This window comes from Pseudomonadales bacterium, assembly GCA_024234165.1.
GTDB lineage: Bacteria > Pseudomonadota > Gammaproteobacteria > Pseudomonadales > UBA5518 > UBA5518.
Window position 1 is genome coordinate 634,385 of the sequence record JACKOP010000001.1, and the last position, 708,235, is coordinate 1,342,619.

Below are 708,235 nucleotides of genomic sequence, written 5' to 3' on the forward strand. Positions count from 1 at the left end.
GATCCTGGCCAGCCGTGGGTCATCACCAGCGGCAATGCCTGCGGGTGCGGCGAGCGTACATGGATGAAATGGATGCCGAGGCCGTCGATCACGGTACGGAATTGCGGCAGTGCGTTCAGCCGCTGTTCGATGCGCCGCATGTCGTAGCGTCCGGCCCAGTAGTCACACACCTCGCGCAGGTAAGCGAGCGGGATGCCCTGGCTCCAGTCGGCGGTGGGCTCGCGATCCGGCCAGCGCGTCGCAGCCAGCCGCCTGCGCAGTTCTGCCACCTCGGCGTCGCTGACCGCCACCCGGAATGGAATGATCGTGTCATTCATGAGCGCCCCTCCTGTTCCATCGTGTCATCCAAAAGATCAATCGCACGTTGAGTGTGGATCCGGATCGGATCATTCTGCCAATGGCACGGTTCATTCTTGCATTGCCGGCGTGTCGGCTCAAAGCCGAATGGCCGCACACAGCGTCATACAAATTACGATACGACGCCATTTCCGAAAACCTGCCGACCCCGGCATAATCCCCCCCCTGTTTACGCGAGAGAACACACCGATGACGCAACGTTTCGATCCGGCCGGCCTGCCCTTCGACGATGACGACGCGACCATCATGGCCGCGCTCGAAGAGGCCAGCATCCCGTGCCTGATGCTGTCGATGATGCACATGAGTGGTGACTACGCGCTGCTCGACAGCGGATTGCGCCCACTGACGTGCACGCTGAACGACGTGCAGTGTGGCATGCCACCGGAGCAGCAGGCGGAAGTACGCCGACACGCGCTCGACGTGATTCGTGCCTACCGCGATCGCGGCTGCGCACTGCCACCGCCACCCGATCACGACACGCTGCAGCGGATGATGGGTTTCCTCGTCGCCGGCGAAGTGCCGGCCGAATACGTGCCGATGATGCTCGAGGAAACCGAACTGGACGGGCGCGACGCCCGCGAGGTCTCGTTCGCACACATTCCGTACGCTGCGCGCCGGTCGCTGCCGGTGCTGGTGATCGGCGCCGGCATGTCCGGAATCCTCGCAGGCATCCGCCTGCGCGAACAGGGCATCGCATTCATCATCGTGGAGAAGAACGCGGGCCCCGGCGGCACCTGGTATGAAAACACCTACCCGGGCTGTCGCGTCGACGTCGGCAGTCATTTCTACTGCTATTCGTTCGAGCCAAACCTCGAATGGAGCGAATTCTTCGCACAACACCGCGAACTGCGCAGCTACTTCGAACACTGCGTGCGCAAGTACAAACTCGAGTCGCACATACGCTTCAATACCGAGGTGATCGCAGCGCGCTACGACGAAGCGGATGGCATCTGGCGCGTTACGATGCGCTGCGGCGGCGAGGAGTTCACGCTCGACGCACGCGTGCTGATCAGCGGTGTGGGCCAGCTCAACCGTCCCAAGCTGCCCGACATCGATGGGATCGAGCGCTTCGCGGGACCGAAGTTCCACTCCGCCCGCTGGGATCACGGTGTCGATCTGGCAGGCAAGCGCGTGGCCGTGATCGGCACCGGGGCCAGTGCATTCCAGCTCGTTCCCGCGATCGCACCGCTTGCACGCGAGGTCACGGTGTTCCAGCGTTCGTCGCAGTGGATGTTCCCGAACCCCGACTACCACCGCGCAATCGGCGACGGTGCACGCTGGTGCTTCCGCCACCTGCCCTACTACGGGCGCTGGTACCGCTTCCTGCTGTTCTGGCCAGCGACCGACGGCAACTGGGAGAACACGTTCATCGATCCGGCGTGGCCGCACCAGGAACGCTCGGCAAGCGCCGCCAACGACTTCACGCGCGAGATGTTCAGCGAGTGGATCCACCAGCAGTGCGGCGACGATGAAGCACTGTTCCAACGCGCCGTGCCACGCTACCCGCCGCTTGCCAAGCGCACGCTGCAGGACAACGGCAGCTGGCTGCAGGCCCTGCGGCGCGACAACGTGACGCTGGTCGACGAGGCGGTGGCTGCGCTGGGAACCGATGTGGTGCGCACTGCAGACGGACGCGAATTCGGGGCCGACGTCGTGGTGTTCGCCACCGGCTTCCACGCCAACCGCTATCTTTGGCCCATGGAAATCAGCGGCCGTGGCGGCGTTCGCCTTGCCGAGCGCTGGGGCGACGATCCGGCGGCATACCTCGGCATTGCCGTACCCGAGTTCCCGAACCTGTTCCTGATGTACGGACCGGCGACCAACCTGGCCGCCAGCGGCAGCCTGATCTTCCACGGCGAGTGCCAGGTACGCTACATCATGGGTTGCATCCGTGCGCTGCTGGAGCGCGGTGCACGCACGATCGAAGTACGACAGGACGTGCACGATGCGTACAACCGCAGGCTGCAGGACACGCTGGCACGCTCCATCTGGTCGCATCCGGCAGTGGCACACAGCTGGTATCGCAACGCGCAGGGACGCGTCACGGTGCTCTCACCGTGGAAACTGCTCGACTACTGGAACTGGACCCGCGAGCCCCGACTCGACGACTACCACGTCGAATCGTAGCTCGCAGGCGTGCCGGGCGCTGTCAGACGAACCTGAACCATCGTGCCCGGCAATCTGCTGCGAAGGGTTGCACGGTGCATGGCGATGCCTTCGTGTCGCGCCGGGACGCGGCGCTCGTGCGTTGACATGGTCCGCGCGTGAGACAACGCCTCGTAACGTCGTACGACATCGTCCCTACAACGCCAGCAACCGGTCCAGCAGACCGGTATCCTTCAGGAACGCGTACAGCCACCACACGATGAACAGCAGTGCGAGCAGTTTCGGCCACGCACTGCGACGTGCGGCGAAACGATCGCTCGTGCTGCCCGCCCCCGATGGCAACGTTGCAACCCCGGTGAGACGCGCACCGAACGGCACGCTGATCAACGCGCGTGCGTTCACCGCCCAGCCGTTGGCGTCGAGCAGCGGTGCGATATTGCGCCGGCGCAGCTTCAGGAACGCCATGACCATCGACGGCGCCGAGATCAGCAACATCACGCCAAGCACCAGCAGCGGCACCTGCCAGTCCTTCACGTCGGCAACAGCCTTCATGAAATAGCCGAACGCCGTACCCAACGACCCGACCGCCACCCCGAGAGCAGCTACCGTGCCGACGTCGATCTTCTTCGCCGGCGCCGCACCCGGCCTGGCGGCAGCGGCTTCGGTCACCGTATCCTGCATGCGTGCACTCGCTGCCTCGTCGGCAGCCGCGGCGCGTTTTGCAACCTGCTCCTCGACGAAGCGTACCAGCTTCTTGTACGGCGCCCAGAACGCCTGGCGCACGCTGATCGGGTTGTCGACGATGCGCGTGATCGTGGCGTCCCAGTCGCGCCCCTTGCGGTCGTAGAAGATGCCGTTGCGACCGACCATCAGGTTGTCCGAGTCTCCGCCGGTGAACGCCGCGACGATCTGCATGCTTTCCCCGCTCGCGCTGCGCACGCAGTCGCAGTAGGCCAGGTAGGCTCCGGCCATGCCGGCCAGCGACGCATGCTTGCCCGCATCGTTGACCTGCAGGCACAGCGTGCAGCTGCGCTGGTCCAGATACAGCGTGCCGCACTGGAATATCGCCGGCTCCTGCTGCTCGTAGAAATCACGGAAGTTGACGAAATTGCGCGTGAGCCGGGCAAGATCACGCCTGAAGCCGATCAGCTTCACCAGATCGCCGAGTGCATTGAACGCCGGCTCGAGCGCGAGATCCTCGTCGATCAGGGCGCCCATTGCCTTGCCGAACCCATCACCTGCCAGATGCTCCAGACGCACTGCATCCAGATCGGCCAGCGCCGTGGCGGGTTTGCGTGCCTGCCAGTCTGCATAGGGTGCAAGACGTGCACAGAGAACGGCCCAATCGGTCTCATCGAGCGTATCGCGCTCTCCAAGCAGCGGCTTTGTCACCACCTCGCGCAGTTCGCCGAGTGCGCTCGCCCAGGCCGGGTTGACCGACCCGGCGAGCGGCAGACGTGCATGCGCCGTGATGCGCGCAAGCGGGAAGTTGCGGATCTCGTCGTTGCTGACACCGAGATCCTGCGCAGCGAGCGCAAGCCACGCGCTCTCTTCGCGATTCAGCGCGGCTTCGGCGCGCGCATCGAATGCCGCCAGGCGACAGCGCGCAAAGAAGTCATCGACTTTCGCCTTCACCGCCTGCAACGCCACGCTGGCTGCCGCCGTGCCCTCACCGGCAGGCAACAAGACGCCCGGGTCGACGCCACCCTCACGCTGCCACACCAGGCAGGCAGCAGCGGCGGCCTGTGCTGCGGTGACACCGTCACGGCTCAGCCCCGCTTTGCCGTCACGTCCTTCGACTGCAAAACCGTTGTCGACGAGCAACTGGATATCGGCCACCAGCGCGGCATCGTCGCTGCTGTGCGGGTGCACCACGCCGTCGCCATTCAGTCCGCGCGCGGTCAGCCGTTCGGCCGCGGCCGTGGCGGTCACCATATCGATCACGCCGGCATCGGGGCGCTCTGCATCGCGCAGCACAGTGCGTGCGGCGATGGCGATGGCAGCTCCCATCTCCGTTGTTTCGTCGATTGCAGCGAGCGGCAGCGCGTCATCATCCTGCAGCAGTTCATCCGGCGACGACAGGCAGGACAAGGCCCATTGCAGTGCCACCAGCAGTTCGGAGGCGCGCACACGTCCGTCGCCGTCGGTATCGATCAGCGCCAGCGTCGTCGGGTCGCATTCCAGACCGGCGACCGGACACGCCAGCGCCGCCCACAGCTTCTGGTCGAGTTCGGCGAGGTGCGCAAAATCCTCACCACGCTCCAGACTGACCTGATCGAAACCGCCCGCCTTGAAAAACCGCCACTGATGCACGTCCATGCTCCTTGATCCTGTTCTTAGGGTAGCGGTGCTCCTGCACCTGCCGAGCGATCATCCCGTGCGTGCGATGCGACGTCAACGGGGACGGTTGGCGCGCTGCTCGTCGAGGCGACGCAGGAAATCTTCCATGATCAGATGGTAGAGCTCGAATCCGAGATATTGGTCCTCGACATCGGACTCGATGCTGGGATTGTCGTTGACCTCGATCACCGCAATACGATCGCCCGACTGCTTGATATCGACCCCGTAGAGCCCATTGCCGATCGGCCGTATGGCGCGCAGCGCGGCCTCGATCACTGCACGCGGCACCTCGTGCGTCGGCATCGTCTGGTAGCGCCCGCTGTCCACATCACCGCCGGCCCCATAACGGTAGATCTGCCAATGGTCACGTACCATGAAATACTTGCAGGCGTAGATCGCACGGTTGTTCAGCACGCCGATGCGCCAGTCGTAATCGGTGTAGAGGTACTCCTGCGCGAGCAGCAACGCCGACTTGCGGAACAGGTCGCGCAACTGTTCCTGCAGTTCGCTCTCGTTCGCGACCTTGACCACGCCCCTGGAAAACGAACCGTCAGGGATCTTCAGCACCATCGGGAAACTCAGGCCTGCGAGTGCGGCCATCGTGCGTGGGTGGGACTGGCGCATCAGGATGCGCGTGTCCGGCGCCGGAATGCGCCGCATCCGCAACAGGTCGGCCAGATAGACCTTGTTGGCGCAGCGCAGGATCGAGGTCGGGTCATCGATCACGACCATGCCTTCGGACTCGGCCTTCTGCGCGAAGCGGTACGTGAAATGGTCGATCGCGGTGGTGGCGCGGATGAACAGCGCGTCGTATTCCTGCAGCCTCCCGTAATCGCTGCGCTTGATCAGTTCGGCCGCAATGCCGAGACCCTTCGCAGCCTTCAGGAAATGCTTGATCGCCTTGGCATCACTCGGTGGTTGTGGCTCCTGCGGGTCGACCAGGATCGCCATGTCGTAACGATAGCGCGTGCGCTCGCGCGGACGGCGCCACACCACGCGGCTGTAGCGCTCCAGCGCGTTCGCGAACACCGTCTGCTCGGCGTCGTCCAGCTCGCCCGGAGAAAGTGGCGTCAGTGCCGCTATCTCCCAGCGCGTGCGCTTGCGAAACTCGATCTCCAGAATCGGACACGCGACACGTTCGAACAGGTGGCGTGCCAGTGGTGCCAGAATCTCTTCCTGCACGGTACCGAAATAGCTGCGGACCGTGAACGACTCCGGGCTCTGCGGCGAATGCTCGGCGACCAGCTTGTCGACGCGCTCGCCAATGTCGTCGAATTCGAGAATGAACAGCTTGCGGTTGCGCAGGATGTTCAGCGTAGCCACTCCCGGCAGCACGCGGTGTCCGCGCGCCTCGGCGAGCAGCGAGCAATAGTATCCGCGCGACAGGTAGCGGTCGCTGCGACAGAGATTGATGACGCGCAACGGCTGCTTCAGCGTCTCCTCGCCCAGCGCGAGATAGTCCGCAAAGGAAATGACGTGCTCACTGGGGTAGAAAGGCCCCCAGTCGGAGAGATCATCGACGACTATCTTGAGCACGGAAGCATGCGGCTGAGAAAAATGTGCGCGCGATCGTAGCAGACACCGCGCCGCATGACAGCAGGCTCTGTTTGCGCATTTTTGCGTGTACCATCGGGCACGGCTAGACTGCGCGGGGCTATCCCGTGCTGGTGGAGTGAGAACTGCATGGAACGTGATGCGTCGCAAGCGACGGGCCTCATCCCGGCAGTAGCGACTGCGACGCCGACCGTGCGCGAGGCAACACTGGACGATCTGGACGCGCTGGTACGCCTGGAAGACGACTCCTTCGACAGCGACCGTCTCAGCCGACGCAGCTTTCGCCGCTTCCTGCAAAGCGACATCGACGACCTGCTGGTCGCTGCGGATGCATCGGGCCTGCTCGGCTACATCCTGCTGCTGAAACACCGTGGAACGCGACTCGCGCGGCTCTATTCGATCTGTGTCGATCGCAACGCACGCGGCCGGGGCATCGCCGAGGCGTTGATGGCTGCGGGCGAGGAAGCCGTACGTCGTGCCGGCTGCGCGCACCTGCGCCTCGAGGTGCGACGTGACAACCAGGCGGCGATCGCGCTGTACCGCAAGCTCGGCTACCGCCTGTTCGGCACCATTCCGAACTATTACGAGGACGACGAGGAAGCGCTGCGGTTCGAGAAGCGCATCCGCTACTACAGCGGCACGCGCTCCGACCTGTTCGTCCCGTACTACGGCCAGACCACGCCGTTCACCTGCGGACCGGCCTGCCTGCTGATGGCGATGCGGGCACTCGATGGCGCTGCGGCGATGGATCAGCGCGAGGAACTGCGCCTGTGGCGCGAAGCGACCACGATCTTCATGACCTCGGGCCACGGCGGTTGCGGGCCGCGCGGATTGGCGCTCGCGGCACGCCGGCGCGGTTTCGACGTGGCAATCCACCTGAACGACGACCGCGTGCCGTTCATCGACGGTCTGCGCGACGAGGCCAAGCGCCAGGTGCTGACCGTGGTGCACGAGGATTACCACGAGCAGGCACTCGCCACCGGCATTCCGATCGTGTATCAGCCGCTCGGCGTCGAGCAGATGCAGCAAAACCTTGCTCGTCACGTGGTACCGGTGGTTCTGATCAGCTCGTACCGCCTGACCCGCGAAAAGGCACCGCACTGGGTCGTGGTCGCGGCCATCGATCGCGACTTCGTATACATCCACGACCCCGACATCAAGCCCGAACGCGACGAGACCGACACCGACAAGACCTATGTACCGATCGACCGTGCAGCATTCAGCCGCATGGCGCGCTTCGGGCAATCGTCGACCCGCGCCACCCTGCTGATCGGTGCCAGACGGCGGCGCCGCGCGGAGCGCAGCGCATGAGCGCGGGCACGGGCGCAAAGATCAGGACATGAGTGCCGACTTCCTGCTGCAGGTGCTGATCCTGCTCGGTGCGATCGTACTCGTGGTACCGATACTGCAGAAGATCGGCGCCGGCTCGGTTGCTGGCTACCTCGTCGCGGGACTGCTGATCGGCCCGCCGCTGCTTGGCCTGGTGACCGAATTCGAGCTGATCGGCTCAATAGCCGAGTTCGGCGTCGTGTTCCTGCTGTTCTCGATCGGCATCGAACTGCGTCCGGCGCGGCTGTGGCTGATGCGCCGGCTGGTGTTCGGCCTCGGCACGGCACAGTTGCTGCTGTGCGGGGCAGTGCTCGCGGCTGCGCTCCATCTGGGCGGATTCACGCCCGCTGCCGCAACCATCTGCGGTCTCGCGCTGGCGCTGTCATCGACAGCCATCGTGGTGCAACTGCTTGCCGAGCGGCGCGAACTCGCCTCGCAGCGCGGGCGCGCATCCTTCGCGATACTGCTGATGCAGGACGTGGCCGTCGCACCGTTGATCACGCTGGTCTACCTGCTCGGCGCCAACGGTGCCGATGCCAGCGATGGCGCCCTGCACGCGATCCTGAAGGCGCTGGCTGCTCTTGCTGCCGTGCTGATCGTGGGTCGCTTCGCCTGGCGTCACCTGTTGCCTACGCTGGCGACGCTGCGCAACGCCGACATGCTGGTCGCCGCGGCGCTGCTGCTCGTGCTGGGCGCCGCCTGGCTGATGGAGAATGCCGGCACGTCGCTCGCGCTCGGCGCGTTCCTCGCCGGAGTGCTGCTCGCAGATTCCCCGTTCCGCCACCAGGTGGTCGCCGACATCCAGCCGTTTCGGGGCATCCTGCTCGGCCTCTTCTTCATGAGCGTGGGCATGTCGATCGACCGTGACGGCGTGCTTGCCAATGGACCCACCCTGCTCGCACTCGCGCTGGCTCTGATGGTGTTGAAGGCGCTGCTGATCGCGGTGTTGCTGCGTGCATTCGGACTGGGCACGCGTGATGCGATAAAAGGCGGCGCGCTGCTGGCGCAGGCCGGCGAATTCGCACTGATCCTGTTCGCACTGGCCGCCAGCCAGTCGCTGATCGATGCCGAAGACCGCCAGTTCCTCTACCAGTTGGCGGTGACCAGCATGCTGCTGACACCGCTGGTGGATCTGCTCGGTACGCGTCTGGCACGCAGCTTTCCTGCAGCGGTGCCTGTCAGCGGCAAGACCCCGCCCGAATCCGGGCAACTGCACCGGGGGCATGTGGTGATCTGTGGCTTCGGGCGCGTGGGACAGCAGGCTGCACGCGTGCTCGAGGCAAACGGCACACCGTGGATTGCGATCGACGTCTCCAGCACCACCATCGAACAGGCACGCAACGCACGGCTGCCGGTCTTCTACGGCGACAGCGGACGCAGCGAGATCCTGCGTGCGCTCGACGTCGAACAGGCAGCGCTGGTGCTGATCACGCTCGACGACCCGGCGGCCTCCGAGCGCACTCTGCTCGCACTGCGTCAGATCGTGCCACGAATACGTGTGATCGCACGCACGAGCGACGACACGCAGGCGCAGTTGCTGCGCGCGCACGGCGTGCTGCGCGCCGTGCCGGAGACCACCGAGTACAGCCTGCAACTTGCCCTGGCCGCGCTGGGCGAACTGGGTCTCGACGAACAGCGCTGCCACGAACTCGAATCGGCTTTCCGTCGCGACGAATACGCCCGTCTGCTCGGGCGCGAAGCTGCATGACCGCCGGGCCTGCCTGGCCCACCACCAAACTCCCCGCAATCAGTGTGCTGCAGCGGCGTGCGACTTCGTCATCGCTGCCCGTTCAGTGCTGGTGCCCGCCGCTACCGTGCGCATGACCGTGCGCGATCTCCTCGTCGCTGGCAGCACGCACACCCACCACGTCGATCTCGAAGTCCAGGGTGCGACCAGCGAATGGATGGTTGGTATCGACATCGACGTTGAACTTGCCGACCTTCAACACCGTCGCCCTGATTTCACCCTTCGCCGTCTGTACTGCGACGACCATGCCGGGCTGCAGCCGACGCGGCCCCCGGACATGCTTCAGAGACACGCGTGCAACGGCGTCCGGCCGTCGGTTGCCGTACGCCTCAGCCGGCGTGAGCGTGATCCGGACGTGATCAGCGACAGCGTGTCCGACCAGCGCGGCTTCGAGTGCCGGCAGGATGTTGGCATGCCCGTGCAGATACATGACCGGCTCGTCGTCACGCGAGCTCTCGAGCATGACTCCGTGCTCGTCGCGCAGCACGTAGTGGAAACTCACGACCGTATCGGCGGTGATCTGCATGAGCGTGTCTCGCTGCTCAGTCCCGTGCCCGATCCGGTGCGCCGGGAGAATCGTCGGCGAGCGGAATCACCGGCGCCGATATCTGCTCTGCATGCAGCGTGACCGTGACCCGCTCTGCACCGGGCGGATCGAAGGGGTACTCGTCCACACCCATGTAATGACGTGCGATCGAGTTGATGAAGCTGCGATCGGTATCGTCGTGCAACTCGGCGATTCCGCGCAGTTCGACGTAGCGGTTCGGGTTGTTGCGATGCGGAACGGAGATCGCACAACGGGGATCGTTGACCAGGTTGCGGTACTTCTGGCGCGACTTCACGGTGCTGAAGCGCAGATGCACGCCATCCCACATCAGGCTGACCGGGTTGACCGACAGTCGTCCATCGGGGCGTAGCGTCGCCAGGTGTCCGGTCGGACGATCCCGCAGGATGTCCTGGTGCGATTCCGGAACCGGCTTGCTCGGTGGAAATGCCATTTTTTTCGTTCTCCGACTATCCGCTTCTGCCGTGGACTGCGGCGGTCTTCCTCGATGGCCGCATGGCCCGCGACCGCCTACGGTCGCGGGCTGGGACGACGCTGCGGATCAGATCACGAGACCGATATTGGCCCCCTGACGTGTCGCTTCCGCCAGACGACGCGGCAGCCAGGCAGCGCCGGCAAGGTAGAGCTCGGCGATGCCACCGTCAGCCTTCAGCTCGTCGTAAAGCGTGTGCACCGGCACGGCACCATAGACCAGCACCACGCTGTCGAAGCCTTCGAAGCGGTACCTGTGGCCTCCCCACGACGACACCAGTTCGATTGCCCCTTGCTCGATCTTCTTCAGGATCAGGTTCGGGTGCACCTTGACGCCGCAGTCCTCCATGCGCTTCAGCACCATGCCGATCGAGTAGCGGGCGATATCGGTTCCCAGATGCACCGACTTGTGGAACACCTCGACCTGCTTGCCACGCGACGTGAGGTACTCTGCAACGCACGGCGTCTGGTAGTAGTCTTCCTGAGAAATCACTGCGACGCGGTTGCCGGTGCTCGCCTTGCCGAGCATCACGTCCCAACCTTGCACGACGTGCGGCAGTTCGAGTCCGTCCACATTGTCCGGCTGCCGCGGTACGGCACCGGTCGCAATCACGACCGCGTCGGGTGCCAGCGCCTTGATGGCTGCCAGATCAGCCCCGGTGTTCAGCCGCACGTCGACCTTCAGACGCTCGAGCGCGTTCTCCTCGAAGTACGCCTGGTCCTCGAAGGAGTCACGCCCGGGCGCCTTCGCGGCGATCAGCAACTGACCGCCGAGGCGCTTGCCCTGCTCGAGCAGCGTGACCTTGTGTCCGCGCATCGCCGCGACACGCGCCGCCTCGCAGCCCGCGATGCCGCCGCCGACGACCAGTACGTTCTTCGCCTTCTGCGCCGGCTTGAACTCGCTCTCCCAGCGCAGTTCGCTGCCGATCACCGGATTGATCGAGCACATCGGCGTGTACGGGAAGGTCTTCGGCTCCGAGGCCTCGTCGATGCAACGGGTGCACGCGATGCAGCGCCGGATCTCGCCGAGACGCCCCTCGCGCGCCTTGTTCGCGAACTCGGGATCCGCGATGCCGGCACGCACCATACCCACCAGATCGCAGTAGCCGCCACGCAGCAATTCCTCGGCGAGTACCGGGTCGTTGATCCGCCCGGTGAACAGCACCTTGATCTTCGGGTCGAGGTCCGCACGCGCCGCCTTGCCGAACTCGCGGAACTCGGCGTGCGGATGGTACGAGGACGGCACGTACGAAGGTGCGCCGTAGCAATGGCCGGTATCGATGTCGACGAAGTCGAGCAGACCCGTCTCCGCGATACAGTAGACCATCTCGCGCATTTCCATGTTGTCGTAGCCGCCGTCCCGGAACTCCGCGCCAGCGATGCGGATGCCGAGCGCCATCGAGTCGCCGACCCGGTCACGCACGCGCTGCAGCGCCTCGACGACGAAACGCACGCGCTCGGTGGGACCGCCACCCCACTGGTCGGTGCGCCGGTTCGTCACCGGAGACAGGAAGCTGTAACCGAGCGTCTCGTGCGCACAATGGATCTCGATGCCGTCGGCACCGGCGGCCTTGGCGACCTCCGCGGCTTCCGCGTAGGTGTTCAGGCAGAATTCGATCTCGGCCTCGCCCATCACGTGCGGCGTGTAGTCCTGCACGCCGAGCACCGGCACCGGCGACGGCGACCACACCGAGTTCAGGTGCGTGAGCTGCACGACGGCTACCGATCCGCACTTGTGCACTTCCTTGCAGAAACGCGCCATGCTCTCGGCGAATGCCGGACTCTGGTACGCCGACCCGTGCGGGGCACAACCGATCGACAGTCCGATCTCGTCGGGGGCCTGCGGCGGGAACGGTACGTGCAACAGCCAGGTCTCACTGCCGATCCAGCCGGTACCGCCCTTCGCCTTCGCCGTGTGGTGCGCGATGAAGTGCTCGTCGAGGATGCCCGGCGTCATCGACGAATTGATCGTGTTGGTGGTTTCGCAGATGCGGTTGGGCACGCGCATCGGCCCGACCTGCAGAGGGGTGAAAAGGTGTTCGAAATTGACTGTGTTGCTCATGTCGTTCCTTTCCTCGGTGAACGCCGCGACGGCATGGGCCATGCGGTGTGCCGGCAACGGCACACCGCATCTGCTCCACGCATGCCTTCAGGTGGCCGGGCCGGTCGACTTCAGCGCGAAGATGCCGAACGGGCGCGGGGTGGTGTGCTGGAAGTAGTACCAGGATGGAAACACCTGACGCAGCTTGGGCCACAGCGCTTCACGCTCGCTGCTGTCGGTGATTTCGCGCACACTTGCGTTCGTCTTCTCGCGGTCGAGCTGCACCTTGCATTCGGGGCGTACACGCAGGTTTTGTACCCAGGCGGGATCTTCGTCGTAACCTGCCAGCGAGCCGACGATGAACATCTCGTCGCCTTGCTTCAGGAACACCAGCGGCGTGATGTGCGGCTTGCCCGACTTGCGACCGAAGTGCGTGAGCAGCAGGGTTGGCACACCCCACGGCGGGATGCCCTTGGAGCGTCCGTCCGGATTCGCCAGATACGACTCGACGTCTGCCTTCGCGTCGCCACGGATACGGTCGAGCGAAGCGGTCTGTTCCCTCAACCGCACCCACTCTTCATCGGTCAGGAAGTCAGGCTTCGTCATCAAGTCTCGGTTATGCGTCGACATTCGCGGGTCTCCGGATGGGTGAATACAGGACACAGCCACCACGCCTTGGCTGCGCGTCGGGCAACGGGACGATTGCGGCCAAGCACGACAGGCTGCGCTGCGGACGCGCGAAAGCATGACGGCTTTGAAAACGGTTTGCAACGCACGCGTCTCTGGGCCCGGGCGGTACCATCCGGGACCATCGGCATGCATCGATGCGGTGCTACTCTCCAGCACACCGGCATCCGACAATTCCCCGAGGTACAGCGCCATGAGAACCGGACTGGTCTGGGACGAACGCTTTGCTCGGAAACCATGGTTTCCGCCGCCTTCACCACGCAAAAAGTGGCGGGCAGTTCAGCTTGTGCTCGGTTGTCAAGACCAGTTCCGACTCATCGGTTAACCTTGAGAAATTACGGCGTTGAACAGGAGTGAACACCATGAGGCACTGGCTGCTGATTCTCACCCTGCCACTGTGGCTCGCAGGTTGCGTGCTCGAAGGCTTCGAGTTGCCCCAGAACTACAGGCCGTCGCACCCGGGTGCGACCGCGCCGCTCGCCGACCGGGCGGTCTTCCACGCGAAACTCGACGACGCCAAGGGCGGGGAGATCTGGCTGCGATTCGTCAACACCGGCGCGGTCAGCTACGTCATGGAAACCTACGCGCGTCCGTCAAATGGCGACTCCCCCTTGTTGCTGCCGATGACGGTGCGTTTCGTGCCACTGGATGCGCGCCACTACGCGCTCTACTGGCGACTCCCCACGCCCGACGGGCAGGGTTACGCATTGGTCCGGCTCGACGCGGGCAAGCTGGTGACACTCACACCCCCCGCGAGCGAGGCAACGGTCGCGCTCGCCGAACGGCATGGCCTGACCGCAAGCCGGCGCCTGACAGGCGGTTACGCGCTCGCCGACGGGGAAAAGTCGACCGAGATCGACGCATCCGATGACGCCCGCGAAACACGCGTGCTCGCCTTCCTCAAGGCGCTCGCCGCGCGCAAGGATTTGCAGGCACGAAGCTGGAACAGCCGTCCCGACGTGCCGGAAACCCTGAGCAACGCGCTGCTCGCACGCCTCGGCCCGCACATCACTCGCATGGAGGGAGGCAAGCTCATCGTTTCCCAGTTGCGCGAACTCGCCGCCTACTTCCGTGCGCGTGGTGACAAGGGCGACCCGTGGGCGCACTACGCGCTGGCGCGTTTCGCTCTCAACGGCTGGGGCATGGAGATCGACCCGCCGCTCGCGCGCGTGGCCGCCGACGCTGCGATACGGGGCGGCGTGGTTGAGGCCAACCAGGTGCTGGCAGCGTTGCGCTACAACGGCATCGGCCAGCCCGCCACACCGGCGGCGGCGATCCCCTACGCGCGTCGCGCGGCAGACGTCGGCGTGCCCGCCGCGATGTACCTTCTCGGCGTCGCCTACCGCGATGGCCAGGGTGTGGCGACGGACAAAGCCGAAGCACGTCGCTGGCTTCGCGCCGCCGCCGACGCCGGACATGTCGATGCCCACGCGATGTGGGCCGACCTGATGCTCGACGACCAGACTGCCGCGAGCGACGCGCAGGCGATCGCGGCACTGAAAGCCGGCATGGAAGCGGATTCCGCCAACGCCTTCTACCTGCGCGGCTTCATGCATGAAAACGGGCGCGGCGGCCAACAGGATTTCGCTGCCGCCACCGCGATGTTCCTTGAGGCGACCAAGCGTCGCCACGACTATGCCACCTACCTCGCGGGCGAGCGGCTGCGGCGCGGGCAGGGTATCCCGCAGGACATCATCCGGGGCAGGAAACTGGTTGCCCGTGCAGCCGAGGCGGGCATCAAGGAAGCCGAAACGGCGCTGGAGCGGAGCGATACGGTTTTGCCCGGCAATACCTGCGTGAGGGCAATGTGTGGAAACAGTCAGGCAGATGCCCAACCGAACCCGAATCTGGATAAGCCCCCCTACGTGTTCGCGGGCCTGCGCTACGGCGCGTCTTATCAGGACGCGATTCGGCTGTTCGGCAAGCCGGAGCGGATCGAGAGCTCAGGCGCTTCGAGCAAGCTTTTCTGGTCAAGTGGCAAGTTCGAAGTCAGCTACCAGAAGGACACGGGGTTTATCAATAGCTTCACCATTGTCGGCCAGGAGGGCGTGGCTTTCGTACGATCACGTACGCCAAAGGAAGGCATGCTGAAGCTGCTCGACCTGCCCAAAGCCAAAGTCGCCGACGTCATGGGGAAGCCGACGAAGATCTGGTACCACGACACGCTCATGGATTGGCAAGACGAGATCGACCAGCACACGCAAGGCAGCATCTTCCTCGAATGCACGCGCGGGGCAGAACAGGCTTGTGACCAGATGACAGTGCATTGGAGCGGAAGAACGACGTGGGATCCGAACGACGGCGTCGATTCATGGGGTTTGCGGACGAGCCCAATATGCGGCACCGCCAATGCTTATCGGAACGCATACACAAGGCGCGGTTTCGTACTTTCCAGGGAAAAAGCACAAACCCCGATGTGGGAACTGGAACTGTTCGTGAATGCCGCAATCCCGGGCTGGGTGCTGGCCGGCAAATACCTTGACACGTCCGTGTGGACGGCAACGCCTTCGTCCTGGGAATTGTGCGAACTGGCACAGGGTGACGGGGATTACCGCACGCAAAAGTGGTACGGAGCCTATTTCGGCAAGCGACAAGGGGCAGAGAAGTGAACGCAGCAAATCGACAATGGCTGCGATACCGGGGTGCAGCGTGCGTCGGGAAATGGTGGATGAAGAGCGTTCCTCGCCTCGCCTTGCTGCTCGCCACGTCTGCATGCCATGCACAGTTTTCCCCCTGTCCCCGTGGTAACGGGTAAGGTTCACCCGCGGGCGCGGCACCAGAGCAGCAAGTCGCGCAATGAAGTCCAATGGCTCAAACACGATGTGCGTGGTCCCGTCCCGGTACGGCGTCTTGAGCAGGTACACGACCTTCCCCGTCGCACTCACCGTGAGCCGCTGCTCGGCCACCGCCGGGCGGGCGATGTAGCGGCACAGCCGCTCGCGCACTTCGCGCTGGTACGCCTCGCAGGTCACGCCGGCGTGGAGGGAAAAACCGTGGGCTTCGCCACCCGCTCGTTCCGCGTATCCTCGCCCGCCAGCGGCGTGATCGTGCGCAGCACCAGCGCCTGACGCCCCGCGCGCGGCCCGACCGCGATGCGGTAGGTCACCGAGCTGCCGAGCAACTGTGTCATTGCGCCCTCGTCGGCGAGCAGCGCGGCGGTCTCCGCCATGCGTCGGGCGCCGCGGCTGGGGCAGAACCCGCGGCGCTTGCAGCTAAAGGTCACCAGCCGCTCGAAGTGGCAGGACTCGCAGCGCACGCGCAGAAAACCATGCTCGAGCCGGCCGCACTTCAGGTAGGCCTCGAACTCCTGCTCGACGTACGCGGGTAACACCCTGCCCTGTTCGGCCAGGTGCGCGACAAGCGCCGGGTAGTGCTGCTCAACCAGGCGGTAGAGACCGGTTTCCTCGGGCCGGTGGCGCGCGTAGGCGGGTCCACCGACGGCTTCCCTGCCGTGGGCATGCATCGGCTGCGCGTCCTTGCGCAAGCGGGTGGTGGCTCAGTCTGAAGACTGCTCCTCGCTCGCGCAATAACGGGGTTGTAGGGGCGAGCCGCCGCTCGCCCGTACGATGGAGATGCGATCCGCCCGATTGTAGGGGCGAACCGCCGCTCGCCCGTACGATGGAGATGCGATCCGCCCGATTGTGGGGGCGACGGGTGCCGCACGACCAGTCAGTGAAGTGACACGTGATGCCCGCGACTGGCGAGACGTCTCAGATCGAAACACCTTGCGCCAGTACCAGCCCCTCGCGATCGGCGTACGCTTTGGTGGTCAGTCCCTCGGCCTCGATGCGCTGCAGATGTGCGCGCCACCAGTCCCGGTTGTTCGACACCATCGTCTTCGGCTCCAAAATAACGACGAGCAAATGGTGTGCACCTCGGGTATCAGTCAGCAATCATGGGGAAGTTGGATCGTTTACGTTGATTTGAATGATTTGGCCGTTTCTCGTGGGCATCCTTTTGAAGTACGGCGACCCAGGAGAGCAGTTTCGGGGCCGTGAACCACCCTCCAATTGTCACCCCCGCCTGCGACCGGCACCGAAGCCGCGTGTTGACAACAGCCATACACGTGACGATCATTTGCGTATCTGTTGTGTATGCGCGAATAGGAGACGCCAATGCGTGACGCCGCCATCAACCTGCGGGCGCTGCCCGAGCAGCGTGATCTGATCGATCACGCCGCCAGTCTGCTTGGCAAGAACCGCTCGGACTTCATGCTCGAAGCGGCTTGCGACCGCGCTCAGGCCGTGGTGCTGGATCAGGTGTTCTTCAGCCTGGACACCGACAAGTTCAAGCAGTTCACCGCCATGCTCGATGCACCTCCCAGCCCGAATCCTGGGCTTGAGCGCCTGATGGCTGTCAAGGCACCCTGGAGCACCAGCGCGGCATGAGCTTGCAGCTCAGCGCGCCAGCGCCGCTCACCGCTGCTCACCTTCTGGCCGAATTCGGGTGCGGGGAAGCGAGTCTCGACGAATGGCTGAAACGCCGCGCGTTGGCTAACCAGCAGAGCGGGGCCAGTCGCACCTTCGTCATCGCAGATCAGGATGCTCGCATCTATGGCTACTACGCCATGGCTGCGGGTGCTGTCTTGCACCAGGAGGCAACCAGCAACGTGCGACGCAACATGCCTGACCCCATTCCGGTGATGGTGTTGGCACGGCTGGCCGTCGATCAGCGCGCCCAAGGCATCAAGCTCGGGGCCGCATTGCTGCAAGATGCCGTCAACCGGGCTGTGGCGGTTTCACACAACGCTGGGGTCCGGGCTCTCCTCGTCCATGCCATCGACGAGCACGCCAAGCAGTTCTACGAGCACTACGGTTTTCAGGAATCGCCGCAGCACCCGATGACGCTGATGCTGCGACTGAACTCGATGAAGGCGTAAAGGAACGCAATGCCATCGCAATCACGCGCGTTCGCATATACCAAGGTGCAGGTGCATGTTCAGGTTGAGCGCGCTGCCGAAGCGCTGCACCAGCGTCACCGCACCGGTGGCGGCCTCCTCGCGCCTGAACCCGGCCTTGTGCGCGAGGTGTGTCGTCAGCAGACGGTAGATCACCTCCAGCGCCAGGGCGAGCGCATCGGGGCGCGAGGCGAACAGAAAGCGCAGTGCGAACGGGAAGCTGATCACCCATTGGCGAAGGGGCAGCGCCGGCAGCACCTCGTCGGCGAGCAGCGCGGCGGTCTCCGCCATGCGTCGGGCACCGCAGCTGGGGCAGAACCCGCGGCGCTTGCAGCTAAAGGCCACCAGCCGCTCGAAGTGGCAGGACTCGCAGCACACGCGCAGAAAACCCTGCTCGAACCGGCCGCACTTCAGGTAGGCCTCGAACTCCTGCTCGACGTACGCGGGTAACACCCTGCCCTGTTCAGCCAGGTGCGCGACAAGCGCCGGGTAGTGCTGCTCAACCAGGCGGTAGAGACCGGTTTCCTCGGGCCGGTGGCGCGCGTAGGCGGGTCCACCGACGGCTTCCCTGCCGTGGGCATGCATCGGCTGCGCGTCCTTGTGCAAGCGGGTGGTGGCTCAGTCTGAAGACTGCTCCTCGCCCGCGCAATAACGGGGTTGTAGGGGCGAGCCGCCGCTCGCCCGTACGATGGAGATGCGATCCGCCGGATTGTAGGAGCGACGGCTGCCCCACGACCAGTCAGTGAAGTGGACCGCTCACGTTCGGCAATGTGCTGATCAGATCGGATGCGTTCTGCACCCCGCGACGCTCGATGTCGGCCGCCCCGAGCGATGAGATCGAGATCGGTGACGCTCTGGGCGCGGTAGGCCTGCGCCAGCACCCCGGCCCGATCGACTTCCCGCTGTGACAACCCAAGTCCCTCCACACCTGTGCTCCCCAACCAAAAGGGGACACTTCTAACTGGTTCGGAGGGGGCATTACTAACTGGCGCCTACAAGTCAATCACGCGCCTCTATGCCAACGTGGTGGATTCTGGAGAGAATGATCAGGGCCGAACCAATACCAAATGGTACCGCTGGCCTTCGAGTGCTGTACTCTGGGGCCTGCGTGCGGGGTGTGCACCGGATCCGGGGAAATCGAGGGCAGGACAACCATGATGCAACACAGGACAGCGCAGCGATCCGTTTTCTTGCCGGCTTTCAGTGCCGTATTGGCCAGCCTGCTGTTCATCCACACCGGCGTGCTTGCCGGGGAGAATGCAGCTGCACGCAGTGCCGATACGCTCTATTACAACGGCACCGTGCTGACCATGGACGCCGCCACACCGCAGGCCAGCGCCATCGCCGTGCGCGAGGGTCGCATCCTCGCGGTCGGCGACACGGATGCGCTGCGTGCGGCGCACGCAGGTGCTGCGATGCGCGCAATCGACCTGGGCGGTCGCACCCTGCTGCCGGGATTCATCGACGGCCACAGCCATTTCGCCCAGGCAGTCACACTGATCGACTGGGCAAATCTGTCGGCACCACCCACCGGCCACGTCGACAGCATTGCGGCGCTGCTCGAGGCGCTGCGCGCGCATGCACGCGCGCACGACATCGCACCCGCTGACTGGGTCATCGGGTACGGCTACGACAACGAGGCGCTCGCCGAGGCACGCCACATCACGCGCGACGATCTCGACGCCGCATTTCCGACCAACCCCGTGCTCGTGATGCACGTGTCCGGTCATGGCATGGTGCTCAACTCGGCTGCACTGCAACGAGCCGGAATCGACGCCAACACGCCGACACCTGCAGGGGGCGTGATCGCGCGCCGCACCGGCACCAACGAGCCAAACGGCCTGCTGATGGAGACTGCGATGATACCGGCGTTCACGGTATTGCCGCGCCGCAGTGCAGAACAGCAGATGGAGGCTCTGGACCGTGCACAGCAACTCTACGCGAGCAACGGCTACACGACGGTCCAGGACGGCGCAACTTCGTCCGAGACACTCGCGCTGCTCGATACGGCAGCAGAGCGCGGCGCGTTATGGCTCGATGTGGTCACGTTGCCCGCCGTAATGCGTGCCGACGATCTGGACCAGGCACTCGCTGCACCGTTCGGTCGCTACCAGGGCAGACACAAGCGCGGCGGGATCAAGGTGATTTCCGACGGTTCCCCGCAGGGGCGCACCGCATGGTTCACTCACCCGATGCACGTACCCGGACCGGGCGGTGAAGCCGGGTGGTCCGGAGTCGCGTTCATCCCGGAAGCCGACTACGACGCGATCCTCGCGCGCGTGCTCGCAGCCGGCGTGCCGCTGTGGACGCACGCCAACGGTGACGCTGCGATCGACATGGTGATCCGCGCCCACGAACGCGCCGGCGTCAGGCAGGGCGACGATCGCCGTCACGTGGTCGTGCACTCGCAGTTCGTACGCCCTGATCAGCTCGACGCCTACCAGCGCCTCGGGCTGGCTGCCAGCTTCTTCAGCAACCATGCCTTCTACTGGGGAGACGTGCATCTGCGCAATCTGGGTCCGGAGCGTGCCGATCAGCTGAGCCCGATGCGCAGTGCGCACGCGCGCGGCATCCGCTACAGCAACCACAGTGATTACTCTGTCACCCCGCTCGATCCCGCCATGATGCTCTGGACTGCCGTGAATCGCCTCACGCGCAGCGGTGTCGTGCTCGGACCCGAAGAACGCGTCCCCGTGCAGCGCGCACTGGAAGCGCTGACGATCGACGCTGCCTGGATCTATCGCGAGGAGGCCGAGAAGGGAACCCTGTCGGTCGGCAAGCGTGCCGACTTCACGATCCTGGACCGGAACCCGTTGACGATCGACGCACAACGCCTGCGCGAACTGCGTGTCGTCGCGACCGTCAAGGACGGCCGCATGGTCTGGGGGACACTCGAGGCGGACGGCGCTACGGCGGCGGTGGACCACTAGCCGTTGCCGGCTCGTCCGGGGGCGGTACCGGATCGATGTCCGCCGGTGCCGGCTCGTCCGGGGACGGTACCGGACCGATGTCCGCCGGTGCCGGCTCGTCCGGGGGCGGTACCGGACCGATGTCCGCCGGTGCCGGCTCGTCCGGGGGCGGTACCGGATCGATGTCCGCCGTTGCCGGCGCAGCATCCGGCGGCAGAGCCGGGACTGCCTCGTGGGATGCTGACGGCTCGAGCGCAGACGGTACGGGAGCATCTGGCGATGCACCAGGAATCGGGTCTGGCTCCACGGCCGGCATGGGCTGCGCACCGGGCGGCAGCGAGGTCACAGCAGGAGCTGCTGCATCTGTTGCCGGTGGTGGCGCCGGTGCCACCGGCACAGCGGGGTCCTGTTCTTCCGTAGTCACCGACAACGGCGCCTCTTCCGCAGGCGCTGCCGTCACCGTCGCTCCCGCGTCGGTACTCGGGGCGTACGCGCGCATCTCGCCCAGCGTGTGCTCGACAGCAGCAAAGAAGCGTCGGTAGAAGTGCTTGTCGCCGATCGTCTCCTCGGCGACCTTGACCAGCGAATCGACGCTCTGTCCGATCGGCAGCGAGATGCTGCCAACGCCGGTCAGCCCCACGCTGGCAGGATTGCTGCTTTTCTTGAGGTCGTAGGTGCTCAGCACACCGGTTGCGTACAAGGTGCTGCCCACGGCGTCCGCAACACAGACCAGGTTCATTTCGATGAAGGTGTTCGCCTTGCCTTCGACCCGGTACGCCTTGTGCCCCTTGACCTGCTCCGCGTTCGCGAAGTCGATCAGATATCCCTGACCGAGCAGCGAGCGGCGCGCACTTTCGCAGGCGATCGCGAATCCCTCATCGACCTTGAGCCGGAACGGGCTGTCGGCCGAGAAGCTCTCACGCGTATAGACCTCCTGCGTGCTGCATCCGGCCAGCGACAGGACGACCGACAGGAGCAGATGGATTTTTGCAGCGTTCTTCATTGCCTTACCAATGTGCCCGCACTACAGAAGCGGGATCAGTCACCGGGCGCGAATCATACTACGAAGCACTTGCACCCCGGCGCACCGCTGCAGCGCAATGCCGGAGATTTGTGGAAAAGCCCCGGCGCACACTGCGCCAGGGCGCGGATGAACATCCGTTCAGGAATCGTCTGCCCGATTGGCCGCCGGCATGGCAGTTCGTATAGTGCGACGGATTCGGGGCGGAGGGTGCGACAGTGAGTGCGGCGAGAACGTTGACACTGGTACTTGCGGTACTGGTGGGCGCGTGCACGGAGCGCGATACGGAAGTCGCATCGCCTGCGGCTGTTGGTGCACGCGCCGTAACGACGCCACAGCAGGTTCCCGCCGAGCGCGCGGGCAGCACGCGCCTGCGCGCCCGCATCACGGCATCGGGGTCGATTGCAGCACGCCAGGTCACGGAACTCGCGGCCGAGGTATCCGGACCGCTGCTCGCGATATTCGTCGATGTGGGCAGCAGCGTGGACAAGGGTGCCGAGCTGTTTCGCGTCGACCCGGGCCCGTACCAGATGGCGCTGGCCGAAGCTCGTGCGGCACTGGCCCTGGCGCATGCCGAAGCGCAACAGGCCGCACAGGAGGAAGCGCGGCTGGGCTCGCTGTTCGAAAGCCGCTCGGTATCGAAGCAGCACTACGAACAGGCGCGCACACAGACCGCAGTTGCACGCGCACGCGTGACCCAGATGGAGGCGCGCACCGCACGGGCCGCGCGCGATCTGGAACGCACGCTGGTACGGGCGCCGTATGCCGGCAGCATCGTCGCGCGACTGGCCCACGAAGGGGCGATGGCCGGCAGCGCGCCCATCCTCGTGCTACAGGAAAGCGGTGCTCTCGAAGCCATCGTGAACGTCCCGGAAGTCACTCCCATACCGGTACGCGTCGGCGATCCGGTCGAGCTTTTCGTCGAGGCGCTGGACCGCCCGCTGGCAAGCCGCATCGAACGCGTCAGCGATCGCATCGATCCCGCGACGCGCACCTACGAGGTACGCTGCCCGGTCCCCGATGTCACGCGCACGGTGAAATCGGGCGCCTATGTGCGGGCTGAACTGTCGCCCACGCGCCCGCAGCCTCGCCCGGTGGTCGGCCTCGACGCGCTGCTGAGCCGCGACGGAGGGAGTTTCGTGCTGCGCATCGACGACGGCGTGGTGACTCCGGTGGCAGTACGCGTCGGCGTCATCGACGGACAGCAGGCAGAGATCCTCGACGGCATCGTCGCCGGCGACGTGGTCGTGAGCGGTGAATCCGTACGCCGGCTCGGTGCCGGCCAGCGCGTCGAACCGGTGTTCGACACGGCAGCGCTGCCCGCACGCGTGGCGGCCGGTGACTCCGGAGCATCCTCGCCATGACGCTCTCGGAGGTTTCGATCCGCCGGCCGGTATTCGCTGCGATGCTGGTGCTCGCACTGGTCGTGTTCGGCTACATATCGATGGGCCGGCTCGAGATGCAGATCGATCCCGACATGGACTACCCGATGATCACCGTGCTGACCGAGTTGCACGGTGCGTCCCCGGCCACGGTCGAACGCGAGGTCACCGACCTCCTCGAGGAGCGGATCAACTCGCTCGAGGGAATCCGCAGCCTGAACTCGATCTCCTCCCAGGGGCTGTCGCAGGTGTTCGTCGAGTTCGCTCTCGATTACGACCCCGACATCAAGGCACAGGAAGTGCGTGACCGGGTCGCGCTGGCGCGCGCCGACCTGCCGACCGACGTCGAGGATCCGCTGGTACAGAAGTTCGATATCAACGCCCAGGCCTTCATGAACATCGTGCTCGGCGGAGCGATATCGCTGCGCGAGCTGTCCGATCTCGCCAGGCACGAGGTCAAGGAACGCCTCGAACGCATCGACGGCGTGGGTGCCGTGACGATCGTCGGCGCCCGCGAACGCGAAATCCGCATCTGGCTCGACCCGCTGCGCCTCGGAGGCTACGGCCTGTCGATAGAGGACGTGGCTGGCACGTTGCGGCGCGAGAACGCCGAACTCGCCAGCGGGCGCATCGAGGGTGCGGACCGCGAATGGTCGCTGACCACGCAGGGCAAGGCGCGCAACGTGGCGGAGTTCGGCGAGCTGATCGTCGCCGAACGCGCCGGTCGCGTGGTCAGATTGCGCGACGTGGCTGTCGTCGAGGACGGCATGGCCGAGGCACGCACCATCGCGCGGCTGAACGGGCAACCCGGGGTTGCACTGGAAATCCAGCCGCAAAGCGGTGCCGACGTAGTGCGCTCGGCACGCCTGCTGCGACGCGAGATCGACACGATCCGCCAACGGCTTCCCGCAGGCGTGCAGATCGCGATTGCCCGCGATTACGCCGTGATGATCGAGGAGCAGGTGCGCGAGGTGTTCCGCGACATGCTCTTCGCTGCAGCGCTGGTCGTCGCGGTGGTGCTGTGCTTCCTGCGCAACGTGCGCTCCACCTTCATCGCAGCGCTGGCAATTCCGTCCAGCGTGATCGCATCCTTTTCGCTGTTCCTGTTGTTCGGACTGACGATCAACACGATGACGTTGATGGCCCTTGCGCTCGCGATCGGACTGGTGATCGACGATGCCATCGTCGTGCTCGAAAGCATCTACCGGCGCATCGAAGCCGGCGAGGCAGCAATTCCGGCGGCAATTCAGGGTACACGCGAGGTAGAGCTGGCCGTGATCGCGACTACCCTGGCCGTGTGCGGCGTGTTCGTGCCGATCGTGTTCATGCGGAGTTCGATGGGGCTCTATTTCTACGAGTTCGGCGTTGCAGTCACCGCTGCGGTCTGCGTTTCCACGCTGGTTGCGCTCACCCTCACCCCGATGCTCGCTAGCCGTCTGCTCGGGCCTCGCACAGCGCATGTGCAGCCGGCACTGCCATTTCGCCTGCTCGAACGCGCGCTCGACGCACTCGAGTACGGCTATCGCAGGCTGCTCACCGCCGCCGTCCGGCATCGGCTGATCACCCTGGGGATTGCAGCTGCCGCAGTACTCGGGGGCTGCGGTATCGCCAGCACGCTGCCGGTCAATCTGATGACGCGCGAAGACCTCAGCGAACTGGAGGTGAACGTGAAGCTCGCTGTCGGCACGCCGCTCAGCGTGACCGACAGTGTCACGCGGCGCATCGAGGAAGCGCTCGTGAACCATCCCTATGTACGCGACGTGTTCGCGGCCTCCGGCGATGAGCGCCAGCACAAGCCGAACCATGCCCGCATCCAGGTGCGCCTGATTCCGAAGGAACAGCGTGCAATACCGATTCGCGAGACCTTCGGCGAGGTGCGCGAGCTGTTGCTGGCGGCAATCCCGGAGGCCGAACAGATCAGTGTCGGTTTCCAGGAATACGGAGACACCGGCGACGACATCGCCGATCTCACCTACAGCGTGCTCGGTCCGGACCTGGACCAGCTCGAGCGCTTCTCGAGCGCGCTGGCGGCGCGCATGAAGGCGGATCCAGACTTCACCGACGTGCGCACCTCGCACGAAAGTGGCAGCCCGCAGATCACACTGGAAGTCGACCGTGGCCGCGCAGCAGACCTCGGCGTCTCGGCCGCTACGATCGGCGAGACGCTGCGCACCCTGTTCGCCGGCGACGAGGTCGGTTCCTACGAGGAAGGCGGCCACCGTCACGACGTGCGCGTCCAGGTCGCGCCGCAGTACCGCAATGATCCGGCGCAGATCCACCTGGTGCGAGTGCGTTCGGCACGCGGCGAACTGGTGCCGGTCACCAACGTCGCGCGCGTGGTGCAGGAACAGGGACCGGTGGAAATCCGCCGCAACGCACGTACGCGGGAAATCCGCGTCTACGCGAACATGGCGCCGGGCGCCAGCCTCGGCACTGGTGCCGCGAAGCTCCAGCGCTGGGCAAAGGAAATCGGCATCACGCCACCCTTCACTCTCGAACCAGGCGGCTATGCGCGCACCATGGAGGAAACGGGACGGGACATCGCGTTCGCGTTCACGCTGGCGTTGATCGCGATCTACATGATTCTGGCGTCACTGTTCGATTCACTGACGCACCCGCTGACGATCATGACCTCGGCACCGCTCGCGTTCATCGGCGGTTTCGTCGCCCTCGCACTCAGCGGGCTGTCGATGGACATGATGGCGGGAATCGGTCTGCTGGTGCTGATGGGGCTGGTGATGAAGAACGGCATCCTGCTCGTCGACTACACGACCCAGTTGCGCACCCAGGGTCGTTCGCTCGAACAGGCGGTGCTGGAAGCAGCACCGGTACGCATGCGCCCGGTGCTGATGACCTCGGCAGCACTGGTGATCGGCATGCTGCCAATGGTGCTGTCGGATGCGGTCGGAGCGGAATTCCGCGCACCGATGGGCATGATCACGATCGGAGGATTGATCACCTCGACGCTGCTGACGCTGGTCGTGGTGCCGGTGGTCTACATGGTGGTCGATGCCACGTCCATGCGCAGCCGCCGCGCGTGGTCGCACCTGCGCGGTGCACTGGCGTCGTTGCCAAGACGCAACCGGAACCCGCTGCACCCTCGGGTCAGCCAGGGAAATGAGCGCCGTTGATGCGTGTGGTGCCTGGATCGAGTCGATGCCGGCTGCGCACAACCGCCTGGCGGAGATCCGGCCACCGTCGATCTCGCTCACCGTTCGCTGCCCGCCGGGACACGCGGCACGGGTTGTTCGGCACCGGCGGCAAGGGGTTCGTGATCCGGCGAATAGTGTTCACGGTAGATCGAGACGAAGGCCAGCAGGCTGGCCATCAGGATCGGCCCGATGATCAGTCCGGTCACTCCGTAGACGTTCACGCCACCGATGATGCCGCAAAAGATCAGCAGGATCGGCATGCGCGCACGGGTACCGATCAGCAGCGGCTTCAGCACGTTATCGGCCAGGCTGACCACGAAAAAACCCCAGGCGAGCACGAACACGCCCCACGCCGGCTCACGCACCAGCACGAACACGCCGATCGGTGCCCACACGAGTCCGGCACCCACCACCGGGATCATCGCGCACAGCCCGGTCAGGACGCCGAAGAACACCGCCAGCGGTACGCCGGCGACCTGGTAGCCGATCACCGCCAGCACGCCCTGCATCACGGCGGTGAGCAGTGCGCCGCGGATCACCGCCGTCACGGTTTCGTAGATCCTGAACGCGATCGACTCCGCGTGCGTGGCCGGCATCGGCACGATCGAGAACAGCCAGCCGAGGAAACGCTGCCCGTCGCGGAAGCAGAAGAACATCAACACCAGGATGCCAAGCAGATTGAGGAATCCCAGCAGCACGTTGCGCGCGACGCCGGCGCCGAAATTCGCGATCTGCGCACTCGCCGCATGGATCCGCGCGAGCATCAGCTCGTCCAGGTCCCACGCGAGCCATTCGCCCCCGGAGTCGAGCAACGCCTGCAGCCGCGCCCAGTTGCGCTGCGCAAAATCAGGCACCAGGTCCGCGAACCACACGCCGTCGGCCGACTGCAGCGCGAGGAACCACGCACGCACGGTCGGATACAGTTCCGCCGACTGCTTCACGGCCACCCAGGTGATCGCGAGCGTGGGCGTCAGCACCAGCAGCAGCACGGCCAGCGTGCTGGACAGGGCAGCCAGGTTGGGCTGCGCCTCCAGATGCCCGGCGACGAAGCGGTGGATGGGAAAGCACACCAGCGTCAGCGAGGCGGCCCAGATGATCGCGTCGGAGAACAGCGACAGGACCAGCAGCAACTGGTAGAGCAGGAACGCAAACACGCCAAAGAAGAACCAGCGGAACAGGCGGCGGCGATCGGCGTCTGCCTCCGGCACGGGTGCCGCGGCCGGCGCCTCGATCTGTGGTGCGGCCAGCGCCAACGGCCCCGGCTCCGCTACGCCGGTCTGCGCTTGCGTTTTGTCGTGCCCGTTCATCCCGGCTTCCGCCCTGCAGGACCCGGCCGATTGTAGCGGCTCTGCGCCCGCCGGGGGCATCGCTTCACGACATCCCTTCGGAAGATCGCTTCGGGAGGACGCGACCGCTGCTGCCCGGATCGCCTATCATCGCAGCGTCGAATCGACCCGATGGAGTGAGCACATGCCCCGGAAACTAGCCATCATCCTGTCCGGTTGCGGCGTCTTCGACGGCTCGGAAATCCATGAGGCCACGCTGGTGATGTTGCGCCTCGACGAAGCCGGCATCGCCTATCAGTGCATGGCACCGAACGTCGAGCAGATGCACGTGATCAACCACCTGAACGGCGAACCGATGGCAGAAACGCGCAATGTGCTGATCGAGTCGGCGCGCCTGTGTCGCGGCGACATCGTGGATCTGGCCGAGGCCGATCCGGCCGACTATGCCGCGGTGATCCTGCCCGGTGGCTTTGGTGCTGCGAAGAACCTGTGCAACTTTGCAGTGGCCGGCACCGCGATGGAAGTCAACCAGGACGTTGCACGCTTCGTCACTGCGATGCACGCGAAACGCAAACCGATCGGACTGATCTGCATTGCTCCTGCAATGGCGCCGCGCCTGATCGGCAACGGCGTCGAATGCACGATAGGGCGCGATGACGACCCCGCAGCCGCCGCGATCCGGAACATGGGTGGCATGCACCGGACCTGTGCGGTCGATCGCTTCACGATCGACGAACGCAACAATCTGCTCAGCACGCCCGCGTACATGCTGGCAGGGCGGATCAGCGATGCAGCCGCCGGGATCACGCAACTGGTCACGGAAATCGTGCGCCGCATATAGACCGGCACCCGCGCGCAGCTCTGCGGACTCAGCACAGCCGCGCTTGCGGGTCCACCGCGCGCAGGTGCAGATCCATCTGCGGGTAGGCGATCTCGATACCCCGCTCGCGGAACACTTCGGCGATCCGCATGTACAGTTCGGTCTGCACCGGCGCGCCCAACGAGATATCCGCCACGTGTGCGAAGCAGCGCATCTCGAAAGAACTCGGCGCAAATTGCCGGAAAGTCACGTTCGGCGCCGGATCGCGCATCACCCGCGAATCCGATTGCAGGATTTCCAGCAATATCGCACACACCTGACGCGGGTCGCTGTCGCGGGAAACACCCACATCGATGGTGAGCCGGATGACCGGGCTGCTCAGCGTCCAGTTGATCAGGCGCTCGGTCACGAAGGTCTTGTTCGGCACGATGATTTCGCGATTGTCGGAATCCGTGATCGTCGTCGCACGCATGCGGATGCGCTGGATCGTTCCGCTGTACTCGCCGAGCGTGACCATGTCACCGATGCGCACCGGACGCTCGAACAGCACGATGAGGCCGGAGATGAAGTTCGCGAAGATTTCCTGCAGACCGAAACCGATTCCCACCGACAGACCAGCCGCCATCCATTGCAGCTTGGACCAGCCGAAACCCAGCATGTGCAGTGATACCAGCCCACCCACCAGTATCACCGCATAGCGGATCAGGGTCTGGATCGCATACAACACGCCTCTCTCGGTGATCAGGTTGTAGAACAGCACGCCCACCAGTGCCGGCAGCCCGGATGCGAACACGAAGGACAGGCCGAGCACCAGCAGTGCCGTACCCGCATCGAACAGCGACACGGTGGAGACCGCCTCGACACCATCCACCGTTTGCACGTAGTTCCACAGACCGACCGTATCGAGGATCGACAGGGCCGTGAAGAACTGCTGCCACACCAGCGCCAGCACCAGTGCGGCCACCGCGGCGACCAGCACCTGCAGCAACGCCATTGCCCCCGCACTCATCTTCTCCAGATCGATCTGGTCGAAGCTGTCGCCTGCACTCCTTGCCTGCGCTGCGCCATCACCCTCGTCGCCAGTCGACTGCAGCGCCTGCGCGCCAGCCAGCGAACGCTGAGCGGCGATGGTGAGTCCGAGCAGTCCGGCGTCCAGCATCATCTTGGCGAACACCAGCACCACACTGCTAAGAAACACGCGCAACTGCAGTTCGCGTGCAGTGAAGTGGTAGCCCTGGATATCGAGCACGAACACCAGCGGCAACGCAACGATGATCGCCAGCAGAAGCAGCGAACCGAGACGTGCCAACCACGGATGGCCACGCGAATAGAATACGGAATCGAACATGCCGCGCGCAGCACGCACGATCAGCACCAGGAAGATGAAATACGTCGCAGTGACCAGCAGACCACTGATGCGGTATGACTGGTCTGCAGGATCGACCGTCATCAGCCGCGTCGCCGCGGCGAAAAAAGCGAGCGGCAGCATCACCCACAGGCCAGCCTGCAGAAGACGGCGCACGCTCTGCACGCGGGCCGTCTTCCAGCGCAGATGCGCACGCGCAAAGCCCTCGTGCGCCATCGTGCCGAGCACGAGCAGATAAAGGTAGGCGAGACCCGCCGTCTGGTAACACGCTCCGGTCAGTGCCTGCGCGGCCGATCCGGGCACCTCGACACGTGCAAGCAGCCAGCCGGCACCGGCCAGCAGCAGCGGCACCGGCAACGCCAGCAGCAGATGGATCGCAATCGCCTCGAGCCCCATCCGGTACCGATAGTTGCGCCAGCCGATACGGCGCAGACTGAGCGTGGCCAGCCGGTTCAGCAGCGCGTTGTGATAGCGCCACACCACGAGTGCAACGATCAGCGCAAGACCTGCGCTCAACGGATGCTTGCGTATCTGCCCCTGCAGCGTGACTCCCAATGCACCCCAGTCCTGTGTCTGCAACAGGCCGAACGTTGCACGCGGCCACGCCAGCAGATCGACGAAACTCAGACCGGGGTGCGATTTCATCCAGATCAGGTTGCGATCGATCAACTTGCGGAACCCGGATGCGGCATCCGACTGCTGTCGATACGCCTGTTCCAGATCGACGATCTGGCCGGTCAAATGCACGTAGCTGCGATTCAAGGCGTCGAGCAAGCGGCTACGATCGCCGAGCAACCGATCCGCCTCGGCGAGCGTGGCGACCCGCTCGGCAGTCTCCGGCGACTGCTGTGCGTCGATGGCGCGATAGACGACTTCACGCGACTGTACCTCCGCTGCCAGCAGACGCGTGATCTGGAACTCGCGCAACCGTGTAGTCGAGAGCATTTCCGCGACGGCTTCGAGCTTGTCGCCCGACTGTCCGTAACTGCCCAGCTTGCGATACTGCGCCACCAGCACCGGCCCGAGCGCATCGCTGAGCGCTGCGATCTCGAGTTGCTGGCGCGTGCTTTCGTAGATGTTGGCGATATCGACGGCACGTGCACTTTCCGTGGCAACGTCGGCACCGATCGCCTCCGAGCGCGCGACCACCTCGACATACTCATCGGCGAGACGCGTGATCTCGTCGTGCAACGCCATCAGCTCCGCCAGAGGCGACGTTGCCTCGGCAAGGCCCTGCCGTACCTGCTCACGCAGCTTGTCCGCCTCGGCAATCCGCTTCAGGCTGTCCATGCCAAGCAGTTCATCGAGGAAGTGTTCTTCCTGCTCCCGCTGCGCCGTGACCAGTTTCAGTCGCAACTGTGCAGCCGTGAGACGGTCCGGTACCGTCTGGATCTCGGTCTCCAGCCGCGCGATCCGGCTCGCGCGCAGTTCGCGCCCTATCAGCCACTGCTCCTGGCGCGCTCGCGTCATCGAGGGATTTTCCCCCGCCACGATTGCCGGCTTCTTGTCCGGCACCGCGGCACTCGTGGTGAGCGCATTCAGCTCCTGGCGTGCCGCCTCGACACGTGACTGCAGGTTCTCCACCGTTGCCCGCACCGACGATTCCTCACCGCGCAGCTCGGTCAGACGTGCGCGCGTGGCACGCAGCATGCTCTCCAGCCGCTGCACCGCCACCCCCTTGGCAAGGCTGCTCGCCGAACGCACCTGGCGTTGCAGTTCGGTCAGCTCGCGTGTGAAGCGCTCGATCTTCTCGGGCACTTCCTGGTAGAGGCGCAGGTAGCGAGCGCTGCTGTCACGGTTTTCCGCAATCGCGGCCAGATCCTGCGCATTGCGCTGGTGGATCTCGAGCAGGCGGGCGTTCAGGGGGTCTTCGCTGCCAGCAGCGCCCAGGATGCTGATCTGACGCTGCACATCCTCCAGACTCGGCAGTGTCTGCGTCGCATCCGTGACTTCGGCAGCGACGGCGAGCGTACTGGCGACGCACAGCAACAGGACCCGGAGCACGCGCATACCGGCACACAGAGCGATCAGCAGATGCGACATTGCAGGACTCGTTGTTCAGGGCCGCGACCGGGCCGGAAGTCTAACCCACCGCATCGTGATCGGGCAGCAGCACGCACGCGTATACTGCCGCGGTACGAATGGAGGTCGGGATGAGGCGCAGGATCATCGTCGGGATAAGCGGCGCGAGCGGTGCCGTCTACGGAGTCCGCCTGCTGGAGCGCCTGCGGGGCCTGGACGTGGAGACCCACCTGATCGTCAGCGAGGGTGGCGAACGCACACTGGCCGTGGAGACCGGCATCGGCGTTGCAGAGTTGCGCACGCGCTGCGATATCTGGCACCGCAACGACAATCTGGCCGCATCGATCGCGAGCGGTTCCTTCCTCACGCACGGCATGATCATCGCCCCCTGCAGCATCCGCACGCTCTCCGGAATCGCCAACTGTTATGCCGAGAACCTGATGCTGCGCGCAGCGGACGTCACGCTGAAGGAGCGCCGTCGGCTGGTGCTCATGGTGCGCGAGGCACCACTGCACAAGGGGCATCTCGAACTGATGCTGCGTGCGAGCGACTACGGCGCCGTGATCCTGCCGCCGGCGCCGTCGTTCTACCACGGCGAACGCAGCATCGATGACCTCGTCGAGCAGATCGTCGCGCGCGGACTCGACGCACTGGGCATCGAACACGATTGTGCGCCACGCTGGGGGAATCCGCCGCAGCATCCTGCCTGAGCCGTACGGACGTACGCTGCGGTTTACCCATGATGGTGGATTGTACGCGGGGAAGATCCTCTGCTAGCCTTTGGTAAAGTATCTTGCCAATCAGACCTCAGCGCATGCAGCAACACGCCGAAATCCAGATCCCCAACCCGATCTTCGCAGTGCTCGAGCCTGCGCGCGCAACGCAGGAACTCATGACCATGCTGCCGGCACACCGCTGGCTTTGCCGCCAACCCAAAGGCGACGGTCACCCCGTGATCACACTGCCCGGCTACGGCGGCGGCAATGGCAGCATGGCGCTGATGCGGCGCTACATCACGCACTGGGGCTACGAAGCGCATCCGTGGCCACTCGGACGCAACATGGATCCGGCGACGACGCGTGACATAGACGGCGTGCTCGAGTTCATGCATCGGGTGGTGACCACGATGGGTGAGCAGTTGCACCAGATCCACAAGCGTACCGGTCGCCGGGCTTCACTGGTGGGATGGAGTCTGGGCGGGCTTTATGCCCGCCAGATCGCCGCGCGCTTCCCTGATCTGGTGCGCCAGGTGATCACGCTGGGCTCTCCTTTCGGCGACCCGCGTGCAACGATCCTGTGGCCGGTGATGCGGCGGCTGATCGACTCTCCCGAACCCGATGAACGTGATCTGCGCCGCTGGAACACCATGGCACGCGTGCCGATCGAAGTGCCGCTGTCGATCGTCTGGAGTCGCAGCGACGGCTTCGTGCACCCGAGCATCGCGTGCCCGCCGGAAGGGGCTTTCATGGAGAATATCCACGTCTTCAGCAGCCACATGGGCTTCGGGGCAAACCCGCTGGCCTACTACGTCCTGGCAGATCGGCTCCGCCAACCCGAAAACGGCTGGCGGCCCTTCGAGCGCTCCGGTTGGCGCCGCGTGCTGTTCGCCAACCGGTCCGCACATCGCTGACAAACCGTTTCGGAGGCAGTACCCATGCGCTACGCTCTTCAACGCATCGGCGCCATGCTCGCCATGGCGTCGCTGCTGCTCACGGTCGGCGCATGCAGCGTCGCCCCACGTGTGGTGACCGACTACAACCCCGACTACGATCTCAACCGGGCCCGCACCGTTGCGATCGTCGATTCCGACGCCGTGTCCAACTCGCCGGCGATCGCCAGCGACGATCTGCTGCAGAATCGTATCCGGCGCGCACTTACCGCTGCGCTCGAAGCCCGCGGCTACCAGATCGTGGAACCGGAACAGGCACAGTTGCTGGTCAGTTTCCTGGTGACAACCGAAAACCGCACCCGCATCCGCGACTACAACCTCGGCTGGTCCTACACGCATTGCTGGCGTTGTAGTCACGCGCTGACGTTTGGTGGTGACATCGACGTCGATCAGTACACCGAGGGCACCCTGTTCATCGACTTCATCGATCCCGCCAGCCGCCAGTTGCAATGGCGCGGTGCCGTTACACGCCGGCTGGTTCCGGGGCGCAGCGTCGCCGCGCGCGAGCGCATCGTCGACGAGACCGTCACCGCGATCATTGCCCGTTTTCCCCTGTAGGTCGGCATTCATGCGGACGGCCCCTGTCGGGTTGAAACCCGACCCACACCGGCTGGCATTGCACCTGTAGGTCGGCATTCATGCCGACGGGGGATTGCGCCGGTACATGTAGGTCGGCATTCATGCCGACGGCCCCTGTCGGGTTGAAACCCGACCCACGCAGGTCGGCATTCATGCCGACGATCAACTATGCGGGCAACGCCAGGGCAGCGAAAAAATCGCGCAGGCCTTCGTCGCGACCGGCTTCCCACGCTCGCAGCGCTGCGGTACCGATGATCGCGATATCGGCATGGTCGGCGATGAACTCGATATCCGCAGCCGTCGCAACTCCGAAGCCGAGCGCAAGCGGCAGCCTGGTCACACGCCGGCAACGCGCCAGCAACGCCACGACGCCCTCGTCCATCGCGGTACTGGATCCGGTGACTCCCTTGCGGGCGACCACGTAAACGAAACCGTGTGCCGCCGCTGCGAGCTGTGCCAGACGATCGTCGCTGCTGGTCGGAGTCATCAGGATTATCGGCGCCAGATCACGTGCCAGCGCCAGTGCATGCAGCTCGCCGGCTTCCTCGATCGGCAGGTCCGGCAGGATGAAGCCCACCGCACCGGCCCTGGCGAGCCGCTCGACGAAGACCGCGTGCCCCATGCGGAATGCCGTGTTGTAGTAACCCATCATCAGCAGCCGAAACGGGAAACTGGCACTCGCACGCGCCATGAAATCGAAGCACTGCTCAACCGTGGTGCCACGCGCCAGCGACGCCTGGTTCGCCTTCACGAACAGCGGACCGTCGGCCGACGGCTCGGAGAACGGAAACTGCAATTCGACCAGATCGACGCCGGCAGCGGCCATGATCTCGAGTTCGCGCCAGTTGTCCTCGAAACTCGGATAACCGCAGACCACGTGCGTCATCACCAGCGGCCGGCGCAGTGCACGCCGTTGGTCCAGATAATCACTCAACTGCATACTGTGCCGCCTTGGCGCCGATGAAGCGTTTCCAGTTGGAGTCACCGAGTGCATCGGCAACCGTGAAGATATCCTTGTCGCCACGCCCGGACTGGTTGATCAGGATCACCGCATCACGCCCGAGCGACGGTGCCTCCCGGACCGCTCGCACGAATGCGTGCGTGCTCTCGAGTGCAGGGATCAACCCTTCGCTGCGCATCACCAGCCGCAGGGTTTCGGCGACCTCGGCGTCGGTCGCCGCCTCGAAGCGTACGCGTCCCTGCTCCCACAGCCAGACCAGGATCGGATTGACCCCGATGTAATCGAGACCGGCCGCCACCGAGTGCGTCTCCAGCATGTTGCCCTGCTCGTCCTGCAGGAAATAGGTCTTGAAGCCCTGCGCAACCCCGACCGATGCATCATGGTAGGCAAGGCGCGCAGCATGCTGTCCCTTGCCGGCGCCGAAGCCGCCGGCCTCGCAGCCCACCAACTCGACATCCGCGTCATCGAGAAACCCCTGGAAGATCCCGATCGCGTTCGAACCACCGCCGACACAGGCGTAGACACGATCGGGCAGGCGACCGGCTGCGGCCAGGATCTGCTCGCGTGCCTCCAGCCCGATGATCGACTGGAACCAGCTCACCATCTCCGGAAACGGATGCGCACCGCAGGCCGTGCCGAGCACATAGTGCGTGTCGGCCATGTTCGTCGCCCAGTCGCGCATCGCCTCGTTGATCGCATCCTTCAGCGTACGCTGGCCGTCCTCGACCGACACCACTTCGGCACCGAGGTTCTCCATCCAGAACACGTTCGGACGCTGGCGTGCAACGTCGACGGCCCCCATGTAGATACGGCAGCGAAAGCCGAATCTCGCCGCCATCGTTGCCGTTGCGAAACCGTGCTGACCGGCACCGGTTTCGGCGATCACGCGTGTCTTGCCGAGGCGCCGGCAGAGCAGCCCCTGCCCCATCACGTTGTTGATCTTGTGTGATCCGGTGTGGTTGAGGTCCTCGCGCTTCACGTAGATCTGCGCGCCACCGAGCTGGCGGGACAGGTTCGCCAGGTGCGTGACCGGTGTGGGGCGACCGGAGTAGTCGCGCATGAGTTGGCGGTATTCCTGCCAGAACGCGGGGTCCTGCTTCACGCCACGAAACCCCGCGCGCAGCTCCTCGATCGTCGAATGCAGGATCTCCGGCAGGAAGGCTCCACCGTAGCGGCCGTAGTAACCTTCCCTGCCGGGTGCGAAATCGAACAGGTCCATGCGTCGCAACTCCGCGAAAAAGGCGTGAAGGATACGCAAAAGCAGACCATTGCGGAACCGCCGACACCGCTGACACCGCCGACACCGCTGACTGCAGGCGCCCTGCTGAGCGTGTCGCAAAAGGTTCTCGAACGTTGCATGGTCTGCGCGTGACGATGCCTTCGCATCGGTGGGACGCCGTAAATGCATCCCTGCAGGCTCGAGCGCCGCATCCCTGCGGCGCACGCCCCCCGATGCAAAGGCATCGTCCCGCGCTGCTCGTATCGACGATCGGAGTCTTTTGCGACACCCGCTGCAGACCCGTCTACAGCCACTGCTTGCGGCGGAAGAACCAGATCAGTGAGCCAGCGACAGTGAGCATGACCAGCCACACCAGCGGATAGCCCCAGTACCAGCGCAGCTCCGGCATCGACCAAGGCGATACGCTCTGATCGAAGTTCATGCCGTAGACACCGACGATGAACGTGAGCGGAATGAAGATCGTCGCGATGATCGTCAGTACGCGCATCACCTCGTTGGTGCGATTGCTGATGCTCGACAGATAGACTTCGAGCAAACTCGCCGACATTTCGCGGAAGCTTTCCAGCAGGTCGATGATCTGCACGCTGTGATCGTAGCAGTCACGCAGGAACGGCCGCGTCTGCTCCTCGATCAGGTCGATCTCGTCACGCTGCAGCCGGCTCACCAGCTCGCGCTGCGGCCACAGCATGCGTCGCAGCAGCAGCAGCTCGCGACGGATGTGATGCAGCCGTGCGATCGCGTCGCGCCCCGGCTGGTCGAGCAGTTCCTCTTCCAGTTCCTCGATATCGTCGCTGAATTGCTCAAGCACCGGGAAAGCGGCATCGATCACGAAATCGACGAGCGCATAGAGCAGATAGTCGATGCGCCGCGCCCTCAGCCGCGAGACCGACGGCGGCCGCATGCGCTTGCGCAACAGCTCGAATGGGTCTTTCGCCGTGGTCGAGAAGCAGATCAGGTAGTCGGTTCCGGCGAAGATGCTGATCTGCTCGCTGACCACGCCATCCGGCGTTTGCACCGGCATTGCCAGTACCACGAAGATCTGCTCGTCGTAGACGTCGACCTTGGGACGCTGGCCCGTATTCAGCACGTCTTCGAGCGCCAGCTCGTGCAGATCGAACAACTGCCCGAGGCTGCGCACGGTCGCGACGTCCGGGCGGCCGTTGATCTGCACCCAGGTGCGTGACCGGCGCTCGAGATACGGCTTGCAATCTTCGGCCCGCGCAAGCGTGGTCTCGATGTATTCGTCGGTTCCGTAATCCACCAGCCGGATTTCGATTTCACCTCGCTGACTGTCGTCGAGCGTACCGGGTGCGGTTCCCGGCGGGTGGTAGTTCTTGCCCAGATAACTCATCATTCGACTCCATGGCGCGCCTGCGCGAAGCTTAGCCGATGGCAGCCGACACGGTCGTCCCGGATCCGGCTGCGGGCGTGGTCCCGCAACCTTTCTTTATCGCTCACGACGACACCACACGAGGACGGCAGGCATGGTCCCGGCAAATTCGACGGCATCATCGCCACGCAGCGTAGGTGCGATGCAAGGACTCGAATGGTTCATCGATGGCTGGCGGCTGTTTTCCCGCACGCCCGGGCCGTGGATCGCGCAGGCATTGCTGCTGCTCGTCGTGATGGCGATCTGCAACGCGCTGCCGGTTCTCGGCAATCTGCTGTCACCCTTCGCGTACAGCGTCTTTGCCGCCGCCACGCTGCACGCTAGCCAGCGTGCGCGGCACGCGGCTTCGACGACGTTGCTCGACGACATGCTTGGCTTCGGCTCGCATCCCGCGCTGAAACCGGTGCTGGTCCTCGCGGCGATCTGCCTTGGTCTGACGCTTGGCGCTGCCATTGTGGCAGGACTGGTCATCGTCGGGCTGTCCGGAGTCGGCGCGCTCATGGCATCCGTGCACGACGACTCCTGGCTGCCCACCAGCGGACTGATAGCCGGAATGCTTCCCGGACTGCTGCTCCTGCTGCTGGCTACCCTGACGATCACCGCGATGTACTGGTTCGCTCTGCCCGACGTGGTGTTCGGCGGTACCGAGCCGTGGACAGCGATGCGCCGCAGTCTGCGCGCCTGCATCGGCAATGTCGTGCCGCTGCTGGTCTTTGGCGTGCTGGGAACGATCGCAGCCACGATCGCGATGATTCCGTTCGGCCTGGGGTTGCTGGTGCTGATGCCGGTGCTGTTCGCTGCCTGGCTGGTGAGTTACGAAGACATCTACGGAGCGGCTGCCCAGCCACCCGCACCGCCGGCGTAGGTCGGCATTCATGCCGACGGGCAGTCGGGTTGAAACCCGACCCACATGGGCCGGAGCCGGGGTCGTGCCCGTAGGTCGGCATTCGTGCCGACGGGCAGTCGGGTTGAAACCCGACCCACATGGGCCAGGGCCGGGACCGAGGTCGTGCCCGTAGGTCGGCATTCATGCCGACGGGGACGTGTCGGGTTGAAACCCGACCCACATGGGCCAGGACCGGGGTCGTGCCCGTAGGTCGGCATTCGTGCCGACGGGCATGTCGGGTTGAAACCCGACCCACATGAGCCAGGACCGGGGTCGTGTCCGTAGGTCGGCATTCATGCCGACGGGCGTCGGGTTGAAACCCGACCCACATGGGCGGGGCCGGGGCCGTGCCCGTAGGTCGGCATTCATGCCGACGGGCATATCGGGTTGAAACCCGACCCACATGAGCCAGGACCGGGGTCGTGCCCGTAGGTCGGCATTCGTGCCGACGGGACGTGTCGGGTTGAAACCCGACCCACATGGGCGGGGCGGGGCGGGGCCGGGGTCGTGCCCGTAGGTCGGCATTCATGCCGACGGGGACGTGTCGGGTTGAAACCCGACCCACATGAGCCAGGACCGGGGTCGTGCCCGTGGGTCGGCATTCGTGCCGACGGGCGTGTCGGGTTGAAACCCGACCCACATGGGCGAGGACCGGGGTCGTGCCCGTAGGTCGGCATTCGTGCCGACGGGCAGTCAGGTTGAAACCCGACCCACATGAGCGAGGACCGGGGTCGTGCCCGTAGGTCGGCATTCATGCCGACGGGCGTGTCGGGTTGAAACCCGACCTACATGGGCCGGGACCGGGGTCGTGCCCGTAGGTCGGCATTCATGCCGACGGGCGTGTCGGGTTGAAACCCGACCCACATGGGCCGGAGCCGGGGGTCGTGCCCGTGGGTCGGCATTCATGCCGACGGGCGTGTCGGGTTGAAACCCGACCTACATGGGCCAGGGCCGTGCCCGTAGGTCGGCATTCATGCCGACGGGGACGTGTCGGGTTGAAACCCGACCCACATGAGCCGGGGCCGGGGCCGTGTCCGTAGGTCGGCATTCATGCCGACGGGCAGTCAGGTTGAAACCCGACCCACATGAGCCAGGGCCGGGGTCGTGCCCGTAGGTCGGCATTCATGCCGACGGGGACGTGTCGGGTTGAAACCCGACCCACATGAGCCAGGACCGGGGTCGTGCCCGTAGGTCGGCATTCGTGCCGACGGGCAGTCAGGTTGAAACCCGACCCACATGGGCGGGGCGGGGCCGGGGTCGTGCCCGTAGGTCGGCATTCATGCCGACGGGGACGTGTCGGGTTGAAACCCGACCCACATGGGCCAGGACCGGGGTCGTGCCCGTAGGTCGGCATTCATGCCGACGGGCGTGTCGGGTTGAAACCCGACCCACATGGGCCAGGACCGAGGTCGTGCCCGTAGGTCGGCATTCATGCCGACGGGCGTGTCGGGTTGAAACCCGACCCACATGAACCAGGACCGGGGTCGTGCCCGTAGGTCGGCATTCATGCCGACGGGCGTGTCGGGTTGAAACCCGACCCACATGAACCAGGACCGGGGTCGTGCCCGTAGGTCGGCATTCATGCCGACGGGCGTGTCGGGTTGAAACCCGACCTACACCAAGGCCTGGTCGAGATCGGCCAGGATGTCTTCGATATGCTCGATGCCCACACAGAGACGGATCATGCCCGGTGTCACGCCTGCGCGCGCCTGCTCTTCTTCGCTCAGCTGGCGGTGCGTGGTCGACGCCGGGTGGCAGGCGAGCGACCTCACGTCACCGATGTTCACCAGGCGCTTGAACAGCTTCAGCGCATCGTAGAAGCGTATGGCATCGTCCAGCCCGCCCTTGACCTCGAAGGTCAGCAGGGAAGCCGGCAGGCCACCCGCGCAGTAGCGCTGCGCAAGCGCGTAATACGCATGCGACGGCAGTCCGGCGTAGCTGACGCCGGCGACACGCGGATGCGATTCGAGGAAGCGCGCCACCGCGAGTGCGTTGCTGCAGTGGCGCTCCATACGCAGTGCCAGCGTCTCGATCCCCTGCAGGATCAGGAACGCGTTCATCGGCGACAGCGCAGAGCCTGTGTTGCGCAACGGCACGGTCCGTGCGCGTGCGATGTAGGCCGCCGGCCCCATCGCCTCGGTGTAGACGACGCCGTGGTACGACGGCTCCGGCGAGGTCAGCATCGGGTACTTCGCCGCGTGCTCGGCCCACGGGAAGTTGCCGCCGTCGACGATGATGCCGCCGAGCGAGTTGCCATGCCCACCCATGTACTTGGTCAATGCATGCACCACGATGTGCGCGCCATGCTCGATCGGCTTCGTCAGCATCGGTGTGGCGACGGTGTTGTCGACGATCAACGGCACCCCGCGGGCATTTGCGACCTGCGCCAGGGCGGCGATATCGGCGACGTTGCCGGCCGGATTGCCAATGCTTTCGCAGAAGATCGCGCGCGTGTCGGCATCGATCATCGCCGCAATGTCCTGCGGCCGGTCGCTCGCAGCAAACTTCACGCGGATTCCCAGCCCCGGCAGCATGTGCGCAAACAGCGTGTACGTACCACCGTAGAGTTGCGGCGTGGTGACGATGTTCGCGCCCGCCGTCGCCAGCGTCAGGATCGCGTAGTTGATCGCAGCCATCCCGGCACTCACCGCAAGCGCGGCCACACCGCCCTCGAGATCGGCGACGCGCTTCTCCAGCACGTCGGTGGTCGGGTTCATGATGCGTGTGTAGATGTTGCCCGGTACCGCGAGGTTGAACAGGTCTGCACCGTGCTGCGCGCTGTCGAACTCGTAGGAGACCGTCTGGTAGATCGGGGGTACCACCGCATGCGTGGTCGGATCACCGGCGTAACCGGAATGGATCAGCTTGGTTTCGTCGCGCATCGGTATGGTCCTGCCTCGGCTCGTGCTCATCGGGGGAGCGTCCATCTTAAGGAGTGCGCATCGGCTCTGCCAAGCGCATCGGTAGGCACGCCGGGTGGGCTCGCTTACACTGCGCGGCGCATTGCCGAGCCGGAGAACCCATGCCCCGCAAGACCGCGTGCAAAGCCGGACCGGCTGAATCGAGACGCCGACGTGGACGCCCGCAAGGCAGCGGCGTGGGAGCCGCCACACGCGAACGCATCCTGCGCGCCGCGATCCATCGTTTTGCCGAGTCCGGCTACGCGCAGACGAGCAACCAGGACATAGCACGCGAGGCCGGAATCACCAGCGGTTCGCTGTATCACTACTTCGACTCCAAGGCAGCACTGTTCCACGCGGCGCTGCGCCACTGCACCGTCATGCTGCTCGACGCCTATCGCGGCGCCTGCGCTGACGCCGCCGCGCAGAGCGTCGTCGACCAGCTCTGCCTCGGCCTCGAACGCATCATCACTCTCGCACGCGAATGGCCGGGCATCGTGCGCTTCGGCGGCAACGCGGCGGCCGAGATCCGCCACAACCGCGAGCTCGACTGGCTGGACAGCGATCTGGCAGGAGCATTTCCGGATTTCTTTCGCGACCTGGTTCGCGAGGCGCTTCGGCGGGGCGAGATCGCAGCGAACGTCGACGAGGAAGATGCCGCCGGGTTGCTGCTCGCGCTCACGATGGGATTGTCGATCTCCCACGACAGCGACGGCGACGAAGAACCCTTCGCCGCACGCGTACGCACCTACGAACGGCTGTTGCGCGGGGAATTGTTCCACCGCACACCGGAACGGTTAATCTATTGACGAGTTGATTTTTTGCTGCTCCAATGCCTGGACAATGACGCCGTCACATCGAGGAGCCACCATGGAATTCGACCTGGACATCGGATTGAGCGACGAGATGCGCGCGATCCGGGAAACCTGTCGGCGCTTTGCAACCGAAGTCCTGCGCCCCACCGGAATCCAGCTCGACCGCCTTTGCGCCCAGGCCGTGATCGCACCCGAATCACCGTTGTGGAGCGTGCTGAAACAGTTCCGCACACTCGGTCTCGGTGGCGGCGCGATGATCGACGACGCATCGCTCTCGCCTGCCGAGCGCGCGCTGACGCACAGCATCGTCGTCGAGGAACTGTCTGCCGGCGACGTCGGTCTGTTCATTGCGTGTGCGCTGCAGAACATCGCTCCCTCGATCGCGCAGGCGGCTGGCCGCGAGGATCTGGTCGAGTTCTTCACTGCCCGCGACGAGATCTGCTGTCTGGCACTGACCGAGCCGGGCTGCGGCAGCGACATCGTCGCGTTCACCGAGCCGAGCTATCGCGACCCGCGCGTGAAGCCGGTACTGAAATGTCGCCGTGAAGGTGATGTCTACCTCCTGAACGGTCAGAAATCCTCCTGGGTATCGACCGGCAGCATCGCCGGCTCGGCCAGCGTGTATGCGACTTTCGAGAACTCCCCGGTCGGGCTTGCCGACGGTGCGGTATTCCTGATGCCTCTCGATCTGCCCGGGATCACCAGGGGCAAGCCAACCGAGAAGATCGGCCAGCGCACACTGAACCAGGGCGAGATCTTCTTCGACAACGTCGAGGTGCCGGCACGCTTCCTGATCGGCGAGGGCCCGGAAATCTACCCGCTCGTCTGGGAAATGACCCTGAAGGGAGCCAATATCGCGATGGGCCAGCAGTTCGTCGGCGTTGCGCGAGCCGCCTACGAGCTCGCACTCGACTACGCAAAGCAGTGGGTGCAGGGCGGCGGGCCGATCATCCAGCACCAGAACGTGAAGAACCGTCTGTTCTCGATGTTCCAGAAAGTCGAGACGGCACGCGCGCTGGCGCGCCGCGTGGCGATCGCCGACGCCGTGCATCCTGGAGGCGTGCCGTTCCAGTACGCTGCCACCAGCAAGGTCTACGTGACCCAGGCTGCATTCGACGTTGCGCACGACGCGATCCAGACGCTGGGGGGCAACGGCCTCACCCACGCGTATCTGGCCGAAAAGCTGTTCCGCGATGCCCGCTCCTCGCTGATCGAGGACGGCGAGAACAGCATGCTCGGCCTGATGGCAGCGGCACGGTTCTGATGCCGACGCGCATGCAACCGGAATCGCACACGGCAGGTATTCAACCCGTACAGGAGCACCGCACATGGAATTGAAGGAAATCATCGGCCGGCGCCGCTCGATACGCATCTTTGCCTCATGGCGTCCGGTGGAGCGCGCGAAGATCCAGAAGATGCTCGAGGCGGCACGACGCGCCTCCTGCGCCGGCAACGTGATGAACATTCGCGCGATCGTGATCTGGCGCGACCAGGCGTCGAAGGAGCTGCTCGACAGCATCAAGCTGCCGATCAGCTACCAGCAGATGCAGACCGCACCGGTATTCATCCTCTGGTACAACGAACCGATGGCCTACGAGGGCGAGCACTGGGTGAAGACCGTTTCCGAACTGGTCGAGACGCGTCGCATGGGCGTGCACATCGAGGAGACGATCAGCGAGGTGAAGCAGAAGCTCGCACCGGGCTTCCTGATGAACGATCCGCGCGTGACCGGCAACACACCCGGCGCGCTGATGGATTGCGGGCAGGCGATCGCGCAGGCGACGCTGGTTGCCTACGACGAGGGGCTCGGCAGCTGCCTGATGGGCGGACCGGTGCTCGGTCGCGTCGGACGCCGCCTGAAGATGCCGGAAACCGGCGTTGCGTTGGCCCTGCAGGCGGTCGGCTATCCGGCCGAATCGTGGGAGGCCGGTGGGCAGACCGTCAAACCGGCGCTCGAGGAACTGTTCCACGAGATGGAATACGGCACACCGTTCCGTTCCGACCCGGCAGTGGTCGCCGAGCTCGAACGCGAGGGGCTGCTGCAGGCACCGGCACCGCTGCCGTGGCGCGACGCAGAACTGCGTGCGCTGGCGAAGGCAACCGACCTCGAGACGAAGCTATGGCGCGACGATGCCTTCGAGGTACTCGCCGACGACCCGAAATCGAGCTGGTAAACGAATCACGGAGGACCGATCCATGCGTCTGAATGCAGTGGTCGCCGGTGTCGGCATGACACCGTTCGGCAAGCACCTCGACAAAAGCATCAAGTGGCTCGGCGGCCAGCCGGCCCTGGAAGCGATTCGTGACGCCGGCATCCACCCCGACGAAATCGAAGCCGCCTACGTCGGCAACTGCGCTGCCGGCATCGTGACGGGGCAGGAATCGATTCGCGGCCAGGTCGTGCTGAGTTCGATCGGCCTCGGGAAATTCCCGATCATCAATATCGAGAACGCCTGCGGCAGCGGCTCCACGGCGCTGAACCAGGCCGCGATGATGATTTCCGCCGGCTACTACGACGTGGTGCTGGTGGTCGGCTTCGAGAAGCTGTTCCACGAGAACAGGGCGATCACCTTCAGCGCCTTCGGCGGCGCGATCGACGTCGAGGCCCGCGACGCGTTCATGGCCACCAACACGGCCGGCCAGAGCGAGGGATCGGGCACGAAGCGTTCGATGTTCGCCGACTTCTACGGCGTGCTGGCGCGCGAGTACATGGCTTCGCATGGCACGGAGCTGCGCCATTTCGCGATGGTGTCGGCGAAGAACTCGGTGCACGGCAGCCTGAATCCGCGCGCGCAGTTCCAGAAGGCGGTCACGGTGGAAGAAGTGCTTGCCGAGCCGGTGATCGTCGATCCGCTGACGCGCCCGATGATCTGCCCGGTCGCCGACGGCGGCGCAGCAGTGGTGCTGGTGAGTGAGCGCAAGGCGCGCCGCATGGGTATCGAGCGACCGGTGCGCATCGTTTCCTCGGTGGTGCATTCGTACTTCGAACACCCCGACAACTCGCCGGAGAACGTGATGAGCATCTCGATCGCCGAGGCCTATCACGACGCCGGCGTCGGGCCACGGGATCTCAGCCTGGTCGAACTGCACGACTCGTCGGCAGTGACGGAGCTGCTGACCTACGAGCATCTGGGGCTGTGCGAAGCCGCCGAGGTCGCCGCATTCCTCGAGCGTGGCGAGAGCTCGCTCGGCGGGCGCATCCCGGTCAACACCTCGGGCGGGCTGCTGCGCAAGGGACATCCGGTTGGGGCCACCGGCGTGGCACAGATCGCCGAAGTCACCTGGCAGTTGCAGGGACGTGCCGGTGGGCGCCAGGTGCAGGGAGCCCGGGTCGGCCTGTGCCACAACGGCGGCGGTTCGCTCGGAAACGATACCGCCGTGATGAACATCACGATCGCGATGCGTTGACAACCGGAGGCAAGCCGTGCGCGAACGCAACGAACTGATCCTCGCCGACCTGATCGCGCTGCGCGCAGAACGGCAGCCCGATCTGGACGTGCTCACCTTCGAGCATCTCAGTCTCGACGGCGGAACCACTCCCGACGAGGTCCGCACCTACGCGGACCTGTTCGTCAACGGCAACCGTATCGCGGCGTGGTTGCGGGCACGCGGCATGCAGCCCGGCGACCGTTTCGCGATCGCGTTGCGCAACCACGCCGAGTTCGTCGATGCGATGGTCGCCGCCTCGATCACCGGCACGGTGTTCGTGCCGATCGACCCGCGCACGCGCGCCGACAAGCTGGCGTTCATGGTGAACAATTCGGGGAGCCGCGGCATCCTGTGCTCGCGGTACAACCTCGCTGAAATCTGTCGCGCCGAAGCCGATTGCCCTCGGCTCGAATGGCTGCTGATGCTCGACGAAGGCGAAGCCGGCGACGCGCCACGCTCGCGACTGCTCGTGCAGCGCGTGGCCGACGTGCTGGCCGCGCCGGCCGTGACCGTCGATCCATTCCCTTCCACACTGCAGCACCCGCTGCAGGTGATCTACACCTCGGGCACCACCGGCGACCCGAAGGGAATCGTCGCCAACAACCAGCGCTTCGGCGGTACCGGCATGGTCGGCGCGCTGTTCGGCTACCGCGCGGACGAGCGACCCTACACCGGGCTGTCGTTCACGCACAGCAACGCGCAGACGACGGCACTCTGCCCGGCGCTGTGGTCCGGCCTGCGTGCGGTGTTCAGCCGCAAGTTCACCAAATCCAGGCTGTGGGAAGTCTGTCGCCACTACGGCTGCACCACCTTCTCGCTCCTCGGCGGCATGGCGACCGCGATCTACGCCGAACCCGAACGCCCCGACGACGCGGACAACCCGGTACGCCTGATCATCAGCGGCGGCATGCCGGCGGCGATCTGGGAAGCTTTCGAAACGCGTTTCGGCGTGCAGATCCTGGAAATCTACGGTGCCAACGACGGCGGTGGTCTGGCACTGAAGCCACCCGGCGTCGGACCGATCGGGTCCTTCGGCAAACCGTTGCCCAACTGGGAGATGCGCATCCTCGACGACGATGGCAACGAATGCCCTCCCGGCGTATCGGGCGAGATCTGCTGCCGCCCGGCCCAGGGCAGTCAGGCATCGGTCGAAATCGAATACCTCGGCAATCCGGAAGCATCGAGGAAGAAGGTGCGCGACGGCTGGAACCGCAGCGGCGACGTAGGGCACCGCGACGCCGACGGATGGATGTACTTCGACTACCGCAAGGGCGGTGGCATCCGCCACAACGGTGACTTCATCACCCCGGGTTTCGTCGAGAAGGTGATTGCCGAGCACCCGTCGGTCGATGACGTCTACGTCTACGGCGTTCCGGCACGCTCCGGCTCACCGGGCGAAAAGGACGTGGTCGCCGCGATCGTCGCGCGCGATCGGGCGAGCTTCGACCCGCAGGCGGTGTTCGCGCACTGCCGCGCCGGGCTCGAACCGAACTTCGTGCCGGGCTATCTGCAACTGCTCGACGAGATCCCGAAGACCGCTTCCGAAAAGCCTCAGGAACGCTTCCTGATCGAGCTGTTCGGCTCCGACACGCAGAACGTTTTCACGGCGGATTGATCCTGCCGGCCGTGATCCGGCCTCGGGGAATCGATTCGACGGCATAACGCTCGATACGCACGCTCGCAGACCGGTGATCACACGGGAATCCGGCCTTCTGCTTCAGGCGTCCGAGGAACTTCTGCGACGTGCCGAGCGTCTCCCACACTGACGGCAGGAAGGGCGCACGGCGCATGCCACTGTATCCGGCAAATTCCGGCACCTGAGCCTTTGCTCGCCACGGAGACGATGTCCATGTTGCGTCTGTCCAACCTCGACGCCGGCCTGCTGCACGGCGAGACGCCGGAGATGCCGATGCACACGATGGGCATCCTGCTGCTCGAGAAGCCGGCGCGTGCGTTCCATGAGCGCTTCGAACGCACACTGCAGGCACGCCTGCACCTGATCCCGCCGTTGCGACGACGCCTGGTTGCAAGCCCCCTCGGGATCGGGGACCCGCACTGGATCGAAGATCCCGACTTCCGCCTGTCGAATCACGTGTTGCGCGCAGCACTCCCGGCACCCGGTGGCACGCGCGAGCTGGAAGCCTTCGCCGGCCTGCTCGCAGGCCGCCTGCTCGACCGTTCGCGGCCGCTGTGGGAGATCCACCTGGTCGAGGGACTGCACGACGGATCGATCGCCCTGATCGTCAAGGTGCATCACGCGGTGATGGACGGATCCCGGCTGGTCGCGGCGCTCGAGACGCTGCTCGACCCGTCGCCGCGCGTACGACGCATGCCGCCACCGCAACGAGCATGGACCCCGGAACCGGAGCCGTCGCTCGGGTGGAAGGCGCTCGATGCCTCGCGCGCACTCGTCAAACGGCCATACCGCCTCGTCGGCAGCGCGGCCGAGATTGCCGGCACGCTGTTGCGGCGCAGGCCGGCAGCAACCGCAGCAGAGCGCACGGATGCCGAGGCTCCCGCCCGTGCGCGGGCCTTCGATGCGCCACCCACTCCGTTCAACGGCCGGCTATCGACGCTGCGTGCGATCGGCATGGGCGATGTCGCGCTCGACAGCGTGAAGGCGATCGGCAAGCACTTCGGAACCAGCGTGAACGATGTGGTACTCGCGGCAAGCTGCGCGGCCCTGCGTGCCTGGCTGATTGCACACGACGCACTGCCCGCGACCCCGCTGCTCGCCACGGTGCCGGTGGCGCAGCGTGCTGCCGACGGCGACCCGGAGCGCGGCAACCGTATTTCGATGTTTCTGGTCGCCCTGCCGGTCCAGCAAGCCGATGCGCGCGAGCGTCTGCTGGCGATCCGCGAACAGACTGCCGTTGCCAGGAAACGTCACAGCAGCAACCAGGGCGATGTGTTCCGCCAGGCGGCGGACCAGCTGCTGAACCTGTTCCCGCCCTCGACGCTGTCGCGGATCATGACGATCTACTCGGGCAGTGAACTCGCCGATCGCATCACGCCACCGTGGAACCTGGTGATCTCGAACGTGCCGGGACCGCAGGCCCCACGTTACTGCGTCGGCACGCGCGTGCAGCGCATCCATCCCTTCGGCCCCCTGCAACTCGGTTCAGGTATCAACATCACGGTGATGAGCTCGGCGGGACGGTTGTGCATCGGCGCGCTGGCATGCCGGCGCATGATGCCGGACGTCGCGCTGGTGACGGACGGTTTTGCTGCGGAAATCGCCCACCTCGATCGCATCGCACATGCCGCGCGCCGTCGCCACGGCCAACCGCCCCGCAACACATGAGGAATCCACGCCTGCCCGCAACGAATGGACGAATCGCAATCCCACCAATATTTTGGCTATAAGAAAAATCCCTTATAGTGATCTGCCCGGACAGCCATCACGCCACACCGTCTCAGGAGCAACCTCATGAGTGTATTGCTCGACCTCACGCCCGACGAAGTCCTCTCCACCACCCGGGCAGTGCGCAAGCGTCTCGACCTGCAGCGCCCGGTACCGCGCGCGATCGTCGAGGAATGCATGGCGCTCGCGATGCAGGCGCCGAACGGCTCCAACATGAACACCTGGCGCTTCGTCGCGGTCGACGATCGCGCGACGATCGCACGCATGGCGGCGATCTACAACGCCGCGATGGACGACCAGATCCGCGCGCTCGGTGATGCGGTCGGCGAGAACTACGCCGGCGCCTCGATTCCCGGCTCGGAGAAAATCGGCGACTCGGTGCAATACCTGCGTGAACACCTGGCCGAGGTACCGGTACTCGTGATACCGGTGTTCGCGGGACGCACCGAGAACGCGAGCGTGTTCCTGCAGGCGAGCATGTGGGGTTCGATCGTGCAGTCGGCATGGAGCTTCATGCTCGCACTGCGTCCGCGCGGTCTCGGCAGTTGCTGGACCACGGTCCACCTGCACCGCGAGCGCGAAATGGCGGAGCTGCTCGGCATTCCTCACCACTACACCCACGCCGGGCTCTTTCCGGTCGCGTACACGCAGGGCACGGATTTCCGGCCTGCGTGGCGCAGACCGGTGAACGAGGTGCTGTTCTGGAACAACTTCGGCAACAGCGCCGAGAGCAGCGCCGATTGACCGGTTTCCCGGTGTGCGCGCACACTGCGTGCACACCGTTCACGAGCCACTGCTCGTTGCTTTTCGCTCTGCACCATAACTATCACAGGAGAGATCGGGCATGAACGACACTCATAGGGGAAACCTTGCGCTGCGCCTTGCGTGCGCCATCGCGTGTGCAACAGCAGGCACGCTTTCACAGGCCCAGGATGCTTCCGGCGGCCAGAGCACCCAACTGGAGGAAATCATCGTCACGGCGCAGAAACGCGAGCAGAACCTGCAGAAGGTGCCGGTCGCCGTGACCGCACTCAGCAGCGACACGCTGGAGAAGTTCCGCGTCACGGGCATCAACGACATCTCCGGCCTCGCACCGAACTTCCAGATCATCACGCAGGGCATCCAGTCGATTCCGATCGTCTCGATCCGCGGCATCGCATCCGGGGTTTCCGACAGCGCGGTCGATCCGAAGATCGGACTGTATCTCGACGGTGTCTATATCGGCCGCAGCGTCGGTGCGATCTTCGACATCGCCGACATCGAGCGCGTCGAGGTACTGCGTGGACCGCAGGGCACGCTGTTCGGCCGCAACGCCACCGGCGGCGCGATCAGCCTCGTCACGGCGGCACCGAGCGGCGAATTCCACCTGCGCCAGGACGTCTCGGCCGGCAACTTCGACGCCTGGCGCACCCGAACCACGCTCGATCTGCCGGCGTGGGGCAATCTGGCCCTGAAGTTCACGTACATGCACGACGAACAGGAAGGCACCATGCGCAACCTGATCGGCGGAGGTCACATCGATCTGCGCCAGCGCGACCCGCGTCTCGGCGTGCAGAAGTACGCCGACAAACTCGGTGGTCGTGAAGTGGACGCGTACATGGTGGCAGCACGCTGGCAGGCAAACGACACCTTCACGGTCGACTATCGCTACGATTACACCGACAGTGAAACGGTCGGTTTTCCAAACCAGCAGATCGGCATCATCGACGGCTCGGCGCTTGCAGGGATGATGGGATTGATCCACTCGCTGCAGCCCGCCTACGGCGGCATCACGAACATGTCACCCAAGCGGCTGGGGCGAATCGCCTCCGCCACCAGCGTGCAGCCGATGACGGTCGAGGGGCATAACCTCACGCTGAGCTGGGATCTCGCCGAGGGCATCAACCTGAAAAGCATCAGCGCGTACCGCAAGCTCGACCAGGATCCGAACATTTTCGATCTCGCGTCGACCGGCGGCTGGAAGTTCAGCGACGCACAACTGCAGGCGCTGCTGCTTGGCAACTTCAATGCGATATTCGACCCGGCCAATGCACCCGGGCCGAACGATTCCTTTTTCAGCCTGCTGACCGCACGTTCGATGGAACAGCGCCAGTTCAGTCAGGAACTGCAGTTCACGATGACGCGCGAACGTTACGATCTGGTTGCCGGGCTGTTCTACTTCGACGAGAAATCACCGGAACTCGACACCCTCGGCATCATGGAGCCGGTCACCAACGGCGTCGTGGTGCCGGCCTGGTACGACAGCATCTTCGGCAGCGGAACCACCGAACTCGAGGCACGCAACGAGTCACGCGCCGTCTATGCGCAGGCAACCTGGCACGCAACCGAAAGGCTCGATCTGACTGCAGGCATCCGTTATACGCAGGACGACCGGGAGACCAGGCTCGTACGCATCGCGGCTGCAACCGGCAGCACCCTCCAGCCCGGCACCTACAAGGACGATTTCAGCAAGACGAACTACACGCTGATCGCCGACTACTGGGTGAACCCGGATGTGATGGTCTACGCGAAGCTCGCCACCGGCTATGTCTCGGGCGGTATCATGAGCGGCATTCCGTACCAGCCGGAGGAACTCGAGAGCTGGGAGGCAGGCATCAAGTCACAATTTTTCGACAACCGCCTGCGTGTCAACGCGGCCGCCTTCTTCATGGATTACACCGACCTGCAGGTGCAGACCTTCGTCGATGGTTCGCAGCGCTTCGACAACGCCGGCGAAGCCGAGGTGAAGGGGCTGGAACTCGAAGTCGATGCCGTACCCATGGACGGACTCACGCTCGGCGGCAGCTTCGGCTGGACCGACTATGAATTCAAGAAGTACATACTGCCCCCGCCGGACGGCGACATTGCGCATGAAGCGCACCCTGCGTGGACGCCCAAGCGCAGCCTGCGCCTGTCGGCCCAATACGATTTTCCGGCGTTTGCCTGGGGTGGCAATGCCTTCATGCGCCTCGACGGACGCTATCGTTCACGCAGTGAAGTCGGCGTGAGGTTTACCCACGACCCGGACATCGACCGCGTGACCTACAGCAAGGCGCACTGGATCGTCGATGCACGCGCGGGCGTGGCGGAAATTCCGCTCGGCAAGACAGCGCTCAGCATCTCGGCGTGGGCGAAGAATCTGCTGAACGAGGACGATGTGATCGTCTTTGGCGCGACCGTGATCAACCAGATGGTGAGCTACGCACCCGAACGCACCTACGGCATCGATCTCACGATCCGGATGTGACAACGACACGCTGACGCCACACCACCCTCACCGCGACCCCTGGCCGCACGGGGGTGGTACCACAAACGACCACATGCGCTGGCAGAAAGCGGGCGGACTGTCTGGCGACAGCCCGTCGTCGATCGCGATCAATGCCGCAGCGCAGCACTTCCGCCGTCGGCAGCACGCCTGCCGACCACGCCGTTGTCCGCGTCGTCGGAGTTCGCTTCCATGGCCCGATGGTGGTGGCCACGTCGCGAGGTGCGCAGCCAGTGCGCTTCCTGGAGCTCGAAGGAGTGCAGGATCGTATCGAGCGTGCGCCCGATGCGCGTGGTGTTCGCGATCGCCGGCACCCGCGACCAGGCGGCGCGTTCACCCGCCTTGATCAGGTGTGCCATTTCCTCCTCGCTGAGAAGGCGCAGGATCATGTCCATGTTGGACAACCCATAGCCGGGGAAGATGTTGATATCGCCGATGAACTGCTGCTCGATCATGGCGTTCACCGTGTTCAGCGTGGTTCCGACGCGCGGGCTCACCTTGGTTCGGCGCTGGATCCAGTCGAGACCACCACGTACCACCGTCTTGGTCGCAGCGATCAACGCATCCGACGCGATCTGGCGCATGCCGGGACGCGGATTCGGTTCCTTGCCCAGACCCGGCATCACCTGGCTGACGATGAAATGATTGACGCCGTACATGCGTGCCAGACGCTTCGCCGGCAGGTCCTGCGAAAACGAACCGTCGATCCAGCGCCGCGAAGGCAGATAGGGCTTGATCTCGCCGTCCCTGTTGCGTGCTTCCAGACGCACCGACGGAAACACCCCGGGCAGCGCCGAGCTCGCCAGTACCCCCGAGAGCACCGTCACGTTCGGCGATGCAATGTGATTCAGCAACCGGGACGTCTGGCGCGGACTCGACGGCGATATCGTGATGTTGATGCTGCGTCCGGTCTTGCGGTAGGCCTCCAGGAAGGTCATGTCCGGGATCAGACGCTCCATCTCGCGGCGCACGATCTGGGTATCGATAGTGTTCTGCTTGCCGAAACCGAGCTTGATGTTCGAGCGGTTTTCAGTGAGCGCACGCGCGATCCAGTCGTCCTCGAACAAGGCGAGGAATTCCTCGTCGGTGCGCGTGCCGACGATCGCCGCGACGAAGGAACCCGCGCTGGCACCGGATATCACCGCCGGGCACAGATCCTGTTCGATCAGCGCCTTCAGGATGCCGAGGTGGAAGAATCCTAGCGTGCCCCCGCCGCTCAGCATCAGGGCCGAGCGCCCGTAGCAGTGGCTGGCGCGCTGGAAGAACTCGACGCGCTCTGCCCAGGGGATCGACTCCAGATCACGCGGTGCCAGGTACTCGAGCGCATTGCTGATCTCTGCGATGTAGTCCTCGATCAGCTTCTTGGTCCCGCACTTGGCGCGCTGGTAGAGCTGGGCCTTGCCCATCCCCTCCATGTTGCCGTGGATCCCTTCGTTCAGCACGAACAGCAGGCCTTCGTCGTCACGCTTGCGACGCAGACGACGCAACTGCTGCAGCCGCAGCCGGATGTTCTCGTGATCGTACAGGCGCGACGCGTCTTCGCGGCGCCAGTCGTCGGAACCGGTCAGCTTGTCGTGCCGCTCGGCCAGCTTGTACCACTCGGCGTAGCTGTTGGCGGCTGCCAGTTCCTGTTCCAGGGACTCGATGACGGGAGAATTGCGTGAGAAACGGCCAGCGTTGGACATCAACGACTCCAGCGGGTTACGGGGATGCCGCAAGGCGACATTAGTAAAGATAAAGGATAAACGCCCGGACGAAGCCTTGCCAACCCCAGTGTAAATCCTCCCGGTTGACTAGCCATTCTGCGAGCGGCGCTCGCCCAGCACCTCGTCGGTATGCTCGCCGAGCTGTGGGGCGATCCAGCGCGGCGACCATGGGGTACCGTGGAAATCCGTCGGGGACGCGACCATCGTCGTCGTGCCGTACGCATCCGGCACGTCGACCAGCGCTCCGCAGGCGCGCAACTGCGGGTCGGCCAGCACATCGTCGGCGCTGTGGATCGGGGCCCAGAAAAAGTCGGGATCGGCATCGAAGATCACGGCCCACTCGTCGAGCGTTCGCGTCGCGAACACGGCGTCGAGCAGCGCTATCAGTTCGCCCGCGTTCTGTGCGCGCGCCATCGGGGTTGCGAAGCGCGGATCATCCAGCCACTGCGGATGCCCCACCGCACGCGCCAGCGGGGGCCAGTGCCGTTCCCCTTCGAGCCCGACGATCCAGAAGCGCCGCCCGTCTGCCGCCATGTAGTTGTTGATCGCCGGATTACCCATCGTCTCGCGCATCCCGATCTGCGGATGCAGACCCCAGCCGAGCTTCATGTTCAGGTCGAAACCAACCGTGTAGACGCCCTGACGCAGCAGTGAGGTCGAAACCAGTTGCCCGCGACCGCTGCGTTCGCGCGCAAACAGCGCAGCCGCGATCGCGCCGGCGAAGGAACTGGCCACCGAGTGATCGCCCATGCCGCCACGCTGGAACGGCGGATTGGCTCCCGGAGGCGTCAGCAGGTGCGCGATTCCCGAACGCGCCCAGAACGCCGCGATGTCGTAGGCCGCCCGGTCGGCATCCGGGCCGTCGAGCCCGTAGCCCGTGATGATCCCGTACACCAGCCGCGGATGGCGTGCGAGCAACGTCTGGTGATCGAGCCCGAGGCGCGCCAGCGCACTGGGGCGGATATTGCTGAGAAACACGTCGGCAGAATCGATCAGCGCCAGCACCGCCTCGCGGTCGGCCGGCACACCCAGGTCCAGCACCACACTGCGCTTGCCGCGGTTGTCGAGTTCGAAGACCGGGTTGTTCGGCATGTCGGCGCCCAGCATGCGCTGGAAGCTGCGCGCCGGATCACCTTCGGGCGGCTCCACCTTGATCACGTCGGCACCCCAGTCCGCAAGAATTCCGCCCGCTGCGGGTCCGGCCACCCACACCCCGATCTCGATTACCCGTATCCCCTCCAGCGGTCCAGCCATCGTGCCTTCTCCAGACATTGACCTTCTAACCTTCTCGTATCGAACCGTGCCAGCTCCCGCGGATGGCGCGCGTTTCAGTGCGCCAGCGGATCCGGCCGCAACTGCACGCTGACCGCCTTGCCCGGCAGGCGCGTGTGTCCATCCCCGCCTTCACGGTGCCCGAGCGCGAACGAACCGTAATTCGCCCACAGCGCGCGCCCCTTCCAGCCGGCCTTCTCGTCGTCGATGCGCCCGTCGAGCCCGCGCGCGTAGAAGCCAAGCGGGTACGGCACCCGCAGCGTGACGAAGCGTTTCTCCTGCGGCAGGTAGGCGATCAGCGAATCGGAGTTCGTCCCGGGGACGATCGGCACGTTGTGACCCAGCCCCAGCACGTTGAACTCGTCGACCCAGACCAGGTAGTGCCAGTCGGTCGAGCCACTGCGATCCACGCCCTTGAACTGCGGACCCGGGATCTCGATGATCTCCCAGCCCTCCGGGCAATGCCTGCCGTCACCGGCGGCGTCGTGCACCGTGTGGCAACGGCTGCGATCGAAGCGTCCCAGGTGCCCGCTGCCGAAAGCAACCCAGGCGATGCCGTCGGAGCCAACGTCCACACCGCGCGGATTGAACACTTCGATGCGCTCGCGCTTGCTGTCCACCGGCGGCACGAACAGCTCGACGTGACAGGTCGCCGGCGCGTCGGTCCCGCGCTCCATGCGCACGATGCCTCCCGGAATCGCAAAGAACGGCGAACCGTAGCCGCCGCGGCCGTCCGTGTACCACGCGTACCACACGCTGTCGTCGCGCGGATTCACGCCCATGCCGTAGAGGAAGCCTTCGAAACGCTGGTCCTGCGTGGGCAGGCGCGCCTCGCCACGCGCGACCGACTCACCGATACGTCCATCGCCGCTGGTGTCGATCACCATTGGACACCAGCCGACGGACGCTGCCGAGTCGCCAGTGGCGTCGAACTTGCGCGTATCGACCCAGCCCATCACGCGCGAATCGCCGCTCAGGTACAGCGTCTGTCCGTCGTCGTAGCCGAACTGCAGGTGATGGGTGCCGAAGCAGGTATCGATCTCGCGCGTGGTGTCGGTCGCCGGATCGAATACCGATACCTGCGATGGACGGCCGATCGCGGCATCGAGCGGAAAGAAGCGTGCGAAGGGCTGCTGCGATCCTTCCTTGCACCAGTCCGGCTGGTCCTCGGGGTTGCGGTTGAAGGTCGTGCTCCAGATCCGCCCCTGCGCGTCCATCATCGGGTTGTGCGGCTGTGCCGAACCCGCCAGCGCGCCGAGCGAGAATTTCGTGGGCAGCACGCGCTCGCCGGTGGTGTGCGTGCGCGGATCGAGCCAGACGACCTTGCTGGCGTGCTGCGCCACGCCGTAGACGCGACCACCGGCATTCAGATGCGGATTGCGCTGGTCGGTCGTGATCTCGTCGTGCACGAACTGCGGCGTGCCGTCGGCCGCAACCGCCCAGTCCCATGTGGAAACGACCACGTTGCGCTCGACCCCCGCCGGACGCGGCGGCACCGTCGGCAGTTCACCGGCCGCGATACGGCTGGTCCAGTCTGCGTACATCGACGCGGCACGGCGTGCACCGAACATGCCCATGAACGCCGTCATGCTGTCGTCGCCGACGCTGAACACGCGCTGCAGCCACGCATCCGTCGCCTCGTCGTGACCGGCACGCGGCGGAACCAGCGTGCGCGTCACCGCCGTGCCGAACTGGTGACAGAACAGGCAGTTCTCCTTCATGTGGTAGATCCAGTCGGTGCGGCTCTGCATCAGCGGCTCGATGCCGTTGCCGTCGGAACCAGTGCCCGGAAACTCCGTGAGCGCGGGGGGCTGCACCAGCGCAAACCAGTAGTTCGCCGGATAGACCTGTGCCGCCGCCGCAGCCGAAGCGGCCGCCTGCACCCGCAGATCCAGCGCCTGCCCCGGACGCGCTGCAACGGGCTGCGAATCCGCAAGTCCGTAACCACGAACCCAGACCCTGTAATTTGCAGCCGGCAGATCGGGCAGCAGATAGCGTCCGGCGTCATCGGTGACGACCATCCGGCTGAATGCCACCGGCAGGTCGGTGGTTTCGGCGATCACCCACACCCCTGCCTCTGGCCCGGCACCACCGTGTACCGTCCCGCCGATATCGTCGGCATCGAAAGCCGGCGCAGCTTCCTGCGCGGACCCGGCATCGGAGTACGGCGCACCCACGACCAATGCACCGAGCATCAGGCACAGCGACCACATTCCTTTCATTGTTCTCATCACACTGACCCTCCACCTGTTTCCGCAAGCCGATGCCGCAACACGCCGATCACCCCCGGCATCACCGACACCAGCACGATCGCGATGATGACCAGACTGAAATTTTCCCTGACCACGCCAATGTTGCCGAAAAAATAGCCCGCCGTCACACAGGCTCCCACCCACAGCAGCCCACCGACGACGTTGTAGAGCAGGAACCTCGCATAACTCATCGCACCGATGCCGGCGACGAAGGGCGCGAAGGTGCGCACGATCGGAATGAAGCGCGCGATGATGATGGTCTTGCCGCCGTGCCTTGCATAGAACGCGTGCGTGCGGCGCAGATGCTCGGGGTTGAAGAAACGCGAACGCGGATAGTCGAACACCTTCGGCCCCAGGTAATGACCGATCGCGTAATTCACCGTATCCCCGAGGATCGCCGCCACCGCCAGCAGCCCGAGCAGCAGACGCACATCCAGGCTGCCCTGCGCAGCGAAGGCACCGGCCGCGAACAGCAGCGAATCGCCCGGCAGCACCGGCGTCACCACCAGTCCGGTTTCGCAGAACACGATCAGGAACAGCAGCGTGTACGTGTGCACCCCGTAGCGCGCGATGATCTCGGCCAGGTGGCGATCCAGGTGCAGGAAGAAATCGACGAACCAGTGCAGGAATTCCATGAACACCCCGTGATGAGCGTCGCGTCGGATGCAGGCGGCGACAGCGCATTCTAGCCGGATCGAGCGCACGCGATGCTACACTGCGCCGCCGCTCGAGCGACCCGACGGCAACACCACCGAATACAACAAGACCGTGACGGAACGCAGCAGATGCTGATGGGGATGACGCGCTACCAGTGGACGGTACTGTTCGCCGCGTGGCTGGGCTGGGGTTTCGATATCTTCGACGGCCTGCTGTTCAACTACGTGGCACCGAACTGCGTCCCCACCCTGCTCGGACTCGAGATCGGATCGGCTGCGGCACGCAGCGCCACCCTGTACTGGACCGGTGTGCTGACTTCGCTGCTGCTGCTCGGCTGGGCGGCCGGCGGCGTGCTGTTCGGTCATGTCTGCGACCGCATCGGGCGCAAGAAGACCCTGCTGATCACGATGCTGCTCTACGCGTTCGGTACGGCTGCCTGCGCGGCTGCCCCGAACATCTGGGTACTCGCGCTGTGCCGCGTGATCGCGGCACTCGGTATCGGAGGCGAATGGGCCGCCGGCGCGTCGATGGTCGCCGAGGTGGTGCCGGAGAGGCGTCGCGTCGAGGCCGGTGCACTGCTCTATACCGCAGCGCCGGCCGGCCTGTTCCTCGCCACGTTCATCAACTTCGGTGTCGCCGGCGTGTGGATGGCCGATCACCCCGCAATGTCGTGGCGCATCGTTTTCCTGTCCGGTCTGCTCCCGGCAGCAGCCGCGTTCATGGTGCGCCTGTTTCTCGAAGAGCCAGAACGCTGGCGGCAGGCGATGCGCGACGCTGCGCCAGTACGCCTGGCAGAGATCTTCGCACCGGGGTTGCGCCACATCACGTTCGCCGGTGTCTGCATGTCGGTGGTGGCGCTGATCGCATGGTGGAGTTGCAACGCGTTCATTCCGACCGTGGCCACGGGGTTGGCGCAGTCTGCAGCGGCCAGCGACGGATTCGATGCCAGCGCCACGCTCGCACTGGTCGAGGACTGGAAGTTCCGCGCCACGAGCTGGTTCAACTTCGGCGGGCTGCTCGGCACGCTGCTGACGATCCCGATCGCGAAGCTGCTCGGGCGACGCGCCCTGTACGGCATCTACTTTGCCGCCAGCGCGCTGGCGATCTTCGCCACCTTCGGCTTCGACTGGACACCGGGCGTGCGGCTCTACTGGTACTTCGCGATCGGCGCGTCGGTATTCGGCGTGTTCGGCAGCTTCACGTACTACCTGCCGGAGCTGTTCCCGACACGGCTGCGCGCCACGGGGGCCGGCTTCTGCTACAACATCGGGCGGGTGCTGGCTGCAGCCGGGCCGTTCGCGGTCGGCACGATCGCCGCGCGCGGCGCCGATACCGTGATGCACACACTGCTCTACGTCGGGCTGGTACCCGCGCTCGGTCTGCTGCTGTTGCCGTGGGTGGTCGAAACACGCGATCGCGTGCTCACCGACTAGACCGCAGCCCGGACTGCGCGCAGCTTCACTCGTCGAGCCGCTTCGGTCGATCCATGGTCGGCTCGGCACCGATCACGATCTCGCCGCGCCCGAGCTTCGAGTGCCGCAGACCATAGGCGAAATAGAGCAGCATTCCGCAGCCCAGATACACCAGAAAGAAGTTGCGCGTTTCGGCCTTGCCCATCAGCGACATCAGCAGCAGCACGCACATTGCCGCTCCGATCAGCGGCACGAACGGAAACCACGGACTGCGGAACGGTCGCGCGAGCTCCGGTTGCGCATGGCGCAGGTACAGCACGGTCAGGCATACCATCGCGAATGCGGACAGCGAACCGACGTTGGTCAGTGCGGCCAGCGAATCGAGCGACATGAAGCCCGCGAAGCACGCGGTGACCGAGCCCACGATCAGGGTATCGATCCACGGCGTGCGAAAGCGCGGATGCACGCGCGCAAACACCGCCGGCAACAGACCGTCGCGCGCCATCGTGTAGAAGATCCGCGTCTGGCCGTACAGCAACACCAGCATCACCGAGGAGATACCGGCGATCGCGCCGATCTTCACCACTACCGCAAACCACGGCAACCCGATCCGGTTCACGGCCATCGCGATCGGCGCCGGGTTGTCGAGCTCCGCGTACGGCACGATGCCGACCAGTACCGCCGAGGTCAGTATGTACAGCAGCGTGCAGATCAGCAGCGAACCGATGATTCCGATCGGCATGTCATGCGACGGGTTGCGCGCTTCCGCACCCGCTGTGGATACCGCCTCGAATCCCAGGTAGGCAAAGAAGATCGTGGCTGCCGCGGTGAGCAGCCCGCCCACGCCATAGCGCGAGTTGCTCTGCCCGGTCAGCACGTCGCGCAGCGCCCGCCCCGTATCGGCCAACCAGCCACGCTCGGCTCCCTCGGGCGGGGGTGGAATCTGCTCCGGTATCAAAGGCGACCAGTTCGCCGTATCGACGAAGAACGCGCCGACGCAGATGAACGCGATCACCACACTCAGCTTGATCACCACCACGATGTTGTTGGCGGTGGCAGACTCCTGTATGCCAAGCACCAGCAGCGCCGTGACGGCAACGATCGCGAGAATCGCCGGCACATTGACCACACCGTGCGCCACGATCTGCGAACCCTCGCGTACCGCGACGCCGGGCGCAGCGCTCAGCTCCGGTGGCACATGGATCCCGAAATCATGCAACAGGCTGACCGCGTAACTCGACCATCCGACCGCCACCGTGGCAGCCGCAAGACCGTATTCGAGAACCAGCAGCAGCCCCATGAACCACGCGACGAGCTCGCCCATCGACGCATACGAATACGAATACGCGGACCCCGATACCGGCAGCATCGACGCGAGTTCCGCGTAGCACAGTGCAACGAAGCCGCAGAGAATGCCGGTGATCACGAAGGAAATCATGATTCCGGGTCCGGCGAATTCCGCTGCAGCGCGCCCGGTCAGCACGAAGATGCCGGTACCGATGATGCAGCCGATTCCCAGCGACACCAGGTTCCACGCACCAAGGCTCTTCCTGAGTTCCTCGCGCGAGTGTTCGGCTTGCATCTGGGCGACCGATTTGCGCATGAACAGACGACCGATACCGGTCATGACCATCGGACGGGAACCGCCGGGCATTGCAAGACACTCCTTCTGGGACGCGACAAGTATAGGTTCCGTCGCAGGCATTTCGTGGTCTGCTCGGCGTTTACCTGATGGATTGGAGCCTTTGCGATTGAATACGACTCTGTACCGCAGGCGCTCTTTCCGCTGGATCGACAGCAAGCACCTGCCCGCGCATCGCATCGGGCGGCTATGGAAGTTCGAGGCGACCGCTGCTTGGTGACGGCGCTGTCCACCCTCTATAGTGGCGCAGCCAAGCCACCGTGCAGGAACCGTATCGAACATGCCGCCCCGCCCTTCGAGCCGTGAAAGCGCGCACTGGCATACGTTCCGCGGTGTGCGGGCACTGAAGTCCACCCATCCCGAAGTGCGCCGGCTGAAGCGGCGCGAAGAAAGCCCGAGCCTGCACGGCAACAAGGTCTGGCATTCGAGCTTTGCGCTGATCGACTACCTGCACCGGCATCCGCCAACGGTCGGCGCGCGCGTGATCGACGTGGGCTGCGGCTGGGGCCTGAACGGCATCTGGCTCGCCCGCCGTTACGGCGCCCGGGTACTCGCCGTCGATGCGGATCCGGCGGTCGAACCCTACCTGCGCCTGCAGGCACGGATCAACCGTGTCGAAGTGGCGTTCCTGGCGCGACGTTTCGAGCAGCTCGATGCCCGCCTGCTGGACGGGGTGGAGCTGCTGACGGGAACCGATATCTGCTTCTGGGACGAAATGGTCGAGCCGCTGTACCGCCTGCTGCGCCGGGCGGGCAAGGCCGGGGCAAGGCGCGCGATCATCGGCGACCCCGGACGCACGCCGTTCTGGACCCTCGCCGCACGCGCCGAGAAACGCCTCGGAGCCGAAGTGATACAGCACACCGGCGGTCGGCCCGGTTCCGCACCGAAGCAGTTGCTGGTGGTCGACTACGCGAAGCTGCGCGGCTGATCCACCGCGCGCACCGGGGCTGGCTTCAGTTGCCCGTGTCAGAGATACGCGGCCAGTCGACGACGACCGCACCACGCAGATCGCCGGCGACGAAGCCGGTGGCCTGGTCGGCTGGGTAGCGCTCCGCAAGCGCCTTGCGCACCGGCTCCGCGATCGCCTTGCCGTGACAGGTTTCACACGGCGGCTGGGTCACGATCGCCTTCATGTAGCGCGCCGACCCGTCCGTCCCGCGCTCGAAATGCTCGAGCCTGTCGGCGCTCTCGCCGGCTGCCAGCCGTTTTGCAAAACCCACCAGCACCCCACGTGCATCGTCATCGGGCGCATTGGCCGGATTGCGCACGCGCAACGCGGTGCGCCAGACACGCACGCCCGCTTCATTGCCGACCTGCTCGGCGATCACGGGTGCACGTGTCTGGCAGACCCCGATCGCGGCGACGGGTCCTGCGCTGGAAATCGCCTCCAGCAACTCGCTCTTGAGTGCGCCCTGCATATTGCGTGCGACCTCGCGCGAGACGAGCAGCCGCGAATCGGCGTCGTCGATCGCGTGGGCACCGCACGCGAACGCAAAGCTCGTCAGGATGGTCGTGATCGTGCGCATGGCTGGTCTCCGGCTGGATCGGCTCGACTGGCAACCCGTGTTCAGCGCATTGCCTGCAGATCGAGCCGGACTATATATTAGCCATGTCGAATATATCAAGCAGGCCATCATGACGACCGCCGGCACCGGAACCGCATCAGCGATCACCGCAACCACGACGCGCGAATTCGCCACGCATGCCGACAGCGCGAGCGCTCTGCTGAAGTGCATCGCAAACCCGAACCGGTTGATGATCCTGTGCACGCTCGCCGCGGGCGAACTGTCGGTCAGTGCGCTGAATGATCGCATTCCGCTGTCGCAATCGGCACTCTCGCAGCACCTGGCCATGCTGCGCCACGAAGGTCTGGTGGGTACGCGGCGCGAAGCACAGACGATCTACTACCACGCGCAACCCGGACCGGCACTCGACGTGATCCGGGTACTGCACCGCCACTTCTGCCCGTACACCCCCTGATCCACGATCACGGCAGCGCGTGCACCGCAAATGCCTGCCTGCAGGCTCGCACGCCTCTCTTCACGAAGCCGGTGGCAGCGAAACCTCCATCGTCGGCAGCGCATCGGGCATTCCGCCCAGACTGACCGCACAGCGCGAACTGGCATTGAACGTCGCCAGCGTTATCGCCATGTGACAGATCTGCTCGGGCGTGAAGTGCACACGCAGACGCTGCTGCAGCTCCGGCGCCAGCACGGCCGGATCGCGCAGATACGCGTCCGCAAAACCCAGCACGGTCTTCTCGACCTCGCCCAGCGTGCTCGCCGCAAAGCCATCGTCGATCAGCGCCACGGTATCCTCGCCGAGTCCGTCCGCCCGTGCGACGTCGTAACGCACCGCCTTGCAGAACACGCAGTTCACGGTGCGCGCATTGCGCAGTCGCAGCATTTCGATCAGCGCCGGACGCACCGCGTTGCGCCGCCATACCGAATCGTTCAGCCGGACCAGCGCGTCGATCAATCGTGTCGCCAGACCCAGGCTGCTGTCGCGGATCACGTGTCCCGTGGTGTGTGCCGGCGTTCCGACGCGTGGACCTGTCCCACTCATGGCGATTCCTCCGCAGTGACCTCTGAACCCAGCGCAGAGAACAGCATCGCGAGGCGTATCCGCGCATCGATGAAACCGAGCGACTCGACCAGACAGACCAGACCCGCCTCGCCATGGTGGTGCTTCACGGCATCGGCCAGCTCGTCGTCGATCGCCGCGGCGTCCTGTGCGTAAACTTCAGCGAATGCGAGCACGGCACGCTCGGATGCGTCGAACAGGGGGCTGTGCGCGTAGCTGCCGTCACGCACTGCTGCACAGCGTCGCGGATCGGTCTCGAAGCCCCGCATGCGGCTCGCCTCTGCCACGGCTCCGTGCAGGGTTGCGAGCCGCATGCGACACAGGTCGAGCGAACGCGGCGGCACGTGGTCCTGCTGCCAGATGCGCTCCCACAGCGCGTCGAAATCACGCGCGAGCCCACCGGCCCGGGTGAGCGCCACGGACAGGCTGTCACAGTCGTATTGCATTCGCGCCTCCCATGCCGGATTCCATCGCCGACGGCTGGCCACAAGCGATCGTCGCTACCTTCACACGCGCATGGAACAGCGTCAATATCCGCACCTGTCCGGAACGCAACGAACGTGCAGAGGTAGCGCATGCGCTGGCAACAGGGACGTCGATCGAGCAACGTCGAAGATCGCCGCGACGAGGCACAGCCGATGCAGATGGGTGCCGGCGCGGCACCCCTGCTGCTGCGTGTGCTGCCACTGCTGCTGCGCACGCGCGGCGGACGCCTGCTGCTCGGCATCGCCGCGCTCACGCTGGTCGGCGCACATCTGCTCGGTATCGATGTGTTGTCGCTGCTGCAGGGTGGCGCTCAATCCAGCGCGACATCCGCCCAGCGACGCGCCGTCTCGACCGAGGAGCAGGAGCGCACCGACTTCGTCGCGGCGGTGCTGGGCGATATCGAAGACACCTGGACCGCGCAGTTTTCCGCACTCGGACGCAGCTACCAGGAGCCGCATCTGGTGCTGTTTCGTGCCGGCGTGCGCTCGGCGTGCGGTTTTGCGCAATCCGCGATGGGACCGTTCTACTGCCCGGCAGACCACAAGATCTACCTCGACCTCGCGTTCTTCGACGAACTCGCACAACGCTTCGGCGCCCCCGGCGACTTTGCGCAGGCCTACGTGATCGCGCACGAAGCCGGGCACCACGTGCAAACGCTGCTCGGCGTCTCCGAAAAAGTGCAACGGGCGGGACAAGGCAAGCCAAAGGCAACCGTGAACGCGCTGTCGGTGCGCCAGGAGCTGCAGGCCGACTGCCTGGCAGGAGTCTGGGGATACCACGCGGACCGTGTACGCGGAATCCTCGACCCGGGTGACCTCGAGCAGGCGCTCACCGCTGCCAGCGCCATCGGTGACGACCGCCTGCAGCGCCAGGCCCAGGGACACGTCGTCCCCGACAGCTTCACGCACGGCAGCTCGGAGCAGCGCATGCACTGGTTCCGTCGCGGCTTCGAATCCGGTGATATTGCGAACTGCGACACCTTCGGCGAACGCGCTCCCTGAGTCGCCGGGCCCAACCGGCGCGATCCGCCTTGTGCTACCGGCACGCTCGGCTAGACTTGAGGCGTTTCGCGCACAAGAAGACGCGAAGGGAGTCGCATGAACTGGATCCTGCTGGGCGTACTGGGCACTGTCGCAATACTGTTGGCGGGACTTGTTCTCGTGCGCCGACGCACACCGAAACCCGTGCCAGCCCCGGTGCCAGTCCGCCAGCGCCGCGCCGTCGCCGTCGACACTGGCGCCGATATTGTGCCTGTGCCAGCCGAGGCACCAGCCACCGAAGTTGCCGAACAAGCGCCATTGCCGCCCGCCCTCGGCGTGTTCTGGCTGGCCGAGGAACACGAGATCCTGCCGGATCGTGCCGCACAGATCGGTGAACGCCTGCGCCAGATCGTGATGCCGCCGCGCGGGGTGCAGCGCTTCATGAGCGCAGACATCATGGCGAACGACGCCTCGCGCGAACTGGCAGAGCTCGTGATGAGCGAACCCCGGCTCGCTGCCAAGGTGCTGGGACGCGCCAACTCGCCGCTCTACGGCCTGCAGATGCCCATCACCAGCGTGCCGCACGCGATCACGTACCTTGGCATGAACGCGGTGCGCAGCATGGCTCTCAGCTTCCTGCTCGAGGAGTCGTTCACTGCAGACGATCCGCAACTGCGCCAGTACTACGACAGCATCTGGGATTCGGGGCTGTTTGCCTCGGAACTCTGTTCGCTGCTGGCAGGGAAGCTTGGCCTTGGCGATACCGGCGCGCTGTGCACGCAGACCGTACTTTCGTTCCTCGGTGATCTCGCTGCACCGGCGCTGCTCGGCGAGCGCGCCAGGGAAGTACGCAACCTCACGCTGCTGCAACGCCTGCATTTCGAGCAGGAAACAATCGGCGCCAGTGCGGTCCTGCTCGGCACGATCATGATGCGCGCATGGGGCCTCCCTGGCGCGATCATCGATGCGGTCGCGGCAACCGGACGCGTGCTCGTCTCGCCTGTCACGCAACTTGCTCCGGAACACGCGGTTCGTGCCGGCCTCTCGTACGCCTGCGCACGCATCGGCGAGGCGATCGCACAGCAGCGCATCGAGCACGCCGAGCAGATCGACCTGCTCGGCGACGAATCGCCCGAACTGCACCACCTGCAGGGCTACCTGCGCCTGCCGGCACTCGCACGGCTGCCGCAGCAGTTGCAGACGCCCGAGTTGCGTCTCGCGCTGATGCGCATGATCGGCGCGGCACGCAACGAAGCGACGACGGCAGCCTCGTCGTAGGACACCTCGCGCCGCTCAGCACGCCGCGGGGCGGCTCAGATCGTCGCGAAACGCTGCAACCAGTGCCGCGAGCCCCGAGCCAGATTCAAGGCGCGCAAGCGCCCGCTCGCACCACGGCAACAGATAACGCACGAGGAGCTCGCGCTGCAGCACCGGCTCCTGCGCCTCGACGGCACACGCGAATACCTCGCAAGCCACGCCGAGCTGATCTGGCGGCAGTTGCGCGGCTTCCCATTCGAGCTCCAGATGGTCCATCACGCGCAGCCAGTCCTCGCGCACCGCTGCGCCATCACGCCCGAGTGCCGCGTGCAGCAGCAGTGACACCGTCGGTGCCGGCCCATGAAATGCGCTCCAGTACTCGACGGCGATCTCGTCGAAACCACCGGGCAGACCGAGCGCACTCCACACTGTCGCGCGGGTCGCGGTGTCGGCCAATGGACTCCACAGCCGCGCCCAGGCGAGCATCGCGAGCGCCTGCGGATCCTCGGCGAAAGTCTGCATCATCATGTGGCTCCCGAGCGCATCAGGCCGGCCGTCCGAGCAGCGCGCGCTGCGCCGGACCCAGCGCACGGATCGTGACCCGGGTGTCCTGCACGAAGGTGCCAAGCTGCAGGTGATTGATCGAGAAGCGGAGCTGGCCGTCACCACCCGCCATGTGCAGCGGATTCTGGATTCCGGGAATGATCCACTTGAAGCTGCGGTGATCCGGGAACTGCTGCGGCTCCCACGCATGGAAGTAATACGCGACGCGCGGGCGCACCATCGTGCTCTGCTTGATGCGCATGTGGATGCGACCGCAATCGTTGTACAGCTCGGCAAATTCGCCGTCGGCGATACCAAGCTCGGCGCAGTCGCGCGGGTTCAGCAGCATGCACGGCTCGCCGCGCTGCAGGCGCAGCAGCATCGGGTTGTCGCGCCACTGCGAGTGGATCGACCAGCGCGCATGGCACGACACCATCTGGAACGGATGGTCGCCTCCCGCCTTCGGGCTCGGCTTGTGCACCGGCAGCGCCTCGCCCGCCGCGACGAACCACGGGTGGTCGATGTAGAACTGCAGCCGACCGGTATACGTCGGCCAGCGCGACTTGTGCTCGGTGAACAGCGTCAGCGTGCTCAATACGCCCTCTCCCTTCCAGTCGGGGTTGAAGGTCGCAGCCGGCAGCACGTTGTCACCGGTATTCGCAAACTTGCGAATGCCGTCGCGCTCGAGTTCCGCGAGTTGCACCCCACCGGCGCTCGGACTGCCGTCGAGCACGGCCTGGGTGACTTTCGGCGCATCCTTGGCACCGAACGCACCATGACTCGTGTAGCGCTGGTGCAGCGTCTTCCAGTCGACCCGACGCGAACCACAGGTGGTGAAGGCCGGCAGATCACGCTCGCGGCAGATCTCCTCGATTCGCCTGCTGAGCAGCCAGAAGATCTCCCACTCGTCCTTGCTCTCGCCCAGCGGGGGCACCGCCGCATCGCAGTAGTGCAGATACGGTGCGTAGGTGACGGTGTACTTGATCCCGACCTTCTCGTACCAGCCGGCTGCCGGCAGCACGTAATCGGAATGCATCGCGGTGAAGCACCACTTGACGTCGATACACACCGCAAGGTCGAGATTCGGCCAGAACTGCTCCAGCATGCGATCGCCACGATTGCTGCGCCGCAACAGGTTCGCGCCGCCGGTGAACATCACCTTCGGCCCGGCCTGGCGCGCACTCAGCGTCTCCCAGCCGCTGGCGCGTGCCTCGCGATGGTAGTCGGCAAGCGAACGCCCGTCGTAGCGCCGTGCCTCGGTCTCGAGTTCGTCGGCAACGCCCTGGTAGTCGTACATCAGCGAGGCGGTGGTGGTGCTGCAGACGAACTTCGACTCGTTCGCACGCGCCATCTCGAACGGGATCAGGTGTGGCGACTTGCGCTGCATCACCACATCGACTGCGATCCGGTACAGATCGCCCGGCTCGAGCACGCCGGCCATCATCGCCAGCTTGCCGCGCAGGCCGGAGTGCTCCATCTGCAGTTGCGAACCGAAACCCGCCAGATCGAAGAAGCCAGTTGCGTGGATGCCGGCGCCACGCTTGCCGATCGCGCCCTTCAGCGCGAGGCAGAGCAGCTTCGCGCGGTTCATCAGATCCGAATGCACGAAGCGGTTCGATCCCCAGCTCGACAGCACCAGCGGGCGCTCGGCGCGCGCAAAGCCGTCCGCGAAGCGCAGGATCATCTCCGGGTGCAATGTCGTCACTGCGGCGGTGCGCTCGAGCGTCCACGTCTCGAGCTGCTCGCGCAGCAGCGCCATCACCGGCGCCACGTGCACCTCGCTGCCGTCGTGCAGACGCACCGCGATGCTGCCTTCCAGCGCCGGATCGATACCGTCCAGACGCAGCCATCCGTTGTCGTGACCCTCGACTCCGGGCGCCAGCACGATCCGGCGCGTGCGCGTGTCGAGGAAGTACATCAGCCGCCGGTCACCGCCCACGACCACGTCCGCCTCGCGCAGGAACTCGCCGGTATCCATGCGTACCAGCAACGGCAGATCGGTCTGCTCCTTCACATAGCCCCAGTCGACCCTGCCGCTGTCGACGATGTGGCGCGCGGTGAACAGTGCAAGCGCGGCGTCGCTGCCGGTCTCGAGCGGCAACCACTGATCGGCATGCACCGCGGTGGCCGTGTAGTGCGGGTCGATCACCACCAGCTCGGCGCCCTTGTAACGCGCCTCGTAGAGGAAATGCGCATCCGGCATCTGCGTCACTGCCGGGTTCTGCATCCACACGACCAGATAATCGGACAGAAACCATTCGTCGGAGGACCCGCCGGCGTGCGCGAAGCCTGCCGTGAGCGCCAGTCCGAGGTTGAGGTCGCCGATCTCCGCCCACATGTCGGCAAAGGTGCCGCCCGCCTGCATCAGGAACTTGAAGCGCCCGAGCGTGCTCGCGCCCTGGTCGAAGTTGGGGCCGAGGTCCTGGATCATGCAGTCGGCGCCATGACGGCTCGCCGCATCGACGCAGCGTGTGGCGATCTCGTCGATCGCCTGCTCCCACGAGATCTTCTCCCACTGTCCCGAACCGCGCGCACCGACACGCTTCAGCGGCACGGTGAGCCGGCTCGGGCCATACATCAGCTCGCTGTAGCAGGCACCCTTCTGGCAGCCACGCGGATTGAAATCGGGAACACCGGGTTCGGACTGTGCATAGACCGCGCTCTGCTCCTCACGTACCACGACGCCGTTCTTGACGTAGATGTCCCAGGCACAGGCGCTGCGGCAATTGGCCCAGCCGTGCGAACCCTTGACGATACGGTCCCAGCTCCAGCGCTCGCGGTAGAGGTCTTCCCAGTTGCCGAGCGCACGCGCCGTGCGTCCGCCCTCGCGGCGGGCGGCATTCGCGCGCAGATGGAACAGCGGCAGCGAACCCGTCACCGCCACGCCAGCGGCAAGTGCCGACAACTGCAGGAAACGGCGACGACCGAAACCCGGTGCGGCAACGGGAGTGGACATCGATGGCCCTCCGGCAGGAAACGCGATGAAGTGGCAGCGATGGCAACTTAGCACGCGCACCAGCCGTACGGGCACCCGCAAGGCCGCCCGTCCGGTTACCATCCGGCAAGGATTGCATCGCGACCGATCTCAGAAACGCAGCCGGACTCCCACCTCGACGCTGCGCCCCGCTTCCGGCGCAATATCGCGCAGCAGCGAGGCTGCGTTGCGCGCCTCGCGATCGAGCAGGTTCTCGGCACGCAGGAACACGGCCCACCCGTCGTCGCCGGCGCCGAGCCGGCATTCCGCGTACGCCGCGAGCAGCAGATGACCGTCGACCGCAGGCCCGCCATCACCGGTATGCGGCTGGCGCAATACCCATGTCAGACGCACACCGGCGTCCAGACGCGAGTCTGCCCAGTCGAGTGTCGCCGCAATGCGCGCGGCAGGAATGCGCGGCACGTCTGCGCCACCGTCCAGCCTGCCACGCACGCGATCACCGGCGACACCGACGCGCAGCGCCTCGGAGAGCCGATAGCTCAACTCGACCTCGACACCGTGGAAACGCGCGGCGCCAGCGCTCCACTGTCGTACCGGCAGGCATGCGTCGACCTCATCCGCCGCACACCCGGGCTGCGTCAGTCCGCTGGCGCGATCGAATACGAGCCCGGTGTCACGCTGGTAGATGAAATCCGCGTAGCGGTTGCGGAACAGCTCGATCCCCACATCCAGGCGCTCACCGTGAAAGTGCCAGCCGAGATCCAGGTTCACCGAGCGCTCCTCGCCGAGTGCAGCGTCGCCGACCTCATGGCTTGCGGTCGCGACGTGCGCGCCATCGGAGAACAGCTCCTCGAAGGTGGGTGCACGCCCGGCGCTGCTCAGTCCCAACTTCAGCGTGTGGCGCAACTCCGGCGCCCACAGCGCCGACAGCGAAGCACTGCGGGTCGTGAACGATCGTCCCGCCATGTGGCGCGGCTCGTGTTGGTCGCGGCCCAGGCGCAGGCCGAACTCCCACACCACGTCGCCCAGGTGCAGATCCTCGACGACGAACACCCCCCAGGAACGTGAATCGACGTCGGGCACGAAGGCCTCTTCCCCCACGGCCACGAAGTCACTGTGACCGAACTGCACACCGGCTGAGCCGTGCAGGCGCTCGTTCAGGCGATGCACCGCTTCGAAGCGCCCATCGCGTGCACGCTTGCCGAAGCGTGTACCGACCACACCGCTCTCGATCTCGTCGTGAGCGTAATCGGACCACGCGAGATGGGCACGCACCAGTTCCACACCGGGCAGCGGATCCTCGAGTTCACCGTGCAGCTCGTAGCGCGTCTGTTCGAGGTCGATCCGTACGGCTTCCGTGCCCTGTTGGGATTGCGGCTCGTGCGCCGCGTCGTCGTGGTCGTCGTGCTCGTGGGCGTGCGCACCGAGCGGAATCCCGTAGTCTGACTCCAGGCGGTTCACCGCCAGGCCGAGGAAGCCGCGCCCGGACACCCACGACAGCCCGGCGGTGGCACCGCCTGCGTCGGCATCACTGTTGCCGATGCGCCCCCTGGCTCCACCGTCGCCGTCCGCGCCGTGTGGCACCCGCAGTTCTCCGCTGTCACGCCGGAACCCGTCGAAGTGCAGCGCCGCGCTGCCGGCACCGGCATCGAGCCGCCCGACGAGCACACGCGCCCCCACATTGGATGCACGACGGTACTCGAGCAGGCCCTCGGCAACGGCTGGTACGCGCGAGGGAACGCGCCGGTCGATCACGTTGACCACACCACCGATCGCGCCGCTGCCGTAGAGCAATGTCGCCGGGCCCCGCAGCACCTCGATGCGCTCGGCAAGCACCGCCTCGGTCGCATCGGCGTGATCTGCGCTGGTATTGGCCGCGTCACCCACCGGCAGACTGTTCTGCAGCACCAGCACGCGCGGTGCGCCCTGGCCCCTGATCACCGGGTGGCCAACGCCGGGACCGAACGAGGCATACGACACACCGAGCTGCTGTTTCAGCGTCTCACCGAGCGTGGCCGCGACGCTGCGCCGCAGCGCCTCGCCGGCAAGGACGTTGACCGGATGCGCGGTCTCCGCCTCGCCCCTGTGCATCGGTGCAGTGACGACGATCTCCTCCAGCCCGCCCGCCGTGGCGGCGGTACCAGCCACGGCAAACACGGTGCAGAGCGCGGCGACGGCGAGTGCCGCAGCGCGGGTGCACGACTCCAGCATGATCGAAACTCCATCGATGACGCCGGCATGGATCCTGCGGACGGATCCGTGATCAGCCGGCAAGCAGCAGTCGACACCGCTTCTCAGGCGGTGGATCGTGACGGCGGCAACCTGGGACGATTCGTGGGGGCGGCAGTATACGCAGGCACTGCAGCCACACCAAATGCCGTGCCTTTTTCGTGGACCACGGCACCGGTACGTGCCGACAATGGGCGCATGGAATGAGGCCTGCAGGAGGAACCTTGCAATGCGTGTGGTGGCCGGGCTGATCGTTGCGTTGCTGCTCGACTGCTGGCTGGCAGCCGCGACCGCCCTTGCCGGGCCGGTTGCCGACGATCGAGCGCAGCCACCACGCCCGCGCGTGGGCCTGGTGCTTGCCGGCGGCGGCGCGCGCGGCCTGGCGCACATCGGCGTGATCCGCTTTCTCGAGGAGCACGGCATCCAGGTGGACGCGATCGCCGGCACCAGCATGGGCGCGATCGTCGGCGCGATGTACGCCTCGGGACTCGACGCCACCGGGATGGAGGAAGTCGCGACCACGCTGGACTGGAAATACGCCTTCGACGACACCACTCCGCGCGACCAGTTGTCGCTGCGACGCAAGCAGGAGGATCTCGACTTCCTGGTACGCGGGAAGCTGCGCTACAAGGACGGGCGCCTGCGCCTGCCGATGGGCGCGATCGAGGGTCAGCACCTGAACATGGTGTTGCACGACATCATCGGGCACGTCGCCCGCGTGCGCGACTTCGACGCTCTGCCGATCCCGTTTCGTGCGGTCGCCACCGATATAGAAACCGGTGAAGCCGTGGTGATCGGGCGCGGCGATCTCGCCACGGCGATGCGTGCCAGCATGTCGATTCCCGGCATGTTCTCGCCGGTCGAGCTCGACGGACGACTGCTGGTCGACGGCGGCATCGCCAACAGCATCCCGGTCGATGTGGCACAGGCGATGGGTGTCGATCGGCTGATCGTGATCGATGTGGGCACCCCGCTCTACGAGCGCGCGCGTCTCGACAACGTGCTGACACTGATGGACCAGCTCACGACGATCATGACGCGCGGCAATTCGCAGCGCCAGCTCGCACGCCTCGGCAGCGACGACGTGCTGATCACTCCGCTGCTCGACCCTGCCGGCGTGACGACGATGAGCTTCGAGAAGGCCGCCGAGGCCATCGCTCTCGGCTACGAGGCCGCGGCGCGCATGCAGCCCGAGCTCGCGGCGCTGGCTGGCCCGCCGCGTGCGCCTGCCGTTGCCAAACGCCCGCGGCTGCAGCGCCCGCACATCGACGCGATTCGCATCGAATCGGACGCGTCGGTATCGCACGAGCTGTTGCGCAACATGGTCACGCAGCCGCTCGGAGCGAAGCTGAACCGCATACGCATCGAACGTGATATCGCCGAGATCTACGGTCTGGACGAATTCTCGCGCGTCGACTACGACGTCAGCTCCGAAGACGGGCAGCAGGTGCTGACCCTGCACGCCACGGCGCACCCCGCCGGCATCAGCTACCTGCGGCTCGGTCTGGGCTGGGACCAGGACAGCCGCGGCAGCAGCGACTTCGCACTGCGTGCAGGCTGGCGCCAGAAGGGAATAAACCGCCTTGGTGCCGAGTGGTTCACGCTGGCCCAGCTCGGCGGGCGGTCACGCTTCATGAGCGAATTCCACCAGCCTCTCGATACCCGTCGGCGACTGTTCGTCGATACACGCTACGAGTACCAGCAGCGCCAGATCAACGTCGTGGAGCACGGATCGGTACTGGCGCGCGTGGAAATCGACCAGCATCGCGTGGAGATCGCTCCCGGCCTCAACCTCGGCAACCTGGCAGCGTTACGCGTGGGCGCCTACGCGGGCACCGCCAACGCCACGACCGAGATCGGCCGCCGCATCGCGGGGACGCACGACGACGATGACGGAGGCTGGTTCGCGGAGCTGCACTACGATTCGCTGGACCGCACCTACTTCCCCACACACGGCCTGCGTTTCCTCAGCCGTTTCGACGACGGTCGCGAATCATGGGGAGCAAGCACCGGTTACGAAGCATGGAGCACACGCGCACAACTGGTGCGCTCCTTCGGGTCGCATGTGCTCGCCGTCAACCTGCGCTGGTCGGAGCTGGATTTCGATCTCGATCCGGCCTTCCCGGACCGCATCACGCTGCCGTCACAGGTGTTCACGCTGGGCGGCTTCCAGGCGCTGTCCGGCTATACGCGTGACTCGCTGGCCGGCAACTATGCGGGCCTCGGCAGCCTGGTCTATTACCGTCGCCTGAACCAGCAATCACTGCTGCCGACCGACCTGCCGGTATACGCAGGTGCCAGCATCGAGGCGGGCAACGTGTGGTTGCGACGCCGCGACGCCACGCTCGATGACCTGATCGTCGCCGGCAGCCTGTTCCTCGGCGTCGACTCCCCGCTCGGCCCGGTGTTCCTCGGTGCCGGTGTCGGCGAACGCGGCCAGCGCGCGCTGTACCTGCGGATCGGTCAGCAGTTCGAATGAGCCCGGCGGTTCAGCGCGCAGCAAGCAGCGCATTGATCTCCTGCACGTCGGCCTCGCCGAGCCGCCCCGCTGCCGCCTTCAGGCGCAACAAGGACAGCAGCGTCTCGTAGCGCGCCCGCGCCAGATCGCGCTGTGTCTCCGCGAGCTGCTGGCGTGCGTTCAACACGTCGATGTTCGCGCGCACGCCGAGCTCGAGCCCGCGCTGGTTCGCCGCCAGCGCCGTCTCGGCCGACTTCAGCGCCTCCTCCAGCGCCAGCACCTGCGCGAGCCCCGCACTTCCATTCAGGAACGCCTGGCGCGCGTGCAGCGCACTCGTGCGCCGCGCCCCGTCGAGTTCCGCCATCGCCTTGTCGAGCAGCTTCGCCGTCTCGCGCTGGCGCGCCACCGTGGCTCCTCCCGAATACAGCGGCAGCGAGAACTGCACGCCAACGCTGTGCTCGTCCAGATCGGTATTCAGCGTCGTGATCGTGCCCGAGTTCGTCTCGCCGTAGCTCGCGGTCAGGTCGATCTTCGGCAGATGGCCCGCACGCGCCTTCTTCGTCTCCATGCGCGCGATTCCGACCGCAGCCTGCCCCGCAACCACCGCCAGCCCGTCGGTGACCGCCGAATTCACCCACGCCTCGATATCGTTCGGCGCGGGCTCCTGCAGGTGCACCCCATCCGCCAGCGCTGCCAGCGTCCCCGGATAGCGGTTCGTGATCGCGCGCAGCGCCTCCCCCTTCGCCGCCAGGTCGTTGCGCGCCGCGATCTGCTGCGCCGACACGATGTCGAAGCGCGCCTTCGCATCACGCACGTCGGTGATCGACGCCGTACCGAGCTCGAAGCGCCGGTTCGCCGCAGCAAGCTGCTCGGAGATCGCCGCACGCTCGCTCTCGATCGAGACCAGTGCGTCCTGCGCGTACAGCACGTCGAAATACGCCTGCGCAAGCCGCACCACCAGATCCTGGCGCGCAATCTCGAGTTCGGCCCGCGCCTGCTCGACCAGCATCTTCGTCTGGTCGTACTCGATCTTGCTGTCCCAGCGCAGCAACGGTTGCGTAAGCCGCACCGCCCACGCGTTGCTGTTGTAACTCTGGCGGCCGTACGTTCTGCTGTCGGAGTTGTTCGACGCCGAGTTCGCGGTCAGCGCGATCGACGGCAGCAGCGCCGCAAAGCTCTGCGGCACCCGCTGCTCGACCGCCGCGAACTGGGCGCGCGCTGCGCCATATTCGGTGTCGTTCTCGAGCGCCTCCTGGTACGCCGACAGGATGTCGTCGGCCGCGCACGCCTGGGCGACGATGGCGGCAATCAGTGCAATCCGGATCCTGTTCTTCATGGTTCGATCCCTCTGGTGTCTGTCTCTTCCTGCCGACGGCGGTTGCACCCAACCGTATCCGTTCAGCTCCCTTTTCCATCTCCCGCCGCGATCGCAGGCGCCTTCGCCGCCGCCTCGCCGTCGACGAACGATACGCGGCACTTGACCCCCGCCGGTATGCCGTCGCGTGGATTCGGCAGCGTCAGGCGTACGCCGAATGTTCCACTCGCGGTATCGATCACCGCATCGACGACACTGACCTCTGCCTCGTAACGCCCCCCGATCGGATCTTCCGGCACCACCGTCGCGCGCTGCCCCACCCGCACCCGCCGGAACGCTTCCAGCGGCAGCAGCGCCTCCACGTGCAGCACGTCGACGTTCGCGATCTCGAGGATCGGCCGCTCCATGTCGCGATTGTCGGCAAGCTCACCCGGATTCAGCGTACGCCGCACCACGACGCCGTCGATCGGGGACAGCACGGTGCGCAGCCGCAACTCCTCCCCGGCCCGCCGGTACTCGAGTTCGGCAACGCGCTGGTTATCGCGCGTCTCGAGCAGTTCGGCCTCGGCGAGACGCTGCTCGGTGGCGGCCTCGTCGCGCTCCTGCGCCGACACGAATCGCTCCTCGTGCAACTGCTGGTTGCGTTGCGCCTTCACCTTGGCGTACTCGAGGCGACTCGCTGCGGAGCGGATCGTGCCCTGCATGGTGGCGCGAAAGCGAGCCAGCTCGGCACTCGATTTCTCGCGGCCGGCATCGAGCTCGACCAGCACCTGGCCGCTGCGCACGCGATCACCGCGATCGGCGTGGATCGCGGTGATCAACCCTTCGACTGCCGCACGCACCTCGACCGTGCGGCTCGGTTCCGTCACGCAATCGAACTCCTCCGACCCGGCGGCCAGCGCTCCTGCAGATGCCAATGCCAGCATGAGGACGCATCCGCTCAACCACTTCATTCGCCTGCTCCCGAGAATGCCAGCGAGCGGTCCTTGTGCTTCTCGCCCTGCAGCGTACGCTTGCGCACCCGCGCATTGCGTCGCTCGGCGCTGTCCTGTGCCACCCGGCGCAGCAGTCTTCCCGCCGCGCGCGGGAGTTCTCCGCTGCTCCCCGCCCAGCGCGCCAGTGCGCCGGCGAGTGCCGGCGCGTGCGCGCTGAAGATCTCGTCATCGAGCGCCACCAGCCCTTCGCAACTGCCGGGATCGCCCTGGCGACCGGCACGCCCGAACAACTGCCGGTCGATGCGCCGCGACTCGTGGAACTCGGTCAGTATCACGTGCAGCCCCCCGGCGGCCCGCACCTGCGGGTGCAGCTTGATGTCGGTGCCGCGGCCGGCCATGTTGGTCGCAACCGTCACACGACCGGGTTGGCCGGCAGCGGTGACGATCGCAGCTTCCTCTGCGTCGTGACGTGCGTTCAGCAGCGCACAGTCGATGCCTTCGACCGCGAGCAGCGCCGCCAGATGCTCCGATGCCTCGACCGAGCGCGTGCCGACCAGCACCGCACGTCCTTCGGCACGCCGTGCGCGCACGCTTTCGACCACGGCATGCCAGCGCACTGACGCCTGCAGGAACACACGATCCCCGCCATGGCGACGCTGCAGGCGCCGATTGGTCGGGATGCGAATCGTGCCGACCCCGTAGACCGCTCGCACTTCGGGCGCAATCTCGGCACCGGTACCGGTCATTCCGGCAAGCCAGAGGTAACGGCAAAAGAAACGCTGATAGGTCACGCGCGCGATCGTCTCGCGGCGGCGACTCGGCGCCAGGCCCTCCTTCGCCTCGATCAACTGATGCAGCCCGTGTTCCCAGGTGCGGTCCGGCATCGTGCGCCCGGTCGATTCGTCGACGATCTGCACGGCGTCTTCCGTCACGATGTACTGCACGTCACGCTGATACAGGTGCAGCGCGACCAGCGCCTGTTCGACCACCTGTTCGCGTGCACGGCGGAAACGCCAGCTCCCGCCGCGCCCGGCCACGGCGCGATCGACGGCCGCGCGTCCTGCACCGGTCAGGCGTGCGCTGCGCTCGGCAGCGTGGATGCGATAGGCATCGTCCGGCAGTTCGCGCGCCACCGCAAGCGCGAACGGGTAGTCCACAGCGTCCGCTTCCCCCTGCTGCTCGGCCGAGATGATCAGCGGCGTGCGCGCTTCGTCGACGAAGATGCTGTCGGCCTCGTCGACGATCGCATAACAGAGGCCGCGCAGCAGCAAGCGGTCGGCCGCAGCACGGCCGTCGAGGAAACGGCGCAACGCGAGCTGGCGCACGTTGTCGGCACTGCCTGCGGCGAGTCCGTCCTTCAGGTAGTCGAACACCAGGTCCTTGTTGACACAGTAGCTCACGTCGCGTGCGTACATCTCGCGTCGTACCGACGGGTCCTGATCCGGCTCGATCCAGCCCACCGACAGGCCGAAGAATGCAAACACCGGCGTCATTTCCTGCGCATCGCGACGCGCCAGGTACTCGTTGACCGTGATCACGTGCACCGGGACTCCGGCCAGCGCGACCGTGACCGCCGGCAGCACGCCGGTCAGGCTCTTGCCCTCCCCGGTTGCCATCTCGGCAACGTGGCCGCGCAGCAGCGCGTAACCGCCCATCAACTGCACCGGGAAATGGTGCATGCCGAGCAGCCGCCCGCTGACCTCGCGCACCAGCGCGAATGCCTCGACCACGGCGGCTTCGGCCATGCCCTCGCGCACCAGGCGTGCCGAGAGCTGCCGCGCGCGCGTACGCAGCGCCTCCTCGTCGAGTGCCCCGAGTTCCGTTGCGCACGCCAGCACTCGCGCTGCGAAACGGCGCAGTCGCCAGCGCAACAGCGCCGAGGCCCACAACGCCAGCCAGCCGGCCCAGTACGCCAGCACGCGATCGAGCACGTGGGGATGCCGGTCGGCACGCTCCGGGTAGAGACCGACCGCGTACTCCGCCACCGACCACTCACGCAGCAACTGGCGCATGCTCAGACCCCCAGCCTGCTCAGCAGCACCTGGCGCACACGGCGGTAGAGCTGCGTGGCGAGCGTCGCCGGTCGGTGTTCGAAGCGCACGTGGGCACGCGTACCGAAGCGCAGATCCTCGTGCGCGCTCGCAAGCTTCAGATCGAACTGAAATGTACGGGCCAGCGTCTTGAGCCCGGAAGGATCACGCGGATCGGTCGCGAACAGTCCACCGCCGTCGATCGTCATCGACTTCGCCGGCAGTTCCTGTGCGCCACCGGGAACCTCGCGCGTCACGCTTGCCTCGAAGCGCTCGTGCGGGCGATCGACCAGTCGTACGCGCACGCGCTGCGTATCCTGGCGCACCTGGTCGGCGTCTTCCTGGCGCACCACGACGCGCACCGAATCGAGTGCGCCTGCAACCACATAACCGAGCAGCGCGCCCTGGGCGAAATACCGACCCGGCACATCGCGCGCATCAGGCAGCACCCAGAACCCATCACGCCCGGCGCGGGCGACCAGATCGGCCACGCGCCGTTCGCTATGCGCGAGCGCCGCGCGTTCGGCCTCGAGCTCCTGGCGCGTGAGTTCGGACTGCAGCCGGTCATCGAAGCGCTGCTGTGCGTAACGCACGCCCAGTTGTTCCACCCGGGCTCGCCGCACTGCCAGTTCGGCTGCCAGATCCGCATCCTCGAGCGCGAGCAGCGTATCCCCGGTTGCGACCGCATCGCCGGGACCAGCCCGCAGGCGTGCAACGAAACCACCGCTGCCGGCACGCACTTCCGCATTCGGCGGCACCCACACCACACCCTCGGCGCTGGTCCAGTACGGCAGCGGCACGAACAGCGTGAACAGCACCACAACGGCGCATGAAGCCAGGGTCACGGCCAGGGCACGACGGCGATGACGATCGAGTTCGGCGTCGCGCAACACGAACGCGACTCCCTTCGCCGCCGGCCACAGCAGCATCATGCCTACCGTCCACAGCGCAAGGATCACGCCCACGAAGAAATACTTGCCGGCGACGAACAGCGCGATCCCGAACATCACGAACAGGCGATAGCACCATGCGACCGGCGCGTAGAGCAGCATCCATACGCGCTCGCCGCGCTGATATCCCGGTGACTGCGCCTGCTCGGCACCGAACACATGGCGCTTGACCAGGTACCCGAGATACCGGTTCGAACGCTGCGCGAGATTCGGAATCTCCAGAAAGTCCGCAAGCATGTAGTAGCCATCGAAGCGCAGCAGCGGGTTCGCGTTGAACACGATCGTCGACACGCCGCCGATCAGCATCACGTTGAAGGCAATGGCACGTATCGCACCGGGTTCGACCACGATCCACACGAACAGCGCCAGTGCGGCCAGGAACAGCTCGACCAGGATGCCTGCGGCCGCGACCCCGATGCGCGCCCACTTGTCGCGAAACGCGTTCGACGCACTCGCATCCACGTACGGCACCGGCGCGAACACCAGGAACATCAGGCCCATCTCGTGCACCTCGCCGTCGCCACGGCGAATCGCCCACGCATGCCCCATCTCGTGACAGAACTTCACGACCGGATAGCTCAGCCACAACCACACCAGGTTCTCCAGCGCGAGCACGCGATCGGCCACGTTGCTGCTCAGCTCACCCCAGTGCTGCGGCAGCTGCAGCAGCGCACTGCCGACCACCGCCAGCCACAGCAGCAGTCCGACCGGACCGAAGGCCCAGCGTACGTACCGCCAACTGCGGTCGATGAACCGTTGCGGGTCCCACAGCGGAAAGCGCAGCGCCATCGGGTTGCCGATGGCCTGCAGCCACTTCGCTCGCAGCTGGCGCCGGCGTCGCTCGATCGCCTCGCCGAGCTCGGGCAGCGCGTCGATCTGCAGCACGTCCGCCGCGTGCAACTGGTACAGGAGCTGGATCACCTCGTCCTGCGTCGGCGCGTGGTCACCGAGCGTGTCGGCCAGCGTGTTCCACAGTTCATCGACCGTGCGCGTGCCGTCCATGCCGTCGATCAGCGCGTAGGTTGCCGGCGTGAAGCGATGCGAACGCCCCGACGCCTGGTCGAGCAGCACGTACCAGGCCTTGCCGCGAAAGCGCTGGCGCGTGATGCTCACCTGCGCCAACAGCCGGGGCCGCAGTCCTGCGACCCGGTACCAGTCGTCGCTGAGGAAGCGCGTGCTCATGGCTCAGGGCAACCACTGCCAGAGCTTCAGGTCCAGCCAATCGAAGAAGCGGTGCGTCCAGATCCACAGCAGACGCCGCTTGCCGACCTCGATCTTGCCCACCCCCTCCATGCCGGGACGCAGCCCGGGGTGCGAATCGACCGTATCCGCTTCGACGCGGAACACGTTCTTGCCGTCCTCGGCGGTGGCGATGCCGATGTTGCGCACCGTGAACGGTATCTTCTGCTGCGACAGGCCGGCGAGCACCATCAGCCCGCTCTGACCGCCCTGCACCGCGCGGATATCGCTCTCCGGCACCTTCAGGACCACACGGAAGGCGTCCAGAGGCGCGACCTCGAACAGCACCTTGCCCTTCTCGATCGGGGTGCCGAGCATCTGGCTGAGGTCACCGCTGACCACCACACCGTCGAACGGAGCGACGATGTGTGCACGCGCGAGCTTGTCCTCGACGAGTTCGACCTGCGCGCGTGCCTCGGCCAGCTCGGCCGCGAGGATGCGTGCATTCGCCCGCTCGTGGCGCGCCAGTGCATCGCGGTACTTGCGGTTCGCCTGCTCGTATTGCGCCTGCCACTTGTCATGATCCAGACGCAGATCGCGCTCGTCGAGGCTGGCCAGCACGTCGCCAGTGGCAACGCGCTCGCCGGCGCGCACCTGCGCACCGGCAATGAAACCGTCGAACGGTGCAACGATCGCACGCTGCTGTTCACCCTCGATCAGCGCCTCTCCGGCAACCCGGTACTCCCCGGTCGCGAACCCCAGCCACAGCAACAGCACCAGCACCGCGCCAGTACCGACGCGAAAGCTCAGGCGACGCGGATCACGGCAGCCGCGCCAGAACGCACGCAGCGCCTCGCGAGCGCGCCCGGCAAGCCATCGATGCAGTTCGTGGCGCAGCAGCAGGTTCGGCACCACCAGCGCCGCAACCGCTTCGGCTGTCGCGACGAAGGCCGCGTCGAACGGGCGTGGCGCCAGGCAGCACAGCGCGCCCAGCACGCGTCCCCGCAGCGTCAGCACCACCGTGCAGGCTGCCCCGTCGCCAGCAAGGTCGCGGTGCGCCACCGCGACCACGCCCACCGTCCCCGGCAACGGCGGATGCACCACGGTGCGCATCTGGTCGCAGGCTTCCTCCATCGCGTTCTCGAGCGCCACCGCGAACGCAGACTTGCGATCGAACCACGCCGCGTGCGACAACGCGCGCAGACGAATTCGCCCCCAGCGCTCGATTCCCACGGCGACACGCTCGCAGCCGAGCCGCGCCACGACCTCGTTCGCGAGCTGCATCAGCGCGCGTTCGAACTGCGGCTCCTCTGCCACGTTGACCGCCATTTCCAGCGCGAGCCGTTGCCGGCTCTCCGTGGCGTGACGCGTTTCCAGTGCACGGCGCAACAGCAGCGATTCGATCCGGCCTGCGCCCCAGTGCAGGCGACGCCAGATCGGACGCAACTCGGCGTCGCTGCGTGCGCCGAGATCGAGCACCACCGCACCGAGCAACTCGCCCGCCTCCTCGAGCGGATACGCCGCATGCAGCCGACGCGCCGATTCTCCTGCGGCTTCGCTGACTGCCTGGCGAGCGGCGAGCGCCCGCTGCGCCACCGGACCCAGGTACGACACATCGGCCTGTGCATCGGGCCATACCGCTGCCGGAACGAAGGATCCGTTGTCGTCGCGCAGCAACAGCAGCGCCGTATCCGCACCCTCGATCTCGGCGCACAGCAGGCCGAGCCAGGCACGGCAGTACGTCGCCGCGTCCCCCGCTTCGGCCAGGCGCTGCCACAGCAGATCCACGCCGCCACGCGTGCCGCGTGCGGTCGTGAACTCCTGCGGCATCACCGTTCCCATCGTCCTGCCACCGCCTCAGCGCCCCGGTTTCACTCGAGCTTGCCGTAGTGGGTCTCGTACTCGCTGACCAGCTTGTTCAGCATCTGCGCCAGGCGCTTGGCCGCAAACGGGCTGAGGATGATGCGATGCTCGAGCGAGACCTCGAGTCCGCCCTGCCCACGATCCCAGTTCTGGTTGACCCCGAAGTTCAGCACCACTTCCTCGCGCGTGGTGTTCGCGTTGCACATGTTGCAGTAACTGCTCTTCAGGTTCGTGGTGTTCAGCTTGATCTGCTGTTGTTCACCCGCCGTGCTCGCGTGCGTCGTGATCGCGGGACTGCCGTTGTTGCTCATCTGACCGTTGCTCCTTGTCGTCGTTTCCCATCGTGTCGATCAATACATGTCGGCATGAATGCCGACCTACGCCCAATGCCAGGCCGTCCGCCCCGGACCGTGGGTCGGGTTTCAACCCGACATCCCCGTCGGCATGAATGCCGACCTGCGCCTCATGAGTCCAGCCGGATCGTCAGCGTGCGGTTCGGCTGCTGGCGCTCGGCTTCGCTGTCGAGCAGCAGCTCGCGCTGCCAGCGACGCATCGTCCGCTCGCCCGGGTCGCGCCGCGTCGCTGCACCAAAGGCCAGCGTACCCGCCAGCACGAAGCCTGCATACGACTCGCCGAACTCGATCCGCGGCACTTCCGTCGCCTGCGCCTCGGCCGGCTCCGATCCTGCGGACACCTGCCGCTCCGCTACCGCCGCCTGCCCGATTCCCGCGTGCGCCTGCGGCACCGACCCGGCTGGCAGCACCATCGGCGGCGTGACCGCGGAGGCGGACTGCGCACCACGCGCGGGCGCGTCGAAGCGCGTCCGGTAGTCGTCGCCACCCTGGCCGTCGCGGTTGCCGTCGAGCGCGCCGAAGAAGCCGTGGAAGGCGTCGGCACCGCTGCGCAGCAGCACCTCGTACGCGCCACCCGCGAGCTGCCCGCTCGCCACCACGAAACGGAAACCCCGGCCGTCGGCGTCGAGCGTGATCGTGCCTGCCACCGGCCGCCCGTCGGGACCGTTGATCACGATGTCCGGCGCCCCCGTGCTGCCACGGCCGGCGTCGTCGAGCACCATGTCCAGGCCCTCGGTGTCGATGCGCTGGTTGAAGCGCACCGCAAAACCGTCGAGCAGCGGCACGAAACGCTCGACCCACAGCAGCGCACGGGCTCCAGCCGGCGGTTGCGGCGGCTGCCCCGTCACCGGGCGCATCGAACCCGGTTCGCGACCGACCGTATCGACCCGCATCGGCTGTGCCAGCCCGCCCAGCGGCTCGAGCACGACGAAGCCTCCGCGCACCGTGAGCTCGCGCCGCGGCTCGCCCGCCTCACTCAGCGTGAACGCGTAGCGGTTCGGCTCTGCGGGCACCGGCACCACCAGAATCGCCTCCTCGACCACCGGCGGGCGCACCCGCAGCGTGAATCGCTGTGCCGTTTCCGCCCCGGTTGCATCACGCACCGCCACCGTGAACTGCGCCAGCGTGTTCGCCCGCGTCGGACGCCACGTCAGCTCGCCCGTCACGGCATCGAGCCCCGCCCCCGCAGGCCCTGCCAGCAGGTGGTAGCTCAGCGCATCGCCGTCCACGTCGCTGCCCTGCAACTGCAGCCGGAATACCTGCCCGACACTGATGTACGCGTCCTCGACCAGCGCCAGCCGCGGCGCGTCGTTCACCGCCTCCACCGTCACCGTCACCGTCGCCTCGGCGCTGGCACCGTCCGGGTCCACCACGCGGTACGTGAAACGGTCCGTGCCGTTGAAGTCCACCGCCGGCGTGTAACGGATCCGCCCATTCTCGATCACCGCGCTGCCGTGCTCCGCTGCCGTGCCCAGCGCCAGCGTCAGCTCATCGCCGTCGATGTCGTGATCGTTCGCGAGCACGTCGATCAGCACCGTACCGTCCTCGGCCACGCTGGCACGATCGTCCACCGCCACCGGCGCGTCGTTCACCGACCTCACCGTGATCACCACCCGCGCCGTCGCCTCGCCACCGCGCCCGTCACCGATCCGGTACACCAGCTCGTCACTGCCGTGGAAGTTCGCCGACGGCGTGTAGCGGATCCGACCGTCCTCGATCACCGCCGTACCGTGCTGCACCGGCGTGAACTCCAGGATCGTCAGCACATCGCCATCGATGTCGCTGTCGTTCGCCAGCACGTCGATCAGTACCGACGCGTCCTCGTCCACGCTCACTGCATCGTCGCCTGCCACCGGCGCCGTGTTCGGCACCACCTGCACCTCGACCGTCACGGTCGTGGTCGCCGTTGCTGCCAGCGGATCCACCACCACATACGTGAAGCTGTCCGTTCCGATGAAGCCGTCCGCAGGCGTGTAGCGCACGCGGCCGTCCTCGATCACCGCGACCCCGTTCGCCGGCTGCACCAGCGCATCGATCGCCAACGCCTCGCCTTCGGGGTCGACGTCGTTCGCCAGCACGTCGACCAGCACCGAAGAACCGGTGAAGACCGTCGCAGCGTCGGCATTCGCCACCGGCGGCAGGTTCACCACCACCGGCGGCAACACCATGACCCGGAAGTCCAGCGTGGTTTCACGTTCGCCGTCGCTCACCACCACGCGGAAGCCGTGGCTCGTGTCTGCACCGGCCGCGGTCCAGCGGATCAGGCCGCTCACAGCGTCGATCAGCGCACCATCCGGTGCCCCCTCCAGCCGGTAGCTCAGCGTGCTTCCTTCCGGATCGTTCGCCTGCACCTGCAGCCTCAGCTCCGTGCCCTCGACCAGCTCGAGATCGGCGATCGCCTGTACCACCGGCGCCCGGTTGCCTGCCACCACCGTCACCGTGACCGTGCCCTGCGCGCCTGCCCCCTCCGGATCGACCACCGTGTACCCGAAGCTGTCGCTGCCCGTGAAACCGTCGGCTGGCGTGTAGCGCACACGACCGTTCTCGATCACCACGACGCCGTTCGCCGGCTGCACCAGCGCATCGATCGCCAACGCCTCACCTTCGGGGTCGACGTCGTTCGCCAGCACGTCGACCAGCACCGACGTGCCCTGCTGCACGCTCGCGATATCCGCCACCGCCAGCGGCGCACGGTTCGCACCACCCGCAGGCAGCACGCTCACCGTGAAGCTGTCACTGCTCTGCGCCACACCATCGCTCACGGTCACCGTGAACAGCACGTCGGTACCCGGACCGCTCGCCGTCCAGGTGATGCGCCCGGTCTGCGCGTCGATCAGCGCACCCGCAGGTGCGGCGTCCAGCCGGTACTCGAGCGCGTCACCGTCGACATCGCTCGCGCTCACCGCGAGCTCCAGCACCACGCCCTCGACCACCTGGTAGTCGTCGATCGGCGCCAGCACCGGCGCGTCGTTGACCGGCTCCACCGTGACCGCCACGCTCGCCTCGGCCACGTTGCCGAAGGTGTCGATGATGCGGTAGCTGAAACCGTCGCTGCCGTGATAGCCCGCCTCCGGCGTGTAGCGCACACGCCCGTCTTCGATCCCGACCGTGCCGTGCACCGCCTCGCCCACATCGAGCACGGCGATGAAGTCCCCGTCGGCGTCGCTGTCGTTCGCCAGCACATCGATCAGCACCGAGGCGTCTTCCGCCACCGTTACCACATCCGCTTGCGCCACCGGCGCCACGTTCACCGTCTGCGGCCCGAGGAAACGCACGTCGTCGATGCGTATCGTCGTATCCAGCGCGCCGAAGCCGAGCAGGTCGAAGTACAGCGCCGCGTCGTGACCGGCGATAGCGTTGCCCAGATCCACCGTCACCAGCACCGGCTGCGACAGATCGATCATCGACAGCGCGTTGCCCTGCAGGTCGGTCACCCGCACCGTGCCGGCGCGATACACCGTACCGTCGGACTGCAGGTTGAAGAACGCATCCGAGTCAGCCAGCCCGATCGTGCCGACCAGCGGCTGCAGCGTCGAGGGATCGAGCAACGCCGCCTCGAAGGCATCCGGCGGAATACCCGTCGCCGACGACAGACTGCCGCCCGTGATCGTGAACTGCATCCGCGTGGCGTCTACCGGCAGCTTGAACGTCTGCGTGAGCCGCGCGTTGTGGTGCGCGTCCTCGCCGATCACGGCCTCGCCATCGCTCACCGTCACCGCCCCGTTGGTCTGCCAGCCGTACTCGTACAGTGCCGTATCGTCGATGCCGAAGCTGCCGTTGATCAGCAGACCGCCCAGCGCCCGTGTCAGGTCGACCGTGAGCGGCAGGCGCCGCACGCCGAGCTCCAGCTCGCCGATCATCACGCTGTTGGCCGCGACGTTGGTGTCCACATGCGAGAGGCCCAGCACGTGGCCGAACTCGTGCGTCAGCACCGTCAGCAGATCCACACGAGCGGCCGCGTCGCCCGTGGCCGCGCGCCGTGCCTCTGCTGAAACGTACTGCGTGAATTCCTCGCTGTAGACCGGCGTGGGATCGACGAACCAGCCGTTGCCGGCCGCATCGCGATCCAGCGTGAGGCGCGGCCCGTCAGCCTCGAGCGACACCAGCGCGAGCAGGGTGCCCGGCAGATCATCGATCGCAAAGCTCAACGCATCCAGCGCACCGATCTCGGCACCGGCCTCGACCCACAGCGACCTCACCTGCGTGACCAGCGACTGCACCTCGGCCAGCGTGAGCGCGCTCGCCCCGGTTCCCTGGCCCGCTGCGGCCAGCGGCACCGGGATGAACACCGTGCTTTCACCGATGCCGCCATCGCTGTCGGTCACACGCAACGTCACCGTGGTCGGCGTCGTGAACACGTGATTGACCAGTAACGAGCCGGATACGAGCTGGCCGCCGATGTCCCAGACATAGGTATGCGTATCGCTGCTGCCGGCGTCGGTGAACGAACCCTGCAAGGTGTGTGCACCGTCTGCGTTTGCCGGTGGCGTCACGATGATCGAAACCACCGGCGTCGCGTTGGCAACCGAGACTTTCTCCACCCCGGCGACGTCGACCATACCCGAGTAGGGGTCCAGAGGCTGACGAAACTGGCTGTAATAGGGCGTGACCCGGATTTTGTAATCAGTGCCCTGCGCCAACGGAGGGTTATTGGCGTAGTGATGCGTGAACGTGACCGTGCTGTCACCGTTGCTATCTGAAGCCGGAACCGGTTGTTTCGTCAGCGTGTAGCCATCACCGAAGTCGATATCGAGGTCGTACAAACCATTGGCCGGCACACCCTTGACCGTCACGGTCACGGTGACCGTGTCACCTTCCAGTCCCGCAGCCGGTGAAACGGCGCTCTCCCAGACGAAGAAAGACTGCGGCTTCTCATCGTCATCGTCATCCTCATTTTTCTTGTCTGGATCTACCGGGTTCTTCCGCTCCTCCACGGGCGGGATCTCTATCTTATCCGGCGGCGGCGGTGGTGGCGGCGGTGGTGGCGGCGGTGGTGGCGGCGGCGGGATATCGAGCACGCCAATCGTGTGCCACGCAGGAGCCGATGCGCCGGTATCGTCATCCGTGACGATCAGCCGGGCAACGTATTCGCCAGGATCCGTGGGGGTGAAGGTCATCTCCTTGGATGCTGCAGACGCAACGACAGTACCGTCGCTGGCTCTTGCCACCAGCCATTCATAAGTGAATGTATCCGCTTCCCCCGGATCTTCCTGATCTCCACTCATCTCCACCGGGAAGCCGACGACGGTCACACCCAGACCGACGATTCCGGCAACCGGAACAACGTTCTTCACGTTCAGCGAAACCGTCTCCGTCGCCTCGCCGGTATCGTCGTCGACGACACGCACCTTGACCTTGTATGTATCGGCCGGCGTCGCCGTCGGATCATCGTCCACATATCTGTGTTCGAATACGTGAGTGCCACGCTCGATTCTCGTTGGCGTTTCCTTCACCTCACCCTGTCCGTCACCCCAGTCGATATACACATCGAACGTGTCGCGATCTTCTGCAGACGCATCGTCGATCTCGATCTGCAACTGCGCGCTGTCGCCTTCCTCGATCTCCGGTGTCAGGAAACTCGCGCTGATCGTCGGATCGACATTGACGACGGTCAGCTCGACTTCGTCGCTGACATCATCCCGATCGTCGTCGATGATGCGGATCTTCACCTTGCCGATATCTTCCGGCGTGCCGGTCGGATTGTCGTCCTCGAGCTTGTGCGGCACGGTGATCACGCCCTTGCCTTGGGGATCGAGCGCCAGCGTGTGCGTTTCCCTGATCCCGTCGGGCCACTCGAGCTCCATGCGCAGCGTGTCCTTCACACCCACGTCGGAGTAGCGGACGGTGAGCTTCGCCTCTTCTCCCTCCTTGACGCGCGTGACGTCGAGGCTCGCCTCGTCGATCACCGGTGCCACGTTGTTCACCCGCAGAGACACGTCGCGTGTCACCCGACCACCGTCGTCATCCTCGAGTGTCAGGTGAACGATGTAGGTGTCGAACGGTGTGGCCGTAGGGTTGTCATCCGCGTATTGATGGCGCTTCACGAGTCTGCCACCGCCATTCTCGATGCTCGGCAGGGTGTCGTAGACATCGACGCTGCCGCCGTCGTTCCAGTCGATCGTGATCCGGAACGTGTCCCGCACGCCAACGTCACTGAAGTCGATCGTCAGTTCCGCTTCTTCGCCCTCATCGATCGTCTGGCGATCGAACTGCGCCGCCGTGATGCGCGGAGGAACGTTGTGGACCGTGGTCGACGCGCTGGCCGTATCGGCGCCCACCACGTTGTCTGCCTGCACCCGGATCGACTTCACATCGAAGGAAGTGCCAGTCGGATTATCGTCCGGGTATTGATGTGTGAGGATCAACGAACTGACGCCTGCCGCAGCCACGTACGACACCGCTCCCTGACCATCGCCCCACACCACCTTGAAATTGGTGTCTTTCTTTGGGTCGTCGGGAGTCCACTCGGCACGAAGCTGCACTGCGCCGTTCTCGTTGACATCGCTCGGCGTGACCGTGACCTCGAGACCCTTCGAGAAGCGTATATCGTCGAGGAAGTAGACCTGGCTGATCTCCTGCACCATGCTCGGATCGAAGAACTCGCTGTCCTGTGTGGCAGTCGGATTGTTCGGGTCGTACTGCGTCACGACGTTGGTCGAACCTTCCATCCCCACGTGCTGGAACTCGAGTATCGCCGTCTTGCCCTTGAATGCCTCGGGTACCCGAACGGCGTAGGTATTGCGACTGAAGAATGCGGGTTGCAGGTCGACCGTCATCCAGTCGCTGTCCTGCAGGCTGGGATCCAGCTCCGGCACGGCAACGAAGCGCACCTTGATCTTTGCCGGCGTGAACATCACCGGCGCCACGACGGAGAACGCCAGGTACGGCTGGTCGGTGGGCACGGCCACCCGGTTGTGCCGAACGGTATCGAGGTGAACGACCTGGGAGATGAGCCAGTCTGCGAATCCACCCACCGTATTTCCCAGCATCAGGCGCAGCAACCCGTCGAGCGCCGAACTCCCCCCCATCAACAGCGCGTAGTTCGAACTTGGACTGAACAGGTACTGGAACAATTTCTCCAGACCCTTGTCGATATACTCCTTGAAGTTGTTGGCGCCATCCGGATTCAGCTTCTTGGTCACCGCGTCGATCTTGAGTACATCCTTGATCGGCCCGAGAACCGCCTCATTCATTTCTGAATTTTTCTGGTCCAACCACTCCAGGGTGCCTTTGATCAGATCGTAGAGCGCCGAACTCCCGTCGAAAGCGATGCGATTCGGCGTACCCTCGCCCCAGTTCGTGTTGTACCAGGTCGTATAGCCTTCCGAACTGCTCGACGTTGGTTTTTCCGGTTCGCTCCCGGTGAAATCGGTCTTCAGCTTGCCCATCACCGCGCCAACGACCTTGTCGGAAATCGTCTTCCAGATCCACTTCGCGAGTCCCGCAGCCAGTTGTCCCGGGTTGGTCTCGAATACGAACAGGCCGGTGACGTCGATGTCGGTAGGCAGGCCGTCAGGCAGACCACCGTCGAAGAAGCTGGGGTCGAGCCCCAGGCTGAAACCTTTGCCGCCATGGAACGACCAGCCCGGAACCTCGTACGACAGCGGGAAACGGAACTTGTCTTCACTCGCGAACAGCGGGATCCGGTTGATCAGCGACTGGCGTATGCCGTTCTCGAAGTCACCGTTGAACACATTGGGCACCGCGTCACGGCCCTTGTTGACCTCGGTGTTGTCCTCGGTCAGCGCGACGCCATTCCTCCCTGAATTTGCCGGGCGCCCACTGCCACCACCCAGCGTGTAGTACCAGCCGGTTCCGATACCTTCCCAGATCGCCTTCGGGTTCGTCCACTGCTCCTGCGATACGAGGGGGTTGGTCCGAACCCCTGGCACCACCCAGTACCACGGCTTGGCGTTGAAATCGAACAGCGGCACACCCAGCGCGCGTGTGCTGATGCCTTCATCGACGATACGCCGGAATATCGGGTTGTTTTCGAAGGAAAGAAGGTTCGTCGCAACGGTGCCGGCGTACCACTGCCAGACCCGACTGTGCGCCCCGCCGACACCACCCAGTGATCCAAAGTCATCCTGGGTGAAACCGGCCAGCCCATCGAACCAGTATTCCAGATCCACGCTCTGCACATCACGACCGTTCGGCGTTGCCGTCGGCGTTCCTGCCACCAGCCTGACAAACGCGTTCTCGTCCACCACCGTTTGATAGTAGTTGTCCAGATAGCCGATATTGGTCCACCGCTTTACATCCGGGTCCTTGAAATCGTCGTAAGGAATGTCCAGCGTCACCCCGAGGATATCGACCACGGTCAACATCCTGCCGAGCCACAGCTTCGTTGCGGTCATCGGACCGATCGCTGCCGCCACCGGTGGTGCAAACACGGATGCGAGGGTTGTCAGCGGGATCGCAAGCGTCAATGCACTGTCGATCTTGTCGAGCAGGCTGCGCAGCGGGATCTTCAACGAATTCTGCTTGAAGTCGTGCGGATCCAGCGTGGTCATGTGGATATCCTTGACTTCCGGATTCCACACGCCAAGACGTTGCACAATCTCGCTGTTCACCACGGTGCCGCGACTGTGACCGAGCAGGTGCAACGGCGACGCGAACAGCTTGCCGCCGGTGTCACGGTTCAGCGCCACCAGTGACGCATACATGGCGTCTGCGGCGGCCTCCGAGAAACCGCTGTCGCTGATATCGGATTCCTTGCGCCAGTCCGCGACCAGCACCACGGCCTTGCCGTCCTGCAGGGCACTGGCGCCCGTCTTGCGCGGGTCGGCAGCATCGTGCCACTGCCCGGTGTTCTTGTTGTACAGCAACACCACGCCGCCACCCGACGCCTCGGCAATCAGGCGTCCCAGCGCAACGAATTGTTCCGGATTCTGGAACGCCGGATCACCGATCGACGCGTTCAGATCGAAGCCGTGCGTGATCAGCGTCACGCCGTTGTAGGGAGTCCCGAGATCGACGGCCTGAGCGACGAAGCTGGCGGACTCGGCATAATGCTGGGCACCCACCATCAGCTCCACGCCCCAGTAGTAGCGCTGCCCGGCCGTGAGCTGCTTCGGCGAGAACGGCAGATCGACGCTGGAGGCACCGGACATCCAGTCCGAGGTCCAGATCCGGTTCGGGTTGTGATCGTCCGGGATATAGGAGGGCTGCGAATCCACCGCCGGTGACAGCCAGCGCTCGACGAGCGGATCGTTGGGCCATAGCCCCTCGCCGGGAGGGAGTGCGCTCACGAACACCCGCGCCTTGAAGATATTGGTACCGAGCATCGCGGTATCGACATCCCAGCGGAACTTCAGCGCACCCGGCGCACTGGTGCCGTGCAGGTCGGTATCTCCCAGCGGCGCGCGCAGCGTCAACGGATCCAATGGCTGTGCCGACAGGCCGTTCACGATCCGCCCGACCGGGATCGCGTCCAGGTTGATCGGCTTCGACGGATCCACATCGAACTTGTCGTCGATCGGCACGCGCGTGAAGTCCCGACCATCCGGGTGGATCGCCCTGTCGGTCAGGTTCTTCGTGTCGAACACCAGCACGTCGCCCGCGGATCGATAGATCGCGTACAGCTTCGCGCCGTCGGAGGACAGCTCGAGATCGGTCGCGAACGACAGTGGAATCGGCGTCGTCGCAGCAACGATCCGGGCAGCATCCTGGAACGGATCCTTGACGATTCCGATCTTGGATCCGGTCTCGTGGGTGTCCATGTACTCGATCCAGAAGCTCGGATCGTTGGACCCCACGCTGAGCGGTATGCCCCAGTCGCTCACGTAGGCATACGAGAAATCCGGAGCAATCACCACGTCGTAGGGGTTGCGGACGTACAACTGATAATGCTGATTGACATTTTTCGAGAGCTGCAGGTCGATCTGGCGCACGTTCGCAGCAAACGAAGTCGGGTCGTCGTTGCTGATCTCGACCACGCTGAGGCCCTTGTAGCGTCCGGCTGCAGTACCCAGGCGCGAAACGAAAGCCATGCGCTTCGGATCGGACGTACCGGTGACTCCTACCGGATCGATACCACCGTCGAGTCGCAGGATCTCCTTGTGCCACAGGCGCGGATTGGTCATGGCATTACGCGCCGGGCGATCGTCTTCGTCGACGTTGACGACCAGCACCACACCCGGTTCGCGTCCGCCCTGCACCCAAGCCTTGGTGCCACCGAACATCTCGGTCGCCGGTGCCGTGATCCACAGGGTCTTCCCGTCCGCGTTCGTCGTGATCGCGTTGATCTTGTTGTTCGGCGTGGTGAGCGCGATCGTATCGACGATGCGATACAGGTCATTACCGGGGCGGATATCGATCACGTAGATCGCAGACCCCGCGGCCACATACAGATAGCGCCCGTTCGGGTCGAGCGTCATCGCGGTAGGCTCGGCGCCGTTCGGCAGCGCGATCAGATCAAGCGTATCGGTTTCCAGCGTTGCATCCGCCAGCCGCAGCCCCACGCCGTCCACGACCCAGACTCCGCCCGGCTGGTCATTGCCCGCCCGTACCGCGACGAAGGCGCGTGATCGATCGGGAGTGGCCGCGGTATCGACGACGTATTGCTTGAGGTCGATCTCCTTGATCACCTCATCGGGACCGCCCTCCTGTTTGGTCTTCAGGTCGAGGATCTTCAGCTTGTCATACTGGCCGACGAAACCGTAACCACCCTGGTTGTCGATCGCTATCCGTTGACTGCTCGACCAGTTCTGCACCGTCGTGGGATTGCCATCCGGGCCCGGGACCACCTGTGCCTGCGCACGTTCGACGTAAATCCCGGCAAGGCCGAGCACGACCTGCTTCGGCACCTCGAGCGTGATGGTGTCATCAGCGACTGATGTGAGTTGGGCACCACGGGCGTGGACGATATTGTCGCCCTGCTTGAACGTCACCCGCACATCGTCCGGATTCGCACCGAAATTGCGCCCACGCAGCGTCAATATGCCCGTTTTTGCGTCGAACTCGGTCGTTGGAAGAAGCACGGGTATTCCCGGCGGCGTGCTCGGGGAATCCGGGGGAGCGCTTACGCGAATCGTGCTCAGACCGGCGTCGACATCCAGGGGCACCTCGACCAATCTGCCGTTTGCATAGCGCGCATACAACTGGATTTTCTGGGCAGTCATCATGAACGGCATCATGACAATGGCGGTCGCGAGTCCACCGTAGACCATCAGACCGACCAGGCTCCCACTGGCCGTTGCCAGCACCAGCAACTGTGCTGCGGTATACCACGCCGTCAGGTCGAGCTTGACGATACGCAGCGGCTGGTTCGCCCGCGCCATCAGGATGTTGCCGTTGTTGCTCAACCCCGGCCAGGGCGGCGATGTCGTACGCACGTAGCCGTCGTCGCCGACGACGCCGGTGTCGATCGCTGCCCAGTACGACTTCATCTCGCCGGTGATGTCGGACTGGATCTCCTGGAAGAAGTACACGGTCTCGCCGACCTCGAACTCGGCACCCGCGGGCACCGCGATCTGCATCGTGCCTTCCAGGTTCGGGTCGTTGACCTCGACGTTGAACGCCGCCGCAAAGTCGACGATATCGGGTATCGGGGTCGTCAGATCCTCTTCCTGCAAGGTCGTGATCGTGACCGTGGTGCCGTCGGCAACCTGACCCGCACCGAGTGCGATCATCTGCCCGTCCGGCCCCAGCACCACGCCGCCGCTGGAGCCGACCTCACCACCCGACGATGCGACCACGACCACCGGCACCACCTGCTCGCCCGAGCGGTTGATCACCGTCACCGTGGTCTTGCCGAGGTTCTTCGCCACCAGACGCCCGTCGGCGTCCACCGTCGCCACGTGCTCGTCGCCGATCACGTAGTAGGTGCCGTCGGCGGCAGAATTCAGGTACATGCCGTCGCCCCACTGCACGACCATCTGCCGCTCGACGCCGGGCAGCAGCGCGATCGTGTCCGGGTAGGCGTCGATGCCGAAGTAGTAGGTGAACATCTCGAGCGCGGTCTGCGGACTGCCGACCGACACCGCGGTGGCCGCGCTGATTTCGCCCCGCGTTGCGCGCAGCACCGTGGTTCCGGTCTTCAGGCCCACCAGTTCGCCGCGCGTGTTCATTGCCGCCACTGCGGGATCGTAGGTGCTGAGGCTCACGTAGCCGAGCGGCAGGCTGACGTCCTGCTCGTCCTCGAAGTCGCCGGTGAGCTGTACCAGCCACTGGTCACCGGCACGGATCTTCGGTGCACGCAGGTCGAAGTCGACGCTCATCAGCCGTGCGTCGCTGATCGTCACCGTCAGCGTGACCGGCTCCGACTTGGTGAAACCGTCGTCGGCGTAGAGCGTCACCGTCGCATCGCCGACAAAGCCGGTGTCGGGCTTGAAGTAGAGCGTGCGCCCATCGCCCGCCATGCGTACCGTGCCGTGGCTTGCACCGACGATGCCCACGTAGAGCGAATCGCCTTCCGGATCGGAGATCAGGCTGCCCAGATTCCAGTCGATATCGAGGTCGACGTGGGTCTTGCGCGTCGCCGCCTCGATCCTGGGCGCAGCGTTCGCGCTGTAGCCGAGCGATGCGAACAGCAGTTGCGTGTCGCTCACCGTGAGCACGCCGTCGCCGTCGAAGTCCGCTCCGGGATCGTAACCACCGGTGCGCCGCAGGTCGGCCAGCAGGGCCGCATCCGCTGCATCGACCTTCGCGTCGCGGTTCACGTCGCCGGCGACGAAGAATTCCAGCGTGTAACTGCCGCTGCCGCTGCCGCCGATGCGCAGCAGATCGAGCGCAGCGCGGTCGACGCGATAGAGCGCAAACGCCCGGCCGTCCTCGACCCGGCTGGCGATTGCCTGATGCCCGAGCAGCTCGGGCAGCGCGGGATCGAGCGCCGTCGCGTCGGCAGCAGTCACGATCACGCCGAGCAGCACGGCGCTGCTGGCCGGCAGCACGACCTCGCTGTCACGCGTCGCCAGGCTGTACAGATGCTCCTCGCCAGCGGCGAGCGTTGCGCTGCGCGGCGCTGCCAGGTAGCCGAGTGCGGCCCCCAGGTCTGCCTTCACCGGATCGACGCTGACCGTATCGCCGTAGCCGATCGCAGCACCGCCACTCGGGCCCGTCGCGAGCGTCAAGCGGTGCGACGCGGGTTCCGCGTAGCCGTAGCGTTGCGAACTCGCGGCCTCGAGGTTGCGTACCGACGCGAGGTTGCCGTCGATGTCGTAGCCGTAGAGGAAGCTGCGCCCGTCCGGCGTCGTGACCTGGCGCAACGCGCCACTGCCATCGCGCATCCAGCGCAACGATTCGTTGTCCGGTCCGGTGATGCCCGAGTCGCTGACCGCAAGGCGCACCCCGTCGCTGAACACGATGCCGGTGATGCCACTCGCCGCCGCAATCTCGTAAACCGTGCCGTCGGGAGCGATCAGTTCGTACTGCGCGCTTTCGGCGCCAAAGGCCGCCGGGTTGTACGGCATGCCGGTCGCAAGATCGTAGAAACGGTCGGCACCGCGCTGCAGCTTCAGGGCTAGCGAGCGCAGTTGCCAGCCGTTGTCCGCATCGGCAACCCAGGCAGGCGTCCAGTACGCGAAGCCCGGTCCCTCGCTCTTCTGCGGCGCGAACGTGAATCCGAGCCGCTCGCCATCGGGCGCGGTCAGGAACACCCTGGAACCCGTACGCAGCGGGTTGAACACGCCGCCTGCTTCCGCATCCGTCGCCGATACGTCGGTCTCGAGCTGCACGTCGCGCAGCGCGAGCGACCAGCCGTAGCCGAAGCTGCCGGCCGTGGCGGTATCCAGCGAGTCGTAGCGACGCGCAAACTCGAGCGTGTGCCCGCCGATCGTGAACATGAAATCGGTGTCGCTACGCAGGTAGCGACCGCTCTTCGTCGCACTCGCGATCTCCACCAGCGCGCTCGTCTCGGCAAGCCGACCGGCCACATCGCTTGCGCTCAGGCGCAGCACGTAGAAGCCGGTCTGCAGGCGCTCGGGATCGAGGGATGCGAGCGCCCCGTCGACCGTGGCACGCCCTTCGGCGAGCAGCGTCCAGTCCTCGCTGCCCGCACGCGCGAGCTCGAGCCGCCAGGCATCGAGGTTGCGGTCGGCAACACGTCCCGTGATCGACATCGATGCGGCGATGCGGCTGCCGTTCAGCGCTGCATTCAGCGCCACCTCGGGCGCAGCGCGGTCGTCCACGTCACGCACGCGCAGCATGCGCTCCACCGTCGTCGTGAGCCCGTCGCGGTCGGTCACCACGGCCTTCAGCACGTAGGTACCGATCGCCGGGGCGCTGATCTGCGCGCGGTTCTGCGCATCGAGTGCGACCTCGACGCCGTCCATGTACAGGCTGCGCGCGACCACACCCGAGAACGCCTCGGCGAGCACGCTCACCGTGACGGCCTGCCCCGGCACCACCGGGAAGCCCGGCGTCAGGTTGATCAGCGCAGTCGGCAGCTCCGGCGTCAGCGTGGCACGCAGCGACAGCGGACGCACCGTCGTGGTCTTGCCGTCCGTCAGCGACACCATCACCAGGTAGTCACCCGCCTGGCCGGCGCCGGGCGTCCACACGAACTCACCGCTCACGGCATCGAGCGTCGCCCCTTCGGGCAGGCCGACGGCCGAGAAGCGCAGCGTTTCAGCCAGATCCGGGTCACTGCCCGTCAACGTGAAGCGCAGTTCCTTGCCGAGTGCGACCTGGCGGTTGTAGACCGTTTCGATCAGCGGCGCACGGTTCACGTCGGCGACGCGCACCACCACCTCGAGCTCGTCGCTCGCCCCCTCGATGTCGGTGGCGCGCAAGCGGAACACGTACTCGCCCGACTGCTCCTGGTCCGGCGTCCACTCGAAGCGGCCCTCGACCTCGTCGAAGAACACGCCGCGCGGGCGCGTACCCGGCTGCGCCACGCCGTTCTTCGTGTAGCCGAGCAGCGAGTAGACGATGGCGTCGGCATCGGGGTCGCGTGCACGCAGCCCGAACTGCAGCACCCGCAGTTCCTGGCCGCCGAGCGGTGCGATGCCGGCCAGCAGCGGTGCACGGTTGGTGTTCGTGACCTCGATCGCGATGTTCTCGCTCGCCACGCCCTGGCCGTCGCTCACCGTGATCACGATGCCGCCGTAGCTGCCCGCCTGGAAATAGTGCGGCGTGAACGTCAGCAGTCCGGTCGCGGCGTCGAGCGTCGCACCGGGCGGCAGCTTGCTCGCACTGTAGCTGAGCGCATCGCCGTCGCTGTCGAGTGCGTCGAGCTGCACCGACAGCGTCTCGCCCTCGGCCACCGTGCGGTTGCCCACCGGCAGCAGCAGCGGTGCGCTGTTTGCCGCCCGCGCGACGATGCGGATCGTCTGCGTAGCGCTGCCGACGGGGCCCTCGGCGTCGTTGCCGTCGTCCGTTACCGTGAACGTGACGTCGTACGTGCCGGCCTGCGCCGCGCTCGGTGTCCACTCGAACACCGCCTCGCCGTACTTCGCACCCGCCGTGAGCGTTGCGCCCGGCGGCAGTGCGTCGGCGCTGAACGCGAGCGTGTCCTCATCGAGATCGGTAGCCCGGATCGTGAAGCGCAGGAGTTCACCGAACAGCGCCACCTTGTCGCCGATCGGCGTCAGCACCGGCGCCTCGGACGGTGACTCGGCCGTGATCACGAAGGTGTGGCTCGCGCTCTGGCGCATGCGCACGCCACCGCCGTCGCCGTCGTCGGTCGCGGTCAGGGTGACCACGTAGTCGCCGCGGTCCTGCGCACCGGGCGCAATCCGCAGCACGCGTGAGCCGTCATCGAGCGTGCGGATCTCCGCGAAGCGCGGCAGCCCCTCGGTCGTGATCTCGAGCGGGTTGCCATCGGGATCCGCGATGTCGAGCGGGATCTCGAGCACGTCGCCGCGTGCCACGCTCTGATTGCCCCACGGCACGATCACCGGCGCGCGGTTGGCGTTGTAGACCGTGAGCGGCACGTCGATCGAGACCGTGTTCGGCACACTGGTACCGTTGCCGTCGTCGGTCGCGGTGAAGCGCACCGTGTACGTGCCGGTCTGCGTATAGCCCGGCGTCCACTCGAACATCCAGGTCACCGGGTCGAACGTCGCCCCCGGGGGCAGTCCCTCGACGCTGATCGTCACGCTGGGCTCTGCCACCGACAGTTCGGAGATATCGATCAGTTCGCCCGACGCCAGGCGATCACGCGGCACGTAGGCCGGGTTGTCCGGATCGAAGGCAAACGCACGGAAGCTGATGCCCTGGCCTTCGACGACGGTCCAGTCGTCGAAACTGTCGAACACCGGCACGCCGTTCACGTTTGTGACTTCGACGTGGAAGATCGTCTCGCTGCGCAGCATCCCGTCGGTTGCCCACAGCGCGATGTCGTAACTGCCGGCCTGTGTATACGCCGGCGTCCACTGCAGCAGGCCGGTGAGCGGGTTCAGCTGCGCACCTTGCGGCAGGTTCGGGCTCTCGAAGCGCACCTCGTCGCCGTTCGGATCGAAGGCCGAAAGACGCACCGAAATCGGGTCGCCCTCGCGCACGCTGCGCGCCGGCACACCGCTGATCAGCGGTGCCGCATTGGCCGGGCGCACCAGCAGGGACAGGGTCTTCACGGTGCTGGTGATGCCATCGCTCGCGACGATGCGAAGATCCGGGTACAGGCCCGCCTGGTCGTAGCCCGGCAGCCACGACAGCATCCGCGTGCGGCTGTCGAAGACTGCACCCGGCGGCAGATTGTCGACGTACAGCGTCACCACCTGTCCGTCGGCGTCGGTGGCGTCGAGCCCGATCTGGAACAGGGTTCCGGCCTGCAGTTCGAAACCGGGCGGAAGATCCAGGATCGTCGGGGCGGCATTGCCCCCGTCGACGGTGATCGTGAAGCGCTGCTCGGCAAAGCTGCCGCGGCTGTCGTAGACGCGCAGCACCACCGGCGCGAGCGCATCGCTCAGCGCGGTCGGATCCCAGCGCAGCACGCCGTCCTCGCCGAGCACCATCCCGTCGGGGCCGTCGAGCAGCACGTAGCTCAGCACCACCCCATCGGTATCCATGGCCTCGATCGCGTAGCTGTAGCTCTCGCCTGCCTTCGCCGTGGTCAGCGCTTCGGAGTCGATCTGCGGTGGCCGGTTCGCGTACGGTATCGCATACAGCCCGTAGCCCAGATCCGCGCGCTGTCCGGCCGTATCCGCCAGCGTGACGGTACGCACCACGGTCGATTCACCCGGGGCCAGCACGCCGTCGACCAGCCCCTGGCCGATGTCGAGCATCCACAGTCCGTCGTTCGATACGTCCGCACCGAGCGCCATCCCCTGGAAGTAGCGTCCCGGGTCGAGCACCAGCATCAGCGGCGTCTGCAGGTTGTAGTCGGTGATGTTGGTCACACGCACGTCGAACGACAGCGTGCCGGTGGCCCGATCCGAGCGGGTGGCGACGAAGTCGATGCGCACCAGGCTCGAGAAGTCCTGCACACCGATGAACTCGACCGTGTACGGCGCCCGCAAGGGCAGACCGCCTTCCGACTGCACCCGCGACGCGACCGTCAGCGCATAGAAGTCGGGCTGCAGCGTGTCGAAGCCGAGCGTGACGCTGCGTGTCGCAGCGTCCCACGCGATGCTGGTGATCGCGATCCGACCACCGTTGGTCCCGAGCAGCGTGTAGTTCTCCGGGTTCAGCACCGAACTCGCACGCGCAGAGCCGCCGGCATCCATGTCCTGGTCGAACACGACCTGGATGCTCGTGAGCGGCAGCGGCACGATCACGCCATCAGCGGGCAGGGTACGCACCACGGCCGGCGGCGTCAGCGGCATCAGCACGTCGACCTGCTGCGAGTTCGCGATCAGCACGCGGCCACGGCTGTCGATCGCCAGCGACTCGGCCAGCGGGCCACCGCTCGCCACCTCGACGCGGCGCAACGTCGCCAGATCCACCATCACCAGCGAGGAGCCGGCCGGATCACCGATCGGTGCGTGGCTGCTGACGAACATCAAGCCGGCGAGCGCCGTGCCCGCCTTGCCGAAGACGATCGAGTCGACCGCCGAATCCAGGTGGATCTGCGCCTTCGCGCGCCCCTTGGCGTCGAAGGTCACGATATCGCCGCGCCGTGGCCAGGTGGTCGCCCACAGCTCGCCGTCGGGGGCGAACGCCAGATCGTCCACCCGCGTGTTGCTGAAGTGGCTGAACGTGAGCTTCAGCGGGTCGAAGATCTCGATCCCGTCGCCCGAGGACACGTAGATTTTCCCACTGGACGGATCCACCGCCAGCGCCTGCGTCAGGCCCTCGCCGTAGCTCCCCAGCACCGCGAAGGTCTCGGGGTCGAGCTGCAGCAGTTGCCCGCCGCCGGTGGCAGCCCACAGCCTGCCGTCGAGGTCGTAGGCCAGGTCGTACACCGGCTGGTCGAAGACGACGAAGGGATTCAGCGCACGACCGCCGAACTCGGTGTAACGGTACAGCGCCCCGCGGTTCGCCCCACCGCTCACGATCACGCTGGTATCGGGCTGCACCAGGATCGCGAGTGGTCCGATGTCGGCGTGGCTCTGCGCGATGCCGGTGCCGAACACCTCGGCCGTGAACGGTGCCAGCACCTGCCCGAACTGCGAGGGGCGCGACGGCACTGCCGCCGGAATGCCCTGCTCGGCCTGCACGAACAGCGGGTTCGTCGACGGTGTCGCGCTCGGTGCAGGCGGCACACCGATGTCCTGCGTGGTGCCGCCCACGTCGACGAGCGCACCGAGGTTGAGCTGCGTACCGTCATCGGGCAGCTTCGCCACGCTGGCCGGACGTTCCTGGTTGCCGGCGTTGTCGGTGGATACCGCGACGAACTCGTAGCTGTGCCCTGCCTCGCCCTCGAACACGGCCTGCGAGTCCGTGCTCTGGCGCAGCCAGATCTCCCAGTCGCCGCCGTCCTTCGCGACGTAGATCGTGGTGTGCCTGACGCCCGAGCCGTCCGCCCCGTCGTCCGCACTCCAGCGCACACCGTAGTCCGCGCTGCCGATGCGCTCGAGCGCGAGCGTGGTCTGCGGTGCGTTCACGTCGAGGTACTGCACCAGTTCCGGCGTGTCGATCGGTGCCGCCGTGTTGAACAGCACGCGCGCGGACGCCCGGATCTCGCGGTTCGTCTCCAGCCCGAACGCCGAAGTCACGGTGTAGCCGACGCTCCCCAGCCCCTGCCCGTTGGCAACGTTCGGCGCCAGCAGTCCGACCGCGGGATTGCGCACCAGCTCGCCGGTCTGCGGGTCGATCGCCTGCAGCAGCCAGGTCGCGGTGCCGGTGGTGGCATCGATGCCGGCCGAGACGCGCAGCACGTAGCCGCGCGAGTTGCGCAGATCGAAGTCCCCCTGGAAGTTCGAGCGCCCGCCCGGCACCTTGATCGTGATGTCGCCGAGCTGCAGGTCACCGAGACGGAACGAACGCGGACTCAGACCCGGGTCGATCTGCGAGACGATGCGGATCTCGGACGGGTTCGTGGTCGCGTCGGCCGGGTTCTCGAAGCGGATCGTGTACGGCAGCGCACGCTCCGCCGGCAGAAACTGCCGTTCGCCATAGCCCTGCGGCCCGCTGATGCTCGCCTGGGTCGCATTCTGCGCCGCCAGGCTGAACAGCTTCTGCAACTGCAGCGGCGTCAGTTCGTCCGAGGCCGCGACCGAAGCGTACGCACTCTCCGGCACGTTCCCCCACGGGGTGAACACGTTGAATGCCGCAAAGTAGGTCTGCTGCGACAGCCCGAGGTCGTAGTCCTCGAACTCGGGCAACGCCGGGATCGGGATGCTGTACTCGCCGCATTCGTCGGAAGAACGATCGTCCCAGGCAGCAATCTCTGCCATCTTTCCGGGCGTATTGCCGTACCACTGGCGGACCTGCGAGAAGAAGGCCACCAGATCCGCCTGGGTTTCGATCTGCTGCCCGGCCGGGCCGATCAGTACCCCGCTGGCGAGCACCGCCAGCACGCTCACCACTTTCGGCTGGGTGCGGATCGGCGGCGCCTCGTCCTCGGGGCGCAGCAGCCCGCCGTCCTCGAGTGCCGCCAGGTACGCGCTGACCCAGGTGTCTTCATCGGCTGCCAGGTTCAGCAGCGCGGTCGAGGCACTGGCGTCCGCCAGCACCGCTTCACGCAGCGCACGCGCATCGGCCTCCTGACGCGCGACGAACTCCGCACGCGTCATCGGCGTCGCCGCCGCGTACACGTTGAACCGGAACGGTGCGAACAGCGGCACACACTTGTCCGGTATCTCCTCGTCGGGTTCCGCCTGCAGGTTCTGCAGCACGTCGATCACAGAGGAAATCCCGGCGGCCTCCTCCGCGCTCGCGCCCTCGAGCGCATCGAGCAGGCTCGCGATCGCGAGGCTGATCTGCGCTCGCAGCGCGGCCGGATCGCCCCGCGTGCCGGCCAGCGCCTGCAGGCCGGCGATGAAGGCCTCGCGACGCGCCGGTGACCAGAAATTGCGCGCATCCTCGAGCGCCAGCCGGATCGCGGCCAGGTCGCGGTCGATCAACGGCTGCAGACCGGGGTACGTCGTCACCGTGAAGCTCATGCCGACGTAGCCACCGGCGATCACGTCGAGTGCGTAGCCGGGCGCGAGCATGTAGCCGTCGCGGTTGATCTCGGAGTCGAGGCTGATCCACGGCACGTCCTCGCGCACGCCGTCCGGCGCACCGCCCACGTTGCTCGCGTACGTGAGGTACGGCAGGCCGTAGACCTTCGCGTTCTCGCCGATCTCGGGTGCGCCGAACTCGAAGTAGACGTACGGCGTGTCGACGTTGGTCAGGCTCTGCAGCGAGATTCCGTAGAGACCGGTCTGGCCAGCCGGAACCACGCGCGGGCCACCGAGGCCGATGGTGACGTCGATCGGCAGCGCCCGCTCGACCAGGAAGCGGTACGGCAGCGTCGCCTCGGCACCGTCGGGGTTGATCACGCTGACGTCGTAGAGACCCTTCTCGCGTCCACGCAGGTCGAAGGTCGCGATGATCCGCGTCGCGTCGATCACCTCGTAGCGCACCGGCTCGATTTCCTCGATCCCCGGGCGCACCAGCTTCAGCAGCGCCTCGTCGCTGAAGCGCGCACCGCGCACCTCCACCGTCACCCAGCGGCTGTCGCCGCCCTGGTCGACCTTGATGTCGGTGACCTGGAACGGCATCAGCTCGGCCTTCACCTCGACGTGCCCCTGCGCCGGTCCCGAGAACTCGCGTACCAGCACGTAGTAGGTGCCGGCCTCGGTGCGCGGAATCAGCGCCTGCTGGTTCGCCTGCAGCGGCGTCTCGAAGGCAGCATCGTAGTTCGAGCCGTCCGGCAACGCCCCGTAGCGCACGAACACCTCGTTCGCTGCGGATGTCTCGTCCGAGCCGACGCTGAAACGCAGTGTCTCGCCGGCGCCGACGTCCACCTTGTAGAGCCTCGCCTGCCCCGCGCTCAGCGTGGTATCGGTCGCGACCCCGAGGGTCAGCTCCGGCACCGCGATCTCGATCGGATCGGCCGAGGTCCGTGCGTTGTTGTCCTCGTCGGCCGCCTCGTAGACCTCGTCGAAGATGTCCGAGCGCACGATGATGCGGTACTGCCCGTCGAGCAGCGGCGGGATGAACACGTCCTTCAGCTCGGCGGTATAGCTCGCGCCGACCGCGAGTCCGTCGCCGTGCGTGACGCGTCCCAGCAGGCGGTCCGACAGGTCCCAGTTGCCGTCGGCGGACAGGTAGACCGAATCGCTCCAGCTCCCCTGCGCCGGGTTCTCGCCCTGGTTCAGCACCGTCCAGCCGAGCGTGATCGCACCATTCACGTCGCCACGAGCAGGCATCGAGATGCTCTCGACCACCAGGTCCGCCGGCGGCGGCAGCTCGATCAGCAGCGGCTGCGCCGAGGGACGGGCGTTGTTGTTCTCGCGTCCGGCCTCGAACACCCTGCCATTCGCAGACCCTGAATCGCCCGGGTCGGTGAGCACGAACACGTAATACGAGCCGTGGAACCCCGGCGGCAGGCGGATCGGGTCGACCTGCTGGTCGTAGCCCTCGCCTGCGGCAAGCCCGCCGATGTGCTGGATCTGCCCCAGGTAGCGGTCGGCGTTGACGTCGAGGAACTCGTCGGCCGAGAGGTAGATGCGGTCGGTCCAGCGACCCTGCAGCGTCGGCGTGTCGCCCTCGCCCCGGTTCTCGACCCGGTACGAGAACTCGAGCCACTGCCCGGCGAGCACCCGCTCGGGGATCGTCACACCCGTCACACGCAGGTCCGGTGCCGGGCGCAGGTCGACGTGCAGCGGCGCCGGCGTGATGTTGTTGCCCTCGCCGCGATACTCCTTCACCGAATCGCCGCCGACGCGTAACGGCGGCACCCTGGACAGATCGGAAACGCCGCCGCCGACCACCTGTCCGCTCACGTCGGAGTCGGTGTAGACCAGTACGAAGTAGTCACCATCGACGCCTTCGGGCAGCATGAAGTCCAGCGAACGGTCGTAGCTCGCGTCGGGATCGAGGTAGCCGTAGCGTCCAAACTCGCCGAGCAGCAGATCGCCGGAGTCGAGCGCCGCGTCCCTTGACAGGTACACGCGGTCGTTCCACGACCACTCGCGCGTCTGGCGCGTGCCCTGGTTGGTCACGGTGAAGCTCGCCGTCACGGAGGATCCGGAGTCGGCGGTCGCCGGCGTCAGCACCAGGTCCGAGATGACCAGGTCTGCTTCGCGATAGACGATCGTGGTGTCGGTCTGGCCTGCGTTGTTCGCCAGCCCCGGCGGCTCCCACACGTTGCCAGCGTAGTGCTCGCTCCGTGATCTTTCGTTGTCGCCGCGCTCATCTTCCGTATCGGGCAGACCCCTGTAGGGCTCCACATCGGTGAACACGTAGACGTAGAACGGCCCCTCGACGCCGGCCGGCAGCGTGACTTCGGCGCTCGCCGTGTAGCTTTCGCCGCTGCCGAGCGGTGTGGCGTTGTCGTGCACCACGGTAGCGAGGCGCTGCGACTTCGTGCGATCGAAGGTCGGGTACGCCGAGATCCACACGCTGTCGCGCCAGTAGCGCGTGCCGCTCCAGACCGTGCCTCCCTGGTTCTCGACCGTCCAGCTGATCTCGGCCTTCTCGCCCGAGAAGTTCGTCTGCGGCGCGATCACCTCGACCACGCGCAGATCCGCTGGCGCGGTCGCGATATCGGTGCTCGTGGTGCGGGCGTTGTTGTTCTCGTTGGTCTCGACCACGCTCGAGGGATGCGCCGCATCGGTCACCACGGTCACGTACTTGCCGGCCAGCGCAGGCGACAGATCGAAGGTCTGGCGCATCGTGTAGCGTTCGAGCGAGGCCAGCGTCTGCGGGCGCTCGAAGCTGCCGAGCGTCCACACTTTCGCACCCGGTGCGTTCATGTCCGGCAGGTCCGACACGTAGACGGTATCGATCCAGGAGCCGCCCGCCTCGCCCTCGGCGCGGTTCTCCACCGTCCACGACACCGTATACGGCGCGTGCGCCGAGCCGCTCGCGTCGGCCTGCACGTCGATCACCTGCAGGTCCGGCTTCAGCACCACCGGCCCGATGATGTCGATGCGCCGCGCCTTGTAGTTGTTGTTGTCGAGCTCGTTCGGGTCGTCCGGGTTGATCCAGTTCGCGAAGGTGTCCTCGAGCACCGCATCGTAGGCATCCGACCACGGCGTGATGTAGTAGACGCCCGACTCGATCTGGTACGGCACGCGCACCTTCACGATCCGCTCGTAGGACTCGCCGACCTCCAGGTAGCCCTCGTGGCTGAACGTGCCGAGCAGGATGGCGCCGTTGCCGCCCGGGTGCGGACGCGTCTTGTCGCGCGTCAACCAGACCGTGTCGCTCCACTTGTCGGTGCTGGTGGTGTTCGAGCCACGGTTCGTGACCGTGTAGCGCACCTCGATCTCGGAGCCGTAGACGGCCTGCGCCGGCGCCACCACGTCGCTGGTCACCAGATCCGACGGCGGGAACGGGTCGATGTAGATCGCCTGCGCCAGTGTGTTGTTGTCGTCCTGCGGGAACTCGTCGACGGCGTTGGCCCCGTCGGCGCGCACGATGATGAAACCGTTGCCGCGGAAACGGAGCGGGATCTGCATGGCCGTGGCGAGCGTGCGGTAACTCTCGTCGGTATCGAGCGCCGAACCGCTGGTGATGCTGCCGATCAGCAGGTCGCCCGAATCCAGCTTCGCGTCGAGCGACAGGTAGACGTTGTCTTTCCACTGCCCGCTCGCGGCAACCGCTCCGCGGTTCACGACGTCGAAGCTCACCTCGATCGTGGCGCCTGCGGCCGCCGTCGGCGGCACCGTGATCGATTCGATCTGCAGGTCGGGGCGCGGGTTGGCCGACAGCACCATCGTGCGGTCGTCGGCAAGGAAGTTGTTCGACGCCGCGTCCCCGTATTCGTACAGCCCGCGGTTGCTGTTGGTCGTGACCTCGACCTGCCACACGTCCGAGAGCATCGGCACCGTGAAGCGTTCGGTGCGGGTGTAGGACAGTCCGGCACCGAGGCCAGCGGTGTAGGTGAACGAGCCGAGCGTGATCGAGCGCATGCTCGGATCACCGACCTTGCGCAGCACCACGGTGTCGGTCCACGCGCCCTCGGTCGCGGCATCACCCTCGTTCGCGACCGTCCAGGTGATCTCGATCGGGCGCCCCTCGAAGCCCTCCTCCGGCGCCACGATGCCGGTGACCACCAGGTCCGCGCTCGGCGCGAGCTCGATGTGGGTCTGCCCTGCGAACGTCGTGTTGTCGTTGGTGTGGATGAACTCGAACGGCCCGCCGGTGGACACGAAGACGTAGTAATCCCCGGTGAACCCGTCCGGCAGGTCGAGCTGCACGCTGCGGTCGTAGCCGCTGCCTGCCGAGAGCGCGCCCAGGTGATCGAAGGACCAGGTGCGGACCACGCCGCTGCCGTCCGCATTCGTTGCCAGACTCACCCGGTCGGACCACGACAGGCTGTCGGTGCGTGCGATGCCGACGTTGTCCACTCGCCAGCTCACCGCGAGCTGGTCACCCGAGCGCGCGCTCGCGGCCGCCGACGCCGACGTGACCTGCAGGTTCGCGTAGCCGTAGGGCATCACGTCGAAGACGTTGGGTGCCTGGGCAGCGTTGTTCGCCTCGAGCCCGTTCTCGAACACGACGCCGTCGGCGTCGCTGCGCACGAACAGCGTGTAGCGACCGGTGAAACCGGCCGGCAGGATCAGACGTTCGCTGCGCGTGTAGCTCGCGCCGAGCGCAAGGAAGCCGTCGTGCTCGAAGCGCGCGAGCACGATGTCGTCGCCGTCGCCGGGAATGCCGTTGCGCGAGGCGACGATGGTATCGGTCCACGACCCGGTCAGACCCGGTCCGGTGCCCTCGTTGGTCACCGTCCAGCCGATCGTGACGTAGGCGGGATCGGCGATCGTCTGCGTCGGTGCGCTGACGTCGGAGACCACCAGATCCGCGTACGGCGTCAGTGCGACGGTGATTGCGGTCAGGTCCTCGTTGTTGTTCTCCGCACCGGTTTCGCGCACCGTGCTGGTGGCGTCGGTACGCACGATGATCTTCCAGTCGCCGCTCAGCTCGATCGGCAGCGTCACCTCGAGCGCGCCGTCGTAGCCTTCGCCCGCCGCGAGCGGTCCGGCGTGCGCCACCTCACCCAGCAGCCGGTCACCGCCGCCGATCACGCCGTCCTGCGACAGATAGACCCGATCGACCCAGGTACCGGGGGCCGGACGCGAACCGACGTTCTCGACCCGCCAACCGACGGTGATCGTGTCGGCCGAGCTCGCGGACTCCGGCACCGTCACCGCGGTGACGTCGAGGTCCGGGTGGCCGAGGAAGAACGCATCCGAGGCACCCGTGTTGTTCGCCTCGCTGCCGTGCTCGTAGACCTGCGTGGCCGCGTCGGTGACGACGACGACACGATAGTCGCCATCGGCCCAGTCGGGCAGCGCGACCAGCGCGCTCGCCTCGTAGCTCGCACCGGCGAGCACCTGGCGGCCCTGGGCGACGGTGGCGAGCAGGTACGCACCCTGGGTGGTGCCGTCGGTCGACAGATAGACCCGGTCGACCCAGTTGCCGCTCACCGCTGCTTCGCCCAGGTTCGCCACCGTCCACGTGAGCTCGATCTGCTCGCCGGTCGACGCCGCGTCAACGGGTACCTCGATCGACTGCACCGCCAGATCCGGCGACGGTGCGCCCGCAATCACGGTCGGCGTCAACGTGGCCGTGGTGTTGTTGTTCTCGAACGCCCCCTCGTAGACCTGCAAGCCCGCGTCGGCACGCACCAGCAAGTACATGCTGCCCGTGATCCCGTACGGCAGCGCAAGGTTCGCCGACGCCGTGTACGTCTCGTTCGGCAGGATCACCCCACTGTGCACGACCTGCCCGAGCAGCACGTCGCTCGCATCGAACACGGTGTCGCTCGACAGGTAGACGCTGTCGGTCCACTGCCCGACGTCGGTCACCGAGTCGCCGAGGTTGCGCACGCGCCACACCAGCGCCGCATTGGCGCCTTCCGACGCTGTCGCCGGACCCACCGCCACCTCGACCTGCAGGTCCGCGTACGGGGCATCGAGCGCGATCGTGCGCGCCGGCAACCAGGTGTTGTCGGCGCGCGTGTCGGGCTCGAGCACCTCGCCGAGCGCGTCGCTGATCACGCTGAGGTAGAACGTGCCCTGCAGCTTCAACGGTACCGTGACCGTGTGTGCGGCGTCGTAGCTCGCACCGGCCGCAAGCGCGCCACTGCGCGCCACCGTCGCGAGCACGATGTCGTCGGCGTTGCCGATCACGTTGTCGCGGCTCAGTACGATGCGATCCGACCACGCCGACTGCGCGGTAGCGACCGTGCCGTTGTTCTTCACCGTCCACGCGAGCTCGATGACATCACCACCGCGCGCCGCCGTCGGCGCCGTCAGCGCACTGACCGTCAAGTCCGGATAATCGACCGCCTCCGCCTGGCGCGTGATCAGCGCCTGGTTGTTGCCCTCGGCGTTGAAGCCATCGGCCACTTCGCGCACGTCGTTGCGCGTGTCGGTGCTGACCGTGATCTCGAGCTCACCCGCCCCGCGCAGTCCTGCCGGCAGCGTGAACACGAACTGGCGCGCACGCGCTTCACCCGCCGCCGGCACGCCCGCCCCGCCCACCGCAGGGTCGAACTGCAACTGGTTGTCGAGCAGCATCTCGCCGGTGCTCGCGTTGCGCACCTGGATGCGGTCGTACCAGCCGCCGATCGGCGCGGCGTTGCCGGCGTTGAGGTCATCCCAGCTCACGGTGACCGTGGCGCCCGCCTTCAGGTTCTGCGGCTGCACCTCGAGGTTCGCGACCCGCAGGTCGGGGGCGGATATCACGGTGAGCTGCGCCGTGTTGTTGCTCTCCCCGGTGCCCTCGGCGTTGCCTTCGGCGATCTTCTCGCCCGTGTCCGCGCTCAGCGTGAACTGGAAGCGGCCGATCGCGTTGGCACCGCTCGGCCACGCGAAGCTCACGCTGCGTTCGATATGGGCTCCTGCCGCCAGCTCCTCGTCCGCCGGAATCGCGGCGTCCGCGCTGGCGTTGTAGACCAGCGCACCGCTCACCAGGTTGCGCACCTGGATGCCGTCGCTCCACGGAACCCGGACCGGTGCGTTGCCCGCGTTGCTCACGCGCCAGCGCAGCGTGACACTGCTGCCGGGCGCCCAGCCCGCCGCCGGCTCGACGACCACGTTCGAGATCAGCAGATCGGGGTAGCGCGCCAGCTCCGAACCGAACTCGATGCGTGCGCTGTTGTTGTTCTCGGCCTGGCCGAAGGCACCCTGCTCGGCGACCGCGTTGGCCACGTCGGTGAGCACGTCGACCTGCATGCGCCCGGCGCCCGCGCTGCCCTCGGGCAGGCGGATCACGAGGCTGCGCGCCGCACTCGCGCCCGCCGCGAGCGCATCACCCGCGAAGGCAACCAGCACGTTCGCCACCAGTTCGCCGCCACGGTCGAGGTTGCGCACGATCACGCGCTCGTCCCACGGACCCGCCGCCGCCTCGTCGCCGCTGTTGGTGACCGACCAGCTGAGCGTGATCTCGCGGCCGGACTCGATCGTACCGTCCCCGGCCGCCGTCACCGCCAGATCCTGCACCACCAGGTCCGGTCCCGGGCGCGTGCCGAGCACCAGTTCGATCGGCGCCGACAGCGACACATCGCTCACGTTGAACGCGTAGCTCGCCTCGCCCGTCGTGTAATAGCGGCCTTCGACCAGCAGGGTATAGGTGCCGGTAAACGGCAGCTCGAGCACGTCGACATCATCGCCGGTCGAGTTCATCACGCCCGGACCGAACACCGGCCGGCCCCACGGGTCGAGCAGGCGCCAGTACACGTCGCCGCCGCTGCGCGCCGTCACGTCGAAGTAGAAGCGCTCGCCGGCCACGACGTCGAAACGGTACGCGTCGGTCTCGGTCGACGGCGTCAGCGTGGCGTTCACCGTGGTACCCGGCGTCAGCACGCCCGCACTGGCGAGATCGAGCAGGCGGAAGCTGTAGCTGCCGGTGATGTCGGCGGCGTACGTCGTGTCGACGGGTGCCTGCACCGTCAGCGTGTACTCGCCCGGTCCCAGGTCGAAGATCGACGTACCGTCGCTCGAATCGCTGGCACGGAACGGCCGGTTCGACGCCACGGCGCCTTGCGGTCCGCTCAGCGTCCAGCGCAGGTAGTAGTTGTCGTAGTTCGTGTTCGCGGCGAGGAAGTCGAAGTACACCCGCTTCGCGTCATCGAGCGTGAAGTGGTAGACATCGCGCTGCCCCGCTACCGTGATCGCCTCGCTCTGCGTCGCGCCGAGCGCGAGCGCGAGCGAGCGGTCGTTCACCGTGTTCACGCGCAGGCTGTACGTCTGCGCCGCCGTCTGGTAGTAGCGCGACTCGACGAGCAGCGTGTACTCGCCAGCGTAGGCGAGCGTCAGCGGACCCACGTCGTAAGACGTCGGGTTGTTGAAGTTCGAGGGACCGAACACCGGGCGCCCGAACGGATCGAGCAACCGCCAGTAGGCGTCGCCACCGCTGCGCGCCGTGATGTCGAAGAAGTACGCCTGGCCGGCTTCCGCCGTGAAACGGTACGCGTCGGTCTCGGCGGCCGGGTCGAAGCTGCTGCTCACCGTGGTATCGAGCGCGAGCGGTGTTGCCGCGGCCAGATCGAGCAGGCGGAAGCCGTAGCTGCCGGTGATGTCGGCGGCGTAGCTGGTGTCGGTCGGTGCGTGCACCGTCAGCGTGTATTCGCCCGGACCCAGATCGAGGATCGAGGTGCCGTCGCTCGAATCGCTGGCACGGAACGGTCGGTTCGACACCACCTCACCCAGCGGTCCGCTCAGCGTCCAGCGCAGGTAGTAATTGTCGTAGCTCGTGGTTGCCGAGAGGAAATCGAAATACATCCGCTTCGCTTCATCCAGCGTGAAGCGGTAGACGTCGTGCTGCCCGGGCACCGCGATCGCCTGGCTCTGCGTCTCGCCAGGCACGAGCGTGAACTCGTCGTCGCTGACCGTGTTCACGCGCAGACTGTACGTCTGTACCGCCGTCTGGTAGTAGCGCGACTCGACCAGCAGCGTGTACTCGCCGGCGTAGGCCAGCGTCAGCGGACCCACATCCTCGTAATACGCCGTGCTGTTGAACCCCGACGGGCCGAACACCACCTGCCCGAACGGGTCGATGAGCCGCCAGCGCGCATCGCCGCCGCTGCGCGCCGTGATGTCGAAGAAGACCTTCTGGCCTGCGTCTGCGGTGAAGCGGTACGCGTCGGTCTCGTTCGCCGGATCGAAGCTGCCGCTCACCGTGGTATCGAGCGCGAGCTCGGTGGTCTGTGCCAGATCGAGCAGGCGGAACGCGTAGCTGCCGGTAGCGCCCTGGACGCTGAGCACGTAGTCGCCCGCGGCGAGATCCAGCACACTCAGCCCTTCGGCCGAATCGCTGGCCGTGAAGGACTTGCCCCCCACCAATGTCCCGCGCGGGCCGCTCAGCGTCCAGCGCAATGCGGCGTTGTTCGTCAATGCATCGAAGTACGCCCGCGTCGACGCATCGAGCGTGAACGCGAAGCGGTCGACCTCGCTCGCCGTACCCAGCGTGCCGTTCGTGGTCTCCCCGAGGGTCAGCTCCGGGAACACCGGCGCGGTACCGGCGGTGAGCGCGAGCGTTACGTCGTCGAGATCGTTGTGCGCGCGCCAGCCGCCGTTGCGCGCACCGAAGGCCATCCGCCCCTCGTAGGGCAGCATGCCGGCGACGAAATAATCCTCGACGACCGCGACCTCGCTGCCCCCTTCCGGCGTCAGGTACACCGACACCGTGCTGCCGTCGGCGGTGGCCTCGATCACGATGCGCGCGTGGTTGAACTTGCCGTCGTCGAGCCGGAACCCGGGCATCAGCGTGTTCAGGTTGAACTCGGCCAGCTTGCTGCCGTTGAAGTGCAGCGAGACGTGGTTGTCGCTGACTTCGCCGTTGTTGACCGGGTCGAAGCCGACACCGAAGCTGCCGGCGAGGTTCGGCTCCTCGCCGAACTGCGGTGCGTTGCCACCCCGCCCCCACAGTGAAGTATCGAGCCACGCAAAGCTGATGCCGTCACCCTGGTTCGACACGCGCGTGATGCGCAGATCGAACCCCGCCTCGACCGTGGCCGGCACCACACCCGGATGCGTCGCCGTGAAGCCGATCGTGTTGATGCCGGTGACGCTGCCGGGCAACAGGCGCAGAAACGGATCCGGTGCGGGGTCGCCATCGGGCTGCCGGTAGTTCACCAGGCCGATCGCATCGAGATCGAAACCGTGATCACCACCCGGCGCACCACCCGAGAGCCCGGTGAGGCGCACGTAGCGCACCGCGGCGAGCCCCGACCCGGCCAGATCGTAGGAGCGAGCAAAACCCGCGTTGTTGTGTGCCTCGTCGCCGCCGCCCATCGGGGCGCGCGCGGCCGCCGTCGCCGTGACGTCGACGTAGTTGACGCCATCGAGGCTCACCTCGACGCGCAGGGCGTCGAACTCGGGCGCACCGCTGTCGGCTTCGTAGACGTTGAGGTCAGCGCCGCTGCCGTCGATCAGGCGATAGCCGCCGAGGTCGTAGACGAGCATGCCGTCCTTGCCAAGCCCGGCGGAAGCGTCGTCCGGCGCACCGGTGAACACCGTGTCCGCCACGCCGACGTCGTTGTACGACAGCGTGAGCGGAAAGTGGCCAGCCTGCAGCACCATCGGCGCCACGCCACTGCCGTAGCTCGCGCCCACGTAGGGAATGCCCGGTTCCCCGAAGTCCTGGCTGGTATGGTTGTCGGGGTTCGGCAGCACCGTGTCCGTGACACGAAAACTGAACTCGACCGGATTGCTCTCGTTGACCCTTCCCTCGACGAGCAGGATGTACGTGCCCGCATCGCGCAGCGTGGCGTGAACGTCATTCGTGTTCGACGGCCCGAACACCACGCCGCCCCACGGATCGAGCAGGCGCCAGTACGCGCTGTCGCGGTTCTCGGTGAGCAGGTCGAACAGCAGGCGGCTGCGCGCCGGGGCGTCGATGCGATAGGCGAGCGTCTCGCGCCCGCTCGCGAGTGTGGCGGAAACGGTATCGCCGAGGACGAGTTCCGCTGCCTGCCCCAGATCGAAGAGGCGAAAGCCGTAGTCGCCGACTGCGTCGTTGTCGGGATCGACGATCAGCGTGTAGTCACCGGCCGCCAGATCGAGTACCGGCGATGCGCCGAAATCGGCGGAGTCGCTGTCGCTGAACGCGCGTGAGGACACCACGGTGCCGCGCGGTCCGCTCAAGGACCACTTGAACGCACTGCTGTTCGTCAGCGAATCGAAACAGAGCCGGCTCGCGGCGTCGAGCGTGAAGGTATACAGATGCCGATCACCGGCGTGCGCGATCGCATCCGCGACGGTGGCACCCAGCGTCAGCGCCGTCTGCGTGTCGCTGACCGGCTGCACGTTGAACGTGTAGAGCGCGTCGCCATCGGGCTGCACGCGACCCTCGAGCAGCAGCGTGTACTCGCCGTCCCATGCCAGCGTGACCAGGCCGGCGTCGGCGTTGAACGCGGTCGGACCGAACACGTTGCGCCCGAACGGATCGACCAGCCGCCAGTAGGTATCGCCACCGCTGTCGTCGATGCGATCCAGGTAGACCCGCTGCCCGGCGCTCGCGCTGAAGCGGTAGGCCATCGTCTGCTTCACCGGACTGAGCCGTCCCGACACCGGCGTGCCGGGCGTGATCGTACCGGCTGCAGCCAGATCGAGCAGCCGGAACGCGAACGCGGGCGTACCATCGCCCGTATCACGCACGCTCAGCGTGTAATCACCCGCCGGCAGATCGAAGACACTCGTGCTGTTCCTGCCGTCCCACGAGTCGCTCTGGTCGAAGCGCTGCTCGGAGACGATCACGCCGCGCGGCCCCTCGAGCGTCCAGCGCAGCGAGCTGCTGTTGGTCAGCGCATCGAAGTAGAGCCGCCCCGGCTCGTCGAGCGTGAACGTGTGCTGCACCCGCTGCCCCGGCGTGGCGATGGCGCCGTACACCACGCCCTCGGTGCGCGCGCGCACCAGCGCCGGGTTGCCGTGGCCGCTGGCGTCGGCGAGCGTGTCGCCCACCGTCTCGTCGGCCTTCAGGTACGCGACCAGCCCGCTCTCGTCGCCCGCAAGCGCTGCGTCCTTCGCCGCCGCGATCGCTTCGTTGCTGCGCGCACCCTGCCATACCCGCAGATCGTCGATGCGCCCGATGAATCCGCTGTAATTCGTGGAAGGCTCCGGAGCATAACCGACCAGCAGCGGTACTTCCTGATCGAGAGCGGCCTGCGTGCGCAACGCACCGCTCAAGCGCTCCACGCCGTCGACCAGCAGCCGCATGCCACCGCCGGCACGGTCGAACACCACCGCGACGTGGTGCCACTCGCCGGCATTCAGCACGCCGGCCACACTCTGCACACTCTGCTGACCACTCGCGTCGGTACTGCCGATCCAGACCGAACCGTTGTTCTGCAGCCACACCGAGTAGCTGCGCGCAGCAGAGTTCCCGTTGCCCTTGTAGAACAGTGGCGTCCAGGTGTTCCCGAATCGCTCGATGTAGACGTTCGCCTCGAGCGTGAGCGCAGCACTGCCGATCTCGAGGTCCGCCTCATCGGCGATCTCGAGGTACTGCAGACCGTTCAGCCCGATCGCGCCACCGAGCTGCCCTTCGACCCAGCGCGGCTCCATGCCGCTCGCCACACCGGGCGCGATCGCCACCGTGCTGTCAGCAACCGGCAGCACGCGCAGACCGTAGTCGGTCACCGCGCCGAGCTGGTCGCGACGCCCTTCGACCAGCAGCGTGTAGGTGCCGGACCACGGCAGTGTGCGCAGCCCCACGTCGTCGCTGGGCAGGTAGTTCGGCCCCCACAGCGTGCGTCCCCACGGATCGAGCAGCCGCCAGTACGGCGCGCCGCCCGTGGCTGTAGTCACGTCGAAGAACAGACGATCGCCCGCGCTCGCGTCGAACCGGTAGGCGTCGGTCTCGTTGCCCGGGCGCAGTTGCCCGCTGAAGGTCTCGCCGAGTGTGAGCAAGGCGGCATCACCCAGATCGAGCAGACGGAATGCGTAGCTGCCACCGTTGCCCGGTGCTGCCGTCACACGCAGCTCGTAGTCACCCGGCGCCAGCGTCAGGATGCTCGTGCCGTCGCTCGCGTCGCTCTGCTGGAACGGCCTGTCACTGACCACACTGCCGCGCGGACCGCTGAGGTACCAGCGCATGTAATGGTTGTCGAGCAACGAATCGAAAGAGAACGTGCGTTCCTCGTCCAGCGTGAAGCGGTAGTAGTCGCTCTCGCCGGTGGCAACGCGCCCGGCAACCACGCCACTGGTGGCATCCCACAGCGTGCGCACCGTCGCATCGTGCGCGTGGCCACTCGCATCGCCCAGCGTGTGGCCCGAAGCCTCGTTTGCCGGCAGGTACAGCACCAGCCCGGTCTCGTCACCCTGCAGCGCAGCCGCGTAGTCGGCCGCGATCTGCCCGGCGCTGCGTGCCAGGTTCCATACGCGGACTTCGTCGATTGCGCCAACGAAACTCCCCCAGCCTTCACGCACACCGCCGAGGTACAGCGGATTGGTGTTCGCGGTCGATGGCGTGGTGCTCAGGGCGCCGCTCGCCGCTGCCACACCGTCCAGATAGAGCGTCATCACGCCCGTGTCACGATCCATCACCGCCGCGACGTGGTGCCACTGCCCGAGCTTGACCGAACCGTTCGCGGTGTTGATGCTCTGGTTCTGGTTGTTGCCCGAGGACAGGTGCAGATAGCCGGAGGAGTTCAGCCACAGCGTGAACGAGCGCTGATTCCCGTTGCCATTGCCCTTGTAGGCGAGCGCCTGCCAGGTGCCCGTGTACGCATCGACCCGGAACCAGGTCTCGAAGGTCAGCGTGCCGGTCATCGCAAGCGCGTCGTCGTGCGCGACCTCGGCCCAGCGGTACTGATCGAGCTGCAGCGCGCCGTCGATCCTGCCGGGAACGAAATGATCGTCGACGCCGTAGTTCTCGCCGGGCACGATGTCGGCCACGTCGTCGACGACGGGCTGTACGCGGAACGAATACGCCGCGCTGCCGCTGGTGTAGTAGCGACCCTCGACGAACAGCGTGTAGGTGCCGTCGCGCGTGAGCGTCACCGGCCCGACGTCGTAGCCGGCGGAGTTCATGTTCGCTGGACCGAACACCGTGCGCCCGCTCGGATCGACGAGCCGCCAGTACACGTCGCCGCCACTGCGCGCGAGGATGTCGAACAGCAGCCGATCGCCGCTCGTACCCTCGAAGCGGTACACATCGGTCTCATTCGCCGGATCCAGAACCTCGTTCAGCGTCTGCCCGAGCGTGATCGCCGTGGCGCTCGCCAGATCACGCAGCACGAAGGCATAGTCACCGGTGGCATCGCCGTTGCCGTCGACGGTGAGCGTGTAGTCTCCCGCCGGCAATGTGAACAGGCTGGTGCCGTCGTAGGAATCGCTGCCGGTAAAGGAACGTCCTGCCACTTCGGTGCCCGTCGGGCCGGTGAGCGACCAGTTCAGCGCGGAGTTGTTGGTCAGCGAATCGACGTAGAGCCGTGTTGGCGCGGTGAGTGTGAAGTGGTACAGATCGCGCTGGCCGGCGTGTGCGATGCCCCCATCCACACGCGTATCGAGCGCCAGCGTCGCCTCGTCGTCGCTCACCGGCTGCACATTGAACGTATAGCTCGCGGTGCCGGTGGTGTAGTAACGCCCCTCGATCAGCAGCGTGTAGCTGCCGCTCTTCGCCAGCGTCAGCACGTCCTGGTCCGAGCTGCCGTCAGTCCAGTTCATGTAGCGCGGCCCGAACACCGTGCGCCCGTCGGGGTCGACCAGGCGCCAGTACACATCGCCGCCGCTGCGCGCCTGTACGTCGAAGAAGAAGCGCTCGCCGGCCGTGGCGTCGAAACGCCAGGCCTGCGTCGCGTTGGCCGGGTCCAGCGTTCCCGACACCGCGGTACCCGGCGTCAGCTCGGTAGCGCTCGCGGTGCTGGTCAGCCGGAAACTGAAATCACCGGTCGCGTCCCCGCTGCCGTCGACGACGAGCGTGTAATCGCCGGCCGCAAGCCGCAACACGCTGTTGCCATCGACGGAATCGCCGGAGCGCAACGCACGCGCGGACACCACCGTGCCGCGCGGCCCGTTCAGCGTCCAGTTCAGCGTGCTGCTGTTGGTGCGCGAATCGAAATGGAGCGTCGTGAGCGCATCGAGCGTAAAGGTGTACGTAGTGCGCGCGCCAGCCACGGCGATCGTACCGCTGGTGACCTCACCGAGTTCGAGTGCGACCGGCGCCGCATCGACCAGCTCGTGTACGTCGAAGGTATACGCAAAGCTCCCGGTGTACTGCGTGACCCAGATGCGCCCTTCGACCAGCAGCGTGTAACGCCCGGCGAGCGGCACCACGAAACCGTCATCACCGCCGCTGGCATTGTTGCTGTTGAAACCGGCGGGACCGAGCACCTGGCGTCCGTAGGGGTCGAGCAGCCGCCACGAGACCCAGTTGCCGTAATCGGGGCTGAGGGCCGCCACGTCGAGGTAGAGCCGTTGTCCCGCACTCGCCTCGAAGGCGTACAGGTCGGTCTCGTTGGCCGGGTTCAGCGTCGCGCTGCTCGCCTCGCCGAGCGTGAGTTCGGTCGCGGCCGCGGTATCGAGCACGCGGAACGAATAGGCACCGGTCGTCGAGCCGTCGGCGCGCACGCGCAGCTGGTACGTTCCGGGCAGCACCAGCTGCACGGCGGGATTCGCCGAACCGTACTCCCACGATTCGCTGTAGTAGAAACTGCGGTCGGAGACTTCCACGCCACGCGGGCCGGTCAGGGTCCAGCGGAAACTCCCGTTGTTGTTCGGCGCGAGGCTGTCGACAAGAACCAGCGTCGGCTCGTCGACCGTGAACACGTAGTCGTCGGTCTCGCCAGCTGCGGCGATAGTCCCGCTGACGGTAGCCCCGAGCGTGAGCGCCGTTCCCTCCAGCGCCGGTGGCGGTGTATTGCCCTGCAAGCGCAGGTTGAAACCGTAGCTGATGGTGCCGGAGTCCCAGATCCTGCCCTCGAGCGCCAGGTAATAGGTACCGCTCAGCAGCAGCGTCAGCGGCGCACGGTCGTCGAAATACTCGGGGCCGAACAACTGCCGACCGGTGGCGTCGAACAGGCGCCAGCCGGGGCTACCGGCCGACAGCGACAGGCGGTCGAACACGACGGCATCGCCCGCGGTGGCGTCGAAGCGGTAGACCCGGGTCGCGTTGGCCGGATCGAGCGTTCCCGTGACGTCCGCGTCGAGCGTGATCGACTCGGCCTGCGCCAGTGCCATCAGCACGAACGCAAACGCCGGCGTGGCGTCACCGTTCGCACCGACCGTCAGCGTGTAGGTGCCCGGCGCCAGATCGAGCAGGGAATTGGCGCCGTATTCGGCAGAATCGGATACCGTGAAGGATCGCGACGACACCTCGGCGCCCCGTGGCCCGCTGAGCGACCAGGCGAGGCGGTTGTCGTAGGTGCGCGAATCGAACAGCAGCCTGCTCGCTTCGGTCAGCGTGAACGTGTAGTTGCGCTGCTGCCCCGCGTGCTCGATCGCACCACTGACCAGGGAGCCCACGCTCATCGACGCCGTCGCGTCCTCGATCTTCTGCACCTTGAAGCGAAACGCTGCCGGCGCCATCGATTCGCCTGGGAAACCCTCGATCGCGATCACGTACTCACCGTCGTACGCCGCCGTGAAGGGCGCATCGACGAAGCTGCGTGAGCCTGCCGACAACACGCTGTTGCCGAACGGATCGAAGAGCCGCACGGTAAAACCCGGGGAAGTGCCGTCGATCGCATCGAGGAAGAAACGCTCGCCGGCGCTGGCCGTGAAGCGGTAGAGCTGCGTTTCCACCGGCGCCAGCACCAGCGTGCCCTGGTTGCCGGCTGACGAGCGATCGGCCACCACCACACCATTGGCCTCGTCCAGGCGCCAGTAGCCGACCAGACCCGACTCGCCGCCGCCCAACAGGGTGGTGCGCTTGCCCGCGACCTCTTCTTCGCTGCGGACAACGTTCCACACCCGCACCTCGTCGATCAGCCCGACGAAGCCCTGCTCGATTCCTTCGCGGCTACCGATCCGCAACTCGTTGCGCCCACCGTCGACATCGCCGATGACACCCGCACCGTCGTAGCTGTGCACCAGCGCGCCGTTGGCGTAGGTACGCACGGCACCGTTGTCGTACACCACTGCGATATGCGTCCAGGCATCGAGCGGCGCGACAAAACCGGTATTGACGTAGGTCCAGCCGGGATCGGTATTGGCAAACGCCCAGCGGATCGTGCCGTCGGCAAAGCGTGCCAGCAGGTACTCGCCTTCCTTGCCGACGATGACGCCGCCGCCCCCGGTACCCGCTCCCGTCGGCCGGATCCACGCCTCGATGGTCAGCGCCGAACTCATGCGCAGCGACGCACTGTCGCTCACCCGTACCGCTGCACCGTTGCCCACGAAGCGCAACGCCCGGTTGGTCTCGGCTTCGGGATAATCGAGCGGTGCGCCCGTGCTTGCGTGCGCAAATGCCGTACCCGCATCGTCCAGTCTGCCGGCAACCTCGGTGCCTGGCGTGAATGCCGTCGCGCCCGCCAGGTCGAGCAGACGGAAAGCGAAGTCGCCCTGCGCATCGCCAACGCCGTCGACGGTCAGCGTGTAATGCCCTGCCACCAGGTGCAGCAGCGGATTGCCGTCGATGCCCCGGCCGTCCGACTGGCTGAAATCACGCGCCGCAACCTCGGTTCCCTGCGGTCCGCTCAGCGACCACGTGAACGAACCGCTGCGGTTCAATGCATCGAACAGCAGCGAGCCATCCCCAGCGAGCTCGAAATCGAACGACTGCCGCTGCCCCGGCATCGCAAGGCGCCCACGCACGGTCAGCCCGATCGTGATCGTCTCGGGTGTGGTCGGGTCTGCGATCCGGTGCAGCGTGAAACCGTAGTTCGTGGCATCGCTTCTGTACGCGCGCCCCTCGACCAGCAGCGTGTAGGTGCCGTCCATCGGCAACGGCGCCAGTTCCTGGTCCTGGCTGACCGAGTTCATCTGGGTCGACGAGAACACCAGACGGTCCAGCGGATCGAGCAGCCGCCAGTACACATCGCCACCGGAGCGACTCGTCACATCGAGGAAGAAACGGTCCCCGGCGCTGCCGACGAATCGATAGACCCGCGTCTGGTTCGCAGGATCCAGCGTCTGCGACTGCGCCACCCCATCGGCCAGCTCGCCGCCCTTGGACAGATCCAGCAGCCGGAAGCCGTACGCACCGGTTGCATCCTTGTCACCGTCGACGCTGAGCAGGTACTCGCCTGCCTCGAGGTTCAGCACCGGGTTCGTGTTGAAGTCGATCGAATCGGACTGGTTCAGCGCGCGGGACGAGACCACCGACCCACCCGGCCCGCTCAGCGACCAGTTGATGCGGCTGTCGTTGCTCAGCGAGTCGAATACCACCCGCGTGGGGTCTTCGAGCGTGAAGGCATAGCGGTCGGTCTCGCCGGGGACGTCGAGCGAGCCGTTGACGCTCGCGACCACGAACGCAGGCAACGGGTCACCGGAGAGCAGCACGCGCTGCTCCATCGCCTCGAACAGCAGGCGGTGGCGTACCGGCGGACGCTCGGGAGCCGTACTGGCGGATGGCTTGCGTCGAAAACGATCACTCAAAAAACGCGCCAGTAAGGCGCTGCGGTGGATGTTTCCCTTGCCTCCGGGAGTATTGAACCTGCCCATGGCACCATCCTCGTTCGAGTTGTGACTTCTACTGCTTATCGCACGGCGTACTCGCGGACAATTTGCCACATATTCACATGGAAAAACCAGTCGCCGTCACCCGATACCTGCAGCCATCTGGCGCTCAGACTCGCATGAGCCATGTTTTTAGCAAAGAGAATGCCAATGCAACCGGTGGCGGCGCCACGAACGTTGCATCCGCAGCCGCTGCCAGCGCGGCCTCGACGCCGCCGCGGTCGACCCAGATCGCGCCATCCAGTTCACCGATATCCAGCACGACGACGTCGCTCGTGACCTCGGCGATGCAACCGATCATCAGCGACGAGGGGAACGGCCACGGCTGGCTCAGCACGTAGCGCACGGCGTCGGCTTGCAGACCAACCTCCTCGAACAATTCGCGACGCACCGCCTCCTCCAGCGATTCGCCCGGTTCGACGAAACCGGCCAGCGCCGAGTAGAAGCGTGGCGGGAAAACCGGCTGACGCCCGAGCAGCACGCGGTCTCCGTACTCGGCGAGCATGATCACGACCGGATCCACACGCGGGAAATGCTCGGAGTGGCAATGCTTGCAGCGCCTGCCCCAGCCCGCCCGGAACAGCACGGTCGGCGCACCGCAATTGGCGCAGAACCGGTGCCGGTAGTGCCAGTCGACGACGCTGCGTGCGCCTGCGTACAGCGCGGCGTCGGCTGCAGGCAGTTGCGCCAGGCGCTGCATCACGCCCATCGAACGATCGACCGCCGCCGCCCTGTCGAGTTGCAGCTCGGCAAAGCACGGTACCCCGTCATCGAGACCAAGCAGCACGAGGTCGTTTTCCGATCCTGCGGCGGCAAGCGATGTCCAGCCAAGGCGCCCGTTCGGCTCGATCAGCGGTTCGAGCCCATCCAGTGCAAGCAGCCGCGCACGGGGATCCGCGCGGGCAGCGGCAAGGCCGCATTCGTCGTTGCGCAGGCGATCGGCGCGATCCAGCGTCGCGCCAGTGAAACCGGGAGTGATGGTCATACGCGATCCCCGTCAACGTCACTCAGGCAACCGGTTCGAAGACCACAACCGGAATATGCCGTACACCGTCACAGCGCGCCCGGTATTCGGCGAAGCCCGGATACATCGCCTCCAGGCGTGGCCAATACGCACGCTCCTCAAGCTCGTCGGCGATGCGCGCGCGCATCTCACGCACGCGGTTGCCTACCTGGATACGCACCCGCGGGTTGGCCTCGATGTTGCGAAACCACAGCGGGACAGTGCTCATGCCCCCCTTGGATGCAGCCATCACCACGCGCTCGCCGTCCTCGATGTACAGCAACGGCACCTTGCGCTCCCTGCCGGACGTGTTCCCGGTGGTCGTCAGCACCGCGACCTGCCCGCCAAGAAACGTGTTCCACAGCCGTCCGCCGCTGAGTTCGTAGACCCGCACCTGCAATGAACCGACCTGACGGATGAACCACGAGCCGAACCGTTCCTGACCGGCGCTGTACGGCTTGATCTCCTTCGACTGCCCCATGGGACTCTGCTCCAGGCACTGGTGATGGGCGACAATCTAGCTGCCCCCGGCTGCAAAAGCGATCAGCGCGCACCAGACCTGCCGAAGCCTCGCGGGGCTGCGTGCTACCATCCGGAACAATTTCATCGAACCGGCACACCCATGGCAGATTCCGCCGCTCCGGCCACCTCGAGCACCCGAATCTACCTGCGCCTGCTGCAGAACGTGCGGCCCTATGTCGGCACCTTCGCCGTCAGCATCCTGGGCTTCGTGATCTTCGCCTCATCGCAACCGATGCTGGCCTCCGTGATGAAGTATTTCGTCGACGGTCTTGGCGACCCTTCGGCGGCGCTCGACGTCGGCTGGAGCGTGCTCGACGGACTATCGCTGATGAAGGCGGTACCACTCGCGATCGTCCTCATCGCGTTGTGGCAGGGACTCGGCTCCTATCTGGGCAACTATTTCCTTGCCCGCGTTTCGCTGGGGTTGATCCATGACCTGCGCGTGAAACTGTTCGACAGCCTGCTGGCACTGCCCAACCGCTATTTCGACCAGCACAACTCCGGGCACCTGATTTCGCGCATCACGTACAACGTCACAATGGTCACCGGTGCCGCCACCGATGCGATCAAGGTCATCGTGCGCGAGGGGCTGACGGTGAGCTTCCTGCTGGTCTACCTGCTGTGGATGAACTGGAAGCTGACGCTGGTGATGGTCGCGGTACTGCCGATCATCGGCGTGCTGGTGACCCAGGCGAGCCGCAAGTTCCGCAAGCAGGCCACGCGCATCCAGGCGGCGATGGGCGATCTGACCCACGTCGCTTCGGAAACCATCCAGGCCTACCGGGTGGTGCGCAGCTTCGGCGGAGAAGACTACGAATCGCAGCGTTTCCTGCGCGCCAGTGCGGACAACACCGCAAAGCAGTTGCGCATGATCAAGACCAACGCCACGTTCACCCCCACGCTGCAGGTGGTGACCTACAGCGCCATGGCGGGCGTGCTGTTTCTGGTGCTCGCGCTGCGCGGCGACGCCAGTGCCGGCGATCTGGTGGCGTACATCACCGCCGCCGCCATGCTGCCGAAGCCGATCCGCCAGCTCTCGGAAGTGAGCTCCACCATCCAGCGCGGCGTTGCCGGCGCCGAAAGCATCTTCGAGCAGCTCGATGAAACACCGGAACCCGACCACGGCCGGGTGGAGCGCGCCCGGCTCGAGGGCCGCATCGAGATCGGTGGACTGGACTTCAACTACCCCGGCACCACGCAAACGGTGCTGCACGACATCAAGCTCGACATCGCACCCGGCCAGATGGTCGCACTGGTCGGACGATCGGGGAGCGGCAAATCCACGCTGGCAAGCCTGATCCCGCGTTTCTACGATTTCGAGCAGGGCCGGATCCTCCTTGATGGCGTGGATGTACGCGACTTCCGGCTGCGCAACCTTCGCCGGCACATCGCGCTCGTCACCCAGCAGGTGACGCTGTTCAACGACACGGTGGCGAACAACATCGCCTACGGTACGCTGGCCGGCGCATCGCGTGCCACCATCGAGGCGGCCGCCGAAGCCGCCTATGCGCGCGAATTCATCGACCGTCTGCCGCAGGGCTTCGACACCCCGATCGGTGAAGACGGCGTCACCCTGTCCGGCGGTCAGCGCCAGCGACTGGCCATCGCCCGTGCCCTGCTGAAGGACGCCCCGATCCTGATCCTCGACGAAGCCACTTCCGCCCTCGACACCGAGTCCGAACGCCACATCCAGGCCGCGCTCGACCACGCCACCTCCGGCCGCACCACGCTGGTGATCGCCCATCGCCTGTCGACCATCGAAAAGTCTGACCTGATCCTGGTGATGGACAAGGGCTGCATCGTCGAACGCGGCACCCACACCCAACTGCTCGCTGCCGGCGGACACTACGCGGCCCTGCACGCACGCCAGTTTCGCGATACCGACTGAAAGCGATGGCACCCGAACCGGCCAGACAATCGCGATCGATCAACGATAAGATTCTTTTCTATCGGCGGCGTCAGACGTTGACACTGATCGTCGTCACCCACGAGGAGGCCGGCAATGCTGACCGACATCCGTGTCGGCATGAATGCCGACCTACGTCCAACCGCAAACCGCAGGTCGGGTTTCAACCCGACATCCGTGTCGGTATGAATGCCGGCCTACGTTCAACCCGTCGGCATGAATGCCGACCTACGTCCGACCTGTCGGCATGAATGCCGGCCTACGTCCAACCCCAAACCGTCCAACCCCTCGGCATAGAGGACGACCATTTCACTGAATCACCGCGAAGCATTTTCCACACGAGGAGCATGCGACATGAAACGTCCCACCCTAGGGTTCGCAGCGCTTGCAGCATTGTTGATCAACCCGGCCTTCGCTGTCGGCACCGATCACGACCATCATCACGTCGGACAGAGCGTCACGCTGCAGCTGAATGCCGGAACGAAATGGCAAACCGACGCACCGCTGCGCAGATCGATGGCTGAAATACGCCCATCCGTTGCCGCAAACCTGCACGCCATTCATGAAGACCGGCTGCCTGCAGAAAGTTACCGCATGCTGGCGAGGACGATCGAGGAAGCCGTGGCCACGATCATTGCACAGTGCAAGCTGCCGCCCGCAGCCGATGCACAACTCCATCTCATCGTGGCGGAACTCATGGCGGGCGCCCAACTGATGTCCAGCACGGCAGATTCCGGCGAGGCACGCAGCGGCGCGATCCGGGTAGTCGAAGCCTTGAACAACTACGCGGCGTATTTCGACGATCCCGACTTCAGGTCTCTCGAGCATTGACGGGGAAGAGCATACTCACGCCACTCCACGCCCGTCGATGCAGGTGCCAACATCAACGCCGCTGCCGTGCGTGCTCTTGCTTCCACCTGCAAGGGCGAATGCACCAACCAGCCACAATCGAACACGCGGTACGCGCGCTTTTCCAGCTTCGTACCAACACCGCAAAATGCGATCGGTTACCTCAAGGACCTGGTGGCGTGTCGTGAGGCGCGCCACCTGGGTCACAATCCGGCCGGCGCCATGATGATCGTGACACTGCTACTGATGCTGATCTGTACGGGAGCTACCGGCTGGCTGCTCACCACCGATACGTTCTGGGGCAGTGAAGCGATGGACGTGCACGAAACCTTTGCCGACGGCACGCTCCTGCTGGTCGGCCTTCACGTTGCCGGCGTCGCATTCAGCAGCCTGCGGCATCGTGAAAACCTGGTACGTGCGATGTTCACCGGTCGCAAGCGCACAGGGGACTGAGAGCGCTTGCGACATCGATGCGATGCATTGATTGGTCGGAGCGGCGGGATTCGAACCCACGACCACCACCCCCCCAGAGTGGTGCGCTACCAGGCTGCGCTACGCTCCGATATCTGTTTGCCGGCTCCGGTCTGACCGGCTCGCGACAGGCCGCGCATGATACCCGAACCGGCCTGCGCTGTGCACGCCATCAGTACCACCCATCAGTACCATCATCACCAGCGGCAAGCCATACGCGACCGGATCAGTGGCGCAGCGCGCCCAGCACGTCCTCGAGTTCGGCGATCATCTGCCGGATCAACTGGCGGTAGTGCGAGTCCTCCTTGCCGGACTCGCCTTCCATGCGCTGGCGTGCACCGCCGATCGTGAAGCCTTGATCGTAGAGCAGACTGCGGATCTGGCGGATCAGGATCACGTCCTGGCGCTGGTAGTAACGGCGGTTGCCGCGCCGCTTGGCGGGTTTGAGCTGCGGGAACTCCTGCTCCCAATAGCGCAGCACGTGCGGCTTCACGGCACAGAGCTCGCTCACCTCGCCGATCGTGAAATACCGCTTGCCGGGAATCGGCGGCAGTTCGTTGTTGTTACTCGCTTCCAGCATACGCTTCCACCCTGACTTTCAATTTCTGTCCCGGCCGGAACGTCACCACACGACGCGCCGAAATCGGGATCTCCTCGCCGGTCTTCGGGTTGCGCCCCGGACGCTGGCGCTTGTCGCGCAGGTCGAAGTTCCCGAAGCCCGAGAGCTTCACCTGCTCGTTGGCTTCCAGCGCCTGGCGAATTTCCTCGAAGAACGCCTCGACGATCTCCTTGGCCTCGCGCTTGTTCAGCCCGAGATCCTCGAACAGCTTTTCAGCCAGGTCCGCCTTGGTCAGCGCTCTGCGCATCGCTTCACTACCTCAGAATGGCACCGCAGCGGGCGGCGAGCGCCGTGCGCATGCGGTCCATCGTGGTGTTGACTTCCTCATCGGTCAGCGTCCGTTCGCGGTGCTGAAGCACCACCCCAACCGCCACACTTTTCTTACCATTTTCAATATGTTGCCCGCGATACACGTCAAACAACCTGAGGTTGACGAGCAACTCTCCGGCGACTTCGCGCACCGTCTCCAGTATACGTGCAGCCGTCACCTCGTCGTCCAACACCAGCGCCATATCACGCCGAACCTCAGGAAATTTAGATAGTGCTTTGAAATTTGGCAAATTTTTCTTGCATGTTCGGGCATGATCGAACTCGAACACGAACACCGGCCCCTGCAGATCGAACGCTTTCAGCAACTCCGGATGCAGGGCGCCCAGCCAGCCCAGTTCCTTGCCGTCACGCTCGAGCCGTACCGACTGCCCCGGATGCAGCGCCGGATGCGTTGCTGCCTCGAACACGAACCGGTCCGCAGTCGAATCGATCCCGAGCAGCGCTTCGATGTCGCCCTTGATGTCGAAAAAATCGAGCGCCACGCCCGCGTCGGTCCAGTTCTCCGGTGCACGCTCGCCACAGGCAATGCCGGCGATTCCGAGCCTCTGCTCGAGACCTTCGGCACCGGGCAGGAAACGCAAGCCCGACTCGAACAGGCGCACACTGCGCTGCTGGCGATTCTGGTTGAACTGCACCGCCTTGATCAGCCCCGCCCACAGCGTGCTGCGCATCACTGCCATATCGGCCGAGATCGGATTGGCAACGGCGACCGGGGTGCAGTCGGGGTCGAGCAGCGATTGGGTGCGCGCATCGACGAAACTGTAGGTGATTGCCTCCTGGTAGCCGAGCGCTTCCAGGCGACGCCGCCATGCGCGCCGCGAGTGCTCGGCCTCGGGCCGTGCACGCAGCGGGACAGCCGCGTTCTGCACCCGTGCCGGAATGCGGTCATAGCCGTGTACCCGCGCGATCTCTTCGATGAGATCGACCTCGATGCGGATATCGAAGCGGTAACTGTTCGGGCGAACCAGCCAGTGCGCGCCGTCGCGCGTGGTGCTGAATCCGAGCCGACCAAGGATCGCCTCGACCTCCGAAGACGCGAGCGTGATGCCTAGCAGCGTGTCGAGTCGCTGCGGGCGAAGCCGGATCGGCTCGAGTGCAGGCAGATGCTCGCTCGACTCTGCCAGCACGATCGGGCCTGGTTCGCCACCGACGATGTCGAGCAACAGCCGCGTCGCCCGCTCGATTGCACGCACCTGCAGATCGAAATCGACGCCGCGCTCGAAACGGTGCGAGGCATCGGTGTGCATCCCGAGGGAACGCGCTCGCCCGGCAAGCGCAGCCGGCGCGAAGAAAGCCGATTCGAGGAAGATATCACTCGTTGCGGCACCCACTGCGGTGCGCTCGCCGCCCATGATCCCGGCCAGTGCGATCGCACCCTGCTCGTCGGCGATCACCAGCATGTCCGCACGCAGCTCCCGCTCGCTGCCGTCCAGCAGCACCAGCCGTTCGCCGGGTTGGGCCAGTCGCACGCTCACGTGCCCAGCCAGGGTATTGCGGTCGAAGGCGTGCAACGGCTGGCCAAGCTCCAGCAACACGTAGTTGGTCACATCGACTACCGCGTCGATACTGCGCACGCCGGAGCGGCGCAGTCGCTCCTGCAGCCACAGCGGCGAGGGCCTCGCGACATCCACGCCGTGGATCACCCGCCCGGCGTAGCGCGGACAGGCTGCCGGCGCTGCCAACGTGACGTCGACCGTGTCGGTGATCGTTGTCGGCACCGGCTGCAGATCCGGCGGTGTGATTGCCATCGCGTTCAGCGCCGCAACCTCGCGCGCGAGCCCGGCGATGCCCAGGCAATCGCCACGGTTCGGCGTCAGTCCGAGTTCGATCACCCGATCTGCCAGCCGTAGATAAGCGACGATATCGTCACCGAGCGGTGCATCGGGCGGCAGCTCCAGCAGTCCGTCGCCGCGACTCTCGATGCCGAGCTCAGCGGCGGCGCACAGCATGCCGCTGGACTCCACTCCCCGCAGCTTCGCACACCGGATCGTGAGCCCCGGCAACGCGGCCCCTTCGCGTGCGAACGGCACCCGCAGGCCCGGGCGCACATTGGACGCACCGCACACCACCTGGTACTCGGCCACGCCGTCGCTGACCCGGCACACGCTGAGTCGCTCTGCGTCGGGATGCGCCACCACATCCAGCACCTCGGCCACCACCACGCCCGTGAGCGCCGCACCCGCAGGCGTCACCGCATCCACCTCCAGCCCGGCCATGGTGAGCTGTGCCGCGAGCTGCTCGGTCGACAACGCCGGGTCGACCCACTCGCGCAACCACGTTTCACTGAACTTCATCACGACCACCCGTAACGATTCATGTCGACGAATTCACTTCAATAATCAATTGAATTTCATTGTTTTCATTAATGAAATTGCCTCAAGAATCTCAAGTCATTTTCATAAAACAACCGCAAGTCGTTGACGCCATAGCGCAGCATCGCCAGGCGTTCCACCCCCATTCCGAATGCATAGCCCGTGAAGCGTTCCGCGTCGATTCCGGACAGCTCGAGCACACGCGGATGCACCATGCCGCAACCCATGATCTCCAACCAGCCGGTACCCTTGCACACCCGACAGCCACCGCCGCCGCAGATCACGCACTGCATGTCCACCTCGGCTGACGGTTCGGTGAACGGGAAGTACGAAGGCCGGAAACGCACTGCAAGCTCCTGCTCGAAGAAGGCGCGCAGGAAGTCGATCACGATACCCTTGAGATCCGGCATCCCGGTACCCTCGGCGATCACCAGCCCTTCGACCTGGTGGAACATCGGCGAGTGCGTCAGGTCGGAATCGCAGCGATAGACGCGCCCAGGGCAGATCACACGAATCGGCGGCTGCGTGGACTGCATCACGCGAACCTGTACCGGTGAGGTGTGGGTGCGCAACACGGTCGTCGGATCGATGTAGAAGGTATCGTGCATCGCGCGCGCCGGATGTTCCGGCGGGATATTCAGTGCTTCGAAGTTGTGCCAGTCATCCTCGATCTCCGGGCCTTCGACGACCTCGAAACCGACCGCCACGAACAAGTCCTCCATGCGCTCGATCGTACGTGTGACCGGATGACAGCCACCTGCCGGGCGCCGCCTGCCCGGCAGCGTCACGTCGACGCGCTCGCTCCGCAGCCGCAGTTCGAGCTCGTCGCGCTCGAGTTGCGCACGCCGCGCACCCAGCCCCTGCTCGAGCCGCTCCTTCAGCGCGTTGATCTCGGCGCCGCGTGCACGCCGCGCCTCGGGCTCGAGTTGAGCAAGCTGCTTCAGATGCCGTGTCAGTTCGCCCTTCTTGCCGAGATGGCGCACGCGAAGTTCTTCGAGTTCGACCAGCGAAGCCGCCCCCGCGATTGCGGTGAGCGCGCCGCCAACGGCGCGTGTCAATTCATCCATAGCGCAATTCCTGTATCCGGATCCCTGAGCGTGCAGGCCATACGCAGCGCAAAAAAATAGGGAAAGAACTGCCGCCCTTTCCCTATCTTGTCCCAGCCATCATCGACGATGAGCGGTTGCACCACGCGTGTGGCACCCCCACCCGGGCTTACGCGAGAGCGACCCTCGCCTTCTCGACGATCGACGTGAACGCGGACTTGTCGTGCACGGCGAGGTCGGCCAGCACACGCCGGTCGAGTCCGATTCCGGCCTTGCGCAAACCGTCGATCAGGCGGCTGTACGTAAGACCGTTCGCACGCGAAGCAGCGTTGATGCGCGTGATCCACAGGGCGCGGAACTGGCGCTTGCGCTGGCGACGGTCACGGTAGGCGTACTGGCCTGCCTTGATCACCGCCTGCTTGGCAACACGGAACACGCGGCTGCGGGCACCGTAGTAACCCTTCGCGCGATCCAGGATCTTCTTGTGTCGGCGTCGTGCGACGACGCCACGCTTGATACGGGGCATGATCTATATCCTCCAAATACGCGTTGGTGACGTCATTTGTCGCGCAACATGCGCTCGACCTTGGGCTGGTCCGAAGGGCTGAACGCCTCGGTGCCACGCAACTGACGCTTGCGCTTGGTCGTCATCTTCGTGAGGATATGACTCTTGTTTGCGTGTTTGCGCTTGTAACCGTCGCCGGTTTTCTTGAAGCGCTTCGACGCCCCGCTATGTACCTTTACCTTGGGCATTCTTCCTGACTCCGCATTTCATGTGACTGCAACGCTGTGGAAGTGAGCGAACTCACTTCTTCTTCTTGGGAGCGAGAACCATGGTGAGCTGACGGCCTTCCATCTTCGCGTGCTGTTCCACCACCGCATGCGGCTCGAGATCGGATTCGATGCGCTTTATCAGCTCCATCCCGATCTCCTGGTGGGCCATCTCGCGACCCCGGAAGCGCAACGTCACCTTGGTCTTGTCTCCATGCTCCAGGAAACGTACCAGGTTGCGCAGTTTGACCTGGTAATCCCCCTCCTCCGTCCCTGGTCGGAATTTCACTTCCTTTACCTGGATGATCTTCTGCTTCTTCTTCGCCGCGCTCTTCTGCTTCTTGGCCTCGAAAATGTACTTTCCGAAGTCCATGACCTTGCAGACCACCGGTTCGGCGTCTGGTGCGATTTCCACCAGATCCAAGCCGGCCTGTTCCGCATTCCGCAGTGCTTCGTCGATAGAGACGATCCCCAGCTGCTTGCCTTCCTGATCGATCAGTCGCACCTGGCGGGCACGAATCTCCCCATTTACGGCAAGCCGTTTAGTATCGGATTTCAAGTGTTTATCAACCTTCCATGAAAAACCGGCCGCGACGGTCTATCTCCGCACCGAGGTGGGCAGCGAACTCGTCCAGAGTCATCGCACCCAGATCCTCGCCGCGTCGAGTCCGCACGGCCACCGTTGCTGATTCCGCTTCACGATCCCCGACTACCAGCAGGAGCGGAAGCTTGTCGAGCGTATGCTCGCGGATCTTAAAGCCTATCTTCTCATTCCTCAAGTCGCTTATCACCCTGAAGCCCTTGTTTTTCAAGGCTTCTTCGACTCCGATGGCGTATTCACGCTGCGCATCGGTAATATTCATCACCACAGCCTGTACCGGTGCGAGCCACGCCGGGAACGCTCCCTCGTGATGTTCGATCAGAATTCCGATGAAACGCTCGAAGGAACCGAGTACAGCGCGGTGCAGCATCACCGGCGTCTGTCGGCTGCCATCCTCGGCGACGTACTCGGCGTCGAGGCGCCCCGGCATCGAAAAATCCACCTGGATCGTGCCGCACTGCCACACGCGACCGATGCAATCGCGCAGCGAGAACTCGATCTTCGGGCCGTAGAACGCGCCCTCGCCCGGCAACAGTTCCCAGTCAAGCCCCTTCGCATTCAGCGCATCGGCGAGCGCCTGCTCGGCCTTGTCCCAGACCTCGTCGCTGCCGACGCGATTCTCCGGACGTGTCGACAGCCTGTAGATCACGTCCGCGAAGCCGAAGTCGGCGTAGACCTCGTGCAGCAGATCGATGAACTGTGCAACCTCGGACTGGACCTGCGCTTCGGTACAGAAGATATGCGCATCATCCTGCGTGAAGCCGCGCACACGCATCAGCCCGTGCAGCGAACCCGACGGCTCGTTGCGGTGGCACGATCCGAACTCGGCGAGTCGCAACGGCAGGTCGCGGTAACTCTTCAAACCCTGGTTGAACACCTGTACGTGGCAGGGGCAGTTCATCGGTTTCACAGCAAAATCACGGTCTTCGCTTTTCAGCGCGAACATGTTTTCCGCGAACTTGTCGGCGTGGCCCGAACGCTGCCACAGACTGAAATCGACGACCTGCGGCGTGCGGATTTCCTGGTAACCGCGCAGCGCGAGCTTCGCGCGCATGTACTGCTCCACCGCCTGGTACACCGCCCACCCGCGCGGATGCCAGAACACCATTCCCGGCGCTTCTTCCTGGGTGTGGAACAGGCGCAGTTTCTTGCCGATGCGCCGATGATCGCGTCGCTCGGCTTCCTCGATGCGATGCAGGTACGCGTCCAGTGCCTTGCGATCGGTCCACGCCGTGCCGTAGATACGCTGCAGCATCTCGTTGCGCGAATCGCCGCGCCAGTATGCACCTGCCAGCTTGGTCAGCCTGAAGGCCTTCAGCTTGCCCGTGCTCGGCACGTGCGGGCCCCGGCACAGGTCGACGAAGTCGCCCTGCCGGTACAGCGAAATGTCCTCGTTCGACGGAATCGACGCGATGATCTCGGCCTTGTAGTCCTCGCCGAGTCCGCGGAAGAACGCGACTGCCTCGTCTCGCGGCATCACGCTGCGCTCCACCGGTATGTCGGCGACCGCGAGTTCCTCCATGCGTTTCTCGATCGCAGCCAGGTCGTCCGGCGTGAACGCGCGTTCGAACGCAAAATCGTAGTAGAAGCCGTCGTCGATCACCGGCCCGATGGTGACCTGCGCCGAAGGAAAAAGCTGCTTGACGGCCTGCGCGAGCAGGTGGGCCGTGGAGTGGCGAATGACCTCGAGCGCGTCTTCGGATCGATCGGTGACGATGGCGAGCGACACATCGTCTTCGATCGTGTGCGACGTGTCGACGAGCCGGCCATCGACGCGCGCCGCCAACGCCGCCTTCGCCAGACCGGCACCGATGCTGGCCGCCACCTGCGCGACAGTCACCGCGGAATCGTAATGGCGCTGGCTGCCGTCGGGCAGCGTGACGGTGACGGACATGCGGACTTCCCCTGGCGGTGGTGACCCTGACGAGAGGCCTCTTGATCCACCGAAACGTATTGTGCTGGCGCAATCTGCATCCGGTCCGCTGCAGCGGACACTTCCGGGAGCCGGAAGTGGTAGGCCCGACTGGGGTCGAACCAGCGACCTCTACCATGTCAAGGTAGCGCTCTAACCAACTGAGCTACGGGCCTGCGAGCAGGCGCGCATTATACTGGCTCGGTTTCGTGCTGCAACCTCGATCGATCCCTGCCCGACACGCCCGAACAGGGTGCATCATGGCGTCACGAACAGGCGCTCCTTCAGCGCCAGCAGCCGGTCGCGCACACGGGCCGCTTCCTCGAACTCCAGATTCTTCGCGTGCCGGTACATCTGCTCCTCGAGACGCGCAATCTCGCGCTGCGCGTCGGCGGGCCGCATGTCTTCGGCGTGGCGGTAGTCGGGCCTCGGCTCTGCGGCATCACGCAAACGCCCACGCGTGCGCTGCGACGCGCCATAGGCACCCTCGAGGATATCGGCAACCTCCTTCTTCACGCCCACCGGCACGATGCCATGCTCGGCGTTGTGACTCGTCTGTCTTGCGCGCCGACGCTCGGTCTCGTCGAGCGCTCGGCGCATCGATCCGGTCACGGCATCGGCGTAGAGAATCGCGGTGCCGTTCAGGTTGCGCGCCGCTCGCCCGATGGTCTGGATCAGCGAGCGCTCCGAGCGCAGGAAGCCTTCCTTGTCGGCGTCGAGGATCGCGACCAACGCCACCTCGGGCATGTCGAGCCCCTCGCGCAACAGGTTGATACCCACCAGCACGTCGAACACGCCGAGGCGCAGATCACGGATGATCTCGACACGCTCCACGGTCTCGATGTCCGAGTGCAGGTAGCGCACCCGCACGCCGTGCTCATCGAGGTATTCGGTGAGATCCTCCGCCATGCGTTTGGTGAGCACCGTGACCAGCACGCGCTCGTCGCGCGCCGAGCGCTCGCGGATCTCCGACAGCAGGTCGTCCACCTGCGACAAGGCCGGCCGCACGATCACCTGCGGATCCACAAGCCCGGTGGGACGCACCACCTGCTCGACCACGCGTCCGGCATGCTCCATCTCGTAGGGACCGGGCGTGGCGGAAACGAAAATGAGCTGCGGCACACGCTGCTCCCACTCCTCGAAACGCAGCGGACGGTTGTCGAGCGCAGACGGCAGGCGAAAGCCGTATTCGACCAGCGTCTCCTTGCGTGAACGGTCGCCGCGGAACATGCCGCCGAGTTGCGGAATCGTCACGTGTGATTCGTCGACCACGACCAGTGCGTTCGCCGGGATATAGTCGAACAACGTCGGTGGAGGTTCGCCGGGGCCGCGCCCGGACAGATGCCGCGAATAGTTCTCGATGCCGGTGCAATAGCCGAGCTCGCGGACCATCTCCATGTCGTAGCGCGTACGCTGCTCCAGACGCTGCGCCTCGACGAGCTTGTCGGCCGCGCGCAGCTCGGTGAGGCGCTCGTCGAGCTCGGCCTCGATTTTCTCCACCGCACCGAGCAACGTCTCGCGCGGCGTCACGTAGTGCGACTTCGGATAGATCGTCACGCGCGGCACGTTGCGCTGCACCGCACCGGTCAGCGGATCGAATACCGAGATCTGTTCGATCTGCTCGTCGAACAACTCGATGCGCAGCGCTTCCTGCTCCGACTCGGCCGGAAACACGTCGATCACATCACCGCGCACGCGATACGTACCACGCTGGAAATCGACGTCGTTGCGCTGATACTGCAACTCGGCCAGACGCAGCAACAGCCCACGCCGGTCGACCGTGTCGCCGCGGTCGAGGTGCACGACCATCTTCAGGTACGACTGCGGATCGCCCAGGCCATAGATCGCAGACACGGTCGCGACGACGATCGTATCCTCGCGCTCGAGCAACGCCTTGGTTGCCGACAGCCGCATCTGCTCGATGTGCGCATTCACCGAAGCATCCTTCTCGATGAAGGTATCGGACGACGGTACGTAGGCCTCCGGCTGGTAGTAGTCGTAGTACGACACGAAGTACTCGACCGCATTGTCCGGAAAGAAGTCGCGGAACTCGCCGTAGAGCTGTGCCGCCAGCGTCTTGTTCGGCGCAAGCACGATGGTCGGGCGCTGGATGTGTTCGATCACGTGCGCGATCGTGAATGTCTTGCCCGAACCCGTGACACCAAGCAGCACCTGCGACAGGAGCCCGGCGTCGATTCCCTCGACGAGTTCATGGATCGCCTGCGGCTGGTCGCCAGCGGGTGCAAACGAAGAACGGACAGCGAAACGTTTCATCGACACGAACCTGAAGCCAGCACAGGAGAAAGCTCTGCCCGCAGCCCTGGAAATCGGCTCATTCTACGCGCCGCATGGGTGCGTGGACCGACGCGCTGCACGACAAGATGCACGGTCGAGTCACCCGTCCGTGTCGTCCGCGTTCGCATGTCCGCGTTCGTATTGACCTTGCCCTACCCGCTCATTACCATACGCGGCCTCTACGAGCACCGTTTCCTTCCGCCTTAGCTCAGCAGGTAGAGCAGCTGACTGTTAATCAGCGGGTCGTTGGTTCGAGCCCAACAGGCGGAGCCACTCTTGAAGTGGAATATCAAGGGGTCAGCGCAAGCTGGCCCCTTTGACGTTTCAGCCTGTGACTCTCGCCGCCGCAACCACTCCCTCACAGCACAGCTGCGACTGTGCCCTTGCGCCGATTGGTGCCTTGGGTTGAATAAATCCGGGGCAACGGCCAGCATGATTGCGTAGCCGAGCCATGAGGTGTCCGCTGCGTGCCTTGCGTTCCGGAGCAGTGATCGTTGCCCCAGTCGTTTTCGGGTCTGCCGTTGCGAACGCTGCACCAGTTTGACGATCTGATCATTCCTCGGCCAGTCCGGACAGAAGGTGAAGGAGCTGTTCGAACGCGCGCGCGGGCGCGCACCCTGCATCCTGTTCGTCGACGAGATCGAGGCGGTGGCGCCGGTTCGTGGCGGCTCGAATGCAGACCAGTTCACCAACGAGATCGTCAATCAGTTCCTGCAGGAGCTGGACGGCGTGCGCACCACCGACCGCCACGTGTTCCTGCTGGCGGCGACCAATATCCCCGATGCCATCGACCCCGCCGTTCTGTCGCGCTTCGGTGACAGGATCGAGATTCCCCGGCCCGACGAGCCACAGCGCACGCGCTTGTTCCGTCTCTTCCTTGGCAAGCAGCGTACCGATTTCGACGTGGACGAGGTCGCGGCCATGCTGGCCCGTCGCCACGATGGCCTGAGCGGGCGGGAGATCGGCAACATCGTCAAGAACGCCTCGCAACTGGCCGTGCGCCGGGCCATCCGCGCAGGCACTCCGGAGCAAGTCATGTTGACCCGGACCGATTTCGACCCGGCGCCGGCCGCAGGATCACCATCATGAACACGCCACCACCCGCCCAGGGCAAGACTCCACCGCCCGCCCAACAGGACCGTAAATCGACTCGTGATCCATCTCAGCTACCGCCGGCGCGCCAGCGCCAGCCGATGCAACCGTCGCAGTCAGCGGTGGACCCCGAGCAGGCAATCCGCGCCGAGATCGAGCCGGCGGTGGTCAGCGAGGGGCGAAACGGCGAAAAGAACCTGCGCATCGAGTGGATCGACGTCCGGATTTCGCCAAACTGGACCTCCTGCCGTTTCGACGTGCGCTCATTGCCCGGGCACCGGCTCGAAGCACAGATCGAACAACTGGCCTACCGGAAAAGCCTCGCCGGTGAAGGACAGTTCCAGACCGAGATCCTGCCTATAGCGCCACACGGCACGACGGGAAAGCTCATCGTCCACGATCTCGATACCGGAGAAACGCTGGAGCAGTGCTGGCGCTGGTACGAATGGGGCGGCGCTGGCTTCCTGGCCTGGCTGATCGGTGTGGTCAGGAAGCTTTTTGCCAAACCCGGAAGGTGAGTGCCATACGATGCGGGCCAGCATGCGGGCAAATACTCCCGCCACCTGCAAAGCAGACTACAGCAAGGCACATCGACCGTTCTTTTGACATTGCAAGCGACACATCACCAACACCGTTGTCTAGCGATCCCTGGGCAGAAAACTGCCGGCCCCGGCGGCCGCTGCAAGCAGGATGATGAGCAGCCACCACAGGTCCTGGTACCCACCGGTCATGTCATGAATCAGGCCGGCCATTGGCACGCCTACGGCGATGACAAGCGCCAGTACAGGGAGCGTTGCACCCATCGCCATGCTGAAGGCCCGCCGCCCAAAACCCAGTGAGACGAGCATTCCCCATCCGGGTGTCAACGCACCGAGGCTTGACCCCACCATCATGCTGGCAATGCATAGCACGGTGTACCCGGGCTGCAGGCTGATCAGAAAACAGGCCAAGCCCAGCAGCGCTGCAGGCAACCAGACAAGCAAGCGCTGCCCGACGTGATCAGCAAGGGTTCCAAACGCGATCTTGCCCAGGAAGGCGAACAAGGCGATCACCGACGCCAGGTAGGCAGCCTTGGCCGGGCTGTTGCCCGCGTCGATGGCGAAAGGAATGATGCTGGTAATGATGATGACTGCCACACCGATGCACAGACTGATCGCCAGGGAGATGACCCAGAAACGCAGTGACTTGAGCACTGCACCCAGCGTCCAGTCAGCATCAGGATTCAACGACTCCAGGTTCGTCTCACCGGACCTCGAAGCATGCCCATCCGGCTGCAAGCCACGTTGTTCAGGCTTGTCAACGATCGTCCACACAATCAGCGGCAGGGTAGCCAGGGCCAAGCCTGCCAGAATCAGGCAACTCGTCCGCCACCCATATTCGCCGATCCAGAACGCCACGAGCGGTGGCAAGGCAAAACCAAAGGCCGAAGTTCCGGCGGTCATCAAACCCAGTGCGCGACCACGGGCATTGCTGAACCAATTGGTCACCAGACTGGTGGTTCCCAAGGTGATCGTGCTTACGCTTATCGGCAGGAAGCCTGCGTACCCCACGGCAATATGCCAAAGCTGGGTTGCATGCGCGATGACGATGAAACCGCCTGCCATCGCTGCGACCGCAACAAGCAACATTCCACGAAGCGAATATCGCAGCATCAGGATGCCGATCACCGGCCCCATCAGAGCGCCAGCACCAGACAACATCGTTTGTGTATGCAGGAGCACTGCGGCTCGTGACGCGTTGAATTCGCTGGCCAGAGGCAGGGTGAAGACGCCGATCAGATACTGCGTCGTGCCGGTTGCGATGCCCTGGAGCACGAAGCCGACAGCCACCAGAATCCAGCCATAAAAGATCGGATCGGACGGAGCGACGACCGATGTCCCGTCATTGCCTCGTGTTCGCCTGGACATCGTCGATCACCATTGTCTGTGCCTTGACTTCAACCGCCGGCGAAATGCCGTCATGTACCGCCGCACGATGACCCGGATCCCGGCTACTCGCCTTGTTCGCTTTTTACTTTCTCGCGCAGCTTCGCGCGCAGTTCGAATTTTTTGACCTTGCCGGTGGCGTTACGCGGCAACTCGGGAACGATCTCGAGTCGCTCGGGCGTTTTCTGCCTGGCCAGCCCGGCCTGGTCGAAATGCCGGCGAACGTCGTCCATGGTCAGCGACTGCTCCGGATGCAGCTCGACGCAGACACAGACCTTCTCACCATACATCCGGTCGGGTACCGCAATGGCCGCCGCCGCGCGTACGGCCGGGTGCCGGGCCAGCGTTTCCTCGACTTCAACGGAAGAAATGTTTTCACCCCCACGGATGATGATGTCCTTCTTGCGGTCGACGATCGTCAGGAATCCCTCTGCATCGAGTCGTCCGATATCGCCGGACTTCAGCCATCCACCGGCGACAAAGCTGTCTCTATCGAGCTCGGCATCGAGATAACCCACAAACATCTCCGGTCCTCGACTGAGAATTTCTCCCTCGTGCCCGAGCGGCACGTCACGCCCCTCCTCATCGACGATGCGAACCTCGTTGCCTTCGTCAAGCCTGCCGTCGGTGTACGCGCGCTGTTGAAACGGCAGTTCCGGGTCATAGCTGGTGACCGTCGGGTGCTCGGTCGAGCCGTAGACACGCGCACCGGGGAAACCGTGACTGTCCGCCAGCTGCACGAGCTCAGGCGTCATGCCCTGGCCACCGAGCCCGAAGGTCCGAAGCGAAGAAATATCAAAGCCGTGCTTGCTGGCCATCTCGAGCAGCGAAAAGAGGAAAATCGGTGTACCACCGCTCGCCTTGATCCTGTGCCGCTGCACGAGTTCTGCGGCGAACTGTGCATCCCACTGATCAAGGAAAACTGCCGGAATGCCATAGATCGATGGGCGGAAGAGGTGCCCGAAACCCGTGTAATGCCCTGCCGGCAGACTGTTCAGGTATAGCCCACGGTTGCGATAGGTCGGGCGGCCCCACTCTCGCAGCAGGCTGTTGTGCGTATGCTGCACTCCTTTGGGAGCCGACGTGGTACCGGACGTGTACATCAGAAGACTCACGGCATCCGGATCGCTCTCGACGGGCTGGAATCCACTCGTACTCGCCGCCTCGAGACTCTCCCACGTCGGTGCACCTGCAGGCGCGTCGGCACCAACGATGACGATACCCTGCAGGTCCGGGAGCGTGCGCAATGCGGCATGACGCCGAAGATAATCGATCTTGCGCCACTTCGCAGGACTGAAATACAACTTCGCACGCGACTGGCGCAGGATGAACTCGACTTCGGTCTGACCGTAGATGCTGACGATCGGCAACACGATCGCGCCCAGCTGCATGAGCGCAAGATAGAGCACCGTCGTTTCGTACCAGGTCGGCAACTGCACGGCCACGACATCGCCACGGCCAACACCGAGTTTTTCAAGCGCCGAAGCGATGCGCAGACTGTGTTCGTAGAGTTCGCGATTCGTGGTGCGTCGAAGCTTCTTCTCTGCGTAATAGATCGACTCCACCTCGGGGTACTCGCGTACACCTTCAAGCAACCGCTGCGGAATCGAGCGATTGCCGTGATAACCCAGGGACTGCCACCGCTCGCGAAGCCTGCGCCGGTCCAGCTCGATTGCCGCCAGTTCCAGCATCGACCGCTACTCCTGCAATTCGCGGATCACACGGGCAAGCGCCGCGTCCTGTGTCACATCAGCCGGCAGTCGCAGGCAGATTCCGTGCGCCAATCCCTCGAAGCGTTCTCTCAGGGCCCTGGCAAGCTGATCATGGGGAGCCGTCACCATGAGCGTGTCGAGCATCTCCTCCGTGAGCTGTGCCGGCATCAGGTCTGCCCGTCCTTCGCGCCACAATTCGCGCAACCGCTCCCCGGTCGAACGCCATCCGTGGAGCTCGAGCGTCGGCCAGTATTGGGGCGTCGACAGGAGAGTGCCGAGCAGTTCCCGATTTTTTTTCCCTGTGCGCCGCAACCTCGGCAACCGTCTTGCCTGTCGCGCAGAACGGGGTCACGACCAGTTCAAACTGCTCGATCGATCGCCCTCCCTTCTCGGCACCCTCTGTCACGCGGGGCAGAACCACCTCGCTCACATAGCGCCTTGCGGCATTGGTCGGATGCGTCAGCAAACCGCGTGCGCACTCGCCTGCCACGAAGCTCATTCGCGGACCGATGGCACCGAGATGGATCGGTATGTCGGGATGTTCGATGGGCGCAGGGCGCGTCCACGCGTTCTGTCGGTTGAGGCGATAGTATTTTCCGTCGTAATGCAATGGCACATCCGTCTGCCATGAAGCGTAGATCGCCCGCAATGCGCCGATGTATTCGCGCATCCTCGGTGCCGGCGGCTCCCAGGGAACGCTGTACTTGCCGGTGAGCATCGACGGCACGAGTGCACTCAGACCGAGACGGAAACGACCGCCGGAGAGTGCCGCCAGGTTCCACGAGGCAACCGCCGTCACCATCGGGCTGCGTGCGAAAGCAACGAGCCCGCTGATGGCAACTTCCACGCGCCTCGTTGTCTGGATGGCGGCCTGCGCACCAAGAAATGCGTCGAATGCAACGTCGGCGAGCATGACAACGTCGCCACCCAGCATTTCAGCCCGCCGGGCCTCGACCCCGACGGCCGCAAGCGAAGACGTCATGTTGATTGACAGCCAGACGCGAAACATGGGCGACGACCTTGAATGAGCTGGGTTCGAGTCAATCCCGGAAATGAGGCGCCACAGGCAGGCCGTAGAGCATGGCGCTCGTCTCGCTCATCCTCCGGATGGTCTGGATCCGCGGCGCTTGCGCCATGTGTTCGGCAATCGCGCGGTTCCTTTCTCCGGGAATCCAGATTGGCTCCGCTCCAAGATGCTCGAGTGCTTCGCGCGCCACGTCATCCGGATCCATCGGCACGACTCCCGGCTTCTCTCCGGCAATGTCGTCAGCTACCGAACGCGCCCCCGTGAACTTGACATTGGAGCGAGCCATCGAGGGCGTCGCCGTAGCACCGGCCAACAGCCCGAGAACATCGACTCCAAACGTACCGAATTCCCACCACAAGCCTTCAGCCAGCACCCGCTCGAAAGCCTTGGTAGCCGCATACGCAGCCGTATGACCGACGCCTCCGAGAGCCGACATCGAAGACATCAGGATAATGCCGCCTCTGCGGCGCTCCCGCATCCGCGCGCCCAGCGAATGTATCAGTGTCAGCGGCCCGACACAGTTCAGCCGCACGAGAGTGAGCGCATCCTCGAGCGCGCGATCGAGCAGCAGCCCGGCGCCGTGAACAGCACCTGCGTTGTAGACCAGCATGCCCACTTCCCGCTCGGCGACGACCTTCTCGATACGCGGCCCAAGGTCCGGTGCCGTCAGATCTTCCGAATGAACGCTGACCTGCACGTCGAAGCGTTCACGGATTTCCTGTGCCGTCGCCTGCAGAGGCTCTGCCCGCCGCGCCACGAGAATCAGGTGCAGGCCACGGGCTGCAAGCTGCAGCGCAAAACTGCGGCCAATGCCTTCGGAGCCGCCTGCGATCAGCGCCCACCGACCATACCTTGCTGCAAACTCTGCTGCCTCTTGCACTGCTTCGTCTCCGTGGACCGTTGCAATCAGTATTCGAAGGTCACGTCTGCACCATAGGAACGCGGGTCGCCGAAAACCGCCGACGGCACAAGAATCATGACGTGCATCGTGTAGTAGTCTTCGTCCAGGAGATTTTTTCCCCATAACGAGAATCGCAACTTGCCCCGCTGCCCGACGGGTATATCCGTCAGACTCATGCGGGCATCAAGCAGTCCATAGCTGCCAATCACACACTTCGGACAGGAAGTGGAGCTGATCCGTTCCGATTGATGTGCGTAGGTAAGCATCACGCTCGGTGTCCCGACAACGGTATCGGCAAATGTATATTCAATACTCGTCGAGAGCTTCTGTTTCGGTGCTTCGACAAACCCATATTTGTAAGCGATATTATTTCCCAGGGAATCCTTGATGCTGTCGTACCCGGCGTCCAGCCAGGCATAGGCAAGCGACAGATTCAACTCGGGTACGGGGCGCATGGCGATATCGAGTTCCAGACCATCGACCGATGCCTTGCCCGCATTGAGCACATCCGTAATTGCCGTGTTGCTCGGATCAGGGTTGACCGACAATTGAAGATCATCGTACCTGGCAGTGAACAGCGCCGCATTGACGCGCAGCGTATTGTTCAGCCAATTGGATTTGACCCCAAGTTCGTAGCTGATTACGGATTCCGGACCAAAACCGGCCTTGAAGGTGGCGATGGAGCTCGACGAAAGATTGAACCCGCCCGTCTTGTAGCCGGTGGCAACCTTCGCATACAAATTGACATTGTCACTGGCATCGAACGCGATGACGGCGCTTGGACTGAAGTCCGTGTATCTGCGCTTCGCTTCACCGGCAGCGATCGGCAACGGTGTGCCATTGCTGATAAGTGATGGTGCATCCACCTTGATCGCTTCCCGCTTGTCGCGTGACCAGCGAGCGCCAACCGTCAGTTGTAATCGCTGATCCAGAAAATCAGGCGTATAGCTCATTTGTCCAAACGCTGCATAAGCCGTGTTGTTCGCCGAGAGGTCACGGTCAGTACGCCTGTTCGCCAGGGGCTGACGACCGAACTCGATGGCAGTTGCCTCCTCTTCAAACCAGTAGAAACCGGCAACATACTCCAGACGCGAATCGAGCATGGTTCCGATCGCTTGCAGCTCTTCCGAAAATTGATGTTGCGAAACATTCAGATCCCACGCGCTGATGGGCACGCCATACAAGCCTGTGTGATATGCCCGGTTGACGAAGCTGTCGAGATCCCGGTAGGCAGTGATGGATCGCAAGGAGAGCGTGTCGTTGACCTCGAACGAGGCCGTCAGGTTATGCCCCCAGCCCACGACGTCATTCGCGCGCAGGTTTCGCTCGGCCGGCGAACCAACCTTCGGTCGCGATGACCGCGACGAATAGAGTGGCACCCGTGCAACGAAATTCGGCGTGTCTTCCAGCTCGGAGCGATCGTACGTGTATCTTATGTTCAGGCGGTCAATCGGGTTCCAGAGTGCGGCAATGCGATACGCGCGACGATCCTGATCGCCAAAACGGCTCACCCCGGTCCCCAGGTTGCGGACAAAGCCGTTCTTGCCTGCCCGGAGATACGACAGATCCACGGCAAACGTCTCACCGACGGGAAGGTTGACGTACGTGCGTGAGCGGAAACCGTCGTAATTGCCAACCGAAAAGTCCTGTCGGAATCCGAGGTCATCGAGCTTCGGTGCAGCCGTGATGAAGTTGATCGCACCGCCTGTCGAGTTACGCCCATACAGCGCGCCCTGGGGGCCGCGCAGCACTTCGATCCGTTCCAGGTCGGCAACTTCCGTGGCCAGGCCCTGGAATCGGGCCACATACACGCCATCGAGATAAATGGCAACGCTCGGATCGTACGTGATCTGGTCGTTGACGATACCGAGACCACGAATGAAAGTGCGCAGCGTCGTACCGCTCTGGGGGTGAGGCGAGATGCTCAGCGACGGGACATCGGCAGCCAGGTCGGCCAGATTCGTGATGCCACGCGCCTCCAGTATCCTCTCCGAAAAGGCAACGATGGAAATGGGCGCGTCCTGGATCGATTCCTCGCGTTTCTGCGCAGTGACGATGATTTCTTCCAGACCCTGGCTTGAATTCTGCTCCTGTGCACCAGCCGCCGTCGACAGCAACCCTGCCATCACGATGCAGAACGCTCCATGTGTCCGATTCGAAAAATGTGCCGACATGATCGCCCCCTCGAATGATCGTGCTCATACAGCCAATCCACACCTGCCGAAGATACAGATGCAGCGAACGTGACGCTTCACCAAGATTGGTGAGATGGAAGATGGGAGCTGGCCGCTGCACTTCGTGTGCAGGACCGCGACGGAGCGGTTCAGCTTCGCCCGAGAATGGCGATACTGCTCAGCACACGACTCACCAGAACCGACTGCTGGCCCACGCCTACCTTCTCGAAGACAGCCTTCAATTGGCTGTATACCGTGTTGCGCGAGGTCGCATTCTGTGACGCAATCTCTGCAATCGACAGGCCGCTGGTCAGACCGAGCACTACGTCGGCCTCGGCACGGCTGAGCGCAAAGAGATCACGCAGCACGCCTGCATCGATCGGGCGAGACAGGGACGAATCACCGACAAACACGATCGCACGTCGCCCCAGGGTGGTTGGCGCCTCGTGCGCCAGCGTCGTGCATACGAAAAAGAGATGATTGCGGGCTGCGCTGCCTGTGGGTCGAAAGGCATGACTACCGCCATCCGCAAACGTATCCGCAACGGCCCTGATGAATGCTCGATCGTCACCACGGGCCTGCACGTGCAGCTGGCCCTTCCGTACGGACAGAATCTGATCGTGCACCCGAAGCAGATCCATTGCGAAATCGTTCGCATCATGAACGTGATGATCCGGGTCGATCAGAAAGATACCAATCCCAAGCGCACGGCAAATCTCGAAGAGAATGGATCGCCAGTGTGCAGACGATCTCCTGGCAGATACGTCCGCGCTGGCGCGCCGAAGATGTGGCAACAGGAGCAGGCACAGGTCCTTTTCCTTTCTGGAGTAAGGTTGTGCCGTCTGCGGACGCCCGAGACGCAAACTGCCGACCTGCCCGTCGTCCCGAATGAAATTCACGCCGATGATGTCGCCGAGACCGAACGGTTTCATTGCCCGATCCCGAAATTCGAAATGAGCTGCACGCCCCTCCTTCGCCAACTCGCGCACGCTCCTCACCATGCCCTGTGGCAACGCGGTAAACGGACTGACACGGAGAAAATCAGAGCGGTCGTGGCGACCATCCAGAGGGCGGCTGCTGTCGTTTTCCAGGTAATGCCGACGCTCGTTCCAGGCCTGGGAGTGCTCATCGGCAAACGCCATCCACGCATATACGGACCCGGTCGCGTCCTTGATACGTCGGAGAAAGGAATTCCACGGTGAGGCCCCGGAACTGCTCTCATAGACGCTGTTGATGATCGCATTGAACGCAACGAGATCACGCGTGGACATGCCCGCCCCCACTTCCCTGCGATGTTGGTTTTTCCGCATTAAAATCCGATATCGATTGGCTGTCCACAGATCAACGCATGGGATCGGCACTTCCAAAGCCCATTTATCGACCTTGGCGTGTCTGGATGAGACCTTCCACCGGCGCTCGGCGCTCCCCCCGAAAGATTACGAGACTTTCACCGGCTTCGACTTCATCGCCATGATCTAATCGAAGCGGATCCGCTTGCGGCTGCATCAGGAAGTTCCCGAACCGGGCAACCGCGGCAACCAGACAGCGACACGAGGTGCAACCATGATCGATCCGGGGCTTGCGGGGTGTACGGCGCTGGTAACCGGCGGCGGCACCGGGATCGGGCACGCAACGGCGTTGCGCCTGCTCGAACAGGGAACGATCGTGACGATCGCGGGCCGGCGCAGCGACGTGCTCGAGGAATCTGCCCGACGCCTGCGCGCCAGGGTTGCGGGCGCCGAGGTGCGCGTGCAGCAGTGCGACATCACCGTCGAGACCGACGTGGAGCGTGCCGTGCAGGTCGCGGCCGGTGCTGGCGGCAGACTCGATATCGCGGTCGCCAACGCAGGCACCGGTGTGCCGGGGCCGATCCTGTCACTGAGCGCCGATCACTGGCGCTACGCCTGCGACCTGAACATCATGGGCACCGCACTCACGATCAAGCACGCCGCGCTCGCCATGCAGCAGCACGGGGGCAGCATCGTCGCGATCTCCTCCGGCGCCGGCTTCAAGATCCCGAAGTTCATGGCGACCTACGGGGCCACCAAGGCGGGGCTCGAGATGCTGGTGCGCTGCGCGGCAATCGAGCTGGCACCGTTTGCGATCCGCGTGAACACGATCCGTCCCGGCTTCATACCCACCGAGGGCGCACTGCTCGGTTTCAGCGAGGACGAACAGAAAATCGCGATCGAACACACGCCGCTCGCGCGCAACGGTTTCCCCGAGGATATCGGCGACGCGGTGCTCCATCTCTGTTCAAGACAGGCCGCCTGGGTGACGGGCCAGACCGTATCGGTCGACGGCGGCCTCGATCTGCCGGAAGGCGAAAACTTCGAGGGCCTGTGCCGGCGCGTGTACGGCGACGAGCTGATGGATCGCGTCACCGGCGCCGATCCACGCAGCGAATGATGCAAGGAGGTCAGCGTGAACGCAGAACCACGATTCGATCCGGAGCGATTGATGGCGGCCGCCGAGCAGCGCACCGGACATTCGGACTGGGGTGATCCGGGCTTTCGCACCGGACTGGACCATCTGATCGACTCGCTGGAACGCGAGGCACGTCTGTCGGAACTGGGGCGCTACGCGACCGCGGAAGCGATGATCAGCCGGCTCGCGAACCGGCTCGACATCATCGCGTACCGCAAGCAACGCCCGGCGGTGGAGGCCCAGACGATCCGGCGCCCGCTGTTCGTGCTCGGGCTGCCACGCACCGGAACCACGATCCTGCACGAGGTGCTCGCGCAGGACCCGGACCATATTTCACCGCTGCACTGGCAAGTGATGAAGCCGGTGCCACCTCCGCATGCAGACAACATCGACAGCGATCCGCGCATCGCCGAGGTCGAGGCACAACTGGACGCGTTCGACCAGATCGCGCCGAACTTCAAGACGATCCACGAGATGGGCGCACGGCTGCCGACCGAATGCCTGTCGATACTCGCGATGTACTTCATCAGCGACGAATGGAGTGCAACCTACTACGTGCCGACGTACCGGCGCTGGTGCCTGGACCACGACATGCACGGTGCGTATCGCTGGCATCACCAGGTACTGCAGCACCTGCAGGTGGACTGCGCACGTCCACGCTGGGTACTGAAGTCGCCACTGCACCTGCCCTACCTGCAGGCGATCTTCGACGAGTATCCGGATGCATCGATCGTGTGGACGCACCGCGAGCCGATGACCGTGATGGCGTCGGTGTCCAGCCTGGCACAAACGCTGCGTGCAACCTTCAGCGAGGGCATCGATCCGAAACTCACGGCGCAAGGCGAAGTCGAGCATCTGTCACAGGCACTGCTGCGCGGCATGAGGTGGCGCGACGCACACCCCGAACGCAAGCACCAGTTCATCGACCTCGGATTCGCGGAGATCATGCGCGACCTGCTCGGGGCTGTCGAGAAGATCTACGCCCATTTCGGCTTCGAACTGACGGCGGGAGCACGCCGGCGAATGGAGAACTACATCCGCGATCGTCCACGCGACAAGCACGGTGTGCACAGCTACAGCGCGGCACAGTTCGGGCTCGGCGAGGCGCAGCACGGCGTGGTGTTCGCCCCGTATCGCGAGCGCTTCGCACACTTCCTCGCCGGTTCGGGAACCGGCTAGCGCGCACAACGACACAAGCCAGCGGAGGATCGAGCCATGCCCACCGACACGACGGCCAGCGCCGCAGCGCTCGCGGAGCTGCTCCACCTGGTTCGTGAACTGAACTCGCGCTTCCTCGGCGAGGAATTCGGCAACACACGACCCGACGACATCGTCGACGGCCGCGTGTACGTGCTGCATGCACTGCAGGCCGCGCTCGGCAGCCAGCTCGACGTGGATCCCGGCCGACCGGTGTTTCGCCGCCTTACCGGGCCGAACATGAAGGTGCTCGGTGACAACCCCGACGCGGTGTACTTCGGCGCCTACGTGCAACCGGGGCGCAGTTACCGCATCCGTGGCAATCTGGCCGGTGCCACGTTCACGTCGTTCAGCCAGGAACTCGGCACTGCCGACGGGGGCTATTCACGGCAGACGGTGAACGTGGTCAAGGACAGCGACCTGCATCCCGACCCGGACGGCAACTTCGAGTTCGTGCTGAGCGCGGAGCGCTGTCCGGGCAACTGGTTCCCGCTGCATCCGCAGGCAGGGCTGATCAATACGCGTCACTTCTTCGAACGCGAGCGACCCGCGGCGTCGGACCCCACCCTGCATGTCCCGCTCGCGATCGAGTGCCTGGACCCCGACCCCGCCCCACCGCCACGCCTGGATGACGCCGCGCTGGCAGCACGCATACGCTGCGCCATGCACTACGTGCGTGGCATGACCCTCGATGTACCGCCATTCCCGCATGGGCCGTACCCGCAACCCGGATGGGTCTCGACGGTCGCGAACCGTTTCAATCCACCGGCAGATCCGGCAGCAAGCACCGGCTGGGCCAACATGGATGCGATCTACGCGCTGGCGCCGTACGAACTCCAGCCCGACGAGGCACTGGTGATCGAAGGGCGCTTTCCAGCCTGCCGGTTCGCAAACGTGCTGCTCTATACGCGATTCCTGCAGACCTACGATTACATCAACCGCTGTGTCTCGCTGAACCGCCGGCAGATCCGGCTCAGGGCCGACGGCAGTTTCCGTGTCGTGGTCGCACACCGCGACCCGGGCGTGCCGAACTGGCTCGACACGGCGGGACGCACGCAGGGGCGGGTCTTCTGGCGCTTCCTGCTGCCGGAAGAACCATTACAGGCGCTGCAGACGCGCGTGATGCACGTCGCGCAGGTACGGCAACTGGGCGAATGAGAAAGCGGGGGGATCGGCGATGAACCTGAATTTCGATCGGGTGCTGCAGGTGGGCATGGTCGTGCGGGATCTCGACCAGGCGCTGGATTTCTATACGAACACGGTCGGCTGGGGTCCGTTCACGATTTTCGAGGACGATCAGGGCATCAAGTACGACCGCAAGGGCGGAACGCCGTACAGCGGCAGGATCCGGGTTGCGGTAACCGCGTGGGACAGCAAGCCGTGCCTAGAACTGATCCAGCCGCTGTCGGGCGACAACCTCTTCAGCCGGCATCTCGACAGGCACGGCGAAGGCCTGCACCACCTGTTCGCGGGCCTGGTGGACGATCTGGACGTGGTGCTGCCCGAACTCGAGAAACAGGGCATTCGCACGATCCTGTACGGCCCGGTACCCGAGTTCCAGGCGCGCGTCGCCTACGTGGTCGGCGAAAGGACGCGCAACATCATCCTCGAGATCAGCGACCGAAGGTGCTGATGCAGGGCGCTGACACCATGCAGCCGCCACGCGCTCCGAGCACCGCCTACGCCAACTACGTGCTCGCCCTGTTGTGCCTGGTCTTTGTGATGAACTTCATCGACCGGCAGATCCTGGCCATGCTGATCGAGCCGATCAAACAGGAATTCGGCGTTTCGGACTCGGGCCGCTGTCGGTCGGGCTGCTGAACGACTACGTGTTCGCCGCCGAGCACGGTGCGCTGGCGATCCGCTACTCGATGCTCGTGATCGGCGTGCTCGGCGGTGCGGCCAACCTGCTGTTCTGGCAGGCATCACGTACGCTGGCCGCGGACCTCGCCCGCCAGCACGACTGAGTTCGCGCGCGGCACCGCCGCCTGTTGGCTCCACCATCTACCGCCTTCAGATGCATCTCCGGATACGACGAATATGACGAAATCCAGTTGATAACGTCTCTCGTTTAGATTAGCGTTTGCATGCCCTGCACCTCCGTGGCCGCGTGGCGGATCGCCCGGACCCGACCATGTACAGGTTGCACGGATGCGAGTTCCCGTCGAGGCAATCAGAAAAGGTAGCCGATGAGCATTGCAAGCATCTCTCCGCAGTTTTTCGTTACGGCGGCGTTCTGGGTTCTGCTGGTCTTTTCCGTGCTGACCTGGACGGTCGTTCTGTTCAAGGCATTCCAGTTCACGCATGTCGGGCGCCGCGATCGCCTGTATGCCAGCCAGTTCTGGCAGGCACCCACCCTGTCGCAGGCCGCCTGCGACTGTGTGGAACGGACCCCGATGTGTGCAATCGCACGCGCGGGCTTTGTTGCGATGGCCACCCATGCCAGTGGCAGTCTGGGCAGCGGCGGCAAACGTGAACACCGGTTGGAGCGTCACCTGCGCACGCAACTGCACGACGAGCGCCGCTCACTGGAGGGCGGGCTGAGCATGCTCGCAAGCATCGGCAGCACAGCCCCGTTCGTCGGACTGTTCGGCACCGTGATCGGCATCATGCGGGCATTGCAGGACATCGGCAGCAGCGGCTCTGCCAGCCTGGATGTGGTGGCCGGACCCATCGGCGAGGCGCTGCTGGCAACCGGAGTCGGTATCGCGGTCGCCATTCCTGCGGTGCTCGCCTACAACTTCTTCCTGCGCCGCTCCCGGCTGATCGTGCAGCGCCTCGAGGACTTCGCAGGCGATTTCCTCGCGATTGCGGGTGACCAGTATCTGGAGGCCGTACCGGCCTCGATCACCGAGCACGGCAATGCCAGGGCGCCCCGCCGTGTGGCGGCCATGCCCGGTGCACGACTCGACGTGGCCGGCTGAGGACGGATCATGGGATTCCATCGCAGCGAAGCCGATACGGAACTCAGTGAAATCAATATCACGCCGCTGGTCGACGTGATGCTGGTGTTGCTGGTCGCCTTCATGGTCACTGCTCCGCTGATGACCAACGTGGTCAATGTCAACCTGCCGCAGACGGCAAGGACGAGTCCGCCCAAAGAGGACAAGGCACACACGCTCGAGGTCGACGCGACGGGGGTGTACCGCCTCGATGGCGAGGTCGTCACCGAGGATGCGCTTGAAGGCCGATTGTCCGTGCTGAAGCAGGCGATGGATTCGAAGGCGAGCGAAGCCGCCCTGCACCTGCAGGCCGACGCGGCGCTCAATTACGGCAAGGTGGTCAATGTCATGGCCATCGTCGAGCGCACGGGCATCCAGAAGCTGGCCGTGTTCACGCAGCCACACTGACGCACCCATTCGACGGAAGCCGACTTCCTGTGTCCAGCGGGAGGCGGCGCGGTTCCAGAGTGAAGAACGCACTATCGGAGACGGCACCGATGCCGGCCAGAAACTGGGGTATGGCCTTCGTGGCTGCAGCGCTGTCGCACGCTGCGCTGGCCATGTGGCTGCTGACAGGCGATGCGCTCGACACCAGCGCCGCGAAGGACGAAGGGCGCGCGGGAATCGAGATCGGATTCGCCGCCGCCCCGGGCCCGGTCGACGACATTCCCGACGAGACGGTGATCCCGCCCGAACCGCCTCCCCCACCGAAGCCCGTCAGGCCCGAGCCCAGGCCACCGGTACGCGTGGAAAAACCCATCGTCGCCAGGCCGGAACCGGTGGCGGAGAAGGTCGAAACCGTCGCGGCGCCCACACCCGAGCCCGCGGCCGAAGCAGCGGTCACGTCGGCCCCAGCGCGCACCACCGCGGCGACCACACCGGCCGTGGCCGCCACCACCTCCAGCAGTACGCCCGCGTCCGGCACATCGGTTTCCGCACACGCCGGCGAGCACAAGGGGGACGCCAGAAACTACCTGGCATCCCTGATGCGCTGGTTGAACCGGCACAAGGAATACCCGGCCGCACTGAAGAAGGAAAAGCAGCAAGGCACGGTGGTGCTGCAGTTCATGATCGACAAGTCGGGCAAGGTCATTTCCTCGGGCATCAGGAAAAGCTCCGGCAATGGCGCGCTGGATCAGGCCGCCCTCGAAATGCTCGCCAAGGCGGATCCCCTGCCTGCCATCCCGGATTCCATGCGCCGCGACCAGCTTTCGCTGGCGATACCCGTCGAATATTCATTGATCACGAAGTAAGCAACAGGAGTCCTGCATGTCCACCAAACCAACGACACTGCGTCCAGTGAGCCTGCGCAGCACCCGCGCACCCGCAACGGTACCGCCCGCTCATCTTCCCGACGTCAGTCGTGCCGCAAGACAAGCCTTCGTGCTGAGCGTCTCGGCACTGATGGCGGTCCCGGTCCTCGCGGCAGACGACGAGACGCTCGAGCTGGACACCTTGCAGATCGAGGAACGCGCGATCGACACCAATCCGTATGCGCAGCCGGGGGCGCCGTACAAGGCCCGGGTGTCCGGTGACGAGCGTCACGTCAAGCCACTGGCCGAAACGCCGCAGACGATCACCGTGCTGACCCAGACCGCAATCCAGGATTCCGGTCGTTCCGACCTGCGCGCGGTACTTGCGACACAGCCCGGCATCACGCTGGGGACCGGTGAAAACGGCAACGCATTCGGCGACCGCTACATCATCCGTGGCCACGAAGCGCGCAGCGACGTATTCGTCGACGGGCTGCGTGACCCCGGCATGACGATACGCGAAAGCTTCGCCGTGGAGCAGGTGGAAGTCACCAAGGGGCCGAGCTCGACGTTCGCGGGGCGCGGCAGCACCGGTGGCGCCGTCAACAGCATCACCAAGCAGGCCAGCAGCGAATACGACTTCACCAAGCTGCAGGGCGGGCTGGGCACCGACAGCTACCAGCGCTACACGGTCGATGCCAACAAGCGGATCAGTGACGACGTCGCCGTGCGCATCAACGCACTGTACGCAGACCAGGACATACCGGATCGTTCCCCGGCAGATCGCGAGCGGCAGGGAATCGCGCTGTCTGCCGCATTCCAGGTGAGCGACAAGCTCCGGGTCGTGGCCGATTACTACCGTCTCGAGGCCACCGACCGGCCCGACATGGGCACCTATATCGTTCCGAACGGTGGCAGACCGGTACGCAACATACCGGTCTACTCGCAGCACGGTGACTTTCTGGAATCCACCGTGGACACGGGAACACTGCGCGTGAAATACGACTTCTCGGAGGATTTCCGGATCCAGAATGCGATTCGCTACGGAGAAACGGACAACGGCTACGTCGTGACCGGGGCGCGTGGCGCCACCAGGGCTGCGGACGATCCGGTAGCTCCCGGAGCCGGCACCATCTCGCTCAGCACGCACCAGGGCTGGCAGGAAGTCGAGTATTTCGTCGATCAACTCAATGTCCATCTCGACAGGAACATCGCAGGCATGCGCCACCAGTTCCTGGTCAGCGCGGAATACTCCGACCTCAAGGTGCTCAACGGGAACTACAACATCAGCAACAACGGCCTCTCCAACTGCCGGCTGCCCGGTCGTGGGGCGGGGCCCTCCTCGGCAGGTTTCTGCATCCTGGACGGTGCCGGCAACCGCGTTGGAAACATCGGCAATCTGATCGGTCGGTCGGTGACGCGAGGAGCATTCGACTCCGACTACAACGTGAAGACCTGGTCGGCCTCGATCATGGACACCATCGACATCACCGAAGCGCTCAGCCTGTTCTTCGGTTTGCGCTACGACGACTTCGATTACAGGAACCTGGTGGTAGCCCGCAACAACACGGAGACCGTCTACAAGTACTCCGACGACCTGCTGAACAAGCACATCGGCATCGTCTACCAGATCGCGTCGGGCGGGAACGTCTACGCGACCTGGAGTACGTCCAGCGAAATCAACGGCGGCGAATCCGACGTCGGTGCGAGCTGCGGTTACGGCGGGCTTTGTGGCGAGCCGGACCAGGTGACCGAAAGCAAGCCGGAAGAGGCCGAGAACATCGAGATCGGCAGCAAGTGGAACCTGTTCGACGAGAAGCTGCTGGCCACCGTGGCGGTGTTCCAGATCACCAAGAACGATGTGATGGAGAGCGTGGGCGACAACTACAGCACGCTCGGCACGCTCAACACCGGCAAGAACCGCGTGAAGGGGATCGAGCTTTCGGTCTCCGGCAACCTGACACCCAGGCTCAGTGCGCAGATCGGCCTGTCGAAGATGGACTCCGAGGTCCTGAAATCGGTCGATCCGGGCAGGAAGGGGCTCGTGCTGAGCAATTTCGCCGAGGACAGTGCGTTCGTGCAGTTGCGCTACCAGGTGACGGACAAGCTCGCGATCGGTGGCACATCGACGTACTCCAGCGAGAAATACGCGGGCCAGCCCGATACCGGTGCCGACTTCAACGCAACCATCGGCAAATACAACTACCAGGTGCCGAGCGCGACGACGTACGACCTGTTCCTCGACTACGAGTTCAACGAGAAGTTCAGCGCTCGTCTGAACGCGCTGAACATCACCGACAAGGACTACTACCTCGCCGGGTATCGCAGCGGGGCGCTGACCTACAAGGGAGATGCGCGCAGCATCTTCCTGACCCTGTCCTACGAACTGTGACACGGGGCAGCGGATGTCATCCACGTCGACTCATGCAATTCCCGCCGGGCTGGTATCGGTAGAGGAATACGAGCGGCACGCGCAACGGTGTCTGCCACCGGCGGTGTTTGCACACATCGCCGGCGGCAGCGGCAACGAGCACACGCTGCGCCGCAACCGGGAAGCGTTCGAAACCCTCGCACTGCAACCACGGCTGCTGGTGGATTGCCGCCACGGCAACACGCGTTGCGAACTGTTCGGGCAGGCGTTCCGCCATCCGCTGCTGCTGGCACCGGTGGCATTGCAGGCACTCGTGCACCCCGACGGCGAACTGGCCAGCGCCCACGGCGCAGCAGCGATGGAAGCCGGCATGGTCTGCAGTACGCTGTCGTCGTTCACGCTGGAAGACATCGCGGCCAGACACCCGTTCGGGTTGTGGTTCCAGTTGTATTTCCAGCCGCGCCGGGAGCATACCCTGGACCTCGTGCGGCGCGCCGAAGCCGCCGGCTACCGCTCACTGGTGGTCACGCTCGACACCCCGGTGCAGGCGGCTTCACCGCGCGCCCAGCGCGCCGGCTTCAGCCTGCCGGCTGGCATCCACGCCGCCAACCTGCAGCGCTACCCGACGCCGGAGCAGGTCACGCTTGGCGCCGGACAGAGCGTCATCTTCCAGGGCATGATGAGCGAGGCACCCGGCTGGCAGGACCTGGAGTGGCTGCTCGACAGCACCGAACTGCCGGTGATCGTCAAGGGCGTGACGCATCCGGGCGATGCTGCACGCCTCGCGAAGCTGGGCGTGCAGGGGCAGGTGGTGTCGAACCATGGCGGTCGTGCACTGGATCATGCGCCTGCAAGCCTGGACTGCCTGCCGGCAATCCGCCGAGCGCTGGGCAACGACTACCCGCTGCTGCTCGACAGCGGAATCCGCAACGGTACCGACGCATTCAAGGCACTCGCCTGTGGTGCCGATGCGGTACTGATCGGACGCCCCTGCATTCATGCGTTGGCCGTGGCGGGCGCGCTCGGGGTGGCACACGCACTCAAGCTGCTGCGCGAAGAACTCGAACTGTGCATGGCGCTCACCGGCTGTCCCACCTTGCAGGACATCAGCCGTGACGCGCTGTTTTCCATCGGATGAAAAAGGATCCATCCCATGCTGACGGTGATAGAAAACGTATTCTCGAAAACCGAAGTCGCGGCCTTTCGCAAGGCACTCGATGGCGCCACCTGGGAGGACGGTCTGGCGACGGCCGGCACGCTGGCCTCACGCGTCAAGCAGAACGAACAACTGAACGAACACACACCCCTGGCACGCCAGCTCGGACAACAGGTGCTGCAGCGCCTAGGGAACCATCCGCTGTTCGTGTCTGCCGCGCTGCCGAACACCATCTACCCACCCAAGTTCAACCGCTATCGCGACGGCGGGCATTACGGCCTGCACGTCGACAGTGCGGTGATGGCGCTGCCGGGCACGCCGCAACTGATGCGAAGCGACCTCTCCGCGACGCTGTTCCTGTGCGAACCCGACGAATACGACGGTGGCGAGCTGATGGTGGAAGTGCGCTTCGGTGCCCAGGCAGCCAAGCTGTCCGCAGGGGATCTGGTGCTCTACCCTTCCAGCAGCCTGCACCAGGTCTTGCCGGTCACGCGCGGTGCGCGCGTCTGCTGCTTCCTGTGGCTGCAAAGCCTGGTCAGGGACGAGGAAGACCGCACCGTGCTGTTCGATCTCGACCAGAGCATCCAGTCGCTCACGCAGGCCGTGGGCCCGTCGCATCCGGAAGTGCTGCGCCTCTCGCAGGTGTACCATAACCTCCTGCGTCGCTGGGCCGAGTCCTGAGCGTCACCGTCACACGCAGGGAGTGAGTGGCCATGCGGAATCCGGCATCGAAAACGACAAGACACAGAGCCCACCTGGCGGCACTGCTGTGCGGATTGCTGGTATTCACGCTGGGTACGGAAACCGTTCGGGCCGAACCGACACCACGGCCGAATTTCCTGATCATCATGGCCGACGACATGGGCTTCTCCGATGTGGGCGCCTTCGGCGGCGAGATCAGCACCCCGAACCTCGACGGACTCGCCCGCGACGGGCTGCGCCTGACCGGCTTCCACACCGCGTCCACGTGCTCGCCGACACGAGCGATGCTGATGACCGGAACCGATCACCATCGCGCCGGCATCGCGAACATGGCGGAGATGCTTACCCCTTCGCAGCGCGGCAAGCCCGGCTACGACGGTCATCTCACCGACACGGTCGTGACCGTGGCCGAACTGTTGCGCGATGCCGGCTATCGCACCGTGATGAGCGGCAAGTGGCACCTCGGCAACCGCCGCCCCGAGGATGATCCTGCCAGGCGCGGCTTCGAGCGCGTGTTCGCATTGATCGAGGCGGGTCACAACCACTTCGGCAAGGAGAGCACTCCGCGATCGGAGTGGAGCGCGCACTACACCGAGAACGGCGTGAAGGTCGAACTGCCGAAGGATTTCTATTCCTCGGATTACTTCACCGACAGGCTGGTGAAATTCCTCGACGAAGACAGGACCCGGCCGTTCTTCGCGTACCTGCCGTTCAGCGCCCCGCACTGGCCGCTGCAAGCGCCCGCAGACGTGCGCGACAAGTACAAGGGCCGTTACGACGCCGGCTGGGAAGTGCTGCTGCAGGAACGCGTGGCACGCCAGCAGCAGCTCGGACTGTTGCCGCCGAATGCCGAGACCAGCGCGCCCGCGACACTGCGCGACTGGAACAGCCTCGACGCCGACGAGAAGCGCAGGCAGTCGCGCAAGATGGAAATCTACGCCGCGATGGTCGATCGCATGGACTGGAACATCGGCCGGGTGCTCGAGTCCCTGCGCCACAGCGGCCGGCTCGACGACACCGTCGTCGTATTCCTGTCCGACAACGGCGCCGCACCCGATACGCTGCAAGCCATGTTCGCGAACGTGAAAGGCTTCCAGCAACGTGGCGAAGGCGACTTCGCCGCCTGGGGCAGTGCCGACTCGACGCTGGCCTACGGCCCGCACTGGGCACAGGCCGCCACCGCGCCACGCCGGCTCTACAAGTCGGTAACCACCGAGGGCGGCATCACCAGCCCGACCATCATCCGCTACCCCGGCTTTGCGCGGCAGCACAACAGCATCGACGACCACTTCGCCACCGTGATGGACATCGTGCCGACCGTGCTCGAACTGGCCGGCGTCGAACACCCGGGCACGCACCATCACGACCGTACGGTCGAGCCGCTGCGCGGCAAATCGATGGTTGCGTACCTGCAGAAAAAGACCGACCGCGTGCACGAGGAAGACGAGGCCATCGGCTGGGAACTGTTCGGCCAACGCGCGCTGCGCCAGGGCGACTGGAAGGCGGACTACGTCAGCGAACCCAACGGTTCCGGTCGCTGGGCGCTGTACAACCTGAAGCAGGATCCGGGCGAGCGCCACGATCTCTCCACACAGCAACCCGAGCGACTGAAGCAACTGGTCGCGCTGTGGGAAGACTACGCGCGCGATATGGGCGTGATCCTGGACGAGCAGGTGGTTGGCCCCTACACGGGCCTGTAGGGATGCATTCACGGTGCCCCACCGGTGTGTGCGAAGGTGTCGTCACACGCAGATCGTGCGAGCGCTCGAGGGGTCTTGCGACAGCCGCTTCATCCGGCGGGTGCACGCGCGAACGCGCGTCGCAGCGCTGCGAGCGCGTTGCGCTGCGCGTCCTGGGTGAGTGCTGCAGCAACGGCCATGTCGGAACCGTGGAAGGCGCCCGGATAGACGTGCAGTTCGGTCGGCACACCCGCACGTATCAGGCGCTGCGCATAGTCCATGTTCTCATCGACGAACAGATCGAGCGTGCCCACCGAAATGAACGCGGGTGGCAGCCCGGCGAGATCCGTGGCCCTGGCTGGTGCTGCGTAGGGTGATACCCCGGACGCACCGGGCTCGTGCCCCAGCAGACAACTCCAGCCGATACGATTGGCGGTCGGTGTCCAGACGAACTCGCCGGCATACGGATGCGGATCGCTGCTGGTGCAGGTGCGATCGTCCAGCATGGGATAGATCAGCCGCTGAAACGCGAGCGGCACTTCGCCCCGATCGCGTGCCAGCAACGCCAGCGCTGCCGCAAGCCCGCCACCCGCGCTCTCGCCGCTCACGGCGATGCGCGCAGCATCCACGTTCAGTTCGCGTGCACTGGCGTGCAACCAGCGCAGCGCCGTGTAGCAGTCTTCCAGCGGCCCCGGATGCGGCGTTTCGGGAGCGAGCCGGTAATCCACGGCGACGACGACACAATCGAGTTCGACCGCCAGCACCCGGTTGGCGGCGTCCATCATGTGCATCGAACCGAACACATAACCGCCGCCGTGGATATGCAGCACCGCCGGCCGTGGACGATCCGCACGAGTTCGCGGGCGATACACCAGCGCGCCGATCCGGTGGCCTTCGGGTGCCGGTATGCTCACCTCCTCGAGGTCGACCGCAAGCTCGGGAGGCGGTGGCATCCCGCCCGCACGCTGCTGCATGTCGGTGCGCATCGCCGGGATGGATTCCCGCGAAAACTCCAGTGTCGGCAGCAGTTCGAGGGCAACGAGCAGTTCGGGGTCGATGAGGTGACGTGTGTCCATGCGGGTGCTCCGGATGTGGGTGCAGATGCGGCGTGGGTGCCAACGATACTTGAATCGGTATTGATGTGCGTGCTGATCGGCACCTGGACAACGTCGGCCGTGGTGTGCCGCTGTCCTTGCTTCGCCTGGCAATCCGCCTCACTCCTGCTGCTCGAAGCGCAGCAACTCGGCCAGACGCCTTGATTCAGCCATCTCATCGTGGGGCACCAGGAGGTATTTCCACGGTTTGCCACCAACGCTCCTGGCGTGATCCGAAGCGTACCGGCACCAGCGCACCGCCGCAGCAGCCTTGGCGACGACTTCGTCAGACTTCAGGTCGTCCCGCTTCTTGGTCTCGGCCAGGAGGATGAACGAATCCATCTCCACCACGAAGTCGGGAACGTATTCCGGTTGCTCGGTACCCAGCTTGTAAAAGATCTGGAACTGCCCCTTCGCGGGCTTGAACCACTTGCTGGCGTCGCGTTCGAGGATGACGGAGAAACGGCGCTCGGTGTCCGAGTCGAACTTCTGCAGCGGGTACAGGCACTTGCTGAACCCGCCGAACAACATCGTCTTGATACGGCCAACGTCGTCCACGGTTTCGCGGTAGTGGCGCGGCGCTTGTCCCGCCGTGGCCGTGTAGTTACAGGGCTTGAGTTCCGTGAAGCCGCGACTGACCTGCACTTCAAACTCGGTCGCCTCCTCGAAGAAATGCGCCATCATCTGTGCGTGGATTTCATTGGCGATGGTCTTTCGTTGCCCATCCAGCACGTTGAGTGCATCGGGTTCTGACAGGTAGCTCTGCAGGTGCTTCACCATCTGGCCCGCGAGGTCGTAGAGCAGGTCGGCGTGGGTGAAGTAGTCGATGTCGTCGAAGTCCACCAGCGCGTGGACGATGTAGTCCTCCGGGCGCTGCTCCTTCAGGCCGATCTCCGCCGCCAGCGTGAACTGCTCGTTGGTGCGCAGCATCTGACCAATGATCTCGCGCTCACCCGGTTGCAGGCGAAACTGGCTCACGTCCAATGAGAACGAGCGAAAGCCGGTCGTCACCTCACCCTGGGGCACCACGGCGATGCGCGGAATGTCGATGGTCTGCTGCACCACGATCTCAGCGGCCTTGGCCACCACGGAAGACAGATCGAGCGCTGGAGCAGATTCATCCACACCCGCCAGCAGGCTGCCCTGCAGTGGGCGCAAACGTTCCGCCACTTCAGCCTGAATAACCTGCTGCACTTCGGACGTGAGCAGTGCGCTGCTCGTTGGCACCAGATCACGCCTGACCTCGTACTTGGCAATGACCTCCATCACCATCCGCGCCGCCTGCTTCTCCGCCTCGGTGGTGAAGATCGGCGTTGGTGCTGGTTTTACCTCACCGCCATTGGCGGCCGCCGAGGCCGAATAAACTGCGGGCGCAGCGTCCATCAGACCAAGCAGCGTTGCTGCGCCCGATGCGACCTGCACGCTCACCTTCTTATCGTCGGCAGAAGGTGCATCCAAGATGACCTGGTTCAGCCGGATCGGCGAATCGCCACGGTTGGCCTCGTCGATGATTTCCTGAAACTTGTCGTGGGCAACGATGTTCAGGCGATCCACCGCCGCCACACCGGTGCGCTTGCCGTAGGGCAGGCGCAGGCCGCGCCCGATACTCTGCTCGATCAGCGTGCGGGCATTGGCGGCGCGCAGCGGGACGATGGTGTAGAGGTTGGTCACGTCCCAACCCTCCTTGAGCTTGTTGACGTGAATCACGATCTCGGTCGGCTCGTCCACGCTCTCCACGGCCAGCAGGCGCGTGATCATCTCTTCTTCTTCCGCACCTGTGCGGCTGGAATCCACCTGGATCACCTTGCCCGCGTAGCGCCCCTCGTAAAACGCTTCCGATTCCAGAAGCGCCAAAAGTTGCCCCGCGTGCGTGGTATCGCGTGCGATGACGAGCATGAACGGCTTTACCGGCTTGACCCCGTTCTCGCGGGCGTAGGTGAGCAACTCGACCTTGGTGGTCTCGTGCAGGCGCACGCCGTCTTCCAGCTTGGTCTTCTCGACTTCTTCCGGCGTGTGGTCACTGGCCTTGAAGTTGCGCTGGGTGACGACCGCCGGTTCCTTGACGAAGCCATCTTCCATCGCCCGCGCCAGCGGGTAGTCCATCACCACGTTCTTGAACGGCACCGGCCCCTTGCCGGATTCCACGAACGGCGTTGCCGTCAGCTCCAGACCGAACAGCGGCTTCAGCTCGTTGATCGACCGCACCCCGGCACTGGCCCGATAGCGGTGCGATTCGTCCATCAACAGCACCAGGTCGGGCAGGTTCGCCAGGTGGTTGAAGTAGCTGTCGCCCAGCACCTCGCGCATCCGTTTGATGCGCGGCTCCTTGCCGCCACGCACTTCGGAATTGATCTTGGAGATGTTGAAGATGTTGACGCGCACATCGTGGGCAAAGCCCATCGACTGATCGTCCACCGCCGCACCGGTCTGGTCGTAGTTGTCGCCCGTGATGATCAGCGGCGCTTGCTGCGCGAACTCGGCGATGCCCTTGAGCACGTACTTGGGCGTGTTGCGCGTGAAGTCCGTGATCAGCTTGTTGTAGATGGTCAGGTTGGGTGCGAGCACGAAGAAGTTGTTGATGCCGTGTGCCAGATGCAGGTAGGCGATGAACGCGCCCATCAGACGCGTCTTGCCCACGCCCGTGGCCAGCGCGAAGCACAGCGAGGGGAACTCGCGCTCGAAGTCTTCCAACGTCGGGAACTGCGCCTTCAATGTGGAAAGAATGGCGGCCACATCACGCTCATGGCCCAGCATTTCCGGCGCGGCATCCAGCGCCTGTTTCAATCTGGCCAGCGATTCAGCCTGCGGCGCGCGCAGCGACAAACGTCCGGTGATGTGGCTTTGTACGCGGGTGCTCATTGCTCATCCCCCTCATCTTGGCTGCCAGTTATTCGAGGATTTCGAATAACTGCCTGCTCATCCTTTGCATCGTGTTCAGGCAGGCCATCGATCGCCTCCAGCTCGCTTTCCAATTCCTCCACCGTCGGCAAACTGGTGACCAGCGTTTCAGGCAGAGCACGCACGAGTGCGTATTCGGCCACGCCAATCGGCTTGTCAATGCCGGATAGTGCATATTCCGCAACCGTCCGCTTCTTTGTCTTGCACAGCAGAAGGCCGATGGTGGGCTTGTCGTCGGGTGCTTTGACCTGCTTGTCCACGGCGGTCAGGTAAAAGTTCAATTGCCCGGCATGTTCGGGCTTGAAGGCCGTGGCCTTCAGCTCTACCACGACATAGCACTTCAGGCGCGTATGGTAGAAAAGCAAGTCGATGAAAAATTCATCGTCCTCGATCTCCAGCCGAAATTGGCGCCCCACGAAGGCAAAGCCGCTACCCAACTCCAGCAGGAACCTGGTGATGTGCCGCACCAAGGCGTTCTCGATCTCGCGCTCGTGGGCGTCGTCGCCCAGACCGAGAAAGTCGAACAGATACGGGTCTTTCAACGTCTCGTGCGCCAGTTCCGAGTGCTGTGCGGGCAGACGGACATCAAAGTTGGTGATGGCCTGTCCCTGGCGTTCCAGCAGGCGGTTGCGGATGTGGAGCTCCAGCGTCGTGCGCGACCAGCCTTCCGCGATCGCCTTGCGGGCATACCATTCGCGGTCGGCGGGTTGAGCCTTGGTCAGAAGGGTGACGAGGTGGAACCACGGCAATTGGTCAGCAGGCTGCTGACCAAATCGGATGTCGGGGCAGTGCTCGGCGAAATAGCGCATGTATTTCACGTTGCTGCTGGAGAATCCCTTCATCTCCGGGAAGGCTTCGCGCAGGTCACGCGCCAGCCGCTCAATGACCTTGCTGCCCCAGCCCTGTCGGGCCTGCCGTTCCAGAATGTCCCGGCCAATCTGCCAGTAGAGGCGAATCAGTTCCGCATTCGCCGCCAGCGCCGCACGCTGGCGGGCTGCCGTCACGCGGGTCTTGAGATCGGTCAGCCAGTCGGCATAGTCCGGCGGGAAAGTCGCAATTTTCTTGCTCATGCCTCGCCCTCCCCAACACCGAACAAATCTGCTATGGGCGCGGTTCTTTTGGCTCGGCCTTTTCCGATGGTTTGCGGGGCAGGCGCTTGCGGCTCCGACTTCGCCATCGGCAGATTCGCCACATTCAGGCTGTAGTCGTCGTGGCCCCATTCGCAGCGGGCCAGCACCATTTTCGGGATCTTCTTCAGCGTCAGGTTCGGCCAGCGCTCACCCGCCTGTGCGGCGCTCACACCGTGAAAGGCCGAGCAGCACACCAGGAGGCTTCGCTCGAAGCCCACTTCCTCGGACAGCGCCTGCAACTGCTCGGCGCTCAGGTTCTGCGTGGTGACGTAGATGAAGTCGCGCTCGCTGGAGTGGCCGTGCTGCCACCACTGCACCTCGGAGGGTGCGTAGTTGAAGCCTTCCAGCTTGGCGAGCGCCTCGGCCAGTTGAGCGGCGTTGTACTCCGGGTTGATGACCGGGTTGCCCCAGCAATCGTTGACGATCAGCGAAGGTGCGAGGCTGTAGTAGCGGAAACCGCCACCACCTTGCCAGCTCACCGCCTTTGAAATACCGCCCGGATCCTCGCCGTCGATCACTTTCTTGAGACGCGGAATGATGTGCGTGTGGCAGTGCTCGCCCAGTTCGACCATGATCCAGCGGCGGCCCATTTTTTGAGCAACTGCGCCAGTGGTGCCTGAGCCGGCGAAGGAGTCCAGCACGAGATCGCCCGGATCGGTGGCTAGGGCCAGGACTCGCTGAAGCAACTTCTCTGGCTTAGGTGTAGCAAATGGGTCGTCGGGATTGATCGCTTTGACCTCCTCCCGAGCCTCATGGTTGTTGCCAGCGTCGGTGTGCAACCAGATCGTAGGAGCAGGCGGAGCTGATAGCTTTAGGTCTCGCAAGAACGTCTTCCTGGAGGGTGATGCTGCGCCATCGCTCCCGAACCAGATTTCGTTGTTGCGATCCATCTCACGCAGAGCGTCGGCTGGGAACCGTGGCGACGCACCGCGTGGAGGCGTCCAAACGACGCCATTCTTGAACGTGAATGAAAACGCTTGCTCCTTCTCTGAGCCGGTACGTTTGGCATACAGCGGCGTGGACTTCCACGGGCCTTTTGGATGGCTATCTGGATTACGGTACCGGGCATCCATTGCGGCCGTTCTCTCAAGTCGATTCGGCCGCCACGACTCCTTGACCTTTGTATAGATCAACACGTGGTCGTGGGTGTCTGCTAACCATTTGGCATCGTTCGAAATCGTGTACTTCTTTTGCCAGACGACGTTCGAGACGAAGTTGATTCGTCCAAACACTTCATCGCACAACACCTTCAAATAATGCGCTTCGTTGTCATCAATCGTGATCCACAACGAGCCATCCTCGGACAGCAGGCGTCGGATGATCTCCAGTCGATCCCGCATCAGTCCCAGCCAAATCGAGTGTTCCAACCCATCATCGTAGTGCGTGAAAGCACTGCCGGTGTTGTACGGCGGGTCGATGAACACGCATTTCACCCGACCAGAAAACTCCTGCTCCAGCGCCTTCAGCGCCAGCAGGTTGTCCCCGAAGATCAGCCGGTTGTCGAAGATGTCGTTCTCCGTCACGCGCTGCCTGGCGTGGTACGACTTGGCCGGGTCTTCGAGCAGGATGCGCGGCTCCAGCCTGGGGCGCTTGTCCTTGCCGATCCATGTGAGCTCTAGTTTTCTCTTGTCACTCATTTCAAAACCTTCTGTGCCGTGCCGGGCAAACGCTGCAAGGCAGGGTTGCCAAGCAGGGATTGCATTTGCGTGATGGCAATGGCGTTGAGTTGTTGCAGGCGTTCGGCAGGTGCGATGCCTTGGTGGATCAGCACTGCATTCAGACTTTCCAGATTGGAGAGCACGACCAGTTGCTCCAGTGTGGCGCTGTCGCGCATGTTGCCGGTTTCATTTGGGTTGGCTTGCCGCCACTGGGCGGCGGTGTGACCAAACAAGGCGACATTGAGCAAGTCTGCCTCCGTGGCATAGACCACGCTGGTTTGCGCCTGGCTCAAACGGCTGGGAATGAGATTTGCCTTGATGGCGTCGGTATGGATTTTGTAGTTGACCTTGGCCAGTGTGCGCTGGAAGTTCCATTCCAGTGAGGTGGCGCGGGCTTCATCGTCCTTGAGGCGCTGGAATTCCTTGATCAGATAGAGCTTGAACTCGGGGCTGATCCACATTCCGAATTCGAAGGCAATGTCCTTGTGGGCATAGGTGCCGCCGTAGCGTCCAGCCTTGGCCTGTAGCCCAATGGCGCCCGTCTTCTCAACCCACTCTTTGACACTGAGCTTGTAGCTGTTCAGCCCTGCCTGGCTTCTAATTATGGCGAATTCGCCGGAATTAAACGCCGGGTTGAAGATGGATTCCCAAATGCCGAGAAACTCGACCGTGTTCCTGTTGCGCAACCAGTCCGAGATAAAAAAATCGCCATCTTTGGCTTTCAGCATGTCGGTCAGACAGATGTAGTCCTGACCCTGCCAGTCACTCACTGTTACCTGCGTGTCTTTCACGGTGATGATGCGGTTTTTCATTTCAACTCCCATTCGATGGCAAACAACACGCGCTCTTCCACCTGCTGCTGTAGCTGCGCTTCCAACTGGCCGATGAGGTCGTTGCGCTGCGCTTCGACTTCATCCTGCCGGATGAACAGTTCGCGGCGCAGCTTGCTGCGCTTGCCTTCCAGGTCGCGCTGGCGTTTCTGGTGCGCCAGCTTTTCTTCCAGCGTGGGCGAGGTCGCCGCCGTGCGACGCACCTCCTTGATCTCGCGGTCGATCTCCTTGATCTCCTGCTCGAGGCCCAGCTTCAGGTCGTCCGCCCAGGCATCCAGCTTCTGCACTTCCTGTTCGAAGTAGCCGAGGTTGCGTTGATTGATCGCCCGCAGCAGTTCGACCTTTCGGCTTGCCACGTCGGCGACCAAGGTGGCGTTGCCCGCGTCGTTGAACAGGCCCGCCGGCAGCAAAGTCGCAGGCAGGCGCAACAGCTTCTCCGGGTCTTCTTCGGCGAGCGTGGCGCCCTCGTGTGTGGTGGCAGCCACCAGCAGATGCTGCTCCTGGTTGCCCAGGGCAGAAACTTCGATCAGCTTCAGCGTGAGCCACCCGGCCTTGCCGCGATACGGCTCCAAGGTGCTGACCTTGGTGCCATGTCCGTCGTAGTCGAACACCAGTTTGGCGTCGTCCAGCGCGCGGGTCTTGGCCTGCTGCGTGAGCCACAGCGCCAGCGGATGATTGATGCGGTACAGGTGGGCATCGCCGGATCGGCGCGGCAGTTCGTAGCGGCCTAATGGAATGGAAGCGCTGTCGATGCCTGAGCGTCCACTGGCTTCGATGCCGTCCGGCGTGCGCAGCAGGTCGAAGCCGTCGTTATCGAAGCGGGCGCAGTCGCCCAGTTCGGCCCGGCTCAGATCCATCAGCATCCGTTCGAAGCGGCTGCGGGCGCTGCGGCTGTCCTCGGCGCGGACGCGGAGCTTGTCCTGCACTTCCTCGTCGAAGTGCTCCAGCAGAATCCGGCGCGTCTTGACCATCGCTTCGCTGATTTCGCCCGCGAGGTCGAGCTGGAGCTGCTCGAAGCTGGCCTTGATCTCGCTCGGGTTCCGGCAGTTCTGGTAGATATCGGCGATGCGGCGCTCGAAGTCCACGCCGGAGCCAATCGCGCCGAGCACTTCGTCGCTGGCCCCGAACACGCCTTCGAACAGCTGGAACTTCTGCGCCAGCAGTTCGTACACGCGGGCATCTGCCTCGTTGCTGCGATCCACGAAGTTGACCACCACCACGTCGTGCTTCTGCCCGTAGCGGTGGCAACGCCCGATGCGCTGTTCGATGCGCTGCGGATTCCACGGCAGGTCGTAGTTGATGACCAGTGAGCAGAACTGCAGGTTGATGCCTTCGGCGCCCGCTTCGGTGGCGATCATCACCGTGCCACGTTCCTTGAAGTGCTCGACCAGTGCCGCACGGGTGTCGGCGGTCCTGGAGCCGGTGATGCGGTCGGTGCCTGCGTGGCGTTTGAGCCAGTCCTTGTAGGTGGCTTGCGCGCGGGAGTCGCTGTTGCTGCCGTTGAACAGGACGATGCCGTCGCCGTAGGGCCCAGCATAGGAAGATTGAGCCAACAGGCTCAGGAGGTAATCCTGCGTGCGCCTGGATTCGGTGAAGATGATGGCCTTCCTGGCCGCGCCCAGGCGTTCCAGCTCCGCGAACGCCCTGTCGAGGGCGGTGAGCAGCGCCTTGCCCTTGGCGTTGTCGCGGATGCTGGTGGCAAGCCGCTTGAAGTGGCGCAGCTCGTCGATCTCGTTCGTGATGGCGGCGCGTTCCTCCTTGCTGGGCCCGGCCGCATCCGCTGCCGAGTCGTCCTCGCCATCGACGAACTCCTCGGCGGTTTCATCCAGCGACTCGTAATCTTCGTCCAGCTCGTCCGCCAGATCGACCACGGGCGATGCGTCGAGCACGGCTTGCAGGCGTTTGGACATCGTTTCCAGCGCGCCCGCAATCGCGTGTGTGCTGGACGCCAGCAACTTCCAGAGGACGAGCGAGATCAACTGCCGCTGACTCTGCGGCAGCGCCTGCAGGTTGGGGCGGCGCAGGTACTCGGCGACGAGGCGAGAGAGCTCCTGTTCCTCGTTCGTCGGGGTGAACTCCTGCACGATGGCCTTGCGCGCCGTGTAGGAGACGTAGGGCTGCACCTGCTTGCGCAGGGTACGTTTGCAGACGGCGGCCAGCCGTTCGCGCAATGCACCGAGGGCTTGATCGCGGCCATTGGAGGTGAACTGCGTGCGGAAGCTGTCGAGGTCGCCGAAGACGCGGTCGTCGATGATGCTGACGAGACCATAGAGCTCCACCAGCGAGTTCTGCAAGGGCGTGGCCGTAAGCAGCACCTTGGAATGGACGTGCGCCATTGCCTCCTTGAGCGTCCTGGCGATGACGTTGCTGGTCTTGTAGACGTTGCGCAGGCGATGCGCTTCATCGAGAACGACCAGGTCCCATTCGATCTCCTTGATGTCGTTGGCCTTGGCCTTGGCGAACTGGTAGGAGCAGATGATCGGGCCCGTTTGTCGGTGAGGGGGCATCAGGAACGGGTTCTGCCGCTCCTGCTTGCGGATCGCGTTGTAGCTCCTGGTTTCGAGGATCAGCCCCTGCAGGCTGAACTTGTCCTGCAGTTCCTGATGCCACTGCTTGCGCAGGTTGGCCGGGACGATGATCAGAATCCTGCGCCGTCGCTCCGCCCAGCGTTGCGAGATCACCAAGCCCGCCTCGATGGTCTTGCCGAGGCCCACTTCGTCGGCCAGGATGACGCCGCGCGAAAGCGGATTGCGACAGGCGAAAAGGGCGGCATCGACCTGATGCGGGTTGAGATCGACCTGTGCATCCACCAGTGTCGAGGCCAGCGATTCCACGGTGTCGCCTGCCGCGCGGCGGGTGAGCAGCCACGCGACGTACCGGCTTTGATGCGGCGTCAGCAGTGGTTGCGTCATTTCCGTCCCTTGGGCTTCGTCTCGTTCTCGTTGATGCGGGCGGCGATCCAGCGGTCCAGTTCGGAACGCCGGAAACGCCACGTTCCACCGAACTTGAACGCCGGAATCTCCCCGCCGGGCGCGCTCACACGGGGTGGATCAATGCGGCTTCCAGCGCGTCAGCAGCAGCGCGTTGCTGACGACGAAGAAACTGCTGAAGGCCATGGCGCCGCCGGCGATCACCGGACTCAGTGCACCGAAGGCCGCCAGCGGGATGCCCACCGCGTTGAACACGAAGGCCCAGAACAGGTTCTGGCGAATCTTCAGCGTGGTGCGGCGCGACAGCTCGATGGCATCCGCCACCAGCCCCGGATCGCCCCGCATCAGCGTCAGCCCCGCAGCGTGCATCGCCACATCGGTGCCGCCACCGTGCAGATCACTCATCGCGATGCCGACGTCGGCTGCGGCGAGCGCCGGTGCGTCGTTGATGCCGTCGCCCACCATCGCGACGTGTACGCCGCCCGCCTTGAGCTCCTCGACGATGCGTGCCTTGTCGGCCGGCAACACGTCGGCACGCACCTCGCCGATACCGAGCTGTGCCGCCACGGCAGCAGCGCTGCCGGCGTTGTCACCGGACACCAGCACGGTGCGCAAACCCATGCCGTGCAGGTGCCGAATGGCGGCCGAAGAACCGGCCTTCGGTGCATCACCGAAAACCAGCAGCCCGAGCAGACTCGGTGCCTGGAGCGCAGCAGCATCCACGGCAGCGGCTTCGACCAGCCACGACACCGTGCGCCCCACGCGCTGGAACCCGTCCGCGCGCGCTTCCAGTTCACCGAGTGCGACACCACGCTCGCTCATCCAGCGGGTGCTGCCCAGCTCGAGCACACGTCCGTCCACGCGCCCGACCACACCTCGCCCGGGCACGGCACGTATGTCTTCGGCGAGCGGGACCTGCAGGTTTGCGTCGGCCGCCGTCCGCACCACGGCCCGTCCCAGCGGATGCTCGCTGCCCGCCTGCAACGCCGCCGCTGCCTGCAGCACGTCGCTTCGGCCGCCCTGCGCCGCCAGGATTTCCAGCAACCGTGGCTTGCCCTCGGTGAGCGTACCGGTCTTGTCGAAGGCGACCACGCGCACCGTGCGGGCCAGCTCCAGCGCCTCCGCGTCCTTGATCAGGATGCCGTGGCGTGCCGCCACACCGGTGCCCGCCATGATCGCGGCCGGCGTGGCCAGCCCGAGTGCGCAGGGGCAGGCGATCACGAGCACCGACACGGCGTTCAACACCGCCCGCGTCCAGTCCTGCCCGATCAGCCCCCAGCCCAGCAGCGTGACCAGCGCCACCAGCACCACTGCCGGCACGAACACGGCGCTGACACGATCGACCAGACGCTGCACCGGCGGCTTGCGCGCCTGCGCCGATTCGACCAGTCGCGCGATACGCGCCAGCGTCGACTCCGCCCCCACCGCGGTCGTGCGTACGATCAGCAGCCCCTCGGCATTCAACGCACCGCCGGTAACACGCTCACCGACGCCGCGCGCCACCGGCAGGCTCTCACCGGTGATCAGTGATTCGTCGACATGACTGGCACCCTCGACCACGACGCCGTCCACCGGCAGCCGCTCACCCGGACGCACCAGCACCAGATCATCGACGCGCACCTCGTCGATCGGCACATCGCGGTCGATACCATCACGACGCACGCGCGCCGACAGCGGACGCAGACGCTGGAGCGCACGGATGGCGTCCGTCGCCTGGCGCTTGGCACGCGATTCCAGCCACTTGCCGAGCAGCACCAGCGCCACCACCGCTGCAGCAGCCTCGAAGTAGAGGTGCGGCATTTCACCCGCACGCGGTGACAACCAGCCTTCGTAGACGCTCAGGCCGAAGGCCGCACTGGTGCCCATCGCCACCAGCAGATCCATATTGCCGGTGCCGGCGCGCAGCGCCTTCCAGCCAGCACGGTAAAAACGCGCGCCGAGCCAGAACTGCACCGGCGTGGCGAGCGCAAGCTGCACCCACGCCGGTGGCATCCAGTGCACGCCGAAAGGCATCGCGAGCATCGGCAACACCAGCGGTGCGGACAACACGAGTGCAAGCACGACACGCGCGCGCTCATCGAGCGTGAATGCCGTACGCCTTCGTGCATCGGAGCCGCCCTGCACACTGGCTGCACCAAATGGGTCTGCAGCGATCCGGTCGTGCATGGCATAGCCGGCACGCGTGCCGGCGGCGATGAGTTCGGCACGCCGTGCCGGCACATCGTCGGCACGTGCAATGACGGTGACGCGTGCCGACTCGGACGCCAGGTTGACCTCGGCAGCCAGCACGCCGGGTACAGCCGCGAGCGCCTTTTCGACACGCGCCACGCACGAGGCACAGCTCATGCCGTCGACGCTGAAATCCAGCGTCGGTCGCGGCACCGCGTAACCTGCCTGCTCGACCGCCGCGACGACGGGCTCCAGTGCTGCGGTTGGCGTGCCCAGCGTCAACGTCACCGTTTCGCTGGCCAGGTTCACGGCCGCGTCGGCCACCCCGGGTGCGGCCTTCAGCGCCTTCTCGACGCGTGCCGCGCAGGACGCGCAGGACATGCCGTCCACCGGCAGTGTGTACGTAAACGCCGCAGTTTCCGGCGTTTCGTCCGGCGTACGCGACAGGGGAGCAGTGCGTGTGTTCATGCGGCGAGACTACACGAAACAAGCGGCTTGCGTCGCGCTGCCGAGGCTGTCGCAAAACGCCGTGAAGCGTGGGGCGATGTCTTTGCATCGGGGGGCGTGTGCCGCAGGGATGCGGCACTCGAGCCTGCAGGGATGCATTTACGGCGTCCCACCGGTGCGAAGGCATCGTCCCGCGCTGCCCGCATCGACGATCGGAGACTTTTGCGACAGCCTCGGCACACCCGCACACCGACGCAACCCGTACCGCAACCGGGTTGATCCACACGCTGGCCCCGCAGATAATTGCCGCGGCAGTAATTACGCAAGCAGCCAGTCATGCATGAGACACCGGCTTTCTACCGGGCCGACACCTACACGCTCGAAGGCAGCGTCGGCTTCCTGGTCAACCGGCTGGGACAACTGTTGAGCCGCGAGATCGATCGGCGCATGGTCGATCTCGGCCTGACCGATGCACAATGGAAGCCGATGCTGCTGCTGCAGCAGGGAAGCTGCACGACGGCGGCGGACATCGCGCGCGTAGCCAATCTGAATACGGGGGCAGTGACACGCCTGCTGGACCGCCTCGAGCACAAGGGACTGGTTCGCCGCACCCGCTCACGCGACGACCGTCGCGTCGTCCTCCTCGAGCTGAGCGCCGAGGGCAGGCGCGTCGCCGACCAGATACCCGGAATCATCAGCGAGATGGCCAATCACCTCCTGCAGGGGTTTTCGACCCAGGACTTCGCCCGCTTCAAGGACTACCTCGACCGCGCCACCACCAACCTGCGGGCTCTCGCCGAAGCGGAACTTCCATGAAGCCACTGCTGCGGCGTCTGTGCACCTGTCTGGCTCCGCTCGCGCTGTCGGCCTGCGCGAACCATGCGGGCATTGCACCGACACTGACGACGCTGGAGATCGGCGAGCTGCAGTCCACGACGCCCGCGGCACAGGCAGACGTCTGGCCGCGTGTCGACTGGTGGCGCGAATTCGCCGACGCGGCATTGGCCGGATTGATCGACCAGGCGTTGGCGGACAACCCCGACCTGCAGGCGACCCGGGCCAGACTGGCGCGCGCTGCCGCACTCGCGGAAATGGCTGCGGGCGAACGCTGGCCACGCCTCGACGCGACGGCTGAAGTCACGCGCATGCGGTTCACCGAGCGCGGCCAGGTTCCGCCGCCGTTTGGCGGCACCACGGCCACGGTCAACGAAGCGACACTCGACGGGCTGTGGGAACTGGATTTCTTCGGCAAGAACCGCGAGGCGCTGCAGGCCGCCCTCGGCTCGGCACAGGCAGCCGCCGCAGACCACCAGGCCGCGCGGATCCTGCTGGCCAGCGATGTGGCCCGCCGCTATGTCGACGTGGCGCGCCTGCTCGCCCAGCGCAGCCTGCTGCAGCGACACATCGGCCAGCAGCGCGAGCGGCACGAGCTGATCCAGCGCCGCCACGTCGCGGGCATCGATCCGCGCAGCGATCTCGACGGGATCGAGGCACTACTGGCACAGAGTCAGCGGGATCTGGCCGCCATCGATGGTGAGCTCGACATCACGCGCCACGCGCTGGCCGCCCTGCTCGGCAAGGCTCCCGAGGCGCTGGCGCAACTCGACGCACGACTGCCCGCGCTGACCACGCCTGCACCGGCGCAGCCACTGCGGGTCGAACTGCTCGGCCACCGCGCCGATGTGGCCGCCGCGCGCTGGCGCGTCGAGGCGGCCGAACATCAACGGGCGTCGGCACGAGCAGCGTTCTATCCGAACATCGATCTGCGCGCTTTCGTCGGCTACTCCTCGATCGGCACCCTCGACCATTGGTTCGAAGCCGCGAGCCGGCAGCCCGGCGTCGGCATCGCGTTCAACCTGCCGATCTTCGATGCCGGTCGGTTGCGCGCCCAATACCGCACGCGCAGCGCCGAGACCGACCTGGCCATTGCCGGCTACAACGCCACCCTGCTGAACGCCTTGCGCGACGTTGCCGATGAACTGAGCACGCTGCAGTCCATCCAGACGCAGTTGCAGCGCCAGCACGCGGTGCTGACCCATACGCAACGCACCCTCGCACTCAGCTCGCGGCGCCACGCTGCCGGCATCAGCGACCGGCTCGAGGTGCTTGCTGCCGAGGCGCAGGTCCACCCACAGCTACAGCAGTTCACCGAGTTGCAGGCACGCTGGTTCGACACACGCATACGCCTGATCCGCGCGCTTGGCGGGGGTTACACGCAAGACGCGAATCCGCCGCCGCACTCGCCGACTGCCGACGGGAGTTCCGATTGATGCACGCACTTACTGCCATCTTCTGTTGCCTGCGGAAAACCCATGAGTGACCCGACCTCCCCGCAAGCAAGCACCACCGGCACCCGCAACGGCAAGCCGCGCAAGGCGCGCCTGCTCGTCTTCGCCCTGCTCTGCGCGCTGGCCGGCGCCGGCTACACGCTGCACTGGCTGCTGGTTGCCCGTCACCTCGTTTCTACCGACAACGCCTACGTGCAGGGCCATGTGGTGCAGGTCACGCCGCTGGCCGCCGGCACCGTGATCGCCGTCGATGCAGAAGACACGGACACCGTGCAGGCCGGGCAGACGCTGGTGCGCCTCGACCCCGTCGACTCGCAACTGGCGCTGGACGAAGCCGAGGCGCAGCTCGCCCAGACCGTACGCGAGGTGCGTACGCTGTATGCGGAAAACCAGGCGCTGGGCGCCCTGGTGAAGGCACGCGAAGCCGATCTGAAGCGCAGCGAAACCGAGCGTGCACGACTGCAGGCAGACCTTGCACGGCGGAAGAACCTGGTCGAAGGCGGCGCGATCTCGGTCGAGGATCTGCAACATCGGCGCAGCGCCGTTGCCACGGCAGAATCGGCCCACGCAGCAGCACTCGCCGCACTCAGCGAAGCGCGCGGGCAACTGCTGAAGAACACGACCCAGACCGACGGCACGACGGTGGAGACACACCCGCGCGTGCTCGCTGCCGCTGCCCGCTACCGCGAAGCCTGGCTCGCCCACCAGCGCCGCGAGATCGTCGCGCCACTGGGCGGCACCGTCGCCAGACGCAGCGTCCAGCTCGGACAGCGCGTGAATGTCGGCGTCCCGATCATGGCTATCGTGTCGCTCGAGCAGCTCTGGGTCGATGCGAACTTCAAGGAATCGCAACTGCAGAGTCTGCGCATCGGGCAGCGCGTGACCCTGACCGCCGATGTCTATGGGCGTGGCACGGAATTTCACGGCCACATCGCCGGGCTGGGTGCGGGAACCGGCGCTGCCTTCTCGCTGCTGCCGGCGCAGAATGCCACCGGCAACTGGATCAAGATCGTCCAGCGCGTGCCGGTGCGCGTAGCGCTCGATGCAGGCGAACTGGCGGAGCACCCGTTGCGCGTCGGGCTGTCGATGACTGCCACCGTCGATGTGCGTGACCGTAGCGGGCCGGCCGTAGCGGGCAGTCCGCAGGGCAGCCAGCCGGCATCGGTGACCACGGTCTACGACGCCCTGGACACGGCCGCCGACGAGCGCGTCGACGCCATCGTTTCACGCAATCTGGGGCGTAACGTGCATTTGCGCCGTGCACGCTGAACGGCACGCCATGAACTCGCGCCTGCCGATGGATTTCCAGTAGAACCGACGCACCCGGACACACCCTGGCATGGCTGGCGCAGCACCCAACTTCAACCCGCCGCCGCTCACCGGCGGCAAGCTCGTGCTGGGGACGATCGCGCTGTCGCTCGCCACCTTCATGAACGTGCTCGACTCCTCGATCGCCAACGTCTCGATTCCGGCGATCGCCGGTGACTTCGGCGTCAGCCCGACCCAGGGCACCTGGGTCATCACCAGCTTTGCGGTATCGAACGCGATTTCGGTTCCGCTGACGGGTTGGCTCACGCAGCGCTTCGGCATGGTGCGCCTGTTCACTCTCAGCATCCTGCTGTTCGTGGTTGCCTCGCTGTTGTGTGGCCTGGCGCCGAACTTCGGCTTCCTGGTGGCCTTTCGTGCCCTGCAGGGACTGGTTGCAGGACCGATGATCCCGCTGTCGCAGTCGCTGCTGCTGCAAAGCTACCCCGCATCGAAATCCGGACTCGCACTCTCGTTCTGGTCGATGACCACCCTGGTCGCACCGGTAATGGGGCCGGTACTCGGCGGCGCGATCACCGACAACTACAGTTGGCCGTGGATCTTCTACATCAATGTTCCGGTCGGACTGGTTGCGATCGCCATCACCTGGCTGCTCTACCGCGATCGCGAGTCACCGACCCGCAAGCTGCCGATCGACGCCATCGGCCTCGTCAGCCTGGTGATCTGGGTCGGCGCACTGCAGATCATGCTCGACAACGGCAAGGAGCTCGACTGGTTCGCTTCCACCACCATCATCGTGCTGGCACTGGTCGCGGCCGTCACCTTCGTTTTCTTCCTGATCTGGGAAGTCGGCGAAGAGCACCCGATCGTGGACCTGCAGCTCTTCACCCGCCGCAACTTCTGGATCGGCACGACCACCATCTCGCTGGCCTACGGCATCTTTTTCGGCAACATCGTGCTGCTGCCGCTGTGGCTGCAGGAGTTCATGGGCTACACGGCGACGTGGGCGGGCCTGCTGATGGCACCGGTCGGGCTGCTCGCGATCGTGCTGACGCCCATCGTCGGCGCGAACCTGCATCGCGTCGATCTGCGCCTGCTGGCTACCGTGGCGCTCCTGAGCTTCGCACTGACGTTCTGGATGCGTTCGCACTTCAACACCCAGGCCGATCTGTACACCCTGGTGCTGCCATCGATCGTGCAGGGCATCCCGATGGCATTCTTCTTCGTGCCGCTGATGGCGCTGGTGCTCTCCGGCCTGCCTCCCGAGCGCATACCCTCTGCCACCGGCCTGTCCAATTTCGTGCGGATCACGGCGGGTGCCTTCGGCACGTCGATCTACACCACGCTGTGGGAGGATCGCGCAGCCCTGCACCACGCCCGGCTGACCGAGTCGATCCATGCGGCGCGCATCCCCGTCGACGATGCGCTCTCACTGTTTTCCTCGGCTGGTCTCAGCCGCGAACAGGGCCTCGAATCCATCAACCGGCTGATCGAACACCAGGCTTATATGCTGAGCGCCAACGATCTGTTTGCCGCCTCGGCACTGCTGTGCCTGCTGCTGACATCGATCGTCTGGTTCGCCCGGAAGACGTACGCTGGCGCGCCGGCAGACACCGGTGGCGCGCACTGAAATCGTCAGTCGCGCGAACCCCGGGCCTCGAATACGCCGATCAGCCCGCCACGTTCGTCTGAAAGCTCCAGTCTGCGGCCATCGATACGCCAGTGGCGGGCGTCCTGCAGCACGCGCGTGAGCAGCATTTCCTGCCGATCGAGCGGTGGCCAGCAAGCCATCATCGTCGAGGCGCCATCCTTGAACGCGATGCGCTCACCATCGACCTCCCAGCCACCCATCAGGCGGTTGCAGCCGGCGGTCGCCGCATAGCGCGGCGCATCCGCCCGCAGGATCAGATGCGGCTCTTCATGGTCGGTGACGACTGCCATACGTTCACCGGCGAGCTCGAGCACACGCCAGTGGGTCCCGGACAGCGGAACGTGTCCCTGACCTCCCAGCCCATCGTTCGTGGCCGGCAGCTCGGTGACCTGACGCGCGAGCAGACGCCAGCCATGCCGCTTCTCCCTGACCCAGACATGCAGATAGCGCGAGCGGCGTGTTCCCTGCGCATCCGGCGTGACGGGTGTTGCGACCATCACGCCATCCGTGACCACCACCGTACCGGCCGCACGTACCCGCTGATCCTCCACACGCACGTCCGCACGCCGGTTCTGTGCACTCGCCAGCCAGGCGCGCAGGAAGGCTCCGTCCACCCGGGTGGCCCGCGCCGTGTTGTAGGAAAAATCCGTTGCCAGCAACTCCTGCATGCCTTCACCCCCGGCGCGAATCGCCTGCGCAAAGCACACATCGAGGGTGGGGTGGAAGCGCTTCGCCGCTGCCAGACGGGGACAATCCGCGACCGTGCCCGCGACCGTTCCTGTGGCAGTCTGCGCGACGTGCTCTTCGCCGAGCACGAACAGCGGCAGCGCACCCAGCAGCATCATGAAACAGCGCAGCAAGCGAGCAAGCAGCATTGGCACCCCTCCTGTCGATTCGAGGGTTCTGGCACGCGCCTCGCGATGTCTTGCGACGCTCTCTGAAACCCTGCTCATTGCTGGCTGACCGCGTGCGACGGGGGAATCTGCTGCAGGGCCGGAAGCACGCGCCCGAGGCGCACGAACAGATCGCGCTGTCGGGCTTGCAGGTGCGCATACGGCGGGCCGAACACCACATTCACCGCATCGACCAGCCCACCCCAGCGTTCGACGAGCTTCTGCGGCAACTCGTCGAGCAGGCCGATGATCGCGAAGGTCTCGAGCATCCCGTCACTGACCAGCGCGGGCATCTCGTCCCAGCGCCCGGCGCGCGACAACTGCACCAGCCGCTCGCCGACATCGTCCCAGCCGTGATGGCGCATCACGGCGGAGTACGCAGCCGTGGCGGCGTAGAACGAGACGTGCTTGCGGATCAGCTCGACCGATGCCGCCAGCTCGCGCGCGTCGCTGCCGGTCGCGAAGAACGGATTGATCGCAAACTCGACGTCCGTCAGCGACCTGCCCGCACGCGCTGCACCTTCGGCGACCGCAGGGCGGATCACATCGCGCAGGTACGCCGGCGTGTTCAGCGGGTGCATGCGGATGCCGTCGCCGAGTTCGCCAGCAAGACGGCAGTTGTACGGATTGACCGCCGCGACGTGGATCGGCACCGGACCGATACCCTCGATCGTCCCCGGATTGAAGAACGGATTGCTCAGTGTGAACTGGTAGAACTCGCCACGGAAATCCGGCTTGGCACCGGTGCGAAAATGCTCGTGGATCGCCCTGACGCACAGGATGTATTCACGCAGACGGGGCCCGGGCGGCGATGGCCACGGCGTCGAGTAGCGGCGTTCGTTGTGCGCGCGCACCTGGGTGCCCAGACCGAGCACGAAGCGCCCGCGCGAAAAACGCTGCAGGTCCCACGCCAATTGCGCGGTGACGAAGGGGCTGCGCGGAAACGAGATCGCGATACCGGTGCCGATGCGCGCGTTCCGGGTATGCTCGGCCAGGATCATCTGCGTCAGATAGGGATCATGACCCGCCTCGGGCACCAGCAATGTGTCGTAACCGAGCGCGTCGAGTTCACGCGCGTGGGTGGCGAGTTCCTCGATGGTTCCGGGTGCCGTGATGGTTGCTTCGATCTTCATGGTTGGCTCTGATGCGGGTAGTCTGCGTTTCAGCGTGATTGTCGAGGGTACCTGCAGCGGAGTCCATCGTCCGCACGCCTGATTCGTATTGCCTCCTGCTTTGGCTTGGCATTACATTGCGCGCAACCGACGAGCCGCCTCATGCCGCCCCGCAAGACCGACACACCGAACCTGCGGATCGATCCCGCCCCATTGCGAAGAAGCCGCCATCGGCATGGTGCGCCAGTCTGGCCTATCCGAGGACCAAGAGCATGAATGAAAGCACCCTGCGCGTACTGATCGAGGCCGGTGCATTGCGGCGATTGAGGATCGTCGCCGACGGGGCACGCTTTCACGTCGAAGTGGACACGCCCGGCACTACCGTCGTCGTGCTCACTACCAAAGGTGCGATCAAGACCTGGAGTTCGCTCGATTCCCTGGCACGCTGGGTACGCAATCTCGGGATCGGTTCCGCCCGGCTCGAACTGGAACGCTGGCAGCCCGAGCAGCGCAGCCTGGGATTCTGATCGGTTGCGCACCCCAGGCCCAGCCCACTTCTTTACAATGGGGCCGGCAAAGTGGTTCCGCCGTGCATTCAACGAGACCGTCCATGCTGATCGAGCGCTACATCACGTCGGAGATCCTGCGCCCATTTGCCTCCGGGCTGGCAATGCTGGCCACCGTCTCGATCGCGTTCAGCGCCGCGGTACGTCTCTCGGAGGCAGCCACCGGCGAAATCGCCGCTCCGGTCGTGGCCAGGCTGATCTTCCTGAACACGCTGGTTTCATTGGAGGTGCTGATCCCGACAACCTTGTTCCTGGCCGTGCTGTTTGCGGTCGGACGGCTGCACCGCGACTCCGAAATGACTGCGCTGCAATCGGCAGGCGTCGGTGAGACCCGCGTGCTGTGGGCGGTCGCGAGGCTCGCTCTGGTGTGTGCCCTGCTGGCCGGCTGGATCTCGATCCAGGTGCGACCATGGGTCTTTGCACACAGCTACGAACTCGAACAGCAGAGCATCAGCCGTTTCGACATCTCGAACATCCGCGCCGGCAGCTTCACCGACATGGGAAGCGGCGGCTACGTGCTGTACACGCAGGAAGTCGACCCGCAAGCGGAAGAGTTGCGCAACGTGTTCGTGCAGGTCGATCACGGTACACGCACGCAGGTGATTGCCGCCGCCCGTGCACGCATCCATGACATGGACGCCGAGGGGTCGCGTTCGGTGGAGTTCTTCGACGGGTACACGTACCTGCTCGAGCGCGACGGTCCGCGCGATGTCGAAACGCGTTTCGGCAGTTTCCTGATCCGCTTTCCGCAGGAAGAACGTATCGAGCGCTTCCGTCGCAAGGCCGCGCCTACCGCCACCCTGGCGGGCTCCAGCGACCCGAAGGAGATTGCCGAGTACCAATGGCGCCTGACGAGTCCGCTGGCGACGCTGCTGCTCGGCCTGCTGGCGGTGCCCCTGAGCCGCGCCAACCCGCGCCAGTCGCGCAGCGGCGTGCTGGCAATGGCGCTCGGCGCCTACATGCTGCTGTTCGCGCTGGTCAGCGGCGTGCGCAATGCGCTCGAGAGCGGCGACATCCCGGCATTCCCCGGCATGCTGCTCGCGTACCTGCCACCGCTGCTGCTGCTGGTGGCACTGTTCGCGGTGCCACGGCTGCGACTCGCGAGGATTCGCCGGTGATCATCACACGCTTCATTGCCGGTCACCTGCTGCGCAGCTGGCTGATCGTGTTCACGGTGCTGGCGGCGCTGTTCGGCCTGCTGGCGCTGGTCGGCGAGCTCGACAATCTCGACCAGCGCTACCGTTTCGTGCACGCACTGCAGTATGTGCTGATGACCACGCCGCAGCGGGTCCTCGAACTCGCCCCGGTGATCACGGCTCTCGGCACCGTGCTCGCATTGGCGAACCTGAGCCGCTCGAGCGAGCTGGTCGTGCTGCGCAGCGCCGGCATCTCGCGACAACAACTGCTCGCCATGGCCGCATTGCCCACGCTGCTCGTCGTCACCGGCCTTTACGTCGCCGGCGAATGGCTGGTGGCACCGATGCTGCAGAAGGCCCAGGCCGAACGCACCGTGCGCCGCAGCGGCAACCTCGACCTGGTCGCCGGACGCGGGTTGTGGTCGCGCAGCGGCGGACGGTTTCTCAACGTACGCAAGCTGCGTGACGGTCACATCCCGGAAGGCATCGCACTGTACGAGTTTGCTCCCGATCACCGACTGACACGCGTGATCGTCGCTGCTTCGGCCGAGGTGCAGCAGAACCGCGAGTGGACGCTGCGCGATGTACGGCTGAAGGAGTGGAGCGATGCCGGCCGGATCGGCATGCGCTCACTGGAGCAACTCGACATGGGGCCGTTCTGGTCAGCCGAGGAACTGCCTGCGCTGGGTCGCTCGCTCACTGCCATGCCCCCGAGTGCTCTGCTCGCGTATGCGGATCACCTGCACGCGACCGGACAGGACGATGTACAGGTGCGCATGGCGTTCTGGCAGAAGGCGACCTTGCCGCTGTCGGCGGCTGCGATGGTACTGCTGTCGGTAGTGCTCGGCTGCGGCTTCGGCAGCGCACGCAGCGCGGGTTTCGGCTGGCGGGTGCTCGGCGCCGCAGTCGCCGGGGTCGGTTTCTATCTGTTGACACAGATCCTGCACACCGGCGGCCAACTGCTCGGCCTGCAGCAGAATGTCGTGGCCCTGGTACCGATCTGCATCGCGATCGGCCTCGCATTCGCCATTGCCACGATCACGCGCCGACCACACTGAGCAGTTTGTCGCAACGACGCACCATGACAGACCACGCAGGCATCACGTTCCGCTTTGCACATCTTTCCGACCTGCACCTGTCGGATCTTGCAGCGATACCCTGGCGCCGCCTCCTGAGCAAGCGCGCACAGGGTTACCTGTCCTGGCGGCACCGGCGCCGCCACGAACATCGACCGGAAGTGCTCGCGGCGTTGCGTGCCGACCTGCTCGCCCAGGTGCCCGACCACATCGTGATCACCGGTGACCTGACCAACATCGCGCTGCCCGAGGAATTCCTCAGCGCCAGGCGCTGGCTGCAATCGATCGGCACAGGTGATCGGGTCACCGTGATTCCCGGCAATCACGACCGTTACGTACACACCGCGTGGGAGGAGTCCTGCGGCCAGTGGAGCGAATTCATGCGCTCCGACGCACCGGCGCCGGCGCGCGCTGCCGACGACGTTTTCCCGCTGCTGCGTGTACGCGGCGGCGTCGCCTTCATCGGACTCGACAGTGCGATTCCGGCACCGCCGTTCATGGCGATCGGACGCCTGGGAGCCACCCAGCTCGCACGCCTCGAGACGATGCTGCACGAGCTGCGCGGCAGCGGTCTGCTGCGCGTGCTGCTGCTGCACCATCCACCCGTGCCGGGCGAGGAAAAATGGCGCAAGCGGCTGGTCGACGCACCCGAGCTGTGCGCACTGCTGCAGCGCACGCCGGTCGATCTGGTACTGCACGGCCACCGCCACCGCGCACTGCAGAGTGCGATCCGGGTGCCCGGCAGCGATATTCCGGTCTTCGGCATCGCGTCGGCGTCTGCAGCCGGTGTACTGTCGAGGCACCCGGCCGAATACAATGTCTGCAGCGTGAAACCGGTCGCAGGCGGGTGGCACGTGCGTATCGACGCACGCCGTCACGACACATCTTCCGCAACGTTCGTTCAGCGTGTGCTGGCGACATTCGACGTGCCACGTCACTCGTGACGGCACACGGCGCAACCCGATCTTCAGAGGAGCGATTCATGGGCAGGAAAAAGGTCATCGTCGCCGGGGCATCCGGCCTGGTCGGCAGCGCCGCGGTACGCCATTTCGGAGCGCTCCCGGACTGGGATGTGGTGGCGGTATCGAGACGTCCACCGCTGGATATGCCACCCGGCGTACAGCATGTTGCGGTCGACCTGACCGATCAAGGCCGTTGCGCACAGATCTTCGGCGCGATGAGCGACATCACGCACGTGGTCTACACCGCGGTTGCCGAAAAACTCGACAACATCTACGCGGGCTGGACCGATCCGCAGCAGATCGCCATAAACGCCGCGATGCTGCAGAACCTGTTCGAGCCGCTGGCCAGGGCTGCAACGGGCCTGCAGCACGTGGCGCTGGTGCATGGTGCCAAGGCCTACGGTTGTCACCTGCCACAGCTCGACGTGCCGATCCCGATGCGCGAGTGCCTGCCACGCGTACCGTATCCGAACTTCTACTACGAACAGGAAGACTACATCTGGGACCGTCAGCGCGGACAGGACTGGCACTGGACGGTGTGGCGTCCGGTCGGCATCGCCGGTGCCGCGATCGGCTCGCCGATGAATTCATCCCTGATGCCACCGCTGTACGCAGCACTGCGTCGCGAAGCCGGTCTCGACCTGCCGATTCCCGCCGGCGTGACCCTGGCAACCGAAATGACCGACGCGGACCTGATCGCCGAGGCGCTCGAGTGGGGAGCCGAATCACCGGCCGCACGCAACCAGATCTTCAATATCTCGAACGGCGACGTGGCGGCTCAACGCGAATGGTTTCCGGTCGTCGCCGAATGCTTCGGCATGCCGCTCGGTGCCCCCCGCCCCATAGACCCGGCCAGTGAGGTACGGGCCATGGCGGATCTGTGGCGCACGATGGTACGTCGCTACGGATTGCACGCACCCGAAGACGTGAATGCGCTGTTCAGCGGCTCGATGGAAATGAGCAACATCGGCATCACGGCGCCGGACGACAACCCCCTGCGCTGGGGACTGGTCAGCACCATCAAGCTGCGCCAGGCCGGCTTCCATGGCTGCGTCGACACACTCGAGACGGTGCGCAAATACGTACGCCGCTACCAGGAGTTGCGCATCCTGCCGACGTGATTCCGTCGCTTCCCGGGCTGGACGCAACCCGTGAGCCACAGCGTGCACGGCACCGTTGTCGACGGCAGTGTCAGTTTTTTTGACACTCTTGCCGTGCACACCCCGCACACTGCTTGAAAAACATCGGTTTGCTTGACGATTTCACACTACGGTACATATTTTGCCTTAAGCTAATAACACAAATGCAGGTGCGACAATCGTGATCGACTATCGCCGGACTGGTGAGACGAACCCATTCCATTTCCGTTCAGACCGCTTTTGCCAGGTCAACGGTGAATGGTTTTTCATGACCCGCGAAAAGACCCAGGAAGGACCTTACGCGAACCGCCTGGAAGCCGGTGTCGGCGCCGAACGCTATATCGAGCGCATGCGTGGGCAACACGCCTGAGCGAGCACCCCGCCTGGAATTTCACCAACCCCACTGCCAATGCGGCCCAAGGCCCGCATGAGTCCTGCCACCCCCGCTCCCCCGAGCGAACGCTACCGACAGCGCAAATCGCAGTTCGGACGCAGCCTGACCGTCTATGGGCGCAAGACCGTGCTCGAGGCGCTGCACTGCGCGGGGGTGCGCTGCGAGCGACTGCATCTGGCGCACAACAACCGTCCTGCGCCGATTCTCGATGACATCCTGGCGCTTGCCACCACGCAGGGGGCCGAGATCCGGCACCACAGCCGCGAGGAACTCGCCCGAATCTCGCGCCACTCGCGTGAGGATCAGGGTGTGGCTGCCGATCTGCACACCCCGGGCTACCGCCAGTTGGAGGACGTGCTGCCGTGGCCACCCGGACCGGGTGCAACGCTGCTCGCGATCGACGGCATCACCAACCCGCAGAACCTCGGGATGCTGATCCGTTCCGCCACGGCCGCCGGTTGCGATGGCATCGTGCTGCCACGTCAAGGCAACTGTGATATCTGCCCGCTGACGATCAAGGCCAGCGCCGGGACCGTGTTCCGCGCGCCACTGCTGCGCTGCGATTCACTGCCACCGGCACTCACTGCGCTTCGTGACTGCGGCTGGCTGGTCTGCACGCTCGACGCCGACGCACCGCACAGCCTGTTCGAGACGCTCGACACGCGCGGCCGCGTGTTCGTGCTCGGCGGCGAAACCGCCGGCGTCAGTGCGACAGTGCGCGCACTAGCCGACGAATCCTGCTCGATCCCGATGGCCAACGGCGTGGAATCACTGAATGTCGCGGTTACCGCCGCACTGGTGGCCTTTCGCGCCCGCCTGCGCTGCTGAGCGCATTCAGCGCCCCAGATACGCCATCGCGTCCTCGAGCCCCTTCAGCGTCATCGGGTACATGCGGTCCTCGATCAGACGCCGCGTGATGTCGATCGACTGGGTGAATTCCCAGTGCTCCTGCGGCGTCGGATTCAGCCACACGATCTTCGACCAGACCGTGGCGATGCGGTGCAACCACTGCTCTCCCGACTCTTCGTTCCAGTACTCGACACTGCCGCCAGGCTGCAGGATCTCGTAGGGTGACATCGCGGCATCACCGACGAAGATCACGCGATAGTCGTGCGGGTAGCGATGCAGGATATCCAGCGTGGGTACGATCTCGTTGCGTCTGCGCACGTTGTCGCGCCACACGAAATCGTAGATGAAATTATGGAAGTAGAAGTACTCCATGTGCTTGAACTCGCCGCGCGCTGCCGAGAACAACTGCTCGCAGGTGCGCACGTGCGGGTCCATCGAACCGCCGACGTCGAAGAACAGCAGCACCTTCGCCGCATTGTGACGCTCCGGCACCAGTTTCAGATCGAGCAAACCGGCGTTCCTGGCCGTCGAGCGGATCGTGTCCGGCATATCGAGCTCCTCGGCGGCGCCACTGCGCGCAAACTTGCGCAGGCGTCGCAGCGCGAGCTTGATGTTGCGCGTACCGAGCTCCACCGAATCGTCAAGATTGCGGAATTCACGCTTCTCCCACACCTTCACCGCACGCTGCTGGCCGCCCTCCGGTCCGACCCGGATGCCCTCCGGGTTATAACCGTGCGCGCCGAACGGTGACGTGCCGCCGGTACCGATCCATTTGTTGCCACCCTGGTGGCGCCCCTTCTGCTCGGCGAGTCGCTTGCGGAATTCCTCGATCAGCTTCTCGAGCCCGCCCAGCGACTCGATCTTCGCCTTCTCCTCGTCACTCAACGTCTTCAGGAATTCCTTGCGCAGCCATTCGTCGGGGATCAGCGCCTCGATCAGGTCATCGACCGTCTCGAGCTCACGGAAATACAGTCCGAACGCACGATCGAACTTGTCGAAGTGCTTTTCGTCCTTCACCAGCAGCGCGCGGCTCAGGTAGTAGAACTCGTCGGCATCCGCAAACACGACGTGGCTGGACAGCGCTCCGAGCAGGTCGAGGTACTCGCGGATCGAGACCGGAACACCGCCATTGCGCAGACCCGTGAAAAAGCCGGCCAGCATCATGATCCTCCCGCTGCAACGCCCGGCGGCGCAGGACTAGCGGCGACTCTCGCGCCGGTGCATGAACGCCAGGCGCTCGAGCAGATGCACGTCCTGCTCGTTCTTGACCAGCGCGCCGTAAAGCGGCGGTATCGCACGCGCGGGGTCGCGGTTCTTCAATACTTCCTCCGGCAGGTCGTCGGCGAGCAGCAACTTGAGCCAGTCGATCAGCTCCGAAGTGGACGGCTTCTTCTTCAGACCGGGCACGCTGCGCACGTCGAAGAAGATATCCAGCGCCTCGTTGACCAGGCGACGCTTGATGCCCGGATAGTGGACCTCGACGATGCGCGCCATCGTCTCGCGGTCCGGGAAGCTGATGAAATGGAAGAAACAACGACGCAGGAACGCATCCGGCAGCTCCTTCTCGTTGTTGCTCGTGATCACGACGATCGGACGCTGGCGCGCACGCACCGTCGCCCCGGTCTCGTAGACATGGAACTCCATGCGATCGAGCTCGAGCAGCAGGTCGTTCGGGAATTCGATGTCCGCCTTGTCGATCTCGTCGATCAGCAACACGGCCTGCTCGGGCGAGTCGAAGGCGTCCCACAACTTGCCGCGGCGGATGTAGTTCCCGATGTCGTGCACCCGCGGATCCCCGAGCTGCGAGTCGCGCAGGCGCGACACCGCGTCGTACTCGTACAGTCCCTGCTGCGCCTTCGTCGTCGACTTGATATGCCACTGCAGCAGCGGCTTGCCGAGCGCACCAGCGATCTCTTCGGCCAGCATGGTCTTGCCGGTTCCCGGCTCACCCTTGATCAGCAGCGGCCGCTGCAGCGTCACGGCAGCATTCACTGCGATCTGCAGGTCCGCGGTCGCAACGTAACGCTCGGTACCTTCGAAATTCATTGCTTCGGACTCCACTTCGATGGTTTGCCACCCACTCCGGCGGGCGCGTGCCAGCGCGAGTCTAAACCATACCGGCGGCATGCTGCGCGTGGACTTGCCCCGTCGGCGGTAGTAGCCTGAGCGGCGCGCCGGAGATGGCGTACCGCAGTAACAGGAGCACACGACACGATGAATATCCACCCCGACAACAGCCACTCGATCGGCAATACACCGCTGGTGCGGCTGAACCACATCGGCAACGGTCGCGTCTGCGCCAAACTGGAGAGCCGCAACCCGGCGTTTTCGGTGAAATGCCGCATCGGGGCCAGCATGGTGTGGGCTGCGGAGAAGGAAGGCCTGTTGAAGCCCGGAATCGAACTCGTGGAGGCGACCAGCGGCAATACCGGCATCGCACTCGCGTTCGTCGCCGCAGCGCGCGGCTATCGTCTGACGCTGACCATGCCGCACACGATGAGCCTGGAACGCCGCCAGGTCATGGCGGCGCTCGGAGCGAATCTCGTGCTGACCGATGGCGCAACAGGCATGAAGGGTGCGATCGCGAAGGCCGAGGAAATCGTCGCCAGCGATCCCGCGCGCCACCTGATGTTGCAGCAGTTCGACAACCCCGCGAATCCGGCGATCCACGCGAGCACGACCGGCCCCGAGATCTGGCGCGACACCGACGGCACGATCGACGTCCTGGTATCTGGCGTGGGGACCGGAGGCACGATCACCGGCGTGTCACGCTACATCAAGCACACGATGGGCAAGGCGATCACGGCGGTCGCGGTCGAGCCGATCGCATCGCCGGTGATCGGCAACACGCTGGCTGGTGTGACACCGACTCACGGGCCACACAAGATCCAGGGTATCGGCGCCGGATTCGTGCCACGCAACCTCGATCTTTCGCTGGTGGACCAGGTGGAGCAGATCGGTGACGAGGAAGCGCTCGAATATGCACACCGGCTGATGCGCGAGGAAGGCATCCTGGCCGGGATCTCGTCCGGTGCGGCGGCTGCCGCGGCTGCGCGCGTGGCAGCCCAGGCGCAGCATGCCGGCAAGACCATCGTCGTGATCCTTCCCGACTCCGGCGAACGCTACCTGCGCAGCGTGCTGTTCGAGGGACGTTTCGGCGACCGCGAACTCGTGCAGGCGATCACTTGAGTGCGGTGCGCCCGCCACGGCGGCGCGCAAACAGCCAGTACCACAGCAGCCGCAGCGTCCAGGCGGCCAACGCCGCGACCATCGCGCTGAGCAACAGACGTACCGCGAGCACGGCGCCTACGCCGCCGTCCGCGGCCGTCACGAGTTCGAAACCCGCCACGAACAGCGCAGGCGCATAACGGCCACGCTCGCTATCGACCAGCGTCGGGGTCAGCAGCACGACGAGTGCGATCGCTCGTAACGGATCGCGCAGCCAGGCCGGAAACCAGCGCGTCAACCACCACCATCCAGCCATCACCAGCAAGACGCTCGTCAGATAGCCGGCCCACACCACGACGTAGTCGGTGCCGTTCAGCATGGGAGCTCCTGCCGCGGCGCCTGCAAGCCCTCGGGCGGCGGCGGCAACTGCAGGTAGTAGCCGCTCTGTGCGATGGCACGCATCACCTCATCACCCGTAGTGCGCGCGAGTCGCCGCGCGGGCGTCAGCACCAATGTCATCGCACGCTCGATGCCTCCGAGTTCACGCAGCAAGGCCTCTGGCACCCGTCGCGTGTCTTCGGCGTGATCGACATAGATATAGGTATCGGAATTGCGTCGCGCGCGATACACGGCACAGATCAGTTTCACGTACCCGCCTCCCGTGCCAGCGCCAGCAGCTCCTCACCGATCACGGTGCGACGCCACCCGTCCAGCACGGCCGGAGCCCTCTGCCCCTCCATGCCGTCGACCCAGCGCAGCAACTCCTCGAAATCACGCCGGCGCGCCAGCATCTCGGGCGCCATGCCGAGTTCTTCTGCACGGGTCACGGTGTGCACACGCAGGCGCCTGGCCCGCCGGGTCTGGGTGACACTGAGCGGCGGCGGAACCGATGGTGGCAGCTCCCGCACCGGCAACCCCAACGCCCTGTCCACCAGTTCGAGCAAGGTGTCGGCATGACGCCGGCGAGTACCGTCGGGCAGTTCCGCGATGGCTCGCAGATCCTCCTCGCGCCGCGGCTGCAGCCGCGCGATTTCGAGCAGCACGGCGTCGGCCAGCAGCCAGTTGCGCGGCAGGTCGCGCTTGCGTGCCATGTCCTCGCGCCATGCGTGCAATGCACGCAGCAGCGCCAGCGCCCGCTGGTCCAGGCGCCACGCGCCGGCAACCGCCCGGTAATCCGCTCCGTCACGGTTGCGAAAGCGTTCCAGCGTCGCCACACACTCGGCCAGAGCCCATGCACCGTTCGCACCGCCAGCCAGTCGATCCGACAACACCCTCCAAAGTGCCGGCAGGAAAGCCACGTCCTCTGCAGCGTAATGAAGCTGTGCCGGCGACAGTGGCCGCCTGAGCCAATCCGTCCGTGTTTCGGACTTTTGGAGCTGCACGCCGAGCTCGCTCGCCAGTATCTTCTGGTAACCGACCGACAGCGGATGACCACAGAACGCTGCAACCACCTGCGTGTCGATCAGCGGCTCCGGCAAGGTGCCGAGCCGACGCTCGCAGACCTCGAGATCCTCGGAACAACTGTGCATGATCTTCACCACACCGGGTGCTGCCAGCAGCTTCGCCAGCGGTGTCAGATCCTCGAGCGCCAGCGGATCGAGCAGAAAGCACTCATGACCGTCGCAGACCTGGAACAGCGCCGCTTGCGGATGGAAGGTACGCACACGCATGAATTCCGTATCGAGTGCGATCACGGCGCATTCCAGCCACCCGCGCGCCACGCGCTCGAGCTCCGGATCCGACTCGATGTAACGCACCGGCATGCCGTCGAAGGTCTCGATCACGCGGGAACTCATAGCGGTTTGCGCCCCTGCAGTGCGTGCAGCAAGGTGCCGCCGTCCACGTATTCGAGCTCACCGCCCAGCGGTACCCCATGCGCGATGCGCGACACGGTCACGCCCGACCCGCGCAGGCGTTCGGTGATGAAATACGCGGTAGCCTCCCCTTCCACGGTCGGATTCGTCGCGAGAATGACTTCATGAATTCCTTCGTCGTGCACACGGCGCAGCAACTGCTCCAGTCCGAGTTCCTCGGGGCCGATGCCGTCGATCGGCGACAGCCGCCCCAGCAACACGAAATAGAGTCCGCTGTAACCACCTGCCTGTTCGATGGCCAGTACATCGGCTGGCGTTTCGACGACGCACAGCGTGGCGGCATCACGGCGCATGCTGCTGCAGATCGGACACCGTGCGGTTTCGCTCAGATTGCGGCAACGTTCACAGCGACCGACGCACGCGAGCGCTCGCATCAGAACCTGCGCCAGGTGTTCGCCACCGGCACGGTCGCGCTCGAGCAGATGCAGGGTCATGCGCTGGGCAGAGCGCGGCCCCACGCCGGGCAGGCACCGGAACGCCTCCATGAGCTGGTCGATCAGCGGACCGAATCGCATCGCCTCGTATTCCCGCAGCTCAGAACGGCAACTTGAAGCCGTCGGGAAGCGTCAGCCCGCCGGCCGCACCGGCCAGCCGTTCGCGTTGCAGGGCTTCGACGCGGCGCACCGCATCGTTCACCGCGGCCGCGACCAGATCTTCGATCACTTCGCGCTCCTCGGCGAGCAGTGAGGGTTCCAGGTGCATGCGACGCACATCGTAGCGTCCGGTCATCGTGACGCGAACCAGTCCGCCACCGGACTCGCCCTGCACTTCCTGGCGAGCGATGTCCTCCTGTGCGCTGCGCATCTGCTCCTGCAACTGCTGCGCCTGCGCCATCAGTTCCTGCAACCCTTTCATCGGTGTTCACCTCCATCTGCCGCGACCGTGTACGCGGTGATCGATTCACGATGCAAACGCGCGGAGAAGTGTTCGAGCAGCAGCCGCACATTGGCGTCTGTCTCGATGACTGCCTCCGCCTCGCGCTGACGCAGCGCGGCGAGCCGCGCCGCACGCTCTGCCGGTGTTTCCGCCTCGGTCTCCGCCACCCGCAGGCTGACCGTCACCGGCTCGCCGAAGCGTGCGCCGAGCGCTGCTGCGATACGCTGGTCGAGCTGCGGCTGGTGCAGGATTTCCTGTCCGTACTGCAACACCAGTCTCAGCGTGGACCCCTCGACCGCCTCAGGCACACAGTGCCCGGCCACGGAACGCGCCATACCAGACAGCCCGCTTTCCTCGAGCACCCGGTGCCAATTCGACGCGTCGACGTCGCACAGGCGCGCAAGCGGCGCAATGACCTCGGCCGGCTGATCCGCACCAGCGCCCGCACGATCGCTGCCGGCCGGCTGATCCGCGCCGGAGGCCACATCGGCCTCCGGTTCAGGCTTTTTTCCGGGGTCGACCGCCTCCCGCACGGCCGACTGCACGCGAGCGGCCGCATCCCCCGTGCCCGGCACTGGAATCGCACGCCCATCACCCGCACGCAGCGGCCGGAAGGCGAGCATGCGCAGCAACGCCATCTCGAAGCCACTGCGCGCATCGGGTGCCTGCGGCAGGTCGCGCCGGCCAGCCAGGCCAATCTGGTAATAGAGCTGCACGTCGGCAGCACTCGCACGTTGCGCCCAGTCGGCCATCTGTTCGCGCCCGGTGTGCAGCGTGGCAAGCGTTGCCGGCACCGTCTGCACCAGTGCAATGCGGTGCAGCAGCGCAAGCAGATCGGCCAGCGCACGCTCGAAATCCGTCCCGTGCGTCGCCATCGCCGCGATCGCATCGAGCACCGCTGCAGCATCCGCGCGCAGCAGTGCATCGACCAGTGTGCGCAGCATCTCGCGATCGACGTAGCCGAGCATTTCGGTCACGGCCACCGTCTCGATCCGTCCGGCGCAGTGCGCGATTGCCTGATCGGTGAGGCTCAACGCATCGCGCATGCTGCCTTCGGCCGCCGCTGCGATCTCCCGCAACGCCTCGTCCTCGAACGCGATGCCTTCCTCGTCCAGCACGTGCGCAAGATGCCCGGCGATCTGCTCCGGAGCGAGGTTCTTCAGATGGAACTGCAGACAGCGCGACAACACGGTCGCGGGCAACCGCTGCGGATCCGTGGTTGCCAGCAGGAATTTCACGTGCGGCGGCGGTTCCTCCAGCGTCTTCAGCAGCGCGTTGAAGGAATGTGTGGACAGCATGTGCACTTCGTCGATCAGGTAGACCTTGAAGCGTCCACGTGCCGGTGCGTACTGCACGTTCTCGAGCAGGTCGCGCGTATCCTCGACCTTGGTACGCGACGCGGCATCGACTTCGAGAAGGTCGACGAAGCGCCCTTCGGCAATCTCGCGACACGCCGCGCACTCGCCACACGGTGTGGCCGATACCCCCTGCTCGCAGTTCAGGCACTTGGCAATCAGTCGTGCCAGCGTGGTCTTGCCGACACCGCGCGTTCCGGTCAGCAGGTAGGCATGGTGCAGCCGCTGGCGCTCGAGCGCGTTGACCAGTGCGCGCAGCACATGCTCCTGTCCGACCATCTGGGCGAAGGTCTGCGGGCGCCAGCGTCGCGCGAGTACCTGATATGACATGCGAACTGAACGTTTCCGGATGGCGTGGGCGAACGGGATTATAACCACCCGTTCCGGGAAGGGTGGCAGCCCCGGCCAGCGACACCCCGGCACACGCGTCGACGAGTACCGTTGCTCCCTTCCGGGCCTGGCGGGGTTCCTCATCCAGCGTTGCGAGAGCACCGACCGGGGCTGCCATTGACACGTGTTGGCCGTCCGGGCGAGCGCGGCATTATCCGCAAACACTCCCACTCCAGCAAGGTCGATGGACGCGCCTTGGCAGCCGCCGGGCACCTTCCCGGCAGATCCGCCGAATCGGCCTTGACATTTGAATTTCCGCATGGGAAGAATGCCGCGCCCCGCGTTCCGGAGCCAGCAGCCACGGGCTGCGTCCATCTCCGTTGCTGCGGCAGTGAAGTCCGCTAACCGAGGTCCCGGATGCCACCGTTGCCACGTATCGAGATCGAGTCCGACAAGCGCATTCTCAAGGACGACTACTGCAACTACGACCTGATCGCCCGCTACTGGGACGACGAATACCGTGGACGCGCCTGGAAGAACAAGCAGCGCGTGGTGGACTGCGATGGGACCGACCTCGACGAGATCATGCAGAAGCTGCGCTCGATCGTCGATGACATCCAGGCAGAAAAGCGCCGTCAGCGCGGTCGCAGGAAGCCGTCATCACGCGAGATCGCGGACGCGATCCTGGCGATCGAATCCAAACTCTCGCGCGCTCAGAAAATGATGCTCGTGATTCACGGCAAGTCGCCGGGATACCGGATCAGCGTGCGCGCAATCGCCCGCGTCGGTGACTATGCCTCGCCCGAAGCGGCCTTCGAGGATTACGCCGAAATCGCGCGTCGCATCTGCGACGAGCTGGCGTATCTGCCGGGCCAGCGGCGCAAGGATCAGTATCCCGGCATCACGCTGCTGTTCAACGAGGAAATCGTGATTGGTTCGGTAACGCCCGAGACGACGCTCACGCTGCGCCCGGAAATCGTCAAGACGCTCGAACTGCTGGCGTGGTGATCAGGCTCGACAGCACGCGGGCGGCACCCAGCGCAGCCTGACTGCACCGTTCCCTGCAGGGACCACGAAACCCTCGCATACGCAGAGATCCGCGACCGCCGCCAGCTCGCCATCGACGAACAGCAATGGCAGCCGCGCCCGCAACCAGGGTGGCACACCGTATTCCTGTGCGAGCTGCCCCAGCGTCTTGCCGGGTCGCCCCGCGGGACGGCAACGCAGCGCCGAAGAACCGAAACCGATCCGGTAGTCGTGTCCCGCACGCACACCACCACCCGTACTCGCCCGATCGAGCGTCTGCAGTTCCACCCGCCCGCACCCGGGAATCGTCACCACGTCGCCCGGCTCCAGCACCACATCCGTCTGCGGCAACTCCTCATCGGCCGCCGTCGCGTAGATGCGTTCGCGGTAGCGCCGAATCGCCACGCCCCCGAGCACCAGCACGGGCTGGGCATCGGCACGCGCAGCGATCACCTCGACGCGCAGCGTCCGCAGCGCCCGGGTGTCCAGAGTCGCCGCCGTGTGCATCGTCACCCACGCCCGCAGCAACGCATCGCCACGCGCTGCCGTGAGCCGACGCCAGCGGTCGAGCCCCAGATACGGCTGCCCGAAGCGATCCGTGCCGCTGCAGGCCGACAGATCCTCACCCGTGCGTTCGGCACAGATGTCGGCCGCCTGGGCAAGGTTGTGCGCCGCTCGTGCGATGGCGGCGGCAGCACCCGGAAAGCGCTTCAACAGCAACGGCAGCACACGCAGGCGCAGAAAATTGCGGTCGTGAACATCGCTTGCGTTGCTGGGATCGTCGATCCACGTCAGGCTTTCGGCGAGCGCATGACGCTGCAACTCCTCGCGCGGCACATCGAGCAGCGGACGACACAGGCGCGCGTGGCCACAGCCGCGTTCACGCGGCATTGCAGCCAACCCCGCCACACCCGCACCGCGCAGCAGACGCAACAGCACGGTCTCGACCTGGTCGTCCCGGTGATGTGCAAGCAGCAGCAGATCGCCGGGCAGGCAGAACGCTTCGAATTCGCGATAGCGCGCAGCGCGCAGCGCCTCCTCGGAAACCGTTGCATCCGGGTTGCGTGGCAGATCCACATGTCGCAGGAAGAAAGGAACGCCGGATTCCGCGCACACACCGGCGCAGTGCCGGCTCCAGGCATCGGCGGCGGGCTGGACGCCGTGATCGACATGCAGGGCCACCACCGGCGGCACGCGTTGCTCGATCCTGCGCAGCCGTACGCAGAGATCGAGCAGCACGCTGGAATCGAGTCCGCCGCTGTACGCCACCACCCAGCGCCGCGCTGCCGGATGTTCGTTCAGCAACGACAGGAGCGTGGCGGGCTCCATCATGCCGCTGCGCGTTCAGCGGCTACCGTAGGACATCAGACGCCGGAATCGTGTCTCCAGGAGCTCATCGAGCGGAATCCCGCGCAGGCGCCCCACCTCGGCAACGAGATGCTCGCGCACGCGCTGGGCCATCGTGTCGACGTCGCGATGCGCGCCGCCGAGCGGCTCGGGGATCGTGGCGTCGACGATGCCAAGCTCCTGCAGCACGCCCGAGGTCAGGCCCATCGCCTCTGCCGCCTCCGGTGCCTTCTCCGAAGTCTTCCAGATGATGTTTGCACAGCCTTCTGGCGAGATCACGAAATAGGTCGAGTACTGCAGCATCACGAGATGATCGCCGACACCGATCCCGAGTGCACCGCCCGAGCTGCCCTCGCCGACCACGACGCAGACGATCGGCGTACGCAGTCGCGACATCACCGCCAGATTCTGCGCGATCGCCTCGCTGATGCCGCGCTCTTCCGAATCGATTCCCGGATACGCACCGGGAGTATCGATCAACGTGATCACCGGCAGGCCGAAACGTTCGGCGAGTTCCATCAGCCGCAGCGCCTTGCGATAGCCCTCCGGCTTCGGCATGCCGAAGTTGCGTCGAACCTTGTCGTTCACGCTGCGGCCCTTCTCCTGGCCGATCACCATCACCGGCATCTCGTCAAGGCGTGCCAGACCGGCAACGATCGCGTTGTCGTCGGCGAACTTGCGATCACCGTGCAATTCGTCGAAATCCGTGAACACACGCTCGATATAGTCGAGCGTATACGGACGGCGCGGATGACGTGCGACCTTCACGACCTGCCACGGCGTCAGGTCCGCGTAGATCTTCTCGGTGAGTCGGTCGCTCTTCAGGCGAAGCTTTTCGATTTCATCTCCGATATTGATCTGGTTGTCGTTGCCGACCAGGCGCAACTCCTCGATTTTTGCCTCTAGCTCGGCAATCGGCTGTTCGAAGTCCAGATAGTTCGGATTCATCGGGAGAGTCGGATCCCGCGGGGCATCAAAGGGAGGTCAAGCTTAACAAGGCAACCGCGAAAGTGCCATGCGTGAATCCGGCTCGTGTGTGCTCCCGGCCTGTTCACGCGTAGCGCACTTGCACCCGTCCTGCGCCGAAGCGTTCACGCAGACGTGCGAGCGTCTCGTCTTCCGGCACCACCCGCCACTGCGAGCCCAGACTGAGTTCCGCCCGGGCGGCCGGCGCGGTATACACGACCCGCACCGCACAGCCATCAGACGCTCGCCCGCCACCGAGCAGATGCTCCAGCACCTGGGGAAAACCGCCGACGAAATCCGCCGCGTCGAGCTGCAGTACCAGCTCGCGTGCAAAGCGCCGCCGCGCCCCGGCCAGCGTGTATGCGGCGCTCGCACGCAGGCGCAACTCGCCGGAGACGTCGTCGATGCCGACCACCCCTTCGACGACCAGGATGGTGTCCTTGATCACGTGTTCGCGACAACCGGCGTAGCACTCGCCAAACAGGGCGACATCGATGCGTGCCGTGCGATCGTCGAGCTGCACGAACGCGATGTCATCGCCGCGCCGACTCTTCTTCGTGTGCATGCCGACGACCAGGCCGGCGACACGCTGCGGCTCCTGGTCCGGACGAAGCTGCGCGATGCGGGTGCGCACAAACTGAGCCAGCTCCGCTTCGTGATCGTCTATCGGATGACCGGTGACATAGAGCCCGAGCGTCTCCTTCTCGCCTCGCAGCCGTTCGCGAGCACTCCACGCCCGCGCGCGACGAAAGCCGGCATAGACATCGACCTCACTGCCAGCACCAGGCGTCGATTCGGCAAACATGTCGAGCAGGCCGATATCGGCCGCATGTGCCTGCTGTTCGGCAGCCTTGATCGCATCGTTCATCGCCGCCATCAGGACCGGCCTCTCGCCCTCGAGCCCGTCCATCGCACCGGAGCGGATCAGCGCTTCGAGCACGCGCTTGTTTACCTTGCGGGCATCGATACGCCGGCAGAACTCGAACAGATCCCGGAACGCGCCACCGCCGCTTCGCGCGGCGACGATGCTTTCCACCGGAGCTTCGCCGATACCCTTGATCGCGCCGAGTCCATAGACGACCTCCCCGCGTGCCCCGACGGTGAATCGATATTCACTGGCGTTCACGTCGGGCAGCACCAGCGGCAGACGCATGCGCCTGCACTCCTCGACGAACACGACGATCTTGTTGGTGTTGTGCATCTCCGACGACAGCACCGCTGCCATGAACTCCGCCGGATAATGGTGCTTCAGCCACGCGGTCTGGTAGGAAACCAGCGCGTATGCCGCCGAGTGCGACTTGTTGAAACCATAGCCGCCGAATTTTTCCATCAGGTCGAAAATCGGGGCAGCCACATCGGCAGCAATGCCATTGCGCTCTGCACCGGCGAGGAAGATCGCACGCTGCTCTGCCATCGCGTCGGCGTCCTTCTTGCCCATCGCGCGGCGCAGCAGGTCGGCCCCACCCAGCGTGTAGCCGGCCAGCACCTGCGCGATCTGCATCACCTGCTCCTGATACAGGATCACGCCATAGGTGTTTCCCAGGATCGGTTCGAGCAAGGGGTGCGGGTAGCGCACGGCGGCCCGACCGTGCTTGCGATCGATGAAGTCACCGACCATCCCCGACTCCAGCGGCCCCGGGCGGTAGAGTGCCACCAGCGCCACGATGTCCTCGAAACAGCTCGGTTTCAGCCCCTTGATCAACTCCTTCATCCCGCGCGATTCGAGCTGGAAAATGGCCGTGGTCTCGGCACGTGCCAGCAGTGCGTAGACCCCAGGGTCATCGAGCGGCAGCCGTTCGATGTCGATTGCCTCCTGGCCGGATGCCGTGCGCTTGCGATTCACCATCGCCAGCGTCCAGTCGATGATCGTCAGCGTACGCAGGCCGAGGAAGTCGAACTTCACCAGTCCGACCTTCTCGACGTCACTCTTGTCGAACTGCGCCACCGGACCGCCGCCCGCATCGTCGGCATAGAGCGGCACGAAATCGGTGAGTCTGGTCGGCGCGATCACCACACCGCCAGCGTGCTTGCCGACGTTGCGCGTAAGCCCCTCGAGCTTGAACGCCATGTCCATGATCTCGGCCGCTTCCTCGTTCTGGGCCACGAAGTCGCGCAAGGACGATTCCTGCTCCATCGCCTTGCCGAGCGTCATCCCGACCTCGAACGGAATCATCTTCGACAGTCGGTCGGCGAGCCCGTAGGACTTGCCCTGCACACGCGCAACGTCACGCACCACCGCCTTGGCAGCCATCGTGCCGAAGGTGATGATCTGCGACACCGCGTCACGCCCGTAGCGCTGCGCAACGTACGCGATGACCCGGTCACGCCCTTCCATGCAGAAGTCGATATCGAAATCCGGCATCGACACCCGCTCGGGATTCAGGAAGCGTTCGAACAGCAGGTTGTAGGGGAGTGGATCGATGTCGGTGATCCCGAGTGCGTAGGCAACCAGCGAACCTGCCCCGGATCCTCGCCCCGGACCGACCGGCACACCGTTACCCTTCGCCCAGCGGATGAAGTCCATCACGATCAGGAAGTAGCCCGCAAAACCCATCGCACCGATCGTCTGCAGCTCGAAGTCGAGCCGCTCCCGATAACGCTGCTCGTGCGCAGGGCCGTCTTCGATGCGTTCCAGCCGCACCGTGAGCCCCTCGTGTGCCGTTCGGCTCAGGAAATCCGCGATTTCCATCCCTGCGGGCACCGGGTAGTCCGGCAGGTACACCTTGCCCAGGTCGAGTCGCAGGTTGCAGCGACGCGCGATCTCGACGCTGTTCGCCAGCGCTTCGGGGATATCCTCGAACAGCTCGGCCATCTCCTGCACGCTGCGCAGGTACTGGCAGGGACTGTAGTTGCGTGGCCGTCGCGGGTCATCGAGCGTGCGGCTCTCCTGGATGCACACCCGCGCCTCGTGTGCCTCGTAGTCGTCACGCTCGAGAAAACGCACGTCGTTGGTTGCCACCACCGGGCAGCCGTGGCGTGTCGCGAGATCGACCGCGAGATGCAGGTACTCCTCCTCGCGCGCACGCCCGGCACGACTCAGCTCGATGTAGAAGCGATCCGGAAAGGCATTCATCCACGACTGGAGCAGTTGCGCAGCCTGTTCCGTGCGGCCCCCGAGCAACGCCTGGCCGATATCGCCGTCGTGACCACCGGACAGCGCGATGAGCCCGCTGGCACATTCCGCTATCCACTCGCGCGGAAACAGCGGACGCTCGAGATGCTGCCCCTCGAGCCAGCCGCGGGAGACGAGTCGGATCAGATTGCGATAACCCTCCTGCGAACACACGAGCAACGTCAGGGCACACGCCTGGCCTTCGTGCTCCACGCGCACGTCGCAGCCGACGATGGGCTTCAACCCCGCCGACTGCATCGCCTTGTAGAACTTGATCAACGCGAACAGATTGTCCTGGTCGGTCAGAGCGACCGCCGGCATGCCAAGTGCGGCAGCGCGGGCGGCCAGTTCCTCGACCCGCACCATGCCGTCGACCAGCGAATACTCCGAATGCAACCGGAGATGGACAAATGTGCTGCTCATGGGTGCCTCAGCGGGATTCGCCCGCATATTGTGCCGCGGCCGCACGCACCGGCGCAAAGGACAGCCGGTGGATCGGACTCGGCCCGAAGCGCTGCAGCGCTGCAAGGTGGGCGGCAGTCGGATAGCCCTTGTGGGAGGCGAAACCGTAATCGGGATAGCATGCGTGGAGCCTGCGCATCTCCTCGTCGCGTGCGACCTTCGCCAGCACCGACGCGGCGCTGATCGCAGGCACCAGATCGTCACCGCCGACCAGCGCGGCGCTGTGCCATGGCCAGTCCGGCAGACGGTTGCCGTCGACCAGCACGACCTCCGGTGTCGCGCTCAATCCCTGCACCGCACGGTGCATCGCAAGCAGGCTGGCCTGCAGTATGTTCAGTGTATCGATCTCGGCCACGCTGGCACGCGCTACCGACCATGCCAGAGCGCTCGTGCAAACGGTCTCGGCCAACGCTTCGCGACGCGCCGCACCGAGTTTCTTCGAATCACGCAGACCGGTAATCGAGCGCTCCGGCGCCAGAATCACCGCAGCCGCGAACACGTCGCCGGCGAGCGGTCCGCGACCCGCCTCATCGACACCGGCCACGCGCACACCGCTGGCCAGCAGTCCCTCCCAGTCGATCACCGTGCGCTCCCGCGACGCGCCAGCCCGAGCACCGCCTCTGCCGCACGTTCGGCAGCGCCACAGCGCAGTTCGGCGTGCAATGCGTCGAAACGCGCAACCAGTGCAGCGCGCAGCGCATCGTCACGCAGCAGGCGCAACAATTCGCGCGCGAGAGCCTGCGGCTGCACTTCGTCCTGCAACAACTCCGGCACCAGCGCATCGCCAGCGAGAATATTGGGCAACGCGACCCAGCGCGTGTGCAACATGCGTGAAATCAGCGCGTGCGAGATACTGGCCATGCGGTACGCCGTGACCATGGGTCGCTTGAACAGCATCGCCTCCAGCGTTGCGGTGCCACAGGCAACCAGCACCACATCGGCCGCCTCCAGCGCGCTGTGCGAATTCCCTTCGAGCAAGTGGAACGCCGGCGCCGAGGGCCGATTCTTCAGCAGTTCGCCAAGCACCTTGCGTGCACGCTCGTCCACCGCCGGCAGCAGGAACTGCAGATCCGGCACCTCACGCAGACAGATGTCGCAGGCGGCCAGGAACGGCGGCGCGAGGCGCGCCAGTTCACCACCCCGTGACCCGGGCAGCACCGCGATCAGCGGACGCGCCGCATCGAGCCCAAGACGCACACGCGCCGCTGCGCGATCGGGAACCGGAGCGATACGATCGGCCAGCGGATGCCCGACGTAACACGCATCGACGCCGTTCTCCGCGTACAGCTTCTGCTCGAACGGGAACAGCGTCAGCATCAGATCGACACTGCGTCGGATCGTCGCGATGCGACCACTGCGCCACGCCCAGACCGACGGACTCACGTACTGGGCCACCGGGATCCCGCGTTCACGCAGACGCCGTTCGAGACCGAGATTGAAATCCGGCGCATCGATACCGACGAATGCCGCCGGCCGATCACGCAGGAAATCGTGTGCCAGCATGGCACGCAGACGCAGCAGCTCAGGCAGGCGCCGCAACGGTTCGACGAGCCCCATCACGGCGAGCCGTTCCGCAGGCGCAAGAATCCGCATCCCCTGCCGGTGCATGCGTTCGCCACCGACACCGCGAACATCCAGCACCGGGACACGCGCCCGCAGGGCTGCCAGCAGATCGGCGCCGAGCATGTCTCCCGAATGTTCGCCGGCGACCATGCCGAGTTGCAGTGAACTGCCGGGGGCCATCCCGTGTGCACCGCTCAGCGGGCGATTCCCCGCGTGGCGACCGCAATCGATTCGGCGAACACACGTACCGCCTCGTGCTCTGCGGCCAGATCACTGATCGTGCGTAACGCTTCGTCTACGGTAAGTTTCTGCCGATACACGGTGCGATAGGCAGTACGCAGCGCGGCAATCGCCTGCGCAGAGAAACCACGGCGTCGCAGCCCTTCGTGGTTGATGCCCTTCGCGCGTGCCGGGCTGCCGGAGACCAGCACGAATGCCGGCACGTCCTTGCCGATCGCACTGCCCATCGCGGCGAAACTGTGCGCGCCGATGTGCACCCGCTGGTGCACCAGTGCGTAGCCTCCCAGGATCGCCCAGTCACCGACGACGACATGTCCGGCAATCGCGGCATTGTTGACGAGGATCGCGTGATTGCCGATCACACTGTCGTGACCGACGTGCGCGTAGGCCATCAGCAGGTTGTCGTTGCCGATCGTGGTCATCGCACGGTCCTGGACCGTGCCACGATGGATCGTCACACCTTCGCGGATGATGTTGCGATCACCGATCTCCAGCCGGGTCGGTTCGCCCCGGTACTTCTGGTCCGCGCTGTCCTCGCCCACCGATGCGAACTGGAAGATGCGATTGTCGGCACCGATGCGCGTCGGCCCCTTGATGACCACGTGCGACGCAATGACCGTACCCGGTCCGATCTCGACGTCGGGACCGATCACACAGAACGGCCCGATACGCACATCGGATGCGATGCGCGCCTGCGGGTCGATATCGGACCGAGCGTCGATCACCGCTTGCGATCCGCGCAGAGAATCGTTGCTTCACAGGCCATCTGGCCATCGACGGTAGAGCGGCACGCAAACTTCCAGATACCGCGCTTCTCGGTCACGATCGAAGCCTCGAGTTGCAGCCTGTCGCCCGGAACCACCGGCCGCTTGAAGCGCAGATCGTCCGCTCCGACGAAATAGTAGATCGATCCGTCCGCAGGCTTCTTGTTCATCGTGCGGAAACCAAGAATGCCGGCAGCCTGGGCCATGGCCTCGATGATCAGCACCCCGGGCATCACCGGCAGATCCGGAAAGTGTCCCTGAAAAAAGCCTTCATTGCCGGTCACGTTCTTGTAGGCGACGATCGAATGCCCCGGTTCGAGCGCGATCACGCGGTCGACCAGCAAGAACGGGTAGCGATGCGGCAGGTATTCACGAATCTCGTTGATGTCCATCAGCATCCCGCCGGATCCTCCGTTTCCTGGTCGCCCGATGCACTGCGCGCGAGCAACCGCTCCACACGTCGCAGGCGACGGTTCATTTCGTCCAGCTCGCCGAAGCGAAGCGCCGAACGCTTCCAGCGCTGCAAGGTCTGCAGCACGGTGCCGGAAGTATAAACACCCGGCTCCTCGATCGAGCGCGTCACCAGACTCATCGGGGTTATCGTCACCCCGTCCGTCACTTCGATATGCCCGACCAGTCCGGCGCCCCCGCCGATCCGGCAACGCTTCCCGATCCGCACGCTGCCTGCGATTCCGGCACAGCCGGCAATCGCCGTATGAGCACCGACACGTGCGTTGTGCGCAATCTGCACCTGGTTGTCTATCTTGACGCCACTCTCGACCACGGTATCACCGAGCGTACCGCGGTCTATCGTCGTGCCGGCACCGATCTCGACGTCGTCACCGATCTCGACTCCACCCAGTTGCGCGATCTTTTCCCAGCCGGCCGATCCGGGTGCGAAACCGAACCCGTCCGCACCGAGCACTGCACCGGCGTGTACCGTGACACGGTCGCCCAGACGCACGCCATGGTACAGCACGACGTTCGCCCACAAGCGACAATCGCGACCGACCCGGCTGCCCGCACCGATCCGGCAGCCCGGACTCACGACGCTGCATTCGCCGATCTCGGCGCCTGCCTCGATCGAACAATGCGCGCCAATGCTCGCCGATGGGTGCACCCGTGCATCGGATGCAATCACCGCCGATGCATGTACACCGGGTTCTGGGCGTGTCAGCTCGAGGAACAGTTGCGACAGCGTCGCGAAGGCGCGATAGGGGTCATCGACCAGCAGACAGTCGGTCGGACAATCACTCGCGATCGCAGGGGTCAGTACGACCGCACCCGCGCGGGTGGCCGCGAGGTGACGGCGGTACGCCGATGAAGCGAGGAATGCGAGCTGATCCGGGCAAGCATGCTCGATGTCACCGACGCCACGGATCAGGCGTGCCGGGTCTCCCCGCAACCGTGCGCCGACGAGGGCAGCGAGTTCACCGAGCTGGTATTCCATCGGGGAGCCCCTGTGGCGTGACTTCCCGCGACAGCATCAGGTGCGCTTCGCCGCGACTTCGACTTCGTTCGCCAGACCGGCTCCGCGTGCGCTCACTTGCCGCCCTGGTTCAGCTTGTCGGTCACCTTTGCATCGAGTACGAACCCCGGCTCTGCGTACAACGCGGCCTGCGCGTTCAGCAGCAGGCCAATGCCTTCCGCCTTGATCAGGTCCATGACCACCGTGTTGGCACGCGGCCCGAGTTCACGCATCACCCGCTGGGCGACCGTGGCCTGTGCCTGCTGCAGCTTCTTCGCGACGAACTCGAAATCGGTTTCCACGTCCTTCAGCTTGCGCGCCTGCTCCGCCTCCTGCTCCGCGCTCATCACCTCGCGGTTCTTGTTGAACTGCTGCGCGAGATCCTCGTACTGCTTTTTGAGGCGATCGTATTCCTTCTTGTTGCTCTGGAAGTCCGGCGTCTGGCGCAGTGCTTCAAGCTGCTTCTGTGCCTCGTTGGTTTCGAAGATCGCCTTCTCGAGGTTCAACACCGCAACCTTGCCCTCTGCCAGAGCGAGACCGGGGACCAGGGTAATCAGACAGGCAATCGCTGCAACACGGCCAAGACGCATCACGTCGGAACTCCAAAGATTCAGGTAATCGGGGGCCAATTCGTCAAAAACCCTGACCGAGCGAGAACTGGAATATCTCGGTCCTGTCCCAGCGCTCTTCGTTGAGCGGCTTTGCGAGGCTGAAGGTTATCGGGCCGAAGCCTGTTATCCACGTCACCCCGAAACCCACCGAATAGCGCAGCTCGCCGAAATCAAGGTCGGAGCATATTACTTGCGTGACAGCGCAATTGGTATCAAAAACATTACCGAAATCGACGAATACGCCGGAGCGCACCGAACGCTGATCCTTGATGAACGGCAACGGGAACAGCACTTCCATGCCACCCTCGATCAGCACGTTACCACCGAAGGAGTTGTACCGGTCGTCGTAGCCGAGCGGGCTGTAGAGAACCTTTTCCCCTTCGGGGCCGCACTTTGTGTGCGCCGGGTTCGTGTCGCTATCGCGTGCGCAGGTCACATAGACGTAGTTGCGCTGGAAATCGACGATGTTCCCCTCGCTGTCGTACTCCGGGATGTTCAGGATCGTGTAGCGCAGCGCAGGCGTGCTCTGCGGGCCGAGCGTGTTGCTCTTGAAGCCGCGTACCGAACGGAAGCCTCCGGAGAAGAAATTCTCGTAGAACGGCAGCCCCTTCGTATCGCCCCAGCCGTCGCCGTAACCGATATCGGTGCGCAGGCGCAAGGTGAAATCCCGCCACACCGGAATGAACACCTGACCGCTGTACATCAACTTCCAGTAGGTGAGATCGCTTCCCGGACCGGCAACCTGTAACGATAGGTTCTGCGAATAGCCGCGCGTCGCGAGCTGGCCACGGTTCAGTGTCGACTGCGACCAACTGCCGGTCATCGTGTAGTTGTCGAAACGATCTCCATGTAGATCGAGGAAACCCTTCGGAATCCCTGCCTGGAACACATCACCGGGAACCGGCGAACGGATCACCGCGGGATCGAACCATCCGTTGCCCCCCACACCATCGTTGAGATCGCTCTGGCTGATGTAGCCGATCGTATCCTTGATCGGGCGCGGACTACCGGAAATTTCCTGCACCGCGCCAATGCCCGCACCGATATCGGTTCGGCTGATACCGAAACTCAACCCCAGTCGCTGCGTTTCGCTGATCGGGTAGCCGAAGCTCACCGTCGCACCGATGGTATCGGTGGTATAGCTCGCAATATTGATTTCCTCGAGATCGGTAGCGCGGTAGAACACCGAAAAACCACGACTGACGCCGTCCTCGGTGTAGTACGGGTTCACGTAGCTGAAGCTGTACAGATCCTGGTACTTGCTGGAGTTCAGCCCGATCCCCACCTGCTTGCCGGTACCGAGAAAGTTGTTCTGCTGCAGGTTCGCACCCAGGATCAGGCCGGCGTCCTGCGCGTAGCCGATGCTTGCACCGATGCTGCCGGAAGACTGCTCCTCGACCGTGTACTGCACGTCGATCATGTCGTCGGTACCCGGTACCGCGACATTTTCGGTCTTGACCTCCTTGAAGAAGCCGAGCCGCTCCAGGCGCACCCGCGACTGTTCGATCAGCGCCGAAGACGCCGGTGCCGACTCCATCTGGCGCATCTCGCGCCGCAACACCTCATCCACGCTCTTGGTGTTGCCGCGGAATTCGATGCGGCGCACGTAGGTGCGCTTGCCGGGGTCGACGAAGAACTTCATTGCCACCGTATGGTCCGTGTCGTCGATTTCGGGGATACCGTTGACCTTCGCAAAGGTATAGCCCTCGACCCCGAGCCGCTTCGTGATCATCTCCTCGGTGTTCGTCACCTGGACCTGCGAAAAGTCCTGTCCCTCCTGCATCAGCAACAGCCCACGCACCTCCTTTTCCGGAATCACGATGTCGCCGGACACGTCGACCTTGCTGACCTTGTACTTGTCGCCTTCGGTGATATTGACCGTGAGGTATACCGCGCTGCGATCCGGAGTGATCGCCACCTGCATGGAATCGATATTGAAGCGGATGTAGCCGCGATCGAGGTAGTACGAACTGAGTTTCTCCAGATCGCCGTTCAGCTTCTCGCGCGAGTACTTGTCGTTGCCACTCAGCCACGAAAACCAGCCGGTGGTCTTCAGTTCGAACAGATTCACGAGTTCGTCGTCTTCGAACACCGTGTTGCCGACGATGTTGATGTGCTTGATGCGTGCGACACTGCCCTCGCTGATATCGATGTTCACGGCCACCCGGTTGCGGGCCTGTTCCGCGACCTCGGTTTCGATACGTGCATCGTAGCGACCCTGGCTCACGTACTGGCGCTGCAACTCGACCCGCATCTGCTCGAGCGTGGCACGCTGGAACACCTGCCCCACTGCAAGCCCGGCCTCCTTGAGGCCTTTCAACAGATCCTCGGTCTTGATCGCCTTGTTGCCTTCAATGTTGATCTCGCTGATCGACGGGCGCTCGACCAGCGTGATCACCAGCACGTCACCGTCGCGCCCGATCTGCACGTCGTCGAAATTGCCCGAGCGGAACAGCGCGCGCGCGGTCTCCGCTATCGCCGCATCGTCGACACGGTCGTTCACCTTGATCGGAATGTCGTTGAACACACTGCCGGGAGAGATCCGCTGCAGGCCTTCGACCCGAATGTCGGAAATCACAAAGGATTCCGCGCAGACAGCGCCGGCCAATGCCAACCAGAGGAAGATGACCGTGAGATGACGCATCATTGGGAGTGCCCGAGAGTCCTTTGCCGGGATGAGTGCCCGGTTTGTGCGGAATATGGATCAGTTCGCAGCCAGCCGGTTCAGATCGTTGTACAGCGCCAGCAGCATCACACCTACCAGGATCACCAGACCCACCTGGTAACCCAGCATCTGCACCCGTTCCGATACCGGACTGCCCTTGACCATCTCGATCAGGTAATAGACCAGATGTCCACCGTCGAGCACGGGAATGGGGAACAGGTTCAGCACTCCGAGGCTGATGCTGAGCAGCGCGAGAAAGCCGATGTAGCTCTCCAGGCCCGCGCGCGCCGAATCGGTCGCCACTTTAGCAATCGTGATAGGTCCGCTCAAGTTTTTCGGGGAAATCATCCCCTCGAACATCTTCTTCACCGAATCGACGGTAAATGCCGTCAATGACCAGGTCTGTGCCAACGCCGGCCGCCATGCCGCCAACACCCCATAGCGTTCCGTGCGCAACATTTCTGCAGGCCATGGCTGCTCGGCCACGCTGACGCCCACCTGCCCGATCGTGGCACCATCGGGCCCCTTCACTGCGGCAGGCGTCACCTGCACGTGCAGGCGTTCGCCCCCGCGGTCGAGTTCCACCGCGAGTTCACGCCCTGCGCCGGCGCGCACCGTCGTGACCCAGGCATCCCAGGAGACTACCGGTTCGCCGTTTACCGCGACCACCAGATCTCCGGCACGCATCCCCGCACGCGCGGCAGGACTGTCAGCCAGCACGTTGCCGACGCGCGCTGCAAGCGCTGGCGTCCAGAACGAGAGTCCCAGCCCAGCGAGCAGATCAGGGTCGTCCTTGCCGGCCAGCCAGTCGCTGATCCTGGCCGTCGATTCGTAGACCAACGCAGACTGCTCCTGTCCGTAACGCACCGAGAAACGGATTTCCCCGCTTTCGCCGAGGCGCTTCAGCAAACGCATCACGACCGCCTGCCGCGTCGGTGTCGGCTCCCCGTCGACCGCGATGATCTCCTGTCCACGTTCGAGGCCTGCAGCGTCGGCGATCGAACCCGGAGTGACTCCGCCGATCACCGGTGCGAGTCCAGGCACACCGCTCACGTAGAGTGCATAGAACGCAACGATGGCGAGCAGAAAATTCGCCAGCGGACCAGCGGCAACGATCGCGAAACGTGCTCCTACCGGCTTGCGGTTGAAACTGCGGTGCAGCTCCGTCGCCGCTACCGCGCCCTCGCGCTCGTCGAGCATCTTGACGTAACCGCCAAGCGGTATCGCGGCAAGTACGTACTCGGTTCCATCACGCCCCGTACGCCGCCACAACGCACGGCCAAAACCGATCGAGAAGCGCAGCACTCGCACGCCTGCCCTTCGGGCGACGAAGAAATGCCCATATTCATGCACTGCCACCAGGATGCCCAGAGTCAGCACGGTGATCGCAACCGTCTGCAGCAACTCCACGTTCTTCAGCCCCCCCTCTCGACGCCGATCAGGCACGACGCGAACGCCCGTGCCTCTGCGTCGATCGCTTTGACCTCGTCGAGCGATGCCGGTTCGACACTGCCAAGCCGATCGAGCACACCACCGATCACGGCGGCGATACGCGTGAAACCGAGTCGCCCATCCAGAAACTCCTGCACGGCGATTTCGTTTGCAGCGTTCAGCACCACCGGAGCCGAGCCACCGGTACGCGCTGCCTGTAACGCCAGCCCGAGGCACGGGAAACGTTCGAAATCGGGAGGCTCGAACGCCAGTGCCGCGGCTCGCGCGAGGTCGAGCGATGCCGCACCCGACGGAATCCGCTCGGGCCATGCCAGACCACAGGCGATCGGAACGCGCATATCGGGATTGCCGAGTTGGGCCAGCACCGATCCGTCGACGAATTCGACCAGCGAGTGCACCACGCTCTGCGGGTGTATGAGCACCTCGATCCGCTCGGCCGGCATCCCGAACAGCCAGCAGGCCTCGATCAGTTCCAGGCCCTTGTTCATCATGGTCGCCGAATCGACCGAGATCTTGCGTCCCATCACCCAGTTCGGATGCGCGACCGCCTGCTCGGGAGTCACGCCCGCGAGTGCAGCCGGAGCCAGCGAACGAAACGGTCCCCCCGAGGCAGTCAGCAGCAGGCGTTGCACCAGCGGTGATCGCTCGCCAGCACGATAGCCGCCAGGAAGGCACTGGAAGATGGCATTGTGTTCGCTGTCGATCGGCAACAGCGTGGCGCCACCAGCAGCCACCGCATCCATGAAGAAGCGCCCGGCCATCACCAGCGCCTCCTTGTTCGCCAGCAGCACACGCTTGCCTGCACGTGCGGCGGCGATCGTCGGCATCAGACCGGCTGCGCCGACGATCGCCGCCATCACGACATCGACATCCGGGTGTGCGGCAACCGCCTCCAGACCAGCGGTGCCGTCGAGCACATCGACAGCAAGGTTTTCGGCGCGCACCGCTGCACGCAACCTGGCCGCAGCTCCCGGATCCGCGACCACCGCGTAACGTGGCAGGTGCACGCGGCACTGCGCCAGCAATTCCTGCCAGCGACGGCCGCAGCCGAGCGCGAACACGCGGTAACGCCCGGGATTGCGCGCGATCACGTCCAGCGTGCTGTCACCGATCGACCCGGTGGAGCCCAGCACCGTAACCCGCAGGCAGTCTCCGTTCACGGCACCAACCCGGTCCGCGCAAGCACGAACGCAAACACCGGCAATCCGGCACTCAGGCTGTCCAGCCGATCGAGCAAGCCGCCGTGTCCCGGCAGCAGCGAACCGCTGTCCTTCTGCCCGCCGTGGCGCTTGACCATGCTCTCGAGCAGGTCGCCGAACACCGCTGCAACCGCGGTGAGCACCGCCAGTACGCACCACAGAGCAAGCTGCGCTGCGGCCAAACCAAGCCCGATCCCGACCGCAAGCGCGAACAGCAGGCTGGCGCACAACCCGCCAGCGAACCCCGCCCACGTCTTGCCGGGGCTGACGCGCGGCATCAACTTCGGACCTCCGATCCGGCGCCCCGCGAAGAACGCACCCATATCGGCGAATGCAATCAGCGCGATCACGTAGATCAACAGGTATTCGCCCTGCGGCAACGCTCGCAGGAATACCAGCGCGAGCCAGGGTGGAACCAGCACGACGAGTCCGACCAGCAGCAGCGACCAGCGCGAACCCCAGACATCCGAACCGGCCGGATAGGCTTTTACTGCAAGCGCTGCAAGCGCCCAGAAGCCGAGCACCGGCCCGATCACTGCGACCAGTGCACGGCCATCCGCAGCCGCAACCGATCCCAGTGCTCGCACGCCGATCCCCATCGTCGCTGCGACCAGCACGACGCACACCGCGCGCGCTGCCAGGGACCTGAACCCGGCCAGCGCCGACCACTCCCACGCCCCTCCCAGGACCAGCAGGCCAAACAGCGTTGCCGTGATCAGCGGTGAGGTGAACAGCACCACGGCCAGCACCAGTGAGGCGAATACCAGACCCGTCACGATGCGCTGTTTCAACATGCCACCACCTGCGGCGCCTGCGGCCGGGCACCGAAGCGCCGCTCGCGCGCCGCGTAGTCACCCAGCGCCTGCCTGAACTCGCTCACGTCGAAATCCGGCCAGTAGCATTCCGTGAAATAGAGTTCCGTATAGGCAAGCTGCCAGAGCAGGAAATTGCTGATGCGGTGATCACCACCGGTCCGGATCAACAGGTCGGGCGGCGGCAGCTCACCCAGGCACAGCCGAGCCTGCACGTCCGCGGCATCGATGCGCTCCGGGTCCAGGCGCCCGACGGCCGCCTCACGCGCCAGGGTGCGGGCAGCCTGCACGATGTCCCACTGTCCGCCGTAATCCGCCGCGATGACCAGAGTGGACGCCGTATTGGCGACCGTCTGCTGTTCCGCCTCGGCCATCAGGCGCCCGATCCGCGGACCGAAGCGCTCGCGATCACCGATGATACGTATCCGGATGCCGCTTGCATCGAGTTCACGCACCTCGCGTCGCAGATAGCGCGCGAACAGCGCCATCAGTCCGCGCACCTCGTCAGGCGGACGCTGCCAGTTCTCGCTGCTGAATGCGAACAGCGTGAGCACGCTGATCCCATGCTCCCGGCACGCCCGCAGCAGCTTGCGTATCACCTCGACTCCCGCACGATGACCTGCCAGCGCAGGCAAGCCGCGAGCACGCGCCCAGCGACCGTTGCCATCCATGATGACGGCGACGTGTTGCGGTACGCGCTGCGCGGCTTCAGCCGGGGACTTCGTCACGGATTGCATGCGAGTGTCGTGCGCCACCCACTCAGATTTCCATCAGGTCCTTTTCCTTGGCCGCGAGGTGCTGGTCGATCTCGGTGACGAAACGATCGGTGAGCTTCTGCACCTCGTCGAGCGCACGCCGCTCCTCGTCTTCGGAAATCGCCTTTTCCTTCAGCAGATCCTTGAGATCCGAGTTGACGTCCTTGCGCACGTTGCGCACGGCAACCCGTGCCAGTTCGGCCTCCTGGCGCGCCTGCTTGATGTAACCCTTGCGGGTTTCCTCGGTCAGTGCCGGCATCGGCAACCGGATCACCTGTCCCGCCGTGGATGGATTGAGGCCGAGGTCGGATTTCATGATCGCCTTCTCGACATCCGGGACCATGCTCTTTTCCCACGGGGTCACCACCAGCATGCGCGCATCCTCGACGGTGATGTTGGCAACCTGGTTGAGCGGTACCTCGTTACCGTAATAGGACACCCGTACGGTGTCGAGCAAGCTCGGATGCGCGCGGCCGGTCCGGATCTTGTTGAACGCAGCGCCGAGCAGCTCGACGCTCTTGCGCATGCGTGTTTCGGCATCCTTTCTGAGATCGTTGATCACGCTGACTCCTCCACTCCTATTCGATCAGGGTGCCTTCATTTCCGCCCATCACGATGCTCAATAGCGCGTTCGGCTTGTCCATCGCGAACACGCGCACCGGCATCTGGTGATCCCGGCACAGGCAGATCGCGGTCAGGTCCATCACGCCGAGCTTGCGATCGAGCACCTCGTCGTAGCTCAGCCGGTCGAAGCGAACCGCAGCCGGGTCGGTCATCGGATCGCTGGTATAGACACCATCGACCTTGGTCGCCTTCAGCACCAGCTCGGCATTCACCTCGATCCCGCGCAGGCAGGCCGAGGAATCCGTGGTAAAGAACGGATTGCCGGTGCCTGCAGCGAAGATCACCACATCGCCTTGCGCGAGCTGGCGTATGGCCTTGCGACGATCGTAATGATCGACGATCCCGCTCATCGGGATCGCTGACATGATTGCCGAGGAAATATTCGAACGCTCGAGTGCGTCACGCATCGCCAGCGCGTTCATCACGGTGGCCAGCATCCCCATGTGGTCACCGGTAACCCGATCCATTCCCGCCGCGTGCAGCGAGGCTCCGCGGAACAGGTTGCCGCCTCCGATGACCAGTCCGACCTGGACCCCGATACCGACCAACTGGCCGATCTCGAGTGCCATGCGGTCGAGGATGCGCGGGTCGATGCCCAGGCTCTCGTTACCCATCAACGCCTCCCCGCTCAGCTTGAGCAGGATGCGTTTGTACTTCTTGTCCTTCGGCTTGTGCATCGCGCGACGCCTGACTTGCCAGCAAACGCGCGTCAGTCTACAGGCAACCGCACGCCACGTCTGCGCAGGATTCCCGCGCACGGAGAGCACCCATGCGCGGCCATTCGCTCAACCCTTCAACTGGGCAGCCACCTCGGCAGCGAAATCCTTTTCTTCCTTCTCGATACCCTCGCCAACCTCGAAGCGCACGAATCCGCCCAGTTCCGCACCGGCCTGCTTCAGCAGCTTGCCGACGGTGATTTCCGGATCCTTCACGAAGGGCTGCTCCGACAGGCTGATTTCAGCGAGGAACTTGCGCACCCGGCCTTCGATCATCTTCGCAACGATATCAGCCGGCTTGCCGCTGTCAGCCGCTTGCGCGACCAGGATCTCGCGCTCCTTCTCGATCACCGCCGCCGGCACCTCGGCCGGTGTCGCGTACTGCGGATTGATCGCCGCGACGTGCATGGCGACGTCGCGCGCGGTTTCTGCCGAACCGCCCTTCAGGGCGACCAGCACACCGATCTTGCCGTTGCTGTGCACATAGCTGCCGACCACGCCACCCGGCGCCGCCAGCGCGTGCAGACGACGAACCGTGATGTTTTCACCGATCTTCTGCACCAGCGCTTCACGCTCCGCCTCCAGCGCACCGGTCATCAGCGTGCCGACGTCGGTGCTGCGCTGAGCGAGCGCGGTGTCGGCGACCTTGGCGACAAAACCGAGAAAGTTGTCGTCACGGGCAACGAAGTCGGTCTCACTGTTCACCTCGAGCAGCATGCCGTAGTCCGACCCGGCGATGCGCGCACAGACCACGCCGTCGGCTGCGGTACGACCGGCCTTCTTCGCCGCCTTCATGCCGCTCGACTTGCGCAGTTCCTCGACCGCCCGTTCGATGTCGCCATCCGCTTCGACCAGCGCCTTCTTGCACTCCATCATGCCGAGGCCGGTCCGCTCACGCAGTTCCTTGACCATCGACGCCGTGATATCAGCCATTGCCGTGCTCTCCAACAAACGGTTTGTGCAAGCAGAAGCGGCGGCATGGAAGCCGCCGCCAGTGATTCGCTGCCGGCCAGCCGGCAGCGCACCCGGATCAGGCGTCCCGGGTCTCGGCGCCAACCTCGACGAACTCGTCGCGCGACCCGATACCGCCGCCGTCCTGGCGACCGGCAACGCAGGCATCGGCAATCGCCGATACATAAAGCCTGATCGCACGGATCGAGTCGTCGTTGCCCGGAATCAGATAGTCGATTCCTTCCGGATCGCTGTTCGTGTCACAGATGCCGATCACCGGAATGCCGAGCTTGCGCGCTTCGCTGATCGCAATATGTTCGTGGTCCACGTCGATGACGAACATCGCATCCGGCAGTCCGCCCATGTCCTTGATGCCACCGATGCTCTGCTCGAGCTTGGCCATCTGGCGCGAGCGCATCAGCGCTTCCTTCTTCGTCAGCCGTGCGAACGTACCGTCCTGGCTCTGCTGTTCGAGTTCACGCAGACGCTTGATCGAAGCGCGAATCGTCTTGTAATTGGTCAGCATGCCGCCGAGCCAGCGATGACTGACGTAGGGCATGCCGGCGCGCTGCGCCTCTTCCTCGATGATCTTGCTCGCCGAGCGCTTGGTGCCGACGAACAGCAGCCGGTTCTTGTTTCCGGCGAGCTGGCGCACGAAGCCAAGCGATTCGTTGAACGCGACGGCAGTATGCTCGAGGTTGATGATGTGAACCTTGTTGCGGGCACCGAAGATGTATTGCTTCATCTTCGGATTCCAGTAGCGGGTCTGGTGTCCGAAGTGAACACCGGCCTGCAGCATTTCCTTCATGGAAACGTGAGTCATGATTGCACCTTGCATTGTCAGGGTTGAGCCTCCACGCACCCCATGATCCGACCTGTGCAGCGATTCCCGCCGCGTCGGGCACCCCGGAGCATGTGCCGATGCGTGTGTGTCGTTCGGATCCACTCGTACGGCGCCCGACCGGATGGTCGGACCTGCCGCGGCAGCATCCCGCCCCATGCGTGGACCAGGTCCAGCGCGGGGCGGGCGGCTTTATACCACAGCACCACCGCGAACAGAAGTCGCGGCTGGTCCGGCTCCGACTATTGCCGGTATTGGGCCGATGCCGTGCGTGAGCCCTGGTTTACAATGGCAGCCATAGCCAGACGGTGAGTTGCCGTGCCACGCGCTCCGGAAGCCGAAACCATCATGAAGAGCCAGCCGAATCCGCCGCCGGGGTTCATCAAGAATCCGGCCGAAATCGAACGCATGCGCGTCGCCGGACGCCTTGCGGCAGACGTGATCGAAATGATCACGCCGCACGTACAGCCCGGCATCAGCACCGGGGAACTCGACCGTATCTGCCACGATTTCATCGTGAACGTGCAACAGGCGGTCCCGGCGCCTCTCAACTACCACGGCTTCCCGAAGTCGATCTGCACTTCGGTCAATCAGGTCGTATGCCACGGCATTCCCAGCGACAAGCGCATCCTCAAGCACGGCGACATCGTCAACATCGACATCACCGTAATGAAAGACGGTTATTACGGTGACACCAGCGTGATGTTCCTCGTGGGGCGCCACGAAGTCCATGCCGAACGGTTGGTACGAATCACGCAGGAATGCCTGTACCGCGCGATCGACGTGGTGCGCCCGGGTGCACATCTCGGCGACATCGGCCACGTGATCCAGCAGCACGCGGAGGCCAGCTACTACTCTGTGGTGCGCGAGTACTGTGGTCACGGCATCGGCAGCCAGTTCCACGAAGAGCCGCAGGTGCTGCATTACGGGCGACCCGGCACCGGCATGCAACTGCTGGAAGGCATGACGTTCACGATCGAACCGATGATCAACGCCGGCAAGCGCCACACGAAACTGTCACAGCGCGATGGCTGGACCGTGGAAACCCGTGACGGCCGGCTCTCGGCGCAGTGGGAGCACACGCTGCTGGTGACCATCAACGGCTGCGAGGTGCTTACCGCGCGCCGCGGGGAACCATGGCGCGAGGCGGACTGAACCGATGTCAGAACAGGCGCCACCGCAAGACGGAGAGCAGATTGCCGCACGTCTTGCCGATGGCACTGCATTGCTTGCGGCCGTACGCGACCAGCTCGCACTGATCGGAGCGGACCTGGATCGGCGCTTCCTCGCCGGAGAAGACATCCACACGCTGGTCACCGAGCGTGCGCTGCGTCTCGATGTGGTACTCGACTGTCTCTGGACCCACTACGGGCTCGCCGCGGAGCCGTGCATCGCGCTGCTCGCGGTCGGTGGCTACGGTCGCGGGGAACTGCATCCACATTCCGACATCGACCTGCTGGTACTGCTGACCGACGAGTCGGTCCGCGGTCTGCATGCGGATGCGCTCGAAGCGTTCATCACCTGCCTCTGGGACACGCGTCTGACGATCGGCCACAGCGTGCGCACGCTCGCCGAATGCCGTGAGGCAGCTGCAGCCGACATCACGATCGTGACTGCGCTGATGGAGGCACGCACGCTCTGCGGTGACGACGCACTGCGCGAGCGGCTCGCGATGCTCACCGGTCCCGGCCAGATCTGGCCAAGTGCCGACTTCTTCCGCGCCAAATGGGACGAACAGAAGGCCCGTCACCACAAGTTCAACGACACCGAATACAACCTGGAACCGAACATCAAGGGCTGTCCGGGCGGTTTGCGCGACGTGCAGACCGTCGGCTGGGTCGCCAAGCGCCACTTCCACGCCACCAGCACGCTCGAGCTCGTCGCTCGCGGTTTCCTCAGCGAAGCCGAGTACCGCACGCTGATGCGAGGGCAGGATTTTCTGTGGCGAATCCGCTACGGCCTGCACATGCTCGCCAAACGCGCCGAGGACCGCCTGCTGTTCGACTACCAGCTCGGTCTGGCGCGCATGTTCGGCTACGCCGACGACGAACGCGGGCTTGGTGTCGAGCACTTCATGAAAGACTGTTTTCGCTGGGTACTGCGCCTCGGCGTCCTCAACGAAATGCTGACCCAACTGTTCGATGAAGCGATCCTGCGCGCCTGCGAACCGGTTGACCCGTACGAACTCAACCAGCGGTTTCGCGTCTGCAACGGCTGTCTCGAGGTGGCCCACGACAACGTGTTCCGCAAGAGTCGCTGGGCGCTGATCGAGATGTTCACGTTGATGGCGCAGCACGAATTCATCGTCGGCGTACGTGCAACCACGATCCGTCTGGTGAACAAGTCGGGCCATCTGATCGACGACGAACTGCGTCGTGATGCACACGCAAACCGCTTGTTCCTGCAGTTGCTCGCCTCGCCGTGGCACGTCGCCACACAGCTTGACCGCATGAAACGCTACGGTGTGCTGGGGCGTTTCATCCCCGAATTCGGCGGTATCATCGGCCAGACCCAGCACGATCTGTTCCACGTGTATTCGGTCGATTCACACACGATCCGTGTGGTGCGCAACATGCGCATATTCCTGCAGCCGCAGGCACGCGAGGAATTCCCGATCGCAGCGCACGCGATCAAGCGCCTGCCGCGCCCGGAACTGTTGTACCTGGCTGGATTGTTCCACGACATCGCTAAGGGGCGCGGCGGTGACCACAGCGAACTCGGCGCAATCGATGCAGCCGCATTCTGCAACCGCCTGGAACTCAGTCCACGCGAAACCGGACTCGTCGTCTGGCTGGTGCGCAACCACCTGCAGATGTCGACCACCGCGCAGCGCAAGGACATCTCGGACCCGGAAGTCATCGAAACCTTCGCCCGCCTGGTTTCGGACCAGGCACACCTCGATCACCTGTACACGCTCACCGTGGCGGACATCACGGCAACGAATCCCACACTGTGGAACAGCTGGCGTGCCAGCCTGCTGCATTCCCTGTACGTACAAACCAAGCGCGCGTTGCGACGCGGGCTCGAGAATCCGATGGATCGCGGTGAACGCATCGCGGAAACACGTGCAGCAGCACTCAACCTGCTTCACAACCGCGGCGCCGATTCACAGCGTGTCGAGGCGCTGTGGGCGCACATGGGGCAGGATTATTTTCTGCGTGAGGACGCCGCCGACATCGCCTGGCACACCGAGGCAATCCTCGCACGCACCGACAGCGACACCCCGGTAGTGCTGACCAAGGCCGCCGGCAGCCGCTTCGATCCGGTGACCCAGATCTTCATCTATACGCGTGATCGCGATCATCTGTTCGCGGTGATAACCGCAACCATGGAACAGCTCGGACTGAATGTGCACGGCGCGCGTCTGTATTCCTCGGCCGATCACCACACGCTCGATACCTTCTTCGTACTCGAGCAGGATGGCAGACCGGTGCCTCCCGGCGGATCGCGTGCGGCGCAGATCCGCAGAGCGTTGACCGATCAGCTGACCGGCACGGAACACTATCTCGACGTCGTGCAACGCCACACACCGCGCGCACTGAAATACTTCACGGTGCCGACCGAAACACGCCTCACGACCGACCCTTCCGGCAGCCACTCGATCCTCGAGGTGATGACTCCTGATCGTGCCGGCCTGCTCGCGCGCATCGGAAGAGTGTTCTTCGTCTTCGGCATCAAGGTGCGCAACGCACGCATCACCACGCTCGGCGCTCGCGTCGAGGACGTTTTCTTCATCACCGATGCCACACACCATCCGATCGAGGATCCGGTACTGGCCAGCGACCTGCAGCAAGCGATCCGTGCTGCACTCGATCGCAACGAGGCTGCTCCGATGCCGCCACCTGCGAGACCGTGATTTCCGCCTCCCGCAAGGCCTTCTGCTCTCTCCGGCATGCGTCCGGGGTTCACAGCCCGAGGACATTGCGGGTATAAATGACGGCAGGAACATGTACGGGCCTACCGGGTGTCCGCTGCACACACGCCAGAGTCCATCATCCTGCGGGATTCCCTTGCCAGCACCGAGCGGCTGCTGTCGGAGGTGATCGCCCGTGCGGGCCAGCTGCACGCGCTCACGCTGTTGCCAGACCTGGAAAAATGCGCGCTCGCTGCGGCACGTGCCGCAGATTGCCTCACCGATGAGTGGACCGGCGGACGCAATGAGCTGCTGCACGAGCTGCGCAACCACATCGGGGCGATGAGTGGCTATCTGGAGCTGCTGCTGGAAGACCGCGAAGAGATCGACCGGCGCCTGCTCGACGACCTGGATGCACTGCGTGCACACGTCGGTGAACTGCTGACCGCAATGACACCGGAAGCGAACACCGCGTTGACCCGCAGCACGACATTGCCGCCGGGAGAACGCGGCACCCTGCTGGTGATCGACGACAACGAACTCAGCCGGGAACTGCTCGGCCGCTACCTGCGCCGTCAGGGTCACGCGGTGCTCACCGCCGCGTCGGGCGCCGAAGCGATGGCAGTTCTCGGCGGGAGAACCGTCGACCTGATCTTTCTCGATCTCGTGATGCCCGAGATGAGCGGACTGGAGTTGTTGACGCGGATCAAATCCGACGAACGGCTGCGTGCGGTGCCGGTCATCATCGTCTCCGGTATCGCCGATGACGAAGGCGTGATCCGCTGCATCGAAGCCGGCGCGGACGACTATCTGTCGAAACCCTTCAACCCCACCCTGCTGCAGGCACGCCTGAACGCCGGGCTCGAGCGCAAGCGCTGGCACGACCGGGAAGAAGCGTACCGGCGTGAACTCGAGCGCAACCAGCGCTTCATCCGCAACACCTTCGGACGTTATCTGTCCGACGAAATCGTCGATGCGCTGCTCGAGACCCCGCAGGGTCTCGACCTCGGTGGCGTGACCTGCAAGGTCACGATCCTGATGGCGGACATCCGCAACTTCACGCACATCTGTGAAAGTCACACGCCGCAGCAGGTCGTGAAACTGCTGAACAACTATCTCGGTGCAATGTCATCCGTGATCATGGAACACCGCGGTACCGTCGACGAATTCATCGGCGACGGCATCCTCGCAATCTTCGGCGCACCAATCGCGTACGAAGACGACGCACGACGGGCCGTACGCTGCGCCCTGGCGATGCAACAGGCGGTGCACGGCATCAACGCGCGCAACCGCTCGCTCGGACTGCCCCCGATTGCGATCGGAATCGGACTGAACACCGGACTCGTGGTGGCCGGCAACATCGGTTCGGAACGGCGCAGCAAGTACGGGGTGGTCGGCCACACGGTAAACCTCACTGCGCGCATCGAGTCACTCACCACTGCCGGCGAAATACTTGGTTCACAGAACACCGTCGACGAAGTCGGCCCGGGCCTGCATACCGGCCGCTGCGTTCGCACGCGCCCCAAGGGCATGGCAGCCGAGGTCACCATCCACGCGATTACCGGCCTGGCCAGCACGGATACCGGACAGGAACAGGCCAGGGGAGGAATACCTGCATGACGCGTATCCTGCTGGTCGAGGACAATGAAATGAACCGCGATATGCTGTCGCGCCGCCTTGCCCGCAAGGGGTTCGAGGTTCTGGCTGCGACCGATGGCGAGCAGGCCGTCGCGCTTGCGCTCGACGCACAGCCGGACGTGGTCCTGCTCGACATGAACCTGCCGCTCAAGGACGGCTGGACGGCAGCGCGCGAGATCCGCGCCGATGCACGTGGCAAGCAACTGCGCATCATTGCGTTGACCGCGCATGCCATGTCCGATGATCGCGCGCGTGCGCTGGCGGCAGGATGCGATGACTACGAGACCAAACCGCTCGACTTCGCGCGCCTGCTGGGCAAGATTGCGGCACTTGTCAGCGCACGCGTCGAGCCACCGTCATGACGCTGCTGCAACGGCTGACGATCGCGATCTTCGGCGTGCTGGTGCTGTTCGCGATCAACGTCGTGTCGTTCGCGATCGGCAACAACACGATTCGCGAGTCACTCGACGAAGTCACCGATGCAGTGCGAGGCCAGCTCTACGCGAGTACGCTGCACCAGTCGCTGGACAACCTGCACAAGCAGTTGCTGGTGCTGGTCACGCTGCGTGAATCTGCCGGACAGGGTATCTCGGCCACCGAGGCCGACCGCACCCGGCGCGAAATCGCCGAGCTGCGCGCTCTCGTACAGTACATGGAGCGCGCCACCAACGAAGACTCGCTGCCCATGCACGGCGTGCTGGTACGTGAAACGGGCCTGCTGTTCAGCGACTGGGAACACCTGTTGCTCGACCTGCGCAGGCCACTGCGTCGCAGTATTTCGATCGATGAACTGAAGGCAACCTACGCACGCACCGAACAGGCACTGGCTGCCTTCGAAGCGACGATGATCGGCGTCTCGCGCAACGAGAGCCAGCAGGTCGAGAAGACCGGCAAGATCATCGGCCGCATCACGATCATGGTGTTCCTTGTTTCGATATTCTTCACCAGCTTTCTGGGCTTCCGGCTGATCCGCCACACCAACGAATCCCTGTGGCGCCTGCGCAAGGGGATCATACGCATTGGCGGTGGCGACCTCGCCTACCGCATCACCGTGCCGGCAAACGACGAGTTCGGCCAACTTGCACAGGCATTCAATGAAATGTCGGAGAAGCTGCGCCGTGCGGTACAGGAGGTGCAGGAGGCAAAGGAGCAGGCCGACCGCGCGAATGCGGCCAAGAGCAGCTTTCTGGCCAACATGAGTCACGAACTGCGAACCCCGCTCAACGCGATCATCGGCTACAGCGAAATGATGGTCGAGATGGCCACCGAAGAAGAGGACCTGGCTGCCGCCGAACTCACCGGAGACATGCAGCGCATCCTGACCGCGGGGCGACACCTCCTGTCTCTGATCAACAACGTGCTCGACCTGGCCAAGATCGAAACCGGCAAGATGACGCTGTATCGCGAGTCCTTCGACGTCGTCGAAGTGCTGCTCGAACTGGCAGCCACGATGCAGACGCTGGCGACACACAACCGCAACAGCATCCTCATCGCGCCACCGGAAGCTGCAAGCCTGCACATCGTCAGCGACCAGACACGCTTTCGCCAGATCTTCGCCAACCTGCTCAGCAATGCCTGCAAGTTCACCGAAGACGGCACCGTCACGGTCGAGGTCAGCGGATTCGAGCGTTCCGGCAACGAGTGGCTGCGGATGCAGGTGCGTGACACCGGCATCGGCATGACGCGTGAACAACTTGATACGGTATTTGACGCCTTTGTGCAGGCGGATTCATCGACCACCAAGAAGTATGGCGGAACCGGCCTCGGACTCGCGCTGTGCCGCGAATTTTCGACACTGCTCGGTGGCACCATCGATGCGACGAGCAGCCCGGGACACGGCAGCGTGTTCACGGTCGAACTGCCCGTCGACGCAACCGCTCCCCCACAGGTGCCGATCACGACGGCAGAGAGCACTCGCCCGGCAAGCACGACGCACGACACCGGCGCGCAGACGGTGCTGGTCGTCGACGACGACGACGACGCACGCGAACTCAGTGCACGCGTGTTGCGCGCCGAAGGCTACCGTGTACTGGAGGCAGCGGGCGGCGACGAGGGCCTGCGGCTCGCCCGCGAGCACATCCCCGATCTGATCGTGCTTGATCTCGTCATGCCCGGCATGGATGGCTGGGAGGTGCTTTCGGTACTGAAGGACAACGAGGAAACACGCAACATTCCGGTCGTCCTGCAGTCGATGCTCGACGCACGCGATCAGGCACGCGAACGTGGTGCCGCCGCGTTCCTCGACAAGCCGGTCGACAAGCGCCGTCTCGCGGCAACACTGGAGCGGCTTGCACCGCGAGACCGCAGCGGGCACGTACTGCTGATCGAGAGTACATCGCCGGCGCGCAATGCACTGGTCGAAGGACTGGTCGACCAGGGCTGGTACGTGAGCAGCACCGAGCAGGCGGGAGAGGCGCTCGCCATTGCACGCCAGTCACCACCCGACCTGATCCTGCTGTCACTCGGCCTGCCCGGCGACGACGTCGTCGCACTCAGCGAGGAAATCGCGTACAACCCGGTCCTGCGCGAGATTCCTGTGTTCGTGCTCGCAGGTGCCGACGGAGAAACCGATGCGCGCGAGCGGCTCGCATCCGCGCTCGATCGTCTGGTCGTTCACGATTCCGCAGCGCTGGAGGCACTGCTGGAGCAGACCGGCCACCTCGCCGCCGACGCACCGCTGCTCAGTTCCCTCCCACGCTGAGCGCACGCAGTTTGCGGATCAGCGCATCGCGCGCTGCCAGGTCGGCACGCAGAGCCCGGTTTGAGTTGCGCAACGTCGCAAGTTCGCGTCCATGCACCAGCAGTGCGCGCAGCAATGCCACGTCGAGACCGAACTCATCGCGCAGCGAATTCTCCCGCACGTGCTGCTCGAACCCGGCCATCAAAGCCTCGGCGGCACGCGGATCGACAAGCGTGGAAGACGGCAATACACGCAACGTCAGCATCCCGAGCAGCGCGTGCGCCCGATCGCGCGCCGACGCTGCATTCACTGCCACACTTTCCCACTCATGCATCGCCGCAACGTGGTCGCCACGGTCGAACGCCTCCTGCGCCGCGCGCAGTCCCGCGGCTGGCAGCTCCGGTCGAGGTTCCGCTTGTGGCTCCGATTCCGGTTCCGCTCGCGTGGCCGTCTTCGCAGCCGTTGCCCCCGGTGCCACAGGCGTCGCGTCGGATGATGCCGCTTCCGTGGATGCCGCCGGCCCCACCGGCGCGCTCGCGCAGCCGCCGAGGACATTCAGTGCAACCAGCAGTGACAGCACACGCGCCCGATACGCTGCCACCGTCGCGCTGCGAACCATCATGGCTCAGCCCTGCGGCCGCAGATGCGGAAACAGCAACACGTCACGAATCGACGGCGAATCGGTAAGCAGCATCACCAGTCGATCGATCCCGATGCCCACGCCAGCCGTGGGCGGCATTCCGTACTCGAGTGCCGTGATGTAGTCGGCATCGTAGTGCATTGCCTCGTTGTCGCCCCCCTCCTTCATTGCGACCTGCGCACGGAAGCGTGCCGCCTGGTCCTCCGGGTCATTCAGCTCCGAGAAACCATTGGCGATTTCACGCCCGCCGATGAACAGTTCGAAGCGGTCGGTGATGAAAGGATCTTCATCGTTGCAGCGTGCGAGCGGCGACACCTCGGTGGGATACGCGGTGACGAAAGTCGGCTGACGCAGCCGTGATTCGACCGTTTTCTCGAAGACCTCGATCTGGATCTTGCCGAGCCCCCATGAGGCACTCACCTCGATGCCCAAATGCTCGGCTACGTGACGCGCGCGTTCACGCGAGGCGATATCGTCTCCGCTCAGCTTCGGATTGAAGCGCAGGATGGCGTCGAAAACCGTGATCCGTTCGAAAGGCTGGCCGAAATCGTACTGCTCACCCTGGTAGTCGACCAGCGTGCCGCCAGTGGCACGCACCGCAGCCTCCCGCAACATGCCTTCGGTCAGGCCCATCGCATCGCGGTAATCCACGTAGGCCCAGTACAGCTCCAGCATCGTGAACTCGGGATTGTGCCGCGTCGACAGCCCCTCGTTGCGAAAGTTGCGCGCGATCTCGAACACGCGCTCGAAGCCGCCGACGACGAGCCGCTTCAGGTACAGCTCGGGTGCGATGCGCAGGAACATCTCGAGATCGAGCGCGTGGTGGAACGTCACGAACGGACGTGCTGCTGCGCCACCCGGAATGAGCTGCATCGCCGGTGTTTCGACCTCGAGGAAATCACGGTCGGTGAGGTAGTCGCGCAGCGCATCCACCACGCGCGAGCGTGTCCGGAACACGCGCCGCGTGTCCTCGCTCATGATCAGGTCGACGTAGCGCTGGCGGTAGCGCTGCTCACGATCCGCCAGCCCGTGATACTTGTCGGGCAGTGGCCGCAACGACTTGGTCAGCAGCCGTGCGCTGTCCATGTTCACGTAGAGATCACCCTTGCCGGAACGCGCCAGCACGCCAGTCGCGCCAACGATATCGCCGATGTCCCACGTCTTTACCTCGGCCAGAGTATCGGTCGGCAGCGTGTCGCGGTTCACGTAGAGCTGGATCTGTCCGCTGGCGTCGGCAATGACCAGGAACGTGCCACGGATACGCATGATGCGACCGGCCACGGCGACCTGACGCCGCACACGTTCAAGCTCCTCGCGATCGTGCCCGGCATGCTCGCGCTGCAGCGCATCCGCGAAATGCTCGCGCCGGAAGTCGTTCGGAAATGCGTTGCGCCTGCCACGGATCGTATCGAGCTTGGCGCGCCGCTCCGCAATCAGACGATTCTCGTCCCTGGGCTGTGCGGCATCGGTGGTGATCATCGTGTGTACTCCGTGCGAATCACAGGCCAGCCTTCAGCGAGGCCTCGATGAAACGATCCAGGTCGCCGTCGAGCACGCCCTGCGTGTTGCTGGTCTCGACGCCGGTGCGCAGATCCTTGATCCGCGACTGGTCGAGCACATAGGAACGGATCTGGCTTCCCCAGCCGATATCGGATTTGCTGTCTTCCAGCGCCTGCAACGCCGCGCTGCGTTTCTGCAGCTCCATTTCATACAGCTTCGCACGCAACTGTTTCATGGCGAAGTCGCGGTTCGCATGCTGCGAGCGCTGCGACTGGCACTGCACGACAATGCCGCTGGGTTCGTGCGTGATGCGCACTGCCGAATCGGTACGGTTCACGTGCTGGCCGCCGGCGCCACTCGCGCGATAGGTATCGACACGCAGGTCTGCCGGATTGATTTCGATCACGATCGAGTCGTCGATCTCCGGCGATACGAAAACCGAAGCGAACGATGTGTGGCGGCGGTTGCCCGAATCGAAAGGAGATTTGCGCACCAGGCGATGCACCCCCGTCTCGGTACGCAGCCAACCGAAAGCGTATTCACCCTGGAAGTGAATCGTCGCGCTCTTGATGCCGGCCACTTCACCAGCGCTGCATTCCATCAGCTCCGTGGCAAAACCCTTGTCCTCACCCCAGCGCAGATACATCCGCAACAGCATTTCTGCCCAATCCTGCGCTTCCGTACCGCCCGAACCCGCCTGGATGTCAACGTATGCGTTGGCGGCGTCGTGTTCGCCGCTGAACATGCGGCGGAACTCCAGCTCTTCGATGCGTCGTGTCAACGACTGCGCATCGCTCTCGAGGGCCGCAAAGGTCTGCTCATCGTTTTCGGCAACCGTGAGCTCGAGCAGTTCAGCCGCATCGTTCAGACCGGCATCGATGGCCTCCAGCGTCTCGACCACGGCGACCAGCGAAGCACGCTCACGACCGAGTTCCTGGGCACGCTCGGGTTCGTCCCAGACGCTGGGTTCGCTCAGTTCGAGCTCTACTTCCTGCAGCCGATCCTTGCGCTGTGCGTAGTCAAAGATACCCCCTGAGGCTCCGCGCGCGCACGCCGAGATCCTTCAAGTGGTTTTGCAGCGCATTGATTTCCATGCCGACGGCTCCGGATGTTGCGGGGTATCAAAAAAGGCGGCGTAGTTTAACCGCCGCCTGCAGCCGGCTCCAGCCGTCTTCGCACCGAAGCGTGCGCGTTGCCGCCAAGCGCGCAGATCGCCGAACCGGCAACCACCGCCAGACACGAAACAACGGCAGTCGTGGTGAGAGAACTCGATGCGAACCACGCAGGCAGCAGTTGCGTACCGGCAACGGCACCGGCCAGCGTCACTACCGGCTGCAATGCCAGCACCGCCCCGACCCGCGATGCATCCCAGCATTTCAGCGCCTCGGCGAAAGAGCCATAACCGACCAGCGTATTCAGCGCCAGGAAACCCAGCAGTGCGAGTTCCCCACGCCCGAGTGTCGCCACGACTCCGGGACTGCTGGCCGGCAGCAGCAGCAAGGCACCGGCGAGGTAGATTCCCATCAGCACGGCCTGTGGAGCCAGATACTGCAGCAACCGCTTCTGCGCCAGCCCATAGGCCGCCCACGCAAGCGCCGCAACCACCATCAGTACGACGCCTACCCCGAACACCTCTGCACCGGTACCGGCAATGCGCAGACGGTCGAAGCAGAAGATCGTGATCCCAGCGAGCAACAGCGCGAACCCGCCCCACTGCAAGGCACCGAAACGCTCGCCGAACAGCCACAGGCTGCCGAGCATCAGCAGGACCGGCGCCACCTGCACCACGACCTGTGCCACCGGAGCCGTGATGTAATGCAGGCTCTGGACGTAGAAAAGCGAATTTCCGACCAGGCCCAACACGGCAATGCCGAACGGCCATGCCACCGTGCGCCAGTCGAAGCGCAACCGGTACAGTCGACCACTGGCAGCAAAGAACGCACCCAGAACCACACCGGCGACCGCGAAGCGAAACCAACTGATCGTCACTGCATCGATATGCGCAACCAGTGGTGTCATCGCAAGCGGTACGGCACCCCACAGCACGGCAGTCGTCAGGGCAAACAGAAAACCGAGCCCGGCGGTGTGTTTCATGAAAAAGGTCCGATCGGCGCGCTGGCGTGCACAGGCGTCTCAGCCCCGGAACGCATTCACAGTCGCGGTGACGGCATCGACTTCGGCAGTCGTCAGCGTCGGGCCTACCGGCAGTGACACCACCTCTCGATGCATCGCCTCGGTCACCGGCCATGATGGCGACCAATAGCCGCGATAGGCATTTTGACGATGCGGCGGAACCGGATAGTGGATCAGCGTCCCGATGCCTTGCCGCTCACAATGCTGCATGAAGGCTTCACGCTGTGCGCAGCGCACCACGAACAGATGCCAGACATGCTCGCCCCGATTCGGGGTATGCGGCAGACGGATCAGCCGGTTGTCGATCCCGTCCAGATAGCGCTGGGCAATCTGTCGGCGCAGACGGATATCTTCATCGAGCCAGCGCAACTTCACTTCCAGCAGCGCCGCCTGCATTTCGTCGAGCCGACTGTTAACACCCTGGATATCGTTGATGTACTTTTCATGCGAACCGTAGTTGCGCAAGGCACGCAACGTCTGCGCCAGTGCGGCGTCGTCGGTCGTCACCGCCCCGGCATCACCCAGTGCTCCGAGGTTCTTGCCAGGGAAAAACGAGAAACCGGCAGCGTCACCCCAACTCCCTGCCTTCCTTTCACTCGCAATGGCTCCGTGCGCCTGCGCGCAGTCTTCCAGCAGCAGCAGGCCGTGCCTGTCTGCGATACCACGAATGGCGTCCATCGCAGCCAGCTTGCCGTACAGATGCACGACCAGGATTGCCCTGGTCCGCGGCGTGATCGCGGCTTCGATCAACGCCGGATCGAGATTGAACGATTGCTCCTCGGGTTCGACCAGCACCGGCTGCAGTCTGTTCTCCGTAATGGCCAGGATCGATGCGATATAGGTATTGGCCGGCACGATCACTTCGTCGCCCTCGTGCAAGCGGCCGAGCTCCTTCCAGGCGCGCAACGAAAGCGTCAATGCGTCCAGCCCGTTGCCCACACCGATACAGAAACGCGTGCCGCAATAATCGGCAAACGCCCCCTCGAAGCGCGTCACCTCATCACCAAGGACATACCAGCCGGAATCGAGCACGCGTGTGAATGCCGCAATCAACTCGTCGCGATGGCGTGCATTGAGTGCCTGCAGGTCCAGAAACCTGATCATGCGGGTCTGTCCTCGGCATAGCCGACAATGCGGGCGGGGTTGCCGACGACGATGGCAAACGGCGGAACATTTCTGGTGACCACGGCACCGGCACCGACCATCGCGTGGCGCCCGATGCTGATCCCGGGCAGGATCGTCGCATTGCCACCGATCGAAGCACCCTCGTCGACGATCGTCAACGGGAACCGATCGGGATAGTGCTGCGAACGCGGGAACCTGTCGTTGGTGAACGTTGCGCCAGGGCCTATGAAGACGTGATCCGCCAGGCGCACACCGTCCCACAGGTAGACACCGGACTTGACCGTGACGTGGTCGCCGATCACCACATCGTTTTCGATGAAGCAATTCGCGCAGATATTGCAGTGCTTGCCGATCACGGCCCCCCCCAGCACTACGACGAATTGCCAGATACGCGTTCCCTCGCCGATCCGCGTGCTTTGAATGTCACTGGAAGGGTGCATCATGGTGCCTGTACCCACTGCAGGAACTCATCGTATCGACGAATGTAGTCGTCTTCGTGGTAGACCTCGCTCGCGAGGACCAGAAGGATGCAATCCCGGCTGAAGTTGTGCATCTCGCGCCAGGTGCCCGGCTTGATGTACAAGCCCTTTTCGTAAGCCTTCAGCGGTATCACCTCACGCCTGTCACCGTTATCCAGGTGGAATTCACACTCACCCTGCAGGCAATACGCCATCTGATGCAGCGTCTTGTGCGCGTGGAACCCTCGCGCCTGCTTGCTGAAGGACGTCAGGATATAGAAACGTCTCACTTCGAACGGCAGACCATTGCCCAGCTCACCGACATACAGATCCCCGCGCGGATCCGTGATTTTCTTCAGGTCGAACAACTCGTACCACATCGCAGATTCACCTTCCACGAATCTTCCCGAAATACAGGCGCCACAAGCCGCGCAACGTCCTGCCATTGCAGTCGGACCAGCGCATGTCATGCCAGATCCTGCGAGCGAGCAGCTTGTCGGCACCGGCAGCCCGCAGCAGCATGCCGTTCATGTACCTGCGGCGCACGCGAGCATAATGCGGATGCTCGCGATAATCGTCGTAGATCTTGCCAATGTTTTCATACAGGAAGGCGGTGTTGCGCATCGTGTTGTTGCTGTGAACGCGATAGCGAGCCACCACATCGGGTGTGTCGGCAAGCCGCCACCCCGCGTGCGCGATCCTGAGTTGCATGTACAGGTCTTCAACCGCGATATCGTCACGAAAGCCACCCACCTCATCGATGGCCTTGCGCCGATACAGCATCCCGGTTGCTGCCAGACGCCCGCTCCTGCCCAGAAAGATGTCATCGAAGGTCAGGAAGCGGGTCCTGGCGGGGCGTTCGTCCTGCTTGCGGTATTCATTGCCGTGCTCATCGATTCGCATCACCTGCCCGGAGACGATCCCTACATCCGGATGCGACTGCAGGAACTGCACCTGCTTCTGCAGTCGATCGGGATACATCACATCATCCGAGGCGAACGGCGCAACGAACTCACCACGCGCCATCGCCAAGGCATCGTTCAACGTACGCGACAAGCCCTGATTTGTCTGTGCACGGAAATAAAAGCCGTATCGCGCCGCCAATGGCGCGATGATGTCGGAGCTGCCGTCACGCGAACCATCGTCGAACACCAGCATCTCCATTGCGGGATACTGCTGCTCGCGCACGCTGGCCAGACACGCCTCGACGTAGGGTGCGTGGTTGTAGCAGGGGATGACTACGGATACGAGACCTGCCTCGATTTGCACGGCTGCCATGGCTACTGCGTGGCATCCTTGTAGATCTTGCCGTCCTTCATGATGACGACGAAGTTCTTTGCCGGATCGGCAATCAACCCGATGTCTTCGAGCGGATTGCCATCGACCAGCAACAGATCCGCGAGCGCGCCCTCGGCGACCACGCCAAGCTTGCCAGGGTACGGGCTGCGCGGACCCGACAACTGCAGCAGCTCTGCGTTGCTGCTGGTGGCGATCCGCAGCGCTTCGGCCGGCGTGAACCAGCGCGTCATCGTCGCCAGGATCGCGCCCGGCCGGTCTGTCAGCCGCGGATCGAGCAGGATGTCGGTACCCCAGGCCAGCTTGACCCTGTATTTCCTGGCCAGGTTGAACGCGTTGTCGGTGCCCGTGAACATCTGCAACTGTTTGGCACGCTGCGGTGAACCTTCAGGAAACGGGTTTGCAAACTCGTTGTCGAGAAACGCCTGCAGATTCAGCCATACGCCCTTTTCAGCGATGAGCCGCGCCGTCGGTTCGTCCATCAACTGACCATGCTCGATCGACTTGACACCGGCAGCGATGGCGGTGCGAATCGCACGTGGTGTGTAGGCATGCACGGTGACGTAGGTACCCCAGTTCTCCGCTGCTTCGACGGCAGCACGGATTTCCGCTTCGCTGAACTGGCTGACATCCAGCGGATCGTAGAGCGAGGCCACGCCACCGCCTGCTGCGAGCTTGATCTGACTGGCGCCGAGCATCAGTTGCTCGCGGGTCTTCTTGCGCACTTCATCAGGGCTGTCCGCGATCGCGCCCATGTTGAGCACCTCGCTGCGGCTCAGCGGAGCACCAGTGACTGCGGGCACCTCGTAGGGCATACGGAAATCACCGTGCCCACCGGTCTGCGAGATCATGGCACCGGATGGCCAGATTCGCGGGCCATCGACCAGGCCCTGATCGATCGCACGCTTGATACTGAAGGATGGCCCGGCCATGTCACGGATGCTGGTGAAACCGCGCAACAGCAACTCGCGCGCGGTGCGCGCGACGAGCAGATTGAGATAGCCGACGTCGGCACTCATCAGCACCGGCATCGTCATACCCGCCATCATCAGATGGTAGTGCGCGTCGATCAGCCCGGGCATCAGCGTGCGGCCATTACCCGCAATGCGCAACGCACCGGCTGCATCGCTCGCCGCAAACGGCTGCCTCGAAATGCTCTCGATCCTGTTGCCGCGCACAAGCACGTTCGACGGTTCCGACAACGCACTGCTCGTGCCGTCAAAGATCCGAACGTTCTCGAACACAACGGCAGCAGGTGGTGCCGCCTGCGCCCACGCCATGCCGACCGAAAGACAGACGGCAGCGCAAAGCATCTTCAGCAATCTTTCAGCTCCCACTCTCATGAATCCTGCTCCTGTGTTTTATGCACCAAATTCACTCATTATCCGTACGGCGCACCATGACCACCCTCTGTCAAATGCAAAAGTGGAAAGGGCTGCCCCTGCCCGTCGATTGGTGAGCGCCCCGATACCACAAAACCATTGGCCAAATAAAATGCCACAGCGCGGGGATTCTGCTCGTTCACGTCCACGTACAGCGAACCCTTCAGCTTTCGCGCGTGTTCGAGCATGAGTCTTCCCCCGCCTTGCCGAATGCTGGTTGGCACGATGAACAATGCCTCAAGCCTGTTGTTGTCCAACCCCATGAAACCAATGGGGGCCAACGACTCGTCGCACAACACCCATACTTCAAGGCTCGCTAGTGCCTGGTCGCGGACTACTGGTATAAGAGACTGAATGTCTTGCTCAGACAGGAAATCATGTGACGCGCGGACAGCTTGCTCCCATATGTCGAGAAGGGTCTGATGATCTTCCGCCCTGGCTTTGCGAACTTTCATGTGTGCAACGATCTCCGGTGTGCTGCCTAACGCCAAACCCGTCTTGACGCACTGTACGCGAAACATCTTAGAACACTGAAACTCCAAGGCAAGGCACCAAAGACGATCGATGATTACGTGCGGGCACTGCGCTGGGTAGCCGCACATCCCGATCGCTGCCCGGATCGACTGGACGCGGAAAACTTCAAGTGTGCAACCTGGGATGGGTCGCGGCTGCGCGCGGCCCATCCCCATTCATCAAGTGCCTACCTGCCCTTGACAGCAGGAGAGCGGTATTGTACAAATAAACGTACAACAGGAGCCCCCCCATGGACGCGATCACGTACAGCACAGCTAGAGCCAAGTTGGCCGACACCATGGATCGTGTCTGTCACGACCATGAGCCCATCATCATCACGCGAAACGGGGAACAGTCCGTTGTGATGATGTCGCTCGATGACTTCAAGGCGCTGGAAGAAACGTCTTATCTGCTGCGTAGCCCGAAGAACGCAAGGCAGCTGCTGGAAAGTATCGCAGCGCTTGAAGCGGGCAGGGGCAAAGTGCGGAGTCTGGCAGAGTGAATCTGCTCTTCTCTGAGCAGGCTTGGGAAGATTATTTGCATTGGCAAAAAACCGACAAGAAGTTGGTGCAGCGAATCAATGCCCTGGTGAAGGAAATTACGCGCACACCGCATGAGGGAACCGGCAAGCCAGAGCCACTGAAGCACGCGTTGTCTGGCTATTGGTCGCGGCGCATCAATGACGAGCATCGAATCGTCTATAAGATTGTGGATGGCGATTTGCTTATCGCACAGTTGCGATACCACTATTGACGGCGCCAAACGTTTGAGTTCACCCGACGTTCAACAGACGGCGAAACCGGGAAGCCCTTGCGTTGTTCCTCGTACCAGACCACCGTGTCACACCCACAACCGTCGTCTCGATCTGCACCCGCATCTGCACGTCATCGTGCCCGCGTCATTTCTCAGGCACAAGTTTTACCTGGAGCTTGCAGCCCACCGCGTGAGCGTACCTTTTGAGTGTGCTCAGAGAGGGAGCATGCTTACCCGCTGCCTCCAGTCGAGATCCCTATTCGTTCGGCGTCAATGGTCCACCGCTTCAGCGTGCAGCTTTAGGCCAAGCGCGTTGATGACCTTCAAAATGGTATCGAAGGTTGGAGCACGGCCCCCCGACAGAGCCTTGTACAGACTTTCACGCGAGAGTCCGGCATCCCGAGCAACTTGCGACATACCTTTAGCGCGAGCGATGTCTCCAAGCGCCTTTGCGATAAAGGTCGCATCACCGTCTGCTTCTTCCATGCAAGCTTCCAGGTAAGCCGCCATTTCCTCGGGCGTCCGAAGATGCTCAGCGACGTCATACTTGCTAGTCTTGGTCTTACCCATGAGATGACCTCACATCTAAAGATCTCGCGCCAAGCGTAACGCGGTTTTAATGTCAGTGGCCTGCGTGGATTTATCGCCGCCTGCCAGCCGTTCAATGCGAGCCTGCACACGAGCTCGAGCACGCATGTCTCGAAGTTCATCGAGCCAAATGGCAAACGTCTCGGGCTTGCGAATTTCCATGCCACAATGTAGCCAGACGGCTACAGTCTGTCAACGACCTTCCAGATGGGTCTTTGACGCCGAACGCCCGAGCTCAGCCGCCGGCAGCCAGCGGGATGGCGGTCGGCTGGAGCGAACTGTTAGGCTCGTGCACCCCGATACTCAACAGACGCTCTGCCTTCCAAAAGACCTACTACCGAGACATCTTCGTCGACGGCTGGCCAGTGAATTCCTTCGCCTTCACCGAGCATTTCAAACGTGGCAAGTTGCTCGGGCGAGGCACCAGCAAGGCGCGGAAACCAAGCCAATGGGACCGACAGAACTCGCCCATCGTTGAGTGAGACCACGAGTTCATCGCTTGTGCAGCGTACACCGACTGCATGGGGGGCGACCCTATACGTCAAAGAACTCATTCCAAGCCTCCACGAAAGTTTCTTGATGCTCTGAAACCAAGCCTACCAGCTTCTTCAGTTCATGGGCTGCAAAGCCACTGCTGCTTACCAAGGCCACAGGCTGCAACCAGAACTTTGCCAGCATGTGCTCTCGCTGCACATGGATATGACATGGCTCACTATTTTCGTTCGCGTAGAAGAAGAAACGGTAGCCACCGACCCGTAGCACTGTTGGCACGAACTGCCTCCGATCAAGTAGGGCCTAACGGTTAGGCCTCAGACCACCGTAAGCGGTCAAACGACGCCGTTATATCTTTCCGCAGGCGAGTATGGATTTCATGGGATCGTGGGCGAAGCGTGCCTTCCATTCTCGCGGCGTGAGCTCGACCGCCCGACTCGCCGGATGCACGCTGATGCGCTGCAGCACATCGACCAGGTAGGTGTAAGGATCCACGCCCTGTAGGCGGCAACTCACCAGCAGGCTCTGGATAACCGCTACCCGCTCGGCACCGACCTCGGTCCAACAGAAGAGCCAATTGCGCCGTCCCATTGGAACCGCCCGCAGGCTGCGCTCCAGGTGGTTGGTGTCGATCGGCACATCCGGATCCGACAAGAACACCCGCAGGCTCGTCACCCGCGCCTTCGCGTACTGGATCGCCTTGGCGAGCGGGTTACTCGGCAACAGATCCATGCGGTGGCACTGGTCGTCACACCAGTGCCAGAAGCGGTCGACGATCGGCTCGCTGTGCTGTGTTCGGTAAGCGAGCTTGTGTTCCCGGTCCAGGTTCTGTTCCCGGATGATCTGCTCGTGCCGGTACAGCGCGGCAATCATCGCCAGCGCCTCGGCCGCCGCCTGCGGTTCGGCATCCTGTGCCTGCTCGAAGCCTCGGCGGCAATGCGCCCAACAACTCGCGTGGGTAACGCCACCTTTGCGTGCCGCATAGGCGCTGTAGGCGGCGTAGCCGTCCGAGAGCAGCGTTCCCCGGAAGTCCGGCCCCAGGATTTTCTCGACATGGTGGTGCGCCCGGGTCGGCGCGTAGTGGAAGACGATCTCGTCGTCCTCGCCGTAGATCGGCCAGAGGTAGGCCTGGCGCATCTTGCCCTGCTTCTCGCGTCCCGCCTTGATCGGGGTCTCGTCCATCGCCACCACCGATCCGCTGAGGATGTGGGCGTGCTGGGCCGCTGCGATGGGGCGCAGCAGATCGATGGCCCGTCCGCTCCAGTTGCTGAGGCTGGTACGGCTCAGCTGGATGCCGCACTGGGCGATCCGCTGGTGCTGGCGATACAGCGGCAGGTGGTAGCAGAACTTGTCGACGAGCATTCCGGCCAGCAGGCTCACATCGGCCACGCAGCGCTCGAGCACGCTTGCCGGTGCCGGGGTGCTGACGATGCGCTGCTCTTCGACCAGCTTCCAGGTCTGGTAGTGGTACTCGATGATCCCGTAGCTGCCCGGGCGTTGCGCCAGGCGGTAGCTGACGCGCTCGGAGACCAGCTCGCGCCGATCCTCGGGTACGGCAGCAATCGCTGGATCGACGATGGTGACCACGTCGCGGGTGACATCCGGGCCAAAGCGCAATCCTGAGTCGTTCACCGCCGCATCGCGCACCTTGCGCTGGCGCGTGTAGGTGATCGACTGCTCGGGAGGCGGTGGGGATTTCTGCGGAGGTTCAAGCACACCGAGCGCATCGAGCAGGTTGCCCTGTACGGCGGGATCGATGACCAGTTGCTTTTCGCTCTTCTGCCCGAAGAGCTGGCGCTTGAACCAGTCGAGCTGCTGCTTCAGCGTTGCAATCTCGGCGCCGTACTGCTGCTTCAGCGTGCCGAGTTCCGTGCCAAACTTCTGCGTCATCGCGACCATCTGCACCGTAAGTTGCGCATTGGTTTGTTCGAGTTCGGCGATGCGCGAAGCGGTGTTCAAGGGCGGAAAATACTGCAGGAAAACCGTGCCGCCATTGTACCGGAATGCCCCTGCTCATGCCGCTGTTCGGTAGCGTTTTCGCTGCCTTTTTATCTCGACGTCGACGCCTTCGAGCAGCGCCAGAAACTCGGTGGCGCACAGCGCACGTTTCACGCGTCCATCGCGTGTCATCAGGCGGGCAAAGTGTCCGCGCTCGAGTCGCTTCGACCAGATCCAGTAGCCGCCCGTCTCGAAGCCGAGCACCTTGATCTGCGTGGCGCGGCGGTTGAGAAACGCGAACCATTGGCTGCTACTGCCCAGCGGGTCTTCTCCCAGGTGTTGCTTCACCCGCGCCGACAACCCATCGAACGAGCAGCGCATGTCGGTGGGCTCCAGACACAGCCAGATGCGCGATGCGCTGCTGACGCTCAGCATGGCGCGTCCCGGCGCAGCCGCAGCACCACGCCTGCGCCCAAATCAAGCTCTACTTCCCATGCGGGTGCGGCCGGTGACGCCTCGGTCTTGTCGACTATCGGTGCGGTCAATTCGACAAACAGCGCTTCAGGCCGAACACCAACAGCGTCAACAACCCGTGCTCCGCGTAGCTTGCGCCGCCACAGCTCGAAGGTGCTCTTCGCCAGGCCGTGGCGGGTGCAGAACGTCCGCTGCGAAACGCCGCTCGCCTCGAACTCGCTGATCAGCACGCGCCACTGTGCCGCGCTGTGGCGCGCATACTTGCGCACGGAATCTGAACCCGTCGATACCGAACCCATGGCGATACTCCTCCAACACCACTTCGTTGAAGCAGAGCATCGCGAAGGTTCAGACGGCATAACAGAACGGCGTGGTTTGGACGGTTACAGACCACCGACCGTGTTCGAAAGTAAGCGGTCAAACGACGCCGTTATATCTTTCCGTAGGCGAGTATGGATTTCATGGGATCGTGGGCGAAGCGTGCCTTCCACTCGCGTGGCGTGAGCTCGACCGCCCGACTCGCCGGATGTTCGCTGATGCGCTGCAGTACATCGACCAGGTAGGTGTAGGGGTCAACGCCCTGTAGGCGGCAACTCACCAGCAGGCTCTGGATAACCGCTACCCGCTCGGCACCGACCTCGGTCCAACAGAAGAGCCAATTGCGCCGTCCCATTGGAACCGCCCGCAGGCTGCGCTCCAGGTGATTGGTGTCGATCGGCACATCCGGATCCGACAAGAACACCCGCAGACTCGTCACACGCGCTTTGCGTACTGGATCGCCTTGGCGAGCGGGTTACTCGGCAACAGATCCATGCGGTGGCACTGGTCGTCACACCAGTGCCAGAAGCGGTCGACGATCGGCTCGCTGTGCTGTGTTCGGTAAGCGAGCTGGTGTTCCCGGTCCAGGTTCTGTTCCCGGATGATCTGCTCGTGCCGGTACAGCGCGGCGATCATCGCCAGCGCTTCGGCCGCCGCCTGGGGTTCGGCATCCTGTGCCTGCTCAAAGCCTCGGCGGCAATGCGCCCAGCAACTCGCGTGGGTGACGCCACCCTTGCGTGCCGCATAGGCGCTGTAGGCAGCGTAGCCGTCCGAGAGCAGCGTTCCCCGGAAGTCCGGACCCAGGATCTTCTCGACATGGTGGTGCGCCCGGGTCGGGGCGTAGTGGAAGACGATCTCGTCGTCCTCGCCGTAGATCGGCCAGAGGTAGGCCTGGCGCATCTTGCCCTGCTTCTCGCGTCCCGCCTTGATCGGGGTCTCGTCCATCGCCACCACCGATCCACTGAGGATGTGGGCGTGCTGGGCCGCTGCGATGGGGCGCAGCAGATCGATGGCCCGTCCGCTCCAGTTGCTGAGGCTGGTGCGGCTCAGCTGGATGCCGCACTGGGCGATCCGCTGGTGCTGGCGATACAGCGGCAGGTGGTAGCAGAACTTGTCGACGAGCATTCCGGCCAGCAGGCTCACATCGGCCACGCAGCGCTCGAGCACGCTTGCCGGTGCCGGGGTGCTGACGATGCGCTGCTCTTCGACCAGCTTCCAGGTCTGGTAGTGGTACTCGATGATCCCGTAGCTACCCGGGCGTTGCGCAGGCGGTAGCTGACGCGCTCGGAGACCAGCACGCGCCGCTCCTCGGGTACGCCAGCAATCGCCGGATCGACGATGGTGACCACGTCGCGGGTGACATCCGGACCAAAGCGCAGTCCCGAGTCGTTCACCGCCGCATCGCGCACCTTGCGCCGGCGCGTGTAGGTAATCGACTGCTCGGGAGGCGGTGGGGACTTCTGCGGAGGTTCAAGCACGCCGAGTGCATCGAGCAGGTTGCCCTGCACGGCAGGATCGATGCTCAGCTGCTTCTCGCTCTTCTGCCCGAAGAGCTGACGCTTGAACCAGTCGAGCTGCTGCTTCAGCGCTGCGATCTCGGCGCCGTACTGTTGCTTCAGTGTGCTGAGATCCGCGCCAAATTTCTGCGTCATCGCGGCCATCCGCACCGTGAGTTGCGCATTGGTGTGTTCGAGTTCGGCGATGCGCGAAGCGGTGTTCAAGGGCGGAAAATACTGCAGGAAAACCGTGCCGCCATTGTACCGGAATGCCCCTGTTCATGCCGCTGTTCGGTAGCGTTTTCGCTGCCTTTTTATCTCGACGTCGACGCCTTCGAGCAGCGCCAGAAACTCGGTGGCGCACAGCGCGCGTTTCACGCGTCCATCACGTGTCATCAGGCGTGCAAAGTGTCCGCGCTCGAGTCGTTTCGACCAGATCCAGTAGCCGCCCGCCTCGAAGCCGAGCACCTTGATCTGCGTGGCGCGACGGTTGAGAAACGCGAACCATTGGCTGCCACCCAGTGGGTCTTCTCCCAGGTGTTGCTTCACCCGCGCCGACAACCCATCGAACGAGCAGCGCATGTCGGTGGGCTCCAGACACAGCCAGATGCGCGATGCGCTGCTGACGCTCAGCATGGCGCGCCCCGGCGCAGCCGCAGCACCACGCCTGCGCCCAAATCAAGCTCTACTTCCCATGCGGGTGCGGCCGGTGACGCCTCGGTCTTGTCGACTATCGGTGCGGTCAATTCGACAAACAGCGCTTCGGGCCGAACGCCCGCCACATCAGCGTTTCGGGTTTCGCGTAGCTTGCGCCGCCACAGCTCGAAGGTGCTCTTCGCCAGGCCGTGGCGGGTGCAGAACGTCCGCTGCGAAACGCCGCTCGCCTCGAACTCGCTGATCAGCACGCGCCACTGTGCCGCGCTGTGGCGCGCATACTTGCGCACGGAATCTGAACCCGTCGATACCGAACCCATGGCGATACTCCTCCAACACCACTTCGTTGAAGCAGAGCATCGCGAAGGTTCAGACGGGATAACAGAACGGCTTCGTTTGGCCGGTTACGTTCGAAACGATAAACGAAGCGGTCCCGACTTCGCGTATCCGTCATCTCGCGCATCAGGTGCACTATCGGCTCCACATCCTCCGGGAACATACCGTCATTGGCGATGTGACACCAAAACGGAGTAAAAACTTTGATCTCTTTGGGGCCAGCGCTTGTATGAATTTTGATGGTCCTTCCAGTGAGGCGATGCTGGATCTCGGCCGGCACAGGTAAAAGCTCGGCGAAACCTGCGGACAGATCAAGGTAAATCTTGCCGACGCGCGCGTAAAGCACCGCGGTCCGCCTTTTGAATGGAGACTCCCAATACGGAACCAGGTACCCCTGGAAAGCCTGGTTGAACGAAGCCGCTTCGCGGCAGGAACAAGACACGAAGAACGAGACGCCAAAACCGGGAAACTTCTCCGGCACACCCAGGCCCGGGTGTGCATCACCGAAGGAGAAGCGACATGGATTCATCGGAGCAAACCCGTTTTGACGCACTGTACGCGAAGCATCTTAGAGCACTGAAGCTCCAGGGCGAGGCAGCGAAGACGATCGATGGTTACGCACGAGCGCTGCGCCGGGTAACCGCACACTTCGATCGCTGTCCGGATCGACTGGACGCGGAAGACTTCAAGTCCTACTTCGCCTCGCTGATCGACGAGCGCTCGTGGAGCCTGGTGAAGATCGAACGCTGCGGACTGCAGTTCTTCTACGAACACGTCCTGGAGCGGGAGTGGCCGTGGGTGGACATGCTCAAGCCGCCGGTGGTGCACGCGCTGCCCGATGTGCTCAGCGTCGATGAGGTCGCACAGATCATCCGGGCGAGTCGCGAGCGGCGCTACCGGACGTTCTGGCTGACGACCTACAGCCTGGGCCTGCGTCTGGGCGAAGCGCTGCGGTTGCGGATCGGTGATATCGACAGCGCCCGTGCCCAGGTCCATATCCGCAGCGGCAAGGGGCACAAGGACCGCTTCGTGGTGCTGCCGGCACTGACCCTGCAGTGCCTGCGCCGCTACTGGCGTGATCATCGCCACCATGAGCTGTTGTTTCCGGGGCGTGCCGGACCGCAGGGTGCCGCGCCCGTCACCTTCATGGATCGAGGCAGCACCCAGAAAGCGTTTGCCCGTGTCGTGGCCGACTGCGGCATCCGCAAGCGGGTGTCGATCCACAGTCTTCGCCATGCCTACGCCACCCACCTCATCGAAGTCGGCCTGAATCTGCGCGGTGTGCAGGAACTGCTCGGTCATGCCTGCCCGAAAACCACGGCGCGCTATGTCCACATGACGGACAAGTGCCGTGACGATCGCCGCCCACCGCTGTGTTGCATGCGCTGCCATACACCGATGATCGTCGTCGCCGTCACCAAACGCCGCCAATCCGACGGCTGAGACAATGTCTGCGGATCGCCACATGATCCGCTGGCCCGGAGAGCGTGGTGCGCTCGCTGGTAATCCACTCCCGAGGAGGATCTCGCACCACTGATGGATCCAGCCAGGTAAGACACGCTGCGCCCGTGGGTGCGGGCTGCGTTCGTCTGGTGAAAATCATTCCGTCTGATCGGGCCTTGACGCCCTCACACGTTTGAAAAGCTTTCCCCTATAAAAAACGCTCGTCACTCCGGGGCACGGGCTTGTTCAACCCGGGATCAGGTCGCGGCTGCGCGCGACCTATCCCTATTCGTTATGCGACTGAATCCAGCTGCCAGCCCGGGAAAACAAGAACAGCCGGATGGCAGTGCAGCGCAGTGGCCAACACCTTGGCACGCTCGACGCCCAGATTGACCCTACCAGTTTCGATGCTGGAAATGGTGGTTTGTGGGATACCGCAAAGCGCGGAGAGCTGGTTTTGGCTGAGCTCTTGCAGTTCGCGGATGATGCGAACGGACTCACCAGGCGTAACGTCGACGCGCTTCTTTGCAGGAATAGGTTTGCTCATATCAGCGACTCCGGTAGTCATGGGCTGTAACACGCACCACTTGAACGATCATGACCTCCGCCTCGACGGAATAAATAACACGCCATTGCTGGTTCAGGCGGGACGACCTGAAACCTTTCCAGTCACCGGAAAGCGCCTCGTCGCGGAAGCCTCGGATGGCACGTAGACCTTGCGGCCCAGAGAGCGCGGCAATGTCTTTCCACTTTTCGTAACGCTTCAGGATATCGAGCGGGACACGTCCCGACGAAAGCTCCTTGTCCGCCTGACTGTGCTCCAGAATCTTCCACATGCCACATTGTGGCTAGTACACATATAATCTGTCAACCACGCGAGATCCACACCTGCCGCATAACGAATGAAAGGGACTCCCCCGTCCCGAGTGTGCCGCGCCAAGGCGGGTTTCGGCAACCAGGTGCCATGATGGGAAGTGCAAACTCGCATCTTCACACTCGTTTGCGGAAGGGGAGGTTCCATGACCATCCCAACCCTCGTTATCGATCTGGCCAAGTCTGTGTTCGCTCTGCATGGTGTGGAGCTGCTTCCGGCGCAGCATGTGCGCCCGTATGTTCGACGCAACAAGACCGATCGCGCCGATGCCGCCGGCCTGCTGGAAGCAGCGCGCTGCGGGGATATTCGCCCGGTGCCAGTGAAGACACCCGAACAACAAGGCACGCAAGGCTTGCACCGCATCCGCGAGCACCACAAGGCCGAACGCACCGCCGCGATCAACACCGTGCGCGGCCTGTTGCGCGAGTTTGGCTGCGCCATTCCCGCCGGGGCCGACAAGGTGCGTCCGGCGGTGCTGGCGGCGCTGGAAGATGGCGACAATGATATTCCGATGGACCTGCGTCATGCCCTGGCCGGGCTGTTGGATCGGATCGTGTTCTGCCAGGACGCGATGGCCGCTATCGAGAAGCAACTTGCCGACATCGCCAAGCGCGATACCCGCAGCCAGCGGTGTCGGCCTGATCACCGCCACCGCGATGAGTGCCGGCATCGGCGACTTTGCCCGTTTCCCAGCGGTCGGCATTTTGCCAGTGCCCTGGGCTTGACTCCGCGTGAATATTCCAGCGGCGGCACTCGCAAACTCGGGCGGATCACCAAGCGTGGTGATGTGTACCTGCGCACGCTCTTGATTCACGGCGCACGCTCGGCACTGGCCGCTGCGCATACCGCCAAGAAACGCGGCAACCCGTTGGATCGCACCCACCGATGGGCGCTGGATCTGGCCGAACGCAAGGGCCACAACAAGGCCGTGGTGGCGCTGGCCAACAAGACCGCACGGCGCCTGTGGGCCGCTGAGCATCACGGCACGAGCTTTGATCCCGAACACGTCAGCGTGCGTAAACCTCACGCCGCCTGAATCCCTTCCACCTCAACCGTAATACCGCGTCACCGCAGCACCGCTACAAACTTTCTGCTGTTGCAACACGTCAACCTCATGCAAGCGTGTCGGTCCCCAGATTGGCCAAGCCGATAACAATGTTGATCCTCGTGATCGTTTGAACGTCTGGCCCCAATCTGCGGATTCCATGATGGCTCGGGAAACTATCCAACCACAAAGCCGAATACACGAATGCAACCGCTCCCGCCTTGCCGGGGTTGAAGCCAAAAGCGTCAGCAGGAGGAAAAAGTCAGAATCAAATGCCGTGAAGCTACAGCTTCACACTATTTTGCTGGAAAGGGTTGACAGGGGAGTCCATACACGATTGTTGAACGAAGCCGCTTCGCGGCAGGAACAAGACGAGAAGAACGAGACGTCAAAACCGGGAAACTTCTCCGGCACCCCCAGGCCCGGGTGTGCATCACCAAAGGAGAAGCGACATGGATTCATCGGAGCAAACCCGTTTTGACGCACTGTACGCGAAGCATCTTAGAGCACTGAAGCTCCAAGGCAAGGCAGCGAAGACGATCGATGGTTACGCACGAGTGCTGCGCCGGGTAGCCGCACACTTCGATCGCTGTCCGGATCGACTGGACGCGGAAGACTTCAAGTCGTACTTCGCCTCGCTGATCGACGAGCGATCGTGGAGCCTGGTGAAGATCGAACGCTGCGGACTGCAGTTCTTCTACGAACACGTCCTGGAGCAGGAGTGGCCGTGGTGGACATGATCAAGCCGCCAGTGGTGCACGCACTGCCCGATGTGCTCAGCGTCGACGAGGTTGCACAGATCATCCGGGCGAGTCGCGAGCGGCGCTACCGGACGTTCTGGCTGACGACCTACAGCCTGGGCCTGCGTCTGGGTGAAACCCTGCGATTGCGGATCGGTGATATCGACAGCGCCCGTGCCCGGTCCATGTCCGCAGCGGCAAGGGACACAAGGACCGCTTCGTGGTGCTGCCGGCACTCACCCTGCAGTGCCTGCGCCGCTACTGGCGTGATCATCGTCATCATGAGCTGTTGTTTCCGTGGCGTGCTGGACCGCAGGGTGCCGCGCCCGTCACCTTCATGGATCGAGGCAGCACCCAGAAAGCGTTTGCCCGTGTCGTGGCCGACTGCGGCATCCGCAAGCGGGTGTCGACCCACAGTCTTCGCCATGCCTACGCCACCCACCTCTTCGAAGTCGGCCTGAATCTGCGCGGTGTGCAGGGAACTGCTCGGTCATGCCTGCCCGAAAACCACGGCGTGCTATGTGCACATGACGGACAAGTGCCGTGATGATCGCCGCCGGCCTGCCAGAACCACTGCACCTCGCAGTGGCTCGATCGGCAACGCCGCAAGCTCCTGCCCGTGGACTACTTCATGGTGACCTTTACCTTGCCGGCACCCTTGCGTGCCATTGCGCAGGCGCACCCCGAAACCGTCTATGCCGCCTTGTTTCGCGCCGCCTCGCAGACCCTCAACGGTTTCGCGACGCGAAAGCTCAAGGCGGAACTCGGCCAATGCGCGGTACTGCACACCCACAACCGTCGTCTCGATCTGCACCCTCATTGTGCCCGGAGGCGCACTCGATGCGCGGCGCCAACAGTGGCGAAAACTCTCCGGGCGTTACCTCTTCAACGCCTTTGCTCTGGCCCGGTGGTGTTTCGCGCCCGTATGCTGCAGGCCCTGCAACTCGCCGGTGTGCCGATCCCCATCGGCCTGCCGCCAAAATGGGTGGTCGACTGTCGCCGTGTCGGTCGTGGCGAGCCGGCATTGCAGTACCTCTCGCGCTACCTCTACCGGGGTGTCATCCACGAGCGCGACCTCCTCGACTACGATCGCCTCGCCGGCACCGTCACCTTCCGCTACCGTGACGCCAAGACCCGCCAGCCCGCACTGCGCACCCTGCCCATCGCCGAGTTCCTGTGGCGCGTGCTCGCCCACGTCCTGCCGACCGGATTTCGTCGTGTGCGCGAGTACGGATTCCTGCACTGCCGGGCCAGGCGACGCCTCGTTCTCGTGCAACTCGTCTTGCATGTGCTGGTCCAGGCGGCAACGTTGCGACCACGCCCACCGCTGTGTTGCATGCGCTGCCATACACCAATGATCGTCGTCGCCATCACCAAGCGCCGCCAACCCGACGGCTGAGGCAGCGTCCGCGGATCGCCACACGATCCGCTGGCCCGGAGAGCATGGCGTGCTCGCCGGCGATCCACTCCCGAGGAGGACCTCGCGCCACTGATGGATCCAGCCAGGTAAGACACGCTGCGCTCGCGGGTGCGGGTCGCGTTCGTCTGGTGAAAATCATTCCGCCTGATCGGGCAACGACGCCCCCACACGTTTGAAAAGCTTTCCCCTATAAAAAGCGTTCGCCACCCCAGGGCACGGGCTTGTTCAACCCGGGATCAGGTCGCGGCTGCGCGCGACCTATCCCTATTCGTTAGGTGGCCAACGGTACCACGCTCGGAGTAAGCTTTGGCCGAACAAGCCTGATATGGGTGCCGGTATGGCGAGCGCGGCAATGCAGCAACTTAAGGCGCAGGTTCTGAAGCTGCCGGAAGAGGAGCGGGCGGAACTTGTACACGATGTGATTGCCAGCTTGGATGGGCCGGGGGAAGACAGAGTGGAAGAAGCCTGGGCAGAGGAGATCACGCGCCGAATCCACGAAATCAGGGCCGGAACCGTGCAGACCGTTGACGCTGCAGAGGTGATGGCACGAATTGCTGCCCGTGTCCGCGGCAGCAAGTGAGACCAGTACGATTCCACCCCGCCGCAGCGATTGAGGCTGAGGAAGCTGCGGCGTGGTACTCCACCGAGCGTCCGGGGCTCGGATCCCAGTTCGGGGCAGCGGTTGAGGAGGCCGTGACCGTGTTGATGCAGGACACGATTCCTGCCACGCGCTACCCGCATGTCCCGGATGACCTCAACGCACGCCGCATCCGGTTGAAACGATTCCCATACGATCTTGTCTTCGTACCGGACGGCGACGGCGACGGCGTCGAGGTTGTTGCTGTTGCTCATCACCGCAGACTTCCAGATTACTGGCTCGCGAGACTGGACACCTAACGTTTGCAGTAAGCGGCACGCAGCGGCAGGACGCGCTTGGCCCAGAATGAAGTGAGGGCCAAGCGTGGCCTGTTGCGGAGTGTCCGCTTGACCGCTGGGTTGAACGAAGCCGCTTCGCGGCAGGAACGAGACAAGAAGAACGAGACGCCAAAACCGGGAAACTTCTCCGGCACCCCCAGGCCCGGGTGTGCATCACCGAAGGAGAAGCGACGTGGATTCATCGGAGCAAACCCGTTTTGACGCACTGTACGCGAAGCATCTTAGAGCACTGAAGCTCCAGGGCAAGGCAGCGAAGACGATCGATGGTTACGCACGAGCGCTGCGCCGGGTAGCCGCACACTTCGATCGCTGTCCGGATCGACTGGCCGCGGAAGACTTCAAGTCCTACTTCGCCTCGCTGATCGACGAGCGCTCGTGAAGCCTGGTGAAGATCGAACGCTGCGGACTGCAGTTCTTCTACGAACACGTCCTGGAGCGGGAGTGGCCGTGGGTGGACATGATCAAGCCGCCAGTGGTGCACGCGCTGCCCGATGTGCTCAGCGTCGACGAGGTCGCACAGATCATCCGGGCGAGTCGCGAGCGGCGCTACCGGACGTTCTGGCTGACGACCTACAGCCTGGGCCTGCGTCTGGGTGAAACCCTGCGATTGCGGATCGGTGATATCGACAGCGCCCGTGCCCAGGTCCATGTCCGCAGCGGCAAGGGACACAAGGACCGCTTCGTGGTGCTGCCGGCACTCACCCTGCAGTGCCTGCGCCGCTACTGGCGTGATCATCGTCATCATGAGCTGTTGTTTCCAGGGCGTGCTGGACCGCAGGGTGCCGCGCCCGTCACCTTCATGGATCGAGGCAGCACCCAGAAAGCGTTTGCCCGTGTCGTGGCCGACTGCGGCATCCGCAAGCGGGTGTCGACCCACAGTCTTCGCCATGCCTACGCCACCCACCTCTTCGAAGTCGGCCTGAATCTGCGCGGTGTGCAGGAACTGCTCGGTCATGCCTGCCCGAAAACCACGGCGTGCTATGTGCACATGACGGACAAGTGCCGTGATGATCGCCGCCGGCCTGCCAGAACCACTGCACCTCGCAGTGGCTCGATCGGCAACGCCGCAAGCTCCTGCCCGTGGACTACTTCATGGTGACCTTTACCTTGCCGGCACCCTTGCGTGCCATTGCGCAGGCGCACCCCGAAACCGTCTATGCCGCCTTGTTTCGCGCCGCCTCGCAGACCATCAACGGTTTCGCGACGCGAAAGCTCAAGGCGGAACTCGGCCAATGCGCGGTACTGCACACCCACAACCGTCGTCTCGATCTGCACCCGCACGTGCACCTCATTGTGCCCGGAGGCGCACTCGATGCGCGGCGCCGACAGTGGCGGAAACTCTCCGGCCGTTACCTCTTCTACGCCTTTGCCCTGGCTCGGGTGTTCCGCGCTCGGATGCTGCAGGCCCTGCAACTCGCCGGTGTGCCGATCCCCGTCGGTCTGCCGTCGAAGTGGGTGGTCGACTGTCGCCGTGTCGGTCGTGGTGAGCCGGCATTGCAGTACCTCTCGCGCTACCTCTACCGGGGTGTCATCCACGAGCGCGACCTCCTCGACTACGATCGCCTCGCCGGCACCGTCACCTTCCGCTACCGTGACGCCAAGACCCGCCAGCCCGCACTGCGCACCCTGCCCATCGCCGAGTTCCTGTGGCGCGTGCTCGCCCACGTCCTGCCCACCGGATTTCGTCGTGTGCGCGAGTACGGATTCCTGCACTGTCGAGCCAGGCGACGCCTCGTTCTCGTGCAACTCGTCTTGCATGTGCTGATCCAGGCGGCAACGTTACGACCACGCCCACCGCTGTGTTGCATGCGCTGCCATACACCGATGATCGTCGTCGCCATCACCAAACGCCGCCAACCCGACGACTGAGACAACGTCCGCGGATCGCCACACGATCCGCTGGCCCGGAGAGCGTGGCGTGCTCGCCGGCGATCCACTCCCGAGGAGGATCTCGCACCACCTATGGATCCAGCCAAGTAAGACACGCTGCGCTCGCGGGTGCGGGTCGCGTTCGTCTGGTGAAAATCATTCCGCCTGATCGGGCAACGACGCCCTCGTGCGTCTGAAAAGCTTTCCCCTATAAAAAGCGTTCGCCACCCCAGGGGACGGGCTTGTTCAACCCGGGATCAGGTCGCGGCTGCGCGCGACCTATCCCTATTCGTTAGGTACGCGCCTTCCACTGCTCAGGATTACGCGCGGCGTGCATGACGGCAAGAACACTGATCTTGCGTTCAATGACGATATAGAAGACGCAGTACGGGAACCGATGAATGAGCGCGCGGCGCACACCCATATGCACTTCCTGATACTGGAACGGATTCTTTAGGACTCGCTCGACCGCTTCCTCGGCGCAAAGCATGAAGTCGTTGCCCAAGCCGGGACGACACTCTTGATAGAAGGTATAGGTGTCTGCCAGATCCGCTTCCGCCTCGGGGCGGACAAACAGTTCGTAGGCCACGTTAGGCCTTGATGATGCGGCGTTTCACGTTTTCCCAGGTGTCCCCGGGATTGGCGTCAGAGGCCATTGCGGCCAAGCGCTGCTCCAGAACGGCCTGCTGCTCCTTCGTTACAACGACGTCATTGGCGGCTTCATGCACGCTTTCCCAGAGTTCCTGGGCAAGAATGATGCGCTCGCTAGCGCTAAGCTTTTGAATATTCATGCGTTTTCAGCCTCCGACGGTGCCGGGTAAGTATACCCGCTTCCGGGGGGCTACTCGAAGCCCCGCTCGCGTACCTAACGTTTGAGCTCAGGCCGCGGCCCGTCAGGGCCGTCGCGCCTGCAGCGAATTGTTGAACGAAGCCGCTTCGCGGCAGGAACGAGACAAGAAGAACGAGACGCCAAAACCGGGAAACTTCTCCGGCACACCCAGGCCCGGGTGTGCATCACCAAAGGAGAAGCGACATGGATTCATCGGAGCAAACCCGTTTTGACGCACTGTACGCGAAGCATCTTAGAGCACTGAAGCTCCAAGGCAAGGCAGCGAAGACGATCGATGGTTACGCACGAGTGCTGCGCCGGGTAGCCGCACACTTCGATCGCTGTCCGGATCGACTGGACGCGGAAGACTTCAAGTCGTACTTCGCCTCGCTGATCGACGAGCGATCGTGGAGCCTGGTGAAGATCGAACGCTGCGGACTGCAGTTCTTCTACGAACACGTCCTGGAGCGGGAGTGGCCGTGGGTGGACATGATCAAGCCGCCAGTGGTGCACGCACTGCCCGATGTGCTCAGCGTCGACGAGGTTGCACAGATCATCCGGGCGAGTCGCGAGCGGCGCTACCGGACGTTCTGGCTGACGACCTACAGCCTGGGCCTGCGTCTGGGTGAAACCCTGCGATTGCGGATCGGTGATATCGACAGCGCCCGTGCCCAGGTCCATGTCCGCAGCGGCAAGGGACACAAGGACCGCTTCGTGGTGCTGCCGGCACTCACCCTGCAGTGCCTGCGCCGCTACTGGCGTGATCATCGTCATCATGAGCTGTTGTTTCCGTGGCGTGCTGGACCGCAGGGTGCCGCGCCCGTCACCTTCATGGATCGAGGCAGCACCCAGAAAGCGTTTGCCCGTGTCGTGGCCGACTGCGGCATCCGCAAGCGGGTGTCGACCCACAGTCTTCGCCATGCCTACGCCACCCACCTCTTCGAAGTCGGCCTGAATCTGCGCGGTGTGCAGGAACTGCTCGGTCATGCCTGCCCGAAAACCACGGCGTGCTATGTGCACATGACGGACAAGTGCCGTGATGATCGCCGCCGGCCTGCCAGAACCACTGCACCTCGCAGTGGCTCGATCGGCAACGCCGCAAGCTCCTGCCCGTGGACTACTTCATGGTGACCTTTACCTTGCCGGCACCCTTGCGTGCCATTGCGCAGGCGCACCCCGAAACCGTCTATGCCGCCTTGTTTCGCGCCGCCTCGCAGACCCTCAACGGTTTCGCGACGCGAAAGCTCAAGGCGGAACTCGGCCAATGCGCGGTACTGCACACCCACAACCGTCGTCTCGATCTGCACCCTCATTGTGCCCGGAGGCGCACTCGATGCGCGGCGCCAACAGTGGCGAAAACTCTCCGGGCGTTACCTCTTCAACGCCTTTGCTCTGGCCCGGGTGTTTCGCGCCCGTATGCTGCAGGCCCTGCAACTCGCCGGTGTGCCGATCCCCATCGGCCTGCCGCCAAAATGGGTGGTCGACTGTCGCCGTGTCGGTCGTGGCGAGCCGGCATTGCAGTACCTCTCGCGCTACCTCTACCGGGGTGTCATCCACGAGCGCGACCTCCTCGACTACGATCGCCTCGCCGGCACCGTCACCTTCCGCTACCGTGACGCCAAGACCCGCCAGCCCGCACTGCGCACCCTGCCCATCGCCGAGTTCCTGTGGCGCGTGCTCGCCCACGTCCTGCCGACCGGATTTCGTCGTGTGCGCGAGTACGGATTCCTGCACTGCCGGGCCAGGCGACGCCTCGTTCTCGTGCAACTCGTCTTGCATGTGCTGGTCCAGGCGGCAACGTTGCGACCACGCCCACCGCTGTGTTGTATGCGCTGCCATACACCAATGATCGTCGTCGCCATCACCAAGCGCCGCCAACCCGACGGCTGAGGCAGCGTCTGCGGATCGCCACACGATCCGCTGGCCCGGAGAGCATGGCGTGCTCGCCGGCGATCCACTCCCGAGGAGGACCTCGCGCCACTGATGGATCCAGCCAGGTAAGACACGCTGCGCTCGCGGGTGCGGGTCGCGTTCGTCTGGTGAAAATCATTCCGCCTGATCGGGCAACGACGCCCCCACACGTTTGAAAAGCTTTCCCCTATAAAAAGCGTTCGCCACCCCAGGGCACGGGCTTGTTCAACCCGGGATCAGGTCGCGGCTGCGCGCGACCTATCCCTATTCGTTAGGCGGCGCCCGGCGTGAGGCACGAGTGAACGTAGTTGTTGACGGCACTTGCGGCCAGCGGGGGAAAGATCACCAGTGGAAGAAGCCCCAGCGCCAGAATGACATTGAGTATCACCATTGCGGGGATACGGCCTCGCCCGCCTCCGAGAAGCCAAGGTCGATGCGGCGCGATGCCTTGTGTTGCCAAGTATTCCATGCTCGAACGTACTTCCGAGGCAAGGGAGCCCCAAGTCAGTGCGAGAGTCGACAGCGCAACCCAACAGAACACCCAGAACGGCTCCTCGGGTATCGGGAATGGACCGCGCCTCTGGACCACCTCCCAGATGAATGCCCAGACCAGCGTGATGAGCGCAATGCTGCCAAGAACCTTCAGAAGAAGTGCCAGGAGTCGAGTCCGGCGCGACTTGCGTTCAACAGCGTGTGTCGCCTCGGGAGCAGCTTTCTGCCTCGAGAGCGTGGCGGTTCGAAGGTCGGCATGGCGCTGTGACCATCTGGAAAACACAAACGCCCAATACAGGCCGCCCGTCAGCAGGCCAAGTATGGTGCCTAGGCCAACCTTGAGCGTGAGGGCCTCAGCGTCTTTCGGGTCGATCAAATTCCCAGACATCACTAAGGAACCTCTGCAAAACCTCTGTAAAAACCTGGCTTGCATCCGCCTGGTATGAGACAGTCGAGGCATGAAACAGATGAGCCTTGCCCCCATGAGCGGTTTTGAGTTGAAGACGCGGCGCACGCGAAAGCGTGTGTTCCTGAGTGAGATGCAGCAGGTCGTGCCGTGGGCGGATCTGGTGGCAATCATTGCGCCGTATGCACCCACACCCGGCCCGAAAGGCGGGCGCCCGCCATTTGCAGTGGAAACGATGCTGCGCATCCACTTCCTGCAGCAGTGGTTCGGGTTGTCGGATCCGGCCATGGAAGAGGCGCTCTACGACGTGCCGCTGTACCGCGAGTTTGCTGGTCTGGATGTGGGAGTTGACCGCCTGCCTGATGAGAGCACCATTTTGCGTTTTCGGCATCTGCTCGAAGCGCACGGCTTGGAGCACACGCCTCTTCGATCACATCAACACGCTTCTGGCGGAGCGCGGTTTGCTTCTCAAGGCGGGAACAGCTGTCGACGCCACGATCATCGCTGCCCCGTCCTCGACGAAAAACGATACGGGTACGCGCGACTCTGAGATGCACCAGACAAAGAAAGGAAACCAATGGTTCTTCGGCATGAAGGCGCACATTGGGGTGGATGCCGACTCGGGGCTGGTGCACACGGTGGTGACGACATCGGCCAACGCGCACGACGTCACGCAAGCACACGAACTGTTGCACGGTGAAGAAGAGGATGTCTTCGCTGATTCGGGCTACCGAGGCGTTGAAAAGCGCGAGGAGATCAAGGCGAATCGGCCACAGCCGAACTGGCACGTGGCGATGATGCCCGGCAAGCGCCGAGCGCTGGACAAGAATACCCCGCGCGGCAGTCTGGTCGATGCGTTGGAGCGGACCAAGGCGCGTATCCGGGCGAAGGTCGAGCATCCGTTTCGGGTGCTCAAGTGCCAGTTCGGATTCACCAAGGTGCGCTACAGAGGGTCTGGCCAAGAACACAGCCAACTTTGGCCACCCTCTTTGCGTTGGTCAATTTGTGGCTGGCGCGCAAACGAATTTTGCAGGCTTGCGGGGGATGAGTGTGCCCGCTGAGCATGACCACGGTAATCGATGGCGAGCTGATCACGCTTTCTGATGGTCTGCAGCCGTGATGTGATATTGCGAGGTGTCCGGCATTGGCGCTGCCGGTGTCGACCGCGTTTTGGGTGCGACGCAACCGCAGCGCCCGGCGGCTACGAGGCGCTGTGGCGACGGTCTGACGATGGCTCAGAAGACCGGGTCGGACGGCTCGTCGGGGATTGTGAGGGGCAGTTCGAGCTGGGTGCGCTCGGCGCGCTGGGCGGCGTACTCAGCGGCGGTGTGGCGATGGTGGCGACGGATCTGCACGAAGTAGCGCGACTCGAAGGCGCGGATCACCTCGTAGAGGAAGTCGAGGATGTGTGCCGCGCCCTCGTCGCTGAGCTGCTCGGGGAATTCGATGGGGTGGTGCCGGGACGATTTCATGGTTGCCGGCTCAAGCGCTGGTGAGCCGGGTGCGGCGCGTGCCGGCGGATTGCCCGGGGGCGTGAACACCGCGAGGTACAGCTTCTCGTCGAGCTGGACGAGCTCGCGCTGCGCGGCGGCGGCGAGCAGTTCCGCGGCCATGGTGGTGAGCGCACGGTAGTTACCCATGGCGTGGTCGCAGACGGTGTGCATCAGCTCGGGTGTCATCAGAGCGGGGGCGCCGGCGCTTGCGAGCAGGTGCTTCAGGCAGGCCAGCAGTTCCTCGCGGCTGGCGTACTCCAGCGAGAGGCGTGCGCGGATGCGCGAACCGAGCGGCAGGAGTTCGTCGCGGCGCAGCAACTCGTTCAGACGCTGGTCGCCGGCGAGCACGACGCTCAGCAGGCTGCGCGAGTCGAAGTGCGCCGAGGCGAGCAGGCGCAACTCCGAGAGCACGAGCGGGGCGACCTGTTGCGCCTCGTCGATCAGCAGCACGGGGCGAAGCCGCGTGCTCTCCAGATGGGCGATCCAGCGGGTGCGCAGCGCCTTGAAGCCCATCCAGCGGTTGTGCGGGCGCAGCTCCACGGCGAACAGATCACCGAGCTCGCGGTAGAAGTCGGCGAGGTTGGCGCTCGGGTGCGTGAGTGCGGCGACGGTCAGATCCGGCACGGGGGCGAGGCGCTCGGCGATCAGGCGCAGCGCCACGCTCTTGCCCGTACCGACGTCGCCGCTGATCAGCGCGAAGCCGCCTTCGCGCACGAGCGCGTGCTCGATACGCCAGGCGAAGTTCTCCACCGCCGGCGTGAGGCGCAGCGCCTCGGTGGGCAGTTCGGGCGAGAAGGGATTCCACTTCAGACCATAAAGGGCGAGCAGTTGCTTGTTCATCGCAGCGGATCCTCGGCAAGGGGTGCGTCGTTGGACAGGGGCACGTAGGCCGGAGGCAGCCCGGTGGCGGCATACTCGACCATGAGCGCGCGTAACAGCGGCGCCATGGGGCTGTGCGCCGGCGGGTCGGGCAGCACGGGCACCGTAGGCGTGCGCACTGCGTGCAGGCGTCTCGCGGCGCTGGCGTGAGCCGTCTTGTCCAGCGGGTAGAGCGCACAGATCGGCGTCCCGCTCAGCGGATCGATCAGCTCGACCGTGCGCAGGTCCCAGCGCGCGTAGCGCACCGTGAGCCGTGCGAGGTGGCGGTAGCGCGAGGGCACCTCGAAGCGTGTGCTCTCGAGCGAGAACGTGCCGTCGGAGCGCCGTTGGGTGCGCACGGCTTCGGTGCGAAACGCCCGGCGCAGCCGCTCGCTCGCCTGGGGCACTCGCGCCCGACATCGGTGCCGTCGCCGTAGCGTGCCAGCGGAGAACAGCCGAGTTCGCTGTGCGAACGGCGGTTGTACTCCATCTCGACCCAGGCCTGCGTGGCCTCGTTCAGCCGCTCGAGCGTGAGCTCTGCGCAGCCCTCGAGCATCGCCATCAGGCGCGACTCCACGCTCGCCCAGAACGTCTCCTGCTTGGCGTTCTGGTACGGCGAGTACGGCAGCGTGGTCTCGTGCACGATGCCGAGCGTGTGCAGCCCGGCCGTGACCTCGGCGGCCAGCATCGGTGCGCCGTTGTCGGTCATCAGCGCACGCGGCAACGCGCGCTTCTGCAGCGCTTGCGAGAGCCCGTGCACGAAGGTCTCGGCCGTCTCGGCCAGATACCACTGCAGGTGGCAGGCAAGACGCGAGTGGTCATCGATCACCCCGAGCAGCACGGGTTTTGCCACACGCCCGTGCGGCTGAGCACCGGGTGTGTGCCGTGGTGGAAGTCGGCGTGCCAGAGCGCGTTGGTGTGCGCGCTCTCGTAAGAGCGGACCTCGACCCGCGCGAGCCGTTCGCGTGCCTCGGCGCGAGCGGCGCTGTCGCGCACGGATCGCCGCGCCTGGCGAAACAACCCCTGCGCCGCAAAGTAGCGGCGCACGCTCGCGTACGAGGGCGCCGCCCCGAGTGCCGGATCCTCGCGCAGCCGTACGGCCAGGTTGTCGTAGTGCAGCTGCACCGTCCAGCTCGGGTGCGCGTGGTACTGGGCGTACAGCAGCGCACCGATCGCCGTCGACAGGCTGCGCTGGCGACCGGCATCCTTGCGCACCCCGCGGCGTAGTGCCGCCACCGGATCCGTGCGGGCGTTCTTCGCCGCGTAGTACCAGCGCTCGATCGTCGAGCGCCCGAACCGCACGGCCTCCCCCGTGACCGGGTGGCGCCAGTGTCGGGCCGCCAGCTGCACCAGCGTCTGCTGCAGCGCACCCGGCTCGGGCGGCGCCGCCAGCAGCGGACCGATGATCATGAAGCGCAGCCGTGCCCAGCGGTCTCGATCGCCCTCGACCGTCCTGCCCATGCGAAATCCCCGTGCGGTGAGTGTATGCGCAGCCTACGCAGCTCCTCCCGCCTCGCGGCACCCGCATCGTCTGCGGGTCATCCGCGCGCCCTCACCGAACGCGACAGCGGTGCGAGCAGCCGCAGCAGCCCCACCACCGAAGTTGCCGAGAAGGCCTCACCCCAGCGTTCCAGCAATCCGCGCGGCAACGCTTGCTCCTCCACTGGCGTGGCCAGTCGTGCCCGGATCGCCGCCCACGGCGCACTGGCTGCGAAATCTCTCCGCCACCACCGTCGCCAGCGCTCGAGCGTGCGCAAACCGACCCCGATACGCTCGCACAGTCGCTGCCGGTGCCGCTCACTCAGACCCTGTGCCAGCGCACACGCCAGCACCACCACGGCGCCCGCAAACACCCGGCGCCCCAGAAAACGCACCGACGACGGCGTCATGCGCCGTCGGCACCCGTCGCGGGCACAGCAGAAACTCAGGCGTCGCACCCGTCCGGCCCGAACAGCGCACGCGGCACGCCGCGCGGCTTGCGCGGGTAGTCGGCGCGATGCAGCGGCGCACCGCACGCCGGACAGCCGCCAGCGCTCTCCTGCTCCGCCAGGTCGTGATCGATCAGCTGCAAAAACCGCCAGAAGCTGGCATCGCGTAACAGGGCATGGCACATTGGGTGGTCTCGCATTCTTGGTCGAACACGAGACAACCCCCTCGGAGGGCTTCTTGCAAGCTCTTCGAGGGGGCCTTGCTTCCGCTCCTCACCAACCGTGACAAAAAACGGCCGGAAATCCCTCAGATAGTCTGGTCAAGCTCACGCAGCACGGGCAAGAGCCCCGAAACGGGCTGAAAGTAGCTAAAAAACGGGCGGATTTGATGAAAATCAGCTGCCACACTCATTATTTTGTCCAACCTACGCAATATCTCGTAATTCACCGGATGTTGTGCAGAGGTTCCCTAACCTCCGATGAGCGGACAGTTGCGCCGCCTAACGACGGCCATCAGCCGCGGGAACCGGCAAGCGAAGCGCCGCCGGTTCCTGTCGGCTGCATGGCCTGGTTATGCGAGGGGCCGATCAGACAGCAAACAGAACTCCGATGCATCCGTCCCCTCCGTTCTTCGCACGAGCCGGGCGGCCCCGGTTCAGCCGGACTGCTACGTGACCGACACGGCAAAACCGTTTGGCGCCTTCTCACGCGAGGCTAACCCGGTAGCATGCGAGACGCAATCGTGACGACGCGACTCGATCTTCTTTCGGGACCGAGCGTTGGGTGTCCGGCGTTGCAGGCCGACTCGCTGCCAACAGCGTTTGTTGGGCCACCGCAGGACTTTCCCCGAGGCCGCTCACCGATGAGCCCCCGAAGTTCACCGAGCGTTCCCCAAGGACGGGCTCCGCTTTTCCTCTCCAGCGAGTCCCCGTGGGGATATCCCGCGTGAACTCCCTTCGGGACCGAGCATTGGGTATCCGGCGTTCGCGTCCGTCTCGCTCCCAACGGGCCTTGTTGGCCCACCGCAGGAACTTTCCCCGACGCCGCTCACCAATGGAGCCTCCACAGTTCAACGAGCATTCTCTAAAGACGGGCTCCGCTTTTCCCCTCCAGCGAGCACCCGCTTGAACATGCGTGGCGAGCGGTGGTTCCGGCGACTCGGGCCGAGGCGCTCCAGGAACAGCATTCACGCCTCGACTCCTTCGAGCGTCGGGCTGACGCATAACGATTGAGCTCACCGGCGCATAGCGGCTGGCGCGCGGATTGCGAATGCAAGCCGCGTGACAGACGCGCAATGCGACCGGTGGAGCGATTGGTTAGGCTCAACTGCCACATCCACCGAAGGCGCACATTGAGATGAAGCCGATGGCCACTGACAGCACGTACATCCCCGCTGCGTAAACAGCCCCCAACAACCACCGAGTGATGCGAGCGGCCGGCACAGCCTTCATTATGGCCTTGAGTCCCGAAGCAATCAGAAATACGAGCGCGGCAATCCACACCACCAAGAGAACCTTGTCGTAATGCTCGAATCTCGCCAGCAACGCAGCCGTGATGTATGAGCTTAGTGAGAATGCGATTGGTACTCCGACGAGTCCCCAGAGCCAACGAGAAGCGGTTCGGTCGGCCATGAGCCTAACGATTCAGCTCAGCGACGGCCTCGGCGGCGGCGGTGGTGCGCACCGTGCGCTCACGAACTCCCGCGACGCTCGAACGCACGGCGGAGAGGCCGTTCGCTGCAGCGCTCTGGTTAGGCATCACGTCTTTGGGTATCTGACAATGTTTCCTCCGCCTTGCACGAAGAACGACTCGCCAGAAGGGTCGCCCCACTGCCAACTCTCGTAGCCACTTGAAAGTGGAATAATCTCCAATCGCAGCCCGCCATCGAAATCAACCAGGAGGTCTGCTGTGCCCTCGCGTAACTTGACGGCGCTGACGCTGGCAGAAGCAAGCAACGATGTCGCTGCTGCTGCCGCATCAATGTGTGCAGGTAATCCGAACTTCTGGCCGTGGTCATCACTGCTCAATCTAATCCGGCCATCTCGAATAATGCGCCACGGACAGTCAGCTGCAATCCACACCTTCGCCTCAAAGAGAAAACACCAACTATCCGGCTCACGAAACGTCACTTCGCCAACGACACGCCCGATCATCCAAGAAAGGTCAATGTCTTGGGGCGCAAAATTGAGGTGTCGGTTTGTTTCGGACATTCGCGCTCTGATGCCTAACGTTTGAGCTCAGGCCGCGGCCCGTCAGGGACGTCGTGCCTGCAGCGAACTGTTAGCAGCGCCTATCAGGCGCCGCCCACCCCCAACTGCACTTTGCCGCGCGCGAATACGAACCTGCAACTGCTGAGCTCAACTTTTCCAAACGGCACTCGGGTTGGAATGTACGCGCGCGGAACAACTGCCCCTAGGCACAGCCTGGCCGAAAGGCCCCAACTCTGACGGCTATCACGGCCGACGGAAATTGCGGTGATGGAAACACCAGCAGATCAACAACAGCATCCACTTTCTGGTGCACAACGCCACGACACCGCACGCACTCGAATCAATCATTTTTCGCCGTGAGCTCCGCGATGCTAACGCCGAAGTTAAGTCGTGCCGCGAAGCGGCATCGGCTTGAACGCATTGTTAGACATCATTGCCGAGCACCTTGGTGATCTCGCTTTTCATGAAGTGAATAAATTCTTCCAACTTATCTGCGCGCAAGACCGAGCGATCTTCCTCTTGCCCAAGATAAGCCTGTCTAGCTTCAAGCAAGACAGACTGATGCTGGGCAGGTAGATGTTCCATTGCCCAGTTGGCAGCGACATCCTTCGGCGCGATTTTACCAGTTGCTGCGCTGTACCAAATGCGGGACAACGTAAGCACTACATTTCGCTCATCGCCGGCCCAGTCGGGCTGCGAGTTCCATAGCTTCAAGGTTTCATTCAGCGCCTTGATTAGATCTTGTTCAGGAACTGGATCAAAGAGTTCCTCCGCCGCTGGACCTACCAAAGCCACGCTATGTTCTCTCGCTTTCGTTAGCAAGATAGCCAGATCGATGTCGATCGTGGCTGGCTCGAAGATACCCGCAAGAATGTCATTGCGCTGCCATTCTCCAAATTGCAGTTCGCGCTTGGCTGGATAACGCCACGGCATAATGTCTTCGTGCACGACAATGGTGACTTCTATAGCGCGGAGAATCTCACTCTCGCCTGGGAAAGCCGAAACCTCCAAAAGATCGTTGAACAAAGCTCGCCGCGTTGTGTCATCAAGCCTTGCGGTCACAGTAACCAGCAAATCAATATCACTGTATGGCTTCAGGCCGCCATCCACTGCGGAGCCGTACAAATGTACGGCAAGCAACGTCGGTTCCAGATGGTGCTCGATAACACTAAGCACCTTGGATAGTTGCGTCGAAATTTCGGCGGTCACTGAGTCCCTCATGATGTCTAACAGTGAGTGGACGGGAATCGTCCGTGTTGTAACACGGCACTCATCCACCTAGCACGCAGCGACATCGAGCACCATCCAAGCACTGATGAAGAGCCTCCAGAACCCAAAGCCATGAAAAACAACATCCTGCTCGTCTTTCCTTTCGATCAGGTTCGAAAGCTCGCCGTGTTTTTACGCAGCGACTTGCCGTATAGCACGCATGCAGCTGGATGGCCAGAATAGAACGCCATTTTCTTCTTGCTCCGGGCGACCACCGGGGTAGACTCACCCACACGTTCGACAGGGAGGTCGACCAATGGCAGCACAGCGATTGCTTGACCGGGTGCGTGAACGGATACGTACACGCCACCTGAGTTATCGTACCGAGCAGACCTACCTCGCCTGGATCCTGCGATTCATTCGCTTTCACGGGCTTCGCCATCCGAAAGACATGGGCGCGACCGAAGTCGAGGCCTTCCTGACACATCTCGCGGTCGATCGTAACGTAAGCGCCAGCACGCAGAACCAGGCCCTGAACGCGCTGCTGTTCCTTTATCGCGAGGTGCTCGGGCAGCCGTTCGGACAACTGGATTCTGTGACGCGCGCGCAGCGCCCCAAGCGCATCCCGGTCGTGCTGTCCGTCGGGGAAGTGGCTCGCGTACTCGCAAACCTTTCCGGGGTGCATTGGCTGATTTGCTGCCTGCAGTACGGATCCGGATTGCGGTTGATGGAAAGTGTTCGCCTGCGCGTGAAGGACCTGGACTTCGATCATCGCGCAATCCTCGTACGTGATGGCAAGGGCGCCAAGGATCGCGTTGTAACCCTGCCCGATGAACTGGTGGTGCCACTGCAACGCCACCTTACTGCACGCAAAGCCTTGTTCGATCGTGACACGTCGATGGACTTCGGCACGGTGTCGATTCCGTTTGCTCTCGAACGAAAATATCCGGCAGCGGCAGGCTCCTGGATGTGGCAGTACGTATTTCCCGCGACTCAGATTGGCACCGATCCACGCTCTGGACAAAGGCGAAGGCACCACATCGATGAGTCTGCCGTTCAGCGTGCGGTGCGCAACGCCGTGAGATCGGCTGACATACAAAAGCCGGCGAGTTGTCATACGCTGCGGCATTCGTTCGCCACGCACCTGCTCGAACGCGGTGCCGATATCCGCACCGTGCAGGAGCAACTGGGACACAGCGACGTTCGCACCACGCAGATCTACACGCACGTACTGCAGCGCGGCGGTCTCGCGGTGCGCAGTCCTCTTGGTGCAGCTCTATCGCCAAGCAACATCCGAGATGATTGACCAAAGTCCAACGCACCACATCACAAGATTTTGTGCTTCAACGCCACGCACCGCCCCATGCCCGCAAGCGCTCGATCCAGGACGGCGCAACGGGTGACAGTGCCGATGAGTCCATAAGCCGGTGCTTCCGTGTGGCTCCGTCTCGATCGACAAGCTCTATCTCGACACTTTTGCTGCCGGGTTCGAACCACCAACGCGTGGTGCGCTTCGAACCGACGACTTCACAACCAACCCGATTTCCCGACTCGAGCAGACGCACGCGGTGGCTTGGGGCCGCATTGCCCAGCGTCGGCAGCAGCACCACCAGAAACTGGTCATCGGCGTTTTCCCGCGCCGGGCTGACTTCGATGCGCCAGGCGCCTGGTTCACCGTTGTTGGGTCCGGTGCGGCGATTGTTCTTCAACAGCGTGCCGTGTTCGTCGTAGTTCACGCCGTCGACGAAAAAATCCAGCCCCCGCCCGCCAATCGCGTTGACGTTTGCGTCCTTCGGCAGCAGTACGCTTGCCGCAAGCGATCCGCCCGCACGTCCGGTTCGCTGCTGGGGCGCAACGCGAACGCGAAAGTCCCGCCCGCTCACGGTCGGCTGGTCGAGCGTATGCAGCAGCCAGCGTTTGCGAAACGACGCCTTGGTGGCGCGCACCTGGTCGAAGACGACGACCACATCATCGACGCGGTCGTAACCAAACGTGCGCCAGAGGCGCTCGACGCGCCGCGTGCGGTGCGAGAACATGCCCCGCCCCGACAGTTCGTTGGTATACGCTGGCGTGACGTCCGCCTGTGCAACGGCCAGTCCGTCCTCGTCCAGCACCTGTTCGATCCTGCCGGTGTGGTAGATGTCGCGCTTCGCGTTCCATTCGGCGAGGTCGAGCGGCGCTGGCTCCACACCCCAGCCGGAGCCGATGCGCCGCTGTCCACCGTCGTTGGCGATCGGACGCGGCTCTTGCCTGCCCGGTGCCGGGACCTTGTCTTCGGGGTCGGTCACGGTGACCACGTTGTGCGCGATCGCCTGGTAGGCGTAGTTCATGTGGTGGTCGGAACCGTACTGCGGTCCGTACAGCCCGCTGTCGATCGCGAGCGGCCCACCCTTGTAGATAGTGAACGCCCCCGCGTCGAGGTGCTGGTGCGACCAGAAGTTGTCGCCCGCCCTGAATGTCACGTAGCTCGCATCAGGTCCCCAGTCGCTGCGAGCGACGAGCAAACCGATACCATCGAAAAATTTTGTCAGCGGCAGTCGCGAACGGGCTGCGGGGTCGACCAGTCGTGGATTGCCAAGTGGCCCCCAGGGCCAACCGGTAGGGACTGCTCCCGGTGGAGGGTTCAGGGTGTAGGCAGCCGCATGGGAAAGCTCCAGCGCGAACGGTGCTGCGTCAGGCACGATGCGGTCGAAGAACGCACCGTCGCCCCAGCGCATGTGCGTGCCGTCGGGTCGCGTGCGGTAGACGAGAAAATCGAGGAAGCCGCGAATGCCGGGTTCGCTCGCGATCAGGTCTTCGCCGGTGGCGCTGCGCCACATCGCCGGCAACTGGTAGATCGCCTGGCCAATGCCGATGCCGACGTACTCGCCACCTTCGTGCCAGCCGCCGCTCTTGCCCATGATCTGCCGCCAGACGGGCAGCACGCGGTTCTTCCACAGGTCGTAGGTGAAGTTCATGATTGGCGCGGCGTGCGGATCGTCGCCGTAGAGCGCGATGCTGCACGCCATCAGCGCCTGCAGTGGCGAGTTGTAGAGGTAGACGTTGTACGGCGACAGGCGCTCCTTGCGAATCCTGTCGATGAGATAGTCGCAGGCCTCGATCGTCTTTTCTCTCAATTGCAGTCGTTGCGCTTCGCTCCACTGCCCGTACAGCCAGTCGTAGGCCAGCGCGAGCGGCTTGCCCTGCTCGTGACCGCGCCAGCTCGGCTGCAACGCCAGCAGTCGTTGCAACAACAGATCCAGATCGACGCTGCCCGGTTCGAGTGCGGCTTGGCGCATCACGGCATCGAAATTTCCGCTGCCACCATTGGCTTGCCGGCGCAGCTCTTGCAGATAGCGCGGATTGGCATTGCGCAGCGTGTGCAAATCCGCCTCTGTCGGATACGGTAACCGTGGGTGCGCATAACGGAAGTTCGCAAGAGGCGCCGCAGGCAACTGCTCAGGCAACGGCAATTCATGGAGCCGGCTTTCGTCGACGCGTACCTCCTTCGGGTACCGGCTCACCATCACACCGCCAATGGCCACGACAGCGATCGCCACCAGCACGATCGCGATGCTCCATACGCGATGCCTGCGATCCGTCTTTGCGCGAGAACGGCTACCGACGCCCGGACCCGCATCGGCATTGGCATCGACGTGGCCAGCCGGCACACGCCATACCGCCGCCCACGCTCCGAGCATCAGCAGCACGGTCGTGACATCACCAACCCGCCCCTGCACCTGCTGCTGGTGCCACTCGAAGGCGAAGGCCGTCAGCGCAACGAACAGGCCGCCACCCGTGGCCAGCAGCGCGCGGTGGCGCTCGTCCGACGCACGGCGTACCAGGTAGGCGAGCGCGGTGGCCGGCCACAGGCTTTCGAGGATCGACGCCATCCCGACCAATGGGTGTTCGAGATGCGCCGAGAATGGAATCCACGTGAAGCGATAGAACAATCCGCCCGGGTCGGCGCGCATCTGGTCCACCGCGAAGCCCGCAAGGATCACCAAGACCGCGATCCATGCGATGAACTGCCCACGGATCAAGCGCACGGCTGACGCCAGCAGGAGTCCGACAGATGCGCCTGCAAGCGCCTCGAGCGAGAGCTGTCGGCTGACGACCGGAATCTTGTAGAGGAGAACGGCCACAACAAAGGCTGCGAAAACTCGGGTGATTGGGCGGCCCGGAATCGCGAGCGTGCTGGCAAGCAGCCCCAGCCCGGCAACGTTGAGCACATAGACGCTGCACTGTGCCACGTCGAACGTCGCCGGGTGCAGCAGCGTGTTCCACAGCGGCGCCAGCCCGTGGCGCAGCTCGCCGACGTCGAGCGAAGGCACCAGCGGCGAAAGCTGCGAGAGCATCCAGAACCCGATCGCCAGCAGACCGACGTCCGCCAGCCTCCCCGATCTGAACCAGTGCCGCCTCCAGCGCAGGAGCACCGCCATCGGGCCGGAGTCGACGTGCCATGCTGCGCCCAGTACGGCACCGACCAGCGTTCCCGTGCTGTTCATCAACAGGTCCACGACGGAACTCACGCGCGCGGGAAGGAACTGCTGGACGAACTCCACGCTGAAACTGAGTGTTGCGCCGCACAGGGCCGCGAGCGCAACCGATGCAAACGGCGACATCCGTCGCGCCTGCAGTCGCACGAGCAGGAAGCCGAGCGGCATATAGGCGAGCACGTTCGTCAGCACATCGCCCGCGTTGAACTGACGCCCGGCGGATGGCGTGAGGAAGCCCAGCAGCCCACGTTCCGCACTGATCCAGCCGCTGAACGGGTACAGGGTCCCATAGACGACGACCGCGACGTACACCAGGGCGAGCGTCCCCCAGCGAACGTGCGCCCCCAACGGATGCGTGGATGAAGACGGCAACGCTGTTCGCTGCATTTCAGTACGTCATGGGGTTTTCATTGCACATTGCGATGTTTCCTGCCGTTGGCAGTTTGCCTGTTCGAAGGCCTGTAACGCACCATCTTCCAGGGAAAGCCGGCACGGTGCGTTGGACATCTGCCCGATACGCGACAAGAGCCGCGCCAATCACAAGGCCCCGGACATGGCTCCACGGCCACCACTGCGCGAACCGGAAGACATCGACTGGGCCACTTTCTCGACAGCCTGTCCGATCACGACCGCCCGATGCATCCTCAAACCTGGCGCGAATTCAAGCCATTGCCGCGGATGCGCCAACCATGTCGATGTCGATCTTCTGGTGCGGCATGTCAATGCCGTGACGACGCAATCGGGCCAGCAGCAGACTGTGCAGTGCGTCGGTCATCGGTAGGCGTTCGGACATTTCGCTGACGAAGACACGAACCTCGTAGATCAGCGCCGAATCGGTGATTTCCATCAGGAATACGCTCGGTGCAGGATCGCCGAGCACCCCGTCGCAATCCGTCATCGCTGCCTCGATCAACTGGCGCACGAGCTGTGTGTCGGCGTCCAACTGGACACGTATCTTCAATTTGACGCGAATGATGGTGTCGGTCAGCGACCAGTTGATCAATTGCTCGGTGATGAAGGCCTTGTTCGGCACGATGATCTCGCGTCGGTCCCAGTCGAGGATGGTGGTCGCGCGGGTCTTGATCTGGGTAACCGTGCCGGTCAGGTCGCGGATGGTGATGACGTCGTTGAGGCGGATCGGCTTCTCGAACAGGATGATGAGGCCCGAAACGAAGTTGGCAAAGATTTCCTGCAAGCCGAAACCCAGGCCAACCGTCAGCGCCGCGACCAGCCATTGCGCTCGAGCCCAGTCGATACCGACGAGATTCAGACTGGCCACGACACCGACCACGATGACCACGTACTTGGTGACGGTGGTGATGGCGAATCCCGTGCCGCGAGCCAGTCGCAGGTACTGCAACAGGCCCAGCTCCATCAGTCCCGGCAGATTGCGAACGACCACGGTCGTCAGGAACACAACGAAGGCGGCAAGCACCAGATCCTTCAATGAAATGACGTCGGTCGCGACGTTGTCGCCGCTGCCGCTGGTGATTTGCCAGACGTGAACGCTGTCCAGGAAGCCGAAGGCGGTGCGCGTTTCCGACCACAGCGGAATCAGGCTGAACATGAAACCAAGCATCAGTACGGTGCGCAGCAGACCCATCGACTGCGCGCTGATGGTATCGAGGTCCAGTTCGTTCAGCGTCGTCGCAACCTCTTCCGGGTTGGGCAGGGCCTCGGCTTGTTCCGCAGGATTCGATTCACGCTCCTGCTGCCTTTCACGCTGCTGCATGGTCTGTGCGCGCCGTGCCCGGGCCCGGTCGAATGCCAGCCGACGGCGCTGGATCAGCATCCAGCGACGCACCAGGAAATAGACCAGCAGGAATCCAAACCCGAGCAGCAGCGACGTTTCGAGCTGCCACAGCAAGGTCCCGGCGGTCGCCAGGTAACCCATCAGCGCACCCGCGATGGCCAGCCATGGCGCACCGATGAGCATGCCCCACAGCAGGTGGTTGGTCCACGAGAGTCCCGAGCCGTTCGAATCCGTGATGATCAGCGGCACCGATCGCCGGTACAGACGCCATGCGAAGCGGCTGAGAACGATGGCAATCCAGATGAAACTGACACGCCCGAGCGTCGCATGGACTGCCGGCTCGTACAGGTTTGCGCTGGCATCAAACAGGAACAGGGCCGGCAGCAGCAACAGCATCGCACTCCTGAATTCACACCACGCCGAGCGCACCTTCTCGACACCCAGATTGAAATGGTGCACCAGCAACCCGTCCTGGTGACTCAACCCGCCAACCAGCACCCATATGAAGAGCGGAACGCCCAACTGCTGCGCAGCCCGATTCAATGCCCCGACCAGAGTGCCGTCTGCCTCGACCTGGAGTGCATTGCCAAACAACCACACCAGCGCTGCCGGCAGCAGCGCAACCAGCACACCGAGCAGCAACGCCACAAAGCTGTAACGGCCCATGTCACGCGTGACCTTGCCGATCGCCGGTGCAACATGGGAGAGGTAGCGAACCAGGCCGTTGCGGGCAACGAACCCCAGCACAATCAACACCGTTGCAGCCAGTGCATGCAACGACAGGCGCGCCGTGCCGCTGCTTCGAATCGATCGTGCCAGTGGCTGCCACGTGGCAGGAGCAGCCAGCCAGCCGGCTGTTTCCCGCATCGACGTGACAAACGAACGGTCGACCGGGCGCACATCCGGCATCCAGAACAGCTTCTCGTTCGTCAGTTCGCGGATATCGGCCAAGTGCTTGTTATGCAGGGCATATGCACCTGCAAGGCTGACCTGTTCGCGAATGCTGGAGTCGATGGCACCAAGCAACTGTTCGAGCAGGCGCACGCGGGAGCGCAGCAACTTCTGCAACGACTCGCGCTGCGCTCGATCCAGCGCCTCGAACTCATCGTGCGTCAACACCCCTTGTGACGACTCGTTGCGCTGCAACGCGCCCAGCTCGCTCTGGAATTCATAGCGATCGACGCGCGCATGCACAGCGCCCGCTTCCAACGGTGCCAGAGCCAGCGGTGCCGGCAAGGCAAGCAGGCGTTGACGCATCGTTTCACCGAAGCTGCGATTGATCTGCAGCCACTGCAGTTGCTCGTTGAGATCGTTGCGCAGGCCCGCCAGCTCACCATTGCCCTGCTCGACGCGGCGCCGCTCCTGCTGCAGGCGTTCCATGTCCTGGCTGTAGCGTGCCAGCGTCGCGGCAAGTTCCTGGTTGCGACGACCCTGTGCCGCCAGCGCGGGTACATCTGCCATCGTGCCGCTCACGCGATCGCTGTCTGCGATGGTCGCCTCGGCGCTCGCACGCCGCAGTTCGATCTGACGAGCCTCCAGCGCTTCGATACGTCGCTTGTCGCCCTCCAGTTGGCGCTCGACCAGAGTCAGGCGCAGCCCCGCAATGCGCTGGCGCTGGCTCGCTGACAGCAGCCGCTGTTCGATCAACTGGATGTGTCGTTCCAGAGACTGCTGGCGCACACTGGCCAACAGCTCCTCGGCCCGATGAAGTTCGGTTGGCGTGGCGTTTTGCTGCAGCTTGTCCACTGCCTTGCGCGCCTGCTGCAATTGCGTTTGCAGGGTGCCAAGCAGGTTCTGGTCACCCGGTTCGTCGATCCTGCCGACTGCATCGACCAATTCATCGCGTTGTCGTTCGAGTTCGAGACGGTTGTTGCGTGCCTGCGCAAGGGCCTGGTCGATCCCCTCGGCATCCAGTCTGCCAACCGATGGCGACACATCCGGCACCGGTGCCGCCTTTTCCGCTTCCAGACCCTTGCGTGTCTGCGCGTATTCATCCATGAAGCGCCGCAGCTCCGCGAGTTGCTCCGCGTAGCGCTCGTCTTCACGTTTCAGTTGCAGCGCACTGCTCCAGATTTCACGCAGTTTCTTCTCCTCGGGCGTCGCATCGGCGCTGCCGTTGCGCAGCAACGATTCGAGGTCCAGCGCACGCGGCGCGGCGTTTGCCACCATCGCAGACAGGCACGCAAACACCGGCAGCAGCAGGCAAACCAGCAGGGTCGGGATTCTTGTCATGACGGACTTCATGGCCTATCGATGCCGAAGCGATGCGTATTCTGTCGCAAAACGCACGCCCGCAGGGCATCACGCTGCACGGGTTTCAATTGTCGTCAGCGTGAAGCATCCTTTGCCCGTATCGATTTGCTGCGCAGAACACTCGAACTGGAAGGGAACGACATGAAAGCCCTCATGACCGCTGCATTGATCGGCTGGATGCTTCTGATCACCGGCTGTGCCGGTTGGAACCCGGGAGGAAAAACGCACCAATCGGGGAGCATCGTCGATTACCTCTATCCCGAGGCCAAAGAGCCGCCGCAGATGCAGCCTGCCGTGACCTATTTGCGACCGCCCGTCCGTGTCGGGATCGCTTTCGTTCCCGGCACTGCCTGGGATTCCGGTTTGCCGGAGCCCGAAAAGGCCAAGCTGCTGGAGCGCGTCAAGGCGTCTTTCGCCCAATACGATTTCATTGGCAACATCGAGCTCATCCCGAGCCAGTACCTGCGCCCCAAGGGCGGCTTCGACAACCTGGAACAGGTGGCACGCATGTTCAACGTCGAAGTAATGGCGCTGCTTTCCTACGACCAGGTCCAGTTCGATGACAGCAACGCCCTGTCGGTTCTCTATTGGACGATCATCGGCGCCTACATCGTCCACGGCGACCAGTACGACATCCAGACCATGCTCGATGCATCCGTCTTCGATGTCAGCAGCCGCAAGCTGCTCTTCCGCGCGCCTGGCACCAGTCAGGTCAAGGGCAGTTCGTCGATGGCCGGGTTCAGTGAACGCGCCCGGATCGCACGCTTCGAAGGCTACTCGCAGGCCGCGACCGCGCTCGTTCCTCAGCTTCAGGCCGAACTCGAGGGGTTCAAGCAACGCATCAAATCCGACGCCGGTTACCGCGTCGAACACAAACCCGGCTATTCCGGCGGCGGTAGTTTTGGCTGGCCGGGCATCCTGCTCGCCCTGTCGCTGTCGTTGATCGCACGCGGTGTTCGGCGCAGGAGCTGATGCAATGCGCCTTGCATTGCTGCTCACGCTGGCATGCGGCGTTCTCGCCTGCACGCCCGATTCCGTGCAGGACTGGCTGTCGCTCGATCGCCATGCGCTGCTGGGCGGGGAAGCCTGGCGCCTGTGGACCGGACACCTCGTCCACTTCTCGACAAGCCACGCCATGAGCAATCTCGTGCTGCTGCTCGTAGTCACTGCCCTGGCGCAGCGCGAGTTCGGTTCGCGCGCGACCCTGACCGCCCTGCTCGTCGCTGCACCGCTGATCTCGCTCGGCCTGAACTGCCTGGTTCCGGATCTCACGGCATATCGTGGCAATTCCGCTCTGTCCGCCTTCCTGGGCGTTGCCGTCGGCATGCACCTCTGGCATCAGGTACCGCGTTTGCGGTTCGCTCTCGCGGCCGTGGGTACGGTAGCCATCGTTGCGATGTGCCTTGAAGCGAGCGGGTCGTTCGCGGGGTTCTCGAACCTTCCAGCAGGCGTCCACGTCGCCTGGCAGGCACACCTGATGGCAGGACTGGGTGCGGTCACGTGGGTGCTTTGCCGAATGCGAAGACAGACCGGCGATTCGTCACCGTGAATCGAACACGCACGACCTTGACTTGGACTCTCGCTGACCCTGCCCTGCAGGCGGGTAGCCGGGAGATCACGATCGACATGGAAGGTGTCAGGCACGAGCGGACAGCGCCTGGTGCGTCGCGAGCAGGTTCTGGCGGGCACCGTGCTCAGGACGCGTGAGGCACCACCTGCACTTCCTCGACCAGCAACTGCAGCGTGCGTTCTCCACGCCATGCGTTGACGTCGAGCCGATACGCAAGCCGCACGTGGCGCACGCCCGGGTTCGGCCACTGCGACAAGTCCACATTGAACGCGATCGCCTCGAGTTCGCAGGCCGGTTCGGTACACGGTTTCACACGCATCCTGAGGTGCCGGCCGCCGACGATGCGCTGCCCTGCAAGCAGGAATTCACCGTCGAAAAGCGGCTCGGGGAAGTGCTGACCCCACGGTCCGGCGTCGCGCAGTTGTTCGGCGCGCCCGAGCGTGAAGTCCTCCGCGGCGAGTTCACCGTCGCTCTCCAGAACATGCTCCAGATCCGTGAGGCACAGGCGGGCACGCACTTCGCGGTCGAAGGCGCTGGCGAACATGTCGAAACACCCGGCATCGATCGTGAGTCCCGCTGCAGTCGCATGCCCGCCGAAGCGATTCACGATCTGTGGCGCTGCGGCTGCCACGGCGGCGATGGTGTCACGGATATGCAGCCCGGGAATCGAACGCGCAGAACCCTTGAGCTCACCGGTATCGGCCGTTGCAAACGCGATCACCGGACGATGGTGGCGCTCGCGGATACGGGCAGCCACCAGTCCGACCACACCCTGGTGCCAGTCATCGCGGTGCAGGCACATTCCCCACGGTAGCTCCTGGCCGTGCGCTGCCACGTCCGCGATCAGACGCAACGCCTCCTGTTGCATCCCCTCCTCGATTTCGCGCCGGTCGCGATTCAGCGTATCGAGCTCGATCGCCATCGCCCGCGCGAGGGCTGGATCGTCCTCCAGCAGGCAACGTACCCCAAGCCCGATGTCGTCGAGCCGGCCGGCAGCATTGATGCGCGGTCCGATCACGAAACCGAGTTCGCTGCTGGTTGCGCGCGCCGGATCGCGCCCGGCCACCTCGAACAGTGCCAGGATGCCCGCACAGGCACGCCCCGCGCGTATGCGCAACAAGCCCTGGTGCACCAGCGCACGGTTGGTGCGATCGAGCGCGACCACGTCGGCCACCGTGCCAAGCGCGACCAGGTCGAGCAGTTCACCCAGATTCGGCTCGACGAGCCGACGGGCGTGAAACCAGCCGCGTGCACGCAGCTCGGCGCGCAACGCCACCATCACGTAGAAGATCACCCCCACACCCGCGAGCGATCGGCTCGGGAACTTCGAGGCATCGAGATTCGGATTCACGATCGCATACGCCGGCGGCAACACGTCGCCGGGGAGATGGTGATCGGTGACGATCACATCGATACCGTGCTGCGCAGCAGCCGCAACGCCCTCGTGAGCCGCAATGCCGTTGTCGACGGTGAGGATCAGCGAGGGATTGCGCTGTGCGGCGACTGCAACCAGCGCCGGGCTGAGTCCATAGCCGTGCTCGAATCGGTTCGGCACCAGGAACGTGCAGCCATCGGCACCCAGGGCATGCAGCGCGCGCAAGGCCAGCGCGCTGCTGGTTGCACCGTCGGCGTCATAGTCGCCGACCACGACGATGCGCTCGCCGGCTTCCAGCGCGTCTGCAAGCCGGCTTGCCGCAACGTCGATTCCGGGCATCGCATCCGGCGGTGCCAGCCGCGCCAGGCTGCGATCCAGCTCGGCAACGTCGGTGACTCCGCGTGCCGCGTAGATCCGCGCCAGCAGCGGATCAGCGACACCCGCAACCGCGATCGCAGGATCAACAAGCCGGCGCCGGATCGATCGCCTCATGCGAGACGGCTGCGAATGAATCCCTGCACCGTGTTCAGGTCGTGATCGAGCACCGTGCATCGCTCCTCGCGTTCGAAGAGATCTGCCATGTAGTGCGGCAGTGCCGGCTCGCACGGCACGCCCGCCCGGGCCACGGCCTCGGGAAATTTCGCCGGGTGTGCGGTTGCCAGCGTGATGATCGGTGTGGCGCGCGAACTGCGGCATTCGCGCGCCGCCTGCACGCCTATCGCCGAGTGTGGGTCGAGCAGGTATCCGGATTCCTCGAAGACGCGTGCGATCATCGCGCAGGTCATCGCATCATCGACCGCAAAGCTCGTGAACTCGGCGCGTGCTGCCTGCATGATTTCCGCTGGCAGATCGACATCACCGGCACGGAAATGCGCCATCAGTTCACGCAGCCGCTTCGCATCGCGCGCGTGAAAATCGAACAGTACGCGTTCGAAGTTGCTCGAGATCACGATATCCATGCTCGGGGAGAGCGTGTGTGCGAGCGGCGCCCGTGCATAGCGCCCGCTCGTCAGCAGCCGGTGCAGGATGTCGTTGGCATTCGTCGCGATGACGAGCTGCTCCACCGGCAGCCCCATCTGCCGCGCGAGATAGCCAGCGTAGATGTCGCCGAAGTTGCCGGTCGGCACCGCGAAGGACACCTTTCGACCGGGCGCGCCGAGCGCAAGTGCCGCGTGGAAGTAGTACACGATCTGGGCCATGATGCGCGCCCAGTTGATCGAATTCACCGCGACCAGGCGCCGGCCCGACGGCAGGAACGACTGGTCGGCGAAGCTCGCCTTGACCATTTCCTGGCAGTCGTCGAAGTTGCCGCGCACCGCGATGTTGTGGACGTTGCCCCCCGGCACGGTGGTCATCTGACGGCGCTGTACGTCCGAGACGCGCTGGTGCGGGTGCAGGATGAAGATGTCGGCACCGGCGCAGTTGCGACAGCCCTCGATCGCGGCGGATCCGGTATCGCCCGAGGTGGCGCCGAGCACGACCACGCGTTCGCCGCTGCGTGCGAGCGAACGATCCAGCAGTCGGCCGAGCAACTGCAGCGCAAAATCCTTGAACGCCAGCGTCGGCCCGTGAAACAGTTCGAGCACCCACTCGTTGTGCCCGAGCTGTACCAGCGGCGCCACCGCCGGGTGGCGGAAGCTGCGGTAGGTCTCGCGCGTCATCGCCAGCAACTCATCGGGCGCAAGGAAGCCGGTGACGAACGGTGCCATCACTTCAGCCGCGAGTTCGGCGTAGTCCAGCTGCGCCCAGGTGCGCATGCGTTCTGCGTCCATACGCGGTAGCGTCTCCGGAACGTAGAGCCCGCCGTCCGGCGCCAGACCGGTCAGCAGGACGTCTTCGAACGCAAGTGCCGGCGACTCGCCGCGCGTGCTGATGTACCTCAAGGCCGTCTCTCCGCTGTTGATTGTTCAGCCTTCCAGCTTTTCCATGCGGATCCGCGTCACACGCCCGCGTATGCTGTCGAGCGCCTCGACCGCAGTGATCGCCTCGCTCATATGGCTCTCGGTCGTGACGCTGCTCAGCAGGATCAGCGTTGCGGTTTCCTGTCCTTCGGGTGCTTCCTTCTGGATCAGCGCCTCGATGCTGATGCCCGCCTCACCGAGTATCTGCGCCACGCGCCACAGCACGCCGGGGCGATCCAGTGCTGCCACGCGCAGATAGTACGAAGTGCGTACTGCCGACATCGGCAGCACCGGTTCGCTCGACAGGCGATCAGGCTGGAACGCCAGGTGCGGCACGCGGTGTTCGGGGTCGGCAGTCAGCGTGCGTGCCACATCGATGATGTCCGCAACCACGGCCGACGCCGTCGGCTCCGACCCGGCACCGGGTCCGTAATAGAGCGTCGGGCCCACCGCATCGCCCTTCACGAGAATCGCGTTCATCACACCGTTCACGTTGGCGATCAGCCGATCGTGCGGGATCAGCGTCGGATGCACCCGCAACTCGATACCCTCGGCGGTACGCCGGCAGATTCCCAGATGCTTGATGCGATAACCGAGTTCCGCTGCGTAAACCAGGTCTTCTTCGTTGAGGGTGCCGATGCCTTCGGTGTAGACCTTGTCGAACTGCAACGGAATGCCGAATGCCAGCGAGGCGAGGATGACCAGCTTGTGCGCGGCATCGATGCCCTCGACGTCGAAGGTGGGATCTGCCTCGGCGTAGCCCAGCGCCTGCGCATCGGCGAGCGCCGCAGCGAAACTGCGTCCCTTCTCGCGCATCTCCGACAGGATGTAGTTGCCGGTGCCGTTGATGATCCCTGCCACCCACTCGATGCGGTTCGCGGCAAGCCCCTCACGGATCGCCTTGATGATCGGAATGCCGCCGCCGACTGCCGCCTCGAACGCGACCGTGACGCCACGCGCACCGGCTGCAGCGAAGATCTCGTTGCCGTGTTCGGCAATCAGCGCCTTGTTCGCCGTGACCACATGCTTGCCTGCAGCGATCGCCTGCATCACCAGTTCGCGCGCCGCGTCGCAACCGCCGATCAGTTCGACGACGATATCGACTTCCGGATCGCGCACCACGGCGAACACATCACGACTGGTGCGTACGCCAGCAGTCTCGCAACGCAGGTTGCCGCGGCGTACCCCGACATGCGTCACGCGCACGTCGCGGCCGACGCGCGCGGCAATGTCGGCCCCGTTGCGTTGCAGCACGGTGAAGGTTCCCGAGCCCACGGTACCGAAGCCGCAGATGCCAACCCGTATCGGACCCATGTGGTGCTCCTCGCTGCTCGATCCGTTCATGCTCAATTTATGCCGAGCATTTTCGCCAGTTCCTTCGCGGGCCGGTATCCCGGTATCAGCGTGCCGTCCTCGAGCACCAGTGCCGGTGTGCCGGTGACACCCACCTTTTCGCCGAGCAGCATCTGGTTGGCAACCGGATTGCCCGCACAGACGTTCTCGGGAATCGTGTCGCCGCGCTTGAGCGCCGTCAGCGCACCCTTGCGGTCAGCCGCGCACCATGCGCTCGCGATCTTGCGATACGACGGTGAGCCCAGGCCCGCACGCGGGTAGGCCAGATAGTGCACTGCAATGCCGAGCTCGTTGATTTCGGCAATCTCGCTGTGCAGCTTGCGACAGTAACCGCAGTCGACGTCGGTGAACACGGTGATCGTCGCACGCGGATTGGGTGGTGAGAAAACGATCATGTCGGCCGGATCGACGGCCGCGATCAACCGTGCCCGCTCCTGCTGGCGCCCGACCTCGTCGAGGTTCGCGAAGCCGTCCGCCCGGATCTCGAACAGATCGCCGGCGACGAAATGCGTTCCCGCACCGTTGACGTAGAGCAGGGGGCCACCACGCACCTGTACCTCGTACATGCCTGCGATCGCACTCGGCTTCGGCGCCTCGTACTGCAGATCGGGCCGCGCCTTCGACAGCGCGGCCAGGATCGCGTCAGCCGCGGGGTCCGGGCCGTCCGCGCCATTCGCGCGGGCAATCAGCAACAACGCCATGATCACGGCAGCGCCGATGCGTCGCCAGCAGCCATCAGCATGTCTCATCCGAACTTCCTCCTGTAGTAATGCGCTAGCCCCGCACCAGGACACGGCCACACCTCCGGCAGATCATCATCCGCGCGGATGGTGCGTCGCGTGCACCTGCTTCAACCGCTCGCGTGCCACGTGCGTGTAGATCTGCGTCGTCGACAGATCGCTGTGCCCGAGCAGCAGCTGCACCACGCGCAGATCGGCCCCGTGGTTCAGCAGATGCGTCGCAAACGCATGGCGCAGCGTATGCGGCGACAGCGGCTTCGTGATCCCGGCCGTGACGGCATGCTGTCTGATCCGGTGCCAGAAGGCCTGACGCGTCAGCGCACGCCCACCACGCCCCGGAAACAGCACCGCACTGTGCATCGCGTCGGGCAGTCCAGGACGCGCCTCGCGCAGATAACGACCTACCCACGTCAGCGCCTCCTCGCCTACCGGAACCAACCGCTCGCGCGAACCCTTGCCCATGATCCGCACCACACCTTGGGTCATGCCGAGCCCGGAGAGTTCCAGCGTGACCAGCTCACTGATGCGCAACCCGCATGCATACAGCAGTTCGAGCATCGCCCGGTCGCGCAACCCGATCGCCGTGGCGATATCCGGTGCTGCCAGCAGCCGTTCCACGTCGTCCTCGCTGAGCGTGCCCGGCAATGCACGCGGAGCCCGTGGTCCCGGCACGCGCAGCGTCGGATCGACGGCGATCGCACCCTCGCGCAAGAGGTAACGATAGAAGCCGCGCAGGCACGACAGCAGACGGGCGGCAGTTCGCGTCGAGCGGCCTTCACGCAAGCCAGCAGCGAGGTATTCCAGCAGCAGCGAACGGTCGACCGCCGCCAGTTCCGACCCACGTGCATGCAACCACCCGGCAAAAGCCTCGAGGTCACTGCGATAGGCCATCAGCGTGTTCGCGCTCGAGCCCTTCTCCATCCACAGCGCATCGAGGAAACGCTCGATCACGCTACGGTCCGCGTCTGCGATCATCGAGGATTTTCACCTCCGGGAGTGCGCCCGCATCGCGCACACACAAAAAAGGTGGCTCACGCCACCTTTTCCGCCGCCTGCCGTACGGATCAGTCGGCGCTCTGCTTGGCCAGCTTTTCCTTGATCCTGGCCGCCTTGCCGCTCAGTTCGCGCAGGTAATACAGCTTCGCCTGACGCACGTCACCACGACGCTTGACCTGGATGTTCGCGACCGCCGGGCTGTAGGTCTGGAACGTACGCTCCACGCCCACGCCGTGGGAGATCTTGCGCACCGTGAACGCCGAGTTCAGGCCCCGGTTGCGCTTGGCGATCACCACGCCCTCGTAGGCCTGCAGCCGCTCGCGCTCGCCTTCGACGACACGCACATCGACCACCACCGTATCGCCCGGTGCAAAATCCGGCACATTCTTGCCCATCTGCTCGGCTTCGAGCTGTCCAATGATCGTGTTCTGCATGACCTCATCCTCCCCTGTTTCGCTCGCGCAACGGGTGCGCTCGCCCCTGTAGCCGTCATTGCGCAGTGCCCAGGGCACCGCCCCCATCAATGCTCTTCGCGTGCTGCCGCCAGATCGGGACGGCGTGCCCGCGTGCGTTCGCAGGCTTGCACCAGCCGCCACGCGCGAATCCGTTCGTGGTCACCACTCAGCAGCACCGGCGGCACTGCGCGCCCCTCGAACACCTCTGGTCGCGTGTAGTGCGGACAGTCCAGCAAGCCTTCTGCAAACGAGTCCTGCACCGCCGACTCGTCGTGCCCCAGTGCACCCGGCAAAAGCCGGATCATCGCATCCAGCAGCACCATCGCAGGCAACTCGCCCCCGCTCAGCACGTAGTCGCCGAGCGATATTTCCTCGTCGATCTCGCTCTCGATCACGCGCTCGTCGACGCCTTCGTAGCGCCCCGCAAGCAGCACCAGTGGCCCGCCCTGCGCCAGCGCTTCCACCCGTTGCTGTCGCAGCGCAACCCCCTGCGGCGACAGGTAGATCACGCGCGCCGCTGCACCAAGTTCGCAACGTGCGGCACGAATCGCCGCACACAGCGGGGGGGCACTCATCACCATCCCCGGACCGCCCCCATAGGGCCGGTCATCGACCGAACGATGACGGTCGCTGGCGTAGTCGCGCGGGTTCCAGCATTTCAGCTCGACCAGCCCTTCGCGCACTGCCCTGCCCGAAATTCCAAAGCCGGTGAGCGCACCGAACATTTCCGGAAAGATCGTCACCACCGCAACGCGCAACACGTCTTGCGCTCAGAAATCCGGATCCCAGTCGACCAGCATCTCGCGACGCACACGGTCGACCTCGACGATCACCTCATCCGGCACCCACGGAATCAGACGCTCTCGCGTATCGATGCTGCCCGTGCAACCCTGCACTACCAGCACATCGTTGGCTCCGGTCCCGAACAGGTGATCGACCGTGCCGATCAGTGTCCGGCTGCCGTCGTCGCGCCGCGCGTACACCTGCATGCCCTCGAGTTCGGCCCAGTAATACTCATCTGGACCGGGGTCTGGCAACTCGGTCCGCACTACGGCAATCTCGGCCTGTGCAAAACGCTGCGCCGTCTCCGGATCGTCACAACCCGGCAGATGGACGATCAGCCCCTTGCCGTGGCGTCTGCCTGCGTCGATCCGGTGGCTTTCCCACCCGGCTGCCGTACCAATCCGCCAGATCGGGTAGTCGAGGATCGCGTCCATCGGCTCGGTGAACGACCAGACCTTCAGCCAACCCTTGATCCCATACACACCACCGATGCGACCCAGTATCACCAGATCGCGACCAGCCACATCCTCCACGCCGCTGCGTCAGGCAGCCTGTGCCGCGTGCGCGTTCTCATGCAACAGCTTCGCCACGCGCTCCGACAACTGTGCGCCCTGCTGTACCCAGTGCTGGATCCGCTCGCGATCCAGGCGCAGACGCTCTTCCTTCCCGCTCGCGATCGGGTTGAAAAAGCCGACGCGCTCGATGAAGCGGCCATCGCGGGCGCTGCGGCTGTCGGTCACCGTGACCTGATAGAACGGGCGCTTCTTGGCGCCAACACGCGAAAGTCTGATCGTCAACATGAAACGTTTCCTGACATTGATCCCCGGGTGTTCCGGTACCCGCGACACGAGTGGCCGGGCAACCTGCGAAGGGCGGCTATTCTAAGAGAAGGTTGCCGGATTTGAAACACTCGCTCGCAGACGTCTGCGACGATCGGGATTTTTACCGCCGAGGGAATCCGCCCCCTGGTGGCAGCATGCCGCCGAGCCCGCGCATCATGTTCTGCATCGCGCTGCGGTTGCCAAGCTTCTTCATCATTTTCTGCATCTGCTTGTGTTGCTTCAGCAACCGGTTCAGATCCTGGATCGAGGTTCCCGAACCCTGCGTGATGCGCCGCTTGCGCGAACCGTTCAGCATCTCCGGGTCGCGCCGCTCGGCTGGTGTCATCGAATTGATGATCGCCTCCATGCGTGTGAAGGTCTTTATGTCCACCTTCTCCTGCGCCATCTGTGCCAGTCCGCTCATGCCGGGCAACTTGTCCAGCATGCTCGCGATGCCGCCCATATCGCGCATCTGTTGCAGCTGGTCTCGGAAATCCGTGAGGTCGAAACCCTTGCCCTTGCGGATCTTCTTCGCGAGCTTTTCCGCCTTCTCGCGATCGAGCTTGCGCTCGGCCTCCTCGATCAGCGACAGGATGTCGCCCATGCCGAGAATCCGCGATGCAACCCGCTCGGGGTGGAACGGTTCGAGCGCGTCGGTCTTCTCGCCGACGCCAAGAAACTTGATCGGCTTGCCGGTCACCGCACGCACCGAGAGCGCAGCACCGCCGCGTGAATCGGCATCGGCCTTGGCGAGGATCACCCCGGTCAGCGGCACGGCTTCGTTGAACGCTCGCGCGGTCGCGGCGGCGTCCTGCCCGGTCATCGCATCGACGACGAACAGCGTTTCGGCCGGATTCAACACCGCATGCAGTTCGCGGATCTCCTGCATCATCGCTGCATCGATCGCCAACCGCCCTGCCGTGTCGACGATCAGCACGTCGGCGAACTGGATACGCGCCGTGCGCAACGCCTCACGCGCGATATCGACCGGACGCTCATCTTCATGACTGGGTATGAAACCGGCATCGACGCCGGCTGCCAGCGTCTCGAGCTGATGGATCGCGGCCGGGCGATAGACGTCGGCACTGACCATCAGCACCTTCTTGCCCTTCTCGCGCAACCAGCGCGCCAGCTTGGCGGCGCTGGTGGTCTTGCCACTACCCTGCAATCCCGCCATCAGGATCACGGCCGGTGGCTGCACCGACAGGTCCAGCCCCTCGTTGGCAGCGCCCATCGCCTGCTCGAGCTCGCGCTGCACGATGCGCAGGAAGGCTTGCCCCGGGCTCAGGCTCTTCAGCACTTCCTGGCCAAGGGCCCGCGTGCGCACCTGGTCGACGAAATCCTTCACGACCGGCAGCGCGACGTCCGCCTCGAGCAGGACCTGGCGCACCTCGCGCAGGGTTTCCTGGATGTTGTCCTCGGTCAGCGTGGACTTGCCGGCAACCTTGCGCAGGGTTTCCGAAAATCGCTCGGTGAGAGTCTCGAACATGGGACAGATCCGCCTGTGCCGCAACGACGGGCATCGAAAAGGACGCGCGAGTATAGCCGAGGCCGGCACGGGCAAGAAGCGCGTGCGTGACAGCGCGTGCGTGACAGCGCGTGCGTGACGACTGCGGCGAGCACAGCTAGACTGTGTGGCACACCGGGCCACCCCGGACCGATCACCCGATGGATGCGGATCCCGCCTGACCGGCATGACAGTGCTCGTATCCGGAATTGTCGCCTGCGCCTTCTACTTCGCGAGCATCGCCACGCATCTGCGCGCGTTGCACGAAGGTGCCACGACCCAGCAACGCTGGCTGCGCATCGCGATATGGCTGGCAGTTCCGGCACTGCTGGCGCATCTGCTGAGCTGGTCCACCGCTGTATTCCGGGCAGGCGGACTGGATCTGGGCCTGTTCAACGCTGCTTCGCTGTTCTTCTGGGTGATCGCACTGGTGGCATGGGCGGCGAGCTGGCGTGCACCGCTTGCCAACCTGCTGCCCGTCCTGTATCTGCTGGCAATCGTGTCGACGCTGTCCGCCCTGTTCCTGCACACCGGGTACGCGCCACGCACCGCCGTCGGCTGGGGCGTCGGATCGCATATTCTCTTTTCGCTGCTGTCGTACAGCATTCTTGGCATTGCGGCATTGCAGGCCGTGGCACTCGCCCTGTTGATCCATCGACTGAAGCACCGTCGCCTGCACGGCCTGGTGGCGGTAATGCCGCCACTGCAGACGATGGAGGACCTGCTGTTTCGCCTGATCTGGACCGGTGAGTTGCTGCTCACGCTGTCGATCGTGACCGGAGCGCTGTTCCTCGAGGACATATTCGCGCAGCATCTGGCACACAAGACCGTGCTGTCGATCGTTGCCTGGCTGCTGTTCGCAGTCCTGCTGCTGGGTCGATCCCGTCTCGGGTGGCGCGGCATCACGGCAGTGAAATGGACCGTGGCAGGCTTCGCCCTGCTGATCCTGGCCTACTTCGGCAGCAAGCTGGTGCTCGAACTGGTGCTGCACCGACCGGCGTGGTGATGTTCGCCGCGATTGTCTTGTCGCCTGCTTTTATTCACCATACGAGTCCCGCATACACGAGACCACCACGCTCTTGGACGACATCCCGCTGCAACTGCTGCTCAGCATCCTGATTGCCTGCCTGCTGATGTCGGCGTTCTTCTCCGGTTCCGAAACCGGCATGATGTCGCTCAATCGTTACCGGCTGCGGCATCTGCGCAAGACGCAGCGCAGTGCACGCATCGCGGCAAACCTGCTGGAACGTCCAGACCGGCTGATCGGCCTGATCCTGATCGGCAACAACCTCGTGAACATCCTCGCTTCGGTGATCGGCACCGTGATCGCGATCCGCCTGTGGGGTGACGCGGGAATCGCGATCGCCACCGCTGTGATCACGGTGGCAGTACTGATCGTCGGCGAGGTGACTCCCAAGACGCTCGCCGCGCTGCACCCGGAACGCTTCGCCTTTCCAGCAGCCTACGTGCTGAACGTGCTGAGGTATGCGCTGTATCCGGCCGTGTGGTCCATCAACGCGATCAGCAACGGCCTGCTGCGGGTGCTCGGCGTCGATCCCGAGCGGCGTCCGGACGAAGTGCTGGGTTCGGAGGAACTGCGCACGATCGTCGGTGAAGCGGGACTGATGATCCCGCCACGCCACAAGCACATGCTGCTGAACATCCTGGACCTGGAGAAAATCACCGTCGACGACATCATGGTGCCGCGCCAGGACATCTTCGGCATCGACATCACCGCGGACGATGCCATCATACTGGCGGCACTGCGCTCGAGCGAACACACGCGCGTGTTGCTGTACCGCGAAGACATCGGCAACGTGCTCGGGATACTGCACCTGCGCAAGGCGAGCAGCTTCATGCACGGCGAGCAGCTCGACCGTGAAGCGATGCAGCGGGCAGCCGGTGAACCCTACTACGTCCCCGAAAGCACCCCTCTCAACACGCAATTGCTGAACTTCCAGAAACTGAAGCGGCGCATCGGAATCGTGGTCGACGAATACGGCTCGGTGCGCGGTCTCGTGACGCTGGAGGACATCCTCGAGGAAATCGTCGGCGAGTTCACGTCGAATATCGCCAGCCAGTCACCCGATATCGTCGCGCAGCCCGACGGCAGTTGCGTGATCGACGGTGGCACTGCGATTCGCGAGATCAACCGTTCGCTGCACTGGGACCTGCCGGTCGACGGACCGAAGACCCTCAGCGGGCTGATCGTCGAACACCTGGAGACGATTCCGGAAGCCCACCTGGGATTACGTATCGGGCGTTATGACTTTGAAATCCTCGAACTGCAGGGCAAGGTGATCCACAAGGTTCTCGCACGCCGAACGTCACGCGCCTGAATTCCTCGCGACATCAGTCTCATCAACGATGCGCCGCAGGCGTACGCGAAACAGTTGCCCCTTGGCACGATAACGACGTGCGCTCTCTTCCAGACGCGCGCGCTCCTCGTCGCTCAGCGAGCGTCGCACACGCGCTGGCGAGCCAAGTACCAGCGAGCCATCCGGCACCCGCATCCCCTCGGTGACCAGTGCATTGGCACCAATCAGACAATTGCGCCCGATCACGGCCCCGTTCAGGACCACCGCATCGATCCCGACCAGGCTACCCTCGCCGATGCTGCAACCGTGCAGCATCGCCTTGTGTCCCACGGTCACCCGTTCGCCGATATGCAACGGGAAACCGGGATCGGCGTGCAGCACGGCGTTCTCCTGCACGTTGGATCCCATGCCGATCGTGATCTGCTCGGTGTCGGCACGAACCACGGCACCGAACCAGATGCTCGCCTCGGCTGCGACCGTCACGGCCCCCACCACCACTGCATCCGGAGCCAGGAAACAGCTCGCATCGATCTGCGGTGCCACACCATCGAGTTCGTAGATCATCGCCATCGCAGCACGTCCTCAACGTCGAAGTTCGACATGAAAATCGAAAGCCGCTTCCAGCAGATCGAGCAGCATCACCGCAGTCAGACCCCAGACCTGGCGCTCGCCCCACGGATACCACGGCACATCCATCTCACGCCCCTGGTGCAGCACACGATCGATGCGCAGGTTTTCCCGCAGCAGAAAATGCGCCAACGGGATGCGGTAGACCTCATCGAGTTCTGCCCGGTTCGGCTCCAGTTGCAGATCCGCAGGCACGACGGCGACGACCGGACAGACGCGTACACCGAAGCGCGACGTGCGTCCGCGCAGTGCACCGACGACCTCGACGCAGGCAGGATCGAGCGCGATCTCCTCATGACTTTCGCGCAACGCCGTATGGATCAGATCCCGATCTTCCCGATCGCGGCGCCCGCCAGGAAACGCCACCTCACCCGGGTGGGTGCTCATGTGCGCAGCGCGCAGGGTGAGGATCAGCTCCGGCGCGGGCTGCGCGGTCAGCGCCAGCAAGACTGCAGCATCGGCCTCCTCCAGTGCCGGCACGACGCTGCCGCCAACGCGCTCGCGCACACGCTGCAGCACGCTCATGCCACCGGCTCCAGGCGCAGCACGCCGAATGCAGGTTCTTCATACGGATGCGCGGCACGCAACGCAGCCAGCACACCATCCAGGCACTTACCGGAACACAGCATCTCGATGCGCAGTTCGCGCACGCGCTCGTCGCCGCCGACCGAGCCGATGAACGGCCTGGCGTCCGTTCCCGGCCGGAACTGGCCCGTTCCTTCGCACTGCCACGCACAACCACTGTAGGCACCGATACGTCCAGCGCCGGCGGCAAACATCGCTTCCTTCAGTGCTTCCGCGTGTTCCGGATCGACGTAGACGAAAATCTGGTACTCGAGTGAACTCATGAGCATGTCACGCAAGGTTGCCGGCATAACGTTGGACGAAGTCCGCACGGAAGCGTTCCCAGTTCCCCTCGGTGATCGCTGCACGGATGCCGCGCATCAGCTCCTGATAGAAGTACAGGTTGTGGATCGTGTTCAGCTGGCTGCCGAGCATCTCGTTGCAGCGATCGAGATGGTGCAGGTAGGCGCGACTGAAACGGGTGCAGGTGTAGCACGCGCAGGCCGGGTCTACCGGCTCCTCGCAGCGACGATTGACGGCATGGCGCAGCTTCAGTACGCCGCGCGAGGTGAACAGCCAGGCATTGCGTGCGTTGCGGGTCGGCAACACGCAGTCGAACATGTCCACTCCGCGTGCGACGGCATCGAGGATATCGAGCGGAGTGCCCACCCCCATCAGATAGCGTGGCCGTTCGACCGGCAACTGCGGCCCCAGATGATCCAGTACGGCCAGCATCTCCTGCCGCGGTTCGCCTACCGACAGCCCGCCGATCGCATAGCCGTCGAACCCGATGTCGAGCAGCCCTGCCAGCGAACGCGAACGCAGATCGGCGAACATGCCCCCCTGCACGATGCCGAACAGCGCTGCCGGATTGTCGGCGTGCGCCTGCCGGCTGCGGCGGGCCCAGCGCAGACTGAGCTCCATCGATGTGCGGGCCTGCTCCTCGCCGGCCGGGTAGGGAGTGCATTCATCGAACACCATGACCACATCGGAGCCTAGATCGCGCTGCACACGCATCGAGGTTTCGGGATCGAGGAACACCGCACTGCCGTCGACCGGCGAACGGAAACGCACCCCGTCTTCGCTGATCCGTCGCATGTCACCCAGGCTGAACACCTGGAATCCGCCCGAATCGGTAAGTATGGGACGGCTCCAACCCATGAATGCGTGCAGATCACCGAGTTCGCGAATGATTTCCGAACCCGGGCGCAGCATCAGGTGGAATGTGTTGCCGAGCACGATCTGGGCACCGATCTCATCCAGGTCGCGCGGCAGCATGCCTTTCACGGTACCGTAGGTGCCCACGGGCATGAAAGCAGGCGTATCGACCACGCCTCGCACGAAACTCAACCGGCCGCGCCGTGCGCTGCCGTCGTGCGCCAGCAGTTCGAAACCACCGAAACAGCCGCTCACCGCTGCAACTCCACTCGCGACTTCAGCAATGGTGCTTGCTCGCCCAGCACGAACATCGCGTCTCCATAACTGAAGAAGCGGTATTCGCGTGCCACAGCATCCCGGTACGTTGCCAGCACACGGGTGCTCCCGGCAAATGCGCACACCAGCATCAGCAACGTCGATTCGGGCAGGTGGAAATTGGTGATCAAGGCATCCACGGCGCGAAAACGGTATCCGGGATGGATGAAGATCGACGTCTCGCCCTCGTATGGACGGATGCCATCAGTACCGGCTACCGTCTCCAGCGCACGCAGTGACGTAGTGCCGACCGCTATCACACGCCGGCCCTGCGCGTGCGCGCTGTTCACCTGCTCGCACAACCGTGCACCGACATCGATGTACTCGGCGTGCATCCGGTGCTGTTCCACTTCCGTCACGCGCAGCGGCTGGAAGGTTCCGGCACCGACGTGCAAGGTCAGGAAGGCGGTCTCCACACCGAGTTCGCGCAATCGCGCCAGCAGCGCATGGTCGAAGTGCAGCCCTGCCGTCGGTGCTGCGACTGCACCATCGCGTGTCGCGTAGACCGTCTGGTAGCGCTCGCGATCCAGCGGTGCATCGGCACGATCGATGTACGGAGGCAACGGCATGTGCCCGATACGATCGATCAGCGCGAGTGGATCGCTGCCTGACGGAAAACCGAGCTCGAAGAACTCGCCCTCGCGCCCCAGCACGCTCACACGCACTGCCTCGCGCCCTTCGTCGTCGAGCAACACGATCTCCGCGCCCACTCGCGGCTTGCGATTTGCACGCAACTGCGCCAGCACGCGACGCCCCGCAAGCAGGCGCTCGATCAGTATCTCGACACCACCACCGGTATCGGGTTTGCAGCCAAACAGCCGCGCCGGGATCACCCGCGTGTCGTTGAACACCAGCAGATCGCCCTGGCGCAGCAGGGATCCGATCTCGGCGAAGCGCAAATGCTGCAACTGTGCGTCATGTGGATCGAGGTACAGCAGGCGACTGCCCGTCCGCTCAGCCGCAGGCTCACGCGCAATCAGCCGCTCGGGTAGCTCGTAGTGGAAATCAGCGACTTTCATTGCGGATCCGTACCGGAAAGGCGGCAAGGGTATCGACGCCCCGCGAGTATGGCAACGCAGTTGCCACCACACAGTTGCCGCCCTCCGATGCATTGCTATAATGCCGCGCGCTTCAAGGGCCAGAGTGTCGGAACTGGTAGACGAGACGGACTCAAAATCCGTTGCAGTAGCCCTGCGTGTGGGTTCGAGTCCCACCTCTGGTACCAAAGCGTGTTGTTTCACCCGCAGCCGCGGCGACAAATCGTCACCAGAACGAAGTCGTAAGCTGCATCAGCTGCACAAATTCGTGCAGATTTAACATTGACTTCGGGTAACGGTATGCAAGAATTCTCCTGCTATCGACCCGATCGCATCGCACATCCAAGGAGACTGAAATGCGTACCATGACGAAAAAGGCTGCACTGGTATCCGCAGCACTGGCCATTGCACTGCTGAGCGGCTGCTCCTGCAACGACCGCCTCGACGCACTCGAGACGCGTGTAGGCACCGTCGAGAAGACCGCCAACGATGCGCTGGCTGCTGCCAACCGTGCACAATCGACTGCTGACAGCGCTGCCGCTGCTGCTGCCAACGCCCAGAAGAGCGCCAACGACGCAGTCGAGGCCGTTAGCCGCATGGCTGAGAAGTGCTGCCGCAAGTGATCTGACAGCGGGAGTTCACGAACTCCCGTCCTGATCGTGCAGCAAGACCCGCATGAACCCGAGAGGGATCATGCGGGTTTTTGTTTTGGCTGCCTTTACGAGTGAGTCCGATACGCCCTGTACAGACGACAGGGTCAAACGGTCTGCATCTTTCTTGACTTGATACTGCTGTGCTGGAAGAGAGCCAGCCGCCAGCCGGCAGTACGAAACCGCTGCAGGCAGATCGATCGCGTTGTTATTCAGTCGCTGCTGCCGCTGCTGCGATACTGGTCGTGTTCGCAGTCGCGGAGACGCGCACTGGCATGCCGGACTGGTCTACGGCAGCAGCCTTGGCATCCATCCAGTCGATCTGGACCGGAGCATGTGCAATACGATTGGCCAGATGAATCGCGTCGGCCACGTCAGCCTCGGGAACGTGGTATCCACGCTGCTCTTCGAGCGCCTCGTGAACTTCCACGTACATCTCGCCGCCCTTCCAGCCAACCTTCACCGGCACATTGACGATGCGTACCGGCGCATTGCTCGCAACGCGTCGTGCAAACTGCTCCACATCCGGGTTGTACATGCGGATGCAACCGGCGCTGACGCGCATGCCGATACCCAGATCCTTGTTCGTGCCGTGGATGTAGTAGCTCGGCGCACTCAGACGGATTGCCCACTTGCCCATCGGATTGTCCGGCCCCGGCGGCACCACCGCTGGCAAATGACGTCCGTTGGCTGCCCAGTCGGCCCGGATCGAGGCCGTGGGAACCCAGGTCGGATCCTTGATGACGTTCAGCACCTTCGCCGCAACGAGCGGAGTCTCCCAACCCTCGCGACCAATGCCGATCGGATAGGTATCGACGGTGCGACCATCGGGCTGGTAGTGGTACATGCGGAATTCCGCCAGATTGATCACGATACCCTTGCGCTCACCGGGAGGCAGGATGAACTGCAACGGCAGGACCAGCTCGCGCCCCTCGCCGGGGACCCACGGATTCACGCCGGGGTTGGCAGCCACGATCTGGCGAAAACCAAGCCCGTAGGCTTCGGCGTAGGTATTGATCGTGTCCTTGTGGTCAGCCACACGGACGGTCATGACTTCACCGACGATATCCTCACCGGGGGGCGGCATGTCGAACGTCAGTGCATCGACTTGCAGCGAACAGGACATCGCGAGCAACAGCAATAACTTGCGCATCGTTACAGTAACTACCAGATTCCAGACACAAGGGTCATTTTAGCAACGCCTCCCCCAATGGCGCGACCGTACGCGGCCGAAGAGCGGCAAAGTTACGCCAGGCGACTGCTGCTCAGGGCAGAGTCACGGTCACCGAGCCGGTCACGTGGTACCCAAGGCGATTCTTGCCCGCCACCTCGATCTCGGCCATCTGCTCTCCGGCATCGACACTCACGACCTTGCCGCTGAAGACCATGACATCACCCGGGTAATTCGGCGCGCCGAGACGGATCTTCACCGAGCGCAGCATGGCTTCGGGACCGGCCCAATCGGTCACGTAGCGCCCCACCAGTCCGTTCGTGGTCAGGATGTTCATGAAAATATGCGGCGATCCCAGCGCCTGGGCTCCATCCTTGTCGTGATGCACGTCCTGGAAGTCACGCGTTGCGATGGCGCCGGCGACGATCAGCCGTGCGCTTACATCGATGCTCAGCGGCGCCAGTTCATCACCGACCTTCACGTCCGCGAAGCGGCGGGTACCCGAACCTGGCGTGCTCACAGCCCGATCTCGATCGTTTGCTGCGACAGGCTGCTGCCGAAGCGGGCCAGGATCCGGTTGCCACCGCCGAGCATCAACTCGATCTGCTTTGCCCACAGGTAATAGCGGTGTATCGGATAATCCACATCCGCACCGATACCACCGTGCAGGTGCTGGGCAGTGTGCCCGACCCGATGCCCCGCCTCGCAGGCCCACCACGCAACCGACGCCACGGCCGACTCTGCCGGCAGTTGCTCGGAGATCCGCCATGCCGCCTGCCACGCCGTCGAACGCAGCGCCTCGATATCGATGTACGCGTCGGCAGCGCGGTGCGCTACCGCCTGGAAGCCGGCCAGCGGCTTGCCGAATTGCTTGCGTGTCACCGTGTGCTCGGCCGTACGGCGCAACGCATCGGCCAGCACCCCGAGCTGCACGAAACCAAGTGCCGTCGCCGCACGCAGGCCCGACCATTCGGCAATGCCTGCACCATCACCAGGCTTGCCGAGCAGGTCTGAAGCCTGCAGCCGTACACCCGCGAATTCCAGCGCATCGATCGGTTCATGGTTGGTTCCACGGCGACGCTCACGATCCAGCCCAGCCGCATTTCCCGGCACCAGGAACACCGGCGTGTCACCATTGTCTGCTCGCGCAGGCACCACGAACGCGGTCGCCTCGAGCGCGTACGGAACGCGATCGAGAGCGCCCTCGAGCAGCCAGGCGTCACCATCGCGCTGCGCCCGTGGCAACCGCTCACCGTGCCCACCGGCATCCGGGTAACACAGCGCGCCACTCAGCAGCGTGCTGCCATCCGCCACACCCGGCAACCAGCGTGCACGCTGAGCGTCGCTGCCGAATTCGGCAACCGGCAGCGCACCGAGCACGGCCGTAGCCAGCAACGGCAGCGCCGCTACCTGCCGTCCCTGTTCCTCGAACACCGCGCACAGTTCGGTGAAACCGAAGCCACTGCCGCCGAACTCCTCGCCCAATGCGACGCCAAGCAACCCTGCCTCGGCGAGCAGTTTCCAGAGCTCGGTGTTGAACGCAATCTCGTCACGATCGAAGCGCTTCAGCATCCCATCGCTGCTGTTGTCGGCAAAGATCTGTGCCGCAAGCTCCTGAATCTGTCGTGAATCTTCCGAACGCGTGAAATCCATCTCAACCCCCCTTGCCAGCTTCCGGCGCACGATCCGGCGCACGGTACAGAAACACCCTGAAACGCATATCGGCGACCTTCTCGCCGTCCTGGTCGTAGAACTCCGCCAGTTCGGTCACGAAGTGCCCGGTTCCCAGCGCCGTGGTCTTGCACGGCGAAATCGATTCGATGCTCGACATGTGGTGAATCCTGTCGCCCGGGCGCAGATAGCGACGGTAGGTCTGCTCACAGTTCACGGCGACGACTGCCGGATACCCGCGTGCGCGCAGACATTCGACGACCTCGAACGGATCCCGCGTATCCGAACCGGGAGCCCGTTCGCTGGTGTTGCCGCGCATCGTCCAGACCTGCAGCATCGTCGGTGGAGCGACGATGCTTGCGTGAACGGATTGCGCCGCGAATGCAGGATCCGTGTACACCGGATTGCGGTCACCGAGCGCCTCGCACAAATGGCGGATCATCGGTGCATTGACGTCGTCCCAACCGTTGTACGGACCCCGTCGCTTGCCAATGAAAGCCTGCAGTTCCTCATCCACATCATCGTCGCTCACGCCAATGTTTCCTCCCCGTTCGGGTCGTCCTGTCCATGATTCGCCGCACTCACACCGGCCGTCAGCCGGCGTATCTCCTCGACCACCAGCGTGTGGTGCAGACGTTCGCGCGGCGGGTTCTCGAGGAACAGCGCGCGGTAGAACATGACCGAGATCCACTCGGTCATCTCCTCTTCGTCCAGTTCCAGCACACGCAGTTGCGGTACGCGCGCGATGTAATACTCGGCAAGCAGACGCTCGCCGGTCCCGGCGAGCAGCGTGGTCAGCAACAGTGCCTGCGCCGAGTCGAGTCCGGCCTGCGGAAACAGCCGCGGCAAGGCATTCACGAACCACTCCAGCCGACGCTGCAGACTGGCACGCCACAACTCGCCGAACTCGGGCTGCTCGTCGCCCATCTGCACCATGCAACGCATGATACCGGGATTGCGTGCGTAACTCTGCACGACCAGCCGGTTGTGCGCGTACATGCGCGCGTACCAATCCCCCCTGGCAACACCGCGCTCGATGTCGTCCAGCGCCTCGAAGCGTTGCATGAAATCCTGCAGCACCTCGATCGTCAGCGTTCTCATGTCAGGGAAGTAATGGTAGAACAGCCCTGCCGCGACGCCTGCCTCTCCCGTTACATCAGCCACCCGCATCTGGCGGTAGCCGGTGCGCTCGAGCACGCGTGTCGCTGCCTCCTTGAGACGCAGTCTTGCCGCTTCACCACGTGCGCTGCGCCGCGGCCTGTGCGTCGTGGTGTTCGTGATTTCGACAGCAGGCGGCTTGCGCGACATCTGCCCACCCATCCACACTGCCCTGACCAGAGGTTCTGGACATTCTTATTGATATTGAATCCAGATTCAATATCATGTCGTTCGTCAATCGACCGGAGCACCCGACGCCATGCATATCGACTACACGGACGCTCAGAAGCAGCTGCGCCGCGAGTTGCGCGCCTACTTCAGCCAGCTGATGACGCCGGAACTGCGCGAAGCGACACGCGGCAACGAGGGCGGGGATGCGTACAAGCAGGTGATCCGCCAGCTCGGCAAGGACGGCTGGCTCGCGCTCGGCTGGCCAAAGGAATACGGTGGGCAGGGCCGCAAGAGTTCGGAACAACTGGTGTTCTTCGAAGAGGCGCAACTGGCCGAGGTGCCGCTGCCCTTCGTCACGATCAACACGGTTGCACCGGCGCTGATCGCAAACGGCTCCGCGGAGCACAAGGCGTTCTTTCTGCCGAAGATCGCAGCCGGCGAGCTGCATTTTTCGATCGGCTACACCGAACCCGGCGCGGGAACCGACCTCGCGTCGCTGAAGACGTCTGCCGTGCGCGACGGAGATGACTACATCATCAACGGCAGCAAGATATGGACCAGCAGCGCCGAGGCTGCCGACTACATCTGGCTCGCAGCACGCACCGATCCACAGGCACAACCGCCGCACAAGGGCATCACGATCTTCATGGTCGATGCGCACCAGCCCGGCTTCACGTTCACGCCGCTGTATACGGTGGGCAGCGTGCGCAGCAACGCCAGCTATTACGACAATGTGCGTTGCCCGGCATCGATGATCGCGGGGCAACTGAACGGCGGCTGGAAGCTGATCACTTCGCAGCTCAACCACGAGCGCGTCGGCCTCGCAGCCATCGGCATCCAGGGCTGGGGCTTGCTGCAGCGCACGCTGAAATGGGCGCAGGATACCGACGCCGGCGGCGGCAGGCGTATCGCCGAACTGCCGTGGGTGCAATCGACTCTCGCCGAGGTCTATACGCGGCTCGAGGCGATGCGGCTGATGAACTGGCGCATGGCGTGGCAACTCGATACCGGCGAGCCGGACCCTGCCTTTGCCTCGGCGATCAAGGCCTACAGCACCGAATGCCTGATCACCGTGGACAAGCTGATGCTGAACGTGACCGGCATGCCGGGCGGCTTGCGTCGAGGATCTCCGGGCGGCGCTCTCGCTGGAGACATCGAGGAAAACTACCGCAAGTGCCAGATCAACACCTTCGGGGGCGGCGTGGCCGAGGTCATGCGCGACCTCATTGCACAGTTCGGCCTCGGCATGTCGGCCTACAGCCGACGCTGAGCCCCCGCCCGCCACCCGTCTGCGATCGGGGGCGGGCCGTCTGCGATCCGGGACAGGTGGCCCGCGCGACCACGCACGGTTTTCAGAACCGGGTCTTCAACGCCGCGAGGCGCGCATAGAACTCCGGCAGCTCCGCCTTGTCGCGGATGTACGGATGGTGCTCGAACTCGATCACGGTCGCACCGGCATCCAGCAGTTCCGGGATATCGGCAACCGAACGTTCGAAGTCGCCGCGATAATCGGCATCGTAATGAACCGGCGCGTGCGCGCGCACCTGCAACGTCGCCGGATCACGTCCGGCGGCAACGAAGGCCTCACGAATGCGCTGCACTCCATCACGCACGTACTCGGCGTGGGTCGAAATCGGCACCCAGCCTGCACCGAGTTCGGCGACACGCCGCGCCTGGCGCTCGGTCGGTTTGACGCCATACCAGAGCGGAATCGAGCGATCGCGCGGAAACGGCGTACTGTAGACGCGCTCGAAATTCACCGTCTTCGAGCGAAAGCTGGCCGGAGCCTCACGCCACAACACCTGCATCGCGCGCACCTGGTCGTCGAGCAGCGTCCACGCCTGATCGAAGTCGAGCCCTTGCGCCTCGAACTCTTCGCGCTGCCAGCCGGTACCGATGCCGATCTGCAGGCGTCCGGGCGCCAGCGTATCCAGTGTCGCCAGCATCTTCGCGAGCAGCGCCGCCGGCCTGAGGGGGGCGACCAGGATACCGGTTGCAAGTTCGATGCGGGTCGTCACTGCGGCTATCGCCGAGAGCAGCGTCAGCGGTTCGAACCACGGCTCCGAGGGCGGCAGAGGAAAGGCACCGTAGGGATAGCGATCGGTATGTTCACCCATCACCACGTGATCGGTGAACACCACCTGGTCGACGCCCGCCGCGTCGGCCAGACGTGCCGCTTCGATATAGCCACGCGAATCACCACCGAAGTAGTTGTGTACGCCGAACATGCCGAGCGCCAAGCCGAATTGCGCCATTTCAGTATTCTCCTGTGTCTGATGTCCTGTCCGAACGACTACGTGCCCGCAGCGCTCAGGTACCGGGGCGCTGCCCGCCGCAGAGCACGTCGGTCACCATCTCGGTATCCATGTACTCGTGCAAGCTCACCAACTGCCCGGCACGGAAACGGAACAGAAAGTGGTAGAGATTGTTGTAGAGCCTGCCGCTGACATGCATTCCACGCGACTCGGCTTCGACTGCGACGCGCTCGCCCTCGGCCGTCATCGTGTGAATGATGAACTCGATGCCAGCAGGAAAGGCCTCGAAGATGCGCCCCGAAGCTGCGCGGATCTGCTCCTTCGGAAACGTCCCTGAAATCAACGTTCGACCGCTGGTCCAGACCGCGCCATCGTCGGCGTAAGCATCCACCAGCGCAGCGACATCGCCAGCATTCAGCGCAGCGAAAAAGCGTCGTACCAGCTCCTTGTTCGCTTCTTCCACCACCCGCATCTGCACCACCCGCCCCGCACCAACAGGCGGCGACTATAGCGCTTCGGACCCGGGCTGACCACCGCGTTGCCCTGCACTCGCGGCCACTGGCACGCGGCGCTAGAATGCGGCTTGAGGCGCTGAGCAGGCGAAGCCTATGTATCGCAGCAAACGTGGCATTTCGGACACCGGCAGGTCGCAAGCCATGTGGATGGTCGGCAGCATGCTCGCGTGCCTGTTGGCCATCACGGCTCCCGCAGTCGCCAGCGACGCGGCTGGCACTGCACAGGAGCGGGAGGAGAAGCAGGAACTGCAGCAGGAGCAGGAACCACGGGAGAAGGCGGCTCCGATCCAGCGTTATTTGGAGAGCGTGAGTGAACTCGAGGCAGAAGGCGGCGCCTGGGCACCCGCGCTGCAGCAGGAACTGTTCGGACTCGGGCTGGCGTATCAGCGCGATGGACGTCACGCCGAGGCAGTGACCACGTTGAGTCGTGCCGAACACCTCACGCGGATCAACGAAGGCCTCTACAGCAGTTCCGACCTGCCGATCCTCGAGCGACTGATCGAAAGCCATGCAGCCCTCGGTGACTGGGAAAAGGTACAGAACCGCTACCGCCAGGTATTCCTGATCCATCAGCGCAACTACGGCGAGAACGACGAACGACTGCTGCCGGTGCTCTACCGGCTTTCAGCGTGGCATATGCGTGCCTACCTCGACGCAATCGGCGGCGAGCCAGCACAGCACCTGTTGACCGCGCGAAACTTCTACGATTCGGCAATCACCATCATCGAGACGAATTCCGGCATCCAGGACCGACGCATTGCCGATACGCTGCGCCGGCGCGCGCTGATCGACTACTACGTGGCAAGCAGCATGCCGGTGATACACGAGAGTTTTGGCTTCGGCGCCGAACCAGCCGACGAGGCGGCCATCCAGGCGCGGATCGCGAACAGCTTTGCCGCGGGTCGTGATGCGCTGCGCCGCGTCGTGGATCTGCGTGATGCCGATGTGCAGAGCAATGAACTGGAACGCAGCGAGGCACTCGCCGAACTCGCCGACTGGCACCAGCTGTTCGCGCGCCGCCAGAGTGCCCTGCGCCTGTATCAGCAAGCGTGGGCACAAGGTGAACGCTCCGGCAGCGAAGCCGCGCAGGTGCGCGATACGGTTTTCGGCAGACCACTCCCGCTGCCACAGCTGCCGGCAGATTTCGACAGCGTGCCCGGTTCACGTGCCGACACGGCATGGATCAAGATTCGCTTCGTCGTGAACGAAAACGGCCGGGCAACTGATGTGCAGGTCGTCGAATCATCGCCGCCCGCAACTGACCGCAATATTTCGCGGCTGCGCAAGCGCGTGCTCTCTACCGCGTTCCGTCCGCGCTTCGAAAGTGGTCAACCGGTAGCGACCGCGAACGTTGATTACCTGTATTCGTATACACCATGAAAGGACGCGAAATGAACGGCATGCATGCACGCGTGGTGGTGATGCTGTGCCTGCTCGCACTCGCCGGATGCAAGACCACCAGCACCTCCCCGCCGTCGCTGCCACAGCCTCCTGCTGCGGGCGCTCCATCGTCATCAGCGTCCACATCCCAGGGTGCATCGAGCCGCAGCAGTTCGTCGTCTGGAAATGCCGGCGCAACGCAGCAGGGCGCGCCGAGCGCCAGCACATCGGAATCGGACGCCGCGCAGGCGTCGAAGACATCCGGTGCGCAGCCCGGCACGCCGTCCGACGCGCCGTCCGACGCGCAATCTGGCGCGACCGGCTCCGACGCATCGGCAACCGAATCGGGCAAGCAGCCCGAAATTACCCTGGAGGATTCCGAACAACCGCCCGCCGGTGACACCCGCAGCGAACAGGACGTGCTCGACGCTGCACTCGAAGCGATGCGTGAACACGGTTCGCCGACACCCGCAGCGTCCACGCAACCAGACGACGGCGCCAGCGGCCAGACCGCGGCGAGCGGACAGCAAGGTACGGCAGATGCCCGCAGTACCCAAACGGAGGCCGCGCGACAGCAGGCAGGCGGTGGCAGCGGTGGCGGTACCCAGAGCACCGCGACACAGGAGACAAACGGCGGCGGCAGCAGCAACAGCAACAGCAACAGCAACAGCAACAGCAACAGCAACAATAGTGACGCGCAAACGGCTGGCGCACAGCAGTCCGGTGGCGCTCAGCAGTCGGGTAGTGGTGGCAGCGCCGGCGGTGATGGTGCAAGCGCAACCGAGCTCGCCCGGCTGGACCGTGAATTCGGGGCCTCACTGGAGCGCTTCGACGGTGCGCTGGCCGGCGAGCGTGCACGCGCAGTCGAGCGCGCGGAGCAAGCCGGCGGCGGCGCCAACAGGGCGGACACCAACGGCACGGGTCGTGGTACGGGTCGCGATACTGGCGGCGAAGACTCCGCCGGCTACGGTTCGACACAAACGACCGGGGAAGCGGCAGCGGAAGCAGCAGCGGGCGAGGATGGCGGCGATGGCGCCGTGAGTTCGGGCGGTGCCATCGGCCGCGGCGGCTCCGGTGCGGGTCCACAGGCCACAGCGCCCATACCACCCGACATACCCGACGGCAACGCCGATGATGTGGTCGCACGCCAGATACGCGAAGCGGCGATGAAGGAGAAGGATCCCGAATTGCGCGAAAAACTGTGGGACGAATACCGCAAGTACACAGGCCTGCCAAGGAGGAAGGATCGATGAGGCGGCTCGAGGTGCTGATCCGTTTCACGCTGCTCGCGTGCGTGCTGCTGCTCGGTGCCTGCGCCAGCAATTCGGTGCGGACGACGACCGTGACACCGGTGAACACCGGTGACCCCGCACGCCCGGAAGCGGAATTGCTGGACGTTGCCGTGCGCCCCTTCGACTCCGGAGCAGCGCAACTCGGCGAAGACGAACTGCTGACCGCGCCCGAGATCCGCGAGGCCGAGGCACGCTACATGCCGACCGTGCTCGCCACCACGCTGCAGGGCAGCGGCCACTGGGGAACCGTGCGTGTGATTCCGGAACAGACTGCGGTCACCGACGTGATCGTGCAGGGCCGGATCATCGAGTCGACCGGACTCGAACTCGTGCTCGAGATCACGGCGAGCGATGTCAGTGGCAGCAAGTGGTACACGCGCCGCTACGAAGGCACCGCGAGCCGCTACAGCTACGACAGCGCGCGCAGCGGAGCGGCCGCAGACCCGTTCCAGGACGTCTACAACCGCATCGCGAACGACCTGGCTGCCTGGCGTGCGAAGATGGACCCCCGACACGTGCGCGAGTTGCGTACGATCGCCGAACTGAAGTTCGCCGCCGCATTCTCACCGCAGGCCTTCGACGGTTACCTCGCAACCGACCGCAAGGGCATCGTGAAAATCGCTCGCCTGCCGGCTGAAAGCGATCCGATGCTCGAGCGCGTGCGCCGTATCCGTGAACGCGACGCGCTGTTCGTCGATACGCTGCAGGATCAGTACGACACGTTCGCCCGCCAGATGGCGCAACCGTACCAGGACTGGCGCCGCGAGACCCATGGCGAAGCGCTCGCGTACCAGGAACTGCGCCGCCAGGCCACGCTGCGTACGGTGGCGGGAATCGCCGCGATCGTCGGCGGCATCGCAGCCCAGGGCAGCGACAACAGCCGTACGCGGGCTGCAGGCACCGTGGGCATTCTCGGCGGTGCGGTGATGGTGAAGAGCGGAATGGACAAGCGTGCAGAATCAAAAATGCACGCGGAGACCCTGAAGGAACTGGGCGCATCGCTTGGGGCCGAGGTCCAGCCACACACGATCGAGTTCGACGAACGACGCATCACGTTGAGCGGGACCGTCGAGCAGCAGTACCGCGAGTGGCGCGACGTGCTGCGGGAGATCTACACCGCCGAGACCGGTACTCCGTGACACCCTCGCGCAATGGCCACAGCCGGAAGTACCCGTGATGAGCAGTGACGAATTCGAGCGCATCAAGCCTGCGAAGATCGACATGGCGATCACTCCGGCGACCGGCGCAGTCACTGCCTCGCGCGCTTCGCTGCCAATACCGGCACTGGTGATAGGCACGCTGCTGCTGCTCGCCGCTGCAGTGTTTTTCCTGCTCCCCGACTACATCACGCGCCAGCGTGGCCCGACGGTGGCGGCAACGACACCGGCCAGCTCCGCGGCGCCGCAATCCGATACAGGCGCTGCGACGGCGCAACCGTCGGAAACCCCATACGCCGCAGCCACCACCGAGCGCCAGCGTGCCGCGGCAAAGGAGGCGCTGGATGCCGTGCTGACGCTCCAGCACGAACTGCAGCAGCGCGGAGCAGAAAACTGGGCAGCAACCGAACTCGCACAGGCGACGGCACTGGCCACCGCAGGCGACCTCGCCTACCGCGAAGGCGATCATGCAACGGCGCAGGCAAGGTACGCCGAGGCGGCGTCGCTGCTGCGTGCCACGCTCGCCGGCATCGAGGAACGCCTGCAGGACCGGCTCGCGCGTGCTGCAGCAGCGCTCGCTGCCGGGAACTCTGCCGAAGCAGGCACGCTGTTCGGCGAAGCACTGGCGATCGACCCGGGCAACACCACGGCGCAGCACGGACTGCAGCGTGCCGGCACGCTCGATCGCGTGCTGGAACTCGCGTCACGTGCTGGCGCAGCCGAAGCCGCAGGTGACGACGCGCTGGCACAACGGAGCTACGAGGAAGCGCTGGCGCTCGACAGCGAGCACGCGCCAGCACGCAAGGGGCTCGACGAGCTGCGTGCGCGTGCCGGCGAACGCAGTTACCGGCTACGCCTCTCGGCGGGTTTCGCCGCACTCGCACGAGGAGACCCCGGAGCGGCAGCAGGCGAGTTCCGCGCCGCGCTGGCACTGCGCAAGGACAGCCCCGAGGCGCGTGACGGCCTGCAGCAGGCGGAGTTCCAGCTCACGCAACGACGTATTTCCGCGCGGCTCGCCAGTGCGCGGCAGGCCATTGCCGCCGAGCGCTGGACCGATGCCCGACGCGAATTCGACGCCGCGCTGGCAATCGACGCCACGCTTGACCCGGCGCTCGAAGGCAGCCAGCAGGCCGCGCGACGGATCGCACTCGATGAAGCGCTCGTCGAACTCGAGCGCAACCCCGAACGTCTGCTCGACCCCGGCACACGCGCGCGCACCGAGGAGCTGATCACACGCACAGCAGCGATCAGTGATCCCGGTCGACGCCTGCAGGCACAGCTCGCAACGGCACGCCGCCTGCTGGGTGCCTACAGCACGCCGGTTGCACTGCACCTGCGCTCGGATGGGCAGACCGAGGTCAGCGTGCTGCGCATCGGCAGCTACGGCACGATGACGGACAAGGCCCTCGAGCTGCTGCCGGGGGACTATGTCGCCGTGGGACGGCGCACCGGCTATCGCGACGTACGCATCGCGTTTCGTATTCGCCCCGGACAGGCACCGGGCGAAGTGCTGGTGCAGTGCGTGGAGAAAGTGTGAACGCGAACAACCGCAACACCCGTGCGCATGACGGCGAATCGATCGCACCGGTCAGTTACACGCCACCATCACCGCAACGGGCAACGCGCACTCGCCTGCGCACCGACTGGATTGCGCTCGGCGTGTCGTTGCTCGTACTTGTCGCACTCGCCTGGTTCGTACTCGCAGCCAAGATACTCGAAGTCCGTGTCGAGCCGGCCGATGCCCGGATCAGCGTTTCCGGCGGCCTCGCCGTTCCCTTCGGCGCGCGCATCCTGCTGCGCCCCGGAAATTACACGCTTGAAGCCAGTGCACCGGGATACGTCGGAGCCCGACGTGAGCTAGCGGTCGATACCAGCGCCGGCCAGCGGATCGACATCGAGCTGGCGCGTCTGCCAGGCCGTCTGGCGGTACACACCGCGCCGGTCACGGCGCGCGTCCTGGTCGACGGGGTTGCGACCGGCGACAGCAACGGCGAGCCGATCCCGGTCGAAGCCGGCGAGCATCGGCTGCGCATCGAGGCCGAACGCTATCTGGCGCAGGAACAGACGCTGTCGATTACCGGCAAGGACGAACTGCAAACGCTGGAAGCAACGCTTGCACCCGGCTGGGGCACCTACGGCATCGACTCGCAGCCGGCAGGAGCACGTATCCTGGTCGATGACGCAGACTCCGGCACCACGCCGGCGCAGCTTGAACTGCTGGCCGGTGCACACCACCTGCGTCTCAGCCTCGACGGTCACCGCGATGGGGTATTGATGATCGATGCAGTCGCTGGCGAGCAACGCACGCTGGAACCGCTGCTGCTCGAGCGTGCCGACGCGCGCCTGCGCATCACGACGCGCCCGGATGGCGCGAGCCTCACGCTCGACGGTGTCTTCCAGGGGCGCACCCCTCTGGAGCTCGCGATCGATTCTTCGCGTGCGCACGAGCTGATCGCGTTCAAGGCCGGCTACGAGCGCGTGGTACGGACGCTGACTGCCGGCTCGGGTTCGCAGGACATCACGCTCACCCTCCCTGCCCTGAGCGGCGAAGTACAACTGGCGATCGAGCCAGCGGATGCCGAAGTGCTGCTCGACGCGCGTGCACTCGCGCGCGAGACGCGCGCGCTGACGCTGCCCGGAGTGGAACACACGCTGCGCGTGCAGCGCAGCGGCTACCAGTCACGCGAGTTGCGCTTCACGCCACGACCAGGTTTTGCACAGCGGATCGAGGTGAAGCTGGTGCCGGTCGCAGCGGCAACGAAGCCTGCTGCGGCGCCGCGCAGCGAACGCATCACGACGTCCGAAGGACAACAACTGGTGCTGCTGCACCCGCAGTCGTTCACGATGGGATCCTCGCGGCGCGAGCCCGGGCGTCGCGCCAACGAAGCACTGCGCGAGATACGGCTGCAGCGTCCGTTCTTTCTCGGCGTGAAGGAAGTCGGAAACGCCGAATTCCGCCACTTCCGTTCCGCGCATGCCGCGGGTGATTTCAAGGGTCATGCGCTCGGCGACGGCGACCTGCCGGCAGTCAACGTGAGCTGGGAAGACGCAGCACTCTACTGCAACTGGCTGAGCGAGAAGGAGAAGCTCCCGCCCTTCTACCGCGTGCAGAACGGCCACGTCAGTGGTTTCGACCCAGCCAGCCGCGGCTATCGCCTGCCAAGCGAGGCCGAGTGGGCGTGGACGGCCAGTGTGATCGGCGACGGTTCGGTGCGCCGTTTCGGGTGGGGACAGGAACTGCCACCGCCCGCACGCGCCGGCAACTTCGCGGACCGCAGCGGCGCGACCGTGCTCGGCGAGACCATCGCAGGCTACGACGACGGTTTCCCCGTCGCGGCCCCGCGCGGCAGCTTCGCACCCGATCGCCACGGCATTTTCGACCTCGACGGCAACGCGGCCGAGTGGGTGCACGATGTCTACGAACCGTTGCCGACAGCGACTGCCAGCGATCCGCTCGGCCCTCAAACCGGCGAGCTGCACGTGATCCGCGGCGCCAGTTGGCGCCACGGTGATCTCACTTCACTGCGTCTGGCGTTTCGCGACTACGGCAAGGACCCACGCCCGGACCTTGGTTTCCGCATCGCAAGGTACGCCGAATGAAACACCCGCTCGCGTTCACGGTCACACTGCTGCTTGCTGCGGCGGCGCTTGCACAGGAGCCGCCGAGCGCGGCCGAAGCTGCGCCAGCGCACCAGCCATCGACTGCAGTGGAAACGGCCCCGGCGCCCGATGCTGCAAGTACGGGGGCAGCGCGCGAGCCGCAACGCCGGCCGGCACGCAACCCCGAGGATGAACGCTTCATCCCCAGCGAAAACATCGAGGAAGATCTTTCCGTATCCTTCCCTTCGGACATCTGAACAGCGACGACCACCACGCCATGAAACGTCTCTTCGCCTCCGAATTCCTGTTCCAGCTGTTCGCACTGCTGGTGGCCCTGATCATCGTGCACACCTTTTACGTCACATTCGTGATTCCGGGTGCAGACGCCGTGCTGGCGGCGGAGCAGGCGCGGCTTGCAGCCGGTGATACCAGCGCACACGCGCCGTCGGTGTGGATCATCATGAAGGACTACGAGCAGGAGATCTGCGTCGTTCTGATGCTGTGGTCGATCGCGATCATGGGCTACAAGGGCGCGGCTCTACATCACGAGAAACTGCTGCTGCAGAAACCACTGGTGCAGGTTCCGGGCGGAACAAGCATCCTACCGGAGGACGCACGCGAGTACCTGCGACCCATCCAGGCGCTGCCACCCGAGGACGGACGCACACTGCTGCCACGCGCGCTGATCGCCGGACTGCAGCGATTCGCCGCCACACGCAGCATCCAGGACGCGGCAAGTTCGATCCGCGAGGTCTGCGAAACCGAAGGCGAGCGGCTGGAGTCCGAACTTTCGATGGTGCGCTACATTGCCTGGGCAATTCCCTCGTTCGGTTTCATCGGCACGGTGCGCGGCATCGGCATGGCACTGACGCAGGCACATCGCGCGGTCGAAGGCGACATCACCGGGGTCACTGCCGCACTTGGCGTCGCCTTCAACTCGACCTTCGTCGCGCTGGTGATCAGCATCCTGCTGATGTTCCTGATGCACCAGTTGCAGTTGCAGCAGGAGCGGCTCGTGCTCGATGCGCAAGCCTACTGCGACCAGCGCCTGCTCGGGCATCTGAAGGTCACGCGGGAGGTCTGAGCATGCATACCTGGGTGCTGGAACTCAACGACAGCGCACTGCTGCTCGGTGACGGCAGGTCACCCGCCCTGCGCAGTCCCGGCTATGCAACCGTCACGCGCCACGAGGTGATCACGGGCGACGCGGCCCAGGCACGCGCACGCGGCGAACCGCGCCACACGCTGAACCAGTTCTGGCTGCGCCTCGGGACCGAGGCGCTGCACGATGCGCGCAGCCACGCACGCCACCATGCCGATCTCGCGTGGGCACAACTGCAGCAACTGGCTGCCTCGGCCGGCAACCCGCAGCGCATGATCCTCGCGGTACCGGGCAGCTTCAGCCGCGAGCAGCTTGGCGTGCTGCTCGGCATCGCGCAGCGCACCTCGTTTCGTGCCGTCGGCCTCACCGACAGCGCCCTGAGCGCAGCCAGTACCGTTGCGCTCGGCGGCGAGGCGCTGCACCTCGACCTGCAACTGCACCAGTGCGTGCTGACACGCATCAGCCAGGACGGCGACATGCTCACGCGCGAGAACGTGCGTTCACTGCCGGGCTGCGGGCTGGTGCAGTTGTACGAGCTGTGGGCACAACTGCTGACGCGACTCTTCATCCGCCACAGCCGCTTCGACCCGATGCACGCGGCAGCGAGCGAGCAGCAGCTCTACGACCACATTCCGCCGTGGATCGGCGCGCTGCATGACGGCGACGACGTGTCCGTCGAACTGCGCAGCGCCGGTACGAGCTATCACGCGAAACTGCGCGCACGCGAGGTGCTCGATGCCGCGCAGCCTGTCTACACCCAGATCGAGGAGGCGGTACGCAGTGAACTTGCCGGTGCGAACCTGCTCGCCAGCGCCCGCTTCGCAGCGCTGCCACGCATCGAGGGCGCATTGCCGGCGTTCACCCGGCTCGACCCGGAAGCCGCGATCCGCGGCTGCCTGCGGCACGAAGCGCTGATCTGCAGCGACGACGAAGCGCTGCGCTTCGTGACCCGGCTTCCCGCACACGGGAAGACCTCCGGATCAGCCGATCCAGGGGGCGAACACAGCGACGCCGTGCACGAAGCACCGGACGACGCTCCGTCCGTGGCGACGCCTGCGGTACCGAGCCACCTGGTGATCGGCGAGCGCGCCCTGCGACTCGAGCCCGGCAGCCTCTATCTGCACCGTGACCGCAACGGCTGGACGCTGTCGCGGCGCATGCCGCACACCTTTGCCGGCACCTTGCGCTGGGAAGGCTCTGAATGGGTGCTCGCGCCAGTTTCCGGCGCTACGCTGCGCCTCGACGGCCGACCGGTACGCTCACCGTCGCCGATCCGTGCCGGGCAGCACCTGCAGCCCGACAGCGGAGACGAGGTGCTGCAGTTGGTGGCGGAATCGACGATCGGCAGCGATGGCGCGTAAGCGACGCGAATTCTCCATCTTCAGCCTGTCGTTCCTCGACATCATGTCGTGCGGCTTCGGTGCGACGATCCTGGTTTTCCTGGTGATCGATCATTCGGGCGAACAGCGCCGGCAGGAAGCCAACCGCGAACTGGTGGCAGAGGCCGAGTTCCTCGATCGTGAGGTGCGCGAAGGCCAGGCAAAGCTCGTCGAACTGCGCAACACGATCGCGATGGTCGACGAATCCACGACCGAGGCACGCGGGCGCTCGCGCGAACTGCAGCAACAGATTCGCCAGCAACGCGAGGAAATCGCCAGGGACCACGATGACACGAGTGCACGCAGCGAACACCTGAACCAGCTCAAGGCCGATCTGCGCGAACTCGAGCAACGCAACGAAGCACTGCGCGCCGAAGTCGAGCAGCAGAGCGGCTCCGACGTTCGCCGCTTCACGGGCGACGGCGACCGCCAGTACCTCACCGGCCTGAAGCTGGGCGGCCAGCGGATCGTGGTGCTGCTCGACCGCTCGGCCAGCATGCTCGATCACTCGCTGGTGAACATCATCCGGCTGCGCAACATGCCGGAGCCGGTGCAACGGCGAGCCGGGAAATGGCGACGCGCGGTGGCCACCGTCAACTGGATAAGTGCACGCTTTCCGCCCACCGCCGAGTACCAGATCCTGCTGTTCGGCACCGAGGCAAAGCCTGCGCTGCCCGAAACCGCCGGCAAGTGGCTGGCGGTGGGTGACCGCGAACAGCTCGGGCGTGCCGTGGATGCGCTGGAGAAGATCACGCCTGCCGGTGGCACCAGCCTGCTCGCCGCGTTCCAGGCCGTAGCTGCAATGAAGCCCGCACCCGACAACATCTATCTGATCACCGACGGGCTGCCGACCCAGGGCAGCGGTGCAGCGCCGGCGAAGGTGAACGGCCGTGACCGCATGAAATACTTCAACCAGGCGTTGGCAGCATTGCCGCGCGGCATACCGGTCAACGTGATCCTGGCCCCCATGGAAGGCGACCCGATGGCGGCATCGGCTTTCTGGCAGCTCGCCATTGCAACCCGCGGCGCATTCCTCTCTCCGGCACAGGACTGGCCATGAAGAAGCGGCGGCGCAGCAGCGAAGAATTCAGCCTGTCGTTTCTCGACGTGATCTGCTGTGGTTTCGGCGCGATCATCCTGCTGCTGATGATCACGCGCATCAGTGAACCGCGGGTGCTGGAACGCGATACACGCGACATGCACGGGCGTATCACCGCGCTGCAGCAGCAACTGCACGAGTTGCGCGGCGAGTCGGTGGTGCTCGAGCGCGAGCTGAACGCACGCCGCGAACAGCTCTCGGAAGTACTGGAGGCCGTGGCGCGCCTGCAGGGAGACCTGTCCACGGTGCGCGGCCAAACCAGGACCCAGAACACCGCAGACACCGTCGAAAGCCGGCTGGTCGGCCAACTCGAAAGCGCCAGGCAGCGCCTGACCGACGAGATGAAGCGCCTGCTCGGCGCCCGGGGCAAGCACCGCGACGACACGATCGGCGGCATCCCGATCGACAGCGAATACGTGATCTTCGTGATCGACACCTCGGGAAGCATGTACAACTACGCCTGGGCTCGCGCGCAACGCGAGATGATCCATATCCTGGACATCTACCCGAAGGTGAAGGGCATCCAGGTGCTGAGCGACGAAGGCGAATACATGTTCTCGAGCTACCGCGGCCAGTGGATTCCGGATACACCGTCACGCCGGCGCGCGATCATCAGCCGCTTCGCGAACTGGACCCCCTACAGCAACAGCAGCCCGGTCGAAGGCATAGTCGCCGCGATTCGTGCTTTCCACGAGCCGGGACGACGCATCAGCATCTACGTGCTGGGCGACGAGTTCACCGGCAACTCGATCGCACGCGTGATCGACGAAGTCGACCGCATCAATGCCAGCTCGGGGGGCGAACGGCTGGTGCGCATCCACGGCATCGGCTTTCCGACCGTGTTCAAGGCGGCACCGGCAAACCAGCAGGTCACCGGAATCCGCTTCGCCTCACTGATGCGTGAACTCGCCTGGCGCAACGGCGGCAGCTTCGTGGGACTGGAGGACATCAGGTGAGCACACTATTCAAGCATCTACAGGCGATCCGCCGCCTCCCGCAATTCCGGATAGCCATGCTTCTGCTGGCTGCCTTCACCCTGAACGCCTGCGGCCCGCACGTGGTGAACATGCAGGCGCTCGACGAATTTCCCGCGGCACTCGTCGACCCGCTGCCCATTGCGACCGCCGTCCATTTCACGCCCGAATTCACCACCTTCACGCACAAGGAAAAGCGCCCCGGTCCTTCCGGACAGGAATGGACGATCAACCTGGGGCATCCACAGATCCAGGCGTTTCGCAGCGTGCTTCACAGCGCGTTCCGCGCACTGCACGAACTGCCGCAGCCAACCGGCGCACCGGCAGGAGCCCAGGCGATCATCGTGCCACGCGTCGCCGAGTTCCAGTTCGCACTGCCAGCCGACACGCGTGCCAAGGTCTTCGAGATCTGGATCAAGTACGATCTGGAAATCCGCGATGCGGCAGGAGAACCCCTGGGACACTGGAACTTCACCGCCTACGGCAAGACACCCACCGCGGTGCTGACCTCGGACGAGGATGCGATCCGCGCCGCCACCGTGGTCGCGCTGCGCGATGCCGGCGCTTCCCTGCTGATCGGTTTGCAGCGTGATCCACAGATCCGCATGTGGCTGGGGCTGACGCAGGGATAATGCGCACTACCTGAACCTGTCTACGATCTTCGGACCCGGGTGTACGGGCACTTACGTTGCGATCGGGAAGTCTACCCCGGGGGTCGCCCGGAGCACGAAGAAATTGACGCCAGGTTCTGGCCATCCGGTTGCGTGCGTGCTATACGGCAGGTCGCCATGTGAAAACATGGTGAACTTTCGAGTCTGATCGAAAGAATAGACGGACAGGATGTTGTCTTTTATGGCTTTGGATTTCGGAGAGATTTCATCAGTGCTTGGATGGCGTTTGAAGTCGCTGCGTGCTGGATGGATGAGTGCCGTGTTACAACACCGACGATTCCCGTCCACTCACTGTTAGCCACTCAATGCCACGCACTCAGCACTCATTGCGATGACCAGACGCAAGAAGGAAGCAGGCGCGCAGTTCGTCAAGTTCTTCGGGCCGCTGCTTGACGCTCTTCGCAAGCTCGGCGGCTCCGGCTCGCCGGAGGAAGTGGTCGAGCAGATCGCGACTGACCTCGCGCTGTCAGACGAAGTCCAAAACGACCTCCTACCCTCTGGCGAACCACGCTTTCGCAACCAAGTTCACTGGGCGCGCTTCTACCTTGTCCGCGAAGGGCTGCTCGACTCATCGAAGCGTGGAGTGTGGAGCCTTACTGAACGCGGGCGCTCCTCCTCCCTCACGTATGAACAGGCGCATCAGATATTCCTGCGCTGGGTGAAGATCTTCCAAGAGCAGCGACGCGCCAAAGCTGAGGTCGCCGAGCCTATCGCTGAGCAAGTCGCTGAGGGCACTGGCGCTCCTTCCAAGGACTACCGGGCTGAAACCATCGAACTCTTACTGGGGTTGCCACCCGCAGGCTTCGAGCGGCTTTCGCAACGCCTGCTGCGCGAGGCGGGGTTCACGCAGGTCGTCGTAACCGGTACGAGCGGCGACGGTGGCATCGACGGTCACGGCACTCTGCAAATCAACCCACTGGTTTCGTTCAAGGTGTTGTTTCAATGCAAGCGGTACGCGAAGTCCGTCTCGCCGTCCCACGTTCGTGACTTTCGCGGTGCCATGGCGGGGCGCGCCGACAAAGGCATCATCATCACTACCGGTTCGTTTACTGCTGAAGCGAGGCGCGAGGCTTCGCGAGACGGGGTGCCGCCAATCGAACTTATCGATGGTGAAAAGCTGATCGACATGCTCGAGAAGCTGGAACTCGGTCTTCGGCCGGTGACTACGTATGAGATCAATCACTCCTTCTTCGGTGAGTTTCGTGGCTAACAAGTCGCTTCAACGGACAGCCCAAAGGCCGCTTCGCGCCCATTGGGCTGCCGCTGAGCTCCAACGTTAGGCGGCATGAGTAATCTGCAAGTCACAAGGGTTGAATTGCTGAGCAATGGGCAGGTTGCAGTTACGCCTGCCGTCGCAAATCCAGGCTATCAGTATCTTTATCGTGCGGCCGCGGGCGTGGAGTGGGTGAATGCAGAGGCAAGGTTTCTGTCCCCTAGTCGCTACATGCTTGGTGCTCCGTTCCCGCTCACCACTGAGCAGCGTTTCAAGAATCTTGCAGGTGCGATGCTTTCAGAGCTTGGGGTGCACCTCGTCGTTTCAGGGCGCACCGAATGGGTTTCGGTTCCGGAGCAAGTACGCAACGCAATTGAGGCGGAGTACGGTGTGTAGCATAGGAGCAACGCGGTTCCGATCCGTAAGGCAAGAAATGCCGTCCAACAGTTCAGTCAACCGGACGCCAAAACCGCTACGCGGTTTCGTCGCCGGTTACTTCAAGCGTTATCTGGCACAGGGGAGGCTGTCGTATGTCGTGGGTTTTTGTTTTGGCCATCGTTGTTGTCGTGGCTGCGGCGTTCCTTGCAGTCGCAGGCAAAAAAGCCGGCACCGGTTCCAAGGTTGGCTTTCCGTACATTCCCGCAAAAGCATTGTTCTCGCCTGCTGAGCGTTCGTTCCTCGGCGTACTGGATCAGGCCGTAGGTCCAGAGCATCGCGTTTTTGGCAAGGTTCGGGTCGCCGATCTCGCTTCGGTCAAGCCCGGCTTGGGCAACGCGGCTCGGCAAGGCGCGCTCAATCGTGTTGCTGCAAAGCACTTCGACTTCGTTGTGTGTCGCGCTTCGGATCTGTCAGTCATTTGCGCAGTGGAGCTCAACGACAGCTCGCACTCATCCAAGCGGGCGCAAACACGAGACGAGTTGCTCACCAAGGTCTGCGAGTCAATTGGTCTGCCGCTGTTCCAGGTTCCTGCAAAGCACGCATACTCCGTGCAAGAGCTGCAAGCACAGTTTGCTTCGGTCATCGGGGTGGCGCCAGTTGTTGCGGCGGTTGCCACATAACGAATAGGGATAGGTCGCGCGCAGCCGCGACCTGATCCCGGGTTGAACAAGCCCGTGCCCCGGAGCGGCGAACGCTTTTTATAGGGGAAAGCTTTTCAGACGCGTGAGGGTGTCGTTGCCCGATCAGGCGGAATGATTTTCACCAGACGAACGCGGCCCGCACCCGCGAGCGCAGCACGTCTTGCCTGGCTGGATCCATCGGTGGCGCGAGGTCCTCCTCGGGAGTGGATTGCCGGCGAGCACGCCACGCTCTCCGGGCCAGCGGATCATGTGGCGATCCGCGAACGTTGCCTCAGCCGTCGGGTCTGCGGCGTTTGGTGACGGCGACGACGATCATCGGGGTATGGCAGCGCATGCAACACAGCGGTGGGCGTGGTCGCAACGTTGCCGCCTGGACCAGCACATGCAAGACGAGTTGCACGAGAACGAGGCGTCGCCTGGCCCGGCAGTGCAGGAATCCGTACTCGCGCACACGACGAAATCCGGTCGGCAGGACGTGGGCGAGCACGCGCCACAGGAACTCGGCGATGGGCAGGGTGCGCAGTGCGGGCTGGCGGGTCTTGGCGTCACGGTAGCGGAAGGTGACGGTGCCGGCGAGGCGATCGTAGTCGAGGAGGTCGCGCTCGTGGATGACACCCCGGTAGAGGTAGCGCGAGAGGTACTGCAATGCCGGCTCGCCACGACCGACACGGCGACAGTCGACCACCCATTTCGGCGGCAGGCCGACAGGGATCGGCACGCCGGCGAGCTGCAGGGCCTGCAGCATCCGAGCACGGAACACCCGGGCCAGGGCAAAGGCGTTGAAGAGGTAACGTCCGGAGAGTTTTCGCCACTGCCGGCGCCGCGCATCGAGTGCGCCTCCGGGCACGATGACGTGCAGGTGCGGGTGCAGATCGAGACGACGGTTGTGGGTGTGCAGTACCGCGCATTGGCCGAGTTCCGCTTTGAGCTTTCGTGTCGCGAAACCGTTGAGGGTCTGCGAGGCGGCGCGAAACAAGGCGGCATAGACGGTTTCGGGGTACGCCTGCGCGGCGGCACGCAAGGGTGCCGGCAAGGTAAAGGTCACCATGAAGTGGTCCACGGACAAACGCTTTCTGGGTGCTGCCTCGATCCATGAAGGTGACGGGCGCGGCACCCTGCGGTCCGGCACGCCCCGGAAACAACAGCTCATGGTGGCGATGATCACGCCAGTAGCGGCGCAGGCACTGCAGGGTGAGTGCAGGCAGTACCACGAAGCGGTCCTTGCGTCCCTTGCCGCCGCGGATATGGACCTGGGCACGGGCGCTGTCGATATCGCCGATCCGCAATCGCAGGGTTTCGCCCAGACGCAGGCCCAGGCTATAGGTCGTCAGCAAGAACGTCCGGTAGCGCCGCTCGCGACTCGCCCGGATGATCCGTGCGACCTCATCGACGCTGACCACATCGGGCAGCGCGTGCACCACCGGCGGCTTGAGCATGTCCACCCACGGCCACTCCCGCTCCAGGACGTGTTCGTAGAAGAACTGCAGTCCGCAGCGCTCGATCTTCACCAGGCTCCACGATCGCTCGTCGATCAGCGAGGCGAAGTAGGACTTGAAGTCTTCCGCGTCCAGTCGATCCGGACAGCGATCGAAGTGTGCGGCTACCCGGCGCAGCGCTCGTGCGTAACCATCGATCGTCTTCGGTGCCTTGCCCTGGAGCTTCAGTGCTCAAAGATGCTTCGCGTACAGTGCGTCAAAACGGGTTTGCTCCGATGAATCCATGTCGCTTCTCCTTCGGTGATGCACACCCGAGTCTGGGTGTGCCGGAGAAGTTTCCCGGTTTTGGCGTCTCGTTCTTCTCGTCTTGTTCCTGCCGCGAAGCGGCTTCGTTCAACTATTCACTCAAGCCGACGCCGCTTCGCGGCGCGGCTTACCTCAAGTGTTGGGAGACTCCATGTTGAACCCTGTGCTGAAGGTGGCTGAGTGAAGAAAAGCTTTGGGAGCATTCACTACTGCGCCTTTTTCTTTGACAGGGTGCTATCGAAGTCTGCGCGTTCATCGAGCGATGGAGTTGCTGCTTTTCATATTGCATCGCATCTTCTGAAAGAACTCGACGCGCTCCAAGAGAAGAACCCGCTGGTGACGCTGTCCTTTGCAACAGATTCCCTTCGCGTGTATTTCCGTGGGCAATTGCAGTTTCACATTCAAGCCAGAAAGTGCCGGACAATTATTTGGATTCCATACGCCTATAGTCGAGCACTTGCCAAAGAGATTCAAAAGCGGCCTCGGCTTTTTCCAGACGAGATGGCAACCATCTCCTGGGTGCTCAGTGAGCAGGGAGTGGACTGGTTGTTGAACTATTTGCGGTCACATTGGAAGCCATCCAACAACGACGGATCGCCGGAGCCAATCACGCACTCAAGGCATATACCCGGCGATGTAAGACAGGCTGTTCTTTCTGAGTTTCTTGCGTCGGGTCGTTGGTGTCCTGGCGTGGCCGGGATGGCCAAGCGCCACAAAGTTAGCGAAGCCATGCGCATCGAGTTTGATCACATTTTGCCGCACTCGGCTGGCGGGTCCAATGGCTATCGGAATGTTCAAATCCTATGCTCCGACTGCAACCAGTTAAAGAGAGCAACAGCGGCATGAATCCCCGTCCCCCAACCCATCGGTCCACCGGACGCTGCGCGATAAAGCCGCGCAGCGCCGGTGACCTCAAACGTTAGGCGGCACAAGAACCACCGTGGACGTACTCCTTCCGCTCCTGCTGGTCGGTGCCATCGCCTACATCGTTTGGCGAATACTTCCGCGCGCGAGCAGGAAGCCAGCACCCCGCACGGCCGCGAACCGCAGCCGCGCGGTCGCGCCAGCTGCGGGTCAGGAGCATCACTGGGAGGGCCGTGGAGACTTTGAGTTCGAAGTTGTGGGTGAGTCACACTACCAGGCGACGCTTGCAGCCCTGGCTGGCCCGCATAGAGCTGAGAGCGCAGAGAAGCCGTGTCGGGCAGTCCTGGTTCTCGAAGACACAAACGCCCACGATCCGAAGGCCGTGTGCGTACAGATCGAAGGCAAGAAGGTTGGCTATCTCGCTCGCAAAGATGCGAGGAGCTACAGGCGCCGCCTAGGAGCCTGCGCGGCAGAAGCCCAACGCTGCTCTGATAGGCGACAATAATGGCATGACGACGATGGGCGACGACTGCGACATGACGACTTCCTACCTTCCGTATCACCCTGATCAAGGGCATTTGCTGCCGGTGTCGGCGGCGGACTGGCTGCCCGAAGGGCATCTGGCGTACTTCATTGCCGACACCGTGGCCTCGCTGGACCTGTCGGCGTTCCACGCCCGTTACGCCAAGGGCGGGCCACGCAATCAGCCGTTTCACCCGGAGATGATGGTGAAGGTGCTGCTGTATGGCTATGCGACGGGGGTGTTCTCCTCGCGCAAGCTGGCGCGTCGGCTGTATGACGACGTGGCGTTCCGTGTGTTGGCGGCGGGCAACTTCCCGGCGCACCGGACCCTGAGCGATTTCCGTGCGCTGCATCTGGAGGAACTGTCGGCCTTGTTCGTGCAGGTGGTGAAGCTGGCGCGCGAGTGCGGGCTGGTGAAGCTGGGCACGATTGCGGTAGATGGGACGAAGGTGAAGGCCAACGCCTCGCGCCACAAGGCGATGAGCTATGGGCGGATGCTCAAGGCCGAAGTGGAGTTGAAGGAAGAGATTGCGGCGCTGCTGGAGCGCGCCCGCGCCACGGACGCGGCAGAGGCGAGCGAACCCGATCACGATCTGCCGGCCGAGATCGCGCGGCGCGAAGCGCGGCTGGCGGCGATCCAGGCCGGCAAGGCGCGTCTGGAAGCGCAGCAGCGCGAGGCCGATACCGCACGCGGGCGCTATGAAGGCGACGAGCGCAAGCCGCATGATTCCGACGGCAAGCCGAGAAAAGGCAAACCGTTCAAACGCGACTTCGGCGTGCCCGAGGACAGCGACCAGACCAGCTTCACCGATCCGCAGAGCCGGATCATGAAGCAGTCCAACGGCGGCTTCGACCACAGCTACAACGCGCAGACGGCGGTGGATGCCGAGCGTCAGATCATCGTGGCGGCAGAGCTTACCGACTGCGCCGCCGACAGTGGCCAGTTGCCGGGGATGGTGGACGCGGTACAGCGCACGACGGGGGCCTTGCCGAAGCAGGTTCTGGCCGACACCGGCTATCGCAGTGAAGCGGCGCTGGCCGCGCTGGCACACACGCCCTGCGAGGTCATCGTGGCACTGGGGCGAGAAGGGCGCGAACAAGCGCAGGTGGATGCACAAAAATACCCGCACACCGCGGACATGGCGCAAACGCTAGCCAGTGAAGCCGGCAAGGCGGCGTACCGCCGCCGCAAGGCCATCGTGGAAGCACCCAACGGCTGGATCAAATCGGTGTTGGGATTCCGGCAATTCAGTTTTCGTGGCGTGGAGAAGGTACGGGCCGAATGGAAACTGGTGTGTCTGGCGATGAACTTGAGGCGGATGGCAGCGTGGGCATGAGGGGCAAGAGAGAGAAAACTCGCCCTCAGGCCACTGCCACGCTTGGGCATGTGTCATCAGGTACGTGCCGCACAGGTCATTTCCTCCACATCGCCGCGTCCACTGCTTCAAAAAGTGCGCTTGGAATTTCTCGTCAATGTGATTTCCCTTCTGCCGCGCAGGCTCCTAGGGCAGAAGCGTCTCTCCGGCGTGAATGCAACCTGTGATGCGCTCGTCGTGGGAGGAGGAACCCGTCGGAATGGCGAGAAACTGTTCTATGGTGTCAAGCTGGACATCAAGCCGTTCGATTGAGACCACGCAACGCCGCGCTTGGCGAGTGCCGCATAACGAATAGGGATAGGTCGCGCGCAGCCGCGACCTGATCCCGGGTTGAACAAGCCCGTGCCCCGGAGTGGCGAACGCTTTTTATAGGGGAAAGCTTTTCAGACGCACGAGGGCGTCGTTGCCTGATCAGGCGGAATGATTTTCACCAAGCGAACGCGGCCCGCACCCGCGAGCGCAGCACGTCTTGCCTGGCTGGATCCATCGGTGGCGCGAGGTCCTCCTCGGGAGTGGATTGCCGGCGAGCACACCACGCTCTCCGGGGCCAGCGGATCGTATGGCGATCCGCGGACGTTGCCTCAGCCGTCGGGTTGGCGGCGGGTGGTCGCACCAGCACGGTCGCCCGGAGCAAGATGAAATTGACGCCAGGTTCTGGCCATCCGGTTGCGTACGTGTTATACGGCAGGTTGCCATGTAAAAACATGGTGAACTTTCGAGTCTGATCGAAAGAATAGACGGACAGGATGTCGGTTTTTATGGCTTTGGATTTCGGAGAGATTTCATCAGTGCTTGGATGGCGTTTGAAGTCGCTGCGTGCTGGATGGATGAGTGCCGTATTACAATATCGACGATTCCCGTCCACTCACTGTTGGAACCCTTCCGTGCCTTGGCGCGCTACTTTTGGAGATTAAATGTGAACCATACGAAAAAGCTTTCTTTGGCAGCCGTAGTGCTGGCTTTCTCCGTGTCGGGTTGTGAAACGACCAACTCTATCCCCTACAAAGCATCAACTGCCAACGTAATATCCATCCAGCAGAGCTTGCAAGCCCAGGGTAAAAAGGTAAGTATTGGTTCGGTGACACTTGCCCCTGGTGTCGAAGAAAGCCCTCTATGCAGACTTAATGGACCTGTAAAAGTAGCCCCAGGTAAATCTCTCCCGCAATATATCAAGGATGCATTTCAGGAGGAGCTGTTCATGGCTCAGGTTTACCAAACCAACGCACCCGCTGCGATTGATGGCCGCCTGGAAGCTTTGAGTTTCAGTTCGGTCTCGCCTGCCAGTTGGGACATAACCATGAGTGTCAAATCGAATATATCCCCTGGTTACACCGTCTCCATCAAATACCCATTCGAGACAAGCTGGTCTGCATATTCTGCCTGTAAGAATGTTGCTGACGCCTTTGGCCCTGCGGTTCAAGAATTGCTAAAGCAGGTTGTAACCCACCCTCAATTTGCAGCATTGGCGGAGTAACTCTGGTTCGACAATCGCTTCGAGAGGGGCGCTCTGCCGGCAGGCCGGCTCCGCGCCCCCGAGCTCGAAAACGCGATCGACTTTTACGTGAGGAGTGCAGGGCCAGTAATAGTGGAGCGCTTTCTGGAAGAGTTCCATTTCTGGCAGTCAGGCACCATCGGCGCAGGCCGGGCTACGGCTCCCGAACTCAGGATCCGCCACGCTGCGTAGCCACCCTGCCCGATCTTTCCCGCTTCGGAATACGGGGAAACGCCGCAGTGATCCGCGCCAGCAGACGCAGCAGTGCTCCCATGTTGTTCGCCACCACCGGTATTCCGCTCACCAGCAGCGCGACCGAAATCTGCCTTTCGGGGTCGGCCCAGGTCAGGTTGTTCGACAGGCCGATATGGCCGAAGGCAAGCGAGGAATTTGCCCCGAACAGCCCGAACGGTGCACCGCCCAGCATGAAGCCAGGACTGTAGCGCATCGGCAGGCCGATCGTGGCATCGCGTGCGGTCGGTCCGGCCGGGGTCGTCGCGCGTGCGACCGTGTCGGGATGAAGGATCTGCCGTCCGTTCCAGCGTCCTTCGTCGAGCAGCATCTGGTAGAACGCCGTCATTTCCTCGGCGGTGGCCACCATGTTGGCCGAGGGAATCACGGCGCGGTAAAAGGCGGGATCGTCGAGCAGGTCGATCACGTCCTGGAAGCGTGCTCCGATCAGGCGGCGCGCGAAATCATCGACCAGTCGCAAACCCTGGATGCCGGTCAGCGACTGCTCGGCGATTCGCGAACGCACCGCAGCGCTGGCGCCGTAATCCAGCACACCCAGGCCCATCGGTTCCTTGAACCAGGCGCGCCAGGCCTTGCGCGTATCCATGCCGGTCACGCGGCGTACGATTTCTTCGAGCAGCACGCCCGAGGTGACCGCGTGATAGGCGGGGCGTCGCCCGTTCGGATCCTGTGGTTGCGCATCGCAGAGCAACTGCAGGCATTGCGCATGATCGAGGATCATGCGCGGATCCTCGACGCCCGCAATGCCTGGAATGCCGGCGCGATGCGCCAGCAGGTGATGGATCGTGATCCGGTCCTTGCCCTTGCGGGCGAACTCGGGCAGGTAGTACGCGATCGGATGCTGCAGGTCGATCTCGCCCTGTTCCTCCATGCGATGGATCAGCGTCGCGGTCAGCGCCTTCGACGCCGAGAAGATGCAGCTTGGAGTCCTCGCTGTCGCGAAGCGTTTCGGAGCACCCTCTTCGGCGTGCGGTGCGTTACCGCTCGCGTGTCCGATCGCGCGACTGAACAGCGTGCGTCCGCTGCAGCGCAGGCTGACCATGATCGCCGGGTAGTAACCGGTACGGTACAACGCGCATACCGCATCCCAGACGGCCTGCACCGCGCGTGGAGCAATGCCCGCATCGCGCGGATCGCACTCGGCGGAGCGATCGATCTGCGTCACCTCGTCGAGATCGTGCGGTACCGCAACGCGGTGCATGAGCTTGCCCAGCGGGTGGCGCGGGATGATACGTGCAAGTGCTGGTGCTAGCGCCATCGGCTCTCCGCCTCCGTGCAATCGTGGTTTCCGGCGCCCTCCTGGTTCACCAGACGTCGACGCCCTTGCGTCGATCACGGCCGGAGCGACGGTCTTCGGTGAAGCGCACATCGGTGCGACGGTCCGCCTGCGATCGCCGCGCGACCCGCCGCCGTCCCACGACACGATGCAGATGACACTCGCAAGCGTTGCGGTCGCAGCCCACCACCGGAACCACGATCACGCGTTCGATCGGGAACGTCTGCCCGCGCAGGCGCTGTACCGCCTCGCAACCATCCTTCTGCGGCATGACCAGGCAACCCCGAAAACCGTCACCGTTGGCGGTCTCGGGCTTTGGACGCACAACAGCGCGCGGCGCTGCGCTGGTCGTGCTGCCCGACACCACCGGCTGCACGGTCCGCGGCTTCCGGCGCAGGCGCAGCCCGACAAACACCGCAGCCACCACCAGAACCAGAGCAATCACCCAGACCATGCGCATGTCCCCTGTTCATGTTGCCGTCAGTGCGGGGGCTCGTCCCACCGAAAAGTATAGGGACCAAGGGATGCCGCGCAAGCCGCAGCGCTCAGGCGTCAACGCGACGCAACCCCACCGCCTCGCGCAATTGCCTCATCAGTGACCGACTGTAGCTGCGGGCACGCTCGGCGCCTTCCTGCAGCAGCTTCTCGATCAGCGCCGGCTGTGCCATCAGCTCTTCGTAGCGCGCCCGCGGCTCGCACAACTGTTCGTTCACCAGTTCGAACAGGCGCCGCTTCGCCTCGCCCCAGGCGATGCCGGCAGCAAACTCACGACGCATTTCCTCGCGCTGCTCCGCGCTTGCAAAGGCCTGCCACACCTGGAATACCGTCGACTCGTCAGGGTTCTTCGGTTCGCCGGGCTCCTGCAGGTTGGTCTTGATGCGGTTGATGTGCTTCTGCAACTGCTTCTCCGGCAGGAACAGCGGAATCGTGTTGCCGTAGCTCTTGCTCATCTTGCGCCCGTCGAGCCCGGCGAGCACGGCCACATCGTCGTCGACCACTGCGCTCGGGAGTACCAGATGTTCGCCGTAGTGATGGTTGAAACGCTGCGCGATATCACGCGCCATTTCGACGTGCTGGATCTGGTCGCGCCCGACGGGCACCCGATCGGCACTGAACATCAGAATGTCGGCAGCCATCAGCACCGGATAGCCGTAGAGCCCCATCGTGATGCCGAAATCGTCGTCCTGCCCCGCCTCCTGATTCGACTGCACCGCAGCCTTGTATGCGTGGGCACGATTCATCAGACCCTTCGCAGTCATGCAGCTCAGCAGCCACGTCAGCTCGGGAATCTCGGGGATGTCCGACTGCCGGTAGAACACCACACGCGAGCTATCCAGCCCGCAGGCGAGCCAGGTCGCAGCGATCTCCCGTGTCGAACGTCGCAGCAGCTCCGGGTCCTGGTTCTTGATCAGCGAATGCAGATCGGCCAGAAAGTAGAAGCACAGCACGTCGGGCTGCCTGCTGGCATCGATCGCCGGCCGTATCGCACCCACGTAATTGCCGAGATGCGGCGTGCCGGTGGTGGTGATTCCAGTCAGAACTCGTTGCTGTCTCATGCGTATCCATCCTGCGCAAGGCCGCCAATGATACGTGCCACGACGGGCCGTCGCCATCCGCGTCGGGCAGCTCGATTGACCCGCTCGGCAACGCTTGCCCATACTCGCGCCTGCATCGTTCCAGCCCGGCAGGAGACCCATCGATGAGCGCATTCAACACCATCGAATTCACGCGTGAAGCCGCCATCGCACGCATCACGCTGAATCGCCCCGACAGCGCAAACGGCATCAGTCTCGAGATGGCCAGCGAACTGCTGCAGGCCTCGCTCGATTGCCGGCACGACGATTCGGTGCGCGCCGTCGTACTTGGCGCGAACGGACGCATGTTCTGCGCTGGCGGCGACATCAACGGCTTCGCGAGCAACGCCACGCGGCTGCAAAGCCACCTGAAGGAGCTGACCCTGCTGCTGCATGCGGCAATCTCCAACCTCGCACGCATGCGCGCACCACTGATCGTTGCCGTGAACGGTGCGGCAGCCGGCGCCGGATTCAGCCTCGCACTGTGCGGCGACCTGGTGCTTGCAGCACGTTCGGCCAGGTTCACGCTCGCCTATACCGCGATCGGGCTGGTACCGGACGGTGGCGCGACGTACTTCCTGCCGCGTGTGGTTGGCCTGCGTCGCGCGCAGGAGCTGATCCTGAGCAACCGACGACTGGCAGCCGAAGAGGCGCTCGAATGGGGCATCGTCACCCAGGTGGTCGAGGACACCGAACTGCCGGAAGCTGCCACGGCACTGGCCACCCGGATCGCCAGCGGACCCACTCGGGCCTTTGGCGCAGTCAAGCGGATGCTGGCTGCGTCGTACCACAGCACGCTCGAAACACAAATGGATCTCGAGGGCAGTGAAATCGCCGCGGCCTCGGTCACCGCCGACGGACGCGAGGGCGTGAGCGCCTTCCTCGCCAAGCGCGCCGCAGTTTTTACTGGCGGTTGAATGGCATGACGACGCGACGCGGGTTGTGACGCGTCGCTCGCCACCGGGTTACACGGTCGGCTCGTCGCAGAAGCGGCGCAACACGCGCGTCAGTGCGTGCAGATCGTGCGCCCCGGCGAACTCGCGCGCCGAGTGCATCGCCAGCATCGGCACGCCGACATCGACCGCGCGCACGCCGACGTTTGCCGCAGTCAACGGACCGATGGTGCTGCCGCAAGCCATGTCGCTGCGGACCACGAAACTCTGCACTGCCACGCCTTCCTGCGCGCACAGCCAGCGAAAGACTGCCGCCGTTTCGCTGCTGGTGGCGTAGCGCTGCGAGGCGTTCACCTTGATCACCGGCCCCGCATTCAGCAGCGGGCCGTGATTGCCGTCGTGCTTGTCGGCGAAATTCGGGTGCACGCCATGGGCATTGTCCGCCGACACCAGCAGCGAGCGTGCGAGCGCGCGCTCCCGATCCTCGCGTTGCGGGTATAGCCGCGCCAGCATGGCAGGCAGCATCGGCCCCTGGGCGCCGGCCATCGACACGCTGCCGACTTCCTCGTGGTCGTTGCACACCGCGATCGCGTCGAACTCACCACTGCACGCTGCGAGTGCGCGCACCGCTGCAAAGCAGCTCAGCAGGTTGTCGAGCCGTGCACCGCAGAGGAACTCCTCGTGCAAACCGACCAGTCGTGGCGGTTGCGTATCGTAGAACGACAGGTCGCAATCGAGCACCCGTACAGCACCACACTGCGGATGCTCCTCATGCAGGCGATCAAGCAGCAGCGCCTCGTAGTCGCGCACCTCGGACGCCGCCAGCGCGAGAACCGGCGGCAGATGCGTCTGCGGGTTGATCGCACGGCCCTTGTTCACCTCCCGGTCGAGGTGGATCGCGAGACTCGGAACCACCGCCAGTGGCGCTCGGAAATCGATCAGCGCATGGCGCACACCGGCCGCCGTCGCATAGCTGACACGTCCGGCAAGGGACAGGTCACGGTCGAACCAGGTATTGAGCAGTGCGCCACCGTAGACCTCGACGCCAAACTGCAGGAAGCCGCTTCGGCGCAGCTCCGGGCACGGTTTGGGCTTCAGGCAGGGGCTGTCGGTGTGGGCGCCGATCAGGCGGATTCCTGCTTCCACTGCCGGTACCCGCCCCTTCGCGAAGGCGATCAGCGAGGAACCGTTGCGGCGCAGGAAATAGCGCCCGTCTGCACGACAATTCCAGTGCGCAGTCTCCAGCAACTCCTCGAAACCCTGCGCAACGAGAATTGCCGCCAGGTTCTGCACCGCATGGAACGGGGTTGGTGAAGCCGCGAGGAAAGCCAGCAGCTCGCGCGTGAAATGCCGCTCCGCAGTATCGTTCACCCTTGCGTCTCCTCATCACGTTCGAGGCGTGCCAGCAGGCTCGAGGTGTCCCAGCGCCCCCCGCCCATCGCCTGTACCTCCGCGTAGAGCTGGTCCACCAGCGCCGTCGCCGGCAGGTGTGCACCGTTGCGGCGTGCCTCGTCCAGCACGATCGCGAGATCCTTGCGCATCCAGTCGACCGCGAAGCCGTGGGCGTATTCGCCAGCCAGCATCGTGCGGTGACGATTGTCCATCTGCCACGACTGTGCCGCACCCTTGCCGATCGCGTCGATGACTGCCTGCGGTTCCAGACCGGCACGGCGTGCGAAGTGCAATCCTTCGGCCAGTCCGGCCACGACGCCGGCAACGCAGATCTGGTTGACCATCTTCGCGAGCTGCCCGGCACCGGCCGGTCCCAGCAGACGCGCGCTACGCGCGTAGCAGTCCAGAAACGGTCGGATGCGTGCGAAATCCTCCACGCTGCCACCGGCCATCACGGTCAGGATGCCTTGCTCGGCACCGGCCTGCCCGCCCGATACCGGCGCGTCGATGAATCCACCACCACGCGCCGCGACCCGGGTGGCGAGTTCGCGTGCGAGTGCTGCCGAAGCCGTCGTGTGATCGACCAGCAGCGCACCCTTTCCGAACGTCGCCAGCACACCCTCCGTGCCGAGTACCACCTCGCGCACGCTGTGATCGTCACCCAGGCAACAGAACACCATCTCGGCACCGTGGGCTGCCTGGGCCGGCGAGTTGGCGCGCTCCCCACCAAATTCCGCCACCCAGCGCTCGGCACGCGCAGGCGTGCGATTGAACACACGCAACGCGTGGCCCGCACGAGCAAGATGAGCTGCCATCGGATAGCCCATCACGCCAAGACCGATGAAAGCGAGCCTTGCCACGAATCCTCTCAGACGATCACATCGATGCCCGCGAGTTCGACAGCCGCCGCATCCATGGCCGTACTGCGTGCAACCGCCAGGTAGGCTGCGACCGCGTTGCGACCCGGACCGGGCCGAAGCCCCGACTCGTCGAGGCGCTGCACGCGCTCTGCTCCGCCGGTGCGCCGTGCCGTTGTGCGCTCATCGGCGTCGGGCACCGCTTCGACACGCGTCCCGTCACGGCGCCCCGCGGCGGCTGCGCTCGATTCGCTTGCACGCACGGCACCCCCGCCAGGCGGCAGCAAGTGCGTGGAAGCTCCGATCAAGCCCGCTGTGATCCGCATGTCCAGTCAGCCGTAATCCGTGCCCATGCCTCCATGTCGCGCGAGTATAGCAACCGCACATCACACGCATAAACAGCGCTGATCAGCTCGCTCCGCCCTGCTCCGCACGCTTCTTCCATAACGAAGCGCTGCGCACATAGACCGGTTCGGCGTGCAATGCATCAACCCAACTGCTGCACTCGGTGCGTGCTGCCAGACGCACGATCTGGCGCGCCGCCGGAGCAGCAGCGACGATCCGCGTGGCTCCCGGCATCTCGAGTTGCGGATATATGCTCCACCCGTTGCCGGCCAGGACCGTCGTCTGTGCACTGCCATGGTCGGCTGCGCGAAATTCATCCGCACGCGCAAGCCCGTCGTCGTGCAGCACCTGCAGTGCTTCCGGTGTCCACGCGTAGCGGCCCCAGTAGATCTCGCCCATGTGTGCATCGACCGCCACCAGCACCTCACCGCCAGTACGCCCCGTGCGCTCGCCCGCATCGGCCGCGAGTGCCTGCAGCGACGAGACCGGGACCACGCGCAGGCCGGCACCAAAGGCCAGCCCCTGCGTGATGCTCGCCGCGATACGCAATCCGGTGAACGAACCCGGGCCTCGACCGAATGCGATTGCGTCGAGCCCCTGCAGTCGCAGGTTCGCCCGCGCGAGCAACTCCGCGACCATCGGCAGGATGATTGCGTGATGCTCGCGCGGACGATCCTCGACGAGTTCCTCGATCGATTCACCGTCGCCGAGCGCCACCGAGCAGCGAGACGAAGAGGTTTCGATTCCGAGCAGCAGTGCCATCGCGGTGTGCTCCGGATACCAGACAGGGCGAACGAAGACGAATGGTCCACAAAAAACGGTGAAGCCCGCACCCCGCTGGCGCGGGAGGCGGGCTTCACGACAGATCGGAAAACGACGGTTCAGGAAGCCGCAGGAGCGCTCGCCGGCGCCGCCTTCTTCGGCGCTGCCTTCTTCGGTGCCGCCTTCTTCGGCGCCGCCTTCTTCGGTGCTGCCTTCTTCGGTGCTGCCTTCTTTGTCGCAGCCTTCTTCAGTGCAGCGAGCTTTTCCTTGACCTTCTTCTGCGCATCGCTGATCCGCTTGGTGGTCGTCTTCTTGCGGTCCTTCATCCACTTTTTCTCGAACTTGTCGATGGCTGCACGCAGATCCGTCTTGGCACGCTTCTCGAGCGCTGCAGCAAGTGCCTTGATGTCTTTCTCCGCGTCCTTCTCGAGCTGCATGATGCGCTCGCCGAGTGACTGACGCTGCTTCTTCTTCCCTCCGGCCTTGGCGGCCGCCTTCTTCGCGGGGGCTTTCTTCGCCGTTGCTTTTGCCATTATCGAACTCCTTGTTTTCAGTAGAACGAGACGAACATCCAACACAGCAACACTACAGAACGCATTCGCAAAATAGCACCTCGATCCGAGGTGTTCAATAAAACACCACATGTATGTGCAAAAGCAGATCACTCACTGCCGTGGCACACGCGCAAATTGCTGCATCCGCTTGCGATCACGATGTCGTGCAGCATCGCGATATGGTCCTCGCGATCGTTCAGACACGCGATGAAGCGGTACTCGGTTCCGCCGGCACCGAGGAACACCGCACGGTTCTGCATGCCCATCTCCTCCAGGGTCTCCAGACAGTCGGCAGCAAATGCCGGACACATCACATCGATCGAGCGCACTCCATCGACAGCCAGTTTGCGCAGCGTCTCGTTCGTATACGGCATCAGCCAGCGTGCGCGCCCGAATCGCGACTGATACGCCAGTGTCCATTCACGCTCGTGCAAGCCCAGACTGGTTGCGAGCAGGCGTGCGGTCCGTTCGCACTGTCGTGCATACGGATCCCCCTTCGCGATGTTCGCCTCGGGGATGCCGTGGAAAGACAGCAACAAGTGGTCGGCACGCCCGTGCTGCTGCCAGTGTTCCTGCACACTCGCAGCGAGTGCAGCGATGTATCCGGGGTGGTCGTGATAGTCACGCACCAGGTGCAGCTCCGGCCACGCGCGCACGCTCAGCAGATGGCGCGCGACCTGATCGAACGCTGCAGCAGTGGTGGTGGCAGAGTACTGCGGATAGAGCGGCAGAACGACGATGCGATCGATTCCACGGCGCTGGCAATCGGCGACGGTCGCGGCGATCGATGGCCCGTGGTAGCTCATCGCGAGCCGCACCCACGGGGCCGCATCACCGCAACTCGCACGCAGCCGTTGCTGCAACCGCCAACGCTGGCGCAGCGCAATCACCCGCAACGGCGAACCATCACCCCAGATCGATGCATAGGCGTGTGCCACCCGCCGTGCGCGCAGCGGAATCACGATCCCGCGCAGGATCGGCTGCCACAGCAGAGACGGCAGTTCGACGACGCGCCGGTCAGACAGGAATTCCGCCAGGAAGGCCGCCACTGCTGCCGGAGTCGGCGCATGGGGTGAACCCAGATTGACGAGGATTACCGCGGCGGGTGGATTCCAGTCCGGAGCTTCCTCGGTCGCCACACGCGCATCCGTGTCCATGGCCCCAAGGGCGCCGGCATCGATTCAGACGAGCGCCTGCAGTACGCGCGAGCGGATCTCGTCGACCGTGCCAACACCATCGATGCCGTGATAACGGGTACCGTTCGCCTGCTCGCCGCGGTAGTAGCCGATCAGCCGCGTCGTCTGCTCGTGATAGATGCCGAGCCGATGACGCACGGTTTCCTCGCGATCGTCTTCGCGGTGTACCAGCGTATCGCCGGTCACGTCGTCGCGATTGGCAACCCGCGGCGGGTTGAACTCGACGTGGTAGACGCGCCCGGATGCGGGGTGAACACGCCGGCCCACGAGGCGCTGCACGATGACCTCGTCGGGAACGGCAATCTCGATCACGTGATCGATATGCACACCTGCGTGCTTCATCGCCTCGGCCTGCGGAATGGTGCGCGGGAATCCGTCGAACAGGAAACCGTTTGCGCAATCGGCACGTGCGATGCGCTCCCTGACCAGGGCGATGATGATGTCGTCTGGCACGAGCCGTCCCGCCGCCATGATCTCGCGCGCCTGCTCCCCGAGCTCGCTCCCCTCCTTTACCGCTGCACGCAGCATGTCACCCGTCGATATCTGGGGAATGCCGAAACGCTCCATGATGAACTGCGCCTGGGTACCCTTGCCAGCGCCGGGAGCGCCCAGAAGAATCACGCGCATCGCTTGTCTCCTGCAGGATCGCCACTCGGACGGTGCGATCCCGGTTTGATGATCTGAACAAAGGCGCTGAACATTACACACCCACGGCAGCGATAACAAGCCGCCAGCGGGCGTGCGCAAGTGAACACACGTCAGCGGTTGCCGGCCCGCTCGTGCTGCTTCACTGCCTCCCAGATGCCGTCGAGGAACTGCGAATCACAGGCTTCCCATGCAAGTCCACGCCGCTGCACTTCTTGTTCGAGCACGCGAAAGCGTCGCTCGAACTTCGTGTTTGCGTGGCGCAGGGAAGCTTCCGCGTCGACGCCGAGATGGCGCGCCAGATTGACGCAACTGAACAACAGGTCGCCAAGCTCATCCGTGATCGCATCCGGATCACGATCACGGCGAGCGATCTCGAGCTCTCCGAGCTCCTCGCGCAGCTTGTCGATCACACCGGTCACATCGGCCCAATCGAAACCCACCGCCGCCGCGCGCCGCTGCAGCTTTGCTGCGCGCGGCAACGCCGGCAGAGCCAGCGGCACGTCATCGAGCACGCCGTGCAGTGCACGCTGGTGCCGCTCTTCCTGCTTGCCACGCTCCCACAGCGCACGCACTGCGCCCTCGTCCGTACGGGCACCCGGATCACGCCAGCCATCGAGAGTGCCGTCCGGGAATACGTGCGGATGCCGCCGCAGCAGCTTGGCGACGATTGCGTGCACGACGTCGCCGAAACCGAAGGCACCCCGCTCGGCAGCGACCTGCGCATGGAAGACTGCCTGGAACAGGTAGTCACCCAGCTCATCGCACATTGCCCCGTCATCGCCCCGCACGACGGCATCGGCAAACTCGTACACCTCCTCCAGCGTGTGCTCGAGCAACGATGCATGATCCTGGCGCAGATCCCACGGGCACCCGCACTGCGGATCGCGCAGCCGGCGCATCAGTTCGCAGAGATCCTCGATACCGTAGCGCCTCATCCAACCTCCGCTCTCATTCGACGTGACGGCGTGCAGCAAGCACGCCGCGTACCCGTGCGATCTTCCCGAGGATGTGCCCCAGAGCCTCCAGCGAGGCGACCTCGATCGTGAGCTGCACCGTCGCCAGGCGGCGTCTGCGATCGACCGTGACCCCGAGATCGAGCACGTTCACACGCTCGTTGCCGAGCAGCGTGACCAGCTCCTGCAACAGCGCCGGACGATCGTGCGCGACTACGCGCACATGCACCTCATGCAACCGCACCGCGCTGGCACGCCAGCGCACCTCGATGGCACGTCCGGGGCTGTGTTGCGCCAGCCGTTGCAGCTTGGCACAGTCCGCCCGGTGCACGCTGACGCCACGCCCCGCCGTCACGTAGCCGGCAATCGCATCGCCCGGCAGCGGCGCACAACAGCGCGCGAGCGTGGTCATCACATTGTCCACGCCCGCAACCTCGATCTCACTGCGCGCATGCCCGCCCGCACGCGCACCGCGTGTCGCCCCCGGTTTTGCCAACGGCACGACGGCCGGCTCCTCCGGGGCCAGACGGGCAATGATCTCGCCGACGCCGGTCTCTCCGCTGCCAAGTGCAGCGAACAGGTCGTGGGAGTCCGCGAAGCCCATGGAGCGCGCCAACGCAGGCAGCGCCGGTGCTGGCAATGCGATGCGCCGCAGCTCCCGCTCGAGCAGCGAGCGCCCGGCGACGATCAGTTGCTCACGGTCCTGCTCCCTGAACCAGTGCCGAATCCGGCTGCGCGCACGCGCCGTGTGCACGAACACGTTGCCGGGGCGAAGCCAGTCGCGATTCGGCGCAGCCTGCTTGGCGCGCAGGATCTCGACACGCTCCCCCGTGCTGAGCACATGATCCAGGCCGACGATGCGCCCGTCGACGCGCGCACCCCGGCAGCGATGCCCGAGTTCGCTGTGGACCTGGTACGCGAAATCGACCGGTGTCGCTCCCGCCGGCAGATCGACCACATGGCCGCTGGGTGTCAGCACGTAGACGCGATCGGCCACCACCTCGCAGCGCAGGTGTTCGGCTATCGTCTCCGTCGCGTCGAGCTCCCCTCCCCATTCGATCACCTGCCGCAACCACGCGATCTTGTCGTCGTAGCCGCTGGCTTGCATGCCCTGCTCGCCACCCTTGTAGGTCCAGTGGGCGCAGATGCCGAGTTCGGCCTCCTCGTGCATGCCACGCGTGCGGATCTGCACCTCGAGCACCTTGCCGCCGTCACCGATCACCGCTGTATGCAGCGAACGGTAGCCATTCGGCTTCGGGTTCGCGATGTAATCGTCGAACTCGCCCGGCAGATTGCGCCACAGTCCATGCACCACCCCGAGCGTGGAGTAGCATTCGGCGACCGTCTCGACCAGCACGCGCAGCGCACGCGCATCGTAGACCTCGGTGATTCCGATCCCCTTGCGCTGCATCTTGCGCCAGATGCTGTAAAGGTGCTTCGAGCGACCCGACAGATCGGCGTGCAGACCCGCAGCAGCCAGCGCTGCGTCGAGACGCTCGATCGCAGCCACGATGAAACGATCGCGATCGACACGCCGCTCGGCCAGCAGATTCGCAATGCGCCGGTAATCGTCTGGCTGCAACTGGCGAAACGCCAGATCCTCGAGCTCCCACTTGATCTGCCCGACTCCGAGCCGGTGCGCAAGCGGCGCCCAGATCTCCATCGCGGCACGCGCGGTCTGCAGTGCATGTTCACTGCGATCGGCAGCGTCGAGGATCCGCAACGCCTGCACACGCTCGGCAAGGCGGATCAGCGCCACACGGGGATCATCGATCATCGACACCAGCATGCGGCGCAGCATCTCGCCCTGGCGGCGCCGGTTCGCGAAACTGCTCGCACCCGGCATTCCCGGACCGGCGCCAAGCACGTCCATGCGCTGCACGCCGTCGAGCAGCACCGGGACTGCATCACCGAACGCCCTGCGCAACGCCGCACCATCGATGCTGTCCGTGGCCGGTAGCTGGCTCAGCACGCCGGCGACCAGCGCGTCGACGTCCAGACCGAGCGACACCAGTGTCTCGACGATGTCGAGCGCAGCGACGATCCGCCGACGCCGATTCTCGGTCGCTTCGCCCACGCACGCACGCAACAGGCAGTCGAACGCAGCGGCAATCCGCTCGCTGCCGCCGATCCCCTCTGCCTGAGGCACGCGCGCGAGCAGCGCCGCGCCGTCGGCAGGCAACGAGCCGGGCAGATCGTGCGCTTGGCGGATCGCGACCATGGCCGCCTCAGTGCGCGTCGAACACGCCGGTGGACAGGTAACGGTCGCCGCGGTCACACACGATCGTGGCGATCACGGCCCCGCGCGTGCGCGCCGCGACGCGCAACGCCCCGGCGACAGCGCCACCGGACGACACGCCGCAGAGGATTCCCTCACGCGCTGCCAATTCGCGCATCGTCGTCTCGGCCTCCTGCTGCGAAACATCGATCAGTTCGTCCACACGCTCGGGCTCGTAGATCTGCGGGCGATAGGCTTGCGACCAGCGACGGATCCCGGGAATACACGCTCCTTCGGCCGGCTGCAGACCGATCACGCGGATCGACGAATCACGCTCCTTCAGGAAGCGCGACACGCCCATGATCGTTCCGGTGGTACCCATCGAGGCGACGAAATGCGTGATGCGCTGCCCGCTCTGGCGCCAGATTTCCGGCCCCGTGCCTCGGTAGTGAGCCAGCGGATTGTCGGGGTTCGCGAACTGGTCGAGCACGTGTCCACGTCCCTGCGACTGCAGGCGCAGGGCGAGGTCGCGCGCCGCCTCCATGCCGCCCGCGCGCGGCACGTCGATCAGCTCGGCACCGAAGGCACGCATCACCTGCCGGCGCTCCTCGCTCATGTGCTCCGGCATGATCAGAAGCAGCCGGTAACCGCGAATCGCCGCGGCCATCGCAAGCGCGATTCCGGTGTTGCCGCTGGTCGCCTCGATCAGGGTGTCACCGGGGCGGATTTCACCACGCTCCTCGGCACCGCGGATCATCGCCAGCGCCGGACGGTCCTTCACCGACCCGGCCGGGTTGTTGCCCTCCAGCTTCAGCAGGATCGTGTTGCCGCTGCCTGCCTGCATGCGCTGCAGGCGCACCAGTGGAGTCACGCCTGCCGTAGCCTCGATCGTGACGAACCCGGTCGCATCTGCCGCACCTGATGTCGCTGCAGGAGGATTGCGCTCTGGATCGTTCATGCTTCGGTTCATCTCCTGTCACCTCGCGCATGATACGTCGGTACAGCCCGCAACGGCTCACCCGGTCCGGTCATCGGACGGACGTGCCGAGAAATAGCGGCGACTCAGCAACGGGCGCGGTCCGAGCAGCTCTGCGAACGCCACACGCAGCAGACGCTTCGCGTGGCGGCGCGTCATCGGGTCAGAAAAATCCTCGCGTGCGATCGCCGCAAGCACATGCCCCGGATAGGCAGTGGCCTCTGCACCCCGATCTGCAAGACGAAAGCCACTGCCGGGATCGAACAGATAGCTTGCTGCAGGCTCGAGCACCCCACCGCCATCCACATCGTGGTCGAGCGCGAGCCCGTAACCCAGCTCGCGCAGCAGCAGCAGCTCGAAGCGACGCAGCAACGGTTCGAGCGCATGCTCACCCGCGAGTTGCAGCAGCAGCGCAGCATAGGCATCGAACAGCGCCGGATGCGGGTCCTGTGGCGCCAGCAGACGCAACAGCAGTTCGTTGACGTAGAGCGCACTGTAGAGACGCTCGCCCGCGAGTACACCGGCATTTCCAGCACTCTCGGTCGATCCAAGTGTCTTCAGCTCGGTGCGTCCGGACCACGCGACGAGCAGCGGTTGCAGTGGCTGGCAGCCCGCTGCCGCACCGCGCCGCGGGCTGCGCATCCCGCGCGCAACGGCAGCGATACGCCCGTGATCACGCGTCAACAACTCGAGCAGGAAGCTGCTCTCGCGATACGCGCGCCGGTGCAGAACGAAGGCAGGCTGATGATCGATGCGCGTTTCCGTCATGCTGGCATCTCGCAACCGACACCGATCAGTCCCCGTCGTCATAACCGAGGCTGGCGAGTGCGCGCTCGTCGTCGGCCCAGCCGCTGCGTACCTTGACCCACAGCCGCAGCATCACCTTCGTGCCCAGCAGGCGCTCGATGTCGGCCCGCGCCTCCGCTCCGACCCGCTTCAGGCGCGCACCACCCTGCCCGATCACGATCGCCTTCTGCCCCGGCTTGTCGACCAGGATCAACGCCGAAATATGCACCACCGCACGCTCGGTACGGAATTCCTCGATCTGCACCGCGCTGGCATACGGCAGCTCCTCGCCGAGCTGGCGGATCAGCTTCTCGCGCACGATCTCTGCCACCATGAAACGCTCGCTGCGATCGGTCAGCTGATCTTGCGGGAACAGGTGCGTGGTTTCAGGAAGCCGTGCGGTGATCTCACGCTCGAGCGCCTCGAGATTGTTGCCGCGCAGTGCCGAAACCGGCACGATCGCAGCAAAATCGTGCTTCTGCCGCAGCGTCTCGATGTGCGGCAGCAACGCTTCCCTGGACTCGAGACGATCCGTCTTGTTGATGACCAGCAGCACCGGCTTGCGCGTACGACGCACCGCCTCGAGCGCCTCTTCGTCTGCTGCATTCCATGCCAGGCGGTCCACCACCAGCAGCACCACATCCACATCGCTCATCGCCTTCAGCGCGGCGCGGTTCATCACCCGGTTGAGTGCCTTGCCCTCGCCGCGATGCAGGCCCGGGGTATCGACGTAGACGATCTGCACCTCGTCGCGCGTACTGACGCCGAGAATGCGGTGGCGCGTGGTCTGCGGCTTGCGCGAGGTGATGCTGATCTTCTGGCCGAGCAGATGATTCAGCAGCGTCGACTTGCCCACGTTCGGTCGACCGACGATCGCCACCATGCCACAGCGTGACCCAGCCATCAGTGTCGCCCTCCACTGCTCTGCAATCGCTGCAACGCGGCAGCGGCAGCCTGTTGTTCGGCGATGCGCCGGGTACGCCCCTCGCCTGGCGCTGCCGGCTCCAGCCCGTGCACGTGGCAGCGTACGCGAAACGCGCCGCCCGTCGCAGGCGGCGGCTCCAGCAGTTCGTAGCGCGGCAACGGCAGGCGGCGCGCCTGGAGGAACTCCTGCAACTCGGTCTTGGCATCCTTCAGCGATATACCCGGCTCGAGGCGTTCGAGGCGTGTCGCGTACCAGCCACGGGCCACGGCAAGCGCAGCATCGACTCCTGCATCGAGCAGAATGGCACCGAGCAGTGCCTCGACCGCATCGGCCAGATTCGAATCGCGGTCACGTCCACCGCTCGCCGCCTCGCCGGCACCAAGTCGCAGCACCGCGCCGATTTCCAGCTCGCGACCGATTTCCGCCAGCGTCTCGCCACGCACCAGACTGGCGCGCAGGCGGTGCAACTGACCCTCGCGCAAGCGGGGAAAACGCTGGAAGAGTTCCGCTGCAATCGCGAGATCGAGCAAGGCGTCGCCGAGAAACTCCATGCGTTCGTTGTTATCAGGGCCTGCGCTCGCGTGCGTGAGCGCGGTCAGCAGCAACTCGCGCCGTGCAAAAACGTGCCCGCTGCGGTTCTCGAGGCGACCGATGTCGCGATCGTTCTCAGGGGGCACCGGGGATCGGGATCTCAACGCGATTGTTGCCGAACACCACCACCGCATCGACGTTGGCCATCACGTGAGTGCGCGCCTCGTAATTGGCATCGATGAGCACGTGCGTCTTGGTCCGTTCGACCTTCATGCAGGGTTTCGCCTTGTCACGGCACACCGCCTGGATCACTTCGATCTGGTTCACGTCGAACTTGCGTTCGATCGCAGCCCGGATCTCCTGAATCGACTTCGACGCCAGCTCCGGTTCGTTCTGCAGTGACTTGACCGTAGCCTGCACCGAGTAGTTGGTGACGTACAGCGGCCCGACACTGAAGCCGACCGTGAGCAGGAACCCGGCCACCAGCACGATCACCATCCACTGCCAGATCGTGTATCCGGCCTGACGCAGCCTTGTCGAACCGTTCACAGCCGTGCTCCTCCACCGTTCGCGCACACGCGCTGCAGAAGTGTAGTCGCAGTCATTGGATCGCGCCCATGCGCGAGAAGCTCGGCAGGCTCAGCAGCCCTTCCCAATGCATCCAGATCGCGAACGCGTTGCCGACGATGTTGCGCTCCGGAACCTCGCCCCAAACGCGACTGTCACTGCTGTTGTCGCGATTGTCACCCATCATGAAATAGTGACCGGGAGACACCGTGGTCTCGAAATTGTCAGGAATGTGTCGGCGCAGGTCCTTGCGTACCACGTGCGTCACGGAGGCAAGGTTCTCCTCGAGAATCTGGTAGGTAGGCGCCAGCGGTGGCAGTTGCGCGATCAGCGTCTGCGGCATTTCCTCGCCGTTCACATAGAGCACCTTGTCGCGATAGACGATGTGGTCTCCCGGCAAACCGATCACCCGCTTGATGAAGTAGCGATGGTCGTTCGGCGGAAAGAAGACCATGACGTCGCCACGCTGTGGCTCCCCGATGTCGATGACCTTGGTGTTCAACACCGGCAGCCGGATGCCGTACGCGTACTTGTTGACCAGGATGTAGTCACCGACCAGCAGGGTTGGCACCATCGACGACGAGGGGATCTGGAACGGCTCGACCAGAAAACTGCGCAGCACCAGCACGATCAGCAGCACCGGCAGGAACGAACGCGCGTACTCGACCGTTGCCGGCACCCGCAGCTCGCTGCCAGCCTGCGCTGCGTAAGCGATCGCATCCGGACTGCCTTGCTGGTTCCACGCCGGAAGGCGCGCCTGCAGATCCGCCTCGCGGCGCTTGCGGCGCGGACGCCACAACAGCGCGTCCAACACACGAATCACCAGTGCGAGCCCGGTCAGGGTGACCAGAATCAGTGGAAAATCGATGTCCATCTCTTCACCCGTCAGCCGTCGACCTTGAGCACCGCGAGGAACGCTGCCTGCGGAATTTCGACCCGTCCCACCTGTTTCATGCGCTTCTTGCCCGCCTTCTGCTTCTCGAGCAGCTTCTTCTTGCGCGTCACGTCGCCACCATAGCACTTCGCCGTGACGTTCTTGCGCAGTGCCTTGACCGTCTGGCGCGCGATGATATGACCGCCGATCGCGGCCTGGATCGCGACGTCGAACATCTGCCTGGGTATGAGGTCGCGCATCTTCTCGACCAGCGCGCGCCCGCGGCTCTGCGCCTGGTCGCGATGCACGATGATCGCCAGCGCATCCACACGTTCACCGTTGATCAGCACGTCGAGCCGCACCAGGTTCGCGGCCTGGAAGCGCACGAAACTGTAATCGAGCGAGCCGTAGCCGCGTGTCAGCGACTTCAGGCGATCGAAGAAATCGAGCACGACCTCAGACAGCGGCAACTCCCAGGTCAGCGACACCTGGCGGCCGAGGAACTGCATGTCCTTCTGCACGCCACGCTTCTCGATACACAGGTTGATCGCCGCGCCGACGTAGTCCTGCGGGACCAGGATGCTCGCACGCACGATCGGTTCACGCATTTCGGCGACTGCGCCCGACTCCGGCAGCCGCGACGGATTGTCCACCATCACCGTCTCGCCACGCGTGGTCTCGACCTCGTACATCACGGTCGGCGCTGTGGTGATCAGGTCGAGGTCGTACTCGCGCTCGAGCCGTTCCTGGATGATTTCCATGTGCAGCGTGCCGAGGAAGCCGCAGCGGAAACCGAAACCGAGCGCATCGGATGTCTCCGGCTCGTAGAACAGCGAAGCGTCGTTCAGCGTCAGCTTGGCGAGTGCGTCACGAAACGATTCGTAGTCTTCCGAGTTGACCGTGAACAGGCCCGCGTAGACCTGCGGCTTCACCTTCTGGAACCCGGGAAGTGCAGCCGCCGAATCGGCATGCCTGAAGTGCGTGATCGTGTCGCCGACGGGTGCGCCGTGAATGTCCTTGATCCCGGCGACGACGAAGCCGACCTCGCCCGCATGCAGTTCGTCACGCTGGATGCGCTTCGGAGTGAAGACTCCGAGCTGGTCGACCTCGTGTGCGCGGGCGATCGACTTGGTGACGATGCGGTCGCGTACGCGCAGGCGCCCGTTGACCACCCGCACCAGCGACACCACGCCAAGGTAGCTGTCGAACCACGAATCGATGATCAGCGCCTGCAGCGGCGCCTCGGGATCGCCCTGCGGAGGCGGAATGACGCGCACCAGTTCCTCGAGCAGATCGGGAATGCCGAGACCGCTCTTTGCGCTGACTCGACAGGCATGCGAGGCATCGATGCCGATGATGTCCTCGATCTCCTGGGCGACCCGTTCGGGTTCCGCCTGCGGCAGATCCATCTTGTTCAGGACCGGCAGCACCTCGAGGCCCTGCTCGATCGCGGTATAGCAGTTCGCAACCGACTGCGCCTCCACGCCCTGCCCGGCGTCCACGACCAGCAGCGCACCCTCGCAGGCCGCCAGCGAACGCGAGACCTCGTACGAGAAGTCGACGTGCCCCGGCGTATCGATGAAGTTCAACTGATATACGTGACCATCGCGTGCGCGATACGACAGAGTGACGCTTTGAGCCTTGATCGTGATGCCGCGCTCGCGCTCGATGTCCATCGAGTCGAGCACCTGCTCCTGCATCTCGCGGCCACTGAGGCCGCCGCAGACCTGGATGAAACGATCGGCGAGCGTCGACTTGCCATGGTCGATGTGCGCGATGATGGAAAAATTGCGAATCAGGTTGAGGGCTGTCACCCGCGCTGTACCACGTGCCTTTGAAAACTTCGGGGTCGACCGGACGGCCGCCTACTGTACGTCAGGGCGGCGCCGACGACCCCTCGCAAAAGCGCGGAATACTACACGATTGGTGATCGAAGCTCGACCTGCCGTTCACGTTTCCTGGTCACTGGTCCTCGATACGGATCGCCACGAAACCGGCCTGGCCGTTGCGCAGCAGGCGCACCGGCACGTGCGTACCGGCCGGCAGACCCGCAACGATGTCACGAAACGCCGCTGCGTCACGCACGACCAGCCGCCCGATCTGCGTGATCACGTCTCCCGGCAACAGGCCGGCACGCTCGCCCGGCTTGCCGGTGACCACCTCGCGTACCACCACACCGCCGGCAACACGCAGGCTCGACTTCTGCCGGGCGTCAAGATCCTCCACGACCAGCCCGAGGCGCCCACCATTGGTCGAGACCTTCGCCGCCTGCATTCCATTGTCATCGTCGGGCAGTTCGCCGACCTTGATGCGCAGATCCACTGGCTTGCCTTCACGGATCACCCGCATCTGCGTCTGTGTGCCCGGCTTGACCAGCCCGACGACATGCGGCAGATCCGCGGATTCGCTGATCGGTTTGTCATCGAAGGAGATCACGATGTCGCCGACGTGCACACCTGCCTTCTCGGCCGGCCCACCGGGTTCGAGCTGCGAGATCAGCGCTCCTGCGGGCTTGTCGAGTCCGAAGCTTTCTGCCAGCGCACGGTCGACGTCCTGGATACCAACGCCGAGCCACCCGCGCACCACATGACCCGAGCTCTTCAACTGCTCGGCAACGTTGATTGCGACCGAAATCGGAATCGCGAACGACAGCCCGATCGAACCGCCGCTGCGCGTATAGATCTGCGAATTGATGCCCACCACCTCGCCCGCGAGGTTGAACAGCGGCCCTCCCGAGTTGCCCGGGTTGATTGCCACGTCAGTCTGGATGAACGGCACGTAGTTCGCGTTGTCCTCGCTCGGCAGACTGCGCCCACGCGCACTGACGATACCCGCCGCAACCGAATAGTCGAGACCGAACGGAGAGCCGATCGCCACCACCCACTCTCCGACTTTCAACTCGTCTGCATTGCCGAAGCTGACGACGGGCAGATCCTTCGCGTCGATCTTCAACAGCGCGATGTCGGAGCGGCGATCGCTGCCGATGACCTTGGCGTCGAACTCGCGTCGGTCGAGCAGGCGCACCTGCACCGAATCCGCCCCGTCGACGACGTGGTGGTTGGTCAGGATGTAGCCATCCTGCGAGATGATGAAACCCGACCCCATCGACTGGCGTTCACGCTGTGGCTGACCGCGGTTCTGGAACAGGTGACGGAATATCTCCGGCATCTGCTCAAGCATGCGCGGATCGATTTCGGGCGGCAGACCGGCTATCCCGGATGCCTTCTGTATGCTGAGGATCTTGACCACGGCACCCGAATTGCGCTCGACGATGCCCGTGAAATCAGGCAGCGCTGCCGCACGCGCCAGATCACTCAGCACGAGCGAGAACAGAAACACGAACGGTACGAACATCCAGCTGCGTTTCATGGGGTCTCCAGAAAGGAACGTAACACCATCCATATCAACTACCTGCATGTGACGATGACAGGATCCTGAGCACGCTCGGCTCGCCGAGCAACCGCCGTGCCGGACCGTCCAGCAGGCGCAAGACGCCCAGCGCCAGCAGCAATCCACCTGCGGCGCCGGCGATCGCGGTGCCATCTCCTGCACCCGGACCACCGCCGAGCACTGCACCAAGCACGAGCCCGGCCAGCAGTGGCAGGTACGCCAGCAGGGACGCGCCCGCCACACCACGCGCCGGCATACCGATTTCGACCACGTCGCTGACCACCGGTGTCAGCTCCGCCGGCACACGCACGCGCAATGGCATCCGTCGATCTCCGAACAGCCGGCTCATGGTTCCGCCACCGCAACCCTTGCCGCTCGCACAGGCGCTGCAACTGGCAGCACCGGGCGCCTCGACCCAGCACGCGTCGCCCGCCACACGCACGACCCGAGCACATTCGATCAACATCAGTCTTCGTCCGGGAAATTGACCGCGTTCGCAATCAGTTGGGCGGTTCCGACCGGGATTTCGCCAACCACCGTGACCAGGTGCCCGTGCCCGCGTGGAACGACGAAGGACACCGTTGCGCCACGCGAGGCAACGCCGGCTCCGGCCTGGAGTGCGGATGCGCGTTCGACGAAAATCGAGAACACCGCAAGTCCGTCGGTATAGGTGCGGATCTCGACCGGATCTACACCCTCTGCGGGCCGACGCGCGCCGCCACCGCTCTGCACGAATCCCTGCGGCAGCCACGATACCGTCCATCCGAACACGGGCACGGCGTCGGCCACAGGCTCCGGGTGCGTCTCCTCGTCACCGTCCGCCCCGAACTCGCTTGCCGGCATTGCGTTGCCGATCTCCAGCTCCACGAACTGGAAGCGCTCCAGCACCCGTCCCGCGCCATCCGTGGTCTCCGACTTCAGCAGCAGCGAACTGGCGTCGTCGAGCACCATGACCATGCCGTAGCGGTAAGGGTCACGCGGTGCGATGTGAAGCCTGAGTCCTGTCCGGTTCGCCACCCGTTCGCTGCCGTCGAACTCGATCGCGTAGTACGCGCCGATGCCCCCGGCATGCGGTGTGACTGCGGTTTCACGTGCCAGCCGGCGCGCCGGATCGAGTCGCAGCAGGCGGTCTCCGGCATGCTCGCAATCGGAGGCATGCCTGCCGCGGCGAAATTCGCGTGCATTGCCGTCGAGATGCACGATGCGCTCGCGCTCGATCCCGCCCGCGACCGCATGTACGATGCGGTGCGAGCTCAGCGTCTGGCCCTGCTCGTAGGTGAACACGCCGTGGTAGTCGAGGGTGCGGAATGCGCGTGACATCGCATCGAGTCGTGCGCCAGGGTCGTCGGCAGCAGCAACCGTCAATGTCGTCGCCAGCAAGACAAACAGCGCGAAAACCTGGTGCAAGCGCAGCGATCCGGACGTGAACCGCGCCTCAGCGTGACTCGTCACTGACGACCCGCGCGTAAGGCAGCATGCCTTGATTGGCATTGAATGCAGCGTTACGCACATGCTCACCCATGTACAAGCGCAGCCTGTCCTCGGCCAAGCGGTCCGCGCTGACGGCTGTTGCCGCACCCGGCGCGACGCGTACTGCGGGACCGAATCCGACCGGAACGGCAGCCGATGGCAATGTATTCATCACGGCCACAGGGGGTCCCAGCGGGGCCAGCGGTTGTGCATCCGCTGCGGCCAGAGCCGGCGCCTCGACTGCCTGCCCGTCACTCGACGGAGCCAGTGCACGCAGGCCGAACACGGCGATCAGACACACGGATGCTGCCACCGCCGCTCCGCCGAGCGGAATGCGCCAGCGCGCCGGTGCTGGTGCGACACCAAGCGGCGCCTCCGCTTCCAGAGCAGCCAATATCGATCGACTCACCTGCGACGGACAGAGCGCTGCCGTCTCGCCACGCAATACCGAACGCACCGCGAAATGACGCGCCAGCAGCGCCCCGACCGCCGCATCCTCACAGCCGTCCAGTACCCGACGCAACTCGAATTCACTGGCTTCGCCGTCGACGACGGCAGACACCATCTCGCGCAGCGGCTCGTTCATCTGGCTCAAGATCCACCCTCCAGCCCGCAAGTGCACCCCTTCGGATTCCTCGCCCACCGATTAGTTCCCGGTGATCAGCGGAAGAATTTCATGATCGATCGCCTCGCGTGCACGAAAGATCCGTGAACGCACGGTCCCCACCGGGCATTGCATGGCATCGGCGATCTCCTCGTAGCTCAACCCGTCGAATTCGCGCAGGCTGAGCGCTGTGCGCAGATCCTCGGGCAGTGCCGCAATCGCACGCTCGATCACCGCACGCAATTGCTCCGTCATCAATATGTTCTCTGGACCGGCCAGATCGCGCAGCGCCGAGGCGCTCGCGAAGTGCTCCGCATCCTCGGCGTCGATGTCGACCCCGCGTGGACGGCGTGCCCGTGAAACGAGGTGATTCTTCGCGGTATTGATCGCAATCCGGTACAGCCAGGTATAGAACGCGCTCTCGCCACGAAAGCCGGGCAACGCACGGTACGCCTTGATGAACGCCTCCTGCACCACATCCTGCACTTCGTCCGGATCCCGCACGAAGCGCGTCACCAGCGAGTAGATGCGATGCTGGTACTTCAGCACCAGCACGTCGAAGGCGCGTCGATCGCCCTTCTGTACGCGCTCCACCAACTGATGATCTGTCTCCTCTGCGGAAGACATTGCAGGACCCCACTCGTTCGTTGCGCATTTCCATTGGCTGCCCCAGAGGATCTCTGGCTGCGCGATTTCCGCGCTCCCGGGCGTGCACCGCGCATGCGACGCGCCCCGTGGCTTCGGCGCGCTACTATACGAGCTGATGCCTGCACAGACAAAGCAGGCTCCCGTCGAAAAGCCGTGTCTGTGTTATATTTCCGCCCGCTTTTCATTCCGGACCGGCCGCATGCCCAGGCGCCATACCCATGACGTGCTCGTGATCGGCAGCGGTGCGGCCGGACTCAGCGTTGCACTGCAGGTTGCGGACCGTGTGCGTGTTGCAGTGATCTGCAAGGGTGCCCTCGACGAGGGTTCGACCTCATCGGCCCAGGGCGGTATCGCTGCGGTACTCGACGACACCGACAGCATCGATTCGCACGTCGCCGACACACTGCGCGCCGGAGCTGGCCTGTGCCGTGAGGACGTGGTGCGTTTCACGGTCGAACACAGCCGCGAGAGCATCCAGTGGCTGATCGATCTCGGCGTGAGCTTTACTCGCCTGGTGAACCCACAAGGCCATGGCGAGTTTCATCTCACGATGGAAGGTGGGCACAGCCACCGGCGCATCATCCACGCAGCCGATGCGACGGGGCGTGCGGTCGCCGACACGCTGATCGAGAATGCCGTTCACCATCCGGGTATCGAGATCTTCGAACACCATATCGCGGTCAATCTGGTAGTCACCGGGGGACGCTGCCGCGGTGCCTATGTACTGGACAGGCAGCGCGCGTCCGTCGATCTGTTCAGCGCGCGCTGCGTGGTACTGGCCACCGGCGGCGCCAGCAAGGCGTACCTCTACACCACGAACCCGGACACGGCTACCGGCGATGGCATCGCGATGGCATGGCGCGCCGGCTGTCGAGTCGGCAACCTGGAATTCAATCAGTTCCACCCGACCTGCCTGTACCACCCGAACAGCAAGTCCTTCCTGGTATCGGAGGCCGTGCGCGGCGAAGGCGGCGTGCTGCTGCTGCCCGACGGCGAGCGCTTCATGCCACGCTTCCATCCGCAGGCCGAACTCGCACCGCGTGACATCGTCGCGCGTGCAATCGACCATGAAATGAAGCGGCTCGGCATCGATTGCGTGTATATCGACATCAGCCACAAGGGCGAGGATTTCGTCCGCAGCCACTTCCCGACCATCCACAGCCGTTGCCTGGAGCTCGGATTGGACATGGCGCACGAGCCACTGCCGGTGGTCCCCGCTGCCCACTACACCTGCGGCGGCGTCGTGATCGATCTCGACGGCTGCACGGACGTGCCCGGCCTCTATGCCGTCGGGGAAACCGCGTTCACCGGCCTGCACGGGGCGAACCGCATGGCCAGCAACTCACTGCTCGAATGTTTCGTGTTCGCGCGCGCTGCCGCCCGTCACATCCTCGCTGGGGATCTGGCGAGCAAGGTCGTCGACGATACGCCGGACTGGGATGCCTCGCAGGTGCGCAATTCCGACGAAGACGTGGTGATCTCGCACAACTGGGACGAATTGCGCCGCTTCATGTGGGATTACGTCGGCATCGTGCGCACCACGAAACGTCTGCAACGCGCGCTGAACCGCGCTCACCTGCTGAAGCAGGAAATTGCCGAGTATTATCGCAACTACCACGTATCCTCCGACCTCGTGGAGTTGCGCAACCTCGCACTGGTGGCGGAGCTGATCATCCGCAGCGCGCTGACACGCCATGAAAGCCGCGGGCTGCACTACACCCTCGACTACCCCGATCCTGCACCTGAGGCAGAAGACACGATCCTTACCCCGGGGTGAGGCGTGGTCATACCGAAACGCAGCAATACCCGCAGGCGGCGCCAGTCCGTCTCCCCGAGCGCGTCCCGGGTCAGAACGTACACCTGACGGCGCCGCGGGGCACGCAGCAGCAACAGCACGATCGGACCGAGCACGGTACTGCCGCCGTCGAGTGCAACCGGATGGTGCACACCGGCGCATTCCAGCCGCCATCCGTCACGCGCATGGACCAACCACGTGCGGTAGCGGTTCGTGTGCACATGCGTCCACACGTGCCTCGCCAGGCCGCACAGCAGAACGAGGTCTACCGCCCAGACGACCGCCGCAGGCAGCGTGCTTGCCGCCACTGCGCTCATCGCCAGCAGATGCAGCGCACAGAGAACGCCAGTGACGCGCCTAGACGACACCAGCCGGATGCGGATCTCGCGGCCGTCCATTGCCGAGGACTCTCCTGATCAGGGCGGGAAAACGCGGATCTTCCGGTGCGACACCATGCACCAGCCAGGCAAACAGGTCTGCATCCTCGCACCCGAGCAGCTCACGGTACAGCGCCTGGGTCTGCGCATCGAGCGTCGGGTACACGGTCTCGGCGAACGGCATCAACACCAGGTCGAGCTCGAGCATTCCGCGCCGGCTGTGCCAATAGACCCGGCGATTCTCGGCATCCTGTTCCATCGGGTGTCCACGGTCCGTTGTCCGGCGCGAGTGTGCGCTATTATGCGCTGCGTGTCAGCCAGGCGTGCGATTCCTCTCCATGAACGCTGATCTGCAACGTGCCAGCACCGCATCGCTGGTGATGCTCGACGACTACGCTTTTCTCGCAATCGACGGTGAACGCGCGCTGTCGATGCTGCAGGGCCAGCTCACCTGCGACGTGAACCAGACTGCACCGGACCATGTGATCGAAGGCGCCTACTGCACGCCCAAGGGCAGGGTGAGCGGCAGCTTCCTGCTCTGGGCTCGCGAGCCGGGACGGGTGCTGCTGCGCATGCGGGCAGACATTGCGGAACAGACGGCCACGGCGCTGGCCCGTTACGCTGCGTTATCGCGCGTCACGGTGAAACGCGCAGCGCTCGCCTGCACTGGCCTGCTCGGCACAGGACTGACCGAGGCAGCGGGAGGCGTTCTGGACCGGTGGCCGACACGGCAACGACAGATCGTCATCGCTGGAGAGCACCGTGTGCTGCAGTGCGACGAAGCGGGTCAGCGCTACGAGATCTGGTCACCGGCAGAATCACTCGCGCGGCTGCGCAGCGCACTCGCCACCCGCTGTCGCGAGGCACCCCTGTCGCACTGGCGACTCGCACTGGTGCGCGAGCGCAGGGTAGAGATCGTGGCCGCGATCGCCGGCGAATACCTGCCACAAATGCTCGACTACGACCGCAGCGGTGCCGTGAGCTTCAGCAAGGGCTGCTACAGCGGGCAGGAGATCGTGGCACGCGCGCGTTACAAGGGCTCTGTCAAACGTCGCCTGTATCACCTCGCGGGAGTGTCCCCGAACCTTCCGTCTCCGGGTGACGTGCTGTATCAGGACGACGATATGACGCGCGCCGTCGGCAACGTCGTGGAAAGTGCCACAAGCGACGACACACGCGTCGAAATGCTCGCCGTACTGTCCGAGGAAGCGCAGCCGTCAGCAGCGGCAAGACTGCGTGGCGCCGATGGCAGCATCTTCCGGGTACTCGCCGACGCCTGTGCTATCCTCGAATGAATTCAATGCCCGACGGGGGTACGCACGGTGGAGCGGCTTGTCGCGGAGGTTCGCGAGCGGGTCATCGATGCGATTCGCAGCAATCGCATCGTGCTGCCGACGCTTCCGGAAGCGGCATTGAAGGTGCGCGATGCCGCCGAAGATCCGCGCACGGACGCAGCCGGCATCGCCCGCGTGATCGCCGGCGACGCTGCACTGTCGGCACGCGTCGTGCGGGTCGCGAACAGCCCGCTGCTGCGCGCGTCCACGCCGATCCTGGACTTGCGGATGGCGATCAGCCGGCTCGGCATGCAGTACACATGCAGTCTGGCGATCGGGTTGGCGATGGAGCAGATGTTCCAGGCCACCTCGAACCTGATCGACGAACGCCTGCGCAGCATCTGGGCGCACAGCACCGAGGTTGCCGGCATCAGTGCGGTGCTGGCACGCAGCTATACCCGCCTGAAGCCCGACCAGGCGACGCTCGCAGGCCTGGTGCACCAGATCGGTGCCCTGCCGGTGCTGCGCTTCGCCGAAGAATACCGCCAGCTGCTGAAAGACCCGCAACTGCTCGAGCAGTCGATCACGGAACTGCACGGCGAACTCGGACAGCTGATCCTCGATACCTGGAGCTTCGCGCCGGAGCTGTCGTGCGTACCAGCGGACTATCTGAAATTCGACCGCAGTCCACCGAGTGTCGATTATGCCGACGTGGTCATGGTCGCCAACCTGCAGAGCCTGATCGGCTCCGGGCACCCGCTGACGCAGATGGACTGGCATCAGATCGGGGCCTTTGCACGCCTCGGGCTCGAGCCGGAATTCAACGCGATGGAGGTCGAGGATCTCAGCGAGGCCCTCGAAGCGAGCATCGCCTCGCTGCAGTAACTCGTCGGGTTGAAACCCGACCTACGGGGAGATACGCCAATCGATCGGCGACTTGCCGTGTTCGACGAGATAGCTGTTTGCCGCCGAGAAGTGCCCGTTACCGATGAACCCACGGTAGGCGGACAGCGGCGAGGGATGCGGTGAGGACAGCGCCAGGTGGCGCGTACGATCGATGATACGGCCCTTGCGCTCGGCGTAGCTGCCCCAGAGCATGAACACGAGATTCTGGCGGCGCTCGCTCAACACCTCCACCACACGATCGGTGAACCTTTCCCAGCCGCGCCCCTGGTGGGAGCCCGCGCGCCCATGCTCCACGGTAAGCACGCTGTTCAGCAGCAGCACGCCCTGGCGTGCCCAGTGCTCGAGACAACCGTGTGCCGGTGACTCGATACCCAGGTCACGGCGCAATTCCGCAAAGATGTTCTGCAGCGACGGCGGTACCGCAACACCGCGCGGCACCGAGAAGCACAAGCCATGCGCCTGCCCGGGCCCGTGGTACGGATCCTGCCCCAGTACGACCACCTCCACCGTATCGAACGGTGCGTACCGGAACGCGGCGAACCAATTTTCCGTGGCCGGGTAGATCGTCTTGCCTGCACGCTTCTCATCGACCAGGAACGCACGCAGCGCATGCATGTACGGCTGCTCGAATTCGGCGCCAAGCTCCACGAGCCACGACGCCTCGAGGTCGTTTCGTGCCTTGCCGCTCATCGCTCCGCTACCCGTGCCACCGCTGCCGAATCGGTCGGGCTCAGTTGCGCACCGGAACCGCCATCCGTGCACGGGCCGCGCCACGCGGCACCGGCGTATTGACATACTCCGCGAGCGGGGCTGCGTGGTGTGCCGCGTGCTGTCGCTCCTGCGCGGCCGGCTCGTAGAGCGTGGTGCGCTGCCACGGCTCGCGCCCCGCTGCGCGGATCAGCGCCTCGAGCTCCGCCGGCGGGAATTCCTGCCCGTGCGCTGCGCCTGCGGCACGCGTGATCGACTCGTTCATCAGCGTGCCGCCGACGTCATTCGCTCCGGCGTGCAGGCAGGCACGCACGCCTTCGGGACCCATTTTCACCCACGAGGCCTGGATGTTCGGCACATGCGGGAACAGCACGATGCGAGCGACGGCGTGCATCAGCACTGCCTCGCGGAACGTGGGTCCACGACGCGCACGCCCGCGCAGATACATCGGCGCTTCGCCGGCAACGAAGGGCAGCGGCACGAACTCGGTGAAACCGCCGTGGCGACGCTGCAGGTCGCGAACCAGCAACAGATGATGCGCCTGGTGCTGCAGCTTCTCTATATGGCCATACATGATCGTCGCCGTGCTGCGCACACCGAGGCCATGCGCGATCTCCATCACCTCGACCCACTCGGCGCTGCGGATCTTGTCCGGGCAGAGCACGGCGCGTACTTCATCGTGCAGGATCTCGGCTGCGGTCCCCGGCAGCGTCGCCAGTCCAGCCTCGCGCAGCCTGGTGATGAAGTCGGCCAGCGGCGTGCCAAGCGTCTTCGCTCCCTGCCAGATCTCGAGCGGCGAGAACGCGTGGATATGCATCCCCGGTGCCACCTGCTTCACGATCCGGCAGATATCCAGGTATTTCTGTCCGGTGTAGGCAGGATGAATGCCGCCCTGCAGGCAGACCTCGGTGGCACCACGCTCCCACGCTTCGCCGACGCGACGTGCCAGTTCTTGCTCATCCAGATCGTAGGGAGCACCGCGCAACTCCTCGTGCGCCTTGCCCTTGGAGAAAGCACAGAACTGGCATTTGAAGTAACAGACGTTCGTGTAGTTGATGTTGCGGTTCACCACATAGCTGACGCGATCACCGTGCAGACTGCGATTCAAGCGATCGGCGTATGCACACACGCGCGAGAAATCGGCACCACGCACACCCAGCAGCAGCACCACGTCGTCCAGAGCCAGATCCTCGCCACGCTCGGCGCACGCAAGCACTGCCTCGATACGACTGCTGCTGCGGCCAGCCACCAGCGTACCGGCAAGCAGTGCGCTCTCGATCGCGGGCAACTCCGACGATGAGCCGGTCAGCCACCCATCGACGCGCGGATAGCCTTCGGTATCGGTGTTTGCACGCAGTGGCGGCTGCAGCGCCGGATCCACCCAGCGCTCGCAGTCACGCACGAACGCCGGGTAGATCGTCAGTCGCTCCTGCAGGAACTTGCCGCTCTGCGCCGTTTCCGCTGCAAGCTGGTCGAGATGCGGCCAGGGTGCTTCGGGATTCACGAAATCCGGCGTAAGCGGAGACACCCCGCCCCAGTCGTTGATCCCGGCATCGATCAGCCGCGACAGCACGCCGGGGCTGAGGTTCGGCGGCGCCTGCACGCTCATGTGCGGACCCAGCACCAGCCGCGCGACTGCGATGCTCCACAACAGCTCGTCGAGATCCGGCTCCGGCGCCGTTGCCATGCGCGTGCCGAGCTTGGCACGGAAATTCTGCACGATGACTTCCTGCAGATTGCCGTATTCGCGATGGATCGCCCGCAACGCCAGCAGCGACTCGACCCGCTCGACACGCGTCTCGCCGATACCGATCAGGATCCCCGACGTAAACGGCACTCGCGCTTCACCAGCGAGGCGCATCGTCTGCAGGCGCACCCCGGGCGCCTTGTCGGGCGAACCGTAATGCGGCATGCCCTTGCCACAGAGCCGCTGCGACGACGACTCCAGCATGATCCCCATCGACGGCGCGAACGGGCGCAGCATCGCGATCTCTTCCGCGCTCATGTTGCCGGCATTGATATGCGGCAACAGCCCCGTCTGGTCACGCACTGCAGCGGCAACGTGAGCCAGGTATTCGAGCGTACTGGCAAAGCCCATTGCAGCGAGCTCGTCACGCGCCACCCGATAACGCCGTTCCGGCTTCTCGCCGAGTGTGAACAGTGCCTCCTTGCATCCCAGGCGCGCTGCGGCACGCGCGCTGTCGAGCACCTGTTCGAGACTCATGTACGGCGCCTCGATCTTCTTCGGTGTCTGCGCAAAGGTGCAGTAATGGCAGACATCCCGGCACAGTTGCGTCAGCGGAATGAAGACCTTGCGCGAGTACGTGATCAGATTGCCGTGCGCCGCATCGCGCATCGCAGCGGCAACGCGCATCAGCGCACCGGTATCGGTGATACCGGCCAGCGCGAGCGCCTGTTCATCCGAAAGACCGGCACTGGAACGCGCCGCATCGGCAAGTGCGTCCAGGGGATTCCTGCTCAACATCTGCACGGGAATTGACCTCGGTTGCGTGGGCTAGGCGGGATGCAATCGCAACAGCAGTCGCGTCGTATGCTCCCCGCAGCCATTCTGGGGACTTTGGGAAAGCTCCACAAGCGCGGCCAGCTCCGCCGGCTGGTCGATGTCGCGTCGGAGTCCGTCGGCGTCGAATTCCGCACAGGCAACTCCCGCCGTCGCCGCCGCCGCACGGTGTTGCCGCCGGCTGTCGATGCCGAAACGGTAGGCAACCACCCCGGGCGGCGTGCTCAGCAGGCAGTTGGTGCCTGTACCCATGCGATCGCTGACGAGCGTGATCCGTGCTGAACCATCGTCGTGCCACCGCTCCCGGTGGGCAGCAATCAATGCACGCAACTCGGCAGCCGTCGCGCACGGCAGATCGGCGTGCAGCACGAGCAGATCCGTTGCACCCCGTTGCAGCACATGGCGCGTCGCCTCGGCAAGCGCCGCATTCAACGGATCCTGCACTGCCGGACCCGGGCGGAACAGATCGACACCGAGCTCGCGTGCCAGTGCCGCGACGTCGGGATCGTCCGACACCAGCACGATACGGTTCGCGGCCAGCGGAACGCCAAGCAGCGCTGCCAGCACGTCACGCGCCATCGCAGCGACCAGCTGGCGTCGCGCACGCGGATCCAGCGCTCCCGCCAGGCGCTCCTTGGCACGGTCGAGGTTTTTCAGCGGCACCAGCACCCACAAGGTTTCGGCGATCATTCCGCCCGCTCTGCCATGAACTGCAGCACCTCGCGCGCAAGGCGCTCACGATCGCCGGCATCGCGCATCACCGTATCGGTGACCAGTACGCGCATGCCGAGCGCCATGATCGCATCCACCTGCGCCGCGTCCTCGTGATCGATCACGAATGCCTGCACCAGCCCGCGATAATGTTCTGCGACCCCGCAGGCCGATACCGGCATGCCGAGTTCCGCCATCATCTTTGCTGCCGGGCCCTTGATCGCCCTGCCCCCGATGATCGGCGAAACGGCGACTACCGGCAGCGACTGGAGCAGCGCGCGCATGCCGGCAACCGCGAGTACCGGATCGACGCTCAGGTACGGGTTCGAGGGACACACGACGACCAGCGAGTCCCCCCCTGCAAGCCAGTCGTGCAGCGTCGGAACCGGTTGTGCGCATTCGGCATGCTGGTAGCGCAGTGCGCGCACGCGGGGTTCGCAGCGTTCGCGCACGAAATACTCCTGGAAGGCGAAAGTACCTCGATCGGTATCGACGAGCGTGCGCACCGCCGTGTCGCTCATCGGCGCGATCGTGTGCCGCACTCCCAGCGATCGCGCCAGTTCGGCAGTGGCCTCGCTCAGCGTATGCCCGGCACGCAACAGCGCCGTGCGCCGCAGATGTGTCGCCAGATCGCGGTCACCGAGGCGAAACCAGTCCGGACCACCGAGTCCGGTGAGAGCCTCCAGGCAGTGCCAGGTCTCGCCGGCGAGCCCCCAGCCGCGCTCCGGGTCGGCGCGACCGGCCAGCGTGTACATCAACGTATCGAGGTCCGGACAGACGGCCAGGCCGAGGTGTTCGAAGTCGTCACCGGTATTCGCGACGACCAGCAGCTCCTGCGGCGCGAGTACGGTGGCGAGTCCGCTGGCGAGCTTGGCACCACCCACGCCCCCGGAGATTGCGACGACGCGCCCTGCAGCGTTCACTGTCGGAACAGGTCGCGCTCGCGTGCCCGCAGCAGCGCCTGCATGCCTTCGTCCGAAGGCTCGAGCGCCGCCCCGCGCACCAGCACTGCCGGGATTGCCTCGTCGGCCTGCCCCATCACGAACGATGCCGCCGCGGCGAGTTCATCGGCCACTGCAATCTCGGTGATCTCGAGCTTGCGACCGAACAGATCCGGTGCTCCGATACGGTTCACGACCGGGCGAAAGCCGGCGCAACCGATCGCAAAACCGGTGATGCCGTTACGCCATGGCCGTCCCGCAGAGTCGTTGATGATCACCGAGATCGTTGCACCCGTCTCCCGGGCCGCGCGCTCGCCCACGCCTCGCGCACTGGCATCCGGATCCAGCGGCAGCAGCAGCACCTTGTCCGGATCCGCGACATTGGAGCGATCCACGCCGGCGTTGGCGTGCACATAACCGAGCCGGTGTTCGACGATCAATGCGCCGGGACGCTGGCGCAGCACCTCGCGCGACTCGGACAGGATCACCTCGACCAGGCGCGGATCCTTGTCGGCTGGACCAGCGAGCTCAAGCGCGCGCGCCGACGGCACCACGTCGCGCAGATCGACGTAGCGGTTCTCTGCCTTGGAGATGATCTTCTGCGCGATCACCAGCAGATCACCATCACGCAGTCCACCGGCGCAACGGTGCGCTGCGTCGATCAGCAGCGCGGCGACATCGTCACCAGGCTCCACCAGCGGCAGCCCGGTGAGCGGGATCAGTTGCAGTGTTTCACTCACCGCCGCCTTCGATCCCGGTGATGCGGATTCCCGCGTGGCACTTGAACGTACGGTTGATGTTGATGATGACCGAAGTCAGCGCCTCCGCTGCGGTGGAGTTCGCGATCGGCCCGGCATGAAAACCGCGCATGCCGCATGCCTCGACGAGCCCGATGACCTCCTGGCGCGCTTCCTTGTCGTTGCCACAGACCAGCACGTCGCACTCGAGGCCGTGCCCCTCCTGCAGATGATGCGCGGCCACGTTCTGGAATGCCGATACCACCTTCACCGATTCGCCGAGCAACTGCTGCGCCGCGGTGCCTGCCGAACCCTCGGGCGGCATCTGTACGGTACCGACCTTCGGCGGCACCAGCGGAACCGTCACGTCGACGAGGATCTTGCCGGCGAGCGCCGATCGCACGTGCTCGAGCGTCGACTTCTGGTGTGCAAACGGCACCGTCAGCACCACGATGTCGGCTGCGCGTGCGGCATCGAGGTTTTCCATCGCGGCAACATCGACGTGCGTAGCGCCCCATTCGGCCATGACCTGGCGCAGTTCTTCGAGTGCGGCCTGTGCCTTTTCCAGCGTGCGCGAGCCGATGATCACCGCGTGTCCGGCCTGCGTCCAGCGTCGTACCAGACCGGTGCCCAGTGCGCCGGTACCTCCCAGAATCGCGATCTTCTTCGAAACGTTCGCCTCGTTCATGCATCCTCCGTGGTACCGTTGCGGGATGTTACCCGGACCGCGCATGGCGCAGCGCCCCGGCTATAATGGCGCGCCATTCTAGACGCAAGCAGCGTCGCAAGTGAAATGCCGGAATTCGGAGGAACCCATGCAGGACGGGCTGGACATGCACGGCAAGGTAGTGATCGTGACCGGGGGTGCCAAAGGCGTGGGTGCGGGCATCACGCGCTGCTTCCTCGCAGCAGGCGCACGGGTTGCAGTGATCGGTCGCACACCACCCGAGCAACCGCTTGCATGCGCGGGCAACGAGGCCAGCTTCTGGCAGGCCGATGTACGCGACTACGACCAGATCGTGACCTGCGTCGACGCCATTGCCGCACAGCACGGCCGCATCGATACGCTGATCAACAACGCGGGCGGCGCACCGAATGCCGATGCCGCCACTGCTTCACCGCGCTTCTCGGAGTCGATCATCCGGCTCAACCTGCTCGCCCCGCTGAACTTCAGCCAGGTCGTGAACCGCGTGATGCAGCAACAGGATGAGGGCGGCACGATCATCAACATCGCCAGCGTCAGCGCGATCCGCCCCTCGCCCGGAACGGCTGCCTACGGGGCAGCAAAGGCGGGACTGGTGAACCTCACCAATTCGCTGGCCGTCGAGTGGGCACCGAAAGTGCGCGTCGTCGCGGTGATCGCGGGACTCGTGCAGACCGAGCAGGCGCACCTGCACTACGGTGACGACGAGGGAATCGCTGCAGTCGGCCGTACCATCCCGCTCGGGCGCATGGCAATCCCTGCCGATATCGGCAATACATGCCTTTTCCTCGCATCACCGCTCGCGGGCTACATCTCGGGCGCTGCCATCACGGTGCACGGCGGCGGCGAGGCACCGGCTTTCCTCGCGGCATCGACCGCCCCCTGACGGCGGTGCGCACGTAGCTCGCCCCGCCGAGGGTTGCCACGGCCGTGCGGCATTCAACGCGTGCGCGGTGTGCCGGAACGAGACCTGCCAGGACTCGCCGACCGTTTTGCAGCCTTCTTGCCCACGACCGCCTTGCTCGCGACAGCGGAACGCGCCTTGCGTGAAGCCGCCTGTTTTTTTCCGGCTGGACCCGAATCGGCCCTTCCCGGTGCTGCAGGCGCGCCCGCTCCGGACGCTGCCGGATCGGTACTGTCTGGCGCACGTGGCGCACGCTTGTCTGCCTGATCCGCAGCCTTCTTCGCCACGCGCTTGCCGCCGGTCAGCCCGGAAACCGCACGCGCCAGAGAATTCACCTGCCTGGTCAGCGCATCGATTCGTCCCGGGACCGGGTCGTCGCCGAAACCGAGACGCTGACGCACCCGACCGATCATGTCTTCCACCGAACGGCTGTTGCTGTCTGCTGCATCGCCGATCCGCTCGCGCACGCCGGAGATCCGTTCGCGTGCCTCGCTGATCCGCCCCTTGATCGCATCGCGGCCCTGCCCCTCGATCTCCTGACCTTTATCGACCAGATCGTGGAAGAACCTGGACGCATCCTGGCTCGCCTTGTCGAGTTGATCGTGCGCACCCTCGAGGCTCTTGCCGTAGGCACCGAGTCCGGCAAGCCAGATCTTGCGCGCGGTCGTCTCGCCACTCTCCTGCTGCTTCTGCTTGCGTGGTTTCGCCATCGACGCATCCTCCGCGTGCCACTGGAATATGCCACAGCATACTAGTAATGTTGCGCCCGATGAAAACACGCGACCGTATAATCCAGGTCAGTCTCGAGCTGTTCAATCGCGAAGGTGAACCGAACGTCACCAGCGTCGACATCGCCAACGAACTCGATATCAGTCCGGGCAACCTCTACTACCACTTCAAGGGCAAGGAAGAGCTGGTCGGCGAGCTGTTCGCACGCTTCTACGAGCAGTTCAACGTGATCCTGCGCGCACCGGTACAGGATCCGCTGCGTCTCGAGGACAACTGGTTCTACCTCGTCGTGGTGTTCGAGCACATCCACGCCTACCGCTTCCTGTACCGCAACGTCTCGCTGCTGCTGCAACGCTACGAGCATATCCGCCGTCCGTTCCGCCGCCTGTTGCACATGAAGCAGGATGCAGCCCGTGCAATCTGCGTGCAGCTGCGCGCTGCCGGCCTCATGGAAATCGACGACGACCAGATCACGCTGCTCGCGCGCAGCATCGCGCTCACGATCACCTACTGGCTGAACTTCGACAACCTGATGGGAGACCGCAGCAGCGACGATGAAACCGTCATCGACGATGGCGTGCTGCAGGTGCTGTCGCTGGTCGCGCCACATATCAATGCGTTGCAGCGCGAATTCATGGAAACCGCCCGCACGATCCACTCGCGCAGCACGACGGCCACGACGCCACGACGACGCTGAACGACGCTCAGGCGCCGGCGAGACGGACCAGCAGCTCCTCGAACGTCAATGCAGCACCGCCAGCTGCAGCAAGCGTTTCCGGCTCGCTGGACGGCTGCGGAAACTCGGCGGCCGCGAGCTGTGCAGCCAGCACTTCGATATCCGCCTCCGAGACATCGCTGCGCGCTGCACTGCGCGCACGCACACGCCGCTCCAGCTCTGCACGCGGCGCATCGCAGAACAGGATGTGGAACGGTACGCCGAGTTCGCGTGCGAGGCGACGGAAGCCATCACGATGCGCGCGCTGGATGAAGGTCGCATCGACGATCACCGGCAAGCCACTGCCAATGATGTCGCGCGCAAGTTCCTCCAGCCGCGCGAAAGTCCGCCGGCTTGCCTCTGCGGTGTAGATCCCATCACCGCCGACCATCGCGCGACTGTCGTCCTGTGGCGCAATGCCGAACAGACGCTTGCGCTCCACATCCGAGCGCAGGCGGATCGCACGCGCGCCGCCGGCCAGCTTCTCCGCCAACGTCGATTTGCCCGAACCCGAGACACCGCAGGTGATCGCGAGGAACGGCCGGCGTGGCAGGGTGTAGCGCTCTGCCAGCGCCAGATAGCGCCGGCACTCGCGATGCGCGGGTGATCCTTCGGCCAGTGGCGGTCGGCCGGTTCCCAGCGCGGCAACCTTCGCGCGCACCATCGCACGATAGGTACAGAGGAAGTCCAGCAAACCGAGTCCGGCGTAGTCGCCGCAGTGTTCGAGCCAGGCATTCAGTGCGACGAATCCACCCTCGCCGCAACCACGACTTTCGCAATCCATGACCAGGAAGGCGAGCTCGTTCATCACATCGATCCAGCTCAGTGCCGGGTTGAACTCGATCGCATCGAAAGCGACCGCACGCCCGTCGAGCAGCACGATGTTGCCGAGATGCAGATCACCGTGACACTCGCGCACCAACCCGTTCTCATAGCGCTGCCACAGCGTCCGTTCGCAGGTCTGGCAGGCCGCCCACGCCTGCTCCTCGAGACGGTTCAACAAGGCGAGGTCCGCTCCGTCGCGCAGATAGGGACGGGTCTGGCGAAAGTTCTGGTTCACCGCGTCACGCAACTGCAGCGGAGTTCCGCGCCCGTCCTCGTGCTCGGGCCCTGCCAGCGGAAGCACCGCGTGCACTGCAGCAATGTCTACACCGAGCTGGCGCCAGAGCGCCACATCGACCAGGCCGCGCGCTGCGGCATCGCTGAGCAGCGCATCGTCGGGAAAGCGGCGCATGCGCACGGCGTAGTCGAGCACTCGCCCCGAACCGTCGATTTCCGCACCCGCGGCACCCGCAGTCACGGCAACCACGTCCAGATAGATCTGCGGCGCGTAACGGCGGTTGACGCGCAGTTCCTCCTCGCAGAAATGCTTGCGCAACGCCAGCGTCGAATAGTCCAGAAAACCCAGATCGACCGGCTTCTTGATCTTGTACGCAGTCTCGCCGGCAAGCAGTACCCATGAGATATGCGTCTCGATCAGGCGCGCCGCTTGCGCACAACCCGGCAACGCTGCGGGACGCAGCAGCGACTCAACCACCGACATCATCGCTCGCTCCTCACCTGCAATCGGGACCGTGTGGCGCCCCTGGATGCCGGGTACGCTCCGCCCCAGGGCAGACCCGCAAGCGCCGAGGTGGACGCAGCGTTGACGACATTGCCGCCACTGACCAGAGCCACCTGCCCTTCGAAACGCTTCATGCAGGCCTCCGTCGTTCCCACGCGATGCGCAGCCATCTTATGCGCCCGGTGATCGATCCGGAAGGCAGAACAGCCGTTTCACCGCGCCACGGCTGACCGCTATTGTTAATGCAGGGCGATCCTTATTGTCATTGTCATGCGACGGGCAGGCCTTAAGCTTGCGCGATTCCGAATCGAGGAGGTCTGGCCAGGGCAGTCTTATGGAAGATCTCGAAAAATTCCGTACCGACGTTCGCGACTGGATGGAAGCCAATTGCCCCCCGTCGCAACGCACACCTGCCTCGCACGCGGCGCAGTACTGGGGCGGGCGCAGGGCGAAGTTCGTCTCCGAAGACGCGCAGCTGTGGTTCGAGCGCATGCTGTCCAAGGGGTGGACCGTTCCGGAATGGCCGCGTGAATACGGCGGCGCCGGACTGACCGGCCAGCATGCCCGCATCCTGCGCAAGGAAATGGTGCGTCTCGGTTGCCGCGCCCCCCTGTTCGGCCTGGGCATCTGGATGCTTGGACCGGCGCTGTTCGAGTTCGGCAACGAGGAACAGAAACGCATCCACCTGCCCGCCATCGCCGAAGGCCGGATACGCTGGTGTCAGGGCTACAGTGAACCGAACGCCGGTTCCGATCTCGCCAGCCTGCAGACGCGCGCCGAAGACCACGGCGATCACTTCATCGTCAACGGCTCGAAGATCTGGACTTCCCACGCCGACCATTCGGACTGGATCTTCTGCCTGGTACGCACCGACCCCAACGCGCGCAACAAGCAGTCGGGCATCAGCTTCCTGCTGATCGACATGGCAACACCCGGAGTCTCGGTCACGCCGATCAAGCTGATCAACGGCGATTCGGAGTTCTGCCAGACCTTCTTCGACAACGTGCGCGTGCCCAGGGAGAACCTGGTCGGCAAGCTGAACGAGGGCTGGTCCGTCGCCAAGGCACTGCTGCGCCACGAACGCAAGCTGATGTCTGACATGGGTGATACGGTGACGATCGCCGCGCATACGCCGATCGAGTGCGCACGCCAGTACCTGCCGAGCAGTGACGGTCGTATCGACGATCCGCTGCTGCGCGATGCGCTCGCACGTCACGAGATGCAGGTGCACGCGATCGGGCTGACGCAGTTGCGCATTCTCGAGGAAACCCGCGCCGGAGTCGGCAACGGATTGACGCCACTGATCATGAAGTACTGCGGCACCGAGGAGGAAAAGCGCAAGTACGAACTGATGATGGCGATGATGGGCAACCAGGGCATCGGCTGGATGGGAGACGACTTCACGGCGGCCGAACTCGCCACGACACGCCAGTGCCTGTTCAACAAGGCGCTCAGCATCGCCGGGGGCACTTCCGAGATACAACTCAACATCATCGCCAAGCGCGCCCTTGGACTTCCTGGTGTGACCTGAACACCAAACGCTGTACGGGAACCGAACGATGCCCATGGTATTGAATGAAGAGCAGCGACACCTGCGCGACACCGCGCGCGAGTTCCTGCAGGAAAAGGCTCCCGTTGCGGCGTTGCGCGAACTGCGCGACGACGACGATTCGCTCGGTTACTCGCAGGCGCTGTGGGCTGAAATGGCTGCGATGGGCTGGTCCGGAATCATCATCCCGGAGGAATTCGGGGGACTCGAGTTCGGCTTTGCCGGGCTCGGTGTGGTATTGCAGGAAACCGGTCGCACGCTCACCGCCTCGCCTCTGTTCGCAACGTGCGTGCTTGGTGCTTCGGCAATCCTGCTCGCTGGCGATCAACACCAGAAGGAAGCGGTGCTGCCTGGAATCGCGGCCGGCGACATCTGCCTGGCGCTTGCGCTCGAGGAATCACACCGCCATGAGCCACTCGGTGTACGGTTGCGAGCGGAGCGCAGCGGCAACGGCTACCGCCTGAACGGAGCCAAGCAGTTCGTGCTCGACGGACACAGCGCCGACCGGCTCGTGGTCGTTGCCCGCAGCAGCGGCGAACCCGGATCCGCCGAGGGGATCAGCCTGTTGCTGGTCGACGCCCATGCGCCGGGGATATCACGTCGGCGCACCCCCATGATGGACAGCCGCAACGCGGCACGTATCGAATTTCATGACGTCGATGTACCGGCAACGGCATTGCTGGGCGGCGAGGGCGAAGCGTGGCCGGTACTGGAGCAGGTGCTGGACCGCGGGCGTGCCGCGATCGCTGCCGAGATGCTCGGTAGTGCCCACGAGTGCTTCGAGCGCACCGTCGGCTATCTGAAACAACGCCAACAGTTCGGCGCGCTGATCGGAACCTTCCAGGCCCTGCAGCACCGTGCAGCGCAGATGTTCATCGACCTGGAACTGCTGCAGAGCGTGGTCCGCGACGCCTGTGACAAAGTCGATTCTGCTTCTCCACTGCTGGCGATGGTGGCCAGCCTGGCGAAGGCGCGCGCGAACGACGCGTGCGAACTGGTCAGCAACGAGGCCGTGCAGATGCACGGCGGAATCGGCATCACGGATCAGCTCGATATCGGACTGTTCCTGAAACGGGCGCGCGTGACGATGCAGATTCTCGGCGACACGCGCTTCCACCGTTCGCGCTACGCCACGCTGCGCGGCTTCTGAGCCGCACGCGGCAGCCACGGCAACAGCAGCAGCACAAAGCCGGTCAACGCCACCGCCATCATCCCGGCGATCCGCCACGGCCAGGGGCCCAGCGCGTCGAGCAGCGTCGGCTGTTCGAGGGTCTGCGGGCCTACGTAGCCGTAATTGAAACCGGTCACGAGGTCGAACGGCAGGATGAACACCAGGTACAGAACGGCCAGACCGTAGGCCTGCAGGCACTCGCGCCAGCCCGGACGGAAGCGTTCCACCACCAGCGCGTAGCAGGCGGCGCCGGTGAGATTCGCGTGCGGCACCCAGAACATCCAGAACTCGGCCTGCGCCGGACCTTCGGCGAGATCGGGCGTGAGGATTGCCTGCACACTGAAGCCCACTCCCCAGAAATACAGCACACCGAGCAGCAATCGTGTGCGGCGCCACAACGCCAGCGGCGCGAGGATCCCGGCCAGATCACAGGCCTGCAGCGGCAGGTTGCTGGCGGCGACGAAATAGCCCGGCGCGAGTTGCACGCCGTTGGCAACCGCCCACGCAACGGCAAGCGACACGCACAGTCCGCTGCGCCAGTGCGACTCCAGCACGCTGCCGGCGACCATACGTCCGACACCGGCCAGCAGCGCCCACAACACGCCGAAACCGCACACTGTCAGCAGGTGCAGCGTCGAGAAGTTCTGGAACTGCAACGCCCAGGGGGGCATGGCGAGCGAGCCCGGCGCTCAGTCCGCCAGAAGGTCGAAGTCGGCTTTGCCGATACCGCAATCGGGACACTCGAAATCGTCCGGAACGTCCTCCCAGCGCGTACCCGGCGCGATGTCGTGGTCCGGCAAGCCGAGCGCCTCATCGTAGATGAAGCCGCAGATCACGCACTCCCATTTCCTGTAACCGCTCATCCCCTGCTCCGTCGTCGCAGAATCCATCAATCATTCAATGCACACGCCGCGCAACACGGCGCGAACGCAACCGCGCCAGACACGCGCCGAAGGTACGGCTCACTGCCGTGGTGTTCCTGATCATCTCCAGGACCGGCCACACAACCCGCTCGGCGATCTTCATGAAGGCCGCTTCCTCTGCATGCGTCTGGCTGCGCAACAGCCCGTAGACATGCGCCATCCGCCGCGGCGGCACCAGCGTGATATCGCCGCGATAATCCTGGGTCATCACCGAGCGCAGCTTGTCGATCGCGAACCTGAGCTCGTCCGATGGAATCCCCTTCTGCACCAGTTGCAGCGAGTAGTTCGTGGTCTCCTGGAACAGCCGTGTCGCGTAATGGCGCGTGATCGCACCGACATCGCTACCCGAGTGCACACGCCTCGATGCGAACGGCAGCGCCAGCGGATTGACCAGGCTGACGATCGAATGATTGACGCCATAGAGACGGGTCAGCCGGCGGATCGGCAGATCGTCGCCGATCGAGCCGTCGAGGAATCTGCGGTTCTTCAGGTACGGGACGACCTCGCCGTTGATCGTCTTCGCGAACAGTTCCGCCGGCGGCATCAGGAACGGCGCCGCGCACGAGGCGCGCACTGCACTGTTCAACACCACGTGCGGCGAAGTACGGTAGTTCAGCAACCGCCCCTCTTCCATCGGGTCACAAGGATGCACCGTGATGTTGATCGCACGCCCGCTGTGCCGGAACGCTTCCAGGAAACTCATCGCGCCGATACGCTCGCGCAGCACCCGGTCGAAATGCTCCACATCGAGCAGGCACGCCCGGTTGCGGGCGGTGTTGCGTCTGATCAGACCGACCAGTGGCCGGCGGTGCGCCATGATTTCGCGCAACTCCTCGTCGGTGTGCGTACCGAGCACGGCAGCAACCACCGAACCGGCACTGGAACCGGAGATCACATGTGGCAACAGACCGTGCTCCCACAGCGACTTCACGACGCCCATATGGTAAATGCCAAGCGCCGCACCGCCACTGAGCATCAGCGCCGTCTGACCAAAGGTCTGGCAGGTCTGCTCGAAGAATTCGATCTTCTCGGCGAGCGATACATCTCCCGACTCCTCGTCGCAGACCCAATCGAGCGTTGCGCAGACTTCGGCCAGGTAATGCTCGATCAGGCGCTTGGTGCCGAAGCGCGTGAAGCGGTACAGCGCCGGATTCGAGATATGCCCGAGATTGCCGTGCAGCCCTTGCTCCAGCGCGAACATCACACGATGCAGATCGCCGCCTTCGCGCACGCCGACGATTTGCGCGAGCCGGCGTCGGATCAGCTTGTGATCGTAGTACGGTGAGGCGTCGCTGATCTTCCACTCCTCGAGCCCGGCCTCCTGGTCGTACGCAATGGCAGCTTCGCGCCACTCGTCATAGTCGTTGGCGTGTTGCATGACCCTTTCCAGAGCATGCAGACGCCGGTTGCGCCGCGCGAGGCGGGCGAAATCGGGCAGCGCGTCCGCGACCACGCGCATCACGGGGCGAATGCCCGAACTGCCGGTTGTCGGTGTCTCGAACACCCGCACCGACGCTTCATCCATCTGCTTCTGCAACCCGGCTTGCTCCCGGATGGATCACGGTTTCATTATGGCACTTCCTGCCGATTGGCAAGCACGCGCCGAGCGCGCACAATCGCCGCAAAATAACATCACCGGAGGATCTCGCATGAGTCATATCCACATCGAGCGCGAGCACGACCTGGACCGCAAGACACTGCGCAAGCGCGCGGAAAAGCTGGCGCAGCACCTGCAGCAGAGCTTCGGCGGGGATTACTCGTGGGAAGGCGATACCGTGCACTACAACTACTCCGGCGGCATCGATGCACGCCTCACACTGGAAAAGGAAGAAGTCCTGGTCGACGTGAAACTCGGCATGCTGATGCGGATGCTGAAGGGTCGTATCGAGAACGAGATCGAGGGCTATCTGGATCGCCACCTCAGCTGAGCGCAGCCGGCGTACCCGGGACGCTCAAGCAAGAACGAACTCGCGGTTGCTCACCTGCACGGTACGCCCGCAGCACTCCTCGCTCTCCAACCGCTGCATCTGGGCCGGAACGCGAGTGGTTGCGAGCGTGCGGGTGTTATCCGGCAGATCGAGCACCGCCACACCGCACGCGCGCTGCCCCTCCCGGTAGACCACCGTATAGCCGCCGATGCGTGCGACTCCATCGGGTGGTGCGACCACACGCTTCGGCACGGTAACGCCGGCGACTTCGTCACTGACATCGACGGACGCAAAGCCCGCCGGTCCCGGATCGCGCGACCAGACACCGAAGCCCTGCTTGGTCAGATAGCCAGACACCGAACTCACCAGCCCGTTCGTGCCGCGCCCCTCGCGCAGCAGCTCCGCCATGCGCGCAGTCGCCTGCAGCACGTAGTTGTTCAACGGCCCACCCGCAAACGGCATGCCTCCGGTCACGGTCCAGTCCTGCTCACGCGAAATGCCGAGTTCGGCAGCGTAGAGTTCCAACGCGATCGGGAAGCAGGAATAAAGCTCGACCAGATCCAGCTCGTGCACATCGAGCCCGGAGACTTCGAGCGCACGCTGCCCGGCGATACGGGCCCCGGGCAGGCGATGCAACTGCGGACGCGCCGACAGCGCGAGCATATGGTTCGACTCACTGCTCGCACGCGGGAATATCCAGCGTTCCCGTGCAATGCCGAGAGCACTCGCTCGCTGCGCCGAGCAGAACAACAGCGCCGCGGCCTGGTCGACGTTCCACGAGCTGTTGTGCAGCTTCGTGTACGGGAATGCGAGCATGGGGTTGCGCGCCGATGCGTCGCGAATCTGCTGTGCCGGCAGGTGTTCGCGCTTCCACGCATGCGGATTGCCTGCGGCGATCTCGCTGAAACGGCTGTAGAGCGCGGCAATGCGATCGCGATGCGCATCGGGGGTCAGGCCCTGAGCGGCACGAAACGCGCTTTCCACGACCGCGTAATACCCGACCGGCATCATGCCGAGCCCCGACTCGGTCTCGACCGGCAGCAGCAGCTCTGCAGCCGGCTCCAGCACCTCGTCGGGCGTATCCTGGTTCACGGTCTCGGCTGCGTCGACGCCGGCAATCTGCGCCTGCAACGCCCGGAAACGTGCCTCGCCTCCGACCACGATGCCGCTGTCGATCTCGCCGGCGGCTATGCGCCGGCAGACATCGCCGATCAGGGACTGCTGCAGGATGCCGACCTTCGCACACACCGTGGTCGCAGCCCGGGCACCGACGGCGCGCGCGACCATGCGCGCCGCATCCCCATAGCGCCACATGCCCTGCGGCACACAGATGCGTTCGGCGGTAGCCGCGAGTCCCGGACTGCCGCAATCGGCAGCGGCTGCACGCACCGCTGCAATCATCAACTGCACGGGCTCCTGCGCCATCGCCGGATCCCGCTCCTGCTGCTGGACGGTGCCCAAACCGACGAGCACCGGCGTGCGCGGATCGATCGAATGCATCGCAGAAATCCTCCCTTTGCCCGAAGTCGTCTTCAGCGGTTGCGCTTCTGCGCCGCCAACAGCAGCTCGCCAAGCGTCCCGGTACGCGGCGGCGGTTCGCTCTTGCCGCGTGAGCCAGCGTCGCGGCCGCGTTCCGGCCTCGAACCGGGCGTTGCGCTGCGTGCAGGGCGCGCCTCTTCAGCAGCCCCCGGCAGCTCGTCGTCGAGGCGCATGGTGAGTCCGATGCGCTTGCGCGCCGGATCCACCTCGAGCACCTTGACCTTCACGATATCACCGGCCTTGACCACCTCGCGCGGATCGCGCACGAAACGCCGGCTCAGCGCCGAAACGTGCACCAGCCCGTCCTGGTGCACACCGATATCGATGAATGCACCGAAGTTTGCCACGTTGGTCACCACGCCCTCGAGCACCATGCCAGGGCGCAGATCGGCCAGCGTCTCGATTCCATCGGCGAACGCGGCCGTGCGGAATGCCGGCCGTGGATCGCGACCCGGCTTCTCCAGCTCGCGCAGGATATCGCGCAGCGTCATCTCGCCGCTCTCCGCGCCGACGAAGCGCCGCAAGTCGATCGCACGCACGCGCTCGGCGTTACCGACCAGTTCGATCACCGAACATCCCTGCGTGCCCGCGATGCGTTCGACCACCGCATACGACTCCGGATGCACCGCCGAGGCGTCGAGCGGATTGTCGCCACCCGTGATGCGCAGAAAGCCGGCACACTGCTCGAAGGTGCGCGCCCCCAGACGCGACACGGCACGCAACGCTTCGCGGCTGCGAAACGGACCGTTGCGGTCCCGGTGATCGACGATCGCCTGTGCCAGCGACCCACCGAGCCCCGAGACACGCCCGAGCAGTGCAGCCGAGGCGCTGTTCAGCTCCACACCGACGCTGTTCACACAATCCTCGACCACCGCATCGAGCCCCTTTGCAAGCCGATGCTGGTTCACGTCGTGCTGGTACTGTCCCACCCCGATCGACTTCGGCTCGATCTTGACCAGCTCGGCAAGCGGGTCCTGCAGCCTCCGTGCGATCGAGACCGCACCACGAATGCTGACGTCGATATCCGGAAATTCGCGACTTGCCAGTTCGGACGCCGAATACACCGACGCACCGGCCTCACTCACCACCACGCGCGTGAGGCCAAGTTCGGGGTGCATGCGGCACAACTCGCCGACCAGCTTCTCGGTTTCGCGCGATGCAGTGCCGTTGCCGATCGCCACCAGCTCGCTGCCGTGGCGTGCGGCAATGCGCTGCAGCACGGCCAGCGATTCCGCCCAGCGGTTCTGCGGCGCATGCGGGTAGATCGTCGTGTGCTCGAGCAGTTTGCCGGTACCGTCGAGCGCGACCACCTTGACACCGGTGCGCAAGCCCGGATCGAGCCCGATGCAGGCACGATGGCCGGCAGGGGCCGCCAGCAGCAGATCGCGCAGATTGGCGGCGAACACACGGATGGCCTCGGCTTCGGCCGCCTCGCGCAGCTCCGCGAGCAGATCACCGACCACGTGCAGCGACAGGCGCACACGCCACGTCCAGCGCGCCACCTCGAGCAGCCAGGCATCGGCCTTGCGACCGCGATCAGCGATGCCGGTATGTGCAGCCACCAAGCCTTCGCAGGGATGCGACGCCGCCTCGTCGATGCCGGGCAGTTCCACCGCAAGCTGCAGGATGCCTTCATTGCGACCGCGGAACATCGCCAGCGCACGATGCGAAGGCACCTTCGCCAGTCGTTCGTCGTGCACGAAATAGTCACCGAATTTCGCGCCCTCGGCCTGTTTGCCTTCAACCACCCGCGAACGCAGTTCACCGTCGCTGCGCAACAGCTCGCGCACACGCCCGACCAGCGCCGCGTCTTCGGCAAAACGCTCCATCAGGATCTGGCGGGCTCCGTCGAGCACTGCCTTCACGTCGCCGAACCCGGCTTCCGCATTCACGAACGACTGTGCCTCGAGCCGTGGATCACGTTCGGGCTCGGCGAGCAGCAGATCGGCAAGCGGTTCGATGCCCGCCTCGCGGGCGATCTGCGCCTTGCTGCGCCGCTTCGGCTTGTACGGCAGGTACAGGTCCTCGAGGCGCGCCTTGGCGTCTGCCTCGCAAATGACTTTCTCGAGCTCCGGAGTCAGCTTGCCCTGCTCTGCGATGCTCTTCAGGATCGCCTCACGCCGCTCCTCGAGTTCACGCAGATAGCCGAGGCGCTGCTCGAGCGCGCGCAACTGCACATCGTCGAGCCCGCCAGTGGCCTCCTTGCGATAGCGCGCCACGAAGGGCACCGTGGCACCGCCGTCGAGCAAGGCCACGGCCGCTGCAACCTGTTCGATACGGACGCCGAGTTCGTCCGCGATTCGCTGTTCGATGCTGTTCATTGCCCGTCCCCGGTTCGAGAAGGGCACGGATTATGCGCAGCCGGTCGATACGCGGCGAGACTTGTGCACAACCGCCGATTCTGCTTGCGGCTTGCCGGCTATTCACCCACGCGCACGATCGCCGGCATCGCGTAGCTGCCGTCGATCAGTGGTGCCATCGGACCATAGAAACGCGCTGCAAGCTGGAATCCTCCGCTGGCTGCAATAGGCAGCCAGTTACGCGCCTGCTCGGGGTCGGCCGGACGCTCGGCCTGCAGGTAGAACACCAGCTTGCCGCTTTCCTGGTGGTAGGTGCCCGCCTGCTGCAGATAGCTGGTCAGACTGTAGCGATCGATCGGATTGTCGATGAAGTAGCCATGCTCGTCGTAGACCGGCAGTTCCCAGAACTCGGTGACCGGCGGCAGCGCCGCCAGATCGAAGCTCAATATGTAGCGGTGGCGGCCGTCCAGCGGACGTCCTTCGCTGTCACGAAACACGTAGGCAATGCTGTGCGACTGATAAGGCACCGGCGTTCCCCACGCAACGTCGTCGGCGCCTGCCTTGGCAACATAGTCAAGATCGTCGTGAAACAGGCTCGACTGCAGTTTCCAGCCGTTCATGTCGATCAGCGACTTCTCCATCGCGCTGCGTGCGCTGCGGCGTGCGACCGTGAAGCCCGCTTCGATCGCGGTCCTTTGCTCTTCGCTGAGACCCGCCGGATCGAAGATGAACCCCTTGCGCAAACCGAGTGGTTCGAGCTCGGCAAGCGTCGCCCGCTCGGTGACCGAATCGCTGCGCAGGGTAAGCGCCGGGTCGTTGAGCGCGAGGCTCAGCAGTTGCAGCAGGTCGACACCGCGCATCGACTTGCCGTAGTCGACGAGCTGGCGCATGCGCTCGAAATTCCGGTAGTCGCCCTTGACGATCGGCTGCTCCTCGAGCGGCGGCACGCGCCCGCCATTGCGCAGCCACAACGCGAGCGGCGCGACGCGCACGTTGTCGATCACCGCCCCGGCCGCCTGCATGTCCTGCTCGTCACGCGTGGTCACGGCCACGCGTGTGGCAAGCGAGAAGGAGTCCGACGAGGCGCGCACGATCTCGGTGGAGCGGAAACCTGCCGGCAACGTGCCGTGCCAGTGCGGCCCAACGATCAGATAGCGTTGCGCCGCATTGCCGGTGAACTGCGATCCCACCATGAAAAACCAGTTCGCGTACTGGTCCGCTGCCTGCACGCTCCAGTAGCGGCCGTCGTCGACGGCACCGGCTTCGACGACGATCGGATCCTGCGAGACGTCGAAGGCGCCACCCGAATAAAGCGTCGAGGCATTCACCGTGGTCGCGATGCGTACACTCGCATCAAACAACCGCTTGTTCGGTTTCACGCGATTCAGTCCGCTGAATGCCGGGTACTCCTCGAACTGCGTGTAGAGATAACGCAGCTCGTAGAAGCCCGCGATGTTCAGGCCCCAGTAGAAGGCCTGAGCGGTGAGTTCGGCGATGCGTTCGCTCGAAAGGTCCCGATCCAGCGGTGAAGCCGCAGGCGCCGCGCGCAACGGCGTCACGAACACACACAGCAGGCACAGTACGGCAGGCAGGGAGGCGTGCGGGCGCATCGGAAGTCTCCATCGTTCTGGTCGGGTACAGGATACACGCTGATGTGCGGAATCGGAGCAACGTGCTCATGTCTGCGAGTCGCTGCGTGATTCTCGACTATTGGACCGAGCCGGCAGCGATCCTGCAATGCGAGCAGAAAACGCAGACGCAGGCCGTCGCCGCCGTCATGGAACTGGAACGACTTGCTGCGCTGCAACACGACTGGGACTGGAAACGTGCCGCCATCACGACGCGCAAAAACGACGACGGATCTCCCGGGTTCGACAACCTCATCCACTGCGGACAATGGGAGGTCGTGGTTCCCTCGCTGATCTACGACTGAGCGTCTGCCCACCCATCGGTCCGATCGCTCAAACCGACATCGCACCAGGGCTCACGCGCGTATCAAAGCGCCCGCGTATGGTTCACATCCCAACGTTCGATGTCGCCGCCGAACTCGTTCAGGAAACGCAGTACGTGCGCCGTGCTGCCGTGGCGATCCAGTGCTTCGCGATCCTGCCAGTGCTCGAAGCACAGAAACAGCGAAGGATCTTCGCAGTCGCAGTAGAACTCGTAGCTGATGCAGCCCGGTTCAGCCAACGTCGGCGCCACCAGTGCCCGCATGGCCTCACCGATGGCACCCGCCCTTGCAGGGTTGACCTTGATGCGAACGAAAGCGGTATGCATGGCAACGGTCTCGTTGGTTGTCACACGCGAGAACCGGCACGCTGCGACACCGCAGCGGGGAGCCGGGAATCCAGCCACCTGAGACGTCAATTCCCGCAAGCAAAGAAGAAGAAAATGGCGCACCCGGAGAGATTCGAACTCCCGACCACCTGGTTCGTAGCCAGGTACTCTATCCAGCTGAGCTACGGGTGCGAAGGCCGCGTACTATATTGAGGCCATCCGGCTTCGTCAACCGTCGAACATGCGTCGAACATGCAGCTCGTTTCCGTAGCCCACTCCGGTGATTAATGCCGTGATCGCGGCCATGCACACCGCTCCGTGACTGTTACACTGCGGCACGCCGGCTCACAGTCTGCCGGCGCCCTCCGTAAGCAATGACATTCTCTTCGGCCCGAGACTGACGCCCGCCAGGGCAGTGCGCCGTCGACCCCAGCAAGGACCATCCATGAGTTTTTCCGCTCTGGGTCTCAGTGACCCGATCGTGCGTGCGGTTGCCGAACACGGCTACACCGAACCGACACCGATCCAGAAATCCGCGATTCCCGCCGTGCTCGACGGTCGGGACCTGCTCGCCGGCGCACAGACCGGCACCGGCAAGACCGCCGGCTTCGTGCTGCCACTGCTGCAGCGCCTGCACGCGCAGATCGCACAGTCCGGCGCCAATACACGCCGACGCCCCAGCGTACTGATCCTGACGCCGACGCGTGAACTCGCCGCACAGGTCGAGGAATCGGTGCGCATCTACGGCAAGCACACCTCAGTGCAGTCGACCGTGATCTTCGGTGGTGTCGGCATGCAACCGCAGGTCGAGCGACTGGCACGCTCGCTCGACATCCTGGTCGCGACACCGGGACGCCTGCTCGACCACGTTCAGCAGCGCACGCTCGACCTCTCGACCGTGAGCACGCTGGTACTCGACGAAGCCGATCGCATGCTCGACATGGGCTTCATCCATGACGTCAAGCGTGTGCTCGCGCTGCTGCCGAGAAAGCGTCAGAACCTGCTGTTTTCGGCCACCTTCTCCGACGACATACGGCGGCTTGCCGATTCGCTGCTGAACCAGCCACTCGAAATCGAGGTCGCACGCCGCAACGCTCTGGCAGAACTCGTGGACCAGCGGGTCTACGTGGTGCGCAAGGAAGCGAAGCGTCATCTGCTGGCACGGCTGATCAGGCATCACGACTGGCAACAGGTGCTGGTATTCACGCGCACCAAGCACGGTGCGAATCGGCTTGCAGAACAACTGAGCAAGGGCGGCATCAGCGCACTGGCGATCCACGGCAACAAGAGCCAGTCCGCACGCACGCGGGCGCTTGCCGAATTCAAGGATGGCAGCACACGGGTGCTGGTGGCCACCGACATCGCGGCGCGCGGCATCGACATCAAGGAGCTGCCGCATGTGGTGAATTTCGATCTGCCGAACGTGCCCGAGGACTACGTACACCGTATCGGTCGCACCGGTCGTGCCAGCATGTCCGGCGAAGCGATCTCGCTGGTCGCCGACGAGGATCTGCCACTGCTGGCAGGAATCGAGCGTCTGATCCGGCGCAAACTGCCGCGAGCGACGCTATCGACGGAGGATTCGGCGGAACTGGAAGCAACCGTACGCAGCGCCGGTCCCGATATCGACACACGGCCACCGCTGCCGCCGCGCAGACAGTCGCATCGCGGCACATCACACGGAAATGCGGCGCGTCGTACTGCTACTGCTGCGGGCTCGCGGGAACAAGGAAAGGCGCGCGCGGGCAGAAGCCGCTGAGGGCTTTGCCGCGCGCACCGCGAAGGACTCAGAAGTCCAGTTGCAGTTGCACCCAGATCTTGCGGGTGTCGACCGAAAAGCCGTCTTCCTTGTAGTCGGCGTATTTCAGCATGCCGGTCAGGTACTGGCCGAACTTGCGGGTCAGCGACACATCGAGTTCGTCGCCGTAGGATTTACCGCCGTCCTCGGCCTGGAAGTCGTGCCATACCACAGCGGCGGTGATGCCGGCGAACACGACCGAAGCCCCGGCGTAGCTGTCCTCGATACCGGCATTGGGCGTCGCGAGGAACATGTCGGCCCAGCCCTGGAACTTGTGCAAAGTCGCCAGCGGCGTGCGGAACGCACGCCCAGCCTGCGCCCTGTCGCCTTCGAGCACTTCCTGACCAAGCGTCAACGTGACTGCGCGCGGCAGTGCAAGCCCACCCTCCCACGTGTAGTAGTCAGCGCGGTAACCGACCGGATTGTCCGCATAGTCCTCCTGACGTGCGTACTCGAGCGTATACAGCAGGTTGACCGTCTGACCCAGCGCCTGCTTGCCGCTGAAACGCAGGCCATAGGTTTCGTTCGACTGCGCCTGCGCCAGCTTCTCTTCGATATCCATCAGGTACGCGTAGGCGCTGAGTGCGCCGATCTTCCAGCCGGTATAGCTGAGATTCAGCAGATGGATGTCGGAATCCCAGTCGCCGAGCCACGCTGCCGTGGTTCCGTCGCGAGGTCCGAATACACGGTTGACGTTGGCGATGTAGGCGTAGGTGATCGTCGTGTCCGGCAACGACTTGTTGATGAACGAACCGCCGTCGAAGGTCTGCTCGTTCTGGCGCCAGCCGACACCACCGACGAAGCGTTCGTTATCCAGCAGGATGCGCTGGCGCCCGAGCTTCAGCGTCGAGTTGCCGAAACCTGAATACGCGATCCAGGCCTGGTTGATCTCGGTTCCCTTGGGGTCACCGACGACCGAGTAATTGTTCTTCCTGTTATGGGTCGAGTTGTAGGCGTCGTCACCAATCGTGCTTATGTTCTCGACTTCGGCCTGGGCCTGCCAGCCCTCCCAGAGCTTCGTGGTGTACGTCAGACGTGATTTCAGTGTCGACGCGTGCGCGGTCCTGAGTGCGTTGTCCTGGTCCACATCTTCGTAGCGATAGCGGAAATGCAGTTTCACTTCACCGCCACGGATTGCATCGACCAGCGTGCCGCTGGCCTCCTGCGCAAAAACCGGTGCTGCAGCACCGCCAACCACGGCCGCACAGGCCATCGCAAGCAGGCTCTTGTGTGCTTGATTCATGGGGTTACCCCTGTATTGACATGAAACTCCCCGTCCGCATTGTTCGCGACACGGACGGGGGAGTGATGAAAGCGGGCCGTCCCTGGCCTCGTCGACAGGAATCCCGTGAGGATCAGTAGATATCCTTGCGGGTGTTGTACATGTTGAACTTGCCGGTCGGGGTGATCAGGCGCGGGTCCTTGATCACGGTCTTCAGCGTACGCGTCTTGTCGTCGACCACGACGATCGCCGACTTCTGCTCCTTGCCGTTCCAGACCGAGAACCACACCTCGTCGCCCGCCATGTTGTACTCGGGCTGCACGACGCGCTTCGGACCCTCACCAAGATCAGCCCATTCGGCGATCGGCAGGCTCACGAAGCCGGCGTCGAGGTTGGTGGTGTCGTACACGGCAATCGACTGACTGAGCTTCGCATCGGGGTTCAGCGTGGTGTCGACCCACAGGTTCTTCGACTTCGGGTGCGTCTTCACGAACAGCGAACCGCCACCGGGACCCTTCAGCTCGCGCACTACCTTCCACGCATGCTGGGCATGCTTGGCCGGGTCGGTACCGATCACGGAGACGTTTTCGTTGCCGAGTGCGCTGGTGACCCATACTGGCCCGAACTTCGGATCGACGAAGTTTGCACCGCGCCCCGGGTGCGGAATCTTCGTCACGGGGATCAATGCCGCGGTCTTGCGCTCCTTGGAATCGATGACCGCGATCTTGTCCGAATTGTTCGCCGCCGTCATGAAATAACGGTGTGTGGAGTCCCAGCCACCGTCATGCAGGAAGCGTGCAGCTTCCAGCGAGGTCACGCTGAGTGCATCGAGATTGCTGTAGTTGACCAGCAGCACATAGCCGGTCTCCTTCACGTTCACGATGAACTCCGGGTGCTCGTGCGAGGCAACGATTGCCGCCACGCGCGGCTCCGGGTGGTATTCCTGCGTGTCGACGGTCATGCCGCGGGTGGAGACGATCTTCTTCGGCTCCAGCGTCGCGCCGTCCATGATCACGTACTGGGGCGGCCAGTAGGCACCGGCAATTGCCAGCTTGTCCTCGTAGCCCTTGTACTTCGAGGTCTCGACCGAACGCGCCTCGAGGCCGATCTTGATCTCGGCGACCACCTGCGGCGGATCCATGAACAGGTCGATCATGTCGATCTTCGCGTCACGACCGATCGTGAACACGTAGCGGCCCGAGTTCGACGCGCGCGAGATGTGCACCGCGTAGCCGGTCGGGATGATGTTGATGATCTGCTTGGTGTCGCCATCGATCAGCGCGATCTCACCGCTGTCACGCAGCGTGACGGCGAAGATGTTCTCGATGTTGTACTTGTTCATCTTCTTGGTGGGACGCTTGTCCGCGGGCACCAGGACCTTCCAGCTGTCCTTCATTTCCTTCATGCCCCACTCGGGCGGGCTCGGCGGCTCGTGCTGCAGGAAACGCGCCATCGCGTCGATCTGCTCCGCACTCAACTGCCCCGAGGTACCCCAGTTCGGCATGCCTGCCGGAGTCCCCATGTTGATCAGCACCTTCAGGTATTCGGTGCCACGCTGCTGCGTGATGTCCGGCGTCAGCGGCTTGCCGGTTGCGCCCTTGCGCAGCACCCCGTGACAGCCGGCGCAGCGCTCGAAGTAGATCTTTGTCGACTCGGCAAACTGGGCCTCACTGAGGTCTGGAGCCCCGGGGCTCGTGACCATCTTCAAAGGCTGGTCCATGGTAGGTGCACCCATGTAGCGCAACGACGTACCCGTTGTGCCAGGGTGACCGGTCTGGTCGGCAGCAGCCGCTGCCCCGCTCATCGCGATCGCGGCGATACCGCACGCCACGCTGATCAATTTGCTCCTGAACGTCTTCATTGATAGCTCCTGCATTCGAGTTTCATTTCCAGTACTGCAAATACCACAAAAACCTCTTTATCCTTATTCAACCTCTGCGTCATAATATAACGAAAGCGGGCTGATGCGATGCTTGAGATGCATCAAAGTTCAGTCTCGTGGCGCGCGGGATTGCCCTGTGCAGTTTTCGCGAAAATCCGAGCAATTCGATCGGGAATGTGCTGATCCATATCAAGAATTGCCCGGGATCCATTGCCTAAGATACAGTTGCGACGCTTTGTCGCAGAGGCCGTGTCTCGTGCCTCACGACCGGATCTCATCATCATCGACACAAGGGGTAGCCAGACCATGAAAGACGACGAGCTCGACCCGAAGGACCAGCCCTTCATGCAGAAAATTCTCGACAACCCGTTCCTGCTGCTGTTCATCGGCCTTGCCGTGCCGACGCTGACCTACATCGTGTGGGGAGTGATGGAACTGGTGTCACTGCCGATCGCCAACCCCTGAGCATCGCATGACCGGTCGTTTCATATAGAAGAACGGGACGCGTGACCGAACATCACGCCACGGAATACTCACCTGGAGAAACAGCCAATGAGCAGCATTTCACCCCCCAGCAACAAGCTCTGGTGGAAGGAGCCGATCGAGAAGTCCGAACTGATCTGGATCGCAGTCGTCATCGTCTGGGGCATCATCCTCACGCTGGCGATGCCGTTCTGGCACGTGTACGGCAAACAGAACCTCTCGAGCGAGGCCTACCACACCACGCCAGAGGTTTACATGAAGAAGGTGCAGACCGGTGTCGACCAGCACACGGTGCGCACCGAGAACGGCAAGCCGGTCGTGAAGCCGCCGGTAGGCAGCGATGTGTACATGCTCGGCCGTCTGTGGGAGTGGTGGCCTGCGCTGGAACTGCAGGTGGGCCAGAGCTACCGGCTGCACCTCGCGTCGATGGACTGGCAGCACGGCTTCTCGCTGCAGCCGGCGAACCTGAACATACAGGTACTGCCGGGTTACGACATGGTGATGACCGTGACGCCGAACAAGGTGGGCGAGTATTCCATCGTCTGCAACGAATACTGCGGCATCGGGCATCACATGATGCTCGGCAAGATCCACGTGGTGGAGTGAGGGAGCAATGAACGCCAACACAGACTTTCGCATCTGCCCGGATTCGGGCTTCAAGATCCACCGCCCCGCCGAAGCCCTGATCAAGGCCAACGCGGTTCTCGCCGTGGTATTCCTGCTCGTCGGCGGGGTACTGGGCCTGCTGGTCGGCCTGACCCGCTGGCCCGAAGTGCACCTGTTGCCGGCCGACACCTTCTACAAGGTGCTCACCGGTCACGGCATCAACGTCCTGATCTACTGGATGATCTTCTTCGAGGTTGCAGTACTGCACTTCGCGTCTGCGATCCTGCTGGGCAGCCGTATCGCCACACCGAAGCTCGGCTGGGCATCGACCGGGCTGATGGTCGTCGGCGCCATACTGAACAACTACGCGGTCCTGGTGAAGGGCAACTCGAGCGTCATGATGACCTCGTACGTTCCGCTGCCAGCCGATACGCTGTTCTACGTCGGCCTGATCCTGTTCGCGGTCGGCGCGCTGATCCACTGCTTCATCTTCCTGGGCACGCTGGTGATCGCACGCTCCGAGCGCACCTACCAGGGTTCGCTGCCGCTGGTGAGCTTCGGGGCGCTGACGGCGTGCATCATCGCGATCTTCACGATCGCCTCGGGCGCGGTGATCCTGATCCCGACCCTGCTGTGGAACCTCGGCCTGATCTCGCACGTCGATCCGGGCGTCTACCGCCTCATCTGGTGGGCCTTCGGTCACTCCTCGCAGCAGATCAACGTCGCCACCCACGTGTCGATCTGGTATCTGACGGCAGCCGTGCTGTTCGGTGCCAAGCCGTTGTCGGAGAAGGTCAGCCGCTTCGCGTTCTTCCTCTATATCACTGTGCTGCAGGTCGCCAGTGCCCACCACCTGCTGGTGGACCCGGGCCTCAGCGCCGAGTGGAAGATCTTCAACACCAGCTACGCGATGTACCTGGCGGTAATGGCCAGTATGGTGCATGGCATGACGGTACCCGGCTCGATCGAGGCGGCCCAGCGTGCACACGGACTGAACTCCGGCTTCTTCGAGTGGCTGCGCAAGGCACCCTGGGGCAACCCGGTGTTCTCGGCGATGTTCATGTCGCTGGTCGGTTTCGGCGTGCTCGGCGGCATCACCGGTGTCGTGATGGGTACCGAACAGATCAACCTCGTGATCCACAACACCATGTACGTGCCTGGTCACTTCCACGGCACCGTGGTCGTTGGCAGCACGCTGGCGTTCATGGGTATCACCTACTGGCTGGTGCCGATCCTGTTCCGTCGTGACCTGATCCTGAAGGGCGTCGCACGCTGGCAGCCTTACGTCTACATGGCAGGCATGACCGGTGTGGCGCTGTTCCTGATGGGTGCCGGCACGCTGGGCGTACCACGCCGCCACTGGGACATCCTGTTCTCGAGCGCCGGTGCCGGCAACGGCTACGAGTTCTCGGCTGCAGCGCTGACCCTGATGAGCCTGAACGGTCTGTCTGCGGTCCTCGCCGCCCTGGGTGGTGCGATGTACATCATCGTGGTCGTCGGTTCGATCCTGTTCGGCCGCAAGCTCGGCGAGAACGAGAAACTGGGCCGCCAGATGGTCTGTGCTCCCCCGCCGGCAGAGAAGTACCATACGATCGGCATCGGTACCATAACGATCCCGGGCACAATGGTGCTGGTTACGGTGTTCTTTGTGGCATTCGCGCTGTACTATTTCATCAACTGGAAGTTCCTGGCCGAGACTTGGGGACTGAGCTGATACGTCGTTCCCGTCCGGGGTGCCAGCGCGGCCCCCGGACGGATTTTCCTTTGTTTGTCCAATGACTCCGTACAGCGAGCCGTCCGGCATGACCCATCGCGAGATCATCGACCTTTTCAAACTGCGCATCGGTGTTCTGATGGCGCTGACCGCCGTTGCGGGTTATGTGATCACTCCCGGCATTCGCCTGTCGTCTCCCGAATTGCTGCTCCTCGCACTGGTCGTGCTGGGAGCCTCGGCCGCCGCGGGCGCCTTCAATCAGTTCGCCGAGCATGACCTCGACGCGAAGATGAAGCGCACCGCGAAGCGTGCATTCGTTACCGGCGCCGCGACCCCCGACCGCCGCTGGCTCGGGTTGATCGCCGCCCTGCTGCTCGTCTCGGTCACGCTGGCTGGCTGGGCGTTCAACGTTGCCGTGGCCTTCCACGTATTCATGGGAGCGTTCTTCTACGGCGTGATCTACACCCTGTGGCTGAAACGCCGCACGCCGCTGAACATCGTGATCGGCGGCGCCGCCGGCAGTTTCGCCGTGCTCGCCGGTGCTGCTGCCGCAGATCCCGGGCTCAGCCCCGATTCGGCACTGCTCGCGATGGTGCTGTTCCTGTGGACCCCACCGCACTTCTGGGCGCTGGCCATCGCGCTGCACAAGGACTACGCCAACGCCGGCGTGCCGATGCTGCCCGTGGTCAAGGGCGATGCTGCCGCCGCACGCGTGATCCTGCTCAACACCGTGTTGCTGTGTGCCGTATCGCTGCTGCCGTTCCTGTTCAGCATGGGCTGGATCTATCTGTGCGGTGCGCTCGCGGGTGGCGCCTACTTCATCTACCGCAGCGCGCAGCTCGTGGCATCTCCTACACGCGAAGCCGCACTGAAGTGCTTCGTCGCCTCACTGTTCCAGCTCTCAGCGGTGCTGCTCGCCGCGATGGTGGACGTATTCGCCAGGTAACGGGATTTGAAATCTGTAGTATCGGTACTGTTTTCGGCATTCCTGACCCTCGGATGCTGGCACGCGAACGCCCAGGTACACGGCAACGGACCCACCCCGCCAGCAGCCCATGACAGCGGCCACGGCGCATCGCACGCAGCACCGGAGCCTGGAGTGGCGCCCTTCGATCGCGACCAGGCGCTGGCAACCAGCCAGGCTGCGATCGGACGCACGGTCGGTGATCACACCTTCCGCGATATCGACGGCAACCAGCGGCGGCTTGCGGACTATCGCGGCAAGCCGCTGGTGATCAGCCTGATCTACACGAGCTGCTATCACATCTGCCCGACCACCACGCGCCATCTCGCCGATGTGATCGAGCGCGCCCAGTCGGTTCTCGGCGAAGACAGTTTTGCCGTCGTAACGGTCGGTTTCGACGCCGCTCACGACACCCCCGCGGCGATGCAGCGGTTTGCCAGGGCGCAGAAGGCAGCGGCGGTGCACTGGGATTTCCTGTCCACCGATGCAGGCACGATCGACACATTCGCTCGCGAACTCGGATTCCAGTTCCGCCCGGCTGGCGGCGGCTTCGACCACCTGCTGCAGACCACGGTGCTGGACGCCGACGGCGTGATACGCCGCCAGGTCTACGGCATGGAATTCGACACCCCGCTGTTGATCGAACCGATCAAGCGGCTGCTGTTCGGCGAAAAGATCACCGACGGCTTTTTCGAACGGATGACGAACAAGTTCCGGCTGTTCTGCACCGTGTACGATCCGGCATCCGACACGTACCGCTTCAACTACGCGTTTCTCGCGGGTATCGGACTGGGCGTCGTGATGGGGATTTTCTTTGTGTTCCTGTTCATCCGGGAGTGGCGCTACAGCACACGCGCCCGGTCGGACACGAACTGAGGCGATGGGAGCAGCAAGTACGTGATCCGCAAGCTACAGGCAGGGCTCGACGGGGTGTTCAAGCGCATCGAAGCCGCGTTCAACGACGCCTTCGGCAGCCAGTCGAACCCGTGGTATCAACTCGGGGCGCTGTCGTTCTACCTGTTCTGGATCATCTGCATCAGCGGCCTTTATCTGTACGTATTCTTCAATACCAGCATCACCGGGGCCTACGACTCGGTACAGCGGCTGACTGTCGAGCAATGGTACCTGGGCGGCGTGATGCGCAGCCTCCATCGTTACGCATCGGACGCAATGGTCGTCACGGTGACGCTGCACCTCGTGCGCGAATTCGCGAAGGGGCGCTTCCGCGGCGCCCAGGCCTTCTCATGGATCAGCGGGGTACCGCTGCTGTGGTTGCTGTTCATGTCCGGAATCGGCGGCTACTGGCTGGTGTGGGACCAGTTCGCGCAGTACGTCGCACAGATCTCCACCGAATGGATGGAACGCCTGCCGGTGATCAGCGATTCGCTGGCACGCACCTTCCTGTCCAACGCCACACTGAGCGACCGGCTGTTCTCGCTGCTGGTGTTCATGCACATCGCGATCCCGCTGTTCCTGCTGGTCGCCATGTTCATCCACGTGAACCGCCTGAAGCTGGCACGCACACAGCCGAATCGCGGTCTGGCGACCGGCGTGGTCGTGATGATGATCGTACTGTCGCTGCTGAAGCCTGCCGTCAGCATGGCACCGGCCGACATGTCGATCGCACCGGCCAGCGTGCCGCTCGACTGGTTCTACATGAACTTCTACCCACTGCTCGACCGCACCGACCCGCTGTACGTGTGGGTGCTGCTGGCCGGCATCACCGGTGTGCTGGTCGCCCTGCCGTGGCTCTCGCCGTCGAAACAGACCGCTGCTGCGGCTGCTGCGGTCAATCCCGACAACTGCAACGGATGCACGTGGTGTTTCCAGGATTGCCCGTACGAGGCGATCACGATGGTGGAACACTCGTACCGGAAAGGCATGCGCCAGGCGCAGGTCGACCCCGACCGCTGCACCGCGTGCGGCATCTGTACCGGCTCCTGCCCGTCGGCCACTCCCTTTCGCAACGTCGAGGAACTGGTTTCGGGCATCGAGATTCCGGGCTATCCGGTAGACCGCATGCTCGAAGACGCGCTGGCGAAGGTGGCGACGCTCAGCGGCAGCGCCCGCGTGATGGTCTTCGGCTGCGACCACGCACTGCCGATCGAGCGCATCGAGCGTGAAGGCGTGGTCGCGCTGAGCCTGCCGTGCGTAGGCATGCTGCCGCCATCGTTCGTGGACTATGTGGCGCGCCAGGACAACGTCGACGGCGTGATGGTCAGCGGCTGCTGCACCGGCGACTGCTTCTACCGCAAGGGAAACACGTGGACCGAGGAACGCTTCGCCAGCCAGCGCATGCCGCATCTGCGCACGTCGGCCGGACACGACAAGGTCAAGGTGTCCTGGGCCGGCATCTTCGAAGGCGAGCGGCTCGAAACCGAGATCACTGCATTCCGCGCTGGCCTGCAACACAGCAAGGCGGCCCCGGCGGATGCGTCGGCAACCGAAACGGAGACCGTCTGACATGAAGTCCCCGCAAGCCATGCGCCGGATCGGACAGGCTGCCGCCTACGGTGCGTTCGCGCTGTTCATCGGCTATTTCTCCAACTCTCCTGCCTACCAGCACCTGCCTCCCGATCAGGCCGTGCTGAAGCTGAGTCTGCGTCATTCCGGCCAGGTGCTCGGTGAATGCAAGCAATTGTCACCCGAAGAACTCGCCCAACTGCCACCAACGCGGCGTGCCCCGGTGAGTTGCCCGCGTGAACGCTCACCGCTCGAGCTCGAGCTCGTGGTGAACGGGAAGATGCGATTCAGCGAACGCATCGAGCCGCGCGGCTTGCACCACGACGGCATGGCTTCGACCTACCATCGGATCAACGTGCCGGCCGGTCCCGTCTCGCTGACCGTGCGCATGAAGGATCACCTGGATCAGAAGGAATTTCCGTACGTCGCCGAGCGCCAGGTCGATCTGCGCCCCGGGCAGGTGCTGTTGATCGACTTCGATTCGCAGGGAAAGCGTTTCTCGTTTCTCTGAGGTGCGATCCGGCTCGGGCCCGTGGCTTCACTGCGGGCCGATATTCTGCAGCAACGTGAAGCTCGCCAGCGCAAGCACCAGGATGATGACGAAATAGACGATGTTGCGGTACGGCAACGGCGCACCATGCATGCGCTCCAGCGTCCTGAGCGCCCAATCGGCGGCGAAGTACAAGGCAACTCCGACGATGGTAAACAGTACGATTTCCAATTCAGACTCCTCCGCGCACAGTTTGCTCGCTCGATCGCAACGCGCGCTCAAGGGTAATCGATGATGCCTGCGGCAGGAAGGCACCCGCGCGGGCTGCGCGCACACGTTCTGGTGATCCTGCTGGGCGCGCTGGCGATCGCGCTCCTCAGCGCCGGCATCCGCCACGTGGAGTCACGCCTGGGTTGTGATCGCAACGGCTGCTACGCAGACATTGCACAGGCACAGGCACAGGCACAGGCACAGGCACAGGGCAACGGTACTGTGGCACTCGACACCGCCCAGGCATCCACGCCGAGGACGTGGGCAAAACGCGCCCATCGGGCGCTTGCCAGCACGCTGGTGGTGCTGGTGCTGGCGCTGGTCTACCGTACGCACGCCAGTGGCCGGGAATGGCCAGCGGTACGGGTCATCCCGCTGCTGATGCTCGCTCTGCTGCTCGCGCTGGCGATCATCGGACCGATGAGCCATCTGAAGACGCGTCCGATCATCGCGACCCTCAACCTGGCCGGTGGCACCACGCTGGTTGCGCTGTCCTGGCAGCTGCTGCTCGTGGTCGGCGCCGCCAGCCGCTGCAGTGTCGCTGCAAGCCTGCGCCGCGTGCTGCGCTTCGCGCTGCTGCTGCTCGTGCTGCAGATCGTTTCGGGCGCCTGGGTCAGTGCGAATTTCGCCGGCCTTGCGTGCAGCGGAATCCCTGGCTGCAACGCGCTGCCACAGGCTGCGGATGCAAGGTCATGGGCTGCGCTGGCACCACTCAGGGAACTGCAACCCGATGCGCTCGGCAGGGTGCGGATCGATGCGGCTGCCTACGTGATCCACGCGCTGCACCGGATCGGGGCACTGCTTGCCGCACTGGCACTCGCCATCGTCTGTCTGCGCGCAGCGCGCACGCGTGTTCCCGCAAGGCTCTGGACGCCGATCGCGCTGCTGCTGGCGCTGCAGTGCGTCCTCGGCTTCGCCACGATCACGAGCGCGCTCGCCATACCGGTGACGCTGGCACACGGTTTCGTCGCGACGCTGCTGCTGCTGGCAGCGATGCGCCTCGATCACGCCGCACGGCCGCCAGCCTCGGAATCTGCCCGATGAATCGTGCAACCGTCTTCCTCGCGGCCGTCATGACGTTGATCGGGACGTTCTACGCGACTCGCTACTTCGACGAACTGGTCACGCGCGCAGACACCCTGCCGGTCATCGAGACGCTGGGAGGCGATTTCGCGCTGCCTGCAACCAGCGGCGGCACGGTTTCGCTACAGCAGTTCCGTGGTCGTGTCGTGCTGCTGAATTTCGGCTTCACCAGTTGCCCGGACGTCTGTCCCACCGTGCTCGCACGGATGCGTCGCCTGCTGCTCGGCCTCGGAGAGGCTGCCAGCGATGTGCAGCCACTGTTCGTGACCATCGATCCGGCGCGCGATACGCTCGACGTGCTGAAGCCGTATCTCGGGCATTTCCATCCTGCATTCATCGGCCTCAGCGGCAGCGAGCAACAGATTCGCGCTGCTGCCGACCTGTTCAAGGTCTACTACGCGCGCGATGACGTCGCCGGCGCCGGCTATGGCTTCACGCACAGCGACCGGATCTACCTGATCGATCGCCAGGGGCGCGTGCGCGCGACTTTCGCCAATTCCACCACCGACGACGAGATGCTCGCCACCGTACGCCTGCTGCTCGCTGAATGAAAACGGAGACGGTTTCTGCATGAACGAATCCAGCCGCTCGCCAGCTCCCGTTCCAGCCGTTGCAGCCTGGATCTGGCTTGGCGTCTACGCACTGATCGCAGCCGGTGTGCTCGCCGTACTGCTCGGACTGTCACGCACCCCGGTGCTGCACGGTTTCATTCCCGGTACCCAATGGTTCCGCGTCGCACTGGTCGCGCACGTCGATCTGTCGGTGCTGGTGTGGTTCGTGGCGGGGGGCGGAACGCTGTGGACGCTCTATCTGGGCCAGAGACACCGTCTTGCGACGATCGTCGCGCTGCTGCTCGCAGTTGCCGGCGCCGTGCTGATCAGCACTGCACCATTCGTGGGTGCCGAGCAGGCACTGATGGCGAATTACGTTCCGGTGCTGCAGCACCCCTGGTTCTACGCCGGGCTGCTCGGAATCGGCGCAGCACTCGCGGTGCAGGCATCGAGCTATCTGCTGGCGTTCGTTCGCGGCCCGCGCAACGACGATGCCACGATCCGCTTCGCGCTCGCACTTGCCGCCGCGAGCGCGCTGCTCGCGCTGCTCGGCGTCGCCGTGAGCTGGCTGCGCATGCCCGCGGACGCCCGCGACGTGCGTTACTTCGAGCTGCTGTTCTGGGGCGGCGGACACGTGCTGCAGTTCATGCACACGATCCTGATGCTGGTCGTCGCGTGGCTGCTGTTGCGCGCGACCGGAAGCGGGCTGCGCGGCAGCGAGACGATGCAGCGCAGCCTGTTTGCGCTGACTGCACTGCCGCTGCTCGGTGTGCCCTTGCTGCTCGCGCTGGCTCCGGCCTCGCCTGCCTATGTGATCGGTTACAGCGAACTGATGCGCTGGGGCGGCATCGGCTGCATCCCGCTGCTGTTGCTGGTGGTGGCGAGCATGCCACGCACGTCGACTGCAGACATCACGACCCGGACGCTGCGCTCGGTGCTGTGGTGGTCGCTGCTGCTGTTCGCCGCCGGCGGGATTCTCGGCTTTCTGATCCGCGGCTCGAACACGGTGATACCGGCGCATTACCACGGCTCCATCGTCGGCGTCACGCTCGCGTACATGGGCGTGTTCTACCTGCTGCTGCCGCGCCTGGGCTACCCGCTGGCGCTGCCGCGCACGGCGCGCTGGCAGCCACTGGTCTACGGCGTCGGGCAGGTGATGCACATCGCCGGCCTGGCCTGGACCGGCGGTCACGGTGCGCAGCGCAAGACGGTGGGCACCGCCGAGGGGCTGAGCCGTGCCCAGGAAATCATCGGCATGGGGCTGATGGGCACGGGCAGCCTGGTCGCGGTGATCGGCGGCACGATGTTCCTCGTGGTTGTCCTGGTGAGCGTGCACCGGGCACGGCGTGCGCGCGGCTGAAGCGGCTGTCGCCAAGGCATCCAGTCGTCGATGCAAGCAGCGTTTTGCGGCAGCCTCTGACCTTGCTGCTACTCGAGCTGCTGCAGAGCAATCTCGTTTGCGCGTGTTTCACGCTTCTCGCGCCGCTTGCGCTTCTCGACCAGCGGCGGGCAGCGGTGGTCGTCGTGGTAGATCACCTGGCACTCCAGGCAGTAGTGACACTCGTTCTCGATGATCTCGCCGGTGGGCCGAATCGCACCGACCTCGCACTGGGCCGCGCAGACCTGACAAGGGTTGCCACACTCGCGACGCCGGCGCAGCCAGTCGAAGATGCGAAACCGCGTGAAGAAACTGAGTGCGGCACCGAGCGGGCACAGGTACTTGCAGTAGAACTTGCTGTTGAACGCCGCGACCACCAGCAATCCCGCCGCATAGAGCACGAACGGCCAACCGCGCACGAAATGCAGCGCAAACACGGTCTTGAACGGTTCGACCTCGGCAACCGTGGCCGCGCGTGACATCGAATCGAGCGACAGTCCGAACAGCGCGATCAGGATCAGGTACTTGATCGCCCACAACCGCTCGTGGACCATCGCGGGAAACTCGAACTGGGGCCACTTGAAGCGCTGGGCAACGGTATGGATCAGCTCCTGTGTCGCGCCGAACGGGCACAGCCAGCCGCAGTAGACTCCCCTGCCCCACAGCACGATCGTCACCGCGACGAAGGCCCACAGGATGAACGTCACCGGTTCCAGCAGCAGCGTCTCCCACGAGAAGCCTGCCGCAAGCACGTGGTTGAACGCGAGCATGTTGACGATCGACAACTGCCCCATGCTGTAGAAACCGACGAAACCCACCGTGAACAGCAGATAAGCGATGCGCACGCGCCGGAACAGCACGGGCCGCAGCACCAGCCAGTCCTGGAACACCAGCACCGTGACCAGGAACAGCAGTGCCGTCAGCAGCACGGCGATGCGAATCCAGCGCGCCTTCCACAGTTGCAGCCACTCGGGCTCGCCGGCGGACGCCGCCTGGGCGATCGCGTACGCCGCCGCCTCGGTGCTGCGGCTGACAGCCGATCGCGTGGCGCCAGCCTGTTCCTGCGCTGGTGCAGCGTGCTCCGCTCGCGGCAGACCGAGCGCAGCAGCCACGACCTGCGCCGAGCGCATCAGGCTCTGATTCAGCACCATCGCGGTGATCGTCGCACCGCTGATCGCATCCAGCCCGCGATAGCCGCCACCGTCGTCGGCGCCCACACGCACCTGCGTCTTTGCCGCCAGGCCGACGTACTGGGAGAGAAAATGCTGCAGATCGGCATCCTTGACGCCGATCACCAGGATCGGCTCCTCATGGGCGATGATTTTTGCGCCTGCAATGGTCGCGTCCGGGCGCAGCCCGACCAGTACCGAGATCGGCTTGCCCGAGTACGCTGGCATCGGGAAAATCTCATCGCTCAGAAACACCCAGCCCTGCAGGGTATCGCCGGCATAGACCGCACGCGCACGCACCACGTCCAGCGTGTCACCAAGCCGTTCGGCCGGTGGGAAGACGTCGCGAACGGCATCCAGCTCGAGCGCCTCGAGACGCCAGGCCGGTGGTGCCGCCACCGCGCAGGAGCACAGCATCGTCACCGCCAGAATCACGCCCAGCGAACGGCTCAACACGCGACCCAACGCGCTCATCATCACTGGCACCTCCCGCCGTGGACGCCTGTCATACCCATTGCACTGCCGTGGCCGATTCCGGAACCCGCGCATGATAAATCCATCGGGCATTCTCCCAGCAGTGGCCTATGTCAAATTTCCATCCATCGGTTCCAGGCATTGTGGGCGCGCGGCCGCAAGGGACTGTTTCGGGTCATTGTCCGGGCTCCGAAAGCTGGATCACCTCGGCCGGACAAGGGATCATGTGCGGCGGAAATCGATACCCCCGGAAGCAGCGTCTTGCCCCACTCCCTGCTCATCGCCTTCTGCGCCGTCGTCTGCTTCACCCTCTCGCCGGGGTTCAGCGCGCCGGTGCGTGCGGCAGGAAGTGGCGATGACGCCGTCAACGAGCGTCCGCCCGTGACGTCCGTGCAGCGTGAACGCCACTGGCACGTCGATTGCGAGCGCCTGCGGCAGGAACTGCTGCAGATATCCTCGTCACACGCTGTATCGGAGGCCTATATGACGCGCTGGCGCGAGTCGCTCGCCTTGTGTGCCGCGATCCACAACACCCCGGGGACGCCCGCCGCCGGTTCCTGCCCGGACTACGCCGGGGCGCGACGCGTGATCGCCGCTACGCGCGGCGACGCCGGACCTGACCTGATATCACAGCTGAGGAGACCTCTCGCATGCGAACCCTGAGAAACACGCTCGCCATCGCGATCGGCGCCTGTTCGGCCACCGCCCCCGCCTGGGCAGCGTCGGAGACCGGCGCGAAGGCGATGTTCGAGGAAGTGGTGGTCACCGCGCGCCGCGCGCCGCGCATCGTCATGGAAGCGAGCGAGACCGTCAGCGTGATCGACCGCGAACAGTTGCGCCGCAACACCGCCTACGAGCTGGCCGACGCGATGCGCGGCCTGCCCGGGCTGCAGGTCACGGACGGCGGCCAGCCAGGACTGAAGCGCGTGCGCATCCGCGGCGAGGAGTCACGGCGCACCGCGATCCTGCTCGACGGACAGGAGATCACCGATCACTGGGAGTACGGCACCCCGCTCAGCCTGAATCCGCTGCTGGTCGAGCGCATCGAGGTGGTGCGCGGCTCGGGATCGGTGCTGTACGGACCGCGCGCGCTGAGCGGTGTGGTGAACTTCATCACGCGCAAGGGCGGCACCGAACCACTGCAGTTCGAGGCGAGTTCGGGCTGGAATTCCGCCACCAACGGGCGCGAGCGCTTCGCCAGCGTGTTTGGCGATCTCCACGGCCTCGGATACCGGGTAGCCGTCTCCGATGGCGACCACGGCAAACGCGACACTCCCGACGGCGAGATCGAAAACACCGCCTTCGACAACAACAGCGTCTACGCCTGGATCGGACGCGACTTCGGCGCGCACCGCCTCGAACTGCTGTACGACCGCTACGAATCGGCCACCGATGTGTTCGTCGAGGAAGAACAGCGCACGGCGTTCCCGCTCACCGATTTCCGCGTCGACGTGCCGCAGCGCGACCGCGAAAAGATCGGCCTGAGCTACCAGTGGCGTGACGTGGCTGGTTTCCTTCCGCTGATCAAGGTGCAGGCGAACCGCGCGCGCAACGATCGGCAGTTCAACACGTTCAGCAGCACCTTCCTTCCCGTGCCGCGGCCCGTCGCGACGGATCGCAGCGTCTACAGCGACGCCGAACTGGAAATGGACGACGTGGTGACGCAGTTCGACTGGATCCCGGCGCGCGACCACTACATCGTGAGCGGCATCCAGTACAGCGAGGAACGCGTCACGCAGGACCGCCACGTGGACATCGTCACCAACGGCGTCACCGGACGCCCCGAGGACATCCGTGACCAGGCGGCGATCAAAACGCTCGCACTGTTCGTGCAGGACGAGTGGCACGTCGCCGAGCACACCACGCTGACGATTGGCGCACGCCAGTACCGCGTCGAGGGCCGGCTCGAGGCGAGCAATCGCGCCGGGCTCTCGCCGGGCAGCAACAACGATACCCACACGATCGCGAATCTCGGTCTGAGCCACGAGCTCAGCGACGATCTGGTCCTGCGCGCCAACGTCTCGCAGGGCTACGTCTACCCCTCGCTGCTGCAGTTTGCGATCGGCGCCTACGCGGCGTCGCGCTACGTGAACCCGAATCCGGATCTGAAGCCGGAAACCGCCCTGTCGTGGGAAGCCGGGGTGCGCGTACGCACGCTCGGCTGGGTGTTCGACGCCGGCGTGTTCCGCAGCGAATCCGAGGACTACATCGACCACGTGTTCTGCACACCCGCCGACGGCTGCATCACGAGCCGCGACAAGCGTTACGTGAACATCGGTGAATCCGAGGCGCAGGGCATCGAACTGTACGCCAGCCGCGCCGAAGGCACGCAACACTGGCGGCCCTACGCCAGCCTCACCTGGATGGAGCGCGAGAACCGCTACCAGACATTCACGACGAAGGACACCGGCGTGCCCGAACTGAGCGGTTCGCTCGGCGTGGTCTGGGAGCCCGCGTTCGCTGCCGCGCTGGACGGCTGGCTCGACCTCGCGTTGCGCGGCGAGACGCACTCGAAGCGCGAGGAGCCGTCCAGCACCGGCACGCCGATGCTGCAGAGCGACGACGCGTGGCTCACCCTGAACCTCAGCGGTGGTCTGCAGTTCGGCGCACGCAAGCAGTTCGGCCTGGTCATGGAACTGGAAAACCTCGCGGACAAGCGCTATTCGACGTCGGCCGAGAACCTGCTTGCGCCAGGGCGCAGCGTCTCGGCACGCGTGACGGTGGCCCTCTGAGGCAGAGCGAAGCGCGGCGCCGAGGAATCGGAGGACTGACATGAGTGCATTGTTCGACCGCGGCTTCCGCCCCTTCTTCACCGGCGCCGTGCTGTTCGCGCTGCTGTCGATGGGACTCTGGGCCGCGATCCGGGGCGACTGGTATCAGCCCGAGTTCAGCGGCATCAACGCCAGTCAATGGCATGCGCACGAGATGATCTACGGCTACTCGCTGGCCGTGATCACGGGCTTCCTGCTGACCGCGATCCGCAACTGGACCGGCGCCCAGACCCTGCATCACACGCCGCTCGCACTCGCGTTCGCGCTGTGGGCGATCGCCCGTCTCGCGCTCACGGCGGGCACCCGCTTCATCGCAGTAGCGGCAGTCGCCGACCTGCTGTTCGCACTGGTGCTGATCCTTGCCTGTGGCGTGCCGGTGGTGCGCGCCCGCCAATGGCGCCAGATGGCGATCCTCTCCAAGCTGGTGCTGCTCGGCACCGGCAACGCCCTGTTCTATGCCGGTGCCTTCGGTGCGTTCGAGCCGGGTCTGCGCTGGAGCATCTACGGCGGCTTCTACGTGGTGCTGGCGCTGATCCTGACCATGATGCGGCGCATGATCCCCGGCTTCACCGAGAACGCGATCCAGCCGCGCGTGAAACTGCGCAACGCGCTGTGGCTCGACATGTCGAGCCTGGTGTTGTTGCTCGTGTTCTGGATCACCGAGGTGTTCCTGCGCTGGCACGCCGTGGCGGCAATCGCGAGCGCACTGATGTTCCTGATCAACGCGACCCGGGTGGTGTTCTGGCACACACCGGGCATCTGGAGCCGCCCGCTGCTGTGGAGCATGCACGTGTCGTTCGCGCTGATCGCGCTCGGCTTCCTGCTGCACGCACTCAGCGCGGTCACCTCGCTGAGTCCTTCGCTGGCGCTGCACACCTTCGCGCTCGGCGGGATCGCGCTGATCACGCTGTCGATGATGACGCGCGTCTCGCTGGGCCATACCGGTCGCAGTGTGCACGCGCCACCGCGCATCACCGGCGCGATGTTCGGACTGCTGCTGTTCGCGGGGGCACTGCGCGTGGCGGGCCCGGCGCTCTACCCGCCAGCGTACGCGAGCTGGATCCTGTGTGCGCAGTTGGCCTGGATCGCTGCGTTTGCGGTATTCGCGGGCGGCTGGCTGCCGATGCTGTCCCGCCCGCGCGTCGACGGCCAGCCCGGCTGACGACGAAGGCCACGTCAGGGAGACCCGGCTCATGGATATACGATCGACGTCGCGGTTCATCGATTCGCTGTGGATGGACTCGATCGTACCCTCACTCGGCGAGTACATCCGCATTCCGAACCTGTCGCCACAGTTCGACCCGAACTGGGAACGCAACGGGCACATGCGCGAGGCGATCAACCTGGTCGCCGACTGGTGCCGCGCCCACGCACCACGCGACATGAAGCTGCAGATCGTGCAACTGCCGGGCCGCACCCCGCTGCTGTTCATCGAGATTCCGGGGCAAGGTGCGGAAACCGTGCTGATGTACGGGCATCTCGACAAGCAACCGGCGTCGGATCGCTGGTCGAACGGACTCGATCCGTGGATCCCGGTACTGCGCAACGAGCGACTGTACGGGCGTGGCGCGGCCGACGACGGTTACGCAACCTACGCCTCGCTGGCCGCGATCCTCGCGCTGCAGCACGCCGGCCTGCCACACGCGCGCTGCGTGCTGCTGATCGAGACGGGTGAGGAATCGGGCAGCCCCGACCTGCCTGCCTATATCGAGCACCTGCGTGAACGCATCGGCACACCGTCGCTGGTCGTCTGCCTCGACTCCGGCGGGGGCAATTACGAACAGTTGTGGCTCACGGTATCGCTGCGCGGCATGATCGGCGCGCGCCTGCGCGTCGACGTGCTGCACGAAGGAGTGCACAGCGGGGCTGCGTCCGGCATCGTGCCGTCGAGTTTTCGCGTCCTGCGCCAACTGCTGGCGCGTATCGAGGACGCCGGCAGCGGACACATGCTGCTGCCGGAACTGCACGTGGCAGTGCCCGCCGATCGCCTGCAACAGGCACGCGAGGCTGCCGCAACCCTCGGTGATTCGGCATGGAACGAGCTGCCGTTCCTCGACGGCGTGCTCCCGATGGGCGAGAACGACCTCGAGCGCATACTGAACCGGACCTGGCGCCCCGCGCTGTCGGTGACCGGAGCCGACGGCCTGCCGGCACTCGATGCCGCGGGCAACGTGCTCAGGCCGCATACCGCACTGATGCTGAGCATCCGCCTGCCGCCAACCGCAGATGCAGGCACGGCGCTGGAGGCGGTGCGGCACGCGCTGACGCGCGACCCGCCGCAAGGCGCCAGCGTGCACTTCGAGGGGAGTGCGACAGCGGGCTGGAACGCACCGCCGCTTGCGCCCTGGCTCGCCGAGTCGCTGGCGCAAGCCTCGCAGCAGCACTTCGGCAAACCGTGTGTGGGCTTCGGCGAAGGCGGCAGCATTCCACTGATGGGGCTGCTCGAGGCAGCGTTTCCCTCAGCCCGGTTCGTGATCACCGGAGTGCTCGGCCCGCAGTCGAACGCACACGGACCCAACGAATTCCTGCACGTACCGTACGCCCGCCGACTGAGTGCCTGCGTCGCACGCGTGCTGCACGATCACTGCGTCAACCGCTGACGGTGTAGCCACCGTCGACTGCCAGCGTCTGGCCGGTGATCCAGCCCGCCGCCGCGCTGGTGAGAAACAGCACCGCTCCTGCGATGTCCTGTGGCACGCCGAGCCGCCCGGCGGGAGTGCGCGCGAGCGTAGGCTCCGCCCAAGCCGGGTTCGCGAACGTGCTCGCCGTCATGCGGCTTTCGGTAAGGCCCGCCGCGACCGCATTCACGCGGATGCCGTGCTTGCCCCATTCGACCGCGAGCGCGCGCGTGAGCCCGAGCAGGCCCGTTTTCGCGGCACCGTAACCGGGCACGATGCCGATGCCGAAAAAGGAACTCATCGAACCGATGCCGATGATCGAGGCGCCTCCGGCGAGCGAGCTGCCCGCCAGCACCTCGCGACAGCCGTGTGCCATCCGGTAGCCACCGATGAGGTGCATGTTCACGGCGCGCGCAAACACTTCCGGTTCGTACTCGTCGAGTCCGAGGCTCGGCATGGCCAGCCCGGCGTTGTTGACCAGGATATCGAGCCGGTCCTGCACCGCCGCCACACGCGCGATCTGCTCCGCGTTCTCGATGTCGAGTTGCAGGTAGCGATAGCCCGACAGATCGTCGTCGTACTCGGCTGCCGACGCCCGCGTGCCGGTGACCGTCACCCGCGCCCCCGCATCGCGATACGCCGCGGCGATGGCCGCACCGATGCCACTGGTGCCACCCGTGACCAGTACGCATGTGCCGTCGTAATCGAAACGCACCCGATTGGAAGCACTGCCGCTCATCGCACTCACTCCTTTTTCCGAAGATCCGACCGTCACGAACGTGCGGCCTTGCTGGCGTACTCATCCCGGCGGGCGGGCTGCATACAACAGGCGCGTAAAATAACACGCATCATCGAGCCGATGCGGCGTGCTACCTTCTGCATTCACCTGCACCGGCCGCCACGACAGAGGAGCAGCCAGGACATGAGCGTCAGCCTGAGAATCGATTTCGTCTCCGACATCGCCTGCCCGTGGTGCGCGGTCGGGCTGGCTTCGCTGCAGCAGGCACTGTCACACTGCCGCGACCAGTTGAGCGCCGAGCTGCATTTCCAGCCCTTCGAGCTCAATCCGGGCATGCCACCCGAAGGCGAGGATGTGGGCGAACACCTGGCGCGCAAATACGGCTCCACGCCCGAACGGCAGGCGGAAATGCGCGCCATGATCGCCGAGCGTGGTGCGGCGGTCGGGTTCCGGTTCAACCCGGACGGACGCAGCCGGATCGTCAACACTTTCAACGCCCACCGGCTGCTGTACTGGGCCGGAACCGAGGACGACAAGCGACAACTGGCGCTCAAGCAGGCGTTGCTCGAAGCCTGCCACGGTCGTGACCAGCGGGTCGATCACGACGCCGTGTTGCTGGCAGCGGTGGAGCAGGCAGGACTCGACGCGAACCGTGCGCGGCAGATCCTGGCAAGCGACGAGTTCGCGAACGAAGTGCGTGCCGCCGAGCGCCAGTGGCAGGAAGCCGGCATTCATGCCGTGCCCGCGGTGGTGATCGAACGCAGGCATGTGATCAGCGGCGCGCAGACGCCCGACGTGTTCGAGCAGGCGCTGCGCCGGCTCGCGCGTGGTGACGCTACAGCCGGATGATCAGCTTGCCGATGATGTCACGGCTTTCCATGAGTTCGTGCGCCCTGACGATCTCCTCCAGAGGCAGCATCTGGCAGATCAGCGGCTTGAAGTAGCCGTTGTTGAGGTGCTGCACGGCTTCGCTCAGGTCCTGGATCGTTCCAAGCCGCGAACCGAACACGCGGATCTGCTTCACGAAGGCGTAGGTGATGTCCATCTTCACCTCGTCGCCGCTGGTGGCACCGGCGGTGACGATCGAGCCGCCCGATGCACACATCTCGACCGAACGTTGCCAGCTCGCACTGCCGATGTGTTCGAACACGATGCTCGCACCACGACCCGAAGTGAAATCCATGATCGCGTCGACCATGCCCGGCTTGTAGTGGTCGACGATCAGGTCGGGCCTGTAGCGGGCGAGTATCTCGCGCTTTTCCTCACTGCCGGCGCTGGTGATCACCGTTGCGCCAACCCGTTTCGCGATCTCGATGGCAGCGCTGCCAAGCCCGCTCGTACCGGCCCACACGAAGATCGTGTCGGAGGGCTTGATGCCGACCTTGCCGACCAGCATCTGCCACGCCGTGATGTAGCTGTTCGGGAACGCGGCTGCGTGATCGATCGGCACGCTGTCGGCAAGCCGGGCGACGTTCGCGCCTCCGACGACCGCATACTCCGCATAACTCCCGTTGTAGACGCTGAAGCGCGGGCAATACTGAAACGCACCGTTGCGACAGTAGTCGCAGTTGCGGCACGGCAGGTACGGATTGGCGATGACACGATCCCCGACCTTGAACGCCCCCTCCGTATCCGGCCCCACTTCCTCGACGACCCCGCACACGTCGACCCCGAGCAGGCTCGGCAGATCGACGTGGTAGGCCGGATGCGGGTGTCCCTTGCGGATCCACACATCGCGATGGTTGATCGAAGTCGACTGCATGCGTACCAGCAGCTCTCCGGGGCCGGGCTTCGGGACCGGGACCTGCTCGACCCGCAACACCTGCGGGCCACCGTGTGCTCGTATCAATGCAGCTCTCATGGGTTGTCTCCCGTTTCGCAGCGCTGACGGCTACCGAAGATGCACCGTGGCCTCGATCTCGATCAGCAGACCGGGTACGGCAAGGCCGGTGACACCGACGATCGTCTGTGCCGGATGTTCGCTCGAGCCCTGGATCTCCTCGATCGCCGCGGTCATCACCTCGTACCGGGAAGGGTGCAGCGTGTAGATCGTGCGCCGGATCACGTCGCCCCATCCGACACCGATCGCATCGAGCGCGACCTGGAGATTGCGCATCGCCGCCTTCGTCTGTTCACCGAGATCGTCGCCACCGATGACGCTGAAATCCGGTGCAAGCGCAACCTGTCCTGCAATGCACGCGATTCGTCCACCTGCGGGCGCAATGGCGATATGGCTGAATCCGGGCGACGGGTGCAGCTTCGAAGGGGTGATCAACTCGCGCGATACGTTCATGACGATTCCTCCTGGGCACGATTGCAGCAACACGTTGAAAACCCGGCGAACCGGCAGAAACACGAGATCCCGCCGGGCCTGGAAAAACTCATGCAGAGAGTCGTGCGCAATTCACGGGAAATCAATAGTTGCCCGGTGAAGCTCGCGCCGCACTCGCTTCCGTGGCACGAGCGCGCCACATTGCGACGTGGTGCTAGATGGAGTCTGCAATGTCCACGACGACGATACGCCGCGGGCATCGCCGCGTCGGGAGAAACCATCCCGTGGCAAGAGACGCGTGGCTGTCTCGAGGCACGGATTGGTGGCAATCCGAGGGCAGCGCGAGGCCGGCTACGATGTTGCATTGCTGTTCATGGAAGCAAATCATTTCACGCAAAAAACGCATCCCCTGCTGCAGGTTTGGCGTCAGGCCACGACCCGTAGGTACGCAGGAGTTCGGCAGGCAACGAAAGTTTTTCCCATTCGGTCAGAAACTCGGCGCAGGGCTTCCCGCGCCCGAGGCGCATGTGGCGCTCCTCTGCCCGCAACCGTTCCGTGCCCGCCTCGTCCACGATCAGCGTCCGCTCGTCATAAGCGACACAGAACACCTTGCGCGCCGTCCAGTGGGAGTACACGCCGGTACGCAGATCCTGCATGATCGCCTCGGGATCACGTTCGAGCACGTCGCCCCAACCACCACCGCCGGGTCCACAGGACGGAAAGCCGTCTCCCTCCGTCATCGGCTTGAACGGAAGAATATTGGCCATTTCGAAACTTGCGGCGCCATGCCCGGGTTCGATCATCTGCTGGATCCGTGTCGGGAGCTCGATGCCCGGATCGGCAAACGGAAGGACTCCTTCATTGCGAACCCGTATGGCCGGGGTGCAATTTGCCGCGTAGCCGCCAAAAATGCCGGTATTGATCGGAAAACTGTGCGGGAGCGAGATGATCTGGCCGTAAAGGCTTGCCGAATCGTGCACATACACGCCGGAAGCTCCTCCTGCGCCGCCCCGATATTTCCCTGCCCCCGCCTGGTCGTGCGCCAGGCGCCGGAAGGCGTATATGAAGGGATGCTGGATTTCATCGTGTTCGATATCGAGGCTGTCGGCCGTGATCCCGACCAGCACGCCCATCGAATCGATGCCGTCACCGACGGAACAGGCCCCACCGGCCGCCGAGTTGTACATGTTGTTGGCAAAACCGGTCGTCATGCGCTGGTACTGGTCTAGCCCGGCATAGGCATAGAGAGTACCGATCCACCCGATGGGCAAGGCCATGTATTCGTGTCTGGTCAGATATCCGGCGCGAATGATGCATTGCATGAACGCCTGCGCCGCTGCAGCCAGCAGATTCGCACTGAGCATCACGGCTGCATCGGGAAACGGATTGAGCACCGTGCCCGCGGGCGGTGCGATGATTTCGATGGCGTTCAGCAGCCCCGAACTGCAGGGCACTCCAGGCACTACGTAAGCCGGCAGTTGCGCATTGATCGCCGCACGCACCAGATGGGTCGGGCAATTGCCTGCAGCCGGCACCTGCGGTGAACACCCGTTCAGGTCGACCGTGATGGTATCGCCGTGCACATGCACGGTGATCATGATCCGGAGCAAACCATCCTCGTTATTTCCGGGAGCATCGAGAAACAGGACCTGCCGGTAGACGCCATCCAGCAGTTCGCCAAAGACCCGCCGCACGGCCTTATCCGTTGCGTCGATCATGCGGCGCATCACTCCCGCGATGCGGTCGGCGCCTGCCTCGCCAAACAGTGCCAGCAGTCGCTCTTCACCCCGCACACAGGCTGCACAGCGGACCCGGAGATCACTCTCGAACATCCGGTGATTGCGCACCATGTTGCAGAACATGGCCACCATATCGCTTTTCAGTTCGTGGTTTTCCGCGATTTTCAGCGGCGGCGATTTCAGGCCTTCGTCGTAGCGGCTCCGAATGTGCTCCTGCCCGCCTGGATCGGTTTCACCGATTTCCTGGTTATGCCCTATGGTCACGACCCAGCACACCAACTGGCCTTCATGAAATACCGGCATCAGTATTTGCAGATCCGGTGTGTGGAGGCCGCCCAGTTGCGGTTCATTGGCAAAGAAGATGTCGCCAGGGCGCACGCCTACGCTCGGATCATCCAGATAATATTTCCTGATGAACTTGATCGATATCTGACCGGTAATGGAGTGCACGTAGGTACCCGGAGCAGCAATCGCCAGATCACCCTGTGCGGTATAGATGCCGAAGGAGCAGTCGCCCGATTGAATCGGCTCCGAGATCGCAGTCGTGGTCATTATGGTTTTCGCCTCCTGTGCAATCAGCTCGAGGCGAGCCGAATAGACGGCGAAATCACCCGCATCGAGATTCTCCAGCCCCCGCAATTCACGCTCATCCGCCGGTTCGGCGGCGAATCGCCGCATGATCTCCGGATACAGTTTCATGAATGGAATCTCCTCACGGCTTCACCGATCTGGCCGTTGGCATGCCGTTGCATCTGCTGCTCCTCCTTGCGCGGATCGTCATGCCGACGTCGTTCCAGCGTTGAGCCAGGCGGCTCTGTCGAGCATGCACCCCCGCTCCCGCCGATGCCAGTGCCCGACACGGAACCCGCGTCGTTCGATGACCGCGGTGGCGTGACGTGCCGGCCATTGGGTGTCGCTCTCGTTCATGGATAATGGGCACCATAAGACCCCATCCCAACGGGAAACCGCCATGCCCACCACGCCATCCCGACTTCGTTCGTCGAAATCATGCCGGTTCGGCACTATGCTGCTGGGCGTGATCCTGAACACCTGTCTGCTCCTCCACAGCGGGCAAGCCAGCAGCGAAAGTCATCGTGACAGCAACCTCAGCCCTGAGCGGCGGGCAGAACTGCTGGTAGCAGCGATGACGCTGGCGCAAAAAATGGCACAACTGACCGGCGCCATACCCGAAGTCCTGCCCGACTTGCCGGAGTGCCTTGGTGCGCGCCACATCACGGGAATCCTGGAGCTTGGCATCCCGACGTTGCGCGTCACCAACGGCCCCGTCGGCCTGGGGCAGAACGACTGCGTTGCGGCAACGGGACGCACCTCGCGGATCATGACGCTGCCCAGCGGGGAACAGGTCGATTTTTCCGCTTACACCGACGCCTCGTCCGCCAGGGCGACGGCGTTGCCGTCGGCGCTGGGTGCTGCAGCCAGCTTCGATCCGGCCGTCGCGCATGCCTACGGCGATCTGATCGGTACCGAAATGAACGACCTCGGGCTGCACGTGTTCGAAGCGCCCGGCGTCAACATCGCCCGTCTGCCCGTCCTGGGGCGCAACTTCGAGTATTTCGGTGAAGATCCTTACCTGAGCGGCACGATGGGAACAGCCGAGACCAAGGGCGTACAGGCCAAGGGACTGATCGCCATGGTCAAGCACTACGTCGGCAACGAACAGGAGGTCAACCGCCAGACCATCCAGACCATGATCGACCGCCAGGTACTGCATGAAATCTACCTGCTGCCTTTCGAAATGGCGGTGAAGGAAGGCGGCGTTGCAGCTGTCATGTGCGCGTACAACTACGTCAACGGCACGCATTCATGCGAGAACAAGGAGCTGTTGACGGATGTGCTGCGTACGCAGTGGGGCTTCGACGGTTACGTGCAATCGGACTTCTTCGCGGTCAAGAGCACCGTCGTACCGCTGCTCGCCGGCCTCGACAACCTGATGCCAACGCCGGCGCAATGGGCACCGGAGAAGCTCGAACGCGCGCTCGCAAACGGCGAAATCAGCGAATCCGACATCGACCGGGCGCTGAAGCGGCGCTACGTGCAGATGTTCCGGGCCGGAATTTTTGACCGCCCGTTGACGCGCCGTGCGATCGATCATGCCGCCGGCGGCGCCAGGGCGCGCGCCATCGGCACGCAGTCGGCCGTGCTGTTGCAGAACAACGGAGCCCTGCCACTGCCGGCCACCGTCCACAATCTGGTCGTGATCGGCAAGGCGTCACAGATCTACGCACAACAGGCGGTAGCAGGCGGTTCGCGGGTCGGGAAGGCCATGGGTTCCGGTGGTGGAAGTTCCGATGTGGTCCCTGCCTACACCGTGGCACCCGTGGCCGGCATCGCGAAGGCCCTCGAGGAACTCGGCAATGTCACGGCCACCGTCAGGCTGATCCTGGTCGACGACGACAATGCAACCGCCACCATCGACGGGCGTTCGGGCACTTTCGCCAATGTCATGGCCGAGGCATCCGGCGCGGATGCCGTGATCGTGATGGCCGGCACGGTTTCCGAAGAAGGCGCGGATCGTGCTTCGTTTACCGCGAGCAACGGTCTGACACTCGCAGCGAGTGCGGCAGCAGGCAGCAGCCTCGACTGGTACGTGGATCTGCCCAACACGATCGCCACCGTCGAGGCGAGAGGCAACACGCCGCGCAACAGCAACACGGTAGCCATGATCCGCTCCATCCTTGCGACCACCTCGACCACCCGCAGGACGATGGCAGCCAAGACGGTGCTGGTGCTGAAGGACAACGCCGGCGTGGCAATCGATCCCGCGCTCGTCGGCAGTGCTGGCCCCGCCATCCTGGAAGTCTGGTTTCCGGGACAGGAAGACGGAAACATCGTTGCGGACCTGCTGTTCGGCCGCGCCAGTCCTTCCGGCAAGCTGCCCGTGACCTTCCCGTTCGTGGGCAAGGGTTTTCTGGACAACCTGTCCGCGACCCAGTATCCGGGCGTGATCGTCGATGGCCAACAGACCGTCGAGTACACCGAGAAGCTCGACGTCGGTTACCGCTGGTACGACGCGGCGCAACGCAGCGGTGCCTGCCCGACAGCACCGGACGGCTCGAATGCCTGCGTGGCGTTCGCCTTCGGTCACGGACTTTGCTACACCACTTTCACCCGGTCTCGACCACACCTGACTGCGGACAACGACAGGATCACGGTATCGGTCGACGTCAGGAACACCGGCAGCGTGCCCGGCGCCGAGGTGGTCCAGGTCTACGTCGGTCTGCCCGCATCGGCCGATGCCGTTGGCGCCGCGCAACCGCCGAAACGCCTGGCAGGATTCAGCAAGGTCAACATCGCTGCCGGCGAGACCAGCACCGTCACGATCACGATCGATCCGGCAGCCCACCATCATCCGCTGGATGTGTACGACAAGCAGCTCTCACAGTTCGTCACGCCACACGGGGAGTTCGTCGTCTGGGTCGGAAACTCTTCCTCACCAGCTGACCTGGTGAAGGCCGGAAGCTTCAGGCGCTGATACGAGCAGGGCTTTTCCCAACCGGTCCTGGCGGGAGGTTGGATACCTTTCAGCCGCCACGTGGGGCCATGTCGGTTGAAACCCGACCTGCGTCAGGCGCCCGAGACCTGGCATGGATCCGTCCGTAGGTCGCCATTCATGGCGACAGGAATGCCGCTGCCGTTTCTGACGGGCTGAAGCCCGAGCCACAACACGTCGGCTTGCAACCCGACCTACGGGCGAGGTGATGTGGGCGCCAGGCCACATGAACGAACAGAGAAAGTGCAGGAAGGTTGGCGGAGAGAGAGTCCGCCATATATGGCACAGCACGACACACCGCGATACACGATTGACCCGCAGCAAAGCGCCTGTTTTACAGCATATTATTGCCCTGTACCGTCCCACCCTGTAGCATCTTGTGCAGCCCGTTATCGCGCCTATGTGGCGGGAAATTTGGCGGGAAAGTGGCGGGAGATCGGGAGCTTCGACATGGCGCGCAAGATTGGAAAAGACATGGTGCTTGGCAAACAAATTCGCACGGCTGCTGCGGGTGCGCATGTTCGCGTCGACAAGGGGCTATATCTGCACGTGCAAAGCCCGGACGCGCAATCGTGGCTGTTTCGGTACATGCTTCACGACCGCCGCCGTGAAATGGGGCTTGGATCGTATCCCGCCGTCACGCTGGCACTCGCCACGGCCGCCGCAGACGCCGCCAGAGCCTCGATTGCCATGGGCGTCGACCCGTTGGACCAACGAGCGGCGCAACAAGCCGTCGCGGCCGCTGCGCGTGCTCAGGCAGCCGCCCGCGCCGTCACTTTCGGCGCCTGCGCCGCCGATTACATCGCCACGCACCGGCTCGGCTGGAAGAACACCAAGCACGCCAGCCAGTGGGAAAACACGCTGCGCGACTACGCGATGCCCGTAGTAGGACACCTGCCAGTTGCAGACGTGGGAACCGGGCACCTGCTCGAAATTCTCGGGCCTATCTGGACCACGAAGCACGAAACGGCAAGCCGCGTACGCAACCGCATTGAATTGATTCTGGACGCTGCCAAGGCAAAGGGGCTGCGCGAAGGGGAGAACCCGGCCAGGCTGCGCGGGCACCTGGACAAGCTGTTGCCCAAGCGCCCGAAGGCTGACCGCACTGTGCGCCATCACCCGGCGCTGTCCTGGCGCGAGCTGCCCGCGTTCTGGGCTGACCTGTCCGCAGTGGCTGGCGTCGGAGCTGAAGCCCTGCGGTTTACGATTCTGACGGCCGCGCGCACGGGCGAGACCATCGGCGCAACTTGGGACGAGATCGACATCGAGGCGCGTACCTGGACGATTCCAGCCGTACGCATGAAGGCCGGCGCCGATCACCGCGTGCCGCTCAGTCCTGAAGCCGTGGAGATCCTGCAACGCCAACGCGACGCCCAAAGCGAGCGCACCACCTCAACGCCCTACGTGTTCGCGGGCAAGCAGCACAAGCCAATCAGCAATATGGCGATGGCAAAGGTGCTCGAACGCATGGGGCGCGACACCATCACCGTGCACGGCTTCCGTTCCACCTTCCGTGACTGGATCGCCGAAGCCACCAGCCACCCGAGAGAGCTTGCCGAAAAGGCATTAGCGCACAAGCTTGCAAGCGCAGTGGAAGCCGCCTATCAGCGCGCTGACGTGGTTGAGAAGCGGCGCGAAGTAATGTCCGAATGGTCGCGGTACGCAACCGGGCCATCGAGGGGGGCGAATGTGGTGCCGATGCGGCTTGGTGGTGCCTCAACGGCTTTACGGAACGCGTGGTAGCATCCGAATCTGCCGCGCCTACCCCGACGGGGGGAAAACGGGTAACCCTGCCCCGCCGGCGCGGCAATCCTTCCAGCAGGGACAGCACCGCAGGGGGCGTGCCGCATATGGCAAAGCCGAGGCGTTCGGCCATCGTTTCCAAGTTTCTCGAAGAGATCGAGCGTGATGGAACTGCGAGCCAGTCAACGCAACTTCGCCTGGCTGAGTACTTGAACAAAAGACGCAACGAACCGGGCAGACCGTACGAATGGAAACGCCCCGAGCATTTGCGCGCGTGGTATCACATCGCAACAAAGCATTTGGGCATGAAGCCGATGGTTGCTCAAGCGCTGGGCGCTGAAAAGTTCAAGTGTGATGAATCGACGATCCGCAGAGCTGACATGTACCCGGCCCGCTTTTTGACGATAACTGAACTGCCGGATGGGCGATGGCATGCCGAATCAGCCCCTGGAATGAATGCGCGGGACACGAAAACAAAAAAAATCCTTGCGTGGTTCGACTTGCGCGAAGAGTACCCGCACCTTCCAATTTTCAATTGGACATTCGACGCGGACGACTTCCAGTGAAGTGATGAGAGACTAAAAGTTGTGAATTAATATTATCGCCTAACGCGCGGAAGTTCTTCCTGCGCATGCTGGCAGCACCTCACAACAAAGGTGCTGCCAATGACCCAGCAAACCGCATTCTTCACCTTCACGCCCACCGTCGCCGAACGCGATGAGGCGGGCCTGCCGCGCAGATTCGAGGGCGTCGCCTACTCGGGGGGCGTCATTCCTCAATACGGGGCGCACGGCGACGTAGCCGTTGATCTGGCCTCACTGCAACTGCCGAACGCGCCTATCTTCGCCCTGGTCGATCACGACCCGGGCAAGCGTGCCGGAAAGCTCGGCGCGCGTCTCGCGGGCAACCAGGTGCTGGTGTCCGGTGAGTTCTTCACCGCGTCGGATGCCGGCAAGGAAGTCGCCGCGCTGTTTGCCGAGGGCGCGCCGTGGCAGCTATCAATCGGCATTCAGGCCGCCGTCGAGTCGGGCGAGCGTCGAAGTGTGACGCTGAACGGGCGCGCTCTTTCCGTCGACACCATTTTTCGCAACGCGAAGCTGCGCGAAGTGTCTTTCGTGCCTGTAGGGGCTGATCCAGAAACCAGCGTACACGCATTCCGTGCGGCCCGTGCTCAGGCACGCAACCCCTTTGCATCCATGCCCACTGATTCCCTGCTGGAACTCACCGGCTTTGTCGTGGCAAACGGTTACAGCGTGGACCGTGAACGGCTGATCGCGATGGCGCGAGCACAGGATTTTTCAACCCGCAACGGTGTGTCGTTCGACCTGGCGTTGCAGATATTCACGCAAGAGGACAATCAACCATGAAACCAATCGAAGCACACCGCATCGTTCGCGAACTGCAAGCCCGATACAACGAACAGGCGAGCAAACTTGCGACCGAGGGCGAGAGAGAACCTGCACCCGTGCCGCAAGCGCCCGACGATGCCGAGAACCGCGAGATGCTTGTTGAGGCGGCACAGGCCGACGCCGCCGAAGGGGGCGATGCCAACGAAAAGCGTGTAGTTGCCAAGATTGCCGCCAAATACAAGCACTATCAGGCAGCAGTCGACGCATGGACGAAGCGCGAAAACGAGAAAGCCGCACGCTTGCAACCGTTACGCGCACGGCTCGACGTGCTCGAGGAGGCATGCCGTGTCGCGGAGGCAAACGCTGCGGAGGCCGAACGCGAAGAGGCTGAATCGCGACTCTTGGACCTGCAACCAAAGTACGGGCAAATTGTCGGCGCTGCGCTCGACCTGTGGGCGCATATGCAAGCGCTTTCAGAGATTGCCGGCCGATCACTTGGCAGCGTCATTCCGCCGTTATTTCAGGCAACCGGATTGCCTGAAGGTGACGATCTGGAACTGCCGGAAGGTTTTTACTTCGATCAATACTCGCGTGAAATCAAGTTCAATTCGATGAGCGGCGCTATACGCGCGCGCGAAGCCGCCATCGTTGCCGAATGGCGCGCAGTGTGAACAGTCAATGCCGGGGTGCTGCTGTGAATACAAGACCTGCGCGAGCGGGGAATAGCAGCATGGGCAAAGCTCGCTCAGTTGGGCAGCCCGGCGCCACTTCATCACCCCGCCGCGCCCTTGCGCTGTTTCGTAGCCGCTTTCGCTTCGAGCGGCGCTGCACTCAACCGAATGCCGAGTGCGCGCACAACCCGAATGATCGTGGCGAATTCGGGATTGCCGCCCGCCGACAACGCCCGGTAGAGCCCTTCGCGGCTCAGGCCCGAGTCGCGGGCGAGCTGCGTCATGCCGCGCGCCCTGGCTATGTCGTTGAGAGCGGCGCGAATCAGGCTGCCGTCGCCCGGGTCATCGTCCATGCACGCCTCAAGGTAGAGCACTGCGGCTTCGTCGGTTTGCAGATAATCAACGGGGTCCCAGCGGGTAAATTTCTCGGCCATATCTCAACCCTCCCATTCCTGCGCGATCTTCCGGGCTCGCTTGATATCGGCCGCCTGGGTTCGCTTGTCACCACCGGCCAACAACACGACAACCAACGGCCCGCGCCGCATGAAATACACGCGATAGCCGGGCCCGTAGTCGATCCGCAACTCGCTGAGCCCGTCGCCAACGGGGCGCACGTCGCCTGCATTGCCTTCGGACAGACGACGCACCCGCGCACTGATCCGCGCCACGGCCCGTTGATCTGTGAGTGCCGCGACCCAGCGCCGGAATGTGTCGCTTTGGATGATATCGAGCATACGAGCACTGTAACCCATAGATTACGCGCACACAATGCGTACCCTGTTGCACGCACGCGCAACGTGTGCCATGCTGGCCCTGCCAGTCATGGACTGGTGGGGAGTGAAGGCCCCTTGTACAGCGGAAGCCGCGCCCGACAGAATGCGGCTTTTTCATGCCCGGCGCTTATGCCGGGAGGGCGGCGGCGATACAAGACCCGCAAGGGGAAACCCGCCCGCCGTCTGTGCACGGCCTTCAACCTCCCGGCACCATTCGCGGGGTTGTGTGAAGGCGACTCCGCGAGTGTTTCAACACTACTCGCACAGGAGTTGCCCATATGACCACCCATCAAGACCGTACACCGTCCACGCCAGCCGTGGACCGCATCACTTACGACATCAGCCGCCACCTTCCCGAGATCGAACAACGGGGCTGCACGATTGCCACGGCCTACGGCGAAATCGTCGTCGAGGCATGGGAGGCAAGACACATTGCCCGCGCGGTAGAGCGCATCCTGTCGTGCCGGTTGCGGATCGCGCTACGCAGCGCACGCGACGAAGCACTTGCAGCCGGCGAAAACGTCGTCGGGGGTGCGGTATGAGCACCAAGCACGCCGACAAAATCACCGATCTGCACCCGATTGATTCGTTGCCCTTCGTGACCCCGCGCAAGGGTAGGCGTTCTCGATCGCACTGGCCGGCAGACTTCGATCAATCCGATTACTGCGAAGGCTTCCACGAAGGCCAGTTATGGGCGCTGGCACTGGCGCGCCATCACGCGCAGCACAACCCGGAAGGCCCCTGGAATCTGTTGTCGTCAATCATTCAAGAAGCTACCGGCGTCGAAAAAATCCCGCGCCAGTTGGCCGGCATGCTGTGGGAGCTTGGCGCGATGGCTGGCGCCTGCGCAAAGCACCTGGACCTTGCCGCTTACGAATCGTCCTTGCGCGAGCGGCACGCAATCGATCAAGCGCAAGTTGCTGACGCGCTACGCCAAGAGAAGGCGCGCAGGGATGCGCAGTTAGCACGCGCACGTGAAGCGAAGGCAGCGAAACGCCGCACAGGCACCGCGACCAGATCCACGAAGAGGGCGACCGCATGACCACCACGACCACGAAGAAACGCACTACCGCAGAGACTCCCCCGGCAACGGGGGCTGCCATAGTCCGGTATGCCGACCTGCATGCGATCGTCGGATTGTCACGCGCACAAATTTCCCGCCTGGTCCGCGCAGGGAAGTTCCCGCTGCCTGTCCCGCTGGGACCGAATTCGGTGGGCTTCTTGCGCTCGGAGATCGACGCCTGGCTTGCCGAGCGCGCAAGTCCCGAGTACCGGGAACACGAACTCAACCGACGACTGGAGGCGCTCGAACTGCGCCGCAAGGCGCCTCAAGGGAAGCGCAAGGAAGCGCGAGAGCCAACGGCATGAACACTGATAGGAGCACTGGCATGAATACTGGCATGAACACTGGCATGAACACTGATAGGAGCACTGACATGAACACCATGCCTTCCGCGTGTTCAGCGTGCGCGGTACCACTCAATCAGTCGTCAATCTATGAGGCGGTGATGGTTGATGGCTATGGATGGTTCGTGCTTTGCAATGACTGTTCTCCTGAGTACATCGGCCAAGCGCCAGCCGATGAACCACGAGCAACCCACCACCAGGCATGAACATCGACGACACCACGGCTGCGGCGCAGCGTCACCGGCTGTTACAGGCGCTCAAGCGTGGCCCTGTGACCACGCTTGAGGCGCGCGAGAGCCTGAACGTTTACCACCCAGCCGCCCGCGTGCTGGAGCTGCGCGACGCCGGAAACCGGATTGTCACCGCATGGGTGACCGCACCCGATGCGTGGGGGCGCCCGCACCGTGTCGCCCGGTACGTGCTCGCTCGACTGGCGCGTACTGGCCGGAGTGTGTCGCCATGACTTGCGCGTGCGCATCGTGCGCCGCATCACTCGATCCGCCCGTCTGCGAGGCGTTCACGTTTGGTGGTTGGTGGTTCCCGCTTTGCGATGACTGCGCCCTGGAGTTCATCAGTCAGGTGCGGGCTGACAAACCGCTGAACCCCGGCATGGACCGGCGCATCACCGCATGGCTTGAAACCAATATTCCAGCCGCTGCGACCGCGACCCGGGCTTCACGTCCGCAGATGGTGCACTGATGGCAGTCAATCAAAGTATGGCGGAGGCGTCATCCGCCGGAAATTCGCGTAACGCATTGATCGAAAGGAGTTTCAGCCTATGCGCTGTCACTTTCCCGCCACATTTCCCGCCAATGAGTACGGGAGGGAGGCCGCACACATGAACACCACGGCCGAAATCACCGCCGCGTTTCGCGACGCCATGCACGGCGCAGGGATCACACCGCCAAACAGGATCGAGGCGGACGGCACGCTACACCGCTTCCACGTCGAAGGCGACCGCAGAGGCAGCCTTAACGGCTACTATCTGCTGCACCTCGACGGGCGACCCGCTGGCGGCTTTGGCTATTGGAAAAGCGGCACCCGCGCCACCTGGACGGCTGACGGCGAGCGACTGAGCGACGCGGAGCGCGAGCGCACGGCTCGGCTGATCGAGGCTGCCCGTGCGAAGGCGCAGGCCGAGCGACGAGCCGAGCACGAGGCCCGCGCGCTCGAGGCGCGGCGCGAATGGTCGCGCACCGTGGCACCCGATCCTGCGCACCCGTACCTGCTCACCAAGGGCGTACGGCCGCACAACCTGCGGCTGCTGGGGGCGTGTCTGATCGTGCCGCTGTACGACGCCTATGGGCTGCTGTGGAACGTGCAACGCATCCTGCCGGACGGCACCAAGCGGTTTCGTCCTGGTCGCGCTGGTGGGCTGTTCTCGCCCATTGGCGACCTGGTAGATCCGGTGCGGCTGCTGATCTGCGAGGGATGGGCGACCGGCGCCACGCTGCATGAGGAAACCGGGCACCCGGTCCTGTGCGCAATGAACGCCGGCAACCTGCTGCCTGTTGCGCGCGCTGCTCGCACCGCATGGCCGCGCGCAGAGCTGGTGATCTGCGCCGACAACGACCGCCACACGGCGGGCAATCCGGGCATCACCAAGGCGAGAGAGGCCGCAAAGGCCACCGGCGCAAGGCTGATCGTGCCGGAATTCCCGGACGACGCGCCCGGCACCGACTTCAACGACCTTGCGGCGCTGCGACGCAGGGAGCGTGCGGCATGATCGCGGATGCTGCTGCAAGCCCTGCACCTGTGCCTGTGCCTGTGCCTGTGCCGTTGATTGATTTTGATGCAATCGACGCAAGCACCGCCAGCGTTGGCGATGGCGTCGACGCTGTGCGATTCCCTGACGAGGATGAACGCCCATGCTGGCGCGTCTATGACGACTGGGAAAAGCTCGAGAGTGGGCGCAAGGTGCGGCCGGGGGTATGGCGCCACGCAATGAGCGAGGCGAAGAAAAACGAGCCTTCTGTTCCCGTCGATACCTGGATCTGCGGGCCGCTGTACATCGAGGCGCAGACCTTCGACGCCAGCGAGAATAACTTCGGCCGCCTGCTGCGATTCAAGACCACGGCGGGCCACTGGCGACAGTGGGCAATGCCTATGGAACTGCTGCGAAGCGACGGCGCGGATCTGCGTGGCGAACTGCTGGCGATGGGGCTGGATCTGGACCTGCAAAAACGGTACGAACTCACACGCTACTTGCAGCATCGGACGCCATCATCGAAGCGCGTGCGCTGTGCGTTACAAGTGGGTTGGTGTGGTGCCTCATTCGTGCTGCCGGATACCGCGATCGGACCGGACGCGGCGAACGTGATATTTCAATCTGGCGAGCGAAGCCACGAAGAGCACACCCAATCCGGCACGCTCGACGGCTGGCGAACTGCAATTGCCGCGCGTGCCGTCGGCAATCCGCTATTCGTGGTCGCGCTGGCTGCTGCGTTTGCCGGCCCGCTGGTGAAGCGCACCCTTTCCGAAGGGGGCGGGCTGCACTTTTTTGGTAACTCTTCCACCGGCAAAAGCACGATGCTCGATGCGGCTTGCTCCGTCTGGGGCGGGCCAAGCTATCGCAGGAGCTGGCGCGCTACAGCAAACGGGCTGGAAGGCGCGGCCGTGCTGTTCAATGATTGCCTGCTCGCCCTGGACGAAATCAGCGAGTGCGAACCGCGCGAAGTGGGCGCCATCGTCTACATGCTGGGCAACGGGCGCGGAAAGCAACGCGCCAGCCGATCCGGCGCTGCACGATCCGTCATGCGCTGGCAATCGTTCATCGTTTCCACGGGCGAAAAATCCGTGGCAACCACAATGGAAGCAGGCGGACAGCGAGCGAAGGCCGGGCAGTCTGTGCGGATGCTCGACCTTCAGGCCATCAGGCGCTTCGGCTGTTTCGACGACCTGCACGGCTTCCAGACTGGCGCAACACTGGCCGATGCAATCAAGCGTGCGGCAGCGACGCACTACGGCAGAGCGGGCCGGGCGTTCCTGGACCGACTGACGCACGACACCCGCGACATGGCGGATCTGCTCAAAGAGTTCAAAACATTGCCCGACTTCGACCCAATGGACGCCGAGGGGCAGGACAAGCGCGCGGCTGGCCGGCTTGCGCTGCTGGCGCTGGCCGGCGAGCTGGCAACCGAGTACGGCATCACCGGATGGCCCGAGGGCGCAGCGGTAGACGCAGCCGCAGAAGTGTTCACCGTGTGGCGCGCCATGCGTGGCAAGGGCAACGACGAACGCCGGCAGATATTCGCCCGCCTGGCTGACTTCCTCGAGCGACACGGCGACTCACGATTCACCAGCGTGGATGACATCCGCGAGGATCGGATCATCGTCCGCGACCGCGCCGGCTGGTGGAGCGACGAGAACGAAGGACGCATCTACCTGTTCAACGCGGCCGGGCTGCGTGAAGCACTCAAAGGGTTCGACTTCAAGCAGGCGCTGGACACGCTCGAAGAGGCAGGGGTCTTGCCGCCAAAGCAGGTAAACGGCGAGCGCGCGCGACCCGTGCGGATTGGCGGGCGGGTAGTGAAGCTATACCACGTCAACGGCGATCGACTGGCGGAGGCTGTGCCGTGAGCGTCGAAAGCCTGCTATCGAGGCTTCGGGCTGGCACGCCAGCTACAGGGGGCGACTCAGGCACCGCACCTGTAACGCCTGTAACGTCAACGAAAAGCCAGACGTTACAGCGCGACGCCTACGGGGAAGCAGACTGCACATCTGTAACGTTTGTAACGTTACAAAATATAAGTCGCGTAATAAAAAACCAGCGCCCCGAAAGAATAAACCTGCAATCTGCGCTTCATCATCGCACTCATTCGATTGGTGGCGTTACAGACGTTACAGACGTGCAGCCCTACGGGGAGGCGGGCTGTAGCCGTAACGCCGAAAAAACAACAGGCGTTACAGGGGTTACAACAAGCACCCGCAACACGAATGAGGCCGCAATTTCCCGCTGCTGGCTGGTGGCCGTGGCTGCGCACCTGGACACCACGCCGGCCGCGCTGCTCGCCGCTGGCGTGATCCTGCTGGAAGAGGTGATGGACTACATCGACCACGACCCGCAGGCGATGGCGGATGCGCTGCGCCTGGCGCACCCCGGCCGCTGGCCCAAGTACGAACCCGACGACCGCCGCCATTGCCGGACCTGCCAGCACCTGAGCGGCAGCCGCTGCCGGGCGACCCGCCTGCTGATCATGGACGACCTGCCCCGGCGCTGTAGCGACTACCGGCCCCTGCCGGACGATCCCGATCAGCGCAACGGCCGCGAGCGCTGGCCATCACTGGAAGCCGATTGAGGGCTGACCGATGCTCAAAGAATCAAGAAACGAGCTGCGCCGCATCCTTGGCGAAGAGGCTTTTGCTGCATTTTGCGATCGCTGGGGGGGGCGCGATTACGACATCCCGAGGGTGAAGGCTGGTGATAAATGGCGGGCGCTTGTGTCTGTTGTGGGTGCGGCGGGTGCTGCGCGGCTGCTCGCTTGGGGGGGTGGTGGGCGCGTGTACGTGCCATATCGTCATGCCTGCATGCTCGATCGACGCCGGGCCGTACTGCGCGAACTGGCTGCCGCTGGCTTGAGCCCTGCAAGTATTGCCAAGTGTTACCGCTTCGAAAGCCGACTGACAGCGCGACAGGTAACCACGCTGCTGAATGAAGCCGAAGGGTGAGAGCATGACCACGAAAGCCAAGAAGCCGCGATGCCTGACAGCGAAGGAAGAGACGTTCGCACAGCACGTCGTCGACGGATTGACCCGAAGCGACGCATGGCGCGTTGCCTACCCCGCGTCTGCGGCAAAAGCGAAAACAGTATGGGAAGAGGCTTCACGCCTGCTGGCAAAGCCACACGTCGCAGCGCGAGTGGAACAGTTGCGCGCAGAGCTGGGCGAACGGCATATGTGGACGCGCGTGCAGGCGATCCGCACGTTGCTGCAAGTGATCGACGAACCAGAGAGCCAGACGGCCGTGCTTCGTGCTGTGCGAGAGCTGAACGAAATGCACGGCTTCCACGCACCGCAGAAAATATCACCCGTCGATGCCGACGGCCGACCCGTGCCGCTGCTGCACGTGAGCGTAGTTTATGACGCCTGAATCGGTTCGCGTTTCCCTGCCCACCTGGTGCCGCGAGTTTGCACGCCCGGCCCGGTTCAAGGCCGCCTACGGGGGCAGGGGATCAGGGAAAAGCTGGGCCGTTGCAAGAATGATTCTGGTGAAGGCCGTTTCATCGCCGATCCGCGTGCTATGCGCTCGCGAATTGCAGGTGAGCATCCGTGATTCCGTGCACCGCCTGCTGTGCGACCAGATCGCATTGCTTGGCTTCGGCGATCACTTCGAAACGGGCGAGGGCTTCATTCGCTCGAAGGCCGGCGCTGAATTCGTGTTCAAGGGGTTGCGCCACAACGCATCGGAGATCAAAAGCACCGAGGGGCTTTCGCTGGCGTGGATCGAGGAAGCGCAGACGGTATCAGCCGCAAGCTGGGAGCTGCTGACGCCAACGGTTCGCGCCCCTGGTTCCGAGATCTGGGCGACGTTCAACCCGGTGCACGCCAGTGATCCGACCTATCAGCGGTTCATCGTCACGCCATCACCCGACACCATCGCTTGCCGTGTCAACTGGCGCGACAATCCGCACTTTCCCGCCGAGCTGGAAGGTGAACGTCAATGGATGGCAAGGACCGACCCGGAAGCCTATGCCCACATCTGGGAAGGCGAGTGCAGAACTGCCAGCACGGCGCAAGTTCTGCGCGGCAAGGTAGCAATCGACGCCTTCGAACCCGGCACGGACTGGCACGGCCCCTACTACGGCGCAGACTGGGGCTTCGCTGTGGACCCGTCCACGCTGCTTCGTGTGTGGATTCACGACGCCAAACTGTACGTGGAGCATGAAGCGTATGGGGTTGGCGTGGAACTGGACCACCTGCCCGCACTGTTCGAGCGCGTGCCGGGATCACGAGATCACACCATCCGCGCTGACTCGGCACGGCCGGAGACCATCAGCCACATGGTGCGGCAGAATTTCCGCGTGGTGGCCGCTCAGAAAGGCCCCGGCAGCGTGGAGCACGGCATATCGCACCTGCGCAGTTTCGGGCAGATCGTGATTCACCCGCGCTGCCTGCACACGATCGAAGAATCGCGGCTATGGTCCTACAAGGTGGACCGACTGAGCGGCGACGTGCTGCCCGACCTGGTAGACGCGCACAATCACTGCTGGGATGCGATCCGCTACGCGCTCGAACCCGTTGCCCGTGGGGTTGGTGCCGCCGTCATGGTGGCCAGCGCAGGACGCAGAAACGGCATGCCGTCCGAATTCCTGAATGGCGTTATGTCCGGCCGGCGTGGCTGGTGAAATAGAAAATTGTGGGGAGGCCCGGGCGGGTCACTTCGACAAACCGCTGTATCCGGTACTGTTTGGCGGGAAATCTGGCGGGAACCCGAGCGTTCCAGAACAAAAACCCTGTATTTTCATCGGATTGCATGGATATTTGGCGGAGAGAGAGGGATTCGAACCCTCGATAGGGGATTAGCCTATACGCCCTTAGCAGGGGCGCGCCTTCAGCCACTCGGCCATCTCTCCGGAAGACTGGTGCAGCCACCGTGGCGACTGCGGGATTCGCGTTCAGCGCCCGTGCGAGTCGTCGTCCTCGTGCTGGATGCGTTGATAGATTTCCTCGCGATGTACGGTCACGTCCTTCGGCGCGTTGACACCGAGTCGTACCTGGTTGCCCTTGACGCCCAGCACCGTGATCGCGACGTTGTCGCCGATCATCAGCGTCTCGCCAACCCGGCGCGTCAAAATGAGCATCTCACCTCCTCGGTTTGCCGCACTCCCTGCGGTCGATTTCTTCTCGGCCTGCCTGGAAGAACCCCCTGTGGGGATCTGCGAAAGCGCGGAGTATAGAGGAATCCTGAACTCTTCACACCACATCTGCCAACGCATCGCGCACCCATCCGGCAACGTGCTCCAGCGCGGCGGGCAACGCCGCCGCGTCCGTGCCGCCACCCTGCGCCATGTCGGCCCGGCCACCACCCTTGCCGCCGACCAGCGGTGCGATTGCAGCCATCAGCTCACCGGCGCGCAACCGCTCTTCGAGCCCGCCTCCGATACCGGCCACCAGCGAAACCCTGTCCCCATCGACCGCCGCCAGCACGACCACGGCACGCCCGAGCCGGTCCTTCAACTGATCGAGCGTGGTGCGCAGGCTCTTCGCATCGGCTCCCTCGAGACGCGTGGCGAGCACCTTCACGCCGGCGACGTCGATCGCACTCGCTGCCAGATCCTTGCCGCTGCCGCTGGCGAGCTGTACCCGCAGCTTCGCGATGTCCTTCTCGAACTGCCGGTTGGTAGCCACCAGTTGCTCGACTTTCTCGACCACGTTGTCGGAGCCGGCCTTGACCAGTTGCGCGATGCGCTCCTCGCGCTCCTCGAGCCGGTCGAACAGCTCGAGTGCGCCGGCCCCGGTGACCGCCTCCACGCGTCGCACCCCGGCGGCGATCCCGGTTTCGGCCGTGATACGCATCAGGCCGATGTCGCCGGTGCGACGCACGTGCGTACCACCGCAGAGTTCCACCGAAAACCCCTCGCCCATCGTCAGCACGCGCACCTCGGCGCCGTACTTCTCGCCAAACAACGCCATCGCACCCCTGGCACGTGCCCCATCCATATCGGTCAGATCGACCTGCACCGGCGAATTGGCGCGAATCTGCTCGTTGACCAGTCGTTCGACCGCACGCAACTGCTCGCGCGTCAGCGCCTCGAAATGCGCGAAATCGAAACGCAGCCGCTGCGAGTCGACCAGCGAGCCCTTCTGCATCACGTGCGTCCCGAGCACCTGGCGCAGTGCTGCGTGCAGCAGGTGGGTAGCCGAATGGTTGCGCGCGGTGGCAGCGCGCACTGCGGGTTCGACGCGTGCCTCGACCGTGCTTCCCGTGCGCAGCGACCCCTGTACCACCACGCCGTGATGCAGCCACAATGCACCGGACTTTGTGGTATCGCGCACGTCGAAACGCACACCGGGCGCTTCGAGTACGCCGGCATCACCGACCTGCCCGCCCGACTCGGCATAGAACGGAGTCGTGTCGAGCACGACCACGCCTTCGCAACCTTCGTCGAGGCACTCGACGCGCTGGCCGCTGCCCAGCAGCGACAGCACTTGCGCGGATCCGGCGAGTGCCGAGTAGCCGGTGAACAGCGTCGGATCGTCGACGCCCGCATCACCGAGATACCCGACGCCGAACTGGCTCGCACCGCGGGCACGTTCGCGCTGCGCCTGCATCGCGCGCTCGAACCCTGCCTCGTCGACGCACAGACCACGCTCACGTGCGATATCGGCGGTAAGGTCGAGCGGAAAACCGTAGGTGTCGTAGAGCTTGAACACCGTCTCGCCATCGAGCGTATCGCCGGCGAGTGCGGCGATGTCCTGCTCGAGAATGCGCATGCCGGTATCCAGCGTGCGCGCGAACTGTTCTTCCTCCAGCAGCAGCACCCGTTCGATCCGCTCCCTCTTTTCATGCAGCTCCGGGTACGCAGCGCCCATCACGTCGGCCAGCGGCGCGACCAGCCGATGGAAGAACGCCTCGCGCGCACCCAGCTTGTGGCCGTGGCGGCACGCCCGGCGCAGGATGCGACGCAGCACATAACCGCGACCCTCGTTCGACGGCAGCACGCCGTCGGCGACCAGGAACGCACACGAGCGGATGTGGTCGGCGATCACGCGCAGTGACGGGCTGGCGGCGTCGCTCGTGCCGGTGACGCGCTCTGCGGCGTCGAGCAGGTGGCGGAACAGGTCGATGTCGTAGTTCGAATGCACGTGCTGCATCACCGCAGCGATGCGCTCGAGTCCCATGCCGGTATCCACCGACGGTTTCGGCAGCGGCGTCAGTCGCCCGTCGGGCGCGCGCTCGAACTGCATGAACACCAGGTTCCAGATCTCGATGTAGCGGTCGCCGTCCTCATCGGGACTGCCGGGCGGCCCGCCGGCCACATCGGAGCCGTGGTCGTAGAAGATCTCGCTGCACGGTCCGCACGGCCCGGTGTCGCCCATGGCCCAGAAGTTCGAGTTTTCCCCGAGACGCACGCAACGCCCGGCCGGCACGCCGATCTCCTCGAGCCAGATCCTCTCGGCCTCCAGGTCGTCGTGGAACACCGTGACCCACAGCCGCTCGGCTGGCAGCCCCAGCACCGTGGTCAGGAACTCCCATGCATAGCGGATCGCATCGTGCTTGAAGTAGTCGCCGAAGCTGAAATTGCCCAGCATCTCGAAGAAGGTGTGGTGGCGTGCCGTGTAGCCGACGTTTTCCAGGTCGTTGTGCTTGCCGCCGGCACGTACGCAGCGCTGCGAGCTGGCCGCGCGCACGTAGGGCCGTTGCTCGCGCCCGAGGAAGCAGTCCTTGAACTGCACCATGCCGGCGTTCGTGAACAACAGCGTGGGATCATCGGCCGGCACCAGCGAGCTGCTGGGAACACGCGTATGGCCCCTGCTTTCGAAATAAGCCAGGAAGGCTTCCCTGATCTCGGCACCTTTCATCGACCTGTTCCCGTTCGAGACGAAACGTCGCGACCGGGACGGCCACGAACGCTGCAAGCGCGGGATTATACGGAGGCGGCCGGCACGCGTCGCGCGTGAAGATTTCCGCGGCGCACGCGACTCAGCCGCGCTCGCGCTCCTCGAGCGTGAGCTGGCGCGCCTCGCTCTCCAGCATCACCGGGATGCCGTCGCGCACCGGATAGGCAAGGCCGCTGGCGCGACACACCAGTTCCTGTCTCTCGCGATCGTACTCGAGCGGCGCCTTGCTCACCGGGCAGACGAGGATCTCCAGCAGCTTCGGATCGAGCATCAGTTCATGTCTCCTTGGGCTTTGGGTGCAGGCGTTGCAGCGGGCATCGCTCCGGCCAGCAGTTGCGGGTCGACCTTCGCGTCGCGCCAGTTCATGCGCCAGTCCAGATGCGGTCCGTTCGCACGGCCACTGGAGCCTACGCGTGCGACCACATCACCTGGCTCGACCCGCTGGCCGACCTTGACCAGCACGGCCGAGAGGTGCAGGAAGCTCGACGACAGCCGCAGACCGTGATCGATGATCACGGTGCCGCCCGAAAAGAACAGGTCCGGTTCGGCCAGAGTCACCACCCCGGGCGCCGGAGCGCGCACCAGTGCGCCGGTCGGCGCAGCGATGTCGACGCCGTAGTGCGGGCGCGACGGCTCGCCGTTGTAGACGCGCTGGCTGCCATAGACGCCGCTGATGCGTCCGGTGATCGGCCACACGAAACCCTTCGCGAAGTCGGTGCGGTCGTCGTCGAGTGCACGTGCCGCGTTCACCAGCGCCTGTTCGCGACGAATGCGTTCGAGCTCTGCTGCGGACGGGCTCATGATGTTCTGTGCAATCCCGTTGACGCGCTGGATCTGGTATTCGCGCCGGGCGATCGTCAGCTCGTGCTGCTCATCGCCCACCTGCAGGCGTTGCGTGGCCGGCGCATCGCGATCGAAGCCAATCACGAAGGTGCCGTCGGCGGCCACGCGCACCCGGCGTTCGTCCAGCCTGACGGTTGTCCCCGGTGGCACGTGCCCGATCACCACCCCGCCCTGTATCAGCGGGCCTTCGAGCTCCAGCGCAGCCGCAGGCAGGGCGAGCGCGGACAGCAACAGGGGCAACAGCAAGGCGAGCAAGGGGATGCGCATCGGGAGCGGTGTTCTGGCCATTGCCATGCAAAACAAGATAATGCGCAGTCTACCAGATGGCGCCGCGCTGGCGGCGCGCGAACCGGAGGCACGTCCGCATGAACCCTGCCCGCACCGCCGGCTCCGCCCGGCCGCGCTACATCACCCCGGAGGGCGAGCAGCGCCTGCGCGAGGAAATCACGCATCTCTGGAAGGTCGAGCGTCCGCAGGTGACGGCCGTCGTCCAGGAAGCCGCCAAGAACGGCGACCGCTCCGAAAACGGCGACTACATCTACGGCAAGCGGCGTTTGCGCGAGATCGACCGCCGCGTGCGCTACCTGAGCAAGCGACTCGAGCGGGTACGCGTGGTGCGCGAGGCGCCAGCGGAGCGCGGACGCGTCTACTTCGGCGCTTGGGTCACCATCGAGGACGAGGACGGTGTCGCGAGCCGCTACCGGATCGTCGGCCCGGACGAGTTCGATGTGGCCAACGGACTGATCAGCATGGATTCACCGCTGGCACGGGCGCTGCTCGGCAAGCAGCTCGACGACGAGGTCCGCGTACACACTCCGGGCGGCGAACGCGAGTACGTCGTGGTCGCGATCGACTACGCCGACCCACAGCGGCGCTGAACACGCGGCCCGGCCTTTGCACCCGTTCGGCTGTACCCGGACGCTGTGGTTAAATAGCGCGCTTTGCACGCACCCCACCATCGCCAGCCCGCGAGTGACGCCATGACCGATTCCACGCTGCTGCCTCCGCTTCAGGATCTGGAAGACCACGCCGAATTCGTGCACCGGCATATCGGCCCCTCGGAACAGGACATCGCGCACATGCTGGCCGCGGTGGGAGCAGATTCGCTGGACGAGCTGACCCGGCAGACCGTGCCGGCAGCGATTCTCAGCCGCGAGGCACTGGCGCTGCCCGGACCGCAGCCGGAACACATGGCGCTGCAACGACTGGCCGCAATGGCAGCGAAGAACCGCGTGCTGCGCTCCCTGATCGGTTGCGGCTACCACGACACGATCACCCCGCCGGTGATCCTGCGCAACGTGCTCGAGAACCCGGGCTGGTACACCGCCTACACACCTTACCAGCCAGAGATTTCGCAGGGGCGCCTCGAGGCGCTGCTCTGCTTCCAGCAGATGATCATCGACCTCAGCGGGCTCGAACTCGCCAACGCCTCGCTGCTCGACGAAGCAACCGCCGCCGCCGAGGCGATGACGCTGTGCAAGCGCGTGGTACGCAAGAATCGCTCCAACACCTTTTTCGTCGCACACGACTGCCATCCGCAGACGATCGCCGTGGTGCGCACCCGCGCCGAACCGCTCGATATCGAGGTGGTGGTCGGTGACCCCGAGCGCGATCTGGCCGGGCTCGAGATCTTCGGCGTGCTGCTGCAGTACCCGGGCACCGACGGCCGGGTGCGTGATCCCGGCGAGCTGATCGCACGGGTGCACGAGAAGAACGCGCTGGTCGTGGTCGCGGCCGACCTGATGAGCCTGCTGGTCCTGAAGAGCCCGGGGGCGCTGGGTGCGGATGTCGCGATCGGCAACACGCAGCGCTTCGGCGTGCCGATGGGTTTCGGCGGCCCGCACGCAGCGTATTTCGCCACTCGCGACGAATACAAGCGCTCGATACCGGGGCGCATCATCGGCGTGTCGGTCGACGCGCATGGCAACCGCGCGCTGCGCATGGCGATGCAGACGCGCGAGCAACATATCCGGCGCGAGAAGGCGACCAGCAACATCTGCACCTCGCAGGCGCTGCTCGCGTTGATGGCAGCCTTCTACGCGATCTACCACGGCCCGGAGCGGCTGCGCCGCATCGCGATGCGCATCCACCGGCTCACCGCGATCCTCGCACGCGGCCTCGAGACCGGGGGCCTTGCGCCGGTACACGCGCATTTCTTCGATACGCTGTTGCTCGCCTGTGGTGCGCGCCGCGACGAATTCATGCAGCGTGCCGTGCAACAGGGAATCAACCTGCGCGCGCTCGAATCCGACCGGATCGGCATCAGCCTGGATGAACGCAGCACCCGCGAGGAAGTCTGCCTGCTGTGGCGCGTGTTCCTCGGCGACGCGGCGCCCGCGTTCGACGCCATCGAGCAGCAGTGTGCTGCGCTCGCCATTCCCGCCGGCGTGCAGCGTGAGGTCGACTATCTCGCGCATCCGGTGTTCAACAGCCACCACAGCGAGACCGAGATGCTGCGCTATCTGCGCCGCCTCGAGGAGCGCGACATCGCGCTGAACCGGGCGATGATCCCGCTCGGTTCCTGCACCATGAAGCTGAACGCGACCACCGAGATGATCCCGATCACGTGGCCGGCGTTCGCGAACCTGCACCCCTTCGTGCCGGCCGACCAGGCCACGGGCTATGCGCAGATGCTGCAGGAGCTCGGCGATGCGCTGCTCGCGTGCACCGGCTACGACGCGTATTCGTTCCAGCCGAACTCCGGCGCCCAGGGCGAGTACGCCGGCCTGCTCGCGATCCGCCACTACCATCGCAGCCGCGGCCAGGCCGAACGCGACGTCTGCCTGATCCCGAGTTCGGCGCACGGCACCAATCCCGCCAGCGCCGCACTGGCCGGCATGCGCGTGGTGATCGTCGACTGCGACGAATACGGCAACGTCGATCTGGCCGACCTGGGCCTGAAGGCCGAGCGCCACCGCGACGAACTCGCGGCGCTGATGGTCACCTACCCTTCGACCCACGGAGTATTCGAGCAGGGCATCGTCGAGATCTGCCGGCTGGTGCACGACAACGGCGGGCAGGTCTACCTCGACGGCGCGAACATGAACGCGCTGGTCGGCATCGCACAGCCGGGGCGTTTTGGCGCCGACGTCTCGCACCTGAACCTGCACAAGACGTTCTGCATCCCGCACGGTGGCGGAGGTCCTGGCGTCGGCCCGATCGCCGTGCGCGCGCACCTCGCGCCGTTTCTGCCCGGGCACGTATGCACCCGCATCGAAGGCGTGCACAACGACTCGATGTCCGTATCGGCTGCTGCATTCGGCAGCGCCAGCATCCTGCCGATCGCGTGGACCTACATTGCGCTGATGGGTGCCAGCGGACTGCACAAGGCGACCCAGGTGGCGATCCTCAGTGCGAACTACGTCGCGACGCGCCTGGCACCGTACTACGCGGTGCTCTACACCGGCGCCAACAACCGGGTCGGGCACGAGTGCATCATCGATATCCGCCCGCTGAAGGAGCGCAGCGGCATCAGCGAGGAAGACGTCGCCAAGCGGCTGGTCGACTACGGCTTCCACGCACCGACGATGTCGTTCCCGGTACCCGGCACCCTGATGATCGAGCCGACCGAAAGCGAACCGCTCTGCGAGCTGGAACGGTTCTGCACTGCGATGATCGGCATTCACGGCGAGGTGGAAGCGGTGGCGCAGGGCCGCTCCGATCCGCTCGACAACGTGCTGAAGAATGCCCCGCACACGCTGCGCGATGTCTGCGAAGGAACGTGGCAGCACGCGTACTCACGCGCGGAAGCCGCGTTCCCGGTACCTGGACTGTACGAACAGAAATACTGGGCGCCGGTGAACCGCGTCGACAACGTCTATGGAGATCGCCACCTGTTCTGCGCCTGCCCGCTGCCGGAAGAATACGCCTCCTGACAGCAGCTCGCGCACCGCAAACGGCTGCGCTCAGGTGCCTTTCTTCGCAATCTCGCGCCGGATGTGACCGATCGCGCGCATCGGGTCCAGGCCCTTGGGGCATACCCAGGTGCAGTTGCCGATGCTGCGGCAACGATACAGGCGGTACGCGTCTTCCAGGTCCGTGAGGCGCTCCTCGGTGGCCTCATCACGCGAATCGACGATGAAGCGGTACGCCTGCAACAAGCCTGCCGGACCCACATAACGATCCGGGTTCCACCACCACGACGGGCACTGCGAGGAACAGCACCCGCACAGGATGCACTCGTAGAGGCCATCGAGCTTCTCGCGGTCCTCTATGGACTGCAGCCTTTCCTGCGGGGGCGGTGGGGCGTTGTTGATCAGCCAGGGCTTGATGCTTTCGTACTGCTTGAAGAACAGGGTCTGGTCGACGATCAGGTCACGGATCACCGGCATGCCCGGCAGCGGGCGCAGCACCAGCACGGACTGGCCACGCATCGCGTCCCCCACCTGGGTGACGCAGGCGAGAGCGTTCTTGCCGTTGATGTTCATGCCGTCAGACCCGCACACTCCCTCGCGACACGAACGGCGAAATGCGATCGTCTCGTCCTGTTCGTACAGGTGGTGCAATACATCGAGCACCATGCGGGCACGGAACTCATCGGGCACGCCGAGCTTCTGCATCCAGGGCTCTGCGTCCTGTTCCGGGTTGTAGCGATAGACACTGACGTCGATCATGATCTGCTCCTTCGAGGAGAGCAGCGGCTGCGCGGCCGCCGGGGCGAGCGCAGGTTAGCGCCGGCAGGCGCCGGTGTCGACCACCACCGCTGCGAGTATCATCGCCCATGATATTCCAGGCACGCGCAACGGCGCGACCCGCAGCCGGCACGCCGGCACACTGCCAGCGGAGGTTCCAGATGACGACTTCAACGCCAGCAGCACACACCACCTCCGCGCAACCGACCCGGACCGAGGCCGACTCGCTGGGCCTGATCGAGGTACCCGCCGACCGGCTGTGGGGCGCGCAGACCCAGCGTTCCCTGCTCAATTTTGCGATCCCGAACGAACGCATGCCGACCGAAATCGTGCATGCACTCGTGCGCATCAAGTGCGCCTGCGCGCACGTGAACCGGGAACTCGGGCTGCTGTCCGCAGGGATCGCACAGGCGATCGTTGCGGCCGGCGAGGAAGTCCTGACAGGAAGGCACGCCGGAGAATTTCCGCTGTCGCTGTGGCAGACCGGCTCCGGCACACAAAGCAACATGAACGTCAACGAAGTGCTGGCGAACCGCGCGTCCGAACTGCTGGGGGGCGAAAGAGGCCGGCAACGACTGGTACATCCCAACGATCACGTGAACCTCGGACAGTCCTCGAACGACGTGTTTCCCTCCGCAATGCACCTCGCCGCAGCAGAGGCGATCACACAGCATCTGCTGCCGCCCCTGCGCGCGCTGCACGCCACCTTCGCGGCCAAATCGGCTGCATTTGCCGATATCGTGAAGATCGGCCGTACCCACCTGCAGGACGCCACACCGCTCACGCTGGGGCAGGAGTTCTCGGGGCATGCGGCGCAGCTCGAATACGCCGGGGCCCACATCGAGGAGACGTTGCCGTCGCTGTTCCCGCTCGCGATCGGCGGCACTGCGGTCGGCACCGGCATCAACACCCACGCGGAATTCGGCACGCGCGTGGCACGCGAACTCGCCGCACGCAGAGGGCTGGCGTTCACCAGCGCCGACAACAAGTTCGCAGCGCTGGCGGCACACGACGGCATCGTCGCGATGCACGGGTGCCTGAAGACGCTCGCCACCGCGCTGATGAAGATCGCCAACGACGTCCGCTGGCTTGCCTCGGGTCCGCGCTCCGGGCTGGGGGAAATCCGCATCCCCGAAAACGAACCCGGCAGTTCGATCATGCCCGGCAAGGTGAATCCCACCCAGTGCGAAGCGCTGACGATGATCTGCTGCCAGGTGCTCGGCAACGACGTCACGGTCGGTGTCGGTGGCGCCTCGGGGAACTTCGAGCTGAACGTATTCAAGCCGCTGCTGGCGCACAACTTCCTGCAGAGCGTGCGCCTGCTGGGTGCCGGCATGGCCTCGTTCGATGTGCACTGCGCCCGGGGCATCGAACCCGATCGCAAGCGCATCGCCGAGCTGCTCGAACGCTCCCTGATGCTGGTGACCGCGCTAGCGCCGCACATCGGTTACGACCGCGCTGCCGAGATCGCGAAGAAGGCGCACCACGAAGACACGACGCTGCGCGCTGCCGCACTCGCGTTGAACTACGTCAGCGCCGAGGACTTCGAGCGCTGGGTACAGCCTGCCGGGATGACCCATCCGACCCGCGAGATGTGAACCGCCGTGAATCCCGCTGCCCCGATCGACGCACCCATCGCGGGATTCTGCGATCCGGCCTTCGCCGCCGCACACGCTGCGTTCCGCGAAAACTTCCGCGCACGCAACGAACTCGGCGCCGCCGTCTGCGTGTTCGTCGACGGCCGCATGGTCGTGGATCTGTGGGGCGGGCATCAGGACGGCGAACACACCCAGCCGTGGCAGCGCGACACGCTGGTGAACGTCTACTCGGTCGGCAAGGGCATCGCGTCGATGTTCGTGCTCTCGCTGGTCGAACAGGGACTGCTCGCGCTCGATCGACCGCTGTGCGAGATCTGGCCCGGGATCGCGCAGGCCGGCAAGCAGCACATCACGCTGCGCATGCTGCTCGCGCACCGTGGCGGGCTGCCCGGAGTGCGCCACCCGCTGCCGCCGGAAGCGCTCTGGGACTGGTCCACGATCACGAACGCGCTGGCTGGGCAGGAGCCGTTCTGGGACCCTGGCAGCACACACGGCTACCACGTCAACACGCACGGTTTCCTGATCGGCGAACCGGTGTGCCGCCGCCTCGGCGTGCCGTTCGGCAGTGCCTTGCGCGAGCGCCTCACGGGTCCGCTCGGAGCCGACTACCACACGGGACTGCCGGTGTCCGAACACGCGCGCGTGGCGCCGATCGCACCGGGGGCGGCCGGGCCGATCAGCGACGCACGGGCCGGCGTGCGCGAACACCTCTCGAGCGGTGACGAGGCAACCGACGCGATGCTCGCCAGCGTGTACTTCAATCCGCTCGGCATCTCGGGCTTCGGCGTCGTGAACCTGCCGCAGTGGCGCTCGGCCACGATCCCGTCCACCAACGCACACGCAACCGCCCGTGCCGTCGCGCTGCTCTACGACACGTTCATGCGCCGCGACGCCGCCGACGGTGGCATCGTCGGCCCGGGCTTGCGCGCCGAGGCATCCAGCATCCAGTCTGACGGCACGGACCGGGTGCTGGGCAAGCACTCGCGCTTCGGACTCGGCTTCCAGTTGTCACGCCCGGGGCGACGCATCGGCGGCAGCGATCACGGCTACGGGCACTTTGGTTACGGCGGCAGCCTCGGCTTCGCCGACCCCGCGAGCGGCGTGGCGTTCGCCTACCTCACGAACCGCCCCGGCAAGCGCTTCGAGAACGATCGCGCCGATGCGGTCATCGCCAGCGTGTACGCGGCGCTCGGCGCCACGCCCTGAGCCGCCGGTATCGGGAAGTCGTGCCTCAGACCCGAGGCGCGCTACAATGGCCTGCCCCGCGTGATCCGCCGTCACCGCACGCGCCACGCGCACCAGATCCAGACCGAACACGAGAATCGCCATGCCCGGACTGCTGCCTGACATCGACCCCGATGGATTGCTCGAATACTCGGTCGTCTACACCGACCGCTCGCTGAACCACATGTCGTGCGCCTTCCAGCAGGTGATGACCGACATCGCGCGCGATCTCAGGCACGCCTACAACGCCCACGCGGTGGCGATAGTCCCCGGCGGCGGCACCTTTGCGATGGAAGCCGTCGCGCGCCAGTTCGCAGCCGACCGGCACGCGCTGATCGTGCGCAACGGCTTCTTCAGTTACCGCTGGACCCAGATTCTCGACGCCGGATCGATCGCGGCAACGTCGACCGTGCTGAGCGCACGCGCGCTGCACGCCGGCAGCCAGGCGCCGTTTGCACCGGCGCCGCTCGAGCAGATCGTGGCGACGATCCGCAGCGAGCGCCCCGGCATCGTGTTCGCGCCGCACGTGGAAACCGCCTCGGGGATGATCCTGCCGCAGGAGTGGATTGCCGCAATCGCCGAAGCCACCCACGCCGTCGGCAGCCTGTTCGTGCTCGACTGCATCGCTTCCGGCGCAATCTGGGTCGATATGCGCGCCAGCGGCGTCGATGTGCTGATCAGTGCGCCGCAGAAGGGCTGGAGTGCGACCCCCTGCGCCGGGCTGGTGATGCTGGGTGAGGAAGCGCGGCGGCGGATCGACGAGACCACCAGCAGCAGCTTCGCCGCCGACCTGAAGCGCTGGCTTGGCATCATGGAAAGCTACGAGAAAGGTGGTCACGCGTACCACGCGACGATGCCGACCGATGGGCTGCGCATGCTGCGCGCGGCCATCACCGAAACCGTCGATTTCGGGCTCGACGCCGCGCAGGCCGCGCAACAACGACTCGGCGATCGCGTACGGACGCTGCTCGCCGCACGCGGATTCCCGAGCGTGGCCGCCGAGGGATTCGGTGCCCCCGGCGTGGTCGTCTGCTACACCAGCGATCCCGAGATCCACAACGGCAGCCGCTTCCGCCAGGCCGGGCTGCAGACGGCCGCCGGTGTGCCGCTGCAATGCGGGGAGCCTGCGGATTTCCGCTCGTTTCGCATCGGACTGTTCGGCCTCGACAAGCTGAAGGACGTGGAACGCACCGTCGCGACGCTGGAACGCGCGCTCGACACGCTGTAGAAGCAGATCGCATCAGGCGCCGAGCTGGCGGTCCTGCACGCGCGCCAGCAGCAACTGCCCCGCGATCGCGCCGCAGACCGCGAGGAACATGTCCCACTGCGTATCCCATACATCGCCCTGGGTGCCGAGGAACTCCATCGAGGCGCCCTCGGCAATCAGCGCCACCCACCACTCGATGAACTCGTAGCTGACAGTGATGAACGCGCAGACACACACCACGAGGAAGAACAGCCACTTGCCACGCACCAGCGGCGAGCGCCGCAGCAGCACTTCGCGCGCGATCATCGCAGGAGTCAGGCCCTGCGCCATATGGCCGATCCGGTCGTAGTGGTTGCGCCCCAGATCGAACAGATCCTGCACCCAGAAGCCGAGCGGAACACGCGCGTACGTGTAGTGCCCGCCGATCATCAGGATCGTCGCCTGCGCGAAGATCAGCCAGTAGACGAGCCGCGTCAGCGGAAACGCGGCACGCGTCGCAGCCAGGATCGCGATCGCGGCCAGCACCGGAAACACTTCCAGGAACCAGGTGAACTGGTCGAACGGCTTGTAGCCGGTAACCGCCAGCAGCACGATCGTCATGCCGAGCAACAGCCCGAGCTCCTTCTGTCCTGCAGTCGTCATGGGGTGATTTCCACACCGGTTGGTGCGCTGCACTATAGCAAAGTATCCTGACCGCCCTGCGCCGACCCGGAACCCCAGACCATGTCCCGTCCGCTGCGCCTGATCTCGCTCGTGGTCGTCGTGCTGCTGCTGGCCGCGGCCGCGCTGCTGTTCAGCAACCTGCGCAAGCTCGAAGTCACCGACTGGCGTCTGCTGTTCCATGCCGCAACCGGCCGCGGCGGTCCGGTTGCGGAAGACGCGACGGTGCAGCACCGGCTGCGCGTGCCCGCAGGCTGGAGCATCACCCTCTACGCAGACGCGCTGCCGATGGCCCGCTTCCTGCGAGCGACGTCCGGGGGCGACCTGCTGCTGTCACAACCACGCGCGGGCCGGATCCTGTTGCTCGCGCGCGACGCGGACGGTGACGGACACCCCGACGCGCGCCGCACGCTGCTCGACGGACTCGATCGACCGCACGGGGTCGACATCGCGGGAGACTGGCTGTACGTGGCCGAAGGCAGTGCGATCGGCCGGGTCGGCTTCGACTCCGCGACGGGCCGCCTGACCGGGGAGTACCATCACATCCTCACGGGGCTGCCGTCCGGCGGCAACCACTGGTCACGCACCGTGCGCATGGGGCCGGATGGCTGGCTGTACGTCACGCTCGGGTCGAGCTGCAACGCCTGTGAAGAGGAACACGCCTGGCGCGCCTCGATGCTGCGCCTGCGCCCGGATGGATCCGACGTGCAGCATCACGCATCGGGGCTGCGCAACAGCGTCGGCTTCGACTGGGCACCCTGGAGCGGGGAGCTCTACGCGACCGACAACGGCCGCGACCTGCTCGGCGACGACTTCCCGCCGTGTGAGCTCAACCGCATCGTCGCCGGCGGTTTCTACGGCTGGCCGTACGTGAACGGCGATGGTGTACCCGATCCGCAGTTCGGCACGGCAAACCCGGCGAAAAACGCACTCGCCATCGCACCGGTACACGGCTTTCGCGCGCACACGGCACCGCTCGGCATCGTGTTCGTACGCAACCCCGACCACGTCGCGCGCCTGGGGCACGCCGCGCTGGTCGCGCTGCACGGTTCGTGGAACCGTTCGACTCCCGATGGTTACGCGGTCGTGCTGCTGCAATGGCAGCCGGACGGCACGATCCGCGAGAGCAATTTCCTCACCGGCTTCGAGTCCGGTGGCGACATCATCGGACGACCGGTCGATATCGCCGAGGCGCCGGACGGCACGCTCTATGTAAGCGACGATTACGCGGGTGCGATATATCGCATCACCCGCCAGCCCGCGGGCAACACCACCCCGCTGTCCGTCGCACCACACCCACAGCAGTACGGTGCCGATCCGCTCGACGGCATCGACGCTGCCGACATCGTGGCTGCGCAAGCATCCGGCGCAGCGCTCTGGCAGCGCTTTGCGTGCGCCGACTGCCACGTGCCCGGCCAAGCGATCGGCAACAAGCTCGATACGCTGCACCAGCGCTACGACGTGGCCGCGCTGGCCGACTACTTCCTGTTCCCCACCGCACCGATGCCGGCCTTTCCGCTCGACACCGCCGAACGCCGCGCCCTTGCGATCTGGCTGCTGGCGCGTACGCAGCCGGCTGAAGCACCCGCTGGCGGACTCCACCCGGAACCCTAGCGAGACTGCAAAGCGGCTGTCGCGAAAACCACCGATCGTCGATGCACGCAGCGCGTGGCGATGCCTTCATCTCGGTGGGACGCCGTAAATGCATCCATGCAGGCTCGAGCGCCGCATCCCTGCGGCGCACGCCCCCCGAGGTGAAGGCATCGCCACGCGCAGACGGTGTCATCACCGGGTACGGCGATACGCCGGCGTCTCAGATGTGCTTGCGTATCTGTTCCGCGATCCGCTCGAGCACCGTGATGCGCGCATAGCGCTTGTCGTTGGCAGGAATCAGGAACCACGGCGCGTACTCGGTCGACGTGCGCTCGACCATATCGCTGACCGCGTGTTCGTAGAGCGGCCATTTGGCGCGGTTGCGCCAATCGTCCGGTGTGATCTTGTGGCGCTTGTACGGCGTTCTTTCGCGGGCACGAAAGCGGCGCAACTGCTCGGCCCCGGTGACCGACAGCCAGAACTTCACGACGACCGCACCCCCGGCAACCAGTTCCTGCTCGAATTCGTTGATCTCGTGATACGCGCGCATCCAGTCCTCGCGAGTGCAGAAACCCTCGACGCGTTCGACCAGCACACGTCCGTACCACGAACGATCGAAGATCACCGCCTTGCCGTCGGCGGGCACGTGTCGCCAGAAGCGCCACAGGTACGGCTGCGCAAGTTCCTCGTCGCTGGGTGCCGCGATCGGCACCACCCGGTAGTAGCGTGCGTCGAGCGCGCCGGTGACACGCCGGATCGCACCACCCTTGCCCGCAGCGTCCATGCCCTCGAAAACGATCACCAGCGAACGCCCGTGCATGCGCTTGTCGCGAGTCAACAGGTTGAGTCGCCCCTGCGCCGCCGCGAGTTCGTGCTCGTAGTCCTTCGCCATGAGTCGGCGCGAATAGTCCAGCGTATCCAGCAGTTCGCGTGCGTCGAGCGCCGGCTGTGGTGGCGGTGCCGGCGGTGCGATGGCCGGACGCGGGCCATCGAGCCGGGCGAGCAGCGCCTCGAGCAACAGCCTGCCGGTGGCGAGTGCCCGGTAGCGGGGATCCGAACCATCGATCACGTGCCAGGGCGCCTCGCCGGTGCTCGTCTCGCGGAGTGCTTCGCCCGCGATCCTGACGTAACGGCCGTAATGGCGCTGCCGCCTGCGGTCATCCGGCGTGACGCGCCAGGCCGTGAGCGGATCATCGGCGAGTTGCTGCAGGCGTTCGTCCTGGGTGGTCTTCGACAGGTGGAACCACAGCTTCAGCACCAGCGCGCCTTCGGCGACCAGCATCCGCTCGAAATGGCGGATCTGCTCCAGCCGGCGCTCGAACCCCTCGCGTCCGAACGTATGACGCACGCGCTCCTCGATCGGCTGCGTATACCAGGAGCCGAAGAACAGACCGATCCGCCCGCGCGGCGGCAGCACCTGCCAGAACCGCCACATCGGCGGGCGCCCGCCGTCGTCACTGCCGAAGTCGAACGCTTCGGCACGCAGGTGGCGAGGATCCAGCCACTCGCTGAGCAGGTTCATCGTTTCGCTGCGCCCTGCCCCGTCGACCCCGTGCAGCAGGATCAGCAGCGGGAACTCTGCACGTTCGAGCAGACGGTACTGTGCGGCAAGCAGGTCGTCGCGCAATCCGGACACTTCGCGCCGATAGCGTTCCTTGCCGATGCGGTGACCGATCGTCGCGGATTCGAACATCGGCTCCCGCTCCTCGTGTGACGTTCCGGCAAGGTGGCCTGAATGCGGATTCCGATTTAATCACGCGACACGCGGCGTACACCATCGCGCTGCGACCGGGTCCTCGCGGGGGATTTTCACTCGCCGCGATCACCCCTATGCTTGGCATCGATCCGTGGCTCGGGCGCACCCGGCCAGCCAGGCCACGACCACGAACGACACACCGGACCCCCCCATGGCTGACGCTGCATTCCGCCACCTGCGCCGCTTCGCGGCGTGCCTGGCGCTGCTCGCGTGTGCGCCAGGCCTTGCCGGCACCGCCGCATGGAAACCCGATGCGCTGGTTCCCGGCTCGCCGTTCCGTGGCCTGCACGGACTGGCGTTCGGACCCGACGGCATGATCTACGCCGGCAGCGTGATCGGACAGGCGATCCACCGCGTCGATCCGGCGACCGGTGCCAGCAGCGTCGTGGTAGCGCCACCGCACGGCGAGGCGGACGACGTCGAATTCGGGCCCGACGGCACGATGTACTGGACCGGCTTCACCCAGGGCACGCTGAACTCGCGCACCCCGGACGGCTCGTTGCACGTGATTGCACGCGGGCTGCCCGGGCTGAATTCGCTGGCGCTCGATGCGCGTGGCAGGCTGTTCGGTTCGCAGGTCTTCATGGACGACGCGCTGTGGGAATTCGACACCACGGGCAAGCGCGAACCCCGGCTGGTACGGCGCGATCTCGGCGGCCTCAACGGTTTTGACTTCGGCGCCGACGGACGCCTGTGCGGCCCGCTGTGGTTTCGCGGCCAGATCGTGTGCATCGATGTGGACAGCGGCCAGACCGACGTGGTGGCGCAAGGGCTGAAGCAGCCAGCGGCGGCGAACTTCGATTCGCAGGGCCGGCTGTTCGCGATCGACAACGAGACCGGAGAAATCTTCCGCATCGACATCGCAGCCAAACGCCGCGAACTTGTCGCGACCGCACCCTCCAACCTCGACAACCTCGCGTTTGCGCCCGATGACCGCCTGTTCGTGACCAATATGGCGGACAACGCAATCTACGAGGTGAACCTCGCCGACGGCAGCGTGCGCACCGTGGTGGCGAGTGCGCTCACCCTGCCCGGTGGCATCGCGGTGGATGGACGCACGCTGTATGTTGCCGACACCTTCAGCATCGCGGCGGTGGAACTGCCCACAGGCCACGTCAGGGACGTGAGCCGCACGCTGAACGATTCGGCCTACCCGCAGCTCGCCGCCACCTCACCCGGGCGCCTGGCGACCGCCAGCACGCAAACCGGCCTCCTGCAACTGCGCGACACCGCAACCGGTGCGGTCATCGGCCGCTGGTCCGGACTGGCGCAGCCACTCGCGCTCGCCATGCCGGATGCGGGGCACATCGCCGTCGCGGAAGCCGCCACCGGTGGCCGCCTCCTGCTCCTCGATGCACACGACAGCGTGGCGCGCCAGGTCATCGCCAGCGGATTCGACGTACCCGGCGGCCTGGTGGTGACCGCCGACGGTTACGTACTCACCGGGCAAAGTGCCGGAGAAGTGATCATGCTCGGGCACGCCGGCACGCGGCGCACGCTCGCGCGCGGACTGGCACGACCGCAAGGCATCGCCGCCCTGTCCGATGGCTCGCTGGTGCTGGTGGAGGTCGGTGCACGGCGGCTGCTGCGACTCGATCCGCACAGCGGTGAGATCACCGTCGTCGCGCACGATCTGCCGCTGGGAATTCCGGGCCGTGACGGGCAGGCACCCGAAGCGGCACCGATCGGGGTGGCGGTCGACGCCGAGGACACGATCTACCTCGGCATCGATCGTGACGGCAGTATCCTGCGCCTGCGCCGGCACTGAGGGAACAATGCAGATAATCAACACCCCCGGGATGACGTCGCTGGATCATCCATGCGTATAATTCGCGCCCCGGCCTGCAGATACCCCGTGTGGTCGCCGGAGTAACAACGAACGAACGAAAGCCAGGAGACAGCGCATGCTGATAGGCGTTGCACGAGAGCAACTGGACGGCGAGAACCGCACCGCACTGATACCGGCGAACGTGCAAAAGCTGGTGCGTGCAGGTGCCGAGGTGCTGATCGAAGCAGGATCGGGACTCGGCGCGGGATACGCCGACGCCGAGTACGAAGCCGCAGGAGCGCGCATCAGCGCCGACCGGCGCGACGTGCTCTCGCGCGCCGACCTCGTGCTGCGGCTGCACAAGCCATCGATCGACGAGGTGGCGATGCTGAAGCGCGGTGCGATCCACGTCAGCTACCTCGACCCGTTCAACGAAGCCGCACTGATCGACGCCTTCGCAACCGCAGGCGTCAGCTCGATCAGCATGGAGATGATCCCGCGCACGACGCGCTCGCAGAAGATGGACGCGCTGAGTTCGCAGGCGAACCTTGCCGGCTACGTGATGGTGCTGATGGCCACCACGCGGTTGCCGCGCATCCTGCCGATGATGATGACGCCGGCCGGAACCCTGAAGCCGGCCCATGTGTTCGTGATTGGCGCCGGAGTTGCCGGGCTGCAGGCGATCGCGACCGCGCGCCGGCTGGGTGCCAAGGTGGTGGCCTTCGATACGCGTGCAGTGGTTGCCGAGCAGGTACACTCGCTCGGCGCCAAGTTCCTCGAGATCGACCTCGGCGAGACCGGACAGACCAAGGACGGCTACGCAGTGCAGCTCACGCCGGAGCAACTGGAGAAGCAGAAGCAGGGGCAGGCGAAACAGATCGCCGAGTCGGACGTCGTGATCACGACCGCGCAGGTGTTCGGCCGCAAGCCACCGATACTGGTCACGCGCGACATGATGGCAGGGATGCGCCCCGGCAGCGTGATCGTCGACATGGCCGCCGAAACCGGCGGCAACGTCGAGGGCTCGGTCGCCGGCCAGACGGTCGTGGTGAACGGCGTCACGATCGTCGGCGACGGCAACTGGGCCAACCAGGTGGCACGCGACGCCAGCCAGATGTACTCATCGAACCTGTATAACCTGATCGAAGAGTTCTGGAACAAGGACGAGAAGCGGATGGTGCTGAACTTCGACGACGACATCATCCAGGGCTGCGTGATCACGCACGACGGTGCGATCGTGAACCAGACCATCAAGAATCTGAAGCGCTGAGGGCCGCCACGTGGAACCCGTATACCTGATATTCATCCTGATGCTTTCGATATTTCTCGGCTTCGAGCTGATCAACAAGGTGCCTTCGACACTGCACACACCGCTGATGTCGGGCTCCAACGCCATTTCCGGCATCACGCTGGTCGGAGCGCTGATTTCCTCGACCCTGCTGCCCGAGCACCGGCAGGTCACTGCAGTGCTTGCGACGGTGGCGGTGTTCCTGGCGACGATCAACGTCGTCGGTGGCTATGTCGTGACCGACCGCATGCTGGCCATGTTCAAGAAGAAGCCCGGAGGCAAGTGAAGCCATGGTCACCATTCTGCTGATCAACCTCGCGTACGTAGTCGCCGCGATACTGTTCATTTTCGGCCTCAAGATGCTGAGTTCGCCGGCCACGGCGCGCAAGGGCAACCTCGTCTCGGCCGTCGGCATGCTGATAGCCGTCGTCGCCACGCTTTTCGACGCCCACGTGATCACCTGGCAGGAAGTCACGATCGGTGTCATCGCCGGCACGCTGGTCGGCACCATCTGGGCGCGCCGCGTGCAGATGACCGGAATGCCCGAACTGGTGGCGCTGTTCAACGGCTTCGGCGGACTCGCGAGCCTGCTGGTCGGCTGGGCCGCGCTGTACGCGCCGACCACGACCTTCATCCTGATCACGATCGCACTGGCGATCCTGATCGGTGGCGTCACGTTCACCGGCAGCGTGATGGCGTGGGCCAAGTTGAGCGAGGCGATCAGCGGCCGGCCGTTCCTGTTCGGCGGCCAGCGTGTGTTCAACGCCGCACTGCTCGCGGCGATCGTCGTCAGCTCGGTGATGTTCTGCATGCATCCGGAGAACCTCGTCTGGCTGGGCGCCGTGGTCGCGCTGTCGTTCCTGCTCGGCGTGATGGCCGTGCTGCCGATCGGCGGCGCCGACATGCCGGTCGTGATCTCGCTGATGAACAGCTACTCGGGGCTGGCTGCGTGCGCCGCGGGCTTTGCGGTCAACAACATGATCCTGATCGTCGCCGGAGCGCTGGTGGGTGCCAGCGGGATCATCCTGACCCAGATCATGTGCAAGGCGATGAACCGTTCGCTGGCGAACGTATTGTTCAGCGGTTTCGGCGCAGTCAGCGGGGCAGCCGAGAAGGTCGAGGGGGAGGTCAAGGCGATCTCGCACGAAGACGCGTACTACGTCCTCGAGGCGGCATCCAGCGTGGTGGTCGTTCCCGGCTACGGCATGGCGGTCGCCCAGGCGCAGCATACGGTCAAGGAACTGCAGGAACTGCTCGAGTCGAACGGCACCGAGATCGTCTACGCCATTCACCCGGTAGCCGGGCGCATGCCGGGGCACATGAACGTGCTGCTCGCCGAAGCCGACGTGTCGTACGACCTGCTGCTCGAGATGGACGAGATCAACCCGCGCCTGGAGAACTTCGACGTCGCGATCGTGATCGGGGCCAACGACGTGGTGAACCCCGCCGCACGGGAATCGAAGACCAGCCCGATCTACGGCATGCCGATCATCAACGTCGACAAGGCACGCACGGTATTCGTGCTCAAGCGTTCGATGGCATCCGGTTTCGCCGGTATCGACAATCCGCTGTTCTTCAAGGAGAACACACGGATGCTGTTCGGTGACGCCAAGGAGTCGATCAGCCAGCTCATCCGCCAGTTCAAGTAGCCTCTGCGGTCACCGGCTGCGCAGCACGCCCGGCCGGTGACCGCCCCTCTCCTTATCCTGGACAGGGAACACCCGGCAAGGGCCGGGTCCACGGATTACCAGACATATCCCGATCAAGCACAGCGGGTGATCGACTAGAATCCATGACGCAAAGGGAGTGCGGGTCCTGGGGACGATGGGTATCGAGTATCACTTCAAGGCGAGTGCAGACCGCGTCTTCGACCTGCTGACCAATGCGGACTTCCTGGTGCAGCGTTCGCTGGCACTCGGTGAGCTGCGGGCTGACTGCACGATCGAGGACGACGACGAACACATCGTGATCACGCTGACCCGCGAAGCCGAGCGTAGCGTGCCCGCGTTTCTCTCACCGCTGTTCCAGAGCCGCCAGACACTGGAGATCGTCGAGCGCTGGACGGTGCGCGGGACGACCCGGCTCGGCCATTCGGTGCTGGTGTTGCGCGGGCAGTCGGTCAGCGTCGAATCCGAACTGAAACTGCGCCCGGAGCCGTTGGGGAGCTGCACCTACACCGTGAATCACACCGTACACGCGCCCATTCCATTGATCGGACGACGCGTCGAAAGCTACTTCCTCGGCCAGACCGAAGCCACGGCGCGTGCCGAGCTCGATCATCTGGCGGGGAGGCTCCGCTGAGCAGCGACTCAGCCGACGACGACCTCGCTTCGCAACAGGGTCTCCGAACGCAGCGACTTCGACACCAGGCAGTTTCGCTCGGCCTTTTCGAGCAGCCGCGTGCCCAGCCCGGCATCGCCACCAGCCGGAATCCGCAGCTTCACCTGCAACTCGATATGCGTGAACCACAATCCCTCATCCGTGCGGTCCAGCACCCCGACCGCCTCGCAGTCGATTTCGCTCCAGTCGAACCGCGATGCATTGGCCACGGCGCGAAAACTGAGCACGTAGCAGTCCGCCACGGCTGCCACGAACAGCGTTTCCGGAGACCAGTTGCCTTCCGGTCCGCCAAACTCGGGCGGCGCCGTGCTCTGGATATCCTCCAGGTCCGGGCTGCGTACGGTTACGGAACTTCCGGGCGTAGCGAGCGCATCGACCGCGTAGCGGTGCGGGAAAGGGTGCATCGAGGATCCTCCCGGACGATTCAGTCTTCGAGCGCCTTGACGCCTTTTTCGTAGCGCGTATAGACGTACACGGGGATATCGAGCCCGCCGAGATGCTCATCGACCAGCTTGCGCACATCGTCCCATTCCAGGCGGCCCACACCGGTCGCCAGTCGCGGCAGCGCAAGACTGGTGAACTTCTCTTCGAGCACGAGCTTGTGCAGTGCCCGCAGCGCGTGATTGACGTTCGGAAGCGTCGCCTGCCCCGGCTTTGCCCCTTGACCGTAGGCTGCATCCTGCGTCATCAGGTTCACGATGCGCTGTCCGTCCACCGTCGGCCACGCCCACAGTTCACCCGCCTTCGGATGCATGGTCTGGCAGTAATGCCGGAAATCCTTGTACAGCGCCGGCCAGTGCTCACGCAGCGCGAGGGCTAGCCCCTGGGCGAAGTTGTCGTTGGGGGAAACTCCGTGCGCGATTGCCTGCGCTCCGCTGAGCAGGATGTCCCCGTGTACTTCCTTGATCATGATGCCTCCGAAACCCATGAAGATCCGGCGCCAGCCGGCCGGGCGCGATGATAAACGAGAAGCCCGCGGTTCAGACAGTCGGCAGGACAGTCGGCAGGACGTCGCTCGGCTGAACACCGCTGGCGAAAAGGTCGAGCTGCTCGGGTTCGCCCTCCTCGCGCAGGTCGACGAAACGCACGCCGACACCGAGCAGCCGCACCGCGAGCTCGCTGCGCTGCAACGCGCCCGCCAGCAATGCATCGACCTGCTGCGGCTCGGGCGTGCGTGCAGCACACTCCACGGTGGTCACACGGAAATCGGCAAACTTCAGCTTCACGAATACCTTGGTAACGATGTAATCGTCGCTGACGCGCCGCAACCGCGAGCGCAATGCCAGCAGCAGCTCCGCCATCTGGCGCGCGCAGGCCGCATGGCCGTGCAGATCGTCGGTAAAGGTGCGCTCCACGCTGAGCGACTTGCGACGCTGGTTCGGCATCACCGGGCGCTCGTCGATGCCACGACTGAGTTCGTACATGCGCTGACCGAAGCGTCCGAACTGGCGCGTCAGCTCGAACAGCGGCAATTCCCTGAGGTCAGCGCAGCGCTCGACCCCCATCGCCTGCAGGCGATCCGCCGTTGCCTTGCCCACGCCCCAGATCCGCCGTACCGGCAGCGCTGCCACGAAGGCATCGACCTGTGCCGGCAGCACCACGAACTCGCCATCGGGCTTGTTCCAGTCGCTGGCAATCTTGGCGAGGAACTTGTTCGGCGCCACTCCGGCCGACACCGTGATGCCCGTTTCCGCGCGCACCCGGCGGCGGATTTCACGTGCGATCAGCGTGGCGCTGCCGTGACAGGCTTCCGCTGCGCTGACGTCGAGGAAGGCTTCGTCGAGCGACAGCGGTTCGACCAGGTCGGTGTAGTCATGGAAGATGCGCCGGATCTGTTGCGAGACTTCGCGGTACCTGGGGAAATCCGGCGGGATGATGATCAACCCGGGGCAAAGGCGCCGCGCCTGCGCCGAAGGCATCGCCGAATGCACGCCATAGCTGCGCGCCGGGTAATTGCAGGTGGTGATCACGCCACGCCGCTCGGGGCTGCCGCCGACCGCGACCGCAAGCCCCGCCAGCGCAGGGTCGTCGCGGATCTCGACCGCCGCAAAGAAGCAGTCGCAATCGCAGTGGATGATCTTGCGCTGTGGTGAAGCGTCGGACATCGGGTGGCAACGATGGATGCCGGAACCGCGGCATTATCGCAGCATGCATCCCGGCGCGCTCGCACACCACGCGTGGCTGCTTTATGATCGTGGCCCTGACCCACCGGGAATCATCCGCCATCACGGAGGCTGCCATGAGCGAATCTGCACCCACGCCGACCCTGACCCGCACCGCGATGGGCATCGTGCCCGGACGCCCACTCAACGTGAGCCGGGGCGGCATCGAGGAACTGCGACGCGACATCCAGACGCTGATGGACATCGAAGCCATCAAGCAACTCAAGCACTCGTACTTCCGCTGCATCGATACCGCGAATTTCGACGAACTGGCGGAGAAGTTCCACGACGATGTGTATGTGCACTTCGTCGGCGGCACCTACGAGTGGAAGCTCGACGGCAAGGCAGCCTACCTCGCCGCCGTGACGACATCCTTCCATCGCCAGTCGATCGGCCATCACAACGGCCACCATCCCGAGATCCAGATCCTCAGCGATACCGAGGCCACCGGCATCTGGTACCTCGCCGACAACATGTGGCAGCTCGACTCCAAATATTTCACGACCGGCACCGCGATCTACTGGGACCGCTACCTCAAGGTCGACGGTCGCTGGCTGATCCGCGAGACACGCTACCGCAGGGTTTACGAGCTGAACTCGATACTGCCCGAGCGGCCCCAGCCCGCGGTGCACTACCTGGGCCAACACGGTTCCCCGGTGTAGCGCCGATTCGATGAAGATCGCTTCACAGCCTTTCTGGCTGGTCGGCTTCCGCCCGTTCTTCACCCTCGCCTGCCTCGCGGGCATGTTCATGCCGGTGGCGTGGGCGATGGTGTACGCGGGCAGCCTGCCAGCGCCCGACACGCGCTTCACGCCCGTGCAGTGGCACGCCCACGAGATGTTCTTCGGCTTCGGCTGGGCCGTGCTCGGCGGCTTTCTGCTCACCGCGACCAAGAACTGGGTCAGCATACGCGGCTACCACGGCCCGGCGCTGATGCTGCTTGCAGCGGCGTGGATACTCGAGCGCATCGCGATGAGCTGCGGCGGCAGCTGGCCACCACTGTTGTTCGTGCTTGCCATCAACGCGTTTCTGGGCAGCATCGTCGTGATGCTGCTGTGGACGCTGATCCGCCACCGCAAGACCGACGACTACCGTGACAACGGTTTCTTCCTGGTCGCACTGCCTGCCTTCATCGTCGCCAAGCAACTCATGCTCGATGGCTCGCATTTCCACGCGGGCTACATGATGACGCTGGCGCTGTTTCGGGTTGCCTTCCTGGTGATGCTCGAACGCACGCTGACCCAGTTCATGCGCAACACCTTCAAGGTCGAGATACTGCGCAACGCGTGGCTGGACCGCGCGATCAAGCTGCTCGGACTGGTGCTGGTGCTGGAGCCGTTCCTGCCGCCGCTGCCGGGCGCATCGCTGTCGCTCCTGCTCGCCGGACTGCTGCTCTGGCGCTTCCTGTACTGGAAGCCGCTGCTTGCATTCCCGCGCATCGAGCTGGGAGTCATGTACATCGGCTACCTGGCGATTGCTGCGCAACTGGTGGTGGAGGCGATCGACCGCACCACCGGCCTTGCCTGGACGGGAGCGCTCTCGGTGCATCTGTTCAGCTTCGGTGTGATGGGAATGATCATCCCGGGGATGCTGATCCGCATCTCCAAGGGACATACGGGACACAAGGTCACATTCGATACGCTCGACCGTGCGGTCCTGTGGCTCATGCTGGGCGCGTTTGCGCTGCGCATCGCCGTCCCGCAACTGGCGCCCACCTCCTACCGGTTGTGGATCGAACTGGCGGCGGCGTGCTGGTTCGCCTGTTTCGCCACCATTGCGTGGCGCTACGTACCGTACCTGCTGCGCGCGCGCATCGACGGCAAGGAACACTGAGCGTTGCCGACAACGGAAAAAACCTACGTACTGGTACACGGCGCCTTTCACGGCGGCTGGTGCTGGCGTGATGTCGCGCGCGGGCTGCGCAAGCGCGGCCACCAGGTGTTCACGCCGACCCTGACCGGACTCGGCGAACGCGCGCACCTGCGCCATATCGACCCCGATCTCGACACCCATATCGCCGACGTGGTGCAGACACTGTTCTGCGAGGAACTCGAGAACGTCGTGCTGGTGGGCCACAGCTACGCAGGCGCCGTGATCAGCGGCGTGGCCGACTGCATGGCGCAGGCGCTGCGCCACCTCGTGTTCCTCGACGCACTGGTGCTGCCGCCCGACCGGCACGTGCTCTACGCTGCCTCCGACCAGGCACTCGCCTACTACCACGCGCTGAGCAAGGAAGCCGGCGGCAGCGGATTCATCCCGGCACCTCCCGCCGAATTCTTTGGCATCGAGGAACCCGAACACATCGTCTGGGTGGAACAGCATCTGTGCCCGCATCCGCTGGCGAGCTTCATGTCGCCACTACGACTCGCCAATCCGCCAGGCAACGGTCTCCCGGTGACCTATATCCGCTGCACTTCCCCCAGGTTCACCGAAATCGACAACTCCCATGCGCGTGCACTCGGGATGCCTGGCTGGAATCACCGCGAACTCGCGGCCGGGCACGACCCGATGGTGTCGGTGCCCGAGGAGCTCACTGCGATGCTGGCTGCCATGGATTGATTCGAGCAGTCGCGATGGCGAGGACCGCCACCACCCGTCATGGCGTTGTTGCTGAACTGCTCGGAGCCCCTACCGGTTCAGGTAGTTGAGCGCCAGCCCCGGCGTTTCCCACTCGCCGGCGATCAGACGCCCGGTCATCGAGCAGGTGATATACGCCGTGCGCAGATCGGCACCACCAAAGCAGATATTGGTCGTCATCAGGTCATCGGTGGCAACGTGCCTGCGGTTCTTCCCATCCGGCGACACGATCGTGATGCCGCCCCGGATGATCGTTGCCACGCAGACATTTCCCGCTGCATCCACCGCCAGCGAGTCGAAGAACTGGTACTCGGCGAACCCGGCCAGCATCGCATCGGAATCCATGATCGGCTCGAGCTCGCCGGGTGCGCGCACCGGCACGGCCATCAGGCGTGAGGTCGAGCTCTCGGCGTAGTACAGCAGCTTGCCGTCCGGCGACAGCCCGACGCCGTTCGGCATCGTGCACGGAAAACGCACCTCGCGGATCAGCGAGCCGTCGGCCTTCGCATAATAGATGGCGCCGCGGTCCGTTTCGCGGGCACGCGTCTTGCCGAAATCGCTGAAATAGAAACCACCGTGCGCGTCGAACACGATATCGTTCGGTCCTTTCAGCGGCACGCTGCCGCAATGCGTGTACAGCACTTCGACCTTGCCGGTGGCCAGGTCCACTGCCTCGATGCGCCCACCCGAATAATCGGCCGCCTGCTCGCCCGGCACGAAGACTCCACCGTAGTCATGCCATTCGAAGCCGCCGTTGTTGCACACGTAGCAGCGTCCGTCGGGTCCGATCGCAGCACCGTTCGGGCCGCCGCCCAGATCGGCGACCACCTCGACGCGCCCGTGCGCAGTTACCCGGCTCAGGGTGCCACGGCGTATCTCGACCAGCAGCACGCTGCCGTCCGGCATCGCGATCGGTCCTTCCGGAAACTGCAAACCGCCGGCGATCTCCCTGAACTGCGTCATGGCCATACCCTCGCGCTGATGATGGATCGAGTATATGCGCTGCCTGCCGCGCCCAAAACAGTACTGCGGACCCCATGCAGAGAGCGTTGCAACACGTCACACGGCGCGTGGTGACGCCTGTGCACCGGTGGGACACCGTAAATGCATCCCTGCAGGCTCAAGTGCCGCACCCCTGCGGCACACGCCCCCCCCGATCAACAGCGACCAAGGCCCAGCTTCAACTGATCCACCGTCGCCGCTCCGTCGACTGCGATCACCTGCCCTGATACGAAGCGCGCCGCCGGCGAGCAGAAGAACAGCACCGCGTGGGCCACATCCCGCGCCGTGCCTTGAAGTCCGAGCGGATTGGCGTACCTCGTTGCATCAGGGGTGACGGCGGCGCTGAAGCGCTGCAGGCCCTCGGTGTTGCCGATGCTGCCCGGCGCGACCGCGTTGACGCGAATCCCGTACGGCCCCCACTCGACCGCACAGCTTCGCGTCAGTGAATCGACCCCGGCCTTGGCTGCCGCGACATGCGCCTGCAGCGCCACGCCCTTGAGTTCGAACGGCGCCGAGATGTTCACGACCTGTCCGCCGTGCTCGCGCTGCCAGGCGTCGAACACCGCACGCGAGACGTTGTAGGTGCCGAGCAGATCGATCGCAACCACGGTCCGGAAGCCGTTCGGCGAGATCTGCGTCATCGGCGCCGGGAAGTTGCCGGCTGCGTTGTTGACCAGAATGTCGATACGACCGCAGGTGTTCAGCACACTGGCAACCGCGCGCTCGACTGCCTCCGGTTCGCGCACATCGGCGACCTCGTAGTGCGCCGTGATCCCGTCTGCGCGCAGTTCCTCGACCGCGCGGCGCAGATTCTCTTCCTTGCGGCTCAGCAGCACGACTCTGGCGCCGTGCTCGCCGAGCACACGGCAGATCTCGAGCCCGATGCCGGTCGCCCCGCCAGTGACCAGCGCCACCTGCCCGGCGAGCAGTCCATCCCGAAATCCCGAATCGTTGCGCATCTTCATCACCACCTCCACCGAACAGGATGAGTGCACCATCAGCGCTGCGCGAGGCCGCGGAACACCGTCTTCATGCGCGCGACCTTGTTCAGGTAAGCACGCGCATCGTGCGCTCCGCAACGTTGCCCCGGCGCAAGCTGCAGGCCCCGACGCGCAAAGGCGTTGCCGGCTCCCGCTCCGCACAGATGCACCAGCGTCGCGAGTTCCTGGCGTTTTTCGAGCCCGACCCCGCGCAGGCGGTACCGTGCGAGCAGGCCGTGGACGGTGCGGTCGAGGTACGCAGACGTGAGTTCGATCGAATGGCTCGGCAGCACACGGAAATACAGGCTGTTGAACCAGCAGGAGTCCGGATCGTTCCATGCGCCGTCCTCGACGACCCGGTTGTCGCGAATGCAGTAGCGGCGCGCTTCCTCGAAGGTACCGTCGGTAAACTGGAACATCCCGACCGCACTCGAAGCCGGTCGGTAGATATCGAAGGGATCCGTGCTCGGTGACCAGCGCCAGTACGTGCGCGCCACCGGATTGCCGGATGCCTCGACCTGCGCCAGCGCCGCCAGAAAGTCCGGCGTGATGGTAGCGGTAGAGTGGCGACGGAACAGATCGCCGTAGACCGACCACGTCCGCGCCGGAGTCTTGTACAGCCCGTCTTCGAACGGAAACAGCAGCTCGGTCGGTTTGCGCACGACGTGATAGGCCGTGTTCACGACGAACCAGGTCGCAAGCAGCAGCACCAGTATGCCGCCCGCCTGGACCGTCAACGGCAGCGCCGCCAGCAGCCGCCACCCGCGCCACCGGTGCTGGACGCTCGCGGTGCTTGCCGGAGTCTGCTTGCGGCCGACGGCCTTGCGACGCGGCGTGCCCTGCCGTGCACCGCCGCTGCGTGCAGCCGCCCGGTGACTTCCTGCAGCCGGCTTGCGCGTCGACGCGGCCTGCGCGGACGTCGCACGTGGTTTTGAGGCGACGGCATCGCGCTTCACGGCCGCTGTGCGCGCAGCCGCGGGACGTGTGCCGGCACGGCGCACTGTGGCAGGGGATCGGCTCATCGGAATTCGGTACTGCTGCTGACCCGACAAGGGTAGCTGATGGCCCCGGCACCGCTAGTGACTTAGTCCGGTGCGGGGTCTACCCTCAGGCGTGCAATCACGATCACGGAGACCGCCGATGCCCGCCCCTGTCCTGCCCGAGCTGAGCTGCTATCTCCTGCCCGGCCACACGACGACCCCGGCCGATGCGATCGGTGAAGCGCGCCTGGCCGAGGAGCTCGGCCTCGGCAAGGTCTGGCTGTCCGAGCGCTTCGACGTGAAGGACGCCGGCGTGATCTGCGCCGCCGCCCTGGCCGTGACCTCGCGCATCCACGTTGCCACCGCAGCGACCAACATCCACACCCGTCACCCACTGGTGCTGGCATCGATGTGCGCGTCGCTGCATTACCTGTCGTCGGGTCGCTTCGAACTGGGACTGGCACGCGGGGTTGCGATCCGCAACCAGTTGATGGGCCTCCCGCCCGTCACGAACGCTCGTCTCGCGGAGGGAGTGGCGCTGCTGCGCAAGCTGTGGCGTGGCGAAGCGGTGCTCGGACACGACGGCGAGATGGGCAAGCTGCCGTACGCGCACATGGGAAACTGGATGCATGCGCAGATCCCGGTGCATTTCGTCGGCTTCGGTCCGGCGAGCCTGCGCTTTGCCGGTGCGCACTTCGACGGCGTGCACCTGCACACATTCCTCAGCCACGCTGGCCTGCGCAGGGCACGTGCGCTGGTGCGCGAAGGTGCAGAGGCGGCCGGACGCGACCCTGACAGCGTGAAAATCTGGTCGGTGCTGGCCACTGCCGTCGATCCCACCCCCGAAGACCGCCTGCGCAAGCTGGTTGCACGCATGGGCACCTACCTGCAGGCGCCTGGCTATATCGAACCGCTGCTGGCGCTGAACGGCTGGGATCATGGCGTCCTCGAACGCTTTCGCGCCAGTGACGCCGTGAAGTCGATCGGCGGCGGCATCGACAGCGTGGCCACGCTCGAACAGCTCGAGCGCGTCGCGGAACTGATCCCCGACGAATGGCTCCCCGCCGCGGTTGGCACGCCGGCTGACTGCGCCAGCGCCTGGAAGGCCGAACTCGCAGCCGGTGCCGACGGCATCGTGATCCACGGTTCGACGCCGCAGGAATTCGCACCCGCACTCGCTGCCTACCGCAACGCCTGAACCGACGAGAGCGTATGGCGCCAGACGGCAATCCCGACACCCGGCCTGCGCACGCTCCGCGCGCTGCGTTCACGCACCGTGCGCTGCGCCTCGCAGGCCCCTACTGGACCTCGCCCGGTGGCTGGCGCGTGCAGGGTGCGACGGCGTCCCTGCTGCTGCTCACGCTGGCGCAGGTGGCGCTGTCGGTGTGGACGAACTACTGGAATCGCGCGCTGTTCGATGCGCTCGAGGCACACTCGATCGCCGGCGTGCTGCAGCAGGTCGCGGTGTTCGCGCTGATCTTCGCGCTGACGCTCGCGGTCACCGCGGCGCACCTGCTGGTCAAGCGCTGGCTGCAGCTCGACTGGCGGCGCTGGCTCACGGAACGCGTGAGCGGTCGCTGGATGGAGCAGGGGCGCCACTACCGCCTGTCGTTCACTCCCGGCGAGCACGACAACCCGGACGGCCGGATCGCCGACGACATCCACATCTTCACCGAGACGACGATCGGACTGGCGCACACGCTGGTGTTTTCGTTGCTGATGCTCGGTTCGTTCATCGACATCCTGTGGTCCCTGTCGGGTTCGCTGCACATTCCGGGTACGGCGCTGCACGTCCCCGGCTATCTGGTGTGGCTGGCGTTCGTGTACGCCGGAACCGGTACGCTGCTCGGCTGGAGCTTCGGGCGCCCGCTGGTGCGCTCGACCAACGCGCTGCAGACCGCCGAAGCAGACTTCCGTTTCGGGCTTGCACGTGTGCGCGAGCACTCCGAGGCGATCGCGCTGCTGCGCGGTGAAACCGTCGAACACGCAAACGCCACGCAGCGCTTCGCCGACATCGCGCAGACCTGGTACCGACAGTCACTGGCGTACGTGGGCATCGTGTCGTTCTCGACCGGTTACGGTGCGCTGCTGCCGGTATTTCCGATCCTGGTCGCCGCACCGCAGTACATCACCGGCGCCATCTCGCTCGGCGTGCTGATGCAGGCGGCGCAGGCGTTCCAGCGTCTCACCTCGGCGCTGTCGTGGCCGGTCGACAACCTCGGCGACATGGCGCGCACACGCGCCTCGATCGATCGCGTGCTGTCGCTGTTCGAAGACATGGAACGGCTCGATGCAGAGGCACTCGTCCCGGACGGCAACCGCATCACGATCGAACGCACGCCCAGGGCGCGACTTGCAATCGAAGGCCTGTGCATCGCCGAAGCCGACGGCCGCATTCTCCTCGAGCGCCTCGATCTGGAGATCCGCCGCGGCGAACGCGTCCTCATCGCCGGGGATCCGATCGTCACCGGCGCGCTGTTCAAGGTTCTTGGTGAACTGTGGTCCTGGGGCAACGGCCGCGTGCTGCTGCCCCAGGTGGAGACGATGCTGTGCGTACCGCAGCGGCCGTTCCTGCCCGAGGGCACCCTGCGCCAGGCACTGTGCTATCCGCAAACGGTCGACGGCTACAGCGACGCGACGATACTGCGCGCGCTCGAGTGCTCCGGAAGCGGCTGGCTCGCACCGCGTCTCGACGACAGCGACAACTGGGAACAGGCGCTGCCGCTGCGCGCACAGCAGCGGCTCGGATTCGCACGCGTTCTGCTACGCCGCCCGGCGTGGATCCTGCTCGAGGAAGCCACCGACGCCTTCGACCCACGCGGCGAGCGCCTGATCCTCGAGATGCTGCGTCACGAACTGCCGAACAGCACGCTGCTGACGATCAGCTTCCACAGCGGACTGGAAGCCCTGCACGACCGCAGGATCGTGCTGAACCGGCTGGCCGAGACACGTTTTCTGTTCAACGGCAGGCGCAACGGCAACGGCGGCTCTCACTGAAAACGCGGCGGCAGCCAGCCGCGCTCCACGCAGTCGCGAAAGCTCCACGCCGGCGTGGTCTCGGTGCGGTAGCTCCAGAAGAACCAGCCACGATAGTGCTCGAAGGCAAGCAACTGTGCGGCCGCATAACCGCGGTATGCCGTGTTCTCCTGGAAGCGGTCCATGCGTTCCAGCGCGTGGTTGTACGGTCCGGGCGCCCACAGCGAGACGACCTTCAGATCGAGCCCGAGGCTCCACTCCCCTGCGATCGCCGGCACACCGAGTTCGTGCTGGATCGCGAGCGCCTCGTCCTTCCACTGCACGCCGGCCTTGTGCAGGTGGCCGTGAATGTCCATGTCGATATCGGCACGGTCGAAACACTGGTAACGGTGCACGTCGAACCATACGTTCTCGAACCCGGTCTCACGGAACAGATCGAGGAATTCGCGGTGCGTGCGGAAACCATCGTGAAACACCACGGCCGCTTCGGCCGGCGCGCAGTGCGCCCGGATCGCGTGGTATGCCCGCCGGTAGTAATCCTCGAGCAGTGCGGTCGGCACGTCCCAGCGTGGTTCGTTCAGCACCTCGATCGCATGCAGGCAGCGCCGCCCGCGGTAACGCGCCGCCAGCCGCGCCAGCACGTCGACCGAATGCGCCAGGTACTCCTCGCGCGTGTGCCATTCACAGACGTCCTTGATGCCGCCGTTGTCGAAACCGTTCTGGCAGCCGGGGGCCGCGTGCAGGTCGAGCATCACGCGCAGCCCGAACTCCTCGGCCCAATCGAGCGCACGGTCGAGCACCTCGATTCCGCCTTCGACGAAGGGATGCGGATTTGCTCCGTACGCGGCGTGCCACGGATACGGTGGCCCGAAGATCCAGTGCCCGAGCGGAATGCGCACGGCGTCGATGCCACACTCGGCCAGCCACGCGAAATCATCGCGCGTGATGAAACTGTCCCAGTGCGCGCGCAGCAACCTGGGCGCGGCAGCGCCAAGCTCCACACACCACGAGGTTTCGTCGGTGGCTTCCAGGCCCGCAAACAGGCTCGGCTTCATCCACTTCTCGAGCACCAGCCAGCCACCCAGATTGACACCGCGCAGACGTCGTCCGCTGATCGCATTGGCCATCACGCTCCCTCCTCTGCCGTACGTCGCAAGTCTATAGATGCTGTCGCAAAAGTCTCCGATCGTCGATGCGAGCAGCGCGGGACGATGCCTTTGCACCGGTGGGACGCCGTAAATGCATCCCTGCAGGCTCGGGTGCCGCATCCCTGCGGCACACGCCCCCCGATGCAAAGGCATCGTCCCGCGCTTCACGGCGTTTTGCGACACCCTCTATACTGCCGCGCCCGAGTCGTATCCGCCCGGACCCGTAGCAATGAGTGATCGAGCACCACCATGGACGAACCGCTGGCGTCGTCGCGGGCTGCTTGTGCTCGCGACGGCGAGCTGGCTCGCGCTGCTCTACGCGCTGCGCTTCGGCTGGGTCGAGATCAGCGCCGAAGCGGACCCCTGCCTGCGCGATCCACAGTCCGCGGCGTGCGGCCTGCGTGCCGGATTCGGCCTGCTGGTGCATCTGCAGATATTCGGCACTGCGGCAATCGTGTTCGCACTCGCCGCCCATCTGCGCCTGGGGCGCTGGCGCTACCCGTGTGCACTGGTTGCACTGTGGCTCGCGCTGCTGGCACTGGTCCTCTACAACGTATCCTGGGGCGCTCCGGCTGCGGTCATTGCGTTGCTGGCGCTTGCTGACCAGGGAGCACTCGGGGAGTGATCGGTGCACCACGCACCGACGGTACTCCACCACGCAGCAGGCCAGCTGCCATCAGCGTCGTGAGCGCGAGCCAGGCAAGCGCCTGCGTGTTGCGCCACGTCTCCTGCCACAACACAAACGGAGCGCAGGCGAGCAACAGCACAGCCAGCGCACGGCAACGCTCGCGCCATACGCCATCGCGCGGTGCGCACAGCCACACCGCCACTGCCGGCGCCACGAACACCGCCAGCGGGAAATGCCGGTAGCGCGCGTCGAAACACAGCCCGAGCATTTCGATTCCCGCCGCTGCCGCTGCAAGACCGATCACCGCGTCGTGCCAGGCAACGCGTGCATGACCCTGCAGGCGCCGGCACGCGACCCAGGTTGCGGTCAACGCCAGCGCGGCAAGCGCAAGAAACCAGGCGCTTTCCGTCGGAGTACGGCTGAACAAACGCATCTGCTGCAGGTGCAGCACGGAGCCGTTGGCTGCAATCAGTGCGAGCAGCGGCGCAGACCACGGGCGGGCGCTGCCGGTGCCGAGCACGAGTCCCAGCCACAACACGGCCGCAATGCCTGCACACACGCGCCACTGCGGCAGATCCGACACCAGGCCACGCAGCACGTGCTTGTCACGCCGCGCGGTATCGAACAGCCCCCAGTAACCGCCGACTGCACCTTCCTGCACGCGCTTCCACGGCTGGTCGAAAGCTTCGATCAGGTTGTAGTGCCAGCCATGCGATTCGGCGTGCTGCACGAAACCACGCACGAAACGCGCCTCGTTCACGCGTCCCGGAACGGCTCCTTCGCGCTGGCGCCCCTGCGAAGGCCACCCGGTCTCGCCGATCAGGACTTCCTTGCCGGCGAACGCCCGTGCCGTCCTTTCGTGCGCCCGGCTCACTGCCTCGATCGCTGCGTCGATGCCGCTGGGATCGTTCTCCCAGTACGGCAGCAGGTGGATCGTCACGAAGTCGACGCCCGTCGCAAGCGACGGGTTCTGCAACCAGAACTCCCAGACGTCACCGTAGCTGACAGGCTGCTGCACGGCAGCGCGCACGCGCGCCAGCATCGCCAGCAACTGCGCGGCGGTACGCTCGCGCCTCAGCAACACCTCGTTGCCGACCAGCACCGCACGCACCACGTCCGGATGGCGGTTCGCCAGCGCGATCACGCCGCTCAACTCGCGCTCCGTCTCGGCATCGTCACGCCCTACCCACGCGCCCGCGATCACCGTCATGCCGTGGGCACGCGCCACTTCAGGCACCAGTTCCAGACCACGCACCGAATAGATGCGCACGCACCCGACCTGTGCGGAAAGCAACGTCAGATCGCGGTCGAGCCGATCGCGATCGGCATGGAAGCTGGCGGGGTTCTCGGCGCCGATGAACGGCGTATAGGAAACACACTGCAGGCGTTGGCCCGGCGCAAGCTCCCCGGGCACGAACTGTTCGTGCCCGAGCAGCCACCAGAACACCGCACCGAGCGCGAGGCCGACCAGCAGCGCAATGCAGCGCCGCATCTCAGGACACCGGTGGCGCCAGCGTCAGCGGGCGTTCGCGCGGCGGCAACACCGCGAGGAAGGACATCACGACGGCAGCGAGATAGCTCAGCGACTGCAGGATCAGCATCGCGACCCAGGCGTAGGCATCCGTGGTATCCATCACGTGCACGAGCAACAGGCCCGCCAGCGCACCCCAGAGCAGAACCAGGATGTAGAGCTCCTCGCGTGCTTCGTCCAGAGCCTGCAGCAGACCGCCGTGACCGCGCAGTTTCGGCGTGCGGAAGAACGGAATCGTGTTCGTCACCAGGCCATACACCACTGCCTTGCCGATCGTATGCGACAGCGCGAGTCCGGCCACCGCTGCACCGACGGAAGTGCCCAGCGACACGTGCAGGTGGCGCAGGTACACGTAGAGGATCTTCGCCACCTTGCCGAAGAACAGCAGCAACGGCGGCAACGCGAAGATGATGTCGGGCGGCAACGCCTGGCGCGGCACCAACAGCATGGCAGCCGTCCATACCAGCGCACCCGTGGTGAAGAACAGGTTGAGCCCATCGGCGCACCACGGCAGCCAGCCGGCGATGAAGTGGTAGCGCTGACCACGCGACAGCTCCGTGTCACGTCCCAGAAACAGCATGCCGGCATGATGCTTCATGATCTGCATCGCCCCGTAGGCCCAACGGAAACGCTGCTTCTTGTAGTCGACGAAACGGTCCGGCATCAGGCCACGGCCGTGCGATTCGAGCACGTAGGCCGCCGAGTGGCCGGCTGCGAACACGCGCAGGCCGAGTTCCGCGTCTTCCGTGATCGTCCACTCGCCCCAGCGCAACTCGTCGAGCACGCTGCGACGGATCATCGTCATCGTGCCGTGCTGGATGATCGCATCACGATCGTTGCGGGTGACCATGCCGATATGGAAGAAGCCCTTGTACTCCGCGTAGCAGAGCCTCTTGAACAGCGATTCGTCGCCGTCCAGGTAATCCTGCGGCGCCTGCACGATCGCGATCTGCGGGTTTGCGAAATGTGGCGTCAGGTACTCCAGCCAGGTCGGCTCGACCAGATAGTCGGCGTCGATCACCGCGATGATCTCCGCATCGGCAGCAGTGCGATCGAGCGCGTAGTTCAGCGCACCGGCCTTGAACCCGGCGAGCGGTCGCACGTGGAAGAAGCGGAACCGCGACCCGAGGCGCTGACAATGTTCCTCGACCGGGCGCCACACCGCCTCGTCGGCCGTGTTGTTGTCGATCACCAGCACTTCGTAGTTCGAGTACTCGAGCCGCGCCAGCGCATCGAGCGTGCGCACCATCATCTCGGGCGGCTCGTTGTAGCACGGCACGTGAACCGAAACCTTCGGCTGCCGCACGCCGGCATCATGCACCGAGCGGAACGAGCGACGGCGCGCCGCCCACACGGTCTCGGCGAGTTCGTGCGCCTCGGTGAACAGCACCGTGAACACGCCGATCGCCGACAGCACGAGCAACGCACCAAGGCTGTACTCGAGCCAGCCCAGATACTGGCGTGAATAGTCGTAGGCCACGAACACGAGGAATGAAGCCACCGCGAAAGCGATCAGCGCGAGGAATGCACGCCCGCGCTGCTTCAGGCCGGAGCCATCGATCAGCAGCAGACCGAACGCCAGCACCGCCATCACGATCGAAACCGCGGCCAGGGTGCGCCATTCCGGAATCGCGACCACCGGGCCGCTGAACGGAAACTTCTGATTGCGATCGACGTCGTAGACGCCCCAGTAGGCGCCGACGTCGCCTTCGTCACCGGTCTTCCATGGCTGATCAAAGGCCTCGATCACGAAGTAGTCATAGCCGGCGCTGTTCAGCTTGTTCAGCAGCGTGCGCAGGTAGATCGCCTGCTCCGCGTACGAGGCTTCGGCCTGTCCCTGGGCACGCCCATGCGAGGGCCAACCGACCTCGGCGAGCACCAATCGTTTCTTCGGGAAGCGTTTGCGCATGTCCTTGGCGCGCGTCAACGTGGCGGCGACCGCCTCGGCGGGCGGCACCTTTTCCCAGTACACCAGCACGTGGGCCGCGATCACGCGCACATGGCTGGCGAGTTCCGGGTACTTCAACCAGATATGCCACGGCTCTGCCGTCGTCACGGTAGCCTTGACACCTTCACGCACCCGTTCGACATAGGCGATCAACTGCTCCGGCGTGACGTCGCCACGATACACCGCCTCGTTGCCGACGATCACCAGGTCGATATTGCGTTCGCGATTGGCGATCTCGATCGCCCGGTTCACCTCGTACTCGTTTGCCTCGAGGTCACGGCTGATCCAGACCCCGAGTGTGATGTTCATGCCGTATTCCTGCGCGATCGCGGGAATCTCGCCCAGCGAATCGCGCACCGAATAGGTACGCAGGCGGTTGGTCTGCCCGGACAGCAGTTCCACGTCGGCGCGGATCTGCTCGGGCTCCGGATAGATTCCCCGGGTCGGATCCTGTCCGTACCGGAACGGCGAGAACGAGTACCCCGACACATGCTCCGGCCAGTCCGGCACCGGAACCGGGCGGTTGAAATACGCCCATCCCCCGGCAAATGCCGCAGCGATGCAAAGCAGGACGGCGAAGTTGGCAATCAGGTTGCGCCGCAGCATGTCAGGCACCCGCTATGGTGGTTCTTCAGTCGACGAATGCTGCGTACAGTGCGCGCACCGCACGCGGATAATCTTCCGGCGCCACGCCGACGATGATGTTGAGCTCCGATGATCCCTGATTGATCAGACGAACGTTCACCTTCGCTTCAGACAGTGCGGTGAAAACCCTGGCCGCGATGCCCACCGTGTGCGCCATGCCTTCACCGACGATCGCGATCAGCGCGATCTGTGCCACGAAATCGATATCGTCGGGTTCGAGCGTGCGGCGGATCTCGTCGATGATCTGCTCGACACGCCCGTCGAGCTGTGCAGCTTCCATGACCACGCTGACGGTGTCGATGCTCGACGGGCAGTGCTCGAACGCGATGCCGTTGCGCTCCAGCACCCCGAGCAGGCGATAGACGAAACCGACCTCGCGATTCATCAGGTGCTTGCCGATCGTGATCATCGCGAAGCTGCTCTTCCCGGCCACACCCGCGATCTGCGTGCTCTTTTCGACTTCCGGCGAGAGGCGTGCGACGATCCGCGTACCGGGATGGGCAGGATCGTTGGTATTGCGGATATTGACCGGGATCGCAACCTCGCGCACCGGCGCCATCGCCTCGTCGTGCAGTACGGACGCGCCCATATAGGACAGTTCGCGGATCTCGGCGTAGGTGACTTCAGCCATCGGTCGCGGGTTGTCGACGATGCGCGGATCGGCCATCAACATGCCGGAGACGTCGGTCCAGTTCTCGTAGAGCTCGGCGCCGGCCGCGCGTGCGGCGATCGCACCGCTGACGTCCGAGCCACCGCGCGAGAAGGTCCGCACGTTCCCTTCGACGTCGCGACCGTAGAAACCGGGCACGACGTAGCGTCGCGCGGGATCGGCCAGGCGCGCACCGAGCAGAGCGTAGGTTTCAGGCAGCGCCGTGCCCTGCGGTCCGATCACGATACAGTCGGCCGGTTCGACGAATTCTGCGCCCAGCCAGGCCGCAAGCAAGCGGGCACAGAAATGTTCGCCGCGCGACGCCGCGTAGTCGGCACTGACACCGCGCTCGAACTGCTCGCGCAATGCCTCGACCTCGGCACCGATGCCGATCGCGAGACCAAGCTCGCGCTCGATCTCCTCGTAACGTTCGACGATCTGGCGGAACGGTGCCGAAAAATCCGCCTTGATACTGGCCGCATGATGGCACAGGTACAGCAGGTCGGTGATCTTGGCGTCCTTCGCGTTGCGTTTGCCGGGCGCCGACGGCACGACGATGCGCCGACGCGGGTCAGCGTCGACGATCGCGCGCACCTTGCTGAACTGCGCGGCGCTCGCCAGGCTGGACCCACCGAACTTGCAGACGATCCGCGAACTGGACCCCTGTGGCATAACCTTACCTGCCTCCCCGACCCGGACTCATCCGACTGCGTATTGCACTGCTGCGCGATGGCTGCGCAGCATAGCATCCGGCCACGTTCGCCGACGGCACCGCGCCACCGGCAGCCAACGTGAATCCGCCACAAACGGCATCTTCGACGGCGGTGGATTTCAATCTATTAATTCAATCGTCCCAATCCTTATATTCAATTTGATTGAAATCATTCCGTCGCTTAGAGTGCCTCCCGTCGCCACCTGCGACAAAGTCAACCAACGGGAGGAATAGAGCCGTGCAATCACTCATCAATACCGAAGTCAAACCGTTCAGCGCAACCGCGTTCCATAACGGTGCGTTCGTACCCGTCACCGACGCCAACCTGCGCGGCAAGTGGTCGGTGGTGTTCTTCTATCCGGCAGACTTCACGTTCGTCTGCCCCACCGAACTCGGTGATCTCGCCGACCACTACCCGGAATTCCAGCGCATCGGCGTCGAAATCTATTCCGTATCGACCGATACGCACTTCACGCACAAGGCCTGGCACGATACCTCGGACACGATCCGCAAGATCCGCTATCCGATGATCGGCGACCCGACCGGCACGATCACCCGCAACTTCGGCGTGATGATCGAGGCCGCCGGTCTGGCCGAACGCGGCACCTTCGTGATCGACCCGAACGGTCATATCCAGATCATCGAGATCAACGCCGGTGGCATCGGTCGCGACGCAACGGAACTGCTGCGCAAGGTCAAGGCAGCGCAATACGTTGCCGCACATCCGGGCGAAGTCTGCCCCGCGAAATGGAAGGAAGGCGACGCCACGCTGGCCCCGTCGCTCGACCTCGTCGGCAAGATCTGAGATCCGGAGGGCAGTCACGATGATCGACGACAACATCCGCCGCCAGTTGCAGGGCTACATGGAGCGACTCGTCGCTCCCGTGGAACTGGTCGCATCTCTCGACGACAGCCCGCACTCGCGCGAGCTCGAACGGTTGCTCGAGCAGGTGGCAGCGACGTCGTCGTCGATCCGCGTGCTGCGCGACGGTAATGACGCACGACGCCCGTCGTTCGCCATCCGCAAGGCCGGCGACGCGGCGCGCATGCGCTTCGCCGGGCTTCCGCTCGGACACGAATTCAGCTCGCTGGTGCTTGCGCTGCTGCAGACGAGCGGTCATCCGCCGAAGATCGATGCAGACACGCTCGAGCAGGTACGCGCACTGCGCGGCGAGTTCCATTTCGAAACCTATGTGTCGCTGTCGTGTCAGACCTGCCCCGACGTGGTGCAGGCGCTGAACGCGATGGCCGCAGTGAACCCGCACATCACGCACACGATGATCGACGGTGCGCTGTTCCAGGACGAGGTTGCCGCCCATGAAATCATGGCGGTGCCCGCGGTGTTCCTGAACGGAAAGCCATTCACGCAAGGGCGCAGCGGCGTTGCCGAAATTCTGGCAAAGCTGGACTCCGGTGCAGCCGAACGCGAGGCAGCACGCATCGCTGCCAAGGAACACTTCGACATGTTGATCGTCGGTGGCGGACCCGCTGGCGCCGCCGCTGCGATCTACGCGGCACGCAAGGGCATTCGCACCGGCGTGATCGCCGAGCGATTCGGCGGGCAGGTGCTCGACACGGCGTCGATCGAGAACTTCATCTCCGTTCCGCACACCGAAGGACCGCAGTTCGCACGCGCGCTCGAGGAGCATGTGCGCCGCTACGAGGCGGACATCATGAACAACCAGCGCGCCGAGGCACTGCTTCCCGGCAGCAACGGGGCGCTGCACCAGATCCGTCTCGCCAGTGGTGTGACGGTCAAGGCACGTTCGGTCGTGCTCGCCACCGGCGCCCGCTGGCGCGAGATGAACGTGCCGGGCGAACGCGAATACCGCGGTCGCGGTGTCGCGTACTGCCCGCACTGCGACGGACCGCTGTTCAAGGGCAAGCGTGTCGCAGTGATCGGCGGCGGCAATTCGGGCGTCGAAGCCGCGATCGACCTCGCAGGTGTCGCGACGCACGTCACGCTGATCGAGTTCCTCGACGAGCTGCGCGCGGACGCCGTGCTGCAGCAACGTCTGCGCAGCCTGCCGAACACCACCGTGATCCTCGGCGCCCAGACCACCGAAGTGAGCGGTGATGGCACCCGCGTCGACGGTATCAGCTACCGCGAGCGTGCCAGCGGCGTCGACCACCATATCGATCTGGAAGGCGTGTTCGTGCAGATCGGGCTGCAACCAAACACCGACTGGCTGCGCGACACGCTCGATCTGGAGCGCAACGGTGAGATCCGGATCGACGCGCGCGGGCAGACGTCGGTAGCGGGCATATTTGCCGCCGGCGACGCAACCACGGTGCCATTCAAGCAGATCGTGATCGCCGTGGGAGAAGGCGCAAAGGCCAGTCTGTCTGCCTTCGATTACCTGATCCGCAATCCGCTGACCGTAGCGGCGGTGGCCTGAACGCATTCACGCCATCGTCGGGTTGAAACCCGACCTACGTGTACACCCGTCGGGTTGAAACCCGACCTACGCATACCTGTCGGGTTGAAACCCGACCTACGTATACCGTCGGGTTGAAACCCGACCTACGTAGGTCGGCATTCATGCCGACGGATCCCCGCTCTCGACCATCCGGATGACGCGCGTGGCGCCTTCACATCCCGGACAGAATGACCGGGATATTCGGTTGTCCGTTGTTCGCGATCAGCCCGCCGTCGACGACGACGGCGGAACCCGTCATGTAGCTCGCCTCGTCCGAGGCCAGAAACAGCGCAACCCGGGCGAGTTCTTCCGGCTGCCCGGGCCTGCCCATCGGGATCGCATCGCACCACGCCTTTGCCAGCGGGTCGATGCCCAGGATGTCGTGCGTCAGCGTGGTCAGGACCAGGCCCGGGCACAATGCATTGCAGCGGATGTTTTCGTGTGCATGATCGAGCGCCAGCGTGCGCGTGTAGTTGATCACCCCGGCCTTGGCCGCGTTGTACGCTGCAAAGCCGTAGTCGGCGCCGATGCCCGAAATCGACGCCGTGTTCACGATGGCGCCGCCGCCGGCACGGCGCAGCGCCGGAATCGCCGCCTTGCAGCCGTAGAACACACCGTTCAGGTCGACGTCGATCACATGCCGCCACTGCTCGATCCCGAGCGTGACCGAATCACCCATGCTGCCGATGCCGGCGTTGTTGCACAGCACATCGAGACGGCCGAATGCACCCTCGGCCTGCGCCACCAGCGTCTCGAGATCGGCCGGAGAGGTCACGTCGGTACGCTGGAACAGCGCGACACGTCGCTCTGCTGCCGCATTCAGTTCGGTCGCCAGCGCCTGTCCCTCGTCTTCCTTCAGATCACCGATCACGACCCGTGCACCTTCCTGCACGAACAACCGCGCCATCGCCGCGCCGATTCCCGCGGCGCCACCCGTGATCACCGCCACCTTGCCGCTCAGTCTGCCTGCGTCGCTCACCTTGTGGTCTCCTCGCCTGTTCCCGGCCCATCGACATCAGGTGCGCCCGCAACCTGCTTCCGGCGCAGTGTAGCGCCGGTGGCGACACGCGCGGGTTACGCACGATCCACCTTCGACGACGCGTCGGGCGTATCATGACGTGTCACAGGAGGATCTGGCGATGAGCGATCCACGGCAACCGATGGACACGACGCCGTCGGTCACAAACCCTTCCCCCGCCACGCCGATTGCCGATGTGGAGACGGAGGAGGCCGCACCGGAACCGGATGATTGCGCCTCCCCACCCTGCGCGCTGCACGAGGTCGATCCGGATTACCGCGGCTTCTGAGCCCCATGTAACGGGTGCAGCCCGGCGCAGTGCACCCTTCACTCACCTTGCGCCCATGCCTCGCCCCGGGGCAGGAGCGCCCGTGACCGTGTGAATTTTGCTGACGCAAATCGGTACAATTCCGCGGGATTGCGGGAGCCATATCGCCGCGCTCAAGTAGACTTACCAACGAGATACCTGAAGAAGAGCGGGACAACCGCCGCGTGCATATTGAACCGACTACAACCCAGGAGACTTCATGAAGACTACCCGACAGCCCAACTTGCAGAAGACCGGTATTGCCGCATTGATCGGTGCAGCACTCGCCGCATCGGTCCCGGGCCTGGCCTTGGCCCAGGACAAGACAGCGATCGAGGAAGTGATCGTCACGGCACAGAAGCGCGAGGAACGACTGCAGGACGTGCCGATCGCGATCAGCGCCATCACGAAGGCGCAGATCGAGGAGCGCGGGATCGACGACATTCTCGACCTGAAGGCGCTGGCGCCGAACCTGATGATCAGCAAGTACCCGAACAGCAACGTGGTCTCGCAGGTGGCGATCCGCGGTGGCGTGACCGTGAACGCCGCGATGTACTGGGAGCCGAGCACCGGGATGTATCTCGACGGCGTATACCTCGGCAAGTCCGTGGGATCGGTGTTCGACGTCGTCGACCTGGAGCGTATCGAGGTGCTGCGCGGGCCGCAGGGCACGCTTTACGGTCGCAACACCATGGCCGGCGCGGTCAACCTGATCACGAAGAAGCCGAGCGGCGAGTTCGGTGGTTCGGTGAAGCTGGAACTCGGCAACTACGGGTACCACACCGAACGCGTATCGATCGATCTGCCGAAGATGGGCATCGTGCGCGCTTCGTTTGCGGTGCGCTCGGAAAAGCGCGATGGCCTGGTGAAGCTGTCGCACTCGAGCCCCGGCAGCGAACTCGACAGCCGCGACAAGCTCGGCGCGCGCCTCGCACTCGGGTTCGACATCGCCGACAACTTCACGGCGGAATACAGCTACGACTACACCGATGTAGACCAGACGCCGCCGCATAGTCAGCTCTACTACGTCGGCCCGAGCGCCGTCCCCGCTCTGTCCCAGGCAGCGCAGTTTGCAGCAACCAAACGCCGTGGAAAGGTCGCCACGAACTGGCCCGGCTACGAAACGCTCGAACTCAAGGGGCATGCGCTGACGCTGACCTGGCAGATCGACGAGCACAACACGCTGAAATCGATCAGCGCCTACCGCGACCTGAAGAACGATGACTCGGTCGATCTCGACGGCACGCGGTTGACGATCGCAACGGCGAACCGCTACTCCGACTACGACCAGAAATCGCAGGAGCTGCAACTGGTCGGTGATGTAGCAAACCTGAACTACGTGGTCGGCCTGTACTACTACAAGGACGACGGCTTCACCATCAACCCGCACGTGTTCTTCTTCGGCACCGACAGCTCCCAATACGGTTTCGGCGCCGAGGCCAAGGCCGCCTACACGCAACTCGACTGGCACGCCACCGAGCAGCTCACGCTGAGCGCAGGCCTGCGCCACACGAAAGAGGACAAGGACGGCTGGCGCTACAAGGAGGCGTCCATCCCCAGCCAACGCATTCCGTTCGGGAAGGCCAGCAAGTCCTTCTCCGACACCACGCCGATGCTGAGCGCCGCCTACGCATTCAGCGACGACCTGAACGTCTACCTGAAGTACTCCGAAGGCTTCAAGAGCGGCGGCTTCCAGGGCGAGGCGGCCAGCCTGGACGAGGCGCTGAATCACCCCTACAAGCCGGAACAGCAGAAGACCTGGGAACTCGGTGCCAAGTCGACCCTGCTCGACGGCACGCTGCAGTTGAACGCCGCGCTCTTCCAGAACACCATTGAAGACATGCACGTCACGCAGTTCTCCGGACTGCCCGGCATCTCGTACGTGCGCAACGCAGGCGAAGCGACGACCAAGGGCTTCGAGCTCGAGGCCACCTGGGTGCCGATCGAACAGTTGCGCCTGCAGTTCAGCTACGGCTACCTCGACGCCGAGTGGGACAAGTTCATGGAAGCACCGCGAGCCGGGCTGCCGATCAGCAACGTCGCCTCGAACCGCTCGTTCCCGCACGCCCCGGAGAACACGTTGAACCTCTCGGCCGATGCGCTGCTCGGCACGACCGAGTGGGGTGAAATCCGTGCGTTCATCGACTACAGCTACACGGAGGCCTTCTACGGCTACGCGTACCAGAAGCAGCAGATCGACCCGGCTCGAACCATTGCGAAGTACTCGCGCATCGACAACTACGGCCTGCTGAATGCACGCGTGTCGCTGTCGGAACTCACTCTGGGCGATGGTACGGGTGAGTTTTCGCTGTGGGTTCGCAACGCAACCGACGAGCGCCAGCCGACGAACTACATCGACTTCGGGCCTGGCTTCTTTGCGGGGTATCGCCTTGCGTACTACCAGGAACCACGCACCTTCGGAGCAGCGTTCAGCTTCAACTGGTAAACACCGGCCCACGGGCTTCGTGTTGCTCTGACCGGAGCCTGCAGCGGAATGCCATATTCCGTTGCAGGCTCCGGTTTTTCATTGCCTCCGGGAATCAATCTGCCGAGGTGCGCTCCTGCACCTGAGCGGCCGATTACACTGCATCCATGGACCTGCTGCTGGAAAACACCCGTTGCCGCGTACGCGTGGCGGCTGCGCACGGCGGGCGCATCGCGTCGTTGAATGTTCTGGGCGAGGAACTGCTGGTCGGCGCCAACGCCGACCCGCTGGCGTGGGGCAGCTATCCGCTGGCACCCTGGGCCGGACGATTGCGCGACGGCCGTTTCCATTTCGACGGGCGCGAGTACCGCATCGTGCAGGCCGGCGTCTCGCACCCGATGCACGGCACCGTGCTGTCGCGCGCGTGGGAGCGCATCGCAACGGACACGCTGCGCTGCGAGTTCGGACCGGACTGGCCTCTCGGCGGTTTTGCACTGCAGCGCTTCACGCTCGACGACGATTCGCTGAGCGCTCGTCTCGAACTGCACGCCGAGCACGCGAGCTATCCAGCCAGCGCGGGGTTTCACCCCTGGTTTCGCCGCCGGCTCACGCGCGGCGGGCTGCTGCGCCTGCACTGCGACGCAGCGATGCGTGCGGTGCTCGACGGCGACGGGCTGCCGACCGGTACGCTATTGCCGGCAACCAGGCGCGATGGTGACGAATGCCTCACCGCGCTGCGCCAGGATCCCTGCCTGCACTGGCCGGGGGCGCTGCGGCTCGCGATCGGCTCCAGCCATCCCTGGTGGGTGGTCTACGAAAAGCCCCAACATGCACTCTGCGTGGAACCGTGGACCGCACCGCCCGATGCGCTGAACTCACAGCCAGCCATCGTGCACCCCGGTGCACCGCTGGTACTGGAAATGCGGCTGTGCTGGCGCTCAGACGACGCTGACGAGCGCGCCTGAGCCGGCTTGCAGCACCTGCCCGATCCGTGCTGCCTGCAGAAAGCCCGCCTCGTTCAACAACACCTCGATTTCTCTGGCTGCATCGGCAGCACAACTGATCAACAGACCGCCGCTGGTCTGCGGATCACACAGCAACGCACGTCGCGTATCGCTGCAACCGGCATGCAGTGCCACCTCGGCGCCGTAGCTCTGCCAGTTGCGCGCGGATGCCCCGGTCACGAAGCCGCGCTCCGCCAGTTCGGGCACTCCGGCAATGAACGGCAGCGCCGCGTCTTCGATGCGGACGCGACAACCCGAACCGCGCGCCATCTCGAGCGCGTGCCCCAGCAAGCCGAAACCGGTGACGTCGGTCATTGCGTGCACCGCATCGAGACGCGCCAGAGCCGCCCCGATACGGTTCAGTTGCGTGGTGCAGGCGATCAGCGCGGCGTAGCCATCCGCGTCGAGCGCTCCCTTCTTCAGCGCGGCCGACAACACGCCGGTACCGAGCGGCTTTGCCAGCAGCAGTACATCGCCCGGGCGTGCGGTGTCGTTGCGCAGCAGGCGGGCAGGATGCACGACTCCGATCCCCACCAGCCCGTAGATCGGTTCCGGCGAGTCGATCGAGTGTCCACCGGCAACCGGAATTCCCGCATCGCGGCATACCGCTTCTCCACCGCGCAGGATCGCCCGGATCACCGCCGGTGGCAGCTTGTCGACCGGCATGCCGACGATCGCCAGCGCAAACAGCGGCGTGCCTCCCATCGCGTAGATGTCCGACAAGGCATTGGTCGCTGCGATGCGTCCGAAATCGAACGGATCATCGACGATCGGCATGAAGAAATCGGTGGTCGCAACGATCGCCTGCTCGTCGTTCAGGCGCCATACGGCCGCATCGTCGCTGCTCTCGTTGCCGACCAGCAGATCCGCCGGCACCAGCGAATTCAGCGCCGATTCACCGAGAATCTCGCGAAGCAGCGCCGGTGCAATCTTGCAGCCACAACCCCCGCCGTGCGCGTAACGGGTGAGTGCGACCGGTTCGTGTTCGCCAGCCACGGGGTTTTCCTCAGCTCGCGGGGTGATGGACCACGATCCGCTCGACGAGGACTCTCGATTCACGGAACTCGCTGAGCTTGTGGCCCGTCCATGCCTTGAAGGCACGCCGGAAGTTCGACACGCTGCCGTAGCCGAGGATGAAACCGATCTCCTTCGGCGTCAGGCCGGTATGCTGCAGGTACTGCACCGCAAGCTCGCAACGCGTGTCGTCAAGTATCTGCTGGTACGTGAGCCCTTCTGCCGCAAGCCGGCGCCGCAACGTGCGCGAACCGAGGTTGAAGCGTGCTGCCATATCATCGAGCGACGGAAAACAGCCCGGATTCTTGACCAGATAGTCACGGATGCGGCGCGACAGCAGATCGGTATCCTCTTTCTGCGAGACCAGCAACTGGCACTGTCGCTCGCAGAGCTTGAACACCTCGACGTTTGCCAGGCTGATCGGATCCTGCAGCCGTGCGGCGTCGAAATACACCACGTTCTGCGGCTGATCGAAGTGCATCGGACACGCGAAGCGGCGCCGGTAGGCCGACAGATCCGGCGGCTCCGGATACGCCAGCCGCAGTTCGAGCACCGGAAATTCGCGGTTGGTCAGGCTCGACGACAGCTCCATCGTGCGACTGACGAACTCCTCCACGGCGAAGCGAAACAGATCGCCCAGCATGTACGCATCGCGCATCTCGAACAGCCAGCGCCCATCACGTACCTGGCCGAGCGCACTGACGATCAGCTCGTTCAGCGAACCGTACCTGTCGAACACTTCACTCGACTGCGCCAGATTTGCAGCGCTCAGCGCCGCGTAGCCGAGGATGCCGAGGTTGCTGATCTTGAACTCCTCACCCAGCGCGATGCCGAGGTACGGATCGTCGGTGAGTTCGAGCATGTTGCGGATCACCCGCCGGAACTGGCCAGTGAGAATGCGCCGGTTGCTTTCCTGCAACTGCGTGGCGTCGAGGCCCGTGCCGTACAGCACCTCGTCGGCGCTGAATCCGCGAGCGGCCATTCGGCTCAGGTAGAATCTGAGGCGATTCGGGGTCTGCAAATGTCCAGGCATCGGTTCGATAAGGACACGCCACGGCGTAAAGACGGGGTGAACCTTAGCGCGTCAGCCTTTCGTTTGTCCAGATAAGAATCAATACTGGACCACCATCGGGTCCAGGCTGCGCCACAGATACCAGGTCGCCACCGTTCGCCAGGGCGCATGACGTGTGCCGTGCTCGCGCAGCATCTGCGCGCTCGGACGCTCGCCGCCCCGATAGAACATCCCTACCGCACGCTGCAGGCCGATGTCATCGACCGGCCAGACGTCGGGGCGACGCAGTCCGAAGATCAGGAACATTTCCGCAGTCCAGCGTCCGATCCCGCGCACCGCGATCAGCTCTGCGATCACGGCCTCGTCGTCCATGCTCTGCCAGCCCAGCGGATCGATGCGCCCGTCGTCGAAATGGCACGCGAGATCACGCAGATACTCGACCTTGCGTTGCGACAGCCCGCAGCCGTCGAGGTCGCCCGCGTCGAGCCTGGCGACCACATCAGGGCTGACGCTGGCACAGCGCGCGGCAAAACGCTCCCAGATGCTGTCGGCGGCCTTCACCGAAATCTGCTGTCCGACGATCGCGCGCGCCAACGTCTGGAACGGATCACCACGATCCGCCAGTACAGCATCCGGATAGCGTGCGATGAGACTCGCCAGAACCGGATCCTGCGCCGACAAATCGGCGCAGGCCCGCTTCCAGTAATGCGGTTGCCGTGTATTCACGCCGCGTGCTGCCGCGCCACCACGCCATCCCGCGGGTGCTTCAGTTCTGCACTTGCCAGTTGCCGTCGGCCGTACGGCAAGCCGTACCGTAGACCTTCTCGTTCTGCCCGCCGATCACCGCATCGACCGTGTATTCGCGACACGGCATGGAATCGCTGGCGTAGGTTCGCGTTGGAACTACCGTGTACCGGGTATTGCTGTCGGGGTTGCGCCATGTCGATGGCACGCCCGTGCGTACGGTTTCGAGCGTCTCGGCCGTATGGCGCCGGTCGACCTCGTCCATCGTGATTCCGACCCGGCTGCCAACGTGCGAACCCAGCAGCGTCCCGGCGATGATTGCGGCAGTGCGACCATGCCCCCCGCCAACTCGCGAACCCAGCGCACCACCCAGCAGTCCTCCGACCACCATGCCGGCAGCCTCGTTCTGACCCTGGTAGGGGGTGCAGCCAGCGAGCGCGAGCACGGCAGCGCCCAGCAAGGTAACGATATTGCGTACGATCATGCGATAGTCTCCCTGGATTCCGAACTGTCAAATGCCCATCCGCAGGCACGCCCTTATCAACGCGCAACCGGTATCACGGTTGACACCGCGCGCACGCAGGCCTGCGGCTCAGCCGAGCGCCTGGCGCAGATCCGCGATCAGGTCGGCCGGATCTTCCAGCCCCACCGACAGGCGCAACATGGCATCGCTGATGCCGCGCCGCGCCCGTTCCTCGGCACTCAGACCATGGTGCGTAGTCGTACACGGCTGCGTGACCAGACTTTCGACACCACCCAGGCTGGGCGCCAGCGCGAACACGCGCAGGCGGTCCGCAACCCGCGACGCTGTGGTGCCGTCACCCGCCACCTCGATCGTCAGCATGCCGCCGAAGCCGTACATCTGCCGCTTCGCGAGCTCGTGACCCGCACAGCCCGGCAATCCCGGGTAGAGCACGCGGGCCACCCGCGGATGACTTGCCATCGCCTCGGCGATCGCCTGCGCAGAAGCGTTCTGCTGGCGTACCCGAACGACCAGCGTGCGCAGGCTGCGCATCAGCAGGTCCGCGGTTCCCGGCGCCGGCATCGAACCGAGGTTCTTGCGCCAGTCCCACACCGGCAGCAGCAACTCGCTCGAGCCCATCAGCGCACCCGCCGTGAGATCGCTGTGACCGCCGAGGTATTTGGTCGCACTGTGCACGACGAAGTCGGCTCCGAGTTCGAGCGGACGCTGGTTGACCGGCGACGCAAAGGTGTTGTCGACCGCGAGGCGGGCGCCGTGCGCGTGCGCACGTGCCGCGATTTCACCGATATCGAACAGCTCGAGCACCGGGTTGGTCGGCGTCTCGAGGAATACCATTCGTGCGCCACCCGCCAGCAGGGCATCGAGCCGCCCGATCTCGCTGCCGAGAATCAGGTGCGTACTGATCCCCAGCAACGGCAGTTGCCGCGACAGCAGCTCCATGGTTCCACCGTAGGCATCTCCCACACACACGATGCCCTCGCGCCCGTGGGCAAGAAACAGTGCTGCTTCCGCCGCCATGCCGGAACTGAACGCCCACGCCGCCTCGGCACCTTCGAGGCCGGCCAGCGTCTGTTCGAGCGCCTGGATGCTCGGGTTCATCCCGTAGCGCGTATACAGGCTGCCTGGCTTGCGACCATCGATCACATCGAGCAGATCTGCCGTGCTCGGGAAAGCGAAGGTCGTGGTGTTATAGACCGGCAGCAGCGCGCTGCCGTGGGCGTCGTCGAACGCATGCCCATGCACACAACGGGTGGACAGACCGGCATGGGGGGGTATCGACATCGCAACCTCCTCGGCGCTTCCAACACCGGCGTTGCAGGATGCAACGGCCGTCTTTCACGGGGCCAGCATTCTGGACCCGGCACGCGAGCCTGTGCAAACGCCGGCGACAACCCATCCTGTGGCACAGTTCGCAGCAACATGGATCGTATGAACATTTTCACAGCAATCAGCAGCCCGTTGCGAACACAATGCGCGCGCCGGCAAGGATGCCGCGAGGAGACAATCTCACCGCAACAAGGGGAATACGGGAAATGCACAAGCAACTCGAACGATACGGCGCCCTGGCGCTGTCACTGGCGATTTCGCAACTGCTCGCCTCGCCTGCCGTGCTGGCGCAGGAGCGTCACGGCGGCGGAATCGAGGAAATGGTGGTTACCGCGCAGAAGCGCGAGCAAAGCCTGCAGGACGTGCCGATTGCGATCAGCGCATTCGGTGCCGACCAGATCGAGTCGCGTGGGCTCACCAATATCGAAAGCCTGCACGGACTCGCACCGAACATCCAGGTCAGCAAGGCACCCGGAAGCGCCACCGCCTCGCAGATCGCGATCCGCGGCAGCGCGCAGCAGAACCCGGCTCTTTACTGGGACCAGCCCGTAGGCATCTACGTCGATGGGGTATATATCGGCAAATCACTGGGATCGGTCTTCGACGTGGTCGACGTCGAGCGCATCGAAGTGCTGCGTGGACCTCAAGGCACGCTGTACGGCCGCAACACGCTCGCGGGCGCCCTGTCCTTCGTCACGCGCAAACCGAGCGGCGAGTTCGGCGGCTCGGCGACGATCAGCCTCGGCAACTACGGTGCACACACCACGAAGGTTGCGATGGACCTGCCGCGCGTGGGTATCGCCAGCGTATCGTTCGGCCTGCAGTCGGCGCAGCGCGACGGCTGGGTGAAGGTAGTCAACGGACCTACGCGCGAAGCCGCGTCGAAGGACGACTTTGCCGGTCGTCTGGCAGTGAACCTGGCGTTTACCGACAACTTCGAGGCCGACTACCGTTTCGATACCACCGATATCGACCAGAAGCCGCCGCTGAACCAGCTCTATCGCAGCGATCTCGGCATTCCGGGCATGACGCCGACGAAACACCGGCTGAAAAGAGCAGCGCTGGACCTGGACACCTACGAAAAATCGGATGTCGACGGCCACTCGCTGACGCTGACCTGGGACATCAACGATCGCCATACGCTGAAGTCGATCAGCGCCTACCGCAAGATGAACTGGGATGACGCGATCGACCTCGACGGCAGCATCGTTGCGGTCGCCCACACGGCGCGTGATGCAGAGTACGACCAGAAATCGCAGGAGCTGCAACTCGTCGGCAGCGGCGATCGCTTCAACTACGTCGCCGGCCTCTACTACTTCAAGGACGATGGGTCGGTACTGAACCCGCAGACCTTCTTCTTCGGCACCTTCAACTTCGATTCGCGCTACGCGTTCACTGCCAAATCGGTGGCGGTATACGGTCAGTTCGAATACGAACTCACCGACGCGCTCACGCTTACGCTGGGACTGCGCCGCACCGAAGAAGACAAGACGGGCACTCGCGTGCTCGGCGTGAACTTCGCGCAAGGCTCGCCCTTCATCCCGTTGATCCCGGAGGGAACCAGGGGTTCCGACAGCTTCGCTGCGACCACGCCCCTGATCAGCCTCGGCTACGATCTGAACGACGACCACAGCGTCTATGGGAAGTATTCCGAGGGCTTCAAGAGCGGTGGCTACAACGGCGAATTCAGCGGAGAGCTCGACTTCACGCCCGAAGGCATGGCTTCGCGCATCCATGAGGTGACGACGCCGTACAAGCCCGAGAAGCTGAAATCGTACGAGATCGGTTACAAGGGGATGTTCCTCGACGGGCGTGCGCAACTGAACGTGGCTGCGTTCTTCAACAAGAATGAAGACATGCAACTGTCGATCTTTACCGCGCAAGGCGCGTCGGGCTCCGTGGTGCGCAACGCCGGCGAAGCAGAAACCAAGGGCCTGGAGATCGAGGGCGTATTCGTTCCCTTCGACGGCTTGCGCCTGCAGGCGAGCTACGGCTACCTGGACTCCGAATACAAGAAGTTCATGGACGGTGGTATCGACCAGGCCAACAACCGCGCGATGATCCATGCGCCGAAGGACTCGTTCAACCTCCTCGTCGATGCACGGCTTGCCGAGACCGACCATGGATCATTGCGTGCCATCGCGGACTTCACGTACCAGTCCTCATGGTATTCGTACGCGTACCAGCTCGCGGCGAGTGGCCCTGCGTACGACCCGTCGAAACCGATCGCCCGCAACTCCAAGGTGGGCTCGGTGGGGCTGCTGAACCTGCGCCTCGCGCTGACGGAAATGCCGCTCGGTTCGGGTCATGGCGAAGCGGCACTGTGGGTACGCAACGCGACCGACGAGAAGCACGTGTCGAACTTCATCGACTTCGGCCCGGGCTTCGGCAACTTGACCACCTCGTACTGGGACGACCCCCGCATGTACGGCGCGAGCTTCACCTACCGCTGGTGAGTCAGCACGCCACGGTCGGCTCCTGCCCGGCCGTGGCGTTCTTCAGAGAGTGTCGCAACACATGACGAGGCGTTGTCACACGCCGCTCAGGTCAATGCTCGAAGGGCTTTCGCGACCGCCTCTCCAGTCGCAACCAAAGGCAGCCAGCACAGCCGTGCAGGGCGTGGGATATACTCTGCCGCCACGCCGAGCACGGAACACCGCGCGATGAAACCCACCGCCGAACGCGCCCTCGATGCTGCCGAGGAACTGTTCGCCGAACGCGGCTACCACGCGACCACGCTGGGCGATGTCGCCGATCGCATCGGCATCCGCGCACCCAGCCTGTACAACCATTTCCGCAACAAGGAAGCGCTGTATCGTGCCGTACTGAACCGGCTGATCGAGCGCTTCAATGCACCACTCGCAGAACTGCGCGAAGGCACCCTGACGCGTGAACGCATCCGTGACTGGCAGGCCCGCGTGGTACGCATGCATATCCGCAACCCGCACCTGGCGCGCATCATCCAGCACGAAGCACTGAGCGGCGGGCCAGGCAGCGCGACGATTGCCAAGCAGTTGATCGAACCGATGATCGGCGGAACCGTCGCTGCACTGGAAGCCCTCGCCAGCGTGGACGACGAGGTGCGCCACCTGCTGTTATGGACCGTGATCGCCTTCAACAACATCGTGATGTCGTACGTCACGATGGCACCGATCTATCGTGGCGTGCTCGACATCGAACCACTCGGCGAGCAGGCGACGGAACGCCAGGTCGAGATCGTGCTCCGCATCACCGATGCGTTCTGGCTGAGCGACCTCGGTGGCCGCCGTCGCAGGCGTACCACGAAGCCGTGAATCCGCTGCCCCGATGCAGCGATTCCCCAAAGCGGGGAAACGACAGCCCACACGTGCACGCCGTATGTCCAGACTCTGGACCGAGAGCAATCCGTGCGAGGCATCGAGTCATGAACGGCAACACCCACGACGTCATCGTGATCGGCGCCGGCTTCGGCGGTTCCGCCTGCGCGGCGCTGCTCGCACAACGCGGCTTCAGGGTGCTGCTCGCCGAGAAGAACAACGTCTCCGGCGGCAAGGCGATGACGCTGCACAAGAACGGCTTCACGTATCAGGCATGGCCCGTGATGGGAGCACCCGTGGTCGACAACTGGTGCCAGAAGCTGGTCGACACGCTGGGAGTGCAGGATCGCGTCACCCTCGTCGAATCGCGTTCCGGAAGCTATTACCGGACACCGCAGGGCGAGTACCGGGCGATGCCTGCGATGCCGGATAGTGGTGTCGATCCATTCGTGCTGTTCGACTGGCTCGGCATTCCGGCCGCCGAACACGAACGGGCGCTCGGCTTTTTCATGACGCTGACGATGATGCCAGCGCACGAGATCACGACCCACGAGGGTCGCGACTTCGACAGCTTCCTGCGCGCTGCAAGGCTGCCCCGCTCGCTGTACGCATTCATCGTCAGCCTGTGCCTGGACGGCATGTACATGGTGCCGGTCGATCGCCTCGACGCTGCCGAAGCAATCCAGGGACTGCAGGACATCTACCTGCGTCGTGGCGGACTGTTCTGCAAGGGCGGCTACGGACGCCTGTCCGACGCCTGCCTCGACGTGGTACGCGCAAACGGCGGCGAGGTGCTGTTGCACACGCGGGTCGAGCGCGTGCTGATCGAAGATGGTCGTGCCCGTGGAATCCGCGTTGCCTCGAGTGGTGCCGGTTCGCCGGACTGCTATCGGGCGCCGGTGGTGATCAGCAACGCGGGAATCCAGCCAACAGTGCTGAAACTCGCCGGCGAAGCGAGTTTCCCGCACGACTACGTGACACGCGTGAAGGCGCTGGTCCCCTCGTACGCGCTGCTCGGTTACCGCTATTTCCTGCGCCAGCCAGTGACCGAGCGTGGCTTTGGCAACGTATTCTCGGATACCAGCCCGTGGAGCAGGGAGCGCCTCGGCGCAGCCGACGCCGGGCACGGCTCACGCGAAGGCATTCTCTATTTCGAGGCGCAGAACAACTACGACCCTGACGCGGCGCCAACCGGCAAGCAGGTGATACTGACCGGCTCGTTCTGCCCGCCAGACCCGGCAATGAGTCGCGAATCGGCAATCGCCTGGGCCGATGCCGGCGAAGAGATCTTCTTCGGGCTGTTCCCGCAGGCACGCGAACTCGTCGAAGACAAGGATCTGTACACCACGCGCAGCGTGTCCAACGCAACCCGCGACCCGACGGTCCCCGGCAGCGGCGGCGAAACGATAGGACTTGCGCAGATCGTGGGCCAATGCGGAAGCGACAAACCGTCGATCGAAACGCCGGTAAGCGGACTGTTCCTGGTCGGTTGCGACGCCGGCGGGCGCGGTATCGGCACGCAGCAGGCGATCATGTCGGGATTTGCCGTGGCCGATGCAGTGAGCCAGCGCCTGCGCATCCGTGCCTGAGAGAGAGAGGATGCCGCAAAACGTTCGGCGCGTACGAATCCGTCCTGCGCCTGCGCCTGTCCTTGCCGCCCTCACGAAAACGAACCACACTTCAGGGCGAAACCCTCATCCCGACAACAAGGAAAACGAACATGGCCAGGCAACAAACCATACGGGCGTCTCGCAGCAAGGCACTCGCGACCGGTATCAGCGCATTTGCAGCCGCGATCGCGTGCATCCCGCTGGCCCACGCACAGGATGCCGCACCGGGAGGCGTCGCAGCGATTCTCGACGAGATCATCGTCACGGCGCGCAAGCGCGAAGAGGCCTCGCAGGACGTGCCGATGGCGATTTCGGCACTCGGCGCCAGCCAGCTCGATGCATTGAAGATCCGTGACCTCACGAATCTGTCGGTACGCCTGCCGAACGTCGCGCTCGACGACGTCGGCACCGCACGCGGTACCGCGAACTTCTCGATCCGCGGCCTCGGCATCAACAGCTCGATTCCCGGCATCGACCCGACCGTTGGCGTGGTGATCGACGGTGTCTACGTCGGTCTCAACAACGGCCTGGTGTTCGATACCTTCGACCTGCAGAGCGTGGAAGTGCTGCGTGGACCGCAGGGCACGCTGTTCGGCCGCAACGTGACCGGCGGCGCCGTACTGCTCAACACGAAGAAGCCCGCAGACAGCTTCGAGTTCAGCGCACGTGCCGCGATCGACCAGGGCCCGGATGGTGGTCCCAGCAAGTACCTGATGGGCAGCGTCGGCGGCCCCGTCAGCGACGGGCTGGCCGCACGGCTGACCGTTTACTACAACGACGACGACGGCTTCATCGAGAACCGTTTCGACGGCAAGGATCTCGGCCAGTTCGAGCAGAAGATGGTGCGACCGGTGGTGGTGATCCGCCCGAACGACAAGGTCGAGCTGGTGTTGCGCTACGAATACAGCAAGGGCGACGGCGACGGCGTGATCGGGCAGAGCCACACCAACGGCTCGGGAGTTCCGGGCTACTGGGCCAACTTCAACCGCCACAGCTTCAACGTCTCGATCGACGAGCCCGGCTTCATCACCTACGAGACCAACGCGTTCACCGCCCAGCTCGACTGGGATGTGGCATTCGGCGACGGCACCGTGACCAACATCTTCGGCTGGCGCGATTACGAGTCCGACGGCCTTGCCGACATCGACTCGCAGCCGCGCTGGCTGTTCCATGCACCGTCCTGGCTGAGATACGAGCAGAAGAGCAACGAACTGCGCTATCACGGGCGTTTCCACGACCAGCTCGAGGTGACCACCGGCCTGTACCTGTTCAGCAGCCAGATCGACTACCACGAACGCCGTGAAATGCTCGGCATTGCAACCGGAGGCGTCCGTCCGGCGGCAATATTCGACGGTGGAGGGCTGCTCGACACCGACTCATGGGCAGTGTTCGCGTCAGTCGACTGGGACATCGACGAGAGGTGGACACTGAACGCCGGCGTGCGCTATTCGGAAGAAGACAAGAGCACGAAGATCGCCTCGCTGAGCCGGAACATGAACCGGCCGTGCAACGTCGTCAAGAGTGGCAACTGCCCGTTCGACTTCGTCGACAAGGACAGCTGGAACAGCGTGTCGCCGAAACTCGGCTTCACCTACCACCTGTCCGATCGGGCGATGTTCTACGGACAGTGGAGCCAGGGAACGCGCTCGGGCGGCTACAACATGCGCAACACCTCGTTCAACCCGCGTGACGTACCGGGCCCCTTCGATCAGGAAACGGTGGACAGCATCGAATTCGGCTACAAGGCGACCTTCGAACGCGGCAGGCTGAATGCGGCGGTCTTCTACAACACGATCGACGACATGCAGCGCGAGATCAACCTGCCCGGTCCGATCGGCGTGATCCAGCTCGTCCGCAACACTGCCGAAGCAACGATCAAGGGGATCGAGATCGACGCAACACTCTCGCTGACGGACAACCTGGTCGCGCTGGCATCGGTCGGCATCACCGACGCCGGTTACGACAAGGTCCTCTACGATCTGAACGGCGACAGCGTGATCAACGGTACCGACAAGGCGCTCGACCTGCCGCGTGCCGCCCCGGTGACGTACACGCTCGGCCTCAACCACGACCTGCAACTCGGTGGCTGGGGCACGATGTCCTCGCGCGTCAGCTACGCATACCGTGACGAATCGGCGTATACCGACAACAACCTCGGCATCCTGGACGAGCAGAAACAGATCGACGCCGGAATCGACTTCCAGAGCGCCGGTGGCCACTGGGTCTTCTCGATCTACGGGCGCAACCTGCTGAACAAGGTCCTGCACGGCAACGACACCCAGTTGCCGACGTATATCTCGCAGACTCCGCTGATTCCGCTGGGTGGCACCTTCGCACCGCTGTCGAAGGGTCGCCGTATCGGCATCGAGGTGACGTACAACCTGTAGAGCGCAGAAACCAGGTAGCGCAGGAGAGTGTCGCAAACCACCACGAGGCGCGTGGCGACGCCTTCGCATCGGGGGGGGGGGGGGGCGTGTGCCGCGGGGATGCGGCACTCGTGCCTGCAGGGATGCATCCACGGCGTCCCGGCACTGCGAAGGCAGTGTCACGCACCGGACATGTCAATGCTCGACCGGCTTCTGCGACAGCCTCTGAAGCGCCGCGCTACACGAGCCGGATCGGCACACTCCCGGTCACCTGCTCGTCGCTGACGCCACCCGACCCGTGCGGGTGCTGCGGATGGCCGATCGCACGCCAGCCCGCGCCACCACGATTGCCGCCGTAGGCAGGGTCGGCCAGGAAGCCGAGCAGCGTGTGCCAGCGCAACTGCGCAAAGAACTCCGGTTGCGCAGGCGCTGCTGCCGGCCACGGCGTGAGCTTCCCTTCCTCCAGCGCGGCGAGCAGTTCGTCCTGGCGTACCGGATCGAACTCGTTGAACTGCTGCTGGGCGCTTGCCGCTACCACTGCTGCCAGCGCCGCCAGCCCGGCGCGGTAACCGGGCGCCAACGCCTGCTCCTCGTGCGCGAGCAGCTTGTCGATGAAGTTCACGCAACCCGCATCGGTGGTCGATACACCATGCACTGGTGGCAGGATGCGCGCGCACACCGCATCGAGCAGGCGCCACTCGCTGCCATCCAGCACGACGGGTTCCACGGACTGTCGCGCTGCCGCGACCGCGAGCGGGTAGTCGAACAGCGCTGCGCCAAACGCCACGCCTGCGAAACGGAGGAATTCACGTCGTTCCATGCGCTTCAACCCAGATTCAGTCGTCGCGCTTCGGCGACGAAATGTGCAGCGACACGATACGCGTTGGCGACGATCGTGAGCGTCGGGTTGTAGCCACCCGAACTCGGGAAGAAGCTGCCGTCGACCACCCACAGATTCGGCACCTCATGGGAACGGCACCAGCGGTCGATCACCGAGACGCGCGGGTCGCCGCCCATGCGACAGGTGCCCATGATATGACCCGACGCCGTACCTGCGCCGATGTAATCCGTCGTGAAGGTCTTCAGCGCACCGCCCGCGTCGGCGATCTCGCGCATCCGTTCCTCCATGAAACGCACGAGTGCCAGATCGTTCGGATGCCGTGCCTGCGTGATACGCGGCAATGCCACACCGTCGGCATCGCGATGCACCGGATCGAGATCGACGCGGTTGCTCGCCTGCGCCAGGTCCTCACCGATCGCGATCATGCCGCAGTAATGCGGGTAACGCTCCAGATAGCGGCTCAGGCCTTCACCCCACCTGCGCTGTCCCTGCAGGTAGTCGGCGAATTTTGCCGCATGCACGATCGGCAGCGGATTGATCGCCTCGCAGATCGCCGCACCACCGACGAAACCGCGTGCTGCATCCGACGGGTGATGGTCATCTACCGCCACGTTTCCGGGTGGCCCGAACTGCGCGAGCGAAGGCTCGCGCATATCGAAGTTCAGGTACGCGAACACGTGGCACATCAGGTTGCGGCCTACCTGGTCGCTGCCGTTGGCAAGTCCCTGCGGAAAACGCGCCGAACGCGAGGCGAGCAACAGGGCCGCACTGCCGATCGAACCGGCCGCAACGATCACGTGACGGGCACGCACCTCGCGCGTGGCGCCCTCGGCAGTGCGATAGACCACGGCGCGGGCACGTGATTCGGCATCGACGGTGATTTCCAGCGCTCGCGCGCCGGTGATGATCTGCACCTTGCCGGTGGCGCGCGCCAGCGGGATGTGGATCGCGAGCGGCGACGCCTTCGCGTTGACCGGGCAGCCGAAGCCCGCGCACTGACCACCGTTCATGCACTTCGCACGCCCGTCGTAGGCGCGACTGTTGATCGCGAGCGGCGACGGAAACGGGTGCAGCCCGAGCTTGTGCGCACCGCTTTCGATCAGACGCGACGAAGGCCGGTAGACGTGCGGCGGATTCGGATACCCGGCACTGCGCGTTGTTTCGAAAGGATTCGAACCGGCTCGGCCCGACACGCCGAGCGCCTGCTCGGCCAGGGTGTAAAACGGTTCCAGCTCGGCGTAGTCGATCGGCCAGTCGGCGAGGTTCGCTCCCGGCACGCCACCGTCGCGCGAGAGCACACGCATCTCGTCGGCACGAAAGCGCCAGCTCCAGGCACCCCAGTGCACCATGCTGCCGCCGAGCGTCTGCGCCAACATGCTGTAGTGACCCGGCTTCGCTTCCTGGTCCGCGTGTTCGCGCAGCGTCTCACGGTAGCCGGGAGCGAAGAAGTCCTGGCGCACCATGTTCGCGAGTTCGTCCTGGTGGAGGAAATCGACCGTGTTGCGCTCGGGACCGCGCTCGAGCAGCACCACCTCGATCCCCGCGCGTGCCAGTTCGGCCGCCATCACGCCACCGCCGGCGCCGGAACCGACGATACAGACGTCGACGATCGTGCCCACCTTCATGCCTCGCGCAGCGCCACCAGTTCAGCCGCATCCAGCCGCACTGCGGCGGCAGCGATACTCTCCTGCAACTGCCGCACGCTGCTCGCGCCGATGATCGGGACCGTGGTGAGGGGCTGGCTGCACAGGTACGCAAGCACGATGGCATTGATCGGGACGCTGTGGCGCTCGGCCAGTTCGCGCACTGCCACCAGCTTGCGCCGGTTGGTGTCGGTGCAATACAGCGCCTTCACGTCCTCGCTGATCGCATCCTCGCGTCCCTCGGCCAGCTTGCTGAACACGCCGCGACTCTGCCCCGAATACGGAATCATCGGCATGCCGGCTGCGTGCAGCGCGCGGTACCCATCCTCGTAATAGCCACCCGGTGCGAAACGCATCATCGCGGCACGGTCTGGTTCAGCCAGACCCCACATCGGCTGGCAGGCGACGAAGCCCGGATGGCCCAGGCCGGCTGCGTAGCGCTGGGCCTCCTGGATGCGGGCCACGCTCCAGTTGGAGCAGCCGAAGTGGCGGATGCGTCCTGCCTGTTGCGCGGCGATCAGCGCATCGACGATCACACCGACCGGCCGCGACGGATCGTCGCGGTGCAGCCAGTACAGGTCGATGCAATCGACGCCGAGCGTCTCCAGGCTGCCGGCAAGATCGCTCTTCAGCAGCTCGGGCGTCACCCGCAACGCGAAATCGCCCTTGCGGTAGTCGAACTCGCACCCCTTGGTCGCCAGCACGTAACTCGCACGTGGTCGGCCGGCGAGCAGCGAGCGCAGGCTGCGCTCGCTTGCTGCCTGCGCGATCCCCGGCACCCAGTCACCGTAGGAATGCGCGGTGTCGATGAAGTTGCCGCCGGAGGCGAAGAACGTCTCGAGGATGGCGGCTGCCTGCGCGGGCTCGAGTGCGCTGCCAAACATATTGGTGCCCAGGCACAGACGGCTGACCGCGAGTTCCGTACCCGGCAGGGTGATCTTCTCCAGCATGGCGTTTGCTCCCGTGTGATCCGGCATCACTTCGCACGCTGCAGCGCGATGAACTCGTCGAGCACCTGGTACAGGTACTGGCAGTCCTCGACCGTCATCGTCGGGTGGCAGGGCAGCATCAGGCCGTGGCGCATCACCCGCTCGGCGTTCGGGCAGCCCTGCGGGTCGACCCGGTAAGCGACGTCCTTCATCATCGGCTGCAGCGCCGCGTGGCCGGAGAATATCACCCGCGTGAAGACCCCCGCCTCTTCCAGATGGATCTGCAGCGCACGGCGGCTCCAGCCGAGCTCCGGGCGCAGCATCACCGGGTAGCAGATCCAGGTCGTGAACACGTCCGGATGCACACGCGCCTTGATGAACACATCGGCATTGCGCTCCAGGTACTGCGCATGCAGCTCGAAGCGTTCCTGGCGCAGTTGTGTGAACCGATCGAGCTTGTTGAGCTGTTCGTGCCCGAAAGCCGCACCCGCCTCGTTCGGAATGAAGCCGTACGCGATCTCTTCGAAGATGAACATGCCGTCGTATTCGATATCGCCGATGTTCTCCAGGAAACGTCCGTCGCTGTCGCCCTGGCGCGTGCCGTGCAGGAATTTCTCGGAAGACCGGCCCCAGGCGCGAAGCATCAGGCCACGATCCCACAGCCGTTCATCGTCGACCGCCACCAGGCCACCATTGCCGAGGCAGGTGATGATGTGGAAGATCGAGAAGCTGGTGACGCTGATGTGCGCCCGCTTGCCTGCAGGCTTGCCACGGAAGGTACCACCCAGGGTGTCGCAACTGTCCTCGATCAGGATCAGCCCATGTTTGTCGGCGATCGCGCGCAGCCGATCCCAGTCGGGCATGCCACCGACCAGGTTCGGAACCAGCATGGCGCGGGTCTTCGGGGTGATATTGCGCTCGATGCTGTCGATGTCGATCTGGTAGGTGTCGGGCTCGACGTCGACCAGCACCGGCACCAGTCCGGTCAGCACGATGCTCGAGATGTCCGTACCAAAGGTCAGCGTCGGCGTGATGACCTCCGAACCCTTGGGCAGATCTGCCAGGCGCAGCGCCAGCATCAGCGCGCTGCTGCCCGAGTTCACCATGATCCCGTACTCGTGGCCCAGCAACTGCGCACAGCGCTTCTCGAAGCTCTGTACCTGCGGCCCCACGACCATGCTGGTCTGCATCACGTTGACGACGGCATCGATCTCCTTCTGATCGAGCATGGCACCGCCGTAGCGAATTTCCCGTCTTGCGATCGTCATGGTGTGCTTCCTCTCTGTATGGTTGCACCGGGGCGACCCTGTGCCGCCCCTGCTGCGCCCATTATGCAGCATGGCAGCAAGCACCCCGAGGTCTGAAATACAGCAACAGGGGGACAAAGGCGCTCACGACTTGCCGGGAGGGGCACAGCGGCGGCACCATGCAGTTCACGATGAGCACCGCACCGACACGCAGACCACCGCACACCGTTCCGGCCGATTTCGCCCTCGCGCTGCTGCACGACGCAGCGGCGATCGGCGAGGATCCGGACCGCATCCTCGCACGGCTGCGGTTTCCGTTCCGTCTCGACGATCTATGCGAAGGACGTGTCGTCACGCTGCCCGACACGCAGTTCGTGCAGCTTTACCGCGAGTGCATCACCCTGCTCGCCAACCGCGCCAACCGCGAAAGCAATCTGCCTCCGATGAGCAAGGACGAGGTGGACATGCTGTGCTACTGCGTGATCGGCTGCGAAAGCCTCGAAGAGGTGATCCTGCGCGCCGCGCGCTTCTGCACCATGCTCGACGGACGCGCGGGCAGGCTGATCCTGGACCAGGACCACGAGAACGCGATTTTCCGCATGCAGACCGTGCGACGACCCGACAGCGTCGGCGGACTGCTCGCCGACCTGTCCGGGCTGTCGTTCTATCACCGTCTGTTCAGTTGGTTGATCGGTGAGACGATTTCGATTCCCGGTTTCGGCGTCGTCTACGCAGATCGCGGCAACGACGCCCTGTTGCTGCGCCTGTTCCACCATCCGATCGTGTATGCGCAGGTCGACAACCACTTCGGCTTCCCGTTGCACTACCTCGGCAAACCCGTGGTGCGCAGCTACCAGCGACTGGTCGAACTGCTCGCGGTATTCCCGTTCGACGTGATGCAAGGGGCCGACGTGCAGCACTGCTTTTCGGAGGCGGTCGAACAACTGATCCTGACCCGGCTCGCGCACGGCGAACCGATCCCGACCACGGTGCAGTTCGCGCACGTGTTCAACATCAGCAGCGCGACGTTCCGTCGCCGGCTCGCCGAGGAAGGCGTGACGCTCGGCGACATCAAGGAACGCTGCCGGCGCCAGCTTGCGATCGAACTGCTGAGCGCGGACTCGCGGCTGAAGATCGGCGACGTCGCGCTGCGCCTGGGGTTCAGCGATGCGCGCGCCTTCCGGCGGGCATTTCGCGGGTGGACGGGAATGCCGCCGGAAACGTATCGCGCACACAGCGATGGGCAGGCTAGCGCAACCCCAGGTATTCCTGCGCGTCGAAATCATCCACCGCGATGACGCTCATGCGCGCATCGCGTGCCTCGTTCAACTGATCGTATTCGGCACGCGTGATCAGCCCGACCGCGAGCGCGGCATCGTCGAGTTCGTGCGAGGGTGCGCGATCGATACGCCCCGCGCGCACCAGATCACGCAGACGTGTTTCGATCGGCAACGCAGCGACCGTCAGATCGAGCGCGGCTTCGAGGGCGCCAAGGCCCGGCTCGTCTGGCGGCGGCACGTAGACGTCGGTGCTGAGATCGCGGCGCACCTGCCGGTCCTCGAGCAGCGCACGCGCAACGCGAGCGCCCAGAGCGTCACGCGGCGGGCGCATCTGCAGGCCGAACGGAAACACCAGGCATTTCACCGCGACGGCCACCACTCGGTTCGGCAGGTTTTCCAGCACCCCGGCGAGTGCTTCCTGGATCTGCCACAGCGCATGGCGCACGCTCCAGCGCACCAGATCCAGATGCGCTGCCGGCGCTCCGTCGTCGTGGTGACGCTTCAGCGTCGCACTCGCCAGATACAGCCAGGCCAGTGCATCGGCCAGCCGACCGCTGATCTTCTCGCGCCGCTTCAGCGAACCACCGAGCGTGGCCATCGCCACGTCGGACACCAGCGCAAAGGCGGCTGCGAAGCGCGACAGGTACTGGTACAGACGCCGCGTACCGGCGTCACCCGGCACGGGCACCAGCAGGCTGCGCGTCAGGCCAAGGAGCAGGCAGCGCACCGCGAGCGTCGCCACGTGGCCGAGGTGCCCGAACAGCGCGCGGTCGAACGCCCACACGTCGTGCGCAGCGATGGCGTGCATTTCCTGCTGCACCCACGGATGACAGCGGATCGCTCCCTGCCCGTAGATGATCATCGAGCGCGTCAGGATGTTCGCTCCTTCGACGGTGATGCCGATCGGTATCGCCTGCCAGATCGCCGCGAAGTTGTTGTGCGGCCCGCGCTGGATCGCCGAACCGGCACGGATGTCCATCGCATCCGCGACCACCTGACGCATGCCCTCGGTAAGGTATGCCTTCACGATCGAGGAAATCACCGACGGCTTCTCGCCCAGATCGAGCGCCCCGCAGGTCAGGTGGCGTGCAGAGTCCATCAGGTAGGTCAGTCCACCGATGCGTGCCAACGGCTCCTCGATGCCTTCGAAACGACCGATCGGCGTATCGAACTGTTCACGCACCGTCGCATACGCACCGATCACGTGCGTGCTGAGCTGTGCCGCGGCGATGGCGAGCGCCGGCAGCGAGATCGAGCGCCCGGCTGCCAGTGACTCCATCAGCATGCGCCAGCCCTGACCGGCGCGCGGCACTCCGCCGATGATCGTATCCAGCGGCACGAACACGTCTTCGCCGACGATCGGCCCGTTGTGAAACGGAATCCCCATCGGATCGTGCCTGCGCCCGATGTGCACGCCGGGCGTGTCACGCGGGATCAACGCACAGGTGATGCCCAGATCCTCGGCCCCGCCCAGCAGTCCGTCGGGGTCTCGCAGACGGAACGCCAGCCCGATCAGCGTCGCGACCGGTGCCAGCGTGATGTAACGCTTCTTCCAGTTCAGCCGCATGCCCAGCACCTCGCGCCCCTGGTACATGCCGCGCGTCACGATACCGACCGACTGGGTTGCCGCGGCGTCGGAGCCTGCCTCCGGCCCGGTCAGCGCGAAGCAGGGAATCTCCTGACCCTGCGCGAGCCGTGGCAGATAATGCGACTTCTGCTCCTCGGTACCGTAATGCAGCAGCAGTTCGCCGGGTCCCAGCGAGTTCGGCACCATCACCGTGACCGCAGCGGTGATCGAGCGTGACGAGAGCCGCGTGACCACACGCGAATTCGCGAGCGCCGAGAACCCCAGCCCGCCGTAGGCTTCGGGGATGATCATGCCGAAGAAGCGCTGTTCCTTCAGATAGTCCCAGACTGCGGGCGGCAGCTCACGGCGCTGCGTGATCTCCCAGTCGTCGAGCATGCCGCACAGCGTCGCGACCGGCCCGTCCAGAAAGGCCTGTTCACGCTCGCTCAGGCCCGGCAGACGGTATCCGAGCAGTCGTTTCCAGCGCGGCATGCCGCCGAAGAGTTCGCCATCCCACCACACGGTGCCGGCTTCGAGCGCAATGCGTTCGGTCTCGCCGAGCCGCGGCAGGATGGACGCCATGAACCGCATCGCGCGCGCGCTGATCAGGCGGCGCCGCAGCGCCGGCAGCGCCAGCACGGCCAGCGGCACGAGTGCGGCGAGCAGCGCCAGCAGGAACGCCGTCAGGCTGGTGATGCCCGACCCGTACCAGCTCGTGAACAGCAGTGCGCAGCCGATCACGTAGCCGGGCAGCCGCCGTCCAGCAAAGACACCAGCCAGGAACACGAGGAACGAGAGTGCGAGCACGATCATGCAACCTCCGTTTGCCGGCGCGGCCAGGTGAACTGCCGCGAACGCGTCGTGACAAGAGCGACCCGTCCAGTCTAGGCGAGACAGCCGCCGAATGTTTTCTGCATAATCCCCTGCAACCGGAGGACCGTACATGAACGCACTCGTCGACCAGCGCATCCTCGTCACCGGCGTCGCCGGCCAGATCGCCTTCCCGCTGGCGAGTGCGCTCGCCCGCAACAACGAGGTATGGGGACTGGCGCGCTTCAGCGAACCCGCAAGCCGCTCACGCGTGGAAGGCGCCGGCATTCGTGCCATCGCCGTCGATCTGGCGGCGCCGGACTGGAATGAACTGCCACAGCGCTTCGACTACGTGCTGCACCTGGCGGCGGTGATTCCACCGGGACACGACTACGACGCGACGATACGCATCAATGCCGAAGGTACCGGGCACCTGATGCGCCGCTTCCGCGATGCGCAGGCGTGTCTCGTGATGTCGACCTGCGGCGTCTACCTGCCATCGGCCGACCCGTTGCATCCCATCGTCGAAGGTGACCCGCTTGGCGGCAGCCACCAGCCGTACTCGCCCACCTACTGCGTCTCGAAGATCGCACAGGAAGCGGTGGCACGGTTCGCCGCCAGTGCCTACGGACTGCCGACGACGATTGCGCGCATGAACGCCGCCTACGGCGACAACGGCGGACTGCCGGCGATCCTGCTCGAGATGATCCTGGCAGGGCAGCCGGTACCGGTATTCGCGGGTCGTCCTCCGCTGATGTCGCCGATCCACGACGACGACATCCTGGCGCACCTGCCCGGCCTGCTCGCCGCCGCAGCGGTACCGGCAACGATCACGAACTGGGGTGGCGACGAGACCGTCGACATGCGCGAGATGGTGCAGTACCTCGGCGAACTCGCAGGACGTGAAGCCAGGATGATCGAATCACCCGACGGTATCCAGCAGATCCTGCTCGACCCGACACGGCGCCGCAGCCTGACCGGCCCCTGCAGCGTTCAATGGCGCGACGGGCTGCGTCGCATGGTGCAGGCACGCCACCCGTAGGTCGGCATTCATGCCGACGGATGTGCGTGGGTCGGCATTCATGCCGACGATCGACGCCGGCTCCCGTCGGGCTGAAGCCCGACCCACGTCCGTCGGGTTGAAACCCGACCCACGTCGAACGTAGGTCGGCATTCATGCCGACGGATGTTCGTAGGTCGGCATTCATGCCGACGATTGACGCCGGCACCTGTCGGGTTGAAACCCGACCCACATCGTCGGGTTGAAACCCGACCCACATTGTCAGGCTGAAACCCGGGCTGCACCCGGCGCGCTGCGCGCGACTCCGACCGTGACCGCGATCGCAAACACCTGCAGCAGCGCCACACCACCGAACACCGCGGCGAAGCGCGAGGCCCCCATCAACAGGCCGAACGCCAGCGGTGACAGCGCCACCCCCACGTCGACGCCCGCATAGACGAATCCGTAGACCCGCCCGTAGGACCGCTGGCCGCAGCGTTCGAGCGTGGTGCGGCGCACCAGCAGATCACGCGCGGGTCCTGGCACACCGCACGCAATGCCCATCGCGACCAGGAGCGGCACCACACCCCACGCCGGCACCACACCCGATGCCAGCACCAGCGCAACCGCGGCGGCAACCGCCAGCGCAACGCCGATCAGGAGTTCCTGCGCCACGCCGCGGGCAACCAGCATGCCACCCGCGATGATGCCCGCGCCGCCACCGATCAGGAACGCGGTCAGCGCCGCCGCTGCAGCAGGAACGCTCAGTTCGTACATCGCATGCAACAGGGGCGTGCCGAAATGCTGCAGCGCAGCGAAAGCCGCCGTCACCAGCACAAAGAACAGGAAGCAAAGCCAGATCACGCCGACGCGCAGAAACCCCAGCGGCGCAGTGCCTTCACGTACCGCGGTGGCATCGGAGACAGCAGCGTGCGTGGAAAGCTCACGCGCGCGCCACAGCACCAGCCACGCGAGAGCAGCCAGCGCACCGGCGCCGAGCGCCGCCCAACGCCAGCCCGCAAGCGTCGCCAGCGAGGCCAGCATGAGCGGCGCTGCTGCCCAACCCAGATTGCCTGCAAGCCCATGCACGGAAAACGCCTGCCCGAGCCGTGCCACCGACACACGCTGGTTGAGGATGCTGAAGTCCGCGGGATGGAACACGCTGTTGCCGCTCCCGGCCAGCGCCGCTGCAGCGAACAGCATCAGGTGCCGGTCGGCGAGCGCGAGCACCACGGAGGCGAGCACGAAACACCCGATACCGCCCAGCAGCACACGGTGCGGACCGACGCGATCGACGAGGAAGCCGGCCAGCACCTGCCCGATGCCGGAGCACACGGAAAACACCGCCATCAGCACACCGGCCTGCGCGAAACCCAGATCGAACTCCGGCATCAACCACGGAAACAGCGGCGGCAGCAGCAGATGAAAGAAGTGCGAAACGCCGTGCGCAAAGCCGACCAGTGCGATCAGACGGGTATCGGCAGACAGGCCTCGGAGACTTCCAGCAGCCTCACCCTGCATCGCGAGACGTCCGCTCCAGTGCTTGCGCACAGGCAGACGGGATCTCCTGCTCGGACCCGACCGAGAAGCCGAGATCACGCAACAATCCGTCCTGCAGGCCGTAGATCCAGCCGTGAACGCACAGCGGCTGGCCACGATTCCAGGCGTCGTGCACGACCGTGGTCTCGCAGACGTGGCGGGCCTGCTGGATCACGTTCAGCTCGCACAGCCGGTCCCAGCGCGCGCGTTCGTCGCCCAGACCCTCGAGCAGCGCCGCGTGACGATCACGCACATCGACGATATGGCGCAGCCAGTTGTCGGTAAGACCCAGGCGCCTTCCGGTCAGCGCAGCGTATACGCCGCCGCAGCCGTAGTGACCGACGACGATGATGTGCTCCACCTTCAGCACGTCGACCGCGAACTGGATCACCGACAGGCAGTTCAGGTCGGTGTGAATCACCGAGTTCCCGACGTTGCGGTGCACGAACACCTCGCCAGGCAGCAGACCGGTGATCTGGTTGGCCGGCACCCGGCTGTCCGCGCAACCGATCCACAGGTACCCGGGCGATTGCACCGATGCCAGGCGATTGAAATAGTCGGGATCGGTTTCCCGCATCCGCTCCGCCCAGGCGCGGTTCTGCGCAAACAGTGCCGCAATGTCTGCCATGTTCAGCCACCGATCCGTGCGAGCGCGTCGTCGGCGCTCTGTTCGTAGCGCTCGCGCTCCTTCGCGGCCGCCTGCTCCAGCGCGCGATCGATCGCCGGGTCGAGCAGCGCAAGAATGCGTGCCGCCAGCATCGCAGCGTTCTTCGCACCATCGATCGCGACCGTGGCCACCGGCACACCCGGCGGCATCTGCACCGTGGACAGCAGACTGTCGAGCCCCTGCAGCGGACCATTGCCGAGCGGCAGCCCGATCACCGGCAAGCGGGTATGCCCGGCAATGACCCCGGCCAGATGCGCTGCAACGCCGGCGGCGCCGATCAGCACCTTCACTCCGTTCTCGTGCGCGTGACGGATGTACGCCAGCACCTTGTCTGGCGTGCGGTGCGCCGAGGCGACCACGATCTCGCTGGCGATCCCGAGTTCGGTGAGCGTGTCGCGCACCTTCACGACCGTCGGCAGATCGTTCGGACTGCCGGTCAGGATGCCTACCAGTGGCCTCGCACCGTTCATGCGGTTTTCTCCGTTGCTTGCTCAGGATTGCGCATATGCGCCACGTCAGACTCAGTCGTCGCCGATGTCACTGCCGGTAAGTCGCTGCAGCGCCTCGCGATACTTCGCAGCCGTCCGCTCGGCAACATCGGCCGGCAGTTGCGGCGCCGGCGGCGTCTTGTTCCAGCCACTGGCTTCCAGCCAGTCGCGCACGTACTGCTTGTCGAAGCTCGGCGGATTGCTGCCCGGCTGCCAGGTATCGGCCGGCCAGAAGCGCGAGGAATCCGGCGTGAGCGCCTCGTCGATCAGCACCAGACGACCCGCTTCGTCAGTGCCGAACTCGAACTTGGTGTCGGCAATGATGATGCCCTTTTCGCGCGCGTACGCGGCGGCCTCCTCGTACAGCGCGATACTGACACGCTGCACCTGTTCTGCAAGTTGCCGGCCAAGCAGTTCTGCGGCCTGTTCGAAGCTGATGTTTTCGTCATGGGCACCGGCCTCCGCCTTGGTCGACGGCGTGAACAGGGTGCGCGGCAAACGATCCGCTTCGCGCAGCCCGACCGGCAGTGCGATTCCGCAGACGGTGCCACCCGCCCGGTACTCCTTCCAGCCCGATCCGACCAGATAGCCGCGCACGATCGCCTCGATCGGCAGCGTACGGTAGCGCCTCACGACCACCGCACGCCCGGCAACCTGACGACGTTCGGCCGGATCGCTGAGCACATCGTCCGGCGTCAGATCGCACAGATGGTTCGCGACCACACCACCCAGCCGGGCAAACCAGAAATTCGACAGTGCGGTCAGCACCTTGCCCTTGCCCGGGATCGGGGTAGGCAGCACCACGTCGAAGGCAGACAGCCGATCGGTGGTCACGATCAGCAGGTGCTCGGGGCCTGCTGCGTAGATATCCCGTACCTTGCCGCGGGCCAGCAACGGCAGGCTGTGCAGCTCCGACTGAAACAGTGCTTGGGTCATGGAAACTCCGATTCCGGGATCCGTTCGCACCCACCTGTGCGCTCGCGATCCATGTAAAGTAACGGCCGCATGATATCAGCAGCCTTCCTTCATGGACCACGAGCCGACGTGAGTTTAGGCAAGGACCTTGTCACCTCGACCCGAAATGAAATGAAATGAACCCGATGGCCATCGCAGCCTGGCCCGACCCGGATACCACCACCCTGACCAAGGAAACACCATGAACAAAGCAGCACCTCTTGCCGGCCTGCGCGTCATCGAAAGCTCGATTCTCGGACCGGCGGCAATCACTACCGCCTTCGTCGATCTCGGCGCGGACGTGATCAAGGTCGAAACACCCGCCGGCGACTACATCCGCGAAATGACCTGGCCGATCGTCGAGGGCGTGTCGCTGATGCACCTGCACCTCAATCGCGGCAAGAAGAGCGTCACGCTGGATCTCCGCCAGGAAGAGGCGCGGCAGGTCTACCGCGACCTGGTGAAGGACGCCGACGTGGTGATCGAGGCATCCAAGCCCGGCGCACTGGCACGCTTCGGTCTCGGCTACGAAGAGCTGAAGAAGGTGAACCCGCAGATCGTGTTCATCACCGTTTCCGGCTACGGCATGAGCGGCCCGTACAAGGACATGCCTTCGCACGGCATCGCCTACGACACCTGGTCGGGCGCCGTGACCCCTGCCTACGACGAACAGGGTTTCTGCTACATCCCGGAGCACGTCAGCATCGGCATCAATGCGGCCCCGCTGTTCGGCGGGCTGGCGGTTCTGGCGAGTGTGCTGCGGGCACGCGAAACCGGCGAAGGCTGCTTCATGGAACTGGCACAGAGCGACGCCGCCGCCGCCTTCGACTGGTACCGCATCGAGAGCTACATGGCGTATCGCCGCCCCGAGGACGTGGTCACCGGCAACAAGGCCGACGGCTGGAAGCGCCGTCCGGTAGCCACCCGCGGCATGAAGGAAGGCGTGCGCTACCAGATGTACGAATCGAAGGACGGTCACGTGCTGTTCATGGCTTCGGAGCAGGCGTTCTGGAAGAACTTCTGCGAAGGCGTCGGGCGCACGGATCTGTTCGAGAAATGGCCCGGGTCGAAGTATGCCGATCACGCCCGTGGCAATCGCGAACTGCAGGCGGTGCTGCGCGACATCTTCAGGACGAAGACCAGCGCGGAGTGGATCGAGTTCGGCATTCGCGTCAATACGCCGATCGCACCGGTCAACACACCGGAAAACATCGTCGACGATCCGCAGTTCCAGGCGCGTTTCGAGGCCCTGCCGCACCAGCAGCACGGTGCTGACATGCTGGGATTCCCGGTCAACTTCCTCGGCGAAACCCTGCCGAAGCCGGCATGCGCGCCGACCGCCGGCCAGCACAACGAGCAGGTGCTGCGCGAGGTGCTGGGCTACGACGAGGCACGAATCGCAGCGCTGCGTGCTGCAAAGACGCTGGGGTAACACACATGAACGACTCGCAATCAGGAACTCCTGCCACCACGCCACGGGTCGCTCTGGTAAGCGGTGCCGGCACCGGCATCGGGCGTGCGATCGCGTTGCGCCTGGCACACGACGGCTTCACGGTGGTTGCCGGCTACGCGCGCTCGGCCGACGGCGCCGAAGCCACCGTACGCGCCGTCAGCGACATGGGTGGCAGCGCGTGGGCCCAGCGCGTCGACATCAGCGAGGAAGCCGATGTGATCGCCTTCTTCGCGGCAGCGCGCGAACGCCACGGCCGCATCGACGTGGTGATCAACAACGCGGGAATAGGCCACATGACGGCGTTTCGCGACATCCCGATGAGCCATTACGACTTCACGTTCGGCGTGAATGCGCGCGGCACCTTCATGATGTGCCGCGAAGCCGCCCGCACGATCGAGGACGGTGGACGGATCGTGAACATCTCCACCGGCTCCACCGTCGACAACACGGCGGGCATGGCGCTCTATGTCGGCAGCAAGATGGCGATCGAAGGTTTCACGAAGGTGCTGGCGCGCGAACTCGCCCCGCGCGGCATCACCGTGAACGTCGTCTCGCCGGGCATGACCGATACACCGATGCTGCTCGGCGGTGACGCCGAGGCGCTGCGTCGCTACGGTGCCGAGATCGCGGCCATGGGCCGGCTCGGGCAACCCGAGGATGTCGCCGACGCGGTGGGCGCGCTGGTATCCGCAGACGGGCGCTGGATCACCGGGCAGGTGATCCATGTCGACGGCGGCACGATCATCGTCTGATCGGTTTCCCTGACCGTTCCGGTCGACCGGGTCGGCTCATGACGCACCTCGCACGGCGGCTGTGCGTCATGAGTCAATTCCTGCCGCACCCCGGGTAATTAACAAAACGTTAACTTCGTGTCAGAGTGTTCGCGAGCGTCGTTTCCAATCATCAGAAAATCGCCTCAGCAAGTCGTAGCGCCATGCGCCGGGTGACACTCCCATGAAACCGATCCGTAGCATCCTGGTAGCCAACCGTTCCGAGATCGCCATTCGCGTGCTGCGCGCCGCCAGCGAAATGGGCATCCGCACGGTCGCCATCTACTCACGCGAAGACCGCTTCGCGCTGCATCGCTTCAAGGCAGACGAGTCCTACCTCGTCGGCGCCGAGAAGACCCCGATCGCTGCCTATCTCGACATCGGAGACATCATCCGTATCGCGAAGGAAGCGCACGTCGATGCAATCCACCCCGGCTACGGCTTTCTGTCGGAGAATCCGGACTTTGCCGAGGCCTGCGTGCAGGCGGGCATCACGTTCATCGGCCCGACTCCGACGGTGATGCGCCTGCTCGGCAACAAGGTATCGGCACGTGCACTCGCCGAACAGGCCGGCGTTCCGGTGGTACCGGCGACCGGCGCGCTGCCGCACGACCCCGACGCAGCACAGAAACTGGCTGCCGCCGTGGGATATCCGCTGATGCTGAAGGCGAGCTGGGGCGGTGGCGGGCGCGGCATGCGCGTGGTGGAAACCGCGAGCGACCTCGCACCGGCAATGGAAGTCGCGCGGCGCGAGGCCGCGAGCGCGTTCGGCAACGACGAACTGTATCTGGAGAAGCTCGTGCGTCGTGCACGCCACGTGGAGGTACAGGTCATCGGCGACCTGCACGGCCAACTGGTGCACCTGTTCGAGCGTGACTGCTCGGTACAGCGGCGCAACCAGAAGGTGGTCGAACGTGCGCCCGCGCCCTACCTTACGGACGAGAGCCGCGCTGCGCTGTGTGAGGCCGCGCTGCAGATCGCACGCGCCGCCGGCTACAGCCATGCCGGAACGGTCGAGTTCCTGATGGACGCGGACACCGACCGCTTCTACTTCATCGAAGTGAACCCGCGCATCCAGGTCGAACACACCGTCACCGAGATGGTCACCGGCGTGGACATCGTGAAGGCGCAGATCCGCATCTCCGAAGGCGCACGGATCGGCGAGGAAGACTCCTACGTTCCGGCGCAGCAGGACATCCAGCTCAGCGGCAACGCGCTGCAGTGTCGCGTCACCACAGAGGATCCCGAGAACAGCTTCACGCCGGACTACGGACGCATCAGCGCATACCGCAGCCCGGCCGGCTTCGGCATCCGGCTCGACGGCGGCACTGCCTACGCCGGCGCGGTGATCACGCCGTGGTACGACTCGCTGCTGGTCAAGGTCACCGCGTGGGGACACAGCGCGGACGAAGCGGCCCGGCGCATGGACCGGGCGCTGCGCGAGTTCCGCGTGCGGGGACTGTCGTCGAACCTGCTGTTTCTGGAGAACGTCGTCGCACACCCGGCGTTCCGCTCGGGCGAGTGCACGACGCGCTTCATCGACGAAACCCCGGAACTGTTCCGTTTCCGCAAACGGCGTGATCGTGCCTCGCGCGTGCTGAGGTTCCTCGGCGACGTGATCGTGAACGGAAATCCGGAACTCGAGGGACGCACGCTGCCAGCGTTGCCGCTGCCGCGACCGATACGGCCACCGTCCGCGAGCTGCGACCTGGCGCTGGACCCGCCTGCCGGGAGCCGCACGCGACTGCAACAGCTCGGGCCGGAGAAATTCGCCGCGTGGATGCGCGAGCAGACACCCGTGCTGCTCACCGACACGACGATGCGCGACGCGCACCAGTCGCTGTTCGCGACCCGGCTGCGCAGCCACGACATGCTCGAGATCGCTCCGTACTACGCACGCATGCTGCCCGGATTGCTTTCCCTCGAATGCTGGGGCGGGGCAACCTTCGACGTCGCGCTGCGGTTTCTGAAGGAAGATCCCTGGGAGCGTCTGCAACGGCTGCGTGCCGCGATCCCGAACGTGCTGTTCCAGATGCTGCTGCGCGGCTCCAATGCGGTCGGCTACACCAACTACGCCGACAACGTGGTGCGCCACTTCATCCAGAACGCGGCCCGCGAAGGCATCGATCTGTTCCGCGTGTTCGATTCGCTGAACCAGATCGACAGCATGCGCATCGCGATGGATGCGGTGATCGAATCCGGAGCGCTGTGCGAAGCGGCGATCTGCTACACCGCTGACATTTTCGACAAGAACCGCCCCAAATACGATCTGCGCTATTACCTCGACCTGGCGCGCAAACTCGAGAAGGCGGGCGCACACATACTCGCGATCAAGGACATGGCCGGCGTGTGCAGGCCCCGCGCAGCGCGCGAACTGGTACGCGCACTGAAGCAGGAGGTCGGCCTGCCGATCCATTTTCACACCCACGACACCAGCGGCATTGCAGCCGCCTCGGTGCTGGCGGCGATCGAGGCCGGCTGCGATGCCGTCGACGGAGCCCTCGACGCGATGAGCGGACTGACCTCGCAACCGAACCTCAGCGCCATCGCCGCCGCTCTGGCGGGCAGCGAGCGCGACCCCGGCATCGATTTCGATGCCATGCAGAGGGTGTCGCATTACTGGGAAGGCGTGCGACGCCAGTACGCACCGTTCGAATCCGACCTGCGCTCGGGCACCGCCGACGTCTACCGTCACGAAATGCCCGGAGGGCAGTACACGAACCTCAGGGAACAGGCACGTGCGATGGGAATCGACCACCGCTGGAGCGAGGTGGCGCAGGCCTATGCCGATGTGAACCGGTTGTTCGGCGATATCGTCAAGGTTACGCCGACGTCGAAAGTGGTCGGCGACCTTGCCCTGCTGATGGTCGCCAACGGACTCACGCCGGAGGATGTGGAGAATCCGGCGCGTGCAATCGACTTCCCGGAGTCGGTGATCTCGCTGATGAAGGGCGAACTCGGCTTCCCGCCGGACGGCTTCCCGCCGGATCTGCAGAAGAAGGTGCTGAACGGTGCGCAACCCCTCGCAGGCCGAGCCGGTGATTACCTGCCTGCGGTCGATTTCGAGGTCGCACGCGCGCAGGCCGAGACGGCCACCGGCCACCGGGTCGGAGACACCGATCTCGCCTCGTACCTGATGTACCCGAAGGTCTTTGCCACCTACGCCGCACATCGCAGCCGCTTCGGTGACGTCTCACTGCTGCCGACCCACGCGTTCTTCTACGGCCTCGCGACCGGCGAGGAAATCAGCGTGGACATCGAACGCGGCAAGAGCCTGGTGATCTCGCAGCAAGGCGTGGCGGGTCCTGACGAAGACGGCATGGTACGGGTATTCTTCGAGTTGAACGGCCAGCCACGCATGATCCGGGTAGCGAAATCGGGGATGACGAAGGCGAGAACGAGGCCCCAGGCCGAGGAAGGCAATGGCTGCCATCTCGGTGCGCCGATGCCGGGCACCATCGTCACCGTCGCGGTCCACGCAGGCCAGGTGGTCAGCAAGGGTGATCCGCTGGTGTCGATCGAGGCAATGAAGATGGAAACCATGTTGCGCGCCGATCGCGATGGCACGGTCGAGGCAGTCCACGTCCGCCACGGCGAGAGCGTGGATGCGAAAGACCTGCTGCTGGAGTTTGGGCAATAAGTAATAAGATGTGCTGACACGGGCGCTGGAGGGATGATCCATGCACAGAGTGGCGGGGCAGGACGCGTACTTTCTTTATCAGGAAACGCCGTCGGCGCTGATGCACACGCTGAAGATCTCGGTGTGCAGGCCGCCGGACAAGCCGCACACCGAGACGGACTTCGTCGAACTCGCTCACCGTGCGATGGCCGGCCTGCCCCTGTTCCAGTATCGCGTGGTGCCGGTACCGTTCGGGCTTCACCACCCCGTCGTCGTGAACGACGGCGGCTTCGATTACGACATGCACGTGCGTCGCATCGCAGTGCCGGCACCGGGCGGACGTGAACAGCTCGACCAGGTGATCGGAGAAATCGCCGCCGGTGCGCTCGACCGTTCACGTCCGCTGTGGGAACTCTGGATAGTCGAGGGCATTGAAGGCGGGCGCATCGCGTACGTGAACAAGATGCACCACCTGCTCGCCGACGGCATGGCGTCGGCAAACTACATCTCGCGCACCTTCTACCGCGATCCGGCCGAGTACGGCAAGCGCGAGGTGCCCGTGATCCCGCGCGAGCCGGAACCCTCGTCGCTGCGCCTGGTCGTCGATGCCTTGAAGGATCTGCTGCGTGATTTTGCACGCCTGCCCGCGCTGATGCGCGAAAGCGCTCGACGCCGCAAGCTGATCGAGGAACGCAACCGCCGCTCGAGCCTCGTGCCGGCACAACCCTATACGCCCGAGATTCCGAAGCTGCACTTCAACCGCGCACTGTCGAGCCTGCGCAACTTTGCGACCGCGCAGTACACGCTCGACGATTTCCGCCACATCCGGGAACACCTGGGCGGCACCGTGAACGACGTGATCCTCGGGATACTGGCCGGGGCACTGCGCCACTATCTGATCGCACACAACGACCTGCCGGCACGGCCTCTGGTATGCGCCATACCGGTCAGCGCCGACCGTGAGGTGGCCGCCACGCGCACCTTCGGCAACAACCTCGCGTACTTCCACGTCCGTCTGCACACCGAAATCGAGGACCGCGTGCAACGCTATACGCAGACCCGCGTCGAGGCCGAGGCAGCCAAGGAGGTGCTCGAACTGCTGGGACGCGAAACCGCCTACGAGTGGATGCAATACCTGCCACCCATGCTCTTTTCCTCGCGCCATCGCCGCGAATACCGCGTGAAGGCAGCCGACCGCCCCGACTTCCCTCTCTCCGGCAACCTGATCGTCTCGAACGTACCGGGTCCACGCGAACGCCGCTACACCGCGGGCGGGGACGAACTCGAGGCACTGTACTCGGCGGGTCCGCTCACCGAGGGCACGGGCCTGAACATCACGGTATGGAGCTACTGCGGCCAGATGAACCTCTCGGCGATCGCGTGCAAGAAGGCCATTCCCGACCTGCGTCGCCTCGTGAACGAAATCAACACGGAGTTCGAGGCACTGCGCGCACTTGCCACCACCGCAGCAACAGGAGAGCAACCGACATGAGCAGTTTCCGTGAACTCGATCAGGCGCTTACCGCTCCCGGCCAGTACTTCGCGATCGAAGAGCGCGACGTCGGGCAGCGGCATCTGCGCGTCTGGAAGAACGCGCCGCGGACGCTGCGCGACGTATTCCTCGCCGGACAGCAGTTTGGCGAGCGCGTCTACATCGGCTACCAGGGCGAAGCCCTGAGCTACGCCGAACACGCACGCCAGGTCGGCGCACTGGCACGCGCACTGGTCAGCACGTTCGGCATCCGCCAGGGCGACCGCGTCGCGCTGGCGATGCGCAACTACCCCGAATGGCCGGTCGCGTTCTGGGCCGTGTCGACGATCGGCGCCGTGATCGTGCCGGTGAACGCCTGGCTCACCGAGCGCGAACTGCGCCACGTGATCGGTGACTGTGGAGCGCGGCTGCTGATCGCGGACCGCCAGCGCGCGGAATCGGTCGCACCGTGGATGCGCGAAACCGCACTCGAGGCGATCGTCGTCGCGCGCGGCGACGGCCGGCTCGCGGGCGTGCACGACCTTGCCGAGCTGGTACGACCCGGGGTGGACGCGACGCTACCCGCTGCCGAGATCGGTCCCGACGACGACGCGACGATCTTCTATACCTCCGGCACCACGGGCCTGCCCAAGGGAGCCGTCGGCACGCAACGCAACATCTGCAGCTCCGTATTCGCCGGCGGCTACATGGTGCTGCGCACGCTGATTCGCCGCGGCGGCAAGCCCGAGGACATGGCGCTGATGGCGCAGCACCCGCAGACCGGTCTGTTGACGGTGCCCTTTTTCCACGTCACCGGATGCGTGGGTGGTCTGATCAACATGTATTCCGGCGGTGGGCGGCTGCTGCTGATGCACAAGTGGGATCCGCTCGTCGCACTCGAACTGATCGAACGCGAACGCGTGAACTTCTTCGTCGGCGTGCCGACCCTCGCCTGGCAGTTGCTGGAGCATCCGGAGGCGAGCAAGCACGACCTGACCTCGCTGAACTCGATCGCCTTCGGCGGTGCAGCGGCTGCACCCGAGCTGTATCGGCGCCTGCGCGACTCGCTGCCAAACGCTGCCCCGAGCACCGGCTACGGCATCACCGAAACCTCGGCCACGGTCGCGGCCTTCGGCGGTCCCGACTACGGCCGTCACCCGGACGCAGCCGGCGCGCCGCTGCCGGTATGCGAATTCCGTTTCGTCGACGCCGACGGCCACGACGTCGCACCTGGCGCACTCGGCGAGATCTGGGTGCGTGGCCCGGGCGTGGTGCGCGGCTACTGGAACAACCCGGAAGCGACGGCGAACGCCTTCCACGACGGCTGGTTCCGCACCGGCGATATCGGACGCATGGACGAGGAAGGCCTCGTCTACATCGTCGATCGACTGAAGGACATGATCATCCGCGGTGGCGAGAACATCTACTGCGCCGAAGTCGAGGCAGCGCTGCTCGAATGTCCGGGCGTGCGCTCGGCAGCGGTCATCGGTGTACCGCATGTGCAGCTCGGGGAGGAAGTGGGCGCGGTGCTGCAGGTCGAGACCGCTGGTGCCGAACAGGAGGCGACGATACGCGCGACGATGGCGGGGAAGCTCGCCGCGTTCAAGCAACCGACGCGCTACTGGCTGCGCACCGGGGAACTGCCGGTCGGCGCCACCGGCAAGATCCTCAAGCGGGAAATCCGCCAAGAGGTGCTGGGCGACTCCTGAATCAACGCAGTATTTCGCGTTCCTGCTGGCGGCGCAGTCGCTCCAGCCCCTGCCGGTAAGCTTCGGCGTCGCCGTGCTCGAAGAACAGCGGGTAACGATCATGCGCAGCGACGATGCGCCTGGCGTGCTTGATCGGACACCAGTATTGCTCCGTCCGGGCCGCGACCTCACGCGCATAGGCGGCGATACCGTTCGCATACGAGCAATAGAAGCAGTTGAACCGTTCGATGGCGTTCAGGCAGGGCAGATCGGCGCGGTCGAAGAAGAGGTAGTCGGAACGCTTCACCTTCGGAATCCGCCAGACCGGAAAACAGACCGCCTGACACAACGTGACGAACAGATCCAGCACGATGAATGGCAGCCAGCCCAGATAGATCATCGGCGCCGTCAGCAACACCAGCGGGCGCGCCGAGACCACGAAGCGGATCGCTCCGGTCGATCGCTCTCATTCACGCGTTCGACGGGAACGCGAGCCTTGCATGCTCGCGCAGCCCACCGCCCGGCCAGCGCTGGGTAATCGTCTTGCGACGCGTATAGAAGCGCACGGCGTCGGGCCCGTACGCACCCAGATCGCCGAACAGCGAGCGCTTCCAGCCTCCGAAGCTGTGGATCGCGACCGGCACCGGCAGCGCGACGTTGACGCCGACCATTCCCGCCTGGACGCTGTCGGCGAAATGGCGTGCCGCCTCGCCGTCACGCGTGAAGATACAGGCACCGTTGCCGAACTCGTGGCGATCGATCAGTTCCACCGCCTCTTGCGGTGACTGCACGCGCACCACACACAGCACCGGACCGAAGATTTCCTCGCGATGGACGCGCATTTCCTCCGTCACGTGATCGAACAGGCAGGCACCGAGAAAGAACCCGTTCTCGTGGCCAGGCACGACCAGGCCGCGCCCGTCGACGACCAGCTCAGCACCTTCGGCAACGCCCTGCGCGACCAGCGCGCACACCCTGTCGTGGTGCGCCCGCGTGATCAGCGGCCCCATCTCGACGCCGGGCTGCGTTCCAGGGCCGATCTTCAGCCGCGCAATCCGCTCCGCCAGCAGCACCACCAGCCGGTCGGCCACCGCATCGCCAACCGCCACCACCACCGAGATCGCCATGCAGCGTTCGCCGCAGGAACCGTAGGCTGCGCCGATCAGCGCGTTCACGGCGTTGTCGAGGTCGGCGTCGGGCATCACGAGGGCGTGGTTCTTCGCGCCACCCAGCGCCTGCACACGCTTGCCGTGTCGCGTTGCGCTGGTGTAGACGTATTCCGCCACCGGCGTCGAGCCAACGAAGCTGAGCGCCTGCACACGCGGATCGACGAGCAGCGCATCGACCGCCTCGCGGTCACCGTTCACGACGTTGAACACGCCGTCGGGCAACCCTGCCTCGCACAGGAGCCGCGCCAGCGCCAGCGTCGCACCCGGATCGCGCTCTGATGGCTTCAGCACGAAGGTGTTGCCGCAGACGATCGCGAGCGGAAACATCCACATCGGTACCATCGCGGGGAAATTGAACGGCGTGATGCCGGCAACGACTCCGAGCGGCTGGAACTCCGACCAGCAGTCGATCATCGGCCCGACGTTCTTCGCGAATTCGCCCTTCAGCAGTTCCGGTGCGGCGCAAGCGTACTCGACCACCTCGACGCCGCGCTGCAACTCGCCGAGCGCATCGTCGATCGTCTTGCCGTGCTCGGCGCTGATCAGTGCGGCGACATGCATCGCATCGCGTTCGAGCAGTTCGCGCAAGCGAAACATGATCCGCGCACGCTTCAGGGGCGGGGTGGCGCGCCACGCCGGGAACGCGGCCTGTGCGGCAGCGACGGCCCGTTCCACGGTTGCGGCCGAGGCGAGCGAGACGTGCCCGCGCAGTTGCCCGGTGGCCGGATCGTGAACCGCCTGGGTGCGCACATCATCTGTGACCGCTGCACCATCGATGAAATGTCCGAACGTCTCCATCGCGTGCTGCCTCCCGGTACTGCTCATGCGACCGTCTCGATCACATCGCCCAATGTCTCGAACAGTTGCAGCAGGTCCTCGCGTTCGCTGACGAACGGCGGCGCGAACTGCAGCGTATCGCCGCCCCAGCGCACGTAGAAACCGCGCTCCCACATCGCCAGCGCGATGTCGTACGGCCGGCGCAACGGTTCCCCCGCCCTCGCTTCGATCTGTACGGCGCCGGCCAGGCCGATATTGCGGATGTCGACGACGTGCCTGGTGCCACGCAACGCGTGCAGGGCGTCCTCGAAGGGTGCCGCCAGCGCACGCACCTTGCCGACCATGTCCTCGCGCACGAACACGTCCAGCGCAGCGATCGCAGCCGCGCAGGCGACCGGATGCGCCGAATACGTGTAGCCATGCGGAAACTCGATCGCGTAATCGGGGCCACCGGCTTCCATGAAGCTGCGATAGATCTCGCTGCTCGCGATCACGGCACCCATCGGTTGTGCGCCGTTCGTCAGGCACTTCGCCACGTTCATGATGTCGGGCGTGACGCCGAAGGCCTGCGCACCGAACACATCACCGCTGCGGCCGAAGCCACTGATCACCTCGTCGAAGATCAGCAGGATCTGGTGACGCGTGCAGATCTCGCGCAGCCGCTGCAGATAACCCACGGGCGGCACGATCACGCCGGCCGAACCGGCAAACGGCTCGACGATCACCGCAGCGATATTCGACGCATCGTGCAGCGCGACCAGCTCCTCAAGCTGGTCGGCCAGTCCGGCGCCGGCTGCGGGCATGCCGCGCGAAAAGGCGTTTTCGGCGAGCAGCGTGTGCGGCAGGTGGTCGGCATCGACACCCGGCCCGAACAGCTTGCGGTTGGCACCGATGCCACCGACTCCGATGCCGCCGAAATTCACGCCGTGATAGGCGCGCGCACGACCGATGAACCCGGTCTTGGTCGGCACGCCCTTCAGACGCCAGTACGCACGCGCCATCTTCAGCGAGGTATCGGCCGCCTCCGAACCCGAACCAGTGAAGAACACATGATCGAGTCCGGCCGGCGTCAGCTCGCAGAGCGTGTTCGCCAGGCGAAACGACAGCGGATGCCCGAACTGGAACGCCGGCGAGTAATCGAGTTCGCGTACCTGGCGTGCCACCGCAGCGGCGATCTCGGAACGTCCGTGCCCCAGCCCGCAGCACCACAACCCGGACAGGCTGTCGAAGACGCGTCTCCCATCGGCCGTCGTGAAATGACAGCCTTCAGCCGCAACGATCAGACGCGGGTTGCGCTTGAAATCACGGTTGCCGGTGAACGGCATCCAGTGTGCATCGAACTCGCCGCGTGCAGATGGCGGGACGATTGGAGGTGCGTGTGGCGCCACGGTCATGACGGGATACCTCGGGAGCGACGACGGCGAAGTGTAGGAACACCGCATGATTTCATAAATACGGCATCCTGACCCGACTCCGACGGCAAGGGGTTTGCCCGCCATGCCGAACAGCGCCACGGATGCAGTGCCTGCCTGTTGCCGATACACTTGCCTGACCACACAGGGAGCAAGGAGACGGAGACGGGCGATGCACGACGGCGGGCTACTGGCGGTGAGCAGGATCCGCTTCTGGCTGGCACAGATGAGCCAGCGCGGGATCGCACCCGAAGACGTGCTCGCCGGCACCGGGCTCGACGTCGCCCAGGTGCGCGGCGTGTTTCGCGGCACTCCGGAGCAATACCGTACCGTGATCGCGAACATGCTGCATCTGACCGGCGATCCACGGCTCGGGATCCGCCTTGGCGCCAACTTCGGGATCAGCGACTTCGGGCTGCTCGGCTATACCTCGCTCAGCAGCGCGAGCGTGCGCCAGTCGCGCGAGGTGATCCTGCGCTACCAGAATCTCGACGACAACGTGTTGCAGGCACGCTCATCGGCCGCCGATACGCACTGGCGGGTGGAGCTGGACGAACGTTTCGGGCTCGGCGAGCTGCTGCCATTTGCAGTCGAGGAATGGGTCAGCCGCATCATGTCGCTGGCACAGGCGTTGACCGGGCGTGCGTTTGCGGTGCTGCGCATGCAGCTCGCGTACCCGTGCCCTGCAGTCCTCGACGACTACCGGCGCCACTTCGCGTGTCCGCTGAGCTTCGATGCGCCAGCCACCGTGATCGACTTTGACCCACGCCGCCTCGACGACCCGATCACACTGGCCAACGACGCCGTGTTCACGCTGTGCGAACGTCATTGCCGACTGGCGGCCACGCGCATCGCGCCTGACCATTCGCTCTCGGCACGGATTCGCAGCGCGCTGCTCGCAGGCAACGGCGAATTTGCCGGTCTGGACGAGATGGCCGCACGATTCGGCATTGCCGGTCGCACGCTGGCGCGGGATCTGATGCGCGAAGGCACCAGCTATCAGCGCATCATCGACGACGCGCGTCGCACGCTCGCCTGCGAACACCTGCAACTCGGCCGTTTGACGCCAAAGCAGATCGGCTTTCTGCTCGGCTACCGCGACGTCGGCAATTTCCGTCGCGCCTTCCGTCGCTGGACGGGGCACACCGTTGCGGAGTTTCGCGCTCGTCACGGCGGATAAGGCCGACGCTGCTCCGCCCGCCGACAGACTGCAGAAGCGTGCGAGTGCCGTGCCCACCCCATCCCGGGACAAGCCGCGACGATGCTGGTATAAACCGCCATGACGCAATGGAGGGAGCGGTTTCGATGCGTGTTCTGAGGACGTACCTGTGGGTCGTGGCCGTGGCGATACTGGGTGGCTGCGGAGTCAACCCGGTAACCGGCAAGCAGGAAATCCAGTTCATTTCCGAAGTGCAGGAAGTGGAGATCGGCCAGAAGCACTACGCACCCACACGCCAGAGCGAAGGCGGCGACCTGGTCGTGATGCCGGAACTCACAGCCTATGTGAACGAGGTGGGACAGAAACTTGCAGCAGTGGCCGACCGCCGCCTGCCATACGAGTTCGTCGTGCTCGACAACTCGGTACCGAACGCCTGGGCATTGCCAGGCGGCAAGATCGCGATCAACCGCGGCCTGCTGACCCAACTGGACAACGAGGCCGAGCTCGCCGCCGTGCTCGGGCACGAGATCGTGCACGCAGCCGCCCGTCATGGCGCCAAGGCACAGGAGCGCGGCACGCTGATGCAGGTCGGACTCGCCGCCGCCCAGATCGGCGCTGCCATCGGTGGCATCGACGGCAATGCGGCAGGGCTTGCGATCCAGGGGGCCGGCATCGGTGCGCAACTGATCCAGCAGAAGTACGGTCGCGACCAGGAGCTCGAGAGCGACCATTACGGCATGAAATACATGAAGGCTGCCGGTTACGATCCGTGGGGAGCGGTCACGCTGCAGGAGACCTTCCTGCGCCTGTCCACCGAACAGGGTCGCAACCAGAACTGGCTGGAAGGACTGTTCGCTTCGCACCCGCCATCAGCCGAGCGCGTGGCCCAGAATCGACAGCTCACCGAACAGATCGGACGTGGTGGCGAAGTCGGCGCCAGACGCTATGCCGAGCGCACGAAGAGCCTGCGCGCAGCCAAACCTGCCTACGACGCCTACGACAAGGCGATCGAGGCAGCCCGCAAGAAGGACTATGCGGGTGCGCGCACCCTGGCAGGCAAGGCCGCCTCACTGCTGCCCGCCGAAGGCCGCTTCCAGGAACTGCTGGGCGAACTGGCACTCGCCGAGAAAAAGCCACGCACCGCGATCCCCCACTTCGACCGTGCAACGGCCCTGAACCCTGGCTACTTCGGTTCCTGGCTCGGCGCCGGCGTGGCCCAGCTGCAGGCGGGTGACAGGAATCTGGCCGAAAAATACCTGATGCGCAGCAGCGAACTGCTGCCGACGGCGCCGGCCGCGTATTACCTCGGCAACATCGCCCGCGAACGTGGTGACGACGGCAAGGCCCTGTCGTACTACCGTGCGGCAGCGCAGTCGCAAAGCGCCGCCGGGCAGGCTGCGGCCACCGAACTCGTGCGTCTCGACCTGCCGCGCAACCCCGGCAACTACCTCACGGCGAGCGCACGCTTCGACAACGCTGGTCGCGTGTTTGCATTACTGCAGAATCGCGCACCGGTAGCGTTGCGCGATGTGCAGATCACCCCGGTACTGATCGACCGCAACGGGCGCATCGTGCAGCAGGGTTCCGCAGTATCAGTACGCGAGAAGCTCGCGCCGGGAGCACAGGTGACGGTCGCGACCGGAATCACCGGTCTGACAGCGGATCAGGCTCCGGCACTGCGATTCCGTATCGACGGAGCACGGCTGGCAGATTGAAGAGGGTGTCTCCTACACTCCCTGCTGCGGACGACGTGCCGCTTCGTCCAGCGCCGCCACGTAAGGGCGCAGGCAGGACCATAGCACCAGTGCGCCTGCAGGGCAGGCCACCGCCGTGACCCACGCCAGCGAATAGCGCACTGCAGCGTCGTCCTGGAACACGAAATCGGTCAGCGCTGCGATCGACGAGGCACCGACGCTCATGCCGATGATGTTGCCGAAGAAGATCTGCAGCGCCGTCACCTGCGCCCGCATCTGGTTCGGCGTGACGATCTGCATCGCGGCGCTGGAACTGCCGTAATAGCTGCACTTCAGGAAGATCGTGGGAGCGAGTGCCGCCAGCGCCAGCGGTGCGGTCGGCATCAGCGGGCCGAGTACGCCGGGCAGCGTCATCACGATCGCCGCCAGCATGATGAAGCGTATGTGCGCATCACGATGACCACGCCGCTCCAGCCATTCGGCCATCCGCGCACCGCTGTACGTCCCGGCAGTACCGAACACGAGATAGGTCAGTCCGAACCAGGTGCCCGCCTCGGCAATCGTCATGCCGTAGGTGCGGATCAGCACGGTCGGATACCACGCCATCAGCCCGTAGCTGAACACTCCGAGCAGCGCGGTCGCCAGCGGAAACGACAGGTACAGGCGCCAGCGATCGGTAAGGTAGCGCCACAACTGCGCCAGACTGAGCTGGCGCACCTCGCCATCGGCGTCCATCAGCCCACCGCGGCGCTCGGGCTCGCGGATACCGCGCATCATCAGCGCCACCACCAGCCCTGGCAGGCCGACGACGAAAAACGTGATCTGCCACGGCCGCACCGTACCGATCAGCGGCAGCAGCACCGGTTCGGCTTCGCTGACCAGATGCACCACAGCCCCACCGATCAGGTACGCAGCACCGCCACCGACACTGATTCCGAGCGCAAAGATCGCCATCGCACGCCCCAGCCGCTCCGGCGGGAAATAGTCGCTCAACAGCGAATACGCCGGCGGTGACAGCGCCGCCTCGCCAACGCCGACACCGACCCGCATCAGGAACAACCCCATGTAGCCACGCACGACGCCACAGCCGACGGTCATTGCACTCCACAGCGCAATCCCGGTCGCGATGATCGAACGCCGATCGTAGCGATCGGCCAGACGAGCGATCGGCAACGCCATCACCGAGTAGAACAGCGCGAACGCCCAGCCCTGCAGCAGGCTCATCTCGAAGTCCGAGATCTGCAGGTCGCGCCGTATCGGTCCGACCATCAGGCTCAGGATCTGACGGTCGATGAAGGAAAAGATGTACGCGAGCAACAGCACGAACAGCACGTAGCCCGGATACCACGGCCGCTCGTGCAGCGACAGGCGTGCACGGACTCCGACGGAGTCCGCGCTGCCTTTCGCGACCGGAACGGGTTCCTGCCCCACGAGGATCGGCGCTACAGGTCCAGGGTGACTTCCAGCCCGTAGGTGCGCGGCCAACCCAGCGTCCCGGCACGGTACGAGGTGAAGTCGATGATGTTGTCGATATATTCCTCGTCAGTGAGGTTCATCCCCCACAACGCCAGTTCGAGTCGACCACCACTGCCGACCTCGATATCACGCAGCGACAGTCTGCCGTCGAACACTCCGCGCGAACTCATCGCGGAGTTCGGCGCAGTGCCGTTCGACTTGATCGCGATCGCGTGTGCCGATTCCGAGTAGTTGTAGTTCAGGTGCAGCGCCAGCTCGCCGAAGCCGATCGAAGGGAACGTGTAATCGAGCGCAAGGTTTGCGGTACTGCGTGGCGCGTTGTTGATTTTCGCGCGCTTCGATACATCACCGATCACAGGTCCCATATCGAACTTGTCGAACTCGTAGTCGAGGAACGCAAGGTTGAGGTTCGCACGCAGGTTCTCACTCAACGCGGCTTCGGCTTCGAGCTCCAGCCCCCACAGCGATGCCTCACCGGCGTTGAGCACCACGGACAGCGGAACCGGCGTAGTGATGTACGAGGTGAGCTGCATGTCGGTGTAGTCGCTGTAGAACGTCGCGACGTTCAACTGCACCCGCTGGTCGAACCAGCGTGACTTCATGCCGAGCTCGTAGCTCTTGAGTTCCTCCGAGTCGTAGGGAACCCGTGCCGCAGCCGGAGTGGCCGCGTGACCGTCGTAACCGCCACTGCGAAAGCCTTCGGCGTAGCGCGCGTAGACGCTGACTTCGTCGGTGAGCTGGTACGAAGGCGAGAACATCAGCGAGGTATTGCTGAAGTCGAGCTCGGGCACCTGCAGGTTGGGACCGGGATCCTCGACCGCGAACCTGCCGGTGCCACCGGTGTAGCTCCTCAGGTAACGCGGCATGTTCTTCGTTTCCTTCGTGTGGCGAGCACCGAAGCTGAGCGTCAGCGCTTCGTTCCACGACGGCTTGTAGTCGATTTGCCCGAATACCGCCTTGTTCTTGTTGTCCATGTAGGCATTCGTGACGCGCAGCAGCGCCTTGTTGCTGAGCTGCTGCATGCGCAGGCTGTCTGCATCCTCGTCGAAGTAGTACAGACCGAGCACGTACTCGAGCTGGTCGGTATTGCCGACCAACTGGAACTCCTGCGACCACTGCTTGCTGGTATGCAGACGCAGTGACTCGTAGAAGCTGGTATTGCTGCCGTCCAGATCCTGTCCGTCGTACGAATCGAGCTTGCGGTAACCGGTGATCGAGCGCAGCGTCAGGTGCTCGTTGATGTCCCAGTTGACCTGCAGTGCATGCGCGTCGGCGTCGGTGTCGAAGAACGGGATTTCGTTCGCGCTGCCCTTCGATGGCTGACCGTGGGGAATGTATTTGTCGAACCCGGCCGGACGCCCGCCGCCAGCGACCACGTCGATCACCTGCAACAGACGCTGGTGTTCGTCGGCGCGGAACTTCGAGTAATCGTAGGTGACCAGCAGTCCGTCGCGGATCTGCCAGTCGAGCGCCAGATGCGCCCCCTTGCGATCGACGGTACCGAACTGGTCGAAGTGTGCGATCGGCAGCGATACCGCAGTGAAGTTCTGCTGTATGTTGTCGGTGAAGCCGTCACGCTTGCGGGCATAGATGCTGGCACGCGCGCGCAGTTCTCCGAGTCCCTCGTTGGCGCTGCCGAGCGTGGGCAGATCGACGTTCACGTTCCCGTAGCGCAGCGTCTCGTTGCCCACGCCGATCTTGACCCGTGTGGCGAACTCGCCCGTCGGACGCTTGCTGATGAAATTCACGGCGCCACCGATCGTGTTGCGCCCGTACAGCGTGCCCTGCGGGCCACGCAGTACCTCCACGCGTTCCACATCACCGAGATCGAACAGCGAACCAACAGCGCGTCCGGTATAGACACCGTCGACGTAGATTCCGACCGCGTTCTCGAAGCCCGGGTTGCCGCCGTCGTTGTTGCTGATCCCGCGGATCGCGATCGTGATCACCCCGGTGGTTCCCTGCTTGATGTGCAGGTTCGGAACCAGCTTCGCGAAGCTGTCGGTATCGGTGATGTTCTGCAGCTCCAGCGCGTGCGCGTCGAGGGCCGTGATCGCGATCGGCACCTCCTGCAGGTTCTGCTCGCGCTTCTGCGCGGTGACGATGATCTCTTCCAGAGCTCCCTGCGCAGCCACACCCGCAGCAGTGCTGATTCCAAGTGCTGCGCTGCCTGCCAATGCAAGCGATCGGATGATCTCCGAACGTTTCATGCAATCCCCCCAACGTTTCAAATGATCGTTATTCGCACCCCGCATTCTGCCCTGTTCGTCAGGCGGATTGAATATCAGGCTGCGGCGCTAGTATAGGGTGTGCCGTGCATTTGCGACACGGTGCGGCACCTGCACGGTGCGCTACCTGCTTCATACACCCCGGCAAAATGCTGTCGCATAAGCCCACCCACCCCGATCGTCGATGCAGGCAGCGCGTGACGATGCCTTCACACCGGTGGGACGCCGTAAATGCATCCCTGCGGCGCACGCCCCCCGGTGCGAAGGCATCGCCACACGCTTCGCAGCGTTTTGCGACAACCCCGGCAAGACCCGCGCAGGACGCCCTGGCATGACCAGATCTGCCGGCCTCAGGCCGCTCCTGTCATTGCAGTTCGCGACCACCATGCGGGAAGATACCCGCACGATTCAGGAAGCGGCCACACGCCGCAGCGAGGCTGGCGATGGGTTTGCAGGGACGAGCGGCGATTGCCGGTTACGTCGAGCTGAAGCCGGAAAGGAAACCCCAGGGTGAGCCACTCTCCGGTCTCCAGCAGTGGGCGATGCTCGCACAGCTCGCGCTGCGCGATGCGGGCATCGCCAAGAGCGAGGTCGACGGGCTCGTCACCTCGGCGATTCCCGAGACCGGCATGTTCGCACCGGCGACACTCGCCGAATATCTCGGCATCGAGGTGGGTTTCGCCGAACACGTCGACCTCGGCGGCGCCAGCGCTGCGGGCGCCGTGTGGCGCGCTGCGGCGGCGATCGAGCTCGGCATAGCCGAGGTCGTGGTTTGCGCGTTTCCCGCCGGCCCGCTGCCGATACCACCGGAACCCAGGCCACACCCCTTCCCTTTCGGCGCCTCGAGCAACGAATACGGCTCACCACAGGCCGAGTTCGACATCCCCTACGGCAATCTGGCACAGAATTGCGGCTACGCGCAGATCGCCAACCTCTACGCAGCACGCTACGGCTATGACGCACGTGCGCTGGCCAAGATCGCCGTCGACCAGCGCACCAGCGCCTGCGCCAACCCCGACGCGCTGTTCCATGGCAAGCCGCTCAGCATCGACGACGTGCTGAGCAGCCCGATGATCGCGGACCCCATACACTTGCTGGAAATCGTCATGCCGGTCGCAGGCGGCGCGGCCGTGGTCGTGACCAGCGCGGAACGTGCCGCACGCGCGAAGAACCGCCCGGTCCATGTACGCGGCTTTGGTGAGCGTCTCGCGTTCAAGACACCGACCTATGCGCGTGACCTGCTGCACACCCCGGTTGCCACGGCGGCAGCACAGGCCTTCGCGATGGCCGGACGTGCTCCGGCCGAGATGGACATGGTCTCGATCTACGACTGCTACACGATCACGGTGCTGATGACGCTCGAAGACGCCGGCTTCTGCCCCCGGGGGCAGGGAGCGCGCTTTGTCCTCGAGCACGACCTGAGTTACCGGGGCGACTTTCCGTGCAACCCGCACGGTGGTCAGCTGTCGTTCGGCCAGACCGGAATGGCCGGTGGCATGCACCACGTGATCGACGCCACACGCCAGATCATGCAGCGAGCCGGAACCAACCAGGTGCGCGACTGCAATCGTGCCTTCGTTACCGGCAACGGCGGCATCATGAGCGAACAAGTGGTCCTGATCCTGGAGGGCGCAGCATGAAAAAACCCCTTCCGGTCCCCACTCCCGATACTCGCCCGTTCTGGAACGGACTGAACGAAGGCCGGGTGATGCTGCGCCATTGCCGCGAGTGCGATACGCTGTTCCATTATCCGCGCACGGTATGTCCGGACTGCCTGTCATCGGATCTCGACTGGCGGCAGGCGCGCGGCAGCGCAACGCTGTACACATACACGATTTCACGCCGGCCCACGCATCCGCTGTTCGCCGACGAGGTGCCGCAATACCTCGCGGTGGTGGAACTCGACGAGGGGCCGCGGCTGACCAGCACACTGCTCAACGTGGCCGAGGCGAACATCCGCATCGGCATGCCACTCGAGCCCGTATTCGAACACCACGAAAAGGAACGGATCACGCTGCTGCGCTTCCAGCCGGCGCAGGCAGAACTGCGCGGGGGATCCGCCCCCGCCCCCGAGCCGGCCCCGGCGCAATCATTGCTCACCGATGAGTCACTGGCGTGGATCGGCAAGAGTGGACAACCCGTCACCGGCTACCCGGTGACGGCGGAGGAAATCCGCCGTTTCTGTTTCGCAACCGACGACCTGAATCCGCGCTGGCTGGATCCGGCAGCGACTCCCGACGGCATCACGGCGCCGCCTGCGTTCCTGTCGATCCCGTTCGACACCGAGGTTCCGCTCGATGAGCTCGACGAGGACGGCGTGCCACTCGAGCAACGCGGTCTCGTTTTCCCGCCGCTCAAGGCCAGGCGCAAGCTGTTCGGTGGCTACCAGGTCGAATACTTCCAGCCGATACGCCCAGGCGATGTGCTGACACGCCAGCGGCGAATACTCGACATCCACGAGCGCCAGGGGGCGAGCGGCAGCTCGGTGTTCGTCCTGATCGAGGCGACCTATACCAACCAGCGCGGCGAGAAGGTAGCCGTCGAGACCAACACGATCGTCAACCGTTGAACGCCCGAGGCGGAGAAGAGCACGCATGAGCAACCACACCCAGCGCCACTTCGAGGACGTAGAGGAAGGCATGGAACTCGCGCCGGTCACCCGCACGGTGACCACGACACAGATGTTTCTCTACAGCGCGGTGAGTCGCAACGCGCACCGCATTCACTACGACGAGAAGTTTGCCCAGTCCGAGGGGCTGCCGAAGGTGCTGGTGCAGGGCCCGCTGCAAGGAGCGCAACTGTCTGCATACATTACGGACTGGATGGGAACGGCGGGTTTCCTGAAAAAATTCTCTTACTCGAACCGTGGTATGGCGCTGCCGGGGCAAGCGCTGACGCTGCGCGGCAAGGTACGCCGCAAATACCTGATCGACGAGCAAGGTGCGGTCGACCTCGACGTGTGGGAGGAGAATGTCGAGGGGCAGAAGCTGGCGCCGGCACAGGCAACGGTGCTGCTGCCTTCGCGTAATGCCACCTGAGTCCGCGCAGATGCAAACGGTCGGCGACATCTTCCGCGCGCGACGCACAGATGCCCTCCCCGCACTTCACTTCGAGGAGCAGCGCTGGAGCGGCGCCGAACTGTTCGACGAGTGCTCCACGCGCGCAGCGTACCTGCTGGCACGGCATCCGGGAGGAGCCTTTCACGTCGGCGTATTGCTCGACAACACTCCCGAGCATGTGTTCTGGATCGGCGCCTGCGCGCTCGCGGGTGCGATGCTGGTCGAGCTGAACTCGACGCGTCGCGGTACCGATCTCGCGCGCGACGTCCGCCATACCGATTGCGCCTTCCTGGTAACCGAACGGCGCTATCGCGAACAGGTGGACGCCGACATCGCCGAGAGCCTCGGCGACCGTCTGCTCACGGTCGACGGCGGGGGCTTCGCCGCCACGCTGCGCCCGTTCCGTGATGTACCTCTGCAACCCGCCACGGTGGCCCCGGGCGCAGTCTTCTGCCTGATCTTCACGTCCGGAACCAGCGGCGCGCCGAAGGCGGTGATCTACTCGCATGCGCGCGTACTGCGCAACAGCGCGATGCTGGTCGAGCGCCAGCACATGTCAACGGACGATGTGAGCTATGTGCCGATGCCGCTGTTCCACTCATCGGCCATGTTGATGGGCCTGCTGCCGCCGCTGATTTCGGGCGGTGCCGCCGCCTTGCGCCGTCATTTTTCGGCATCGGGCTTCCTGCCGGACGTGCGCAGATACGGCGTGACGATGTTCTGTTATGTAGGCAAACCGCTCGCCTACATCCTGGCCACGGCGCAGCAGCCCGACGATGCCGACAACCGGCTGCGGGCCGCCTTCGGCAGCGAGGCATCCGAGACCGACATTGCTGCTTTCTCGCGACGCTTCGGCTGCCGGGTGACCGACAGCTACGGCTCCTCGGAAGGCTGCATCACCGTGCTGCGCACGCCGGAAACGCCACGCGGCTCCATGGGCATCGGCGTCAGCCCGTCGATCGTGGTGCTGAATCCCGACACCGGCGCGGAATGTCCGCGCGCACGCTTCGACAACGAAGGCGTGCTGATGAACGGCAACGAGGCCATCGGCGAACTGGTGAACCTCGACGGACGCGAGCTGTTCGAGGGCTACTGGAACAACCCGGAGGCAGACGGCAAGCGACTGCGCGGGCGCGCGTACTGGAGCGGCGACCTCGCCTACCGCGACGAAGCCGGCTTCTTCTACTTTGCAGGGCGTGACAGCGAATGGCTGCGCGTCGATGGCGAGAACCTCGCCGCAATCCAGATCGAGCAGGTGCTGGCACGCCATCCGCTGGTCAGCGTCGCCGCCGTATACGGCGTCCCGGACCCACTGGTCGGCGATCGCGTGATGGCCACGCTGCAACTGCTGCCCGATGCCTGCTTCGATCCCGTCGAGTTCGAGCGCTTTCTCGAATCACAGACCGACTTCAGCAGCAAGTGGAAGCCCTCGTTCCTGCGCATTGCGCCGACGCTGCCGCTCACCGCGACCAACAAGGTGCTGAAGCGTGAACTCAGGCACGAAGCATGGGAGTGTGCCGACCCGGTGTGGTACTGCGCTGCACGCGCGCACGGCTATCGGCTCCTCGACGAACCGGCACGGGCAGCGCTTGCTCCGGTGCTGGCTGCGCGTGAACGCCCTGCACCGCATCGGAGCTGACACGATGGACTTCCGCTACACCCCCGAGCAGGAACGTTTCCGGACCGAAATCCGCGCCTTCCTCCGCGAGAACGTCAGCGACGAATTGCGCCGGGAAATCGCTGTCTCGGGGCACTCGCCGGGGCCGCTCGGCAAGGCGTTCCTGCGCCTGCTCGGCGAGCGAGGCTGGCTGGGCATCGGCTGGCCGCGCGAATACGGCGGCCAGGGGCGCTCGATGATCGAGCAGACGATCTTCTACCACGAGCTCGACCTGCAGGACATCCACTACGGCAACCTCACCATCACCTCGCTGGCGATGGCGCTGATGAAGCTCGCCTCCGAAGAGCAGAAGCAGCAGTACCTGTCGCGCATCCTGAAAGGGGAACTCGAGATCTGCCTCGGCTACACCGAACCCGGGGCCGGCTCGGACCTGGCCGGAATCACGACGCGCGCGGTTCGCGTCGGTGACGAATACGTGATCAACGGCCAGAAGGTGTTCACCACCGGCGCACACTACGCCTCGCATATCTGGCTGCTCGCGCGCAGCGAAGCCGATGCTCCGCGCCACAAGGGGCTGTCGGTGTTCATTTTCCCGCTCGCCACCGCCGGCATCACGGTGCACCCGATCTACACGATGGAGGGTATACGCACCAACGAGGTGTTCCTCGACGACGTCCACGTGCCGGCGAGTGCGATGATCGGTACGGCAGGCTCGGGTTTCCATACGGCGGCGATAGCGCTCGACTTCGAGCGCGTGTTCATGGGCAAGTACACGAAGCTGCGGCGCAATCTGGACGCCCTGATGCACGAATGCAGGCAATCGCTCGACGGATCTGCGCCGCCCTTCGATGATCCGGTGGTCCGCGACCGCCTGGTCGGGCTGCATCTGGACGTGGAGCGCCTGCGTCTGCTGTGCCTGAAGTCGGCCTGGATGATCGACCAGGGCCAGGTGCCAAACGCAGAAGCCTCGGCGCAGAAGGTGTTCGCCTCCGACCTCGAGCAACGTCTCGCCGACGAGGGGATCCGCATCCTCGGGCCACGCGGGCAGCTCGAATACGGTTCCGCGCACGTGCCGGCGCACGGACACCTCGCACAGTCCTGGCTGCTGTCGCCGATGCTGCGCTTCGGCGGTGGCGCCAACGAAATCCAGCGCGACATCATCGCCCAACGCGGTCTCGGGCTGCCACGCGCCTGAATACACCGGAAGCAGCCATGGAACTCGAACCCACCCCGGAACAGCGCCAGATCCAGGACGCGGCGCGACGATTCCTGCAGTCCGAATGCCCACCGTCGCTGGTGCGCACACTACGCGAACAGCGCATGTCGTTGCCGCGCCGGATCTGGACACAGATCGCGGGACTCGGCTGGACCGGACTGCCGTTCGCGGAACAGCACGGCGGATCGGCCGCAGACTGGACGACGATGGCAATCGTGATGGAGGAGCTCGGACGCGCCTGCGATCCGACACCGTTCAGCGACTGCGTGCTCGGTTGCGGCTGGCTGATCCAGGATCTGGGAGACGCAGCACAGCACCAGCGCTGGCTGGTCCCGCTGATCGGCGGCGAGTTGCAGGCCGCGCTGGCCGCGCTCGAGGCTGGCGGCGACTGGAGCGCCGCCCGATGCACCACCACGCTGACACGAACGTCCTCCGGCTGGCGGCTCGACGGGCGCAAGCTCTTCGTCGAGAACGCGCCCGATCGCGACCTGCTGCTGGTGGCGGCCCGTGACAGCGCATCGGGGAAGTTGCGCCTCGCGGTGGTATCGCCACGCACTGCCGGCGTCGAATGCACGGCCCTGCGCTCGCTGGCGCACCCCGACCTCCACGAGGTGCGCTTCACGGCAGTCGGCGTGGCGCAGGCAGACCTGCTCGGTGGCGATGACATCGGTGCCGCACTCGATGCGGCGCTGCTGCGCACGGCGGTATTCCAGTCTGCCGCCGCGGTCGGTGGCGCACGCCGGGTGCTGGAACTGGCAACGCAGCACGTACGGCAACGGGTGCAGTTCGGACGCCCGATCGGCAGCTTCCAGGCGGTGCAGCACCTGCTCGCCAACGTATGGATCGACGTCGAAGCCGCCTGGCTGGCGGCCTACGAGGGCATCACCGAACTGGAGCGATCGCCACGCGCGATCGACAGGGCCTGTGCGGCCAAATGCATCAGCAACGAGGCATTCACCCGTGCCTGCTTCACCGCACACCAGGTGCTCGGCGGCATGGGTTTCATGTGGGAAACCGACCTGCACCTGTGGACGCGCAAGGCCAAGGAAATCGAGCTCGCGTGTGGCGGCCTGCCCTATCACCGCGCGCTGCTGGCCGCTGCGCTTGGGTGACACGCCCTGTCACGACCGCGATCGACTGCGTTGGATGCGAGGCGCCGACACCCCGACTGGATACGCACCATCTACCCCGTCAAGCGCTCATGAGTCCTGCGAGTGCGCCCGTGCCGGGCACACAAAAAAAAGGCCCGGCAGGGTAGCCGGGCCAAACGTTAGGAGACAACACTAACCAAACGACAAATGGCGATGACAGCAAGGGGATGAACCATCAATCTCCATTCGCGATATTGAGACTCGAGCACTGCATCCAAGTTCCACGATTTTCAAAAATTTTCTCTGTGCTTTGGAAAATTTTTGAGACCCCAATAAAAACAATGCGTTAAACAAAGACCGTCAGACGGAGAGAAACTCCCCGCCATTCACATCGATACAGGCGCCCGTCACCACCCGACAGTAGTCCGATGCCAACATCATCGCGACGCGCGCGCAGTCGGCATCCTCCGGAACATCGCCGAGCGGGATGTTGCGCGCAATTTCCTTGCGCATCGCCTCGACCGTAGTGCCGTGCTCGGCCGCTGCCGCACGCATATAACCTTCGACCGGTGGCCCCCACATCCAGCCCATCAGTGCCGAATTGACACGGATTCCGTAACCGCCGAGCTCCTTTGCCAGATACGCAGTGGCGACCCGCAGCGCTCCCTTCGATGCGGCGTAACCGCCCTGCGTGGGCATCGGCACCCGTGTCACCATGCTGTTGATCATGACGATCGCGCCGCCACCCTGACGCTTCATGTGCGGGACGACTTCCTGCGTGAGTTTCATCGTGCCGAAGAAATTCACGTCCATCGTCGCACGCCAGTCCTCCAGATCAGCCGACTCGATGGGCTCGAAGGTCCCGCCGACGTACGCACTGTTCAGCAGCACATCGACACGTCCGAAACGCTCCACCGTACGCCCGACCAGCGCATGACACTGGGCGCGATCGCCGATATCCGTCGGCACCTTCAGCACTTCGGTCCCCAGACCAAGCGCCACGATCTCCCGCTCCGCCTCGTCGAGCTTCGACGCAGTGCGTGCGCAGATTGCAAGTTTCGCCCCTTCCTGCGCCGCACACAGAGCCAATTCGACGCCCAGGCCCGGCCCGATGCCGGACACGATCACCACCTTGTTCGCCAACAGCATGGTATTTGCTCCTTCGTTATCAGAATCACGGGCTGCCCCTCAGCGGGACAGCCCGTTGTCGAGCCGATCCTACTTCCTGGCCTCGCTCTGGTAGTAACCCATCAGGATCTTCGCGATTTCCGGACGTGCGAATTCGATCGGCAAGTCCTGCCCGGCCGCCAGCATTTCGCGCACCTTGGTACCCGACGGTTGCACGAAGTCTTCCGGTGTGTGATCGGGGGCGTCACGCATCATCACCACACGGTGCAGTTTCTTCGAGTACGCGGTATGGTCGGCACGGAAGATCTGGATCGTGAGCGCACCTGCCGGCACTTCCTCGTCGAATATCGTCTGTGCGTCGAAGGCACCGTAGTAGCTGCCCACGCCTGCATGGTCACGCCCCACGATGAAGTGCGTACAGCCCGAGTTCTGCCGGAACACGGCGTGCAGAACCGCCTCGCGCGGGCCTGCATAGAGCATGTCGAAACCGTAGCCCGTGATCATCACGGTGTTCGGCGGGAAATACAGTTCGACCATCTTGCGGATCGCCGCATCGCGAACGTACGCAGGAATATCGCCGGCCTTCAGCTTGCCGAGCAGCATGTGAATCAGGATGCCGTCGGCACCAACCGCCTCCTTCGCCATCTTGCACAGCTCTTCGTGTGCACGATGCATCGGATTGCGGGTCTGGAACGCCACTACCTTCTGCCAGCCGCGCTCGGCGATCTCGTTGCGGATTTCGACTGCGGTACGGAACGTATCCGGGAAATCCTGCTGGAAGTAGCTGAAGTTCAGCACCTCGATCGGTCCGCTGATGGCAAATCGCCCGAGGCCGGTGAACGTCGCCACACCCGGATGCTTCGGATCCAGCGTACGGAAGATCTTCTCTGCCATGCCCGAGATTTCGGCCTCGCTGATCTCTTCGATCGCCTCGACCGTCTGCACCGCCAGCACCGGATTGCCGGGGACGTTCGGGTCGCGCAGTGCGATACGCGAAGCACCACGGATCGCTGCGACATCGCTGGTGAGGTTGAGTATCGGCACTGGCCAGAACAGCCCACTGGCCGTGCGCAGCGTCGACGCCACACCGAGCGCGTCGGCCTTGTTCATGTAGCCCTTCAGCGGGTTGAAATAGCCCGCGCCGAGCATCACGGCGTTGGCCGCCGCTGCCGAATTCAGCAGCAACGAAGGCAGCTTCTCCGCTTCCTGCGTCAGCGCCTCGTGACGCTCGGTGTCGTAGACGAAGCGCGGATCGAGCGTGTCGGAACCATGAGGTTTGATCATTGTGGCTTTACTCCGTGTCAGGCCGAAAGGATGCCGCGTTTTTCGAGATCGTGCAGCAGCATGTCGACTTCCTGCTGCAGTGTCATGCGGTCGGTATGCAGGTGGATCTCCGGCGCATCGGGTGCCTCATAGGGGTCGTCGATGCCTGTGAAGTTCTTGATCTCACCGGCGCGCGCCTTCTTGTACAGCCCCTTGGGATCACGCTTTTCGGCTTCCGAAAGCGCGCAGTCCACGAAGACCTCGATGAACGACATGCCCGATGCTTCATGCAGCTTGCGCACCACATCACGATCCGATCGATACGGGCTGATGAAACTGGTGAGGACGATTACCCCGCAATCGACGAACAGTTTCGCAACTTCTCCGATCCTGCGGATGTTCTCCTTGCGGTCATCGGCACTGAAACCCAGGTTCTTGTTGATGCCCAGGCGAACGTTGTCCCCGTCCAGACGGTAGGAAAGCCTGCCTCGCTTGTGGAGTGCGTCTTCGAGCGCCACCGCCACCGTGCTCTTGCCGCTACCCGACAGGCCGGTGAACCACAGCGTCGCCCCCTGCTGTCCCAGCAACTGGTGGCGATGCTCTCGCTGGATCTCCCCTTCGTGCCAATGCACGTTGGTCGCTTTCTGCTCCGTCATCTTTCTTGCTCCCTGTGGCCTGTCGATGAATGCGCCCGGCAGGACTGGATGCCCCCGGGTCGCGGAATCATGCCCCCGACGCGCTCGCGCGACGCAGCGGCAAGATATAACGTTCGCGGTATTCGCGGAAATCCGCCGCGAGCGCGTCTTCCGTGAATCCGTATTCCTCGAGAGTGTACTGATGCGTCGGGCGTGCCTCGCGGCGATTCATCTCGCGCCAGCGCTCCATTTCGGTGCGCGCCTGGTCGGTGAGGTCGATGCCTACGAAGTCGTACAGCCGGCGAATCTCGTCGAGCGGACTGCGCACCGTATCCTCGTACCACATGTCGAGGAAGCGTGCCTCATGCCCTGCATCCCGGAACTGCAGCGTGGTGCGCATCCCTGCCGCCCACTTGCGACACCAGTGCGCGCCTACTTCCTCCTTGCCGACCGCATCCGAAAACGGGCGATTCAGTGCGTGGATCATGCTTGCATACGACGGCATCAACTGCAGCGGGTCACGATGCGTCTGCAGCACCTGCACGTCCGGGAAGGTCGTGAACAGCGCCGCTGGAAAATGCAGGTGGTGCGGAGTCTTCAGGATCCAGCGTTCGGCCTGCTGACCAAAGCGTTTCTTCTGCCATTGCAGGAACTGCAGCAGGCGCTTCAGGTAGGTGTAGCCGGGCAACTGGTCCTGCTGTTCGAGCCACACTCCGAATTCGGGCATATGCGCATGAGACTCGGGCACGGTCGAGAAAAAGGACTGCTCGAGCAGCATGATCTCCTCATCCGGTCCGCGTGCGTCCATCGGATGGATCGATGCGAGTTCCGGTGATACCTCGAGCAAGGCATTCACCTCGGCCTCGGCGATCGCGATCCGCGGATCGGTGCCCGCAGCGAAATCGGTACCCGGCAGCGGTACCGGGAAGCGGACCTCGTACCACAACGGCGAATACATGCGGTGATCGGCCGAGATCGTACGGTGCATCATCGTGGTGCCGGTCCGCGGCAGACCCACGATGACCAGTGGCGTGTGGATCTCCTCCTCGAGGATTTCCGGGTAACGACGGAACCAGTCCTCCGCACGCAGGCGCGTGATCAGGATGTTGCGGATGCGCTCACCGAAATACGCGTAGCCGGCGACGTTGAGTCGCGCCTCGGTGTTCAGCGCGGCGACGAGGCGTTCGAGCGGCTCACGGAAGCTCGCGTCACCGAAGTCCGACAGGCCCGTTTCACACCGGGCTGCGTCGAGCAGGTTCGCAGCATTCAGGCCGTGTCCGCTCATTTCGGCAGGTTCTTCAATTCCGCAAACTTCACGACGCGGCTGGTCGGGTGCACGATCTCCCTGGAAGCGATCCAGCGAAAGCACAGCGTCCCGTTGCGATGGCCTGCCGTATCCAGCCAGTTGTCGAGCCCCGGATCACGATGCGCCAGGATGATGCGCACACTCCCGTCCGGTCGGTGCCTGGCCGTGTGCTTGTTCACATGGATACAGTGGTAGCGATAGTCGAGAGACTCCATCCAATAATTGTCCGCCTGCAGGTTCCAGGCACGACACTCGGGAATACGCTCGACTTCGATCACCAGCGCCTCGTCCTCGGCCAGCTCGAAGTAACCGTGATAGTAGAAGATGTTCTGGTCACCACCGACGGCATGACACAGTTTCTGGTCGGCCGGCGGCAGCTCATTCGGTCGCGGCAGATACGATTGACTCCAGTCCGCAAACAGCCGTGCGGTGTTGTTCACGAACGATGCAGCGGTACGCAACCCCGTTTCCAGTTGCTCCGCCGTCAAAGGCTCCGGCGTCGCACCGCGATCCAGACGTTCGATGGTGAGCTCTGCAGGCGTTTCGGCCTTGCGGTCCATGAAGGTCTGGCGTACCAGCAAGGCGATGGTCTCCGGCTCCATCGGCAGCCAGTTGCCGGCGTGTTTCCTGGAACTGACGATGATCTCGAAGCTCCCGTCGGGTTCCAGTTGCAACTGCTCGCCGTCGAGAAATCCGGTTTCGGTCTGCCTGGAGTTCTCGGCATAGCTGCCCTTGCTGGTCAGAAAGCTCAGGTAGTAGACCGTGCCACGCCGGCCACGGATACGGTATTCATGACGTCCGTCGAGCACTGCCTTCTGGTACAGGTTGTCCGGGTTGTCGGCACCGATCTTGATCGTCTCGTGGGACGGCACATAAAGAACCGGAAATGCCGGGTCATTGAACTCGAGGTACCACTCGAGCCCCGCGCGAGCAAGCCGGCTCAGGTAGCGGTAACCCTCGGCGCGGGTGAATGGGTCCGAAGGCGCTTCCGGGCGTTGAATCTGCTCTCCGGCTTGTTTCAGCGCATCACAGAATTCGGCCCACGCTTCGCCGCTGCTGACCCTGCGTTCGGAGTCGTTCATGCTGTTTTCCTCCCGCTACTGCAGTGTTCAGCCAGCACCGAGTTGCTGCAACTGTTGTTCAAGCTTCCTGTAATCCCAGTACGCACGCAACGATATCACCTTGCCGGCATCGTTCACCGTATAGACCGCAACGCAGCGCGTTCTCGCGGTCGTCCCGTCCGGCAGGCGGGTGATCAGCGTCTGTACGTTGGCGCAGGAATCTCCGGACGGAAAGGATTCGTGGATCTCGTAACCGGCGATGCCGTTCGGCATCACCGCATCCCAGAACGCCTCGATCGCACGCTTGCCGCGGTGCCCCAGGCCGGTCGGATCGAGCGGCGACACGCCGACGGGATCCTGGATCACGGCGTCGTCGGCAAACAGATCGAGCCAATCCTGCTTGCGGCCCGATGAAACGCAAGTCAGCGAGTCGAGCCCTGCCTGTTGCGCACGGTAACGGTTCGGCATCGCGTATTTTCCTTATAGTCAGATGGACGGGAAGCGTGTGGCTGAACTTAGCACGCCAGCGAACACGTCGGCATCATGCAAAGGGATGAAATCCCGGCGCTGCCTCATGATCCGGTCAAGACAAGTCAGCGCGGCCAGTATACGCAGCCACCCTGGTCGTGGGTACTTCATGCGGCAGCAGCGTGACCTGCTCGCCATGATCCAGATGGATCGTAAAAATCATTTACGGCCAAGGCAACCACCGTCTATCATCGACGGCGGATGACCGGCGCAGCGCCCATGCTGCAATCCGAAGCGTCGCCGCTCATCCAGCCGACAATTCGAATCACAACAGAGGTGACAACCCCATGCCGACCAGACGCGCCATTTCCCCCTTCCATGCCTCGGCACTTGCCGTCGCCATCGCCGCAACTGCCGGCACCGCGACTCCGGCAGCGGCCCAGGACTCACAGCGTGCAGCAGGACTCGAGGAGATCGTCGTCACCGCCCAGCGCCGCGAGGAGTCGCTGCAGGATACACCGATCGCAATCACTGCATTCACGGCGGACAAGCTGTCCAACCTGGGCGTTTTCGGCGTCTCGAAGATCGGCGATTTCGCACCGAACGTGGTGATCCAGAAGCAGCCATCGTCGAACGCGAACATGGGAATCGCGATTCGCGGCATGGGTATCGGCGAGACGCAGTTGCTGACGGACCCGAAGGTCGGCATGTACGTCGACGGCATCCTCATCAGCAAGTCGGTGGGTGGCGTATTCGATATCGCCGACATGGAACGCATCGAGGTGCTGCGCGGTCCGCAGGGCACGCTGTTCGGACGCAACACCACCGGGGGTGCGGTCAGCGTGACCACCCAGAAGCCGAGCGGCGAGCTGCGCGGCAAGGCAACGGCGTCGATCGGCAACTTCGGTTACCTGCGCTACGGCGGCAGCCTGGACCTGCCGGCAGTCGGCAATCTGGCAGCCAAGATCTCGTACAACCACAGCGAAACCGACGGCTGGGCAGACAACCACTACACGGGTGTGGCACAACAGCCGCAAATGCCGAACGAAAAGGTGGAAAAGGATCTTGCCTCGGAAGACAACGACGCGTATCGCCTCGCGCTGCGCTGGACGCCACGCGAGGACCTGACTTTCGATTACTCGTTCGACAGGACCGACAATTCGGGCGTGGCGACCCCGTTCCAGATCCTGAAAGTGAAGGACTATGTGAACACGGGTTTCGGCCATGAGGCCCGCGACTACCGGATGCTCACGGGTCCAGGTGGGCTGTTCGACCAGATGGCGCAGAACGTGTATCCGCGCAACAAGCGCCAGGAACACTTCATGTCCGACGAGGAAACCGAGGAATTCCTGAAGGTCAAGGCACATTCGTTCATCGCGGCGTGGGACGTGAATCCGAACCTGACGCTGAAGTACCTGTTCGGATCACGCCGGTCCAGCCAGGGCAACGGCAGCAACCTGGACGGCGGCGTGTACTTCGCGCGCGACCTGTTCTACGGCGTGTACGCAGGCAACAACGAGCCGATCCAGATTCCGGGCTTCCACTCCCGCGTCGTGAAAAATTCGGTCGAAATGGACTCGCACGAACTCCAGATCATCGGCAGCGCCTTTGACGACCGCCTGCACTACACCGGCGGCATCTTCACGTACAAGGAGGACGTGGCCGAAGTCAACCCGCAGACGTACTCGTTGCCGATTGCGTTCGTCGCCCCGCAAGGCGCAGCCACACCCATACTGGGCCCGCTCTACGACGCAGCCGGTTTCTGTCCGGCGATGTATGGTGGGTACCTGTGCGTAGGCTCGCAGCGGTTGCCAATCCCCGGTGCCAGTGACCCGGGCGTCCCCGGTGTGGTCGACTTTGCATACGGGCAGAGCGCCAGGTCGCTTGCGGTCTACGGGCAGACAACCTACGCGCTGACCGAGGCGCTGGACCTCACGCTCGGCATCCGCTACACGGAAGACGACAAGAAAGCGTGGGTGTACAACCAGAACATGCTGCGGGAACTGCCCACGCTCACCCCCGGCAATCCGGTTCGCGCCAAAGGGGACTGGGACAACGTCAGCTACCTGGCGAACCTCAACTACGCATTCACCGACGATATCCGCGCTTACCTGACCTATACCACCGGTTACAACGGCGGTGGCTTCGGCGCACGCGCCGCGAACGTTACCGACTTCCGGACACCCTATGACGAAGAAGAGGTCAAGGCGATCGAACTCGGCCTGAAGTCGGAGCTGCTGGACAACCGCCTGCGCCTGAACGTGGCACTGTTCCGCAACGAATACACCGACGCCCAGGTAGCCGTGTTCAAGGCTGGCGAAGGCGGGGCATCCTCGGCCATCGTCAATGCGGGTGCGGAGACGATCCAGGGCATCGAGTTCGACATCGTGGCGGTGCCGGTCGATGGCCTGACGATCGACTTCACCTACGGTTATCTGGACGCCAAGTTCGACGAATACATGTCGTACAACGCGAGCACCGGCCGGCTCGAGAACATCGCACGCAACACCACGGTACCGCAGGCTCCGAAGAACACCGCATCGCTCGGCGTGCAGTACGATTTCGAGCCGTTCAGCTTCGGTGCGCTGTCTGCACGGGTCGACATCGCCTACAAGGACAGCTTTGTATACCATCCGTACGAGAACGAATGGAACGCGCCGGACAGCCGCACGCTGGTCAATGCGCGTCTCAGCCTGAACGACATCCGGCTCGGCTGCTGCAACGACAGCAACAAGCTGCGGGTGTCGCTGTGGGGCAAGAACCTGACCGACGAGGAATACATCAACTGGGGTATCGACTTCGGCGCACTGGGCTGGTCGGGCGCGACCTACGGCGAACCTCGCACCTATGGTCTGGACGTGGTCTACACCTACGACTGATCAGGCAGGGGCGACCCACTGGTCGCCCTCTCAACCAGATGCGACTGACCATGTAGGGGCGACCGGCGGTCGCCCTTTTTATAGGCGGTCGCCCTTTTTAATAGGCTGTCGCCCTTTTTATATTTGGTTCTGCCCCGCACACGGAGGCTCCCGATGATGCTGGAAACACTGCTTGCCGAACGCGAGATCTACCGCGCGCTGGTGCGCTTTGCACGCGCAATGGACTACCGCGACTGGGGCGCGCTCGATGCGATCGTCGCACTCGATGCGAGTGCCGATCTCGGCATGGGAACGATCCACGGCCGCGCGGGAATCATCACGTTCATGCGCTCGTTCCTGGACGACTGCGGCCCGACCCAGCACCTGCTCGGCAACGTGATGATCGACGTACAGGACGATATCGCACAGACTTCGTGCTACGTCAGCGATATGCACAAGGGCAGTGGCGAGAAATCTGCACTGACCTTCTCCACGCTCGGCGAGTACCACGACAGCTGGGAGCGCGTGGGTGGCGTATGGCGGATGACCCAGCGCATCAAGCGCAACCGTGCGCAGATCGGTGACATCAGCGTGCTCGGTGCAGGGCCGACTTCACGCTGACGCCACGATGCTCCATGGCCGCAACAACCATCACATCGGGGAAACTGCAATGAAATTCCTGAAATACGGCCTGGGCATATCTGCTCTGCTCGTCATTGCATTGATAGTTGCATGGAAGCAGGCCGAACCCGCGCCACTGCCCGAGCACAGCGAAAGCGCCGCCCTGCTGGCTCCCGGCGCGTGGCAGACGCAAATGCGCGAATTCGACCTCGTCGATACGACGCGCCCGACCGACGCCAACGGCGATTTCGCCGGTGCTCCCGAACGACGCCTGCACACCCGCGTGTGGTTTCCGGTCAGCGACGCCGGCGGTACGCTACCGGCACAGGCGATGCCGCTGATCGTCTACAGCCATGGCTTCATGGGCAACAGCAGCGAACCGACCTATCTTGCGGAATACCTCGCCAGCCACGGCTACGTAATCGCGGCTGCGGATTTCCCGCTCACGAACACCGATGCTCCAGGAGGAGCCAACGTCTTCGACGTGATGAACCAGCCCGGAGACGTCAGTTTCCTGATCGATACCCTGCTGGCATGGAACAAGGATCCCGGGAGCTCGTTTCATCAGCGCATCGACCCGCAGCGCATCGCGATCGCCGGTCTCTCCCTGGGCGGAATGACGACCACACTCGCGGCCTACCATCCACGCGTACGCGACCCGCGCGTGAAGGCCGCCGTCTCGATCGCCGGCCCTTTCGAGCTGTTCGGACGCGCGTTCTTCGCCAATTCCGAGCTGCCATTCATGATGCTCGCGGGTGATGTCGATGCCATGGTTCCGTACCAGGACAACGCGCTGCCAGTGCTGGAACGCGTGAACAACGCCTGGCTGATCACCGTTGCCGGGGGTTCGCACATCGGCTTCGCAGAGCAGGCGTCGACGCTGCGCTGGCTGGACAACGGAGACAGCGTCGGCTGCTTTTTCATCCGTGACCGCACGCCGCAGAGCAGCGACGACACCAGTTACTTCGACCGTATCGGCAGCGAGCAGGAAGGCATCCTGCGTGGCATGAAGAATCGCCTGTGCGAGCGCAACCCGTTGCCGCCTGCAATTTCACCGCTGCTTCAACACCGCATCACGATGCTCGCGGTACGCGCGTTTTTCGAATCGGAACTGAACCCGGATGCAGCGATGCGCGAACGCTTCCGTCGCTATCTCGCCGAGCAGCTCGCGCCGGAGTTGGGGGGCGTGCGTATCGCCCGCTCCGATCCGCACCCGTAGCCCATGCGCCTGATCGCACTGCTCGGCCTTGGCGCAGGCGCGCTGCCACACCAGGCCAACGCTGCAGCCGGAAGCAGCATCGACCACCAGATCGCGGACGGCTTTGCGCCGTTTGCCGATGCGGTGGCCCGCTTCGTATTTGCGGCGATCGATTTCGGCGGATTCACCGTGCCGTGGATCCTGTTCTGGCTGATCGTCGCCGGCATTTTCTGCACGTTCTACTTCCGCTTCATCAATCTGCGCGGCATGGCGCAGGGCATGCGGATCATCCGTGGAGACTACGACCGGCCGGAGCATCACGGAGACACCAGCCACTTCCAGGCTCTTGCCACCGCGCTTTCGGGAACCGTAGGGCTCGGCAACATCGCCGGCGTCGCCGTTGCCGTCACGATCGGTGGGCCGGGAGCCGCCTTCTGGATGATCGTCGCCGCGCTGCTCGGCATGGCGACCAAGTTCTGCGAATGCACGCTGGCAGTGAAGTTTCGTCATTACCGTCCCGACGGTTCGGTCTCGGGTGGACCGATGTATTACCTCACGCACGGAATTGCAGCCGAATACCCGCACCTGGCACCACTGGGGCGCGTGCTCGGCGTGCTGTTTGCCGTGCTCTGTCTGTTCGGAACGATCGGTTGCGGCAACTTCTTCCAGGTCAATCAGGCGTACCACCAACTGCTGCTGATCACGGGCGCTGAGCACAGCCTGCTTGCAGGCCGTGCCTGGCTGTTCGGTGCGGTCATCGCGATCGCAACCGGACTGGTCGTGCTCGGAGGCATCCAGCGCATAGCACGCGTGACCGACAGGCTGGTCCCGCTGATGACGATCCTCTACCTCGCAGCCGGCCTGGTCGTGCTTGGCAGCAACGCCCGCGCGATTCCGGATGCCTTCGGCTTGATCTTCAGCGGAGCATTCACTGCGGCAGGCGTGCAGGGCGGCGTACTTGGCGCCATCCTGCAGGGCTTTCGGCGTGCCGCGTTCTCGAACGAAGCCGGAATCGGTTCGGCACCGATTGCGCATGCCAGCGTGAAGACCGACGAACCGCTGACCGAAGGACTCGTGGCGCTGTGGGAGCCGTTCATCGACACGGTGATCATCTGCACGATGACGGCGCTCGTGATCACGGTTGCCGGAGTCGGGAATCCGCTGCCACAGGCACAGGGCGTTGCCCTCACCTCGGCCGCGTTCGCGACCGTGATGCCGTGGTTCCCTTACGTGCTGGCCGTGGTCGTGCTGTTGTTCGCCTATTCGACGATGATCGCCTACTGCTACTACGGCACCAAGGCGGCGAATTACCTGTTCGGGGAAACCGTCACGGTCGACGTGTCATACAAGCTTTTCTATCTGGCGGTGACGATCTTCGGCGTCACGATGGACTTCTCCGAGCTGGTCGATTTCGCCGACGCGATCTACTTCCTGATGGCGGTACCGAACATCGTTGGCCTGTACCTGCTCGCGCCGGTCGTCAAGCGCGAGATGGACTCTTACTTCCTCCGCCTTGCGCGGGGAGAAATCCGACCGACACGCGAAGCGCCGGAGTACCTGCCGGGATCACCCTGAGCGAAGCGTGTGGCGATGCCTTCGCATCGGGGGGGCGTGTGCCGCAGGGATGCGGCACGCGAGCCTGCAGGGATGCATTTACGGCGTCCCACCGATGCGAAGGCATCACCACGCGCAGATCACGTCAATGCGCGAGAGACTTTTGCGACATCCTCTTCAGCCAGCCACCAGCGCCGCATAGACGTTCTGCACGTCATCGTCGGCATCCAGTGCCTCGAGGAAGGCCTCTACCTCGACACGCGCTGCAGCTGCATCCAGCGTCACCGGATTGTTCGGCTTGTAGCCCAGCACTGCCGATTGCACCACGAATCCGTACGCGGGCAACGCACGGCTCACCGCATCCAGATCGGTCGGTTCGGTCAGGAACAGCCACAGGCCGTCTTCCACGGGTTCGAGGTCCTGCGCGCCAGCCTCGATGGCCGCCAGTTCGGGATCCGCATCCGGACGTTCCGGCCGCGCCTCGATCATGCCGAGATACCTGAAATCCCAGGAAACCGAACCGGAATTGCCAAGCAGGCCCTTGCGAAACAGCATGCGGATGCTCATCGCGGCACGATTCTTGTTGTCGGTGAGGCACTCGACGATCACCGGGACCTGATGCGGCGCAAAACCCTCATACGTCACCAACTCGTAATGGACCGCCTCGTCGAGCAGGCCGGCACCCTTCTTGATAGCACGCTCCAGCGTCTCACGCGGCATCGAGGCTCGCCTTGCCTGTTCAACCGCCTTGCGCAGCCGCGAATTGGTATCGGGATCAGCCCCCCCGCGTGCCGCGACCATGATTTCCTTGGCCAGCTTGGTGAAGATTCGACCCTTGGCCGCAGCAGCATCCGCACGCGGCTTGGCTTTCCACTGAGCTCCCATATGATCACTTCCAGCAAGGAAACGTGCGGATTATAGAGCCTGCGCTGCAACCACGCATGAGACTGGAACGCACAGCAGCTTCGCCAGAAAATCGGACGGTGGAGGCATGCGGTATACTCGCGCCACTTCATCCGGACAAGGAGTCCCGTTCATGCACCGACGCGCGAGCCATTTCCGCACCACCCTCACACTGCTGGCGCTTGCAGCGACACCAAGCCTCAATGCAGACACCGTGCACCTGCAGGGTGGAGATCGTATCACTGGTACGATCGTGTCCAAGATCGGCGATGTGTTGACCCTCAAGACGACTTACGCGGGCGACGTGAAGATCACCTGGTCACAGGTCGAGTCGGTGGAAACCGACACACCCGCGCGCTTCATCCTCAAGGATCGCACCGCGATGGACGCCCAGGCCACGCGTGCGGCCGGAACGGCCGTAGTGCTGAAGGCCGGAGAGCTGATCACCACCGCTCCGGTGGCACTGGCCGACATCGAATACATCAATCCGCCGCCCGAGGTGAGCGGCGAAGGTGTCAGCGTCGGCGGGCACGCGAACCTCGGCCTGACCGCCAACCGCGGCAATACCGACAATGATCAGTTGTTCTACGACGTCGAAGCGGTGATCCGCAGCGTCAAGAACCGCTTCACGATCGGCGCTACCGGAACCAACAAGCAGGAAGATGGCAGGGACACGGCACGCGGCAACCGCGCCCACTTCAAATACGACCACTTCATCGATGACAAGTGGTACGCCTACGCGAATACGGACGTCGAGCAGGACGATTTCAAGGACCTCAACCTGCGCACGACGATCGGTACCGGAGCGGGCTATCAGTTCTGGGAAACACCGGAGCGCAATCTGGCGCTGGAAGGCGGCGTCACCTACGTGAACGAAGACTACGACATCGCCGAGGATGATGATTTCATGGCCGGCCGCTGGGCGCTGCGTTACACGCAGTTACTGTTCGGCAGCACGACCCAGTTCTTCCACATGCACGAAGGCATCGTCAGCGTCGATGATCCGGATGACACCCTGATTCGCATGCAGACCGGGCTGCGTTTTCCACTGGTCGAAAACCTGAACGCAACGATCCAGTACAACATCGACTGGCAGAACAACCCGCCGCCGGGCTTCAAGCGGACCGACAGCGGCTACATCGTCAGCGTCGGCTATCTCTGGTAGCGATGCAGCAGCCAAAGATCCAGGAGCAGCAAGAAATATGGCGCGCATGGCGTACATGACGCAGGAGACTGCCCCACCCGGGCTCAGCGGCCTGTTCGAGGAGACAGCGCGCCCAGACTGAAACGATCGATCGCTTCGACCGTACGCCGGGGACCAGACAACTGATGGAGTTGGTGCTTGCCGCAAATGCCTACATCGGACTCACGACGATCATGAATGCGTGTGCGATCGATCCCGAGCCGGGCATGTCACAGGAAACGGTCCTGCGTCTCGCAGGCGGCACACTGGGCGCTTCGGCGTGGGGAGGTGTGCGCAACGAACCGAGCTTCGCCGCCGTTACCAGCCAGCGAGTCACAGTCTGCGCCAGCGCGGGGGACGTCCTTCCTGGAAGGCATGCATCGACTCCTCCATGCAGCCGGTGAAGTAGCCCAACACCTGGGTGCGGTTTTCAAGCTCCATGGCGTGTCGAAGACTCGGCGCGTCCACATTCGCCCAGAGTCCCTTCTTCGTCATCCAGACCCCGTATTCGCTGTTTTCACGAATCGCCCGTGCCGTCTCCAGCGCACTTTCGAGCAACATCTCGGGAGCCACCACACGTGAAACCAGCCCCATACGCATCGCTTCATCGGCGCCGAACACACGCCCGGTCAGCATCAACTCTGCGGCTGCCGAAGCACCGACGAGGCGTGGCAAAAACCAGCTCGTGCCCACATCGCATGCCGAAAGCCCGGTCTTGATGAATACGGCACCGAAGCGAGCCTTCTCGCTCGCGATACGCACATCGCTTGCAAGCGCGATCGCAAGACCGCCGCCAACTGCAGCGCCGTTCACCGCGGCAATCACCGGCTTGTCGCACTCGTGAATCGCCAGCATCAGTTCCGCCAGATATTCCTGATACTTGTAGACAAAACCGAGCTGCGTCATTCCTTCGGTACCGGGGATTGCACCTGAGCCCGAGGCCGCCTTCAGATCGGCGCCGGCACAAAAGCCCTTGCCCTCTCCGGTGATCACCACCACACGTACCTGCCGGTCGCGGTTCAGTCCGCGCATGATCCCGCTCAGATCACCGATCAATTCCTCGTTCAGCGCATTCAACCGATCCGGACGGTTCATGCGCAGTTCGAGGATGCCTTCCTCGACCATGTTCTGCTGGATCATCGGCATGAGCGTCCACTCCATTCAGTGCGCAACAGGAATCCTGTGACCAATCCCGGACAAGGCAGCGCAGGCCCTCGTTCCGCAGCCAAACACCGCTCGCGCCAAGGAGACAACCGTAAACAGCGATGAGGCGTCCGTTTCCGGACGCCTCATGAGGGAAGGATGAAAACAGGCTCGGGATCAGCAGCAAGGACGACCGGCTACACCGCAGCGATCGCCGTCACCGTGCCCGCCACGCCAGCCTGGCGCAATGACTAGCCCTGATGTTTCTTCAATTCGTCTGCAAGCACCGCCTGGGCCTGCTCATCCAGAACCTGGGTAACGCCGTTCGAGAGCGCGGTGAGGCCGAAGTTGATGAACAACAGCGGAATCGCAATACCCAGGCCGAGTACCGTCGCGATCATTGCCTGGCCGATACCTTGCGCCATCAGCTTCGGATCGCTGGATCCGGTTGCCGTGATCGCATGGAACGTGATGATCATCCCCACCACCGTTCCCACCAGACCGAGCAGCGGGCCTGCGGCGATACACAGGCGAACGAACGCCTGGAATCGCAGCAGCCGAGGCATTTCGCGCAACACTGCTTCCGACATCACCAGTTCGGCCACTTCGGGATTTGCCGCCTTGCCTTCACCCTGGAACGCAAGCAGCACGCGACCGAGCGGATTGTTTGGCGTCGGCTTGGCGAGATTGCGCAACTGCGCCACAACCGACATCCGCGTGATCACCAGGTACACATACTGGAACAGGGCCAGCAACGCTCCCAGCACACCCACGAATATGATCAGGTAACCGATCACTTCACCGTTCTGGATACGCTGGATCAGGTCGGGTCGCTCGGACACCAGCTCGAGCAGTGGACCACGTGCCGGATCGACAACCGCCTTCACGTACCCGCCCGTTGCCTTCTCGAGTCTGGCCGCGATCGCCGCCCGGGCTCCGCCGAGCTGCGGACTCAGTTCCTTCAAATACCCACGCATCGGGTCGTAGGCGAGGTATTTCCCGCCGGACACCGCAATATAGGGACCGACACGAACGATCTCTTCCTCGGTGGGCTGCTCGGCGTCCGGCTTCAGCACCGGCCCCTTGAAGCGAACGACCTTGCCACTCTCGGTCATTTCGCGCTGCAGTTCGTACCACATGCGACTCAGATCATCGAACGATGGCAGCGTCTTTGCCGCTGCGATCCGCCGCATCAAATCCTCGCGGCTTTCCTCGCCTTCCGACGTGGCGAACTGCAGCGACTGGAGCGACTGATGCAGCACCGATGCCGAATCGCCCGCTACCTGCCGCGTGACACCGAACAATTCTCCCAGGTTGCCCTGGTACTGGTGCAGCAACGCCTGCATGTCCTGGATACGCTGGTCGTTGGCGTTCCATTCGGTGTCCAGTGCCTTGCTGCGTGCATCAGCACGCGCCCGGCGCTGAACCGCCTGCTCGGCTGCAGCCAGTTGCTTCTGCAGCTCCGCATTCTGCTGTACCTCGCGATCACGCCAGAGCTTCGCCTCGCGATCGCGCATCTGCTGCGCCTGGCGCTGGAGATCGGCCATCGATACGGCGGCAAACGATTCCTGTGCCGGCAGCAACATGCAGACGACGGCCAGCACGATGAGAAAACCACGAGTATTCCTCACGAGCCTACCTCCTTCGCTGCAGGTATCGGAATCTCGATCACGTCGGGTGCGAGTTCCTTGCGCGCCATTCGCAACGCCTTGGAAATCACGGACTGGTAGTCGTTGTCCACCACCCATTCGCCTCGCTCGGCATCCCAGTACCCCGCCTCGGTACCGTCGGCCGTCAGATACAGCAAGGCCACCCGTCCAACCCGCACGAAGTCGGCCTCGCGCCCATCGGGCAGGGTCGACTTGTAATCGGCCATATTGCGACCGTAGTCGATCTCGATCTGGTAAGCCTCGATGAGGCGACGGAAGCGTTCGCCCTGAGACGCCGTTTCACTGTTCATCAGCTCGCGGATGCGTTCGACTCGAGCCTTGCGGTCGGAAACCGTATCCAGGAAAGGCAGATCCTTCGCAACGAACTGCTCGAGCTTCTCGAACATACGCTGCAACAACGCCGGCATGTCCGCAGCGGTCTGATCCAGCGTCGCGATCTGCGCCTCCAGTTCCTGCAGCTCCTCGCCCTGCACTCCGATCTGGCGCTCGACCAGGCCGTTGTACGCAGCAATGCCTTCGGCATCACCAAGCAACTGCGCGTACCGGGTCGCAGCGGTCTCATCCGCCAGCACCCCACTGCCACCAGCGCACAGACTGAACGCGAGCACCAGAGGTGCCAGCTGACACAGTCTCCCCGAAAACCGTCCGTCACGCCTTGATATTGGCATCACTTCCTCGTCTCAGCCGGCCTGCACCGCAATCAGCTGCAGATACCCGTCAGCCATCTTGCGATGTTTGTCAAAATTGCGTGCGCGCGTGAAAGCATCCTTTGCACCCGCATAGTTCTTCTGGTTGTACTGCGCGATTCCCAGCAGTACCTGCGCGTTGCCCGGGTCCTTCAGCCCCCCCTTGCGCAACCCGTTCTGCAGAGCCGTCACCGCGCCGGCCCACTCGTTGCGCTGCACCTGCACCTCGCCGAGTCGCACGAACAGATCGCCGTTACTCGACATTTCTGCTGCCCTGTTCAGCGGATCTATCGACTTTGCGAAGTCGCGTGCCGCAATCCAGCAATTGGCCTGCTTCTCGTACAGTTTGAAATCCGCCTTCACGAGCTTCTTCTGAACCGCCTCTTCCAGCGTCAGCCCACACCTGTACGGTGCATCGTTGAACAACTGCAGATCCGCGAGGCGCCGGATATCGGTGTCCTCGGTCAGGATGCCACCGTTGTATGCGAGCTGTGCGACCGCCAGCGACTTCTTGTAGTCCTCCATCTGCCCGTAGACCGACGACAACTGTTGCCAGTAGGTCTTCTTGTCCGGAGCCATGCTGATGAGCTTCTTCAGCAACGGCACGGCATTCGCGTACTGATCCTGTTGCAGGTAAAGGGCCAGCACCAGCTGAACCCACCCTTCCTGCGGCTTGTCCGTCAGATCGACCGCCTTTTGTGCCGGTACGATGGCCCGCTTGAAATCCTCCATTTGGTAGTACGCAACCGCAAGCAGGTAATACGCAGCGCCGTTGGGATCCTTGGCGGTACGGAACCAGCCCTCGAGCGCCGCGGCACCTTCCTTCCATTTCTCCTGTGCCAGGAACATCTGCGCAATCTGGTAGCGCGTATCCTGTACCTCTTTCTCGTTCAGACCACCCGCGTCGATCGCCGCCTGCAAGTGCTTCTGCGCCCCGGCGTAGTTATCACGCGAACTCTCTATCGTCGCCATGATCTGCTCGGTACGGCTGCGCTCGTACGGACTGAGCTGATCGAGCTTCAACTTGGCTACTGCTGCCGTGGCACCGGCGTAGTTCTCCTTGTTCAGCGCCTCGATGGCCTCGGTCAGGATCTTGCCGGTGGCTGCATCGATTCCGCCTGGAGGCGGCGCTTCGTCATCCTTCTTCTTCTGTGCCGCGACGTTGCCGGCCAGGAGGAAAGCCACCAGCAGAGAGGCGACTACACGCAGCGGGAATCCACTCTTCCGCATGGCCTAGTTCTCCAGAGTGAAGCGGATGATGGTTTGGACGCCGACGCGCTCCACCGCTACACCACCCTCGACCTTCGGGTTGTAGCGCCAGCGCAGGATCGACTTGATCGCCGCGTCTTCAAAGATCTTGCTGGACGACTTGACCACGACCGCGTCCTTCACCGACCCCGTACCCGTGATCGTGAACTGCACCTGGACCCAACCCTCCAGGCCACGGCTCAGTGCGCGCGGCGGATAATCCGGAGGCACGCGCACCAGGGGGATCGTGTCGCGGTCGGACCCCGCACTCAGCGACATCTTCGACATCGCCGATCCCGCATCGACTCGCGGCGCGAGCATCGCAACGTTGCTGTCCACGTTGCCACTGGTGGCAAAGGACATCTTCGGCGCCTCGGGAGTGGGCGGTGGGCGCTCGCGCTCGACCTTCTGCTCGCGCTTGCTGGCAACTTCGGTGTCCTTGCGCATGCGCGTGAACTCGATACGAGTTGCCTCCCGCACGCCCTCACCCTCATAGGGTCGACTGATCAGATGCCAGAGCACCCAGAACATCGATAAAGCCAGCAGGCTGCCGAGCAGCAGCGCGATTGGTAACCTGATGATCAAGACGACTTCTCCTCGCGCGTTCCCGAATCAGCCGCCGTGCGCTTGCGTATCGGCAGCAATTGCCATGTCCTTGATACCACCCAGACGAACCTCGTCCATCACCTTTGCGACAACACCGGCACGCGCCGCCCTGTCGGGGATGATGACCACACTGTCGTCCGGACGTTCGACGTGCAGACGCTCCATGATTCCGCGTACTTCACGAAGATCGATCTGCCGGCGATCGATCCAGATATCACCGTTTTCCCGTACCGCAATCATCAGGTTTCCGGACGGCCTTTCCTCGGCCGTGGAAGCGATCGGCCTGAATACGGTCACCCCGGGTTCCTTCACGAAGGACGTGATGATGATGAAGAAGATCAACAGGTTGATCGTGAAGTCCAGCATCGGCGCCAGGTCGATGCCGTGATCCTCACTCGCCGCCGTGTGTTTCTTGAGCGCCATGACGCCTGCCTCCAAACCCTTCTAGTTGTTGGTCGAGAAGGTGATGTTGTAGATGCCGCCCAGGTGAACTTCGTCCACTACCGCGACGACAACATCCATCGGTGCCATCTCGTTTGCCAATATCAGCACACCGGCATCGGCATTCACGGCGCTCATGCGTTCCACGTTCGCACGCACGGCACGCACGTCGATCGAGCGGTTGTCCACCCAGACCTCACCGTTCTCGAGCACCTGGATCTGGATGCTCTTCGAATCGTTCTCGGTCGACTGCTCGAAGCTGGTCGGTCGATTCACCACGACGGCAGTTGCCTTCACGAACACTGCGGTCACGATGAAGAAGATCAGCAGGTTGATGACAAAGTCCAGCATGGGAGCGAGGTCGATCCCTGTCGAGGACTCATGATCGGCGTGTACGCGACGCTTGAGACGCATGATTACAATGGCAACCTGTCAGCTAGAAGTTCAGTTTCGTGTTCGGCACGAGTGCGGAAGTAATGGACCGGGTACAGCCCCGATACACTCACTGCCAATCCCGTCATCGTGCAGATCATCGCCTCGGATACCCCGCTCGCCATGGCGCGTGCATCGGCATTGCCGCGCAGTGCCATCGAGTCGAACACCTCGAGCATGCCGGTCACCGTGCCGATCAGCCCGAGCAGCGGCGCCATCGGCACCAGGACCTGCAACACGGGGAATCCTGCCTTCATCGCCGCATTGACTCGTGAAATCAATGCCTGACGAATCTGCCGGGCGCACCACGTGTCGTGGTCCTTGCGTGCTGCCCACTCCTGCTGGATACCGGCGGCAAGGCGCGGCAACTGGGTACGGAAAAACCACCAGCGCTCGAACACCAACGCCCACAGCAGCACACCCGAGGCGAAGATCAACGCGACGAACGGTCCGCCATCTTCCACCAGATGGACGATGGCGCGTACCAGCGGAATGGAGTCAAGCACGGCGCTGCCTCTCGATGTTCTCGGCCAGCATGCCGGCCGACTGTTCTTCGATCACCTGGTTCATACCCGACGACAACGATGTCAGCAGGGCATTTGCAAACAGCAGGGGAATCGCGATGCCCAGACCCAGAACCGTCGCAATCATCGCCGCGCCAATACCGTGCGCCATCAGCTTGGGATCACCCGAACCGGATTCGGTGATCGCCTGGAACGTCATGATCATGCCCAGCACGGTACCGATCAGGCCAAGCAGCGGGCCCGCGGCCACCGACAGGCGCAGCAGCGACTGGAAGCGTTCGAGCTTCGGAATCTCGCGTGAAACCGCCTCGGCAATCCGCAGTTCCGCAACATCGGCACTCTGTTCGATCTTGTTCGAATCACTGGAGAAGGCGAGCAGTACCCGGCCGAGCGGATTGTCCTTGACCGGTCGGTCGAGATGCTTCAACTGCGCGCTGACCCGCATGCGCACAAGGAGCAGATAGACGAGCTGATAGAAGAAGCAGATCAGACCGACCGCCCCGACCAGCAGAATCACGTAGTTCACCTGTTCGCCGTGCTCGATGCGCTGCACCCAGGTCGGACGTTCCACATAGAGCGCCATCAGCACGCCGCGAGTCGAGTCGACGACCGCCTGGACGTATCCGCTGCTGGTCGACTCGAGCTTCTTCACGAAGCCGAGAATATGCGCCGGTGGCTGGCGCGGGAAGACACTCAGCGATTGCAGGCCGGGCAGGTACTGCAATACCTTGCCCTCCGAGCTGGCGACGAAGGGGCCAATCCGGATCACTTCCTGCTCGTGCTTTTCACCACCCGGTGCGATCACCGCTGCACGATACTTCGCCACCTGGCCACTGGCGACCATTTCACGCTGCAGCTCGAACCAGAGACGCTCGATATCCGCAGTTACCGGCACATTTTTGGATGCACCGAATTCGCGCAACACCGTCGAGCGATCCTTCTCGCCGCTGGCCGGCGGGAACTGCGTCGAGATCAGCGACTGTTCGAGTGTCACCGCGTTGTCGCCCGCGGCCTGATGCGCCAATCCGAAGATCTCGGCAAGCCCCAGACCGCTTGCCTTTTCGCGCAACTGCTTGTCGAGCTCGTTGGTCTTGATCTCGTTTTCGGAAAACTGCGACGACAACTGCTTGGACCGGGCGTCCAGGGTGTCGCGCCGGGCCTGTGCCTCCTGCAGCATTTTCTGCTGTTCGGCTTCGCCGGCCGCGTTGAACTTCGTCTTCGCCTGTTCGAAGGCCTGGCGCTCGGCACCGCGGCCACTCTGCACTTCCTTCAACAGCGCGTCGAGCGAGTCGGCGGCATGAGTGACCGCACCGAACTGCAGCAGCGAGGCTGCCACTGCGTACTTGAGCATGTTGCGCAAATTGATCACTGCACTACCTCCTGCGGCGCGGGAACTGGAATGGTCAACAGATCGGGCGCCCCGTCCTTCTTGGCAACCCGACGGGCCTCGGCGACCGCAGCGGCGTAGCTGTTATCCACCACCCACTGTTTCGAAGCTGCATCCCAGTAACCGGTCTCGGCCCCGTCGAGCGACTGGTACATCAGCGAGATTCGCCCGAGCCGCACGAAGGACACGGTCCGCTCGACACCATCCTTGGTAAGGACACCGTCATAGCTGTCGAGCGTGCGCCCATTCTCCAGCTCGATCTGGTACGCCTCCATGATGCGGCGGTACTTCTCAGAGATCGTCACGTCGGCACGCGTCATCATCTCCTGCAGCGACTTCACGCGTTGCGTACGCTCCTCGAGCAGGAACGGCACGTCCAGTGCGATGAAACGCTCCAGTGCATCGACCATGCGCTGCATCAGCGGCTGCACTTCGCGGTTGGTTGTCTCGATGTCGAGCAACTGCTTCTCGATGGAAGCCATCTCGTCACGCTGCGCAGTGACCTGCTTCTCGAGCTGTGCGTTGTACTTCTCGAGACTGTCGGCGTCGGCCTGCGCGGCTGCATAACGGCTCGAGGCATCCTGCAGGCGATCGCGGATCTCGTTGATGCGTTTCTGTGAGGTCGCTGCAGCCTTGTCGGCCTCGCCCTGTGCGGCAACTGCCGAATCGAGCGTCTGCGCACCGGCAGGCGCTGCAACCAGCGCGACGGCACCGGCACTGACCAGAAGGGCGAGTGCCCTCGTGATCCTGGATTTGGAAGGAGTCATGACGGGTAGCGCCTCCTGATCAGAGAGTTCGACTCAGCGGGAACGAATGACATCGGCATATAACCTTCGAGCAGTCTGTTATTGCTTGTTGCGGCGTACCGATTCTCCGGGGGACGGACCAATCAGTTACGCTCTTTCGTCGCACTCTAATTGAGCTTTTTTAATGTTGCAAGCGGTCGACGGCATCGCAGCGATCTTTTCTTCACGACGTGCACAGCGCTGGCCGCAGTGTTACAAAAATCATCACCCGACTGCGTCACGCCTACTGGCGAAGCGGCGCGCGATCCCTATAATTGCGCCCCAACGCTGACGCACCGGCCGCACGACCCAACCATTGCGATGTCTGCCGGAACGAAACGAGGGGACAACCATGAGTCCTGATCTGGATGCTCTGGCCCAGTACTGGTCGGTCGCCGTATTCGTTGTCGTCATCCTTCTCGTCTGCGCACTGATGCTGGGCGTCTCCGCGATCGTCGGCGGACGCACCTCGGGGCGCGCGAAGACCGAACCCTTCGAATCCGGAATCGTGTCGGTCGGCAGCGCCCGCCTGCGGCTGCCGGCGAAGTTCTACCTGGTCGCCATGTTCTTCGTGATCTTCGACGTCGAGGCACTGTTCCTGTATGCGTGGGCGGTGGCGCTGCGCGAGAGCGGCTGGATCGGTTTCGTCGAGGCGGCGATCTTCATCATGGTGCTGCTGGCCGGGCTCGTATACCTGTGGCGAATCGGCGCTCTGCGCTGGCACGTACCGCCACGGCGTCGGCAGCAAGGACGTTGAGGTACACATGGATTACCGCCTGACGCCGATCGCCACCGACGCAACTCCCGAACGCCTCGCGCGCGAAGCGACGGAAGCCACCGAGCGCGAAGTACACCGCAGCGTGTTTCTCGGCCGCCTCGAGGAAGTGCTGCACAAGGCGGTCGGCTGGGGTCGCAAGAACTCCCTGTGGCCGTACAACTTCGGCCTCTCATGCTGCTACGTCGAGATGGCGACTGCATTCACGGCGCCACACGACATCGCCCGCTTCGGCGCCGAGGTCATACGCGCCTCACCGCGGCAGGCCGACTTCATCGTGATCGCGGGCACACCGTTCCTGAAGATGGCGCCGGTGATCCAGCGCCTCTACGAGCAGATGCTCGAACCGCGCTGGGTGATCTCGATGGGCGCCTGCGCGAACTCCGGCGGCATGTACGACATCTATTCGGTGGTCCAGGGCGTCGACAAATTCCTGCCGGTGGACGTCTACATCCCGGGCTGCCCACCGCGTCCCGAAGCATTCCTGCAAGGACTCATGCTGCTGCAGGACTCTATCGCGAGTGAGCGCCGTCCGCTGTCGTGGATGGTCGGCGACCAGGGAGTTCACCGCGTCGAGGTGCCGTCGCAGCGCGAGCAGCGGCGGGAAGCCCGAATGGCGACCACCACGCTGCGCACTCCGGACGAGGTCTGATCATGAGGTGCGTCGATCCGAACCCGATACGGCAGGCGTCAGCATGACAAACCAGCCCGGCCCCCATTCCGACGGCACACAACCCGGCAGCGAACATGCCGTTGTCGTCGAGCTGCGTCAGCGCTTCGGTGCTGCCAGAATCACGTACCAGCCGACCGTCGACCACCTGCCGACGGTGTGGGTGAGCCGCGAAGACCTGCCGCGGGTGCTGCGCTTCCTGCGTCAGTTGCCGCAACCCTACGCGATGCTCTACGACCTCCATGGGGTCGACGAACGACTGCGGGCGCACCGCGAAGGCCTGCCGGCTGCAGACTTCAGCGTCTTCTATCATTTGTTGTCCCCTGAACGTAACAGCGACGTGCGCGTCAAGGTCGCTCTCGCGGCAGATGATCTGCGCCTGCCCACCGCGACCGGCGTCTGGCCCAATGCAAACTGGTACGAACGCGAGGTGTGGGATCTCTACGGCATCGTCTTCGACGGCCACCCGCACCTGCAGCGCATCATGATGCCGCGGACCTGGAAGGGGCATCCGCTGCGCAAGGACCATCCTGCACGCGCCACCGAATTCGACCCGTACACACTGGATGCTGCAAAGCAGGATCTGGAGCAGGAGGCACTGCGTTTCGTTCCTGAAGAATGGGGCATGAGCCGCAGCACTGCACACGCGGACTACATGTTCCTGAACCTGGGCCCGAACCATCCGTCGGCGCACGGCGCGTTCCGCATCGTGCTGCAACTCAACGGGGAAGAGATCGCCGACTGCGTGCCAGACATCGGCTACCATCACCGCGGCGCCGAGAAGATGGCCGAGCGGCAGTCATGGCACAGCTACATCCCGTACACCGATCGCATCGATTATCTCGGCGGGGTGATGAACAACCTCCCGTACGTGATGGCGGTCGAGCAGCTCGCCGGCATCCGCGTTCCCGAGCGCGTCGAGACGATTCGCGTGATGCTGTGCGAATTCTTCCGCATCACCAGCCACCTGCTGTTCCTCGGCACCTATATCCAGGACGTCGGCGGCATGTCGCCGATCTTCTTCATCTTCACGGATCGCATGAAAGCCTACGACGTGATCGAGGCGATCACCGGAGCCCGCATGCACCCGGCATGGTTCCGCATCGGCGGCCTCACGCACGATCTGCCCCTCGGCTGGGACCGGCTGGTGCGCGAGTTCTGCGACTGGATGCCGGGGCGGCTCGACGAATACGAGAAGGCCGCGCTGAAGAACGGCATCCTGCGCTCGCGCACGATCGGCGTGGCGCAATACGACAGCCGCGACGCGCTGGCCTGGGGTGTGACCGGTGCGAGTCTGCGCGCCACCGGTTTCAACTACGATCTGCGCAAGGCGCGCCCCTACTCGGGTTACCAGAACTTCGACTTCGAGGTGCCACTGGCGCACAACGGCGACTGCTACGACCGTGCAACCGTACGCCTGGAGGAAATGCGCCAGAGCGTGCGCATCATCCGCCAGTGCCTCGACAACATGCCGGCCGGACCGTACAAGGCCGACCACCCGCTGACCACCCCCCCACCCAGGGAACGGACGCTGCAGCACATCGAGACACTGATCAACCACTTCGTCGGCGTTTCCTGGGGACCCGTGATTCCGGCCGGCGAGTGCTGCTGCATGATCGAGGCAACGAAGGGGATCAACAGTTACTACCTGACATCCGACGCAGGCACCATGAGCTACCGCACCCGCATCCGCACACCCAGTTTCCCCCACCTGCAGCAGATACCGTCAGTGATTCGCGGCAGTCTGGTCGCGGATCTGATCGCGTATCTTGCCAGCATCGATTTCGTGATGGCCGATGTCGACCGTTGACAGCATGACTCCGCTGGCCACCGATACCGGCTTCCTGTCGGAGGGCGAACTCGCGGCGATCCGCCACGAGATGACGCACTACGAGAACCCGCGTGCCGCGTGCATCGAGGCGTTGAAGGCCGTGCAGACCGCACGCGGTTGGGTGCCCGATGCGGCGATCCCTGCGATCGCAGCGGTGCTTGGCATCACCGCAGCCGACGTCGAAGGCGTGGCGACCTTCTACAACATGATCTTCCGCCGTCCGGTCGGTCGCCACGTGATCAAGGTCTGCGACAGCATCGCGTGCTTTCTGACCGGTTACGAGGAACTGGTCGCTGCACTGCGCAGCGCAACCGGGCTCGACTGGGGCGAAACCAGCGCCGATGGGCGCTTTACGCTGCTGCCGGTATGCTGTCTCGGGAACTGCGACAAGGGGCCGTCGTTGATGATCGATGACGACACCTGGGGCCCCCTGACGGCGGCCGATGTGCCTGCCCTGCTGGAGCGCTACCGGTGAACGCACGTACACGCGAGACGCATCCGCTGACGTGGCGGCTCGATCACGAGCAGCCGATGACCGCAATCGCGGCCTACGAGGCACTCGATGGCTACGCTGCGGTACGCAAGGCGCTCCCGGGCATCGAGCCGACGGCACTGACACAGCTGGTCAAGGATTCGAACCTGCGCGGGCGCGGCGGCGCCGGGTTCCCGACCGGCGTCAAGTGGAGCCTGGTGCCAATGGATGCCGACGCAGGCACCAAGTACCTGCTGTGCAATGCCGACGAAATGGAGCCCGGCACCTTCAAGGACCGCCTCCTGCTGGAGCAGTTGCCGCACCAGCTCATCGAATCGATGATCCTCGCCGCATGGGCGATCCAGGCCACACGCGGCTACATCTTCCTGCGCGGTGAATACGTGCTGGCAGCCGAACGCCTGCAGCGTGCGCTTGCCGAGGCGCGCGAGCGGGGCTACCTGGGGCAGAACATCCTCGGCACCGGCTGGAACTTCGACCTGTTCGTGCACTCCGGCGCCGGTCGCTACATCTGCGGTGAAGAGACCGCGCTGATCAACTCGCTCGAGGGCCGGCGCGCCAACCCGCGCGCAAAGCCGCCGTTCCCGCAGATCGCCGGTGCGTGGGGACGGCCGACGATCGTCAACAACGTCGAAACCCTGTGCAACCTGCCCGAAATCGTGCTGCAGGGCGCGCAGTGGTACGCGGGCCTGTCACGCGGCCTGAGCAGCGACAGCGGCACCAAGCTGTACGGCGCTTGCGGGCGCGTACGCCGCCCCGGCCTGTGGGAACTGCCGATCGGTACCAGCGCGCGCGAGATCCTCGAGGAACACGCCGGCGGGATGCAACCCGGGCTGGAACTCAAGGCATGGCTGCCCGGCGGTGCCTCCACCGACTTCCTGCTGCCCGAGCACCTCGACCTTGCGATGGACTACGACACGATCGCCAAGGCGCGCAGCCGCTTCGGGACCGGACTGATCATGGTCGTCGATCGCAGCCAGCCGATCGTGGCAGTGGTGCGCAACCTCGAGGAATTCTTCGCACGCGAGTCGTGCGGCTGGTGCACGCCATGCCGCGACGGATTGCCGTGGTCGGTCAAGCTGCTGCGTGCCATCGAGCGCGGCGAGGGACGCCCCGGCGATATCGAGATACTGGAAGGCATGACCAGGCACCTGGGCCCGGGGCGCACACACTGCGCGCTCGCTCCCGGTGCCGTCGAACCGCTGCAGAGCGCACTGCGCTTTTTCCGCTCCGAGTTCGAAAGCGGCATCCATGCGCCTGCAGCAAGCAAGGGAACCGTGTGATGGCGACGATCCACGTCGACGGCAAGAGCTACGAGGTCGAGGGCAGCGACAACCTGCTGCACGCGTGTCTGTCGCTGGGGCTGAACATACCGTACTTCTGCTGGCACCCGGCGCTCGGTTCGGTCGGCGCGTGCCGCCAGTGCGCCGTCAAGATGTACCGCGACGCGGACGATCGGCAGGGTCGCATCGTGATGTCGTGCATGACGCCATCCACGGACAACAGCTGGATCTCGATCGACGACGAGGAGGCCCGCGAATTCCGCAAGAGCGTCATCGAGTTCCTGATGGTCAACCACCCGCACGACTGCCCGGTGTGCGAGGAAGGCGGACATTGTCACCTGCAGGACATGACGGTGATGAGCGGTCACAGCGAACGCCGCTTCCGTTTCGACAAGCGCACCCACCACAACCAGGACCTCGGCCCGTTCATCAACCACGAGATGAACCGCTGCATCGCCTGCTACCGTTGCGTGCGCTACTACAACGACTATGCCGACGGCAGCGATTTCGGCGTCTTTGCCGCACACGACAGCGTCTACTTCGGGCGTGTCGGCGACGGTCTGCTCGAAAACGAGTTTTCGGGGAACCTCACCGAAGTCTGCCCTACCGGCGTGTTCACCGATCGCACACATTCCGATCGTTACAGCCGCAAGTGGGACATGCAGTTCGGCCCCAGCGTGTGCCAGCAGTGCGCGGTGGGCTGCAATACCAGCGCAGGCGAACGCTACGGCGAGTTGCGCCGCATCGAAAACCGCTTCAACGGCGCGGTGAATCATTATTTCCTGTGCGATCGCGGGCGCTTCGGCTACGGCTACGTGAATCGTCCCGACCGCCCGCGCCAGATGTTCGCGCGCGCCGGTTCCGAGTTCGAGGCGGCGAGCGTCGCCGGTGGACTCGAGCGCGTCGCAACCGTGATGCGCGATGCTCGCCTGGTCGGCATCGGTTCGCCACGCGCGAGCCTGGAAAGCAACTTTGCCCTGCAGCAACTGGTCGGTGCCGCAAACTTCTCGATCGGAACCGATGCCGCCGAGGCCGCACTGTTCACACAGACTCTGGCGTTACTGCGTCACGGCGCGGCACGCACCCCGTCGCTGCGCGAGATCGAGTCCTGCGACGCCATCCTGGTGCTCGGCGAAGACCCTACCATGACCGCGCCGCGCGTGGCACTCGCGCTGCGCCAGGCCGTACGCGGCAAGGCCGCAGAACTGGCCGCACAGCGCCGGATCCACGCCTGGCAGGCCGAAGCGCTCGCCGTGATCGGGCAGGGCGAACGCCACCCCCTGTTCATTGCCGCAGTGGACGCCACGCGACTCGACGACGCGGCACAGCGCACGCTGCGCGTCGACCCCGAACGCATTGCACAGCTTGGTCTGGCGATTGCGCATGCGCTCGACCCTGCGGCACCGGCAATCGCGGTGGACCAGGAACTCGGCACCTTCGCCGCCGAAGCGGCCAACGCGCTGGCAGGCGCCAGGCGTCCGCTGATCGTCTCCGGTACCGGCCTGCGCAGTGCCGCACTGCTCGATGCGTGCGCGAACATCACACGCGCACTCGCCACCCGCGGCCAGCAACCAGCGTTGACGCTGGCGCTGCCGGAAGCCAACAGCATGGGAGTGACCCTGCTCGGAGGCGGTGATGTCGAGCAGATGCTGGCAGCCGTCGATGCCAATACCGTACTGTTCGTGCTCGAGAACGATCTCTACCGGCGCGCCGACGCGGCGCTGGTCGACGCGGCGCTGGCGCGTGCTCGCTGCATCGTGGTGATCGACCACCAACTCACCCGGACTGCACAGCAGGCACACCTGCTGCTGCCGAGTGCGAGCTTTGCCGAAGGCGACGGCACACTGGTCAGCAGCGAGGGTCGCGCCCAGCGCTACTTCCAGGTCTATGATCCAGCGTACTTCAATATCGCAACACAGATCCGCGAAAGCTGGCGCTGGCTGGCTGCGCTGCAGGCAAGCGGCGAGCAAGGTGCAGCACCATGGCAGACGCTGGACGAGATAGTCGCCGCATGCGCACGCAAACATCCGGCACTGGCCGGGATCATTGCCGCGGCACCCGATGCAGCGACCCGCGTGCATGGAAGACGCATCGCACGCCAACCACCACGGTACTCGGGGCGTACTGCGATGCGCGCAGATATCTCGGTGCACGAGCCGCGTACGCCACAGGATCCGGACAGCGCACTCGCATTCTCGATGGAAGGCCACGCCGGGCCAGAGGAACCAGGTTCGCTGATACCGTTCGCCTGGAGTCCCGGCTGGAACTCACCGCAAGCCTGGAACAAGTTCCAGGATGAAGTCGGTGGCCACTTGCGTGCCGGCGACGCCGGTGTGCGTCTGATCGAGACCGATGCCAGCGCCGGGTATGCGACGGCGCACCTGCCGGCAACGCAAGGCTGGCAGGTCGCACCGCTCTATCATCTGTTCGGCAGCGAGGAATTGTCGGCGCGCGCTGCGGTCACGCAGACGCTGGTCCCTGCCCCGTACGTCGCACTGCATCCGGACGACGCAAGGCGGTCCGGGCTGCTCGCTGGCCAGAGCGTGCGTGTCACGGTCGGCGACCACGTTTTCAGCGCGGCACTGGAGCTGCGCAGCACGCTTGCCATCGGCGTGATCGGCGTGCCGGCCGGACTTCCCGATACGGGCCCCGTGCTCGCCGGTACCGGTGCACGGCTCGAACCGGGAGACAAGCCATGAGCTTCATCGCACCGGAAACCATCGCGATCCTGTGGGCTGTGTTCAAGGCGATCGTGATCCTGCTCGTGGCCGTGATCTTTGCCGCCTACCTCAGCTTCATCGAACGGCGCGTGCTTGCCCTGTGGCAGGACCGCTACGGCCCCAACCGGGTTGGCTGGCAGGGCATCTTCCAGTTGCCTGCCGACGTGCTGAAGATGTTGTTCAAGGAAGACTGGATCCCGCCGTTCGCGGATCGCCTGACCTTCCTGCTGGCGCCGGTGCTGGCGATGAGCGTGCTGCTGATCTCGTTCATGATCGTGCCGGTGGCACCCGGCTGGCAGGTCGCGGATTTCGATATCGGCATCCTGTTCTTTCTCGCCATGGCGGGAATCGCCGTCTACGCGGTGCTGTTCGCCGGCTGGTCCAGCGACAGCAAATACTCGCTGCTCGGCGCGATGCGCGCGGCGGCGCAGACGCTGAGCTACGAGGTGTTCATGGGGCTGTCGGTGATGGGCGTGGTCGCCGTGGCCGGCTCGTTCAACATGCGCGAGATCGTCGAGGCGCAGCGCGGACTGTGGTTCATCGTGCCGCAGTTTCTCGGCTTCATCACCTTCGCGCTGGCCGGAGTCGCAGTCACGCACCGTGCGCCCTTCGACCTGCCGGAAGCGGAGCAGGAGCTCGCCGCCGGCTACCACACCGAGTACGCCGGCATGAAATGGGCGATGTTCTTCGTCGGCGAATACGTCGGCATCGTCGTCGTCTCGGCGTTGCTGACCACGCTGTTCCTCGGCGGCTGGCTGGGACCGGGACCCGCGTGGCTGGCACCAGCATGGTTCATCGTGAAGACGCTGTTCTTCGTGATGCTGTTCATCCTGTTGCGCGCCGCGCTGCCGCGCCCGCGCTACGACCATCTGATGATGGCAGGCTGGATCGTATGCCTGCCGGTGACGCTGCTGAACCTGCTGCTCACCGGCGCCGTGCTGCTGGCGAGAGGATGAGACGATGAGATGGTTGCGCACAATGCTCGTCGGGATCGGTACCAACCTGCGCAGCATGTGGATGATCTTCTGGCGCCTGACACGCAAGCGGGCGACGATCCAGTACCCCGAGCAGCCGGTGTACCTGCCGCCTCGCTATCGGGGACGCATCGTGCTGACGCGCGATCCCGACGGTGACGAGCGCTGCGTGGCCTGCAATCTGTGTGCGGTCGCCTGTCCGGTGAGCTGCATCTCGCTGCAGAAGGCCGAACGCGACGACGGTCGCTGGTATCCGGAATTCTTCCGCATCAACTTCTCGCGCTGCATCTTCTGCGGCATGTGCGAGGAGGCGTGCCCGACCAGTGCGATCCAGCTCACCCCGGATTTCGAGCTTGCCGAATACCACCGCCAGGACCTGGTCTACGAGAAGCAGGATCTGCTGATCGCCGGTACGGGCAAGAATCATGACTACAACTTCTATCGCGTCGCGGGCATGGCGATCGCGGGCAAGCCGAAGGGCGCCGCACAGCACGAGGCGGAGCCGATCGACGTGCGTACGTTGCTGCCGTAGGGAGAGCCGAACCGATGCAAGAGGCCTTCTATATCTGTGCACTGGTCGCGCTGCTGGCGACTCTGGGCGTGGTCACGAACGCAAGACCGGTACATGCGCTGCTGTACCTGGTGGTATCGCTGCTCGCAGTGGCCGGAGTCTTTTTTGCACTGGGGGCGCCGTTCGCCGGTGCACTCGAAGTGATCGTCTACGCCGGCGCGATCATGGTGCTGTTCGTGTTCGTCGTGATGATGCTGAACCTCGGCAACGAGACGATTGCGCAGGAGCGTGCCTGGCTGAAGCCGCGCGCATGGGCTGGTCCGACACTGCTTGCAGCCCTGTTGCTCGGCGCACTGCTGCGCGCGATCGCCGGAGCGACGGGTGGCGCAGGTGCCACGGAGGTAGGCCCCAAGGCAGTCGGCATAGCGCTGTTCGGGCCCTATGTGCTCGCGGTCGAACTGGCGTCGCTGCTGCTGCTCGGTGCCCTGGTGGCGGCGTATCACCTGGGGCGTGACGACCACCGCTGAACGCGACCCGTACGGCGGGAGAAGGAGACGCATGATGATCGACAACGCATCGGTACCGCTGGAGCACGCGCTGTTGCTCGCGGCAGCGCTGTTCTGCATCGGCTTCGCCGGCCTGATGGTGCGGCGCAACTTCCTGTTCATGCTGATGTGCCTCGAGGTGATGACCAACGCGGTGGCACTCGCATTCGTCGCTGCCGGCAGTCGCTGGGCACAGGCGGACGGACAGATCATGTTCATCCTGGTGCTGGCGCTTGCGGCGTCCGAGGCATCGATCGGCCTGGCGCTGGTGCTGCAACTGTACCGGCGCTTCAATTCCCTGGACGTCGACGCTGCCAGCGAGATGCGCGGATGAGCCTGCTCAGCATCACTTTCATCGCTCCCCTGGCCGGTTACCTGCTGCTCGCGTTCTCGCGTAACAGGCTCGGCGAGAACGCCACGGCAGCGATCGGCGCCGGAACGGTCGGTATCTCGGCGCTCGCGACCGCCCTGCTCGCGCTCGACTTCGGACAACCACGCGTGGAGACGCTGTGGACCTGGATGGTGGTGGACGACTTCAGTGCCAGCATCCGGCTGCATCTGGACGGGCTGTCACTGACGATGCTCGGCGTGGTCACCGGCGTGAGCTTCCTGATCCACGTCTTCGCGTCGTGGTACATGCGCGGCGAGGAGGGTTACTCGCGCTTCTTCGCGTACATGAACCTGTTCGTCGCCAGCATGGTGCTGCTGGTGCTCGCGGACAACCTGCTGCTGCTGTATCTCGGCTGGGAAGGCGTAGGACTGTGCTCGTACCTGCTGATCGGCTTCTACTACGGTGCCGTGGCGAACAACGATGCGGCGATGAAGGCCTTCCTGGTCACCCGCATCGGCGATGTGTTCCTCGCGATCGGACTCTTCATCCTGGTCACCACGTTCGGCACGCTCGACATCAGCGAACTGCTGGCCCGCGCTCCGCAGCGTTTCGCCAGCGGCGATGCGCTACCGACGCTGGTTGCACTGCTGCTGCTCGGAGGTGCCGTCGGCAAGTCGGCGCAGCTCCCGCTGCAGACCTGGCTCCCCGACGCGATGGCCGGTCCCACGCCGGTCTCTGCACTGATCCACGCCGCCACGATGGTCACCGCCGGCGTGTACCTGATCGCGCGCATGCACGGGCTGTTCACGCTCGCACCCGATGCGCTCGCACTGGTCGGCAATGTGGGTGCGATCACGCTGCTGATCGCCAGCGTGTGTGCACTGGCGCAGACCGATATCAAGCGCGTACTCGCCTATTCGACCATGGCGCAGATCGGCTACATGTTTCTCGCACTCGGCGCCGGAGCCTGGAGCGCGGCGATCTTTCACCTGATGACACACGCCTTCTTCAAGGCCCTGCTGTTCCTCACCGCCGGAGCGGTGATCGTCGCCTGCCACCATGAGCAGGACATCCGCAAGATGGGTGGACTGCGCCGGCAGTTGCCATTCGAGTACGCGTGCTTCCTGGTCGGCGGGTTGGCGCTGTGCGCACTGCCGTTCGTGACGGCAGGGTTCTACTCCAAGGACGCAATCCTGTGGTCGGCCTACGCCGCCGGCAACATGCATCTGGTCACCGCGGGCATGGTGGGTGCACTGCTCACTTCGGTCTACACATTCCGCCTGATCTTCACCGTGTTCCACGGGCAGGAGCAGCTCCACGTGCATCAGCGCCCGGGACTGGCCCGTGTCGTGCCACTCGCGATCCTGCTCGTGCTTTCGACCGCCCTCGGCGGACTGATCAGGCTGCCTCTCGCCGACGTGCTGCCGCTCTCGCCCGGCGAGGACGGCGGCTCTGGCAAGCACTTCGTCGAAGCACTGTCGGCCGGGACCGGGATCGTCGGCATCGCGCTCGCGGCATGGCTGTTCCTCGGCCGACGTGAACTCGTGAACCGGATCGCGGCAACTGCCCCGGGACGCTTCATCGCCCACTGGTGGCTGAACGCCTTCGGCTTCGACGCGCTGTACGACCGGCTGATCGTGCGCCCGTTCCGCTTCCTCGCGCGCGAGGAACGTCGCGACGGGCTCGACATGACGGTCGGCCTGTTGCCGCTCGCCGTGCGCGTGGCGAATCGCGCCACTGTAACGCCGCAAACTGGCAGGCTGCGCTGGTATATCGCCTCGATCGCGCTCGGCGCGCTGGCGATGCTGGCCGTAGTCATGATCAACCTGCACTAGGGGAAGCGCCGGTCATGCTGCTCGCCTGGCTGATCCTGATTCCGATTCTCGCCGGACTGCTGTGCTGGCAGACCGACGGCTACGGCAACACGCCACGCTGGATCGCGCTGATCGCGATGACAGTGGTCACCGCACTGGCTGTCAATCTGTGGCTCACCGGCGACTACCACCTCGGCGCGAACGTGCTCGACGCACCCCAGTGGCAGATGCAGTTCCGCATGGAGTGGATCCCGACGCTCGGCATCGACATCCACCTGGGCGTCGACGGAATGTCGCTTGCGCTGATCGTGCTGACCGGTTTCCTCGGCGTGCTGTCGGTACTGTGTTCGTGGAGCGAGATCCGCCGCAACACCGGTTTCTTCCACCTGAACCTGCTGTGGATCCTCGGCGGTGTGATCGGTGTATTCCTGGCGCTCGACCTGTTCCTGTTCTTCCTGTTCTGGGAAATGATGCTGGTACCGATGTACTTCCTGATCGCGCTGTGGGGACATCGCGCGGCGAGCAGCAAATCGCGTATCTCGGCTGCAACGAAGTTCTTCATCTATACGCAGGCGTCGGGGCTGCTGATGCTGCTGTCGATACTGGGACTCGCATTCGCGCACTTCGACACCACCGGTGTGCTCAGCTTCAACTACGAAGTCCTGCGTGGAACGCAACTCGCCCCCACCGTCGAATATCTGCTGATGCTCGGCTTCTTCGTCGCATTCGCGGTCAAGCTGCCGATCGTGCCCCTGCACGGCTGGCTGCCCGATGCACACTCACAGGCTCCCACCGCGGGTTCGGTCGACCTTGCCGGACTGCTGCTGAAGACGGCCGCCTACGGCATGCTGCGCTTCGCGCTGCCGTTCTTTCCGCACGCCTCAGCCGAATTTGCACCGATCGCAACCTGGCTTGGCATCACTGGCATCATCTACGGCGCGGTGCTCGCGTTTGCACAGACCGATATCAAACGCCTGGTCGCCTACACCTCGATCTCGCACATGGGCTTCGTACTGATCGGTATCTACGCCGGCAGTGCGATGGCAATCAAGGGCGCGGTGGTGCAGATGATCGCGCACGGCCTGTCCGCATCGGCACTGTTCATCCTGTGCGGTCAACTCTACGAGCGACTGCATACGCGCGACATGCGCCAGATGGGCGGACTGTGGTCGCGGATGCCGTTCCTGCCACCGATGCTGATGTTCTTCGCGATGGCCTCGCTCGGGCTGCCCGGCACCGGCAATTTCGTCGGTGAATTCCTGATCCTTGCCGGCAGCTACGCAACGGTTCCGGTGGCGGTCGTGGTTGCAGCGGCCGGACTCGTGCTCGCCGCGGCGTACTCACTGGCGATGGTGCATCGCAGCATGTTCGGTCCGGCACGCTCCGCGGCGGCGATTCGCGCCCCCGGCGCCCGTGAAACGGCCATGCTGCTGACGCTGGCTGCCGCGATCGTCTGGCTGGGGCTGAACCCGCAGCCCGTGCTCGATCTGTCCGAACGTTCCGTCGCCCTGGTGCGCGAGTACTACGCGCCACATTTGAAAGTCACAGGAGCCGCCGTGCCATGACGATCGGATCCACCGAACTCCTCGCGCTCGCGCCGCTGCTGGTGACGGTGACGACCGCGGTCGCGGTGATGCTGTCGATCGCGTGGCGTCGCAACCACTTCCTGAGTGCGACGCTGACTGTGGTCGGGTTGAACGTTGCCCTGCTGGTCACGCTTCTCACCCGCTACTCGCTGCCGCTCGAGATGCCGATCACGGCCCTGATGCAACACGATGGGCTGTCGCTGTTCGGCACTGCAACCGTGCTGATATCGACACTCGGCTGTGCAACGCTGGCGCATGCCTACCTCGAGGGTCTGCAGGACAACCGCGACGAGCTCTACCTGATGCTGCTGATCGCCACCTGCGGGGCAATCGTGCTCGTCGGTGCGAACCACATGGCGACGTTCCTGATCGGCCTCGAGCTGATCTCGCTGCCGCTGTACGGCCTGATCGGCTACATCTATCGCGACCGCCGCTCACTGGAGGCTGCGATCAAGTACCTCGTGCTGTCCGCAGCCGCTTCGACCCTGCTGCTGTTCGGCATGGCGTTGATCTATGCGCAGACGGGCACGCTCGCATTCACTGCGCTCGCCCAATCCGTCCATGCAGGCGAGCCGCTGCTGGTTACCGGGCTTGCACTGATGCTGGCGGGCATTGCGTTCAAACTCTCGCTGGCGCCGTTCCACCTGTGGACCCCCGACGTCTATCACGGCGCTCCGGCGCCGATCGGTGCCTTCCTCGCCACCGTGGCGAAGATAGCAGTGATACTGGTACTGCTGCGCTGGTGGCAACGGCTGGGGCTGGGGCAGATGGCGTTGCCAACGGCACTGCTCGGCGGACTGGCGGTGCTGTCGATCCTCGCCGGCAACCTGCTGGCTCTGTTCCAGGGCAACGTGAAGCGGCTGCTGGGTTATTCGTCGATCGCGCATTTCGGCTATGCACTGATCGCGATCGTCGCCGGCAGCACGATCGGCGACGACGCCTTGCGCGTCTACCTGCTGACCTATATGGCAGCCGCACTCGGGGCCTTCGGTGCGCTCACCCTGCTCTCATCACCGTACCGCGGTGACGATGCACAGGGGCTGGCGGACCTGCGTGGCCTGTTCTGGCAGCGTCCCTACCTGGCGGCGGTCATGACCGTAGCGATGCTCTCGCTCGCCGGCATTCCGCTGACCGCGGGCTTTGTCGCGAAGTTCTACGTCGCCGCGGCCGGTGTCGCCGGAAATCTGTGGGGCCTGGTGGCTGCACTGGTCACCGGCAGCGCGATAGGCATCTATTTCTACCTGCGCGTGGTGGTGACGATGTTCCTCGCCGTGCCAGGCCGGCGTCGCCTCGACGCCGAACGCAACTGGAGTGAACGCTCCGGCGGCATCATGACGGTGCTGCTGTCGCTGTTCACGCTGGCGGTGGGAATCTACCCGCAGCCGCTGCTCGATCTGCTGCCCTGAAAAGAGGCCACTGCAAAAGTCTCTCACGCATTGACATGACCGGCGCGTGACGACACCTTCGCACCAGTGGGACGCCGTAAATGCATCCCTGCAGGCTCGGGTGCCGCATCCCTGCGGCACACGCCCCCCGATGCGAAGGTGTCGCCACACGCCTCGCGATGTTTTGCGACCGCCGCTGAGCTGAAAAGCCTGGCTACCGCAGCGAAACCGCAGCGGATCAGAACCGTCCGGTGATGTAGCCTTCTAGCTGTTCGATCGTGCTCTGCTGGCGCGAGATCATGTGCATGACCACGTCGCCGATGGTCACGATACCGGCCAGCCCACCCACATCGAGCACCGGCAGGTGGCGGATACGCCGCTCGGTCATCAGTCGCATGCACTCCTCGATCGAATGACCGGGAGTCACCGTGATCAACGGTGACGACATCAGGTCGCGAACCAGCGTGACGTCGGCCTTGCGACCGCGGATGATGCCCTTGCGGGCATAGTCGCGCTCGGAAAAGATACCAACCGGCGCTCCCCCTTCAACGACGACCAGTGCACCGATCTGGTACGTCGACAGCAGGGTGACCGCAGCGTAGACCGTCATCGACGCCTCGATCGTCTTCACGCCACGCGCCTTCTTCTCGAGGATGTGGTTCACGGTCGCCATGGCAAACCCCTCGCACGGTAACAGTCTGCGCAGCATCATCGCTGAACCGGCGTGCGAATGACAAGATATGTCGTCTGGATATGTCGTCTGGCACGTATCGTCCGGCATGTCTCCCGGGCTGCTCAGCTCTGATAGACCGATCGGTCTGCGTGCCAGCGTGTCCACAGATGCGTATTCGGCATCTCGAAGGCTGACGCTTGCCGGTCCGTCACGATCTGTACCAGCGCTGGCCTGCCCGTGTCGAACGCACGCTGCACGGCGGGTGCGATCTGGTCCGGTGAATCGCAGAATTCGCCATGTGCCCCCATCGTCCTCGCCCACTCGTCAAGGCGGATGAACTCATGGTCCACCTCGAAGGTGCGTCCAACGACATGCAGGTAATAGGGCACCTCGAGCGCCCAGCCACCGTCGTAGGCGACCACGATGACGATCGGCAAGCCGTAGCGCACGGCAGTTTCGAGTTCCATGGCGTAGAAACCAAACGAACCATCACCCGTGATCAGGCACACCCTGCGTCCGTCCTTGCGTGTCGCGAGCGCTGCGGCCATGGCGTAGGGCAGACCCGTACCGAGCATCCCCTGCTTCATCGCCATCAGATTCTCGCTGAGCGGATGACACAGCAGCTCCTTCTGCCAGACGCTGATCGCACCACCATCGCGCACCATCACGACATCCTTCGGCAAGCACTTCTGCACCTCGAGCACGGCACGTGCCGGGTGGATCGGCTTGCCATCACGCGCCAGTGATTCGCCCAGTTGCCGGCAGTACTGCGTGCGTTGCGCCTGCAGGCCCCCTACCCTATCGGCGCCAGCGAGCTTGCCATCACGCTCGATTGCCGCAGCCAGGCGCGGCAGTGCGAAACGCAGATCGCCCAGCAGCGCCAGATCGATCGGGCGGTTGCGTCCGATCACCAGCGGATCGCGTTCGAGCTGGATCCACTTCTGCGTGCCCGGAACGCCGAAATAGTCCGGGAAGCCCTGCTGGCCGGTGAAATAGGGGTTACCGCCGAAGCCGAGTTTCTCGCTGATGGATGCGCCGACGACGAAAATCACGTCTGCCTCGCGCGCGATGTCCTGGCCCGGACCGACCCCGAGATCGAAGAGCTGCGGATGCGTATCGGGCAACACCCCGCGACCGCCGACCGTCAGCATCACCGGGCAGCCGCAGGCTTCGACCAGGCTGGCAAAGTCACGCTGCGAGCGCGCCAGCCGGATCCCGGAACCGCCGATGACGAGTGGCCGGCGTGCGCCGCGCAGCATGGACACGGCCTTCCCGATATCGGCATCGGTCACGGTATCGACAAGGCTCGCGGGCCGGTAGTGTTCGGGGGCGAGGAGCGGTCCGAACGCTGCGTCTTCGAGCAGCAGGTCGAAAGGCAGACCGATATAGACCGGCCCGGGTGTGCCGCTGCGCAGGTGGCGAAAGGCTTCGTGGAAGATCGCATCGACATCCAGCGCATCTTCGACGATTGCCGCATATTTCGTGACCTGGCGTGCGACGTCGAGATTCGGCGGCACCTGGAACTTGTTTCGACGCGGCGAGTTGCGCGCCCGCAGCGTGCGCTCGGAGCCAAGGTAAAGCACGGGCAGGTTTTCCTCCCGCGAGTGCGCCATTGCCGTGTAGAGATTCATGGTGCCGGGACCGACCGAACCGCCGCAGACGCCGATCTGTCCGGTCATCTGTGCGTAGGCCTCGGCCATATAACCCGCCACGGCCTCATGGTGCGGTGCGATCAGCGGCACGCCGCGGCGATCGAGCGCGTCGTGCAACTTGCCGAAGGTCACTTCGGGCAGCGAGAAGAAACGGTCGACGCCCTCAGCCACCAGCAGATCGGCAATACGCTCACCCAGCGACATCGTGTTCATTGCAGCTCCTCGTTCACCATGACCATGACCTTGATTGCCTTGCCACCTGCCTGCACCTCGAAGGCCTCGTGCACCTCGTCGAGTGCAAAGCGATGCGAAATCAACTTGCGTCGATCGAGCTTTCCCGACGCCATCAGCTCGAGCGCCTGGTCCAGTTCCTGCGGGAGATAACCCATGGAACCGTGGATCGTCGGCTCCTTGTCGATGAGGTGCGCCAGATCGAGCAGCACCCGGTCCTCGAAGGTACCGAAGCAGACGATGCGACCATCGCGAGGTCGCAGCAGTTCGAGCGCAGTCTGCAGCGGCGGCGGCCCCGAAATGCCCTTGATATAGCCGGCGCAGTCGATCACGACCGCCACGTTGGGCGGACACATCTGCGGGAATGGCCATTCGAGCGTTCCACAGATCCTGCCTGCCGCCGCGACGACATCCTCCCTGCTGGCGTCGATTGCATCGGTTGCACCCAGCTCGAGCGCCATCGCCAGCCGTGGCGCCGAGACGTCGACCGCGACGATCCGGCCGTGTTCAGGCACCTTCGCCCGCAGCGCCTGGATGACGCCAAGTCCGATGATCCCTGCACCGAAGACCACCACGTTCTCGCCGGGCTGCGCAGCAGCCTTGCGCACCATTTGCAGCCCATCGGCCAGCGGCTCGGTCGTTGCTGCCTCATCGAGTGATACGGTGTCCGGAACCCTTGCAAGCTGGAACGGCGAAGCCGGCACTGACACGTACTCGGCCATGCCACCACCGGCCGTAACGCCGACCACCCGCTCGCCGACGCGAAACTCCGTGACGTCTGCACCCAGCTCGGCGATCACACCGCTGTACTCATGACCGATGATGCGTTTGCCATCGGCGTCGATGCGCAAGGTGCCGTAGTACAGCGCCTCGGTCACCGCCGACTGTTCACGATAGATGTGCAGATCACTGCCGCAGATGCCGCAAGCAGCCACCCGCACCAGCACCTCGCCCGGTGCCGGCTTCGGGCGCACGACGTCGGCATGCATCTCGATACGGCCTGCGCCGTGGAATACGGCTGCCTTCATGTTCATCCCCATCGGTGATGACTCCCTTCTACCAGCGTGCGGTGAAATCGATGCCATAGGTACGTCCCGGCAGGTAGCTTCCGGCGCGGTTGATTGCCGTTGGCGAGAAGACCAGCACATCATCTTCATCAAGCAGGTTGTGCGCCCACAGCGAGGTATCCAGTCGGAAACCGCCCGCGGGCACCTGCTTCAGTCCCAGGCGCAGATCCACCAGCGTGTGCGCCTTCTCGAAGGCGACCCGGTCGACTTCACGCACCCCGGATTGCAGGATGCCCAGGGCTGCCTTCGACTGACCGACGAGATCGAGTCTCAGGTAAGCATTCGATCCCGACGCGAGGGGGGCAAAGTCGTACTGGCCGTACAGTCGCGCGTCGTACTTCGGCGTGTACTGCTGCTGCGCGATATCGGCGATATCCACGCCGGCGGTAACGAACTTCTTGTACTCGACCTTCTGGTATCCGAAGCTGCCGCCGACACTGAGCCCATCGAACGGCACGGCATCCACCTCGATCTCGAGCCCATGGATCTTTGCCCTGCCCGCATTGTCGAAACGCAGCACGCCATTCTGGAAGCTCTGGATCTGCAGGTCCTTGTAGTCCATGTAGAACGCGGCCGCATTCAAGCGCAATCGATTCTCGAACAACTGTGACTTCAGCCCGACCTCATAGTTGATGAGCTTCTCCGGGCCGTACGGGATTGCATCGAGTTGCCCGCCGGACACGTAGCCGCTGGCAATCCGCGCGTAAGCCATCGTGGCTTCGCTCAGGTGATAGGCAAGGTTGAATGCGTAGCTCGTGTTGCTGAAATCCTTCTTGTAGACGCCTGGCTGCAGCAGCCCGCCAGCACCGGCCGCTCCCGCCTGGATGAGATCCGTCTCGCGCTTGTCACGGGTATGGCGGGCGCCCAGCGTGACATCGAAACGTTCGTTCACGTGCCAGGTGCCCTGCGAATAGACCGCCAGCGAACGGTTGTCGGCAATCGACTCGTTCACACCGCTGCCGAAGACGCCATCGAGAGGCGTGGGAATCACCACACCGTTGGCCACCGGCTGGAAAATGCCGAGCGCGCTGATGGCCGGAGAGTGCTCATCGAAGTAGAACGCACCGGCCACCAGATCGAATGCGTCACGCGTAAGGGTCAGTTGCAGCTCCTGGGTGAATTGCCGCTGCGATGTCTCGCGCGCCGTGAGCAAGGTGAAAAAGCTGTCGTTCGGCCCCACGGGCATGGTTGGAATCGCTGCGATGCTTGCCGGATCACCACTCAGCAACGCCCCGAGCTGCTGCACGGTGAAACGCAATCCGCCGCTGGCAGCCAGGTCCTGGATGGTCGGATCCTGCTCCATCTCCCGGTACGCCGTGATGCTCTTCAGGTTCAGGCCGGGAGCCGCGTCCCAACTGACGGTCAGGTTGTGCCCCTGGATCGTGAGCGACTCGACGCTGCTCGCATTGGCCACCCGATCGAGGCGCTTCAGACTCTGGTTCGTCTGCCCGCCGAAATAGGGCTGGAAGGCGAAGATGCCCTGAACGAGTGCTGCGGTATCCCCCACGACCCCGAGGATCTGCATGGGATTGGACGTCGTTTCGCTGTCGGTGTAATCGAAGCGGTAGTCGAAGACCAGCGAATCGGCGGCGTCGAAACGCGCGGCGAACTGGTAGGCATCGACATCCTTCGATCCAAGCCGCTTGGCATAACGCAGTTGGCCCAGGCGCGGATCACGTGCCCGCAGGTCGATCCGGTTGCCGGCAATCAGGTTCCTGGCCGTGCCGTCGTCTTCGTCGTGCAGATAGGAGAATTTCATTGCCAGGGAGCCAAGAGCCGGGAAGTCGATCACGGTGCGCGCGCGCCGTGCAGCGTTGTTTCCAAGCGAAATGTCCTGCCTGAATCCGAACTCTCCGGCTGGTGCCGCAGTGACCAAGCTGATGGCCCCGCCGGTGGCGTTGCGCCCGAAGAGCGTACCCTGCGGACCGCGCAACACCTCCACCCGCTCGATGTCGGCGAGATCGAAAATCGCCCCGACGCTTCGTCCGATATAGACCCCGTCCAGGTAGAGACCAACCTTCGGATCGACCGTGTTCTGCGAGGTACCCGAGGTGATCCCGCGCAAGGAAATGGTCGGGGTGGACTGCAGGCCCTGGTGGCCAATGTGCAGGTTGGGAGACAACCCCGAGAGGTCGTGCATGCCCGTGACACGAAAGTTGGCCAAAGTCTCTGCCGACAGGGCCGTCACCGCGAGTGGTACCACCTGCAGGTTTTCTTCGCGACGCTGTGCGGTGACCACGATCTCCTCGAGCGTCGAAACCGCTCCTGTCGTGCCCTTCGCCTCACCGGCCTCCTGGGCTGCGGCCATCGTCGTCGCACCCAGGGCAGTCATCATCACGAAGATCGGTACGTGTTTCATATGGTGTTTCATATCGTGTCTCCTTCGAATCATCGGAAATTTCCTACCGCGCCAGCGTCTGACCGCTCTCACCACTCGTATCGAGCAGGCCCGTCAACCGGATCTGCGCGATGCTCGGGGCCTTCTTCGCCTCGAGCGTGATCCACGCGATATGGTCCATCCTGCCCGGACCTTCCTGGTGCGAAATCGCACCGGCCGTGCCCATGGTGATGTAGTCGCGACCGGCACGCTTCTGGTAGCGGTAGTAGTGGTTGTGGCCTGCAATCACCGTGTATGGACGCTCTGCAAGCAGCGTCTCGATCTCGCTGAAACCACTGTCCGGTGTGTCCCAGGCAGGCTTGTGCATCAGCACGAAGGTCCAGCGCACATTCGCGTTGGCATCGATGACACGACGGAAGTAGTCCATCTGCTCCTGGCTGAAACGGGCGCTGTTCAGCAGCGAACCACCGAAGGCTGCGCCGCTTTCACGCTCTGCGTTGACACGCGCAAGCCCCTCGTGGAGCCTGTGTTCAGTGCCCTCCGGGTCGGTGACCATACCGGCAGCCATCTGCCTGAACCCCTTCACCATCTCCTCGGGCATCGGCGCGGGCGGGTCCTCCGTATCCATGCACAGGAACAACACGTCCTTGTAGATGAAGTGGTACCAGGGCGTGCCTCGGCGCTGCTTCCAGATATCGAGTGCCAGATCGTTACCGAGGTCGTGGTTGCCTGGAACGAAAAAGAAGGGCTGATCCAGCGTCGCGATGGCCTGCTCGATGTGATGCCACTCGCCCTCGAGGGTGCCGCGCTCCCCGGCATACCCCTCGACGAGATCGCCGACGTTGATGACGAATTCGGGTTGCATCCACCCGACCTGGCGCATCGCCTGTTCGAAGACACCCGGACGCGCCAGTCCGGTGCGATCACCGATGACCGCGAAGTGCAGTGCACTCGGGTCGGGTCGCGGCACGGCGGTCCACGGCGTGAGCGGACCGCTGCGATCGGCACGAAAGCCCGTGACGGCGACGGAACTGCAGGAAGTCATGCACTGGACGACGACTGCCATCCAGACGCAATGAAACAGCTTCAGGCTTTTTCCCCGGTACAAGAACCTGCTCCTCCTCTTTCGAGACGTGTGGCAGTCGGCCGGAAGGGGCTTGCAGGCGGCCCCCTTGAATTCGCCAGCCGTGCATCCGAGCTGGATGTACGGTTTTAATATATGGCATATAATAACGCCTGTCTACCACCTTCTGCCCGAGGACACGCCCATGCACACCGCATTCATACGCATCAAGGTTCGTACAGACAGCGCCGAAAGCGTTGCCGCGGCGATGCGCGCGCTGGTCGCCCCCACGCTGGCCGAGCAGGGCTGCCACGTGTATTCCTTCTACCGGGACCTGGACGATCCGTCCCTGTTCCTGTGCTTCGAACAGTGGGCCAGTCGCGCGGATCTCGACACCCACGGCAGCACCGCCCACGTGCAGGCATTTCTGCGTGCGTTCGGGCCCGTCATCGAACGATGGGAGTCGAACCATGCAACCACGCTGACCAACGAATATGATTCGTGCAATGAACCGTAAACGCATTGCAAGCCAGGCACCGGGCGACGCGGCACCAAGTCCACGGACCACGCGGCGCGCAGGCCGGCCACAGGCCACTTCACGCGAAGACATCATTGCCTGTGCAATCGGGATCCTGCGCAAGGAGCCGGGTGCCGGCGTATCGATCAACCGTATCGCGCGCACACTCGGGCTCACCCCGATGGCGCTCTATACCTATTTCTCCAGCCACGACGAACTGCTGCAGGCGGTTTCGGCTCAGCTTCTGGACAGCGTGGCAATCGAGGTACCTGCGACGGCGGGTTGGCGAACGAAGATCGCCTGCTGGGCACACGGTATGCGAGCGTCGTTCCTGCGCTATCCGTACCTGATGCACGTCCTGCGCTGGGAAGGACACATCTCGCCATCCTGGCTGCGACAGATGCTGCTGGTCTTCGAGGCGCTGGAGGAGGCCGGGCTGCAGGGACACGAGCAGGCACGAACTGCCCTATGGGTTTTCACCTCGATCATGGGCATCATCCAGGCGGAGATCGCCGACATCGGCGCTGGAATGAAGTTCAGCGACGCCGACTTCGCACAGCTCGAACCAGACCACCGCCGCTGGATCCGCAATTTCCATGACTACGCGAGCAGAGTGAATTACCCGGATGAGCTTTTCGAGCACCACCTTGCGCACCTGATCGACAACATCGCACAGGACGCGACGTCAGGCAGCACGAGCAAGGCACGCTAATTCTCCGCATCGATCCGTTTCACGAACGCATCGGATCCCTTGCCATCGCGGCGCTTCCGGGCGAAAGCGCTCGCTCCGGACATGCCACCGCAACGCTCGCTCAGCGCAGCAGTATCAGTTGCGGGCGTGCATCCGCCGCTGCCCACAGCAGCGCATTCTGCGCGAAGCGCCCGGCGAGTTCCGTGGCTTCGGCAAGACCCAAGGCAGGAACCAGTACGCTCGCCTCGCCGGGCCAGGCAGCATCGGGATCACGACCGAAGCCATCGATCCACGCGTAGCCACGCCGCTCGATAGTTCGCTGCAGTCGCCTCGTGGCGCGCGCATTGCGCTCCGCTCCAACCAGTTCTCCGCGCGGGTTGCACGCGCTCAGATACGCTGCGCAGGCCGAACCGCAACGCGCGTACAGTGCAGCCAACGCCCGGCTGCGTTCACCGACGCGCAGCACGAAGGGGCGTCGCGCATGCACCTCGTACCGGCACTGCAGATAGGCGACGAGCGTGTCGCGATCGAGCGTGCTCACTGGCTTCCCGTATCGGTTGCGTGCAGCCATGATAGACGGGTCCACAGCAACTGCGGCAAGCCGCCGGGACGCGTGCAACGACGCCTTCGTATCGGGCGGTGTGCGCCGCAGGGAGGAACGACCATATGCACAATGACCTCTGCCGGCGACTCGGAATCGAACTGCCGATCTTTGCCTTCACGCATTGCCGCGACGTGGTTGCAGCGGTATCGCGCGCCGGTGGCATCGGCGTTCTTGGCGCTGCGGGCTTCACGCCTGAGCAGCTTCGCCAGGAGCTCGACTGGATCGTGCAACGACTCGACGGCAAGCCGTTCGGCATCGACGTGATCATGCCGAAGAAGTTCGAGTCCGGTGCGGTGCCCGACCTGCAATCGATGATTCCCGCCAGCCATCGACAATGGCTCGAAAGCGTGCTGGCGCGCTACGGCATCGCACCGCTGCCGGGGGACGGCAGCAGCGGCAGCACCGTGCACGGCGGCATCAGCGGCGAGCAGATCGGCTGGACGCACGAGATCTGCCGTGCCCTGCTGGAGGTGGCGTTCGCGTACCCGGGACTGAAGGTGCTGGTCAATGCACTCGGCACGCCGCCAGCGGACATCCTGGCCGAATGCCGGGAGCGCGGCATCCTGGTTGGTGCACTGGCGGGCAAGGTGGAGCATGCGCTCGCGCATCGTGACGGTGGCGTGGACTTCGTGATCGCCCAGGGTCATGAAGCAGGCGGTCACACCGGCGAAATCACGACGATGGTGCTGGTGCCGCAGGTGGTCGACGCCGTGGCACCGTTGCCGGTGCTCGCCGCCGGCGGCATCGCCAATGGCCGCCAGATCGCTGCCGCGATGGCACTCGGCGCCGTCGGCGTGTGGTGCGGCTCGGTCTGGCTCACGACGCCCGAATCCGAGGTGGGGCCGCTGCCAAAGCGCAAGTTGCTTGCCGCCGGCAGCGATCAGACGGTGCGTTCGCGGGTGATTTCCGGCAAGCCGGCGCGCATGCTGCGCTCGGCGTGGACCGATGCGTGGGAAGCTCCGGACTGCCCGGGCTTCCTGCCGCTCCCATTACAGGGCATCCTGACGCAGGAAGCGCATCTGCGCATCGCACGCTCGAACAACGAGGAGCTGGCCTTCTACCCGTGCGGCCAGACCATCGGGCTGTGCAACGACGAGCGCGACTGCCGCAGCGTGATCGCGGACATGGTGAGCGAGTACGTCGACACCGTGGAGCGACTGGGACGCACCCTGGACACCGGTGATCTGGACTCTGCAGGAGAACGACGATGAGCGACATTCTGTACGAGAGACGTGGCGCCGTGGCGTGGATCACGATCAACCGCCCGCAGGCACGCAACACCCTCAGCCCGGCGGCATTCGTCGGCCTCGCCGACGCGTGGCAGGAAGTGCGCAGCGACACGGCCGTGCGCGTCGCGGTACTGACCGGTGCCGGCGAGCGCGACTTCTGCTGCGGTGGCGATCTGGGCGGCCTGATCCCGCTGTGGAGCGGTGCCCGCACGCCGCAGGACGCCACCGAGGAACGCCTGCTGGCCGACCCGGCGATCGGCGACAAGATGCTGCTGAAGGGCGAACCGCTGTACAAGCCGGTGGTCGCGGCGGTGAACGGTTACGCACTCGGTGGCGGCTGCGAACTGCTGCAGGCGACCGACGTGCGCATAGCCGCCAGCAACGCACGGTTCGGACTCCCCGAACCGAAGGTGGGAGTCGTTCCCGGCGGCGGATCGATGGTGCGCCTGGCACGCCAGTTGCCGTACGCGCACGCGATGCACCTGCTGCTGACCGGCGACCCGATCGACGCCACCACCGCCCTGGCGTGGGGGCTGATCAGCGAAGTGGTGGCACCGCACGAGTTGCTGACACGCGCCGACGCGCTCGCCACCCGCATCGCGGCCAACGCACCGCTCGCACTCGCCGCGATCAAGCGCACCGTGCTCGAGAGCCATACCGAGACATGGAACGAAGCCTTTACACGCGAAGCCGAGGAAGCGGCGCGCATCATGATGACGCGTGATGCGCGCGAGGGTCCGCGCGCGTTCAAGGAAAGGCGTCAACCACAGTTCACCGGAGAGTAACCGGCATGGCGGAATCGGTATTCGAGCTCGCGTGCGCACGTGCACCCGAAGGGATGGAGATTGCTGCCGTGGCGGCAGCAGACCCGCGGCGCATAGCGTTGTGGTCGGAACACGGCGAGATGACATTTGCCGAGCTGAACGCCGCCGCCAACCGCCTGGTACAACGCCTGCGCATGGCCGGACTCGAACGCGGTGACGCCGTCGCACTGGTTTGCGGCAACCGTAACGAGTTCGCCGTGGTACGTTTCGCGACCCATCGCGCCGGCCTGCGTCTCACCCCGGTGAACTGGCACCTGACACCCGAGGACATCCGCTACATCGTCGAGAACTGCGAGGCGAAGGCGCTGTTTCTCGACACCCGTGTGGCCGATGCAGCCGCCGGCTGCGCACGGATTGCGGCGCTGGCGCTGCGCGTGAGCATCGGCGGCGAACTGCCGGGCTACACGGAATGGCACGACGCGCTGGCCGGCATGGACGAACGCGACATTGCCGACCCGGCGCTCGGCAACACCATGCTGTATACCTCGGGCACCACCGGCCGCCCCAAGGGGGTTTACCGCGCGCTGCCCGATCCACGACACGCGGCGCATCTGCAGCAACTGCTGACCGCGGTATTCCAGTTCGACCCCGTGAGCGGCGACGATCGCGCACTGGCAACCGGGCCGCTGTATCACACCGGGCCGTTCGCGCTGTGCTTCACGACACCGCTCACGGCCGGCATCGGCGTCGTCCTGATGGATCACTGGGATCCGGAGAGGATGCTGGCGCTGATCGAGCAGCACCGGATCACGCACACCTTCTGCGTACCCACGATGTTCAGCCGCCTGCTGCAACTGCCTGCAACGACGCGTCAGCACCACGACCTGTCCAGCCTGCGTTTCGTGATCCACGGCGCCGCACCGTGCTCGATCGACACCAAGCAGCGCATGATGGACTGGTGGGGACCGATCCTGTGGGAAATGTTCGCTGGCACCGAAGGCCAGGGAACGATCGTCAGCCCGCAGGAATGGCTCGCCAGGCCGGGCACCGTGGGGCGGCCTGCACAGGGACAGTTGCGCATCCTCGACGACGCCGGCAACGAGGTACCACGCGGGCAGACCGGCACGATCTACCTGGTCAACCCCGGCGGCAGTGCGTTCGAGTACTTCAAGGATCCGCAGAAAACCGCCTCGGCACTGCGCGAGGGCTACTTCACGGCGGGCGACATCGGCTATCTGGACGCGGACGGCTACCTGTTCCTGAACGGGCGCAGTGCAGAGCTCATCATCTCGGGCGGTGTGAACATCTACCCGCAGGAGATCGACGACGTGCTGGCGCAGCACCGCGCCGTGGCCGATGTCGCCTGCGTCGGCGTACCGGACGAGGATCTGGGCGAGGAGGTCAGGGCTGTGGTGGAGCTGCGTGCCGGCTTTGCGGGTGACGACGCCATGCGCCAGTCGTTGCTGGATTTCTGCGCCGAGCGTCTCGCGAAGCAGAAATGGCCGCGCAGCATCGATTTCATCGTCACGCTGCCGCGTTCCCCTGCCGGCAAGGTACTGCGCAGCGCACTGCGCCAGGAGTACTGGGCAGGACGATCACGGCAGATCTGAGCCGGCGGCAGGCAACGATGCCGAACCTTCCGGTCCTCGTGATCAACTGCGGCAGTTCCTCGCTGAAATACAGCGTCTACGACATGCGCGACGAGCGCCAACTGCGTGGCGGCCGGATCGAGCGCATCGGTGAAGCCGGTGACGAGGGCGGCCCTCCCGATCACCGCAGCGCGCTCGCCGCAGTGCTGGCCAGTCTCGACGCGCGCGAAGCGATCGTCGCAGCCGGACACCGCGTGGTGCACGGCGGCACGCACTTCCGCTCATCGGTGCGCATGGACGATGCCGCCCTCGCCACGCTCGCGCAGCTCGATCACCTGGCACCGCTGCACAATCCGGCGAACCGTCTCGGCATCGCGCTCGCGACGGAGCTGCTGCCGGGACGCCCGCAGATCGCCGTGTTCGATACCGCATTCCACCATGACCTGCCTGCGGTGGCGCGCGAGTACGCGGTGCCCGCGGCGTGGCGTCAGCACGGCGTGCGCCGTTACGGCTTCCATGGCACTTCGCATCGTCACGTCAGCCGTGAAGCGGCGCGTCTGCTCGGTGCCCCCGCCGAAGGGCTCGGCCTGATCACGCTGCACCTCGGCAACGGCTCCAGCGTCGCGGCCGTCAGGGGTGGCGTCTCGGTCGACACCTCGATGGGCATGACGCCACTGGAAGGACTCGTGATGGGCACCCGCGCCGGTGATCTGGATGCCGGGATACTGCTGCACCTGTTGCGCACGGGCATCGATCCGCACGAACTCGAACGCGCACTGAGCCACGACTGCGGGCTGCGTGGCCTGTGCGGCACCAACGACATGCGTGCAGTGCACGCGCTGGCCACTGCCGGCAATGCCGACGCCGAACTCGCCGTGGCGATCTACTGTTACCGCGTGCGCAAGTACATCGGCGCCTATATGGCGGTGCTCGGGCGCGTCGACGCGCTGGTATTCACGGCCGGTATCGGCGCAAACGACGCCGGCATCCGCGCGCGCGTGCTTGCGGGGCTGGAGTGTTTCGGCATCGAACTCGACGCGATGCGCAACGCCGCCTGTAGCGGCAGCTCCGGCGGGACGATCCACGCGCCGTCCTCGCGGGTCGCGCTGCTCGTGATCCCGGACAACGAGGAACTCGAGATCGCCCGCGAAGTGATGGCAGTGATCAATACCTGAACGACTGCAGAAGCCGAGGAGAACCGGACCATGACCCAGACCATCCAGCAGGCCAGCGAGGCACCAGACGCAACGACACTCGCACGGATCGACGCATTCTGGCGCGCCTGCAACTACCTGGCGGCCGGCATGATCTATCTGCGCGACAACCCGCTGCTCGAGCAACCGCTGCAGGCGCAGCACATCAAGCAGCGCCTGCTCGGACACTGGGGTGCAAGCCCCGCACTGAGCTTCACGTGGGCGCACCTGAACCGGTTGATCCTCGCACACGACCTGGACGCGATCTTCCTGGCCGGACCAGGCCACGGCGCTCCGGGCGTACTGGCGCCGGTCTGGCTCGAGGGTACCTACGGCGAGGTCTACCCGGATCGCGGCGAGGGCCGCGACGGGATGCGCGAATTCTTCCGCAACTTTTCGTTCCCGGGCGGCGTCGGCAGCCACTGCACACCCGAGACACCCGGCTCGATCCACGAGGGCGGCGAACTCGGCTACTCGCTGTCGCACGCCTTCGGTGCCGCCTTCGACAATCCCGATCTGCTGGTGACCGTGGTCATCGGCGACGGCGAGGCCGAAACCGGGCCACTGGCTACTGCCTGGCACGGCAACAAGTTCCTGAACCCGGTGCGCGACGGCGCGGTACTGCCGGTGCTGAGCCTGAACGGCTACAAGATCAACAACCCCACGGTGCTCGCGCGCATCGACGACGACGAGCTCGACGCGCTGCTGCGCGGCCACGGCTGGACGCCCCACGTGGTCGCGGGCGACGAGCCGCAAGCGATGCACCGCGCGATGGCGAATGCTCTCGACGCCTGCCTGCGGGAAATCCGCCTCGCGCAGCAGCAGGCGCGTGGCGGTGGCGACGTGCGGCGTTCGCGCTGGCCGATGATCGTGCTGCGCACGCCCAAGGGCTGGACTGGCCCCACCCACGTGGGCGGCAAGCGCATCGAGGGCAGCTGGCGCGCGCACCAGGTGCCGCTCGCGGCGGTACGCGACGATCCGGAGCAACTGCGTCTGCTCGAACAGTGGCTGCGCTCGTACCGGCCACAGGAACTGTTCGATGCCGAGGGTGTTCCGCTGCCGCCGTTACGTGCGCTGGTGCCGCACGGCGCGCGGCGCATGAGCGCGAATCCGCACGCCAACGGCGGCCTGCTGCGCCGCCCGTTGCGACTGCCGGATATCGGTGCGTACGCGGTACCCGTATCCGCCCCGGGGCACGACAGTGCGGGCAACACGCGTCCGCTGGGTGCATTGCTGCGCGATACGCTGCGCGCAAATCCCCGTGACTTTCGCGTGTTCGGTCCCGACGAGACAACCTCGAACAAGCTCGATGCAGTCTACGAGGCAAGCGGCAAGACCTGGCTCGCGGCAATGCTGCCCGAGGACGCCGACGGCGGCGAGCTCGCCCGCGACGGCCGGGTGATGGAATACCTGAGCGAGCACACGCTGGAGGGCTGGCTGGAAGGCTACCTGCTGAGCGGTCGCCACGGCTTCCTGTCGACCTACGAAGCGTTCGCGCACGTGATCGATTCGATGTTCAACCAGCACGCCAAGTGGCTCGCGACGGCGCAACGCATCGCGTGGCGCGCTCCGGTGTCTTCGCTGAACCTGCTGATCACCTCGACGGTATGGCGCCAGGACCATAACGGTTTCACTCACCAGGATCCCGGCTTCCTCGATGTGGTGGTGACCAAGAGCCCCGAGGTCACGCGCATCTACCTGCCGCCGGATGCGAATTCGCTGCTCGTGATCAGCGAACACTGCCTGCGCACCACCGATCGCATCAACGTGATCGTGTGCGACAAGCAGGTGCACCTGCAGTACCTCGACATCGAGTCTGCACGCCGCCACTGCGCGCAGGGCATCGGAATCTGGGAGTGGGCCAGCAGCGACCATGACAGCGAACCGGATGTGGTGATGGTCGGCTGCGGCGACACGGCAACGCGCGAGGCACTGGCAGCGGTCGCGCTGCTGCGCGAACTGGTCACCGACCTGCGCATACGCTTCGTCAACGTGGTGGACCTCTACACGCTGACTCCGGAAACCGAACACCCGCACGGACTGTCCACCCGCGATTTCGACAGCATCTTCACTGTCGACAAGCCGATCATCTTCAACTTCCACGGTTACCCGTGGCTGATCCACCGCCTCGCGTACCGGCGCACGAACCACGACAACCTGCACGTACGCGGCTACAAGGAACGCGGCAGCATCAACACGCCGCTGGAGCTCGCGATCGAGAACGAGGTGGACCGCTTCAGCCTCGCGATCGACGTGATCGACCGCGTGCCACGCCTGCAGGCGCGTGGAGCGCACGCCAAGCAACAGTTGCGCAACCGCCGTTACGACTGCCTGCAGTATGCGCACGAGCACGGCATCGATCCGCCCGCGATCCGCGACTGGACCTGGCCGGGCAACGAACGATGAAGAATCCGTGTGCGTGAGACCGGTCACGCCAGCGCCCGCGCGCGGTTGCCAGCGCAGCCAGATGGGCTAACCTTGAGGCATCGGCACAACGACAGTCACCCCGGCACGATGAACCTTCCCGGCAGTGCTCGCCCGGCCCTTTCGCCCCTCCACCGTGCACTGGTGGTGGTGATGGGCTGCCTGCTGGCGTTTGCCGTGCAGGCGACCGAAGGCACCGGCAAGCGCAACAGCTTCGGCAACGTGAACGACGATGCACCGCGCTATCGCGTCTTCACGTATCGCCAGTCGAACGGCGTCGTGGCGTTCACCGACCAGGTTCCGGCACGGCAGCACTCGTTCAGTGTGATGGAGTTTTCCTGCTACGCCTGCGATCCACACTCCCGCGTCGACTGGTACGCCACACGACTGTTCACCACCGAGTACACCACCCAGATCGCCGCCGCAGCCCGACGCTACGACGTGGATCCGGCGCTGATACGCGCGCTGATCCACGCCGAGTCGGGCTTCAACCCGAACGCGCGCTCGCGCAAGGGTGCGATGGGCCTGATGCAACTGATGCCGGGAACCGCCAGCGACATGGGGGTCAGCAACGCCTTCGTGGTGCAGCAGAACATCGAGGGTGGTGTGAAATACCTGGCGATGCTGCTCGAGCAGTACCGGGGAGACGTGACGCTGGCGACGGCTGCGTACAACGCGGGTCCCGGCGCTGTGGCGAAATACGGTGGCGTACCGCCGTTTGCCGAAACCGTGACCTATGTCCAGCGCGTGAAACTGCTGCACGAACGCTACCGCACCCGCGCCTGACGATATCCGGACGCATTCAGCGCCGGTGGCAGTCCGTTCGCAAACGGACGCCCCGTACGGGGCGTCCGCGTTCCTGAGTGGCAGGTCTCAGCCGTAGTTGGCTTCGGCGAAGCTCCAGTTCACCAGATGCGCCAGGAAGGTTTCGACGAACTTCGGGCGCAGGTTACGGTAGTCGATGTAGTAGGCGTGTTCCCACACGTCGACGCACAGCAGTGCCTTGTCGCCGGTGGTCAGCGGGGTTCCGGCGGCGCCCGTGTTGACGATGTCCACGCTGCCGTCCGACTTCCTGACCAGCCAGGTCCAGCCCGAACCGAAATTGCCGACCGCACTCGTCTGGAACGCCTTCCTGAATTCGTCCAGGCTGCCCCACTTGCGGTTGATCGCATCGGCGAGAGCACCCTTCGGCGCGCCACCACCGGCCGGTTTCATGCAGCTCCAGAAGAAGGTGTGGTTCCAGACCTGGGCGGCGTTGTTGTAGACACCCCCGGCAGGCGCGGTCTTCACGATCTCTTCCAGCGAGCGGTTCTCGAACTCGGTGCCCTTGATCAGGTTGTTCAGGTTCGTGACGTAGGCCTGATGGTGCTTCGCGTAGTGGTAGTCGAAGGTTTCGGCCGACATATGCGGTGCAAGTGCATCACGTGCGTACGGCAACGCGGGCAACTGGTGTTCCATGGCTATGTTCTCCTTGCAGGGGTGAATCGGGACGGCTGCAGCGCCGTGGACCCGGGGCTGTCGGCATGAATGCCGACCTGCGTCCAACGGTGAATCGGACGGGTTCGGCATCGTGGACCCGGGGAGTCTAGGCGCATCGGCGGTGCGGGGCAATCGTTGACGCATTTGCTTGGGTATCAGAGGGTGTCGCAAAACGTTTCGAGGCGCGTGGCAACACCTTCGCATCGGGCAACGCAGCCGCGACCAACATCCCTTGCCACGCGCATGGGCACCGCATTCCTCAGGAAACCTCTCCGCCGTCGGCAGGTTCGCGCTCGAGATTCTGCAACAGCGTCGATTCCACCGTGTCGCCCGGCCGCCACGGATGCCCGAGCCGGCTCTCGATGTACTCGCGGATCAGGCGTCTCACCACCTGCGACGGCGTCTGGTCCTCACGTGCGCAGAGATGCTCGAAAACGGCTTTCTTGCCCGGGTCGATCAATACCGTGAGTCGTGCAGTGCGGTTTTCCATACTCATGATCCAAGCATCAAATTCACATTGACGACAAACACGATGCAAATCAGATTAACATGATTCAAGACGCGGGCAGCATCTTGCAGCTCGTGTCGGGCGGAGGTTGTCGCATGACGAGAGGAACCGTCAATCCATCTCGCAGCGCGGACGATCGGCATGGCTGAGCCGGTGTCGGTCCTGGGTGCCAGCCTGGCCGTGGTGGTCGGGTGGCTCGTGATCGGAGCGAGCGGATTGCTGCGTCCGCACGATACCGCACTGGTCGCACGCTTGCTGTTCCCGCTCGGGGCGGCTGCAAGTCTGGTGCTCGCGGTCGCGGGGTTCGCCGGGCTGTCCGCGCCGGCAAGCACGACGATCCTGCCGCTCGGGTTGCCGGAGCTGCCGGTGCACCTGCGCATCGACCCGCTGGCAGCGTTTTTCCTGTTCCTGCTCGGCAGCGCCTCCACCGGCATCAGTGTGTTCGGGGCTGGCTATTTCCGTGTCAGCGAAGGCACACCCCCGGGACTGCTGTGCCTGCAGTACCACGTCTTCCTCGCAAGCATGGCGATGGTGCTGCTCGCCGACGACGCCTACACGTTCATGGTGAGCTGGGAATCGATGGCACTCGCCTCCTATTTCCTCGTCACGACCCAGCACCGCATCGCCACGATCCGCGACGCCGGGTTCCTCTATCTGCTGCTCGCGCACGTCGGCGCGATCGCGATCCTGCTCTGCTTCGGCGTGCTGCAGGGCGGGAGCTGGCAGTTCAGCTTCGACGCCATGCGCACGGCGGATCTGGCCCCATCGCGCGCGACGCTCGCCTTCGCACTCGCGCTGATCGGTTTCGGCGCCAAGGCCGGACTGGTGCCGCTGCACGTCTGGCTGCCGGAAGCGCACCCCGCCGCACCGTCGCCGGTATCGGCACTGATGAGCGGCGTGATGCTGAAGACCGCCGTGTATGGCCTGCTGCGGGTCAGCTTCGATCTGCTGCCCGCACCGATCTGGCACTGGGGCGCCGTGCTGCTCGCACTGGGACTTTTCAGTGGGCTGTTCGGTGCGGTCTTTGCTGCGGTGCAGACCGACATGAAGCGCCTGCTCGCATACTCCTCGATCGAAAACCTGGGCGTCGTATTCACCGGCTGCGGGCTTGCGCTGCTGTTCCAGGCCGAGCAGATGCCGACAGCAGCCGCGCTCGCGCTGGCTGCGACGCTGTATCACTGCCTGAACCATGCGATGTTCAAGAGCCTGCTGTTCCTCGCCACCGGATCGGTACTGCACGCGACCGGCGAGCGCAACCTCGGACGCCTCGGTGGCCTGATCCGGCGCATGCCGTGGGTCGCGTGGCTGGCGCTGATCGGCACGCTGGCGATCGCCGGCCTGCCGCCACTGAACGGCTTCGTGTCCGAGTGGCTGATGCTGCAGGCGCTGCTGCTGACACCCGAGGTGCCGCGCCCGTTCATGAACATGCTGATCCCGCTCGGTGCGTCGGTGCTGGCACTGACTGCCGCGCTCGCAGCCTACGTGATGGTCAAGTTCTACGGCGTGGTGTTCCTCGGGCAGATGCGTGAACCTGCGTTGGCGCGCGCACACGACTGCGGCCGCCTGGAGCGGCTCGGACTGCTGTGGCTGGCAGCAGCCTGCATCCTGCTCGGGCTGCTGCCCGCGCTGGTGATCGGCGTGCTCGATGGCATCAGCACGGCGCTGCTCGGTGCCTCGCTGGCACGCCCGGACTCCGCGGGCTGGTGGGTGCTGGTACCGCTGTCGGCCGAGCGCGCCTCGTACAGCCCGCTGGTGTTCCTGCTCGGCATCGCACTGCTGCTCGGCATCGGCGTGATCGTCGCCACCCGCATCTACAGACGCACGGAACGCCGTGCCCCGGCGTGGGACTGCGGCTTTGCCCGGCAGGACGCACGCATGCAGGACAGCGCCGAAGGCTTCGGCCAGCCGATCCGCCACATCTTCGGGCCGTTCTTCCGCATGCGCCGCGAACTGCCGTCTCCGCTCGACGCATCGCCGGTGTACCGGGTAAGGGTAGAAGACCGCTTCTGGTCCCTGCTCTACCTGCCACTTGCGCGCAGCGTCAGCTACGCAGGGAGCCTCGTCGGACGACTTCAACAGGGCCGCATCGCGGTCTACCTGCTGTACAGCTTCCTCACCTTGCTCGTGCTGCTGGTGATCGTGCTGTGAACGCCACGGCACTCGTCACGCAATGGTTCGCCGTGGTCGTCGCGATCGCCGCGGCACCGCTGTTCCTCGGCTGGGTGAACATCTGTCGTGCCTGGCTGCAGAACCGCTCGGCCCCACCGCTGACACAGCCCTACCGCATGATCCGCAAGCTGCTGCACAAGGAAGCGGTTCTCGCGCACGACGCGTCGCAACTGTTCCGCTTCACGCCGTACCTGGTGTTCGGCGCGATGGCAACGGCGGCCGCGATCATTCCGGCGCTGGCGCTGGACCTGCCGTTCGCACACGCGGCGGACGCGATCGCGCTGGTCGGGCTGTTCGCGACCGCACGGGTATTCTCGGCGCTCGCCGCGATGGATACCGGTACGGCGTTCGGCACGCTGGGTGCCCGTCGCGAAATGATGCTCGGCTTCCTCGCCGAACCCGCGCTGCTGATGGTGTTCTTCACCGCGTCACTGATCGCCGGATCGACCGAGCTCACGGTGATCGCCGATGCACACCAGAGCCATGCGCTCGTGGTACACCCGAGCCTCGCGTTCGCTGCAATTGCCTTTCTGATGGTGCTGCTGGCCGAAAACGCACGCATTCCGGTCGACAACCCGAGCACGCACCTCGAACTGACGATGATCCATGAAGCCATGGTGCTGGAGTACTCGGCGCGCCACCTGGCGCTGATCGAGTGGGCAGCTGCCCTGAAGCTGTTCAACTACGCATGCATCGGCTTCGCGCTGTTCATTCCGTGGGGCATCGCGAGCGACATCGGCTCACCCGCGATGCTCGTGAGCGCGGCGACGGTGCTCGCCACCAAGCTGCTGCTCGCCGGCGCCGCCCTCGCTCTGATCGAGACGCTGAACGCCAAGATCCGCATCTTCCGCGCACCCGAATTCCTCGCCCTGGCGTTCATGCTGGCCGTGCTCGGCCTGCTGGTCAGGCTGCTGGTACAGGGGTGACGACGATGCCGACGCTTTCGCTGTCCGGTCAGTACATTCACCTGTTCGCATCGGTGGTGCTGCTGCTTTCGTTCGCGATGCTCGCGCAACGACGCATCCGCACGCTGATCCATCTGTTCGCGCTGCAGGGTTTCGCCCTGGTCTGCTCGACCACCGTCGTCGCCTGGTCCAGCGCGCAGCCGCATCTGTACTACTCCGCTGCGCTGACCCTGGTGCTGAAGGTGATCGTGCTGCCACTGATCCTCTACCGGCTGATCGAACGCCTGCAGCTGCGCTGGGACACCGAAACCGTGCTGCATATTCCCGCCACGCTGTTGCTCGGACTCGTGCTGGTCGTGTTCGCGTTCGGGCTTGCACAGCCGGTGTCACGGCTTGGCGACCAGGTCACGCAGAGCACGCTCGGCATCGCGATCGCGGTCGTGATGCTCGCGTTCCTGATGATGATCACGCGGCGCAAGGCGGTCACCCAGGTGATCGGCTTCCTGGCGATGGAAAATGGCCTGTTCTTCGCCGCCACCAGCACGACCGACGGCATGCCGATGGTCGTCGAACTCGGCATCGCACTCGACGTGCTGGTCGGCATGCTGATACTCGGCGTCTTCTTCTTCCAGATCCGCGAGCAGTTCGACAGCCTCGACCTGCACCATCTGGAAAAGCTGAAGGAGGAGTGATCCGCGATGGAGATTGTGATCCTGCTTGCCTTGCCGCTGGGCGGTGCGCTGCTGCTGGCGTTCACCGGCGCTCGCCGGCATGCAGCGGAAATCAACGTGGTGCTCAGCCTCGCAACGCTGATCGCGGCCCTGCTGCTGACGGTACGCGTGATCGGCAATGGCGTGCAGATCTGTTGCAGCGAGCAGTTTTTCGTCGATCCGTTCAATGTGTTCCTGGTCACCCTGACCGCCTTCGTGAACTTCACCACCGCATTGTTCTCGCGTCGCTACATGCGCGTCGAACAGCATCGCGGACGCCTCGGCCCGGGGCGCATGCGTCTGTACCACGGCCTGTACCAGCTCTTCATGTTCACGATGCTGCTCGCGCTGCTGACCAACAACATGGGCCTGCTGTGGGTTGCAATGGAAGCCGCGACGCTCTCCACCGTGCTGCTGGTGTCGCTCTATCGCAACGCCGCAAGCCTCGAGGCCGCATGGAAGTACTTCATCCTGTGCGGCGTCGGCATCGCACAGGCACTGTTCGGCACCGTACTGCTCTATTTCGCTGCGGAACGCGTACTCGGGCACACCGGCACCGCCGCGCTGCTGTGGACGCAACTCGACGCCGTGAAAGGGCAACTGGAGCCCACCGTGCTCGCCATCGCCTTCGTGTTCCTGCTGGTCGGCTACGGCACGAAGGTCGGCCTGGTCCCACTGCACAACTGGCTTCCCGACGCTCATGCCGAAGGTCCCACCCCGGTCTCGGCCGTACTGTCGGGGCTGTTGCTGAACGTGGCGCTGTATGCGGTGATCCGCTGCAAGGTACTGGTGGAGGGTTCGATCCGCTCGACGCTGCCGGGCCGCATGCTGATGTTCTTCGGTATCGTCTCGGTACTGGTCGCTGCATTCATGCTGTGGCGACAGAAGGACATCAAGCGCCTGTTCGCGTACTCGTCGATCGAGCACATGGGAATCATCACGTTTGCGTTCGGCATGGGCGGTGCGGTCGCGAACTTCGCCGCACTGCTGCACATGACGGTCCATTCACTGACCAAGAGCGCGATCTTCTTCACGGTCGGGCATGCCGTACAGAAGACCGGCTCGCAACAGATGGCCGACATCCGCGGGCTGCTGGGACTGTCACCGGCGCTCGGCTGGGGGCTGATGCTTGCCACGCTCGCGATCCTCGGTATGCCGCCGTTCGGCGTGTTTGCCAGTGAATTCCTGATCCTGACCACAGCGATGCGCGAGCAGCCATGGGCCACGCCGCTGCTGCTGCTCGCACTCGGCGTAGCGTTCGCCGCGATATTCGGGCGCACGCAGCAAATGGTTCTCGGCGCGCACACGGGCAGACGCCTGCCGGTACCGCCCTCGCTGCTGCCGGTATTCGTGCACCTCGCGCTGGTGCTGATGCTCGGGTTGTGGATACCGCCGTTCCTGGCCGAGTGGTACCGCCTCGCGGCACGCATGATCGGATGACTGCGATGAAGGATTCCGTACCATTCGAATGCCACCGTGTCTCGCGCGCGCAGTGGTCGCAGCGCATCGCCGCATTGTATGTGAGCGGTGCACGCCTGCTCACGCTGTGGGCCACCGACCAGCGCGACCACGGCGGTGGCGATCTGCTGCGAAGCGCGTTCCTGCAGCCCGAAGGTATCGTGATCCTCGAACTGGAATTGCCGGACGGGGCAGCACCCTACCCGCGCATCGACGAGCTGTTCCCGGCGGCTGCGCGCCTGCAGCGCGCAGTGCACGATCTGTCGGGCCCCGTTCCCGACGGCGGCGACTGCCGGCCCTGGCTGCGCCACGGCGCGTGGTCCGATGGCGAGTCACCGCTGCGGCGCGACTTTTGCGGTGGCACGCCGGATCGGGCGCCATACCCGTTCGTGCGCGTACGCGGCGAAGGCGTGCACGAGATCGCGGTCGGTCCGGTACACGCGGGGACCATCGAACCCGGTCATTTCCGCTTTTCGCTGGTCGGCGAAAAGGTGTTGCGCCTCGAGCAGCGACTCGGCTATGCACACAAGGGCATCGAGCGCCGTTTCACGGAGCTCGATGCGGTCGATGCACGCCGCCTCGCCGCCCGCATCGCAGGCGATTCCACGACCGCATTCGCCTGGGCCTTCTGCATGGCAGAGGAAAGCATACGCGGGCTCTACGCTCCGCCACGTGCGCTCTTCCTGCGTGCCCTGCTGCTCGAGCGCGAGCGGATCGCAAATCATCTGGGAGACCTGGGCGCACTTGGCAACGATGCCGGCTTCGGCGTCGGACTCGCGCAGTTCATGCGCCTGAAAGAGGATCTGCTGCGCGCAAACGCCGGGGTTTTCGGCGCGCGCTACCCGATGGAGGCGCTGATCACCGGCGGCGTTGCCGTCGACATCACCCCGGCCGACGTCACGTTACTGCAGCAACAGGGGCACGTACTCACCGACGAGACACGTCGCCTGCGCGCGATCTACGACGAACATGCCGGCATGCAGGATCGCTTCATGGGCAGCGGCACCGTCAGCGAGGCGCTCGCGCGCCGGCTCGGCATGAGCGGTCCTGCAGCGCGCGCGAGCGGCATCGCGCGGGACCTGCGCACCGATCTGCCGCTGCCACCCTACGATTCGCTGGCGGTGCACTGCGCAAGCGCCGATAGCGGCGACGTCGCGGCTCGCGTGAAGGTGCGCTTCGACGAACTTGCCGAGTCGCTGCGCCTTTGCGACGAACTGCTCGACCGGCTGCCGTCCGGCGCCGTGTGCACCACGCCCGCAGCAGCCATGCCCGCCGGCTTCGGCGTCGGCCTCATCGAGGGTTGGCGCGGCCCGGTCTTCATCGCACTGGAAACTGCAGCCGACGGATCGATCCGGCGCTGCCATCCGCACGACCCGTCGTGGCACAACTGGCCAGCACTCGAGCATGCGATCGTCGGCGACATCGTTGCCGACTTTCCGCTGATCAACAAGTCGTTCAACCTGTGCTACAGCGGCGTGGACCTGTGAGGGGCCTATGCTCGACATCCTGAAACAGATCGCGCGTATCGGCATCATCACCGAAAGACGCGCTCAGGCAACACCGCCATCCGGGGAATCGGGAGAATCCGCCAACGCCGCACGACGCGCGCTCGGGCCCGCCCTGTGCATGCGTCATGTCGACAGCGGATCGTGCAACGGCTGCGAGCTCGAGATCCACGCACTCGGCAACGCCTATTACAACATCGAGGCGAACGGGATGAAGTTCGTCGCGAGTCCGCGTCATGCCGACCTGCTGCTGCTCACCGGGCCGGTGTCGCACCATATGCACGAGGCCCTGACACGCACCCACGACGCGATGCCGTCACCCAAGCTGGTGCTTGCGGTCGGAGATTGTGCGATCGACGGCGGCGTCTTCGGTGCCGGCTACGCGAGCCATGGCGGCGCCAGCGGCGTGATCGCCACCGATGCAACGGTGCCTGGCTGCCCACCGCCGCCCGAGGCGATCATCGACGGCATTCGCCGCGCGCTGCGCTGAACGCTCAGGCACGCATCGGCTGCAGCTTCACCAGCAGCAACATCGCGAGCAGCGACAGTCCGGCCGCCAGCGCGAAGACAGCCGCGGGCGATACCAGCCACAACAGGCCGGCCAGCAGCGACGCGGGCACGTACACCAGTCCCGTGGCGAACTCGTAGACGCCGATCGCCGTCGCACGACGCTGCGGCTCGAGATCGGCGATAAAGGCCTTGCCTTGCGATTCATCGATGGCGAAAAAGACGCCGTAGAGCGCGAACAGCGCAACGATGGCAGCGTGGGTATCCGCAAACACCATCCCGAGGTTGACCAGCCCGTACAGCGCGTAGCCCGCGAGCACGATGCGCGTGCGCCCGACCCGATCGCCCAACCGTCCCACCAGAGGCGCAGCGACCACGCAGGTCGCGTTGAACAACGCGTACAGCAGCACCACCTGCGCGAGATCGAAACCGACCTCATGTGCGCGCAGCAACAGGAAGCCGAGACTGAAGTAGGCCAGCGAAAACACCGCTGCTGGGACCAGGAAGCGCCTGAAGTCGCTGCTCAGCGCTCGCCAGCTCGCGCCGATCGGCTCGCGCTCGAATCGCTCGCCGGGCTGATCCGGAATGCGCGCGAGTACGACCAGACTCAGCAACGCCGGAACGAACGCCACCCAGAACAACGCCCGATAGCCTGCAGCGTTCTCGCCCAGCCACGCCAGCAGCGCATACGCCAGCAACGGTCCGAGCACCGCACCGGCCTTGTCCAGCGCCTTGTGCACGCCGAAGGCATAGCCACGCGTTTCCTTCGCTGCGACCGTCGCCAGCCAGGCATCGCGTGGCGGCCCGCGGAAGCCTTTGCCGAGACGCTCGATGACACGAAAGACCGCGAGCGACGTGATCGCAGTCGAAACCAGCAGCACGGCCTTCGCCAGCGTCGAGAATCCGTAGCCCGCGATCACGAAGGCCTTGCGCCGTCCGTTGCGATCCGACAGCCAGCCCGCCAGGTAGTTGAGCGCGGAAGACGAGAAATCCGCGAGACCTTCGACCAGCCCGAGCAGCGCACTGGAAGCACCGGCCACGCTGGTGAAGAAGACCGCGAACACGGCGAAGATCATCTCCGAACTGAGATCGGTGAGGAAACTCACCAGGCCGAGCTTCAGCACATCCGGATGGAGCCCATGCCAGAGGCGTGCTGCGGTGGGCTCCGTCGTGTCGTTCACGAGGGTGTGAAGACCTGGTCCGGCGTGTGGCTCCCGACTCGACTTCATTCCAGATAGAGCGCCTGCAACCGCTCCCGCTTCTCCGCATCGAGGCCAAGCGCTTGTTCGAGGTAATGGTCGAGAGAGCCGTACCGAGCTTCGATTGCCTCGAACGCGTTCTCCAGAAGACCCTCGTTCACGCCGAGCAGAGCGCGCAGGCGATCACCATCGACCTTGAAGCGGGATGCCAGCCGCGCCTTCCACACGGTTCCTTCGATCGAATCGTGAAGGTAGTAGTTGCTGGCGAGGTAGTCCTGCAGCACGGTCTCGCGCGGGACACCGAGGGCATACAGGAACAGCGCAGCACCCACGCCGGTACGGTCCTTGCCGGCAGTGCAGTGAAAGACGCCCGGAATCCGCCTCGTATCGAGCAGGTCCTCGAACCAGGCCCTATAGATGTCGCTCTTGTCCAGCACGAGGTTCGCGTAGGAGCCCGCAAGCTGCAAACCTTCGATATCACCTGCGTAGATACGCTTGCGCAGCGCTTCCACGTCCACGCCCGGGTCACCGATCGGCAATGCAACCCGTTCGATTCCGGAATCCGGCGGGAGCCGATCCGGTGCAGGTCCGACTTCGGCGGGGGTGCGGAAGTCGTAAACGGTATGCAGCTTCAGCGTTGCCAGCCGCTCCAGATCGGCATCCGTCAGGTGCGCCAGGCTGCCGGAGCGGTACAGCATACCGGTCCTGAGCCGACGACCGTCGCGGGTCAGATAGCCGCCAAGATCGCGAAAATTCGGTGCCCCTGCAAATGCCACCTGCTGCTCGCTGAGCGGAGGGGGTTCGGGCTTGCGAGCACAGGCACCTGCCAGCACGGTGGCAAACAGGAGCATGGCCACACCGATGTACTGCACTGTGTTGTTCGCAGCAGCGTTGCACGCCAGCGGTTTCGTGACGGATCTGCTCATGCCGACTTTCCGATCAGTACTGCACCGACTCTGGCATCGACACTCCGTTGCGCCAGGCCGACGGTGTCATGCCCGTCCAGCGCTTGAACGAGCGACGGAATGCGTTGCTGTCCTGAAAGCCGATGCGTAGTGCAATATCATCGACGCTCAATCGGGCATCACCCAGGAAGCGCTTCGCCAGGCGCAGTTGGCAGCCCTGACGCAGGCCCGAGAAACCCGCCCCCCCTCCCTGCTCCTGCAGGCGCCGGCGCAGCGTCGTTGCAGACGTGTTCAGCACCACGGCCAGTTGCCGCAGACTCGGCACCCGACCGGTGGACTGGCAATGCCGTTCGATGATTTCACTGACGGTGTCAGGCAGCGACAACTGCGTAGCGAGACTCGGCATCTCCCTGCCGATGCAGCTCAGGAAAACTCGCGCATCGTCCAGATCGCGCACGACCGCACGCTGCAGCATCTGCGGGGCAAACCATATCTCGGCACACCCGGCAGTGGTGTAGGTGACCGGAACCTCGTCCGCCCACAGCACGGCTGCCGCGTCATTGCATGGCTCGCCCGGCAGCGCGATCCGCAGCAGCCGCACGTGCGAACCGCTCAACCACGACATCAGGTAAAGCAGCTGATTGACGGAACGCAAGAAGCTCAGCCTTGTGGTGTCATCCGCGCCTGCCACCAGGTGGTTCGCACGCAGGATCACGACGGCCGAGGCACTCTCGAGGCGGTAATCGCTGCCGGTCCGCTCACGGTGGCTGCCCATGAAACCGACAAAGCGTTCCAGTGCCTGGAACAGGCTGTTCGCACCGATCACGTAATGAACGAGTATCTCGCGATCCGTGGCACCAAACGCCCGCACCCCACGGGCGCTCGCAAGCGCCATGCGCAGCTCGCGGCCGAGTCGATCATGCACCAGGCAGAGCTGGTCCGGATCGGTTGCGGCATCGAGCTCGCCCTCTGCGAGACCGAACCCGGAGAGCACGCGCTCGGTATCGACACCTGCCTTCCTCGCATGGGCGAGCAACGTGCGTACCTGGGCTACGGACACCCTGAACACAAGCATGTCCGCACCATCACCGGCGGCGGCGTTCAGAATTCGTACGTGACATCGAGACCATAGGTTCGCGGCTCACCGTACAACTGGGTGATCGGCCCCAGCGTCGCGAAGTTGATGACCATCGTGTTGTAATCCTGGTTGAAGATGTTCTTCCCCCACAACGCGACCATCATCGTACCCTGCCCGATTGCGATCCGGTCGAGGCTCAGGCGTGCATTCACCAGCGTGCGCTCATCCAGGACGGTGGCGTCGTAGGCCACTACGGACGCGGTATGAGTGGCGTTGTTGGTGAATGTGCCGGTGGTGAGCGCGCTGGTGTAGCTCTTGTCCTGCCAGTAGGCAGCCAGATGGCCCTTGAGATCACCGAAGTCCAGGTGCGCGAAGGTATAGTCCACCGTCAGGCTGAACTGATTGCCGGCCGAATTCGGACGCTTCGCCAGCCTGTCTGCATCGATGCACGCGGTGCTGCCGCAGGTCGGGGCAAAGCGATCGAAATCGCCATGGATGTAGCCGTAGTTGATGCCAAGCAGCAGATCCTCTACGGGCACCACCACCAGCTCCAGCTCGCCACCCCACCGTTTGGCCAGTCCTCCGTTCATGATGCTCGTCGACGTGCGGCCCGTATCCGGGTCGACGTTGATCTTCGCCAGTTGCTGGTCATCGTAGGTGTAGCGGAACAGCGCCACGTTCAGGCGCAGGCGTTGGTCCCACCAGTCAGACTTGGCACCGATCTCGTACTGCTCGATGGTTTCCTCGTCGAAGGAATTGCCGAACACATCACCGTTGAAGCCGCCGCTGCGGTAGCCCGTCGAATATTTTGCGAATACGTTGATGTCATCGGTGAGCTGATAGGCGGCGTTGATCATGCCGGAGTTGTTGCTGAAACTCCTGCTGCCACGCGTACCGTAGACGGCCGTCGGCACCGGCACGCCATCGAAGACCGGCACACTGGGCGGCGGAGCCAGGGGGTTGCCGGCGTCGGCGAACAGGTAGGTGACCTTCTTTTCTTCGACGGTGCGGCGCGCACCCAGCGTAAGGGCCAGGCGATCCTCGAACGTGGCCGGACGCCAGGTGAGCTGTGCAAAGGCAGCTTTCGCACTGGTCTCGTTATCGAAATTCCGTGCTCCGATGCCACCGACCGGAGCGGCATAGGCCGCCAACCCGCGGGTCTTGCCTTCGTCCTTGAACCAGTACAAACCGAGCACGTAGTCGATCTGACCGGCACTGCCGATCATCTGAAGCTCTTCGGACCACTGGGTGTAGTCGACGTTGGCCATTCCTACCGCGTAGCCGACACCGAAGCGATCTGCAGCGTTCCACACCGTCGCCGTGCGCGCACGCATTGCGGATCCAAACAACGGATTGGCCTGCCCCGCATAAAGTTGATAGAGCGCGCCCAACGTGCTGTCGTTCACGAAGCCCACCCCGGTAGCAGGGTCGATGCTGTTGTCGAAACCGTCGAGATCGGTCAGCACTTTCTGCTCTACCGTGCGATAACCACTGATCGATTTCAACGTGACATCGCCGAACACAGCGACATCCTCGAGATCCCATTTCGCAATCAGACTGTGACCGTCCCCCTTGCTTGTCGCGTAGCCGTCGACATCGCTGGCACCGTGGCCGGGACGTGCTTCGCTGCCCAGGCCGGCGAGAGCAGAACGAGCCTGTTGCACCGAGCCGTACCACCGCCCGAAGGTAGGATCGGCGGCTGCAGCCGCAGCCAGCGGGCCAGCACTGCTGTTCAACGCAGCATTCGCAGCACTCAGATATCCGTCCAGCGCCGTGACACGGGAGACGCCCGCCAGGTTCACGGGTGTCACACCCACCGGATATTGAAGCGACTGATATTCGTCGATCTTGCTGGTGTCGTAGCTGTAATCGACCGCGATGTTTTCGCGCAACTGCCACAGCAGCGCGAGCCGCCCGGCACGCCGGTCGAGGTTGTCGAAGTCATCGCGCGCGCGGTTACGGTTCTCGTACAGGGCGTCGCGCTTGCGCAACTGCGCACCGATGCTGGCAGAAAGCGTTCCGGCGCCTTCGTTTTCCACACCCAGCGCCGGAAGATCCAGGTAGACGCGCGCACTGCGCAAATTGTGATTGCCCACACTGGCGGTCAGCTTGCCGCCAAACTCCCCGGAGGGACGCTTGCTGATGAAGTTGACCGCGCCGCCCGTGGAGTTACGGCCGTACAGGGTACCTTGCGGGCCACGCAGTACCTCGATGCGTTCGATCTCGGCCACATCCAGTGCGGACCCGAGCGTCTTGCCGAGGTAAACACCATCGATATACATCGCGTTGGCAGGGTCGAACGAGATATTGGTGCTGCCGCTGCTGACGCCACGCAACGAAACCGAAACGCTGCCACGCTTGTCCGGGGAATCGAAGCCGTTCATGTTCGGAACGATCGAAACGATATCCCCCATGCCGTTGATGCCACGCTGGGCAATGGCATCGGCGCTGAATGCCGTGATCGAAATCGGCACCTTCTGCAGGTTCTCCTCGCGCCGCTGCGCGGTGACGACGATCTCCTCGAGGCCTTCGGCTGCAGCCACATCGTTGGCGCACATCACGCCAAGGACGGCAACGGCAAGCAAGGAACGGGCAAACCGGTGACGGCTCATGGAGCTCTCCTGATTATTGTGCGCGGGGACCCAGTCTATAAGGCTGCGGGCATTCCGAGCCAGACTATTCGAAGACATTGAAATTCCGGCTTGCCGTTTCGTGCACGCACCCTTGCCGAAACCGCCAATCGCCGCCAACCCTGACCATGACAAGAATGACGCACCCGGCAGCGCGTACGCGGTGGACCGTCTAGACTCTGCACGCAAGGCGCAGCACGAACAGGGGTAGAGATCATGGGAATCGCGGCCATCGCCGTACTGGCCATCGTGGTGCTGGCTGCCGTCTATGCGGTCATGCTCTACAACGGGCTGGTGCAGCTCAAACACAACGTGACGCGCGCCTGGGCCAACATCGACGTGCTGCTGCGCCAGCGTCACGACGAGTTGCCGAAACTGGTCGAAACCTGCAAACAGTACATGCAGTACGAGCAGGAAACGCTGACGAAGGTGATGGAGGCACGCTCACGCGTACAGGCGGCGCAGGCCTCCGGTGACATGCGCTCGCTCGGACAGGCCGAAGGCGGGTTGCGCAGCACGGTCGGCAGGCTGTTCGCGCTCGCCGAGGCGTACCCCGAGCTGAAGGCAAACCAGACCTTCCAGCAACTGCAGACGCGCATCTCGGCACTCGAGGACGCCATTGCGGATCGCCGCGAGTTCTACAACGAGTCGGTGAACCTGAACAATATCCGCATCGAACAGTTCCCCGACGTGCTGATCGCCCGCCGTTTCGGCTTCAAGGCAGCAGAACTGCTGGAATTCACCGCGCCGGAGACTGCGGACGTCGATATCGGCTCACTGTTCCGCTCCTGATCCGTGCCCGTACGCCGGACCCGCCAGATCGCGGCTGCCCGTCTGCACGGCCCGGCGTGGCTGGGCGGCTCCGCACAACTGTTCGTCTTCGTCGGCGCCGCTCAGGCCGACCGCCCTGCCGTGTGGCCATGGGCGCTGCTGCTGATCGCTGCGATCAGCGCAGTCGCCTGGGCGGCCAACTATCGCCGCTACCGCCAGATGCGCGATCTGCCGACCTCGCGCATCGCATCGGCTGCGCAGGGCTACGTCGAGCTGTTCGGGCGCAGCGAGGCGCTGCCCGAGTCGGGGACCACCAGCCGTTTTCGCCAGACGCCGTGTTGCTGGCACGCGTGGCGGGTACGCAAGCGCGACCGCCGTAACCGGTGGGTCACGATCGACCACGGGCGCAGTGAACTGCCGTTCCGGATCGTCGACGACAGCGGTGCCTGCATCGTGCTGCCCGCAGGCGCCGAAGTCCTTGCGGGCAACGGCCAGACCTGGCACGAGGGCGATCGCGAAGTGACCGAATGGCTGTTGCTCCCCGGTGCGATGCTGTATGCGATCGGAGCCTTCGGCACCGCGCGCCCGGATGCAATCGAGGCGGACGAGGAGCGCGCCGAAATCGCCGCACTGCTGGCCGAATGGAAGCGCGATGCCACGCGGTTGCGGACGCGTTTCGACCAGGACGGCAACGGCGAGGTCGACCTGCGCGAGTGGGAGGAAGCCCGGCTCGCGGCGCAGCGCGAGGTACGCGAACGCCGTGGCCGAGCGAATGCCGGCGCCGCATCGGTGCACACCCTGGCGCGTCCGCGCGACGGGCGCCTGTTCCTGCTCGCAAACGCCCTGCCGGAACGCATCGCAGCACGCTTTCGCTACTGGAGCTGGGCGCACCTCGCGTTCTGCATCACGGCTCTGGTCGCGGCACTGTGGCTGCTCTGACGCGGTACTGTGGCGTCCTGCCTCGGCGGCTCCCGTCACCTCAGGCGTCGGCTCGCAACCTTACCCACAGTTCCGGTGTTCCACGCAGCACTGCGCCACTGAAACGTACCGGCCGCCCCGGCGTCAGGTGGATCTGCGGAAAGCGCCGGAATGCACGCTCGATCGCCGCTTCCAGTTCGGCGCGTGCCAGATGCGAACCCAGGCAGAAATGTTCGCCGTGGCCGAAGGCCAGGTTCTTTTCACGACGCATCGGGTCGAACCGGCGCGGATCCTCGAACATCGCAGGATCGCTGTTCGCCGCCGTCACACCGTACAGGATCCAGTCCCCGGCCCCGATCTGCACGCCACCGAGTTCGGCATCCTTCGCGCAGCGGCGCGGCAACAGCGCCGTAGGCGGCTGCCAGCGCAGCGCCTCCTGCACGATCGCCGCACGCTCCGCTTCGCCCTTCTGCGCAAGCTCCCGCATCGCGGGGTCACGGAGAATCGCGTAGAACATGCTGCCGCCGACCTTGAAGGTGGTATCCGAGCCGGCGGGAAACAGCAGCCGCAGGAAGGCATGGATTTCCTCGTCGCCGAGACGTTGCCCCTCGAATTCCGCACTCGCCAGCAGCGAGATCACATCGCTGCCGGGCTGCGCACGGCGCGCATCGATGATCGGCTGCACGTAATCCTCGAATTCCTGGCGGGCCCGCAAGGCTCCTGCAGGGTCCCATGGGTAGTCGATCAGCTTCAGCGCCCATTCGAGCAGCCTGGCTTCGTCGTCCACCGGGATGCCGAGCATGCGCGTGATCACGGTAAACGGGTACGGTCGCGTAAACGCCTGCACCAGATCGACTTCATCGTGGTCGGCAATCCGTTCGAGCAGTTCGTCCGCTACCGGCACGATCAGCGAGCCGACGAGTTCACGCACGGCCTTCGGAAAGAAAGGTCGCGACACCAGCGCCCGGTTCACGCGATGGCGCTCACCCGACATCGTCTGCAGCGTCTTGCCCATCGCCGGCTCCGAATGCAACGTGTAGGCCGCCTCCGCCGGGAAATGTTCCTCGTCGGAAAAGGCCTGCTTCAACTCCGCGTAGCGCGTGATCAGCCACACCGTCTCGCCGAAGTAGCGCACCGGCACCACGGCCCCGGCCGAACGCAAGCCGTCCAGCACCTCGTGCAGCTCGGGCAGTTCATCGCGTGCGAAATCGATTTCGGGTACGAGCGGCGTCAGGCTGATCATCGGTCTTCTCCCTGCGGTACCGGGGGTGGAGCGCGCCAACTGCCGTTGCGGATTTCCTCTCGCGGCTGATAGGCGCGAAACGTGAGGATGAACGGGCCTTGCGGCACGGGCAACCAGTTCGCTTCGCGCTCGGTACCCGGGGAGTCGTGCTGGATATCGATCGTGAAGCCGCCATCGGCATCGCGCAGCAGCGAGGGAACCATCGGCGTGTTGATCGCGTAGCGCCCGAGCGCATTGGCGTACGGCTGGCGCTGCGGGGTATAGACCGTGATCGACCAGAAGGCATCCACCGGGGGCAGTTCGTCCGGCTTGAAATGAATGCGGTAGCGCTTGTGCCCGTCGAAAGGCTTGCCGTTCGCATCGGCCGGGTAACCGACACCAAGGAATTCCTCGGCCGCGTTGCCAAGCATGCCGAGCATCGCACCGGCTGCACGCGCAACGTAGTCGTTGCCCAGATATTCCCGCGAACCGAAGATTTCGGCCGAGGAGCGTACCTGCGCGCCGTAGCGCTCGATCTCGGCCACCCCGTCCTGCATGCCGGCGATCACCGCCGCCTGCATGGTGGCATCCAGGCGAAACGGCTCACCGGCAACGACGCCGATTGCGGCGATGTCACGGCGCAGACCCACCTCTTCCGGCAGCACCGGCATGAACTGCAGCATCCAGTTCAGGATGCTGAAAAAGGCGGGGTCTGTCGGTGTCTTGCGCACGTCCATCGCCGCGACTGGTGCCGGCATCCTGCGCGGTAGCGGCGCGCCGGGTCTCGCGAGATACACCGACAGCGGGCGCACGATGATCTGGTCCTGCAGACGATGCACGTTCGGCAGATCATCCGGGCTCAGCAACTGGGTACGGAAGAATCCCAGCGCGAGGTCGGTAGGCGACCGGAACACCTGGCGGATGCCCGGTGGCACGTCGCCCTTCCATGCCTCGCGGGCGATCAGGAAATCACCGCCGCCACGTCCGTTGGTGCGTGGCGTGACGTAGCCGACGATCCACGTGTACAGGTCGGTGATCTGCAGCGACAGGTAGCGGTTCGGCTCGAACGCTGGAACCGTGACCACCACCGGTTCCGCGCGCAGGTCGAGCCACGCGAAGGAGTACGGCGTGTCCAGGTTCGGCGCCACCACCACCTTGTCGTCAGGTGTACCCAGCGTGCGCACGTGCCCGACCTGGTTGAGCGGTGCGCGGTACTCCCCCGACGAGGGGTCGAGCGCGTGGCTGCGCAAAATGGCGTACAGGTCGACCATCGGGTAGCCCCAGACGTAGGCACGATGGGCAAGCTCGCGCACGCGCTCCGGGGACGGCGCATCGGCACGCAACGATGCCATCGGCAACGTCAGACAAAGCAGGCCGGCGATCAGGGTACTGGCAAAGCGAGTGCGCATCCGGTTTTCTCCTGGTATCTGCTGCATGCAGCGTGCCTGCAGAGTGTAACGGGTACGTAATCCGGTCCGTTCCGGTTTTGCTCTAGACTGCCCGGCCATACCGAGCCCGGGAACAATGAGGATAGCGCGATGACCGACTTCAGGAACAAGTACGGCCCCTGGGCACTGGTTGCCGGTGGCGCACAGGGAATCGGCGCAGCGTACGCGCACTACGCGGCGGCGCGCGGACTCGACGTGGCAGTGATCGACATCCACCAGGGCGCACTGGATGCGATCAGGGTCGATCTGGAAACGCGTTACGGCGTCGAGTGCCTGGCGCTCAGGATCGATCTCGGTGCGAGCGACATGCTCGAACAGATCACCGCCGGCGTCGGTGAGCGCGCGATCGGACTGCTGGTCTACAACGCCGCCATTGCCGACGTCGGGCCGTTCTTCAAGCCGGGTACCGGACTCGACTTCGAGAGAAAACGCATCGCGATCAACGTCAGCGGACCGCTGGTGCTGACCTGGCACTTTGGCCGATCGATGCTCGCGCGCAGGCGGGGCGGCATCGTGCTGATGTCATCCGGCTCGGGACTGAAGGGTGCGCCCTACTACGCGGCATACGCTGCAACCAAGGCCTACACGATCAATCTCGGGCAGTCGCTGTGGCACGAATTCAAACCGTACGGCGTCGACGTACTGGCAGTTGCCGGTGGCATGACGCTCTCCACCGCGGCGGCCGGCTACCAGCATCTCGACACATCGACGTTCCAGACGTCCGAGCAACTCGTCAACGAGGCAATGGAGGTGCTCGGCAAGCAACCGCTGATGATCTCGGGCGAAGTGCATCGAGCTGCCCGCAAGCAACTTGATCAGTTGCCCGACGAACAGGTCATTGCGTTCATGGCGCAACACGCCATCGACAATTTCCTCGGCGGCAAACCGCCCGAGCAGGCGATCTGAGGCGGCGCCTAGTCCCCGCTCCTGCGCGCCACGCCCCATTCCACGAACCCCGCGATACGCGGGGTTCTTTCCATGTACTTGTGGTCGACCTGCTCGATCACAAAACCATGGCGCGCCACCGCCGGCGCCACTTCGCGTGAGATATGGCAGTTGCCGAACAGCTTTCGCCACGTCGGTTCGATGCGCTGCTGCCAGCGATAGACGCCGGGATCCGGTGCACGCCCATGCTCGAGGAACAGCAATCGTCCGTCCGGTTTCAGGATGCGCCGCATTTCGACCAGCACCCGCGACTGGTCGTTCACCGAGCACATCGTGAACGTACACACCACGGTGTCGAAGCTCCGGTCCTCGAACGGGATCGCTTCGCCGACGCCCTGGCGTATGTCTGCTTCCCAGCCCTTGGCACGTGCCGCCGCACGCGCGTGCTCGAGCAACTTGCCTGAAGGATCCAGGCCTGCAAAACCCGTCACCTTGGCACGGTCGTAGAAGCGCTGGTTGAGCCCGCCGCCGGCGCCCATCTCGAATACCCTTCCTGCGGCGAGCGGCACCACGTTGGCGCGCAGCGCCATGATGTGCTCGTTCGCACAACCGCAGCGGATGATGTGCGGCAGCACCTGCTCGTCGTACCAGTCCTTGAATCCCATTTGCACGCTCCCGACGTCACCTGCCCATCATGGCTGCGAACGACGAGGCACTCAACCGCCGGATACGCCGCGCACGGAGGCAACCAGTGCCGCCTGCCGGTCGGGATTTCGGCGAGGGAGCCGAACGGGCTGCCTATGACTTTCACCTGGCCTCCGCATGCCCAGACGAAACACTGCCGCAGCACGGGACCGGGTCACGGTTCGAATCGAACCCGTCACGGCGTGTACGGACAGTCAGCCTGGCGCAGAACGCGGGGCTGCTTTCTGACCATTGCGTAAGCTCGCGGTGGTGACAATCCGTGTCAGCGAATGGAATGGAATGGAATTGCGGGTGCGGCACGAAACCGCACCCGCTCCACCCCTCAATTGCTCATCGTCAGTTGGACTGCAACGCCCTGTGGCTGGAAGTCACGGGCAACGGACTGCCCGATGGCCTCTTGCACACTGTGGCGGATCTTGCGCGCCGTGACCTTCTGCATGCGCAGTTCCGCTTCCGCCAGCTTGTCCGCGACGGCGGCTGCCGGCGCATCCATGTACGCTGAAGCGGTGCTCGTCCGGGCTGCGGACGGGTCTGCAAGAGCCGCCTGGGCAGCAACGACCAGGACCAGCATGGCACCGAACCTTTTCATGACGGATTCCTCCTCTGCAGTGACTCGGCAGCAGGGAGCGGAGGTAACACCGCTCCTGAACGACTGCTACCAAAGTGATACGAAGCGTAACACCATCAGAAGGATTCGCCAGCACTTACAGCCAGAAATAATGCCTAACAAATGTTAAGGTAAGTACATATATACGCATCATGTTGATTTATATGTATTTAAATTTGTCAATGGTCATGGCTGAAAATGGGCGCTGAATGGCGATATCGTTACGATTCGTAAATTTATCGTGGCTTACAGCTCACTGACGCCGATCGGCGAGCCACCCGACACCCGAAGCGCACGCTCGAAACCACCGCAATACTTGTCGCGAGTTCTAGTTGGCCATCCGGTACAACTAGACTGTGCCCGGCAGTCCGCCTCATACCAACGGAGAACACTACGGATGAACCAGACAACCTACCAACGCAAGGCGCTGTTTGCCGGCATCGTGGGCGCCAGCGCCCTGCTGTTCGGCACGACGGTCAGCGCACAGCAGGACATCACCAAACTCGGCATCGAGGAAATGATCGTCACTGCGCAGAAGCGCGAGGAAAACATCCAGGCCATCCCGATTTCGATCTCCTCGCTGAGTGCGGTGGACATCGAACGCCGCGGTGTGAACAACGCCCAGGATCTGGTCGGCACGATTCCGAACATGGGCGGCTTCCAGCCCCCGGGTGGCAAGGGGAACATATCGATCTCGCTGCGCGGCGTGAGCAGCGGCTCGCCGAGCAACCTCTCGATCGACACCAACGTCGCGACCTATGTCGACGGCGTGCTGCTCGGCAAGATGATCGGCACCTCGCTCGACGTTGCCGAGCTCGAGCGCGTCGAAGTGCTGCGTGGCCCGCAAGGCACGCTGTACGGCCGCAACTCGACCGGTGGGGCGGTGAACTTCATCACCCGCAAGCCGAGCGGCGAATTCGGCGGCAAGATCACCACCACGGTCGGCAACTACGACCTGTGGTCGATCAAGGCGGCGCTCGACACGCCGACGCTCGGCACCGCAGGCGAAGGCGCCGGCACGCTGAAGGCATCGCTCGCCGCACAGACCCGCAAGCGCGACGGCCTGCAGGACAGCCTGACGCCGGCGATCCAGAAGGACTTCGACGATATCGATCGCCAGGCCTATCGCATCGCGTTGCGCTGGGAGCCCACCGACGCGATCACCGTCGACTACGCATGGGATCGCAGCAAGCTCGACGAGCGCGCCGCCGTCGTACAGACGGTCGGGCTTACCCCGCTCGCCCTGTCGGTCTCGGGCACCGGAGCCGTGACGCCGATCGACCGCATGACGGCACTGAACGGCTATATCGCCGCCGGTGACGCCGCAGTGAACTACGGCGCTGGTCCGCTTGCGGCTGCTGCCGGCGACCCGACCTTCACACGCTGGCTGAACTCCGCAAAGGCACTGAGAACTGCTTTCACGACCCAGATCGGCGAGGCCGGTGATCGGCCAGACGAGGGAACCGCCGATTCGTACTCGGGCACCACGAACGAAGTCGAGGGCCACGCGCTGACGGCGGCCTGGCAGTTCGACGAACTGGGCGTGCTCGGCAATGTGGAGTTCAAGTCGATCACCGCATGGCGCAACACCAAGGCGCGCAACCTCGGGGATCTGGACGGCATCGACAACACGATCGCGCCTGGCGGCGCCGGGGCACTGAACGACAGCGCACTCGGCGCGATGTACCGGCTCTACGCAAGCCAGGCAAGCTTTCCTGCAGCGCAACTCCCGTTCCCGCGTGCGTCGATGGCCAAGCTGTGGGGTTTGATCGACCAGTACGGCGGCGCTTTCTTCGTGCAGGACGCGAAGTTCAAGTACGACCAGTTCTCGCAGGAACTGCAGATGGTCGGCTCGACCGAGCGTCTGCACTATGCCGTCGGCCTGTACTACTTCGAGGACGAGGGCAAGTTCGACAACTACCGGCTCGCAGCGGTACCCGTGGCACCGATCGGAAACACCGCGTACAGCAACGACACCAAGGCGAAAGCCTTCTACTCCCAGTTCACCTATACACCGCCGATTCTCGAGGACCGGCTCGCGATCACGTTCGGCTACCGCTTCACGGGAGAAACCAAGGGCATCAAGTACCGCTACTCCGACGACGGCACGTCGCGTGGCACCGGCCTGTTCGTCCCGACCGCATCCTGTTCCGGACTGAGCCAGGCGTATCTTTGCGTCAACCAGGGCTACACCGGCAACCTGTCTCCTACCCCGACCTACGGCAACAAGTTCAAGAGCGACTTCACGAACAACAGCGCCGGCCTCACGCTGGCCTACCAGGCAACCGACAACACCAACGTGTTCGTGCGCTGGTCGACGGGTTATCGCAGCGGCGGCTTCAACGGCGAGATCTACAACAACCCGATCAAGGAAGAGACCATCGAGCAGTGGGAATTCGGCGTGAAGTCGGACGTCGTGCCGGGAACGTTGCGAGTCAACGCGTCGATCTTCCAGTACACGTACGATGACATGCAGGTCAGCCAGATCGCAGTCAGCCCCGAGGGGCTGGTGACCTCGTTCATCGGCAACGCCGGCAAGTCCGACCGCTGGGGTACCGAGCTCGAGGCACAGTGGTCGCCGACCGACACCCTGCTGGTGACCGCAAGCTGGGCGCACCTCGACGGAGACTTCGAGAAATTCCCGCCGTTGTGCGGCAGTCGCACCTACGCCGCTGTCTGCATCAACACCGACCACCTGGCACGCCGTGCGCAGGGCGCGGACGACCAGATCTCGCTGGTCACGGACTGGGCGTTCGCGCACACCGAGTGGGCCGACTTCATGGCACACATCGAGGTCTTCTGGCAGGACCGGACCGCAACCTCGGCGTTGTGGACCAATCACTACAACGTCGGCGGTTCGAATTACCCGTACGTATACGACGATATCTGGCTGAAAAAGCGCGCGATCGTGAACGCCCGTATCGGAATGGAGAACGTGGAGTTCGCCAACGGCACCAGCTTGCGCGCCGCATTGTGGGCCCGCAACCTGACCGACAAGAAGTACAACACCTTCGGCATCAACTTCGGCGGGCTGGGCCCGATAACCGATCAGTACGGCGAACCGCGCACCTACGGCCTCGACGTGGTCTGGGAGTTCTGATTCCGGCAACGGCTGCCGGAGTGCGTATCAGAGGGCCCTGCGGGGCCCTCTTCATTTTCCGGGTCACGATGCGAGAACGTGCATCAGGGCGGGACGCACCTTGCAGCGCCCGGCTTGCAGATCGGCACGCACCACAAGCGCGAGCGATACGCTGATCGCCCAGGCCAACCACAGCGACCAGAGTGTGTGCGACAGGAAGTGCGCCCCCTGCAGCATGCGCGCCGCACCCAGTACGACTCCGCCAAGCACCGCTGCCAGCAGAGCGAAACGGGTCGCGCGAATGCCGGCCGGCCGCAGCGCCACCGCCCAGACGATCCACAGGAATCCCGCCGACGCGTGTCCTGCGGGAAAGCACTGCCCGGGGGCCATGCCTGGCGGCACCGCATCGAACAGGCGCAGATACGGTGCGTAGCCGCCGAAATCGGCGACATCCCACGGACAGTATCGGTGCGTCAGATGCTTCAGGGTCGCGGTTGCCGCCGGAATGATCAGCATGCCGAGCGCCGCCAGCAGGGCATTGCGCGACGGCAACCACGCAAGGCGACCCTTCCAGCCCTGCCAGCACACGAACAGGCTTGCCGCCACCAGCACATGGACCGCGCTCTTCGCACCCCGGTGCAGAACGACTTCCAGGAACCACGAATGCTTCAACGGAAAGCGTGCCGACGCAGGATCGTAGAACAGCCACTCGAGCTGCCGATCGAGATCCGAGACCTCGAACACCCACAGCAACAAGAGCGCACAGACTGCCAGCAGTGCGTACTGCGACACGACCCACCGAGGTACCGGATTCGACACGGTCACAATCAGCCGGGCCTGCGCTGCGCTTGCCTGCGCACCCTCAACGCCGGCAGGCCGTGCCGAGATCCATCGCGTCTTCACGTACCGAAGTCCTCACGTCGAGCAGGCCGAGCACGGTATGGAACAGGTTGTCGTGCGACGCAGACTGCGCCGCACGTTCACGCAGGCAGCCCAGATCGAGTCGGTTGCGTGCTGCAAAGCCCGCAGAGAACCACATCACCATTGGCACCTGTGTCTGCTCCTGCGGCGCGATCGCGTAGGGCACGCCGTGCAGGTAGAGGCCATTCTCCCCAAGCGACTCTCCGTGGTCCGAGACGTAGAGCATTGCCGTATCGTAGTCGTGCTCGAATTCCTTCAGCAGGTCGATGGTGCGGCCCAGTACGTGATCGGTATACAGCAGCGCATTGTCGTAGCTGTTCGTGACCTGTTCACGACTGCAATGCGACAGATCTTCGTCGTCGCAGGTCGGCACGAAGCGACGAAACGCCTGCGGGTAGCGTCGATAGTAGGCTGGCCCATGATTGCCGAGCTGGTGCAGCACCAGCACCAGGTTGCCGCTGCTGTCACGCAGCAACGGGCGGCTGCTTTCGACCAGCGCCTCGTCGAGGCAACGACCGTCCGCGCACAGATCCGACAGCGTTGCCGGATCCGGCTGCATCGTCTCCACACCGGTGCACACACCCTTGCAGCCGGACTGGTTGTCGTTCCACACCACACGCAAGCCGGCATGCTGCAGCGTGTTCAGCAACGACTCGCTGCCACGAATGTCTTCCTCGTCGTAGTGGCGTCGCCCCTGCACCGAAAACATGCACGGCAGCGACACTTCGGTACTCGTGCCACAACTGCCGACCTGACTGAAGTTGATCACATCGCGACGGGCCAGTTCCGGCGTGGTGTCGCGCGCCGACGGCGACTGCGCCTCCGGACGGTTCAAACCCCAGTTCGCTGCACGCGCGGTCTCGCCGACAACGATCACGAACAGTACGGGCTTCGTCGCTGACCAGCTCGGACCCAGCCGGGCGTCCGTGCCCACCGGGCGACGTGGCAGCTCCGCCGCACGGGCGTCGCCGGCCAGCACACGGCTCGACGACCACAGTGGTGCAGCCGGCGTGATCAGGTAGCGGATCTCCTTGTGATTGCGCATCTGTCCGGAAAAATCCTTGAACACACTGCCGAGTGCCACCACGGCAACGAGCACCGCAAGCAACATGCTCGCAACGCGCACCAGCACGGCCCTGGACGGCGCACGGCGGCGCAGCCTCACACGCGACAGCACGAACAACGGCGGCAACGCAAACACAACGACGTGCCGGAACAGGCCGGACGTGAGCAACTCGCGTGCCTCGCCCGCATCCGTCCGCAGCACGTTGCGCAGCATGTCGGGGTCGAAAAACACGCCGAACTGCCCGCTGAAATAGCTCGTGCTGACCGCAACCAGCACCAGCGCACCGAGCAGTGGCAGCCACGTCCAGCGATTCAGCAGCGGGGCAAGCAGCAGGAAATGCAGCGCCGTCAGTGCGGTGCCGACCGCGAACACGTAGACCAGAACACCACTTTCACTGCCACGCGCGGCGAGCAGCGCATGCCAGAACGGCACATTGCACGCCAGCGTGAAATAGAGACTCGCCGCGAGCAGCAGGGATTCGACCGAGACCTCGGGGCGCCGGCGCAGCATCCCGCGCCGGGCTGCCGGGGGGCGCTCGGCAACTGCGTCGAAACGAACAAACGACGCAGCACCGGCGAGTACATTCGGGACCAACGACAGTCTTGGTTCGGGCATGATCACGCAGTACGGGTGAGCCTGCGGGCACCGTATGCAGGTGCCTGTAGGCAATGCGTAACGCCGGCGTGAAGAAAGCGTGAACCGCGGCCGTTTTCCCGATACCCTGTCTGCGAGCTGCCACAGGCAACGGGAGAAACACGCATGCCGAAGCAACACATCAATCCCGACACGCTGATGAAACTGCCGAGCTATTCGCAGGTGGTCGTGACCTCGGGCGGACGCACCGTGTACATCGCCGGCCAGGGTGCTTTCGACGCCGGGATGCAACTGGTAGGCGCAAACGACTACTACGCACAGACGGTCAAGGCACTGCAGAACCTTGCCGCAGCGCTGGAGGCAGCCGGTGCACGCGTCACGGACGTGGTCAGCAGCACGATGTACGTGAAGGACCTGGGTCCGGAAGCGCTGGAGCAGTTCGGGCGCGCCCTGAACGACGCACTCGGTGGCACGCCCTTTCCGCCGAACGCCTCGACGCTGGTCGGCGTGCAATCGCTGGCTTATCCGCAGATGCTGGTCGAGATATCGGCAGTCGCGGTGGTGGATTGACCGGGACGTGCGGGACACCGCCTGTGCGACGACGGATCAACCACGACAACGCACGCTGCGCGCCGTAACGATGGCAACTCCCGTCACTGCGCGGGAGTGATCACGATGTTGCGATATTCCGCCGGACCGTGGTCGCCCTGCAGGAAGACCGGCCCCGGAGCCCCCTCATTGCTGTCGAGTGCACCGCCGGTGATCCCGGGGATGATCTGATCGACGATGATCGCCCTGCCGTTGAGCACGACCGTGATGCGACGCCCGATCAGCGTTATGTCGTACGACTGCCACTCGCCTGGACCGAGCGAGGCAAGCTCGTTGGGGACGAGATGCCCGTAGACAGCTCCGAGCCCATCGATTTTCGGCTCGTCGCCCGGCGTATCCTCGATCTGCACTTCATGGCGACCGCGCAGAAAGATCCCGCTGTTGCCGCCCGGGTGATAGCGGAATTCGACGTGGAGCTTGAAGTCGGTGAACAGGCCTTCCGTAATGAGACCGGCACCCGCTGCGTCGTTGCGCAGCACCCCGCTGGCGGCTTCCCAATGATTTGCACCCTGCCCGACCGTCTTCCAACCGGAAAGATCCTTGCCGTTGAACAGCGCGACCGCAGCCCCCCATGTCGGAGGTGTCGTACGCAGCAGGCGCGGAGCACGCTCGCCCTTGAAGGTCTGCCGCCATCCGCTGGCGGTGGCGATGGCTCCCGAAATCGAATCACCCTGCAGCCGCCCCGTCACGGTGGTTTCACCCTCTGCATCATCCCACTGCGGCGGGATGCTGAACGTGAAGCTCCCGGCCGCCTCGTCGTATTCGATCTCGGCGACCGGGCGCGTGCTTCCGACCATGTTCACGAAAGCGCCCACCAGGGTGCTGCGCCCCGAGCGCCGCACCTCGAGCCAGGCAGCGGTGTTGTGATGATAGCCGGGCTCATCCACGACGATATCCCATCGTCCCACCAACGAAGACCGTAACGGCTGTACCGGGGCGTCCGCTGCCGTAACCGAAGGGAGCGTCACGCTCGCCACGGCGAGGCAGGCGGCGACAAAGAACATGGCGATGGCGGACATGAAAGAGAAGATCCGGGAGTGGCGACGCCGTCGAATCATAGCGCCGAATCGCCGCGGGAGCATGCTCGCTCCGGGGATGACTGCCGATTGTGTTACCCTGCCGACCGGCAGTGACGAGCGTCGGCTGTGCAATGGTCCGGGGAGCATCAAGATGGCGACGAAACGTCGACACTGGCTGCAATGGGTGTTGCTCACGTTACTCGTATTGCTCGGTCTGGCTGCGATGGCGGCGCTGCTGTTCCTGCGCGGGATCGGTTTTCTGCGCGCTCCGGTCTATGAAACCGATCGTCCACGTTTGCCCCTCGAGCACCACCCTTCGGTACTCGTGTTCTCCAAGACCAACGCTTTCATCCACAAGGACGCGATCCCTGCCGCGAAGGAGTTGCTTGCGCTCATGGGCGAGGAACAAGGCTGGGGTGTATTCCAGACCGACGGTGGCGGTGTCTTCAACAGGGACGATCTTGCCCGATTCGACGTCGTGGTCTGGAACAACGTCACCGGCGATGTGCTGACTCCGGCGCAACGCGAGGCTTTTGCAAGCTGGCTACAGTCAGGTGGCGGCTTCGTGGGCTTGCACGCGGCGGGAGACAGCAGCCACAAACACTGGCCGTGGTATCACGACACCGTGATTCGCGCACAGTTCATCGGGCATCCGACCAATCCACAGTTTCAGCAGGCGACAGTACGAATCGAGCAGCCTGCGGATCCGATCGTCGGCACACTCGGCCCTGCATGGCAGCGCACCGACGAGTGGTATTCCTTTGCGCAAAGTCCGCGGGCACCGGATCTCCGGGTTCTTGCGACACTGGACGAGGCGAGCTACGTGCCACGCGGACTTTTCGGCGCATCACTCGCGATGGGGGCGGATCATCCAGTCATCTGGAAACATTGCGCCGGAGCTGGACGCGTGTTCTATTCTGCGCTCGGTCACACCGCCGACAGCTATGCAGAGCCTGCATATCGTGAAATCCTTGTGCGTGCGATCCGGTGGGCCGGGAGGATGAATACGGCAGACAGGCAACCAGCAGATCCGCTGCCCTGTGAAACGTCCTGAATATCGGGAGAGCACCATGACCTACATGAACCGACGAGACCTGCTCCAGCTTGCGTGTGCGGCGATGGGTGGCAGCCTGTTCAGTTCAGCCTCATTCCGTGTACTGGCGGGTGATGCACCCACTCGCACCGCTTCGCACCCGCTCTTCGATAGCCCGACGCGCTCCCTGGTTGCCGAACTCACGGACATGATCATCCCGGCTACCGATACTCCCGGCGCAATCGTGGCGGGCGTGCCCGACTTCGTCGAAATGATGGTTGCCGACTGGTACACAGGCACTGAGCGGCGGATTTTCCTCGATGGCATCGCTGCGCTCGATGCCTACTGTCGTCAGACTTTTGCTGCTCCCTTCTTGCAATGCTCCGGGGAACAACGCACCTCCGCGTTGCAGCACGCAGAACAGCAGGCACTTGCTTACAAAAGCCCGCTACCTGGCGGGGTTTTCGGCGCGATGAGCAAGCTGGTCGACGAGCAGACACCGTTCTTCACGAAGCTCAAGGAATTGACCGTACTCGGCTATTACAGCTCCGAGGTCGGTGCGACGCAGGAACTTGCGTATAACCCCATGCCGATGCGCTACGACGGCGACTATGACTACGCGCAAACTGGCCGTCAGTGGAGGTTCTGAATCCATGAAGTACGACTTCGATGCAATCGTAGTGGGTTCCGGTGTAACCGGAGGCTGGGCGGCGAAGGAACTGACTGCACGAGGTTTACGCACGCTGGTGCTGGAGCGTGGTCGCCCGCTGCAACATGGAAGCGGCTACATCACGGAACACGTACCTCCCTGGGAAGTTCCGTTCGGTGGCAAGCCCGTTCGTGATCTCTATGAACGCGAGTATCCGGTACAGAGTCGGAGTTACGCGTTCGACGAAACCACCCGGCATTTCTGGCTGAAGGACACCGAACAGCCCTACGTTCACGCCAACGATGCACCGTTCAACTGGTTCCGTGCGGGAGTCGTGGGCGGCAAGTCACTGCTGTGGTCCCGACAGGTCTACCGCTGGAGCGACCTCGACTTCGAGGCCAACGCTCGCGACGGGCACGGTGTGGACTGGCCCATCCGCTACCGGGACCTCGCACCCTGGTACGAACATGTGGAACGTTTCATCGGCGTGAGTGGCCAGGCACTCGGCCTGGCGCATCTCCCGGACAGCGTGTTTCAGCCTCCGATGGAGATGAATGTGGTCGAGAAGGCCATAAGGCAGCGAATCGAAACCACATTTCCCGGTCGGCACATGACGATCGGACGCACGGCGAATCTTACCGAACACCTGGGCGATCGCGCGGCCTGTCACTATTGCGGCATATGCCGGCGTGGCTGTTCGACCGGTGCCTACTTCAGCAGCCTGAGTTCGACCCTGCCGGCTGCCCGCAAGACCGGCTTGCTGGAACTGCGCGCAAACAGCGTGGTCGAGGCGCTCGACTATGATCCGCAGACAAAACGTGTCACCGGTGTCAAAACCATAGACTCGACCACGCGAGAGCGACAGCGGTTCACCTCGAAACTGGTGTTCGTATGCGCCTCCACGATCGGAAGTCTGCAGATACTCCTCAATTCGCGCTCGGACAGTTTCCCCGACGGTATCGCAAACCGCAGCGGCATGCTGGGTCGCTATGTGATGGATCACCAGGACGGGGGAATTGCCTTCGGCACGACATCCCAATTCAACGGCAAGTATTACTATGGGGACCGCCCCAACGGGATTTATATCCCCCGCTTCCGTAACCTCGACCCGAACCAGCCCGACAGGGATTTCTTGCGTGGCTATGGATATCAGGGTATGGCCTTCCCGCTCGAGGGACGTTTCGTTGCCAGCCGCATTCCCGGTTTCGGTGCCACATTCAAGCAGGCACTACGCGCTGCACCGACGTGGGGTTTTCTGATCGGAGCCTTCACCGAGTGCCTGCCTTACCCCGACAACCAGGTGTCGCTGGACTCCGACCGTCTGGACCCCTACGGAATTCCGCAAGTACGCTTCAACGTCCGCTTCCGGGACAATGAAGCAAAGCTCAGCGCAGATTCGGTTACCGAGGCAAGAGCCATGCTTGAAGCCGCCGGCCTGCAGAACGTGCTTGCGATCACTCAGCCTGCGGTACCTGGCAACGCCATCCACGAAATGGGCGGTGCCTGCATGGGGCACGACCCAGCGACCTCCGTGCTGAACGGTTGGAACCAGGCACACGACGTGCCGAATCTGTACGTCACGGACGGGGCCAGCATGAGCTCCTGCGGTGTCGTGAACCCCTCATTGACATTCATGGCGTTGACGGCACGCGCGGTGAACCATGCCGTCGACGGTCTCCAGCGCGATGCTGGCGCCAGGAGCGAGACGTGATCCAGGGTCTGACAAGGCGTGGTGTTCTGATGGCTGGTCTGGGAGCTGCATTGATGCCTCTGCCTGGATGGGTCAACCGCGCACGCGCATCGGTCGGTAACGATCTCGTCATCGGTGTCCAGCTTTATATGTTGCGAGAACTTCTCGCACAGGATTTCAACGGCACCCTGGCCGCCGTTGCACGGACAGGCATTCACCACGTCGAGTTCGCCGGTTTCCATGATCGTCGCGCAACCGATCTTGCCGGAACATTGAAGGCGAACGACCTGATTGCCGTCAGTGCACATGCCGTTCGCGCGGAAATGACCGATGACGAGCTGGGTGCAACGATTGATTTCTGTGCGGAACTGGGTGTTCGTTACATCTGTGCTGCAGCACCATTGATGCGCCATCTGCAGTGGCCGGTCGTATCGATGGCCCAGGCAATCGAGGCTGCGCGCAAGGTGACACTGGACGATATTCGCGAGAGCGCAGACCGGTTCAATCGTATCGGCGAACAGGTTCAGGCCGCAGGCATGCAGTTTGCCTACCACACGCACGGCATGGATTTTCGCCGCTATGGCGATACGCTCGGATTCGACGAGATGATGCAACGCACCGATCCGGGACGGGTTGTCTTCGAAATCGACATCGGCAACGCGATTTCTGCAGGGGCTGATCCGATGCCGTATCTTCAGCGCTTTCCTGACCGCTTCAAGCTCGTCCACGTCAAGGACTGGCCAAAAGGAACGACGTGGGACGACAACACGATGCCACGCTCGGCCCCATTGGGTGAGGGCATCATCGATTGGATGAAAACGCTACGTGCCTGCACGGCAGCGGGCATCGACACCTGTTTCATCGAACAGGAGAGCATTCCTGCCCCGGATGTGATCGCAGCCCTCCGGCAGGATCATGAATTCCTGCGTGCACTTTGATGCCTACTTCGCTCCCCCGGTTGCGGTGAGCTGCGCGCCGTCGAGATGACGGTCGAAGAAATCGACCATCACCCTGAACGCTTCTTCCGATTCCGGCAGATCGACGTCGGCAAAAAAGAAATGCTGCAGCCCGTCCCACACATGCAGGTCGGCATCGACGCCGGCCTTCACCAGTTGCCGGTGGGTATGAAGTGCAGAACTCATCGCCATGTCCCGCGTAGCCGTCACGAGCAGCGTGGGCGGAAACTTCGCAAGCACCGCAGGATGATCGACCGGTGATACCAGCGGGTCGTGTACATCCGCCGCTTCAAAGTAGGCGAGGCGTGTCAAGGCATCCGCCGCACCCGGCGGAGGTACCGGGCGACCATTGAGCGCAGCCGCCGTGTAGCCCGAATCGCCGTCACCGAGATGCCCTGCCGAAGCGCAGGATATTTCGACCGCACCCGGCGTCGGCAATCCTTCCTTCTGGAACCAGGCCAGAGCCTGCGCTGCCAGCAACCCCCCGGCTGAACAGCCGAAGATCCCGATGTGTCCAGGACTGTAGGTTTTCAGCAGCTCACGGTAGACGATCGCCACGTCTTCGCTGGCCGCCGGAAATCGATGCTCCGGACCCTGGCGGTAATCGACTGCCACGACCCGGTATCCTCCCAGCCCCGCTACCGGAATCGACTCGAGTTGGCCGTTGCTGCGGGCGCCCATGGTGAAACCGCCCCCGTGCAGGTTGATCAGGACGCGGTCTTGCCTTTGCGCCGTAACGCCGGTGGCAGGCGTGATCACCTCCGTGTACACCCCGTTGATGGTGCGCGGTTCGATGGCAACTGCAAAGCGCTGCCTCGCCTTCGCGATCAGCGGCGCCAGATAGTGTTCGTCGAGGATGCGCCGCTGCTCGGCAATCGGCAGCCCTTGCATGCGTGCCACCGGTGAGGCGTAAAAGGCCGGTGAATGCTCATGAAGATAGGCGTTGCGGGCTGCCTCGCTCGCGAAGACCGAAAAAGGTGCAGCAAACGCAGGGATCTGTACCGTTGCATCAGCGGTGACGACCGGAAGTGCGGGTCTCGTTGCACCCGCAGCAGACTGCGGTGCTGCAACAGACGGCGGCGCCTGCGTGGATTCGCTGGATCCATCCCCCGCCACGACCACACCTCCTGTCGAGATCATCATCACCGTCAATGCCAGCAACGGTCTTCTGAGCAAGTTCGTCATATCCTTCTTCCGATACCTGGACGCAGAATCATGCGGCGCCGTTTCCAACACTCGGTGCACATGTCCGTCTGTCTGGAACGGCCATCTTCAATGAGCATATGCCACCGACAGCGCCCACGTGCGCGGCATGTTGTAAGCACCCGTCAGGAAGGGGCCAACCTTGTACGTACTGGTCAGCACCCGTTCATCGTCCAGGTTGCGTCCCTCGAGCGCCACTCGCCATTTTTCGCTCGGCGAATTCCACGCGGCCGACGCGTTCCAGATCTCATGCGACTTCTGTACCTGGACCTGACTGAGCGGGTCGCGCAGGTCGATCGGCGAGTTTGTGAACGATTCGTCGCGATGCGCAACATCGACACCGAGCGTGATGCGGCCCATGTCACCAACGGTGAACCCGTACTGGACACGAGCCTGGGCGGTCCATTCGGGTGAAAAACCGATGGCTGTATAACGGCCGATATCGATTGGATTGCCTGCTGCATCCCGTGTCGGATAGGAGTTGACCTTGGTATCGAGGTAGCCCACGTTCAAGGCCAGCAAGAGGTCGCTCAACGGCGCCCAGGTCATCTCGATCTCGCCGCCCTGGGTCTTCATCTTCCCCACGTTGCTGTTGACGGCCGAGAGGGTATTGTTCACCAGCGCAATGACTGAAAGCTGCTTGTCCGTGTAGTCGTTGTAGAACAACTCGGCGTTCACGCGGAAGTTTCCGCCCAGGGTCGTCTTGAGCCCGAGGGTATAGGACTCCACGGTCTCGGGCGCGTATTTGGCGGCAATGCCCGCACCAGTCGAGTTATAGCCACCCGTCTTGAAGCCCGTGGAGTACCCTGCGTAGATCAGAAGATCATCGCCTGCAAACCAACTGAGCTTGGCGCTCGGCGTGAATTCGGACCACGTGCCTCCGCCGCGCAAGGTATTGATCGTGGACTGCTGGAAGAAGCGGGAATTGGCGACCCAACCGCCAAACATCGGGCTGGCTTCGGCTGCAACCTCTTGCCCCGGCGCCACCGCCACAATGGCGCTTGCAGGGAACCCTTGCAGACGCGCAAGCGCATACCACCCGTTGTCGACACGATCCATCTGGTCGATTTCTTTCTTGTCGGTGGTGTAACGTCCACCAAGCGAGAGTTGCCATTTCTCCACGAAATTCCAGTCGACCGATGCGTAAACCGACTCGGACTTCAGGGTTTCCTCATTCTCGAAGACTGTCCGGTAGTACATCTGCACCGCCCGCAGTCGCGGATACTGGGGATTGTCGGTCAAGCTTTCCTGCGTCGCATCGAGAAAATAGGCACCAAGCACCGCATTTACGTCGTCGCCGCTGTAATTGAGCTGCAGTTCCTGGCTGTAGTCGTCGGCGTTGCGCGGCACGATGGTCGTAATGAACTGCTGCGAACTGCCGTCGAAATCGAATACCTGCACGTTGTCGACCGAGCGCACCGCAGTCACCGACTTGAGCCGCCACCGATCAAGAATGTCCCACTCGACCGTGAGCGCGAACGTCTTGGTCTCGATCTCGTACTTGTCAAACGCAGCACCAAGCTCCGTATTGACCACGTCGATGCCGGATGGAATGGATATGTCGTTCGGCGTGCTGACGAGTCCGATGCCCGGCCCGAGGAACCGGTTTGCTCCGCTGATCACAAAGTCGATTCCAGTGAGCTGGGCAGCATTTACAGCCACCCGCTTGGGTATGCGCGGCTGGGAACTGTCCTTGCTGTAGTCAGCCGTCAGGTAGGCGCTGAGGTTGTCGCTGAACCTCGCCAGCAGACCGGCACGATACCCGCGGAAATCACCATCCCAGAATCTTCTGCCATCGAAGGCGTTGCGCTGGATACCGTCCTGTCGTTTGACGATGACACCGACGGTGCCGTACAGGCGGTCAGCAACCAGGGGGCCGGAGGCACTCCCCCTGATTTGCCCGAGGTCAAACTCGCCGATCTTCACCTGTGCGTCCGCCTGGAACTCATCGCCAGGACGGCGTGTGACGTACTTGATTGCACCGCCTATCGTGTTGCGTCCGTACAGATGCCCTTGGGGGCCCTTCAGTACCTCGATGCGCTCGATGTCGTAGGTCTCGATGAGCGCTCCGGTGGTGCGGTTGAGATATATGTCGTCGATGTAGATACCAATGCCCTGGTCGAAGCCAGGGTCGTTGCCGATGCCACGCACAAACACCGAAACAGATCCGGCGACCAGACCACCGGTGTCGCTGATCGTGATGTTCGGCGTCATGCGTTCGAGGTCCGTGATGTTGGCGATCTGGGCCGCCTCGAGCTGCTCCGCATTGAAAGCGGTAACAGCCATCGGGACGTGCTGCAGACTTTCATCGCGCTTGCGCGCGGTGACGACGATCTCGTCCAGCATTGCGCCTTCGGCTGCCAGCGTCGGCAATGCTGCAGGCAACAGCGTCGCCGACGCAAAGATTGCACCAGTACGGAGTACACGTTTCATGGGATGTTCCTGACGTGGAGGTCGTATCGCAAAGCCACGCATGGCCGCAGCGCTCCGACCCGGTTGTTCTTATTCAGCCCGCACCGCAATGGGGTGGCACGAGCCCGCGCAACGTAGCGCAGTGCGGTCGTTCGTGTCCACAGCTTTCTTGCACGGTTTTCCTGCCGAACCGGCCTGTACGGCACGACGCCTCGGCCACCCGGGCCCTCAGGGCGAGGCATTGCGACGATCCGGCGGCTGACTGGCAAGCTGGACCAGCGCTTCCAGCACACGCGCCTTGCGTGCCTCGTCAGGAAGAATCAGGTAATGGTCGCGACCTTGTGGATTCGGCGTGAATTCGGTGAATCCGTCGCTCGCGACGGCCACATCACCGGGCGGTGAGAGATCGAAATAGCCGCGCTCCGGATGGACGGCGTAGAGAACGCTCGTCAGATCCCAGGTGGGCCGATTGTGCGGCGGAGGCAGATAAAGGTAATACGCCTCGGCCAGCGGATGATGTGCCACGTACTTGTAGTCACGCTCGATGCTTGTGCCGGGGTAGCGTGCCGCCATACCGATTTCGAAGCCGCTGAACACCATGCCGGTCGGCCATCGCGCCACCAACCCTGCACAGCTCGGTATGTCCTTTACGACGTTGTACTCGAGATAACGGGCATTGCCTTCGACCGGAGCAAAGGCTCCGGCCATCAACGACAGAAACCGGACCTTCGCCTTCACCAGTTCAGTGCCTGTCAACGGTGAAATATCGTCCCCCGGCGTGTCGAGCAATCGCGCCAGGTTCGTCGAGAAGCCGACCTGAACGATGACCACGGACTGATCCGGCTGCGCTGCCAACACCTGGCGAAGGAGCCGTGTTGCGAGCGGGAACCCTGCCTGATCGTGAGGATAGCGGAGCCGATCCTGGTCACGAATGTCGACCATCGGGAGGTACTTGCAGTTCTCCCTGGGCCCACCGGCACCCACTGTCCCGACGGGAATGCTGCCACGACCGTAGAACGTGTTGACGAGATCAACAAAAGGCGCCGCCCTGGCGTCATCGACGCTGACGGTGACGGCCAGCAACCTGGCATCACCGCGCGACTGCATTGCGTGGATCATGCCGAGTGCAAGCACATCGTCCACGTCACCACACATATCGGTATCGAAGACGAGCCCCACCGGATCGTCTGCTCGTACCGGCAACCCCGACACGAGCAGGAACAGAATCCACACGAGCGATACTGAACCGAACACCGCACCCTTTCGGGTCCAGGACGGGATCCAGGCAACGCCCCGGGAGCGCAGCCTAATCAACAGGCTTTGCCGTGGGTTTCCGCGTGGCATCCCAGTCCTTGCGTGATACGAGAGCAAGTTCCCGGAAATTCCCACGCGTCTCCCAGGTCCCTGTGAAGCCCTTCGGGATCACGAGCGAATCACCCGTTTTGAACTCATGGGCCTGGCCATCGGCATCGGTCAGGATCAACCCACCATCCAGGATGTGCACGTACTCGTCGTAGGGCATCCCCGGTGCACGCAGTGCCAATGTGAGCGGCTGTTCTTCGAACACGACGGCAACGAAGGAATCGCTATCGAACAGTACGGCGCTCCTTGGTTGCGAAACACCGCTCAGCACGGTATGCGGAGGCGCCGAAGGTTTGGGTGTCAGGGCGACATCCTGGAGCGTGGCGGCATCCAGCCTGAGCGGGACAATCTTTGCCGTCGTGGTGGATCCTGATGAATCGGCGACTGCCGGCGGAACCACCACTGACAACACGACGACGGCCATGATGAAAGTCGGGGACCAGAATTTCATCGCATGACTCCTGATGTTCTCTGTTTCTTCGTCCAGTGTGGCATATGCCAAAAACTCTCGTCAAAGCGACAACAGCTGCGCAGCACCGACGCGCTGAAATGGGCGCTGGTCTGGCACGCCGGCTCCCGCTGCCTTGCCGAGAATCATCTCTGCCGCCTTCTCGGCGATCGCGATGATCGTCGCGTTGGGGTCACCGGTGGTGATGCGCGGCATCACGGAGCCATCGACCACCCGCAGCCCCGCCACGCCGTGCACTTCGAGCCGGTCGCTCACGACGGCGAGCGGATCATGCCCCATGCGGCAGGTACCGACGGCTTCGTAATTGACCTCCACCGTGCGGCGCAGGAACGCGTCGATCTGCTCATCGGTTTCGATGCCCGCACCCGGCACGACCTCTTCGCCGTGATAGCGGCGATAGGCCGCACCGCCGAAGATGCCGCGTGAGATGCGGATGCCACGGCGCAGCGCCTCGATATCGCGTGGGTGGCTGAAGTAGTTGGTGTCGATCAGCGGCGGCGCCAGCGGGTCGGCCGACTGCAGGCCGAGCCGGCCACGACTCTCGGGGCGGGTGAGGATGATGAGGTTGCTCACCCCGTGTCCGCCCTTGATGCCCGGATCCTGCACCAGCAGCGCCGGCATGAAATAGAACTTCAGGTCGAGTTGCTGATGACCAGGGGTTCCCGAACGCAGATAGGCGACGGCATCGATCGCGTTGCCGCCCAGCGGCCCCTTGCGGGCAAACAGATAGGCGATGCCTGCCTGCAGCATCGCCAGCGGATTGCGGAAATACCGGTAGTACGTGATCGGCTGCGGGCAGCGCAGGGCGACGGACGTACCGATATGGTCGTGCAGATTCAGGCCCACGCCTTTCAGGTCGTGCAGCGGCGTGATCCCGACCGCCTGCAGATGCTCCGCGTCACCGATGCCGGAAAGCATCAGCAACTGGGCCGACTGGAAGGTCCCGGCGCTGCTGATGATCTCCCGCCCCGCGTTGGCCCAGTGCGTTTGCTGCCCGACGCGATACTCGACACCCACCGCCCGCTTGCCGTCGAACAGGATGCGGGTTGCGTGTGCCCCGGTCACCACCTCGAGATTCGAACGCCGTTCTGCCGGTCGCAGATACGCGACCGCCGTGCTGATGCGCCGCCCCCTGTAGATGGTGTGTTCACCCGGGCCGAAGCCTTCGGAGCGGGCGCCATTGTGATCGTCGTTGTAGGGGTAGCCCGCATCGTGCGCCGCAGCGATCCAGGCGTGGGTCGCCGGGTTGCTCAGCCCGGTCCGGGTGACACGCAACGGACCATCGCCGCCGTGGAAGGCGTCGGCACCGTGGAGATTCCCCTCGGCCCGGCGATAGTAAGGAAGCATCTCGGCGCAGGACCAGCCGCGGTTGCCGTCCGCAGCCCATCCATCGAGGATTTCGGGTGCGCCACGGCTGTAGCACATGCCGTTGATCGAACTGCTGCCACCGAGCACCTTGCCGCGCACATCGGCGAGGACGCGGTTGTCGAGATGCCTTTGTGGAGCGGTCTGGTAGTGCCATGCATGCTTGCCGCCGTAAAGCAGTGCGAGGAATCCACCCGGAACATGGATCAGCGGACTCTTGTCCTTGCCGCCCGCCTCGAGCAGCAGCACGCGATGGCGGGAATCGGCGGAAAGACGGTTTGCCAGCACGCACCCGGCCGAGCCGGCACCGATGATGATGAAGTCGTACGGATTTGCGTCCGGCATACTGACCTGGCCCCTGTGGCGCGTTCTTCGGACGCAGGACGCACGGAATTGCACGCCCGCATCAAAAACCCTTAATGCAATGCATGTTGCAGTAACAGGAAGAATGGTGTCAACTGTGGATCCGGCCCTGGCACACGGCAGACAAAGGCCGAAACCAATTCCCATGCCGGCAACGACGAAGAAGGAGCGACGAGATGGTGAGCGAAGAACAGGCCGCGGCCTACGGTTTCTCGCAGGCCGTGCGGGCGGGCGAGTTGCTGTTCTGTGCCGGACAGGTCGGCGAAGAAGCCGACGGCACGGTACCGAGCGACCCCGCACGGCAGTTCCGGCTGGCATTCGAGGCACTCGGGCAAGTACTGGCACGGCACGGGCTGGAAGCCGCCGATATCGTCGATCTGACGAGCTTCCACGTCGGCTATCCGGCGCATATGGACGAGTTCGCAGCCGAGAAGGCCCGATTTCTGGGCGATGCACGCCCGGCGTGGACTGCGATCGGCGTTGCCGCCCTCGGCTACCCGCAAACCCTGGTCGAGGTCAAGGCGATTGCCCGCATCGGTGGCTGACGCCTCGAAGCCGACACGGCCGCGCAGGCGCCCGGGCGGACGCACCGAACGCAACCGCCAGCAGGTGGCGGCAGCCGTCCTGCAACTGATCGGTGACGGACGGCTCGAGTTCGAGCTGCAGGAGGTGGCGGCGCTCGCCGGCGTGCATCGCAGCACGCTGTTCCGGCGCTGGCCTGATCGCAGCGCGCTGATCGCCGAAGCGTTGGCAGAGCACGTCTCGCACCTGAACATCCCGTTCAGCGGCAACTGGCAGGAAGACCTGCACCGCATTGCGTTCGGCCTGCGCGATTTTCTGAACGACCCGATCGAAACCGCGATGAACCGCATGCTCGTGAGCAGCAACAACGAGGTTTTCCGCGAACAGATGTTCCGCCACTGGGCGCCGATCATCGCCGCACTGCACGCGCCGCTGGCCGATGCGCAGCGCGCGGGCGAGATTCCCGCCGACGCCGACCCGGTTGCGCTCATCTCGATGCTGATTTCCCCGATCATTCTCAGCACGGTGTTCATGCGCTCACCCCCTGACGACGCCTTCATCGAACTGCTGGTCAAGCAGACGGTCCTCGCCTGCACGGGGCAGCGCCTGGCCTGACAACGCTGTCGGCTTTGCGCAGAATGAGGCCTCAAACGCACTCGAGCAGGATGGCCCATGCGAAACGCTGCGACCGCGACCCGTTTCGACGCCGCCTGCTCCCTGTTCAGGCGATTGCAGGCTGACCAAAGCGGCGACCCGTCCAATCAGTACCTGCTGCACGTCCCTCACCGCAACACCGCCTGGGTGGGCGCCTTTCCCCGACGCGTGATCAGCTACGACCACAACGGCTTCGATATCGTGACTGCGGAGGGACGCAGGCGCGAAGCCCCGGTGCCCAGGCCGTTTCGCCGCCTGCGCGAGCTGCTCGACCCCGCGCTCCCCTGCTTTTTCATCATCAGTCTCGATCTGCAGCGCCCTTCCTGCGACCCCGGATTGCCGTTGCTGCGCTGCATCCAGCCCGGGATGGAAGCGGAATTCTCCGGCGAGGCGAATGGGCTGAAAACCCAGGTCGTCGCCACGGATCCGCAATGGGACGAGATTATCGATAACCTTCCCGAACGCGAGCTTCCTCGCCAGCGTTCATCCTATCGACAGTCACCCGCTGCGCCGTGGGAAAGCGAAACCGACGGACGGCTGCTGGAGCGCCTGCAGGAAGCCGTGCGGGTCCTGCAGTCGAGACCGGCCGCAAAAATGATCATCTCGAGGTCCTGCCGCAAGTCGATCCAGCCCGGCAGCGACCCGTTCGGGCTGTTCGAGATCTATGCCGGCTCGGAACCGGGAGCGGCAGCGTCGCATTTCCTGGCGCTCGACGAACAAACCTTTTCATTGGGCTGCAGCCCGGAAAACGTTTTCGAGCTGCAACACGGAAGACTCGTCTTCGACGTGATCGCATCGACGCGGGGGCGGTCCAGCGACCCGGAAAAGGACCGCCGCTGGCTGCTCGAACTGCAGCACGATGAAAAAGAGAAAGCCGAGCATCTGATGGCCTTCGAGCGTTACCTCCAGCGGCTCGAGGGGCTGTGTCAGCCCGGAACGGCTTGCGTCGAACAGTCGATGGGGATTCGCACGCTGAAGCGGGTGAGACACCTGTATTCACGCGTCAGCGGGGAACTTCGCCCGGAACTCGATTTCGTCGACCTCCTGGAGGACAGCTTTCCGCCACTTGCCTCGTACCCCCCCGAGCTGATTCCGCTCGCAGACTCCGGACTGGAACCAACCCTTTTCCATGGCGGCATGGTCGGTCGCATCGCACCGGGATGGCAGGATATATCCTGCTTTCTGAACCTGCGCTCGGCTCTGCTGCAGCACGGCACACTCCATACCCAGGGAGGGGTAGGCGTGATCGGCGCGTCCAACCCGGAACAGGAGCTGCTCGAGGTCAGGAACAAGCTGCGCAGCCTGATGGAAGCGGTCGAATCGTGGCAGAGCGAGGGGCCACCCGACGCCGAGCCGTGGCCGGGCTGATTCGGCCAACGCCAGAACGACGCCAACTATTCCCGCCGTTTGCTGTCCGATTCTGGGAAATCCTCTACAGAACGCCACACGCGCCTTGACCCGCCAGAATGGCACACCGAGACTGGGGACGTGCAATCAGACTGCACGTTCCGAGTGAGTCCGGTTGTATCACTCAAACCTACAGGGGGTATCCATGAGCAAGAACACACTCGCACTTCTGGTAGCCGCTGCGCTGACGGTTCCAGCGGTTGCTTCGGCCAACGATTTCAGCGGCTTCGGCGTCTCCGCCGACCTGCTGCTCAAGTCCACCGGCGCAGAGGTCAAGACCAAGTACGTCGAAAGCTACGGCTCCAGTACGTACACTGACTCGATGAAAGAGGATGAAGGCGGTAAGCAGAATGTCCTCGCCGGCCTCAACGTCTGGTACGGCTTCGACATCACCTCGTGTGTGGTGCTGCAGGTAGGCGCAACCGCCGATCTTGGCAAGCACGACGTCGCCAAATTCAGGGACAGCGATGGCTACAGCGCCAAGGTAGAAGAAAAGAATCATTATTCGTTCTACGTGGCACCGGGCTATCTGGTGACGCCGAAGACACTCGTGTACGGCAAACTGGCGTACCACAACACGAAGCTCAAGATGGACGGAAACGACTTCGGCTATTACGAGAGTGATGATGTCAACGGGTCGAAGCGCTTCAACGGCTGGGGTCTGGGCGGCGGAATCAGCACGATGCTGACCGACAACCTGTTCGTGTACGCCGAAGCCCAGCACGTCTGGTACGAGAGCAAGAAGATCTTTTCGTACAGCGATTCTGGTGGCGGCGGAGGGGGGAGCACTCCGACGTGGTCGGAGCATGAGCAGGTCAAGGCCCAGCCCAACAGCACGATCGGTGTGATCGGTATCGGCTACAACTTCTGAGTCGACGCGAGCCAGGCTCTGAAAACCCCCGGTGAAGACCGGGGGTTTTCTTTTTCTGCCTTCAGCTCTTGCCGGCGCGCTGCAGCAGATAGCGACGCATGGCTTCCCGTACGCGCTGCTGCGCATGCGCCGGAGGTGCCACATGCTCCGGTGCGGCGTGCAGCAGGTTCATCGTCGCGTTCGCCTCGTAAAGCACCACCCGACCGCCGGGCGTCACGTCGAAGTCGATACCGAAGATCTCCAGCGGTATGCGTTCGCGGATGGCACGCAACGTCGATGACACCGACGCCCCCAGCTCCTGATCGGGATCGCGACAGATCCGGTCTTCCGCCGCCAGCAGTTCCGGGTGCGCTTCACAGAACGCGACGCGCGGAGCGGACTTGCGCCCGTGCACGTTCCAGCTGGTGTCGTAGTCCACGCGCGCCACGATGATCTCGTCGCCGACGATCACCGCCCGGATCTTGCGGTAGAACGCCGAAGGGCCACGGCTGTCGACGAATTCGGTGACGAAAAACTCCTTCTGCACTTCGGTCTGCAGGATCTTCACGAGCATGTCCCGGTCATCGATGCGGGTCATGCCATACCCCTGCTGGAACAGGATGCTGCGCGTGATCAGCGGATAGCCGAATTGCGCCTCGATTGCAGCGACCAGCGCTTCGACGTTTCTGGCCTCCTTGCTGAAACGCTGCGTCCCCGGCACGACGAGACCCGGCAGGCCGGCGATCAGCGCGACAATGCCGTCGCGCGTGGTGAGCACCGCCCGGTCGGGGTGATTGATGACCGGCACCGCAAGAGCGTCGGCGAAACAGCGCGCGGCCGCCAGTGTGCCGTGCATCAGCAGCGCCTCGCCATTGGCGACGTTGTTGATGACCAGGTCCGGCCGGGGCAGTCTTTCCAGGGCGGCAAGGTTGGCCTCGTATTCGGCGAATACCGACGAAAAATGAATTTCATCGCCCAGCACGGCAGTGATCTGGCTGGCGTAGTTCGCACTGAAGTGCAGTTGATGGTCCGAGCTGATTTCCTCGAGCTGGATCTGGTTCAGGACCAGGACCTCCGCCCTTTGGCCCGGCTTGCGTGGTGCCGAATGGACCGGACGCAGCATCGCCGCACGGCGCTCGAGTTCGGCCACCTTCTGCTCGTCGCCTTCGACTGCTGCGCAGCGCTGCAGATCACGCAGCAAGCGCAGGTTCGTGCGCGGCTGCATCGCGACATCGGCCGCCTCGAGGAACTTGCGGGCAGCGGACGTATCCCCCATCAGGATGCCGATTTCGCCCAGCGCGTGCAGCACGCCAGCGTCCGTGGGCAGGCACGCGACCACACTCTTCAACAGGACGTCCGCCTTGGCGAACTCGCCCAGATCGACCATGACCGTGGCGAGTGACATCAGCATCTCGCGCTCGTCGGCAGCCGGAACACGCACGAGCGGCCAGGTCGGAACCGGCTGGCGCAGCAGTCTGATCGCATCGCTGCGGCTGCCTTGCGCCACCAGCAGTCGCAGGCAGCCAAGCAGGTTGCGCAGACCGGTCCACGGCGGGGACTTCAGGGCCAGTGTGCGCTTCCACAGCTTCAGCGCAGCTCTTGCATCGCCCTTGCGCTGCAGCGTTTCGGCCAGCAGGCCGACGACCTCGACGTCGTCGGGTTCGCTCGCAAGGATCTTCCTGCAGATTCGCTCTGCATCGTCCAGCAGGCCTGCGTTGTACAGGACGCGGGCGTTTACCAGTTGTTCACGCGGATCTGCAGGCTTTTTCACGGTCGATGAGATCGGATGCAACGGTTCGGTCCAGATCGATTCTGCCATGGTACCCGGAGCGAACCACGTGTGCTGCGTGTCCGGGTGTGCGCAGGCGCATTTACTGCTGTGTGCCGGCCGTATCGTCGAGCAGGCTGCGCGTGGCGCGTTCGACGAACGCAGCCAGCGTGCTCGCCATCTGCTCTTTCATGGCTTCGTCGTCCAGCTTCTCCACGCGGGCATCACGGCCGACGCTGTAACGATACAGATCGGGCACAGCGCCCGGGCGCTTCACCACGATGCGATCCCCGCGCAGGAAGCCAACGATCTCATCGTTGCCCGACGGCTTGATCAGCGCAAAGCCCGGATCGGTTACCGACAGCACATCGCGACCCCAGCACTGATGCGTGAACGACTCACCGATCAGCCCCATGACGGTCGGAGCCACGTCGTTCTGGGCGGCAACACGATCGATCGTGGCACCGAACGTCTCGCGTACCTGCGGGCCGATCAGCAGCAGCGGCACGTGAAACCGCAGCAGGTCGATGTCCGTGAGCTGCTTGCTGACACCGAAACCGTGATCTCCCAACACCACGAACAGCGTGTTGGCATACCACGGCTCCTTCTCGATGCGCCGGAAGAACTGCCCCAGCGCCCAGTCGGTGTAGCGCATCGCCGTGAGGTGCTCGTCCAACTGGCCCTGTCCGGAGACCGGCTGCACCGGCAGCGGATCCGGCAGTGCATACGGTGTGTGGTTCGACAGCGTCTGCAGCACCGCAAAGAACGGTTTGTCCTTCGGCAACTTCTGCAGCTCGTCGGCTGCGCGTTCGAACATGTCCTGGTCCGACACGCCCCAGGTCGGGTTCACGAACACGGGATCGACGAAATCGTCGCGACCGATGAAGCGTGTCATGCCCTGATTGCGGAAGAAACCCTCCTGGTTGTCCCACGAAAAGGAACCGTTGTAGAGATAGATGTCCTGGTAACCCTCCCGGTGCAGCAACAGCGGCAAGCCCGAAAAATGGTGCAATCCTTCCTGCTGCTGCATCAGGTACTCGTATCCCGGCAGATTCGGAAAACACGCCAGAGTGGCGAACATGCCCTGGTGCGTGTGCGTGCCGTTCGAGAAAAACCGCGTGAACAGCAATCCCTGGCGCGCCAGCCGGTCGAATTCCGGCGTGATCCCCAGATCGTTGCCGAGCGCTCCGGTGAACACACCGGAAAAACTCTCGATCAGGATGACGACCACATTCGGTTTGCCTGCCCCGTTGCGCGCCGGATGGGTGTTGCTCGCGTGCGTACGCAGCAGTGGCAACGTGCCGTCGCCGGCCCACGTATCCTGCGGCGTCAGCAGCAGCTCGCGCGTGATCGCGGTCGCCTTCTCCAGCGGCATCGCCTTCAGCCAGAAGCTCTTGTCGGTCTTGCGGTTTCCCGACGCTGCCGCCTTGTACAGCGTGAAGATGCCGTTCAGACCGAGATGGTTCGCAAACAGGTTCCGGCTGTGGAAAGCATCGCCCCAGCGCAACGGCGGCCCGGAACGCAGGGTGCCACGCGCTCCCAGCACCAGGGCGAGCATGACGGCGACGCAGACGAGCACGCGCAGCACGGGAGGCGCCTGCCGCGGCTTCGCCATGCGCTGCACCAGCACGCAGCTGAGATGGTCCAGCAGCCAGTAGAAGCGGTACATCAGCCACGACAGCAGCAGCCACAGCAGCAGGTAACGAAACAGTGGGTAGCCGTTCCACAACATGCTCAGGACAGTCTTCGGATCCTGGCGGATGTATTCGAAGACCAGACTGTTCAGTCGCTGGTGGAATTCGCGATAGAAATCCAGCTCGGTGATGCAGAAGAAGATCGCCAGCGAGGAAGCGCCCGCCAGCCAGACGACCAGGTATTTGCGCAGGGCCGCAGACGAGGGCCAGAGAAAACCCGCCAGCAACGGCAGGCAGAGAATGCTCGTGACCATCAGGTCGAAGCGCAGACCAATGCCGAAACTGCTCAGCACCTCGGCCCGGGACAAGCTGCTGGCAAGCTCCACGTTGTGCCAGTACAGGGCCGTGCGTGCGAGCGAGAACAGCAGCATCAGCGCCAACATCGCAAGCAGCATGAAGCAGGCATGGCCCACGAGGGTGTGGCGGTCGCTGCGCGCCCGATCCAGGGACGTGGTCATGCCGGATACTCCACGCAGCGCCATGAATGCCGCAGCACCCCGCACCACGAGAACGTTTTTTTCAGTGAAACGGACAATGCAGGTGCTGCCGTCGGGAGTGGAAATCGAGGCACGGCATCCCAGCAAAGCAAACGTGAAGCTTTCGTCAATACACCGTGAAAATTTCGTGAATTCCATGGATTCTGCCGTCGAACAGCGCAGTCCCTGCAGACTGGCTTCCCTGACGCACCCGGCGCCATGCTCACCGCACCGCTTGACGCATAGATGCCACGGCCGTATACCTATTCGCGTCCTTGCTCTGAACAGCGACCAACAGACGCCGGCAGCCTGCCCGCGCGGGCAGCAGTTCCGGTTCCCAGTTCCAGGGATGCCGACATGACACACCACAAATACCTGATCATCGGTGGCGGCATGGCAGCGGATGCTGCCACGGCGGGCATACGCGAAGTGGATCATGAGGGTTCGATCGGACTCGTCGGTGCGGAATCGGACCCGCCGTACAACCGCCCTGCACTGTCCAAGGCGCTGTGGAAGGATCAGCCTCTGGAGACGATCTGGCGCGACACGGCAGCCCGGGGAGTCCGGCTGCACCTCGGCCATGCGGCGACCGCCATCGACCCGCGAACCAGAACCGTGACCGATACGGCGGGAAATCGCTACCGCTACGAAAAGCTGCTGCTTGCGACAGGTGGCACACCGCGGCACCTGGGCTTCGGCGGCGATGACGTCATCTACTACCAGACGACGCAGGATTACCGCAGGCTGCGCGAACTGAGTGCGAACAAGCGGGATTTCGCGATCATCGGTGGCGGCTTCATCGGATCGGAAGTCGCCGCGGCACTGGCGATGCACGACCGACAGGTGACGATGCTGTTTCCCGACGAAGGCATCAGCTGGCGGCTGTTTCCACCGGGTCTGTCCCGCTTCCTGAACGACTACTATCGCAAGCAGGGCGTGCGGGTGCTGAATGGCTACACGGTGCATGGCATGCGCAAGGAGGCCGGGCGTTTCGTGCTGGAGCCATCTTCGCAGGCGACCCATGCAGCCACGGCGGTGGTGGCGGACGCCATCGTGGCCGGAATCGGGGTAGCACCGAATGTCGAACTCGCGGAACAGGCCGGGCTGGAACTGAAGAACGGCATCGTGGTCGACGCGTACCTGCGCACCAGCAACCCCGACATCTATGCAGCAGGAGACGTGGCCTTCTTCCACGAATCGACGCTCGATGAAAGCCGGCGCGTGGAGCATGAAGACAACGCCAACACCATGGGTCGTGCCGCGGGGCGCAACATGGCCGGGGCCAGCGAACGCTACGATCACCTCCCCTTCTTCTATTCGGATCTGTTCGACCTCGGTTACGAGGCAGTCGGGCTGACGAACTCGCGGCTGCAGATGGTCGAGGACTGGCGCGAGCCCTACCGCGAGGGTGTGGTCTACTACCTCGACAAGGGACGGGTGCGCGGCGTACTGCTGTGGAACGTGTGGGACCAGGTGCCGAACGCACGCCGGCTGATCGCCGAAGCGGGTCCCTTCCGCCCCGAGGATCTGAAGGGTCGCCTGCCCGCCTGAAGAAGCGGTCGCAAAGGCACCCGATCGTCGATGCAAGCAGCGTGCGACGATGCCTTCGCACCGGTGGGACGCCGTAAATGCATCCCTGCAGGCTCGAGCGCGCATCCCTGCGGCGCACGCTCCCCGATGCGAAGGCATCGCCACACGCTTCGCAACGCGTTGCGACTGCCTCTGAAGGCAAGGAAGCCGGACTTGAGTGAGCTGAGCTTCACGCTGGCGGCGCCTGCGCCATTCCGGCTCGACCTCACGGCATTGGCACTGTGCCGGCGGCCACACAACCGCATCGACCGCTGGGACGGACATGCGTACCGACGCATCCTGCTGCTCGGCAGCCGCAGCACGCCGATCGCGGCGGGTGTGTGGCAGGATCGAAACGGCGGCACCGGCGCCGCCGCACTCCAGGTCACGCTTGCCGGGAACGACGTCGGAACCGGCGCCGTTGCGCAAGCGCAGGGCCTGCTGAGGCGCCTGCTGGGCCTCGACGTCGACCTCGATGACTTCTACCGGATGGCCGCAGCCGATCCCGAACTGGCACCACTGGCGCAGCGCTGGCGCGGGCTCAGGCCGCCACGCTTCCCGAGTGTGTTTGAAACGCTCGCCAACGCCATCGCGTGCCAGCAGATCACGCTGACCGTGGGCATCACGCTGCTGAACCGCCTGATCGAAGCGTACGGGCGAGCGTATCCGGAGCCGGGTGCTGCCGACGGCTCTGCCTCGGTTTCCAACGCCTTCCCGACCCCGCAGGCGCTCGCCGGTGTTTCACCGGAATCGCTGCGTTCGCTCGGCTTCAGTCGCCAGAAGGCGCACTGTCTGATCGAACTCGCCACTGCCGTCGCCGACGGAAGCCTCGATTTCAGCGAACTCGAAGCGCTCGACAATGCCGGTGCGGTCCGCTTCCTGCGCCGGCTGCACGGAGTGGGCCGGTGGTCGGCCGAGTACGTGCTGCTGCGCGCGCTCGGGCGTCTCGATGTGTTTCCCGGTGACGACGTGGGGGCACGCAACACCCTGCAGCGCTGGCTGGGTCGTGCGGAAAAGCTCGACTATGAGGGGGTGCGGCAGGCGACCGCACGCTGGCAACCCTACAGCGGCATGGTCTACTTCCACCTGCTGCTCGATTCACTCGAACAGCGCGGGATGATTCCATCGGAACGGCACGCCTGAAAAGGCCGTCGCAAAAGCCCGCGCTCGTCGACACAAACGGCGTGCGGCGATACCTTCGCACGGCTCAGGCCTTTTCCGGACCCTTCCCGACGTCGTGCGTAATGGAATCGGCATGTTCACGGTGGTAGACGTAGCTCTCGCGCGTGGCTCTGACGATGCTCAGGCCCGCCGCCACGGCCCTGTCGAACAGCTCCGCGTCGCACGCAAACGCGATCTCCCTGAACCCGCCGAGCGCATGCATCGCATCGCGACGAATGAAGAAGGTCCCACCAATCACGCATTCCGACAGATGGATCTGCCGGCTCGTGTCGTTGCGATCCGGCACGTAAGGGTCGCCCACGATCCTCACGCCACCGTGCAGAAACTCGATGCCCGGATCCTGCTCCAGAATGCGCCGCCTGCTGTGCAGATGGTCGGGTTCGTATTCGTCGTCGGAATCCAGGAAGGTGATGAACTCCCCGCGGCACCGGGCGATCCCTTCGTTCTTGGCCCGCGCCTCACCCCCATGTGCACTCCGGATGCAGCGAATGGCAGGCGCCGTGTGCAACTGATCGTGGATCGACGCCACGGTACCGTCCGTGCTCCCGTCGTCGACGACCCAGGCTTCCCAGTCCGTTTCGGTCTGCGCGATCAGCGAAGCCAGCGCACGCCTCAGCAGCGGTGCCCGGTTATACGCGGCGATGACGATCGAAAACCTGGGTTTCATGGTTCCTGCGGTGTGGGTGGCTGCAGCCCGACGACGACGGTTCGTGCCCGCACGCGCGAGAACACACCCGCCGGCACCTGCACCGGGATCGACTTCACCTGCTTCAGCGTGCGCGAATCGAAGACCGCAAGCTGGCCGCCGACGCTGCCATGGCTGCGATCACCCCGGTACCTCGCGCTCACGTAGAAGAAGTCACCGCGCGCGGTGTACTCGGGAAAGTGCGAGTGCCCCAGCGTACCGGCGACTTCCAGCGTATCCGTCACCTCGAGCGTGTTCCTGTCGATGAACTGCAGCTTGCTTGCGTTCGGGCCGGTGCCCACGATATCGACGATGATGTACGGCGCTGCCGGATGTGCAGCCGGTGATTCGGTCGGGCCGATGACCGGAATCCGCTTCACGACGTCGAAGCTTTCCATATCGAACACGGTCACTTCGTGCAAAGGGCAGTCGACCTCACCGATATTGGTTCCGATACCGAGCAGACGGCCGTTCGAGCGCACCACTGCGCCCGACCCCAGATGCGGTTTGCAGCCTGCGGGAATCTTGCGCACGATGCGGGCCTCGGCAAGATCGATGACCGTATCGGTATGGTCATCGTACGAGGACACGACGAGATAACGCCCATCGGGCGAGAGGAATCCGTCGTGCAGGTGCCGCCCCACGTTGCTGATCTTGCGGATCGGCATCGCGGGATCGTCGAGGTCGATGATCCACACCTGACCCGCCTGCTCGAGCGCAATCACGAACCAGTTGCCGAACGGGGTGGCGCTGATCATGCCCGCATCGGCCTCGACCTGGTTGCCGTCAGGATCGACTCCTGTCAGTTCGAGCAGGTGCAACGGCTCCAGCGTGGCGGCATCCATGATGACCATCGTGTGCGGCACATACGAGCCGGCGGCAACGAAGCGCCCGTCGCGCGAGACCGCGAGCGAGGTGCCGTTCAGCCCGGCGCGTACCTTGCGCACGATCTGCATCGAATACAGATCCACCTTGTGCACCCAGCCGAGGTCGTCGCGCACATACGCCCAGCGCGGATCGAGTGGATGGAAATCCATCAGGTGCGGCGCGTAGCCGGTGGGAACCTCACCGACCTTGCGATGCCTGCGACCGTCGAAGAAAAGCACTTTCGCCTCGTCGCCAGCCGCCTGCAGGCCGCGCGACATCACCGCCATCAGATCGTCGATGTCGTCGATGCGGTATTGCGGCGCAGTCGGCAGCCGGGACTCGTCCGGGACGAGCACCTGCAGCGAACCGCGAACGTCGTCGATGCCCCAGGACAGCGCGCGCTTCGGCTGCGTCGTCACCAGCTCGGCCAGCGTGTCGCGCTCCCTTGCCGACAGCGTGCCGGGCCAGGACGGGTGCTGCGGCATCAGCGTGGGCGGGATACCGGCAAGGATCTTGCCGGTCACCTGCCCGCGGTCGAGCTTCGTCTCGTCACGATTCAGTGCCGGACCGATATATCCGCCGCGATCCGCCCCGTGGCACACCGCGCAATGCTCCATGAACAGTTTCTCGGCCTTTTCCGGATCCAGCGCCGCAGACGCTGCCGACACTCCCGCCAGGACCATGAACATCGCAATGAAATACAGCCTCATGGCGGAATTCCTCGACGGCAGATCGACACCGTCAACAATCCTGATCCCGGACCCGGCCACTGCAATGCGTAGCAACCGCTTGCAGGCGACCATCGCACCATCGGACGGAGCAATCAACCCTTCCGTCAGCAGCCGCAAGCCGCAGTGGTCCGCGGACTTGCGCCCCGGTATGATCGCGGCTTGCGAGTGCACCCGTGAACCCAGATGACACATCATCCCCGGCGCCACACCCTCGGCGATCTGCTGCGTCGCAGCGCAGCGCGCAACCCGCAGCGCAGCGCGATCATCTGCGGCGAAGTGAACTGGAGTTACGCGGAGTTCGACCGCATCGTCAACCGGTTCGCACACGGCCTGGCCGGCATCGGCGTGCGCAGTGGTGATCGTGTTGCGATCCTCTCGCGCAACTCGCACGCCTTCGCCGCACTGCGCTTTGCGCTGGCACGCCTTGGCGCGGTGCTGGTACCGATCAACTTCATGCTGAAAGCGGACGAGATCGCATACGTCCTGCGTCACGCCGGCGCACGCGTGCTGTGCCTGGGGCCGGACATGCTCGAGCCCGGGCGCACAGCGGCAGCCATGGATACTGCGGTTACACGCCTGGTGTGGCTACCTGGCGAAGATCCGGCGCAAGCACCCGCGGACATCATCGGCTTCGACGGACTGCTCGCCGACGACGACACGCCACCCGCAGTCGAGCTCGACGCATCGATGCCGCTGCAGATCATCTATACCAGCGGCACCGAGTCGCAGCCCAAGGGCGCGCTGCTGACGCACGAGGCAGTGATGTGGGAGTACGTGAGCTGCGTCGTCGAAGGCGAGATCGCCTCCGGTGACCTGCTGCTGCACGCACTGCCGCTGTACCACTGCGCGCAGCTCGACGTTTTTCTCGGACCGGCCGTGTACGTCGGTGCGACCAACGTGATCACCGGCAGGCCGGTGGCAGACAACATCCTCGCGCTGCTGGCGAGACACCGCGTGAACTCGTTCTTCGCGCCGCCATCGATCTGGATCTCGCTGCTGCGTTCCCCGCAATTCGATGCCGCCGATCTGTCCGCGCTCGCCAAGGGCTACTACGGTGCAGCGATCATGCCGGTCGAGATACTGCGGGAGCTTGCGCGGCGCCTGCCGGCCATGCGGCTGTGGAACTTCTACGGCCAGACCGAGATCGCGCCACTGGCGACCGTACTCAAGCCGCAGGATCAACTGCGCAAGGCGGGCTCTGCAGGCCGCGCGGTACTGAATGTCGAGACGCGCGTCGTCGACGCAGCGATGCGCGACGTACAGCCTGGCGAGATCGGCGAGATCGTGCATCGCTCGCCGCAGTTGTGCAGCGGGTATTTTCGTGACGAGGAACGCACGGCGGCCGCTTTTGCCGGCGACTGGTTCCACAGCGGCGACCTGGCGACGATCGACGACGAGGGTTTCATCACGGTCGTCGACCGCAAGAAGGACATGATCAACACCGGCGGCGAGAACGTCGCCAGCCGCGAAGTCGAGGAGGCGATCTACCGCCACCCGGGTGTCGCGGAAGTCGCGGTGATCGGCCTGCCGCACCCGTACTGGATCGAGGGTGTCACCGCAGTGATCGTCGTGAAGGCAGGCCAGACGCTCACGGAGAGCGAGGTGATCGCGCATTGCCGCGTGCACATGGCGCAGTTCAAGGTGCCAAAGGCGGTCGTGTTCGTCGATGCGCTGCCGAAGAACCCCAGCGGCAAGCTGCTCAAGCGCGAGCTGCGCACGCGCTTCAGTGATCTGCTCGCAGAACGCGGCTGAGCGCGAGCTTCATATTTCGACCATCGAGCCATCCGACAGGAGATGAATGCATGACAGCCGCAACAGACGCCCGCATCCGCATCGGCATCGTGGGCCACGGCAACCTCGGGCGTGGTGTCGAAACCGCCGTGACGCGCAACCCCGACCTGTGCGTGAGCGGCATCTACACGCGGCGCGACCCGTCGACATTGATACCGCAGGTTGCCGGCACGCCGGTACACCATATGCGTGACTTGCCTGCCCACGTGGGCCAGGTCGATGTACTGGTGTTGTGCGGAGGCTCCAGGGACGATCTGCCTGCGCAGTCGCCGGAGCTGGCGGCCCGCTTCAACATCGTGGACAGCTTCGATACGCACGCACGCATTCCCGAGCACTTCGCCGCCGTCGATGGTGCAGCGCGCGCAGGCAATACCACCGCGCTGATCTCCGCCGGCTGGGATCCGGGCCTGTTCTCGATCAACCGTGTGATGGGCGAGGCGATGCTGCCCGATGGGGCCACCTACACCTTCTGGGGCAAGGGCCTGAGCCAGGGACACTCCGACGCGCTGCGGCGCGTGCCGGGCGTTGCAGCCGCCGTGCAATACACGATCCCGGCCGAGGCGGCGATCGAACAGGTGCGCAGCGGCAAGCGCCCCCGGCTCACCACACGGGAGAAACACACGCGCGACTGTCATGTAGTGCTCGAGGCCGGCGCCGATGCCGATGCCGTGCGCCGCGCCATCGTCACCATGCCGCACTACTTCGACGAGTACGACACCACCGTCACGTTCATCAGCGCCGAAGAGCTGGCGCGCAACCACAGCGCGATGCCGCACGGCGGCTTCGTCATTCGCAGCGGCAACACCTCGCCGGCCTTGCGGCAGGTGATCGAATACCGCCTGCAACTGGACAGCAACCCCGAATTCACCGCCAGCGTGCTGGTTGCCTACGCACGCGCCACGTATCGCCTGCACCGGATGGGCCAGTACGGCGCCCTGACGGTACTGGACGTGGCGCCCGCACTGCTGTCACCGCTCGACGCCGATGCGCTGCGCCGAGACTACCTGTAATACGAGGCTCCCGGCATGCAAGCACTGGTCATTGGCGGCACCGGCCCAACCGGTCCATTCATCGTCAACGGGCTCCTCGCACGCGGCTGGCGGGTCGAGATCCTGCATACCGGCCGCCACGAGGTGGACGAGATCCCTCCCGAGGTAGGCCACATCCATGTGAGCCCTCACGACCCTGCCGCATTGAGTGCGGCGATCGGTGATCGACGCTGGGACCTGTGCATCGCAACCTATGGCCGCCTGCGTGCGATCGCCGAGATCTTTGCGGGACGTGTCGGGCGTTTCATCTCGGTCGGCGGCGGACCCGCCTATCTGGGCTACATGAATCCTTTCCTGCACAGCCCGGAGGGGTTGCCCGCGCCGCTGCGCGAAGACGCTGCGCTGGTCAGCGAGCCGGCCCAGGACGAGAAAGGCTGGCGCATCGTGCGTACCGAGGAAGCGGTGTTCCGCCACCATCCCGACGCCACGCACTTCCGCTACCCCTACGTGTACGGACCGTACCAGGGGGCGCCACGCGAATGGATCGTGGTTCGCCGGGTGCTGGAACGGCGGCGACATATCATCCTGCCCGACGGCGGACTGAGCCTGGACGCCTACGGATACGCGGAGAACATGGCGCATGCCCTGCTGCTGGCGGTCGACCAGCCCGGGAATGCCTGCGGCGAGATATTCAATGCGGCCGACACGCATGCGCTGAGCCTGCGCGAAGTCGTCTTCCACGTGGCGCGCGCGCTGGACTGGGAATTCGAGATCATCGACCTGCCGGCACAGTTGGCCCTACCGGCGCGCCCGCTGATGGCACGGCCCACCACCACGCACCGCCTCTATGACCTCACGAAGCTGCGCACACGGCTCGGCTACGACGATGTGGTGGCTCCCGCCGAAGCGGTGGCGCGCACAGCGCGCTGGCTGGCCGTCAATCCACCGCCTGCAGTCAACGGCATCTCGATCGAAGCGGTGCTGCAGGATCCCTTCGACTACGCGGCCGAAGACCGGTTGATCGAGCGCTGGCAACAAGCGCTCGCAACGCTCGCGATGCCGACGTGGGACACGCCACCCGGTTACGGCATGGCCTACAGCGGCCCCGGAGGGCGGGCACGCAGTCAGGCGACCTTCGAGGAGTGATCACGAAGCGTGTGCACAATCGGCAACCGTGCTGCGGTCGAGGTCGGCCAGGAACGCTTCCTGCGCTGACGCCAGCCGTGACCTGAGCCGACAGCTCGGCGTCAGCGGGCAGTTGCCGCCGTCGGCACGAAAGCATTCCGCAAGCGCGTAGCGCTGCTCGAGGAAACGCACCACTTCACCCAGCCTGATGTCCTGCGCCGGCCGGGCCAGACGGATGCCACCACCAGCCCCGCGCTGGGTGGTGACGAAGCCTCCGCGGGCGAGATCCTGTACCACCTTGGTGAGGTGGTTGTACGGAATCTGTGCCTCCTCGGCGATACGCAGCGTGGTGAGCAGTTCCCCGGAACTGCCTGCCAGCCGCATCAGAACCTGTAATCCGTAGTCGGTAAAAGCTGCGAGGCGCATGACATCGACCCAATTGGTATTTACAACGCAAATTAATCGGTCTAAATTGGCCTCATAAATACCTGTTTCCAGTCCGCCCGTCCAGCCGGGTCGGCAAGCCACGCGAAGCGGAGGGCAAGATGGCGGCGCAACACATCATCCGGATCGGCCTCGCGGTCCTCGGCAGCGGCGCGAGCCTGGCGCTGTCCTGGCCCTACTGGCGCAATTTCGAGTACTGGGCCGAGTCACACACGGCGTGGCAGGTGTATTTCGTGCTGGGCTTCGTGCTCGCCGTCTACGTCTTCTACGCGTTTCTCGGCCGGCTCACGACGCTGTTCGAGCACGATGCGCTCGAGCAGGCACGGCGCGCGCAGTCAGCCGAATCGTCGCATGCCGGCGGGGAGGACACACCATGAGTTGCGCACCGGGCAAACCCTGCGAGGAAAGGCAGAACCGGCGCCGCGCACTGTTCGTGCTCGGCCTGATGGGGCTCATCTTCCTCGCGCTGTCGGCAGCCTCGTTCGTCGACACGCGCGGGCAGACGCTGCCGTCCGCAATCAGCTACTCCGGTCACGCGGCGGTCGACGGCAAGCGGGTATTCCAGGCGTACAACTGCATGGGATGTCATACCATCGTCGGCAACGGCGCGTATTTCGGCCCGGACCTCACCCAACTCTACGGCAAGGTCGGCCCTGCCTGGCTGGAAGCGTTCCTGCCTTCGGCCGGAGCGTGGCCGACCAGCGGCGCCGTCGCCATGCAACTGCGCAACGAAGCGATCGCCACCGAAGCCGGCGTCGACTCGATCGACGCCTACCTGCAGAAGTATCCGGCCGCCGCCGAGCGCATCGCGCGTCGCAGCGCGCACGCATCGTTGATGCCGAACCTGCCGCTGTCGCACGACGAAATCGGCAAGCTGATCGCCTTCCTCAAGTACACCTCGGCGATCAATACCGAAGGCTGGCCACCGAAACCGCGCGTCGACGGCCTGGATTTCCCGTACGCGAAACCGATGCCCGCCAGCCTGCAGACCGCAAGCACTGCGACCCAGCCGGCAAGCGCTGCACACGGCCAGGGCACGGCCGGCGCGACAGTATCCGAGGCCGCGCACGGCGAGCAGGTAGCACGTGATACCGGCTGTCTTGCCTGCCACTCGAGCGGCAGCCAGCGGCTCGTCGGCCCCGGCTGGGCCGATCTCTACGGCTCCGGGGTTGCGCTCGCCGACGGCAGCACGGTGCGCGCGGACGAGGCCTACCTGAAGGAGTCGATCGTCGATCCGGACGCCCGGGTGGTGGCCGGCTTTGCACCGCACCTGATGCCTTCGTACGCCGGGATGCTCGATGAAGCCCAGATCGCCGCCGTCGTCGCGTATATCCGCAGCCTTGCAGGGGAACAGCCATGATCCGCATCGAATACCAGACCCAGCGCCTCAGCCTGCGCTTCTTCATGCTGATGGCGGTGCTGTTCTTCTTCCAGGTCGGCTTCGGCCTGCTGCTCGCCGCCCAGCACATCGACCCCACGCTGCTCGCGGGCACGCTGAACTTCAACGTGACACGGGCCGAGCACCTCAACCTCGGCATCCTGTGGATACTGTCGGGCTTCATCGGCACGATCCTGTTCGTCGGGCCGCTGCTGTCCGGGCGCGAACTGGCCGCCCCCGGGCTGATCAAGCTCCTGTTCTACGTGCTGATCGCGCTCGTCGTCTGGAACGTCGTGACGCAGGCACTCGCGCAGCAGGGCATCGCAGGCTGGTGGGCGGGACAGCCCTGGCTGCAGGAGGGGCTGGAATACCTCGAAGGCGGTCGCATCGTCGACGTCGTGATCCTGATCGGCTTCGCGATCGTGTGCTACGTCGTGCTGCGCACATTCCCGGCCGTGAAGGACTGGAACGAGATCCACTGGGGACTCGGCATCGGCGTGGTGGCGCTGACGCTGGTGTGGATCTTCGGCATGTTCTTCGTCGAACGCATCGACCTGCAGGAATACTTCCGCTGGTACGTGGTGCACTATTGGGTCGAGGGGGTGTGGGAAGTCATCCATATCTCGCTGATCGGCTTCCTGCTCGTGCTGATGTTCGGCGCGGATCTGAAATCCGTGGGCTATGCGGTGTTCTGGGGCATTTCACTGGTGTGGCTGTCGGGGCTGATCGGCAACGCCCACCATTATTTCTGGATCGGCACGCCCGAGTTCTGGCAGTTCTGGGGCTCGCTGTTCAGCGCGCTCGAACCGCTGCCGCTGATCTTCTGCTTCTGGCACGTCTATCTCGACGCCCACCAGGACAACAAGCCGGTCACGAACATGCCGGCGTTTGCGTTCCTGCTCGGCTCGGTGGTCCTCGAGCAGGTCGGTGCCGGCATCCTCGGCTTCACGATGACGTTCGCGCTCACGAACGCGTGGTCGCACGGGACCTGGGTAACGCTCAGCCATGCTCACCTCGCGCTGTTCGGCACCTTCGGCATGCTCGGTCTTGCCGCAGCGTATTACGCCGTGCCGCTGATGCGCGGGATCGACGCCTTCGACCAGCGCCTCGGCAAGCTCGGCTTCTGGCTGGTGTTCACCGGCATACTGGGACTCGGTTTCGTCTTCGCGATCGGCGGCACGGTACAGGTGTTCGTCTACCGCACGCTCGGCCTCGACTGGTTCGGTGGCGACGTCGGACCCGCGATGCTGACCATGAAGCTGCTGGTACCGCTGTTCGGCCTGGTATTCGCGGTCGGCGTCTGCGCGGTCGTGTTCGATCTGCTGACGATGGGAATACGCACGCAGCACGCAATCGATACACCTGACCGTGCGCTCGCACCGCTCGGCTGGGCCCGCCGTCTGCAGGGCTGGGAAGCCGGCGTGTGGCTGCTTTTCATGTGGATCTTCGGTGCGATCATCACGCTCGGCCTGCTCAGCTTCAACCTGCGCACCGTGCAGGAAGGCAACGCCATGCTGCCGTACATCATGGGAGGAGTCGGCTATTCAGGACTGCTGCTCACGACGCTGTTCTTCGTTGCACGCTTCCTGCGTTCGCTCGATGCGCGCACGCACGAGAGCACCGGACCGTCATCCGTGCTCACGCCAGCGCTGCAGTCGTAGAGCGTGGTCCGTCAGCGCAGCTCGGCGTCGGGTCAGCCAGATGCCGGGCAGCAGCGCCTGGCCGACGTGAAGGCCCCTCGCATCGAGCAATACGCATCTGCCGGGATCGGACTGCTGTCCAGCCCCTCGGGACTGCTGTCCAATGCAGCACACAGCCCGGCGACCGGCCGGTTCCAGCAAGCCTCGGTTGCCGGGGTCCGCTCCGCGCCGCGGCGGTTGCTCATACCGCAGATCGGGCTGCTGCCAGAGCCTCCAGCTCCTCGAGTGCCAGTGGAATGCGATCAGCGAGCGCCCAGATGTCGGGAACGCGATCCCTTGAAACCTGCATCGCGATGACCATCGAATCCATGTGGCTCCAGCCCGTCAGATTCAGGCCGTACGGGTAGATGATTGGCCCTACCGATATGAACTGCTCGATCGGAGCACCTGCCAGGTACAGCCGGTTCTTCGGACCCGGGACGTTCGACACCGTCATGCTGTAGGTTGGCCTGCGCTTCAGCACGGCGCCCAGCAGCGGCAAGCCGCGCCCCCAGAACCAGAACAGCGGCCAGTAGTCCATCCAGTCGCCGAACAGCCACAGATCACGCTCGGCGTGGATGGCCCGCGCCACACTGGTGTTGGCCGCCAGGCATTTGATGCGCTCGACCGGGTCCGCCACATCGGTGGCGATGGAAACGAACCACGTGCTCACCTGGTTTCCCCAGTCCACATCGACCCCGGGCGGGCGGATCGCCACCGGAACGACGGCGGTAAGCGACTCGGCAGGCAATTCGCCGTGCAGTTCCAGATACGAGCGGATGGCGCCACTGCATATCGCAAGGAACACGTCGTTGATGCTGACGCCGAACGCACTCCTGATCCGTCTGATCGCACCCATGTCGCAAGTAACGTACGCGAACCGGCGCTCGGTACGGATCCGCTCGTTGAATCGCGTGGCCGGCGCAGCAAACGCTTCCGCGAAGCCGGGCCTGCCTTCCCGGTTGCGCCGGCGGATCATGCCGATCGTACGCAGCGAGCGCAGCAGCACGTTCGGAAAGCGCATGATCGTCGCCGCATTGTGCGCGGCGAGCATGCCGAGCCACTTCAACGTTCCCGGCCTTTGCTCGTCGACCAGGGTGCCGCGGGCCGCAGGCAACGGTTCGCTCGGATCGGAGCTGAAGATGGCTTCCATCAGCCGTACCGATGCCAGTCCGTCGGCGACGGCGTGATGGATCTTCAGTACCAGCGCAATCCGGCCCCCCGCGAGGCCATCGACGTACCACAACTGCCACGCGGGACGCGCGCGATCGAGACCGACCGAAACGATGTCGTCGATCACCGCGCACAGCTCGTGATCACCGCCGGGTGGCGCCACGGTCGCGCGTCGCAGGTGATAGTCGAGATCGATCCCGGAGCGTTCGATCCACCAGGGCCGCCCCATGCCCAACGGCGGGAACAACAGTTGCCAGCGCAGCGGCTCGACCCGCTCCAGCAGCGCCGGAATGGCCGCACGTATCGCGTCGAAGCCCAGCGGCTGCTGCGCGGCAGCCGGGTCGAGCACGACCGCCTTGATCGTGTGCTGCGGCTGGTCGGGGTTCTCCTGCTTGAGGAACATGTTGTCCACGCTGTTGAGACGTCGCATCCGCTGACCCCGTCCGCAGTCGATTATTGTGTTCGCCTACATTCGTTCCGTTTGCAACAGCATGCAAGAAAAAGATGCACCGCAACGTCCCCGGTGCCGGATGCGGCACGTGGTGCCATCGCAGCGCGAATCACTGCACCCCGTCCCAGAACCGCTGCACCGCCTCGAGCGGCGCCGACTGCAGTTCGCAGTGCGGCGCCAGCCGCATCGTCTCGCGACGCGACAGCTCATAAGGCCTCCACTCGGGCAAACCGTCATGATTCGGGTCACCGGTGCGCGCAAAGGCGGCCCACGCAGCAAGCATGCGACGCGACAGGTCCACGGCCTGCGCCCCACCACCCGAAAACGCACGGCCGAACTCGCCATCGACGGTGCCGAACACGAACGGCGTCTCGAGCCCGTGGCACGCGCCCATTTCGCCACCGAACATCGGCGAGTGAAAGCCGAAACGGTACATGAACGTCGTACCCTGATGCCCCAACTGCGCCTCGGCCAGGCGCAGCACCGGAATCCGGAACGTGCGGTCCGACTCGATGGCCGCGTAGATCCTCGCCGGCGACAGTCCGGCACCCAGCACTGCCCGGTACAGTGCAACCGCTTCGCTGCCACGCCCGGGCAGACGCTGCTCGCAGACCTTGGCCAGCGTGGCCTCGTCGATCTCCTGCTTGTCGGCTTCAACGAGAAACAGGAAGTAGTTCCACTCGTCTTCGTTCGTTCCGATCAGAAGCTCGACGCCGCGCGCCGCTCCTGCCGCGATCGCATCGAAGGGGGCGTCGGGCAGCAGTTCCTCGTCGCCGACCGGAATCAGCGTCATCGCTCCTTGCGGCAGCCGCCGCCTGCGCGGGCCACGCAGGATCGTCTCGCGCAGGCAGGCACGCTGTGCCTTCACGATCGCTGCGGCAGGCACGCTCCAGAGCTTGTCTGGCCGGTTCGGGTCGACGCCGAGCCGATGCAGCAGGACCTCTGCGATGCGCGACCCTTCGTCGCAGCTGGTCGCATGGTGCGCCGCACCGCTTTGCAGGATCGCGCGGCGAAACAGCCCTCGTGCCTGCGGCACTGCCAGCAGGCTGCCGATGCACATGGCGCCGGCAGATCCGCCAAACACGGTGACATTGTCCGGGTCACCGCCGAAGGCATCGATGTTGCGCTGTACCCAGGCAAGCGCTGCGAGCTGATCCAGCAATCCCGGGTTGGACGCGAGCTCGTGCGCCGGGCCCAGCAGATCGCGCAGGAACGAGAAGCCGATGGCGCCGAGCCGGTAGTTGAGCGTTACCACGACCACGTCGCCGTGCGCAGCGAGCGTCGCGCCGTCGTAGACGCCCTGCGCACCGGAGCCGACCGTGAAGCTGCCGCCGTGGATCCACACCATGACCGCACGGCGCCTGCGATCACAGGCCGGCGTCCAGACGTTCAGCGTGAGGCAATCCTCGTCGGGACTGGAAATGTCCAGCAGCGGCCCATGATCCTGCGGTGCCGGTGCACGGAAGCGTCGGGCATCGCGCGTGCCCGCCCATGTCCGCATCGGTGCCGGTGCGCGCAAGCGCAGCGCACCGACCGGCGGGGCCGCGTACGGCACACCCCGGAAAACGCTGACGCCGTGCGCGCCGAACTCGCCTTCGAGGCGCCCTTCGCGTGTGGTAACTACGGGATTCATCGAGTCCTTGTCAGCCCATGCGCCCTGCGTCCCGGAGGCAAGCCGGATTGCCCGGGCCTGCGGTTGCGTGCAGTCGGCACATTCGTCGCGTTACTTTACCAGAACCTAAAGGGGGTATCGCAAAACGCCGCAAACTGCGTGGCGACGCCTTCGCATCGGGGGGGGCGTGTGCCGCAGGGATACGGCACATCGGCTACCATTCGCCATCCGCGCGCCGGGTGGCGACGAGTGCTGCAACCAGCCAGACGTCGAGAGCGCAAGCACAGCAGAGGAAACGGTGTCGATGGAGATCGGTGGATCGGTACAGCCTGGCTTCGAGCGCGTACGCGAGGCCTTTGCGCAGAATTTCAGCGAGCACGGCGACGTCGGCGCCGCCTGCTGCATTTACCGCGATGGCCATCCGGTAGTCGATATCTGGGGAGGTCTCGCCGACCCGTCGACCGGACGCCGGTGGCAGCGAGACACCCTGCAACTGGTGTTCTCCGCCGCCAAGGGACCGACCGCGGTCTGCATCCACCGCCTGGCGGAGGAAGGCCGGCTCGACATCGATGCGCCGATCGCACGTTACTGGCCTGAATTCGCCGCCGCGGGCAAGCAGCACATCACGACGCGCATGGTGCTGACGCATCGCGCGGGTCTGGCAGCGGTGGCCGGCGATCTCACGCTCGAGCAGGTGCTCGCCTGGGATCCGGTGGTCGCTGCAATCGCCGCACAGCCGCCCGAGTGGGAGCCCGACACCGCGCACGGCTACCACGCACGCAGCTTCGGCTGGATTCTCGGCGAGATCATCCGCCGAATCAGCGGCGACAGCCCGGGGCGTCATCTGGCGCGCACCATCTGCGGCCCGCTCGGACTGGACTACTGGGTCGGGCTGCCGACAGCGGAAATCGGACGCTGCGCGCGGCTGCTTCCTCCCGACGCTGCGCATTCGGCAGCGGCCCTGCTCGGCGCCAGCAGCCTGACGGCACGCGTGATGAGCGGCCCGTCCGGGCTGTTCGGCTACAACGAGATGTGGAACCGCCCCGACGTGCTGATGGCAGAAATGCCCTCGTCGAACGGTGTCGGGTCGGCACGGGCGCTTGCGAAGCTCTATGCGGCGTGCTGTGACGAGGTCGACGGCATCCGCCTGCTGCAGCCCGCAACGCTGGAAGCGGCATCACGGGTCGCCTCGCGTGGCCCCGATCTGGTCGTGCTGGTCGAGACCTGTTTCGGTCTCGGGTTCAGCCTGCCACCGATGCTCGGAGCTGGCGTCGGACCACGCGCCTTCGGTCACCCCGGAGCGGGTGGTTCGCTTGCCTTTGCCGATCCGGAACCGAACGTCGCGTTCGCGTATGTGACCAATCGCATGCGCTTCGACCCGGCAGGCGATCCGCGAGTGACAGGACTGGTGCGCGCACTCTACGATTGCACACGCTGACCGCCGTACTGGGGAGCGGTTGAAACAGCTCGGATCGAAGCGCCCAGGGATCCTGGCCCGGCTACGGAGAGGGAGGGATTGCGATGGACAAGGCTTTCGCACGCCGCATGCTGACGCGACTCGAACCCTGGTTCGAGACCATCAGAAGCTTCAGGGACCGTAGCGACGCGCACGCGCTTTTCGACCCGAACACTGCAGCCGGGCGCATCCGCTTCGACAACCTGCAGATATTTCTGAGGCAGCTCCTGCCGTGGCGGCCCACGGTGCTGCTGATCGGCGAGGCTCCCGGCTATCGGGGCGCGTGGCGTACCGGGGTCAACTTCTGCTCGGAGAAGATCATGATGGGTCCGAAGGATCGCTTCGGGCTGTTCGGCGGCAGCGAAGCCGGCTACCGTCGCATCGAGGAGAACGCAAGGCTCTGGGGTGAGGCGAGCGCCACCGTGGCCCAGCGCGCCTTCCAGGAACTGCCGGCACCGGTACTCGTCTGGCCGGCATTGCCACTGCATCCGCACAAGCCCGGCGACGACGAGTCGAACCGCACGCCCACGACGGGCGAACTGCGTCGCGATGCGGTGCCACAACTCGGGCGGTTGATCGAGATCTACAAGCCGCAACACATCGCCGCGATCGGCAACATCGGTCAGAGCGCACTCGCCGAGCTCGGCATCGACGCCGTGAAGATCCGCCACCCCGCCCACGGTGGTGGCCCGGCGTTTCGCGCCGGGCTGCTGGCACTGATGGAGAGTGCTGCGCAGCGCTAGAAACTACACCCCCGAACGCGCCGCTTCCGCGAGGAATTCGTAAGTCCGCATCATGACGTGGGGGTCACCGTCCACGGCAAATGGCAACGCGTTCAGATCGGTGACGCCGGCAGCCGCCAGCGCCTCGAACTGGCTGCGCACTTCTGCAGCCGAACCGATGATCGCGATGTCGGCAGGCTCGGCCGCGCCTTCGATGTCCAGCACGGCCCGGTAGGACGGCAACTGCCCATACGCAGCGAAGGTCTCCGCAGCCGACGCGCGTGCGGCGCGTGTGGCGCGCGCGTCCCGCGTCACGGCTACCGGAAAACCGGCCACGATCCGTGGTGCGCCACGGCCTGCCTTCGCTGCTGCCGCGCGGATCGCCGGCACCGCAGTGCCCGCCAGGTACTTCGGCCCACCCATCCACGTCGCCGTACCGTCTGTCAGCTCCCCCGCCAGCTGCAGCATCCGCGGCCCGAGCGCGGCGACGAGCACCTTCGGCCGCGGCATACCCGACATCCGCAACTGCAACGCCACCTTGAACTCCTCGCCGCGGAAACTCACCTCACGCTTTTCCAGCAACGGTATCAGCACCGAAAGATATTCGCGCATGTGGTGCGCAGGCCTCGCGTAATCCAGCCCCAGCATGTTCTCGATGACGATCCGGTGGCTGAGACCGATGCCGAGCGTGAAACGCCCGCTGCTCGCAGCACTCGCGGTCAGCGCCTGCTGCGCCAGTGCACTCGGATGCCGCGGCCAGGTCGGCACGACAAAGGTTCCGAGTTCGATCCTGCGCGTCTCGCGCCCGGCGAGCGCCAGCAGCGTGATCGCGTCGGGGCCGAAGATATGGCTCATCCACGCCGAATCGAAACCATCGGCTTCCGCCTTGCGCACCCGACCGATGATCTCGTCGAGTGCGCCCTCGGCGCCCATGACCGCACTCAGCCCTATCCCGATACGCATCTCGATACCTCCATGCAGAGCCCACCCGGGTTCGATCCCCGCAGCCGCTCCGGCTCAGGGATTGTCCAGGCTGAATACCTGTGTTTCATCATCATAGGCAAAAACCTCCGCGTAGCGGCCAAGTTCGATGATCGTACGCAGGGTCTGCTCGGCAGCACCCGGTGACATGTGATCCTCGAGCTCATCCGCAAAACGGCTCCACGGTGCCCGGTTGGCGGGTCGCTCGTCCAGCACCCGGCGTATATGCGCCGCCAGCGCAACGTAGGCAAGCAGCTGCCGCGCAAAAAGCTGCTTGCGCTGGTCGGTATCCAGGTCTGCGAAACGTCTGCCTTCGTGCGCGAGCCGGATGTCACCGCCTGCCACTTCGGCAAAACGCAGCATCTGCAGTGTTTCGGCCACCGGGAACAGCTCGTCGATTTCCATCTGCAGCGATGTGGCGATGACCGGCAGGTCCGCCTTGCCGCCATAGGGCGGTGCAGCCACGGTTTCGAGCAGGCCCGCGAGGAGGTTGGTCGAAACCGGCGCCAGGATCGTGCCGATACCGGTGCCGGGAAAACGCTCGGCCCTGCGACCGGTGGGCGCAGAAGTCGCCCGGGACGTCATCTCCACATAGATCTGCTCGACCAGATCACGGAATGCAGGGTCGAGGCGGGCACGCGGGTGCGGCAGAGCGACGCGGATTTCCTGGAGCACCCGTCCGGGATTGCTGCCGAACACGATGATCCGGTCGCACATCAGCACGGCCTCCTCGATGTTGTGCGTGACCAGGACCACCCCCTTGATCGGCAACTGCCCCTCGGACCACAGGTCCAGGAAATCGGTGCGCAGCGTCTCGGCAGTGAGCACGTCGAGTGCGGAGAACGGTTCGTCCATCAGCAGAATGTCCGGATGCACCACCAGCGCGCGCGCAAAACCGACGCGCTGGCGCATGCCGCCCGACAATTCCCGCGGGTACGCGGATTCGAACCCATCGAGGCCGATCAGGTCGATCGCTGCCACCGCACGGCGGCGTATCTCTTCGCCGGGCAGACCAAGCGCCTCCAGACCCAGTTGCACGTTTTCCAGCACCGTCAGCCAAGGGAACAGCGCGAAACTCTGGAACACCACCGAGATACCGGCCACCGGTCCGTTCACCGCGTGTCCGCGATAGTGAACCGTACCCGCCGAGGGTTCGGACAGCCCCGCGATCAGGCGCAGCAGCGTGGACTTCCCTGACCCCGAACGCCCGAGAAATCCCACGATCTCGCCTTCGCGCAAACCGAAGTCGATGCCGTCCAGAACCAGCAGCTCGCCGCCATCGGGCTTGCGAAACGACTTGCGAATGCCGCGGATGTCCAGCAGCGCAGCGGTTTCCACGGTGGCCTCCCTCCTCTTCAGCCCAGCCGGAACTTGCGTTCCGCCAGCGTGTACAGCGGTCGCCAGAAACCGCGGTTGATGACGACGACGAAGGCGCTCATGACCGCGATTCCGAGCACGATCCGATGAAAGTCACCCGCCTCGGTTGCTTCGGTGACGTAGGCTCCCAGCCCGTGCGCCCGCAGCGTGACATCGCCCCAGCGTGCGACCTCGGCGACGATGCTGGCGTTCCACGACCCACCCGAGGCGGTGATGGCGCCGGTCATGTAGAACGGGAATACGGCGGGCAACGCCACCCGCCGCCACCACAGCCAGCCCCGGACACGCAGATTGGTGGCGATGTCACGCAACTCGCCGGGAATCGTCGAGGCACCGGCGATCACGTTGAACAGGATGTACCACTGGGTACCGAGGATCATCAGCGGGCTCAGCCAGATGTCCGGGTCGAGCCGCAGCGCGACGATGGCGGAGACCGCCAGTGGAAACAGCAGGTTGGCCGGAAAGGCCGCCATGAACTGCGCAATCGGCTGAGCGATGCGCGCAGCCCCCGGACGCAGGCCGAGCCAGACGCCGACCGGCACCCAGACGACGCTGGCAAGCGCGATCAGCACGAACACGCGCAGCATCGTCGCGAAGCCGAGTGCGAAGGCGCGCGACACCTCGGCCAGGGTCACGCCCGCCATCACGAAGGCAGCGGTCTTCCACAGCGCAAGCAGGCAGACCGCAGCGATCAGCCCCGACCACAGGCGTTCACTGCGCATCGACACGATCTTTCGCTCTTGCCGGTGGACTACCGCTGCATCGGCTGGTTGTGGCGGGGTCTTGCGGTAGCTGCGTCGCCAGACCGTGGCGAACCCGCGCGTGGCCAGCTTCACCAGCCTCGAGCGCTGCAACACCGTCAACACCCAGGAACGCGGGGGCAGAACCGCAGACTCCTGTTCGAAGCGGAAGCGGTCGGCCCAGGCCACCAGCGGCCTGAAGAAAAGCTGGTCGTAGACCAGGATCGTAACGAGCATCGCCAGAATGGCCCACGCGATGGCCGCCAGATCACGTTCGGCGATGGCCAGCGTGATATAGGACCCGATACCGGGCAGTGTCACCACGGTGTCGCCGACGCTGATCGCCTCCGAAGCAACGACGAAGAACCAGCCACCCGACATCGACATCATCATGTTCCAGACCAGTGACGGCGTGGCGAACGGCACCTCGAGCTTCCAGAAACGCATCCAGGGGCCGAGACCGAAGGCACGCGACACCTCGGCCAGCTCCTCGGGCACGGTGCGCAGCGACTGGTAGAAGCTGAACGCCATATTCCATGCCTGGCTGGTGAAGATCGCAAAGATCGCGGCCAGCTCGGCACCCAGCATCAGCCCCGGCGCAAGCGACATGAAGAACACGACGGTGACCGAAATGAAGCCGAGGATCGGCACCGACTGCAGGATATCGAGCAGCGGGATCAGCACCTGTTCGGCACGCCGGCTCTTCGCGGCCCAGGTCGCATAGGTGAACGTGAACAGCAGCGACAGCAGCATCGCCGCCATCATTCGCAACGAGGTACGCAGCGCATACTCCGGCAGCACCGAAGGCTGCAGGCTGATCGTCGTGCTGTCCGGCTCAGGCAGTGGCTGCATGAAGCTGCGGCTTGCCTCGGCGAGCACGACCAGCAGACCCAGCACCAGCAGGACGGCGACGAGGTCCCGCAGGTTCGGCTGCAAGTGGCGCGCCACCACGCGGGCTGCTCGCAACACCCCCTTCACTCTCACCTCCGCTTCCAGCCGCGGCCCCATCGATTCGAACGCGTGCCTATCTGCTCGTCGCGTGCTTCACGGCATGATGCCGGTTCCAGCCAAATCCGATCAGAAGTCCGAGAATCATCAGCACCTGCGCCAGCACGGTCTGCACGGTGGGGTAAAACCCGACGGCAGCAACGCGTGGCAGGAACGCAAGCGGCTCCATATCGATGATCCCGGCCTCCTGCAGGGCCGCAACTCCCTTGCCGGCCAGAACGACTGCCAGGATGGCCATCAGCCACGAACTGTAGGCAAAGAACTTGCTGATCGGCAGCCGCTGGCTGAACCGCAGCAGGACCCAGGTGATCAATGCCAGCGCAAGGCAGGCACCGAGCGCCCCCAGCAGCATCGCGGTGGCGTTGCCCTGCGTCCAGAGCGCTGCAAAGAACAGGATCGTCTCGAAGACTTCGCGATAGACGACGATGAACGCGAGCAGAAACAGCAGCCATGCGGAACGACCCGAAAGCACCTTCGACATCTTGCCGTGGATGTAGCGCTGCCACTGGTCGGCCTGAGCCTTGCCGTGCATCCAGACGCCGACCGAGAGCAGCACCAGCGCGGCGAAGACCGACCCGAAGCCTTCGGTCAGTTCACGCCCTGCCCCGCTGATCTCGATCGCCCATGTCGCCACGGCCCACGTCACCACGCCCGCCAGCAGCGCGCCCACCCATCCGGCGTGCACGTACGGCATCAGCTCGCGACGTTCGGCCCGGTGCAGGAACGCGATCATCGCGACGACGATCAGAAGCGCCTCCAGTCCCTCGCGCAACAGGATCGTCGCTGCACCGACAAAGGCCGCGAAGGCGTTGCTCGTGCCCGCTGCGAGCGTCGCCTCGACATCGTCGAAGAGCTCGCTCAGCACCTCTGCACGCTGCGCAACCCGTGCATCGCTCTCGCCACGCTGGATCGCGGCGCGGTACTCGCCCATCGCCGCTTCGACCCGGACCAGAAGCTGCGGCCGCTGCACCGTGAGCATCGGCTCGAGCGGTTCGAAGCCGTCCAGGTAGGCAGCGAGCGCGAGCTTGCCGGCTCGCTGGCGATTGCCGGAGCGATATGCGTCGAGACTGCCGGCGAGGTGCTCGCGTGCCAGTGCGAGCAGGCCGGACCCGTGCGCAAGCACGGCCTCGGGATGGTGGCGCAGATAGGCCGTCACGGCGTCGGCCGGTTGTGGCCCGAGCGTCTCGCCGAGTGCTGCCGCGGTCACGCCCGCAAGTGCCTCGAGGCCTGGGACCCGTTGCTGCAGCGCAGCATCGCCGTCCCAGATCCGCTTGCCTTCAGCCACCAACGCCGGCGGAAACGCGAGCCGGGCGACGAAGAACGCCAGCGCCCAGCGCTCATCCGTCGACAGCTTCGCGTAGCCTTGCATCGGGGTGTCGTCGAGACCCTGCGTGATGACCTGGTAGAGCGCAAAGATGCTGCGCTGGCGCGCGCGCTGCGGGTCGGTGAATGCAGTCGGCACTATCGGCAGGCTCGCCGCTGCCGCCCCGTCACCGTTGCCGCTTTCACCATGACACCTCGCGCAGTGCTCGGCGTACAGGCTGGCTCCACGCACGGGATCGGGCACCGCACCCGGCGCGAGCGGCACGGGATACGCATCCAGCAGCGCGGCCGCAAGTTCGCGCGCGATCCCGGCGACCTGCCGCACATCGGCTCTGGCAGCGATCGCCTGCCCGAGCCGTGCGGCTCCATCGCGCAGCGCCTGCTGTTGCGGACTGGCCGGAAGTCCCGCGATCAGCGACGCCGCCGTTGCGGCAAACTCGAGCTGCTCGGCGTACTCGGTCGGGTTGGAGACAATGCCGTTGGCAACGGCTCCGTCGTAGTCGACGGCGATGTAGTCGAGCAGCCGCCACGCCGTCTGGACGTCACTGCGATCGAGCTCTGCCGCAACGGCGAGACTCGCCAGCAGCAGCCCCGCCAGCACGAGCGCGACGATCCGGATGGTGTTCGAAATCAGGATCAAGGGCACCTCGGCAGACAGCACCAGTCATCGCGTTGCATTGTCGCATGAACGTAACCTCGGCCAGCGCGCACATGCACTACTGCCGTGAAGCACCTTCGCTGCCAGAACCGGGCCGGCACATCGAAGAACGACGTGAACACCAGCCCACGGAATTGCTATCTCTTGGACATATTGCGCACCTGGACTCATGCACACGACAAATTCGACCTAGACTCCTGGGGACTTGCCGTTTTCATGCCGGACACCCGGGAGAGGTTCCATGCGATTGACCGTATTGCTTTCGCTGCTGGCTGGCCTGTTTGCTGCGACGGCACCTGCGCACGCCGACATGCTCGACGAGGTCATCGGGTTCTACAACCCCGATCTGCGCCCCGCGCGACCGGTCATCGAATGCGTCCTCTCCGGTACACCGCTGCAGACCTGTGCGCTCGATGCCGGCAAGGCCGCACTCGTCGACGAATACGGAGGCACACTCGATGACGTGATCACGCTTGCCAAAGCCGTGCAGCAATCCGACTACAAGACAGTCATCGCCAAGGGCGGCGTGATCATTGCCTGCTCGTGGATGAGCTTTCCGGGCAAAGAGTTCCTTTGTTCCGACATCGGTGGTGCACTGGTGGCGGCGGGTGCGGAAGGCGTGGCGGCGACGGCATCCGTGGTACTGGATGTACATGACCAGGCGGCGAAGATCGTCGCCGATTTCGGTGAAGAGATCGTCTGTCTGATCACGGGCTGCAGCGGGAGCGGCAGCGGCAGCAGGGTGACGGTCGACGCCGAGAGAGCGTGGCAGGACTGCTTCGTGCCGCGCCTGCAGGAAGGCGTGATCGCCCGTGGCGGCGGTGATTCCTATGTCGCGCTGATCAGTGCGTCGGTACGCGACGGCCTGTTTCCAGCCAACAGCCTCATGGGAGCCTGCGTGAACCCCCTCCTCGAGGTCGTGGGTTCGCATCCCCCTGGAACGACCCTGCCATCCGCCTTCGGCACCAGCCAGACCGGCTCTTTCGGCAAGCCCACGAATGCCTCCGTCCCAACGCCGAAAGACGTGGCACAAATGACCGCAGTCGCGGATCAGATAACGGTGCTTTACCAGCCCATGCTGACGCGCTATCGCGAGCTGACCGAAACGGCGGCGGCAGCGGGCCTGGCACCGGTTGCGGTGGCATACCATGCACTGCAGAACCAGTGGCGAGCCCGCGCGGAGACGGATGCGGCAGACTGGTTCACCGCGACCGTGCCACTCAGCCTGGCGATTGCCGGCAAGCGCAAGGCCTGCAGGGACGCGCTGGACGCAGAGGAGGCGACTGTCATCGGGCGCTGGGCAGCCGCAGGCCAGCCGTTTGGTTCGCAGTCGCAGCTCGATGGGCGCACGGAACGCGACTGGCAGCTTGCAGACAATCCGCAGACCTGGTGCAAGTCGACCTATGTGGGTGATTTCCAGCGATCCATCGCGCAGCGTCGGACGCTCTATCAGGAGGCCGTGGCAGGGTGCACCGTGCCGGATGCCGCCAATCCGCGCCATCTCGTATGCGCGCAGTCCTCGACGGCCGGCGCGAAGTGTCTGCAGGCCTTTGCGGGCGGAACGGAATATCAATGCGAGATGAGCCGGGCGAAGCTCCAGATGACCGGGGAGCGCTCCATCACCCGGGACCCACCCGACGTGTCCACGCCAGCGACGACCATCTCGCGCCAGCCTCTACACACGCTGACGCCTCGACCCGGAATCCCGTCGGCGGATCGCTGACGCCGCTGCCGCCTTGTCCGTGCCTCGCGACTCGGCCTAGGCGGAACCCGTCCCTGCAGGCCGATGCGGCTGCACGCTGACCGGCACCGCGCTCATCCGGGGTATGCCGCTCTGCGGATCGTAGTCCCGATCCACCGGGATCAGTCTTCCGATATTGCTGCCGGCGCTGCGTGCCAGCTCCGCCTCGTCGGCCGTTCCGGGAAGGTCGCCGAACGCATGCGTCATCGAGACCAGCCCGCGTCGCAACCCGGCGTCGGCCTCGGCCACGCCGATGATCGCCCCGTAGCCCGAGCGGATCTCGAGCAGTGCGCCGGGAAGCACCCCGAGTCCGGCGAGGTCATCCGGGTGCATGAAGGCCGGGTTGTAGCGGAATTTGCGTACCAGCCGCTCGTGACTGCGACCGAAGGAGTTGTACACATCCGCGAGCCGTCGCGGCACGAGCCGGTACGCGAACTCCGGCACGGACTCGGCCGCCTCGCCCGCCACCTCCGCAAGCTGCGCGAGCATTTCGGGATCGGCGAGTTCGAGTCGCGCCGTACAGGCCGGATCCTTCGCCTGCACGGTAGCCGGTTCATCGTCGAAGACATGGCCGTGAGGATGCGCCTGCACGTCTTCGAGCGGCACGCGTGAACCGCGCGTGAGCATCTCCAGCAGGTGTGCAGTCGTCGGATGTGTGCGCATGTCGAGTGCCACCGGTGCCGTCGCACTGCCCGCAGCGATCCATGGAAATGCCGATTCCAGCGACAGCGCAAGACCCATGCGCTGCGCAAGCCCGTAGAAAAGCTCCCAGTCCTCGATCACATCCGCGCCAGCAGGCGGCTCCAGCAGTTGCGCGGCGTACTGCGCGTACGGCGACTCGTAGCCCATGCCATAGGCGTAGGCCGAGAGCGTCTCGATCGCCAGGGTATGCCCCGGCTGCTCGAGCGACAGGCGCGGCGCGATCACGTAGTGCGCGAGTTTCGCGGTTGCCGACATCTCGGGGTCGATGGTCACCAGCAGCTCGAGCTTCTCCATGGCGGCAATTGTCTTCTGCTGGTCCGGCCATGCGGCGACCGGGTTGCCGCCGACGCAGATCAGCGCACGCACCTGTCCGTCGCCCTCGAGCAGGATCTCGTCGGCCAGTGCTGCGGTCGGCAGCCCGGCTGCGGTGGCCGTGAGGCCGCGTACGCGCAACCGCTCACCGAAGCCCCAGCCCGGCGTCGGCGCGACTGCCTGCGCTCGCGGGTTGAATGCCGGCACCAGCACACCGGGATTCGGCACCTGCTCGCCAGCGCGCAGCCAGCGACCACAGACGGTGTTCAGGCAGAGCAGCAGGTATTCGCTGAGCGTGCCGCGCGGCGCCATATTCGGCCCGGTGCCCGCGACCGCGAAGCCGCGCGGCCCGCCGGCGAAGATCCGCGCGGCACGCACCAGCAGTTCGGGCGCAACGTCGGCACGCTGCTGCACCACGTCCGGCGTGAACGGCTCGACGGCTCGCGCAAGCAACGCGAGGCCGTGCGCATTGTCGTCGACGAACTGCCGATCCAGCAGGTTTTCATGCAGGATCACGCGCAGCATGCCGGCGATGACGGCCGGGTCTTCGCCGGGGCGACACTGCAGATGCACGCTGGCAAGCCGCGCCGTTTCCGTATTGCGTGGATCGATGACGATCAGCTTCATCCCGCGTCGCACGGCCTGGTGCAACTGGCCGGAACCGTTGTTCGGCGGGGCGCCGATCGAACGCGACACCGGCGGGTTCGCACCAACGATCATCCAGGTGTCGGCACCTTCGAAGGTGTGCGGCCCTGCCGCCCAACGCCCGTGCAAGGCCATCGCGATCCCCTTGCCCGGCTTGTCGATCGTGGCCGGCACGAATCGCATCGGGGAGCCGATCGCGTTCATCCAGGCCATCGCCATCGGCGTGGCAACCGGATACATGAAGGCATAGGTGCCGGCATAGACCGCGATCGACCGTGGCCCATGGCGTTGCAGCAGCTCTCCGAGCTTCGCGGCAATCTCGTCGAGCGCCTGCTCGTGCGCGACAGCAGCGTGAGCACCGTTCGCCGCGCGCTGCATCGTGTGCAGCAGCCGGCCCGGGTGGTCGTGCATCTCGCCCACCGTGCGTCCCTTTGGGCACAGGTAACCTCGATAGAGCGGATTGTCGCGGTCGCCGCTGACGCCGACGACACGGCCGTCTTCCACCTCGACCAGGATGCCGCAATGCGCAGCGCAGACACGACATATCGTTGGATGGACTTCCCGCATTCACGACCTCCAGACGCTCAGGACCATGGGATGCATATATCACAGCGACCCTGCCGTCGCACACCCAACGGCGGCCGCAATGCGCGATCAGGATTCGACAAACGCACGCCGCAACGCACGGAACTGGCCGATGATCAGGATCGTCCAGGCCGCGAGCCCGAGGCCGAACATCAGGTGCGGCAGACGCCCAAGGAAATCGAGGCCGAGCGCGTGGATCATGCGCTGCGTGCTGGCCGCGTACATGCCGAGCGGAAATACGGCACCCCAGTACATGGGGTCGTACGTGAACGGGAAGCGCCGTACGACGTGGCGCCAGACTGCGAGCACCACCAGCATCGGCACCCACCACGTACCGGTGGCCCAGTAGAACACCGTGAATCCCTTGATGAACGGCAGCATCGAATGCAGAAACGGGGCATGCGGCGTGTTGATGATCAGCAGCGAACCGGCCAGCGTCGAGATCGCCATCGCACCCATGTTGATCCAGTACGGCGGCGACAGATCGGCGGGGGAAAACGTGAAGAACGTGTAGCGGTAGAAGATCAGCGACATCATCCAGATGTACAGCATGCCGCCCCACAGCCACATCGACAGCGCGAAAAAGTTGAGTTCGAGGCGCAGGGGCTGCGCGATCTCGGCTGCGATCAGCGCCGCGAGCACCGCCATCGACTGGGTGGCGACCACCGCCAGCAGCCAGCCCCCGTTGATGCCGCGATCGAGGCTCGGCTTGTGCTCCTTGACCGTGAGCACGGTGAAGATCGTATAGGTAAAACCGATCCAGCCCAGCAGCCCGGCAGCACCGAGCACGATCGCCAGCCGCAGGCTGCCGCCGAGCAGCAGGCTCTGGCTGCCCAGGATCGAGCAGGCAGCGACGAAGGTGAAGAAGCCGGGCGCCTGGGCGTGATCGAACAGATCGGCGAGCACCCGGCGCGGATGCCACCAGGCCCGCAGCAGCGCAAGTGCGCCGATGATCACGAACAGCACCCAGTTCAGCGCGAACAGCGCACCGGGGAGGAAAGGAATATCGAGCAAGTGGGCAGCCAGCGAGATGATGCCGGTCGCCATCACCATGCTGAAGTAGCCCGGCGACATCGTCTCGATCGAGCCGCGGACATGATCCGGCCAACGCCCCATACGCAGTCTCCGGTGGAAGCCAACCGGGAATCCGGCATCCTGTGCGTCGCGACGCCTGCGGATTGCAGTCGTCGAGTCGCGTTCATTCTGCGAGAATGCCGCTCCCGCACGAGGCAAGTAAAGCACGCATGGAGTGGCTGACCGACCCGTCGATCTGGATGGGTCTGACGACCCTGGTGATTCTCGAGATCATCCTGGGTATCGACAACCTGGTATTCATCGCGATCCTGGCAGACAAGCTGCCTGCCGAAGAGCGCGACAAGGCACGTCTGATCGGCCTCGCGCTCGCGCTGCTGATGCGCCTCGGCATGCTGGCTGCGCTGTCATGGATCATGCGCCTGACGGCGCCACTGTTCACCGTGAACGGGTTGCCGTTCTCCGGGCGCGACCTGATCCTGCTCGCCGGCGGTCTGTTCCTGCTGTTCAAGGCCACAACCGAACTGCACGAACGCCTGGAAGGCCGCGGCCACGGCGGCAACGGACAACGGCTCAGCGCCGGCTTCGGCGTGGTCGTCACCCAGATCGTCATTCTCGATGCGGTGTTTTCGCTGGATTCGATCATCACTGCGGTCGGCATCGCCGATCACCTGGCGGTGATGATGGCAGCCGTCGTCATCGCGATGATCGTGATGATGCTGGCGAGCAAGCCGCTCACCCGCTTCGTCAACCGCCACGCCACCGTGGTGATCCTGTGCCTGGGCTTCCTGCTGATGATCGGTTTCAGCCTGGTGGCCGAAGGCTTCGGCTTCAGGATCCCCAAAGGCTACCTGTATGCGGCCATCGCGTTCTCGATCATGATCGAGGGCTTCAACCAGTGGTCGGCATTCAACCGCGAACGCCACCAGCGCCGGCTGCCGTTCCGCCAGCGCACCGCCGATGCGGTGATGCGCCTGCTCGGCACCCGTCCTGCCACCGAACCGGCTGCATCCGATGGCCCGATGCAGGTGGCGGCCGAGCCATCGCCGCAACCGGGACTGGCTGCAGCCGAACACGACATGATCCGCAGCGTGCTCACGCTGGCCGAACGTTCGGTGGCCAGCGTGATGACCGCACGGCCCGACATCCAGTGGATCGACAGCTCACGCGGCATGGAGCACATCCGCGAGCGCCTGACCCGATCGCCCCACACCCGCATGCTCGTGTGCGCCGGGGATCTCGACAACCTGCAGGGGGTGGTGCAGAGCCGCGATCTGCTGGTCGGTATTCTCGGTGGCCAGCCACTGGCATTGACCGAGTATCTGCGCGAGCCGGTGGTACTGCCCGAGTCGACCACGGCACTGCAGGCACTCGAGCACATTCGCGAACACCCCATGCCGCTCGCGGTGGTGGTGGACGAATACGGCAGCGTGGAGGGCCTGATCACGGCCAACGACCTGCTCGCCACGATTGCCGGTGATCTCGCCGACACCCGCGACGCCGAGCACGGCGCAGAGCGACACGCCGACGGCGGCTGGATCGTCGACGCCTCGCTGTCGCTGGAAGACCTGCAGCGTGCGACCGGCATCGTGCTCGCACGCGACCCTGCCTACGTCACGGTCTCCGGCCTGTTCCTGCACCGACTCGAACGCCTGCCCGCCGTCGGCGACCGCATCCGGGAAGGTGACTGGCAACTCGAGGTGCTGGAGCTCGAGCGCCGCCGTGTCAGCAAGGCCCTCCTGTCACCGCTGGAGCCGGCTGCCACACGTTGAGACACCACGCCAGCGTATCGCCGCCATTCCGCCACGTTTCAAGGCGATCACACGGGAGCTCATGACCGCGCCTGTCACGACGGTGTGCCCACCGGACCAGGCACGGAACCCCGCCCCGATCGCTGCACGGATCGCTGCATGGCCGCGACACGGCGCGCCGAGCGGCTCCGGGCTGCAGGCGGGCTTTACGGCAGACAGCGCGACGGGTAATCGCTGCTCACGCCTCGTCCCCGGCCGCGTTTGCCACCGACAGCACTTCGGCCAGCACCGAGATCGCGAGGGTGCGTGCATCGCGCGCCGATCGCAGCAGCCCGATCGGCCCGCGTATGCGCCGGATCGCCGCAGCGTCGATGCCGAGCGCCTCGAGCTCCAGGTTGCGGGCAGCGCGCGCCGCCTGACTGCCCTGGGCGCCGATATAGAACGCACGGCTGGCGAGCGCGCTGGAGAGGATCGGCGGCTCCCAGTCGTGATCGTGGAAGAAGAGGATGATCGCCGTGCGCGCGTCCACGTCCAGGTCGGCAGGAAAGTGCTTCGCCGTCAGGTGCCGCACCGGGCAGCCGATCGCCGCAGCGTGATCGAGTGTCTCGGTATCGGGAGAAAGCAGCAGGTTCGGATAACCCGCCGACTGCACCAGCGCAGCGAAGATGCCGGCTTCCGGCCCCTTGCCGAGAACGATGAAGCGTATCTCCGGGATGAAACGCACCCTGAAGGCTGCCCCATCCCAACCGGTCTCGCCTTCATCGTGCAGCGACAGCGCGCCGTCGTCACGCACGATGCGCAAGGTGCAGGCGATGCGCCGTGCTCGCCGCGCCGCAAGCTGACCGAGCACGCCCCGATCCGGACGTGGCAGCAGCAGGATATCGAGCCCGCCGCCACAGGGAAGCCTGATGTCCACGAACGGCGAACCGCGACCGTAGCGAACCGCGGCCGGCCGCCCGGTCGCGAGCGTCTGCAGCGCATGCAGCGCGATGTCGTTCTCGATGCATCCCGATGACAGCGTGCCCACGCGCTGCCCGTCGGCGAAGACGGCCATCGTCGCACCCATCGGACGATACGATGGCCCCTCGACACCGGTGATGACGGCAAGCACGGCCTCGTCGTCGCGCGCCATGACCGCATCGACGGGATCGACGTTGAGGCCGAAGATGGTCTGGGTGGTATTCATCGCAAAATGGCCCTCGATCATTGACTTTATCTGCCGGATCCTAACAGCGTCAATCGGACCCTTGTGCCGCCTCGCCCAAATGGACTGCCGCAAGACGATCCGTTTCCAGCCACGCTAGAATGCCTCCCTCACCCACGCGGGGATACGCCGGAGGATCACTCGAGATGATGCGCCCGTTTCACTGCCTGCTGCTCTTTGTCTTGCTGGTTCCCGGATTCTTCACGAGCGCTGCCGTCGCCGAGCGCGCGTCTGCGAAGCAGGACACGTACAGCGACGATGAAGTCGCCGTCGAAGCTTCGCGATTCTTCTCGAGCGGCGCCAGGGAACTTTCCGATGTGCTGGCCAAGGTGCTCAAGGAGCGCGGCAGGCCGATGGCATTCATCCGCGGCGAGGAGGCGGGTGGCGCGATCGGCATCGGCGTGCGCTACGGACGCGGCCAGCTCGTGTACAAGAACGGCACGAAGCGCACCGTCTACTGGCAAGGCCCTTCGATCGGCTTCGACCTGGGCGCCAACGCGGTCAAGGTCTTCACGCTGGTCTACGACCTCCCGAACAGCAGCGCACTGTTCCAGCGTTTTCCCGGCGTCGAAGGGAGCCTGTATTTCGTCGGCGGCTTCGGCGTGAACTACGTACAGGCCGAAGGCATCACGCTTGCGCCGGTTCGCTTTGGCGTCGGCTGGCGTCAGGGGATCGGCGTCGGTTACATGCATTTCAGCCCGAAAAAGCGCCTGAATCCGTTCTGATCGAACTTCAACGGTACATCAGGAGCCATCCCGCGCATCGTGTCCGCCGGCTCAGCGCCCGGCATCGAACCGCGGCGCGAGCAGATGATGGAGCGCGAAAGCGACGATGTAGGCGAACGCGCAGTACTGCAACAGCTCCGTATACGCCATCGCCTCGTTGCCGCGCTCTTTCCAGACATCCAGCATGCGTCCGCAAAAGATCGGGAACAGCATCCCGCCGATCGCACCGGCACAACTGCCCAGCCCGATCACCGAAGCAACCGCCTGCTGCGGGAACATATCGGAAACCGTGGTGAACAGGTTTGCTGACCAGGCCTGGTGCGCGGAGCCGGCCAGCGCAATCAACAGCACGGCGGGCCAGACGTCCACGCGAGTCGCAAACAGCACCGGCAGCACGCACAACGCGAACAGCAGCAGCCCCGACTTGCGTGCCCGGGTCACCGACCAGCCACGCGTCGTCAGGTAACCGGTGATCCAGCCACCGGCGATGCTCAACACCGTGACGATCGCGTAGATCGCCACCAGCTTGTCCCAGCTCTTGCGGATCGCGAGGCCGTGGGTCTTCAGGAAGAAATCGGGCAGCCAGATCAGGAAGAACCACCAGACCGGATCGGTGAGGAACTTCGCAACCAGGAATGCCCAGGTCCGGCGCATGCCGAGCAGCGCGAACCACGACTGCGCAGGCTGCGGGTGCGCACCGGCGGTATCGTCGGCGATGTACGCGCGCTCCGCGGCCCCCAGTCGGCGCGAGCGCGCAGGATCGTCGTACAGCGGCAACCAGGCGAACAGCCAGACGATCCCCGCAGCACCTGCCAGCACGAACGCTGCCTGCCAACCCCACGTCAGTGCGATCAGGGGCACCACGGCAGGCGCCAGGATCGCACCGACGTTCGAGCCGGCATTGAACAGGCTGGTGGCAAAGGCGCGCTCACGCACCGGGAACCATTGCGTCACCGCCTTGATCGCCGAGGGGAAATTGCCCCCCTCACCGAGCCCGAGCCCGACCCGCGCCGCCAGAAAGCCGCCGAAGCTGCCAGCAAAGGCGTGTGCGACCGCCATCACACTCCAGACCCCGATCGACAACGCATAGCCGATACGGGTGCCGTGGCGGTCGACGAACCAGCCGAAGAACAGCAGACTCAGCGCATAGGCTCCCTGGAAGGCCGAATTGACCAGGCCAAACTCGGTGGCACTCCAGCCGATCTCGGCATCGAGCATCTCCTTGACCAGCGACAGGATCTGGCGGTCGACATAGTTGATCGTGGTGGCGAAGAACAGCAGCGCGCAGATCAGCCAGCGGAAGCGGCCGATCTCTGGTGCAGGGGTACGCTGCGACACGCCGTTCACCGCTGCGACGCTGCGCGCGCGGTCCACAGTTCGCGCAGCGTGTGCGCCGCGAGCTTCGGCCGGCGGTCACGCGTGAACACGCCCTTGTGGTTGAGTCCACCGGCACGCATGATGCCCTGCGCGGTACGGAAGTCGGCAAACGCCCACGGGTGCGTGCCGATCACCCACGGGTAACGCGCCACCGTCTGCATGTAGACCTTCATCATGTCTGCCTGGTATTCCTCGCTCCACATCTCCGCCGGCTGCGCATGCACGCCCGGCAAGGTGTCCGCGCCAAACTCGGTCAGCACGATCGGCTTGTGGTGCCGCGCGTGCAGTCGCTCGAGCTCCTTTGCCAATGCCGTCGCAGCCACGTCTTCGAGCTGGCCGAGACCGTCGTAATACCAGCCGAAATAGACGTTCGTGAACACGAGATCGGCGAGATCGATCCATTCGTCGGGACCACGGCCGACGCTGACCAGACTGACGGGCCGGGTGGGGTCGGCCGCACGCGCCTGCTCGAACAGCGGACGAAAGAAATCCGTGCCCGCGTCCACTGCCTGCTTGCGTGCGGCCGAATCGCGGATGAACGCCAGTGTGACTCCCGGTTCATTCGCCAGCGACCAGACGATCACGCTCGGGTGATTCTTGTCGCGTGCCTGCAGCTCGGTGATCACGTTGGCGAGTTGCTCGCGACGCGCCGCAACGATCTCGGGCTTGTCCATGAAGCCAAGGCTGACCGCCGGCGTCTCGTCGATGACCAGCAGCCCGTATTCGTCCGCAAGCTGCATCGCCTCGTCGGAGTAGGGATAGTGCGAGGTGCGAAAGCTGTTGGCGCCGATCCACTTCAACAGCTCGAAATCGCGCACGATCACCGGAATGTCTAGGCCACGTCCGTGGATCGGGAAATCCTCGTGCTTGCCGAAACCGGTAAGAAACACCGGTTTGCCGTTCAGCAGCAGTTGATCGCCGCGCACTTCCACGGTCCGCACACCGATCTTCATCCGGTACTCGTCGATGACCTCGTCACCGAGCGTGACACCGAGCCGGTAAAGATGCGGATCGTCGGTGCTCCAGGCACGTACGTGTGGAATGCGCATCCGCACGCTGCCGCGTCCGTTCTGCAGCGTCGTCGCTGCGACGATGGGCTGCGCGGAATCGATACGCACCTGTGCCGGTCCGCTCCAGCCACCGCTGGCGAGAATATCGACGTCGACCACGCCCTCATCACGCTCGAAGCCGGTACGCACGGTCAGGTCGGTGATATGCGTGCGCGGCGTCGAGAACAGCAGCACCGGCCGATGCAGCCCGGAGTACGGGAAGAAGTCGTAGGTCACTCCAGGAAAGCCCCCGAAGCCGGCGAATCCGCCCGACGAGTCTGCCGGCGGCGCGCCCGCAGGAACGCGTTCCTGCAGCAACTTGTTCTCGACCATCACGACCAGCCGATTGGGTCCGTCGGCGCGCAGGGATGCAGTGATGTCGAACTCGAACGGCAGATGCCCGCCTACATGCTCTCCGAGCAGTACGCCGTTCAGCCACACTTTCGCTCTATAGCTTGCAGCGCCGAAACGTATCCCGACGCGACGCTCGTGCCACGCCGGATCGACGTCGAACTCGGTCTGATACCACGCAGTACCGAAATAATTGCGTGCGTCGTCGAACAGCTCGTTCCAGCTTGCCGGCACCGCCACCGGCCGCCCGCCATCGAAGCCCTTGCTCCAGCCCGCTGCCTCGCCCGCGTCTTCGCGGTCGAGACGGAACTCCCAGATCCCGGAAATATCGCGCGTCTGGCGCGTGCTGCTGGTGTGCGGGTACAGCGGTGCGGTTGCGACGGCAGATGTCGCGGCAAATGCTGCCGACCCGGGCAGCGATCCTGCCACGAGGCCGAGTGCACAGGCGACACCGCACAGAAAACGACGTGCGGCCGAGCGCTTGGCAACTGCGTGCGAACCGTGAACGAACGCTGCCGGTGCGCTGCACACGGCCATGTGCTCGGCACGAGGGTGGCTCCAGAACATGTGGCTACTCCTGTCTTGTTATGCAGTCAACGGAAAGTCTGACGCCGGCACGCAGCACCCTGTTCATGATCCGCGTTCCGCTTCGCTGCGCGCTGCAAGCAGCCTGCGCACCGCAGTGCCTACGCCCTGGCGGCGCAGCACGTCGAGGTGCCCGACCAGCGTTGCCCGAAACGCGCTGTGGCGCGGCAGTTCGTCGCCGAATATCTCGGACAGCGACAACAGCGCATCGACGATTGCAGTTGCTTCGCCTGCACCAGCGAGAGCGGTATCGAGGCGCGCCGCGAGCGGGTCATCCAGCGAAGCGGGTCGGGAACGCGCGGTGTCGACGAACTGCATCCACGCCGCGACTGCGAGTGCGATCGCCTCGATGCCTTCGCCACGCGCGAGACGCTGCTCGGCCGCCGGCAACAGGCGTTGCGGCAGTTTCTGCGATCCATCCATCGCGATCTGCAGCAGTCGGTGCTGCAAGGTCGAATTGGCAAACCGCTCGAGCAGCGCGCTGCAGTAAGCGGCGTGGTCGAAACCCGGGATCGGTGGCAGCGTCGGCTGCAGTTCGTCTCTCATCAGAGACACGACCAGCGCCCGCAGATCCGGATCAGCAATCGCCTCGTGCACGAAGGCATATCCGGCCAGCGTGCCAAGGTACGCGAGTGTGGAGTGACTGCCGTTCAACAGCCGCAGCTTTGCGAGTTCCCACGGTCGTACGTCGTCGACCAGCGTCGCCCCCGCGTGCTCGAGCGCCGGACGCCCGGCAGCGAAACGCTCCTCGATCACCCACTGCGTGAACGGTTCGGTGCGCACGAAACCTTCATCACGCAGACCGAGCACCTGCTCGCTCAGATCCAGGTCCGCAGCAGTGGTCGCCGGCACGATGCGATCGACCATCGACGACGGAAACGTCACCGTCTTTGCGATCCAGTCGGCGAGACCCTCGTCCTGCTGACGCGCCAACGCATCGAGCACTGCGGCCGTGACCGCACCGTTGTGGGCCAGGTTGTCGCAACTGAGCACGCTCAGCGCCCCTGCCCCGTTCGCGCGGCGCTGGCGCAGGCCCGCAAGCAACAGCCCCGGTGCCGAGCGCGGCGTGTCCGGGTGCGCGAGGTCGTGCACGATATCGGAATGAGCACAATCCAGCCTGCCGCCTGCGTCACGGCAATAGCCTTTTTCCGTGATGGTCAGCGTAACCAGCCGGGTGCGCGCAGCGGCGATCGCCGCGATCACGGCGGCAGGGTCTTGCGGTGCGACCAGCACGCGCTCGATGGAGCCAATGATGCGCCGGTACGCACGGTGACCATCGGCCTCGAGCAGCGAGTACAGACCATCCTGCGGCTCGAGCTGGGCACGCACGGTCGCTGCGCGGCAGGACACACCGACGATGCGCCAGTCTCCTCCGGCACGCTCGATCGCCTCGTCGACGTACACCGCCTGATGCGCACGATGGAAGTTGCCGATGCCGAGGTGCACGATGCCAGCCCCGTGTTGCTCGCGGCGATAGCCGAAGCGGCGAACGGATGCAGGCAGACGCGCCAGCATATCGGGGTGCAGGCGTGCGCTCACAGGCGGTACGCCTTGCGCACCAGCGTGCCGGCGAGTTCCACGGCCAGTTCTGCCGCCTCGGTCTCGTCGAACTGGTGCTCGGCAACCAGCTCTGCCAGATAGCCGCAGTCGATGCGACGCGCGACATCGTGACGGGCCGGAATCGAGCAGAACGCACGCGTGTCGTCGTTGAAGCCGACGGTATTGTAGAAGCCGGCAGTCTCGGTGCACTGGCGACGCATGCGACGCATGCCCTCGGGACTGTCGTGGAACCACCAGGCCGGACCAAGCCGCAGGCTCGGGTAATGTCCGGCCAGCGGTGCGAGTTCGCGTGCGTAGTTGCTTTCATCGAGCGTGAAGAGGATCAGCGTGAGATCCCGTTCGTTGCCGTAGCGGTCGAGCAGCGGCTTCAGCGCATGGACGTAATCGCAGGGCTGCGGAAGATCGGCGCCACGATCGCGTCCGAACCGCCCGAACAGCCACGGGTTGTGGTTACGGAACGACCCCGGATGCAGCTGCATCACCATGCCATCCTCGAGGCTCATGCCCGCCATGACGGTCAGCATATGGGCGCGGAACAGATCTGCCTCCTCGGGCGTGCAGTCCACTGCGGTGACGCGCCGGTACAGCGCTCGCGCCGCCGCCGGATCGAGGTCTGCGGTGCGCGCGCTCGGATGCCCGTGATCGGTTGAAGTCGCGCCCATGGCGCGGAAGGCCGCGCGCCGGCGCCGCAACGCCTCGAGGTAGCCGTCGTAACCGCCGGTATCGCAATCGGTGAGCCGACCGAGCTCGACGAGGTTCGTCCGAAAGTCTTCGTGCTCGGGGTCCAGAACCGGATCCGGTCGAAACGCGGTGATCACACGACCGCCCCAGCCCGAGGCGCGGATCGCCGCGTGTGCAGCGAGTTCGTCGAGCGGTGACTCGGTGGTTGCCAGCACCTCGATGCCGAAACGCTCGAACAGGGCGCGCGGCCGGAACCCGGCACGCGCCAGACACGCGTCGATGGTGTCGTAGTAAAGGTCTGCGGTCGTTGCGTCGAGACGGACCTCGAGGCCGAAGACCTCGGCGAAGACCCAGTCGAGCCACAAACGCGACGGTGTTCCCCTGAACAGATGGTAGTGCGCGCCGAAGGTGCGCCACGCCGTGCGCGCATCGCAGGCAACAGTGTCGCCGTCACGCACTGCCACACCAAGCTGTTCGAGCGCGACACCCTGGCTGTAGAGCATCCGCAGCAAATAGTGGTCGGGGGCCAGCAGCAGCGCCGTCGGGTTCGGGAACGGGGCGTCGGTTGCGAACCAGGCCGGATCACAATGACCGTGCGGGCTGATGATCGGCAATCCGGCGACGTGGGCATAAAGGCGCCGTGCGATCGCACGCGCCGTCGGGTCGGCCGGAAACAGGCGGTCCGGATGCAACGCCAGCGCTCGAGCCATCACTGCATCCCCGCCGAGAAGCGCCGGCGCCGTGCCTGCACCTGAGCCTGCGCATCGGCGAGCGCCTCCTGCTCGCTCGCGTCGAGCAGATAACTCAGCACGCGGCTCATATGCGCACGCATTGCCTCACGTGCAGCAACGGAATCGCGAGCACGCAACGCATTGACGATCGCAGCGTGTTCGGCCACGACCGGCAGGTTGCCCTGCAACCTGCTGCTGCGAAACAAGGCCACACACTGGGGGCTCGAGTCACGCAGCTTCCACAGCGATTCCACCACCGATTGCAACGCGTTGTTGCGGGTTGCGCGCGCGATCGCGAGATGCAGGCGCCGGTCCGCGTCCTCGCCATCGCCACGCCGGTTGCCTTCTTCGATGGCACGCACCAGAGCATCCATCTCCTCGAGCTCGGCATCGGTGACCAGAGCGGCAGCCAGCGCCGCAACCTCGCTCTCGATCAGCATGCGCGCCTCGGTCAGCTCGAATGGCCCCACATCCAGGCTGACGGCCACATCGCCGACCGTAGGCACCGCACGTACGTAAACACCGGAACCGACCATCACCTCGACCAGACCCTGCGCCTCGAGCGCGGTGAGCGCCTCACGCACCGTAGTACGACTCACCCTGTGCTGTGCTGCCAGTTCGCGCTCTGCCGGGAGACGCTCCCCGACCTCATAGATACCAGCGGCGATCTGCCCCGCCAGCTTGTCTGCCAGCTGACGGAACAGTCGGGTATTGCGTGCGGATACTGGTCGCATCGAAGCAATTTCGGTCATCCTGGGTTCCCGGGTTAAAGGTCCGTCCATTCCGGCACGTCCACTTCAAGTGATCATAAACATGAAGGGCCGTATACGGCAATTGAATCTTTCTTGATTGGACCACAAGTGATGGGATCAACATCGTACGGTCTCTCACGAGAGATCCAGACATCTCGGTACAGCTAACAAAAAGAAAGCCATTAGATCCATCAAGTTATTTTAACCACCTGAATTTAACTTATATTTTTCCTGCTACTGCAATCTGAAACGACCTGGCAAGGAAACCCCATCGGTTTCATGCTGAATTCACTGAGCAAGTCTACACGGCACAAAATGCCAAGAATTCACATTTATGGTCCGACCAATTTGGTCTTCATGAAATTCTCTGCTGTGCGCTATTGTCTTCTCGCAACATTTTGCCCCTGCCAAAACAACGACACAGCGAGGATCTCATGGCAAACGCAACCCGCCCCTCGGCCACCTTCCCGACCATCGACAATGCACTCCGCGCACCGACCTTCCGTCGCTCCCGGCTCCGCCATGCGCTCGGCCTCGTCGCCGCCGCAGCGCTGGCCGGCGAATCCGGCCTGGCATTCACCGCAGAGCTGGAAGAAGTCATCGTCACCGCGCAGAAGCGCGAAGAGAACACGATGGACGTTCCTGCCGCCGTATCGGTGCTGTCGGCGAGTGCGCTGGAACGGCTCGGCGTGGCGAATTTCAACGACGTGGCGCGCATCTCCCCGTCGATCACGATCGAACAAGGCGCCAACAGCAACAACAACACCATCCGCATGCGCGGAGTCGGCACCTACTCGTACAGCATCGGCATCGAGCCCAGCGTCTCGGTGGTGATCGACGACGTCGCGGTGGTGCGCCAGGCACAGGCCTTCGCCAACCTGAGCGACATCGAACGGATCGAGGTTCTGCGCGGCCCGCAAGGAACCCTGTTCGGCAAGAACGCCTCCGCAGGCGTGGTAAACATCGTCACGAAGGCTCCCGGCGATACGCTCGGGGGCTCGGTTGAGGTCTCGGCCACCGACCGCGATGAAAAAAAGGTCAACGCATCACTGACGGGACCGCTGGGCGAATCGGTCGGGTTCCGGCTCAACGCCTTCTATCTCGATCGCGGCGGCTACATCGACAATATCGCGGGCGGACCGGACCTCAACAGCGAAGAGTCGCGCGGCTTTCGCGGCAAGCTGGTGTGGAACGCCACCGATGCGCTCGACATCACGCTGATCGCCGATTACCTGAAGCAGGAGATCGACGGCCCTGCCGGCACGCACATCCGCATCAACCCGACCGCCACCCTGTTCGGCCTGCCGCAGTATCCGCTGTCGACCGTATTTGCGCGCATCCATCCCGGCGAAGGCAACACCAAGGTCATGCTCGATGACTCCCCGTTCAACGATTCCGAGACCCGCAGCGGCATCCTGAAGCTGAACTACCAGATCGGCGAACACACCCTGACATCGATCACCAGCCACCAGAAGTGGGAGTACGATTTCCAGGAAGATCTGGACGGGACGAACATCGACGTCATGACGGTGTTCACCGGTGGCAGGGTGCACGGCGGACTGATCCATGGTGGACCTTTCAAGTCGACGCAGTTCACCGAGGAACTGCGTCTGACGTCGCCGTCGTCCACCACGTTCGAGTACCTGCTGGGCCTGTTCTACGCGGATTCCAGGACCGACCGTACCTTCGTGCGCGGCCCGGTCATCTACCGCGCCGACTGGAACGCGTCGGCCGGATCGGAGAGTCTGGCCGCATTCGCACAAGCCACCTATCACCTGACCGACACCACCCGGCTCAGCGGCGGCATGCGCTTCAATCGCGAAAAGATCGACGTGCGCTTCCGCGACAAGCTCGCCGCTGGCGGCACAGGCGCCACCTATCGCGGCGACGAGACCCAGGACGCGGTGACCGGCAAGCTCGCACTGCAGCACGACCTGAGCGACGAAGTCATGGTCTTCGGCTCGGCGTCGACTGGATACAAGGGCCAGGGGTACGACATCACGAGCGGCTTCAACCAGGCATCGGCAGATCATCCGGTCGGCGAGGAAACCTCGACCTCCTGGGAACTCGGCGTGAAGGGCATGTTCTTCGAACGGCGCCTGCGCGTGGAAACGGTGGCGTTCCTTTCCGATTACGACGACTTCCAGGCTCAGAGCGCCGTGACCGAAGGTTTTCTCACCACGCTGAAACTGAACAACGTCGGCAAACTGCGCACAAAGGGCATCGAGACGGACCTGTCGCTGCAGGCGACGGATTCGTTGCGGATCGACGCCAACATCGCCTATGTCGATGCGGAGATCAGGAAGTTCCCTCACGCGACCTGCTACCCGGGCCAGACTGCGGCACTGGGATGCAACGTCAGGGTCGGCACCCTCACCGTGCAGGATCTTGCCGGCAAGAAGCTTGCAAACTCCCCGGACTGGAAGTTCAGTATCGGCGCCACCTACGAACACGAGGTACCGGGCATGCCGTTCGACATGTTCGCGCACGTCGACTACCAGTGGCAGGACGATGTCGTGTTCGACCTGTTCCAGGATCCACTCACCGAACAGGATGCCTACGGTGTCGCAAACCTGAACTTCGGCATCGTCGAACGCGACAACGAGCGCTACCGTGTCACTGCGTTCGTGAACAACCTGGGCGACGAGAACTACGCATCGATGCTGATCAACGGAGGCAACAGCACGGTCACCAAGCAGTGGACGTACAATGCGCAGCGCTACGCGGGTCTGCGCGTCAAGTTCACATTCTGAGCACATGACGGTGCGGGCAGCGCCGCGTGATCGCAACTACGGCAACGAGTTCGAGGGCTGTCGACATGAAAATCGTATCTGCACGGGTCATCGTCACCTGCCCCGGACGCAATTTCGTCACGCTGAAAATCGAGACCGATCAGGGCGTTTACGGCATCGGCGACGCGACGCTGAACGGGCGCGAACTCGCGGTCGCTTCCTATCTCGAGGACCACGTGGTTCCGTGCCTGATCGGCCGTGACCCGCGCCGTATCGAAGACATCTGGCAGTACCTCTATCGTGGCGCCTACTGGCGCCGCGGGCCAGTCACGATGCGTGCAATCGCAGCCGTCGACGTCGCGCTGTGGGACATCAAGGCCAAGATGGCGAACATGCCGCTCTATGATCTGCTCGGCGGCAAGAGCCGCGAGCGTGTGCTGGTCTACGGGCACGCGAACGGTGCCGACCTCGACGCGACCGTCGATGCCGTCGGCGAGTACATCGAACTCGGCTACAGGGCGATCCGTGCCCAGTCCGGCGTGCCCGGTATCGCCATGGCGTACGGAGTCGGTCGCGGCAAGCTGCATTACGAGCCAGCCGACGCCGCGCTGCCGACCGAGACCGTATGGGACACACGCAAGTACCTCAACTTCGTGCCGTCACTGTTCGAGAAGCTGCGCGAAGCCTACGGCTTCGAATACGAGCTGCTGCACGACGGGCACCATCGCCTGAGCCCGAACGAAGCCGCGCAACTCGGCAAGGCGCTCGAGCCCTGCAAGCTGTTCTGGCTGGAAGACGTGACTCCGGCCGAAAACCAGGAAGCCTTCCGCCACATCCGCCGCCACACGACCACACCGCTGGCGGTCGGCGAGGTCTTCAACACGATCTGGGACTGCAGGGAACTGATCCAGGAGCAGTTGATCGACTACATCCGTTGCACCGTGGTCGGTGCTGGCGGCATCACGCATTTGCGCCGCATCGCGGACCTCGCCGCGCTGTACCAGATCCGCACCGGCAGCCACGGTGCCACCGATCTGTCACCGGTGACGATGGGTGCGGCATTGCACTTCGATACCTGGGTGCCGAACTTCGGTATCCAGGAATACATGCGCCACACCGGGGAAACCGACGCGGTGTTTCCGCACGCGTACCGCTTCGAAGCCGGATACCTGTACGCCGGCGACGCGGTGGGTCATGGCGTCGACATCGACGAGAAGCTCGCCGCGCGCTTCCCGTACCAGCCAGCCTATCTCCCGGTTGCGCGCCTGGAGGATGGCACCATGTGGAACTGGTGAGATGACGGGTACCGCTCCTGCAGTGATCGCCGTCGGCGAGTGCATGCTGGAGCTTGCCCCTGCCGCCGACGGTTGGCGACTGGGGCACGCGGGCGATACGTTCAACACGGCGCTCCACCTCGCGCGCGAGGGCATTCCCGTCGGCTACCTGAGTGCGCTCGGGACCGATCCGTTCAGTGCCGGGATGCGCGCCGCATGGCGAGCCGAGGGCATCGACGATTCGCTGGTACTGAGCGATGCGGCCCGGCTGCCGGGGCTCTATGCAATCCGTACCGACGAGCACGGAGAGCGCACCTTCTATTACTGGCGCGACCGCTCGGCGGTTCGCAACCTGTTCCGGCTCGACGGCATCGAGGAAGCGCTCGCACGCGCCGCACAGGCGGAACTCCTCTACCTGTCGGGAATCACGCTATCGATCTTCGAGGCCGAAGATCGCACCCGTCTGCTCGCCCTGGCGGCCGCGGTGCGGCGCAACGGCGGCATGGTCGCGTTCGACCCCAACTACCGCCCTGCCGGCTGGCCCGACGCGGCGACGGCTCGCGATTCGATGCGTGAATTCTCGACCGAAATCGATATCGTGCTGGCAACGTTCGAGGACGAGCGCACGCTGTGGAGCGATGTGGACGCTGGCGCATCCGCAGCGCGCTGGCACACGTGGGGCGTGCGTGAAGTCGTCATCAAACTCGGGGCAACGGGCGCCATGGCGAGCGTCGGTGGCATCAGCGTGCATGAGAGCGCCGAGCGTGTTGCGCACGTCGTCGATACCACGGGCGCCGGCGATTCGTTCAACGCAGCCTACCTGGCCTTGCGCCGCGGCGGAGCCGATATCGCGACCGCAGCGCGCGCCGGCAACCGCCTCGCCGCACAGGTGATCCAGGTCAGCGGCGCGATCCTGCCGCGCCCGGCGCAAACACCCCTCCCAACCCGCACCACGCCGTGATCGCTGCCGCATCCGGCTCGAGCGAGGTGGCTTGCGGCGCATAGGCTGCAAAGGTATCGCGGTGCTTGCGCGCGACCGTGGTAAGAATCGGCTTTCCCGTCATCAGCGCCGCCTCGAATGCCGGGTAGAGGCCTTTCTGCTGCGCTTCGAGCTTGCCGAACTTGCTCAGCACCACGACGTCACTGTCGGCGATGCGGTCGATGATCGCTGCGCAGGCGCTGCTGACGCCGCTGCCGTCCAGATGGCACGACGTGCCCGCAGGCGGTTCGTCGAGATAGATCTGGAAACGCACACCGGTGGCAATGTCGCAGAGAATGCCTGCGCTGCAACTGCGATCGGCGAGCCCATGCGCCTCGGTCGTGAGCCCGGCCACCTTCAACCCCGCCCGCCGCCATTCCGCCGCGAGACTGGCGAGCAGCTTCTGGGCGATGTCGTTGTCTGCCGCCGTGACGACGGCGATCCGTCCTGCATTGGTGGCCATGGCCTGCACTCCATCCCGATTCGCGTCAGGATGATCCGGTTTTTCCGATGCTTCAATGTGTGATTCGGTGCTCGAACGCAAGCCCGACCCACTGAAGTAGAATGCCACGGCAAACCGGGTCGACGGGGAATGGGGGCAATGAGCGAAACCATCGTCACCGAAGTCGATCCACTCACTGAAGCGATCGCAGCGCACCGTGAATGCCGTGGCCCGCTGCTGCCACTGCTGCACGCGGTGCAGGCACGCTGTGGCCATATCGGCGATGACGCGGTCGCACGCATCGCCGAGGCGCTGAATCTCTCGCGGGCCGAGGTGCACGGCGTGGTCTCGTTCTACGGTCACTTCCGCCGTTCGCCGGGCGGCCGGCACCGCGTCGGCATCTGCCGTGCCGAAGCGTGTCAGGCGGTCGGCTCGCGTGCACTCGCAGCCGAGGCACGCCAGCAGCTCGGTATCGATTTCGGTGCCACCAGCGCCGATGGCGCGTTCAGCCTGCAGGGCATGTACTGCCTCGGCAACTGCGCGGCAGGGCCGTCGGTACTGATCGACGATGAGCTGTACGGACGCGTCGATGCAGCACGGCTCGCCGAGTTGCTGGCCGAGTGGCGGGCACGCGAATGAACCGGCCGACCCTATCCGTATACATCTCCGGCGACGCCAGCGCGCGTGCGCTGGGTGCAGACCAGGTCGCCCTCGAGATCGCCGCCCGCGCCAGCGCAACCGGCCGTGCGATCACGATCGTGCGTACCGGATCACGCGGCATGGTCTGCGCCGAGCCGCTCGTCGAGGTCGAGACGGCTGGCAGCCGCATCGCCTACGCCCCGGTGAATACCGGCGATCTCGATGGTCTGTTTGCCGCCGGATTCCTCGACGGTCGCGAGCACGCGCTGCGGCTCGGGCGCCTCGATGCCCTGCCGTGGTTCGCGCACCAGGAGCGACTGAGCTTCGCGCGTTGCGGCCTGATCGATCCACTCGACTACGTGGTGTGGTGCGCCAGCGGCGGCCTTGCCGGCGTGGAACGCGCGCTCGAACTGCCGGCGCAGCGGATCGTGCAGGAGATCGGCGAATCGGGCCTGCGCGGACGCGGTGGCGCCGCCTTTCCCACCGGGCGCAAATGGCAGACCGTGCTCGAACGGGAAGCGCCCGAGAAGTTCATCGTCTGCAACGCGGACGAGGGTGATTCGGGCACCTTTTCCGACCGCATGCTGATGGAAGGCGACCCGTACACGCTGCTCGCCGGCATGCTGATCGCGGGGCTCGCGGTCGGTGCAACGCAGGGCTACATCTATTTGCGCATCGAATACCCGCACGCTCGCCGGGTGCTCGAGGCCGCGATCCGGATCGCACGCGAGCGTGGGCTGCTCGGCGAACGCGTGCTCGGCAGCTCGCGGCGTTTCGACATCGAACTTCGCCTCGGCGCCGGTGCGTACATCTGCGGCGAGGAGACGGCGCTGCTCGAAAGCATCGAAGGCCGGCGCGCCGAGGTGCGTTACCGCCCACCACTGCCCGCAGTCAAGGGACTGTGGGGACAGCCAACGGTAGTCAACAACGTCATCACGCTGGCCACGGTGCCGCTCATCCTCGAGTGTGGCGCGGCGTTTTATCGCGACTTCGGCGCCGGTGACTCGCGCGGCACACTGCCGCTGCAGCTCGGCGGCAACGTGAAGCGTGGCGGACTGGTCGAAAAGGCTTTCGGCCTCAGCGTGCGCGAACTCGTCGAGGACTTCGGCGAAGGCACGCTGAGCGGCCGCCCGGTGCGGGCGGTACAGGTCGGCGGCCCACTCGGTGCCTACCTCACCGCAGCGCAGCTCGACACGCCGCTCACCTACGAAGGACTCGCGAGCGTTGGCGCGATGCTCGGCCACGGCGGTGTCGTGGTGTTCGACGACAGCACCGACATGCTCGAGATGGCCCGCTTCGCGATGGAGTTCTGCGCGCACGAGTCCTGCGGCAAGTGCACACCGTGTCGCATCGGTTCCACACGCGCCGAAGAGCTGCTCGCACGCCTGTGTGCGGGCCACGCGACGCGCGCCGAAGTCGACCAGCTCGACCGCCTCTGCACCACGATGATCGACGGCTCGCTGTGCGGCCTGGGTGGCATGGCGCCCTACCCGGTACGCAGCATCCTGCGCGGCTTTCCCGAAGCGCTCACACGCCGGCTGGCCTGAAGGAGGACGACGGCATGCATTCGATCAGACACCGCGACCTGGGGACACCCGCCCCGCAAACACCCGGCCCGCTGATCGGTCTCGAGATCGACGGCCACAGCGTGAGTGTGCCGCAAGGCAGCTCGGTACTGCGTGCAGCCGCACTGGCCGGCGTCGACGTGCCGAAGCTCTGCGCCACCGACACGCTGCAGGCCTGCGGCTCGTGCCGGCTGTGCCTGGTCGAGATCGAAGGTCAGAAGGGACTGCCAGCCTCCTGCACCACGCTCGTCGCACCCGGCATGAAGGTGAAGACGACATCGCCACGCCTCGAGGAGATCCGCAAAGGCGTGCTGGAACTCTACGTCTCCGAGCAAGCCGCCGACTGGGCCAGCAATCCAGCGCACCAGGGCACCCGGCTGCTGCAGATGGCAACCCGGCACGGGGTGCTTTCCTCCCCCTACGCGAGCGCGGCGCCGCCGGCCCTGCAGGCGATCGCACGCGATGACTCGAACCCGTACTTCCGCTTCGACAGCAGCCTCTGCATCGTCTGTTCGCGCTGTGTGAGCGCCTGCAACGATATCCAGGGCACTTTCGCACTCACCGTCGCAGGACGCGGCCTCGCCTCGCGCATCGTCGCAAGTCAGGACGAATCCTTCCTCGCCTCCGAATGCGTTTCCTGCGGCCAATGCGTCGAAAGCTGCCCGACCGGCGCGCTCAGCGAGAAATCCCGCCTTGCGATCGGCCTGCCCGAGCACGTGGTGACGACCACCTGCGCGTACTGCGGCGTCGGCTGCAGCTTCGATGTCGAACTGCGCGGCACCGATGTGGTGCGCATGGCACCGAACCGCGCGGGCGGCGCGAACCATGGCCACGCCTGCGTGAAGGGGCGCTTCGCGTACGGTTATGCCACGCACCCCGAGCGCATCACACGCCCCATGATCCGCGCGAGCATCGACGAACCGTGGCAGAAAGTGAGCTGGGAAGAAGCCATTGCATACGCAGCGGCCGAATTCCGCCGCATCCAGGCCCGCTACGGGCGCACCAGCATCGGCGCCATCGCTTCCTCGCGCTGCACGAACGAGGAAACCTACCTGGTGCAGAAGCTGGTGCGCGCCGCGTTCGGCAACAACAACGTCGACAACTGCGCCCGCGTCTGCCACGCACCGACCGGCTTCGGCCTGAAGAGCACCCTCGGCGAATCGGCCGGCACCCAGGCCTTCGATTCGCTGCGTGATGCCGACGTGATCCTCCTGATCGGTGCGAACCCGACCGAAGCACACCCGGTCTTCGCCTCGATGCTGAAGCGCCGCGTACGCGAAGGAGCCGGCCTCGTCGTGATCGACCCGCGCGCGATCCCGATGGTGCGCTCCGCGCGCGTCGAGGCGCGGCACCACCTGCAACTGCGCCCCGGCACCAACGTCGCGATGCTGAACGCGCTCGCGCACGTGGTCATCACCGAGGGGCTCGAACGCCCGGACTACATCGATGCGCGCTGCGAGCGCGAAGCCTACCGCGCGTGGCGCGAGTTCATTGCCTCGGAGCAGCAATCGCCCGAGGCGATGGAAGCCGTCACCGGGGTGCCTGCGCACAGCGTGCGTGCTGCCGCGCGCCTGTATGCCCAGGGGCCGAACAGTGCGATCTACTACGGCCTCGGCGTAAGCGAACACAGCCAGGGGTCCACCGCCGTGATGGCGATCGCCAACCTCGCCATGGCCTGCGGGCACATCGGGCGCGAGGGCGTTGGCGTGAATCCACTGCGCGGGCAGAACAACGTGCAGGGCTCCTGCGACATGGGCTGCTTTCCGCACGAGCTGCCGGGCTACCGGCACATCAGCGATGCCGCACTGCGTGCGGACTTTGCCGCGGAGTGGAACGTCGAACTGCACGCGGAGCCGGGCCTGCGCATCCCGAACATGTTCGAGGCCGCGCTCGACGGCAGCTTCAGGGGGCTGTACCTGCAGGGCGAGGACCTCGCGCAGTCCGACCCGAACAGCCAGCACGTCGGCGCTGCGCTGCAGGCGATGGAGTGCATCGTCGTGCAGGATCTGTTCATCGGCGAGACGGCACGCTACGCGCACGTGTTCCTGCCCGGTTCCACCTTTCTCGAAAAGGACGGCACGTTCACGAACGCGGAACGCCGCATCAGCCGCGTGCGCAAGGCGCTCGAACCGCCTGCAGGCCTTGCCGACTGGGAGATCACGGCTCGCCTCGCCAACGCACTCGGCTACCCGATGCACTACCGGCACCCGTCAGAAATCATGGATGAGATCGCGCGCCTCACGCCCACCTTCAGCGGTGTGACTTACACGAAGCTCGAACGCCTCGGCAGTATCCAGTGGCCCTGCGACGAGGCGCAGCCCGCGGGCACACCGACCATGCACGTGGGCGAGTTCGTGCGCGGCAAGGGTCGCTTCTTCATCACGAGGTACGTGCCGAGCAGCGAACGTTCCAGCTCACGCCTGCCGCTGCTGCTCACTACCGGGCGTACGCTTGCACAGTACAACGTCGGTGCGCAGACACGGCGCACCGACAACGTGGCCTGGTACGCCGAGGACCGGCTCGAGATCCATCCGCACGATGCGGAAGTCCGCGGCATCGTCGACGGGGATCCGGTCGGCGTGACGAGCCGCGCCGGGGAAACGGTGCTGCGTGCCAGCGTGACCGAGCGCGTGCAACCGGGCGTGGTGTACACCACCTTCCATTTTCCCGAATCCGGTGCGAACGTGCTCACGACCGACAACTCCGACTGGGCAACCAACTGCCCCGAATACAAGGTGACCGCAGTCCAGGTCGTGAAGGTCGACAGTCCCTCGGCGTGGCAGCAACGTCGCGCGCGTTTCACGCACGAGCAGGATGCACTGCTCGCTGGCGCACGCACGGACGCCGGAGCGATCCGTGCATAGACTGTCACGGAGAGAAGCAGACGGACAGCCATGCGAAGCGACTACCTGGTGAAGATGGCGAACGAGATCGCGGCGTTCCATGACGGCAGCGCGAGCGACCCTGCCGCTGCCGTTGTCGATCACATCAGGCGCTTCTGGGAACCGCGGATGGTCAGCGCCTTCGTGGCCCATCTGCGAGCAGGCGGCACCGGACTCGCGCCAACCGCACGAGCGGCAGCACGGATGCTCGGAACTCAAGCCGCCACGGGTGGGTGAACGCACGGCAGGACACGACGGGAATCGGGTTTCCACAAGGAGCGAGTGGCCAATGTTGCACGACCAGGACAGAGCAGGCGTCAGGGATTCGACACGGATCCGCTTGACGCGCTGGAGCGCCGAATTTGCCGACCGCGAGCTGGAGGCCTCGTATCGCGAGTCGACGTTCCCGGCGGAACGCGCCGCACTGCGTGCAGCCGCCGTCGTCGTCTTCGTTGTCGACGTGCTGGTGCTGCTGTTCGGCAAGTTGATTCAACATCACCCCACGTCGACGCTGGAACTCATCGGACAGGCCTTGGCACTGACGATCATCCTCACGCTCTACCTGCTGCTCGGTCGCAAGCGGCGACTCGACTCCTGGCGCGCCTGGACCGCAATCTCGGGCCTGACCCTGATCGTGGCGATCGCGACGATGATCGCCTGCGGCTACGGCATGAACTACCGTGGCAGCCTGCTGATCCCGTCGGGCGTGCTCGCGATCTACCTGGTGGTCCGCCTGAATCTGGTCACGCTCGCCGGGTTTACTGCCTCCTACTCGGTGCTGACATTTTGCGCCTGGCTTTCGACGCTGGAGGCCTCAGACTTCAACAACGTCATGTTCATGCTGATACTCGTGGTGCTCGCGAACCTGTTCGGCTACGTCGAGTCGCGCCGTCTGCAGCGCGAACGCAGGATCGTGTTTGCCCAGCGGCAGACGCTCACCCGGCTCGCCTCGCTCGATGATCTGACGCGCCTGGCGAACCGCCGCAGCTTCTACGAAACCGCAGACGAACAACTGCAGCGGCTGCACGATGCGCAACTCGAGGCGGCGGTCATGCTGGTCGACCTGGACCGCTTCAAGGAAATCAACGACACGCTTGGCCACCACACCGGCGATGCGCTGCTGCAGGAGGTGGCCGCGCGCATGCGAACCTCGCTGCCGGAAGCGCTGGCGCTGGCCCGCCTCGGTGGTGACGAGTACGCGGCCCTGCTGCTTGGGCAGCGCGGCGATGACTGGGCGATCACGGCAGCGCAACGCTTCCTGTCGAGCCTGGACCAGTCCGTCGAACTCGACGGACTGGACCTGCATATCAACGCCAGCGTCGGCGTGGCGGTTCGCCGTCACGGCGAAGACCGGCAGACCCTGCTGCGCCAGGCAGATATCGCCATGTATCGTGCCAAGGGTCGCGGCGGCGGAATCGAGGTCTACTGCCCGGCGCACGCCATACACACACGCGAGCACGTCGAACTGGCGAGCGAACTGGGCACCGCGCTGCACAATGACGAAATCAGACTCCATTACCAGCCGAAGGTCGACATCCTCACCGACACGACTCACGGCGTCGAGGCACTGATCCGCTGGCAACACCCCGTGCACGGCCTGCTGCTGCCCGAACGGTTCGTGCCTATCGCCGAACGCCACGGCCTGATGCGGAAACTGACGCTGCGCGTGCTCATGCTGGCGCTGCAGCAGGCCCAGCAATGGCAGCGGGCAGGCAGGGAACTGCGCATCGCCGTGAACCTGGCGCCGGAAAGCCTGCTGGATGCGCGCTTCCCCGACGAAGTATTGGAGATGCTGGGGAGCACCGGTGTTTCCGCCCGCATGCTGCAACTGGAAATCACCGAGAACACGCTGCTGATCGACCCCGAGCGGATCCTGCAGGCGATCACCCGCCTCGGCGAGGCCGGCCTGAAGTTCGCGCTCGACGACTACGGCACCGGCTATTCCTCGCTCGCCTACTTGAGCATCCTGCCGATCGACGAACTGAAGATCGACCGTTCCTTCGTATCGAATCTCGTCAGTGATGAAAACAATGTGGTGATCGTCCGATCGACGATCCAGATGGCACGGGAGCTCGGCTTTCACGTCGTCGCCGAAGGCGTCGAGGATCATGCGACGCGACAACAACTGTTCCGCTTCGGCTGCGACACGGCACAGGGCAACTATCTGTCACCGCCGCTTCCCGCTGCCGAGCTCGAAGAGTGGATCGATATCCGCAGCAACCCGCCCACGGCGGCGCGCTCCCTGAGGCTGTGAGCGATGAAGGAGAATTCGGTCATGGCGACAGCACCCGCCGTCGACGGCGTAGTCCTGGTGCACGGCGGCACCTGCGCCGCCGACATCTGGGATGAAGTGATGCCGCTGCTCGATTTCCCCGCCGTTGCCGTCGATCTGCCCGGGCGTGGCAGCAACCCTGCCGATCTGGCCACGGTCACGCTCGCCGACTGCGTTGCCGCCGTGATCGACGCAGCAGACCGTGCCGGCTTCAGGCGGATGGCGCTCGTCGGCCATTCCCTCGGCGGGGTCACCATCACCGAGACAGCGATGTGTCATCCCGATCGCGTGCTGTCGGTGATCTATCTGGCGGCGCTGGTGCCCACTGCGCACACCACCGCAGCTCGCCTCACCACCGGATCCGACATGCCGGACGGCAGGCTGAGCAGGATGCCGGAGGAAATCAGCAAGACCCTGTTTGCCAACGACCTCGACGAGGCGCAATGGGCGTCGGTACGCGCGCGCCTGGTCGATGACACCTCGGCACTGCTGAACGCCCGGGTGCGCGGCCTGCCGTTGCACGCACACCGCGTCTACATCGATTGCACAGAGGACGTTCCGGTACCACCGTCACTGGTCGAGGCGATGCTGCCTGCGCTCGGCGCCGGCGTCACGAGGCGAACGCTCGAGGCGGGGCATATGGTGATGAACTCGCAACCGGTGCTGCTGGCCAGGACCCTGGCCGAACTGATTTGCATCGGCTGATTGCCAGACGCTACGCCCACGACACCACCGCGCCCAAAGGCAACTCGTTCAGCTCCATGCGTGCTTCGCGCCATGCCGGATAGTGCTCGTTCAGCAGCGCCACGAAGCGCTCGCTGTGGGTTGACTCGATCAGGTGCACCATCTCGTGCACAACCACGTACTCCAGCAGATCCCTGGGCTTTTTCACGAGTTCGGTGTTCAGCCGGATGTGGCGTGCTCTGTGGTTGCAGCTCCCCCACCTGGTCTTCATGCGCTGAAGGAAGTACGCGGCAACCTTGACCTCGAGGCGCGGCTCCCACTTGCGGATGAGTGGGGGCACAACCTCATGCAGCAAGCGCTTGTGCCAGTCATGCATCACCGCCTCCCGCTTCGCCTGATCGCTGCCGGGTCGAACGCTGAGCGTGACGCGTCGGTGATCCATCGTCACGGACGGCTTCTGCTCGCGCTCGATCACGCATAACAAATGGCGCTTGCCCCAGACGTAGTGGCTCTCGCGCGTGACGAACCGGCGCGGTGTCTCGCGCGCCTGCGCGCGCAGCCGCGCCTGCTGATCCCGGATCCAGCCTAGTTTGGAGACCGCGTAGGCGCGGGCCACCTCCAGGCGCGTGCCGACCGGGGCGACCAGCGTGACCCGCCCCTTCGGCGGATGCACCGAGAGATGGACATGCTTGATGTCCTTGCGCGTGACGGCGATGGCAATTCCGCCGAGCCGGATCGTCTCGCTCATCCGTAACCTGGCTGGTGCTTGACGAGATCGAAGACGGCCAGCGTCGCCTCGCGGTTGCGATCGAGGAGCGGGAACAGTGCGTTCAACACCTGTGCTTCGCGCGCCTGATCGCCCTTCCAGTCCGCCGGTGCCTGCTCGCGCATCGTGCGATCGATATCGAGCGCTAGCTTCAACCGCTTGTCGTCCGCTGTGGGGTCTGGCTCGGCAACGGCGTTCGGCGCGGCGGTCGCCAGAATCCGCGGCAAGTTGTTGTAGATCACCGTGGCTTCATGCCTGCCGTGCAACGCCGCTGGAATGCCGGCTTCCGGGTGCTTGGCTGCCAATCGCCTGACCAGCGCTTCGGCCTTCTGCAGGAATTCCTCGTAGGCCGCGGTATCCGCGCGGCTCTGCTGGATGAGATCGTCCAGCAAGAGCGACATCTGTTCGTAGAAGCGCGGATCGGTGAGCTGTTCGCGGATGATGGTCTTGCGAACGTTGTTGATGATGCCTTCGGCGATCGCGTTGCGTGAGAGCTTGCCCTTCTCGTTCAGCTTGCGGGCAATGGCGTCGTGGATGCCGGTCTCGATGATGAGCTCCGTCAACGAGAGGTCCCCGAGCTGGCCCAGTCCCGCTGCGGCATCGGCCTGGATGTAGGTGTTGATGAGATGGCGCATGTCCGCCTCGTAAGGTTTGATGTCCAGCTCTTCACCCGAGTGCTTCTTGATGGCGGCGCGGATGTCGGTGTGGAATTCCACTTCCTTACGCAACGCATTCACCTCGGCGTCGGTGTAGCCCGCATCGGTGAGGTTCTGCGCCAACCCGGACCAGGCGCGCGCAAACACCGCGACGGCCTTGTAGTACGCCACCCGCAACGGCTCGGTTTCGTTCAGCGCATCGGCGTTGGCGGCGTTGCCGCAGAAGTAATGCAGGTACTGCTCTACCTCGCGCGGCGGCCGTACCGGCTCGCACAGATAGCGCAGCGCCTCGCGCGCCTCGTCGAGCTTCTTCCTGCCTTCGACGAGCCAGTCCTTCACGTAGACGTTATTGCCTTCCTCGCCTCCCTCGTCGATATCGAGTTCATCCGAGCTGTAGACCGCGATGGCTTCCTGCACGTCACCGAACAGCTCCTTGAAATCCACGATGTGCCCGTAGTCCTTGTCGGCGCCATCGAGGCGGTTGGTGCGGCAGATGGCCTGGAACAGGTTGTGGTCGTGCAGCTCGTTGTCCAGATAGATATAGGTGCAGCTCGGCGCATCGAAGCCGGTAAGTAGCTTGCTGACCACGATCAGCAGCTTCAGGTTGGCCGGCTCTTCGATGAAGCGGCGCTTGATATCGTCCTCGTACTGTTTGGTTGTCTGCGCGGCCTGCAACACGTGCTGCGTGTAGGTGTCGAACTTGTAGCGCTCATCGCTGTTGGCCGGCTCGCGCGAGATGGCGTTGTGGTTCGGCTCGTAGGACGTGACGATCCCGCAGTACGCGCCGAAGGGTGTGTTCAGGAACAGGCGGTAGTAGTGGCAGGCGTCGTAGATCGAGGCCACCACCAGAATCGCCGTGCCGCGGTCGTTGTTGAGCCGCAGCTTGAGGGCGAAGTCCTCGATGATGCTGGCGATGATCCGCTGCTTGCGCTCGCCCGCGCTCATCAGCTCTTCCATCGTCGCCCAGCGCTTGCGCAGGACGGCTTTCTGGAAGTCGTTCAGGTTGCGCGTCTTGTGCTCGAACCAGTTGTCGATGGCGGCCTGCGACGTCAGCTGCTGTGGCACGTCGCGCGCTTCGTATTTGAGATCGAGGATGACGCCGTCGGCCACGCCCTCGTGGAACTTGTAGGTGTGGATGTAGGTACCGAAGACATCGCGCGTCATCGGCTTGTCACGGCGCAAGAGCGGCGTGCCGGTGAAACCGACGAAGATGGCGCTCTCCAGCCAGCGCTTCATCTGCCGGTTCATGTCGCCGCCCTGGGTGCGATGGCACTCATCGACGAAGACATAGAAGCGTCCCTGCACGGGCGGCGGCGGGCCGTTGAGATCAGTCGGATCAAACTTGTGGACGAGCGCGCACAGGAGACGCGGCGTCGCGGCGGTGAGCTTCTCGACGAGTTCGCGCCGCGAGGTGATGCGCGGCGAGGGCGAATTCTCGCCGATGAGGCCTGCGCTCTTCATCACTCCCTCGATCTGCTTGTCCAGTTCGTCGCGATCGGTGACGACGAGGATGCGGGCATCCGGGTCGTGCTCCAGCAGCCACTTTGCGATCAGCACCATCAGGATGCTCTTGCCGCTGCCCTGGGTGTGCCAGATGACGCCGCCTTCGTGCTTCGCGATGCGCTCCTGCGCGGCCTTCGCGCCGAAGAACTGGTGCGGGCGCGGCACCTTCTTCAGCCCCGCGTCGAAGAGGATGAAGTGGCGGATGAGATCCAGCAGGCGCGCCTTGTTGCAAAGCTGCACCAGCGGCCGGTCGAGCAGCGCCCCGGGCGCCGGCAGTGCGCCCGCTGCGGGCGGGTTCTCGTTCTTCCATTCAACGAAGAACTGCTCCGGCGTACCGGTCGTGCCATAGCGCAAGCCTTGAGAATCGCTGCCGGCCAGCAGGAGTTGCACAGTGCTGAAGAAACCCTTGTTGAAGATCTCTTCCTGATTGGTGATGAGCTGGCGCATGCCGTCGGCGACTTCCACCGAGCTGCGCTTGAGCTCGATCACCACCACGGCAATGCCATTGAGGTAGAGCACGATGTCGGGCCGCCGCTGGTAACCGCCTTTGATCGTTACCTCCTCGGCGAGCGCGAAGTCGTTGCGCTCCGGGTGCTCCCAGTCGATCAGGTGCACCGTCTCGTGCGCGGCTCCCGCTGCCACCTGTACCGGCACGCCGTAGCGCAGCAGCTGGTAGGTGCGCAGGTTTGCCTGATAGAGCGTGATGCCGGTGGCGTCGGCAGCCGTCTCCAGCTTCTGCAGCGCAGCGGCGATGTGCGCGGGCGAGTAGCCGCGCGTCATCAGGTTCTCGCGCAGCAGCGTCGTCTCGATGGGACGGTTCCCGTCGCGTGTGTTCCAGTTGCCGAGGTAGTGGTAGCCGAGACCTCCGTCGGGTGAGGAGCGCGTGAACAGCGCGACGACGCGGTTCTGGGTGCGGCGTTCCGAGCGGGCGTCCATTTGCCGGTTATCCCTCCGCCCGATTGCCTGTTACGCGAGCGTCCAATTGCCGGTTTGGCGAACGGCTGATTGCCGGGTGGACTCTCACCTTAGCTTCCTCGCAGCACGCGTGACGGCGAGGCGTTCGCTCCCGGCTGCCGTGATCCGGTAGGTCTGCAAACGACTAGTCGGTTTGTCCGGAATCGTCATTTCGATCAAGCCCTGGCGCAGCGCCGGATGCAGATAGTTCGCTCGAAATGTCGGACGGTGCTTCAAACCAAGACGTAGCTGGATTACCGAGGGTGCGAGGGCTTCGGTGGCCAGCAACGCCAGCACCTGATCGACTGGGTCGGTGACTGGGTCGGTGACTGGGTCGGTGACTTCCCCGGCATCCGCCTCGCGCATGGCCTCGCGTGGCACGGGAAAGCGCTCAACGCGCAGGCTGCCCTCGTAGCCCACCGCCGCCTTGAGGTACTTGGTGAATAGCAGTTCCTGCGTCTGACGTGACTGCGTGAAGAGATCGCCGACGATCTCGTCGTGGTAGACCAGATCGCTTTCGGTGCGGAAGAAGCCGAGCTTGACGAAGGCGCCGGTGATGAAACGCAGAGGGTCCGGGTGGAACAGCAGTACTGCTGCGCGCTTGAGGTAGCGGCCTTCGCTGAGCTTGAGCTTGTCGAGCAGCCGGGCATCGGTTTCAGCAAGCGCCGCTGCATCCAGCCGGCCGCTGCGCGCGGCGAGATCGCGAAAGACCTTGATCGCCGCCGATGAGAGGTCGGCAGGTGCAACCCCAGGCAGCGGCGAACCATCCCAGGTGCGCCCGTAGCAACGCAGCAGGAAGCGGTCCAGCACCGCACCCTTCAGTTCCTGAAGCGTGCTGCCGCTGCGCTGGTAGTAGTGGCCGCGATAGCTGATCGGGTTGGGATAGGCCGGCGTGATGATCTCGATCGTGTCCCGGCCGCGCACGCGGCGCAGGTTCACTTCGGCCACCACGCCGAGCAGGTCGCGAATCTTGTTCGGCAACTCGACCAGCAGCCTTTCCGCATCCGCCACACCGACCGCCTTGCCCTCGTCGTTACGCCCGATGACCAGCACACCGCCTTCGGCATTGGCGAAGCCCGAGACCCAGCGCAGCCAGTCGTCGCGCCAGGATTCCTTCCATTCGGTGTGCTGGCTCTCGCTCATGAGGTGCTGCCCAGCGGTGCCGGAATGAAGCCTTCAGCAGACAGTGCCTGGATGATGCCGCGCATCAGGACGTTGTTGCTGAAGCCGATGGTGTACTGCCGCGCTCCCGGGCTGATCGGCTGCAGCATTTTCCGTTCCACCAGTTTCCGGATCTGATAGGTACGCTGGGCCGAAGACAGGCCGCGCATGGCCGGCGCCAGATCGACCGCCTTCGTCACGCCCTTGCGGGCGGCAATCCGCAACACGGCCTCCTCCAGATCCGTGATGAGCTGGCGCTCCTTCGCATGAGCAAGAGCGGGCGCGAGGATCCGCTCGTTCAGCCAGGCGAAATCCGTCAGCCGATCGACCTTGCGCAGTTCTTCCAGGATGCCCTGCAGCACATAGATGCACCATTCTTCGAGCGCCTCTGGCGTGCCGGTGTCGGCGTTCGCCAGCATGGCGTAATACCGGTCGCGGTCATTGCAGAACACAGCCGTTGGATTCAACACGCGCCCGCCGGCCTGCACGTTGAAGCCGTACTTGATCAACAAGGCATAGGTCAGCAGCCGGACCACGCGACCGTTGCCGTTGCTGAAGGGGTGGATCCAGCCGAAGCGATGGTGTGCCAGCGCGACCTTGATGAGATCGTACTTCGGGCGGTGCCCGTGGTTGATGAAAGCCGTGAGCTCGGCCATGTACTGCGGCACCTGGATGAACTCGGGGGGCAGGTGCCCGGACCCGGCGATCCTCACCGGCGTCTTGCGGTAAGCGCCCGGCGTGGCATCCCCCTCGCGCTCCAGTTGCCGCACAGTGAGGGCGTGCAATTCACGAATGAAGTGTTCGGTGAGTGCGTCGCCGGAGTGCAGGGTCTGATCGATGTGCGCCATCGCGGCTTCGATGTTTCCGATCTCCCGCAACGGGTCGGCAACGGCGGACGACGTGCCTTCCAGCTTGCTTTCGACGTAGTCGGCGAGGGTCGTGTGGTTGCCCTCGACGCGGGCCGAACCCAGGCTTTCCAGCATGTGGAAGATGCTCTTCAGCTGGAAGAAGACCGGCCCCGGCGTCGTGCCTTGCAGTTGCAAGCGGCGGAGGTGCTCGAGTTCGGTCAGAACGTCCACCAGCGGCGAGTCGAACGCCGGATTGAGCAGCGCCAGATCGTGGTGACGGAATGCGGGCATGGTGGCGATTATCTGCAACAAAGTCAGTAGTTATCTTGAATTTAATACGATTTCAATAGCCAATTCAATTGGTTAATGATTAGGCGTGGTGCAATTATCTTCAAATGATCGCCAGGGTATCTTGGCCGCCCGATGAAAGTCCGACGCAGCTCGGGCAGGCGATCAGCCGCCGCCTCAGACCAGCCGCGTCCTCCCGGTGAGCAGCTCCTGCATCATCGCCTGCTTGAGGTCGCGGGTCTTGTCGCGGCGGGCTTCGAGGGCGGCGAGTTCGGCGTCCATATCGGAGAGGACGGTGGCGATGGCAGTTTGCTCGACAACTGAGGGTAGTCGCATCTCGACGCTCGCGATATGCGCTCTGTTCGTGGCATAGACCTTCGTCCCTGCAGCCAAGCGCCGAAGATGCGTTGCAAACGAAGGGCAGTATTGAAGAAAGCCTTTGAAGCCATCGGCAATTACGGTCTTGTCGAATCTCGCCGCAATCGTGTGCAGTCCGGAGACGACCTCGGTGTCGTGAACGCCGCGTAGTTCGACCGACTTGCAGACTCCGGCGATGTCCTCCGATGCGTCAGCGAAAATAACATCGCCATCACGCAACCGGTCGAGCTGTGCAGCCTTTGCTTCCGGCAGGCTTGGAAGTGCCCGCGGCGAAAGGAACGAGTCCGTGCTTGCGTGAATGTCGCCGTAGTGGAGGTATCTCACCCGCCCCTCTGGCAGAAGTTCAGCTCGGGAGTTCACACCATTTCGGAGGAACGTCACGTGGTCCCCCAACCGTTTCATCTCCCACTCCCCACTGAACCCGGGCAGGCGGGTCTGGCCGGTGAGGAGTTGCTGCATGGCGGCTTGCTTGAAGTCGCGCTTCTTGGCGATGAGCCGGTCCAGCCCGCCCAGCAGCGCATCCACATCGTTCAATGCTGTCGCGATGGCGCGTTGTTCGGGGAGGGAAGGAAAGGGATAGAGAAAATCGATAGCGTCACTGATGTTGAACTGCTTCTGTGCGGTTCCGTATTGAACGTGCGCTACTTGCCGCCTACCGTGTTTCGAATTCATCGCGTGACACAGCCACTGCGAATCGAACGACGGGCCCTGCCGAACAATCATCATCGAAGCGCAATTGCAGCCATCTAGCTCGGGCGGTACAACTGCTGCCACGCCCGGTTCGCCTACACGGACCATGACCAAGTCGCCGGCCGCTAGTTGTGATGCAGTCAGTAGTTCATTGCTCGCAATAGTGATGCGATTGGAAGCCGCCCACTCAATATGGTTTTCAGAAATGTTCGATCCGACCAAGATCGGTACGCCCAACTTCAGCACTTCAGATTGCAAAACGGCCATTTCGGCAGGGTGGCAGGCACTACAAATCAATCAGTTATGGGTGGATCTCCTCATTTTCCCAGGAGATCATGTAGTCACACGTGTTTTTGTTTCACCCATTGATTAATGGATACGATACGTATAACGTAGTTGCATGTTCACGCGCATCTCACGATCTGGCGGCCGAGCCTACCTGCAACTGGTCGAGTCCTACCGCAACGAGGAAGGCCAGCCACGTCAGCGTGTCATCGCCAATTTCGGGCGACTCGACAAACTCTCTTCCAAAGACCTCGACCCACTGATCGATGGGCTGCAACGCGCTCTCGGACGATTCACCTCCACGCCTCGGGTGGCCTTCGACACAGCCAGCCCAACTTCAGCACTTCAGATTGCAAAACGGCCATTTCGGCAGGGTGGCAGGCACTACAAGTCAATCAGTTATGGGTGGATTTCCTCATTTTCCCAGGAGATCATGTAGTCACACGTGTTTTTGTTTCACCCATTGATTAATGGATACGATACGTATAACGTAGTTGCATGTTCACGCGCATCTCACGATCTGGCGGCCGAGCCTACCTGCAACTGGTCGAGTCCTACCGCAACGAGGAAGGCCAGCCACGTCAGCGTGTCATCGCCAATTTCGGGCGACTCGACAAACTCTCTTCCAAAGACCTTGATCCGCTGATCGATGGGCTGCAACGCGCTCTCGGACGATCCACCTCCACGCCTCGGGTGGCCTTCGAAACAGCCAGGGCCTTTGGCGATCTGTTTGCCCTGCATGGCCTGTGGCAGGAACTGGGATTGGATCGCGCATTGCGTCGTGCGCTACGTTCCACGCGTCGCCGGTTCGACGCGCCCGCGCTGGTGCGCGCGATGGTCTTCAACCGCCTGTGCGAGCCCACCTCGAAGCTCGGCGTCCTGCGCTGGCTGGAGACGGTCAGCCTGCCCGATGCGCCGGAGACGGTCACGCACGACCAGCTGCTGCGGGCGATGGATGCGTTGATGGAGCATATCGATGCGGTCGAGGCCGTCGTTGCGGAGCAGCTGCGCCCGCTGCTCGATCAATCGCTGTCGGTGGTGTTCTACGACCTCACCACGGTGCGCATCCAGGGGGACGGCACGGTGGCAGACGATGTGCGTGCCTTCGGGCTCAACAAGGACACCGGGGGCATTGCCCGCCAGTTCGTGCTCGGTGTGATCCAGACCGCCGAGGGGCTGCCGATCGCGCATGAAGTCCATGCGGGCAATGTCGGCGAAGTGTCCACGTTGCTGCCCGCCATCGAGAAGGCCATTGCGCGCTATCGGATCGAGCGGGTGGTGCTGGTGGCGGATCGTGGCCTGCTGAGCCTCGACAACCGGACGCGGTAGAGGCGCTACGTACCGCGACTGGCGGGCGGTGGAGTACATTCTCGCCGTGCCGGCACGGCGTTACGCGGACTTTGGCGAGTTGGCGACCAACATGCCACTCGATGCGGGTGTCGGCGAGTCCACGTGGCAGGGGCGGCGCCTGGTCGTCGCGCACGACTCCGGTCGCGCGGCGGAGCAAAGCGCCCGGCGCCGCGCCCTGATCGCGTCCATCGAGGCCGAAGGCGAGCGCATGGCGAGGCGCCTCGACGAGGCGGACGCAGGCCAGCCGCTGCGCGGGCGCAAGTCCACCGACCGCAGGGCGTATCTGCGTTTCTGCGAGGCAGTCAGCGAAGCAGGGCTCAGCCGTATCCTCAAGGCAGACCTGGCGGCGGAGCGCTTCAGTTTCCACCGCGACGAGGCCGCGCTGGCCAACGCCGAGCGCCTCGATGGCAAGCTGCTGCTGGTCACCAACACCGCACTCGCCGCCGATGAGGTCATCGCCCGCTACAAGGCACTGGCCGACATCGAACGTGGCTTTCGGGTACTCAAGAGCGACATCGAAATCGCTCCCGTACATCACCGCCTGCCTGAGCGTATCCGCGCCCATGCGCTGATCTGCTTCCTCGCCCTGGTGATTCATCGGATCATGCGGCAAAAGCTCAAGGCGGCGGGACATCCGCTTTCACCTCGCAGGTCCCTCGCCCTGCTGCGCCAGATCCAGCAACATCGCATCCAGATCGATGGCAAATCCGTCACAGGTATCGGGCGCCTGCAACCCCAGCAGATCGAACTGTTCGAAGCACTCAAGCTCCCACTGCCCGTCGCCGACAACGCCGTGTAGTGGCATTTTTGCCCCATTCGTATCAATACAATCAACAGCTTACAAATCCAACTGCGGAACTTGGGGGTACGGTGCCTGCCTTGTCGAAGTACGTCGAAGGGTTAATAACAAGGCCGACGCACTGTTGCGGCGAGATCTGACTGAGCGACTTCACTTCCCACTCTTGTGGAATGACTCCCACCTCCATCTGCTTGTACCCCGGCCTCACTCCCACGACGCCCCCATCTTCGCAAGGTGCCCGTCCACCTTCGCCGCCAGCGCCGCAACCTCGTCCACAAGCTGCGGCAGCGGCGTCGCATAGCGCTCGGCCAGTTCGCCGATGCGCCCGGTCAGCGTCTGCGTCACGCGATCGAGTTCGCGCTGTACGGCGGCTTGCATCTCCCTCACGGCTGGGCCTCGCGCAGACTCAGTTCCAGCTCGCGGCGCAGAGTCTCGCGGTCGGGAAGGTAGAGCTGGTATTTCTGCACGAAGAGCTGGCTGTTCATGCCGTAGGTGGCGTATTCCACCAGCAGTTCATCCTTGTGGCGGCTCAGGATGATGCCGATGGGCGGATGGTCACCTTCGGCATTTTCTTCGTTGGCGAAGTAGCCAAGATAGAGGTTCATCTGGCCGATGTCATCGTGCTGCACGTCGCCCAGCTTCAGGTCGATGAGCACAAAGCAGCGCAGGATGCGGTGGTAGAACACCAGATCGACCTTGTAATGGCGGTTGTTGATCGTCACCCGGTATTGCCGGCCGACAAAAGTGAAGCCTTTGCCGAGTTCCAGCAGGAATGGCTGAAGGTGGTCGCAAAGCAGGGTTTCGAGCCGGGTTTCCGATATATGATATGGCTCGGGAATCTTCAGAAACTCGAACACGTAGGGTTCACGCAAGAGGTCGACAGGCTGCTCGACGATCTGCCCCTCTGCCGCCAGTTGCAGGATGCCGGCCTTGTCCTTGCTGGCGGCCAGGCGCAGGAATAACGACGACGCCTTCTGGCGCTTGAGTTCGGGCACCGACCAGCGTTCGGCAATGGCCTGTTTTTCGTAGAAGCTGCGCTCCAGTTCATCGTCGAGCTTGAGCAGCTCGACATAATGCGACCAGCTCAATTGGTGAGAAGGCTTCTGACTTATTGGATACCTCTGGTAGAGCAAACGCATGTACACCAGATTGCTGCGGCTGAAGCCCTTGCCGTGGCGCAGACCGAGATCGATGGCCAATTTGTTGATCAGCGCCTTGCCATACTCGGCGCGGAGGTTGCCGGCCTGTTCGTATTCGACGATATGTTGCCCGACCTGCCAGTAGGTCTCGATCAATTGGGTGTTGACCGCCTGCACCGCCCGAACCCGCCCCTGGGTATAGGCATCCGAAATCTGTTCCAGCAGCTGCTGGTAGCCGTCGGTGCGGGTCAGTTCCATGTGGCCCCCATGCGTTTCAGGTGCTCTTCAACACGGGCGGCGAGCGTCGCTACTTCTTCGGTGAGCTGCGGCAGCGGCGTCGCATAGCGTTCGGCCAGTTCGCGAATGCGGGAGGTCAGGGTCTGCGAGACGCGCTCAAGTTCCCCCTGCACGGCGACCGAGAGTTGCGCCATCCACTTGTCGTCCACCACCAGCGTTTTGATCTCCGCTTCGCTGAGCGTGGGGTACTTCCCGCAGGCGAGATCGTCGAGCGCGGCCTCCCGTTCCTTCACTGAGCGCTTGAGCGTGGTCTCGCTCTCGGACAGCTCCAGCCAGCGCTTGAGCACGATCGCCTCGTCCTTCGCGTCCGGATCCTTCGCCATGAGGCCCTTGATCTCCTTGAGCCGGACGCTGACTTCGGGTTTGGCGATCTTGTCGAGCGCACCGAGGAAACCTTCCTCGCCGCCGTGTTCCTCCTCCAGCTCGGCGAGGCTCACGGTGGTGGACTCGAGTTCTGCCTGCGCGGTATCCACGGCCGCCTGCTCCTTGGCGAAGTAGCGCGCGACGATGTATGGCCTGGGGATCAGCTCGCAGCTCCAGCCCCTGTCCTTGGTCTTGCCCTTCTTGTCGGTCACGAGAATCCGGGATGTTTTTGCCACCCAGCCGTCGGCCGCGATGAGATACGCGTCGTCCTGCATGACTGAAGCCCAGTAGTCCATTAGGTGCTGATAGACGTCGTAGGCGTCGAGCAGCGGCGCCTCGCTGAAGGCGGCGAGCAGGTCTTCGGCGATGCGCTCGATCAGTGCCTTGGGGTGACCGTCCTTGCCGAAGGCCCTGAGCTGCTTCGTTGCGGACGCGCGCCAGCTTTCGAACCGCTGGCTCACCGCGCGGTTGTACGCCGCGAATTCAGGATGATCGAAGATCGTCGGGCGCACCTCGGACACCGGCAGCCGCAGCCTGGTGTAGCCGGGCCGCCCTGCCGATTCGAACAACACCGTGCGCAGCTTCGGCAGCACCTGCCAGTACGCAGCGAGCGCATCGATGTCCCGCTCCGGAATGCCGCCGCGCAGATGCCCGTCGATGTCCTGCAGATCCTCGGGCTCGGTGGTGTCGATGTAGCGCGGCAGGTTGAGGTTGAAGTCGTTCTTCGGGTCTGCGATTTCATCGAAGCGCACCATGCGGGCAAAGCGCGGCACGTCCGCCTGCCGGGTGAAGGTGTCCACGATGCGGTGGATGTCCTGCTCGCGCAGCCGGTTCTTGGGCCCGTCCTTGATGAAGCCCTTGCTGGCGTCGATCAGGAACACGCCCTTGCGCGCGGCGGCGTTCTCCTTGTCGAGCACGACGATGCACGCGGGAATGCCGGTGCCGTAGAAGAGGTTGGCCGGCAGGCCGATGATTCCCTTGAGGATGCCCGAGCGCACGAGCTGCTGGCGGATCACGCTTTCTGCGTTGCCGCGAAAGAGCACGCCGTGCGGCAGGATGCAGGCTGCTTTGCCGCTGCTCTTCATCGACCGGATGATGTGCAGCAGGTAGGCATAGTCGCCCTGCTTGGCCGGCGGTGCGCCCCAGGCGAAGCGCTGGAAGGGGTCGTTCGCGACGTTGAGACCGGTGCTCCAGGTCTTGTCGGAGAAGGGCGGATTGGCGACGACGTAGTCGTAGGTGCGAAGGTTCTCGCCATCCTTGAACTTGGGCGCGGCCAGCGTGTTGCCCGAGAGGATGTTGGCGGTGGGGAAGTCGTGCAGGATCATGTTCATGCGAGCAAGGCCCGCCGTGGTCACGTCCTTTTCCTGCCCTTCGAGCGTGATCTGCCTGCCCGCCTGCGCGGCGACCTTGAGCAGCAGCGAACCGGAGCCGCAGGTCGGGTCATAGGCAGTGGTCGCGGCCTTGGTGTTCGCGGGCGAGATGCCGATCACCTGCGCGATCACGCGGCTGACTTCGGACGGCGTGTAGAACTGGCCCTTGCTCTTGCCACTCTCGGTGGCGAAGTGGCGCATCAGGTACTCGTAGGCGTCGCCGAGTATGTCGTCGTGCTCGGCGCGGTTCTGCGAGAAGTCGAGTTCGGGTTTCTGGAAGATGCCGACGAGGTTGCTCAGCCGCTCGACCATCTCCTTGCCGTCGCCGAGCTTGTTCGGATCGTTGAAGTCTGGAAAGTCGCTGCGGGCGAGCCGCGCGTTCGCGTCGATCAGCGGCTGGATGATCTGCGTGTTGATCCGGTCGCCGATATCGCTCTTGCCCTTGAGCGCGACCATGTCCCTGAAGCTCGCGCCCTTCGGGATCGTGACCGGCGGGGCGAAGTCGCTGCTCGCGCCATACTTGTCGCTGATGTACTTGATGAACAGCATGAACAGGACGTAGTCCTTGTACTGGCTGGCGTCCATGCCGCCGCGCAGCTCATCGCAGGAAGCCCAGAGGGAGGAGTAGATGTCGGATTTCTTGATGGCCATGAGTGAGTTGATCCGCTGTGGTAAGCCGCGCGCGCCGGAGCCGATCCGGCGAACACGTTCAGGTCTTCGGAAGCTGCCCCGTCATCGCCGGGCGCACCCGATCGCGCGTCCTTTCGATCATGGCGACGTCGAGGCCGAGCGCGCGGCTGCACTCGATCGCGAGCTCCAGATCCTTCTCGCCAATGCCGGCCTGGCTGGCGAGGAAGGCGGCGCGCTGCGGGTTGGCTGCGGCAGTTGCCGCGTGCATTCCGTCCATGAGTGCCGCAACGGTCGGCGTCAGGTTGCCGTTCGCGGTCAGCAGGCGCTTGAAGCGCTCATAAGGCACGCCCTGGCTTGCGGCGAGCGCATTGGCCTGCGCCGCAACGACGATATGCGTCCACGTCACCAGGTTGTTCGCGATCTTGGTGGCCATGCCGGCACCGGACGGCCCCATGTGCTCGACGTCGGTGGAAAACGATTCGACCACCGCGCGTGCCCGCTCGACGTCGCGTGATTCCCCGCCCAGCATCGTGAACACGAACGGTGCGTCGTCGCTGCGCCGGGTGCGCGAGACCGGCGCGTCGACGAGCGCGACGCCCTGCGCTGCCAGCGCGGCGCCGATGCGCTGCACGGTGTCGATACGAATCGTGCTGTGGACCAGCAGCAGCGCGCCCGGTGCGAGCGTGCCGGCGAGTCCGTTCCTGCCAGACACCACGTCTTCGACCTGCCGGTCGTCCCGGACGCACACGCAGACGACCTCGGCGCCCCGTGCTGCGTCGGCCGGCGAACCGGCAACCGCAGCGATGTCCCGGAATGCTTCGCCCGCCGGCGCATGGCTGTCGTAGACGCCGAGTTCGTGCCCGGCGCGGGCGATCAGGCGCGCGAGCGGTGCGCCCATGCTCCCGAGTCCGATGAATGCAATCTTCATTGCGTGCTTCCCTGTCTGCGTGGGTTGATCCGCTTGCACAAGGCTACTTGCCCGCCGCGGCGGCGATCGCTTCCTCGGTCACGCGCAGCAGGCCGCTGCCACGCGGGTAACCGACGTACTGCACCAGGTGGATGAGCATCTCGCGTATCTGTTCCACCGTGAACTCGCCGTTCGCGAGCGCTGCGCGCACCTGCACGCCCCAGGTGGCCTTCTCGCCCAGCGCGGCGATCACGCCCATCGTGAGCAGGCGTCTGTCGCGCAGCGAAAGCTGTTCGCGGGTCCATACCTCGCCGAACAGTTGCTCGAGCATCGTGTCGGCGAAGGCACCGCTGCCTTCCGGCGGCACCGGCACCACGTCTCCATAGACCTTGCGCATCATCGCTGCTCCGGCTTCGCGCCGCTTCGGATCGCTCATCGCTCTGCTCCTTGCCGCTCGGGCGGCATCAACGGGGTGTGGGGGTTGGCAGCAGCTCGAACAGCGCCATGCCGCCTTCGCCGGCAGGAATCGACAGCGCATCGGCAATGCTCTTCGCCGCGCGCTGTGTGGCCACCACGTCCAGCGTCAGGTGCAGGCCCCAGCGCTGCCACAGTGCCACCGCAGCCGCCCGGCGCTCGTCGGAAAGATCGGCACCGAATTCGGAGACCGTTGCACCGAGCCGCGCCACCAGCGTGCGGATGCCGAAGTCGTGGGTCTCCATCGCGAGCGAACGCGCAAGTGCTTCCAGCCCGGCCTTGCTCGCCGTGTAGGCTGCCATTTCAGGTTTGGGGCGCACGGCGACGTCGGAGCCGATGAACACCAGGTCACCCGCACGGCGCTCGATCATTTTCGGCAGTGCGCGCCTTGCCATCCAGAGGTGAGCGAGCAGGTTGACGGTGACGTCGGCGGCAAGGTCCGCGTCGGAACAATCGACGAGCGCTCCGAGCGTGGCACGGCCGGCGTTGCTGACCAGCGCGTCGACCTGGCCGAACGCCTGCTCCGCACCACGCCAGAAGGCGTCGATCGAGCGCGTATCCGTCACGTCGAGCGCGAGTGCGACCGCCTGGCCTCCTGCCTCGCGAACGGCTGCTGCCACCTCCTCGAGACGCTCCACACGGCGGGCGCCAAGCGCCAGTCGCCAGCCCCGTGCGCCGAGTTCGACCGCAAGCGCGGCACCTATTCCCGACGAAGCCCCGGTGATTGCTGCGCTACGCATCGGATCATCCACCCCCGGTCTGGCCGGGCAGCGCGATCACCTTGGTCTCCATATGTTCCTCGAAACCCAGCCGGCCGTTTTCGCGGCCCAGCCCGCTCTGCTTGTAGCCACCGAAAGGCGTATCGACGTGGAACCACTGCCCGCCGTTGACGGCAACCGTGCCGGTGCGGATGCGTCGCGCCACGCCGAGCGCACGCGACTCGTCTGCCGAGAACACCGCGCCGGACAGTCCGTAGATCGAGTCGTTCGCGATGCGTATCGCGTGCTCGTCGTCGTCATACGCGATCACGCAGCAGACGGGGCCGAAGATTTCCTCCTGCGCGATCGTCGCGCGCGGGTCGACGTCGGCGAACAGCGTCGGCTCGACGAAGAATCCGCGTCGCGGCGGACGCCCGCCACCGACGATCACCCTGGCGCCCTCCGCACGACCGCGTTCGATGCAGGCCAGCACGCGCTCCTGCTGGCGGCGCGAAATCTGCGGCCCTTGCAGGTTCGCAGGGTCTTCGGGATCACCGTAACGCCAGGCGGCGAAGGCCGCCCGCATGATCTCGATGGCTTCTGCGCAGCGTGCCCGCGGCACCAGCCAGCGCGTGGTGATCGCACACCCCTGGCCACCGTGCAGGCAGGTCGAGGCCGCAGCCGGCAGCACCTGCTCGAGATTCGCATCGTCGAGCACGATCGCAGCACTCTTGCCACCGAGCTCCAGAAAGACCTTCTTCAGGGTATCCGCTGCGCACGCCATCACGCGACGCCCCGTGGCCGTGGAGCCGGTGAAGTTCACCATGTCGACGCGCGCATCGCGCACCAGTGCTTCGCCGACCAGAGGATCCGACGACGTGACGATATTCAGCACGCCGGGCGGCAGTTCGGTGTGCTCGCGCACGATGCGCCCGAGGTGTGTTGCCGACCAGGGCGTATCGGGCGCGGGCTTCAGCACGACCGTGCACCCGGCCGCGAACGCATGCGCAATCTTCGTGAGGTTCAGCAGCAGCGGCACGTTCCACGGCGTGATCGCGCCGACGACACCGATCGGTTCATGTCGCAGCAGCCGGCGCACCGGCTGCCCCAGCGGGGCGATATCGTCCATCGCACGCTCGTACTCGTGGCGCTCGGCCATGTCGGCCCAGTACGCGAGCATGTCGATCGGATTGTCGACCTGCATGAAACCGCTCAGCGAAACCGGCGACCCGGCCTCGCGCACCACGATCGCGCGCAGTTGCTCCTTCCCGGCAAGCAGCCCTGCGTGAAGCTGGCGCAGGCAGCGTGCGCGCAGCGCATGATCGCGCGCCCAGTCCGTCCCGTCGAAGGCGCGTCGTGCCGCGGCAACGGCCGCATCCATATCGGCAGCACTGCCGTCGGCAGCACTGCCCAGCACTTCTTCGGTGGCAGGATTCAGGTTGTCGAAGCGCGCACCGTGCGCTGCCTCCCTGAGCTCACCGTCGATGAAGAGGCGGGTTTCCGCAGCAAGTTCGGGCAGCGGCATGGGAACTCCGTTCAGGGGCGAAAGATGTGTCCGCCGTCCACGCCGAGCACGTGACCGGTGATCCAGCTCGCCGCGTCCGACAGCAGGAACAGGCAGGCCTGCGCCATGTCCTGCGGTGTGCCGAGCCGCGCCAGCGGCAACTGCGCGACCATCTGCGCGCGGTACGCTTGCGGCACCTGCTTCGCGAGCGCCTCGGTGTCGGTCGGTCCCGGCGCGATCGCATTCACGCGGATGCGCTGCGGTCCGAGTTCGCGCGCAAGGCACTGCGTGAGACCGTTGATCGCCAGCTTCGACAGACCGTAGTAGCCTACCCCCATCCACGCTGCCGTCGACGACTGGTTCACGATGGCGCCACCACCACGCGTGCGCATCGCCGGCACGCAGGCGCGCGTACACAGCAACGCGCCATTCAGGTTCACGTTCATGAACGACTGGTAGTAGCTCCAGTCCACGTCGAGCAGCGACTCCTGCTTCATGTCGCCGAACAGCGCCGCGTTGTTCACCAGGAAGTCGATGCCGCCAAAGACTTCGCACACTCGCGGCGGGAGTGCACGCGTGGATTCCTCACTGCCGACGTCGGTGTACACGAAAACGGCATCGCCTCCCGTGGCGCGGATCGCTTCGGCCGCGGCTTCGCCCTTGCTGCGATCGACCTCCGCGATCACCACCTTCGCGCCGGCTGCGGCGAGTGCCTGCGCGTACGCCAGACCGATGCCACCGCCCGCGCCCGTGACGATCGCGACCTTGTCGCGGATACCGGGAAAGCTCATGCGACTTGCTCCTGATCCTTGCTCAATTGGTTCGGTTGCGGAAAACATAGAACAGGTTCGGCTCGGAAACGATGTAGATGGCACCGTCGGGCCCCAGGGCGATCCCTTCTGCCTGGGGTACTGTTCGTTTCAGGCCGTGCAGCCCGCACCACAACGGCATCACACCAAGCAGTTCGCCGCCGCGCGAATACTCCGCCATGATCGCAGACTCTTCACTGAGGATCAGCAGGTTCCCGCTCGGACCGTGGGTGGTCACCGACGCAAGATCCCGCCCGAACAGGCCCAGCCAGGATCGCGGACTCCATTCGATGACTTCGATCGCGGACGACGGTACACCTGCCGGCTGCAGCCCATGCACCATCAGCACGCGGCGCGGCCGCTTTTCATTCACGACCAGAAGTTCACCACTCGCTTCGTCCCACGACACCCCCTCGAAACCCAGGTTGTCACGGTGCTCGAAATCGGACGGGAGCCGTGCGAAAGCCACGATCTCCGCTGTCTGCACGCCCGACCGGATCCGCAGCCAGTGAAGCTCGTTGTCGGATTCGTCCGAGACCAGGAACAGCTCACCTGCAATGTGAGTGATGCCCTCGGGATCGCCCAGTTCCGGCAATGGAATGTGGCGCAGCAACTGCCCTTCGGTCGACAGTTCGGCAACTGCCGATGGGCGATTGATCGCGGCGAACAGCGTTCCGGTGGCGGCGTTGTACGTCAGGCCAGAGACATTCCGTTGCAGACCGTCGATCGATCGTGCCTCGATCGTGACGCGATACGACGAGAGGCCGATACCTGGTGCGGCGGACGGCTTGTCGCCCCCAGGTCCGGACGCCAGACCCATTGCGCGGCACACCCAACCCGAATGCCACAGCAACACCACCAGGCTCGGCAGCACGACGAAGAACAGCCACTTCCTCGATCCAGTGCCGACTCTCAGCATGCGGCAGAGTCAGCGCTGCCACGGACCGTATGAAATCGCCGTGCCATCACGGCCTCATACGCGGGGACTCGCAAGCAGTGCTGCAGTACCGCCGTCGACCGGCACCGTGACGCCATTGATGTAATCGGAATAGTCGCTCACCAGGAACGCCGCCGCGCGGGCAATGTCCTCGGCCCTGCCGAGCCGGCCCGATGGAATCTGCGCGAAGTAGTCCGCGTCGCCGCCTGGAAGCGTGTCGAGCCACTGCCGAAGCCCGATGGTGTCCATCGAACCGGGCGAGATGACGTTGGCGCGAATCCCGTACTGACCGAACTCGACCGCAATGCTGCGGGTCATCGAGATCATGCCGGCCTTTGCTGCACCGTAGGCAGCAAGCCCCGGCACTGCACCCAGCCCGGCTCCCGACGTGGTCGACAGGATCACGCCCGAGCGCTGCTTCACCATGACCGGCAGTGCGGCGTGGATGCCGTAGTACATCGAGAACAGGTTGAGTGCGACTGTGTTGCGGAAATCAGCGCCCGACACATCCAGCGTCGGCTTCGGCTGCGCACCGCCGGCGTTGTTGAACAGGATATCCAGCCTTCCGTAGGTGGCGATCGCAGCCTCGATCAACGCGTCGACCTGCTTCTCGTCGGTCACATCGGTGCGCAGCGCGATGGCCTTGCCGCCGGCGGCGTGAATCGCACGCACCGTTGCCTCCACCGCGGTGAGATCGATATCGCTGGCAACCACCTTCGCACCGAGGCGCGCGAACTCCAGCGCGCTGGCTCGCCCGATGCCGTTGCCCGCAGCAGTGATCACGCTCACCTTGTCGTTCAGGTCGATCGTCATGTCGGCTCTCCTTCGTCCTGGTATCAGGCTGACTGGGGCTTGCGCGCCAGCAAGGTCGCGAACTGCAGCCGCGCACCGTTATGCATGGTGCCGACGTCTTCGTTGTATTCGAGCCGTTCCCAGCCCGCATAGGCTGCACCCAACTCTCCCGGGCCGAGGGTGAACGGAAAGCTCATCGGGCAAGGGTACGCGTCGGTATCCATCGCAGCGACGACCAGGTTGTAGCCCCCCGGGCGTGTGCAGTGCTGCATGTCGGCGATCACGGCATCGACGCGTGCGGGATCAAGAAACATCAGCGTGACGGTACAGGCGATGAAGTCGTAGACCTCGCCCAGGTTCGCCTGGTTGAGGTCATGGCGACGGGCGTCGATAGTGGTGATTCCTTCCTGCCCGATGATCGACTGCAGCATGCCGATGGCGTTCGGATTGATGTCGACGGCGGTCACATCGAAGCCAAGCCGACTCAGATACAGGGCATTGCGCCCGCCACCGCAACCCATGTCGAGCACCTTGCCGGGTTCGACGACCCGGCACGCCCGCACCACTTCGCTGTGCGGCGGGTTCAGCCCGTAGCGGGCGTTCAGATCCTGCGATTCCGGTGTCACTGCGCTCATGTCCGTCCTTTCTGTCAGGTGCAGGAAGCTCACGCGCCGAGGACGCGGTTCTTGCCCGTTCGCTTCGCGAGATACATCGCCTGGTCAGCACGCTTGATCGCACTTTCGGCGCCTTCACCTTGCTCGAACTGGGCAACGCCCGCGCTGAACGTGATCAGGATCTGCTCGCTGCCGGCGAGGAAGTAGCGTCGCGTGAGCGCACGCTGCAGGCGCTTCATCGCCTCGATGCCGTTTGCCAGCACGGTGTCCGGCATCAGGATCACGAACTCCTCGCCACCGTAGCGTGCCAGCGTGTCCTGGCCACGCATGCACTCCTTGGTCACGCTCACGAGATGTCGCAGCGCCGCATCACCGGCCTCGTGCCCCTTGCCATCGTTCAGCTTCTTGAAGTTGTCGATGTCCAGCAGTGCAACGCACAGCGGCGCCTCCTTGCGATGCACGACGGCAAGCTCACGCTGCATGGCCTCGTCCAGACCCTTGCGATTGAGCACGCCCGTAAGCGTGTCGTGGCGCGCCTGATCCGCTGCCGCGTTCAACTCCGCGTGCAGCTTCACGACTTCGGCCTCGGAAGTCTGTACCTTCTCGCGCATCTCGCGCAGCTCGTCACGCGTGGATTCCATCTCGGATGCAATCGACCGCGTCGCCGCGATCACGTTCTGCAGCACGGGTGCAATCTCGTCGATGCTTCTTGCCTGCTCGAGCAGACGTGCGCTGTGCTCGATGCCGTCACGGTACGAACTGGTGGAATCCGTCATCTGCGCCAGGCGCTCGACGAAGGTCGCGAGCATATGGCGCATCTGGTCCTGCGCCTCCAGCGTGCGCTCCTTGGCGTCGATCTGCTTGCGCATGACGTCGGTCAGGCGGCGCTCCAGGTCATCCAGCCGTCGCAGCGTCAGCGGCGGTGCGGCCGCCGCAGCGAGCGCATCGAGCTGACGCTTCAGCCAGTCGTCGTCCATGCTGATCTCACCGACATTCTGGATGACCAGATGCAGCAGCTTCAGCAGGACCGCACGAATTTCGGCCTGGTCCTCGGCAGCGAACGCGAGCCGGTGACAGAACTCTGCCAACGGCAACTTGAGCTGTGCGAGCTCCATACCGGGGTCACGCAAATGCCTGATCACATCGTCGGCGAGCTGGGAAAAGCGCGAGTCATCGTCTCCCAGCGCCGGCAGGCTGCTCTCCACCAGCCGAGCGACCTGCTCGCGCAGCTCCGCCGTCGGGTTCGCGCGATGGTTCGGCGTATCGACCCGGAGCTCCTCGCGTATCGCGTAGCCCGCGAGAACCCGCTGCAACTCCTCCCAGCTACTGCGCTCGACCGCGCGCGCAAAGGCATCGCGCTGCTGTTTCTGGAACGGCGTACGGGCCGGCAAGCCTTGTGCGATCGCGTGCAGTGCTTGCGTCGGGAATGCGCTGACTTCCGGCACCCCCGCGATCTCGTTGTATATCCTCTGATAGTTGGCCGGAGTCGGCGCAAGCTTGAGCGAGGCGAGCCGCATCAGCGCCTCGCGTGCGGTTTCGGCGGGAGTCTTCGCTGGCATAATCTTGTTGTTCGTTGCAATCCGTGCGATCGAAGGCCCAATCACGACGGCAGTCAGCAGATCACCTGCACAGGCGCCGCAACGTTCCGCACACCAGGACAGCGGAAGTTGCGGCGCCGACCTGCTGCGCCGCGATCGATCAGGCTGGGCGTTTCACCCTCTTGGTCGGCTCGATCCCGAGCAGCTTCGCCATGTTCAGGCCGAAGATCTTCGCGCGGTCTTCTTCCGTGATGTAGGACCAGCCCCAGCCGCGATGACCTTCCTCGTCGATCTGGAAGGTATGGAAGGGGTCCACGCATTCCTTCATGCCGGATCCATTCGTGTCGCTGCCCCAGACCACCTTGTCGACCGTCGCGTACAGCATGGCTTCACCGATCAGTTCCTGGAACATCTTCGGCCGCCAGCCCATCGCGTGGTTCAGGAAGCTCACGCTGATGTACAGGTTCGGGAACGTGGCTGCCAGCAGGTTCAGCTCGCGATGGTGCGGCCAGCCGAAGTGGAACGCGACGATGCGCAGATCATAAAAGTCATAGCAGACGTCCTCGAGCTGCGACGGATGGCAGAACTTGCTGCGACCGCCATACACGTAACCCGTTCCGGTGTGCACCTGCATCACCAGTCCGAGTTCCTGTGCCTTCTCGTAGAAGGGCCACAGCCGCTTGTCGTTGATGTAGGTGTCTTCCGGCGAATAGAACTTGAAGACCTTGATGCCGTATTCCTTCGTCAGGAACTCCATCTCGCGGATGGCATTCTCGACGCCACGCTGGATGATCGGACCGAAGTTCGGGCACATGATGAAGCGGTCGGGGTACTTCTGCACTCCCTCCAGCATCCACGCGTTGGTCGAGATCGGCGTCGTGCCGCCGCTGCAGAACAGGAACGCTTCCGGAATGACGCAGGCCATGTCGGTACCCGAGGCGTCCATGTTCGAGATCATCTTCTCGAAGGGCCCCATGCCGTCGTTTTCCATCGACGGGAATTCCTGGACCAGGGGCCGGATGGTGCCCTGCAGCGACTGCATGAAACGCTGCGTCCCCTGGTACGGCGCGAGCTGGTGCCACATGGCGGCGTCGATCGGGTGCGTCTCGGTATCGATGATGAAATAGTCTTTCTTCGTCATGCGTCCTACTCCTGGGGTTGAACGACCTCGCACATCGGCCCGCACAGCCGATCAAGCCAGGTCAGGGGTGTCGCGCGCCGCCACACGGACCGCAGCGGGCGCCTCGTTCACGGCGGACATTACCATAACCGGCGCCGTGTGGCCTGCAAACGTGAGCACACCGCGGGCTCAGCGCTCCACGCTCGTGTTGGGCCCTGCCGAACCCATGGCCAGGGTCTGGGCATAGGTCGGCGTATGGGCGAGCAGACCGCCGTCGACCGGCAGCACGTGTGCGTTGATGAACGCCGCGGCGTCGGACACCAGGAACACCACCGCGTGGGCAATGTCGTCCGGGGTTCCGGCGCGCGGACTCAGGATGTTCTGCTCGTCGATACGAACCTGCTCCGGGGGAAACACCGCCGCCAGGCGGTCGTGCATGATCAGCCCGGGGGCGATGGCGTTGCAGCGTATGCCCTGCGCCCCGTAGAGCGTCGCCACCGAACGGGTCAGCGAAATCACGGCTGCCTTCGCGGCGCTGTAGGCCGGGATGCCCAGTTGCCCCGACAGGGCAGCGCCGGAAGAAATGTTGACGATGGCACCGCCGCCCTGCGCGAGCATCACCGGAATCGCGTGCTTGCAGCACAGCATCGGCGCACGCGCGTTCAGCGCCATCGTGGCGTCCCAGGTATCGACATCCATCGACACGATGTCCCGATCCCGGTGCAGGCTGTTGCCGCAGTTGTTCACCAGCGCGTCCACTGTTCCGAAGGCAGCCGCTGCAGCCTGCACCAGCGCGCGCACATCGTCTTCCCGCGTGATGTCGGCGCGGACCGCGATCGCTTCACCGCCAGCCCCACGCACCTGATCGAGAGTCTGCTCCAGGTTGCCCGCGTGGATGTCGCTGACCACCACGCGGGCACCCGCCGCGGCCAGAACCAGCGCCGTCGGGCGGCCGATGCCGCCGCCGGCACCGGTGAGGATGACCGACTTGCCTTCCAGCGGCTTCATTGCCCCTGCTCCGGACCTGCGTGCCGGGTCTGGTCCCGGCCGCGGTCGAACACGCCTTCCCGACGCGCGGCGATGTCGGCAACCGAGATCTGCCGTGCCGACTCGATGCCTGCCAGCTTCTCTGCCTTCAGTGCAGCGGGCACGTGCATGCCGTAGCCGTCGTCGATCAGCTTCTTGTAGCCCTTCAGCACATGCGGCACACAACTGGCCATCTGGCGTGCGAGCTCCATGCAGGTCGGCAGCAGTTCCTCGGGCTGCACCACGCGGTTGACCAGCCCCCACTCGCAGGCCTGCGCCGCGGTAACGGTGTTGCCGGTAAAGCTGATTTCCTTTGCGCGATTGATGCCGATCAGGCGCGGCAGGCGCACCGACAGCCCCCATCCGGGCAGGATGCCGACCCGGGCGTGCGTATCGGCGAACTTCGCGCTGGTCGAGGCAATGATGAAGTCGCAGGCGAGCGCGAGTTCGAAACCCGCGGTGATGGCATGGCCGTTCACGGCGGCAATCACCGGCCCGTCGAATTCCGCGATGGCCTCGGCCATGTCCTGGCCCTCGACGCTCTTGTCGAAGCCCGAGGCGTCGGCACCGCCGCTGCTCAGCTCCTTCAGGTCCATGCCGGCACAGAACGCACGGCCGGCTCCGGTAACGATCGCAACCAGGATCTGCGGATCGGCCTTCAGCTCACGGAACGCCTTGCCCAGCGCCACACGCAGTTCGGCGGAAAAGGCGTTCATCGCGTCGGGCCGATTGAGGGTCACCGTGGCGACGGGCCCATCCTTCTGCACCAGCAATACGGGTTCGGACATCGGAGGCTCCTGCGGCTGCTTGACTGTGTCCGGGCAGTATCGCAGAGCGGGCGTTACGCTGTCGCCGCCTTCAGATCAGGTAGGCCGTAGGGGCGAGCCGCCGCTCGCCCGTACAAATCGCCGCTCGCTCGTACGGGCGAGCGGCCGCTCGCCCCTACAGCCGATCGATCGGGGGTGCCGCGTACGGGCGAGCGGCCGCTCGCCCCTACAGACAAATGGCCGCTCGCTCGTACGGGCGAGCGGCCGCTCGCCCCTACGCCCCTGCGATTGCAACCGGATCGTCATTCATGCCGTCCTCGAGCGACGTGCACCTCACAGAAGCGGCGAATCGCAGCCCACGCTGCCTGTGCCTCCTCGACCCCGCTGTTCACCAGGCCGTGCCAGCCGTGAATCATGCCGGGCCAGCTCTCCAGCGTCACCGCCACACCGGCACGGGCTGCGGCCAGCGCGACCTTCAGCACACCCTCGCGCACGGTGTCGAACTGCGCCATCTGCAGGTACAGCGGCGGCAACCCGTGCAGCGCAGCGTACGCAGGCGACACCCGCGGGTCGTCCAGCGCCAGGCGGCCCGCAAGGTAATCACGCGCACGGTTGCGCACCCACTCCGGCGTCAGGAAGGGATCACGCTCATCGAAGGTCGGGCCGGCCACCGACAGGTCGAACCAACCCGTCAGCGACACGAACGCCGCAGGCATCGGCAATCCCGCATCGCGCGCACGCAGCAGCATCGAAAGCCCCAGGCTGCCGCCACACGACTCCCCCAGCACCACGATCCGCCCCGGCGCCACCCCACTCTCCAGCAGCCCGCGATAGGCCGCAAGACAATCGTCATGGGCCGCCGGCCACGGATGCTCGGGGGCAAGCCGGTAGTCGGGTATCACGACCTGGCACCCGATACGCCTCGCGATCATTTCACCGTAGAAGTGGTAGTGATCCAGCGGGCAGGAAACGAAGGCACCACCATGGCAGTGAAACGCCACCGCAGCACCGGCCTGGCCAGGCAACCGGTACTGACCACAACCGACGCCACCGAACTCACGCCGCTCGATGACGAGTTCCGCACCGACCGGCTGGCTGTGGAACGGCGCCATCATGGCGCGGACCCGACGGTAATCCGCCGCCGGGTCGGCAAAATCTGCCGGCACCGCGTCGATGATCTGCTGCAGTCGTGCACTGCGTGTCACGGTGAGACTCCTTCGGGCGAGCGTCGATTTATGCGGGCGAGCGGCGCCGTACGGGCGAGCGGCCGCTCGCCCCCTACAGACGATCGATCGGGTGCTCCCGTACGGGCGAGCGGCCGCTCGCCCCTACGGCCCGACGGATCGCATCCCCATCGTACGGGCGAGCGGCCGCTCGCCCCTACGGCCCGACGGATCGCATCCCCATCGTACGGGCGAGCGGCGGCTCGCCCCTACGGCCCTGCTCATCGCACACCCAGCGAGAGCGCACTTTCCACCTGATCCTGACCGGACTTGCCGGCAGGCTCGACCTGGCCGATCTCCACGCGTGGCGCATCGACGCCGGCATCGGTGATCAGCGACTGCGCCATGGCTGCCGCACGCTGCTCGGCCAATGCCTGCAAGTCGGCATCTGCCAGCGGATGGATTTCCACCAGATGTTTGAACAATGCCTCATAGAAAGCAAACCCCGGGCTTGCCTGCCCGACCATTGCCAGCAGCGGGTTCACCCTTTTGACCGTCTCCCCCGTTTCCCGCTGGTACTCGGCCTGGAACTCATCCACCGCCTGGTCGCCGGCACGCGCCTTCAACAGCTTCTCCAGTGCACGCTGGGTACGGGCATCGTCGAAGGCGACCGGCCCCGGGTCTTCGTCGGCTGCAAGCTTCACCTCCAGTTCGGCCGCCAACTCCCGCCGCACGCCGACGTCGCGCATCGCCAGGCCGTCGGCCCGTGGATCGTAGCGACCGCCGACGATGACTTTCATCTGCGGGCGCTCGGCCAGCGCCTTGCCGACGCCGACGAGCTTCTCCTGCTGCGGCGGCGCCAGTGCGAAGCTGCCCGGATCGAAGGCAATCACGCTTGCCTGCTCTGCGCTGCCACCCAGCAGATTGGCCAGTGCAGCAAACGGTGCCGTGATGATCCTGGTGAGCATGCGCACGAGCGCCTGGCCGATGACGCCGCCCAGGGAAAACTGCGGGTTGTCCATTTCGCCCGTGACCGGCACGGCGATGTCGATCCGTCCCTGCGAATCGGTCAACAGCGCCACGGCCAGGTCGAGCGGCAGATCCAGCGCATCCGCTGACTCGATCTGTTCGCCCAGGGTGAATTGCTCCAGCAGGATCTTGTTGTCCCCTTCGAGCCTGCCGTCCTCGATCTTGTATTGGAGGTCCAGCGAGAGCTTGCCGCTGGCGATCCTGCGCCCGGCAAAGGTACCGCTGTAAGGCGAGAGCGGCGGCATATCGACATTGCTGAACCGGGTGCGGATGTCGGTGAAGCGCTTCGGTGCGAAGAGCGCGAGCGTGCCGTTGATCCTCGCGCTGCCGTAGTCTTCGACACGCCCCTCGAAATCCAGCCTGGCGCGACCCGCCGGGTCGGAACTGATGCCTGTCACCACACCCTTGAAATCATGGATCTTCGCCGCAAACGGCAGCACCAGGCTCTGATCGGAATAGTCCACGATACCCTTCTCGACGCGTACGCGCGTTATGGATACCGGGAAGGGTCGTTGCTCTGCGGGCCGTTGCGCGGCAGGTCGTTGCGCTGCGGCGGCCGTGGGCTTCGGCTTGTCGGCATGAACGTCGCCCGGCTCGAAGGCCTTGCCCAGATTGACACTGCGATCCTTGAAGATCTCCACCCTCGCGTCCGGCGCCGTGAGATGCAGCTCCCTGATCACCAGCTTGCCGGGTTCGGACGTGTAATCGATGCCGTCGGCCGTCAGCGTCTTCCAGGCAACCAGGCGATCACCGTCGATCGCCTCGTCGATACGCAGACCGTCGATCCGCGCGGTGCCGGCTGCACGCAGCAGCGGGGCGCTTGCACCCGGCGCATAATTCAAGTCGATCCGTGCCGACGCGCTACCCGCCTTCAGATCGAGCCGCGCCCGCTGCGCGAGCAGCGGTTGCAGCGGCACCAGTGCCAGCTGGTCGAGCTCGAGCCGTGCCCTGGCAGCCGAGCCGTCGGCAACAAAGCTGCCAGCCGCCGTCAGGGTGCCGCCCTGCGCAACGCGCAGCCTTGCCTCGAAGCTCGCCGCCGCCTGCGCCGCGTTACTGACGCCCTTCACGGTGGCGCTGATGCCTTGCAGATCGTAGGCAAGCGATGGCTGCAGGCTCTGGTCGCTGACACCCACACCGTAGTCATCGAGCTGCAGGGTATCGAGTCTGAAATGCCAATCGGCTCCAGCGGCGTCCTTCGCCGGAGCCTTGGGTGATCCAGCCCGCACCGCACCAGGTGCGAGCGCTGCCAGCAGCTTGATCTTGCCGTCGGCATCACGGTCGATACGCGTGAGGCCTGCGTGCAGGCGGATCCGGTCGATGGCAACTTCCTGCTTGCCGGTATCCACGCTGCCATTTTCGAGCCCGAACTCACCGAGCACGGCCAGGGGTTCGGTTGCGCCGATCGGCACGAGCTTCAGCTCGTGCAACTGCAATCCGATCGAGTCGACCACCACGGTCGTGTCGTCCGCGATGCTGATGTCAGCGCCCAACGTGGCGCCGAGGCTGCCGACCTCCAGTTGCACCGGGACCGATCGGCTGCGATCACTGAGGCTGAGCGCGATACCGTCCAACTGCGCGGCACCGACCTGCAGATGCCAGGGCACGCCTGGCGACGATCCTCCTGATCGAGGCGACTCGACCACCGGCTTGTCATCGGTCACGAGCAACCGCAGCCAGTTCACGGCACCATCTTCCGCCAGCGCCGCACTCACGCGCCCGTTGCGGGCAACGATCCGGGGCAGTTCCGCCTTGTGCCCACCCAGATCGAAGCGGCCATCGCGGATCTCGACCGTTTGCAGCGCCAGCAACGGAACCGCTGCCTGGGGTTCACGAACATCGAGCCCGGCGATCTGAATCTGTATCCGTTCCAGCTCCAGTTGGGGTCCACTGTCGCCGAGGATGAAGCGGTAGCCGGTCTGAAATTCCACCGTGCCTTCGGGTTCGGCGAGACGCACGCGCTCACGCAGGAACGCCCACGGCGCGGCCAGACGAAACCCCTTGATCCCGAGCTCGCCATGAGCCGCCAACGGCTGCAGCGTGACATCCCCCTGCACACGCACGCTGCCGCCCTGCGGCAAATCGGCACGCAGCACGTAGGCGCCGTTGTGCTCGGGCAGCGTTGCCACGTTCTCCAGTTCGAGCGCAACGGGCTGCAGCACGTATTCCGCTGGCTCGGCACCAGCCCGGTCACGGTAGGTGATGACGCCGTCACTCAGCGCGATGCGCTGCAACAACAGCCGGGTCGCGGCGGCGGGCTTCGGTTCCGGCGCCGCCGGCTCTCCGACCACGCTCGCCACGAGGAGGGCCAGATTGTTGCGGCCTTCCGGATCACGGTCGATCAGCAGGTCCAGGCCATCGAGCTGGATGTCCGCGCACGTCCAGGCCCACCGAAACAGGCTGGAGAGCTCGAAATCGATCAGCAAGTGACGAAAACCTGCCAGCGGCTGGCCATCCGCCTCCTGCAGGCGAAACTCATCGGCCTCGAGCCTGAACAGGAACGGGTTGAAGCGTACTGCGCCGATGCTGGCTTCGCGCTGCAAGCTGTCGTGGGCAAACCGGGGTATGGCGCGCTCCACCAGATAAGGCAGCAACAGAAAACCCAGCAGCGCGTACCCCACCACGGCAGCCGCAGCCATCTGCACGGCCCTGCGGCGCAGTCCACGCAGCAGCAGATCGCGAAGAGCGCCCACGCTGTTCACGTTCACGCAGCGGGAGCCGACTGGGTTCCCCGGATCAGCCGACCCGGCAGTGCACCCGTGTGGCATCCATCGCGAAACGTGACCACACCGCTTTTGATGATGGCGCGATAACCATCGGCGTGCTGCACCACGCGGCGCCCGGCAGCCGGAAGGTCGTACACCACCTCGGGAGCGTGCAGGCGCAGTGCGTCGAAGTCGATCACGTTGACGTCCGCCAGCATGCCAGGCTTCAGCGTGCCGCGATCCTCCAGACCGGCCGCCTGCGCGGTTCGCTCGGTCATCTGGTGCACGGCCCATTCCAGCGCAAACCGCTCTCCACGGGTGCGGTCACGCACGTAGTGCTGCAGCACATAGGTGGGCATGCTGGCATCGCAGAGCACACCGCAGTGTGCACCACCGTCGGCAAGGCTGAGCACGGTGCTTTCATCCCTGAGCATTTCCACCTGGGTGCCGAGGTCACCCGCGCCGTAACCAAACACCGGGTAATAGAGCATGCCGCGCCCTTCGTTGGCCAGCAGCGCGTCATAGGCGATCTGCGCCGGGGATACGCCAGCACGCCGCGCGATGGCACCCACGCTGCTCGAGGGATGCGGCTCGTAGTCGGGCGGATCACCCAGCACGAAGAAGTTGTCGAAATCGCTGCCGAGGGCATCCACCAGGTCGTGGCCTGTCAGCACCGGCCTTTCCGCCAGCAGCCGCGCGCGGTACCCGGGATCGCGCAGCCTTGCCACACGTTCGGCGCCGGTCAGCGCCAGCACTTCGCCCGCGCTCGGGCAGAGCATGAAGGGATTGGCCGAGCCCTCCCAGCCCATCAGGATGCTGACCGGGCGAGCCGCCACGTGGGGTACCAATCGTGCGCCTTCGGCATTGGCCTGCTTCACATAGGCCAGTTGTTCGCGAATGCGCGGTGCGTCGGCGTCGCGGCGATAGAACAGCACGAAGTTGACGGGGCGACCGGTTGAGAGCGACAGGCGCTTCATCCAGTCCATTTCACGCCGCCAGTCGTGGAAGTCCGACACGACCTGGTACAGACCGCGTCCGTGTTCGCCGAGCACGGCGCCGATGCGCAGCAACTCGGCTTCGTCGGCGTAGGTACCCGGCATCACGTCACCATCGCGCGTGCGGTGCAGCTCGGTGCGGGAGGTGCTGAAGCCGAGCGCCCCGGCTGCCAGCCCTTCGCGCACGATCTCGACCATGCGCTGGATGTCTTCCTCCGTCGCCGCTTCGTTGTGCACACCACGCTCACCCATGACGTAGCAGCGCACGGCGCAGTGCGGCACCTGGGCCGCGACGTCGATGACGCGCTCGCAGCGATCCAGGGCGTCCAGGTACTCGGGGAAGCTTTCCCACTCCCAGCTGATGCCCTCGTGCAGCGCGGAACCCGGAATGTCCTCGACGTCTTCCATCACGCGGATCATGCGGTCGCGCTCCTCGTCGGTGGGTTTGCAGGGGGCAAAGCCAACCCCGCAGTTGCCCATCACCACGGTAGTGGTGCCGTGAACGGACGAGGGTTCGAGGATCGGATCCCACGTCGCCTGCCCGTCGAAATGCGTGTGCACATCGACCCAGCCCGGCGTCACCAGCAGTCCGCTGGCGTCGATTTCCTCGCGTCCCCGGCCACCGACCTGCCCTACCTGGACGATCCTGCCGCCCGTGACGGCCACGTCACCGCTGAAGCGGTTGCGTCCTGTGCCGTCCACGATGATGCCGTTGCGAATCACCAGATCGAACATGGCCTTGCCCTCGTTGACGGTTTCGTGGATCGCCTCTACTTCTTCGCGTGCGGGCTGACGTAGTCGCCGACCGTGGTGCGGAACGCGACGTTCAAGCGGTTCCAGCCGTTGATCGCGATCACCGCAAGCGTCAGGTCGACGAGTGCCTTCTCGTCGAAGTGCTTGCGCGCCTCGGCATAGATATCGTCGGGAACGTCGTGCGTCGCGGCGATTCCGGTGACGGCTTCGGTCCACGCCAGCGCGGCACGCTCACGTTCGCTGTAGCAGGGCGCATCGCGCCACGCGGGCAACAGGTACAGACGCTGTTCGGTCTCGCCCTGCGCGCGCGCATCCTTGCTGTGCATGTCCAGACACCACGCACAGCCGTTGATCTGCGATGCACGCGACTTGACGAGCTCGAGCAGGGATTCCTCGATGCCTGACTTGTGAACCTGCAGCTCGAAGTGAAGCATCGTTTTGAACGCATCCGGCGACGCGGTCCTGTAGTCCAGACGTTGTTGCATGGTTCCACTCCTGCGGTGGTGAAGAGATGTACGGGCGAGCGGCCCAGATGTACGGGCGAGCGGCCCAGATGTACGGGCGAGCGGCCGCTCGCCCCTACGTCCGGCGGATCGCATTCCCATCGTAGGGGCGACTCGCGGTCGCCCCACAATCCGGCGGATCGCATTCCCATCGTAGGGGCGACTCGCGGTCGCCCCACAATCCGGCGGATCGCATTCCCATCGTACGGGCGAGCGGCGGTCGCCCCACAATCCGGCGGATCGCATTCCCATCGTAGGGGCGAGCGGCGGTCGCCCCACAATCCGACGGATCGCATTCCCATCGTAGGGGCGAGCGGCGGTCGCCCCACAATCCGACGGATCGCATTCCCATCGTAGGGGCGAGCGGCCGCTCGCCCCTACGGTCGATCCGTCGCCGCGGCCGGCTGGTAGAAGTCGGCTTTCCACATCTGTTCCTCGAGCTTCAGATGAGCGATTCGCCATCCCTCGGGCGTGCGCACGGCCTGCACGGTGTAGATGCCCCCGGCGGCCATCGGACGGTTGTGCATGTAGTACTTCATCGTCGCCACATCGCCGTGCAGCTCGACGAGGTGATTCTCCACGAAGTGCCAGGGCAGGGCCTGCCATCCCTTCCGATGGCCGAGGCTCTTCGTCAACCACGCGTAGATCTTCTCGAAGCCCTCGAGTCGCTCGCGAAGATCGAGGGGCTTCTCGCCAACGCCGACGTATTCGGCCACCGCATCCGGCGTGAACGTTCGTGCGAGCAGCGCCCGATCAAGCGTGTCGATGCCCCAGGCATAGCGGCTGCTCAGCTCGATCACCTCCAGCCGATCGAGCGCAAGCGCGCCTGCGTCCCGTACTGCCGGCTCCGCCCGGGCGATCACGGCTCCGAGCATCAACAGGATCGCGGTCAGAATGAGTTTCGAGCGCTTCATCGTCAGCTCCTCCGGATACGATTCCGATTCATCGATGTAGTCTGCTGCGCACCGTGTGGCTTCACTCCCGCAGCGCCTCGGCGCGCTCCGCGGGGCTCACCCGGACGATATCCGCAGGGACATTCTTGCCGAGTCCCGACGGCCGGAGCAATCCCGCGCAACACCCGCGACGGTGAGGTCACTGGACAGTGCCAGCAGCGCCACACCCAAGCACCCCACCGTACCGAAGTGGCTGACCAAGCATCCGGCGCTTCACCCTGCGCTTCACACCCACCTCGGCGTCGTGGCGGAAGAGGGTCGAGCGATGCTTCCGCGACATCACAACACCAACCCCACACGGGAGCGGCACACCGCTGCCGTGCGCCGGCGGAAAAGTCACAGCGATTGACTCTCCGGCGGCCCTTCCCTACCGTTGCCCGCAGACACGCTCCGAGGAGATCCACGATGCCGCCGTCCGCAGTTCGACACCGGCTGAGAACCTGGGTCCTGGCGCTGTCGCTCGCCACCGGCGCTGCCTCGGTGGTGCCTACGGCCGAGGCGATGCCGGAGTTCGCCCGTCGCTACAGCATGAGTTGCGCAGCCTGTCATTCGGCGTTTCCGCGCCTGAACCGCTTCGGCAAGGAGTTCGCGGCCAACAACATGCGGCTGCCGAACTGGAAGGACACCACCGTGAAAACCGGCGATCCGTCCCTCGCGCTGCCCGCCTACCCGCCGTTCGCGGTGCGTGCGCAGGCGTACACGCAGGCCCGCAACGGCCGCTCGATCGATCCGCTGACCGGCCGCACCGAATCCGCCAGTACCGATTTCCAGTCGCCGTATCTGGTCAAGCTGCTTTCCAGCGCGCCACTGAGCGACAACATCACCTACTACTTCTACGCGATCATGGCCGAGAAGGGTGTCAACGGCGAGACACTGGTCGAGGACGCGTGGTTTCGCCACGCGAACGTGTTCGGCACCGGCATCGGCATGCAACTGGGGCAGTTCCAGTTGTCGGACCTGATGTTCCCGCGCGAGGTGCGGCTGCCATTCCAGGACTTCATGCCCTACCGCATGGCGGGCGTGACCTATGATCGCGGTGTGCTGTTCGACCGCGACCTCGGCCCGTTCGAGCTCGCGCTCGGCCTGAGCAACGGCAACGGCATCACCGACAACCTGAACATCAACAGCCCGGGCTATCGTCGTCCGGACAAGATGTTCGACAACGATGGATCGAAGACCGTGTTCGGCCGCATCGGCACCGACATCGGGCCGGTGACGGCAGGACTGTTCGGCCTCGATGGCGAGCAACGCAGCATCGCAGCCGGCAACGCCGGCCTCACGCGCGGTGCGCACGACTCCGACAAGCGAGTGCTCGGCCTCGACCTGTCGGGCGACATCGATGGCAGGATCTACTGGTACGCGCAGTACCTGTGGAACTCCTGGAACGGGTTCCTCGATGCAGACCCGTCGAGGGACATGCGCTGGCACGGCGGCTTCGCCGGTGTGGACTACATCCACAGCGAACGCTGGGCGTTCTCCGCGCTGTACAACCATGCCGACGCCAACGACTTCGACCGCACGGACACGATCTACGAAGGCATCGACATGAACAGTCTGAGCCTGACCGCATCGTACTATTTCATGCGCAACGTGAAGGGTGTGATCGAGCTGAACTACGATTTTCTCGATGCACGTCGCAAGTCGGGGCGTTACTGGACCGGCCACCTGGACCAGGAGCATTACATCCTGTTCGGACTGGACACGGCGTTCTGACATGCGGTGCCCACGGTGCGTTCTGCTGGCTGCACTCGCCACACTGGCGGCGTCCGGCAACACGGCCGAGGAGGACACCGCGAGCGGTCGCCTGCGGATCGAATCCGACCCGCCCGGCGCGGAGGTGATCCTGATCGGAGGCCGTGCCGGGCACACGCCGGTGACGGTCAGCGAGCGCGCGGTCTACCCGAACGACTACCGCGACGACCAAGCCGCACTGTACGGACTGGTCACGCTGCGCCGCGAAGGCTGCGCGACGGCTGTGCAGCGCGTGACGCTGGAACACCTCGCGCGCGGAATGCATGTCACGCTCGACTGCGACCCGCTCGTCACCGGTTCGCGACCCGCGGGCGATGCAACGGGTGCGCCCGCGCCGGCAGCCGCTGCCATGCCCGAAACGGTGCCCGTGCGGCGCTTACGCCAGTTGCAGGTACTGCAGGAACTGCTCGACGAGGGGCTGATCAGCGCCGAAGAGGAGCTGCGCATCCGCCGCCGCCTGCTGGCGCCATAGGTCGGGTTTCAACCCGACGGGTCAGGCGCGTGCCCGGTCGGCGTGTCGGCATGAATGCCGACCTACGTGGGTCGGGTTTCAACCCGACGGGTCCGGCGCGTGCCTGGTCGGCATGTCGGCATGAATGCCGACCTGCGTGGGTCGGGTTCAACCCGACGGGTCCAGCGCGTGCCCGGTCGCCCCCATCGTACGGGCGAGCGGCCGCTCGCCCCTACGGCCCGGCGCATCGCATCCCCATCGTACGGGCGAGCGGCCGCTCGCCCCTACGGCCCGGCGCATCGCATCCCCATCGTACGGGCGCGCCGGTGTACCATGCCGGGCATGTCGACCCCACAGATCTCCTTCATCGTCCCGGCGCACGACGAGGCCGTCGCGCTGCCGGCGACGCTCGCCGCCATCCGCGCCGCCGGCGATGCGGCCGGCACGCCCTGGGAGGTGCTGGTCGTCGACGACGCGTCCACCGACGGCACCGCGCGCGTCGCCGCCGATGCCGGTGCGCGCGTGGTGCCGGTGGCACTGCGCAACATCGGCGCCGTGCGCAACGCCGGCGCGCGGGAAAGCCGCGGCGAGCTGCTGGTCTTCGTCGACGCAGACACCCGCATCACGCCCTCGCTCATCGCCGCCGCGCGCGAGGCGATCGCCGGCGGCGCCATCGGCGGCGGCGCGCGCTTCGCCTACGACGGAAAACTGCCGCTCTACGTGCGCCTGCTGCTGCCGTATGTCGAGCGTCGCTTCGAACGCAAGAAAGTGATGCTCGGCGTGTTCCTGTTCGTCACCCGCGACGCGTTCCTCGCCGTCGGCGGTTTCGACGAGCGCTATTTCGTCGCCGAGGAAGTGCATCTCGGCGTCGCGCTGCGCAAGAAGGGCAAGCTCGTGCGGCTGGACGAACGCGTGCTCACCAGCGGCCGCAAGTACCGCGACCATCCCTGGTGGCGTGTCATCGCGGTGATGTTGCGCATCCGCCAGAGCGTGCCCGCAGGCCGCGCCTTCGTACAGGACCGCGCCAACCTCGGCTACTGGTACGACGCACGACGTCGCGAGTGAGACCGCCACCATGAGTTACAAACGCATCGCCACCGTCACCTGCCTCACCTTCTACGCGCTGCTTGGCGTCGCGCTGCTGCAGGTCGACTACGCCGCCATACCACCGATCGCGCTTGCGGTCAGCATTCCGCTGGCGCTTTTCCTCGCCGACTTCCTCTCCGGCCTGGTGCACGTCTTCCTCGACTACTACCCGATCAACGGGAAGGCCGGCTTCGACCGCATGTACGTCTACTCCGGCAAACGCAACAGCGACGAATTCAAGGCGTTGCGCCGCGCGGTTTACGCACACCCGGACGCGCGGCTGATCGACCACCTCGCCTACAGCTTCAAGATCCACCACGATCGGCCACGGGCGATGAACCGCAAGATCTACCCGGTGCATGTCTTCGAAACGGTGATTCCTGCGAGCGTCGTCGTGCTGCTGTCGTTCGCCGCGCCGCCGGCGATCGCGTTCACCCTCGCCGTCGCCGGCTTCCTGGTCGCCAACGTGCAGTTCATCCACGCCTGCGTGCATGACACTCCGCGCTCTCGCGTCTGGAAGCCCGTCATCCACCGCCTGCAGCGCTGGCACGTGATGTACTCCGCGCGCACGCACGGCATCCACCACCGCGAAGGCGTGTCGAATTTCTGCCTCGTCACCGGCTGGGCGAACCCGCTGCTCAACCCGCTGTTCCGGCTGATGCTGCGCGTGGGCATCGCGGATCGCTACCACTGGGCGCCACCCGGCGCGCCGCTGCCGCAACCGGGCACGCTGGACGACTGAACGTCGCCGTTCGCGCGACGTTCGCCCTTCACCCGCACATGCCACCCGCACATGCACCAGGATCTGCTCGATCGGCGCCGGCTCCTCGATGCTGGCCATGACTCGCACGGCCTTGCCTCAGCGTACGCACGTCTCCACGTCGATGTACGCACGTCTCCACGTCGATGTTGATCGAACACACGCTGCTGCCGTTGCGCCCGCGTCATCGACGCCCGCGATGCCGGAAGCGCGCGATCGCCGGGAAGCGCTGCACGCCCTGAAGTGACGATCCTGTCATCCACGGCGTCGAACCGTGACATCCGCCCTGTGCCTGTTATCTAATCGCCCCCGAGTGCATCCTCCGCAGCGCTGCTGCGTCGTGCGGAGGCCGCGCATGGCAACAACAACAGGGAGAACCCCGGCCGTGCTGAGCGCCCTCGACGAGACCCTGCGCCACCAGATCGCCACCACCTTCGATCACGCCGGCACCAGCGATCACCGCTTCTTCGACCGCTACTGGTTCGGCGTCTACGACCCGCGCGGACGCATGGCGCTGGTGTGCGGGATGGGGCAATACCTGAACATGAACGTGCTCGACGGCTTCTGCGCGATCCAGGTGCCGGGGCGCGACGGTGGCGTCGAACAGCACAATTTCCGCCTCTCCCGTGCGTTGCGCCCGCAACTCGACGAGACGCGGGTCGGGCCGCTCGCGGTGGTGATCGAGCAGCCCTTCGAGCGAATTCGCCTGCAGTGTGCCGCGGGTGAGCTGCCGGTCGCCTTCGACCTCGAGTGGCGCGCCTTCCTGCCGCCGAGCGAAGAGAAGCACCATTTCAACCGCGTGAACGGGCGCGCGTTCCAGGACTACCACCGCTACACGCAGGCCGGGCGCGCCAGCGGCAGCGTGCGCCTCGGCGACCAGGAGTTCGAGATCGAGGACTGGTGGGCGGGGCGCGATCACTCGTGGGGCGTTCGCTCGCAGGTCGGGGGTCACGAGCCAGTGAACGGACCCGGCGCCGAGGCGCTGCTGTCGGCGGCGGGTTACGTGTTCTACTGGCTCACGTTCAATACCGGCGAGTGCGGCGGCTACGTGCAGCTGCAGTTCCTCGGCAACGGCACGCGGATCTTCACCGACGGTGAGATCGTCTGGCCGGCAACGGGGCGTCGTTTCGTGGTGGCGGACGCCGAGGTCGAGGTCGAGATGCACCCCGGCACGCGGATCTACCGGCGGCTGCGCACGCGGCTGCGCGGCTACGACGGCTCGCAGGTCGAACTGCTCGCCGAGCCGGTGCTCGGCTACTGGTCGATGGACGGCACCGGCTACGACTGGGGCTGGAACGACGACAGGGGACTCGGTTACTACCGCGGCGAGTACGTAGTCGAGCAGGACGTCTACGACATCACGCATCCCGAGCGCGTGCGGCGGCCAAACGGCGAGGTGCGTACGCCCGGACATCGCGAGGCACCGTGCGCCATCACCGTCGATGGGCGGCTGGACCCGCGCAGTGCCGGGCACCAGGTGTTCGTCGCCAGTGGTCCGGTGCCCTGGCTGGACCTGGGCAAGTAACGCGCCAGCGACGCATCGCGGGGGAATCGACGATGGGCAGCACAACGGGTGCCGATGGCGCGTCAGTGGATCTGGCGCGATCGCTGGCGGCGTGGTTCGCGCAGCGCCATCCGCACGCACGCGACGTGACCGTGCCCGACATCGGCGCGCCGCGTGCCTCCGGTTACTCGAACGAAACGGTGTTCTTCCGTGCCTGCTGGCGCGAGGCGGGCGAGTCGCACGAGGCGCGCTACGTGGCACGCATCGAGCCGCGGAGGTCGCCGGTCTACCCGCAGCAGACGGCGACGACGATGGCCTCGGTCGAGCTGCAACATCGTGTGATGCAGGCGGTGGCGCACGCCGGTGGCGTACCGGTGCCGCCGCTCGCCGGTTACGAGCCGGGGACCGATCTGCTCGGCGCGCCGTTCTACGTGATGGGATTCGTCGACGGCGACGTGCCGAAGGACAACCCCGTCTACACCAGCGAGGGCTTCTACGTGGACGCCGCGCCGGCGGAGCGTTACCGCGCGATCGACGACGGACTCGCTGTGCTGGCGCACCTGCATGCGATCGATCCCCGGGCCGCTGGCCTCGACTGGCTGACCGGCGGACGGGATCCGGGACTGGATCGCCAGTTCGGGATCTTCCGTCGCTACGCGGACGAACTGCTCGCCGGGCGTTCGCATCCGGTGCTGGCGCATGCGCTGGCATGGCTGGAGCGCGAATCGGTGGCCGAGGGCCCGGCGGTGCTGCTGTGGGGGGACGCGCGTCCCGGCAACATGATCTTCCGCGATTTCCGCTGCGTGGCCGCCAACGACTGGGAAGGCGCCGCGCTGGGCCCGTCCGAGCTCGATCTGGGGTGGTGGCTGATGTTCGACCGCTTCGCGCACGAGGACAGTGCCCTGCCGCGGCTGGAAGGCGAGCCGTCGCGCGAGGAACAGATCGCGCGCTACGAACTGCACGCCGGGCGCCGCGTACACGATGTGTTCTGGCACGAGGTGTTCGCGGCGGCGCGCTTCACGATCGTGATGATCCGCACCTGCCAGCGCATGAGTGATTCCGGCGCCGTGCCGGTATCGGCGAACATGCCGGTCAACAACCCGGCGACGCAACTGCTGGCCGATATGCTGGAGATCCCCTACTCGTGGCTGGCCGAGGCGGGTCTGGGGTCCTGAGCTGGGTCTGTTTCTCCTCGTGCCACAGTCCGGAGCAACCGTCGATGACAAGCACGCACAAGACCTTCTGCCGTATCTGCCAGGCCTTGTGTGGCCTGGAACTCGAGATCGAGGACGGACGCGTGCTGGCGGCACGCGGAGACTTCGACCACCCGATGAGCCGAGGCTACACCTGCGAGAAAGGTCGCCAGATCGGTGCGCATCTGGCGAATCCGCAACGCCTGCGCGCGAGCCTCACGCGGGGCACCGACGGCACCCTGGCGCCGATGGCGAGCGAGGCGGCGCTCGCTGGCGCCGGGGAGCGCCTGCGCGCGATCCTCGAGCGCCACGGGCCGCGCGCGATCGCAACCTACGCCGGCACCGCCGCGTTCATGAACGCCACGGCCATCGGCGTCACGCGCGCGTTCCACGAGGCGATCGGCTCGCCGATGCGCTTCACCACGATCACACTCGACCAACCCGGCAAGATCATCGCGATCATGCGCCACGGGCAATGGGGCGGTGGCGGGCACTCGTTCGAGTCGGCAAACGTGGTGATGCTGATCGGCACCAACCCGCTGGTCTCGGCATTCCATGTGCACGGCGGTCCGCCGGGTTTCTGTCCGGGCGACCTGCGCCGCGCACAGCGCGAGCGCGGACTGCGCGTGATCGTGGTCGATCCGCGACGCACCGAGACCGCCGAACTGGCGGATCTCTACTTGCCGATCCGCCCCGGCGAGGACGCCACGCTGCTCGCCGGCATGATCCGGCTGATCCTCGCCGAGGGCCGGCACGACGCCGCGTTCTGCGCGCAGCACACCGCAGGACTCGAGGAGCTGCGTACGGCGGTCGAGGGTTTCACGCCCGATCACGTGGCGCGGCGCACCGGCCTGGACGCCGACGCGATCGCGCAGGCCGCGCGGCTGTTCGCGCAGGGGCCGCGCGGCGTCGTGACCGCGGGTACCGGACCGAATATGTCGGTGCGGCCCACGCTGACCGAGCACCTGATCCTCTGCCTGGACACGCTGTGCGGGCGCTGGAACCGCGAGGGTGAACGCGTGAACGCACCCAGCGTGCTGATGCCGGCGTTCCCGCGTCCGGCGCAGGCGTTCGCGCCCCCGATGTTGCCGCCGGAGATGAATCCCGCAGCGAACACGGAGCGTACCCGGCTGCGGAACCTGCGTCAGATCAACCTCGAGATGCCGACCAGTGCGCTCGCCGACGAGATCCTCGAACCAGGCGAAGGCCAGGTGCGCGCGCTGATCGTCACCGGTGGCAACCCGCTGGCCGCGTGCGCCGATCCGGTGCGCCTGGCGCGCGCGCTGGAGTCGCTCGAGCTGCTGGTGTGCGTGGACATCGCACTCACGCCGACCTGCCGGCGTGCGCACTATGTACTCGCGGCGAAGCACATGCTGCAGCGCGCCGACGTTACGGCGTACCAGGACATGCTCTACGAGCGGCCGTTCGCGCAGTACACCGACGCATTGATCGCCTCCGACGGTGATCTGCTCGAAGACTGGTACGTGTTCGCGGCACTCGCCGAGCGACTCGGTCACCGACTCCGGCTGCCCGGCGGCGAACTCGACCTCGCGCGCCACCCGACGACGCGCGACGTGCTCGCATTGCTGTACGCGCACGCGAAGGTACCGATCGACGTGATCGCGGGCTACGAGGGCGGACACGTCTTCGACGAGCTCGACGTGCAGGTGTGCGCACCGATCCCTGGCCTCGAGGGACGACTGTGCATGGCGCCGGACGGCGTGGGCGACGAGCTGCGCACGCTGTGCGCCGAGCCGGTTCCGGAGCCGGGGCACCACGGGCGCGATGGCCGCTTCACGCATCTGCTCGTCTCGCGTCGCATGAAGCACGTCAACAATTCGATCTGCCACGACTTGCCGCGCAGCACGGGACGCCACAATCCTGCGTTCCTCAGCCCGACGGACCTGGCGGCGCTCGGTGCGGCCGAGGGTGAGGTGGTGGAGATCGAGTCCAACCATGCACGCGTGCGGGCCGTGGTCGCGGTCGACGCCGGGCTGTCGGACGGTGTGGTCTCGATGGCGCATGCCTTCGGCGGCGATCCGGCCGCGCCCGACGACCCGCGCAGGCACGGCACGCCGGTCAACGCACTCGTGCCTACCGATCGCGACTACGATCCATGGGTGGGCATGCCGCGCCAGAGCGCGATTCCGGTGCGGCTACACCGACTGCAGTGAACGCGTGCCCCCCAACCAGAAGGGGACACTTCCAACTGGTTCGGAGGGGACATTACGAACTGGCGCCTACACCCTCCGTCTGGAGCCAGGCCAGCGGATCAGCGGCTGTAGTACGATGTGCCGATCGCTCGGGTTGCTCGCCGCGGCAGACACCATGCAGAACACCATCCGCATCGACGACCTCGCCACGCCCCGCTTCAGCCCCGAGGCGCAGGCGATCATCGACGCCGTCGCCGCGACCTCGGTCGTGCTCGACAGCGAGGCGGTGCTCGCTGCGGCCCGCGCGCAAACCGGACTCGACGACTTCGGCAGCGACGACTTCCGCGCCCGCCTCGACCTGATCGTGGACTGCATGCGCGAGGACGGTGCCCTCAGCGCCTTCGGGCGCGTGACGAACTTCGGCATGCTGCTGCGCTTCGCGGTCAACCGGCTGCGCATCGAGGACATCCTGCGCCGCCACCCCGAGATCCACGAACTGCGGATCGAACGCCCGCTGATCGTCGCGGGTCTCGCGCGCAGCGGCACCACGCACCTGCTGAACCTGCTCGCCTGCGACACCCGGCTGCGTTCGCTGCCGTACTGGGAAGCCGTGGAGCCGGTGCCGATACCAGGCGAGCCGCCCGGCCCGGACGGCACCGATCCACGCCTGCTGCGCTGCCGCCAGACGTTGCAGGTGCAGGACCTGCTGATGCCGAAGTTCCGGCTGATGTTCAACCTGCAGGCCGAGCGTACGCACGAGGAGATCGACCTGCTGGCGCTCGACTTCTCGACCATGCTCATCGAGAACCTGGGCATCTTCCCGCGCTGGCGCGATCACTACCTCGCGCACGACCAGACACCGCACTACGCGTACCTGAAGAAGGTACTGAAGGTGCTGCAGTGGCTGCGACCGGGCGAGCGCTGGCTGCTGAAGACGCCGCAGCACCTCGAGCAGTTCGGCCCGCTGATGCGGGTGTTCCCGGACGCGACCGTGGTACTGACACACCGCGATCCGGTGGCAACGATCGCCTCGATGGCCACCATGTCCGCCTACAGTGCGCGCATGAGCCGTGACCCGGTGCGCCCGGAGGTCGTCGGCCGTTACTGGGCCGACCGCATCGAGCGCATGCTGCGGGCCTGCGTGCGCGACCGTGCTCTGCTGCCCGCCGCGCAGTCGATCGATGTGCGCTTCCACGAATTCAACGACGACGACATCGGGCACGTGCAGCGGATCTACGCTCTGGTCGGACACAAGCTGCCTGCGGCGACGCAAGCCGCGATGCAGCGCTTCACCGCGGACAACGCGCGCGGGCGGGAAGGCAGGCTGGTCTACGAGCTGGCGGATTTCGGCCTGGACGTGCAGCACCTGCGCGAGCGGACGCGCTTCTACAGCGATCGCTTCGGAACCCGGACCGAACTCTGACGGACACCATTCATTCGACAGCGGAGAACCCCATGGCCATCCAGACCGAATCGCGCGCAGCACTGCGCGAACTCATCGAACTGCTCGAGGACATCGACGCGCGCTGGGCCGGGCCGGACTGGAACCTGCACTCGGCCGAGGACGTCGTCGACGCCCACCGGGCGCTGCTGCACATGCTCGAAGGCGGCCTGGTGGGGATGTTCGAGAGCGATCCCGCGCATCCGGAGTTCCGTCGCATCGTGACGCCGTCGCGCAAGTTCACCGGCGACAATTCCGATGCCATCTACTTCGACGCCCCGGTGAGCGCGGACCACACCTACACGGTGCATGGCAACATGGACGGCGCGGTCTACGTCTCGATCACGATCGAGAAGGGCACCGCCGACGGCAGTCTCGGCACCCAGACCGCCGGCATCATCAACGACACCCAGTTCGACGTCACGCCGGACGGCTCGTTCGAGATCCGTCTCGGCGGCACCCCGGCGGAGCGCAACTGGCTCGCGCTGCCCGAGGGCTCCTCGCGGATCACGACGCGCCACTACTACGAGGAGGAGCGCAGCGCATCAGCCGACCCCGCGCGTCATCCGTACCTGAACATCCGCTGCGCCAGCGTCGCCACGCCGCCGCCACCACCCGACGATGCCAGCGTCGCCGCCGGCATCCGCCGTGCGGCGCAGTTCGTGCGTTCGCGCACGCTCGGGCTGCCGCCCATGGCGCAGCAAACGCCGCCCGCGTTCCTGTCGCTGGCGCCGAACCAGTTCCCGGCGCCGGTGCCGCCCGGGCAGATGGGACTGGCAGCGTTCGACGCCGCCTACTCGATGGCGCCGTGGTACCTCGGCCCCGACCAGGCGCTGGTCGTGCGCGGGCGCTGGGGCAAGTGCCGTTTCGCGAACGTGTGCCTGTGGAACCGCTTCCAGCAGATGCTGGACTACGCCAACCGGAGCGTGTCGCTGAACCGCCGCCAGACCGTACTGGAACCCGACGGCTCGTTCCGCATCGTGATCGCGCACCGCGATCCCGGCGTGCCCAACTGGCTCGACACCGAAGGGCGCGCGCTGGGACTGGTGTTCTGGCGCTACTTCCTGCCGGAGGGTGAACTCGAGACGCCGCGCGCCGAGGTGGTGCCGTTCGCTTCGATCGCCGGCAACGCCAGGTAAACGAAACGGTACGCCAGATCGAAGTCCCTGTCTTCGGGGCAGTAGTGCAGGCCGTTGCGGCGAACCGGCTGCGGTTCGCCCGTCAGGGGTGAGGGATGTCAGGAATTTTTACATGTTTGCGCTGCCGGCTTCGTCTGATGGCTTCGCCATTCCTGTAAATGACTGTTCTTGAGCCACTATTTCATGTCTTGCCGGGATTGGCACGAATCTGGCCTCGCTTGCCGCAGCCCGGGGAGTTCCCGTAATCAAATCAATTGGGAGACAAACATGAACACGACGACATCGAGGATGTACAAGGCCAGTCTGCTGGCACTTGCGCTGAGCGCAGGCAGCGCCTCCGCTGCGCAGATCTACTGGACGGACTGGACCGGAAGCGACCTGGATCCCAGCGTGGGCTTCGAGGGCACGGGCACGATCACGACGTCGAGTTCGACGGTGACCGTGACCTACACGAACCCGCAGGGGGTCGGTTTCTACCAGCCGAGCGGTGGCCCGTACTACTACAGCGGCGGCACCGACGGCCCCAGCGGCACTTCGCCATTCACGAGCACTGCGGTGGACAACCGCCCGGGCACGACCGACATCATCGCCCTGCGGTACGCAGGCACGCAGACCCTGAGCTTCTCGCAGGCGATCGCGAATCCGGTGTTCGCCTACGTCAGCCTCAACGGCAACGGCTACGGTTTCGATCAGGACTTCGACATCCTCAGCTTCGGCCACAGCACTGACGGCAATGCCTGCGGCTACTGGGGCTGCGGCACCTCGTACAAGAATGTGGTGACAGTCAACGGCGAGACGGAATACCAGTTGCTGGGCACCGGCGAGCCGCACGGCACGCTGCAGTTCCGGGGGACGTTCGACACCGTGAACTGGCGCAGTCTCAGCAACGAGTTCTGGAACGGCTTCACGGTGGGCGTGCAGGGGACGGCGGTCGAATACTGCACCGCGAATCCGACGGCGCCCGAATGCAACCCGAACAGCGTGCCTGAGCCCGCTTCACTCGCGCTGCTCGGCCTGGGGCTCGCGGGACTGGCGGGAATTCGTCGCCGCAAGGCCTGAGAGGGCGGTCTCGACATCGGTCGGCAAGAAACGGGAGCTCCAGCTCCCGTTTTTTCTGCTGCTCCCACGCGTGCACACCGCACCGGACCGGGACGCTTTCGAAAGTCGACCGCGTAGCCATCGCGGTCAGGACGCGTCGCAATGACCGATCGATCCTCGACGAGGACCGTGGTTCACTCGCGGGCTGCCGCAACCGGACGCGGGGCGAAGCGTGGCATCAGCGAGAGATCCGGCACGGGTACGACCGGCGGCATCAGCTGGGCACGACACACAGCGGCAGCTGCGACAGCCGGCGGATGAAGATGCTCGGCACGTAGGTCGCCTGCTGTATGGGGTCGAGCGTGATGTGTCGCGTGCGCGCAAGCAGCTCCTCGAGGGCGACACGCAGTTCGAGCCGCGCGAGCGGCGCGCCGATGCAGAAATGGATGCCGTAACCAAAACCGAGGTGGCGCTCGGGCTGCGGGCGATCGAGTCGGAGCTGGTCAGGCTCGCTGTGCGCCGCCGCGTCGCGGTTCGCCGCCGCCCAGCCGAGCAGCAGGCGATCACCGGCCTCGAGCCGCGTGCCATGCAGCGTGGTGGCCGAGCGAACCACGCGGTAATGGAACTTGAACGGGGTCTCGAGCCGCACCGCCTCCTCGACGAAGCGCGGGATCAACGCGGGTTCCTCGCGTAGCCGCTGCTGCAGCTCCGCGTCGGCCGCCAACAGGCGCATGGCGGAGCCGAGCAGGCTCGCCGTCGACTCCCCGGCTGCACCGAAGAGGACCACGAGGATACCGACCGCCTGCTCGTGCGTGATGAGGCCCTTGTCGACGCCGTCCGCGAGCGTTGCGCTCAGCGAATCACCGCGCGCAGCCGCCTCGCACGCGCGCACGGCATCCAGATGCGCCGACAGATAGCTGGCCAGCGCCTCGGTCTCGGCGAGCAGGTCGTGCAGCTGGGCTGCATCGAGACGGCCCGCCAGCAGGTCGCCGCCCATCATCGCCCAGCGCGTCACCGCCTCCAGCGCGTCGTCGCCAAGTGCGAGCAGCCGGATGACGACATAAGCGGGCAGCGGTGCGGCGAGCGCCGCGCACAGGTCGCCACCGCCGTCGCGCACGAAGGCGTTCACGCGCTCGCGCGCGAACTCGCGCAGCGGCTCCTCGAGCCGCGCGATGCGCCCGGCCTTGAGCGGCGGCAGCATCAGGCGCCGGTGCACCGCGTGCTCCGGTTCGTCCGCCGTGGCGATCACGTGACTGGAGGGGCCAATGACGGAGAGGTCGACGACCCGCGCCTTGCCGTCCTCGTCGCACACCAGCATGCCGCTGAGATTCGCCGAGAACTCCTCATGCCGGCGCACCGCCTCCTCTACCGCGGCGTGCGTGCCGACGAAGAAGGCGCGTGTGTCACCGATCGCGCAGACCGGGGCCAGCGCGCGCATGCGCGCGTACAGCGGGTACGGGTTCTGGATCGCGTCGGAGGTGAAAAACTCGCTGCCGTCGATGGCGGTCATGGGTGCTCCGTTCGGCCGCTGTAGGCGTGGGGGGTCGAGGACAGGAAGAATAAGGCCTCTCTCTGTCCGGAGCCAAGCCATCACGGTCTGCTGCTCCCAGGCGTGCGGGTGGCGCCCAACCCACGAATTGCCAGCATCCGCGCTGGGTCCTGCCCCGAACCTACGGACATTCGCCGGTAGATCCGGTGACCGCCATCGGGCGCCCCACGGCAGATGCGGTGTCGGATTAATTTACAACGCCCGTCCCTCATATCCGTCGACCTGAGCGCAACCCATTGAAATTCAAGCGACACCTACCTTGTGGCCCACGGTTTGCCCGGGATCGATCGCAGCACCCGATTCCGAACAACATAACGAGGAGAAATTTCATGAACACACGCATTCTGCTTTCCGCACTCGCGGGGCTGGTGCTATCCGGGCACGCGGTAGCCGTCACGCTGTACGCGAACGACTTCGACGGCGGCGTGGACGTCGACGGCGGCGTCGGCGTGGCCGGCTTCACCAACGGCGGACTCGACAGCGCCACGGTGGGCTCCTGGAACGCCGACGGCTGGTCGGGTTCGGTGTTCCGCAACACCAGCACCGGCGATCCGGCATTGCTGTCGGAGCTGACGCTGAGCAACCTCGCGCCGCACAGTGCGGTGGAAATCGACTTCCTGCTCGGCCTGCTCGAGAGCTGGGACAGCAGCGACGGCGGCTGCTGTGCGCCGGACTGGCTGGACATCTACATCGACAGCTCGCTGGCGGCGTCGCTGACCACGAATAACGCACTCGGCACGGTCGAGGATTACGACGGCGGCACCGAGTTGTACGAAGGCGTGCAGATCAACGGCGGAAGCTACTACTACTCCGACGCGTTGATCGACATGAGCACTGCGGGTTTCCTGAGCTTTGCGCACACCGGCAGCACGCTGACGCTGGGCCTGCAGGCGCGCGGTGGCGGCTGGCAAGGCGGCGACGACGAGAGCTGGGGCATCGACAGCCTGCAGATCAGTTACGACGGTCAGCGCAGCGAAGTTCCGCTACCGGGAACGCTGCCGCTGCTCGGCATCGGTCTGGCCGGACTCGGCCTGGCACGTCGCCGCCCGTAGGCCCGAGCCGTGCCCGGACACGGTTTGTTCGTGTAGATCCGGGGCGCCGCTACGCCCGCCCGCTACGCCCTCTTCTTGACGGCGTGGCGGTTGGCTGGGACTCGCGCGATCGACTCGGGAGACCCAGGGATGCAGACATCGGTGCGGCTGAGACTGTGGCGCGTGATCGCGCGCCGTCATCCTTCGGCATTCCTCCTCGCCACGCAGTTGCTGAGCCTGGTGCTCTACCCACTGATGGACCAGAGCCTGGCTGGCCGACGGCTGTTCGGAGGATTCACGCTGGTGGTGGTGCCGCTCGCCCTCTGGGTGGTGACACGCAGCCCGCTCCTCAACTGGATCGGCTGGCTGCTCGCCGTTCCGGCGATGTTGTTGACCGCTGCCAGTGTGGTCTTCGAGCACCAGGTACTCCTGCCCATATCAGCGCTGCTGGAGGCGGCGCTCTATCTCTACGCCGCCGGCGGTCTGATCGCCTACATGCTGCGCGATCACGTGGTGACCCGCGACGAGCTGTTCGCGGCGGCAGCCACATTCACGCTGCTCGCCTGGGGTTTCGCTTACGCCTACATGGTCTGCCAGCTCTGGTATCCGGGCAGCTTCACCGGTGTCGAGCCGGAGCGGGCGCGCACCTGGATGGAGCTGCTTTTCTACAGCTTCACGAATCTCTCTGCCACCGGGCTCGGCGACGTGCTACCCGTGACGCCCGAGGCGCGTGTCCTCACCATGCTCGAGCAGTTTGCCGGCGTGGGCTACATCGCCACCGTCGTCTCGCGCCTGATCGGCCTCACTGTCATGCGTCGCTCGTGAGGGCTGTCCACCGCCATCCACCTCACTGACTGGTCGTGGGGCACCCGTCGCCCCTGCAACCCCGCAGATCGCATCTCCATCACACGGGCGAGCAGCGGCTCGCCCCTACAACCCCGCGGATCGCATCCCCATCGTACGGCGAGCGGCTGAGCTTGACCAGACTATCTGAGGGATTTCCGGCCGTTTTTTGTCACGGTTGGT

The 708,235-nt window shown here is 64.6% G+C and carries 572 protein-coding genes, 6 tRNA genes, 1 other RNA gene and 15 pseudogenes (1 of these 594 only partly in view); 268 read left to right on the forward strand and 326 right to left on the reverse strand.

The window, feature by feature from the left end:
* Nucleotides 1–317 carry the 5' end (the start) of an epoxide hydrolase gene (locus H7A12_02760; GenBank protein ID MCP5319742.1) on the reverse strand. It extends 835 nt beyond the left edge of the window, so only the first 317 of its 1,152 coding nucleotides appear in the window; the start codon lies at nt 315–317; its stop codon lies off the left edge, out of view.
* A 229-nt stretch (nt 318–546) separates the two neighbouring features.
* On the opposite strand from H7A12_02760, the gene H7A12_02765 reads away from it, so the two are divergent.
* On the forward strand, nt 547–2,484 hold the full coding sequence (locus tag H7A12_02765) for an NAD(P)/FAD-dependent oxidoreductase (GenBank protein MCP5319743.1): 1,938 nt from the start codon (nt 547–549) through the stop codon (nt 2,482–2,484).
* A gap of 174 nt (nt 2,485–2,658) precedes the next feature.
* Here the strand turns inward: H7A12_02765 and H7A12_02770 are convergent, their stop codons facing one another.
* Together H7A12_02770 and H7A12_02775 are read right to left on the reverse strand one after the other, a co-directional pair.
* A complete protein-coding gene (locus H7A12_02770; GenBank protein MCP5319744.1) occupies nt 2,659–4,782 on the reverse strand; it encodes a hypothetical protein in 2,124 nt (707 codons plus the stop codon).
* A 75-nt stretch (nt 4,783–4,857) separates the two neighbouring features.
* Nucleotides 4,858–6,381: a RimK family protein gene (locus H7A12_02775; protein ID MCP5319745.1), complete on the reverse strand. Its 1,524-nt coding sequence runs from the start codon at nt 6,379–6,381 to the stop codon at nt 4,858–4,860.
* 105 nt (nt 6,382–6,486) lie between these two features.
* Here H7A12_02775 and H7A12_02780 point away from each other — a divergent pair, with 105 nt between their 5' ends.
* Both H7A12_02780 and H7A12_02785 read left to right on the forward strand, forming a co-directional pair.
* The gene (locus H7A12_02780) at nt 6,487–7,668 is read left to right on the forward strand and encodes a GNAT family N-acetyltransferase/peptidase C39 family protein (protein ID MCP5319746.1); all 1,182 of its coding nucleotides are present in this window, start codon (nt 6,487–6,489) and stop codon (nt 7,666–7,668) included.
* 28 nt (nt 7,669–7,696) lie between these two features.
* Nucleotides 7,697–9,394, forward strand: a complete 1,698-nt coding sequence (locus H7A12_02785; GenBank protein ID MCP5319747.1) for a cation:proton antiporter — start codon at nt 7,697–7,699, stop codon at nt 9,392–9,394.
* An 82-nt stretch (nt 9,395–9,476) separates the two neighbouring features.
* Here the strand turns inward: H7A12_02785 and H7A12_02790 are convergent, their stop codons facing one another.
* The 4 genes from H7A12_02790 to H7A12_02805 form a co-directional block, all read right to left on the reverse strand.
* Complete coding sequence (locus tag H7A12_02790) at nt 9,477–9,959, reverse strand: peptidylprolyl isomerase (GenBank protein ID MCP5319748.1); 483 nt, start codon at nt 9,957–9,959, stop codon at nt 9,477–9,479.
* Nucleotides 9,960–9,975: 16 nt separating this feature from the next.
* Nucleotides 9,976–10,431: a PPOX class F420-dependent oxidoreductase gene (locus H7A12_02795; GenBank protein MCP5319749.1), complete on the reverse strand. Its 456-nt coding sequence runs from the start codon at nt 10,429–10,431 to the stop codon at nt 9,976–9,978.
* A gap of 108 nt (nt 10,432–10,539) precedes the next feature.
* Nucleotides 10,540–12,531 (reverse strand): FAD-dependent oxidoreductase, encoded by a 1,992-nt coding sequence (locus H7A12_02800; protein ID MCP5319750.1) that lies wholly within the window; start codon nt 12,529–12,531, stop codon nt 10,540–10,542.
* A gap of 87 nt (nt 12,532–12,618) precedes the next feature.
* Complete coding sequence (locus H7A12_02805) at nt 12,619–13,116, reverse strand: nitroreductase family deazaflavin-dependent oxidoreductase (GenBank protein ID MCP5319751.1); 498 nt, start codon at nt 13,114–13,116, stop codon at nt 12,619–12,621.
* A 443-nt stretch (nt 13,117–13,559) separates the two neighbouring features.
* Here H7A12_02805 and H7A12_02810 point away from each other — a divergent pair, with 443 nt between their 5' ends.
* On the forward strand, nt 13,560–15,806 hold the full coding sequence (locus tag H7A12_02810; GenBank protein MCP5319752.1) for a sel1 repeat family protein: 2,247 nt from the start codon (nt 13,560–13,562) through the stop codon (nt 15,804–15,806).
* A gap of 129 nt (nt 15,807–15,935) precedes the next feature.
* On the opposite strand, the pseudogene H7A12_02815 reads toward H7A12_02810, so the two are convergent.
* Nucleotides 15,936–16,528 (reverse strand): annotated as a pseudogene (locus tag H7A12_02815) (transposase).
* 784 nt (nt 16,529–17,312) lie between these two features.
* On the opposite strand from H7A12_02815, the gene H7A12_02820 reads away from it, so the two are divergent.
* On the forward strand, nt 17,313–17,585 hold the full coding sequence (locus H7A12_02820) for a DUF1778 domain-containing protein (GenBank protein MCP5319753.1): 273 nt from the start codon (nt 17,313–17,315) through the stop codon (nt 17,583–17,585).
* Nucleotides 17,582–18,076: a GNAT family N-acetyltransferase gene (locus H7A12_02825; GenBank protein MCP5319754.1), complete on the forward strand. Its 495-nt coding sequence runs from the start codon at nt 17,582–17,584 to the stop codon at nt 18,074–18,076. Before H7A12_02820 ends, H7A12_02825 begins: the two co-directional genes overlap by 4 nt.
* A gap of 42 nt (nt 18,077–18,118) precedes the next feature.
* Here the strand turns inward: H7A12_02825 and H7A12_02830 are convergent.
* Nucleotides 18,119–18,640: pseudogene (locus H7A12_02830) on the reverse strand (transposase zinc-binding domain-containing protein).
* 611 nt (nt 18,641–19,251) lie between these two features.
* Here H7A12_02830 and H7A12_02835 point away from each other — a divergent pair.
* A complete protein-coding gene (locus H7A12_02835; GenBank protein ID MCP5319755.1) occupies nt 19,252–21,024 on the forward strand; it encodes an amidohydrolase in 1,773 nt (590 codons plus the stop codon).
* On the opposite strand, the gene H7A12_02840 is transcribed toward H7A12_02835, so the two are convergent.
* A complete protein-coding gene (locus H7A12_02840) occupies nt 21,002–22,006 on the reverse strand; it encodes a DUF2242 domain-containing protein (protein MCP5319756.1) in 1,005 nt (334 codons plus the stop codon). The two genes, H7A12_02835 and H7A12_02840, sit on opposite strands and share 23 nt — an antisense overlap.
* Nucleotides 22,007–22,242: 236 nt before the next feature.
* Between H7A12_02840 and H7A12_02845 the strand changes: the two genes are divergently transcribed.
* A complete protein-coding gene (locus H7A12_02845; GenBank protein ID MCP5319757.1) occupies nt 22,243–23,388 on the forward strand; it encodes an efflux RND transporter periplasmic adaptor subunit in 1,146 nt (381 codons plus the stop codon).
* Nucleotides 23,385–26,537 (forward strand): efflux RND transporter permease subunit, encoded by a 3,153-nt coding sequence (locus H7A12_02850; GenBank protein ID MCP5319758.1) that lies wholly within the window; start codon nt 23,385–23,387, stop codon nt 26,535–26,537. The genes H7A12_02845 and H7A12_02850 overlap by 4 nt, the downstream gene beginning before the upstream one ends.
* Nucleotides 26,538–26,614: 77 nt before the next feature.
* Here the strand turns inward: H7A12_02850 and H7A12_02855 are convergent, their stop codons facing one another.
* A complete protein-coding gene (locus H7A12_02855) occupies nt 26,615–27,865 on the reverse strand; it encodes an AI-2E family transporter (GenBank protein MCP5319759.1) in 1,251 nt (416 codons plus the stop codon).
* Between the two features lie 163 nt (nt 27,866–28,028).
* Here H7A12_02855 and elbB point away from each other — a divergent pair, with 163 nt between their 5' ends.
* On the forward strand, nt 28,029–28,685 hold the full coding sequence (gene elbB / locus H7A12_02860; protein MCP5319760.1) for an isoprenoid biosynthesis glyoxalase ElbB: 657 nt from the start codon (nt 28,029–28,031) through the stop codon (nt 28,683–28,685).
* A 28-nt stretch (nt 28,686–28,713) separates the two neighbouring features.
* On the opposite strand, the gene H7A12_02865 is transcribed toward elbB, so the two are convergent.
* Nucleotides 28,714–32,073 carry a mechanosensitive ion channel gene (locus H7A12_02865; GenBank protein MCP5319761.1) on the reverse strand — a complete coding sequence of 1,120 codons (3,360 nt, stop codon included), beginning with the start codon at nt 32,071–32,073 and terminating at the stop codon, nt 28,714–28,716.
* 110 nt (nt 32,074–32,183) lie between these two features.
* Here H7A12_02865 and H7A12_02870 point away from each other — a divergent pair, with 110 nt between their 5' ends.
* The 3 genes from H7A12_02870 (at nt 32,184) to H7A12_02880 (ending at nt 34,279) form a co-directional block, all read left to right on the forward strand.
* The gene (locus tag H7A12_02870) at nt 32,184–32,762 is read left to right on the forward strand and encodes a UbiX family flavin prenyltransferase (GenBank protein MCP5319762.1); all 579 of its coding nucleotides are present in this window, start codon (nt 32,184–32,186) and stop codon (nt 32,760–32,762) included.
* Nucleotides 32,763–32,845: 83 nt separating this feature from the next.
* The gene (locus H7A12_02875) at nt 32,846–33,682 is read left to right on the forward strand and encodes an alpha/beta fold hydrolase (protein MCP5319763.1); all 837 of its coding nucleotides are present in this window, start codon (nt 32,846–32,848) and stop codon (nt 33,680–33,682) included.
* Nucleotides 33,683–33,706: 24 nt separating this feature from the next.
* On the forward strand, nt 33,707–34,279 hold the full coding sequence (locus H7A12_02880; GenBank protein ID MCP5319764.1) for a DUF4136 domain-containing protein: 573 nt from the start codon (nt 33,707–33,709) through the stop codon (nt 34,277–34,279).
* 187 nt (nt 34,280–34,466) lie between these two features.
* On the opposite strand, the gene H7A12_02885 is transcribed toward H7A12_02880, so the two are convergent.
* The 3 genes from H7A12_02885 to corA all read right to left on the reverse strand — a co-directional run bounded on the left by H7A12_02885 (nt 34,467) and on the right by corA (nt 37,852).
* Nucleotides 34,467–35,240 (reverse strand): tryptophan synthase subunit alpha, encoded by a 774-nt coding sequence (locus H7A12_02885; GenBank protein MCP5319765.1) that lies wholly within the window; start codon nt 35,238–35,240, stop codon nt 34,467–34,469.
* Nucleotides 35,227–36,480 (reverse strand): tryptophan synthase subunit beta, encoded by a 1,254-nt coding sequence (gene trpB, locus H7A12_02890; GenBank protein ID MCP5319766.1) that lies wholly within the window; start codon nt 36,478–36,480, stop codon nt 35,227–35,229. Before trpB ends, H7A12_02885 begins: the two co-directional genes overlap by 14 nt.
* Nucleotides 36,481–36,784: 304 nt before the next feature.
* Nucleotides 36,785–37,852, reverse strand: coding sequence for a magnesium/cobalt transporter CorA (gene corA / locus H7A12_02895; GenBank protein MCP5319767.1), 1,068 nt, complete (start codon nt 37,850–37,852; stop codon nt 36,785–36,787).
* Between the two features lie 181 nt (nt 37,853–38,033).
* On the opposite strand from corA, the gene H7A12_02900 reads away from it, so the two are divergent.
* A complete protein-coding gene (locus H7A12_02900) occupies nt 38,034–38,756 on the forward strand; it encodes a hypothetical protein (GenBank protein MCP5319768.1) in 723 nt (240 codons plus the stop codon).
* 1,634 nt (nt 38,757–40,390) lie between these two features.
* On the opposite strand, the gene H7A12_02905 is transcribed toward H7A12_02900, so the two are convergent.
* Nucleotides 40,391–41,659: an O-acetylhomoserine aminocarboxypropyltransferase/cysteine synthase gene (locus H7A12_02905; protein ID MCP5319769.1), complete on the reverse strand. Its 1,269-nt coding sequence runs from the start codon at nt 41,657–41,659 to the stop codon at nt 40,391–40,393.
* A 140-nt stretch (nt 41,660–41,799) separates the two neighbouring features.
* Between H7A12_02905 and H7A12_02910 the strand changes: the two genes are divergently transcribed.
* The 5 genes from H7A12_02910 to H7A12_02930 all read left to right on the forward strand — a co-directional run bounded on the left by H7A12_02910 (nt 41,800) and on the right by H7A12_02930 (nt 47,536).
* Nucleotides 41,800–42,486 (forward strand): TetR/AcrR family transcriptional regulator, encoded by a 687-nt coding sequence (locus H7A12_02910; GenBank protein ID MCP5319770.1) that lies wholly within the window; start codon nt 41,800–41,802, stop codon nt 42,484–42,486.
* A gap of 61 nt (nt 42,487–42,547) precedes the next feature.
* The gene (locus tag H7A12_02915) at nt 42,548–43,756 is read left to right on the forward strand and encodes an acyl-CoA/acyl-ACP dehydrogenase (protein ID MCP5319771.1); all 1,209 of its coding nucleotides are present in this window, start codon (nt 42,548–42,550) and stop codon (nt 43,754–43,756) included.
* A gap of 64 nt (nt 43,757–43,820) precedes the next feature.
* A complete protein-coding gene (locus H7A12_02920; protein MCP5319772.1) occupies nt 43,821–44,666 on the forward strand; it encodes a nitroreductase family protein in 846 nt (281 codons plus the stop codon).
* 22 nt (nt 44,667–44,688) lie between these two features.
* Nucleotides 44,689–45,900, forward strand: a complete 1,212-nt coding sequence (locus H7A12_02925) for a thiolase family protein (protein MCP5319773.1) — start codon at nt 44,689–44,691, stop codon at nt 45,898–45,900.
* 16 nt (nt 45,901–45,916) lie between these two features.
* Complete coding sequence (locus H7A12_02930) at nt 45,917–47,536, forward strand: AMP-binding protein (protein MCP5319774.1); 1,620 nt, start codon at nt 45,917–45,919, stop codon at nt 47,534–47,536.
* On the opposite strand, the gene H7A12_02935 is transcribed toward H7A12_02930, so the two are convergent.
* A complete protein-coding gene (locus H7A12_02935; GenBank protein ID MCP5319775.1) occupies nt 47,523–47,711 on the reverse strand; it encodes a hypothetical protein in 189 nt (62 codons plus the stop codon). The genes H7A12_02930 and H7A12_02935 overlap by 14 nt on opposite strands.
* A 59-nt stretch (nt 47,712–47,770) precedes the next feature.
* On the opposite strand from H7A12_02935, the gene H7A12_02940 reads away from it, so the two are divergent.
* The 3 genes from H7A12_02940 (at nt 47,771) to H7A12_02950 (ending at nt 52,511) form a co-directional block, all read left to right on the forward strand.
* On the forward strand, nt 47,771–49,225 hold the full coding sequence (locus H7A12_02940) for a wax ester/triacylglycerol synthase family O-acyltransferase (protein ID MCP5319776.1): 1,455 nt from the start codon (nt 47,771–47,773) through the stop codon (nt 49,223–49,225).
* Nucleotides 49,226–49,351: 126 nt separating this feature from the next.
* Nucleotides 49,352–50,029, forward strand: coding sequence for a nitroreductase family protein (locus H7A12_02945; protein ID MCP5319777.1), 678 nt, complete (start codon nt 49,352–49,354; stop codon nt 50,027–50,029).
* A gap of 100 nt (nt 50,030–50,129) precedes the next feature.
* On the forward strand, nt 50,130–52,511 hold the full coding sequence (locus H7A12_02950; GenBank protein MCP5319778.1) for a TonB-dependent receptor: 2,382 nt from the start codon (nt 50,130–50,132) through the stop codon (nt 52,509–52,511).
* 128 nt (nt 52,512–52,639) lie between these two features.
* Here the strand turns inward: H7A12_02950 and H7A12_02955 are convergent, their stop codons facing one another.
* The 4 genes from H7A12_02955 to H7A12_02970 form a co-directional block, all read right to left on the reverse strand.
* On the reverse strand, nt 52,640–54,214 hold the full coding sequence (locus H7A12_02955; GenBank protein MCP5319779.1) for a DUF3336 domain-containing protein: 1,575 nt from the start codon (nt 54,212–54,214) through the stop codon (nt 52,640–52,642).
* A gap of 108 nt (nt 54,215–54,322) precedes the next feature.
* On the reverse strand, nt 54,323–55,489 hold the full coding sequence (locus H7A12_02960; protein MCP5319780.1) for a CoA transferase: 1,167 nt from the start codon (nt 55,487–55,489) through the stop codon (nt 54,323–54,325).
* Nucleotides 55,490–55,563: 74 nt separating this feature from the next.
* Nucleotides 55,564–57,738, reverse strand: coding sequence for a carboxypeptidase regulatory-like domain-containing protein (locus tag H7A12_02965; protein ID MCP5319781.1), 2,175 nt, complete (start codon nt 57,736–57,738; stop codon nt 55,564–55,566).
* Nucleotides 57,738–58,394, reverse strand: a complete 657-nt coding sequence (locus H7A12_02970) for a DedA family protein (protein ID MCP5319782.1) — start codon at nt 58,392–58,394, stop codon at nt 57,738–57,740. The genes H7A12_02965 and H7A12_02970 overlap by 1 nt, the downstream gene beginning before the upstream one ends.
* A 153-nt stretch (nt 58,395–58,547) precedes the next feature.
* Between H7A12_02970 and H7A12_02975 the strand changes: the two genes are divergently transcribed.
* Nucleotides 58,548–59,849 carry an MFS transporter gene (locus H7A12_02975; protein ID MCP5319783.1) on the forward strand — a complete coding sequence of 434 codons (1,302 nt, stop codon included), beginning with the start codon at nt 58,548–58,550 and terminating at the stop codon, nt 59,847–59,849.
* 25 nt (nt 59,850–59,874) lie between these two features.
* Here the strand turns inward: H7A12_02975 and H7A12_02980 are convergent, their stop codons facing one another.
* Entirely contained in the window at nt 59,875–61,455 is a 1,581-nt protein-coding gene (locus H7A12_02980) for an amino acid permease (protein ID MCP5319784.1), read from the reverse strand.
* Between the two features lie 358 nt (nt 61,456–61,813).
* On the opposite strand from H7A12_02980, the gene H7A12_02985 reads away from it, so the two are divergent.
* Nucleotides 61,814–62,398: a methyltransferase domain-containing protein gene (locus H7A12_02985; protein ID MCP5319785.1), complete on the forward strand. Its 585-nt coding sequence runs from the start codon at nt 61,814–61,816 to the stop codon at nt 62,396–62,398.
* Between the two features lie 25 nt (nt 62,399–62,423).
* Here the strand turns inward: H7A12_02985 and H7A12_02990 are convergent, their stop codons facing one another.
* Nucleotides 62,424–62,996 (reverse strand): DUF3365 domain-containing protein, encoded by a 573-nt coding sequence (locus tag H7A12_02990; GenBank protein MCP5319786.1) that lies wholly within the window; start codon nt 62,994–62,996, stop codon nt 62,424–62,426.
* 109 nt (nt 62,997–63,105) lie between these two features.
* On the opposite strand from H7A12_02990, the gene H7A12_02995 reads away from it, so the two are divergent.
* Nucleotides 63,106–63,450, forward strand: a complete 345-nt coding sequence (locus tag H7A12_02995) for a helix-turn-helix transcriptional regulator (protein MCP5319787.1) — start codon at nt 63,106–63,108, stop codon at nt 63,448–63,450.
* Nucleotides 63,451–63,510: 60 nt separating this feature from the next.
* Here the strand turns inward: H7A12_02995 and H7A12_03000 are convergent, their stop codons facing one another.
* Both H7A12_03000 and H7A12_03005 read right to left on the reverse strand, forming a co-directional pair.
* The gene (locus H7A12_03000; GenBank protein ID MCP5319788.1) at nt 63,511–64,035 is read right to left on the reverse strand and encodes a carboxymuconolactone decarboxylase family protein; all 525 of its coding nucleotides are present in this window, start codon (nt 64,033–64,035) and stop codon (nt 63,511–63,513) included.
* The gene (locus H7A12_03005; protein ID MCP5319789.1) at nt 64,032–64,499 is read right to left on the reverse strand and encodes a hypothetical protein; all 468 of its coding nucleotides are present in this window, start codon (nt 64,497–64,499) and stop codon (nt 64,032–64,034) included. Before H7A12_03005 ends, H7A12_03000 begins: the two co-directional genes overlap by 4 nt.
* A gap of 129 nt (nt 64,500–64,628) precedes the next feature.
* On the opposite strand from H7A12_03005, the gene H7A12_03010 reads away from it, so the two are divergent.
* Both H7A12_03010 and H7A12_03015 read left to right on the forward strand, forming a co-directional pair.
* The gene (locus tag H7A12_03010) at nt 64,629–65,540 is read left to right on the forward strand and encodes a zinc metallopeptidase (GenBank protein MCP5319790.1); all 912 of its coding nucleotides are present in this window, start codon (nt 64,629–64,631) and stop codon (nt 65,538–65,540) included.
* A 96-nt stretch (nt 65,541–65,636) separates the two neighbouring features.
* Nucleotides 65,637–66,797, forward strand: coding sequence for an HDOD domain-containing protein (locus H7A12_03015; protein ID MCP5319791.1), 1,161 nt, complete (start codon nt 65,637–65,639; stop codon nt 66,795–66,797).
* Between the two features lie 15 nt (nt 66,798–66,812).
* Here H7A12_03015 and H7A12_03020 read toward each other — a convergent pair whose 3' ends face one another.
* The 3 genes from H7A12_03020 to H7A12_03030 all read right to left on the reverse strand — a co-directional run bounded on the left by H7A12_03020 (nt 66,813) and on the right by H7A12_03030 (nt 72,465).
* Entirely contained in the window at nt 66,813–67,301 is a 489-nt protein-coding gene (locus tag H7A12_03020) for a hypothetical protein (GenBank protein MCP5319792.1), read from the reverse strand.
* Between the two features lie 19 nt (nt 67,302–67,320).
* Nucleotides 67,321–70,275, reverse strand: a complete 2,955-nt coding sequence (locus H7A12_03025; protein ID MCP5319793.1) for a molybdopterin-dependent oxidoreductase — start codon at nt 70,273–70,275, stop codon at nt 67,321–67,323.
* 129 nt (nt 70,276–70,404) lie between these two features.
* Complete coding sequence (locus H7A12_03030; GenBank protein ID MCP5319794.1) at nt 70,405–72,465, reverse strand: TonB-dependent receptor; 2,061 nt, start codon at nt 72,463–72,465, stop codon at nt 70,405–70,407.
* A 247-nt stretch (nt 72,466–72,712) separates the two neighbouring features.
* Between H7A12_03030 and H7A12_03035 the strand changes: the two genes are divergently transcribed.
* A complete protein-coding gene (locus tag H7A12_03035; protein ID MCP5319795.1) occupies nt 72,713–74,962 on the forward strand; it encodes a patatin-like phospholipase family protein in 2,250 nt (749 codons plus the stop codon).
* 10 nt (nt 74,963–74,972) lie between these two features.
* Here H7A12_03035 and H7A12_03040 read toward each other — a convergent pair whose 3' ends face one another.
* The 9 genes from H7A12_03040 to H7A12_03080 form a co-directional block, all read right to left on the reverse strand.
* Nucleotides 74,973–76,277 (reverse strand): TolC family outer membrane protein, encoded by a 1,305-nt coding sequence (locus H7A12_03040; protein MCP5319796.1) that lies wholly within the window; start codon nt 76,275–76,277, stop codon nt 74,973–74,975.
* A gap of 62 nt (nt 76,278–76,339) precedes the next feature.
* Nucleotides 76,340–77,182, reverse strand: coding sequence for an efflux RND transporter periplasmic adaptor subunit (locus H7A12_03045; GenBank protein ID MCP5319797.1), 843 nt, complete (start codon nt 77,180–77,182; stop codon nt 76,340–76,342).
* 23 nt (nt 77,183–77,205) lie between these two features.
* Nucleotides 77,206–79,203: a hypothetical protein gene (locus tag H7A12_03050; protein MCP5319798.1), complete on the reverse strand. Its 1,998-nt coding sequence runs from the start codon at nt 79,201–79,203 to the stop codon at nt 77,206–77,208.
* 2 nt (nt 79,204–79,205) lie between these two features.
* Nucleotides 79,206–81,353: a hypothetical protein gene (locus tag H7A12_03055; GenBank protein ID MCP5319799.1), complete on the reverse strand. Its 2,148-nt coding sequence runs from the start codon at nt 81,351–81,353 to the stop codon at nt 79,206–79,208.
* A 3-nt stretch (nt 81,354–81,356) separates the two neighbouring features.
* Entirely contained in the window at nt 81,357–83,192 is a 1,836-nt protein-coding gene (locus H7A12_03060; GenBank protein ID MCP5319800.1) for an HlyD family efflux transporter periplasmic adaptor subunit, read from the reverse strand.
* A gap of 29 nt (nt 83,193–83,221) precedes the next feature.
* Complete coding sequence (locus H7A12_03065) at nt 83,222–83,524, reverse strand: DUF3467 domain-containing protein (protein ID MCP5319801.1); 303 nt, start codon at nt 83,522–83,524, stop codon at nt 83,222–83,224.
* A gap of 152 nt (nt 83,525–83,676) precedes the next feature.
* Nucleotides 83,677–122,595 carry a tandem-95 repeat protein gene (locus H7A12_03070; GenBank protein MCP5319802.1) on the reverse strand — a complete coding sequence of 12,973 codons (38,919 nt, stop codon included), beginning with the start codon at nt 122,593–122,595 and terminating at the stop codon, nt 83,677–83,679.
* A gap of 124 nt (nt 122,596–122,719) precedes the next feature.
* The gene (gene nudC, locus H7A12_03075; GenBank protein MCP5319803.1) at nt 122,720–123,595 is read right to left on the reverse strand and encodes an NAD(+) diphosphatase; all 876 of its coding nucleotides are present in this window, start codon (nt 123,593–123,595) and stop codon (nt 122,720–122,722) included.
* A gap of 22 nt (nt 123,596–123,617) precedes the next feature.
* The gene (locus H7A12_03080) at nt 123,618–124,094 is read right to left on the reverse strand and encodes a nitroreductase family deazaflavin-dependent oxidoreductase (protein MCP5319804.1); all 477 of its coding nucleotides are present in this window, start codon (nt 124,092–124,094) and stop codon (nt 123,618–123,620) included.
* A 141-nt stretch (nt 124,095–124,235) separates the two neighbouring features.
* On the opposite strand from H7A12_03080, the gene msbA reads away from it, so the two are divergent.
* From msbA to H7A12_03095, 3 genes are all read left to right on the forward strand, one after another.
* Nucleotides 124,236–126,023 carry a lipid A export permease/ATP-binding protein MsbA gene (msbA, locus tag H7A12_03085; protein ID MCP5319805.1) on the forward strand — a complete coding sequence of 596 codons (1,788 nt, stop codon included), beginning with the start codon at nt 124,236–124,238 and terminating at the stop codon, nt 126,021–126,023.
* Between the two features lie 372 nt (nt 126,024–126,395).
* On the forward strand, nt 126,396–126,872 hold the full coding sequence (locus H7A12_03090; protein MCP5319806.1) for a hypothetical protein: 477 nt from the start codon (nt 126,396–126,398) through the stop codon (nt 126,870–126,872).
* Nucleotides 126,873–126,938: 66 nt separating this feature from the next.
* Nucleotides 126,939–127,343 (forward strand): cytochrome b/b6 domain-containing protein, encoded by a 405-nt coding sequence (locus H7A12_03095; protein MCP5319807.1) that lies wholly within the window; start codon nt 126,939–126,941, stop codon nt 127,341–127,343.
* Nucleotides 127,344–127,375: 32 nt separating this feature from the next.
* Here H7A12_03095 and H7A12_03100 read toward each other — a convergent pair.
* From H7A12_03100 to uvrB, 12 genes are all read right to left on the reverse strand, one after another.
* Nucleotides 127,376–127,452 (reverse strand) — tRNA-Pro (locus H7A12_03100).
* 135 nt (nt 127,453–127,587) lie between these two features.
* A complete protein-coding gene (locus H7A12_03105; GenBank protein MCP5319808.1) occupies nt 127,588–127,941 on the reverse strand; it encodes a MerR family transcriptional regulator in 354 nt (117 codons plus the stop codon).
* A complete protein-coding gene (gene ihfA / locus H7A12_03110; GenBank protein ID MCP5319809.1) occupies nt 127,925–128,227 on the reverse strand; it encodes an integration host factor subunit alpha in 303 nt (100 codons plus the stop codon). Before ihfA ends, H7A12_03105 begins: the two co-directional genes overlap by 17 nt.
* A 7-nt stretch (nt 128,228–128,234) precedes the next feature.
* The gene (gene pheT / locus H7A12_03115; protein ID MCP5319810.1) at nt 128,235–130,604 is read right to left on the reverse strand and encodes a phenylalanine--tRNA ligase subunit beta; all 2,370 of its coding nucleotides are present in this window, start codon (nt 130,602–130,604) and stop codon (nt 128,235–128,237) included.
* 68 nt (nt 130,605–130,672) lie between these two features.
* Nucleotides 130,673–131,689, reverse strand: a complete 1,017-nt coding sequence (pheS, locus tag H7A12_03120; protein MCP5319811.1) for a phenylalanine--tRNA ligase subunit alpha — start codon at nt 131,687–131,689, stop codon at nt 130,673–130,675.
* A complete protein-coding gene (locus H7A12_03125) occupies nt 131,677–131,814 on the reverse strand; it encodes a hypothetical protein (protein MCP5319812.1) in 138 nt (45 codons plus the stop codon). Before H7A12_03125 ends, pheS begins: the two co-directional genes overlap by 13 nt.
* A gap of 23 nt (nt 131,815–131,837) precedes the next feature.
* Entirely contained in the window at nt 131,838–132,194 is a 357-nt protein-coding gene (rplT, locus tag H7A12_03130; protein MCP5319813.1) for a 50S ribosomal protein L20, read from the reverse strand.
* A 32-nt stretch (nt 132,195–132,226) separates the two neighbouring features.
* Entirely contained in the window at nt 132,227–132,421 is a 195-nt protein-coding gene (gene rpmI, locus H7A12_03135; protein ID MCP5319814.1) for a 50S ribosomal protein L35, read from the reverse strand.
* 52 nt (nt 132,422–132,473) lie between these two features.
* Entirely contained in the window at nt 132,474–132,998 is a 525-nt protein-coding gene (gene infC, locus H7A12_03140) for a translation initiation factor IF-3 (GenBank protein ID MCP5319815.1), read from the reverse strand.
* Between the two features lie 7 nt (nt 132,999–133,005).
* Entirely contained in the window at nt 133,006–134,934 is a 1,929-nt protein-coding gene (gene thrS / locus H7A12_03145) for a threonine--tRNA ligase (GenBank protein MCP5319816.1), read from the reverse strand.
* Between the two features lie 117 nt (nt 134,935–135,051).
* A tRNA-Val gene (locus H7A12_03150) sits at nt 135,052–135,128 on the reverse strand.
* Nucleotides 135,129–135,210: 82 nt separating this feature from the next.
* A complete protein-coding gene (uvrB, locus tag H7A12_03155) occupies nt 135,211–137,226 on the reverse strand; it encodes an excinuclease ABC subunit UvrB (GenBank protein ID MCP5319817.1) in 2,016 nt (671 codons plus the stop codon).
* A 218-nt stretch (nt 137,227–137,444) separates the two neighbouring features.
* On the opposite strand from uvrB, the gene H7A12_03160 reads away from it, so the two are divergent.
* From H7A12_03160 to H7A12_03170, 3 genes are all read left to right on the forward strand, one after another.
* A tRNA-Asn gene (locus H7A12_03160) sits at nt 137,445–137,520 on the forward strand.
* A gap of 306 nt (nt 137,521–137,826) precedes the next feature.
* Nucleotides 137,827–138,336 carry an ATP-binding protein gene (locus tag H7A12_03165; protein ID MCP5319818.1) on the forward strand — a complete coding sequence of 170 codons (510 nt, stop codon included), beginning with the start codon at nt 137,827–137,829 and terminating at the stop codon, nt 138,334–138,336.
* Nucleotides 138,333–138,857 (forward strand): hypothetical protein, encoded by a 525-nt coding sequence (locus tag H7A12_03170; protein ID MCP5319819.1) that lies wholly within the window; start codon nt 138,333–138,335, stop codon nt 138,855–138,857. Before H7A12_03165 ends, H7A12_03170 begins: the two co-directional genes overlap by 4 nt.
* 120 nt (nt 138,858–138,977) lie before the next feature.
* Here the strand turns inward: H7A12_03170 and H7A12_03175 are convergent, their stop codons facing one another.
* From H7A12_03175 to H7A12_03200, 6 genes are all read right to left on the reverse strand, one after another.
* Nucleotides 138,978–140,246: an MFS transporter gene (locus tag H7A12_03175; GenBank protein MCP5319820.1), complete on the reverse strand. Its 1,269-nt coding sequence runs from the start codon at nt 140,244–140,246 to the stop codon at nt 138,978–138,980.
* A gap of 83 nt (nt 140,247–140,329) precedes the next feature.
* Nucleotides 140,330–141,955, reverse strand: coding sequence for an AMP-binding protein (locus tag H7A12_03180; GenBank protein MCP5319821.1), 1,626 nt, complete (start codon nt 141,953–141,955; stop codon nt 140,330–140,332).
* Nucleotides 141,956–142,085: 130 nt separating this feature from the next.
* Nucleotides 142,086–142,985: an LLM class flavin-dependent oxidoreductase gene (locus H7A12_03185; GenBank protein ID MCP5319822.1), complete on the reverse strand. Its 900-nt coding sequence runs from the start codon at nt 142,983–142,985 to the stop codon at nt 142,086–142,088.
* A 31-nt stretch (nt 142,986–143,016) separates the two neighbouring features.
* Nucleotides 143,017–143,883, reverse strand: a complete 867-nt coding sequence (locus H7A12_03190; protein MCP5319823.1) for an SDR family NAD(P)-dependent oxidoreductase — start codon at nt 143,881–143,883, stop codon at nt 143,017–143,019.
* Between the two features lie 26 nt (nt 143,884–143,909).
* Complete coding sequence (locus H7A12_03195; GenBank protein ID MCP5319824.1) at nt 143,910–146,030, reverse strand: TonB-dependent receptor; 2,121 nt, start codon at nt 146,028–146,030, stop codon at nt 143,910–143,912.
* A gap of 197 nt (nt 146,031–146,227) precedes the next feature.
* A complete protein-coding gene (locus H7A12_03200) occupies nt 146,228–147,445 on the reverse strand; it encodes a helix-turn-helix transcriptional regulator (GenBank protein MCP5319825.1) in 1,218 nt (405 codons plus the stop codon).
* 196 nt (nt 147,446–147,641) lie between these two features.
* Here H7A12_03200 and H7A12_03205 point away from each other — a divergent pair, with 196 nt between their 5' ends.
* The 13 genes from H7A12_03205 (at nt 147,642) to H7A12_03265 (ending at nt 159,826) form a co-directional block, all read left to right on the forward strand.
* Nucleotides 147,642–148,487: an SDR family oxidoreductase gene (locus tag H7A12_03205; GenBank protein MCP5319826.1), complete on the forward strand. Its 846-nt coding sequence runs from the start codon at nt 147,642–147,644 to the stop codon at nt 148,485–148,487.
* A gap of 15 nt (nt 148,488–148,502) precedes the next feature.
* Nucleotides 148,503–149,684: a sulfotransferase gene (locus tag H7A12_03210; protein ID MCP5319827.1), complete on the forward strand. Its 1,182-nt coding sequence runs from the start codon at nt 148,503–148,505 to the stop codon at nt 149,682–149,684.
* A gap of 36 nt (nt 149,685–149,720) precedes the next feature.
* Nucleotides 149,721–150,860: a DUF1214 domain-containing protein gene (locus H7A12_03215; protein ID MCP5319828.1), complete on the forward strand. Its 1,140-nt coding sequence runs from the start codon at nt 149,721–149,723 to the stop codon at nt 150,858–150,860.
* Nucleotides 150,861–150,879: 19 nt separating this feature from the next.
* Nucleotides 150,880–151,335, forward strand: a complete 456-nt coding sequence (locus tag H7A12_03220; protein MCP5319829.1) for a VOC family protein — start codon at nt 150,880–150,882, stop codon at nt 151,333–151,335.
* Nucleotides 151,335–151,523 carry a hypothetical protein gene (locus tag H7A12_03225; protein MCP5319830.1) on the forward strand — a complete coding sequence of 63 codons (189 nt, stop codon included), beginning with the start codon at nt 151,335–151,337 and terminating at the stop codon, nt 151,521–151,523. Before H7A12_03220 ends, H7A12_03225 begins: the two co-directional genes overlap by 1 nt.
* 8 nt (nt 151,524–151,531) lie before the next feature.
* Nucleotides 151,532–151,669: a hypothetical protein gene (locus H7A12_03230; protein MCP5319831.1), complete on the forward strand. Its 138-nt coding sequence runs from the start codon at nt 151,532–151,534 to the stop codon at nt 151,667–151,669.
* 222 nt (nt 151,670–151,891) lie between these two features.
* Nucleotides 151,892–152,626 carry a MotA/TolQ/ExbB proton channel family protein gene (locus H7A12_03235; GenBank protein ID MCP5319832.1) on the forward strand — a complete coding sequence of 245 codons (735 nt, stop codon included), beginning with the start codon at nt 151,892–151,894 and terminating at the stop codon, nt 152,624–152,626.
* Between the two features lie 9 nt (nt 152,627–152,635).
* Nucleotides 152,636–153,052 carry a biopolymer transporter ExbD gene (locus H7A12_03240; protein MCP5319833.1) on the forward strand — a complete coding sequence of 139 codons (417 nt, stop codon included), beginning with the start codon at nt 152,636–152,638 and terminating at the stop codon, nt 153,050–153,052.
* An 89-nt stretch (nt 153,053–153,141) separates the two neighbouring features.
* Nucleotides 153,142–153,897: an energy transducer TonB gene (locus tag H7A12_03245; protein MCP5319834.1), complete on the forward strand. Its 756-nt coding sequence runs from the start codon at nt 153,142–153,144 to the stop codon at nt 153,895–153,897.
* Nucleotides 153,898–153,913: 16 nt separating this feature from the next.
* The gene (locus tag H7A12_03250) at nt 153,914–156,289 is read left to right on the forward strand and encodes a TonB-dependent receptor (GenBank protein MCP5319835.1); all 2,376 of its coding nucleotides are present in this window, start codon (nt 153,914–153,916) and stop codon (nt 156,287–156,289) included.
* A 13-nt stretch (nt 156,290–156,302) separates the two neighbouring features.
* The gene (locus tag H7A12_03255) at nt 156,303–157,406 is read left to right on the forward strand and encodes an alpha-hydroxy-acid oxidizing protein (protein MCP5319836.1); all 1,104 of its coding nucleotides are present in this window, start codon (nt 156,303–156,305) and stop codon (nt 157,404–157,406) included.
* Nucleotides 157,407–157,421: 15 nt separating this feature from the next.
* On the forward strand, nt 157,422–158,105 hold the full coding sequence (locus tag H7A12_03260; protein ID MCP5319837.1) for a Fe2+-dependent dioxygenase: 684 nt from the start codon (nt 157,422–157,424) through the stop codon (nt 158,103–158,105).
* A 32-nt stretch (nt 158,106–158,137) separates the two neighbouring features.
* On the forward strand, nt 158,138–159,826 hold the full coding sequence (locus H7A12_03265) for an arylsulfatase (protein ID MCP5319838.1): 1,689 nt from the start codon (nt 158,138–158,140) through the stop codon (nt 159,824–159,826).
* Nucleotides 159,827–159,915: 89 nt separating this feature from the next.
* Here H7A12_03265 and H7A12_03270 read toward each other — a convergent pair whose 3' ends face one another.
* The 8 genes from H7A12_03270 to H7A12_03305 form a co-directional block, all read right to left on the reverse strand.
* Nucleotides 159,916–160,881 carry an alpha/beta hydrolase gene (locus tag H7A12_03270; GenBank protein ID MCP5319839.1) on the reverse strand — a complete coding sequence of 322 codons (966 nt, stop codon included), beginning with the start codon at nt 160,879–160,881 and terminating at the stop codon, nt 159,916–159,918.
* A gap of 138 nt (nt 160,882–161,019) precedes the next feature.
* Complete coding sequence (locus tag H7A12_03275) at nt 161,020–163,758, reverse strand: DEAD/DEAH box helicase family protein (protein MCP5319840.1); 2,739 nt, start codon at nt 163,756–163,758, stop codon at nt 161,020–161,022.
* Nucleotides 163,755–164,867 carry a DUF1016 domain-containing protein gene (locus H7A12_03280; protein ID MCP5319841.1) on the reverse strand — a complete coding sequence of 371 codons (1,113 nt, stop codon included), beginning with the start codon at nt 164,865–164,867 and terminating at the stop codon, nt 163,755–163,757. Before H7A12_03280 ends, H7A12_03275 begins: the two co-directional genes overlap by 4 nt.
* Nucleotides 164,864–166,564, reverse strand: coding sequence for a site-specific DNA-methyltransferase (locus H7A12_03285; GenBank protein ID MCP5319842.1), 1,701 nt, complete (start codon nt 166,562–166,564; stop codon nt 164,864–164,866). Before H7A12_03285 ends, H7A12_03280 begins: the two co-directional genes overlap by 4 nt.
* The gene (locus H7A12_03290; protein MCP5319843.1) at nt 166,561–167,397 is read right to left on the reverse strand and encodes a KilA-N domain-containing protein; all 837 of its coding nucleotides are present in this window, start codon (nt 167,395–167,397) and stop codon (nt 166,561–166,563) included. Before H7A12_03290 ends, H7A12_03285 begins: the two co-directional genes overlap by 4 nt.
* Nucleotides 167,394–170,327 (reverse strand): DEAD/DEAH box helicase family protein, encoded by a 2,934-nt coding sequence (locus tag H7A12_03295; protein ID MCP5319844.1) that lies wholly within the window; start codon nt 170,325–170,327, stop codon nt 167,394–167,396. The genes H7A12_03290 and H7A12_03295 overlap by 4 nt, the downstream gene beginning before the upstream one ends.
* The gene (locus H7A12_03300) at nt 170,324–170,470 is read right to left on the reverse strand and encodes a helix-turn-helix domain-containing protein (protein MCP5319845.1); all 147 of its coding nucleotides are present in this window, start codon (nt 170,468–170,470) and stop codon (nt 170,324–170,326) included. Before H7A12_03300 ends, H7A12_03295 begins: the two co-directional genes overlap by 4 nt.
* Nucleotides 170,466–172,982 carry a copper-translocating P-type ATPase gene (locus H7A12_03305; GenBank protein ID MCP5319846.1) on the reverse strand — a complete coding sequence of 839 codons (2,517 nt, stop codon included), beginning with the start codon at nt 172,980–172,982 and terminating at the stop codon, nt 170,466–170,468. The genes H7A12_03300 and H7A12_03305 overlap by 5 nt, the downstream gene beginning before the upstream one ends.
* Nucleotides 172,983–173,297: 315 nt before the next feature.
* Here H7A12_03305 and H7A12_03310 point away from each other — a divergent pair, with 315 nt between their 5' ends.
* From H7A12_03310 to H7A12_03325, 4 genes are all read left to right on the forward strand, one after another.
* Nucleotides 173,298–173,777 (forward strand): MarR family transcriptional regulator, encoded by a 480-nt coding sequence (locus tag H7A12_03310; protein MCP5319847.1) that lies wholly within the window; start codon nt 173,298–173,300, stop codon nt 173,775–173,777.
* Nucleotides 173,774–175,231: an efflux transporter outer membrane subunit gene (locus tag H7A12_03315; protein MCP5319848.1), complete on the forward strand. Its 1,458-nt coding sequence runs from the start codon at nt 173,774–173,776 to the stop codon at nt 175,229–175,231. Before H7A12_03310 ends, H7A12_03315 begins: the two co-directional genes overlap by 4 nt.
* A 42-nt stretch (nt 175,232–175,273) precedes the next feature.
* Nucleotides 175,274–176,518, forward strand: a complete 1,245-nt coding sequence (locus tag H7A12_03320; protein ID MCP5319849.1) for an efflux RND transporter periplasmic adaptor subunit — start codon at nt 175,274–175,276, stop codon at nt 176,516–176,518.
* A 70-nt stretch (nt 176,519–176,588) separates the two neighbouring features.
* Nucleotides 176,589–178,145 carry a DHA2 family efflux MFS transporter permease subunit gene (locus H7A12_03325; GenBank protein ID MCP5319850.1) on the forward strand — a complete coding sequence of 519 codons (1,557 nt, stop codon included), beginning with the start codon at nt 176,589–176,591 and terminating at the stop codon, nt 178,143–178,145.
* Nucleotides 178,146–178,150: 5 nt separating this feature from the next.
* Here H7A12_03325 and H7A12_03330 read toward each other — a convergent pair whose 3' ends face one another.
* Together H7A12_03330 and H7A12_03335 are read right to left on the reverse strand one after the other, a co-directional pair.
* On the reverse strand, nt 178,151–179,041 hold the full coding sequence (locus H7A12_03330; protein ID MCP5319851.1) for an META domain-containing protein: 891 nt from the start codon (nt 179,039–179,041) through the stop codon (nt 178,151–178,153).
* 74 nt (nt 179,042–179,115) lie between these two features.
* Nucleotides 179,116–180,192 carry a TIGR03617 family F420-dependent LLM class oxidoreductase gene (locus tag H7A12_03335; protein MCP5319852.1) on the reverse strand — a complete coding sequence of 359 codons (1,077 nt, stop codon included), beginning with the start codon at nt 180,190–180,192 and terminating at the stop codon, nt 179,116–179,118.
* A gap of 251 nt (nt 180,193–180,443) precedes the next feature.
* Between H7A12_03335 and H7A12_03340 the strand changes: the two genes are divergently transcribed.
* From H7A12_03340 to H7A12_03370, 7 genes are all read left to right on the forward strand, one after another.
* On the forward strand, nt 180,444–180,698 hold the full coding sequence (locus H7A12_03340; protein ID MCP5319853.1) for a hypothetical protein: 255 nt from the start codon (nt 180,444–180,446) through the stop codon (nt 180,696–180,698).
* An 83-nt stretch (nt 180,699–180,781) separates the two neighbouring features.
* Nucleotides 180,782–181,855, forward strand: a complete 1,074-nt coding sequence (gene lptF, locus H7A12_03345; protein ID MCP5319854.1) for an LPS export ABC transporter permease LptF — start codon at nt 180,782–180,784, stop codon at nt 181,853–181,855.
* Complete coding sequence (gene lptG / locus H7A12_03350; protein ID MCP5319855.1) at nt 181,852–182,931, forward strand: LPS export ABC transporter permease LptG; 1,080 nt, start codon at nt 181,852–181,854, stop codon at nt 182,929–182,931. Before lptF ends, lptG begins: the two co-directional genes overlap by 4 nt.
* A gap of 23 nt (nt 182,932–182,954) precedes the next feature.
* A complete protein-coding gene (locus H7A12_03355; GenBank protein MCP5319856.1) occupies nt 182,955–183,893 on the forward strand; it encodes a metallophosphoesterase in 939 nt (312 codons plus the stop codon).
* 38 nt (nt 183,894–183,931) lie between these two features.
* Nucleotides 183,932–185,032, forward strand: a complete 1,101-nt coding sequence (locus H7A12_03360; GenBank protein MCP5319857.1) for an NAD-dependent epimerase/dehydratase family protein — start codon at nt 183,932–183,934, stop codon at nt 185,030–185,032.
* Between the two features lie 202 nt (nt 185,033–185,234).
* Complete coding sequence (locus tag H7A12_03365) at nt 185,235–185,420, forward strand: hypothetical protein (protein MCP5319858.1); 186 nt, start codon at nt 185,235–185,237, stop codon at nt 185,418–185,420.
* A 57-nt stretch (nt 185,421–185,477) separates the two neighbouring features.
* Nucleotides 185,478–186,272 carry an RNA methyltransferase gene (locus H7A12_03370; protein MCP5319859.1) on the forward strand — a complete coding sequence of 265 codons (795 nt, stop codon included), beginning with the start codon at nt 185,478–185,480 and terminating at the stop codon, nt 186,270–186,272.
* 6 nt (nt 186,273–186,278) lie between these two features.
* Here H7A12_03370 and H7A12_03375 read toward each other — a convergent pair whose 3' ends face one another.
* Together H7A12_03375 and H7A12_03380 are read right to left on the reverse strand one after the other, a co-directional pair.
* The gene (locus tag H7A12_03375) at nt 186,279–187,454 is read right to left on the reverse strand and encodes a VWA domain-containing protein (protein ID MCP5319860.1); all 1,176 of its coding nucleotides are present in this window, start codon (nt 187,452–187,454) and stop codon (nt 186,279–186,281) included.
* Nucleotides 187,455–187,490: 36 nt separating this feature from the next.
* Nucleotides 187,491–188,339 carry a MoxR family ATPase gene (locus tag H7A12_03380; protein ID MCP5319861.1) on the reverse strand — a complete coding sequence of 283 codons (849 nt, stop codon included), beginning with the start codon at nt 188,337–188,339 and terminating at the stop codon, nt 187,491–187,493.
* 168 nt (nt 188,340–188,507) lie between these two features.
* Between H7A12_03380 and cysK the strand changes: the two genes are divergently transcribed.
* Nucleotides 188,508–189,482, forward strand: coding sequence for a cysteine synthase A (cysK, locus tag H7A12_03385; protein ID MCP5319862.1), 975 nt, complete (start codon nt 188,508–188,510; stop codon nt 189,480–189,482).
* Here cysK and H7A12_03390 read toward each other — a convergent pair.
* The 7 genes from H7A12_03390 to ffs all read right to left on the reverse strand — a co-directional run bounded on the left by H7A12_03390 (nt 189,475) and on the right by ffs (nt 194,063).
* On the reverse strand, nt 189,475–189,840 hold the full coding sequence (locus tag H7A12_03390; protein ID MCP5319863.1) for a hypothetical protein: 366 nt from the start codon (nt 189,838–189,840) through the stop codon (nt 189,475–189,477). The genes cysK and H7A12_03390 overlap by 8 nt on opposite strands.
* Nucleotides 189,834–190,109, reverse strand: coding sequence for a YcgL domain-containing protein (locus H7A12_03395; protein ID MCP5319864.1), 276 nt, complete (start codon nt 190,107–190,109; stop codon nt 189,834–189,836). The genes H7A12_03390 and H7A12_03395 overlap by 7 nt, the downstream gene beginning before the upstream one ends.
* Nucleotides 190,106–191,257, reverse strand: a complete 1,152-nt coding sequence (rnd, locus tag H7A12_03400; protein ID MCP5319865.1) for a ribonuclease D — start codon at nt 191,255–191,257, stop codon at nt 190,106–190,108. The genes H7A12_03395 and rnd overlap by 4 nt, the downstream gene beginning before the upstream one ends.
* A complete protein-coding gene (recR, locus tag H7A12_03405; GenBank protein MCP5319866.1) occupies nt 191,254–191,850 on the reverse strand; it encodes a recombination protein RecR in 597 nt (198 codons plus the stop codon). The genes rnd and recR overlap by 4 nt, the downstream gene beginning before the upstream one ends.
* A 19-nt stretch (nt 191,851–191,869) precedes the next feature.
* A complete protein-coding gene (locus tag H7A12_03410) occupies nt 191,870–192,190 on the reverse strand; it encodes a YbaB/EbfC family nucleoid-associated protein (GenBank protein ID MCP5319867.1) in 321 nt (106 codons plus the stop codon).
* Nucleotides 192,187–193,896 (reverse strand): DNA polymerase III subunit gamma/tau, encoded by a 1,710-nt coding sequence (gene dnaX, locus H7A12_03415; protein ID MCP5319868.1) that lies wholly within the window; start codon nt 193,894–193,896, stop codon nt 192,187–192,189. The genes H7A12_03410 and dnaX overlap by 4 nt, the downstream gene beginning before the upstream one ends.
* Nucleotides 193,897–193,966: 70 nt before the next feature.
* Nucleotides 193,967–194,063, reverse strand: an RNA gene (gene ffs / locus H7A12_03420) — signal recognition particle sRNA small type.
* Between the two features lie 250 nt (nt 194,064–194,313).
* Here ffs and H7A12_03425 point away from each other — a divergent pair.
* A complete protein-coding gene (locus H7A12_03425; GenBank protein MCP5319869.1) occupies nt 194,314–194,904 on the forward strand; it encodes a hypothetical protein in 591 nt (196 codons plus the stop codon).
* On the opposite strand, the gene tilS is transcribed toward H7A12_03425, so the two are convergent.
* The 18 genes from tilS to rpsB form a co-directional block, all read right to left on the reverse strand.
* Nucleotides 194,905–196,251 carry a tRNA lysidine(34) synthetase TilS gene (gene tilS / locus H7A12_03430; GenBank protein MCP5319870.1) on the reverse strand — a complete coding sequence of 449 codons (1,347 nt, stop codon included), beginning with the start codon at nt 196,249–196,251 and terminating at the stop codon, nt 194,905–194,907. It lies immediately after the preceding gene.
* Between the two features lie 15 nt (nt 196,252–196,266).
* Complete coding sequence (locus tag H7A12_03435) at nt 196,267–197,217, reverse strand: acetyl-CoA carboxylase carboxyltransferase subunit alpha (GenBank protein MCP5319871.1); 951 nt, start codon at nt 197,215–197,217, stop codon at nt 196,267–196,269.
* A gap of 103 nt (nt 197,218–197,320) precedes the next feature.
* A complete protein-coding gene (gene dnaE, locus H7A12_03440) occupies nt 197,321–200,770 on the reverse strand; it encodes a DNA polymerase III subunit alpha (protein ID MCP5319872.1) in 3,450 nt (1,149 codons plus the stop codon).
* Between the two features lie 7 nt (nt 200,771–200,777).
* Nucleotides 200,778–201,359 (reverse strand): ribonuclease HII, encoded by a 582-nt coding sequence (gene rnhB / locus H7A12_03445; protein ID MCP5319873.1) that lies wholly within the window; start codon nt 201,357–201,359, stop codon nt 200,778–200,780.
* 29 nt (nt 201,360–201,388) lie between these two features.
* Nucleotides 201,389–202,552: a lipid-A-disaccharide synthase gene (lpxB, locus tag H7A12_03450; GenBank protein MCP5319874.1), complete on the reverse strand. Its 1,164-nt coding sequence runs from the start codon at nt 202,550–202,552 to the stop codon at nt 201,389–201,391.
* 14 nt (nt 202,553–202,566) lie between these two features.
* On the reverse strand, nt 202,567–203,337 hold the full coding sequence (gene lpxA, locus H7A12_03455; GenBank protein ID MCP5319875.1) for an acyl-ACP--UDP-N-acetylglucosamine O-acyltransferase: 771 nt from the start codon (nt 203,335–203,337) through the stop codon (nt 202,567–202,569).
* A complete protein-coding gene (gene fabZ, locus H7A12_03460; GenBank protein MCP5319876.1) occupies nt 203,334–203,774 on the reverse strand; it encodes a 3-hydroxyacyl-ACP dehydratase FabZ in 441 nt (146 codons plus the stop codon). Before fabZ ends, lpxA begins: the two co-directional genes overlap by 4 nt.
* Entirely contained in the window at nt 203,768–204,826 is a 1,059-nt protein-coding gene (gene lpxD, locus H7A12_03465) for a UDP-3-O-(3-hydroxymyristoyl)glucosamine N-acyltransferase (GenBank protein ID MCP5319877.1), read from the reverse strand. The genes fabZ and lpxD overlap by 7 nt, the downstream gene beginning before the upstream one ends.
* Nucleotides 204,827–204,918: 92 nt before the next feature.
* Nucleotides 204,919–205,437 (reverse strand): OmpH family outer membrane protein, encoded by a 519-nt coding sequence (locus H7A12_03470; GenBank protein ID MCP5319878.1) that lies wholly within the window; start codon nt 205,435–205,437, stop codon nt 204,919–204,921.
* Between the two features lie 40 nt (nt 205,438–205,477).
* Nucleotides 205,478–208,102 (reverse strand): outer membrane protein assembly factor BamA, encoded by a 2,625-nt coding sequence (gene bamA, locus H7A12_03475; GenBank protein MCP5319879.1) that lies wholly within the window; start codon nt 208,100–208,102, stop codon nt 205,478–205,480.
* Between the two features lie 57 nt (nt 208,103–208,159).
* Nucleotides 208,160–209,530 (reverse strand): RIP metalloprotease RseP, encoded by a 1,371-nt coding sequence (rseP, locus tag H7A12_03480; GenBank protein ID MCP5319880.1) that lies wholly within the window; start codon nt 209,528–209,530, stop codon nt 208,160–208,162.
* Nucleotides 209,531–209,535: 5 nt separating this feature from the next.
* Nucleotides 209,536–210,732, reverse strand: coding sequence for a 1-deoxy-D-xylulose-5-phosphate reductoisomerase (locus H7A12_03485; protein ID MCP5319881.1), 1,197 nt, complete (start codon nt 210,730–210,732; stop codon nt 209,536–209,538).
* On the reverse strand, nt 210,729–211,565 hold the full coding sequence (locus H7A12_03490) for a phosphatidate cytidylyltransferase (GenBank protein MCP5319882.1): 837 nt from the start codon (nt 211,563–211,565) through the stop codon (nt 210,729–210,731). The genes H7A12_03485 and H7A12_03490 overlap by 4 nt, the downstream gene beginning before the upstream one ends.
* Nucleotides 211,559–212,320 (reverse strand): di-trans,poly-cis-decaprenylcistransferase, encoded by a 762-nt coding sequence (gene uppS / locus H7A12_03495; GenBank protein ID MCP5319883.1) that lies wholly within the window; start codon nt 212,318–212,320, stop codon nt 211,559–211,561. The genes H7A12_03490 and uppS overlap by 7 nt, the downstream gene beginning before the upstream one ends.
* A 22-nt stretch (nt 212,321–212,342) precedes the next feature.
* Complete coding sequence (gene frr / locus H7A12_03500; protein ID MCP5319884.1) at nt 212,343–212,900, reverse strand: ribosome recycling factor; 558 nt, start codon at nt 212,898–212,900, stop codon at nt 212,343–212,345.
* Nucleotides 212,901–212,916: 16 nt separating this feature from the next.
* Nucleotides 212,917–213,639: a UMP kinase gene (gene pyrH / locus H7A12_03505; protein ID MCP5319885.1), complete on the reverse strand. Its 723-nt coding sequence runs from the start codon at nt 213,637–213,639 to the stop codon at nt 212,917–212,919.
* Between the two features lie 108 nt (nt 213,640–213,747).
* Nucleotides 213,748–214,611 (reverse strand): elongation factor Ts, encoded by an 864-nt coding sequence (locus tag H7A12_03510; protein ID MCP5319886.1) that lies wholly within the window; start codon nt 214,609–214,611, stop codon nt 213,748–213,750.
* Between the two features lie 97 nt (nt 214,612–214,708).
* The gene (gene rpsB / locus H7A12_03515; protein ID MCP5319887.1) at nt 214,709–215,452 is read right to left on the reverse strand and encodes a 30S ribosomal protein S2; all 744 of its coding nucleotides are present in this window, start codon (nt 215,450–215,452) and stop codon (nt 214,709–214,711) included.
* Between the two features lie 366 nt (nt 215,453–215,818).
* On the opposite strand from rpsB, the gene map reads away from it, so the two are divergent.
* The 5 genes from map to H7A12_03540 all read left to right on the forward strand — a co-directional run bounded on the left by map (nt 215,819) and on the right by H7A12_03540 (nt 223,662).
* On the forward strand, nt 215,819–216,625 hold the full coding sequence (map, locus tag H7A12_03520) for a type I methionyl aminopeptidase (GenBank protein ID MCP5319888.1): 807 nt from the start codon (nt 215,819–215,821) through the stop codon (nt 216,623–216,625).
* A gap of 4 nt (nt 216,626–216,629) precedes the next feature.
* Complete coding sequence (gene glnD / locus H7A12_03525; protein ID MCP5319889.1) at nt 216,630–219,326, forward strand: [protein-PII] uridylyltransferase; 2,697 nt, start codon at nt 216,630–216,632, stop codon at nt 219,324–219,326.
* A gap of 108 nt (nt 219,327–219,434) precedes the next feature.
* A complete protein-coding gene (locus H7A12_03530; protein ID MCP5319890.1) occupies nt 219,435–220,943 on the forward strand; it encodes a response regulator in 1,509 nt (502 codons plus the stop codon).
* Nucleotides 220,940–221,323 (forward strand): response regulator, encoded by a 384-nt coding sequence (locus tag H7A12_03535; protein ID MCP5319891.1) that lies wholly within the window; start codon nt 220,940–220,942, stop codon nt 221,321–221,323. Before H7A12_03530 ends, H7A12_03535 begins: the two co-directional genes overlap by 4 nt.
* Complete coding sequence (locus tag H7A12_03540) at nt 221,320–223,662, forward strand: response regulator (protein ID MCP5319892.1); 2,343 nt, start codon at nt 221,320–221,322, stop codon at nt 223,660–223,662. Before H7A12_03535 ends, H7A12_03540 begins: the two co-directional genes overlap by 4 nt.
* On the opposite strand, the gene H7A12_03545 is transcribed toward H7A12_03540, so the two are convergent.
* From H7A12_03545 to H7A12_03590, 10 genes are all read right to left on the reverse strand, one after another.
* Nucleotides 223,643–224,263, reverse strand: coding sequence for a hypothetical protein (locus tag H7A12_03545; protein MCP5319893.1), 621 nt, complete (start codon nt 224,261–224,263; stop codon nt 223,643–223,645). The genes H7A12_03540 and H7A12_03545 overlap by 20 nt on opposite strands.
* Before the next feature lie 3 nt (nt 224,264–224,266).
* Entirely contained in the window at nt 224,267–225,760 is a 1,494-nt protein-coding gene (gene lysS, locus H7A12_03550; GenBank protein ID MCP5319894.1) for a lysine--tRNA ligase, read from the reverse strand.
* Between the two features lie 19 nt (nt 225,761–225,779).
* Nucleotides 225,780–226,875 (reverse strand): peptide chain release factor 2 gene (prfB, locus tag H7A12_03555; GenBank protein ID MCP5319895.1). Its coding sequence is split into 2 segments (ribosomal slippage): nt 225,780–226,802 and nt 226,804–226,875, totalling 1,095 coding nucleotides; the frame shifts between segments, so codons are not numbered across the junction.
* Between the two features lie 46 nt (nt 226,876–226,921).
* The gene (locus H7A12_03560; GenBank protein ID MCP5319896.1) at nt 226,922–227,875 is read right to left on the reverse strand and encodes a DMT family transporter; all 954 of its coding nucleotides are present in this window, start codon (nt 227,873–227,875) and stop codon (nt 226,922–226,924) included.
* 39 nt (nt 227,876–227,914) lie between these two features.
* A complete protein-coding gene (locus tag H7A12_03565) occupies nt 227,915–229,018 on the reverse strand; it encodes a DegT/DnrJ/EryC1/StrS family aminotransferase (GenBank protein MCP5319897.1) in 1,104 nt (367 codons plus the stop codon).
* Complete coding sequence (locus H7A12_03570; protein MCP5319898.1) at nt 229,015–229,482, reverse strand: N-acetyltransferase; 468 nt, start codon at nt 229,480–229,482, stop codon at nt 229,015–229,017. The genes H7A12_03565 and H7A12_03570 overlap by 4 nt, the downstream gene beginning before the upstream one ends.
* Entirely contained in the window at nt 229,479–229,877 is a 399-nt protein-coding gene (locus tag H7A12_03575; GenBank protein MCP5319899.1) for an FdtA/QdtA family cupin domain-containing protein, read from the reverse strand. Before H7A12_03575 ends, H7A12_03570 begins: the two co-directional genes overlap by 4 nt.
* 7 nt (nt 229,878–229,884) lie before the next feature.
* On the reverse strand, nt 229,885–230,775 hold the full coding sequence (locus H7A12_03580; protein ID MCP5319900.1) for a glycosyltransferase: 891 nt from the start codon (nt 230,773–230,775) through the stop codon (nt 229,885–229,887).
* A gap of 2 nt (nt 230,776–230,777) precedes the next feature.
* Nucleotides 230,778–232,136: an amidohydrolase family protein gene (locus H7A12_03585; protein MCP5319901.1), complete on the reverse strand. Its 1,359-nt coding sequence runs from the start codon at nt 232,134–232,136 to the stop codon at nt 230,778–230,780.
* Between the two features lie 38 nt (nt 232,137–232,174).
* Nucleotides 232,175–232,630, reverse strand: a complete 456-nt coding sequence (locus tag H7A12_03590; GenBank protein ID MCP5319902.1) for an acetyltransferase — start codon at nt 232,628–232,630, stop codon at nt 232,175–232,177.
* 308 nt (nt 232,631–232,938) lie between these two features.
* Here H7A12_03590 and H7A12_03595 point away from each other — a divergent pair, with 308 nt between their 5' ends.
* Complete coding sequence (locus tag H7A12_03595) at nt 232,939–233,190, forward strand: type II toxin-antitoxin system prevent-host-death family antitoxin (protein ID MCP5319903.1); 252 nt, start codon at nt 232,939–232,941, stop codon at nt 233,188–233,190.
* Nucleotides 233,187–233,441, forward strand: coding sequence for a Txe/YoeB family addiction module toxin (locus H7A12_03600; protein ID MCP5319904.1), 255 nt, complete (start codon nt 233,187–233,189; stop codon nt 233,439–233,441). Before H7A12_03595 ends, H7A12_03600 begins: the two co-directional genes overlap by 4 nt.
* Nucleotides 233,442–233,711: 270 nt before the next feature.
* Here the strand turns inward: H7A12_03600 and H7A12_03605 are convergent, their stop codons facing one another.
* The 9 genes and pseudogenes from H7A12_03605 to H7A12_03645 form a co-directional block, all read right to left on the reverse strand.
* A complete protein-coding gene (locus H7A12_03605) occupies nt 233,712–234,011 on the reverse strand; it encodes a putative addiction module antidote protein (GenBank protein MCP5319905.1) in 300 nt (99 codons plus the stop codon).
* Between the two features lie 299 nt (nt 234,012–234,310).
* Entirely contained in the window at nt 234,311–234,583 is a 273-nt protein-coding gene (locus H7A12_03610) for a DUF2442 domain-containing protein (protein ID MCP5319906.1), read from the reverse strand.
* On the reverse strand, nt 234,564–234,800 hold the full coding sequence (locus tag H7A12_03615; protein MCP5319907.1) for a DUF4160 domain-containing protein: 237 nt from the start codon (nt 234,798–234,800) through the stop codon (nt 234,564–234,566). The genes H7A12_03610 and H7A12_03615 overlap by 20 nt, the downstream gene beginning before the upstream one ends.
* A gap of 69 nt (nt 234,801–234,869) precedes the next feature.
* On the reverse strand, nt 234,870–236,345 hold the full coding sequence (locus H7A12_03620; GenBank protein ID MCP5319908.1) for an IS66 family transposase: 1,476 nt from the start codon (nt 236,343–236,345) through the stop codon (nt 234,870–234,872).
* Nucleotides 236,346–236,534: 189 nt separating this feature from the next.
* Nucleotides 236,535–236,894, reverse strand: a complete 360-nt coding sequence (gene tnpB, locus H7A12_03625; protein ID MCP5319909.1) for an IS66 family insertion sequence element accessory protein TnpB — start codon at nt 236,892–236,894, stop codon at nt 236,535–236,537.
* Complete coding sequence (locus H7A12_03630; protein MCP5319910.1) at nt 236,888–237,232, reverse strand: IS66 family insertion sequence element accessory protein TnpB; 345 nt, start codon at nt 237,230–237,232, stop codon at nt 236,888–236,890. Before H7A12_03630 ends, tnpB (H7A12_03625) begins: the two co-directional genes overlap by 7 nt.
* A 131-nt stretch (nt 237,233–237,363) precedes the next feature.
* A pseudogene (locus H7A12_03635) lies at nt 237,364–238,972 on the reverse strand (IS66 family transposase).
* 54 nt (nt 238,973–239,026) lie between these two features.
* Nucleotides 239,027–239,383, reverse strand: coding sequence for an IS66 family insertion sequence element accessory protein TnpB (tnpB, locus tag H7A12_03640; protein ID MCP5319911.1), 357 nt, complete (start codon nt 239,381–239,383; stop codon nt 239,027–239,029).
* Nucleotides 239,377–239,721, reverse strand: a complete 345-nt coding sequence (locus tag H7A12_03645) for an IS66 family insertion sequence element accessory protein TnpB (protein MCP5319912.1) — start codon at nt 239,719–239,721, stop codon at nt 239,377–239,379. Before H7A12_03645 ends, tnpB (H7A12_03640) begins: the two co-directional genes overlap by 7 nt.
* 535 nt (nt 239,722–240,256) lie before the next feature.
* On the opposite strand from H7A12_03645, the gene H7A12_03650 reads away from it, so the two are divergent.
* Entirely contained in the window at nt 240,257–241,180 is a 924-nt protein-coding gene (locus H7A12_03650) for a site-specific integrase (protein MCP5319913.1), read from the forward strand.
* Between the two features lie 292 nt (nt 241,181–241,472).
* Here H7A12_03650 and H7A12_03655 read toward each other — a convergent pair whose 3' ends face one another.
* Nucleotides 241,473–241,727, reverse strand: a complete 255-nt coding sequence (locus H7A12_03655) for a helix-turn-helix transcriptional regulator (protein MCP5319914.1) — start codon at nt 241,725–241,727, stop codon at nt 241,473–241,475.
* Between the two features lies 1 nt (nt 241,728).
* Entirely contained in the window at nt 241,729–242,016 is a 288-nt protein-coding gene (locus H7A12_03660; protein MCP5319915.1) for a type II toxin-antitoxin system mRNA interferase toxin, RelE/StbE family, read from the reverse strand.
* A 183-nt stretch (nt 242,017–242,199) separates the two neighbouring features.
* Between H7A12_03660 and H7A12_03665 the strand changes: the two are divergent.
* The 8 genes and pseudogenes from H7A12_03665 to H7A12_03700 all read left to right on the forward strand — a co-directional run bounded on the left by H7A12_03665 (nt 242,200) and on the right by H7A12_03700 (nt 248,064).
* Nucleotides 242,200–243,090, forward strand: a pseudogene (locus tag H7A12_03665) (IS110 family transposase).
* Between the two features lie 461 nt (nt 243,091–243,551).
* A pseudogene (locus H7A12_03670) lies at nt 243,552–244,386 on the forward strand (site-specific integrase).
* 9 nt (nt 244,387–244,395) lie between these two features.
* Nucleotides 244,396–244,488, forward strand: a pseudogene (locus H7A12_03675) (transposase zinc-binding domain-containing protein).
* A 276-nt stretch (nt 244,489–244,764) separates the two neighbouring features.
* Nucleotides 244,765–245,238 (forward strand): transposase, encoded by a 474-nt coding sequence (locus H7A12_03680; GenBank protein ID MCP5319916.1) that lies wholly within the window; start codon nt 244,765–244,767, stop codon nt 245,236–245,238.
* 373 nt (nt 245,239–245,611) lie between these two features.
* A complete protein-coding gene (locus H7A12_03685; GenBank protein MCP5319917.1) occupies nt 245,612–245,839 on the forward strand; it encodes an addiction module protein in 228 nt (75 codons plus the stop codon).
* Nucleotides 245,836–246,156, forward strand: coding sequence for a type II toxin-antitoxin system RelE/ParE family toxin (locus tag H7A12_03690; GenBank protein MCP5319918.1), 321 nt, complete (start codon nt 245,836–245,838; stop codon nt 246,154–246,156). The genes H7A12_03685 and H7A12_03690 overlap by 4 nt, the downstream gene beginning before the upstream one ends.
* Before the next feature lie 211 nt (nt 246,157–246,367).
* Nucleotides 246,368–247,294, forward strand: a pseudogene (locus H7A12_03695) (site-specific integrase).
* Nucleotides 247,288–248,064: a transposase gene (locus tag H7A12_03700; GenBank protein MCP5319919.1), complete on the forward strand. Its 777-nt coding sequence runs from the start codon at nt 247,288–247,290 to the stop codon at nt 248,062–248,064. Before H7A12_03695 ends, H7A12_03700 begins: the two are co-directional and overlap by 7 nt.
* A gap of 292 nt (nt 248,065–248,356) precedes the next feature.
* On the opposite strand, the gene H7A12_03705 is transcribed toward H7A12_03700, so the two are convergent.
* Both H7A12_03705 and H7A12_03710 read right to left on the reverse strand, forming a co-directional pair.
* Entirely contained in the window at nt 248,357–248,653 is a 297-nt protein-coding gene (locus H7A12_03705) for a type II toxin-antitoxin system RelE/ParE family toxin (GenBank protein MCP5319920.1), read from the reverse strand.
* A gap of 1 nt (nt 248,654) precedes the next feature.
* Nucleotides 248,655–248,855 (reverse strand): addiction module protein, encoded by a 201-nt coding sequence (locus H7A12_03710; GenBank protein MCP5319921.1) that lies wholly within the window; start codon nt 248,853–248,855, stop codon nt 248,655–248,657.
* A gap of 242 nt (nt 248,856–249,097) precedes the next feature.
* On the opposite strand from H7A12_03710, the gene H7A12_03715 reads away from it, so the two are divergent.
* Both H7A12_03715 and H7A12_03720 read left to right on the forward strand, forming a co-directional pair.
* The gene (locus H7A12_03715) at nt 249,098–250,024 is read left to right on the forward strand and encodes a site-specific integrase (protein MCP5319922.1); all 927 of its coding nucleotides are present in this window, start codon (nt 249,098–249,100) and stop codon (nt 250,022–250,024) included.
* A gap of 183 nt (nt 250,025–250,207) precedes the next feature.
* Nucleotides 250,208–250,783 carry a transposase gene (locus tag H7A12_03720; GenBank protein ID MCP5319923.1) on the forward strand — a complete coding sequence of 192 codons (576 nt, stop codon included), beginning with the start codon at nt 250,208–250,210 and terminating at the stop codon, nt 250,781–250,783.
* 292 nt (nt 250,784–251,075) lie between these two features.
* Here H7A12_03720 and H7A12_03725 read toward each other — a convergent pair whose 3' ends face one another.
* Entirely contained in the window at nt 251,076–251,684 is a 609-nt protein-coding gene (locus H7A12_03725) for a hypothetical protein (GenBank protein MCP5319924.1), read from the reverse strand.
* 70 nt (nt 251,685–251,754) lie between these two features.
* Between H7A12_03725 and H7A12_03730 the strand changes: the two are divergent.
* A pseudogene (locus H7A12_03730) lies at nt 251,755–252,750 on the forward strand (IS5 family transposase).
* A gap of 187 nt (nt 252,751–252,937) precedes the next feature.
* On the opposite strand, the gene H7A12_03735 reads toward H7A12_03730, so the two are convergent.
* The 5 genes and pseudogenes from H7A12_03735 to H7A12_03755 form a co-directional block, all read right to left on the reverse strand.
* A complete protein-coding gene (locus H7A12_03735; GenBank protein ID MCP5319925.1) occupies nt 252,938–254,035 on the reverse strand; it encodes an AAA family ATPase in 1,098 nt (365 codons plus the stop codon).
* Nucleotides 254,032–255,514: pseudogene (locus H7A12_03740) on the reverse strand (transposase). Before H7A12_03740 ends, H7A12_03735 begins: the two are co-directional and overlap by 4 nt.
* Before the next feature lie 77 nt (nt 255,515–255,591).
* Nucleotides 255,592–256,166, reverse strand: a pseudogene (locus H7A12_03745) (hypothetical protein).
* Between the two features lie 1,572 nt (nt 256,167–257,738).
* On the reverse strand, nt 257,739–258,191 hold the full coding sequence (locus H7A12_03750) for a hypothetical protein (GenBank protein MCP5319926.1): 453 nt from the start codon (nt 258,189–258,191) through the stop codon (nt 257,739–257,741).
* A gap of 423 nt (nt 258,192–258,614) precedes the next feature.
* Entirely contained in the window at nt 258,615–259,412 is a 798-nt protein-coding gene (locus H7A12_03755; GenBank protein MCP5319927.1) for an ANT(3'')-Ia family aminoglycoside nucleotidyltransferase AadA13, read from the reverse strand.
* 304 nt (nt 259,413–259,716) lie between these two features.
* Between H7A12_03755 and H7A12_03760 the strand changes: the two genes are divergently transcribed.
* Entirely contained in the window at nt 259,717–260,706 is a 990-nt protein-coding gene (locus tag H7A12_03760; protein ID MCP5319928.1) for an integron integrase, read from the forward strand.
* A 37-nt stretch (nt 260,707–260,743) separates the two neighbouring features.
* Here H7A12_03760 and vanZ read toward each other — a convergent pair whose 3' ends face one another.
* Together vanZ and H7A12_03770 are read right to left on the reverse strand one after the other, a co-directional pair.
* Nucleotides 260,744–264,190, reverse strand: coding sequence for a VanZ family protein (gene vanZ / locus H7A12_03765; protein MCP5319929.1), 3,447 nt, complete (start codon nt 264,188–264,190; stop codon nt 260,744–260,746).
* Between the two features lie 349 nt (nt 264,191–264,539).
* Nucleotides 264,540–267,863 carry a mechanosensitive ion channel gene (locus tag H7A12_03770; protein ID MCP5319930.1) on the reverse strand — a complete coding sequence of 1,108 codons (3,324 nt, stop codon included), beginning with the start codon at nt 267,861–267,863 and terminating at the stop codon, nt 264,540–264,542.
* Nucleotides 267,864–268,025: 162 nt separating this feature from the next.
* Between H7A12_03770 and rhlP the strand changes: the two genes are divergently transcribed.
* Nucleotides 268,026–268,856, forward strand: a complete 831-nt coding sequence (rhlP, locus tag H7A12_03775) for a rhombotarget lipoprotein (protein ID MCP5319931.1) — start codon at nt 268,026–268,028, stop codon at nt 268,854–268,856.
* A gap of 4 nt (nt 268,857–268,860) precedes the next feature.
* Nucleotides 268,861–269,433: a rhomboid family intramembrane serine protease gene (locus tag H7A12_03780; GenBank protein MCP5319932.1), complete on the forward strand. Its 573-nt coding sequence runs from the start codon at nt 268,861–268,863 to the stop codon at nt 269,431–269,433.
* 145 nt (nt 269,434–269,578) lie between these two features.
* On the opposite strand, the gene recJ is transcribed toward H7A12_03780, so the two are convergent.
* The 10 genes from recJ to ffh all read right to left on the reverse strand — a co-directional run bounded on the left by recJ (nt 269,579) and on the right by ffh (nt 279,367).
* Nucleotides 269,579–271,321, reverse strand: coding sequence for a single-stranded-DNA-specific exonuclease RecJ (gene recJ, locus H7A12_03785; protein MCP5319933.1), 1,743 nt, complete (start codon nt 271,319–271,321; stop codon nt 269,579–269,581).
* On the reverse strand, nt 271,318–272,712 hold the full coding sequence (locus tag H7A12_03790) for a threonine synthase (protein MCP5319934.1): 1,395 nt from the start codon (nt 272,710–272,712) through the stop codon (nt 271,318–271,320). The genes recJ and H7A12_03790 overlap by 4 nt, the downstream gene beginning before the upstream one ends.
* A gap of 24 nt (nt 272,713–272,736) precedes the next feature.
* On the reverse strand, nt 272,737–274,044 hold the full coding sequence (locus H7A12_03795) for a homoserine dehydrogenase (GenBank protein MCP5319935.1): 1,308 nt from the start codon (nt 274,042–274,044) through the stop codon (nt 272,737–272,739).
* 32 nt (nt 274,045–274,076) lie between these two features.
* Entirely contained in the window at nt 274,077–274,784 is a 708-nt protein-coding gene (locus tag H7A12_03800) for a thioredoxin fold domain-containing protein (protein MCP5319936.1), read from the reverse strand.
* Between the two features lie 114 nt (nt 274,785–274,898).
* Nucleotides 274,899–275,798 (reverse strand): site-specific tyrosine recombinase XerD, encoded by a 900-nt coding sequence (gene xerD / locus H7A12_03805; GenBank protein MCP5319937.1) that lies wholly within the window; start codon nt 275,796–275,798, stop codon nt 274,899–274,901.
* Between the two features lie 89 nt (nt 275,799–275,887).
* The gene (gene rplS, locus H7A12_03810; GenBank protein MCP5319938.1) at nt 275,888–276,253 is read right to left on the reverse strand and encodes a 50S ribosomal protein L19; all 366 of its coding nucleotides are present in this window, start codon (nt 276,251–276,253) and stop codon (nt 275,888–275,890) included.
* An 86-nt stretch (nt 276,254–276,339) separates the two neighbouring features.
* Nucleotides 276,340–277,032, reverse strand: coding sequence for a tRNA (guanosine(37)-N1)-methyltransferase TrmD (gene trmD / locus H7A12_03815; GenBank protein MCP5319939.1), 693 nt, complete (start codon nt 277,030–277,032; stop codon nt 276,340–276,342).
* A 12-nt stretch (nt 277,033–277,044) separates the two neighbouring features.
* The gene (rimM, locus tag H7A12_03820) at nt 277,045–277,590 is read right to left on the reverse strand and encodes a ribosome maturation factor RimM (GenBank protein ID MCP5319940.1); all 546 of its coding nucleotides are present in this window, start codon (nt 277,588–277,590) and stop codon (nt 277,045–277,047) included.
* A gap of 9 nt (nt 277,591–277,599) precedes the next feature.
* The gene (gene rpsP / locus H7A12_03825; GenBank protein MCP5319941.1) at nt 277,600–277,857 is read right to left on the reverse strand and encodes a 30S ribosomal protein S16; all 258 of its coding nucleotides are present in this window, start codon (nt 277,855–277,857) and stop codon (nt 277,600–277,602) included.
* A gap of 142 nt (nt 277,858–277,999) precedes the next feature.
* Nucleotides 278,000–279,367, reverse strand: a complete 1,368-nt coding sequence (ffh, locus tag H7A12_03830) for a signal recognition particle protein (protein ID MCP5319942.1) — start codon at nt 279,365–279,367, stop codon at nt 278,000–278,002.
* Nucleotides 279,368–279,572: 205 nt separating this feature from the next.
* Here ffh and ccsA point away from each other — a divergent pair, with 205 nt between their 5' ends.
* Both ccsA and H7A12_03840 read left to right on the forward strand, forming a co-directional pair.
* The gene (ccsA, locus tag H7A12_03835; GenBank protein MCP5319943.1) at nt 279,573–280,391 is read left to right on the forward strand and encodes a cytochrome c biogenesis protein CcsA; all 819 of its coding nucleotides are present in this window, start codon (nt 279,573–279,575) and stop codon (nt 280,389–280,391) included.
* Between the two features lie 73 nt (nt 280,392–280,464).
* Entirely contained in the window at nt 280,465–281,724 is a 1,260-nt protein-coding gene (locus tag H7A12_03840) for an HlyC/CorC family transporter (GenBank protein MCP5319944.1), read from the forward strand.
* On the opposite strand, the gene H7A12_03845 is transcribed toward H7A12_03840, so the two are convergent.
* Genes H7A12_03845 through queA form a run of 5 tightly spaced genes read right to left on the reverse strand, consistent with a single transcriptional unit; the run spans nt 281,713 to nt 285,386 of the window.
* Nucleotides 281,713–282,267, reverse strand: a complete 555-nt coding sequence (locus H7A12_03845) for a gamma carbonic anhydrase family protein (GenBank protein MCP5319945.1) — start codon at nt 282,265–282,267, stop codon at nt 281,713–281,715. The genes H7A12_03840 and H7A12_03845 overlap by 12 nt on opposite strands.
* Before the next feature lie 18 nt (nt 282,268–282,285).
* Complete coding sequence (locus H7A12_03850; GenBank protein ID MCP5319946.1) at nt 282,286–282,855, reverse strand: CoA pyrophosphatase; 570 nt, start codon at nt 282,853–282,855, stop codon at nt 282,286–282,288.
* Nucleotides 282,852–283,178, reverse strand: coding sequence for an NGG1p interacting factor NIF3 (locus H7A12_03855; GenBank protein ID MCP5319947.1), 327 nt, complete (start codon nt 283,176–283,178; stop codon nt 282,852–282,854). The genes H7A12_03850 and H7A12_03855 overlap by 4 nt, the downstream gene beginning before the upstream one ends.
* A 7-nt stretch (nt 283,179–283,185) precedes the next feature.
* Nucleotides 283,186–284,307 carry a tRNA guanosine(34) transglycosylase Tgt gene (tgt, locus tag H7A12_03860; protein MCP5319948.1) on the reverse strand — a complete coding sequence of 374 codons (1,122 nt, stop codon included), beginning with the start codon at nt 284,305–284,307 and terminating at the stop codon, nt 283,186–283,188.
* A complete protein-coding gene (queA, locus tag H7A12_03865; GenBank protein MCP5319949.1) occupies nt 284,304–285,386 on the reverse strand; it encodes a tRNA preQ1(34) S-adenosylmethionine ribosyltransferase-isomerase QueA in 1,083 nt (360 codons plus the stop codon). Before queA ends, tgt begins: the two co-directional genes overlap by 4 nt.
* Before the next feature lie 118 nt (nt 285,387–285,504).
* On the opposite strand from queA, the gene H7A12_03870 reads away from it, so the two are divergent.
* Together H7A12_03870 and H7A12_03875 are read left to right on the forward strand one after the other, a co-directional pair.
* Nucleotides 285,505–285,592, forward strand: a tRNA-Leu gene (locus tag H7A12_03870).
* 168 nt (nt 285,593–285,760) lie between these two features.
* Nucleotides 285,761–286,027, forward strand: a complete 267-nt coding sequence (locus tag H7A12_03875; GenBank protein MCP5319950.1) for a hypothetical protein — start codon at nt 285,761–285,763, stop codon at nt 286,025–286,027.
* A 235-nt stretch (nt 286,028–286,262) separates the two neighbouring features.
* Here H7A12_03875 and H7A12_03880 read toward each other — a convergent pair whose 3' ends face one another.
* From H7A12_03880 to H7A12_03900, 5 genes are all read right to left on the reverse strand, one after another.
* Entirely contained in the window at nt 286,263–287,207 is a 945-nt protein-coding gene (locus H7A12_03880) for a L,D-transpeptidase family protein (GenBank protein ID MCP5319951.1), read from the reverse strand.
* A 112-nt stretch (nt 287,208–287,319) separates the two neighbouring features.
* Nucleotides 287,320–287,706, reverse strand: a complete 387-nt coding sequence (locus H7A12_03885; protein ID MCP5319952.1) for a MaoC family dehydratase — start codon at nt 287,704–287,706, stop codon at nt 287,320–287,322.
* Nucleotides 287,707–287,741: 35 nt separating this feature from the next.
* The gene (locus H7A12_03890; GenBank protein ID MCP5319953.1) at nt 287,742–288,878 is read right to left on the reverse strand and encodes an acyl-CoA/acyl-ACP dehydrogenase; all 1,137 of its coding nucleotides are present in this window, start codon (nt 288,876–288,878) and stop codon (nt 287,742–287,744) included.
* Nucleotide 288,879: 1 nt separating this feature from the next.
* Complete coding sequence (locus tag H7A12_03895) at nt 288,880–289,428, reverse strand: MaoC family dehydratase N-terminal domain-containing protein (protein ID MCP5319954.1); 549 nt, start codon at nt 289,426–289,428, stop codon at nt 288,880–288,882.
* Nucleotides 289,425–290,204, reverse strand: a complete 780-nt coding sequence (locus H7A12_03900) for a TetR/AcrR family transcriptional regulator (protein ID MCP5319955.1) — start codon at nt 290,202–290,204, stop codon at nt 289,425–289,427. The genes H7A12_03895 and H7A12_03900 overlap by 4 nt, the downstream gene beginning before the upstream one ends.
* Nucleotides 290,205–290,313: 109 nt before the next feature.
* On the opposite strand from H7A12_03900, the gene H7A12_03905 reads away from it, so the two are divergent.
* Nucleotides 290,314–291,495 carry an acyl-CoA dehydrogenase family protein gene (locus H7A12_03905; GenBank protein ID MCP5319956.1) on the forward strand — a complete coding sequence of 394 codons (1,182 nt, stop codon included), beginning with the start codon at nt 290,314–290,316 and terminating at the stop codon, nt 291,493–291,495.
* A gap of 82 nt (nt 291,496–291,577) precedes the next feature.
* On the opposite strand, the gene H7A12_03910 is transcribed toward H7A12_03905, so the two are convergent.
* Together H7A12_03910 and H7A12_03915 are read right to left on the reverse strand one after the other, a co-directional pair.
* Nucleotides 291,578–292,480, reverse strand: coding sequence for a TIGR03619 family F420-dependent LLM class oxidoreductase (locus H7A12_03910; GenBank protein MCP5319957.1), 903 nt, complete (start codon nt 292,478–292,480; stop codon nt 291,578–291,580).
* A gap of 55 nt (nt 292,481–292,535) precedes the next feature.
* A complete protein-coding gene (locus H7A12_03915) occupies nt 292,536–292,952 on the reverse strand; it encodes a nuclear transport factor 2 family protein (GenBank protein ID MCP5319958.1) in 417 nt (138 codons plus the stop codon).
* 136 nt (nt 292,953–293,088) lie between these two features.
* Here H7A12_03915 and H7A12_03920 point away from each other — a divergent pair, with 136 nt between their 5' ends.
* The 14 genes from H7A12_03920 (at nt 293,089) to H7A12_03985 (ending at nt 307,920) form a co-directional block, all read left to right on the forward strand.
* Nucleotides 293,089–294,375 carry a hypothetical protein gene (locus H7A12_03920; protein ID MCP5319959.1) on the forward strand — a complete coding sequence of 429 codons (1,287 nt, stop codon included), beginning with the start codon at nt 293,089–293,091 and terminating at the stop codon, nt 294,373–294,375.
* Nucleotides 294,372–295,628 carry a hypothetical protein gene (locus tag H7A12_03925; GenBank protein ID MCP5319960.1) on the forward strand — a complete coding sequence of 419 codons (1,257 nt, stop codon included), beginning with the start codon at nt 294,372–294,374 and terminating at the stop codon, nt 295,626–295,628. Before H7A12_03920 ends, H7A12_03925 begins: the two co-directional genes overlap by 4 nt.
* The gene (locus H7A12_03930; protein MCP5319961.1) at nt 295,625–296,806 is read left to right on the forward strand and encodes a hypothetical protein; all 1,182 of its coding nucleotides are present in this window, start codon (nt 295,625–295,627) and stop codon (nt 296,804–296,806) included. Before H7A12_03925 ends, H7A12_03930 begins: the two co-directional genes overlap by 4 nt.
* Nucleotides 296,807–296,843: 37 nt before the next feature.
* Entirely contained in the window at nt 296,844–298,361 is a 1,518-nt protein-coding gene (locus H7A12_03935) for a hypothetical protein (protein MCP5319962.1), read from the forward strand.
* Nucleotides 298,358–300,424, forward strand: coding sequence for a PEGA domain-containing protein (locus H7A12_03940; GenBank protein MCP5319963.1), 2,067 nt, complete (start codon nt 298,358–298,360; stop codon nt 300,422–300,424). The genes H7A12_03935 and H7A12_03940 overlap by 4 nt, the downstream gene beginning before the upstream one ends.
* A complete protein-coding gene (locus tag H7A12_03945; protein ID MCP5319964.1) occupies nt 300,421–300,681 on the forward strand; it encodes a hypothetical protein in 261 nt (86 codons plus the stop codon). Before H7A12_03940 ends, H7A12_03945 begins: the two co-directional genes overlap by 4 nt.
* Nucleotides 300,682–300,701: 20 nt before the next feature.
* Nucleotides 300,702–301,508, forward strand: a complete 807-nt coding sequence (locus tag H7A12_03950; GenBank protein ID MCP5319965.1) for a MotA/TolQ/ExbB proton channel family protein — start codon at nt 300,702–300,704, stop codon at nt 301,506–301,508.
* A gap of 2 nt (nt 301,509–301,510) precedes the next feature.
* Nucleotides 301,511–302,887: a hypothetical protein gene (locus H7A12_03955; GenBank protein MCP5319966.1), complete on the forward strand. Its 1,377-nt coding sequence runs from the start codon at nt 301,511–301,513 to the stop codon at nt 302,885–302,887.
* A complete protein-coding gene (locus tag H7A12_03960) occupies nt 302,877–303,965 on the forward strand; it encodes a VWA domain-containing protein (GenBank protein ID MCP5319967.1) in 1,089 nt (362 codons plus the stop codon). The genes H7A12_03955 and H7A12_03960 overlap by 11 nt, the downstream gene beginning before the upstream one ends.
* Entirely contained in the window at nt 303,962–304,960 is a 999-nt protein-coding gene (locus tag H7A12_03965) for a VWA domain-containing protein (protein ID MCP5319968.1), read from the forward strand. Before H7A12_03960 ends, H7A12_03965 begins: the two co-directional genes overlap by 4 nt.
* A complete protein-coding gene (locus tag H7A12_03970; protein ID MCP5319969.1) occupies nt 304,957–305,610 on the forward strand; it encodes a hypothetical protein in 654 nt (217 codons plus the stop codon). Before H7A12_03965 ends, H7A12_03970 begins: the two co-directional genes overlap by 4 nt.
* Nucleotides 305,611–305,980: 370 nt before the next feature.
* The gene (locus H7A12_03975) at nt 305,981–306,859 is read left to right on the forward strand and encodes a restriction endonuclease (protein ID MCP5319970.1); all 879 of its coding nucleotides are present in this window, start codon (nt 305,981–305,983) and stop codon (nt 306,857–306,859) included.
* A 75-nt stretch (nt 306,860–306,934) separates the two neighbouring features.
* Entirely contained in the window at nt 306,935–307,258 is a 324-nt protein-coding gene (locus tag H7A12_03980) for a hypothetical protein (protein ID MCP5319971.1), read from the forward strand.
* Nucleotides 307,259–307,392: 134 nt separating this feature from the next.
* Nucleotides 307,393–307,920 carry a DUF2726 domain-containing protein gene (locus tag H7A12_03985; GenBank protein MCP5319972.1) on the forward strand — a complete coding sequence of 176 codons (528 nt, stop codon included), beginning with the start codon at nt 307,393–307,395 and terminating at the stop codon, nt 307,918–307,920.
* A gap of 292 nt (nt 307,921–308,212) precedes the next feature.
* Here H7A12_03985 and H7A12_03990 read toward each other — a convergent pair whose 3' ends face one another.
* The 3 genes and pseudogenes from H7A12_03990 to H7A12_04000 form a co-directional block, all read right to left on the reverse strand.
* The gene (locus H7A12_03990; protein MCP5319973.1) at nt 308,213–308,989 is read right to left on the reverse strand and encodes a transposase; all 777 of its coding nucleotides are present in this window, start codon (nt 308,987–308,989) and stop codon (nt 308,213–308,215) included.
* A gap of 76 nt (nt 308,990–309,065) precedes the next feature.
* Nucleotides 309,066–309,377: pseudogene (locus tag H7A12_03995) on the reverse strand (tyrosine-type recombinase/integrase).
* A 9-nt stretch (nt 309,378–309,386) separates the two neighbouring features.
* A pseudogene (locus H7A12_04000) lies at nt 309,387–309,605 on the reverse strand (phage integrase N-terminal SAM-like domain-containing protein).
* Between the two features lie 579 nt (nt 309,606–310,184).
* Between H7A12_04000 and H7A12_04005 the strand changes: the two are divergent.
* From H7A12_04005 to H7A12_04020, 4 genes are all read left to right on the forward strand, one after another.
* The gene (locus H7A12_04005) at nt 310,185–310,529 is read left to right on the forward strand and encodes an HNH endonuclease (GenBank protein ID MCP5319974.1); all 345 of its coding nucleotides are present in this window, start codon (nt 310,185–310,187) and stop codon (nt 310,527–310,529) included.
* Between the two features lie 554 nt (nt 310,530–311,083).
* Nucleotides 311,084–312,406, forward strand: a complete 1,323-nt coding sequence (locus tag H7A12_04010; protein ID MCP5319975.1) for an IS1182 family transposase — start codon at nt 311,084–311,086, stop codon at nt 312,404–312,406.
* A 120-nt stretch (nt 312,407–312,526) separates the two neighbouring features.
* The gene (locus H7A12_04015) at nt 312,527–312,697 is read left to right on the forward strand and encodes a hypothetical protein (GenBank protein MCP5319976.1); all 171 of its coding nucleotides are present in this window, start codon (nt 312,527–312,529) and stop codon (nt 312,695–312,697) included.
* Nucleotides 312,698–313,361: 664 nt separating this feature from the next.
* The gene (locus H7A12_04020) at nt 313,362–313,919 is read left to right on the forward strand and encodes a hypothetical protein (protein MCP5319977.1); all 558 of its coding nucleotides are present in this window, start codon (nt 313,362–313,364) and stop codon (nt 313,917–313,919) included.
* Nucleotides 313,920–314,106: 187 nt separating this feature from the next.
* Here the strand turns inward: H7A12_04020 and H7A12_04025 are convergent, their stop codons facing one another.
* The 3 genes from H7A12_04025 to H7A12_04035 form a co-directional block, all read right to left on the reverse strand.
* Complete coding sequence (locus tag H7A12_04025; protein ID MCP5319978.1) at nt 314,107–315,447, reverse strand: beta-lactamase family protein; 1,341 nt, start codon at nt 315,445–315,447, stop codon at nt 314,107–314,109.
* A 46-nt stretch (nt 315,448–315,493) separates the two neighbouring features.
* Nucleotides 315,494–315,919: a hypothetical protein gene (locus H7A12_04030; GenBank protein MCP5319979.1), complete on the reverse strand. Its 426-nt coding sequence runs from the start codon at nt 315,917–315,919 to the stop codon at nt 315,494–315,496.
* Between the two features lie 91 nt (nt 315,920–316,010).
* On the reverse strand, nt 316,011–317,021 hold the full coding sequence (locus H7A12_04035; GenBank protein MCP5319980.1) for a tryptophan--tRNA ligase: 1,011 nt from the start codon (nt 317,019–317,021) through the stop codon (nt 316,011–316,013).
* A 143-nt stretch (nt 317,022–317,164) separates the two neighbouring features.
* Between H7A12_04035 and H7A12_04040 the strand changes: the two genes are divergently transcribed.
* Nucleotides 317,165–317,956, forward strand: a complete 792-nt coding sequence (locus H7A12_04040; GenBank protein MCP5319981.1) for an enoyl-CoA hydratase/isomerase family protein — start codon at nt 317,165–317,167, stop codon at nt 317,954–317,956.
* 48 nt (nt 317,957–318,004) lie between these two features.
* Here the strand turns inward: H7A12_04040 and H7A12_04045 are convergent, their stop codons facing one another.
* The 21 genes from H7A12_04045 to rpoE form a co-directional block, all read right to left on the reverse strand.
* On the reverse strand, nt 318,005–319,303 hold the full coding sequence (locus H7A12_04045) for a M18 family aminopeptidase (protein MCP5319982.1): 1,299 nt from the start codon (nt 319,301–319,303) through the stop codon (nt 318,005–318,007).
* Entirely contained in the window at nt 319,300–320,184 is an 885-nt protein-coding gene (locus tag H7A12_04050) for an NAD(P)-dependent oxidoreductase (GenBank protein ID MCP5319983.1), read from the reverse strand. Before H7A12_04050 ends, H7A12_04045 begins: the two co-directional genes overlap by 4 nt.
* Before the next feature lie 8 nt (nt 320,185–320,192).
* A complete protein-coding gene (locus H7A12_04055) occupies nt 320,193–320,489 on the reverse strand; it encodes a hypothetical protein (protein MCP5319984.1) in 297 nt (98 codons plus the stop codon).
* Nucleotides 320,490–320,589: 100 nt separating this feature from the next.
* Nucleotides 320,590–321,288: a tRNA (adenosine(37)-N6)-threonylcarbamoyltransferase complex dimerization subunit type 1 TsaB gene (gene tsaB, locus H7A12_04060; protein ID MCP5319985.1), complete on the reverse strand. Its 699-nt coding sequence runs from the start codon at nt 321,286–321,288 to the stop codon at nt 320,590–320,592.
* Nucleotides 321,289–321,407: 119 nt separating this feature from the next.
* Complete coding sequence (locus tag H7A12_04065; GenBank protein ID MCP5319986.1) at nt 321,408–321,821, reverse strand: histone; 414 nt, start codon at nt 321,819–321,821, stop codon at nt 321,408–321,410.
* 128 nt (nt 321,822–321,949) lie between these two features.
* Nucleotides 321,950–322,999: a ferrochelatase gene (locus H7A12_04070; GenBank protein ID MCP5319987.1), complete on the reverse strand. Its 1,050-nt coding sequence runs from the start codon at nt 322,997–322,999 to the stop codon at nt 321,950–321,952.
* A gap of 24 nt (nt 323,000–323,023) precedes the next feature.
* Nucleotides 323,024–323,665, reverse strand: coding sequence for an adenylate kinase (adk, locus tag H7A12_04075; GenBank protein MCP5319988.1), 642 nt, complete (start codon nt 323,663–323,665; stop codon nt 323,024–323,026).
* A gap of 131 nt (nt 323,666–323,796) precedes the next feature.
* Nucleotides 323,797–324,621 (reverse strand): nucleoside triphosphate pyrophosphohydrolase, encoded by an 825-nt coding sequence (gene mazG, locus H7A12_04080; protein ID MCP5319989.1) that lies wholly within the window; start codon nt 324,619–324,621, stop codon nt 323,797–323,799.
* Nucleotides 324,622–324,634: 13 nt separating this feature from the next.
* On the reverse strand, nt 324,635–326,860 hold the full coding sequence (locus H7A12_04085) for a bifunctional (p)ppGpp synthetase/guanosine-3',5'-bis(diphosphate) 3'-pyrophosphohydrolase (GenBank protein ID MCP5319990.1): 2,226 nt from the start codon (nt 326,858–326,860) through the stop codon (nt 324,635–324,637).
* Nucleotides 326,861–326,867: 7 nt separating this feature from the next.
* Nucleotides 326,868–327,815 carry a cysteine synthase CysM gene (gene cysM / locus H7A12_04090; protein MCP5319991.1) on the reverse strand — a complete coding sequence of 316 codons (948 nt, stop codon included), beginning with the start codon at nt 327,813–327,815 and terminating at the stop codon, nt 326,868–326,870.
* 57 nt (nt 327,816–327,872) lie between these two features.
* Nucleotides 327,873–328,601, reverse strand: a complete 729-nt coding sequence (gene recO / locus H7A12_04095) for a DNA repair protein RecO (protein ID MCP5319992.1) — start codon at nt 328,599–328,601, stop codon at nt 327,873–327,875.
* Nucleotides 328,602–328,626: 25 nt separating this feature from the next.
* Nucleotides 328,627–329,523: a GTPase Era gene (gene era, locus H7A12_04100; protein MCP5319993.1), complete on the reverse strand. Its 897-nt coding sequence runs from the start codon at nt 329,521–329,523 to the stop codon at nt 328,627–328,629.
* Nucleotides 329,523–330,269, reverse strand: coding sequence for a ribonuclease III (gene rnc, locus H7A12_04105; GenBank protein ID MCP5319994.1), 747 nt, complete (start codon nt 330,267–330,269; stop codon nt 329,523–329,525). The genes era and rnc overlap by 1 nt, the downstream gene beginning before the upstream one ends.
* Nucleotides 330,211–330,624 (reverse strand): DUF4845 domain-containing protein, encoded by a 414-nt coding sequence (locus tag H7A12_04110; protein MCP5319995.1) that lies wholly within the window; start codon nt 330,622–330,624, stop codon nt 330,211–330,213. The genes rnc and H7A12_04110 overlap by 59 nt, the downstream gene beginning before the upstream one ends.
* A 52-nt stretch (nt 330,625–330,676) precedes the next feature.
* Nucleotides 330,677–331,516 carry a signal peptidase I gene (gene lepB, locus H7A12_04115; GenBank protein ID MCP5319996.1) on the reverse strand — a complete coding sequence of 280 codons (840 nt, stop codon included), beginning with the start codon at nt 331,514–331,516 and terminating at the stop codon, nt 330,677–330,679.
* A gap of 11 nt (nt 331,517–331,527) precedes the next feature.
* Nucleotides 331,528–333,330 (reverse strand): elongation factor 4, encoded by a 1,803-nt coding sequence (gene lepA, locus H7A12_04120; protein MCP5319997.1) that lies wholly within the window; start codon nt 333,328–333,330, stop codon nt 331,528–331,530.
* Nucleotides 333,331–333,478: 148 nt separating this feature from the next.
* A complete protein-coding gene (locus H7A12_04125; protein ID MCP5319998.1) occupies nt 333,479–334,885 on the reverse strand; it encodes a DegQ family serine endoprotease in 1,407 nt (468 codons plus the stop codon).
* A 34-nt stretch (nt 334,886–334,919) separates the two neighbouring features.
* The gene (locus tag H7A12_04130) at nt 334,920–335,372 is read right to left on the reverse strand and encodes a SoxR reducing system RseC family protein (protein ID MCP5319999.1); all 453 of its coding nucleotides are present in this window, start codon (nt 335,370–335,372) and stop codon (nt 334,920–334,922) included.
* Nucleotides 335,372–336,313 carry a MucB/RseB C-terminal domain-containing protein gene (locus H7A12_04135; protein MCP5320000.1) on the reverse strand — a complete coding sequence of 314 codons (942 nt, stop codon included), beginning with the start codon at nt 336,311–336,313 and terminating at the stop codon, nt 335,372–335,374. Before H7A12_04135 ends, H7A12_04130 begins: the two co-directional genes overlap by 1 nt.
* A gap of 28 nt (nt 336,314–336,341) precedes the next feature.
* Nucleotides 336,342–336,971 (reverse strand): hypothetical protein, encoded by a 630-nt coding sequence (locus tag H7A12_04140; protein ID MCP5320001.1) that lies wholly within the window; start codon nt 336,969–336,971, stop codon nt 336,342–336,344.
* A gap of 51 nt (nt 336,972–337,022) precedes the next feature.
* A complete protein-coding gene (rpoE, locus tag H7A12_04145; GenBank protein ID MCP5320002.1) occupies nt 337,023–337,607 on the reverse strand; it encodes an RNA polymerase sigma factor RpoE in 585 nt (194 codons plus the stop codon).
* 220 nt (nt 337,608–337,827) lie between these two features.
* Between rpoE and nadB the strand changes: the two genes are divergently transcribed.
* Nucleotides 337,828–339,405 (forward strand): L-aspartate oxidase, encoded by a 1,578-nt coding sequence (gene nadB / locus H7A12_04150; protein ID MCP5320003.1) that lies wholly within the window; start codon nt 337,828–337,830, stop codon nt 339,403–339,405.
* Here the strand turns inward: nadB and H7A12_04155 are convergent.
* Together H7A12_04155 and H7A12_04160 are read right to left on the reverse strand one after the other, a co-directional pair.
* Nucleotides 339,354–339,821, reverse strand: a complete 468-nt coding sequence (locus tag H7A12_04155) for a hypothetical protein (GenBank protein MCP5320004.1) — start codon at nt 339,819–339,821, stop codon at nt 339,354–339,356. The genes nadB and H7A12_04155 overlap by 52 nt on opposite strands.
* On the reverse strand, nt 339,781–340,059 hold the full coding sequence (locus H7A12_04160) for a succinate dehydrogenase assembly factor 2 (protein ID MCP5320005.1): 279 nt from the start codon (nt 340,057–340,059) through the stop codon (nt 339,781–339,783). The genes H7A12_04155 and H7A12_04160 overlap by 41 nt, the downstream gene beginning before the upstream one ends.
* Before the next feature lie 79 nt (nt 340,060–340,138).
* Between H7A12_04160 and H7A12_04165 the strand changes: the two genes are divergently transcribed.
* Together H7A12_04165 and H7A12_04170 are read left to right on the forward strand one after the other, a co-directional pair.
* A complete protein-coding gene (locus tag H7A12_04165; GenBank protein ID MCP5320006.1) occupies nt 340,139–341,095 on the forward strand; it encodes a folate-binding protein YgfZ in 957 nt (318 codons plus the stop codon).
* Between the two features lie 27 nt (nt 341,096–341,122).
* Nucleotides 341,123–341,959: an HDOD domain-containing protein gene (locus tag H7A12_04170; protein MCP5320007.1), complete on the forward strand. Its 837-nt coding sequence runs from the start codon at nt 341,123–341,125 to the stop codon at nt 341,957–341,959.
* Nucleotides 341,960–341,980: 21 nt separating this feature from the next.
* On the opposite strand, the gene ung is transcribed toward H7A12_04170, so the two are convergent.
* Genes ung through npdG form a run of 6 tightly spaced genes read right to left on the reverse strand, consistent with a single transcriptional unit; the run spans nt 341,981 to nt 348,286 of the window.
* The gene (gene ung / locus H7A12_04175) at nt 341,981–342,670 is read right to left on the reverse strand and encodes a uracil-DNA glycosylase (GenBank protein MCP5320008.1); all 690 of its coding nucleotides are present in this window, start codon (nt 342,668–342,670) and stop codon (nt 341,981–341,983) included.
* Between the two features lie 40 nt (nt 342,671–342,710).
* Nucleotides 342,711–345,173, reverse strand: coding sequence for a 5-amino-6-(D-ribitylamino)uracil--L-tyrosine 4-hydroxyphenyl transferase CofH (cofH, locus tag H7A12_04180; GenBank protein MCP5320009.1), 2,463 nt, complete (start codon nt 345,171–345,173; stop codon nt 342,711–342,713).
* Nucleotides 345,174–345,203: 30 nt separating this feature from the next.
* Nucleotides 345,204–345,899, reverse strand: coding sequence for a 2-phospho-L-lactate guanylyltransferase (gene cofC, locus H7A12_04185; protein MCP5320010.1), 696 nt, complete (start codon nt 345,897–345,899; stop codon nt 345,204–345,206).
* Nucleotides 345,896–346,843 carry a 2-phospho-L-lactate transferase gene (locus tag H7A12_04190; protein MCP5320011.1) on the reverse strand — a complete coding sequence of 316 codons (948 nt, stop codon included), beginning with the start codon at nt 346,841–346,843 and terminating at the stop codon, nt 345,896–345,898. Before H7A12_04190 ends, cofC begins: the two co-directional genes overlap by 4 nt.
* Nucleotides 346,840–347,601, reverse strand: a complete 762-nt coding sequence (gene cofE / locus H7A12_04195; protein ID MCP5320012.1) for a coenzyme F420-0:L-glutamate ligase — start codon at nt 347,599–347,601, stop codon at nt 346,840–346,842. Before cofE ends, H7A12_04190 begins: the two co-directional genes overlap by 4 nt.
* Nucleotides 347,594–348,286, reverse strand: coding sequence for an NADPH-dependent F420 reductase (gene npdG, locus H7A12_04200; GenBank protein ID MCP5320013.1), 693 nt, complete (start codon nt 348,284–348,286; stop codon nt 347,594–347,596). The genes cofE and npdG overlap by 8 nt, the downstream gene beginning before the upstream one ends.
* 127 nt (nt 348,287–348,413) lie before the next feature.
* Here npdG and H7A12_04205 point away from each other — a divergent pair, with 127 nt between their 5' ends.
* Nucleotides 348,414–349,187 carry an SDR family oxidoreductase gene (locus H7A12_04205; protein MCP5320014.1) on the forward strand — a complete coding sequence of 258 codons (774 nt, stop codon included), beginning with the start codon at nt 348,414–348,416 and terminating at the stop codon, nt 349,185–349,187.
* A 53-nt stretch (nt 349,188–349,240) separates the two neighbouring features.
* Here H7A12_04205 and H7A12_04210 read toward each other — a convergent pair whose 3' ends face one another.
* Complete coding sequence (locus H7A12_04210) at nt 349,241–349,915, reverse strand: phasin family protein (GenBank protein ID MCP5320015.1); 675 nt, start codon at nt 349,913–349,915, stop codon at nt 349,241–349,243.
* A 59-nt stretch (nt 349,916–349,974) separates the two neighbouring features.
* On the opposite strand from H7A12_04210, the gene H7A12_04215 reads away from it, so the two are divergent.
* A complete protein-coding gene (locus tag H7A12_04215; protein ID MCP5320016.1) occupies nt 349,975–350,631 on the forward strand; it encodes a TetR/AcrR family transcriptional regulator in 657 nt (218 codons plus the stop codon).
* 7 nt (nt 350,632–350,638) lie between these two features.
* Here H7A12_04215 and H7A12_04220 read toward each other — a convergent pair whose 3' ends face one another.
* Nucleotides 350,639–352,195, reverse strand: a complete 1,557-nt coding sequence (locus tag H7A12_04220; GenBank protein MCP5320017.1) for an AAA family ATPase — start codon at nt 352,193–352,195, stop codon at nt 350,639–350,641.
* A complete protein-coding gene (locus H7A12_04225; GenBank protein ID MCP5320018.1) occupies nt 352,192–352,347 on the reverse strand; it encodes a hypothetical protein in 156 nt (51 codons plus the stop codon). The genes H7A12_04220 and H7A12_04225 overlap by 4 nt, the downstream gene beginning before the upstream one ends.
* 200 nt (nt 352,348–352,547) lie before the next feature.
* On the opposite strand from H7A12_04225, the gene H7A12_04230 reads away from it, so the two are divergent.
* Both H7A12_04230 and H7A12_04235 read left to right on the forward strand, forming a co-directional pair.
* Nucleotides 352,548–353,744, forward strand: a complete 1,197-nt coding sequence (locus tag H7A12_04230) for an acyl-CoA dehydrogenase family protein (protein MCP5320019.1) — start codon at nt 352,548–352,550, stop codon at nt 353,742–353,744.
* A gap of 28 nt (nt 353,745–353,772) precedes the next feature.
* Nucleotides 353,773–354,912 (forward strand): acyl-CoA/acyl-ACP dehydrogenase, encoded by a 1,140-nt coding sequence (locus tag H7A12_04235; GenBank protein ID MCP5320020.1) that lies wholly within the window; start codon nt 353,773–353,775, stop codon nt 354,910–354,912.
* Here the strand turns inward: H7A12_04235 and H7A12_04240 are convergent.
* Genes H7A12_04240 through H7A12_04250 form a run of 3 tightly spaced genes read right to left on the reverse strand, consistent with a single transcriptional unit; the run spans nt 354,888 to nt 357,315 of the window.
* A complete protein-coding gene (locus H7A12_04240) occupies nt 354,888–355,604 on the reverse strand; it encodes a TIGR02206 family membrane protein (protein MCP5320021.1) in 717 nt (238 codons plus the stop codon). The genes H7A12_04235 and H7A12_04240 overlap by 25 nt on opposite strands.
* A gap of 18 nt (nt 355,605–355,622) precedes the next feature.
* A complete protein-coding gene (locus H7A12_04245) occupies nt 355,623–355,796 on the reverse strand; it encodes a rubredoxin (GenBank protein ID MCP5320022.1) in 174 nt (57 codons plus the stop codon).
* Between the two features lie 34 nt (nt 355,797–355,830).
* The gene (locus tag H7A12_04250) at nt 355,831–357,315 is read right to left on the reverse strand and encodes a DUF3336 domain-containing protein (protein ID MCP5320023.1); all 1,485 of its coding nucleotides are present in this window, start codon (nt 357,313–357,315) and stop codon (nt 355,831–355,833) included.
* 190 nt (nt 357,316–357,505) lie between these two features.
* On the opposite strand from H7A12_04250, the gene H7A12_04255 reads away from it, so the two are divergent.
* Nucleotides 357,506–357,784: a polyhydroxyalkanoic acid system family protein gene (locus H7A12_04255; protein MCP5320024.1), complete on the forward strand. Its 279-nt coding sequence runs from the start codon at nt 357,506–357,508 to the stop codon at nt 357,782–357,784.
* 24 nt (nt 357,785–357,808) lie between these two features.
* Here H7A12_04255 and H7A12_04260 read toward each other — a convergent pair whose 3' ends face one another.
* The 3 genes from H7A12_04260 to H7A12_04270 form a co-directional block, all read right to left on the reverse strand.
* A complete protein-coding gene (locus H7A12_04260) occupies nt 357,809–359,284 on the reverse strand; it encodes an acetyl-CoA acetyltransferase (GenBank protein MCP5320025.1) in 1,476 nt (491 codons plus the stop codon).
* A gap of 32 nt (nt 359,285–359,316) precedes the next feature.
* Complete coding sequence (locus tag H7A12_04265; protein MCP5320026.1) at nt 359,317–361,644, reverse strand: RNA-binding transcriptional accessory protein; 2,328 nt, start codon at nt 361,642–361,644, stop codon at nt 359,317–359,319.
* Nucleotides 361,645–361,742: 98 nt separating this feature from the next.
* Nucleotides 361,743–363,233 (reverse strand): DUF1254 domain-containing protein, encoded by a 1,491-nt coding sequence (locus H7A12_04270; protein ID MCP5320027.1) that lies wholly within the window; start codon nt 363,231–363,233, stop codon nt 361,743–361,745.
* A gap of 68 nt (nt 363,234–363,301) precedes the next feature.
* Here H7A12_04270 and H7A12_04275 point away from each other — a divergent pair, with 68 nt between their 5' ends.
* Entirely contained in the window at nt 363,302–363,556 is a 255-nt protein-coding gene (locus tag H7A12_04275; GenBank protein MCP5320028.1) for a hypothetical protein, read from the forward strand.
* Nucleotides 363,557–363,618: 62 nt separating this feature from the next.
* Here the strand turns inward: H7A12_04275 and H7A12_04280 are convergent, their stop codons facing one another.
* Nucleotides 363,619–363,900, reverse strand: a complete 282-nt coding sequence (locus H7A12_04280) for an antibiotic biosynthesis monooxygenase (protein MCP5320029.1) — start codon at nt 363,898–363,900, stop codon at nt 363,619–363,621.
* A gap of 115 nt (nt 363,901–364,015) precedes the next feature.
* A tRNA-Arg gene (locus H7A12_04285) sits at nt 364,016–364,092 on the reverse strand.
* A gap of 253 nt (nt 364,093–364,345) precedes the next feature.
* On the opposite strand from H7A12_04285, the gene H7A12_04290 reads away from it, so the two are divergent.
* Nucleotides 364,346–365,659 (forward strand): DEAD/DEAH box helicase, encoded by a 1,314-nt coding sequence (locus H7A12_04290; GenBank protein MCP5320030.1) that lies wholly within the window; start codon nt 364,346–364,348, stop codon nt 365,657–365,659.
* Between the two features lie 28 nt (nt 365,660–365,687).
* Here the strand turns inward: H7A12_04290 and H7A12_04295 are convergent, their stop codons facing one another.
* Both H7A12_04295 and H7A12_04300 read right to left on the reverse strand, forming a co-directional pair.
* On the reverse strand, nt 365,688–366,941 hold the full coding sequence (locus H7A12_04295; GenBank protein ID MCP5320031.1) for an alginate export family protein: 1,254 nt from the start codon (nt 366,939–366,941) through the stop codon (nt 365,688–365,690).
* Between the two features lie 112 nt (nt 366,942–367,053).
* Entirely contained in the window at nt 367,054–368,781 is a 1,728-nt protein-coding gene (locus H7A12_04300) for a c-type cytochrome (GenBank protein ID MCP5320032.1), read from the reverse strand.
* Nucleotides 368,782–369,108: 327 nt separating this feature from the next.
* Here H7A12_04300 and H7A12_04305 point away from each other — a divergent pair, with 327 nt between their 5' ends.
* The 7 genes from H7A12_04305 to H7A12_04335 all read left to right on the forward strand — a co-directional run bounded on the left by H7A12_04305 (nt 369,109) and on the right by H7A12_04335 (nt 375,543).
* On the forward strand, nt 369,109–369,267 hold the full coding sequence (locus H7A12_04305; GenBank protein MCP5320033.1) for a hypothetical protein: 159 nt from the start codon (nt 369,109–369,111) through the stop codon (nt 369,265–369,267).
* An 87-nt stretch (nt 369,268–369,354) separates the two neighbouring features.
* Nucleotides 369,355–369,891 carry a cytochrome c oxidase subunit II gene (locus H7A12_04310; protein ID MCP5320034.1) on the forward strand — a complete coding sequence of 179 codons (537 nt, stop codon included), beginning with the start codon at nt 369,355–369,357 and terminating at the stop codon, nt 369,889–369,891.
* Between the two features lie 7 nt (nt 369,892–369,898).
* A complete protein-coding gene (locus H7A12_04315) occupies nt 369,899–371,605 on the forward strand; it encodes a cbb3-type cytochrome c oxidase subunit I (protein ID MCP5320035.1) in 1,707 nt (568 codons plus the stop codon).
* Nucleotides 371,606–371,693: 88 nt separating this feature from the next.
* Nucleotides 371,694–372,551: a protoheme IX farnesyltransferase gene (cyoE, locus tag H7A12_04320; protein MCP5320036.1), complete on the forward strand. Its 858-nt coding sequence runs from the start codon at nt 371,694–371,696 to the stop codon at nt 372,549–372,551.
* Between the two features lie 6 nt (nt 372,552–372,557).
* Nucleotides 372,558–373,445 (forward strand): SCO family protein, encoded by an 888-nt coding sequence (locus tag H7A12_04325; protein ID MCP5320037.1) that lies wholly within the window; start codon nt 372,558–372,560, stop codon nt 373,443–373,445.
* Nucleotides 373,446–373,466: 21 nt separating this feature from the next.
* The gene (locus H7A12_04330; GenBank protein MCP5320038.1) at nt 373,467–375,032 is read left to right on the forward strand and encodes a cytochrome b N-terminal domain-containing protein; all 1,566 of its coding nucleotides are present in this window, start codon (nt 373,467–373,469) and stop codon (nt 375,030–375,032) included.
* 1 nt (nt 375,033) lies between these two features.
* On the forward strand, nt 375,034–375,543 hold the full coding sequence (locus H7A12_04335) for a hypothetical protein (protein MCP5320039.1): 510 nt from the start codon (nt 375,034–375,036) through the stop codon (nt 375,541–375,543).
* Between the two features lie 27 nt (nt 375,544–375,570).
* Here H7A12_04335 and H7A12_04340 read toward each other — a convergent pair whose 3' ends face one another.
* A complete protein-coding gene (locus H7A12_04340; protein ID MCP5320040.1) occupies nt 375,571–375,753 on the reverse strand; it encodes a hypothetical protein in 183 nt (60 codons plus the stop codon).
* A 63-nt stretch (nt 375,754–375,816) separates the two neighbouring features.
* On the opposite strand from H7A12_04340, the gene H7A12_04345 reads away from it, so the two are divergent.
* From H7A12_04345 to H7A12_04355, 3 genes are read left to right on the forward strand one after another with little or no spacing between them, the layout of a single operon-like run.
* A complete protein-coding gene (locus H7A12_04345) occupies nt 375,817–376,836 on the forward strand; it encodes a COX15/CtaA family protein (protein MCP5320041.1) in 1,020 nt (339 codons plus the stop codon).
* Nucleotides 376,833–377,426, forward strand: coding sequence for an SCO family protein (locus H7A12_04350; GenBank protein MCP5320042.1), 594 nt, complete (start codon nt 376,833–376,835; stop codon nt 377,424–377,426). The genes H7A12_04345 and H7A12_04350 overlap by 4 nt, the downstream gene beginning before the upstream one ends.
* Before the next feature lie 19 nt (nt 377,427–377,445).
* Entirely contained in the window at nt 377,446–378,786 is a 1,341-nt protein-coding gene (locus H7A12_04355; GenBank protein MCP5320043.1) for a cbb3-type cytochrome c oxidase subunit I, read from the forward strand.
* Between the two features lie 68 nt (nt 378,787–378,854).
* Here the strand turns inward: H7A12_04355 and H7A12_04360 are convergent, their stop codons facing one another.
* Nucleotides 378,855–380,447: a 4Fe-4S binding protein gene (locus H7A12_04360; GenBank protein MCP5320044.1), complete on the reverse strand. Its 1,593-nt coding sequence runs from the start codon at nt 380,445–380,447 to the stop codon at nt 378,855–378,857.
* Nucleotides 380,448–380,708: 261 nt separating this feature from the next.
* Here H7A12_04360 and H7A12_04365 point away from each other — a divergent pair, with 261 nt between their 5' ends.
* The 4 genes from H7A12_04365 to H7A12_04380 are packed head-to-tail and all read left to right on the forward strand — an operon-like array spanning nt 380,709 to nt 385,818.
* A complete protein-coding gene (locus H7A12_04365) occupies nt 380,709–381,110 on the forward strand; it encodes a hypothetical protein (protein ID MCP5320045.1) in 402 nt (133 codons plus the stop codon).
* Nucleotides 381,098–383,179, forward strand: coding sequence for a TonB-dependent receptor (locus tag H7A12_04370; protein MCP5320046.1), 2,082 nt, complete (start codon nt 381,098–381,100; stop codon nt 383,177–383,179). The genes H7A12_04365 and H7A12_04370 overlap by 13 nt, the downstream gene beginning before the upstream one ends.
* A 40-nt stretch (nt 383,180–383,219) precedes the next feature.
* Nucleotides 383,220–384,380 carry an NnrS family protein gene (locus H7A12_04375; GenBank protein ID MCP5320047.1) on the forward strand — a complete coding sequence of 387 codons (1,161 nt, stop codon included), beginning with the start codon at nt 383,220–383,222 and terminating at the stop codon, nt 384,378–384,380.
* Nucleotides 384,381–384,411: 31 nt separating this feature from the next.
* Nucleotides 384,412–385,818: a M20/M25/M40 family metallo-hydrolase gene (locus H7A12_04380; protein ID MCP5320048.1), complete on the forward strand. Its 1,407-nt coding sequence runs from the start codon at nt 384,412–384,414 to the stop codon at nt 385,816–385,818.
* Here the strand turns inward: H7A12_04380 and H7A12_04385 are convergent.
* Nucleotides 385,808–386,575 carry an SDR family oxidoreductase gene (locus tag H7A12_04385; GenBank protein MCP5320049.1) on the reverse strand — a complete coding sequence of 256 codons (768 nt, stop codon included), beginning with the start codon at nt 386,573–386,575 and terminating at the stop codon, nt 385,808–385,810. The two genes, H7A12_04380 and H7A12_04385, sit on opposite strands and share 11 nt — an antisense overlap.
* Nucleotides 386,576–386,758: 183 nt before the next feature.
* Between H7A12_04385 and H7A12_04390 the strand changes: the two genes are divergently transcribed.
* On the forward strand, nt 386,759–387,424 hold the full coding sequence (locus H7A12_04390) for a DsbA family oxidoreductase (protein ID MCP5320050.1): 666 nt from the start codon (nt 386,759–386,761) through the stop codon (nt 387,422–387,424).
* On the opposite strand, the gene H7A12_04395 is transcribed toward H7A12_04390, so the two are convergent.
* The 3 genes from H7A12_04395 to H7A12_04405 form a co-directional block, all read right to left on the reverse strand.
* Entirely contained in the window at nt 387,411–388,436 is a 1,026-nt protein-coding gene (locus H7A12_04395; protein MCP5320051.1) for a zinc-binding dehydrogenase, read from the reverse strand. The genes H7A12_04390 and H7A12_04395 overlap by 14 nt on opposite strands.
* A 30-nt stretch (nt 388,437–388,466) precedes the next feature.
* On the reverse strand, nt 388,467–388,868 hold the full coding sequence (locus H7A12_04400; protein MCP5320052.1) for a RidA family protein: 402 nt from the start codon (nt 388,866–388,868) through the stop codon (nt 388,467–388,469).
* A gap of 368 nt (nt 388,869–389,236) precedes the next feature.
* Nucleotides 389,237–391,285 (reverse strand): hydantoinase B/oxoprolinase family protein, encoded by a 2,049-nt coding sequence (locus H7A12_04405; GenBank protein MCP5320053.1) that lies wholly within the window; start codon nt 391,283–391,285, stop codon nt 389,237–389,239.
* A 445-nt stretch (nt 391,286–391,730) separates the two neighbouring features.
* Here H7A12_04405 and H7A12_04410 point away from each other — a divergent pair, with 445 nt between their 5' ends.
* The 5 genes from H7A12_04410 to H7A12_04430 all read left to right on the forward strand — a co-directional run bounded on the left by H7A12_04410 (nt 391,731) and on the right by H7A12_04430 (nt 397,860).
* Nucleotides 391,731–394,079: a glycoside hydrolase family 3 C-terminal domain-containing protein gene (locus H7A12_04410; protein MCP5320054.1), complete on the forward strand. Its 2,349-nt coding sequence runs from the start codon at nt 391,731–391,733 to the stop codon at nt 394,077–394,079.
* 492 nt (nt 394,080–394,571) lie between these two features.
* Nucleotides 394,572–395,840: a tyrosine-type recombinase/integrase gene (locus tag H7A12_04415; protein MCP5320055.1), complete on the forward strand. Its 1,269-nt coding sequence runs from the start codon at nt 394,572–394,574 to the stop codon at nt 395,838–395,840.
* 107 nt (nt 395,841–395,947) lie between these two features.
* Nucleotides 395,948–396,406 carry a hypothetical protein gene (locus H7A12_04420; protein ID MCP5320056.1) on the forward strand — a complete coding sequence of 153 codons (459 nt, stop codon included), beginning with the start codon at nt 395,948–395,950 and terminating at the stop codon, nt 396,404–396,406.
* 99 nt (nt 396,407–396,505) lie between these two features.
* Complete coding sequence (locus H7A12_04425; protein ID MCP5320057.1) at nt 396,506–397,207, forward strand: hypothetical protein; 702 nt, start codon at nt 396,506–396,508, stop codon at nt 397,205–397,207.
* Entirely contained in the window at nt 397,204–397,860 is a 657-nt protein-coding gene (locus tag H7A12_04430; GenBank protein ID MCP5320058.1) for a hypothetical protein, read from the forward strand. The genes H7A12_04425 and H7A12_04430 overlap by 4 nt, the downstream gene beginning before the upstream one ends.
* 101 nt (nt 397,861–397,961) lie before the next feature.
* Here the strand turns inward: H7A12_04430 and H7A12_04435 are convergent, their stop codons facing one another.
* Together H7A12_04435 and H7A12_04440 are read right to left on the reverse strand one after the other, a co-directional pair.
* Complete coding sequence (locus tag H7A12_04435; GenBank protein ID MCP5320059.1) at nt 397,962–398,294, reverse strand: putative addiction module antidote protein; 333 nt, start codon at nt 398,292–398,294, stop codon at nt 397,962–397,964.
* A 3-nt stretch (nt 398,295–398,297) separates the two neighbouring features.
* Complete coding sequence (locus tag H7A12_04440) at nt 398,298–398,594, reverse strand: type II toxin-antitoxin system RelE/ParE family toxin (protein MCP5320060.1); 297 nt, start codon at nt 398,592–398,594, stop codon at nt 398,298–398,300.
* A gap of 317 nt (nt 398,595–398,911) precedes the next feature.
* Between H7A12_04440 and H7A12_04445 the strand changes: the two genes are divergently transcribed.
* From H7A12_04445 to H7A12_04490, 10 genes are all read left to right on the forward strand, one after another.
* The gene (locus tag H7A12_04445; GenBank protein MCP5320061.1) at nt 398,912–399,175 is read left to right on the forward strand and encodes a hypothetical protein; all 264 of its coding nucleotides are present in this window, start codon (nt 398,912–398,914) and stop codon (nt 399,173–399,175) included.
* The gene (locus H7A12_04450) at nt 399,172–399,675 is read left to right on the forward strand and encodes a hypothetical protein (GenBank protein ID MCP5320062.1); all 504 of its coding nucleotides are present in this window, start codon (nt 399,172–399,174) and stop codon (nt 399,673–399,675) included. Before H7A12_04445 ends, H7A12_04450 begins: the two co-directional genes overlap by 4 nt.
* Nucleotides 399,672–400,001, forward strand: a complete 330-nt coding sequence (locus tag H7A12_04455) for an AlpA family phage regulatory protein (protein ID MCP5320063.1) — start codon at nt 399,672–399,674, stop codon at nt 399,999–400,001. Before H7A12_04450 ends, H7A12_04455 begins: the two co-directional genes overlap by 4 nt.
* 241 nt (nt 400,002–400,242) lie before the next feature.
* On the forward strand, nt 400,243–400,503 hold the full coding sequence (locus H7A12_04460) for a helix-turn-helix domain-containing protein (GenBank protein ID MCP5320064.1): 261 nt from the start codon (nt 400,243–400,245) through the stop codon (nt 400,501–400,503).
* A 375-nt stretch (nt 400,504–400,878) separates the two neighbouring features.
* On the forward strand, nt 400,879–401,766 hold the full coding sequence (locus H7A12_04465; GenBank protein MCP5320065.1) for a toprim domain-containing protein: 888 nt from the start codon (nt 400,879–400,881) through the stop codon (nt 401,764–401,766).
* Nucleotides 401,763–403,619, forward strand: a complete 1,857-nt coding sequence (locus H7A12_04470; GenBank protein ID MCP5320066.1) for a DUF927 domain-containing protein — start codon at nt 401,763–401,765, stop codon at nt 403,617–403,619. Before H7A12_04465 ends, H7A12_04470 begins: the two co-directional genes overlap by 4 nt.
* Nucleotides 403,620–404,011: 392 nt before the next feature.
* On the forward strand, nt 404,012–404,338 hold the full coding sequence (locus tag H7A12_04475; GenBank protein ID MCP5320067.1) for a hypothetical protein: 327 nt from the start codon (nt 404,012–404,014) through the stop codon (nt 404,336–404,338).
* 10 nt (nt 404,339–404,348) lie between these two features.
* On the forward strand, nt 404,349–404,708 hold the full coding sequence (locus H7A12_04480) for a hypothetical protein (GenBank protein ID MCP5320068.1): 360 nt from the start codon (nt 404,349–404,351) through the stop codon (nt 404,706–404,708).
* Nucleotides 404,709–404,712: 4 nt separating this feature from the next.
* Nucleotides 404,713–405,129 carry a hypothetical protein gene (locus H7A12_04485; GenBank protein MCP5320069.1) on the forward strand — a complete coding sequence of 139 codons (417 nt, stop codon included), beginning with the start codon at nt 404,713–404,715 and terminating at the stop codon, nt 405,127–405,129.
* A complete protein-coding gene (locus H7A12_04490) occupies nt 405,119–406,384 on the forward strand; it encodes a PBSX family phage terminase large subunit (protein ID MCP5320070.1) in 1,266 nt (421 codons plus the stop codon). Before H7A12_04485 ends, H7A12_04490 begins: the two co-directional genes overlap by 11 nt.
* A gap of 137 nt (nt 406,385–406,521) precedes the next feature.
* On the opposite strand, the gene H7A12_04495 is transcribed toward H7A12_04490, so the two are convergent.
* From H7A12_04495 to H7A12_04515, 5 genes are all read right to left on the reverse strand, one after another.
* Nucleotides 406,522–406,612 (reverse strand) — tRNA-Ser (locus H7A12_04495).
* Between the two features lie 42 nt (nt 406,613–406,654).
* Nucleotides 406,655–406,840 (reverse strand): carbon storage regulator CsrA, encoded by a 186-nt coding sequence (gene csrA, locus H7A12_04500; protein MCP5320071.1) that lies wholly within the window; start codon nt 406,838–406,840, stop codon nt 406,655–406,657.
* 112 nt (nt 406,841–406,952) lie between these two features.
* Entirely contained in the window at nt 406,953–409,562 is a 2,610-nt protein-coding gene (gene alaS / locus H7A12_04505; GenBank protein MCP5320072.1) for an alanine--tRNA ligase, read from the reverse strand.
* A 121-nt stretch (nt 409,563–409,683) separates the two neighbouring features.
* Nucleotides 409,684–409,872 carry a Trm112 family protein gene (locus H7A12_04510; GenBank protein MCP5320073.1) on the reverse strand — a complete coding sequence of 63 codons (189 nt, stop codon included), beginning with the start codon at nt 409,870–409,872 and terminating at the stop codon, nt 409,684–409,686.
* Nucleotides 409,872–410,711 (reverse strand): M23 family metallopeptidase, encoded by an 840-nt coding sequence (locus H7A12_04515; protein MCP5320074.1) that lies wholly within the window; start codon nt 410,709–410,711, stop codon nt 409,872–409,874. The genes H7A12_04510 and H7A12_04515 overlap by 1 nt, the downstream gene beginning before the upstream one ends.
* A gap of 98 nt (nt 410,712–410,809) precedes the next feature.
* On the opposite strand from H7A12_04515, the gene greB reads away from it, so the two are divergent.
* Both greB and gcvP read left to right on the forward strand, forming a co-directional pair.
* Nucleotides 410,810–411,322, forward strand: coding sequence for a transcription elongation factor GreB (gene greB, locus H7A12_04520; protein MCP5320075.1), 513 nt, complete (start codon nt 410,810–410,812; stop codon nt 411,320–411,322).
* 63 nt (nt 411,323–411,385) lie between these two features.
* Entirely contained in the window at nt 411,386–414,319 is a 2,934-nt protein-coding gene (gene gcvP, locus H7A12_04525) for an aminomethyl-transferring glycine dehydrogenase (GenBank protein MCP5320076.1), read from the forward strand.
* A 30-nt stretch (nt 414,320–414,349) separates the two neighbouring features.
* Here gcvP and H7A12_04530 read toward each other — a convergent pair whose 3' ends face one another.
* Nucleotides 414,350–415,060, reverse strand: a complete 711-nt coding sequence (locus H7A12_04530) for a succinate dehydrogenase iron-sulfur subunit (protein MCP5320077.1) — start codon at nt 415,058–415,060, stop codon at nt 414,350–414,352.
* Nucleotides 415,061–415,236: 176 nt separating this feature from the next.
* Here H7A12_04530 and fumC point away from each other — a divergent pair, with 176 nt between their 5' ends.
* The 3 genes from fumC to H7A12_04545 all read left to right on the forward strand — a co-directional run bounded on the left by fumC (nt 415,237) and on the right by H7A12_04545 (nt 419,125).
* Complete coding sequence (gene fumC, locus H7A12_04535; protein MCP5320078.1) at nt 415,237–416,673, forward strand: class II fumarate hydratase; 1,437 nt, start codon at nt 415,237–415,239, stop codon at nt 416,671–416,673.
* 6 nt (nt 416,674–416,679) lie between these two features.
* Nucleotides 416,680–417,879, forward strand: coding sequence for a beta-lactamase family protein (locus H7A12_04540; protein ID MCP5320079.1), 1,200 nt, complete (start codon nt 416,680–416,682; stop codon nt 417,877–417,879).
* Between the two features lie 121 nt (nt 417,880–418,000).
* Entirely contained in the window at nt 418,001–419,125 is a 1,125-nt protein-coding gene (locus H7A12_04545) for an alanine--glyoxylate aminotransferase family protein (protein MCP5320080.1), read from the forward strand.
* A gap of 12 nt (nt 419,126–419,137) precedes the next feature.
* Here H7A12_04545 and H7A12_04550 read toward each other — a convergent pair whose 3' ends face one another.
* Nucleotides 419,138–419,746 (reverse strand): DUF2238 domain-containing protein, encoded by a 609-nt coding sequence (locus H7A12_04550; GenBank protein MCP5320081.1) that lies wholly within the window; start codon nt 419,744–419,746, stop codon nt 419,138–419,140.
* A 93-nt stretch (nt 419,747–419,839) separates the two neighbouring features.
* Between H7A12_04550 and H7A12_04555 the strand changes: the two genes are divergently transcribed.
* Nucleotides 419,840–421,378 carry a PQQ-dependent sugar dehydrogenase gene (locus H7A12_04555; protein ID MCP5320082.1) on the forward strand — a complete coding sequence of 513 codons (1,539 nt, stop codon included), beginning with the start codon at nt 419,840–419,842 and terminating at the stop codon, nt 421,376–421,378.
* A gap of 199 nt (nt 421,379–421,577) precedes the next feature.
* On the opposite strand, the gene pap is transcribed toward H7A12_04555, so the two are convergent.
* Nucleotides 421,578–423,050, reverse strand: coding sequence for a polyphosphate:AMP phosphotransferase (pap, locus tag H7A12_04560; protein MCP5320083.1), 1,473 nt, complete (start codon nt 423,048–423,050; stop codon nt 421,578–421,580).
* 214 nt (nt 423,051–423,264) lie between these two features.
* Between pap and H7A12_04565 the strand changes: the two genes are divergently transcribed.
* From H7A12_04565 to H7A12_04585, 5 genes are all read left to right on the forward strand, one after another.
* A complete protein-coding gene (locus tag H7A12_04565; protein ID MCP5320084.1) occupies nt 423,265–424,881 on the forward strand; it encodes a PQQ-binding-like beta-propeller repeat protein in 1,617 nt (538 codons plus the stop codon).
* Nucleotides 424,882–425,017: 136 nt separating this feature from the next.
* Complete coding sequence (locus H7A12_04570; GenBank protein ID MCP5320085.1) at nt 425,018–426,151, forward strand: Re/Si-specific NAD(P)(+) transhydrogenase subunit alpha; 1,134 nt, start codon at nt 425,018–425,020, stop codon at nt 426,149–426,151.
* A gap of 10 nt (nt 426,152–426,161) precedes the next feature.
* Nucleotides 426,162–426,455 carry an NAD(P) transhydrogenase subunit alpha gene (locus H7A12_04575; GenBank protein ID MCP5320086.1) on the forward strand — a complete coding sequence of 98 codons (294 nt, stop codon included), beginning with the start codon at nt 426,162–426,164 and terminating at the stop codon, nt 426,453–426,455.
* Between the two features lie 4 nt (nt 426,456–426,459).
* Nucleotides 426,460–427,818 (forward strand): NAD(P)(+) transhydrogenase (Re/Si-specific) subunit beta, encoded by a 1,359-nt coding sequence (locus H7A12_04580; GenBank protein ID MCP5320087.1) that lies wholly within the window; start codon nt 426,460–426,462, stop codon nt 427,816–427,818.
* A gap of 175 nt (nt 427,819–427,993) precedes the next feature.
* Nucleotides 427,994–428,470, forward strand: coding sequence for a DUF2505 family protein (locus tag H7A12_04585; protein ID MCP5320088.1), 477 nt, complete (start codon nt 427,994–427,996; stop codon nt 428,468–428,470).
* An 8-nt stretch (nt 428,471–428,478) separates the two neighbouring features.
* Here H7A12_04585 and H7A12_04590 read toward each other — a convergent pair whose 3' ends face one another.
* The 3 genes from H7A12_04590 to dinB form a co-directional block, all read right to left on the reverse strand.
* Nucleotides 428,479–428,913: an OsmC family protein gene (locus H7A12_04590; protein ID MCP5320089.1), complete on the reverse strand. Its 435-nt coding sequence runs from the start codon at nt 428,911–428,913 to the stop codon at nt 428,479–428,481.
* Between the two features lie 20 nt (nt 428,914–428,933).
* On the reverse strand, nt 428,934–429,419 hold the full coding sequence (locus tag H7A12_04595; protein ID MCP5320090.1) for an Appr-1-p processing protein: 486 nt from the start codon (nt 429,417–429,419) through the stop codon (nt 428,934–428,936).
* A gap of 70 nt (nt 429,420–429,489) precedes the next feature.
* Nucleotides 429,490–430,614 (reverse strand): DNA polymerase IV, encoded by a 1,125-nt coding sequence (dinB, locus tag H7A12_04600; GenBank protein ID MCP5320091.1) that lies wholly within the window; start codon nt 430,612–430,614, stop codon nt 429,490–429,492.
* A gap of 134 nt (nt 430,615–430,748) precedes the next feature.
* On the opposite strand from dinB, the gene H7A12_04605 reads away from it, so the two are divergent.
* From H7A12_04605 to H7A12_04615, 3 genes are read left to right on the forward strand one after another with little or no spacing between them, the layout of a single operon-like run.
* Nucleotides 430,749–431,333 (forward strand): nuclear transport factor 2 family protein, encoded by a 585-nt coding sequence (locus H7A12_04605; GenBank protein MCP5320092.1) that lies wholly within the window; start codon nt 430,749–430,751, stop codon nt 431,331–431,333.
* A gap of 10 nt (nt 431,334–431,343) precedes the next feature.
* Nucleotides 431,344–432,504, forward strand: coding sequence for an NnrS family protein (locus H7A12_04610; protein MCP5320093.1), 1,161 nt, complete (start codon nt 431,344–431,346; stop codon nt 432,502–432,504).
* A 3-nt stretch (nt 432,505–432,507) separates the two neighbouring features.
* Nucleotides 432,508–433,230 (forward strand): alpha/beta hydrolase, encoded by a 723-nt coding sequence (locus H7A12_04615; protein ID MCP5320094.1) that lies wholly within the window; start codon nt 432,508–432,510, stop codon nt 433,228–433,230.
* A 69-nt stretch (nt 433,231–433,299) separates the two neighbouring features.
* On the opposite strand, the gene H7A12_04620 is transcribed toward H7A12_04615, so the two are convergent.
* The 3 genes from H7A12_04620 to H7A12_04630 form a co-directional block, all read right to left on the reverse strand.
* Complete coding sequence (locus H7A12_04620) at nt 433,300–434,211, reverse strand: SMP-30/gluconolactonase/LRE family protein (GenBank protein MCP5320095.1); 912 nt, start codon at nt 434,209–434,211, stop codon at nt 433,300–433,302.
* Nucleotides 434,212–434,405: 194 nt separating this feature from the next.
* Entirely contained in the window at nt 434,406–435,215 is an 810-nt protein-coding gene (locus H7A12_04625; protein MCP5320096.1) for an SDR family oxidoreductase, read from the reverse strand.
* Nucleotides 435,216–435,247: 32 nt separating this feature from the next.
* On the reverse strand, nt 435,248–436,252 hold the full coding sequence (locus H7A12_04630; GenBank protein MCP5320097.1) for a transglycosylase SLT domain-containing protein: 1,005 nt from the start codon (nt 436,250–436,252) through the stop codon (nt 435,248–435,250).
* 118 nt (nt 436,253–436,370) lie between these two features.
* Here H7A12_04630 and H7A12_04635 point away from each other — a divergent pair, with 118 nt between their 5' ends.
* Nucleotides 436,371–437,408 carry a TIGR03857 family LLM class F420-dependent oxidoreductase gene (locus H7A12_04635; protein MCP5320098.1) on the forward strand — a complete coding sequence of 346 codons (1,038 nt, stop codon included), beginning with the start codon at nt 436,371–436,373 and terminating at the stop codon, nt 437,406–437,408.
* A gap of 14 nt (nt 437,409–437,422) precedes the next feature.
* The gene (locus H7A12_04640; GenBank protein MCP5320099.1) at nt 437,423–439,207 is read left to right on the forward strand and encodes an ABC transporter ATP-binding protein/permease; all 1,785 of its coding nucleotides are present in this window, start codon (nt 437,423–437,425) and stop codon (nt 439,205–439,207) included.
* Here the strand turns inward: H7A12_04640 and H7A12_04645 are convergent.
* Entirely contained in the window at nt 439,201–440,313 is a 1,113-nt protein-coding gene (locus tag H7A12_04645; GenBank protein MCP5320100.1) for a glycoside hydrolase family 5 protein, read from the reverse strand. The two genes, H7A12_04640 and H7A12_04645, sit on opposite strands and share 7 nt — an antisense overlap.
* Before the next feature lie 250 nt (nt 440,314–440,563).
* Between H7A12_04645 and H7A12_04650 the strand changes: the two genes are divergently transcribed.
* The gene (locus tag H7A12_04650) at nt 440,564–440,959 is read left to right on the forward strand and encodes a hypothetical protein (GenBank protein MCP5320101.1); all 396 of its coding nucleotides are present in this window, start codon (nt 440,564–440,566) and stop codon (nt 440,957–440,959) included.
* On the opposite strand, the gene H7A12_04655 is transcribed toward H7A12_04650, so the two are convergent.
* From H7A12_04655 to H7A12_04665, 3 genes are read right to left on the reverse strand one after another with little or no spacing between them, the layout of a single operon-like run.
* On the reverse strand, nt 440,913–442,454 hold the full coding sequence (locus H7A12_04655; GenBank protein MCP5320102.1) for a beta (1-6) glucans synthase: 1,542 nt from the start codon (nt 442,452–442,454) through the stop codon (nt 440,913–440,915). The genes H7A12_04650 and H7A12_04655 overlap by 47 nt on opposite strands.
* A gap of 1 nt (nt 442,455) precedes the next feature.
* On the reverse strand, nt 442,456–445,047 hold the full coding sequence (locus H7A12_04660) for a glycosyltransferase (GenBank protein MCP5320103.1): 2,592 nt from the start codon (nt 445,045–445,047) through the stop codon (nt 442,456–442,458).
* Between the two features lie 25 nt (nt 445,048–445,072).
* Nucleotides 445,073–446,407 carry an aspartate kinase gene (locus tag H7A12_04665; GenBank protein MCP5320104.1) on the reverse strand — a complete coding sequence of 445 codons (1,335 nt, stop codon included), beginning with the start codon at nt 446,405–446,407 and terminating at the stop codon, nt 445,073–445,075.
* Nucleotides 446,408–446,685: 278 nt separating this feature from the next.
* Here H7A12_04665 and ahpC point away from each other — a divergent pair, with 278 nt between their 5' ends.
* Entirely contained in the window at nt 446,686–447,252 is a 567-nt protein-coding gene (gene ahpC / locus H7A12_04670) for an alkyl hydroperoxide reductase subunit C (protein MCP5320105.1), read from the forward strand.
* A gap of 19 nt (nt 447,253–447,271) precedes the next feature.
* The gene (ahpF, locus tag H7A12_04675) at nt 447,272–448,846 is read left to right on the forward strand and encodes an alkyl hydroperoxide reductase subunit F (protein ID MCP5320106.1); all 1,575 of its coding nucleotides are present in this window, start codon (nt 447,272–447,274) and stop codon (nt 448,844–448,846) included.
* Between the two features lie 193 nt (nt 448,847–449,039).
* Here ahpF and H7A12_04680 read toward each other — a convergent pair whose 3' ends face one another.
* Nucleotides 449,040–449,846 carry an SDR family oxidoreductase gene (locus H7A12_04680; GenBank protein MCP5320107.1) on the reverse strand — a complete coding sequence of 269 codons (807 nt, stop codon included), beginning with the start codon at nt 449,844–449,846 and terminating at the stop codon, nt 449,040–449,042.
* Nucleotides 449,847–450,006: 160 nt separating this feature from the next.
* On the opposite strand from H7A12_04680, the gene H7A12_04685 reads away from it, so the two are divergent.
* The 3 genes from H7A12_04685 to H7A12_04695 all read left to right on the forward strand — a co-directional run bounded on the left by H7A12_04685 (nt 450,007) and on the right by H7A12_04695 (nt 453,582).
* A complete protein-coding gene (locus H7A12_04685) occupies nt 450,007–450,174 on the forward strand; it encodes a hypothetical protein (GenBank protein MCP5320108.1) in 168 nt (55 codons plus the stop codon).
* Nucleotides 450,175–450,412: 238 nt separating this feature from the next.
* Complete coding sequence (locus H7A12_04690; protein MCP5320109.1) at nt 450,413–452,638, forward strand: TonB-dependent receptor; 2,226 nt, start codon at nt 450,413–450,415, stop codon at nt 452,636–452,638.
* 146 nt (nt 452,639–452,784) lie between these two features.
* Complete coding sequence (locus tag H7A12_04695) at nt 452,785–453,582, forward strand: aldose 1-epimerase (protein ID MCP5320110.1); 798 nt, start codon at nt 452,785–452,787, stop codon at nt 453,580–453,582.
* Here H7A12_04695 and selD read toward each other — a convergent pair.
* The 5 genes from selD to H7A12_04720 form a co-directional block, all read right to left on the reverse strand.
* A complete protein-coding gene (selD, locus tag H7A12_04700; GenBank protein ID MCP5320111.1) occupies nt 453,556–454,680 on the reverse strand; it encodes a selenide, water dikinase SelD in 1,125 nt (374 codons plus the stop codon). The two genes, H7A12_04695 and selD, sit on opposite strands and share 27 nt — an antisense overlap.
* Nucleotides 454,628–455,617: an AraC family transcriptional regulator gene (locus H7A12_04705; GenBank protein ID MCP5320112.1), complete on the reverse strand. Its 990-nt coding sequence runs from the start codon at nt 455,615–455,617 to the stop codon at nt 454,628–454,630. Before H7A12_04705 ends, selD begins: the two co-directional genes overlap by 53 nt.
* 129 nt (nt 455,618–455,746) lie before the next feature.
* Nucleotides 455,747–456,373, reverse strand: a complete 627-nt coding sequence (locus H7A12_04710; GenBank protein MCP5320113.1) for a DNA-3-methyladenine glycosylase 2 family protein — start codon at nt 456,371–456,373, stop codon at nt 455,747–455,749.
* 40 nt (nt 456,374–456,413) lie between these two features.
* Complete coding sequence (locus H7A12_04715; GenBank protein MCP5320114.1) at nt 456,414–456,872, reverse strand: hypothetical protein; 459 nt, start codon at nt 456,870–456,872, stop codon at nt 456,414–456,416.
* 111 nt (nt 456,873–456,983) lie between these two features.
* Nucleotides 456,984–458,156, reverse strand: a complete 1,173-nt coding sequence (locus tag H7A12_04720) for a PLP-dependent transferase (protein MCP5320115.1) — start codon at nt 458,154–458,156, stop codon at nt 456,984–456,986.
* Between the two features lie 251 nt (nt 458,157–458,407).
* Between H7A12_04720 and H7A12_04725 the strand changes: the two genes are divergently transcribed.
* The 4 genes from H7A12_04725 to H7A12_04740 all read left to right on the forward strand — a co-directional run bounded on the left by H7A12_04725 (nt 458,408) and on the right by H7A12_04740 (nt 465,494).
* Nucleotides 458,408–460,657 (forward strand): TonB-dependent receptor, encoded by a 2,250-nt coding sequence (locus tag H7A12_04725; GenBank protein MCP5320116.1) that lies wholly within the window; start codon nt 458,408–458,410, stop codon nt 460,655–460,657.
* 207 nt (nt 460,658–460,864) lie between these two features.
* A complete protein-coding gene (locus tag H7A12_04730; protein MCP5320117.1) occupies nt 460,865–461,494 on the forward strand; it encodes a TetR/AcrR family transcriptional regulator in 630 nt (209 codons plus the stop codon).
* A gap of 110 nt (nt 461,495–461,604) precedes the next feature.
* A complete protein-coding gene (locus H7A12_04735; GenBank protein MCP5320118.1) occupies nt 461,605–463,086 on the forward strand; it encodes an NAD(P)/FAD-dependent oxidoreductase in 1,482 nt (493 codons plus the stop codon).
* A gap of 131 nt (nt 463,087–463,217) precedes the next feature.
* Complete coding sequence (locus tag H7A12_04740) at nt 463,218–465,494, forward strand: TonB-dependent receptor (GenBank protein MCP5320119.1); 2,277 nt, start codon at nt 463,218–463,220, stop codon at nt 465,492–465,494.
* A 217-nt stretch (nt 465,495–465,711) separates the two neighbouring features.
* Here the strand turns inward: H7A12_04740 and H7A12_04745 are convergent, their stop codons facing one another.
* The 4 genes from H7A12_04745 to H7A12_04760 are packed head-to-tail and all read right to left on the reverse strand — an operon-like array spanning nt 465,712 to nt 470,154.
* On the reverse strand, nt 465,712–466,293 hold the full coding sequence (locus H7A12_04745) for a gluconate 2-dehydrogenase subunit 3 family protein (protein MCP5320120.1): 582 nt from the start codon (nt 466,291–466,293) through the stop codon (nt 465,712–465,714).
* Nucleotides 466,294–466,298: 5 nt separating this feature from the next.
* Complete coding sequence (locus H7A12_04750; GenBank protein MCP5320121.1) at nt 466,299–467,933, reverse strand: GMC family oxidoreductase; 1,635 nt, start codon at nt 467,931–467,933, stop codon at nt 466,299–466,301.
* Nucleotides 467,934–467,935: 2 nt separating this feature from the next.
* Nucleotides 467,936–468,907: an aldo/keto reductase gene (locus H7A12_04755; protein ID MCP5320122.1), complete on the reverse strand. Its 972-nt coding sequence runs from the start codon at nt 468,905–468,907 to the stop codon at nt 467,936–467,938.
* Between the two features lie 26 nt (nt 468,908–468,933).
* Nucleotides 468,934–470,154, reverse strand: coding sequence for a DegT/DnrJ/EryC1/StrS family aminotransferase (locus H7A12_04760; protein ID MCP5320123.1), 1,221 nt, complete (start codon nt 470,152–470,154; stop codon nt 468,934–468,936).
* Between the two features lie 170 nt (nt 470,155–470,324).
* Here H7A12_04760 and H7A12_04765 point away from each other — a divergent pair, with 170 nt between their 5' ends.
* The gene (locus H7A12_04765) at nt 470,325–471,431 is read left to right on the forward strand and encodes a helix-turn-helix domain-containing protein (protein ID MCP5320124.1); all 1,107 of its coding nucleotides are present in this window, start codon (nt 470,325–470,327) and stop codon (nt 471,429–471,431) included.
* Here the strand turns inward: H7A12_04765 and H7A12_04770 are convergent.
* On the reverse strand, nt 471,382–473,793 hold the full coding sequence (locus H7A12_04770) for an acyl-CoA dehydrogenase (protein ID MCP5320125.1): 2,412 nt from the start codon (nt 473,791–473,793) through the stop codon (nt 471,382–471,384). The genes H7A12_04765 and H7A12_04770 overlap by 50 nt on opposite strands.
* Nucleotides 473,794–473,923: 130 nt before the next feature.
* Between H7A12_04770 and H7A12_04775 the strand changes: the two genes are divergently transcribed.
* Nucleotides 473,924–474,832: an NAD(P)-dependent oxidoreductase gene (locus H7A12_04775; protein MCP5320126.1), complete on the forward strand. Its 909-nt coding sequence runs from the start codon at nt 473,924–473,926 to the stop codon at nt 474,830–474,832.
* A 240-nt stretch (nt 474,833–475,072) separates the two neighbouring features.
* On the opposite strand, the gene H7A12_04780 is transcribed toward H7A12_04775, so the two are convergent.
* From H7A12_04780 to H7A12_04795, 4 genes are read right to left on the reverse strand one after another with little or no spacing between them, the layout of a single operon-like run.
* Nucleotides 475,073–476,311: an MFS transporter gene (locus H7A12_04780; GenBank protein ID MCP5320127.1), complete on the reverse strand. Its 1,239-nt coding sequence runs from the start codon at nt 476,309–476,311 to the stop codon at nt 475,073–475,075.
* Nucleotides 476,301–476,957: a carbonate dehydratase gene (gene can / locus H7A12_04785; protein ID MCP5320128.1), complete on the reverse strand. Its 657-nt coding sequence runs from the start codon at nt 476,955–476,957 to the stop codon at nt 476,301–476,303. Before can ends, H7A12_04780 begins: the two co-directional genes overlap by 11 nt.
* A gap of 2 nt (nt 476,958–476,959) precedes the next feature.
* Complete coding sequence (purE, locus tag H7A12_04790) at nt 476,960–477,466, reverse strand: 5-(carboxyamino)imidazole ribonucleotide mutase (protein ID MCP5320129.1); 507 nt, start codon at nt 477,464–477,466, stop codon at nt 476,960–476,962.
* Between the two features lie 51 nt (nt 477,467–477,517).
* Complete coding sequence (locus H7A12_04795) at nt 477,518–478,420, reverse strand: phosphoribosylaminoimidazolesuccinocarboxamide synthase (GenBank protein ID MCP5320130.1); 903 nt, start codon at nt 478,418–478,420, stop codon at nt 477,518–477,520.
* A 220-nt stretch (nt 478,421–478,640) separates the two neighbouring features.
* Between H7A12_04795 and H7A12_04800 the strand changes: the two genes are divergently transcribed.
* From H7A12_04800 to H7A12_04820, 5 genes are all read left to right on the forward strand, one after another.
* On the forward strand, nt 478,641–479,870 hold the full coding sequence (locus H7A12_04800) for a CoA transferase (protein MCP5320131.1): 1,230 nt from the start codon (nt 478,641–478,643) through the stop codon (nt 479,868–479,870).
* 5 nt (nt 479,871–479,875) lie between these two features.
* Entirely contained in the window at nt 479,876–480,643 is a 768-nt protein-coding gene (locus H7A12_04805) for an SDR family oxidoreductase (protein MCP5320132.1), read from the forward strand.
* A gap of 202 nt (nt 480,644–480,845) precedes the next feature.
* On the forward strand, nt 480,846–484,301 hold the full coding sequence (locus H7A12_04810) for a pyruvate carboxylase (GenBank protein MCP5320133.1): 3,456 nt from the start codon (nt 480,846–480,848) through the stop codon (nt 484,299–484,301).
* Nucleotides 484,302–484,341: 40 nt separating this feature from the next.
* Entirely contained in the window at nt 484,342–485,772 is a 1,431-nt protein-coding gene (locus H7A12_04815; protein ID MCP5320134.1) for a wax ester/triacylglycerol synthase family O-acyltransferase, read from the forward strand.
* Nucleotides 485,769–487,460 (forward strand): acyl--CoA ligase, encoded by a 1,692-nt coding sequence (locus H7A12_04820; GenBank protein ID MCP5320135.1) that lies wholly within the window; start codon nt 485,769–485,771, stop codon nt 487,458–487,460. The genes H7A12_04815 and H7A12_04820 overlap by 4 nt, the downstream gene beginning before the upstream one ends.
* Nucleotide 487,461: 1 nt before the next feature.
* Here the strand turns inward: H7A12_04820 and H7A12_04825 are convergent.
* From H7A12_04825 to H7A12_04835, 3 genes and pseudogenes are all read right to left on the reverse strand, one after another.
* A pseudogene (locus H7A12_04825) lies at nt 487,462–487,896 on the reverse strand (hypothetical protein).
* Nucleotides 487,897–487,909: 13 nt separating this feature from the next.
* On the reverse strand, nt 487,910–489,406 hold the full coding sequence (locus H7A12_04830) for a CoA-acylating methylmalonate-semialdehyde dehydrogenase (GenBank protein MCP5320136.1): 1,497 nt from the start codon (nt 489,404–489,406) through the stop codon (nt 487,910–487,912).
* Between the two features lie 23 nt (nt 489,407–489,429).
* The gene (locus H7A12_04835) at nt 489,430–490,779 is read right to left on the reverse strand and encodes an aspartate aminotransferase family protein (protein ID MCP5320137.1); all 1,350 of its coding nucleotides are present in this window, start codon (nt 490,777–490,779) and stop codon (nt 489,430–489,432) included.
* Nucleotides 490,780–490,969: 190 nt separating this feature from the next.
* Here H7A12_04835 and H7A12_04840 point away from each other — a divergent pair, with 190 nt between their 5' ends.
* Together H7A12_04840 and H7A12_04845 are read left to right on the forward strand one after the other, a co-directional pair.
* A complete protein-coding gene (locus tag H7A12_04840; protein MCP5320138.1) occupies nt 490,970–491,977 on the forward strand; it encodes an AraC family transcriptional regulator in 1,008 nt (335 codons plus the stop codon).
* Between the two features lie 125 nt (nt 491,978–492,102).
* Complete coding sequence (locus H7A12_04845) at nt 492,103–493,671, forward strand: M48 family metalloprotease (GenBank protein ID MCP5320139.1); 1,569 nt, start codon at nt 492,103–492,105, stop codon at nt 493,669–493,671.
* Between the two features lie 12 nt (nt 493,672–493,683).
* Here the strand turns inward: H7A12_04845 and H7A12_04850 are convergent, their stop codons facing one another.
* Together H7A12_04850 and H7A12_04855 are read right to left on the reverse strand one after the other, a co-directional pair.
* The gene (locus H7A12_04850; protein ID MCP5320140.1) at nt 493,684–495,081 is read right to left on the reverse strand and encodes an MFS transporter; all 1,398 of its coding nucleotides are present in this window, start codon (nt 495,079–495,081) and stop codon (nt 493,684–493,686) included.
* 11 nt (nt 495,082–495,092) lie between these two features.
* Nucleotides 495,093–497,336 carry a TonB-dependent receptor gene (locus H7A12_04855; protein MCP5320141.1) on the reverse strand — a complete coding sequence of 748 codons (2,244 nt, stop codon included), beginning with the start codon at nt 497,334–497,336 and terminating at the stop codon, nt 495,093–495,095.
* A gap of 461 nt (nt 497,337–497,797) precedes the next feature.
* Between H7A12_04855 and H7A12_04860 the strand changes: the two genes are divergently transcribed.
* From H7A12_04860 to H7A12_04885, 6 genes are read left to right on the forward strand one after another with little or no spacing between them, the layout of a single operon-like run.
* Nucleotides 497,798–498,994: a thiolase family protein gene (locus tag H7A12_04860; protein ID MCP5320142.1), complete on the forward strand. Its 1,197-nt coding sequence runs from the start codon at nt 497,798–497,800 to the stop codon at nt 498,992–498,994.
* The gene (locus tag H7A12_04865) at nt 498,991–499,923 is read left to right on the forward strand and encodes a MaoC family dehydratase N-terminal domain-containing protein (protein ID MCP5320143.1); all 933 of its coding nucleotides are present in this window, start codon (nt 498,991–498,993) and stop codon (nt 499,921–499,923) included. The genes H7A12_04860 and H7A12_04865 overlap by 4 nt, the downstream gene beginning before the upstream one ends.
* A 25-nt stretch (nt 499,924–499,948) precedes the next feature.
* Nucleotides 499,949–500,392 carry an acyl dehydratase gene (locus tag H7A12_04870; GenBank protein ID MCP5320144.1) on the forward strand — a complete coding sequence of 148 codons (444 nt, stop codon included), beginning with the start codon at nt 499,949–499,951 and terminating at the stop codon, nt 500,390–500,392.
* Between the two features lie 10 nt (nt 500,393–500,402).
* Nucleotides 500,403–502,052 (forward strand): AMP-binding protein, encoded by a 1,650-nt coding sequence (locus H7A12_04875; GenBank protein MCP5320145.1) that lies wholly within the window; start codon nt 500,403–500,405, stop codon nt 502,050–502,052.
* Nucleotides 502,024–503,226, forward strand: coding sequence for an acyl-CoA dehydrogenase family protein (locus H7A12_04880; GenBank protein ID MCP5320146.1), 1,203 nt, complete (start codon nt 502,024–502,026; stop codon nt 503,224–503,226). Before H7A12_04875 ends, H7A12_04880 begins: the two co-directional genes overlap by 29 nt.
* A gap of 17 nt (nt 503,227–503,243) precedes the next feature.
* Nucleotides 503,244–504,359: an acyl-CoA/acyl-ACP dehydrogenase gene (locus H7A12_04885; protein ID MCP5320147.1), complete on the forward strand. Its 1,116-nt coding sequence runs from the start codon at nt 503,244–503,246 to the stop codon at nt 504,357–504,359.
* Between the two features lie 339 nt (nt 504,360–504,698).
* Here H7A12_04885 and H7A12_04890 read toward each other — a convergent pair whose 3' ends face one another.
* The 6 genes from H7A12_04890 to H7A12_04915 form a co-directional block, all read right to left on the reverse strand.
* Nucleotides 504,699–505,487 carry an SDR family oxidoreductase gene (locus tag H7A12_04890; GenBank protein MCP5320148.1) on the reverse strand — a complete coding sequence of 263 codons (789 nt, stop codon included), beginning with the start codon at nt 505,485–505,487 and terminating at the stop codon, nt 504,699–504,701.
* 69 nt (nt 505,488–505,556) lie between these two features.
* A complete protein-coding gene (sat, locus tag H7A12_04895) occupies nt 505,557–506,750 on the reverse strand; it encodes a sulfate adenylyltransferase (protein ID MCP5320149.1) in 1,194 nt (397 codons plus the stop codon).
* Between the two features lie 17 nt (nt 506,751–506,767).
* Nucleotides 506,768–507,385, reverse strand: coding sequence for an adenylyl-sulfate kinase (cysC, locus tag H7A12_04900; protein ID MCP5320150.1), 618 nt, complete (start codon nt 507,383–507,385; stop codon nt 506,768–506,770).
* Between the two features lie 67 nt (nt 507,386–507,452).
* On the reverse strand, nt 507,453–508,649 hold the full coding sequence (locus H7A12_04905; protein ID MCP5320151.1) for a sulfotransferase: 1,197 nt from the start codon (nt 508,647–508,649) through the stop codon (nt 507,453–507,455).
* Nucleotides 508,646–509,752 carry a DUF1214 domain-containing protein gene (locus H7A12_04910; protein ID MCP5320152.1) on the reverse strand — a complete coding sequence of 369 codons (1,107 nt, stop codon included), beginning with the start codon at nt 509,750–509,752 and terminating at the stop codon, nt 508,646–508,648. The genes H7A12_04905 and H7A12_04910 overlap by 4 nt, the downstream gene beginning before the upstream one ends.
* A gap of 27 nt (nt 509,753–509,779) precedes the next feature.
* Nucleotides 509,780–510,199: a nuclear transport factor 2 family protein gene (locus H7A12_04915; GenBank protein MCP5320153.1), complete on the reverse strand. Its 420-nt coding sequence runs from the start codon at nt 510,197–510,199 to the stop codon at nt 509,780–509,782.
* A 347-nt stretch (nt 510,200–510,546) separates the two neighbouring features.
* On the opposite strand from H7A12_04915, the gene H7A12_04920 reads away from it, so the two are divergent.
* From H7A12_04920 to H7A12_04935, 4 genes are all read left to right on the forward strand, one after another.
* On the forward strand, nt 510,547–513,078 hold the full coding sequence (locus H7A12_04920) for a TonB-dependent receptor (GenBank protein MCP5320154.1): 2,532 nt from the start codon (nt 510,547–510,549) through the stop codon (nt 513,076–513,078).
* Between the two features lie 153 nt (nt 513,079–513,231).
* Nucleotides 513,232–513,678 carry a nuclear transport factor 2 family protein gene (locus tag H7A12_04925; protein ID MCP5320155.1) on the forward strand — a complete coding sequence of 149 codons (447 nt, stop codon included), beginning with the start codon at nt 513,232–513,234 and terminating at the stop codon, nt 513,676–513,678.
* 49 nt (nt 513,679–513,727) lie between these two features.
* On the forward strand, nt 513,728–514,897 hold the full coding sequence (locus H7A12_04930) for a hypothetical protein (protein ID MCP5320156.1): 1,170 nt from the start codon (nt 513,728–513,730) through the stop codon (nt 514,895–514,897).
* A gap of 3 nt (nt 514,898–514,900) precedes the next feature.
* Complete coding sequence (locus H7A12_04935; GenBank protein ID MCP5320157.1) at nt 514,901–516,451, forward strand: alanine:cation symporter family protein; 1,551 nt, start codon at nt 514,901–514,903, stop codon at nt 516,449–516,451.
* A 156-nt stretch (nt 516,452–516,607) separates the two neighbouring features.
* Here the strand turns inward: H7A12_04935 and H7A12_04940 are convergent, their stop codons facing one another.
* Nucleotides 516,608–517,315, reverse strand: coding sequence for a YebC/PmpR family DNA-binding transcriptional regulator (locus H7A12_04940; GenBank protein MCP5320158.1), 708 nt, complete (start codon nt 517,313–517,315; stop codon nt 516,608–516,610).
* A 151-nt stretch (nt 517,316–517,466) separates the two neighbouring features.
* On the opposite strand from H7A12_04940, the gene H7A12_04945 reads away from it, so the two are divergent.
* Complete coding sequence (locus H7A12_04945; GenBank protein ID MCP5320159.1) at nt 517,467–518,498, forward strand: DUF481 domain-containing protein; 1,032 nt, start codon at nt 517,467–517,469, stop codon at nt 518,496–518,498.
* 351 nt (nt 518,499–518,849) lie between these two features.
* Here the strand turns inward: H7A12_04945 and H7A12_04950 are convergent, their stop codons facing one another.
* The 10 genes from H7A12_04950 to H7A12_04995 all read right to left on the reverse strand — a co-directional run bounded on the left by H7A12_04950 (nt 518,850) and on the right by H7A12_04995 (nt 527,420).
* A complete protein-coding gene (locus H7A12_04950) occupies nt 518,850–519,662 on the reverse strand; it encodes an enoyl-CoA hydratase/isomerase family protein (protein MCP5320160.1) in 813 nt (270 codons plus the stop codon).
* Nucleotides 519,663–519,910: 248 nt separating this feature from the next.
* Nucleotides 519,911–521,290: a MotA/TolQ/ExbB proton channel family protein gene (locus H7A12_04955; protein ID MCP5320161.1), complete on the reverse strand. Its 1,380-nt coding sequence runs from the start codon at nt 521,288–521,290 to the stop codon at nt 519,911–519,913.
* Nucleotides 521,287–521,997, reverse strand: a complete 711-nt coding sequence (locus H7A12_04960; GenBank protein ID MCP5320162.1) for a DUF3450 domain-containing protein — start codon at nt 521,995–521,997, stop codon at nt 521,287–521,289. Before H7A12_04960 ends, H7A12_04955 begins: the two co-directional genes overlap by 4 nt.
* 12 nt (nt 521,998–522,009) lie before the next feature.
* Nucleotides 522,010–523,245, reverse strand: coding sequence for a hypothetical protein (locus H7A12_04965; GenBank protein MCP5320163.1), 1,236 nt, complete (start codon nt 523,243–523,245; stop codon nt 522,010–522,012).
* Nucleotides 523,246–523,248: 3 nt separating this feature from the next.
* Entirely contained in the window at nt 523,249–523,848 is a 600-nt protein-coding gene (locus tag H7A12_04970) for an energy transducer TonB (protein MCP5320164.1), read from the reverse strand.
* A gap of 27 nt (nt 523,849–523,875) precedes the next feature.
* Nucleotides 523,876–524,292, reverse strand: a complete 417-nt coding sequence (locus H7A12_04975) for a biopolymer transporter ExbD (GenBank protein ID MCP5320165.1) — start codon at nt 524,290–524,292, stop codon at nt 523,876–523,878.
* Nucleotides 524,293–524,313: 21 nt separating this feature from the next.
* Entirely contained in the window at nt 524,314–524,661 is a 348-nt protein-coding gene (locus tag H7A12_04980; protein MCP5320166.1) for a biopolymer transporter ExbD, read from the reverse strand.
* A 65-nt stretch (nt 524,662–524,726) separates the two neighbouring features.
* Nucleotides 524,727–525,248, reverse strand: coding sequence for a MotA/TolQ/ExbB proton channel family protein (locus tag H7A12_04985; protein ID MCP5320167.1), 522 nt, complete (start codon nt 525,246–525,248; stop codon nt 524,727–524,729).
* Nucleotides 525,241–526,635, reverse strand: a complete 1,395-nt coding sequence (locus H7A12_04990) for a MotA/TolQ/ExbB proton channel family protein (protein ID MCP5320168.1) — start codon at nt 526,633–526,635, stop codon at nt 525,241–525,243. Before H7A12_04990 ends, H7A12_04985 begins: the two co-directional genes overlap by 8 nt.
* A complete protein-coding gene (locus tag H7A12_04995) occupies nt 526,632–527,420 on the reverse strand; it encodes a DUF3450 domain-containing protein (GenBank protein MCP5320169.1) in 789 nt (262 codons plus the stop codon). The genes H7A12_04990 and H7A12_04995 overlap by 4 nt, the downstream gene beginning before the upstream one ends.
* Before the next feature lie 370 nt (nt 527,421–527,790).
* Here H7A12_04995 and H7A12_05000 point away from each other — a divergent pair, with 370 nt between their 5' ends.
* The 13 genes from H7A12_05000 to nuoN are packed head-to-tail and all read left to right on the forward strand — an operon-like array spanning nt 527,791 to nt 542,374.
* Nucleotides 527,791–528,195 (forward strand): NADH-quinone oxidoreductase subunit A, encoded by a 405-nt coding sequence (locus H7A12_05000; GenBank protein MCP5320170.1) that lies wholly within the window; start codon nt 527,791–527,793, stop codon nt 528,193–528,195.
* A gap of 7 nt (nt 528,196–528,202) precedes the next feature.
* Complete coding sequence (locus H7A12_05005; protein ID MCP5320171.1) at nt 528,203–528,865, forward strand: NADH-quinone oxidoreductase subunit B; 663 nt, start codon at nt 528,203–528,205, stop codon at nt 528,863–528,865.
* Between the two features lie 43 nt (nt 528,866–528,908).
* Nucleotides 528,909–530,693: an NADH-quinone oxidoreductase subunit C/D gene (gene nuoC / locus H7A12_05010; protein ID MCP5320172.1), complete on the forward strand. Its 1,785-nt coding sequence runs from the start codon at nt 528,909–528,911 to the stop codon at nt 530,691–530,693.
* Between the two features lie 4 nt (nt 530,694–530,697).
* Nucleotides 530,698–531,189, forward strand: coding sequence for an NADH-quinone oxidoreductase subunit NuoE (nuoE, locus tag H7A12_05015; protein MCP5320173.1), 492 nt, complete (start codon nt 530,698–530,700; stop codon nt 531,187–531,189).
* 56 nt (nt 531,190–531,245) lie between these two features.
* A complete protein-coding gene (gene nuoF, locus H7A12_05020; protein MCP5320174.1) occupies nt 531,246–532,487 on the forward strand; it encodes an NADH-quinone oxidoreductase subunit NuoF in 1,242 nt (413 codons plus the stop codon).
* The gene (gene nuoG, locus H7A12_05025; protein MCP5320175.1) at nt 532,487–535,186 is read left to right on the forward strand and encodes an NADH-quinone oxidoreductase subunit NuoG; all 2,700 of its coding nucleotides are present in this window, start codon (nt 532,487–532,489) and stop codon (nt 535,184–535,186) included. The genes nuoF and nuoG overlap by 1 nt, the downstream gene beginning before the upstream one ends.
* Nucleotides 535,183–536,163, forward strand: a complete 981-nt coding sequence (gene nuoH / locus H7A12_05030) for an NADH-quinone oxidoreductase subunit NuoH (protein ID MCP5320176.1) — start codon at nt 535,183–535,185, stop codon at nt 536,161–536,163. The genes nuoG and nuoH overlap by 4 nt, the downstream gene beginning before the upstream one ends.
* 4 nt (nt 536,164–536,167) lie before the next feature.
* Nucleotides 536,168–536,713 carry an NADH-quinone oxidoreductase subunit NuoI gene (gene nuoI, locus H7A12_05035; GenBank protein ID MCP5320177.1) on the forward strand — a complete coding sequence of 182 codons (546 nt, stop codon included), beginning with the start codon at nt 536,168–536,170 and terminating at the stop codon, nt 536,711–536,713.
* A 14-nt stretch (nt 536,714–536,727) separates the two neighbouring features.
* Complete coding sequence (gene nuoJ, locus H7A12_05040) at nt 536,728–537,219, forward strand: NADH-quinone oxidoreductase subunit J (GenBank protein ID MCP5320178.1); 492 nt, start codon at nt 536,728–536,730, stop codon at nt 537,217–537,219.
* A 31-nt stretch (nt 537,220–537,250) separates the two neighbouring features.
* A complete protein-coding gene (gene nuoK / locus H7A12_05045; protein MCP5320179.1) occupies nt 537,251–537,571 on the forward strand; it encodes an NADH-quinone oxidoreductase subunit NuoK in 321 nt (106 codons plus the stop codon).
* A complete protein-coding gene (gene nuoL, locus H7A12_05050) occupies nt 537,568–539,403 on the forward strand; it encodes an NADH-quinone oxidoreductase subunit L (GenBank protein MCP5320180.1) in 1,836 nt (611 codons plus the stop codon). Before nuoK ends, nuoL begins: the two co-directional genes overlap by 4 nt.
* Nucleotides 539,404–539,417: 14 nt before the next feature.
* Nucleotides 539,418–540,947, forward strand: a complete 1,530-nt coding sequence (nuoM, locus tag H7A12_05055; protein ID MCP5320181.1) for an NADH-quinone oxidoreductase subunit M — start codon at nt 539,418–539,420, stop codon at nt 540,945–540,947.
* Complete coding sequence (gene nuoN, locus H7A12_05060; protein MCP5320182.1) at nt 540,944–542,374, forward strand: NADH-quinone oxidoreductase subunit NuoN; 1,431 nt, start codon at nt 540,944–540,946, stop codon at nt 542,372–542,374. The genes nuoM and nuoN overlap by 4 nt, the downstream gene beginning before the upstream one ends.
* 217 nt (nt 542,375–542,591) lie before the next feature.
* Here the strand turns inward: nuoN and H7A12_05065 are convergent, their stop codons facing one another.
* The 5 genes from H7A12_05065 to H7A12_05085 all read right to left on the reverse strand — a co-directional run bounded on the left by H7A12_05065 (nt 542,592) and on the right by H7A12_05085 (nt 549,359).
* On the reverse strand, nt 542,592–543,026 hold the full coding sequence (locus H7A12_05065) for a CBS domain-containing protein (protein MCP5320183.1): 435 nt from the start codon (nt 543,024–543,026) through the stop codon (nt 542,592–542,594).
* Between the two features lie 122 nt (nt 543,027–543,148).
* Nucleotides 543,149–544,891, reverse strand: a complete 1,743-nt coding sequence (locus tag H7A12_05070; protein MCP5320184.1) for a thiamine pyrophosphate-binding protein — start codon at nt 544,889–544,891, stop codon at nt 543,149–543,151.
* Complete coding sequence (locus H7A12_05075; protein ID MCP5320185.1) at nt 544,888–545,937, reverse strand: zinc-binding dehydrogenase; 1,050 nt, start codon at nt 545,935–545,937, stop codon at nt 544,888–544,890. Before H7A12_05075 ends, H7A12_05070 begins: the two co-directional genes overlap by 4 nt.
* Before the next feature lie 28 nt (nt 545,938–545,965).
* A complete protein-coding gene (locus tag H7A12_05080) occupies nt 545,966–548,335 on the reverse strand; it encodes a TonB-dependent receptor (GenBank protein MCP5320186.1) in 2,370 nt (789 codons plus the stop codon).
* Nucleotides 548,336–548,378: 43 nt separating this feature from the next.
* A complete protein-coding gene (locus H7A12_05085; GenBank protein ID MCP5320187.1) occupies nt 548,379–549,359 on the reverse strand; it encodes a metallophosphoesterase in 981 nt (326 codons plus the stop codon).
* Between the two features lie 223 nt (nt 549,360–549,582).
* On the opposite strand from H7A12_05085, the gene H7A12_05090 reads away from it, so the two are divergent.
* On the forward strand, nt 549,583–549,894 hold the full coding sequence (locus H7A12_05090; GenBank protein ID MCP5320188.1) for an antibiotic biosynthesis monooxygenase: 312 nt from the start codon (nt 549,583–549,585) through the stop codon (nt 549,892–549,894).
* Nucleotides 549,884–550,606 (forward strand): TetR/AcrR family transcriptional regulator, encoded by a 723-nt coding sequence (locus tag H7A12_05095; protein ID MCP5320189.1) that lies wholly within the window; start codon nt 549,884–549,886, stop codon nt 550,604–550,606. The genes H7A12_05090 and H7A12_05095 overlap by 11 nt, the downstream gene beginning before the upstream one ends.
* A 100-nt stretch (nt 550,607–550,706) precedes the next feature.
* Here H7A12_05095 and H7A12_05100 read toward each other — a convergent pair whose 3' ends face one another.
* The gene (locus H7A12_05100; GenBank protein MCP5320190.1) at nt 550,707–551,156 is read right to left on the reverse strand and encodes a DUF3293 domain-containing protein; all 450 of its coding nucleotides are present in this window, start codon (nt 551,154–551,156) and stop codon (nt 550,707–550,709) included.
* Between the two features lie 95 nt (nt 551,157–551,251).
* On the opposite strand from H7A12_05100, the gene H7A12_05105 reads away from it, so the two are divergent.
* The 6 genes from H7A12_05105 to H7A12_05130 all read left to right on the forward strand — a co-directional run bounded on the left by H7A12_05105 (nt 551,252) and on the right by H7A12_05130 (nt 559,174).
* On the forward strand, nt 551,252–552,400 hold the full coding sequence (locus H7A12_05105; GenBank protein MCP5320191.1) for a nitronate monooxygenase: 1,149 nt from the start codon (nt 551,252–551,254) through the stop codon (nt 552,398–552,400).
* Nucleotides 552,397–553,203 carry an enoyl-CoA hydratase/isomerase family protein gene (locus tag H7A12_05110; protein MCP5320192.1) on the forward strand — a complete coding sequence of 269 codons (807 nt, stop codon included), beginning with the start codon at nt 552,397–552,399 and terminating at the stop codon, nt 553,201–553,203. The genes H7A12_05105 and H7A12_05110 overlap by 4 nt, the downstream gene beginning before the upstream one ends.
* Nucleotides 553,204–553,208: 5 nt before the next feature.
* Nucleotides 553,209–554,792, forward strand: coding sequence for an AMP-binding protein (locus H7A12_05115; protein ID MCP5320193.1), 1,584 nt, complete (start codon nt 553,209–553,211; stop codon nt 554,790–554,792).
* A 17-nt stretch (nt 554,793–554,809) separates the two neighbouring features.
* A complete protein-coding gene (locus H7A12_05120) occupies nt 554,810–555,946 on the forward strand; it encodes an acetate kinase (GenBank protein ID MCP5320194.1) in 1,137 nt (378 codons plus the stop codon).
* Nucleotides 555,947–555,976: 30 nt separating this feature from the next.
* The gene (locus H7A12_05125) at nt 555,977–558,370 is read left to right on the forward strand and encodes a phosphoketolase family protein (GenBank protein MCP5320195.1); all 2,394 of its coding nucleotides are present in this window, start codon (nt 555,977–555,979) and stop codon (nt 558,368–558,370) included.
* 171 nt (nt 558,371–558,541) lie between these two features.
* The gene (locus tag H7A12_05130) at nt 558,542–559,174 is read left to right on the forward strand and encodes a lytic transglycosylase domain-containing protein (GenBank protein ID MCP5320196.1); all 633 of its coding nucleotides are present in this window, start codon (nt 558,542–558,544) and stop codon (nt 559,172–559,174) included.
* An 87-nt stretch (nt 559,175–559,261) separates the two neighbouring features.
* Here H7A12_05130 and H7A12_05135 read toward each other — a convergent pair whose 3' ends face one another.
* Both H7A12_05135 and H7A12_05140 read right to left on the reverse strand, forming a co-directional pair.
* Nucleotides 559,262–559,846, reverse strand: coding sequence for a superoxide dismutase [Fe] (locus tag H7A12_05135; protein ID MCP5320197.1), 585 nt, complete (start codon nt 559,844–559,846; stop codon nt 559,262–559,264).
* 280 nt (nt 559,847–560,126) lie between these two features.
* Nucleotides 560,127–560,357, reverse strand: a complete 231-nt coding sequence (locus tag H7A12_05140; protein MCP5320198.1) for a CopG family transcriptional regulator — start codon at nt 560,355–560,357, stop codon at nt 560,127–560,129.
* Nucleotides 560,358–560,516: 159 nt separating this feature from the next.
* On the opposite strand from H7A12_05140, the gene hyfB reads away from it, so the two are divergent.
* Genes hyfB through H7A12_05170 form a run of 6 tightly spaced genes read left to right on the forward strand, consistent with a single transcriptional unit; the run spans nt 560,517 to nt 567,612 of the window.
* Nucleotides 560,517–562,523 (forward strand): hydrogenase 4 subunit B, encoded by a 2,007-nt coding sequence (gene hyfB / locus H7A12_05145; protein MCP5320199.1) that lies wholly within the window; start codon nt 560,517–560,519, stop codon nt 562,521–562,523.
* The gene (locus H7A12_05150; protein ID MCP5320200.1) at nt 562,520–563,470 is read left to right on the forward strand and encodes an NADH-quinone oxidoreductase subunit H; all 951 of its coding nucleotides are present in this window, start codon (nt 562,520–562,522) and stop codon (nt 563,468–563,470) included. Before hyfB ends, H7A12_05150 begins: the two co-directional genes overlap by 4 nt.
* Nucleotides 563,471–563,475: 5 nt before the next feature.
* On the forward strand, nt 563,476–564,141 hold the full coding sequence (locus H7A12_05155; GenBank protein MCP5320201.1) for a formate hydrogenlyase: 666 nt from the start codon (nt 563,476–563,478) through the stop codon (nt 564,139–564,141).
* A 6-nt stretch (nt 564,142–564,147) separates the two neighbouring features.
* On the forward strand, nt 564,148–565,599 hold the full coding sequence (locus H7A12_05160; GenBank protein ID MCP5320202.1) for a hydrogenase 4 subunit F: 1,452 nt from the start codon (nt 564,148–564,150) through the stop codon (nt 565,597–565,599).
* Nucleotides 565,596–567,104: an NADH-quinone oxidoreductase subunit C gene (locus tag H7A12_05165; GenBank protein ID MCP5320203.1), complete on the forward strand. Its 1,509-nt coding sequence runs from the start codon at nt 565,596–565,598 to the stop codon at nt 567,102–567,104. The genes H7A12_05160 and H7A12_05165 overlap by 4 nt, the downstream gene beginning before the upstream one ends.
* Before the next feature lie 7 nt (nt 567,105–567,111).
* Nucleotides 567,112–567,612: a formate hydrogenlyase gene (locus H7A12_05170; protein ID MCP5320204.1), complete on the forward strand. Its 501-nt coding sequence runs from the start codon at nt 567,112–567,114 to the stop codon at nt 567,610–567,612.
* A 4-nt stretch (nt 567,613–567,616) separates the two neighbouring features.
* On the opposite strand, the gene H7A12_05175 is transcribed toward H7A12_05170, so the two are convergent.
* Genes H7A12_05175 through H7A12_05190 form a run of 4 tightly spaced genes read right to left on the reverse strand, consistent with a single transcriptional unit; the run spans nt 567,617 to nt 573,423 of the window.
* Nucleotides 567,617–568,858, reverse strand: coding sequence for an MFS transporter (locus tag H7A12_05175; protein ID MCP5320205.1), 1,242 nt, complete (start codon nt 568,856–568,858; stop codon nt 567,617–567,619).
* Nucleotides 568,855–569,754 carry a tyrosine-protein phosphatase gene (locus H7A12_05180; GenBank protein MCP5320206.1) on the reverse strand — a complete coding sequence of 300 codons (900 nt, stop codon included), beginning with the start codon at nt 569,752–569,754 and terminating at the stop codon, nt 568,855–568,857. The genes H7A12_05175 and H7A12_05180 overlap by 4 nt, the downstream gene beginning before the upstream one ends.
* A gap of 13 nt (nt 569,755–569,767) precedes the next feature.
* A complete protein-coding gene (locus tag H7A12_05185; GenBank protein ID MCP5320207.1) occupies nt 569,768–570,808 on the reverse strand; it encodes a helix-turn-helix transcriptional regulator in 1,041 nt (346 codons plus the stop codon).
* 26 nt (nt 570,809–570,834) lie between these two features.
* The gene (locus H7A12_05190) at nt 570,835–573,423 is read right to left on the reverse strand and encodes a TonB-dependent receptor (protein ID MCP5320208.1); all 2,589 of its coding nucleotides are present in this window, start codon (nt 573,421–573,423) and stop codon (nt 570,835–570,837) included.
* 234 nt (nt 573,424–573,657) lie between these two features.
* Here H7A12_05190 and H7A12_05195 point away from each other — a divergent pair, with 234 nt between their 5' ends.
* Together H7A12_05195 and H7A12_05200 are read left to right on the forward strand one after the other, a co-directional pair.
* Nucleotides 573,658–574,233, forward strand: a complete 576-nt coding sequence (locus tag H7A12_05195) for a LemA family protein (protein MCP5320209.1) — start codon at nt 573,658–573,660, stop codon at nt 574,231–574,233.
* Between the two features lie 3 nt (nt 574,234–574,236).
* Nucleotides 574,237–575,151: a hypothetical protein gene (locus H7A12_05200; GenBank protein MCP5320210.1), complete on the forward strand. Its 915-nt coding sequence runs from the start codon at nt 574,237–574,239 to the stop codon at nt 575,149–575,151.
* A gap of 40 nt (nt 575,152–575,191) precedes the next feature.
* Here H7A12_05200 and H7A12_05205 read toward each other — a convergent pair whose 3' ends face one another.
* Entirely contained in the window at nt 575,192–576,373 is a 1,182-nt protein-coding gene (locus tag H7A12_05205; GenBank protein MCP5320211.1) for a cytochrome P450, read from the reverse strand.
* Nucleotides 576,370–577,761, reverse strand: coding sequence for a DUF1254 domain-containing protein (locus H7A12_05210; GenBank protein MCP5320212.1), 1,392 nt, complete (start codon nt 577,759–577,761; stop codon nt 576,370–576,372). The genes H7A12_05205 and H7A12_05210 overlap by 4 nt, the downstream gene beginning before the upstream one ends.
* A 129-nt stretch (nt 577,762–577,890) precedes the next feature.
* Here H7A12_05210 and H7A12_05215 point away from each other — a divergent pair, with 129 nt between their 5' ends.
* Nucleotides 577,891–578,706, forward strand: a complete 816-nt coding sequence (locus H7A12_05215; GenBank protein MCP5320213.1) for an SDR family NAD(P)-dependent oxidoreductase — start codon at nt 577,891–577,893, stop codon at nt 578,704–578,706.
* Nucleotides 578,707–578,714: 8 nt separating this feature from the next.
* Here the strand turns inward: H7A12_05215 and H7A12_05220 are convergent, their stop codons facing one another.
* Together H7A12_05220 and H7A12_05225 are read right to left on the reverse strand one after the other, a co-directional pair.
* Nucleotides 578,715–579,350 (reverse strand): class I SAM-dependent methyltransferase, encoded by a 636-nt coding sequence (locus tag H7A12_05220; GenBank protein MCP5320214.1) that lies wholly within the window; start codon nt 579,348–579,350, stop codon nt 578,715–578,717.
* Between the two features lie 362 nt (nt 579,351–579,712).
* Nucleotides 579,713–579,979, reverse strand: a complete 267-nt coding sequence (locus H7A12_05225) for a hypothetical protein (GenBank protein ID MCP5320215.1) — start codon at nt 579,977–579,979, stop codon at nt 579,713–579,715.
* 415 nt (nt 579,980–580,394) lie between these two features.
* Here H7A12_05225 and H7A12_05230 point away from each other — a divergent pair, with 415 nt between their 5' ends.
* Complete coding sequence (locus tag H7A12_05230) at nt 580,395–583,097, forward strand: TonB-dependent receptor (protein ID MCP5320216.1); 2,703 nt, start codon at nt 580,395–580,397, stop codon at nt 583,095–583,097.
* 63 nt (nt 583,098–583,160) lie between these two features.
* Here H7A12_05230 and H7A12_05235 read toward each other — a convergent pair whose 3' ends face one another.
* Complete coding sequence (locus H7A12_05235) at nt 583,161–583,907, reverse strand: phosphatase PAP2 family protein (protein MCP5320217.1); 747 nt, start codon at nt 583,905–583,907, stop codon at nt 583,161–583,163.
* A gap of 31 nt (nt 583,908–583,938) precedes the next feature.
* A complete protein-coding gene (locus tag H7A12_05240) occupies nt 583,939–585,678 on the reverse strand; it encodes a phosphoethanolamine transferase (protein ID MCP5320218.1) in 1,740 nt (579 codons plus the stop codon).
* A gap of 144 nt (nt 585,679–585,822) precedes the next feature.
* Between H7A12_05240 and H7A12_05245 the strand changes: the two genes are divergently transcribed.
* The gene (locus H7A12_05245; GenBank protein MCP5320219.1) at nt 585,823–586,227 is read left to right on the forward strand and encodes a RidA family protein; all 405 of its coding nucleotides are present in this window, start codon (nt 585,823–585,825) and stop codon (nt 586,225–586,227) included.
* Between the two features lie 83 nt (nt 586,228–586,310).
* Here H7A12_05245 and H7A12_05250 read toward each other — a convergent pair whose 3' ends face one another.
* The gene (locus tag H7A12_05250) at nt 586,311–587,285 is read right to left on the reverse strand and encodes a DUF1080 domain-containing protein (GenBank protein MCP5320220.1); all 975 of its coding nucleotides are present in this window, start codon (nt 587,283–587,285) and stop codon (nt 586,311–586,313) included.
* Between the two features lie 151 nt (nt 587,286–587,436).
* Between H7A12_05250 and H7A12_05255 the strand changes: the two genes are divergently transcribed.
* The 4 genes from H7A12_05255 to H7A12_05270 are packed head-to-tail and all read left to right on the forward strand — an operon-like array spanning nt 587,437 to nt 591,595.
* A complete protein-coding gene (locus tag H7A12_05255; protein MCP5320221.1) occupies nt 587,437–588,339 on the forward strand; it encodes a ThuA domain-containing protein in 903 nt (300 codons plus the stop codon).
* Nucleotides 588,326–588,967, forward strand: a complete 642-nt coding sequence (locus H7A12_05260; GenBank protein ID MCP5320222.1) for a gluconate 2-dehydrogenase subunit 3 family protein — start codon at nt 588,326–588,328, stop codon at nt 588,965–588,967. The genes H7A12_05255 and H7A12_05260 overlap by 14 nt, the downstream gene beginning before the upstream one ends.
* Nucleotides 588,968–588,971: 4 nt before the next feature.
* Nucleotides 588,972–590,678 carry a GMC family oxidoreductase gene (locus H7A12_05265; GenBank protein ID MCP5320223.1) on the forward strand — a complete coding sequence of 569 codons (1,707 nt, stop codon included), beginning with the start codon at nt 588,972–588,974 and terminating at the stop codon, nt 590,676–590,678.
* A complete protein-coding gene (locus H7A12_05270) occupies nt 590,675–591,595 on the forward strand; it encodes a sugar phosphate isomerase/epimerase (protein ID MCP5320224.1) in 921 nt (306 codons plus the stop codon). The genes H7A12_05265 and H7A12_05270 overlap by 4 nt, the downstream gene beginning before the upstream one ends.
* Nucleotides 591,596–591,598: 3 nt before the next feature.
* Here H7A12_05270 and H7A12_05275 read toward each other — a convergent pair whose 3' ends face one another.
* The 5 genes from H7A12_05275 to H7A12_05295 all read right to left on the reverse strand — a co-directional run bounded on the left by H7A12_05275 (nt 591,599) and on the right by H7A12_05295 (nt 598,769).
* Nucleotides 591,599–592,798: an alpha/beta hydrolase fold domain-containing protein gene (locus tag H7A12_05275; GenBank protein ID MCP5320225.1), complete on the reverse strand. Its 1,200-nt coding sequence runs from the start codon at nt 592,796–592,798 to the stop codon at nt 591,599–591,601.
* Between the two features lie 87 nt (nt 592,799–592,885).
* Complete coding sequence (locus tag H7A12_05280; protein ID MCP5320226.1) at nt 592,886–595,291, reverse strand: TonB-dependent receptor; 2,406 nt, start codon at nt 595,289–595,291, stop codon at nt 592,886–592,888.
* 165 nt (nt 595,292–595,456) lie between these two features.
* Nucleotides 595,457–596,572: a nucleoside hydrolase gene (locus tag H7A12_05285; GenBank protein MCP5320227.1), complete on the reverse strand. Its 1,116-nt coding sequence runs from the start codon at nt 596,570–596,572 to the stop codon at nt 595,457–595,459.
* Nucleotides 596,535–596,750 carry a DUF861 domain-containing protein gene (locus tag H7A12_05290; GenBank protein MCP5320228.1) on the reverse strand — a complete coding sequence of 72 codons (216 nt, stop codon included), beginning with the start codon at nt 596,748–596,750 and terminating at the stop codon, nt 596,535–596,537. Before H7A12_05290 ends, H7A12_05285 begins: the two co-directional genes overlap by 38 nt.
* A 351-nt stretch (nt 596,751–597,101) precedes the next feature.
* Entirely contained in the window at nt 597,102–598,769 is a 1,668-nt protein-coding gene (locus H7A12_05295; protein ID MCP5320229.1) for a GMC family oxidoreductase N-terminal domain-containing protein, read from the reverse strand.
* 194 nt (nt 598,770–598,963) lie between these two features.
* Between H7A12_05295 and H7A12_05300 the strand changes: the two genes are divergently transcribed.
* The 4 genes from H7A12_05300 to H7A12_05315 all read left to right on the forward strand — a co-directional run bounded on the left by H7A12_05300 (nt 598,964) and on the right by H7A12_05315 (nt 602,241).
* Nucleotides 598,964–599,332, forward strand: coding sequence for a RidA family protein (locus H7A12_05300; protein MCP5320230.1), 369 nt, complete (start codon nt 598,964–598,966; stop codon nt 599,330–599,332).
* Nucleotides 599,325–599,924 carry a TetR/AcrR family transcriptional regulator C-terminal ligand-binding domain-containing protein gene (locus H7A12_05305; protein ID MCP5320231.1) on the forward strand — a complete coding sequence of 200 codons (600 nt, stop codon included), beginning with the start codon at nt 599,325–599,327 and terminating at the stop codon, nt 599,922–599,924. Before H7A12_05300 ends, H7A12_05305 begins: the two co-directional genes overlap by 8 nt.
* Before the next feature lie 57 nt (nt 599,925–599,981).
* Nucleotides 599,982–601,331, forward strand: coding sequence for a chorismate-binding protein (locus H7A12_05310; GenBank protein ID MCP5320232.1), 1,350 nt, complete (start codon nt 599,982–599,984; stop codon nt 601,329–601,331).
* A gap of 184 nt (nt 601,332–601,515) precedes the next feature.
* Nucleotides 601,516–602,241 (forward strand): outer membrane beta-barrel protein, encoded by a 726-nt coding sequence (locus H7A12_05315; protein MCP5320233.1) that lies wholly within the window; start codon nt 601,516–601,518, stop codon nt 602,239–602,241.
* A 61-nt stretch (nt 602,242–602,302) separates the two neighbouring features.
* Here the strand turns inward: H7A12_05315 and H7A12_05320 are convergent, their stop codons facing one another.
* Nucleotides 602,303–603,991, reverse strand: a complete 1,689-nt coding sequence (locus H7A12_05320) for a hypothetical protein (protein ID MCP5320234.1) — start codon at nt 603,989–603,991, stop codon at nt 602,303–602,305.
* A gap of 100 nt (nt 603,992–604,091) precedes the next feature.
* A complete protein-coding gene (locus H7A12_05325; GenBank protein ID MCP5320235.1) occupies nt 604,092–606,140 on the reverse strand; it encodes a sulfatase-like hydrolase/transferase in 2,049 nt (682 codons plus the stop codon).
* A gap of 375 nt (nt 606,141–606,515) precedes the next feature.
* On the opposite strand from H7A12_05325, the gene H7A12_05330 reads away from it, so the two are divergent.
* Both H7A12_05330 and H7A12_05335 read left to right on the forward strand, forming a co-directional pair.
* Nucleotides 606,516–607,709, forward strand: a complete 1,194-nt coding sequence (locus H7A12_05330; GenBank protein ID MCP5320236.1) for an FAD-dependent oxidoreductase — start codon at nt 606,516–606,518, stop codon at nt 607,707–607,709.
* A gap of 126 nt (nt 607,710–607,835) precedes the next feature.
* Nucleotides 607,836–608,870 carry a DNA-3-methyladenine glycosylase 2 family protein gene (locus tag H7A12_05335; protein MCP5320237.1) on the forward strand — a complete coding sequence of 345 codons (1,035 nt, stop codon included), beginning with the start codon at nt 607,836–607,838 and terminating at the stop codon, nt 608,868–608,870.
* A 64-nt stretch (nt 608,871–608,934) separates the two neighbouring features.
* On the opposite strand, the gene H7A12_05340 is transcribed toward H7A12_05335, so the two are convergent.
* Complete coding sequence (locus H7A12_05340; GenBank protein MCP5320238.1) at nt 608,935–609,576, reverse strand: glycosyltransferase family 2 protein; 642 nt, start codon at nt 609,574–609,576, stop codon at nt 608,935–608,937.
* Nucleotides 609,573–611,144, reverse strand: coding sequence for a c-type cytochrome (locus H7A12_05345; GenBank protein ID MCP5320239.1), 1,572 nt, complete (start codon nt 611,142–611,144; stop codon nt 609,573–609,575). Before H7A12_05345 ends, H7A12_05340 begins: the two co-directional genes overlap by 4 nt.
* 231 nt (nt 611,145–611,375) lie before the next feature.
* On the opposite strand from H7A12_05345, the gene H7A12_05350 reads away from it, so the two are divergent.
* The 3 genes from H7A12_05350 to H7A12_05360 are packed head-to-tail and all read left to right on the forward strand — an operon-like array spanning nt 611,376 to nt 615,118.
* A complete protein-coding gene (locus H7A12_05350) occupies nt 611,376–612,944 on the forward strand; it encodes an acyl-CoA synthetase (GenBank protein MCP5320240.1) in 1,569 nt (522 codons plus the stop codon).
* A gap of 50 nt (nt 612,945–612,994) precedes the next feature.
* Complete coding sequence (locus H7A12_05355) at nt 612,995–613,993, forward strand: diaminopimelate dehydrogenase (GenBank protein MCP5320241.1); 999 nt, start codon at nt 612,995–612,997, stop codon at nt 613,991–613,993.
* Nucleotides 613,994–614,008: 15 nt separating this feature from the next.
* Entirely contained in the window at nt 614,009–615,118 is a 1,110-nt protein-coding gene (locus H7A12_05360; protein ID MCP5320242.1) for an NAD-dependent dehydratase, read from the forward strand.
* On the opposite strand, the gene H7A12_05365 is transcribed toward H7A12_05360, so the two are convergent.
* Nucleotides 615,119–615,523 carry an Rrf2 family transcriptional regulator gene (locus H7A12_05365; GenBank protein MCP5320243.1) on the reverse strand — a complete coding sequence of 135 codons (405 nt, stop codon included), beginning with the start codon at nt 615,521–615,523 and terminating at the stop codon, nt 615,119–615,121.
* A gap of 119 nt (nt 615,524–615,642) precedes the next feature.
* Between H7A12_05365 and H7A12_05370 the strand changes: the two genes are divergently transcribed.
* The 3 genes from H7A12_05370 to H7A12_05380 are packed head-to-tail and all read left to right on the forward strand — an operon-like array spanning nt 615,643 to nt 618,580.
* Nucleotides 615,643–615,918, forward strand: a complete 276-nt coding sequence (locus H7A12_05370) for a hypothetical protein (GenBank protein MCP5320244.1) — start codon at nt 615,643–615,645, stop codon at nt 615,916–615,918.
* On the forward strand, nt 615,915–616,901 hold the full coding sequence (locus tag H7A12_05375) for a c-type cytochrome (protein MCP5320245.1): 987 nt from the start codon (nt 615,915–615,917) through the stop codon (nt 616,899–616,901). Before H7A12_05370 ends, H7A12_05375 begins: the two co-directional genes overlap by 4 nt.
* Nucleotides 616,901–618,580 carry a cbb3-type cytochrome c oxidase subunit I gene (locus H7A12_05380; GenBank protein ID MCP5320246.1) on the forward strand — a complete coding sequence of 560 codons (1,680 nt, stop codon included), beginning with the start codon at nt 616,901–616,903 and terminating at the stop codon, nt 618,578–618,580. The genes H7A12_05375 and H7A12_05380 overlap by 1 nt, the downstream gene beginning before the upstream one ends.
* 220 nt (nt 618,581–618,800) lie before the next feature.
* On the opposite strand, the gene H7A12_05385 is transcribed toward H7A12_05380, so the two are convergent.
* Together H7A12_05385 and H7A12_05390 are read right to left on the reverse strand one after the other, a co-directional pair.
* Nucleotides 618,801–620,201, reverse strand: coding sequence for a wax ester/triacylglycerol synthase family O-acyltransferase (locus H7A12_05385; protein ID MCP5320247.1), 1,401 nt, complete (start codon nt 620,199–620,201; stop codon nt 618,801–618,803).
* 130 nt (nt 620,202–620,331) lie between these two features.
* Nucleotides 620,332–621,855, reverse strand: coding sequence for a carboxylesterase/lipase family protein (locus tag H7A12_05390; protein MCP5320248.1), 1,524 nt, complete (start codon nt 621,853–621,855; stop codon nt 620,332–620,334).
* A gap of 283 nt (nt 621,856–622,138) precedes the next feature.
* Between H7A12_05390 and H7A12_05395 the strand changes: the two genes are divergently transcribed.
* Nucleotides 622,139–623,272 carry a beta-lactamase family protein gene (locus H7A12_05395; GenBank protein ID MCP5320249.1) on the forward strand — a complete coding sequence of 378 codons (1,134 nt, stop codon included), beginning with the start codon at nt 622,139–622,141 and terminating at the stop codon, nt 623,270–623,272.
* A gap of 83 nt (nt 623,273–623,355) precedes the next feature.
* A complete protein-coding gene (locus tag H7A12_05400) occupies nt 623,356–624,033 on the forward strand; it encodes a uracil-DNA glycosylase (protein MCP5320250.1) in 678 nt (225 codons plus the stop codon).
* A 3-nt stretch (nt 624,034–624,036) separates the two neighbouring features.
* Here the strand turns inward: H7A12_05400 and H7A12_05405 are convergent, their stop codons facing one another.
* The 4 genes from H7A12_05405 to H7A12_05420 are packed head-to-tail and all read right to left on the reverse strand — an operon-like array spanning nt 624,037 to nt 630,060.
* The gene (locus tag H7A12_05405; GenBank protein MCP5320251.1) at nt 624,037–624,975 is read right to left on the reverse strand and encodes a TIGR03564 family F420-dependent LLM class oxidoreductase; all 939 of its coding nucleotides are present in this window, start codon (nt 624,973–624,975) and stop codon (nt 624,037–624,039) included.
* 54 nt (nt 624,976–625,029) lie between these two features.
* A complete protein-coding gene (locus H7A12_05410; protein ID MCP5320252.1) occupies nt 625,030–626,331 on the reverse strand; it encodes a nitrate/sulfonate/bicarbonate ABC transporter ATP-binding protein in 1,302 nt (433 codons plus the stop codon).
* A 17-nt stretch (nt 626,332–626,348) separates the two neighbouring features.
* Complete coding sequence (locus H7A12_05415) at nt 626,349–628,118, reverse strand: ABC transporter permease subunit (protein MCP5320253.1); 1,770 nt, start codon at nt 628,116–628,118, stop codon at nt 626,349–626,351.
* A 16-nt stretch (nt 628,119–628,134) separates the two neighbouring features.
* A complete protein-coding gene (locus tag H7A12_05420) occupies nt 628,135–630,060 on the reverse strand; it encodes an FTR1 family protein (protein MCP5320254.1) in 1,926 nt (641 codons plus the stop codon).
* A 280-nt stretch (nt 630,061–630,340) separates the two neighbouring features.
* Between H7A12_05420 and H7A12_05425 the strand changes: the two genes are divergently transcribed.
* The gene (locus tag H7A12_05425; protein MCP5320255.1) at nt 630,341–631,822 is read left to right on the forward strand and encodes a hypothetical protein; all 1,482 of its coding nucleotides are present in this window, start codon (nt 630,341–630,343) and stop codon (nt 631,820–631,822) included.
* Nucleotides 631,823–631,858: 36 nt separating this feature from the next.
* On the opposite strand, the gene H7A12_05430 is transcribed toward H7A12_05425, so the two are convergent.
* Together H7A12_05430 and H7A12_05435 are read right to left on the reverse strand one after the other, a co-directional pair.
* On the reverse strand, nt 631,859–634,066 hold the full coding sequence (locus tag H7A12_05430; protein ID MCP5320256.1) for a molybdopterin-dependent oxidoreductase: 2,208 nt from the start codon (nt 634,064–634,066) through the stop codon (nt 631,859–631,861).
* A gap of 87 nt (nt 634,067–634,153) precedes the next feature.
* Nucleotides 634,154–635,158 (reverse strand): tellurite resistance/C4-dicarboxylate transporter family protein, encoded by a 1,005-nt coding sequence (locus H7A12_05435; protein ID MCP5320257.1) that lies wholly within the window; start codon nt 635,156–635,158, stop codon nt 634,154–634,156.
* Between the two features lie 170 nt (nt 635,159–635,328).
* Between H7A12_05435 and H7A12_05440 the strand changes: the two genes are divergently transcribed.
* Entirely contained in the window at nt 635,329–636,888 is a 1,560-nt protein-coding gene (locus H7A12_05440) for a TerC family protein (GenBank protein MCP5320258.1), read from the forward strand.
* A 217-nt stretch (nt 636,889–637,105) separates the two neighbouring features.
* Here the strand turns inward: H7A12_05440 and H7A12_05445 are convergent, their stop codons facing one another.
* Nucleotides 637,106–638,074: an XdhC family protein gene (locus H7A12_05445; GenBank protein MCP5320259.1), complete on the reverse strand. Its 969-nt coding sequence runs from the start codon at nt 638,072–638,074 to the stop codon at nt 637,106–637,108.
* A 143-nt stretch (nt 638,075–638,217) separates the two neighbouring features.
* Here H7A12_05445 and H7A12_05450 point away from each other — a divergent pair, with 143 nt between their 5' ends.
* Complete coding sequence (locus tag H7A12_05450) at nt 638,218–638,796, forward strand: DUF1134 domain-containing protein (protein MCP5320260.1); 579 nt, start codon at nt 638,218–638,220, stop codon at nt 638,794–638,796.
* Nucleotides 638,797–638,847: 51 nt separating this feature from the next.
* Here the strand turns inward: H7A12_05450 and H7A12_05455 are convergent, their stop codons facing one another.
* The 5 genes from H7A12_05455 to H7A12_05475 form a co-directional block, all read right to left on the reverse strand.
* The gene (locus H7A12_05455) at nt 638,848–640,143 is read right to left on the reverse strand and encodes an MFS transporter (GenBank protein MCP5320261.1); all 1,296 of its coding nucleotides are present in this window, start codon (nt 640,141–640,143) and stop codon (nt 638,848–638,850) included.
* Nucleotides 640,140–642,110 (reverse strand): beta-glucuronidase, encoded by a 1,971-nt coding sequence (uidA, locus tag H7A12_05460; protein ID MCP5320262.1) that lies wholly within the window; start codon nt 642,108–642,110, stop codon nt 640,140–640,142. Before uidA ends, H7A12_05455 begins: the two co-directional genes overlap by 4 nt.
* Nucleotides 642,111–642,203: 93 nt before the next feature.
* The gene (locus H7A12_05465; protein MCP5320263.1) at nt 642,204–643,697 is read right to left on the reverse strand and encodes a mannitol dehydrogenase family protein; all 1,494 of its coding nucleotides are present in this window, start codon (nt 643,695–643,697) and stop codon (nt 642,204–642,206) included.
* The gene (gene uxaC / locus H7A12_05470; protein MCP5320264.1) at nt 643,694–645,109 is read right to left on the reverse strand and encodes a glucuronate isomerase; all 1,416 of its coding nucleotides are present in this window, start codon (nt 645,107–645,109) and stop codon (nt 643,694–643,696) included. The genes H7A12_05465 and uxaC overlap by 4 nt, the downstream gene beginning before the upstream one ends.
* Nucleotides 645,109–645,864, reverse strand: coding sequence for a FadR family transcriptional regulator (locus tag H7A12_05475; protein ID MCP5320265.1), 756 nt, complete (start codon nt 645,862–645,864; stop codon nt 645,109–645,111). Before H7A12_05475 ends, uxaC begins: the two co-directional genes overlap by 1 nt.
* A 452-nt stretch (nt 645,865–646,316) precedes the next feature.
* Between H7A12_05475 and H7A12_05480 the strand changes: the two genes are divergently transcribed.
* From H7A12_05480 to H7A12_05490, 3 genes are all read left to right on the forward strand, one after another.
* Complete coding sequence (locus tag H7A12_05480; protein ID MCP5320266.1) at nt 646,317–648,635, forward strand: TonB-dependent receptor; 2,319 nt, start codon at nt 646,317–646,319, stop codon at nt 648,633–648,635.
* Between the two features lie 65 nt (nt 648,636–648,700).
* Entirely contained in the window at nt 648,701–649,909 is a 1,209-nt protein-coding gene (locus tag H7A12_05485) for a D-galactonate dehydratase family protein (protein ID MCP5320267.1), read from the forward strand.
* A 1-nt stretch (nt 649,910) separates the two neighbouring features.
* Nucleotides 649,911–650,849, forward strand: coding sequence for a sugar kinase (locus H7A12_05490; protein ID MCP5320268.1), 939 nt, complete (start codon nt 649,911–649,913; stop codon nt 650,847–650,849).
* Here H7A12_05490 and H7A12_05495 read toward each other — a convergent pair.
* Nucleotides 650,788–651,330 carry a DUF2478 domain-containing protein gene (locus H7A12_05495; protein MCP5320269.1) on the reverse strand — a complete coding sequence of 181 codons (543 nt, stop codon included), beginning with the start codon at nt 651,328–651,330 and terminating at the stop codon, nt 650,788–650,790. The genes H7A12_05490 and H7A12_05495 overlap by 62 nt on opposite strands.
* Nucleotides 651,331–651,468: 138 nt before the next feature.
* Between H7A12_05495 and H7A12_05500 the strand changes: the two genes are divergently transcribed.
* The 6 genes from H7A12_05500 to H7A12_05525 are packed head-to-tail and all read left to right on the forward strand — an operon-like array spanning nt 651,469 to nt 659,372.
* Nucleotides 651,469–651,948, forward strand: a complete 480-nt coding sequence (locus H7A12_05500; GenBank protein ID MCP5320270.1) for a formate dehydrogenase subunit gamma — start codon at nt 651,469–651,471, stop codon at nt 651,946–651,948.
* Nucleotides 651,945–653,495, forward strand: coding sequence for a formate dehydrogenase (locus tag H7A12_05505; GenBank protein MCP5320271.1), 1,551 nt, complete (start codon nt 651,945–651,947; stop codon nt 653,493–653,495). Before H7A12_05500 ends, H7A12_05505 begins: the two co-directional genes overlap by 4 nt.
* Nucleotides 653,496–653,509: 14 nt before the next feature.
* Nucleotides 653,510–656,377, forward strand: coding sequence for a formate dehydrogenase subunit alpha (gene fdhF / locus H7A12_05510; GenBank protein MCP5320272.1), 2,868 nt, complete (start codon nt 653,510–653,512; stop codon nt 656,375–656,377).
* Between the two features lie 30 nt (nt 656,378–656,407).
* Nucleotides 656,408–656,632: a formate dehydrogenase subunit delta gene (locus H7A12_05515; protein ID MCP5320273.1), complete on the forward strand. Its 225-nt coding sequence runs from the start codon at nt 656,408–656,410 to the stop codon at nt 656,630–656,632.
* A 52-nt stretch (nt 656,633–656,684) separates the two neighbouring features.
* Entirely contained in the window at nt 656,685–658,649 is a 1,965-nt protein-coding gene (locus H7A12_05520) for a bifunctional diguanylate cyclase/phosphodiesterase (protein MCP5320274.1), read from the forward strand.
* A gap of 21 nt (nt 658,650–658,670) precedes the next feature.
* On the forward strand, nt 658,671–659,372 hold the full coding sequence (locus tag H7A12_05525) for an alpha/beta hydrolase (protein MCP5320275.1): 702 nt from the start codon (nt 658,671–658,673) through the stop codon (nt 659,370–659,372).
* 10 nt (nt 659,373–659,382) lie between these two features.
* On the opposite strand, the gene H7A12_05530 is transcribed toward H7A12_05525, so the two are convergent.
* From H7A12_05530 to H7A12_05550, 5 genes and pseudogenes are all read right to left on the reverse strand, one after another.
* The gene (locus tag H7A12_05530) at nt 659,383–660,099 is read right to left on the reverse strand and encodes a M48 family metallopeptidase (protein MCP5320276.1); all 717 of its coding nucleotides are present in this window, start codon (nt 660,097–660,099) and stop codon (nt 659,383–659,385) included.
* Nucleotides 660,096–663,212: a type I restriction endonuclease subunit R gene (locus H7A12_05535; protein ID MCP5320277.1), complete on the reverse strand. Its 3,117-nt coding sequence runs from the start codon at nt 663,210–663,212 to the stop codon at nt 660,096–660,098. The genes H7A12_05530 and H7A12_05535 overlap by 4 nt, the downstream gene beginning before the upstream one ends.
* A gap of 84 nt (nt 663,213–663,296) precedes the next feature.
* Nucleotides 663,297–664,373 carry a putative DNA binding domain-containing protein gene (locus H7A12_05540; GenBank protein ID MCP5320278.1) on the reverse strand — a complete coding sequence of 359 codons (1,077 nt, stop codon included), beginning with the start codon at nt 664,371–664,373 and terminating at the stop codon, nt 663,297–663,299.
* Nucleotides 664,370–665,530, reverse strand: coding sequence for a Fic family protein (locus H7A12_05545; GenBank protein MCP5320279.1), 1,161 nt, complete (start codon nt 665,528–665,530; stop codon nt 664,370–664,372). Before H7A12_05545 ends, H7A12_05540 begins: the two co-directional genes overlap by 4 nt.
* 174 nt (nt 665,531–665,704) lie before the next feature.
* A pseudogene (locus H7A12_05550) lies at nt 665,705–665,872 on the reverse strand (restriction endonuclease subunit S).
* 1,123 nt (nt 665,873–666,995) lie between these two features.
* Here H7A12_05550 and H7A12_05555 point away from each other — a divergent pair.
* Both H7A12_05555 and H7A12_05560 read left to right on the forward strand, forming a co-directional pair.
* Nucleotides 666,996–667,319, forward strand: a complete 324-nt coding sequence (locus H7A12_05555) for a hypothetical protein (protein ID MCP5320280.1) — start codon at nt 666,996–666,998, stop codon at nt 667,317–667,319.
* A 59-nt stretch (nt 667,320–667,378) separates the two neighbouring features.
* Nucleotides 667,379–669,029, forward strand: a pseudogene (locus H7A12_05560) (IS1634 family transposase).
* 204 nt (nt 669,030–669,233) lie between these two features.
* Here the strand turns inward: H7A12_05560 and H7A12_05565 are convergent.
* The 20 genes from H7A12_05565 to H7A12_05660 all read right to left on the reverse strand — a co-directional run bounded on the left by H7A12_05565 (nt 669,234) and on the right by H7A12_05660 (nt 692,073).
* Nucleotides 669,234–669,416 (reverse strand): hypothetical protein, encoded by a 183-nt coding sequence (locus H7A12_05565; protein ID MCP5320281.1) that lies wholly within the window; start codon nt 669,414–669,416, stop codon nt 669,234–669,236.
* Nucleotides 669,413–670,426: a DUF1016 domain-containing protein gene (locus tag H7A12_05570; protein ID MCP5320282.1), complete on the reverse strand. Its 1,014-nt coding sequence runs from the start codon at nt 670,424–670,426 to the stop codon at nt 669,413–669,415. The genes H7A12_05565 and H7A12_05570 overlap by 4 nt, the downstream gene beginning before the upstream one ends.
* The gene (locus H7A12_05575) at nt 670,417–672,849 is read right to left on the reverse strand and encodes an SAM-dependent DNA methyltransferase (protein ID MCP5320283.1); all 2,433 of its coding nucleotides are present in this window, start codon (nt 672,847–672,849) and stop codon (nt 670,417–670,419) included. The genes H7A12_05570 and H7A12_05575 overlap by 10 nt, the downstream gene beginning before the upstream one ends.
* Nucleotides 672,850–672,907: 58 nt before the next feature.
* Nucleotides 672,908–673,756, reverse strand: a complete 849-nt coding sequence (locus tag H7A12_05580; GenBank protein MCP5320284.1) for an NAD(P)-dependent oxidoreductase — start codon at nt 673,754–673,756, stop codon at nt 672,908–672,910.
* A 43-nt stretch (nt 673,757–673,799) separates the two neighbouring features.
* Complete coding sequence (locus H7A12_05585) at nt 673,800–674,171, reverse strand: carboxymuconolactone decarboxylase family protein (GenBank protein MCP5320285.1); 372 nt, start codon at nt 674,169–674,171, stop codon at nt 673,800–673,802.
* A 28-nt stretch (nt 674,172–674,199) separates the two neighbouring features.
* Nucleotides 674,200–674,949 carry an SDR family NAD(P)-dependent oxidoreductase gene (locus tag H7A12_05590; GenBank protein ID MCP5320286.1) on the reverse strand — a complete coding sequence of 250 codons (750 nt, stop codon included), beginning with the start codon at nt 674,947–674,949 and terminating at the stop codon, nt 674,200–674,202.
* Nucleotides 674,950–674,953: 4 nt separating this feature from the next.
* A complete protein-coding gene (locus tag H7A12_05595) occupies nt 674,954–676,432 on the reverse strand; it encodes an aldehyde dehydrogenase family protein (GenBank protein ID MCP5320287.1) in 1,479 nt (492 codons plus the stop codon).
* A gap of 11 nt (nt 676,433–676,443) precedes the next feature.
* Entirely contained in the window at nt 676,444–677,202 is a 759-nt protein-coding gene (locus H7A12_05600) for an SDR family oxidoreductase (protein MCP5320288.1), read from the reverse strand.
* 22 nt (nt 677,203–677,224) lie between these two features.
* A complete protein-coding gene (locus H7A12_05605; protein ID MCP5320289.1) occupies nt 677,225–678,139 on the reverse strand; it encodes an SdiA-regulated domain-containing protein in 915 nt (304 codons plus the stop codon).
* 54 nt (nt 678,140–678,193) lie between these two features.
* Nucleotides 678,194–678,970 carry an SDR family oxidoreductase gene (locus H7A12_05610; protein ID MCP5320290.1) on the reverse strand — a complete coding sequence of 259 codons (777 nt, stop codon included), beginning with the start codon at nt 678,968–678,970 and terminating at the stop codon, nt 678,194–678,196.
* Between the two features lie 23 nt (nt 678,971–678,993).
* Nucleotides 678,994–679,584, reverse strand: a complete 591-nt coding sequence (gene tehB, locus H7A12_05615; GenBank protein MCP5320291.1) for a tellurite resistance methyltransferase TehB — start codon at nt 679,582–679,584, stop codon at nt 678,994–678,996.
* Nucleotides 679,585–679,613: 29 nt separating this feature from the next.
* On the reverse strand, nt 679,614–681,122 hold the full coding sequence (locus H7A12_05620; GenBank protein MCP5320292.1) for a diguanylate cyclase: 1,509 nt from the start codon (nt 681,120–681,122) through the stop codon (nt 679,614–679,616).
* 139 nt (nt 681,123–681,261) lie between these two features.
* The gene (locus H7A12_05625) at nt 681,262–682,242 is read right to left on the reverse strand and encodes an amidohydrolase (protein MCP5320293.1); all 981 of its coding nucleotides are present in this window, start codon (nt 682,240–682,242) and stop codon (nt 681,262–681,264) included.
* A 168-nt stretch (nt 682,243–682,410) separates the two neighbouring features.
* Nucleotides 682,411–683,229, reverse strand: coding sequence for a glucose 1-dehydrogenase (locus H7A12_05630; GenBank protein ID MCP5320294.1), 819 nt, complete (start codon nt 683,227–683,229; stop codon nt 682,411–682,413).
* On the reverse strand, nt 683,226–684,035 hold the full coding sequence (locus tag H7A12_05635; GenBank protein MCP5320295.1) for an enoyl-CoA hydratase: 810 nt from the start codon (nt 684,033–684,035) through the stop codon (nt 683,226–683,228). Before H7A12_05635 ends, H7A12_05630 begins: the two co-directional genes overlap by 4 nt.
* Nucleotides 684,036–684,316: 281 nt before the next feature.
* The gene (locus H7A12_05640; protein MCP5320296.1) at nt 684,317–685,219 is read right to left on the reverse strand and encodes an alpha/beta hydrolase; all 903 of its coding nucleotides are present in this window, start codon (nt 685,217–685,219) and stop codon (nt 684,317–684,319) included.
* Between the two features lie 239 nt (nt 685,220–685,458).
* Entirely contained in the window at nt 685,459–688,911 is a 3,453-nt protein-coding gene (locus H7A12_05645) for a DUF748 domain-containing protein (protein ID MCP5320297.1), read from the reverse strand.
* A complete protein-coding gene (locus H7A12_05650; protein ID MCP5320298.1) occupies nt 688,908–690,638 on the reverse strand; it encodes an amidohydrolase family protein in 1,731 nt (576 codons plus the stop codon). The genes H7A12_05645 and H7A12_05650 overlap by 4 nt, the downstream gene beginning before the upstream one ends.
* A gap of 35 nt (nt 690,639–690,673) precedes the next feature.
* Entirely contained in the window at nt 690,674–691,141 is a 468-nt protein-coding gene (locus H7A12_05655; GenBank protein ID MCP5320299.1) for a carboxymuconolactone decarboxylase family protein, read from the reverse strand.
* A 395-nt stretch (nt 691,142–691,536) separates the two neighbouring features.
* Nucleotides 691,537–692,073 (reverse strand): nuclear transport factor 2 family protein, encoded by a 537-nt coding sequence (locus H7A12_05660; protein MCP5320300.1) that lies wholly within the window; start codon nt 692,071–692,073, stop codon nt 691,537–691,539.
* Nucleotides 692,074–692,517: 444 nt separating this feature from the next.
* Between H7A12_05660 and H7A12_05665 the strand changes: the two genes are divergently transcribed.
* The 10 genes from H7A12_05665 to H7A12_05710 all read left to right on the forward strand — a co-directional run bounded on the left by H7A12_05665 (nt 692,518) and on the right by H7A12_05710 (nt 704,650).
* The gene (locus H7A12_05665) at nt 692,518–693,825 is read left to right on the forward strand and encodes a hypothetical protein (protein MCP5320301.1); all 1,308 of its coding nucleotides are present in this window, start codon (nt 692,518–692,520) and stop codon (nt 693,823–693,825) included.
* A gap of 1 nt (nt 693,826) precedes the next feature.
* Nucleotides 693,827–694,336 carry a PEGA domain-containing protein gene (locus tag H7A12_05670; GenBank protein MCP5320302.1) on the forward strand — a complete coding sequence of 170 codons (510 nt, stop codon included), beginning with the start codon at nt 693,827–693,829 and terminating at the stop codon, nt 694,334–694,336.
* Nucleotides 694,337–694,657: 321 nt separating this feature from the next.
* Nucleotides 694,658–695,380, forward strand: a complete 723-nt coding sequence (locus tag H7A12_05675; protein ID MCP5320303.1) for a glycosyltransferase — start codon at nt 694,658–694,660, stop codon at nt 695,378–695,380.
* 10 nt (nt 695,381–695,390) lie between these two features.
* Complete coding sequence (locus tag H7A12_05680; GenBank protein MCP5320304.1) at nt 695,391–696,143, forward strand: hypothetical protein; 753 nt, start codon at nt 695,391–695,393, stop codon at nt 696,141–696,143.
* 373 nt (nt 696,144–696,516) lie between these two features.
* The gene (locus H7A12_05685; GenBank protein ID MCP5320305.1) at nt 696,517–697,686 is read left to right on the forward strand and encodes a hypothetical protein; all 1,170 of its coding nucleotides are present in this window, start codon (nt 696,517–696,519) and stop codon (nt 697,684–697,686) included.
* A gap of 32 nt (nt 697,687–697,718) precedes the next feature.
* A complete protein-coding gene (locus H7A12_05690) occupies nt 697,719–698,840 on the forward strand; it encodes a phosphotransferase family protein (protein ID MCP5320306.1) in 1,122 nt (373 codons plus the stop codon).
* 44 nt (nt 698,841–698,884) lie between these two features.
* Nucleotides 698,885–701,032 carry a molybdopterin-dependent oxidoreductase gene (locus H7A12_05695; protein MCP5320307.1) on the forward strand — a complete coding sequence of 716 codons (2,148 nt, stop codon included), beginning with the start codon at nt 698,885–698,887 and terminating at the stop codon, nt 701,030–701,032.
* Nucleotides 701,033–701,186: 154 nt separating this feature from the next.
* Entirely contained in the window at nt 701,187–702,434 is a 1,248-nt protein-coding gene (locus H7A12_05700; GenBank protein MCP5320308.1) for a sulfotransferase, read from the forward strand.
* Between the two features lie 32 nt (nt 702,435–702,466).
* On the forward strand, nt 702,467–703,591 hold the full coding sequence (locus H7A12_05705) for a DUF1214 domain-containing protein (GenBank protein MCP5320309.1): 1,125 nt from the start codon (nt 702,467–702,469) through the stop codon (nt 703,589–703,591).
* 288 nt (nt 703,592–703,879) lie between these two features.
* Nucleotides 703,880–704,650 carry a PEP-CTERM sorting domain-containing protein gene (locus H7A12_05710; protein ID MCP5320310.1) on the forward strand — a complete coding sequence of 257 codons (771 nt, stop codon included), beginning with the start codon at nt 703,880–703,882 and terminating at the stop codon, nt 704,648–704,650.
* A gap of 253 nt (nt 704,651–704,903) precedes the next feature.
* On the opposite strand, the gene H7A12_05715 is transcribed toward H7A12_05710, so the two are convergent.
* On the reverse strand, nt 704,904–706,139 hold the full coding sequence (locus H7A12_05715) for a cytochrome P450 (GenBank protein MCP5320311.1): 1,236 nt from the start codon (nt 706,137–706,139) through the stop codon (nt 704,904–704,906).
* A gap of 368 nt (nt 706,140–706,507) precedes the next feature.
* On the opposite strand from H7A12_05715, the gene H7A12_05720 reads away from it, so the two are divergent.
* Complete coding sequence (locus H7A12_05720) at nt 706,508–707,230, forward strand: PEP-CTERM sorting domain-containing protein (protein ID MCP5320312.1); 723 nt, start codon at nt 706,508–706,510, stop codon at nt 707,228–707,230.
* 129 nt (nt 707,231–707,359) lie between these two features.
* Nucleotides 707,360–708,034, forward strand: coding sequence for a two pore domain potassium channel family protein (locus tag H7A12_05725; protein MCP5320313.1), 675 nt, complete (start codon nt 707,360–707,362; stop codon nt 708,032–708,034).
* Nucleotides 708,035–708,235 lie beyond the last annotated feature (201 nt).

Excerpts from the sequence above, each read along its gene's own strand:
- H7A12_02765 (MCP5319743.1), top strand. The coding sequence starts at position 547 with ATGACGCAACGTTTCGATCCGGCCGGCCTGCCCTTCGACGATGACGAC.
- H7A12_02770 (MCP5319744.1), bottom strand. The coding sequence starts at position 4,782 with ATGGACGTGCATCAGTGGCGGTTTTTCAAGGCGGGCGGTTTCGATCAG.
- H7A12_02780 (MCP5319746.1), top strand. The coding sequence starts at position 6,487 with ATGGAACGTGATGCGTCGCAAGCGACGGGCCTCATCCCGGCAGTAGCG.
- H7A12_02785 (MCP5319747.1), top strand. The coding sequence starts at position 7,697 with ATGAGTGCCGACTTCCTGCTGCAGGTGCTGATCCTGCTCGGTGCGATC.
- H7A12_02790 (MCP5319748.1), bottom strand. The coding sequence starts at position 9,959 with ATGCAGATCACCGCCGATACGGTCGTGAGTTTCCACTACGTGCTGCGC.
- H7A12_02795 (MCP5319749.1), bottom strand. The coding sequence starts at position 10,431 with ATGGCATTTCCACCGAGCAAGCCGGTTCCGGAATCGCACCAGGACATC.
- H7A12_02800 (MCP5319750.1), bottom strand. The coding sequence starts at position 12,531 with ATGAGCAACACAGTCAATTTCGAACACCTTTTCACCCCTCTGCAGGTC.
- H7A12_02805 (MCP5319751.1), bottom strand. The coding sequence starts at position 13,116 with ATGACGAAGCCTGACTTCCTGACCGATGAAGAGTGGGTGCGGTTGAGG.
- H7A12_02810 (MCP5319752.1), top strand. The coding sequence starts at position 13,560 with ATGAGGCACTGGCTGCTGATTCTCACCCTGCCACTGTGGCTCGCAGGT.
- H7A12_02820 (MCP5319753.1), top strand. The coding sequence starts at position 17,313 with ATGCGTGACGCCGCCATCAACCTGCGGGCGCTGCCCGAGCAGCGTGAT.
- H7A12_02825 (MCP5319754.1), top strand. The coding sequence starts at position 17,582 with ATGAGCTTGCAGCTCAGCGCGCCAGCGCCGCTCACCGCTGCTCACCTT.
- H7A12_02835 (MCP5319755.1), top strand. The coding sequence starts at position 19,252 with ATGCAACACAGGACAGCGCAGCGATCCGTTTTCTTGCCGGCTTTCAGT.
- H7A12_02840 (MCP5319756.1), bottom strand. The coding sequence starts at position 22,006 with ATGAAGAACGCTGCAAAAATCCATCTGCTCCTGTCGGTCGTCCTGTCG.
- H7A12_02850 (MCP5319758.1), top strand. The coding sequence starts at position 23,385 with ATGACGCTCTCGGAGGTTTCGATCCGCCGGCCGGTATTCGCTGCGATG.
- H7A12_02855 (MCP5319759.1), bottom strand. The coding sequence starts at position 27,865 with ATGAACGGGCACGACAAAACGCAAGCGCAGACCGGCGTAGCGGAGCCG.
- elbB (MCP5319760.1), top strand. The coding sequence starts at position 28,029 with ATGCCCCGGAAACTAGCCATCATCCTGTCCGGTTGCGGCGTCTTCGAC.
- H7A12_02865 (MCP5319761.1), bottom strand. The coding sequence starts at position 32,073 with ATGTCGCATCTGCTGATCGCTCTGTGTGCCGGTATGCGCGTGCTCCGG.
- H7A12_02870 (MCP5319762.1), top strand. The coding sequence starts at position 32,184 with ATGAGGCGCAGGATCATCGTCGGGATAAGCGGCGCGAGCGGTGCCGTC.
- H7A12_02880 (MCP5319764.1), top strand. The coding sequence starts at position 33,707 with ATGCGCTACGCTCTTCAACGCATCGGCGCCATGCTCGCCATGGCGTCG.
- H7A12_02885 (MCP5319765.1), bottom strand. The coding sequence starts at position 35,240 with ATGCAGTTGAGTGATTATCTGGACCAACGGCGTGCACTGCGCCGGCCG.
- trpB (MCP5319766.1), bottom strand. The coding sequence starts at position 36,480 with ATGGACCTGTTCGATTTCGCACCCGGCAGGGAAGGTTACTACGGCCGC.
- corA (MCP5319767.1), bottom strand. The coding sequence starts at position 37,852 with ATGAGTTATCTGGGCAAGAACTACCACCCGCCGGGAACCGCACCCGGT.
- H7A12_02900 (MCP5319768.1), top strand. The coding sequence starts at position 38,034 with ATGCAAGGACTCGAATGGTTCATCGATGGCTGGCGGCTGTTTTCCCGC.
- H7A12_02905 (MCP5319769.1), bottom strand. The coding sequence starts at position 41,659 with ATGCGCGACGAAACCAAGCTGATCCATTCCGGTTACGCCGGTGATCCG.
- H7A12_02910 (MCP5319770.1), top strand. The coding sequence starts at position 41,800 with ATGCCCCGCAAGACCGCGTGCAAAGCCGGACCGGCTGAATCGAGACGC.
- H7A12_02915 (MCP5319771.1), top strand. The coding sequence starts at position 42,548 with ATGGAATTCGACCTGGACATCGGATTGAGCGACGAGATGCGCGCGATC.
- H7A12_02920 (MCP5319772.1), top strand. The coding sequence starts at position 43,821 with ATGGAATTGAAGGAAATCATCGGCCGGCGCCGCTCGATACGCATCTTT.
- H7A12_02925 (MCP5319773.1), top strand. The coding sequence starts at position 44,689 with ATGCGTCTGAATGCAGTGGTCGCCGGTGTCGGCATGACACCGTTCGGC.
- H7A12_02935 (MCP5319775.1), bottom strand. The coding sequence starts at position 47,711 with ATGCGCCGTGCGCCCTTCCTGCCGTCAGTGTGGGAGACGCTCGGCACG.
- H7A12_02940 (MCP5319776.1), top strand. The coding sequence starts at position 47,771 with ATGTTGCGTCTGTCCAACCTCGACGCCGGCCTGCTGCACGGCGAGACG.
- H7A12_02945 (MCP5319777.1), top strand. The coding sequence starts at position 49,352 with ATGAGTGTATTGCTCGACCTCACGCCCGACGAAGTCCTCTCCACCACC.
- H7A12_02950 (MCP5319778.1), top strand. The coding sequence starts at position 50,130 with ATGAACGACACTCATAGGGGAAACCTTGCGCTGCGCCTTGCGTGCGCC.
- H7A12_02955 (MCP5319779.1), bottom strand. The coding sequence starts at position 54,214 with ATGTCCAACGCTGGCCGTTTCTCACGCAATTCTCCCGTCATCGAGTCC.
- H7A12_02960 (MCP5319780.1), bottom strand. The coding sequence starts at position 55,489 with ATGGCTGGACCGCTGGAGGGGATACGGGTAATCGAGATCGGGGTGTGG.
- H7A12_02965 (MCP5319781.1), bottom strand. The coding sequence starts at position 57,738 with ATGAGAACAATGAAAGGAATGTGGTCGCTGTGCCTGATGCTCGGTGCA.
- H7A12_02970 (MCP5319782.1), bottom strand. The coding sequence starts at position 58,394 with ATGGAATTCCTGCACTGGTTCGTCGATTTCTTCCTGCACCTGGATCGC.
- H7A12_02980 (MCP5319784.1), bottom strand. The coding sequence starts at position 61,455 with ATGACCGGTATCGGTCGTCTGTTCATGCGCAAATCGGTCGCCCAGATG.
- H7A12_02990 (MCP5319786.1), bottom strand. The coding sequence starts at position 62,996 with ATGCGCACGATCACGACCATCCTGACGAGCTTTGCGTTCGCGTGCGGT.
- H7A12_02995 (MCP5319787.1), top strand. The coding sequence starts at position 63,106 with ATGACGACCGCCGGCACCGGAACCGCATCAGCGATCACCGCAACCACG.
- H7A12_03000 (MCP5319788.1), bottom strand. The coding sequence starts at position 64,035 with ATGAGTGGGACAGGTCCACGCGTCGGAACGCCGGCACACACCACGGGA.
- H7A12_03005 (MCP5319789.1), bottom strand. The coding sequence starts at position 64,499 with ATGCAATACGACTGTGACAGCCTGTCCGTGGCGCTCACCCGGGCCGGT.
- H7A12_03010 (MCP5319790.1), top strand. The coding sequence starts at position 64,629 with ATGCGCTGGCAACAGGGACGTCGATCGAGCAACGTCGAAGATCGCCGC.
- H7A12_03015 (MCP5319791.1), top strand. The coding sequence starts at position 65,637 with ATGAACTGGATCCTGCTGGGCGTACTGGGCACTGTCGCAATACTGTTG.
- H7A12_03020 (MCP5319792.1), bottom strand. The coding sequence starts at position 67,301 with ATGATGCAGACTTTCGCCGAGGATCCGCAGGCGCTCGCGATGCTCGCC.
- H7A12_03025 (MCP5319793.1), bottom strand. The coding sequence starts at position 70,275 with ATGTCCACTCCCGTTGCCGCACCGGGTTTCGGTCGTCGCCGTTTCCTG.
- H7A12_03030 (MCP5319794.1), bottom strand. The coding sequence starts at position 72,465 with ATGCTGGAGTCGTGCACCCGCGCTGCGGCACTCGCCGTCGCCGCGCTC.
- H7A12_03035 (MCP5319795.1), top strand. The coding sequence starts at position 72,713 with ATGCGTGTGGTGGCCGGGCTGATCGTTGCGTTGCTGCTCGACTGCTGG.
- H7A12_03040 (MCP5319796.1), bottom strand. The coding sequence starts at position 76,277 with ATGAAGAACAGGATCCGGATTGCACTGATTGCCGCCATCGTCGCCCAG.
- H7A12_03045 (MCP5319797.1), bottom strand. The coding sequence starts at position 77,182 with ATGCTGGCATTGGCATCTGCAGGAGCGCTGGCCGCCGGGTCGGAGGAG.
- H7A12_03050 (MCP5319798.1), bottom strand. The coding sequence starts at position 79,203 with ATGCGCCAGTTGCTGCGTGAGTGGTCGGTGGCGGAGTACGCGGTCGGT.
- H7A12_03055 (MCP5319799.1), bottom strand. The coding sequence starts at position 81,353 with ATGAGCACGCGCTTCCTCAGCGACGACTGGTACCGGGTCGCAGGACTG.
- H7A12_03060 (MCP5319800.1), bottom strand. The coding sequence starts at position 83,192 with ATGGGAACGGTGATGCCGCAGGAGTTCACGACCGCACGCGGCACGCGT.
- H7A12_03065 (MCP5319801.1), bottom strand. The coding sequence starts at position 83,524 with ATGAGCAACAACGGCAGTCCCGCGATCACGACGCACGCGAGCACGGCG.
- H7A12_03070 (MCP5319802.1), bottom strand. The coding sequence starts at position 122,595 with ATGGGCAGGTTCAATACTCCCGGAGGCAAGGGAAACATCCACCGCAGC.
- nudC (MCP5319803.1), bottom strand. The coding sequence starts at position 123,595 with ATGACCATCACTCCCGGTTTCACTGGCGCGACGCTGGATCGCGCCGAT.
- H7A12_03080 (MCP5319804.1), bottom strand. The coding sequence starts at position 124,094 with ATGGGGCAGTCGAAGGAGATCAAGCCGTACAGCGCCGGTCAGGAACGG.
- msbA (MCP5319805.1), top strand. The coding sequence starts at position 124,236 with ATGGCAGATTCCGCCGCTCCGGCCACCTCGAGCACCCGAATCTACCTG.
- H7A12_03090 (MCP5319806.1), top strand. The coding sequence starts at position 126,396 with ATGAAACGTCCCACCCTAGGGTTCGCAGCGCTTGCAGCATTGTTGATC.
- H7A12_03105 (MCP5319808.1), bottom strand. The coding sequence starts at position 127,941 with ATGCTGGAAGCGAGTAACAACAACGAACTGCCGCCGATTCCCGGCAAG.
- ihfA (MCP5319809.1), bottom strand. The coding sequence starts at position 128,227 with ATGCGCAGAGCGCTGACCAAGGCGGACCTGGCTGAAAAGCTGTTCGAG.
- pheT (MCP5319810.1), bottom strand. The coding sequence starts at position 130,604 with ATGAAGTTCAGTGAAACGTGGTTGCGCGAGTGGGTCGACCCGGCGTTG.
- pheS (MCP5319811.1), bottom strand. The coding sequence starts at position 131,689 with ATGGATGAATTGACACGCGCCGTTGGCGGCGCGCTCACCGCAATCGCG.
- rplT (MCP5319813.1), bottom strand. The coding sequence starts at position 132,194 with ATGCCCCGTATCAAGCGTGGCGTCGTCGCACGACGCCGACACAAGAAG.
- rpmI (MCP5319814.1), bottom strand. The coding sequence starts at position 132,421 with ATGCCCAAGGTAAAGGTACATAGCGGGGCGTCGAAGCGCTTCAAGAAA.
- thrS (MCP5319816.1), bottom strand. The coding sequence starts at position 134,934 with ATGTCCGTCACCGTCACGCTGCCCGACGGCAGCCAGCGCCATTACGAT.
- uvrB (MCP5319817.1), bottom strand. The coding sequence starts at position 137,226 with ATGAAACGTTTCGCTGTCCGTTCTTCGTTTGCACCCGCTGGCGACCAG.
- H7A12_03170 (MCP5319819.1), top strand. The coding sequence starts at position 138,333 with ATGAACACGCCACCACCCGCCCAGGGCAAGACTCCACCGCCCGCCCAA.
- H7A12_03175 (MCP5319820.1), bottom strand. The coding sequence starts at position 140,246 with ATGTCCAGGCGAACACGAGGCAATGACGGGACATCGGTCGTCGCTCCG.
- H7A12_03180 (MCP5319821.1), bottom strand. The coding sequence starts at position 141,955 with ATGCTGGAACTGGCGGCAATCGAGCTGGACCGGCGCAGGCTTCGCGAG.
- H7A12_03185 (MCP5319822.1), bottom strand. The coding sequence starts at position 142,985 with ATGTTTCGCGTCTGGCTGTCAATCAACATGACGTCTTCGCTTGCGGCC.
- H7A12_03195 (MCP5319824.1), bottom strand. The coding sequence starts at position 146,030 with ATGGCAGGGTTGCTGTCGACGGCGGCTGGTGCACAGGAGCAGAATTCA.
- H7A12_03205 (MCP5319826.1), top strand. The coding sequence starts at position 147,642 with ATGATCGATCCGGGGCTTGCGGGGTGTACGGCGCTGGTAACCGGCGGC.
- H7A12_03215 (MCP5319828.1), top strand. The coding sequence starts at position 149,721 with ATGCCCACCGACACGACGGCCAGCGCCGCAGCGCTCGCGGAGCTGCTC.
- H7A12_03220 (MCP5319829.1), top strand. The coding sequence starts at position 150,880 with ATGAACCTGAATTTCGATCGGGTGCTGCAGGTGGGCATGGTCGTGCGG.
- H7A12_03225 (MCP5319830.1), top strand. The coding sequence starts at position 151,335 with ATGCAGGGCGCTGACACCATGCAGCCGCCACGCGCTCCGAGCACCGCC.
- H7A12_03235 (MCP5319832.1), top strand. The coding sequence starts at position 151,892 with ATGAGCATTGCAAGCATCTCTCCGCAGTTTTTCGTTACGGCGGCGTTC.
- H7A12_03240 (MCP5319833.1), top strand. The coding sequence starts at position 152,636 with ATGGGATTCCATCGCAGCGAAGCCGATACGGAACTCAGTGAAATCAAT.
- H7A12_03245 (MCP5319834.1), top strand. The coding sequence starts at position 153,142 with ATGCCGGCCAGAAACTGGGGTATGGCCTTCGTGGCTGCAGCGCTGTCG.
- H7A12_03250 (MCP5319835.1), top strand. The coding sequence starts at position 153,914 with ATGTCCACCAAACCAACGACACTGCGTCCAGTGAGCCTGCGCAGCACC.
- H7A12_03255 (MCP5319836.1), top strand. The coding sequence starts at position 156,303 with ATGTCATCCACGTCGACTCATGCAATTCCCGCCGGGCTGGTATCGGTA.
- H7A12_03260 (MCP5319837.1), top strand. The coding sequence starts at position 157,422 with ATGCTGACGGTGATAGAAAACGTATTCTCGAAAACCGAAGTCGCGGCC.
- H7A12_03265 (MCP5319838.1), top strand. The coding sequence starts at position 158,138 with ATGCGGAATCCGGCATCGAAAACGACAAGACACAGAGCCCACCTGGCG.
- H7A12_03270 (MCP5319839.1), bottom strand. The coding sequence starts at position 160,881 with ATGGACACACGTCACCTCATCGACCCCGAACTGCTCGTTGCCCTCGAA.
- H7A12_03275 (MCP5319840.1), bottom strand. The coding sequence starts at position 163,758 with ATGAGCACCCGCGTACAAAGCCACATCACCGGACGTTTGTCGCTGCGC.
- H7A12_03280 (MCP5319841.1), bottom strand. The coding sequence starts at position 164,867 with ATGAGCAAGAAAATTGCGACTTTCCCGCCGGACTATGCCGACTGGCTG.
- H7A12_03285 (MCP5319842.1), bottom strand. The coding sequence starts at position 166,564 with ATGAGTGACAAGAGAAAACTAGAGCTCACATGGATCGGCAAGGACAAG.
- H7A12_03290 (MCP5319843.1), bottom strand. The coding sequence starts at position 167,397 with ATGAAAAACCGCATCATCACCGTGAAAGACACGCAGGTAACAGTGAGT.
- H7A12_03295 (MCP5319844.1), bottom strand. The coding sequence starts at position 170,327 with ATGACGCAACCACTGCTGACGCCGCATCAAAGCCGGTACGTCGCGTGG.
- H7A12_03305 (MCP5319846.1), bottom strand. The coding sequence starts at position 172,982 with ATGAACACACGCACTGCTCCCCTGTCGCGTACGCCGGACGAAACGCCG.
- H7A12_03310 (MCP5319847.1), top strand. The coding sequence starts at position 173,298 with ATGCATGAGACACCGGCTTTCTACCGGGCCGACACCTACACGCTCGAA.
- H7A12_03315 (MCP5319848.1), top strand. The coding sequence starts at position 173,774 with ATGAAGCCACTGCTGCGGCGTCTGTGCACCTGTCTGGCTCCGCTCGCG.
- H7A12_03320 (MCP5319849.1), top strand. The coding sequence starts at position 175,274 with ATGAGTGACCCGACCTCCCCGCAAGCAAGCACCACCGGCACCCGCAAC.
- H7A12_03325 (MCP5319850.1), top strand. The coding sequence starts at position 176,589 with ATGGCTGGCGCAGCACCCAACTTCAACCCGCCGCCGCTCACCGGCGGC.
- H7A12_03330 (MCP5319851.1), bottom strand. The coding sequence starts at position 179,041 with ATGCTGCTTGCTCGCTTGCTGCGCTGTTTCATGATGCTGCTGGGTGCG.
- H7A12_03335 (MCP5319852.1), bottom strand. The coding sequence starts at position 180,192 with ATGAAGATCGAAGCAACCATCACGGCACCCGGAACCATCGAGGAACTC.
- H7A12_03340 (MCP5319853.1), top strand. The coding sequence starts at position 180,444 with ATGAATGAAAGCACCCTGCGCGTACTGATCGAGGCCGGTGCATTGCGG.
- lptF (MCP5319854.1), top strand. The coding sequence starts at position 180,782 with ATGCTGATCGAGCGCTACATCACGTCGGAGATCCTGCGCCCATTTGCC.
- H7A12_03355 (MCP5319856.1), top strand. The coding sequence starts at position 182,955 with ATGACAGACCACGCAGGCATCACGTTCCGCTTTGCACATCTTTCCGAC.
- H7A12_03360 (MCP5319857.1), top strand. The coding sequence starts at position 183,932 with ATGGGCAGGAAAAAGGTCATCGTCGCCGGGGCATCCGGCCTGGTCGGC.
- H7A12_03370 (MCP5319859.1), top strand. The coding sequence starts at position 185,478 with ATGAGTCCTGCCACCCCCGCTCCCCCGAGCGAACGCTACCGACAGCGC.
- H7A12_03375 (MCP5319860.1), bottom strand. The coding sequence starts at position 187,454 with ATGCTGGCCGGCTTTTTCACGGGTCTGCGCAATGGCGGTGTTCCGGTC.
- H7A12_03380 (MCP5319861.1), bottom strand. The coding sequence starts at position 188,339 with ATGAATTTCGAAGGTACCGAGCGTTACGTTGCGACCGCGGACCTGCAG.
- cysK (MCP5319862.1), top strand. The coding sequence starts at position 188,508 with ATGAATATCCACCCCGACAACAGCCACTCGATCGGCAATACACCGCTG.
- H7A12_03390 (MCP5319863.1), bottom strand. The coding sequence starts at position 189,840 with ATGCTGAACGGCACCGACTACGTCGTGGTGTGGGCCGGCTATCTGACG.
- rnd (MCP5319865.1), bottom strand. The coding sequence starts at position 191,257 with ATGAGTTCCCGCGTGATCGAGACCTTCGACGGCATGCCGGTGCGTTAC.
- recR (MCP5319866.1), bottom strand. The coding sequence starts at position 191,850 with ATGCGATTCGGTCCGCTGATCGACCAGCTCATGGAGGCGTTCCGGTGC.
- H7A12_03410 (MCP5319867.1), bottom strand. The coding sequence starts at position 192,190 with ATGAAAGGGTTGCAGGAACTGATGGCGCAGGCGCAGCAGTTGCAGGAG.
- dnaX (MCP5319868.1), bottom strand. The coding sequence starts at position 193,896 with ATGTCATATCAGGTACTCGCGCGACGCTGGCGCCCGCAGACCTTCGCC.
- H7A12_03425 (MCP5319869.1), top strand. The coding sequence starts at position 194,314 with ATGCCACCGTTGCCACGTATCGAGATCGAGTCCGACAAGCGCATTCTC.
- tilS (MCP5319870.1), bottom strand. The coding sequence starts at position 196,251 with ATGGAGCCCGCCACGCTCCTGTCGTTGCTGAACGAACATCCGGCAGCG.
- H7A12_03435 (MCP5319871.1), bottom strand. The coding sequence starts at position 197,217 with ATGAATCCGAACTATCTGGACTTCGAACAGCCGATTGCCGAGCTAGAG.
- dnaE (MCP5319872.1), bottom strand. The coding sequence starts at position 200,770 with ATGAGCAGCACATTTGTCCATCTCCGGTTGCATTCGGAGTATTCGCTG.
- lpxB (MCP5319874.1), bottom strand. The coding sequence starts at position 202,552 with ATGGCCCCCGGCAGTTCACTGCAACTCGGCATGGTCGCCGGCGAACAT.
- fabZ (MCP5319876.1), bottom strand. The coding sequence starts at position 203,774 with ATGCTGATGGACATCAACGAGATTCGTGAATACCTGCCGCATCGCTAC.
- lpxD (MCP5319877.1), bottom strand. The coding sequence starts at position 204,826 with ATGGAATACCAGCTCGGTGAACTCGCTGCCCTCGTCGGCGCACGGTTG.
- bamA (MCP5319879.1), bottom strand. The coding sequence starts at position 208,102 with ATGATGCGTCATCTCACGGTCATCTTCCTCTGGTTGGCATTGGCCGGC.
- H7A12_03490 (MCP5319882.1), bottom strand. The coding sequence starts at position 211,565 with ATGTTGAAACAGCGCATCGTGACGGGTCTGGTATTCGCCTCACTGGTG.
- uppS (MCP5319883.1), bottom strand. The coding sequence starts at position 212,320 with ATGCAATCCGTGACGAAGTCCCCGGCTGAAGCCGCGCAGCGCGTACCG.
- pyrH (MCP5319885.1), bottom strand. The coding sequence starts at position 213,639 with ATGCACAAGCCGAAGGACAAGAAGTACAAACGCATCCTGCTCAAGCTG.
- H7A12_03510 (MCP5319886.1), bottom strand. The coding sequence starts at position 214,611 with ATGGCTGATATCACGGCGTCGATGGTCAAGGAACTGCGTGAGCGGACC.
- rpsB (MCP5319887.1), bottom strand. The coding sequence starts at position 215,452 with ATGACTCACGTTTCCATGAAGGAAATGCTGCAGGCCGGTGTTCACTTC.
- map (MCP5319888.1), top strand. The coding sequence starts at position 215,819 with ATGAAGAGCCAGCCGAATCCGCCGCCGGGGTTCATCAAGAATCCGGCC.
- glnD (MCP5319889.1), top strand. The coding sequence starts at position 216,630 with ATGTCAGAACAGGCGCCACCGCAAGACGGAGAGCAGATTGCCGCACGT.
- H7A12_03535 (MCP5319891.1), top strand. The coding sequence starts at position 220,940 with ATGACGCGTATCCTGCTGGTCGAGGACAATGAAATGAACCGCGATATG.
- H7A12_03540 (MCP5319892.1), top strand. The coding sequence starts at position 221,320 with ATGACGCTGCTGCAACGGCTGACGATCGCGATCTTCGGCGTGCTGGTG.
- H7A12_03545 (MCP5319893.1), bottom strand. The coding sequence starts at position 224,263 with ATGATGGTTCGCAGCGCGACGGTGGCAGCGTATCGGGCGCGTGTGCTG.
- lysS (MCP5319894.1), bottom strand. The coding sequence starts at position 225,760 with ATGATCACCACCGATGCCGCACAGCCCAGGGACGAGAATCGTCTGATT.
- H7A12_03560 (MCP5319896.1), bottom strand. The coding sequence starts at position 227,875 with ATGAAACACACCGCCGGGCTCGGTTTTCTGTTTGCCCTGACGACTGCC.
- H7A12_03565 (MCP5319897.1), bottom strand. The coding sequence starts at position 229,018 with ATGATCAGGTTTCTGGACCTGCAGGCACTCAATGCACGCCATCGCGAC.
- H7A12_03570 (MCP5319898.1), bottom strand. The coding sequence starts at position 229,482 with ATGATGCACCCTTCCAGTGACATTCAAAGCACGCGGATCGGCGAGGGA.
- H7A12_03575 (MCP5319899.1), bottom strand. The coding sequence starts at position 229,877 with ATGTGGTACGAGTTGTTCGACCTGAAGAAAATCACGGATCCGCGCGGG.
- H7A12_03580 (MCP5319900.1), bottom strand. The coding sequence starts at position 230,775 with ATGGCAGCCGTGCAAATCGAGGCAGGTCTCGTATCCGTAGTCATCCCC.
- H7A12_03585 (MCP5319901.1), bottom strand. The coding sequence starts at position 232,136 with ATGAGAGTGGGAGCTGAAAGATTGCTGAAGATGCTTTGCGCTGCCGTC.
- H7A12_03590 (MCP5319902.1), bottom strand. The coding sequence starts at position 232,630 with ATGAAAGTTCGCAAAGCCAGGGCGGAAGATCATCAGACCCTTCTCGAC.
- H7A12_03595 (MCP5319903.1), top strand. The coding sequence starts at position 232,939 with ATGGACGCGATCACGTACAGCACAGCTAGAGCCAAGTTGGCCGACACC.
- H7A12_03605 (MCP5319905.1), bottom strand. The coding sequence starts at position 234,011 with ATGGGTAAGACCAAGACTAGCAAGTATGACGTCGCTGAGCATCTTCGG.
- H7A12_03610 (MCP5319906.1), bottom strand. The coding sequence starts at position 234,583 with ATGAGTTCTTTGACGTATAGGGTCGCCCCCCATGCAGTCGGTGTACGC.
- tnpB (MCP5319909.1), bottom strand. The coding sequence starts at position 236,894 with ATGCTGAGCGTCAGCAGCGCATCGCGCATCTGGCTGTGTCTGGAGCCC.
- H7A12_03630 (MCP5319910.1), bottom strand. The coding sequence starts at position 237,232 with ATGGGTTCGGTATCGACGGGTTCAGATTCCGTGCGCAAGTATGCGCGC.
- tnpB (MCP5319911.1), bottom strand. The coding sequence starts at position 239,383 with ATGCTGAGCGTCAGCAGCGCATCGCGCATCTGGCTGTGTCTGGAGCCC.
- H7A12_03645 (MCP5319912.1), bottom strand. The coding sequence starts at position 239,721 with ATGGGTTCGGTATCGACGGGTTCAGATTCCGTGCGCAAGTATGCGCGC.
- H7A12_03650 (MCP5319913.1), top strand. The coding sequence starts at position 240,257 with ATGGATTCATCGGAGCAAACCCGTTTTGACGCACTGTACGCGAAGCAT.
- H7A12_03655 (MCP5319914.1), bottom strand. The coding sequence starts at position 241,727 with ATGAGCAAACCTATTCCTGCAAAGAAGCGCGTCGACGTTACGCCTGGT.
- H7A12_03660 (MCP5319915.1), bottom strand. The coding sequence starts at position 242,016 with ATGTGGAAGATTCTGGAGCACAGTCAGGCGGACAAGGAGCTTTCGTCG.
- H7A12_03680 (MCP5319916.1), top strand. The coding sequence starts at position 244,765 with ATGCTGCAGGCCCTGCAACTCGCCGGTGTGCCGATCCCCATCGGCCTG.
- H7A12_03685 (MCP5319917.1), top strand. The coding sequence starts at position 245,612 with ATGCAGCAACTTAAGGCGCAGGTTCTGAAGCTGCCGGAAGAGGAGCGG.
- H7A12_03700 (MCP5319919.1), top strand. The coding sequence starts at position 247,288 with ATGGTGACCTTTACCTTGCCGGCACCCTTGCGTGCCATTGCGCAGGCG.
- H7A12_03710 (MCP5319921.1), bottom strand. The coding sequence starts at position 248,855 with ATGAATATTCAAAAGCTTAGCGCTAGCGAGCGCATCATTCTTGCCCAG.
- H7A12_03715 (MCP5319922.1), top strand. The coding sequence starts at position 249,098 with ATGGATTCATCGGAGCAAACCCGTTTTGACGCACTGTACGCGAAGCAT.
- H7A12_03725 (MCP5319924.1), bottom strand. The coding sequence starts at position 251,684 with ATGTCTGGGAATTTGATCGACCCGAAAGACGCTGAGGCCCTCACGCTC.
- H7A12_03735 (MCP5319925.1), bottom strand. The coding sequence starts at position 254,035 with ATGAACAAGCAACTGCTCGCCCTTTATGGTCTGAAGTGGAATCCCTTC.
- H7A12_03750 (MCP5319926.1), bottom strand. The coding sequence starts at position 258,191 with ATGTCCGAAACAAACCGACACCTCAATTTTGCGCCCCAAGACATTGAC.
- H7A12_03755 (MCP5319927.1), bottom strand. The coding sequence starts at position 259,412 with ATGAGGGACTCAGTGACCGCCGAAATTTCGACGCAACTATCCAAGGTG.
- H7A12_03760 (MCP5319928.1), top strand. The coding sequence starts at position 259,717 with ATGGCAGCACAGCGATTGCTTGACCGGGTGCGTGAACGGATACGTACA.
- H7A12_03770 (MCP5319930.1), bottom strand. The coding sequence starts at position 267,863 with ATGACAAGAATCCCGACCCTGCTGGTTTGCCTGCTGCTGCCGGTGTTT.
- rhlP (MCP5319931.1), top strand. The coding sequence starts at position 268,026 with ATGAAAGCCCTCATGACCGCTGCATTGATCGGCTGGATGCTTCTGATC.
- H7A12_03780 (MCP5319932.1), top strand. The coding sequence starts at position 268,861 with ATGCGCCTTGCATTGCTGCTCACGCTGGCATGCGGCGTTCTCGCCTGC.
- recJ (MCP5319933.1), bottom strand. The coding sequence starts at position 271,321 with ATGAGGCGATCGATCCGGCGCCGGCTTGTTGATCCTGCGATCGCGGTT.
- H7A12_03795 (MCP5319935.1), bottom strand. The coding sequence starts at position 274,044 with ATGGGTCCGATACGGGTTGGCATCTGCGGCTTCGGTACCGTGGGCTCG.
- H7A12_03800 (MCP5319936.1), bottom strand. The coding sequence starts at position 274,784 with ATGGCGTTGTTGCTGATTGCCCGCGCGAATGGCGCGGACGGCCCGGAC.
- xerD (MCP5319937.1), bottom strand. The coding sequence starts at position 275,798 with ATGATCGCAGACGCGGACCGTAGCGTGATCGAGCGTTTCCTCGATGCG.
- rplS (MCP5319938.1), bottom strand. The coding sequence starts at position 276,253 with ATGCAGAACACGATCATTGGACAGCTCGAAGCCGAGCAGATGGGCAAG.
- rpsP (MCP5319941.1), bottom strand. The coding sequence starts at position 277,857 with ATGTTGACGATCAGACTTTCGCGTGTTGGCGCCAAGAAGCGCCCGTTC.
- ffh (MCP5319942.1), bottom strand. The coding sequence starts at position 279,367 with ATGTTCGAGACTCTCACCGAGCGATTTTCGGAAACCCTGCGCAAGGTT.
- ccsA (MCP5319943.1), top strand. The coding sequence starts at position 279,573 with ATGACAGTGCTCGTATCCGGAATTGTCGCCTGCGCCTTCTACTTCGCG.
- H7A12_03845 (MCP5319945.1), bottom strand. The coding sequence starts at position 282,267 with ATGATCTACGAACTCGATGGTGTGGCACCGCAGATCGATGCGAGCTGT.
- H7A12_03850 (MCP5319946.1), bottom strand. The coding sequence starts at position 282,855 with ATGAGCGTGCTGCAGCGTGTGCGCGAGCGCGTTGGCGGCAGCGTCGTG.
- H7A12_03855 (MCP5319947.1), bottom strand. The coding sequence starts at position 283,178 with ATGAGTTCACTCGAGTACCAGATTTTCGTCTACGTCGATCCGGAACAC.
- queA (MCP5319949.1), bottom strand. The coding sequence starts at position 285,386 with ATGAAAGTCGCTGATTTCCACTACGAGCTACCCGAGCGGCTGATTGCG.
- H7A12_03875 (MCP5319950.1), top strand. The coding sequence starts at position 285,761 with ATGCGTACCATGACGAAAAAGGCTGCACTGGTATCCGCAGCACTGGCC.
- H7A12_03880 (MCP5319951.1), bottom strand. The coding sequence starts at position 287,207 with ATGCGCAAGTTATTGCTGTTGCTCGCGATGTCCTGTTCGCTGCAAGTC.
- H7A12_03890 (MCP5319953.1), bottom strand. The coding sequence starts at position 288,878 with ATGGATTTCACGCGTTCGGAAGATTCACGACAGATTCAGGAGCTTGCG.
- H7A12_03900 (MCP5319955.1), bottom strand. The coding sequence starts at position 290,204 with ATGTCGCGCAAGCCGCCTGCTGTCGAAATCACGAACACCACGACGCAC.
- H7A12_03905 (MCP5319956.1), top strand. The coding sequence starts at position 290,314 with ATGCATATCGACTACACGGACGCTCAGAAGCAGCTGCGCCGCGAGTTG.
- H7A12_03910 (MCP5319957.1), bottom strand. The coding sequence starts at position 292,480 with ATGGCGCAATTCGGCTTGGCGCTCGGCATGTTCGGCGTACACAACTAC.
- H7A12_03915 (MCP5319958.1), bottom strand. The coding sequence starts at position 292,952 with ATGCGGGTGGTGGAAGAAGCGAACAAGGAGCTGGTACGACGCTTTTTC.
- H7A12_03920 (MCP5319959.1), top strand. The coding sequence starts at position 293,089 with ATGTATCGCAGCAAACGTGGCATTTCGGACACCGGCAGGTCGCAAGCC.
- H7A12_03925 (MCP5319960.1), top strand. The coding sequence starts at position 294,372 with ATGAAAGGACGCGAAATGAACGGCATGCATGCACGCGTGGTGGTGATG.
- H7A12_03930 (MCP5319961.1), top strand. The coding sequence starts at position 295,625 with ATGAGGCGGCTCGAGGTGCTGATCCGTTTCACGCTGCTCGCGTGCGTG.
- H7A12_03935 (MCP5319962.1), top strand. The coding sequence starts at position 296,844 with ATGAGCAGTGACGAATTCGAGCGCATCAAGCCTGCGAAGATCGACATG.
- H7A12_03945 (MCP5319964.1), top strand. The coding sequence starts at position 300,421 with ATGAAACACCCGCTCGCGTTCACGGTCACACTGCTGCTTGCTGCGGCG.
- H7A12_03950 (MCP5319965.1), top strand. The coding sequence starts at position 300,702 with ATGAAACGTCTCTTCGCCTCCGAATTCCTGTTCCAGCTGTTCGCACTG.
- H7A12_03955 (MCP5319966.1), top strand. The coding sequence starts at position 301,511 with ATGCATACCTGGGTGCTGGAACTCAACGACAGCGCACTGCTGCTCGGT.
- H7A12_03960 (MCP5319967.1), top strand. The coding sequence starts at position 302,877 with ATGGCGCGTAAGCGACGCGAATTCTCCATCTTCAGCCTGTCGTTCCTC.
- H7A12_03965 (MCP5319968.1), top strand. The coding sequence starts at position 303,962 with ATGAAGAAGCGGCGGCGCAGCAGCGAAGAATTCAGCCTGTCGTTTCTC.
- H7A12_03975 (MCP5319970.1), top strand. The coding sequence starts at position 305,981 with ATGACCAGACGCAAGAAGGAAGCAGGCGCGCAGTTCGTCAAGTTCTTC.
- H7A12_03980 (MCP5319971.1), top strand. The coding sequence starts at position 306,935 with ATGAGTAATCTGCAAGTCACAAGGGTTGAATTGCTGAGCAATGGGCAG.
- H7A12_03985 (MCP5319972.1), top strand. The coding sequence starts at position 307,393 with ATGTCGTGGGTTTTTGTTTTGGCCATCGTTGTTGTCGTGGCTGCGGCG.
- H7A12_03990 (MCP5319973.1), bottom strand. The coding sequence starts at position 308,989 with ATGGTGACCTTTACCTTGCCGGCACCCTTGCGTGCCGCCGCGCAGGCG.
- H7A12_04005 (MCP5319974.1), top strand. The coding sequence starts at position 310,185 with ATGGCAACCATCTCCTGGGTGCTCAGTGAGCAGGGAGTGGACTGGTTG.
- H7A12_04010 (MCP5319975.1), top strand. The coding sequence starts at position 311,084 with ATGACGACTTCCTACCTTCCGTATCACCCTGATCAAGGGCATTTGCTG.
- H7A12_04025 (MCP5319978.1), bottom strand. The coding sequence starts at position 315,447 with ATGGCGCTAGCACCAGCACTTGCACGTATCATCCCGCGCCACCCGCTG.
- H7A12_04030 (MCP5319979.1), bottom strand. The coding sequence starts at position 315,919 with ATGGTCTGGGTGATTGCTCTGGTTCTGGTGGTGGCTGCGGTGTTTGTC.
- H7A12_04035 (MCP5319980.1), bottom strand. The coding sequence starts at position 317,021 with ATGAGACAGCAACGAGTTCTGACTGGAATCACCACCACCGGCACGCCG.
- H7A12_04040 (MCP5319981.1), top strand. The coding sequence starts at position 317,165 with ATGAGCGCATTCAACACCATCGAATTCACGCGTGAAGCCGCCATCGCA.
- tsaB (MCP5319985.1), bottom strand. The coding sequence starts at position 321,288 with ATGGCACTGCTGCTCGGAATCGAAACCTCTTCGTCTCGCTGCTCGGTG.
- H7A12_04065 (MCP5319986.1), bottom strand. The coding sequence starts at position 321,821 with ATGGCAAAAGCAACGGCGAAGAAAGCCCCCGCGAAGAAGGCGGCCGCC.
- H7A12_04070 (MCP5319987.1), bottom strand. The coding sequence starts at position 322,999 with ATGGACACGGATGCGCGTGTGGCGACCGAGGAAGCTCCGGACTGGAAT.
- adk (MCP5319988.1), bottom strand. The coding sequence starts at position 323,665 with ATGCGCGTGATTCTTCTGGGCGCTCCCGGCGCTGGCAAGGGTACCCAG.
- mazG (MCP5319989.1), bottom strand. The coding sequence starts at position 324,621 with ATGAGGCGCTACGGTATCGAGGATCTCTGCGAACTGATGCGCCGGCTG.
- H7A12_04085 (MCP5319990.1), bottom strand. The coding sequence starts at position 326,860 with ATGGTCGCGATCCGCCAAGCGCACGATCTGCCCGGCTCGTTGCCTGCC.
- cysM (MCP5319991.1), bottom strand. The coding sequence starts at position 327,815 with ATGAACGATCCAGAGCGCAATCCTCCTGCAGCGACATCAGGTGCGGCA.
- recO (MCP5319992.1), bottom strand. The coding sequence starts at position 328,601 with ATGACGGAAACGCGCATCGATCATCAGCCTGCCTTCGTTCTGCACCGG.
- era (MCP5319993.1), bottom strand. The coding sequence starts at position 329,523 with ATGGCTGGGTCACGCTGTGGCATGGTGGCGATCGTCGGTCGACCGAAC.
- rnc (MCP5319994.1), bottom strand. The coding sequence starts at position 330,269 with ATGCGGTGGTGGTGTTCGGCAACAATCGCGTTGAGATCCCGATCCCCG.
- lepB (MCP5319996.1), bottom strand. The coding sequence starts at position 331,516 with ATGGACATCGATTTTCCACTGATTCTGGTCACCCTGACCGGGCTCGCA.
- H7A12_04125 (MCP5319998.1), bottom strand. The coding sequence starts at position 334,885 with ATGAAACGCAGCTGGATGTTCGTACCGTTCGTGTTTCTGTTCTCGCTC.
- H7A12_04130 (MCP5319999.1), bottom strand. The coding sequence starts at position 335,372 with ATGTTGATCGAATGTGCTCGGGTCGTGCGTGTGGCGGGCGACGCGTGC.
- rpoE (MCP5320002.1), bottom strand. The coding sequence starts at position 337,607 with ATGTCTTCCGCAGAGGAGACAGATCATCAGTTGGTGGAGCGCGTACAG.
- nadB (MCP5320003.1), top strand. The coding sequence starts at position 337,828 with ATGCCCAGGCGCCATACCCATGACGTGCTCGTGATCGGCAGCGGTGCG.
- H7A12_04155 (MCP5320004.1), bottom strand. The coding sequence starts at position 339,821 with ATGGACGGCCGCGAGATCCGCATCCGGCTGGTGTCGTCTAGGCGCGTC.
- H7A12_04160 (MCP5320005.1), bottom strand. The coding sequence starts at position 340,059 with ATGGAACAGGATGCCGAGAATCGCCGGGTCTATTGGCACAGCCGGCGC.
- H7A12_04165 (MCP5320006.1), top strand. The coding sequence starts at position 340,139 with ATGAACGCTGATCTGCAACGTGCCAGCACCGCATCGCTGGTGATGCTC.
- ung (MCP5320008.1), bottom strand. The coding sequence starts at position 342,670 with ATGAGCGGCAAGGCACGAAACGACCTCGAGGCGTCGTGGCTCGTGGAG.
- cofH (MCP5320009.1), bottom strand. The coding sequence starts at position 345,173 with ATGTTGAGCAGGAATCCCCTGGACGCACTTGCCGATGCGGCGCGTTCC.
- cofC (MCP5320010.1), bottom strand. The coding sequence starts at position 345,899 with ATGATCGCCGAAACCTTGTGGGTGCTGGTGCCGCTGAAAAACCTCGAC.
- npdG (MCP5320013.1), bottom strand. The coding sequence starts at position 348,286 with ATGAACGAGGCGAACGTTTCGAAGAAGATCGCGATTCTGGGAGGTACC.
- H7A12_04205 (MCP5320014.1), top strand. The coding sequence starts at position 348,414 with ATGCAGGACGGGCTGGACATGCACGGCAAGGTAGTGATCGTGACCGGG.
- H7A12_04210 (MCP5320015.1), bottom strand. The coding sequence starts at position 349,915 with ATGGCGAAACCACGCAAGCAGAAGCAGCAGGAGAGTGGCGAGACGACC.
- H7A12_04215 (MCP5320016.1), top strand. The coding sequence starts at position 349,975 with ATGAAAACACGCGACCGTATAATCCAGGTCAGTCTCGAGCTGTTCAAT.
- H7A12_04220 (MCP5320017.1), bottom strand. The coding sequence starts at position 352,195 with ATGATGTCGGTGGTTGAGTCGCTGCTGCGTCCCGCAGCGTTGCCGGGT.
- H7A12_04225 (MCP5320018.1), bottom strand. The coding sequence starts at position 352,347 with ATGAAGCGTTTCGAAGGGCAGGTGGCTCTGGTCAGTGGCGGCAATGTC.
- H7A12_04230 (MCP5320019.1), top strand. The coding sequence starts at position 352,548 with ATGGAAGATCTCGAAAAATTCCGTACCGACGTTCGCGACTGGATGGAA.
- H7A12_04235 (MCP5320020.1), top strand. The coding sequence starts at position 353,773 with ATGCCCATGGTATTGAATGAAGAGCAGCGACACCTGCGCGACACCGCG.
- H7A12_04240 (MCP5320021.1), bottom strand. The coding sequence starts at position 355,604 with ATGCCCCCCTGGGCGTTGCAGTTCCAGAACTTCTCGACGCTGCACCTG.
- H7A12_04245 (MCP5320022.1), bottom strand. The coding sequence starts at position 355,796 with ATGAGCGGTTACAGGAAATGGGAGTGCGTGATCTGCGGCTTCATCTAC.
- H7A12_04250 (MCP5320023.1), bottom strand. The coding sequence starts at position 357,315 with ATGCGCGTGGTCGCGGACGCGCTGCCCGATTTCGCCCGCCTCGCGCGG.
- H7A12_04255 (MCP5320024.1), top strand. The coding sequence starts at position 357,506 with ATGAGTCATATCCACATCGAGCGCGAGCACGACCTGGACCGCAAGACA.
- H7A12_04260 (MCP5320025.1), bottom strand. The coding sequence starts at position 359,284 with ATGCATTCGATCGATCCGCGCACGCCGGTGCTCGTCGGTTTGGGCACC.
- H7A12_04265 (MCP5320026.1), bottom strand. The coding sequence starts at position 361,644 with ATGAACAGCATCGAACAGCGAATCGCGGACGAACTCGGCGTCCGTATC.
- H7A12_04270 (MCP5320027.1), bottom strand. The coding sequence starts at position 363,233 with ATGCGCCCGCACGCCTCCCTGCCTGCCGTACTGTGCCTGCTGTGTGTG.
- H7A12_04275 (MCP5320028.1), top strand. The coding sequence starts at position 363,302 with ATGTCTGCGAGTCGCTGCGTGATTCTCGACTATTGGACCGAGCCGGCA.
- H7A12_04280 (MCP5320029.1), bottom strand. The coding sequence starts at position 363,900 with ATGCATACCGCTTTCGTTCGCATCAAGGTCAACCCTGCAAGGGCGGGT.
- H7A12_04290 (MCP5320030.1), top strand. The coding sequence starts at position 364,346 with ATGAGTTTTTCCGCTCTGGGTCTCAGTGACCCGATCGTGCGTGCGGTT.
- H7A12_04295 (MCP5320031.1), bottom strand. The coding sequence starts at position 366,941 with ATGAATCAAGCACACAAGAGCCTGCTTGCGATGGCCTGTGCGGCCGTG.
- H7A12_04300 (MCP5320032.1), bottom strand. The coding sequence starts at position 368,781 with ATGAAGACGTTCAGGAGCAAATTGATCAGCGTGGCGTGCGGTATCGCC.
- H7A12_04305 (MCP5320033.1), top strand. The coding sequence starts at position 369,109 with ATGAAAGACGACGAGCTCGACCCGAAGGACCAGCCCTTCATGCAGAAA.
- H7A12_04310 (MCP5320034.1), top strand. The coding sequence starts at position 369,355 with ATGAGCAGCATTTCACCCCCCAGCAACAAGCTCTGGTGGAAGGAGCCG.
- H7A12_04315 (MCP5320035.1), top strand. The coding sequence starts at position 369,899 with ATGAACGCCAACACAGACTTTCGCATCTGCCCGGATTCGGGCTTCAAG.
- cyoE (MCP5320036.1), top strand. The coding sequence starts at position 371,694 with ATGACCCATCGCGAGATCATCGACCTTTTCAAACTGCGCATCGGTGTT.
- H7A12_04335 (MCP5320039.1), top strand. The coding sequence starts at position 375,034 with ATGAAGTCCCCGCAAGCCATGCGCCGGATCGGACAGGCTGCCGCCTAC.
- H7A12_04345 (MCP5320041.1), top strand. The coding sequence starts at position 375,817 with ATGCCTGCGGCAGGAAGGCACCCGCGCGGGCTGCGCGCACACGTTCTG.
- H7A12_04350 (MCP5320042.1), top strand. The coding sequence starts at position 376,833 with ATGAATCGTGCAACCGTCTTCCTCGCGGCCGTCATGACGTTGATCGGG.
- H7A12_04355 (MCP5320043.1), top strand. The coding sequence starts at position 377,446 with ATGAACGAATCCAGCCGCTCGCCAGCTCCCGTTCCAGCCGTTGCAGCC.
- H7A12_04360 (MCP5320044.1), bottom strand. The coding sequence starts at position 380,447 with ATGAGCGCGTTGGGTCGCGTGTTGAGCCGTTCGCTGGGCGTGATTCTG.
- H7A12_04370 (MCP5320046.1), top strand. The coding sequence starts at position 381,098 with ATGCGAACCCTGAGAAACACGCTCGCCATCGCGATCGGCGCCTGTTCG.
- H7A12_04375 (MCP5320047.1), top strand. The coding sequence starts at position 383,220 with ATGAGTGCATTGTTCGACCGCGGCTTCCGCCCCTTCTTCACCGGCGCC.
- H7A12_04380 (MCP5320048.1), top strand. The coding sequence starts at position 384,412 with ATGGATATACGATCGACGTCGCGGTTCATCGATTCGCTGTGGATGGAC.
- H7A12_04385 (MCP5320049.1), bottom strand. The coding sequence starts at position 386,575 with ATGAGCGGCAGTGCTTCCAATCGGGTGCGTTTCGATTACGACGGCACA.
- H7A12_04390 (MCP5320050.1), top strand. The coding sequence starts at position 386,759 with ATGAGCGTCAGCCTGAGAATCGATTTCGTCTCCGACATCGCCTGCCCG.
- H7A12_04395 (MCP5320051.1), bottom strand. The coding sequence starts at position 388,436 with ATGAGAGCTGCATTGATACGAGCACACGGTGGCCCGCAGGTGTTGCGG.
- H7A12_04400 (MCP5320052.1), bottom strand. The coding sequence starts at position 388,868 with ATGAACGTATCGCGCGAGTTGATCACCCCTTCGAAGCTGCACCCGTCG.
- H7A12_04405 (MCP5320053.1), bottom strand. The coding sequence starts at position 391,285 with ATGAAACTGTATCCGGAGATCATGCGGCGATTCGCCGCCGAACCGGCG.
- H7A12_04410 (MCP5320054.1), top strand. The coding sequence starts at position 391,731 with ATGACGCTGGCGCAAAAAATGGCACAACTGACCGGCGCCATACCCGAA.
- H7A12_04415 (MCP5320055.1), top strand. The coding sequence starts at position 394,572 with ATGGTGCTTGGCAAACAAATTCGCACGGCTGCTGCGGGTGCGCATGTT.
- H7A12_04420 (MCP5320056.1), top strand. The coding sequence starts at position 395,948 with ATGGCAAAGCCGAGGCGTTCGGCCATCGTTTCCAAGTTTCTCGAAGAG.
- H7A12_04425 (MCP5320057.1), top strand. The coding sequence starts at position 396,506 with ATGACCCAGCAAACCGCATTCTTCACCTTCACGCCCACCGTCGCCGAA.
- H7A12_04430 (MCP5320058.1), top strand. The coding sequence starts at position 397,204 with ATGAAACCAATCGAAGCACACCGCATCGTTCGCGAACTGCAAGCCCGA.
- H7A12_04435 (MCP5320059.1), bottom strand. The coding sequence starts at position 398,294 with ATGGCCGAGAAATTTACCCGCTGGGACCCCGTTGATTATCTGCAAACC.
- H7A12_04440 (MCP5320060.1), bottom strand. The coding sequence starts at position 398,594 with ATGCTCGATATCATCCAAAGCGACACATTCCGGCGCTGGGTCGCGGCA.
- H7A12_04445 (MCP5320061.1), top strand. The coding sequence starts at position 398,912 with ATGACCACCCATCAAGACCGTACACCGTCCACGCCAGCCGTGGACCGC.
- H7A12_04450 (MCP5320062.1), top strand. The coding sequence starts at position 399,172 with ATGAGCACCAAGCACGCCGACAAAATCACCGATCTGCACCCGATTGAT.
- H7A12_04455 (MCP5320063.1), top strand. The coding sequence starts at position 399,672 with ATGACCACCACGACCACGAAGAAACGCACTACCGCAGAGACTCCCCCG.
- H7A12_04460 (MCP5320064.1), top strand. The coding sequence starts at position 400,243 with ATGAACATCGACGACACCACGGCTGCGGCGCAGCGTCACCGGCTGTTA.
- H7A12_04465 (MCP5320065.1), top strand. The coding sequence starts at position 400,879 with ATGAACACCACGGCCGAAATCACCGCCGCGTTTCGCGACGCCATGCAC.
- H7A12_04470 (MCP5320066.1), top strand. The coding sequence starts at position 401,763 with ATGATCGCGGATGCTGCTGCAAGCCCTGCACCTGTGCCTGTGCCTGTG.
- H7A12_04480 (MCP5320068.1), top strand. The coding sequence starts at position 404,349 with ATGCTCAAAGAATCAAGAAACGAGCTGCGCCGCATCCTTGGCGAAGAG.
- H7A12_04485 (MCP5320069.1), top strand. The coding sequence starts at position 404,713 with ATGACCACGAAAGCCAAGAAGCCGCGATGCCTGACAGCGAAGGAAGAG.
- H7A12_04490 (MCP5320070.1), top strand. The coding sequence starts at position 405,119 with ATGACGCCTGAATCGGTTCGCGTTTCCCTGCCCACCTGGTGCCGCGAG.
- csrA (MCP5320071.1), bottom strand. The coding sequence starts at position 406,840 with ATGCTCATTTTGACGCGCCGGGTTGGCGAGACGCTGATGATCGGCGAC.
- alaS (MCP5320072.1), bottom strand. The coding sequence starts at position 409,562 with ATGAAAGGTGCCGAGATCAGGGAAGCCTTCCTGGCTTATTTCGAAAGC.
- H7A12_04510 (MCP5320073.1), bottom strand. The coding sequence starts at position 409,872 with ATGCTCGATCCGAAGCTGCTGGAGATCCTCGTCTGCCCGGTGAGCAAG.
- H7A12_04515 (MCP5320074.1), bottom strand. The coding sequence starts at position 410,711 with ATGCGCATCCCCTTGCTCGCCTTGCTGTTGCCCCTGTTGCTGTCCGCG.
- greB (MCP5320075.1), top strand. The coding sequence starts at position 410,810 with ATGAACCCTGCCCGCACCGCCGGCTCCGCCCGGCCGCGCTACATCACC.
- fumC (MCP5320078.1), top strand. The coding sequence starts at position 415,237 with ATGACGACTTCAACGCCAGCAGCACACACCACCTCCGCGCAACCGACC.
- H7A12_04545 (MCP5320080.1), top strand. The coding sequence starts at position 418,001 with ATGCCCGGACTGCTGCCTGACATCGACCCCGATGGATTGCTCGAATAC.
- H7A12_04550 (MCP5320081.1), bottom strand. The coding sequence starts at position 419,746 with ATGACGACTGCAGGACAGAAGGAGCTCGGGCTGTTGCTCGGCATGACG.
- pap (MCP5320083.1), bottom strand. The coding sequence starts at position 423,050 with ATGTTCGAATCCGCGACGATCGGTCACCGCATCGGCAAGGAACGCTAT.
- H7A12_04565 (MCP5320084.1), top strand. The coding sequence starts at position 423,265 with ATGGCTGACGCTGCATTCCGCCACCTGCGCCGCTTCGCGGCGTGCCTG.
- H7A12_04570 (MCP5320085.1), top strand. The coding sequence starts at position 425,018 with ATGCTGATAGGCGTTGCACGAGAGCAACTGGACGGCGAGAACCGCACC.
- H7A12_04580 (MCP5320087.1), top strand. The coding sequence starts at position 426,460 with ATGGTCACCATTCTGCTGATCAACCTCGCGTACGTAGTCGCCGCGATA.
- H7A12_04585 (MCP5320088.1), top strand. The coding sequence starts at position 427,994 with ATGGGTATCGAGTATCACTTCAAGGCGAGTGCAGACCGCGTCTTCGAC.
- H7A12_04590 (MCP5320089.1), bottom strand. The coding sequence starts at position 428,913 with ATGCACCCTTTCCCGCACCGCTACGCGGTCGATGCGCTCGCTACGCCC.
- H7A12_04595 (MCP5320090.1), bottom strand. The coding sequence starts at position 429,419 with ATGATCAAGGAAGTACACGGGGACATCCTGCTCAGCGGAGCGCAGGCA.
- dinB (MCP5320091.1), bottom strand. The coding sequence starts at position 430,614 with ATGTCCGACGCTTCACCACAGCGCAAGATCATCCACTGCGATTGCGAC.
- H7A12_04605 (MCP5320092.1), top strand. The coding sequence starts at position 430,749 with ATGAGCGAATCTGCACCCACGCCGACCCTGACCCGCACCGCGATGGGC.
- H7A12_04610 (MCP5320093.1), top strand. The coding sequence starts at position 431,344 with ATGAAGATCGCTTCACAGCCTTTCTGGCTGGTCGGCTTCCGCCCGTTC.
- H7A12_04620 (MCP5320095.1), bottom strand. The coding sequence starts at position 434,211 with ATGACGCAGTTCAGGGAGATCGCCGGCGGTTTGCAGTTTCCGGAAGGA.
- H7A12_04625 (MCP5320096.1), bottom strand. The coding sequence starts at position 435,215 with ATGAAGATGCGCAACGATTCGGGATTTCGGGATGGACTGCTCGCCGGG.
- H7A12_04630 (MCP5320097.1), bottom strand. The coding sequence starts at position 436,252 with ATGAGCCGATCCCCTGCCACAGTGCGCCGTGCCGGCACACGTCCCGCG.
- H7A12_04635 (MCP5320098.1), top strand. The coding sequence starts at position 436,371 with ATGCCCGCCCCTGTCCTGCCCGAGCTGAGCTGCTATCTCCTGCCCGGC.
- H7A12_04640 (MCP5320099.1), top strand. The coding sequence starts at position 437,423 with ATGGCGCCAGACGGCAATCCCGACACCCGGCCTGCGCACGCTCCGCGC.
- H7A12_04645 (MCP5320100.1), bottom strand. The coding sequence starts at position 440,313 with ATGGCCAATGCGATCAGCGGACGACGTCTGCGCGGTGTCAATCTGGGT.
- H7A12_04650 (MCP5320101.1), top strand. The coding sequence starts at position 440,564 with ATGAGTGATCGAGCACCACCATGGACGAACCGCTGGCGTCGTCGCGGG.
- H7A12_04655 (MCP5320102.1), bottom strand. The coding sequence starts at position 442,454 with ATGCGGCGCTGCATTGCGCTGCTGGTCGGCCTCGCGCTCGGTGCGGTG.
- H7A12_04660 (MCP5320103.1), bottom strand. The coding sequence starts at position 445,047 with ATGCTGCGGCGCAACCTGATTGCCAACTTCGCCGTCCTGCTTTGCATC.
- H7A12_04665 (MCP5320104.1), bottom strand. The coding sequence starts at position 446,407 with ATGCCACAGGGGTCCAGTTCGCGGATCGTCTGCAAGTTCGGTGGGTCC.
- ahpF (MCP5320106.1), top strand. The coding sequence starts at position 447,272 with ATGATCGACGACAACATCCGCCGCCAGTTGCAGGGCTACATGGAGCGA.
- H7A12_04685 (MCP5320108.1), top strand. The coding sequence starts at position 450,007 with ATGAGCGATCCACGGCAACCGATGGACACGACGCCGTCGGTCACAAAC.
- H7A12_04690 (MCP5320109.1), top strand. The coding sequence starts at position 450,413 with ATGAAGACTACCCGACAGCCCAACTTGCAGAAGACCGGTATTGCCGCA.
- H7A12_04695 (MCP5320110.1), top strand. The coding sequence starts at position 452,785 with ATGGACCTGCTGCTGGAAAACACCCGTTGCCGCGTACGCGTGGCGGCT.
- H7A12_04705 (MCP5320112.1), bottom strand. The coding sequence starts at position 455,617 with ATGGCCGCTCGCGGATTCAGCGCCGACGAGGTGCTGTACGGCACGGGC.
- H7A12_04720 (MCP5320115.1), bottom strand. The coding sequence starts at position 458,156 with ATGTCGATACCCCCCCATGCCGGTCTGTCCACCCGTTGTGTGCATGGG.
- H7A12_04725 (MCP5320116.1), top strand. The coding sequence starts at position 458,408 with ATGCACAAGCAACTCGAACGATACGGCGCCCTGGCGCTGTCACTGGCG.
- H7A12_04730 (MCP5320117.1), top strand. The coding sequence starts at position 460,865 with ATGAAACCCACCGCCGAACGCGCCCTCGATGCTGCCGAGGAACTGTTC.
- H7A12_04735 (MCP5320118.1), top strand. The coding sequence starts at position 461,605 with ATGAACGGCAACACCCACGACGTCATCGTGATCGGCGCCGGCTTCGGC.
- H7A12_04740 (MCP5320119.1), top strand. The coding sequence starts at position 463,218 with ATGGCCAGGCAACAAACCATACGGGCGTCTCGCAGCAAGGCACTCGCG.
- H7A12_04745 (MCP5320120.1), bottom strand. The coding sequence starts at position 466,293 with ATGGAACGACGTGAATTCCTCCGTTTCGCAGGCGTGGCGTTTGGCGCA.
- H7A12_04755 (MCP5320122.1), bottom strand. The coding sequence starts at position 468,907 with ATGCTGGAGAAGATCACCCTGCCGGGTACGGAACTCGCGGTCAGCCGT.
- H7A12_04760 (MCP5320123.1), bottom strand. The coding sequence starts at position 470,154 with ATGACGATCGCAAGACGGGAAATTCGCTACGGCGGTGCCATGCTCGAT.
- H7A12_04765 (MCP5320124.1), top strand. The coding sequence starts at position 470,325 with ATGAGCACCGCACCGACACGCAGACCACCGCACACCGTTCCGGCCGAT.
- H7A12_04770 (MCP5320125.1), bottom strand. The coding sequence starts at position 473,793 with ATGATCGTGCTCGCACTCTCGTTCCTCGTGTTCCTGGCTGGTGTCTTT.
- H7A12_04775 (MCP5320126.1), top strand. The coding sequence starts at position 473,924 with ATGAACGCACTCGTCGACCAGCGCATCCTCGTCACCGGCGTCGCCGGC.
- H7A12_04780 (MCP5320127.1), bottom strand. The coding sequence starts at position 476,311 with ATGCAGGGTGAGGCTGCTGGAAGTCTCCGAGGCCTGTCTGCCGATACC.
- can (MCP5320128.1), bottom strand. The coding sequence starts at position 476,957 with ATGGCAGACATTGCGGCACTGTTTGCGCAGAACCGCGCCTGGGCGGAG.
- purE (MCP5320129.1), bottom strand. The coding sequence starts at position 477,466 with ATGAACGGTGCGAGGCCACTGGTAGGCATCCTGACCGGCAGTCCGAAC.
- H7A12_04795 (MCP5320130.1), bottom strand. The coding sequence starts at position 478,420 with ATGACCCAAGCACTGTTTCAGTCGGAGCTGCACAGCCTGCCGTTGCTG.
- H7A12_04800 (MCP5320131.1), top strand. The coding sequence starts at position 478,641 with ATGAACAAAGCAGCACCTCTTGCCGGCCTGCGCGTCATCGAAAGCTCG.
- H7A12_04805 (MCP5320132.1), top strand. The coding sequence starts at position 479,876 with ATGAACGACTCGCAATCAGGAACTCCTGCCACCACGCCACGGGTCGCT.
- H7A12_04810 (MCP5320133.1), top strand. The coding sequence starts at position 480,846 with ATGAAACCGATCCGTAGCATCCTGGTAGCCAACCGTTCCGAGATCGCC.
- H7A12_04815 (MCP5320134.1), top strand. The coding sequence starts at position 484,342 with ATGCACAGAGTGGCGGGGCAGGACGCGTACTTTCTTTATCAGGAAACG.
- H7A12_04820 (MCP5320135.1), top strand. The coding sequence starts at position 485,769 with ATGAGCAGTTTCCGTGAACTCGATCAGGCGCTTACCGCTCCCGGCCAG.
- H7A12_04830 (MCP5320136.1), bottom strand. The coding sequence starts at position 489,406 with ATGGAGACGTTCGGACATTTCATCGATGGTGCAGCGGTCACAGATGAT.
- H7A12_04835 (MCP5320137.1), bottom strand. The coding sequence starts at position 490,779 with ATGACCGTGGCGCCACACGCACCTCCAATCGTCCCGCCATCTGCACGC.
- H7A12_04840 (MCP5320138.1), top strand. The coding sequence starts at position 490,970 with ATGCACGACGGCGGGCTACTGGCGGTGAGCAGGATCCGCTTCTGGCTG.
- H7A12_04845 (MCP5320139.1), top strand. The coding sequence starts at position 492,103 with ATGCGTGTTCTGAGGACGTACCTGTGGGTCGTGGCCGTGGCGATACTG.
- H7A12_04855 (MCP5320141.1), bottom strand. The coding sequence starts at position 497,336 with ATGAAACGTTCGGAGATCATCCGATCGCTTGCATTGGCAGGCAGCGCA.
- H7A12_04860 (MCP5320142.1), top strand. The coding sequence starts at position 497,798 with ATGGGTTTGCAGGGACGAGCGGCGATTGCCGGTTACGTCGAGCTGAAG.
- H7A12_04865 (MCP5320143.1), top strand. The coding sequence starts at position 498,991 with ATGAAAAAACCCCTTCCGGTCCCCACTCCCGATACTCGCCCGTTCTGG.
- H7A12_04870 (MCP5320144.1), top strand. The coding sequence starts at position 499,949 with ATGAGCAACCACACCCAGCGCCACTTCGAGGACGTAGAGGAAGGCATG.
- H7A12_04875 (MCP5320145.1), top strand. The coding sequence starts at position 500,403 with ATGCAAACGGTCGGCGACATCTTCCGCGCGCGACGCACAGATGCCCTC.
- H7A12_04885 (MCP5320147.1), top strand. The coding sequence starts at position 503,244 with ATGGAACTCGAACCCACCCCGGAACAGCGCCAGATCCAGGACGCGGCG.
- H7A12_04890 (MCP5320148.1), bottom strand. The coding sequence starts at position 505,487 with ATGCTGTTGGCGAACAAGGTGGTGATCGTGTCCGGCATCGGGCCGGGC.
- sat (MCP5320149.1), bottom strand. The coding sequence starts at position 506,750 with ATGATCAAACCTCATGGTTCCGACACGCTCGATCCGCGCTTCGTCTAC.
- cysC (MCP5320150.1), bottom strand. The coding sequence starts at position 507,385 with ATGACGGAGCAGAAAGCGACCAACGTGCATTGGCACGAAGGGGAGATC.
- H7A12_04905 (MCP5320151.1), bottom strand. The coding sequence starts at position 508,649 with ATGAGCGGACACGGCCTGAATGCTGCGAACCTGCTCGACGCAGCCCGG.
- H7A12_04910 (MCP5320152.1), bottom strand. The coding sequence starts at position 509,752 with ATGAACGACTCCGAACGCAGGGTCAGCAGCGGCGAAGCGTGGGCCGAA.
- H7A12_04915 (MCP5320153.1), bottom strand. The coding sequence starts at position 510,199 with ATGCCGAACCGTTACCGTGCGCAACAGGCAGGGCTCGACTCGCTGACT.
- H7A12_04920 (MCP5320154.1), top strand. The coding sequence starts at position 510,547 with ATGCCGACCAGACGCGCCATTTCCCCCTTCCATGCCTCGGCACTTGCC.
- H7A12_04925 (MCP5320155.1), top strand. The coding sequence starts at position 513,232 with ATGATGCTGGAAACACTGCTTGCCGAACGCGAGATCTACCGCGCGCTG.
- H7A12_04930 (MCP5320156.1), top strand. The coding sequence starts at position 513,728 with ATGAAATTCCTGAAATACGGCCTGGGCATATCTGCTCTGCTCGTCATT.
- H7A12_04935 (MCP5320157.1), top strand. The coding sequence starts at position 514,901 with ATGCGCCTGATCGCACTGCTCGGCCTTGGCGCAGGCGCGCTGCCACAC.
- H7A12_04940 (MCP5320158.1), bottom strand. The coding sequence starts at position 517,315 with ATGGGAGCTCAGTGGAAAGCCAAGCCGCGTGCGGATGCTGCTGCGGCC.
- H7A12_04945 (MCP5320159.1), top strand. The coding sequence starts at position 517,467 with ATGCACCGACGCGCGAGCCATTTCCGCACCACCCTCACACTGCTGGCG.
- H7A12_04950 (MCP5320160.1), bottom strand. The coding sequence starts at position 519,662 with ATGCCGATGATCCAGCAGAACATGGTCGAGGAAGGCATCCTCGAACTG.
- H7A12_04960 (MCP5320162.1), bottom strand. The coding sequence starts at position 521,997 with ATGCCAATATCAAGGCGTGACGGACGGTTTTCGGGGAGACTGTGTCAG.
- H7A12_04965 (MCP5320163.1), bottom strand. The coding sequence starts at position 523,245 with ATGCGGAAGAGTGGATTCCCGCTGCGTGTAGTCGCCTCTCTGCTGGTG.
- H7A12_04975 (MCP5320165.1), bottom strand. The coding sequence starts at position 524,292 with ATGGCGCTCAAGAAACACACGGCGGCGAGTGAGGATCACGGCATCGAC.
- H7A12_04980 (MCP5320166.1), bottom strand. The coding sequence starts at position 524,661 with ATGCTGGACTTTGTCATCAACCTGCTGATCTTCTTCATCGTGACCGCA.
- H7A12_04995 (MCP5320169.1), bottom strand. The coding sequence starts at position 527,420 with ATGACTCCTTCCAAATCCAGGATCACGAGGGCACTCGCCCTTCTGGTC.
- H7A12_05000 (MCP5320170.1), top strand. The coding sequence starts at position 527,791 with ATGAGTCCTGATCTGGATGCTCTGGCCCAGTACTGGTCGGTCGCCGTA.
- H7A12_05005 (MCP5320171.1), top strand. The coding sequence starts at position 528,203 with ATGGATTACCGCCTGACGCCGATCGCCACCGACGCAACTCCCGAACGC.
- nuoC (MCP5320172.1), top strand. The coding sequence starts at position 528,909 with ATGACAAACCAGCCCGGCCCCCATTCCGACGGCACACAACCCGGCAGC.
- nuoE (MCP5320173.1), top strand. The coding sequence starts at position 530,698 with ATGACTCCGCTGGCCACCGATACCGGCTTCCTGTCGGAGGGCGAACTC.
- nuoF (MCP5320174.1), top strand. The coding sequence starts at position 531,246 with ATGACCGCAATCGCGGCCTACGAGGCACTCGATGGCTACGCTGCGGTA.
- nuoG (MCP5320175.1), top strand. The coding sequence starts at position 532,487 with ATGGCGACGATCCACGTCGACGGCAAGAGCTACGAGGTCGAGGGCAGC.
- nuoH (MCP5320176.1), top strand. The coding sequence starts at position 535,183 with ATGAGCTTCATCGCACCGGAAACCATCGCGATCCTGTGGGCTGTGTTC.
- nuoI (MCP5320177.1), top strand. The coding sequence starts at position 536,168 with ATGAGATGGTTGCGCACAATGCTCGTCGGGATCGGTACCAACCTGCGC.
- nuoJ (MCP5320178.1), top strand. The coding sequence starts at position 536,728 with ATGCAAGAGGCCTTCTATATCTGTGCACTGGTCGCGCTGCTGGCGACT.
- nuoK (MCP5320179.1), top strand. The coding sequence starts at position 537,251 with ATGATGATCGACAACGCATCGGTACCGCTGGAGCACGCGCTGTTGCTC.
- nuoL (MCP5320180.1), top strand. The coding sequence starts at position 537,568 with ATGAGCCTGCTCAGCATCACTTTCATCGCTCCCCTGGCCGGTTACCTG.
- nuoM (MCP5320181.1), top strand. The coding sequence starts at position 539,418 with ATGCTGCTCGCCTGGCTGATCCTGATTCCGATTCTCGCCGGACTGCTG.
- nuoN (MCP5320182.1), top strand. The coding sequence starts at position 540,944 with ATGACGATCGGATCCACCGAACTCCTCGCGCTCGCGCCGCTGCTGGTG.
- H7A12_05065 (MCP5320183.1), bottom strand. The coding sequence starts at position 543,026 with ATGGCGACCGTGAACCACATCCTCGAGAAGAAGGCGCGTGGCGTGAAG.
- H7A12_05070 (MCP5320184.1), bottom strand. The coding sequence starts at position 544,891 with ATGAACACGATGTCGCTGGGTGAGCGTATTGCCGATCTGCTGGTGGCT.
- H7A12_05075 (MCP5320185.1), bottom strand. The coding sequence starts at position 545,937 with ATGAAGGCAGCCGTATTCCACGGCGCAGGCCGTATCGAGATGCATGCC.
- H7A12_05080 (MCP5320186.1), bottom strand. The coding sequence starts at position 548,335 with ATGAAACACGTACCGATCTTCGTGATGATGACTGCCCTGGGTGCGACG.
- H7A12_05085 (MCP5320187.1), bottom strand. The coding sequence starts at position 549,359 with ATGACTTCCTGCAGTTCCGTCGCCGTCACGGGCTTTCGTGCCGATCGC.
- H7A12_05090 (MCP5320188.1), top strand. The coding sequence starts at position 549,583 with ATGCACACCGCATTCATACGCATCAAGGTTCGTACAGACAGCGCCGAA.
- H7A12_05095 (MCP5320189.1), top strand. The coding sequence starts at position 549,884 with ATGAACCGTAAACGCATTGCAAGCCAGGCACCGGGCGACGCGGCACCA.
- H7A12_05100 (MCP5320190.1), bottom strand. The coding sequence starts at position 551,156 with ATGGCTGCACGCAACCGATACGGGAAGCCAGTGAGCACGCTCGATCGC.
- H7A12_05105 (MCP5320191.1), top strand. The coding sequence starts at position 551,252 with ATGCACAATGACCTCTGCCGGCGACTCGGAATCGAACTGCCGATCTTT.
- H7A12_05110 (MCP5320192.1), top strand. The coding sequence starts at position 552,397 with ATGAGCGACATTCTGTACGAGAGACGTGGCGCCGTGGCGTGGATCACG.
- H7A12_05115 (MCP5320193.1), top strand. The coding sequence starts at position 553,209 with ATGGCGGAATCGGTATTCGAGCTCGCGTGCGCACGTGCACCCGAAGGG.
- H7A12_05120 (MCP5320194.1), top strand. The coding sequence starts at position 554,810 with ATGCCGAACCTTCCGGTCCTCGTGATCAACTGCGGCAGTTCCTCGCTG.
- H7A12_05125 (MCP5320195.1), top strand. The coding sequence starts at position 555,977 with ATGACCCAGACCATCCAGCAGGCCAGCGAGGCACCAGACGCAACGACA.
- H7A12_05130 (MCP5320196.1), top strand. The coding sequence starts at position 558,542 with ATGGGCTGCCTGCTGGCGTTTGCCGTGCAGGCGACCGAAGGCACCGGC.
- H7A12_05135 (MCP5320197.1), bottom strand. The coding sequence starts at position 559,846 with ATGGAACACCAGTTGCCCGCGTTGCCGTACGCACGTGATGCACTTGCA.
- H7A12_05140 (MCP5320198.1), bottom strand. The coding sequence starts at position 560,357 with ATGGAAAACCGCACTGCACGACTCACGGTATTGATCGACCCGGGCAAG.
- hyfB (MCP5320199.1), top strand. The coding sequence starts at position 560,517 with ATGGCTGAGCCGGTGTCGGTCCTGGGTGCCAGCCTGGCCGTGGTGGTC.
- H7A12_05155 (MCP5320201.1), top strand. The coding sequence starts at position 563,476 with ATGCCGACGCTTTCGCTGTCCGGTCAGTACATTCACCTGTTCGCATCG.
- H7A12_05160 (MCP5320202.1), top strand. The coding sequence starts at position 564,148 with ATGGAGATTGTGATCCTGCTTGCCTTGCCGCTGGGCGGTGCGCTGCTG.
- H7A12_05165 (MCP5320203.1), top strand. The coding sequence starts at position 565,596 with ATGACTGCGATGAAGGATTCCGTACCATTCGAATGCCACCGTGTCTCG.
- H7A12_05170 (MCP5320204.1), top strand. The coding sequence starts at position 567,112 with ATGCTCGACATCCTGAAACAGATCGCGCGTATCGGCATCATCACCGAA.
- H7A12_05175 (MCP5320205.1), bottom strand. The coding sequence starts at position 568,858 with ATGAAGTCGAGTCGGGAGCCACACGCCGGACCAGGTCTTCACACCCTC.
- H7A12_05180 (MCP5320206.1), bottom strand. The coding sequence starts at position 569,754 with ATGAGCAGATCCGTCACGAAACCGCTGGCGTGCAACGCTGCTGCGAAC.
- H7A12_05185 (MCP5320207.1), bottom strand. The coding sequence starts at position 570,808 with ATGCTTGTGTTCAGGGTGTCCGTAGCCCAGGTACGCACGTTGCTCGCC.
- H7A12_05190 (MCP5320208.1), bottom strand. The coding sequence starts at position 573,423 with ATGAGCCGTCACCGGTTTGCCCGTTCCTTGCTTGCCGTTGCCGTCCTT.
- H7A12_05195 (MCP5320209.1), top strand. The coding sequence starts at position 573,658 with ATGGGAATCGCGGCCATCGCCGTACTGGCCATCGTGGTGCTGGCTGCC.
- H7A12_05205 (MCP5320211.1), bottom strand. The coding sequence starts at position 576,373 with ATGATCAGCCTGACGCCGCTCGTACCCGAAATCGATTTCGCACGCGAT.
- H7A12_05210 (MCP5320212.1), bottom strand. The coding sequence starts at position 577,761 with ATGCGCACTCGCTTTGCCAGTACCCTGATCGCCGGCCTGCTTTGTCTG.
- H7A12_05215 (MCP5320213.1), top strand. The coding sequence starts at position 577,891 with ATGACCGACTTCAGGAACAAGTACGGCCCCTGGGCACTGGTTGCCGGT.
- H7A12_05220 (MCP5320214.1), bottom strand. The coding sequence starts at position 579,350 with ATGGGATTCAAGGACTGGTACGACGAGCAGGTGCTGCCGCACATCATC.
- H7A12_05225 (MCP5320215.1), bottom strand. The coding sequence starts at position 579,979 with ATGAAAAGGTTCGGTGCCATGCTGGTCCTGGTCGTTGCTGCCCAGGCG.
- H7A12_05230 (MCP5320216.1), top strand. The coding sequence starts at position 580,395 with ATGAACCAGACAACCTACCAACGCAAGGCGCTGTTTGCCGGCATCGTG.
- H7A12_05240 (MCP5320218.1), bottom strand. The coding sequence starts at position 585,678 with ATGCCCGAACCAAGACTGTCGTTGGTCCCGAATGTACTCGCCGGTGCT.
- H7A12_05245 (MCP5320219.1), top strand. The coding sequence starts at position 585,823 with ATGCCGAAGCAACACATCAATCCCGACACGCTGATGAAACTGCCGAGC.
- H7A12_05250 (MCP5320220.1), bottom strand. The coding sequence starts at position 587,285 with ATGTCCGCCATCGCCATGTTCTTTGTCGCCGCCTGCCTCGCCGTGGCG.
- H7A12_05255 (MCP5320221.1), top strand. The coding sequence starts at position 587,437 with ATGGCGACGAAACGTCGACACTGGCTGCAATGGGTGTTGCTCACGTTA.
- H7A12_05265 (MCP5320223.1), top strand. The coding sequence starts at position 588,972 with ATGAAGTACGACTTCGATGCAATCGTAGTGGGTTCCGGTGTAACCGGA.
- H7A12_05275 (MCP5320225.1), bottom strand. The coding sequence starts at position 592,798 with ATGACGAACTTGCTCAGAAGACCGTTGCTGGCATTGACGGTGATGATG.
- H7A12_05280 (MCP5320226.1), bottom strand. The coding sequence starts at position 595,291 with ATGCGTGGCTTTGCGATACGACCTCCACGTCAGGAACATCCCATGAAA.
- H7A12_05285 (MCP5320227.1), bottom strand. The coding sequence starts at position 596,572 with ATGCCACGCGGAAACCCACGGCAAAGCCTGTTGATTAGGCTGCGCTCC.
- H7A12_05290 (MCP5320228.1), bottom strand. The coding sequence starts at position 596,750 with ATGCCCTACGACGAGTACGTGCACATCCTGGATGGTGGGTTGATCCTG.
- H7A12_05295 (MCP5320229.1), bottom strand. The coding sequence starts at position 598,769 with ATGCCGGACGCAAATCCGTACGACTTCATCATCATCGGTGCCGGCTCG.
- H7A12_05300 (MCP5320230.1), top strand. The coding sequence starts at position 598,964 with ATGGTGAGCGAAGAACAGGCCGCGGCCTACGGTTTCTCGCAGGCCGTG.
- H7A12_05310 (MCP5320232.1), top strand. The coding sequence starts at position 599,982 with ATGCGAAACGCTGCGACCGCGACCCGTTTCGACGCCGCCTGCTCCCTG.
- H7A12_05315 (MCP5320233.1), top strand. The coding sequence starts at position 601,516 with ATGAGCAAGAACACACTCGCACTTCTGGTAGCCGCTGCGCTGACGGTT.
- H7A12_05325 (MCP5320235.1), bottom strand. The coding sequence starts at position 606,140 with ATGACCACGTCCCTGGATCGGGCGCGCAGCGACCGCCACACCCTCGTG.
- H7A12_05330 (MCP5320236.1), top strand. The coding sequence starts at position 606,516 with ATGACACACCACAAATACCTGATCATCGGTGGCGGCATGGCAGCGGAT.
- H7A12_05335 (MCP5320237.1), top strand. The coding sequence starts at position 607,836 with ATGCGAAGGCATCGCCACACGCTTCGCAACGCGTTGCGACTGCCTCTG.
- H7A12_05340 (MCP5320238.1), bottom strand. The coding sequence starts at position 609,576 with ATGAAACCCAGGTTTTCGATCGTCATCGCCGCGTATAACCGGGCACCG.
- H7A12_05345 (MCP5320239.1), bottom strand. The coding sequence starts at position 611,144 with ATGGTCCTGGCGGGAGTGTCGGCAGCGTCTGCGGCGCTGGATCCGGAA.
- H7A12_05350 (MCP5320240.1), top strand. The coding sequence starts at position 611,376 with ATGACACATCATCCCCGGCGCCACACCCTCGGCGATCTGCTGCGTCGC.
- H7A12_05355 (MCP5320241.1), top strand. The coding sequence starts at position 612,995 with ATGACAGCCGCAACAGACGCCCGCATCCGCATCGGCATCGTGGGCCAC.
- H7A12_05360 (MCP5320242.1), top strand. The coding sequence starts at position 614,009 with ATGCAAGCACTGGTCATTGGCGGCACCGGCCCAACCGGTCCATTCATC.
- H7A12_05365 (MCP5320243.1), bottom strand. The coding sequence starts at position 615,523 with ATGCGCCTCGCAGCTTTTACCGACTACGGATTACAGGTTCTGATGCGG.
- H7A12_05370 (MCP5320244.1), top strand. The coding sequence starts at position 615,643 with ATGGCGGCGCAACACATCATCCGGATCGGCCTCGCGGTCCTCGGCAGC.
- H7A12_05375 (MCP5320245.1), top strand. The coding sequence starts at position 615,915 with ATGAGTTGCGCACCGGGCAAACCCTGCGAGGAAAGGCAGAACCGGCGC.
- H7A12_05385 (MCP5320247.1), bottom strand. The coding sequence starts at position 620,201 with ATGCGACGTCTCAACAGCGTGGACAACATGTTCCTCAAGCAGGAGAAC.
- H7A12_05390 (MCP5320248.1), bottom strand. The coding sequence starts at position 621,855 with ATGAATCCCGTAGTTACCACACGCGAAGGGCGCCTCGAAGGCGAGTTC.
- H7A12_05395 (MCP5320249.1), top strand. The coding sequence starts at position 622,139 with ATGGAGATCGGTGGATCGGTACAGCCTGGCTTCGAGCGCGTACGCGAG.
- H7A12_05400 (MCP5320250.1), top strand. The coding sequence starts at position 623,356 with ATGGACAAGGCTTTCGCACGCCGCATGCTGACGCGACTCGAACCCTGG.
- H7A12_05405 (MCP5320251.1), bottom strand. The coding sequence starts at position 624,975 with ATGCGTATCGGGATAGGGCTGAGTGCGGTCATGGGCGCCGAGGGCGCA.
- H7A12_05415 (MCP5320253.1), bottom strand. The coding sequence starts at position 628,118 with ATGGGGCCGCGGCTGGAAGCGGAGGTGAGAGTGAAGGGGGTGTTGCGA.
- H7A12_05425 (MCP5320255.1), top strand. The coding sequence starts at position 630,341 with ATGCGATTGACCGTATTGCTTTCGCTGCTGGCTGGCCTGTTTGCTGCG.
- H7A12_05430 (MCP5320256.1), bottom strand. The coding sequence starts at position 634,066 with ATGCGGGAAGTCCATCCAACGATATGTCGTGTCTGCGCTGCGCATTGC.
- H7A12_05435 (MCP5320257.1), bottom strand. The coding sequence starts at position 635,158 with ATGTCGCCGGGCTACTTCAGCATGGTGATGGCGACCGGCATCATCTCG.
- H7A12_05440 (MCP5320258.1), top strand. The coding sequence starts at position 635,329 with ATGGAGTGGCTGACCGACCCGTCGATCTGGATGGGTCTGACGACCCTG.
- H7A12_05445 (MCP5320259.1), bottom strand. The coding sequence starts at position 638,074 with ATGATCGAGGGCCATTTTGCGATGAATACCACCCAGACCATCTTCGGC.
- H7A12_05450 (MCP5320260.1), top strand. The coding sequence starts at position 638,218 with ATGATGCGCCCGTTTCACTGCCTGCTGCTCTTTGTCTTGCTGGTTCCC.
- uidA (MCP5320262.1), bottom strand. The coding sequence starts at position 642,110 with ATGGCCGTGTGCAGCGCACCGGCAGCGTTCGTTCACGGTTCGCACGCA.
- uxaC (MCP5320264.1), bottom strand. The coding sequence starts at position 645,109 with ATGGCTCGAGCGCTGGCGTTGCATCCGGACCGCCTGTTTCCGGCCGAC.
- H7A12_05475 (MCP5320265.1), bottom strand. The coding sequence starts at position 645,864 with ATGCGACCAGTATCCGCACGCAATACCCGACTGTTCCGTCAGCTGGCA.
- H7A12_05480 (MCP5320266.1), top strand. The coding sequence starts at position 646,317 with ATGGCAAACGCAACCCGCCCCTCGGCCACCTTCCCGACCATCGACAAT.
- H7A12_05485 (MCP5320267.1), top strand. The coding sequence starts at position 648,701 with ATGAAAATCGTATCTGCACGGGTCATCGTCACCTGCCCCGGACGCAAT.
- H7A12_05490 (MCP5320268.1), top strand. The coding sequence starts at position 649,911 with ATGACGGGTACCGCTCCTGCAGTGATCGCCGTCGGCGAGTGCATGCTG.
- H7A12_05495 (MCP5320269.1), bottom strand. The coding sequence starts at position 651,330 with ATGGCCACCAATGCAGGACGGATCGCCGTCGTCACGGCGGCAGACAAC.
- H7A12_05500 (MCP5320270.1), top strand. The coding sequence starts at position 651,469 with ATGAGCGAAACCATCGTCACCGAAGTCGATCCACTCACTGAAGCGATC.
- H7A12_05505 (MCP5320271.1), top strand. The coding sequence starts at position 651,945 with ATGAACCGGCCGACCCTATCCGTATACATCTCCGGCGACGCCAGCGCG.
- fdhF (MCP5320272.1), top strand. The coding sequence starts at position 653,510 with ATGCATTCGATCAGACACCGCGACCTGGGGACACCCGCCCCGCAAACA.
- H7A12_05515 (MCP5320273.1), top strand. The coding sequence starts at position 656,408 with ATGCGAAGCGACTACCTGGTGAAGATGGCGAACGAGATCGCGGCGTTC.
- H7A12_05520 (MCP5320274.1), top strand. The coding sequence starts at position 656,685 with ATGTTGCACGACCAGGACAGAGCAGGCGTCAGGGATTCGACACGGATC.
- H7A12_05525 (MCP5320275.1), top strand. The coding sequence starts at position 658,671 with ATGGCGACAGCACCCGCCGTCGACGGCGTAGTCCTGGTGCACGGCGGC.
- H7A12_05530 (MCP5320276.1), bottom strand. The coding sequence starts at position 660,099 with ATGAGCGAGACGATCCGGCTCGGCGGAATTGCCATCGCCGTCACGCGC.
- H7A12_05535 (MCP5320277.1), bottom strand. The coding sequence starts at position 663,212 with ATGGACGCCCGCTCGGAACGCCGCACCCAGAACCGCGTCGTCGCGCTG.
- H7A12_05540 (MCP5320278.1), bottom strand. The coding sequence starts at position 664,373 with ATGAGCGAGAGCCAGCACACCGAATGGAAGGAATCCTGGCGCGACGAC.
- H7A12_05545 (MCP5320279.1), bottom strand. The coding sequence starts at position 665,530 with ATGCCCGCATTCCGTCACCACGATCTGGCGCTGCTCAATCCGGCGTTC.
- H7A12_05555 (MCP5320280.1), top strand. The coding sequence starts at position 666,996 with ATGTTCACGCGCATCTCACGATCTGGCGGCCGAGCCTACCTGCAACTG.
- H7A12_05570 (MCP5320282.1), bottom strand. The coding sequence starts at position 670,426 with ATGGAACTGACCCGCACCGACGGCTACCAGCAGCTGCTGGAACAGATT.
- H7A12_05575 (MCP5320283.1), bottom strand. The coding sequence starts at position 672,849 with ATGGCCATCAAGAAATCCGACATCTACTCCTCCCTCTGGGCTTCCTGC.
- H7A12_05580 (MCP5320284.1), bottom strand. The coding sequence starts at position 673,756 with ATGAAGATTGCATTCATCGGACTCGGGAGCATGGGCGCACCGCTCGCG.
- H7A12_05585 (MCP5320285.1), bottom strand. The coding sequence starts at position 674,171 with ATGAGCGATCCGAAGCGGCGCGAAGCCGGAGCAGCGATGATGCGCAAG.
- H7A12_05590 (MCP5320286.1), bottom strand. The coding sequence starts at position 674,949 with ATGCGTAGCGCAGCAATCACCGGGGCTTCGTCGGGAATAGGTGCCGCG.
- H7A12_05595 (MCP5320287.1), bottom strand. The coding sequence starts at position 676,432 with ATGCCGCTGCCCGAACTTGCTGCGGAAACCCGCCTCTTCATCGACGGT.
- H7A12_05600 (MCP5320288.1), bottom strand. The coding sequence starts at position 677,202 with ATGAGCTTTCCCGGTATCCGCGACAAGGTCGCGATCGTCACGGGCGCG.
- H7A12_05605 (MCP5320289.1), bottom strand. The coding sequence starts at position 678,139 with ATGCTGAGAGTCGGCACTGGATCGAGGAAGTGGCTGTTCTTCGTCGTG.
- H7A12_05610 (MCP5320290.1), bottom strand. The coding sequence starts at position 678,970 with ATGACGATCGACCTGAACGACAAGGTGAGCGTGATCACTGCTGCGGGC.
- tehB (MCP5320291.1), bottom strand. The coding sequence starts at position 679,584 with ATGAGCGCAGTGACACCGGAATCGCAGGATCTGAACGCCCGCTACGGG.
- H7A12_05620 (MCP5320292.1), bottom strand. The coding sequence starts at position 681,122 with ATGCCAGCGAAGACTCCCGCCGAAACCGCACGCGAGGCGCTGATGCGG.
- H7A12_05625 (MCP5320293.1), bottom strand. The coding sequence starts at position 682,242 with ATGACGAAGAAAGACTATTTCATCATCGATACCGAGACGCACCCGATC.
- H7A12_05630 (MCP5320294.1), bottom strand. The coding sequence starts at position 683,229 with ATGAAGCCGCTGGAAGGCAAGTCGGTCATCCTCACCGGTGCCGGCGGC.
- H7A12_05635 (MCP5320295.1), bottom strand. The coding sequence starts at position 684,035 with ATGTCCGAACCCGTATTGCTGGTGCAGAAGGATGGGCCCGTCGCCACG.
- H7A12_05650 (MCP5320298.1), bottom strand. The coding sequence starts at position 690,638 with ATGTTCGATCTGGTGATTCGCAACGGCATCATCGTGGACGGCACAGGA.
- H7A12_05655 (MCP5320299.1), bottom strand. The coding sequence starts at position 691,141 with ATGCAACAACGTCTGGACTACAGGACCGCGTCGCCGGATGCGTTCAAA.
- H7A12_05660 (MCP5320300.1), bottom strand. The coding sequence starts at position 692,073 with ATGAAGCGCTCGAAACTCATTCTGACCGCGATCCTGTTGATGCTCGGA.
- H7A12_05665 (MCP5320301.1), top strand. The coding sequence starts at position 692,518 with ATGCCGCCGTCCGCAGTTCGACACCGGCTGAGAACCTGGGTCCTGGCG.
- H7A12_05670 (MCP5320302.1), top strand. The coding sequence starts at position 693,827 with ATGCGGTGCCCACGGTGCGTTCTGCTGGCTGCACTCGCCACACTGGCG.
- H7A12_05675 (MCP5320303.1), top strand. The coding sequence starts at position 694,658 with ATGTCGACCCCACAGATCTCCTTCATCGTCCCGGCGCACGACGAGGCC.
- H7A12_05680 (MCP5320304.1), top strand. The coding sequence starts at position 695,391 with ATGAGTTACAAACGCATCGCCACCGTCACCTGCCTCACCTTCTACGCG.
- H7A12_05685 (MCP5320305.1), top strand. The coding sequence starts at position 696,517 with ATGGCAACAACAACAGGGAGAACCCCGGCCGTGCTGAGCGCCCTCGAC.
- H7A12_05690 (MCP5320306.1), top strand. The coding sequence starts at position 697,719 with ATGGGCAGCACAACGGGTGCCGATGGCGCGTCAGTGGATCTGGCGCGA.
- H7A12_05695 (MCP5320307.1), top strand. The coding sequence starts at position 698,885 with ATGACAAGCACGCACAAGACCTTCTGCCGTATCTGCCAGGCCTTGTGT.
- H7A12_05700 (MCP5320308.1), top strand. The coding sequence starts at position 701,187 with ATGCAGAACACCATCCGCATCGACGACCTCGCCACGCCCCGCTTCAGC.
- H7A12_05705 (MCP5320309.1), top strand. The coding sequence starts at position 702,467 with ATGGCCATCCAGACCGAATCGCGCGCAGCACTGCGCGAACTCATCGAA.
- H7A12_05710 (MCP5320310.1), top strand. The coding sequence starts at position 703,880 with ATGTACAAGGCCAGTCTGCTGGCACTTGCGCTGAGCGCAGGCAGCGCC.
- H7A12_05715 (MCP5320311.1), bottom strand. The coding sequence starts at position 706,139 with ATGACCGCCATCGACGGCAGCGAGTTTTTCACCTCCGACGCGATCCAG.
- H7A12_05720 (MCP5320312.1), top strand. The coding sequence starts at position 706,508 with ATGAACACACGCATTCTGCTTTCCGCACTCGCGGGGCTGGTGCTATCC.
- H7A12_05725 (MCP5320313.1), top strand. The coding sequence starts at position 707,360 with ATGCAGACATCGGTGCGGCTGAGACTGTGGCGCGTGATCGCGCGCCGT.